Annotated in this window: 829 protein-coding genes, 4 tRNA genes, 17 pseudogenes and 3 riboswitches (2 of these 853 cut by a window edge); of the genes and pseudogenes, 482 read left to right on the top strand and 368 right to left on the bottom strand. The window is 73.2% G+C overall.

Going from position 1 to position 913,361, the window contains the following annotated elements; all coding sequences use genetic code 11:
- On the bottom strand, positions 1-777 hold the 5' portion of the coding sequence (locus ACZ466_RS53330) for an NAD(P)H-dependent amine dehydrogenase family protein (protein ID WP_378289941.1). It extends 261 nt beyond the left edge of the window; only the first 777 of its 1,038 coding nucleotides appear in the window; it begins with the start codon at positions 775-777; its stop codon lies beyond the left edge, outside the window.
- Between the two features lie 468 nt (positions 778-1,245).
- On the opposite strand from ACZ466_RS53330, the gene ACZ466_RS53325 reads away from it, so the two are divergent.
- From ACZ466_RS53325 to ACZ466_RS53285, 9 genes are all read left to right on the top strand, one after another.
- A complete protein-coding gene (locus tag ACZ466_RS53325; RefSeq protein ID WP_378289943.1) occupies positions 1,246-2,622 on the top strand; it encodes an ABC transporter substrate-binding protein in 1,377 nt (458 codons plus the stop codon).
- 26 nt (positions 2,623-2,648) lie between these two features.
- On the top strand, positions 2,649-4,730 hold the full coding sequence (locus ACZ466_RS53320) for a branched-chain amino acid ABC transporter permease (protein WP_464042374.1): 2,082 nt from the start codon (positions 2,649-2,651) through the stop codon (positions 4,728-4,730).
- Positions 4,714-5,442, top strand: a complete 729-nt coding sequence (locus ACZ466_RS53315) for an ABC transporter ATP-binding protein (protein WP_378289947.1) — start codon at positions 4,714-4,716, stop codon at positions 5,440-5,442. The genes ACZ466_RS53320 and ACZ466_RS53315 overlap by 17 nt, the downstream gene beginning before the upstream one ends.
- Positions 5,439-6,152, top strand: a complete 714-nt coding sequence (locus ACZ466_RS53310) for an ABC transporter ATP-binding protein (RefSeq protein ID WP_378289949.1) — start codon at positions 5,439-5,441, stop codon at positions 6,150-6,152. Before ACZ466_RS53315 ends, ACZ466_RS53310 begins: the two co-directional genes overlap by 4 nt.
- Positions 6,149-6,625, top strand: a complete 477-nt coding sequence (locus ACZ466_RS53305; RefSeq protein ID WP_378289951.1) for a hypothetical protein — start codon at positions 6,149-6,151, stop codon at positions 6,623-6,625. The genes ACZ466_RS53310 and ACZ466_RS53305 overlap by 4 nt, the downstream gene beginning before the upstream one ends.
- A gap of 32 nt (positions 6,626-6,657) precedes the next feature.
- The gene (locus tag ACZ466_RS53300; RefSeq protein WP_464042371.1) at positions 6,658-7,953 is read left to right on the top strand and encodes an amidohydrolase family protein; all 1,296 of its coding nucleotides are present in this window, start codon (positions 6,658-6,660) and stop codon (positions 7,951-7,953) included.
- Positions 7,950-8,675, top strand: a complete 726-nt coding sequence (locus ACZ466_RS53295) for an enoyl-CoA hydratase-related protein (protein WP_378284689.1) — start codon at positions 7,950-7,952, stop codon at positions 8,673-8,675. The genes ACZ466_RS53300 and ACZ466_RS53295 overlap by 4 nt, the downstream gene beginning before the upstream one ends.
- Before the next feature lie 137 nt (positions 8,676-8,812).
- Positions 8,813-9,436: a TetR/AcrR family transcriptional regulator gene (locus ACZ466_RS53290; protein ID WP_378284690.1), complete on the top strand. Its 624-nt coding sequence runs from the start codon at positions 8,813-8,815 to the stop codon at positions 9,434-9,436.
- Positions 9,437-9,480: 44 nt separating this feature from the next.
- Positions 9,481-10,152 (top strand): TetR/AcrR family transcriptional regulator, encoded by a 672-nt coding sequence (locus ACZ466_RS53285; protein ID WP_378284692.1) that lies wholly within the window; start codon positions 9,481-9,483, stop codon positions 10,150-10,152.
- A 26-nt stretch (positions 10,153-10,178) separates the two neighbouring features.
- On the opposite strand, the gene ACZ466_RS53280 is transcribed toward ACZ466_RS53285, so the two are convergent.
- Entirely contained in the window at positions 10,179-11,057 is an 879-nt protein-coding gene (locus ACZ466_RS53280) for an SDR family NAD(P)-dependent oxidoreductase (protein WP_378284693.1), read from the bottom strand.
- Positions 11,058-11,077: 20 nt separating this feature from the next.
- Positions 11,078-11,980 (bottom strand): LLM class F420-dependent oxidoreductase, encoded by a 903-nt coding sequence (locus ACZ466_RS53275; protein ID WP_378284694.1) that lies wholly within the window; start codon positions 11,978-11,980, stop codon positions 11,078-11,080.
- 198 nt (positions 11,981-12,178) lie between these two features.
- Between ACZ466_RS53275 and ACZ466_RS53270 the strand changes: the two genes are divergently transcribed.
- Positions 12,179-13,597 (top strand): RtcB family protein, encoded by a 1,419-nt coding sequence (locus tag ACZ466_RS53270; RefSeq protein WP_378284695.1) that lies wholly within the window; start codon positions 12,179-12,181, stop codon positions 13,595-13,597.
- Positions 13,598-13,626: 29 nt separating this feature from the next.
- Here the strand turns inward: ACZ466_RS53270 and ACZ466_RS53265 are convergent, their stop codons facing one another.
- From ACZ466_RS53265 to ACZ466_RS53215, 11 genes are all read right to left on the bottom strand, one after another.
- Positions 13,627-14,094, bottom strand: a complete 468-nt coding sequence (locus ACZ466_RS53265) for an archease (protein WP_378284696.1) — start codon at positions 14,092-14,094, stop codon at positions 13,627-13,629.
- Complete coding sequence (locus tag ACZ466_RS53260) at positions 14,069-14,584, bottom strand: nitroreductase family protein (RefSeq protein ID WP_378284697.1); 516 nt, start codon at positions 14,582-14,584, stop codon at positions 14,069-14,071. Before ACZ466_RS53260 ends, ACZ466_RS53265 begins: the two co-directional genes overlap by 26 nt.
- Before the next feature lie 56 nt (positions 14,585-14,640).
- Positions 14,641-15,660 (bottom strand): ABC transporter substrate-binding protein, encoded by a 1,020-nt coding sequence (locus ACZ466_RS53255; protein ID WP_378284698.1) that lies wholly within the window; start codon positions 15,658-15,660, stop codon positions 14,641-14,643.
- Positions 15,661-15,670: 10 nt separating this feature from the next.
- Positions 15,671-17,035 carry a nucleotide pyrophosphatase/phosphodiesterase family protein gene (locus ACZ466_RS53250; RefSeq protein WP_378284699.1) on the bottom strand — a complete coding sequence of 455 codons (1,365 nt, stop codon included), beginning with the start codon at positions 17,033-17,035 and terminating at the stop codon, positions 15,671-15,673.
- Between the two features lie 13 nt (positions 17,036-17,048).
- Positions 17,049-18,218 (bottom strand): metabolite traffic protein EboE, encoded by a 1,170-nt coding sequence (eboE, locus tag ACZ466_RS53245; protein WP_464042368.1) that lies wholly within the window; start codon positions 18,216-18,218, stop codon positions 17,049-17,051.
- Positions 18,219-18,233: 15 nt separating this feature from the next.
- The gene (locus ACZ466_RS53240; RefSeq protein WP_378284701.1) at positions 18,234-19,097 is read right to left on the bottom strand and encodes a TatD family hydrolase; all 864 of its coding nucleotides are present in this window, start codon (positions 19,095-19,097) and stop codon (positions 18,234-18,236) included.
- On the bottom strand, positions 19,094-19,717 hold the full coding sequence (locus tag ACZ466_RS53235; RefSeq protein WP_378284702.1) for an EboA domain-containing protein: 624 nt from the start codon (positions 19,715-19,717) through the stop codon (positions 19,094-19,096). Before ACZ466_RS53235 ends, ACZ466_RS53240 begins: the two co-directional genes overlap by 4 nt.
- Positions 19,714-20,577 (bottom strand): sugar phosphate isomerase/epimerase family protein, encoded by an 864-nt coding sequence (locus ACZ466_RS53230; protein WP_378284703.1) that lies wholly within the window; start codon positions 20,575-20,577, stop codon positions 19,714-19,716. The genes ACZ466_RS53235 and ACZ466_RS53230 overlap by 4 nt, the downstream gene beginning before the upstream one ends.
- Positions 20,574-21,449, bottom strand: coding sequence for an SCO3242 family prenyltransferase (locus tag ACZ466_RS53225; protein WP_464042365.1), 876 nt, complete (start codon positions 21,447-21,449; stop codon positions 20,574-20,576). The genes ACZ466_RS53230 and ACZ466_RS53225 overlap by 4 nt, the downstream gene beginning before the upstream one ends.
- A gap of 17 nt (positions 21,450-21,466) precedes the next feature.
- A complete protein-coding gene (locus ACZ466_RS53220; protein ID WP_378284705.1) occupies positions 21,467-22,615 on the bottom strand; it encodes an inositol-3-phosphate synthase in 1,149 nt (382 codons plus the stop codon).
- Between the two features lie 180 nt (positions 22,616-22,795).
- Positions 22,796-23,233, bottom strand: a complete 438-nt coding sequence (locus ACZ466_RS53215) for a ChaB family protein (protein WP_378284706.1) — start codon at positions 23,231-23,233, stop codon at positions 22,796-22,798.
- A gap of 19 nt (positions 23,234-23,252) precedes the next feature.
- On the opposite strand from ACZ466_RS53215, the gene ACZ466_RS53210 reads away from it, so the two are divergent.
- The 5 genes from ACZ466_RS53210 to ACZ466_RS53190 all read left to right on the top strand — a co-directional run bounded on the left by ACZ466_RS53210 (position 23,253) and on the right by ACZ466_RS53190 (position 28,194).
- The gene (locus ACZ466_RS53210) at positions 23,253-23,432 is read left to right on the top strand and encodes a hypothetical protein (protein WP_378284707.1); all 180 of its coding nucleotides are present in this window, start codon (positions 23,253-23,255) and stop codon (positions 23,430-23,432) included.
- A gap of 91 nt (positions 23,433-23,523) precedes the next feature.
- The gene (locus ACZ466_RS53205; protein ID WP_378284708.1) at positions 23,524-24,444 is read left to right on the top strand and encodes an NADP-dependent oxidoreductase; all 921 of its coding nucleotides are present in this window, start codon (positions 23,524-23,526) and stop codon (positions 24,442-24,444) included.
- Positions 24,445-24,610: 166 nt separating this feature from the next.
- Positions 24,611-25,621 carry a lysylphosphatidylglycerol synthase domain-containing protein gene (locus ACZ466_RS53200; protein ID WP_378284709.1) on the top strand — a complete coding sequence of 337 codons (1,011 nt, stop codon included), beginning with the start codon at positions 24,611-24,613 and terminating at the stop codon, positions 25,619-25,621.
- A gap of 117 nt (positions 25,622-25,738) precedes the next feature.
- Positions 25,739-26,539 carry an SAM-dependent methyltransferase gene (locus ACZ466_RS53195; protein ID WP_378284710.1) on the top strand — a complete coding sequence of 267 codons (801 nt, stop codon included), beginning with the start codon at positions 25,739-25,741 and terminating at the stop codon, positions 26,537-26,539.
- A 92-nt stretch (positions 26,540-26,631) separates the two neighbouring features.
- Entirely contained in the window at positions 26,632-28,194 is a 1,563-nt protein-coding gene (locus ACZ466_RS53190; RefSeq protein ID WP_378284711.1) for a class I adenylate-forming enzyme family protein, read from the top strand.
- A gap of 44 nt (positions 28,195-28,238) precedes the next feature.
- Here the strand turns inward: ACZ466_RS53190 and ACZ466_RS53185 are convergent, their stop codons facing one another.
- Positions 28,239-29,384 carry an NDMA-dependent alcohol dehydrogenase gene (locus tag ACZ466_RS53185; RefSeq protein WP_378284712.1) on the bottom strand — a complete coding sequence of 382 codons (1,146 nt, stop codon included), beginning with the start codon at positions 29,382-29,384 and terminating at the stop codon, positions 28,239-28,241.
- Between the two features lie 216 nt (positions 29,385-29,600).
- Here ACZ466_RS53185 and ACZ466_RS53180 point away from each other — a divergent pair, with 216 nt between their 5' ends.
- Positions 29,601-30,281 (top strand): TetR/AcrR family transcriptional regulator C-terminal domain-containing protein, encoded by a 681-nt coding sequence (locus ACZ466_RS53180; protein WP_378284713.1) that lies wholly within the window; start codon positions 29,601-29,603, stop codon positions 30,279-30,281.
- On the opposite strand, the gene ACZ466_RS53175 is transcribed toward ACZ466_RS53180, so the two are convergent.
- Positions 30,282-30,956, bottom strand: coding sequence for a TetR/AcrR family transcriptional regulator (locus ACZ466_RS53175; protein WP_378284714.1), 675 nt, complete (start codon positions 30,954-30,956; stop codon positions 30,282-30,284). It abuts the gene before it with no gap.
- Between the two features lie 133 nt (positions 30,957-31,089).
- Here ACZ466_RS53175 and ACZ466_RS53170 point away from each other — a divergent pair, with 133 nt between their 5' ends.
- From ACZ466_RS53170 to ACZ466_RS53160, 3 genes are read left to right on the top strand one after another with little or no spacing between them, the layout of a single operon-like run.
- On the top strand, positions 31,090-31,581 hold the full coding sequence (locus tag ACZ466_RS53170; protein WP_378284715.1) for a TetR/AcrR family transcriptional regulator: 492 nt from the start codon (positions 31,090-31,092) through the stop codon (positions 31,579-31,581).
- Positions 31,578-31,778, top strand: a complete 201-nt coding sequence (locus ACZ466_RS53165) for a ferredoxin (RefSeq protein WP_378284716.1) — start codon at positions 31,578-31,580, stop codon at positions 31,776-31,778. Before ACZ466_RS53170 ends, ACZ466_RS53165 begins: the two co-directional genes overlap by 4 nt.
- Positions 31,775-33,049: a cytochrome P450 gene (locus ACZ466_RS53160; RefSeq protein ID WP_378284717.1), complete on the top strand. Its 1,275-nt coding sequence runs from the start codon at positions 31,775-31,777 to the stop codon at positions 33,047-33,049. The genes ACZ466_RS53165 and ACZ466_RS53160 overlap by 4 nt, the downstream gene beginning before the upstream one ends.
- Before the next feature lie 13 nt (positions 33,050-33,062).
- Here ACZ466_RS53160 and ACZ466_RS53155 read toward each other — a convergent pair whose 3' ends face one another.
- Together ACZ466_RS53155 and ACZ466_RS53150 are read right to left on the bottom strand one after the other, a co-directional pair.
- Positions 33,063-33,749, bottom strand: a complete 687-nt coding sequence (locus ACZ466_RS53155; protein WP_378284718.1) for a response regulator transcription factor — start codon at positions 33,747-33,749, stop codon at positions 33,063-33,065.
- Complete coding sequence (locus ACZ466_RS53150) at positions 33,746-35,341, bottom strand: sensor histidine kinase (RefSeq protein ID WP_378284719.1); 1,596 nt, start codon at positions 35,339-35,341, stop codon at positions 33,746-33,748. The genes ACZ466_RS53155 and ACZ466_RS53150 overlap by 4 nt, the downstream gene beginning before the upstream one ends.
- Before the next feature lie 195 nt (positions 35,342-35,536).
- Between ACZ466_RS53150 and ACZ466_RS53145 the strand changes: the two genes are divergently transcribed.
- The 7 genes from ACZ466_RS53145 (at position 35,537) to ACZ466_RS53115 (ending at position 41,053) form a co-directional block, all read left to right on the top strand.
- Positions 35,537-36,523 (top strand): Bug family tripartite tricarboxylate transporter substrate binding protein, encoded by a 987-nt coding sequence (locus ACZ466_RS53145; RefSeq protein WP_378284720.1) that lies wholly within the window; start codon positions 35,537-35,539, stop codon positions 36,521-36,523.
- Entirely contained in the window at positions 36,520-37,041 is a 522-nt protein-coding gene (locus ACZ466_RS53140; protein WP_378284721.1) for a tripartite tricarboxylate transporter TctB family protein, read from the top strand. The genes ACZ466_RS53145 and ACZ466_RS53140 overlap by 4 nt, the downstream gene beginning before the upstream one ends.
- A gap of 2 nt (positions 37,042-37,043) precedes the next feature.
- On the top strand, positions 37,044-38,525 hold the full coding sequence (locus ACZ466_RS53135; protein WP_378284722.1) for a tripartite tricarboxylate transporter permease: 1,482 nt from the start codon (positions 37,044-37,046) through the stop codon (positions 38,523-38,525).
- An 18-nt stretch (positions 38,526-38,543) separates the two neighbouring features.
- Positions 38,544-39,092, top strand: a complete 549-nt coding sequence (locus ACZ466_RS53130) for a TetR/AcrR family transcriptional regulator (protein WP_378284723.1) — start codon at positions 38,544-38,546, stop codon at positions 39,090-39,092.
- A complete protein-coding gene (locus ACZ466_RS53125) occupies positions 39,089-39,784 on the top strand; it encodes an SGNH/GDSL hydrolase family protein (RefSeq protein ID WP_378284724.1) in 696 nt (231 codons plus the stop codon). Before ACZ466_RS53130 ends, ACZ466_RS53125 begins: the two co-directional genes overlap by 4 nt.
- 26 nt (positions 39,785-39,810) lie before the next feature.
- Positions 39,811-40,038, top strand: coding sequence for a hypothetical protein (locus ACZ466_RS53120; RefSeq protein WP_378284725.1), 228 nt, complete (start codon positions 39,811-39,813; stop codon positions 40,036-40,038).
- A gap of 103 nt (positions 40,039-40,141) precedes the next feature.
- Complete coding sequence (locus ACZ466_RS53115; protein WP_378284726.1) at positions 40,142-41,053, top strand: TauD/TfdA dioxygenase family protein; 912 nt, start codon at positions 40,142-40,144, stop codon at positions 41,051-41,053.
- Between the two features lie 18 nt (positions 41,054-41,071).
- On the opposite strand, the gene ACZ466_RS53110 is transcribed toward ACZ466_RS53115, so the two are convergent.
- The 3 genes from ACZ466_RS53110 to ACZ466_RS53100 all read right to left on the bottom strand — a co-directional run bounded on the left by ACZ466_RS53110 (position 41,072) and on the right by ACZ466_RS53100 (position 42,600).
- The gene (locus ACZ466_RS53110) at positions 41,072-41,614 is read right to left on the bottom strand and encodes a zinc-binding dehydrogenase (protein WP_378284727.1); all 543 of its coding nucleotides are present in this window, start codon (positions 41,612-41,614) and stop codon (positions 41,072-41,074) included.
- Positions 41,599-41,910, bottom strand: coding sequence for an alcohol dehydrogenase catalytic domain-containing protein (locus ACZ466_RS53105; RefSeq protein WP_378284728.1), 312 nt, complete (start codon positions 41,908-41,910; stop codon positions 41,599-41,601). Before ACZ466_RS53105 ends, ACZ466_RS53110 begins: the two co-directional genes overlap by 16 nt.
- Positions 41,911-41,991: 81 nt before the next feature.
- Positions 41,992-42,600, bottom strand: coding sequence for a TetR/AcrR family transcriptional regulator (locus ACZ466_RS53100; RefSeq protein ID WP_378284729.1), 609 nt, complete (start codon positions 42,598-42,600; stop codon positions 41,992-41,994).
- 102 nt (positions 42,601-42,702) lie between these two features.
- Here ACZ466_RS53100 and ACZ466_RS53095 point away from each other — a divergent pair, with 102 nt between their 5' ends.
- The 4 genes from ACZ466_RS53095 to nhaA all read left to right on the top strand — a co-directional run bounded on the left by ACZ466_RS53095 (position 42,703) and on the right by nhaA (position 49,594).
- A complete protein-coding gene (locus tag ACZ466_RS53095) occupies positions 42,703-43,332 on the top strand; it encodes an FMN-dependent NADH-azoreductase (RefSeq protein ID WP_378284730.1) in 630 nt (209 codons plus the stop codon).
- A 184-nt stretch (positions 43,333-43,516) separates the two neighbouring features.
- The gene (locus tag ACZ466_RS53090; protein WP_378284731.1) at positions 43,517-45,601 is read left to right on the top strand and encodes a protein kinase domain-containing protein; all 2,085 of its coding nucleotides are present in this window, start codon (positions 43,517-43,519) and stop codon (positions 45,599-45,601) included.
- Positions 45,602-45,643: 42 nt separating this feature from the next.
- Positions 45,644-47,689: a protein kinase domain-containing protein gene (locus tag ACZ466_RS53085; RefSeq protein WP_378284732.1), complete on the top strand. Its 2,046-nt coding sequence runs from the start codon at positions 45,644-45,646 to the stop codon at positions 47,687-47,689.
- Positions 47,690-47,761: 72 nt separating this feature from the next.
- Positions 47,762-49,594, top strand: coding sequence for a Na+/H+ antiporter NhaA (gene nhaA, locus ACZ466_RS53080; RefSeq protein WP_378284733.1), 1,833 nt, complete (start codon positions 47,762-47,764; stop codon positions 49,592-49,594).
- A gap of 18 nt (positions 49,595-49,612) precedes the next feature.
- Here nhaA and argG read toward each other — a convergent pair whose 3' ends face one another.
- Positions 49,613-51,064, bottom strand: a complete 1,452-nt coding sequence (gene argG, locus ACZ466_RS53075) for an argininosuccinate synthase (protein WP_378284734.1) — start codon at positions 51,062-51,064, stop codon at positions 49,613-49,615.
- A 313-nt stretch (positions 51,065-51,377) separates the two neighbouring features.
- Between argG and ACZ466_RS53070 the strand changes: the two genes are divergently transcribed.
- The 20 genes from ACZ466_RS53070 to ACZ466_RS52975 all read left to right on the top strand — a co-directional run bounded on the left by ACZ466_RS53070 (position 51,378) and on the right by ACZ466_RS52975 (position 73,164).
- Positions 51,378-52,940, top strand: coding sequence for an FAD-binding oxidoreductase (locus ACZ466_RS53070; RefSeq protein ID WP_378284736.1), 1,563 nt, complete (start codon positions 51,378-51,380; stop codon positions 52,938-52,940).
- A gap of 177 nt (positions 52,941-53,117) precedes the next feature.
- Entirely contained in the window at positions 53,118-53,759 is a 642-nt protein-coding gene (locus tag ACZ466_RS53065; RefSeq protein WP_378284737.1) for a TetR/AcrR family transcriptional regulator, read from the top strand.
- Between the two features lie 1,041 nt (positions 53,760-54,800).
- Entirely contained in the window at positions 54,801-55,958 is a 1,158-nt protein-coding gene (locus ACZ466_RS53060) for a PucR family transcriptional regulator (RefSeq protein ID WP_378284738.1), read from the top strand.
- Between the two features lie 81 nt (positions 55,959-56,039).
- On the top strand, positions 56,040-56,861 hold the full coding sequence (locus ACZ466_RS53055) for an acyl-CoA thioesterase domain-containing protein (RefSeq protein WP_378284739.1): 822 nt from the start codon (positions 56,040-56,042) through the stop codon (positions 56,859-56,861).
- A 195-nt stretch (positions 56,862-57,056) separates the two neighbouring features.
- Complete coding sequence (locus ACZ466_RS53050) at positions 57,057-58,868, top strand: fatty acyl-AMP ligase (protein WP_378284741.1); 1,812 nt, start codon at positions 57,057-57,059, stop codon at positions 58,866-58,868.
- The gene (locus ACZ466_RS53045) at positions 58,865-59,785 is read left to right on the top strand and encodes an acyl-CoA desaturase (RefSeq protein ID WP_378284743.1); all 921 of its coding nucleotides are present in this window, start codon (positions 58,865-58,867) and stop codon (positions 59,783-59,785) included. The genes ACZ466_RS53050 and ACZ466_RS53045 overlap by 4 nt, the downstream gene beginning before the upstream one ends.
- Before the next feature lie 4 nt (positions 59,786-59,789).
- Positions 59,790-60,797, top strand: a complete 1,008-nt coding sequence (locus tag ACZ466_RS53040) for an acyl-CoA desaturase (protein WP_378284744.1) — start codon at positions 59,790-59,792, stop codon at positions 60,795-60,797.
- Between the two features lie 69 nt (positions 60,798-60,866).
- Positions 60,867-61,163: an acyl carrier protein gene (locus ACZ466_RS53035; protein WP_378284745.1), complete on the top strand. Its 297-nt coding sequence runs from the start codon at positions 60,867-60,869 to the stop codon at positions 61,161-61,163.
- A gap of 22 nt (positions 61,164-61,185) precedes the next feature.
- Positions 61,186-62,301, top strand: a complete 1,116-nt coding sequence (locus ACZ466_RS53030) for a fatty acid desaturase (RefSeq protein ID WP_378284746.1) — start codon at positions 61,186-61,188, stop codon at positions 62,299-62,301.
- Positions 62,298-63,173, top strand: coding sequence for an alpha/beta fold hydrolase (locus ACZ466_RS53025; protein ID WP_378284747.1), 876 nt, complete (start codon positions 62,298-62,300; stop codon positions 63,171-63,173). Before ACZ466_RS53030 ends, ACZ466_RS53025 begins: the two co-directional genes overlap by 4 nt.
- The gene (locus ACZ466_RS53020) at positions 63,170-63,370 is read left to right on the top strand and encodes a rubredoxin (protein WP_378284748.1); all 201 of its coding nucleotides are present in this window, start codon (positions 63,170-63,172) and stop codon (positions 63,368-63,370) included. The genes ACZ466_RS53025 and ACZ466_RS53020 overlap by 4 nt, the downstream gene beginning before the upstream one ends.
- Before the next feature lie 56 nt (positions 63,371-63,426).
- A complete protein-coding gene (locus tag ACZ466_RS53015) occupies positions 63,427-64,659 on the top strand; it encodes a cytochrome P450 (RefSeq protein ID WP_378284749.1) in 1,233 nt (410 codons plus the stop codon).
- 88 nt (positions 64,660-64,747) lie between these two features.
- Positions 64,748-65,683 carry an alpha/beta hydrolase gene (locus ACZ466_RS53010; RefSeq protein WP_378284750.1) on the top strand — a complete coding sequence of 312 codons (936 nt, stop codon included), beginning with the start codon at positions 64,748-64,750 and terminating at the stop codon, positions 65,681-65,683.
- Between the two features lie 161 nt (positions 65,684-65,844).
- Positions 65,845-67,248 (top strand): MFS transporter, encoded by a 1,404-nt coding sequence (locus ACZ466_RS53005; protein ID WP_378284751.1) that lies wholly within the window; start codon positions 65,845-65,847, stop codon positions 67,246-67,248.
- Positions 67,249-67,321: 73 nt separating this feature from the next.
- On the top strand, positions 67,322-68,485 hold the full coding sequence (locus ACZ466_RS53000) for a thiolase family protein (RefSeq protein WP_378284752.1): 1,164 nt from the start codon (positions 67,322-67,324) through the stop codon (positions 68,483-68,485).
- Positions 68,486-68,581: 96 nt separating this feature from the next.
- Positions 68,582-69,025, top strand: a complete 444-nt coding sequence (locus ACZ466_RS52995) for a winged helix-turn-helix transcriptional regulator (protein ID WP_378284753.1) — start codon at positions 68,582-68,584, stop codon at positions 69,023-69,025.
- 114 nt (positions 69,026-69,139) lie between these two features.
- On the top strand, positions 69,140-69,271 hold the full coding sequence (locus ACZ466_RS52990; protein WP_378284754.1) for a hypothetical protein: 132 nt from the start codon (positions 69,140-69,142) through the stop codon (positions 69,269-69,271).
- A gap of 100 nt (positions 69,272-69,371) precedes the next feature.
- Positions 69,372-70,778 (top strand): NtaA/DmoA family FMN-dependent monooxygenase, encoded by a 1,407-nt coding sequence (locus ACZ466_RS52985; RefSeq protein WP_378284755.1) that lies wholly within the window; start codon positions 69,372-69,374, stop codon positions 70,776-70,778.
- The gene (locus ACZ466_RS52980) at positions 70,775-72,019 is read left to right on the top strand and encodes an LLM class flavin-dependent oxidoreductase (RefSeq protein ID WP_378284756.1); all 1,245 of its coding nucleotides are present in this window, start codon (positions 70,775-70,777) and stop codon (positions 72,017-72,019) included. Before ACZ466_RS52985 ends, ACZ466_RS52980 begins: the two co-directional genes overlap by 4 nt.
- 2 nt (positions 72,020-72,021) lie before the next feature.
- Positions 72,022-73,164 (top strand): LLM class flavin-dependent oxidoreductase, encoded by a 1,143-nt coding sequence (locus ACZ466_RS52975; RefSeq protein WP_378284757.1) that lies wholly within the window; start codon positions 72,022-72,024, stop codon positions 73,162-73,164.
- A 1-nt stretch (position 73,165) separates the two neighbouring features.
- On the opposite strand, the gene ACZ466_RS52970 is transcribed toward ACZ466_RS52975, so the two are convergent.
- On the bottom strand, positions 73,166-74,860 hold the full coding sequence (locus tag ACZ466_RS52970) for an ATP-binding SpoIIE family protein phosphatase (RefSeq protein ID WP_378284758.1): 1,695 nt from the start codon (positions 74,858-74,860) through the stop codon (positions 73,166-73,168).
- Positions 74,861-75,035: 175 nt separating this feature from the next.
- On the opposite strand from ACZ466_RS52970, the gene ACZ466_RS52965 reads away from it, so the two are divergent.
- Positions 75,036-75,431: a hypothetical protein gene (locus ACZ466_RS52965; protein ID WP_378284759.1), complete on the top strand. Its 396-nt coding sequence runs from the start codon at positions 75,036-75,038 to the stop codon at positions 75,429-75,431.
- Positions 75,432-75,573: 142 nt separating this feature from the next.
- On the opposite strand, the gene ACZ466_RS52960 is transcribed toward ACZ466_RS52965, so the two are convergent.
- The 4 genes from ACZ466_RS52960 to ACZ466_RS52945 all read right to left on the bottom strand — a co-directional run bounded on the left by ACZ466_RS52960 (position 75,574) and on the right by ACZ466_RS52945 (position 80,444).
- On the bottom strand, positions 75,574-76,563 hold the full coding sequence (locus ACZ466_RS52960) for an AraC-like ligand-binding domain-containing protein (protein ID WP_378284760.1): 990 nt from the start codon (positions 76,561-76,563) through the stop codon (positions 75,574-75,576).
- Positions 76,564-76,685: 122 nt separating this feature from the next.
- Positions 76,686-78,920: a xanthine dehydrogenase family protein molybdopterin-binding subunit gene (locus ACZ466_RS52955; protein ID WP_378284762.1), complete on the bottom strand. Its 2,235-nt coding sequence runs from the start codon at positions 78,918-78,920 to the stop codon at positions 76,686-76,688.
- The gene (locus ACZ466_RS52950; protein WP_378284763.1) at positions 78,917-79,936 is read right to left on the bottom strand and encodes an FAD binding domain-containing protein; all 1,020 of its coding nucleotides are present in this window, start codon (positions 79,934-79,936) and stop codon (positions 78,917-78,919) included. Before ACZ466_RS52950 ends, ACZ466_RS52955 begins: the two co-directional genes overlap by 4 nt.
- Positions 79,923-80,444, bottom strand: coding sequence for a (2Fe-2S)-binding protein (locus tag ACZ466_RS52945; RefSeq protein ID WP_378284764.1), 522 nt, complete (start codon positions 80,442-80,444; stop codon positions 79,923-79,925). Before ACZ466_RS52945 ends, ACZ466_RS52950 begins: the two co-directional genes overlap by 14 nt.
- Positions 80,445-80,649: 205 nt before the next feature.
- On the opposite strand from ACZ466_RS52945, the gene ACZ466_RS52940 reads away from it, so the two are divergent.
- From ACZ466_RS52940 to ACZ466_RS52930, 3 genes are all read left to right on the top strand, one after another.
- Positions 80,650-81,369, top strand: coding sequence for an alpha/beta hydrolase (locus tag ACZ466_RS52940; RefSeq protein WP_378284766.1), 720 nt, complete (start codon positions 80,650-80,652; stop codon positions 81,367-81,369).
- Between the two features lie 388 nt (positions 81,370-81,757).
- Positions 81,758-82,474 (top strand): alpha/beta hydrolase, encoded by a 717-nt coding sequence (locus ACZ466_RS52935; RefSeq protein WP_378284767.1) that lies wholly within the window; start codon positions 81,758-81,760, stop codon positions 82,472-82,474.
- Positions 82,475-82,527: 53 nt separating this feature from the next.
- On the top strand, positions 82,528-82,998 hold the full coding sequence (locus tag ACZ466_RS52930) for a hypothetical protein (RefSeq protein ID WP_378284769.1): 471 nt from the start codon (positions 82,528-82,530) through the stop codon (positions 82,996-82,998).
- Here the strand turns inward: ACZ466_RS52930 and ACZ466_RS52925 are convergent.
- The gene (locus ACZ466_RS52925) at positions 82,974-83,798 is read right to left on the bottom strand and encodes a helix-turn-helix transcriptional regulator (RefSeq protein ID WP_378284770.1); all 825 of its coding nucleotides are present in this window, start codon (positions 83,796-83,798) and stop codon (positions 82,974-82,976) included. The genes ACZ466_RS52930 and ACZ466_RS52925 overlap by 25 nt on opposite strands.
- A gap of 60 nt (positions 83,799-83,858) precedes the next feature.
- On the opposite strand from ACZ466_RS52925, the gene ACZ466_RS52920 reads away from it, so the two are divergent.
- Entirely contained in the window at positions 83,859-84,269 is a 411-nt protein-coding gene (locus ACZ466_RS52920; RefSeq protein ID WP_378284792.1) for a DUF2000 family protein, read from the top strand.
- Between the two features lie 36 nt (positions 84,270-84,305).
- On the opposite strand, the gene ACZ466_RS52915 is transcribed toward ACZ466_RS52920, so the two are convergent.
- On the bottom strand, positions 84,306-84,905 hold the full coding sequence (locus ACZ466_RS52915) for a hypothetical protein (RefSeq protein WP_378284772.1): 600 nt from the start codon (positions 84,903-84,905) through the stop codon (positions 84,306-84,308).
- 312 nt (positions 84,906-85,217) lie between these two features.
- Between ACZ466_RS52915 and ACZ466_RS52910 the strand changes: the two genes are divergently transcribed.
- The gene (locus ACZ466_RS52910) at positions 85,218-86,207 is read left to right on the top strand and encodes a sulfotransferase family protein (protein ID WP_378284773.1); all 990 of its coding nucleotides are present in this window, start codon (positions 85,218-85,220) and stop codon (positions 86,205-86,207) included.
- A gap of 7 nt (positions 86,208-86,214) precedes the next feature.
- Here the strand turns inward: ACZ466_RS52910 and ACZ466_RS52905 are convergent, their stop codons facing one another.
- Positions 86,215-87,126 (bottom strand): hypothetical protein, encoded by a 912-nt coding sequence (locus tag ACZ466_RS52905; protein ID WP_378284775.1) that lies wholly within the window; start codon positions 87,124-87,126, stop codon positions 86,215-86,217.
- A 39-nt stretch (positions 87,127-87,165) separates the two neighbouring features.
- Positions 87,166-87,969 (bottom strand): polyphosphate kinase 2, encoded by an 804-nt coding sequence (ppk2, locus tag ACZ466_RS52900; RefSeq protein ID WP_378284776.1) that lies wholly within the window; start codon positions 87,967-87,969, stop codon positions 87,166-87,168.
- Between the two features lie 108 nt (positions 87,970-88,077).
- Between ppk2 and ACZ466_RS52895 the strand changes: the two genes are divergently transcribed.
- A complete protein-coding gene (locus tag ACZ466_RS52895) occupies positions 88,078-88,518 on the top strand; it encodes a DUF7144 family membrane protein (protein WP_378284778.1) in 441 nt (146 codons plus the stop codon).
- A 281-nt stretch (positions 88,519-88,799) separates the two neighbouring features.
- Here ACZ466_RS52895 and ACZ466_RS52890 read toward each other — a convergent pair whose 3' ends face one another.
- Entirely contained in the window at positions 88,800-89,384 is a 585-nt protein-coding gene (locus tag ACZ466_RS52890; protein ID WP_378284780.1) for a hypothetical protein, read from the bottom strand.
- A gap of 266 nt (positions 89,385-89,650) precedes the next feature.
- Positions 89,651-89,902, bottom strand: a complete 252-nt coding sequence (locus tag ACZ466_RS52885) for a DUF1876 domain-containing protein (protein ID WP_378284782.1) — start codon at positions 89,900-89,902, stop codon at positions 89,651-89,653.
- 185 nt (positions 89,903-90,087) lie between these two features.
- On the opposite strand from ACZ466_RS52885, the gene ACZ466_RS52880 reads away from it, so the two are divergent.
- Entirely contained in the window at positions 90,088-91,002 is a 915-nt protein-coding gene (locus tag ACZ466_RS52880) for a universal stress protein (protein WP_378284783.1), read from the top strand.
- 15 nt (positions 91,003-91,017) lie between these two features.
- On the opposite strand, the gene ACZ466_RS52875 is transcribed toward ACZ466_RS52880, so the two are convergent.
- Positions 91,018-93,678 (bottom strand): cation-translocating P-type ATPase, encoded by a 2,661-nt coding sequence (locus ACZ466_RS52875; RefSeq protein WP_378284784.1) that lies wholly within the window; start codon positions 93,676-93,678, stop codon positions 91,018-91,020.
- A 34-nt stretch (positions 93,679-93,712) separates the two neighbouring features.
- Positions 93,713-94,348, bottom strand: a complete 636-nt coding sequence (locus ACZ466_RS52870; RefSeq protein WP_378284785.1) for a CBS domain-containing protein — start codon at positions 94,346-94,348, stop codon at positions 93,713-93,715.
- Positions 94,349-94,516: 168 nt separating this feature from the next.
- Between ACZ466_RS52870 and ACZ466_RS52865 the strand changes: the two genes are divergently transcribed.
- On the top strand, positions 94,517-95,086 hold the full coding sequence (locus ACZ466_RS52865; protein ID WP_378284786.1) for a hypothetical protein: 570 nt from the start codon (positions 94,517-94,519) through the stop codon (positions 95,084-95,086).
- A 79-nt stretch (positions 95,087-95,165) separates the two neighbouring features.
- Here ACZ466_RS52865 and ACZ466_RS52860 read toward each other — a convergent pair whose 3' ends face one another.
- Positions 95,166-96,347 (bottom strand): amidohydrolase family protein, encoded by a 1,182-nt coding sequence (locus ACZ466_RS52860; RefSeq protein WP_378284787.1) that lies wholly within the window; start codon positions 96,345-96,347, stop codon positions 95,166-95,168.
- 150 nt (positions 96,348-96,497) lie between these two features.
- Between ACZ466_RS52860 and ACZ466_RS52855 the strand changes: the two genes are divergently transcribed.
- Positions 96,498-97,724, top strand: coding sequence for a cytochrome P450 (locus ACZ466_RS52855; RefSeq protein ID WP_378284788.1), 1,227 nt, complete (start codon positions 96,498-96,500; stop codon positions 97,722-97,724).
- An 8-nt stretch (positions 97,725-97,732) separates the two neighbouring features.
- Here ACZ466_RS52855 and ACZ466_RS52850 read toward each other — a convergent pair whose 3' ends face one another.
- Complete coding sequence (locus tag ACZ466_RS52850; RefSeq protein WP_378284789.1) at positions 97,733-98,503, bottom strand: TetR/AcrR family transcriptional regulator; 771 nt, start codon at positions 98,501-98,503, stop codon at positions 97,733-97,735.
- 494 nt (positions 98,504-98,997) lie between these two features.
- Here ACZ466_RS52850 and ACZ466_RS52845 point away from each other — a divergent pair, with 494 nt between their 5' ends.
- The 4 genes and pseudogenes from ACZ466_RS52845 to ACZ466_RS52830 all read left to right on the top strand — a co-directional run bounded on the left by ACZ466_RS52845 (position 98,998) and on the right by ACZ466_RS52830 (position 100,997).
- Positions 98,998-99,399, top strand: coding sequence for a nuclear transport factor 2 family protein (locus tag ACZ466_RS52845; RefSeq protein WP_378284790.1), 402 nt, complete (start codon positions 98,998-99,000; stop codon positions 99,397-99,399).
- A pseudogene (locus ACZ466_RS52840) lies at positions 99,299-99,541 on the top strand (zinc ribbon domain-containing protein); the annotation flags it as partial. The gene ACZ466_RS52845 and the pseudogene ACZ466_RS52840, both read left to right, overlap by 101 nt.
- A 9-nt stretch (positions 99,542-99,550) precedes the next feature.
- Positions 99,551-99,850: a Zn-ribbon domain-containing OB-fold protein gene (locus tag ACZ466_RS52835; RefSeq protein ID WP_464044068.1), complete on the top strand. Its 300-nt coding sequence runs from the start codon at positions 99,551-99,553 to the stop codon at positions 99,848-99,850.
- A 1-nt stretch (position 99,851) separates the two neighbouring features.
- Positions 99,852-100,997: a thiolase family protein gene (locus ACZ466_RS52830; protein WP_464041861.1), complete on the top strand. Its 1,146-nt coding sequence runs from the start codon at positions 99,852-99,854 to the stop codon at positions 100,995-100,997.
- Positions 100,998-101,061: 64 nt separating this feature from the next.
- On the opposite strand, the gene ACZ466_RS52825 is transcribed toward ACZ466_RS52830, so the two are convergent.
- Together ACZ466_RS52825 and ACZ466_RS52820 are read right to left on the bottom strand one after the other, a co-directional pair.
- Positions 101,062-102,675 (bottom strand): AMP-binding protein, encoded by a 1,614-nt coding sequence (locus ACZ466_RS52825; protein ID WP_378283988.1) that lies wholly within the window; start codon positions 102,673-102,675, stop codon positions 101,062-101,064.
- Between the two features lie 130 nt (positions 102,676-102,805).
- Positions 102,806-103,870, bottom strand: coding sequence for an aminoglycoside phosphotransferase family protein (locus ACZ466_RS52820; protein WP_378283987.1), 1,065 nt, complete (start codon positions 103,868-103,870; stop codon positions 102,806-102,808).
- Between the two features lie 313 nt (positions 103,871-104,183).
- On the opposite strand from ACZ466_RS52820, the gene ACZ466_RS52815 reads away from it, so the two are divergent.
- Positions 104,184-105,131 carry an amidohydrolase family protein gene (locus ACZ466_RS52815; RefSeq protein ID WP_378283986.1) on the top strand — a complete coding sequence of 316 codons (948 nt, stop codon included), beginning with the start codon at positions 104,184-104,186 and terminating at the stop codon, positions 105,129-105,131.
- Positions 105,128-106,255, top strand: coding sequence for an acyl-CoA dehydrogenase family protein (locus ACZ466_RS52810; RefSeq protein WP_378283985.1), 1,128 nt, complete (start codon positions 105,128-105,130; stop codon positions 106,253-106,255). The genes ACZ466_RS52815 and ACZ466_RS52810 overlap by 4 nt, the downstream gene beginning before the upstream one ends.
- Positions 106,256-106,354: 99 nt before the next feature.
- Here the strand turns inward: ACZ466_RS52810 and ACZ466_RS52805 are convergent, their stop codons facing one another.
- Positions 106,355-107,224: an LLM class F420-dependent oxidoreductase gene (locus ACZ466_RS52805; RefSeq protein ID WP_378283984.1), complete on the bottom strand. Its 870-nt coding sequence runs from the start codon at positions 107,222-107,224 to the stop codon at positions 106,355-106,357.
- Positions 107,225-107,367: 143 nt separating this feature from the next.
- Between ACZ466_RS52805 and ACZ466_RS52800 the strand changes: the two genes are divergently transcribed.
- A complete protein-coding gene (locus tag ACZ466_RS52800) occupies positions 107,368-108,564 on the top strand; it encodes an acyl-CoA dehydrogenase family protein (RefSeq protein WP_378283983.1) in 1,197 nt (398 codons plus the stop codon).
- Between the two features lie 20 nt (positions 108,565-108,584).
- Here ACZ466_RS52800 and ACZ466_RS52795 read toward each other — a convergent pair whose 3' ends face one another.
- Positions 108,585-109,163 (bottom strand): hypothetical protein, encoded by a 579-nt coding sequence (locus ACZ466_RS52795; RefSeq protein WP_378283982.1) that lies wholly within the window; start codon positions 109,161-109,163, stop codon positions 108,585-108,587.
- Positions 109,164-109,497: 334 nt separating this feature from the next.
- The gene (locus tag ACZ466_RS52790; protein WP_378283981.1) at positions 109,498-110,298 is read right to left on the bottom strand and encodes an enoyl-CoA hydratase/isomerase family protein; all 801 of its coding nucleotides are present in this window, start codon (positions 110,296-110,298) and stop codon (positions 109,498-109,500) included.
- 180 nt (positions 110,299-110,478) lie between these two features.
- Between ACZ466_RS52790 and ACZ466_RS52785 the strand changes: the two genes are divergently transcribed.
- The 3 genes from ACZ466_RS52785 (at position 110,479) to ACZ466_RS52775 (ending at position 114,343) form a co-directional block, all read left to right on the top strand.
- Positions 110,479-112,083 (top strand): acyl-CoA synthetase, encoded by a 1,605-nt coding sequence (locus tag ACZ466_RS52785; protein ID WP_378283980.1) that lies wholly within the window; start codon positions 110,479-110,481, stop codon positions 112,081-112,083.
- Positions 112,084-112,157: 74 nt separating this feature from the next.
- Positions 112,158-113,264 (top strand): TIGR03857 family LLM class F420-dependent oxidoreductase, encoded by a 1,107-nt coding sequence (locus ACZ466_RS52780; protein ID WP_378283979.1) that lies wholly within the window; start codon positions 112,158-112,160, stop codon positions 113,262-113,264.
- Positions 113,261-114,343 carry a phosphotransferase gene (locus ACZ466_RS52775; RefSeq protein WP_378283978.1) on the top strand — a complete coding sequence of 361 codons (1,083 nt, stop codon included), beginning with the start codon at positions 113,261-113,263 and terminating at the stop codon, positions 114,341-114,343. Before ACZ466_RS52780 ends, ACZ466_RS52775 begins: the two co-directional genes overlap by 4 nt.
- A gap of 8 nt (positions 114,344-114,351) precedes the next feature.
- Here the strand turns inward: ACZ466_RS52775 and ACZ466_RS52770 are convergent, their stop codons facing one another.
- The 4 genes from ACZ466_RS52770 to ACZ466_RS52755 form a co-directional block, all read right to left on the bottom strand.
- Entirely contained in the window at positions 114,352-115,245 is an 894-nt protein-coding gene (locus ACZ466_RS52770) for a helix-turn-helix domain-containing protein (RefSeq protein ID WP_378283977.1), read from the bottom strand.
- 82 nt (positions 115,246-115,327) lie between these two features.
- Positions 115,328-116,170: an SMP-30/gluconolactonase/LRE family protein gene (locus ACZ466_RS52765; RefSeq protein ID WP_378283976.1), complete on the bottom strand. Its 843-nt coding sequence runs from the start codon at positions 116,168-116,170 to the stop codon at positions 115,328-115,330.
- A gap of 25 nt (positions 116,171-116,195) precedes the next feature.
- A complete protein-coding gene (locus ACZ466_RS52760; RefSeq protein WP_378283975.1) occupies positions 116,196-117,206 on the bottom strand; it encodes an LLM class F420-dependent oxidoreductase in 1,011 nt (336 codons plus the stop codon).
- Positions 117,207-117,238: 32 nt separating this feature from the next.
- The gene (locus tag ACZ466_RS52755) at positions 117,239-117,934 is read right to left on the bottom strand and encodes a TetR/AcrR family transcriptional regulator (protein ID WP_378283974.1); all 696 of its coding nucleotides are present in this window, start codon (positions 117,932-117,934) and stop codon (positions 117,239-117,241) included.
- A gap of 186 nt (positions 117,935-118,120) precedes the next feature.
- Between ACZ466_RS52755 and ACZ466_RS52750 the strand changes: the two genes are divergently transcribed.
- From ACZ466_RS52750 to ACZ466_RS52740, 3 genes are all read left to right on the top strand, one after another.
- Positions 118,121-118,191: transfer RNA gene (locus ACZ466_RS52750), tRNA-Gln, on the top strand.
- A gap of 1 nt (position 118,192) precedes the next feature.
- Positions 118,193-118,263 (top strand) — tRNA-Phe (locus ACZ466_RS52745).
- 1 nt (position 118,264) lies between these two features.
- Positions 118,265-118,341, top strand: a tRNA-Thr gene (locus tag ACZ466_RS52740).
- A gap of 446 nt (positions 118,342-118,787) precedes the next feature.
- Here the strand turns inward: ACZ466_RS52740 and ACZ466_RS52735 are convergent.
- Positions 118,788-119,453, bottom strand: coding sequence for a TetR/AcrR family transcriptional regulator (locus ACZ466_RS52735; RefSeq protein WP_378283973.1), 666 nt, complete (start codon positions 119,451-119,453; stop codon positions 118,788-118,790).
- A gap of 175 nt (positions 119,454-119,628) precedes the next feature.
- On the opposite strand from ACZ466_RS52735, the gene ACZ466_RS52730 reads away from it, so the two are divergent.
- Positions 119,629-120,165 carry a dihydrofolate reductase family protein gene (locus ACZ466_RS52730; RefSeq protein WP_378283972.1) on the top strand — a complete coding sequence of 179 codons (537 nt, stop codon included), beginning with the start codon at positions 119,629-119,631 and terminating at the stop codon, positions 120,163-120,165.
- 297 nt (positions 120,166-120,462) lie between these two features.
- On the opposite strand, the gene ACZ466_RS52725 is transcribed toward ACZ466_RS52730, so the two are convergent.
- Positions 120,463-121,143: a response regulator gene (locus ACZ466_RS52725; RefSeq protein WP_378283971.1), complete on the bottom strand. Its 681-nt coding sequence runs from the start codon at positions 121,141-121,143 to the stop codon at positions 120,463-120,465.
- Positions 121,140-122,306 carry a sensor histidine kinase gene (locus tag ACZ466_RS52720; RefSeq protein WP_378283970.1) on the bottom strand — a complete coding sequence of 389 codons (1,167 nt, stop codon included), beginning with the start codon at positions 122,304-122,306 and terminating at the stop codon, positions 121,140-121,142. Before ACZ466_RS52720 ends, ACZ466_RS52725 begins: the two co-directional genes overlap by 4 nt.
- A 681-nt stretch (positions 122,307-122,987) precedes the next feature.
- On the opposite strand from ACZ466_RS52720, the gene ACZ466_RS52715 reads away from it, so the two are divergent.
- On the top strand, positions 122,988-123,752 hold the full coding sequence (locus tag ACZ466_RS52715) for an SDR family NAD(P)-dependent oxidoreductase (RefSeq protein WP_378283968.1): 765 nt from the start codon (positions 122,988-122,990) through the stop codon (positions 123,750-123,752).
- 150 nt (positions 123,753-123,902) lie between these two features.
- Here the strand turns inward: ACZ466_RS52715 and ACZ466_RS52710 are convergent, their stop codons facing one another.
- A complete protein-coding gene (locus ACZ466_RS52710; RefSeq protein WP_378283967.1) occupies positions 123,903-124,277 on the bottom strand; it encodes a hypothetical protein in 375 nt (124 codons plus the stop codon).
- Between the two features lie 305 nt (positions 124,278-124,582).
- On the opposite strand from ACZ466_RS52710, the gene ACZ466_RS52705 reads away from it, so the two are divergent.
- From ACZ466_RS52705 to ACZ466_RS52695, 3 genes are all read left to right on the top strand, one after another.
- A complete protein-coding gene (locus tag ACZ466_RS52705; protein ID WP_378283966.1) occupies positions 124,583-125,221 on the top strand; it encodes an SDR family oxidoreductase in 639 nt (212 codons plus the stop codon).
- 2 nt (positions 125,222-125,223) lie between these two features.
- Complete coding sequence (locus ACZ466_RS52700) at positions 125,224-125,841, top strand: anthrone oxygenase family protein (protein ID WP_378283964.1); 618 nt, start codon at positions 125,224-125,226, stop codon at positions 125,839-125,841.
- Between the two features lie 402 nt (positions 125,842-126,243).
- A complete protein-coding gene (locus ACZ466_RS52695; RefSeq protein ID WP_378283963.1) occupies positions 126,244-126,732 on the top strand; it encodes a GNAT family N-acetyltransferase in 489 nt (162 codons plus the stop codon).
- A gap of 161 nt (positions 126,733-126,893) precedes the next feature.
- On the opposite strand, the gene ACZ466_RS52690 is transcribed toward ACZ466_RS52695, so the two are convergent.
- Positions 126,894-127,052: a Rossmann-fold NAD(P)-binding domain-containing protein gene (locus ACZ466_RS52690; RefSeq protein WP_378283962.1), complete on the bottom strand. Its 159-nt coding sequence runs from the start codon at positions 127,050-127,052 to the stop codon at positions 126,894-126,896.
- Positions 127,053-127,235: 183 nt separating this feature from the next.
- Here ACZ466_RS52690 and ACZ466_RS52685 point away from each other — a divergent pair.
- Positions 127,236-127,626: pseudogene (locus ACZ466_RS52685) on the top strand (transposase family protein); the annotation flags it as partial.
- Positions 127,627-128,026: 400 nt separating this feature from the next.
- Entirely contained in the window at positions 128,027-128,980 is a 954-nt protein-coding gene (locus ACZ466_RS52680; RefSeq protein ID WP_378283961.1) for a ferritin family protein, read from the top strand.
- Between the two features lie 137 nt (positions 128,981-129,117).
- Here ACZ466_RS52680 and ACZ466_RS52675 read toward each other — a convergent pair whose 3' ends face one another.
- Entirely contained in the window at positions 129,118-129,558 is a 441-nt protein-coding gene (locus tag ACZ466_RS52675) for a PASTA domain-containing protein (RefSeq protein ID WP_378283960.1), read from the bottom strand.
- A gap of 322 nt (positions 129,559-129,880) precedes the next feature.
- Entirely contained in the window at positions 129,881-131,242 is a 1,362-nt protein-coding gene (locus ACZ466_RS52670) for a nicotinate phosphoribosyltransferase (protein ID WP_378283959.1), read from the bottom strand.
- A gap of 224 nt (positions 131,243-131,466) precedes the next feature.
- Between ACZ466_RS52670 and ACZ466_RS52665 the strand changes: the two genes are divergently transcribed.
- From ACZ466_RS52665 to ACZ466_RS52630, 8 genes are all read left to right on the top strand, one after another.
- Positions 131,467-132,318 (top strand): universal stress protein, encoded by an 852-nt coding sequence (locus ACZ466_RS52665; protein WP_378283958.1) that lies wholly within the window; start codon positions 131,467-131,469, stop codon positions 132,316-132,318.
- A gap of 198 nt (positions 132,319-132,516) precedes the next feature.
- Positions 132,517-133,638, top strand: coding sequence for a 4Fe-4S dicluster domain-containing protein (locus ACZ466_RS52660; RefSeq protein ID WP_378283990.1), 1,122 nt, complete (start codon positions 132,517-132,519; stop codon positions 133,636-133,638).
- A 94-nt stretch (positions 133,639-133,732) separates the two neighbouring features.
- Complete coding sequence (locus tag ACZ466_RS52655) at positions 133,733-134,647, top strand: universal stress protein (RefSeq protein WP_378283957.1); 915 nt, start codon at positions 133,733-133,735, stop codon at positions 134,645-134,647.
- An 8-nt stretch (positions 134,648-134,655) separates the two neighbouring features.
- The gene (locus tag ACZ466_RS52650) at positions 134,656-135,456 is read left to right on the top strand and encodes an FAD/NAD(P)-binding protein (protein ID WP_378283956.1); all 801 of its coding nucleotides are present in this window, start codon (positions 134,656-134,658) and stop codon (positions 135,454-135,456) included.
- A gap of 27 nt (positions 135,457-135,483) precedes the next feature.
- Entirely contained in the window at positions 135,484-136,281 is a 798-nt protein-coding gene (locus tag ACZ466_RS52645) for an NADH-quinone oxidoreductase subunit B family protein (protein ID WP_378283955.1), read from the top strand.
- A complete protein-coding gene (locus tag ACZ466_RS52640) occupies positions 136,265-137,563 on the top strand; it encodes a Ni/Fe hydrogenase subunit alpha (protein ID WP_378283954.1) in 1,299 nt (432 codons plus the stop codon). The genes ACZ466_RS52645 and ACZ466_RS52640 overlap by 17 nt, the downstream gene beginning before the upstream one ends.
- Positions 137,560-138,045, top strand: coding sequence for a hydrogenase maturation protease (locus ACZ466_RS52635; protein ID WP_378283953.1), 486 nt, complete (start codon positions 137,560-137,562; stop codon positions 138,043-138,045). Before ACZ466_RS52640 ends, ACZ466_RS52635 begins: the two co-directional genes overlap by 4 nt.
- A gap of 7 nt (positions 138,046-138,052) precedes the next feature.
- Positions 138,053-138,934 carry a universal stress protein gene (locus ACZ466_RS52630; RefSeq protein WP_378283952.1) on the top strand — a complete coding sequence of 294 codons (882 nt, stop codon included), beginning with the start codon at positions 138,053-138,055 and terminating at the stop codon, positions 138,932-138,934.
- Positions 138,935-139,258: 324 nt separating this feature from the next.
- On the opposite strand, the pseudogene ACZ466_RS52625 reads toward ACZ466_RS52630, so the two are convergent.
- The 3 genes and pseudogenes from ACZ466_RS52625 to ACZ466_RS52615 form a co-directional block, all read right to left on the bottom strand.
- Positions 139,259-139,603: pseudogene (locus ACZ466_RS52625) on the bottom strand (CBS domain-containing protein); the annotation flags it as partial.
- A 104-nt stretch (positions 139,604-139,707) separates the two neighbouring features.
- Positions 139,708-141,207, bottom strand: coding sequence for a bifunctional aminoglycoside phosphotransferase/ATP-binding protein (locus tag ACZ466_RS52620; protein ID WP_378283951.1), 1,500 nt, complete (start codon positions 141,205-141,207; stop codon positions 139,708-139,710).
- A gap of 5 nt (positions 141,208-141,212) precedes the next feature.
- The gene (locus ACZ466_RS52615) at positions 141,213-141,896 is read right to left on the bottom strand and encodes a CBS domain-containing protein (protein ID WP_378283950.1); all 684 of its coding nucleotides are present in this window, start codon (positions 141,894-141,896) and stop codon (positions 141,213-141,215) included.
- A 415-nt stretch (positions 141,897-142,311) separates the two neighbouring features.
- Here ACZ466_RS52615 and ACZ466_RS52610 point away from each other — a divergent pair, with 415 nt between their 5' ends.
- The 7 genes from ACZ466_RS52610 (at position 142,312) to ACZ466_RS52580 (ending at position 147,459) form a co-directional block, all read left to right on the top strand.
- Positions 142,312-142,965 carry a universal stress protein gene (locus ACZ466_RS52610; protein WP_378283949.1) on the top strand — a complete coding sequence of 218 codons (654 nt, stop codon included), beginning with the start codon at positions 142,312-142,314 and terminating at the stop codon, positions 142,963-142,965.
- Positions 142,955-143,422, top strand: coding sequence for a Crp/Fnr family transcriptional regulator (locus ACZ466_RS52605; RefSeq protein WP_378283947.1), 468 nt, complete (start codon positions 142,955-142,957; stop codon positions 143,420-143,422). The genes ACZ466_RS52610 and ACZ466_RS52605 overlap by 11 nt, the downstream gene beginning before the upstream one ends.
- 155 nt (positions 143,423-143,577) lie before the next feature.
- Positions 143,578-143,991: an OsmC family protein gene (locus ACZ466_RS52600; protein ID WP_378283945.1), complete on the top strand. Its 414-nt coding sequence runs from the start codon at positions 143,578-143,580 to the stop codon at positions 143,989-143,991.
- A 22-nt stretch (positions 143,992-144,013) separates the two neighbouring features.
- On the top strand, positions 144,014-144,859 hold the full coding sequence (locus ACZ466_RS52595; protein WP_378283944.1) for a universal stress protein: 846 nt from the start codon (positions 144,014-144,016) through the stop codon (positions 144,857-144,859).
- Positions 144,860-144,903: 44 nt separating this feature from the next.
- Positions 144,904-146,589, top strand: coding sequence for a SulP family inorganic anion transporter (locus tag ACZ466_RS52590; protein WP_378283943.1), 1,686 nt, complete (start codon positions 144,904-144,906; stop codon positions 146,587-146,589).
- Between the two features lie 45 nt (positions 146,590-146,634).
- Positions 146,635-146,721, top strand: coding sequence for a P-type ATPase actuator domain-containing protein (locus ACZ466_RS52585; protein ID WP_378283989.1), 87 nt, complete (start codon positions 146,635-146,637; stop codon positions 146,719-146,721).
- Between the two features lie 534 nt (positions 146,722-147,255).
- A complete protein-coding gene (locus tag ACZ466_RS52580) occupies positions 147,256-147,459 on the top strand; it encodes a DUF1918 domain-containing protein (RefSeq protein ID WP_378283942.1) in 204 nt (67 codons plus the stop codon).
- Positions 147,460-147,467: 8 nt separating this feature from the next.
- Here ACZ466_RS52580 and ACZ466_RS52575 read toward each other — a convergent pair whose 3' ends face one another.
- Complete coding sequence (locus tag ACZ466_RS52575; protein WP_378283941.1) at positions 147,468-148,172, bottom strand: CBS domain-containing protein; 705 nt, start codon at positions 148,170-148,172, stop codon at positions 147,468-147,470.
- Positions 148,173-148,540: 368 nt separating this feature from the next.
- On the opposite strand from ACZ466_RS52575, the gene ACZ466_RS52570 reads away from it, so the two are divergent.
- The 5 genes from ACZ466_RS52570 (at position 148,541) to ACZ466_RS52550 (ending at position 151,644) form a co-directional block, all read left to right on the top strand.
- The gene (locus ACZ466_RS52570) at positions 148,541-148,795 is read left to right on the top strand and encodes a hypothetical protein (protein WP_378283940.1); all 255 of its coding nucleotides are present in this window, start codon (positions 148,541-148,543) and stop codon (positions 148,793-148,795) included.
- 719 nt (positions 148,796-149,514) lie between these two features.
- The gene (locus ACZ466_RS52565; protein ID WP_378283939.1) at positions 149,515-149,643 is read left to right on the top strand and encodes a universal stress protein; all 129 of its coding nucleotides are present in this window, start codon (positions 149,515-149,517) and stop codon (positions 149,641-149,643) included.
- A 301-nt stretch (positions 149,644-149,944) separates the two neighbouring features.
- On the top strand, positions 149,945-150,874 hold the full coding sequence (locus tag ACZ466_RS52560) for a universal stress protein (protein WP_378283938.1): 930 nt from the start codon (positions 149,945-149,947) through the stop codon (positions 150,872-150,874).
- A gap of 95 nt (positions 150,875-150,969) precedes the next feature.
- Positions 150,970-151,173 carry a DUF1918 domain-containing protein gene (locus ACZ466_RS52555; protein WP_378283936.1) on the top strand — a complete coding sequence of 68 codons (204 nt, stop codon included), beginning with the start codon at positions 150,970-150,972 and terminating at the stop codon, positions 151,171-151,173.
- 48 nt (positions 151,174-151,221) lie between these two features.
- Positions 151,222-151,644 (top strand): CBS domain-containing protein, encoded by a 423-nt coding sequence (locus ACZ466_RS52550; RefSeq protein ID WP_378283935.1) that lies wholly within the window; start codon positions 151,222-151,224, stop codon positions 151,642-151,644.
- Here ACZ466_RS52550 and ACZ466_RS52545 read toward each other — a convergent pair.
- The 11 genes from ACZ466_RS52545 to ACZ466_RS52495 all read right to left on the bottom strand — a co-directional run bounded on the left by ACZ466_RS52545 (position 151,641) and on the right by ACZ466_RS52495 (position 164,376).
- Complete coding sequence (locus tag ACZ466_RS52545) at positions 151,641-152,009, bottom strand: PHP domain-containing protein (RefSeq protein WP_378283934.1); 369 nt, start codon at positions 152,007-152,009, stop codon at positions 151,641-151,643. The genes ACZ466_RS52550 and ACZ466_RS52545 overlap by 4 nt on opposite strands.
- Positions 151,976-153,238 (bottom strand): site-2 protease family protein, encoded by a 1,263-nt coding sequence (locus ACZ466_RS52540; protein WP_378283933.1) that lies wholly within the window; start codon positions 153,236-153,238, stop codon positions 151,976-151,978. The genes ACZ466_RS52545 and ACZ466_RS52540 overlap by 34 nt, the downstream gene beginning before the upstream one ends.
- A 415-nt stretch (positions 153,239-153,653) precedes the next feature.
- Positions 153,654-153,854 (bottom strand): hypothetical protein, encoded by a 201-nt coding sequence (locus ACZ466_RS52535; RefSeq protein WP_378283932.1) that lies wholly within the window; start codon positions 153,852-153,854, stop codon positions 153,654-153,656.
- A gap of 254 nt (positions 153,855-154,108) precedes the next feature.
- Entirely contained in the window at positions 154,109-156,574 is a 2,466-nt protein-coding gene (locus tag ACZ466_RS52530; protein WP_378283931.1) for a heavy metal translocating P-type ATPase, read from the bottom strand.
- Positions 156,575-156,947: 373 nt separating this feature from the next.
- A complete protein-coding gene (locus tag ACZ466_RS52525) occupies positions 156,948-158,384 on the bottom strand; it encodes an aldehyde dehydrogenase family protein (protein WP_378283930.1) in 1,437 nt (478 codons plus the stop codon).
- Positions 158,381-159,457, bottom strand: a complete 1,077-nt coding sequence (locus tag ACZ466_RS52520) for a zinc-binding dehydrogenase (RefSeq protein ID WP_378283929.1) — start codon at positions 159,455-159,457, stop codon at positions 158,381-158,383. Before ACZ466_RS52520 ends, ACZ466_RS52525 begins: the two co-directional genes overlap by 4 nt.
- A gap of 57 nt (positions 159,458-159,514) precedes the next feature.
- A complete protein-coding gene (locus ACZ466_RS52515) occupies positions 159,515-161,044 on the bottom strand; it encodes an AMP-binding protein (protein ID WP_378283928.1) in 1,530 nt (509 codons plus the stop codon).
- Positions 161,045-161,065: 21 nt separating this feature from the next.
- Entirely contained in the window at positions 161,066-162,193 is a 1,128-nt protein-coding gene (locus ACZ466_RS52510) for a thiolase C-terminal domain-containing protein (RefSeq protein WP_378283927.1), read from the bottom strand.
- Positions 162,193-162,612, bottom strand: a complete 420-nt coding sequence (locus ACZ466_RS52505) for a Zn-ribbon domain-containing OB-fold protein (RefSeq protein WP_378283926.1) — start codon at positions 162,610-162,612, stop codon at positions 162,193-162,195. The genes ACZ466_RS52510 and ACZ466_RS52505 overlap by 1 nt, the downstream gene beginning before the upstream one ends.
- Positions 162,609-163,469, bottom strand: a complete 861-nt coding sequence (locus ACZ466_RS52500; RefSeq protein WP_378283925.1) for a MaoC/PaaZ C-terminal domain-containing protein — start codon at positions 163,467-163,469, stop codon at positions 162,609-162,611. The genes ACZ466_RS52505 and ACZ466_RS52500 overlap by 4 nt, the downstream gene beginning before the upstream one ends.
- Before the next feature lie 4 nt (positions 163,470-163,473).
- Positions 163,474-164,376, bottom strand: a complete 903-nt coding sequence (locus ACZ466_RS52495; RefSeq protein ID WP_378283924.1) for an SDR family NAD(P)-dependent oxidoreductase — start codon at positions 164,374-164,376, stop codon at positions 163,474-163,476.
- A gap of 287 nt (positions 164,377-164,663) precedes the next feature.
- Here ACZ466_RS52495 and ACZ466_RS52490 point away from each other — a divergent pair, with 287 nt between their 5' ends.
- Complete coding sequence (locus ACZ466_RS52490) at positions 164,664-165,596, top strand: LysR family transcriptional regulator (RefSeq protein WP_378283923.1); 933 nt, start codon at positions 164,664-164,666, stop codon at positions 165,594-165,596.
- A gap of 646 nt (positions 165,597-166,242) precedes the next feature.
- On the opposite strand, the pseudogene ACZ466_RS52485 reads toward ACZ466_RS52490, so the two are convergent.
- From ACZ466_RS52485 to ACZ466_RS52470, 4 genes and pseudogenes are all read right to left on the bottom strand, one after another.
- A pseudogene (locus tag ACZ466_RS52485) lies at positions 166,243-166,410 on the bottom strand (LysR family transcriptional regulator); the annotation flags it as partial.
- A gap of 26 nt (positions 166,411-166,436) precedes the next feature.
- Complete coding sequence (locus tag ACZ466_RS52480; protein ID WP_378283922.1) at positions 166,437-167,582, bottom strand: acyl-CoA dehydrogenase family protein; 1,146 nt, start codon at positions 167,580-167,582, stop codon at positions 166,437-166,439.
- A 31-nt stretch (positions 167,583-167,613) separates the two neighbouring features.
- The gene (locus tag ACZ466_RS52475) at positions 167,614-168,408 is read right to left on the bottom strand and encodes an enoyl-CoA hydratase/isomerase family protein (protein ID WP_378283920.1); all 795 of its coding nucleotides are present in this window, start codon (positions 168,406-168,408) and stop codon (positions 167,614-167,616) included.
- Positions 168,409-168,477: 69 nt separating this feature from the next.
- Positions 168,478-169,425 carry an LLM class flavin-dependent oxidoreductase gene (locus ACZ466_RS52470; protein WP_378283919.1) on the bottom strand — a complete coding sequence of 316 codons (948 nt, stop codon included), beginning with the start codon at positions 169,423-169,425 and terminating at the stop codon, positions 168,478-168,480.
- Positions 169,426-169,555: 130 nt separating this feature from the next.
- On the opposite strand from ACZ466_RS52470, the gene ACZ466_RS52465 reads away from it, so the two are divergent.
- The 7 genes from ACZ466_RS52465 to ACZ466_RS52435 all read left to right on the top strand — a co-directional run bounded on the left by ACZ466_RS52465 (position 169,556) and on the right by ACZ466_RS52435 (position 177,067).
- Entirely contained in the window at positions 169,556-170,389 is an 834-nt protein-coding gene (locus ACZ466_RS52465) for an ABC transporter ATP-binding protein (RefSeq protein WP_378283918.1), read from the top strand.
- Positions 170,386-171,258, top strand: coding sequence for an ABC transporter permease (locus ACZ466_RS52460; RefSeq protein WP_378283917.1), 873 nt, complete (start codon positions 170,386-170,388; stop codon positions 171,256-171,258). The genes ACZ466_RS52465 and ACZ466_RS52460 overlap by 4 nt, the downstream gene beginning before the upstream one ends.
- Positions 171,259-171,319: 61 nt before the next feature.
- Entirely contained in the window at positions 171,320-172,534 is a 1,215-nt protein-coding gene (locus ACZ466_RS52455) for an acyl-CoA dehydrogenase family protein (RefSeq protein WP_378283916.1), read from the top strand.
- A gap of 3 nt (positions 172,535-172,537) precedes the next feature.
- On the top strand, positions 172,538-173,725 hold the full coding sequence (locus ACZ466_RS52450) for a thiolase family protein (protein WP_378283915.1): 1,188 nt from the start codon (positions 172,538-172,540) through the stop codon (positions 173,723-173,725).
- A gap of 36 nt (positions 173,726-173,761) precedes the next feature.
- The gene (locus ACZ466_RS52445; protein WP_378283914.1) at positions 173,762-174,541 is read left to right on the top strand and encodes an SDR family NAD(P)-dependent oxidoreductase; all 780 of its coding nucleotides are present in this window, start codon (positions 173,762-173,764) and stop codon (positions 174,539-174,541) included.
- Between the two features lie 44 nt (positions 174,542-174,585).
- Positions 174,586-175,896, top strand: coding sequence for an acyl-CoA dehydrogenase family protein (locus ACZ466_RS52440; RefSeq protein WP_378283913.1), 1,311 nt, complete (start codon positions 174,586-174,588; stop codon positions 175,894-175,896).
- A gap of 1 nt (position 175,897) precedes the next feature.
- A complete protein-coding gene (locus tag ACZ466_RS52435; protein ID WP_378283912.1) occupies positions 175,898-177,067 on the top strand; it encodes an acyl-CoA dehydrogenase family protein in 1,170 nt (389 codons plus the stop codon).
- A 77-nt stretch (positions 177,068-177,144) separates the two neighbouring features.
- On the opposite strand, the gene ACZ466_RS52430 is transcribed toward ACZ466_RS52435, so the two are convergent.
- From ACZ466_RS52430 to ACZ466_RS52410, 5 genes are all read right to left on the bottom strand, one after another.
- Positions 177,145-177,894, bottom strand: a complete 750-nt coding sequence (locus ACZ466_RS52430) for an IclR family transcriptional regulator (RefSeq protein WP_378283911.1) — start codon at positions 177,892-177,894, stop codon at positions 177,145-177,147.
- Between the two features lie 77 nt (positions 177,895-177,971).
- Entirely contained in the window at positions 177,972-179,006 is a 1,035-nt protein-coding gene (locus ACZ466_RS52425) for an acyl-CoA dehydrogenase family protein (RefSeq protein ID WP_378283910.1), read from the bottom strand.
- Positions 179,003-180,232 (bottom strand): acyl-CoA dehydrogenase family protein, encoded by a 1,230-nt coding sequence (locus ACZ466_RS52420; RefSeq protein ID WP_378283909.1) that lies wholly within the window; start codon positions 180,230-180,232, stop codon positions 179,003-179,005. Before ACZ466_RS52420 ends, ACZ466_RS52425 begins: the two co-directional genes overlap by 4 nt.
- On the bottom strand, positions 180,229-182,181 hold the full coding sequence (locus tag ACZ466_RS52415; RefSeq protein WP_378283908.1) for an acetate--CoA ligase family protein: 1,953 nt from the start codon (positions 182,179-182,181) through the stop codon (positions 180,229-180,231). The genes ACZ466_RS52420 and ACZ466_RS52415 overlap by 4 nt, the downstream gene beginning before the upstream one ends.
- A gap of 8 nt (positions 182,182-182,189) precedes the next feature.
- On the bottom strand, positions 182,190-182,996 hold the full coding sequence (locus tag ACZ466_RS52410; protein WP_378283907.1) for an enoyl-CoA hydratase/isomerase family protein: 807 nt from the start codon (positions 182,994-182,996) through the stop codon (positions 182,190-182,192).
- A gap of 142 nt (positions 182,997-183,138) precedes the next feature.
- On the opposite strand from ACZ466_RS52410, the gene ACZ466_RS52405 reads away from it, so the two are divergent.
- Complete coding sequence (locus tag ACZ466_RS52405) at positions 183,139-184,023, top strand: LysR family transcriptional regulator (RefSeq protein ID WP_378283906.1); 885 nt, start codon at positions 183,139-183,141, stop codon at positions 184,021-184,023.
- On the opposite strand, the gene ACZ466_RS52400 is transcribed toward ACZ466_RS52405, so the two are convergent.
- Positions 183,958-184,842: a LysR family transcriptional regulator gene (locus ACZ466_RS52400; RefSeq protein WP_464042322.1), complete on the bottom strand. Its 885-nt coding sequence runs from the start codon at positions 184,840-184,842 to the stop codon at positions 183,958-183,960. The two genes, ACZ466_RS52405 and ACZ466_RS52400, sit on opposite strands and share 66 nt — an antisense overlap.
- Before the next feature lie 180 nt (positions 184,843-185,022).
- Between ACZ466_RS52400 and ACZ466_RS52395 the strand changes: the two genes are divergently transcribed.
- From ACZ466_RS52395 to ACZ466_RS52385, 3 genes are read left to right on the top strand one after another with little or no spacing between them, the layout of a single operon-like run.
- The gene (locus ACZ466_RS52395; protein ID WP_378283904.1) at positions 185,023-186,129 is read left to right on the top strand and encodes an ABC transporter substrate-binding protein; all 1,107 of its coding nucleotides are present in this window, start codon (positions 185,023-185,025) and stop codon (positions 186,127-186,129) included.
- Positions 186,126-187,250 carry a CaiB/BaiF CoA transferase family protein gene (locus tag ACZ466_RS52390; RefSeq protein WP_378283903.1) on the top strand — a complete coding sequence of 375 codons (1,125 nt, stop codon included), beginning with the start codon at positions 186,126-186,128 and terminating at the stop codon, positions 187,248-187,250. The genes ACZ466_RS52395 and ACZ466_RS52390 overlap by 4 nt, the downstream gene beginning before the upstream one ends.
- On the top strand, positions 187,247-188,281 hold the full coding sequence (locus tag ACZ466_RS52385; protein ID WP_378283902.1) for an LLM class F420-dependent oxidoreductase: 1,035 nt from the start codon (positions 187,247-187,249) through the stop codon (positions 188,279-188,281). The genes ACZ466_RS52390 and ACZ466_RS52385 overlap by 4 nt, the downstream gene beginning before the upstream one ends.
- Here the strand turns inward: ACZ466_RS52385 and ACZ466_RS52380 are convergent.
- Positions 188,262-190,610: an NACHT domain-containing protein gene (locus ACZ466_RS52380; protein WP_378283900.1), complete on the bottom strand. Its 2,349-nt coding sequence runs from the start codon at positions 190,608-190,610 to the stop codon at positions 188,262-188,264. The genes ACZ466_RS52385 and ACZ466_RS52380 overlap by 20 nt on opposite strands.
- Before the next feature lie 180 nt (positions 190,611-190,790).
- Between ACZ466_RS52380 and ACZ466_RS52375 the strand changes: the two genes are divergently transcribed.
- On the top strand, positions 190,791-194,123 hold the full coding sequence (locus tag ACZ466_RS52375) for a DUF4132 domain-containing protein (protein ID WP_378283899.1): 3,333 nt from the start codon (positions 190,791-190,793) through the stop codon (positions 194,121-194,123).
- A 49-nt stretch (positions 194,124-194,172) separates the two neighbouring features.
- Here ACZ466_RS52375 and ACZ466_RS52370 read toward each other — a convergent pair whose 3' ends face one another.
- The 6 genes from ACZ466_RS52370 to ACZ466_RS52345 all read right to left on the bottom strand — a co-directional run bounded on the left by ACZ466_RS52370 (position 194,173) and on the right by ACZ466_RS52345 (position 201,701).
- On the bottom strand, positions 194,173-194,610 hold the full coding sequence (locus ACZ466_RS52370) for a nuclear transport factor 2 family protein (RefSeq protein WP_378283898.1): 438 nt from the start codon (positions 194,608-194,610) through the stop codon (positions 194,173-194,175).
- Between the two features lie 31 nt (positions 194,611-194,641).
- Positions 194,642-195,520, bottom strand: coding sequence for a TIGR03619 family F420-dependent LLM class oxidoreductase (locus ACZ466_RS52365; RefSeq protein ID WP_378283896.1), 879 nt, complete (start codon positions 195,518-195,520; stop codon positions 194,642-194,644).
- Positions 195,521-195,560: 40 nt separating this feature from the next.
- Positions 195,561-197,009, bottom strand: coding sequence for a rifampin monooxygenase (gene rox / locus ACZ466_RS52360; protein WP_378283895.1), 1,449 nt, complete (start codon positions 197,007-197,009; stop codon positions 195,561-195,563).
- A gap of 378 nt (positions 197,010-197,387) precedes the next feature.
- The gene (locus ACZ466_RS52355; protein ID WP_378283894.1) at positions 197,388-198,623 is read right to left on the bottom strand and encodes a DUF418 domain-containing protein; all 1,236 of its coding nucleotides are present in this window, start codon (positions 198,621-198,623) and stop codon (positions 197,388-197,390) included.
- A gap of 137 nt (positions 198,624-198,760) precedes the next feature.
- Positions 198,761-200,752 carry an APC family permease gene (locus ACZ466_RS52350; protein WP_378283893.1) on the bottom strand — a complete coding sequence of 664 codons (1,992 nt, stop codon included), beginning with the start codon at positions 200,750-200,752 and terminating at the stop codon, positions 198,761-198,763.
- Positions 200,753-200,876: 124 nt separating this feature from the next.
- On the bottom strand, positions 200,877-201,701 hold the full coding sequence (locus ACZ466_RS52345) for a universal stress protein (RefSeq protein ID WP_378283892.1): 825 nt from the start codon (positions 201,699-201,701) through the stop codon (positions 200,877-200,879).
- Between the two features lie 365 nt (positions 201,702-202,066).
- Between ACZ466_RS52345 and ACZ466_RS52340 the strand changes: the two genes are divergently transcribed.
- From ACZ466_RS52340 to ACZ466_RS52325, 4 genes are all read left to right on the top strand, one after another.
- Complete coding sequence (locus tag ACZ466_RS52340; RefSeq protein ID WP_378283891.1) at positions 202,067-203,737, top strand: phosphatidylglycerol lysyltransferase domain-containing protein; 1,671 nt, start codon at positions 202,067-202,069, stop codon at positions 203,735-203,737.
- Between the two features lie 160 nt (positions 203,738-203,897).
- On the top strand, positions 203,898-204,269 hold the full coding sequence (locus ACZ466_RS52335; RefSeq protein WP_378283890.1) for a group I truncated hemoglobin: 372 nt from the start codon (positions 203,898-203,900) through the stop codon (positions 204,267-204,269).
- A 334-nt stretch (positions 204,270-204,603) separates the two neighbouring features.
- A complete protein-coding gene (locus ACZ466_RS52330; protein WP_464042317.1) occupies positions 204,604-205,293 on the top strand; it encodes a HEAT repeat domain-containing protein in 690 nt (229 codons plus the stop codon).
- Positions 205,294-205,299: 6 nt separating this feature from the next.
- On the top strand, positions 205,300-206,304 hold the full coding sequence (locus ACZ466_RS52325) for a MerR family transcriptional regulator (protein WP_378283888.1): 1,005 nt from the start codon (positions 205,300-205,302) through the stop codon (positions 206,302-206,304).
- Between the two features lie 80 nt (positions 206,305-206,384).
- Here ACZ466_RS52325 and ACZ466_RS52320 read toward each other — a convergent pair whose 3' ends face one another.
- Both ACZ466_RS52320 and ACZ466_RS52315 read right to left on the bottom strand, forming a co-directional pair.
- On the bottom strand, positions 206,385-207,077 hold the full coding sequence (locus tag ACZ466_RS52320; RefSeq protein WP_378283887.1) for a haloacid dehalogenase type II: 693 nt from the start codon (positions 207,075-207,077) through the stop codon (positions 206,385-206,387).
- A gap of 314 nt (positions 207,078-207,391) precedes the next feature.
- Positions 207,392-208,405 carry an ABC transporter ATP-binding protein gene (locus ACZ466_RS52315; RefSeq protein WP_464042315.1) on the bottom strand — a complete coding sequence of 338 codons (1,014 nt, stop codon included), beginning with the start codon at positions 208,403-208,405 and terminating at the stop codon, positions 207,392-207,394.
- Positions 208,406-209,602: 1,197 nt separating this feature from the next.
- Here ACZ466_RS52315 and ACZ466_RS52310 point away from each other — a divergent pair.
- The 9 genes from ACZ466_RS52310 (at position 209,603) to ACZ466_RS52270 (ending at position 214,933) form a co-directional block, all read left to right on the top strand.
- Entirely contained in the window at positions 209,603-210,175 is a 573-nt protein-coding gene (locus ACZ466_RS52310) for a hypothetical protein (RefSeq protein WP_378289726.1), read from the top strand.
- Between the two features lie 48 nt (positions 210,176-210,223).
- Positions 210,224-211,480, top strand: a complete 1,257-nt coding sequence (locus ACZ466_RS52305) for an SRPBCC family protein (protein ID WP_378289724.1) — start codon at positions 210,224-210,226, stop codon at positions 211,478-211,480.
- Positions 211,477-211,905, top strand: coding sequence for a gas vesicle protein GvpJ (gvpJ, locus tag ACZ466_RS52300; protein WP_378289722.1), 429 nt, complete (start codon positions 211,477-211,479; stop codon positions 211,903-211,905). The genes ACZ466_RS52305 and gvpJ overlap by 4 nt, the downstream gene beginning before the upstream one ends.
- Positions 211,902-212,708, top strand: a complete 807-nt coding sequence (locus tag ACZ466_RS52295) for a GvpL/GvpF family gas vesicle protein (protein ID WP_378289720.1) — start codon at positions 211,902-211,904, stop codon at positions 212,706-212,708. Before gvpJ ends, ACZ466_RS52295 begins: the two co-directional genes overlap by 4 nt.
- A complete protein-coding gene (locus ACZ466_RS52290) occupies positions 212,696-212,941 on the top strand; it encodes a gas vesicle protein GvpG (RefSeq protein WP_378289718.1) in 246 nt (81 codons plus the stop codon). The genes ACZ466_RS52295 and ACZ466_RS52290 overlap by 13 nt, the downstream gene beginning before the upstream one ends.
- 88 nt (positions 212,942-213,029) lie before the next feature.
- Positions 213,030-213,521, top strand: coding sequence for a gas vesicle protein (locus ACZ466_RS52285; RefSeq protein WP_378289716.1), 492 nt, complete (start codon positions 213,030-213,032; stop codon positions 213,519-213,521).
- The gene (locus ACZ466_RS52280; RefSeq protein WP_378289714.1) at positions 213,511-214,296 is read left to right on the top strand and encodes a GvpL/GvpF family gas vesicle protein; all 786 of its coding nucleotides are present in this window, start codon (positions 213,511-213,513) and stop codon (positions 214,294-214,296) included. The genes ACZ466_RS52285 and ACZ466_RS52280 overlap by 11 nt, the downstream gene beginning before the upstream one ends.
- Positions 214,281-214,580: a gas vesicle protein gene (locus ACZ466_RS52275; RefSeq protein WP_464042311.1), complete on the top strand. Its 300-nt coding sequence runs from the start codon at positions 214,281-214,283 to the stop codon at positions 214,578-214,580. The genes ACZ466_RS52280 and ACZ466_RS52275 overlap by 16 nt, the downstream gene beginning before the upstream one ends.
- A gap of 77 nt (positions 214,581-214,657) precedes the next feature.
- Complete coding sequence (locus ACZ466_RS52270) at positions 214,658-214,933, top strand: gas vesicle protein K (protein WP_464044067.1); 276 nt, start codon at positions 214,658-214,660, stop codon at positions 214,931-214,933.
- A 51-nt stretch (positions 214,934-214,984) separates the two neighbouring features.
- On the opposite strand, the gene ACZ466_RS52265 is transcribed toward ACZ466_RS52270, so the two are convergent.
- From ACZ466_RS52265 to ACZ466_RS52245, 5 genes are all read right to left on the bottom strand, one after another.
- The gene (locus ACZ466_RS52265; RefSeq protein ID WP_378289708.1) at positions 214,985-216,307 is read right to left on the bottom strand and encodes an FUSC family protein; all 1,323 of its coding nucleotides are present in this window, start codon (positions 216,305-216,307) and stop codon (positions 214,985-214,987) included.
- Positions 216,308-216,437: 130 nt separating this feature from the next.
- Positions 216,438-217,409, bottom strand: a complete 972-nt coding sequence (locus tag ACZ466_RS52260; protein ID WP_378289730.1) for an alpha/beta hydrolase — start codon at positions 217,407-217,409, stop codon at positions 216,438-216,440.
- Positions 217,410-217,535: 126 nt separating this feature from the next.
- Positions 217,536-218,486, bottom strand: a complete 951-nt coding sequence (locus ACZ466_RS52255) for an anti-sigma factor RsbA family regulatory protein (protein WP_378289706.1) — start codon at positions 218,484-218,486, stop codon at positions 217,536-217,538.
- A 252-nt stretch (positions 218,487-218,738) separates the two neighbouring features.
- Entirely contained in the window at positions 218,739-219,842 is a 1,104-nt protein-coding gene (locus ACZ466_RS52250; protein ID WP_378289704.1) for a carboxylate-amine ligase, read from the bottom strand.
- Between the two features lie 258 nt (positions 219,843-220,100).
- Complete coding sequence (locus ACZ466_RS52245) at positions 220,101-220,310, bottom strand: HGxxPAAW family protein (protein ID WP_378289702.1); 210 nt, start codon at positions 220,308-220,310, stop codon at positions 220,101-220,103.
- A 281-nt stretch (positions 220,311-220,591) separates the two neighbouring features.
- Between ACZ466_RS52245 and ACZ466_RS52240 the strand changes: the two genes are divergently transcribed.
- From ACZ466_RS52240 to ACZ466_RS52210, 7 genes are all read left to right on the top strand, one after another.
- Positions 220,592-222,445 carry a methylmalonyl-CoA mutase family protein gene (locus ACZ466_RS52240; protein WP_464042308.1) on the top strand — a complete coding sequence of 618 codons (1,854 nt, stop codon included), beginning with the start codon at positions 220,592-220,594 and terminating at the stop codon, positions 222,443-222,445.
- Positions 222,442-224,664, top strand: coding sequence for a methylmalonyl-CoA mutase (gene scpA / locus ACZ466_RS52235; RefSeq protein WP_378289698.1), 2,223 nt, complete (start codon positions 222,442-222,444; stop codon positions 224,662-224,664). Before ACZ466_RS52240 ends, scpA begins: the two co-directional genes overlap by 4 nt.
- Positions 224,661-225,638, top strand: coding sequence for a methylmalonyl Co-A mutase-associated GTPase MeaB (gene meaB / locus ACZ466_RS52230; protein ID WP_378289695.1), 978 nt, complete (start codon positions 224,661-224,663; stop codon positions 225,636-225,638). The genes scpA and meaB overlap by 4 nt, the downstream gene beginning before the upstream one ends.
- 44 nt (positions 225,639-225,682) lie before the next feature.
- Entirely contained in the window at positions 225,683-226,669 is a 987-nt protein-coding gene (locus ACZ466_RS52225) for a GNAT family N-acetyltransferase (protein WP_378289693.1), read from the top strand.
- Positions 226,670-227,071: 402 nt separating this feature from the next.
- Positions 227,072-227,464: an HNH endonuclease gene (locus ACZ466_RS52220; protein WP_464042305.1), complete on the top strand. Its 393-nt coding sequence runs from the start codon at positions 227,072-227,074 to the stop codon at positions 227,462-227,464.
- 493 nt (positions 227,465-227,957) lie between these two features.
- Positions 227,958-228,932, top strand: a complete 975-nt coding sequence (locus ACZ466_RS52215; protein WP_378289689.1) for a coiled-coil domain-containing protein — start codon at positions 227,958-227,960, stop codon at positions 228,930-228,932.
- A 37-nt stretch (positions 228,933-228,969) separates the two neighbouring features.
- Positions 228,970-229,794 (top strand): endonuclease/exonuclease/phosphatase family protein, encoded by an 825-nt coding sequence (locus tag ACZ466_RS52210; RefSeq protein ID WP_378289688.1) that lies wholly within the window; start codon positions 228,970-228,972, stop codon positions 229,792-229,794.
- On the opposite strand, the gene ACZ466_RS52205 is transcribed toward ACZ466_RS52210, so the two are convergent.
- The 10 genes from ACZ466_RS52205 to ACZ466_RS52160 form a co-directional block, all read right to left on the bottom strand.
- Positions 229,788-230,843, bottom strand: coding sequence for a Gfo/Idh/MocA family oxidoreductase (locus tag ACZ466_RS52205; protein WP_378289687.1), 1,056 nt, complete (start codon positions 230,841-230,843; stop codon positions 229,788-229,790). The genes ACZ466_RS52210 and ACZ466_RS52205 overlap by 7 nt on opposite strands.
- 71 nt (positions 230,844-230,914) lie before the next feature.
- Positions 230,915-232,057 (bottom strand): acyl-CoA dehydrogenase family protein, encoded by a 1,143-nt coding sequence (locus tag ACZ466_RS52200; RefSeq protein WP_378289686.1) that lies wholly within the window; start codon positions 232,055-232,057, stop codon positions 230,915-230,917.
- A complete protein-coding gene (locus ACZ466_RS52195) occupies positions 232,054-234,351 on the bottom strand; it encodes a molybdopterin-dependent oxidoreductase (RefSeq protein ID WP_378289684.1) in 2,298 nt (765 codons plus the stop codon). Before ACZ466_RS52195 ends, ACZ466_RS52200 begins: the two co-directional genes overlap by 4 nt.
- Positions 234,348-234,764, bottom strand: a complete 417-nt coding sequence (locus ACZ466_RS52190) for a 4Fe-4S binding protein (protein ID WP_378289682.1) — start codon at positions 234,762-234,764, stop codon at positions 234,348-234,350. Before ACZ466_RS52190 ends, ACZ466_RS52195 begins: the two co-directional genes overlap by 4 nt.
- On the bottom strand, positions 234,761-236,353 hold the full coding sequence (locus ACZ466_RS52185) for an FAD-binding protein (protein WP_378289680.1): 1,593 nt from the start codon (positions 236,351-236,353) through the stop codon (positions 234,761-234,763). Before ACZ466_RS52185 ends, ACZ466_RS52190 begins: the two co-directional genes overlap by 4 nt.
- Complete coding sequence (locus ACZ466_RS52180; protein ID WP_378289678.1) at positions 236,350-237,138, bottom strand: ABC transporter ATP-binding protein; 789 nt, start codon at positions 237,136-237,138, stop codon at positions 236,350-236,352. The genes ACZ466_RS52185 and ACZ466_RS52180 overlap by 4 nt, the downstream gene beginning before the upstream one ends.
- Positions 237,138-238,121 (bottom strand): NrtA/SsuA/CpmA family ABC transporter substrate-binding protein, encoded by a 984-nt coding sequence (locus ACZ466_RS52175; protein ID WP_378289675.1) that lies wholly within the window; start codon positions 238,119-238,121, stop codon positions 237,138-237,140. The genes ACZ466_RS52180 and ACZ466_RS52175 overlap by 1 nt, the downstream gene beginning before the upstream one ends.
- A 78-nt stretch (positions 238,122-238,199) precedes the next feature.
- Positions 238,200-238,994 carry an ABC transporter permease gene (locus ACZ466_RS52170; protein WP_378289673.1) on the bottom strand — a complete coding sequence of 265 codons (795 nt, stop codon included), beginning with the start codon at positions 238,992-238,994 and terminating at the stop codon, positions 238,200-238,202.
- Positions 238,991-239,977, bottom strand: coding sequence for an ABC transporter substrate-binding protein (locus ACZ466_RS52165; RefSeq protein ID WP_378289671.1), 987 nt, complete (start codon positions 239,975-239,977; stop codon positions 238,991-238,993). Before ACZ466_RS52165 ends, ACZ466_RS52170 begins: the two co-directional genes overlap by 4 nt.
- 35 nt (positions 239,978-240,012) lie before the next feature.
- Positions 240,013-241,182, bottom strand: a complete 1,170-nt coding sequence (locus ACZ466_RS52160; RefSeq protein ID WP_378289668.1) for an LLM class flavin-dependent oxidoreductase — start codon at positions 241,180-241,182, stop codon at positions 240,013-240,015.
- A 92-nt stretch (positions 241,183-241,274) separates the two neighbouring features.
- On the opposite strand from ACZ466_RS52160, the gene ACZ466_RS52155 reads away from it, so the two are divergent.
- On the top strand, positions 241,275-241,778 hold the full coding sequence (locus ACZ466_RS52155) for a cupin domain-containing protein (RefSeq protein ID WP_378289666.1): 504 nt from the start codon (positions 241,275-241,277) through the stop codon (positions 241,776-241,778).
- Entirely contained in the window at positions 241,775-242,584 is an 810-nt protein-coding gene (locus ACZ466_RS52150) for an IclR family transcriptional regulator (RefSeq protein ID WP_378289664.1), read from the top strand. Before ACZ466_RS52155 ends, ACZ466_RS52150 begins: the two co-directional genes overlap by 4 nt.
- Before the next feature lie 57 nt (positions 242,585-242,641).
- Here the strand turns inward: ACZ466_RS52150 and ACZ466_RS52145 are convergent, their stop codons facing one another.
- Entirely contained in the window at positions 242,642-243,436 is a 795-nt protein-coding gene (locus tag ACZ466_RS52145) for a class II aldolase/adducin family protein (RefSeq protein WP_378289661.1), read from the bottom strand.
- Positions 243,437-243,635: 199 nt separating this feature from the next.
- Here ACZ466_RS52145 and ACZ466_RS52140 point away from each other — a divergent pair, with 199 nt between their 5' ends.
- Positions 243,636-244,814 carry a helix-turn-helix domain-containing protein gene (locus ACZ466_RS52140; protein ID WP_378289659.1) on the top strand — a complete coding sequence of 393 codons (1,179 nt, stop codon included), beginning with the start codon at positions 243,636-243,638 and terminating at the stop codon, positions 244,812-244,814.
- Positions 244,811-245,662 carry an LLM class flavin-dependent oxidoreductase gene (locus ACZ466_RS52135; RefSeq protein WP_378289657.1) on the top strand — a complete coding sequence of 284 codons (852 nt, stop codon included), beginning with the start codon at positions 244,811-244,813 and terminating at the stop codon, positions 245,660-245,662. Before ACZ466_RS52140 ends, ACZ466_RS52135 begins: the two co-directional genes overlap by 4 nt.
- 25 nt (positions 245,663-245,687) lie before the next feature.
- Here the strand turns inward: ACZ466_RS52135 and ACZ466_RS52130 are convergent, their stop codons facing one another.
- From ACZ466_RS52130 to ACZ466_RS52090, 9 genes are all read right to left on the bottom strand, one after another.
- Complete coding sequence (locus ACZ466_RS52130; RefSeq protein WP_378289655.1) at positions 245,688-246,083, bottom strand: YkvA family protein; 396 nt, start codon at positions 246,081-246,083, stop codon at positions 245,688-245,690.
- A gap of 37 nt (positions 246,084-246,120) precedes the next feature.
- On the bottom strand, positions 246,121-246,660 hold the full coding sequence (locus ACZ466_RS52125; protein ID WP_378289653.1) for a hypothetical protein: 540 nt from the start codon (positions 246,658-246,660) through the stop codon (positions 246,121-246,123).
- A gap of 104 nt (positions 246,661-246,764) precedes the next feature.
- Positions 246,765-247,619: a helix-turn-helix domain-containing protein gene (locus ACZ466_RS52120; protein WP_378289651.1), complete on the bottom strand. Its 855-nt coding sequence runs from the start codon at positions 247,617-247,619 to the stop codon at positions 246,765-246,767.
- Between the two features lie 58 nt (positions 247,620-247,677).
- Positions 247,678-248,427 (bottom strand): hypothetical protein, encoded by a 750-nt coding sequence (locus ACZ466_RS52115; protein WP_464042299.1) that lies wholly within the window; start codon positions 248,425-248,427, stop codon positions 247,678-247,680.
- 215 nt (positions 248,428-248,642) lie between these two features.
- Positions 248,643-250,049, bottom strand: a complete 1,407-nt coding sequence (locus tag ACZ466_RS52110) for an aldehyde dehydrogenase family protein (protein ID WP_378289647.1) — start codon at positions 250,047-250,049, stop codon at positions 248,643-248,645.
- A 114-nt stretch (positions 250,050-250,163) separates the two neighbouring features.
- Entirely contained in the window at positions 250,164-250,667 is a 504-nt protein-coding gene (locus ACZ466_RS52105) for a hypothetical protein (protein WP_378289645.1), read from the bottom strand.
- A 104-nt stretch (positions 250,668-250,771) separates the two neighbouring features.
- A complete protein-coding gene (locus ACZ466_RS52100; RefSeq protein ID WP_378289643.1) occupies positions 250,772-251,386 on the bottom strand; it encodes a hypothetical protein in 615 nt (204 codons plus the stop codon).
- 12 nt (positions 251,387-251,398) lie between these two features.
- Entirely contained in the window at positions 251,399-251,998 is a 600-nt protein-coding gene (locus ACZ466_RS52095) for a hypothetical protein (protein ID WP_378289641.1), read from the bottom strand.
- Between the two features lie 125 nt (positions 251,999-252,123).
- Positions 252,124-254,289 (bottom strand): DUF6077 domain-containing protein, encoded by a 2,166-nt coding sequence (locus ACZ466_RS52090; RefSeq protein ID WP_464042296.1) that lies wholly within the window; start codon positions 254,287-254,289, stop codon positions 252,124-252,126.
- Between the two features lie 249 nt (positions 254,290-254,538).
- On the opposite strand from ACZ466_RS52090, the gene ACZ466_RS52085 reads away from it, so the two are divergent.
- On the top strand, positions 254,539-255,012 hold the full coding sequence (locus tag ACZ466_RS52085; RefSeq protein ID WP_378290529.1) for a hypothetical protein: 474 nt from the start codon (positions 254,539-254,541) through the stop codon (positions 255,010-255,012).
- 16 nt (positions 255,013-255,028) lie between these two features.
- Here ACZ466_RS52085 and ACZ466_RS52080 read toward each other — a convergent pair whose 3' ends face one another.
- The 4 genes from ACZ466_RS52080 to aceA all read right to left on the bottom strand — a co-directional run bounded on the left by ACZ466_RS52080 (position 255,029) and on the right by aceA (position 259,201).
- On the bottom strand, positions 255,029-256,012 hold the full coding sequence (locus tag ACZ466_RS52080) for an ABC transporter ATP-binding protein (protein ID WP_378290527.1): 984 nt from the start codon (positions 256,010-256,012) through the stop codon (positions 255,029-255,031).
- Between the two features lie 45 nt (positions 256,013-256,057).
- Positions 256,058-256,843 (bottom strand): ABC transporter permease, encoded by a 786-nt coding sequence (locus tag ACZ466_RS52075; protein ID WP_378290531.1) that lies wholly within the window; start codon positions 256,841-256,843, stop codon positions 256,058-256,060.
- Between the two features lie 55 nt (positions 256,844-256,898).
- Complete coding sequence (locus ACZ466_RS52070; protein WP_378290525.1) at positions 256,899-257,687, bottom strand: ABC transporter permease; 789 nt, start codon at positions 257,685-257,687, stop codon at positions 256,899-256,901.
- A 230-nt stretch (positions 257,688-257,917) separates the two neighbouring features.
- Entirely contained in the window at positions 257,918-259,201 is a 1,284-nt protein-coding gene (aceA, locus tag ACZ466_RS52065) for an isocitrate lyase (RefSeq protein WP_378290523.1), read from the bottom strand.
- A 148-nt stretch (positions 259,202-259,349) separates the two neighbouring features.
- Between aceA and ACZ466_RS52060 the strand changes: the two genes are divergently transcribed.
- The 6 genes from ACZ466_RS52060 (at position 259,350) to ACZ466_RS52035 (ending at position 265,641) form a co-directional block, all read left to right on the top strand.
- On the top strand, positions 259,350-260,786 hold the full coding sequence (locus ACZ466_RS52060) for a helix-turn-helix domain-containing protein (protein WP_378290521.1): 1,437 nt from the start codon (positions 259,350-259,352) through the stop codon (positions 260,784-260,786).
- Between the two features lie 141 nt (positions 260,787-260,927).
- Complete coding sequence (locus tag ACZ466_RS52055) at positions 260,928-261,905, top strand: glucosyl-3-phosphoglycerate synthase (RefSeq protein WP_378290519.1); 978 nt, start codon at positions 260,928-260,930, stop codon at positions 261,903-261,905.
- Positions 261,906-262,176: 271 nt separating this feature from the next.
- On the top strand, positions 262,177-263,406 hold the full coding sequence (locus ACZ466_RS52050) for an acyl-CoA dehydrogenase family protein (RefSeq protein WP_378290517.1): 1,230 nt from the start codon (positions 262,177-262,179) through the stop codon (positions 263,404-263,406).
- A 169-nt stretch (positions 263,407-263,575) separates the two neighbouring features.
- On the top strand, positions 263,576-264,214 hold the full coding sequence (locus tag ACZ466_RS52045; protein ID WP_378290515.1) for a TetR family transcriptional regulator: 639 nt from the start codon (positions 263,576-263,578) through the stop codon (positions 264,212-264,214).
- 8 nt (positions 264,215-264,222) lie between these two features.
- Complete coding sequence (locus ACZ466_RS52040) at positions 264,223-264,594, top strand: phosphomannose isomerase type II C-terminal cupin domain (RefSeq protein ID WP_378290513.1); 372 nt, start codon at positions 264,223-264,225, stop codon at positions 264,592-264,594.
- Between the two features lie 78 nt (positions 264,595-264,672).
- On the top strand, positions 264,673-265,641 hold the full coding sequence (locus ACZ466_RS52035; RefSeq protein WP_378290511.1) for a phosphotransferase family protein: 969 nt from the start codon (positions 264,673-264,675) through the stop codon (positions 265,639-265,641).
- A gap of 16 nt (positions 265,642-265,657) precedes the next feature.
- Here ACZ466_RS52035 and ACZ466_RS52030 read toward each other — a convergent pair whose 3' ends face one another.
- From ACZ466_RS52030 to ACZ466_RS51980, 11 genes are all read right to left on the bottom strand, one after another.
- The gene (locus ACZ466_RS52030; protein WP_378290509.1) at positions 265,658-266,281 is read right to left on the bottom strand and encodes a class F sortase; all 624 of its coding nucleotides are present in this window, start codon (positions 266,279-266,281) and stop codon (positions 265,658-265,660) included.
- Entirely contained in the window at positions 266,268-266,789 is a 522-nt protein-coding gene (locus ACZ466_RS52025; RefSeq protein ID WP_378290507.1) for a hypothetical protein, read from the bottom strand. The genes ACZ466_RS52030 and ACZ466_RS52025 overlap by 14 nt, the downstream gene beginning before the upstream one ends.
- A 239-nt stretch (positions 266,790-267,028) precedes the next feature.
- On the bottom strand, positions 267,029-268,084 hold the full coding sequence (locus ACZ466_RS52020; RefSeq protein WP_378290505.1) for an ABC transporter ATP-binding protein: 1,056 nt from the start codon (positions 268,082-268,084) through the stop codon (positions 267,029-267,031).
- Positions 268,081-269,145: an ABC transporter ATP-binding protein gene (locus ACZ466_RS52015; RefSeq protein ID WP_464042291.1), complete on the bottom strand. Its 1,065-nt coding sequence runs from the start codon at positions 269,143-269,145 to the stop codon at positions 268,081-268,083. Before ACZ466_RS52015 ends, ACZ466_RS52020 begins: the two co-directional genes overlap by 4 nt.
- A gap of 32 nt (positions 269,146-269,177) precedes the next feature.
- Positions 269,178-270,065, bottom strand: a complete 888-nt coding sequence (locus ACZ466_RS52010; RefSeq protein WP_378290501.1) for an ABC transporter permease — start codon at positions 270,063-270,065, stop codon at positions 269,178-269,180.
- 13 nt (positions 270,066-270,078) lie between these two features.
- A complete protein-coding gene (locus ACZ466_RS52005; RefSeq protein WP_378290499.1) occupies positions 270,079-271,005 on the bottom strand; it encodes an ABC transporter permease in 927 nt (308 codons plus the stop codon).
- Entirely contained in the window at positions 271,005-272,087 is a 1,083-nt protein-coding gene (locus ACZ466_RS52000) for a LacI family DNA-binding transcriptional regulator (RefSeq protein ID WP_378290497.1), read from the bottom strand. Before ACZ466_RS52000 ends, ACZ466_RS52005 begins: the two co-directional genes overlap by 1 nt.
- 36 nt (positions 272,088-272,123) lie before the next feature.
- Complete coding sequence (locus tag ACZ466_RS51995) at positions 272,124-273,635, bottom strand: ABC transporter substrate-binding protein (protein WP_378290495.1); 1,512 nt, start codon at positions 273,633-273,635, stop codon at positions 272,124-272,126.
- Between the two features lie 9 nt (positions 273,636-273,644).
- Positions 273,645-273,998, bottom strand: coding sequence for a hypothetical protein (locus ACZ466_RS51990; protein WP_378290493.1), 354 nt, complete (start codon positions 273,996-273,998; stop codon positions 273,645-273,647).
- A 29-nt stretch (positions 273,999-274,027) separates the two neighbouring features.
- A complete protein-coding gene (locus ACZ466_RS51985; RefSeq protein ID WP_378290491.1) occupies positions 274,028-274,972 on the bottom strand; it encodes a DUF6772 family protein in 945 nt (314 codons plus the stop codon).
- Entirely contained in the window at positions 274,969-276,072 is a 1,104-nt protein-coding gene (locus tag ACZ466_RS51980; protein WP_378290489.1) for an exonuclease/endonuclease/phosphatase family protein, read from the bottom strand. Before ACZ466_RS51980 ends, ACZ466_RS51985 begins: the two co-directional genes overlap by 4 nt.
- A gap of 169 nt (positions 276,073-276,241) precedes the next feature.
- Here ACZ466_RS51980 and ACZ466_RS51975 point away from each other — a divergent pair, with 169 nt between their 5' ends.
- Complete coding sequence (locus tag ACZ466_RS51975; protein WP_378290487.1) at positions 276,242-276,586, top strand: DUF6285 domain-containing protein; 345 nt, start codon at positions 276,242-276,244, stop codon at positions 276,584-276,586.
- 101 nt (positions 276,587-276,687) lie between these two features.
- Here the strand turns inward: ACZ466_RS51975 and mctP are convergent, their stop codons facing one another.
- The 3 genes from mctP to ACZ466_RS51960 all read right to left on the bottom strand — a co-directional run bounded on the left by mctP (position 276,688) and on the right by ACZ466_RS51960 (position 279,324).
- The gene (gene mctP / locus ACZ466_RS51970) at positions 276,688-278,295 is read right to left on the bottom strand and encodes a monocarboxylate uptake permease MctP (protein WP_378290485.1); all 1,608 of its coding nucleotides are present in this window, start codon (positions 278,293-278,295) and stop codon (positions 276,688-276,690) included.
- A 1-nt stretch (position 278,296) separates the two neighbouring features.
- Entirely contained in the window at positions 278,297-278,524 is a 228-nt protein-coding gene (locus tag ACZ466_RS51965; RefSeq protein WP_378290483.1) for a DUF3311 domain-containing protein, read from the bottom strand.
- A gap of 233 nt (positions 278,525-278,757) precedes the next feature.
- On the bottom strand, positions 278,758-279,324 hold the full coding sequence (locus ACZ466_RS51960) for a VOC family protein (protein ID WP_378290481.1): 567 nt from the start codon (positions 279,322-279,324) through the stop codon (positions 278,758-278,760).
- A gap of 349 nt (positions 279,325-279,673) precedes the next feature.
- On the opposite strand from ACZ466_RS51960, the gene ACZ466_RS51955 reads away from it, so the two are divergent.
- The 3 genes from ACZ466_RS51955 (at position 279,674) to ACZ466_RS51945 (ending at position 283,088) form a co-directional block, all read left to right on the top strand.
- The gene (locus ACZ466_RS51955; protein WP_378290479.1) at positions 279,674-281,821 is read left to right on the top strand and encodes an anthranilate synthase component I; all 2,148 of its coding nucleotides are present in this window, start codon (positions 279,674-279,676) and stop codon (positions 281,819-281,821) included.
- 79 nt (positions 281,822-281,900) lie between these two features.
- Positions 281,901-282,050 carry a GPGG-motif small membrane protein gene (locus ACZ466_RS51950; RefSeq protein ID WP_378290477.1) on the top strand — a complete coding sequence of 50 codons (150 nt, stop codon included), beginning with the start codon at positions 281,901-281,903 and terminating at the stop codon, positions 282,048-282,050.
- Positions 282,051-282,128: 78 nt separating this feature from the next.
- Positions 282,129-283,088: an SDR family oxidoreductase gene (locus ACZ466_RS51945; protein ID WP_378290475.1), complete on the top strand. Its 960-nt coding sequence runs from the start codon at positions 282,129-282,131 to the stop codon at positions 283,086-283,088.
- Between the two features lie 7 nt (positions 283,089-283,095).
- Here the strand turns inward: ACZ466_RS51945 and ACZ466_RS51940 are convergent, their stop codons facing one another.
- On the bottom strand, positions 283,096-284,130 hold the full coding sequence (locus tag ACZ466_RS51940) for a helix-turn-helix transcriptional regulator (RefSeq protein ID WP_378290473.1): 1,035 nt from the start codon (positions 284,128-284,130) through the stop codon (positions 283,096-283,098).
- Positions 284,131-284,209: 79 nt separating this feature from the next.
- On the opposite strand from ACZ466_RS51940, the gene add reads away from it, so the two are divergent.
- Positions 284,210-285,241, top strand: coding sequence for an adenosine deaminase (gene add, locus ACZ466_RS51935; RefSeq protein ID WP_378290471.1), 1,032 nt, complete (start codon positions 284,210-284,212; stop codon positions 285,239-285,241).
- Positions 285,238-286,062 (top strand): hypothetical protein, encoded by an 825-nt coding sequence (locus ACZ466_RS51930; protein ID WP_378290469.1) that lies wholly within the window; start codon positions 285,238-285,240, stop codon positions 286,060-286,062. Before add ends, ACZ466_RS51930 begins: the two co-directional genes overlap by 4 nt.
- A 20-nt stretch (positions 286,063-286,082) precedes the next feature.
- Here ACZ466_RS51930 and ACZ466_RS51925 read toward each other — a convergent pair whose 3' ends face one another.
- Complete coding sequence (locus tag ACZ466_RS51925) at positions 286,083-287,336, bottom strand: DUF1266 domain-containing protein (RefSeq protein ID WP_464042284.1); 1,254 nt, start codon at positions 287,334-287,336, stop codon at positions 286,083-286,085.
- A gap of 54 nt (positions 287,337-287,390) precedes the next feature.
- Positions 287,391-289,457 carry a molybdopterin-containing oxidoreductase family protein gene (locus ACZ466_RS51920; protein WP_378287896.1) on the bottom strand — a complete coding sequence of 689 codons (2,067 nt, stop codon included), beginning with the start codon at positions 289,455-289,457 and terminating at the stop codon, positions 287,391-287,393.
- A gap of 263 nt (positions 289,458-289,720) precedes the next feature.
- On the opposite strand from ACZ466_RS51920, the gene thyX reads away from it, so the two are divergent.
- A complete protein-coding gene (gene thyX / locus ACZ466_RS51915) occupies positions 289,721-290,518 on the top strand; it encodes an FAD-dependent thymidylate synthase (RefSeq protein ID WP_378287898.1) in 798 nt (265 codons plus the stop codon).
- Between the two features lie 94 nt (positions 290,519-290,612).
- Positions 290,613-291,344 (top strand): dienelactone hydrolase family protein, encoded by a 732-nt coding sequence (locus tag ACZ466_RS51910; RefSeq protein WP_378287895.1) that lies wholly within the window; start codon positions 290,613-290,615, stop codon positions 291,342-291,344.
- Between the two features lie 8 nt (positions 291,345-291,352).
- Here ACZ466_RS51910 and ACZ466_RS51905 read toward each other — a convergent pair whose 3' ends face one another.
- The 8 genes from ACZ466_RS51905 to ACZ466_RS51870 all read right to left on the bottom strand — a co-directional run bounded on the left by ACZ466_RS51905 (position 291,353) and on the right by ACZ466_RS51870 (position 299,043).
- The gene (locus ACZ466_RS51905; protein WP_378287894.1) at positions 291,353-292,495 is read right to left on the bottom strand and encodes an SMI1/KNR4 family protein; all 1,143 of its coding nucleotides are present in this window, start codon (positions 292,493-292,495) and stop codon (positions 291,353-291,355) included.
- A gap of 82 nt (positions 292,496-292,577) precedes the next feature.
- Positions 292,578-292,862, bottom strand: coding sequence for a ubiquitin-like small modifier protein 1 (locus ACZ466_RS51900; RefSeq protein WP_378287893.1), 285 nt, complete (start codon positions 292,860-292,862; stop codon positions 292,578-292,580).
- Positions 292,859-293,941, bottom strand: a complete 1,083-nt coding sequence (locus ACZ466_RS51895; RefSeq protein WP_378287892.1) for a WD40/YVTN/BNR-like repeat-containing protein — start codon at positions 293,939-293,941, stop codon at positions 292,859-292,861. The genes ACZ466_RS51900 and ACZ466_RS51895 overlap by 4 nt, the downstream gene beginning before the upstream one ends.
- 56 nt (positions 293,942-293,997) lie before the next feature.
- On the bottom strand, positions 293,998-294,387 hold the full coding sequence (locus ACZ466_RS51890) for a PaaI family thioesterase (RefSeq protein ID WP_378287891.1): 390 nt from the start codon (positions 294,385-294,387) through the stop codon (positions 293,998-294,000).
- Positions 294,388-294,640: 253 nt separating this feature from the next.
- The gene (locus ACZ466_RS51885) at positions 294,641-296,014 is read right to left on the bottom strand and encodes an MFS transporter (protein ID WP_378287890.1); all 1,374 of its coding nucleotides are present in this window, start codon (positions 296,012-296,014) and stop codon (positions 294,641-294,643) included.
- A 472-nt stretch (positions 296,015-296,486) separates the two neighbouring features.
- On the bottom strand, positions 296,487-297,260 hold the full coding sequence (locus ACZ466_RS51880; protein WP_378287889.1) for an enoyl-CoA hydratase/isomerase family protein: 774 nt from the start codon (positions 297,258-297,260) through the stop codon (positions 296,487-296,489).
- A 14-nt stretch (positions 297,261-297,274) separates the two neighbouring features.
- Positions 297,275-297,865 (bottom strand): TetR/AcrR family transcriptional regulator, encoded by a 591-nt coding sequence (locus tag ACZ466_RS51875; RefSeq protein ID WP_378287888.1) that lies wholly within the window; start codon positions 297,863-297,865, stop codon positions 297,275-297,277.
- Positions 297,865-299,043, bottom strand: a complete 1,179-nt coding sequence (locus ACZ466_RS51870) for a CaiB/BaiF CoA transferase family protein (protein WP_378287887.1) — start codon at positions 299,041-299,043, stop codon at positions 297,865-297,867. The genes ACZ466_RS51875 and ACZ466_RS51870 overlap by 1 nt, the downstream gene beginning before the upstream one ends.
- A gap of 60 nt (positions 299,044-299,103) precedes the next feature.
- Between ACZ466_RS51870 and ACZ466_RS51865 the strand changes: the two genes are divergently transcribed.
- The 8 genes from ACZ466_RS51865 to ACZ466_RS51830 all read left to right on the top strand — a co-directional run bounded on the left by ACZ466_RS51865 (position 299,104) and on the right by ACZ466_RS51830 (position 310,177).
- The gene (locus ACZ466_RS51865; RefSeq protein WP_378287886.1) at positions 299,104-300,249 is read left to right on the top strand and encodes a thiolase family protein; all 1,146 of its coding nucleotides are present in this window, start codon (positions 299,104-299,106) and stop codon (positions 300,247-300,249) included.
- 123 nt (positions 300,250-300,372) lie between these two features.
- On the top strand, positions 300,373-301,518 hold the full coding sequence (locus ACZ466_RS51860; RefSeq protein ID WP_378287885.1) for an acyl-CoA dehydrogenase family protein: 1,146 nt from the start codon (positions 300,373-300,375) through the stop codon (positions 301,516-301,518).
- 53 nt (positions 301,519-301,571) lie between these two features.
- Positions 301,572-302,330 carry an SDR family NAD(P)-dependent oxidoreductase gene (locus ACZ466_RS51855; RefSeq protein WP_378287884.1) on the top strand — a complete coding sequence of 253 codons (759 nt, stop codon included), beginning with the start codon at positions 301,572-301,574 and terminating at the stop codon, positions 302,328-302,330.
- A 73-nt stretch (positions 302,331-302,403) separates the two neighbouring features.
- On the top strand, positions 302,404-303,984 hold the full coding sequence (locus ACZ466_RS51850; RefSeq protein ID WP_378287883.1) for a class I adenylate-forming enzyme family protein: 1,581 nt from the start codon (positions 302,404-302,406) through the stop codon (positions 303,982-303,984).
- Positions 303,985-304,018: 34 nt separating this feature from the next.
- Positions 304,019-306,016, top strand: a complete 1,998-nt coding sequence (locus ACZ466_RS51845) for a flavin-containing monooxygenase (RefSeq protein ID WP_378287882.1) — start codon at positions 304,019-304,021, stop codon at positions 306,014-306,016.
- Between the two features lie 73 nt (positions 306,017-306,089).
- Complete coding sequence (locus ACZ466_RS51840) at positions 306,090-307,781, top strand: thiamine pyrophosphate-binding protein (protein WP_378287881.1); 1,692 nt, start codon at positions 306,090-306,092, stop codon at positions 307,779-307,781.
- Positions 307,778-309,025: an alpha-hydroxy acid oxidase gene (locus tag ACZ466_RS51835; protein WP_378287880.1), complete on the top strand. Its 1,248-nt coding sequence runs from the start codon at positions 307,778-307,780 to the stop codon at positions 309,023-309,025. Before ACZ466_RS51840 ends, ACZ466_RS51835 begins: the two co-directional genes overlap by 4 nt.
- A 45-nt stretch (positions 309,026-309,070) precedes the next feature.
- Positions 309,071-310,177, top strand: coding sequence for a zinc-dependent alcohol dehydrogenase (locus ACZ466_RS51830; protein ID WP_378287879.1), 1,107 nt, complete (start codon positions 309,071-309,073; stop codon positions 310,175-310,177).
- A 4-nt stretch (positions 310,178-310,181) separates the two neighbouring features.
- On the opposite strand, the gene ACZ466_RS51825 is transcribed toward ACZ466_RS51830, so the two are convergent.
- Positions 310,182-311,012, bottom strand: coding sequence for an SAM-dependent methyltransferase (locus ACZ466_RS51825; RefSeq protein WP_378287878.1), 831 nt, complete (start codon positions 311,010-311,012; stop codon positions 310,182-310,184).
- Positions 311,013-311,232: 220 nt separating this feature from the next.
- Here ACZ466_RS51825 and ACZ466_RS51820 point away from each other — a divergent pair, with 220 nt between their 5' ends.
- From ACZ466_RS51820 to ACZ466_RS51810, 3 genes are all read left to right on the top strand, one after another.
- Complete coding sequence (locus tag ACZ466_RS51820) at positions 311,233-311,871, top strand: TetR/AcrR family transcriptional regulator (protein ID WP_378287877.1); 639 nt, start codon at positions 311,233-311,235, stop codon at positions 311,869-311,871.
- Positions 311,872-311,964: 93 nt separating this feature from the next.
- A complete protein-coding gene (locus tag ACZ466_RS51815; protein ID WP_378287876.1) occupies positions 311,965-313,188 on the top strand; it encodes a PucR family transcriptional regulator in 1,224 nt (407 codons plus the stop codon).
- A 318-nt stretch (positions 313,189-313,506) separates the two neighbouring features.
- Positions 313,507-315,114 (top strand): tannase/feruloyl esterase family alpha/beta hydrolase, encoded by a 1,608-nt coding sequence (locus ACZ466_RS51810; RefSeq protein ID WP_378287875.1) that lies wholly within the window; start codon positions 313,507-313,509, stop codon positions 315,112-315,114.
- Positions 315,115-315,195: 81 nt separating this feature from the next.
- On the opposite strand, the gene ACZ466_RS51805 is transcribed toward ACZ466_RS51810, so the two are convergent.
- The 6 genes from ACZ466_RS51805 to ACZ466_RS51780 are packed head-to-tail and all read right to left on the bottom strand — an operon-like array spanning position 315,196 to position 320,424.
- Positions 315,196-315,969: an enoyl-CoA hydratase/isomerase family protein gene (locus ACZ466_RS51805; RefSeq protein WP_378287874.1), complete on the bottom strand. Its 774-nt coding sequence runs from the start codon at positions 315,967-315,969 to the stop codon at positions 315,196-315,198.
- The gene (locus tag ACZ466_RS51800) at positions 315,966-317,177 is read right to left on the bottom strand and encodes a CaiB/BaiF CoA transferase family protein (protein ID WP_378287873.1); all 1,212 of its coding nucleotides are present in this window, start codon (positions 317,175-317,177) and stop codon (positions 315,966-315,968) included. The genes ACZ466_RS51805 and ACZ466_RS51800 overlap by 4 nt, the downstream gene beginning before the upstream one ends.
- A 32-nt stretch (positions 317,178-317,209) precedes the next feature.
- Positions 317,210-318,496, bottom strand: coding sequence for a TRAP transporter large permease (locus ACZ466_RS51795; RefSeq protein ID WP_378287872.1), 1,287 nt, complete (start codon positions 318,494-318,496; stop codon positions 317,210-317,212).
- Between the two features lie 2 nt (positions 318,497-318,498).
- A complete protein-coding gene (locus tag ACZ466_RS51790; protein ID WP_378287871.1) occupies positions 318,499-318,990 on the bottom strand; it encodes a TRAP transporter small permease in 492 nt (163 codons plus the stop codon).
- Positions 318,991-319,016: 26 nt separating this feature from the next.
- Positions 319,017-320,054, bottom strand: a complete 1,038-nt coding sequence (locus ACZ466_RS51785) for a TRAP transporter substrate-binding protein (protein ID WP_378287870.1) — start codon at positions 320,052-320,054, stop codon at positions 319,017-319,019.
- A gap of 58 nt (positions 320,055-320,112) precedes the next feature.
- On the bottom strand, positions 320,113-320,424 hold the full coding sequence (locus tag ACZ466_RS51780) for a hypothetical protein (RefSeq protein ID WP_378287869.1): 312 nt from the start codon (positions 320,422-320,424) through the stop codon (positions 320,113-320,115).
- A gap of 275 nt (positions 320,425-320,699) precedes the next feature.
- Here ACZ466_RS51780 and ACZ466_RS51775 point away from each other — a divergent pair, with 275 nt between their 5' ends.
- On the top strand, positions 320,700-321,443 hold the full coding sequence (locus ACZ466_RS51775; protein WP_378287868.1) for a GntR family transcriptional regulator: 744 nt from the start codon (positions 320,700-320,702) through the stop codon (positions 321,441-321,443).
- A 35-nt stretch (positions 321,444-321,478) separates the two neighbouring features.
- Here ACZ466_RS51775 and ACZ466_RS51770 read toward each other — a convergent pair whose 3' ends face one another.
- A complete protein-coding gene (locus ACZ466_RS51770) occupies positions 321,479-322,123 on the bottom strand; it encodes a TetR/AcrR family transcriptional regulator (RefSeq protein WP_378287867.1) in 645 nt (214 codons plus the stop codon).
- 59 nt (positions 322,124-322,182) lie between these two features.
- On the opposite strand from ACZ466_RS51770, the gene ACZ466_RS51765 reads away from it, so the two are divergent.
- Positions 322,183-323,715 carry a serine hydrolase domain-containing protein gene (locus ACZ466_RS51765; protein ID WP_378287866.1) on the top strand — a complete coding sequence of 511 codons (1,533 nt, stop codon included), beginning with the start codon at positions 322,183-322,185 and terminating at the stop codon, positions 323,713-323,715.
- Between the two features lie 82 nt (positions 323,716-323,797).
- Here ACZ466_RS51765 and ACZ466_RS51760 read toward each other — a convergent pair whose 3' ends face one another.
- Positions 323,798-324,991, bottom strand: coding sequence for a cytochrome P450 (locus tag ACZ466_RS51760; protein WP_378287865.1), 1,194 nt, complete (start codon positions 324,989-324,991; stop codon positions 323,798-323,800).
- A gap of 391 nt (positions 324,992-325,382) precedes the next feature.
- Here ACZ466_RS51760 and panC point away from each other — a divergent pair, with 391 nt between their 5' ends.
- From panC to ACZ466_RS51660, 20 genes are all read left to right on the top strand, one after another.
- Positions 325,383-326,309 carry a pantoate--beta-alanine ligase gene (gene panC, locus ACZ466_RS51755; protein ID WP_378287864.1) on the top strand — a complete coding sequence of 309 codons (927 nt, stop codon included), beginning with the start codon at positions 325,383-325,385 and terminating at the stop codon, positions 326,307-326,309.
- A gap of 1 nt (position 326,310) precedes the next feature.
- Complete coding sequence (locus ACZ466_RS51750; RefSeq protein WP_378287863.1) at positions 326,311-327,357, top strand: methyltransferase; 1,047 nt, start codon at positions 326,311-326,313, stop codon at positions 327,355-327,357.
- 365 nt (positions 327,358-327,722) lie between these two features.
- Positions 327,723-329,087, top strand: coding sequence for a nucleotide sugar dehydrogenase (locus tag ACZ466_RS51745; protein WP_378287862.1), 1,365 nt, complete (start codon positions 327,723-327,725; stop codon positions 329,085-329,087).
- Positions 329,072-330,052 carry an NAD-dependent epimerase/dehydratase family protein gene (locus ACZ466_RS51740; protein ID WP_378287861.1) on the top strand — a complete coding sequence of 327 codons (981 nt, stop codon included), beginning with the start codon at positions 329,072-329,074 and terminating at the stop codon, positions 330,050-330,052. Before ACZ466_RS51745 ends, ACZ466_RS51740 begins: the two co-directional genes overlap by 16 nt.
- 73 nt (positions 330,053-330,125) lie before the next feature.
- Positions 330,126-331,604, top strand: a complete 1,479-nt coding sequence (locus ACZ466_RS51735) for a DHA2 family efflux MFS transporter permease subunit (protein WP_378287860.1) — start codon at positions 330,126-330,128, stop codon at positions 331,602-331,604.
- A gap of 65 nt (positions 331,605-331,669) precedes the next feature.
- Positions 331,670-334,609: an AfsR/SARP family transcriptional regulator gene (locus ACZ466_RS51730; RefSeq protein WP_378287859.1), complete on the top strand. Its 2,940-nt coding sequence runs from the start codon at positions 331,670-331,672 to the stop codon at positions 334,607-334,609.
- An 11-nt stretch (positions 334,610-334,620) separates the two neighbouring features.
- Positions 334,621-335,226, top strand: a complete 606-nt coding sequence (locus ACZ466_RS51725) for an LmbU family transcriptional regulator (protein WP_378287858.1) — start codon at positions 334,621-334,623, stop codon at positions 335,224-335,226.
- 143 nt (positions 335,227-335,369) lie between these two features.
- Complete coding sequence (locus tag ACZ466_RS51720; protein ID WP_378287857.1) at positions 335,370-337,352, top strand: anthranilate synthase family protein; 1,983 nt, start codon at positions 335,370-335,372, stop codon at positions 337,350-337,352.
- Positions 337,322-338,596 carry a 3-deoxy-7-phosphoheptulonate synthase gene (locus tag ACZ466_RS51715; RefSeq protein ID WP_378287856.1) on the top strand — a complete coding sequence of 425 codons (1,275 nt, stop codon included), beginning with the start codon at positions 337,322-337,324 and terminating at the stop codon, positions 338,594-338,596. The genes ACZ466_RS51720 and ACZ466_RS51715 overlap by 31 nt, the downstream gene beginning before the upstream one ends.
- A gap of 23 nt (positions 338,597-338,619) precedes the next feature.
- A complete protein-coding gene (locus ACZ466_RS51710; RefSeq protein WP_378287855.1) occupies positions 338,620-339,405 on the top strand; it encodes a 2,3-dihydro-2,3-dihydroxybenzoate dehydrogenase in 786 nt (261 codons plus the stop codon).
- 35 nt (positions 339,406-339,440) lie between these two features.
- On the top strand, positions 339,441-340,100 hold the full coding sequence (locus ACZ466_RS51705; RefSeq protein ID WP_378287854.1) for an isochorismatase family protein: 660 nt from the start codon (positions 339,441-339,443) through the stop codon (positions 340,098-340,100).
- Positions 340,101-340,119: 19 nt separating this feature from the next.
- Positions 340,120-340,371 (top strand): acyl carrier protein, encoded by a 252-nt coding sequence (locus tag ACZ466_RS51700; RefSeq protein ID WP_378287853.1) that lies wholly within the window; start codon positions 340,120-340,122, stop codon positions 340,369-340,371.
- 3 nt (positions 340,372-340,374) lie between these two features.
- Positions 340,375-341,886 carry a class I adenylate-forming enzyme family protein gene (locus tag ACZ466_RS51695; RefSeq protein WP_378287852.1) on the top strand — a complete coding sequence of 504 codons (1,512 nt, stop codon included), beginning with the start codon at positions 340,375-340,377 and terminating at the stop codon, positions 341,884-341,886.
- Positions 341,883-343,025: a beta-ketoacyl synthase N-terminal-like domain-containing protein gene (locus ACZ466_RS51690; RefSeq protein ID WP_378287851.1), complete on the top strand. Its 1,143-nt coding sequence runs from the start codon at positions 341,883-341,885 to the stop codon at positions 343,023-343,025. The genes ACZ466_RS51695 and ACZ466_RS51690 overlap by 4 nt, the downstream gene beginning before the upstream one ends.
- Positions 343,022-343,981, top strand: coding sequence for a beta-ketoacyl synthase N-terminal-like domain-containing protein (locus tag ACZ466_RS51685; protein ID WP_464042270.1), 960 nt, complete (start codon positions 343,022-343,024; stop codon positions 343,979-343,981). Before ACZ466_RS51690 ends, ACZ466_RS51685 begins: the two co-directional genes overlap by 4 nt.
- Positions 343,981-345,186: a beta-ketoacyl-[acyl-carrier-protein] synthase family protein gene (locus tag ACZ466_RS51680; RefSeq protein ID WP_378282768.1), complete on the top strand. Its 1,206-nt coding sequence runs from the start codon at positions 343,981-343,983 to the stop codon at positions 345,184-345,186. Before ACZ466_RS51685 ends, ACZ466_RS51680 begins: the two co-directional genes overlap by 1 nt.
- Positions 345,183-346,076 (top strand): beta-ketoacyl synthase N-terminal-like domain-containing protein, encoded by an 894-nt coding sequence (locus ACZ466_RS51675; RefSeq protein WP_378282769.1) that lies wholly within the window; start codon positions 345,183-345,185, stop codon positions 346,074-346,076. The genes ACZ466_RS51680 and ACZ466_RS51675 overlap by 4 nt, the downstream gene beginning before the upstream one ends.
- Positions 346,073-346,873, top strand: coding sequence for an SDR family oxidoreductase (locus ACZ466_RS51670; RefSeq protein ID WP_378282770.1), 801 nt, complete (start codon positions 346,073-346,075; stop codon positions 346,871-346,873). The genes ACZ466_RS51675 and ACZ466_RS51670 overlap by 4 nt, the downstream gene beginning before the upstream one ends.
- A 28-nt stretch (positions 346,874-346,901) precedes the next feature.
- Positions 346,902-347,606 carry an SDR family NAD(P)-dependent oxidoreductase gene (locus tag ACZ466_RS51665; protein ID WP_464042269.1) on the top strand — a complete coding sequence of 235 codons (705 nt, stop codon included), beginning with the start codon at positions 346,902-346,904 and terminating at the stop codon, positions 347,604-347,606.
- Entirely contained in the window at positions 347,603-348,658 is a 1,056-nt protein-coding gene (locus tag ACZ466_RS51660) for an LLM class F420-dependent oxidoreductase (protein ID WP_464042267.1), read from the top strand. Before ACZ466_RS51665 ends, ACZ466_RS51660 begins: the two co-directional genes overlap by 4 nt.
- A 12-nt stretch (positions 348,659-348,670) precedes the next feature.
- On the opposite strand, the gene ACZ466_RS51655 is transcribed toward ACZ466_RS51660, so the two are convergent.
- From ACZ466_RS51655 to ACZ466_RS51625, 7 genes are read right to left on the bottom strand one after another with little or no spacing between them, the layout of a single operon-like run.
- Positions 348,671-349,846 (bottom strand): nucleotide disphospho-sugar-binding domain-containing protein, encoded by a 1,176-nt coding sequence (locus ACZ466_RS51655; protein WP_378282773.1) that lies wholly within the window; start codon positions 349,844-349,846, stop codon positions 348,671-348,673.
- Positions 349,831-350,835 carry an NAD(P)-dependent oxidoreductase gene (locus tag ACZ466_RS51650; RefSeq protein WP_378282774.1) on the bottom strand — a complete coding sequence of 335 codons (1,005 nt, stop codon included), beginning with the start codon at positions 350,833-350,835 and terminating at the stop codon, positions 349,831-349,833. The genes ACZ466_RS51655 and ACZ466_RS51650 overlap by 16 nt, the downstream gene beginning before the upstream one ends.
- The gene (locus tag ACZ466_RS51645; RefSeq protein ID WP_378282775.1) at positions 350,822-352,387 is read right to left on the bottom strand and encodes a carbamoyltransferase C-terminal domain-containing protein; all 1,566 of its coding nucleotides are present in this window, start codon (positions 352,385-352,387) and stop codon (positions 350,822-350,824) included. The genes ACZ466_RS51650 and ACZ466_RS51645 overlap by 14 nt, the downstream gene beginning before the upstream one ends.
- A 4-nt stretch (positions 352,388-352,391) precedes the next feature.
- Complete coding sequence (locus ACZ466_RS51640; RefSeq protein ID WP_378282776.1) at positions 352,392-353,522, bottom strand: aminotransferase class I/II-fold pyridoxal phosphate-dependent enzyme; 1,131 nt, start codon at positions 353,520-353,522, stop codon at positions 352,392-352,394.
- Positions 353,519-354,526, bottom strand: coding sequence for an agmatinase (gene speB / locus ACZ466_RS51635; RefSeq protein ID WP_378282777.1), 1,008 nt, complete (start codon positions 354,524-354,526; stop codon positions 353,519-353,521). Before speB ends, ACZ466_RS51640 begins: the two co-directional genes overlap by 4 nt.
- Complete coding sequence (locus tag ACZ466_RS51630) at positions 354,523-355,548, bottom strand: methyltransferase (protein WP_378282778.1); 1,026 nt, start codon at positions 355,546-355,548, stop codon at positions 354,523-354,525. The genes speB and ACZ466_RS51630 overlap by 4 nt, the downstream gene beginning before the upstream one ends.
- 47 nt (positions 355,549-355,595) lie before the next feature.
- Positions 355,596-357,200 carry a 4-hydroxyphenylacetate 3-hydroxylase N-terminal domain-containing protein gene (locus ACZ466_RS51625; protein WP_464042265.1) on the bottom strand — a complete coding sequence of 535 codons (1,605 nt, stop codon included), beginning with the start codon at positions 357,198-357,200 and terminating at the stop codon, positions 355,596-355,598.
- Positions 357,201-357,236: 36 nt separating this feature from the next.
- On the opposite strand from ACZ466_RS51625, the gene ACZ466_RS51620 reads away from it, so the two are divergent.
- Genes ACZ466_RS51620 through fabG form a run of 4 tightly spaced genes read left to right on the top strand, consistent with a single transcriptional unit; the run spans position 357,237 to position 360,422 of the window.
- Positions 357,237-358,376, top strand: coding sequence for a beta-ketoacyl-[acyl-carrier-protein] synthase family protein (locus ACZ466_RS51620; RefSeq protein ID WP_378282780.1), 1,140 nt, complete (start codon positions 357,237-357,239; stop codon positions 358,374-358,376).
- Entirely contained in the window at positions 358,376-359,413 is a 1,038-nt protein-coding gene (locus ACZ466_RS51615; protein WP_464042263.1) for a beta-ketoacyl synthase N-terminal-like domain-containing protein, read from the top strand. The genes ACZ466_RS51620 and ACZ466_RS51615 overlap by 1 nt, the downstream gene beginning before the upstream one ends.
- Entirely contained in the window at positions 359,410-359,679 is a 270-nt protein-coding gene (locus ACZ466_RS51610) for an acyl carrier protein (RefSeq protein ID WP_378282782.1), read from the top strand. Before ACZ466_RS51615 ends, ACZ466_RS51610 begins: the two co-directional genes overlap by 4 nt.
- Positions 359,676-360,422, top strand: coding sequence for a 3-oxoacyl-ACP reductase FabG (fabG, locus tag ACZ466_RS51605; RefSeq protein WP_378282783.1), 747 nt, complete (start codon positions 359,676-359,678; stop codon positions 360,420-360,422). The genes ACZ466_RS51610 and fabG overlap by 4 nt, the downstream gene beginning before the upstream one ends.
- A gap of 79 nt (positions 360,423-360,501) precedes the next feature.
- Here fabG and ACZ466_RS51600 read toward each other — a convergent pair whose 3' ends face one another.
- Entirely contained in the window at positions 360,502-361,311 is an 810-nt protein-coding gene (locus ACZ466_RS51600) for an LmbU family transcriptional regulator (protein ID WP_464042261.1), read from the bottom strand.
- Between the two features lie 308 nt (positions 361,312-361,619).
- Here ACZ466_RS51600 and ACZ466_RS51595 point away from each other — a divergent pair, with 308 nt between their 5' ends.
- The 10 genes from ACZ466_RS51595 (at position 361,620) to ACZ466_RS51550 (ending at position 373,007) form a co-directional block, all read left to right on the top strand.
- Complete coding sequence (locus tag ACZ466_RS51595) at positions 361,620-362,468, top strand: acyl-CoA thioesterase (protein WP_378282784.1); 849 nt, start codon at positions 361,620-361,622, stop codon at positions 362,466-362,468.
- Positions 362,469-362,604: 136 nt separating this feature from the next.
- Positions 362,605-364,113 carry an ABC transporter substrate-binding protein gene (locus ACZ466_RS51590; protein WP_378282785.1) on the top strand — a complete coding sequence of 503 codons (1,509 nt, stop codon included), beginning with the start codon at positions 362,605-362,607 and terminating at the stop codon, positions 364,111-364,113.
- Positions 364,113-365,048 carry an ABC transporter permease gene (locus tag ACZ466_RS51585; RefSeq protein ID WP_378282786.1) on the top strand — a complete coding sequence of 312 codons (936 nt, stop codon included), beginning with the start codon at positions 364,113-364,115 and terminating at the stop codon, positions 365,046-365,048. Before ACZ466_RS51590 ends, ACZ466_RS51585 begins: the two co-directional genes overlap by 1 nt.
- Positions 365,045-365,848, top strand: coding sequence for an ABC transporter permease (locus ACZ466_RS51580; RefSeq protein ID WP_378282787.1), 804 nt, complete (start codon positions 365,045-365,047; stop codon positions 365,846-365,848). The genes ACZ466_RS51585 and ACZ466_RS51580 overlap by 4 nt, the downstream gene beginning before the upstream one ends.
- The gene (locus ACZ466_RS51575; protein WP_378282788.1) at positions 365,845-366,681 is read left to right on the top strand and encodes an ABC transporter ATP-binding protein; all 837 of its coding nucleotides are present in this window, start codon (positions 365,845-365,847) and stop codon (positions 366,679-366,681) included. Before ACZ466_RS51580 ends, ACZ466_RS51575 begins: the two co-directional genes overlap by 4 nt.
- A complete protein-coding gene (locus ACZ466_RS51570; RefSeq protein ID WP_378282789.1) occupies positions 366,672-367,463 on the top strand; it encodes an ABC transporter ATP-binding protein in 792 nt (263 codons plus the stop codon). Before ACZ466_RS51575 ends, ACZ466_RS51570 begins: the two co-directional genes overlap by 10 nt.
- Positions 367,460-368,662 carry an aminotransferase class I/II-fold pyridoxal phosphate-dependent enzyme gene (locus ACZ466_RS51565; RefSeq protein WP_378282790.1) on the top strand — a complete coding sequence of 401 codons (1,203 nt, stop codon included), beginning with the start codon at positions 367,460-367,462 and terminating at the stop codon, positions 368,660-368,662. Before ACZ466_RS51570 ends, ACZ466_RS51565 begins: the two co-directional genes overlap by 4 nt.
- 70 nt (positions 368,663-368,732) lie before the next feature.
- Positions 368,733-370,709 carry an asparagine synthase (glutamine-hydrolyzing) gene (asnB, locus tag ACZ466_RS51560; RefSeq protein WP_378282791.1) on the top strand — a complete coding sequence of 659 codons (1,977 nt, stop codon included), beginning with the start codon at positions 368,733-368,735 and terminating at the stop codon, positions 370,707-370,709.
- A 1-nt stretch (position 370,710) separates the two neighbouring features.
- The gene (locus tag ACZ466_RS51555) at positions 370,711-372,126 is read left to right on the top strand and encodes a pyridoxal phosphate-dependent decarboxylase family protein (RefSeq protein WP_378282792.1); all 1,416 of its coding nucleotides are present in this window, start codon (positions 370,711-370,713) and stop codon (positions 372,124-372,126) included.
- 65 nt (positions 372,127-372,191) lie between these two features.
- The gene (locus tag ACZ466_RS51550; RefSeq protein WP_464042256.1) at positions 372,192-373,007 is read left to right on the top strand and encodes an SAM-dependent methyltransferase; all 816 of its coding nucleotides are present in this window, start codon (positions 372,192-372,194) and stop codon (positions 373,005-373,007) included.
- A gap of 70 nt (positions 373,008-373,077) precedes the next feature.
- On the opposite strand, the gene ACZ466_RS51545 is transcribed toward ACZ466_RS51550, so the two are convergent.
- The 6 genes from ACZ466_RS51545 to ACZ466_RS51520 form a co-directional block, all read right to left on the bottom strand.
- Positions 373,078-374,397: a glutamine synthetase family protein gene (locus ACZ466_RS51545; protein WP_378282793.1), complete on the bottom strand. Its 1,320-nt coding sequence runs from the start codon at positions 374,395-374,397 to the stop codon at positions 373,078-373,080.
- Positions 374,394-375,272, bottom strand: a complete 879-nt coding sequence (locus ACZ466_RS51540) for a type I pantothenate kinase (RefSeq protein WP_378282794.1) — start codon at positions 375,270-375,272, stop codon at positions 374,394-374,396. The genes ACZ466_RS51545 and ACZ466_RS51540 overlap by 4 nt, the downstream gene beginning before the upstream one ends.
- Complete coding sequence (locus ACZ466_RS51535; protein WP_464044066.1) at positions 375,262-375,921, bottom strand: HAD family hydrolase; 660 nt, start codon at positions 375,919-375,921, stop codon at positions 375,262-375,264. The genes ACZ466_RS51540 and ACZ466_RS51535 overlap by 11 nt, the downstream gene beginning before the upstream one ends.
- Positions 375,922-375,994: 73 nt before the next feature.
- On the bottom strand, positions 375,995-376,816 hold the full coding sequence (locus ACZ466_RS51530) for a transglutaminase-like domain-containing protein (protein WP_378282795.1): 822 nt from the start codon (positions 376,814-376,816) through the stop codon (positions 375,995-375,997).
- Complete coding sequence (locus tag ACZ466_RS51525; protein WP_378282796.1) at positions 376,813-378,069, bottom strand: ATP-grasp domain-containing protein; 1,257 nt, start codon at positions 378,067-378,069, stop codon at positions 376,813-376,815. The genes ACZ466_RS51530 and ACZ466_RS51525 overlap by 4 nt, the downstream gene beginning before the upstream one ends.
- The gene (locus ACZ466_RS51520) at positions 378,066-378,917 is read right to left on the bottom strand and encodes a ketoacyl-ACP synthase III family protein (protein ID WP_464042253.1); all 852 of its coding nucleotides are present in this window, start codon (positions 378,915-378,917) and stop codon (positions 378,066-378,068) included. The genes ACZ466_RS51525 and ACZ466_RS51520 overlap by 4 nt, the downstream gene beginning before the upstream one ends.
- A 412-nt stretch (positions 378,918-379,329) precedes the next feature.
- Here ACZ466_RS51520 and ACZ466_RS51515 point away from each other — a divergent pair, with 412 nt between their 5' ends.
- From ACZ466_RS51515 to ACZ466_RS51505, 3 genes are all read left to right on the top strand, one after another.
- On the top strand, positions 379,330-380,679 hold the full coding sequence (locus ACZ466_RS51515) for a tetratricopeptide repeat protein (protein ID WP_378282798.1): 1,350 nt from the start codon (positions 379,330-379,332) through the stop codon (positions 380,677-380,679).
- A gap of 82 nt (positions 380,680-380,761) precedes the next feature.
- Complete coding sequence (panB, locus tag ACZ466_RS51510; RefSeq protein ID WP_378282891.1) at positions 380,762-381,631, top strand: 3-methyl-2-oxobutanoate hydroxymethyltransferase; 870 nt, start codon at positions 380,762-380,764, stop codon at positions 381,629-381,631.
- Positions 381,628-382,176 carry a flavin reductase family protein gene (locus tag ACZ466_RS51505; protein ID WP_378282799.1) on the top strand — a complete coding sequence of 183 codons (549 nt, stop codon included), beginning with the start codon at positions 381,628-381,630 and terminating at the stop codon, positions 382,174-382,176. The genes panB and ACZ466_RS51505 overlap by 4 nt, the downstream gene beginning before the upstream one ends.
- A gap of 164 nt (positions 382,177-382,340) precedes the next feature.
- On the opposite strand, the gene ACZ466_RS51500 is transcribed toward ACZ466_RS51505, so the two are convergent.
- Positions 382,341-383,390 carry a P1 family peptidase gene (locus ACZ466_RS51500; protein WP_378282800.1) on the bottom strand — a complete coding sequence of 350 codons (1,050 nt, stop codon included), beginning with the start codon at positions 383,388-383,390 and terminating at the stop codon, positions 382,341-382,343.
- A gap of 136 nt (positions 383,391-383,526) precedes the next feature.
- On the opposite strand from ACZ466_RS51500, the gene ACZ466_RS51495 reads away from it, so the two are divergent.
- The 4 genes from ACZ466_RS51495 (at position 383,527) to ACZ466_RS51480 (ending at position 387,141) form a co-directional block, all read left to right on the top strand.
- Entirely contained in the window at positions 383,527-383,901 is a 375-nt protein-coding gene (locus ACZ466_RS51495; RefSeq protein ID WP_378282801.1) for a DUF4440 domain-containing protein, read from the top strand.
- Positions 383,902-384,016: 115 nt separating this feature from the next.
- Positions 384,017-385,459, top strand: coding sequence for a cytochrome P450 (locus ACZ466_RS51490; RefSeq protein ID WP_378282802.1), 1,443 nt, complete (start codon positions 384,017-384,019; stop codon positions 385,457-385,459).
- Positions 385,460-385,493: 34 nt separating this feature from the next.
- Complete coding sequence (locus tag ACZ466_RS51485; RefSeq protein ID WP_378282803.1) at positions 385,494-386,486, top strand: TauD/TfdA family dioxygenase; 993 nt, start codon at positions 385,494-385,496, stop codon at positions 386,484-386,486.
- 55 nt (positions 386,487-386,541) lie between these two features.
- Positions 386,542-387,141 (top strand): dTDP-4-dehydrorhamnose 3,5-epimerase family protein, encoded by a 600-nt coding sequence (locus ACZ466_RS51480; RefSeq protein ID WP_378282804.1) that lies wholly within the window; start codon positions 386,542-386,544, stop codon positions 387,139-387,141.
- Between the two features lie 67 nt (positions 387,142-387,208).
- Here ACZ466_RS51480 and rfbD read toward each other — a convergent pair whose 3' ends face one another.
- From rfbD to ACZ466_RS51435, 9 genes and pseudogenes are all read right to left on the bottom strand, one after another.
- Complete coding sequence (gene rfbD / locus ACZ466_RS51475) at positions 387,209-388,054, bottom strand: dTDP-4-dehydrorhamnose reductase (RefSeq protein WP_378282805.1); 846 nt, start codon at positions 388,052-388,054, stop codon at positions 387,209-387,211.
- Between the two features lie 55 nt (positions 388,055-388,109).
- A pseudogene (locus ACZ466_RS51470) lies at positions 388,110-389,178 on the bottom strand (glucose-1-phosphate thymidylyltransferase).
- A 44-nt stretch (positions 389,179-389,222) separates the two neighbouring features.
- Entirely contained in the window at positions 389,223-390,806 is a 1,584-nt protein-coding gene (locus ACZ466_RS51465) for a cation:proton antiporter (protein WP_378282806.1), read from the bottom strand.
- Positions 390,807-390,879: 73 nt separating this feature from the next.
- On the bottom strand, positions 390,880-391,797 hold the full coding sequence (locus ACZ466_RS51460; protein ID WP_464042251.1) for an EamA family transporter: 918 nt from the start codon (positions 391,795-391,797) through the stop codon (positions 390,880-390,882).
- Between the two features lies 1 nt (position 391,798).
- Entirely contained in the window at positions 391,799-394,576 is a 2,778-nt protein-coding gene (locus ACZ466_RS51455) for a glutamate synthase-related protein (RefSeq protein ID WP_378282808.1), read from the bottom strand.
- A complete protein-coding gene (locus ACZ466_RS51450) occupies positions 394,573-395,562 on the bottom strand; it encodes an asparagine synthetase A (protein ID WP_378282809.1) in 990 nt (329 codons plus the stop codon). The genes ACZ466_RS51455 and ACZ466_RS51450 overlap by 4 nt, the downstream gene beginning before the upstream one ends.
- Positions 395,559-396,884 carry a methylaspartate mutase gene (locus ACZ466_RS51445; RefSeq protein WP_378282810.1) on the bottom strand — a complete coding sequence of 442 codons (1,326 nt, stop codon included), beginning with the start codon at positions 396,882-396,884 and terminating at the stop codon, positions 395,559-395,561. Before ACZ466_RS51445 ends, ACZ466_RS51450 begins: the two co-directional genes overlap by 4 nt.
- Entirely contained in the window at positions 396,859-397,374 is a 516-nt protein-coding gene (locus ACZ466_RS51440) for a cobalamin B12-binding domain-containing protein (protein WP_464044065.1), read from the bottom strand. The genes ACZ466_RS51445 and ACZ466_RS51440 overlap by 26 nt, the downstream gene beginning before the upstream one ends.
- 628 nt (positions 397,375-398,002) lie before the next feature.
- A complete protein-coding gene (locus tag ACZ466_RS51435; protein ID WP_378282812.1) occupies positions 398,003-399,118 on the bottom strand; it encodes an aromatic ring-hydroxylating oxygenase subunit alpha in 1,116 nt (371 codons plus the stop codon).
- Positions 399,119-399,296: 178 nt separating this feature from the next.
- Here ACZ466_RS51435 and ACZ466_RS51430 point away from each other — a divergent pair, with 178 nt between their 5' ends.
- The 7 genes from ACZ466_RS51430 (at position 399,297) to ACZ466_RS51400 (ending at position 409,952) form a co-directional block, all read left to right on the top strand.
- Positions 399,297-400,916, top strand: a complete 1,620-nt coding sequence (locus ACZ466_RS51430) for a 4Fe-4S binding protein (protein ID WP_378282813.1) — start codon at positions 399,297-399,299, stop codon at positions 400,914-400,916.
- Entirely contained in the window at positions 400,913-403,087 is a 2,175-nt protein-coding gene (locus ACZ466_RS51425) for a molybdopterin-containing oxidoreductase family protein (protein WP_378282814.1), read from the top strand. The genes ACZ466_RS51430 and ACZ466_RS51425 overlap by 4 nt, the downstream gene beginning before the upstream one ends.
- Before the next feature lie 277 nt (positions 403,088-403,364).
- Positions 403,365-404,810 (top strand): aldehyde dehydrogenase, encoded by a 1,446-nt coding sequence (locus ACZ466_RS51420; protein WP_378282815.1) that lies wholly within the window; start codon positions 403,365-403,367, stop codon positions 404,808-404,810.
- A 96-nt stretch (positions 404,811-404,906) separates the two neighbouring features.
- Positions 404,907-406,433, top strand: coding sequence for a class I adenylate-forming enzyme family protein (locus tag ACZ466_RS51415; protein ID WP_378282816.1), 1,527 nt, complete (start codon positions 404,907-404,909; stop codon positions 406,431-406,433).
- Entirely contained in the window at positions 406,433-407,170 is a 738-nt protein-coding gene (locus tag ACZ466_RS51410) for an SDR family oxidoreductase (RefSeq protein ID WP_378282817.1), read from the top strand. Before ACZ466_RS51415 ends, ACZ466_RS51410 begins: the two co-directional genes overlap by 1 nt.
- Before the next feature lie 41 nt (positions 407,171-407,211).
- Positions 407,212-408,423: a CaiB/BaiF CoA transferase family protein gene (locus ACZ466_RS51405; RefSeq protein WP_378282818.1), complete on the top strand. Its 1,212-nt coding sequence runs from the start codon at positions 407,212-407,214 to the stop codon at positions 408,421-408,423.
- The gene (locus tag ACZ466_RS51400) at positions 408,420-409,952 is read left to right on the top strand and encodes a class I adenylate-forming enzyme family protein (RefSeq protein WP_378282819.1); all 1,533 of its coding nucleotides are present in this window, start codon (positions 408,420-408,422) and stop codon (positions 409,950-409,952) included. Before ACZ466_RS51405 ends, ACZ466_RS51400 begins: the two co-directional genes overlap by 4 nt.
- Before the next feature lie 40 nt (positions 409,953-409,992).
- Here the strand turns inward: ACZ466_RS51400 and ACZ466_RS51395 are convergent, their stop codons facing one another.
- Complete coding sequence (locus ACZ466_RS51395; RefSeq protein WP_378282820.1) at positions 409,993-410,646, bottom strand: TetR family transcriptional regulator; 654 nt, start codon at positions 410,644-410,646, stop codon at positions 409,993-409,995.
- Positions 410,647-410,856: 210 nt separating this feature from the next.
- Here ACZ466_RS51395 and ACZ466_RS51390 point away from each other — a divergent pair, with 210 nt between their 5' ends.
- The 11 genes from ACZ466_RS51390 to ACZ466_RS51340 all read left to right on the top strand — a co-directional run bounded on the left by ACZ466_RS51390 (position 410,857) and on the right by ACZ466_RS51340 (position 423,374).
- Positions 410,857-412,455 carry an AMP-binding protein gene (locus ACZ466_RS51390; RefSeq protein WP_378282821.1) on the top strand — a complete coding sequence of 533 codons (1,599 nt, stop codon included), beginning with the start codon at positions 410,857-410,859 and terminating at the stop codon, positions 412,453-412,455.
- Entirely contained in the window at positions 412,452-413,291 is an 840-nt protein-coding gene (locus tag ACZ466_RS51385; protein ID WP_378282822.1) for an enoyl-CoA hydratase/isomerase family protein, read from the top strand. The genes ACZ466_RS51390 and ACZ466_RS51385 overlap by 4 nt, the downstream gene beginning before the upstream one ends.
- A 30-nt stretch (positions 413,292-413,321) precedes the next feature.
- Positions 413,322-414,368, top strand: coding sequence for an LLM class F420-dependent oxidoreductase (locus tag ACZ466_RS51380; RefSeq protein WP_378282823.1), 1,047 nt, complete (start codon positions 413,322-413,324; stop codon positions 414,366-414,368).
- A 114-nt stretch (positions 414,369-414,482) separates the two neighbouring features.
- Entirely contained in the window at positions 414,483-415,469 is a 987-nt protein-coding gene (locus ACZ466_RS51375) for a PDR/VanB family oxidoreductase (protein WP_378282824.1), read from the top strand.
- A gap of 72 nt (positions 415,470-415,541) precedes the next feature.
- Positions 415,542-416,735: a thiolase family protein gene (locus tag ACZ466_RS51370; RefSeq protein ID WP_378282825.1), complete on the top strand. Its 1,194-nt coding sequence runs from the start codon at positions 415,542-415,544 to the stop codon at positions 416,733-416,735.
- A 98-nt stretch (positions 416,736-416,833) separates the two neighbouring features.
- Positions 416,834-417,718, top strand: a complete 885-nt coding sequence (locus tag ACZ466_RS51365) for a DUF2889 domain-containing protein (RefSeq protein ID WP_464042244.1) — start codon at positions 416,834-416,836, stop codon at positions 417,716-417,718.
- Between the two features lie 15 nt (positions 417,719-417,733).
- A complete protein-coding gene (locus tag ACZ466_RS51360) occupies positions 417,734-418,582 on the top strand; it encodes a glucose 1-dehydrogenase (protein WP_378282827.1) in 849 nt (282 codons plus the stop codon).
- 262 nt (positions 418,583-418,844) lie between these two features.
- Complete coding sequence (locus ACZ466_RS51355) at positions 418,845-419,927, top strand: ABC transporter substrate-binding protein (RefSeq protein WP_378282828.1); 1,083 nt, start codon at positions 418,845-418,847, stop codon at positions 419,925-419,927.
- 33 nt (positions 419,928-419,960) lie between these two features.
- Positions 419,961-421,946: an ABC transporter permease gene (locus ACZ466_RS51350; RefSeq protein WP_378282829.1), complete on the top strand. Its 1,986-nt coding sequence runs from the start codon at positions 419,961-419,963 to the stop codon at positions 421,944-421,946.
- Between the two features lies 1 nt (position 421,947).
- A complete protein-coding gene (locus ACZ466_RS51345) occupies positions 421,948-422,649 on the top strand; it encodes an ABC transporter ATP-binding protein (RefSeq protein WP_378282830.1) in 702 nt (233 codons plus the stop codon).
- Positions 422,646-423,374 (top strand): ABC transporter ATP-binding protein, encoded by a 729-nt coding sequence (locus ACZ466_RS51340; protein WP_378282831.1) that lies wholly within the window; start codon positions 422,646-422,648, stop codon positions 423,372-423,374. Before ACZ466_RS51345 ends, ACZ466_RS51340 begins: the two co-directional genes overlap by 4 nt.
- Before the next feature lie 56 nt (positions 423,375-423,430).
- Here ACZ466_RS51340 and ACZ466_RS51335 read toward each other — a convergent pair whose 3' ends face one another.
- The gene (locus tag ACZ466_RS51335) at positions 423,431-424,837 is read right to left on the bottom strand and encodes an MFS transporter (RefSeq protein ID WP_378282832.1); all 1,407 of its coding nucleotides are present in this window, start codon (positions 424,835-424,837) and stop codon (positions 423,431-423,433) included.
- Between the two features lie 211 nt (positions 424,838-425,048).
- Here ACZ466_RS51335 and ACZ466_RS51330 point away from each other — a divergent pair, with 211 nt between their 5' ends.
- The 7 genes from ACZ466_RS51330 (at position 425,049) to ACZ466_RS51300 (ending at position 430,870) form a co-directional block, all read left to right on the top strand.
- A complete protein-coding gene (locus ACZ466_RS51330; protein ID WP_378282833.1) occupies positions 425,049-426,503 on the top strand; it encodes an aldehyde dehydrogenase in 1,455 nt (484 codons plus the stop codon).
- A 16-nt stretch (positions 426,504-426,519) separates the two neighbouring features.
- Positions 426,520-427,695 carry a thiolase family protein gene (locus ACZ466_RS51325; protein WP_378282834.1) on the top strand — a complete coding sequence of 392 codons (1,176 nt, stop codon included), beginning with the start codon at positions 426,520-426,522 and terminating at the stop codon, positions 427,693-427,695.
- Positions 427,692-428,108, top strand: coding sequence for a Zn-ribbon domain-containing OB-fold protein (locus ACZ466_RS51320; RefSeq protein ID WP_378282835.1), 417 nt, complete (start codon positions 427,692-427,694; stop codon positions 428,106-428,108). Before ACZ466_RS51325 ends, ACZ466_RS51320 begins: the two co-directional genes overlap by 4 nt.
- A 107-nt stretch (positions 428,109-428,215) precedes the next feature.
- The gene (locus ACZ466_RS51315) at positions 428,216-428,857 is read left to right on the top strand and encodes a TetR family transcriptional regulator (protein WP_378282836.1); all 642 of its coding nucleotides are present in this window, start codon (positions 428,216-428,218) and stop codon (positions 428,855-428,857) included.
- 100 nt (positions 428,858-428,957) lie between these two features.
- On the top strand, positions 428,958-429,263 hold the full coding sequence (locus ACZ466_RS51310) for a hypothetical protein (RefSeq protein ID WP_378282837.1): 306 nt from the start codon (positions 428,958-428,960) through the stop codon (positions 429,261-429,263).
- The gene (locus ACZ466_RS51305) at positions 429,260-429,688 is read left to right on the top strand and encodes a Zn-ribbon domain-containing OB-fold protein (protein ID WP_378282838.1); all 429 of its coding nucleotides are present in this window, start codon (positions 429,260-429,262) and stop codon (positions 429,686-429,688) included. Before ACZ466_RS51310 ends, ACZ466_RS51305 begins: the two co-directional genes overlap by 4 nt.
- A 192-nt stretch (positions 429,689-429,880) precedes the next feature.
- On the top strand, positions 429,881-430,870 hold the full coding sequence (locus tag ACZ466_RS51300; RefSeq protein ID WP_464042239.1) for a thiolase C-terminal domain-containing protein: 990 nt from the start codon (positions 429,881-429,883) through the stop codon (positions 430,868-430,870).
- 102 nt (positions 430,871-430,972) lie between these two features.
- On the opposite strand, the gene ACZ466_RS51295 is transcribed toward ACZ466_RS51300, so the two are convergent.
- Complete coding sequence (locus tag ACZ466_RS51295; RefSeq protein ID WP_378282840.1) at positions 430,973-432,127, bottom strand: acyl-CoA dehydrogenase family protein; 1,155 nt, start codon at positions 432,125-432,127, stop codon at positions 430,973-430,975.
- A 161-nt stretch (positions 432,128-432,288) separates the two neighbouring features.
- Here ACZ466_RS51295 and ACZ466_RS51290 point away from each other — a divergent pair, with 161 nt between their 5' ends.
- The 11 genes from ACZ466_RS51290 to ACZ466_RS51240 all read left to right on the top strand — a co-directional run bounded on the left by ACZ466_RS51290 (position 432,289) and on the right by ACZ466_RS51240 (position 445,711).
- Positions 432,289-433,458, top strand: a complete 1,170-nt coding sequence (locus ACZ466_RS51290) for an aromatic ring-hydroxylating oxygenase subunit alpha (protein ID WP_378282841.1) — start codon at positions 432,289-432,291, stop codon at positions 433,456-433,458.
- The gene (locus tag ACZ466_RS51285) at positions 433,455-434,300 is read left to right on the top strand and encodes a hypothetical protein (protein ID WP_378282842.1); all 846 of its coding nucleotides are present in this window, start codon (positions 433,455-433,457) and stop codon (positions 434,298-434,300) included. The genes ACZ466_RS51290 and ACZ466_RS51285 overlap by 4 nt, the downstream gene beginning before the upstream one ends.
- Positions 434,301-434,432: 132 nt before the next feature.
- Positions 434,433-435,953, top strand: coding sequence for a class I adenylate-forming enzyme family protein (locus ACZ466_RS51280; RefSeq protein WP_378282843.1), 1,521 nt, complete (start codon positions 434,433-434,435; stop codon positions 435,951-435,953).
- A gap of 580 nt (positions 435,954-436,533) precedes the next feature.
- Complete coding sequence (locus ACZ466_RS51275; protein ID WP_378282844.1) at positions 436,534-437,427, top strand: SDR family NAD(P)-dependent oxidoreductase; 894 nt, start codon at positions 436,534-436,536, stop codon at positions 437,425-437,427.
- 56 nt (positions 437,428-437,483) lie between these two features.
- Positions 437,484-438,722 (top strand): cytochrome P450, encoded by a 1,239-nt coding sequence (locus ACZ466_RS51270; protein WP_378282845.1) that lies wholly within the window; start codon positions 437,484-437,486, stop codon positions 438,720-438,722.
- Positions 438,723-438,793: 71 nt separating this feature from the next.
- Positions 438,794-438,988 carry a ferredoxin gene (locus tag ACZ466_RS51265; RefSeq protein ID WP_378282846.1) on the top strand — a complete coding sequence of 65 codons (195 nt, stop codon included), beginning with the start codon at positions 438,794-438,796 and terminating at the stop codon, positions 438,986-438,988.
- Between the two features lie 659 nt (positions 438,989-439,647).
- Complete coding sequence (locus ACZ466_RS51260; RefSeq protein ID WP_378282847.1) at positions 439,648-442,083, top strand: sensor histidine kinase; 2,436 nt, start codon at positions 439,648-439,650, stop codon at positions 442,081-442,083.
- 35 nt (positions 442,084-442,118) lie between these two features.
- Positions 442,119-442,517, top strand: coding sequence for a roadblock/LC7 domain-containing protein (locus ACZ466_RS51255; RefSeq protein WP_378282848.1), 399 nt, complete (start codon positions 442,119-442,121; stop codon positions 442,515-442,517).
- A gap of 10 nt (positions 442,518-442,527) precedes the next feature.
- The gene (locus tag ACZ466_RS51250) at positions 442,528-442,902 is read left to right on the top strand and encodes a DUF742 domain-containing protein (RefSeq protein ID WP_378282849.1); all 375 of its coding nucleotides are present in this window, start codon (positions 442,528-442,530) and stop codon (positions 442,900-442,902) included.
- An 82-nt stretch (positions 442,903-442,984) separates the two neighbouring features.
- Positions 442,985-443,518, top strand: a complete 534-nt coding sequence (locus tag ACZ466_RS51245) for a GTP-binding protein (RefSeq protein WP_378282893.1) — start codon at positions 442,985-442,987, stop codon at positions 443,516-443,518.
- Positions 443,519-443,605: 87 nt separating this feature from the next.
- Positions 443,606-445,711, top strand: a complete 2,106-nt coding sequence (locus tag ACZ466_RS51240) for a molybdopterin-containing oxidoreductase family protein (RefSeq protein WP_378282850.1) — start codon at positions 443,606-443,608, stop codon at positions 445,709-445,711.
- A 705-nt stretch (positions 445,712-446,416) separates the two neighbouring features.
- Here ACZ466_RS51240 and ACZ466_RS51235 read toward each other — a convergent pair.
- The gene (locus ACZ466_RS51235) at positions 446,417-447,310 is read right to left on the bottom strand and encodes an HpcH/HpaI aldolase/citrate lyase family protein (RefSeq protein WP_378282851.1); all 894 of its coding nucleotides are present in this window, start codon (positions 447,308-447,310) and stop codon (positions 446,417-446,419) included.
- Between the two features lie 62 nt (positions 447,311-447,372).
- Positions 447,373-448,239, bottom strand: a complete 867-nt coding sequence (locus tag ACZ466_RS51230) for an IclR family transcriptional regulator domain-containing protein (RefSeq protein WP_378282852.1) — start codon at positions 448,237-448,239, stop codon at positions 447,373-447,375.
- Positions 448,240-448,579: 340 nt separating this feature from the next.
- Here ACZ466_RS51230 and ACZ466_RS51225 point away from each other — a divergent pair, with 340 nt between their 5' ends.
- From ACZ466_RS51225 to ACZ466_RS51190, 8 genes are read left to right on the top strand one after another with little or no spacing between them, the layout of a single operon-like run.
- Positions 448,580-450,016 carry an MmgE/PrpD family protein gene (locus ACZ466_RS51225; RefSeq protein ID WP_378282853.1) on the top strand — a complete coding sequence of 479 codons (1,437 nt, stop codon included), beginning with the start codon at positions 448,580-448,582 and terminating at the stop codon, positions 450,014-450,016.
- Positions 450,013-450,546: a MaoC family dehydratase gene (locus ACZ466_RS51220; RefSeq protein ID WP_378282854.1), complete on the top strand. Its 534-nt coding sequence runs from the start codon at positions 450,013-450,015 to the stop codon at positions 450,544-450,546. Before ACZ466_RS51225 ends, ACZ466_RS51220 begins: the two co-directional genes overlap by 4 nt.
- Positions 450,543-451,799 (top strand): CaiB/BaiF CoA transferase family protein, encoded by a 1,257-nt coding sequence (locus ACZ466_RS51215; RefSeq protein ID WP_378282855.1) that lies wholly within the window; start codon positions 450,543-450,545, stop codon positions 451,797-451,799. Before ACZ466_RS51220 ends, ACZ466_RS51215 begins: the two co-directional genes overlap by 4 nt.
- Before the next feature lie 12 nt (positions 451,800-451,811).
- Positions 451,812-452,975 (top strand): acyl-CoA dehydrogenase family protein, encoded by a 1,164-nt coding sequence (locus ACZ466_RS51210; protein WP_378282856.1) that lies wholly within the window; start codon positions 451,812-451,814, stop codon positions 452,973-452,975.
- A gap of 59 nt (positions 452,976-453,034) precedes the next feature.
- The gene (locus ACZ466_RS51205) at positions 453,035-454,231 is read left to right on the top strand and encodes an alpha-hydroxy acid oxidase (protein ID WP_378282857.1); all 1,197 of its coding nucleotides are present in this window, start codon (positions 453,035-453,037) and stop codon (positions 454,229-454,231) included.
- Between the two features lie 29 nt (positions 454,232-454,260).
- Positions 454,261-455,097, top strand: coding sequence for an amidohydrolase family protein (locus ACZ466_RS51200; protein WP_378282858.1), 837 nt, complete (start codon positions 454,261-454,263; stop codon positions 455,095-455,097).
- A 15-nt stretch (positions 455,098-455,112) separates the two neighbouring features.
- Positions 455,113-456,744: a thiamine pyrophosphate-binding protein gene (locus ACZ466_RS51195; RefSeq protein ID WP_378282859.1), complete on the top strand. Its 1,632-nt coding sequence runs from the start codon at positions 455,113-455,115 to the stop codon at positions 456,742-456,744.
- 44 nt (positions 456,745-456,788) lie between these two features.
- Positions 456,789-458,096 (top strand): MFS transporter, encoded by a 1,308-nt coding sequence (locus ACZ466_RS51190; RefSeq protein ID WP_378282860.1) that lies wholly within the window; start codon positions 456,789-456,791, stop codon positions 458,094-458,096.
- A gap of 466 nt (positions 458,097-458,562) precedes the next feature.
- Here ACZ466_RS51190 and ACZ466_RS51185 read toward each other — a convergent pair.
- From ACZ466_RS51185 to ACZ466_RS51150, 8 genes and pseudogenes are all read right to left on the bottom strand, one after another.
- Positions 458,563-458,950: pseudogene (locus ACZ466_RS51185) on the bottom strand (transposase); the annotation flags it as partial.
- Between the two features lie 215 nt (positions 458,951-459,165).
- On the bottom strand, positions 459,166-459,399 hold the full coding sequence (locus ACZ466_RS51180) for a hypothetical protein (RefSeq protein WP_378282861.1): 234 nt from the start codon (positions 459,397-459,399) through the stop codon (positions 459,166-459,168).
- A 391-nt stretch (positions 459,400-459,790) separates the two neighbouring features.
- Positions 459,791-460,123 carry a 2Fe-2S iron-sulfur cluster-binding protein gene (locus ACZ466_RS51175; RefSeq protein WP_378282862.1) on the bottom strand — a complete coding sequence of 111 codons (333 nt, stop codon included), beginning with the start codon at positions 460,121-460,123 and terminating at the stop codon, positions 459,791-459,793.
- On the bottom strand, positions 460,120-461,793 hold the full coding sequence (locus tag ACZ466_RS51170) for an FAD-dependent oxidoreductase (protein ID WP_378282863.1): 1,674 nt from the start codon (positions 461,791-461,793) through the stop codon (positions 460,120-460,122). The genes ACZ466_RS51175 and ACZ466_RS51170 overlap by 4 nt, the downstream gene beginning before the upstream one ends.
- A gap of 28 nt (positions 461,794-461,821) precedes the next feature.
- Positions 461,822-463,150: an aromatic ring-hydroxylating oxygenase subunit alpha gene (locus ACZ466_RS51165; RefSeq protein ID WP_464042230.1), complete on the bottom strand. Its 1,329-nt coding sequence runs from the start codon at positions 463,148-463,150 to the stop codon at positions 461,822-461,824.
- Between the two features lie 27 nt (positions 463,151-463,177).
- Positions 463,178-463,420, bottom strand: coding sequence for a lipoyl domain-containing protein (locus ACZ466_RS51160; RefSeq protein ID WP_378282865.1), 243 nt, complete (start codon positions 463,418-463,420; stop codon positions 463,178-463,180).
- On the bottom strand, positions 463,413-464,420 hold the full coding sequence (locus tag ACZ466_RS51155) for an alpha-ketoacid dehydrogenase subunit beta (protein ID WP_378282866.1): 1,008 nt from the start codon (positions 464,418-464,420) through the stop codon (positions 463,413-463,415). Before ACZ466_RS51155 ends, ACZ466_RS51160 begins: the two co-directional genes overlap by 8 nt.
- An 8-nt stretch (positions 464,421-464,428) precedes the next feature.
- Complete coding sequence (locus ACZ466_RS51150) at positions 464,429-465,409, bottom strand: thiamine pyrophosphate-dependent dehydrogenase E1 component subunit alpha (protein WP_378282867.1); 981 nt, start codon at positions 465,407-465,409, stop codon at positions 464,429-464,431.
- A gap of 333 nt (positions 465,410-465,742) precedes the next feature.
- Between ACZ466_RS51150 and ACZ466_RS51145 the strand changes: the two genes are divergently transcribed.
- Both ACZ466_RS51145 and ACZ466_RS51140 read left to right on the top strand, forming a co-directional pair.
- A complete protein-coding gene (locus tag ACZ466_RS51145) occupies positions 465,743-466,204 on the top strand; it encodes a Zn-ribbon domain-containing OB-fold protein (protein ID WP_378282868.1) in 462 nt (153 codons plus the stop codon).
- Entirely contained in the window at positions 466,186-467,382 is a 1,197-nt protein-coding gene (locus ACZ466_RS51140) for a thiolase family protein (RefSeq protein ID WP_378282869.1), read from the top strand. Before ACZ466_RS51145 ends, ACZ466_RS51140 begins: the two co-directional genes overlap by 19 nt.
- Positions 467,383-467,411: 29 nt before the next feature.
- Here the strand turns inward: ACZ466_RS51140 and ACZ466_RS51135 are convergent, their stop codons facing one another.
- The gene (locus tag ACZ466_RS51135) at positions 467,412-468,308 is read right to left on the bottom strand and encodes a helix-turn-helix transcriptional regulator (protein ID WP_378282870.1); all 897 of its coding nucleotides are present in this window, start codon (positions 468,306-468,308) and stop codon (positions 467,412-467,414) included.
- Between the two features lie 200 nt (positions 468,309-468,508).
- On the opposite strand from ACZ466_RS51135, the gene ACZ466_RS51130 reads away from it, so the two are divergent.
- The 6 genes from ACZ466_RS51130 to ACZ466_RS51105 all read left to right on the top strand — a co-directional run bounded on the left by ACZ466_RS51130 (position 468,509) and on the right by ACZ466_RS51105 (position 474,214).
- Positions 468,509-469,714, top strand: coding sequence for an amidohydrolase family protein (locus tag ACZ466_RS51130; RefSeq protein ID WP_378282871.1), 1,206 nt, complete (start codon positions 468,509-468,511; stop codon positions 469,712-469,714).
- Positions 469,711-470,985: an amidohydrolase family protein gene (locus ACZ466_RS51125; RefSeq protein ID WP_378282872.1), complete on the top strand. Its 1,275-nt coding sequence runs from the start codon at positions 469,711-469,713 to the stop codon at positions 470,983-470,985. The genes ACZ466_RS51130 and ACZ466_RS51125 overlap by 4 nt, the downstream gene beginning before the upstream one ends.
- Before the next feature lie 7 nt (positions 470,986-470,992).
- Positions 470,993-472,213, top strand: a complete 1,221-nt coding sequence (locus tag ACZ466_RS51120) for a CaiB/BaiF CoA transferase family protein (RefSeq protein WP_378282873.1) — start codon at positions 470,993-470,995, stop codon at positions 472,211-472,213.
- Between the two features lie 11 nt (positions 472,214-472,224).
- Positions 472,225-472,995, top strand: coding sequence for a fumarylacetoacetate hydrolase family protein (locus ACZ466_RS51115; RefSeq protein WP_378282874.1), 771 nt, complete (start codon positions 472,225-472,227; stop codon positions 472,993-472,995).
- Between the two features lie 86 nt (positions 472,996-473,081).
- Positions 473,082-473,330 carry a hypothetical protein gene (locus ACZ466_RS51110; protein ID WP_378282875.1) on the top strand — a complete coding sequence of 83 codons (249 nt, stop codon included), beginning with the start codon at positions 473,082-473,084 and terminating at the stop codon, positions 473,328-473,330.
- A gap of 74 nt (positions 473,331-473,404) precedes the next feature.
- On the top strand, positions 473,405-474,214 hold the full coding sequence (locus tag ACZ466_RS51105) for a helix-turn-helix domain-containing protein (protein ID WP_378282894.1): 810 nt from the start codon (positions 473,405-473,407) through the stop codon (positions 474,212-474,214).
- On the opposite strand, the gene ACZ466_RS51100 is transcribed toward ACZ466_RS51105, so the two are convergent.
- Complete coding sequence (locus ACZ466_RS51100; protein WP_378282876.1) at positions 474,129-475,298, bottom strand: globin domain-containing protein; 1,170 nt, start codon at positions 475,296-475,298, stop codon at positions 474,129-474,131. The two genes, ACZ466_RS51105 and ACZ466_RS51100, sit on opposite strands and share 86 nt — an antisense overlap.
- A 600-nt stretch (positions 475,299-475,898) precedes the next feature.
- On the opposite strand from ACZ466_RS51100, the gene ACZ466_RS51095 reads away from it, so the two are divergent.
- The 3 genes from ACZ466_RS51095 to ACZ466_RS51085 are packed head-to-tail and all read left to right on the top strand — an operon-like array spanning position 475,899 to position 478,500.
- On the top strand, positions 475,899-476,651 hold the full coding sequence (locus tag ACZ466_RS51095) for a gamma-glutamyl-gamma-aminobutyrate hydrolase family protein (protein WP_378282877.1): 753 nt from the start codon (positions 475,899-475,901) through the stop codon (positions 476,649-476,651).
- 4 nt (positions 476,652-476,655) lie between these two features.
- Positions 476,656-477,645, top strand: a complete 990-nt coding sequence (locus tag ACZ466_RS51090; protein ID WP_378282878.1) for an alpha/beta hydrolase — start codon at positions 476,656-476,658, stop codon at positions 477,643-477,645.
- A 48-nt stretch (positions 477,646-477,693) separates the two neighbouring features.
- Positions 477,694-478,500, top strand: a complete 807-nt coding sequence (locus ACZ466_RS51085) for an enoyl-CoA hydratase/isomerase family protein (protein WP_378282879.1) — start codon at positions 477,694-477,696, stop codon at positions 478,498-478,500.
- Positions 478,501-478,526: 26 nt separating this feature from the next.
- Here the strand turns inward: ACZ466_RS51085 and ACZ466_RS51080 are convergent, their stop codons facing one another.
- Positions 478,527-478,973, bottom strand: coding sequence for an SRPBCC family protein (locus tag ACZ466_RS51080; RefSeq protein WP_378282880.1), 447 nt, complete (start codon positions 478,971-478,973; stop codon positions 478,527-478,529).
- A 241-nt stretch (positions 478,974-479,214) separates the two neighbouring features.
- On the opposite strand from ACZ466_RS51080, the gene ACZ466_RS51075 reads away from it, so the two are divergent.
- Positions 479,215-480,168 carry a TAXI family TRAP transporter solute-binding subunit gene (locus ACZ466_RS51075; RefSeq protein ID WP_378282881.1) on the top strand — a complete coding sequence of 318 codons (954 nt, stop codon included), beginning with the start codon at positions 479,215-479,217 and terminating at the stop codon, positions 480,166-480,168.
- Here the strand turns inward: ACZ466_RS51075 and ACZ466_RS51070 are convergent.
- The 6 genes from ACZ466_RS51070 to ACZ466_RS51045 form a co-directional block, all read right to left on the bottom strand.
- A complete protein-coding gene (locus ACZ466_RS51070; RefSeq protein WP_378282882.1) occupies positions 480,159-481,538 on the bottom strand; it encodes a sensor histidine kinase in 1,380 nt (459 codons plus the stop codon). The two genes, ACZ466_RS51075 and ACZ466_RS51070, sit on opposite strands and share 10 nt — an antisense overlap.
- The gene (locus tag ACZ466_RS51065) at positions 481,535-482,203 is read right to left on the bottom strand and encodes a response regulator transcription factor (protein ID WP_378282883.1); all 669 of its coding nucleotides are present in this window, start codon (positions 482,201-482,203) and stop codon (positions 481,535-481,537) included. Before ACZ466_RS51065 ends, ACZ466_RS51070 begins: the two co-directional genes overlap by 4 nt.
- A gap of 20 nt (positions 482,204-482,223) precedes the next feature.
- A complete protein-coding gene (locus tag ACZ466_RS51060) occupies positions 482,224-483,570 on the bottom strand; it encodes an MFS transporter (protein WP_378282884.1) in 1,347 nt (448 codons plus the stop codon).
- Between the two features lie 164 nt (positions 483,571-483,734).
- Complete coding sequence (locus ACZ466_RS51055) at positions 483,735-484,919, bottom strand: acyl-CoA dehydrogenase family protein (RefSeq protein ID WP_378282885.1); 1,185 nt, start codon at positions 484,917-484,919, stop codon at positions 483,735-483,737.
- Between the two features lie 153 nt (positions 484,920-485,072).
- The gene (locus tag ACZ466_RS51050) at positions 485,073-486,653 is read right to left on the bottom strand and encodes an RtcB family protein (protein WP_378282886.1); all 1,581 of its coding nucleotides are present in this window, start codon (positions 486,651-486,653) and stop codon (positions 485,073-485,075) included.
- Between the two features lie 188 nt (positions 486,654-486,841).
- A complete protein-coding gene (locus ACZ466_RS51045; protein ID WP_378282887.1) occupies positions 486,842-487,432 on the bottom strand; it encodes a TetR/AcrR family transcriptional regulator in 591 nt (196 codons plus the stop codon).
- A 248-nt stretch (positions 487,433-487,680) separates the two neighbouring features.
- Here ACZ466_RS51045 and ACZ466_RS51040 point away from each other — a divergent pair, with 248 nt between their 5' ends.
- The 3 genes from ACZ466_RS51040 to ACZ466_RS51030 all read left to right on the top strand — a co-directional run bounded on the left by ACZ466_RS51040 (position 487,681) and on the right by ACZ466_RS51030 (position 492,920).
- Complete coding sequence (locus tag ACZ466_RS51040) at positions 487,681-490,920, top strand: acetyl-CoA carboxylase family protein (RefSeq protein WP_378282888.1); 3,240 nt, start codon at positions 487,681-487,683, stop codon at positions 490,918-490,920.
- 75 nt (positions 490,921-490,995) lie between these two features.
- Positions 490,996-491,067, top strand: a tRNA-OTHER gene (locus ACZ466_RS51035).
- Positions 491,068-491,126: 59 nt separating this feature from the next.
- Positions 491,127-492,920 carry an ankyrin repeat domain-containing protein gene (locus tag ACZ466_RS51030; protein WP_378282889.1) on the top strand — a complete coding sequence of 598 codons (1,794 nt, stop codon included), beginning with the start codon at positions 491,127-491,129 and terminating at the stop codon, positions 492,918-492,920.
- On the opposite strand, the gene ACZ466_RS51025 is transcribed toward ACZ466_RS51030, so the two are convergent.
- Positions 492,917-493,714, bottom strand: a complete 798-nt coding sequence (locus ACZ466_RS51025; RefSeq protein WP_464042221.1) for an ATP-binding cassette domain-containing protein — start codon at positions 493,712-493,714, stop codon at positions 492,917-492,919. The genes ACZ466_RS51030 and ACZ466_RS51025 overlap by 4 nt on opposite strands.
- 286 nt (positions 493,715-494,000) lie before the next feature.
- Here ACZ466_RS51025 and ACZ466_RS51020 point away from each other — a divergent pair, with 286 nt between their 5' ends.
- The 5 genes from ACZ466_RS51020 to ACZ466_RS51000 all read left to right on the top strand — a co-directional run bounded on the left by ACZ466_RS51020 (position 494,001) and on the right by ACZ466_RS51000 (position 503,348).
- Positions 494,001-495,362 carry a M28 family peptidase gene (locus tag ACZ466_RS51020; protein ID WP_378291911.1) on the top strand — a complete coding sequence of 454 codons (1,362 nt, stop codon included), beginning with the start codon at positions 494,001-494,003 and terminating at the stop codon, positions 495,360-495,362.
- Between the two features lie 304 nt (positions 495,363-495,666).
- A complete protein-coding gene (locus tag ACZ466_RS51015) occupies positions 495,667-499,491 on the top strand; it encodes a Pls/PosA family non-ribosomal peptide synthetase (protein ID WP_378291913.1) in 3,825 nt (1,274 codons plus the stop codon).
- Positions 499,492-499,514: 23 nt separating this feature from the next.
- On the top strand, positions 499,515-500,840 hold the full coding sequence (locus ACZ466_RS51010) for a M1 family metallopeptidase (RefSeq protein ID WP_378291915.1): 1,326 nt from the start codon (positions 499,515-499,517) through the stop codon (positions 500,838-500,840).
- Positions 500,841-501,075: 235 nt separating this feature from the next.
- Positions 501,076-502,269 (top strand): acyl-CoA dehydrogenase family protein, encoded by a 1,194-nt coding sequence (locus ACZ466_RS51005; protein WP_378291918.1) that lies wholly within the window; start codon positions 501,076-501,078, stop codon positions 502,267-502,269.
- The gene (locus ACZ466_RS51000) at positions 502,266-503,348 is read left to right on the top strand and encodes an acyl-CoA dehydrogenase family protein (RefSeq protein ID WP_378291920.1); all 1,083 of its coding nucleotides are present in this window, start codon (positions 502,266-502,268) and stop codon (positions 503,346-503,348) included. Before ACZ466_RS51005 ends, ACZ466_RS51000 begins: the two co-directional genes overlap by 4 nt.
- A gap of 4 nt (positions 503,349-503,352) precedes the next feature.
- Here ACZ466_RS51000 and ACZ466_RS50995 read toward each other — a convergent pair whose 3' ends face one another.
- Entirely contained in the window at positions 503,353-503,523 is a 171-nt protein-coding gene (locus tag ACZ466_RS50995; RefSeq protein WP_378291922.1) for a hypothetical protein, read from the bottom strand.
- 74 nt (positions 503,524-503,597) lie between these two features.
- On the opposite strand from ACZ466_RS50995, the gene ACZ466_RS50990 reads away from it, so the two are divergent.
- Positions 503,598-504,560, top strand: coding sequence for a LysR family transcriptional regulator (locus tag ACZ466_RS50990; RefSeq protein ID WP_378291924.1), 963 nt, complete (start codon positions 503,598-503,600; stop codon positions 504,558-504,560).
- Here the strand turns inward: ACZ466_RS50990 and ACZ466_RS50985 are convergent.
- The 4 genes from ACZ466_RS50985 to ACZ466_RS50970 all read right to left on the bottom strand — a co-directional run bounded on the left by ACZ466_RS50985 (position 504,557) and on the right by ACZ466_RS50970 (position 507,972).
- The gene (locus tag ACZ466_RS50985; protein WP_378291926.1) at positions 504,557-505,417 is read right to left on the bottom strand and encodes a glutamate ABC transporter substrate-binding protein; all 861 of its coding nucleotides are present in this window, start codon (positions 505,415-505,417) and stop codon (positions 504,557-504,559) included. The two genes, ACZ466_RS50990 and ACZ466_RS50985, sit on opposite strands and share 4 nt — an antisense overlap.
- A gap of 89 nt (positions 505,418-505,506) precedes the next feature.
- Positions 505,507-505,989, bottom strand: coding sequence for a hypothetical protein (locus ACZ466_RS50980; protein ID WP_378291928.1), 483 nt, complete (start codon positions 505,987-505,989; stop codon positions 505,507-505,509).
- Between the two features lie 45 nt (positions 505,990-506,034).
- The gene (locus tag ACZ466_RS50975; protein WP_378291930.1) at positions 506,035-507,237 is read right to left on the bottom strand and encodes a DUF6745 domain-containing protein; all 1,203 of its coding nucleotides are present in this window, start codon (positions 507,235-507,237) and stop codon (positions 506,035-506,037) included.
- A gap of 84 nt (positions 507,238-507,321) precedes the next feature.
- Positions 507,322-507,972, bottom strand: coding sequence for an adenylate kinase family protein (locus ACZ466_RS50970; RefSeq protein ID WP_378291932.1), 651 nt, complete (start codon positions 507,970-507,972; stop codon positions 507,322-507,324).
- A gap of 156 nt (positions 507,973-508,128) precedes the next feature.
- Here ACZ466_RS50970 and ACZ466_RS50965 point away from each other — a divergent pair, with 156 nt between their 5' ends.
- Together ACZ466_RS50965 and ACZ466_RS50960 are read left to right on the top strand one after the other, a co-directional pair.
- Positions 508,129-508,602: an SRPBCC family protein gene (locus tag ACZ466_RS50965; protein ID WP_378291934.1), complete on the top strand. Its 474-nt coding sequence runs from the start codon at positions 508,129-508,131 to the stop codon at positions 508,600-508,602.
- Positions 508,599-509,018, top strand: a complete 420-nt coding sequence (locus tag ACZ466_RS50960) for an ArsR/SmtB family transcription factor (protein WP_378291936.1) — start codon at positions 508,599-508,601, stop codon at positions 509,016-509,018. The genes ACZ466_RS50965 and ACZ466_RS50960 overlap by 4 nt, the downstream gene beginning before the upstream one ends.
- A gap of 44 nt (positions 509,019-509,062) precedes the next feature.
- Here ACZ466_RS50960 and ACZ466_RS50955 read toward each other — a convergent pair whose 3' ends face one another.
- Positions 509,063-509,617 carry a universal stress protein gene (locus ACZ466_RS50955; RefSeq protein ID WP_378291938.1) on the bottom strand — a complete coding sequence of 185 codons (555 nt, stop codon included), beginning with the start codon at positions 509,615-509,617 and terminating at the stop codon, positions 509,063-509,065.
- Between the two features lie 203 nt (positions 509,618-509,820).
- Here ACZ466_RS50955 and ACZ466_RS50950 point away from each other — a divergent pair, with 203 nt between their 5' ends.
- Positions 509,821-510,348 (top strand): XdhC family protein, encoded by a 528-nt coding sequence (locus ACZ466_RS50950; protein WP_378291940.1) that lies wholly within the window; start codon positions 509,821-509,823, stop codon positions 510,346-510,348.
- A 43-nt stretch (positions 510,349-510,391) separates the two neighbouring features.
- Complete coding sequence (locus ACZ466_RS50945; RefSeq protein WP_464042215.1) at positions 510,392-511,432, top strand: zinc-binding dehydrogenase; 1,041 nt, start codon at positions 510,392-510,394, stop codon at positions 511,430-511,432.
- 58 nt (positions 511,433-511,490) lie between these two features.
- On the opposite strand, the gene ACZ466_RS50940 is transcribed toward ACZ466_RS50945, so the two are convergent.
- Positions 511,491-511,841, bottom strand: a complete 351-nt coding sequence (locus tag ACZ466_RS50940; protein ID WP_378291945.1) for an MFS transporter — start codon at positions 511,839-511,841, stop codon at positions 511,491-511,493.
- Positions 511,841-512,164, bottom strand: a pseudogene (locus ACZ466_RS50935) (MFS transporter); the annotation flags it as partial. The pseudogene ACZ466_RS50935 and the gene ACZ466_RS50940, both read right to left, overlap by 1 nt.
- A 203-nt stretch (positions 512,165-512,367) precedes the next feature.
- Between ACZ466_RS50935 and ACZ466_RS50930 the strand changes: the two are divergent.
- The 11 genes from ACZ466_RS50930 to ACZ466_RS50880 all read left to right on the top strand — a co-directional run bounded on the left by ACZ466_RS50930 (position 512,368) and on the right by ACZ466_RS50880 (position 522,164).
- The gene (locus ACZ466_RS50930) at positions 512,368-513,354 is read left to right on the top strand and encodes a sigma-70 family RNA polymerase sigma factor (protein WP_464042213.1); all 987 of its coding nucleotides are present in this window, start codon (positions 512,368-512,370) and stop codon (positions 513,352-513,354) included.
- Positions 513,355-513,582: 228 nt separating this feature from the next.
- The gene (locus ACZ466_RS50925; RefSeq protein ID WP_378291949.1) at positions 513,583-514,365 is read left to right on the top strand and encodes a CoA transferase subunit A; all 783 of its coding nucleotides are present in this window, start codon (positions 513,583-513,585) and stop codon (positions 514,363-514,365) included.
- Positions 514,365-515,045 carry a CoA transferase subunit B gene (locus tag ACZ466_RS50920; RefSeq protein WP_378291951.1) on the top strand — a complete coding sequence of 227 codons (681 nt, stop codon included), beginning with the start codon at positions 514,365-514,367 and terminating at the stop codon, positions 515,043-515,045. Before ACZ466_RS50925 ends, ACZ466_RS50920 begins: the two co-directional genes overlap by 1 nt.
- Complete coding sequence (gene pcaH / locus ACZ466_RS50915; RefSeq protein ID WP_378291954.1) at positions 515,042-515,707, top strand: protocatechuate 3,4-dioxygenase subunit beta; 666 nt, start codon at positions 515,042-515,044, stop codon at positions 515,705-515,707. Before ACZ466_RS50920 ends, pcaH begins: the two co-directional genes overlap by 4 nt.
- On the top strand, positions 515,707-516,255 hold the full coding sequence (gene pcaG / locus ACZ466_RS50910) for a protocatechuate 3,4-dioxygenase subunit alpha (RefSeq protein WP_378291956.1): 549 nt from the start codon (positions 515,707-515,709) through the stop codon (positions 516,253-516,255). The genes pcaH and pcaG overlap by 1 nt, the downstream gene beginning before the upstream one ends.
- A 19-nt stretch (positions 516,256-516,274) precedes the next feature.
- On the top strand, positions 516,275-517,525 hold the full coding sequence (pcaB, locus tag ACZ466_RS50905; protein WP_464042210.1) for a 3-carboxy-cis,cis-muconate cycloisomerase: 1,251 nt from the start codon (positions 516,275-516,277) through the stop codon (positions 517,523-517,525).
- A complete protein-coding gene (gene pcaD / locus ACZ466_RS50900; protein WP_378281195.1) occupies positions 517,522-518,289 on the top strand; it encodes a 3-oxoadipate enol-lactonase in 768 nt (255 codons plus the stop codon). Before pcaB ends, pcaD begins: the two co-directional genes overlap by 4 nt.
- Complete coding sequence (gene pcaC, locus ACZ466_RS50895; protein WP_378281194.1) at positions 518,286-518,723, top strand: 4-carboxymuconolactone decarboxylase; 438 nt, start codon at positions 518,286-518,288, stop codon at positions 518,721-518,723. Before pcaD ends, pcaC begins: the two co-directional genes overlap by 4 nt.
- Positions 518,724-518,761: 38 nt before the next feature.
- Entirely contained in the window at positions 518,762-519,610 is an 849-nt protein-coding gene (locus ACZ466_RS50890) for an IclR family transcriptional regulator (RefSeq protein ID WP_378281193.1), read from the top strand.
- Between the two features lie 100 nt (positions 519,611-519,710).
- Positions 519,711-520,871: a 4-hydroxybenzoate 3-monooxygenase gene (locus ACZ466_RS50885; protein WP_378281192.1), complete on the top strand. Its 1,161-nt coding sequence runs from the start codon at positions 519,711-519,713 to the stop codon at positions 520,869-520,871.
- 120 nt (positions 520,872-520,991) lie between these two features.
- Positions 520,992-522,164, top strand: coding sequence for a serine/threonine-protein kinase (locus ACZ466_RS50880; RefSeq protein ID WP_378281191.1), 1,173 nt, complete (start codon positions 520,992-520,994; stop codon positions 522,162-522,164).
- A 52-nt stretch (positions 522,165-522,216) separates the two neighbouring features.
- On the opposite strand, the gene ACZ466_RS50875 is transcribed toward ACZ466_RS50880, so the two are convergent.
- On the bottom strand, positions 522,217-523,440 hold the full coding sequence (locus ACZ466_RS50875; protein WP_378281190.1) for a PP2C family protein-serine/threonine phosphatase: 1,224 nt from the start codon (positions 523,438-523,440) through the stop codon (positions 522,217-522,219).
- Between the two features lie 203 nt (positions 523,441-523,643).
- Here ACZ466_RS50875 and ACZ466_RS50870 point away from each other — a divergent pair, with 203 nt between their 5' ends.
- Both ACZ466_RS50870 and ACZ466_RS50865 read left to right on the top strand, forming a co-directional pair.
- On the top strand, positions 523,644-524,675 hold the full coding sequence (locus tag ACZ466_RS50870; protein WP_378281189.1) for an LCP family protein: 1,032 nt from the start codon (positions 523,644-523,646) through the stop codon (positions 524,673-524,675).
- A 144-nt stretch (positions 524,676-524,819) separates the two neighbouring features.
- Positions 524,820-525,509 (top strand): QsdR family transcriptional regulator, encoded by a 690-nt coding sequence (locus tag ACZ466_RS50865; protein ID WP_464042206.1) that lies wholly within the window; start codon positions 524,820-524,822, stop codon positions 525,507-525,509.
- Here ACZ466_RS50865 and ACZ466_RS50860 read toward each other — a convergent pair.
- Positions 525,500-526,027: a PadR family transcriptional regulator gene (locus tag ACZ466_RS50860; RefSeq protein ID WP_378281187.1), complete on the bottom strand. Its 528-nt coding sequence runs from the start codon at positions 526,025-526,027 to the stop codon at positions 525,500-525,502. The two genes, ACZ466_RS50865 and ACZ466_RS50860, sit on opposite strands and share 10 nt — an antisense overlap.
- A gap of 119 nt (positions 526,028-526,146) precedes the next feature.
- Between ACZ466_RS50860 and ACZ466_RS50855 the strand changes: the two genes are divergently transcribed.
- Complete coding sequence (locus ACZ466_RS50855) at positions 526,147-527,556, top strand: ABC1 kinase family protein (protein ID WP_378281186.1); 1,410 nt, start codon at positions 526,147-526,149, stop codon at positions 527,554-527,556.
- A gap of 46 nt (positions 527,557-527,602) precedes the next feature.
- Here the strand turns inward: ACZ466_RS50855 and ACZ466_RS50850 are convergent, their stop codons facing one another.
- From ACZ466_RS50850 to ACZ466_RS50815, 8 genes are all read right to left on the bottom strand, one after another.
- Entirely contained in the window at positions 527,603-528,451 is an 849-nt protein-coding gene (locus ACZ466_RS50850; RefSeq protein ID WP_378281185.1) for a siderophore-interacting protein, read from the bottom strand.
- Positions 528,452-528,567: 116 nt separating this feature from the next.
- Positions 528,568-529,692 carry a 5-methyltetrahydropteroyltriglutamate--homocysteine S-methyltransferase gene (locus ACZ466_RS50845; protein ID WP_378281184.1) on the bottom strand — a complete coding sequence of 375 codons (1,125 nt, stop codon included), beginning with the start codon at positions 529,690-529,692 and terminating at the stop codon, positions 528,568-528,570.
- Positions 529,693-529,709: 17 nt separating this feature from the next.
- A complete protein-coding gene (locus ACZ466_RS50840) occupies positions 529,710-530,720 on the bottom strand; it encodes a branched-chain amino acid ABC transporter permease (protein WP_378281183.1) in 1,011 nt (336 codons plus the stop codon).
- Between the two features lie 73 nt (positions 530,721-530,793).
- Positions 530,794-531,654, bottom strand: coding sequence for a branched-chain amino acid ABC transporter permease (locus ACZ466_RS50835; protein ID WP_378281182.1), 861 nt, complete (start codon positions 531,652-531,654; stop codon positions 530,794-530,796).
- Complete coding sequence (locus tag ACZ466_RS50830; RefSeq protein ID WP_378281181.1) at positions 531,651-532,319, bottom strand: ABC transporter ATP-binding protein; 669 nt, start codon at positions 532,317-532,319, stop codon at positions 531,651-531,653. The genes ACZ466_RS50835 and ACZ466_RS50830 overlap by 4 nt, the downstream gene beginning before the upstream one ends.
- The gene (locus ACZ466_RS50825) at positions 532,316-533,077 is read right to left on the bottom strand and encodes an ABC transporter ATP-binding protein (RefSeq protein ID WP_378281180.1); all 762 of its coding nucleotides are present in this window, start codon (positions 533,075-533,077) and stop codon (positions 532,316-532,318) included. Before ACZ466_RS50825 ends, ACZ466_RS50830 begins: the two co-directional genes overlap by 4 nt.
- A 4-nt stretch (positions 533,078-533,081) precedes the next feature.
- Positions 533,082-534,293 carry an ABC transporter substrate-binding protein gene (locus tag ACZ466_RS50820; protein WP_378281179.1) on the bottom strand — a complete coding sequence of 404 codons (1,212 nt, stop codon included), beginning with the start codon at positions 534,291-534,293 and terminating at the stop codon, positions 533,082-533,084.
- A 225-nt stretch (positions 534,294-534,518) separates the two neighbouring features.
- A complete protein-coding gene (locus ACZ466_RS50815) occupies positions 534,519-536,054 on the bottom strand; it encodes an acyl-CoA synthetase (protein ID WP_378281178.1) in 1,536 nt (511 codons plus the stop codon).
- A 122-nt stretch (positions 536,055-536,176) separates the two neighbouring features.
- Here ACZ466_RS50815 and ACZ466_RS50810 point away from each other — a divergent pair, with 122 nt between their 5' ends.
- Positions 536,177-537,046, top strand: coding sequence for a PaaX family transcriptional regulator (locus ACZ466_RS50810; RefSeq protein ID WP_378281177.1), 870 nt, complete (start codon positions 536,177-536,179; stop codon positions 537,044-537,046).
- Positions 537,047-537,058: 12 nt separating this feature from the next.
- Here the strand turns inward: ACZ466_RS50810 and ACZ466_RS50805 are convergent, their stop codons facing one another.
- A complete protein-coding gene (locus ACZ466_RS50805; protein ID WP_378281176.1) occupies positions 537,059-538,576 on the bottom strand; it encodes a carboxylesterase/lipase family protein in 1,518 nt (505 codons plus the stop codon).
- A gap of 46 nt (positions 538,577-538,622) precedes the next feature.
- Positions 538,623-539,744, bottom strand: coding sequence for a serine hydrolase domain-containing protein (locus ACZ466_RS50800; RefSeq protein WP_378281175.1), 1,122 nt, complete (start codon positions 539,742-539,744; stop codon positions 538,623-538,625).
- Positions 539,745-539,973: 229 nt separating this feature from the next.
- On the opposite strand from ACZ466_RS50800, the gene ACZ466_RS50795 reads away from it, so the two are divergent.
- Together ACZ466_RS50795 and ACZ466_RS50790 are read left to right on the top strand one after the other, a co-directional pair.
- The gene (locus ACZ466_RS50795) at positions 539,974-540,747 is read left to right on the top strand and encodes a cyclase family protein (protein WP_378281174.1); all 774 of its coding nucleotides are present in this window, start codon (positions 539,974-539,976) and stop codon (positions 540,745-540,747) included.
- Positions 540,744-542,492 (top strand): thiamine pyrophosphate-binding protein, encoded by a 1,749-nt coding sequence (locus ACZ466_RS50790; RefSeq protein ID WP_464042199.1) that lies wholly within the window; start codon positions 540,744-540,746, stop codon positions 542,490-542,492. Before ACZ466_RS50795 ends, ACZ466_RS50790 begins: the two co-directional genes overlap by 4 nt.
- Positions 542,493-542,514: 22 nt before the next feature.
- Here ACZ466_RS50790 and ACZ466_RS50785 read toward each other — a convergent pair whose 3' ends face one another.
- Positions 542,515-543,720 (bottom strand): MFS transporter, encoded by a 1,206-nt coding sequence (locus ACZ466_RS50785; RefSeq protein ID WP_378281172.1) that lies wholly within the window; start codon positions 543,718-543,720, stop codon positions 542,515-542,517.
- Positions 543,721-543,977: 257 nt separating this feature from the next.
- Here ACZ466_RS50785 and ACZ466_RS50780 point away from each other — a divergent pair, with 257 nt between their 5' ends.
- Positions 543,978-544,808, top strand: a complete 831-nt coding sequence (locus ACZ466_RS50780) for an MIP/aquaporin family protein (RefSeq protein WP_378281171.1) — start codon at positions 543,978-543,980, stop codon at positions 544,806-544,808.
- A 58-nt stretch (positions 544,809-544,866) separates the two neighbouring features.
- Positions 544,867-546,384, top strand: coding sequence for a glycerol kinase GlpK (glpK, locus tag ACZ466_RS50775; RefSeq protein WP_464042196.1), 1,518 nt, complete (start codon positions 544,867-544,869; stop codon positions 546,382-546,384).
- Here glpK and ACZ466_RS50770 read toward each other — a convergent pair.
- Entirely contained in the window at positions 546,381-547,385 is a 1,005-nt protein-coding gene (locus ACZ466_RS50770; protein WP_378281170.1) for a Gfo/Idh/MocA family protein, read from the bottom strand. The genes glpK and ACZ466_RS50770 overlap by 4 nt on opposite strands.
- A gap of 161 nt (positions 547,386-547,546) precedes the next feature.
- Between ACZ466_RS50770 and ACZ466_RS50765 the strand changes: the two genes are divergently transcribed.
- Positions 547,547-548,389: a trypsin-like serine peptidase gene (locus ACZ466_RS50765; RefSeq protein WP_378281169.1), complete on the top strand. Its 843-nt coding sequence runs from the start codon at positions 547,547-547,549 to the stop codon at positions 548,387-548,389.
- Between the two features lie 66 nt (positions 548,390-548,455).
- Here the strand turns inward: ACZ466_RS50765 and ACZ466_RS50760 are convergent, their stop codons facing one another.
- Entirely contained in the window at positions 548,456-549,874 is a 1,419-nt protein-coding gene (locus tag ACZ466_RS50760; RefSeq protein WP_378281168.1) for an MFS transporter, read from the bottom strand.
- A 182-nt stretch (positions 549,875-550,056) separates the two neighbouring features.
- Here ACZ466_RS50760 and ACZ466_RS50755 point away from each other — a divergent pair, with 182 nt between their 5' ends.
- Entirely contained in the window at positions 550,057-551,913 is a 1,857-nt protein-coding gene (locus ACZ466_RS50755; protein WP_378281167.1) for a transketolase, read from the top strand.
- Between the two features lie 13 nt (positions 551,914-551,926).
- Here ACZ466_RS50755 and ACZ466_RS50750 read toward each other — a convergent pair whose 3' ends face one another.
- Positions 551,927-552,184 carry a DUF6343 family protein gene (locus tag ACZ466_RS50750; protein WP_378281166.1) on the bottom strand — a complete coding sequence of 86 codons (258 nt, stop codon included), beginning with the start codon at positions 552,182-552,184 and terminating at the stop codon, positions 551,927-551,929.
- Between the two features lie 2 nt (positions 552,185-552,186).
- Positions 552,187-552,630 carry a YbhB/YbcL family Raf kinase inhibitor-like protein gene (locus ACZ466_RS50745; RefSeq protein ID WP_378281165.1) on the bottom strand — a complete coding sequence of 148 codons (444 nt, stop codon included), beginning with the start codon at positions 552,628-552,630 and terminating at the stop codon, positions 552,187-552,189.
- A gap of 299 nt (positions 552,631-552,929) precedes the next feature.
- On the opposite strand from ACZ466_RS50745, the gene ACZ466_RS50740 reads away from it, so the two are divergent.
- Together ACZ466_RS50740 and paaZ are read left to right on the top strand one after the other, a co-directional pair.
- Positions 552,930-556,283 carry a hypothetical protein gene (locus ACZ466_RS50740; RefSeq protein ID WP_378281164.1) on the top strand — a complete coding sequence of 1,118 codons (3,354 nt, stop codon included), beginning with the start codon at positions 552,930-552,932 and terminating at the stop codon, positions 556,281-556,283.
- 160 nt (positions 556,284-556,443) lie between these two features.
- Positions 556,444-558,480, top strand: a complete 2,037-nt coding sequence (gene paaZ, locus ACZ466_RS50735) for a phenylacetic acid degradation bifunctional protein PaaZ (protein ID WP_378281163.1) — start codon at positions 556,444-556,446, stop codon at positions 558,478-558,480.
- Between the two features lie 65 nt (positions 558,481-558,545).
- On the opposite strand, the gene ACZ466_RS50730 is transcribed toward paaZ, so the two are convergent.
- From ACZ466_RS50730 to ACZ466_RS50700, 7 genes are read right to left on the bottom strand one after another with little or no spacing between them, the layout of a single operon-like run.
- Positions 558,546-559,469, bottom strand: coding sequence for an ABC transporter substrate-binding protein (locus ACZ466_RS50730; protein ID WP_378281162.1), 924 nt, complete (start codon positions 559,467-559,469; stop codon positions 558,546-558,548).
- A complete protein-coding gene (locus ACZ466_RS50725; RefSeq protein WP_378281161.1) occupies positions 559,469-560,644 on the bottom strand; it encodes an LLM class flavin-dependent oxidoreductase in 1,176 nt (391 codons plus the stop codon). Before ACZ466_RS50725 ends, ACZ466_RS50730 begins: the two co-directional genes overlap by 1 nt.
- Positions 560,634-561,611 carry an LLM class flavin-dependent oxidoreductase gene (locus ACZ466_RS50720; RefSeq protein WP_378281160.1) on the bottom strand — a complete coding sequence of 326 codons (978 nt, stop codon included), beginning with the start codon at positions 561,609-561,611 and terminating at the stop codon, positions 560,634-560,636. Before ACZ466_RS50720 ends, ACZ466_RS50725 begins: the two co-directional genes overlap by 11 nt.
- Positions 561,608-562,648, bottom strand: coding sequence for an ABC transporter substrate-binding protein (locus tag ACZ466_RS50715; RefSeq protein ID WP_378281159.1), 1,041 nt, complete (start codon positions 562,646-562,648; stop codon positions 561,608-561,610). Before ACZ466_RS50715 ends, ACZ466_RS50720 begins: the two co-directional genes overlap by 4 nt.
- A gap of 46 nt (positions 562,649-562,694) precedes the next feature.
- Positions 562,695-563,432, bottom strand: coding sequence for an ABC transporter ATP-binding protein (locus ACZ466_RS50710; RefSeq protein WP_378281158.1), 738 nt, complete (start codon positions 563,430-563,432; stop codon positions 562,695-562,697).
- Positions 563,429-564,307 carry an ABC transporter permease gene (locus tag ACZ466_RS50705; RefSeq protein WP_378281157.1) on the bottom strand — a complete coding sequence of 293 codons (879 nt, stop codon included), beginning with the start codon at positions 564,305-564,307 and terminating at the stop codon, positions 563,429-563,431. The genes ACZ466_RS50710 and ACZ466_RS50705 overlap by 4 nt, the downstream gene beginning before the upstream one ends.
- Positions 564,304-565,425, bottom strand: coding sequence for an NrtA/SsuA/CpmA family ABC transporter substrate-binding protein (locus ACZ466_RS50700; RefSeq protein ID WP_378281156.1), 1,122 nt, complete (start codon positions 565,423-565,425; stop codon positions 564,304-564,306). Before ACZ466_RS50700 ends, ACZ466_RS50705 begins: the two co-directional genes overlap by 4 nt.
- A 230-nt stretch (positions 565,426-565,655) precedes the next feature.
- Between ACZ466_RS50700 and ACZ466_RS50695 the strand changes: the two genes are divergently transcribed.
- The 7 genes from ACZ466_RS50695 (at position 565,656) to ACZ466_RS50665 (ending at position 572,848) form a co-directional block, all read left to right on the top strand.
- Entirely contained in the window at positions 565,656-566,324 is a 669-nt protein-coding gene (locus ACZ466_RS50695) for a helix-turn-helix domain-containing protein (RefSeq protein ID WP_378281155.1), read from the top strand.
- A 102-nt stretch (positions 566,325-566,426) separates the two neighbouring features.
- On the top strand, positions 566,427-567,644 hold the full coding sequence (locus ACZ466_RS50690; RefSeq protein WP_378281154.1) for an NAD(P)/FAD-dependent oxidoreductase: 1,218 nt from the start codon (positions 566,427-566,429) through the stop codon (positions 567,642-567,644).
- Positions 567,641-567,958 (top strand): (2Fe-2S)-binding protein, encoded by a 318-nt coding sequence (locus ACZ466_RS50685; RefSeq protein ID WP_378281153.1) that lies wholly within the window; start codon positions 567,641-567,643, stop codon positions 567,956-567,958. The genes ACZ466_RS50690 and ACZ466_RS50685 overlap by 4 nt, the downstream gene beginning before the upstream one ends.
- Entirely contained in the window at positions 567,955-569,436 is a 1,482-nt protein-coding gene (locus tag ACZ466_RS50680; RefSeq protein ID WP_464042188.1) for an FAD/NAD(P)-dependent oxidoreductase, read from the top strand. The genes ACZ466_RS50685 and ACZ466_RS50680 overlap by 4 nt, the downstream gene beginning before the upstream one ends.
- Entirely contained in the window at positions 569,433-570,362 is a 930-nt protein-coding gene (locus ACZ466_RS50675) for a dihydrodipicolinate synthase family protein (RefSeq protein ID WP_378281151.1), read from the top strand. The genes ACZ466_RS50680 and ACZ466_RS50675 overlap by 4 nt, the downstream gene beginning before the upstream one ends.
- Positions 570,362-571,363: a proline racemase family protein gene (locus ACZ466_RS50670; protein ID WP_378281150.1), complete on the top strand. Its 1,002-nt coding sequence runs from the start codon at positions 570,362-570,364 to the stop codon at positions 571,361-571,363. The genes ACZ466_RS50675 and ACZ466_RS50670 overlap by 1 nt, the downstream gene beginning before the upstream one ends.
- Positions 571,364-571,426: 63 nt before the next feature.
- Positions 571,427-572,848, top strand: coding sequence for an aldehyde dehydrogenase (NADP(+)) (locus tag ACZ466_RS50665; RefSeq protein ID WP_464042185.1), 1,422 nt, complete (start codon positions 571,427-571,429; stop codon positions 572,846-572,848).
- A 42-nt stretch (positions 572,849-572,890) separates the two neighbouring features.
- Here ACZ466_RS50665 and ACZ466_RS50660 read toward each other — a convergent pair whose 3' ends face one another.
- Positions 572,891-573,721 (bottom strand): helix-turn-helix transcriptional regulator, encoded by an 831-nt coding sequence (locus ACZ466_RS50660; protein WP_378281148.1) that lies wholly within the window; start codon positions 573,719-573,721, stop codon positions 572,891-572,893.
- A gap of 132 nt (positions 573,722-573,853) precedes the next feature.
- On the opposite strand from ACZ466_RS50660, the gene ACZ466_RS50655 reads away from it, so the two are divergent.
- From ACZ466_RS50655 to ACZ466_RS50635, 5 genes are all read left to right on the top strand, one after another.
- On the top strand, positions 573,854-574,840 hold the full coding sequence (locus ACZ466_RS50655) for an aldo/keto reductase (RefSeq protein ID WP_378281147.1): 987 nt from the start codon (positions 573,854-573,856) through the stop codon (positions 574,838-574,840).
- Positions 574,841-574,910: 70 nt separating this feature from the next.
- Complete coding sequence (locus ACZ466_RS50650) at positions 574,911-575,198, top strand: hypothetical protein (protein ID WP_378281146.1); 288 nt, start codon at positions 574,911-574,913, stop codon at positions 575,196-575,198.
- Positions 575,195-575,797, top strand: a complete 603-nt coding sequence (locus ACZ466_RS50645; RefSeq protein ID WP_378281145.1) for a hypothetical protein — start codon at positions 575,195-575,197, stop codon at positions 575,795-575,797. The genes ACZ466_RS50650 and ACZ466_RS50645 overlap by 4 nt, the downstream gene beginning before the upstream one ends.
- A gap of 99 nt (positions 575,798-575,896) precedes the next feature.
- A complete protein-coding gene (locus ACZ466_RS50640) occupies positions 575,897-577,018 on the top strand; it encodes a DUF6777 domain-containing protein (protein WP_378281144.1) in 1,122 nt (373 codons plus the stop codon).
- Positions 577,019-577,126: 108 nt separating this feature from the next.
- Positions 577,127-577,801, top strand: a complete 675-nt coding sequence (locus ACZ466_RS50635; protein WP_378281143.1) for a formylglycine-generating enzyme family protein — start codon at positions 577,127-577,129, stop codon at positions 577,799-577,801.
- Between the two features lie 24 nt (positions 577,802-577,825).
- On the opposite strand, the gene ACZ466_RS50630 is transcribed toward ACZ466_RS50635, so the two are convergent.
- Positions 577,826-579,202 carry an NADP-dependent succinic semialdehyde dehydrogenase gene (locus ACZ466_RS50630; RefSeq protein ID WP_378281142.1) on the bottom strand — a complete coding sequence of 459 codons (1,377 nt, stop codon included), beginning with the start codon at positions 579,200-579,202 and terminating at the stop codon, positions 577,826-577,828.
- Between the two features lie 260 nt (positions 579,203-579,462).
- On the opposite strand from ACZ466_RS50630, the gene pgi reads away from it, so the two are divergent.
- Positions 579,463-581,106, top strand: coding sequence for a glucose-6-phosphate isomerase (pgi, locus tag ACZ466_RS50625; protein WP_378281141.1), 1,644 nt, complete (start codon positions 579,463-579,465; stop codon positions 581,104-581,106).
- 178 nt (positions 581,107-581,284) lie between these two features.
- Here the strand turns inward: pgi and ACZ466_RS50620 are convergent, their stop codons facing one another.
- Complete coding sequence (locus tag ACZ466_RS50620) at positions 581,285-581,542, bottom strand: EF-hand domain-containing protein (protein WP_378281140.1); 258 nt, start codon at positions 581,540-581,542, stop codon at positions 581,285-581,287.
- Between the two features lie 414 nt (positions 581,543-581,956).
- On the opposite strand from ACZ466_RS50620, the gene ACZ466_RS50615 reads away from it, so the two are divergent.
- A complete protein-coding gene (locus ACZ466_RS50615; RefSeq protein ID WP_378281139.1) occupies positions 581,957-583,351 on the top strand; it encodes a hypothetical protein in 1,395 nt (464 codons plus the stop codon).
- Between the two features lie 16 nt (positions 583,352-583,367).
- Here ACZ466_RS50615 and ACZ466_RS50610 read toward each other — a convergent pair whose 3' ends face one another.
- Entirely contained in the window at positions 583,368-584,303 is a 936-nt protein-coding gene (locus ACZ466_RS50610) for an AraC family transcriptional regulator (protein WP_378281138.1), read from the bottom strand.
- 103 nt (positions 584,304-584,406) lie between these two features.
- Here ACZ466_RS50610 and ACZ466_RS50605 point away from each other — a divergent pair, with 103 nt between their 5' ends.
- Both ACZ466_RS50605 and ACZ466_RS50600 read left to right on the top strand, forming a co-directional pair.
- Positions 584,407-585,249 (top strand): Rossmann-fold NAD(P)-binding domain-containing protein, encoded by an 843-nt coding sequence (locus tag ACZ466_RS50605; protein WP_378281137.1) that lies wholly within the window; start codon positions 584,407-584,409, stop codon positions 585,247-585,249.
- 48 nt (positions 585,250-585,297) lie between these two features.
- Positions 585,298-585,801, top strand: a complete 504-nt coding sequence (locus ACZ466_RS50600; protein ID WP_378281136.1) for an anthrone oxygenase family protein — start codon at positions 585,298-585,300, stop codon at positions 585,799-585,801.
- A gap of 17 nt (positions 585,802-585,818) precedes the next feature.
- Here the strand turns inward: ACZ466_RS50600 and ACZ466_RS50595 are convergent, their stop codons facing one another.
- The 6 genes from ACZ466_RS50595 to thiC form a co-directional block, all read right to left on the bottom strand.
- Entirely contained in the window at positions 585,819-587,213 is a 1,395-nt protein-coding gene (locus tag ACZ466_RS50595; RefSeq protein ID WP_378281135.1) for an urease accessory protein UreH domain-containing protein, read from the bottom strand.
- Positions 587,210-588,559, bottom strand: coding sequence for a tetratricopeptide repeat protein (locus ACZ466_RS50590; protein ID WP_378281134.1), 1,350 nt, complete (start codon positions 588,557-588,559; stop codon positions 587,210-587,212). The genes ACZ466_RS50595 and ACZ466_RS50590 overlap by 4 nt, the downstream gene beginning before the upstream one ends.
- Before the next feature lie 85 nt (positions 588,560-588,644).
- Entirely contained in the window at positions 588,645-590,156 is a 1,512-nt protein-coding gene (locus tag ACZ466_RS50585; RefSeq protein ID WP_378281133.1) for a DUF4331 family protein, read from the bottom strand.
- A gap of 137 nt (positions 590,157-590,293) precedes the next feature.
- On the bottom strand, positions 590,294-591,298 hold the full coding sequence (locus ACZ466_RS50580; protein ID WP_378281132.1) for a maleylpyruvate isomerase family mycothiol-dependent enzyme: 1,005 nt from the start codon (positions 591,296-591,298) through the stop codon (positions 590,294-590,296).
- Positions 591,299-591,389: 91 nt separating this feature from the next.
- Positions 591,390-591,959 carry an RNA polymerase sigma factor gene (locus tag ACZ466_RS50575; protein ID WP_378281131.1) on the bottom strand — a complete coding sequence of 190 codons (570 nt, stop codon included), beginning with the start codon at positions 591,957-591,959 and terminating at the stop codon, positions 591,390-591,392.
- Positions 591,960-592,107: 148 nt separating this feature from the next.
- Positions 592,108-593,835 carry a phosphomethylpyrimidine synthase ThiC gene (thiC, locus tag ACZ466_RS50570; RefSeq protein WP_378281130.1) on the bottom strand — a complete coding sequence of 576 codons (1,728 nt, stop codon included), beginning with the start codon at positions 593,833-593,835 and terminating at the stop codon, positions 592,108-592,110.
- A riboswitch (TPP riboswitch) is annotated at positions 593,830-593,941 on the bottom strand. (Overlaps the previous gene by 6 nt.)
- An 82-nt stretch (positions 593,942-594,023) precedes the next feature.
- Here thiC and ACZ466_RS50565 point away from each other — a divergent pair.
- From ACZ466_RS50565 to ACZ466_RS50555, 3 genes are all read left to right on the top strand, one after another.
- Positions 594,024-595,274 (top strand): sensor histidine kinase, encoded by a 1,251-nt coding sequence (locus ACZ466_RS50565; RefSeq protein ID WP_378281129.1) that lies wholly within the window; start codon positions 594,024-594,026, stop codon positions 595,272-595,274.
- 181 nt (positions 595,275-595,455) lie between these two features.
- Entirely contained in the window at positions 595,456-596,133 is a 678-nt protein-coding gene (locus tag ACZ466_RS50560) for a CDP-alcohol phosphatidyltransferase family protein (RefSeq protein ID WP_378281199.1), read from the top strand.
- The gene (locus ACZ466_RS50555) at positions 596,130-598,628 is read left to right on the top strand and encodes a sugar phosphate nucleotidyltransferase (protein WP_378281128.1); all 2,499 of its coding nucleotides are present in this window, start codon (positions 596,130-596,132) and stop codon (positions 598,626-598,628) included. Before ACZ466_RS50560 ends, ACZ466_RS50555 begins: the two co-directional genes overlap by 4 nt.
- 2 nt (positions 598,629-598,630) lie before the next feature.
- Here ACZ466_RS50555 and ACZ466_RS50550 read toward each other — a convergent pair whose 3' ends face one another.
- Positions 598,631-599,968, bottom strand: a complete 1,338-nt coding sequence (locus tag ACZ466_RS50550) for an aminotransferase-like domain-containing protein (protein WP_378281127.1) — start codon at positions 599,966-599,968, stop codon at positions 598,631-598,633.
- A 108-nt stretch (positions 599,969-600,076) separates the two neighbouring features.
- Between ACZ466_RS50550 and ACZ466_RS50545 the strand changes: the two genes are divergently transcribed.
- On the top strand, positions 600,077-600,730 hold the full coding sequence (locus ACZ466_RS50545; protein ID WP_378281126.1) for a LysE family translocator: 654 nt from the start codon (positions 600,077-600,079) through the stop codon (positions 600,728-600,730).
- 370 nt (positions 600,731-601,100) lie between these two features.
- On the opposite strand, the gene ACZ466_RS50540 is transcribed toward ACZ466_RS50545, so the two are convergent.
- Entirely contained in the window at positions 601,101-602,630 is a 1,530-nt protein-coding gene (locus ACZ466_RS50540; protein ID WP_378281125.1) for an MMPL family transporter, read from the bottom strand.
- 155 nt (positions 602,631-602,785) lie between these two features.
- Between ACZ466_RS50540 and ACZ466_RS50535 the strand changes: the two genes are divergently transcribed.
- The 9 genes from ACZ466_RS50535 to ACZ466_RS50495 all read left to right on the top strand — a co-directional run bounded on the left by ACZ466_RS50535 (position 602,786) and on the right by ACZ466_RS50495 (position 609,949).
- Entirely contained in the window at positions 602,786-602,983 is a 198-nt protein-coding gene (locus tag ACZ466_RS50535) for a hypothetical protein (RefSeq protein WP_464042178.1), read from the top strand.
- 14 nt (positions 602,984-602,997) lie between these two features.
- A complete protein-coding gene (locus ACZ466_RS50530) occupies positions 602,998-604,353 on the top strand; it encodes an ATP-binding response regulator (RefSeq protein ID WP_378281198.1) in 1,356 nt (451 codons plus the stop codon).
- Positions 604,354-604,392: 39 nt separating this feature from the next.
- Entirely contained in the window at positions 604,393-605,346 is a 954-nt protein-coding gene (locus tag ACZ466_RS50525; RefSeq protein ID WP_378281123.1) for a DUF881 domain-containing protein, read from the top strand.
- 38 nt (positions 605,347-605,384) lie between these two features.
- Positions 605,385-605,717: a small basic family protein gene (locus tag ACZ466_RS50520; protein WP_378281122.1), complete on the top strand. Its 333-nt coding sequence runs from the start codon at positions 605,385-605,387 to the stop codon at positions 605,715-605,717.
- Positions 605,714-606,436 (top strand): DUF881 domain-containing protein, encoded by a 723-nt coding sequence (locus ACZ466_RS50515; protein ID WP_378281121.1) that lies wholly within the window; start codon positions 605,714-605,716, stop codon positions 606,434-606,436. The genes ACZ466_RS50520 and ACZ466_RS50515 overlap by 4 nt, the downstream gene beginning before the upstream one ends.
- Positions 606,437-606,803: 367 nt before the next feature.
- Positions 606,804-607,343 (top strand): FHA domain-containing protein, encoded by a 540-nt coding sequence (locus tag ACZ466_RS50510; RefSeq protein ID WP_378281120.1) that lies wholly within the window; start codon positions 606,804-606,806, stop codon positions 607,341-607,343.
- Positions 607,344-607,393: 50 nt separating this feature from the next.
- Positions 607,394-608,173, top strand: coding sequence for a transcriptional regulator FtsR (gene ftsR / locus ACZ466_RS50505; protein ID WP_378281119.1), 780 nt, complete (start codon positions 607,394-607,396; stop codon positions 608,171-608,173).
- Positions 608,174-608,311: 138 nt separating this feature from the next.
- On the top strand, positions 608,312-608,782 hold the full coding sequence (locus ACZ466_RS50500; protein ID WP_378281118.1) for a bifunctional nuclease family protein: 471 nt from the start codon (positions 608,312-608,314) through the stop codon (positions 608,780-608,782).
- Between the two features lie 567 nt (positions 608,783-609,349).
- The gene (locus tag ACZ466_RS50495) at positions 609,350-609,949 is read left to right on the top strand and encodes a MerR family transcriptional regulator (protein WP_378281117.1); all 600 of its coding nucleotides are present in this window, start codon (positions 609,350-609,352) and stop codon (positions 609,947-609,949) included.
- Here ACZ466_RS50495 and ACZ466_RS50490 read toward each other — a convergent pair whose 3' ends face one another.
- Positions 609,950-612,442 carry a lysylphosphatidylglycerol synthase domain-containing protein gene (locus tag ACZ466_RS50490; RefSeq protein ID WP_378281116.1) on the bottom strand — a complete coding sequence of 831 codons (2,493 nt, stop codon included), beginning with the start codon at positions 612,440-612,442 and terminating at the stop codon, positions 609,950-609,952.
- A 385-nt stretch (positions 612,443-612,827) separates the two neighbouring features.
- Positions 612,828-612,923: riboswitch (glycine riboswitch) on the top strand.
- Positions 612,924-613,035, top strand: a riboswitch (glycine riboswitch).
- 67 nt (positions 613,036-613,102) lie between these two features.
- Between ACZ466_RS50490 and gcvP the strand changes: the two genes are divergently transcribed.
- Complete coding sequence (gene gcvP, locus ACZ466_RS50485; RefSeq protein ID WP_378281115.1) at positions 613,103-615,985, top strand: aminomethyl-transferring glycine dehydrogenase; 2,883 nt, start codon at positions 613,103-613,105, stop codon at positions 615,983-615,985.
- 308 nt (positions 615,986-616,293) lie between these two features.
- Positions 616,294-617,487, top strand: a complete 1,194-nt coding sequence (locus tag ACZ466_RS50480; RefSeq protein WP_378281114.1) for a tetratricopeptide repeat protein — start codon at positions 616,294-616,296, stop codon at positions 617,485-617,487.
- A 21-nt stretch (positions 617,488-617,508) separates the two neighbouring features.
- Here the strand turns inward: ACZ466_RS50480 and ACZ466_RS50475 are convergent, their stop codons facing one another.
- On the bottom strand, positions 617,509-617,934 hold the full coding sequence (locus ACZ466_RS50475; RefSeq protein WP_378281113.1) for a PPOX class F420-dependent oxidoreductase: 426 nt from the start codon (positions 617,932-617,934) through the stop codon (positions 617,509-617,511).
- 81 nt (positions 617,935-618,015) lie between these two features.
- Here ACZ466_RS50475 and ACZ466_RS50470 point away from each other — a divergent pair, with 81 nt between their 5' ends.
- Complete coding sequence (locus ACZ466_RS50470) at positions 618,016-618,636, top strand: alpha/beta hydrolase family protein (protein ID WP_378281112.1); 621 nt, start codon at positions 618,016-618,018, stop codon at positions 618,634-618,636.
- A gap of 172 nt (positions 618,637-618,808) precedes the next feature.
- Here the strand turns inward: ACZ466_RS50470 and ACZ466_RS50465 are convergent, their stop codons facing one another.
- On the bottom strand, positions 618,809-619,012 hold the full coding sequence (locus ACZ466_RS50465; RefSeq protein ID WP_378281111.1) for a DUF5999 family protein: 204 nt from the start codon (positions 619,010-619,012) through the stop codon (positions 618,809-618,811).
- A 306-nt stretch (positions 619,013-619,318) separates the two neighbouring features.
- On the opposite strand from ACZ466_RS50465, the gene ACZ466_RS50460 reads away from it, so the two are divergent.
- The 3 genes from ACZ466_RS50460 to ACZ466_RS50450 are packed head-to-tail and all read left to right on the top strand — an operon-like array spanning position 619,319 to position 622,268.
- Entirely contained in the window at positions 619,319-620,047 is a 729-nt protein-coding gene (locus ACZ466_RS50460; protein ID WP_378281110.1) for a (Fe-S)-binding protein, read from the top strand.
- Positions 620,048-620,097: 50 nt separating this feature from the next.
- Complete coding sequence (locus ACZ466_RS50455) at positions 620,098-621,630, top strand: lactate utilization protein B (protein WP_464042172.1); 1,533 nt, start codon at positions 620,098-620,100, stop codon at positions 621,628-621,630.
- On the top strand, positions 621,627-622,268 hold the full coding sequence (locus ACZ466_RS50450; RefSeq protein WP_378281108.1) for a LutC/YkgG family protein: 642 nt from the start codon (positions 621,627-621,629) through the stop codon (positions 622,266-622,268). The genes ACZ466_RS50455 and ACZ466_RS50450 overlap by 4 nt, the downstream gene beginning before the upstream one ends.
- A 14-nt stretch (positions 622,269-622,282) precedes the next feature.
- Here ACZ466_RS50450 and ACZ466_RS50445 read toward each other — a convergent pair whose 3' ends face one another.
- Positions 622,283-622,900: a TetR/AcrR family transcriptional regulator gene (locus tag ACZ466_RS50445; RefSeq protein ID WP_378281107.1), complete on the bottom strand. Its 618-nt coding sequence runs from the start codon at positions 622,898-622,900 to the stop codon at positions 622,283-622,285.
- Positions 622,901-623,065: 165 nt separating this feature from the next.
- On the opposite strand from ACZ466_RS50445, the gene ACZ466_RS50440 reads away from it, so the two are divergent.
- Positions 623,066-623,482 carry a plectin gene (locus ACZ466_RS50440; RefSeq protein WP_378281106.1) on the top strand — a complete coding sequence of 139 codons (417 nt, stop codon included), beginning with the start codon at positions 623,066-623,068 and terminating at the stop codon, positions 623,480-623,482.
- Positions 623,483-623,692: 210 nt separating this feature from the next.
- Positions 623,693-624,310, top strand: a complete 618-nt coding sequence (locus ACZ466_RS50435; protein ID WP_378281105.1) for a maleylpyruvate isomerase N-terminal domain-containing protein — start codon at positions 623,693-623,695, stop codon at positions 624,308-624,310.
- A 96-nt stretch (positions 624,311-624,406) separates the two neighbouring features.
- Here the strand turns inward: ACZ466_RS50435 and ACZ466_RS50430 are convergent, their stop codons facing one another.
- The 3 genes from ACZ466_RS50430 to ACZ466_RS50420 all read right to left on the bottom strand — a co-directional run bounded on the left by ACZ466_RS50430 (position 624,407) and on the right by ACZ466_RS50420 (position 626,765).
- On the bottom strand, positions 624,407-625,789 hold the full coding sequence (locus ACZ466_RS50430) for a nitrate/nitrite transporter (protein ID WP_378281104.1): 1,383 nt from the start codon (positions 625,787-625,789) through the stop codon (positions 624,407-624,409).
- 178 nt (positions 625,790-625,967) lie between these two features.
- Positions 625,968-626,210 carry a hypothetical protein gene (locus tag ACZ466_RS50425; RefSeq protein WP_378281103.1) on the bottom strand — a complete coding sequence of 81 codons (243 nt, stop codon included), beginning with the start codon at positions 626,208-626,210 and terminating at the stop codon, positions 625,968-625,970.
- A gap of 51 nt (positions 626,211-626,261) precedes the next feature.
- Positions 626,262-626,765, bottom strand: a complete 504-nt coding sequence (locus ACZ466_RS50420; protein WP_378281102.1) for an NUDIX domain-containing protein — start codon at positions 626,763-626,765, stop codon at positions 626,262-626,264.
- 314 nt (positions 626,766-627,079) lie between these two features.
- Here ACZ466_RS50420 and ACZ466_RS50415 point away from each other — a divergent pair, with 314 nt between their 5' ends.
- The 9 genes from ACZ466_RS50415 to ACZ466_RS50375 all read left to right on the top strand — a co-directional run bounded on the left by ACZ466_RS50415 (position 627,080) and on the right by ACZ466_RS50375 (position 638,834).
- Complete coding sequence (locus tag ACZ466_RS50415) at positions 627,080-629,314, top strand: molybdopterin oxidoreductase family protein (protein ID WP_378281101.1); 2,235 nt, start codon at positions 627,080-627,082, stop codon at positions 629,312-629,314.
- On the top strand, positions 629,311-630,822 hold the full coding sequence (locus tag ACZ466_RS50410) for an FAD-dependent oxidoreductase (protein WP_378281100.1): 1,512 nt from the start codon (positions 629,311-629,313) through the stop codon (positions 630,820-630,822). Before ACZ466_RS50415 ends, ACZ466_RS50410 begins: the two co-directional genes overlap by 4 nt.
- A 222-nt stretch (positions 630,823-631,044) precedes the next feature.
- Positions 631,045-633,597 carry a nitrite reductase large subunit NirB gene (gene nirB, locus ACZ466_RS50405; protein ID WP_378281099.1) on the top strand — a complete coding sequence of 851 codons (2,553 nt, stop codon included), beginning with the start codon at positions 631,045-631,047 and terminating at the stop codon, positions 633,595-633,597.
- Positions 633,594-634,049 (top strand): nitrite reductase small subunit NirD, encoded by a 456-nt coding sequence (nirD, locus tag ACZ466_RS50400; protein ID WP_378281098.1) that lies wholly within the window; start codon positions 633,594-633,596, stop codon positions 634,047-634,049. The genes nirB and nirD overlap by 4 nt, the downstream gene beginning before the upstream one ends.
- Positions 634,033-635,223, top strand: coding sequence for a uroporphyrinogen-III synthase (locus tag ACZ466_RS50395; protein ID WP_378281097.1), 1,191 nt, complete (start codon positions 634,033-634,035; stop codon positions 635,221-635,223). The genes nirD and ACZ466_RS50395 overlap by 17 nt, the downstream gene beginning before the upstream one ends.
- 47 nt (positions 635,224-635,270) lie before the next feature.
- Positions 635,271-635,954, top strand: a complete 684-nt coding sequence (locus ACZ466_RS50390; RefSeq protein WP_464042166.1) for a sirohydrochlorin chelatase — start codon at positions 635,271-635,273, stop codon at positions 635,952-635,954.
- Positions 635,955-636,077: 123 nt separating this feature from the next.
- The gene (locus ACZ466_RS50385) at positions 636,078-636,860 is read left to right on the top strand and encodes a VOC family protein (protein WP_378281095.1); all 783 of its coding nucleotides are present in this window, start codon (positions 636,078-636,080) and stop codon (positions 636,858-636,860) included.
- A gap of 67 nt (positions 636,861-636,927) precedes the next feature.
- Positions 636,928-637,908, top strand: coding sequence for an ATP-binding cassette domain-containing protein (locus tag ACZ466_RS50380; RefSeq protein WP_378281094.1), 981 nt, complete (start codon positions 636,928-636,930; stop codon positions 637,906-637,908).
- An 11-nt stretch (positions 637,909-637,919) separates the two neighbouring features.
- Positions 637,920-638,834 carry an ABC transporter permease gene (locus ACZ466_RS50375; RefSeq protein ID WP_378281093.1) on the top strand — a complete coding sequence of 305 codons (915 nt, stop codon included), beginning with the start codon at positions 637,920-637,922 and terminating at the stop codon, positions 638,832-638,834.
- Positions 638,835-638,879: 45 nt separating this feature from the next.
- Here ACZ466_RS50375 and ACZ466_RS50370 read toward each other — a convergent pair whose 3' ends face one another.
- The 3 genes from ACZ466_RS50370 to ACZ466_RS50360 form a co-directional block, all read right to left on the bottom strand.
- A complete protein-coding gene (locus ACZ466_RS50370) occupies positions 638,880-640,241 on the bottom strand; it encodes an RNA polymerase sigma factor (RefSeq protein ID WP_378281092.1) in 1,362 nt (453 codons plus the stop codon).
- A gap of 179 nt (positions 640,242-640,420) precedes the next feature.
- Complete coding sequence (locus tag ACZ466_RS50365) at positions 640,421-641,419, bottom strand: cation diffusion facilitator family transporter (RefSeq protein ID WP_378281091.1); 999 nt, start codon at positions 641,417-641,419, stop codon at positions 640,421-640,423.
- Between the two features lie 76 nt (positions 641,420-641,495).
- Positions 641,496-642,656: an AMP-binding protein gene (locus tag ACZ466_RS50360; RefSeq protein ID WP_378281090.1), complete on the bottom strand. Its 1,161-nt coding sequence runs from the start codon at positions 642,654-642,656 to the stop codon at positions 641,496-641,498.
- Between the two features lie 107 nt (positions 642,657-642,763).
- Between ACZ466_RS50360 and ACZ466_RS50355 the strand changes: the two genes are divergently transcribed.
- The 3 genes from ACZ466_RS50355 to menD all read left to right on the top strand — a co-directional run bounded on the left by ACZ466_RS50355 (position 642,764) and on the right by menD (position 646,336).
- Positions 642,764-643,663 carry a 1,4-dihydroxy-2-naphthoyl-CoA synthase gene (locus ACZ466_RS50355; RefSeq protein WP_378281089.1) on the top strand — a complete coding sequence of 300 codons (900 nt, stop codon included), beginning with the start codon at positions 642,764-642,766 and terminating at the stop codon, positions 643,661-643,663.
- 67 nt (positions 643,664-643,730) lie between these two features.
- On the top strand, positions 643,731-644,669 hold the full coding sequence (locus ACZ466_RS50350; protein WP_464042163.1) for an o-succinylbenzoate synthase: 939 nt from the start codon (positions 643,731-643,733) through the stop codon (positions 644,667-644,669).
- Entirely contained in the window at positions 644,666-646,336 is a 1,671-nt protein-coding gene (gene menD, locus ACZ466_RS50345; RefSeq protein ID WP_378281088.1) for a 2-succinyl-5-enolpyruvyl-6-hydroxy-3-cyclohexene-1-carboxylic-acid synthase, read from the top strand. Before ACZ466_RS50350 ends, menD begins: the two co-directional genes overlap by 4 nt.
- 14 nt (positions 646,337-646,350) lie before the next feature.
- On the opposite strand, the gene ACZ466_RS50340 is transcribed toward menD, so the two are convergent.
- Entirely contained in the window at positions 646,351-647,271 is a 921-nt protein-coding gene (locus ACZ466_RS50340; RefSeq protein ID WP_378281087.1) for an LLM class flavin-dependent oxidoreductase, read from the bottom strand.
- Positions 647,272-647,391: 120 nt separating this feature from the next.
- Between ACZ466_RS50340 and ACZ466_RS50335 the strand changes: the two genes are divergently transcribed.
- Positions 647,392-647,925 (top strand): MarR family winged helix-turn-helix transcriptional regulator, encoded by a 534-nt coding sequence (locus ACZ466_RS50335; RefSeq protein ID WP_378281086.1) that lies wholly within the window; start codon positions 647,392-647,394, stop codon positions 647,923-647,925.
- On the opposite strand, the gene ACZ466_RS50330 is transcribed toward ACZ466_RS50335, so the two are convergent.
- A complete protein-coding gene (locus tag ACZ466_RS50330) occupies positions 647,900-648,994 on the bottom strand; it encodes an NAD(P)/FAD-dependent oxidoreductase (RefSeq protein WP_378281085.1) in 1,095 nt (364 codons plus the stop codon). The two genes, ACZ466_RS50335 and ACZ466_RS50330, sit on opposite strands and share 26 nt — an antisense overlap.
- Positions 648,995-649,547: 553 nt before the next feature.
- Between ACZ466_RS50330 and ACZ466_RS50325 the strand changes: the two genes are divergently transcribed.
- Complete coding sequence (locus tag ACZ466_RS50325) at positions 649,548-650,456, top strand: nitroreductase/quinone reductase family protein (RefSeq protein WP_378281084.1); 909 nt, start codon at positions 649,548-649,550, stop codon at positions 650,454-650,456.
- 61 nt (positions 650,457-650,517) lie between these two features.
- Here the strand turns inward: ACZ466_RS50325 and ACZ466_RS50320 are convergent, their stop codons facing one another.
- From ACZ466_RS50320 to ACZ466_RS50300, 5 genes and pseudogenes are all read right to left on the bottom strand, one after another.
- Positions 650,518-651,591, bottom strand: coding sequence for a DUF917 domain-containing protein (locus ACZ466_RS50320; RefSeq protein WP_378281083.1), 1,074 nt, complete (start codon positions 651,589-651,591; stop codon positions 650,518-650,520).
- Positions 651,584-653,182: a hydantoinase/oxoprolinase N-terminal domain-containing protein gene (locus ACZ466_RS50315; RefSeq protein ID WP_464044064.1), complete on the bottom strand. Its 1,599-nt coding sequence runs from the start codon at positions 653,180-653,182 to the stop codon at positions 651,584-651,586. The genes ACZ466_RS50320 and ACZ466_RS50315 overlap by 8 nt, the downstream gene beginning before the upstream one ends.
- Before the next feature lie 29 nt (positions 653,183-653,211).
- Positions 653,212-653,835 (bottom strand): cytosine permease, encoded by a 624-nt coding sequence (locus tag ACZ466_RS50310; RefSeq protein WP_464044063.1) that lies wholly within the window; start codon positions 653,833-653,835, stop codon positions 653,212-653,214.
- Positions 653,836-653,920: 85 nt separating this feature from the next.
- Positions 653,921-654,580 (bottom strand): annotated as a pseudogene (locus ACZ466_RS50305) (purine-cytosine permease family protein); the annotation flags it as partial.
- Between the two features lie 479 nt (positions 654,581-655,059).
- Positions 655,060-655,893, bottom strand: a complete 834-nt coding sequence (locus ACZ466_RS50300) for a tyrosine-protein phosphatase (RefSeq protein WP_378281080.1) — start codon at positions 655,891-655,893, stop codon at positions 655,060-655,062.
- Between the two features lie 263 nt (positions 655,894-656,156).
- Here ACZ466_RS50300 and ACZ466_RS50295 point away from each other — a divergent pair, with 263 nt between their 5' ends.
- Positions 656,157-657,188: a fatty acid desaturase family protein gene (locus ACZ466_RS50295; RefSeq protein ID WP_378281079.1), complete on the top strand. Its 1,032-nt coding sequence runs from the start codon at positions 656,157-656,159 to the stop codon at positions 657,186-657,188.
- Positions 657,189-657,208: 20 nt separating this feature from the next.
- Positions 657,209-658,018: an Fpg/Nei family DNA glycosylase gene (locus tag ACZ466_RS50290; protein WP_378281078.1), complete on the top strand. Its 810-nt coding sequence runs from the start codon at positions 657,209-657,211 to the stop codon at positions 658,016-658,018.
- A gap of 145 nt (positions 658,019-658,163) precedes the next feature.
- Here ACZ466_RS50290 and ACZ466_RS50285 read toward each other — a convergent pair whose 3' ends face one another.
- From ACZ466_RS50285 to ACZ466_RS50255, 7 genes are all read right to left on the bottom strand, one after another.
- Positions 658,164-659,450 (bottom strand): cation:proton antiporter, encoded by a 1,287-nt coding sequence (locus ACZ466_RS50285; protein WP_378281077.1) that lies wholly within the window; start codon positions 659,448-659,450, stop codon positions 658,164-658,166.
- 88 nt (positions 659,451-659,538) lie between these two features.
- A complete protein-coding gene (locus tag ACZ466_RS50280) occupies positions 659,539-660,021 on the bottom strand; it encodes a cation:proton antiporter regulatory subunit (protein ID WP_378281076.1) in 483 nt (160 codons plus the stop codon).
- A gap of 226 nt (positions 660,022-660,247) precedes the next feature.
- Entirely contained in the window at positions 660,248-661,483 is a 1,236-nt protein-coding gene (locus tag ACZ466_RS50275; RefSeq protein ID WP_378281075.1) for an isochorismate synthase, read from the bottom strand.
- Positions 661,484-661,637: 154 nt separating this feature from the next.
- Positions 661,638-662,237 carry a biotin transporter BioY gene (locus tag ACZ466_RS50270; RefSeq protein ID WP_378281074.1) on the bottom strand — a complete coding sequence of 200 codons (600 nt, stop codon included), beginning with the start codon at positions 662,235-662,237 and terminating at the stop codon, positions 661,638-661,640.
- Positions 662,238-662,364: 127 nt separating this feature from the next.
- On the bottom strand, positions 662,365-663,078 hold the full coding sequence (locus ACZ466_RS50265) for a spermidine synthase family protein (RefSeq protein ID WP_378281073.1): 714 nt from the start codon (positions 663,076-663,078) through the stop codon (positions 662,365-662,367).
- Between the two features lie 63 nt (positions 663,079-663,141).
- A complete protein-coding gene (locus tag ACZ466_RS50260; protein WP_378281072.1) occupies positions 663,142-663,444 on the bottom strand; it encodes a hypothetical protein in 303 nt (100 codons plus the stop codon).
- A gap of 35 nt (positions 663,445-663,479) precedes the next feature.
- Positions 663,480-664,154 carry a TetR/AcrR family transcriptional regulator gene (locus ACZ466_RS50255; protein ID WP_378281071.1) on the bottom strand — a complete coding sequence of 225 codons (675 nt, stop codon included), beginning with the start codon at positions 664,152-664,154 and terminating at the stop codon, positions 663,480-663,482.
- 143 nt (positions 664,155-664,297) lie between these two features.
- Here ACZ466_RS50255 and ACZ466_RS50250 point away from each other — a divergent pair, with 143 nt between their 5' ends.
- The 4 genes from ACZ466_RS50250 to ACZ466_RS50235 all read left to right on the top strand — a co-directional run bounded on the left by ACZ466_RS50250 (position 664,298) and on the right by ACZ466_RS50235 (position 668,934).
- Complete coding sequence (locus ACZ466_RS50250; RefSeq protein WP_378281070.1) at positions 664,298-665,353, top strand: S1C family serine protease; 1,056 nt, start codon at positions 664,298-664,300, stop codon at positions 665,351-665,353.
- Positions 665,354-665,563: 210 nt separating this feature from the next.
- Positions 665,564-666,028, top strand: a complete 465-nt coding sequence (locus ACZ466_RS50245) for a hypothetical protein (RefSeq protein WP_378281069.1) — start codon at positions 665,564-665,566, stop codon at positions 666,026-666,028.
- 621 nt (positions 666,029-666,649) lie between these two features.
- A complete protein-coding gene (locus ACZ466_RS50240) occupies positions 666,650-667,429 on the top strand; it encodes a carbonic anhydrase (RefSeq protein ID WP_464042159.1) in 780 nt (259 codons plus the stop codon).
- Positions 667,430-667,464: 35 nt separating this feature from the next.
- Positions 667,465-668,934: a SulP family inorganic anion transporter gene (locus ACZ466_RS50235; RefSeq protein ID WP_378281067.1), complete on the top strand. Its 1,470-nt coding sequence runs from the start codon at positions 667,465-667,467 to the stop codon at positions 668,932-668,934.
- A gap of 298 nt (positions 668,935-669,232) precedes the next feature.
- On the opposite strand, the gene ACZ466_RS50230 is transcribed toward ACZ466_RS50235, so the two are convergent.
- Positions 669,233-669,853 carry a TetR/AcrR family transcriptional regulator gene (locus ACZ466_RS50230; protein WP_378281066.1) on the bottom strand — a complete coding sequence of 207 codons (621 nt, stop codon included), beginning with the start codon at positions 669,851-669,853 and terminating at the stop codon, positions 669,233-669,235.
- A gap of 165 nt (positions 669,854-670,018) precedes the next feature.
- Here ACZ466_RS50230 and ACZ466_RS50225 point away from each other — a divergent pair, with 165 nt between their 5' ends.
- Positions 670,019-672,313, top strand: a complete 2,295-nt coding sequence (locus ACZ466_RS50225) for an MMPL family transporter (protein ID WP_378281065.1) — start codon at positions 670,019-670,021, stop codon at positions 672,311-672,313.
- An 861-nt stretch (positions 672,314-673,174) separates the two neighbouring features.
- On the opposite strand, the gene ACZ466_RS50220 is transcribed toward ACZ466_RS50225, so the two are convergent.
- A complete protein-coding gene (locus ACZ466_RS50220; protein ID WP_378281064.1) occupies positions 673,175-673,783 on the bottom strand; it encodes a TetR/AcrR family transcriptional regulator in 609 nt (202 codons plus the stop codon).
- Positions 673,784-673,855: 72 nt separating this feature from the next.
- Here ACZ466_RS50220 and ACZ466_RS50215 point away from each other — a divergent pair, with 72 nt between their 5' ends.
- Both ACZ466_RS50215 and ACZ466_RS50210 read left to right on the top strand, forming a co-directional pair.
- The gene (locus ACZ466_RS50215; RefSeq protein WP_378281063.1) at positions 673,856-674,812 is read left to right on the top strand and encodes an SDR family NAD(P)-dependent oxidoreductase; all 957 of its coding nucleotides are present in this window, start codon (positions 673,856-673,858) and stop codon (positions 674,810-674,812) included.
- 310 nt (positions 674,813-675,122) lie between these two features.
- Complete coding sequence (locus tag ACZ466_RS50210; RefSeq protein ID WP_378281062.1) at positions 675,123-675,413, top strand: tyrosine-type recombinase/integrase; 291 nt, start codon at positions 675,123-675,125, stop codon at positions 675,411-675,413.
- A gap of 110 nt (positions 675,414-675,523) precedes the next feature.
- Here the strand turns inward: ACZ466_RS50210 and ACZ466_RS50205 are convergent, their stop codons facing one another.
- A complete protein-coding gene (locus ACZ466_RS50205) occupies positions 675,524-676,408 on the bottom strand; it encodes a helix-turn-helix transcriptional regulator (protein WP_378281061.1) in 885 nt (294 codons plus the stop codon).
- A 161-nt stretch (positions 676,409-676,569) separates the two neighbouring features.
- Between ACZ466_RS50205 and ACZ466_RS50200 the strand changes: the two genes are divergently transcribed.
- From ACZ466_RS50200 to ACZ466_RS50175, 6 genes are all read left to right on the top strand, one after another.
- Positions 676,570-677,979: an MFS transporter gene (locus ACZ466_RS50200; RefSeq protein WP_378281060.1), complete on the top strand. Its 1,410-nt coding sequence runs from the start codon at positions 676,570-676,572 to the stop codon at positions 677,977-677,979.
- Positions 677,980-678,021: 42 nt separating this feature from the next.
- Complete coding sequence (locus tag ACZ466_RS50195) at positions 678,022-678,345, top strand: carboxymuconolactone decarboxylase family protein (protein ID WP_378281059.1); 324 nt, start codon at positions 678,022-678,024, stop codon at positions 678,343-678,345.
- A 73-nt stretch (positions 678,346-678,418) separates the two neighbouring features.
- A complete protein-coding gene (locus tag ACZ466_RS50190) occupies positions 678,419-678,649 on the top strand; it encodes a cupin domain-containing protein (RefSeq protein ID WP_378281058.1) in 231 nt (76 codons plus the stop codon).
- Positions 678,650-678,761: 112 nt separating this feature from the next.
- Positions 678,762-679,142: a zinc-binding dehydrogenase gene (locus ACZ466_RS50185; RefSeq protein ID WP_378281057.1), complete on the top strand. Its 381-nt coding sequence runs from the start codon at positions 678,762-678,764 to the stop codon at positions 679,140-679,142.
- 103 nt (positions 679,143-679,245) lie between these two features.
- Positions 679,246-680,013, top strand: coding sequence for a glucose 1-dehydrogenase (locus ACZ466_RS50180; RefSeq protein WP_378281056.1), 768 nt, complete (start codon positions 679,246-679,248; stop codon positions 680,011-680,013).
- A gap of 387 nt (positions 680,014-680,400) precedes the next feature.
- The gene (locus tag ACZ466_RS50175; protein ID WP_464042154.1) at positions 680,401-680,910 is read left to right on the top strand and encodes a hypothetical protein; all 510 of its coding nucleotides are present in this window, start codon (positions 680,401-680,403) and stop codon (positions 680,908-680,910) included.
- A 1,024-nt stretch (positions 680,911-681,934) separates the two neighbouring features.
- Here ACZ466_RS50175 and ACZ466_RS50170 read toward each other — a convergent pair.
- Positions 681,935-683,872 carry an intein-containing Rv2578c family radical SAM protein gene (locus ACZ466_RS50170; protein WP_378281054.1) on the bottom strand — a complete coding sequence of 646 codons (1,938 nt, stop codon included), beginning with the start codon at positions 683,870-683,872 and terminating at the stop codon, positions 681,935-681,937.
- 201 nt (positions 683,873-684,073) lie between these two features.
- On the opposite strand from ACZ466_RS50170, the gene ACZ466_RS50165 reads away from it, so the two are divergent.
- From ACZ466_RS50165 to ACZ466_RS50155, 3 genes are all read left to right on the top strand, one after another.
- Entirely contained in the window at positions 684,074-685,669 is a 1,596-nt protein-coding gene (locus ACZ466_RS50165) for a glycoside hydrolase family 10-like protein (RefSeq protein WP_378281053.1), read from the top strand.
- Between the two features lie 56 nt (positions 685,670-685,725).
- Positions 685,726-685,935 (top strand): DUF3040 domain-containing protein, encoded by a 210-nt coding sequence (locus ACZ466_RS50160; RefSeq protein ID WP_378281052.1) that lies wholly within the window; start codon positions 685,726-685,728, stop codon positions 685,933-685,935.
- Positions 685,936-686,518: 583 nt separating this feature from the next.
- Complete coding sequence (locus ACZ466_RS50155; RefSeq protein ID WP_378281051.1) at positions 686,519-687,031, top strand: ATP-binding protein; 513 nt, start codon at positions 686,519-686,521, stop codon at positions 687,029-687,031.
- A 230-nt stretch (positions 687,032-687,261) separates the two neighbouring features.
- Here the strand turns inward: ACZ466_RS50155 and ACZ466_RS50150 are convergent, their stop codons facing one another.
- Together ACZ466_RS50150 and ACZ466_RS50145 are read right to left on the bottom strand one after the other, a co-directional pair.
- Positions 687,262-688,386, bottom strand: a complete 1,125-nt coding sequence (locus ACZ466_RS50150) for a helix-turn-helix transcriptional regulator (RefSeq protein ID WP_378281050.1) — start codon at positions 688,384-688,386, stop codon at positions 687,262-687,264.
- 235 nt (positions 688,387-688,621) lie between these two features.
- Complete coding sequence (locus ACZ466_RS50145; RefSeq protein WP_464042150.1) at positions 688,622-691,537, bottom strand: hypothetical protein; 2,916 nt, start codon at positions 691,535-691,537, stop codon at positions 688,622-688,624.
- 268 nt (positions 691,538-691,805) lie between these two features.
- Here ACZ466_RS50145 and ACZ466_RS50140 point away from each other — a divergent pair, with 268 nt between their 5' ends.
- Entirely contained in the window at positions 691,806-692,786 is a 981-nt protein-coding gene (locus ACZ466_RS50140) for an EamA family transporter (RefSeq protein WP_378281048.1), read from the top strand.
- A gap of 110 nt (positions 692,787-692,896) precedes the next feature.
- Here ACZ466_RS50140 and ACZ466_RS50135 read toward each other — a convergent pair whose 3' ends face one another.
- Both ACZ466_RS50135 and ACZ466_RS50130 read right to left on the bottom strand, forming a co-directional pair.
- Positions 692,897-693,655: an ABC transporter permease gene (locus tag ACZ466_RS50135; protein WP_378281047.1), complete on the bottom strand. Its 759-nt coding sequence runs from the start codon at positions 693,653-693,655 to the stop codon at positions 692,897-692,899.
- 56 nt (positions 693,656-693,711) lie between these two features.
- A complete protein-coding gene (locus ACZ466_RS50130; protein WP_378281046.1) occupies positions 693,712-694,677 on the bottom strand; it encodes an ATP-binding cassette domain-containing protein in 966 nt (321 codons plus the stop codon).
- 91 nt (positions 694,678-694,768) lie between these two features.
- On the opposite strand from ACZ466_RS50130, the gene ACZ466_RS50125 reads away from it, so the two are divergent.
- From ACZ466_RS50125 to ACZ466_RS50095, 7 genes are all read left to right on the top strand, one after another.
- Positions 694,769-695,467 carry a TetR/AcrR family transcriptional regulator gene (locus ACZ466_RS50125; protein ID WP_378281045.1) on the top strand — a complete coding sequence of 233 codons (699 nt, stop codon included), beginning with the start codon at positions 694,769-694,771 and terminating at the stop codon, positions 695,465-695,467.
- A 56-nt stretch (positions 695,468-695,523) separates the two neighbouring features.
- Complete coding sequence (locus tag ACZ466_RS50120) at positions 695,524-697,014, top strand: vWA domain-containing protein (protein ID WP_464042147.1); 1,491 nt, start codon at positions 695,524-695,526, stop codon at positions 697,012-697,014.
- Between the two features lie 80 nt (positions 697,015-697,094).
- A complete protein-coding gene (locus tag ACZ466_RS50115; RefSeq protein ID WP_378281043.1) occupies positions 697,095-698,090 on the top strand; it encodes an ARPP-1 family domain-containing protein in 996 nt (331 codons plus the stop codon).
- A 382-nt stretch (positions 698,091-698,472) separates the two neighbouring features.
- Positions 698,473-699,423 carry an acyl-CoA desaturase gene (locus tag ACZ466_RS50110; RefSeq protein ID WP_378281042.1) on the top strand — a complete coding sequence of 317 codons (951 nt, stop codon included), beginning with the start codon at positions 698,473-698,475 and terminating at the stop codon, positions 699,421-699,423.
- A 25-nt stretch (positions 699,424-699,448) separates the two neighbouring features.
- Complete coding sequence (locus ACZ466_RS50105) at positions 699,449-701,005, top strand: AMP-binding protein (protein ID WP_378281041.1); 1,557 nt, start codon at positions 699,449-699,451, stop codon at positions 701,003-701,005.
- Between the two features lie 116 nt (positions 701,006-701,121).
- Entirely contained in the window at positions 701,122-702,342 is a 1,221-nt protein-coding gene (locus ACZ466_RS50100; protein WP_378281040.1) for an LLM class flavin-dependent oxidoreductase, read from the top strand.
- A 116-nt stretch (positions 702,343-702,458) separates the two neighbouring features.
- Positions 702,459-703,748 carry a cytochrome P450 gene (locus ACZ466_RS50095; RefSeq protein ID WP_378281039.1) on the top strand — a complete coding sequence of 430 codons (1,290 nt, stop codon included), beginning with the start codon at positions 702,459-702,461 and terminating at the stop codon, positions 703,746-703,748.
- Between the two features lie 146 nt (positions 703,749-703,894).
- Here ACZ466_RS50095 and ACZ466_RS50090 read toward each other — a convergent pair whose 3' ends face one another.
- A complete protein-coding gene (locus ACZ466_RS50090; protein ID WP_378281038.1) occupies positions 703,895-704,632 on the bottom strand; it encodes an alpha/beta fold hydrolase in 738 nt (245 codons plus the stop codon).
- A gap of 82 nt (positions 704,633-704,714) precedes the next feature.
- Between ACZ466_RS50090 and ACZ466_RS50085 the strand changes: the two genes are divergently transcribed.
- The 3 genes from ACZ466_RS50085 to ACZ466_RS50075 are packed head-to-tail and all read left to right on the top strand — an operon-like array spanning position 704,715 to position 706,933.
- On the top strand, positions 704,715-705,662 hold the full coding sequence (locus tag ACZ466_RS50085; protein WP_378281037.1) for a helix-turn-helix transcriptional regulator: 948 nt from the start codon (positions 704,715-704,717) through the stop codon (positions 705,660-705,662).
- 31 nt (positions 705,663-705,693) lie between these two features.
- A complete protein-coding gene (locus tag ACZ466_RS50080) occupies positions 705,694-706,197 on the top strand; it encodes an AAA family ATPase (RefSeq protein WP_378281036.1) in 504 nt (167 codons plus the stop codon).
- Positions 706,178-706,933 carry a tRNA(His) guanylyltransferase Thg1 family protein gene (locus ACZ466_RS50075; protein WP_378281035.1) on the top strand — a complete coding sequence of 252 codons (756 nt, stop codon included), beginning with the start codon at positions 706,178-706,180 and terminating at the stop codon, positions 706,931-706,933. The genes ACZ466_RS50080 and ACZ466_RS50075 overlap by 20 nt, the downstream gene beginning before the upstream one ends.
- Positions 706,934-707,171: 238 nt before the next feature.
- On the opposite strand, the gene ACZ466_RS50070 is transcribed toward ACZ466_RS50075, so the two are convergent.
- From ACZ466_RS50070 to ACZ466_RS50060, 3 genes are all read right to left on the bottom strand, one after another.
- Positions 707,172-708,296: an amidase gene (locus ACZ466_RS50070; protein WP_378281034.1), complete on the bottom strand. Its 1,125-nt coding sequence runs from the start codon at positions 708,294-708,296 to the stop codon at positions 707,172-707,174.
- A gap of 209 nt (positions 708,297-708,505) precedes the next feature.
- Positions 708,506-709,630: an AAA family ATPase gene (locus tag ACZ466_RS50065; protein WP_378281033.1), complete on the bottom strand. Its 1,125-nt coding sequence runs from the start codon at positions 709,628-709,630 to the stop codon at positions 708,506-708,508.
- On the bottom strand, positions 709,617-710,402 hold the full coding sequence (locus tag ACZ466_RS50060; protein WP_378281032.1) for an RNA ligase family protein: 786 nt from the start codon (positions 710,400-710,402) through the stop codon (positions 709,617-709,619). Before ACZ466_RS50060 ends, ACZ466_RS50065 begins: the two co-directional genes overlap by 14 nt.
- Before the next feature lie 54 nt (positions 710,403-710,456).
- Here ACZ466_RS50060 and ACZ466_RS50055 point away from each other — a divergent pair, with 54 nt between their 5' ends.
- Genes ACZ466_RS50055 through ACZ466_RS50040 form a run of 4 tightly spaced genes read left to right on the top strand, consistent with a single transcriptional unit; the run spans position 710,457 to position 712,804 of the window.
- On the top strand, positions 710,457-710,651 hold the full coding sequence (locus tag ACZ466_RS50055; protein ID WP_378281031.1) for a hypothetical protein: 195 nt from the start codon (positions 710,457-710,459) through the stop codon (positions 710,649-710,651).
- Entirely contained in the window at positions 710,648-711,385 is a 738-nt protein-coding gene (locus ACZ466_RS50050) for a MerR family transcriptional regulator (protein WP_378281030.1), read from the top strand. The genes ACZ466_RS50055 and ACZ466_RS50050 overlap by 4 nt, the downstream gene beginning before the upstream one ends.
- 32 nt (positions 711,386-711,417) lie before the next feature.
- Positions 711,418-712,056, top strand: a complete 639-nt coding sequence (locus ACZ466_RS50045) for an ArsR/SmtB family transcription factor (protein WP_378281029.1) — start codon at positions 711,418-711,420, stop codon at positions 712,054-712,056.
- A 1-nt stretch (position 712,057) separates the two neighbouring features.
- Positions 712,058-712,804 carry an SRPBCC family protein gene (locus tag ACZ466_RS50040; RefSeq protein ID WP_378281028.1) on the top strand — a complete coding sequence of 249 codons (747 nt, stop codon included), beginning with the start codon at positions 712,058-712,060 and terminating at the stop codon, positions 712,802-712,804.
- Between the two features lie 379 nt (positions 712,805-713,183).
- Here ACZ466_RS50040 and ACZ466_RS50035 read toward each other — a convergent pair whose 3' ends face one another.
- The 3 genes from ACZ466_RS50035 to ACZ466_RS50025 form a co-directional block, all read right to left on the bottom strand.
- The gene (locus ACZ466_RS50035; RefSeq protein WP_378283775.1) at positions 713,184-714,455 is read right to left on the bottom strand and encodes an RNA polymerase sigma factor; all 1,272 of its coding nucleotides are present in this window, start codon (positions 714,453-714,455) and stop codon (positions 713,184-713,186) included.
- Positions 714,456-714,457: 2 nt separating this feature from the next.
- Complete coding sequence (locus ACZ466_RS50030) at positions 714,458-714,820, bottom strand: YciI family protein (protein WP_378283774.1); 363 nt, start codon at positions 714,818-714,820, stop codon at positions 714,458-714,460.
- A gap of 119 nt (positions 714,821-714,939) precedes the next feature.
- A complete protein-coding gene (locus tag ACZ466_RS50025) occupies positions 714,940-717,078 on the bottom strand; it encodes an ATP-binding protein (protein WP_378283773.1) in 2,139 nt (712 codons plus the stop codon).
- A 130-nt stretch (positions 717,079-717,208) separates the two neighbouring features.
- Between ACZ466_RS50025 and ACZ466_RS50020 the strand changes: the two genes are divergently transcribed.
- A complete protein-coding gene (locus tag ACZ466_RS50020) occupies positions 717,209-718,765 on the top strand; it encodes an MFS transporter (RefSeq protein WP_378283772.1) in 1,557 nt (518 codons plus the stop codon).
- Between the two features lie 208 nt (positions 718,766-718,973).
- A complete protein-coding gene (locus ACZ466_RS50015) occupies positions 718,974-721,766 on the top strand; it encodes a leucine--tRNA ligase (RefSeq protein ID WP_378283771.1) in 2,793 nt (930 codons plus the stop codon).
- A 197-nt stretch (positions 721,767-721,963) separates the two neighbouring features.
- Here ACZ466_RS50015 and ACZ466_RS50010 read toward each other — a convergent pair whose 3' ends face one another.
- Positions 721,964-722,788, bottom strand: a complete 825-nt coding sequence (locus ACZ466_RS50010) for a methyltransferase domain-containing protein (protein WP_378283770.1) — start codon at positions 722,786-722,788, stop codon at positions 721,964-721,966.
- Between the two features lie 179 nt (positions 722,789-722,967).
- Between ACZ466_RS50010 and ACZ466_RS50005 the strand changes: the two are divergent.
- Positions 722,968-723,063, top strand: a pseudogene (locus tag ACZ466_RS50005) (GntR family transcriptional regulator); the annotation flags it as partial.
- A gap of 130 nt (positions 723,064-723,193) precedes the next feature.
- Positions 723,194-724,345: an aminotransferase-like domain-containing protein gene (locus tag ACZ466_RS50000; protein ID WP_378283784.1), complete on the top strand. Its 1,152-nt coding sequence runs from the start codon at positions 723,194-723,196 to the stop codon at positions 724,343-724,345.
- A gap of 39 nt (positions 724,346-724,384) precedes the next feature.
- On the opposite strand, the gene ACZ466_RS49995 is transcribed toward ACZ466_RS50000, so the two are convergent.
- From ACZ466_RS49995 to ACZ466_RS49985, 3 genes are all read right to left on the bottom strand, one after another.
- Positions 724,385-725,410, bottom strand: a complete 1,026-nt coding sequence (locus tag ACZ466_RS49995; RefSeq protein WP_378283769.1) for an NAD(P)/FAD-dependent oxidoreductase — start codon at positions 725,408-725,410, stop codon at positions 724,385-724,387.
- A gap of 97 nt (positions 725,411-725,507) precedes the next feature.
- A complete protein-coding gene (locus tag ACZ466_RS49990) occupies positions 725,508-726,356 on the bottom strand; it encodes a DUF4132 domain-containing protein (protein WP_464044062.1) in 849 nt (282 codons plus the stop codon).
- Positions 726,357-727,005: 649 nt separating this feature from the next.
- Positions 727,006-728,751: a hypothetical protein gene (locus ACZ466_RS49985; protein ID WP_464042138.1), complete on the bottom strand. Its 1,746-nt coding sequence runs from the start codon at positions 728,749-728,751 to the stop codon at positions 727,006-727,008.
- Between the two features lie 168 nt (positions 728,752-728,919).
- Between ACZ466_RS49985 and ACZ466_RS49980 the strand changes: the two genes are divergently transcribed.
- Complete coding sequence (locus ACZ466_RS49980) at positions 728,920-729,234, top strand: PGPGW domain-containing protein (RefSeq protein WP_378283767.1); 315 nt, start codon at positions 728,920-728,922, stop codon at positions 729,232-729,234.
- A gap of 73 nt (positions 729,235-729,307) precedes the next feature.
- Here ACZ466_RS49980 and ACZ466_RS49975 read toward each other — a convergent pair whose 3' ends face one another.
- Both ACZ466_RS49975 and ACZ466_RS49970 read right to left on the bottom strand, forming a co-directional pair.
- Positions 729,308-729,871, bottom strand: coding sequence for a dihydrofolate reductase family protein (locus tag ACZ466_RS49975; protein ID WP_378283766.1), 564 nt, complete (start codon positions 729,869-729,871; stop codon positions 729,308-729,310).
- Between the two features lie 182 nt (positions 729,872-730,053).
- Entirely contained in the window at positions 730,054-731,013 is a 960-nt protein-coding gene (locus ACZ466_RS49970; protein WP_378283765.1) for a helix-turn-helix transcriptional regulator, read from the bottom strand.
- A 61-nt stretch (positions 731,014-731,074) separates the two neighbouring features.
- Between ACZ466_RS49970 and ACZ466_RS49965 the strand changes: the two genes are divergently transcribed.
- The gene (locus ACZ466_RS49965; RefSeq protein WP_464042135.1) at positions 731,075-731,512 is read left to right on the top strand and encodes a VOC family protein; all 438 of its coding nucleotides are present in this window, start codon (positions 731,075-731,077) and stop codon (positions 731,510-731,512) included.
- Positions 731,513-731,524: 12 nt separating this feature from the next.
- The gene (locus tag ACZ466_RS49960; RefSeq protein ID WP_378283764.1) at positions 731,525-732,079 is read left to right on the top strand and encodes a YdeI/OmpD-associated family protein; all 555 of its coding nucleotides are present in this window, start codon (positions 731,525-731,527) and stop codon (positions 732,077-732,079) included.
- A 17-nt stretch (positions 732,080-732,096) separates the two neighbouring features.
- Here the strand turns inward: ACZ466_RS49960 and ACZ466_RS49955 are convergent, their stop codons facing one another.
- Positions 732,097-732,330, bottom strand: a complete 234-nt coding sequence (locus ACZ466_RS49955) for a hypothetical protein (protein WP_378283763.1) — start codon at positions 732,328-732,330, stop codon at positions 732,097-732,099.
- A 150-nt stretch (positions 732,331-732,480) separates the two neighbouring features.
- Positions 732,481-734,061 carry a beta-N-acetylhexosaminidase gene (locus tag ACZ466_RS49950; protein ID WP_378283762.1) on the bottom strand — a complete coding sequence of 527 codons (1,581 nt, stop codon included), beginning with the start codon at positions 734,059-734,061 and terminating at the stop codon, positions 732,481-732,483.
- Positions 734,062-734,244: 183 nt separating this feature from the next.
- Here ACZ466_RS49950 and ACZ466_RS49945 point away from each other — a divergent pair, with 183 nt between their 5' ends.
- Complete coding sequence (locus ACZ466_RS49945; protein ID WP_378283761.1) at positions 734,245-734,817, top strand: TetR/AcrR family transcriptional regulator; 573 nt, start codon at positions 734,245-734,247, stop codon at positions 734,815-734,817.
- A 59-nt stretch (positions 734,818-734,876) separates the two neighbouring features.
- Here ACZ466_RS49945 and ACZ466_RS49940 read toward each other — a convergent pair whose 3' ends face one another.
- The 3 genes from ACZ466_RS49940 to ACZ466_RS49930 are packed head-to-tail and all read right to left on the bottom strand — an operon-like array spanning position 734,877 to position 736,806.
- Complete coding sequence (locus ACZ466_RS49940) at positions 734,877-735,977, bottom strand: winged helix DNA-binding domain-containing protein (protein ID WP_378283760.1); 1,101 nt, start codon at positions 735,975-735,977, stop codon at positions 734,877-734,879.
- Between the two features lie 5 nt (positions 735,978-735,982).
- Positions 735,983-736,141, bottom strand: coding sequence for a hypothetical protein (locus ACZ466_RS49935; protein WP_378283759.1), 159 nt, complete (start codon positions 736,139-736,141; stop codon positions 735,983-735,985).
- Between the two features lie 38 nt (positions 736,142-736,179).
- Positions 736,180-736,806 (bottom strand): DinB family protein, encoded by a 627-nt coding sequence (locus ACZ466_RS49930; RefSeq protein ID WP_378283758.1) that lies wholly within the window; start codon positions 736,804-736,806, stop codon positions 736,180-736,182.
- 54 nt (positions 736,807-736,860) lie between these two features.
- Here ACZ466_RS49930 and ACZ466_RS49925 point away from each other — a divergent pair, with 54 nt between their 5' ends.
- Positions 736,861-737,886 (top strand): helix-turn-helix transcriptional regulator, encoded by a 1,026-nt coding sequence (locus tag ACZ466_RS49925; RefSeq protein ID WP_378283756.1) that lies wholly within the window; start codon positions 736,861-736,863, stop codon positions 737,884-737,886.
- Positions 737,887-738,047: 161 nt separating this feature from the next.
- On the opposite strand, the gene ACZ466_RS49920 is transcribed toward ACZ466_RS49925, so the two are convergent.
- Positions 738,048-738,860 (bottom strand): sigma-70 family RNA polymerase sigma factor, encoded by an 813-nt coding sequence (locus ACZ466_RS49920; RefSeq protein ID WP_378283782.1) that lies wholly within the window; start codon positions 738,858-738,860, stop codon positions 738,048-738,050.
- A 198-nt stretch (positions 738,861-739,058) separates the two neighbouring features.
- Between ACZ466_RS49920 and ACZ466_RS49915 the strand changes: the two genes are divergently transcribed.
- Together ACZ466_RS49915 and ACZ466_RS49910 are read left to right on the top strand one after the other, a co-directional pair.
- Positions 739,059-739,544 carry an EamA family transporter gene (locus ACZ466_RS49915; RefSeq protein WP_464042131.1) on the top strand — a complete coding sequence of 162 codons (486 nt, stop codon included), beginning with the start codon at positions 739,059-739,061 and terminating at the stop codon, positions 739,542-739,544.
- Positions 739,511-739,900 carry an EamA family transporter gene (locus ACZ466_RS49910; RefSeq protein ID WP_378283754.1) on the top strand — a complete coding sequence of 130 codons (390 nt, stop codon included), beginning with the start codon at positions 739,511-739,513 and terminating at the stop codon, positions 739,898-739,900. The genes ACZ466_RS49915 and ACZ466_RS49910 overlap by 34 nt, the downstream gene beginning before the upstream one ends.
- Before the next feature lie 164 nt (positions 739,901-740,064).
- Here ACZ466_RS49910 and ACZ466_RS49905 read toward each other — a convergent pair whose 3' ends face one another.
- Complete coding sequence (locus ACZ466_RS49905) at positions 740,065-741,294, bottom strand: TetR/AcrR family transcriptional regulator (RefSeq protein WP_378283753.1); 1,230 nt, start codon at positions 741,292-741,294, stop codon at positions 740,065-740,067.
- A gap of 272 nt (positions 741,295-741,566) precedes the next feature.
- Between ACZ466_RS49905 and ACZ466_RS49900 the strand changes: the two genes are divergently transcribed.
- The 9 genes from ACZ466_RS49900 (at position 741,567) to ACZ466_RS49860 (ending at position 751,525) form a co-directional block, all read left to right on the top strand.
- A complete protein-coding gene (locus tag ACZ466_RS49900; RefSeq protein WP_378283752.1) occupies positions 741,567-742,679 on the top strand; it encodes an ABC transporter substrate-binding protein in 1,113 nt (370 codons plus the stop codon).
- Between the two features lie 411 nt (positions 742,680-743,090).
- Entirely contained in the window at positions 743,091-744,299 is a 1,209-nt protein-coding gene (locus ACZ466_RS49895) for a cytochrome P450 (RefSeq protein ID WP_378283751.1), read from the top strand.
- Positions 744,296-745,207, top strand: a complete 912-nt coding sequence (locus tag ACZ466_RS49890; RefSeq protein WP_378283750.1) for an SDR family NAD(P)-dependent oxidoreductase — start codon at positions 744,296-744,298, stop codon at positions 745,205-745,207. Before ACZ466_RS49895 ends, ACZ466_RS49890 begins: the two co-directional genes overlap by 4 nt.
- A 196-nt stretch (positions 745,208-745,403) precedes the next feature.
- Complete coding sequence (locus tag ACZ466_RS49885) at positions 745,404-746,306, top strand: SDR family NAD(P)-dependent oxidoreductase (RefSeq protein WP_378283749.1); 903 nt, start codon at positions 745,404-745,406, stop codon at positions 746,304-746,306.
- A 5-nt stretch (positions 746,307-746,311) separates the two neighbouring features.
- A complete protein-coding gene (locus tag ACZ466_RS49880) occupies positions 746,312-747,511 on the top strand; it encodes a cytochrome P450 (RefSeq protein WP_378283748.1) in 1,200 nt (399 codons plus the stop codon).
- A 27-nt stretch (positions 747,512-747,538) separates the two neighbouring features.
- On the top strand, positions 747,539-748,369 hold the full coding sequence (locus tag ACZ466_RS49875; protein ID WP_378283747.1) for an SDR family oxidoreductase: 831 nt from the start codon (positions 747,539-747,541) through the stop codon (positions 748,367-748,369).
- 65 nt (positions 748,370-748,434) lie between these two features.
- Complete coding sequence (locus tag ACZ466_RS49870; RefSeq protein ID WP_378283746.1) at positions 748,435-749,922, top strand: aldehyde dehydrogenase family protein; 1,488 nt, start codon at positions 748,435-748,437, stop codon at positions 749,920-749,922.
- Positions 749,923-750,069: 147 nt separating this feature from the next.
- A complete protein-coding gene (locus ACZ466_RS49865; protein WP_378283745.1) occupies positions 750,070-750,300 on the top strand; it encodes an LLM class flavin-dependent oxidoreductase in 231 nt (76 codons plus the stop codon).
- Between the two features lie 151 nt (positions 750,301-750,451).
- Positions 750,452-751,525, top strand: a complete 1,074-nt coding sequence (locus tag ACZ466_RS49860; RefSeq protein ID WP_378283744.1) for an NAD(P)H-dependent amine dehydrogenase family protein — start codon at positions 750,452-750,454, stop codon at positions 751,523-751,525.
- Between the two features lie 43 nt (positions 751,526-751,568).
- Here the strand turns inward: ACZ466_RS49860 and ACZ466_RS49855 are convergent, their stop codons facing one another.
- Positions 751,569-752,069, bottom strand: coding sequence for a MarR family winged helix-turn-helix transcriptional regulator (locus ACZ466_RS49855; protein WP_378283743.1), 501 nt, complete (start codon positions 752,067-752,069; stop codon positions 751,569-751,571).
- Between the two features lie 233 nt (positions 752,070-752,302).
- Here ACZ466_RS49855 and ACZ466_RS49850 point away from each other — a divergent pair, with 233 nt between their 5' ends.
- The 6 genes and pseudogenes from ACZ466_RS49850 to ACZ466_RS49825 all read left to right on the top strand — a co-directional run.
- Positions 752,303-753,016 (top strand): ABC transporter ATP-binding protein, encoded by a 714-nt coding sequence (locus ACZ466_RS49850; RefSeq protein WP_378283781.1) that lies wholly within the window; start codon positions 752,303-752,305, stop codon positions 753,014-753,016.
- 4 nt (positions 753,017-753,020) lie between these two features.
- Positions 753,021-755,621, top strand: a complete 2,601-nt coding sequence (locus ACZ466_RS49845; RefSeq protein ID WP_378283742.1) for an FtsX-like permease family protein — start codon at positions 753,021-753,023, stop codon at positions 755,619-755,621.
- A gap of 319 nt (positions 755,622-755,940) precedes the next feature.
- Positions 755,941-756,297, top strand: coding sequence for a YciI family protein (locus tag ACZ466_RS49840; RefSeq protein WP_378283741.1), 357 nt, complete (start codon positions 755,941-755,943; stop codon positions 756,295-756,297).
- A gap of 6 nt (positions 756,298-756,303) precedes the next feature.
- Positions 756,304-757,998 (top strand): sigma-70 family RNA polymerase sigma factor, encoded by a 1,695-nt coding sequence (locus ACZ466_RS49835; RefSeq protein ID WP_378283740.1) that lies wholly within the window; start codon positions 756,304-756,306, stop codon positions 757,996-757,998.
- A 98-nt stretch (positions 757,999-758,096) separates the two neighbouring features.
- A complete protein-coding gene (locus tag ACZ466_RS49830; protein WP_378283739.1) occupies positions 758,097-759,665 on the top strand; it encodes an MFS transporter in 1,569 nt (522 codons plus the stop codon).
- Positions 759,666-760,634: 969 nt separating this feature from the next.
- A pseudogene (locus tag ACZ466_RS49825) lies at positions 760,635-760,997 on the top strand (transposase); the annotation flags it as partial.
- 652 nt (positions 760,998-761,649) lie between these two features.
- Here the strand turns inward: ACZ466_RS49825 and ACZ466_RS49820 are convergent.
- Entirely contained in the window at positions 761,650-762,471 is an 822-nt protein-coding gene (locus ACZ466_RS49820; RefSeq protein ID WP_378283738.1) for an alpha/beta fold hydrolase, read from the bottom strand.
- 660 nt (positions 762,472-763,131) lie between these two features.
- Between ACZ466_RS49820 and ACZ466_RS49815 the strand changes: the two are divergent.
- The 3 genes and pseudogenes from ACZ466_RS49815 to ACZ466_RS49805 all read left to right on the top strand — a co-directional run.
- Positions 763,132-763,278 (top strand): annotated as a pseudogene (locus ACZ466_RS49815) (histone-like nucleoid-structuring protein Lsr2); the annotation flags it as partial.
- 122 nt (positions 763,279-763,400) lie between these two features.
- Positions 763,401-763,748: a helix-turn-helix domain-containing protein gene (locus tag ACZ466_RS49810; protein WP_464042125.1), complete on the top strand. Its 348-nt coding sequence runs from the start codon at positions 763,401-763,403 to the stop codon at positions 763,746-763,748.
- A 96-nt stretch (positions 763,749-763,844) separates the two neighbouring features.
- Complete coding sequence (locus ACZ466_RS49805; protein WP_378283736.1) at positions 763,845-764,852, top strand: RNA polymerase subunit sigma-70; 1,008 nt, start codon at positions 763,845-763,847, stop codon at positions 764,850-764,852.
- A gap of 768 nt (positions 764,853-765,620) precedes the next feature.
- On the opposite strand, the pseudogene ACZ466_RS49800 reads toward ACZ466_RS49805, so the two are convergent.
- The 3 genes and pseudogenes from ACZ466_RS49800 to ACZ466_RS49790 all read right to left on the bottom strand — a co-directional run bounded on the left by ACZ466_RS49800 (position 765,621) and on the right by ACZ466_RS49790 (position 768,750).
- Positions 765,621-766,189, bottom strand: a pseudogene (locus tag ACZ466_RS49800) (dihydrofolate reductase family protein).
- Between the two features lie 354 nt (positions 766,190-766,543).
- Complete coding sequence (locus ACZ466_RS49795; protein WP_378283735.1) at positions 766,544-767,218, bottom strand: tyrosine-type recombinase/integrase; 675 nt, start codon at positions 767,216-767,218, stop codon at positions 766,544-766,546.
- A 443-nt stretch (positions 767,219-767,661) separates the two neighbouring features.
- Complete coding sequence (locus ACZ466_RS49790) at positions 767,662-768,750, bottom strand: tyrosine-type recombinase/integrase (protein WP_378283734.1); 1,089 nt, start codon at positions 768,748-768,750, stop codon at positions 767,662-767,664.
- A gap of 424 nt (positions 768,751-769,174) precedes the next feature.
- On the opposite strand from ACZ466_RS49790, the gene ACZ466_RS49785 reads away from it, so the two are divergent.
- Positions 769,175-770,479 (top strand): coiled-coil domain-containing protein, encoded by a 1,305-nt coding sequence (locus ACZ466_RS49785; RefSeq protein WP_378283733.1) that lies wholly within the window; start codon positions 769,175-769,177, stop codon positions 770,477-770,479.
- 168 nt (positions 770,480-770,647) lie between these two features.
- A pseudogene (locus tag ACZ466_RS49780) lies at positions 770,648-773,714 on the top strand (Tn3 family transposase).
- 57 nt (positions 773,715-773,771) lie between these two features.
- Here ACZ466_RS49780 and ACZ466_RS49775 read toward each other — a convergent pair.
- Positions 773,772-774,374: a TetR/AcrR family transcriptional regulator gene (locus ACZ466_RS49775; protein WP_378283732.1), complete on the bottom strand. Its 603-nt coding sequence runs from the start codon at positions 774,372-774,374 to the stop codon at positions 773,772-773,774.
- Between the two features lie 147 nt (positions 774,375-774,521).
- Between ACZ466_RS49775 and ACZ466_RS49770 the strand changes: the two genes are divergently transcribed.
- From ACZ466_RS49770 to ACZ466_RS49745, 6 genes are all read left to right on the top strand, one after another.
- On the top strand, positions 774,522-775,271 hold the full coding sequence (locus tag ACZ466_RS49770) for an NAD(P)H-binding protein (RefSeq protein ID WP_378283730.1): 750 nt from the start codon (positions 774,522-774,524) through the stop codon (positions 775,269-775,271).
- Between the two features lie 305 nt (positions 775,272-775,576).
- Positions 775,577-776,305 (top strand): SDR family oxidoreductase, encoded by a 729-nt coding sequence (locus tag ACZ466_RS49765; RefSeq protein ID WP_378283729.1) that lies wholly within the window; start codon positions 775,577-775,579, stop codon positions 776,303-776,305.
- 187 nt (positions 776,306-776,492) lie between these two features.
- On the top strand, positions 776,493-777,884 hold the full coding sequence (locus ACZ466_RS49760) for a Fic family protein (RefSeq protein ID WP_378283728.1): 1,392 nt from the start codon (positions 776,493-776,495) through the stop codon (positions 777,882-777,884).
- A 148-nt stretch (positions 777,885-778,032) separates the two neighbouring features.
- The gene (locus ACZ466_RS49755; protein WP_378283727.1) at positions 778,033-778,725 is read left to right on the top strand and encodes a recombinase family protein; all 693 of its coding nucleotides are present in this window, start codon (positions 778,033-778,035) and stop codon (positions 778,723-778,725) included.
- Positions 778,722-778,862 carry a hypothetical protein gene (locus ACZ466_RS49750; protein ID WP_378283726.1) on the top strand — a complete coding sequence of 47 codons (141 nt, stop codon included), beginning with the start codon at positions 778,722-778,724 and terminating at the stop codon, positions 778,860-778,862. Before ACZ466_RS49755 ends, ACZ466_RS49750 begins: the two co-directional genes overlap by 4 nt.
- Positions 778,863-779,298: 436 nt before the next feature.
- Positions 779,299-779,484, top strand: a complete 186-nt coding sequence (locus ACZ466_RS49745; protein WP_378283725.1) for a class I SAM-dependent methyltransferase — start codon at positions 779,299-779,301, stop codon at positions 779,482-779,484.
- Between the two features lie 1,687 nt (positions 779,485-781,171).
- On the opposite strand, the gene ACZ466_RS49740 is transcribed toward ACZ466_RS49745, so the two are convergent.
- From ACZ466_RS49740 to ACZ466_RS49715, 6 genes are all read right to left on the bottom strand, one after another.
- Positions 781,172-781,603 carry a hypothetical protein gene (locus ACZ466_RS49740; protein ID WP_378283724.1) on the bottom strand — a complete coding sequence of 144 codons (432 nt, stop codon included), beginning with the start codon at positions 781,601-781,603 and terminating at the stop codon, positions 781,172-781,174.
- A 14-nt stretch (positions 781,604-781,617) separates the two neighbouring features.
- Positions 781,618-782,343 (bottom strand): hypothetical protein, encoded by a 726-nt coding sequence (locus ACZ466_RS49735; RefSeq protein WP_378283723.1) that lies wholly within the window; start codon positions 782,341-782,343, stop codon positions 781,618-781,620.
- Positions 782,344-782,503: 160 nt separating this feature from the next.
- A complete protein-coding gene (locus ACZ466_RS49730) occupies positions 782,504-783,295 on the bottom strand; it encodes an AAA family ATPase (protein ID WP_378283722.1) in 792 nt (263 codons plus the stop codon).
- A 23-nt stretch (positions 783,296-783,318) separates the two neighbouring features.
- Positions 783,319-784,848: a nitric oxide reductase activation protein NorD gene (locus tag ACZ466_RS49725; RefSeq protein ID WP_378283720.1), complete on the bottom strand. Its 1,530-nt coding sequence runs from the start codon at positions 784,846-784,848 to the stop codon at positions 783,319-783,321.
- 34 nt (positions 784,849-784,882) lie between these two features.
- Positions 784,883-785,011, bottom strand: coding sequence for a hypothetical protein (locus ACZ466_RS49720; RefSeq protein ID WP_378283718.1), 129 nt, complete (start codon positions 785,009-785,011; stop codon positions 784,883-784,885).
- 66 nt (positions 785,012-785,077) lie between these two features.
- On the bottom strand, positions 785,078-785,686 hold the full coding sequence (locus ACZ466_RS49715) for a TetR/AcrR family transcriptional regulator (protein ID WP_378283716.1): 609 nt from the start codon (positions 785,684-785,686) through the stop codon (positions 785,078-785,080).
- Positions 785,687-786,283: 597 nt separating this feature from the next.
- Here ACZ466_RS49715 and ACZ466_RS49710 point away from each other — a divergent pair.
- The 3 genes from ACZ466_RS49710 to ACZ466_RS49700 all read left to right on the top strand — a co-directional run bounded on the left by ACZ466_RS49710 (position 786,284) and on the right by ACZ466_RS49700 (position 787,851).
- Positions 786,284-786,628: a PadR family transcriptional regulator gene (locus tag ACZ466_RS49710; RefSeq protein WP_378283715.1), complete on the top strand. Its 345-nt coding sequence runs from the start codon at positions 786,284-786,286 to the stop codon at positions 786,626-786,628.
- Entirely contained in the window at positions 786,625-787,500 is an 876-nt protein-coding gene (locus ACZ466_RS49705) for a hypothetical protein (RefSeq protein WP_378283714.1), read from the top strand. Before ACZ466_RS49710 ends, ACZ466_RS49705 begins: the two co-directional genes overlap by 4 nt.
- A 168-nt stretch (positions 787,501-787,668) precedes the next feature.
- A complete protein-coding gene (locus tag ACZ466_RS49700) occupies positions 787,669-787,851 on the top strand; it encodes a hypothetical protein (RefSeq protein WP_378283713.1) in 183 nt (60 codons plus the stop codon).
- A 265-nt stretch (positions 787,852-788,116) separates the two neighbouring features.
- Here the strand turns inward: ACZ466_RS49700 and ACZ466_RS49695 are convergent.
- From ACZ466_RS49695 to ACZ466_RS49665, 7 genes and pseudogenes are all read right to left on the bottom strand, one after another.
- A pseudogene (locus ACZ466_RS49695) lies at positions 788,117-788,981 on the bottom strand (AraC family transcriptional regulator).
- Positions 788,982-789,221: 240 nt separating this feature from the next.
- Positions 789,222-790,256, bottom strand: a complete 1,035-nt coding sequence (locus ACZ466_RS49690; protein WP_378283711.1) for a hypothetical protein — start codon at positions 790,254-790,256, stop codon at positions 789,222-789,224.
- Between the two features lie 64 nt (positions 790,257-790,320).
- The gene (locus tag ACZ466_RS49685; protein WP_378283710.1) at positions 790,321-790,698 is read right to left on the bottom strand and encodes a transposase family protein; all 378 of its coding nucleotides are present in this window, start codon (positions 790,696-790,698) and stop codon (positions 790,321-790,323) included.
- A gap of 147 nt (positions 790,699-790,845) precedes the next feature.
- On the bottom strand, positions 790,846-791,862 hold the full coding sequence (locus tag ACZ466_RS49680; RefSeq protein WP_378283709.1) for a hypothetical protein: 1,017 nt from the start codon (positions 791,860-791,862) through the stop codon (positions 790,846-790,848).
- 1,359 nt (positions 791,863-793,221) lie between these two features.
- Entirely contained in the window at positions 793,222-793,359 is a 138-nt protein-coding gene (locus ACZ466_RS49675; protein ID WP_378283708.1) for a hypothetical protein, read from the bottom strand.
- Between the two features lie 6 nt (positions 793,360-793,365).
- Positions 793,366-793,698 carry a hypothetical protein gene (locus tag ACZ466_RS49670; protein ID WP_378283707.1) on the bottom strand — a complete coding sequence of 111 codons (333 nt, stop codon included), beginning with the start codon at positions 793,696-793,698 and terminating at the stop codon, positions 793,366-793,368.
- 51 nt (positions 793,699-793,749) lie between these two features.
- Positions 793,750-794,268, bottom strand: a complete 519-nt coding sequence (locus ACZ466_RS49665; protein ID WP_378283780.1) for a DUF4158 domain-containing protein — start codon at positions 794,266-794,268, stop codon at positions 793,750-793,752.
- Between the two features lie 283 nt (positions 794,269-794,551).
- On the opposite strand from ACZ466_RS49665, the gene ACZ466_RS49660 reads away from it, so the two are divergent.
- Together ACZ466_RS49660 and ACZ466_RS49655 are read left to right on the top strand one after the other, a co-directional pair.
- Positions 794,552-794,701 carry a hypothetical protein gene (locus tag ACZ466_RS49660; protein WP_378283706.1) on the top strand — a complete coding sequence of 50 codons (150 nt, stop codon included), beginning with the start codon at positions 794,552-794,554 and terminating at the stop codon, positions 794,699-794,701.
- Positions 794,702-795,123: 422 nt separating this feature from the next.
- Positions 795,124-795,777, top strand: coding sequence for a class I SAM-dependent DNA methyltransferase (locus ACZ466_RS49655; RefSeq protein ID WP_378283705.1), 654 nt, complete (start codon positions 795,124-795,126; stop codon positions 795,775-795,777).
- A 708-nt stretch (positions 795,778-796,485) separates the two neighbouring features.
- On the opposite strand, the gene ACZ466_RS49650 is transcribed toward ACZ466_RS49655, so the two are convergent.
- The 5 genes and pseudogenes from ACZ466_RS49650 to ACZ466_RS49630 all read right to left on the bottom strand — a co-directional run bounded on the left by ACZ466_RS49650 (position 796,486) and on the right by ACZ466_RS49630 (position 798,989).
- Positions 796,486-796,716 (bottom strand): Tn3 family transposase, encoded by a 231-nt coding sequence (locus ACZ466_RS49650; protein ID WP_378283704.1) that lies wholly within the window; start codon positions 796,714-796,716, stop codon positions 796,486-796,488.
- Between the two features lie 239 nt (positions 796,717-796,955).
- Positions 796,956-797,546, bottom strand: a complete 591-nt coding sequence (locus tag ACZ466_RS49645; protein WP_378283702.1) for a DUF308 domain-containing protein — start codon at positions 797,544-797,546, stop codon at positions 796,956-796,958.
- Between the two features lie 143 nt (positions 797,547-797,689).
- Positions 797,690-797,860: an aldo/keto reductase gene (locus ACZ466_RS49640; protein ID WP_378283779.1), complete on the bottom strand. Its 171-nt coding sequence runs from the start codon at positions 797,858-797,860 to the stop codon at positions 797,690-797,692.
- Between the two features lie 161 nt (positions 797,861-798,021).
- Positions 798,022-798,405 (bottom strand): annotated as a pseudogene (locus ACZ466_RS49635) (aldo/keto reductase); the annotation flags it as partial.
- Positions 798,406-798,551: 146 nt separating this feature from the next.
- A complete protein-coding gene (locus ACZ466_RS49630; protein WP_378283701.1) occupies positions 798,552-798,989 on the bottom strand; it encodes an OsmC family protein in 438 nt (145 codons plus the stop codon).
- A gap of 101 nt (positions 798,990-799,090) precedes the next feature.
- Between ACZ466_RS49630 and ACZ466_RS49625 the strand changes: the two genes are divergently transcribed.
- The 3 genes from ACZ466_RS49625 (at position 799,091) to rox (ACZ466_RS49615) (ending at position 802,887) form a co-directional block, all read left to right on the top strand.
- Complete coding sequence (locus ACZ466_RS49625; RefSeq protein WP_378283700.1) at positions 799,091-799,720, top strand: TetR/AcrR family transcriptional regulator; 630 nt, start codon at positions 799,091-799,093, stop codon at positions 799,718-799,720.
- 337 nt (positions 799,721-800,057) lie between these two features.
- A protein-coding gene (locus ACZ466_RS49620; RefSeq protein WP_378283778.1) for an IS5 family transposase occupies positions 800,058-800,854 on the top strand; the annotation gives its coding sequence in 2 pieces (ribosomal slippage) (positions 800,058-800,394 and positions 800,394-800,854; 798 coding nt in all).
- A 608-nt stretch (positions 800,855-801,462) separates the two neighbouring features.
- On the top strand, positions 801,463-802,887 hold the full coding sequence (gene rox / locus ACZ466_RS49615) for a rifampin monooxygenase (RefSeq protein WP_378283777.1): 1,425 nt from the start codon (positions 801,463-801,465) through the stop codon (positions 802,885-802,887).
- A 911-nt stretch (positions 802,888-803,798) separates the two neighbouring features.
- Here the strand turns inward: rox (ACZ466_RS49615) and ACZ466_RS49610 are convergent.
- The gene (locus ACZ466_RS49610; protein WP_378283699.1) at positions 803,799-804,194 is read right to left on the bottom strand and encodes a RidA family protein; all 396 of its coding nucleotides are present in this window, start codon (positions 804,192-804,194) and stop codon (positions 803,799-803,801) included.
- 135 nt (positions 804,195-804,329) lie between these two features.
- Here ACZ466_RS49610 and ACZ466_RS49605 point away from each other — a divergent pair, with 135 nt between their 5' ends.
- The 3 genes from ACZ466_RS49605 to ACZ466_RS49595 all read left to right on the top strand — a co-directional run bounded on the left by ACZ466_RS49605 (position 804,330) and on the right by ACZ466_RS49595 (position 807,141).
- Positions 804,330-805,304, top strand: coding sequence for a helix-turn-helix transcriptional regulator (locus tag ACZ466_RS49605; RefSeq protein ID WP_378283698.1), 975 nt, complete (start codon positions 804,330-804,332; stop codon positions 805,302-805,304).
- A 196-nt stretch (positions 805,305-805,500) separates the two neighbouring features.
- Positions 805,501-806,238: a VOC family protein gene (locus ACZ466_RS49600; protein WP_378283697.1), complete on the top strand. Its 738-nt coding sequence runs from the start codon at positions 805,501-805,503 to the stop codon at positions 806,236-806,238.
- A 363-nt stretch (positions 806,239-806,601) separates the two neighbouring features.
- Positions 806,602-807,141 carry a DUF1062 domain-containing protein gene (locus tag ACZ466_RS49595; protein WP_378283696.1) on the top strand — a complete coding sequence of 180 codons (540 nt, stop codon included), beginning with the start codon at positions 806,602-806,604 and terminating at the stop codon, positions 807,139-807,141.
- 419 nt (positions 807,142-807,560) lie between these two features.
- Here the strand turns inward: ACZ466_RS49595 and ACZ466_RS49590 are convergent, their stop codons facing one another.
- Both ACZ466_RS49590 and ACZ466_RS49585 read right to left on the bottom strand, forming a co-directional pair.
- Complete coding sequence (locus tag ACZ466_RS49590; protein WP_378283695.1) at positions 807,561-807,986, bottom strand: SRPBCC family protein; 426 nt, start codon at positions 807,984-807,986, stop codon at positions 807,561-807,563.
- Entirely contained in the window at positions 807,983-808,321 is a 339-nt protein-coding gene (locus ACZ466_RS49585) for an ArsR/SmtB family transcription factor (RefSeq protein WP_378283694.1), read from the bottom strand. Before ACZ466_RS49585 ends, ACZ466_RS49590 begins: the two co-directional genes overlap by 4 nt.
- Positions 808,322-808,389: 68 nt before the next feature.
- Between ACZ466_RS49585 and ACZ466_RS49580 the strand changes: the two genes are divergently transcribed.
- From ACZ466_RS49580 to ACZ466_RS49560, 5 genes and pseudogenes are all read left to right on the top strand, one after another.
- The gene (locus ACZ466_RS49580) at positions 808,390-808,836 is read left to right on the top strand and encodes a DUF1579 family protein (RefSeq protein ID WP_378283693.1); all 447 of its coding nucleotides are present in this window, start codon (positions 808,390-808,392) and stop codon (positions 808,834-808,836) included.
- A gap of 520 nt (positions 808,837-809,356) precedes the next feature.
- On the top strand, positions 809,357-809,590 hold the full coding sequence (locus ACZ466_RS49575) for an SDR family NAD(P)-dependent oxidoreductase (protein WP_378283692.1): 234 nt from the start codon (positions 809,357-809,359) through the stop codon (positions 809,588-809,590).
- A gap of 110 nt (positions 809,591-809,700) precedes the next feature.
- Positions 809,701-812,976: a hypothetical protein gene (locus ACZ466_RS49570; RefSeq protein WP_378283691.1), complete on the top strand. Its 3,276-nt coding sequence runs from the start codon at positions 809,701-809,703 to the stop codon at positions 812,974-812,976.
- 556 nt (positions 812,977-813,532) lie between these two features.
- Positions 813,533-813,679: pseudogene (locus ACZ466_RS49565) on the top strand (zinc finger domain-containing protein); the annotation flags it as partial.
- Positions 813,680-813,922: 243 nt separating this feature from the next.
- Complete coding sequence (locus ACZ466_RS49560) at positions 813,923-814,339, top strand: hypothetical protein (RefSeq protein WP_378283690.1); 417 nt, start codon at positions 813,923-813,925, stop codon at positions 814,337-814,339.
- 78 nt (positions 814,340-814,417) lie between these two features.
- Here ACZ466_RS49560 and ACZ466_RS49555 read toward each other — a convergent pair whose 3' ends face one another.
- The 3 genes from ACZ466_RS49555 to ACZ466_RS49545 all read right to left on the bottom strand — a co-directional run bounded on the left by ACZ466_RS49555 (position 814,418) and on the right by ACZ466_RS49545 (position 815,711).
- Positions 814,418-814,810 carry a DUF6069 family protein gene (locus tag ACZ466_RS49555; protein ID WP_378283689.1) on the bottom strand — a complete coding sequence of 131 codons (393 nt, stop codon included), beginning with the start codon at positions 814,808-814,810 and terminating at the stop codon, positions 814,418-814,420.
- Positions 814,811-814,881: 71 nt separating this feature from the next.
- The gene (locus tag ACZ466_RS49550; RefSeq protein ID WP_378283688.1) at positions 814,882-815,355 is read right to left on the bottom strand and encodes an SRPBCC family protein; all 474 of its coding nucleotides are present in this window, start codon (positions 815,353-815,355) and stop codon (positions 814,882-814,884) included.
- A complete protein-coding gene (locus ACZ466_RS49545; RefSeq protein WP_378283776.1) occupies positions 815,352-815,711 on the bottom strand; it encodes an ArsR/SmtB family transcription factor in 360 nt (119 codons plus the stop codon). The genes ACZ466_RS49550 and ACZ466_RS49545 overlap by 4 nt, the downstream gene beginning before the upstream one ends.
- 478 nt (positions 815,712-816,189) lie before the next feature.
- Here ACZ466_RS49545 and ACZ466_RS49540 point away from each other — a divergent pair, with 478 nt between their 5' ends.
- The 3 genes from ACZ466_RS49540 to ACZ466_RS49530 all read left to right on the top strand — a co-directional run bounded on the left by ACZ466_RS49540 (position 816,190) and on the right by ACZ466_RS49530 (position 817,895).
- On the top strand, positions 816,190-816,321 hold the full coding sequence (locus ACZ466_RS49540) for a hypothetical protein (RefSeq protein ID WP_378283687.1): 132 nt from the start codon (positions 816,190-816,192) through the stop codon (positions 816,319-816,321).
- 640 nt (positions 816,322-816,961) lie between these two features.
- Positions 816,962-817,357: a hypothetical protein gene (locus ACZ466_RS49535; RefSeq protein ID WP_378283686.1), complete on the top strand. Its 396-nt coding sequence runs from the start codon at positions 816,962-816,964 to the stop codon at positions 817,355-817,357.
- Positions 817,358-817,589: 232 nt separating this feature from the next.
- Positions 817,590-817,895, top strand: coding sequence for a hypothetical protein (locus tag ACZ466_RS49530; protein ID WP_378283685.1), 306 nt, complete (start codon positions 817,590-817,592; stop codon positions 817,893-817,895).
- Between the two features lie 94 nt (positions 817,896-817,989).
- Here ACZ466_RS49530 and ACZ466_RS49525 read toward each other — a convergent pair whose 3' ends face one another.
- The 3 genes from ACZ466_RS49525 to ACZ466_RS49515 form a co-directional block, all read right to left on the bottom strand.
- Positions 817,990-818,403 (bottom strand): YkvA family protein, encoded by a 414-nt coding sequence (locus tag ACZ466_RS49525; RefSeq protein WP_378283684.1) that lies wholly within the window; start codon positions 818,401-818,403, stop codon positions 817,990-817,992.
- A 680-nt stretch (positions 818,404-819,083) separates the two neighbouring features.
- On the bottom strand, positions 819,084-819,635 hold the full coding sequence (locus tag ACZ466_RS49520; protein ID WP_378283683.1) for an NUDIX hydrolase: 552 nt from the start codon (positions 819,633-819,635) through the stop codon (positions 819,084-819,086).
- Between the two features lie 379 nt (positions 819,636-820,014).
- Positions 820,015-820,605, bottom strand: coding sequence for a TetR/AcrR family transcriptional regulator (locus tag ACZ466_RS49515; protein WP_378283682.1), 591 nt, complete (start codon positions 820,603-820,605; stop codon positions 820,015-820,017).
- Positions 820,606-820,739: 134 nt separating this feature from the next.
- On the opposite strand from ACZ466_RS49515, the gene ACZ466_RS49510 reads away from it, so the two are divergent.
- Genes ACZ466_RS49510 through ACZ466_RS49500 form a run of 3 tightly spaced genes read left to right on the top strand, consistent with a single transcriptional unit; the run spans position 820,740 to position 823,117 of the window.
- Complete coding sequence (locus ACZ466_RS49510) at positions 820,740-821,756, top strand: zinc-binding dehydrogenase (protein ID WP_378283681.1); 1,017 nt, start codon at positions 820,740-820,742, stop codon at positions 821,754-821,756.
- A gap of 48 nt (positions 821,757-821,804) precedes the next feature.
- A complete protein-coding gene (locus ACZ466_RS49505; RefSeq protein ID WP_378283680.1) occupies positions 821,805-822,308 on the top strand; it encodes a nuclear transport factor 2 family protein in 504 nt (167 codons plus the stop codon).
- Positions 822,309-822,316: 8 nt separating this feature from the next.
- On the top strand, positions 822,317-823,117 hold the full coding sequence (locus ACZ466_RS49500; RefSeq protein ID WP_378283679.1) for an SDR family NAD(P)-dependent oxidoreductase: 801 nt from the start codon (positions 822,317-822,319) through the stop codon (positions 823,115-823,117).
- 85 nt (positions 823,118-823,202) lie between these two features.
- Here ACZ466_RS49500 and ACZ466_RS49495 read toward each other — a convergent pair whose 3' ends face one another.
- Together ACZ466_RS49495 and rpoB are read right to left on the bottom strand one after the other, a co-directional pair.
- Positions 823,203-823,730 carry a dihydrofolate reductase family protein gene (locus tag ACZ466_RS49495; protein WP_378283678.1) on the bottom strand — a complete coding sequence of 176 codons (528 nt, stop codon included), beginning with the start codon at positions 823,728-823,730 and terminating at the stop codon, positions 823,203-823,205.
- 652 nt (positions 823,731-824,382) lie between these two features.
- Positions 824,383-827,859: a DNA-directed RNA polymerase subunit beta gene (gene rpoB / locus ACZ466_RS49490; protein ID WP_464042109.1), complete on the bottom strand. Its 3,477-nt coding sequence runs from the start codon at positions 827,857-827,859 to the stop codon at positions 824,383-824,385.
- 478 nt (positions 827,860-828,337) lie between these two features.
- Here rpoB and ACZ466_RS49485 point away from each other — a divergent pair, with 478 nt between their 5' ends.
- Together ACZ466_RS49485 and ACZ466_RS49480 are read left to right on the top strand one after the other, a co-directional pair.
- Complete coding sequence (locus ACZ466_RS49485; protein WP_378287317.1) at positions 828,338-829,894, top strand: MutS-related protein; 1,557 nt, start codon at positions 828,338-828,340, stop codon at positions 829,892-829,894.
- Complete coding sequence (locus ACZ466_RS49480; protein ID WP_378287316.1) at positions 829,891-831,393, top strand: MutS-related protein; 1,503 nt, start codon at positions 829,891-829,893, stop codon at positions 831,391-831,393. The genes ACZ466_RS49485 and ACZ466_RS49480 overlap by 4 nt, the downstream gene beginning before the upstream one ends.
- Positions 831,394-831,416: 23 nt before the next feature.
- On the opposite strand, the gene ACZ466_RS49475 is transcribed toward ACZ466_RS49480, so the two are convergent.
- The 3 genes from ACZ466_RS49475 to ACZ466_RS49465 form a co-directional block, all read right to left on the bottom strand.
- Positions 831,417-831,842, bottom strand: a complete 426-nt coding sequence (locus tag ACZ466_RS49475) for a pyridoxamine 5'-phosphate oxidase family protein (RefSeq protein ID WP_378287315.1) — start codon at positions 831,840-831,842, stop codon at positions 831,417-831,419.
- 98 nt (positions 831,843-831,940) lie between these two features.
- On the bottom strand, positions 831,941-832,621 hold the full coding sequence (locus tag ACZ466_RS49470; RefSeq protein WP_378287314.1) for a CBS domain-containing protein: 681 nt from the start codon (positions 832,619-832,621) through the stop codon (positions 831,941-831,943).
- A 30-nt stretch (positions 832,622-832,651) separates the two neighbouring features.
- The gene (locus ACZ466_RS49465) at positions 832,652-833,008 is read right to left on the bottom strand and encodes an STAS domain-containing protein (RefSeq protein WP_464042105.1); all 357 of its coding nucleotides are present in this window, start codon (positions 833,006-833,008) and stop codon (positions 832,652-832,654) included.
- A 241-nt stretch (positions 833,009-833,249) separates the two neighbouring features.
- On the opposite strand from ACZ466_RS49465, the gene ACZ466_RS49460 reads away from it, so the two are divergent.
- Positions 833,250-834,296, top strand: coding sequence for an Acg family FMN-binding oxidoreductase (locus tag ACZ466_RS49460; protein WP_378287312.1), 1,047 nt, complete (start codon positions 833,250-833,252; stop codon positions 834,294-834,296).
- A 38-nt stretch (positions 834,297-834,334) separates the two neighbouring features.
- On the opposite strand, the gene ACZ466_RS49455 is transcribed toward ACZ466_RS49460, so the two are convergent.
- Complete coding sequence (locus ACZ466_RS49455; RefSeq protein WP_378287311.1) at positions 834,335-835,030, bottom strand: response regulator transcription factor; 696 nt, start codon at positions 835,028-835,030, stop codon at positions 834,335-834,337.
- A gap of 145 nt (positions 835,031-835,175) precedes the next feature.
- Between ACZ466_RS49455 and ACZ466_RS49450 the strand changes: the two genes are divergently transcribed.
- On the top strand, positions 835,176-836,906 hold the full coding sequence (locus ACZ466_RS49450; protein WP_378287309.1) for a sensor histidine kinase: 1,731 nt from the start codon (positions 835,176-835,178) through the stop codon (positions 836,904-836,906).
- On the opposite strand, the gene ACZ466_RS49445 is transcribed toward ACZ466_RS49450, so the two are convergent.
- The gene (locus ACZ466_RS49445; protein WP_464044061.1) at positions 836,903-837,871 is read right to left on the bottom strand and encodes a helix-turn-helix transcriptional regulator; all 969 of its coding nucleotides are present in this window, start codon (positions 837,869-837,871) and stop codon (positions 836,903-836,905) included. The genes ACZ466_RS49450 and ACZ466_RS49445 overlap by 4 nt on opposite strands.
- A gap of 97 nt (positions 837,872-837,968) precedes the next feature.
- On the opposite strand from ACZ466_RS49445, the gene ACZ466_RS49440 reads away from it, so the two are divergent.
- The gene (locus ACZ466_RS49440) at positions 837,969-839,333 is read left to right on the top strand and encodes an FAD-binding oxidoreductase (RefSeq protein WP_378287307.1); all 1,365 of its coding nucleotides are present in this window, start codon (positions 837,969-837,971) and stop codon (positions 839,331-839,333) included.
- A gap of 26 nt (positions 839,334-839,359) precedes the next feature.
- On the opposite strand, the gene ACZ466_RS49435 is transcribed toward ACZ466_RS49440, so the two are convergent.
- Positions 839,360-840,052, bottom strand: a complete 693-nt coding sequence (locus tag ACZ466_RS49435) for a response regulator (RefSeq protein ID WP_378287306.1) — start codon at positions 840,050-840,052, stop codon at positions 839,360-839,362.
- Positions 840,049-841,302: a sensor histidine kinase gene (locus tag ACZ466_RS49430; RefSeq protein ID WP_378287305.1), complete on the bottom strand. Its 1,254-nt coding sequence runs from the start codon at positions 841,300-841,302 to the stop codon at positions 840,049-840,051. The genes ACZ466_RS49435 and ACZ466_RS49430 overlap by 4 nt, the downstream gene beginning before the upstream one ends.
- 142 nt (positions 841,303-841,444) lie before the next feature.
- On the opposite strand from ACZ466_RS49430, the gene ACZ466_RS49425 reads away from it, so the two are divergent.
- Positions 841,445-842,371 (top strand): ABC transporter ATP-binding protein, encoded by a 927-nt coding sequence (locus tag ACZ466_RS49425; protein ID WP_378287304.1) that lies wholly within the window; start codon positions 841,445-841,447, stop codon positions 842,369-842,371.
- Positions 842,368-843,237, top strand: a complete 870-nt coding sequence (locus ACZ466_RS49420; protein ID WP_378287303.1) for a hypothetical protein — start codon at positions 842,368-842,370, stop codon at positions 843,235-843,237. The genes ACZ466_RS49425 and ACZ466_RS49420 overlap by 4 nt, the downstream gene beginning before the upstream one ends.
- A 92-nt stretch (positions 843,238-843,329) precedes the next feature.
- Here ACZ466_RS49420 and ACZ466_RS49415 read toward each other — a convergent pair whose 3' ends face one another.
- From ACZ466_RS49415 to ACZ466_RS49405, 3 genes are read right to left on the bottom strand one after another with little or no spacing between them, the layout of a single operon-like run.
- A complete protein-coding gene (locus ACZ466_RS49415; protein ID WP_378287302.1) occupies positions 843,330-845,633 on the bottom strand; it encodes an ATP-binding cassette domain-containing protein in 2,304 nt (767 codons plus the stop codon).
- A 40-nt stretch (positions 845,634-845,673) separates the two neighbouring features.
- Positions 845,674-846,525: an ABC transporter permease gene (locus ACZ466_RS49410; protein WP_378287301.1), complete on the bottom strand. Its 852-nt coding sequence runs from the start codon at positions 846,523-846,525 to the stop codon at positions 845,674-845,676.
- Positions 846,522-847,418, bottom strand: a complete 897-nt coding sequence (locus tag ACZ466_RS49405) for an ABC transporter ATP-binding protein (RefSeq protein WP_378287300.1) — start codon at positions 847,416-847,418, stop codon at positions 846,522-846,524. Before ACZ466_RS49405 ends, ACZ466_RS49410 begins: the two co-directional genes overlap by 4 nt.
- A 238-nt stretch (positions 847,419-847,656) precedes the next feature.
- Between ACZ466_RS49405 and ACZ466_RS49400 the strand changes: the two genes are divergently transcribed.
- The 3 genes from ACZ466_RS49400 to ACZ466_RS49390 all read left to right on the top strand — a co-directional run bounded on the left by ACZ466_RS49400 (position 847,657) and on the right by ACZ466_RS49390 (position 849,870).
- Positions 847,657-848,460 carry a maleylpyruvate isomerase family mycothiol-dependent enzyme gene (locus ACZ466_RS49400; RefSeq protein ID WP_378287299.1) on the top strand — a complete coding sequence of 268 codons (804 nt, stop codon included), beginning with the start codon at positions 847,657-847,659 and terminating at the stop codon, positions 848,458-848,460.
- Positions 848,461-848,589: 129 nt separating this feature from the next.
- Complete coding sequence (locus tag ACZ466_RS49395; RefSeq protein WP_378287298.1) at positions 848,590-849,246, top strand: class I SAM-dependent methyltransferase; 657 nt, start codon at positions 848,590-848,592, stop codon at positions 849,244-849,246.
- A 132-nt stretch (positions 849,247-849,378) separates the two neighbouring features.
- Positions 849,379-849,870 (top strand): SRPBCC domain-containing protein, encoded by a 492-nt coding sequence (locus ACZ466_RS49390; RefSeq protein WP_378287297.1) that lies wholly within the window; start codon positions 849,379-849,381, stop codon positions 849,868-849,870.
- 24 nt (positions 849,871-849,894) lie between these two features.
- Here the strand turns inward: ACZ466_RS49390 and ACZ466_RS49385 are convergent, their stop codons facing one another.
- From ACZ466_RS49385 to ACZ466_RS49375, 3 genes are all read right to left on the bottom strand, one after another.
- The gene (locus ACZ466_RS49385; RefSeq protein WP_378287296.1) at positions 849,895-850,257 is read right to left on the bottom strand and encodes an antibiotic biosynthesis monooxygenase family protein; all 363 of its coding nucleotides are present in this window, start codon (positions 850,255-850,257) and stop codon (positions 849,895-849,897) included.
- 78 nt (positions 850,258-850,335) lie between these two features.
- A complete protein-coding gene (locus tag ACZ466_RS49380) occupies positions 850,336-851,481 on the bottom strand; it encodes a winged helix DNA-binding domain-containing protein (RefSeq protein WP_378287295.1) in 1,146 nt (381 codons plus the stop codon).
- 1 nt (position 851,482) lies between these two features.
- The gene (locus tag ACZ466_RS49375; RefSeq protein WP_378287294.1) at positions 851,483-852,658 is read right to left on the bottom strand and encodes an epoxide hydrolase family protein; all 1,176 of its coding nucleotides are present in this window, start codon (positions 852,656-852,658) and stop codon (positions 851,483-851,485) included.
- Between the two features lie 63 nt (positions 852,659-852,721).
- Between ACZ466_RS49375 and ACZ466_RS49370 the strand changes: the two genes are divergently transcribed.
- Positions 852,722-853,732, top strand: a complete 1,011-nt coding sequence (locus tag ACZ466_RS49370; RefSeq protein ID WP_378287293.1) for a helix-turn-helix transcriptional regulator — start codon at positions 852,722-852,724, stop codon at positions 853,730-853,732.
- Here the strand turns inward: ACZ466_RS49370 and ACZ466_RS49365 are convergent.
- From ACZ466_RS49365 to ACZ466_RS49355, 3 genes are all read right to left on the bottom strand, one after another.
- Positions 853,719-854,636, bottom strand: a complete 918-nt coding sequence (locus ACZ466_RS49365; RefSeq protein ID WP_378287292.1) for an NADP-dependent oxidoreductase — start codon at positions 854,634-854,636, stop codon at positions 853,719-853,721. The genes ACZ466_RS49370 and ACZ466_RS49365 overlap by 14 nt on opposite strands.
- 76 nt (positions 854,637-854,712) lie before the next feature.
- Positions 854,713-857,457: an ATP-binding protein gene (locus tag ACZ466_RS49360; RefSeq protein WP_464042099.1), complete on the bottom strand. Its 2,745-nt coding sequence runs from the start codon at positions 857,455-857,457 to the stop codon at positions 854,713-854,715.
- Between the two features lie 6 nt (positions 857,458-857,463).
- Positions 857,464-858,066 carry a TetR/AcrR family transcriptional regulator gene (locus tag ACZ466_RS49355; protein WP_378287290.1) on the bottom strand — a complete coding sequence of 201 codons (603 nt, stop codon included), beginning with the start codon at positions 858,064-858,066 and terminating at the stop codon, positions 857,464-857,466.
- A gap of 84 nt (positions 858,067-858,150) precedes the next feature.
- Here ACZ466_RS49355 and ACZ466_RS49350 point away from each other — a divergent pair, with 84 nt between their 5' ends.
- Together ACZ466_RS49350 and ACZ466_RS49345 are read left to right on the top strand one after the other, a co-directional pair.
- A complete protein-coding gene (locus tag ACZ466_RS49350; RefSeq protein ID WP_378287289.1) occupies positions 858,151-859,191 on the top strand; it encodes an ATP-binding cassette domain-containing protein in 1,041 nt (346 codons plus the stop codon).
- Entirely contained in the window at positions 859,188-860,051 is an 864-nt protein-coding gene (locus ACZ466_RS49345) for an ABC transporter permease (protein WP_378287288.1), read from the top strand. The genes ACZ466_RS49350 and ACZ466_RS49345 overlap by 4 nt, the downstream gene beginning before the upstream one ends.
- 13 nt (positions 860,052-860,064) lie before the next feature.
- Here ACZ466_RS49345 and ACZ466_RS49340 read toward each other — a convergent pair whose 3' ends face one another.
- Positions 860,065-860,871, bottom strand: a complete 807-nt coding sequence (locus tag ACZ466_RS49340) for a TetR/AcrR family transcriptional regulator (RefSeq protein WP_378287287.1) — start codon at positions 860,869-860,871, stop codon at positions 860,065-860,067.
- A 114-nt stretch (positions 860,872-860,985) separates the two neighbouring features.
- Between ACZ466_RS49340 and ACZ466_RS49335 the strand changes: the two genes are divergently transcribed.
- Both ACZ466_RS49335 and ACZ466_RS49330 read left to right on the top strand, forming a co-directional pair.
- Positions 860,986-861,933 (top strand): ATP-binding cassette domain-containing protein, encoded by a 948-nt coding sequence (locus tag ACZ466_RS49335; RefSeq protein ID WP_378287286.1) that lies wholly within the window; start codon positions 860,986-860,988, stop codon positions 861,931-861,933.
- The gene (locus ACZ466_RS49330; protein ID WP_378287285.1) at positions 861,930-862,772 is read left to right on the top strand and encodes an ABC transporter permease; all 843 of its coding nucleotides are present in this window, start codon (positions 861,930-861,932) and stop codon (positions 862,770-862,772) included. The genes ACZ466_RS49335 and ACZ466_RS49330 overlap by 4 nt, the downstream gene beginning before the upstream one ends.
- Positions 862,773-862,861: 89 nt before the next feature.
- Here ACZ466_RS49330 and rsgA read toward each other — a convergent pair whose 3' ends face one another.
- The 3 genes and pseudogenes from rsgA to ACZ466_RS49315 all read right to left on the bottom strand — a co-directional run.
- Complete coding sequence (gene rsgA, locus ACZ466_RS49325) at positions 862,862-863,941, bottom strand: ribosome small subunit-dependent GTPase A (protein WP_378287284.1); 1,080 nt, start codon at positions 863,939-863,941, stop codon at positions 862,862-862,864.
- 223 nt (positions 863,942-864,164) lie between these two features.
- Complete coding sequence (locus ACZ466_RS49320) at positions 864,165-864,470, bottom strand: hypothetical protein (RefSeq protein WP_378287319.1); 306 nt, start codon at positions 864,468-864,470, stop codon at positions 864,165-864,167.
- 34 nt (positions 864,471-864,504) lie between these two features.
- Positions 864,505-864,960, bottom strand: a pseudogene (locus ACZ466_RS49315) (LLM class flavin-dependent oxidoreductase); the annotation flags it as partial.
- Positions 864,961-865,236: 276 nt separating this feature from the next.
- Here ACZ466_RS49315 and ACZ466_RS49310 point away from each other — a divergent pair.
- The 9 genes from ACZ466_RS49310 to ACZ466_RS49270 all read left to right on the top strand — a co-directional run bounded on the left by ACZ466_RS49310 (position 865,237) and on the right by ACZ466_RS49270 (position 876,596).
- Entirely contained in the window at positions 865,237-866,235 is a 999-nt protein-coding gene (locus ACZ466_RS49310; protein ID WP_378287283.1) for a hypothetical protein, read from the top strand.
- An 89-nt stretch (positions 866,236-866,324) separates the two neighbouring features.
- Positions 866,325-867,680 (top strand): hypothetical protein, encoded by a 1,356-nt coding sequence (locus tag ACZ466_RS49305; RefSeq protein WP_378287281.1) that lies wholly within the window; start codon positions 866,325-866,327, stop codon positions 867,678-867,680.
- 74 nt (positions 867,681-867,754) lie between these two features.
- Positions 867,755-868,477: a response regulator transcription factor gene (locus ACZ466_RS49300; RefSeq protein WP_378287280.1), complete on the top strand. Its 723-nt coding sequence runs from the start codon at positions 867,755-867,757 to the stop codon at positions 868,475-868,477.
- Entirely contained in the window at positions 868,477-869,952 is a 1,476-nt protein-coding gene (locus ACZ466_RS49295; protein ID WP_378287279.1) for a sensor histidine kinase, read from the top strand. The genes ACZ466_RS49300 and ACZ466_RS49295 overlap by 1 nt, the downstream gene beginning before the upstream one ends.
- 65 nt (positions 869,953-870,017) lie before the next feature.
- Positions 870,018-871,337: a bifunctional glycosyltransferase family 2/GtrA family protein gene (locus ACZ466_RS49290; RefSeq protein WP_378287278.1), complete on the top strand. Its 1,320-nt coding sequence runs from the start codon at positions 870,018-870,020 to the stop codon at positions 871,335-871,337.
- Positions 871,334-873,550, top strand: a complete 2,217-nt coding sequence (locus ACZ466_RS49285) for a glycosyltransferase family 39 protein (protein WP_378287277.1) — start codon at positions 871,334-871,336, stop codon at positions 873,548-873,550. Before ACZ466_RS49290 ends, ACZ466_RS49285 begins: the two co-directional genes overlap by 4 nt.
- 78 nt (positions 873,551-873,628) lie before the next feature.
- A complete protein-coding gene (locus ACZ466_RS49280) occupies positions 873,629-875,704 on the top strand; it encodes an ArnT family glycosyltransferase (protein ID WP_378287276.1) in 2,076 nt (691 codons plus the stop codon).
- 100 nt (positions 875,705-875,804) lie between these two features.
- On the top strand, positions 875,805-876,104 hold the full coding sequence (locus ACZ466_RS49275; RefSeq protein WP_378287275.1) for a 4a-hydroxytetrahydrobiopterin dehydratase: 300 nt from the start codon (positions 875,805-875,807) through the stop codon (positions 876,102-876,104).
- Positions 876,105-876,122: 18 nt separating this feature from the next.
- Positions 876,123-876,596: a TIGR00725 family protein gene (locus ACZ466_RS49270; protein ID WP_378287274.1), complete on the top strand. Its 474-nt coding sequence runs from the start codon at positions 876,123-876,125 to the stop codon at positions 876,594-876,596.
- A 64-nt stretch (positions 876,597-876,660) separates the two neighbouring features.
- Here ACZ466_RS49270 and ACZ466_RS49265 read toward each other — a convergent pair whose 3' ends face one another.
- Both ACZ466_RS49265 and ACZ466_RS49260 read right to left on the bottom strand, forming a co-directional pair.
- The gene (locus ACZ466_RS49265) at positions 876,661-877,416 is read right to left on the bottom strand and encodes an ABC transporter permease (protein ID WP_378287272.1); all 756 of its coding nucleotides are present in this window, start codon (positions 877,414-877,416) and stop codon (positions 876,661-876,663) included.
- Complete coding sequence (locus ACZ466_RS49260; RefSeq protein ID WP_378287271.1) at positions 877,409-878,452, bottom strand: ATP-binding cassette domain-containing protein; 1,044 nt, start codon at positions 878,450-878,452, stop codon at positions 877,409-877,411. Before ACZ466_RS49260 ends, ACZ466_RS49265 begins: the two co-directional genes overlap by 8 nt.
- A gap of 75 nt (positions 878,453-878,527) precedes the next feature.
- Between ACZ466_RS49260 and ACZ466_RS49255 the strand changes: the two genes are divergently transcribed.
- A complete protein-coding gene (locus ACZ466_RS49255; protein WP_378287270.1) occupies positions 878,528-879,322 on the top strand; it encodes a TetR/AcrR family transcriptional regulator in 795 nt (264 codons plus the stop codon).
- On the opposite strand, the gene ACZ466_RS49250 is transcribed toward ACZ466_RS49255, so the two are convergent.
- From ACZ466_RS49250 to ACZ466_RS49240, 3 genes are read right to left on the bottom strand one after another with little or no spacing between them, the layout of a single operon-like run.
- Positions 879,319-880,137 (bottom strand): SDR family NAD(P)-dependent oxidoreductase, encoded by an 819-nt coding sequence (locus ACZ466_RS49250; protein WP_378287269.1) that lies wholly within the window; start codon positions 880,135-880,137, stop codon positions 879,319-879,321. The genes ACZ466_RS49255 and ACZ466_RS49250 overlap by 4 nt on opposite strands.
- A 10-nt stretch (positions 880,138-880,147) precedes the next feature.
- A complete protein-coding gene (locus tag ACZ466_RS49245; protein WP_378287267.1) occupies positions 880,148-880,372 on the bottom strand; it encodes a hypothetical protein in 225 nt (74 codons plus the stop codon).
- A gap of 8 nt (positions 880,373-880,380) precedes the next feature.
- Positions 880,381-882,270 (bottom strand): hypothetical protein, encoded by a 1,890-nt coding sequence (locus ACZ466_RS49240; protein ID WP_378287266.1) that lies wholly within the window; start codon positions 882,268-882,270, stop codon positions 880,381-880,383.
- 138 nt (positions 882,271-882,408) lie between these two features.
- Here ACZ466_RS49240 and ACZ466_RS49235 point away from each other — a divergent pair, with 138 nt between their 5' ends.
- Both ACZ466_RS49235 and ACZ466_RS49230 read left to right on the top strand, forming a co-directional pair.
- The gene (locus ACZ466_RS49235; RefSeq protein WP_378287265.1) at positions 882,409-882,825 is read left to right on the top strand and encodes a cupredoxin domain-containing protein; all 417 of its coding nucleotides are present in this window, start codon (positions 882,409-882,411) and stop codon (positions 882,823-882,825) included.
- 4 nt (positions 882,826-882,829) lie between these two features.
- Positions 882,830-884,197: a hypothetical protein gene (locus ACZ466_RS49230; RefSeq protein ID WP_378287264.1), complete on the top strand. Its 1,368-nt coding sequence runs from the start codon at positions 882,830-882,832 to the stop codon at positions 884,195-884,197.
- Here the strand turns inward: ACZ466_RS49230 and ACZ466_RS49225 are convergent.
- On the bottom strand, positions 884,187-885,020 hold the full coding sequence (locus ACZ466_RS49225) for a hypothetical protein (RefSeq protein ID WP_378287263.1): 834 nt from the start codon (positions 885,018-885,020) through the stop codon (positions 884,187-884,189). The genes ACZ466_RS49230 and ACZ466_RS49225 overlap by 11 nt on opposite strands.
- A 148-nt stretch (positions 885,021-885,168) precedes the next feature.
- Positions 885,169-887,469, bottom strand: a complete 2,301-nt coding sequence (locus ACZ466_RS49220) for an ATP-binding cassette domain-containing protein (RefSeq protein WP_378287262.1) — start codon at positions 887,467-887,469, stop codon at positions 885,169-885,171.
- Between the two features lie 63 nt (positions 887,470-887,532).
- Between ACZ466_RS49220 and ACZ466_RS49215 the strand changes: the two genes are divergently transcribed.
- The gene (locus ACZ466_RS49215; RefSeq protein WP_378287261.1) at positions 887,533-888,555 is read left to right on the top strand and encodes a helix-turn-helix transcriptional regulator; all 1,023 of its coding nucleotides are present in this window, start codon (positions 887,533-887,535) and stop codon (positions 888,553-888,555) included.
- Here ACZ466_RS49215 and ACZ466_RS49210 read toward each other — a convergent pair whose 3' ends face one another.
- On the bottom strand, positions 888,556-889,152 hold the full coding sequence (locus tag ACZ466_RS49210; RefSeq protein WP_378287260.1) for a TetR/AcrR family transcriptional regulator: 597 nt from the start codon (positions 889,150-889,152) through the stop codon (positions 888,556-888,558).
- 195 nt (positions 889,153-889,347) lie between these two features.
- Here ACZ466_RS49210 and ACZ466_RS49205 point away from each other — a divergent pair, with 195 nt between their 5' ends.
- Positions 889,348-890,742 (top strand): alkaline phosphatase PhoX, encoded by a 1,395-nt coding sequence (locus ACZ466_RS49205; RefSeq protein WP_378287259.1) that lies wholly within the window; start codon positions 889,348-889,350, stop codon positions 890,740-890,742.
- Here ACZ466_RS49205 and ACZ466_RS49200 read toward each other — a convergent pair.
- Entirely contained in the window at positions 890,720-891,340 is a 621-nt protein-coding gene (locus ACZ466_RS49200) for a LysR substrate-binding domain-containing protein (RefSeq protein WP_464042088.1), read from the bottom strand. The two genes, ACZ466_RS49205 and ACZ466_RS49200, sit on opposite strands and share 23 nt — an antisense overlap.
- Before the next feature lie 255 nt (positions 891,341-891,595).
- Positions 891,596-891,778, bottom strand: coding sequence for a hypothetical protein (locus tag ACZ466_RS49195; protein ID WP_378287257.1), 183 nt, complete (start codon positions 891,776-891,778; stop codon positions 891,596-891,598).
- A gap of 84 nt (positions 891,779-891,862) precedes the next feature.
- Here ACZ466_RS49195 and ACZ466_RS49190 point away from each other — a divergent pair, with 84 nt between their 5' ends.
- Complete coding sequence (locus ACZ466_RS49190) at positions 891,863-892,987, top strand: aminotransferase class V-fold PLP-dependent enzyme (protein WP_378287256.1); 1,125 nt, start codon at positions 891,863-891,865, stop codon at positions 892,985-892,987.
- A 52-nt stretch (positions 892,988-893,039) separates the two neighbouring features.
- Positions 893,040-893,714 carry a LysE family translocator gene (locus ACZ466_RS49185; RefSeq protein ID WP_378287255.1) on the top strand — a complete coding sequence of 225 codons (675 nt, stop codon included), beginning with the start codon at positions 893,040-893,042 and terminating at the stop codon, positions 893,712-893,714.
- 61 nt (positions 893,715-893,775) lie between these two features.
- Here ACZ466_RS49185 and ACZ466_RS49180 read toward each other — a convergent pair whose 3' ends face one another.
- The 3 genes from ACZ466_RS49180 to ACZ466_RS49170 all read right to left on the bottom strand — a co-directional run bounded on the left by ACZ466_RS49180 (position 893,776) and on the right by ACZ466_RS49170 (position 897,811).
- Positions 893,776-896,298 carry an ABC transporter permease gene (locus ACZ466_RS49180; protein WP_464042085.1) on the bottom strand — a complete coding sequence of 841 codons (2,523 nt, stop codon included), beginning with the start codon at positions 896,296-896,298 and terminating at the stop codon, positions 893,776-893,778.
- Positions 896,295-897,065 (bottom strand): ABC transporter ATP-binding protein, encoded by a 771-nt coding sequence (locus ACZ466_RS49175; protein WP_378287253.1) that lies wholly within the window; start codon positions 897,063-897,065, stop codon positions 896,295-896,297. The genes ACZ466_RS49180 and ACZ466_RS49175 overlap by 4 nt, the downstream gene beginning before the upstream one ends.
- A 167-nt stretch (positions 897,066-897,232) precedes the next feature.
- The gene (locus ACZ466_RS49170; RefSeq protein ID WP_378287252.1) at positions 897,233-897,811 is read right to left on the bottom strand and encodes a helix-turn-helix domain-containing protein; all 579 of its coding nucleotides are present in this window, start codon (positions 897,809-897,811) and stop codon (positions 897,233-897,235) included.
- A 75-nt stretch (positions 897,812-897,886) separates the two neighbouring features.
- Here ACZ466_RS49170 and ACZ466_RS49165 point away from each other — a divergent pair, with 75 nt between their 5' ends.
- From ACZ466_RS49165 to ACZ466_RS49150, 4 genes are all read left to right on the top strand, one after another.
- Entirely contained in the window at positions 897,887-898,129 is a 243-nt protein-coding gene (locus tag ACZ466_RS49165; RefSeq protein ID WP_464042083.1) for a hypothetical protein, read from the top strand.
- A 265-nt stretch (positions 898,130-898,394) separates the two neighbouring features.
- Entirely contained in the window at positions 898,395-898,946 is a 552-nt protein-coding gene (locus ACZ466_RS49160; protein ID WP_464044060.1) for a TetR/AcrR family transcriptional regulator, read from the top strand.
- Positions 898,947-899,130: 184 nt separating this feature from the next.
- Entirely contained in the window at positions 899,131-900,498 is a 1,368-nt protein-coding gene (locus ACZ466_RS49155; protein WP_378287249.1) for an aromatic ring-hydroxylating oxygenase subunit alpha, read from the top strand.
- 11 nt (positions 900,499-900,509) lie between these two features.
- Positions 900,510-900,980 (top strand): hypothetical protein, encoded by a 471-nt coding sequence (locus ACZ466_RS49150; RefSeq protein ID WP_378287248.1) that lies wholly within the window; start codon positions 900,510-900,512, stop codon positions 900,978-900,980.
- Positions 900,981-901,012: 32 nt separating this feature from the next.
- Here ACZ466_RS49150 and ACZ466_RS49145 read toward each other — a convergent pair whose 3' ends face one another.
- Positions 901,013-901,510 carry an FBP domain-containing protein gene (locus ACZ466_RS49145; protein WP_378287247.1) on the bottom strand — a complete coding sequence of 166 codons (498 nt, stop codon included), beginning with the start codon at positions 901,508-901,510 and terminating at the stop codon, positions 901,013-901,015.
- A gap of 70 nt (positions 901,511-901,580) precedes the next feature.
- Here ACZ466_RS49145 and ACZ466_RS49140 point away from each other — a divergent pair, with 70 nt between their 5' ends.
- Positions 901,581-902,156, top strand: coding sequence for a TetR/AcrR family transcriptional regulator (locus ACZ466_RS49140; RefSeq protein WP_378287246.1), 576 nt, complete (start codon positions 901,581-901,583; stop codon positions 902,154-902,156).
- A gap of 24 nt (positions 902,157-902,180) precedes the next feature.
- On the opposite strand, the gene ACZ466_RS49135 is transcribed toward ACZ466_RS49140, so the two are convergent.
- The 4 genes from ACZ466_RS49135 to ACZ466_RS49120 form a co-directional block, all read right to left on the bottom strand.
- A complete protein-coding gene (locus ACZ466_RS49135) occupies positions 902,181-903,197 on the bottom strand; it encodes an SgcJ/EcaC family oxidoreductase (protein WP_378287245.1) in 1,017 nt (338 codons plus the stop codon).
- Between the two features lie 149 nt (positions 903,198-903,346).
- Entirely contained in the window at positions 903,347-903,757 is a 411-nt protein-coding gene (locus ACZ466_RS49130; RefSeq protein ID WP_378287244.1) for a VOC family protein, read from the bottom strand.
- 10 nt (positions 903,758-903,767) lie between these two features.
- Complete coding sequence (locus tag ACZ466_RS49125; protein ID WP_378287243.1) at positions 903,768-904,208, bottom strand: helix-turn-helix transcriptional regulator; 441 nt, start codon at positions 904,206-904,208, stop codon at positions 903,768-903,770.
- Positions 904,209-904,300: 92 nt separating this feature from the next.
- Positions 904,301-905,335 (bottom strand): 3-oxoacyl-ACP synthase III family protein, encoded by a 1,035-nt coding sequence (locus ACZ466_RS49120; protein ID WP_378287242.1) that lies wholly within the window; start codon positions 905,333-905,335, stop codon positions 904,301-904,303.
- Between the two features lie 207 nt (positions 905,336-905,542).
- Between ACZ466_RS49120 and ACZ466_RS49115 the strand changes: the two genes are divergently transcribed.
- The 3 genes from ACZ466_RS49115 to ACZ466_RS49105 all read left to right on the top strand — a co-directional run bounded on the left by ACZ466_RS49115 (position 905,543) and on the right by ACZ466_RS49105 (position 909,319).
- Complete coding sequence (locus ACZ466_RS49115) at positions 905,543-906,619, top strand: ACP S-malonyltransferase (RefSeq protein WP_378287241.1); 1,077 nt, start codon at positions 905,543-905,545, stop codon at positions 906,617-906,619.
- A 50-nt stretch (positions 906,620-906,669) separates the two neighbouring features.
- Positions 906,670-908,505, top strand: coding sequence for an acyl-CoA dehydrogenase (locus tag ACZ466_RS49110; RefSeq protein WP_378287240.1), 1,836 nt, complete (start codon positions 906,670-906,672; stop codon positions 908,503-908,505).
- Between the two features lie 238 nt (positions 908,506-908,743).
- Complete coding sequence (locus ACZ466_RS49105) at positions 908,744-909,319, top strand: TerD family protein (protein WP_378287239.1); 576 nt, start codon at positions 908,744-908,746, stop codon at positions 909,317-909,319.
- Positions 909,320-909,472: 153 nt separating this feature from the next.
- Here ACZ466_RS49105 and ACZ466_RS49100 read toward each other — a convergent pair whose 3' ends face one another.
- Positions 909,473-909,904, bottom strand: coding sequence for a RidA family protein (locus ACZ466_RS49100; protein WP_378287238.1), 432 nt, complete (start codon positions 909,902-909,904; stop codon positions 909,473-909,475).
- Between the two features lie 71 nt (positions 909,905-909,975).
- Positions 909,976-911,673 (bottom strand): class I adenylate-forming enzyme family protein, encoded by a 1,698-nt coding sequence (locus ACZ466_RS49095; RefSeq protein ID WP_378287237.1) that lies wholly within the window; start codon positions 911,671-911,673, stop codon positions 909,976-909,978.
- Between the two features lie 134 nt (positions 911,674-911,807).
- On the opposite strand from ACZ466_RS49095, the gene ACZ466_RS49090 reads away from it, so the two are divergent.
- Both ACZ466_RS49090 and ACZ466_RS49085 read left to right on the top strand, forming a co-directional pair.
- Positions 911,808-912,605 (top strand): HAD-IIA family hydrolase, encoded by a 798-nt coding sequence (locus ACZ466_RS49090; protein WP_378287236.1) that lies wholly within the window; start codon positions 911,808-911,810, stop codon positions 912,603-912,605.
- A 279-nt stretch (positions 912,606-912,884) separates the two neighbouring features.
- Positions 912,885-913,361, top strand: the 5' portion of a protein-coding gene (locus ACZ466_RS49085; RefSeq protein WP_464042076.1) for a DUF3152 domain-containing protein. The gene runs 360 nt beyond the window's last position; the window shows 477 of its 837 coding nt (coding positions 1-477); its start codon is at positions 912,885-912,887; its stop codon lies beyond the right edge, outside the window.

Here is a 913,361-nt window from a genome sequence, read left to right as displayed (position 1 = left end):
CAGCACCGCGCGGCCGTCGCGCAGGCCCGACACCGTCAGCCGCTGCGCCGCCACGGTGCCGGCCTTCAGGGTGCCGGCGGCGATGGTGACCTCGCGCGGCGTCACCGCGACCTCGCCGCTCGCCTCGATCGCGTCCAGCGGCGTCCCCAGGGCGTCGGCGACCAGCTCCAGCGAGGGGCCGAAGCTGACCCGCCCGTGGGACAGCCGGCGCTCGTCGAAGTCGGCGGGCGGCCTGCCGAAGCCCATCACCTCGAAGAGCAGGCCGGGGGAGTCGCGCCGGGAGAGGTCGGCGAACTCGCTGATCGTCAGGGAGTCGAGCCGCCGCTGGATGGAGGACAGCACGAGCGGGACGGCCTCGCTGATGAACCCGGGGCTGCTCCCGGTGCTGTGGATGGAGGTGCCGCCCTTCTCGCAGGCGGCCTCGACCCGTTCCCGGAAGGCGGGCTTCATGCTGGCGGGCCGGTGGAACTCGCCCCTGGTCGTGACGATGTTCGTCCCCGCCTCCAGCAGCCGACAGACCTCGTCGTAGTCGCACGCCCGGGGCATGTAGAGGACGCAGTCGGCGCCCAGGTCGAGGACGTCCTCGATGCTCCGGGTCGCCGTGACCCCGGTCTTGCCGAGCCCGCACAGGGTCCCGGCGTCGGCGCCGTCCTTGTCCTCCGAGTGGACGTACAGCCCCGCCAGATTGAGGGCGGGATGCTCGATGACGCCGCGGAGCGCGCGGGTCCCGATGTTCCCGGTGGCCCACTGGACGACGTTCAGGCGTGCCTGGGTCATGGATCCTCCCGATCTACCTCGCGAGAACGCTATTCTTCGCAACCGAGATGGTCAATACCGCCAGGCGGGTGCGGACGGCCCGGGCGGCGATGAGCGACTCCCCGGCGGGCGGCGGGGGGATTCGGGGGCGGTCGGGGGCCGGTGACCGGTTCCGGCACAGGTCGATCATCGTTCTTCTAAATGCACTGTTGATTCTCGTCATTTGAAAAGCTAGTTTCCTCATACCGAGAGGAGCCTGCCTGATGGGACACGAAGGCGAGGTCACGGCCGTCACAGGGCCAAGGCCGTTCGGTCCAGCAGGCCGCCGTCACCGCTCCGCCCCCCGAACCCCGTCGACGGGCACCGGTCCACCACCCCTGGACCCGCCCGCCGGTCACCGGTCGCCCGGGAGGGGTTCACGGGACGACGGAGCACACGTGGTGATCGTCTGACCCACCACCGGCCGGGGGCAGTACCGAGGAGGAAATCGTGAAACCGCAGAGAAGCCTCGCCGCCCTCATAGCGGTCGCGCTGCTGGCCGCAGGCTGCGGCCGCAGCGGGTCCAGTACGGAAGAGTCGCCCGGCGGCGCCGAGCCCGCCAAGGCCGTGTCCTTCGACTTCGGCGACCTCAAGCGCATCTGCAACAAGGGCGACGCGAAGAGCTCCCCGGCCCAGGGCGTCACCGTCGACACCATCACGGTCGGGACCCTGACCGACATGGGCTTCACCAAGAAGTCGGAGTACGTCGACACCGCCAAGGTGTTCACGTCCTGGTGCAACGAGGCCGGAGGCATCAACGGCCGCAAGATCGTCTCCAAGACCCGCGACGCCAAGCTGTTCGAGGTCCGCCAGCGGGTGCTGGAGGCCTGCCGCGAGGACTTCGCGCTGGTCGGCGGCGGTTCCGCGTTCGACGGCACGGGCGTCAAGGAGCGCCTGTCGTGCCTGCTGCCCGACTTCCCCGGCCAGACCGTCCAGCACGAGGCCAACGGCTCGGACCTGCAGGTTTACCCGCTGGGCGCGGGCCACTCCTACAACCGGTACGAGGGCTTCTGGCGGTGGCTGCTGAAGGAGGCGTACCCGTCCTCGGCGAGCGCCATCGGCACCATCACCGGTGACAGCCCCGGCCCCAAGATCCTCACCGAGCAGGGCAAGGAGAGCATCACCGCGGCCGGCGGCAAGGTCGTCTACAGCGACCTCCACCCGGCCGGGGGCGTCGCGGACTGGACCCCCTACGCGCAGTCCATCAAGAACAAGGGCGTCAAGGGCCTGGTGTTCTACGGCGACTTCAACAGCCTCGCCAAGCTCATGCAGGCGCTGACCAACATCAACTACAAGCTCGAGTGGATCGACGCCAACGCCAACGCCTACAGCTCCACGTTCGTCAAGGTCGCCGGCAAGACGCTCGACTACCAGAACGTGCTGCTCGACCTCAGCGGCATGTACCCGCTGGAGAACGCCGCGGGCAACCCGGCCACCCAGCAGTTCGTCGACCTGTTCAAGAAGTACGCCCCCGGCAAGGAGCCGACGCAGCCGGCCCTGCGCGCGTTCTCGACCTGGCTGCTGTTCGCCAAGGCGGCCGCGAGCTGCGGTGACGCCCTCACCCGCAAGTGCGTCGTCGAGGCGGCCCAGAAGGAGACGCGGTGGACCGCGGGCGGCCTCATCGCCCCCGTGGACCTGTCCAAGAAGGACACCCCGCTCAAGTGCTGGAACGCAGTCAAGGCGACGTCGAAGGGCTTCGAGGCCGCCGACTTCAAGCCCGACAGCGGCACCTACCGCTGTGACGCGCCCGCCTACAAGTACACCGGCACGTACCCCAAGCCGGTGACCCTCGCCGCCGTCGGCAAGAGCCCGGGCGACGTCAAGTAATGGAGCAGTTCCTCGCTTTCGGTGTGGTGGGGTTGAGCACCGCCGCGATCTATGCCGTCATCGGCAGCGGTCTGGTGCTCACCTACACCACCACCGGCGTGTTCAACTTCGCCCACGGGGCGACCGGCATGCTGGCGGCCTTCGCCTACTGGCAGCTCGCCGTCGGGTGGGGCCTGCCGGTCTGGCTGGCCCTGGCGCTGGTGCTGCTCGTGATCGCCCCCGTCTTCGGGCTCCTGCTGGAACGTTTCGTCCTGCGGGAGGCCCAGGCCCTGGGCGACGCGCAGCGCCTGGTGATCACGATCGCGCTGCTGAGCGGGTTCATCGCGCTGGCGCGCTGGGTCTGGGACCCCAACGAGGCCCGGCCGCTGTCGCCGTTCTTCGTCGACCGGCCGCCGATCCGCATCGGCCCGGCCGTGGTCACCTGGCACCAGGCCATCACCATGATCGTCGCGGTGGCGGTGGCGGTCGCGCTGTGGGCGCTGCTGAACCGGACGCGCACCGGCGCGGAGATGCGGGCGACCGTCGACGACCGGGCGCTGGTCGGGCTCACCGGCGCCGACCCGGTCCGGGCGAACCGCGTCGCGTGGATGCTCGGCACCCAGCTCGCGGCGATCGGCGGCATCCTCATCGCGCCGACCGTCGCGCTGGACGCCCAGCAGCTCTCGCTGCTGATCGTCAGCGCCTACGCCGCCGCCATCTTCGGCCGGCTGCGCAGCCTGCCGCTCACCTTCCTCGGCGCGGTCGTCGTCGGCTGCACCGAGAGCTACCTCACCGGCTACCTGCCGCAGAACGACTTCCTGCCGGGGCTGCGGCTGGCCGCGCCCGCGCTGCTGCTGTTCGCGGTGCTGCTGCTGTTCCCGCACCGGCGGTTGCGCGGCCGGGACCGCAAGCTGATCCAGGTGCCGGTGCCGCCGGCGCGCGGCACGGCGGTGTTCGCCGGATGCATCGTCGCCGGCGGCCTGTTCCTGGCCACGACGCTGGGCGACGAGCAGGCCATCACCTACGGGTCGATGTTCGCGCTCGGCATCGTCGCGCTCTCGTTCGTGCCGCTGACCGGGTACGCGGGCCAGGTCTCGCTGTGCCAGTTCAGCATCGCGGGGATCGGCGCGATCGTGTGGGCGCAGCTCGGCGCCAACGGCGAGGTGTGGGCGCTGGGCGCCGCGGTCCTGGTGTCGGCGGTCGTCGGCGCGCTGATCGCGCTGCCGGCGCTGCGCCTGTCGGGCGTGTACCTGGCGCTGGGCACCACCGCCTTCACCATCATCCTCGACCGGTGGATCTTCACGCTGCCCTCGTTCGAGCTGTTCGGGGTGCGGATCGCGCTGTTCCAGCAGGGCTCGGTGGAGATGGCCGGGCCGCGGCTGTTCGGGTTCCGGGCGGACGAGACGCGGGAGATCATGATGGTCTCCGCGGTGGTCCTGGCGCTGGCCGTGCTCGGGGTGGCGGCGCTGCGCCGCGGCCCGTTCGGGCGCCGGCTGATCGCGCTGCGCGACAGCGAGGCCGCCTACGCCACCCTCGGCGGCAACCTGCTGCTGGCCAAGCTGATGGTGTTCTCGCTGTCGGCGGGCCTGGCCGGGCTCGGCGGCGCCCTGTACGGGATGCACCTGCGGTCGGTCACCGCCGAGAACTTCAACCTGGTGGCCGGTCTGCCGATCTTCCTGGTCGCGGTGATCGGCGGTCTGGGCCGGGTCGGGAACGGCATGTTCTCCGGGGCGTCCACCGTCGGCCCGCAGGTACTGGTCGGCGTGGCCCCGTGGACCATCAACCCGATCGGGCTGCTGCCCGCCACGATCGGGATCGCGGTCAGCCGCCACCCCGACGGCGTGCTGCCCATGATGCGGGCCGGATGGGAGCCGCTCGGCAGGAGCCGGGCCGCGGTCACCGCGCTGCTCGGCCTGGTCGCGGCCGGCTGGCTGCTGCACCTCGGCGGCCTGGTCAACGGCTGGACGCTGTTCATCGCCCTGCTGGTCGGGGCGCACATCGTGCAGGTCTACGCCAGGCGGCGGGAGGCGACCCCGGCCGAGCCGGAGGTCCCCGTCGAGTGGTGGGGCGTGCGGCGCCCCTGGCGCCGGGAGGACGGGGAGGTGCTGGCCCGTGCCGTCGCCGGATAGCGTGGCGCTGGAAGCGCGCGGGGTCGTGGTCTCCTTCGGGGGCAACCGGGCCCTGGACGGGGTCGCCATGACCGCCGAGAAGGGCCGGATCACCGGGCTGATCGGGCCCAACGGGGCCGGCAAGAGCACCCTGTTCGACGTCGTGTGCGGGCTGCGCAAGCCGTCCGCCGGGCGGGTGCTCATGGACGGCCGCGACGTGACCCGGCTGGGCCCCATGCGCCGGGCCCGGTTCGGGCTGGCCCGGACGTTCCAGCGGCTGGAGCTGTTCGGCCGGCTGAGCGTCCGCGACAACCTGCTGGTCGCCGCGGAGCTGGGGCCCGAGCGGCGGCGCGCCGAGCGCGCCGTCACCGAGATCCTCGACCGGCTCGACCTGGCCGGATCCGCCGACAGCCCCGCCGACACGCTGCCGACCGGGGTCGCCCGGCTGGTCGAGGTGGGCCGGGCGATGGCGGTCCGGCCCCGGCTGCTGCTCCTCGACGAGCCGGCCGCCGGGCAGGACGGCGAGGAGACCGAGCGGTTCGCCGCCCTGCTGCGCTCGCTGGCCGGCGACGGCACCGCCGTCGTGCTGGTCGAGCACGACATGGGCCTGGTCATGAGCGTGTGCGACGAGGTGCACGTGCTCGACCTCGGCAAGGTCATCGCGGTCGGCCCGCCCGCGGAGATCCGCCGCGACGAGAAGGTCCTGGCGGCCTACCTGGGGGAGGACGCGTGAACGACCGTCCCCTGCTCGAACTGCGCGCCGTGCGCGCCGCCTACGAGCAGATCACCGTCCTGCACGGGGTGGACCTGGCCGTCTCCGCCGGACAGGTGGTGGCCCTGCTCGGCCCCAACGGCGCCGGCAAGACCACCACGCTGCGGGTCGCGGCGGGGATCCATCCGCCCTCGTCCGGCACCCTCCTGATGGGGGGCCGGGACATGACCGGCGCCGCCCCGCACGACCTGGCCCGCAAGGGGGTCTGCCTGATCCCCGAGGGGCGGGGCGTGTTCCCCAACCTGTCGGTCCGCGACAACCTCCTCATGATGACCTTCACCGGCCGCAGCCGGGACGAGGTGGAGGAGGTCGCGTTCGCCCGGTTCCCCGTCCTGGCCAAGCGCGCCGGGCAGACCGCGGGGACCCTCTCCGGCGGCGAGCAGCAGATGCTCGCGCTGGCCCGCGGCCTGGCGACCGACCCGGCCGTGCTGCTCCTGGACGAACTGTCCATGGGCCTGGCCCCGCTGGTCGTCGGCCGGCTGTACGAGCAGGTCACCGAGATCGCCCGGCAGGGGGTGGCCGTGCTGGTCGTGGAGCAGTTCGCGGCCGCCGTCCTGGACATCGCCGATCACGCCGCCGTCCTGGTGCGCGGCCGGATCGAACGGCAGGGCGATCCCGACGAGGAGTTGCGCACCGAACTTTCGGCCCTCTACCTGGGGAGTTCCCAATGACCTCGACGGAGACGACCTCGTCCGAGAACGCCTCGACCGGCACCGCTCCGACCGCCCCGGCGGGGGCCGCGGGCGCGGCCGGCGCGGCCGGCGCGTCCGACGCCCGTGCGGACCGCTTCGTCCGCGAGCTGGCCGAGCTGAAGATCCCCGACCCGGCGAGCGCACGGGCCGGACTCTGGCTGCGCCTCGGCGCGGTGCTGATGGCGCTCGGTCCGGTGCTCGGCATCGTGGCCTTCTTCATGTCGCACAGCACGCGCGACCCGCTCGTGCAGCGCGACGCCCTCGCCCTCGCCATCGGCGGCGTCGCCGGCAGCGTGGCGGGCGCCGCGCTCTTCGTGCGGTACTCCCTGACCGGCTTCCTGCGGTTCTGGATGGCCCGCCAGTCCTACGACCTCACCCTGCTCGGCGACCGCCTGCTCGAGAAGGACGCCCCGCACGACCCCGGGACCGGCACCGGCGCCGAGTCCCGGTGAACCCTGTCCGCCTTCGATGAAGGGAAGCGTCGTTGAACCGCGACGACATGATCCTGATCAGTGTCGATGACCACATCATCGAACCGCCCGACATGTTCGTGAACCACCTGCCCGAGCGCTACAAGGCCGACGCGCCGCGCCTGGTGCACCGCGACGACGGTACCGACGTGTGGCAGTTCCGCGACACCGTCATCCCCAACGCCGCCCTCAACGCCGTCGCCGGGCGTCCCAAAGAGGAATACGGCATGGAGCCGCAGGGCCTGGACGAGATCCGGCCCGGTTGCTACGACGTGAACGAGCGCGTCAAGGACATGGACGCCGGGGGCATCCTGGCCTCGATGAACTTCCCCTCCTTCCCCGGCTTCGCCGCCCGCCTGTTCGCCACCGAGGACCACGACTTCTCGCTCTCCCTGGTCCGCGCCTACAACGACTGGCACATCGACGAATGGTGCGCCGCCCACCCGGGCCGCTTCATCCCGATGGCACTGCCGGTCATCTGGGACCCCCAGGCGTGCGCCGAGGAGATCCACCGGGTCGCGGCCAAGGGCTGCCACTCCCTCACCTTCAGCGAGAACCCCGCCGCGATGGGCTACCCCAGCTTCCACAGCGAGCACTGGGACCCGGTCTGGCGCGCGCTGGTCGACACCGGAACCGTCCTCAACGTCCACATCGGCTCCTCGGGCCGCCTGGCGGTGCCCGCAGTGGACTCCCCGCCCGACGTGTTGATCACGTTGCAGCCGATGAACATCGTGTCGGCGGCGGCGGATCTGCTGTGGTCGCGGGTGATCAAGGAGTTCCCGGGCATCCGCATCGCGCTGTCGGAGGGCGGCACCGGCTGGATCCCCTACTTCCTGGAGCGCGTCGACCGCACCTTCGAGATGCACGCCACCTGGACCCTGCAGGACTTCGGCGGCAAACTCCCCAGCGAGGTGTTCCGCGAGCACTTCCTCACCTGCTTCATCTCCGACCCCCTGGGCGTCCGCCTGCGCCACGACATCGGCATCGACAACATCTGCTGGGAAGCCGACTACCCCCACAGCGACTCCATGTGGCCCGGCGCCCCCGAAGAACTCCATCAGGTCCTGGCCGACTGCCAGGTCCCCGACACCGACATCGACAAGATGACCCACCAGAACGCCATGCGCTGGTACTCCTTCGACCCCTTCACCCACATCCCCCGCGACAAGGCCACCGTCGGCGCCCTGCGGCAGGCCGCCGAGGGACACGACGTGTCCGTCCAGTCCCGGAGCAAGCGCGTCATCTCCCCCTCGGAGAAGCTCGAGGGTTACCGGGAGCGGGCCCGCCGGGCGGTGGCGGCCGGCCGATGAGCGACGTCGTTCTGACCGAGCGGGTCGGCAACGTGCTGGTGGCGACGATGAACCGGCCCGAGGCCCGCAACGCCCTCGATCCCGCGCTGATGGACGAGCTGAGCGAGGTGCTCCGGGGCGCCGACGCCGACCCGGAGGTCAGGGCGGTCGTCCTGACCGGGGCGGGCACCGTCTTCTGCGCCGGGCTCGACCTGAAGGCGTTCGCCCGCGGCGCCGACTTCAAGAAGCTGCTGTGGTTCTACCACCGGGGCATCGAGACCCCGGTGGTGGCCGCGCTCAACGGCTCCGCGCTCGCGGGCGGCTTCGAGCTGATGCTCGCCTGCGATCTGGTGGTCGCGGCCGAGGGCGCCAAGCTCGGGGTGACCGAGGTGAAGCGGGGGCTGTTCGCGGCCGGCGGCGGGACGCTGCTGTCCCAGCGGGTCCCCGCGGCCGTCGCGCTGGAGATGGGGCTGACCGGCGACCCCGTCACCGCCGCGCGCGCCTACGAGTTCGGCCTGGTCAACCGGGTCGTGCCGGCCGACCGGGTGGTGCCGGAGGCGCTGGCGCTGGCCGGGCGGATCGCCGAGAACGGCCCGCTGGGCGTCGCCATGACCAAGAAGCTGATGCGTGAGCGCCGCTGGTGCACTCCCGCCGAGGTCGAGTCGGTCTTCGGCAGCGCCGACGCGAAGGAGGGGGCGCGGGCGTTCGCCGAACGGCGGCCGCCGGCCTGGAAGGGCGAGTGACCGGACGGGAGCCCGCCCCGCCGGCCGTCGCCCGGCGGGGCGGGCTCCTCGGCTAATGTCTAGGTGCGGTGCGCGGATGACGTCCGCGCGCCGCCTGCGCGGGGAGCGGCTCCGGCGGACGGGTCGGAGGGTGAGCGATGGCGGAGCGGCCGAGCCCGCGCGAGCTGCGCCGCCGGCTGCGGATCGAGCTGAGCAGGGAGCAGCTGCTCGACACCGCCGAGGAGCTGTTCACCCGGCGCGGCTACCACGAGACCAGCCTCAAGGACGTGGCCGAGCGCAGCGAGTACTCGGTCGCCTCCATCTACTCCTTCTTCGAGAGCAAGGAGGACCTGTACCTCGCGGTCCTCATGCGGCGCGGCGCCGAGCAGCGGGCGGAGATGGGACGGCTCGCGGCGGAGGAGGCGGCCGCGGGCGACCGGCTGGTCGCGATGGTGCGGGCGCAGGTCGAGTGCCGCCGCCGGTACCCGGCGTGGGGCCGGCTGCACGCCCAGGCGACCAAGGCCGGCGGGGCGGGCGCGGGTGACGTCCCGCAGGCCTACCGCGACTACTACCAGGAGATCGTGGGGCTCCTGGCGGCGGTCGTCGCGGAGGGGCAGGACGAGGGCGCGATCCGCTCCGGCGACCCGCACGCGCTGTCGCGGCTGTGCTGCGCCCTCGTCGACGGCTTCACGCTCATGGACCCGATGGTCAGCGACGAGCCCGCGGGGCTCGACGCCGAGGAGTTCCTGAGGTTCGTCCGCGAGACGTTCACCACCGCCTGACCGTCCCGCCGGTCCGGGGAGGGGGTTCTGGCACACTGCTGCCCATGTCGTCCTCCGCCCGACCGCGAACGCGGCACGGCGCCACGCCCGCGCCCCGCCGCGGCGGCCGGCCCACGCTCGCGGAGGCGGCCGAGCTGGACCGTGCGGTGCGCGACGGCGCCCTGAGGCTGTTCCTGGAGCACGGGTACGAGGGCACGTCGATGGACGCCGTCGCCCGCGCCGCCGGCACCACCAAGGCCTCGCTCTACAAGCGCTTCGCGAGCAAGGAGGAGGTCTTCGCCTCCGTGATCAGGTGGGCCGTCATGCGGCCCGACTGGCCCGTGCCCGAGCCCGACCCGCCCGCCCTGGACGACCTGGAGGGGGCCCTCACCGCCATCGCGGACGCGGCCGTGCTCCGGGCCCTGCATCCCTCGATGGTCCAGTTGTGCCGGATCGCCGTCGCCGAGGCCGCGCGCTTTCCCGACCTGGCCGGCCGGACCTTCACCACCGGGTTCGTCCCGGGCCGCCCGCTGGTGGTCGAGCTGCTGAACCGGCACGCGGCCACGGGCGCGATCGTCGCCGACGACCCCGAGGTCCTCGCCGAGCACTTCCTCGGCATGGTCTCGGGCACTCCCGCGCGACTGGCCTGGTTCGGCATCGTGCGGGAGCCCGAGGTCCAGGAGCGCCACACGCGGGTCGCGGTGCGCCTGTTCCTGCGCGGCCTGCGCCCGGACTGACCGTTCGCCGGCCCGTGGCCGTCCTGTCAGCCTTCCTCGCCGTTGGCGGAGAAGCGCTCCAGCAGGGGCGCCGGGGCGTGGTTGCCCCATCCCGAGTCCGGCCAGTTGAACCAGCCCGACGACGCGAACGTGCCGCCGTCCGGGTGGATGGTGGTCCCGGTGACGTAGGAGGACAGGCCGGACGCCAGGAACACCACGCAGCCCGACACGTCGGTGACCACGCCGGCCCGTCCCATCGGGATGGCGATGCGGACCCCGGCCGGGGTCGACATCGCGTTGTCGCCGCCTCCGCCCGAGAGCCTCGCCATGTTGGGCGTGGGCGTGTAGTCGGGGGCGACGTTGTTGACCCGGATGCCGTCGGGGGCGAGTTCGACGGCGAGCGTCCGCGCGAAGTGCTCGACGGCGGCCTTGGCGGCGGCGTAGACGGCGAAGCCGGGCGCCGCCCGGTGGGCCTCGACGGTGGTGAGGTTGACGATGCTGCCGCCGCGCCCGCCCGCCCGCATCCGCGGCGCCGCGAGGGAGCAGGCGTGCAGGACGTGCAGCAGGTTCGTGCGCAGGAGCGTGTCCCAGCCCTTGGGGCGGGTGTCGAGGAAGGGCGCCCGGAAGGTGCCGCCGACCACGTTGACCAGGGTGTCGACGCGGCCCCAGCGCTCGTCGACGGCCTCGAACAGGGCCGCCAGCGCGTCGCCGTCGCGGGCGTCGCCGTGGTGGACGATCGCCTCGGCGCCCTGCCCGTCCAGCGAGCGGCGCAGCCCGTCGACCGCCTCGGCGTCGATGTCGATCACCGCGAGGCGGACGCCGTTCGCGGCGAGGTCGGACGCGACGGCCTCGCCGAGCCCGCCCGCGCCGCCGGTGATCACCGCGACGGTCCCGGCCAGGCCGGCGCGTTCCTCGAACCATCCCATGGGGGCCGCTCCTCCGGTCGTCACGAAAGGTAGGTCGAGCCGAAGGCGTCGATGAACTCCAGCGTGGCCGCGGGGTCCTGGGTGCGGCTCGACACCACGACCCAGGTGGCGCCGGCCTTCTCGATCTCGGCGAACGCCTCCCGGTGGCGGTCCGGCTCGGCGGCGGGCGTCTGGATGCCCTCGCCCTGGTAGGAGTGCAGCACGTCGATCCGGTCGGTGCGCCCGGCGGCGGCCGCGGCCTCCCGCAGCTCGGTGACGGCGACGGCCAGGTCGGCGACCGAGCCGAGCGCGGGCGTGCGCGCGGTCGTGCTGAGCTGCGCCCCGCCGGTCATCGGCATCCACCCCTGCGCCCGCTCGGCGACGCGGCGGCGGCTCAGCTTGGAGTTGCCGCCGATCCAGATCGGGATGGGGTCCTGGACGGGGCGCGGCAGGGAGATGACCTCGCGCGCGCTGAAGTGCCGGCCCTGGTAGCTGAACGGCTTGCCGCTCCAGTGCAGCGGGAGCACGTCGAGGGCCTCGTCGAACAGGGCGTTGCGCTCGTCCATGTCGACGCCCAGGGCGTAGAACTCGCTCTTCTGGTAGCCGGTGCCGAGGCCGAGGATGAAGCGCCCGCCCGAGAGCTTGTCCAGGGTCGAGGCCGCCTTGGCGAGGAGGAAGGGGTTCCGGTAGGGCGCGACCGCCAGGTAGGTGAGCAGCCGCAGCCGTTCGGTCGCGGCGGCCACGTAGCCGAGGGTGACGAAGGGGTCGAGCGTCTGGTGCCCGCCCGAGGCCATCCACCGGGCGCCGGGAACGGGGTGCTCGCTGAGCGAGAATCCGTCGAAGCCCGCCCGCTCCGCGGCGATCGCGACCTCGCGGATCGGTCCCGCGTCGAGCACGTCGCCGTCGGGCCCGCTCGTCTCCGGGTAATGGAAGATGAAGCGCATCGTCACCTCGTCATTCGTCCCTGGAAGCCGCTCAACGGGCAGCGACGGCCCGGAGAATGACCCTTGTCTGCATTGTACACAGGCTTATCAATAAATAAAGAGGATGGCTCTCCGATTTGGGAAACCATGCTCTAGTTCCGCCGGTGGGACGCCTGCCGGGGACGCATGGCCGCCGGAGCGGCGGGTAGCTTCTGGACCATGATGGCGCACCCGGTTCAGGAGGGTCCGTACCGGTACCGGATCGAGCCGACCGGCGCGATGCGGGTGCCCGGCGTGGTGTTCGCCTCCGCCGGGCTGCTGCGCGAGGCGGGCCGGGCCCTCGAACAGGTCGCCAACGTCGCCACGCTGCCGGGCGTGGTGGACGCGTCGTACGCCATGCCCGACGTGCACTGGGGATACGGCTTCGCCATCGGCGGCGTCGCGGCCACCGACCCCCGGGACGGGGGCGTGGTCTCACCCGGCGGCGTGGGCTTCGACATCTCGTGCGGGGTGCGGCTGCTGGCCGCCGACATCGACGCGCCGGGGCTGCGGCCCGTGCTGGAGCGGCTGATGGACGGCCTCGACCCCGCCGTCCCGCGCGGCATGGGGAAGGGCGCCGTCTGGCGGCAGCCGGGCCGCGCCGATCTGGCCGGCATCCTCACCGGCGGCTCGCGGTACGCGGTCGAGCACGGCCACGGCGAGGAGCGCGACCTGCTGCGCTGCGAGGACGGCGGCGCGGTCGCCGGCGCCGACCCCGGCCAGGTCAGCGGGCGGGCACTGGAACGGGGCGCCCGGCAGGTCGGCAGCCTGGGGTCGGGCAACCACTTCCTCGAGGTGCAGCGGGTGGCCGAGGTGTACGATCCGGCCGCCGCCGAGGCGTTCGGGCTGGCGCGGGACCAGGTCTGCGTCATGATCCACTGCGGCTCGCGCGGCCTGGGGCACCAGATCTGCGGCGACCACGTCCGGGCGATGGACCGGGGCATGGCCCGGTACGGCATCGAGGTGCCCGACCGGCAGCTGGCGTGCGCGCCCGTCGACTCCGCCGAGGGCCGCGCCTACCTGGGCGCCATGGCCGCCGCGGCCAACTACGGCCGCGCCAACCGGCAGCTGCTGGCCCAGGCGGCCCGCCGGGTCTTCCGGCGCGTGGCCGGCGCCCGGCTCGAGCTGGTGTACGACGTCTCGCACAACCTCGCCAAGCTGGAGGACCACCTGGTGGCGGGGGAGCGGCGGCGGCTGTGCGTCCACCGCAAGGGCGCCACCCTGGCCCTGCCGCCCGGCCACCCCGGCCTCCCGCCCGACCTTCGCGAGGCCGGTCAGCCGGTGCTGATCCCCGGGACGATGGGCACCGCGTCCTACGTCCTGGCGGGCGTCCCCGGCGGGCGGGCGTTCTTCTCCACCTGCCACGGCGCCGGCCGCGTGCAGAGCCGCCACCAGGCCGCGCGCGGGGTCGACGGCAGGCGGCTGCGCTCGTCGCTGGAGGCCGAGGGGATCGCGGTGCGCGCCTCGTCGTGGCGGGGCCTGGCCGAGGAGGCCCCGGCGGCCTACAAGGACGTCTCCGCGGTCGTCGAGGCGGGCGAGGGCGCGGGCCTGTGCCGCAAGGTGGCCCGCCTGGTGCCGCTCGGCGTCGTCAAGGGCTGAGCGCGTTGAAGCGGATCGTCGACGACCCGTCACACGTCGACCGTGACCGCGCAGGTCCGGCCGCCGGTCTTCCGGTCGCGGCCGAAGCGCAGGTCGTGCAGCGACACCGCCTTGGGCACCGCGCCGACCGCGGCCGCCCGCGCCGCGTCGCCGACCGTCAGCCGGGCAGCCAGCCCGCCGCCCGGCGCACCGGTGATCTCGGCGCCGAGCACCACCTCGCCGTGCACCTCCAGCCGGTAGATCACCTCGTCGAGCACGGTCACGAGCATGTCCGCGTCCGGCCCCGGCGCCACCTCCACCGGGACGGTGCGCAGCGGCTCGACGCCGGCGGTGTCGGCGAAGCACTCCACCAGCCCGGCCACCGCCTCGGCGACGCAGCGCTCGCGCGTCGGCCCCCACGCCTCGATCCGCAGGTCGGCGGTGTGCGGGACGCCGCGATGCCCGGCGCCCCCGCCCTGGGGGCCGGGCCCGCTACCACCGGTCGATGTGGACGACATCGTCGAAGGGGCGGCGGTCGGGCCGCTCGACGGGCCGCAGCGGCCGGCCGGCCGGAAGGCCGAAGGCGATCAGGAAGGCGCAGAACCGGTCGGCGGGGAACCCCAGCAGGTCGCGCGCCAGGTCCTGTTCGCTGACGGCGGCGTGGCCGCTGCCGATCCCGAGGTCGGCCGCGGCCAGCATCATCGCCATCGTGGCCTGGCCGAGATCGAACTGCAGCTGGTCGCGCCGGCGTCCCTCGGCGTCGGCCGGGGCGACGAGGGCGACGGTGGCCGCCGAGCGGGCGACATGGCCCGCGCCCTGCCAGACCTTGGCCAGCTCCTGGAGCCGCGGCCGCTCGGTGACCAGCACGAAGTCCCAGGGCTGCCAGTTCTGGGACGAGGGGCTCCGGCGGCCCGCCTCCAGGATCCGGTCGAGGTCCTCGCGCGGCAGTGCCTCGTCCTCGTAGGCCCGCACGTTACGGCGTGATCTGATCGCGTCCCATGTCTCCACGCGGCCCGTCTACCCGTGCCCGCTCCGGCGAAACGCGCCGCGGCGGGCCGGGCGATTCAGCGATCCCGTACCAGCTCGGGGGGCCAGACCACGCGGCGGCGGCCGCCCTGCCACCGCACGGTGAGCACCGGATGGCCCACCTGGGCGCCCGACCGGTCGAGCCGGAACGGGCCGAACATCGTCGTGCACGCCAGCGCGGCCGCGGCGGCGCGCAGGGCGCGATCGTCGAAGCCGCCGGCCTCCCGCGCGCAGCGGGCGGCGATGAGCCCGGCCGCGAACGCCTGCGCCGCCGGATAGGGCGGAACCGTTCCCGTCAGCTCGCCGTAGCGCCGCACGAACCAGTCCCCGTCGGGGCCCTCGTCGGGCTCCCAGGGACGGTCCGCCAGCCACTGCGCCGGACCCAGCCAGCCGTCCCGGGCCTCGCCCAGACCGGCGAGCACGTCCTCCTCGCCGGCGCCGACCAGGGCGCAGGCCCGCCACGGGCGCTCCGCCAGCACGCGTCCGGCCGCACGCTCGTCCTCGAACCCCGCGGCCACCATCATCACGTCCGCCGGAGGGGCCCGGCGCGCCGCCGCTGCCGCTGTGCCCGGCGCGAACCCGGTCCTCCGCACGGCCAGCCCGAGCGCCTCCGCCTTCCGTTGCGCGCCCACCGCGACCTCGCGTCCGAACACGGTCTCCGCGTGGAGGACGGTCACCGTCCGGACCTCGCCGCGCAGCATCTCCAGCGCCCCCTCGAAATAGGAGGAGGCGGGGGAGAGCACGCTGACGACATGGTCATGGCGGCTCAGCCGGCCAGAAGCCCCGCCGTGGTTCCAGACCAGCCGCCCGGTGCCCCGCGCCATCGCCAGCGCGTCCCGGGTCCCGTACGGGCCGAACAGCAGATCGGGCCCGCCGTCCAGGGCCGCCCGCAGCGCCGGTGCCACGCCCGGCCCCGAGTCGTGGACGCTCAACTCCACCCGGCCGCGCGCCCCGGGCAGGTCGGCGGCCGACCCGGCCCACAGGCGCAGGGCCTCCGCTCCGGCGCGCCCGAACCCTTCGAGCGGCCCCGACAACGGTGTCACCAGCGCGGCCCGCACAGCCCTGGACCTACCCGCTGAGCCGGATCAGCAGATCCTTGACCTCGGTGGCCTCGTAGCGGTCGCGCGCCGCCGAGGGGTCGGAGCAGAGCAGCACGGGGCCGTCCGCGGGGTCCGCGGGCAGGCGCCCGTGGCTGCCCCGCACCATGCGGCCGTTCAGCGGGACGACGTTCATCATGTAGCGCAGGCCGGTCTTCTTCCGGGCCAGGGCCAGGCCCGCCCGGAGCTTGACCAGCGGGTCGGCGGGGTCCATGAACAGCTCCGCCGGGTCGTACCCCGGCTTGCGGTGGATCTCGACGAGCCGCGCGAAGTCGGGCGCGCGCGCGTCGTCCAGCCAGTAGTAGTACGCGAACCAGGCGTCCGGCGCCGCGACCGCCACCAGCTCCCCGGACCGCTCGTGGTCGAGGCCCGCCTCCGCCTTGCCGGCGTCGTCGAGGACCCGGTCCACGCCGTCCAGCTCGGCGAGCAGCGACCGCACCCGTTCGAGGTCGCCGGGGTCGCGGACGTAGACGTGCGCGATCTGGTGGTCGGCCACGGCGAACGCGCGGGAGGTCCACGGATCGAGGTACTCCATCCCGTCCTGCGTGTGCACCTCCAGCAGCCCGGCGCGGCGCAGCGCGCGGTTGATCTCGACCGGGCGGGAGACGGGCGTGATGCCGTACTCCGACAGCGCCACCGTGGTCGCGCCGCGGTCGCGGGCCGCCGCCAGCAGCGGGCCGAGGAGGTCGTCCAGGGCCGCGGCGGCATGGCGGGCGCGGCGGTCGTCCGGTCCGTACCGCTGCAGGTCGTAGTCAAGGTGGGGGAGGTAGACCAGGGTCAGGTCCGGGCGCTCCTCGGCCAGCAGCAGCCGTGCCGCGTCGCAGATCCACCGGGAGGAGGGCAGCCCCGCGCGCGGACCCCAGTAGGTGAACAGCGGAAAGTCGCCGAGCCGCGAGGTGAGCCGGTCGTGCAGCGAGGGCGGCCAGGTGTAGCAGTCGGGCTCCTTGCGCCCGTCGGCGTAGTAGATGGGACGCGGCGTGATCGTCCAGTCGACGTCCGCTCCCATCGCGTACCACCAGCACACGTTGGCGACGGTGTACCCGGGACGGTCCCGCTTCAGCGCCTGCCACACCTTCTCGCCGCCCACCAGCGCGTTGTGCTGCCGCCACAGCAGCACCTCGCCGAGCTCGCGGAAGTACCACCCGTTGCCGACGACGCCGTGCCCGCTCGGCGGCTCACCGGTGAGGAACGTCGACTGCACCGAGCAGGTGACCGCGGGCAGGACGGTGCCCAGCTCGGCCTGGAACCCGTCGGCGGCGAGCTTGGACAGGTTGGGCATGGACGGCAGGAGCCGCGGGGTGAGCCCCACGACGTCGAGCACCACGAGCGGGGTCATGAACTCTCCTTCGTCACGCCGTCTCGTCGGTGAGGCCGAGCCGGAGCAGCTCGGCGCGGGTCCAGTCGAGCTCGGCGGCGATGCCCGCGACCAGCCGGTCGCCGGCGGTGCCGCCGCCGGGCAGCACCGTCCAGGTGTAGGTCTCGACCTCGATGTGATCGGTGCGGGCGGCGGGGCCGCCCACCAGCGCCCGCAGGGTGGCGGCGAGCTCGGCGCGGGTGCTGGTGAGCGGGGCGGGCGGGTCGGCGTGCAGCGGCATGTGGAAGTGCACCCGCCAGGGCGCGTCCACCGGCAGCCCGCCGCCGGACGCGCCCCCGAGGGCGTCCGGCAGGTCGTCGGCGCGGTGGACGCCGCGCGCGTCCAGCGCGCGGGTCTGGTGGAGGTAGCGCGGCTCGGCGAACGCCGCCAGCGCGGAACGCGCGGCGCGCGGGTCGGCGGCGTGCAGCGCGGCCGACGCCTGGGTCTTCACCACCGGGAGCCCGGCCGCGTCCAGCCGGGCCAGTGCCTCCTCCGGCTCCTCGAAGGCGACCGCCAGGTGGCAGGCGTCCAGGCACACGCCCAGCCGCCGGGGATCCAGGCCGGACAGGTGGCGGGCCGCGTCCGCGGTGGTCTCCACGACGCAGCCCGGTTCCGGCTCCAGCCCGACCCGCACCGCCCGGCCGGTGCGCTCCTCCAGGTCGTCCAGCTCGGCGGCGAGCGCGTCGAGGTGGCGGCGGGCCCTGTCGCGCCGCTCGCCGTCCCACCAGGGCGCCCAGCCCAGCGGCAGGGTGGAGACGCTGCCGCGGACGGCGTCGCCGGGCAGGAGCGCGGCCAGGATCCGCGCCAGGTCGACCGTGTAGGCGAGCCGTTCGGGGTCGCCCCAGTCGGGCAGGTAGACGTCGGTCTTCACCACCTCGCGGCCGAAGCCCGCGTACGGGAAGCCGTTGAGCGTCACCACCTCCAGGCCGCCGCCGTCCAGCGCGGCGCGCAGCTTCTCCAGCGCCGCGGGCTCGGCGGCCAGCAGGGCGGCGACGGGACGGGGCAGCCAGAGCCCGATCGACAACCGGGGGACGCCCAGGAGCCGCCGGACCGGCTCGGCGTACCGTCCCAGCCGGTCGAGGACTCCGGGCAGGTCGTCGGCCGGATGGACGTTGGCGCAGTAGGCCAGGTGCACGAGCGTGCCGTCGGCGTGGCGCAGCCGCATGCGTTCCTCCCGGGGTCAGGCGGTCGTGCGCGGCGTGCCGCGCAGCACCGAGTTGCCGGCGAACAGGGCGTCGCCGCCGACGGGGGCGTCCAGCACCAGCCGGCCGCTCTGGCCGTAGAACTCCACGGGGTTGCGCCAGAGCACGCGGTCCACGTCGTCCTCGGTGAACCCGGCGGCCAGCATCGCCTCCCCGGTCCGCGCGGTCGTGAGCGGGTCGCTGCGGCCCCAGTCGGCGGCCGAGTTGACCAGCATCCGCTCGGTGCCGTGCTCGCGCAGGACGGCGACCATCCGGTCCTCGTCCATCTTGGTGTCGGGGTAGATGGAGAACCCCATCCAGCAGCCCGTCCCGGCCACCAGGCCCACCGTGACCTCGTTGAGGTGGTCGATCACCACCCGTCCGGGCGGCAGTCCCGACTCGCGCACCACGTCGAGCGAGCGGCGGGTGCCGGCAGCCTTGTCCCGGTGCGGGGTGTGCACCAGCACCGGCAGGCCGTGCTCGGCGGCCAGGGCCAGCTGGCGGGCGAAGACCTCGTCCTCCTCGGGGGTCATCGAGTCGTAGCCGACCTCGCCGACCGCGACCACCCCGTCCTTCTCCAGGTAGCGGGGCAGCAGGTCCAGCACGGGCCGGCAGCGCGGGTCCCCGGCCTCCTTGGGGTTGAGCGCGATCGTGCAGTGGTGGCGGATCCCGAACTGGGCGGCCCGGAACGGCTCCCAGCCCACGAGCCCGTCGAAGTAGTCCGCGAAGGTGCCCACCGAGGTGCGGGGCTGGCCGAGCCAGAACGCGGGCTCCACCAGCGCCCGCACGCCCGCGGCGCGCATCCGCTCGTAGTCGTCGGTGGTACGCGAGGTCATGTGGATGTGCGGGTCGAAGATTCTCACCGGGCCTCCAGGAAACGGGCCACGTCGGGCGGTACGTCTCGTCCTGCGGCGGTGCGCTCGCGCGCGTAGTCGGACATCATCCGGGTCAGCTCGGCGTCGGCGCGCTCGCCCAGCCCGGCCACGACGGCCAGCGGCACGCCGGTGAACGCGCATTTCAGGACGGCCTGCCGCCAGGCCGGACCGGGCAGCCGGGCGGCGGCGTAGGGGCCGAGGGCGGCGGCCACCAGGCGGGAGTCGTTGCTGCGCAGCGCGTCGTGCAGCAGCGGCAGCGCGGCGTCGCCGGCCTCGGCGCCCAGCGCGTCCAGGGAGCGCAGCACCCCGCGCCGCTCCTGCGCGTCGCCGTGGCGGTAGAGGTCGGCGAGGCGTGCCGCGAGGACGTCACCGGTGCACGGCAGTTCGAGCAGCATCGCCACCCGGGCCGCGTCGTCCGCGGTCCAGCCGGGCGGGTCCGGCAGCGGTCCGCGTCCGCAGCGGCGGCCCGCCGCGGGCAGCAGCACGGCCGCCGCGCCCGGATCGCCCGCGATCTTCTCCCGGGCCCGGCCGAGCCACGCGGCCGCCTCGGGGCTCAGGGCAGGCCGCAGGGCACGCTCGAGCCTCGCGCGCAGCACCTCCCTCGTCATGTGACCTCCTCAAGCCCTCGGGACGGGACGCCGGCGGCGGCCCTGAGGAACTCCAGCGAGCGGCGCGCCGCACCGGGGGCGTCATGGCCGTGCCTGGGCAGCTCGACCGAGACCAGCCCGCGGTACCCGGTCTCCTCCAGCGCCCTCATGACCGGCGGGAAGTCGATCTCACCGGCGCCGAACTCCAGGTGCTCGTGCACGCCCCGCCGCATGTCCTCGATCTGCACGCCCGCCAGCCGGGGCCCGGCGCGGCGCACGCAGGCGGGCACCGGCTCCTCCTCCAGGCACCGGCAGTGGCCGATGTCCAGCATGATCCCGAAGCGTTCCGGGTCGCCCAGCCGGGCGGCCAGCCGCTCGTACCCGGCGATCGTGTCGACGAACATGCCGGGCTCCGGCTCGAACGCCAGCGTGACGCCGCGCTCGTCCGCGAGCCGCAGGACCTCGGCGCAGCCCCGCGCCAGCCGGTCCCACCGCACCTCCGGAGGCTCGGCTCCGATGGCGGTGCCGCTCCAGAACGACACCGCCTGCGCGCCGAGGTCTTCCGCGATCCGGACCGCCCGCAGCAGCAGGTCGACCCGGCGGCCGGCACCGTCCTCCGACAGCAGTGTCGGCTGGTGCTTGCGCCACGGGTCCAGCAGGTACCGGGCCCCGGTCTCGACCACCACCGACAGCCCCAGCTCCGCCAGCCGCGCCGCGACCCGGCCGACCGCGCGCGGCAGATCGGGCGCGAACGGGTCGAGGTGACGCACGTCCAGGGTCAGCGCGACGCCGTCGTACCCGAGGCCCGCCAGCACCGCCAGCGCGTCCTCCAGCCGGTGGTCGGCGAACCCGTTGGTCCCGTAACCGAGCCGCGGCCTCATGTCGGCGAGACCTTCCGCGCCAGCCGCCGCGCCAGCGGATGGGCCGGGACGAGCGCCAGCGCCGCCGCCGGATGCCCGCGCGCGGCCGTCAGCGCCGCCTGCAACGGGATCAGGCCGAGGATCCCCGCCCCGACCGCCCCGCGGATCCGCTCGGCGCTCGGGTCCCGTACCGCCGCCGCCTGCGGGGGCCCGACCGCGGCGGCGTACGCGCACAGCAGCCCGGCGGCGACCGCCCGGGACGGGCCCGGCGCGCCCGTCCGGGACGCGAGGATCTGCGCCGCCGCCGAGGGCAGCACGGGCGCGCCCGCCGCGGCCGCCCAGCCGACCCGCCGCGCGGTGGCCCCGGCGACCTCGCCCCGGCTCAGCAGCGTGACCGCGAACGTGTGGGCGCCGACGGTGAACGCGGCGGGCAGCGCGGCCCGCCGCCGTCCCCCGGCAGGCGCCGCGCCGAGCATGACGTCCAGCCCGCGGCACAGCGCCATCCCGGCGGGGGCCGCGGGCGTTCCCTTCAACAGCAGGTCGTAGGCCCACACGGCCCCGGCGAGAGGGAGCGCCGCGCCCAGCGCCCGCCTGCCGCCCGCCGCGGCGGCCAGCGCCACCCCGGCGCCGGTCAGCCCGGCCGCCACCGCGAACGCCGTCCCCGGCCGGACCCGCCCGGAGGGGATCGGCCGCTCGGGACGCTCGACCGCGTCCAGCCGCCGGTCGGCGTAGTCGTTGAGGGCCATCCCGCCCCAGTACAGGCACACCGAGGAGGCGGCGAGCGCCGGGGTGCGCAGCCCGTGCAGGCCGCCGGCCGCGGCGGCCCCCGCCAGCACGTCGCCGGGCACCGACAGCGCGGCCGGCGCCCGGACGAGCTCGGCCAGGGCGCCCATCGGCGGCACCCGCCGGCTCACCGGCAGCCGCCGGCGGCGAAGGACCGGAGCCGCTCGTACTGGGCGGCGAGGTCGTGCGTGCCGGTGCCGATCGGGTCCTTGAAGAAGTAGGCCAGCTCGGGCAGCGGGCCCGCGCGGCCCGCCGCGTGCGCGGCGGCGACGAACCGGGCCAGGTCGAGCACCAGCGGCGCCGCCAGCGCCGAGTCGTACCCCTGCCAGGTGAACTGCAGGGACATCCGCGCCCCCAGGAAGCCCTGGAACGTCACGTGGTCCCAGGCGGTCTTCTGCTCGCCCAGGTCGGCCACATAGTCGATGTGCAGCGGCCCCTCGACCGGGTACCCGAGCGTCTCGCCCACCAGCCGGCCCTTCGCCTGCAGCTTGCTCTCCGCCGCCCGCGCGTCGGCGAGGTTGGCGCCGTCCCCGCCGCCCAGCAGGTTGGTGCCGGACCAGGAGTTCACCCGCAGGTTCCGCCCGGCGAACATCGGCGCCAGCACGGCCTTCAGCAGGGTCTCGCCCGTCTTGCCGTCGTTCCCGGCGTACGGCACGGCGCGCTCGCGGGCGAGCTCGTCCAGGGCGGGCAGCCGGGCGCCCACCGAGGGGGTGAAGTCGACGTGCCCGCAGCCCGCCTCGAACGCGGCGTACGCGTAGCAGGCGCTGGCGGGCAGCTCCGGCGCGCCGTCCGCGATCGCCCGGCGGAGCGCGGCGAGGGTGGCGTGCTCGGGACGGGGCGGCGTGGGCGGTTCGGTGGGCGTCACGTTCACCACGACGACGCGGTCGAGCGCGTGCCGGTCGCGGAAGCCCGCGATGTCGGCGGACAGCCGCGCCAGCGTCCCGGCCGGGTCCCGGGTGCGGTCGCCGGCGCCGCCGGTGACGATGTCGTTCTCCACCGCGGCCAGGTCGTCGTGCAGCCGGGCGGGCAGATCCGCGGGGAACAGCCCCGCGTGCGCGAGCTGCTCGGCGCGCTTGGCCAGCGGGACGTCGGCGGGATCGTGGCCGCCGAAGACCAGCCCGGTCAGCTCAGGCAGGCCGCCGCCGGGGAAGCCGGGCCGCTCGGAGACCAGCCCGGTGCTCTCGGCGAGGCCGGCGCGGACCGCCAGCGCGCCGATGATCGCCGTGGTGGCCACCGACCCGCGGACGCCCGCCAGCCATACGCCAGTACCGCTCATGTCTGGTCCTCGCAAGAAGTCTCGTTCCGGCCGGGGCCGCCTTCACCATCGGACACGAGACGGACTTTGTCCAGAGAGTGAGAGAAGTTCGGAGAGAGTTGACGAAAGCCCCCGCTCTCGCTGCAAAAGGCGCGGGCCTGCAGCGCGGAACGCGGGGGCTCTCACCGGCGGACACGGGTTTCAGGACTTCTGTCCGGACCTGGCCCGTGCGGTCTCGCGGCGGTTGGCCTTCTCGATCGCCTGCACGAGCTCGTCCTTGGACATGCCGGAACGGCCCGAGATGCCCAGCCGCTTGGCGACGTCGTACAGGTGCTGCTTGGAGGCGTGCGCGTCCACACCGCCGGCGGTGGCGCGCGAGGTGCCGCGGCCGCCCTCGGCCTGCTTGTCGGACGGTCCCTTGGCGCCCCCGGCCTTGGGCTCCCAGTGGTCGCCGACCTTCTCGTGGGTGTGCTTGAGGGCGGCGTAGGCCACGCGGTGGGCCCGCTGCCCCTCCCCGTACTCCTCCACGGCGGAGTCGTGCGCCTTGGCGAAGGTGCGCTGGGCCTTGGCGTCCGAGCGCTTGAGGGTGTCGGGGAGCTCGTCCTTATTCACCCGGCCCCGGCTGGTGGTCATCGGCATCTTCCCTGCTCCCTTCGGTGTGTCGGGTGCCTTCGCGGGTTGCGGTACCCCGGTTCGGCGGTCGCTCACCGGCTTTCGCGACGTCCGCAGGCTCAAGGAGCTGGGCCTGACCGAGAGCCTGCCGACCGGCTACCGGCTCTCCCCGCGGGGCCGGGCCGTGCTGGCCCACCTCGAAACCCCCGGACCGGACGAGGTCTGACCCGGTCCTTGGCGCGGGCACGGGTTTAGGCCTTCCGGCCAGAGGCAGGCAAGCAAGGGCTGCCACCCGTCCGCTGGAAGGAGACCGGCTCGTGCGCGCCGTCATCTACGATGCCTATGCCGCCGACAACTCGCGCCTGAAGCTCGGCGAGGTGCCCGATCCCAAGGTCGGGCCCGGCCAGGTGCTCGTCGAGGTGCGGGCGGCCGGGGTCAACCCGGTGGACTGGAAGCTCATGGCCGGTGGCCTGGACGCGATGATGGACGTGTGGTTCCCGGTCGTGCCGGGCTGGGACGTCGCCGGGGTGGTCCGGGCGGTCGGCCCCGACACTCCGGAGTTCTCTCCCGGGGACGAGGTCATGTCCTACGCCCGCAAGGACGTCGTCCGCGCCGGGACCTTCGCCCAGTACGTCGCGGTGCCGGCCAGTGCGGCCGCGCATAAGCCGCCCGCGCTCGACTGGCACCAGGCGGGCGGCCTGCCGCTCGCCGGGATGACGGCGCTGCGCAGCCTGGACCGGCTCGAGGTCGCCGCGGGCGACACCCTGCTGCTGCACGGGGCGTCCGGGGGCGTGGGGTCCGCCGCGCTGCAGATCGGACGCGACCGGGGAGCCCGCGTCATCGGCACCGCCTCGGAACCCAACCACGACTACCTGCGCGCACTGGGAGCCGAACCGGTCACCTACGGGGAGGGGCTCGTCGAACGTGTGCGCAAGCTGGTGCCCGAAGGGGTGACCGCGGTGGCCGATTTCGTCGGCGGCCAGGTCGAGACCACCCTGGCGGTGCTCGCCGAGGGCGGGCGCCACGTGTCCGTGGCCGACAACTCCGTGGAGCGGCGCGGCGGCCACTGGATCTGGGTGCGCCCCGACGGGGCCAAGCTCGCCGAGCTGGCCGGCCTCGCCGAACGGGGCGTGCTCACCGTGGAGGTCGCCGGCTCGTTCCCGCTGGAGGAGGTCGGCGCGGCCTTCGACCTGAGCCGCTCCGGCCACGCGCGCGGCAAGCTCGTGATCACCCCCTGAACGTCCACCGCGTGGCGCCGTGCGCCGGGTGGACGGGTTGCCCCGTGGGCGGATAGGGGGGCTGGCCCCACCCCCGTTGGGATGCACGCACCACTGATCTTCGCGGCCCGAAGGGGTTGGCTTGGGTTGGGCGGATGACCGTCGGCCAGGCGCAGCGGAGGAAACGATGAAGTTCTACGGCGACCACAGGATCCGGGCCCTCCTCTGGGTGGCGGCCGGGGCGGCGGTCGTGGTGGGCGTCGGCGTGATGCTGGCGGGCGGCGAGGCCGCGGCCACGGTCTCGGGCGCGGTCCGGGCCGCCTCCGGCGCGCACTGGGCCGTGGTGCCGGTGGTCGCGGCGCTGGTGGTGGTGCACTTCTGGTTCTCGGCGGTGGCGCTGCGCGGCGCGGCGGGCAGGACCATGCCGCTGCTGCACGCGACCTTGGCCCAGTTCACCGGCGCGACCGCGAACCGGATCACCGGCGGCGGGCTCGGCACGGTGGCGGTCAACGCCCGGTACCTGACCGGCCGGGGGATGCCGGCCGGGCGCTCGGTGGCCGTGGCGGGCGTCCTGCAGGTCGGCGGCGCGATCGCCGACCTGCTGCTGTTCGCCGTCGTGGTCGCGGTCGCCGTGGCCGCCGGCGACGGCGCCCTGCTGTCGCACGTGCACGTCGTCAGCCGCGAGGTGCTGGTCATCGGCGCGGTCGCGGTCGTGGCGGCGGGCGTGGCGGCGTGGCTGCTGCGCGCCCGGCTCCGCGGCCCGATCGAGGTGTGCGCGGAGATGGCGCGGCGCCCCCGCGACCTGCTGGTGATGATGGCCGCCTCCGCCGCGACGACCCTGGTCATGGGCGTGGCGTTCGCGGTGAGCATGCTGGCGGTCCCCGGTGCGGTGTCGCCGGGGCAGATCGGCACGCTGATCGTCGTCTACATGATCGGGGCGGCGGCGGGCGGGGTCGTCCCGGGCCCCGGCGGGCTCGGCTCCACCGAAGCCGCGCTGGTCGCGCTGCTGGCCGTCGCCGGCGTCGAGACCGCGGCGGCGCTGTCGGGCGTGCTGATCTTCCGGGCCATCACCCACTGGGCGCCCGTCCCCGTCGGCGTCCTGGCCGCAGGCACCGTCCGCGGGCGCAAGGCGGCCACGGTCGTCGCGCTCCCGGCCCGGGAGAAGCAGGACGCGCCCGTGATGGCACAGGCCGCCTGAGCCGGGAGCGCCCCGGTCCGGGGCCGCGGATCCGCCGGGACGCGCCGGGGCGCGAAACCCCTCGGAAGGCGTAACGTCGTACTAACTTGTGATCAGTACGGTCGCCGGTGAGGAGTGATGGTGGACGAGAGGTTGCTTCCGGGAGGGTTCGACCCGAACCTCTCCAACATCGCGCGGATGTACGACTACTACCTCGGTGGCAAGGACCACTACGAGGCCGATCGTGTCCGCGCCGAGGAGGCGATGGCCGCCGACCCCACGCTGCTGACCACCATCAGGGGGAACCGGGCCTTTCTCGGGCGCGCGGTGCGGTACCTGGCGGAGCGGGGCGTCGACCAGTTCCTCGACATCGGCACGGGCCTGCCCACCCAGCAGAACGTGCACCAGATCGCGCAGTCGGTGAACCCGCGCGCCCGGGTCGTCTACGTCGACTACGACAGGCAGGTGGTCGCGCACGGGCGGGCGCTGCTCGCCGGTTCGGACGTCACCCGGATGATCCAGGCCGATCTGCGCCGGCCGCGGGAGATCCTGGAGCACCCCGAGATCAAGCTGCTGGACTTCGACCGGCCGGTGGCGCTGCTGCTGGTGGCGACCCTGCACTTCATCCCCGACGAGAGCGATCCGGCCGGCATCATGGCCGAGCTGCGCGACGCGCTGGCCCCGGGCAGCCATCTGGCGCTCACGCACGCCTCGGCCGACGGCATCCCCGACGTGGTCGCCAGGGTCGTCGAGGTCTACAAGCGGACCTCCGCGCCGGGCACGCCCCGCACCCGCGACCAGGTGACCGGCCTGTTCGGCGACTTCGAGCTGCTCGACCCCGGGCTGGTGTGGGCGCCGCTGTGGCGTCCCGAGCGCCCGGTGGGCCTGGAGGAGGCCAAGCGGACGTGGTTCTACGCGGGCGTCGGCCGCAAGCTTTGACAAGCTTCGGCAACTCCGGACATTTCCCGATATTTAGCACCCGTACGCCCGATGATTGATCTTTGAAGGATCATCGGCCGAGGGAGGACGACATGCGGGCGCGGACGGTCGGGGCGGCGCTGGAGGACGCGGCGGCCCGTGGCGGGGCATTCCTGCACGACGGCGACGGCACCATCACCTACGCCGCCTTCGACGAGCTGACCGACCGCGTCGCCGCCGGGCTGCTGGCCCGCGGGATCCGGCGCGGCGACCGCGTCGGGCTGCTCGGCCTCAACACGCCGGGGTGGCTGGCCGCCTTCTTCGGGGCCGCGCGGATCGGCGCGGTCGTCGTCCCCCTCAACGTGCGCTACCGCGAGGAGGAGCTGTCGTACATGCTCGGCCAGAGCGGCGCCCGCGCGGTCATCAGCGCCGGCACCGCGGCCGGCTTCGACTTCGCCGCGTTCTTCGAGGAGTTCCGGCCGCGCCTCCCCGGCGTGGACGACTACGTGTTCTTCGGCGAGGGCTTCGCGGGCAGCGGCTCGTTCGACGAGCTGGCCGCGACGCCGCCCGCCCCGACCGCCCTGGCCGAGGCGCGCGCGGCGGTCGACCCCGACGACCCGCTGATGATCCTCTACACCTCCGGGACGACCGGGCGGCCCAAGGGCGCGGTCATCACGCACCGCGGGATCCTGGCCTCGGCGTCGGCGCAGGCCGCGCACTTCGGGACGGGCGAGGACGACGTCCTGCTCGGGCACCTGCCGCTCAACCACGTCGGCGGCATCACCTGCACCGTCATGGCCGCGCTGGTCGGCCGCTCCGCGGTGGCGCTGCTGCCCGCGTTCGGCCCGGAGGCGGCGCTGGACGCCGTCGAGCGGCACCGCGTCACCTTCCTGGGCGCGGTGCCGACGATGTTCGTGCTGATGCTCGGCCACGAGGGCTTCGCGCGCCGCGACCTGTCGTCGGTGCGGATCTGCACGGCGGGCGGCTCCAACGTCGAGCCGGCGCTGGGCGAGGCGATCCGGCGCGGCTTCCCGCAGGCGTCGCTGTACGGGCTGTACGGCCTGTCGGAGTCCTCGGGCGCGTGCGTGCTGTCGCGGACCGACGACCCGCCGGAGACGGTGGCCCGCACGCTGGGCGTGGTGATCGGCGACTTCGGGGCGCGGGTGACCGGGCCGGACGGGGCCGTCCTGCCGCCGGGCGAGACCGGCGAGCTGCAGATCCGCGGCGACTGCGTGGCCGTGGGCTACTGGGACATGCCGGAGGAGACCGCCGAGGTGTTCGCGCCCGACGGCTGGCTGGCCACCGGCGACATGGCCGAGATGGAGCCGGACGGCCATCTGGTCCTGCGCGGCCGCAAGAAGGAGATGTACATCCAGGGCGGCTTCAACGTCTACCCGGTGGAGATCGAGAACCTGCTGGCCGCCCATCCGAAGGTCGCGATGGCGGCGGGGATCGGGGTGCCGGACGAGGTGCTCGGCGAGGTCGGCCGGTTCTACGTGGTGCCGGACCGGGGGGCCGGGCCGCCCACGGCGGAGGAGCTCACCGACTACTGCCGGGAGCGGCTGGCCGACTACAAGGTGCCCCGCCAGTTCGTCATCACCGCCGAGGTGCCGCTGACCCCGGTCGGCAAGATCCACAAGGCGCTGCTGAAGGAGCGCCACCTGGCCGGACGCTAGCCGCGGCCCCGGCCGGCCGCCGTCGCCGGCCGGGGCCGCGCCCGTCAGTACTTGATCATTCCGCGGATGTTCTTGCCGTCGCGCATGTCCTGGTAGCCCTGGTTGACGTCGTCGAGCCCGTAGGTGGTGGTGACCAGCTCGTCGAGCTTGAGCCGGCCCTCCTCGTACAGGCGCAGCAGGCGCGGGATGTCGCGGCGCGGGTTGGCGTTGCCGAAGATGCAGCCGACCAGTTCCTTGCGCTGCATGGCCAGGTCGAACAGGTTGAGCTTCACGTCCTCCTGGGCGACCGGCGCGACCGCGACGACGACGCCGCGGCCGCCCTTGGCGACCAGCGCCATCATCGGGGCGACCAGGTCGCCGGTGGCCACGCCGGTGGTGAGGATCGCCTTGTCGGCGTTGGCGCCCCAGGTCAGCTCGCCGACCTTGGCGGCGGCCTCCTCGATCGACGCCGCGGTGTGGGTGGCGCCGAAGGTCGCGGCCTTCTCCCGCTTCCACTCCACCGGGTCGACGGCGACGACGTGGCGGGCGCCGGCCAGGGCCGCGCCCTGCACGGCGTTCATGCCGATGCCGCCCAGCCCGATCACCACGACGCTCTCGCCCGGCTGCACGCCGGCCGCGTTGACGGCCGCGCCCCAGCCGGTGGTGACGCCGCAGCCGACCAGCGCGGCCTTGTCGAGCGGGAGCCAGTCGTCGATCCTGACGCAGGAGGCCTCGTTGACCACGGTGTACGGCGCGAACGTGCCGGTGCAGCACATGATGCCGAGGTCCTTGCCGCCCTTGGAGTGGTGCCGCGCGGTCATGTCGCCGATCTGGCGGCCGGCCAGCAGGACGGCGCCCATGTCGCAGATGTGCTGGCGGCCCCGGGCGCACGAGGGGCAGCGGCCGCAGGCGGGCACGAACGACAGGACGACGTGGTCGCCCTCCTTGAGCGTGGTGACGCCGGGGCCGACCTCGACGACCTCGCCGGCGCCCTCGTGCCCGCCGACGACCGGGAACTGCTCCAGCGCCAGCAGCGCCGCGATCTCGGGTTCGAGGACCATGTCGCCGGTGAGGAGGTGCTCGTCGGAATGGCACAGGCCCGACGCCGCGAGCTTGACCTTGACCTCTCCCGCCTTGGGATCGTCGAGTTCGATGTCCTCGACGCTCCAGTCGGTACGGGGTTCCCACAGGATCGCCGCTCGGGTTCGCACTGGCGCCTCCTCGTTTCAGGTCCGGGAACGGACGGGACGGGCTCTTCGGGGGGTGGGGGCGGTGTCCGCGTCAGGCTGAGGCAACGATGCCATGCCGCGTACGATGTAAACAAGGTTTATGACGTACTCTCCGCCGGTCGCGGGGGGCGTGCGTACACTTGCGGGACGAGCGGGGCGCCGGTGCGGGGGAACCCCCGGCGGCGGGAGATCGGGGTCATGCCGAAGCACACGCCACAACCGGTCATGCGGATCGTCCTCAACCGCGAACTGATCGTGCACACGGCCGTCGGTCTCGTCGAGCGCCAGGGCCCCAAGGCGCTGTCGATGCGCGCGGTCGCGGGCGAGCTGGGCGTGACCGCGATGGCGATGTACAAGCACGTGCCCAACAGGGAGGCGCTCGTCCGGGGCATCGCCGAGTACGTGATGGCGACCCTCGACCTGCCCGCGGCGACGGCTCCGGGTGACTGGCGCGCCGGCGCGCGGGACCTCACCCTGGCCTTCCGCCGCACCGCCGCCGAGTACCCGCGCAGCCTGGCGCTGGTGCTGGCGAGCAAGGCCGAGATCCCGGTCGGGCTGCGGGCGGTCGAGCGGGCCCTCGCCCTGTGCGCCGACGCCGGCCTCGACGGCAGGACCGCGGTGCACGCCGTGCGCGTGCTGATGGCCTACACGCTCGGCACCCAGCTGCGGGAGGCCGGGATGAGCAGGCTCCTGGGGGAGCGGCCCGGCGCCCCGGACGCGGACCTGGACGCGGCTCCGGACGACCCGGAGACCGTGGCCTTCGCGCACATGGTCACCCTTCCGGCCGACCTGGCCGATCCCCGGTCGGACGCGGACTTCGAGTTCGGCCTGGAGTTGTTCCTGTCCGCGATCGAGGGCATGGGACGGCGCGCGCGCTGATCAGCCGTCCCCGCGGGGGAGCCGGTCGAGCGCGGCGAGCAGCATCTCGAGCCCGAGCTCGAACTCCGCCTCCGGGTCGGGCCGGGTCAGCTCCTCGAACAGGGCGGCGACGTGCGGGGTCTCCGCGGGGTCCAGGTCGACGCGGGGGTCCGCCGGGTCGCCGGGGAGGCCGTGCGACATCGTGACGGCGCCGTCCTGCAGTATCTGGGCGCCCATCATGTAGGCCATGAGCGCGCGCAGCGCGCGGACCGAGGTCTCGTCGTCGAAGCCCGCGGTCGCCAGCAGCGCGAGGATGCGCCGCGTCGCGCGCCGGGCGGACTTCGCGGAGACCCTGCTGGTCAGCACCAGGTACATGGTCCGCGGGTAGCGCCGCGCGGTGGCCCGGAAGGCCGCCACCAGGGTGCGGGCGTTGAGCTTCCAGTCCCGGTCGGGGCCGGTGGCGGACGCGGGCACGTCCAGATCGGCGAGGACCGTCTCGGCCACGGCCTCCAGCAGCGCGCCCTTGTTGGGGACGTGGTTGTAGAGCGTCATCACGCCCACGTCGAGCTCGGCGGCGATCTTCCGCATGGACAGCGCCCGGGAGCCGTCCCGCTCGATGATCGTGATGGCCGCGCCGACGATGAGGTCGCGCGTCAGAGGCCGCCGCGCGACCTGCTCAGCCGGGTTCTTCGCCATCACCGCAAGGTCTATCACGCCGCCCGCGCGGCGGGTCCCGCCGGGCCGGGCCCGCCCTTGACGTATCAAATGAACGTTCTTTTAATTACCCCATGGGGCGCATAGCGGGCGTAACGCCCGCGGAGACCCGGGCGTGAGCAACGGCGCCCTGTACGCCCATTTCGGCTCCAAGGCGGAGCTGCTGGTGGCGGCGCTGCGCGCGCACGGGCGGCGGCTGCTGGCCGACCTGCTCGCCGCCGACCCGGACCGCTCGATCGCCGAGACGCTGCTGGCCGCCGGCCGGTCGCTGCCCGGCCGCCGCGACGCGCGCGGCCGGCTGATCGTCGAGGCGCTGGTCGCGGCCCGCCGGGACGAGGACGTCGCGGGGCCGATGCGCGACTACCTGGGGGAGCGCTCGGACCTGCTCGCCGGGCTGGTGCGCCTCGCCCAGGACGGGGGCGAGCTCGACCCCGGCCTGTCGCCCGGCGCGCTCACCCACTTCTGCTTCCTGTCCTCGCTGGGCGGCGCGCTCGTCCCGCCCGGCCTGCACGTGGTCGACGGCGAGGAGCGGTCGGCACTGATCGTCCGGGTCGCGACGGTCCTCGCCCCGCCCTCCGGCACACGACAGACGGGAGAACTGCAGTGAAGGTGCGGATCGACTCCGAGCGCTGCCAGGGGCACGGCCGCTGTTACGACCTGGCCCCCGAGCTGTTCGGCGACGACAAGGAAGGCTACGGGACGGTCCTCGCCGACGGCGTGGTCCCGCCGGACGCGGCGCACGCGGCTGGCGGCGTCCAACTGCCCCGAACGCGCGATCGACCTCGTCGAGGAGGCGTGAGATGACCACCGGCGACGAGCGCTTCACCGAGGACTCCCGGGGGATGCGGGAGGACCGTCCCCTCGGCATCCGCAACGAGATCGTCACCGGCCCGGTCGGGGACTGGGCGGCCGACTTCTCCCACCTGGAGCCGGAGTGGGCCGCCGACCCCTACCCGATCCAGGACGACCTGCGGCGGCGCTGCCCGATCGCGCGCACCGAGCGGTTCGGCGGCGGGTGGCTGCCGACCCGGTACGAGGACGTCGCGGCGATCGCCCACGACACCGACCGCTTCTCGTCCCGGTCGATCGTCATGAGCAACTTCCGCCCGCCGCGGGAGACGGCACCGGTGGGCGGCGTCCCGCCGATCTCCTCCGACCCGCCGTTCCACCGCGACGCGCGCAGGCTGCTGCTCCCGGCGTTCACCAGGACCGCGATCGGGAGGCTGGAGCCCGCGACCAGGGCGTTCTGCCACGCGCTGATCGACGGCTTCGAGGGGCGGGACGTCGTCGACGCCGCGCACGAGTACGCGCAGCACATCCCGATGCGGGTCATCGCCGACATGCTCGGCTTCCCGCCGGAGGACGGGCCGCGCTTCCGCGAGTTCGTCGAGAACACGCTGGAGGGCGTCAACCTGCCGCCCGACGAGCGGCTCGCCCGCATGGACGCGCTGTTCGACTACCTCCTCGCGCAGATCCGCGACCATGTCGAGAACCCGCGCGAGGACCTCACCACCTACCTCATCGAGGCCGAGCTGTACGGCGGCAAGCTGGCCCCGTCCCATGTCGCCGGGACGATGGCGCTGCTGCTGATCGCCGGCGTCGACACGACGTGGAGCGCGATCGGCGCGTCGCTGTGGCACCTGGCGCGGACGCCCGCCGACCGCGAGCGGCTCGTCGCCGAGCCCGCGCTGCTGCCGACCGCGATGGAGGAGTTCCTGCGCGCCTTCGCGCCGGTCACGATGGCGCGGCTGGTGAAGGAGGACATGCGCTGGAACGGCGCCGACATGAAGGCCGACGACTGGATCCTGCTGTCGTTCCCGGCCGCCAACCGCGACCCGGCCCAGTTCGACCGGGCGGACGAGGTCGTCATCGACCGCGAGGTGAACCGGCACGCCGCCTTCGGCCTGGGCGTCCACCGGTGCGTGGGCTCGCACCTGGCGCGCATGGAGCTGCGGGTGGCGCTGGAGGTCTGGCTCGAACGCGTCCCGGCGTTCTCCCTGGAGGACCCGGCGGCGGTGACCTGGTCGGCGGGGCAGGTCCGCGGGCCGCGCCGGCTTCCCGTCCGCATCGGCTGACCCGGCCGGCCGCTCAGGGGCGCGCCGGGCGGTAGCGGCGTTCGGGACGGCCCGTGCCGCCGTAGCGCAGGTGGACCACGGCCGCGCCCGTCGCCGCGAACTGCTCCAGGTAGCGGCGGGCGCTGGGCCGGGACAGCCCGGTGACCCGGGCGCACTCGCTGGCCGACAGGCCCTCGGGATGCTCCCGCAGCGCCCGGCCGACCAGCTCGGCCGTCTGCTCGCTCAGCCCCTTGGGCAGCCCGCGCGCGATCCGGGGCCGGGAGGCGAACATGTCGTCGACCTCCCGCTGGAGGGCGGGGCCGCCGCGCGACAGCCGCCGCAGCCGCTCCCGCAGCGTCCCGACGTGCTCCAGCTGGGCGCGCAGCGCGGGGTAGGAGAACGGCTTGATCAGGTAGTGCAGGGCGCCGCCGCGCAGCGCGCCCCGGATGGTGTCGGCGTCGCGGGCGGCGGTGATGACCACGACGTCGGTGTCCGCGCCGGAGGGGTCGGCGCGCAGCTCCCGCAGCACGGTCAGCCCGTCGATGTCGGGCAGGTAGATGTCCAGCAGCACCAGGTCGGGGCGCCGGTCGCGGACGGCCCGCAGCGCCTGCGCCCCGGTGTGGGCCACCTCCACCACGGTGAACCCCTCGGTCCGCTCGACGTAGCCGCTGTGGACCTTGGCGACCATGAAGTCGTCGTCCACCACCAGGACGCGGATCACGGCGCGGCCCCCGCCCCGGCCGGCAGCCGCGCGGTGAACTCGGCGCCGCCCGCGTTGCGGACCTCCACCGAGCCGCCGCGGCGGGTGCAGGCCTGCCGGGTCAGCGCCAGCCCGAGGCCGCGCGGCCCGTACCCGGCGGCCTTGGTGGTGAAGCCGTGCGCGAACACCTCCGCCGCGATGTCGGGCGCGACCCCCGGCCCGGAGTCGCGCACCACGACCGCGACCGCGTCGCCGTCGTGCCGGATCGCCACCTCGATCCAGTCATCGCCGCCGCCGGCCGGGGAGGCCAGGGCGTCCAGCGCGTTCTCCACCAGGTTGCCGACCACCGTGACCAGATCGGCCGACAGCGGCTCGTCGACCGCCTCCAGCCGGCTGTCCTCGGCCAGCCGCAGGCCGATGCCGCGCTCGGCGGCCAGGCTCGCCTTGGCGATGAGCAGCGCCGCCACCGCCGGGTCCCCGATCCGGGCCGTGACCTGGTCCTGCCACCGGCGGCGGGTCCGGCTGACCAGGTCGACATAGTTGCGGACCTCGTCGTACTCGCCCAGCTCGATCAGCCCCGCGATGGTGTGCAGCCGGTTCGTGAACTCGTGCGCCTGGGCGCGCAGCGTGTCGGTGGCGCGGGCGGCCGTCTCCAACTCCTCACGGAGCGCCGCCAGTTCGGTACGATCACGCAGCGTGACCACCGCGCCGATCCGCTGCCCGCCGCGCGCGATCGGCATCCGGTTGAGCACCAGCACCCGGCCCGCGCGCAGCACGATCTGGTCGGCGCCGCGGGCCCGGCCGGTGAGCACGTCCCGGAGCCGGTCGTTGACCTCCAGGTCGTCGACGGCGGCGCCCAGGCAGCCGGGCGGCAGCGCCAGCAGCCCGCGGGCCTGGTCGTTGACCAGCGTGATCCGGTGCTGCTGGTCCATGGCCAGCACGCCCTCCTTGATGCCGTGCAGCAGCGCCTCCCGGTGCTCGACCAGCCCGGTGATCTCCCGCGGCTCCAGCCCGAGCGTCTGCCGCTTCACCCACCAGGTGACCAGCAGCGACCCGGCGACGCCGAGGAGGGTGGCGATGCCGAGCAGGGCGAGGGCGCCGGCGGGGGAGTCGGTGAGCCGCGCGAGGAGGCCCGGCATCGCCCTGTCGGCGGCGACGATGCCGATGATGTGCGGGCCCCGGCCGTCGCCGGGGGTGCCCATGACCGGTACGTGGGCGGTCAGCCGGCCGTCGAGGACGCCGACCCAGGCGCGGCCCCGCGCCACCGTGCTCTCGCCGAGGGGGAGCGGGGCGTGCAGCCGGTCCGGGTCGGGGCCGGCCAGGACGCGGCGGTCGACGCCGGTGATGATCACCGAGTCGGCGCCCGACAGGGTGCGGGCGCTCTCGGCGAAGGTCGCGAGGGGGTCCCGCCGCACCGGGTCGGCGAGGCTGCCGCGCACGCCGGGGGTGGCCGCGACGTTCTCGGCGACCGACAGCAGCTTGCCGCCCTCGGCGTCGACGAAGCCGCGGCCCGCCTGGACGGCGGAGAAGCCCGCGACGCAGCCGAGCACGGCGAGCACGATCACCATCTGCCAGGCGAGCAGCTGTCCGGCGAGGGATCTGGCGGGACTCACACGCGTGCCTCCTCTGTGTGACCTGACTCACTATGGCATGCCGTCCGGGGGACGCAGGACCGGGCGATGGGCGACCAGAAAGAGCAAAAGTACCGATACGCGCACAAGCGCGACCGTGCGGGCGGCCCCGGGCAGGATGGCGCCTTCCGGGGTCCGCGCCCCGGGGAGTCCGCACCGAGGAGGAGCGCCGTCCGGATGAAGAACGCGAGAGCCTGGCTCGCGGCCGCCGCCGCGGTGCTGCTGGCCCTGCTGGTCCCGCCCGTGCTGTCGGCGGGCGGAGAGGACACCGGCACCCGGATCCGCGGGCTGCGGATGCTGGTGCCCAACGCGCCCGGCGGCGGGTACGACATCACCGCCCGCACCGCGGCCAAGGCCATCGAGGACGCCGGCCTCAACGGCGACATCGAGGTGTTCAACCTGCCCGGCGCGGGCGGCACCGTCGGCCTCGGCCGCATCGTCGGCGAGCGCGGCAACGGCAGGCTGGTGATGTCGATGGGCCTGGGCGTGGTGGGCTCGGTCTACACCAACAAGACCCCCTCGACGCTGCGGGACACCACCCCGATCGCCCGGCTCACCGAGGAGTCCGACGTCATCGCGGTCGGGAAGAACTCGCCGTACCGCACCATCGGCCAGCTGATCGAGGCGTGGAAGGCCGACCCCGGGAAGGTGCCGGTCGGCGGCGGGTCCTCGCCCGGCGGGCCCGACCACCTCGCCCCGATGCTGATGGCCAGGGCGGCCGGCATCGCCCCGCGCCGCGTCAACTACGTCCCCTACGACGGGGGCGGCGAGCTCACCGCCGCCATGCTCGGCGGCAAGGTCGGGTTCGGGGTCTCCGGCGTCGGCGAGACCCGCGACCAGATCGCGGCGGGCGAGCTGCGGCCCCTCGCCGTCACCGGCGGCGAGCGGGCGCCCGGCATCGACGCCCCGACGCTGAAGGAGTCCGGGGTGGACGTCGACTTCACCAACTGGCGCGGCATCGTCGCCCCGCCGGGACTGACCGGGAACGGCGAGAAGAAGCTGATCGCGCTCTTCACGCGGCTCCAGCAGACCCCGCAGTGGCAGGAGGCCCTGCGCCGCAACGGGTGGACCCCGGCGTTCCAGCCGGGCCCGGAGTTCGCCGGGTTCCTGGAGTCGGAGAACGCCCGGGTCGCCTCCGTGCTGAAGGAGCTGGGACTGGCATGAGAACCGACATGAGAACCGGCACGAAGAACGGCGGGGACGTCCGGCGCTCCGAGTTCGGGGTCTGCGCCTTCCTGCTCGCCCTGGGGATCCTGGTCGTCACCGACGCGCTGCGCATCCCCACCGACTTCGCCCAGCGCGGCCCGGTCGGGCCCAAGGCCGTCCCGGTCGTGGTCGGCTCGCTGCTCGTGCTCGTCTCGGTGCTGCTCGCCGTCGACGTGCTGCGCGGCGGCCGCGGCCAGGCCGAGGCCGGGGAGGACATCGACCCCGGCAGCCCCGTCGACTGGCGGGCCGTGCTGCTGCTGTCGGGTGCGTTCCTGGCCAACGCGGCGCTGATCGACACGATCGGGTTCCCGCTCTCGTCGGCCGCCATGTTCTGGGGCGCCGCGTACGCGCTGGGCAGCCGCAACCTCGCGCGCGACCCGCTGATCGCCGTGGGCCTGTCGCTGACCACCTGGTTCGTCTTCAACGAGCTGCTCGGCGTGCCGCTGCCGGGCGGGCCGCTGATGGGAGTGCTCTGACCGTGGACCAGATCTCCGACCTCATCGGCGGCTTCGGCACCGCGCTGACCCCCGTCAACCTCTTCTTCGCCGCCCTCGGCGTCCTGCTGGGCACCGCGATCGGCGTCCTGCCGGGCATCGGCCCGGCGATGGCGGTCGCGCTGCTGCTGCCGGTCACCTACGGGCTCGACTCCACCGCCGCCTTCATCATGTTCGCCGGGGTCTACTACGGCGGGATGTTCGGCGGCTCCACCACCTCGATCCTGCTGAACACGCCCGGGGAGAGCGCCGCGGTCGTGACGGCGATCGAGGGGCATCCGATGGCGCGGGCGGGCAGGGGCCCGCAGGCCCTGGCCGCCGCGGCCGCCGGCCACTTCGTCGGCGGGATGATCGGCACCACCCTGCTGGTGCTGCTGGCCCCCACCGTCGCCTCGCTCGCCGTGGACATCGGCGCGGCCGACTACTTCGCGATCATGGTGCTGGCGTTCGCCGCCGTGACGTCGGTGCTCGGCTCGTCCCGGATCCGCGGCTTGGCCGCCCTGCTGATCGGCCTGACCATCGGCCTGGTCGGCATGGACGAGATGACCGGCCAGTCCAGGCTGACCTTCGGCTCCCTGCACCTGGCCGACGGCATCGACGTCGTCGTGGTGGCGGTGGGCCTGTTCGCCCTCGGCGAGTCGCTCTGGGTGGCCGCGCACCTGCGGCGCACGCCCGCCGAGCCGATCCCCGTCGGCCGTCCCTGGCTGTCCCGGGCGGACCTGCGGCGCACCTGGCGCCCCTGGCTGCGCGGCCCGCTCATCGGCTTCCCGTTCGGCGCGATCCCGGCCGGGGGCGCGGAGATCCCGACGTTCCTGTCGTACGTGACCGAGAAGCGGCTCTCCAAGCGGCCCGGGGAGTTCGGCACCGGCGCCATCGAAGGGGTGGCCGGGCCGGAGTCGACCGCCAGCGCCTCGGCCGCGGGCACGCTGGTGACGATGCTGACGCTGGGACTGCCCACGACGGCCGTCGCCTCGGTGATGCTGGCGGCGTTCCAGCAGTACGGCATCCAGCCCGGCCCGCTGCTGTTCGAGCGCGAGCCCGCGCTGGTCTGGGGCCTGATCGCCAGCCTGTTCATCGGCACCGTGCTGCTGCTGGTCATCAACCTGCCGATGGCGCCGGTCTGGGCGAAGCTGCTGCGCATCCCGCGCCCCTACCTGTACGCCGGGATCCTGTTCTTTGCGGCCGTCGGGGCCTACGCGGTCGGGGGAGAGGTGCTCGACCTGCTGCTGCTCCTGATCATCGGCCTGGTCGGCTTCGGCATGCGCCGCTACGGCCTGCCGGTCCTCCCCGCCATCATCGGCGCCATCCTCGGCCCGGCCGCCGAGCAGCAGATGCGCCGGGCGCTGCAGATCAGCGACGGGGACCTGACCGGCCTGGTGAACACCCCGATGTCGGTGGCCGTCTACACCGTCATCGCGCTGCTGCTGGCCTGGCCGCTGCTGCGGCGCCTTGTTAGTAAGTGGTAACTAAACTATTCTCGGCCCATGGGAGGCAGACGTTCCAGCGCGGCGGAGCGGCGCGCGCAGGCGACGGCGGCCGGCATGCGGATGTTCGCCGACCACGGGCTGACGATGACGGCGATCCAGCGGGTCGCGGACGAGATCGGGGTGTCGCAGCCCTACGTGTTCCGGCTGTTCGGCAGCAAGCAGGCGTTCTTCCTGGCCTGCCTGGACGAGCTGGAGGACCGGGTGCGCGAGGTCTTCCGCCGGGCCGCGGCGACGTCCCCGGACGCCCCGCTCAAGGCGATGGGCGCCGGATTCCGGGAGCTGGTCGCCGACGGGGTCGTCACCGGCCTGTGGCTGCAGGCGTCCGCCGCCGCGCGCGCCGACGAGGAGGTCGCGGCGCGCTGCCGCGCCCTCATCTCCGGCGTGCTGCGGGAGGCCGGAGCACTGACCGGGGCGGCGCCCGACGACATGGCGCGGTTCGTGGCCAACGGCGCCCTCGTGGTGATGCTGCAGGCGCTGGGCGTGGACGTGACCGGGGGGAGCCGCGCGGCCGTCGACGCGCTGCGCGCCGAGGAGGCGAGATCGTGAACGCGCTGCTGATGCCCGTCGTCGCCGTTCAGGGCCTGTGGGTGCGGTCCAGGACCGAGCGCCTCCCCGAGGCGTCCGGCCCGGCCGGAGGCGCGGCGGGGGAGGGGGCCGGCCCGCCCGTGCGGCTGGCGGTCCTGGGGGAGTCGACCGCCGCCGGGTGCGGGGTGGGCACCCACGACGAGGGCTTCCCGGGGTGCCTGGCCCGCGAGCTCGCCGCCCGCGACCGCCGTCCCGTCACCTGGGAGGTGGTCGGGCAGAACACCGCCACCGCCCACCGCATCCGCCACCGGCTCCTGCCGCGGCTCGGCGGCGGCCTGGACGTCGCCGTGCTGCTCGCGGGCGTCAACGACGTGCTCACCCGGCGCGACCCGCGCCAGTGGGGCGAGGATCTCGCCGCCATCGTCGACGGCCTCGGGGAGCGCGCCGCGCACGTCGCGGTCACCGGGATCCCGCCGTTCGAGGCGTTCCCGTCGCTCCCGGGCGCGCTGGGCCGCTACCTCGCCCGGCGCGCGGACGCCCTCGACGAGGTGTCCCGGCGGGTGTGCGAGCGGGCGGGCGCGACGTGGGTCGGCTCGGGCGGCATCGTGCCCGAGCCCGTGGACCCGGACTTCTTCGCCCGCGACCGCTTCCATCCCTCCGCCTCCGGCTACCGCCGCTGGGCCGGAGCGGTCGCCGGCCACCTCGCCTTCTGACGGAACCGCCGAGAGGGAGCTCGTCCATGCCGTCCGCGCATCCCGGCCGCGCCCGCCTGCTGGCGTTCGGCGCGAGCGCAGCGCTCTCGCTCCTGCTCTCGCCCATCACCGCGATCTTCGCCGTCCTGATCGGCGCCGCGGGCCTGTGCGCGGCGGCACCGGCCCGCCGCGCACAGACCATGCCCGTCGCGGTCTTCGCCGGCGTCACCGCCGGCGCCCTGCCCTACCTCGTCGCGGGCCTGCTCATCCGGTAGTGCGGGGCGGCGGGGTATTTCCTATCTATCCTGTCGGTATAGTTGACTTGCTTGACGGCGGCGTGATTCGCTACGGCCAGCCTTCGAGAGCCCGGAAAGAGGTATGCGAGTGTCCGAGTTCGATGTCCGCAAGGTCGGCGGCCGTATCGGGGCCGAGGTCGTCGGCGTCGACGTGCGCGAGCCGTCCGACCGGGTGTTCGCCGAGATCCGCGCCGCGCTGCTCGAGCACAAGGTGCTGGGCTTCCGCGGCCAGGAGCTGACCGACGCGGACCAGCTCGCGTTCGCGTCCCGGTTCGGGCCCCTCACCGGCGCGCACCCCACCGTGCCGTCGGTGGACGGGGCGCCGCAGGTCCTCCCGGTCGACAGCGCGTCGGGACGGTCCAACCACTGGCACACCGACGTCACCTTCGTGCAGTCGCCGCCCAAGGTCAGCACGCTGCGCAGCGTGGTCGTCCCGCCCTACGGGGGCAACACGCTGATCGCCAACACGGCCGCCGCGTACCAGGACCTCCCGGACGTCCTGCGCGACTTCGCCGACCGGCTGTGGGCCGTGCACACCAACGACTACGACTACATCCGGCCGGGCAGCGAGGGAAGCGACCCCGAGAAGGCGGCCGCGCACCGGAAGGCGTTCGTCTCGCGCGTCTGGAAGACCGCCCACCCCGTGGTGCGGGTGCACCCCGAGTCGGGAGAGCGCAACCTGTTCATCGGCGGCTTCGCGCAGAAGATCGTCGGCCTGTCCGATCGGGAGGGCCGCGCGATCCTCGACATCCTCGAGTCGTACGTGACCCGCCCGGAGAACATCTTCCGCTGGGCCTGGGCGCCGGGCGACCTGGTGCTGTTCGACAACCGGATCACCCAGCACTACGCGCCCGACGACTACGGCGACCTGCCCCGGCGCCTGCACCGGGTCACCGTCGCCGGCGACGTGCCCGTCGGCGTGGAAGGGCGGCGCAGCTACCGGGTCGAGGGCGACGACGCCTCCCACTACACCCCGGTCGCGACGGCGGCCTGATCCCGCACGCGGCGCCGGTCAGGGGACGAGGACCGCCCGGCCGCGGATCCGGCCCGCCGCCAGGTCGTCGACGGCCGACCGGAAGTCGTCGAGCGCGTACTTCGCGGTGTGCAGGGTGACCGCCCCGCGCGCGGCCAGCGCCATCAGGTCGCACAGATCGTTGTAGGACCCGACGAGGTCGCCGATGAAGCCGATCTCGCTGGAGATGACGTCGATCGTGGGCACCACGAGGTCCTCGCCGTACCCGACCACGTGGTAGTCGCCCGCGCGGCGCAGCATCCGCACGCCCTCGGCGGTCGAGCCGCCCTCGCCGACGAAGTCGATCACCACCTCGGCGCCGTGCCCGCCGGTGAGGTCCAGCACCGCCTCGACCTGCCCGCCGTCGGCGACCACGCCGTGGTCGGCGCCGAGCGACCGGGCCAGCTCGACGGCGTCCGGATTCCGGTCGACCACGATCAGCTCGGCGGGGGCGATCGCCCTGAGCACCTGGACGCCGATGTGGCCGAGGCCCCCGGCGCCGATGACCACGCACCGGTCGCGCGGGGTCAGCCGGCGCGGCACAGCCCGCAGGTGACCAGCGGGTGCACGATCACCTTGTCGCCCTCGGCCACGCCGGTGACCGCCGGGCCGACGGCGTGCACCCACCCGGCGTTCTCGTGCCCGATCGTGTACGGCAGCGCCACCCCGCTCTTCTCCGCCCACTGGCCCTCCAGGATGTGCAGGTCGGTCCGGCACACCCCCGCGCCGCCGATCTTCACGACGACGTCGAACGGTTCCGCGGGCTCGGGGACGGGCACCTCGGCCATCCGCAGGTCCCGGTGGTAGCCCACGACCTGGACGGCTCGCATCGTGCTCATGGACGTGCTCCTCCCCTCGGCGGGCCGGATGTAACGTGCGGCACATCCACCGGCCCCGCGCCGATCCCGGGCGACGCCGTCTCAGGCCCGGCAGACGCGTTCCACGAGGAACTGCCAGCTGCCGGCGAGCCGCTCGATGTCGCGTGCGGCCTCGGCCTGCTCCGGCAGCGACAGGTACAGCAGGACGGGGCCCTCCAGGGCGCCGGTGAGCTGGAGCGCCAGGCCGTCGACGTCGTCCAGGCCGAGATCGGCCTGCCGCAGCAGGACGCGGATGTGGAGCTGGGACAGCGTGGCCGCCCCGGCGGGGACGGGCTGGGCGCGGTCGAGGGCGGCGCGGGCGAGCGCGTGGCGCTCCAGCAGCCATTCGATCCTGCTCCGGCCGTAGGCGACCAGCCGTTCGACCGGGCCGGCTCCGGGCCCGAGCGGCGGCGGGCCGGAGAGCACGCGCTCCTGGAAGAGGCGCTCGTCCTCGTCCAGGAGGGCGTGGAAGATCCCCGCGCGGGTGCCGAACCGGCGGAAGACGGTGCCCTTGCCCAGGCCCGCCCGCTCGGCCAGGCCGTCCATGGTGACCTTCTCCGCGCCGACCTCGGCGAGCATCTCGCGGGCCGCGTCCAGCAGGAGCAGGCGGTTGCGCGCGGCGTCGGCGCGCTCGCCGCGGGGTCGTCCCAGGGGGACGTCGAGTCGCTCCACGGGACCCGATCCTATGCCCGGAATAATAAGCGGGGTAAAGTCCGCTTATCGTTGTGACCGTGCCGCGCACCGCGGCCCGCCTATCTCCAGGAGAGACCGACCATGAGCCTGTTCCGGCTGGACGCCAGCATCCTTCCCGGCGCATCCGCCAGCGCCGAGATCGCCGACACCGTGGAGGCGGAGTGGGCCTCGGCCCGTCCCGGGGCGCCGGTGGTGCGCCGCCACCTGGGCACCGACCCGCTGCCCGCCGACGCCTGGACGCTGGCCACGACGGGCGGCTTCACGCCCGAGCCCGACCGCGACCCCGGCCAGCGCGAGGCCCTGGCCCTCGCGTCGGCGCTGGCCTCGGAACTGGAGGGCGCCGACGCGGTGATCCTGGCCGTGCCGCTCTACAACTACGGCGTCTCCCAGCACTTCAAGGCGTGGGCCGACCTGGTGATCACGGGAGCGGGCGCCACCACGCCGGTGCTGAAGGGCAAGCCCACCGTGCTGGTCACCGTGCGCGGCGGCGGCTACGGCCCCGGGACCCCGCGCGAGGGATGGGACCACTCCACCCCGTACCTCAGGCGGGTCCTGGCCGACATCTGGGAGGCGGACCTGACGGTCATCGAGCGCGAGCTCACTCTGGCCGCCACCACGCCCGGCATGGAAGGGCTCAAGGACCTGGCGGCCCGGCTGCACAACGACGCCCTGACCGCGGCCCGCGACGCCGGCCGGGCGCTGGCCGCCTGACGGCCCTGCCCGCCCCGCCGGTGCGCACCGGCGGGGCGGATCGGCGGGGGCACTGCCCGTTCCGGCAGGGAGCCCAGGCCGGAAGCGGACAGGGGCGACGGTATCGGGCGGCGCTCGCCGGGCGGAAAGAGCGAGATCATCTTCTCTGACGGAAACGCGGGACGCCCGCGCCGAAGGGGAAGGGATGCCGATGCGGCCGCTGACGACCGACGATCCCGTGCGGATGGGGTCGTACCGGTTGCTGGCCCGGCTCGGATCCGGCGGGATGGGACGCGTCTATCTGGCGCGCTCGCCCGGCGGCCGCTGGGCGGCGGTGAAGGTCGTCCGGCCCGAGTTCGCCGGCGACGCGCGCTTCCGCGCCCGGTTCCGCCGCGAGGTCGCGGCCGCGCGGAGGGTGGACGGCGCCTTCACCGCCCCCGTGCTGGACGCCGACGCCGACGGGGAGGAGCCCTGGCTGGCCACGGCCTACGTCGCCGGGCCCTCCCTGCAGGAGGCGGTCGGCGGACACGGGCCGCTGGACGAGGCCGGTACCCGGTCGCTGGGCGCCGGCCTGGCCGAGGCCCTGCTCGCCGTGCACCGCGCGGGGCTGGTCCACCGGGACCTGAAACCCTCCAACGTGCTGCTCACCGCCGACGGCCCGCGCGTCATCGACTTCGGCATCAGCCGCGTCCCGGACGCGACGGCGATGACCGCCGCCGGCTCGCTCGTCGGCACCCCGTCCTTCATGTCCCCCGAGCAGGCCGAGGGGAACGGCGAGATCACCGCGGCGAGCGACGTGTTCTCGCTCGGCGGGGTCCTGGTCTTCGCGGCGACCGGGACGGGGCCGTTCGGGTCGGGCCCGGCCGACGCGGTGCTCTACCGGGTCGCCCGGCAAGAGCCCCTCCTCGACGCGGTGCCCGGCCCGCTGCGCCCGGTCCTGGCCGCGTGCCTGTCCAAGGCGCCGGCCGACCGGCCGAGCCCCGAGGACCTGCTCGACCTGCTCACCGGAGGCGCCGCGCCCGACCCGGCCGCGTGGCTGTCCCCGGCGATCCGCGCCGACCTGGCGGACCGGGAGGGCCGCCTGGCGGAGTTCGCGACCCTGCCGCCGGAACCGGCCGGCGCGCCGGTCCGGGCCGGTGTGCGCCGGCGCCGCGTCATCGCCGTCGCCGCCGGAGTCGCCGGGACCGCCCTGGCGGGCGGCGCGGCGGCCGCCTGGAGGATCGGCGCGTCCGGCGGAACCGGCCGCGGCCCGGGGCGCCCCGCCGGGGCCGAGGACGGCACGGGTTCGCTGGTGGGGGCCAGGACGGGCCCCCGGCCCCTGTGGACCTTCGCCCCCGCCCAGCCGTCGGACTTGGCCGGGCTGACCACGACCGGCGGGCTCGTCCACCTGGCGGGCCACCGGCTCGACGCGATCGACGCGTCGAGCGGCCGCCGCAGGTGGTCGTACGACACCGGCGGCCTGCGCGCCGACGTGGCCGGATCGGAGTTCCACGTCCGCGGCACGGGCGGCGCCGTGCATGTCCTCGACGCGGCCACCGGCCGCCGGCGGCGTACCGTCGAGGACGACGCCCTCCTCCCCGCGTTCCAGATCATCGGCTGGACCGGCGACCTGCTCTGCTTCCTGGCGAGCGGCGACGGCCCTGGCGACCCGTACACCGCGAACCTCTTCGACACCCGGCGGCGCCGTGCCCTCTGGAGGAAGGGCCTGGCCGGAGACGTCCACGCCCTGATCCTCGGCCCGGACGCCTGCTACGTCCGCGACGAGGCCGCCCTGTACGCGCTCGCCCTGGACGACGGCCGCGAGCGGTGGCGGGCGCCGTACCCTGCGAACCGCAGACCCCGGGTGATCCGGTCCGGCGGCTTGCTGTTCACCGCCACGCCCGAGGGCGTGGCGGCCCACGAGGTCACCGGACGACGGCGATGGACCGCCCGGATCACGGGCGGTCCGACCGGTGCCGTCGCGCTCGCGGGCGGCGTGCTGTGCTGCGCCATGGCCGACGGCGTCGTCGCGCTCGACCCGGCCACCGGCGCCCGGCGCTGGCACACGCCGGGGCCCGCGGCGCTCGCCACCGACTCCGGCCACGCCCCGGCCCTGTCGGCGGCGCTGGTGGCCGTGAACTTCGACCGGTACCGCACGTCCGCCGGCTTCGCCGTCCTGGACGCCGAGGACGGCGCGGTCCGGTGGACCCTCCAGACGTCCGGCGACCGCGGCACGAACTGGAGACTCGCCGCCACGACCACGACCGTCTTCGCCTACGACGGCGTCCGCCTGCACGCCTTCCGCGGCTGAAGGCCCGCCCCGACCAGCCCGCCCCGACCAGGAGTGCCGACGTTGCAGCCCCTCGAACCGGCCGACCCCCGGGAGATCGGCCCGTACCGCCCGCTCGCCCGGCTGGGCGCGGGCGGCATGGGCATCGTGTACCTCGCCCGATCCCGCGGAGGCCGGGCGGTCGCGGTGAAGGTGATCCGCCCCGCGCTGGCCGACGATCCCGGCTTCCGCGCCCGCTTCGCGCGGGAGGTCGCCGCGGCGCGCAGGGTCGGCGGCGCCTTCACCTGCCCGGTGCTGGACGCCGGCACCGCCGCGGACCCGCCGTGGCTGGCGACCGCGTACGTCGCCGGGCCGTCGCTGCAGGAGGCCGTGGACGTCCACGGCCCGCTGCCGTCCGGGACGCTGCGCGGCCTGGCGGCGGGGCTGGCCGAGGCGCTGGCGTCCGTCCACGCCGCCGGGCTGGTGCACCGCGACCTCAAGCCCTCCAACGTCCTGCTCGCCGGCGACGGCCCCAGGATCATCGACTTCGGCATCGCCCGCGCCGCGGACGCCACGACGCTGACGGCCACCGGGGTCCTCGTCGGCTCGGCCGGATACATGTCCCCCGAGCAGGCGACCGGCGGCGAGACCGGACCGCCCGGCGACGTCTTCGCCCTCGGCGCCGTGCTGGTCTTCGCCGCGACCGGCCGGGGGCCGTTCGGGACGGGGCCGGCGCCGGCGCTGCTGCACCGGGTCGTGCACCGGTCCCCGGACCTCGCCGGCGTGCCCGGCGAGCTGCGGGAGGTCATCGCGGCCTGCCTCGACAAGGATCCGCGCCGCCGCCCCCTCCCGGCGGAGCTGATCGACGCCCCCGTCCCCGCGGCGGCGTGGACCGGCCCCGGCCCGCTGAACGGCGAGATCGAGGCCCGCGAGACGCAGCTGGTGACGCTGCTCGACCGCGGACGGACCCGCGTTGCCGGTCGCCCGGGCCGCCCCGGCCGGCGGGCGTTCGTCGCCGCCGCTCTGGCGGGCGCGGGCGTGGCGGCGGCCGGCGGCGGGGCGGCACTGTGGGCGGCCCGGGGCCGGCGCGGCGACCGGGTGCGGCAACGGTGGAGCCTGCGCTCGGCGGACGCCTTCACCCGGGCGGGGACCGCGGTGGGCGGCCGGTTCCTCTACCGGGACGGAGAGGCCCTGCACGCCGTCGACGCCGGGACCGGCAGGCGCCTCTGGAGTTTCGCCGCCGGAGGCGACCAGGAGACGCCCATCGTGGCGAGACCCTCGTCCGTGCTGGTGATGGTCTCGGGGGCCGTCCTGGCGGTCGATCCCGCGCGAGGAGCCGCGCGCCGCCTGTACGAGGCCCCGGAGGGCAGGGTCCTGCACGGTCTCCTCGGGGCGGGGGACGGCTCCTTCCTCATGACGCTGGGGCCGACGTTCGAGGCGGACCCGTCCTCCGACATCAGGGACCAGTTCCTCGTCGCCGCCAACCTCGCCGACGGCACCGTACGGCGCACCATTCCCGTCAGGGGCGTCCACAACGCCGTCCAGGCCGGGAACGTGCTGTTCCTGCACGACAGGCGCGGCCGGCTGGTGGCCCTCGACCTGACCGCCGGCACCGTCAGGTGGGAGTACCAGGCCACCGACGCAGCGGGACCCCCGGTCGCGGCCGGGAACGCCGTCTACCTCACCGACGCGCGGGGCGTGCACGCGCTCGATGCCGCGACCGGCCGCGAACGCTGGACCTACAGCACCGCGAAGCGGGCCTATGAGATCGCCGTGTCCGGAGGAGCGCTCTACGGCTTCGCCGGGGGCACGCCGTTCTCCCTCGACGCGGCGACCGGCCGGTCACGCTGGATGAGCCCCGCCGATGCCGCCGGGGTGGTGAGCAAGCCGGTGATCGCCTCTGGCCTGGTGTTCGCGGGGGTGACGCGGAGCCGTTCGCCGCGGCCGGACGGGGTGCACGGCGGCGTCTTCGCATGGGACGCCGCCACCGGAGAGCCGGCCTGGCGCCACCCGCACACCGTCGGCGCCACCCCGGAGACGGACGGCGGGCGCGCCTGGATCCTCACCGCCGCGCCCGGCATGGTCTTCGCGGCGCACCACACCGACCTGCTCGCCTTCACGATCACCTGAGGAACGAGGCGGGCGCGCGCACCGGGCGCGGCCTGCGGGTGACCACGCGGTGTATCTGACACCATCCGGTGTGTGACCGAGAGATCCGTTGCCGCGCGAGGGCTGCCGGAAGGACTGCGCTCGTTCCTCAGGACCGAGACCGGCAGCACCAGTGTGCTGCTGGCGGCCACGGTGACCGGGCTGGTGTGGGCGAACCTGCCGTTCGGGAACTCCTACGAGACCTTCTGGCACACCCAGCTGGCGGTGTGGCTCGGCGACCACGGCTTCTCGCTGGACCTGCGGGAGTGGGTCAACGACGGGCTGATGGCGCTGTTCTTCTTCGTCATCGGCCTGGAGATCAGCCGGGAGCTGAAGGTCGGCCGGCTGCGCGACCGGCGGCTGGTCGCGGTGCCGATCGTGGCGGCGCTCGGCGGCATGCTCGTGCCCGCGCTGGTCTACACGGCGGTGAACGCGGGCGGCCCCGGCGCGGGCGGCTGGGGCATCCCGATGGCCAGCGACACCGCGTTCGTGCTGGGGCTGCTGGCGGTGCTCGGCACCCGCTGCCCCGAACAGCTCCGGGTGTTCCTGCTGACGCTCTCGGTCGTCGACGACGTCGTCGCGATCCTGGTGGTCGCGGTCTTCTACACCGCCGGCCTGTCGGTGCCCGCGCTGCTGGCCGCCCTGGCGCTGATCGCGCTGATCATGCTGCTGCGGCGGCTGCGGATCTGGCGCGCGTCCGTGTACGCGGTGCTCGGCGCCGGGGTCTGGGCGGCGATGCTGGAGAGCGGCGTGCACCCGACGCTGGCCGGGGTGCTGCTGGGCATCCTGGTGGCGGTGTACGGGCCGAGCGAGACCAGGCTGCTGGAGGCTGGGGAGATCGTTCAGGCGCTGTCGCGCGCGCCCAGCGCCGAGCTGGAGCGCCAGGCCACCCGCACGGTCCAGCGGACGGTGTCGATCAACGAGCGGCTCCAGCTGCGGCTGCACCCCTGGACCAGCCACGTGATCGTCCCGATCTTCGCGCTGGCCAACGCCGGGGTGGTGCTGAACGCCGAGAACCTGCGGGCCGCGGCCGGCTCACCGGTGACCCACGGCATCATCGCCGGCCTGGTGCTGGGCAAGTTCGCCGGGATCGCGCTGGGCACCTGGATCCCGCTGCGGCTGAACCTGGGGGACCTGCCCGGCGGCCTGGTGTGGGGGCAGGTGCTCGGCGGCGCCGCGGTGTCGGGCATCGGCTTCACCGTCTCGCTGTTCATCACCGACCTGGCGTTCTCCGGCGACGCCGCGCTGCAGACCCAGGCCAAGATCGGCATTATCGCGGGGTCGCTGCTGGCCGCGGTGTGCGGCTGGGCGATCTTCCGGGCGGCCTGGGACCGCGGCGCCGTCTGCGCCCCGCCGGGCGCGGTCGCGGTCCCCGAGGCCGAGCTCGTCCCGCCGCCGCCGGTCACCGCGCGCGACCACGTGCTGGGGCCCGCCGACGCCCCGGTCACGCTGATCGAGTACGGCGACTTCGAGTGCCCGTACTGCGGGCGCGCCGAGGAGGCGATCAGGCGGGTCCGGGAGCGGTACGGCGACGGCCTGCGGTTCGTGTTCCGCCACTTCCCGCTGCGCGAGGTCCACCCGCACGCGGTCTCGGCGGCGATCGTCGCGGAGGCCGCCGCCGACCAGGGGCTCTTCTGGGAGATGCACGACGTGCTCTTCGCCAACCAGCTGGCCCTCACCGACGTGGACCTGACGGCCTACGCCGAGCGCCTCGGCGTGAACGCCTGGGCCGACCTCGACCGCCACCGCGCCCGCGTCAACGCCGACCGGGACGGGGGCGAACGCGGCGGGGTCGGCGGCACCCCCACGTTCTTCGTCAACGGGAAGCGCCACGAGGGCCCCCACGACGTCGCCGGCCTGAGCGCCGCGATCGACGCCGCCCTGTAGGCGGCGCCGGCCGGGCCGTCAGTCGGTGCCGGACTCGATCGCCGCGTGGTCGAGCAGCTCGTCGTCGCCCCCGGGGGCCTCCCCGCGGGACGCGATCGCCTCGGCGCCGCCCTTCGGCATCGCGCCGATCAGCCCGGTCGAGGCCGCCTGCGCGGCACCGACCAGAGGCGGCTGCGCGCTGCCGACCAGGCCGAGCCCGGCGTACTGCTCCAGCTTGGCGCGCGAGTCGGCGATGTCGAGGTTGCGCATGGTCAGCTGGCCGATGCGGTCGACCGGCCCGAACGCCGAGTCCTCGGTCCGCTCCATGGACAGCTTGTCCGGGTGGTAGCTGAACGCGGGCCCGGTCGTGTCCAGGACGGAGTAGTCCTCGCCGCGCCGCAGCCGCAGGGTGACCTCGCCGGTGACGGCCGCGGCGACCCAGCGCTGGAGCGACTCGCGCAGCATCAGGGCCTGCGGGTCCAGCCAGCGGCCCTCGTAGAGCAGCCTGCCCAGCCGCCGCCCCTCGTTGTGGTACGCCGCGAGGGTGTCCTCGTTGTGGATCGCGTTGACCAGCCGCTCGTAGGCCGCGTGCAGCAGCGCCATGCCCGGCGCCTCGTAGATGCCCCGGCTCTTGGCCTCGATGATGCGGTTCTCGATCTGGTCGGACATGCCCAGGCCGTGCCGCCCGCCGACGGCGTTGGCCTCCAGGACCAGGTCGACGGCGGAGGCGAACTCCTTGCCGTTGATCGTCACCGGCCGGCCCTGCTCGAAGCCGATCGTCACGTCCTCGGCGTGGATCTCGACGGCGGGGTCCCAGAACCGGGCGCCCATGATCGGGTCGACGATCTCGATGCCCGCGTCGAGGTGCTCCAGCGCCTTGGCCTCGTGGGTGGCGCCCCAGATGTTCGCGTCGGTGGAGTAGGCCTTCTCGGTGCTGTCCCGGTAGGGCAGATCGCGGGCGAGCAGCCACTCGGACATCTCGGTGCGGCCGCCGAGCTCGCTGACGAAGTCGGCGTCCAGCCACGGCTTGTAGATCCGCAGGGACGGGTTGGCGAGCAGGCCGTACCGGTAGAACCGCTCGATGTCGTTGCCCTTGAAGGTGGAGCCGTCGCCCCAGATCTGCACGTCGTCCTCGAGCATCGCGCGGACCAGCAGGGTGCCGGTGACCGCGCGCCCGAGCGGCGTGGTGTTGAAGTAGGCGCGGCCGCCCGACCGGATGTGGAACGCTCCGCAGGCCAGGGCCGCGAGCCCCTCCTCCACGAGGGCGGCCCGGCAGTCGACCAGCCGGGCGATCTCCGCGCCGTACGCCGTGGCGCGGCCGGGCACGGAGGCGATGTCGGGCTCGTCGTACTGGCCGATGTCGGCGGTATAGGTGCACGGCACGGCACCCTTCTCGCGCATCCACGCGACCGCGACCGAGGTGTCGAGACCACCGGAGAAGGCGATCCCGACACGTTCACCGACAGGCAGGGAGGTGAGCACCTTGGACATGAGTAGAAGTATATGCACACCTATGCATGATCATGCAAAACGACGGTCGGGGTGTGGCTCCCGCCACACCTCGCCAGGGGGCGGGAACCCCCGTGGCCAGACGGCTGCCCCCCTTGTTTGAAGGGGGTTGGCCCGATGGCCCCGGATCCTGCGCGTTCCTAGATTGAGGGCCCCGGCGAACGGACGTGGGCCGGGCTGGAGAGGACGGCCTCCGGCCCGACCATGCCAGGCCGCCCCCACCCGACTATCCGTGGAGACCGTCGTGGTCGAACGCTCCCGTAGAACTGTCCTGCGCGGCGGTGCCGTGGCCGCCGTGACCGTACCCGTGGCGGGCGCGGCGGCGTCCTGGCCCACACCGTCCCAGGCGGCGGAAGCGGTGCGGGGCGCCGGCTTCGGCAGCGTCACCGTCGGCCCCGATGATCCCCGCTACCGGTCGCTGGTGCTGCGGGGCTACAACAAGCGGTTCGCCTCCAAGCCCGAGCAGATCCGGGTGGTCGCCTCCACCGAGGCCGTGGTGCGCGCGGTCCAGGACGCGGTCCGGGACGGGCGGCGCGTCACCGTCCGCAGCGGCGGCCACTGCTTCGAGGGCTTCGTGGACCACCCCTCGGCACGCATGATCGTCGACATGTCCGCGATGGCGGCGGTCGGCTACGACCGCCACCGCAGGGCGTTCATGGTCGAGGCGGGCGCCACCCTCGGCGAGGTGTACCGGCGGCTGTACCTGGGATGGGGCGTGACCGTGCCGGGCGGCACCTGCCCCTCCGTGGGGGCGGGCGGCCACGTCTGCGGTGGCGGCTACGGCGCGCTGTGCCGCCTGCACGGCCTCACCGTCGACCACCTGTACGCGGTCGAGGTCGTCGTGGTCGGACGGTCGGGCAAGGTCGCGAGCGTGGTCGCCACGCGTGAGCCCGCCGACCCGAACCGGGACCTGTGGTGGGCGCACACCGGGGGCGGAGGCGGCACCTTCGGCATCGTCACCCGGTACTGGTTCCGGTCCCCGGACGCGCGCGGCTCCGACCCCGCCCGGCTGCTGCCCCGCCCGCCCTCGACCGTGCTGAAGTACTCCGTGGACTGGCCGTGGGAGCAGCTCGACCGGGACACCTTCGTCCGGCTGATGCGCAACTGGGGGGAATGGGGCGAGCGCAACTCGGCGCCCGGCACCGCCGCGGCCCCGCTCTACGGGGAGTTCGCGCTGCAGACCAAGCCCGCCGGGAGCATCGGCCTCGCAGGCCAGGTGGCCGCCGGCGGCGGAGCCGAACGCCTGCTGGACGGCCTCGTGGACGCGCTCTCCCGAGGGCACGGCGCACGGCCCGAGCGCCGGTCGTCCACCCTGCCGTGGCTGGCGGCCGCCACGCAGGAGGCCGCCGGGAACCAGGGCCCGTTCGAGCGCCGCCTCAAGATGAAGTCGGCCTTCAGGCGCCGCCGGTTCACCGACGCGCAGATGGCGATCGTCCACCGCCACCTGTCCGCCGAGGGCGCTCCCGCCTTCGCGCACATGTTCCTCAACACCTACGGCGGGCGCGTCAACGCGGTCGCCCAGGACGCGACCGCCATGGCGCACCGGGACTCGATCTTCCTCGTCGGCTTCCTCGTCGGCTGGGTCGACCCGGCCGAGGACGCGCGCAGCCTGGCCTGGATGCGCGGGTTCTACGGCGAGCTCTACTCCGCCGCCGGCGGCGTACCGGCGGGCGAGGCCGACGACGGCGCGTTCATCAACTATCCCGACGCCGACCTGGCCGACCCGCGCCTGAACACCTCGGGCACGCCCTGGCACGCGCTGTACCACAAGACCGGATACGCCCGCCTCCAGCAGGCCAAGCGCCGATGGGACCCGCTCGACGTCTTCCATCACGCCCTGTCGGTCCGGCCCGGCTGACCCGCGGCGCCGGAAGCCGGACCGGCCTTCGGCGGCGATCGACAGGTTCGCGCGCCCGTGCGAGGCTCTCTTGGGCGCGGGATGCGGACGCCGGCCGAGCGGTGATCCTCCGGACGCCCGGCCTTTACCGACGCATATGTCGGTTAGGGTGACCCGACGGAGGAGGGAGACGGGACGGTGGCGGAAACCGCGCCGAAGCCGAGGATGCGCGGGCCGGCCCGCAGGGCGCTCATCACCGCGGCCGCGCTCGAGATCTTCGCGAGCAAGGGCTACCACGCGACCTCGCTGGGCGAGATCGCCGCGGAGGCCGGCGTGGCGCGGACGGTGCTGTACGACCACTTCCCGTCCAAGCGCGTCCTGCTGCTGGCGGTCATGCAGGAGCAGAACGCCGCGCTGGTGGAGTACATCGGGGCCCGCATCACCGGCTCCGGGGCCGCCCGGGAGCGGATGCGGTCCACGATCGACGCCTATTTCAGCTTCGCGCGCAGCCGGCCCTCCGCGCGCAGGCTGCTGTTCGACCGGACCGACGAGGACGATCCCGAGATCCGCACCGTCCGGCAGGGCATCCGCGAGTCGCGCACCCGGGCGGTGGTGGCGCTGCTGGCCGGCGACATCCGCACGGTCGGCGTCGAGGCGCGGGAGCCGATCGCCGAGGCGATGGTGGAACTCATCATCACCGGTCTGGACGGGGTGGCGCAGTGGTGGGAGCGTCATCCCGAGATGCCCCAGGAGATGCTGGTCGAGGGTGCGATGCGGCTGCTGTGGACGGGGCTGGGCGCTGCGGAGGGCGACGCCGCAGACGCCCCAGACGCCGAGTAGGAGCGCGCCGCGCGGCCGCCGCGCCGCTGCCACCGGTGGCGGCCCTTCGTCTTCGATCAACCGACGTGTGTGTCGGTGGCGTGCCCGCTGATCGTGCGCCGCGGGCGGCGGGTCCTCCCGGTGCGGGGGCCCGCCCCGCCTTCCTGATCTGCGCCCGGCGGAGTCCGGCACCGACTGCCAGTGATCGCCGGCGATTTTTGTCGAGGACTTCCCGTGACCGGCGCGGATTCTCGGCGGCGGGGACGCGCTCCCGGGCCTGGGTCGTCGAAAGGCCGATGATTTGCTGTCCCGAACAACGGGCGAAGGCCTCGTGAATGGGGTTCCGGGATGCGAAGGCGTCGCGCCTTAACTTTTGACGGTCTCAGCCGCGACGGTGGATGTCAAGAGGCCGGAGGTGGCCGGTCATGGGTGGCCGCCGATGTTCTTGCGTTGTTCCGGAGTGATCAATTGGAACGGTCCCGATGTGATCTGCAACAACAGTGGACAGGGCCCGGATGGGCGTGAGAATTTGCAGGTCAGAGAGCTGTGTTGAAGGCCCGTGGCGGGCTGTCGAATGGGCTGGACCGGGGCGCGAAAATGCCTGTTTGGGGTGGCGGGGCGCGTGGTACCTTGAGTTCGTTCAATCAAGTTGCGTGGGGGGCTCGGATGGTGATTCTCGGGTCACGGTACGTGATCAGGAACGCCCATTGTTCCGAACGCGATATTGAGCGGCGGCGACCGATGACGCTCGCGCCGTCCTTTGGTGGGCGCCCTTCCGCATGGCATGGACGTGATCTGTTTCCATGCTGTTTCAACGGTGTTGCGCCTGTTTACGGTGGTCCCCCGTAGGCCGATTCGGCCTTTTCTCGGTTCGACCGGTGTGATCTGCGCACAAGCCGATTTCCCGCGAATTCGGCAGTGTGAATTCAGGCCTTGGAACGCTCTCCGAATGAGAGGAAGGCGATGACCGACCGTGCACGCCCTGGGCCGCCGGCCGATCGAGGCGCATCCGATCCGGGCGATCCGGAGATCCGTCGATTCCTGTACCGATGTCAGCGCGCGATGCGGCGCCACGTGCCGGATCTGGCCGAGCAGGTCCTGGTGTCGCTGCGCAGGAGCGAGAACGCCTACCGCAGCGGCGCGATACCGCCCCAGGAGCCGCCGCAGTGGATCGCGCAGTCGATCCACCGGGCCCTGGACGCCCTGCCGATGCCTCCCGCCGAGATCTCCGAGACCTTCGACATGCCCCGGCGGACCGGGTCGAGGAGGGCCCGCCAGGGGGTGCCGCAGCGCGCCCTGCTCCGGGCCTACCACGACGGCGGGAGGGTGCTGTCGACCGCCTGCATGCAGTGGGCGTTCGAGGAGGGGCTGCATCCCCAGAAGTCGGTCTCTCTGGTCGAGAGCGTGTGGCGGATCGCCGACGAGCACTCGGTCATCGCGGTCGACGCGCTGCGCAGCGCGCAGCAGGACGTCACCGACCGGCGCTGGGCGGGCTTCCTGCTGGACACGCTGCTGAACGGCGATGTCGACGAGTCCAGCGCGGCCACGGTCGCCCGCGCGTTCGCCCTCCCGGAGCGGGGGCGCTACGCGGTGATCGTCCGGCAGCCCGCGCCGGGCGGCCCGCCGGCGCGGATGGAGGACCTGGTCCCCTTCGCCGACGGGATGAGGGTGATCTGGCGGATGCACGGGGAGCGGGCGGTCGGCGTGGCGGTGCTGGGCGAGGGGGAACCCACCGGCCTGGGCGGCGCGCTGTCCGGCGGGGACTTCCGCACCGGGATCAGCGCGGCGGCGACCGGGCTGGCCTCGCTGGGACGCGCCCGCACGCAGGCGGAGGTGGCGGCGCGCACCCTCCACGGCGCGGGGCTGGCGTTCCTGGAGGAGCGGCTGCCGGTGGCGATGCTGAGCGCCGATCCCGCCCTCGCCCGCGAGTTGCAGGTCCAGGTGCTCGCCCCGGTGCTCGCCCTGGAGGCGGGCCGCCGGGACCTGCTGCTGGAGACCCTGGAGGCGTGGCTGGTCGCCGACGGGCTGGTGGCCAAGGTCGCCGCCGATCTCCACTGCCACCGCAACACCGTCCTGAACCGGCTCCGCCGGATCGAGGAGCTCACCGGGCGGTCGCTGTCCTCGCCCCGGGCCGTGATCGACCTCGGCCTGGCGCTGGAGGCGTTCCGGCATTTCGGGGGCCCGGACGACCTGGGCCGCGTCGTGCGCCGCGTCGGGTAGCCGGGGCCGCCTCTGGAACGCGGGCGCGCCTGCCCGTACAGTGAGTTGGATGATCCAACCTACTCTGCGGGCGGTGCGTCCATGACGACCGCCGCGCCCATGCCGCCCGGAGTGCTGCTCCGGGCACCGGACGACGGTCCGATCGTCCCCGACGAGACGCTGCGCGGCTTCGGCGGCCTGCACGGCGGCCTGGCCCTGGCGCTGCTGACCTCGGCGATGCAGCGGCACGCCCCCGGGCTCGTGCTGCGCAGCGCCTCCGCGCGGCTGCACCGCGCGCTCACCGGCGAGTTCTCGATCGTCACCCGGGTGCTGCGCCCGGGGCGCGTCACGACGCTCGCGGCCGAGGCGATCGCCGGCGACCGCGGCGCGGGCGGTGCGGCCGCGGGGGAGGGGCCGCAGGTCGACGCGTCGGCGATCTTCGCCGAGCCCCGTCCGGTGGACGGTCCGGTCCTGGCCCCGCCGCCGCCCGCCGCGCCGCCCCCGCCGGAGTGCGAGATCTTCCAGATCCCGCCGGAGTTCGTGCCCATCTCGCAGTTCTGGCAGATCCGCCCGGTCGGGCCGAACCGCCCCTACGCGGGCGGCGCCGAGCCCGAGCTGACCGCCTGGGTCCGGCTCCTGGAGGACGACGACCCGCCGGACGTCCACCGCCTCATCCTTCTCATGGACGCCCTCGCCCCCGCCTACGCCGCTATGCTGACCGGCCTGCGCCTCATCCCGACCGTCGAGCTGACCGTGCGTCCCGGCGACGGCCTGGCGGCGGCGAGCTCGCCCTGGGTGCTGCTGCGCGCCCGTACGCGCAGCGCCGGCGCGAGCGGCTGGAACGAGGAGACCGTCGACGCCTGGGACCCCTCGGGCGCCCATCTGGGCTCCGCGCACCAGCTCCGGCTCCTGCGCGGCACCTGACACCGGCTCCCGGCAACGCGGCGGCACGCCCCTCCGGGCCCGGCCCGGGGGTGTGCCGCCGCACAATCGGCGGGCCCCATCTGTTCACGCGCACATGATTCGCCCGGGGCGCACCGCTTTTCATTGACCGTGCCCGATACCCGTGGAATTGTCCGGAGCTGTTGACGGCGGCTGAACTGCTCGCAGGGACGGCTGATGGACTATTCCGAGATTCCGTTGCCCGACGTTCTCCGGATCAGGTCACAGGAACAGGGCGATGCGCTCGCGTTCCGTTTCCTGGCCGACGGAACACGTGACCAGAGCATTGACTGGACCTACCACGACCTGGCCGCGCACGCCGGGATCGTGGCCGCCGGGCTGGAGGGGACCGGCGGGCGGCGGGTGGTGCTGGCGGTGGACCCCGGACTGCACTACGTGGCCGCGCTGTTCGGCATCCTGGGGGCCGGCGCCACCGCGGTGCCGTCGTTCCCGCCGGTCGGGAAGCGTGCGACCGAACGGTTCCTCTCGATCATCGCGGACTGCTCGCCCGACGTCGTGATCGTCTCCGGATGGCTGGAGACGGAGGCGGACGAGCTCGTGCGGCGGCTGCCCCCCGCGGCCCGCGCCGTGCGGTGGCTGTTCGTCGACGACGGCTTCTTCCGCGGGAAGAGCGGGCCCGGCGCATTTCCGGTGCGCCATTCCGAGCCCGCGCTGCTGCAGTACACCTCGGGTTCCACGGGGGATCCGAAAGGGATCGTGCTGACCCACGACAATCTGGTCAGCAACTGCGAGGCGCTGCATCACAGCATGGGCGCCGATTCCGCCCGGACGGGCCTTTCCTGGCTCCCGCCCTACCACGACATGGGCCTGATGGGCACGATCATGCTGGCCCTGCACGGGGGCTGGCCGCTGGTGATGATGTCGCCGGTGCATTTCGTGCAGCAGCCGGTGCGCTGGCTGCGGGCGGTGACCGAGCACGAGGTCACCATCTCGGTGGCCCCGAACTTCGCGTTCGACATGTGCGTCGACTCCATCGCCGACGACGAGCTCGCGGACCTGGACCTGAGCACCCTGCGGCAGCTCTACTGCGGCGCCGAGCCGGTGCTCAGGAGCACGCTGGACCGGTTCCGGGAGCGGTTCGCCGCCTTCGGCTACCGGGAGTCGGCGCTCATCCCCTGCTACGGGATGGCCGAGGCGACCCTCTTCGTGTCCGGGAAGCCCGACGGGACGACGGTGCGGACCGCCTGGGTCGGCAAGCCGGCCCTGGAGCGGGGGACCGTGGAGGTCACCGCGCCGGGCGCCGGCGGGGCGACCGAGGTCGTGAGCTGCGGCGCCGTCGCCCACGGCCACGAGGTCCTCGTCACCGACCCCGAGACCATGAGCCCCCTCCCGGAGGGCAGGGTCGGGGAGATCTGGGTCCGCGGGCCCAACGTCGCGGAGGGCTACTTCGGCAAGCCCGAGGCGACCGCCGCGACCTTCGGGGCGCGCCCCTCCGGCGACGACGGCGAGACGGACGAAGACGCGGACGGCGGAGCCTACCTGCGCACCGGCGACGCCGGCTTCCTGCTCGACGGGGAGTTGTACGTCACCGGCCGCCTCAAGGACGTCGTCATCATCGCCGGACGCAACCTCTACCCCCAGGACATCGAGGTCTCCGCGCTCGCCGCGCACGACGGGCTGCGCAAGGCGGCCGCGTTCTCCGTCCGGCCCGAGGGCCGCGGGGAGGAGTTGGTGGTCGTCGGCGAGTTCCGCCGCGCGGGCCGGCGCAGCGCCGAGGACCTGGCCGCGGTGCGCGAGGCGGTCGTCGCCGCGGTGACGGCCGACCACGCCGTGCGCCCGGCCCGCGTCCACCTCGGACCGCCCGGGACGGTGCCCACCACCACCAGCGGGAAGGTGCGCCGCAACGCGACCCGGGAGGCGTACGAGCGGGGCTCGCTGAAGGAACTGGCCCCGGTCCGGGACGGCTCGCGGACCGGCACGACCGGTGCGGCCGGCGCGCTGGCCGCGGCGGGGGAGGCGAAGGGATGACCGTCGAACTGACCGGCTCGCCCGCGGCGCCGGCCGCCGACGGCGACGCCTCGGCCCGCCGCCTGGCCTACGTCACCGTCTGCGTCCCCGCGGCGGGGTTCGCCGCCGCGCTGCTGTACTCCTTCGTGTACGGCTTCACGCTGGTCGACGGCGTCCTGCTCGGCGGCATGTACCTGCTGACCGCGATCGGCGTCGAGGGCGGCCTGCACCGCTTCTTCTCCCACCGCGCGTTCGCGGCGCGGCCCGTCGTCACCGCCCTGTGGGGGGTGGCGGGGAGCATGGCCGCCCAGGGGCCGATCGTGTTCTGGGTCGCCACGCACCGCATCCACCACGCGTTCACCGACACCGACCGCGACCCGCACTCGCCGCGGCCGATCGGGACCGGCCGGCTGGCCAGGGTCCGCGGCCTCTGGCACGGGCACGTCGGATGGCTGTTCACGGTGCGGCGCGCGAACTGGAGCCGGCACGTCCCCGACCTGCTGGCCGACCGCACCGTCATGAAGATCAACGAGCTGTACTTCGTGTGGGTGCTGCTCGGGCTCGCCGTGCCCGCGGCGCTCGGCGGCCTGCTCACCTGGAGCCTCGGCGGGGCCGTCGGCGGGCTGCTGTGGGGCGGACTGGCCCGGATCTTCCTGCTCGACCAGGTCACCTGGGGGGTCAACTCGATCGGCCACACCCTGGGGAACCGTCCCTACCGGACGCGGGACAACAGCCGCAACGTCGCGCCCATGGCACCGCTCTCGGTCGGCGGGGCCTGGCACAACAACCACCACGCCAGGCCGTCGCTCGCCCACAACCGCCACACGTTCTGGCAGCTCGACATCACCGGGACGTTCATCGGCCTGCTCGACCGGGCGGGCCTGGTGTCCGACGTTCGCTACCCCAAGCACGCCGGCCGACGCGGCCGGGGGAGGTAATTCCATGTCCACGGCAGCGACCGCGCCCCCCGCGGCGGCGATCGTCAAGCTCGACCCGGCCAGCGCCCGGACCAAATGGATCACGGCGTTCGCGATGATGACCCTGCCCGGCCTGGGCACGGCCGCGGCCGCCTGGTTCCTCTGGCAGGGCCTCTACACCACCACCGACCTGGTGCTGTTCGCGGTGATGTACTTCGTCCACATGGCCGGCATCACCGTCGGCTTCCACCGCTACCTGGCGCACAAGGCGTTCAAGACCTCCCGGTTCTTCGAGGGCGCCCTCATGATCGCCGGGTCGATGGGCGGCCAGGGGCCGATCATGTACTGGGTCACCACGCACCGCCGGCACCACCGGTTCAGCGACCGGGAGGGCGACCCGCACTCGCCCAACCTGGCCGGGGACGGGCCGGTCGCCAGGCTGCGCGGCCTCTGGTACGCGCACATGCCGTGGATGCTCAGCGACGAGAGCTCGAGCTGGAGCTTCTGGGCGCCGGACGTGCTGCGCGACCGTCGGCTGTTCTTCTACCACCGGACCTACCAGCTCTGGATGGCCGCCGGGCTGGTCCTGCCCGCGCTGATCGCCTTCGCGGTGGAGCGGACCCCGATGGCCCTGCTCACCGGCTTCGTGTTCGGCGGCCTGGCCCGGATGTTCCTGGCCAACCAGGCGGCCTGGTGCGTCGGATCGCTCAGCCACATGATCGGCGGCCGGCCGTTCGACAACGGCGACCGCAGCGCCAACAACTGGCCGGTGGCCGTCTTCACCTTCGGCGAGGGCCTGCAGAACAACCACCACGCGTTCCCCGGCTCGTACCGGCACGCCGTGCGCCGGTGGGAGCCGGACCTGAGCGGCTGGCTGCTGACCGCCCTCGGCCGGACCCGCGTGGTCTGGGACCTGCGGCAGCCCGACGCGAAGACGATCGCCGAGCGCCGGACGAGGGGGCCGCGCGCCGCGGCGGCGCAACCGGACCGCGGCGCCGCGGCCGGGTCCGAGGGGTCGCGCACGGCCGCGTGACCGGCCGCGTGACCGGCACCGTTCGACCGCCCGCCCCAGACCACCAGGCCCAACGACGGGAGTGACCCCATGTTCAAGCGCAAGAAGAACGTCCAGGAACTCGACGGCCCGCTGAGCGCCGACACCCTCCGCCGGTGGCTGATCGAGCACCTGGCCGCCAGGATCGGCGCGTCGCCCGCCGACATCGACACCGGGAAGAGGTTCGAGGCGTACGGGCTGGACTCGCGGGTCGCGGTCCAGGTCTCCGGCGCGCTGGAGAAGATCGTCGAGCGTCGGCTGTCGCCCGGGCTGCTGTACGAGCACCAGAGCATCGACGCGCTGAGCGACCACCTGGTCAAGGAACTGCACCTCGCCGAGCGAGCCTGAACGCGGAAGGACCCAGGCGATCATGTCTGCCTACAGTTTTCCGTCGTCCCCCGGCAAGCGGTTCGACGACTTCCTGCGCAAGTCCGAGCAGATCAAGGACGAGCGGCTGGCCGCGGCCATCCCCCGGGAGTTCTTCGTCCCCCGCGTCGCCCGCGGGCTGCTGGGCTTCGCCGTGAGCTGGGCGCTGTACATCGGCGCGATCGTCGCGATGGCGTTCGCCCCGCACTGGCTGCTCTACAGCCCGCTGCTGGTGGTGGCGGGCCTGGGCGGCTGGGGGCTGCACTGCATCGCGCACGACTGCGGGCACGGGTCGTTCTCCCGGTCCCGGAGGTTCAACTTCGCCGTCGGCCACGTGTCGCTGCTGCCGCTCATCTATCCGTTCCACGCCTGGCGGCACGTGCACAACCTGCACCACCAGCACACCAACAACCTGGAACTGGACACCGACTGGAAGCCGATGCCGGCGGCCATGTACCGGCGGATGCCGTTCCGGGAGAAGGTGATCTACCAGGGGACCCGCACCTGGGCGTTCTGGGGCGGGACGATCAACTACTGGCGGGTGTCGGGGTTCCGGCCGTCCTTCTTCCCGAGGAAGGAGATGCGCCGCGACGTGCGGCGCTCGATCTGGTTCGTGCTCGCGGCCGGCGCCGTCTACTTCCCGCCGCTGGTCTACTTCACCGGGGTCCGCGGGCTGCTGCTGTACTTCGTGGCGCCGTGGGTGGCCACGCACGCCTGGTTCAGCGCGACCACGCTGATGCACCACAGCTCCAGCGACGTGCCGTACCTGACCTCGGACCACTGGACCAAGAACGCCGGCCGGCTGCTGCTGACCACCGACTACATGTACCCGCGGTGGCTGCTGTTCCTGACGCACAACATCTCGGTGCACACCGCCCACCACGTGGCCCCGCCGGTCCCGTTCTACAACCTGCCCAAGGCGCAGGAGGCGCTGAAGAAGGCGTACCCCGGCATGATCCGCGAGCGGGAGCTCAAGGCCGGGCAGCTGTGGCACATCGTCCGCCGGCTGCACTTCTACGACACCGAGTCCGGCTTCTACACCGACTTCGGCGGAACGCCGGTCGCACCGGCGACCGAGCAGCGGGAAGGGCGCCCGGAGAACGTCAGGGAAGCGGCATGATCCGGGTGCCTCCGGCGGTTCGGCGGCTCGGGTACGCGGCGCTCGGCGCGGTGGCGCCCGGGATCGCCGGGCGGCGCGCGACCGACGCGTTCAGCACGACCCGCGCCCTCGGGCTGCACCCCGACGACGTCGTCCCGCTGGGGGCCCGCCGGTTCGCGGTCGACGGCGACGAGCACGTCCGGGGCGGCTACCTGTGGGGCGAGGACGAGGACGGGCCGGTGGCCCTGCTCGTCCACGGCTGGGGCATGGACAGCAGCAGCATGCACGCCCTGGTCGGCCCGCTGCGCGACCTGGGCTACCGCGTCGCGGCGTTCGACGCCCCCGGGCACGGGGTGTCGGAGGGGTCGCAGGCCACGATGACGCAGTTCACCCGCGCCACCGGAGCCGTGCTGGACACGCTCGGCGACGTGCGGGTGGTGGTGGCGCACTCGCTCGGCTCCATCGCCGCGACGGGAGCCGTGGCCGAGCGTCCCGGGCTGCCCGTCGACTGCATGGTGCTGATCGCGCCGACCTGCACCCTGACCGGCGTGCTGGAGCGGTGGTCGCGTTCGGAGCTGCGGCTGCGCCGGCCGGTCGTGGAGGGGATCTACCGGGAGCTGCGGCGGCGCAACGGCGTGCCCGTCTCGCACTGGGACGTGACCGGGCTCGGCGGCGGGCTCGACCTGCCGGTCCTGGCGGTGCACGACCCGGGCGACGACGTGGTCCCGTTCAGCGAGGCCGAGGCCGTCGCCGCCGGGCTGCGCGAGGTGCGGCTGGAGGCGGCGCCGGGCGGCCCGGGCCACTTCGGGATCTTGATGGCCCCCGCGGTGCGGGAGACGGTCGGCGCCTTCATCGTCGAGCACGCCGGCACGGAGACGGAGGCGGCCCGATGACGGCGCCGGGCATGGCCCAGAGCGCGGTGAAGGGCAAGGCGTGGATGTGCCTGGTGTGCGGCTTCGTCTACTACGAGGACGAGGGCCTGCCCGACGAGGGGATCCCGCCGGGCACGTCCTGGGACGACATCCCCGATGACTGGGCCTGCCCCGACTGCGGCGTGAGCAAGGAGGACTTCGTGATGGCCCCGTTCTAGGGAGCGGGCCCGCCAGTCATGGAAAACGCCGAGACCATCAACGACCGGGAGTGAGCGTGAGTCAGACAGGGACCTTGGCCGACCCCGCCGACGTGATGCTGCGCCTGCTGGCCCCCGAGGGCAAACAGGACCCCTACCCGCTCTACGAGGAGATGCGCGCGCACGGGGCGCTGGTGGACCTGGGCGGCGCCCACGTCTTCGCCACCGGTTACGCCGAATGCGCCCGGGCGCTGCGCGAACCGGACCTGCTGTCCACCGACGGCGCCGTCCAGGACGTGAAGATGCCGGGCTGGCGCGACCACTCGTCCTGGCGCTGGCTCACCACGAACATGCTGTTCTCCAACGACCCCGACCACGAGCGGTACCGCCGCTTCTTCAGCAGCGCGTTCTCGGCGCGCAGCGTCGAGGCGTGGCGCCCCACGGTGGAGAGCATCGCCGGCGAGGTGGTGGAGCACGTCGCCGTGCTCGGCGCGGGCCGCGCGACCGTGGACCTGGTCGGCGAGTTCTCGTTCAGGTTCGCGATGGGCGTCATCGGCGAGCTGCTCGGCATCCCGGCGGAGGACCGGCAGGGGATGCGGGGGATGATCGGGGACATCACCACCGCGCTCGACCCCATCGGCGACCTGAGCGAGCTGGAGCGCGGGGACGCGGGCATGGACCGGCTCGCCGAATACTGCCACGCCCTGGTCGCCAGCCGCCGCCGGGCGCTGGGCACCGACCTGACCAGCGCGTTCATCCGCGCCCGTGACAAGACCGGGGAGCTGACCGAGCGGGAGCTGGTCGCCAACATCATGCTGCTGATCGTCGCCGCGGCCGAGGCGCCGCAGGACCTGCTCAGCAACATGGTGCGGCTGGCCCTCGAGCACCCCGGGCACGCGGACCGGCTCCGCGAGGACCCCGCGGCGGCGCCCGGCTTCGTCGACGAGACCCTCCGCTTCGACCCGGCCGTGCAGGCGCTGAACCGGGTGGCCGCCCGCGATATGGACTACTTCGGCGTGCGCCTCGCCAAGGGCACCCCGCTGACGCTGCTGATCGCCGCGGGCAACCGCGACCCCCGCCGGTTCCCCGACCCCGGCGTCTTCGACCCCGCCCGGCCCGACAACCAGCCGCTGACGCTCAGCGGCGGGGCGCACTTCTGCCTCGGCGCCGCGCTGGCGCGGATGGCGGCCGAGACGGCGGTGCCGCTGCTGCTGCGCCGGTTCCCCGGGCTGGCGCTCGCGGGACGGCCGACGTTCCGCGACCAGCTGGTGCAGCGGGGGCACGCCACCCTGCCCGTCACGACGGGATGAGGACAGGCGGACGCCGCGCCCGTCCCCGTCCGGAGCCCGCCCCCACCCCCGAGCCCCATCCCCGCCCCGAGTGAAAGAGGAACGTGAAGTGACGGTGAACGAGGACGTGCGAACGGCCGGTGAGCAGGCCGCCCACTCAGACGAGGACCTGAGCGACGCCGCGCTCGCGGCGTCCCTGGAGGGCGGCTTCAGCAGCCGCCACGCCGAGGTCAACGGGGTGCGGCTGCACTACGTGACCGGCGGGGAGGGCCCGCCGCTGGTGCTGCTGCCCGGCTGGCCGGAGACCTGGTGGGCCTACCGCAAGGTCATGCCGGCGCTGGCCGCGCGCTACCAGGTGATCGCGGTCGACATCCGCGGCATGGGCGGCTCGGGCCGGCCGGAGGCGGGGTACGAGAAGAAGGCGATGGCGCACGACATCGCGGAGCTGGCACGCCACCTCGGCCACGAGAAGATCAACATCGCGGGGCACGGCATCGGGGCCATGGTCGCCCACAGCTACGCGGCCAACCATCCGGAGGCCACCGAGAAGCTGGCCATCCTCAACACCACCCACATCGACGAGAGCTACTACGAATTCCGCATCATGCCGCGCCCCGGCGACCCGGGCCCGTACCGGTGGTGGCTCGGCTTCAACCTGGTGCCCGAGTTCCCCGAGCAGGTCCTGGCGGGCGACTACCGGCCCATGATCGAGTTCATGTTCCGGCTGAGCCTGGTCCACCCGGAGGCGATCACCGAGCGCGACCGGGAGATCTACGCGCGGGCCTACTCCTCCCGGGAGGCGATCGTCGCCAGCAAGAGCTGGTTCCAGCAGTACCAGCAGGACATCGCGGACTTCAACGGCTACGGGAAGATCACCGTGCCGATGCTCGGGCTGGCCTACGGGCCGTTCTTCGAGTACATGCAGAAGGTCCTGCCCGGCCAGGGCACCGACGTGCGGGTGCTCGAGGTGAAGGACAGCCGCAACTATCTCATCGAGGAGCAGCCGCAGGCCGTCATCGACGCGTTCTTCGAGTTCTTCGGCTGAGCGTCCGGCCGCGCGGCGGCCGCCCGGCCCGCACCGGACGGCCGCCGCCGGCCGGCGGGCCGGGACGTACGCCACACTCCCCAAGGGTTGTGTTTTCCAACTCGCCGGCAATAAGGTCCGAGAGTCGATTGGATTTCACAACTCACTCTCGGAGGAGGGGCGTGAACCCTTCAAGTACCCCGACCGCCCGGCCCGCGGCCCCGCCGGAAGGCACGGCGGGACCGTCCCGGCTGGGCCCCGTCTTCGCCGTCGTGGCGATCGGGGTGTCGATGTCCAACCTCGACCTCTTCATCGTCAACGTGGCCCTGCCCCAGGTGGGGGAGGGCTTCTCCGGCGCCTCGCTGGCCTCGCTGTCGTGGGTCCTCAACGCCTATGCCGTGATCTTCGCCGCGCTGCTGGTCCCCGCGGGCAACTTCGCCGACCGGACCAGCGCCAAGCGCGCCTACCTGCTGGGGATCGGCGTGTTCACCCTGGCGTCCCTGCTGTGCGCGCTCGCGCCCGGCGTCTGGTGGCTGGTGGCGGCGCGGGTGGTGCAGGCGGCCGGTGCCGCCATCCTCATCCCCTCCTCGCTCGGCCTGCTGCTGGCGGCGGCGCCGCCGGAGAAGCGGCTGTCGGCCATCCGCGGCTGGACCGCCATCAGCGGGCTGGCGGCGGCGCTCGGCCCCGTCGCGGGCGGGCTGCTCACCCAGTTCGACTGGCGCTGGGTGTTCCTGGTCAACGTGCCCCTGGGCCTGGCGGCGCTGGTCTTCGGTCCCAGGATCCTGCCGGGCACGACCGCGAAGAAGGACGCCGCGCGGCCCGACCTGCTGGGAGCGGCGCTGCTCACCGCCGGGATCGCCGCCCTGGCGCTCGGTGTCGTCCAGAGCGAGGACTGGGGCTGGGCCTCGGCGGGGGTCATCGGGTCGCTGGCGGCGGCCGTGGTGCTGCTCGGCGGGTTCGTCGTGCGGTCCGCGCGGCACCCGTCTCCGGTTCTCCCGCTGGACCTGCTGCGCGTCCCGTCCTTCAGCCCGGCGTCGCTGGCCAACGTGCTGTTCGCGGTGGCCTTCGCGGCGATGCTGCTGTCGGCCGTGCTGTGGTGCCAGCAGGTGTGGCACTGGTCGGCGCTGCGCACCGGCCTGGCGATCGCGCCGGGGCCGCTCATGGTGCCCGCGCTCGCCGTCGGCGCGGCCCCGGTCGCCCGCCGCCTGGGCGCCGGCCCGCTCGCCATCGCCGGGTGCGCGTTCTTCGCGGCCGGGATCGGCTGGTGGATGTGGCGGGTGGAGGACGGCTACGCCGCCGGGATGCTGCCCGGGATGCTGCTCACCGGCGTCGGCGTCGGGCTGACCCTGCCCACGCTGATCGGCGCCGCGGTCGCCGCGCTGCCCCCGCAGAGGTTCTCCACCGGGTCGGCGGTGGTCACGATGGCGCGCCAGGTCGGCACGGTGCTCGGCATCGCGGTGCTGGTGGCCGCGCTCGGCGCCGGGCAGGACGGCGGCGACTTCGACACCGGCTGGCTGCTGACGCTGCTGGCGACCGCGGCCGCCGCGGCCGTGTGCCTGTTCCTGCCCCGTCCGCGCAAGGCGTGAGGGGAGCCCGACAGTTGACCACCACGAACGACATGAACGACATGAACGACATGAACGATCTGAGGAGGAACCCATGGGCGACGCGGTGATCGTGGAGGCGGTCCGCACGCCGATCGGCAAGGGCAAGCCCGGCGGAGGGCTGCACGAGGAGCACCCCGTGGACCTGCTGGCCAGGACGCTCAAGAGCCTGGTCGAACGGGCGGGCATCGACCCCGCGCTGGTCGACGACGTGGTCGGCGGCGTCGTCACCCAGGTGGGGGAGCAGGCGGTGAACCTCACCCGCTCGGCCGTGCTGGCCGCGGGCTTCCCCGAGACGGTCCCCGCCACGACCGTCGACCGGCAGTGCGGGTCGTCCCAGCAGGCCATCCACTTCGCCGCGCAGGGCGTGATCAGCGGCGCCTACGACGTGGCGATCGCCTGCGGGGTGGAGTCGATGTCGCGCGTGCCGATGGGCTCCAGCGTCCTGCCCGGCAGCAACCCGTACGGGCCCAGCGTGTCCGCCCGCTACCCGGACGGCCTGGTCGGCCAGGGCATCAGCGCCGAGCTGATCGCCACCCGCTGGAAGCTCGACCGCGAGCAGCTGGACGCCTTCGCCTACGAGTCGCACCGGCGCGCGGCCAAGGCCTGGGAGGGCGGCGAGTTCGACCGCGAGGTCGCCTGGACGGGCCAGCGGGACGAGACCGTCCGCCCGAACACCACCCCGGAGGTGCTGGCCGGCCTCAAGCCCGCCTACTACACCCCGGCCTACGAGGAGCGCTTCCCCGACATCGGATGGCGGATCACGGCCGGCAACGCCTCGCCGATCAACGACGGCGCCGCCGCGGTGCTCATCATGAGCGCCGAGGCCGCCGCCCGGCTGGGCCTGCGCCCCCGCGCCCGCTTCCACAGCTTCGCCCTGGCCGGCGACGACCCGCTGCTCATGCTCACCGCGGTCATCCCCGCCACCGAGAAGGTGCTCGGCCGGGCCGGCCTGTCGATCTCCGACATCGATCTCTTCGAGGTCAACGAGGCGTTCGCCCCGGTCGTCCTGTCCTGGGCGCACGACACCGGCGCCGACCTGGAGAAGGTCAACGTGCGGGGCGGCGCCATCGCCATCGGCCACCCGCTGGGCGCCAGCGGCGCCCGGCTGATGACCACCCTGCTGCACGCCCTGGAGGACCGGGACGCCCGCTTCGGCCTCCAGACCATGTGCGAGGCCGGCGGTCTCGCCAACGCCACCATCATCGAACGAGTCTGAACCGGGGGAAAGCCAAGGACAGTGGCCCGGGCCCGCCGCGAACCGGCAGGCCCGGGCCGCCGCCCGGCCGGAAACCCCCGACCGAGGGGTGACTTCATGGCAAGGGACATCACGGCTCGCGAGTGCTCCATCGCCGACGCCCTCCAGATCGTCGGCGAGCGATGGACGCTGCTGGTGATCCGGGAACTGATCTACGGGGTGCGCCGGTTCGACGGCATCGTCCGCAACACCGGCGCGGCCCGCGACATCCTCACCGCGCGGCTGCGCAAGCTGGAGGCCGCCGGGATCGTCCGGCGCGAGCTCTACCGCGAGCACCCGGCGCGGTACGAGTACCATCTGACGCCCGCGGGCCGGGAGCTCAGCGACGTCCTGGCCGTCCTCATGAGATGGGGCGACCGCCACATCAACGCCGGCGACCCGCCCGTCCGCTGGGTGCACACCTGCGGGGCGCCCGCCGACCCCAAGGTCGTGTGCAGTGCCTGCGGCAGGCCCATCGGCGAGGGCGGCCATCCCGAGGGGCGGGGCGCCCGCACCGCCTGACGGCACGGAACCCGGAGAGTGTTCAGGTGTTCGCCATGTGATGTTCACGCAGGTCAGCGATGCCATAAGGGATAAAGGACGCAAAGCGTAACTCCCCGGTACAGAGAGGCATCAATGTCTGAGATCATCACCGCCGTCCTCGCCAAGTCGCTGATCATGCTGCTGGAGGCCCTCGCCGCCCGGCTGGCCCTCCATCTCGTGCGCACCGCGCGCGACCGCTGGGCCGGGACGGTGGCCGCCGCCTGACCCGAGACCGCGGGGCGCGCACGGGGCGCCCCGCGCGATTCCGCCAATAATCGACTAACCTAGTAGGAAAAGAGGGATTAAGGACTTAGGAGGTGTCCCCGTGCCCGCCGAACCCCGTCCGCCTCGCAAGCAGATCCATCTCGCGGCCCATTTCCCCGGGGTCAACAACACCACCGTCTGGTCGGACCCCGCGTCCGGCAGCCAGATCGACTTCGACTCCTTCGCGCACCTGGCGCGCACGGCCGAACGCGGCCGGTTCGACTTCTTCTTCCTGGCCGAGGGGCTGCGGCTGCGCGAGCTGAAGGGCCGCGTCCACGACCTCGACGTGGCCGGGCGCCCCGAGTCGCTCACCGTGCTGTCGGCACTGGCCGCCGTCACCACCCGCCTCGGGCTCGCGGCGACGGTCAACTCCACCTTCAACGAGCCCTACGAGGTCGCCCGGCGGCTGGCCACCCTCGACCACCTCAGCGGTGGCCGGGCCGCATGGAACGTGGTGACCAGCTACGACGCGTTCACCGGCCAGAACTTCCGGCGCGGCGGCTTCCTCGACGAGGCCGACCGCTACACCCGCGCCGCCGAGTTCCTCCAGACCGCCCGCGAGCTGTGGGACTCCTGGGCGGACGGCGACGTGCCCGCCGACCCCGCGGCGGGCGTGTACTCCCGGCCGGGCGCGGGCTCCTTCGCGCACGCGGGGCGGCACTTCGACATCGCCGGCCGCTTCACCACCCCGCGCGGACCGCAGGGCCACCCCCTGATCATCCAGGCCGGGGACTCCCCGCAGGGCCGCGAGTTCGCCGCCGCCGACGCCGACGTGATCTTCAGCAGGCACGGCACCCTGGAGGACGGCCGCGCCTTCTACAAGGACGTCAAGAGCCGCCTCGCCCGCCACGGCAGGCGCCCCGAGGACCTGAAGATCATGCCCGCCGTGACCTACGTCCTGGGCGACACCGAGGAGGACGCCGCCGAGCGCGCCGCCGCGATCCGCCGCGCGCAGGTGAGCCCGCAGGGCGCGATCGCCTACCTCGAGGGCGTCTGGGGACGCGACCTGTCGTCCTACGACCCCGACGGCCCGCTGCCCGACGTCGAACCCGACCTGGGCGAGGGCGTCTCCAAGGGCCGCGCGCAGTTCCGCCGGGACCGCGACGAGACCGTCCGGAAATGGCGGGAGCTGGCCGCCGAGCGCGGGCTCAGCATTCGCGAGGTGGTCATCGAGGCCACCGGCCGGCAGACCTTCGTCGGCACCGCCCGCTCGGTGGCCGACCAGATCGACACGTTCGTGCAGACGGACGCCGCCGACGGGTTCGTCTTCGTGCCGCACCTGACCCCGGCCGGGCTGGACGACCTGGTCGACCAGGTCGTACCGCTGCTCCAGGAGAAGGGCGTGGTCCGCGCCGACTACACCGGCACCACGCTGCGCGACCACCTCGGCCTCGGCGCGCCGCGCCCGGCCGACCGGCCGCGTCCCAAGGACGACGCCGCCCGCACCCCCGAGGAGGCCTCGTCATGACCTCGCCCCTGCACCTCGCCGCCGCGCTGGACGGGGCGGGCTGGCATCCGGCCGCCTGGCGCGACCCGGCGGCGCGGCCCGGCGCGCTGCTCACCGCCGCCTACTGGGCCGAACTGGCCGCCGAGGCCGAACGCGGCCTGCTGGACTTCGTGACCATCGAGGACGCTCTCGGCCCGCGCTCGCCCGAGGGCCGCGCCGACCGGGTGGAGGGCACGATCGACGCCGTCCTGCTGGCCGCGCGGCTCGCGCCGGTCACCTCGCACCTGGGCCTGGTCCCGACCACCAGCACCACCCACACCGAGCCGTTCCACGTGTCGATCGGCATCGCCTCGCTCGACTTCGCGAGCAAGGGGCGGGCCGGCTGGCGGCCGCAGATCTCCTGGCGGGCCGCCGAAGCCGCCCACTTCGGCCGCCGCACCATCCCCGAGTTCAACCCCGACCGGTTCGGCACCCCGGAGGGACGGGAGTTCGCCGAGGACCTGTTCGAGGAGGCCGCCGACGCGGCCGAGGTCGTCCGGAGGCTCTGGGACAGCTGGGACGACGACGCCGAGATCCGCGACGTGGCGACCGGCCGCTTCCTGGACCGCGACAAGCTGCACTACATCGACTTCGAGGGATCCCGATTCAGCGTCCGGGGCCCCTCGATCACGCCCCGCCCGCCGCAGGGCCAGCCCCTGGTCACGGCGCTGGCGCACGACGTCGTGCCCTACGAGTTCGCCGCCCGCGGCGCCGACCTCGTCTACATCACCCCGCACGGCCGGGCCGAGGCCGAGACCATCGTCGGGCAGGTCCTGAACGCGGAGAGCACCGTGGGCCGCACCGGAGCCCCGCTGAAGATCCTCGCCGACCTGGTCGTCTTCCTGGACGACGAGCCGGGCGCGGCGGCGTCCCGCAAGGCCCGCCTGGACGACCTGGACGGCGCCCCGCTGACCTCCGACGCCCAGATCTTCACCGGCACGCCCGGCGAACTGGCCGACCTCCTCCTCGACCTGCACGGGGCGGGACTGGACGGCTTCCGGCTCCGCCCCGGGGTGCTCCCGCACGACCTGGCCGGCATCGCCCGCGGCCTCGTGCCCGAGCTCCAGCGCCGGGGCGCGTTCCGCACCGCCTACGCGTCCACGACCCTGCGCGGGCACTTCGGGCTTCCGCGCCCCGAGGGCCGCTACGCGCGGCCCGCCGACCAGCCGGCCGACCGGCCGGCCGACCACGGGCCCGCCGACCGCGCGCCCGCCCGGAGGTGAGCATGACCGCGATCCCGCTGTCCATCCTGGACCTGGCGCCCATCCCCGCAGGCTCGACCGTGACGGACGCCCTCCGCAACACCGTCGACCTGGCCGCGCGCGCCGAGGAGTTCGGCTACCGCCGGTACTGGCTGGCCGAGCACCATCTGGCGCCCGGGGTGGCGTCCGCGGCCCCGCAGATCCTGATCGGCGCGGTCGCCGCCGCCACCGAGCGCATCCGCGTCGGCTCCGGCGCCGTCCAGACCGGCCACTGGACGCCGCTGTCCATCGTGGAGCAGTTCGGCACGCTCGACGCCCTGCACCCCGGCCGCATCGACCTGGGCGTGGGGCGTTCGGGGCAGCGCCACGCCGAGACGCTCGCCCGCGAGGGACGGCCCGGTCCCGAGCGCGAGGCGAGCGTGGTGGACGGCCTCCTCATCCCCAAGCCGTTCGACCAGCGGCGGCTGGCCGGCTCGCCCGTGCTGTCCCTCTTCCGCGCGCTGCTGCAGCAGCCCGGCGCCGAGACGCCCGACTTCGCCGAGCAGGTGGAGCAGATCACCGGGCTCCTGGACGGCTCGTACCGCTCGGCCGAGGGCCACCCGGCCCGCGCCACGCCCGGCGAGAACGCCGACGTCCAGCTGTGGATCCTCGGCAGCAGCGGGGGCCAGAGCGCCCAGGTCGCCGGTGAGCGGGGCCTGCCGTTCGCGGCCAACTACCACGTCAGCCCGTCCAACGTGCTGGAGGCGGTGCAGGCCTACCGGAAGGCGTTCAAGCCCTCCGCCGTCCTGGACGAGCCGTACGTCGTCGTCTCCGCCGACGTCGTGGTGGCCCCGACCGACGAGGAGGCCCGCGAGCTGGCCTCCCCCTACGCGCTGTGGGTGCACAGCATCAGGTCGAAGCTGGCCGCCGTCCCGTTCCCCACGCCCGCCGAGGCCGCCGCCCGCGAGTGGACGGAGGAGGAGTGGGACCTGGTCGCCGACCGGATCGACACCCAGTTCGTCGGCGCGCCCGGCACGGTCGTGGCCGGACTGGAGGTGCTGCGCCGCGTCACCGGCGCCGACGAGCTGCTCGTCACCACGATCACCCACGACCACGCCGACCGCGTCCGCTCCTTCCGGCTGCTGGCCGAGGCGTGGGGCCTCACCGGCTCCGGCGGCTCCCCCTGACTCAGGCGGAGAGGCGCTGCTCGGTCCAGATGCTCTTGCCGTGGGAGGTGTAGCGGGCGCCCCAGCGCTGGGCGAGGGCCGAGACCAGCTGCAGGCCGCGCCCGTCCTCGTCGGTGGGGCCGGTCCGCCGGATGTGCGGCGTGGTGAGGCTGCCGTCGGAGACCTCGCAGGTCAGCGAGCGGCTCCGCAGCAGCCGCAGCCGGACCGGCCCCCGGGCGTGCCGGACGACGTTGCTCACCAGCTCGCTGACCAGGAGCTCGGTGGTCATGACGACGTCCTCGCCGAGGTGCCAGGCGGCGAGCTGGTCGCGGACGTGCTCGCGCGCCTCACCGGCGGCCTTCGGGTCGTCGGGCAGGGGCCATGACGCCACGTCGGAGGGCGCGAGCCGGTTGGTCCGGGCGATGAGCAGGGCGGCGTCGTCGCGGGTGTCGGAGTGCGCGGGCAGCAGCCTGGCGGCGATGACGTCCCGCAGTTCCGCGACGGGGGGCGTCTCCGCGTTCCCCACCGCGGTGGCGAGCGCCAGCGCGAGGCGGGCCATGCCGCTCTCGAGATCACCGTCCCCGGCCTGCACGAACCCGTCGGTGTAGAGGACGAGGAAGCCGCCGTCGGGCAGGGTGGCCGTCTCGGTCTCGAAGGGCGGGTCGGCGATGCCGAGCGGCGGGGCGGTGTACGACGCGAGGTAGGTCACGGTGCCGTCCGGGAAGACGGCGACCGGCGGCGGATGTCCCGCGCTGGAGAAGGTGAAGTCGCCCGTCACGGAGTCGTAGACGCCGTAGAGGCAGGTGGCGAACCCGTCCTCGCCGAGGTCGCCGACGATGTCGTTCACCCGGTCGAGGATGTCGTCGGGAGGGAGGTCGAGGTCGGAGAGGGTGCGGACGGCGGTGCGCAGCCGTCCCATCGTGGCGGCCTCCGGTATCCCGTGGCCCATGACGTCCCCGATGACCAGCGCGACCCGCTCGGCGGAGAGCGGGATGAGGTCGTACCAGTCGCCCCCGACCTCCGCGCCGCGCCCCGCGGGCAGGTAGTGCGCGGCGGCGGTGACGGCGGGCACCGACGGCAGCAGGTGGGGGAGGAGCGCCCGCTGGAGCTCGCGGGCGCGGGCGGCGGTGGCGTCGTGGAGCCGCGCCCGCTCCAGCGCCTGGGCGATCAGGCTGCTGAGCGCGGTGAGCAGCGTGCGCTCCTCGCCGCCGAGGCGGTAGGTGCCGACGAAGGAGAGGATGGTGACGCCGATGGCGCGGCCGGAGGCGACCAGGGGGAGGAAAATGCGGGAGTCCATGTGCCCGGCCTTCGGCTGATCGGCCACCATCGGATAGCGGGCGACCATTTCCTCGGTCGATCCGAAGAACTGCGGGACCCCGGTGCGCAGCGCCTCGCCCACCGGGGTCTCTTCGGTGTAGGGCGTCCCGGAGATCTGGTCGAGGAAGCCGCGGCTGTAGCCGCTGGAACCGACGAGGTAGAGGCGCCCCTCCTCCACCGCGAAGATGACGAGCCCGTCGGCGCGGAAGGCGGGCACCAGGCTGCCGGCGACGGCGGAGACCACGTTGTCGGTGGTCAGGGCTTCGGCGAGTGTGCGGGTCAGCCGTTCGATGAGGGCGCCCTGGGTGGTGACGGCCCGGAGCGCGGCCAGGCCCGCGGCCCTGCGCGGATGGAGGGGATCCGGCTGCTCCAGCGCCCCTTTTCCGCCTTTACCGCTCACTGAACCCTCGTCCCATCGAACCCACGGCGATCCGGTCGTTTACGCCACCACGGTAACGCCCGAGCAGACACCGACAAAGAAAGCAATATGCACTTGAATCCAGATTTATCATTCTTTGGTGTAAGCCGGAGGCCCGGGCAGTGCCGGGAGGCCCTCCGAGACGAGGAGCGAGGACATGCCCGAACAGATTCCCGACGACCTGGGCGGGGTCGGCCGAGGCTGGCATCCGCTGCTGCTGGAGCTGCACGAGGACCTGCGCGCCCTCATCCCGGACTACCGCGTCACCCAGGTCAAGGAGAAGTACGGCACGCTGCGCGTCTACCTCGTCAGCGGGCTGCTGCGCGGGCCGTATCTCGAGACGGGGACGCTGCCCAGCGAGGAGGAGTCGAAGCGGATGGCGTGGCAGGACCGGCAGGCGAGCCGGCTCGTCCACGCCGCCGAGGAGCGGTCGGGCACGATCTGCGAGGCGTGCGGCGCGCCCGGAGAACCCCGGAAGGGCGCCTGGATCAAGACCCTGTGCGACACCTGCCACGGCCAGAGGCCGCGCCGGCCCGCCCGGCCGGCCCGGTGACGCGGGAGGGGCGGTGCGGCACCGGCCGTGCGCCCCACGGGGTCCGGGCGCACGGCCGGAGATCCCGGCCGGCATCCGACATGATGCCCGCGGCGGCTGGGGAAGTCTTTGGCGGCCGGTACACGCTTCCTTGACGGCGGATCTACGCGGGCGCCCGCAGGGTCCGGTCGCGGTAGTCGCTGGGCGCGAGGCCGAAGGCGGCCCGGAAGGCGCGGGTGAACGCCGAGTGGTGCGTGAAGCCCCAGCGGGCGGCGATGTGGTGGACCGGGACCGTGCGCAGCGCGGGGTCGGCCAGTGCCTGGCGGGCACGCTCCAGACGCTGCCGGCGGATCCACGCCGAGACCGTGACCCCGTCCTCCTGGAAGAGGCGGTGCAGGTAGCTGACGGAGATGTGGTGCGCGGCGGCGATGGCGCCCGGGCTCAGTTCCGGGTCGTGCAGGTGGCGGCCGATGAAGTCGCGGATGCGCAGGATCAGGGTGCGCCGGTGGGTCTCGGGGGCGAGATCCTCGCCGGCTTCGAGCGTGTGGGCGAACAGCGCCGAGACCAGATCGGCCAGGACCGTCGCGACCCGGGGGCCGTCGGACTCCCGGTAGGCGCCGGCGTCCTTGGCGAGTTGCGTCAGGGCGCCCGCCAGCAGCGCGCCGATCCCCTCGCGCGCCGACATCGGCAGGCCGATCACCTGGTCGGCCCTGTCCCGGGGGATCGACAGCAGGTCCTTGGGCATCTCGATGCCGACCGACCTGAAGACGTCGTTTCCGTGGCCCATCGGGGCCCTGGTCCGGAACGTGCCGGGCCGCGAGGAGTCGTTGGTCGCCCAGTCCCGGGGGCGGTACACGGCCTCCCGGTGGCCCCACTCGGCCTCGGCGTGCCCCTGGAGGACGAGCGAGAGGTGGAACACTTCGGGGTCGGACCGCCTGATGAGCCCGGGCGTCCGCCGGATCGTCATCGGGTGGAAGGCGGTGGGCCACACCGTCACCGCGCCGAACCGCAGAGTGCGCTGGTGCGCCCGGAAGTCGGCGGAGTGCTCGCTGGCCAGGTCCAGGGGAGCGTGCGTCCGGCTCATCAGCTCCCGCCAGTAGTCGAACCGGTCCGGCCTGGGCACGTCCTCGGTCCGGAACACCGTCTCGATCAAACCGGATCCCTCCGCATCTCCGCCCGTGCCATCGGCGCTCGGTGCGGCGCCGATGGAGAACCGCCCACACGAGAGAACGTCCGGAAAGGCGAGAAAACGTCAGGAGGTGGTGCCCGGGAACGTCAGAGCAGGTCCTCGATGGTGATGGGGAGCTTGTGGACGCGGCGGCCGGTGGCGTGGAAGACCGCGTTGGCGATGGCGGCCGCGGCGCCGACCATGCCGATCTCGCCCACCCCCTTGACGCCCAGGGGGTTGACCACGTCGTCCTGGACCTCGATGGTGTCCACCTGGACGTCGGGCGCGTCGGCGTTCACGGGAACGAGGTAGTCGCCCAGGCTGGGGTTGGCCCAGCGGCCCTGCGCCGGGTCCATGTGGGTGGCCTCCAGCAGGGCCTGGCCCAGTCCCCAGAGCATCCCGCCCATGAGCTGGCTGTGCGCCATCGTGCGGTTGAGCACGCGGCCGGGGGCGAAGACGCCGGTCATCCGCCGGACGCGGACGGTCCCCAGGTCGGGGTCGACGGCCACCTCGGCGAACTGGGCCCCGAAGGTGGCGGCGGCGTACCGGTCGCTGGGCGGCGGGGTCCAGGTGCCGGTGGCCTCGACGTCGGTCAGGTGGTTGCGCCCGAGGAACTCGGCGTAGGTCTCGCCCGTGGCGGGCGCGTCGCGCAGGGCCATGCACCCGTCCAGGACGACGATGCCGGCCGGGTCGGCCCCGTGCAGCGGCGACCCGGTGTCGGAGACCGCCCGGGCGATCACCTGCTCGCGCAGCTGGACGGCCGCGGTGTGCACCCCCGCGCTGACCACCCCGGCCCCGGCCGAGCCGACCGCGGCGACGGTGCTGGGCAGGGCGGTGTCGCCGTACTCGAACCGGACCGCCTCGACGGCGATGCCGAGGGCGTCCGCCGCGACCTGCGTCATCGCGGTGGCGGCGCCGGTGCCGAAGTCGGCGAACGACGACTGGACGACCGCCCTGCCGTCGTCGTAGAGGCGCGCGCGGGCCCGCTGCGGCGTCATCACCGGCGCCACCGGGTAGATCGCGGAGGCCATGCCCGTGCCGATGAGCAGCCGGCCCTCCCGCCGGGTGCCGGGGCGCGGGTCCCGGCCGTCCCAGCCGAACAGCTCGGCCCCGCGGGCGTAGCACTCCTTGAGCCCCTTGCTCGACCACGGGTTGCCGCTCTCGGGGTCGACGTCGGCGTGGTTGCGCAGCCGCAGCTCGATCGGGTCCAGGCCGAGGGCGTCCGCCAGCTCGTCCATGGCGGTCTCCAGGACGAACATCCCCGCGGACTCGCCGGGCGCGCGCGTGAACGTGGGCGTGATGGTGTTGCCGCGGACGAGCCGGTAGGCGTTCTCGTAGTTGGGGCAGGCGTACGCCCCCGACGAGCAGGCCAGCGCCGGATCGGCCCAGTCGTCGAACGGCGAGGTCACCGACGTCTTGTGGTGGCGGACCGCGGTCAGCCGCCCGTCGTCGCCCGCGCCGAGCACGATGTGGTGCTCCTGCTCCTCGCGGTGGCCCGTGGAGGAGAACATCTGCTCGCGGGTGAGCGCCAGCCGCACGGGCGCCCCGACGTGGCGGGCCGCGAGCGCGGCGAGCGCCGCGTGGTCCCAGATCATGGCCTTGGAGCCGAAGCTGCCGCCGACGAAGGAGGAGACGACCCTGACCCGCGACAGGGACAGGCCGAGCTGGGCGGCGACGGTGAGCTGCGTGGCGTTGGGGCCCTGCGTGGAGTCCCAGAGCGTCAGCAGGTCACCGTCCCAGCGGGCGGTGGTCGCCGAGGTCTCGATCGGGTTGTGGTGGTTGGCGGCGCACCGGTAGGTCGAGTCGACCCGTACGGACGCCTGGGCGAGGCCCGCCTCGACGTCCCCGCGCGAGGCCCGGCCCGGCATCCAGCCGCCGAAGATGCGCTCCGGCACGTACGCCTGCGCCCTGCCCTGCTCGACGGTGGTGACCGAGGGGGTCTCCTCGTAGGCGACGCTCACCAGCTCGGCGGCGTGCTCGGCGCGGTCCAGGGTGTCGGCCACGACGATGGCGATGTGCTGTCCCGCGTAGTGCACGGTTTCGTCGAGCATCGGGAAGAAGGTCTGCCCCGGGCAGGGGCCGCCGCCCAGGGACGGGATCAGCACGGGCTGCCGGTCGGCCACCGGGCCCAGGTTGCGGTGGGTCAGCACCGCCAGCACCCCGCCGGCCGCCTCGGCCCGGCGGGTGTCGATGGCGGTGATCCGTCCGCTCGGCACGGTGGCGCCCACCAGCACGGCGTGGACGAGGCCGGGCAGCGCGATCTCCGCCGAGTAGCGCGCCGCGCCGGTGACCTTCGCCGGCCCGTCGACGCGTGCGACGGGCCGCCCGATCGTGGCGCTCATGACCGTCCTCCCGTTCCCGCTCCCGCTCCCGCTTGGGCTTCCGCGGCCGTCTCCAGCGCGCGGACGATGGTCCGCCGGGCCGGTTCCACCTTGAAGCCGTTCATCGAGCGGGGGACGGCGGGCAGCATCTCCTCGCGGGCGGCGCGCGCGAAGGCCGCCCGGTCGGCGGGCCCGCCGGCCAGGACCCGCTCGGCGCGGTGGGCCCGCCACGGCCTGGTCGCCACGCCGCCGAGCGCGAGCCGCACCTCCGCGACCCGGCCGTCCTCGACCCGCAGCGCGGCCGCGGCCGACGCGAGCGCGAACTCGTACGACTCCCGGTCGCGGACCTTGAGGTACAGCGACCGGCGCGCCACCTCGGCGGGGGGCACCTCGATCGCGACGATGAGCTCGCCGTGGTCGAGCGGATGCTCCAGATGCGGCGTGTCGCCCGGCGGGAGGAAGAAGTCGCCGACCGGGATCGCACGGTCGCCGTCCGGGCCCCGGACGTGCACGGCCGCGTCGAGCGCGACCAGCGCGACGGCGAGGTCGGAGGGGTGGGTGGCGATGCAGTGCTCGCTGGTGCCCAGGACGGCGTGGCCGCGGTTCACGCCGTCGAGCGCGGCGCAGCCGGTGCCCGGCTCCCGCTTGTTGCAGGCCGAGTGCCGGTCGCGGAAGTAGCCGCACCGGACCCGCTGCAGCAGATTCCCGCCCATCGACGCCATGTTGCGCAGCTGCGCGGAGGCGCCCAGCAGCAGCGCCTGGGAGATGACCGGGAACCGGTCGACCACGCCGGGCGCCTCGGCGACGTCGCTCATCCGCGCCATGGCGCCGATGCGCAGCCCGCCTCCCGGCAGGTCCTCGATGCCGCCCAGGGGGAGGTCGTTGATGTCGACCAGCAGGTCGGAGCGCTCCGCGCCGATGCGCAGCATGTCGACCTTGGTCGTGCCGCCGGCCAGGTAGGCGCCGCGGGGGTCCGCGGTGACCGCGGCGATCGCGCCGGTCACGTCCGAGGCCCGCGCGTACTCAAGCGGTCGCATCGCGCGCCTCCCTGATCGCCGCGCGGATGTGCGGGTAGGCGGCGCACCGGCAGAGGTTGCCGCTCATCCACTCGCGGATCTGCGCGTCGTCGTCGGCGTGGCCCTCCTTCAGCAGCGCCACGGCCGACATGATCTGGCCCGGTGTGCAGTACCCGCACTGGAAGGCGTCGTGGCGGAGGAAGGCCCGCTGCACGGGATGCAGTTCCCCGTCCTCGGCGAGCCCTTCGACGGTGGTGACCTCGCGGCCGGCACAGGTGATCGCGAGCGTCAGGCAGGCCAGGACGCGCCGCCCGTCCACATGGACCGTGCACGCCCCGCAGGCGCCCTGGTCGCAGCCCTTCTTCGTGCCGGTGAGGTCCAGGCGCTCGCGCAGGGCGTCGAGCAGGCTGACGCGCGGCTCGATCTCCACGGCGCGCGGCGCGCCGTTCACCGACAGCGTCACCTCGACGACCCCCGGACCGGCGCCCGCGGCCGCGTCGCCGGCGGCCGGACGGCCAGGCTGGGACATTCCCGGTCCCCCGATCCCCACGGTTCCCCGCGCGCCGGACGGCGCGCGGCCAGGCGTGAATGCCCGGCGAAGACCGGACACAAAACCGGAAACTGGTAAAGCGCCCGTCCCTGAACTGGTGCGGTCGACCTCGGCGATCTGGAGAGGGTTGTTCACCTTTATCGGTAACAGCGTTATCGTTACTCGTGCGAGAAAGGGGAGGGTCATGGCGACCTATGTGCTCGTCCACGGCGGAGGGCACGGCGGCTGGTGCTACGGCCCCGTCGCCCGGATCCTGCGCGCCGCCGGACACGAGGTGCACACCCCCACGCTGACCGGGCTGGGCGAGCGCTCCCACCTCCTGGGCCCGCACGTCGACCTGGACCTGCACATCCAGGACGTCAGCGCGGTGCTGCACCACGAGGACCTGCGCGAGGTGATCCTGGTCGGTCACAGCTACGGCGGGATGGTCGTCACCGGCGTCGCCGACCGCATGGCCGGCCGGGTGGGACGCTTGGTCTACCTGGACGCGGCCACCCCCGCCAACGGCCAGTCGCTCCATGACGTCGCGGGACCGGTCATCGACGCGGCGCGCCCGTTCGGCGAGGTCGTCGACGGCGTCGAGCTCGTCCTGCTGCCCGCCCCCGGCGCGGGCGCGTTCTACGGGGTGACCGACCCCGGCGACCTCGCCTGGATGGACGAGCGCCTCACCCCGCATCCCTGGAAGTGCTTCGAGCAGCCGCTCAAGCTCACCGACGAGGAGGCGCTGCGGGCGATCCCGCAGTACCACATCGTGTGCACCTCCACCCTGGCCACCCGCGACCCAGCCCTGATCGAGCGGGCGCGGGCGGAGGGCCGGTTGTGGGACATCGACACCGGGCACGACCTCATGATCACGGAGCCGCGCGCGGTCGCCGGCGCCCTCCAGGAGGTCGCGACACGCTGAACGGGCGGCGCGCCTGCCGCGGCCCCCGGGCCACTGACTCGACTTTTCCTATCGAGTTAGTTGTCTACTGTGGCCGGACCGCCTACCGTGGAGCCATGGGGAAAGGCGCTCGGCTCACCTCGCGCGGACACGTCGACCTGTGCCGCATCGCCAGCGCCCTGTGTCAGGGCTGAGGGTCGCCACCCGCCCGGGTCGCGCCGTCGGCGGCCATGCCGCCCGGTGACCGCAGGTCAATGCCGGTGCCAGCCCGCGCCCCGATCCCGATCCGGTCGTGCAGGCCGATGTCCCAGGGGACAGGGATCGACGCGTGGACGCGCTCGTCTGGAGTCCCCACATGCTCGACGTCCAATCCCCGCCTCTTCGTTCCGTGGCCTTCCACAGGTGGCCGGTGCGGAACCCCCTGGCCGAGCTGCTGTTCGTCCACGGCGGCGGCGCCGAATCCGGCCGCCTGGACCGGCTCGTCGGCGCGCTGCGCGAACGGAGCATCAGCGTCTGGGCCGTCAACGCCGCCAGCGGTCGCCGCCGTCCGGCACCGGACGGGCCCGCCGCGATGCAGGACCTGGCCGGCGCCCTCGGCGCCCTCGCCGACCGGGCCCGCCGCGGGCCACCGCTGATCCTGGGCGGCCATTCCCTGGGCGGGACCGTCGCGGCCCTGGCGGCCTGCGCCGACACCCTGCCGGGCGCCGAGCGCTGCGCCGGTATGGTCCTGACCTCGACGCCGGTCAGCCCGCTGCCGCGGGTCGAGGGCCTCGCGGACGGCGCACCCGTGGGCCTGGACCTGTCCCGGCTGTACACACCGGGCAGCGCCGCCCGTGAGGACGACCGGGCCGGTTCCGTCCGGCCGTCGACGCTGCGCCCCGCGTGGGACCGGCTCGCCGAGCGCCTGCCCGTCCTGGACCTCCCCGTGATGTTCGTGCACGGCATGAGCGACACCATCGTGCCCGCCCGCCACAACCACGCCTGGGCGGGACGGCTGAAGCACGCCGAGTTCGCCGGGTTCCACGGCTCCCGGCACGACGTGCTCAACGCCACCGGTCACCGGCGGGTCGCCACCACCATCGCCGATTTCGTCCTGGCGGCGGCCCTGGACCACGCGGCGGGCTGATCCGGCCCGTCCTGCCGGTCCGCCGACGTGCGGGCCCTACGAGAGGAGAGGATGTGCCACCCCTATCGCCGACGCGGAGCCGGCGGCCGGTGCGCGCCGCCGTCCAGGTGGACGCGGGTCCGCGCCCGCACGCGGTGACGGGCGGGCCCGACCTGCGCGAGTACGCGCTGCGCTGCCGTCCGGCCCTCGCCCGCCTGCACCTGCTGTCCTGCCTGCAGAGCAGCGCGCCGCTGCCCTCGGGGCCCGTGGCCGACGGGCGGGCGGCGGTGGAGCTGATCAAGACCGAGCTGGACGCGGCGCTGTCGGCCCTCAAGACCGCCGGGGCCGCCGGGACCGGTGCGGGCGGGCGGCGGCTGCTGGTCGCGCGCGTCACCAGGCTGCGCCTCGCCGCCGACGCGATGGAGCGCGTGCTGGGCCGCGCGGAGGAGGCGGGCGATCTGCCCGGCCTCCGCGACCTGCTCGTCCGCTTCGACATCCTGCTCTCCGCGCTGGGGACGGTTCAGCACGCCGTGTCCGACCCCTGACGGCCGGGGCGCCCGCCCGCGTAGCGGGCCGGGCTGACCCCCACCGTCCGCCGGAAGACGCGGGTCAGATGCGGCTGGTCGTAGAAACCCGCGGCGACGGCGACCTCGGCGGGCCGCCGCCCGGCCAGCAGCAGCCGCCGGGCCAGGTCCACCCGGCGCCCGGTCAGGTACAGGTGCGGCGGCATGCCGTACGCCCGGCTGAAGGAGCGGACCAGATGCGTCGGATGGACCTGCAGGATGCGGGCGGCCTCGTCCAGCGACAGGCCCTGCGGCGCCCGCTCGTCCAGCAGCCGGCGCAGCCGCCGGGCCACGGCGGGGTCGCGGCTCGCGGGCGGCGCGGTGACGTCGTGCCGCAGATGCCCGTTCAGCCGCTCCCGGACCAGTGCCAGCCGGCTCTGCGCCTCCAGTTCGTCGCCCGGCAGCCGCAGCACCTCGTGCAGTTGCCCGATCCGCGTGCGCAGCAGCGGGTCCGCCAGCGCCGGACGGTCGACGGCGGCGCCGATCAGCCGTTCCTCCAGCAGCTCCGGCTCCAGGTACAGCACCCGCTTGCCGAAGCCGCGCGGTGTCGCGGCGCGCCCGTCGTGCGGGACGTGCGGCGGCAGCAGGGTCACCAGCGAGCGGGTCACGCCGTGCTCGTGGTGGTCCAGGTCGAACCGCACCGCGCCGTCGTCGACGATCAGCAGCGTCCACGCGTCGTGCGTGTGCATCGGGTAGCGGTGATCGGTGAAGTGGGCGTGGAAGACCTCGGTGACGCCCGGCACCCCGGGACGCCACGCGGCGACCTGGGCGTCGGCGGGCATGCTAAGAACGTACAAGACGCGGGCTCGCGGGCCGGACCAGCATGGCGTGCCATGGAGACGATCCGCTTCGATACCAAGATCGCCGTCTTGCTCCGCGACGACCTGGAGCCCTGGCAGCGCCTCAACGTGACCGCGTTCCTGGTCAGCGGCATCGCCGCGGCCGGCCCGGAGCTGCTCGGCGAGCCCTACGCCGACGCCGACGGCACCGGCTACCTGCCGATGTTCCGCCAGCCCGTGCTGGTCTTCGCCGGGTCCAAGGAGACGCTGACCGCCGCGCGGCTGCGGGCGCTGGGCCGCGGCATCCCGATGTCGGTGTTCACCTCCGACCTGTTCGCCACCGGGAACGACCGGGACAACCGCGCCGCGGTGCGCGCGGTGCCCGGCGACCAGCTCGATCTGGTCGGGCTGGCCCTGCACGGCCCGCGCAACGCGGTCGACAAGGTCCTCAAGGGCGCCCGCCTGCACGAGTGAACGCCCGCCCCGGGCGGTGGCGGCGGGCCCAGGGGGTCACGACTGCCAGTAGTCCCAGCCGTGGCGCATGCGGATCGCGAGGGGCAGTGCCAGGACGAGGGCGTGCACGTCCGGCGGCGGGTCGGTGAGGAACTCCACATCGAGCCGGCGCGTGGCCGGCGGCGCGTCCCGCTCGCCCAGGGCCCGGACCGACTCCTCGGGCTCGATCACGGTGGCGAGGTCCGCGCCGCCGCGGGCGTCCCGGACGACGAACGACTCCCGGAACTCCTTCGAGGCCCGCTCGGCCACCGCGAGCACCTCGCCGCGCGGATCGCGCAGCTGGAAGTCGCAGTAGAAGAGCCCCCGGGGGCGGATGACGCCGATCCGCGGACCCGCCGGCCAGAACACCGGCGCCCACGCGCGCGGGCGGAATCCCGCCGGGATGCGGCCCACCGACAGCAGCACCGCCCCGTCCGGAGCGCGGAAGTCGATGATCTCCGCGGCGGAGCGGAGGGACTGCCAGGCCGTCTGGGGGCGCCCGGCCGCCCTGGCGAGCATCGCGCCGTCCACGGGATCGAGGTAGGAGCGGTCGCCGGCGAAGGTCAGCGCCGTCGCCCGGAACAGCGCGGGCCGTTCGGAGCCGTTCACCCTCAGCATTCGGATGGCTCCGCCCGCTGTGGCCGGGGGACGGCAGGCCGCGCCGTACGGCGCCGGGGGTGCATCGCTTCCGTACTTCCGTCCCGTTTTGATTTGGGTGGTTTTCTTCCTGGATACAGCAGGGGCCGCCCGAGGCGTCAAGATCTCTTAACGGGATCCATACGCCCCTTTTCCGGTGCACGGGGGAGTGCAGGCGGCCCGCCCGGAGCCCGGTTCCCGCCGCGGTCGCCGCCCGGCGTATAGATTCCTACTATTCCAGTGGATATAGTCTGATACGTCGATTCGATGCACGGCACCCGGCGGGGAGAAGCGATGGCGTTGCCGGACTTCCTGGTGGCAGGCGCTCCGAAGGCGGGGACCACCGCGCTGCACGCGGCCCTGACGCGCCATCCCGGGCTCTTCATGTCACCGGTCAAGGAGCCCAAGTTCTTCCTGACCGACGGCCCGCCGCCGACCCGGGGCGGCCCCGGGGACGCGCAGACCTACCGCGAGCACGTCTGGCGCCGGCCCGACTACGAGGCGCTGTTCGACGGCGCCCCGCCGGGCACCCTGCGCGGCGAGTCGACCCCCTTCTACCTGTACGACCGCGACGCGCAGCGGCGCATCCACGCGCTGATCCCGAAGGTGAAGCTGATCGCGATCCTGCGCGATCCGGTGGAGCGCGCCCATTCCAACTGGACGCACCTGTGGTCGGCCGGGCTCGAGCCGGTCGACGACGTGGTCCGCGCCTGCCAGGACGAGGAACGCCGGATCGACGCCGGATGGGCGGCGTTCTGGCACTACGTCCGGCTGGGCCGCTACGGCGAGCAGCTCGAGCACCTGTACGGGCTGTTCCCCCGCGAGCAGATCCTGGTGTTCCGGTACCGGGAGCTGCTGGAACGTCCCGCCGAGACCCTGGACCGGATCTGCTCGTTCCTGGGCGTCGAGACGGGAGTCCTCTCCGAGGTGCCGAGGGAGAACGTCACCGCGCATCCCGACCGGACGCCGCGTCACCGGCTCCTGGCCCGCACCCTGCGGGTCGGCGCGGCCGCGGGCGCGCTGCTGCCGGGCGACCTGGCCGCGAAGGCCACCGCTCCGCTGGAGCGCGCCCTGCAGCGGGACGGCAGCCCCCGGCGGCCGCTGACCTGGGAGCAGCGCCAGGCCCTGATCCCCTACTTCGCGTCCGACATCGGCCTGCTGGAGCAGGTGACCGGGGAGGGCTTCGGCGCGTGGCTGGAGCCGCGCCCCGAGTCCGGCGGCCTGGTGGGCGCCAGGCCCGCCGGGCAGCGCCAGGCGCGCAACGGCCGCCGCCGCCCCTGGTGAGGGCGGCTCAGCGCAGCTCGGCCCGCAGTTCGTGCGCCCCGTCGGCGCGCGTGACCTCGTAGAACAGGCGGTCGCGGCCGTCGGAGGTGCGCAGGATCTCCAGGTAGCGGAGCCCGCCGCCGTGGAAGGGGGACGCGGCCCACGGGAGCGTGCCCTGCGCCGTCAGAGTCTGGGGGACGCGGCCGGTGGCGATGCCGGTCCGCTCCTCGTAGTTCTCCGCCGCGCTGGCGCGGCCGTCGTAGGCCGCCACGATCCCGTCCGGGGTGAAGCGCACCGCGCTGACCCGCACGCCGCGGGCGTCCCAGGCGCCGGCCCGCCGCCCGAGGGCCGTGCCGTGCCAGCTCCACTCCAGGCCGTCGGCGCTGGTGGCGTACCTGGTGACCATGCGGTCCTCCTCGTCGGCCTCCGCCAGCGGATGGCACGAGGCCCACAGGTGCCACACGCCGCCGTGACGCACGATCACGGGGTCCTTCACCCCGGTCCGGGCGTCGCCCGGCAGGACGACCCGCCTGTTCCGGGCGTCGAACCCCGCGGGGTCGGCGGCCTCCAGCACCTCGACGCGCCAGTGCTTGGTCCCGGTCGTGGCGCAGCTCAGGTAGAGCCGCCAGGTCCCCTCGGGGGTGCGCGTCAGGGCGGGCCGCTCCAGCGACTCGGCGTCCATCTCGTCCTTGCCGATGGCCGCGACCTGCTCGAAGCGCTCGCCGTCGGCGGAACGGGCGATCGCGACCGCGTAGCCGCGCCCCTCGCCGATCGGGCGCCGCAGCCGGTACGCCAGGTAGATCCACCCGTCGCCCTCGACCGCGCTGGGCGCCCCGGCCCAGTACCCCTCGCCCTCGCCCGGGGGTTCGATCGCGACCACCGAGCGGTCCAGGCGCGGGAGCAGGGCCGAGAAGCCTCGATCCGATTGTCTGTTATTCACATCGGGATAATAGGTCAACCCCCTGGCCCGGACGCAGGGTCATCGGGGGAGGGTGGCGGCGTGGTCGGGGACGTAGGTCTGCATCTCGCGCGGCGACCGCTCGTAGCCCTTCGGGGGCGGACGCCGCGGCAGCCGCAGCTCGGGGCGTTCCACCTCCCGGTAGGGGATCGTGGACAGCAGGTGGGCGATCATGTTGATCCGCGCCCGCCGCTTGTCCTCGCTCTCGACGACGTACCACGGCGCCTCGGGAATGTCGGTGTGCAGGAACATCTCGTCCTTGGCGCGCGAGTAGTCCTCCCAGCGGGTGATCGACTCCAGGTCCATCGGGGACAGCTTCCAGCGCCGCATCGGGTCGTCGAGCCGGTTGCGGAAGCGGCGCTCCTGCTCGGCGTCGCTGACCGAGAACCAGTACTTGCGCAGCAGGAGGCCGTCCTCGACCAGCAGCCGCTCGAAGATCGGGCACTGGTGGAGGAAGCGCATGTACTCCTGCTTGGTGCAGAAGCCCATGACCCTCTCGACGCCCGCGCGGTTGTACCAGGAGCGGTCGAAGAGGACGATCTCGCCCGCGGCGGGGAGATGCTCGACGTAGCGCTGGAAGTACCACTGCGTGCGCTCCCGGTCCGAGGGCGCGGGCAGCGCGGCGATCCGGGCCACGCGGGGGTTGAGGTACTCGGTCACCCGCTTGATCGTGCTGCCCTTGCCGGCCGCGTCCCTGCCCTCGAACACCACGGCGAGGCGGACGCCCTCCGACCGGACCCACTCCTGGAGCTTCACCAGCTCCTCCTGCAGGCGGGCGAGTTCTTCCTCGTACACCCCGCGCGGCATCCGCTTGATCTTGCCCATGGGAAAACCCTACCCATCGGTCCCCTTTCATCCGCTCCGGGTGATCTGGAGTCGGTGTCCGCGGCCGGACGATGGTGCGAGCCGAGGGGACGAGCAGGAGGAGGCGAGATGTCCGGACGAGCGGACCAAGAACGGGAGATGGTGGAGCGGCCGGTGAGCGGCTGGGCCGTGGGCTTCGCCTACTTCGCCGCGTGCGTCATGGTCCTGGCCGGGATCTTCGGGGCGATCGTGGGCGTCGCCGCGATCCTCAAGAACGACCTGTACGTGGTCCGGGGCGACTACGTGTTCAGCTGGGACCTCACCACCTGGGGCTGGATCCATCTGGTCGTCGGGATCTTCGTGGCCGTCGCGGGCTTCGCGGTGATCGCGGGGCAGGCGTGGGCCCGCACGGTCGGCATCATCCTGGCCGGCCTGAGCGCGGTGGCCAACTTCATGTTCCTGCCCTACTACCCCGTCTGGTCCGTGCTGATCATCGTGCTGGACGTCGTGGTGATCTGGGCGCTGGTGATGTACACGCGGCAGTACGCGGTGGCGTCCCGGCGCCGATGACTCAGGGGGCCGAGTCCGGTGGCGGCGCCCGCGGTGGAGGAGACGGTTCCGGCTCCGAGCCGCAGTTCGGCGCGGAGTCCGGCCACCTCGGCCCGCAGGAGGCGCGGTTCCGTCTCCTCCGCGCTCGCGCGCCCGGGCCCGCTCGCGCCCTCCGGATCCGGTCCGCCGGCACTCATGTCGAGACCCCGCTCCCGATGCGCCTCCCTCGGCATCCTTCGGGGAGCGCGTGGCCTCCGCCTCACCCGCCGGGGGTGAGGGCCGGCGCCTTCGAGCAGGCCGTGTCAGGACTCCTTGGCGCGGTCCTTGCCCATGCCGCGGCTGCGTCCCGCGATCGCGGTGCCGACTCCGACGACCGCCGCGACCGGCCATGAGATGACCTCGAGCGCGGCCATCGCGCCCAGCGCCCCGTAGAACGCCAGCCGCCGGCGCGGAGGCAGGTACGAGGCCGCCGAACGGCCCGCCTCCGCCATCTTGTGCATTCCCGCCCCCGTTCCCGGAACGGGAACGTTGTAGATCTTGACGTGCGGGGTGACCACCGGAATCGGCAGGCTGGTGCTCTGCCGCTCCTCGGCGGTCCGCCGCCGCTGGGCGGTCTGCCGGGTGGTCTGCCGCCGCTGGGTGGTCTGCCGCGTCCGGGCGGTGGCGGTCTGTCGCGTCCGGGAGGTGGCCTGCCCCGTCCGGGAGGCGGCCTGCCCCGTCCGGGCGGTCGTCTGCCGCGTCCGGGCGGTCGTCTGCCGCGCCGCGGCGGTCTGTCGCGTCCGGGCGGTCTGCCGCCGCTGGGCGGGCTCCCGCTTCTGGGCGGTGGCCTTGGTCGTGGCCCTGGTCGTTCTCTTCCTGGTGGTCCCGGTGGGTTGAACGGTGGTCATCTCACCACTCCTCTGCTCGGATGCCCCGGGCGGTCGAGGCCCGGTCTCCTGTGTTGTGGCCGGCTGCTCGTACGCCGATGCTCGGCCGGGGCCTTACCCCCCAGACGAGGGCCTGCCCCTGACAGTGGGCGAGCTTGATACAGGTGAGGCCGACCTTTGAGGATCCTCGGCACCGCCGTGCGGCATGGCTCACCGCCCCACCACGGATCGTGACCGCGGCGGGGCGGATCACCCCGTGCGATGCGCGGTGGCCTCGCGCGGCGGTGTCAGCCGAGTCTCTGGGCCTGCTCGATGTCGGCTCCGGCCAGTGTCACCAGCCGGTGGCCGAGATCCAGGAAGGCCCGCCCGGCGGCCAGCTCGTCGCCGATCTCCGGAACGGCCCGGTCGGCGGGATTGCGCCGCGCGTGGCCCGTGCCCTCGATGGTGGTGCCGTCCTGCGTGGTCAGCACGGCGCGCACGTAGGTGTCGTTGCCGCGCTCGTTGATGAAGACCTGTGTGTTCCACTTCTTGGCTTCCATGGTTGTCACCCCCTTCCAGCATCGGTCCTGGCAGGCGCCCTTGCCAAAGGTCGTTGGCCGTTCCGGCGTGGCTCAAACGGACCCGGGGCCGGGAAGCCGCACCGGATGGACCGAGGTCCGTCGGCGCGCCGGCCCGGGACCTTCGTCCCGGGCCCCGGGCCGGGACGGTGGCTAGCGTCGTGGGCATGAACGAGATCGTCGTCGGGGCCGACGGGTCCGAGCACGGCCTGGTCGCGGTCGAGTGGGCGGCGGCGGAGGCCGCGCGCCGGGGAGCGCCGCTGCGGGTCGTGCACGCGGTCGCCGCCTGGCTGTTCGACGCCCAGGCCGACCCGCGGATCAGGCTGGTCCGGGAGTGGATGCGCGACAACGGCGAGGAGGTCGTCCGGCAGGCGCTGGGACGGGCGCGGGCACGGGCGCCCGAGGTGGAGGTGTCCGGCGGGCAGGTCGGCGGGCAACCGGCCGAGGTGCTGATCAGGGAGTCGAGGGGCGCGCTCATGGTCGTGGTGGGCAGCCACGGTTCCGGCGGCCTGACCGGTCTGCTGCTGGGATCGGTGGCGTTGCAGGTGACCTCGCACGCGTCCTGCCCCGCCGTGGCGGTGCGCCCGGACAGGCCGGGGACCGCGGAGCCCGAGCCGGCCGAGGGCACGCCGGACGCGGGGGAGGTGGTCGTCGGGGTGGACGGCTCCCCGGGCAGCGCGGCGGCTCTGGACTTCGCCTTCGAGGAGGCCGCCGTCCGAGGGGCCCCCGCACGGGCGGTGATGGCCTGGAGCCATCCCGCCTCCGAGCGTCCGGGGGACATGCAGCCGCTGGTGTTCGACCCGGTGGTGGTGACAGAGGAGCAGGAGCGGGCCCTGGCGGAGTTCGTGGCGCCCTGGGAGGCCGAGTACCCCGGCGTGCCGTTCATCCGGCAGGTCGTGCACGCCCGTCCCACGCGGGTTCTGGCCGAGGCATCCGCGCGTGCCCGGCTGCTGGTCGTGGGGTCGCGGGGCCGGGGAGGCTTCAGCGGCCTGGTGCTCGGTTCGGTCGGCCACGCCATGCTCCACCACGCGCGATGCCCGGTAGCGGTCGTCCACGCGTCCCGTGGAACCCCTGCGGAGTGACCGGCCGGAGACGGCTCAGGCTCGTTCCGTGCGCCGGGTCGCCCATTTGGCGAGTTCGACCAGGGCGTAGGCGATCGCGGCCACCGCGGCGACGCGTGCCCAGGCGCCGGGACTGAGCGGGGCGGAACGGAACAGGTCGTGCATCACGGGGACGTAGGTGTAGAAGACCTGGATGGCGATGAGGGCGAGGGCGCCCGCGCCGACCCACGGGTTGCGCCGGACGCCGTGCCACAGCATCGGGTGTTCCAGCGACAGGCAGTTGAACAGGTAGGCCAGCAGCGTCATCGCGAAGACGTTGACCACGACGGTGCGGGCCTCGGCCAGTGAGGCGCCGTGGGCCTGCTCCCAGTGGAAGAGGCCGAACGCGCCCGCGAGCAGGATCGCGGCGACCAGCAGGATGCGGGCGGTCAGCCGCCTGGTGATGAGCGGGAGGGCGGGGTCGCGGGGCGGGCGCCGCATGATGTCCTCGTCGCGCGGCTCGACCGCGAACGGCAGCCCGAGCACCAGCACGGCGGTCATGTTCAGCCACAGCACCTGGACCGGCAGGATGGGCAGCTCGCCGCCGCCCAGGATCGCCGCCACCAGGACCAGGCCGAGGCCGATGTTGGCGGGCAGCGCCCACACGATGAACTTGACCAGGTTGTCGAAGACGCCGCGGCCCTCCTCGACGGCGGCCTCGATGGAGGCGAAGTCGTCGTCGGTGAGGACCATGTCGGCCGACTCCTTGGCGACCTCCGTGCCGTCGCGTCCCATCGCCACGCCGATGTCGGCCTGTTTGAGGGCGGGCGCGTCGTTCACGCCGTCCCCGGTCATGGCGATGACGTGGGAGCGGGCCTGCAGCGCCCGGACCAGGCGCAGCTTCTGCTCGGGGGAGACGCGGGCGAACACGGCGGTGCGCTCGACGGCGCCGGGGAGGTCGCCGTCCGCGGTGGCGGCCAGGTCGGCGCCGGTCATGACCTCGCCGTCCAGCCCGATCCGCGCGCCGACGGCGCGGGCCGTGGCGGCATGGTCCCCGGTGATCATCTTGACCTGGATCCCGGCGGTCCGGCAGGCGTGGACGGCCCGGGCCGCCTCCTCGCGGGGCGGGTCGTGCATGGCCTGCAGGCCCAGGAAGACCAGCCGGGGCGGCGGCTCGGTGAGGTGGTCGGCGGCGGGATCGGCGTCGGCGCGGGCGAGGGCGAGCACGCGCAGGGCCTGCCCGCCGTAGGCGTGGGCGACGGCGGTGATGCCCTCGACGTCGAGGGGCTCGGTGCCGCCGTCCGCGGCGAGCTGGCGGTCCGACATCGCCAGGATGCGCTCCAGCGAGCCCTTGGCGTAGATCACGCCGCCCGCGTGGAGGGTGGCCATGTACTGCCGCTCCGAGCTGAAGGTGATCGTGTCGAGGCGTTCGGGGGCCTCGCCGAGCCCCGCCTTGGCGGCGCTGACGACCAGGGCGCCCTCGGTGGGGTCACCGACCAGGCTCCAGCCGCCCCCGTCCCCGCCCTGGGTGATCCGGGCGTCGTTGCAGGCCAGCCCGGCCATCAGGCATTCGCGCAGGGCCGGGTGCGCGGCCGCCTCGACGCGCCCGCCGCCAGCGAGGATCTCGCCGCGGGGCGCGTAGCCGGTGCCGGTCACCTCGAAGAGGCGGCCCCCGGCGGCGATGCCGGTGACGGTCATCTGGTTCCGCGTCAGCGTCCCGGTCTTGTCCGTGCAGATGACGGTGGTGCTCCCGAGCGTCTCCACCGCGGGCAGCCGCCGGACGATGGCGTTGCGCCGCACCATCCGGGCCACCCCGAACGCCAGGGTGATCGTCACCACCGCGGGCAGGCCCTCGGGAATGGCGCCCACGGCCAGCGCCACCGCGGCGGTCAGCATCTCCGGGACGGGCCGGCCGCGCAGCACCCCGACGGCGAACGTGAGGGCGGCCAGGGCCAGGATGGCCACGGTCACCACCCGGCTGAAGCGCGCGATCTTGCGGGTGAGCGGGGTCTGCACGGCGGTCGCCGAGCCGACGAGCCGGTGCACGAGCCCGATCTCGGTGCCGGCGCCGGTCGCCGTGACGAGGCCGGCCCCTCGCCCGTAGGTGACGAACGTGCCAGAGTGGGCCATGTTGCGGCGGTCGGCCAGGGCCGCCTCGCCGAGCGCGTCCGGCGTCTTGGCGACGGGCGCCGACTCGCCGGTCAGCGCGGACTCGTCCACCGAGAGGTCGGCGGCGCGCACCAGCCGCAGATCGGCGGGGATCCTGTCACCGGCCTCCAGCAGCACCAGGTCGCCGCGCACCAGCTCCTCCGACGGCAGGCGCGCGGGCCGCCCGTCGCGGACGGCGGTGGTGACCGTGCGGGTCATCGCGGCCAGCGCGGCCAGCGCCCGCTCGGCCCGCGCCTCCTGGACGAACCCGACGATCGCGTTCGCGACCACCACGCCCAGGATCACGGCCGCGTCCACGTGGTCGCCCAGCGCGGTGGTGATGACCGCCGACACCAGCAGCACGTAGATCAGCGGGTTGTGGAACTGCAGCAGGAACCGCGCCACCGGCCCGCGCCGCCGGGCCTCCGGCAGCACGTTGGGGCCGTGCCGCGCCAATCGCGCGGCCGCTTCGTCCGAGGTGAGGCCGAGATCGGGGTCGGTGCCGAGATCCTCGGCGACCTCCCGGGGGGTGCACTGGTACGGCGGGCCGGTGACGGTCGTCGTGTTCACACGCCCAAGGCTCGCGCCTGCCCGCCGGGCGGGGTCAGGGGCGAAGGTCCCGGATGACGGGCCGTGTGACCTCTTTTTCCCCGGCGTTTGCCGGACGGCGCCGTGCGAGGGGTTCGTCGGGCCGCGCCCGGTGGAAGCCGCCCGCCCCGGCGGAGTGCCGCCCGTCCCGGCGCGCGGCCGCCGGTGCCTCGCCGGGCAGTACGGGCTCTATCCGGTAAAGGGAGGGCATGCCCGACCGCTGGGCGGTCCTGTCCCGCGCGGCCCCGGCCAGCTCGGTGATGAGGTCGCGGGCGGTGATCAGGCCCACCAGGGCGCCCTGGGCATCGGTGACCGCGACGTGGTCGTTGCCCGATTCCAGCATCGACCGGGCCGCTTCGGGAACGGTCGCGGCCGGGCGCACCGAGTCCTTCGCGTGCTCGCCGAGCAGGGTGGTGACGGGCCTGCGGGCGCGCCGCGGCCCGGCGGCGTCCCAGGCGGCCGTGAGCGTCGCGGCGTCCACGATGCCCAGGAAGCCGCCCTCGTCGTCCACCACGGGCAGGTGGTGGACCTCGGCGCGGCACATCAGCTCCCACGCCATGAGCACGGACTCGCGGGCGGAGATGGTGAGCAGGTCCATCGTCATCACCTCGGCCGCGGTCCGTTCCTCCAGCGGTACGTGCGCGGATCTCATGCCCCTACGCTGCGCCCGGCCGAGGCCGCGGTACCAGGGTCCAACGCGCGCTCCGGCCGGGACCAAGGGCCCTGAGAAGGAGGGTCCTTGGCTCCTGCACCCGCCATGGCCGGGGGTGTTGAGATCAGGACGTCAACAAGTTCGCCTCTCGAAGAAAGGCAGGCGACCATGGCCGTCTCGACTCCCAAGGCCGGTGAGGGGCGCCGGGCGCACCGGTTGCCGCACCTGCCGGCGCCGCAGCCCCTGACCGAGTCCCCGGCCGCGCGGTACGTGTGGGCCCTCACCCGGCTGGCGCTGGGCTGGGTGTTCGTGTGGGCGTTCCTCGACAAGACCTTCGGCCTGGGGCACGAGACCCCCGCGGCCCGGGCGTGGATCGAGGGCGGCAGCCCGACCGCCGGATTCCTGAAGAACACCCCGGAGGGCCCGTTCGCCGGGTTCTACCACGGTCTCGCGGGCCAGGCGTGGGCGGACTGGCTGTTCATGATCGGGCTGGCCGGGGTCGGTGCCGCGCTGGTGCTGGGCGTCGCCCTGCGGGCGGCCGCGGCGGGCGGCGCGCTGCTGCTGGTGATGATGTGGTCCGCGGTCCTGCCGCCGGAGAACAACCCCTTCATGGACGACCACCTCATCTACGCCATCGTCCTGGTCGGCCTCGCCCTCGTCAGCGCCGGCCACACCCTGGGCCTCGGCCGCCGGTGGGCGGATACCGCGCTCGTCCGCCGCTTCCCCATCCTCAAGTGACGACCGCCACCGGCGGCGGAGGGGCGCTCCCGAACCCGGGAGCGCCCCTCCGTCCACGTCGCCTGAGGGCCCGGGACGATCAGGTGCGCGGCAGGCCCAGCACCTCGAGCGCGTTGTCGTGGGAGATGCGCCGGACGTCGTGCTCGTCGAGGGAGCCGAGCGACTCGGTGATGAAGTCCACCGGCTGGGCGACGCCCTCGGCGTGCGGCCAGTCCGAGCCGAGCAGCAGGCGGTCGGTGCGCACGTCGGCGAGGAGGTCGTCGATCCGGTCCTCCCAGAACGGGGTGACCCAGACGTGCTCGGCGAACACCTCGCGCGGGTGGTTCTTGAAGTAGCCGGGGTTGCGGTTGGCCACGTCGTCGAGCCGGTGGAGCAGGTCGGGGATCCACCCGGCGCCGTTCTCGACGCTGGCCATGCGCAGCCGGGGGAAGCGCTCGAAGACCAGGTGGCACAGTGCGGCGCCGTAGAAGTCGGTGACGGCGCGCCCCTTGGTGAGCACGCCCCGCAGGGGCGAGCGCAGCACCGACTGCTCGGCCGAGCCGGGCTCCCACATCTGCACGATGGCGTCGTAGCCGTCGTTGCCGGCATGGGTGGCCACCACGACGTTCGCCTCCTCGGCCAGACCCCAGAAGGCGTCGTAGGCGGGGTCGAACGGCGAACGGAAGCCGCCGGGCACCGGCACCGGGGCGTTGCGGACGTTGACGACGGTGGCCCCGCGGCCGATCAGCTCGCGCAGCTCGGCGACGGCCGCGGCCGGGTCGAGGAGAGGAACGTAGGGGACGGCGTAGAGGCGGTCCCGGTAGTTGTAGCCCCAGTCCTCGTCCAGCCACTTGTTGAAGCCGTGGAAGACCTTGGAGCACGCGCCGGGGTCGTCCTTGAGCGCCTCCTCCAGCCCCACGCCCAGGGTCGGGAACAGCAGCGTCGCCTTCACGCGCTGCTCGTCCAGCACCCGCACGCGGGCCTCACGGTCGCGGTACTCCGCCCGCAGCGGCTCGAGCTCGCCGAACGCCTCCCGGATGCCCTTGCGCTCCGGGTTGCCGCGGTACCAGTGGTACAGCGCGCCGGGGCGGGCCACCGGATCGAACGTGGGGTTGGCGATGTAGCCGTTGACCTTCCCCCCGACGATCAGGCGGCGGCGGCCGTCGATGTCGGCCCAGCGCACGCCCCGGTTGCCCAGCGAGCGGTCCTGGTGCCGCGTGAAGGCGTCCTCCGCCTCGTAGTAGTGCGTGTCGAAGTCGAAGATCCAGTTGTCCTGTCCCACCCGCCCATCACACCGCCCGCACCCGTCCGTTGTCAACATCGACGTCGATATAGCACGACCGGATCCCGCCGGACCGGAACCGCGACGATCTTGATGATGACGTCGATATTGAGATATCGTGCGGCGAGCCGGCCCCCGGAGGCACTGCACATGGACATCGAGGAAGCGGGCACCGTCTTCACCGACCCGCGCGCCTACGCGGACGACGCGCGGTTCCACGCCGCCACCGCGCTGCTGCGCCGCGAGTCGCCGGTGCACCTCGTCGAACACCCGAGGTTCAACCCGTTCTGGGCGATCACCAGGCACGAGGACGTCATGGCGATCGCGCGCGACGCCGAGACCTGGATCAACGCGCCGCGTCCCGCCCTCGGCCCCAAGCCCAAGGACGACGTGCGCTCCGACATCCCCATCCGCGCGCTGGTGCAGATGGACGCACCCGACCACCCGGTCTACCGCCATGTGAGCGCGGACTGGTTCAAGCCGAGCGGGGTCCGGCGGCTCAGCGGCCGGATCGAGGAACTCGCCAGACGCTACGTGGACCACATGGCCGGCCTGGGAGGGGAGTGCGACTTCTTCGCCGACGTCGCCTCCCACTACCCGCTGTACGTCATCCTGTCCCTCCTCGGACTGCCCGAGGAGGACTTCCCCAGGATGCTCAAGCTGACCCAGGAGCTGTTCGGCGCCGACGACGAGGACCTGGCGAGGCGCGCCGGCGACACGGGCTTCATGGACACCCTGCTGGACTTCTTCACCTACTTCAAGACGCTGACCGACGACCGCCGCGCGAACCCGGGCGACGACCTCGCCTCGGGGATCGCCAACGCCACGATCAACGGTGAGCCGATCGGGGACCTCGAGGCGGTGGGGTACTACGTGCTGATCGCCACGGCGGGGCACGACACGACGAGTGCGGCCATCGCCGGCGGGCTGCACGCCCTGCTGGAGCACCCGGACCAGTGGCGGCGCCTGGCCGCCGACCCCTCCCTCGTCCCCACCGCGGTCGAGGAGATGATCCGCTGGGTCTCACCGGTCAAGCAGTTCATGCGGACGGCCACCGAGGACACGACCGTGCGCGGCGTGCCCATCGCGCGCGGGGAGTCGGTGCTGCTCTCCTACCCCTCGGCCAACCGGGACGAGGACGTCTTCGAGAACCCCGGGACCTTCGACGTCGGACGCACCCCGAACCGCCACATGGCCTTCGGGTTCGGCGCCCATTACTGCCTCGGCACGCACCTGGCCCGGCTGGAGGGCCGGGCGCTCTTCGCCGAACTGGTGCCCCGCGTGGCATCGATCGAGCTCGCGGGAACCCCCGCCTACATGGAGACCCTGTTCGTCGGCGGGCCCAAGCGCCTGCCGATCCGGTACACCATGGCCTGACCCGGCGTTCAGCCGTCCGAGGAGGCCTTGTCCTTGCCCTTGGCGGCCTTGCCCTTGCCCGCGCCCGCCTTGCCCGTGGCGCCGGCCTTGCCCGTGCCGGGGTCCTTCATGCCGAGCGCGTTCGTCCAGATGCGGGTGAGCTGGTCGGTCGCGGTGGCCAGGTCGAAGCCGAACGCGTTGTCGGTGTTGAAGAGGTACTCGGCGAAGTAGGCGACCATGCCGCCGAGCGCCTGGGCGGCGTAGCCGGCGTCCACGGCGGGATCGGCGTGACCCGCCTCCTGGAGCTGGCGGACGCGGCGCTCGATCGCGTGGGCGAAGGCGTCCTGGCGCTGCAGGCGGGTCTCGCGGACCGCGGCGTCGATGGTGGACACCTGGTGGATGACCCGCATGATCTTGGCGTTGGCGCCGTAGGCCACCAGGTAGTGCTCGTTGGCCGCGCGGATCCGCTCGACCGGGTCGGCGTCGGCGGGGGCCGGCTCCAGGGTGAGCAGGTTGACCTCGACCGAGTCGACGATCTCGGTGAAGATCTCTTCCTTCGAGACGAAGTAGGTGTAGAAGGACCCGTGGGAGATGCCCGCGATGTCGGCGATGTCGGCGATCCGGGCGTGCAGGAACCCGTCGCGCTCGAACACCTCCTTGGCGGCCTCGAGGAGACGGCGGCGGGTCTCACGGCCCCGAACGGTGCGTCCGGTGCCGCGGCGCTTGTCCTTCTCCTCGTCGCCGCGCCGGCCACGACTGGCGTTGGGCAGCACAGCCCTGCGTTCGGTCTTCTCGGGCACGGTGATCCTTTCTGGCGAAGCGTGCGGCGGCGACCGCTCCGCGGGCCTCCGCCGCCCCCGGCCGCCTCCGGGGTAGGGTACGGCGGAATCCGCCGAGCCCCCGGCGCCGTCCGCCATTCTTCCAGCCGGAGGGCGACGGTGAGGCGCGGCCGCGAACGCGCGGAACGCGGCCCCGTCCGCCGGAACCTCCGCGTTCCGCGGGCCCCGCACCCGCCCGGCGGAAGCCGCCGGCCGGTACTCGCGGCGGCCATGACCCGCAGGCGCCGAACTCCCCACAGCGTCGGTCAAGTATAGCGAATATGACATCGAAGTTGAACTTTTGCCCGCGGCCCGCCCCGCCGCGGCGGTGTGAGCGATATCAAATTACTGACTTCGATGTCAAAATTGATCCAAAGTCGGAGAGTTGCTAGCTTGACGCGTAGTCGACCATCCCGCATCGCGGCCGGTGCTGAATGAGTCGTTGATCGCCTTGACGGCTTGAGTTGGAGAGCGGGATGCCTGCCTCGCCCGAGGACCACGCGGCCATCAGCACGCTGCTGGCCCGGTACTGCCTGACGCTCGACCTCGAGGACGTCGAGGGCTGGGTCTCGCTGTTCACGCCCGACGCCCGCTACGAGGTGTACGGGCGCACGTTCGACGGGCACGACGGTCTGCGCGAAGTGTTCACGGCGTCGCCGCGAGGGATGCACCTCGGGGGCGTGCCGGCCATCGAGATGACCGGCGCCGACCGCGCCCGCACCACGCGGAACCTGCTGTTCGCCGACCGGAGCGACGGCGCCTCCAGCAACGTGTTCTATGTCGACGACCTTGTCCGGACCCCGGAGGGCTGGCGCATCGCCGCCTGCCGAAGCCGGCTCCACACGGCCGATGGTCTCGCCGACCGGCCCGCATCCTAAGGAGCGGTTCCTTTTGTCACAGATACCCTTCGCGCCCGACGTCTTCACCTGGCCCAGTGAGCGACCTCAGTTGATCGGGGGGCGGTGTGGCCGGTGTGAGGCCACGACGTTCCCGATGCAGTCGTCGTGTCCGCGGTGTGGTGACACCGGTATGGGGCGGGTGCTGCTGCCGCGTACCGGGACGCTGTGGACGTGGACGACGCAGGAGTTCCTGCCCAAGGAGCCCTATGCCAGTGGTGAGACGCCCGAGACCTTCCGCCCCTTCGCCGTCGGCCTGGTCCAGCTCGGTGACGAGGTGCGCGTCGAGGGGCGCCTGACGGTGAGTGATCCCGAGCAGATCGGCTTCGGGATGGAGCTGGAGCTGGAGATCTTCACCTTCCGTACCGAGGGCGATGGCACCGAGGTGATGTCGTACGCGTTCAGGCCGCGCGGTGAGCAGGAGGCGAGCTGAGATGGGCGATGTCGCGATCATCGGGGTGGGGATCCACCCGTTCGGGCGGTTCGGTGCCAAGTCGGCGATCGAGATGGGCGCCGAGGCGGTCCGCGGCGCGCTGGCCGACGCCGGAGTCGAGTGGAGGCAGGTGCAGTTCGCCTTCGGCGGCAGCCGCGAGGTCGACAACCCCGACGCCGTCGTGGGCCTGCTGGGGCTGACCGGGATCCCGTTCATGGACGTCTACAACGGGTGCGCGACCGCGGCGACCGCGCTGCAGCTGACCGCCGATGGGATCCGGTCGGGCAAGTACGACATCGGGGTCGCGGTCGGGATGGACAAGCACGACTCGGGGGCCTTCACCGCCGACCCGATCCACTACAGCGCGCCGTCGTGGTACGGGGACATCGGTCATTTCCTGACGACCAAGTTCTTCGGGATGAAGATCAACCGGTACATGCACGACCACGGGATCTCGCACCGGACGCTGGCGCGGGTGGCGGCCAAGAACTACCGCAACGGCGCCATCAACCCCAACGCCTTCCGCCGCAAACCGCTGTCGGAGGAGGACGTCCTGGGGTCGCGGATGCTGAACTACCCGCTGACCAGCTACATGTTCTGCAGCCCCGACGAGGGCGCGGCGGCGGTGGTGATGTGCCGCGCCGACATCGCCCACCGCTACACCTCCTCCCCGGTGTTCCTGCGCGCCACCACGCTGCGCACGCGCTCCTATGGGGCGCATGAGGTGCACGCCTCCTGGGCCGCGGTGGAGCAGGCGGACGCGCCGACGGTGTTCGCCTCGCGGGCGGCCTATGAGGAGGCGGGCATCGGTCCCGAGGACGTGGACGTGGTCCAGTTGCAGGACACCGACGCGGGCGCGGAGATCATCCACATGGCCGAGAACGGCCTGTGCGCCGATGGCGAGCAGGAGCGGCTGCTGGCCGAGGGCGCCACCGAGATCGGCGGGCGGCTGCCGGTCAACACCGACGGCGGCCTCATCGCCAACGGCGAACCCATCGGCGCCTCCGGCCTGCGCCAGGTCCACGAACTGGTACTCCAACTCCGAGGCCAGGCCGGAGAACGCCAAGTCCCGGGCCAGCCCCGGGTCGGCTACGCACAGCTCTACGGAGCACCCGGCACCGCCGGAGTCTCCATCCTCTCCGTCTGACACGCGCAAGCCGAACGGGCAGGAAGCCGGACCATGACGGCTTCCTGCCCGTTGGCGTCTCCGCTCAGGGGAGGAGGGGGGCGAGCCTGTCCCGGTCGGCGTCGGACAGCGGCCGCAGGGGCTGCCCCTTCGCCGGGCGCCAGACGACTCCGTCCGAGCGCCAGGCCTCGCGCCGCAACCGCATCTTGTCGATCTTCATGCTGGCGAGCTTGGGGAGCTCGGCGGTGACGCGGACGAAGGCCGGCAGCCACTTGGTGCCGAGGTCGGGCTGCCCGGCGAGGAACGCGTCGAACGCCTCCGGCTCGAACCCGGCGTCGCCGCGCAGTTCCAGGGCCACCATGACCCGGTCGCCGACCGGGTCGTCGGGGACGGCGTAGACGGCGACGGAGCGGACGTCGGGATGGCGGGCGATGATGGCCTCGACGGGCGCGGCCGCGAAGTTCTCGCCGTCGACGCGCAGCCATTCGTTCGACCGTCCGGCGAAGTAGAGCCAGCCGTCGGCGTCGCGGTAGGCGAGGTCCCCGGACCAGTAGGCGCCGTCGCGGAACCGGCTCCGCGTCGCCTCCTCGTTCTTGTAGTAGCCCTCGAAGCCGGCGCCGGGCGCGGTCTCCACGATCTCGCCGACGGCCTCGTCGAGGTTGCGGGGGCGCCCGTCGGGGCCGAACCGCGCCGGCGGGCACTCCTTTCCGGTCCCCGGGTCGAGCACCTTGACCGTCGGGTCGGCGGTGCCGAGGGCGCCCTCGGGCATCGTGGGGTCGCGCCGGACGATGATGATGCCCTCGGTGGAGCCGTAGCTGTCGCGGACGTTGCAGCCGAACCGGCGGGCGAACTCGCGGATGTCGCGGGCCGAGGCCTCGTTCCCGACGGCCAGCCGCAGCCGGCTGTCGGCGTCGTCGGGCCGCTCGGGGGTGGCGAGGATGTAGTTCAGGACCTTGCCGGTGTAGGTGAGCATGGTCGCGCCGTGGCGGCGCAGGTCCGGCAGGGTGTTGGACGCGGAGAACCTGGGCCGGGTCGCGAACGGGATCCCCGCGTTCAGCGTGGACGACCAGCCGGTGAACAGCGAGCTGGAGTGGAAGAGCGGCAGCGGGGAGTAGACGGTGTCCTCCGCGCCGAGCTCGGCGATCTTGGCGACGTGGGCGCCGGTGCGGGCGAGCCGGCCCTGGGTGCAGCGCACCGCCTTGGGCAGCCCGGTCGAGCCGGAGGTGAAGATCAGCAGGAGCAGGTCGTCGTCCCGGACCCGCCGGTCGGGCGGCTCGGGGGAGTGGCCGGCGATCCGCGCGGCGTACTCGGGGTCGTCGACGAGGAGGACGCAGTCGGCGCCCAGTCCGGTGTCGGCGCCGTCGAGCAGCGGCCGGTGGCCGGAGGAGGTGACGATCAGCCCGCAGTCGGTGTGCCGCACCAGCTGCGCGAGCTGGTCGCCCCGGTAGGTCGCGTTGACGCCGACGACCACGCCGCCCGAGAGCGCCGCCGCGCCCAGCCAGAACACGTAGTCGGGCACGTTGTCCAGGAGGACGCCGATGTGCGGCGGCCGCCCCTGCTCGCGCATCTCCTCGAACAGCGCCGCCCGCCGGGCCGACTCCTCCAGCAGCTGCCGGTAGGTCCACCGGTCGTCGCCGATCAGCAGCGCGTCGCCGTCGCCCTCCGCCCGCTCCCGCAGCAGTTCACCGACCGTCGTCATGGCCCTCTTTCTTCGTGAAGATTATCAAGTTCGATGTCGAGTTCGATGCTCTGGCAGAGCCCGGCGGGGTGTCAAGACCCGCCGCGGGCCGGCCGCGCCGCCGCCGGCCGTACGCCAGAGGCGGGGGATCTCACGCCCCCACCGCGGCGAAGGCGTCGTGGTCGGCGGCGGCGGTTCCGAGCCGGTGCTGGAGCACGCTCGTCACCTCCGGGGCGACCTTCAGGGTGATGCCCCACAGGTAGAAGCCGTGGACGATGCCGCGGCGGATGCCCAGCCACGCCTCGTCCCAGGACGGGGCCTCGACGCCGCCCGCGGTGAGCCGGTCGAGGTAGTGGCGCACCAGGTCCTTCTCGTTCGCGCGGCGGTCCTCCACGGTGAGCGCGGAGGCGAGGTGGTAGCCGACGTCGATGTACCACGGCCCGCGCTGCACCAGCTGCCAGTCCAGGAAGGACGGCCGCCCGTCGCCGTCGAGGTAGAGGTTGCCGACATGGGCGTCGCCGTGGATCACCGACCAGGGCGACGCGCCGCGGGTCTGCTCGGCCAGCGCCTTGTAGGCCGCGACGAGCCGCTCGGCGTCGCGGACCTCCTCCGGGACGCCCGCGCCGATCTCGCTCTCGAAGTTGCCGCGGATCTCCTTGAGGCCCCGCTGCCCCATGTAGGAGTCCAGCCGCGACTCCAGCCACCCGGCCTCGGCGACGGCCGGGTCGCCCCACGTCGCGGAGTGCAGCCGGGCGAGTTCGGCGAGGCTCTCCGCCGCCAGTTCCGGCGTGTACTCGCTGGTGGCGTCGAGGAACGTGGCGCCCTGGGCCACGACGTCCTCGGTGATGACCACGCCGTGCTGGGTCTCCGCGTCGATGTCGGCGTACACGCTGCGCAGGGTGCGGACGCCGCTGGCCTCCGCCAGGTGCCGGTAGAAGGACACCTCGAAGACCCCCGCCTGGCGGGCCGACCAGCCGGCGTCGGAGAAGTAGCCCTTGCCGCACAGGTTCGGCGACAGGCCCGGAGGGAGGCCGTTCGCGCTCTCGATGTGGAAGCGGGCGTTGGTCGACACCCGGCTCACCACGGGGCCGGGCGTGACCCGGGTGATGTCGATGCCGGGGAACCGGCCGGCGAGCGCCCGGTTGAGCCACGCCGGCGACAGGAGGTCGTCCATGGTGCGGGGGACCGGGAGGAGTTGCTCGTTCGGTGAAGACATGACACCTCTTCGGGGGGTGGGATTCGAGTGTCATAGAACGCGGAGGAGATGCCTGGAAGGCCGCCTCGCCTTTCGCGCGCCCAGGAGCACCCGCTCAGCATCCTGGTCCGGATGAGGGGCGAGCCCCAGCCGGCGGGCTCCAGTGTCCGTGGAATCCGGCGCATCGTCAATATCGATGTCGACATCGATCGCCTCCCGGGGCTATCGTCGTAGCCGTCCGGCCGGCGACCACCCCCGGCGGCGGCGCGGACGTCACCCTCCGTTCCGGCCGGAGGTGCGGTGTCAGTGCAGCGGTACCACGAAAGGCGTTGAGGTGGCCTCACAGTTCCCGACGGACCCGCCCGCCGCGTCCGACCGGCCCCGGCCGTTCGGGGTCGGGGTGGTCGACACGATGATCGGCTTCCCCCAGGACCCCGCGGCGCTGTACCGGCAGATCCGGACGGTGCTCCGCGACCGGCAGTCCCGCGACGAGTTCGAGATGCCGGCGCAGTACATGTTCCACGACATCCCCGCCGGTCACGCCGACGGCGACGTGGACCCGGTCGCGCTGGTCCTCGGCGAGATGGACCGGCACGGCGTCGACGTCGGCCTGGTCAGCGTGAGCGCGAACGAGGAGCTGGCCGGGCGCGCGCTCGCCGAGCACCCGGACCGGTTCGTCGGCTCCTGGAGCTGCGACCCCAACCGGGGCATGGACGGCATCCGCGACCTGGTGCGCGCCCACGAGAAGTGGGGTGTGCGGGCGGCGTCGCTCTACCCGCACGGTCTGCTGCCGCAGCTCGCCATCGACGCGCCGCAGATGTACCCCGTCTATGCCAAGTGCGTCGAGCTGGGCATCCCCGTCTTCGTGACGGTCGGCATCGCGGGTCCGCGGGTGCCCTCCATGGTCCAGCGCGTCGAGCTCATCGACCAGGTCATGTACGACTTCCCGGAACTGGTGTTCGTCATGCGCCACGGCGCGGAGCCCTGGACCGACCTGGCCGTCAAGCTCATGCTCAAGTGGCCGAACCTGTACTACTCCACCAGCGCCTTCGCGCCGCGCTACTACCCCGCGGAGATCATCGACTACGCCAACACCCGCGGCGCGGACAAGATCATCTACGGCGGCTACTTCCCGATGGGCCTGACCCTGGACCGCATCATGACGGAACTCGCCCAGGTGCCCCTGAAGGACCACGTGTGGCCGAACTTCCTGCGGAACAACGCCCTCCGGGTGCTCGGCCTGGACGGGGCCGGGGCCGCGGGCGGGCGGGAGACCCCGTGAATCTCGCGTTCACGCAGGAGCAGGACGAGCTCCGCCGGACGGTGCGCGACTTTTTCGACAAGACCTCGCCCGAGGCCGAGGTCAGGCGGCTCATGGACACCGAGGAGGGCTTCGACCCCGACGTCTGGCGGCGGCTCGCCGGCGAGCTCGGACTCGCCGGGCTGGCCGTGCCGGAGGAGTACGGCGGCGCCGGCTGCGGGTTTGTCGAAGTGGGGATCCTCCTGGAGGAGGCGGGGCGCGCGCTGCTGTGCGCGCCCGTCCTGTCGACCGTCGTCCTGGCGGCGTCGACCCTGCTCGGCCTGGACGACGAGGAGGCGTGCCGCGAGTACCTGCCGGGCATCGCCGCCGGCTCGACCGTCGCCACGCTCGCGCTGACCGAGCCGTCCGGCCGCTGGGACGCCGGCGGCGTCACCGCGACCGCCGTCCGGGGCACGCGGGGATGGACGCTGGACGGCACGAAGAGCTTCGTGCTCGACGGCGGCACGGCCTCGCTCCTCCTCGTCGCCGCCCGGACGGACGCGGGGATCAGCGTGTTCGCGGTCGACGGCGAAGCGCCCGGCGTGCGCCGCGAGCCGCAGGCCACCCTCGACCAGACGCGCAAGCAGGCCGCCATTACCTTCGACTCGACCCCGGCCCGCCTGGTCGGCGAGGAGGGAAGGGCCTGGCCGGTACTGGAGCGCGTCCTCGACCTCGCCGCCGTGGCCGTGGCCGCCGAACAGGCCGGCGGGGCGGCGCGGGTGCTCGAGATGGCCGTCGAGTACGCCAAGACCCGCGTGCAGTTCGGCCGGCCCATCGGCTCCTTCCAGGCCGTCAAGCACAAGCTCGCCGACATGCACATCGGCGTCGAGTCCGCGCGCTCGGCCGCCTACCACGGCATGTGGGCCGCGGCCGGGAGCCCGCCCGACCTCCCGGAGGCGGCGGACCTGGCCAAGTCCTGCTGCGGTGACGCCTTCGTCGGCGCTGCGGCCGAGAACGTCCACATCCACGGCGGGATCGGGGTCACCTGGGAGCACCCGGCGCATCTCTACCTCAAGCGCGCGCACAGCTCGCAGGTGCTCTTCGGGCACGCGGCCGACCACCGGCGGCGACTCGTCCAGCGGCTGCTCGCCCGCCCGGACGCGTGACGCCGAGTGACACCGGGCACCCGCCGCGCCCCGGCGGCCGCTCTGGCGGCCACCGGGGCTCCGGCGTCGCGAGGAGCCCGCTCCGGTTCCGGTCCCGCCTCAGCCGGAGACCTGGGCGGGCTCGAGGAACTCGCCGGCGAAGCGGCGCAGCCCGTCCAGCGCTTCGCGGGAACGGGTCCAGGGCGCGACGATGAGGCGCGTGACGCCGGCCTTGGTATAGGGCTCGAGGTCTTCCTGGTGGTTGAGCGTCGCGCCGGGCAGGCCGGGCAGCGTGACCTCGATCGGGGTGGTGCGTCCTTCGCGCTGCGCGAGTTCCTTCAGCCGGTCCAGGGAACGGGGGAGTTCCTCCAGGGAGTGGTTCATCGGCATCCAGCCGGCGCCGACGGTGGCCGCCCTGCGCAGGGCGGCTGCTCCGTCGCCGCCGATGTGCAGCGCGGGGCCGGGCCGCTGGACGGGCTTGGGCTCGAACGCGGTGGGGCCGAAGTCGAAGAACTCGCCGTGGTGCTCGATGACCTTCTCGTCGCTCCACAGGCGGCGGCAGACGTCGATGGCCTCGTCCACCCGAGGGCCGCGGCGGTCGAAGTCCAGTCCCGCCGCCTCCCACTCGGCGCGCAGCCAGCTGGCGCCGATGCCGAAGGCCAGCCGCCCGCCGGAGAACACGTCCACCGTGGCCGCCGCGCGGGCCGTCACGAACGGGTGCCGCAGGCCGATGTTGTACACGCAGGTGCCCAGGCGGATCCGCGTGGTGCGCGCCGCCAGGTGGCACAGCACCGCCATCGCGTCGAAGACCGGGATGTCCGACGGGATGGGCGGGTGGTCCGCGCCCTCGTGCGGGCTCCCCGCCGACGCGATCGGCACGACCAGGTGCTCGGGGACCCACAGCGATTCGAACCCCAGGCGATCCGCCTCCTCGGCCACCTCCACCCACAGCCGCGGGTTCACCGCGCCCAGATGCACACCGAACTCCATCAAGCCCTCCCATCCGCCGCGCGGGTCCGCGCCGCGTCGGATCGCAATATCGAAGTTGACATCGAAGTTAGCATGTTGCCCGCGCACGGGCGGCCCGGAGGCCGTCGATGGCGGGCGCCGAGAACTATGGAGGCGAAGACCCGATGTCGGACTCACAGGTTCCGGATCCCGAGAGCGCTCTCGACCGGGAGGGGTTCCAGGCCCACGTGCGCGCCTGGTTCGAGGCCAACGCGCCGCGGAAGGGGTCGCCGGAGGACTTCTCCGCCGTGCACGTCGTCAACGCGCGCACCCTGGAGGAGTACCACGAGCAGGAGCGGCACGCCCTGACCGTGACGCGCCGATGGCAGCGCCGGCTGTTCGACGCCGGCCTGGCCGGCCGGTCGTGGCCGGCCGGGTGCGGCGGCCGCGGAGCGCCCGCGTGGCAGGACGAGGTCGTCGCCGAAGAGCAGGCCAGGTGGGGCGTGTCGACCAAGATGTTCGCCGTCGCGCTGGAGATGGTCCCGGCCGTCCTGTTCGCGCACGGCACGCACGAGCAGCGGGTCACCCATCTCCCGCCCATCCTCCGGGGCGAGCACGGCTGGTGCCAGCTGCTCTCCGAGCCGGGGGCGGGCTCGGACCTGGGCGGCGCGCAGACCAGGGCGAGCGCGGTGGACGGCGGCTGGTCGGTCACGGGGCAGAAGGTGTGGACCTCCCACGCGGGCAGCGCGCAGTTCGCGCTCCTCATCGCCCGGACCGGGACCAGGGAGGAGCGCAGCGCCGGGCTGTCGTGCTTCGTGCTCGACATGGCGCAGCCCGGGGTCGACGTCCGCCCGCTGCGCCAGATGTCCGGCGGCTACCACTTCAACGAGGTCTTCCTCGACGACGCCTTCGTGCCCGAGAGCGGGCTGATCGGCGGCCTGGGGGAGGGGTGGGCCGTGCTGAAGACGATGCTCGCCAGCGAGCGGGCGGCCATCGGCGGCGGGACGAGCGCGCGGTCGGCCACCCAGCTCGTCGGGCTGGCCAGGCGGCTCGGGCGGTCGGACGACACCGCCGTCCAGGACCTGCTGGCCGCCGCCGTGATCCGCGAGCGGGTGCTGGACCTGCTGCGGTCGAGGATCGCGGCGGGCCACCAGGTCGCCGCGGCCGGGCCGGTGACCAAGCTGCTCTACTCCGAGCACGCCCGGCTCACCGCCGGTGCGGCCACCGAGATCCTGGGCACGGCGGCGACGGTGGCCGACGACCCCGACGCGGCGCCGTGGATCGAGCGGCTGCTGTTCGCCCCGGGGCTGCGGCTCGGCGGGGGCACCGACGAGATCCAGCGGAACGTGATCGCCGAGCGGGGACTCGGCCTGCCCCGCTGACCCGGCGGCCCGCCGGCCCCTCAGATGGGGTTGAAGCGCAGCGGCTCGATGTGGACGAACCGTTCGACCGGGTCCTCCGCGCCCACGGCGACGGCCGCGGCCGCCAGCGCCTGCGCCTTGAACGCGCGGGCCGCCGCGCTCAGCCGGTAGCGCACCGAGCAGGGCGGCTCGGCGCCGCCCGCCGTGCGCAGGTCTCCCCAGAGGCTCACGGCGGCGGACCGCTGGTCCAGGGCGTCGAGCACCATGCGCCGGATGCGCGGGTCGTGATGGTAGAGCTCGGTGTGGACCGCGATGGCCTGTCGCCGCGCGCCGCGGGGCGGCGCGGCCATCGCCTGCTCCAGGGCGCCCCCGCGGGCCCCGATGATCTGCAGGGGGCGTTCGTCGTCCTCGTCCGCACGGAAGACGGTGGCGTCCCACCCCTCCATCACCTGGTCGAACAGCCAGCCGCCGACGAACCGCACCGCCTCTGCGGTGTTCGGCGCGACCACCGCCAGCCGCTGCTTCAACGTGTCGCGGAGCGGTTCGTCGGCCGGGGCACCGGAGGGGCGGTGCGCTCCGTGCGCGCACCGGTCTACGAAGCGGAGGGGGCGGGCAACCATGGCGTCGTTTCCTGAGTGAGAGGCGATGGTCGGGCAGGCGCGAGGTGTCGTCCAGCAGAGGCCGCCGCACGCTCCTTCCGGCCGCCGGGCCGAGCCCGTCCGGGGATCAATTTTGACGTCGACATCAAATAATGCTGGAGTGCTGAAGCCGAGTCAAGACGGCGAAGGGGCTCTGGGCGCCCGCTCGTCTCCGGGGGGACGGCCCGCGGGCGCGCAGCGTGCGCGAACGCCGGAACGCCGTACGGCTCCGGCTGGGAAACCGCACGATTTCGGCTGGAACGCCGCGTGGCTTCAGGTGGAGCGCCGTGTGCCTTCAGGCGGGGCGCCGCGTGGGTCAGGTGGAGCGCCGCCGCGCCATCGCGGCGACGGCGTCGCGGTGATACCGCGATCCGAGCAGCCGGACATGCGCGCGCACCTCGTCGTCGGCGCACTCGGCGAGGCCGTTCCGCAGGGCGTTCGCGACGTTCGCCTTCACGGCCGCCAGCGCTTCTCCGGGACCCTCCGCCAGCCGCCGGGCGATCGCCATGCCCCGCTCGGTGAGCCGCTCGTCCGCGACGACCTCGTTGACCAGGCCCAACTCGCGCGCGCTCTCCGCCGGAACGGTCTCGGAGAGGTACAGCAGCTCCTTGGCCTTGGCCGCGCCGACCGCCTGGGTCAGCAGCCAGGAGCAGCCGAAGTCCCCGGCGAGGCCGACGCGGACGAAGCCGGTGCGCAGCACCGCGGACGCGGCCGCGATACGGAGGTCGCACGCGAGGGCGAGACCCAGGCCCGCGCCGACGACGGGCCCGTTGAGGAGCGCGATGGTGGGCTTGGGGGACTCCCACAGCCGCACCACGGTCGCGCGCTGGCTCTCGGTCTGCCGCTTCAGCCGCTGTCCGGGCTCGTCCATCGGGCCGAAGATGCTCTCGCCCCGGGCGAACGTCGCCACGTCGCCGCCCGCGCAGAAGGCGCTGCCGGCGCCGGTCAGGACGATCACCCGGACGTCCTCGCGCTCCAGCCCGTCGTCGAGCGCCGCCGCCAGGGCGTCGAGCATGCGGAGCGACAGGGCGTTGCGCGACGCGGGCCTGTCGAGCACCAGGGTCAGCACCCCGGCGTCGAGCGTGACCAGGAGCTCATCCGACTCGGTCGGCCCCATTCGCGCACCCTCCACGGTAAGAAAAGCAATATCGACGTCGAAATTATTGGAACCGCTCGTCCCGGTCAATCCCGGAACGCCTGAATCCCTACCCTTGATATCGACATCGACATCAACATACGCTTCGTGCGTCCACCGCGGTCCGCACGCCGAAGAGCGACCGCCGAGGCTGGAGGGCATGTGCATCCCGGCACCCACGCGCTGACCGTCCCCGACAAGCCGGCCGTGGTCATGGGCCGCGGCCGGCGGCGGGTGACCTACCGGGAACTGGACGACCGGTCGTCCCGGCTGGCGAGCCTGCTCCACGCGCGCGGGCTGCGCACCGGCGACGTCGTCGCGGTGCTGGCCGAGAACCACCCGCGCTACTGCGAGGTGCTGTGGGCGGCCATGCGCTCGGGCCTGTACCTGACGGCGATCAACCGCTACGCGACCGTGGACGAGGTCGCCTACATGCTGCGCGACTCGCGCGCTTCGGCGCTGGTGACGACGGCCGAACTCGCCGAGACCGCGGCGGCGGCCGTCCGCGGCGACGGCGGCGCGGCCTGCGGGACGCGGCTGGTGATCGGCGGCGAGGCCGCGGGATTCGAGTCGTACGAGAGCGCGCTGGAGACCGTGCCAGCGGGGAGCCCGCCCCACCGGACGCGCGGCGACATCATGCTCTACTCCTCGGGGACCACCGGCCGGCCCAAGGGCATCAAACGCCCGCTGCCCGGGGTCGACGTGGACGACCCCGCGGGAGCGCGCAGCGCCGCCATGTGCCGCCAGGTCGCGGGCATGGACGAGACGTCGGTGTACCTCTGCCCCGCGCCCCTCTACCACGCCGCCCCGCTCGGCTGGGCGAGGGGCGTCCACGAACTGGGCGCCACGCTCGTCGTCATGGAGAAGTTCGACGCCCGCGAGATGCTCGAACTGATCGAACGGGAGCGGGTCACGCACCTGCAGGCCGTCCCGACCATGCTCGTGCGGCTGCTCAAGCTTCCCGAGCACGTCCGGCGGTCCTGCGACCTGTCCAGCCTGCGGCGCGTCGTGCACGCGGGCGCCCCGTGCCCGGTCGAGGTGAAGCGGCAGGTCATCGAATGGCTCGGGCCCATCGTCACCGAATACTATTCGGGCACCGAGGGCGCCGGCATGACCGTGATCGACTCCGCGCAGTGGCTGGAGCGCCCCGGATCGGTCGGCCGGGCGGTCTCCGGCAGGATCCGCGTCTGCGCGGCCGACGGCGCCGAACTGCCCGCCGGATCGACCGGCCTGGTCTACTTCGAGCAGGACAGGCCGGTCTTCGACTACCACAACGACCCCGAGAAGACGCGGTCCGCGCGCCACCCCGCGCACGAGAACTGGTCGTCGCTGGGAGACCTGGGCTACGTCGACGACGACGGCTTCCTCTTCCTCACCGACCGGCGGGCGTTCACGATCATCACCGGCGGGGTGAACGTCTACCCCGCCGAGGTCGAGTCGTGCCTGGTCGGGCATCCGGACGTGGTCGACGTCGCGGTCTTCGGCCTTCCGGACGCCGAGATGGGCGAGTACGTGCACGCGGTGGTGCAGCCGGCCGACGGGGTGGAGCCGACACCCGGGCTGGCCGAGGAGTTGCGGGCCTATGCCAGGCAACGCCTGGCCGGGCCGAAGGTGCCCCGGGTCATCGACTTCCGGGCGGAGCTCCCGCGGCTGCCCACCGGCAAGCTCTACAAGCTTCCCCTGCGCCAGGACTACCTGGACCGGATGGCCGCGCCGTCGCCGGGCGCCCCCCGGCCCTCGCCCGAGCCGCCCGGCGGCGCGCGATGAGCCGCGGACGCGGCGCCCTCGAACACCGGGCCGTCACCCGCCGCCCGTAGCCACCGAACCGGGAGATGCAGCCAATGCCCGACGACCAGGCCCCGCCGCCGGCCGAGCAGTACGCCGAACTGGGCTTCTACACGCTGGCCGGCCACAGCGACACCCCGCGCGACCTCATCGGCGAAGTGCGCCGCGCCGAGCGCCTGGGCATCGGCGCCACCTTCATCTCCGAGCGCTTCGCCACCAAAGAGGCCGCCACCCTGTCCGGCGCCGCCGGCGCGGTCAGCGAGTCGATCGGCATCGCCACGGGCGCGACCAACCACAACACCCGGCACCCGATCGTCACCGCGACGTTCGCCACCACCATGCACCGCCTCACCGGCGGCCGGTTCGCCCTCGGCCTCGGCCGCGGCTTCGACCGCTTCTTCCGCGCGGTCGGCCTCGACCCCATCACGAGCGACCAGATCGAGGACTTCGTCGGGGTGATGCGCAGGCTCTGGCGCGGCGACGCGGTGCTTCGGCACGACGGCCCGGCGGGCACGTACCCCTACCTTCACCAGGACCCCGACTTCGACGAGGACGTGCCGGTGATGCTCGCCGCGCTCGGCCCGCGCTCGCTCGAACTCGCCGGACGGTGCATGGACGGGGTCGTCCTGCACACGTTCTACTCCGACGCCGCCGTGACCAAGGCGCTGGCCGCCGTCGCCCGCGGCGCCGCCTCCGTGGGACGCGACCCCGCCGAGGTCCGGGTCTGGTCGGTCCTGGCGACCGTGTCCGACGAGATCCCGGAGGAGCGCCGGCTGAAGAAGACGGTCGGCCGGCTCGCCTCCTACCTGCAGGGCTACGGCGACCTCATGGTCCGCGTCAACGACTGGGATCCCGCGGCACTGGCACGGTTCCGGGCGGACCCGCTGATCAGCGGGTTCCGGGGCGCCATCGACGCCAAGGCCACCACCGCGGAACTCGAGCACATCGCGTCGCTGATCCCGCCGGAGTGGTTCGAGACCAGCGCGACCGGCACCGCCCGCCGGTGCGCCGAGGAGGTGGTGCGGCAGTTCGACCTCGGAGTGACCGGCGTGATCATGCACGGGGCCACCCCGGACGAACTGGGCGGCGTGGTCGCCGAGTACGGGAAGATCCGCCCGGCCGCGCTGAAGAGGCTGCCGGCCAACCCGGGCAGGATGCGATGACGGCGTTCGTCGACGACCCGGCGGAGGTGACCCCCGCCTGGCTCACCGAGGTCCTGCGGGCGGGTGGCGCCGACGTCGAGGTCGCCCGGCTGCGGTTCGAGCCGATCGGCACCGGCCAGACCGGCGCCAGCTACCGCTTCCACCTGGACGTCCGGCCCGAGCGCGGAGGAGCGGACGCGCGCGTCCCCCGGACCGTCGTGCTCAAGATGGCCGCCGGGCCCGAGAAGGTCAGGAAGCGGCTGGCGCCCGGCTACCGGAGCGAGGTCGGCTTCTACAGGACGTTCGCCTCCAGCGCCGCGATCCGGGTTCCCCGCTGCTGGAGCGCCGAGATGAGCCCCGACGCCCGCAGCTTCACCCTCGTGCTTGAGGACGCCCACCCGGCGCTGCCGGGCCGCCAGACGGAGGGGTGCACCCTGGCGCAGGCCACCGCGGCCGTCCGGAACCTCGCCGGGCTGCACGCCTCGTTCTGGAACGACGAGCGCCTCGACCACGGCTCGTCCTGGCTCCGGAGCCTCGACGCGTCCGGCATGGCGATCATGGCGAAGATGCTGGCCAAGGCCACCGCCGCCTTCGTCGACCGGTACCGGGCCGAGCTCTCGCCGGAGGACGTCGACACGCTGCACCGCACGGCCGGCGCGGTCGCCGACTGGGGACGGCACACCTTCACCCGGCGCACCCTGATCCACGGCGACTACCGGCTCGACAACCTCATGTTCGGCCCGGAGGACGACGTGCTGGCGGTCGACTGGCAGACCCTGGAGGCCGGATTCCCCGCCCGGGACCTCGCCTACTTCCTCTCCACGGCGCTCCCCCCGGAGATCCGGCGGCCGCACGAGGAGGTGCTCGTCGGCGCGTACCACGAGCGGCTCGTCCACCACGGTGTCGCGGACTACCCCGCCGAGCTCTGCTTCGACGACTACCGGCGCGGGATGCTGCAGGGGCCGCTCATCACCGTGATCGGCTGCATCAGCGCGAGCGGCCCCCGCACCGCCGACTCCGACCGCATGTTCCTGTCCATGGCCGCCCACACGTGCGCCGCGATCCGCGAGCTCGGAACGCTGGACCTGCTGTCGGCCTAGGCGCGGGGTCAGGCGCCGCTGCCGCCGCCGGCGGCCTTGGTGGCACGCCGGGAGGCTTCGAGGACCTGCCGGCCGAGGGCCTCCAGCTCCCCGCCGGTGATCTCGTGCTGGGGGCCCAGCAGCATCAGCGACGCGGCAGCGCGCCCGGTGGCGTCGAAGACCGGCGCCGAGATCTGCGTCAGGCGGACGGTCGCCGCGTCGTCGATCGCCGTGGCGAAGTACTCGGTGTGCTGCATCAGCCCGACGAGCTCGTCCCGGCGGCGCCGGGCGTCCCCGGCGTCCGTCATGGTGAGCAGCGTGTCGAAGTCCGGCGCGGGGCCGGAGGCCCGGTCACGGGTCAGCGAGACGCTGTAGCCCCGGCGGCGGATGGCCTCCAGCGCCTTCCGCCACCGTTCCGGATGCTCGTCGGGCCGGTTCTCGCCGGCGTGGGCCAGCCAGGCGGCGGCGTCGGCGTCGTCCCACGCGACGAACACGGCGCCGAACGGCGGGACGAGCGGCATGGACTGGCCGGGACGCGGGCGGAGCCCCAGCGGCGGGCCCCAGTCCGACACCGCCATCACGCGGGTCTCGTTGGCCACCGGCGCCGACACCGCCACGCACGCGTTCAGCCTGCGCGCCAGCTCTTCCGCCTCCTCACTCGCGGCGTTGAGGATCGGATTGGCCTGCCGGGCGGCGTCGCCCAGCGCGATGCAGAAGCCGCCCAGCCCGTACCGGAGTTCGGGCTCCCGGCGCACGACGAGGCCGCTCTCGGCGAGGGCCTGCAGGATGGAGTCGCACGTCGCGCGCGGAATGTCGGAGATCCTGGCGAGCTCGGAGACCGAGTACGACTCCGCCGGCCGCCGGGCCAGGTGCCACAGCAACTGGCTCGCGCGGAGAACGGCTGGCGACGGGTTGATGGGCACGCTTCAGCCCCCTGGGGCGCCCCTGACCTGGCCGAGGGCACATTGCTATGGTTTCATGCAACAGTGCTTGAATACTAGCATGTCAGGGCACTCCGGCGCCGGCCACGCTCACGCGCACCGTCTCGATGACGGAGGTCCGCGCTCCCGCCAGGTTCCCGGCGTTCCAGTCGGACGCGGACAGCAGGAACAGCGTCCGCCGGTCATCGCCCCCCAGAACGCAGGCGATGGCCATCCTGTCGCCGACGTGGACGCGGTCGGTGACGTCGCCGCCGGGCAGGATCCGCCGGAACTCGTGGGCGAGCGGGAACGCGGCCCAGATGGCGCCCTCCGCGTCGAGCGCCATGCCGTCCGGCGCCGCGTCCGGAGTGGTCGCCACGACGCGGCGCCGGACGAGGCCGTCGCGGCCGTCGACGTCATAGGCGGTGAAGCGCCTGCCCTTGGACTCGGCCACGATCAGGGTCCGCCCGTCCGGGGAGAGCGCCGAACCGTTCGGGAAGTCCAGGCGCTCGGCCGCGATGGACGCGGAACCGTCCGGGGCGACCCGGACGAGGACCCCCGCGTCGGGCTCGGTCGGATAGCTGCCGACGTACGCGGTTCCGTCGGCGGCCACCACCATGTCGTTCAGTTCGTCCGCGACCAGCTCGCCCAGACGTGCGTGGACCGAGCGCGACCCGTCCGGGGCGAGCCGGAGCAGCGCCCTTTCCGCCATGGACACGATCAGCGCCGAACCGTCCGGGAGAAAACCGAGGCCCGACGGCTTCTCGCCCGGCATCTCCAGCCTGAGCGTGGTCTCGCCGCGCGACGTCGTCGAGTAGACCGCCTCGCCGTGCATGTCCGAGAACCAGAGCTCCCCGGCGCGCCACCGAGGGCCCTCCGCGAACACGAACCCGCCGGCGAGGAGCTCGGGGGCGCCGAGCGTCGTCATGAGTCAGGTCTCCGTTCCCGCGGCCTCACCACACGCTCGCGACGGACTCCAGCATCCCGGGCTCGGCGGGCTCGACGATCAGCGTGGTGACCGGACCCTCCCGCCACACGGCGAGCTGGTCCCTGATCCGGGCGGGCGGGCCCACCAGCGCCAGATCGTCCACCAGCTCGTCGGGAACGGCGGCACTGGCCTTGGCGCGCTCGCCGCCCAGGAAGAGGTCCTGGATGCGCCGCACCTCCTCGGTGTAGCCGTAGCGCGAGACCAGCGAGGCGTAGAAGTTCTTCGACCGCGAGCCCATCCCGCCGATGTGCAGCGCGATCCGGGGACGCACCCGGTCCCGGCAGGCCGCGATGTCGTCCCCGACGCAGGCGAGCACGGTGGGGGCCACCTGGAATCCCTCGGGCGCCTTCTTGAGCGCCTCTCCCCAGGTGTCCTGCCACCGGGTGGGGCTCCACAGGTAGGGGAGCAGGCCGTCGGCCTCCTCGACCGCCATGGCCACGTTCTTGGGCCCCATGGCGGCCACCAGGATGGGCGTGTCCGCCTCGGGCCGGACGGTCGTCCGCAACGGGCGCCCCTGCCCCGTCGAGCCGGGCCCGCTGTAGGGGATCTCGAAGAACGAGCCGGAGAACTCGAGCCGCTCGGACCCGGCCAGCGCCTTGCGCAGCACGGTCAGGTACTCGCGCGTCATCCGCACGGGCGGGTGGTACGGCACCCCGTGCCATCCTTCGATGACCTGCGGCCCCGACACCCCCAGCCCGAGGGTGAAGCGCCCTTCCGACAGCTCCTGAAGTGTCAGCGCGGTCATCGCCGTCGCGGCCGGCGTCCGCGCCGCCATCTGGGCGATGCCGGTTCCGAGCCGCAGCCGGCTGGTGACGGCGGCGACATGGGCCAGCGGCGTGAACGCGTCGTGTCCCCATGCCTCGGCGGACCAGACCGAGTCGTACCCCAGCTGCTCGGCCCGCTGGGCCGTGGCCGTGAGCGAACGCCCCGTCTTCTGGAACCCCGTGAGGCTCAGCCCGAGCTTCGGTGATGGCATGCCGACACGATAAGTGCCGCGCAATATTGACGTCAATTTCGAGTTACGTCGTCCCGGATGCCGACCGCGTTGGTCCAGATGCGCGTGAGCTGGTCGGTCGCGGTGGCGAGGTCGAACCCGGCGGTGTTGCCGGTGTTGAAGAGATGATCGGCGAAGTGCGCGACCATGCCGCCGAGCGCGTGGGCGGCGTACCCGGCGTCCACCTCCGGATCGGCGAGCTCGGCGTCCTGCAGCTGGCGGATGCGGCGCTCGATGGCCCGCGCGAAGGCGTCCTGGCGCTGCAGGCGCGTCTCGCGCACCTCGGCGTCGATCGTCGCCACCTGGTGGATCACCTTCATGATCTTGGCGTTGGCACGGTACACCCGCAGGTAGTGCTCGTTCGCCGCGCGGATGCGCTGGAGGGGGTCCGCGTCGGCGGGAGCCGGCTCGAGCGTGAGGAGATCGAGCTCGACCGCGTCGGCGACCTCCTTGAAGATCTCCTCCTTGGACACGAAGTAGGTGTAGAAGGAGCCGTGGGAGACCCCCGCCGCGTCGCAGATGTCGGCGATCCGCGCATGCAGGAAGCCGTCCCGCTCGAACACCGCCTTGGCCGCCTCGACGAGCTGGGCCCTGGTCTGGCGGCCGCGGCTGGTGCGGCCGGTGCCGCGGCGCTTCTCCTTCCCCTCCCCGCCGCGCCGCCCTCGACTGGCGTTCGACAGCGCGGTCCTGCGGTTGCTCGTTTCAGACATGGATGGCCCTCTCCCAAGAAGAATTACCGCCGCGCTGCGCGTCCCGACCCCTCGGCCCCCCGGTGCTCACGGGCCCAGTCTACCGAATTCGACATCGAAGTTGAGCTTCGCCCTCGCCGGACCGGTACCCGGAAAATAATGCGTTGCCCAGATTAAAGCCCACACGGCACAGTGGTGAGTGATCGGTGGGGAATGGTGCAACGGCAGCACACCGCGCTCTGGACGCGGCGATCCAGGTTCGAATCCTGGTTCCTCAGCGGCCCTTTAGCTCAGTGAAAGAGCGCCTGGTCGAAACCCAGGAGGCCGAGGTTCGATTCCTCGAGGAGCCACGCCTTCGTAGCTCAGCAGGCCAGAGCACCCGCCTCGTAAGCGGAAGGTCGCCGGTTCGACCCCGGCCGAAGGCTCCACCTCCTCTGACCAGCGAGAACACGGACAACGACGTGATGGCCGCAGGTTCACACCGCTCGAACAGAGGAAAACTTTCAGCCAATGTGAACACCACCGTCGAGGAACCCGGATCCGGCCCGTTCAGTGCACACGGACTGGGACGAAGTGACCGCCGACGACATCCGTGCGCGAACGGTGTGGTTGTTGGAGAACTTCTCCGACGGTTAGCCGGCAATCAGTACCGAGCGCTGCAGCAGTTCTTCACGTGGTGGTCCCACGAGGAGGAGCTTGCCAGGTTGCTCAAGGCCACCGGGCTCGGGCTTTTCGAACTGGCCTGACCCGCTCCGCCGCGAGGTCCTCGTACGAGGGAAGGGAAACAAGGAGCGCACCGTGCGGTTCGGACACCCGGCCGTCCGTGCCGTCGACCGGTACCTCCGGCTCCTTGGTTCTCTTCCTTGCTCGGTGGCTATTCGGGTGCGCGGTAGGCGGCGAGGAAGACCCGGACGGCCTCGTCGGCGTAGTGATCGAGTTCCTCCGGGCGGAAGCGGATGTCGTCGCCGCAGAACATCACCTTGTTGACCGGGACGGAGATGACGAGCCAGGTGAAGTGGTTGGCCGCGAGGACGGGTTCAGCGGTCCGCAGCAGCCCGCGGCCGGTCAGTACCTCAAAGCACGACGAGAGCGCGGCGTGCACGCGTTCGGGGCCCGCCTCGAAGTAGGCGCGGCCGAGCTTGGGGAAGCGGCTGGCTTCGGCGATGACGAGGCGGCGCACCCGCAGGGACGACGGCTGCGTGAGGGTGTGCACGAACTCCCGCGCGACCGCCCGCAGAGTGGCCTCGACGTCGCTGGTGGCCGCCAGTTCGCTCATCGCGGTCTGGAAGATCTCCCCGATGTCGCTGAGGCGGTCGAGCACGATCTGCTCGAACAGATTCTCCTTGCGGCCGAAGTGCTTGTAGATCGTCTGCTTCGACGCCCCCGCGGTCGAGGCGATCTCGTCGGTCTTGGCGCCCACGTAGCCGTCGCGCAGGAACACCTCCAACGCCGCGTCCATGATCCGGCGCCGGGTCTGCGCGGCGGCACCGTCCTCGCCGCCCGCGCGGGCTCCCGTGTGGGAGGTGTCGGCTGTCGGCATTCTCGGCCCTCCTGGTTCGCGCCCGGGGCGACTGATTGACACCCCCATGGTCGTACAGTACCGTACGGTTCACCCTCTAGTACCGTACGGTACGGTTCACCCCCCAGACGCGAGCTGGGCGACCGGCTCGTTCCACCGATCCCCGCGCGGGATCAACCAGTCCGAGGAGCATCCGATGCGCAAGATCGCCGCAAGTCTGTTCGTCTCGCTGGACGGCGTCGCCGAAGACCCCGACACCTGGCATTTCCCCTACTTCAACGACGAGATGGGCGAAGCCGTCGGCGCCGCGATGGCCGCCTCCGACGCGATGCTGCTGGGCCGCGTCCAGTACCAGCAGTCCGCCGCCTACTGGCCGTCGAGCGACGACGAGTTCGCCGACTTCATGAACGGCCAGAAGAAGTACGTCGTCACCACCACCCTGACCGAAGCCACCTGGAACAACACCGAGATCATCAGCGGTGACATACCCGCCGGGATCCGGGCGCTCAAGGCGTCCGAGGGCAAGGACATCGCGGTGACCGGCAGCCTCACCCTCGTACGGTCACTGCTCAAGGCGCAGTTGCTCGACCGGTTGCAGCTCTTCGTCCATCCCATCATCGTCGGCAAAGGAGCCCGCTGGTTCGACGGCCTCGACACCATCAAACTGCGCCTTGACACATCCGAGACCTTCACCACCGGCGTGAACAACCAGATCTACGCCCCGACCGGGTGACATGACTCCGCTCTCCGGCGGAGCAGCACCCATCCGTGCCCGCAATTCCCTCACAGCACTACCGCGCACGATTCGCCTTGACCGGACCTCCACCCGAGCCTGTCCGCCGGCGCGGCCGTTCTCCCCTGATTGTTCACGGCAGCCAACATGGACGCCCGCCGTCGGCCGGCCCCGCACTGCCCATCCCGCTGACGGCGCCTGGCTGGTGGCCCCCAAGATGGCCGTTGCCGGCGCTGGGCGACGACCACGGCGATGCTTTCCGGGTGACGGTGCCTCCGTCCACGGGGGCGGGGCACCTCACATACCTGGAGGGTCTACCGGAGGGGTGAGACCAGACAGCATCGCGAAGACGACCAGTTGGGCGCGATCGCGGGCGCCGAGTTTGAGCAGGGCCCGGCCGACGTGCGTGCGCACGGTCTCGGTGCTGATGGTCAGCTGGACCGCGATCTCGTCGTTGGACATTCCGGTGGTCACCCAGGAGACCACCTCGCGTTCCCGCTCGGTCAGCTGCTTGATGCCGGAGTGAGGCGCCATGCCGGGCCTCTGCCGGGCGAACTGGGCGATGACGCTGCGGGTGATCGAGGGCGACAGCAGCGAACCGCCCTCGGTGACGACCCGTATCGCGCGCAGCAACTCGTCGGGCTCGGCGTCCTTGAGGACGAACCCGCTTGCGCCGTGCCGCAGTGCCTCGAACACGTACTCCTCAAGGCCGAAGGTCGTGAGCATGACGACCCTGACCGCGGCCAGCGCGGGATCGGCGGTGATCTCACGCAGCGCGGCCAGGCCGTCCAGGCCGGGCATCCGGATGTCCATCAGCACCACGTCCGGTCTGTGGGCGCGGACGACCTGCAGACCGGTGCGCCCGTCGGCGGCCTCGCCGACGAGTTCGGCGCCGGGCTCGCCACGCAGCAGCGTCCGTACGCCGACCCGGATCAGCGCCTGGTCGTCGATGACGATGACGCGGATCGTGGCGCTCACCTCCCGTCCCCTTCCAGCGGCAGGCGGGCCCGGACACCGAACCCGCCGTCCGGGTCCGGCCCGGCGGTGAGCGTGCCGCCGAGCACCTCGGCCTGGCTGCGCAGGCCGAGAATGCCCAGGCCGTTTCCGGGTGGGGCGGGCCCGGCGGCACCGCCGGTGTTGGTGACCTCCAGCAGCAGCGCGTCGCCCTCCCGCCGGATCCGGATCCGTACCGGCACTGCGCCGGCGTGCCGCAGGACGTTGGTCAGGGACTCCTGCACGATGCGGTAGGCGACCGCGTCGACGGCGGTGGGCAGGCTGGTCAGGTCCGGTGCGATGTCGGCGTGCACGGTCACCCCTCCGGCCCTGACGCGTTCGGTCAGCCGGCCGAGGTCGCTCAGGCCGGGAGCGGGAGCCCTGGCGGCCGCCCCCATGTCCCGAAGCCCGTCGAGCTGGGCCCGCAGGTTCTCCAGCGCCTCGCGGCTGGTGGCCCGCACCGCCTTCATGGACTGCCTGGCCTCCTCGGGATCGCGGTCGAGAACGTGCAGTGCCACACCCGCCTGCATCGCGATGGCCGCGAGCCCGTGGCCGATCGAGTCGTGCAGGTCCTGCGCCATGCGCAGCCGCTCCTCCGAGACCACGCGGCGGGCCTGCTCGGCGTGCACCCCGGTGGCGGCCTGGCGGAGGGCCCGCGACAGCGCGCCCGCCGCAAGCGCGGCCGTGATGATCGATCCCCACACGATCGCGTCCCTGGGCATCGGGTAATAACCCGAACCCGCGGGCACGCCCGCCGCGTCACGCACCCGCTTGGCGAACAGGCTGACGATCAGTACCCCGAGATCGGCGGCGGCCGCCAGCGCGGCGCGCGGCAGCGGCCAACGGGAGGCCACCCCGTACACGGCCACGGGCACCGTGAGCATCACCGGACCGAACGGATAACCGGCCGCCAGATAGGTCGCGACGAACGCCGTGTTGGCCGCCAGCGCGATGCCCGGCCAGCGCCGCAGCGCCAGCGCCAGCGCCGCCGCCGTCACGATCACGTAGCCCGCGGCGTCAGGTGAGCGAGCCGAGCCATGCTGGAATTCCGCGGCCGGCCCGGTCGCGATCAGCACGGTCGCCAGGAACGGAAGGCATATCCAGCCCTCTGCCGCCCATCTCCGCCAGCGGCGCTTCCCACCGGTCACCGGCTCGACGATACCGGCGGCCCCGGTCTCAGGCGTCCCCATCTCGACGTAGGCGGCGGACGCGATTCGCCGTACACGCGATGCCGCCGCCACGCGGACGCCCGCACTACGCCCTGGCGGACATCCTCGAACCCATCACGGCACCGGCCTGACCACCCCGCGAGCAAGCCCACGGGAACGCACCAGGCAGGCGACGGCGATGCCGATCGACGGGAGGACGGGTTGGACCCGGGAACACGACACCAGCGGCTCACCGGCATCGACAGGAGAAGGTGTTCACCCTCGACCGCCCTGTCGCCGACATGCCGTGGCTGCCCGTCGCGGACACACAGGCGCCGCCGTGCCAGCCGCTGACCGCGATGCGCCTCGGCATCGTCACCGACGCCCCGCTGCTCAACGGCGGCACCAGGGCGGGCCGCGGTCGCCGCCAAGTACGACGGCACCGGACAGCCGGTCACCGCCGGCTCCTATCCGCGGATCCTGCGGGACATGTTCGGCCCCGCCAAGGCCGTCCTCGACCGGTAGCCGCACACCCGTCACCCGACCACCAGCCTGGCCATGGCGACGATTGCTCACCGACTACGGCACGAGGCGGCGCGTGCCGATTCTGGCGAACCGTCCCCGGATAGGGGTGCACGGAGCGGCCGTGAGTACCCGTGAACGAACACCGAAGGAGAACGGATGGAGCTGGGACTGACGGACAAGACCGTGCTCGTGACCGACGCCGGTTCGGGCATCGGCAGAGCCACCGCCTTGGCCTTCGTCGAGGAGAAGGCATGCGTCGCCGTCGGTTACCACACCGACCGTGAGGCGGCCGAGGAGACCGCCGCCCTCGCAGTGAAGCGAGGGGGCCACGCGATCTCCTTTCGACTCGACCCCGCCCGGCCCGAGGAGCTGGAGGCGGCGGTCGAGGACGCCCGCTGGGAACTCGGGCCGATCAGCGTCCTCGTCAACAACGCGGTGCGCAGGCCCGGGCGGGCAATACCCGGTGAACTCTTCGAAACCGCACCGGCCGAACGGTTCACGGCTTCGGTGAACGCCAACCTGATCGGTCCTTACCTGCTGGCTCGCGCCGTTGTGGCCGACATGCGCGAGGAACGGTGGGGCCGGATCGTCAATGTCTCCACCGGCCCGGTGGAGGACGGCTTTTCCGACAGCACCCCCTACATCGCCGCCGAGTCCGGACTGCACGGCCTCACCCGCGCCATGTCCCGCGAACTGGCCTGCGCGGGCATCCTGTCCAACCTGGTCATGCCCGGCTTCACTCCCGGCGACGAACACGTGCCACCCGAGCTCATCGAGAAGCCCGGTCGTGCCGCCGCGACCCGGGCGATCAACCGCTCCGATGACGTCGCCCGCCTGATCGTATTCCTCTGTTCCGCCGCCAATACCAACACGACCGGCGAAGTCATCAGGACCGACGGCCACTTCCTCAGCCCCACGTGACACCTGATGCCCGGACGCCGAACAGCGACCTTTTCGACCCGCAATCCGCGGCACGCCGAAAGCGGGGCCGCGAGAGCATCATCTCGACCGCATGGCAACCGTGCTCTGCCCGTCCCAGGAGGGGCCGGGACGGGCAAGCGGAGAGCAGGGTCATCGAGCCGCCGACTTCGGGGACCGATGCGGGGAGCGGTATGCCATGACCGCGGCCGCGATACCCGCGATGAGGGCGGTGGTGACGCCGACGCCGCGGACCAGCGCCCCGCCGAGTTCGCCGGCCGTGTCGGCGTCGATCGCGCTGCCCACGAAACCGGGTATCTCGGCCAGGGCTGCGAGGACGGCCAGGACGAGGGTCCAGGGCCGGCGGGTCACGGCGACCAGGGCGGCCACCAGCGTCAGGATGATCAGGCCGGGTGGCACGGGCGGCATCTCCACCCCGGCCGCCTTCTGGATCACCAGGCCGACGGCGCCGGCGGCCAGTCCGGTCACCGTGACCAGCGTTGCCCGGTTGAGAGGGGGCGTGTGCATGACTGCGCTCCTTGGCTCACGAAGGGGCTTGCGATACCGGCGATGGTGCGGCCCCCGCCCGGCCCGCGTCGTCACCCGTCGGGCGGCACGTCCGCTACGCCACGGGGAGTAGCGGGCGGCAGTGCGGCGCCCGGGCGCGCTCGTGGTGAACGCGTCCCCGAGAAGCACCGGTCTGCCCACGGGCTGGGCCGGATCCGCCCGAGGGGCGCCAACGAGACCAGGTCCACCGACTCCTGCAACCCCGCACGTTCATCCCCCTGCCGGGCCTGAGCAGGTCCGCAACCGCTCATTGGAGTGATCCGTCCATGAACACCACTCTCGTGCTCGGCGGCACCGGCAAGACCGGCCGTCGGGTGGCCTGGCGGCTTCAGGACCGCGGGATGGCCGTCCGTATCGGCTCGCGGTCCGGCGAGCCGCCGTTCGACCGGGAGAACCCCGCCCCTCGGGTCCAGGAGACCGAAGCGTTCTACCCGGATCTGGCGACGCCGGGGGCGGCGGACGCGGGCGGCGCGTTCGCCGACATGGCGGTCGCCTCCGGCGCCCGGCGGCTGGTGCTGCTGTCGGGCCGCGGTGGGCAGGAGTCACAGGCCGCCGAAGAACGCGTACGAGCGTCCGGGGCCGACCTGACGGTGGTGCGGTCGAGCTGGTTCGCGCAGAACTTCAGCGAGGACCACCTGCTGGACATGGTGCGGGGCGGTGAGGTCGCGCTGCCGGCGGGCGACGTGCCCGAGCCTGTCGAGGACATCGCCGACGTCGCGGTCGCGGCCCGCCAGGAACTGCCGGGCGACGTGGTCGAGTTCCTGGCCTACCTGTTCACCACCGTGCTGGACGGCCGCAACGCCCATCCGACCGACGGCGTCCAGCGGGCCATCGGCCGCCCGCCCACCGACTTCGCCGACCACGCGCGGCGCACTGCCGCCACCGGAGTCTGGAACGGAGCATGATCATGAAGTACCTGTCCACGGTCTCGCTGATCGCCGCGACGCTCACGACCGGCATGGTCGCCGGGCTGATGGCCGACTGGGCCTACACAATCCTGCCCGGGCTGGGCCGCAGCAGTGACCGCACCTTCGTCGAGGCCGTCCAGCAACTCAACCGTGCCATCCAGAACGGCTGGTTCTTCCTCAGCTTCCTTGGCGCGATCCTGTTCGGCGGGCTGGCGGCGTATCTCGCTTGGCGCGGGCACGGCCGGGACGCCCTACCGTGGATCATCGCCGGATTGGCGCTCTACCTGGTGACGTTCGTCATCACCTTCGCCGCCAACATCCCGCTCAACGAGCGGATCGACAAGGCCGGCGACCCGGCGCGCATCAAGGATCTCGCCGCCGTGCGCGCCGACTTCGAGAGCACGTGGATGGCCTGGCACATCGTCCGCACCCTGGCCAACATCGCCGCCTTCGCCTGCCTTGCCTGGGCCCTGGTGATCCACGGCGGGCAACGCGTCAAGGCCGATGGCGCCGCGGACGCGGGCCGCGCGTCCCGCCAACCGGTGGCCGCGGTCGACCAGCACCCGACTCGACCACAGCCCCACGGGCCGGCGCCCGCACCGCCCGTCCAGCCCTGATGAGGTAAGCGATCCCCAGCCCGTCGGCTCACGGGCGTGCTGCCGTGTGGGCACCCTGCTGTCGACCGGTGATGTGGCCGCCAGAGAGCGGCCGAAGGTATCCGCGCACCAGCACCGGTGGCGTCATGACCTCGTTCGGCACATTCCGCCCCGCATGTGGCGTGATGGTTCGGCCACGAGTCCACGCGCCGCAGGGTGCCGCGTTCCATGCTGACGCCGCCCGCGAGCCAACCGGCGAATCATGGCACGCCCGCAAGCCCAGGCCGTTGAGAAAGGAGCGAACATGCGCAAGGCACAGCCGGGCGGCGATATCGGGATCCACGGAGGCGTCCGCCCGGCTCGATCGCCGGTGCACGCCCGCTCGGCCATGCGTCCTTCTCCTCGTTGCGGAGATCGCAGAGCATGCTGATCAGAAAAGCCACGGCCGAGGACTGGCCCGCCATCTGGCCGTTCTTTCACCAGATCGTTGCGGCGGGGGCCACATTCCCCTACCCACTCGACGTTGACGAGGAAGAGGCCCGCGGCATGTGGCTCGTCCCGGACCCAGGGCGTGTGGTCGTCGCCGTCGACACCACCGGAGCGGTGGTCGGCACTGCGAACATGTACGCCAACCGTGCGGGCAACGGCTCACACATCGCCAGTGCCAGCTACATGGTCGATCCGGCGCACCAGGGCCGTGGAGCCGGCCGGGCCCTGTGCGAGGACTCGCTGACGTGGGCACAGGCCGCGGGCTTCAGCGCGATGGTGTTCAACGCCGTCGTCGAGACGAATGTGCAGGCCGTGAAGCTGTACGAGTCCCTCGGCTTCACGGTGCTGGGCACCGTGCCAAAGGGCTTCCGGCACCCCGACAAGGGCTATGTCGGGCTCCACATGATGCACCGTTCTCTGTGAGCGGCTCGAAGCCGCCCGCGCGGGGCCCGGCCCGTGCGCGACATCCCCAAGCGGCGGTGAGGGCGGCCACGACCGCCACGAGCTGGGCGGCGAGCGCGAAGGCCCAGAATTCAGCGCCCGCTGGATGATGGAGAACGCGCCTTGAGGTTGACCGCCACCAGTTAGTCGAACCGCTCAGGCGTGGTCTCCTCCGGGGGGACACCGAGGTGCTTGTCGAGCCTGGCCTCAAGGCCCGCGAAAAGCGTGTCGACGTCACCGGGAACGCCCAGGGCGGCGCCGACGGCGAACGCGCGCCCGCCTGCCCCCTCGATCTCGGTCACGACCCGCTCGGCGGACCGCGCGTCGCTGCCGTAGCGCGGTGAGGTGGTGGAACAGCCAGTACCCGGACGCCGCGGTCAAGTAGCTGCCGCTATGCCTTCGACCGCGCCGATCCGCCCGTCGGCTGCGGCCATTCCAGGCCCTGGACGCGGGTGCCGTCGGCGTGACGGGCAGGGCTGGATGCGCCGGGTCCTGCGAGGTCGACGGGCCGGTCCGGTGGTCACGGCCGTGGCGGTGCCGGAGGGTGCGGTGGGTGCTGATCGTGTTCGTGGCCACCACCGGCTGCACCTGGCAGCAGGGCCCGCCGGTGGTTGGCGCCATCTGGCAGACCATCTACCGCTGCTCGAGTGGAGCGATGCGCGGGTGTGGGCCAAGCTGCACCGGGTGATGCTGGACGAACTGGGCGCAGCGGGGGCGCTGAACTGGTCGCGGTGCGCGATCGACTCGGTCAACGTTCGGGCCACGAAAGGGGGGCTGACGGGCTCGAAACCTGTCGACCGGGGTGCCTGGGTCGAAGATCCACTTGCTCACCGAACGGACCGGTCTGCCCTGTCTGTCGGGATCTCCGCGGCGTCCGGGGCGGTGGACGAGGGGGCGGGCCCGGTCGACCACCGGGCCGTGCCAGGCGGGGACTTCTCGTTCGTCGTCACGCGGAGGGCGGGCGGCGAGTCATATCGCCCCTGCCGGGGCATTCGCACCCTACGACGGGCTGGATGGTTCAACGGTAGGCAGCACTGACCAGCCAACACATTTCCCATCAACGATGTGGGTGGTTTTGGAGACTTGGCGGCAATCCACGCAGTTGAACCGTCTTTCAGTTCGGACGGGTGACTGATTGCTGACGAACGGGATGGGCAATGGGCGCCGGGGTCTGCCGTCAAGCCTCGATCAGGTTTCGGCAGATCGCCACTACCCGTGGTCGCGGAGGGTAGTCAGGAAACCCCTCAGAGTGGTTTCGCGTGGACTTGGGGGTCTCATGGCGCATCTGCCCACACGAAGTATCGCCACGGCTGCAATCGTGCTGATGCTGTGCGCCCCCGTGGGGGCTGCTTTCGCGACGCCCGGATCGTTCAGTGCGCCGCCGGGCCGGACACCAAAGCCCCAGACCCTGGCAGACCTGCGGCAGTCCATGGGAGGGGAGGCGTTCGCCTACGCGTCCTACCGCTTGTACGGTGTGCAGGCCCGGCGGGAGGGGCGGAAGACGGTCGCTCGCCTTTTCGACCGGACGGCCACCGTGGAGTTGCGCGAGCACTTCGCCGAAGAGGCCAAGCTGAGTGGCCTGCCGCGCGGCGACGTGGCCGCCCTGCGCGACGCCATCGCAGGCGAGAGTTATGAACACGGCACGATGTATCCGCGGTTCGCTCGTGAGGCCAAGATCGACGGCGACCGCGAAGCCGCCGCACGATTCGCTGAGATCGCCCGTGACGAGGGCACGCATCTGCGCGCCTTCAGGGCCGCGCTGCGTGTGGTGGAGACCGGCCATGGAAAGGTTCCGGCGCCGCCGAAGGTCGAAGCGGTGCAGGTGCCCGCCGGCCCTCGAAAGGTCCGGGCGAAGCGGACACTGCGCAACCTGGACACGGCCATGCGCGGGGAGGCGATGGCCCACGCCAAGTACCTCTGGTTCGCGCGGCACGTCCGCAACCGGGCGGTGGCGCGTCTGTTCCGCGGTGCCGCCGCCGTGGAGCTGCGCGAGCACTTTGCCGCGGAGGCAAGACTTCGCGGGTTCGTCGGCAAGACACGCGCCAACCTCACCAAGGCCGTCGCCGGTGAGTGGTACGAGTCCCGCATGATATATCCGACGTTTGCCAGACGTGCGAAGAAGGTCGGAGATGTCAAGGTGGCGGCGCTGTTTCGTCACAATGCGCGCGACGAGGCGGGGCACGCACGGGCGTTCGAGCGCGCCCTCAAAGCGCTTGGGCAGGGCAAGTGATAGCTCGGTGAACACCTGGCGAAATAGGTCGGCCTGATGGAGGCGTGGGAGTGGGGCAGCGCACCGTCCCACGCCGACAGGTGAGATGCTGAGGCTCGGATTTTTGCTCGGCCGATGCCGTTCTACCGAAATACGTCCTAGGGCGTGCAGGATCCTCTGCTGTAGGCGACCCGTAGGGCGAGTGTTGATCCGTAGTGCTCACGCATGCTCTGCCCGGCGGGTGGGGTCTGGCCGCAGACGGTGCGTTCGAGGTGTTCGCGGTCGTCACAGCCCTCGCGGACGATGGGCTCGCTGCTGACGTTGGGAAAGCCGATCCGTGTGGCAGTGCTTTTCGCCTCTGTGCCGCTCTTGCCGACGAAATTCGGCACCGCGGGCCAGTTGCCGACCTGCCCGCCGGCCGGGCAGGGGACCTGCGGGGGAAGGAAGCCGAGTTCCACTTTCTCGGCCCGGGCGTCCTCGGTCTGGACACAAACCAGCCAGGTGCCGGAGTATGACTCGCCGTCGAACACGTGGCCGTCGGTCAGAGCCCGGTAGACGGCGGTGTAGGCGGGCCAGGAGCGCTCAAGTTCGCTGCTCACCGCGTCGAGGGGGGAGCCTAGGCGATGGACGCTGTGCCCCCGCATTGGCCCCTTGCCCGGCCCCTGAGGGGGTGCCTTCGGCTCCGACCGAGCATGCCCCCAAACAGAGGACCGCCACCGCCATCAGACCGAAAGAAGATATTCGTTCCCTTTGTCCTGCTCACGATCGGGCATGATGTCACGAACTTGCTTCGAGAATTTCTTGACTACGCCGGAGGTCCAAGCCCTCGCTTCGCGAGGCGGGGCGCGAACAATCTCGGCCGAAGTGGGGTAGGCGACCGGTTGCCTTGTTGGTCGGCGTTTGCTGACAGCGCTGAGCGCGTCATGCGCCGTCGTCGATCATTTCGCGTGTGCGGGCCTGCCGAACTCTGGAGAGCAGGTCCGCGCGGAGGTCGTCGCGGGTTTGCTCCAGCCGTGGGCTGAGCCGCACAGTGGCGGTTTCGGGACGGCGCAGCCGTGTGATCGGAGCGGGCAGGGCATTGATGTCTGCCTCGCATCGTTCCCGGGCCCTGGTGAGGGGCTCGGCTGGGGAGATCCGGCGGCCGCCGCGCATCACCGGAAGGAGCAGGGGGTGCGTGCCGTGCGGTGCGGGCTCGTCCCGCAGCGTGATGACGTCGCGTTCCGCCCTGCGATACACCTGCTTGGCGCCGGGGGCGGTGGCCTTGCCCGTGGAGAGTTTCATGACCGGCCGGCCCTCGAAGGCCACCAGTTTGTAGGCGCTGTCCAGGGAGGGCGCGTCGGCTGATACGCCCATCCTGGTGCCGACCCCGTAGACGTCGATGGGCGCCGCGGCGGCGGTGAGGTCGGCGATGCTGAACTCGTCGAGCCCGCCGCTGGCCACGATGCGGGTACCGGACATGCCGGCTTGGTCCAGCAGATGGCGGGCCTGAACGGCGAGGGCGCCCAGATCTCCGGAGTCGAGCCTGATCCCGCTGAGGAGGCCGGGCCCGCCGGCGCGGAGCGCGGTGCGGATCGCGGCGCGGACGCCGTCGAGAGTGTCATAGGTGTCGACCAGCAGGGTCGTCCGGTCGGGGAAATCCGCGGTGAACGCCTCGAAGGCCGCCTGTTCGTCGGGGAAGGCCTCGACGAAGGAGTGGGCCATGGTGCCCACGGCGGGCAGGCCGTGGCGGCGGGCCGCCTCCACGTTGCTGGTGCCGGCGAAACCGGCGATGTAGGAGGCTCTGGCGACGGCCAGCCCCGAGTCGATGCCCTGGGTGCGGCGGAAGGAGAAGTCGATGACCCGTGCCGCACCGGCCGCTCGCGCGCACCGGGCGGCCTTGGTGGCGATCGAGGTCTGGAAGGTGAGGTGGTTGAGCACGACCGTCTCGACCAGTTGTGCTTCGGCGATCGGGGCGGTCACCTCCAGCAGCGGTTCTCCGGGGAACACCACCCGGCCTTCCGGAACGGCCCAGACGTCGCCGGTGAACCGCAGCTTCTCCAGTGCCCGCAGCGTCGCCGTGTCGAAGTGCTGTTCCTCGCGGAGGTAGTCCAGGTCCTCCTCGGTGAAGCCGTAGTCCTCCACGAACGCCAGGCAGTCCTCCAGCCCGCAGGCGACGAGGTACCCGCGATCGGGCGGCAGGTCACGGACGAACAGGCTGAAGGTGGCCGGGCCGTTCATCCCGCGGCGCAGGTAGTTCGCCGCCATGGTGAGCTCGTACAGGTCGGTGATCAGTCCACCCGTCATCGTGCTCGTTCCTTGCCGTTCTCGCTGAGGTGCGGCTGCCGGTCTCCTGGCCGGCTCCCCTTCGACCCTCGTCCAGGGCACGTTCGCGGGCCAAGAGGCTTTGGTCCCTTCGCGAAGCGATGGCCTGGGACTTTCGCCTCTACCTGCCGCGCAGCGATGGCCCGAGCCTGAACTCAGGGGTTCGAACGACGGCGACGCCCGTCGCCATCGCGTGAGGAGGGGCCATGTATCCGAGCGTGCTGGTCGGTTATGAGGGGACGAAGGAAGGCGAGCGGGCGCTGCGCTGGGCGGTGGAGGAGGCCCGGCTTCGGCGCAGCCAGCTGGTGGTGTGCCATTGCTGGCGCTGGCCCTATCCGATCGGCCATGTCGACTTGGACCTTGAGGAGACCGTGAAGCGGATGGGCCTGCACGTGTTGGAGCGCGGAGTGCACCAGGCGCGGGAGTTGGCACCATCGCTGCGCATCCAGAAGCGGCTGGCGGACGGACCGGCCTATGCGGCGTTGATGCACGAGTCGTACGAGGCGGAACTGGTCGTGATCGGCTCGCATGAACAGGGATCGCCGTTGATCGGGTCGACCGTCCTGCAACTGCCCGGGCGCGCGCACGTGCCCGTGGTGACCGTGCGCCCGGCCGAGCCCGTGCACGGCCGGGTCATGGTGGGCGTCGACGGTTCGGCGGGCAGCGACGCGGCGCTGGCGTTCGCCTTCGAGGAGGCGGCGCTGAGGGGGTGGCGGTTGGAGGCGGTCCACGGATGCTGGGAGCCGGGCGCGGTCGCCGGGTCCGACCTGGCGTTGTTCGCCGATCACGAGGAGCTGGAACGGTCGTGCGGTGCGCTGCTGCAACGTGCCGTCGCGGCGTGGCGGCACAAGTACCCGCGGGTCGAGGTCGACACCTCCCTGATCATGGAGGGCCCGCGGACCGCCCTGCTGCGGGCCGCCGAGAGGGCCGATCTGGCCGTCGTGGGCGACCGGGGCACCGGCACCGTGAGGTCCCTGGTGCTGGGGGCGACCAGCACGGCGCTGTTGCAGCACTCACCCTGCACGGTGGCGGTCACCCCTTCGGTCGGCCGGGCCTGAACCGCCGCCCTTGGATGTGCCCTGGAAGGGGCCAAGGTCCCGGGGCCGGTCGTGGGTCTGCTTCGTCGCGGTCGGGGAACGGGCTCCGGTCGTGACCGGGCGGAGCGCGGGGCTCGGGCCCAAAGACCCTGGTCAAAGCAGTGTCGGTGGTCGTTGGCTGGGAACCAGAGTGCCTGAGCGGAAGGTGGGGTGACGATCATGTCTCCGGTGCTGCTGGCGGACGTGCGCGGGCTGTTCGGCGCGCTGCGGGCGGCCGGGTACACCGTCGTCGGGCCGACCGTCCGGGACGAGGCGATCGTGCTGGACGAGCTGTCGTCGGCCGACGATCTCCCGTACGGGTGGGGCGTCACGCTCGCCCCGGGCGGTTACCGGGTGCGGCGGCGGGATGATCGTGCGGCCTTCGGGCACTCGGCGGGCCCGCAGTCGTGGAAGCCCTATCTGCTCGAGCCCCGGGTCCGACTGTGGCAGGCCGATCGGACCGAGGGCGGTTTCGCGATCGATGACCGGCCCGAGGAGGCGCCCCGGTACGCGTTCCTGGGCGTACGCCCGTGCGATCTCCGGGCGATCCTGGTCCAGGACCGGGTGCTCATGGGGGGCGAGCACGCCGATACCGCCTACCGGAGGCGCCGCGAGCAGGTCTTCGTCGTGTCGGTCAACTGCACCGAGCCGGGGGAGACCTGCTTCTGCGCGTCCATGGGCACGGGTCCGCGGGCCGGCCCCGGATATGACCTGGTGCTCACCGAATTGGTGGACGGGGACGGCTCCGCCCGGTTCCTGGCCGAAACCGGGTCGGAGGCGGGGGAGCGGCTGCTGGAGAGCATCCCGTGCGAGGCCGCGGGCGATGACGTCCGTGCGCGGGCGGACGCGGAGGTCGCGGAGGCCGCCGACCACATGGGGCGGGAGATGCCCGCGGCCGATCTGCACGACCTGATGAAGGACGCCCTCGGCTCCCCGCACTGGGAGGAGGTGGCGGGGCGCTGCCTGTCGTGCGGCAACTGCACGATGGTGTGCCCGACGTGCTTCTGCACCACGACCGAGGACGTCACCGACCTGACCGGTGATCATGCCGAGCGGTGGCAGCGGTGGGAGTCGTGCTTCGACCTCGACTTCTCCCATCTGCCCGGTGGGAGCGTGCGGGCCTCGCCGGGCAGCCGGTACCGGCAGTGGATGACCCACAAGCTCGGCACCTGGTACGACCAGTTCGGTTCCTCGGGCTGCGTGGGCTGCGGCCGCTGCATCGTGTGGTGCCCGGTCGGCATCGACATCACCGCCGAGGCGGCCGTCTTCCACGCGGAACGAGAGCGGACGGGCGGCGCGTGACCGGCCTCTCCCGGCCCGGAGCGGGGCCATCGGAGTGCCGGACCAGGACCAAGGTCCCCGGCTCTGAGCTGCCACGGAGGCTAGCGTCGTGGGTATGGACGAGATCGTCGCGGGGGTCGACGACTCCGAGTACGGCTTGGTCGCGGTCGAGTGGGCGGCGACGGAGGCCGCGCGCAGGGGCGCTCCCCTCCGCGTCGTGTACGCGATCGCTCCCCGGCTGTTCGACCTTCCGGCGGGCCCGCGGAGCGAGGCGATCCGGAAGTGGACGCACGCCAACGGCGAGGCGGTCGTGGAGCAGGCGCTGGGGCGAGCCGTGGCCGCGGCTCCCCGGGTGAAGGTGTCCGGCCGGCAGGTCGGCGGCCGGCCCGCCGACGTCCTGATCAAGGAGTCGGGCGGGGCGGCCATGGTCGTGGTGGGCGGCCACGGTGCGGGCGGACCGGCCGGGCTCCTGCCGGGCTCGGTGGCGCTGCGGGTGATCTCACACGCGTCGTGCCCGGCCGTGGCGGTGCACCTCGGCCGGCCTGTGGGGCAGGCCGGGGAACCGGCGGCTCAGGAGCCGGCCGCCGAGGCCCCGGCCGCCGGGGTCGTCGTCGGGGTGGACTGCTCACCCGGCAGCGCGGCGGCCCTGGAGTTCGCGTTCGGGGAGGCGGCGCTGCGCGGGACGTCGCTGCGGGCGGTGCTGGCCTGGACCCAGCCCCTGGCCGAGGATCCGAGGGCCGGGCAAACCCTGTTCTTCGAACCGGAGGTGGTGACGGAGGAATGTGATGCGGCCCTGGCGGATTTCGCGGCGGGCTGCGAGGCCGAGCACCCTGACGTGCCGTTCAGACGGCAGGTCGTGCACGCGCGCCCCGCCCCCGCCCTGGCCGAGGCTTCGGCCAGCGCCGAGTTGCTGGTCGTGGGGACGCGGGGACGGGGAGGCTTCACCGGCCTGCTGCTCGGCTCGGTCGGCCACGCGATGCTCCATCGCGCCCGCTGCCCGGTGGCGGTGGTACCCGATCGGCGTCGGTGATGGATGCGATGACCCCTGTGCCGTACCGGGTGGCGGCCCGGCGGGCGGACACCGATGACACCGTCACCGTGGGGCTGGAGCCCGTCGCGGCAGCGATCGCGCGGCCCCGGCCCGGGCAGTTCACGATGATGTACGCCTTCGGGGTCGGGGAGGTGCCCATCTCCGTGAGCGGCGTTCTGCCCCGGATCGAGCAGACGGTCCGGGGGGTCGGGGCGGTCACCCGGGCCCTGTGCGCCACGGAGACGGGCGGGGTGATCGGTCTGCGCGGTCCGTTCGGCACGGCGTGGGGCATCGAGGAGGCGCGCGGGCGCGACGTGGTGTTCGCGGCGGGCGGCATCGGCCTGGCGCCGCTGCGGGCCGCCGTGCTGCACGCGCTCGCGGACCGGGACTCCTACGGGCGGATCACGGTGATGATCGGCGCCCGCACCCCCGAGGACCTGCTCTACACGGCCGAACTCGACCGGTGGCGCTCGCTCGGCGCCCGGGGCGAGGTCACCGTGGACCGCGCCGACTTCCGCTGGTCCGGGCATGTCGGCCTGATCACCGCGCTGGCCGACCGGGTCGAGATCGGCCCGGCGGGCGCCGCCGCGTTCGTCTGCGGCCCGGAGGTCATGATGCGTTTCACGGCCGAGGCGCTGGTCGCACGGGGGGTGTCGGCCGCCGACGTGCGGGTCTCGCTGGAGCGCAACATGCAGTGCGGCGTCGCATGGTGCGGTCACTGCCAGCTCGGCCCGCTGCTGCTGTGCCGTGACGGGCCGGTCGTCCCGTACGAGAGCGCCGTCCCGCTGATGGCGGTACGAGAGCTCTAGGTGTTCGGAGGCCCTGGGGGAGGAGCCATGAGGAAGGCGGAGAAACCGACGCTGGCCGTGTGGAAGTTCGCGTCCTGCGACGGTTGCCAGCTGACCCTGCTGAACTGCGAGGACGAGCTGCTGGAGCTGGCCGGTGAGGTGGAGATCGCGCATTTCCTGGAGGCTTCCAGCGGCGTGGCGGGCGGTCCCTACGACGTGTCGCTGGTGGAGGGATCGATCACCACGCCGGAGGATCGCGAACGGATCCTGAAGGTCAGGGAGATCTCCCGGACGCTGGTGACCATCGGGGCCTGCGCGACCGCCGGCGGCGTCCAGGCGCTGCGCAACTTCGCCGACGTGCGCGAGTTCGCCTCGGTCGTGTACGCCCGGCCCGAGTACGTCGCGACGCTGGACCGGTCGACGCCGATCGCCGCGCACGTGAAGGTCGACTTCGAGTTGCAGGGGTGCCCGATCGACCGGCGGCAGCTGCTGGAGGTCCTGACCGCGTTCCTGGTCGGCCGCAAACCCGATATTCCAGGGCACAGTGTCTGCTTCGAGTGCAAACGCCGCGGCACCGTGTGCGTCATGGTCGCCAGGGGAACGCCCTGCCTGGGGCCTGTGACCCATGCCGGCTGCGGAGCGATCTGCCCGGCCTACGGGCGCGGCTGCTACGGCTGCTTCGGGCCCTCGCCGAACTGGAGCGGGGAGCGCCCCAACACGCGCGGCCTGCTGCCCTGGCTCGACATGACCGAGGACGAGACCCACCGGGTGCTGTCCACCTTCAACGTCGCCGCGTTCAACGACGGCGCCGAGCACGAGGACGACGAGGATGACCCACCGGCATGACCGCAGCCTCACCGTCGGGGCACTGGCCCGGGTCGAGGGCGAGGGGGCGATGTACGTCCGGGTCCGGGACGCCCGCGTCGAAGAGGTGCGGCTGAACATCTACGAGCCGCCCCGCTTCTTCGAGGCGTTCCTGCGGGGCCGGGCCCACACCGAGCCTCCCGACATCACCGCCCGGATCTGCGGGATCTGCCCGGTCGCCTACCAGACGAGCGCCTGCCAGGCCGTCGAGGCCGCCTGCGGCGTCACCCTGGACGGGCGCCTGGACGAGCTGCGGCGGCTGCTGTACTGCGGCGAGTGGATCGAAAGCCACGCGCTGCACGTCTACCTGCTGCACGCGCCCGACTTCCTCGGCTATCCGGGCGCGGTCGAGATGGCCCGCGACCACCGGGACGTCGTCCAGCGGGGGCTGCGGCTGAAGAAGGCCGGAAACGCCCTGATGGAAACGATCGGGGGGCGCTCCATCCACCCGGTGAACGTCCGGGTCGGCGGCTTCTACCGGGCTCCCGCCCCCGGCGACCTGGCGCCGCTCGCAGAGCCGCTGCGCCGGGCCCTCGACGACGCCCTGGACACCGTCGAATGGGCGGCCGGGTTCGACTTCCCCGACTTCACCCATGATCACGAGCATCTGGCGCTGTCGGCCGACCGGTACCCCATCGAACGAGGGGTCCTGCACAGCAGCGCCGGGCGGTCCTTCACGGCCGACGCCTTCGAACAGCGCGTCACCGAGGAGCAGGTGCCCCACTCGACGGCCCTGCACGCCCGCTTCACCGACGACGGCGGGCGGTACCTGACCGGGCCGACGGCACGCTACTCCCTCAACCGCGACCGGTTGTCACCGCTGGCGCTGGAGGCCGCCGAGCGGGCGGGGCTGGGCGCCGAATGCCGGAACCCGTTCCAGAGCATCCTGGTGCGCGCCGTCGAGATCGTCTACGCGATCGACGAGGCGCTCCGGCTGATCGGCTCCTACGAACCGCCCGAGCGGCCGTCGGTGCCGGTGCCGCCGCGCGAGGGCACCGGGCACGGCGTGAGCGAGGCGCCGCGCGGCGTCCTGTTCCACCGCTACGCGCTCGACGGGGACGGCCTGATCACCTCGGCCCGCATCGTCCCGCCCACGTCGCAGAACCAGGGCGCGATCGAGGACGACCTGGCGCGCTTCGTCGCAGGACGCCTCCACCTGGACGACGACAGCCTGGCCCGCCAGTGCGAACAGGCCATCCGCAACTACGACCCGTGCATCTCCTGCTCCACCCACTTCCTCGACCTGACCGTGGAGCGGACATGATCGCGGAGGGCGTCGTCGTCATCGGCGTGGGCAACACCTTCCGCCGCGACGACGGCGCCGGCCCGGCGGTGGTCGAGGCGTTGCGCGGCAAGGTCCCGGCGACCCTGGCGGTGACCGACGGCGAACCCGCCCGCCTCATCGAACTATGGAGCGGGGCGCTCCTCGCCATCGTCGTCGACGCCGTGCGCGCCGACCCGCCCCGTCCTGGCCGCGTCCACGAGATGGACATGGAAGCGACGGGCGGAGAAAAGCTCGGTCAGGAGGGCGGCGGCCCGGCGGCCAGCAGCCACGCGCTCGGACTGGAGCACGCGGTCGAACTGGGGCGGGCGGTCGACCGCATGCCCCGCCGGCTGCGCGTCCACGCGATCGAGGGCCTCGACTTCGGTCTCGGGCCCGGGCTGACGCCCCAGGTCGAGGAGGCCGCCGCGGGTGTCGCCAGGCGCATCGAGGAAGCGCTGCTCGGGCCAGAGGCCGGGAAGTGAGGGGAGCATGAACACGATCAACGGCGTGGTCGTCGGATACGACGGTTCCGACGCCGGTGTCCGGGCGCTGGACTGGGCCGCCGCCGAGGCCGGTGCCCGCGGGGTCCCGCTCACCGTGGTCCACGTGTGGGAGCTCAACGTCGGCTCATCGATGGGCATGCCCGTGGTGGACCTGCGCACGGTGGCCCAGGAGACCCTGGAGAACGGCGTCGGGCACCTCCGCGAAACGGCACCTGATCTCGAGGTGAAGCCCGTGCTCGAACGGGGAACACCGGCGGCCAGGCTCATCGAGGCAGGCTCTCACGCCGACCTCATCGTGGTCGGCTCGCGCGGCTGGGGCGGATTCACCGGGCTCATGCTCGGATCGGTCGGCGCCCACCTGGCCGCGCACGCCCCGTGCCCCGTGGTGGTCGTGCGCGGCGAGCCCGAGCCCGAGCCCGCGCCCGAGCAGGGGCCGGCGCGCGTGGTGGTCGGCGTGGACGGTTCTCCCGGTTCCCGCGCCGCCCTGGCACTGGCGTTCACCGAGGCCGACGCGCACGGTGCTCCGTTGACCGTTCTGGTCGCCTGGGAGGACGCGCGGCCGGACGACCTGCCGCCGCTGGTGGACGCCGAGGGGCTGCGCGAAGCCGCCGAGACGCGCTTGGAGCAGCTTCTGATCCCCGGGCGCGAGCGCCACCCTGCCGTGGACGTCCGAACGCAGGTCGTGGAGGGCGCGCCCCGGGAGGTCCTGATGCGCGCGTCCTCCGGGGCACGCCTGCTCGTGGTGGGCTCGCGCGGCCTGGGCGGCGTCCGCGGGCTGCTGCTCGGATCGGTCGGTCACGCCTTGGTCCACCACGCGCTCTGCCCGGTGGCGATCTTCCACGCCCACGAACGGGCCGCCGGGACGTGACGCGGACGGCAGCGGTGTGGAACCGGGGTCCCGCTGGGACCGGGGGCGTTCACCCGTCGGGCCGGTTCGCGCGGGAGCCTCGGTCGTCCGCCGCCTCGCCCCCTTCGTGATCGCCGGCCGCGAGGTCTCCAGAACGCCTCGCGCGCGCGTCCGGCCGGCCCTGGTGGGAGGTGCCGGTGCGCGGCGCCGCAGTTGGGTCCGGGACGCGTCGCCGTGCCCGGGACGGGGACGCCGGCGTGTCGGCCGGCAGCACGGGTTCGACCCTAGCGACGGCATGCCCGATCGCTGGGCGTTCCTGGGAAGTTCCGCGCCCGCCAGTTCGCCGATGAGATCATGCGCGGTGACCAGGCCGACCAGGGCGCCGTGGGAGTCGGTGACGGCGACGTGGTCGCGGCCCGATTCCATCATCGCCCGGGCCGCCTCCGGGACGGGCGCGGCCGGGCGCACGGACGCCTTCGAGCGATCATCGAGCAACGCGGTGACGGGCTTGCGCGCCCTGCGCGGCCCTATGGCGTCCCAGGAGGCGGTGAGCGTCTCGGCGTCCACGACACCCAGGAAACCGCCCTCGACGTCCACCACGGGCAGGTGGTGGACCTCCGCCCGGCACATCAGCTCCCATGCCATCAGCACCGACTCCTGGGCGGCGACGGTGAGCAGGTCCATCGTCATCACCTCGGCCACGGTTCGCTCCTCCAACGGCACAAGCGCGGTCATCGTCGCTCTCCTCACTGTCTCTACTCCGAGTTCCGTCGCGGCCCCGGCTCCCCTCGAGCTCAGTCGGGGGCCATCGTGGGGCAGCGGTGCCAGACGTCTTCGGCACCGTGCGGGCGGACGACAGCCAGGGCCTGGTCGAGCGATGTGTCCACAGGGCCGCTGGTGTCGATGGTGGCGGCCTCAGGCCATGGGGCGGCGGACTCCGCCATGGCTTCGGCGACGTGCCTGTCGGCGTCGGACACGAGGTGCCGTCGCGTACGGAGGCGTTCGACGGTGACCGCCGAAGGCGCCTCACAACGCAGGGCGTGCAGTTCGGCGCCCTCCTGGTGGGCGAGCGCGATGATGGCATCGCGGTGGTCCTCGAAGGTCCAGGAGGCGTCCAGGACGACGGTCTCGCCCATGCCCAGCAGGCTGCAGGCTCGGCGGGTCAGCTCGGCGTAGGCGCGGCGGCTCCATTCGGGGGTGTAGATGCCCGCGCCGTACGCGGCGGCGGCCGGCGCGTCGGGGGCGAGCCCGGCCAGTTCCTTGCGGATCCGGTCGCTGCTGAGCAGCGTGCAGCCAAGCCGGTCGGCGATCGCGCCGGCGAGGGTGGTCTTGCCCGTGCCGGGAAGGCCGCCGACGAGGACGAGCCCGACGGCGCCGGCGCGCAGGTGGCGCAGGGCGACCTCGGAGAGGGCTCCGGCCTCGGCCGCGGCCCGCGGGTCGCCTTGGGCATGGCGGAGGCAGGCCACCTTGGCGCGGACGAACGCGCGGTAGGCAACGTAGTGGTGGCGGAGGGAGGGCGGGGCCGGGTCGGCGGCGAACTCGCAGTACCAGTCCGTGAAGCGCTCGGCCAGGTCGGGGGCGGCGAGGCGTTCCAGGTCCATGGCCAGGAAGGCGGCGTCGTCGAGGCCGTCCAGGCTGCGGAGCCGGTCGTCGAACTCCAGGCAGTCCAGGATCCGCGGGCCGTCGTCCAGACAGAACACGTCGTCGGCCAGCAGGTCCCCATGGCCGTCGACGACACGGCCGTCGGCGATGCGGGCGTCGAACAGCGGGGCCCGTCCGGTGAGGAAATCGCGTGTGCGCGCCTCGATCTCGGTGGCCTCGGCGGCGTCGATGGCCCGGCCGTGGAAGGGGCGGACCTGGTCGAAGCCGTCGGTCCAGCGGCCCAGCAGCGCGTCCTGTGTCCCGGCCGCGGAGATCCCCGGTCCGCGCGGGGCCCGGGCGTGCCAGGAGGCCAGCGTGCGGGCCGTGGCGCGCAACGCCCCGTCGACCGGGGCACGCGCGGCCACCAGGGTGGAGAGCCGGCGGTCGGCAGGCATCCGCCGCATGACGACCAGGTGGTCGCAGGCGGTGCCGTCGGGGCCGTGGACGTCGGCGACGCCGAGGTAGACGTCCGGAGAGAAGCGGCGGTTGAGCTCGACCTCACGACGGCAGGCGCGTTCGCGGGCCCGCCGCTCCCGGAAGTCCAGGAAGCCCAGGTCGACCGGCTTCTTCAGCTTGTAGGCGCGGTCACCGGTGAAGAACACCACACCGCAGTGGCTTTCGGTGACGGCGGCGCTCGGGGGCGCGGGTCCCATCGGCGTCACACCTCCGGGGAGGCCGGGATGGCGGTGTCATCGTGGACGAAGGTGAGTTCGTCCACCACGTCGACGACGCCTTCGGTGGCGGCGGTGAGCCGTACGCAGACGGCGACCAGGCTTCTGGTCTCCAAACGGCCGGACAGGCCGACGACGCCCTCGTGCACGCGGACGCGGATGCGCGCGGGATCCTGCCACAGGCCGCGGATGAGGACCTCACGGATGATCTCGTCGCGGATGTCCTCGTCCGAGCGCAGGAAGAGGCGGAGCAGGTCGGAGCGGGTCACGATGCCGGTCAGCCGTCCGGCGCGGTCGATGACCGGGGCCTGCTTGTAACCGTGCTCGGCCAGGGTCCTGGCGGCCTTGGCCACGGGCATGTCGTCGGTCAGGGTGACCACCGGTGTGCTCATCAGCCCGGCGGCGTCGCCGGCGGCCGCCTTGGCGCGGGCCGAGCGGCGCCGCCGGCCCTCGAACAGCCGCCGCTGCACGCCGCCCGGCTCCTTGAACTCCTCTTTGTGGAGCAGGTCGGCGTCGCTGACGATGCCGACGACGCGGCGGTCCCGGTCGATCACCGGTACGGCCTTGATGGAGTGCTCGGCCAGGGCCTCGGCGATCTCCCTGAAGGGGGTCTCCTCGACCACCGCGATGACCGGCGTGGTCATGACCTGCTCGACCGTTCGGCGTTGCATGGAATTCCTCCCTTGTCCCGGTTTCGACGCTAGGCAGTGGGGAGGCGGGGAAGGAGGGGCGAAGGTCCTAGGACCAGGAGGCGTTCGTCAGGCGGCTGGTCGGCCGTCGATCAGGGGCGTTTCCAGGCGTCGCTCGGCTTGAGTGAGCGGCAGCCAGGGATTCATGCGTCGTTGAACAGGTGCCAACCGCATGGAGACCTCCTTCGTCGACCTCTGCCCCTCCACCGGAGCGTCACCCGCTGCAGAGGCGAGGGGCCCGGGGCATAGAAATCTTTGGGCCCAGGCTTGCGGTGGGCGCAGGTCCCGCCGGTTCGGGACGTTCGCCTCTGGGGGGCTGACCTGGACCGTTGTCCCATGGTGGCAGGCCGGTGCGGTTCGACGGGCACCGGTCGGGGACCGGGGAGGAGGGCCGGTCATGGGGAGATATGTCCTCGTCGGTTATGACGGGTCCAAGGAGAGCGAGGAGGCCCTGCGCTGGGCGGCGGAGCTGACGCGCGAGGCTCGGGGAGCCGAGCTGGCGGTCGTGGGTTCGCACGAGCAGGGGGAACTGTCGCTGGGATCCACCGCGCTGCGCCTTCCCGCCCGTTCCGCTCGCCCGGTTGTGGTCGTGCGTTCGACGGGTACCGATCATGGACGGGTCGTCGCCGGCGTCGACGGTTCGCCGGGGGGCGAGGCGGCCCTGGCCTTCGCGTTCCAGTTGGCGGCGCTGCGCGGATGGTCGCTGCGCGCCGTCCACGGCTGCTGGGAGCCCAGCGCCGCGCCCGAGCATGATCTCGCGCTGTTCTCGGAGGAGGAGAAGTTGCGGCAGGTGACCGAGACGCGGCTGGAGCAGGCCGTGGAGCCCTGGCGGGTCAGGTGTCCGGGAGTCGGGGCCGCCGCGTCCGTGATCTTGACCCCGCCGCGCGAAGCGCTGTTCGAAGCGGCCCGCGACGCCGATCTCGTGGTGGTCGGGACCCGGGGGACCGGTGGGTTCGACCCGCTGCTGCCGGGCGCGACCAGCGGCGCCATGCTGCAGCACGCTCCCTGCGCGGTCGCGATCGTCCCGTCGGGGGATGGCCATGATCGATGAGGCACCCCTCGCGCGGGAGGCGTTCTTCGCCGGCATGCCCAGAGCGGCGCTGGACCGGCTCGCGAGCACGGCCCGGCAGGTCGAGTTCCCGGACGGGCAGCGCATCTTCGACGAGGGCGGCCCCGCGGACCGGTTCTGGATCCTGCAGGCGGGCATGGTGGCACTCGATCTGCACGTGCCCGGCCGGGGCTCGGTCATCATCGAGACCTTCGGGCCGGGCGCGGTGCTGGGCTGGTCCTGGCTGCACGCCCCGTACCGGTGGCGGTTCGGAGCGGTCGCGCGGGCGCCGGTGCGCGCGCTGGAGTTCGACGGCCCCCTGGTCCGCGCGCTGTGCGCGATCGACCCCGCGATGGCCTACGAGCTGTCCAGCCGGTTCAGCGAGATCATCGTCGACCGGCTGCAGGCCACCCGGATGCGCCTGCTCGACCTGTACACCCACCCGGCCGAGCGCGGTTAGGGCTTGGCGTCGGCCGGGCATCGTCCCGGCGCAGTGGACGCTCGGCCCCGTCGATCGGGACCTTCGCCCCTGAGTCGGAGACGGCTGCGGCGGTGACGCTGTAGTCGACAGGCATCGCCGATATCGGGCACTCCGTGATGTGGAAGGGGACGGCCATGGACGACATCAGTGTGATCCACCGTGAGGATGACGCGTTCGCCATCTTGATCCGCGACCACGTGATCCACATCGATCAGCCGTTCTCGGCGGGCGGCATGGACGCCGGGCCGACGCCCGTCGAAGTGTTCGTGGCGGGACTGGCCGCCTGCGCGGCACACTACGGTCGCCGCTACCTCGCCTCGCACGGCCTGCCCGCGCAGGGGCTGGCGGTCAGTGCCCGCTTCACCATGAACGCGGCCTCCCCGGCCCGCATCGCGCGCATCGACCTGTCGCTTCGGCCACCGGTCCGCCTGCCGGAGGCGCACGAAGGACGCTTCCGGGCCGCCGTCGAACGGTGCACCCTCCACAACACCCTGCTCAGTCCGCCCCAAGTCGAGATCGACATCGGAGCGGCGGAGCAAGTGGCCTGAAGCCCCGGAGGAGCTGAGGAAGATGTCCGATCCCATCGTCGTGGGCACCGACGCCTCCGCCGGGGCCGACCGCGCCGTCGAGTGGGCCGCCGACGAGGCGGCGTCGCGCGGGCGCCCACTGCACATCGTGCACTCGATCGACAAGGGGCTGTACGAGTTGCCGCTGTTCGCGCCCAGTCGCGTGGCCGACAGCGTTACCGCGGCCGGGAGGAGGATCCTCGAGGCGGCCGAGCACCTGGCACGCGAGGGGCGTCCCGGAATCGAGGTGACCACGGAACTGGTCACCGACAACACCGCCACGGCACTGCGGGACCAGTCCCGGCGGGCCTTCGAGGTGGTGGTGGGGAACCGCGGCCTGGGCGGATTCGCCGGCCTCATGCTCGGGTCCACCGGCCTGCGGCTGGCGACGCACGCCGCCGGCCCGGTCGTGATCGTACGCGGCGACGCCGGACCCGGCCACGGCGAGATCCTCGTCGGCATCGACCTTGCCACCGACCCGGCCCCTGCGCTGGGATACGCCTTCGAGGCCGCCGCGACGCGCGGGGCCCGAGTCCGTGTGCTGCATGCCTGGCGCCTGGGAGAGATCGAGGCCGACCTGATCGATGAACGGGAAGTGAAAGAGAGGCTGCGCTGGGAGATCGTTGAAGCGCACGCTCCCTGGCGCAAGGCCCACCCCGGCATCGAGGTGCTGGAGGAGGTCGTGCGCGAGCATCCCGTCGCCGCGCTGTCGGACGCCTCGCGCCAGGCCGATCTGCTGGTCGTCGGCGCCCATGGCCACGGCCGGCTCGACCTCCCCCGGCTCGGATCGGTCAGCCACGGCGTGATCCACCACGCCCGCTGCCCGGTCGTCGTGGCCCGAACCAGGTGACGCGGGAGTCCGAAGGCCGGCGCGCCGGGACGATGATCGGACTCTTGCGGAAGGTCCGGCACGCGGGACGCCCGCGGTGGCCCGACTATCCGCGATCGTGGTGGCGCGGCGACGTGCTCGCCGGGATCACGGTCGCGGCCTATCTGGTACCGCAGGTCATGGCGTACGCGGGGCTGGCGGGACTGCCCCCGGTGGCCGGCCTGTGGGCGATGGTCCCCGCGCTGGTGGCCTACGCGGCGCTGGGCTCCTCGCGCCGGCTCTCGGTCGGGCCGGAGTCCACGACCGCTCTCATGACGGCCACCGTCGTCGCTCCGCTGGCCGGGGGAGACACCGCCGTGTACGCGGGTTTGGCCGCGGGGCTCGCGGTGATGGTGGGGCTGCTGGCGCTGGGGGCGTGGTGCCTGCGCCTGGGATTCGCGTCGGACATGCTCTCCCGCCCGATCCTCGTCGGCTACATGGCCGGGGTCGCCGTGGTCATGGTGGCCGGACAGCTGGAGAAGATCAGCGGCGTCCCCACGCAGGGGAACACCTTCCTCGACGAGGTGATGTCCTTCGCACGGGGCCTCGGCGACGTCCAGATGGGGACGCTGGCCCTCTCGCTGGCGAGCCTGCTGTTCCTCTTCGGCGTCCAATGGCGCTTCCCGCGGGCTCCAGGGCCGCTGCTGGCCGTCCTGCTGGCGACCGTCACGGTGGCCGTCTTCGGCCTGGACCAGGCCGGGATCAAGGTCGTGGGCGAGGTTCCCGCCGGGCTGCCGCGACCGGTCGTACCTCCCCTGGACGCGCTGCCCGACCTGCTCCTGCCCGCCGTCGGCGTCCTGCTGGTGGGGTTCACCGACAACGTGCTGACCGCACGCGCCTTCGCCGCCCCGGGGGAGGAGGTCGACGGCAACCGGGAGCTCCTGGCGCTGGGCCCGGCCAACATCGGGGCGGGGCTCGTGCACGGCCTCCCCGTGAGCAGCAGCGGGAGCCGCACGGCCATCGCGGTCGCCTCTGGGGCCCGTACCCAGGTGTATTCGCTGGTCACGCTGGTGGCCGTGCTGTGCGTCCTGCTGTTCCTCGGTCCGCTGCTGGCGCTCTTCCCGATGGCCACGCTGGGGGCGATCGTCATCTACGCGGCGACCCGCCTCGTCGACGTGGCGGGGTTCCGCAGGCTCGCGGCGTTCCGCCGCAGCGAACTGCTGCTGGCCCTGGCATCGCTGGTCGGCGTCCTCGCCTTCGGCATCCTTTACGGCGTGCTCGTCGCGATCGGCTTGTCGGTGCTGGACCTGCTGGCGCGGGTGGCCCGGCCGCACGACGCGATCCTGGGACGGGTGCCCGGCCTGGCGGGGATGCACGATATCGACGACTATCCAGAAGCGACCGTGATCCCCGGCCTGGTGATCTACCGCTACGACTCGCCGCTGTTCTTCGCCAACGCCGTCGACTTCAAGCGCCGGGCCCTTGCATCGCTCGACGCCGCCGACGGGGAGGCGCGCTGGTTCGTCCTGAACGTCGAGGCGAACGTCGAGGTGGACATCACCGGCCTGGACGCCATGGAAGCGCTCCGCGAGGAACTGGAGCGGCGCGGCATCGTGTTCGCGTTGGCCCGCGTCAAACAGGACCTCATGGACGACCTGCGCGCCTTCGGGATCGCCGACCGGATCGGCGCGGACCGGCTCTTCCCCACGCTGCCCACCGCCGTCCAGGCGTACGAACGATGGACTCGAGAGCACCCGCCAAGTACCGGATAGGGCCGTCCCCGAGTCCCCACATGCCGCCGCCGGCCACCTGCCGGAATCCCGGTCGAGGACGTGACCGTAGGAGACCGGATCGTGATCAGGCCCGGGGAAAGGATCCCGGTCGACGCGACCGTGATCCTTTAAGGAGGTCAGCATGAGGCAGGCGATCCCGGGCATGGCGGAGCGGATTTCGCGGCGCACGGTGACGTGGGAGCGGGCGCCCGGCATGCGGGCCCAGGGTCTGCTGGGCGGTGTCGGCCTCGCCGACGATCTGGATGTCGTCCTCGGAGGAGGGCGCCGCCCACGCCCGACCGGACGAAGTCGTGAGGAACATCGGAGGCCGCCCCCCGGGGCGCTGCGCGTGATCAGCGAGGAGGGGCAGCGGCAGGGATCCTGGGCCTGCCGATCAAGGATCCGCGTCGGCCCGGTGCAAGAGGCTGATGGACGGCCCGGCGCACGCGGCGCTGATGGCCGAGGCAGGGGACGCCGAGATGATCGTGCGCGGTTCGCCCGAACGCGATGAGCTGCCGCACCACGACCACCGGGCCGCGCGGCGAGCGGCGAGCTGGAGCGCCATCGCCCCCACCGGCACACGGTTCGGCGAGGTCGTGGGCGGGGTCGACGGTTCGCCGGGCGCCGCCGTCCGCGATGAGCGCGAGTGGCGCATGAAGCGGCGTCATGAGGGCGAGCGCCGGCGATCGCATCATCATCGTCCGGGCCGGGCCGCACGAACCGATCCGGGTGACGAGTCCGGATGGGAAACCTCCCTACCTGGTCAGATGGTTCGACACCGGCTGGGAAAGCCTGATCTTCCCCGGCCCGGACGCCCGGATCGTCCACTATGGGCATGAGGCCGGTCCGATCCATCGCGGACCTGTCTGACGGCACTTTCAGGAGTGCGACGTCCGCCGGCCCGCGTGGCGCCGGCGCGTGTGTGCGCTGTCGTCCTCGTCGTAGTCGAGCATGTTGATCACCCTGATGACGCCGTCGACGGAGGCCGTCAGGCGTTCGGCGATCGGAACGAGGCTGGCCAGCGGCACCCGCCCGCGCAGGGTGACCACGCCGTCGCGCACGTCGGCCTCCACCTCGGCGGGGTCGAGCCAGAGACTCCCGATGACGATCTCGTGGATCACCTCGTCGTGGATCTGCGCGTCCGGTTTCAGGAAGACGCGCAGCAGGTCGGTCCTGCTGACGACGCCGACCGGCCGGCCGGCGGAGTCCACGACCGGCAGCCGCTTGAAGCCGTGGCGGCACAGCGACCGCGCCGCTTCGGCAACGGTGGCGTCGGCGGTGGTCGTGACCGCGGGCGAGCTCATGGCGTCCCCGGCCGTCGCGGCCTCGGACCTGGCCCGATCCAGCCGTTCACGCTTGGTGCGCGGCTTTCGGCTCGGCTCCGCGGCCGTGGCGGCGGCCGCCTCCTTGCGGAGCAGGTCCGCCTCGGTTACCACGCCGAGGACACGCCCCGTGCCGTCCACGACGGGCACGCCGCTGATCTCACGCTCTGCGAGGGTCGTGATCACGTCCTTGAACGAGGCCTCGGGCGATACCGTCACGACATCCGATGTCATGACCGTCCTGACCGTCGGTCGCTTCATCCGGACACTCCCTTCCAGGCGTCGGCCCGCCGTTCGTAACCGAGGTTCGTCGAACCGCGGCGGTAGGACCAGAGGGCGGAGGTCCTGGAGTGCCGGATGAAGGTCTCGTCAGGGGAGCGGTCATCCCGGGGGCGGTCCCGGCCCGGGCGATACGCCACCCCTTTTGCGAAGTTTTAGGAAAAGGTCGCATTGTTCCTTATGCAAGATATGTACTTGCGAGTAACAATGCAGGAGGGATGCGTGTCTTTGTTTCGCCTGCCCGGAGGTTGTCGGTACTGGTTCGCCGCCAGTGAGGCCGGATGAGGTGAGAAGCGCTGAGTGCGGCACCGTGGTCCGATGAGTCGGCAGCGCCCGCCGACGGTGGGCGCGTGGTTGCGCAGAGCGAGGTACCGCAGGCCATCGGAGATGTCCTGGACTCCGTGGTGCGTCACCTATTCGAGGTGAGTCTGGAATTGCACGCGGTGCTCCGGACCGGCCAGTGTGACTGGACCAACGAGCGGATCATCGGCATGACCTGCCGTCTCGATGAGGTGATAGGCGACATTCGGCGGATCGCACTGGCCGACCGCCTGGAAGCCGCCGGACCCCGGCCGGGGGACGCCCCGGCACCCCGGAGGTCCTGACGGTTCCCGCTGGGCTCATTGCTTCCCGCCCTCTCACACGGGAACCACGACGACCGGGCACGGGGCTTGCTGCAGCGCGGTCGGGCGCGGCCCAGGTGGAGGCCGTCCGTCCTTGGCCAGCGGGACCTTCGGCCCTCCCGGCCGAGGCGATCCTGGACCCGGCCGTCGTCGATGCTGACGTTCGCAGAGTGCTGCTCACCGTGGTCCATGTATGCGTATGGGATCCGTATTTCGGGGGATCGGTTGCCGTGTCCGCTGTGGACCTGCGCGCGGCGGTCCCGGGGTTCGTGGACGCGCGCGTCCACGAGACCGCTTTTGACGTGAGGATGAGCCCTCTGCTCGAACGGGGGCCGGTGGCAGCCAGGCTCATCGGAGCGGCGGTCGCCGTCGGCCTCCTCGTCGTAGCCTCGCGAGGTTGGGGCGGATTCACCGGGCGGGGTCGGCCACGCCCCGTTTCCGTGTTGATCGTACGGGGCGGCAGCGAACCCGCGCCCGAACGGGAGCCGGGCCGCGTGGTTGGCGGCGTGGACGGCTCCCTGGCCTCTCGAGCCGCCCTCGAGACCGCCTTCACCGAGGCGGACGCCCACGGCGCCCCGTGAGTGGCGGCCGTCTCCTGGGAATCGGCACGCCACGGTGATCTGCCGCCGCCGGTTCGCTCCGGACGGCGTCGGCGAGGCGGCGCAGGCACGGCTGGAGCGGCTCTTGGCCCGCTGGCGTGAGTGCTACCCGCACCGCGGGGAGCGGCGTCGTCCGGTGTCCGCCTGCTGGTGGCGGGCTTGCACGGGCTCGGCGGCGTCCGCGGGCTGCTGCTCGGATCGGTGAGCTACGCGCTGCTCCACCATGCGTAATGCCCGGCCGCGGTGGTCCATGCGCCCAAGGAACTCGCTCAGCGTGACATGGTCAGGACAGTTCGACGGTTTGGCATGGTGGCCTTGCAAGTATGCCGTCGGATCTCCTCCGGCGCGGAGCACGGCCTGTGATGCGGCATGACGACGGACAAGGTGGCGGCGAGAGCTCGGACGCCACCGCGACTCCAGCGACCCCGCGTTCGCCTGCTTCCTCCGAGTCCGAGCCGGGCAGCGGTCACGGCCCCGGCACGTGGAGCGACCAAAGGCCACGTCCAAGGACCTTGGCCCCTAGAGCGCCACCGTGCGGACGGAGACGCTGGAAGGGCAGGGCACGAGCCCGGGGATCCGGCACTCGTCCGCTGAGGAGCTGAGCCAGATGTCCGACCCGATCATCGTGGGCACCGACGCCTCCGCAGATGCCGATCGTGCCGTCGACTGGGCGGCCGACGAGGCGGCCCTGCGTCACCGCCCGCTGCGCATCGTGCATTCGCTCGACGCGGCCCGGCGGGAACTGCCGCTGGTCTCCTCCAGCCAGGCCGCGAGGGCCGTCAGCGCCGCCGGCAAGGGGATTCTCGACGAGGCCGGACACAGGGCCCGGGAGCGCCATCCCGGCATCGACGTCACCACCGAGCTGATCGCCGAGAGCACGGCCGCGGTGCTGCACGACCGGTCTGAGGACGCCTTCGAGCTGGTGGTGGGGCACCGGGGGCTGGGCGGGTTCACCAGCATGATGCTCGGCTCCACCGGGCTGCGTGTGGCCGCGCACGCCGCCTGTCCGGTCGTGATCGTGCGCGGGGACGCCCTTACCCGGCACGACGAGATCGTCGTGGGCATCGACCTGATCGGCGACCCGGCCGTGGCACTGGGGTACGCCTTCGAGGCCGCGGCCGTGCGCGACGCGCTGGTCCGTGTGGTGCACGCCTGGCAGATGGGAGCAGCCCTGGTCGACCTGAAACAGGCGATCGACGTCAGCGAAGCGGAGGAGAGGACGCGCTCAGAAGTCCTCCAGAGGGTCGAGCCCTGGCGCAAGGAGCACCCGGGCATCGAGGTGACCGAGGAGGTCGTGCGCGAACACCCCGTCACCGCGCTGACGGACGCCTCTCGCAACGCCGACCTGGTCGTCGTGGGCGCGCTCGATCACCATTGGTACAAGAATCCCTGGCTCGGATCCGTCAGCCATGGGGTGATCCATCATGCCCACTGCCCGGTCGCCGTCGCGCGCGCCAAGTGATCGCCACGGACCTGCGTCGAATGGACCTTCGTCCCTGGCTGTCCCATGACGGGAGAACGATGATGGATATGGAGTAAACGATCAGGGGGGACGCAATGCGAGCGAGCGAAGGTGACCGGCTGGTCGTCCACGGGCATCACCTGGGCGAGCCGGACCGCGAAGCCGAGATCCTGGGGGTGCACGGCAGGGACGGTGAACCGCCGTACCTCGTCCGGTGGGACGACGGCCACGAGAGCACGTTCTTCCCGGCCTCCGACGCCACCATCGAGCACAATCCGTCCAGGCCACCGAAGGAGTAGGCGGCGCTGATCGTGGATCGAGGACGGCGCGCAAGGGCCGGTGGGCCGGTGACCCAGACGACGTCGCGGGAGGCGATCGACTCGACAGGGGGGAACATGCTGATCAGTAACGTCTATCGTCCGATGGTCTTCGGCTGCCAGGCAGGCGAGCGCCTGCCCGAGGTGGCACGACGGATGGTGGAGAAGAAGGTCGGAGCGTTGGCGGTGCTCGACGGCGAGCGGGTCGGCGGGCTCATTACCGAACGGGACCTGGTCGAGGCGTTGGCCGCCTCGGCCGACCCGGCCTCCGTAGAGGCTTCGGCGTACGCCTCGACGCAGATCAGGACGGCGGCCCTGGACGAGGACTCGCGTGAAGTCGCCCGCCGGATGCTGGAGGTGGGCGTCCGCCACCTGCCGGTGGACGACCACGGACGACTGGTCGGCATGGTGTCGATGCGCGATCTGCTCGCCCTGGAAACATGGGCGGTTTAGACGTGCTGTTCCGGCACGTCCCGTCGGGTATCGGGCATGTGGGCGTGCGCCGTGCCTGCGGCGCGCTCCTCATCGCGGGCACCAACCGCGGAGAGGTCGAGCCGGTCCGGAGACGAATCGATCTCCAAGGCGGTGCCGCTCCGCGCGCAGGCGGCGAAAACCGCGTCCCAGTCGGCCTCGACCGGCGGCCGCCGGCCGATCCGCCGTCCGGTGGGATGCCCCAGGATGTTGACGAAGGGATTCTCGCAGGCGCGTACCAGCCGCCGGGTCATCGCCGTGCCCGGCAGGTCGAGATGCGAGTGGATCGAGGCGACGCACACGTCGAACCCGGTCAGGAAGTCGGCGGTCCAGCACGGCGGTGCCACGCGCGGTTCCTTCTGTTCTCCTCTTCGGGTGACGTACGGGCCGAGTCCGCCCCGTACGGTCCGTCGGAGAACTGCGTGCCGTCGGCCGTCCCGTGGGCGGGCGGAGCGGAGGGCAGGGCGGCGCGCCGGACCATCAGATCGATGTCGTTCACGGTCACGATGCCGATCGGGTGGTCGTCCTCGACGACCACGGCCAGGAGCCCGCCCGGCAGCGGACGCCGGTCGAGGAGCTCGGTGGCGGGTGCGCCGGGGGGCATGAGATGTTCCGGGCGCGGCCGGATCGCGATCGTGTCCAGGCGGACGGCGGCGGGCCGGGCGCCGGGTCGCCGTGCGAGCAGGTCCAGCGGGACGACGCCGGTGACGGATCCGGCCAGGTCCACGACGGGGAACACCGCCTGTTTCGTGCTCGGCGGCAACCGCTCCGCGAACTCGGTGACAGTGGTCCAGCCCGGCGCCACCAGGGGATCCGGCGTCATCACGTCCCGTACCCGCAGCCCACGCAGGGCGGCGCGGGACCTGCGCGCGGCGGCCCCGATCCGGGCGGTGCTGTGGAGGAACCAGCCGATCAGGATCAACCACAGTCCGCCCCCGCTGCGCAGCACGAGCAGCTCGTAGATCCCCGCGATCGCCAGCGCCTGGCCGAGGAACGCTCCGGCGCGGTCCGCGACGCGGTCCGCGCGGGCGCGGTCGCCGAACGCGCGCCACAGCACGGCCGCCAGCACCCTGCCGCCGTCCAGCGGGGCACCGGGCAGCATGTTGAAGGCGGCCAGGACCACGTTCATGAACGCCAGCCATGCCAACCCGAAGGAGATCAACGCCGGGGCCTCCAGTGTCCGGGCGGCCAGCGCCCCGGCCCCGGCCAGCAGCCCGAGGGCCAGGCTGGCCGCCGGCCCCGCCAGGGCGATGGCCAGCGCGGTCCGCGGAGTGGAGGCCTCGTCCTCCAGCTCGGAGACCCCACCGAGCATCCAGAGCGTGATCGCCTTCACCCTGACGCCCGAGCGGCGCGCGACGAGCGAGTGCGCGAGTTCGTGCAGCCCGAGGCAGGTGAAGAACAGCACCGCCACCGGAACCGCCGTGCCCACGTAGGCGGCGGTGGGCAGGCCAGGGCGGGCCGTCGGCAGGACGCTGTCGGCCAGCGTCAATGCCACCAGCGCGAGTATGGCCAGGACCGACCAGTGGAGACCGAACGGGATTCCGGCGATCCGGCCCAGCCGCAGGCTCTGCTTCATCGCGGCATCACCCCCATCAGGCCCAGCCTCGCGCGGGCCGACGCGGTCCTGCAGGGCCGAAGTCCCGCGTTCCCCAGGGACCAATGGCACCCCGGATCAGGTGGATCGCGCCGCCGACCGCCCATCCCGGCGACGACGCCGCGACTCACCGAAAGTGAGTGATGATCGCTGTTTGTGCACTCCCCTGGAGGGGACTTTCGTCCTGCGAAGAGGACCGGGCGGGCCAGGCACCTGCACCAGCACCCGGTTCCGCGCGGTGTCGAGCACGAGTCCGTGGCGGCGGCCGTTTCCGGCCCGGTCGCCCGCGACGGCCGCCCGACACGACCACGAGCGGTCCGCGAACCCGTGATATCCGGGTGTAGGAAGCTCGGGGCCAGTCGTCGCCCCTCGGTTCCCGTCGCGCCGGCCCGCCCGGTCATGGCAGGCCTTCCAGCCTGCGCAGAAGCGTGTCCCGGCGGTCGTGGACGTCCGCCGCGGTCCGGGCGTCCTCGCGAGCCCGCACGAGGGGCGAATAGTCCAGGTTCTCGATGGCCGAAGCGGCGACCCCCGTGCGGATGAGCTCCTGGCACCGGTCCACCACGGCGATGACGGCGCGGCGGTGCGCTCGGGGGCGCACGACCGTCGTTGGGCTGAGGGCGCTCTGCTGCAGAACGCCTTCCCGCAGACGGCGTCACTGCGATCGGTGGGCGTCCTGTCCAACCGCTACCTCCTGGCGGCCATCGCAGGCGAGATCGTTCTCGCCGGGATCCTCGTCTGTACGCCGCCGTTCCAGGTCCTGCTGGGCACCGCGCCGCCGCCCGTCTGTGGGCGGACGAACTGCGCCGCTCCACCGCCGCTCGCGATATGCCCGTGAGACCGACAGGGCGTTGATCATGGGGGGCGAGGGTCCGGCGACCCCGGACGGGGCGCGCCGGGCCGCCGCGAGGGCCTGCTGTCGGGAGTGTCGGCCAGAACGAAGTAGTTCTCCTCTTCCTGGGCGAAGTGGAGGCGCAGGACGGCGTGCAGCTCGTCGACGGCCCGGCGGAGATCGCGCGTGATGTCTGCGGGGACCGTGTCCCCGCCGGGTGCCGCGGCATCGGTTCCGGTGGCGGTGAGTTCGGTGGTGTACAACGTGATGCGCCGTGCCAGGTTCGCGATCTCGGCGTGCCCGCGGCTCATCGCACCGGTCGGGTCGGCGCCGCCGAGGGCCCGGGCCACCGCGGGGTAGAGCAGCCGCTCGTCCTTGCGCTCGTGCGCGGCCAGATCGGTGAGGAAGCCGGTGAGCTCCTCGACCGCCGCGTGGCGGCGTTCACGCTCGGCAGGGGCGCGTCCAGGCGCGCATACGGCGTCCGCGAGGGCGGGCAGCCGTTCGATGCGCGGCCACAGTGCCCGGTGCTCCTGGTCGAGTTCCCGTACGAGGTCCGCCTCGTCGCCGTACAGCCGCGGCCACCGGTCCCGGCCGGGGCCGAGAGCCCGGAGCGCACCGAGGATCGCGGCGACGTCGATCCCCTCCTGCAGGAGCGCGCCGAGAGCCGGGGTGAGGCCCCCCGAGGCGGCGACCGCCATCGCGGCCAGCGAGAGGCCCATGCCCGCCAGCACGCTCTGGAGGGCGATGGTCCGGGTGCGCCGGGCGATCGCGAGGGTCTCGGCCAGCCGCTCCAGCCGGTCGACGGTGATGACCACGTCGGCGGCCTCGGAGGACGCGGTCGCACCGCGGGCGCCGAGCGCCACCCCGACACCGGCGGCGGCCAGCGCGGGGGCGTCGTTGACCCCGTCACCCACCATGACCGTGGACGCGCGGCCGGTTTCCGCGCGGACGACATCGACCTTGCCGGCGGGGGACAGGCCGGCGTGGACGGTGTCCGCGCCGACCAGATCGCCGATCGGCTCGGCGACGGCCGCGCGGTCGCCGGTGACCATGACCGTGCGGGTGATCCCGGCCCGGCGCAGCAGCCGGAACGTCCGGGCGGCGTCGGCCCGGAGGGGGTCCTGCAGCAGCAGGACGCCGGCCAGGTGATCGTCGACCCCGACGAACACCGTGATGGCGCCGCGGGCCGCCGCCCGGTTCCGCACGCGTCCGACCCAGCCCGAATCGCCGGGCCCCACCCAGTCGGCCTTGCCCACGCTCACCCGGTGGCCGTCCACGGTGCCGCGGATACCGCTACCCGCGCGTTCGGTCGCCGCCACCGGGACCGACGACTCCTCGCCGCGTTCGCGGGCCCCGCGCACGATCGCCGAGGCGAGGACGTGCGGCGATACCTGGTCGAGCGAGGCGGCCAGCCGGAGCAGTTCGTGCGGGGGGACCTCGCCCACCGTGTCGATGCCGACCAGCGAGGGGCGTCCCGCGGTCACGGTGCCGGTCTTGTCGAACAGCAGGACGCGCGCGCGGGCGAGGCGTTCCAGCGCGCCGCCGCCCTTCACCACCACGCCCCGGCGCGCGCAGCGCGACAGTCCGGAGACGAAGGCGATGGGAGCGGCCAGGATCAGCGGGCACGGCGTCGCGACCACCAGGACGGCCACCGCTCGGACCGGATCGGCTGCCAGCACCCAGGCGAGCCCGGCGACCGTCAGGGTGACCGGGAGGAAGAGCGCGGCGTAGCGGTCGGCGAGCCGGACGAACGGAGCGCTCTCCGCGGCGGCCTCCGAGGCCAGCCGGACCATGCCGGAGTAGGTGCTGGAGGCGGCGTCCGCGGTGGCCCGCATGCTGAACGGCCCCGCGCAGTTCACCGCGCCGCTGCGCACGTCGTCGTCGGCGGGGTGCTCGACCGGCAGCGGCTCGCCGGTCAGCGTCGACTCGTCCACGATCGCCGGACCGCCCCGCACCCGGCCGTCCACCGGAACGACCTCGCCGGAGCGCACCACCAGCGTGTCGCCGGGCCGGACCCGGTCGGCGTCGATCGTGTCGAGACCCTGCGGGGTCTCCCGGTGGGCCAGCCGCGGCGCCAGGGACAGCAGCGCGCTCAGGTCATGACGCGCCCTGCGACCCGCCCTCCGCTCCAGCAGACGTCCGCCGGTCAGCATCACGGCGATGACGGCACCCGCCAGGTACTCGCCGACCGCCAGGGTGCCCCCGAGAGCCAGCAGGGCGATCACGTCGCTGCCGAAGCGGCGGTGCAACAGGCCGTCCACCACCCACCAGGCGGCGGGCACGCACGCCACGGCGGTCACCAGAAGCCAGAGCAGGTCGGAGACCTGGTCGTTGCCGCGCCAGAGTGCGATGCCGCCCGCGGCCAGCCCTCCGGTGACCAGGGCGAACAGGGCCTCGTCGCGGCGTGGGACAAGGCCGCTCGCGAAGGCTGCGAGAGACTTCGCGGAGCGTTGCCCAAGGGCCCGCGGACCCTTCCAGGGACGGGTCACCCGAGTCTCTGGGCCTGCTCGACGCCGAGATCCAGGAAGGCCCGCCCGGCGGCCGGTTCGTCGCCGATCTCGTTGATGAAGACCTCTGCGTTCCGCTGCTCGGCTTCCATGAAGTGTCACCTCCACTCTCAGGATCTGCCCGGACGGGCGCACCGGCCAAAGGCCATTGGGCTCTCTGCCAGGGACCAAGGGCCCGGGTGCGAAGGCGCCCGGAGGGCCCGAGGATCCGAGGGACCTTGGTCCCCGCCCTTCAGCGGCCGACGTGTGGCACCGCACGAGCACCGGCTGGACACGAACGGCACGCGCGCGGCGACGGAGGCGCTGCGCTGCCGCTCAGGGTGATCTTGGCCGCCCGCTCTGAGAGGCGACGCCATCAGCCGGTCGGATGCACCGTCGCGCGGAGTTCGGTGTACGAGTCGAGTGCGTAGGTGCCGCCGCTGCGCCCGAGGCCACTGGCCTTGGTGCCGCCGAAGGGGAGGTCTCCCCGTCGGGCGCAGGTGTTGATGCCGACCTGTGCGGCGGCCAGCCGGGCGGCGACGCGGCGCGCCGCGTCGAGGTCGCGCGAGTAGACCTGATCGGTGAGCCCGTAGCGTGTCGAGTTGGCGATGGTGATCGCTTCGTCGTCCGAGGAGGTCTGGGTGACGCAGACGACCGGGCCGAACGCCTCCTCCTGCATGACCGTCGTCTCCGGGCCGACGCCTGTCACGAGGGTGGCGGGGTGGAAGTAGCCGTGGTCCGGGACGTCCGCCGCGGCGTGCACCGTCCCGCCTTCGGCGCGGGCACCGGCCACCAGCGCGGCGACGCGGTCGCGCTGGACCTCGCTGATCAGCGGGACGGTGGTCGTCGCGGGGTCCCGCGGGTCGCCGTGCACGAGGTCGCCCAGCGCGGTGCGCAGCCGTCCGACGAGCTCGTCGTGCACCGAGGCGTCGATGATGACGCGGGAGGGCGTCACGCAGATCTGCCCGGAGTGGACCGTCCACGCCCGCGTCGCGCCGGCGACGACGGCGTCGAGGTCCGCGTCGGCCCGTACGACGAGCGCGCCCTTGCCGCCGAGTTCGAGGAGGAGCCGCTTCATGCCGGGCGCCGCCGACCGGTAGATCTCGGTGCCGACCACCGTGCTGCCGGTGAAGCTGATCGCCCCGACCTCGGGGTGGTCGACCAGCGCGGCACCGGGCTCGGCGCCCGCGCCCGTCACCAGGTTGACCGCGCCCGCCGGCGCGCCTTCCGCCCGCAGGGCCTCGTTGAGCGCCTCGGTGAGCGCGATGACGAGCAGCGGGTCCTGCGGGGCCGGCTTCATCACCACGGTGTTGCCGGCGAACAGGGCGGGCGCGACCTTCGCGACCATCGCGAGCAGCGGAAAGTTGTAGGGGCTGATGCAGCCGACCACGCCGACCGGCGTGCGCGTGACCGTTCCCGCGAGGCCGGCCCTCACGGGCTCCGCCGGGACGGTGAGCAGGTCCGCGGACTGGGCGGACCAGTACCGGAGCCGGGTCAGCGCCGCGTCGACCTGGGTCTGCTCGGCGACGGCCCGGCGGGCGCCCGTGTCGGCGATGGCCAGGTCGACGAGCTCGTCGCGCCGGTCCTGGAGCAGTTCGCCGGCGCGGCCGATCACACGGCGGCGGGTCTCGGTCGGGGTCGCCGCCCAGGCGTCGCGCGCCTCGGCGGCGGCGGCCACGGCGGCATCGGCCGCGGTGCGGTCGCCGTCGGCGACCACGGCGATGACCTGCTCGGTGTAGGGGTCGGTGATCTCGTACGTCCGGGAGGTGCTCAGCGTGTCGCCGGCGATCAGGTGGTGGGCGGTCGTGGTCACGAGGTGCTCCCGAAGCGGAGGAAGCCGCGGTCGATGCGGCCGTTGCGGAGGTCGTCGACGAGCTGTGCCGCGCCCTCCATGGGCACGACCGCCGACACGAGCGGGGTCAGGTCGAGTTCGCCGCGAAGGACGCGCTCGGCGAGGTCGGGAAGCTTCCGGTGCGGGTCGACCGAGCCCATCCGGCAGCCGAGCAGGGACTTGTCGTGGAACAGCTCGCGCACCTCGAGGTCGAGGGTCGCACCGGCCGGCGGCAGCCCGAGCACGACGACCTGCCCGCCCCAGGCGAGGGACCTGATCGCGGCGTCGAGGAGTCCGGTGTGGCCGGCGCACTCGAACGCGGCGTCCACGCCACCGGGCACCAGGTCCCGCACGGCCGGGGTGATCTGCGACGGGTCGCTCGCGATGATGAAGTCGGTCGCCCCGCATGTGCGGGCGATCCGCTCCTTCGCCGGGTTGCGGTCGACGACCACGATGCGCTCCGCGCCGGCCGCCCTGGCGGCGAGGACCGCGTTCAGGCCGATCCCGCCGGCGCCGGTCACGAGCACGGACTCGCCGGCCCGGAGCCGGGCGCGGTCCTCCACGGCGCCGAACGCGGTGACCGTGGCGCATCCGAGCATGGCGGCGACCGGGTCGGGGATTTCCGCGGGCATCGCGACGACCTGCTCCTGGGCCACCACGATCCGCTCGGCGAAGGCGCCGAGCCTGACGAACTGGTGCACGACCTCGCCGTCGCGGGAGAACGGGCTGGCGACGGGCCGGCCGGAGGCGGGGCAGAGGGTCGGCCGGCCTTCGCGGCAGTGGCGGCACTCGCCGCATCGGCGCAGAACGGTGAGCACGACCCGCTGCCCCACGGGTACGCCGGCGCCGGGGCCCGCCGCGGCGACCACGCCGACGGCCTCGTGGCCGAGGACGGCCGGCGCGGGCTGGGGGATGCGGCCCTCCATCGGGCTGACGTCGCTGTGGCACAGGCCGGCCATGGTGATGTCGACGGCGACCTCGCCCGGGCCCGGCGGGCGGACCTCGATGGTCGAGTCGACGTGGAGACCTGTTCCGTCCCAGACCAGTGCGCGCACGGGCGATCCTCCTCCTCAGTGTTCTAGTGATTCTAAACTGCTTTTGCTGAGTGGAATTTACCGTGTCGCGACGCTCTCCCGTACCTCGCGGCGCAGCAGCTTTCCCGCCGCCGACCGCGGAAGCGCCTCCACGAACGCCCAGCTGCGCGGGATCTTGTAGCCGGCGATGCGGGCGCGGAGCTCGGCGTCCAGCGACGCCGCGACCTCGTCGCGGGTGCCCGAGCGGTCGACGACCACGACCGCGTGCACGCTCTCGCCCCACTTCTCGTCCGGTCGGCCGACGACGCACGCGTCGGCCACCCCCGGGAGCTCCAGCAGCGCGTGCTCGATCTCCGCGGGATAGATGTTCACGCCCCCGCTGATGATCAGGTCGACCGCCCGGTCCGAGAGGTACAGGTAGCCGTCCTCGTCGAGCCGGCCGAGGTCGCCGAGCGTGACGTGCCCGTCCAGGCGCGACGCGGCCGTCTTCTCGGGATCACCGAGGTAGACGAACGCGAGCTCCTCGTTCTTGAAGTACACGGTGCCGACCTGGCCGACCGGCACCTCGTCGCGGTCCTCGTCCAGGATCCGCAGGCTCACGTGGGGCAGCGGGCGTCCGACGCTGCCGACGTGGGCGAGCCACTCCTCCGACGTGATCATCGTGGCCGCCCCCTCGGTGCCGCCGTAGAGCTCGACCAGCACCGGACCGAGCCAGTCGATCATGGCCTGCTTGACGTGCGGAGGGCACGGCGCGGCGGTGTGCACGATGGACCGGATGCTCCCCACCCGGAGCGCGGCGCGTTCGTCCTCCGGCAGGGCGACGAGCTCCCGCATCATCAGCGGGACGAGGTAGAGCCACGTGACGCCGTGCTCGGCGATCGCCTCGAGCACCCGCTCGCGGTTCCACCGCTCGAGCAGCACCACCCGGTGACCGACGTCGAGGGCCTGGTCGGCGTAGGCGAGCGGCGAGGCGTGGTACATCGGGGCCATGCCGAGGAACACGCCGTCCTCATGGTCCGCGCCGTAGCGACGGGCCCGGGCCAGGGCCGCGCCGGCGGCCTCGGCCGGGCTGATCCCGCGCAGCGGGCGTCGTACGCCCTTGGGACGCCCGGTCGTGCCGGAGGTGTAGAGCATGCGGTTGCCGGCCCCCCGGCCGCGCGGGGGCGCCGCGGACGCCGCGGCGACCGGGCCGGTCAGGCGCGCCGCGCCGCCCTCCGGCGCGACCGCGAGGACGACGACCTTCTCGGCCGGCAGCCCGGCCTCGGCGGCGGCCTTCCCTGCGAGGTCGACGAACGGATCGGCGGTGAAAAGGATCTTCGCCCCGGAGTCGCGCAGGATGTAGGCGATCTCCGACGCCGTCAGGTGCCAGTTGACGGGGGTGAGGTGGAGCGGGAGCTGCGCCGCGCCACGGACCATCGCCATCAGCTGGTAGGAGTTCGGCAGGAGGCAGGCGACGGTGTCCCCGGGGGCGAGTCCGCGCTCCCAGAGGAAGTTGCCGATCCGGTTGGCGTCGTCCCGCATCTCGCCGTAGGTGACCTGCCGGCCGTCGGTGTGGACGACGGCGACCCGGGCCGGGTCGTTGTCGGCGTACTCGAAGAAGTTGCGCACCTTGGGCCTCCCGTGGTGGTCTCAGTCTCGCGCGAGGATGAGGACGGAGGAAGCCGTGAACATCCCGCCGTACCCGAGGACGGCGCTCGTGCTCACGCCGGGCACCTGCGCCGCGGCCTCATGGCGCAGCTGGCGGACGGCTTCCTGGATGGCGAACATGCCGTACATCCCGGTGTGGGTGTAGGCCAGGCCGCCTCCGTTGGTGTTGAGCGGGAGGGAGCCGCCCGGAGAGGTCTCGCCGGCGGCGACCAGCTCGGCCGCCTTGCCCACCGGTGCCAGCCCGAGGCACTCCAGCCCGATCAACGGCAGGTGCGCGAAGGCGTCGTACACCATGACGTGGCCGATCTCGGATCGCCCGATCCGCGCCTCGGCGAAGGCGTCGTCGGCGGCGCGCCGGGCCGCGGAGCCGCCGGCCGGGTCGGGCGCCTGGGCCACCAGGAGGGGGTCGGAGCCCTCGCCGGTGCCGAGCACCTTCACCGAGCGCCGGAGCTGCTCGGCCGTGGCGTGCCCGGACGCGGTGACGACCAGTCCGCCGCCGCCGTCGGTCAGCATGCAGATCATCGGGATGGTGAACGGCCACGCGAGGGCCGGTGCCGCCAGCACTTCGCCGACGGTCATCAGGTCCCGCCGCCCGGCCCGCGGCACCCGGGAGGACCAGCGACGCTGGGCGACGACGACCTGCGCCAGGGCGGTCTCGTCGAGACCGTGGTCGTGGAGGTAGCGCAGGGCGGGGAGGGTGAAGCGGGTGTACGGCGGCCTGGCGCCGTAGGGCTCCTCGAACTGGCCGGTCCACGACCGCGGGTCCCGGGGCCGCGGCACGGTGCCGGCTCGCGACCGGCCGGACTCGCCGTGGGTGACCAGCACCCGGGTGGCGTGCCCCGCGGCGGTCGCCGCCGCGGCGTGGCGCACGTGCATCAGGAAGGAGCAGCCGCCGACATTGGTGGAGTCGACCCAGCGAGGCGTGATCCCGAGCGCGTGGGCGACGCCGTGGGGTGAGTAGGCGCCGGCGACGCCGTCGATCTGGCCCGGCTCCAGGCCGGCGTCGGCCAGCGCTCGCAGGCCGCCCTCGACGTTCAGCCCCAGCACGGACTGGTCGGGGTTGCGGCCGAGCACGTCGGTCTCCGCCGCGCCGATGATGACCGCGTCCATCACGCTCCCCCCGGTCCGGCCGGTGCGAACACCGGAAGGTTCACGTCCCCGCGCTCGAGCCAGCGGAGCTCGACGTCCATGTCGAGGGGGAGGGCGGCCGGGTCGGCGGGCACGTCCACGATGCGGGTCGTCATCCGGACGCCTTCCTCGAGCTCCACGGTGGCCAGCACGAAGGGGGCCTCGTCGGCGAAGACCGGCTCGGGCCGGTGCACCACGACGTAGGAGAACAGCCGGCCGCGCCCGGTGCAGGGAGTCCAGGTCAGGTCCGTCGAACCGCAGGCGCAGATCGCCCGCGGATGCTGCGAACCGGCACCGCAGCCGTCGCAGCGGTGGTGGACCAGCTCACGGCGCCGGGTCGCCTCCCAGTAGGGCCGCGTCTCGGGCGTCGGCCGTGGGACGGGCTTGGGCTCGCCGCTCATCCGGCCACCTGCGGGTGCAGTACCAGCTCGCCGCGGTCGATGACGGTGCGCTCGCCCACCGAGGTCGTGTGCGCCCAGGTGCCCTCCCCGGTCTGCCAGGCGCGGACCGTGAGCCCGTCGCCCGGGGTGACCGGTGCGCGGAACCGCCCGGAGTACGACGCCACCCGGCCCAGCGGGTCGGCCTGACCGGCCGCGTCCAGCTCCTGGAGCAGGACCCGGGCGGTGACGCCCCAGGTGCACAACCCATGCAGGATCGGCTGCTCGAATCCGGCGCGTTTGGCGAACGCGGGGTCGCTGTGCAGGGGGTTGCGGTCGCCGCAGAGGCGGTAGAGGAGTGCCTGGCCCGGACCCGTCGACGCCTCGACGACGAGGTCGGGTGCGCGGTCCGGCACCGGGTCGCTCTGCGTGCCGCGCTCCGGCTCGCCCCATCCCTGGCCCCGCAGGAAGAGCGACGTCACGGCGGAGAACACCTCGGTGCCCGTGGCCCTATCCGTGCCGGTGGCCTCGATCTCCAGCAGCGCCCCGGAGCCCTTGTCGGTGATGCGCGCCACGGTCGAGACGGCCTCGACCTCGCCGCCGACGGGCAGCGGGCCGGGCAGGGTGACCCGCTGCGCGCCGTGGACGGCGGCGTGGGCGGGCCAGCCGCCGAGCCGATCGCGCAGTGGTCTGGTGCCGCCGGCGAGCAGGGCGGCGTACGTCGGCAGCATCCGCTGGGCCACGCCCTCGGAGTTCTCGGTGACGAGATCGAGCCGGTCGGGGCCGGCGCCCAGTGCCAGCGAGTAGAGGAGGGCGTCGTCCGACGTCCACGCCCGGGTGAACGGCGCCGAGCGGGCGCCCACCGAAGTGCGGTCGAGCATCGGCTCAGCCCCGCATGCCGGCGTTGGGCCGGGCCGCGGCCAGGAGGCCGCGCAGCGTCGCGTCGAGCTCGGTGAGGTCCTCGCTCGGCGTGGCGGGGGTGCCGTGCTCCCAGCCCGCGGCCACCGACAGGCGCCTGCCGGAGGTCAGGAACACCCGACCGGTCACGCCGTCGGAGCGGCGGGACGCGAGCCACTCGACCACCGCGGCCGGGAAGCCGGGGGAGCGGGTCGGGTCGTCGGGTTCGCGGTCGCCGCCGAGCGCGGCGGTCATCCGGGTCGCGGCACCCGGCGAGACGCAGTTCGCGGTCACGCCGTAGCGGCCCAGTTCGAGGGAGGCGACGATCGTCATGGCGGCGATGCCGGCCTTGGCGGCCGAGTAGTTGGCCTGGCCGGCGTTGCCGAAGAGGCCGGAGACGGAGGTCGTGTTGATCAGGCGGCCCACGCGCCCGGGGCGTTCGCCGTGGCGCTCGCGCCAGTGGTTCGCGGCGTGGCGGGTGGTGGCGAAGGTGCCCTTGAGGTGCACCCGGATCACCGAGTCCCACTCGGCCTCCGTCATGCGGGCGATCGTCCGGTCGCGCAGCACCCCGGCGTTGTTGACGAGGACGTCGAGGTCGCCGAAGGTGTCGACGGCCAGCCCGACGAGCTGCTCGGCCTCTTTCCAGGAGGAGATGTCGTGGCCGCTGGCGACGGCCTGCCCGCCGGCTGCGCGGATCTCGGCGGCCACCGCGTCGGCGGGCGCCGTACCGTCGTTCTCGCCGTCGAGGCCGACCCCCAGGTCGTTCACGACGACGGCGGCGCCCGCGCGGGCGAGGCGCCGGGCGTACTCGGCGCCGAGGCCGCGACCGGCGCCGGTCACGATGGCGACCCGGCCGGAGCAGGATCCTTCGGTGGAGAGCGGAGTGGTCATCAGGGCGCGGTCCTCTCGCCGCCGTGCCAGGACGTGGCGACGGCGGAGTCGTGGGCGGTCACCCGGCCTGCGAGGAGCAGGCGGGTCAGGTGGGCGGTGGTCTCCCGGGCGGCCATGGCCCGGTCCCGACGCGCCGGCGCGTCGTGGCGGTGCTGGACGCGACGCTCATGGCCGCACTCTGTCGGCCGGTGGCGATCGGCGACAAAGACCTGATATCGGTGGCCGCGGTTGTCGAAACCTATGGATCGTCCGCGGTGCGGCCGGGGGAACGGCACTACCGTGTGAGCGTGGACCTGCGGCTGCTCCGGTTCTTCGTGGCGATCATCGACCACGGGGGTGTCACCCGCGCCGCGGAGGCGCTGTACGTCGCGCAGCCGTCGGTCTCGCAGGCGCTGCGCACGCTCGAGCAGCGTCTCGGGGTCAGCCTGTTCGAGCGCGTCGGGCGGGGCCTCCGGCTCACCGACGCCGGCCGTGAACTCGAGGTCCGGGCGCGGTCCGTCCTCGCCGAGGTCGAGGAGGCGCGGGCCCGGGTCGACCGGGTGGCGCATCTCGGCGCCGGACGTCTCACTGTCGCGGCGGCCTCGACCCTGGCGATCCATCCGCTCGGCCCCTGGGTCAAGCACCTGCTGGACGCCCACCCGGGCCTGCAGGTGCATGTCTCCGAGCCCGAGTCGGTCGCGGCCGTGCTGGCCGAGATCACCGACGGCGCGGCCGAGATCGGGCTGGTCGAGCTCCCCGTCCACAAAGCCTCCCTCGCGACCGTCGAGCTGGCGCGGGAGGAACTGGTCATCGCGGCCGGCCCCGGCCTGGCCGCGGGACTCCCGGACCCGTTGCCGCGCGCGCTGGTCCGGGACCTGCCGTCGGGCGCGCTCGCGCGGGCGCCCGGCCCCCGGACGGCCAGTGAGCGGACCATGGCCGAGGTGCTCGGAGAGTCGCGGATTCGCAGTGCGCAGCGTCGGCTGCTGTGGGATCTCGTGGCCCAGGACGTCCTGGTGACCTTCGTGTCGCGCGCCGTCGCCGAGCGGCTCCTCCCGGCCGCGGAGCTCAGGTCCCTGGATCCGCCGGTGTTCCGCCGGATCGGGTTGGCCCATCGCCCGGAGCGGTTGACGCCGGCGGCCCAGGCGCTGCTGGAGATCGCGCTGCCGCCGCGTACGCGGAGGCCACGAAGAGGCGCGCCACCGGCGACATCGACCGGGGATCCCACGCCAGACCGACCGTGAGATCGGTGACCCCGCGCAACGGGGCCAGGCGTGCTCCGCACCGTGCCGCCTCCGCCGCCCGCCGTGAACCGAGCAGCGTCGCCGCGATGCCCTCCAGCATCCAGGCGGTGCGGGTCTCCTGCTGCCCGACGACCGCCCGCCGGACCAGGTGCGGGCCACTCTCCTCGATCATCGCCTCCATACCGGCGGACAGGATCGGACGCGGCGGCATCAGGACGAGCGGTACGTCGTGCAGCTCGGCGAGGCCGATCGGCGGCTCAGGGCCGGCGGTGGACGGTTCCTCCCCGGGGCCCGGGGGATGGGTGACGTAGACGTCGTACGTACCGAGCGGCAACGTCGCGAGCCGGTCGCCGGCGCGTCCGACGTCGAGCGGGAGGCGGGTCGCGACGACCTCCGCCGTGCCGGAGGCGAGCACCTCGGCGGCTTCCTGCTCCGAGCCGAGCTCGTGGACGTGCACGACCGTCTCGGAATCGGATCGGAGGAACGCCGCGAGGACCTCGGCCAGCGGACCGTTGAGCGCCGGCGGCAGGACCGCGATGTCGAGCCTCGGCGCGCCGCGGCGCGGATCGGCCGAGACCGCGGCCTCGGCCTGCCGGGTCTCGCGCAGGATCCTGCGCGCCGGGCCGAGCAGACCGTGGCCGGCCGAGGTCAGTGTCATGCCACGGCCGGTCCGGTGGAACAGGGCGGCGCCGAGCTCCTTCTCGAGCGCGTTGACCGACTGCGAGATGGTCGACTGGGTCACGTCGAGCGCAGTCCCCGCGCCGCTGATGCTCCGCGCCTCGGCGACCGCGACGAAGTAGCGGAGCTGTTGCAGCTCGATGGCCGGCCTCCCGCTCGCCCCTACAGTCCCAGTGCCCTGGCGATGATGACGCGCTGGACCTCGTTGGTGCCACCGTAGATCCGGGAGACGCGCGCGTCGGTGTACATCCGGGCGATCTCGTACTCCCGCATGAACCCGTACCCGCCGTGCAGCTGCAGGCACCGGTCGATCACCCGGTTCTGCGTCTCGGTGCAGTAGACCTTGACCGTGGACGCCTCGGCGGCGGTGAGCTCGCCGGCCTCGTGCGCGCGCATGGCCCGGTCGAGCAGGGCGCGCCCGGCGGTCACCTCCACGTGGCAGGAGGCGAGCTTGAACTTCGTGTTCTGGAAGGACGACACGGGCCGGCCGAACGCCGTGCGGTCCTTGACGTAGGAGACCGTGATCCGCAGTGCCTTCTCGGCCGAGACCTGGGCGCCGAGGGCGATGCCGAGCCGCTCCTGCACCAGGTTGTGCGCGAGGTAGCGGAAGGCCTGGCCCTCCTCGCCGAGGAGGTGGTCCGCGGGGACGGCGACCTCGTCGAAGAAGAGCTCGGCCGTGTCGGTGGCCCTGAGCCCGATCTTCTCCAGGTTGCGGCCCCGGCTGAAGCCCTCGCTGTCGGCGTCGACGACCAGGAGCGAGAGGCCCGCCCGCCGGTCGGCGTTCTCGCTGGTGCGCGCCACGACGATCACCAGGTCGGCGTTGATGCCGCCGGAGATGAAGGTCTTGCCGCCCGACAGCACCCAGTGGCCGTCCTCGAGCCGCGCCGTCGTACGGATGCCGGCCAGGTCCGAGCCGGTGCCGGGCTCGGTCATCGCGATGGCGCCCATCCGCCGGCCCGCGACCATGTCGGGCAGCCAGCGCCTCTTCTGCTCCTCGGTGCCCTGGCGCAGGATGTAGGGGATGACGAGGTTCATGTGCGTCGCCGCGCCACCGAGCGAGACGCCCGCCCTGCTGCACTCCTCCGACCACACCGACGAGTAGAGGAAGCCGTCGTCGCCGCCACCGCCGTACTCCGCCGGTACGCGGAGGCCGAGCATTCCGAGGTCTCCCAGCTTCTGGTAGACCTCGTGCGGAACGCACCCGGCCGCCTCCCAGTCGGAGAAGTAAGGGACGACCTCCTTCGCGAGGAAGGTCCGCACCGACCGCCGGAAGGCCTCGTGCTCCTCGTGGTAGATCGACGTCTGCATCGCATGTCTCCTTGGTTGCTCGGGGACGGGGTCAACCGCGCCAGCGGCCGGTGAAGGCGGGACGTTCGCCCCGGGCGAGCGCCTCCCGGGCGGTCGGGGAGTCGGTCCCCATGTTGACCACCTGGGCGACGTTCTCGGCCGCGACGGCCTCCCGGAACGACCGCTCGTGGGAGTGGTTGAGCAGGTCCTTGTCGAGCCGGACGGCGACGGGCGGGGCCGCGGCGAGGCGCAGCGCCAGGTCGCCGGTGAACGGGTCGGCCTCGTCGGGTGGGACGAGCCAGGTCACCAGGCCGAGCCGGTGGGCCTCCTCTGCGTCGAGCGTCTCGGCCAGGTAGGCGAGCCGCTTGGCCATCTGCAGCCCGACGACCCGGGGCAGCAGCCACGACGACCCGGTGTCGAGCGAAAGCCCGCGGCGCGAGAACGCGGTCCCGAACCGGGACCGGGTCGTGGCCACGACGAGGTCGGCCGCCAGCGCCAGGCTCAGGCCGGCGCCCACCGCGGGACCGTCGACCTTCGCCACGACCGGGAGCGGCAGCTCCTGCAGGGCGACCAGCGGTGCGGTGACGTGGCCGAGGCGGTCCAGGGGGTGGAGATCGGTGCGCCGCCGCGCCGAGGTGTCGGCTCCCGCGCAGAAGTGACCGCCCGTACCGGTGATCACCAGTACGCGCGCCTCCGACCGGGTGACCGTTCCCAGGTGGTCGGCCAGGACGGCCCAGGTGTCCCGGTTCATCGCGTTGCGGACGGCCGGGCGGTCGATCGTGATGGTGGCCACGGGGCCCTCGAAGGTGAGTCGGACCTCGTCGCCGGGACTGCTCTCCTGCTTCACACCGTCATCCAAGGGTGCCGAGGCCCCCGCCGACCAAGACGTGCCGCCGAACCCGGGGGAGTCCCTTGCCTATGCGAGCATCCCGCCGATGCGGTCGATCTGGGTCAGGGCGTCCTCGAAGAGCAGTGACAGGTAGACGCCGTCGACGTGCGCCGAGAGCTCCTCCAGCCGGGCCCGGCAGTCGTCCGCGCGTCCCACGACGGCGAAGCGGTCGAGCAGGTAGTCCTCGATGTCGGGCCGGTCCGCGAACATCGTCGCGTTGGAGGTCGCTCCGGAGCGGCCGTGCGAGCCGTAGTCGTAGGTCGCGTAGCGCTCGGCCAGCACGCCGGCGTACTCCTCGGGCACGTTCTTGCCCTCGAAGGTCGAGGCGAAGGCGAAGTGCGACGCGCTCACCGCGCGCGGGACGAGGCGCCGCCGCAGGTCGCGCACCTCGGCATCGTCCCGTCCGATGGCGATCCGCACCGATGCCCAGACCTCGGGAGGTGCGGCGTCGCCGTCGCGGGCGGCCTGCGCGCGCTCGCGGATCATGCGGAGCGCGACGGGGTCCCCGCCGACGCCGGCGATCACACCGTCGGCCACGCGCCCGGCGATGCGCGCGGTCGCGGGACCGCTGGCCGCGACGAGCAGGAAGGGGGCGACGTCGGCCGCCCGCGCGGCATCGGCCACCGAGCGCCCGAAGTGCTCGAGGTCGGCCAGGGACGCGGGCCGGAGGCCGAAGGTGTGCACGGCCGAGTCGCCTCGGCCGAACCCCAGGCGGAACCGGCCGGGGTGGGCGGAGGCCAGGGCGCGCACGGCGCCGGCGTGCACGGACCAGTGCCGGGTCACGGGGTTGGTCACGCTGGTGCTCACGACCAGCGAGGACGTCGCGCCGAGCGCGTCGGTGCAGGCGGAGTAGAGCTCTCCGTAGTTGGGGGAGTCGCCGATCCCGATGCCCCACAGGCCGGCCGCCTCGCACCGGGCGGCGACCTCCCGGGTCAGGTCGGGGGAAAGCGGGAGCCAGTTGGCGCATAGCCGCACGGTCGTACCTCTCCGTCGGGTTCGTGACCCTTGACAGGGCCCGGGGATCACACAGATGATTCATACCAGGTGAATTAGATTCCGCTCAATCGAATCAAATGATGGTCGTGACGATGCTGGGAGGCCCCCCATGACCGAGGCCGTGCGCTCCGAGTCGCCCCCGACGGGCGACGTCGCGCCGAGCGCCGACAAGATCCGCATCGAGGGGCTGTCCTACCGGTACCGCCGTCGCGGCCGGGAGGACGTCGTCGCCCTCGACGACGTCGACCTGACCGTCGGGCGCGGCGAGTTCCTCTCGGTCGCCGGGCCGTCGGGGTGCGGGAAGTCGACGCTGCTGCGGGTGCTCGCGGGGTTGCAGAAGCCCACGGACGGAGTCGTCCGGATCAACCACGAGCACCGCGACCGGCCGCTCGTCGCCCCGGTGTTCCAGGAGTACTCGATCTTTCCCTGGCGCTCGGTCGAGGCGAACGTGCGCCTGGGGCTCGACGCCGCCGGGGTGGACCGCGCCGAGGCGCGCCGTCGCTCGCAGGAGTGGATCGAGCGGGTCGGCCTCGCCGGGTTCGAGAAGGCGCTTCCGGGCAACCTGTCCGGTGGCATGAAGCAGCGCGTCGCCCTGGCCCGCGCGTTCGTCGTCGAGCCCGAGATCCTGCTGATGGACGAGCCCTTCGCGGCGCTCGACGCGCAGCTGCGCAAGGTGCTCCAGGAGGAGCTCCTCGCCATCGTCCGCGAGCACACCTACACGGTCTTCTTCGTCACCCACAACCTCGACGAGGCGATCCTCCTCTCCGACCGGATCGCCCTGATGTCGGCCCGTCCGGGACGCGTGCGCCGTGTCGTCGACGTCCCGTTCGCGCGCCCGCGGTCGGCGGAGCTGAGGAAGGACCCGGAGTTCGCCCGGCTCGAGGAGGACCTCTGGGCCGACCTCAAAGGCGACGTCGAGACGATCGAGGAGGCCGTCCGATGACCGTGCAGATGGACCGGAGCGTCTCCCGGAACGAGGGGACCTGGGTCGAGCGCCGGCCCGAGCCCAAGCAGCGGTCGGCCGCGTACCAGGCGAGGCGCGACGGTGTCCTGCGGCTCGTGCTCGGCCTCGTGCTCCCGGTCGGCGTGCTCGTCGCCTGGGAGATCTCGGCCCGGTCGGGCTGGATCGACGCCCGCTTCTTCAGCCAGCCGAGTGCGGTGGCGGCGAAGGCGCAGGAGGACCTGCGGAGCGGAATGCTCTGGTCCGAGCTCAAGATCACTATCCTCCGGCTGCTGACCGGCTACGTCATCGGATCGCTGGCCGGAATCCTCATCGGTCTCCTGATGAGCCAGGTGAAGGTCCTGCGCTGGATGCTCGAGCCCCTGATCCGCGCGCTCTACGTCATCCCGAAGCTCGCGCTGCTGCCGCTGTTCCTGCTCCTCTTCGGGCTCGGCGAGGTGCCGAAGCTGGTCTTCATCTCCCTCGGCACCTTCTACATCGTCGCCTTCACGACGCTGTCCGCCGCGATGATGATCCCCACCGCGTTCCATGAGGTCGCGCGGTCCTACGGCCTGTCGTCCGGGCAGCGGTTCCGCTGGATGATCGTCCCGGCGATCACGCCGCAGATCGTCTCCAGCCTCAAGCTCGCCTCGGGCATCTCGATGCTGCTGGTCATCGCCGTCGAGTTCGTCAACGCCCACGAGGGACTCGGCTACTACACCTGGCACGCCTGGCAGATCTTCGTCCCCGACCGGATGTACGTCGGCGTCGTGACCATCTCGATCGTCGGCGTCCTGTTCGGCGGACTGGTCGGGTTGCTCGGCTCCCGCCTGGTGCGCTGGGCGGACAGCGAGTACGCCCAGAGCCGGTGACCCGGGCCGCCACCACCACGCCCATCCCTTCCATCGTGCAGACGGGAACGCAGCACAGCGCATGACCACACCACACGAGCCGCAGCCGACCGAACCATCCGACCTGGCCGAACTGCGCGAGATCGCCCGCCAGGTCGCGGAGAAGCGTTACGCGCCCTACGCCGAGCAGTGGGACCGCGACCGGACCGTCATCACGCATGACGAGCGGCGCTACCTGGGGTCCCTCGGATGGCTGGGCATCGCCCTTCCCGAGAAGTACGGAGGCGCCGGAGGAACGTTCGCCGAAGCCCTGACCGTGGTCGAGGAGCTGGCGAAGGTATGGCCACCGGCGGCCTTCCAGGTCTTCGAGGCCAACGTCGGACCGGCGCAGCACCTGGTGCGGCTCGGCACCGAAGACCAGAAGCGGCGGTTCCTGCCGGGGGTGATCAGCGGTGACAACGCGATGGCCATCGGCATCTCCGAGCCGGACGCCGGATCGGCCGCCACCGACATGGTCACCCGCGCGGAGATCAGGGGCGGCACCGTCGTGGTGCGCGGACTGAAGCGCTGGATCTCCAACGGCGGAGACGCGGACCGCTACCTCGTCTACTGCCGGATGGACGACATCCCGGGTGCCAAGGGCATCGGAGCCGTGATCGTCGAGGCCGACCGCAAGGGCGTCTCGTTCGGGGCCCGCGAGCGGCTGATGGGCTTCCGGGGCCTGCCGTCCGCGGACGTGATCCTCGATGACGTGGAGGTCCCGGTCGAGAACATCGTCGTCCGGCCTCCCGACGGCTTCCGCGACCTCTTCTCGATGTTCTCCATCGAACGACTGGGGAACACCACGATGAGCCTCGCCCTCGGGCAGGCCGCTCTGGACAAGACCATCGCCTACGTCCAGGAGCGCGAGCAGTTCGGCCGCCCCATCGCGGAGTTCCAGGCGGTTCAGGTCAGCCTCGCGGACATGCTCCTGGAGGTCGAGTCGGTGCGCATGCTCCGCGACCGCGCGGTGGCCGGGCTCGACGCCGGCACCCCCAGCACCCTGCACGTCTCGCTCGCCAAGTGCGCCGCCAACGAGATGGCCAAGCGGGTCACCGACATGGCGATGATGCTGCACGGCGCGAACGGTTACACCGAGGAGTACGGCCTGGAGCGGATGCACAGGGACGCGCACGGCTGGGCGCTCGCCGGCGGCACCCCCAACATCCAGCGCACCCGCATCGCCTCCGAGCTGCTCGGGCGCTCCTTCGACCAGCGTCCGGCGCGCAAGGCCGCCGCCGGCCGGCAGGAGGCGTGAGGCATGGCCGAGCTTCGTGAGGTCGTCATCGTCGACGGGTGCCGCACCCCGATGGGCAGGGGCAAGCCGGGGGGCGCGCTGAGCGGCCTCCACCCCGTCGAGCTCCTCGCCCAGACCCTCGCCCACCTCGTCTCGCGGACGTCCATCGACCCGGGCATCGTGGGTGACGTCATCGTGGGCTGCGTCAGCCAGGCCGGTGAGCAGTCCGCGACACCCGGCCGGATGGCCTGGCTCTCGGCGGGCTTTCCCGTCCACGTCCCGTCCACCACCGTCGAGCGCAAGTGCGGCTCGGGGCAGCAGGCGATCGAGTTCGCCGCCCAGGGCATCGCGACGGGCCTGCACGACGTCGTCATCGCCGCAGGGGTCGAGTCGATGAGCCGCGTCCCGATGGGGATCGCCCGCATCGAGCAGGATCCCTGGGGGCCCGGCGTCGCCGCGCGCTTCCGCCTGGTCCCGCAGGGCGTCGCCGCCGAGCGGGTCGCCGAGACCTGGGGCATCACCCGCGAGGAGCAGGACCGGCTCGCCGCGGCCTCCCACCGGCGGGCACAGGCCACCGCCGGGTCCGGCGGCTTCGACGACGAGATCGTCCCGATCACCCTTCCCGACGGCGCCAAGGTGACCGCGGACGAGACCATCCGCCCGACCACCACGGTCGAAGGACTCGCCGGGCTCAAGGCCGTCTTCGAGTCCGAGGCTTACGCCGACCTCCTGCCGGGCCGCACCTGGTCGGTCACCGCCGGGAACAGCTCCCAGCTCACCGACGGGTCGGCGGCCGTGCTGCTGATGAGCGCGGAGAAGGCCGAGCGGCTCGGCCTCACCCCGCGCGCCCGGATCACCGGCTCGTCCGTCGTCGGCGACGACCCCGAGATGATGCTGACCGGCCCCATCCCGGCGACCCGGCGGATCCTGGAGCGCACCGGCCTCGGGCTCGACGACTTCGACGCCTTCGAGGTCAACGAGGCCTTCGCCTCCGTCCCGCTCGCCTGGGCCAAGGAGCTCGGAGCCGATCCCGCCCGCCTGAACCCGCGCGGCGGCGCGATCGCGCTCGGCCACCCGCTCGGTGCGAGCGGATGCCGCATCTTCGTCACCCTCCTCAACCACCTGGAGCAGACCGGCGGCACCCGCGGTCTCCAGACCATGTGCGAGGCCGGCGGTCTCGCGAACGCGACCGTCCTCGAGCGGATCGCCTGACGGCGCACGCCACCGACGACACGAAGGGCACAACGAATGGACATCCGGGGCAAGGCCGCACTCGTCACCGGAGCGGCGTCCGGCCTGGGCCGGGCGACCGCGCGGCAGCTGGCCACCGCCGGAGCGCACGTCGTCCTCCTCGACCTGGAGAGCAGCGACGGCGAGCTCGTCGCCAAGGATCTCGGCGCGGCCGCCGAGGGGCGGGTGCGGTTCGCCGCGGCCGACGTGACCGACTCCGACCAGGTCGCCGCGGCCGTGCGGGCCGCGACCGAGCTCGGTGAGCTCCGCGCGCTCGTGCACTGCGCCGGCCGGGGCGGGCCCGTCCGGGTGGTCGAGAAGGACGGCACGCCGGGCTCCATGGAGCGGTTCCAGGACGTGATCCAGACCAACCTGATCGGGACCTTCAACGTGCTGCGCCACGCGGCCGCGGCGATGGTCCCCCTCGACGACCTGCCCGACGGCGAGCGCGGCGTGTGCGTGCTCACCGCTTCGGTCGCGGCCTGGGAGGGGCAGATCGGGCAGCTCCCGTACGCCGCCGCCAAGGCCGGCGTCGTCGGCATGACCCTCGTCGCCGCCCGTGACCTGGCCCGGAACCACGTCCGCGTCAACACGATCGCGCCGGGCCTGTTCGACACCCCGATCCTCTCCCGCGTGCCGGAGGAGGTCCGGGACCGCCTGGCCGCCTCGATCCCGCACCCGGCGCGCCTGGGCGACCCCGCGGACTTCGCCTCCCTGGCCGCCTTCATCATCGCCAACCCCATGCTCAACGGCGAAACGATCCGGCTCGACGGCGCGATCCGGATGGCCCCCCGATGACGCCGACCGAGTCTTCGCCCGCTCCCTCCGAAAGGCAACCCTCCATGAGCGTCGACACCACGACCCCCGCGGCCGGCCCCCCGGCGGGGGACGGCCTGTCCGAGCAGGAGCCGATGTTCGACGTCGCCCGCGACGTCTGGGACCCGGCCGCGCTCGACCCCGAGCCGACGTACGACGGCATGTGGGCAGAGCTCACGCCGCGTCAGCGCGAGATCCGGGAACTGGCCCGCGAGGTGGCCGTCCGCGAACTCCGTCCGATGGCCGGCCGCTGGGACGAGACCGAGGAGTTCCCGCGCAAGACCTTCGAGGCCGTCCTGGAGACCGGGCTCGTCGGGCTCACGATTCCGAAGCGGTACGGCGGCCAGGGCGAGACCCTGCTCGAGGGATGCATCGTGGTCGAGGAGCTGGCGCGCGCCTGCCTGAGCACCGCGATGTCGGTCCAGCCGTTCCTGAACGGCCCGTGGCGCGCGATCAACGTGCTCGGCACCGAGGAGATGAAGGACCGGCTGCTGCCCGGGGTGGCCGACGGCACGAACCACTTCGCGATCGCCATGAGCGAGCCGGCCGCCGGCAGCGCCGGCACCGACCTGCGGGCCACCCTGACCCCGGACGGCGACGGGTTCCGGCTGACCGGCACCAAGTGCTGGATCACCGGTGGTCACGTCGCCGACACCATCATCGTGTTCGCTCGCCTGGCCGGCACCGCCGGCCCCTACGGCATCGGTGCCGTGGTGCTCTCCGGGCGGCCCGACGGGATGGGCGATTTCCACATCGACCCGAAGATGGGGATCCGGGGCGTCGCCGAGTGCATGGTGCACTTCGACAACGTGCGCGTCGGCCCGGAGGACGTCCTGGTCATGCCCGAGGAGCACTCCAAGAAGGGCACCGGCATCCTCGTCAACCAGTTCAACCCCGAGCGGTGCGGCAACGCCGCCATGTGCACGGGTCTCGGCCAGGCCGCCCTCGACGCGAGCGTCGGCCACCTCAACGCCCGACGCCAGTTCGGCCGCCCGCTCGCGGAGTTCCAGGGACTGCAGTGGAAGATCGCCGACATGGCGCTGGACGTGCACGTCTCGCGCATGCTGGTGTGGCGGGCCGCCCGCAGCGGGGAGGGAGGCTTCCCGGACCAGACGGAGACCCTCATGGCCAAGCTCCACAGCAGCGAGATGGTGCAGCGGGTCACCAACACGGCCATCGGTATCCACGGCGCTCGCGGGTACTCGCGTCGCTGGCCGGTGGAGCGCTACTTCCGCGACGGCCGCGGCCTCGTGATGGGCGGCGGGACGCCCGAGGTGATGCGCAACGTGCTCGGTGCCCAGGTGCTCGGCGTCAGCGGCAGCCAGCGGAGGAAGTGACGTGTCCCTGCGACCCCAGCTGGACCGCACGGTCTACGGCGACGAGCACCGGGACTTCGGCGCCATGGTCGGCGCCTTCCTGCGCGGCGACGTGGCGCCGCGCGTGGCAGGGTTCGAGGCCGCGGGGATGGTGGACCGGGACGTCTACCGGTCCGCCGGGAAGCTCGGCCTGGTCGGCCTGCAGATCCCGGAGGAGTACGGCGGCGGCGGGCAGGACGGCTTCCTCTTCAACTGCGTCGTGACCGAGCAGGTCGCCTACGAACGGGTGACCCTGGGCTCCCTGCGCGTGCACACCGACGTGGTCACGCCGTACGTGCTGTCCCTGGCGACCGACGAGCAGAAACGCCGCTGGCTCCCCGGGATGGCCAGCGGCGAGCTGATGACGTCGATCGCCATGACCGAGCCGGCCACGGGCTCCGACCTGGCCGGCATGCGGACGACGCTGCGTCGCGACGGGTCCGACTGGATCCTCAACGGCGCGAAGACCTTCATCACCGGTGGTGCGCAGTCGGACCTGGTCCTCGTGGTCGCCCGCTCCTCGTCGTCCGACGGCGACCGCCGTGCCGGGCTGACCATCGTCGTGGTCGAGGCGGGCATGCCGGGCTTCACCCGCGGCGCCAAGCTCGACAAGCTCGGACTCAAGGCGCAGGATACGACCGAGCTCTTCTTCGACGACGTCCGCATACCCGCGGCCAACGTGCTCGGTGAGGAGGGGCAGGCGTTCGGCTACCTGTCCTCCCACCTGGCCCAGGAGCGGCTGTCCATCGCGGTCAACTCGCAGGCCCAGGCCGTCGCGGCGCTGGACCTGACCTGCGGCTACGTGCGCGACCGGAAGGTGTTCGGCCGGCAGCTCGGCGGTTTCCAGAACACCAGGTTCGTCCTCGCCGAGCAGGCGACGCAGATCGCGGCGGGCCAGGCACTGGTCGACCAGGCCATGGCCCGGCACGAGCGCGGCGAGCTCGCCCCGGCGGCGGCGGCCCAGGTCAAGCTGTTCTGCACCGAGCTCCACGGCCGTGTCGCCGATGCCTGCCTCCAGTTGCACGGCGGCTACGGCTACGTCTGGGAGCAGGACATCTGCCGGTTGTACGCCGACGCGCGGGTCGCCCGCATCTACGGCGGGACCAGCGAGGTGATGAAGGGCATCATCGCCCGGACGCTCCAGCTGACCTGATCCGGCGAGGGCGCTGCGTCAAAGCCCCTGCCGCGCCGTCCTCGGACGGTGCGGCAGGGGCTTCGCGCGTCGCCCGGTCAGACCTCCCGGACGATGGCCGGCCGGCCGAGGCGAACGCTCATGGCCTCCGCCTCCTTCAGCACGCCGGCGACGACCTGATCGCTGATCTCCTCGGCACGCGCGGTCGGGATGGACACGCCGAGGGCGCCCACGACGCCGCCGGTGGCGTCGAAGACGGGCGCGGCGCACCCCCACAGCTCGGGCCAGCGCACGCCGGGGCCGGCCGCGTAGCCGCGCCGCCGGATCTCGGCCAGCATGGTCTCGACCTGCGCGGGGTCGCGGGGGTCGCCGCTCGCGGTCTGCTCGGCGAGGGCCCGCTCGACGTACGGCTCGTCGAGCTGTGCCAGCACGGCCTGGCCGGTGGTGACCGCGAGGAGCCGGTAGCGCTGACCGAGGCGCACGTGCGCCCGGACCGGCTTGATCGGCTCCGAGTGGGCCGCGTAGGTCACCGCGCCCTGCTCGTAGACGGCGTAGACCGAGGTCTCGTCCAGCTCGGCGGTCAGCCGGTCGGTGTGCTCGCGGGAGATGGCCAGGAGGCCGACCGAGGTGTTGACCGCGCAGCCGAGCCGCCAGACCAGCATCGTCCCGCGCCAGGTCCGGTCGGCCTGCTGCACGACGTAGCCCTCGTCCGCCATCAGGCGCAGGATCCGCAGCAGCGTCGGCGGCGCCAGTTCGGTGCGCTCGCTGAGGGCTTTGAGGGTCTGCGGACCGTGGTCGCAGACCGCCTCGAGTACCCGCAGTGTCCGTGCGATCGACCCTTCGGCCACCGCTCGACCCCCTGAAATCTTCCGGACAGTTCCACTGGAGCCTATCAGAATTCTGCTCAGTCGAATTGGATTGCAGGTCAGGCGGTCAGCGCGGCCGCGACCTGTGCGCGGTGGTGGCCGGACGTGCCCAGCAGCAGGGCGCCGACGGTGCAGCGCTTGAAGTAGTGGTGCAGGTCGTGCTCCCAGGTGAACCCGATGCCGCCGTGCAGCTGGAGGGCACCGCCGGCGACCTCCTCGGCCGCCTCCGTCGTCCAGGCCATCGCGGTCGCGGCGACGAGGGCGCGGTCGTCGGCGCCGGTCTCGAGGGCGTCGGCCAGCTCCAGCACCATCGAACGGATGGACTCGACCTGGATCAGCATGCTCGCGCACCGGTGCTTGACGGCCTGCCGGGCGGCGATCGGCAGGCCGAACTGGACCCGCCGGCCTGCGTACTCGACGGTGGTGTCCAGCAGCCAGGTCGCCAGTCCCAGCAGCGTCGCGCCGTGCAGGGCCAGCGCGAGCAGGCGCGCCTCCTCGATCGCCGCGGCCAGGGCGTCGCCGGCGGCCGGCAGCAGGGTGGCGGGGGAGGCCCTGCAGACCACCCGGGAGAGCGGTTGGGTGGCGTCGAGGTTCTCCAGCGGCTCGACGGTGGTGTCGCTCGTCCGTACCAGCGCGAGCCGGCGGCCCTCCGGTGCCTGCACGGCCGCCACGACGATGTCGGCGGCGTCCGCGTCCGGCACGAACGGAAGGGTGCCGTGGACCAGGCCGTCGCCTCTTGGTGACAGCTCGAGCGCGGGGGCGGACCAGGTGCCGTCCTCGGCCAGCAGTCCGTAGGTCGCCAGACCGGTGACCTCGCCACCGGCCGGCACGACGAGGGCGTCCGCGACCGAAGCGCTCAGGAACGGCAGGGGAGCGGCGGCGCGGCCCAGGGCCTCGGCGACCAGGCATGCGGTGACCACGTCACCGGCCTGGGCCGGTTCGAGGAGTCCGATGGCCACCAGGTCGGACCAGAGCTCCGCGTCGAACTTCCGGGGCCCCGGTGCGCGGCGTACCTGCTCCAGCGGGTCGCGCTTGTGCAGCAGGGCGCCGACGGCCTCGGCGAAGTCCGCCTGTTCGGTGGACGCCAGCTTCATGCGTTCCCTCCCTGGGAGCCGGTGAACTCGCGCCAGGAGACGGTCTTGCTGGGGTCCGCCCCGCGCGGCATGCCGAGGGCACGCTCGGCGATCTGGTCGCGGAGCACCTCCGAGGTGCCGCCGGCGATGGTCTTCGGTTGCACGCGCAGGAAGGCCCAGGCGTCGTAGGAGCGGGCGCGGTCGCCGGGGGCGTGGGCGACCGCGCCGAGGCCGGCGCCGCCGAGGATGCCGCGCTGGAGGCGTTTGGTGTGCTCGGCCTGCAGGACCTTGTTGTACGGCGTGCCGTTCGCCACCGGAGGCAGTCCTTCGGAACGGTGGAGGGCGTTGCGCCGGTTGTTCAGCGCGATCGCCTGGGACTCGACGTACAGGCGCACGATCGCGTCGGCCTGGACGGGGTCGGCCCCCGGCAGGCGTTCGGCGACGAGCTCGTCGACGGTGCGGCCGACGACGGAGCCGGGGGTGGCGGCGCCCGCCCCCGAGCCGGCCACGCGCTCGAGCTGGAGCACCGCGCGCACCACCTCCCAGCCCTGGCCGGGTTCACCGAGGCGGTACCGGTCGGGCACCACGACGTCGTCGAGGGTGACCTCGAAGAACTCCGCGTCGCCGGTCATCTGGAGGATCGGCCGGACCTGGACGCCGGGCGTCGAGAGGTCCACGAGGAAGCAGGTCAGGCCGGCGTGCTTGGGCACGTCGATGTCGGTACGGGCGACCGCGAGGCCCCAACCGGCCCGGTCGGCGCGGCTGGTCCAGGTCTTGCGGCCCGTGAGGTGCCACCGGTCGCCGTCGCGGCGGGCGCGGGTCCGGACCGAGGCCAGGTCCGAACCGGCCTCCGGCTCGCTGAAGAGCTGGCACCACAGCACCTCGTTGCGGGCGATCGGGGGGAGCAGCTCGGCGGCGACGTCGTCGCCGGCGAACCTGAGGATCGCGGGCCCGACCCAGCCGGTGCCGATGGCGCTCTCCACCGTGCCCACCCGCCAGCGGGCGAGGGTCCGGCGGACGTCGACGGTCTCGTCGGCGGACAGCGCGCGCCCGCCCAGGCGGGCCGGCCACTCCGGGACGAGCCAGCCGTCGGCCGCGACGGTACGGACCAGACCGGCGGTCAGAGCGGCATCGAGACCGGCGAGGTGGTCGGCCAGGCCCTCGCGGTCGCCGCCGTCGACCAGCTCGATCCAGCGCGCGGGCAGCACCCGCCGCAGCAGCTCCTCGAGCTCCAGCGCGGCGCTCATCGCACGACCCTGGCGTCGAGGGCGACGATCCGGCCGTCGACGACTCCGAGCGGGTTGCACTCGACGAGCGCGGCACCGGTGCGGTCGGCGAGGTCGGCGAGGGCGAACGCCGCCGCGGCGAGCCCCGCCGCCAGCCCGTCGTACCGTCCCGGCACGCGGTCGAACAGCTCGGCCGCCAGTCGCCGGGCGAAGTGCTCGGCTCCGAGGGCCGCCGGCATGGCGACCGTACGATCCAGCAGCTCGACGTGGGCGCCGCCGAGGCCCGCCGAGACGACCGGCCCCCACTGGGGGTCGCGCCGGACTCCGGCGAACAGCTCCATCGACGCGCGGAGCTGGCGCGCCACGATGAGCGGGACACCGCTCGCGAGAAGCTCGGCGGCGACCTCCCGGGCGGTGGCCGCGGTGACGTCGAGCCGGACTCCGCCGGCGCGCGCCTTGTGGACGCCGGCCGCGACGTCGGACTTGAGGACCACCGGCCAGCCGAGATCCTCGCCGCGGGCCAGCACCTCGGCGACCGTGGCCGCGGCGCCCCAGCCGGCCACCTCCACGCCGGCGCCCGCGACGAGCCGGAGGCTCTCGGACGCGGTCGGGTCGGAGGCGAGGGAGCCGGAGCCGGCCGCGACCGGCCTGAGGGCGGCGTCGACGCCCGGCCCCGGCGGCGCGCAGGCCGCGAGGACCCGGCACGCCGAGTCGAGGTCGGGGAGGACGACCTCGCCGGCCTCGATGCGCGGTCTGACGGCGGCCGGCTCCCGGTCGAGCGTGGCGACGACCGTGGGCGGCGCGGCGGCGGCGTGCGCGCCCGCGGCGGCGGCCTGGTCCTCGCGGCCGATCACGACGACGAGATCGACCTCGCCGCTCTCGCGCAGCGTCGTGCAGACCTTCTCCAGCGTCGCGTCGTCGCCGATCGTCTGCGCGGTCACGTCGACCGGGTTGCGCGGGGAGGCGATGCCCGGCAGGTGCGCCATCAAGCGCTCCTGGAGGCCGGCGCTGAGGACCGGGACCTCCAGGCCGACGCCGCTGAGCAGGTCGGCGGCGACGACGCCGGCCCCGCCGGAGCCCGTCACGATTCCGGTGCGGCGCCCGGCCGCGCGGCCCATCAGGGAGAGGCCCAGTCCGGCGAGCACGAGCTCGCGGTCGGAGCCGACGAGCGTGGCGCCGTACGCCTCGAACAGCTCGCGGGTCACCGCGGTGTCCGTGCTCACCGCCGCGGTGTGGGAGGCGGCCGCGGTGGAGCCGGCCTCGGAGAGGCCGCCGAGCAGGCACACGACCGGCACGCCGCGGCGCTTCGCGTCGGCCAGCAGGGCCTGCAGCGCGCCAGCGTCGCGGATCCCCTCCAGGTAGAGCAGCAGGACCCGGGGCTCGGCCGCGGCGAGGACACCCCGGGCCAGGGTGCAGGCGTCCAGGTGGACCTCGTTGCCGCTGCCGATGAAGCCGTCGAGGTGGAAGCCGTATCGGGCGGCCGCCGTGACGACGCGGGCACCGAAGGCGCCGCTCTGGGAGACGAGGAAGGCGCCGCTCCCGTGCCGGCAGTCGACGAGGCTGTCGAAGGCCTGGGCGAAGGTCAGCAGCGCGCGGTCGGGCGCGTGGTAGAGCCCGACGGTGTTCGGGCCCAGGACGATGGTGCCCCGGGCGGTGGTCAGCGGGCCGCCGCCGGTCTCCTCGAAGCCGGAGGCGAACACGACCGCGAACCTGGCACGGCCGTCGATCCGGTCGAGCACCTCCTGGGCGGCCGCGGCCGGCACGCCGAGCAGCGCGACGTCCACGTCCCGGTCGAGACCGTCCCGCGGGCCGGGCGTCAGGACCTCGCCGCCGAACCGCGCCTCGCGCAGGTGCCGCAGGGTGCGGGCGCCGAGGCCGGTCTCGCGCGACGTCCCGCCGATGACGGCGACGCTGGCAGGGGAGAGCAGGGGGCGCAGGTCGGGAACCCGCAGGCCGGACCGGTCCGTCATGTCCGCCCTCATCGGAGCTCGGCCGGGACGCGGGTGTGCTTGGTGGTGCCCCACTCGGGCGCGCGCTTCTCCTTGAAGGCCGCGATGCCCCGCAGGGTCTCGCCGCAGGTGCGGATCCAGGTCAGGACGCGGCGCTCGCGGTTGTAGGCCGCGACCCGGTCGGTCGACTCCAGGAACTCGTACATGAGCCGCTTGGTGGCGGTCATCGACACCGGCGCGCAGTGCGCGGCCATGTCGGACGCGAGTTCGACGGCGACCTTGAGCACGTCCGCCGGCGCGGCGATGTGGGTCGCCAGGCCGCGGCGCTCGAACTCGGCGCCGTCGATCGTGCGGCCGGTCAGCAGCAGGTCCATCGCGACGCCGAAGCCCGCCAGCCGGGGGAGGAGCCAGGTCGAGCCGCGGTCGGGCATGATGCCGACCCGGTTGAACGAGAAGGCCAGGCGGGCCGAGTCGGCCACGACGCGGATGTCGGCCTGCATCGCCCAGGTGAGGCTCACGCCGATGGCGTCACCGTTGATGGCCGCGATGATCGGCGTGCTCAGGTTCCACGGCGCCTTCTCCGGCTCGGTCAGGGTCTCGACGCCGTGGGTCTTCTCGTCGCGCCAGTTCATGTCGAGGTCCGCGCCCACCCCGAAGTGCTCGCCGCGCCCGCTCACCACGATCACCGACACCTCCGGGTCGGCGTCGAAGGCGACCAGCGCCTCCTGGAGCTGGAGCGCCATCAGCGGGGTGTAGGAGTTGCGACGGTCCGGGCGGTCCAGGAAGACCAGGCCGACGCGGTCCTGCCGCTCGACGGTGACGTGGCGTTCGGTCATGGGTGCTCCGGTGTTCTGCGAGCGCATGGCGCGGTTACGGGTGTTTCGGCTACCACTGTCGCGCCACCGGAGGCATATGTGCAAAGACCGCTTTTTCGCAGGTCCCATCGGCGGTTCCTATGTCTGGCTAGGGTGGGCTGTCATGGACCTCCGGACGCTGCGCTACTTCGTCGCGGTCGTCGACGAGGGCGGCATGACCCAGGCCGCCCGCGTGCTGTTCGTGAGCCAGCCGTCGCTCTCCCTGGCGATGCGCCGTCTCGAGGACGAGCTCGGGGTCCGGCTCTTCGACCGGTCCGGCCGGGGTGCCGTTCCCACGGCCGACGGTGCGCGGCTGGCCGGCCTGGCGCGCCAGGTGATCGCCGAGGCCGACGGTGCCAGGGAACGGGTCCGGCAGGTGTCCGGCCTCGAGGTCGGCCGGCTGGTCGTCGCGACGTCGGCCACCCTCGCGGTGCATCCGCTGACCCCGCTCATCGCCGCGCTTCGCGGGAGGCATCCGGGACTCGAGGTCCACGTCCGGGACGCGAGCACCGCGGCCGGGGCCTTCGGCGCGGTGCGCTCGGGCGAGGCCGAGCTGGGCGTGGTCGACGACATGCCCCCGGACGCGGGATGGGACCGGTGCGACCTCGGTGCCGAGGAGATCGTGCTGGTGGCGAGTCCGGAGTTCGCCGCCGGGCTGGCGGAGCCGGTCGCGCGGGCCCGGGTCGCGGACCTCGACCTCGGGGTGATCCCCTCGGACCTCGACTCCGCGAGCACCGCCGCGACGGCCGTGGCGTCGATGCTGGGCCGGGTCCGGGCCCAGTGCGCCCACCGGGCGATGCTGTGGGAACTGGTCAGGGACGGCACGGTCGCGACGTTCGCCGGCCGGGACACGGCGAAGGCCGTCATGCCCTGGGCGTCGCTCCGCTCGCTCGACCCGCCGCTGTGGCGGGAGGCCCACCTGGTCTGGCGCGAGCAGGCGCTGTCACCCGCCGGCGCCGCCCTCGTCGAACTCGCCCGCGGCCGCGACGAACCCCCGGGCGACCGGTGAGAGGCGGACCGGGTCGAAGACCAGCCCGACCGACTGGGTGAACGGCGGGTCCAGCGGTCGCACGTGTGCGCCGGCGGCCGCCGCGTCCACGGCGAGTCGAGGGCCGACGATCGTGGCGCCCACCCCGGCCAGCATCAGCGAGGTGCGGGCCTCGCGCTGGTCCGCGACCACGGCGGCCGACAGGGGGGTCCGGGCCGTGGCGCGCTCGAGAGCCGAGTTGCGGCCCGGCGCGACGAGCACGGTCGGCACGGCGGACAGCTCCCGCATCGTCACCGCGCCTTCCGGGACGGCTCCGGAGCGCGGGGGGAAGGCGACCCGCCACTCCCACGAGCCGATCGGCAGCACCGTCAGCGCGCCGTCCACCGGCGGGGACAGGGGCAGCCGGGTGCAGACGATCTCCGCGGTGCCTCCGGTCAGGACCTCGGCCACCGCGTCCTCGCGGGCGAGGTCGTGCACCCGGACCGCCCGCCCCGGCGCGGCGCCGAGCCACGCTGAGACGAGCGACGAGAACGGGCCGCTGACCACGGTCGACAGGGCCGCGAGCTCCAGCCGGCCGCCCCGGCCGGCCGCGGCCAGGGTCTCCCCGGCCTGCTCGCAGTCGCGGAGGATCCGGCGCGCCGGGCCGACCAGGGCGTGGCCCGCCGGCGTCGGTGACATCCCGCGGCCGACGCGGTGGAACAGCTGTGCCGCGAGCTCCTGCTCCAGGGCGCGGATCGCGGCCGACACCGTCGACTGCTGAACGCCGAGCCGTGCGGCTGCGGCCGTCGCGCTGCCGGTGTCGCGGACGCTCAGGAAGGCCCGCAGCTGGTGGAGCTCCATGGCAGCAGCCTAGGACCCGGCCGCCGGTCCGGCCGGACGGCCGGGGTGACCTCCCCTTCGGCGGATGCGGCCGAATCTCGGCACAGCCCTTGACAGACCAGTGACCGCGATCACAGGATTGCACCCACTGAAATGAAATTCCATTGTAGGAAATGAGCAATGGACGAGGAGAGGACCACGATGCGTCGACTTCCTGGTCGTTCGGCGACCGCTGCCGCCGCCGCACTGCTGGTGCTGTCGGGTGCCCTGGCCGCTTGCGCCGGCCCGCAGGGCGGCGCCGGCGGCGCCGGCGGGGCGGACAAGAAGTCGGGAGCGGCGATCTGCCCGGCCGCCGGCACCAAGGGCACGATCAAGATCGGCATGAGCTCCCCGCTCGCCGTGTTCGCGCCGCTCCTGCTCGGCATCCAGACCGGGGCGTTCGACAAGGCCGGCATCGACGTCGAGATCCAGAAGATCCCGAGCGCCGAATCGCTGCCGCTGGTCGCCCGCGGTCAGCTCGACGCGCAGATGACCTCGCTGAGCTCGGCCCACTTCAACACGCTGAAGGACAAGGTCGACGTTCGCTGGATCGTGCCAATGGACGACCAGCAGAAGATCCCGGCCGGCACCCCGGTGCCCGGCTACTGGTCCCGCAAGGACGTCGTCGGCAGTGCCACCTCCCCCGACCTCTCCAAGCTCAAGGGCGCCAAGGTCAGCACTCCCACCGGTGGCACCGGCGTGAGCGGACTGATCCTCGACACCGCGCTGAGCAAGGTGGGTCTGGGCATCAAGGACGTCAAGCTCTCCCCGCCGCTGGTCGGCCCCGACGCGCTGAACGCACTCGCGAACGGTGCGGTCACGGCCGCCTGGATCTCCGCTCCCCTCGAGGTCGAGGCCGCCAAGAACCCCGACCTCGTTCCGATCGCGGGCTACGCGCCGGGCGTGACCGGCACCGCCATCATGGCCGGCCGGGGGCTCCTCGATCGGCCCGAGGTCGCCGTCAAGTTCGTCCAGGTGCTCAGCAAGGTCACCACGCAGTACCTCAAGGGGGACTACCGCAAGAACCCCGAGACGGTGCGCCTGCTCGCGGCCGCCGAGGAGGTCGACAAGTCCACGATCGAGAAGTCGGCCCTCCTCGCCTTCGACCCGTCGTTCTCGATGGAGGGAACGGAGAAGTTCGCGGACGACCTGCAGGCGTTCGCCCTCAAGCGCGGCGAGCTGGAGTACGACAAGCCGCTCGACTCCGCGGGCCTCATCGACGCCCGGTTCACCGAAGCCGCGGCGAGCTGCGCCTCCGTCGTCAAATGAGCACAGGCGCCCCCCTGGACGGCGTCCGTGTCGTCGAGCTCGGCGGCATCGGTCCCGTCCCGCACGCCGGCATGCTGCTCGCGTCCCTCGGCGCGGACGTCGTACGGGTCGAGCGATCCGGTGAGGAGCCGGACGCGCGGGCCTGGGACGCCACGCGCCGGGGGAGGACGGTCATCACCGCCGACCTCAAGTCACCGGAGGACGTTCGACGGGTCCGCGATCTGGGCGCGGCCGCGGACGTGCTGGTCGAGGGCTTCCGGCCGGGGGTGGCCGAGCGGATGGGGCTCGGCCCCGACGAACTCCGCACGCGCAACCCGGGACTGGTCTACGCCCGGATGACCGGCTGGGGCCAGAACGGCCCCTGGGCCGGCCGGGCGGGTCACGACATCAACTACATCGGGCTCACCGGCGCGCTCCACGCCATCGGCGGCGACCGGCCGCTGCCCCCGCTCAACCTCGTCGGCGACTTCGGCGGCGGGTCCGCCTACCTGGTCCTCGGTGTCGTGTCCGCGCTGGTCCGGCGCGGCCGCACCGGGGAGGGCTGCGAGATCGACGCGGCGATCGTCGACGGGACCAGCAGCCTGATGCAGCTGATCTGGTCGCTCCAGGCCGACGGCCGCTGGCAGGACCGGCGCGCCGCGAACCTGCTCGACGGAGGCACGCCGTACTACCGGACCTACCGCTGCGCCGACGGCGGCTGGATGGCCGTCGGCGCCCTCGAGCCGGCCTTCTACCGGGCCGTGCTCGAGGGCCTCGGGCTGACCGGCCCGGACCTCCCGGATCGCGACTGCCCGGCCCAGTGGCCGGCGCTGGAGTCGCTCCTCGCGAGCACCTTCGCGAGCCGTCCGCGCCACCACTGGGAATCGGTGTTCGAGGGAACCGACGCCTGTGTCACGCCGGTCCTGACGATGGCCGAGGCCTCGACCCACCCCCACATGGCCGCACGTTCGGTGCTCCGGAACGACCCCGACGGCGTCCTGGCCGCGGCCGCCCCGCGCGAGGCCGGCGCTGAGGCGTCGTACCTGCCCCCCTCGACCCGCCTCTCGGCCGACGACGCACTGCGCCGCTGGCGCGAAGCCGCACCACGGGACCTCCGCTCTCCAGGAGCCGATACCCGATGAAGTTCGGAATGCCGATCCCGCACGCGGACGGCTTCAAGCAGTCGGTCGAAGGGCTCCAGGCACTGGAGGACGGGGGCCTCGACGTCGTCACCGTCCCCGAGGCGTACACCTTCGACGCCGTCAGCCACCTCGGCTACATCGCCGCCCGGACCAGCAGGGTCGAGCTCGCGACCTCGATCCTCAACATCTACTCGCGCACGCCCGCGCTCCTCGCGATGACGGCCGCGGGCCTCGACCACGTCTCCGGCGGCCGGTTCTCCTTCGGTGTCGGGTCGAGCGGCCCCCAGGTCATCGAGGGCTTCCACGGCGTCCCGTTCGACGCGCCGCTCGGGCGCACCCGGGAGGTCGTGGCGATCTGCCGGCAGGCGTGGGGCCGGGAGAGGGCCGAGCCGCACGGCCGCCACCACGACGTGCCGCCCACGTCGCCCAAGCCCGTCAGCCCGCCGGTGCGACCGAGCATCCCGATGACCCTCGCGGCCCTGGGGCCGAAGAACATCGCCCTGGCCGCGGAGCTGTTCGAGGCGTGGCAGCCGATCTTCTACCACCCCGAGCTCGCGGACGAGGTCTTCGGCGAGTCCCTCGCGGAGGGACGCGCCAAGCGCGACCCGCTCCTGCCCGACCTCCGGGTCATCGCGGACGCCAAGTTCTTCCTCAGCGACGACGAGCACGAACTCGAGGCGGCCCGCGCCGGCGTTCGCGCCGCCCTCGCCCTCTACATCGGCGGAATGGGCGCCCGCGGCAAGAACTTCTACCACCGGCTGGTGACCCGCCTCGGCTTCGGCGCCGCCGCGAACGAGATCCAGGATCTCTACCTCGGCGGCTCCAAGGACGCGGCGGCCGCGGCCGTCCCCGACACGCTCGTCGACAGCATCTCGCTCGTCGGGGGACCGGACCACATCGAGGCGAGAGTGGCGGCCTACGCCGCAGCGGGTGTGGACCAGATGAACCTGTCGCCCGTGTCGACCGACAACGACGAGCGGGCTCGCCAGTTCGCGCACCTGCGGAAGATCGCTATCCGTCTCGGCCTTTGATTCGTTGCCAGAAGGCGTAGAACGGGTCGCGGGACACTCCTGGTGATTGCCACTTGACCGTCAGTGGGCAGGGCCGGGTGTCGACCCGGGTGAGCGTGAGGGTGAAGCGTGTCGTGTTCCGGTCCGTCTGCGGCCAGGACCAGTCCGAGCTCGATCGCCCGGCCGTCAGGCGTTTCCGGCTGGTCGCTCCTCCGGCGGTGATCGCCGCGTCGACGGCGGAGCCCCGGCATCCCTCGGCCGACCAGCCCCCTCGCCACGAGCTCACCGGGGCGCGGCTGCCGCCGAGGATCTCGAAGGTGGTGGTGTGCGGCTGCCCGGCGCGCAGCCGCTCCCACGCGAGGGTCGTGTCGCGGACGCAGGGCTGGACGGGGTCGCCGACGATGCAGACGGGCGTATCGATCACCCTCGGCTGGGATCCCGCGACGACCGACACCGCGTCCGCCTTGGCGAGCAACGCGAATCCCCAGAACGCGGCGCACGCGGTGACCACCAAGGCGCCAAGGCGCAGCATCGGAGTCCTGAGCCAGTTGCCCGACACGATCCGCATCCAACCGGGCAGGCGGCGCGGCTCGCGGCCCTCATCGCGGGTCTGGGCGATGAGGGCGTCCTGGAGGCGGGCGTGGCGGAACTGGTACACCGCGCCGACCCGGCGCAGCACGGCGGTGTTCCGGTGGGCGTCCTGCACGAACCGCATGAGGAAGAACGGCAGCCGGCCGCGCAGCGCCAGCCACAGCCGGGAGATGTGGTACGCGCCCCAGGAGGTGCTGAGCGCCGCGCTGAGCGCGAACACGGCCGCCAGCACCCAGCCGGTGCCGGCCAGGTCGTGGTGGTCGGCCAGCAGGGTCGCCACCAGGCTGCCGGTCAGGCCGCCGACCAGTGCGGTCCAGCCGACCGCGACGATGCCGTTCCAGCGCAGCAGGGTGCCCGCTTCGGCCGCGTGCCGGGCGTTCACCGGGACCTCCGAACCGGGGATGAGGGCGGTGACCGCTCCGGCCGTGCCCAGTGCCGCCGCGAGCCACAGCCCGCCGGTCCAGTCGAACACCAGCTCGCCCAGCCTCCACCCGCCGTAGGCCAGGATCAGGCCGACCAGAACCGGGACCGCCGGCGAGCGCAGGCGCCACAGCTCGATGTCGCGTGTTCCCCAGGCGGCCATGTGCCTGCTCAGGGTGGTCAGCCAGCGGCGGGCGCGGTCGGGCCGGTAGCGGCGGTCGGGGTCGCGGTCGGAGTAGACGGCGGGAATGAGGCTGTTGAGCAGGTGGTGCTCGATCGACTCGCGGTCGGGGAAACGCCCGGTGTCCAGCAGTTCGGCGGGCGGTTCGGCGCGGGTGCGGTAGACGGCGCGCAGCAGGTCGACCATCAGGGGGGTTTCCAGCGCCCTGGCGAGCGGGCTCCGGGGATGCTCGCGCAGGTGCCGGACGATCGGGTCCCAGCGATTCTCGCCCTCCATTTCGGCGTCGCTGAAGAACGCGATGGCGTCCTCCGGGTCGATGGGTTCCACCTCGACCACGCGGGCACGGGACAGGAACGCGCGGGAGTCCCTCACCGCCGTCTCGTACTCGTCTCTGCGGCAGGTGAGCAGGAACGGGCGGTCGCTCAGCTCCCGGTCGATGCCGCGCAGCGCCTTGGGCCGCAGGGGCGAGGGGATCTCGTCCAGGCCGTCCAGGACGGGCAGAATCCGGCTCATGAGGCCGAGCGCGGTCTCCGGGGCCAGGCCGTGGTCCTCGGCGAGGCGTCCGGCCATCCACGTGTTCAGGCCGATCTTGGGATCCCACGCCGACAGCGGGAACAGCACCGGGATTCGGTCCAGCTCGGAACGGGTGAACAACTCCAGCAGCGTCCGCACCATCAGGGCCGTCTTGCCCGCCCCCGGTTCCCCGATCACCACCAGCTGCCGGTGCCGCAACTCCAGCAGCGCGTCGGCCAGCTCGGCGCCCTCGCCGTCCCGGCCGTGACCGCCGGTGCCCTCGCCGAAGACCGCCGACCGCGCGGCCTGCACCCGCCGCCGCGTCTGCGACCAGCCGATCACCAGGGGTCTGTTGCCCGGCAGCCGCAGCCGTTCCTCGTCTCGCCACTGGGCCCGGACGGCTTCGGCCAGGGCTCGGAACGCCTCGTCGTCATCTTCGCGGTGGTCGCGGCGCAGAGCCTGGACGGCCACGACCAGCGCGGACACCGCCAACCCAGCCGTCACGATCCCCACCGGCAGCGCCAGCGCCCCGCCGAACTGGTCGGCCTTCTCCAGCCCGAGGGTCCACTGGTAGAGCGCGCTTGCCAGCATCAGCGGGACCGCCACCACCAGTGGTACCGCCCACTTGGGCGACCGCCGTCTCACGGCGGCCTTCGGTACGACGAAGAAAACGGCATGATCATCACAATAGAGCGGAGAGGGGATCGGCGTCGCTCAGCGGTTCTTCGCGTGGCGGTCCCACGAGGAGGACGGGGGCGAGCAGCGCCGCGACCACGTCATCCGACCCGGCGGCTCTGTCGGTGATCTCGTCTACGGTACGTCGACATGACCGAACTCGCAGGATCGGACGAGAACGCCCTGGTCGTGCCGGACGCCTGGCGCCGCGTCCACCACCCTCGCCGCGACCGCCCGGGTGTGCCGGCGCCGCCCGCCCCCGCGCCGGCCGCCGCCGGAAAGGTGCGGCAACTGGTGGACCGCGTCCGAGACGAGATCGAGGACATCCTCGCGCTGCCCGGTACTCCGCCGGCGACCGCCGAGGCGGCCCGCGCCCACCTGCGCGGCGAGCCGGACCCGCGCGGCGCGGCGGCGGTCGCGCTCGCCGCCGCCGTTCTGAACGGGCTGTCGCGCAGTGACGATCGCCTGTTCACGACCGTGTGGACGGCCGACCACGGCGTCCCCTTCGCCGCCGCGGCCTTCGCGGAGCTGGGCGGCATGCATGCCGACTTCGACGTCGTCGACAGGGGACGCCGGTGGAACGGCATCGCGGAGGGGCCGGTGTCGGAGACGTGGAGCCCCTTCGCGCTGAGCCGCGAGAGCGCGCGGTGGCTGCGGATGCACCTCGCGGCCTCTTCCGACGAGGTGTACGCCGAGGCCGTCGAGGGCCTCGCTCGGCGGCGCGACCACCTGCTGCAGCGGCTGGTCGGGGCCTACCTCGCGCCGACCCGCCGCGACTGGGTGGAGGAGCTGTGCGCCAACCCGGGCGGGCTCGCGAACAGGGGCAGCGGGGAGCGGTGGATGCTGCTGTGCGCGCTCGGCGAACCGCACCAGCTCGCCGCGTTCCCCGATCCGCTCGACTTCGCCTACCGCAGCCTGGACGTCATCGCCACGCTGGTCGACGGGGTCGGCTTCGAGCCCCTCGTGCCGCTGCTGGCCGGCGCCGCCGACGAACCGTACTGCGGTGCCGACGTCCTGCGCACCATGGTGGACGTCCTCGCCGCGCTGCCGTCGGACGCCGCGTTCCAGGCCCTCGCCGACAGGGTGGCCCGCCCCGACGTCCCGTCCGCCGTGGTGGCCGCCGCCCGCCGCTTCCCGGCCCGCGCGATGCGCCTGCTGCCCGGGGCGGCCGCCCCGCAGGCCGCCGACCTGCTGTCCGCGCACGTCCGGGCACATCCCGGCCTCGCCGAGGAGATGCTCCCCGGCCTTCCCGCGGCCGCGCAGACGGCGATCCGGGCGGTCCTGGACGCGAACGCGCGCCTTCCCGAGGCCGCGGACCTGCCGCCGCTGCTGTCCGACCCGCCGTGGACCCGTCCCCGCGCCAAGACCGGGCCGGTCGTCATCCAGCACCTGCCCTCGCCCGGCCACCGCGCCGTCGCCTGGGAGCCGGGCGAGCGCGAGGCGTGGCTGGCCGAGACGCCCTTCCTGTGGGCCGACACGCTCGACCACGAGGAGCGGGCCGCGCAGTTCGCCGCCGGAACGCTGGCGCCGCACCAGCAGCCCGTGCTGTTCGTCAGGGGCCCGGAGGACCTGGCCCGACCCCTGCTCGCGGGCTGGGAGCCCCCGGACGTCTGGGAACCGTCCGCCTGGATGCGGGTCGTCGTCGCCCGCTTCGAGGCCGACGCCGCCGGCGCCGCCCTGCTCGCCGCCCGCCACAACCCCGCCGGCGCCGCCGGGATCCTGCTGCCGCTGCTCAGCGACGAGATCGTGCGGACGATGGCCGACTGGCTCGCCCGCCTCAAGGACGCCGGGCGGACGGCCCGCGCCTGGTTCACCCGGCACGGCCTGGCCGCCGTCCCGGCGCTCCTCCCAGACGCGCTCGGCAAGGCCGGCGCCGCCCGCCGCGCCGCCGAGGCGGCCCTGCGCATGCTCGCCGCGCGGCACGGCGCGGAGCCGATCTTCGAGGCGGCCCGAGTCCACGGCGGCGAGGCCGCCGCCGCGATCGAGGCCATGCTCGCCGCCGACCCCCTCGACAACCTGCCCGGCAAGATCCCGGCCGCCGACTGGGCCGACCCGCGGGTGCTCCCGCAGATCCTTCTGCGCGACCGCGCGCACGCCCTCCCCGACGGAGCCACCGGGCACGTCCTGACGATGCTGGCGATGTCCAAGCCCGGCGACGCCTACGCGGGCGTTCACGCCGTCCGCGAGCTGTGCGACCCCGACTCGCTCGCCGAGTTCGGCTGGGCGCTGTTCCGCTGGTGGGAGACGTGCGGCGCCCGGTCCAAGGACGGCTGGGCGCTCACCCAGCTGGCCCTGACCGGTGATGACGAGACCGTCCGCCGCCTCACCCCGGTGATCCGGGCGTGGCCGGGGGAGGGCGGGCACTCCAAGGCGGTGACCGGCCTGGACGTCCTGGCCGCGATCGGCACCGACACGGCGCTCATGCACCTGCACGCGATCGCGCAACGGGTGAAGTTCAAGGCGCTCAAGCGCCGCGCCCAGGAGAAGATCGGGGAGGTCGCGGCCGGGCTCGAACTGACCCCCGACCAGCTCGCCGACCGGCTCGTCCCGGACTTCGGCCTGGACGCCTCCGGCACCCTCACCCTCGACTACGGCCCGCGCCGCTTCACGGTCGGTTTCGACGAGCAGCTCAGGCCGACGATCACCGATGAAGACGGCAAGGCCCGCCGCGCGCTTCCCAAGCCGGGTGCCAAGGACGACCCCGAACTCGCGCCCGCCGCCCACAAACGGTTCTCGGCCCTGAAGAAGGACGTCCGCACGGTCGCCGCCGACCTGGTCACCCGCCTCGAAACGGCCATGGTCACCCGCCGCCGCTGGCCCCTAGGCGAGTTCCGCGACCTCCTCGCCGGGCATCCCCTGGTCCGCCATCTCGTGGGGCGCCTGGTCTGGCTCGCGGAACACGACGGCCGCGTGATCGCCTTCCGCGTCGCCGAGGACGGCACCTACGCCGACGCCGCCGACGACACCCTCGCCCTCCCCGACCGGGCCTTGATCGGCATCGCCCACCCGCTCGACCTCGGCGGCACCGTCCCCGCCTGGAGCGAGCTGCTGGCAGACTACGAGATCCTCCAGCCGTTCCGGCAGCTCGCCCGTACCGTCCACACCCTCACCGGCGCCGAGCGCGAGGCCGGGCACCTGGAGCGCTTCGCGGGCCTGAAGGTCCCGGCCCGCGTCCTCCTCGGCCTGACCGGGCGCGGCTGGGACCGGGGCGCGCCGCAGGACGCGGGCGTCGAATGCTGGATCTCCCGCCGCGTCGGCCCCGGCCGCCACGTCGTCATCGACCTCGATCCCGGCCTGCCCGTGGGCGACCCCGACGGCATGGGCGACCAGACCATCGACGGCGTCGGGCTCCGGGCGCGGCCCGAGAGCGCCTACTTCCGCATACGGGACGGCGACGCGCCGCTGCGCTTCGGCGACCTCCACCCCGTCACGGCCTCCGAGATCCTTGCCGACCTGCACACCCTCCTCGAGCAGGCGAGCTGAGGATCGCCGGGGCGACCCTTCATCGGAGGCGGGTCCGCCGGACCGCCGCCTACGGCGAGGTCAGGGTGGCCATCGCGCGGTCCGGTTCCCAGTGGGCGCGGAACGAGGTGATCAGGCCGCGGTCATCGACCGTGTAGACGGTCAGGCAGTCGATCGTCATGGTGGTCCCGCCGTCCAGCGTCGTGGTGATGGTGACGACGTTGGCGCAGGCGGGGCCGTTGGCGAACGAGTCGCTCACCCGGAAGTGGAACCTGCGCACCCGGGCGATGTTCTCGTCCCAGAACCGCTCGATCCCGTCCGGGCCCCGGTGCCCCTTGCCCTCGGGGTCGAGCATCGAGGGGCCGACGGGATCCTCGATGACGGCGTCCGGGCCGAACAGCGCGAGCCACTCCCGCTTGCGCCCGCCGGCGGCCGCGGCCATCGACGCGCGCGCCGCCCGGCGCGCGGGGTGGTCGCCGTCCGGCGCTTCCCAGGTGACCGCGTCCATAGCGCAAACTGTAACGTGTTCTCGTTTTGGGTCAAGACCCGGACTTCGCGATCACCGTCTCGGCGAACCGCTCCAGGTGCTCGATCTTCTGCTCCAGCGGCTCGGTGTCGCGGCCCTTCACGTACGGCAGCCGGAAACCGACGATCACATCGGTGACGCCCTTGTCCTCCAGGCGCTTCACCCCGTCCGGCGTGTACGCGTCCAGCGAGATCGCGTGCACCTCGAACGGGCGGTCCGCGGTGCCCTCCTCCGCGCGCAGCTCGGCCAGCCGGCCCAGCAGCCGGTCCAGCTCCGCCGCCTCGCCGCCGCCGTGCATCCAGCCGTCCCCGAGCCGGGCCGCCCGGCGCAGCGCCGGCTCGCTGTGCCCGCCGACCAGGATCGGGATCGGCTCGGTGGGCACCGGCGACATCTTCACCGCGGGCAGGTCGAAGAACTCGCCGTGATATTCGAAGTACCCCCCGCCCGTCAGCCCGCGGACGACCTCGATCGCCTCGTCCATCCGCTTGCCGCGCCGCTCCCAGGGCACCCCCATCACCGTGAAGTCCTCGGGCCACGGGCTCACCCCGACCCCGAGCCCCAGCCGGCCGCCGGTCAGGTAGGCGATCGAGCTCGCCTGCTTGGCCACCAGCGCCGGCGGCCGCACCGCCAGCTTGAGCACGAACGGCGTGAACCGGATCCGGGACGTGACCGCCCCCATCGCCGCGATCAGGGTGAACGTCTCGATGAAGTCCTTGTCCTCCAGGAACCCCCGATCACCGTCCGCCGTGTACGGATAGACCGCGTCCGACTCCCGCGGATAGACCAGCGAGTCGGCGACGGCGAAGCTCGTGTACCCCGCCTCCTCGGCCGCCCGGGCCAGCGGCAGGTAGTACGACGCGTCGGTCATGGACTCCACGTAGGTGAACCGCATGGCCCCGAGGATATAGAACACGTTTCAGTTCGGGAATGACTCAGCCTCCACCGACGCGCGGACGGGCGTCGGGCGCGCCGAACCACGTGGCGAGCCGGACGAGCAGCTCCTGCTGATCTTCACCGGCCCAGGCCACGTGGCCGTCCGGTCGCAGCAGCACGCCGGGCACGTCCAGCTCCTCGCTGACGTCGGCGACGTGGTCGACCCGATCCGCCCACCCCGCGACCGAGAGCCGGCCGGTCTGGTCCAGCAGCAGCCCGCGGCCGCCGTGCATCCGCTCGTAGAGGCGCCCTCGCTTGAGCCCCACGTCCCGCAGCCGCCGGCCGACCAGCGGGTGCTCCTCGCCGAAGTCGTAGCGGATCCCGATCGCCGTGATCTTCTCGATCAGGTACCGGTTCACCTCCTCGAAGTCCATCAGCTCCGACAGCAGCCGGCGCACGGCCCGGGGCCCCGGCTCGGGGGACACGAGCTCGGCCTGCGCGCGGGTGCTGTCCAGCACGTCGGCCGCCACCGGGCGCCGTTCGGTCTGGTAGCTGTCCAGCAGCCCCTCCGGCGCCCAGCCGCCGATCTCGGCGGCCAGTTTCCAGCCGAGGTTGAACGCGTCCTGGACGCCGAGGTTGAGGCCCTGCCCGCCCATCGGCGGGTGGATGTGCGCCGCGTCGCCGGCCAGCAGCACGCGGCCGCTCCGGTAGCGCTCGGCCAGCCGGGTTCCGTCGCCGAAGCGGGTGAGGGAGCGCGGTGAGTGCACGCCGAAGTCGGTGTCGGCGAACGCCCGCAGCCGTTGCCTGAACTCCTCGAGGGTCGGCGGGACCGTGCGGTCCTCGGCCACCTCCTCGGTGCGCACGACGAAGCGGTACACGCCGTCCTCGTCGGGCGCGGGGCCGAACCGAAGATGGGGCGCGCCGATCTCGGCCGCCGCGGCGTCCAGCGTCTCCCGAGGGTCGGCCACCTCCACCTCGCCCAGCAGCCATTCCTTCGTGGCGGGCTCGCCGGGGAAGCCGATGCCGAGCAGCTTGCGCACCGTGCTGCGGCCGCCGTCGCAGCCGACGAGGTAGCGCGAGCGCAGCCGGGTGCCGTCGGCCAGCTCGGCGGTCACCCCGTGCTCGTCCTGGCTCAGCCCGACCAGCTCGCGGCCGCGCCGGATCTCGGCGCCGAGCTCGGTGGCGTGCTCGGTCAGCAGGCGCTCGGTGGTGGTCTGCGGGATGCCGAGAAGGTACGGATGCGCGGTGTCCAGCCGGTCCGGCAGCGGCTTGGCGATACCGGCGAAGCGACCGGCGAGCGGGTACTGCCGGCCGTGCTCGAGGAACCGCTCCAGCAGGCCGCGCTGGTCCATCACCTCGATGCTGCGCGCGTGCAGGCCGAGCCCGCGGACCTGCCTGCCGGGCTCGGTGTCCTTCTCCAGTACGACCGCGCGCACGCCGTGCAGCCGCAGCTCGGCGGCCAGCATCATGCCGGCCGGCCCGCCGCCGGCGACGATCACGTCGATCATGAAAATCCCCCATTCCGCGAGATGGAACCCCGGCCGTCCGCTCCCCGCGGCCCGGCGGCGTGCCCACCGGTACCTCCGCGCCGCGTCCCGCGACCGCGGCACGGCGAGTCCACCGCCGGCCCGGCATTCGGCGAGACCGCTATGTCGATGAGCACATGCTCGGTGAATCGCTGATTTCCGCAGGTTGCGGCTTCGGCCGACGATTCTGCAGCATGCCCCGGGTCTTGCCGCAAGCCCCCAGGTGCGCTATATATTGAAAGTGGCAAGGAGCGCGCGAGCTCCTTGCCTTTGTCGTTCTCTGGGGACGGACCGCCCGCCGTCGTGACATTCATTGTCGGAATGCGGGCGACGATTTCGCGCGCTGCGCTTCAGGTCGACCTATCTGACGTGTCGTGCCGCCCGGGTGGCGGTGTTGACCAGGTATTCCAGCGGGCCCCGGCGGAAGTGGCGGGTCCACAGCACCGCGGAGACGAGGGCGGTGACGACGAAGACGGACAGGACGTGCAGCGAGCCGTAGGAGTCGTCGGAGTCCAGGGCCGCGAGCACGATGATCTGGACGGTGTAGAGCGTCAGCGACATGGTTCCCGCGGCGATCAGCGGATGCAGCAGCCGGTGCGCGCGCGACCACTGGAGGACGGTGAACGCGCCCGCGATGACGGCGATCGCCACGCCGGTGTTCCCGATGACCTCGAAGCTCGTCCCGCTGTGGGGCGCGGCCACCAGCAGCAGGGCGGGCGTGCTGGTGTCCACGGTGCCGCTCTCGGGCCCCTGCCACCAGGTCGGCGGCCCTGACTCGTACCAGCCGGAGGTCGCGAGGGCTTCACGGACCGCGGGGAAGGCGTGGTAGACGAGGTAGGAGGTGCCGTAGCCGACGAGGGCGAGCGCGGCGCCGAGTGCGGCCAGCCGGTGGCGCACGCGAGCGGCCTGCAGGTCCAGGCGGCCCAGGGCCATGCCGGAGACGATGTAGGGCATCCAGGTCATCGCCGGATAGGTCCCGGTGAGCAGGAGGTCGAGCACGCCGGTGTCGCACAGCCGCTTGATCGGATCGTGGGCGTCGATGGCCTGCTGCCAGGACTGCGCCCACGTCTGGTCGTTCAGGACGGTGAGCAGTCCGTAGGACAGCAGCGGGCCGACCACGGCGAGGACGGCCGCGATGATCGCGAGCGTCCGGGCGCGCAGCCGCACCAGGGGCAGCGCGAGCAGGAAGAGGAGCCCGTAGTAGGCGAGGATCGCGTCCACCGGGGTGGGGAGCATCGCCAGCGCGGTGCCCAAGGCGATCAGGATCACGGCGCGGATCGCGATCTTCACCGCCGCCTGCCGTCCCTCCCGTCCGGTCTTGGGACGCCTCCGGCCGCTGATGATCATCATGGTCACCCCGGCCAGGAGGGCGAAGAGCGCGGCGGAACGGCCGTGCGTGACCTGGAGCACCGCACCGGCGGGCCCGTCCTCGAAGTCCGGGCCGACGTGCGCGGCGAACATCCCCAGCACGGCCAGGCCGCGGGCCAGGTCCAGGCCGACCAGCCTCCGCTCCGGCGGCAGGGGCGGGCTGGAGCGCGTCGGGGGCCGGTGGAGCGGGTGGAGTCCTCGGCGGACGGGTTCCGCACCGGCCTTCACGGGACCGCGTCCGAGTCTGTCGTGATGGGCCCGGCGCCGGATGCGGCGGCTTTCATGCACTCCATGGTAGGAACGCCTACCTGTGCTATGACCAGCGCAGATCTTGATTCTTCACAAAGGCCGGTCGCAGAGCGCCGTCACTGGTTCGAGGTGTGGCCGGGGGGCTGCTTCAGGTTCCGGGCCGAGGCCAGCCGCCAGGGGACGCTGGCGATCATGATGCCCGGCCGGTGCCGCAGGCGGATCTTGAGCCGCAGGGCGCTCTGGTTGTGCAGGACCTGTTCCCACCAGTGCCCGACGACGTACTCGGGGATGAACACGCACACCACATCGCGCGGGCCGCGCCTGCGGATGTGGGTGACGTAGTCCAGCACGGGCCCGGTGATGTCCCGGTAGGGCGAGTCCAGGATCGTGAGCGGAACCGGCAGCCGCTGGTCGTCCCACTGCCGCCGGAGCGTCACGATGTCGGTGCCGGTGGTCTGGACGGCGACCGCGGCGAGGGTGTCCGGGTGGGTGGCGCGGGCGAACGCCAGCGCCTCGAGGGTCGGGATGTCGCAGCGCGTGACCAGGACGACGGCGTGGACCCGGGCCGGCAGGGTCACCGCGCCCGCGGGCGGCTGGAGCTCCTCTTCGACGTGCGTGTAGTGGCGACGGACGGCCTTCATGAGGACGAAGGCCGCGGGGATGGCGATGACGACGATCCAGGCGCCGTGGGTGAACTTGGTGGTCAGGACCACCACCAGCACCAGCGCGGTGAGGGCCGCCCCGCAGGCGTTGACGGCGCGGGCTCTGCGAAGGGCGCGGGCACGCGGGACGGCGCCGGCTCCGTGGACGGCGCCGGTTCCGGCGCCGTCCGCGGCGCCCTGCCGAAGCCGCCTGGTCCAGTGCCGGACCATGCCGGCCTGGCTGAGGGTGAAGGACACGAAGACGCCGATGATGTAGAGCTGGATGAGCCGCGTGGTGGCGGCGTCGAACGCCCAGATCAGCAGGCACGCCCCGCCCGCCAGGATGATCAGCCCGTTGCTGAAGACCAGGCGGTCGCCGCGGTGGGCGAACTGCCTGGGCAGATACCCGTCGGCGCCCAGGATGCCGGCCAGCACCGGGAAGCCGTTGAAGGCGGTGTTGGCGGCCAGCACCAGGATCGCCGCGGTGAACCCGGCCACCAGGAACGGCAGCCAGGCGGCGTGCCCCGCCACCGCGTCCGCCACCTGCACGATCACCGTCTTCTGCGCGTAGCCGGGCGGCGCGCCCGTCAGCATCCCGGGGCTGGGGGCGACGCGGACCCGGCTGGCCAGCGCCAGCACGGTGATGCCCGCGAACAGCACGATCGTCAGGACGCCCATGACCGCCAGGGTGTCGGCGGCGTTCCTGCCCTTGGGCGGCCGGAAGCTGGGCACGCCGTTGCTGACCGCCTCGACCCCCGTCAGCGCGGTGCACCCCTGGGAGAAGGCGCGCAGCAGCAGCGCGACCGCCAGCAACCCGCCGGCCTGGACGGGACCGCGGATGCCCAGCCCGGCCGACTCCGCGGGCGGGACGCCTCCGTGCACGGCCCGCAGCGCTCCCCACACGATCATCACCAGCACGACCGCGATGAAGCCGTAGGTCGGGATCGCGAAGACGAATCCCGACTGGCGGGCTCCTCGAAGGTTCACCACGGCCAGCACCACGATCGCGGCCAGGCACAGCGGCACGGCGTGGGGCGCCAGAGACGGTACCGCGGACACCAGGTTGGCCACCCCCGCCGACACCGACACCGCCACGGTCAGCACGTAGTCGACCAGCAGCGCGGCGGCGGCCACCAGCGAGGCGTTCGTGCCGAGGTTCTCCCGGCTGACGGTGTAGGCGCCGCCCCCCTGCGGATACTCATGGCAGGTCTGCCTGTACGACAGCACCACCACGGCCAGCAGCACCGCCACCGCCAGCGCCACCCAGGGCGCCAGATGCAGCAGCGCCAGGCCGCCCAGGCTCAGGGCCAGCAGGATCTCCTCGGTCGCGTACGCGTTCGACGACAACGGGTCACTGCAGAACACCGGCAGGGCGAGCCTCTTCGGCAGCAGCGTCCGGCCCACCTGCGCGCTGCGCAGAGGCCGGCCCACCAGCAGCCGTTTAGGGAGCCTCAGCACATCCCGCACGAGTCACTTCACTTCCACTACGCCCGTGATGCCCTGCCGGAGGTCCCTCCATGCCCAAGGTCCCTGCCTCGACCAGGCGCTCCCGGGTCGCGACCTGTCCGGCGCGGCCTGCCGCCCAGCCGTGTCAGCGGACGGCGACGAGGGGGCAGGGCGCGTGATGGAGCAGCGGATGGCTGACCGAACCGAGCGCGAGGCCGCGGAATCCGCCGTGCCCCCGGGAACCGACGACCAGCAACGCGGCCCCGGTCGCCGAGTCGGCCAGAACAGCGGCCGGGGATCCCTGCCGGGTCTCCTCGATGATCTCGACGTTCGCGCGCGCGTCCCGCGGTGATGGGAGCACGTCCGCCAGGGTGCGGCCGATCATCTGGGGCAGGCTGTCGCCCGCGGAACGCGTGTCGTCCCCGTCCCCGAGCACGTGGACGAGCCGGAGCCGGCCGCCCCGCACCGCCGCCTCGGTGTACCCGAACGCCGCGGCGCGGGCCGAGTGCGCGGAGGCGTCGACGCCGACGACGACCTCACCCGGCTCGCGCGGGTTCCCCTGCCCCTCGGGCACCACGGCGATCGGGCACGGCGCGTCCCCCGCCACCTGGTAGGCGGTCGAGCCGAGCAGCAGTTCGGAGAACCCTCCGCGCCCGCGCTTGCCGATCACCAGCAGCGCGGCTCCGGCCGCCGCCTCTCCCAGCGCCGCCGAGGCGTCACCGAACACCAGCCGGGACGACACCGCGACCTCCGGGGCCTCCTTGCCGACCAGCGCCGCGGTCTCCTCCAGCATGCGCAGGGCCTCTTCGTCGGGCGGCCGGCCCCGCCCCGCCGCGTCCCTGAGCGGCTTCACGGCGGCGTGCACCAGCTGCAGGCCCAGACCGCGCCGCCGCGCGTCGTCGGCCGCCCACAGCGCGGCGTCCGTTCCGCAGGCCGAACCGTCGACGCCCACCACGATCATCCTCGTCATGTATCCCCCGATATCGGTTCCACGCCGGAAGGCGTCGGCGCCCTCGTCCGCGGCGTGGACCGGTGCGACGTGGACGGCCTCCCGGGGCCTCCGCGGCCGGGCGTACCCCCGGCACCTCCTCGGCGACAAGTCCCCGTGGACCGAGGCGGCGGTGATCGACATACCCGCGATGCGGGCACCTCACCCGAAACAACCGTCCCTCGCCGGGCAGGGGCCGGCTGACGTTCGCGGCAGCCGCACCGCGCCGGGCCCCCGGGCCGGTGCCGGTGGCGGCCTTCGGTGGCCAAGATGGAGATGAGGGAGCCGCACCGGCGGGCGGCGCGGCTCGCGACGGGGGCGTGTTCATGCCGAAGATGTTCCCTGAGGTGACACAGGCCAGGATGCTGGGGACGGCCGTCGCCGGGGCAGGGGTCGTGGCGATCCTCTCCGGGCTCTCCCCCCAGTGGCGGGGGCACCTGCGCGTGGTCGAGGGGCTGCTGGCGCCGGAAGTGATGGACTGGGCGGCGGGATCGATCGCGCTGATCGGCTTGGGACTGATCCTGCTGGGCCGCGGCGTGTCCGGCAGGCGGCGGCTGGCCTGGCGGACCACGCTGATCCTGCTCGCCGTGGCCACGCTCGTCCACGTGCTCGACGGCCTGGACGTGCCGGGCGCCTCGATCACCCTGGCGCTGGCCGCCGTGCTGGTCTGGCGGCGGCGGCTGTTCGTGGTGGGCCTGGGCCCGGCCCGATGGGGCTCGGTGGCGCGGCTGGGCATCGTGGTGGTGACCCTGGACTTCCTGTACGGGATCGCGGGCCTGGCCCTGCGCTCGGCCGAGGTCCGGCCGGGCTTGACGGTGGGCGGGGCGGTGCAGGAGGTCGCCGCACGTCTGGTCGGGATGGCGGGGCCGCTGACCATCACCGGCCGTTTCGGGCAGTGGTTCCCCGCATCGGTCACCGTCGTGGGCGGGCTCACCCTCGCCGTCCTGCTGGCCGCCGCCTTCGCCCCGATCGCTCTGCGCGGCGTCGGCCCGGCCACCGAACGCGCGGAGCTCGCCGGGCTCCTCGGCCGGACCGACGGCGGCTCGCTCGATCCCTTCATCCTGCGCACCGACAAGAGCTGGGTGTTCTCCGGCGACCGGCGGGCCGCCCTCGGGATGAGATACGTGCACGGCGTGGCCCTGGCCACCGGCGACCCCGTGGGCGCGCCCGCGGCCTTCCCCGCCGCCGTCCGGGAGTTCCTCGGCCTGTGCGGGCGGACGGGGTGGCGGCCCGCGGTGATCGGGCTGCGGCAGGACCTGCTGCCGATCTACCTGGACGCGGGGCTGCGGTCGATCTACATCGGGGACGAGGCGATGATCGACGTGAGCCGTTTCGATCTGACCGGCAGAGCGATGCGCAATGTCCGCCAAGCGGTCAGCCGCACCCGCAACTTCGGGATCACCACCCAGATCCTGCGCGAGGGCGAGGTCCCCGCCGATCTGCGCCGCCGGGTGCTGGACATCGCCGCCGCGCAGCGCGGCGCCTACCGCGAGTTCGGGTTCTCCATGGCCCTGGGCGACCTGCTGACCGGCGCGTTCCCCGGCTGCGTGCTGATCGTCTGCCGCGACGCCACGTCCCGGCCGGTCGCCTTCCAGCGCTACGTGCCCTGCCGGCGCGGCACGATGCTGTCCCTGGACGCGATGCGGCGCCTGCCCGCGGCCCCCAACGGCGTCAACGAACGCATGATCATCGACATGGTCGGCTGGGCCGGGGCCCACGGTGTCACCCAGATCTCGCTCAACTTCGCCGCGTTCCGCACCCTGCTGGACGAGGCCACCCAAAGGGGACCCGGACAGGCGATGGCGGCCTGGGCACTTCGCCGGGGCGAGGGCCGCTTCGGCATGCAGGTGGACTCCCTGCGCCGTTTCAACGCCAAGTTCCACCCGCAATGGAACTCCCGTTACCTGGTCTACCGTTCGCGCGCCGATCTCCCGGCCATCGGCCTGGCCGCACTGAGCGCCGAAGGCTTCCTCCCCTTCGACCCCGGCAGAAGGCCCCCGGACGGCTCCAGAAGTTGATCGCCTTCGTGATCCGCGCCGGCCGGCTCGGCCTCACACACGCGCTCACGGAAAGTGAACGGGATGTTGCGCGGGTGTTCGATCGCGAACAAATGATGGAAACTCAGGCTTCCTAACCTCCCCGGTATCGCTCTCCCGACCCTGAAAGGACCGATGCGCCATGAGCATCTACGACGCCATCGGCGGAGCGCCCGCCGTCCAGGCGGCGGTCGATGACTTCTACACGCGGGTGACGGCCGACCCCCGGCTGAGCGGCTTCTTCTCGGACGTGGACATGCGGCGCCTCAAGTCCCATCAGCGCGCCTTCATAGCGGCGGCGATCGGCGGGCCGCAGATCTACGAGGGACGGGACATGGCCGCCGCGCACGCCGGACTCGACATCGCCGACGCCCACTTCGACGCCGTGGTGGGACATCTGGTCGACACCCTCACCGCCCTGGGAGTGCCCGAGGACACCATCGCCACGATCGGATCGACCTTGGCCCCGCTCCGGGCCGACATCGTCACGGCGTCCGCACACTCCATCAACTGACCGGGACCGGCCCAGATCATCCGCGGCCCACCGGAAGCCTTTGAGGAGCCGTCGAGTATCGCCGGCCGCCCCCGCGCACCGGCGTTCTCGACGAGGATCCCGGTGGGAAGCCCGTTTGATCCGCGAGCCCAGAGCGGTCGAACCGGTCACGGCCGTGGGGCTCGATCTCGTCCACCCGCCGGAGACCAGGGAAGTTGATCCCAGCCCTGCCGTCGCGTTCACGACGTTCGCGCTGGTATCGGTCAAGGCGGGGCCTTGAGTGCACGGCCTTGGCGTTGGACGCCTCCGCGAGGTCGCTGGTGCTTGACCTTGACACAGTGACAGGGTCTTCACTGTGGCCGAGGAGGTGGTTCCGATGACCATGCCGGACGAGGACACGCACACGATGAGAGCCCTCCAGGGGCTGGAGAACAGCGGTCCGTCGGTGCGGCTGCGGGCGGCGATGGCGGTCGGCACGTCCCCTGACCCGCGGTTCGTCGACAAGCTCATCGAACGATGCGCGATCGAGCCCGAGTTCTTCGTGCGGGACATGCTCACGTGGGCACTCACCCGCCACCCATCGTCGATGACGGTCCCCAAGCTCATCGATGAACTGCGCTCGGAGCGTGCGCAGGCACGAAGCCAGGCGCTGCACACCCTGTCCAAGATCGGGGATCGGCGAGCGTGGCCGGCGATCACCCGGGCGCTGCTGGTCGACGCCGACGACGAGGTGGCGCGGAGCGCCTGGCGAGCGGCTGTCGTGCTCGTGCCCGGCGGTGCAGAATCCGAGTTGGCCGCGGTGCTGGCGACACAGTTCGGGCGCGGCGGGCGTGAGACGCGGTTGAGCCTCAGCCGGGCGCTGATCGCGCTCGGTGAGGTGGTCATGCCGACCCTGCGCGCTGCGATGACGGGTCTCGACCCTCGCGTACGTGAGCACGCGATCGCCACCGAACGGCTGCTGCGCGACCCGGATGCCGGATTCGAGTTCGCGATCGAGGAGGCACGGCGCCTCGTGGCCCTGGGACCGGCCGGCCAGGAGGAGTGACAGGCGGTGTTGATCGGTGACGTGGCACGACGGTCCGGGGTCAGCACCCGCATGCTCAGGCATTACGAGTCGCTCGGCCTGGTGCGGCCGGCGCGGCGTACCGAGGCCGGCTACCGGGAGTACTCCAGCGAGGACATCCGGCGGATCTTCCATATCGAGAGCCTGCGGTCACTGGGCCTGTCGCTGCGTGAAGTCGGGTTCGCGCTGGACGATCCCGGCTTCGCGCCCTCTGCGCTCGTCGACGACCTCATCCGCCGGACGCGAGAACGCATCGCGGATGAGACAGAGCTGCTCACGCGACTCCGTCGGATCGGTGCCGCGGAACCCGCCGGCTGGGAGGACGTCCTCCAGATCGTCGCACTCCTCCAGGCCTTGGGGTCGGAGAGCGCTGGGAAGCGCCAGCGCGCGGCCCTGTCCTCGGTCGAAGAGGTTCCGGTGCCGGTGGAAGCTCTGGTCGAGGCAGCGTTGAGCGAGGCGGATCCGAACGTCGCCGGAGCCCTCCGGTGGGCGTTGGCGCAATCGGGCGATGTTGGATTGCCGCTGCTGGCGGAGGGCCTTGGCTCACCGGTGGCCGAAGTGCGGAAACGCGCCGCCCAGGCCATCGCCGAGATTCCGAACGGTGAGGCGACCGCACTGCTGCAGGACGCCCTCACGCACTCCGACCTCGTGGTCCGCAGGTGTGCGGGTCTGGCGCTCGGGGCACGTGGGGTGGCCGACGCGGTCCCGACGCTCGTCGACATGATCGTCGAGGAGGCGAACGACGCCGATGCGGCCGACGCACTGAGCACGCTGGCGAGTGATCCCGTGCTGGCGGATCAGATCGCCACCAGGCTGGTCGACTGCCTCGCCCACGGCACGCATGAATCGTCCGCACGTCGACGGCTGACACAGGCGCTCGCCGATATCCCGGGAATCACAGCGTCACGCGCCCTCGAAGATCTGTCACATGACGAAGACCGTGCCGTTGCGCTCACTGCGACCTACATTCTCAAGCTGCGCAACGCCCGCTAACGCCGCGGGCTTGAACAGGTGCTCGGTCGTGGACGGCGTGGCCGGACCCAGCTGCGGCTCCAGGTCGGGAAGCCGGGGCGTCAGGCCGCGTTGAGACTCGTGGCCAGGTCATCGAGGCTCTTCGCCTCCAGGTCGAAGGAGTCCGTCGCACTGGGAGGGTCCCCGACGGGACGTTCGACATAGGCGGTCCTCATCCCGACAGCCTGCGCACCTCGAAGGTCCCAGGCATGGGCGGCGACCATGAGCAGGCGGTCCGGCGAGCAGCCCGCGTTCCTGATCGCGAGCCGGTAGACGTCGGGATGGGGCTTGTAGCCGCGCGCGTCCTCGGCCGAGAGAACCTGGTGCCAGCGAAGCCCGGCGTGCGCGCTGATGCGGGTGAGCGCCGCCTGGCTGGCGTTCGACAAGCCGACCACCGGGAAACGCGCCGCGAGCCGGTCCAACGCCGGGACCGAGTCCGGCCACGGCTCCAGCCGCTGCCCGGAGGCCGCCAGCGAGCGAACCGCGTCCGCGTCGTTGATACCGGCCTCGGCGGCGACGCGTGTCGCCGCCTCGAGGTCGATCACCGTGCTGGCGGCGTAAGGGCGACGGCCCGCGAGAATCTCTTGCTGTTGCTCGGCGACATGCGCGTGCCACACCTCGACGAGCTCGCTCGTCCTCGCGTCGTCGATGTCCGGGAGCAGTGTCCGGAGGCCGCGTCCGATCCCGCCGGGTTCATCGACCATGGTCCCGAGAATGTCGAAGACGATCACATCGATGTCGGCGTGTGAAGTCACAAGAAGCGCTCCTGGGCATCTCTGTCTGAACCGCCCGGGACCTGCGGAGACCCAGCCGTTGGAGAGCTCAGCGATCTACCGGGCTCGCCGATGAGCATAGTGCGCGTACTTTCATCGCTGCCGCGCCGACTCTGGGACGACGCCTGGGAGGCCTCTACGAAAGCGCTGACACACGATGGCCGGAGACGATCAGCAGAGCGTGTGTGGAACATGGCCTGGGGTCTCTGCACGGATGGGGCGGGCCCGTCGCCGTTTCGGTGACGGGCCCGACCGGTTTCGCCAGGTCTTACCGGACGCCCGAGGTTCCGTCCCGGCTAAGCCAGAGGCCGCCCGGAGCCGGACAGCATCGCGGAGACGTACCGGGGCCACTCCTCGACCCAGTTGCGGCCCAGGTCGTCGATGAACGAGCCGGGCGGCGGGACGACGCCGTGCGCCGCGCACCAGGCGCCGGGCGCGTGCTGCGTCGGCCTGACGCGGCCGTCGGTCGGCATCAGCTGCGGCGGGATCGGCGGCAGCTTGCCCGGGTCGTGGCCCATCTTGGCCTCGGCCTCCAGCTCGGAGACGTCCTTCTCCTCCGACATGCCGATCGGGCCGACCTTGCGGGCGTTGAGGAACTGCCGCACCACCGGCTCCTCGCTGGACAGCAGCATTTCCCGCGGGCCGAACATGACCAGCTCGCGGCGGAACAGCAGCCCGATGTTGTCCGGAACGGTGCGCGCGGTGTTGATGTCGTGCGTGACGATCAGGAAGGTGGCGCCGACCTGTGCGTTGAGGTCGACGAAAAGCTGGTTCAGGTAGGCCGTGCGGACCGGGTCGAGACCGGAGTCCGGCTCGTCCACCAGCAGGACCTCCGGCTCCAGCACCAGCGCGCGGGCCAGCCCGGCCCGCTTCTTCATACCGCCGGAGATCTCGCCGGGAAGCTTCTTCTCGGCGCCGAGGAGACCGACCATCTCCATCTTCTCCATGACGATGCGCTTGATCTCACCCTCGGACTTCTTGGTCTGCTCGCGCAGCGGGAAGGCGATGTTGTCGTAGAGGTTCATCGAGCCGAACAGCGCGCCGTCCTGGAACAGCACCCCGAACAGCTTGCGCATCTCGTACAGCTGGGCCTCCGGCAGGTAGGGCAGGTCCCGCTCGCCGACCCAGATGTGACCGCGGTCGGGCTTGAGCAGGCCCATCAGGCACTTCAGGAAGACCGACTTGCCGGTGCCGGAGGGGCCCAGGAGCACGGAGATCTCTCCCGCGGGCACCGTCAGCGACACGTCCTGCCAGATGGTCTGGCGGCCGAACGACTTGGTCAGCCCTTCGACCCTGATCTCGATGCCCACTCGTCACCTTTCGTCCGCGCCGGAAAGCGGCAGGCCAGAATGCGACGCTGCGTGACAATTGCCGCTACGTGCCTCATGAGGCTAAGGCTCCGAGAATGCGCTTATCAAGCCTCGCGGGGATGTTTGGACTCCATGGCCGCCCTCGCTGACGTGAACTGGCCGTTCCGCTGCGACGTCGACCGGGGGCGGTGTCGGCGGGGTGCAGGCGTGGCGGTTCAGGTGGTCATAGCAGATTGCGGTCGGTCGCTCACATTGGCGGCGGTGACGAAAATGCCATGGCGCGCAGATCTTCGATGGGGGATGCAGCGCCGGTTGGCGCAGGTGGGCATGGTCGGCCTTGGACTTGTCACCTGGCGGAGACGAGTTCGGCCAGGTGGTGCAGCGAGACTGCGGCACCGCCGACCAGTCGTAGGTGAGCGTGACCGTGGTCTTGGACGGGCCGAGCGGGGCACCTGGACCTTGTCGGCCACCCGGTAGTCACCGTTGGGATGGCCCGGGTGGTACATGTCCATCCGGAAGATCCGCCCCACTTCGGTCAGCGGGGCTCGGTCGGCGGGTTGCCGAACCCCGCCGGTGCCGTCGATCGCGGAATGGGCCGCCGGGTCCGCCGGCACCGCGAACACCCTCGCGGCCGGCGCCTCGACGGTCAGGGTCGCACTCACGTGCTCCTGGTCCACGGTGTGCACTCTCCTTATCTCGGCCGTGTGGACGGAACCCGCACCCAGGGCCACCCAGGGGTGTTCGTGGGCGATCGCGTGTCGTCGTGCTCTCACCAGCGGAAGCGCCCTGGGACGCGTGGACGGCTCGGGCGCATTGGTCGGCCGTCATAAAAGATCGAGGTTGGTGCGGTCGGCTTGCTCAAATGTGCTGGAGCATAGGTAAAGAAAGTGGCGATCGTGCATTGGGCGCCATGTCCGTGTAAAGAACGTACAAGGCCAGAAGCGCCCGGTTTCGGGCTTTTGGCCCAGGGTAGGGCGCGCTGCGTAACATGCCGCGACCCGCTGTTGTGGCCGCTGCCGAAGCGGTTTCGCCGAAGCAGTCGATGCGGGGCCAGATCCGGTGGGCGCGTTGGGGCTGGAGACGTTTCGTCATTGACAGCCGTAATGCCGTGACGCCGATGGAATCTCGCCTCTGCTCGCCCATCACCTGCCGTCGCTCCATATCGCCGCCCTGGGTCGTGCAGGGGAGGAGAAGGGCATGAAGTGCGGAAGCCGGATGGCGGTCGCCATCGTCGGCGGCTACCTGCTCGGACGGAGCCAGAAGACGCGGCTGGCCGCGGTGATGGCGCTACTGGCGGCGGGCGGGAAGCTCCCCGTGGATCCCGGTGATCTCCTACGCCGCACGCCCCTGGGAGCCGAGGGCGGTCCGCTGGACAAGGTCACCGGCGACCTGGGGACTCAGTTGGTCGACGCGGGCAAGTCGGTGGTCATGGCGGCCGCCAGCAACCGTATCGATTCGCTGAGCGACAGGCTGCAGGAGCGTGCGGACCGCCTGCGCACCCCGGACGTCAAGGTGGGCAAGGAGCGGCCGAAGGACGAGGAGCCCCGGCGCGAGCGGCCGCGGCCGGACGAGGACGAGTACGACGACTACGACGAGTACGAGGACGAGTACGAAGAGGAGCCCGAACCCGAGGAGCCGGTGGCTCGGAAGGCGCCTCGCCGCTCGGCCCCGCCGCCGCGGCGGGAGGAGCCCCGCCGGCGGGCGTCCGAAGGCGAAGAGGCGCCCCGGAGGGCCCGCGCCGGTTCTGCGAGGGCACGCGCCGGACGATGAGGGGACAGCGCGATGACCGATCGGCAAGCGCCTGCGAGGAGCACTGATGTGACCGAGCGGCTGCCCACGGAGAGGCTCGCACAGGAAGCCCAGAACTTCCTGAACGCTCTCGCGGAGAAGGCGCTGCTCTCGATCAGTGAGAGGCTCAACGAGACCACGGACCAGTTGGTCGACCACCTGGAGCACGGCGGCCCGGGCATCAAGTCGGCGCTCAGCGGCGTCTCCGCGCTGGCGGCGGGCAAGTCGCCCTTCCGCGCGGTGGCGAACGCGGGGGCGACCGGGCTGAAGGAGAAGGTCAAGCAGGTCTTCGGCGGCGGCAAGGGCAAGACCGGCAAGGGCGGCAGGTCGGCGCTCAAGCTCACCAACATCGTCGAGCAGATGGACGTCGGGGTCCCGCTCCGCCTCGCCTATGACCAGTGGACGCAGTTCGAGGACTTCCCGGGCTTCATGAAGAAGGTCGAGGGCGCCGACCAGGAATCCGACGAGAAGATCAACTGGAAGGCGCAGATCTGGTGGTCGCACCGTAACTGGGAATCGTCCATCATCGAGCAGGTCCCCGACGATCACATCGTGTGGCGGTCCAAGGGTCCGAAGGGGTTCGTCGACGGGGTGGTGAGCTTCTCCGAACTGGCCCCGAACCTCACGCGGATCCTGCTCGTCATGGAATACCACCCCCAGGGGTTCTTCGAGCACACGGGCAACCTGTGGCGCGCCCAGGGACGGCGCGCCCGCCTGGAGTTCAAGCACTTCCGGCGCCATCTCATGGCGCACGCGATCCTCCAGTCCGACGAGATCGAGGGCTGGCGAGGTGAGATCCGCGACGGTGAGGTCGTCAAGACGCACGAGGACGCCCTCAAGGAGGAACGCGGTCGCGAAGAGGGCGGGGCCGAAGAAGGGGCGAAGCGAGAAGAGGCCCCGCAGGACGAGGACAGAGCCGCGCGGGCGGAGGAAGAAGCCGCCGGCGAGGAGGAAGAGTACGCCGAAGGCGAGCCTCCCGAGGAGAGGGAGGAAGCCGGCGCTGAGCCCGAGGAAGAGCCCGAGGAAGAGCCCGAGGAAGAGCCCGAGGAAGAGCCCGAGGAAGAGCCCGAGGAAGAGCCCGAGGAAGAGCCCGAGGAGACCCGGGCCGGGGCTTCCCGCAAGACCAAGGCGCCCCGCGAAGAAGAGGAACCTGAGGAGGAGACCCGCCGGAGGCGTCCTCCCGAGCAACGGCGCCGCAAGGCCCAGGAGGAGACCGAGGCCGAGCCCGAGCAGGCGGAAGAGGAGCGCGAACGACGGCCGGCGAGGCGAAGGAGTGGTGTGCGATGACCGTCTCTCAGGTTCCGGGCCCGCAGGTGGAGCGGTCGTCCGGCGGCACCCTCGCGGACGTCGTCGAGCTGATCCTGGACAAGGGCCTGGTCATCGACGCGTTCGTCCGCGTGTCGCTGGTCGGCATCGAGGTCATCACGATCGACGCGCGCATCGTCGTGGCGAGCGTGGACACCTACCTGCGCTTCGCGGAGGCCACCAACCGGCTCGATCTCTATGAGAAGGGCGGCGGCGGCCTGCCCGAGCTCGCCGAGAACATCACGGAGGGCGGCACCCGGGCAGGAGCGAAGGGCAAGGCCAAGGGGGTGCTCGACGCGGCCGGGGAGACGATCCAGGACGCACTCTCCGGCGGTGAGGACGACCGCGAGGAAGAGGAGGCCCGCGAACCGCGGCGCACCCGGTCACGGAGGGAGCGCGAGCGGTGACGGCGCATCCGGAGGCCGAGGCCCGCGAAGGCCGGGCCGGGGGAGAGGCCGTGTACGTGTACGCGATCGTGCCGGGCGACACCGAGGTGCCGGAGGGATTGAGCGGCACCGACGGGGCCGGGCTCTCGCTGGTCCGGCATGGCGACCTGGCCGCGGTCGTGAGCGAGGTCGTCACGGGCAGGCCGTTCGGTGCCCGGGAGGACCTGCTGGCGCACGAACGCGTCGTGGAGACCCTGGCGGGGGAGACGACCGTGCTGCCGCTGCGGTTCGGCGCGGTGGTCCGCTCCGCCGACGCGGTGACCGACGAGCTGGTGGCTCCGCATCACGACTGGTTCGCGAACGTCCTCGCGGACTTCGCCGGCCGGGCCGAGTTCATCGTCGTCGGCACCTATGTGCAGGACGCCGTGCTCCGCGAGGTGCTCATGGAGGACCCCGAGGCGATGCGGTTGCGGGAGAGCGTGCGGCGGAAGCCGGAGGACGCCGGGTACTACGAGCGCGTCCGGCTGGGCGAACTGATCGTCCAGGGCCTGGAGGCCAAGCGGCAGGCGGACGGCGCGGCCCTCGTGGAGGCGATCGCGCCGCACGCCGTGGCGGTGACTCCGCGCCGGCCCGCCGGCGACGAGGCCGCCGCCGACGTGGCCTTCCTCGTCGCCGAGGCGGAACGGGAGCGGTTCGAGCAGGCCGTGGACGACCTCGGCCGCCGCTGGGCCGGTCGCGTCCGGCTCCGGGTGATCGGCCCGCTCGCGCCGTACGACTTCGTCCCGCCGATCACGGAGCGGGAGGCCGCGTCATGGGGCTCCTGACCGGGCTGCTCACGTTGCCGCTGGCGCCGGTGCGCGGTGTCGTCTGGCTGGCGGAGCGGATCCGCGACCAGGCCGAACAGGAGCTGTACGACCCGGTGGCGATCCGCGGCCAGCTGGCGGAGGTCGACGCGGCGCTCGCCGCGGGCGAGCTCTCCGAGGAGGAGGCCGCGGAACTCCAGGACCTGCTGCTGGACAGGCTGAGGACCGGCTCGTCCGCCCGGACGGGCATGTGATCATGGGCGCCGACCCCCCACCGGCGCAGCCGAGGCGATGCGCGCGGCCGAGCGCCGGAAGAGGACGGTCGAGCAAGGGGAGAGTGACGTGACGGATCCGATGGAGGTCAGGGCACCGGGCGGAGTCCGGTCGCCCACTCCGGCACGGCGCCACGAGCCGGCGAACCTCGCCGACATCCTGGAGCGGGTGCTGGACAAGGGGATCATCATCGCCGGCGACATCCAGGTGAACCTGCTGGACATCGAACTCCTGACCATCAAGCTGCGGCTGATCGTCGCCTCGGTCGACCGGGCCAAGGAGATGGGCATCGACTGGTGGGAGCACGACCCCACGCTCTCCTCGCACAGCAGCGAGCTGGCGGAGGAGAACCGGGAGCTGCGCCGGCGGGTCTCGGCCCTGGAGGCCGGTGACGAGCGCGAGCCGACGTCCCGGGCCGGCCTGGAGGAAGGCGAGCCGACGTCCCGGGCCGGCCTGGAGGAAGGCGAGCCGACGTCCCGGGCCGACCCGGAGGAAGGCGAGCCGACGACGCGGGCCGGCCGGGAGGAGCGCGAGGCGTCCGGGAGGCGGCGTGGCGACTGAGACGGGCGTGTACGTCTACGCGATCACCCGCGACCCGCCCGCGAAGCTCGTCGAGCGGACCCGCGGCGTCGGCGGGGCCTCGGTGCGCGCCATCAGCCACGAGGGGGTGACGGCCCTGGTCAGCACCGTCGACCTCGCGGAGTTCGGCGAAGAGGCGCTCCGGCGCAACCTGGAGGATCTCGGATGGCTGGAGGGCACCGCCCGCGGCCACAACGCGGTGGTCGCGGACGCCGCCGCGCTCGCCGTGACCCTCCCGATGCGGCTGCTCACGGTCTACCGGAACGACGCGCGCGTACGCGAGGCGCTGCGGGACCGGAAGGAGGAGTTCGCCGAGGCGTTCGACCGGATCGGCGGGCGCGGGGAGTGGGGCGTGAAGGCCTTCGCGGAACTGCGCGACCTCATGACGGACGCCGCGGCCGGCGAGGACTCCGATGCGGGCCGCCCGGGGACCAGCTACCTGCTGCGCCGCCGCGCCGAGCGGCACACCGAGGAGGAGGCGCGGCAGGAGGCGATGCGGCGGGCGACCGAGATCGACACCCGGCTGAGCGAGATCGCCGTCGCCCGGCACCTCCACCCGCCGCAGAACCCGGAGTTGTCCGGACACCAGGGGCTGATGGTGCTGAACGCCTCCTACCTGGTCGACGACGAGCGCGTGGAGGAGTTCCGCAAGGCGGTGGCCTCGCTGGGAGGGCTGCGGGGCATCTCGGCGCAGCTGAGCGGACCGTGGGCGCCCTATTCCTTCGCGACGGAGGAAGGGCCGTGGACCGCGCGCTGACCGGCGTGCCGGTGCCGCCGGAGGAGGCCGAGCTCGCGCCGGCCGAGCGCATCGCGCTGGTGGACCTGCTGGACCGGCTGCTCGCGGGCGGGGTCGTCATCGCGGGGGACATCACGATCTCGATCGCGAACGTCGATCTCGTGCACATCTCGCTGCGCGCGATCATCGCCTCGATCCGCCCGGAGGTGGAGCGGTGCCTGCCCGACGCGGACGGACCCGCGCGCCCGGCCCCGTCCGGGCGGGACGGGGCCGGGCCGCCGCCGCCCGGGGACGCGGCGTGGTAGACGGGCCCGGGCCACGGCGCGACGGCAGGGTCGCGCGGCGGCCGGCGTCGTCCCCGAACCGGGGGAGGACCAGCCGGCTGCAACAGCGTCTGGAGACCGACGCGGAGCAGGTGCAGCGCGACCTGGTCCGGCTGGTCCTCACCATCGTCGAACTCGTGCGGCAGCTCATGGAACGCCAGGCCCTGCGCCGGGTCGAAGGCGGTGATCTCTCCGACGACCAGGTGGAGGAGCTCGGGCTCGCCCTCATGAGGCTGGAGGAGGCGATGACGGAGCTGCGGGGGCGCTTCGACCTCGACGCCCGCGACCTCAACCTCGACCTCGGCCCGCTGGGTCCGCTGCTGCCCCCCGACTGAGCTTCGGTCCGGACGGCCAGGCGGCGGGCTCGAGTGCGACACCGGCCGTGATCACGGCCCGTCGGGCGGGTCGTCAGGATCCCGGGCGATCCGTTCGGCCTCGGCGTTGGCCTCGGCGGCCTTGCGGAGCTGGTGCCGTGCCTGCTGGACGGCGCGGGCCGGAAGCTCGGGCAGGTGCCGTGCCGCGCCCCGCTGCCGCCTCCAGCGCTGGCGTGCGCGGGCCCGGTGCTCGACGCGCAGGTGCCCGATGAGGCGGTCGACGTTCATGGAGACCTCGCCGTACAGCGGCCAGATGTCCCCGGCCGCGGCCCGTTCGTGCAGCCTCCGGGCGAGCCGGGCGCGCCGCTCGCGGGCCACGTCCACGCGCACCTCCAGCGCCTGCTCGGCGAGGAAGGGGCGGGCGTCGCGGGCCAGGTCGGAGCGGGTGAGCCGCCCGTAGGCGCTGATGCCGCCGGCGATGGCCTCGAGCGCGTCGCCGAGCTCCTCGCGCAGGTCTGGATCCGTCAGCAGCCGGCCCCGCGCGCCGAGCCGCTCATCGTCGGCGAGGGAGCGGGTCAGGCCGCGCAGCGACAGCGTGAAGTGCTCCATCGTCTCCATGGCGTCGCGCAGCGCCACACCGGCGTCGATGAGCTGCCGTGCCCGCGTCCGGGGGTTGAGGCGGACGCTCTCCTCGGCGGCGCCGAGATCCCGGTCGGTGCGGCCGATCTCGCGGGCGAGCTGCTCGGCCTTGTCCTGCCACCCGGCCGCCTCGTGCTCGGCGGGCGGGCCCCGCAGCCCGCCGGCGATCTGCTGGATCAGCTCCCGCAGCCGCTCGGCGATGTCCTCGACCGCCTCCTCGGCCGGCCGCACCCGCACCGACGGCACCAGCAGCGTCGCCGCCAGCCCCGTGGCGGCGCCGATCAGCGTCTCCAGCAACCGTTCGACGGCGCCGCTCTCACTGGCCGTGCCCAGCGCGAAGATCAGCATCGCGGAGATCGGCACCTCCAGCACGTGCTCGCCCAGCCGCATCACATGCCCGATGACCAGCGCGGCGAGGATGGTCAGCCCGAGCGCCCACCAGGAGAACCCGATGGTGCCCGCGGCCAGCACCGCGACCAGCACCCCCGAGGTGACCGCGGCCACCCGCAGGATGCCCGCCTTGATCGTCTGGTAGATGGAGTACTGCACGACGAGCAGCGCCGTCAGCGGCGCCAGCAGGGGCTGCGGCCCGTTCGGCGGCAGCAGGGAGAGGGCCAGCACGAACGCCAGCACGGCGGTGACGGTCAGCCGGGTGATGCGGTACACCGTGGACGGGACCTCCGTCGCCAGGCCGAGCGGCGATCGGCCGGCGCGGGCTTCCCTGTCGGAACGGCGGTGGAAGAACGCAGGTGTCATCTGCAGGCGCGAGTCGGTCGTGAGCGCCGGGTCCGTCGCGGACGTGAGGCGCTCGGACGTTCACGTGTACAGGTACCGTGTGCCCGCTCCGCCCCGGGGGCAGCCCGGCGCCGGCACAGATCTAACGGCCCTATTGAACGGCTTTGCGGTCCGTTGGCGGGGCGCCGCGGTTCAGACGGTCGTCCCGGGCGTGATCGTGCCGCACCAGTCCAGGAGCCTGTCCCACAGGAGGTGGCGGGTGGTGGCCATGTTGTGGCAGTGGGCGCTTCCCGGCAGCAGGTAGAGGGTGACGTCCGCGGCTGTCGCGGTAGAACGCCGGTTCCTGGTGGGGGTCGGGGGAGACGTCGACATCGCCGTAGCTCAGGAAGACGGGGACATCGACGGCCGCCGCCGCGTCCGTGGCGAAGCCCGGGACGGAGGCCTGCGCCGCGGGCCGCCGTGGGACGACGGTGAGCGTGGCGGCACGGTCGGCCTCCACCACGGTTCCGGGCACGTCGTCGAGGTAGAACCACGAGCGCATCGGGGTCCGGTCGGGCGCGGCGAAGCGTTCGGGGAGGGCCGCCTCGATCCGCTCGGCGAGAGCGGCGCGCCCTTCCGGGGTCCGCGCCGCCGCGGCCATCTCCGGCGTGGGCGGACGCTGGGCGACGTACTGGTTGGTGGTGCCGAGGATGGCCAGCCCGGCGTAGTCGTGGTGGCCGGCCTGCTGGAACATGGCGACGTATCCGCCCATGGAGTGGGCCACGGCCAGGAACGGACCGGGCTCCCCGAGCACCTCCGGCATCCGGGCCACTGCCGCCGCGACCGCCGCGGCCTGGTCGGCCAGGCCGAACTCCTGCGCCGGCCGGCTGCTGGCGCCGGTGCCCAGCAGGTCCAGCGTGACGACGCCGTAGCCCCTGGACGCCGCGTACCGCGCGAAGCTGTAGCCGGTCCGCCCGGGAACCCGCAGGTCGAAGTAACCGCGGTCGTAGGTGCCGCCGGGCAGGCAGACCAGGACCGCCCTGGCCGGCCCGGAGTTCTCGGGCGGGACGTACGTGCCGGCGAGCCGCGCGGCCTCCCCTTCGCGCCCGCCGACATCGAACTCCACCGTTCGCGGTTGCCGCACCGTCAAGGCGTGCCCCTCCCCGGCCCCGGCCGGTGCCGGGGCCCGCGTGCCGGAAAATGCCGATCTGGCATCCGAGAATTGTATTCTCGGCGGGCCGGTGATCTCCAGGCCGCCGGGCGGGCGGGGTCAGAGGCGCATGTAGACCCGGAACGTGGTGCCCTCCGGGGCGGTGTGCACGCGGACCAGGTCGGCCAGGTGGTTGACCATGAGGACGCCCCGCCCGCCGTCGGTCCGCATCCCCGCGGGGCGGCGGCCCATCAGGGGATCGGTGATCCGCCCGGAGTCGCGGATCTCGCACACCACATGGCCGTCCTCCGCCCAGACCCGCAGCACGCCGGCGCCTCCGCCGTGCAGCGCCGAGTTGGCGGCCAGCTCGTTGACGGCCAGCTCCAGATCGCCCGTGCGGGACGGGCCGAGGCCGAGGGCGGCGGCGCGGGCGGCGGCCAGGGCGCGGATCAGGGGGATGGCGTCCAGGTCGAACGGGGTCGCCTCGACGTCGGCGCGTTCGGGCAGCGGGCGGTTCCAGGCTCGCAGGACGCGGTCGGGGGCGTACTCGGAGCTGGAACGCTCCCCGGCGCCGTCGATGATCACGGGGTGGGTGGCGCGGGCGTCGGCGACGACGGCGCCGTCCAGGCCGGCGACGTCGTACGGGCACAGGATGGTCGCCGCGCGCCCCGCGAAGGCGACGTTGATCAGCGCCTCGTGCTGGACGCAGGCGGGGTACTCGGCGGACGACCGGCCGGCCCAGATCGGCTCGCCGATGATCCGCACCCGGGCGGGGGAGTGCCGGTCGCTGAAGGCGCGCAGCACCCCGGGGATGATCCGGCCGGGGTTGCGGCCCGCCTCCGACATGTCGATCCACTCCACCAGCGCCGCCGCCTTGGCGGAGGACCGGCGGACGGTGTCGCGCAGGATTCTCAGCCGCGGCCCGGGGACGGCGACCGCCACCGGCTCGCCGGCCTCGCACCCGTCCAGGACGAACGGCACGGTGCCGTCCAGGTATTCGGCGCGGTCGCGGTAGAAGAGGGCCGGATGGACGAACGCGTCCTCCGGCGGCGCGCCTGGCCCGGTGGTCATCGGCCGGTCACCTCGTTCGGCGCACCATCGGTGTCGGATGGTGCAGCGTCATGCTGGGGTCCCCTCTGTCGGGTCGGCCGGGCGGGCGGGCATCGTCATCATGACCGCTACCCGCCCGACATTGCGGAAAAACGACCCATTTAGGGCAGGTAGAAAGCCAGGTTCGGTAGGCCCGGGTCATCTCCATGATGCCGGTTCCGGGCGGATGCTCACGACCGTGGTCCGCCGATCACGTCCGCGACGACCCGACGATCATCCCCGGGACGGCGGGCCCCCGTCCAGCACCGCGACGTCCACCACGTCGGCGAGCCGCTCGCGGCGCCGGTAGGCGGCCCGCTGCCGCTGCGCGCCGTTCCCCTCCTCCAGCACGGCCGCCAGACCGGCGGCGGCGCGGTCCAGGTCGCCGGCCTCCGCCAGCGCGGGCCGGACGTGCGCGAGCAGGTCTCCGGCCAGCCGGCGGAACGGGACCCGCCGCCCCGTGCACACGTCGATGCCGTCACCCGGCAGGCCGTTGCGGGCGGCCAGCCAGTAGGCCGCCCGCAGCAGTTCCGGCGCGGGGTCGGGCGCCGGCTCGCGCGCCTCCACGGCCGTCAGCGAGACCCGCACCAGCGCCCGGGCCAGCGCGGCGAACAGCACCGCCTCGGCCACGGTCATCGCCACGTCGCCGAGCCGGATCTCCAGGGTGGGCAGCCGCGCCGAGGGCCGCACGTCCCAGAAGATCGTCCCGGTGTCCATCAGCGCGCCGCAGCCCAGCAGCGTCTCCACGAGCTCCTCGTAGTGCGCCAGGGAGCGGAAGAACGGCGGCGGGCCCGCCACCGGCCAGCGCGCCCACGTCATCACCCGCCAGCAGGCGTACCCGGTGTCGCGGCCCGCCCAGTACGGGGAGTTGGCGGCCAGCGCCACCAGCGTGGGCAGCCAGGGCCGCAGATGGTTGCTCACCAGCACGGCCCGTTCCGGATCGGGCATCTCGACGTGCACGTGGCAGGCGCAGATGCACTGCTCGTCGTCCAGCGCCCGGTAGGTGGCCAGGCTCTCGGCGTACCGGGCGCCCGCGACGATCGGCGGCGGCAGCAGGTCGCCCAGCACCGGGGTGCCGGTGGCGGCCAGCAGCACCCCCTCGCGGGCGGCGGCCGCGGCCATCGCCGCCCGCATCTCCCGGATCTGCTCCTCCAGCTTGCCCAGATCGTCGCAGGGGGAGGTCTTGGCCTCGGCGAGGAAGGCGATCAGCTCGGTGGAGGCGCGCTCGCCCAGCGCCTCGGACGCCCGTTCCACCACCGCGGGCGCGCGGGGGACCACCATCCGGGAGCCCGGGTCGGCCACGAAGTACTCTTCCTCGACTCCGAATCTGAGGGCCATTCCACCACCTCGTGCTCGGGAGCAGAGCAGGCGGCCGCGCCGTGGCGAAGCCCTTCCGACGTTACGTCGTGACGGGCACATTCGCACGCCCGGCCGGTCAGGGGCCGGGGCCGAGGGAAGAGAGGAGGGCCGTGCTCGGAGTGGCGGCCCCCTTCAACAAGCCCCCGCCCGCGCCGCCTCGCGGCGTCGCATTCCTGGAACGGGGGCCGGTTGAAGGGCGTCAGGCGTCAGGCGAGCGCCCTGACCGTGGTCACCGGCTCACTGGCGAGGGTCGTCGACGACGACGTCGCTCATGATGTCGACGATCAGGGAGAGCACGCCGCCGAGTGCGATGACCACCGCGCCGGCCCAGAACATCGGCCAGTTCGGGCCCACGCACAGCGCCACGCCGCCCACGGTGAAACCGACGAAGATCACGGCAACGGCGACCCAGGACTTCGGCCGTCCCGCGTGGCTGCCAGTCGACATGCGCTATTCCTTCTTGTCCGAGCTGATCCAACCCGAGCGTTGTGCCGGGGGTTTTCCGCCCCGAACACTAGCAACGCCCGTGCCCGGACCGGATCCGGGGTGGCTTCCGGCGCGTCCCCCGGGCCCGCGGGGACGGCAGGATCCCGTTCCCGGCGTCCCGCCCCCTAACCGGCCCGTCCGGCCAGGCCCTTCGCACCCGGCCTCCGCACCCGGCTACCCGGGCCGCCAGAAGGGCCACCCCGGTCGCCCGCCGCCCATACGCGCTCGCTTAGCATCCAGGCATGACGGTGCCGCCTGAAGAACTCGAACTGGCCGCCGCGTTCCCCCCGGCGGAACGTGACCGGTGGCGCGAGCTGGTGAAAGGGGTGCTGCGCAAGTCGGGCGCGGCGAGCGAGGACACCCCTCTCGACGAGATCGAGGGCCTGCTGACCCGCGAGTCCTACGACGGCGTCTCTGCCGCGCCCCTCTACACGCGCGACGACACCGTGCCGGGGCGGCCCGGCCTCGCCCCCTACCTGCGGACGGTGCGCCCCGAGGGCGAGGGCCTGGCGGGCTGGGACGTGCGGCAGCGGCAGGTTCACCCCGACCCGGCGGCCGCCCGCGAGGCGATCCTGGCCGATCTGGAGAACGGCGCGACCTCCGTCTGGCTGGGCCTCGGCGAGCCCGGCCCGCCCGTGGAGTCGCTGCCCGAGGTGCTGCGCGGCGTCCACCTCGACCTGGCGCCCCTCGTGCTGGACGCCGGCGCCCGGACCGCCGAGGCCGCCGAGGCCCTGCTCCGCCTGATCACCGAGCGCGGCCAGGCCGCCGAGGCCACCGGCGGCCTGGGCGCCGACCCGCTGGGGCTGCGCGCCCGCACCGGCGAGCCCGCCCCGATCGAGGGGCCCGGCGGCGCGGCCGAGCTGGCCGTGCGGTGCGCCCGCGAGTTCCCCGGCCTGCGCGCGATCACGATCGACGCGACCGCCTACCACGACGCGGGCGGCGGCGACGCCGAGGAGCTCGGCGCGGCCGTCGCGGCCGGGGTCGCCTACCTGCGGGCCCTCACCGCCGCCGGGCTCGGCCTGGACGAGGCGTTCGGGCAGCTGGAGTTCCGGCTGGCCGTGAACGCCGACCAGTTCTCCTCGATCGCCAAGCTGCGCGCGGCCCGCCGCCTGTGGGCCAGGGTCGCCGAGGTCTGCGGCGCCGGCGGGGACGACGCCGCCGGACGGCGCGCCGCCCGCCTGCACGCGGTGACCTCCTCGGCGATGATGACCCGCCGCGACCCGTGGGTGAACATGCTCCGCACCACCGTCGCCGCCTTCGCCGCCGGGGTCGGCGGCGCGGACGCCGTCACCGTGCAGCCCTTCGACGTCCGGCTCGGCCTGCCCGACGACTTCGCCCGCCGCATCGCCCGCAACACCCAGACCCTGCTGCTGGAGGAGTCCAGCCTGGCCCGCGTCGTCGACCCGGCGGGCGGCTCCTGGTACGTCGAGCGGCTCACCGAGGAGACGGCGCAGGCCGCCTGGGCCTGGTTCACCGAGATCGAGAAGGCCGGAGGGCTGGCCGCTGCCCTTGACTCCGGGCTGGTCGCCGGACGGCTCGCCGCCACCTGGGAGCGCCGCCGCAAGGACCTGGCCCGTCGCAAGGCCCCCCTCACCGGCGTCAGCGAGTTCCCCGACCTCGCCGAGAAGCTGCCCGAGCGCGCCCCCGCGCCCGAGCCGGCCCCGGCGGGCGGCGGGCTGCCCGTCGTCCGGTACGCGCAGGACTTCGAGGCCCTCCGCGACCGCTCCGACGCCCACGCCGAGGCCACCGGGGCCCGCCCGAAGGTCTACCTGGCCACCCTCGGCCCGATCGCCGTCCACACCGCCCGCGCCTCCTTCGCCGCCAACCTCTTCCAGGCCGGCGGGATCGAGACCGTCAGCGGCGACCCGGAGGGGTTCGCCGCCTCCGGCGCCACCGTCGCGTGCCTGTGCTCCAGCGACAAGCTCTACGGCGAGCAGGCCGAGGACGCCGCCCGTACTCTCAAGGAGTCGGGAGCGGTGAAGGTGTGGCTCGCGGGTAAGGGGACCTTTGAGGGAGTGGACGCGCACGTGTTCGCGGGCTGCGACGCGGTCGCCGTGCTGGAGACCACCCTCGACGATCTAGGAGTGAACCGATGATCCCCGACTTCTCCGAGATCGAGCTCGGGACGGCGGCCCCCGCCGACGAGGCCGCCAAGCGCTGGCGCGCCGCGGTCACCGAGGCCACCGGCCGCGACCCGGACGCCGAGACCTGGGAGACCCCCGAGGGCATCGGCGTCAGGCCGCTCTACACCGGCGACGACCTCACCGGGCTGGACTTCCTGGACACGCTGCCGGGCGTCGCCCCCTACCTGCGCGGCCCGTACCCCGCGATGTACGCCACCCAGCCCTGGACGATCCGGCAGTACGCCGGCTTCTCCACCGCCGAGGAGTCCAACGCCTTCTATAGGCGCAACCTGGCCGCCGGGCAGAAGGGCCTGTCGGTGGCCTTCGACCTGGCCACCCACCGCGGCTACGACTCCGACCATCCGCGGGTGGCCGGCGACGTCGGCATGGCCGGGGTCGCGATCGACTCGATCTACGACATGCGGCAGCTCTTCGACGGCATCCCGCTGGACCGGATGAGCGTGTCGATGACCATGAACGGCGCGGTGCTGCCCATCCTGGCGCTCTACATCGCCGCCGCCGGGGAGCAGGGGGTGGAGCCCGAACGGCTGGCCGGGACCATCCAGAACGACATCCTCAAGGAGTTCATGGTCCGCAACACCTACATCTACCCGCCCGGGCCGTCGATGCGGATCATCTCCGACATCTTCGCGTTCACGTCCCAGCGGATGCCCAAGTACAACTCGATCTCCATCTCCGGCTACCACATCCAGGAGGCGGGGGCCACCGCCGACCTGGAGCTGGCCTACACCCTGGCCGACGGGGTCGAGTACATCCGGGCCGGGCGCGACGCCGGCCTGGACATCGACGCGTTCGCGCCGCGGCTGTCGTTCTTCTGGGCGATCGGCATGAACTTCTTCATGGAGGTCGCCAAGCTGCGCGCCGCCCGGCTCCTGTGGGCCAGGCTCGTCAAGGGCTTCGACCCCAAGAACCCCAAGTCGCTGTCGCTGCGCACCCACTCCCAGACCTCCGGGTGGTCGCTCACCGCGCAGGACGTGTTCAACAACGTGGCCCGTACGTGCATCGAGGCGATGGCCGCGACCCAGGGGCACACCCAGTCGCTCCACACCAACGCGCTCGACGAGGCCCTCGCCCTGCCGACCGACTTCTCCGCCCGCATCGCCCGCAACACCCAGCTGCTCCTCCAGCAGGAGTCCGGCACCACCCGGACGATCGACCCCTGGGGTGGCAGCGCCTACGTCGAACGCCTCACCTACGACCTGGCCCGCCGCGCCTGGGCGCACATCGCCGAGGTCGAGGAGGCCGGGGGGATGGCCAAGGCCATCGACGAGGGCCTGCCCAAGCTGCGCATCGAGGAGGCCGCCGCCCGCACCCAGGCGCGGATCGACTCCGGACGGCAGCCGGTCATCGGCGTCAACAAGTACCGCCCCGACGCCGACGAGAGCATCGAGGTCCTCAAGGTCGACAACGCCTCCGTCCGCGCCCAGCAGATCGACAAGCTGCGCCGTCTCCGCGAGGAGCGCGACGAGGACGCCGCGCAGGCCGCCCTCACGGCCCTGACCGGCGCCGCCGAGGCCGCCGACCGCGGCACCCGCGGTTCCGGGCTGGAGCAGAACCTCCTCGCCCTGGCCGTCGACGCCGCCCGCGCCAAGGCCACCGTCGGCGAGATCTCCGACGCCCTGGAGCGGACCTACGGCCGGCACGCCGCCCAGATCCGTACCATCTCCGGTGTGTACCGGGAGGAGGCGGGACAGGTGACCGCGATCGAGAAGGCCCGCGCCGCGACCGCCGCGTTCGAGGCGGCCGAGGGCCGGCGGCCCCGCATCCTGGTCGCCAAGATGGGCCAGGACGGCCACGACCGCGGCCAGAAGGTGATCGCCACCGGCTTCGCCGACCTCGGCTTCGACGTCGACGTGGGCCCGCTGTTCCAGACCCCGGGCGAGGTCGCCCGGCAGGCGGTGGAGGCCGACGTGCACGTCGTCGGCGTCAACTCCCTCGCCGCCGGCCACCTCACGCTGGTGCCCGCGCTGCGCGAGGAACTGGCCGCGCTCGGCCGCGACGACGTCATGATCGTCGTGGGCGGGGTCATCCCGCCGCAGGACTTCGACGAGCTGCGCGCCGCCGGCGCCGCCGCGATCTTCCCGCCCGGCACCGTCCTGGCCGAGGCCGCGCTCGGCCTGCTCGACGACCTCGCCGCCAGGCTGGGCCACCAGGCGGGGACCACGGCTTGAGCCCCGGCCTCGACGACTACGTCAAGGGGGTGCGGGAGGGCTCGCGGGCGTGGATCGCGCGCGCGATCACGCTCGTGGAGTCCACCCGCCCCGACCACCGGGACCTCGCCCAGCGGCTCCTGGTGGAGCTGACCCCCTACACCGGGCACGCCCGCCGGATCGGCATCACGGGCGTGCCCGGCGTGGGGAAGTCCACCTTCATCGACGCCCTCGGCACCGACCTCACCGCCGCGGGGCACAAGGTGGCCGTGCTGGCGGTCGACCCGTCCTCCACCCGCACCGGCGGCAGCATCCTGGGCGACAAGACCCGCATGCACCGCCTCGCCACCGACCCCGCCGCGTTCATCCGCCCGTCGCCGACCGCCGGGACGCTCGGCGGGGTGGCCAAGGCGACCCGCGAGGCGATGGTCGTCATGGAGGCCGCCGGGTACGACATCGTGCTGGTGGAGACCGTCGGCGTCGGCCAGTCCGAGACCACCGTCGCCGAGATGGTCGACTCGTTCCTCTTCCTCACCCTCGCCCGCACCGGCGACCAGCTGCAGGGCATCAAGAAGGGCGTGCTGGAACTGGCCGACGTCATCGCCGTCAACAAGGCCGACGGCCCCCACGAGATGGAGGCCAGGAAGGCCGCCCGCGAGCTCGCCGGCGCCCTGCGCCTGCTGCGCAGCGACGAACGCGTCCGCGACACCCCCGTCCTGACGTGCAGCGCCCGTGAGAACATCGGCCTGGACGCCCTCTGGCAGCACCTGGTCGACCACCAGGACGCCCTGGCCGCCACCGGCGAACTGGAGGAGCGCAGGCGGCGCCAGCAGGTCGGGTGGACCTGGTCCATGGTCCGCGACCGCCTCCTGGCCGAACTGCACGCCGATCCCGCCGTCCGCGACCTGGCCCCCGAGCTGGAGGCGGCCGTCGCCGACGGGACGCTGACCCCCGCCCTCGCCGCCGAGCGGATACTCAACGCCTTCACCCGGTGACGGTTTGAGGGTCGCGGACGCCCCGGATCCTGTACAACAGGCTGATGGACGTCATCTCGCTCGATGATCCGACCGACGCCCAGATCGGGCAGTGGCACGCCGTGCTCGAGGCCGTCCACGCCGGCGACCCCGCGGGCGAGCCGGCCCCGGCCAGGGAGCAGACGGCCGAGCACCTGCTGGGCGCGCCGCACCAGCGCCTGTGGGCCGCCGTCGAGGGCGGCGAGGCGGTCGCCGTGGTGGTCCTGCGACTACCCGGCGGGCCGGGGGCCGACCGCCCCGGCGAGATCGACATCCGGGTGCACCCCGCCCACCGGCGGCGCGGGCTGGGCACCCGGCTCATGGCCGTGGCCGCCGAGGGCCTGCGCGCCGACGGCCGCACCAGCGTCATCGCCCAGGTCCTGGCCGGCACCCCCGCCGTCCCGTTCCTGGAGTCGCACGGCTTCGTGTGCGTGCTCACGCTCAGCGGCCTGCTGCTGCGCCTGGACGACCTGCCGCCCGACCGCGTCCCCGCGCTGGTCGCCGCCGGCCCGCCCGGATACCGGCTGGTGCGCTGGCGCGGCTCGGTGCCCGACCGGTACGCCGACGCCCTCGCCCGCGCCAAGCACGCCATGGCCGACCTCGCCGAGTACGAGGGCCTGCCGTGGAACGCCCGGCGCGTCCGGGAGATGGCCGACATGGTCGCCAAGCGCGGCGACGACCTCTACACGGTCGCCGCCGTGCAGGGCTCGACGGTCGCCGGTTTCACCGAGATCGTGGTGCCCGCCGAGGCCCCCGAGCGCGCCGCCCAGTACGACACCGCGGTCGTCCCCGAGCACCGCGGCCGCCGCCTCGGCATCTGGGTGAAGGCCGCGATGCTGCGGTGGCTGGCCACCGAGCGCCCCGAGGTCCGCGAGATCGAGACCGACAACGTCGGCGACAACGCGCATATGCTGGCCGTCAACGAGGAACTGGGATTCCGCCGCCAGCGCGAGTCCCGCGAATACCAGGCGGCCGCCCGCGACCTCCCGAGCATCCACAGATCGCCCCTCTAGTTGTGTTCCCGAGTCCCGGCCTACGGTGCTCGCCTGGCGGCTCGCGCCTGACCGGGCCTTGGCGAGCGCGGCATCGCTTCGCGATCTGGCCGGTGATGCTCGCCTCCGGCGTCGCACCACCGCCCGGGTAACGCGCTCGCGTGGTCCCTCAGCCCGGCCGAAAATGCGTTGCCGCCCGCAACGAGGATCGGCACTCTGAAGGAGGTCTTCGGAAAGTCCGCGGGGCCGGGAAATTAGCGGATCATTCCTTTCGTGTTCAATGGTGGTCGTCGTGCCGTTAAGGCCGGCGGACCATTGCTGGGACGGACGGGCGCCGGGCCCGCGGGCGGAGTGGACGCGACGGGGAGGAGGTGGCCGATGAACGTGCTCGTACTGAACGCTTCGTATGAGCCCTTACAAAACGTGGACCTGCGGCACGCCATCCGCATGCTGGTGCGCGAGGTGGCCGTCGTCGAGGAGGCGGAGGAGGGCCGGACGATCGGCCGGTTCCCCGTGCCGCGGGTGCTGAGGCTGGTCAGGTACGTCGCCATGCGGTGGCGGCACGGCAGGCGCCCGCCGTGGAGCAAGCGCGGAGTCTACCTGCGCGACCGCGGGGAGTGCGGGTACTGCGGCAAGCGCGGTCACACCATCGACCACGTCCTGCCGCAGTCGAGGGGCGGCGGCGACACCTGGGAGAACACCGTCCTGGCCTGCGGCAGGTGCAACAACCGCAAGGGCAGCCGCACGCCGCGGGAGGCGGGCATGAAGCTGCGCGTCAAGCTCCGCGTCCCCCACTGGAACGAACTGGTCCGCTGAGCGGGGGCGGTCTGCCGGCCGCCCCCGCCCGGTCCCCGCACCCTTCACGAGGTGCCTCCGGCCCCCGGCTTCCGGTCGCTTCATCTCTCGGCCCTCCGTGTCGTCTTCTCCGAGGTCTGTGGAGCCCTCAGGCCCCGCCGCGGGTTGCGGGACGTTCTTCCCCACCCGCCGATGCGTGTGCTCGGGCGGTGGTGCGCCGGGGGCGGAGCGTGACGTGCGTCGCCGGATCGAGGGCGGGCGCCGGTGCCGCCGGGGTGTGATGTGGTCGTGATCTGAGATCGAAAAGGTCCTTGTTTTCAGGGGGTGTGGCGCGATCCCCGGTGGGCATTTTAAGGATTGGTCATGCGGGGAGTAGTTTCTGTGTAACGCTATGTGTTGTCGAGAGCGTCAAGGGCGAAATGGGTGATTGTGGTAGCGTGCCGCCAATCTTCTCGTTGGTGCTAAGGAGAAATCAGTGGCGGCCCTCGATCCTCACGGCAGCGCACGGAGCTCGTTGCGTGCGCGCGCGGCGCGGAGCTGTGCCGTCATCGCCCTCCTCGCGGCGGCCTCCGCCGCGCTGCCGGCCGGCCCTGGCAGCGCCGCCGGGCTGGCCCTCGCGCCCGACGACCCCAAGGAGCTCGCCAAGCTCGAGAAGCGGGCCGCGCAGCTATCCAAGGACTACCGCGGCGAGCTGGTCTCCCTGGACGAGGCCAAGACGGCCGCGCAGCGCGCCCGCAAGGACGCCGAACGGCTCGCGCGGGAGTTCGAGGTCGCGCGGTCCGACGTCCGCCGGATCGCCGCGTCCACGTACATGACCGGCAGGCTGGACACGACCACGATGGTGTCCGCCGACGACCCGCGGGCCGCCGTGCGCGACGCCGCGGTCATCGAGCACATGTCGCGCAACAACGGGATGCGGCTGCAGAGCCTGGAGACGCTGTCCGTGCAGGCGGCCCAGTCGCAGCGGACGGCCAAGACCAAGGTCGACCAGGTGCGCAAGGAGGTCGAGGACCTGGAGGGCCAGCGCGCACGGGTCAAGAAGCTCCTGGCCAAGTACAAGCCGGAGGCCCCCGTCGCGCCCAGCAGCCCGGCGGGCAGGCCCGACGGCGCCGGCGGCACCAAGTCGAGCATCATCGGCAACTCGATGACCGCCCGCATGCGCACGGCGATGGTGGCCATCGACTCCAAGTTCGGCCCGTTCCCGGCCATCGGGTGCGCCCGGCCCGGCGACGCGCAGGACCACGGCAAGGGCCAGGCCTGCGACTTCATGGAGAGCACGGGCGGGCAGATGCCCAGCGCCTCCGCCCGCGCCCACGGGGACGCCGTCGCCCAGTACGTGATCGACAACGCCTCCCGGCTCGGCATCAAGTACGTGATCTGGCGCCAGCGCATCTACGACATGCGCGGCAGCGGCGGCTGGCGCCAGATGGAGGACCGCGGCAGCATCACCCAGAACCACTACGACCACGTCCACGTGTCCGTCCTCTGACCTGATCCCCGCGCCGCCGTCATGGCAGGCTCGGCGCATGGACTACGACATCGAGCGGCCGTACGGCCCGCTGATCGAGACGACGGCGCGGGTGGCGTCGTGGAACGTGTGGGCGCGCCACGGCCCCTGGCCGGAGCGGGAACGCGCGATCATCGCCGTGCTCGCCGCCGCGGCCCCCGACATCGCGGTGCTGGTGGAGGCATGGGAGGACGGCGCGGAGACGCAGGCCGTCCGGCTGAAGGAGGCACTGGGGCTGCCGCACCACCGGTTCGGCGGCGCCGACCCGGCGTCCGGGGTGGCGATCCTGTCGCGCTGGCCGCTGACCAGGTGGGACATGCGGCGGCTCGGCGGCGCGGAGCTGACCGTCGCGGACGCGGGGCTGGCGGTGTTCGCCCGGGCGGAGGGGCCGCGCGGCCCGGTGCAGGTGTTCGGGGTCGCGCTCGGCTGGAAGCTCGGCCACAGCCGGCAGCGGCAGGAGCAGGTGCGCGACCTCGGCGCGTTCGTGCGGTCGGCGGCGGGCCACGAGGCTCCGGTGGTCGTCTGCGGTGATTTCAACGCGCCCCCCGACAGCGACGAGATCCGCATGCTGACCGGCCGTGCCGCGGTGGCGGCGCCGGGCGTGGTGTTCTACGACGCCTGGGAGGCGGCCGGCGACGGCACGCCCGGACACACCTGGTCGGGCGCCAACCACTGGACGAAACCGGTGCTGTGGCCCGATCGCAGGATCGACTACGTCTTCTCAGCCTGGCCCCGGGCGGGCGGTGCGGGGCATCCCGTCCACTGCGAACTGCTGGGCACCGAGCCGGTGGACGGCGTCATCGCCTCCGACCACTACGGCGTGCTCGCCGACCTCCGCTACTGACCCGCCCCCGGCCCCCCGGCGTGCTCGGCGGCCTGCTCGATGGCGGTCTCGATGATCTCAAGGCCGATGATCGCGTCGTCGAGGGCGACCGGGGGAGGGGCGTCGCCGCGCAGGGCCCGGGCCACCTCGGCGTAGAAGTCCTGGTACGCGCCCGGGAGGGTGGGCTCCGGGCGGTCGGCCGTGGGCGTGCCCAGGCGGCCGTACGCCTCGGGCGGCGCCTGCCCCCAGCCCGCGTCCTTCGGGGTGCGGCCGGCGCGCAGCGCCTTCTCCTGGCCGTCCATGCCGGAGACGGTGTACGCGGCGTCCGACCCCAGCACCCTGAAACGCGGCCCGAGCTGGGCGGCGGTCGCGCTCATCCACAGGTGCGAGCGGACCCCGCCGTCGTGGGTGAGGGCGAGGAAGACGTCGTCGGCGGTGGCCGCGCCCGGACGGCGGACGTCGATCTCGGCGTAGACCCCGCGCGGGCGCCCGAACAGGGTGATCGCCTGGTCGATGAGGTGGGAGCCCAGGTCGAAGAGGATGCCTCCCGCGTCGAGCGGGTCCGTGCTCTCCTTCCACCCGGCCGAGACCTCGGGACGCCAGCGCTCGAAACGGGACTCGAAACGGCGCACGCCCCCGAGGGCGCCGTCGGCGACGAGCCGCCGCAGGGTGCGGAAGTCGCCGTCCCAGCGCCGGTTGTGGAACGGGATGACCGGCAGCCCGCGCACGGCCGAGAGCGCCGCCAGGGAACGGGCCTCGTCGGCGGACGCGGCGACCGGCTTGTCCACCACCACCGGGAACCCGGAGGTCAGCGCGGTACGGGCGAGCGGGGCGTGCTGCCGGTTGGGCGCGGTGACCACGACCAGGTCGTAGTCCTCGGGCGTCTCCCACAGCCGGTCGGCGCTGTCCAGGACCTTCGTCCCGGGGTAGCGGCGCCGCGCGGCCTCCTGCCGCCCGGGGTTCCTCGTGACGACGGCGGAGAGCCGCAGGTCGGACACCGCGTCGATGAGCGGCGCGTGGAACACCGCGCCGCCGGTGCCGTAGCCGATGAGTGCCACCCGCAATGCCATGCGCCGATCATTTCGCACGTCCCGGGGCCGGGTGCGCGCCGGGTCCGTCTCAGTGCCGTCTCAGGGCTTCTTCAGGGGGTCAGGGCGGTGCTCCCGGCGTCGAGGAGGATGGTGTCGTCCTGCGGCGTGTGGATCCGGCTGCACAGCACGTTGCGGTAGTGCCGTTCCAGCGGGTTGCGGCGGGACAGCCCGGGGTTGCCGGTCAGGGAGAGCGCCAGCTCGACGGCCTGCATGGCGTTCCCGGTGACGGTGTGCTTGATCAGCCCGGCCCGCGCGGTGTCGGGCGCGGTCAGCAGGGCGTCGTTGGCCAGCAGCAGCCCCTCGACGCGGCCGACCGCGGTCTGGAAGCGCGGCAGCGTCGCCAGCGGCCTTCCGAGGTTGGACGGGGCGCGCTCGTTGAGGTAGCCGACCAGCCAGTCGCGGGCGGCGCGGGCGACGCCGTCGTAGATCGCCGTGATCAGCAGCGCGTTCCAGAAGGCGACCCAGGGCGCCGGGCGGGACGGGCGGCCGGTCGCGGGCGCCAGCTCGACGGCGTGGCCGGCGGGCACGGTGACGCCCTCCAGGATCACGTCGTCGCTGCGGGTGGCGCGCATGCCCAGGTGGTCCCAGGTCGGCTCGACGCGGTAGCCGGGCGTGCCCGCCGGGACCAGGAACGATCCGGCGGACGGCTCGTCGCCCGCGGTGCGGGCCCAGACCAGCAGCCAGCGCAGCCCGGGGATCCCGGTGGAGTAGATCTTGTGGCCGCGCAGCGTCCAGCCGTCGCCGGTCCGCTCGGCGACGGTGCCGGGCAGGCCGCCGCGGGCGGGGGTGCCCAGGTCGGGCTCCACCCGCAGCCCGTTGATCAGCGCGACCCCCTCCAGGGAGCTGCGCTGCACCTCGGCGCGGACGCCGGGCGGCCAGGCGTTGTCCGGGTGCCGCAGCGCCGCGTGGTTGATCAGGTGCATGGCCAGGACGAGCGCGACCGACGGGTCGGCCGCCCCGACGGCGCGGACGACCCGGATCGCCTCGGGCAGGTCGGCGCCGCCGCCGCCCAGTTCGGCGGGCACGGTCAGGTTCAGCGTCCCGGCCCGGTGCAGCGCCTCGAACGCCTCGAACGGGAACGAGGCGTCGCGGTCGTGCTCCGCGGCCCGGTCGGCGATCCCGGCGAGCGCGTCCTCGAACGCGGCGGAGGCGCCCGGGGCGGCGGGGGCGGTCGTCTCGGCGGGCAGGGTCATCGCGGTCTCCTGACGATGGGCGGCGGTGCGGTGTGGCGGAGCGGCGGGAGCGGGCCGATGTGGCGTTCGACCTGGACGAACGCGTGCTGCCCGCTGCACCCCTGCGACAGCACGGAGGTCGGGGCGTCGGCGGTGAGGACGTTCGGGTTGCCGTGCACGCACAGGCCGCCGAGGTCGTCGGCGGGGTCGTACCAGGCGCCGGTGGCGAGCTGGACGACGCCGGGCCGCAGCGCGTCGCTGAGCCGCGCGCCCGCCAGGCAGGCCCCGAGGTCGTTGAACACCCGGACCACGTCGCCGTCGGCGATGCCGCGGGCGCGGGCGTCGGCGGGATGGATCCGGATCGGCTCCCGTCCGGAGACCTTGGAGTCCCGGCTGGTGGCGCCGGGGTCGAGCTGGCCGTGCAGCCGGGTGGCGGGCTGGTTGGCGATCAGGTGCAGGGGGTGGCGGCCGGTGGGGCGGCGGCGCGGCGGCAGCCACGCCGGGTGGCCCGGGCAGTCGGCGTACCCGAAGGCCGCGATGACCTCGGAGATGAGCTGGATGCGGCCGCTGGAGGTGTCGAGCGGACGGCCCTCGGGGTCGGCGCGGAAGTCCGCGAACAGCGTGCGGTGCTCCGGGCCGGACGGCAGGACGTACTCGCCGGCCTCCCAGAACGCGGCGAACCCGGGGACGTCGTGCCCCCGCGCGACCAGGTCCTCCCGCCAGGTCTCGTACAGGTGCTCCAGCCACTGCCGGACGGTGCGGCCCTCGGTGAACGCCTCGGCCGCGCCCCCGCCCAGCCGCCGCGCCAGCCCCGCGAGGATCGCGTGGTCGTCGCGGGCCAGGCCGAAGGGCGCGGCGGCGCGCCGCATCGCGATCAGGTGGGTGTCGCGCCGCCCGCCGCCGATGTCGTCGCGCTCCAGCGTGGTCGTCACGGGAAGGACGATGTCGGCGTGCCGGGCCGCGGCCGTCCAGTACGGCTCGTGCACCACCACCGTGGCGGGCCGGCCGAACGCGCGGCGCAGGCGCCCGAGGTCCTGGTGGTGGTGGAACGGGTTGCCGCCCGCCCAGTACACCAGCCGGACGTCCGGGTAGGTCAGGCGCAGCCCGTCGTAGTCGTAGGTTTCGCCCGGACGCAGCAGCATGTCCGCCACCCGCGCGACCGGGATGAAGGTCGCGACCGGGTTCTCGCCCTGGGGGAGATGGGGGAGCCGCAGGTCGGGGCCGTGGTCGCCGACGTCGCCGATGGAGCCGTAGCCGTGCCCGAACCCGCCGCCGGGCAGGCCGATCTGGCCGAGCATCGCCGCCAGCGCCAGCCCGGCCCACACTGGCTGCTCGCCGTGCTCGATCCGCTGCAGCGACCAGGTCACGGTGACGAGCGTGCGCGTCGCGGCCATCCTCCTGGCCAGCCCGACGATCGCGTGCGCGGGGACGTCGCAGATCGCGGCCGCCCAGCGGGCGTCCTTGGGCGTGCCGTCGGAGGCCCCGCGCAGGTACTTCTCGAAGTCCTCGAAGCCGGAGCAGTACCGGTCGAGGAACGCCCGGTCGTGCAGGCCCTCCGCCAGCAGCGTGTGCGCGAGCCCGAGCATCAGCGCGGCGTCGGTCCCCGGCCGGATCGGGTACCAGCGTGCCGCCGCGCTCGTGGGCGCGTCGTCGCGCAGCGGGCTGACCAGTGCCACCTCGACTCCGGCGGCGCCGAGCGACTCCAGCGCGGCCGAGGAGGCGTGCCGGGTGACGCCGCCGGGGGTGACCGCGACGTTCTTGGCGGGCAGCCCGCCGAAGGCGACCAGCAGCCGGGTGTTCGCCAGGATCGACGGCCAGCTCGAGCCGCGCCGCAGCACCGCTCCGGCGTCGCCGACCAGGTGCGGCAGCAGCACCAGCGAGGTGCCCAGGCTGTAGGAGTTCCGGGAGGAGGTGTAACCGCCGATGATGTTGAGGAAGCGGTGCAGCTGGCTCTGCGCGTGGTGGAACCGCCCGGCGCTGGACCAGCCGTAGGAGCCGCCGTAGACCGCCTCGTTGCCGTGCTCGCGCCGCACCCGGTCCAGCTCGCCCGCCACCAGGTCCAGCGCCTGATCCCAGCCGACCTCGACGAACTCCTCGCGGCCGCGCCGGTCGGAGGGGCCCGGGCCGTTCTCCAGCCAGCCGCGCCGGACGGCGGGCGCCGCCACGCGGGTGCGGTGCCGGGCCGCCGCCGCCACGTTCCCCAGCAGCGGCGAGGGAGCCGGGTCCTCCGGATGCGGCCGCACCAGCAGCGCTCCATCGGTTCCGGTGGCGACCTGGTACGCACCCCAGTGCGAGGTCGTCGTGGACCACTTCATGAGGTCTCCTCCTCCGCGACGTCCCCGCCATGATCGCCCGGACGCGGCGGGCCGGGATGCGGCGGGGCCTCGCCGAGCAGCCGGTACGCGGTCGCGAAGATCTCGCCCATCCGCCAGCTCTCGTTGGGATGGGCGCGGCGGTGGCGGCCCCACCCGGAGTCGCGCCGGTACTGCCCCGGCCAGTCGGTGCCGGCGATCTCCTCCTCACGCGCCGCGACGGGACGACGGCAGTCGGGGTCCACGTACAGCGTGTCCGCCGGGCAGTAGAGCTTGCACATGAAGCAGGTCTGGCAGTCGGCCTGCCGCGCGATCACCGGGACGCCGCCGGGCCCGGTGTCGAACACGTCGGTCGGGCACACCCGCACGCACAGATCGCACCCGACGCAGCGGTCGGCGAGCACCAGCTCGATCATGACGGCCCCACCGGAAGCGGGCGGGTCCTGACTTCCGCCAGGCCGCCGACGGCGACGCGGTGGGCGCGGGCCGGGTCGGCGCCCGGCGCGTCCACCCGCCAGTGCATGCCGCGCGACTCCCGCCGGTGCAGGGCCGCGGCCTTCACCCACCGGCCCATCGCGACCAGCGCCGCCGTCTCGCGCGCCCGCACGGCGGCGCGCTCGGCCCCGGGCCCCGGCGCGGCCGCCAGGTGGTCGCCGATCTCGCGCCACGCCGAGTCGAGGAGGCCGGCGGACGCGCGCAGGCCCGCCTCGCTGCGGAACATGTTCTTGCCGTAGGCGTTGAGCTCCTCCCGCACCAGGTCCGTGATCGCGTCCGCGTCCACGGCTGCGGTGGCCCTGGCCGGGCGCAGACCGGCGCGGCCCGCCGGGCGGGCCGGGCCGCCGTGCGGTCCTGAGCGGGCGTGCCGCACGGCCGCCGCGCCCGCCCATGTCCCGGACGACACCGCCCACGCCGAGTTGGGGGAGCCGCCGCCCGACACCGCCCCCACGATGTGCTCCCGGGATGCCACGTCCCCGGCGGCGAACAGGCCCGGGACGCCCGCCGAGCAGCCGGCGCCCGTCACCGCGATGCCGCCCGTCCCGCGGACGGTCCCCTCGCCGAGCAGGGTCACCTCGAACAGGTCGGTGAACGGGTCGATGCCGCGCGGCGCGAACGGCAGCAGGAAGTTCGGCTGGACCAGGTGGATGACGCGGCGGACCTCGTCGGGGGCGCGGTCGAGCCGGGCCCGGACCGGGCCGCGCTGCATGGCCCGGCCCAGCGCCCGCATCCGCCCGTGCTGTCCGGCGGGCAGCTCGATCTCCGCGCCGTCGGCGTCGACGTAGGTGCCGAACATGTACGACATCGAACGGGCCATCGTGGAGTAGGCCGGCGCGAGCGTGTAGTAGTTGGAGAATTCCATCCCGCTGAGGGCAGCCCCGGCCTCGGCCGCCATCAGGTGGCCGTCCCCGGTGTTCCCGCGCGAGCCCAGCAGGTGGGACCGGAACGTGGTGCCTCCGGTGGCGAGGACCACCGCGCCCGCGCGGATCCGCCAGCGCCCGCCCTCCCGGCGCCGCACGCCCGCGGCGCCCGCCACCGAGCCGTCGTCGCGGACCAGCAGCTCCAGGGCGGGGTGGTGGTCGAGGATCCGCACGCCCGAGCGTCGCGCCAGGCCGCGCATGGCGCGCAGGTACTCGGGGCCCCGGACGTTCTGGGCGCGGTCGGGGGCGCCGTCGGGTCCCTTGGGGAAGGGGTAGCGGCCGTCCAGGTCCGGGAGGCGCTGCCAGGTGGTGCGCAGGACGCGCAGCGCCCATTCGGGATCGGACAGGCCCGCGGCGCCCTCCTGGCGCTCGGCGACGGCGCGCCGCCAACGGCCCGGAGGGACGAACCAGTGTGTGACCCCGGCCGTCGCGGTGACCCCGCTCGTGCCGCAGTAGCCCTTGTCGACAAGGATGACCGAGCCGCCCTCCCGAGCCGCCGACAGCGCCGTCCACGTCGCCGCCAGGCCGCCGCCGACGACCAGCACGTCGGCCCGCGCCTCGAGCGCGGCCCGCCCGCCGGGGCGGGTCACGCGCCGCCCTCCCCGGCACCGGCCGCCTCGCCGCCCTCGGAGCCCGTGTCCTCGGTCACGCCCAGCTCGGCCAGGAGGGTGGCGCGCAGCCGCTGGAACTCCGGGTCCTGGCGGCCGCCGCCGCGCGGCGCGGTGATCGCGTGCTCGGCGGCCAGCCGGCCGTCCCGCATGGTCACCACCCGCTCGGCCAGCAGGATCGCCTCGTCCACGTCATGGGTGACCAGCAGCACGGCGGGCCGGTGCCGGTCGACCAGGCGGCGGACCAGGGTGTGCATCTTGATCCGGGTCAGCGCGTCGAGGGCGGCGAACGGCTCGTCCAGCAGCAGCAGCTCCGGGTCGCGGACCAGCGCCCGGGCGAGCGCGACGCGCTGGGCCTCGCCGCCCGACAGCGTGCGCGGCCAGGCGTTCACGTGCGAGGCCAGGCCGACCTCCTCCAGCGCCTCCTCGGCCGCCCCGCGCGCGTCGCGGTCGCGCAGGCCGATCGCGACGTTGCGCCAGACGCGCCGCCAGGGCAGCAGCCGGTGCTCCTGGAACACCACCATCCGCCGCTCCGGGACGCGCAGCGCGCCGCCGTCGGGACGGTCGATCCCGGCCAGCAGCCGCAGCAGGGTGGTCTTGCCGCAGCCGCTCTTGCCGATGAGCGCCACGAACTCGCCGCGGCCGATGGACAGGTCGAGGCCGTCCAGCACGGTCCGCGCCCCGAACGCCCGCACCAGCCCGTCGACCTGGACGGGCGGCTGGACGGGCCGCCGGGCGGGCGGGGCGGTGAGCGTGTCGCCGGCCATCACAGCTTCACCGTGTGCTCGGCGATGTCGATCTTCCCGGAGAGGATCCTGCGCTCGGTGAGCCAGTCGGCGCCCCACTGGAGCTGCCGGATCCCCTCGTCGTTCATCAGCGTGAGGTTCTGCCGGGTGCGGTGCCGGACGATCTGCGCGACCACCTCCGGCGGATACTTGGACACGTCGTTGCCCAGCTCGATGCCCTCCTTGAAGTGGTCGTTCTGCCACTGCTGCTCGACCTGGAACGCCTTGATGACGGCCCGGACCGTGTCGGGGTGCTTCTCGGCGTACTCGCGCCGCACCAGGAACGACCGGAAGTCGATCTGCCGCTCCAGCTCGTCGCCCTCCACGAAGATCGCCCTGGCGCCGTGCCTGATCTCCGCGATCTCCCGGAAGCCCTCCCAGATCGACCAGGCGTCGATCTTCCCGGAGGCGAACGCGGCCGCGGCCTCCGGCGGGTTCATGTACAGCACCTTCACCCGGTCCCGCGGCACCTTGTACTTCTCCAGCGCCGCGACCAGCAGGAACTCGCCCAGTCCGGCCTTGTTGACGGCGACCGTGCGGCCCGCGAGGTCGGCGACCTTCGCGATGCCCGAGCCGGTCCGGGCCAGGACGGCGGTGGTGCGCGGCTCGGTGGTCGCCCACGCCACGTACACCAGGTCGGCGCCGGAGAGGATGGCCTGGTCGGCGGGGGTGCTGCTGCCGCCGAAGCTGAAGTCGGCGGTGCCGGTGGCCACCGCCTGCAGGGTGGGGGCGTGGTTGGGGAAGGGGCCGATCCACTTCACCGTGATGCCCTGGGACCTGAGCGTGCGGTCCAGCACGCCGCGGATCTTGGGGACGGAGATGTTGCCGTGCGTGAGCCGTACCGTGCTCGCCGAGCCGCCGCCCGTCCCGCCGTCCGCGGAACCGCAGCCGGTCAGCGCGGCCAGCGCGCCGAGCCCGGTGGCCGTCAGCACGGTCCGGCGGGTGACGCGGGGATGTTCGATCAATGTGGGTCAACTCCAGGGGACGGGGCACGGAACGGGGCGGCGGAGGGCGACGGGGTGCTGGGGCGGCGGCGGGCGGGGTCAGGCGCTGAGGCCGGCGTAGGTGGCGTGCCAGCTCAGCAGCCGCCGTTCCAGGAGCCGGGCGAGCAGGTCGCAGGCGATGCCGATGACCGCGTACAGCACCACCACCAGCACGATCACGTCGACCTGCAGGAACTCGCGGGCGTTGGTCGCCATGAAGCCGATCCCGGCGGTGGCGCCGATGGTCTCCGCGATGACCAGGGCCAGCCAGGCGTGGGTGAGCGAGAGCCGCAGCCCGCCCAGGATGGAGGGCAGCGCGCCGGGCAGGATCACCCAGCGGACCCGTTCCAGCCGGCCCTGCCCCACGACCCGGCTCATCTCCAGCAGCCTGGGGTCGATCTGCCGGATGCCCAGCACGGTGTTGAGGTAGAGCGGGAACGCGGTGCCCAGCGCGATCAGGAAGATCTTGCCGGACTCGCCCACCCCGAACCACACGATGACCAGCGGCAGCACGGCCAGGAAGGGGATGGCGCGGACCATCTGGACGCTGCGGTCCACCAGCGCCTCGGCCACCCGCGACAGCCCGACCGCCACGCCCAGCGCGAGCCCGGCCGAGGTGCCGATGGCGAAGCCGGACGCCGCGCGGCGCAGGCTGGCCAGCAGGTGCCGGGGCAGTTCCCCGTTGGCGGTGAGCTCGGTGGCGGTGGCCGCGACGGTGCTGGGTGCCGGCAGCACCTGCGTGGGCAGGACTCCGCCGCGGGCCAGGGCCTCCCAGAGCGCCAGCACGCACACCGGCGCGAGCCAGGAGACCGTCCTGTACGGGAACGTGCGGGGCAACGCGATCGACGTGCTCACGGTGCCGCCGCCAGGTTCCGGTAGACGTAGGGCCCGAGGTCGCGGCGGCCGCTGACCACGCCCGCCGTCACCCAGGTGTCGTGGGTCCGCTGCAGCTGCCCGGCGAACGCGTCGTCCATCGCCAGCCGCCGGTACTTGGCCTCCTCCGGCTGCACCTGGGCCGCCACCGACTCCGGCTGCCCGGCGAACTCGGCGAACCACCTGGTGAACGGCCCGGGGTTCTGCCTGCCCCAGGCGTAGCCCTTGTCGACGCGTTCGGCGAAGTCGGCCATCGCCTTCACCTTGCGGCCGTCGCCGAGGGCGGTGTCGGTCGCGCTGAGCACGTACAGGCCCGCGTTGATGCCCCGGCCGTCGAGCAGCACCCGCGCGCCGAGCTGCCCGCGCGTGCGCGCCGCGAAGACGCCCCAGGTCACCCAGGCGTCCAGGCGCCCGGTGGAGAACGCGGCGCTGGCGTCGGCGGGGGCGAGGTAGTTGAGCTGCACCTCGTGCGCGCCCACACCGGCCTGCTTGAGCGCCCCGAGCAGCAGGTAGTGGGCGACGCTGCCCTTGGTGCTGGGGGAGACCCGCTTGCCCCTCAGGTCGGCCACGCTCCGGACGGGGCTGTCCTTGGGCACCAGGATGTAGGTGCCGGTGCCGCCGTTGCTCCAGGCCGCCACCGCCTTGATCTTCGAGCCGCCGGCGATGGCGGCGACGGTCGGCGAGTCGGCGGCGCCGCCGATGTCGACGGCCCCGGCGCGCAGCGCCTCGTGCAGGTGCAGCGCGGCGGGGAAGCGGGACCACTGGATCTTGTACGGCAGGTCGTCCAGGAGCCCGGCCGCCTCCAGCCGCGACTGCGTGATGCCGGTCTGGTCGCCCACCCGGAGGGTGACACCGCCGGACGCCCCGTCCGTCGCGCCGGCCGGGCCCGTCCCGCACGCGGCGGCGGCGAGCGCGAGCACGGACGCGCCGAGCGCGGCGGTGAGGGCCTGTCGCCGGTTGCGCATCTGCTTCCTCTCCCTGGTCGGTGCGGCCGGCGCGCTCACCGGGCGGCGGTCTCGGACCCGGCCCCTGCCCCGGTGCTCTGCAGGGGGTCGTTGCGGGAGTCGCCGGGACGGGACGCCTCGCGCGCGGCGAGCTCGGAGCGCACCAGGGGCAGCAGCCGGCGGCCGTAGTCCACCGCGTCCTCCAGCGGCTCGTAGCCGCGGATCAGGATCGTGGTCACGCCGATGTCGATGTAGTCCAGCAGCGCCTGGGCCACGGTCTCCGGGCTGCCGACCAGGGCCGTGGAGTTGCCCGCCGCGCCGGTCGCCCGCGCCGTGGCCGTCCACAGCGCGCGGTCGTGCCGCTCGCTCTTGTCCGCCGCGGCCAGCAGCCGGTGCGACCCGACGCCGCGCTCGTCGGCGGGGTAGCCCGACAGCATCGCCCCGTCGCGGCCGGTCGGCGAGGTCCGGCCCTCGATGGTGGCGAGGATGCCGTGCGCCCGCTCCCAGGCCTCCTCGTCGGTACGGCCCAGGATCGGCCGGAACGACACCGAGATGCCCAGCTCGCCGGGGTCGCGCCCGTGGGCCGCCGCCGAGGCGCGCACCGAGGCGATCTGCTCGGCGGTCTCGGCCAGCGGCTCGCCCCACAGCGCGTACACGTCGGCGTGCCGGCCGCCGACCCGGTAGGCGTCCGCGGAGGAGCCGCCGAAGTAGATCGGCAGCCGCCCGCGCACCGGCTTGACCTTGGAGTGCGCGCCCTCGAAGCGGTAGAACTCGCCCCCGTGGTCGATCGGCCCCTCCGCGGCCCACACCCGCCGGACGATCTCCAGGTACTCGTCGGTGCGGCGGTACCGCTCCGGCTTGCCCGCGTAGTCGCCGTCGCGGCGCTGCTCGGTGTCGCTGGCGCCGCTGATCACGTGCAGCGCCAGCCGCCCGCCGGTGAACCGGTCGAGGGTGGCCAGCTTGCGCGCGGCCAGGGTGGGCGAGACGAAGCCGGGGCGGTGGGCCAGCAGCAGGCCGAGCCGATCGGTGTGCGCGGCGGCGTACGAGGCGACCGAGAAGCCGTCGGCGTCCCAGGAGTGGTAGCCGATCAGCACGCGGTCGAATCCGGCCTCCTCGTGCGCCCGGGCGAACTCGCGGGTGTAGCCGGGATCGATCTCCGGTCCCCGGGGCGGCCGGATTTCGGACGCGTCCGCCGTCCGGATCATCCCGATGAACTCGACCGTCATAACCGGCCCTCCCATATCGCGGTGTCGATGTGCCGCATTGTAGTAATCTCTACTAATAAGGTCAAGATACTAGAGAATGCGAGAATCGGACCGTGACCGACGACACCTGGACCTCGGAGCCGGCGCGCGGGGCGCGCACGGCGGGCACGGCGGCCTGGCACGGGCGGATCGAGCACGTCCGCGGCGGCGAGCTGGGCTCCTACACCGCGCAGACCTCGGGGATGCGGCGCTTCGAGGCGATCTCCGGCACGACCGTCGGCTCCGCGCGGCTCTGGATGGGCCGCACCCATGTCGGCCCCGCCACCAACTCCGGCGACCACCACCACGGCGAGGCCGAGACCGCGATCTACATCGTCTCCGGGCACCCGGTGTTCGTGTTCGCCGAGGGCGACCGCGAGGTGCGGGTGAAGACCGAGCCGGGCGACTACATCTTCGTGCCGCCCTACGTCCCGCACCGGGAGGAGAACCCCTCCGCCGACGAGGAGGCGGTCGTGGTCATCGCGCGCAGCACGCAGGAGGGCATCGTGGTCAACCTGCCCAGCCTGTGGGCCGAGGTGGAGCGCCCCGGCGACCACGACGCCGGCGCGGGCACATGACGGAGGTCCCCGGCGGGAACGGGGGAACCGGGGGCGAGGCGGCGGGCGCGGCGTCCGCCCGGCCGGGCACGCAGGCGGTGGACCGGGCGATCGCCGTGCTCCGCTCGTTCGAGAGCGCGCCGCAGCAGACGCCCACGCAGATCGCGCACCGGCTGGGCCTGACCGTCAGCACCGCGCACCGCATCGTCCGCGCCCTGCACGCCGCCGGCATGCTGGGCCGCGACCCGCGCACCGACCGCTACTTTCTCGGCCCCGCCACCGCCATCCTCGGACGGCTCGCGCTGGAGCGCATGGGCACCACGCTCATGCAGCCCGAGCTGACCGCGCTGCGCGACGAGACCGGCGAGGCGGTCAGCCTGGGCGTGCGCGTCGGCGACGAGGTGGCCGTGCTGGTGCAGATCCCCTCGGTGCACCCGCTGCGGTACGACCAGGAGCCCGGCGCGCGCAACCCGATCCACGTGTGCGCGATGGGCAAGGCGCTGCTGGCCTACGACGACGCGCGGGTGTCCATGGCCGAGCCGTACCGCCGCTTCACCCCCGCGACGATCACCACGCGGGCCGGGCTGGACGCCGAGCTCGGCCGCATCCGGCGCCGCGGGTACGCCACCAACGACGAGGAGCGCATCGTCGGCGTGCGGGCGCTGGCCGCGCCGATCCGCGGCCCGGCCGGGCAGGCGGTCGCCGCCGTGACGCTGCAGGGGCCCGCGGTGCGCTTCACCGACGAGCGCCTGCCCGACCTTGCCAAGGCCGTGACGGCGACCGCCGAACGGCTGACCGGGCTGTACGCGGGCGCGGGCCTGACCTGAGACCGCCCGCGGCCGCGTACGGCCCGGCCCTGCCCGGTGCCGCGGCCGATCGGCCGGTCAGTCGAACAGGTCGGGCTGCTCGCGGGTGATCTGGTCGAACAGCGGCTGGTAGTTGATCCACCCGACCAGGTCGTTGCCGATCTGCTGGTGGGTCAGCGCCGCGTTCTCGTGCTCGATCGGCACCACCTGGCCGGCCGCCTTGGCCAGCAGCTGCACCTGGCACGAGCGCTCCATGGTGATGAACCACCAGGCGGCCGCGTCCACCGAGTCGCCGACGGTGAGCAGGCCGTGGTTGCGCAGGATGACGGCCTTGTGGTCGCCGAGGGCCGCCGCGATGCGCTTGCCCTCCTCCAGGTCGGTCACCACGCCGGTGTAGTCGTCGAACAGCCCGTGGTCCTGGTAGAACGCGCACACGTCCTGGGTGATCGGCTCGAGCCTCTGCCCGAGCGCCGAGATCGCCCGGCCGTGGGTGGAGTGGCTGTGCGCGGCGGCCACCACGTCGGGACGGGCCTGGTGCACCTGCGAGTGGATGGCGAAGGCCGCCTCGTTCACCGGATAGCGGCCCTCGACGACCTGCCCCTGGTGGTTGACCAGGATCAGGTCGCTGACCTTGATGTGCTTGAACGACATCCCGAACGGGTTCACCCAGAAGTGGTCGGTGTGCTCGGGGTCGCGGGCGGTGATGTGGCCGGCCACGCCCTCCTCGAAGCCGAACTTGCCGAAGACGCGCAGCGCCGCGGCCAGCCGCTCCTTGCGGTGCCGCCGCTCCTCCTCCACGGTCTCGAACGTCGGCGGCAGCCGGAAGATCAGGTCGGTCGCGAGCTTGTCGAGGAACTTCTCGTCGTCGGACATGGGGCGGCTCCTTCGGGACGAGCCCCGGGCGGGCTCGGGCGCGGGTCCACGGTGGCTGGCTCGGGGAGCGGGCCGGCTAGTCGTGCCACCGGCTCGCCTGACCACACCGAACCCCACCCGGGGCGGGCTCGTCTAGGCTGGTCGGGGTCAAGGGGCGTGGCGGTGGTTGTCCGCGCGGGACAACCGTGGCGGAGGGGCGATGGCGGACGTCGAGGGCTTCCTCCGGCTGCTGGCCGCCCGCACCGACGACCCCGAGCTGCTGGAGTCCACGGTGCGCGCCGCCCGCGGCAGGTCCGAGCTGGTCGCGGCGCTGCCCGAGGAGGAGACCCGGCGCCACACCCGCGCCCTGGTCCAGGGCGTGCGGGCCGCGCTGGAGGGGGGCGGCGAGCCCGGCGAGGAGGTGCTGGCCGCCGCCGAGCGGCTCGGCTCCGACCGGGCCCGGCAGGGCGTGCCGGTCGCCGCGTTCCTGGACGGCTTCCAGGCCGGCCGCGCCCACCTGGTCGGCGCGCTGATCGAGGAGGGCCGGCGGCTGCGGGTCCCCGCCGAGGCGCTGCTGGACGGCGTCACCCGCATCGACGCGATCACCACCGCGCTGGTCCACCGGATGGTCCACGCGCACCGGATCACCGAGCTGGAGATGGCCCGCACCGCCCGCGAGGGCCGCCTCCAGGCGCTGCGGCAGCTGCTGCACGGGGAGCCCGCGGCCGTCCCGGCGCCGCTCGAACCGGGCGGGACGTACCACTGCGTGGTGTCCGACATCAGCGATCCCGCCGTCGCGGGGCGGCTGGAGGGGGTGCTGACCTCGGCGGGACCGGCCCTGTGCGGGCTGGTGGACGGCCGGCTGGCCGGCCTGGTCGCCCGGCTGCCCGATCCGGCGCTGCTGCGCGGCCTCGCCCGCCCCCAGGGGACGGGCCATCCGCTCCTGGTGGCCTCGCCCGCCGTCCGCCCCGCCGCGGTCGCGCCGCTCTACCGGCTGGGCCGCCGCGCGCTGCGCGCCGGGGCCGCGTCCGGGCTGACCGGGCTGCGGCCCCTCGCCGACCTCGCGCTGGTCACCGCCGCCGAGGGCGAGGCGGAGCTGGGACGGCTGCTGGCCGCCCGCCTGCTGGACGGGCTGGACCCCGTCGACCCGTTCCACCGCGAGCTGGCCGAGACCGCGCTGGCCTTCCTCGACCACGGCGGCCGCATCGAGCCCACGGCCGCCGCGCTGCACGTCCACGGCAACACCGTCAAGTACCGGCTGCGGCGCTTCCACGAGCTGACCGGCGGCACCCTCGCGCCCGCCGCGCCCCCGGCCGGCGCGGTCGCGCACACGGTGCACTGGTGGTGGGCGCTGCGCGAGTGGATCAGGCGCCCGCCGGGTGATGGGATGGGCGCATGAAGATCAGCACCGTGATGTGGCCGGAGCGGTCGTGGCCCGAGGCGGGCGACGAGTGGCGCCGCGCCGAGGACCTCGGCTTCACGACCGCGTGGGTGTACGACCACACCGCCTGGCGGGGCGCCACGCCCTGGTACGACGCGTACACCACCCTGGCCGCCGCGGCCGCGGTGACCTCCCGGGTCCGGCTGGGCACGCTGGTCACCTCGCCCAACTTCCGGCATCCCGTGCCGACCGCGCACGCGGCCAAGACCATCGACCACGTCAGCGGCGGGCGGCTCACGCTCGGCATCGGCTCCGGTGGCGTCAACCGGACCTCCGACGGCGGCATCCTCGGCGGCCAGGAGTGGACGCCGCGCGAGCGCGCCGCCCGCTTCGCCGAGTGGGTGGGGCTCCTCGACCGGCTCCTGACCGGGCCGGAGACCACGGCGGAGGGCGAGTACTACTCCGCCCGCGAGGTCGTCACCGGGCCCGGCTGCGTGCAGCGGCCGCGGGTGCCGTTCGTGATCGCCGCCAACGGCCCCAGGGGGCTGCGGCTGGCCGCCCGGTACGGCTCCGGCTGGGTCACCAACGGCCGCCGCGACGGCGCCGCCCCGCTGGACGTCGTCCGGGAGCAGCTCGCCGGGCTGCGCGCGGCGTGCGAGGCCGAGGGCCGGGACTTCGGCGAGATCCGCCCGCTGTTCCTGACCGGGTTCACCGACGAGCCGTGGCTGGAGTCGCCCGGGGCGTTCGCCGACCTGGCCGGCCGCTACGGGGAACTGGGTTTCGACGAGATCGCGCTGCACTGGCCGCGGCCCGGCACCCCCTGGGACGCCGACATGAAGGTCTTCGAGGCCATCGCCGCGGGGTGACGCCGTCCCGGGCGCCCCGGGGCGGTCAGCCGTCCTCGAGCGGCCGGGCCCGCCGCCGCGCCATCTCCTGCCCGGCGGCGAGCACCAGCCACAGCAGCGCGCCGGCGTCGTCCACCACCCCGACCGGCAGGAACACGTCGGGGACCAGGTCGATCGGCGACACGATGTAGACGACCACCGCGATCATGGCGAAGATCTTGCCCTTGCCGGTGCGGTAGGGCGCCGGCGCGGCCCCCGGCCCCCGCGCGACGGCCCGCCGCGACGCCCGGCGCAGCCGCAGCAGGCCCGCGACGAGCAGCACGGCGCCGGCGACCATGACGGCGGCGCCCGCGGCGGTGAGGTCGACCCCGCCGAGCGAGCCGTCGGCGGTGAGCGCGAGCACGCCGCCCGCGACGAGGGCGGCGAGTCCGGCGACGATCATGGGGCACCTCCGGGGGGACGCCGGACCCGTGCCCGGCTCACATCCGGTATTGCCCGCCTTCCTCGCCCCATTCACCGAACGGCGGATCCTCTCCGGCGTCCAGGGCCGCGAACACCGGTTCGTCCAGGAGCACGAACACCAGCCGCCGCACCTCCAGCCGCCGGGCGGCCGCCGCGGTCGCGCCGAGGTCGGGCCCGGTCCCGGCGAACGCCAGGTCGGCTCGCTCCGCCCAGCCGGGGAACGCGGCGAACTCCGGCGCCCAGACGGCGGTGCGGTGGCCGGCGACGATCCGGTAGCCGTAGACCCCGCCGCCCGCCGGGAGCGGATCGACGTGCAGCGGACCGTGCCGGAAGGGCGCCACGGCGGGCGGGCGCATGCCCGTCTCCTCGGCGATCCGGTGCAGGCCGGGGTGCGCGCCGCCGTCGCGGACGAGCCAGGCGTGTACGTTCTCGGGCGGTTCGGAGCCCGCGCCGCCGTCGATCCCCACCCGGGTGTGGCCGTACTCGACGAGCAGGCCCGCCGGGGCGAACCGGGGCGACCGCGCCGCTCCGACACCGAGCAGGATCAGACGCGGCATACCTGGATCGATACCCCGGGACCGGCCCCGTCCACCCCCGGCCGGAGACGGACCGCCGCGGCGGTCGGCCAGGGCGGCCATGCCAGGGCGTTCACGCGGAGGCGTCAGGCCGGGGCCGGGACGAGGTCGGCGCCGACGTCGAGGGGCTGGGGCCGCAGCTGGGTCAGCAGCTCGGTCGGGGTGCAGCCCGCCAGCGCGCGGAACTCGCGGTTGAGATGGGCCTGGTCGTAGAAGCCGCAGCGGGCGGCGACGCCGGCCCAGCCGGGGTCGCCGCCGGCCAGCAGGTCCAGCGCCCGCTGGAAGCGCAGCACCCGGGCCATCACCTTGGGCGGCAGGCCGACCTGCTCCTTGAAGCGGTGGGTGAGATGCCTGCGGCTCCACCCGACCTCGCCCGCCAGCTCGGCCACCGGCGCCATTCCGCCGGTGGCCTCCAGCACCTGCCAGGCCCGGACGACCTCGGCGGCGGGGGAGGGGCCGATCTCCAGCCGGTGCAGCAGGAACCGGTCGAGAAGGTCGAAGCGTTCGGGCCAGCCCGGCTCCCCGGCGAGCCGCTCCACCAGCTCGCCGGCGGCGGGGCCGATCAGGTCGGCCAGCTCGACCGCGATGTTGGTGAGCAGCGCCATCGGAACCCCGAGCAGGGTGTAGGCGCCCAGCGGGGTGAGGTCGAGCTGGACGCCGCGCTGGCCGCCGGGATGCTCGTAGGAGCCGTGCGCGTCGTACAGGCCCGAGACGAACGTGCCGTAGTGCCCGGACCCGGCGCCCGGCACGGTGAGGCGGAGCGGCGTGCCCAGACTGATGATCACGACGGCGTGCCGGCCGGGCAGGGTGCGCATGCGGCTGGGGACGACGGTGTCCTCCCAGTAGCCGTCGTAGGAGGCCAGGAACGGGCGCAGCGCCGGATGCGGGCGCGCCTGCGCCAGCCGCCAGCCGCCGCGGTCCTCCATCCTGACTTCTCTCACCGGGCCAGTCTCGCACCCGCCACCGACAGAACACCCGGTCCGCGCGCGGGAGGCGGGGTCACTCGTACATCTGGCCGCACACCGCGATCCGGGCGAGGTCGCCCCAGGTCATGGTGGTGATCTCGCGCACGTACGAGCGGGCGGGCGGCGCGCCGTCGGCGGCGGGCAGCGGCACCCGGGCGCCGTCACCGGCGTCCCAGCCGCCCAGGCTCCCCGCCACGGCGCACTCCAGGTACGTGGCCGGGTCGAAGTTGTACCAGCGCCGCGGGGTCGCGCGGCGGCCCGTGCCGGGCGGGCGCGGCGCGTCCACGCCGAAGCGGGCCTGCGGCCCCGGCGGGTGGGCCAGGAAGTCCTCCAGGTCGGCGAGCTGGGAGAGGATCACCCGTTCCCAGTCGGCGTACCCGGCCGGCTCGTCACCCGGCAGCGACAGGTCCCGGGTGCTCCAGGCCGGGCGGTAGTCGGCGGGCGGCACCGCGGCCGCCGCCGAGAACATCGCCGCCACGTCGTCGGACTGGAGCCGCTCGCGACGGCTCAGCGGGCCGCTCACCTTCCACAGCGCGCGCAGGAACGCCGACAGCGACCACGACGCCGCCCGCGCCTCCTGGCCGAGCTGCAGGAAGTGCAGGTACAGCTCCCGGTTGGTGCGGACGGTCGGCGAGGACGGACCCGCCACCCAGTAGGTCTGCTTGTGCGGGACACCGCTCTCCATCGCCAGGACCTGGGCCAGGGCCGAGATCCGGGAGTCGTGCGAGGCCATGTGGACCTGGTTGCCATTGTCGTCCTGGCGCATGACGTCCCAGGTGTGCATCCGGCGCCCTCCGCGGTCGGGGATGTGGCGATTGCGGCCCCCGAGCAGAGAGTGTCCCATTTTCATGGTCGTCCACCAGTCGTGGCGCTATCACTTTCCGGACTCGAAGTCGTGACCTTCCGCACCATGAATACGGGCGGCCGCCCCCGCACGGATCATCGGGGGATCCGTGCGGGGGCGGCCGCCCGGGAGCGCCGCGGAGCGCGGCCCGGCGCTCAGTGCTTGGAGCGGTGGATCACCTGGATCTCGGTGAAGCCGTACAGGCCCCACGGGCCGTTCTCCACGCCGACGCCGCTCCACTTGAAGCCGCCGAACGGCTGGTGCGGGGCCAGCGCCAGGTGGGTGTTGACCCAGGCGGTGCCGCACTCCAGTTGCGCGGCGACCTCGGCGGCGCGGTCGGCGTCGGCGCTCCAGACCGAGCCGGACAGCCCGAAGTGGGTGCCGTTGGCGCGGGCCAGCGCCTCGTCCAGGTCGGTGTACTTGATGACCGGCAGGGCCGGGCCGAACTGCTCCTCGTCGACGATCCGGGCGCCGTCGGCGACGTCGGCGAGGATGGTCGGCTCGAAGAAGTAGCCGGGCCCGTCGACGGCCTTGCCGCCGGCCGCGGCCCGGGCGCCGCCCGCGATCGCGTCGGCGACCAGCTCGCTCACCCGCTCGAACTGCGGCCGGTTGTTGATCGGCCCGTACTCCACGCCCTCGGTCAGGCCGTCGCCGACCTTGGCCGCCGACGCCTTGGCGGCCAGCGCGTCGACCACGTCGCCGTACAGGGCCTCGGGGACGTACACCCGCTTGATCGCCGAGCAGACCTGCCCGTTGTTCATGAACGCGGCGCCGAACACCTTGTCGGCCACCGCCGCCGGGTCGGCGTCGTCGAGGAGGATCGCCGGGTCGTTGCCGCCCAGTTCCAGCGTCACCCGCTTGAGGTCGGGCGCGGCGGCCGCGGCCACCCGCTTGCCGGTGGCCACGCTGCCGGTGAAGCTGATCTTGCGCGGGATCTCGTGCCCGGTCATCCAGGCGCCCAGGTCGTCGCCGCCGGTGACCACGTTGAGCACCCCGGGCGGCAGCACGTCCCGCAGTGCCTCGCCCAGCTTCAGGCTGGACAGCGGGGTGAAGGGGGACGGCTTGAGCACCAGCGTGTTGCCGGCCAGCAGCGCCGGGGCGATCTTCCAGACCGCCAGCAGCAGCGGGTAGTTCCACGGGGTGATCGCGGCGACCACGCCCATCGGGCGGCGGACCACCTCGACCAGCGCGTTGTCGTCGTCCTGGATCACCTCGCGGGGCACCTCGAGGTCGGCGTAGTACTTGAGCCAGACCCCGGCGCCGACGACCTCCATGGTGGCGTCCTGCAGCGGCTTGCCCTGCTCCAGCGTGAGGACGCGGCCGATCTCCTCGGACTTGGCGAACAGGAGGTCGGCCGCGGCCTGGAGGGCCTTGCGGCGCGCGGTCTCGTCCCGCCGCCACTCGGGCAGCGCGTCGCGGGCCGCGGTCATCGCCTCGTCGAGCTGCTCGCGCGAGGCGTCGGGCGCCTGCTCGGCCACCTCTCCGGTGGCCGGGTTGACCACGCCGAACGTGCGCGGCGCGGTCACGGCCCGCCCGCCGATGGTCATCGTGAAGTCGGACACGTGGATCCTCCGGTTCGTGCGCCTACCGAATGACGTTCAGTATTCACCCCGGCGGCGCCTCGGGCCACCCCGAAGGCTCATCGGCACGGAACTCCCAGGTCGGCGGGCGGGCCTTCAGCGGGCGGGGCCGCCGGAGGCGGACGGCCCGCCGAACGCCGCGTCCAGCCAGGCGGACGCGGCGGCGGCGCTCTCCGGATGCCCCGCGTCCATGGCCAGCCGGGCGGCCGCGGCCGCGCCGGCGGTGTCGTCCCGGCGCAGCCGCAGGGTGCGGAGGTGGTCCCAGGCCACCCCGGTGAGCTCCGGATCGCCGCTGGCGGTGGCGGCCAGCGCGAGCCGCTCGGCCTCGGGCAGGTCGCCCTCGTCGGCCGCCAGCGAGGCCAGCCCGATCCGGGCCCACCCGGCCCGCACCGCCCCGCCGAACTCGACGGTCAGCTCGAACAGCGCCCTGGCCTCCCCGGGGCGCCCGGCCCGGCAGCGGTCCTGCGCGGCCCGGTGCACCAGGTCGACGGCGTCGCCCGCGCGTTCGGGCTCGCGCTCGGCGACGCGGCGCAACAGCGGCCGCACGGCCTCCGGCTCCTCCGCGCCCAGCGCCGCGACGAGTTCGGCCCACGACGACATTCCGGTTCCTCCGCCTCTAGATGATCACCGCGACCGCACAAGGTACACAGCGGCCGGGCCTTCCGGAGCGGGAACGCTGGAATCGCCCGGACGGGTGGACGGGATCAGAGGCCGAGCAGGCGGTTGACGAAGTCGCGGTAGTCGTGCAGCGCCAGGCGCAGCCGCTCGGTGTCGGGCGCCGTGCCGGGCGCGGTCTCCGGCGCGCCGTCGGGGGAGCCCTCGCCCCGCCCGCGACCGGACTCCTCCAGGGCGCGCTTGCGGTCGGCGAGGGCCTGGCCGACCGCGTTGACGATCTCGGCGGCCAGGTCGTCGGCCTCGCGCACGGCCGTGGCGGGATCGTCGACGAAGTCGCCCTGGATCCCGCGCAGGCGCAGGCGGAACGCGTCGGCCGCGGCGGCGGTCAGCAGCCGGTCGGCGCCCTGGTCGGTGGTGCGGTCGGCGGCGGGCTCGGGCGGGGGCGGGGGCGCCGCCGGGCGCGCGGCCTGGTTCCGTGCGGCCTGGTCTTCCGCGGCGGTCAGGTCCGGTTCCGCCGCGGCGCGGTCCGCTCCGGCGGCCGGCCGGTCCGGCGCCGTCACGGGCTCGCCCGGTGCCCCGGTCGGCCGGTCCGGTGCGGTGTCCTCCAGTTCGGAGGGGGGCGCGGGCCGCGCGGGAGCGGCCCCGGCGACCCGTACGTCGTCGCCCGTCGCCCTGCCTGCGGGGCCGGGGGGTGTGTTGGGCATGGTCATCTCTCGTCAGCTCCCCTGGGCCTTCTCGCCGTTGTGCCGCCCGGGAACGGCCGATCCTCCGGAACGTTCCCCTGCGGGGACGGCCAGCAGGTCCTCGAAGAGCACCCGGTAGTGCACCATGGCCTGCCGCAGGTCCTCGGTGCTGGCTCCCTGCTCGGAGGCGCGGGCGCTGATGTCGTGGCCCTGCCGGTAGTGGTCGAGGGTCCGGCCGTGCTCCACCGACAGGTGCTCGACCCGGTCGTCGAAGTCGCGGGTCGGGTATCCGCGCTCGCCCATGACGGTCGTCACCAGGCGGTCGGCCTGCTCGACGGCCGGGGCGGGGGCGTCCACGAAGCGCTCCTGGACGAGGACCCACTGATGGCGGTACTGCTCGCGCCGCTGCGGCTCCAGATCGTGCAGCTCCAGCTCCTCGTGCCGCCGCCGGCGGGACATCAGCTCGTGCTCGGCGGCGCCCCGGTTCCCGTGGCGCTCCACGGCACGGTCGTACTCGGGGCCGAACCGCCGGCGGAGCCCCCGGGTGCGGGCCCCGGCCCGCAGCGCGTACCCGGCCCCGGCCAGCAGAGCGATGATCACTACGGCGAGGACGACCATGAGGACGGTCGACATTGCTCCTCCCAGTGCTTACGGTCCAGCGCGGATGGTGCGACTGGACGATGCACCGCCGATGCCCCGACAAAAGCCTTCAAAACAGGCTCAGCGTCGGCAGCGGCCGGTTCGGCCGCGGCCGCGGATCAGGACCGTCCGGGAAAGACGCAGGTCAGACTGCCCGCGCGGGAGCGGTCGCCGTACCCCGCGGCCTCCAGCAGACGCAGCCCGTCCCGGTCCGACCGCCGCACGCAGGCGACCGTGACACCGGTCCGCCCCAGCGCGCCGCGCACCTGTCCCGCCGCCGGATCGGCGGCCCGCGGGGAGGTCACCAGCGTCGAGAGCATCAGCCGGTCGTCGATGAAGGAGCGGGGCGCGGGCACCAGCCTCAGGTAGTGGCTGTTGGGGTCGATGGCGTGGTCGGTGGTCGACAGGAGCGGCATCACGCGCATGTACTGCTTCGGCATCAGCGCCACCGCCGGCCCGTCCGCGCCGCGGGCCGCCTCCGCCCGCAGGACGGCCCGCGCGGTCGCCAGGTCCCGCGCCGAGATCTTCCAGGACGGGCGCTTCGCCACGGTCGTCCCGTTCTCCTTGGACCACAGCGGCACGCCCCCGGCCACCATCACCGCGCACAGCGCGACCGGGACGGCGGCGGCGAGCGGGCCGCGCGCCCTGGGCGAGGACAAGCGGGCGGGCAGCAGCCGCGCGGGCGGGCGGACCGCGGCCAGCAGCCCGACCAGCGCCGGCGCCGGGACCGTCCACAGCGTCCGCCACATCACCTGCGCCGCGCCGGTGGCGTCGGCGAGGAGGGCCAGCACGCCGGGCAGGAACAGCACGGTGGCCACCCCGGCGATCCCGGCCGCGATCAGGGCCGGGACCCCCGGCCGCGCCGTCAGCGAGCCGAGCCACAGGGCGCACCCGGTCACCACGCCCAGCGTCGCGCTCAGCAGGACCCACGAGTAGCTTACGGGCGCGTCGGTGAACGGGCCGATCACGTTGATGTCGTCGTGCAGCAGCACCACCGCGAGCCCCGCGCCCAGCGGGTACAGCATGGCCGCGCACGCCGCGGCGCCGGTGCGGACGCGCCCGCTCAGCACCAGCGGCCCGGCCACCGCGGCGGTGACCAGCGGCACCACCATGGTCGCCGAGGACGACAGCCCCACCGCGGCGATCCCGGCCGCCGCCGCCAGCGCCAGCGCGCCCGCCGTGCGCCGCTCCGCCCACCGGGTCAGGTAGACGTACAGCAGCGGCACCATGATCGAGACCATCATCGCCTTGCCCTGCCACATCCGCAGCAGGTGGAACGACCCCAGCGAGGCCTGCCCGACCCCCGACCACAGCAGGTACACCACGGCGACGCCGAAGCAGGCCGCCGCGCGGCGCGGCGCCCATCCGCGGACCAGCCGCCACAGCGCCCAGACGGCGACGAAGGTCACCGAGGGCAGCACCACGTACCAGAGGAAGGAGGTGGGGTGCATGCCCACCAGGCGTGCCAGCGATCCGGCGAGCACCTCGACCGAGGACACCGGCGGCTCGCCCGCGATCGGCCCGGTGGTGTGGGTGCTGAAGATGACGTCGTGCACGGGGATCCGGCCCTCGGTGGCGGTGGCCACGGAGCGGGACACGAAGTAGGCGTCGTCGCCGTCGGGGTTGACCGTGAACCAGGAGGCCACCGCGAACCCGGCGGCGGTGACGAGCGCGATCAGCGAGCCCCAGCGCTCCCCGAAGCCGCCTCCGGAGCGTTCCGCCGACGGGACGGCGCCGTCCCGGCCCGGGCCGTGCTCCGCGGGCGGCGGCCCGTCGGCGCCGGACGCGGGCGCCGCGGCGCGGGCGCGCAGCACGCCGACGGCGGTCGCGGCCACGCTGACCGCGCCGAGCGTCCACGTGCACCACCACGGCACGCCGAACTCGTGCAGCCCGGCCGACACGCCCGCGCCGATCCCGGCGACCACGGCGACGGGGGCGGCCAGGCGCGGCGCCCCGCTCCAGGTCCGCACCGCCGCGTCCCGCCACAGTTCGCGCCCCGCGACGCCGGCGGCGGTCTCCGTGCGACTCCCGGTGCGGCTCCTCGTGCGGCGCCACCGGGCGTAGGCGAGGCCCGCCGCCGCCGTCGCGGCGGCCCACACGGCGAGCATCGCCCAGGTGGGCGGGTCGAGCGGCAGGCTGAGGTGGTAGACCAGCGTCCACAGCGCGAAGGCGATCACCAGCCCGTCGGTGCCGCGGTCGAGTACCCGCGTGAGGGGCGCGTCCCGCGCGGCAGGACCCGCCGCCTCCCCCCGCCGCTGCGCCGCCTGCTCGTCAACGCGGACCATGCCGCTCCCCGATCGTGATCGCCAACCCGGATGAACCTGAACTATGGGACGTCTCAGGCGTTCCCCGAGTTTACTTGTCAAAACTGGCCAGAAATGGGTGCTGACCTGCGGCGATATCGACCTCAACATCCCGATGTGGTGTGATACAGACGGAACTACTGCGCTATACGGGACGCACATGCTGTGATGGGGGCCATACGGACGCCCGCGCGGCAGGGCGCGGGCTCGTGGAATGGGAAGTGATGCCCGGTGCGCCATGCGTTCGGATTCCTGCTCGGCGTCCTGCTGACCCCCGCGCTGGCCTACGGCGCGGCCTGGGGCTACGTCCAGGCCGGGCAGTCCTTCGACGGGGCCGGACAGGAGATCACCGACAGCACCCGGATGTACGGCGCGTTCGCCCTCCTCGCGGCGGTGGGCCTGGTCACCGGAGTGATCATCGTGGCCCGCTGGGCGTCGCCGCTGGTGTCGCTGGTGCCCGCGCTGGCGCTGCTGGGCCTGTCGGTCTACTTCCTCGTCGACCCCGGCGGGATGCTCGACCTGCCCGGGAAGGTGCCCCCGGCCGGAGACCTCGACTTCGGGCTGCGGATGCTGATGGGCTCGGGGATCTACGCGATGATGGGCTTCGCGCTGCTGATGCCGACCTGGGCGCCGCGCCGCTGGGGGGCCGACCGCGAGGACGAGGAGGAGGCCGCGGAGGCGTACTACTCCGCCGTCGGGCGCTGACCGGCCCCGCCGGGCGTCACGGCGCCACCGGGCGGCCGGGACGCTCGTACGCATGATCTCCACGGTAGAGGCGGGCGACCACTTCTTCGATATCGGCGTCCCGCAGCGCGATGTCCCGCACCTCGTACCGGTCCGCCAGCGCCGCCACGACGGCCGCCGCGTTGGCCGTGCGGGGCAGCCGCAGCCACTGCCGCGGCCCCTCGGCCGCCACCACCTCCACCTCCGGGAGCGCCACCGGCGGGCCCGGCCTGGCCAGCTCCACCACCAGCACCCGGTCGGCGTCCACGGTCTCGCGCAGCCGGTCCAGATCCCCGTCGTAGGCGAGCCGGCCGTGATCGATGATCAGGACGCGCCGGCACAGCCGCTCGATGTCGCCCAGGTCGTGCGTGGTGAGCAGGATCGTGGTGCCCCGCTCGGCGTTGAGCCGCTCCAGGAACTCGCGGACCGTCGCCTTGCTGACCACGTCCAGGCCGATCGTCGGCTCGTCCAGCACCAGCAGCTCGGGATCGTGCAGCAGCGCCGCCGCCAGGTCGCCGCGCATCCGCTGGCCCAGGCTCAGCTGGCGCACCGGGGTGTCCAGGAACGGCTCCAGCTCCAGCAGCGCGGTCAGCTCGGCCAGCCGGGTCCGGTGCGCGACCGGCTCCACCCGGTACAGGCGGCGGATCAGGGCCAGGCTGTCGCGCAGCGGCAGGTCCCACCACAGCGTGGTGCGCTGCCCGAAGACCACGCCGATCCGCCGGGCCAGCGCGGTGCGCTGCCGGGACGGGTCCAGCCCGCACACCCGCACCCGGCCCGAGGACGGGGTGAGGATCCCGGTCAGCATCTTGATCGTGGTCGACTTCCCCGCGCCGTTGGGCCCCAGGTAGCCGACGAACTCCCCGCGCCCGACGGTGAACGACACCTCGCGCACGGCCCGCACCGCCGTCCGGGAGCGGCGGATCCGGCGCCCCTCGCGCCTGCGCACGGTGAATGCCTTGGAGACGCCCTCGACCTCGATCATCCCGCCCTCTACCTCTCCGTCGCCCCATCGGCTCCGCCGGCTCCGTCAGCTCCCCGTCGAGCGGTAGCGGCGCAGCCCGGCCCGCCAGGCCAGCGCCGCCGCCGCGCACACCGCCACGGCCACCGCCGGCGAGGCGAACCGCAGCCACCCCGGCAGCCCCGCGGGGTCGGGCCGGTCCAGCACGTACAGCGCCGGCTGCCAGTTCACGAACGCCAGCGGCACGACGAACGTCAGCCCGCGCACCAGGTCGCGGGCGAACACGCTCATCGGGTACTGGGTGAGGAACGAGCCGCCGTTGGTGATCGACTTGGTGGCCGCGTGCCCGTCGATCATCACGAACTGCACCGAGGCCGTCAGCACCCACAGCCCGCCGAAGATGGCGGCGCCCGCCAGCACCATCACCGGGACCATCGCGATCCGCCCGGCGTCCCAGGGCGCCTCCAGCCGCGGCAGCACCAGCGCCAGCACGGCCACCGCGGGGATCAGCTTGCCCAGCCGCCGCGGCGAGAAGTCCTCGGTGGCGATCTGGATCAGCGGGCTCACCGGCCGCACCAGCATCGGGTCCAGCGAACCCGTGCGGATGTGCCGGCCCAGCCGGTCGGTGGTGCCGAGCAGCACGTCGCCCAGCGCGAAGGCCAGCGCCGAGGTGCCGTACAGGAAGATCACCTCGACCGCCGAGAAGCCGGCGATCGTCGGGGTCCGGGAGAACATCAGCACGATCGCGGCCAGGTCCAGGGCGCCGACCGCGGCCGTGGCCAGGCTGAGCAGCAGCATCGACACCGGGTACCGCGCGGCGGCCCGGACCCAGGTCCAGGCGAGCAGGCCGTACATGCGGACCGTCCGGTCGTAGACCTCGGCCGGCAGGCCCGGGCGGCGCGCCGTCCCCTCAGCCACCGTGGATCACCAGCCTCCGCCGTACCGCCAGCGTCAGCGCGCGGCCGGCCGCCAGCAGCGCGACCGCCCACGCCGCCTGGAACGCCAGCGCCTCCACCAGGCCCGTCCCGGTGTGCTTGCCGAGGAAGACGTCGGCGGGGACCTGGATCAGCGCGGCCCACGGCGTCGCCTGCGCGAACCCGCCCAGCCATCCGGGAAAGGCCACCAGCGGCAGGATCAGGCCGGAGAAGAACATCGCCAGGATCAGCGAGACCGACTGCAGCCCCCGGTCGTCGTGCAGCCAGAACATGGCCAGCGCGACCAGGTAGCGGAGGCCGAAGCCCACCAGCACCGCCAGCAGGAGCGCCAGCGAGAACGCCGCCAGCCCCCACGGCCCCGGAAAGCGCAGCTCGAAGACGACCGCCCCGGCCGCCAGCGGAGGTCCGCCCCGCAGCAGCAGGGCCGCGACCGCGCGCGCCAGGTCGTCGGCCAGCCACCAGCCCTGCAGGTCGACGGGACGGTGCAGGTCGATCGCCACGTCCCCGCTGCGGATCCGCTCGGTCAGCTCGAGCCCGCCGAACAGCTGCACGGGGCCGATGAGGGCCTGGGTGAGGAAGCAGAAGGTGACCGCGTCCGCCACCTCGTAGCCGCCCAGGGACGGGCGCTCGTTCCACAGGGCGATGAGGATGTAGGCGCGGATGAACCCGAACACGGTGTTGGTGACCGCCTCCGCGACGGCGCCCAGCGGGTAGGCGGTGTGCCGCCTGAACGCGTACCACGCGACCCACGGAAAGACGCCCACTCGCCGTGAGCATACGGCCCGGAGGTCCGCCACGCGACTCGCGCCGGGGCCGGTCCGTGGTGACCGGGACGTCAGAAGGCCCCTCCTCCGGGTGTAGGGACGGAGGAGGGGCCTTCCTCGTGCCGACCGGGGCTGGGTCGGCTTTCCTCAGTGAGCTTCAGGACCGGCCCTCAGGACCGGGCCGTCAGGACTGAGGAAGCGGTGAGGGGACCGCGGCCGATGACGGCGGCCTAGTGGAACTGGGCCTCCTCGGTGGAGCCCTTGAGGGCGGTGGTCGAGGAGTCCGGCGCGATCGCCGTGCTGACCTGGTCGAAGTAGCCGGTGCCGGCCTCGCGCTGGTGCTTGACCGCCGAGAAGCCGCGGTCGACCGCCGCGAACTCGCGCTCCTGCAGGTCGACGTAGGCCGTCATGCCCTCGCGGGCGTAGCCGTGCGCCAGGTCGAACATGCCGTAGTTGAGCGCGTGGAAGCCGGCCAGCGTGATGAACTGGAACTTGAAGCCCATGTGGCCGAGCTCGCGCTGGAACTTGGCGATGGTCGAGTCGTCCAGGTGCTTCTTCCAGTTGAACGACGGCGAGCAGTTGTAGGCCAGCATCTGGTCGGGGTACTCGGCCTTGACCGCCTCGGCGAACTTGCGCGCGACCTCCAGGTCGGGCGTGCCGGTCTCCATCCAGATGAGGTCGGAGTGCGGCGCGTAGGCCTTGGCGCGGGCGATGCAGGGCTCGATGCCGTTGCGGACCCGGTAGAAGCCCTCGCCGGTGCGCTCGCCGGTGAGGAACTCGCGGTCGCGCTCGTCCACGTCCGTGGTGATCAGGGTCGCGGCCTCGGCGTCGGTCCGCGCGATGATCAGGGACGGGACGCCGGCGATGTCGGCGGCCAGCCGGGCGGTGTTGAGGGTCTTGACGTGCTGCGAGGTCGGGATGAGGACCTTCCCGCCCAGGTGCCCGCACTTCTTCTCGGAGGCCAGCTGGTCCTCCCAGTGCACCCCCGCCGCACCGGCGGCGATCATGCCCTTCATCAGCTCGAAGGCGTTGAGCACGCCGCCGAACCCGGCCTCGGCGTCGGCGACGATGGGCGCCAGGAAGTGGGTGTCGCCCGAGCCCTCCGACCACTGGACCTGGTCGGCGCGCAGCAGCGCGTTGTTGATCCGGCGGACCACGGCCGGGACCGAGTTGGCCGGGTAGATGCTCTGGTCGGGGTAGGTCTGGCCGGCCAGGTTGGCGTCGGCGGCGACCTGCCAGCCCGACAGGTAGATGGCCTTGAGGCCGGCCTTGACCTGCTGGACGGCCTGCATGCCGGTCAGCGCGCCGAGGGAGTGGACGTAGTCCTCCTCGTGCAGCAGCTTCCACAGGCGCTCGGCGCCGAGCCGCGCCAGGGTGTGCTCCTCCTGGACCGAGCCGCGCAGGCGGATGACGTCCTCGGCGGTGTAGGTCCGCTCGATGCCCTTCCAGCGCTCGTCGGTCTCCCACTGCTTCTGCAGCTCGTCGGCTGCGCCCTTGAGGCGACTGTCGCTCATGATGTGCCCTTCTGTGTCGTCCCCTGGGTGCTTGCCTCGACTATGCCCCGGCCGCAACCCCCGGATGAACTCGCAAGTAACAGAAGAACTGCGAAATTTCCGGTAATCTGAAGCTGTGACGACCTTGCGGCCAGAAGAACCCCTCAACTTGACGAGCGACGTAGACCTCGTCACCTTCGGGCAGCGGCTGCGGCATCTGCGGCGCGCCCGCGGCATGACGCTGTCGGATCTCGGCGAGCGCGTCGGCCGGGCCCCCTCCCAGCTCTCCCTGCTGGAGAACGGCCGGCGCGAGCCCAAGCTGTCGCTGCTGCAGGCCCTGGCCACCGCGCTGGAGGTCCCGGTCGAGGAGCTGCTGCGCCGGCAGCCGCCCAGCCGCCGCGCGCAACTGGAGATCGCGCTGGAGGAGGCGCAGCGCGACCCGCTGTACCGCTCCCTCGGGGTGTCCCACCTCAAGGTCAGCAAGCGGCTGCCCAACGAGGTGATCGAGCACATCCTCGCCCTGTACGGCGAGCTGCGGCGCAGCCGCACCAAGCCCACCGCCAGCCCCGAGGAGGCGCGCAAGGCCAACGCCGAGCTGCGCCGCCAGATGCACGAGCGCGGCAACTACTTCCCCGAGATCGAGCGGGTCGCCACCCAGACCCTGGACGCGATCGGCTACCGGGGCGGGGCGGTGTCGCAGGGCATGCTGATGACCCTGGTCAACCACTTCGGGTTCGGGCTGCAGTACGTCCAGGACCTGCCGCGCTCGGTCCGCTCGATCACCGACCTGCGCAACCGCCGCATCTACCTGGAGCGCGAGCAGCTGGGCATGCACACGCCCCGCACCATCCTGCTCCAGACGCTCGGGCACATCGCCCTGGACCACGACGTGCCCAAGGATTTCGCCGACTTCCTGCGCCAGCGGGTGGAGGCCAACTACTTCGGCGCGGCGATGATGATGCCGGAGCGGGCCGTCGTCCCCTACCTGCAGGAGGCCAAGGAGGCGCGCGAGCTGTCGGTGGAGGACCTGGCCGACGTGTTCTCGGTGTCGTACGAGATGGCCGCCCACCGCTTCACCAACGTGGCGACCCACCACCTGGACCTGCAGCTGCACTTCACCAAGAACGACGAGAACGGCACCATCTACAAGGCCTACGCCAACGACGGCCTGATCTTCCCGCAGGACGAGGACGGCGCCATCGAGGGCCAGCGGATGTGCCGCCAGTGGGCCGGCCGGCACGTCTTCCAGACCGCCGACCGCTTCTCGGTCTACTACCAGTACACCGACACCCCGACCGGGACGTACTGGTGCCTGTCGCACATCGACCCCAGCCACGAGCGCGACTTCGCGATCACCCTGGGGGTGCGGTTCGAGGACTCCCGCTGGTTCCGCGGCCGGGAGACCACCAACCGGGTGCGGTCGGCCTGCCCGGACGGCGACTGCTGCCAGCGGCCGCCGGTGGAGCTGGCCGAACGCTGGGAGGGCATGGCCTGGCCGTCGGCGCGCGCCCACTCCCACGTGCTCTCGGTGCTGCCCCCCGGGGCCTTCCCGGGGGTGGACGAGGCGGATGTTTACACCTTCTTGGACCGGCATGCCGCCGAATGACCGATGTGTTGTCCCGACGTTAAGTTCTCGGGTCGGCTCGAACGGGCCCGTTCCAACGGTGAATCATCTGCGGTGACATGGCGTTTCCTGTTCTAAGGACGTCTTTGTCCCCCCGGACGATCCCGACGGAAGGGAGATCGCGTGCTGCCTGAGGTCGCGTCGTGGTGGCGCCGCCGTACCAGCGATACGGCGGACTGGCCCCTCGACACCCTGCTCGCGGCGAAGGGCGCCACCAGGATCAGCGTGGTGCTGCCCGCCCGCGACGAGGAGGAGACGGTGGGCGCCATCGTCGCCGCCATCCGAGCCGAACTGATCGATCAGGCCCCCCTGGTCGACGAGATCGTGGTGATCGACTCCCGGTCCACCGACCGCACGGCGGAGGTGGCCGCGGCCGCCGGCGCCGAGGTGGTCGCGCAGGACTCCGTGCTGCCGGAGACGGGCCGGATGTCGGGGAAGGGGGAGGCGCTGTGGAAGTCCCTCGCGGCCACCCGGGGCGATCTGATCGTTTTCGTGGACGCCGATCTGCGCGGCTTCTCCACCGCCTACGTCACCGGCCTGCTCGGCCCGCTGCTCACCGATCCGTCGGTGGGCTACGTCAAGGGCTGCTACGACCGCCCGCTGGTCAACGGCGAGCTCAAGGTCGAGGGCGGCGGCGGGCGCGTCACCGAGCTGGTCGCCCGGCCGCTGATCAACCTGCACTGGCCGCTGCTGGCGGGCGTCATGCAGCCCCTGGGCGGGGAGTACGCCGGCCGCCGCGCCCTGCTGGAACGGCTGCCCTTCGTCACCGGGTACGGCGTGGAGCTGGGCCTGCTCCTCGACGTGTTCCAGGACGCGGGGCTGGACGCCATCGCCCAGGTCGACCTCGGCCGCCGGGTCCACTCCCACCAGTCCAACGAGGCTCTCGGCGCGATGTCGTCGCAGATCCTGCTGACCGCCTGGTCGCGCCTGCAGCGGCACGGCCGGATGCTCCCGCTGGAGGCACCCTCCACGGCGCTGACCCAGTTCCGCCGCGGCCCGGGCGGCCATGACGCGCACGTCCGCGACGTGAGCGTGGGCGAGCGCCCGCCCATGGCCGAGGTCCCCGGTTACGTCTCGGCGCGCCGCCCGCTGCTCTCCTGACCCGCCCCGGCCGACGGCGTCCGGGGCGCCCTCGCTTGATGCCGGCAGCAGCGTCGCTGCCGCATCGGGTGCGGTCCGCCGCCGGCGCCCGCGGGGCCACCGGCGGCCCGCCGTCCGCGATCACTCCTCGGGTGAGTGTTCTCCGGCGATCTTTGTGCGGATCCGCGTATATCCGCTCGCTCTCTGTGACTCTTCCCATGCTGTCCCCCTTGTCGGCGGGCCTCGGTGCTACCGTTGGTAACAGCAAATATTGGAGAGAGGGTCAATAACGATGACGAGCACCGAGCCGAAGCCGTTCTCGATCGACCTCGGCGAGGACGTGCGCGAGGTCCGGCAGTGGGTCCACGAGTTCGCGCGCGATGTGATCCGTCCCGCCGCCGAGGAGTGGGACGAGCGCGAGGAGACCCCCTGGCCGCTGATCCAGGAGGCCTCCAAGGTCGGCCTCTACTCGCTGGACTTCTTCGCCACCCAGTGGCTGGAGCCCACCGGCCTCGGCATCCCGGTCGCCTTCGAGGAGCTGTTCTGGGGCGACGCCGGGATCGCGCTGTCGATCGTGGGCACCGGCCTGGCCGCCGCCTCCGTCGCCGCCGTCGGCACCCCCGAGCAGACCGCCGAGTGGGTCCCGCAGATGTTCGGCACCCCCGACGACGTCAGGCTGGGCGCGTTCTGCGCCTCCGAGCCGGACGCGGGCAGCGACGTGGGCGCCATCCGCACCCGCGCCGTCTACGACGAGGCGAAGGACGAGTGGGTGATCGACGGCACCAAGACCTGGGCCACCAACGGCGGCATCGCCGACGTGCACGTGGTGGTCGCCTCGGTGCACCCCGAGCTGGGCAGCCGCGGCCAGGCCAGCTTCATCGTGCCGCCCGGCACCCCCGGGCTGAGGCAGGGGCAGAAGTTCAAGAAGCACGGCATCCGCGCCTCGCACACCGCCGAGGTGATCCTGGACGGCGTCCGCGTCCCCGCCGGGCTGATCGTCGGCGGCAAGGAGAAGTTCGACGAGCGGATCGCCCGGGTGCGCGAGGGCAAGAGCGCCAAGGGCCAGGCCGCCATGAAGACCTTCGAGACCACCCGGCCCTCGGTGGGCGCCATGGCGCTGGGCGTGGCCCGCGCCGCCTACGACTACGCGCTGCAGTACGCCCGGGAGCGCGAGCAGTTCGGCCGCAAGATCGGCGACTTCCAGGCCGTCGCGTTCAAGCTGGCCGACATGAAGTGCCAGGTCGACGCCGCCCGGCTGATGGTGTGGCGGGCCGCGTGGATGGCCCGCACCGGCAAGGAGTTCGAGAACGCCGAGGGCTCCATGGCCAAGCTCATGGCCAGCGAGGCGGCCGTCCGGGTCACCGAGGAGGCCATCCAGATCCTCGGCGGCAACGGCTACACCCGCGAGTACCCGGTCGAGCGGATGCACCGGGACTCCAAGATCTTCACCATCTTCGAGGGGACCAGCGAAATTCAGCGGCTGGTCATCGGCCGTACCATCACCGGACTTCCGGTCCGATGACCGTTCGGTCATGTCCGAGCCCATACCCGGCGACCGCCTTGTCTGGGGACGCGGTTGGCCACATCTTTACCCGGCCCTCCTCGCCCGGCCGTCCGCCGCGGCGGAGAGCGATCATGAACGTTGCCCGGCCGCCGGTCCCCGGCCCCGGTAGTAGCGTACGGTTCTGACCATGGCGACCACGGGCACGGCGAGGGCGGGATCGCGGCGCGATCCCGACCGGCGGCGTGCCCTGCTCGAGGCGGCCGACCGGGTCATCCAGCGGGAGGGCCCGGAGGCGTCGATGGCGGCCATCGCGGCGGAGGCGGGGATCAGCAAGCCGATCCTCTACCGCCACTTCGGCGACAAGAGCGGGCTCTACCAGGCGCTGGCCGGGCGGCACACGCGGCGGCTGGTGGAGGGCATCCGGGCGGAGTTCTCCCGCTCCGGCTCGGTGCGCGCCCGCACCCGCTCCACCATCGACACCTACCTGGCCACCGTCTCGGCGAACCTGAACCTCTACCGCTTCCTGATGCACCGTGCCAGCGCGGAGGACGCCGCCACGCACAGCGTGATGAGCACCATGATCCGCGAGGTGAGCCGGGAGTTGGCCGAGGTGATGATCGCCGAGGGGGACGGGATCGACCCGACCCGCGCCTATGTGTGGGGGCACGCCGTCGTCGGTATGGTGCAGACCGCCGGCGACTGGTGGCTCGACCACGCCGGGGAGGTGCCCCGCGCGATGGTCGTCGACAGCCTCGCCGACCTGATCCTGGCGGGACTGCCCGGGGGGCTGCCCCGGCGTCCCGCCGAGACGTGCCACGAACGATGATCTCCGAGGTGACTGTGCAGACCGACCTGAGGCCCGAACCCTCCGTCGTGACCGAGCGGCGGCCGTGGGGGAGCTTCGAGCGCTTCACCCTGAACGAGCCGTCCACGGTGAAGCTGATCCACGTGGAGCCGGGCCAGCGGCTGAGCCTGCAGCGCCACCGCGACCGCGACGAGCTGTGGGTGGCGCTCGACCCGGGCGCGGTGTTCGAGGTGGCCGGGCGCCGGATCGAGCCGGAGGTCGGCGAGCGGGTGCTGATCCGGGCCGGCGACACCCACCGGCTGAGCTCCTCGGGCCCCGCCGTGCGCGTCATGGAGATCGCCTTCGGCCACTTCGACGAGGACGACATCGAGCGGCTCGAGGACTCCTACGGGCGCGCCTGACCCGCCCGCCGCCCCGCGTGCCAGGATGGGGAAAGCGATCACTTATCCGGGTGGTCGCCCCGACGGCTGGGAGTGCGGATGGATCTGGAGGGGCTGGCCGGCCCGCTGGCCGGTGTGCTCGCCGAACGGTACGGCCCGGGAGTCGGCGTCCACGGCCTGAGCAGGGCCGAGGGCGGCGCCTCCCGGATCACCTGCGCGTTCGAGGCGGTCACCGCGGCCGGGGAGACCCGTCCGCTGATCCTGCGGCTGGGCACCGAGGGCGCCCTGGCCGGGGCGCCGCTGACGCGCGAGGCCGAGCTGATGCGGGCGGCGGCCGCCGCGGGCGTGCCCAGCCCCGAGGTGATCGCGGCGGGTGGTGACGACGGCCCGCTCGGCGCCGAGTTCGTGGTGATGGAGCGGATCGAGGGCGAGAGCATCCCGCGCCGCATCCTGCGCGATCCGGGGCTGGCCGCCGTCCGCGGCCGGCTGGCCGCCCAGTGCGGCGAGATCCTCGCGGCCGTGCACCGCATCCCGGTGGACGCCGTCGACGGCCTCGACCGCGCCGACCAGCTCCGCACCTGGCTGGACGTCCTGGACGAGATCGGCGAGCCGCACCCGGCGCTGGAGCTCGCCCTGCGCTGGCTGGACCGCAACCGCCCGCCCGCCAGGCCGCCAGCCGTCGTGCACGGCGACTTCCGCAACGGCAACTTCATCGTCGGCCCCGACGGCATCCGCGCGGTGCTGGACTGGGAGCTGGTCCACGTGGGCGACCCGATCGAGGACCTCGGCTGGCTGTGCGCGAAGGCCTGGCGGTTCGGATCCGCGCAGCCCGTCGGCGGGTTCGGCCCCTACGAGCAGCTCATCGAGGCCTACGAGAAGGCCGGCGGCGGCGCGGTGGACCGCGACGAGCTGCACTGGTGGGAGATGTTCGGCGTGGCGCGCTGGGGCATCATCTGCGCCATGCAGGCGCGGCGCCACCTGTCGGGCGGGGAGCGGTCGGTGGAGCTCGCCGTCCTGGGACGGCGCGTCGCCGAGAACGAGTGGGACGTGCTGCAGATGCTGCCCTAGCGGACCCCGGTCGGCGCTAGCGTCCGTCAGCCCCGGTGAGGTGCGCGTACACGATGAGGTTGTCGCTGTAGGAGCGGTCGGCCCTGTCGTACTTCCCGCCGCACGTGATGAGGCGCAGCCCGGCGTAGCGCACCTTCCCGTACACACGCGCGCGCGGGAACTCCCATTTGGGCACGCGTTCCATCGCGTCCACGCGGAACACCGCGACACTGCGGTCGTGCCGGGTCACCTTGATGCGCGCTCCCGGGCGGATCTCGTGCAGTTTGTGGAAGACGGCGGGGCCGCCCAGGTCGTCGTAGTGGCCGAGGACGACGGACGGCCCGCGGCTGCCGGGGGGAGGGCCGTGCTCGTACCAGCCCGTGCGCTCGGGCCGGTTCAGCGGCGGGACGCCGACCGTGCCGTCCCGGTTGAGCCCGACCCGCATCACCGGCGCGTCCACGCCGATGCCGGGGATCTCGATCCGGGACGGGGGAGAGGCGGGGAGCGCGTCGCCGTCGGGGATGTGCCAGAGCGCGCGCGGCCCGCCGAAGTCGCGGTAGTGCACGCCCGGCTCGCGGTCGCGCGCGCCGTGGCCCACCGCGAGGGCGCCCGCGACGGCCAGCAGCGCCGCGACGGCGTACCCGCCGTTACGGCCTCCCATGGGCAGCCCGGGAGCGCATCAGCGCCATCGCGCCGACTCCGCCGGCGCACGCCAGCAGCGCCAGGCCCGTCAGCGTCCACCCCAGGCGGTCCGGCTGCGCTCCGCCGCCGCCCGTCTTGGCCCAGCCGCGCGGCTCGCGCGGCTCGAAGGGTTTCCGGCGGACCGGCGCGGTCACGCTGACCAGGCCCTCCTGGGTGAAGCCGGAGCCGAAGCAGGTGGTCTTGATCCGATAGCCGCCCGCGCGGTCGCGGACGATGCGGGCCCGCACGCTGAACCAGCCGTCGCTCACCTTGCCCGTGCCTCGGGCGGCGCCGCTGACGGTCACCCTGCGGTCGTCGATCTGGCAGGCGCCGGACACGGTGACCGAACGTCCCGCGCGGACGGTCGCGGGCGCGATGTCGAGGTCGTCGGAGCGCGCGGCCGGGGCGAGAGCGACCCCCGGGGCGAACGCGGCCACGGTCAGCGTGGCGGCGGTGACGGTCCGTGCGCGTACGGTGGCGACCCTCATCGGTGCTCTCACCCTCCGTGTCCCCTGTCTCCTGCGGTGGCGCGGGCCCGCCGGGGGCTCGCGGGCGCGGGACGGCCCAAAGCGGTGAACGGCGCCGCCCGGCACCGTTCACCGCCGTGGGTGATTCCCGAGCCTGCCCTCGCTCAAGGCGTCGCCGCGGCTATCTTTGCCGACTCTTGGCGAGTCTCGCGGGCCCGGCGCGGCGGAGGGGCGGGACACGTCCTGTTCTGAGCGGATTGTCAGGCGGGCGTCGGCGCGGGAGGGGCGGTGCCGCCCGCCGCGTCCGCGAAGTGGCAGGCGACCGGGCGGCCCAGGCCGCCGTGCACCGCCAGCTCGGGCGCCTTCTCGGCGCACACGTCCGCGGCCATGTAGCAGCGGGTGCGGAAACGGCACCCGCTCGGCGGCGAGGCGGGCGAGGGCACGTCGCCGGCGAGCACGATCTCGCCGTCCGCCGCGCCGTCCCCGCCGGTGCCCGGCCGGTCGTGCACCGACGGCGCCGCCGACAGCAGCGCCCGCGTGTACGGGTGCTGCGGATCCGCGAAGACCTCGGCGGCATCGCCCTGCTCGACGATCGTGCCCAGGTACATGACCGCGACCTCGTGCGCGACGTGCCGCACCACGTCCAGGTCGTGCGAGATGAACAGGTAGGCGACGCCCAGATCGGCCTGGAGCTCGGCGAGCAGGTTGAGGATCTGGGCCCGCACCGACACGTCCAGCGCCGACACCGCCTCGTCGCACACGATCAGCTTCGGCCGCGGCGCCAGCGCGCGGGCGATGGCGACCCGCTGGCACTGGCCGCCGGACAGCTCGTGCAGGTGCCGCGCGCCGTGCTCGGCGCGCAGCCCGACCAGGTCGAGCAGCCGGGCGACCTCGGCGCCGTACCGGTCGCGCGGGACGATCCCGGGGTGGACGCGCCACCCCTCGGAGATGACCGCCGCGACCGTCATCCGCGGATTGAGGGAGGTGTAGGGGTCCTGGAAGACCATCTGGAGGTCGCGGCTCAGCCGCCGGCGGCGCCGCGGCGGGGTGGCGGCCAGGTCGTGCCCGGCGAACTCGATCGACCCGGCGAACGCGGGGCGCAGCCCGACGATCGCCCGGGCCAGCGTCGACTTGCCGCACCCCGACTCGCCCACGATCCCCAGGGTCCGCCCGGCCCGCACGGTGAGGTCGATCCCGGCGACCGCGCGGACGCGCTCGCGCCCGAACCCGCGGCCGCCGCGCCGCTCGTACCCGGCCTCCAGGCCGCGGACCCGCAGGACGACCCCGGGGCCGGCGGTCTCGGTCGTGGTGCTCATCGTGCCTCCGGAGCCTCGGCCAGGACGGCGGTGGAGTTGTGGCAGGCCACGGCCCGGCCCGCGGCGGCGTCCCCGCCGTCGAGGGGGAGCAGCGGCGGGTCGTCGGTCAGGCACGCGGCGGTGGCGAACGGGCAGCGCGGATGGAACGCGCACCCGCCCGGCAGCCGCCGCGGGTCCGGGGGCTGCCCGGGGATCGGCCGCAGCCGTCCCGCCGCCGTGCCGGGATCGGGGACGGCGCGCAGCAGCCCGAGCGTGTACGGGTGCGCGGGCCGCGTGTAGACCGGGTCGAGGGGGCCCTGCTCGACGATGCGGCCGGCGTACATCACCGCGACCTCCTGGGCGACCCGCGCGACGACGCCGAGATCGTGCGAGACCAGCAGCGTCGCCAGTTCGGCCTCGCGCTGCCGGCGGGCGAGCAGCCGCAGGATCTGCGCCTGGACGGTGACGTCCAGCGCCGTGGTCGGCTCGTCGGCCAGCAGCACCTCCGGTCCGAGCGCCAGCGCCATCGCGATCACCGCGCGCTGCCGCATGCCGCCGGAGAACTCGTGCGGGTGGGCGTCGAAGCGGGACGCGGCGTCGGCGATGCCGACCTCGGTCATCAGCGCGACGGCCTTGGCGCGGGCGGTGCGCCGGTCGTCCCCGAGCCGGCGCCGGAACGGCTCGGCGACCTGCCGCCCGACGCTGAAGCCGGGGTTGAGGGCGGCCATCGGGTCCTGGAAGACCATCGCGACCCGGCGGCCCCGGACCTCCCGCCACCGCCGGGCGGAGAAGCAGGCGGTGTCCTCGCCGCCGAGGACGACGCCGCCCGCGGTGGCGGCGGCGCCGGGCGGGAGCAGGCCGATCAGGGCGAGCGAGGTCAGGCTCTTGCCGCTGCCGGACTCGCCGACCAGCGCCAGCACCCGGCCCCGGCGCAGGGTCAGGCTGACGCCGCGGACGACGGGCACGGCGCGCCCGCCGGCGCCGAACCCGATGTGCAGGTCGCGCAGCTCGGCGGCGATCTCCCCGCCGGAGCCGGCGGGGACGGGGGCGGGGCGGGCGGTCGGGGTGGGAGGGGTGGTCATGGATGCCTCTCTCAGATCGCGGATCTCAGAGCTCAGATCTGCGTGCGCGGGTCGGCGATGTCGCGGAACGCGTCCCCGACGACGCCGACGCCGGTGACCACGGCGGCCAGCGCCAGCGCGGGCACCGTGGAGATCCACCAGGCGGAGCCGAGGTGGTCGCGGCCGGCCGAGACGGTCGCGCCCCACGAGGCGGCGTCGGCGGGGATGCCCAGGCCGAGGAAGCTCAGCGACGCCTCGGCGACCATGGTCAGGCCGATCTGCACGGTCGCGGCGACCAGCAGCGGCTGCCAGCAGGACGGCAGCACGTGCCGGAACAGGATGCGCGCGTGGCCCGCGCCGAGCACGCGGGCCGAGTCGACGAACTCCAGGTCCCGGGTGGCCAGCGCGGACGCCCGCACCACCCGGGCGAAGATGACCCAGCGGGTCACCGCCAGGGTGATGACGATGTTGGTGATGCTCGGGCCCAGCACCCCGGCGATCAGGATGGCCAGCAGGATCGAGGGGAAGGCCAGCTGGACGTCCCCGACCCGCGACAGCAGGGTGTCGAGCGGTCCGCCGAAGTAGCCCGAGACGAGCCCGGCCAGCAGCCCCACGGCGCCGCCGATCAGCACGGTCGCCAGCGCCACCGCGAGCGAGACCCGGCTCCCGGCGAGCAGGTTGGCGAGCATGTCCCGGCCCACCTGGTCGGTGCCGAGCCACGCGGTGCCGCCGGCGGTGGCCGAGCCGGGCGGCAGCAGCCGGTGCGCCAGGTCGGTGGCCACCGGGTCGTAGGGCCGCAGCCACGGCCCGGCGACGGCCGCCGCGACGAACAGCGCCAGCACCGCCAGCCCGGCCCAGGCCCGCGCGGGCAGCCGGTGGCGGAGCGCGGCGAGGGACCGCGTCCGGGACGGGCCGGGGGCGGTGGTCGCGACGGTGCTCATGCTGTGTCCTCGCTCATGCGGCGTCGGGGGTCAGGCGCGGGTCGAGCGCCACGTACAGGACGTCGACCAGCAGGTTCAACACGATGTAGGACAGTGTGACCGTCACGATCGCCGCCTCCACGACCGCGTAGTCCCGGTTGGTGATGGCGTCCACCATCAGCGAGCCGAGACCGGGCCAGGAGAAGACCACCTCGACGATCACCGCGTTGGCGATGAAGTTGCCCATCAGCAGGCCGAGCACGGTGACGACGGGGACGGCGATGTTGCGGGCCACGTGCACGTACATCACGGCGCCCTCGCCGGTGCCCTTGGCGCGGGCGGTACGGACGTAGTCCTTGGCCACCTCCTCCAGGGCGCCGTTGCGCACCAGCCGGGCCAGCCAGCCGACGAACGGCAGCGCCAGCGTCACCGCGGGCAGCACCACCGCCTCCGGCCCGCCGCCGGCGGTGCCCGGCAGCCAGTGCAGCTCCCGCGCGAACACCAGGATCAACACGATCCCGAGCCAGAACGACGGCAGCGCCTGCCCGACCAGCGAGCCGGTGGAGACCAGCAGGTCCAGCACCTTCCCGGGACGCCGGGCGCACGCCATGCCGAGCGGGAACCCGGCGCCGAGCGTGATGAGCAGGGCCAGCGCGGCCAGCGCCAGCGTGGCCGGGAACCGGTCCAGCACGGCGGACATGGCGCCGCCGCCCAGCCTCCAGGAGTCGCCGAAGTCCCCGCGCAGCACCTCGCCCATGTGGGTCAGGTACTGCTGCCACAGCGGCCGGTCCAGCCCGAAGTCCGCCCGCACCGAGGCGAGCTGGTCGGCGCTGGCGTCCGGCCCGAGGATGAGCGTCGCGGGATCGCCGGGCACGACCCGCACGACCACGAACACCAGGCTGATCGCGCCCAGGGCCACCACGGCGGCCTGGCCCGCGCGCCTGAGCAGGAACCGTCCCATCAGGGAACCTCCGTCCCGGTGGACCCCGTGGAACCAGTGGACGCCCGGACGACCACTTCGGCGGGCAGCAGCGTCGTCCGCGGCGCCCCCGTCGCGGCCTCGCCCCCCTCGCCGCCCATGCGCTCCAGCAGCCGGTCGACGGCGGTGGCGCCGACCTCGGCGGCGGGCAGCCGGACGGTGGTCAGCGGCGGGTTCAGGTACGCGGCGAACGGGTGGTCGCCGTGCCCGGCCACCGCCACGTCCCCGGGGACGGCCAGCCCGTGCTCGGTGAACGCGCGGTACACGCCCAGCGCGAAGTAGTCGTTGCCGGCGAGCACGGCGCTCCCGGGCCCGACCCGGGCGGCCAGTTCGCGCCCGATCGCGTAGGAGTCGACCGGGTCCCACGGCTGCGAGCTGGACTCGCGGCGCCGCGTGGGCACCCGGATGATGTGGTCGTCGCCGACGGTGACGCCGCGCTCGTCCAGCACGGTGCGGAACCCGCGGACGCGCTCGGCGACGGGGGAGATGTCCAGGTCCTCCTCGACCAGGTACAGGTCGCGGGCGCCGCCGTCCAGCAGCAGCCCGGTGGCGCGGCGGGCGCTGTCGTAGTAGTCGACGCCGACCAGGTCGGCGTCCAGTCCGGGCAGGTCGCGGTTGAGCAGCACGACGGGCGTGCCGGACCTGCGCAGCCGGTCCCAGTGGTCGGCGCCGTGCTGGACGGGCACGGCCAGGACCCCGTCCACGCCCCACCGCATCAGCTCCTCGGCGACGCGGCGCTCGTTGTCGACGCTGTCCTCGGTGACCATGAGCATCAGCGAGTAGCCGTGCACCCGGCCGCGCTCCTCGATCGCGCTGATCAGGCGGGCGTAGAACGGGTTGGACGGGTTGGTGATCACCAGCCCGATCGCCATCGCGTTCCGCAGCACCAGCGACCGGGCCATCGTGTTGGGCACGTAGCCGAGCCGCTCGGCCTCCCGCCGGACCCGCTCGCGGGTCTCCTCGCTGACCGCGTCCTTGCCCGCCAGCGCGCGCGAGACGGTGTTGACCGACAGGTCGAGCGCGGCGGCGATGTCGCGCAGGGTGGCCCTGCGTCGCGGGGTCATGGGGTCCTCCCGGGGGTGTCGTCTCGGTGCACGGGGTCACCCTCTCCTGACCGCGGACAGGTCCGGCTGGTTGTTCGCCGCGGGAGTGAAACCGGTGAGGTCCGAGCGCAGCCCGTAGGCGGTGGTGAGCGCGGCGGGGAAGATCCCCACCGCGTCGGACCAGATGATCCGGCAGGCGCGCCCGTACAGCTCCGCGCGCCGCCCGCCGTCGGCCTCCCTCCCGGCCGCGGCGAGGATTCCGTCGAGCTCGGGGTTCCTGTAGCCCATCCGGTTCGCCTTGGAGGTGTAGAGGCGGCCGAGGGTGAACGCGGCGTCCCCGGTGGTGACGGTGTTGGTCTGCAGCTCCATGTCCCAGTCCAGGACGTTGAGGCGCTGCAGCCACTGGGCCTTCTCGATGCTCTGCGGCCGTACGGTCACCCCGATCTCCGCCCAGGAGGAGATCATCGTCTGGGCGAGCTCGCGGGCCAGCGGCCCGGTCGCGTCGAACCACATCATCGAGGTGGTGAACCCCTCGCCGAGCCCGGCGTCGCGGAGCGCCCGCCGCGCCGCGCCGGGGTCGTGGGCGTACGGCGGCTGCTCGGCGTACCCGAACACGGTCGGGGGGATCGGCGCCCGCATCCGCTCCGCGCCCGCGCCGAACAGCCGGCCGACGATCTCCTCCAGGTCCAGGGCCTGGCACATCGCCCGCCGCACCCGCGGGTCGGTGAACGGCCGCCGCCCGCAGTGGAACCACGTCAGGTAGTACGTCCAGCTCGGCACGGTGCGGACCGACACCCCGCCCGCCCGCACCTCGGGGAGCTGGTCGGACGGCACCGGCCACAGCAGGTCGACCTCGCCGTTGCGCAGCGCCGTGATGGCGCTGGAGGTCTCGGCGATGTAGGGCATCGACACCCCCGGCAGCGCCGCCGGCCCGTTCCAGTACCCGTCGAACCGCGCCAGCTCGACGCTGGTCGAGGGGGTGAAGCCGGTGACGCGGAACGGGCCGGAGCCGATCGGGCGGCGCTTCTGCGCGGGGTCGGCCACCAGCCGCTCCGGGACGATGAACAGCAGCGTCAGGTTGACCGGCAGCGTCGCCATCGGCCCGTCGGTCTCGAACACCACCGTGTGGTCGCCGTCCGCCCGCGCCGACGTCACCGCGGCCCACAGCGAGCTCTGCGCCGACTTCACCGACTGCGTCCGCTTCAGGCACGCCACCACGTCCCGGGCGGTCAGCGGCGTGCCGTCGTGGAAGCGCACCCCGCCGCGCAGCTCGAACACCCAGGTGGTGTCGCCCTCGCGCCGCCACCGCGCGGCCAGCCCCGGGACGAGGCGCTCCCCGTCCCGGCGGACCAGCGTGTCGAACACCAGCCGCTTGACGATCAGCGACGCCTCGTCCACGGCGGTGCCGGCGTTGTAGGGGTCCAGGTCGGTGACCGGCTGCCCGAACGCGGCGCGCAGCGACCCGTCCGGCGCGGACCCGCCGCCGCCCGCCGCGCCGCAGCCGCCGGCCAGCACGCTGGAGGCGGCCAGCCCGGCGAGGGCGAGGAACTCGCGCCTGCGCATCACCATGGCCGCACCTCAGCTCTTCAGCGCGAGATAGATCATCACCTTGGCGGCCGCGGGCTCGTCGTTCTCGCCGGGCTTCCCGCCGGCCTGCACGGTGCCCTTGAGGCGCAGCCACCCGCCGAACTCCGCGGAGGTCCAGGTGGCCAGGTCCCCCTCCAGCTCCCGCGCCGCGTCCAGGTCGCACCAGTGCAGGCCGTCGGGGGAGACCTGGGTGGTCACCCGCAGCCGGACGCCGGGCTCGGACCGTTCCAGCGTCCGGACGAACCAGCGCGCCTCGGCGGCCCACGCCACCTCGTACGGCTCGGTCGCGAACTCGCCCGACAGGGTCCGGTTGCGCTCCAGGACGGCGGTGAACGACTGTCGCATGCTCGAAGAACTCCTGCTCATCGCCGCGCTCACCAGTCCACCGAGATCAGGACCGAGTCCAGGTACAGGAAGTTGCGCACGTCGGTGTGGGTGCGGACGGAGACGTAGAAGTTGAGCAGGTTCTGCAGCGACCCGTACTCCTCGTCGTAGGGCGGCACCGGCACGTCCCGCATGTCGTAGACGGTGTCGTTGAGCTGCAGCTCGATGTTGGAGCGGGTGTCCGTGTCGATCAGCCAGCGCAGGTAGTGCCAGTTGACCTTGGTCGGGACCTCGTTGTAGCAGAGCTCCTGAGGCCCGCCGAACGGCTTCCAGTCGTCCCGGCCGGGCGCGGTGAAGTCGGCCGTGGGCGGCAGCTTGAGCTTGCCCTCGAAGTGCTCGCGCGGGGTCGGCTCCGGCACGGTCGGGTAGATCCACTCGCGGCGCGGCCGGTTGTCCAGGTCGGTGTTGAGGTAGCGGGCCACGCAGTGGTAGCGGACGCCGTCGCAGATGTCGGTGGCGACGGTGAACGCGCCGAACTGGTTCTCCGACGGGTGGAAGTTGGCGTCCCATTCGCCGCCGCCCGCCTTGCTCGCCGCCTGGTTCTCCGCCGAGGCCGCCTCGGTCTTGAACGTCAGGTACGTCTCGAACTGCACCCGCCCGCGCCCGGCCATCGTGAGCCGCCGGATGGCGACGCCGGTGTGCCCGGCCAGCGGGCGGGTGGCGACCTTCAGCGCGTACGTGCCGGACATGGCGCCGTGCGTGCCCACGTCGAAGAAGTTGCACGAGCTGAGCTGCGGGGGCCGGAAGTCGCGCATGTGGTCGTCGACGGTGTCGAGGTTCCCGTGCCCGTCGTAGTTGCCCAGCAGTTCGATCCAGCCGTGCGTGCCGGTGTTGAAGTCGTCGTGCACGAGGATGCGCCTGAGCGGGTTGAACCGGGACAGGGCCGGGTCGGCGTGCCGCAGGTCCGCGGTGAGGGAAGAGGGGCCGCCGGTCATCGGGTCACCGCCAGCCGGACGGTGGTGTGCGTCAGGTTGTGGTCGGAGCGGAGCAGGTCCCAGGCGGCTCCGGACTGCGCCGTGGTCTGCGGGACGAGCGTCCACTGCCGCACCGGGGTCCCGGCCTTGACGTAGACGTGATCGATCTTGTCGCCCTTGGGCAAGGGGATCTTCCCTCCGTTGAACGAGGCGTACTCGGTGCCGTGGCGCCGCTGAGGCGGGGCCAGGTCCAGCGCGTCGGCGTACCCGGCGTCGGCGAACGCGTCGTGCGCGCTCGCCCCGTCCTCGCGGGTCGCCGAGTTCATGTCCCCGGCGAACACGATGGGCAGCCGCCGGGTGGCCGGGTTGTCGCGGGTGAGGTGCTCGGCGGTGCGCCGGGCGTCGGCGTGGCGGACCTGGTCCCAGTTCTTGGTCCAGCCGTTGGGGTCGGTGGCGCCGTTCCTGCGGAACTCCAGGTGCATGTTGACCACCACGAACCGCGCGCCGGTGCGGCGGTCGCGGAGGGTGTTCCAGGTCATCGTCTTGCCGTAGATCTCGGTGGAGTCGGGCAGCCAGAGCAGGTCGTGCGGGAGCGGGCGGCCGGAGTCGTCCAGGTGGGAGAAGCGGCGGGCGTCGTAGTAGGTGAACCGTCCCGCACCGGACTTCAGCGGGTAGCCGTCCACCGGATGCCGCGTCCCGGCGTAGTCGGCGGGGGCTTCGGCGTAGCCGCGCAGCCGCATTGCCTCGGTCAGCGGCGCGCGGAAGGACTCGACGTCCACGCCGGGCTGGCTGGGCGTGGCGTTGTTGCCGATCTCCTGGGTGACCACGACGCCGGCCCGGGCGCGGGCGATGTCGTCCGCGACCTGGGCGGCGCGGCCGCCGGCCCAGGGCCGCAGCTTGGTCGCGCAGTCCCGGCCGATGGTGTCCACGCACTCCCGGGTGCTCGGCAGGCAACCGTGCCCGCAGGTGTTGTAGCTGGCGATCCGCACGTCGATGCCGCGTCCCGGGCCGGCGGCGTGGGCGGTCGCGGGCTGCAGGAGCGCGGCGGCGGCCGCGGCGGGGAGCGCGCAGGCCAGGAGCACGGACGCGGTGCTCGCGGGTGACCGGGGGGCGGTCGTCATCCGGGGACGCCTTTCTGTTGCCTGGCTCACATTAACGTTCACGTTAGCGTTGAGAATGATCCCCGGAGCGGAGCGCTGTCAAGTCTGGAATCGGATTCGGTGCTTCTGTAGGATCCCGTTCCGTCCTCGACCGGGGACGCGACCGGGCACCCGACCGAGGAGCCGCGCGATGGCCCAGCCCCATGACGCCCCCTCCGCCCGCGAGCTGGTGGAGGCGGTACGGGAGTTCCTTGAACGCGACGTGCTCGGCGCACTGGAGGGCCGCACCCGCTTCCACGCCCTCGTCGCGGTGAACGCCCTGTCGATCGTCGAGCGGGAGATGGCGGAGGGCCCCGCCCAGGCCGAGCGGCACCGCGCTCGTCTGGAGGCCCTTGGCTACGCCGACGACGCGGCGCTGGCGGCGGCGATCCGGGCGGGCGAGACCGACGGGCGCCACGCCGAGGTCAAGGCGGCGCTGACCGAGGCCGTCCGCGACAAGCTCCTGGTCGCCAACCCCCGCCATCTCGCCACCTGACCCGGCCCGGACCCGCCGCGCACGCGCGAGGGCCCGGCCACCGCCTCGCGGTGACCGGGCCCTGCCCCCGGCTCGTGCCGCGCCGGGGGATCGTGCCGGGATCAGGTGCTGCTGGTCAGCTCCAGGTCCTTGACCTTGGGGTCGCCCTCGTCGGCCGTGTAGTCGGTCGCCCGGGTCGCGTCCTCGCCGTCGGCGAGCTTGGCCGCGCGGCAGACGAACGTCCCGGCGACCGCCACGACCAGGTTGACGGCCAGGGCCAGCATGCCCACGTACACCGTCATCTTGGTGTCCAGGCCGAGCTCGCTCAGCTTGTACGCCGAGCCGCCGAAGTGCTCCTTGCCCTTGGCCGGGTTGGGGATCTGGTACAGCATCCACAGACCGGCCAGCAGGCCCGCCGCCCAGCCGGCGACCAGGGCGCCGCGGTGGAACCAGCGGGTGACCAGGCCCAGCGCGACCGCCGGCAGCGTCTGCAGGATGATCACGCCGCCGATCAGCTGGAGGTCGATGGAGAACTCGGGGTCCAGCAGCAGGATGCAGGCCACCGCGCCGACCTTGACCAGCAGCGAGACGATCTTGCTGACCGTGGCCTCCTGCTTGTCGGTGGCGTCCTTGCGGATGTACTCCTTGTAGATGTTGCGGGTGAACAGGTTCGCCGCCGCGATCGACATGATCGCCGCCGGGACCAGCGCGCCGATCCCGACCGCCGCGTAGGCCACGCCGGTGAACCAGTCGGGGAACATCTTGTCGAACAGCAGCGGCACGACGGTGTTGGTGTCGGCCTTGCCGTCGGTGGTCACCGGCGTCACCCCGGCGGCGATCGCCATGAAGCCCAGCAGCGCGATCAGGCCGAGCACGAAGCTGTAGGCGGGCAGCGCCGACATGTTCCGCTTGATCACGTTACGGTTCCTGCTGGCCAGCACGCCGGTGATGCTGTGCGGGTAGAGGAACAGCGCCAGTGCCGAGCCCAGTGCCAGCATCGCGTAGTTGAGCTGGTTGGTGCCGTCCAGCAGGATGCCGTCGGACGGCGCGGGCGTCTTCTCGAACTTGGCCTGCGCCGCGCCGAAGATGTTGTCCCAGCCGCCCAGCCGGGACGGGATGTAGAGCACCGCCACGATGATCACCAGGTAGATCAGGATGTCCTTGACGAAGGCGATCAGCGCCGGCGCCCGCAGCCCCGACTGGTAGGTGTAGGCGGCCAGGATGGCGAACGCGATGACGATCGGCAGGTGGCCGTGCACGCCCATCGCCTTCAGCACCGCCTCGATCCCGACCAGCTGCAGCGCGATGTACGGCATCGTCGCCACGATCCCGGTGATCGCGACGGCCAGCGCCAGGGTGGGCGAGCCGAACCGGGCGCGGACGAAGTCGGCCGGGGTGACGAAGCCGTGCACGTGCGACACCGACCAGAGCCGGATGAGCACCAGGAACACCAGCGGGTAGACCACGATGGTGTACGGCACCGCGTAGAAGCCGGCGGCGCCCGCGCCGAAGACGAGGGCGGGGACGGCGACGAAGGTGTAGGCGGTGTAGAGGTCGCCGCCGATCAGGAACCAGGTGATCCAGCTGCCGAAGCTGCGGCCGCCCAGCCCCCACTCGTCGAGGCTGTCCATCGTGTCCGGCCGGCGCCACCGGGCCGCGACGAAGCCCATCCCGCTGACCAGCAGGAAGAGCACGGTGAAGATGATCAGTTCGGGGATGTGGTCGGACACGTCAGCCCCGCTTCCTGGTCGCGCGGTAGACGATCACCGTGCAGGTCACGCCCAGCGGGATGAACAGGAACTGGATCCAGTAGAAGGCGGGGAAGCCGGCGATCCGCGGCTCGTCACGGTTGAACAGGAAGGTCAGCAGGGGGATCAGCACCGGAACGATCAACAGCCAGTTCCAGGGGCTGCGGTCGGAACGCCGCGGCTGCGGCGGTTCCTGGGAGCTCGAGGCCAACAGGTCCTCCTCGTCGCGCGGGCCGCCCGGATCGCGGTCCGGCCCGGTCACAGGGGTGAAAACTGCGTGAGCCTACCCCGACCGGGATCACAAGGGGATATCGGTGACGGCACGACTTGGGTGGATCGTTCCATCCACACCGGGTCGAAAAAGGGACGACTGACCTGGGGTTTCGTCGCCAGGACCGGAAGGCGTGCCGCGTGGTGCGCGCCGTGCCGTTACCTGGCCGGGGATCAGACCGTGCGGTCGGCGGAGGTCTTCGGCTCGTGCCGGACGTCGCCGGGGGAGTTCAGCTCCCGCGTCCAGGCGGCGAACTCCACCAGGATCCCGTCGGGGTCCTTGAAGTAGATCGACCGCACGAAGACCCCGTCGTGCGGCTCGGGCGCCACGCCGAACTCGCTGTCGTCGTGGTTGAGCAGGGTGCCGACGTCGACGCCCTTGGCGATCAGCCGGTCCCGGTACTCCTCGATCCGCTCCGGCGGCACGTCGAAGGCGATGTGGTTCATGGATCCGACCGCCGAGAGCAGTTCGCCGCGGTCGGGCAGGTTCCGCGGGGCCGACACCCCCGGCACCGGCTCGGGCGCGTCCGGGAACCAGAAGAAGGCCAGCGCGTTCCCGCCGCCGCAGTCGAAGAAGAAGTGCTGCCCCCAGCCCATCGGCAGCTCGATGGTCTTGATCAGCGGCATGCCGAGCACGCCCTGGTAGAAGTCCACCGTCCGCTTCATGTCGCTGCACACCAGCGCCAGGTGGTTGACCCCGCGCAGCTCGAACTCGGTGTTCTCCCTGCCCGCGCTCGTCATGGGAGCCGGCCCCCGTTCCGTAAGCGAACCCTTGCGCTCTCATGATGGCAAGGTCCGCCGCTGATGCAAACCCTGGGGCGACACGGCGGGCGGCGGCTTGGCCCATGGCCCCGCCTGCGGGTACGCTCTCCGCATGCGAACCGTGACCCGCCCGCGCCGGTGGTGGTGGCGCCGCTGAGGCGGCGCCGGTTCGAGCTGTTCCGACATCCAGGCGACCGCCCTCACCCGGCGGTCGTCCCGTGTTCGCGGCGGCCCCGGGCAGAGGGCCCGATCTTGAGGGGCCACCGCGGTGGAGACCGTCCCAGAACGATCGCAGTGCAGCGAGTTCACGACGGCCGGGGGAGTACGGGTGACCCGTACGGCGACACCGGTCGATTCCGAACGCAGGTCCGACGTGCTCAACGACCTCGTCGCCGCCCTGGGCGAGCGGCGGGGCGGCGTGCTGAGCTCCGGCATGGAGTATCCCGGCCGCTACAGCCGCTGGCACATGGCCTACCTGGACCCGTGCCTGGAGATCGTCGCGCGCGGGCGCACGGTCACCGCCCGGGCGCTCAACGGCCGGGGCCGGGTGGTGCTGCCCGCGATCGCGGCCGTCCTGCGCGCGGTGGGGGAGGCGCGGGCCGACGAGCCGGGCTCGGTGCGGGTGCACGTGCCGCCCGCCGAGGGGTTCTTCCCCGAGGAGGAGCGCAGCCGCCAGCCCACCGTCTTCAGCGCGCTGCGCGCCGTGATCGACCTGTTCCGCTGCGACGATCCGCACCTGGGCCTGTACGGGGCGTTCGGCTACGACCTGTCGCTGCAGTTCGAGCCGCTGCGCACCCGGCTGGAGCGTTCCGCCGACCAGCGCGACCTCGTGCTGCACCTGGCCGACGAGATGATCGTGGTCGACCGCAAGCGGGAGACCTCGCACCGGATGTCCTACGACTTCGAGGTGGACGGGGCGAGCACCGCGGGACTGTCCCGCGAGACCGAGCCGACGCCCGCCCTCGAGCCCTCCGCCGCCGCCGAGCTGCCCCCGCAGCCGGTCCCCGGCGTGTACGCGCAGATGGTCCGGGACGCCAAGGAGAAGTTCGTCCGCGGCGACCTCTTCGAGGTGACCCCCGGGCACGCGATGTCCGCCCGCTGCGACTCGCCCCCGGCGTTCTTCGAGCGGCTCCGCGAGACCAACCCGGCGCCGTACGAGTTCCTGTTCAACCTCGGCGAGGGCGAGCACCTGGTCGGGGCCTCCCCGGAGATGTTCGTGCGGGTCGGCGGGGACCGGGTGGAGACCTGCCCGATCGCCGGGACGATCCGGCGCGGCGCCGACGCGCTGGAGGACGCCGAGCAGATCCGCACGATCCTGTCCTCGGCCAAGGACGAGTCGGAGCTGACCATGTGCACCGACGTGGACCGCAACGACAAGTCGCGGATCTGCGTGCCGGGCAGCGTCCGGGTCCTGGGGCGGCGGCAGATCGAGCTGTACTCGCGGCTGATCCACACCGTCGACCACATCGAGGGGCGGCTGCGCCCCGGCTTCGACGCGCTCGACGCCTTCCTCACCCACATGTGGGCGGTCACGGTCACCGGCGCCCCCAAGACCTGGGCGATGCAGTTCATCGAGGACCACGAGGACACCCCGCGCCGCTGGTACGGCGGGGCGGTCGGGTTCGTCGGCTTCGACGGGTCGATGAACACCGGGCTCACGCTGCGCACCGCGCAGATCAAGGACGGGATCGCGACCGTCCGCGCCGGAGCCACCCTGCTGTACGACTCCGACCCCGACGAGGAGGAGCGGGAGACCCACCTCAAGGCGAGCGCGCTGCTGGGCGCGCTGGCCGAGTCGCAGGCGTCCGGCGTGCAGGACGACGGCGCGCGGGACGGCGCCGCCGCCGCGCCCGGCGGCCCGGAGGGGGAGCGCGCGGGGGAGGGCCTGAAAGTCCTGGTCGTCGACCACGAGGACTCCTTCGTCAACACCCTCGCGGACTACTTCCGCCAGGAGGGCTGCGACGTGGTCACGCTCCGGCACGGCTTCCCGGTCCCGATGCTGGACGAGCACGCGCCCGACCTGGTCGTGCTGTCGCCGGGGCCGGGCCGTCCGGAGGACTTCGCCACCGGCGCGCTGCTGGACGCCCTCGACGAGCGCGCGCTGCCCGTCTTCGGGGTGTGCCTGGGGCTGCAGGCGATGGTCGAGCACGCGGGCGGCGAACTGGCGCTGCTGCCCGAGCCGTCGCACGGCAAGCCGGGACGGGTCAAGGTGGCGGGCGGGGCGCTGTTCGAGGGCCTGCCCGACGAGTTCACCGCGGCCCGCTACCACTCCCTGCACGCCACGCCCGATCAGGTGAAGGGCTTCCAGGTCACCGCGCTCACCGGGGACGTGGTGATGGCCATCGAGGACCCGGCGCGGCGGCGGTGGGCGGTGCAGTTCCACCCCGAGTCGATCCTGACGGCGACCGGGCGGGCCGGGCACCGGATCGTGGCCAACGCGCTGCGGCTGTGCGGGGAGCCCGCCGCCACCCCCTAGCGTTATAACAAAACGGTAATTTCGGACATCCGTTTCGGCAAGGCCGTTTCATGGTCGCGGGGCCGGGGACCCCGCGACCATGCTTACCTTGCTGTGGCTCATCGCGGTGGCCCTGATCATCGCGGGTATCTATGTCATCATCGCGCGACGCGAGCTGATCTTCGGCATCGTCCTGATCGTCCTCGGCTTCCTGGTGGGGCCGGGCGGCGTCAGCATCTTCAATCCCTGACCTCCGCCCCCTGACCTGTCCCGCGTCCGCCGGAAAGGCTGACGCGGGCTGTCAGGTTTCGCTGCCAGCATCGTCCCCATGAGCCAGAACACGACCGAGAACACCCTTGACGGCGACCGGCGGGAACGCCCGCTGGCGGGAAAGATCGCGCTGGTCGCCGGCGCCACGCGCGCCGCCGGGCGCGGCATCGCCGTGGAGCTGGGCGCCGCCGGCGCCACCGTCTACGCCACCGGCCGCACCACCCGCGAGCGGCGCTCGGAGATGGACCGTCCCGAGACCATCGAGGAGACCGCCGAACTGGTCACCGCGGCCGGCGGCGAGGGCGTCGCCGTCCCGGTGGACCACCTCGACCCCGACCAGGTGACGCGCCTGGTGGACCGGATCGACGCCGACCACGGCCGCCTCGACGTCCTGGTCAACGACATCTGGGGCGCCGACCACCTCACCAAGTTCGACACCAGGCTGTGGGACCTGCCGCTGGAGGACGGGCTCCGGCTGTTCCGGCTGGCGCTGGACACCCACGCCATCACCAGCCACCGCGCCCTCCCGCTGCTGATCAGGAACCCCGGCGGGCTGGTCGTCGAGATGACCGACGGCACCGCCGAGACCAACGCCGCCTACCGCTGGCAGAACGGCTTCTTCTACGACATCGCCAAATGGGCGGTGATCCGCATGGGCCTGGCCCTGTCGGAGGAGATCAAGGGGCACGGCGGCACCGCGGTGTCGCTGACCCCCGGCTGGCTGCGGTCGGAGGCGATGCTGGAGCACTTCGGCGTCACCGAGGACACCTGGCTGGAGGGCACCCGCGTCAACGAGCACTTCGCCATCTCCGAGTCGCCCGCGTTCGTCGGGCGGGCGGTCGCGGCCCTGGCCGCCGACCCCGACCGGGCGCGGTGGAACGGGCAGTCGCTGTCCAGCGGCGGGCTGGCCCAGGTGTACGGCTTCACCGACGCCGACGGGAGCCGTCCCGACGCCTGGCGCTACATCGCCGAGGTGGAGTCGGCCGGCAAGCCCGCCGACGTCACCGGCTATCGCTGACCGGGCGTCACGGCCCCTCGCCTCTCGCTTCGCCTCCCTCCGCGCGGGGGCCGTGCCGCGGCTCCCCGTAGAGGGCGGCGATGCGGGCGGCCGTCCCGGCGATCTCGGCGCGCAGTCCGGGCGGGTCGAGGATCTCGATGTCGGCGCCGAGCCGCAGCAGCTCGGAGCGGGCCACCTCGGCGGACTCGATCGGCAGCGTGGTGACCACCCAGCCGTCGCCGTCGGGCTCCCCGGCCGCCTCCGCGGCCCGCCGCGCCGCGTACGGCTCGACCGCGTACCGCAGCGCCCGCAGCCCGGCCGGGCTGAGCCGCACCGTGATCTCCTCGCGCAGCATCGCCCGCAGGAACGCCTCGGCCTGCACGGACCAGTATCCGGGCAGGTCGAAGTCCGCGTCGCGGTCGAAGAGCTCCCCGGTCGGGACCAGGTCGGACATCCGGTCCACCCGGTAGGTGCGGTGGCCCTCGCGGTGCCGGTCGCCCACCCGCGCGACCAGGTACCAGGTGCCGCTCTTCAGCACCAGGCCGTACGGCTCGGCGGTCCGCTCGGCCGCCCGGTCCCGGTCGCGGCGGTAGCGGAACCGGACGATCTCGTCCCGCCACACGGCCCGGGCCAGCTCGCGCAGCACCGGCGGCGGGCCGGAGCGGCCGAACCAGCCGGGGGCGTCCAGGTGGAAGCGCAGGCCGGCCCGCACGGGGGCGTCCCGGAGCGCGGCCGGCAGCGCGGCCAGCACCTTCAGCTCCGCCGCGGCCACGGCGTCGGCGAGCCCGAGGTCCTCGGCCGGCCCGGGCAGCCCGGACAGGAACAGCGCCTCGGCCTCCTCCCGGCTGAGCCCGGTCAGCCGGGTCCGATACCCGCCGACGAGGCGGTAGCCGCCGCGGCGGCCCTGCTCGGCGTACACCGGGACGCCCGCCGCCGACAGCGCCTCCACGTCCCGGTACACGGTCCGCTCGGAGACCTCCAGCTCGCGGGCCAGCTCGGCGGCCGTCATCCGCTCCCGCGACTGCAGCAGGAGCACCAGTGAGATCAGCCGGGACGCGCGCATACGGCCATTCTGACATTGTTGTGTTAGATAACGCCGGATGTCCTATCGCGCGCCCGGACACCGCTGTTAGCGTCCCCGCGTGTCCACAACGATCAACGATCTGCACGCGTTCATCGACGCGCTCCCGAAGGTCGAGCTGCACGTCCACCTGGTCGGCTCGGCGTCGGTCCCCACCGTCCTGGAACTGGCCCGCCGCCACCCCGGGGGTCCGGTGCCCACCGGCGAGGAGGAACTGCGGCGCTTCTACGAGTTCCGCGACTTCCCGCACTTCGCCGAGGTCTACCAGGCGGTCAACGCGCTGGTCCGGGAACCGGAGGACGTCGCCACCCTGGTGCTCGGCAGCGCCCGCGACCTGGCCGCGCAGAACGTGCGTTACGTGGAGCTGACCGTCACCCCGCACGCCCACCGGCTGGTCGGGATGCCGCCCGCCGCGGTCACCGAGGCGCTGGACATCGCGGCCCGGCGGGCGCGCGAACTGCACGGCGTCCAGATGGCCTACATCTTCGACGTCCCCGCCGACCTGCCCGGGGACTTCGTCGGCGGCACCCTCGACCAGGCCCTCGAGCATCCCCCCGAGGCGCTGGTCGGGTTCGGGCTGGCCGGGATCGAGCAGGCCCGCGCCGGGCACACCGACGCGATCCGCGACGCGTTCCGCGCCGCCCGCGCCGCCGGCCTGCGCAGCCTCCCGCACGCCGGGGAGATGACGGGCCCGGAGACGATCTGGGAGGTCGTGGAGGGGCTGGGCGCCGAGCGGATCGGGCACGGCCTCAGCTGCGTCCGGGACCCGAGGCTGGTGGCGCACCTGCGCGAGACCCAGATCCCCCTGGAGGTGTGCCCGACCTCCAACGTGTGCACCGGGCAGATCCCCGACGTGGCGTCCCATCCGCTGCCCCGCATGCTGGAGGAGGGGCTGTTCGTCACCCTCAACAGCGACGACCCGCCCATGTTCGACACCACGCTGACCGGGGAGTACCGGGTGGCGGCCGACACCTTCGGGCTCGGCCGCGCAGACCTGGCCGCCCTCGCCCGCAACGCCGTGACCGCCTCCTCGCTGGACGAGGCGGGCAAGCGGGCGATCAACGCCGACATCGACGCGCTCCTCGCCGCGTGACCGGCCCCGCCCCCGCGTCCGCCTCCGGGCCCGCCTCCGGGCCCTCCTCCGGGTACGTCTACGTGGCCGACGCCGACCCCGGCCGCATGGCCGGGGCGGAGGCGGGACGCCGGGTGGCGAACCCCGACCCCGAGCCGCCGTACATCGTCGCCACGCGCTCCCTCGGCGGCCTCACGGTCTGGAACTGGCCGGGCCGGCTCTTCCGGGTCGAGGTCGTCCCGCCCGAGGACGAGCGCTGGCGGGAGCGGATCGACCGGGCCAACGCCGAGCTGGTCCCGGAGGCCGGCTACACGCGCGCCATGTCGGTGGACGTCGTCGCGGAACTGCCCGTGTCGGCGCTGTTCGGCCCGCACGGCGAGCGGGTCGCCGAGGTGATCGAGGCGACCCGCGGGCTGACCCAGGAAAGGGCCGAGCGGCTCGCGTCCGCGCGCCACCCCGGCGCGGGCGAGGCCTACAGCGCCGCCTGGGACCGCTGGCTCGCCGCGCAGCCCAACCCCGGGCCCTACCTGGGCACCCCGCACGAAGGGGTCACGGCGATCCCCGGCGCCCGCGCCATCGGGACCGCGGCGTCCCCCGTCGGGTCGGGGTTCACGGCGGTGTACCGGATGGCGTGGCTGGCCGCCCGGTCCCGAGGGCGCCCGGGAATCGCCGTGGTCGTCGAGGACGGCGAGACCGAGGAGTACTTCGAACCGCCCTGGCGCCGCGCCTTCCTCGCGGCGGTCGAGGCGGCGATGGCCTTCGGGGCGCCGCACCTGGTGGAGGGCGGCGAGGCGGGCGTGCTGACGGCCGCGTGGGACGCCGCCGTCACCGGGGATCGCTGACCCCGGCCGGCCCGGGCCGATCAGCCCCAGGCGAGCTTGCGCCAGGGGCTGCCGGGATCGTCCAGGAGCATGCGGTGGACGGCGACCGACCGCTCGTACCACTCGCCGAACTCGTCGTCGTCGAACCGCAGCATCCGGCCCAGCGTGTACCCGGCGGAGAACTCCGCCCACGACCCGTACGTCCGGCGGGCCCGGTCCCCGGCGATCAGCACGCACTTCTCGGCCTCGTCGGCGGCGCAGTACCCGGCGTTGCGCCCCCAGCGCGCCATGTTGACCGCGCGGCCGAAGTCGTAGCCGTACACGCTGCCGATCCGGCCGTCGGGGGCCAGCGCCCCGTCGGCCCGGAACCGCGCCTCGTACCGCAGGACGCGCGTGGACAGCTTGATCAGCGCGGTCGTCGTGTCCGTCGAGATGTCCTTCTCGCCGCACCACACGGCGATGGCGTCCTGCCAGGCGTACTCGTCGTCGCCCCGGCGGCGGCGGTCGAGCACGGCCTGGATCGCCGGATCGCTGTTCTCGGCGGCCAGCAGCGCGTCGATCTGCTCGCGCCAGCCGTCGTGGTCGGTGACGCCCCAGCTCTGGGCCAGCCGCTCCTTGGTGCCGGCGGGGTCCTCGTCGCCGCCGTCGGCCAGGTTCCACGCCACGCCGTTACCGGTCGCCAGGTGCGCGCCGACCGCCAGCGCCCCCGCCAGCCGCCCCCACGACGGCACGTCCGGATCGGTGACGATCACGTCGTGGTCCCGGTCGGGGCGCCGCTCGGCCTCGGCCAGGATCACCGCCACCTGACGGTGGACGTCCCCGGCCGGGTCGACCGAGGCCAGCAGTTCGCGGATCGCCGGGACCGCGGCCCGGTGCCCCATCTCCCTGATCGCCAGCCGGGCGGCGTGCAGCGCCGCGCGGTCGGCCCGCCGGTGGTCCTGGACGGCCCGGAACCCGCCCATCGCCGCCAGCGCCCTGCCGCGCGCCTCCGCCGGCAGGCCCGCGCCCGCCAGCACGTGCGCCGCCTGGCCGTCCAGCACGGCCCGCGCCTCGGCGGCGTGCGCGGGCAGGCCCGCGGCGGCGTGGTCGGCGGACGCCAGCGCCCGCATCGCCTCCCCAAGGCGGCCCGCGTCCTGGAGCGCGCGGGCCTGCCGGCCCCGGACCGCCACCGCCGACGCCCAGTCGCCCCGCGCCTCCAGCGCCGCGGCGACCTCCGCGTAGAGGCGGACCGCCTCCCCGGGCTTGCCCTGCCGCTCGTACTTCCTCGCCCGATCCAGCTCGGCCCGCATCGTCATCCGCCCCTCCGTGCGCCCACACCGTACCGTTCCGGAAGATCTTGACGCGGCGGATCAGGGCAGCGGTTCCACCTCGACGCGGGTGTCGTGGAACGTCGGCCCGCCGCCCAGGTCGGTGGCGCGCTCGGCCACCACGGCGTTGGCGTTGGCGCCGCCGGAGAACTTCGCCCAGTGGCCCTTGGTCGTCGCCGCGACGCCCGGCCGCACCGCGTCGGTCGTCTCCAGCACCGCCTCGAACGCGCCCCGGTCGTTGAAGACCCTGACCCGCTGCCCGTCCACCAGGCCCCGCGCCGCGGCGTCGCCGGGATGCAGCCGCACCGACGGCCCGTTCCCGGCGCGGCGCCGCAGCTCCACGTCGCTCCCGAACACGGTGTTGAGGAAGTGGTGCGAGGCCGCCGAGATCAGCGCGAGCGGGTAGGCCGCGGCCCGCACGGGGTCGGCGACCTCGGCCGGCGGCGTGTACCCGGCGACCGGGTCCAGCCCGGCGCCCCGGGCCCGCGCGGACACGAACTCCAGCCTCCCCGACGGCGTGGGGAACCCGTCGGCGTACGGGATGAACGGGTCGGGCACCGCCAGCCGCACGAACCCCTCCTTGCGGAGCCGGTCGAGCGTGATCCCCTCCAGGTAGGGGTGCCCGGACGCCAGCGCCTGCTCGGCCAGCGCCTCGTCGGACTCCTGCAGCGCCGGGTCGTCCAGGCCCATCCGCCGGGCCAGCCGCCGGAACGTCTCCGTCGTCGGCAGGCACTCTCCGGGCGGGGCGACGGCGGGCTCGTTCCAGGCCAGGTAGAGGTGCCCGTAGCCCTCGTGCAGGTCGGCGTGCTCGTGCTGCATCGTCGCGGGCAGCACGATGTCGGCGTAGTCGGTGGTGTCGGTCGGGAACTGCTCCAGCACCACCGTGAACAGGTCCTCGCGGGACAGCCCCGCGCGGACCCTGTTCTGGTGGGGCGCGCTGCCGGCCGGATTGGCGGCGATCACGAACAGCGCCTTGACGGGCGGGCCGTCCACCTCCAGCAGGCCCTCGCCGATCCGGCTCATCGACAGCACCCGGCGGAAGCCCGGGCCGCCGGGCCGCAGGTCGTCGCGGTACAGCGCCCGGCGGTTCAGCCTGATGTGCCCGGAGGTGGAGAAGACCAGGCCGCCGCCCAGGCGCGCCCAGTCGCCGGTCACGCCCGGGAGGCACGCCAGCGTCCGCAGCGCCGAGCCGCCGCCCGCGTGCCGCTGCAGGCCCTGCGTCGCGCGGATCGCGGTCGGGCGGGTCCGGGCGATCCGCTCGCCGAGCGCGACGATCCGCTCCTCGGGCACGCCGGTGATCTCCGCGGCCCGGGCGGGCGGGAACTCCCCGATCCGGGCCCGGAACTCCGGCCAGCCCAGCGTGCGCCGCTCCAGGAAGTCCTCGTCCTGCGCGCCGAGGCCGACGACGACGTTCAGCAGCCCCAGCGCCAGCGCCGCGTCGGTGCCCGGCAGCGGCGCCAGGTGCTCGTCGGCCTGCGCGGCCGTGCGGGTCCGCACCGGGTCGATCGCGACCACGTGCGCGCCCTCCCGCCGCGCGGCCTGCACGAACTTCCACACGTGGTGGCCGCTGGTCAGCGGGTTGGTGCCCCACAGGATGATCAGCCGGGAGTGCGCGAGGTCCTCGGGATCCATGCCGCCGGCCGAGCCGATCGTGCACTTCAGCCCCGCGATGCCCGCCGCCGAGCAGATGTCGGCCTCGTGCCCGGAGGCGCCGAGCAGGTTGAACAGCCGCCGCCCCGCCTGCCCCTCCAGGCCCTGGACGTAGCCGAGCGTGCCGGTGCCCCAGTACGGCCAGACCGCCTCCCCGCCGTGCTCCTCGACCACCCGCCCCACCCGGGCGGCGATCTCGTCGAGCGCCTCGTCCCAGGTGATCCGCTCGAAGCGCCCCTCGCCCTTGCGGCCGGCCCGGCGCAGCGGGTACAGGATCCGGTCCGGCTGGGACGCGCGCTCCAGCCACCGGTTGACCTTGGTGCACAGCGCGCCCCGCGTGTACGGGTGGCCGGGGTTGCCGCGCAGGGCGACCGCCTCCCCGTCCCGGACGGTGACCACCCACGAGCAGCCGTCGGGGCAGTCCAGCGGGCAGGCGCCGAGGACCTTCAGCTCCGTCACGGCCCGTCCTCGAAACGATCACCGAGGCCGACCGGCCTCGCCCGGTGCGCCGCCCGCACCGGCACCACCCATGTCGCACCCACCACATGGCCCTTCCGTCTGGAAACATCCAGTCTGCGGGATAGATTCATGAGTGTCATCCCGGACGCACCTGACGAACGGCGGGGTGGGGAGCGGGGACGGGACGGGATGGCGTAGCGTGCTCTCGGCGCAGCCCCGGGCTGCGCTCGATGTGAAGCGGCGGACAAGGCGTGGGGGACAGAGTGAAGAGCGTCGAGCCGGAGGTGTACCTGGTCGCGCGGCCGGAGCTGGACTACGACGAGGTGGCCCGGTACCTGCGGGACGTCGGCGGGGAGTCGTGGCTGGAACGGCTCGACCGCGGCGACCTGGACGCCGAGCTGAACGATCCGCAGAACCTCGCCGAGTTCGCCGGGCGGCTGTGCTACCGCTCCTGGGAGCCCGGCCTCAACCCCAACGTCACCAAGATCCGCACCGACCAGGACCAGTACCTGGAGAACATCCTGCGCAGCATGCACGGATCGGTGCTGGAGCACGTCAGCTTCAGCTTCGTGCTGCACAACGTCAGCCGGGTGCTGACCCACGAGCTGGTCCGGCACCGCCCCGGCGTCGCGATCTCCCAGGAGTCGCTGCGGTTCGTGCGGCTGCAGGACATCCCGTTCTGGTTCCCCGAGTGGGCCCGCGAGGACCCCGAGCTGATGAAGCGGGCCACCGCGCTGCTGGAGCAGATGGAGGAGTTCCAGGGCTGGATGGCCGGGCGCTTCGGGCTCGACGACGAGGGCGTGCCGTTCAAGGAGAAGAAGCACAAGACCTCGTTCATGCGCCGCTTCGCGCCCGAGGGCGTGGCCACCGGCCTGGTGTGGACCGCCAACGTCCGCACCCTGCGGCACATCGTCGAGAACCGCACCGCGCCGGGCGCCGAGGAGGAGATCCGGCTGCTGTTCGGCCGCGTCGGCGAGGTCATGCGCCGCGAGGCCCCCGCGCTGTTCGGCGACTACGAGATCGAGGACGGCGCCTGGATCCCCAAGTGGCGCAAGGTCTGACCGCCCCGCGCCGGCCGGGCTCCCCGCGCTGAGACGCGTGTCACACCCGCCGGGATCTGGGCACGCGGCCGCGGGAGGGCCAAGGTTGGGTCGCATGCCGGACATCACCATTCCCGCGGGGGCGGGGCGGCTGCCCGCCTACCTCGCCGTGCCCGAGGGCGAGGGGCCCTGGCCCGCCGTGGTCGTCGTGTTCGAGGCGCTGGGCGCGAACGAGGACATGCGCGCCCAGGCCGACCGCTTCGCCGCGCAGGGCTACCTGGCCCTGCTGCCCGACTTCTACCGGGGCGCGCCGTGGCTGCGCTGCGTCCGCGCCGCCATGCGGCAGCTGTTCGCCAGGCGCGGCCCGATGTTCGACCACATCGAGGGCGCCCGCGCCTGGCTCGCCGGGCGGGACGACAGCACCGGCCGGGTCGGCGTCATCGGCTTCTGCATGGGCGGCGGGTTCGCCCTGGTGGCCGCGGCCAGGTACGACTTCCAGGCGGCGGCGGTGAACTACGGCATCCTGCCGCGCGACCCGGTGCGGGCCCTGGACGGGGCCTGCCCGGTCGTGGCCAGCTACGGCGGCCGCGACCGCATGCTCTCGGGCGCGGCCGGGAAGCTGGAGCGGGCCCTGACCGTGCTGGACGTCCCGCACGACGTGAAGGAGTACCCCGGCGCGGGGCACAGCTTCCTCACCGAGGCGGAGCTCCCCGCGCCGATGAGCGCGATCTCCAAGGTGATCCTGGGGCACGGCAAGGGCCGGGAGGACGCGGCCCACGGCTGGGATCGGATCTTCGCCTTCTTCGACTCCCACCTGGTCGCGCCCGGGGCCGAGGCGAAGGGCTGAAACAAGGGTCACCCAGGCCCGCCCCAGCGCCGCACCGCCAGGATCTCCCGCCCGCGCTCCGGCGTGATCAGCGTGGCCAGCAGGGGATCGCTGAACAGGACCACCGGCGCGATGTGGTGCTCGCTCACCGGGCGCCAGAAGGCCATCGCGTCCCGCAGCGCGGGCCAGGCCGCGTCCATCCCCGACAGGGACAGCCCGGCCTGGACGGCGCGCACCCGCTCGTCGAACTCCGGCGGCCCGAACCGCGGCCGGTGACCGGGCTCGCGGGCCCGCGCCTCGTACCGGGCCACCAGCGGCCTGAGCCGCTCGGGGCCGTGCTCCTTCAGCAACTCCAGCACCGAACCGCCCCACTGGTGCCGGCGCCGGTGCTCGGAGTACAGCAGCGGCAGCAGCTCCGCCTCGAGGATCGGGTCGCCGGCGAGCCACGCGTCCTCGTCCAGGAGGAGGTGCTGCACCTGCATCTCATGGTTCCCGAGCAGCGTGAGCATCTGGAAGCGCAGCAGCCGGGCGCGTTCGATCCCGAACCGGCACGCCTCCTCCAGGACCTCCAGCGGCCCGTCGACCTCCCCGGCGAGCGCGGCGAGGCGTGCCCGCTCGGTCGCCTCGGTCCAGAAGTCGCGGGTCGGGCCCGGCGGGCGGCGCAGCGCGTGGAAGCCCGCGTACAGGTGGCGCATGAGGGCGTGGAAGGAGGGATGGCGCCGGGGGCCGTCGCCCGTCCAGGAGGCCTGGAAGTAGGCCGCCCATTCACCGTCGGGGTCGACGTCACCTGGATCGAGGAACAGGACGGCCGCGTCGCCCTCCAGGGAGATCTGCAGCGCCCGCGCCGGGATGTTCGGTGCGTAGGCCTCGATCCAGTGCGCGTCCAGGTCGCGCATCCAGCCGATCTCGCCGGCGCCGCCCAGCCTCCAGATGAAGCTGCCCGCGTACCGCCATCCGTCGGTGACCAGCAGGAACTCGCGGAACGAGGGGGGCAGTGCCCGCCCCAGCCGGGCCTCGGCCGCGGCGATCCGCTCCGGGGCGGCGGGGGCGAAGCCCAGCCAGCGGTGCCGCAGGACGTCGTCGTCGTGGGGACGGTCGCGTTCGGGGTCGTGGGCGTCGATCCACTCCTCGCTCCACCGTTCCAGCCAGGGCCGCCACGCATCGCGGTCCATCGTCACCACCCTCTCGTCGGGTGACACCGACGATGGCACGCGGGTGTGACAGTCAGTGTTCGTGATCTACAACGTAAAGGCGTCAGCCGCCCGACACGGCGGGCAGGATGTGGACCTCGACATCGGGGCTCACCGGCGTGGCGAGGAAGTCCAGGTCCCGGATGTTGGTCGCCCCGAGGAAGACGTTGACGTGAGGGCGGAGCGCACCCCGCTCGTCGCGGACGCGGCGCGCCACGGCGGGCAGCTCACGGCCCAGGGCGTCCAGCGCGTCACCGACCGTGGCGCCCGCCGGCACCTCCACGGGGATCGCCGCCCGTGCGCCCGCGATGTCGCGCAGCGCGCCCGGCAGGCGGACCGTCACGTTCACGGCGTGGCCGCCCGCACGCACAGCACGTCGGGCAGGTGGCGCACGACCTCCGTCCAGGACTCGCCGTCGTCCCCGCTGGCGTAGACGCAGCCGTCCCGGGTGCCGAAGTACAGGCCGGTGCTCTGGTCGGTGCAGAACGCGTCGCGCAGCACGGTCGCGTAGCACGGCTCGTCCGGCAGGCCCTTGGTATGGGCCGTCCAGGTCCTCCCCGCGTCGTCGGAACGGCAGACCTGGTAGCGGTGGCCGGCAGGGGTACGGTCCACGTCGGCCGTCAGCGGGATGACGTAGACGGTGCCGGGCCTGGTCGGGGACACGGCGATGGGGAAGCCGAAGTCGCCGGGCAGGCCGTCGTCGATGCGCGTCCAGGAGGCGGTGTCGTCGTCGCTTCGGTACACGCCGCCGTGGTGCTGGAGGAAGAACCGGTCCGGCCTGGAGGGGTGCGCGTCGACCTTGTGCACGCACTGCCCGTACTCGGGATAGGGGTCCTCGGGGACGAAGTCGGCCCGGATGCCCTTGTTCCGCGGCTCCCAGGTGGCGCCGCCGTCGGTGGAGCGGTAGACGCCACCGGTCGAGATCGCGACCGTCAGGGTGCTCGGGTCGGTGGGGTGCGGCAGGACGGTGTGCAGGCACAGGCCCCCGCCTCCCGGCTGCCACGTCGCCCGGTGCGGGTGGTCCCAGAGCCCCCGGACGAGGGCGAAGCTGTGCCCGCCGTCCTCGGAACGGAACAGGGCGGCGGGCTCCACCCCGGCGTAGACGACGCCGGGCTCGGTGGGGGAGTGGCGCAGCTGCCAGATGTCCCTGAGCGAGGCGTCGGTGGACGCGGGGAACGCGATCGGCGCGTCCTCGGCCTTCGCGGCGGGCTCGGTCCAGGTGCGCCCGCGGTCGTCGGAGACCACCAGCGACACGCCCCAGAAAGGACTGTTGACCGCGGCCAGGATCCGCCCGCCGGCGGGGTCGACCGCGGCGGCCGTGACAGGGGCCGAGGTGAAGCGGACCGGATCGACCTCCCAGCCGCCCCCGCCGCCGCGGGCGATGAACAGCCCCTTGCGGGTGCCGATGACCAGAACGACGTCGTCCATGGGTGCCTCCCTGTACGAGTGCCCTCATGGTCGCACGTTCCCCCTGGTCACAGCCGTCACCCGGCGAGGACCGCCTGCGTCTGCGTCACCTGGGCGACGCGTCGGCCGTCCCCGCCGTACAGGTCCGTCTGCACGACGATGAACCGCCGCCCGGTGTGCAAAGGCCGGGACACGCGGCGCACCTCGCCCTCCCGCACGCCCCGGAAGAAATTGGTCTTCGACTCCAGCGTCGTCGTGGACGCCCCCTCCGGCAGGTTCAGGAACGCGCACACCGCGCCCAGGCTGTCGGCCAGCGCCATCAGCGCCCCACCGTGCATGGCCCCGCCCGCGGTGCAGCGTTCAGGGGCCCACGCCAACCGCCCGGTCACCTCCTCCGCCCCCGCCGTGTCGATCTCGACGCCCAGCTCCCGGGCGAACGGCATGGTCTCGACGAGCCCATCGCTCACGCAGCACTTCCTTCCAAGGCACCCACCTGCGGACCCGCCATCCTGACCGCCCCCCACACCACGTCCATAACGCCCGAGGTAATCCCCGCCCGTCCAGCCAACGCAATGGTCTGAGGCACCCCAGAAGATCGTGAAGGCTTCAGGGTGTCGTTGTGGTTGGCCGCGCGTATGCCTGGGCCCGGCCGCCTGGCTGGGTGGGCCGGGCGGCCGGGCCGTGATGGTCGGCTGGTATCCCTGTCGTGAGTGATGGGGATTAGGGGGTCGCCTTCTTGGGCTCCAGTTCCGGGGTGAGGTCGGGGGTGGCGTGGTCGGAGTCTTCGGTTCGGAGCAGTGAGGTGCGGTGGGTCTCGGGCAGCCGGCACGCGACCAGGAACACCACTGTGGCGAGTACGGCCAGGTAGACCGAGGGGGCCAGGAGGCTGTCGGTCACGCCGACCAGCCAGGTGCCGAACATCGGCGCGGTGCCGCCGAAGATGACGTACGCCGCGTTCAGCCCGATGGCGGCGCCGCTGTAGCGGGTTCGGGTGGGGAACAGTTCGAGCCAGACGATGCCGACGCCGCCGAAGAAGATGCCGAGGGTGAAGGCGAGCAGGCTCTGCCCGGCGATCGCGGTGCCGATCGATCCCGAGCTGGCCAGGACGTAGGCCGGAACGGCCGCCAGGGCGCTGGTGCCGGCGCCGATGACCAGGACGGGACGGCGGCCGATCCGGTCCGACAGCAGTCCGGCCAGGGGCATGGAGATGAACGCGGCGGTGAGGGCGATGCTGTTGGACACCAGTGCGTCGGTGGCGCTGAGCTTGACCGATTCGGTGAGGTAGGAGGGGAAGTATCCGGTGAGGGAGTAGAAGCCCAGACCGGACAGCGAGGCCATCACGAACGCGAAGCCCAGGGCGCGGCGGTGTTCCTGGAAGACGCTCACGAGCGGTGCCTTCGCCACCCGCTCGGTGCTGCGGACGGCCTCGAAGGCCGGTGATTCGCTGACCCGGCGCCTGATGTAGAGGCCGACCAGGGAGATCACCCCGCCGAGCAGGAACGGGATCCGCCATCCCCAGGACTCGAAGGCGGCGTCGCCCAGGATGTTGTTCAGCGCGAGCACGAACAGGGCCGCGAACACCGCGGGGATCACGCCGAAGGCGTACGCGAGCGCCACGTTCGCGCCGCGGCGGTGGTCGGGCGCGTGTTCGGCGACCAGGGCGTTGGACCCGATGGCCTCGCCGCCGACCGACAGGCCCTGGACCAGGCGGGCGGCGATCAGCAGCAGCGGCGCCACGAAGCCGATCTGGGAGTAGGTGGGCAGCACGCCGATCACCGCGGTGGATCCGCCCATGAGCAGGATGATGGCCGCCAGGACGCCGCGGCGTCCGATGCGGTCGCCCAGATGGCCGAACAGCAGCCCGCCCAGCGGGCGCATCCCGAACCCGACCGCGTAGACGGCGAAGGTCGCCAGCATCGAGGCGAACCGGTCGTGGGAGGGGAAGAACAGCGTGGCCAGGGTGGAAGCCACGTAGGCGTAGACGACGAAGTCGTAGAACTCGACGAACTGCCCGATCGCCGCCGACACCAGAACGCGCCGCTGGCCGCGTCCCGCTCTTCGCCCGTCCGCCGATTGCATGGTGATGTCGCTCATTGAAGCCTCCTCGACTGCGACATATCACCGGCCGGTCGCCGCAGGCGTTTCCCGGTCGGATCGCACCAAGGTTACGTGTACAGACCGATCGGTACAAGACTTTTGGAGTGCCGTTCAGTCGTAAATGGAAGTCGAGGTTCCCAGCGGGGAGCGCATCGGTCTTCGAGGCCGTGGGATCTGACGATCTTCGCGTCGGGGCGGTCCGTCTGCCGGTCGATCGGCCGGAGTGCTCGGACGCGTCGGCAGGGCGCTGGAGCCGGTCGCCAAGGTCAGGTGGGGGCGCGTCGCAGGTGGTCTGCGCGCAAGCGCCCCTGGGTGAGGACGCCGACCAGTCGGGGCGTGATTCGGCGACCGGTCTCGCAGGGTAATGATCGAGATCGGCTTGAGGTAGTGCGTCGTAGAAGTGGTGGCGCCGAGAATTAGCGTTTTCCAGGAAAGGGGGGTGCTCTGCTGAGGCGTGCCATTGTTCAGGTCATGTTTGCCAGGGGTCGTTCAGGGGCCGCTGCCGGGCGGGGCGGTTCTCGCGCCAGGCGGTGATCGCCTCCCGGGTGTCGGGGAGGTTCCAGAGCTGGGCGTAAGCGGCCACCGAGATGCCGAAGTCCGGGTCGAAGGCCCGCCCCAGGGCCACCGTGCGTTGCTTGATGAGGCGGATGGCGTGGGGCGTGCCGCGGCAGATCTGGTCGGCCATCCCGAGGGCCGCCTGGAGCGGATCGTCGGCGACGGTGACGGGCAGGCCGAGAGTCGCGGCGCCGTCGGCGGTCAGGGACTCGCCGGTCATCAGCAGGCGGCGCGCGTGGTGGGCGCCGACGATGTGCGTCAGGCGGGCCGCGGCGTACCCGGCCACCAGGCCGAAGCGGGCCTCGGGCAGCGAGAACCTGGCCTCGGGCAGGGCGAAGATCCAGTCGCAGGCCAGGGCGAGTTCGAAGCCGCCGGCGGTGGCGCTGCCGCGGACGACGGCCAGGACGGGCTTGCGGAGCCGTTCGGGCAGGCTGTTGGCCTGGAGGAACTCGGTGACGAACGTGGTGGGGTCACAGGGCGCGGCGGGGAAGGAGTCGATGTCGGCGCCGGCGGAGAAGCTCCGGTCGGTGCCCTGCAGGATGATGACCCTGACGCGGTCGTCGCCGTCGGCCTCGGTGAGGCGGGCGCCGAGTTCCTCGTGCACGTCGAGGGTGAAGACGTTCAGGCCCCCGGGCCCCGACATCGTGATGACCCGTACGGGACCCTGGTCATCGTGGGAGATCTCCACGGTGCTCTCCTTCGTCACTGGTCGGCGGGCTTGCCCTTGAGGCCGTCGAGCAGCAGATCGACGAAGCGGTCGGCGATCTGCTCGGGGCTCAGCGGCCCGTCGGACCGCATCCAGCGCGCCGTGTAGTTGAACATGCCCAGGACCGCGCGGACGTCGATGCCGTCGACCGGCCCCCACTGCCCGGCTGTGGCCCCGTCCCGCAGGACCCGGTACCAGATCTGCTCGAACTCGCGCCGGGCACCGACCACCTTGCGCTGGTGCTCCTCCGACAGGAACCGCGCCTCGCGGATCGCGACCTGCCACCCGCCGCCGTGCGTGGCGTGGTGCCGCAGCAACGCGCGGGCGATGTTGCGGAGCTTGACCTCCGGCGGGTCGTCGGTCTGCACGTGCGGCACCGTCGCGTCGTGCGCCATCTGCAGCAGGGACATGCTGATCTCGAAGAGGATCTGCTCTTTGCTGCCGATGTGGTAATACAGGGCTCCCCGTCCGAGGTTGACCGCCTTGCAGATCTCCTGGACGCCCGTCCCGTGATAGCCCTTGTCCACGAACAGTTCGGTGACCGTGTCGAGGATCTTCTCTCGGGTGGCGCCGTTGTTCTTGCCCATCAGATCTCACCCGCCATCCGAGGGCGCCGGGTGGTCTCCGCGGGGACGCCGCATTCCTTCAGGAGCCGCTCCGAATCACCGCCGAGCGCCGGCGCGGGAAGCCGCGCGGGGTCCGGCGGGGTGCGGGAGAAGGAGACCGGCAGGCCCAGCGCCCGGTAGCCGTCGGGCGTTCCGGGATGGGGGAGATGGTGCACCATGCCCCGGTCGCGGACGGTCTGTGAGTCCAGTGCCTCGTCCAGGCCCGAGACCACGGTGAGGCAGGAATCGTGCGCGGCGGAGAACCGGCGCCACTCCTCACGGGTACGGCTCGCCATTATCTGTGTCACTTCCTGATGGGTGTGCGAGTGCGGTGGGTCATATCTTCGGCCCAGCAGATCGGGGCGCTCGACTCCGTGGCACCAGTTCGCCCAGAATTTCTCTTCCAGGGCGCCGAACGCCAGCCAGCCGTCCTTGCAGCGGTAGAGCTGGTAGCACACCGCTCCGCCGCTCCAGACGCCCTCGGCGGTCGGGCGCGCCTCGCCCGTGGCCAGGACGCCGGCGGCGGTCATGGACGCCAGCATCAGCGCGGAGTGGGCGATGGACACGTCGATGAGCTGCCCCCGCCCCGAGCGCCGGCGTTCGTGCAGGGCCGCCAGGATGGAGGTGGCCGCGAACAGGCCGGCGGACGAGTCGGCGACCTGCGTCGCGGGCAGCGCGGGCGGATCGTCGGGGCGCCCGGTGTGCGACAGCAGTCCCATCGCCGCCAGGTAGTTCACGTCGTGCCCCGCCGTCTGGGAGAGCGGGCCGGTCTGCCCCCAGCCGGAGATCTGGCAGACGACGATTCCCGGATTCACCGCGCGGAGGTCGTCGTAGCCGATTCCCAGCCGGTCGAGAACTCCGGGGCGGAATGACTCCACCACCACGTCGGCCGTCCGGGCCAGGGCCAGTAGCGCGTCCGGTCCGCCTTCGGCTTTCAGGTCGATGACCACCGACCGCTTGTTGCGGTTCAGACCGCGGAAACTCGCCGATGACGTCGTCGCCTCCCCGCCCGGAAGGTGGGGCGCCCGCGCGCGGGCGTAGTCGCCGCCACCTGGGGCTTCGACTTTGATCACGTCCGCGCCCAGGTCCGCGAGGACGAGGGTGCACAGCCCTCCGGGCAGGAGCCGGGTGAGGTCGAGAATGCGGACATCAGAGAGCACTTGATCCTCCATGTTCATTCAGCCTATCGTGTACAGACCGATCGGTACAAGGAGGCGGGTATGGCGGAGGCAGTGGTCGTGGACGCGGTCCGCACCGCGCATGGAAAACGTGATGGAGCGCTGGCCTCATTTCATCCCGTCGACCTGGCGGCGGAGGTTCTCAACGCATTGGCCGGCCGCACCGGAATCGATCCCGGTGAGGTGGACGACGTCATCCTGGGCTGCGTGACCCAGCTCGGCGACCAGTCGAGCAACCTCGCGCGGTTCGCGGTGCTGGCCGCCGGCTGGCCCGAGCACGTTCCGGGCGTGACGGTCAACCGCGCCTGCGGAAGCAGCCAGCAGGCGCTCGACCAGGCGGCCCAGGCCGTCATGTCCGGCCAGGCGGAGATGGTCGTCGCCGGCGGGGTGGAGTGCATGAGCCGGGTGCCGCTGGGCGCCGCCCGGCAGGTCGGGCAGCCCTACGGGCCCGCGGTCCTGGGCCGCTACGACGGGTTCGACTTCAACCAGGGGATCTCCGCGGAGATGATCGCCGAGAAGTGGGGGATGAGCCGGCGGCGGCTGGACGCCTTCTCGGTGGAGTCGCACGCCAAGGCCGCGGCCGCCATCGACGCGGGCGCGTTCGACGGGCAGCTGGTCCCCGTCCTGGCCGGCGGGCGCCGGTTCGCCGAGGACGAAGGCGTCCGGCGCACGACCAGCGTCGAGGCGCTCGCGCGGCTGCGGCCGTCCTTCAAGAGCGACGGCAGGATCCACGCCGGGAACTCCTCGCAGATCTCCGACGGCGCGTCGGCGGTGCTGGTCACCACCCCGGAGCGCGCCCGCGCGCTGGGGGTGCCCCCGCTGGTGCGCTACCGGGCCGGTGCGGTGTGCGGCGGCGATCCGGTGCTGATGCTGACCGCTCCCATCGAGGCGACCAGGAAGTTGCTGGCGCGGGCGGGGCTGGGCATCGGCGACATCGACGTGTTCGAGGTCAACGAGGCGTTCGCGCCGGTCCCGCTGGCGTGGCTGGACGAGCTGGGAGCCCGCCCCGAGCGGCTCAACGTGCACGGCGGGGCCATCGCGCTGGGGCATCCGCTGGGGGCTTCCGGGACCTCCCTGATGACGCGCATGGTGCATCACATGCGCGACAAGGGCCTGCGCTACGGGCTGCAGACGATGTGCGAAGGGGGAGGCACCGCCAACGCCACCCTGGTCGAGCTCGTCGCGTAGCGGCCGTGGGGACCGGAGGCGAGCGGGCCGGCCCGGCGAACGACCAGGGATGAAGAACCAGGATGCGGCGCCCCCGGGCGACCGCGAGGACCGGCCGCGCAGAAGGGCTGGAGAGGGCAGCGGATGAGACGCAGGTTGTTCCGGGACGAGCACGAGGCCTTCCGCCAGATGGTGCGCGACTTCATCGGCAAGGAGGTCTCGCCCCGGTACACCGACTGGCAGGCGGCCGGTTCGGTGCCCCGCGAGGTGTTCCGCCGCCTGGGCGATCTGGGTGTGATGGGGATGAACATGGACGCCGAGTGGGGCGGGGGCGGCCAGGACTACCTCTTCAACGTCGTCCTGCAGGAGGAGACGGCCCGGGCGGCGGTCACGATTGGACCGCTCCGAACGCATCTGGACGTCGTGCTGCCCTATTTCCTCCGCTACGCCGACGCCCTGCAGCGGCGGCGCTGGTTCGCCGGACTGAACTCGGGCGCGCTGATGACGGCGATCGCGCTGACCGAGCCCGACACCGGATCCGATCTCGCGGCCGTCGCGACGCGCGCGGTCCTGGACGGCGACCACTACGTCCTGCGCGGAGCCAAGACCTACATCACCGGCGGAAGCCTGGCCGACCTGGTCATCGTGCTGGCCCGGACCGCCACCGACCCCGGGAACCGGCGGAACGGGCTGACCCTGCTGGTGGTCGAGGACGGGATGCCGGGCTTCACCAAGGGCCGCGCGCTGGACAAGCTGGGCCTCAAGGCGCAGGACACCATCGAGCTGACCTTCGACGACGTCCGCGTCCCGGTCGCCAACCGGCTGGGGGAGGCGGGCGCGGCCTTCGGGTACCTGACCTCCAACCTTCCCCAGGAACGCGTGGCGATCGCGGTGGGGGCGGTGGCGCAGGCGCGGACGGCCATCGAGATGACCGTGGAGTACGCGCGGCTGCGGACGGTGTTCGGCAAGCCGCTGGGCTCCTTCCAGAACACCAAGTTCGAGCTCGCGGCGATGAGCGCCGAGCTGGAGGCGGCCCAGTCGATGCTGGACGCCGCGGTCGCCGAGCTGGTCGAGGACGCGCTGTCGCCGGCCGACGCGGCCAGGGCCAAGCTGTTCTGCACCGAGACGCAGGGGCGGGTGCTGGACCGCTGCCTGCAGCTGTTCGGCGGCTTCGGCTACATCACCGAGTCCCCGATCTCGCAGCTGTACGCCGACGCGCGCGTGACGCGCATCTACGGCGGCACCAGCGAGGTCATGAAGTCGATCATCAGCAAGTCGCTCGGACTGTGACGGAACGGCCGGCGCCGGCAGGCGCCCGGCCGCGAGGAAAGGGAGTGGCGAGGATGGAGTTGCAGGGGGTCTCGGCCGTCGTGACCGGCGGTGCGTCGGGACTGGGCCTGGCCACGGTGCGGCGGCTGCTCGAGCGCGGCGCCAAGGTCACCGTCGTGGACCGCGAGCCGGACCGGCCCGGCCTCGGCCTGGACGGCCGCGCCCGCCTGGTGACGGCGGACGTGACCGCGGCCGGCGACGTCGAGCGCGCGATCGAGGCGGCCCGGGCCGACGGGCCGGTGCGGGTGCTGGTGCACTGCGCGGGCCGGGGAAGCGACCGCCTGCGGATCGTGGACCGCTCCCATGCCGCCGGCGACCTGGACGTGTTCGCCGAGGTGGTGCACACGAACCTGGTCGGCACCTACAACGTGCTGCGACTGGTCGCCGCGGAGATGAGCCGCAACGAGCCGGTCGGGGGCTGCCGGGGCGCCTGCGTGCTGACCTCGTCGATCGCCGCGTTCGAGGGGCAGATCGGGCAGACCTCCTACAGCGCCTCCAAGGCGGGGGTGCACGCGATGACGCTGGTGGCCGCGCGGGACCTGGCCAGGTACGGCATCCGGGTGAACACGATCGCCCCCGGCACCTTCGACACCGCGATGCTGGGGCGCCTGCGGCCCGAACTGCGCGCCGATCTGGTGTCGGCCATTCCCTACCCGGCCAGGCTCGGCGATCCCGCCGAGTTCGGCCGGATGGCCGTGGGCGTGCTGGAGAACGACTACCTCAACGGCGAGACGATCCGGCTGGACGGGGCGATGCGGATGGCCGCCCGATGAGCACCGTCCCCGCGCCGGCGGTCGTGAACCGGCGGGCCGGGGCAACCCGATGAGGTCCAGGGAGGGTGAGGACATGCAGCAGTCACAGGACGCCGAGGCGGCACGGGCCGTCGGCATCGCGCAGGTCTTCCGGCAGAGCGCCCGTCAGCACGCGGACCGCGTCGCGGTGGAGTCGCAGGACGGCGTGCGCCTGACCTACCGCGACCTCGACCGGCTCGCGGCGGGCGTGGCCGCCTTCCTGCTCCGGCAGGGGGTCGGCCGCGGCGACCGGGTCGCCGTGATGTCGGACCCCTGCCCCGAGTACATCGCGGTGAACCTGGCCGTCGCCAAGCTCGGCGTGACCGTCGTGGGGATCAACACCCGCTACGGCGTCCGCGACGCCGAGTACTGCGTCCGGGACTCCGGCGCCAAGATCGTGTTCTTCGACCGGCGGCACCGCGAGGTCGCCGAGGAGGCCGCGGGGGCGGCCGACCGCGTGGAGCTCGACCTGCACGGCAGCGGCGGCGGGCGGACCCGGAGCCTGGGCGCGGTGCTGGAGAGCACCGATCCCGCCTCGGTTCCCGAGCTCGGGCGGCCGTCGGACATCCACACCGTCATCTACACCAGCGGCACCACCGGGCAGCCCAAGGGGGCCATGATCAGCCAGGCGGCGGCGGCCGTCCGGGCCCTGCGGCTGGTGTCGTGGTTCGGCCTGACCGGCCGGGACGCCTTCCTGGGCTGGCTGCCCCTGTTCCACACCAGCGGCGAGGAGCCCCTCAACGCCACGTTCCTGTCGGGGGGCCGCTACCTGACCTTCCGCCGCGCCGATCCCGAGCGGCTGGTCGAGGCCGTCGACGACCGCGGCGGCACCTGGTCGTGGTTCCTGCCGGGGATGTTCGCCGAGTTCCTGGACGCCGCGCGCGCCCGCCGGTCTCCGCTGCGCGGCCTGCGCTTCGGCGGCGGCTACGGCAACCTGCTGCCGGCGCGGCTGCTCGACGATCTGCTGGAGCGGGGCGTGGACTTCGTCGATCTGTTCGGGCAGACCGAGTCGAGCCTGCTGGTGGCCGCCAACCGGATCAGCGGCACCGGCGAGCGGGACTGGCGGAAGTACCCCACGCCGATGCTGGACATCCGGATCGTCCGCCCCGACGGATCGGAGACCGAGGTCGGCGAACCCGGCGAGTGCGTGGTGCGGGGCCCGTCGGTGATGAGCGGCTACCTCAACCGTCCCGAGGCCACGGCCGAGACCTTCCAGGGCGGCCGGCTGCACACCGGAGACCTGCTGGTCCGCACCCACGACGGCGCGCTGCGCTTCGTCGACCGCAAGAAGTACCTGATCAAGACCGGTGGCGAGAACGTCTACCCGCTGGAGGTGGAGGCCGCGCTGGCCTCGCACCCCGACGTGGCCGAGGCCTGCGTCATCGGCGTCCCCGACGACCGGTGGGGCGAGACGGTCAAGGCGTTCGTGGTGCCGCATCCCGGCCGCGCCCCCGACCGGGCCGCGCTGGACGCGCACTGCCAGAGCCGGCTGGCCCGGTTCAAGCGCCCGCGCCTGATCGAGTTCATCGACGGCCGGGACGTCCCCCGCAGCACCACCGGCAAGGTCATCCGATCCGAACTGGGCGCGCGTCCCGTGCGCGACGACCAGCGCGTGCCGTCGCCGCCGTCGCCGTGACCGCCGCCGCCCACCCCCACGGAAGGAGACAGCGTTGAGGGCCACCGCCGACGACCTCGACGGGCTGAACGAGGACGAACTGGTGCGGGCGCTGCGCGACGCCAACGTGCCCACCCTGCTGCCCGTCCTCTACCAGCTCACCGGCGACCGAGCCTGGCTCGGCGAGCGCTACCGGACCACCCGGCCCAAGGGCCTGGACGACAACCCCACCGGCGGGCTCCCACCCGAGGTGCAGGAGGAGCTGCGGGTGGCCGCCGCGCAGGCGACGCTGCGGTGGTCCAAGGGCGAGCCGGTCGCCCGGCCCGCGCCGAAGGGCCGGGAGCTGCTGGAGCTGATGAGCGCCAGCATGGGCGAGGACGTCCCGCCCGAGTACGAGCCGATGGTCGCCGAGGAACTGGGGTTCGCCCCCCGGATCCCGCCGTCCTGCGAGCGCGACGCCGCGTCGTCGGGCCTGTCGGTGATCATCATCGGGGCCGGGATCTCCGGGCTGACGCTCTCCCGGGACCTGACGACGGCCGGCGTCCCGCACGTCATCTTCGAGAAGAACGACCGGGTGGGAGGCACCTGGGTCAACAACCCCTATCCGGGCTGCGGCGTCGACACCCCCAGCTACCTGTACTCCTTCTCCTTCTACCAGCGGGAGTGGAGTCAGCACTTCGCCAAGCGGGAGGAGCTGGAGACCTATGTCGGCGACATGGCCCGCGATCTGAACCTGGTCGACAACGTCAGGTTCGGCGCGCAGGTCCTGGACGCGGTCTGGGACGACCAGGACGGCCTGTGGTCGGTGACCGTGCGCACCGCCGGCGGGGTCGAGCGGCACCGGGCGCCGGTACTGGTCTCGGCGGTGGGCCAGCTCAGCAAACCCAAACTGCCCGACATCGCGGGCTTGGACGACTTCGGCGGGCAGGTCTTCCACGCCTCGCACTGGCCCGCCGGGCTGGACCTGCGGGGCAAGCGCGTCGCGATCGTCGGCACCGGGGCCAGCGCCATGCAGATCGTGCCGGCCATCGTCGACCAGGTCGGCGAGCTCACCGTCTTCCAGCGCTCGCCGCAGTGGGTCGCGCCGAGCGACTACTACTTCGAGTCGATCCCGGCCGGCATGCACTACCTGATCCGCCACGTGCCGTTCTACTACGAGTGGTACCGGGTCCGGCTCGGCTGGATCTTCAACGACAAGGTCCACCCCTCCCTGCAACTGGACCCGGACTGGCCGCTGCGCCCCCGCTCCATCAACGAGATCAACGAGGGCCACCGCCGGTTCTTCGAGCGCTACCTGCGCACCGAGCTGGACGGCCGCCCCGACCTGGTCGACAAGACGCTGCCCGACTACCCGCCCTTCGGCAAGCGGATGCTGCTGGACAACGGATGGTTCCGGGCCCTCAAACGGGACCACGTCACGCTCGTCACCGAGGGCGTGGCCGAGCTCACCCGCGACCATGTGGTGACCTCGACGGGCGAGCGCCGGCCCGCCGACATCGTGGTGCTGGCGACCGGCTTCGAGGCCCAGCGCCCCACCCACCCCCTGACCATCAAGGGACGCGACGGGGTGACGCTGCGCGAGGCGTGGAACGACGACGACGGCCGCGCGTACCTGGGCGTGGCGACCCCCGGGTTCCCCAACCTGTTCATCCTCTACGGGCCCAACAGCTCGCTGGGCCACGGCGGCAGCTTCATCTTCCTGGCCGAGTGCGTGGCCCACTACCTCACCGACCTGATGTGCAGGATGGTCGACGCCGGGGTCCGCTCCGTCGAGATCCGCGAAGAGGAGTGGGAGGACTACACCCGCGCCGTCGACGAAGCGCACGCCAAGATGATCTGGACCCAGCCCGGGTTCACCACCTGGTACGCCAACTCCCGCGGCCGGGTGATCGCCAACATGCCGTGGCGGGTGATCGACTTCTGGCGCTACACGCGCCGGGCGTCCCTGTCCGCCTACCGGCGGCGCGCACAGCCGCAGGACGCCGCACGGCCGCACGGCCACGACGACGACCGGCCGCACGACCGCGACCGGCCATGGCGGCCCGGCGCGTGATGACCCGGCACACCGTGATGAACCGGCACACCCACACCCACCCGGGTGGGACAGGGGATGGAGGAAAGCGCCCATGCTCGCCTGCGAGATGATCGCCAGGTACCTGCGCGACGCGGGGGTGACCGTTCAGTTCGGTCTCCTCGGCGAAGGCAACATCGCCGTCGCCACGGCCCTCGACCAGCTCGGTGTCCGCTTCGTCGGCGCCCGCCGGGAGGACGCCGCCGTGAGCATGGCCGACGGCTGGGCCCGGCGTACCGGATCGGTCGGGTTCGCGTCGGTCACCCAGGGCCCCGGATTCACCAACACGGTCACCGCGCTGACCGAGGCCGCCCGGCACGGGACCCCGCTGGTGCTGCTCACCGGAGTGACGCCGCGCGCCGACCTGCACAACTCCCAGCGGTTCCCCACCCGGGAACTGGTGGCCCTGACCGGCGCGGGCTGGCGCGAGACCCGCGGCCTGGCGTTCCTCGCCGACGACGTCCGCGCGGTGTTCGCGGGCGCGCTCACCGAGCGCCGCCCCTACGTCCTGGGGGTCGACACCAGCCTGCTGTACGAGGTCGCCGACTCCCTCCTGCTCACCGGCGAACTCCCCGAAACGCTCCCCGAGCACGCGCTGAGCTGGCGGGCGCGGCCCGTGACGCCGAGCCCGGAGGCGATCGCCGCCGGTGCCGAACTGCTCGCCGCCGCGAAGAACCCGGTCATCCTCGCGGGCCGGGGCGCCGCCGCCCCGGAGGCCATTGACGCCGTCCACCGCCTGGCCGAACACCTGGACGCCCCCCTGGCCACGACCTTGCTGGGCAAGGGCCTGCTCGGCGGGGACCGCCACATCGGCATCTGCGGGGGCTTCGCCACCGGACGCGGCGCGGACGTGATCGGCGCCGCGGACCTGGTCCTGGCCGTCGGCTGCTCGCTCAACCTGTGGACGGCCACCGAACTGCTCGACGGGTCCACGATCGTCCACATCGACGCCGACCCCGCCGCCATCGGCCGCTGGAGGGTCCCCGACCTGGGCATCGTCGGGGACGCGCACCTCACCTGCGAGGCGCTCCTGGACGACCTCCGCAAGAACCAGGGCGCCGCCCGCCGCGCTCCCGCGCCCCTGCCGCCCTTCAACCGCGTCGCCGAGATGCGCCGGCCGCCCGGCCGCCCCGCCGAGGACGACGTCCGCGCGCCGTTCCTGGTGGGGGAGGTGGCGCTGGCCATGCGCGAATGCTTCCCGCCGGGGGCGGTGCTGGCCTCCGACACCGGCCAGGCCACCGCCGACATCGTGGCCTACGTCGAACCCGCGGGCCCCGACCACTTCATCTACCCGATCCACGCCGGGTCGATCGGGCTCGGGCTGGGCACGGCGATGGGGGCCTCCCTCGCCGGCACCGGCCAGTGGACCGTCCACTTCACCGGGGACGGATCCCTCATGATGGCCCTGCAGGAACTGGCCACCGTCGCCGAACAGCGGCTGCGGCTCATCATCGTCGTCCTGGACGACGGCGGCTACGGCGCCGAGGTGCAGTACACCCGGGGCCGCGGGATCCCCAGCCACCTGGCCGCGGTGCCCCACCCCGACCTGGCCGCCCTCGCACCCGCGTTCGGCCTGGACTACCACCGGATCGACACCCTGGCCGACCTGCGCGGGGTCCGCACCATCGCCGCCGGCGACGGCGGGCCCGCGCTGGTGCACGTGCCGATCGACCCGGACTCGGCCAGCCGCTTCTTCCGCGACTACTCCTCGGTGCCCAAGGTCGCCGGCTGGGACGGCGGCCGATGAGACCGGCACCCGCGTCCATGAACCGGCGCCTGCCCCGGTGGTCGGAACTGCGACCGCTCATCGCGCCCGCCTCCGGCGCCCGTACACGGCCGCGCCACCTGGCGCGGGCCGCGTCGATCAGGGACCTGAGGGCGATCGCGCGCCGCCGCGTTCCCCGGGCCGTCTTCGACTACGTCGACGGCGCCGCCGAGACCGAGACCAGCCTGGCCCGTGCCCGCTCCGCCTTCGCCAGGGTCGAGTTCCAGCCCCGCGTGCTGCGCGACGTCTCCCGGGTGGACACCTCCACGACCCTGCTGGGCAGACCGGCCGCACTGCCCCTCGTCCTGGCCCCGACCGGGTTCACCCGCCTGATGCACGCCGAAGGCGAACCGGCCGTGGCCCGCGCGGCGGCCGCGCTGGGCATCCCCTACGCGCTGTCGACGATGGGCACGACCACGCCCGAAGACCTCGCGGCGGCGGCGCCCAAGGGCGACAACTGGTTCCAGCTCTACATGGGCCGCGACCGTGCCGCGGCCATGGAACTGGTGCGCCGCGCCGAGGCGTCGGCGTACTCGGCGCTGATCCTGACCGTCGACACGGCCGTCGCGGGAGCACGGCTCCGCGACGTCCGCAACGGCCTGACCATACCGCCGTCGCTGGCCATGTCGACCATGCTCGACATGGCCAGATACCCGTCCTGGTGGCTCAACCTGCTGACCACGCGGCCGCTGTCGTTCGCCTGCGTCGACTCCTCCACCGCGACCTTCGCCGATGTCGTCGACGAACTCCTCGACCCCGCCCTCACCTTCGACGACCTGGCGGCGCTGCGCCAGGCCTGGTCCGGGCCCCTGGTGGTGAAAGGCATCCAGAGCGTCCGGGACGCGCGCAGAGTCGTCGACCTGGGCGCGGACGCGGTGGTGGTGTCCAACCACGGCGGCCGCCAACTGGACAGGGCGCCGGTCCCTCTGGAACTCCTGCCCGGCGTCGTCGAAGCCGTCGGCGACCAGGCCGAGGTCTACCTCGACGGGGGTGTGCTGACCGGCGGTGACGTCGTGGCCGCCGTCGCGCTGGGCGCCAAAGCCGTCCTGGTCGGGCGCGCCTACCTCTACGGCCTCATGGCCGGGGGGCGGCAAGGCGTCGAACACGCCGGCGAGATCCTGCGCGCCGACATCCTGCGCACCATGCGGCTGCTCGGCGTCGCCACGCTGGACGAACTCGGCCCGCACCACCTCCGCCTGCGCCCGGCAGGCCCAAGCACCGTCTGACCCGCGCGACGCGGTCGTGCAGAGCAGTTTCTGGAAGGGAGCGATATGCAGTCGCAGGCGGCAGTCACAGTAGGGGACCGGGAGATCCGGCTCCAGTCCCTTCCCGTACCCGACAGCCCGCCTCCCGGTGGCGCGATCCTCCGCGTGACGGCCAACGGCCTGTGCGGAAGCGACTACGACCTCTACACCGGACACCTGCGAAAGAGTTCGCCCACCCTGGCACCGCTGCCGCTGGTGTCAGGCCACGAAATGGTCGGCGTACTGGAACTGGTCGACGAACAGGCCGCCGAGCAGTGGAACGTCCGCCCCGGGGACCGGGTCGCCGTCGACCCGGGAATCAGATGCGGCCGGTGCGCCGAATGCGCGGGCCGGACCGGCGACCGGTGCCGCGACGAGCGCCGCTACTCGACCATCCCGCTCTCGACCGGCACCGGGCTGTGGGGAGGCAACGCGCAGTACATGGTCCTGCTGCCGGGCACCTTCATGGTGGAGATCCCCCCGCACCTCGACGACGAGGACGCCACGCTCTTCAACCCGCTCAGCAACGCCATCCACTGGACGACCGGCGCGGCACGCGTCCGGCGCGGCGACCGCGTCCTGATCCTCGGCGCCGGCCAGCGCGCCTTCACCTGCGCGGCCGTCGCCCACCGCGCCGGCGCCCGCCAGATCATCGTGACCGGGCTCGCCCGCGACCGGCACAAGGCCGCCCTGCTCTCCCGGTTCGGGGCCGACGAGCTCATCGACACCACGGCGCACGACACCGTCTCCCGCGTTCGCGAACTCACCGACGGGCAGGGCGTCGACGTCGTCATCGACACCGTCCCGGGCGCCACCGCGCCCACCAAGGACGGACTCGCGACCCTGCGGCAGGGCGGCCGGCTCGTGGCGGCCGGCATCAAGACCGCGGCGCTGGACGGTCTCGACCTGACCACCCTGATCACGCAGGAGCACCAGATCCGGGGAGTGTTCGGATCCTCGGCGGCCAGCACGCGGCAAGCCGTGCAGATGCTCGCCGACGGCGACTACCCCTTCTCCCAGCTCCACTCGCACAGGTTCGGCCTCGACGACCTCGACCAGGCCCTGCGCATCCTCGGCGGCGAAGTGGCCGGCGAGAACCCCCTCCACCTGACCATGCTCCCCTGGGGAGCCTGACCCGTCAGGGTTTGCGGCCGACGGCGCCCGCCACCCAGAAGGTCTCGGGGTCGACGCTGGGTTCCCCGAAGCGGGGGCGCCAGGCGGGCAGGGGCGTCAGGCCGGGCGGGACCACGTCGAGTCCGTCGAGGAACCGGGCGACGTGCGCGAGGCTCCGGACGTGCCTGCGATCTCCCTCCATGAGGGGGCCCTGGTTGAAGTGCCTGGACATCTCGTCGGCCTTCTCCTCGAACGGATCGCGGAAGGCATGGCCGAGCAGCAGGTAGCCGCCGGGGGAGAGGCGGGCGACCAGGCGCTCGGCGACCCTGGCGGCGGTGTCGTCGTCGAAGACGGCGAGCAGGGCGCGCAGGAGGATCGCGGTCGGGCGCCGGAGATCGATCACGCTGGTCAGCTCCGGATGGTCCAGCATCGCGTCGGGATCGTGCGGATCGGCCTGGACGACCCTGGTCACCGGGCAGTCGTCCGTGACCGCCTCCCCCCGCGTCGCCACGATCGCCTTGCCGTGGGCCACCACGACAGGGTCTTCGTCCACGTAGACGACGCGGGCGTTCACCCCGAGGTCGTGCAGGATCTCGTGGACGCTCCCATGGGTGGGCAGACCGCACCCGACGTCCACGAACTGCCGGACACCCGCCTCCGCCAGGAACGTGACGGCCCTGGACACGAACTTGCGCGACTCCGCGACGACCGTCGGGACCTCGGGTGCGATCCTGAGAAGCTCGTCCCCCATGACCCGGTCGACGGCGAAGTTGTCCTTCCCGCCGTCGAGGTAGTTCATCACGCGGGCGAAGTTGGGCACGCGCGCGTTGAGAAAGCCCGGGTCACGCTTGTCCATCCACGACATGCTAGACCGCAACACAACGGAAATTCATCGCCTGCGGCCGTGAATCTGGCGCGGTCCAAAACGGATCCGGAAGCCGGTGCGCATCCCCTCGCCCGAACCGTGTCCGCCTTCGTCCGCCGACGCGTGGGAGTAGGAGGGCCGATGACGCCGTCCCTGATCGACGGGACATGGACACTTGCTATTTTATTGACACCTGTCCATCATCGTGGCTGTGACGTACCAGCTGCCGGGGAGCGCACCCGTCAAGGACCGGCGGGTCCGCCGTTCGCGGGCCGCCCTCATGCGGGCCACGATCGACCTGGTGACCGAGCGGGGCACGGCGGCCGTCCCGATCTCCGACCTCGCCGAGGCCGCGGACGTGAGCCGGCAGGTGGTCTACCAGCAGTTCGGGGATCGTGACACGCTGCTGCTGGAGACCGCGCTCGATCTCGGGCGGCGCGAGCTGGTACCGAGCGTCACCGGCATAGCGGACACGACGGGACGCGGTCAGGTGCTGGCCCTGGCGCGCCACTTCGCCGGCCACCGGGCGTTCTACCGGGTGATCTTCACCGGGGCGTGCGGCTACGGAATCAACAAGGCGCTGGGCGCCCTGCTCATCCCGTACAACCGGGAGGCACTCGGGCAGCTCTACGGCGAGCGGCTCGATCCGCGCACGATCGAGGACCTCGCCGTGTTCCTGGTCGGCGGCGCGTCCGTGCTCGTCAACGCCTGGGTCGTCGAGGGCGAGGATCCGCTCGACCCCGAGGAGTTCACCGACCGGCTCATCCGGATGGTGGCCCTTGTCGTCGACATGCAGTACGCGCCCGTCACGAGCGCCGGCGACGGGGAGAGGGCGGTCGGTGACCCTTGAGGACCACGTCAGCCGGGGGATGGAACAACACCAGATCCGCCCACAGGAGCCGCCCTTCCCAGCGGCCCCCGCGCCCTGTGAGGGAGTCCGTCCATGCCACAGGTCACCACCGTCCGACGCGCCCCCGCCGGCCGCGATCGCACACCGCTCCCCGGCCTGACGTCCGAGGTCGCCAGGCTCCGCCCGGAACTGCCGTCACTGGCGGAGGAGATCGGCGCGGAGATCCGGCATTCGGTCGCCGAGTTCGACCATCCGTGCCGAGGACGTGACCAGGGCGACCTTCGGTCGGTCGTCGAACAGGCGCTGGAGCGGTTCGTGGACCGCGCCGCCGACCCGCCGGCGCCGCGCGACCACGAGATCAAGGTCTTCAGGGATCTCGGCCGCGGCGAGTACCGGGCCGGCAGGGACCTGGCGGCGCTCCAGGCGGCCTACCGGGTCGCGGCACGGGTCGGCTGGCGCCGGATCGCCGAGGTGGGACGCCGGGCGGGCTGGCCGGCCGAGAGGATGTCGCTGCTCGCCGAGATGGTCTTCGCCTACGTCGAGGAGATCGCGGAATACTCCGTCCAGGGATACGCCCAGGCGCGCCAGAGCACCACCGACAGGTTGAAGAGCCTGCGCCGCCGTCTGTTCGAGCTGGTGCTGAGCGAGGACCAGGCCACGTCCGGCGAAGCACTCGCCGACCTGGCGCGGGAGGCGGACTGGAGGCTTCCGGCGACCGTGGCCGGCGTGGCCATCGCCGACTGGGACGCCGGGGCGGGCCGGCTGGCACCCGCCATCGGTCCGGACGTGCTGATGGACCTGGAACGGCCCGACCCCCGCCTGCTCGTACCGGACCCCGACGCCCCCGGCCGGCAGGACATGCTGGCCCGCGCACTGCGCGACACACCGTTCGCCATCGGCCCGAGCGTGTCGCTCGCCGAGGCCGCCCTGTCGGTGCGCCTGGCCGGGCAGGCGCTGTCACTGGTCCGGCGGGGCGTCATCCGATGCGACCACTACGTCCGCTGCAGCGACGAGCTGTCCACACTGCTGCTGTCGCACAACGAGGACGTGATCCGGCTGATGACCGCCCGCAGGTACGGGCCGCTCGCCGCGCTGAAACCCCAGCAGCGGGACCGCCTGGACGAGACCCTGCTGGCCTGGCTGGCGTCCGGGGGCAGGGCGCCCGAGATCGCCGCCCGCCTCCACGTCCACGCCCAGACCGTGCGGTACCGCATGCGCCGGCTGCAGGAACTGTTCGGCGACGAGATGAACGATCCCGACTGGAAATTCGAAATGGAGATCGTCCTCCGCACGAAACTGCTGCTGAAGGACGAATGAGCAACCCGGCCATGGGCGACAAGACCTGATCTGAACCACGTCGCCGCCCGGGCTCGCGTCCCCTCGTCCGGGAACGATTTTCGCCTCCTTCCGTAGGCTCATCGCACCGCGCCGTATCGACCGCGCCGCATTGTCGCGCGCCCACCGAACTTCCCTTTGTCAAGAACGTGAGCCCCCGCCGCCAGCGGGCTCCCGCTTCTTAGCGGAACGTGCGCAGCGCCGTTTCTTGGAACGCCGTACCGTCCGATGAACTCAAGGCGCTCCCGTTCTACCGCGGCGTGCCCCATAGCCGCGGAAACGCGCAGAACAAGGAGGACGATGAAGCCCCGATCGAGGAAATCCCCCTTCACCCTTATCGTTCTGACGGTCGCGATCGCCTCGCCCGCCGGCATGACCGGTTCGGTGCACGCCGATACCGGTGACGCCTGCCGGATCGCCACCCGTCCGGCCGTCCCCGGCGCGGCCGTCACGTCGATGGAGACGACTCGGAAGGCGGCTGACGCGATCTCCAAGGTGCCGGCGCACTGCGAGGTGACGCTCACCCTGACGCACCCGGGAGCCGGTGACGACGTCAAGGTCGTGGTGTGGCTGCCTTCCAGCGGATGGAACGGGCGGTTCCAGGGAACCGGCGGCGGCGGTTACTCCGCCGGGTTCCTGCTGGGACCCGTCACCCCCTACCTCACACTCGGCGCCGTCCCGACCCTGCCCGCGGCCGTGCGGCAGGGGTACGCGGCGGCGGCGACCGACGCGGGCGTCGGCTTCAACCCCATCACCCCGGCACCCTGGGCGCTGAAATCCGACGGAACCGTCAACACCGAGCTGCTGACCAACTTCGCCCACCGCTCCGTGCATGACATGACGGTGGCCGCGAAACAGATCGTCGCGGGCTTCTACGGCAAGCCCCCGTCCTACTCCTACTGGAACGGCTGCTCCAACGGCGGCCGCCAGGGCCTGATGGAGGCGCAGCGCCATCCCACGGACTACGACGGCGTCGTGGCATCGGCCCCGGCGACCAACTTCGATCGCTTCGTCCCGTCCGAGATGTGGCCGCAGGTGGTGATGAACGACGAGAGGCACTTCCCGAGCTCGTGCGTCTTCAAAACGTTCACCGACGCCGCCGTGGCCGCCTGCGACAAGGACGACGGGGTCGCCGACGGCATCATCGACCGGCCGGAGACGTGCGGTTTCGACCCGCGCAGCATGATCGGCAAGAAGGTCGGATGCGATTTCCGCGAGAAGACCCTCACCGCGAAGGACGCCGAGGTCGTGCGCCGCATCTGGCAGGGACCGATCTCCGCCGACGGCGGGAGGCCGCTGTGGTACGGCCTTCCCAAGGGAGCCTCGTTCGACGTTCTCGCCGGCACGAGTTTCGGCAGGAGCGGCTCGCCCATCAGCATGATCGCCGACTGGGTCACGTACTTCCTCGAGAAGAACCCCTCGTTCGACACCTCCACCATCACGCCCGCGCGACTCGAAAGTCTGATCCGGCAGTCCCGGGCCGAGTACAACCAGATCATCGGTGCTGACGACCCGGACCTGACCGCCTTCAAGAACGCCGGCGGCAAAATCATCACCTGGCACGGCCAGGCGGACCCACTGATCTTCCCGCAGGGCACGGTGGACTATTACCGCCGAGTGCAGACGGCCATGGGCGGCGCTCAGGAGACCGATTCCTTCTACCGGCTGTTCCTCGCACCCGGCGTCGGGCACTGCGGCCTGCTGGGCGCCGGCGGACCGGTACCCGACGACGCGTTGACGGCCCTCGTGAACTGGGTGGAGAAGGGCCAGGCCCCCGCCACGCTCCCGGCGTCGGTCACCGACAACGGCACACGCGTCACCCGCGACCTCTGCGCCTACCCCAAGGCCGCCCGGTACAACGGCCAGGGCGACCCGAAATCCGCCGAGAACTATCACTGCGCCACGTAGCGACTCGTCCGCCAGGCCACCCGGTGGTTGCCAGGCCGGTCGGCGAGGGCCGGGCGGCGGTCGTCCAGGACCAGCGCCCGATCAAGGGGCCTGCCCCTGGTCCGGCGGCGTCAGCCAGGGCGGTGTCCTTCCTTCCCGGATCGCTTCGACGCCTTCTCGGGCGTGGGGTGCGGTGAAGCCGGCGTCGGAGGCGTCGGCCGCCGCCAGGAGGTTCTCCAGCGGGGGCAGGGCCGTGGCGAGTCTTCGCTTGGTGGCGGCCACGGCGTCCGGAGAGCAGCGGTTCAGGTCGTCGAGGATGCCCGCGATGTCTTGGTCGAACGTTCCGGCCGGGCTGACCTGCGAGATCAGTCCCATCTGGAGCGCCGCGGCGGCGTCGAAGACCGTGCCGGTGAGCACGTGGCGGCGCAGCGGCGCCGACGGTGCCCGGGACGCCAGCACCGCCAGCGTCATCTCCGGGACGAGGCCGAGGAGGGGCTCGGGCATCGCGAACGTCGCGCGGGCGTCGGCGACGGTGATGTCGCACGCGGCGGCGAGGACGAGGCCGCCCGCCCGCGCGGCGCCCCGCACCCCGGCCACCACCGGTACGGGCACCTGGCCGATCGCGTGGACGAGTTCCATCAGGGGACGTCCCGAGGCCGCCTTCCCGCCGCTGCGTTCCCGGAGGTCCATTCCGGAACAGAACGCCGGGCCGGCACCGGTCAGGAGCACCGCCCGCGTGCCCCTGCCCGGTGCCCCCCGGATGGCCTCCGACAGTTCGCCCATCATCCGGGTCGACAGGGCGTTGCGCGTCTCGGGGACGTTCAGGGTGATGCGGAGGACGCGGCGGTCCTGCTCCGTCGCGATCGTGGTGCTCATCCGGTCGCCCGCGGCTCGGCGCCGACGACGCCCCGTTCGGCCCAGGCGGCCACCTGCTCGGGGGAGTAGCCGAACTCGGCGAGCACCTCCCGGGTGTGCTCCCCGAGCCGGGGAGCGTGCCGGAGGCTTCCCGGCGCACGCGAGTGCAGGGAGAAGCGGGCCGGCATCCCGAGGTTGCGCACCCGGCCCTCGCTGGGGTGGTCCTGCTCCACGATGACCCCGGCCTCGTTGAGGTACGGGTCGGCGATCAGGTCGTCCACGGTGCGGACCTCGATCGCCGGGCAGTCCAGCTCGCGGAAGCGGCGCATCCAGTGCCCGGTCGTCCCGGCGGCCAGCTCCGTCTCGACGAGGGAGTACAGCTCGTCGATGTTGCGGGTGCGGGCGCCGATGTCGCGGTAGCGCGGGTCGCCGGCCAGCTCGGGCCGGCCGATGGACTCGAAGAAGGAGCGCCAGTGGCCGTCGGTGTAGAGGATCACGCCGATGTGGCCGTCCTTCGTCCGGTACGGCCTGCGGAACCTCGAGGTCGTCCGCGGGTAGGTGGCCGGGCCGAGCGCGGGGACGAACGCCTCGCCCGCGAGCTGCTCGTGGAGGAGGAAGCTCACCATGCTCTCGTACATCGGGACGACGACGTTCTGCCCCTCGCCGGTCCGCTCGCGCTCGAACAGGGCGGCCATCGCCGCGTACATGGCGACGAGCGCGCAGACCTTGTCCGCGAGGATCGTGGTGACGTACTGGGGACGCCCCTGCCGCCGGCTTTCCAGATCGGCCAGGCCGCAGGCGGCCTGGATCACGTCGTCGTAGGCGGGCCGTCCCGCGTCGGGGCCGTCCGGGGCGAACCCGAACGCCTCCACCACGATGATCCGCGGGTTGACCTCGCGGAGGCGCCGGTGGGAGATGCCGAGCGACACCGCGGTCTCCTGCCGCATGTTGTGGATCACCAGGTCGGCGCCGGCGGCCATGCGGTCCAGGATCCGCCGGCCCTCCGGCGACTTCAGGTCCAGGACGATCCCGCGCTTGCCCGCGTTGACGGTCATGTACGTCGCGGACATGCCGGGGTTGCGGGCGGCGCCGACACCGCGCACGACGTCGCCGTGCCGCGGCTCCACCTTGATGACGTCCGCGCCGAGCTGCGCCATCATCATCGTGCAGTAGGGGCCGAGGAACGTGCTGGTGAAGTCGAGGACTCGGATGCCGTCAAGGGGGCCCAAGGGGTTCTCCTCCGTCTCGCGGGAGAGGGCGCTCATCGTCCGGGCAGCCAGGTGGCGAGCGCCGGGACGAGGAACAGCAGCACGATCAGCAGCAGTTCCATGACCATGAAGGGGACGACGCCGCGGAACGCCTCGCCCAGTTTCACCCTGGGGACCGAGCCCGCGGCGACGTAGACGTTCAGCCCGAGGGGCGGCGACATCAGCCCGATCTCACCGAGCTTGATCACCAGGATGCCGAACCAGATCTCGCTGTAACCGAGGCTGGTGACCAGCGGGAACGTGATGGGCAGGGTGACCAGCAGGATCGCGATCTGGTCCATGAACGTGCCCAGCACCAGGTACAGCAGCACGATCAGCACCATGACGCCCAGCTTGGGCAGGCCGGCGGACTCGATGGCGTCCACGATGGCCGGCGCGACCCGGGTCGAGGTGAGGAAGTAGCCGAAGATGGTCGCGAACACCACGATCGAGATGATCATCGTGGTGGTCTCCGCGGCCCGCATGAGGCACCTGCGCAGGTCGGCCATGCGCAGGCCGCCGGTGGACACGCTGAGCAGCAGCGCGCCGACCGCGCCCACCGCGCCCGCCTCGGTGGCGGTCACGACGCCCGAGTAGATGCCGCCGAGCACGATCACGACCAGCAGGATCGTGGGCCACACGTTGACGAGCAGCCGGAGCTTCCTCGCCAGCGGCATCGGCTCGGGGCGGTCGGGCGCGATGCCGGGCCGCCACCGCACCCACAGGTAGATGACCAGCGCGTACGCGGCGACGGTGATGACGCCGGGGACGACCCCGGCGGCGAACAGATCACCGATCGGGGTCTCGGTGGCGATGCCGTACACGATGAGCGCGACGCTGGGCGGGATGATGGACGCCAGCGTCCCCGCCGCGGCGATCGACCCGACGCTCAGCCGGTCCTGGTACCCGTACTCGCGCATGTGCGGGACGCCGACCGCGGAGAAGGTCGCGGCGGTGGCGGTGCTGGAACCGGTCATCGCGCCCATGCCGCCGGACGCGACGGTCGTCGCGATGGCCAGCCCGCCGCGGATCCGGCCGAACCAGGCGAACATCGCCTCGTACAGGTTCGTGGCGATGCGCCCGCCCGCCAGGAACTCCGCCATCAGCAGGAAGGCCGGCACCGTGGTCAGCAGGAAGTCGCTGCCGCCCCGGTAGGTCGCGGTGCCCAGCACCGTCAGCGTCGCCTGGGGCCCGACCGACATCAGCAGGCCGGCCAGGCCGGACAGGCCGAGGGAGAACGCCACCGGAACGCCGATCGCCAGGAGGGCGAACAGGAGCAGGAAAGGAAGAAGGATCTCCACCGTCACTCCTCGTCGCCGGCGGCCTCGCCGCCCCGCACGACCTGCACGGCCAGCCGGAGCACCATGAACGCCGCGCCGACGACCACGATCGCGCGGGACGGTCCGGCGGGCAGGGACGGGGACTCCACGCTCCACCGGCCCCAGTAGTCGACCGCGAACCCCGCGGTCGTCCACAGCACCAGCCCGAACAGCACCAGCCCGAGCGCGTCGGCGAGCCGCTTGAGCACCGCGACCGCCCGGACGGGCAGCCGCTGCCGCAGCAGGTCCACCGCCACGTGCTTGCGGTGGCGCTGCGCGGCGCCCCAGCTGAGGAACACCACGGCGGGCATCAGGAACCACTCGGTGATCCGGATCGTGCCGGGCAGCGAGGAGCCGAACAGGTAGCGGCCCGCGGCGTCCAGGGTTATGGCGGTCACCATCAGCAGGAGGGCCGCGCCCACCACGAGGCGGAGCGCGTCCTCCGCCTTCTCCAGCGGTCCTCTCTTCGGCCGCACCGTCTCAGCTCCGTTCTCCGGGGTAGTCATCCGCCGTCCCTCACGAGTCGGCGCAGTTCCGCGAGGATGTCGTCGCCCGGCAGCCCGCGCCCGTTCATGTCCCTGGCCCACGACCGCTGGATCTCACCGGAGACCCGGTCGAACTTCGCCTTCTCCTCCGCCGCAACCGTGGTGAGGGTGATGCCTTTCTTCTCGAAATCCCGGAGGACCTGCTTTTTGTCCTCGGTCAAGACCCGGCCCGAGTCGATGGAGACCTTCCTGCCTTCCTCGACCATGATTCTCCGCAGATCCGGCGGCAGTTTTCTCCAGGTGTCGTCGTTGATGGCGTAGAAGCCGCCGAATCCTCCGAGGGAGAGGTTCGTGGTGATGTACCGGAGAATGTCGTCGAGCCCGTAGGGCCGGATGCTCTCGGCGCTGATCATGGCCGAGTCGATCGTGCCGCGCTCCATCGCCTGGTACATCTCAGGCGCGGCCATCGACACCGGGACCGCCCGGAACTCCTTCGCGGTCATCTCCATGTAGCCGCTGGTCGTCCGGACGCGCAGGCCGTGCATCCCGGCCGGCGTCGTCACCCGTTTCCCGGCGGTCACCACCTGGTACTCGCCGGTCACGAAGCTGAACAGCGGGAAGACCTCGTCCTTCCTGATCTCCTCCTGGTAGAGCCTGCCGGTCACCAGCGCGTAGTAGGCGGGGGCGCCGGACGCGGCGTCCGGATAGATTCCCGGCAGCCCGATGACCCCGCCCAGCGGCATGCTCTCGCTGGCGTACTGCGGCGCCATGTAGCCGATATCGGCCACGCCGCCCTTGACCACGTCGATCAGATCGGCCGCCTTGCCGAGCTGCTCGCCGGGAAAGTAGTCGAACTCGATGCGGCCGCCGGACGCCTTTTCCACGTTCTGCATGAACCGCTGGGACAGCGTCCTGGCGATCACGTGTTTCTGCGGGAACGACTCCGCCACCCGGAGCGTGATCGTGCCGTCGCCCCGGCCGCCGCCGTTTCCGCCGCAGCCGGTGGCCGCCAGCGCGAGGCAGAGGAGGGACGCGGTGATCGAACGTAGGGACATCTGCTGAGGCTCCCTTCCGAGAACCGGGGGTGTCGGCACCGAGAGCCGGGGCCCGCTGTCAGTGACCGCCCCGATTCGGCTGCCGCTTCCGCTCGCGCCGGAAGGCCACCGGCCCGCCCAGTGCGCGCTCGGTGATCCACACCTTGCAGCCGTCGCCGTCCCGGCGGGCGCGGGTGGAGATCCGGGTCGTGTCGGTCGGCAGGATCTCCCGGCGCGGTTCCGCCGAGCCGTGCTTCACGATCGTGGGAAGGGCGATGCCCAGCCGGCCCGCCCCGGCCATGGCGTCGTAGAGCCCCCGGGGGAAGGCATGGCTCTCGTCGTTCTTCCGCCAGTACTCGTCAGCGGGTCCCGGACGGCGCCTCGACGGCACCGTCGGCGCTGAGATTGTCGGACCAAAGTCGGGAGCGAGACGCATCACGTGGTGGGCAGTCAAGGAGCCTCCTGCCTCGCGAGAATCGCGTTCCCGCAGACACTAGGTTCTCGCTCTCGGGTCCGTCAATATTTTTGTCCGACAATCCTATGACGGCTTCGGGCACGTTGTGGCGGCAGTGTCCGCCGCTATCATGGGACCTGGACGGGCGGGTGCCGCCCAGCGGCCCGCGAGTGCTCGAGTGTCGGACAATATGGTGAGCAGGGGGCTGCCGCATGGCCGGGGACGACACGGAGCGGACGACCGCGCGGACGGACGGCCGGCGCGGGTCCGACTTCCTCGATCTCTCGTTGTCCGGCGGGAACGCCCGGCCGGTGCGCGAGCAGGTGACCGACGTCCTGCGCAGAGCGATCCTGGAACTGCAGATCAAGCCCGGCCGGCGGCTCGTGGAGCGCGAGCTGATGGAGCGGCTCAACGTCTCCCGCGCCACCGTGCGGGAGGCGCTGCGCGAGTTGACGTCCGAGGGGCTGGTCGAGGTCGTGCCGAACCGGGGCGCGGTGGTGGCGGCGCCGACCGTGGAAGAGGCGTCCGATCTCTACGAGGCCAGGGCCGCCGTCGAGGGACTGCTGGTCAGGTTGTTCACCGAGCGGGCCGCCCGGTCGCAGATGATCAAGCTCGAGGCGGCCATGGAGGCGTTCGCGGAGGCGACCGTGGAGTACTCCGACGACCCCGTCACGATGCTGCAGATCAAGGACGAGTTCATCCAGGTCATCTTCACCGGCGCGGGCAGCCCCGTGATCCAGCGGCTGGCGGAGGGCCTGCGCGGACGCGTCCGGCTGCTGCGCGTCAAGGCCATCTCGGCCGGCTACCCCACCAGCGCGTCGGAGTTGCGCGAGATCGTGGCGGCGGTCCGCTCCGGTGACGGCGACGAGGCGGCCCGGCTCTACTCCCGGCACATCCTCGGCTCGAAGTCACGCGCGTTCACGGCCCTGAGGGACACAGAAGAGGAGTCCGGGTGAGAACCCGCCCTTCCCCGGTCAGCGGCGTTGGGGCGTCACGCTGAGCGGTACTGGTGGCACTCGCCGGTGAAGACGGCGGCGAGTTCGGCGTCGATGACGTCCGCGACCAGCCGCGCGGCGGGTGTTCCGTTCACACCGGCGGGGTCGCGGTAGACCTGCATCGCCAGGCCCTCCGTCACCGCGGCGAGGCGGACGGCGGCGGGCCACGGGTCGAGGTCTTCCTCGACCTCACCGCATTCCTTGCCGTTGTGGACGGCCTGGGCGAGGTCCGCGCGCAGCCCGTCGGCGGTCCGGACGTCGACCTCGGCCAGCCGCGGCGCGTCCAGGGCACGGCCGGCGAAGGCCCTGGCCACCCGGAACTCGGTGCGGCGCTCGCCGTCGAGGGGAATGAGCTCGGCCATCGCCTCGGCCAGCACCCGTGAGATGGGCCGCCGGTGCTCGGTCCCGGCTCGGATCCGCTCCTCGATCCTGCCCCGGATCTGCGCGCTGACGTGGGAGAAGGCGTGCAGGAGCATGTCGTCCTTGGTGCGGAAGTAGTGCTGCACGAGACCGACCGAGATCCCCGCGGCGGCGGCCGTCCGGGCGACGGTGACGGCGTCGAGGCCGTGCTCGGAGATCAGGCCGCAGACGGCCACCGCGATCTGCCGCCGCCGCTGTTGGTGGTCGGCTGTCCTCGGCACTTGATAACCATACCAGCATACGATAAAAACCGTATCGCCATATTGTTATGGGGGGAGCCATGAAGACTTCGATGCGCGTCCGCCTCCGGACCGCCGCCGCGGGCATGTCGGCCCTGCTGTCCGTCCTGCTCGTCTGCGCCCCGCCCGCGTCCGCGCAGCCCGACCGGTTCGGCGCGATCGACGCGTACATCCGGGAGCGGATGGAGGCGACGCACACCCCCGGGCTCTCCTACGCCGTGGTCGGCCCGGACGGCCCCATCCACCGGCGTTCCTGGGGGACCGACGGCCGGGGCGACCGCGTGACGCCCCGCACCGCGTTCCTGTGGGGCTCGATCGCCAAACCGGTCACCGCGACCGCCGTGATGACCCTCGTCCAGTCCGGCCGGCTGCGCCCGGACGACCGGGTCACCGACCACCTGCCGGAGTTCCGTTTCGGAGGGGCCGCGCACGCCGCCAAGGTCACGATCCGCCACCTGCTGAACCAGACGGCCGGACTGCCCGCCGCGGCCACGGCCAAGGTCACCGACTGCCTGGACGCCGGCTGCCCCCGCCCGGCCGAACGCGTCCGAGCACTGGACGGCGTGCGCCCCCTGGGACCGCCCGGCACCGAGTACGCCTACACCAGCGCCAACTACCTGGTCCTGACGGCCGTGGTCGAGGCGGTCACCAAGCGCCGCTACGCCGACTACCTGCGTGAAGCGGTGCTCGCCCCGGCGGGTATGAAGGGTGCCATCGCCGACGCCGCATCGGCTCGCGCGCGCCGCCTCGCCCCCGGACACCAGCTTCTCTGGGGCGTCCCCGCCGCGATCGCCGACGGGGTGGACGACTCCGGCGCGGGCTACGGGTACCTCGGCGGCGACCTCGACGATCTGGCCGCCCTCGCCTCCTTCCAACTCCGGAACGCAAGAAACGTCCTCTCCGCCGAATCGGTACGGCTCATGCGCCAGGAAGCCAAGCTCCACAACGGTGCCGGGACGGGGGCCGGGCTGGGCTGGCGAATCGGAGGTCTGGGGGCGCCGCTGGACGGCGCCGTCTGGCACACGGGCGCGACCCCCGGCTATTCGGCGATGCTGTTCCTGCTGCCTGAGCAGAACCTGGCCATCGTCGTCCAGCAGAATCTCCACGGACTCGTCCACGACGGTGCGATCATGCACGTCGGCTTCGGCGCCGCCCGCCTGCTGGCGGGCGGTCGTCCCGACGGCGCCCCGTCCGCGTCCACCTACTACCTGACCGTTGGCGCGACCACGGCTCTGGCTGTGGCGATGCTTCTGGCGGCAGGGCGCTCGGCACTGCTCCTGCGCCGCCCCGCGCCCCCTGCCTCACGGCTTCGCCGCACCGTGCTGACCGGAGCATGGGTCCTGGCGGGTGCGCTCCCGTGGATCATCGCGGCGCCGATCGTCGTGCCGATCGGGCCGCGTCAGAGCTGGACCTGGATCCCCGACGCGTTCGCCGCCATCTGCGTCGCCGCCACCGCCGGCGCCATGACCGTGATCCTGCGCCTCACCCTCGCCTTCCGATCCGTCACCACGATCCGGCCCGAAGCGAAGCGGGTCTCTGACCACCGCCCCGAGCCAGATCGTCTGCCCCGGTAGCCGGAACCGGTGGCCGGACGGCGCTGTCACCCCACGGGTCGGCACGGTGACGTCGGGCAGGCGTACCCCGCCGCCCGCCGGGTCAGCCGATGGTGATCGGGAGGGTCTCCCAGCCGCGGACGGTCGTGGTCTGGGCCAGTTTGACGTTGTCCCAGTCCACGTCCCACCGGGGGAAGCGCTTGAGGATCTCCTCCAGGGCGATGCGGCCTTCGAGACGGGCCAGCGCCGCGCCCAGGCAGTAGTGCGGGCCGAGGCCGAAGGTCAGTTGCTGGCTCATCCTGCGGTGGATGTCGAAGCGGTCGGGGTCGGGGTACTGGTTCTCGTCGCGGTTGGCGGCGGCGACGATGAAGAGGATGGCGCTGCCTTCGGGCACGGTCCGGCCGTGGAACTCGACATCGCGGGTGACGTAGCGGGCGATGGAGGGGCCCGGCGGTTCGTAGCGCAGGACCTCCTCGATCGCGCCGGGGATCAGTGACGGGTCGTCCGCCAGTTCCCTGCGCTGGTCGGGGTGCCGGGCCAGCAGTGATCCCGTCCACCCGATGAGCCGTCCGGTGGTCTCGTTGCCCGCGCCGGCGACGACCGTCGTGTAGGTGAGGGCCTCGTCATGGGTGAGGGTGCGGGTCGTGCCGTCCTCGTCCTCGAACTCGGCCGTCAGCAGCTCGGTCATCAGGTCGTCGGTCGGGTTGTTCGCGCGCCATTCGATGTAGTCGCGGAACATCTCGTTGCTGAAGTGCGTGCCGTCCTGGTGGTCCATCGGCCGGCCGGGCTCGGTGCGCAGGGCCTCGTTCCCGGTGTCGCGGATGGCCTCCTGGTCGGCCTCGGGGATGCCCAGCAGCATGCCGATCACCCGCATCGGCATGTCGATCCCGACCGCCTTGACGAGGTCGAACTCCTTCTCGCCCACCAGCGGGTCCAGCGTCCTGGCGCAGAAGTCGCGGACCTTGGGTTCCAGCTGGGCGATCCGGCGCGGGGTGAAGACCCGGGCGAGGAGGCGGCGGTGGACGTCGTGGATGGTCGGGTCCTCGAAGATGAGCGTGCCCGGCGGGATCTCGATGCCGGATTTGATGAGTTCGAGGATGCCGCCGCGGGCGGAGGAGAAGGTCTGCCAGTCCGGCAGGCCGCGTTCGACGTCGGCGAAGCGGGTGACGGCGTAGAAGTCGTGCTCGTCGTTGTAGTAGAGCGGTGCCTCCTCGCGGAGGCGGCGGTAGGTCGGATAAGGGTCGTTCCAGAACCGCGGGTCGTAGGGGTCCCAGTACACGGGCTCTTGGGCGCTCACGATCTCTCCCTCACTTCAGCATGGCTCCGGCCTCGACGGGGGTGGACATCGGGATGGGAACGGCCGGTGCACCGCACGCCGCCGTGTAGAACGCAACTCTCGTATTTGGGGTTGCGCAAGACCCAGATTTGAGCGCCCGCCGACTGTGCAAGCCGGACCCGTCCTCGGGAGGTTGAGGAACGCGCACACCGCGCTGCAGCGTTCGGGGACCAGATCTGTCCGCGGGGACCCGCCCGCCGGCGTCCGGGGCCGCCCCGACGTGGGAAGTAATGGCAGGTGAACCGTCCCGCCGGCGAGACGTCGCATGCTCCCTTCCCCTGTCCGAGGCGGCGTGGTTGCCTGAGGTCCACTCCGGCCGTGTACGCGACCACCGGATTCGCCGGGGAGGAGAATGAATGTGAGTGCGCCACCGGTCCACGCCCTGCCCGTCCTGGTCGAATCAAGACGGCGGCTCAGGGAAGTGCGGGAAGGATTGCGCGCAGAGGGCCGTGTGGTCGCGTTCGTGCCGACGATGGGCGCGCTGCACGAAGGGCATCGTGTCCTTATCCGGCACGCCAGGGAACGGGCCGACGCCGTCATCGTGAGCATTTTCCTCAACCCCCGGCAGTTCCGTCCCGGCGAGGACTTCGACCGGTATCCCCGGACCCTCGACACCGACCTGGAGATCTGCCGCGCCGAGGGCGTCGACGTCGTCTTCGCCCCGGACCGCGACGAGATGTACCCGCACGAGCCGTGGGTGACGGTGGAACCGGGCCCCATGGCGGATGTCCTGGAGGGCGAGCGGCGCCCCGGCCACTTCAACGGGGTGCTGCTGGTCGTGCTCAAGCTGTTCAACAGCGTGCTTCCCGACATCGCGATGTTCGGTGAGAAGGACGCCCAGCAACTCGCCGTCATCCGGCGGATGGTGACCGACCTCGACGTGCCCGTCGCCATCGAGGCGGTCCCGACGGTGCGGGACGGCGACGGGCTCGCGCTGTCGAGCCGCAACGCCCATCTCTCGCCCGCCGAGCGCGACTCGGCGCTGTCGCTCGTCCGCGCGCTGCGCGCCGGTCAGGCCGAGTCGGAGCGCGGGCCGCGGGCGGTACTGGAGGCGGGCCGCCGCGTCCTGGAGGACGCCGCGGCCCTGGACCCGCCGGTGAAGACCGACTATCTGGAACTGGTCGAGCCGCACACCTTCGAGTCCGTGACCGCGGAGGCGACCGGCCCGGCCGTCCTCGCGGTGGCCGCGACGGTGGGCATCACCAGGCTCATCGACAACGTTCACGTGGTGCTGGGCGGGGCGCCGCCGGCTGGGGGACCCGCTGGAGACGGCGCCTGAGATGACGACACCGCGAACCTCGGCCCTCGACCTGCTGTTCGGCCACCTGCCCGCCCAGATCGTCCACACCGCGGGCGAACTGGGTGTCTTCGACCATCTGGCGGAGCGTCCCCGCACCGGAGCGGAACTGGCCGGCGCGACCGGCGCCGACCCGGTGGCGACCGTCCGGCTCCTGCGGGCCCTGAGCTGCCTGGGGCTGGTGCGCGAACGCGACGACGGTTCGTTCGCGGCGACGCCGGAGGCGGCCCCGCTGCGCGCCGGGACGGACGGCTCGGTCCTGCCGCTGGGCAGGCTGTTCTGCGGCGACGAGGCGTGGAGGACCTGGGGCAATCTCGCGCACAGCGTCCGGACGGGCCGCCCGGCGCTGAGTCTCAGCACGGGCAAGGGCGCGTTCGAGTGGGACGCGGGGGAGTTCGCGACCTTCTACGCGGGGATGGCCGCGCACACCCGGCTCCTGGCCCCCCGGCTCCTGGCGCGGGTCGACTTCGCGCGCTTCGGCACGATCGTCGATGTGGGCGGCGCCGACGGCACGCTGCTCTCGGCCGTCCTCACCGCCCATCCCGGGCTCGACGCCGTCCTGTTCGACCTCCCGGTGGCGATCGGGGGAGCGGAGGCGGTGCTGACCGCGGCCGGGGTCCGCGACCGGGTCCGGCTGGTCACGGGCGACTTCTACCGGTCGGTTCCGGAGGGCGGCGACGCCTACCTGCTGAAGAACGTCCTCTACGACTGGGACGACGAGCAGGCGGGGCGGATCCTGAGGGCTTGCCGTGCGGCGATGGGGCCGGAGGCCGTCCTGCTGATCGTGGAGCCCGTCCTGCCGGAGCGCGCCGAGCCGATGCGCGACTTCGGCGCGGTGATGAACGACGTGAGCATGCTGCTGAACACCGGCGGCCAGGCCCGTACGGAGACCGGGTTCAGGGCGCTGACGGCCGCGGCGGGGCTGCGGTTGGACGTCGTCGGCCCGTGCCTCGGATCGCCTGACAGCAGGATGTTGCAGGGCTATCGGGTTCTGGAGTGCAGCCCCATGAACGACGGGGGACAGCGGTAGAGACCGACGGCTCGTCCTCCGGCTGAATCAGCCGCGCGGCCATGCCGCGCGGCGGTCCGGGCTTTGACGAGGCTTTGACGAATTCGCTGTCAGAGCGAGGGCGGCGGGCCTGCCCCCGGTGGCCCTGTCTCCCGCCTCCGGGGTGCTCACGGGCCTGTCGCGCCGCGCGCCGGCGGGCGCCGGGCCCTTGACCCGGCCGGTCGCGTCTCGCCGGCGAGACGACCGCCGCGCCGAAAATCTCCGCCGCGTTTTTTACGCCTTTATATCGAGTGCCGGTATTTCTTAGGATTCAGCTGAATTGAGGTTGGCGCCGGATAAATTTCCGCTCCCGGCGCATGCTTCTCTCTTGCTCTCAAGGAGGTGGAATGAGCGTTACCGAGGATTCCGCCGAGACGACCGTGGCGATCATCGGCCTGGGATATGTGGGCGCGTGCGTCGCGGCCACCCTGGCGGACCGCGGAATGCGGGTGGTCGGTGTCGACATCGACGCGGAACTGGTCGAGGAATTGAACTCCGGCCGCTGCCGGTTCCAGGAGGACCGGCTGGCCGAGACCCTGCGCGGCGGGTTCGCGTCCGGGCGGTTGCGGGCCACGACCGATCCGGCCGCCGCCGCGGACGCGGACGTCGTGCTGATCACCGTGGGCACGCCCGTCGCCGACGACGGCTCGCTGGCCGACGGGCAGCTCCGGCGGGCCTGCGAGGCCCTGGCCGGTCATCTGCGGCGCGGTCAGCTCGTCGTGGTGAAGAGCACCGTGCCGCCGGGCACCACCCGCGGGCTGGTCGCCCCGCTGCTGGAGGCGGGCGGGCTGCGGGCGGGGCGGGACTTCCGGCTGGTGTTCACCCCGGAGCGGCTCGCCGAGGGCGTCGCGATGCGCGAGCTGCGAACCCTGCCGATCGTGGTGGGCGGGCTCGACCCCGAGGGCACCGCGGAGGCGGCCGCCTTCTGGCGGCGCGCCCTGGAGGTCGAGACGATCACCGTCGCGTCGGCGGAGGTCGCCGAGATCGTCAAGCTCGCCGACAACTGGTGGATCGACCTCAACATCGCGATGGCCAACGAGCTGGCGAAGTACTGCTCGCTGTACGAGGTGGACTCGCTGGAGGTCATCGCGGCGGCCAACACCATCCCCAAGGGCGGCGGCATGGTCAACATCCTGCTGCCCAGCGTCGGGGTCGGCGGTTCCTGCCTCACCAAGGACCCGCTGCTGGTGCGCGAGTCGGCGGCGCGGCGCGGGCTGGAGATCCGCACGGCGGCCGCGGGGCGCGAGGTCAACGCGGGCATGCCCGACTACACCGCGCGGCTGGTCGTGGACGGGCTCGCCGAGCTCGGCCGCGATATCGCCTCCGCGAAGGTGGCCGTGCTGGGGCTGGCGTTCAAGAACGACACCGGCGACCTGCGGGCCACGCCGACGCGCGGCGTCATCGAGACCCTCGCCAAGGCGGGGGCCGAGGTGCGGCTGCACGACCCCCTCGTGGACCCCGGCGAGGCCGAGGAGGTGTTCGGCGCGAGGCCGGAGCCCGAGCTGGCCGACGCCGTCCGGGACGCCGACTGCGTGGCGGTCCTGGCCTACCATCGGTGCTTCCACGACGTGGACCTGGGAGCGCTGCCGGTCGCGTCGCCGTGCCTGCTGGTGGACGGCCGCGCCTACCTGTCGGCGGAGAAGATCTCCGAACTCGGCGCCCGGGGCTACGCGTACCGGGGGATCGGACGGCCGGCATGGCCCGCGCGGTAGTCACCGGAGGGTGCGGCTTCGTCGGCGCGCACCTGGCGGAGGCCCTCGTCGAACGCGGCGACGACGTGACGATCGTCGACAACGTCCCGCCGCCCGGCCATCTCGGGCGGCTGAGGGAGGACGCCGCGTTCGTCCAAGCGGACATGCGGGACCCGGAGGCGCTCGCCCACGCGATCCGGCCGGGCGTCGACGTCGTCTACCACATGGCCTCGGTGGTGGGCGTGGACCGCTACCTGTCCCGGCCGCTGGACGTCATCGACATCAACTGCGGCGGCACCCGCAACGTGCTGGATCTGGTCGCGCGGACCGGCGCGGCCGTCCTGGTGGCGAGCACGAGCGAGGTGTTCGGCAAGAACCCGGCCGTGCCGTGGCCCGAGGACGGCGACCGCGTCCTGGGCCCGACCTCCGCTGACCGGTGGACCTACTCCACCAGCAAGGCGATGGCCGAGCACATGACGTACGCGTTCGCCGGGCAGCACGGGGTGGCCGCCACGATCGTGCGCTACTTCAACGTGTACGGGCCGCGGCAGCGGCCGGCGTACGTGCTGAGCCGGTCCATCCACCGGGCCCTGAACGGCGTCGCACCCGTGGTGTACGACGGCGGGTCCCAGACGCGGTGCTTCACCTATGTCGAGGACGCCGTCCAGGGGACGCTGGCGGCGGTGGCCTCGCCGGAGGGCGGGGCGTTCAACATCGGCAGCATGGACGAGATGACCGTCGCGGAGGCGGTGCGGGCGGTGGCCGAGCTGACCGGGCACGCGGCGCCGCCCTCGCCCGTCGACACGCGGGTCGCGCTGGGCGACGCGTACGAGGACCTGATGCGGCGGATGCCCGACACCACCAGGGCGGCCAGGGTGCTCGGTTGGAAATGTCACACTTCATTCCGCGATGGACTGGCCAAAACAATCGAATGGGCCCGGAGAAATCCGTGGTGGCTGGATCTTTCCGACAGCGGGGCGTCCTAAACCCCGCGACCGTGTGGCACGCGATGTCGTTACCGGGTTGACGAGCTGATCAACTGCACAAGATTCTGGTGGCATGGCGGACGCTGTTGGCGCGACCGAGCGGGACGGGGCCCGAGTCCCGTTTTCGCCGGAACTGCGCTGGTCGATCGTTATATCCGCGCTGGGGGCGATCATGTCGCTCCTGGACTCGACCATTGTGAATGTCGCCCTGCACGCTCTGTCGGCGCGTTTCGACGCTCCGTTGATCACCATTCAGTGGGTGGTGACGTCCTACCTGCTGGCACTGGCCGCCGTGACGCCGATGACGGGCTGGGCGGCCCGGCGGGTGGGGGTCAAGCGGCTCTACCTGGCGTCGGTGGCGGTGTTCGCCGCGGTGTCGCTGCTCTGCGGGCTGGCGCAGACCATCGAGCAGCTGATCGTGCTGCGCGTCCTGCAGGGCGCCGCGGGCGGGGTGATCGCCTCCGTCGGGCAGATGCTCCTGGTGATGCGGGCCGACCGGGCGAACATGGCGCGGGTGATGAGCGCGGTCGGGGTGCCGATGATCATCGCCCCGATCATCGGGCCGGCGATCGGCGGGCTGCTGGTGGACGGGCCGGGCTGGGGCTGGATCTTCTTCATCAACGTGCCGGTGGGGATCGTCACCGTCCTGCTCGGGCACCGGTACCTGTCGCCCGACCAGGGGCGGCCCGGCGACCGGCTGGACGTCGCCGGGCTGCTGCTGGCCGCCTCCGGGATGGTCGGGATCACCTACGGGCTCGCGGAGATCGGCACGCGCGGCGAGCTGGGATCGCCCCGGGCCCTGCTGCCGATCCTGGCCGGGGCCGTGCTGACCGCGGGCTTCGTCGTGCACGCGCTGCGTTCCGCGCATCCGCTGCTGGATCTGCGGCTCTACCGGTCCCGGGCGTTCGGCTCCGCGAGCCTGACCACCTTCTGCTCGGGCGGGGCGGTGTTCGGCGGCATGATCCTGCTTCCGCTCTACCTTCAGTCCGCGCGGGCCGAGAGCGCGGTGGCCACGGGCCTGCTGCTGGTCCCGCAGGGGGTCGGCGCCGCCGTCGGCATGTACCTGGCGGGCCGCGCCACCGACCGGTTCGGCGCGGGCGCGACCGCGCTGGCCGGCGGCGTGGCGATGAGCCTGGCCAGCGCCCCCCTGGCCTTCCTCGACGGAGCCACCTCGTACTGGCTGATCGGCGCGGTGACGCTGGTCCGCGGGGTCGGCATCGGGCTCATCACGATGCCCGCCATGACCGCCGCGTTCCGGGCGCTGAGCCCGGCCGCGGTGAACGACGCGGCGCCGCAGCTGAACATGCTGCAGCGGATCGGCGGCTCGGTCGGCACCGCCATCTTCGCGGTCGTCCTGCAGTGGCGGCTCGACGAGGCCGCCACGCAGGCGGAGCGGGCGGCGGCGTACGGGACCGCCTTCTGGTGGGTGGTGGGGGTGACGCTGGCGGCGACCGTGCCGACGCTGCTGCTGATGAGGCATGAGCGCCGCGCCGCCGCCGACGGGCCCGAGGCGGGGACGACCGGTCGCACCTATGCGAGAAATCAGGAATGACCCGCATCCCGGCGGTGGAGAGGGGCAGGGATCGACCAGTCGTGGCACAGTCCAGTGGAGGGTCCATGAAGTTCCGGGTTCTCGGGCCGTTGGAGATCCGGCAGGACGATGGTGAACCGATCCCGCTCCCGCAACGGCGCAGGCGCGAACTCCTGGCCACCTTCCTGCTGCACGCCAACGAGCCGCTTCCCGGCGAGGCGCTCATCGACGCCCTCTGGGGGGCGGACCGGCCCCGCTCGGTCGGCGGCTCGCTGCGCACGCACGTGTGGTCGCTGCGGAGGGTGCCCGCCCTCAACGACCGGCTGAGGACCCGCAGCGGCGGCTACCAGTTCGACGTCCGCCCCGGCGAACTCGACACCGAGGAGTTCGAGAGGCTCCTCCGAGAGGCCCGTGCGGGCCTCGGCCGCCGCAGGACGCTGGAGGCGGTGGGGCTACTGGAAGAGGCGTTGCGGCTGTGGCGCGAACCACCGCTGGAGGACGTTCCGGCCACCCCCGCCCTGGCCGGACGGGTCGAGCGGTGCCACGCCCAGCGCCGCGCCGCGCAGGACCTGCTCATCGAGGCCGAGCTCAATCTCGGCCGGTACCGCCAGATCATCCCGCGGATCCGGGAACTGGTCGCCGGCGATCCCACGCACGAGCACTACTGGGCGCAGCTCATGCTCGCGCTCTGCCGCAGCGGCCGCCGCGCCGAGGCCCTGGCCGCCTACCGTCAGGCGCATTCGATCCTCACCGAGGATTACGGGCTGGAGCCGGGGGGCGAGCTGCGCCGCCTGCACCGGATGGTGCTGGCCGAGGCCCCCGAACTGGACAGCCTGCCCCTGCTGGCCTCCGAGGCGCTCACCATCGAGACCGCGCGGATCGTGCCCGACCAGATCCCGCCCGAGCCCACCGACTTCGTCGGCCGGGAGGCCGAGACCTCCGCCGTGGCCGACGCGCTCACCTCGGCGCGGTCGGGCGCCGGGGTGCCGATCGCGGTGATCCGCGGCCGCCCCGGCATCGGCAAGACGTCGCTGGCCGCGCACGTGGCGCACCGGCTGCGCCCCCTGTTCCCCGACGGCCTGCTGTACGTCGAGCTCGGCGGGTCGAGCGCCCCGCCGGACGTGGGCGCCGCCCTCGAGGACCTGCTGCGCGGCCTGGGCGTGCCGGTCTCCACCATCCCCGTCGCCACCACCGGCCGCGCCGGGCTGCTGCGGTCCCGGCTCTCGGGGCGCCGGGTGCTGGTGGTGATCGACGACGCGGCGGCGAGCGACCAGGTGCTGCCCTTCCTGCCCGGCACGGCGGGCTGCGCGGTGCTGGTGACGAGCCGGTCGCGGCTGGCCTGGCTGCCGGGCGCCCGCACCGTCCACCTGGACGTGCTGAGCCGGGGCGAGGCCGTCACGCTGCTGCGCCACATGGTCGGTCCGGAACGGGTCGACCGCGAGCCGGAGGTGGCCGGGCGCATCGTCGAGTCCTGCGGCCGGCTGCCGCTGGCGATCAGGATCGCTGGCGCCCGGCTGCACACCCACGAGCGCTGGCCGCTGAGCACGTTCGCCGACCTGCTCGCGATGGGCCGGCAGCTGGACCAGCTGTCGGCCGAGCGGATGTCGGTCCGCGAGGGCCTCGCCTCCACCTACACCGGGCTGGCCGAGGAGGAGCGGCGGCTGTTCGAGCTGATCAGCCTGATCGGGACGCCGGACCTGCCCGAATGGGTCGCGGGCCTGCTCCATGACGGGCCGCTGGTGCGGGCGGCGCTGGACGGGCTCGTCGACCAGCACGTGCTGCGGTCGGAGGGCGTCGACTTCACCGGGCAGCCGCGCTACCGCCTGGACGGCCTGATGGCCGAGTACGCGCGCGAGCGAGTCGGGGAAATCCCCTCGCTCACCCGGGAGACGGCCCTGGAGCGGGTCCTGGACGGCTGGCGGCACCTGGCCGTGCTCGCCGACCAGAGGATGATCCGCGACCCGTACTACGCGGCGCCGGAGCCCGGCGGGGCCGCGGCGGTCGCCGTGCGGACCGTTCCCGCGGGCGTGATCGACCGGGTCGTCGCCGACCCGTCGCGGTGGTTCTCCGTGGAGCAGGCCAACCTGCAGGCGATCGGCGAGCACGCCTGCGCCGCGGGCCGCTACCGCGCGGCGGCCCAGCTCGGCGCGCACCGCTTCGCCTTCCAGTACCTCCAGGGCGACACCGGCGGCATCACGAGCACCTGGCATCAGATCAGCGAGGCGGCGACGGCCGCGGGCGACCTCTCCCTGGCCGCCGAGGCCGACGTGCGCATCGGGATCCTGCGCGCCGAGCACGGCGAGGACCTGGCCGGGCTGCAGCTGTTCGAGCGCGGTCTGGCGATCTTCGAGCGGGAGAACGACCATGCGAACCTGGCGCGGTCGCTGAGCTGCGTCGCCTACGGGCGGCACCGGCGCAAGCAGTACGTCTCCGCGCTGCGCATGGCGATGCGCGGGCTGGAGGAGGCGCGCAGGGTCGGTGACCGCAACTCCGAGTACCTGAGCATGTCGGTGCTGAGCGCGGTGATGGTGCGCACGGGCGCCGGGCCCACCGGCATGGCGCTGTGCGAGCAGGCGCTCGACCTGGCCCGCGAGATCCGGCGCCCCGCCACCGAGGTGTTCGCCCTGCAGAACCTGGTCCAGACCAACATCATCCTCGGCCGGCACCGGGGCGCCGTCGACGCGGGTCGGCACGGGCTGGACCTGGTGACCGGCATCGGGTCCCAGCTCGGCGAGGCCCACTTCCTCTTCATGCTGGCCGCGGCGCACTGGGGCCTGGAGGACTACCGGCGGGCCATCGAGAAGTTCGTCCGGGCGCGCGCCATCTTCGACCGGCACCGGGCCCCCCACATGGAGATCAAGAGCCTGCTGTGGCTGGCCGTCTGCCACCAGGAGCGCGGCGATCGCGTCCAGGCGCGCGCCGCACTGGAAGAAGCACTGTCCATTCTCCGCCCCCTGGGGCTGGAGCACGATGCCGCGCTGGTCGAACGGGCCATCATGGACGGCGGCGTGGTGAAGATGAGGTAGGGACGTCACCCATGGCCGACGAGATCGACCGGACGCGCACCCCCATGCGGCGCAAGATCACCCTTGATGAGCAGGCCCTCACCTCCAGGACGGGGCTGGACCTGCCCACCGGCCTGCCGCTGGAGGACTGGCAGCGGATCGGCCGGCAGATCTTCGTGATCTCCGACGCGTCGGCGTGGTGGCTGGGCGACTGGCTCGTCTACGGCCAGAACCGGTACCCCGAGCGCTACCAGAAGGCGCTGGACGAGACCGGGCTCAACTACCAGACCCTGCGCAACTACGCCTGGGTGGCGCGCAAGTTCGAGCCGCCCGCCCGCCACGAGGGGCTCAGCATCCAGCACCACGCCGAGGTGGCCGCGCTGCCGCCCGACATGCGCGAGCGCTGGCTCGACCGCGCCGAGCGCTTCGGCTGGTCCCGCAACAAGCTGCGCCAGCATCTCAAGGCCAGCCGGGCGGGCGAGCCCGAGCCCGAGCCGGGGCCCGACACCCTGCTGCAGTTCACCGTGGAGCCTGGCAAGGTGAGCCGGTGGCGGCAGGCCGCCGACGTGACCGGCAGCAACCTCGGGGACTGGATCTCCCAGCAGCTCGACCGGGCGGCGGCCGACGAGGAGGCCTGAGGGCTCTCCGCCCCCGCCGTCCCCGCCGCGCGGGACGACTGTCCCGCCGGCGAGACGGGCGGCGGAACGGGCCGCGGAACGGGCTGTCCCGCCGGGTCCGCAATGCGTCGCCACCGACCATGGCCGAACGCATAATCGGCTCCATGGCATATCCGGGCGAGAGGAAGAATTCCCGTTCCGCCGCCGAGAAACTGCTCAGCCGAATACTCCAGAATCCCGACCGCCCCTTCGCCCTGCTCTATCGGCGCGATGTGGGCGGCGGACTGGAAATCCTGCTGGGTGAATTTCAGGAGACCGATCGGCTGGAACGGCTCGACGCACTTGTGAACATCGGCGGACGGGACGTGCTGGCGCTCGTCCCGTACCGCCAGATCACCGAGCGGGGCTTCGCCTGCGTGGACGACGGCGAACCGGTGCTGGCGATGCCGGTGCGGGAACGCGCGGTCCTGCCCCTGGAGCGGGCGCTGGAACTGCTGCCGGACGAGCACATCGAGCTCGCCGGAGCGGGCTTCGACATCGACGACGACGCCTACGGGGCGATCGTGGACCGCGTGATCCGCGAGGAGATCGGCCGCGGCGCCGGGTCCAACTTCGTCATCAAGCGCACCTACACCGCCACGATCAGGGACTACACGGTCCGGCACGCCCTCGGGCTGTTCGCGCGGCTGATCGTCGGCGAGCCCTCCGCCTACTGGACGTTCATCGTGCACACCGGCGCGCGCACCTTCGTCGGCGCCACCCCGGAGCGGCACGTCAGCCTGGAGGGCGGCGTCGCGACGATGAACCCGATCAGCGGCACCTACCGCTATCCGGAGGCCGGCCCGTCCCTGGAGGGGCTGCTGGAGTTCCTGGGCGACCCCAAGGAGACCGAGGAGCTCTACATGGTGGTCGACGAGGAACTGAAGATGATGGCGCGGGTGTGCGACCGCGGCGGCCAGGTGGAGGGCCCCCGCGTGAAGGAGATGGCGAGGCTGGCCCATACCGAGTACTTCGTGCGGGGCCGCACCCGCATGGGCGGGCCGCGCATCCTGCGCGAGACGATGTTCGCGCCCACGGTCACCGGCAGCCCCCTGGAGAACGCCTGCCGGGTGGTGGCCAGGTACGAGCCGACCGGCAGGCGCTACTACAGCGGGGTGGTGGCGCTGTTCGGCCGCGGGGCCGACGGCGGCCCGTCGATGGACTCGGGGATCGTGATCCGCACCGCCGACATCGACCGCGGCGGCGTCCTGCGGCTGGACGTGGGCGCGACGCTCGTCCGGACGTCGGTCGCCGCGAGCGAGGCGAAGGAGACCTGGACGAAGGCGGCCGGCCTGCTGGACGCGCTGGGCATGGGCGCGCAGACCCCCTGGGACGCGCGCACCCCCTCCCGCGCGGCCGCCGGCCCCGCGAAGCCCCCGCGCCCGATGCCGTCCCGCCCGGCCCCGCCGGGATCGCTCGGCGGAGACCCGCGGGTCCAGGCGGCCCTGGCCGCGCGCAACGCCACGCTCTCGCGCTTCTGGCTCGGTCCCGAGCGCGGGGAGCCCGTCCTGCCCGGGCTGCGGGCGCTGGTGGTGGACGCCGAGGACGCCTTCACCGCCATGCTCGGCCGCCAACTGGAGGCGCTCGGGCCGCAGGTCGCGATCCTGCCGTGGGACGCCCCGGTGGACGTCGCCGACTACGACCTGGTGGTGATCGGGCCCGGCCCCGGCGACCCCCGGGACGTGCGCGACCCGCGCATCTCCCGGCTGCGGGAACTGTCGGCGCGGCTGCTGGAACCGGACGGCCCGCCGTTCCTCGCCGAGTGCCTGGGCCACCAGGTCGTGATGTCGCTGCTCGGCCTGGAGGTGCGCGAGCAGGCCACGCCCAGCCAGGGCCTGCAGGAGCGGATCGACTTCTTCGGTGAACCCCATCGCGTCGGCTTCTACAACACCTACAGCGCGGTCAGCGACGTGGACCTGATCCCCGCCCCGGACGGCCGCGGGCCGTTCTCGATCTGCCGGGACCCGGCCAGCGGGAAGGTGCACGCCGTCCGCGGCCGCGGCCTGGCCTCGGTGCAGTTCCACATCGAGTCCCTGCTGACCGAGCACGGCGAGGAGATCCTCAAGGACCTGCTGGCATGGACCCTGAACCCCCAGCCGGTCCGATGAGCGGCCCGCGCGAGCAGACGACGGGCGGGCCCGGCCTCGACGGCAGCGAGCCGGACGGCGCCGGCGCCGCGCCCTGGGACGGCCTCCCCGCCGAGCAGCAGCCGTCGTGGCACGACCACCCCGGCCTCGGACCCGCGCGGGCGCGCCTGGCCGCCCTGCCTCCCCTGGTCACCGCGGCCGAACTGGGGACCCTGCGGGAGTCCCTCGCCCGCGTCGCCGCCGGTGGGGCCCTGCTGCTCCAGGCAGGCGACTGCGCCGAGAGCCTCGACGAGACCACCCGCGACCACACCCTCGCCAAGGCGTCCGTGCTCGCCCGGCTCGCCGACGGGCTGGACGGCGCGGCGGGGCTTCCGGTCGTGCGGATGGGCCGTATGGGCGGCCAGTTCGCCAAGCCGCGCAGCAACGCCTCCGAACGCGTCGGCGACAGGGAGCTTCCCGTGTTCCGCGGCCACATGGTCAACGGACCCGAGGAGGACGCGGCCGCCCGGCGCCACGACCCCGCCCGGATGCTGCGCGCCTACGACGCGAGCGCGCGGGTCCTCACCGCTTTGGCCGGGCTGCGCGGGGACGGCGGCGCCGGCCCGTGGACGGCGCACGAGGCGCTCGTCCTCGACTACGAGGGCCCGCTCGTCCGGACCGAAGCGGTGTCGGGCCTGCGCCTCCTCGGCTCCACCCACATGCCGTGGATCGGGGAGCGGACCCGGCAGCCCGGCGGCGCCCACGTGCGGCTGCTGTCGGCCGTCGCCAACCCGGTCGCCTGCAAGATCGGGCCGCGGGCGCGGCCCGACGAGGTCCTGCGGGTGTGCGCGGCGCTGGACCCCGACCGCCGTCCCGGTCGTCTCACGCTCATCGCCCGGATGGGCGCGGGGCGGATCGCCGGCGCCCTGCCGCCGCTGCTGGACGCGGTCCGCCGGGCGGGCCATCCGGTCGTCTGGCTGAGCGACCCCATGCACGGCAACACCAGGCTCACCGCGTCCGGGCACAAGACCCGGCACCTGGAGGAGATCGTGGAGGAGGCGCTGCTGTTCCGCACGATCCTGGAACGGAGGGGACTGCATCCCGGCGGCCTGCATCTGGAGGTCTCCGCGGTCCCGGTGACCGAATGCGTGGGCGGTTCCGTGGCGGGCGAAAAGGACGTCCCCGAGCGCTACCTGACTTTCTGCGATCCCCGGCTGAATACCGAACAGGCCCTTCATCTGATTGATGCCTGGTGCCGTGCCCCTTCGATGTCTGGAAGCCGATGAACGCCCTACCTAGGATGCCGGTTGTGACAGAAAACGGATTCGGCGGAAAAGTCGCCGTGGTCACCGGGGCGGCCGGCGGAATCGGCGCCGCGGTCGCCCGGCGCCTGGCCGCCGGCGGCGCCGTCGTGGCGGCGCTGGACGTCGACGCCGAACGGCTCTCCACGCTCACCGGGAAGCTGTCGGCCGACGGGGCCGCGGGCCGTCCGTACGCCGTGGACGTGGGCGACAGCACGGCGGTCGACGAGGCGCTCGAGCAGATCGAGCGCGACCTCGGCCCGGTCGGCGTGCTGGCCAACGTGGCGGGGGTGCTGCGCAGCGGCCCGGTCACCGAGCTCGACGACGCGACCTGGGCCGAGGTCATGCGCGTCAACCTGGACGGCGTGCTGCACTGCTCGCGCGCCGCGGCCCGGAGCATGGTGCCGCGCCGGGAGGGCGCCATCGTCACCGTCGCCTCCAACGCCGGCTCGGTGGCGCGCTCGGCGCTCGCCGCCTACAGCGCCTCCAAGGCCGCGGCCGCGGCCTTCACCAAGTGCCTCGGGCTCGAACTGGCGCCGCACGGGATCCGCTGCAACGTGGTCTCCCCGGGCTCCACCAACACCACGATGCTGGGGGCGCTGCTGAGCGAGGGCGACGCGGTCTCGAACGCCGTCGCCGGGTCCCTGGAGAACTACCGGAACCGGATCCCCCTGAACCGGGTGGCCGAACCTGAGGACATCGCGGACGTCGTGGCGTTCATGGCGTCCGAGCACGCGCGCCACCTGACCATGCAGGAGCTGATCGTCGACGGCGGAGCCACCCTCCGGCTCTGACCGGCGGCGTCGACAGGGACGGAGCACACATCCCGATGGGAATCGCCGCGATACCGCCCTATCCCATGCCGCCGGAGTCGGCGCTGCCGGAGCCCCTGGTGGACTGGCGGCCGGCCCCGGCGCGGGCGGCGCTGCTGATCCACGACATGCAGCGCTACTTCCTGGCGCCGTACCAGGAGGTCAGGTCCCCGGCGGCCGAGCTCGTGGGCAACATCCGGCTGCTGGCCGGCCGCGCCCGCGCCCTCGGCATGCCCGTCCTGTACACCGCGCAGCCGGGCGGGATGACGACGCGCGAGCGGGGCCTGCTGCACGACTTCTGGGGACCGGGCATGCGCAAGGACCCCGTCGACAACGGCATCGTCGACGAGCTGGCGCCCGAGCCCGGCGACACGGTGCTGACCAAGTGGCGCTACAGCGCCTTCGTCGGCTCCGATCTGGAGGAGCGGCTGCGGGCCGGGGGCCGCGACCAGCTGATCGTGTGCGGCGTCTACGCGCACGTCGGCGTCCTGATGACCGCGTGCGACGCGTTCTCCCGCGACATCGAGACCTTCTTCGTCTCCGACGCGGTGGCCGACTTCACCGAGGAATACCACCGGCTCGCCGTCCGGTACGCGGCCGAACGGTGCGCGGTCGCCACGAGCACCGGGCGGCTGCTGGCCGCGCTCGCTCCGGCCGGCGCGGAGCCGGTGTCCTGACCGTACGACAGGGATGGCGATGCAGGAGCACACACGGCAGCGGCCGACGTCCGAGGCCCTTCGCGCGATGGTCGCGGAGATCATGGAGATCGACGTCGGCGAGGTGACGCCGGAGGCGTCCTTCCCCACCGACCTCGGCATGGACTCCCTCCAGAAGACCGCCGTCGTGGTGGCGATGGAGCAGCGGTTCGGGGTGACGCTGGCGCCCGAGCAGGCGGCGGAGGCGCGCAGCGTCGACGACCTGCTCCGGCTGGTCGGCGGGGAGGTGTGAGGCATGGGACTGGTGGCCAGGCTGGTCGGCGACCGCGTCGCCGCGGGGCAGGGTGACCAAGCCGCCTTCACCGACGAGACCCTGGGCGTGGTGAGCTACCGGGCGCTGCACGACGCCGTGCGGCGGTACGCGACGCGGCTGCGCAAGGGCGGGTGCGTCATGGGCACGCGCGGCCTGGTCGTCTCCGACGACTCGGCGGGCGCGGTGCTGGCGTGCCTGGCGCTCTGGGCGAACGGCTGCGTCGCGGTGCCGGTCAGCCCGCTGCTCACCGACGAGGAGATCGCGTTCATCGCCCGGGACTCCGCGGCCACCCTGGTCCACTTCGGGGTTCCCGAGGCCCGCCGGCGGGCCCTGCGGCCGCTGCTCGCCGACGGGCTGGCCGTCTTCACGGCCGAGGAGGCGAACGAGGCGTTCGACGAACGCGCCGTCCGGGGCCACGAGGTCTCCGCCGCCTTCGGCGAGGAGGAGGGCGCGGAGGCGGAGGTGCTGCTGCAGTACACCTCCGGCAGCACCGGCCGTCCCAAGGGCGTCCGGCAGAGCCTGCGCGGCCTGCTCGCCGTCATCGACGGCTTCGGGCGCCGCGTCCCGCTCAAGCCCGGCGACGTGGTGCTCTCGACGGCGAAGCTGTCGTTCGGGTACGGGTTCGGCAGCTCCCTGCTGTGCCCGCTGGCGGCGGGCGCGCACGCCGTGCTGCTGGCGGGGCCGGTCGACGTGTACACGCTCCTGGCCGCGCTCCGCCGGCACAGGCCGACGGTGTTGTGCACCGTCCCGCGGATGTACGCCCTGCTCCTCGAGCACGTCCGGGACCGGTCCGACCTCGCCTCGCTGCGGCTCGGCCTGTCGGCGGGGGAGCATCTCCCCGACGAGCTGAGCGGGCGCTTCACCGCCCGGTTCGGGACCCCGCTGGTGGACGCGCTCGGCGCGACCGAGGCCGGCCACATCGTGCTGATCGCCGACGAGGGCCCGCGCCGGGGCGCCGTGCCGGTGCCGGGCGTCACCGCGACGGTGCGCGACGAGCGGGGGCGGGTGGTCTCCGGGGAGGAGCCCGGGCGGCTGCACGTCAGGGGGGCCAGCGTCGCGCTGGGCTACCTCGACCGCCCGGAGCAGGACCGCGAGGTCTTCGCCGACGGCGGCGTCTACACCGGCGACATCGTCAGCCGCACGGCCGAGGGCCGCCTGGCGTACCTGTGCCGGGCCGACGACGTGCTGAACCTCGGCGGCCACAAGGTGGCCCCCTCCGAGATCGAGGCGGTGGTGGGCGGGGTGCCGGGCGTCGCGCGCTGCGCCGTCGTGGCGGGCACCGACGAGGCCGGCCTCGCCCAGGCGATCGCCTATGTCGTCCCGGAGAAGGCGGGCGCGGAGGAGGACCTGGGCCGCGCCGTCCGCGCCGCGATCCGCAAGGGGCTCGCCGCCTACAAGCGGCCCGCGCAGGTGCGGTTCGTGGACGAGCTGCCGACGACCTCGACCGGCAAGCTGGCCCGCTACCGGCTCCGGGACCAGGTGAACCGCGGATGAGCTGGGACGTCATCGGAACCGGAGCGGTCGCGAGCGTGGGCGGCTCGGCCCCGGAGATCTTCGCCGCGCTGTGCTCGGGGACCCGCGGCCTGGCCGAACTCCGCGCCTTCCCACCCGGCCGGTACCGCGCCCGGGCCGCCTACGAGATCGACGACCGGGAGACCCCCGGGCGGGACGAGCCGGGCCGGGCGACCCGGTGGCTGAAGGCCGCGATCGCGCAGGCGCTGGGCGAGGCCGGCCTCGACGGCGCGCCCGGCGGCCTCCCCGTGCTCATCGGCACGACGCTGCGCGAGCAGCGGACGGCGGAGCTCTGGTGGACCGGTGAGGCGCCGCTGCGGCCCGAGGACCTGCACTTCGGCACCGCCCTCGCTGGCCGGCCGGGCGTCGGCCTGTCGCACACCTTCGCCAACGCGTGCGCGGCCTCGCTGTGCGCCCTGGCCCTCGGCACCGACCTGATCGACCTGGGAGAGGCCGAGACCGTCGTCGTCGCCGGGACCGACTCCATCGCCGAGAGCGTCTTCGGCACGCTGGACCGCGTCCAGAACGCGGTCCCCACCGCGCTGCTGCCCTTCGACCGCAGCCGCCGCGGGATGCTGCCCGGCGAGGGCGCCGCCGCGGTCGTGCTGTCCAGGACGGGTCTGCACCCGGAGCGGGCCCGGGCCCGGCTGCTGGGCGTCGGCACCAACTGCGACGCCCGGCACCCGACCGCCCCCACGCCCGAGAGCATCACCGCGGCGATCCACGACGCGCACCGCCGCGCGGGGGTGGGACCCGCCGACATCGACCTGGTCATGCTGCACGGCACCGGCACCCCGCTCAACGACGTGTCGGAGGCCAGGGCGCTGACCGAGGTGTTCGGCGCCCCGGACGCCCGGCCGCTGATGACGGCCGTCAAGGCCGTCACCGGGCACACGCTCGGCGGTTCGGGCCTGCTCAGCCTCGTCATGGCGATGCTGGCGCTGGAGCGGGGCACGGTGCCGCCGATCGCCGGGCTGGAAGACCCGATCGAGGAGGTGGCCGGGCTCGGCCTGGTCGCCGGGGAGCCGCGCCGCGCCGCGCTGGCGACCGCGCAGATCGACGCCTTCGGGTTCGGCGGCATCAACGCGGTCGCCGTCCTCGGGGCGGGGGCCGCCGCATGAGGCCCCGCGCGGTGATCACCGGGACCGGGCTGGCCGTGCCGGGCCTGAACGAGGCCGCCGACCTGCTCGGCGACGGGACGTCCGGCGACGGAACGTCCGGCGGCAAGGGCTTCGACCCCGCCCGGGACCTGGAACGGCGCGGGTGGAAGTACCGGGACCGCGCGTCGCGGCTGGCGTCCTGCGCGGCCGAGCCCGCGCTCCGCCGGGCGCGGCTCCTCGACGGCGGCGGCTACCGCGGCCCCGGGAACCGGACCGCGGTGGTGGTCAGCTCCAACTTCGGGGTCCTGGAGAACGTCTGCGGCGCGATGGACGTGATCGTCGAGCGGGGTTCCGCCGCGCTGAGCCCGATGAGCCTGCCGCACACCGGCGCGAACATGACCGCCGGGTGGCTCGCCATCGACCACGGCCTCAGCGGCCCCAACCTCACGGTGTGCAACGGCGCCACCGGCGGGATCGACGCCCTGTACTGGGCCCGCAACCTCATCGCCGCCGACCGCGCCGACATCGTCCTGGTCGTGGGCGTCGAGCCCGACGAGAGGGCGGTCGCGCGGCTGCTCGGGGACGGCGGCGGGGCCGGGCGGCTGGACGGCGCCGCCGCGGTGGTCGTGGAGTCCGCCGGCTCGGCCGCCGCCCGGGGCGTCCCGCCGCGTGCCGCGCCGGCCGCCTTCGGGCGGGCTCCGGACCTGCCGGCGGCGGTGCGGGCGGCCGCCCGCGGGCCCGTCGGGATGCTGCTCGCCGCCGAGGGCGCGCGCGGAACCGCGGTCCTGGAAGGCGTCCCGGTGCTGGACATCCCCGCCCGGCTCGGCCGCTGCTCGGGCGCCCTCGGCGTGCTGCAGTGCCTGGCCGCGGTGGCGCTCTTCGACCGCGGCGAGGCAGGGACCCTGCTCGCCACCTGCGGCGGTGCCGAACGCGACGACGCGGCCGCGGCACTGGCGCTGACCCCTGCGGAGGTGTGATGGACGGCCGTGACGTGGTGATCACCGGGCTGGGGGCGATCTGCTGCCTGGGCCGCGGCGTCCCCCGGTTCTGGGACGGGCTGCTGGCCGGCGGCGGTGACCCGGCGCGGGTCCCCGACCCGCTGGCGCACATGAAGTCGCCGCACAAGTACCTCGTGCCGGAGGAGGCCGTGCCGCGGGAGCCGGTGGCCGTCGCGCACGCGCCCCTGGGCGCCGGGCCCCGCATGGGGGCGGCGGCGGCACGGGAGGCGGTGGCGGACGCGGGACTGGACGCCGCCGCCCTGGAGCGGGCCGCCGTGGTGGTCGGGGTCGAGATGGGCAACGCCGAGATGCACGAGGGCGACCGTCCCGGCCAGGGCCCCGACGGGACGCGGTGGCGGTCGATGACCGTCACCACCGCGGCCGTCAGCGCCGCGGTGGGCTCGGCCGGGGAGAGCCTCAGCGTGGGCAACGCCTGCGCCGCCAGCGGCTACGCGCTCTCGGTGGCGGCCGACATGATCCGCGCCGGGGAGGTGGAGGTCGCGGTGGCGGGCGGCGCCGACGGCGGGTCGCGGGCGGCGCTGGGCGCCTTCAACCGGATGCGGGCGATGGACCCGGTGCGCTGCCGCCCCTTCGACCGGGACCGGGCGGGCACCGTCTTCGGCGACGGCGCGGCGATGGTCGTGCTGGAGTCCGCCGAGCACGCCGCACGGCGGGCCGCGCCCGTCCGCGCCGTGCTCGCCGCCGCCGAGTGGAGCTGCGACGCCCACCACATCACCGCGCCCGAGCCGGGCGGCCGGGAGATCGTCGACACGATGCGGCGCGCGCTCGGCTCGGCGGGCCTGGCGCCCGGTGAGATCGCGGCGCTGATCCCGCACGGCACCGGCACCCCGCTGAACGACGTCATCGAGAGCCGCGCGCTGCGCGCGGTGTTCGGCGACCACTGCGACCGGCTGCCGCTGCTCAACCTCAAGGGGATGATCGGGCACACCGGGGGCGCGGCCGGCGCGTTCGCCGTGATGGCGGGGGTGCTGGCGCTGCGGGACGGTCTCGTCCCGGCCGCGGACCCGCCCGTGGACCAGGACCCCGAGTGCGAGGTGCTCCTGCCCAAGGGCGCGCCCGCGGCCGTCGAAGGGCGCGCCGTGATGGTCAACGCCTACGCGTTCGGGGGCACCAACGCCTCCCTCGTCCTCACCAGGGGCTCCGGAGCGGGAGGTGCCCGATGACCCGGCTCGCGGTGACCGGTGTGGGGCGCGTGCTGCCGCCCGGTGACGAGAGCGGCTGGTTCGACGTCACCGCCGAACTGCCCGGACGGGGGTACGGGCGGCTGCCCCGGGCGGTCCAGTACCTGCTGGCGGCGGCGAACCGGGCCGTCGAGGACCGGGGCGGCCTGCCGGACGCCGGCCGCGCCGCCGCGATCGGCACCAACAACGCCTGCACCGCCATGCTGCACGCGATGAACCGGACGATCATCGAGACCGACGCCGCGCGCATCAGCCCGCTGGCCGCGCCGTTCTTCGTGGTCAGCCTGCCCGCCGGGCGGCTGGCGATCGAGCTGGGGGTGCGCGCCTTCAGCATGACGCTGACCTCGCCGCGGACCGCGGGCCTGGACGCCCTGCGCACCGGGGCGCGGGCGCTGGCTGCCGGGCGCGCCGGGATCCTGCTCGCGGGCGCGACCGAGGACCTGCTCCCGCCCGAGGAGCCCGGCCACGAGCACTCCGACGAGGGCGCGGTGACGCTGGTGTGCGAGGACGCCGCCCGCGTCCCGGACGGCGCCGTGGTGCGCGGCTACTGCGAGACCGCCGCCGGGTTCGTGGGGCCGGACCGTCCGGCCGCCCCCGTGCTGGAGCGCATGTGGGCCTCGGTCGGCGGGGATGGGAGCCGGCTGCCCGTGGAGGCGGTGCTGGACGACTCGCCCGTCGGCGAGCGCGTCGCGGACTGGTTGAAGGAGCGGGTGCCGGGGGTGGCGATCGTCAGCGCGCCCGCCGGCTGCCTGACGCCCGTCGAGCGGGTGGCGCGGACGCTCGGCGACGCGGGGGTGGTCCTGACGGCCGCCGCCGAGGGAAACGTCACCCTCTGCCGGGTGAGTCCGCCGACGGAAAGGAACGGGCAGTGACACTGGTCTCCCTGCGGGGTTCATGGTCGCTGGTGCTGGGCGTCTCGGGCGGGATGGGCGCGGCGATCGCGCGCGCCCTCGCCGCCGAGGGCGGCAACGTCATCGGCGTGCACTTCGACCGGGCCGCCGGCCGCGAGCAGGCCGCCAAGCTGGCGGACGAGCTGCGGGAGTCGGGCGTCGAGGCGCACTTCCTCAACCTCAACATCGCCGCGCCGTCCACCCGGGAGGCCGTGGTGGCCGAGATCGCCGAGCGCACCGGCGGCGCGGGCGTCCGGGTGCTGGTGCACTCGGTCGCCTTCGGGTCGCTCGTACCGTTCCTGCCGGCCGAGGGCGCGGCCAAGGCGATCACCGACCGGCAGATGGCGATGACCGTGGACGTGATGGCGCACAGCCTCGTCTACTGGGTCCAGGACCTGCACGCGGCGGGCCTGCTGCCGAGAGGGGCGAAGGTCTACGGGCTCACCAGCGCGGGCAGCGTCAACGTGGTGCCCAGCTACGGGGCGGTGTCGGCCGCCAAGTCCGCCCTGGAGTCGCACGTGCGGCAGCTCGCGGTGGAGCTGGCGCCCGCCGGGGTCGCGGTGAACGCGCTGCGGGCCGGCACCACGCTCACCGCCGCGCTCGACAAGATCCCCGGCAGTGCCGAGTACGCCGAGCGGTGCCGGGAGCGGAACCCGCACGGCCGCCTGACCGAGACCTCCGACGTGGGGGAGGCGGTCGTGCTGCTGTCGTCGTCCGACTCGTCGTGGATCACCGGCAACGTCATCGGCGTCGACGGCGGCGAACTGGTCGTCGCCTGAGCGGCGCCGCCCTGGAGGGAGAAGGGACATGCCCCTTGTACTGGTCACCGGCGACCCCGCCGGCGTCGGCGGCGCGGTCGTGCCGCGCCTGGTCGCGGCGGGCCACGAGGTGGTCTTCGCCCACCGCGGCGGTGCCGCGGAGGCCGTGGCCGAGATGGCGGCGAAGGCGGCCGCCGGCGGCGGCCGGGTGCTCGCCCGCGAGCTTGCCGCCGACGACGAGGCTGCACTGCGCGCGCTGGTCCGCGAGGCGGAGGAGGAGATCGGGCCGCTGGCCGCGGTGGTCGCCTGCGCCGTCGACCGCGTGACCGAGGGCCCCGCGACGGCCGGCCCGGCGGAGGCGGCCGACGCCGTGTCCGGGCCGGGCACGGAGGTCTGGGCGGCCGCGACGGGAGGCATGGACGGCGCCTACCACGCCGTCCGCACGGTGATCTTCTCGTTCGTGCGGCGCCGCGGCGGGCGCGTGATCGCGGTGACGTCCGCCGCGGGCCTGGACGGCGACCCCGACCGGCCGCTGGAGTCGGCCGCGGCGGCGGGCGTCGTGGGCTTCGTCCGCTCGGTCGCCAAGGAGTACGCCGGGTACGGCGTCACCGCCAACGCGGTCGCCGCCGCCCCCGCCGCGGCCGGCGCCCCCGAGACGGCACAGGTCGCCGACGTGGTGGCCTTCCTCGTCTCGGACCAGGCCGCCTCGCTCACCGGCCAGGTCCTGCGCGCGGGCGCGGAGCCGGCCGCGTGAGGCTGGGGGTCAACCTCGGGTACCTGCGGCCCGGACGGCGCCCCGAGGACGTCCTCCTCGTCGCGGAGGAGGCCGAACGGCTCGGCTACTCGGTCGGCTGGGCCGGGGAGGCGACCGGATCGGACGCGGTGTCGCTGCTGGCCTGGCTCGCCGCGCGCACGACCCGGATGGACCTCGGCGCGGGCGTGATGCAGATCCCCGCCCGCAGCCCCGCGATGACCGCGATGACCGCCGCGACCCTCGACACGCTGTCGGCCGGCCGGTTCCGGCTCGGGCTGGGCGTGTCCGGCGGCCAGGTGTCCGAGGGCTGGCACGGGAGCCGCTTCACCGACCCCCTCGGACGCACCCGCGAGTACGTCGAGATCGTCCGGATGGCGCTGGCGCGCGGTCCCGTCGAGTACGCCGGGCGGCACCACACCCTTCCGCTGCCCGACGGGCCCGGCCGCCCGCTGCGGCTCGGGATCCGCCCGCCGCGCGCGAGGGTCCCCGTCTACCTGGCGGCGCTGGGCCCGCGGAACCTGGAACTCACCGGGGAGATCGGCGACGGCTGGCTGGCCCTGTTCCTCGACCCCGCGACCGCCGGGAAGCAGCTCGCGCCGATCCGCGCGGGACGGCGCAGGGCCGGGCTCGGCATGGACGGGTTCGACGTGGCGGCCACCGTGCCGCTCGCGGTCGGCGACGACGCCGAGGCGTGCGGGCGCCACGTCCGCGCCTTCACCGCGCTCTACCTCGGCGGCATGGGGACCCGGGGGCAGAACTTCTACACCGGCCTCGCCGCCCGCATGGGCTACGGGGAAGAGGCCCGCCGCGTCCAGGACCTCTACCTGGCGGGGCGGACCAGGGCGGCGGCGGACGCCGTCCCGCAGGGCTTCCTCGACCGCACGTCGCTGCTCGGGCCCGCCGACCGCCTCGCGGCCCGGCTGCGGGAGTACGCCGCCTGCGGCGTCACCACGCTGTGCGCCATGCCCCTGACGGGGACCGCGGAGGGCGACGCCGCGGCGCTGCGCGTCCTGGCGGACGCGCACGCGCACGCGGCCGTAGTAACACTCTGAGGGGGCGACCCCTCAGACTCCCCGGCGAGGGCGGGCCAGCTTCTCCAGCTCGGGCACGATCTGCGCCGGCGTAGGCAGCGCCGCGACCTCCTCCGCGAGCCGCCGCGCCGCCGTCCGGTGGGCGGGGTCGTCGAGGAGGGCGCGGATCGCCTCCCCGATCGCCCTGATGTTGCCCTGGCCGACGACCCGGCCGATGCTGCGTCCCGCGCCCACGGCCGTGAGCCGCTCACCGAGCGCGAAGGTGTCGCCCCACCCGGGGAGGACCAGTTGCGGGACCCCGATCTCGGCGGCCGTCATGCACGTGGTGGAGCCGCCGTGGTGCACGATGGCGTCGCAGGTGCCCAGGAACAGCTCCAGCGGGACGGGCGCGACCACCCGGACCTGGGACGGCACCGGCCCCAGCGCCTCCTGGAACTCGGGCTCCAGCGTCAGGATCGCCTCCACGTCGGGGAGGCCCGCCACCGCGTCGACGACCCGGCGGACCAGCGGGAGGCCGTTCAGGCTCGTGGTGAGCCTGCCGAAGCTCAGGCACACGCGGCGCCGCTCCGGCGGACGCAGCGCCCAGGCGGGCAGGGGCCCCGAGCCGTTGGCGTGCACATGCCTGATCGCCCGCGCCGGCGGGGCGCCCTCGATCTGGAGCGACGGCGGGGTCGGGTCCAGGGTCAGCACCGGGCCGGGCAGGTCGTCCGCCCCCAGGTCGGCCATCGTCATCGGCAGCGCGCGCCGGGCCAGCCCGTCGGCCTGCTCGGTGAACACGTCCACGCCCCAGCGGTGGTGGACGACGGGCACCTCCAGCAGCGCCCCGATCATCCGCCCGCTGAACTCCAGCGGATCGGTGATGATCAGGTCGGGGTCCCAGGCCCGCGCCAGCTCCAGGTACTGCCGCACCATGGCGCGCGCGTCGTCCACCCAGATCTTGTTGAGCGCGTCCCAGTTGCCGTTGACGTCGCGGTAGACGCCGAGCTCGATGGGTCGGCGCCCGTCCACCAGGTGCCCGGCCATCTGCTCCCGGATGTAGAAGGGCGCGCCCACCGGCCAGGTCGGCAGCCCGGCCCGCTCCGCCACCACGACCACGTCCGGATGCCCGGCCGCCAGCACCCGGTGCCCGGCGCTCTTCAACGCCCAGGCGGTCGGGAAGATCGGGGTCAGGTGGGTCGTGACCGGGGTCGTGATCAGCAGTACGCGCATGCCTCTCCTCGCTGTCCGAAGGCGCGGACCGCCGCACGGGCCCGCTCGTCCGTTCCCGCCGCGACCGCCTCCGCGGGCGGCGTCCCGCGTTCCCGCAGCCCCCGCCAGAGCGCGCCGAAGTCCTCGGTGAACGCGGCGTCGCTGCGCCGGCTGCGCCAGGCCACGTGCGGCGACAGGCGCACCCCGGGGAGGGAGCGCAGCGCGTGGCCGGGTGGGAGCGGCTCGGGATCGGTGACGTCGAGCGTCGCGTGCATCCGGCCCTCCGCGCACAGCCGCGCCAGCGTCCGCTGGCACACGATCTGCGCGCGGCTGATGTTGACCAGGTGCAGCCCGTGCCGCGCCCGCGCCAGGACCTCCGGGCCGAACAGGCCGCGGGTCCCGGTGTTCAGCGGCAGCGCCACGACCGCGTGGTCGGCGTCCAGGACCGCGGTGGGCGACGTCGTGTGCTCGATCCTCCCGGACGGCGGACGCGGGGTCCGGCTGAGCACCAGGACGGAGGCGCCCAGCGCCGCCGCCACCTCGGCCACCCGGCGGCCCGTCTCGCCGTAGCCGGCGACCCCCACGCGGGCGTCCCACAGCCCGGCGTCCGCGGCCACCTCCCGGCCGTCCCAGGGCGACCCGTCCCGCCACTGGTGCAGGAGCATCGCCCCGAGCGCGTACTCGGCCAGCGGTGCCGCGTAACACCGCCAGCTGCGGGTGAGCAGCCGGTCGGCGGGCCAGCGCGGCAGGTCCGCGAAGTCCGCGCCCGCCGAGGTGAGATGCACCCAGGACCAGTCCGCGGCCCCGAGCACGGCCGCCAGGTCGCCCGGCAGCCCGCCGTTGCCCATCTCGTGCGCCGCCACCAGCAGGACGTCGCCCCGCCGCGGCCCGTCCCGCCAGTCCCGCGGCACCGGGCCGCCGGGGCCCAGCTCCGCGGCGAGCCGCGCCCGCGCCTCCCCGGCCAGATGCCGGGGCAGCGCGGTGCGCAGCGCGACCTCAGGTGGCGGCATACCAGTCCCGCCCGACGACCATGTGCGTGATGCCCCGCGACTCGCAGTACTCCACCAGGTGGGACATCCGGTTGATGAACCCGTGGCCGTTGAAGTTGAGGCTGGTGTTGCACAGCACGCCCGTCCCGGTGCGCCGCGCGAACGCCGACAGCAGCGCGTGCTGGGCCGGGTTGCCCTGGGCGGAGACCGTCTGCACCCGCGCCGAGCCGTCCACGTGCGTGACCGCCTTGAGTCGCCGGTCCCTGACCCGCCGGAAGTAGAGCATGTGCGGGTCCTCGAAGTCCTCCTGGAAGGCGTCCCCCAGGTCCTCCACCCGGGCGCACGGCGCGATCGGCCGGTACGGCTCGCGCTGCTTGATGTCGTTCAGCAGGTCGTGCGTCTCCCGGCGGAACGGCTCGGCCAGCAGCGACCGGTTGCCGAGCGCCCGGGGCCCGATCTCCCACCGGCCCTGCACCCAGGCCACCACCGTGCCCCGGGCGATCTCGGCGGCGAGGGCGTCCTCGTCCAGGGGGCGGTGCCGCCACCGGGCGGGGTCGGGCGCGGTGTCCCGCACGAACTCCAGGCCCCCGTACACGTCCCAGTCGATGTACGGGTCGCCGGTGGCGGCGGCATAGGCGTCGATGGCCGTGCCGAGCGCGGAACCGGAGTCGTTGGTGCACGGCGGCACGAACACCTCGGAGAAATGGCCGAGGGCGCGCCACGCCGCGTTCCAGTCGCAGTTGAGCCCGCACCCGCCGGAGATCCGCAGCGGGATCCCCTCCGGCAGGTGCTTGACGGCGGCGTCGGCGAACACGCGGAACAGCCGGTCGGTCAGCACCGCCGCGGCCGTCTTCGCCAGTTCGGACTCCACGCCGCAGTCGTACAGCGGGGAGTCTCGGAACTCGGCCTTCGGGACGGGGAAGAGATTGTCGAGCTTGAGGAGCCGCTCGACGACCTGCGCCACCTCCGGGTCGTCGCTGCCGGGATCGCCGAACGCCGCCAGCGCCATCAGCTTCCCGCTGTCGTTCAGCCGGACGAACCCGCCCGTGAACGTGGGGTCGCAGATCCCGAACAGGGCGGCGAACCGGGCGCCCGGCTGGGCCAGCACGGGGACGGTCCGCACGACGCGGTGGCGGTCGTCCACCAGGTAGAAGGACCCCGTGATGCCCTCCCAGACCAGCACCGCCTGGAGCGGGTGCTCGCCGCGCGGGGCCATCCCGATCGCGCCGTAGATGTGCGACCGCTCGTGCGAGGAGGAGAAGTAGCGGACCGGCTTGCCGAAGAACGAGCTGTCCCTGGCGACGACCGCGTCGGTCCCGAAGTAGCCGGCGCCGAAGCTCCCCCGCACGTGCAGGGCCGAGCGGCCCGCGTCGACCTTGGAGTTCCAGCCGCCGATCGCGACGACGTCGGGCAGCTCGCCGAGATGGTCGGCCAGTTCCAGCAGCGTGACCGGGGTCAGGGTGGAGAAGCGGGCGAAGGAGTCCTTCTCCGACTCCAGCGACATCACCAGGCGGCCGTCGCCGACCGCGGCGACCGCCCCGTCGTGCCCGGGCTTGAAGGCTATGACGAGCATGTCCTCACCTCCGCTCGTCCGCGCGCGTGCGGGCGCTCACCTCGGCCAGCGCGGTCGCGGCGGCCCGGACCTCCTCGGGCGCCCGCGCGAGGGCGACCCGTACGTCGCGGCCGCCGTCGCTGTTGCGGGCCCAGTGGAACGCCTCGCACGGCAGGACGTGCACGTTGTGTTCCAGTAGCCGGATGTAGAACTCGGTCGCGGTGCCGCAGGACTCGGGCAGCTCCAGCTGCGCCACGCTGATCCGGGAGTCGGGCTCCTTCATCACCAGGCCGGCCGGGCCGGTGATCTCGCCGAGCGCCCGGCGGTTGCCCTCCAGCAGCCGGGCCAGCTCGGCGTAGCCGCCGTCGGACGCGTCCCGCGCCAGCCGCGTGATGAGCAGCAGCACCAGCGGGGAGACCGAGAGCAGCACGTCGTCGAATGCCTCGGCGATCTCCAGCTCGGTCCGCTCGCCCCAGGCCAGGAACCCGGCCTTGAGCTCCAGCATCGGCCACAGCTTGCCGGTGTCCTCGATCACGACCCATTCGGCGCCGCTGTCGTCCAGGATCCGGTAGGTGTCGTACTGGGCCCGGACGTCCTGGCCGCGGAAGCAGGTGTCCATCGCCAGGATCCGCCCCGTCTCGGCGCACCAGGAGGCGAGCCGCTCCAGGGGCCCGGAGCCGAGCACCCACCCGGTGGGGTTGTTCGGCGTGGTGACGAACACCGCGCCGACCTCGGGCGGCAGGTCGGCCAGCCCCTCCTCGAAGCGCCGCTCGGCCACCGGGACCAGGTCCAGCCCGCGGGCCAGCAGCAGGTCGGGGATGTTGTCGAAGGTGGGGTGGATCAGCGCCACCGAGCCGGTCCGCTCCGCCAGCGTCCGCGCCACGATGTCCATCGCCACCGAGGAGGAGTAGCAGCTCAGCAGCCGCTCCCCGCCCACGGGCGCGCCGTGCTGGCCGAGGCCGTGCAGGAACGCGCGCTGGGCCTCCTGCTCGATCTCGTGGAACGGGCGCTTGGCCGCCTCGTCGAACAGGTCGCCGAGCTCGGCGACGATCGCCCGCTGGCCGCGGGTCAGCGGCATCCGCGGATGCCCGTCGGAGACGTTGAGGCCGTGCGCGATGGCCCGGTTCTCCAGGGTGGTCAGCTTGCCCGCCGTCATGAGAGCGACCCCGGCCGCGCCGGCACGGCCGCCTCGGGGCGGCGGACCGCCGCGACCTGGCCGAGCAGCTCGAAGGCGACCACGCTCGCCAGGTGGCTGGTGATGTCCGCGTGGTCGTAGGGCGGCGCGACCTCGACGATGTCGATGCCCCGGTAGTCCAGCGGGCCGAGCGCGCGCAGCAGCTCCAGAGTGCGGTCACTGCTGGGGCCGCCCACCTCGGGCGTGCCGGTGCCGGGCGCGTACGCGGGGTCGACGAAGTCGATGTCGAACGACACCATCACGGGACGGTCGCCCACCCGGGCCCGCACCCGCCGGCCGAACTCCTCGGGGTCCAGGCGGGCGAGCTCGCGCCACCGGATCACCTCGTAGCCGAGGGCCTCGGCCGATCCGACGTCCTCGGGATGCACCGAGCCGCGCATCCCCGCCTGGATGCTGCGCGAGGCGTCCACGACGCCCTCCTCCACGGCCCGGCGGAACATGGTGCCGTGGAAGTGCTTGACCCCGTAGTAGTCGTCGAGGACGTCGCCGTGCGCGTCGAAGTGCACCACCGAGACGGGCCCGTGCACCCTGGCCATGGCGCGCATCTCGGCCATGACCAGGCTGTGGTCGCCGCCGAGGAGCAGCGGGAGGACGCCGCGCTCGTAGAACGGCAGCAGGTGCGCCTCCAGCCGCTCGAGGGTGAGGTCGTGGTAGCCGGGGACCACCGGCGCGTCCCCCGCGTCGACCATCGACAGCCGGGTGACGTCGACGCCCGTCTCCGGATTGTGGTCGCGCAGCAGGATGCTGGCCGACCGGATCGCCTCGGGGCCGAAACGCGCCCCGGAGCGGTAGCCGACCGCCGAGTCGGTGGGGACGCCCACCACGGCGACGTCTATGCGGCCGGTGGCCGTCAGCGGGTCCTGGACGTGGGGGAGCCGCATGAACGTCCGGGGCCCGGAGGCGAACCGCGGGCGCCGCATGCTGTCGACGGGCCGGTAGTGCCCGTCCGGGGCACCGGTGCTCATGACGCGCGCCGCCGCAGCAGCCAGCCGACTTCCATGCCGGTGGAGTCCATCGCCGGATCGGTGAGCGAGGACGCGGCGATCTCCAGCCCGCAGTCGGCGAACAGCGCCTCCCACCACGCGCGCGTCTCCAGCCGCTGCCGGGTGAAGGGGTGCATCAGGTAGTAGGCGTTGTAGTAGTTCTGTGCCAGCGGGTGCTTCATCGCCGCCTCGTCGGACGACTGGAGATCGATGTCGACGATCACCAGGTCCAGATCGGGCGCGGCCTCGAACAGCTCGGTGAGCAGCCGCCGCACGCCCTCCTCGCCCTCCTGGCCCAGGACCTCGTGGATCACGAAGGCGAGGACCGCCAGGTCCGGCCGTTCCGCACCGGAGGCCAGCCACTCCAGCGCCCCGGCCTGCTCGACCCGCACCCGGTCGGCGGTGGGCTGCGTGGCGACCCACTCGCGCGCGGCCTCCACCGCCGCCGCGTCCGGCTCGATCCCGACGGCGCGCATCCGCGGGTGGTCGCGGCACAGCTCGGTGAGGTAGACGCCGCTGCCGCAGCCCAGGTCCACCAGCATCCGGTAGTCCCGGCCGGTGGTGGCGAGCAGCTTGCGGACCAGCGGGATCGAGTCGTGCATGCTGATGCCGCAGCTCCCGCTCCCCACGAAGCGGCCGACCCGGGGAGCCGGCGGGGAGCCCTGGCCCAGATGCTCGCCCAGCTCCAGGAACGTGATCCCGTAGCCGCCGATCATCATCTCGTACCAGGGCCGCGCCTCCCCGAAGCGGCGCCCGAGCGGGGTGAGCGTCAGCCGCCCGCCGGGATCGCGCGCGATCACCTGCGCGGCGGCGAGGTAGTCGACGAGGGCCGCGGTGCGCGCGCGGTCCAGACCGCCCCGCGAGGCCACCAGTTCCTCCAGCGTGGTGCCGCGCTCGAAGTCCTCGTCCAGCCCGTGCCGGTGCATGGCGAAGATCATGGAGCTGAGCACGAAGCCCTTGAAGGGCTCCAGGCAGTCGGTCAGGACCCTCTCCTGGATCGGCATGGGCCGTCTCCTTTGCGGTGGGGATGGTCGTGCGGTGGGGATGGTCGCTACGGCTCGCCGCCTCCCGCCGCGAGCGGTCCGCTCGCGGCGGAGTCCGGGCCTCGCGCGGCGCCGTAGATGTCGAGGAACTTCCCGGCGAACACGTCCGGCGGCCCGACGAACACCCGTTCGTACAATGCCTGCCGGGCGCCGAACCGGTCGAGTGCGAGGTCGGCGGCGATGCGCAGCAGCCGGCCGTGCTCGGCCGCGCCGACCGTTTCCCGGGAGAAATACTCGGCGTAGAATTCGCGCGCCTCCGAGGAGGGCGCGTCGTCGCCCGGCGAGGGATGCATCACCAGCCCGCTGGAACCGATGGTCTGCACGATCTCCACCGCGCGCGGATAAAGCCGCGAATTGAGCATCGCCGCGCAGGCGAGCGGCGTCAGATCGCAGATCCGGTGGCCGTTCGCGCCCTTCCGCGACCCCGCCTCCGCGGCGGTCACCAGGGAGCGCAGCGTCTCGGCGATCCCGGCCAGCTCGCCCAGCGCGGACCGGGCGGGCGGTGTCCCGTGCCGGCCGGACGCCCGCGCGCACCGATCGGCGACGGCCCACAGGAACTCGGCCTTGACGAACGCGCGCACCGACGACTGGTGCCAGGCGTAGGCCGTCATCTCGGTGCCCGCGCGCAGCCCGTTGGCGGTCTCCAGGTCACCGGCGATGAAGACGCGCGGCCACGGCACCCGCACGTCGTCGAACACGCACAGCGCGTCCATCTCGTCGTAGCGGCGCGCCAGCGGACCGCCGCCGCCCGCCAGCGAGGGCCGGCAGTACAGGGTCAGCCCCGGCGCGGCCACCGGCACCGCGAAGCAGACGGCGCGGGCCTGCTCGTCCTCGCCGAGCGGGCGGTAGGGGTAGATCAGCAGCTCGTCGGCGAACGGGGCCAGCGTGGCCAGCATCTTGGTACCGCGCACCACGATGCCGTCCGCGTCCTCCCGCACGATCCGCAGGATCCCGGCCAGGCCGTCGTCACGCCCCGCCGGCGGGTCGCTGATCGCGTGGGTGAGCACCCGGCGGGCGTCCCGGCTCTCCGCCCAGTAGGCCCGCACGTTGCCGGCGTACGGCCCGAAGTGGTCCGCGGCGCCGGCCCAGGCGGTCACGATGGTCGCCAGGAAGTCGGGGCTGCGCCCGAGCAGGCCGCCGCTGCGCCGGGCCACGGCCTCGAACGCCCGGCCGCGCGCGGCGACCTCCTCCGCGGTCGCGGCCAGCGAGTAGGCCCGCGACAGCCAGTCGCCCGCCCCGCCCGCCCCGCCCGCGTCGTCCAGGAGGCCGGCGAGCTCGCGCGCCATCCCGGCGGTGGCCTCGTCGGTGGCCACGTCCCGGACGGAACGGCCCTCGACCACGACCCTGCGCCCGTCGTCGAGACCGCTCAGATATTGACGTCCCGTACGCGGGAAAGGGAACGCCCCGGCTGTGCTCGACACGATCGGGAACACTCCATTTCTCGTTGATTCGCCCGCGGCTGAAATGCCGCCGTGGCAGGCTAACAAGCGGCCCCGGTGAAAGGCTCGCGGCAGGACCCGGCACCGGTGTTCCCTCGAGTACCGAAGGGTGACCGTCCCGCCGGCGAGACAGCGGGACGACCCGATCCCTTTTGCGCGCCCGGCGGCGCGCATATTGTTCGATGCGCGTTCTGCCGCGCTGGAGAAGCGATGATTTGGGATATCACAGGAATCGGGGCGGTCAGCAGTATCGGAGGCGATCCGGAGGAGATATTCGCCGCGCTGTGCGCGGGCCGGAGCGGGCTGGCCGAGCTGCGCGCCTTCGACCGCGGCCGCTTCCGGGCGACCCGCGCCTACGAGATCGACGACCGCCCGGCCTCCGGCCTGGACGAGCCCGGCCGGGCGACCCGGTGGCTGTGCGCGGCGATCCGGCAGGCGCTCGACGGCGCCGGCCTGGACCACGACCTCACCGGGATCCCGGTGCTGGTGGGCACCACGTTCCGGGAGCAGCGCTCGGCGGAACTGTGGTGGCGGGGGCGGGCGCCGCTCGAGCCGGCCGGGCTCTACTTCGGACCGGCGCTGCGCTCGGAGTTCGGCGCCTCGGTGACGTACACGCCCGCCAGCGCGTGCGCCGCCTCGCTGTACGGGCTGGCGATGGCGACCGACCTCATCGCCCTCGGCCTCGCCGAGACCGCGGTCGTGGCGGGGACCGACGCCATCCCCGAGAGTGCGTTCGGGGCGATCGACCGGGTGCAGAACCGCACCCCCCAGGCGCTGCGGCCGCTGGACCGGGACCGGAGCGGGATGCTGATGGGGGAGGGCGCGGTCGCCGTCGTCGTACGAGCCGCGGACGGTCACGGCGGCCCCGTCGCCGGGCGCGTCCGGGGCGTGGGCGTGAACTGCGACGGCCACCACGCGACGCGTCCGTCCGGGGCGAGCATCGGCCGGGTGATCCGCGACGCCCACGGCCGGGCGGGCGTGAAGGCGGACGACATCGACCTGGTCATGCTGCACGGCACCGGCACCCCGCTGAACGACGTGACCGAGATGGCCGCGCTCGCCGAGGTCTTCGCGGGCCGCGAGGCCCTGCCGTACGTCACCGCCATCAAGTCGATGACCGGCCACACCTGCGGCGGGTCGGGGCTGCTCAGCCTGGTCACCGCGCTGCTGGCGATCAGACGGGGCCGGATACCGCCGATCGCCGGGCTGGTGTCCCCGATCGACGAGGCGGCGGGCTTCGGGATCCCCGTCGGGTGCGTCACCGGTGCCGAGCTGCGCACCGTCCAGGTGGACGCCTTCGGGTTCGGCGGGCTGAACGCCGTCGCGGTGGTGGAGGGGGCGACGCCCTGATGGACCGTCCCACAGTGTCGGTCACCGGCATCGGCGTCTGCGCGCCGTGGGGGGAGGGCCCGGCCGCCGACGGCCTCACCGGGCTCCTGGCCGGCGACATCCCCGCCGCCGCCGAACTGCGGGCCGGCCCCGGCGGGCCCGGAGCCGAGGACGAACGCGGCACCCGCTACCGCGACCGGGCGTCCGAGCTCGCGCTCCGCGCGGTCGGGCCGGCGCTCCGCGACGCCGGGCTGGCGGACGCCCTCGCGGACGGACACGGCGGCGACTCCGTGGCGACCGTCGTGAGCACCGGCTACGGTGCGCTGGAGAACGTCTGCGCCGCGGTCGACACGATCGACGAGCGCTCCTCCACCGCGCTCAGCCCGATGACCGCGCACGCGATGTCCAGCCACGTGGTGGGGTCGTGGGTCACCATCCGGTACGGCCTGCGCGGGCCCTGCCTGACGCTCTGCGACGGCCCGCCCGGCGGGCTCGACGCCCTCTACTGGGCGCGCAACCTGATCCTGATGCGCCGGGCCGAGGCCGCGGTGGTGATCGGCGTGGAGCCGGACACCGCCCCGGTGAGGCGGCTGCTCGGCGACTCCGCCCCCCGCTTCGACGGGGCGGTGGCGGTGGTCGTCGAGTCCCGGGACGCCGCACTGGAGCGGGGCGCCCGCCCCTACGCCGACCTGGGCGGCTACGCGCGCGGAGCCGGGCCGGCGGAGGCCGCCTCCGCGGTGTGGCAGGGCCCGGTCGACCTGTGGCTGCCGCCGGACGCGCCGCCGGACGGTGTGCCGGACGACGGCACGGCGCCGGTCGCGGCCGCGCGCACCATCGATCTCGCGGCCCGGCTCGGCCGGTCCGCGGGCGCGCTCGGCGTGCTGCAGTGCGCGGTCGCCGCGCTGCTCGTCGACGGCGGCGCGGCACGCAGCGCGCTGGCCGGCTGCGGCGGCGCCGAGGGCGCCGACGCGGCGGCCCTCGCCCTACTCGCCCCGCCCGCTCCGGAGCCGGGGCGTGCCCATGCCCGGGCAACCACCGAAGAAAGGGACCCATCATGACGCAGCCCACCGGAAGCACCGCCCAGCTCGACGACGAGGAACTGCGCGGGCTGGTCGCCGAGGCGCTCGAACTGCCCGTCGCCGACGTGACCGACAAGGCCGAGTTCGTCGAGGAGCTCGGCGTGGACTCCCTGATGATCATGGAGATCATGGTCCGCGTCGAGCAGCGGTACGACGTGCAGGTCGAGGACGAGGAGTTCGCCGACGTGCGGACCTTCAGCCACGTGCGCACCCTGCTGGCGGACAAGCTCGCGGCGGCGCGATGACCGACGGCGGCGCGCGGGTCGCCCTGGTGACGGGCGGGTCGCGCGGCATCGGCGGCGCGGTGGTGACCCGGCTGGCCGAGGACGGCTACGACGTCGCGTTCTGCTACCGCGCCGACGCCGGCGCCGCCGAGCGGGCCGCCGAGGCCGCCACCGCCGCCGGCGCCCGCGTGCTCGCCGTCCGGGCCGACGTCTCCGACGGCGCGCAGGCCCGCGCGTTCGTGGAGCGGGCGGCCGAGCGGCTGGGCCCGCCCTCGGCCGTGGTCACCTCCGCGGGCGTCACCCGCGACGCCCTGCTCGCGCGGATGCGGCCGGAGCAGTGGCGGGAGGCCGTCGACATCAATCTCGGCGGGACGGTCAACGTGTGCCAGGCCGCCGTCGGCGGGATGCTCCGGGAGGGTTCCGGGAGCATCGTGACGCTGTCGTCGGTCGCCGGGCGGTACGGCAGCGCGGGCCAGGCCAACTACGCGGCGGCCAAGGCCGGGATCATCGGGTACACCCGTTCCCTGGCCCGGCGGTGCGCCGGGCAGGGCGTGCGGGCCAACGTCGTCTGCCCCGGGCTCGTCGAGACCGACATGACCCGCGATCTGGACGCGCGGGCCCGCGAGGGCATCCTGGGGCGGGTCGGGCTCGGCCGGATCGGTTCCCCCCGCGAGGTCGCCGATCTGGTCGCCTTCCTGCTGTCGGGTGCCGCGGGCTACATCACCGGCCAGGTCGTCGGCGTCGACGGCGGGCTCTCGGGCTAGAGGGCCCCGGGTACGGAAGACCGCGAATGTCCGGGGCGGGTCCCGCGGGACCCGCCCCGGACATTCGCGCGTGGCCGGGTCAGGCGGCGCCGGTGCGCGCCGGTGACGCGTCCTTGGCCGCGGACGCCGCGCCGGCGGGGTGGTGCCTGGGGATCCGGGCACGGTGGTCGGACGGTCGGTGGTCCGGCGGACGGTGGTCGCCGGGGTGCCGGGCCGGACCGTCGGCGGCGGCCGGGTGGTGCAGGGCGCGCGGACCGGGCACGGGACGCGACGCCTCCAGCGTCCGCTCGGCCGCCTGGTCGAGCACCTGCGCGATCCAGCTGGTCAGCCCGCTGCCGCGCCGCTCGGCGGCCCGGAGCCAGCGTTCGTGGCGTCCGGAGGGCACCTTGAGGGCCAGCGTGCCGTCGGGCCCGGAGCCCAGCCGGCGCCCGCCCGCCTCATGGTCCTGCAGGTGGCGCCGCAGCCGGTTGCGCGACCACCCCTCCCGCTCGGCGCGGTCCAGCCACTCGTCCTGGTCCTCCTCCGACAGCGAGGCGACCTCGGCGTGGTGCTGCAGGCTCAGCCGCGCGCGGCGCCGTCCCGGCGGGAACCTGCGGGCCACCCAGGCGTAGTTGCGCAGTGTCTGGTAGTCGAGTCCGGAGTCCTCCAGGGCGTACTGGTAGCGGTCGGGGTAGCGGTCCTGGCCGTAGACCAGCCAGTCCCCCTGCCACCAGGTCGCGGAGTCCCACAGGACCGAGAGCTCCGCGCCGATCTCCTTCCAGGCGTCAAGGGGCAGCCGCGGCGGCAGGACCAGGCCCGTCCGCGTGGTCAGTATCTTGCCCGGGGCCGACGGGGGGCGGCCCGGGGGGACGGGGCCGGCGGTCGTCGGACGTGTCGTCGGGAGCGACATGCTGCGATGCCTCCATCGAATTTCTGGCCCGGCACGTTCGGTGCCGGGCCGGAGTTCTCGGTGTCTCGGAGCACATGACGGGGATTTCCCACGCCGAAGATAGGGAGTCCCTGTCATGGGCCTGTCAACTGGACGTCAACGCGCGCGTCGGCGCAGTTGAGGCGGTCGGCGGGACCGGCGGGCAGGACCGCGCGGCCCTCCTTGCACCCCGCTCGGCGGGCGGGGGAGGGTTGCCCAGGAGGGCGGCCGGCAGGCGGAGCACCGGGGCGCTCGCATGGCGCCCGAGCCGGTGGACAGGGAGTGCGAGGATGGCGGATCTGGCGGGAGACACCCAGGTGACCGGTGGGTCCGGCAACTGGAACGCCAAGGTGAGCGACGAGTGGGACCTCTGGGGCCCCAACGGCGGTTATCTGGCGACCATCGCCCTGAGAGCCGCCGGCGAGCACGTTCCAGGGATGCGCCCCGCGAGCCTGGAGTGCCACTTCCTGCGCAGTCCCGCCCCCGGGGGCGTCGAGCTGACGACCGTGACCCTCCGCGCCTCCGGCCGGGCCCATTCGGTCCGCGTGTCGATGACCCAGGCGAACGCGTTGATCCTGGAGGCACTGGTCTGGGTCGTCGAGCCCGGGCTGGACGGCCTTCCGCCGCGCAGCGTCAGCCCGCCCGGGGGACCGCGCCCCGAGGGGCTCGAGTCCTACGAGCGCCTGCTGCCGCCCGCCCACCAGTACCGCGAGCCGTTCTGGCGCCACGTCGAGGAGCGGCCGCTGGACCAGACCCGCCACCTCATGTGGCCGGAAGACCCGAGAGAGGAGTCCATCCGCACCTCCTGGCTGCGGTTCCGCCCCGAGCCGTGCTTCCCCGACCCCTACCTGGACGCCGGGCGGTCGGTGATCGCCGCGGACGTGTTCCCCTTCCTGGCGGCCGTCATCGCCCTGGAGCCCGGCCCCCTGACCCACATCGCCCCCACGATCTCGCTGTCGGTCTCCTTCCACGCCCTCCGGCCGGAGTCGGAGTGGCTGCTGGTCCACACCGAGAGCCCCGCCGCCGGCGACGGCCTGCTCGGCGGTCGCACGTCCATCTGGGCCGAGAACGGGGATCTGGCGGCCTCCAGCCGCGTCCAGATGCTCTGCCGCTCGCTGCGCGGCGCGCGGCGAGGCTGATCCCCGCCCGAGGCCGATCCCCCACGCCCGCCCACCGACCCGCCTTCCGTCCCGCCGGCGAGACACCGCCGGCGCAACCCCGCTACCGAGCCGCGGGCCATCGGCCGCGGCCGCTCCCCGTGGAAGGACCGACATCGTGAAGCGGAGCGCCCGCCTGCGCCTGGCCGCCCTGACGGCCGTCGGCGGCTGCCTCTTGACGGCCTGCTCCCCGGCGGCCGACGGGACGGGCCCGGAAGATCCCGGAACCCTGGTCCTGGGCGGCGTGACCGAGCCGCAGACGCTCGACCTGACCGTGACGCCCAACGCGTCCATCCCCTCGATCCTGCTGGGCAACGTCTACGAGACCCTGGTCGAACGGGACCAGAACGGGGCCGTCAGACCGGGCCTCGCCTCCTCGTGGGACGTCGAGCGGGACCGCCGCCGCTACGTCTTCCACCTGCGCCAGGGGGTGAAGTTCGGGAACGGCGAGCCGTTCACGGCACGCGATGTCGTGTACAGCTTCCGGCGGGTGACCGCCGCCGGGTCCCGCCACCCGTTCCGGCAGCAGTTCGCCGCGGTCTCCGGCGTCGAGGCCAGGGACGACCGCACCGTCGAGGTGAACCTGAAGCGCCCGAGCAACCTGTGGCTGCTCAACCTGGCCGGCCCGGTGGGCGTCATCCTGAACGAGAAGGCCGTCGGCTCGCTGGCGGACCGGCCCGTCGGCACCGGCCCGTTCCGGTTCGACCGCTGGGACCGGGGCAACCGGATCGTCCTGGCCCGCAACGACGCCTACTGGGGCCCCAAGACCCAGTTCAGGAGCGCCTCCTTCCGGTTCTTCAACGACCCCAACGCCCTGAGCAACGCGATGCTCGCCGGCGAGCTCGACATCATCAGCAGCGTCCCGGCGCCCCAGTCGCTGCCGCAGTTCCGGAGCGGGAACGCCTTCCGGGTCACGACCGGCCACACCAACGGCGAGGTCGTCCTCGGCTTCAACGAGTCCCACCCGGCGCTGCGCGACCGGCGGGTCCGCCAGGCCATCACCCAGGCGATCGACCGCGCGGCGCTGCTGAAGACGGTGTGGGCCGGCTACGGGACGCTGATCGGCAGCATGGTCCCGCCCACCGACCCCTGGTACGAGGACCTCTCCAAGCGCCTCCCGTACGACCCCGCCGCCGCCAAGCGCCTGCTGCAGTCGGCGGGGCACGGGGACGGCCTGCGGCTGCGGTTCCGCGTGCCGACCCGCCCGTACGCGACGCAGGCGGCGCAGTTCGTGGCCGACCAGCTCGGGCGGGTCGGCGTGCAGGCGAGCATGGAGCAGGTGGAGTTCCCCGGGCGGTGGCTCGACGAGGTCTTCACCAAGGGCGAGTACGACATGACGCTCATCCTGCACAGCGAGCCGATGGACATCGTGCAGTACGGCGACCCGTCCTACTACTGGCACTACGACAACGCCCAGGTCCGCCGGGCCCTGGCGGACGCCGACGCGGGGACGCCGCAGGAGCAGGTGGCCGGGATGCGGGAGGCGGCCCGCACGATCGCCGACGACGCGGCCAGCTGCTGGCTCTGGCTGATGCCCAACCTGCAGGTCACCACGAAGAGCGTGACGGGCGTCCCGCTCAACGTGGTCTCCGGCGGGTACGAACTCGGCTCCATCCGGAAGTCCTGATGCCGTGGGTGGTGCTGCGCCGCACGCTGATCATGGCGGCGACGGTGCTCGCGGCGTCGGCCGTGGTGTTCGCCGCCTGCTCGGTGCTGCCGGGCGACACGGCGACCGTCATGCTGGGCGAGCGCGGCGACCCGGCGTCGGTGGCGGCGCTGCGGCAGGAGACCGGGACGGACCGGCCGCTGGCCGTCCAGTACGCCGACTGGGCCGCGGGCATGCTCGGCGGCGACTTCGGCACCTCGGTCGTGACCCGCACCGCGGTGTGGCCGCAGATCGCGGACAGGCTCCAGGTCACCGCCTCCCTGGTGGTGACCGGCATGGGGCTGGCCGTGCTGCTGGCGGTGCCGCTCGGCGTGCTGGCGGCGCGGCGGAGGACCGGGCCGCTGATATCGGTGTTCAGCCAGGCGGGGATGGCGATTCCGGTGTTCGTGGCCGGGGTCCTGCTCGCCTACGTGTTCGCGGTGCGGCTGAGGGTGCTGCCCGCCGGGGGCTACGCGTCCCTGGCCGACCCCTACCGGTGGGCCCGGCACATGGCGCTGCCCGCGCTGTCCCTCGGGCTCGTCCAGGGGGCGGTCCTCGTCCGGTACGTGCGCGGCGAGGTGCTGGAGGTCATGGAGCAGGAGTACATCCGGACGGCGCTGGCGACGGGCCGCACGTGGTGGGGCGCGCTGTGGCGCCACGGGCTGCGCAACGCCGCGGTCCCGGTCCTGACCGTCATCGGCGTCCAGTTCGCCGTGCTGCTGTCCGGGGCGGTGATCGTGGAGGCGGTGTTCACGCTGCCCGGCGTCGGCCAGATGCTGCTGCGGGCCGTGGAGGGCAGGGACCTGCTGCTCGTGCAGGGGGTCGTCATGATCCTCGTCGCGCTGGTCCTGGTCATCAACTACGCCGTCGACCTGCTCTGCCTCGCCGTCGACCCGAGGCTCCGGAGGGAACGATGAGACTCGCGGGCTTCCTGCTGGTCGGCCTGGTGGTGGCGGCCGGCCTGGCGTCCCTGGTGTGGGCGCCGCACGACCCGGCGCGGGTCGATCCCGCGCACGCGCTGCTGCCGCCGCTGCGGGACGGCCACCTGCTGGGCACCGACGGGCTGGGCCGCGACGTCTTCAGCCAGGTCCTCGTCGGGGCCCGCGCCACCCTCGCGGTGGGCGTGGTGGCGGTGCTGATCGCGTTCGCCGTCGGGGTGCCGTTCGGGATCGCCGCCGGGATGGCCGGCGGCTGGCCGTCCGAGGTGGTCATGCGCGGCGCCGACCTGATGCTGGCCTTCCCGGCGCTGCTGCTGGCGCTGATCCTGGGCGCGGCGTTCGGCGCGTCGGCGGTCACCGGGATGGTCGCGGTCGGCATCTCCTCGGTGCCGATCTTCGCTCGGGTGGCGCGCGCCGCGACGCTGCGGGTGATGGCCCAGGACTACGTGACGGCGGCGCGGGCCTGCGGGCGCCGCGCCCCGGGCGTCGCGGTGCGCCACGTGCTGCCGAACGTGGCGCCGGTGCTGCTGGTCCAGGCCACGGTGGCGTTCGCGATGGCGGTGCTGGCGGAGGCGGCGCTCTCCTACCTCGGCCTGGGCGTGCAGCCTCCGACGCCCTCGTGGGGGCGGATGCTGCACGAGGACCAGGCGTACCTGTTCACCCACCCCGAGCTGGTCTTCTGGCCCGCGCTCGCCATCGCGCTGACGGTGCTGGGCTTCAACCTGGCCGGGGACGCCCTGGGCGACCGCCTCGATCCCGCGCGGCGGAGGCGGCCATGAGCGGCGCGGAGGGAGTGCCCGATCTGGAGGTCTCCGACCTCGGGGTCCGTTTCGGCGGGACGGCCGCCGTGTCCGGGGTGTCGTTCACGCTGGCGCCGGGGGAGCGGGCCGGCCTGATCGGCGAGTCCGGGTGCGGGAAGTCGGTCACCGCGCTGGCGATCATGGGGTTGCTGCCGTCCGGTGCGCGCGCGGAGGGACGGGTCCGGGCGGCGGGCGAGCCCGTCCTGAACCGGCCCGACCGGGAGGTCGCGCGGCTGCGCGGGGCGTGGATGGCCATGATGTTCCAGGAGCCGCGGACCGCGCTGGACCCGCTGAAGCGGGTGGGCCGCCAGATCGCGCTGTCGGCCAGGGCGGGCCGCGCCGAGTCCCGCGCCCGGGTGCGGGAGCTGCTGGAGCTGGTCGAGACCGATCCGGACGTGGCGCGGGCCTACCCGCACCAGCTCTCCGGCGGGCAGCTCCAGCGGGTGCTGCTCGCGGTCACGCTGGCGCGCGACCCGCGGCTGCTGATCTGCGACGAGCCCACCACGGCGCTGGACGCGCTGGTGCAGCAGCGCGTCCTCGCCCTGATCCGGCGCGTGTGCGCCGCGCGGGGCACGACGCTGCTGTTCATCTCGCACGACCTCGCGGTGGTGTCCGACCTGTGCGACCGCGTGATGGTGATGGACGGCGGCCGGATCGTCGAGAGCGGCCGCACCGCGCAGGTGTTCGACGACCCCGCCCACCCCCGCACCCGGGCGCTGCTCGCGGCGGGCGATCTGGCGGCCTTCGGGCACCGCGAACGGGTGCCCGCGGGCACCGCCGAGGCGGAGGAGGAGCGGGAACGATGGCCCTGACGCCCGTCATCCGGGTGAACGAGGTCGTGCGCGAGTTCCGGCGGCCGCGCGAGTCGCCGTTCGGGCCCCGTCCGGTGGTGCGGGCCCTGGACGGGGTCAGCTTCGCGGTGGAGCCCGGCGAGGCGTACGGGATCGTCGGCGAGTCCGGCTCGGGCAAGTCCACGCTGTCGCGGCTGATCCTCGGGCTGGACCGTCCCACCGGCGGCGGCGTGGAGTTCGAGGGGCGGCCCGTGCTGGAGGTGCCGGCCCGCGATTTGCGCTCGGCCCTCCAGCCCGTCTTCCAGGATCCCCGCTCGTCGCTGGACCCGCGGATGAAGGTCGGCGCGATCATCCGTGAACCGCTGGAGGCGCTGCGGCTGGACGTCGACCGGGCGGAGCGCGTCGCCGAGGTGCTGGAGATGGTGCGGCTGCCCGCGGCGGCGGCCGGCCGGTACCCGCACGAGTTCAGCGGCGGCCAGCGGCAGCGGATCGCGATCGCCCGCGCGCTGGCGCCGCGGCCGCGGGTACTGGTGGCCGACGAGCCGACCTCGGCGCTGGACGTCGGCGTGCGGGCGCAGATCGTCAACCTCCTGCTCGATCTGCTCGACCGGCTGGAGCTGACGCTGGTCCTGGTCTCCCACGACCTCGCCCTGGTGCGGCACGTCACCGAGCGGGTGGCGGTGCTGCGCGGCGGCCGGCTGGTGGAGGAGGGGCCGACCCGGGCGGTCCTGGTGGACCCGGAGGAGGAGTACACGGCACAGCTGATCGCCGCGACCCCGGCGGTCACCTGGAGGAGGCGATGAGCGCGGTGGAGCGCTTCGGGAACACGATATTCGCGGAGATGACCGAGCTCGCCCGGCGCACCGGCGCGCTCGACCTGGGGCAGGGGACCCCGGACGATCCGGGGCCGCCGGGCGTCCTGGAGCGCGCCCGCGGCGCCATCACCGAGGGGATGAACCAGTACCCGCCCACGCGCGGGCTGCCGTCGCTGCGCGAGGCCGTGGCCCGGAGGCGGGCCGCCGACCGCGGCACCGAGTACGACCCCGAGCGCGAGGTGCTGATCTCCTTCGGCGCCACGGAGGCCATCGCGTCGGCGCTGCTCGCGCTGTGCGGGCCGGGCGACGAGGTGGTGATGTTCGAGCCCTTCTACGACTCCTACGGCGCGGGCGTCGCGCTGGCGGGGGCGCGGCGGCGGGTGGTGACGCTGCGCCCCGGGCCGGGGCGGTTCGTCTTCGCCGAGGACGAGCTGCGCGCCGCGTTCGGCCCGCGCACCCGGGCGCTGGTGCTCAACAGCCCGCACAACCCGACCGGGAAGATGTTCGACCGCCGGGAGCTGGAGCTCATCGCCGCGCTGTGCGTCGAGCACGACGTGGTCGCCATCACCGACGAGGTCTACGAGTACCTGGCGTTCGGCGACGTGCCGCACCTGTCGCTGGCGGCGCTGCCGGGCATGCGCTCCCGCACCCTCGCGGTGTCCTCGGCGGGCAAGACGTTCTGCCTCACCGGATGGAAGATCGGCTGGCTGTGCGGCCCCGCGCCGCTGGTCGACGCCGTCCACGCCGTCAAGCAGTACCTCACCTTCTCCGGCTCCGGCCCCTTCCAGGCCGCCGTCGCGGAGGGCCTGGCGGATCCGGGGCCGTGGCTCGGCCCGTACCGGGAGGGGCTGCGCCGCCGCCGCGACCTGCTGGCCGGGACGCTGGCGGAGGCCGGTGTGCGCTGCTTACCGTCTCAGGGCACCTACTACCTCCAGTTCGACACCCGCTCGTTCGGATACGACGACGCGGGCGAGTTCTGCCGCGACCTTCCGCGGCGCGCGGGCGTCGTGGCGATCCCGAGCGGGGTCTTCTACGACTCCGCGGACACCGGCCGGCACCTGGCACGCCTGTCCTTCTGCAAGAGCGAGGCGACCGTCTCGGCCGCCGCGGGCCGCCTGGCCGACTTCGCCCGCGCCCTCAGGGACGGCCGGCCCGACCCGGGGGCACCGGCGCCCGCCTACCTCTGACCCCTCCACGACCGCGGCAGGCGCCGCACCGGCCGGCGCGCCGCTCCAGCCTCACGAAAGGGGCGATCCGATGTGCGGGATCGTTGGCTTCGTTGGACTCGACCTCCCGGCAGACCGGCGGCTGGAGATCATCCGCCGCGGCATGCGGGCCATCGCGCATCGCGGACCCGACGAGACCGGCGTCTACCACAGCCGCGACTACACCCTCGGCACGGTGCGCCTCTCGGTCATCGACCCGCTGCTGGGCCACCAGCCGATGGTGACCGACGACGGCCGGTACGTGGTCGGCTTCAACGGTGAGGTGTTCAACTACATCGAGCTGCGGCGGGAGTTGCGGGACGCGGGGATCCGGTTCCACACCAACTCCGACACCGAGGTGCTGCTGCAGAGTCTCGCCCACTGGGGGCGCGGCGCGCTCGACAGGCTGAACGGCCAGTACGGGCTGGCCTTCTACGACCGGTTGACACGCGAGCTGGTGCTGGCCCGCGACCCGTTCGGCGAGCGTCCCCTCGTCTACACCGAGACCGGCGGCGGCCTCGCCTTCGCCTCCGAGATCAAGGGGCTCTTCGCGCTGCCGGGGGTCGCGCGCGAGATCGATCCCGGCGCACTCCGCCGGGCCGCCCGCTACTGGAGCCCCTTGGCGGGGGAGACGTGCTTCCGGGGCGTGGCGTCGATCCCTCCCGGGCACCTGCTGTCCATCCGGGACGGCCAGGCCGAACTCGTCCGCTGGTACCGCGGGCTGGACGAGCGGGGCGCGCCGCCGGAGACGTTCGAGGAGGGCGTGGCGGGCCTGCGCGAGCGGATGGCCGACTCCGTCCGGCTGCGGCTGCGCGGCGACTACCCCCTCGGCGCGTACATCAGCGGAGGCGTCGACAGCGCGGTCACCGCCTCGCTCGTGGGCCGGCTGCACGACGAGCCGCTGCGGACCTTCTCGCTGGAGATCCCCGATTCGCCGGTCGACGAGGAGCCCTACCAGCGCGCCCTGGTCGACCGGCTCGGCTCGCGGCACAGCACGGTGAAGGTCACCGGCGCCGACGTCAGGGAGCGGTTGCCCGGCGTCGTCCACCAGTGCGAGCAGCCGTTCCACCTCACCGCGCCCGTGGCGTACGCGATCCTGGCCGGGCACGTCGGGGCCTCGGGGACGCGGATCATGCTGGGCGGCGAGGGCGCCGACGAGATCCTCCTCGGTTACGACATCGCCAAGGAGGCCATGATCCTGGATCGGCTCCGCGACACGGCGCCCGCCGAGCTCGCCCCGCTGCTGGAGGGCGTGCTGAGCGACGTCCGGCACAGCGACAGCACCCCGGCCGCGGAGATCCTCTCCTTCTACGCCGGCCGGCTGGGCGGCGAGGACGCGGCCCTGGGCGCGCATCTGCGCCGCTTCGAGGCCGAACCGGTCGACGAGCTGTTCACCGCGGGGGAGGACGCGGGCGGGCACGCGGCGCTGCTGGCGTCGCTGCGCGAGGCCGTGCCGGGCTTCGACCGGGCCGCCCCGGCGGAGCGGTCGGCCCTGGTGGACCTCTACACCTTCCTCATCGGCTACGGCATGACCTGCCTCGGAGACCGGGCCGGGACGGGGTGCGGCGTCGAGGGCCGCTACCCCTTCCTGGACCGGCGGCTGGTCGAGTACGCCTACGCCCTGCCCCGCGAGTGGAAGCTGAACGACGCCTACCGGGAGAAGCACATCCTGCGGGCGGCGTTCGCCGACGAGATCCCGGCGCCGATCGCCGCCCGCGGCAAGTTCGGCATGCGGGTGCCGGGCGTGGAGGCGCTGCTCCCGAGCGGGGAGGACGACTGGGTGTCCGACGTGCTGGCCCCGGAGTCGGTCCGCGCGACGGGCTTCCTGGACGCGGCGGCGGTCGACCGGCTGGCGCGGCGGGTGGCGGAGGGCGTGCCGGACGGCCGCTCCGCGGCGGCCGGCCTCTACGTGCGCGTGCTGACCATCCTGCTGATGGAGCGGTCGCTGGTCCGCGACTACCGGGTCCCGGACGCCGACATCGACTCGATCATGAAGCGGTGCGTGGACGGCGACGAGGAGGTGCGGTGACATGGGCGATCCCGGCATGGACCCCGGCCTGGACGATCTGCGCGACACCGCCGGCGCCGTTCTCGACGAACTGGTGCGCTTCCTCGCCGACTCGCGGTCGGGCGAGCGCCCGGTGGTCTCGACGGCCCCGATCGACGAGGTGGAGAAGCTGCTGGAACTCGGCCGGTGGACCCGTGAGGGGGGCATGGACGCCGAGGACCTCGTGCGGTTCGTGCGGACGTACTGCGGCCTCGGGGCGGCCTACCACCATCCGGGCTACCTCGCCCACCAGATCGCCCCGTCCGACACGCCGGGGATCGTGGCCGACCTGGTCCAGTCCGTCCTGAACAACGCGCCGCTGATCTACGAGCTGACCCCGCCGGGCGCCGCCGTCGACCGCGCGGCCTGGCGCTGGATGCTGGCCAGGGCGGGCTGGGGCGAGAGCGGCACCGGCACCCTCACCCACGGCGGGAGCCTGGGCAACCTGATCGCCCTGGTGGCGGCGCGCGGCCGGGCCGACGAGGACTCCTGGCGGCGCGGCAACCGGGGCCGCCTCGTCGTGCTGGCCGCGCCGAGCGGGCACTACTCGCTGCGCAAGGCCGCGGCCGTGATGGGGCTCGGCGCCGACGGGGTGCGGCCGCTCCCCGTCGACGCCCTCGGCCGCATCCTGGTCGACCGCGTTCCCGAGGAGATCGCGGCGGCGCGGCGGCGGGGCGAGCGGCCGATCGCGCTGGTCGCCAACGCCTGCGCCACCGGCACCGGCCTGTACGACGACCTGGCCGGTCTGGCGGGCGTCTGCCGCGAGCACGCCCTCTGGCTGCACGTGGACGGCGCGCACGGCGCGTCGGCGCTGGTCTCGGACCGGTACCGCCACCTCATGGCGGGCCTGGAGGGAGCCGACTCGCTCACCTGGGACGCGCACAAGATGCTGCGCGCGCCGGTGCTGACCACCGGGGTGCTGTTCCGCGAGCGGGAGTCCTTCGACGGGCTGTTCGAGCAGGACGCCAGCTACCTCTTCGAGCCGCGGATGCGGGACGTCGACCCCGGGCAGCGCACGTTCGAGACCACCAAACCGCCGATCGGCCTCCGGATCGTGCTGGCGCTGGCGATGCGCGGCGAGCGGGGGCTCGCCGAGTACGTCGACCGGCAGTACGACCTCGCGCACCGGGCGTGGGAGAGCCTGCGGGAGACGCCCGGGTTCGAGCTGCCGTACGAGCCGGAGAGCAACGTGCTGTGCTTCCGCTACGGGCCGGCGGGGGACCGGCAGCTCGACCTTCGCCGCCTGATCAACGAGGACGGCGGCTTCTACCTGTCCTCGGTCCGGATCGGCGAGGCGGCGCACCTGCGGGCCGCGTTCATGTCGCCCACCACCGGCGCCGAGGACGTCGACGCCCTGGGAGCCGCCACCGCCAGACTGGCCGCCGCCCTGCGGCCCTGACCGCGCCCGATCGAACCAGCCCGCGACCGCCCTGACCAGCACCGTCCGTACTGGAGGACCGGCCCGTGTCCAGTTTCCCCGAAGGCCCCCCGAGCCACCTCGCGCCCGGGATCGACCCGCACGTGGCGAGCATCGCCCGCATCTACGACGCCTACCTCGACGGCAAGGACCACCTGCCGGTCGACCGGGAGACCGCCGAACGCGTCGCGCGGCGGACGCCGTGGGCCAAGCCCGCGGCCCGGTACAACCGCATGTTCATGGTCCGCGCCGTCGAGGACGCCGTCCGCGGCGGGATCCGGCAGGTCGTCGACATCGGGAGCGGGATGCCGACCGAGCCCAGTTCGTTCAGCGTCGCCCGCGCCGTCGACCCGGCCACCGTCGTCGTCGGTTTCGACAACGACCCGGCCGTGCTGGCGCGGGCACGGGGACTGGAGGATCAGGGCGTGCGGATCCTGGAGGGCGACATCAGGGATCCGCGGCGGATCGCGGCGGGGCTGGAGCCCCTGATCGACTGGACGCGCCCGGTCGCGCTGGTGGCCACCGCGGTGCTGCAGTTCGTGCCCGACCGGCTGGACCCGGTCGGCCTGCTGCGCGTGCTGAGCGACCGGCTGTCGCCCGGGAGCCGGCTGGTGTTCTCCCACTCCTCCACCGACGGCACCGCCCCGGAGGTCGTCGCCGGCGTGGAGGAGGTCTACGGGCGGAGCGCGACCGCCCCCATCACCTACCGCAGCGACGAGCGGATCATGGAGTTCCTCGCGGGCATGAGGCTCCTGGAACCCGGGCTCGTCGCCGTCCAGGACTGGCTGGGGCCCGACCGTCCCGCGCCCCCGGCCGGCCCGGCCGTGCGCGTCGCGGCGGCCGTCGGCGTCCTGGACGGTTGACGGCCGCCCGGCCCCGCACGCGAGGCCGCCCCGGGGGAGCACCCCCGGGGCGGCTCGCCGGCACCCGCGGTCAGACGGCGCTCAGGTAGCGGCCGCGCTCCCAGTCCGACACCTGGGACCGGTACGCCTCGTCCTCCCGCCGCGCGATCGCGCACAGCAGCTCGACGTACTCCTTGCCGAGCACCTCCTGCGCGAACCGGCTGTCGCGCAGCCGCCCGGCCGCGTCGGCCAGATGGATGGGGAGCGGCTCCGCCCCCGGCGCCGTGTAGGCGTCCGTCGACGCCTGGGGGTCCGGCTCGGTCCGCTCGGCGATGCCCGCCAGCCCGGCGGACAACTGGTACGCCTGGACCAGATAGGGATTGGCGTCGGCCGCCGCGACCCGGCTCTCCCACCGGGTGCCGTGGGCGTGCCGGGCCAGGCCCCGGATCGCCACCGAACGGTTGTCGATGCCCCACGTCAGGTTGACCGGGGCGAACGAGTGCTCGGCCAGGCGCTTGTAGGCGTTGGGAGTCGGCGCCGCGATGAGATGCGCTTCGCCCGAGTAGCGCAGCAGGCCCGCCGCGTAGTGCCGCGCCGTCTCGCTGAGCCCCTCGCCCTCGGCGTCGTAGAAGACGTTCTCGGTCCGGCCCGGGCGCCACAGGCTCTGGTGGACGTGCAGACCGCTCCCCGACAGGTCCCCGAACGGCTTGCCCATGAAGGTGGCCAGGCGGCCGTGCCGTTCGGCGAGCTGCTTGACGGCGTAGCGGAAGAACAGCAGGTCGTCCGCCGCCGAGAGCGGGTCCGACGGGGTCAGGTTGATCTCGACCTGGCCGGGCGCGTACTCGCCCCCGCACGCCTCCACCGGCACGCCCGCCTCCTCCAGCGCCGCGCAGATCTCCGCCAGCAGCGGCTCCAGCCGCACGTTGTCGTGCAGGCTGTAGACGGGATTGCGGTCGGAGTCGGGCCGCAGAGTCTCGCGGTCGAGGACGTAGAACTCGGTCTCCAGCGCGAAGAACGGGTCGTAGCCCGCCTCCACGCAGCGCCGCTGCGCGTCGCGCAGGACGGTGCGGGGCGAGAGCCGGACCGGCCCGCCGCGGCCGTCCACCAGGTCGCAGAACACCAGCGCGGTACGGGGCTTCCACGGGACCGTCCGGAGCGTTCCCAGGTCGGGCCGCAGGAAGACGTCGGAGTACCCGTTCTTCCAGTCGTAGTCGCTGATCTCCAGGACTTCCATCGCGTAGTCCCAGGCCAGCACGGCCGAGGAGAGGCCGACATCGCCGGCCAGCCCGTTCTCCCGGAACGAGGCGAGAGGGAGCCGCTTGCCGCGCAGCGCACCGGTCACGTCCGGCGTCGCCAGCTCCACGGTGTCGATCCCGTGGGCGGCGAGGAACTCGTCATGGTCCTGAGTCATCCCGTCCCGCCCTTCCGAAGGGGACCGTGGTCCCGGAGCCGTACGGAGGAGACCGAGTGGTCGTCCCTCTTGGTCACCAGCAGATCGGCGAAGCCCCTGCTGGGGACGATGTTCTCGCGGGCGTTGACGATGTTGACCTCTTCCCAGACGCGCTCGACCATCGCTCTCGACTCCTCCCGGGTCATGGTCCACGCGGGCTGGGTCACTTCCCGCATGCGCTCGGTAATCAGTTGCATGGCGCGGTCAAGGTACCAGGCGCGCACGGCGTCGGGGGCGGCGTCGAGGTAGAGCGTCACGTCGAAGGCACCCTCGGCGACCGCCTCCGCCGTGTCCGGCCGCATCAGCGTGGCCACGTAGACGCCCTCCACCAGGACGACGTCGGGGTCGCGGAGGTGCTGCGCGGCGTCCGGGACGATGTCGTACGAGTGGTGCGAGTACACCGGGACCCTCACCTCGGGCGCGCCGCGCCGCAGCTCGTCCAGGAACTCGCCCGCCCGGCCCAGGTCGTAGGACTCGGGGAACCCCTTGCGGTGCATGATGCCCCGCTCCCGCAACTCGCGGGCCGGCAGGAGGAACCCGTCGGTGGCCACGATCTCGATCCGGCACGGCGCGGCGCCGCTGTCCATCAGCCGGGCCAGGATCCGGGCGGTGACGCTCTTGCCCACGCCGACCCCGCCCGTCAGGCCGATGACGAACGGGCGCCGCGCGCCCGCGCCGCCGGCCCGGGCGGCGCGCGCCGCCTCGGCCAGCCGGGTCAGGTGCCGGGCGACCGGGGCGTAGGTCACGGCGACCGCGGGGGCCACCCCGTCCACGGCCGCCGCGGCGTCCAGCTCGGCGGGGGTCGGCGCGGCGCCGGTCGCGAACTCAGTGGGCACGGTCCCTCCCCTCGGAGCCGGCGCCGGCCTCCTCGGGGACCGGGAAGTGCCCGTCGAGGGCGCGCTCGGTGGCGGCGCGGCTCTCGTGCAGCACGCCGATCATCCCCGCCCGGGCCGCCCCGGCGACGTTGTCGGCGAGGTCGTCGACGAAGACCGCCTCGTGCGGGGCCACCCCCAGCCGCCGGGCGGCGTGCCAGAAGATCTCCGGCTGCGGTTTGCGCAGGCCGATCTCGCCGGAGATCAGCACCTGGTCGAAGGCGCCGTCGATCAGCGTCCGGGGGTAGTCGTTGCCCCAGCTGTTGGACAGCAGCGCGGTGCGGTGGCCCCGGTCGCGCAGCCGCCGCACCGCGGCCAGCAGCCGCAGGTCCACCTCGAAGTGGCCGAACAGCCGCCCCATCAGCCCGGACGGCTCCACGGCCACCCCCGAGACGCGGCGCAGCCGCAGGGCCAGCGCCCGCTCGAAGGTCTCCGGGCCGACCTCACCGCGCTCCAGCGCCGTGATCATTCCGCTGCCGGCCTGCTCGCCGACCCCCGCCCCGCGCAACTCGGCGAGGACGTCCATGACCGCCGCCACGTCCAGTCCCTCGCTGCGCGACCATGCCGCCACCGACGACTCGAAGCCGGTGGTGAGCACGCCCACCCAGTCGATGACCAGCGCGCGCGGCCGTACCGCCGTCGCTGTGATGATGCCCTCCGCTCCCGTCCTTTCGGACGCTCTGCGATCACGGGTAATGCGTCACCAGGTCCGGATACAGCCGCACCATCTCGGTCGCCAGGAACCGCGCGGGCACGTCGTGGAACGTCCCGTGCGTCTGGACGTAGCTGAGGAAGCGCTGCCCCGAGTTGTCGAACTGCTGCAGCATCGCGTCGGACTCGCCGTCGAACTCCAGCGGCGGCACGCCCGCGCGCCGGCACATGGCGCTGTCGAAGATCGGGGTGACCTTGACCCACCGCCCGTGCAGGAGCACCTCCGCGTAGCCGTGCCAGGCGAACACGTCGGTCCGCATCGCCTTGCGGAGCCGCCGGTTGCTGAGGTGGTTGCGGACGTCGGCGAACGCGGGCCTGGCCGCCAGTCCGGACGCCCGGCACAGCGCCGTGTAGACCGCCGACTTCCCGACGCAGTAGCCGAAGCCCGCGGCGAGCACGCTGCTGGCCCGGTAGGTGGACAGGTCGCGGAAGTAGTCGGCGGTGGTCTGGGCTCCGGGCCCGCGCTCGCCGGGCGGGAACCCGTAGCGGATGTCGTCGCGGACGGCGTAGTAGAAGGCGCGCGCCTTCTCCGCGGGCCCGGTGGCCGGGCCGGCGATCGCCTCGGCGGCGGCGCGGATGCTGGGATGGTCGCTGTCGACGTATTCCGCCGGCCTCCGGTACACCAGGACGCGGTCGGTCTGCAGGGCGTCCTCGTTCCGCGTGCCGCCGCCCTCACGCGTGCCGCCGTCGGTTCGCGTGCCCCCTTCGTCCCGCGTGCCGGTCTCGGCCCGCCTTCCCCCAGTGCCGGCAGCGCCGCCGGGTGCGCCGCTGTCGGGTGTGCCGCTTTCGGTCCTCACGAGGTCCTCCTCGCCTCGGCTTGCCGGTGCCGCGGGAGGGCGCCCGCCGCCTGGAACCAGGCGGCCCCCCGCGCGCCCTCGACGTCGTCGAGCAGTCCGGCCAGGTCGGTGTTCCACAGGAGCAGGGATACCCCGAGCACGGCCTGGCGGTTCTGATGGCCGTCGCGGCCCGCCCGGGTGAGGTGCAGCCGGTGCCCGGCCGGCAGGGTGGGCACCTCGGCGGGACGCTCACCGGCCCTGACCGGCACCCACAGCCAGGCGGCCAGCGTGCCGCCCGGACGGGGCGGCGGGACCTCCAGGCCCGCCTGCATCCGCAGGTTCGCCACTTCGAGGTTGGTCCCGGCGTGCACCCGGGCCATCTCCGAGAGCAGGGCCCCCGGGGCCCGCGCGGCGGTCTCCAGGACGACCGGCTCGCCGGAGCCGGTGAGCACGAACTCGGTGTGCGCGACGAAGGAGCCGTCCGCGCCCAGCGCGTCGATGACGCGCGCGTTCAGCTCCCGGGCCTGCGCGGTCAGAGGGTGGTCCGCGGGCACCGTGTACCCGCCGTAGCGCACCCCGTCCTCCAGCCCGAGCAGCGGACCGAGGTAGCCGCCCGCCTGGACGTGCTCGATCCGCCCGTCCCGCACCAGCGCGTTCACATGGTGCAGGCTCCCGTCCAGGTGTTCCTCGACCTGCCAGCCGGGCTCGCCGTCGTGCGCGGCCAGCCAGTCCGCGAGCGCGGACTCCGAGGCGATGATCTCCACGCCGCGCGAGTTCGCCTCGCGGCACGGCTTGACCACCGCGGGCAGGCCGACCGCGCGCGTCACCTCCGCGCGAGCGTCCGGCGAGTTCCGGACCGCGGGGGCGAACGGGAGGAACCTGGGGACCCGCACGCCCGCCGCGCGGAGCCGCTCCTTCATCAGGACCTTGTCGAGGTAGTGCGCCGGGACCGCGGGGTGCCGCGCCGGCAGGCCGAGGGCGGCCCGGAGCCGCGCGCACGCCTCGACGCAGTACTCGTCGTTGGCGACGACCTGCAGTGGCCCTTCCGACGCCATCCGGCGGAGGAGGCCCTCCCAGCCGTCCCGGTCCGCCGCGACGACCTCGGGCACGGGGCCGGGGGCGTCCTCGCGCACGACCGGCCCGGACGTCCCGTCCCGCAGCACGAGGACGCTGAACCGGTCGGCGGGGAAGGCTTCGCGCAGGTCCGCGGTCAGCGGCTGCCGGGACTGGAGCACGACGATCCGCTCCCCGGCCCCCCGCGCCCCGGGAGTCATGGGCCTTCGATCCTCAGGACGGCGCAGGACCAGCTGAACCCCGCTCCGACACCCAGCAGCGCGACCGTCTGGCCCGGTGCCAGAAGCCCCTGCGTGTGCAGCCGGTGCAGCCCGGCGATCTGGTCTCCGGCGCCCAGGTGGCCGACGGTGCGGCCCCAGCTCCACAGGGTGGACTCCAGCGGGATCTCCAGCGGATCCAGGTAGTAGGTGCGCAGCTCGTGGAGCCCGATGAAGGGCAGGACCCAGTGGTCGATCTCCTTCTTGTGGACCTTCGCCTCCTCCAGGGCGGGGGCGACGGTGGCGGCGGCTCCGGCGGTGAACCTGCCGGCCACCTCCTTGAGGTCGTTCCTGGACAGGTACTCGCGCTTGCGCTGCCGGAACGACGGCGTGAAGTCGGAGTTCGGCCGCTCGACGTACCCCGCGTCGCCGCGGTGCAGCCCTTCCAGCGAGGAGTCGCAGCGGATGGTCAGGGAGAGGATCCGGGCGAAGCCGCGTTCGCGCGAGAGCAGCAGCGCGGTGGCGCCGTCGCCGGGGATCAGCCCGTCGTCGTAGTTCCAGCGGCCGCCGGGCAGGTCCCCGAACCGGTCCCCGGTGGTGACCAGCGCGGCGGAGCCGCCCCGGGCCTGCAGGTACGCGACGGCCAGGTCCAGGGAGGTGAGGCCGCCGTTGGACCGCTGGCCCACCTCGAGCACGGGGGAGTGGCCGCCCACGGCGGACCGGTGCACGTACGCGCCGGCGTGCCATCCGCTCAGCCCCTGATTGGAGATGAAGGCATAAAGCGTCAGCGCCACGTCCTCGGGCGCGTGCGATGAGGCGGCGATCGCGTCCCTGGCGGCCTGCGCCGCCATTTCCGCGGGAAATCCCTCGTTGCTGACGGCAATGGATTCCAGCTGCGTTTCTTCGAGGTCCTCGGCGGAGTAGAGCCCGTCGGCGACGACCTGGCTGAGCGGTATAGACGGTGGTATGCGCACTCCCGTGCCACCGATATGGAAGTCGCTCAGAACCATCATCGCCCTTTCGAAGTACGGGAATGGTGGCGCAAGGCTAACCAGGGGCGGTTCCGCCAGTCGAGATCTTCGGCGGGCGGAACGCGGCGGCCGTCCGAGCCGCCGCGCAATTGTGTCAACCGCCGGGCGGTGCGGGTCCCGCCGGCGGGACGGCCCCGGCGGCGCCGTGTGGGTCCGGGGCGCCGGGGTTAGTGTCCTCCGGGAGAGGGGCCGCCCCCGCGGACTCCCGGAAAAGGAACGGAGGGGGCCGCACATGCAGACCGATGAGTACGATCTCCCGCTCAACGCTCCCGACGCCGCCGCCGTCACCGCGCTCCGGCGGTCGGTCGGCCGACTGCTCCGCTTCCGGCACGGAATGCTCGATCCCGTGGAGCCGTGGACGGCCGCGGGCGAGCCGTTCCCTCTGGCCTCGGTCCTGGACGCCTACGTCGGCGCGCTGAGCACCGAAGCGGGCATCGCGGCCGAGTCGGGCGCGAGGTTCGCGGCCGCCCGCCGCGGCTTCGCCGGGCTGGCGCTGACCGACCGCGAACGGGACCACGTCGAGGCGGCCGGGCTGCTGCTGGCGGGCGACCTCGGCGCCGCGGGCGCCGTCCTGGCGCGGATCTCGATGCGGCACCCGCGCGACCTCATCGCCCTGGCGGTCGGCCACCAGGTCGACTTCCTGCGCGGCGACGCGGTCGCGCTGCGCGACCGGATCGGGGCGGTGCTCCCGTTCTCCGGGGAGGATGATCCGCACTACGGGTGCCTGCTCGGCATGTACGCCTTCGGCGCCGAGGAGAACGGGCACTGGGAGTACGCCGAGGAACTGGGCAGGCGGGCCGTCTCCCTGGACGCCGAGAACGTCTGGGCGATCCACGCGGTCGCGCACACCTACGAGATGCGGGCCCGGGGCGACGACGGTCTGCGCTGGATCGAGGAGCGGCGCGGTCAGTGGGACGGCGACAACTACATGCGCCTGCACATCGCCTGGCATCATGCCCTGTTCCTGCTGGAGGCGGGGGACGCCGACGCCGTGCTGCGGATCTACGACCGGACGCTGGCGCCGGAGAAGACCTCCGGGACCGCGCTGGAGATCCTCAACGGATCCTCCCTGCTGTGGCGGCTCCACCTGGCCGGAGCCGACGTCCACGACCGGTTCACGGAGCTGGCGAAGGCGTGGCGCCCGCGGGCGGGCGAACCGTGGTGCGCCTTCAACGACTGGCACGCCGCGATGTGCTTCGCGGGCGCGGGCGACGCGGACGCCGCCGCCGAGCTGCTGCGCTCCCGCGAGAGGTACGCCGCGGAGGCCGGGAGCGCGGAGGCCGAGAACGCCGCCGTCACCGCCGCCGTCGGGCTCCCGGTGTGCCGGGCGATCGTCGCCTTCGCGCGCGGCCGCCATCGGGAGGTCCTCGACCTGCTGATGCCGGTCCGGCGGGAGCTGTACCGGTGCGGCGGCAGCCACGCGCAGCGCGACGTCGTCCACCAGACGCTGCTGGAGGCGGCGCTGCGCGCGGGACGCCGCGACGAGGCCCGGACGCTCGTCGGGGAGCGGCTGGCCGTCCGGCCCGCGAGTCCCTTCAACCGGCGCAAGAAGCTCGAGCTGACCGCGACGGCGGACGCCTGAACGGCGGATGCCCGCCCCGGAATTCCTGAACTCTGAACGGCCGATACGCGTGAACAGCCGACAGGAGGATCGTTCGATGACCATGTCCACGACTGGGACGGGCGGGGCCGAGACGCAGGCTCCGTACGGTTCGGGCGCGGCGCAGGCGACCAGCCGCAAGCGCGTCCGCGTCCACCATTTGCGGCAGATGAAGGAGCGGGGCGAGGTCTGGCCCATGCTCACCGCCTACGACATGTACGTCGCGAAGATCTTCGACGATGCGGGCATCCCGGTGATGCTCGTCGGCGACTCGGCCTCGAACAACGTCTTCGGGTACGAGACCTCCCTCCCGGTCACCGTCGAGGAGCTGCTGCCCCTGGTCCGGGCCGTGACCCGCGCGACCTCCCGGGCCCTGATCATCGCCGACCTGCCGTTCGGGTCCTACCAGGCGTCCCCCGAGCAGGCGCTGGCCGCGTCGGTCCGCTTCATGAAGGAGGGCCGGGCGCACGCGGTCAAGCTGGAGGGCGGCCGCCACTACGCCGAGCACGTCGAGGCGCTGGTCGCCGCCGGCATCCCGGTCGTCGGGCACCTGGGGTTCACCCCGCAGAGCGAGCACATGCTCGGCGGCTACCGGGTGCAGGGCAGGGGTGACTCGGGGGAGGAGATCCTCGCCGACGCGCTCGCCCTCGAACGGGCCGGCGCGTGCGCCGTGGTGCTGGAGATGGTGCCGGCCTCGGTCGCCAAGCGGGTGACGGCGGAGGTGCGCATGCCCACGATCGGGATCGGCGCGGGCCCCGACTGCGACGCGCAGGTGCTGGTGTGGCAGGACATGGCGGGCCTGCGCACCGGCAGCCTCCCCCGGTTCGTCAAGCAGTACGCCGGGCTCGCCGAGACGCTGTCCGACGCGACGCGGCGGTTCGCCGAGGACGTCCGGGCCGGGACGTTCCCCGGCCCAGAGCACTGCTTCGAATGACGTCCGTCGACAACGCGGCGGGGCCGACCCAGTCGGCGTTCCGGCGGGTGATGGGCGCCTTCCCGACGGGGGTGACGGTCCTGGCCGCGATGGCCGGCCGCAGCCCGCGGGGCATGACCGCCAACGCCGTGCTGTCCCTGTCGCTGGACCCGATGCTCGTGCTGGCCGCGGTGAAGCGCGGCGGGCGCTTCGCGAGCACCATGGCGGGCGTCCGGGAGTTCTCCGTGAACGTGCTGGCCGAGCAGCAGCGGGAGATCGCCGACTGGTTCGCCTCGCCCGTGCGGTACGAGGCGCCCGACGAGTTCGCCGCGGTGGCGTGGCGGCGGTCGCGGCGCACCGACGCCCCGCTGCTGGAGGGCGCCGCCGCCCACCTGGACTGCCGCGTGGTGGAGCTGACGCCGGGCGGCGACCATGTCGTGCTGGTGGGCGAGGTTCTGGACTGCGCGGCCGACCATGACCGCAGCCCGCTGGTGTGGTTCGGCGGCGGGTACTGCGGCCTCGACCGTGCGGCGGGAGTCCGCGGGGACGGCGGCCCGCGGGCCTGACCGCGGCGGGCCGAACGGCGAGCCCGTCCCGCCCGGGTGGGCGGGACGGGCTCGTTGCCGCGTCCGGGGCTCCGCCCGCCGTCCCGCTGGCGGGACGGTGCCGGAGATTCTCACGGCCGCGCAGCCGTACGCAGCCGTGCGCGGCCGTACGTGAAAACCGCCGCTCATTCCGGAAAGGCGCTCGGGTAGGCGTCCCTGTAGCTGGGCACCCCCGGCCATCCCTCGGCCCGCAGGAGTCCGCCCAGCGCCGCGCGGACGAAGACGTCCCCCGCCACCGCGAGCAGATCCTGGAAGGCGGCGAAGTCCGGCTCCCTCTCGCCGAGCGACGCGGCGAACGCCGCGTCGCCGTCGGTCAGGGTGTGGACCGGCCGGAGGGTGCGGGCCATGCCGTCGTGGGCGGCCGTGGCCAGCCTGCCGCACCGGCCCCGATCGAGGCGCGCGTCGGTGGCGAGCACCGCCAGCGTCGTGCTGCGCGGCACCCTCCGGTACCCGGTCGTCACCGCCGCCGGTTCCGCGGACCGGGGACGGCGCAGTCCGGCGAACGCGCCCGGCAGCCCGTAGCGCGCCCCGTACAGCTCCCCGGTGCCCGGGTCGACCGGGGAACCGCTGGCGTTCACCACCGCGAGCGCGGCGACGGTGAAGCCCGCCGGCGTGATGGCGCTGGCGGTGCCGACGCCGCCCGCCAGACCGCCGGCGACGGCGCCCGTGCCGGCCCCGACCGAGCCCTGCGCGACCGGCCCGTCCGTCGCCTCCTCGCAGGCGCGGGCGCCCATGGCGGCGTCGGGCGCGGCGCGGAACCGCCCGCCGCGGCCCAGATCGAAGATGCTGGCCCCCGGCACCAGCGGGATCCGCTCGGTGCGGTCGGGGCCGGCGACCAGGCCGTGCCCGTGGTCGGCCAGCCAGCCGGTGACCCCGGCCGTCGCGGCCAGGCCGAAGACCGAGCCGCCCGACAGGCTGATCGCGTGGACGCGCTCCACCAGGTTGCGCGGATCGAGCAGGTCGGTCTCGTGGGTGCACGGCGCTCCGCCGGACACCTCGACCCCCGCCACCGCCCCGTCCGGCGGGAAGAGGACGACCGTCACCCCCGTCCGCCACCCGTCGCCCCGGCGCTGGACCTGGCCGACCCGCACACCCGCCACGTCCACCAGCGAGTCGGCGGGACCGGTCCGCGGCATGGCGACCTCCCCGCCCTCGGTGCCCTTCGTCGTCGGCATCGCCGGCCTCCCGCCCGCTCCGTCGTTTTCTCGTCCCGCCAATGGTGCAAGGATGCGATACGGGACGAGAAGGCATTTCCCGTCGAACCGGTGATTCCGCCGCCCGCCATTGCGGACATCGAGCGAAGAGGGCCTGATGGATTTCGCGGAGACGCTGATTTCCCTGGAATACGAACTGTGGACCGCGATGACCGCGCCGACCCGCCGCGAGGCGTTCTTCGAGGAGCGCCTGATCGACGAGGGCGGCCTCACCGTCATGGCACCGCTGTGCATGATCGACCGGGAGACCGTCCTCAAGGAGGCGGCGGCGGCACCGCCGGTGCTCGAGTTCGAGCTCGACGACCCCCGCGTCATCCGCCAGACCGACGACAGCGCCCTGGTCGTCTACATGATGACCCACCGCCGCGAGGGCCATCCGAAGCTGGTCGGGGGCGTGACGAGCGCCTACCTCCGCCGCGACGGCAAGTGGTGGCTCGCCTACCACCAGGTCACCCCGTACGGCGAGGCGTGAGGCCCCGTCCGCCCGGCCCGGCCGGCCGAGCGGCCGGAACGATCGCGCCCGGTCCGGCGGTGTCTCGCCGGCGAGACACCGCTCCGCGGGCCGGGGCGGATACGGAGGTGGAGCCGTGACCGAGCAGACCGTCCGCCCGCGCAGGGCGCCCGGACCGCGGGGCCTGGAGACGCTGCGGGCCGCGGGGCTGATCCGCACCGATCCCCGCGCGGCCTTCGAGGGGCTCGCCGGCCGCTACGGGGACGTGGTACGGCTCGATCCGCCCGGAATGCCGCCGTACTTCCTGGTCAACGGCCCCGAGGCCGCCGCCCGCGTGCTGGTCTCCGAGCAGGGCCGGTACCGCAAGACGCCCAACGCGCGGCTGCTCGCGCGCGGCCTCGGGCAGGGACTGCTCGCCAACGACGACGCGTCCTGGGCGGGGCAGCGGCGCGCGGTCCAGCCCCTGTTCGCGCGGCGCCACATGGGTCGCTTCGCCGCCCACATGGCCGCGGCGCTGGCGAGCGCGACCGCGGAGTGGGACGGCCGGCCGGACGGCGAGCGGATCGACATGACCGAGGAGATGAACGTCCTGTCGCTGGGCGTGGCCGGCCGCGCGCTGTTCGGCACCGACCTGACCGGCGACGCCGAGGCGGTCCACGAGGCCATCGACGACGTGCTCCGGGCGATCGGCGACGCGATGCGGTCGGTGCTCGCGTGGTGGCTGCCCGCGCGGTTGCCGGGCGTGTCGCTCGACCGGGCCCTGCGGCTCCAGACGGTGCGCTGGCGCCGTCTCGACCGGGCGTCGGCGGCGCTGGACGCGATCGTCGGGGGCATGGTGGAGGAGCGGTCCACCGCCGCCGAACCCGATCCGGGCGACCTGCTCGGGCTCCTGCTGCACGGCCGGGACGCCGCCGGCGCACCGCTGATGAGCCGGGCCAGGGTCCGGGACGAGCTGAAGACGTTCCTGCTGGTCGGGCACGACACCACCGCCACCGCGCTGGCCTGGACCTGGTACCTGCTCGCGCTGCACCCGGAGGCGCGGTCGCGGCTGGAGGCCGAGGTCGACGGGTTCTTCCGCGCGCGGGAACGGTCCGGCCGGGAGCGGCCGGTCGAGGACGCGGCGGAACTGCCGTGGACGGCCGCGGTGGTCCAGGAGTCGATGCGCCTGTTCCCGCCGTCCTGGCTGATCGAGCGGCAGTGCGCGCGAGCCGATGTGATCGGCGGGTTCGCGGTGCCGGCCGGGGCCACGGTGGCGGTCTGCCCGCATCTCCTGCACCGCGACGCCCGCGTCTGGCCGGATCCAGGGACCTTCGACCCGGCGCGCTTCCTGCCCGGCCAGGACGCGGACAGGGACCGCACCGCCTACATCCCCTTCGGCGCCGGGCGGCGCCAGTGCATCGGGCTGGGTTTCGCACTCCTCCAGGCGACGCTGACGGTCGGGACGCTGTCCCGGCGGTTCGCCTTCGACCTGGTGCCCGGGACCGAGGTCGAGGCCGAGGCGACGCTCACGCTCCGCCCGCGAGGCGGCCTGCCGATGGTGCTGCGGCGGCGTCCGGACGGGGCCGCCGCCGGCCGATGAGGCTTTCGGATCGAGTGAAGGGGGACTCGCCCATATGCGGATCTGCACGCGGCGCATCACCGGCCCCAGCGCGTGGGTGGGGGCGGATTTCCAGCCGTCGGACTGGGTGGTCACGCTCGAGCCCGCCGAGCGCGACGAGCTCCTCCAGGCCCTCCGCGGCCTGCCCGCGGACCGGCCGCCGGCGCAGGTGACGGCCGCCGACTTCCCGCTGCCCCGCCTCGCGCCGAAACTGGCCGAGCTGGTGCGGGAGCTGGAGTTCGGCCGCGGTTTCGCCGTGCTGCGGGGCGTCCCGATCGACCTGCCGCCGGCCGAGCAGTACCTCCTGTACTGGGGGATCGTGGCGCACATGGGCACCGCCGTCACGCAGAACGCCCGCGGCGAGCTGATCTCCCACGTGACCGACTACGGCAAGGGCGACCTGAGCGACAACGCCGTCCGGATCTACGAGACCAGCGCGGTCGTGCCCTTCCACACCGACAGCTCCGACATCACCGGCCTGCTGTGCCTGCGCGACGCCAGGGAGGGCGGCGCCAGCGTGCTCGCCTCGTCCACGACGATCCACAACCGGCTGCTGGAGGAGCATCGCGAGCTGCTGGGCGTCTACTACGTCGGGTTCGTCTACGACCGCCGCACCGAGGAGGAGAGCGGCGAGGCCCCCTATTACCGCAATCCCGTCTACGGGTATTTCGGCGACGTGCTGAGCTGCCGCTACTACATCCGCCACTACATCGAATCCGCGGTGCGGAAGTCGCGCATCCCGCTGACCGATATGGAGCGGCTGGCGTTGGACCTTTTCGAGGAGATCGCGCACACCGAGCGCAACCAGGTGAGCATGGAACTGCGTCCTGGCGACCTCCAGTTCGTCAACAACAACGTCGTCGTGCACTCGCGGACGGCCTTTCGTGACTCGCCCGGCCACCGCCGCGACCTGCTGCGGATCTGGTTCAATACCCCGCACGCCCGGAAGATGCCGGAGGGTTTCGCCAGATTCCGTTTCGGCATGCCGCTCATCGCGGAGAACGAGTGAGCGCCGCCTGGTCGCCGATCTTCGCCCGCGGTCGGGAACATGACATTCTGTCGCTGTGGATCCACTCAGCATCGAAGGCGCGTTTCTGTTCACTCCGCGCGTGCATTCCGACCATCGCGGTTCGTTCCATGAGGTGTTCCGGGCGGGAGAATTCAGCGAGGCCACCGGTCACTCGCTGACGACGGCGCAGACGAACTTCTCCGTCTCCGCCCGCGGCGTCCTGCGCGGCGTGCACGTCGCCGAGGTTCCGCCCGGTCAGGCCAAGTACATCACCTGCGTCCACGGCGCGATCCTGGAGGTGGTGGTCGACCTGCGCACCGGTTCCCCCGGGTTCGGGCGCTGGGAGGCGGTCCGGCTGGACGACGAGAACCGCCGCTGCCTCTACCTCGCCGAGGGGCTGGGCCGCGCCTTCATGGCCCTCACCGACGACGCGAAGATGCTGTACATGTGCTCGGAGCCGTACGCGCCCGGGCGCGAGCACGCGGTCGATCCGCTGGATCCCGAACTCGGCATCCGGTGGCCCGAGGACATCGAGCCGATCCTGTCGGCCAAGGACGCGGCCGCGCCCTCGCTCGCCGCCGTGCAGGAGTCGGGAGTGCTGCCCGGTTACAAGGACTGCCTGGAGTACTACGCCAGGACCGGCAGCCCGGCCTGACGGGCCGGGCCGACCGACCGGCCCGGCCGGCCGCCCGGCCTGAACACGCCCCCGGCCCGCGTTCCGCTCAGCGCAGCGCGGGCCACGCCTTGTGGAGCATGTCGCGCCAGTGCGGCATCGGCTCCAGCCCGGCCTCCGCCCAGCGGTCGTGTCCCAGCACGCTGTAGGCGGGACGGGGCGCCGGACGCTGGAAGTTCGCGCTCGTCGTCGGGCGCACCCGGTCCGGGTCGAGCCCCAGCAGGGCGAAGACCTCGCGCGCCAGCCCGTACCAGGTCGTGCGCCCCGCGGCGGTGCCGTGGTAGACGCCCGCAGGGGCGTCCGACAGCGCCAGCGCGATGATCTGGTCGGCGAGAGCGCCCGTCCACGTCGGCTGGCCGTGCTGGTCGTCGACCACCTCCACGGTGTCGCGCTCGGCGGCCAGGCGGATCATCGTGCGGACGAAGCTGGGGCCGTGCGCCCCGTACAGCCACGCGGTGCGCACCACGTGCCCCTGCCCGGTGCCCAGCACGGCCATCTCGCCGGCGAGCTTGGTACGGCCGTAGGCGTTCACCGGCGCGGTGGCCGCGTCCTCGGGGTAGGGGGAGTCGCAGCGGCCGTCGAGGACGTAGTCGGTGGAGATCTGCACCAGCCTGGCGCCGCTGTCCGCGCATGCCGCCGCCAGGACGCCCACGGCGGTGCCGTTGACGGCCAGCGCGGCGTCCTCGTGGGCCTCGGCGTCGTCCACGGCCGTCCACGCCGCGCAGTTGACCACCACCGCGGGCCGGACCCGCCGCAGCGCCTCGTGCACGCCGTCCGGCTCGCACAGGTCGAGGTCGGCGCGGGCCATGGGGGCGACCTCGTGGCCGCGCGCCCGCAGCCGGTCCACCAGGTCCGTGCCGAGCATCCCGGCCGCTCCCGTCACCATCCACGTCATGTGCACCCTCCAGGTCGTTCGGGCCGTCGCCGCGCCGGCCGGTTCCGCCGCGCGGTCATCTGCTGATCTGCACCCTGCTGTGGTCGCCCAGGACGAGCCGGTGCGCGTTGGGCACCCGCGGCGCCGGGACCACCCGGGCCTCCCTGCCGATGAGCGACGACTCGATGCGGCCGACGCCGTCGATGCGGGCGCCGCGCAGCACGATCGAGTACTCGATCTCGCTCCCGATGACGGCGCAGTCGCGGTCGATGGAGGTGAACGGCCCCACGTAGGAGTCGCGGACCAGCGAGCCCGGACCGAGCACGACCGGGCCGACGACGCGCGAGCCGAGGACGCGGGCGCCCGGCCCCACCTCGACCCGGCCGATCAGCTCGCTGGCCTCGTCCACCTCGCCGTCCACCGACGGCTCCAGGCCCTCCAGGACGAGCCGGTTGACCTCGAGCATGTCGGCGACGTTGCCGGTGTCCTTCCAGTACCCGGAGACCAGCGTGGACTCCACCCGGTGGCCGCGGTCGATCAGCCACTGGACGGCGTCGGTGATCTCCAGCTCGTTCCGCCGGGACGGGCGGAGCGCGGCCACCGCCTCGTGCACCGCGGGGCCGAAGAGGTACACCCCCACCAGGGCCAGGTCGCTCCTCGGCCGCTCGGGCTTCTCCTCCAGCCTCACCACGCGGCCGTCGGCGTCCAGCTCCGCCACGCCGAACGGGCGCGGATCGGCAACCTTGGTCAGCAGGATCTGCGCGTGGGGGCCGCTCCCGCCGGAACCGGTCCACGAGGTCGTCGATGCCGCCCACGATGAAGTTGTCGCCCAGGTACATGACGAAGTCGTCGTCGCCGAGGTACTCGCGGGCGATGAGGACGGCGTGCGCGAGCCCGCGCGGCGCGTCCTGGCGCAGGTAGGTCACCTCCAGGCCGAACCTGGACCCGTCGCCGACCGCGTCCCTGATCTCTGGTTCCGTGGCGCCGACGACGATGCCGACCTCGCGGATGCCGGCGTTCCGGATGGCCTCCAGCCCGTAGAACAGCACGGGCTTGTTGGCCACCGGCACCAGCTGCTTGGCGAAGCTGTGGGTGATCGGCCTCATCCGGGAGCCGGAGCCGCCGGCCAGGACGAGGGCCTTGATCCGGCGTCCCGCCGCGGGGCGCGCGGGTCCGTCGACCGTGGACATCACCGGCCTCCTTCACTGGGTTCTCGTGCGGTCGCGGTCGTCGTCAGGGTCTTCGGGACGGTCGTGTCCGGGGGAGCGGGCCCGGCCCGGCCGGCGACGCCGGCCCGCGTCAGCCGTCCGGCCTGCGGCGCGGTCATCGCCGTGGTCACCAGCGTCATGATCACGAGGATGCCGAAGAGGCCGGGGGAGATGATCCCGGCGTCCACCCCGATCTTGAGCAGGATCAGCTCCGTCACTCCGCGGCAGTTGAGCAGCAGCCCCAGGGCCAGCGCCGTGGTCCAGGGCCAGCGGTCCGCGCGGGCGGCGAGGGCCGCGCCGCCCAGCTTGGTGGTGATCGCGACGGTGACGAAGGCCAGGCACCACAGCCAGTGCCCGGTGCCGCCGCCCGCGCCGGTCAGGTCGGTGCGCATGCCGATCTCCAGGAAGAACAGCGGCAGCAGGGCCGTCGCGGAGAACCGGCCGAGCCGCTCGGCGGCCCGCACGGCGCCGGGGGAGCGGCGGGGCAGGACCGCCCCGAAGACGAACGCGCCGAACGCGGCGTGCACCCCGATGGCCTCGGTGGTGGCGGCGGCGATCACTCCGCCCGCCATGACCACCGTCAGCGCCACCGCCGACCCGTCCTCGCCGACCGGCCCCGGCCGTTCCAGGACGCCGCGCAGCGCCGCCCGCACGGCCGTCACCATGACGGCGACGAACAGCGCCGCGAGCAGGACGACCGTGGCGCCCGACCCCCCGCCGGTGGCCGCCAGCCCCAGGCAGATCGCCGCCAGCGACCACACGACCAGGTCGGTCGCGGCGGCGGTCCCGAGCGCGAACGAGCCGATGGGCGTGCCGCTCAGTCCGGTGTCGGCGAGGATGCGGGCCAGGACCGGCAGGGCGGTGACGCTCAGCACCGCGCCGAGGAAGATCGCGTAGACGGGGAAGGCGATGCCCCGCCCCGCGTAGACGGCGTAGGTCGGCACGGCGATCAGCAGTCCCGCGGCGAGCGGGAACCCCAGCGCCGCGTAGCCGACGGTCATCAGCGACCGGCGCGCCGTCCGCAGCAGCCCGAGATCGAGTTCGGCCCCGGCCGCCACCATGAACAGCACCAGGCCCAGCTGGGCGAGCCCTCCCATCTTCTGCAGGGATTCCGCGGGGAAGATCCACTCCATGGCGTCCGGCGCCACGGCCCCGAGCAGCGAGGGGCCGAGCAGGAGGCAGACCGCGATCTCGCCGAGCACGGCGGGAGCGCGGAACCGCTGCGCGACCATTCCGCCCAGCCGCGCCGCCCCGAGCACCACCGCGATCGCCAGGAGCAGGTGGAAGCCCTCGCCACCGGGCACGCCGGCCCCCGTGAGGGCGTCCGGGCCGTCCCGTCCGGCCGGTGCCAGCCACCACGCCACGCCCGCGGCCACGACGACCAGCACGGACGTCCCGGCGAAGACGAGGGCGGGGGAACGCCTGCCCTTCGAGGCGGCGCGCGGCGATTCCAGCGTCATGGCGACGTTCTCCTGGATGAGGCGGGTCCGGATGCGGCTCGGCCCGCGGAAGGGGGCACGATCGTGCGGTGTCCGGGTGAGGGACGGCGCCGTGCCGTCCCTCACCAGAGATACGGGATGGCAGAGGCGCGGCGCCACAGCGGCGACGCCGGCGGCGGGCCCCGGCCGGTCGTCCGGCTCATGGCGCTCGCGCCTCCTCCTGGTGCCGGACGGGCGGCGGGACCGCCCGGGCCCGCCGGGGCGGCCGGACGACCAGGGCGAGCCCGAGCAGGATCACCGCGGCCCCGCCCAGCTCGGCGGCGCCGGGCCGCTCGCCGAGCCAGACCCACGCCGCGCTCATGCCCACGACCGGCACCGCCAGCGAGAAGGGCGCGATGAGGCCCGCCGGATAGTGCCGGAGCAGCGTGTTCCACGTGCCGAACCCCACCAGGGTGGCCAGGGCGACCAGGTACGCCAGCGCCAGCGTCGCGCCCGGCTCGAACGAGGTCAGCGCACCGGCGACCGCGTCATGCCCCTCCACCAGGTACGACAGGGCGGCCAGCGGCAGCGGCGGGATGACGCTGGACCACACCAGGAGCCCGAGCCCGGCGGGGGCCCCGGAGGCGCGCGTGCACACGTTGGCGGCCGCCCAGCACACGGCCGAGGCCACCACCAGCAGGAACGGGCCGAGGGGCACCGAGTCGCCGCCGCCGGCCGCGATCAGCACGAGGCCGGCGGTGGCGACGGCCGTACCGGCGACGTGCCGGCGGCCGAGGCGCTCGCCCACCAGCACGGCGGCCATCAGCAGGGTGAACATCGCCTGGGACTGCAGCACCAGCGAGGAGAGCCCCGCGGGCATGCCCAGATTGATCCCCAGGAACAGCAGCCCGAAGTTGCCGACCCCGAGGAGGAAGCCCACGGCGACGATCCACCGCCACGCGACCGGCGGGCGCCGGACGAACAGGATCGCGGGCACCGCCGTCAGGGCGAACCGCAGCGCGGCCAGCAGCAGCGGCGGGAACTCGCGCAGCGCGACGTCGATGATGACGAAGTTGACGCCCCAGATGACCACCACGACGGCGGCCAGGCCCGCGTGGCGCGGCTGTACGCCGTCCACCTCATCTCCCGGACACGCGCTCGGCCACCTCCGGTCCGTCCGGCCGGTGCCGCGTCGTGATGACCGCCTGGTGCGGGTCGCCGTCGAGGATCACCGCCGGCAGTCCGCCGCCACCGCCATCGCCGGCACCGGCACCGGCACCGGGCCGGGTCAGCTCCCGGTCGTGCAACGTGCGCAACTGTTCCAGCGACAGGCCGCTGACGCGCTCCAGATCCCGGACGAGATCCTCCGTGTCCGGGCCCGGCCGCCGTTTCCCGCCGAGCAGCTCGCGGACGAGGCCCGCCCCGGCCGCCAGCTGCGGCTGCTCCTGGGCGAGGTACCGGTCGAGCCCGGCGGCACGTTCGGCGAAGGGCGAGTACACCATGCAGACGAGCTGCTCCTCGGTGAGGCCGAAGACCGCGCGCGCGTACTCCCCGGCCTGGGCCCGCTGCTTCTCCGCGGCCCCGGGGCCGCGGTACCGCTCCTCCACCATCTTGAGCAGGACCTCGGGGATGTCCTTGCTCCGCATCAGCCCGAGCGCGAACTCGACGTACTCCTCGAGCCCGGACGCGTAGTCCCGCTGGTAGAGCCGCTCGGCCTTCAGCGCGCGCAGGTGCGCCATCAGCGCCGGGTTGCGGCAGTCGGACTCGGTGAAGTTGAACGCCGACTCCTCGAACTCGAACCCCAGGAAGCTCGTGAGCAGGTCCCAGTGGTCGCCCGCGGCGTAGGCCGTCTCGTCGTAGATGGAGAAGAAGGTCAGGTGCTCGGGCACTCCCTCGCCGACCGGCTCCTCGATGTGCCGGGGGCCGTGGACGTCCTCGAAGTAGTGCTGGGCGAGCGCGTCGATGGTGGTGAGGACGCCGGGGAAACCGCGTCCGCGCCGGTGCCGCACGTCCGGGACCAGCCGGCGCCCGAGCCTGTTGATCCACACCGCGTAGGAGCGCTGCTCCTGGGGCGAGTCACCGGTGATGATGACGTCGACGCCGTCCCCGTACGAGGCCGACAGCCCCATGGCCTTGGCCACGCTGATGTTGCAGGCGTTGCAGAAGGTGGGGCGGCCGTCGCCGAAGGTCCGGTGCCCGCTCATGAGGATGTCCTCGCGGTTGCGTTGCACGAGATCGGGCGGCAGCGGCCGGTCCACCGAGTACGGGGCCACCTCCGTGCCGTCGACGAGCAGCGGCTCGCAGTCGGGATCGTCCAGCAGGCCGAGCGCCCGGTAGGAGCGCTCGATGTTGTGCATGACGGCCGGTGAGACCCCCGCGTGCCGCATCGTGACGATCCGCAGCGGGAACGTCTCGCCGTACAGGGCGTGCAGCGCCAGCTGCATCGTCCGGACGTAGGCGAGCGTGTAGGCGCTGTCCTTGCCGCCCCCGTACGCGACCAGCACCCGGCTGCGGCCCAGGGGCCTGCGCTCGACCAGGTGGGCCCGCAGGCGCAGCGCGCTGCGCATGGCGCCCTCCAACTCGCCCTCCGGCATGGCCTGCCGGAGCCGCTTCCAGACGGCATCGCGGCGGTCCGCCCCGGAGAGGGCGGTCTCCTGCGCAGCGTTGACGGGCGTGCGCGTGGGCGGATGCGTGGCGGCGTGGGGCGTCCACAGGTCTTCCCGGCCCAGTCGGCCGGGCGCGTACTTGCCGACGGCACTGGTGAGCAGGCGCAGCTCGTAGCCGATGCTCTCGGCCAGCCGCCGCAGCCCGTCCTCGCCGTCCTCGTCGGCCGCGATCAGCGCGGCCCTGCCCAGCCCCACGGCGTCGGCGCCCTCGGCCAAGCGCGTGGCCGCCCCGACGCCGTTCCAGATCCGTCCCGACACCAGAAGGCATCCACCCGAGGGATCGATGCGGCTCAGGCATTCCGTGAGAGGCAGCCCGACCGCGTCGAGGAAGGCGACGGGGGCCCAGCCCGTGCCGCCTTCCGCCCCGTCGACGGTCACGGCGTCGGCACCGGCCTCCCAGGCCGTGGCGGCGGCCTCCGCGATGTCCCGGGTGGGCGGCAGCTTCACCCAGACGCGGCACCGCGGGTAGTTGTTGCGCATCAGCCGGATCTGGTGCCGGAGGATCTCCGAGGTGAAGGTCCCGGGGCTGCTGCCGCGCAGCACCGGCCCCCGCTCCCAGAGCCCGTCGATGGAGTAGCGCTCCATGAGGGCGCCCGCGGCGGCCTCGTCCAGCAGCGTCATCCCCCCGAGCCCCGGCTTGGCGCCCTGCCCCACCTTGAGCTCGAACCCGAGCCTGCCGCTCTCGAGCAGCTCCCGCGTCGCGGGGTGGCTGTAGAGCAGGTTCCAGACCTCGGCGTCGGCGTCCTCCGTGCTCTGCTGGACGACGACGCCGCCCAGCTCGGGCGGCAGGCCTTCGGCGTAGGCGGCGATACGTCTCACCACCGGCTCCACGGGGCCCGCCCCCTCGTGGCCGCGTGCCCGCACGGGGATGACGTTCTCGCCGATGACCATGGGAACGCCGAGACGGCCCGCCTGCCGGGCCACGGCCAGGCCGTGGTCGCTCTCGGCGACGTCCGTGGACCCGAACGCCGAGACGTAGAGCGGCAGAGCCGCCGCGAAGCCCCCGACCGACGCGGTCAGGTCGACGTCCGCGGGCAGGGGCTCCCGGCCCAGGTCGTACAGCTTCTCCAGGCGTTCCGGCACGAAGACCGGCGGGACGATCCTGACGGAGGTCTCCGGGTCGCCGGAGGATCCGGCGCCGAAGACGGTCCGTCCGTAGTCGCCGGGCCCGGGGAAGACCGCCGCGGCCCCCTCGCGGGCCCGGCGCCGGACCAGGCCCTCCGGGAATCCGGGCGCGCTGAGCCGCTTCACGGCGCCATCACCCCGGGGACCTTCGGGTACGCGCTGGCCTGCCAGACGGCGTCCAGCCCGCACGCGTACCGGGTGAACCGCTGCACGCCGAGCCCGAACCCCGCGCTGGGAGGTATCCCCTGCCGGAGGACGTCCAGGTACCAGCCGTACTTGGCCGGGTTCTCGCCCGTCTCGCGGATCCTCGTGAGCACCCTGCGGTACTCGTGCTCGCGCTCCCCTCCGCTGCACAGCTCCCCGAAGCCGCCGGGCGCGAGCAGGTCGAAGTTGCGCAGCATCCCCGGCCTGTCGGGATCCTCGCGGTCGTAGAAGCCGCGGGACCCCTTGGGGTAGTCGGTGACGAACGCCGGCCCGGCCAGGTCGCGCGACAGGAGCTCCTCGCCCTGCCAGTCGATTTCGGTGTGCGGATCCTGCGGGTGGCCGAGATCCTGGAGGCGCTTGACCGCCTCGTCGTGGGTCATGCGCTCGAACGGCCTCCCCGGAGCGGGCCGGCCGTCGGCGGCGGACCCCGTCTCGTTCTCCCACCACGGGCCGAACCGCTCGAACATGGCGCAGACCAGACCTTGCGCGACCCGCATGGCCTCGTCCCGGCCGGCCTCGCCGACCTCGACGTCGATCTGGTGGAACTCGGCGAGATGCCGGTGCGTCGCGGCCGTTTCCAGCGGCTCCATCCGGACGTTCGGGGCCACGGTGAAGACGCGGTCGAAGGTGAGGAGCGCGGCCTGCTTGTAGAGGATGCCGCTCGTCATCAGCTTGTAGCGGTGTCCGTAGTAGTCGATGTCCACCTGCTTGGCGCCGCGTCCCCCCGGATCGGTCACCGGCCCGATCAGCGGGGGCAGGATCTCGACGAAACCCTCCCCGTGCAGGTAGTCGCGGGCGGCCTGGAGCAGCCGGTCCTGCGCCTGGAGCGCCCGGCGGGTCCGGGGGGAGAGCAGATGGTCGCGAGGCGTGTCGGTGAGCGGCTCGGGCGGTGCCTGGGGAGAGGTCATGAAGAACCACCAAGGGTAGGAGAGCCTGATGTCGGGCCGCCCGCCGCCGGGGAGGCGGCCGGGGCGTCGTACTTCCGCTCCATCTGCGACAGAGCGTCGAGCAACTCGTCGGAACCGGGGGCGCCCGCGCCGGACCGTTCCGCCGGCGGGACACGGATCGGCATGGCGCCGGTGTCGGCCCACCTCAGCCGGCCGCCGCTGATCCTGCTGGTCGTGCCCCCGCGGTTGTCCGGATGCAGGCAGTAGGGCACGTCCAGGTACCCGTTGGCGAAGGCGCGCCGCAGCGCCGTGCCCATGTCGGCGTGCAGCTCCAGCACCGCCTCGACCAGTGCGAGGGCCTCGCGGTAGGTCTCGGTGTCGCCGGTCACCGGCGGGAACGCCGGCGACCGGGCGGCGGCATCGTGCGCCACCACCAGCGCCTCCACGTTCTCCTCGATCGTGGGGATGCGGTGCGCCTCCGCGACCGTCTTGACGATCAGCCGGTCCGCGGCGCTGCCGGCGGCCAGTTCCGCCGCGTCGCGCAGAAGCCGCAGCGCACCGGTGCGAGTCCGCGGATAGACCCCCATGTAGGCGTAGACGACGATATGCCAGCGGGCGGTCGGAAGCAGGCGGGCGGCCAGCCTGTCCAGCGCGGCGACGGCCTCCCGGTCCTGTTCGGGATCGATCTGCTGGGCGTAGCTGAGCGACACGTCACGCAGCCCGCGCTGCACGAAGAACAGCGCCTCCAGGACGGACAGGGCGACCAGCAGACCCGGCGGGCACAGCTGCCCGAGCATGCACCCGCCGAAGGTCTCCACGTGCGGGTGGCGGCCGGAGTCCTGGAGGCCCGCCAGCGTCTCGCAGGCCCGCGCCCACCGATCGACCGAGTCGCGCAGCGGGGTGCGGCCGTAGGGCAGGCAGTACGACACCGGCCCGCCCTCGGTCGCGTCCAGCCCGGCCGCCAGCATCGCCGCGATGATGGGCTCGGGGTCGGAGCTCCCGTGGCGCACCTGTACCGGGAAGTCCTGGTCCGCCAGGCCGTGGACCAGTTCCCGCGTCACGTCCCGCGCATGGGCCGTGATCGGGTAGCCGTTGAGCCTGCTGCCGTTCCGCAGGGCCCGCCGGGCCGCCTCGTGGTCTCCGATCCGCGTGTAGCTGTCGACCGTGATCGTCCCCACCGTGGTCGCGGGGGCGTCCCGCACGGCCGTCAGGCCGCGCCGCATCGTCGCGGGATCCTCGAAGCCCATGCGCGGCTGCACCACTAGCCGTCCCGCCGCGCGGGCCGCCTCGACGCGGGAGCCGAACCCGCTCCGGCGCTCAGGCTCCGACGAGCCGCGGGCCATCTGCGTCCGCCTTGGTCTGGAGCTCGCCGAGGTAGCCGAGGAACCCGTGGACCGAGCCGTCCGGGAACACCCGGTCGAACCCGGCGGCGAGCAGCCGGGGCGCCAGCGTCCCGTTCTCCGCGCCGAGCGTGCCGAGCTTCCCCCCGATCACGGCCGGCGTGCGCGCCAGCTCCGGGACGCGCCGGATCCTCCGGATGACGCGCATGCCGTCGATGGCGCCGTGGCCGTTCACGCTGCTGAGCACGATCAGGTCGGGATGCGTGGACGCGCATTCGTCGACGAGGAGGCCGTCCGGAGGGCAGGGCCCCACATTCGTCACCGAACAGCCCGCCTCCTGCAGCAGCTTATCCAGATACACGAGATTCCAGGTGTGGGAGTCCGAGGCGACTCCGCTGAGCAGGACGTGAAATGACGTGCGTGCCAGTGCCCGTCCGTGCGAATCGTCCGCGTGGACGGCGAGGTCATTCTCAATCCCGGTGCTTGGGGCCACCGTGGACACTCCTTATGTTGAGACCAGTCAAGGCGCATGGCCGGACACAAGTTACTTGAGTCGTGACAGGTCCCCAAGGGAGCAGCCCTGGCCGGAGGCCGCGCGTGCGACGCACGTCGCGCGGGCGTTACGGCGGCGGATGCGGCGCGACCTCGCCCTATTTTCGGTCCCCCGCGTAACCGATGTTTGGGATTGCTTGCAGGGGAGGGGGCGTCCGATGAAAGAGAACATGGCGCACCGGCGACGCGCAAACAGACTGCAGGCGATGAAATCCCCGCGTAACATGAATCCGGGCGGAACGGGCACGGCCCGGATCTGGAACGTTCCCGTCCGGTGCTGGCCGAGCCCGCCCCACGGTGGAGCGCCGCCGGGAGCACGGCGGCCTGGAAGGTCCTGCGCGAGCCACGCTGCCGCCCTTTCGCGCCGGCTGGATCGCCACAACCATCCACACTTTTCAATTCCGCGAAACCGCGGCATGCCGAAAAGGTTCACTGCGTTAATGAATTAATCGCCCGTGGGCTGAAGGGCGCATCGAATCACACGCGCAAGTCTGCCGTTCTCTTGCGAAACAACGGCTTTCTCGGCATCGGCAGAATCACGCGTTCGGCCTAGCCCGCAAGCCCGGGACTCAGTCGCGGACTTCGGCCATCTCGAGCGCGAGCCGGCGGTGGAGGTGCTGGCAGGACTGCTCGTTACGACCGTAGAGGTAGGTGCCCTGCGGCCAGGCTTCGGAATTCTTCTGGATCGTCACCTCCATCGGCCAGTCCTCCTCGGAGGCGGCCTGCTCCAGGATCTGCCAGCTCTTGTTGAGCCGGGCCTCCATGCGCTCATCGAGGATCTCGGGCCGCACCAGGAAGCGGATCTCGGTGGTCGAACGGCCAGGGTCGACCGGGTCGGGCCAGACGCTCCAGAACTCGACGTGGTCCGGGGCGGCGATCACGGACGCGTTGGGGTAGAGGAAGAGGTTGCTGCCGATCAGCTTCCACGCGGCCTCGGGCTCCTCGCCGGCTCGGGCGAGGTCACCGAGCTTGGTGCGCGGGCTGAACGACTGACCGTGGGGGCCGTAGCCGCGCCAGACGCTGGTGTTGGTCTCGATCAACTTGCCGACGCCGCCGGGGTGGAGGAACTTGGGGTGGAGGACGTCGATCGCGCCGTCCAGGACGAGCTTCCAGTTGATGTCGAGCGTGAAGGACTTGTGCAGGAAGATCTCGGAGTCGGCGACCCCCAGGTCCTCGAGCTGGGCGGTGACGTCCGGCCCCATCCAGTCGTCGATCGGCTGTCCGGGGTCGCCGGCGAGGTTCACGAAGAGGAAGCCCTGCCACTCCCTGGTCCAGACCACGTTGAGGCCGTGCGTCTCGCGGTCGACCCGCGTGTAGAACTCGTCGTACGGCACGCCACGGAGCTCTCCGCTCTCACAGGCATAGCTCCAGCCGTGGTAGCCGCAGGTGAAGAAGCGCTTCGTCCCCGACTCGGCGTTCTCGACGCGACCGCCGCGGTGCCTGCAGATGTTGACATATGACGCCACGCCGCCGTCGGCCTTCCGCACCACGATGAGCGGGACGCCCAGCACCTCGCGGGTGATGAAGTCGCCCTTCTTCGGGATCTCGGAGCCGCGCCCGACGATCAGCGGCCTCCGCGTCAGGACCTGACGTTCCCGTGCGGCGTGCTCAGGGCTCACGAAGTGGGAGACGGGGACGCGGAGCTCGTCGCCCATGTCCGTCGTGCCCTCACGCAGGTGCTGCATGAGGTGTCTCACCACTGATTCGTTGATGGCTGTCATGGTGGAGCTCCCGGTCGGTCCTCGGTGGGCATCGGCTTGAAGGGTACCGCGTCAAATCTAACGAGCGTAGATTAAAGCTTCAATGCGACTTGCTCGATTAACCGAATAACGTTAGGTTTGGGGCGGATCGTGAGGAGTGCCCTTGACCCACGTCATCACCCAGGCCTGCTGCAACGACGCCGCCTGCGTGCCGGTCTGCCCGGCCGACTGCATCCATCCGGCTGAGAGCGAGCCGGGCTTCGCCTCCGCGGAGATGCTCTGGATCGATCCTGAGGAGTGCATCGACTGCGGTGCCTGCGCCGACGTGTGCCCGGTGGACGCGATCTACCCGGAGAACCGGCTTCCCGACGATCTGCAGCCGTTCGTGGAGATCAACAGCATGCTGGCCCATCTCCGGCGCGGGTCCCTGACACGGGGTGGTGCCCAGAACGCGCCCACAGGACGGCGCGCCGGGCCGAGCGGCCGGGTCGAGGTGACGAGTGGGCCGTTGCGGGTCGCGATCGTCGGCACCGGGCCGTCGGCCGTCTTCGCGGCCGAGGAGCTTCTGGCGACCGCGGGCCCCGGCGTCCGGGTGTCGATCTTCGACCGCCTGCCGGTGGCCGGTGGGCTGATCCGGTTCGGAGTCTCACCCGACCATGTCCACACCAAGCGCGCCCTGCGCCGGTTCCCGCAGGTCGCCCAGGATCCCAGGGTCTCGCTCTTCCTCAACGTCGAGATCGGCGGTCACATCCAGGTGGCCGAGCTCCTCGAGCACCACCACGCCGTGATCGTCGCGGTCGGCGCGGCGGGCGACCGGAAGCTCGGCGTCGCCGGCGAAGACCTGCCCGGAAGCCACGCGGCCCGGGAGTTCGTGGCCTGGTACAACGGCCATCCCGACCATGCCGACGCCGTCTGGGACCTGTCCGGCGAACGCGTCGTGGTCATCGGCAACGGCAATGTCGCCCTCGACGTCGCCCGCGTCCTCACCGCCCACCCTGATGAGCTGGCCGCGACCGACATCGCCGAGCACGCGCTCCGGGCCCTTCGCGAGAGCAACGTCCGCGAGGTGGTGGTCGTGGGGCGCCGCGGCCCCGAGTCCGCGGCGTTCACCTTCCCAGAGCTGGTCGGCCTGAGCCGGCTCACGAGCACGGCGGTGCGCGCCTCCGGCGTCGAGCCGGCCGACGCGGTCGCCACACCGCGGGATCCCGCTGGGTTCCCCTCAGCGCTCAAGACCGGCCTGGTCGCCGACCTGGCCCGGCGCCGGCCTGACGATCGCCGCACGATCGAACTGCGCTTCCTCCGCAGCCCCGACGCGATCCTCGGCAGTGGATCGGTGACGGGCGTCCGGCTCGGCCTCAACCGGACGACCGCGGACGGCATCGAGCCCACCGGCGAGACGGAGGTCCTGAGCTGCGGCCTCGTACTCCGATCCATCGGGTATGAGGTGGTTCCGATGCCCGGCCTGCCCTTCGACGAGCACCGTCGGACGATCCCGCATGCGGCCGGGCGGGTGACCGATCCCGGGACCGGTGAGCCCCTCGCCGGTCTTTACGCCACCGGTTGGGTGAAGCGCGGCCCGAGCGGCGTGATCGGCACCAACCGCCCCGACGCCCGCGAGACGGTGGCCGGCCTGCTCGATGATTTCAGGTCCGGTCACCTGGCACGGCCCGCGAAGGAGGAAGGCGAACTCGCCGCGCTGGTCAGCGAGCGCCGGCCGCGTGCGGTCGACCTGAAAGGCTGGCTGGAGATGGAGCGGATCGCCTGCGGCGGTGGACGGCCGTGACCCTCGTGAAGTCCTACTGCCGCTTCTGTGCCGCCTCCTGCGGAACGCTGGTCGAGGTCGTGGACGGCCGGATCGGAGCGGTCTTCGGCAACAAGGACCACCCGCTCTCCAAGGGCTTCACCTGCCCCAAGGGCCGCCGGGCCGGCGCGCTCCTGCAGGGCCCCCACCGGCTCACCAGCTCGCTGCGGCGGAGCGGGAACGGCGAGTTCGAGCCGGTCGACGGCCTGGCGGCGTCCCGGGAGATCGGTGAGCGGCTGCGGCGGATCCGCGCCGAGCACGGGCCCGACTCGATCGCGCTCTTCATGGGCACCCAGCAGGCGTTCACCGCGCTGACGCCCTTCGTGGTGAAGTCCTGGCTGCGTGCGACCGGGTCGCACAAGCTCTTCTCCACGATGACGATCGATCAGTCGGCCAAGTGGCTGGTGCCGCTGCGCATGGGCGAGTACCTCGGCGGCCCCCAGCCGATGACCGACGCCGATGTCTGGATGCTCTCGGGCAACAACGTGGTCCTCACCGCGTCGGGAGGCGACGGCGACGGCCCGCTCGTCACCGACCCCGCGACCCAGATCAAGCGTGCGCGCCGGCGCGGCATGCGGCTGATCGTCATCGACCCTCGCCGCACCGAGACCGCCGAGCTGGCCGACCTGTTCCTGCAGCCGCGTCCGGGCACGGACGCGCTGCTCCACGCGGGCCTGCTCCGAATCCTTCTCACCGAGGGCCTGTACGACGCCGCGTTCTGCGACGAGTACGTCGACGGGCTGGAGGAGCTGCGGAGGGCGGTCGATCCGGCCACCCCTGAACGCGTCGCACGCGAGTGCGACGTACCGGTCGAGGACCTGTTCCTCGCGGCCCGCATGTTCGGCGGCGACAAGCGCGGGCGGTTCACCACCGGCACCGGTGCGAACTTCGGTCCGCACTCCAACGTCGCCGAGCATCTCGCCGACACCGTCAACATCATCTGCGGCAGGGTGCTCCGGGAGGGAGAGCCCGCCTGGGGCGGATCGGTGCTGATGCCCGAGCGTCCGGCGGTGGCGGCGGTGGCGCCGCCGCGAAGGACCTGGGAGTCGGGCTTCACCAGCCGGGTCGGTGGATGCGGCCGGCTGAACGGTGAGTTGCCGTCGGCGATCCTGCCGGACGAGATCCTGATGCCGGGGCCCGACCGGGTCCGCGCGTTGGTCGTCTCCGCCGGCAACCCGATGGTCGCCTTCCCCGACGAGGCCAAGATACGCCGCGCGCTGGAGCACCTCGAGCTGCTGGTGGTGATCGATCCCTTCCTCACCGAGACGGCCAGGCTCGCCGACTACGTGATCGCACCGGCGATGTCCTACGAGCGCGCGGACCACACCGTCCTCATGGAGTTCTTCTTCCCGCGGCCCTTCGCGGGCCACACCCCCGCCATCGTGGCTCCCCCCGCGGGCGTCATCGAGGACTGGGAGTTCTTCTACGAGACCGCTGTGGTGATGGGGCTCGAGATGAAGGTCGCCGGTCGGCCGCTCGACCTGCGGCACAAGCCGACGTCGGAGCAGATGCTGGAACTGGTGGCGTCGAGAGGGCGCGTCGATGTGGCTTCCCTGCGTGGACGACCCGACGGCGTGCTCGTCCCCGGAACCGGTGCCGTGGTCGGGCCTCGGGGCGACGACACCACCCGGCTCCAGCTCGTGCCGCCTGACGTCCTCGCGGAGATCAGGGCCGCGCTGGACGACGTCGTGGAGATCCCGGCCGGCGGCTTCCAGCTGATCTCACGCCGGCTCAAGGAGGTCATGAACTCTCTGGGCCGGGGGATCCCGGGCCTGGCTCTCCACGACTACAATCCGGCGTTCCTCAGGCCGGAGGATCTGGCACGGCTCGGTGTGCGGCCCGGTGGCGGCGTGGTCATCACCTCTGCCTTCGGGTCGGTCCGGGCGGTCGCCCAGCCCGACGAGACCCTGCGGCCCGGAACCGTGGCGTTGCCCCACGGGTGGAGCGGCGAGGTGTTCCCCGGCGCGCGGGGTGAGGGCGCCAACGTCAACGCCCTCACCTCCGGTGACGAGGACCTGCAGACGATCAACCGGATGCCGCGGTACACGGCGATCCCGGTGACCGTCGTCGCGCTGGGGACTCGCGCGGGGCCCGCCGCCGGAAGCGCCCGGCGATCCGCAGATCCGCGGCGAGCGGTCGACGACCCCGAGTGACCGAGGTGATTCGCACCCCGGTACGGACCGGAGCACCCTGGCGCCGTTCCGGGCGGGCTCTTGCTCATTTTATCTACTGTCATTAGGATATGGGGGTCGGTGATTCGCCGCCAGACCTGCTCGGACATGGGCAAGGAAGGGGTCGCTGGATCGGCGACACCGTCCACGAAACACCTGACGACCTGATCGGGCCGCGTTCCTTCTGGGTTCCGCGCGAGGCCGGGCCCTGAGCTCGCGGCGCCATGGCTTCGATCTGTCAGCAACCGAGGACTGGGACATGGATCGCAAGGAATTCTTCATCGATGGCGCCTGGACCGCCTCGCTCGACGGCGGCGCGCACCAGGTGGTGGAGGCCGCCACGGGACGGCCCCTGGCCGAGGCCGCGATGGCGGGCGCGGCCGACATCGACGCGGCGGTCGGCGCCGCCCGTCGTGCGCTGGCCGGACCCTGGGGTGAGCTCGGCAACCCCGGGCGCGCCGACCTGCTCGACAGGTTCGCCGATGAGCTCCAGGCGAGAGGCCGGGAGACGGCTGAGACGGTGACCCGTGAGAACGGTATGCCGATCAAGATGTCGAAGTCGGTCAACGGCTACGGCCCGGCGTTCATGGTGCGCTACTACGCCAAGCTGATCCGCGGCCTCGGCCTCGAGGAGAGCCGGCCCAGCGCCGCGGGCGGACGGACCATCGTGCGGCGCGAGCCCGTGGGTGTGGTCGCCGCCATCACGCCGTGGAACTACCCGCAGCCGCTTGCCGCGATGAAGCTGGCGCCTGCCCTGGCGGCCGGGTGCACGGTCGTGCTCAAGCCGTCCCCGGAGACGGCGCTCGATGCCTACGCGTTCGCCGATGCGGCCGTGGCGGCGGGTCTGCCCGCCGGTGTCGTCAACGTGGTGCCGGGCGGGCGTGAGGCGGGCGCCCACCTGGTCCGGCACCCGGGTGTGGACAAGGTGGCGTTCACCGGCTCGACGGGTGCCGGACGCGCCATCGGCGAGATCAGCGGGCGCCTGCTCCGCCCGGTCACGCTGGAACTCGGCGGCAAGTCCGTCTCGCTGGTGGCCGACGACGCCGACCTCGACCTCTTCACCGCACGGCTGCTCGACGTCTCCCTCCCGAACAACGGTCAGACGTGCCACGCCGGCACCCGGATCCTGGCGCCCCGCACGCGGTACGGCGAGGTGGTGGACGCGATCACCGAGACGGTGCGCGGCTACCGGGTCGGGAATCCGCTCGACCGGGGCACCCAGATCGGGCCGATGGTCAGCCGGGCGCAGCGGCGGCGGGTGCTCGACTACATCGGGATCGGCAAGGCGAGCGACGCGCGCCTCACGGTCGGTGGCGGTGTCCCCGCCGGCCTCGCGGAGGGCTGGTTCGTGGAGCCGACCGTGTTCGCGGACGTGGACAACGGCGATGTGATCGCCCGGGAGGAGATCTTCGGTCCGGTGCTCGCGGTCGTTCCGTACGGCACGATCGACGAGGCGATCGCGATCGCCAACGACTCGGACTACGGCCTGGGCGGCAGCGTCTGGACCGCCGATGAGGAGCGGGGCATCGAGATCGGTCGAAGGATCCAGACCGGATCCTTCGGGGTGAACCACTACGAGTTGGACCTCGACGCGCCCTTCGGCGGCGTGAAGGGCAGCGGCCTGGGGCGCGAGCTCGGACCCGAGGGCCTCGGGCCGTACCTGGTGCACAAGTCCATCTACCTCGCCGCTTCCGCGGCCTCCTGAACCTCTCCGGCCCGCCGGCCTCGCAGAGGAAACCCGGGTCTTGTCCGAATAACCTAGAGGTATTAGTTTAACGGGACGCGAAGTGGAGGAGGAAACATGAGCGGCACCGTCGTCGACGCCCTGTCCTGGTGGGCGCGCAGCACCCCCGACTTCGTCGCCATCGACTTCGACGGTGATCGGGTGACCTATGCCCAGCTCGACACGTGGGCCGATGGTGTCGCCGCCGGCCTGGCGGCCGACGGCGTCCAGGCCGGGGACCGCGTCTCGATCGCCGGGGTCAATTCCCTTGAGTGGTGCGTCGCCGCGCTCGCCGGCTTCAAGGTCGGTGCGATCGTGGCCCCGTTCAACAACCGGATGGTGGCGCGTGAGCTCGCCGACTTGATCGAGGACTGCGAGCCGGCGGTCGTCTTCGCCGACGAGGGCGCGATCGAGGAGCGCGTTCGGGAGGTCCAGGACGCCGGCGCGAAGTTCCGGCTCAAGACCCTTCAGGGCGATGTCCGGCCGCTGCGCGGCGGCGCGCACGCGGCGATCCCGAACCGCGCCGTGGACCCGCGGGATCCGACCGCCATCGTCTACACCAGCGGGACCACCGGCAAGCCCAAGGGCGTCATCTTCACCCACGCCACCATCGCCGGTGAGATGCACGAGTGGCACCTGATCGAGCCGATCCGGCCGCAGGGGCTGCGGACCCTCCTGGTCCTTCCCCTGTTCACGGCCGCCGGCATCATCTGGGGCATCTCCCGGGTCACGTTGCACGGAGGAACCCTCTTCCTCCAGCCGCGCTTCGTGCCCGACCGTGCGCTCGAGGTGATGGCCGCCCACAAGGTCACCACCCTCACCGGCCCGCCGATCCTCTTCGAGCAGATCTCCCGCGTCGACGGCTTCGACGAGGCCGACCTCTCGTCGCTCACCACGGCGCACTGCGGCGGCGCCCGAGTGCCGGCCGACCTGCTCAAGGCCTGGTTGAAGAAGGGCGTCGCGCTGCGGCAGATCTACGGCCAGACCGAGATCGGCGGCTCGGCGACGGTCACGCCGCGTGCCGAGGCTCACCTGCATCCGGAGAAGTGCGGCTTCGGCGGCATCTTCACCAAGATCCGCGTGGTCGATTCCGCGGGCAACGACCTCCCGCCGAACGAGCAGGGGGAGATCCTCCTGCGGGGGCCGGGCATGATGCCGGGCTACTGGCGCAACGAGGAGGCGACCCGCTCCGCCATCGTCGCCGGCTGGCTGCACACCGGAGACATCGGAAAGCTGGACGAGCGGGGCTACCTCACCTACGTCGACCGCGCCAAGGACATGATCATCTCCGGCGGCCTCAACATCGCCCCCCTGGAGATCGAGCAGGTCATCCAGGCCCTTCCGGGCGTCAGGGAGGTCGCGGTCATCAGCGTCCCCGACGCCAAGTTCGGCGAGACGCCGGCCGCCCTGATCGGCGCGGAGGCGCCGCTCGACGCCGCCGACGTCATCGCGTGGTGCGACGAGCGGCTCGCGGACTACAAGGTCCCGCGCTACGTCGTCTTCGTCGACGGCGACCTGCCCCGGATGGCCAGCGGCAAGATCGCCAAGCGCGCCCTGCGCCAGGAGTACGCCGCCATCCCCCAGACGACCGCGAAGGTGCGCTGATGCCGATCGACAAGGTCGCCCTGGTCACCGGGGGCGGGCGGGGCATCGGTGGGGCGGTCTCCCGGCGCCTGGCCGAGGAGGGGTTCGCCGTCGCGGTGAACTACTCGCGCAGCGCCGACGGCGCACAGGCCGTGGTCAAGGAGATCGAGGCCCGCGGAGGGCGCGCGGTCGCCGTGCGCGCCGACATCAGTGTCGCCGAGGAGGCGGCCGGCCTGGTCGCCGCCACGACCGAGCTGCTGGGCGCGCCGACCGTGCTGGTCAACAACGCCGGAATCAATGAGAACGCCTCGGCGCGCTCCCTCGGGCCCAGGGCGTGGGACCGCGTGCTGGGCGTGAACCTGCACGGCGCCTACTACTGCACCCACGCGGCCCTCCCCGGCATGTACGCCGCCGGCTGGGGACGGGTGATCTTCTTCGGCAGCCCCAGCGGCGGCCGATCCATCGCCCCGACCATGACGGCGTACGCCGCGGCCAAGGCCGGGATCGTGGCGATGACCAAGGTGCTCGCCAAGGAGGTCGCCCGCCGGGGCATCACCGCGAACACGATCGTCCCGGGTTTCGTCGACACCGACATGGTCCGGGACGCCGGCGGCGGAAGCAGCGACATCATGCACGAGACCTGGCCGGAGATCCCCGCGGCCGCCATCGCCGACGCCGTGGCCTTCCTGGTGAGCGATCAGGCGGCCTACGTGTCCGGCGAAGAGCTCGGCGTCTGGCTCGGCGGCCCGGTCCGCTGAGGTCCGCCCCCGACTTCTCACTCCGAACTGGAAGGGCACCCATGCCGGGCTACTCGTTGCTCAACGGGATTCGCGTCCTGGAGGTCGCACAACTCGCGCCGTCTTCCGTCGGCGGGCATCTGGCCGATCTGGGCGCCGACGTGATCAAGGTCGAGTCGGGTCCCGGAGACGGAGTGCGCACAGGCGGCGCGGCCGCGGTGGGCACTCCCGGCGGGCCGGCCTTCATGCACCTGCGCTGGAACCGCGGCAAGCGAAGCGTCGCCCTGGACCTGCGCGGCGAGGAGGGCAAGCGGTCCTTCCTCGCCCTCGCCGAGCAGTCCGACGTGGTCATCGAGGGCACCCGCTCGGGATACCTGGCCCGGCTCGGCCTGGGACCCGACGTGCTCGCCGAGCTGAAGCCCTCGCTGGTCTTCTGCGGCATCTCCGGCCTCGGCTCCGACGGGCCCTACAGCCGGCTGGGCTCGGGCGGCCCCGTGTTCGACGGGTACGCCGGACTCCGCAAGGTGGACCTGCCCGAAGAGCCGCCCAAGGAGGGCGTGGCCGGGTCGACCCACCCGAGCATCGCCATGTACGCGCTCGGCGCGTACGGCGCCATGGGCGTGCTCGCGGCCATCCTCGACGCGCGGCGCACCGGCGCCGGCAAGCGGATCGAGGTGTCCGGGGTCGATGTCGCGGCCGGCTGGATCCCCGACGAGATCGACGCCGCCCTGAACCGGGACCGGACCGTGCTGCGCGACGGATGGCTGCCCGACGGGCGCCTGCCCGACTGGCCCCGCCTGGAGGCCTACCGGACGAGCGACGGAGGAGCCATGATCTTCGGCGCGCACGTCGAGAAGTTCTGGCGGAGCTTCTGCGCCGGCGTGGGACGCGAGGACCTGCTCGGCCACGACCTCGCCACCGTGGACGGGGGATCGGCCGATCGCGCCGAGCACGTCTGGCGGGAACTGAAGAAGATCTTCGCCGGGCGGACCCGCGCCGAGTGGATCCGCTTCTTCCTCGACCACGACATCGCCGGTGGACCCGTCAACACGGTCGACGAACTCGTCCGTGATCCGCACTTCACCTCCCGTGCGAACACCTACCGGCTCGTCACCGACCACGGGGAGCTGGAACTGGCCGCCTCCGCGGTGCGGGTGGCGGGGGAGACCTTCTCGCCGGAGCAGGCCCCCGCGCTCGGTGCCGATACCGAGGCGGTCCTGGCGGAACTCGCCCCCTCGATCCTTCCCGACCCTTCGCCCCAGGACGGCTCATGAACATCAACCAACTCGTCCGGTACTGGGGCCGCACCCGCCCTGACCGCGACGCGATCATCTTCAACGACACCGCCATGACCTGGGGTGAGCTCGACGCGGTCTCGGACGCGTTGGCGCGCGGCCTGGCCGGCAGGGACGTACGGCGGGGCGACCGCGTCGGCATCCTGATGACCAACAAGCCCGAGGTCGCCGCCCTGATGCTGGCGACCGTGAAGCTGGGCGCGATCTGCGTCCCGCTCAACTTCCGGCTCCGGGGCAACGAGCTCGCGCCGCTGCTCGAGGACGCCGCCCCGAAGGTCGTCATCGCCGACGGCGACCTGGCCGGCCTCCTCGAAGAGGCCCGGCGGACCGTCGAGTTCGAGATCTTCGCGCTGGGCGGCAGTGACGTGCCGCCGTACTCGGACCTGCTGGTCGAGGACGGTCCCGTGCCGCTCGCCGACATCGGGGACACCGATCCGGCGTTCATCTGCTACACCTCCGGCACCACCGGTGTCCAGAAGGGCGCCCTGCTCACGCACGCCGGCATCCTCTCGGTCGGTCAGGCCGCGGCGGTCGCGCACGGCCTGACCGGCAGGGACCGGGTCCTCGCCATCGCGCCGCTGGTCTACACCGGGTCGGGGATCTCGGTCTTCATGCAGTTCGTGGTCTACCCGGGCTCGACCATGGTGCTGCTCCAGGACTTCGACGCCGAACGCGCTCTCGACATCCTCGAGGACCACCGGATCACGGCCACCACGATGGTGCCGGTCATCTGGGAGCGGATGGCGATGCTGCCGAAGTTCGGCAAGGCCAGGCTGGCGGACTTCACCTTCGCGGGCGCCGGCGGCGCACCGGTCCGGTTGGATCTGCTCGAGGCGTTCCGCTCGCGTGGGATCCCGCTGACGCAGGTCTACGGCCTGACCGAGGCGTCCGGTCTGGCGTCCTCGATGCGCTACGAGGACGCGGTCAGCCGCCCGGGCTTCTCCGGTCTGCCGCTGGTCGGGACCGACATCCGCATCGCCGCGGCCGAGGGCGGCTTCGCGGCCCCCGGCGAGGTGGGCGAGATCCTGATCAAGGGCCCGCACGTGATGAAGGGCTACTGGCGGCGGCCCGGGGCCACCGCGGAGACCGTCGTCGACGGCTGGCTGCGCACCGGCGATGTCGGACTCCAGGACGAGGACGGCTTCCTCAAGCTGGTCGACCGGAGCAAGGACATGCTGATCTCGGGGGGACTCAACGTCTACCCGGCCGAGATCGAGCGGGCGCTCGCCGGCGTGGACGGGGTGCTCGAACTCGCCGTGATCGGCGTGCCCGACGAGTCATGGGGCGAGGTTCCGCTGGTCGTGTTCGGTTGCGACGGCGACCCGACGGAGGTGGCGTCCCGGCTGGCGACGGTGTCCCAGACGCGGCTGGCGGGCTTCAAACAGCCCCGCTACGCGGTCGTGAACGATGGGCCGTTGCCGCGCACGTTCTCGGGCAAGCTGGCGAAAGTGGTGCTGCGAGAGCGGTTCGCCGCCGTCCCCGAGCACGCCATCACGCTCAAGCGATGACGGACGAGCGGTACGCGAACGACGCCCGGCGCGTCCGACCTCAGGCGCTGGTGAGGGTTGCGCTGCCCTTGGCCGGATCGGCGTCCAGCTGGACGACGCCGTGGAGGAAGCTGCGGATCATGTTCTCGAAGACCCGCTTCTGGGTGAACGTGTTGGCGGCGACGGCGGCGGCCAGTCGCGGCTGGCGCTCGGGATCGAGGTGAGGGAACGACGGCTTGCGCGACGTCGTCGCCTTCATCGCCTCGGTGAGGGAGGCGCCCAAGGTGATCGTCTCCATGCCGTCGAGGATCTGGACGTGCAGGTGCGCCGGCACACCGCTCTCGGTCAGGAACTCGGCGGCGTCGTCGTAGCCGGTCAGCTGCAGCCGGGGGCGGTACTGCAGCAGCAAGGGGGCCGCGTTGCGGTGCCGGAGCACGACGGTGCGGAAGTTGAGGCTCATCTGGACGAACCACTCCGGCCAGTTCTCCGGCGCCGGCTTCCGGGGGACCTTGACCTCGGAGACGATCGAGCGGGAGACGGCCGCGAGGATCGCCGACTTGTCCTCGAAGTGGTGGTACAGCGAGGGCGCGCTCACTTTCATGTCGCGCGCCAGGCGCGGCAGCGAGAGCGCGTCGAGCCCCTCGGTGTCGATGATGCGCAGTGCCGCCGCGACAGCGGCGCTGCGACTGATCAGTGGCTGCCGGGGCCGGGCCATTGCGATCTCCTGATGACGAACTCGTTGGGTGCGATGTTACCGCTTGTTTTATCTAACGCTTATATTTTCGGCGGGCGGCGCGCGTCGCAGGTGGGGCGGCTCCATCGTAGCGGAGCGCCCGGGGCCCTTGCTTCTTTAATCTATCGTCATTAGGATAATTTCCCCTGGTGCCGTCCAGGGCGCGACTGCGTCACTCCTGAAAGGGGCTCCATGGCCGACTGGGACTTCGCCGGCGTCTTCGAGGCGGTCTCACGCGTTCTCCCCGACCGGGTCGCCCTGGTGCACGGCGACCGGCGCACCACGTGGTCCGAGCTCGACGCCAACGCCTCCGCGCTCGCCGGCGCCCTCGACGCCGCCGGCCTTCGCGCCGGCGACGTCGTCGCGGAGTATCTGCGCAACGGTCCCGAGTACATCGAAGCCTTCTACGCCGCGAGCAAGGCCGCGCTCGCGCCGATGAACACCAATTTCCGGTACGTCGACGACGAGTTGGTCCAGATCTGGACCGACGCGGAGGTGAAGGCGGTCGTCTTCGCGGCGGAGTTCCGCGACCGCGTCGTCAGGGTCCGCGAGCGGGTGCCGAGCGTGCGCGCCTGGATCGAGGTCGGCGGGAAGGGCGCACCCGACTGGATCACGCCCTACTCCGCCGCCCTGGCCGCCTCGCCCCGCCCGCACGGCGGGGGGAGCGCCGACTCCCTGATCCTCATCTACACGGGGGGGACGACGGGACACCCCAAGGGCGTGATGTGGCGCCAAGCGGACATCCTTTCCCTGCTCAACTCGCAGAACGCCTCCCCCCTGCCCGACCACGGCGACACCGCGGCGATCGAGTCCCATCTGCGGGAGAAGAGCCGCGAAGTGCGCGCACTCACCGCGAGTCCGCTCATGCACGGGGCCGGGCTGTTCTACGCGATCGCCGCATTGAGCGCGGGCGCGACGGTGGTCACCCTGCCCGGTGAGAGCCTCTCGGCGGAGGAGTTGCTCGACACCGTCGAACGCGAGCGGGTCAGATCGCTGGCGATCGTCGGCGACGCGTTCGCCCGGCCGCTCCTGGCCGCGCTCGACGCCGAGCCCGGACGCTGGGACCTCTCCAGCCTGACGTTCGTCTTCTCGTCGGGCGTCATGTGGAGCAGCGAGGTCAAGGCCGGACTGCTGGTCCACCTCCCGCGAGCGCGCCTCCTCGACGGGCTCGGCTCGTCGGAGGCGTCCGCGGTCGCCTCGACCGTGTCGACGGCGGGGGCCGTCGCGGACACCGCGTCGTTCCGCCCGTCCGACCGGGCCGCGATCCTGCTCGATGACGGCACGCTGGCCCGGCCGGGCGACGGCCGGACCGGACGGCTCGCGGTGACCGGCTGGATCCCGGTCGGCTACCTCAACGACCCCGAGAAGTCCGCCCGGACCTTCATCGAGGCGGCGGGCCGCCGCTGGTCCGTCCCCGGTGACCTGGCCCGGCTCGAAGCGGACGGCAGCATCCGCCTGCTCGGCCGCGGTTCGAGCGTGATCAACACCGGCGGCGAGAAGGTGTTCGCCGAGGAGGTCGAGGAAGTGCTCAAGAAGCACCCCGCCATCGCCGACGCCGCCGTGGTCGGCGTACCCGACGACCGCCTCGGAAAGAAGGTCGTCGCCCTGGTCGAGGCCAGCGGTGAGGAGCCCCCGCTCGAAGATCTCCTGACCCACGCCCGGTCCCTGCTGGCCGGTTACAAGGTCCCGCGCGAGATCGGTTTCGTCGACACCGTCGGGCGCGGCGCCAACGGGAAGCTCGACCACCGCTCGCTCACCGCGCTCGCCGAGAAGAAATGGAGCAACGCATGACCGTCACCGCCGGTGCGCCGATCGAGGTGCGGGACGTCGTGACCACCGAGGAGGTGCGCCCCGGCGTACTTCTGATCAGGCTGAACCGGCCCGATCAGCTGAACGCGATGACCGCGGACCTCATCCAGCGACTGCGTGACATTCTCCACGAGGTGCGCGACGACGCCGGGGTCCGCGCGATCATCCTGACCGGCAACGGCTCGGCGTTCTGCGCCGGGCTCGACCTGCGCGGCTACGGCCAGGCCCCCGGCAACCGCGGCGTCGAGGGACGCCCGCAGGCGGGGCTGCGCGTGCAGAAGCACATCGCGGACCTGCACGAGGCGTTCCGCGGGGCTCGCGCGCCGGTCATCGCGGCCATCAACGGCGCGGCCGCCGGCGGGGGGATGTCCCTCTCGCTCTTCGCCGACATCCGGATGATGGCGAAAGACGCCAAGCTGCACGCGGCCTTCATCAAGCGGGGCCTCTCGGCGTGCGACATCGGCGCGAGCTGGCTGCTGCCCAGGATCGTGGGCTTCTCCCGCGCTTCGGAGATCCTGCTGACAGGACGCGACATCGATGCCCGGGAGGCCCTCGAGATCGGCCTCGCCTCCAGCGTCCACGAGCCGCAGGACCTGCTCGCCGCCGCCATCGAGAAGGCCGAGCTGATCGTCTCCAACAGCCCCATGGGGGTGTGGATGACGAAGGAGGTGCTGTGGTCGAACCTCGAGATCCCGAGCCTGCGCGCCGGGATCGACCTCGAGAACCGCACGCAGATCCTCTGCTCGCTCACCAAGGACCACCGTGAGGCGGTCAGCTCCTTCCTCGAGAAGCGCCCGGCCGAGTACCTCAACAGGTGACCGATTCCCTCGGGGATCGAAAGGAGCACAGTGAAGATCGGTCTTTCCGTCGGGTACTGGAGTGCGGGACCGCCGAAGAACGTCGAGCGCCGCCTGGCCGAGGCCGAGGAGGTCGGCGTCGACAGCGTGTGGACCGCCGAGGCCTACGGATCCGACGCGATCTCCCCGCTCGCCTGGTGGGGCTCGCGGACCGAGCGCCTCAAGCTCGGCACCGCCGTCGCCCAGATCTCCGCACGCACCCCCACGGCCATGGCCATGGCCGCGCAGACCGTCGACCACCTCAGCGGCGGCCGGATGATCGTCGGGCTGGGCGCGTCGGGGCCGCAGGTCGTCGAGGGCTGGTACGGCGCGCCGTTCCCGCGTCCACTCGAGCGCACGCGCGAGTACGTCGACATCATGCGCCGGGTGTGGGCCCGCGACGGGCCGGTCGAGTTCTCCGGGCGGCAGTACCGGCTGCCGTATTCGGGCGATGCGGGCACCGGTCTCGGCAAGGCGCTGCAGTCCACCGTGCACCCGCTCCGTACCGACATCCCGGTCTATCTGGGCGCCGAGGGGCCGAAGAACGTCGCCCTCGCCGCCGAGATCGCCGACGGGTGGCTGCCGCTGTGGTTCTCACCCAGGTCCGACGCGTTCTACCGGGCCGCCCTGGCCGAGGGCTTCGCCGTCCAGGGGGCTCGGCGGACCGAGGAGACCTTCGACGTGGCCGGCGTGGTCTGGACTGTGGAGCACGACGACGTGGAGGTCGCCGCCTCGCGGATCAAACCGATCATCGCCCTGTACGCCGGCGGCATGGGCGCCAAGGGCGCCAACTTCCACAACGACGTCTTCGTGCGCATGGGCTGGGGGGACGTCTGCGGCAGGCTGCAGGAGCTCTACCTGGCCGGGCGCAGGCAGGAGGCGGTCGACGCCATCCCTCTGGAGATGGTCGAGGATGTCGCACTCGTCGGCCCGGCGGACAAGCTGGTCGACGACTTCGCGAAGCGGTGGGCGGACACGTGCCTGACCACCTTGATCGTGGGTGGCAATCCCCGGCAGGCCACCCTCGCCAGGCTGGTCGACGTGGGCGCGGCCAGCTGATCCCTCTCTTTCCTGTGGTCGTCATCACGTGTCCTGACGGGCTCTGGAAGCGTCGGTCCGGGTTACATTAATCTAATGGGATAAGGTTTATGGAGTGGGGAAGGGGGACCCGCGGTGAGGGCCGGAGATGTCATCGCCCAGGCGGCGGTCGCGGGGGACGCCCGCCGTGAAGCGCGCATGATCGTTGCCGCGAAGGAACTCCTGGCGAGTGACGTGGTCCAGTTGACGCTGGTCGCCGACCGGGAGTTGCCCGAATGGCGTCCGGGTGCGCACATCGACCTCGTCCTCGGCGACGGCCTGGTGCGGCAGTACTCGCTGTGCGGCGACCCCGCGGACCGCACCCGGCTCCAGGTCGCGGTCCTGCGCGAGCCGGCGGGGCGTGGGGGATCCCGGTACGTCCACGACCGGCTCGCGGTCGGTGACGAGATCGGCGTCCGCGGGCCGCGCAACAACTTCCCCCAGGTGCCGGCTTCCGGGTACCTGTTCGTGGCCGGCGGCATCGGCATCACCCCGCTCATCCCGATGATCGAAGCGGCAAGGGCCCAGGGCGTCTCGTGGCACCTGCTGTACGGCGGGCGCACCCGCTCCTCGATGGCCTTCGTCGACCGGCTTCAGGGACTCGACGCCGCCGCCGTCGAGATCCGCCCGCAGGACGAGTTCGGGATGCTCGATCTCGATTCCGCCCTCGACGCCGCTCCCGCTGACACCGCGGTCTACTGCTGTGGTCCCGAGCCGCTGCTGCGGGCGATCGAGGGGGCGGTGGCCGAGCGCCCCCGGTTGCGGCTGCACCTCGAGCGCTTCAGCGCCCCTGAACGGGATCCGGACGCCGCCGACACCGCTTTCGAGGTCGAACTGCGGCGGTCTGGTCAGGTGCTCCAGGTGGACGCCGGCACCCCGCTGCTGGACACGTTGACCGCTGCCGGGGCCGACATCGACTTCTCGTGTCGGGAAGGCACCTGCGGCACGTGCGAGACCCGCGTCATCGCGGGTGTCCCGGACCATCGGGACTCCCTGCTGACCGGCGAGGAGAAGGCCGCGAACGACGTGATGTTCCCCTGCGTCTCGCGCTGCCTGTCTCGACGCCTGGTCCTCGACCTGTGAACCCGCCCGCCGAAGAGCAAGCCGGTCATCGCGGCCGTGAACGGCGGTCGACCCCCGACCTCAAGGAATCCCATGCGTGACGCTGTGATCATCGACGTCGTCCGGACCGCCTCCGGCAGGGGCAAACCCGGTGGAGCCCTCTCGGGCACCCACCCGGTGGACCTGCTGGCCGAGGTGCTCGCCCGGCTGGTCGAGCGAACGGGCGTCGACCCCGAGAACATCGACGACGTCATCGCCGGCTGTGTGGTCCAGGCTTCGGAGCAGGCTCTCAACATCGGTCGCAGCGCGGTGCTCGCGGCGGGCTGGCCGGAGAGCGTCCCGGCCACCACCATCGACCGCCAGTGCGGCTCCAGCCAGCAGGCCGCGCACTTCGCCGCCCAGGCCGTCATCGCCGGTGCGCAGGACGTCGTCGTGGCGTGCGGAGTCGAGGTGATGAGCCGCGTTCCCATGGGCACCAGCCCGATGGGCCGGGACACCGCCGGTCTCAGGGTCGCGGCCCGCTACCCGGAGGGCCTGGTCGGCCAGGGCATCTCGGCGGAGCTGATCACCAGGAAGTGGGGTTTCAGCCGGGCCCGGCTCGACGAGTTCTCCGCCGAGTCCCACGCCAAGGCCGTCGCCGCCACCGAGGGCGGGCTGTTCGCCAACGAGATCGTGCCCGTCCCGGTCACCGCCGCGGACGGTACGAGCACCGCGCACACGGTCGACGAGACGATGCGTGCATCGACGACCGCCGAAGGACTGGCCGGTCTCCAGCCGTCCTTCCGTACGGAGGAGATGGACGCCCGCTTCCCGGGCCTCGCCTGGTCGATCACTCCCGGGAACTCCTCGCCGCTCACCGACGGTGCGTCGGCCGTGCTGATCACAAGCGGCGAGAAGGCGAGGGAACTGGGGCTGAAGCCGCGGGCTCGCTTCCACGCGTTCAGCGTCGTGGGCTCTGACCCGATCTCCATGCTCACCGGGCCGATCCCGGCGACCGAGACGGTGCTCAAGCGTGCCGGGCTCTCCATCGCCGACATCGACGCTTTCGAGGTGAACGAGGCCTTCGCCCCCGTGCCCCTCGCATGGGCCGCCGAGACCGGCGCCGACCTCGCGAAACTCAACCCGCGCGGTGGCGCGATCTCCCTGGGCCACCCTCTCGGCGCCTCCGGGACCAGGCTCCTCGCCACGCTGGTCAACCATCTTGAGCAGACCGGCGGGAAGTACGGCCTCCAGACGATGTGCGAGGGCGCCGGCATGGCCAACGCCACCGTCATCCAGACGCTGTGAGCCCCATGCCGTCGCCCAATGCGGGGCCGGACGCCGTGCCCGACGGTGCCGCCCCGCCTCGGCTCGCCGGAAGCGTCCGGCGGACGACGAGCCTGCACATGCAGTGGCCCGGCGAACTCGGGACGGCCCTGACGATCGACGGATTCGCCCGCGACCTGGTGACATCGCCCGACGGTTCCGCCCGGGTCCGTGATCAGGATCAGATCTCACTCCGCGTCGACCCCGACACCCGGGTCGTCCAGAGGATCGAAGGGCCTGAGCGGGTGCCGCGGCTGGGCCGGCTGGTGGGGGCGCGCTGCGGGGGAGGTCTGCGGGCCGTCCTGGCAGACGTCGTGCCGGAGGAGAGAGAGGCCGGTACGGCGCTCCACCTGCTGCTGGACGACCTCGCCGGTGCGTCGTTGATCGCCCCCTTCGCGCTGACCCGCTTCCTCTCCGACGACCGGTGGCGGGCGCGTTTCGGCCCGAGGAAGCTGCCCCCCGGTGTCTGCCTGGGATGGGGCGAGGGCACGACCGCGCACCGGCCGGACGAGCCCGCCGACCGGACCCGGGACGCCGGCCGCGTGCCCGACCCGGCCGACCCGCTCGGCTGGCACGAGTTCCCCGACCACGACGTGCCGACGACGCGGCGGTTGCGCCGCATCGACATCCGGCTCGAGCAGGAGATCCAGGTGGACGCCTGGTTCCAGGACAGCGCGTCCGAGCCGGCCGGTGGCCGGGTGGCGGTGCACGAGTACCGCGTGCGGGCGACCGCTGACCGGGACACCGGCGCCCTGTTGACCCTCGACGCGGTTCCCAGGGTTCTTCCATACCCGGAGTGCCCCCTGGCTGTGGGCAACCTCGGGCGACTCCTGGGCACGCCGTTGACGGAGCTGCGCGGCCTCGTCCCGCGGACGCTGCGTGGTGTCGAAGGGTGCACCCACCTGAACGATGCCGTACGCGCGCTGGCGGACGTGCCCGCGCTGGCCGCGGCACTTGGATCCTGAACGAGAGGGACCGGCATGCAACTGGACGGTAAGGCGGCCGTGGTCACCGGCGGTGCGAGCGGCATCGGGGCGGGGGTCTGCGAGCGGCTCGTCGCGGAGGGCGCGCGGGTCGTCATCGCCGACGTCGACCGGGAGCGCGGGCAGGTGCTCGCGGGCAGGCTGGGCGAGGCGGCGGTGTTCCGCACCGTCGATGTCACGGTCGAGGACGACATCGTCGCGGCCATCGATCTCGCGGTCGAGACCTTCGGGCGCCTCGACGTGATGGTCAACAACGCCGGCCGGGTCGGTGTGTGGAGCTTCCTCGAGGACACCGCCACCCAGGCTTGGGACGACGCGTTCGCCCTGCTCGCCCGCAGCGCGTTCATCGGCACCAAGCACGCCTCCCGCGCGATGCGGCGCACCGGCGGCGGATCCATCATCAACACCGGTAGCGTCGCCGGCATCCGGGCAGGCTACGGGCCCCACCAGTACGGTGCCGCCAAGGCCGCGCTGCTCGGCCTGACCAGGAGCGCCGCGGTCGAGCTCGCTCCGTACGGCATCACCGTCAACACGGTCATCCCAGGCGGCGTCGCCACGCGGATCGTCGGCCACGGCGCGCGGCTCGAAGGTGAGGCCCTCGACGCGAGCGTCGCCGCCGTGCGCGAGAGCCTCGCCGGTTTCCAGCCCATCCCGCGCGCGGGGGAGCCCGAGGACCTGGCGTCCGCGGTGGTGTTCCTGGCCGGCGACGGGGCCCGCTTCCTCACCGGCCAGGAGATCGTCGTCGACGGCGGGCTCTCGGCGGGCCGCCCGTGGCCCGAGGAGATCCAGGTTCACGCCCGCAAGGCCGCCGTCCGCCAAGGCCTGGAGCCCAGCTCTTCCACCTAAAGGTCGTAGATAAAATCCTTGACGTGATCCGGGTCACCTATTAGCTTTAGGTTTCCGCCCGAGTCCGGGCGGATGTGCTGGAGGCCTGCGAGGCACGCGCCCCGGCCCCCGACCACGAAGGATCGATATGCGAACTCCACAGCGACCCCGGGCGGCACTCGGCCTCGTCCTGGGACTGGCGGCCCTGGCCCTCTCCGCCTGCGGTCAGTCCGCGGCCACCGGAGACAAGGTCGAGGGCAGGAACCCTGCGAGCGGTGCACCGGTGAAGGTCGGATACATCAACCAGGAGCAGGCGGCCACAGGTTCGTTCCCCGAGCTTCGGGTGTCGACGGAGTCGGCCTTCCAGTACGTCTCCAAGGACCTCGGGGGCGCGGGCGGCCATCCGATCGAGCTGATCAAGTGCACCGTCGACGGATCCCCCGAGTCGGCGCAGAAGTGCGCCAACGAGATGGTCCAGAAGAAGGTCGTCGCGGTGGTCAGCGGCATCAACTTCAGCGGCCCGTCCTCCTACGAGGTGGTCACGGCCGCCGGGATCCCCTACATCACCGCCGCCCCGATCCAGGGCACCGACTTCAACGGGAAGAACACGTTCGCGCTGCTCGGCTCGTCGCCCGCGCAGTTCACGGGTGAGGCGAAGTTCCTGGTCGGCAAGGGGGTCAAGAAGGTCTCCCTGATCCTGAACGACACCCCGTCGGGCCAGGCCGGCGCGGACATCCTGATCAAGCAGCTGCGGGCCGGCGGGGTCACCGACGTGACCCAGGTCAAGGAGTCCCCGACCGCGACGGACTTCACCGGAGCCGTGTCCCAGGCCGCCAGGAACTCCCCGGACGCGATCGCCGTCCTCTTCGTCGCGCCCGCCTGCGGCCAGATCGTCCAGACCGCCAAGTCGCTCGGCGTCAAGGCGAACATGGTGCTCACCACCGGCTGCTCGTCCCCGGCCGTGCTCGACGCGATGGGGGCGGCCGCCGAGGGCGTCCACTTCGTCCAGGAACTGCTGCCCGCCGCGGCGCACAAGAACCACCCGCAGGTGAAGGAGTACATCGAGGCGATGCACCGGTTCGGCGGCATCGCCGAGAAGGATCTCACCGCACTGCACGCCAACGGCTTCGCCGTCGCGATGGAGGTCGCGGCCGTCATCGGTCGTTCAGGAGCCACCCCCACCGCCGCCGGCGTGACCAGGACCCTGAGGGATCCGGCCGGCGGCAAGGGCTTCATGGACAGCGACTGGGTCTGCGACGGGTCGGCGCTCAAGGACTACCCGAGCATCTGCAACGCGAGCACTCGCGTGACCACCATCAAGAACGGACGCCAGGTCGAGGTCACCTCTGACTGGCTCGGGTCCTGACCGCGTACTCCGCGCCACCTCGAGGAATCTGTCATGGATCTGCTGTTGTTCGCCCTGCTGGGCATCGGCACCGGTGCCGTCTACGCCGCCTTCGGGCTCGGCCTGGTGCTGATGTACCGGTCCTCCGGAGTCATCAATTTCGGCTACGGTGCCACCGTTCTCTTCGGCGTCTACCAGTTCGCAGATCTCACGAAGACGGGCAAGCTGGTCTTCCCGATCGGTTCGCTGCAGCTCGGCGGGCCGATCGGGGCCTGGCCCGCGATGGCGATCGTGCTGGCGCATGCCGCGGTGCTGACGCTGGTCGTCTACGTGCTGGCCTTCCGGCCACTGCACCAGGCGCCACCGCTGGCCAAGGCCGTGGTCTCGGTGGGAGTCATGCTCGCCGTGCAGGCGCTGATCCTGGTGCGTTTCGGGTCCGACCCGCGCTCCATCGCCCCCATCCTCCCCAATGACGCGATCGACGTGGCGGGCGCGACCATGCCGCGCGACCGCCTCTATCTCGCCGGCATCGTCGTCCTGCTGGCCGTCGTCCTCCACGCGTTCCTGACCTACACCCGCACCGGCATCGCCTCAAGGGGGGCGTCGCAGAACGAGAAGGGCGCCGTCCTCCTGGGGCTGCGTCCCACGCGGCTGGCCGCCATCAACTGGATCATCGCCGGCGTCGGCGGTACGGCGCTCGGCGTCCTCATCGCGCCCATCATGTCGCTCGAGGTCGGCACCTACACGCTGCTCATCGTGCCGGCGCTCGGGGCGGCGCTGATCGGGCGCCTGTCCTCGATCTCCGCGGTCGTCGCCGGCGGCATCGCCCTCGGCGTCGTGCAGTCGGGCTTGATGCAGGCCACCACGCAGTACACATGGCTCCCGCAGAACGGACTCAAGCAGGGCCTGCCCTTCCTGGTGATCATCGCCGTGCTCGCGCTCTACGGAAAGAGCCTGCCGGGACGCGGCGCCCTCGAGGAGAAGCTGCCGCCGGCCGCGTCGGGACCGATCCGCCCCTGGCTGATCGTGCTGCTCGTCGCCGTCGCCGCGGTGGCCATGCAGGTCTTCTCGCCCACCTGGCGGCTCGGCCTGATCACCAGCCTCACGGCCGTCGTGGTCTGCCTCTCTCTCGTCGTGCTCACGGGCTTCGTGGGCCAGATCTCGCTGGCCCAGATGTCGTTGGCGGGTGTAGCCGGTTTCACGCTGTCCAAGTTCGGGGACGCGTGGGGCATTCCCTTCCCGATCGCCCCGCTGCTGGCGGCTCTGGTCGCCACGGCGGTCGGCGTCCTGGTCTCGATCCCGGCGATCCGGGTCCGGGGTCTGCACCTCGCCGTGGTCACGATCGCGGCCGCGGTCGCGATCGAGGAGTTCATCTTCAAGAATCCGAGATTCACCGGCGGCCTCGCCGGGTCACCCGTCCCGCAGCCGGAACTCTTCGGCGTCTCGCTGGGCATCCGCGGAGGGCCGACCGACTTTCCGCGGCCCGCGTTCGGGTACCTCGTGCTGGCGGTCGCGGTCGCCGCGGCCCTCGGCGTCGCCCTGCTGCGCCGCAGTGACCTGGGGCGCCAGATGCTGGCCGTCCGGAGTTCGGAGCGCGCCGCCGCCGCGGCCGGGCTCAACACGGCGCGGATCAAGCTGATCGGTGCCGCCCTCTCCTCCTTCCTGGCCGGGGTGGGCGGCACGCTGATGGGTTACCAGCAGGGCCAGCTCTCGTTCGAGACGTTCAGCGTGTTCACGTCGCTGGGCCTGCTCGCCGTGGTGTACATCGGTGGCGTCTCCAGCGTCTCGGGCGGGCTGGTCGCCGGCGTGATGTTCTCCGGTGGCCTGATGTCCACGGCCATCGACCAGTGGTTCGGGCTCGGTGACTACGAGACGCTGATCCTCGCCCTCGGCCTGGTGCTCGGTGCGGTCGCGAACCCCGAGGGCGTCGCCGGGATGGTGTTCCGGACGAGAGCCCGCTTCCGCCAGGCGTCGCCCTCCCGGTCGGAGACGGCCGAACCGGATCTCGAAGAGCGCGTGTTCGTCACGGACGGAGCCTGACATGCTGTTGCAGACCAGGGACCTCGCGGTCCACTTCGGAGGCGTCAAGGCCCTTGACGGCGTCGATCTGGCCGTCGACCGGGGCGAGGTGGTCGGCCTGATCGGCCCCAACGGCGCCGGCAAGACCACCTTCATCGACGCGGTCACCGGATTCGTTCCCCACCGGGGCGAAGTGCTCCTCGACGGCGTGGACATCGCGCCCCAGCCGGCGTACAGGCGGGCGGGGCGCGGCGTGATCCGCACCTTCCAGCAGCTCGAGCTCTACAACGACCTCTCGGTGATGGAGAACCTCCTGGTGTCGAGGCGCGGCGCGCGCTCCGAGCACCACGAGCGGGTCCACAGGCTTCTCGACCGCTACGGCCTGCACGAGGTGAAGGACAGTTTCCCCGAGGACCTGTCGCACGGACGTCAACGCCTGGTGAGCCTGGCGCGTGCGCTGGCGTCCGATCCGCGGCTGGTCCTGCTGGACGAGCCCGCCGCTGGGCTGGACAGCAAGGAGTCGCTCGGTCTGGCGGATCCGGTCCGGGGCCTGGCCCGAGACGGTGCCGGCGTGCTCCTGATCGACCACGACGTCGATCTGGTCCTCTCGGTCTGCGACCGCGTCTACGTCCTGGACTTCGGCAAGGTCATCTTCGCCGGACCGGCCGCCGACATCAGCGGGTCCGACGCCGTGCGGACCGCCTACCTGGGAGTGCCCGCATGAAGGCCACGCTGAGAGTGGACGACATCTCCGCAGGCTACGGGCGCGTCCTCGCGGTGAAGAACCTTTCCCTCAGCGCAGCCGCGGGGGAGGTGGTCAGCATCCTCGGGCGGAACGGAGCGGGCAAGACCACGACGCTGCTGTCCGTCTCCGGTCTGGTGAAGCCGCGCTCGGGTCGGGTGTCGGTCGACGGCACGTCGCTTCGCCTGGGAAGGCCGCACGCCGCCTCGAAGGCGGGACTGATCCAGGTGCCGGAGGACCGGGCCCTTTTCACCGGTCTCACGGTGAGGGAGAACCTCGCGGCGGCCGGCGCGCGTCGCAAGGCCGACCTCACGATGGTCACGGATCTGTTCCCCGAGCTCGAGCCGCTGATCGGACGCCGCGCCGGACTGCTCTCCGGAGGGGAGCAGCAGATGCTCGCGCTGGCACGGGCGATCACGTTGCGGCCCAAGGTCCTGCTCGTGGACGAGATGAGCCTGGGCCTGGCCCCGGTCGTCTGCCAACGGCTCTCCTCGGTGATCCGCGGCCTGGCCGACGAGTCCGGCGTCGCCGTGCTCCTGGTCGAGCAGCATCTGTCGCTCGCCCTGGAGGTCGCCGATCGCGGGATCGTCCTGCACAAGGGTTCGGTGGCGATGGAGGGTACGCGCGCCGAGCTCACCGCCAAGCGCCACGAGATCGAGTCGTCGTACATGGGCGGTGCGGGCACCGTGGAGGATCCCGCGGCCTGAACCGCGGCCTCTGGCACACCCTTTGCCGGACGAAGCAGCGTCCGGCAAAGGGTGTTTCAGGCCGTCGGCTCGGAGGGAGCGTGCCGGCGTGACCACGCCAGCACGGCCACCGAGACGAGACTCGCTCCAGCGGCCAGCCAGAACATCAGCACCTGCGCGTCGTACGACGGCAGCGTGACCCCGGGCGCGGTCTCCATCACCATCCCGCTGATGGCCGAGGCCGTGGCCGCGCTGCTCACGACGCTGCCGACGGTGCGCAGGAGATGGTTGAGGCCGTTGGCGGCCGCGCTCTGGGACGCGGGAACGTCGCTCATGACCACGATGGGAAGCGCCGCGTAGGTCAGGACGGTGCCGAGGGACACGGCCACGGAACCGGCGACGACCTGGGCGAGGCCATCGCTGAGATAGACCCGTCCGACGTAGGAGACGGCCATCACCATGGCCCCGAGGCCGACCGTCGTCTCGGCGCCCCAACGGCGGACGACCACCGGTGCCGCCGGCGCGAAGATGCCGAACGACAGCGCCATGGGAACCAGCCAGAGGCCGGCCGTGGCCGCATCCAGCCCGAGCCCGTAGCCGGTGTCGGCCGGTTGCTGGAGCAGTTGGGGGGTGACCATCATGTTGGCGTAGGCGGCGAAGCCCAGCAGCAGCGACACCGCGTGTGCGGCGACGAGCCGGGGCCGGGCGGCGAGGCGAAGGTCGACCAGCGGGGCGGGCGACCTGAGTTCGACTACGCCGAAGAACGCGAGCACCGCAAGCCCGCCGACGCCCAGCAGCACGGTGTCCATCGAGATCCAGCCCCAGGCCGAACCGTGGGAGAGGGCGAGAATCACCGCGCAGAGGCCGGAGGACAGGAGCAGGGCGCCCCAGGGGTCGACGCCGCCGCCACCCCTGACGGGGGACTCGGGAAGGGCGAGGACGACCGCGCACAACAGGACGGTGCCCGCGATGGCCGGGATCCAGAAGATCCACCGCCAGCCTGGCCCGTCGACCAGCGCCCCGGACAGCGGAAGTCCCGCGCCCGCTCCGATGGCGAGCGTGCTGGACAGTGCCGCGGTGCCGAGGGGGAGCCGGGCGGGTGGCAGTTCGTCCCGCATGACGGCCAGCCCAAGGGGCAGTAGCGCGATCGCCGCCCCCTGGACGGCTCGGGCGGCGATCACGACCGCGAAGGAGTGGGTCAGCCCGCCGACCAACGACCCGACGACGAGGGCTCCGATCGTGATCAGGATGAGTCGCCGCTTCCCGTACACGTCCCCGAGCCTGGTGAGCACCGGCGTGGACACCGTGCCGCTCAGCAGGCCGGCGCCGATCAGCCAGGTGGTGTTCCCGGGGGCGGTGTGCAGCTCGTCCGGCAGGTCGGCCATGAGCGGGATCGCGAGCGTCTGCTGGAGCGAGACCAGGAATCCGCCGGCGCAGAGCAGGACCAGGGTCAGGGGGGCACGCCGATCGGCCGTGGCTTCCACTGTGTCGGAGACTCCGATCTAAACCTAATGGCGATAGGTAGCCTACCGCGTCCCCGTCCGGCCGGGGCTATGGACCCGAGTAATCTAATGCCTATAGGCTGACACGGTGTCGGTCCGGATCGGGCGGCGCCCTCCGGGCCGGGTGCGGGAGCGCGGCCCCGGTCGCGTCGGCACCGCTTTCCCTGACGGCTGAGTGCGAAAGGAACCGGGCATGATCACTCGAGCGGGACTCCTGATCGACGGTGAGTGGCGCCAACCGGTCTCGGCCGCCAGGACCCACGTGGTGTCCCCGTCGACCGAGGAGGTCATCGGGGTGGTGCCGGACGCCGGCGGGGACGATGTCGACGCGGCCGTCGGCGCCGCGCGGCGCGCCTTCGAGGCCGGGGCATGGCGCGGCCTGACCGTCGCCGAACGGGCCGAGATCATCGAGCGCGCCCTGCGGATCCTGGAGTCGCGGATCGGGGAGATCGGGCGGCTGGTGACCCTGGAGATGGGGCTGCCGGTCAGCGCGGCCGCGGTCCAGATCCCGGGGGCCCTGGACACCGGGCGCTACTTCCTCGACGTCGCGCGGAGCGACGCGACCAGCGAGGTCCGGCGGACCCGGGCGGGAGCGGCCGCCGTGGTCAAGGAGCCGGTGGGCGTCGTGGCGTCGATCGCCCCCTGGAACGGCCCCTTCAACATGGCGATCGCGAAGATCGTCCCGGCCCTGGTGACGGGCTGCAGCGTGGTCTACAAGCCCGCACCGGAGACACCGCTCGACGCCTTCCACATCGCCGAGGCGTTCGTCGAGGCGGGGATGCCCGCCGGCGCGTTCAACCTGATCACCGGCGACCGGGACGCCGGGCGGGCGCTGGTGGCCCATCCCGAGGTCGACAAGGTCAGCTTCACCGGGTCCACCGCGGCGGGCCGGGAGATCGGCCGGGAATGCGGCGGGAGCTTCAAGCGGCTCCAGCTCGAGCTGGGCGGCAAGTCGGCGGCGATCGTCCTCGACGACGCCGACATCGCCACCACCATGCGGGGGCTGGCGGTCGGGTCGTTCTTCAACACCGGCCAGGTGTGCGCGGCCTACAGCCGCGTGGTCGTGCCGAAGAGCCGCTACGACGAGGTCGTCGGAGCCCTGGTGGCGACCGCGGAGTCGTTCGTGGTGGGCGATCCGCTCGACCCGGCCACGACGATGGGCCCGCTGGTCTCCGCGCGGCAGCGGGAGCGGGTGCTCGGATACATCGAGGCCGGGAAGGCCGAGGGCGCCGTGATCGCCACCGGGGGAGGCGTGCCCGAGGGGCTGGACAGGGGCTACTACGTGCAGCCGACCGTGTTCGCCGGCACCGTCAACTCGATGCGCGTCTGCCGCGAGGAGATCTTCGGCCCGGTGGCCTCGGTGCTCGCCTACGACACCGTCGAGGAGGCGATCGCGATCGCCAACGACTCCGAGTACGGCCTGCACGGCGCGGTGTTCACCGGCGACCCCGAACGCGCCGCCGATGTGGCCCGCAAGGTCCGTACCGGGACGTTCAGCGTCAACTCGTTCACCTACAACACCGAGGCGCCCTTCGGCGGAGTGAAGAACTCGGGCATCGGTCGCGACACCGGCCCGGAGGCCGTCCAGGCCTACTACGAGCTGAAGACGGTCAACCTGGGCGAGGGCATGGAGTCTCTGTTCGCGTGAGCGCCAAGGAGGGACGATGACCGACGCGGCGATCGCCGGGCTCGGGATGACCGAGCTCGGCAAGGTCTATGGACGCTCGTCGACGGATCTGGCCGCGGAGGCGGTGCGGCTCGCCGTCGCCGATGCCGGTCTGGCACTCGGCGACGTGGACGGGCTGCTCGTCAGCGCAGGCGTCAAGCAGGACGTCGGAGTCGCCCTGGCCGCCGTGCTCGGCCTTGGCGACCTGGGCATCCTGAGCCAGGTCAACGCGTTCGGCGCCACCGCGGGAGTGATGGTGGCCCAGGCGGTCCAGGCCATCGCCGCCGGCTCCGCCACCGCGGTGGCCTGCGTCTTCGCCGACACCCCGTTGAAGCCGGAGCGCTCGGCGGGGGCGTCGTGGCGGGCACCGTCCGCCGCGCGGGCATTGCGCGGCCTGGCGGGCTGGTCCCTCGCCTCGGGAGCCGCCAATCCGAACATCCTGTACGCGATGTGCGCGCGACGGCATATGGAGCGCTACGGGACGACCTCCGAGCAGCTCGCCGAGATCGCCGTCGCGCAGCGGGCGTGGGCCGCGGGCAACCCGCTGGCGCAGTTGCGCCGGCCCCTCACCGTCGCCGGCCACCAGGCGTCGCGGTGGATCGCCGAACCGCTGCACCTGCTGGACTGCTGCCTGGTCAGCAACGGCGCCATCGCCGTCGTGGTCACGGCCGCCGACCGGGCGGCGGACCTGCGCCGACCGCCCGTGCACGTGTGGGGCCATGGGCAGGCGCACGCGCCGCGGCGGATGAGCGCCGGGTCGGACTGGGGCGTGGTCACCCCGGCGGCGCGCTCGGGGCCGCAGGCCATGCGGATGGCCGGCATCGGGGTCGCCGACGTGGACGTGGCCGAGTTGTACGACTGCTACACCTACACCGTGCTCGTCACGCTGGAGGACTACGGCTTCTGCGGCAAGGGGGAGGGCGGCCGTTTCGTGGGCGGCGGCAGGCTGGCGCCCGGCGGCGATCTCGCGTGCAACACGGGCGGCGGGCAACTGTCCGGGTACTACATGTGGGGCATGACGCCGCTGTCCGAGGCGATCATCCAGGCCCGTGGGGACGGCGGCGCGCGGCAGGCGCCCCGCAACGACATCGTGCTGGTCAGCGGCAACGGCGGCATTCTGGAGCACCACTCCACGTTGGTGCTCAGCCCGCACCGGCGTGAAGGAGCGGCATGAGCGAGACGTTCCCGGTGGTCGAACGCGATCGGGGCAGCGCGGCGTTCTTCGACGCCGCCGCGCGCGGCGAACTGCTGGTGCGGCGGGCCCCGGCCTCGGGGACCGTGCTGGGGCCCGAGGCCCGGACGGACCCGGCGAGCGGATCGGCCGACCTCGAACCGTACACGGCCTCGGGCAGGGGCACGCTCGTCACCTGGGCCGTCGTGCACCGGGCGCCGCTGCCCGTACTCGTCGAGGCGGTTCCCTACGTCAGCGCCGTCGTGGAGCTGGAGGAGGGGCCGTGGCTCATGGTCCGGCTCCTGGCCGCCGACCTCTCGGCGCTGCGGGCGGGGGTGCCTGTTCGCGTGCGTTTCGTCCGGTCGGGCGCCGAGGGGGAGGGCGGCGAGACCCTGCCCGTGTTCGAGGTGGCCTGAGGGCGGTCGCACCGTCTTGGAACATCGGGAGCAGATGCAGCGGTGTGCCGCCGTTCAGACCTCAACGCGGCCGGGCGTGCAAGGAGGGTGAACTAGGATCGGGTGCCATGGCCCGTCCGCGTCAGCCGCTGATCCGCCGTGCCGGTGCGGTGGCCGCGGCCATCGAGATCATCGACACCGAGGGCCTGGACGCGCTGAGCCTGCCGCGCCTGGCCCGCCACCTCAACGTCCGGGCCCCCTCGCTTTACCACCACTTCGAGGACAAGTCGGAGATCCTCGGCGCGGTGGTCACGACCATCGTGTCGGAGACCGTGGTGCCCAGGAAGCCGCCGCCCGAACGCTGGATCGACTGGTTCGTCCAGCTCAGCCTGAATCTGCGCCGGGTGATCCTGCGCCATCGCAACGCCGCTCCGCTGCTGCTGCAGTTCCCGCCGAGGGACATGCTCGCCGACCTCTACGAGGACGCGGCCCGCTTCCTGCACGACAGCGGTGTGCCGGCCGACGTGCATGTGCAGATCCTCGACAGCATGGACACCGTGGTCCTGGGGGCGGTGATCTCCGAGGCGGCCCGGACTCCGGCGGCCCGCCGGGCGATCTTCCCGAACGTCGACGACGAGCGGCAGCCCACCCTCGCGCGCGCTCTCGCCTCCAACGAGTTCACCGCGAACCAGCTGTTCGAAGAGATGATCCGCAGCTTCCTTCGCGGGGTCGTGCTGCTGGCCGAGGAGCGCCGGGCCGCGGTCTCCTGACCCCCGGCCCGGTCACCCGGAATCATCCTGAGGTGGGATCTTGTCGCAATTAATCTAATGGCGTTAGCCTAAGGGGACTTCCCGGCGACTTGGAGGGCCCATGTCCGACTTCCGTGCCCGCTACGAGCGGCACGTCCAGCACGTCCTCAACGGGGACGTCAGGTCAGCGCTCGCGGAGATGGTCCAGGAGAACCTGCCGCAGGTGTTCGAGGGGGTCACCGTGCCCGGCCGCGTCGTGCACTCGCTGCGGATCGTCGACGTCCGGCAGGAGGGCGACACCTGGGTGGGGGAGACCGTCTACACCACGCCCGAGGGAAAGATCGGGCTGCGCTCGATCTGGGAGGAGCACGGCGGCGAGTGGCTGGCGGCCCGGCTGGAGAACTTCCCCGTCCAGGACGCCTCGTGATCCCCTGCGGTCCGGCCGCCGACGGTCTGGACGCGCCGTACTGGGACGGCCTGCGCTCGGGTGAGCTGCGGATCCAGCGCTGTGCCGGCTGCCGCACGTGGCTGTGGGGCCCGCGCCGGATGTGCCCGGAATGCCATGGTTTCGAGCTGGTGTGGGAGGGCGTTCCCGCGACCGGGACCGTCTATTCGTGGTGCCGCACGCACCACCCGTACATGGCGGAGTTCGCGGAGCTGACCCCGTACGTGACCGTGGTGGTGGAACTGCCGCACGCGGGCGGCGTGCGCCTGCTCGGCCTGCTGACCGGTGAGGGGCGGGACGTGCGCATCGGCGACCGGCTGGCCGGGCACGTCGAACGGCCCGCCGATGCCGCGTGGCCGCTGCTGCGCTGGCGGCTCGCCTCCCGCACGGAAGGGGCGCTCGCGTGACCCCCTCGCCGATGCGCGGCGCGGCGGCCGTCGTGGGCGTCGCGGACCTGCACTACAAGCGGGGGCAGGCTCCGGCGGGCGAGCACCGCCTGGTGCTGGAGGCGATCGTGGAGGCGTGCCGCGACGCCGGGATCTCGCCCCGCGAGATCGACGGTTTCGTCTCCTACGCCGGGGGGGGACCTCAGCGGCCCGGTGCTCGGCGCCGATCTCGGCATCCGCGAACTGCGCTGGTCGACCATGGTGTGGGGCGGCGGAGGGGGCGGGGCCGCGGCCGCCGTGACCACCGCCGCCACCGCGATCGCGACCGGCCAGGCCGAGTGCGTCGTCGCCTACCGGCCCATGGCCCAGAGCGACACCGGGCGGCTGGGCTACGCCAAGTACTTCTATGACCACCACTACCTGGCCCACGGTGTCGGCGCGCCCGCACAGGTCTGCGCGCTTCGCACGCAGCGGATGCTGGAGCATGAGGGGGTGCCCGCGAGCGCCCAGCGCGCCCTGGTGCTCGCCGCCTACCACCACGCCCAGAACAACCCGTCCGCGGCGGGCTACGGGCGGCCGCTCGACGAGGAGGGGTACGCCGCCGCCAGGATGATCGTGGAACCGTTCCGGCTGTACGACTGCTCGCGGGAGAGCGACGGGGCGGTCGCGCTGATCCTCGTCTCCGCCGAGCGTGCCCGCGCTCTGCGTCCCGACCCCGCCTATGTCATCGGCGGAGCCCAGGGAGCCCCGGGCGGCTACTCGTCGCAGACCGAGAACGACACCGACTACGCGACCGCGGGATACGGCGAGCGTACCGATTGCAGGGGAGTCGCCGGGCGGCTGTGGGACGCGACCGGGCTGGGCCCGGGCGACGTCGACGTCGTCCAGGCGTACGAGAACTTCAGCGGTGCGGCCGTCGCGTCGCTGATCGACCACGGGCTCTGCCCGCCGGGGCCCGCCGCGGGCGAGGTGCTCACGTTCGAGAACCTCATCGCCCAGGGCGGGCGGCTGCCGGTCAACACCGGCGGCGGCAACATCGCCGACTCCTTCGTCAACGGCATGGGCCTGGCGGTGGAGGCGGTCCGCCAGGTGCGGGGGACCTCGGTGAACCAGGTGGCGGGCGCGAGGACCTCGCTGTTCATCGGCGGGCCGATGGCGCCGCTGGTCAGCTCAGTGCTCTTCGGTCACGAGGAGGTGCTCTGAAGGCGGAGAACGGGCCCGAGGGCCGGGAGCCGCACCACTCGGGCAAGTCGATCCACCTGGCCGGGCGGTGGCCGGCTCCCGGCCCCCGCTGATCGGACGGTGCTACGGCCGTCCGATCAGCTCGCGCTGGATGATCTCCTTCATGATCTCGTTCGTGCCGCCGTAGATGCGCTGGATGCGCGCGTCGACGAAGGCCCTGGCCACCGGGTACTCCAGCATGTAGCCGTACCCGCCGTGCAGTTGCACGCCGGTGTCGATGACGTCGTGCTGGAGGTCGGTCGCCCACAGCTTGGCCTTGGCGGCGTCGGTGGCGGTGAGCGTCCCCGCGTTGTGGGCGCGGACGCAGCGGTCGAGGTAGGCGCGGGAGACCTCCACCGCCGTGCTCAGCTCGGCCAGCCTGAAGGCGGGCGCCTGGAAGTCGCCGATCCGGCGGCCGAAGGCCCGCCGCTGCCGGACGTACTCGACCGTCCACTCCAGCACGGCCTCGGCGGAGAACTGGGCGGCCAGCGCGATGCCGAGCCTCTCCAGCGGCAGGCTGCGCATCAGGGCCGGCAGCCCCTCGCCGACCTGGCCGAGCAGGTTGGCCCCGGGCACCCTGGCACCGGTGAAGAACAGCTCGGCGGTGTCCTGGGCGTGCAGGCCGACCTTGTCGAGCTTGCGGCCCCTGCTGAAGCCGGGCGTGCCGTCCTCCACCACGAACAGGCTGAACTCGCGCGATCCGTGCTCCCGTCCGGTGCGGGCGAACACGATGACCAGGTCGGCGAGGATGCCGCTGGTGATGAAGGTCTTGGAACCGTCGAGGATCCAGTCGTCGCCGTCGCGGACCGCCGTGGTCCCGATGCCGCGCAGGTCGCTGCCGGCGCCGGGCTCGCTCATGGCGATCGCGCCGATCGTCTCGCCGGTGGCGAAGCCGGGCAGCCAGCGCCCGCGCTGCTCCCGGTCCGCGTGGCGCAGCAGGTAGCTCAGCGCGATGTCGTCGTTGGTGGTGAACCCCGACTGCAGCGCCGCCGCGCCGACCCGGGCGATCTCCTGCATCACCACGCACCGGTAGCGGTAGTCGCGCTCGCCGGCCCCGCCGTGCTCCTCGGGGACGGGCAGGCCCAGAACGCCCTGCCTCCCGGCGGCCCGCCAGGTCTCCAGGTCGATGAGCCGATCGGCGTCCCACTGCTCCATCCGCGGCACGACCTGCCGCTTGACGAACTCGCGGACGGTCCGCCGGTAGTCCTCGTGGTCGGTCTCGAAGAGGTCGCTCTCCACAGCACGCTCCCTGGGGCGTATACGGGGTCGGGTCAATCTAACGTTAGTAGGTTTTCGGTTGTCATAAAAGCTGGAAGACGGGCCTTCCGTTCGCGCCATCTTGCCCTATAAATCTCAAGGTATTAGGTTTGTGGGGTAGGCATCCACAGAAGGAGGCGCCCATGGCCCCCGGCGACAGGCAGGACCGCATCGGGCGGCTGCTCAATCTGCTGCGCGCGGACGACACCGACAAGCTCGAGGCGACACGGCCGTTCGGGCCGCGCGAGTTCACCGACCCCGAGGCGGCGGCCAGGGAACGGGACCTGATCTTCGGGCGGGTGCCGTCGATCGTCGCGCACTCCTCGGAACTGGCCCGCCCCGGTGACTTCCTGACCCTCACGATGCCCCGCAACCGGGTCATCGTGGTCCGGCAGCGCGACGGCGGCGTCAAGTCGTTCGTCAACGCCTGCCGGCACCGCGGGGCGCTCCTGGAGGAGCGGCCGTCCGGCCGGTGCCGCCTCTTCTCCTGCCCGTACCACCGCTGGTCCTACGACACCGACGGCAGCCTGCGCTCCGTCACCTACGACCACACCTTCGGCGAGCTGGACCACGCGGCCTCGGGCCTGGTCGAACTGCCCACCGAGGAGCGGCACGGTTTCGTCTGGCTGGTCGACTCGGCCTCGGCCGCGATCGACGTCGCCGCCTGGCTCGGCCCCGAGATGGACGCGGCGCTCGCCGGCTACCGGATGGAGGCGCTGGTCAACTACCGGGCCGAGGGCTTCGACGAGCCGGTCAACTGGAAGATCATGCAGGACGCGTTCCTGGACGGCTACCACATCAAGTTCGCCCATCCGAACACCGCCGGGAAGATCATCCACACCAACGTCCTGGCCGTCGAGGACTACGGCCGGCACGCCCGGTTCCTGTCGCCGCGCAAGAGCATCGACCGCTTCCTGGAGGAGGACCCCGGCGACGCCGACCTCGGCCGCCACGTCACCGAGTCGCACTTCGTCGGCCCCAACAGCACCCTGCTGCGCCAGCCCGACCACTTCCAGCTGCTCACCTTCCGCCCCCATCCCGCCGATCCCGGGCGGAGCCGGATGGAGATGCGGGTCCTGGTCCCGACCGTGGAGGCCTCCGGGTTCAGCGAGGCCGAGTGGGAGAAGCGCTGGAACAAGAACTGGCAGATCCTGCTCGACGTCCTGCACGCCGAGGACTTCCCGCTCCTGCGCGCCAGCCAGACGGCGGTGTCCAGTGCGGACGCGGGCGGCATGGTGCTGGGCCGCAACGAGGTGGTCAACCAGATCTTCCACCGGGAGGTGAGACGGCTCACCGAGTCCGGCACGCGGTGATCGGCACGTTCTGGCGCCGCCACCTGACGGGCGGCGAACTGGAGGAGGCCGAGGACCTGGCCCGCGCCTGCTCCGAGTACGACCAGGAGGCGGGGTTCTCCCGGATCGTGCCGCCGGCCCTCCGCACCGGTGCCCGCCACCTGCTCGTCCGCCTTGACGCACCCGCCGCGCCGCTCGTCGCCTACCTGCACCTGGACGGCGCGGAATGCGGCACCCTGATCGTCCATCCCGACGCCCGTTCCAACGGCGTGGCCACCGCCGTCCTGGAAAGCGCGGGGCTGCCGGGCGCCCATGGCTGGGCGGAGGGGCACCATCCCGCGGCGGAGCGGCTCGCGAGGCGGTTCGGGTGCACGGAGAGGGCGCGGATCTGGCGAAGCGTGCGGCCGCTGTCCGGGCCGCACGCCGCGCCGCTGCCGCCGCCCGCCGTGCCCCTCACCGAGAGCGCCGATCCCGGGCCCGCCCGCCGGTTGTGGCGGGCGGCCGGACTGCCGGAACGCTACCGGCCGCCCGGCGACGGCTCCGCCCGGCTGCTCTATGCCGGCGGTCCCGGCGGCGCACCGGCCGGGTACGCCTGGCTGGAGCGCGGGACCCGGACCGTCGAACGCCTGCGGACGGGCGTCCTGCGCGCCGTCGTCCCCGCCGTCCAGGGCGCCGGTACGGGGTCGGCGCTGGCCGCCGGCGCCCTGGCACTGCTGCGCGACGAGGGGGTCCAGGCCGTGGAGGCGGGCCTGGACCCGGCGCTGCCCCGGGCGGTGCGGTCGGCCCGCCTCCTCGGCTTCCAGCGGACCCAGGACGATGTCCTCTACGCCGTGAGCAAGCCCCGTGAGCTGGGTAAATCCTAAGAATCCCGGCTTGGGTATTGCCAACCTCGGCTAATGCTTTTAGATTCACTGCCGTGTGAGGCAGAGCACATTCCGGGCCGCCCGCCGACGGCGCCCCTCGGATCGAGCCTGCCTGAAGGCAGGGGAGGAGCCATGAGCGGAACGGTCAACGACGCGCTGGTCTGGTGGGCCCGCATCGTCCCCGACGCCGTCGCGGTCGACTTCGACGGCGACGCCGTCACCTACCGCGCGCTGTCGCACTGGGCCGACGGCGTCGCCGCCGAACTGCGGGCCAAGGGCGTCGGCCCCGGCGACCGGGTGGCCATCCTGGGAGGCAACAGCCTGGAATGGTGCGCGGTGGCCCTGGGCGCGTGGCGGCTCGGCGCGATCGTCGCTCCGTTCAACCACCGCATGCTGTCCCGCGAGCTGACCGCGCTGGTCGAGGACTGCGAGCCGGCCGCCGTCTACTGCGACGCCGCCCTCCGGGACCGGCTCGAGGAGGTGCACCGGGCGCGGCCGACGTTCGAGATCGGCGTCCTCGAGGACGTGGCGAGGCTGCGCGACGGCGGCCACGGGCCGGTCGCCGCCCCGGTCGGCGAGCTCTCCGAGCCGACCGCGATCATCTTCACCAGCGGCACGACCGGGCGGCCCAAGGGCGTGATCTTCACCCACCGCAGCATCGCGGGCGAGATGCACGAGTGGGCGCTGATCGAGCCGATCGAGCCGAACGGGCTGCGCGTCCTGCTGGTGCTGCCGCTGTTCACCGCCGCCGGAGTCATCTGGGGCCTGGCCCGCTGCCTGCTGCACGGCGGCACGCTGCTGCTCCAGCCCTCGCTCGCACCGGCCCGGGCGGTCGAGGTGATCGCGGAGAAGAAGGTCACCACCATCACGGGCCCGCCCATCGTCTTCGAGCAGATCGCCGCGGCGCCCGGCTTCGCCGAGGCCGACCTGACCAGCGTCACCACGGCCCACGTCGGCGGCGCGCGGGTGCCGCCGGGACTGCTGCGCACCTGGCAGGAGAAGGGCGTCTCGCTCCGGCAGATCTACGGGCAGACCGAGATCGGCGGCTCGGCGACCGCGATGCCCCGCGACGAGACCGCCGCGCATCCGGAGAAGTGCGGCTGGGGCGGCATCTTCACCAAGATCCGGGTGGTCGACCTCCAGGGGGCGGACTGCGCGCCGAACGTGCCGGGCGAGATCCTGCTGCGCGGCCCCGGGATGATGCCCGGCTACTGGGGGAACGAGCAGGCCACCAGGGAGGCCCTCGTGGACGGCTGGCTCCGCACCGGCGACCTGGGCGTCCTGGACGAGAACGGCTACCTGACCTTCGTCGACCGCATCAAGGACATGATCATCTCCGGCGGGCTCAACATCGCGCCGCTGGAGATCGAGAACGTGCTCCAGGAACTGCCGCAGGTGCGCGAGGTCTCGGTCATCGGCGTGGCCGACCCCAAGTTCGGGGAGACGCCGGCGGCTCTGATCCGCGCCGAGGGCCCGCTCACCGTGGCCGAGGTCGTCGAGCACTGCAATGCCCGGCTGGCCGACTACAAGGTGCCCCGGTACGTGGTCCTCGTCGACTCCGATCTGCCCCGCATGCCCAGCGGGAAGATCGCCAAAAGGCGGTTGCGCGAGACCTACGCCGATCTTCCGCGGACCCACCCCAAGGTCCGCTGAGACGGCGAGCACGCGCGGCACCGCGGATCTCCCGCGAGGGCCTGGCCGCCGTCACTCGCTGCGAGGAAGCCAGGAATCGGCCCGGCGATGCCGGGCTGCCCCTGGCCGGAACGCGGATCCGCATCGGCGCCCCGACCGACGCGACCGCAGTCGCGCCTCCGGCGGTGCCGACGGCCGCTGTGGCCATGCCTGGCTCCGGTGAACTCCTTCGCCTCTCGGACCGGTCGCGAAATCGGTCTCTCGCCCGCACGTGCCGCAGTACCGGAACCGGTCGAATTCCCGAGACGCCTTGACGCTCTAAAACTATAGGCTTAAGTTAAATTCGCAACGCGACGGCGCGCGGGCGAACGGGCGCCGTTCGGCCGGGAGCCCGTAGCGCCGCCGCCCGACAGCGAACCTGGTGCGAGAAGGGGACGCGAGTGTCCAATTCCGACGACGAGGCCGGAAATCGCATCGAGAGGGAATAGGCCGGCTTCGCCGCGGGACCCGGTGCGCAGACGAAGATCCTTATGCCGCCGTTCGGTGTCCATTCTGTCGTGCAGTGTCCAGTTCGCCGTGTGTCGTACCGAGAAGAGGTGCCATGAAACTCGAAGGCAAGGTCGCCGTCATCACCGGTGGCGGATCGGGGCTGGGGCGGCGGACCGCGCAGCTGTTCGCGGCCGAGGGCGCGAAGGTCGTGGTGTTCGACATCCTGGCCGGGCGCGCCGAGGAGACGGTGAAGCTGGTCGAGCAGGCCGGCGGCACGGCCGTCGCCGTGACCGGTGACGTGGCGGTCGAGGCCGACGTCGCGCGGGCCGTCGCCACCGCCGAGAGCGAGTTCGGGAAGCTGGACGTCATGTTCGCCAACGCGGGCGTGGTGTCGCGCGGCGGCGTCCCCTCGGTCGCGGGCGGCGAGCACGTGGAGTTCGAAGACCTCACCGACGCCGACTGGCAGAAGGTCCTCGGGGTCAACCTCACCGGGGTCTTCTACTCGTGCAAGCACGCCGTCCCGGCGATGCGCCGCAACGGGGGCGGCGCCATCGTCGCGACCTCGTCCGCGGCCTCGCTGGTCGCCTACCACAACATCGCGCTCTACAGCGCCACCAAGGCCGGCGTGAACGGCCTCGTCCGCGGCCTGTCGCTGGACCTGGGCAAGTACGGCATCCGCGTCAACGCCCTCCTCCCCACGCACGGGATGTCGCCGAACTTCCTGATGGAACCGGGCGCCCCCGTCGTCGGCCAGTCCTACGAGGAGACGGCCGGCGAGTGGAACCCCGCCTACTCGCCGATCCCGCTGAAGCTGGGCCGTCCGCCGTCGCTGCTGGACAACGCCAAGGTCGTGCTGTTCCTGGCCTCCGACGACTCGGCCTACATGTCGGGCGTCTGCCTGCCCGCGACCGACGGGGGCACCCTGTCACGCGTCGCGATGGTCTTCGAGGAGGACGGCCCGCACGCGGCGGCCGCCGCGGCCGCGGCCGTCGACGGCGGCCAGTAGGAGCGCCCGGCGAACGTCGAACAGGCAACCTGCAGGCAGACGAAGGAGCGGAAAGAATGACCACCGGCATCACCGACGCGCCCGAGCACCTGAGGGTGGACTTCGACATCTACGACCCCTCGCTCGCGGCCCCCGTGGACGTCATGCAGGAGAGGATCGCCGAGCTCGCCGCGCGCGGCCCGGTCGTCTACTCGACGGCGCACGGAGGCCACTGGCTGGTGACGGGCTACGGCGAGGTGCACGAGGTGCTCCGCGACCCGGCGACCTTCTCCAGCCACCCCAACAACCTCGTGGACGCCGGGGCGGGGAAGTTCATCCCCCTCGAACTCGACCCGCCCGAGCACACCGCCTACCGGCAGGCGCTCCAGCCGCTGTTCAACCCGGTCCGCATGAAGGCCCTGGAACCGCGGATCCGCGGGATCGTCAACCGGCTCATCGACGGCTTCGCCGCGCGGGGCGAGGCGGAGTTCGTCTCCGAGTTCGCCCACGAGCTGCCGACGTCGGTGTTCCTGACGCTGATGGGCTGGCCGCTGGAGGACGCCCCGATGTTCAGCGAGATGACCGACATCGCCCTGATGGGCAAGCCGGGAGCGAGCGAGGAGGAGAGCAACGCCGCGCGGCAGGACGCCGCGCAGCGGATGTTCGGCTACTTCGCCCAGGTCATCGCCGAGCGCCGCGGCATGGACGATCCCGGTGACGACATCACGGCGGCGATCATCAACACGCCCCTCAAGGCGGACGGCGGGGAGCGCGTCCCCACCGACGAGGAACTGTCCAGGATGTTCTTCCTGCTGCTCATCGCGGGTCTGCACACCGTGCAGGGATCGCTCGCCTGGGGCGTGATGCACCTGTCGGCCAACCCTGAGCAGCGCCGTGGCCTCATCGACGACCCCGCCCGCGTTCCGGACGCGGTGGAGGAGATCCTCCGCCTGGAGGCGGCGGTCGCCGCCGGGCGCCGCGTCACCCGCGACACGGAGCTGGGCGGCGTCCGGCTCAAGGCCGGAGACCAGCTGCTGGTCCTGCTGGCCGGGGCCAACCGCGACGCCGGGGAGTTCGCGGAGCCGGAGGCGATGCGGATCGGCAGGTCCCCCAACCGGCATCTGGCGTTCGGGTCCGGTCCGCACCGCTGCCTGGGGTCGCACCTGGCCCGGGTGGAACTGCGCATCGCCCTGGAGGAGATCCACCGCCGCATCCCCGATTACCGCCTGGATCCGCAGCGGCCTTCGGTCTCGCACTCCAGCCAGGTCCGCGGAGTCGTCCAGCTGCCGATCGTCTTCACGCCCGAGCAGACCTGACGCTGACCCCGCCCCAGCAAGGCGTGAGAGGGAGGAACGGGCCGATGCCCCAGCAACATCATGCTCCGCGTGTGACGGTTGATCGCGACGCGTGCGCCGGGCACGGACGGTGCTACGAGGCGGCTCCGAGCATCTTCGAGCCCGACGAGGAGGGCTACCCGGTGGTCGTCGCCGAGGCCGCCGACGCCGCGTCGCTGGACGACCTGAGCAGGGCGCGGCGGAACTGCCCCGAGCGCGCCGTCCTGGTCGTCGCGACCGAATCCTGAAGTCGGCGCCGGCAACGTGGTAGGGCAGCCCTCTCTGGACGACCCGGCGCCGTTCTGGCGCCGCTCAACAGCAGGTTCCGGCCCGCCGGACTGCACACCGGCCTGGACGACTCGGGCGCCGGGTTCCTGCTCGACGCCGACGAGCCCGCCGAGGTCGCGGGAAGGGCATCCGCGCTCGGCGCGGCTCCACCTCGCTCCTGGCCCCGCCGCCGTGAGAGGACGGCTCGGATGCGGAGACTCCCGCGGCCGTCCTGGGCGGCTGGGCCAGGTGCCGAGAAGCGCTGCCCGCGCGGCCGGCGAGCAAACGTGGGCGATGAGATTAAAAAGGGCGCGATCATCGAGATCAGGCCGCGTCGGCTCCGATGCCTTCGCCGGTTTCGAGTCGGAGCTCAATGTAGCGACCGGGTAGGCGCAGCGCCCGCGGTCGAGCGACTGGCCAGGAACGGTCACATGCGGGACGGCGAATGCGCTGCCCGCGCACATTGCCGCTCCTGGCGCAGCGTTGCGCGGCTCGGTTGCAGATTGTCGCCCGAAGCGTTCATTGGTGGAGCTCCCGCTCTTCTCGCCGCCACGTGAAGTCACCGCTTGCATTCTATTGGCTTTAGGTGAAACATGTGGCGTCCAGAGCTGTGGGCCTGTCGGATCCATGGAGTTTTCACGTGCCGAAGAACGAGGAAGAAGGCGGTTCCGCCGAACGGGTCCGGTTGCGTCCCGTCGGGCGCCGGATCGGTCTGCTGCTGGTCGTTCCGCTGCTCTCGCTGGTGGGGTTGTGGGCCTTCGCGGCGGCCGTCTCCCTGGGGGCGGCGCTCGACCGGATCGAGTTCACCAGAACCGTGGACGACGTGGCCCGCCCGATCGGGCTGGTGGGCAACGCGCTGCAGGTGGAGCGGACCGCCGCAGCCACCGTTCTCGGGACGCGGGGAGCGCAGGGCGCCGATCAGCTTCGGGTAGGGCAGCGGGGCACGGACGGCGCGTTGGCGGCCTTCCGCGCGAAGTCCCTTCCGGCGGCCGGGGACGTCGCGGACGGCAGGACGCTCCGCTTCCTGCGCGACCTCGACCGCGAGTACGGCAGGCTCGGTCCGCTCCGGGCCCAGATCGCCTCGGGCGGTATCGCGCCCCTGGCGGCCATCGGCCAGTACAACGCCCTGTTCGACAGTACCAACAGGGCGCTGAGCAATCTGGCCACGGCCGATGACGTTGAGGTGCACCAGACCACCCAGACGCTGGTGGACGTCAACTGGGCGCAGGATTTCATGATGCGCGAGGACGCGCTGCTCCAGGGGGCCCAGATCCGTGGAGGGCGCATCCCGGCCGCCGCGCACACCGCCTTCGTCGAGGCGGCCGCCAACCGCCGCCATCTGACGGGCGTCTCGTTCGCGGGCCCGAGCGCCGCCGTGCGCCAGGCCTTCGATCGGCTTTCCCGGTCGCCGCAGTTCGCCCGCTACCAGCGGCTCGAGCAGGCGATCGCGGCCTCGCGCGACCGCAGGGTCTCCGAGGCGACGCTGGCCGAATGGCGCGCCACGCAGCCCGCGGTGATCAAGGAGTGGTGGCAGGGCACCCTCGCCGCCACCGCCGAGCTGACCGAGCAGACCGAGTCGGCCGGCCGGGGCGTGGTGTACCGGCTGGTGCTGGTCGGCGGGCTGGGGCTGCTGGTGGTCCTCGCCTCCGTCGTGCTGTCGCTGAAGTTCGCCCGGGGCCTGTCCCGCGAGCTGCGCGGTCTGCAGAAGGCGGCCCAGGAGCTGGCCCGCGAACGCCTGCCCAGGGTCGTCGCGCGGCTGCGCCGCGGCGAGGAGGTCGCGGTGGCCGACGAGGCACCGCCGATCAGGACGGGGCGCACCAAGGAGATCGCCCTGGTCGCCGACGCCTTCACCACGGTGCAGCGCACGGCGATCGAGACCGCGGTGGGCGAGGCGCAGGTGCGGGCGGGCATCAGCCGGGTGTTCATCAACCTGGCCTGGCGGAGCCAGTCGCTGCTGCAACGGCAGCTGCGGATGCTGGACGCGATGGAGCGCCGCGCCACCGATCCCGACGAGCTGGAGAACCTGTTCCGCCTGGACCACCTGACCACCCGCATGCGGCGGCACGCCGAGGGCCTGGTCATCCTGTCCGGCCAGGAGAACGTCCGGGGCTGGAAGGAGCCGGTCCCGGTGGAGCACCTGCTGCGCGCTGCGCTGGCCGAGGTCGAGGACTACGCCCGGGTGGACGTGATGGCGCTGACGCAGGCGCGGGTGCAGGGGGCGGTGGCCGCCGACGTCGTGCATCTGCTGGCCGAGCTGATCGAGAACGCGACCGCCTACTCGCCGCCGACGACCGAGGTGCTGGTACGCGCGGAGCTCGTGGGCAACGGGCTGGCCGTCGAGGTGGTGGACCGCGGCGTCGGCATGGACCCGGACGATCTGGCGGAGACCAACCGGCGGCTGGCCGACCCGCCGGAGTTCGACCTGGCCGACAGTGACCGGCTGGGGCTGTTCGTGGTGGCCCGGCTGGCCGTCCGGCACGGCATCAAGGTCGTCCTGCAGCGGTCGGCGTACGGGGGAGTGACCGCCGTCGCGCTGCTGCCCACCGACCTGCTGGCCCCTGGTGAGGCGCCCGCCGTGCACGGAGCGGCCACAGGGCGGGAGCCGAGGCAGATCGAGCACAAGGGGGCCGCCATCGGCGGTGGCGCGGTCGCGGCCCTGGCGCCCTCCGGCCCCGCGGAAGGGCGGTTCGAGGTCGACGGGCGGCACCACGCCCCCAGGCCGTCCTCGCCCCCGGTCGCCGTCGCGACACCCGAGTCCGAGGACGCGGGCCACGATGAACGGCCCTCAAAGAACGGCCGCCGGGGCGGGGGCTTCGACGCCGAGACCGGTGGGCTGCCGCGGCGCAGCCGCCAGCGGCACCTGGCCCCGCAACTGCGCGCCCCCGGACCGCGTCACCGCAGGTCGGCGTCGCGTCCCGGGTGGGAACCGGCCCTGGACGAGACACCAGGGGAGAGGCCGGCGGAGCACAACCGCGATCTGCTGTCCTCGCTCCAGGCCGGGTGGTCGGCCGGCCGTGAGGACGACGAGGACGCAACGACGGTGTTCGAGGAACGACTGGACCGGGGTGACCTGTGACGCAGCAACGTACGACCCGACCCACGACGGCGGACATGAGCTGGCTGCTGGACGACCTGGTGGATCGTGTCGATGAGGTGAGGCAGGCCGTCCTGCTGTCCCGCGACGGTCTGGTGATGGGGGTCTCGCGCGGGGTGGGCCGGGAGGACGCCGAGCATCTGGCCGCGATCTCCTCCGGGGTCAACAGCCTGGCCAACGGCGCGCGCGAGCACTTCGGGAAGGAACTGGTGCGGCAGACCATCGTGGAGATGGAGGACGCGCTGTTCTTCGTCTCGTCGGCGGGCAGCGGAAGCTGCCTGGCCGTGTTGAGCGACGCGGGCGGCAATACGGGCATGGTCGCCTACGAGATGACGATGCTCATCAAGCGCATGCGCAAGCAGCTGTCCACCGCGCCCAGGGCGGGCCTGGCCGGCTCGTCGCGCGACGCGACATGAGCGCCCGGACATGGACACGCCGAGAGAACGAAGGCCCGATGCCGACACCGGGCCGTTCGTGCGCCCCTACGCGTTCACCCGAGGCCGCGCCAGGGCCCAGGGCATCCGCCTCGACCTGATCACGATGCTGGTCGCGACCGGCAGGTCGCCCGGGGAACGGGCCCGGCCCTCCTACGAGCAGCGGCTGATCCTCGAACGGTGCCGTGCCCCGGTGGCGCTCGCCGACCTGACCTCCGAGCTGGACCTTCCGCTGGGCGTGGTGCACGTGCTGCTGTCCGACCTCCTCCAGCAGGGACTGCTGGAGGAGCAGCGTTCGGCCCCCCTCGCCGAACGACCGTCCCCCGAAATCCTCCAGAGAGTTCTCGATGACCTCCGCGCCCTCTGACACCCCTTCGTCCCTGTCCGCCTCCGATCCGCTCGGCACCGGTGACTGGCGGGAGTCCCTGCCCGCCGCGGGCGGCCACCATATGGCCTTGAAGATCCTGGTGGCGGGCGGGTTCGGCGTCGGCAAGACCACGCTGGTGGGGGCGGTGAGCGAGATCCGCCCCCTGCGCACCGAGGAGGCGCTCACGAACGCGAGCGTCGGCGTGGACGACCTGCGAGGGGTGGAGGGCAAGACCACCACCACCGTCGCCATGGACTTCGGCCGCCTGGCCTTCAACGACGGGATCGCGCTCTACCTGTTCGGGACACCCGGCCAGGAGCGGTTCTGGTTCATGTGGGACGAGATGGTCTACGGGGCGATCGGCGCCGTGGTGCTGGCCGACACCCGGAGACTGGCCGACAGCTTCGACTCCATCGACTTCTTCGAGCAGCGCGACATCCCGTTCGTCGTGGCGGTCAACTGCTTCGAGGGCGCCCGCAGCCACACGCTGGGGCAGATCCGCACGGCGCTGGACGTGGATCCGCGGATCCCGATCGTGCTGTGCGACGTGCGGCAGCGGGCATCGGCCAAGAGCGTGCTCATCAGCCTCGTCGAGCATGCCCTGGATCTGGCCTAGAAGGGGCGCCTTCCTTGCCTCCGCCCCGTCCGGGGATTACAGTGACAATAATCTATAAGCTTTAGTTTTTGGCGCCCGGAGGCCCTCATGGACGAAGTGCGCGTGCACACCTACTGCCGAGTGTGCGAACCGTCCTGCGGGCTGATCGCGACCGTGGAGGACGGGGCGCTGCGCGCCCTGGAACCGGACCGCGACCACCCCATGTCGCGCGGCTTCGCCTGCCGCAAGGGACTGGCGGGCGTCGACATCCACCACGACCCGGACCGCCTCGACCATCCCGCGCAGCGCACAGGCGGACGGCTCGTCCGCCGGACCTGGGACGAGGCGATCGGCGCCGTCGCCGCCGGGCTGTCGGAGGTCCACCGCCACCACGGCCCCGAGGCCATCGGCCTCTACCTCGGCAACCCGGCGAGCTTCAACAGCATGATCGGGATCGCCCCGCCCGAACTGTTCCAGCGGCTGGGCGTCGAGCGGGTCTTCAGCTCGGCGACCCAGGACTGCAGCAACAAGTTCGCCGCGAGCACCGCGATGTTCGGAACGTCGGCACTGCACCCGCTCCCCGACGTCCGGCACACCGACGTGCTGCTGCTCCTCGGCTCCAACTGGCGGGTCAGCAAGGGCAGCTTCATCTCCATGCCCAACGCCTACCGGGAACTGACCGACGCCGCCGCGCGCGGTGCCCGGATATGGTTCGTCAATCCGCGCGACACCGAGAGCGCGGGCCGCCGGACCGGCACCACGATCCCGATCAGACCCGACACCGACGTCTACTTCCTGGCCGCGCTGCTGTGCGAGATCGAGCGCACCCGGGGCTTCCCCGGCGAACTCGCGGAACACGGCGCCCATCTGGACGGCCTGCGCGCCTTCGTGCGCCGCTACCCGCCCGAACGGGTCGCACCGGTCTGCGGGCTGGACGCGGACCTGATCGCGCGGGTCGCCCGGGAGTTCGCCGAGGCCCCGCGCGCCGCCGCGCATATGTCCACCGGGGTCAACATGGGCCGCCAGGGCATGCTGGCCTACTGGCTGATGACCATGCTGGTGTTCGTCACCGGCAACCTGGACGCCCGCGGCGGCAACATCGCCGGCCGCGAGGTCTACCCCGCCGCCCGAAAGGCCCGCGGCGACCTCGCCGACGACATCGTGAACGGCGAGTTCGGCACCATGCGCCGCGGTCACCTGCCCGGCACCCTGCTGGCCGACTACGTCCTGCACGCGACCGAGCCCATCCGGGCGCTGGTGGTGCTGGCGGGCAACCCGCTGCTGAGCCTGCCCGGAGAGGCCGCCCTCCGCCGCGCCCTCTCCAGGCTCGACCTGCTGGTCTCCATCGACCTCTACCCGAACGCCACCGGCGAGTACGCCCACTGGCTGCTCCCGGCCGCGGACCAGTTCGAGCGCGAGGACGTCAACCTCTCGACGCTCGGCATGCAGCAGCCGGGCACCTTCGTCCACTGGACACCGCGCGTCTCCGAACCGCGCTTCGAGCGCCGCGAGGAATGGTGGATGTTCGCTCGCATCGCCCAGGAGATGGGACTGCCCTCGCCACTGGACGCCCCCGATCCCGAGCAGGTGCGTTGGGGCCGGGTCGAGCACATGCTGCGCGCGGGCGGGCTGACCCGCGAGCGGGTGACGGCCGGCCCCCGCGGCGTCGAGGTCGGCCCGCCCGAACCGGGGACGCTCTTCGAACGCCACGTCCAGACCGCCGACGGGCGCGTCGACTGCCGCCCGCCCTCCTTCGACGCCGCGATCGACCGCTGCGCGAAGATCTTCGACGAACTCGCCGCCGAGGAGCCCGCCACCATCAAACTGATCAGCCGGCGCGACGCCCGCATGCACAACTCCTGGTACGCCAACCTTCCGCACACCAAACGAGGCGACCGCAACCGCCTGGCCGTCAACCCCGCCGACGCCGCCCGGCACGGCATCACCGACGGCGCGCTGGTGGAGATCCGGTCGGAATGGGGGCACACCCAAGCAGAGGCCGAGATCGACCCCGCCCTGCGCCCGGGCGTGGTCTCCATGGAACACGGCTGGGGCCTCCAGCCCGGCCTCCGCCTGTCGCGAGAGCACCCCGGAGTCAACGTGAACGCCCTCATGCCCCACGGCCCGGGAAGCTACGAACCCGAGTCGAACATGGCAAGGCTCACCGGCATCCCAGTGAAACTAACCGTCCGCGACCGAAACCCCGCGTCATAACGGTCACCCACACGCGTTGCCAGGCAGCAAGCCCGCCTGAGTTGGCCTCCGGCCCAGAACACGCGCCTGACCAGGACCTGGTGATTACCGGAGAAGTCATTTCCGTGCATCCGGCCACATCGAACGGAGCCCAACGCTCTGAGGCAGTCCTATCTTTCGGAACTTGATAGCGGATCATGCGGACGCCTTCGGCGTTCCGCCGGGCCACCGCAGTTTCTGCCTGCATACTGAGCTTGAACACTTGATATCGTCATGTTGATCCCCTCAGAGGTGGCACGTTCGGTCGCTGGTCGTCCAATTCCTTCTCTCGGTGCTGGTCAGCCGACCCGACTCGCCGCCCTTGTCGTCGTCGGCGTCGGCCTGATTTACCCGGTAAGCGGGAACGACTGGTACCCAGGTCCTTGGCGAGCTGGATGAGCGGCTTGCCGCCCTGGTGCGCCGGCTCGACGGAACGGCCGCCGGGTGTGGCGAGGGGATGACGGACATCCCTCTTGATGATCAAGGGTGACCTCAGGTCAGGTGTCCGTGCCGTGGGGGGAGCTCACCGTGGCACCGCTCGCCGGCGGCGGCGTTTCCACCAACTTCGCCTTCAACGCCTTGGGCCGCCTCACGACCGTGTTCGGGGAGGTGTCCGGACCCCGGAGCGGCGCGGGCGCCATGAGCAGGAACGGGCTGAATCCAGGGCAGCGGCACCGGAAACGACCGTCATGCGCGTCCCCTCGATGCCAGCAGCGCCCGCGCGCGGGCGAGGTGGGGACGGTCGAGCATGGCGCCGTTGAGACCGATGGTTCCGGCGCCGGGGTTGGCGGCGAACAGATCGACGATCTCTTGGGCCGCCGTCAGTTCCTCCTCGGTGGGCGCGAAGGCCGCGTTGATCACCTCGACCTGCGAGGGGTGGATGGCCAGCATGCCGCGATAGCCGTCACGGCGTACCTTCTCGGCCCGGTCGCGCAGGCCTTCCAGATCACGGAAGTCGCCTTCGATGGTTTCGACGGGTGTCACTCCGGCGGCGGCCGCACCCAGCAGGCACAGGCTTCTGGCCAGCTCATAGGTGAAGCCGTAGCCGCCGTCGGGGTTGCGGTTGCCACCGGCCCCGACGGCATCGGCGAGATCTTCCGCACCCCAGGTCATGGCGACCAGGCGCGGCGCGCCCTTGTAGGTGCCGGCGGTGAACATGGCCTCCGCCGTCTCGGTCAGCAGGGCGATGACTTTTGTCGAACCTTGCTCGATACCGGCGGAGACTTCCAGAGCCGAAAGGTAGTGGTCGAGCAGCTCCACGTCCTCGCGGCCGCGTGACTTGGGAAGCATGATGCCGCCGGGCCGGGCCGGCATCACCGCTGCCAGGTCGGCCAGCGCGTGGGGGCCGTCGAGAGGATTGATCCGCACCCAAAGCCGGCTCCTGTCCTTCACCGGCCGGGTTTCGAGAAAGGCCGGGACCATCGCCCGGGCCGTGCCCTTCTCCGTTTCCGCGACCGCGTCCTCCAGATCGAGCAGGACGATGTCCGCAGGGCAGGCGGCGGCCTTTTCCATCTTCCTTTCGCTGTCGCCCGGGGCGAACAGCCAGGAGCATGCGCTGAAGTTCTCTGCGGTGCGGGTCATTCGCGCCGTGACTCCTCGTGTCGATGCCGTGCCGGTTTCCCCGGGACCTCCGGAGAACCCGATCAGTCGTCGTTCAGACGGAATACCGGTGACAGGGCCTCCGCGGTCTCGAGCAGGGCCGGAACATGCTTGCGCAGGTCCGAGATCATGGTGCGGGCGGAGATCGTGGAGACGCTCACCGCCGCGACCACCCGGCCGTCCGCGCCGGCGATGGGGGCGGCGATGGCGCGCAGACCCGTCTCGAGCTCCCCGTCGACGAGCGCCCAGCCCTGCCGTCTGGTCTCCATCAGCTCGCGGCGCAGGTGCGCGGGGTCGGTGAGAGTCCGCTCGGTGTACTCCTGGAGCGGCTCCTCGGCGAGCCAGGCGTCGAGTTCGCCGTCGTCGAGGTGGGCGAGCAGGGCGTGGCCCATCGCGGTCGCGTGCGCGGGCAGCCGGGAACCGATCCGTCCCCTGATCGTGGTGATGCGGCGGGTGAAGGCGCGGGCGATGTAGACGATGTCCCGCCCGTCGAGCAGCCCGACCGAGCACGACTCGTCGATCGCCGTCCGCAGGTCGTTCAGGACGGGCTGTACCGCCTCCTCCAGGTTGAGTGAGGCGAAGAAGCTCCAGCCGAAGTTCAGCACCTTCGGGGTCAGGGAGAACTGGCGGCCGTCCGCACGGACGTAACCCAGCGACTTCAACGTCAGCAAGATCCGCCGTGCGGTGGGGCGCGTGGTGTTGGTGAGGGCGGCGACCTCGCTCAGCGTCAGCGACGGGTGGGCGGCGTCGAAGACGGCCAGGACGGCCAGTTGCCGTTCGAGCGACTCCAGCGCCTCGGGGGCCTTGGCCGGTCGGGCGGCCGTGGTCGCCTTGGCGGCCTTGGGGGCCCGCCGTGACGCGGCCGCCGGCCGGACGGCCGCCTTGTCGCCGGCCGTTGCCTCGTCGTCCACTGTGGCTCCAGTTCGTCCTCATCGTCGTGGGGATCCGCGACGTCTCCCGCTCGCCGTTCGTGCTGCCGTTCCCGCTGGGCTGCCGTCGCGGCCGGTGTCCGTGTTGCAGTGTACGACCAACTGTTCGCTGGGTGGCACCCGGCCCGGTGGGACTGTCATTACCGCAGGTAGCCTACGTGAACACCGATTTCGGCCACACCGTTGACATCGCGGTCGCAACCGATTTAATGTCGGCCAGCGTACAAACGACCGTTGAGCGAACAAGGGGAGTCGCGAAGACCTCCCACCGGATCAGAGGCGTGGTCGCGGGTGACCCGTCAGGCAGGAAGGACCGTGGTAGATGAGTCACTCGGCGGAGTCGGTGTCACAGCGGCTCGCTCGGTTCGTCGTCGCCCTGGACGTTGAGGGGCTGCCGGCGGACGTCCGGGCCGCGGGCGCGCTGCACGCCCTCGACGCGATCGGATGCGGGGTCGCGGCCTTCGCCCTCGGGGAGGCGCCGTACGTGTCGGCCGCCGCCGACGAGGCGGGGGTCGGCGGGCCCAGCACCGCGATCGGCGGCCGCGGGCTGCCCTCGACCGAGGCCGCGATGATCAACGGGACGCTGTGCCACGCCCTGGACTTCGACGACACCCACCCGGACTCGGTCGTGCACGTCAGCGCGGCCGTGACCCCGGCCGCGCTCGCCGCGGCCGAGGCCCACGGCGCGTCCGGCGCCGACACGCTGGCCGCGATCGTGGCGGGCAACGAGGTGTCGACGCGCGTCGGCGCCGCCGCGGGAGGGGTGTTCCACAAGCGCGGCTTCCACCCGACGGGGATGGCCGGGGTGTTCGGGGCGACGGCCGCAGCCTGCCGGGTCCGCCGCCTCGACGCGGATCGCACCGCCCACGCTCTCGGGATCGCCGGCAGCATGGCCGGCGGCCTGCTGGAGTTCCTCGCCGACGGCGCCGAGACCAAGAAGCTGCACCCCGGCTGGGCCGCCCAGGCGGGACTGACCGCGGCCCGCCTCGCGGCCCACGGAGGCACCGGCCCCGCATCGGTCTTCGAGGGCGCCCGCGGGTACTACGCCACCTACGCGCACGGGTTCGGTGAGGCGCTCGGACGGCTGGAGGCGCTGGTCGGCGAACTGGGCACGGTGTGGGAGACCCCGCGGATCGCGATCAAGCCCTACCCCGCCTGCCACTACGCCCACGCACCCGTCGACGCGCTCCGCGAGATCCTCGCCGAGCACCCGATCACGCCGGAAGAGGTCGACAGCATCACCGCCTTCTCCGACGAGACGGGCGTGGCGCTCGTGCTGGAGCCGGCGGCGGACAAGGTGCGCCCGCGCACGCCCTACGACGCCAAGTTCAGCCTCCCGTACTGCCTGGGCGCCCTGCTGGTGCACGGCAAGGTCGACGTGACGAGCTTCCTGCCCTCGGCGGTACGGGACGAGCGGGTGCTCGCGCTCACCCCGAAGGTGGGCTACGAGCTCAAGCAGTACTCGCCGCGTCCGGACTCCTTCGGCGGCGGTGTCACGTTGCGCACCACCGACGGGCGCACCCACACAGCGGAGTTGCGCTACCAGCGGGGAGGCGAGGAGAACCCCATGTCCGTGGACGAGATCGTCGCGAAGTTCCGGGCGAACGCCGCGCTGGGCCTGGACGCCGACGGCGTCGCAGTGCTCGAAGGCGGCGTGCTCGGCCTGGGCGGCGCGGGCGACCTCGGCTTCCTCTCCGTCCTGGGCGCGGTGTCGCAGGCACCGTCGTCCCCCGGCGCCATGGCGGGGGTGCGGGCATGACGACGCCGCGTCCAGGGCGGTTCCTGGAGGACTTCGAAGTGGGGGCGGTCTACCGGCATCCGCTGGGCCGCACCATCTCCGAAGCGGACAACACCTGGTTCACGCTCCTGACGATGAACACCCACCAGTCGCACTTCAACGCCCACTACTCCGAGGGAACGCCGTACGGACGGCCGCTGGTGAACTCCGGTTTCACGATCGCGCTCGTGCTGGGCCAGACCGTGTCCGACATCAGCCAGAACGCCGTCGCCAACCTGGAGATGACCGACATCCGGCTGACGCACCCGGTGTTCGTCGGGGACACCCTCTACGCGGAGTCCATCTGCACAGGGGTGAGGGAGTCGAAGTCGCGTCCCGACGTCGGCATCGTCTCCACCTACACGCGGGGGCTCAACCAGGACGGCGAGAAGTGCCTGTCGTTCCGGCGCTCGGTGATGGTGAACCGCCGCTCCTCCGCGACGGCCGGGACGCCCTTCCCCGAGCCGCGTGCGGGCGCGCTCACCCTGGACGGCCTGGAGGAACGGCCATGAGCGGGGGGCGGCTGCCGCTGCAGGGGCTGCGGGTGATCGCCGTCGAGCAGTACGGCGCGGGCCCGTTCGGCTCGCTGCACCTGGCCGATCTCGGCGCCGACGTGATCAAGATCGAGGACCCGGCCGTGGGCGGTGACGTCGGCCGGTTCACCCCGCCCTACACCACCGGAACCCAGCCCGGAACCCAGGCCGGTGCCGAGGACCGCGGGCCGGACTCGCTGTTCTTCCAGAGCATCAACCGCAACAAGCGGTCCGTCGTGCTCGACGTCCGCAACCCCTCCGGAAGGGAGGTGTTCGAACGCCTCGTCGCCAACGCGGACGCGGTCTACTCCAACCTGCGCGGCGACGTCCCGGAGAAGCTGGGCATCACCTACCGGCAACTCGCCCACGTCAACCCGCGGATCGTGTGCTGTTCGCTGAGCGGGTTCGGGATGAGCGGGCCGAGGCGGAGCCAGCCGGGCTACGACTACCTGCTGCAGGGGCTGGCCGGCTGGATGAGCCTCACCGGGGCCCCCGACGGGCCGCCGACGAAGTCGGGCGCCTCGCTGGTGGACTTCGCGGGCGGTGTCACCGCGGCACTGGCACTGCTGGCCGGGGTGCACGGGGCGCGGGAGACGGGGATCGGCACCGACTGCGACGTCAGCCTCTACGACACCGCGATCTCCATGCTGAACTACCTGGCCGCCTGGCATCTGACCGCCGGGCACGAGCCCGCGCGCACCGCGAACTCCGCCCACCCGAGCCTGGTCCCGTTCCAGAACTTCCGCACCGCCGACTCCTGGATCGTCGTCGCGTGCCCGAAGGAGAAGTTCTGGCGGCGCCTGGTCACGGCGCTGGGCGAGCCCGAGTGGGGCGCCGACCCGCGGTTCGGAGACTTCGCCGGGCGCGCCGACCACCGCGAGGAGGTGCTGGGGCTGGTGCAGAAGGCACTGATCGCCCGCACCACCGCCGAATGGCTTCCGCTGCTCGAAGAGCACGGGGTGCCGTGCGCGCGGGTGAACACCGTCCCCGAGGCCCTGGCCGAGGAGCACTCCGCCGCCCGCGGCCTGGTGCTGGAGGTCGACCACCCCGTATGGGGCCGGGTCCGCCAGGTCGCCACGGCCGCCCGGGTCGGCGAACCCCGCGACCGGCACCGCCGCGCGCCCGCGCTCGGGGAGGACAACGGTGCCGTCCTCACCGACCTGTGCGGCTACACCCCCCGGGAACAGGACGCCCTGCGCGCCGCCGGGGCTTTCGGGACCACCGAGAACTGACAGGACGAGAGCATGGACTTCGCACTCACCGACGAGCAGCGCCAGTTCCGCGACAGCGTGCGGGCGTTCGTGGACAAGGAGATCATCCCGGTCGCCCGGGACGCCGAGCACTCCGGCCGATACCCGACCGAGATCGTCGAGACGATGAAGGGACTCGGCTTCTTCGGCGCGCTCATCCCGGACGAGTACGGCGGGATGGACGTCGACTTCGTCTCCTACTCCCTGCTGTTCGAGGAGATCGCGCGGGGCTGGATGGGCATCGCCGGCATCCTGGGCAGCCACACCCTGGCCACCTGGATGATCAACCGGCACGGCACCGAGGACCAGCGGCGCCGCTACCTGCCCGAGCTGGCCACCGGCGCCCGCCGCACCGGCATCGCCCTGACCGAACCCGACGCGGGCAGCGACCTCCAGGGCATCACCACCCGCGCCCGCCGCGACGGCGACCACTACATCGTCACCGGCACCAAGACCTGGATCACCAACGCCCGCTTCGCCGACCCGCTGCCCGTCCTGGTCAAGACCGACCCGAAGGCCGACCCGGCGCACCGGGGCATGAGCATCCTGCTCGTCGACGCCGCCAGCCCCGGTTACGAGGTCGCCCGCGACCTGCCCAAACTCGGCTACAAGGGCCCGGAGAGCTGCGAGGTCACGCTGGACGAGGTCCGCGTGCCCGCCGCGAACCTCCTCGGCGGCACCGAGGGCAGGGGCCTGCAGCAGGCGCTCTCCGCGCTGGAGGTCGGCCGCATCAACGTCGCCGCCCGCAGCCTCGGCATCGCCCAGCGCAGCTACGACGAGTCCCTGGCCTACTCCCGCGAGCGCCGCACGTTCGGCAAGCCGATCGCCGAGCACCAGGCCATCCAGCTCAAGCTCGCCGACATGGCCACCACCCTGCAGGCGGCGCGGCTGCTCGTCCGCTGGGCCGCGGTCGCCAAGGACGACACCGACCGCGCCGACCTCGAGACCGGCATGGCCAAGCTGTTCGCGTCCGAGGTGGCCGTGACCGCCGCGCAGGACGCGATGCGCATCCACGGCGGCTACGGCTACTCGCAGGAGTACGAGGTCGAGCGGCTGTTCCGCGACTCCATGCTGATGAGCATCGGGGAAGGCACCAGCGACATCCTGCGCACCGTCATCGCCAAGGCCGTCGTCTCCGGACGCGGCAAGGTCACCTGACCCCGCGGCACGCGACCGCGACCCCCGCCCCACATTCGCCGCTCATACAGGAGCCCCCTTTGGAACTCTTCGGCTTCGACGTCCGGTGGACACTGCCGGAACGGCTGCTGAGCATCGAGGACTACCGGCGCGCCGCGCGGAGGCGGCTGCCGGCGATGGTGTGGAACTACATCGACGGCGGCGCCGACGACCTCGTCACACTGCGGGACAACCGCTCGGCCTTCGACCGGTGGTCACTGGTCCCCGGCGTCCTCAAAGGGATCGAGGACCACGACACCGCCGCGACCGTCGCCGGCATCCCGCTGGCACTGCCCGTGCTGCTGGCACCGACCGGCGCCTCCGGCATGGCGCACTGGAGGACGGACCTGCTCGCCGCCGCCGTCGCCGAACGGATGGGCACCCGGTACGTGGTCAGCACGGCCTCGTCCTGGTCGCTGGAGGAGATCGCCGAGGCGGCCCGCGAAGCCCACCTGTTCCAGCTGTACCCGCGCGCCGGCACGGTGACCTCGTCGCTGATGCGCCGGGCCTGGAGCGCCGGCTACCGGACGATGATGGTCACGGTCGACGTCCCGGTGAAGGGCAGCCGCGAAGGCGAACGCCGTACCGGGATGCGCGGCAACGGCCTCCCGCCCATCCTCACCCCGCGCACCGCGCTGAACTTCGCCCGCCACCCCCGCTGGACCTACGACGTGGTACGCCACCAGCGGTTCGGCGGCTACAACTTCGTCGAGCAGACCGGGATCGCCGCGGCCGTCGAGTCCCTGCACATCCAGGAACGCGAGCTCATGCAGTCGACGCTGAACTGGGACGACGTCGCCTGGATGCGGGACCAGTGGAAGGGCGCCCTCTACCTCAAGGGAATCCTGAACCCCGAGGACGCCGAGCAGGCCGTCCGCCTCGGATTCGACGGCGTCGTGGTGTCCAACCACGGCGGCCGGCAGCTCGACTTCGCCCCCGCCAGTCTCGACGCCCTGCCCGACGTCGCGGCGGCGGTCGGCGGTAAGGCCGAGGTGCTGCTGGACGGCGGCGTCAGACGGGGCAGCGACGTCGTCAAGGCGCTCGCGCTCGGCGCGTCCGCCGTCATGATCGGCCGCCCGTACCTGTACGGCGTCGCGGTGTCCGGTGCCGCGGGCGTCCGGCACGTCCTGGAGATCCTTCGCGAGGAGATCGTCCGGACGCTCACCCTCATGGGCGTCGCGTCCGTCGGTGACCTCGACCGCTCGTCGGTGACCCCGCGCCACCACGAGTTCAAGTAGCGCCTGATCCCATGAAGGGAGCCACCCCCATGTCCCTGGTCATCGACGCGCAGGTCCATATCTGGGGACCTTCGACCCCGGAGCGGCCGTGGCCGCCCGGTCACGGCGAGCCCCAGCGCGCCGAGCCCCTGTCCGGCGACGAACTGCTGTCGGACATGGACCGGTGCGGCGTGCACCGGGCGGTGCTGGTGCCGCCGTCGTGGCAGGGCGACGGCAATGACTTCGCGCTGGAGGCGGCGCGCGCGCACCCGGACCGGTTCGCCGTCATGGGCCGGTTCGACGCGCTGAGCGCGCCCCGTCCCGAAGCACTGGAGACCTGGTGCGACGACCCCGCGATGCTGGGCGTCCGCCTGACGCTCCACACCGAGGACGGCATCCGCGCCCTGGCCCGCCGGGAACTCGACTGGTTCTGGAGGGCGGCCCAGGAGCACGCGGTCCCCGTCATGATCTACGCCCCCGGGAACCTCGCCGCCGTCGACGACCTGGCACGCCGGTTCCCGCGCCTGGTGCTGACGGTCTGCCACGCGGGCCTGCCGCTGGAGGACCTGGGCGACCGCGTCTGGGCCGAACTCGAACATCTCTGGCCCCTGGCCGAACACGACAACGTCGCCGTCAAAGCCGCGTCGCTGCCGTACTACGTCCGCGAACCCTGGCCGTTCGCCGAGCTGCAGGGGGTCGTGCGCCGCATGGTCGACGTCTTCGGGCCGCGGCGGGTGTTCTGGGGATCGGACCTCTCCCGCCTGCCCTGCGCCTACGACGACCTCGTGAGGTTCTTCCGCGACCTGGACTTCCTCTCCGCGGACGAGCGCGACCAGGTACTGGGTCGCGGCATCGCGGAATGGCTGCGCTGGACGACCGACGACTGAGGAGAGGCTCCACCCATGACGATCAAAGGCCACCACTGCGTCGCGCGAGCGCTGCGCGACCACGGAGTCGACACCGTCTTCGGGCTGCTCGGCGACGCCAACATGCTGCACGTCCACGACTACACCGAGCACGAGGGCGGCACCTTCGTGTCCGCCGTCGACGAGCGCGGAGCGGTCAGCATGGCCGACGGCTACGCCCGCATCCGCGGCACGGCCGGCGTCGTGACCGTCACCCACGGCCCCGCCACGACCAACACGATCACGGCGCTGGTCGAGGCGGTCCGCGCCGACAGCCCGATCCTGCTGATCACCGGCGATCCGGTCAGCAAGCGCTACTTCCCCCAGGAGATCGACCTGGAGGGACTCGCCCGGCTCTCCGGCGCCGACTACTGGCGCGTGCGCACCCCCGAGCACCTCGTCGACGACCTCGCCATGGTGCTGGCCAAGGTGGAGCTCACCCGGCGGCCCCTGGTGCTGAACATCCCGTTCGACTTCCAGTTCGCCGACCTGGAGTACGCGCGATCACCGTTCCGTCCGGTGGAACCCCAGGTCACAGGACCTGACGAGGCGGCACTGGACAGGGCCCTCGGCGTGCTGGCCAGCGCCCGGCGCCCGGTCGTGGTCGCCGGACGGGGAGCGGTGCTGGCCGACGCGGGCAAGGAGCTGGTCGGGCTGGCCGACGCTCTCGGCGCGCCGCTGGCGAGCACCGCCGGAGCCAAGGACCTCTTCTCCGGGCACCCGTATGACATCGGCATCATCGGCACCGTCGCCCGGCCGAAGGCTCTCGACGTGATCAACTCCAGCGACTGCCTGATCGTCTTCGGGGCGGGGCTCAACGACCACACCACCGTCGGCGGCGCGCTGCTGCGGGACAAGGCGATCGTCCGCTGCGACCTGCGCCCGGAGAAGCTGCTGCGCGCCACGCCCGCCGATGCGGTGGTCCTCGGCGACGCCAAGGCCATCGCCACCGAGATGCTGGACCGCCTCAGGGAGGCGGAGCTGGAACCCGGCACCTGGCGGATCAGCGCCCTCGGGCCGGCCGGCATGCCCGGCGTGCCCGTGAGCGAGGACTTCACCGACCGGAGCGGCCCCGGCGGCATCGACCCGCGCACGGCGATGATCAGGCTGGACGAGATCCTGCCCCGGCCGCGCCAGGTGGTCACCGACGTCGGCCGCTTCGTCACCGCACCCTGGCGCTACCTGCACGCCGACGCGGGGACCCGGTTCTTCCAGACCGGAGGGAACTGGTCGTCCATCGGCCTGGGAGTCGCGGCGGCCATCGGAGCCGCGTCCGCCGCCCCGGACCATCTCACGGTCGCGGTGGTCGGCGACGGCGGCGGAATGATGGGGATCGTCGAGTTCTCCACGGCCGTGCGCAACCGCATCCCCTTCCTCCTCGTCGTGGTCAACGACCGGTGCTACGGCGCGGAGTACCCGAAACTCATCAACCACGGCGTGGACCCCGACTACGCCAGCCTCGGCTGGCCCAGCCTGGCGGGCGTCGCCCGCTCGCTCGGCGGGGCGGGGCACACCGTGCGAACGCCGGCGGAGCTCGACGCGGCCGTCGCGGCGATCCGGCACCCCCTCGACACCCCCACGCTGATCGAGCTCGAAGTCGATCGGCGCATCGAACCCTCGGAAAGCTGACCCCCTACTCGCGTATCGCCCCACCCTGAACGAAGGCGACAGCAATGGCACTCACCGCAGAGACGGACGCCGCAGGCGCGCGTTCGCACGAGAACTCACGAAGATCACTCATCGCCTCGTCCATCGGCAACCTGCTCGAATGGTACGACTTCGCCGCCTACGGCTACATGGCCGTCGTCATGGGCTCGCTCTTCTTCCCCAGCGGGAGCGAGGCCACCTCCCTGCTGCTGTCGTTCGCCACCTTCGGTGTCGCGTTCGCCATCCGCCCGCTGGGCGGTGCGATCATCGGCCCGCTCGGTGACAAGATCGGCCGCCGTACCGTCCTGTGCATCGTGGTGCTGGGGATCTCGGCGGCCACCTTCGCCATGGGGCTGCTGCCGACCTACGCCTCGATAGGGATCGTGGCGCCGATCCTGCTCGTGCTGCTGCGCATGGTCCAGGGCTTCTGCGCGGGCGGCGAGGTCGGCGGGGCGATCACCTTCGTCGCGGAGGCCGCCCCGACCGCGCGGCGCGGCTACTACGCGAGCTGGATCCAGTCCTCGGCCGTGCTCGGGTTCTTCCTGGGCCTGTCGACGCCGACGGTGCTCAGCGCGGTCCTGCCGGGGGACGCCCTGGAGTCGTGGGCCTGGCGGGTCCCCTTCCTCGTCGCCGGACCGCTGGGCCTGATCGGCCTCTACATCCGGCTGAAGCTCGAGGAGACCCCGAACTTCAAGGAGCTCGAGGAGTCCGGCAAGGTCGCCGACAGCGTGACGCGCGAGGTCTTCGGCCGCAGCTGGGGCAACATCTTCCTGGCCGCCGGGATCGGTATCCCCCTCCAGATGGGGTACTTCATGATCCTCACCTACGTGCCCTCATACCTGAAGACCGCCCTGGACTACAGCTCGACCACGGCCTACTTCGCGACGGGCACGGCCATCGTGGCCGACCTCCTCGTCATCCCGTTCGCCGCGGTCCTGTCGGACCGGGTGGGCCGCAAGCCCGGCATGCTGGTCGCGGCGATCGCGTTCGTCGTCGGCGCGGTCCCCCTGTTCATGATGATCCAGGGCGGTGGGATCCCCGCGTTCGTCGCGCTCGGTATCCTGGGCGCGCTGCACGGCGTCTACCTGGGCTTCTGCGGTGCCGCCCTGGCCGAGATCTTCGCGACCCGCAACCGCTACGGCGGCCTGTCGGTCGGGCACAACATCGGCGCCGCGGTCTTCGGCGGGGCGACGCCGTTCATGGCGACCTTCCTCGTCGACCGGACCGGCAACAATCTGATGCCGGCGTTCCTCATCCTCGGCTGCTGCCTGCTCTCGCTCGTCGCGATCTTCGCGATGAAGGACAGAGCCGGCCAGCCGCTCGTCCAGGAGTGACCACCAGTACCAGGACGGCAATGACTCGGGCTCGGAATCCGCCGGATTCCGAGCCCGAGTTTCGTGGCGGCGCCCCAGCCTGCAGAGAACGGGGACGGAGTTTCCTCCGTCCGCGAGACCGCGTGTCCGATCTCGCCGAGGCGACAGCCCTGTCCCGCCGGGCGATCGTCACCTCGACGAAGTCGGCCGCCGGGTCGGTCACCTGGGCGGCATCGCCGGCGCGCCTGGTTCATTACGAGCGTGACCACGGCAGCGCGCGGACCATGGTGTCCTGGACCACGCCGTCGGCGTGCCCGACCACCTTGCGGACAAGGGGCAGGAACTCGTGCACGGGCCGCCGTGTGCCCCGGCCCGCGCGGCCATGACCAGCCGACGCCGGTCCGTCCGGAGATCCTCTGCTCGCGCACGGATGACAGAAAACCGCCACACTGCCCCAAATCCACGACGGTCGCGGCCCCGTCCCGTGGAAGGCGTGCTTGTCGCCTTGCTCGCATTTGGCGGCGCGTTCGTCCTCGATGTTGACGATGGCCAGCCACAGCGGCTTGACCACGGCGTCGTGGTGGGGAAGTGTCCGCGGGCCTTGGTGAGTTCAGCGACTCGATCCCGTTGGTGGTGCAGAGCAGCCTGCGGACCGGGCCGGTGAAGGCGAAGAACGGCGTGAAACGGTCCCAGGCGTCCTCGAACACCTTCACCGCCTGCGGATACCTGCGATCCAGATCTGTGCCCGCGAACTCGGCCAGGGCCTCCAGCGCGGCGTCGATCGCGGTGTAGACCTTCTTCAGCTCCTTGGCCACCGCGCCGGCATCGCGACGGGCGACCGGCCGCAGCGCATTCCTGATGAGATGGACCACACAGACTCCCGTTGTCAACCTGCGGGGCTGAAAAAGGCTGGTGGGATGGGGGCGGAGGCTGGACAGGCAAAGAGCCCGCGGAGCGGTGCGCCGCGCGGGTGGTCTTTGGGGCGGGGGTTAGGCCGCACTGTCGTCCTGCTTGGCGGTCAGGTACTTGTCGGGGTCATAGGGGACGTGGTCGGTCCAGCAGCGCCAGAGGACGCGGGCCCAGCGGGAGCTCAGGCCGCGCAGGGCGCTTCGCCGTGGCCGCGGGCGCGTGCGTCCTCGTAGGCATGTCTGGCCCAGTCGGCTTCACGGGTGGAGGTGAAGGCCCACCAGTCGATGGCATGGCGCATGCGCTTGTTCGCGGCGTAACGGAAGCGGACTTGGTGCATCCGGCCGGGGGCGCGGGCCGGGGCCAAGCCGGTCTCCGCCAGCAGCGCCGCCGGTCCGGCCGAAAGCCAGATCGTCACCTACCGACGGGTGAAAACGACCGGGTCGTCTCCGCGTTCTCCGCACTGATCGCCTCACCTGGAGCGCGCACCCACCACGTCCACCACCGCGCCAAGGGCGGACGGCACGCCGCCGCCCTCCGCCACCCACCACTGCCGCTTGACTCTTACGGCCATCGGATGTCTTGAGCCACTCTCGTCGGCGGCTGTGGCCGGCACGCGTGCCGTTGAATGAGCCAGCCCGGCGGGCGGCAGGTGTAACTCGGGCGACCCCTGGCCACAGGCTTGTTGATCTTGGCCGCAGACCGCGATCAACGCCACTGATCCAACAAGCTGGAGTCCTCTCTGCTCATTGCGGCTGACACAGAGAGGTGCCGAAACCGTCCAGTCACACATGAGCCGCTCGCCTGGTTCACCGGGGCTCGCGTCGTACGCCGGTCTTGCGCACGGTGACGTTGCCGGTCGCCTGTGCCCGGCAGGCGAGCCTGAATCGGGTGGGGTCCTGGCGGCGGGGGAGGCGGTCTTCGATGGTGGCGCGCTCCTCCTCATCGGGGGGAGTCAGGTGCTCGGTGCCGCTGATCACCTCGATGTGGCAGGCCGCGCAGGTCGCCTGGCCGTGGCACGCCGTGGGCCAGCGGTAGCCGAGGCGCCAGGCGGCCTCGATGATCGTCTCTCCGGGCAGGGGTTCGAGGTCGGCTCCGATGGGGTCGACGTGCACCACCGGCCTCCGGTGCTCTCCGGTCACGTCTCCGCTCCGGCGAGGCGCGCGGCGTGCTTCATGGCGATGTGGGAGAAGACGAAACTGGCGCCGATGCTCGCGCCCGCCCCTGGGTAGGCGCGGCCCATGAGGGACGCGGTGCAGTTCCCGGCGGCGTAGAGGCCGGGGATCGGGTCGCCGTCGTTGTCGAGGACGCGGGCGAACTCGTCGCACAGGAGGCCGCCGCTGGTGCCCACGTCGCTGGGATAGAGCTCGACCGCGTAGAACGGCGGCTTGTCGACGGGGGCGAGCGAGGCGTTCGGCTTGTTGCCGTAGTCGCCCTGGTACCGTTCGTGGGCGCCTTCGCCGCGACGGAACTCCGGGTCCCGGCCCTGTTCGGCCGCCGCGTTGAAGCCCTGCACCGTGGCGGCCAGCCCTGCCGGGTCGATGCCGCAGGTCTGGGCGAGTTCCTCCAGAGTGTCGGCCTTCCTCACGTAGCCGTTGGTGAGCCACTCCCCGGGAATGCGGGGCCGGAAGCCGAACAGGTAGCGAGCGCGGTGGCGGGCGTCCATGACGAGCCAGCTCGGGATGGCGTCGCCGTCGGTGTTGTGCGCGTACATCCGCCGGCCGGCCTCCATGTACGAGACCGCCTCGTTGAAGTAGCGCCGGCCGGCCCGGTCGACGATGATCGAACCGGGCTTGCAGCGCTCGGCGTTGACCGGGCTGGGGCGGCCGCCGGGCTGGACGGAGGCAGGGATCCACCAGGCCTCGTCCATGAGGTCGACCGCGGCGCCGATGCGCATGGCGGCCTGAATGGCCTCGCCGGTGTCACCGGGATTGGCGACGGTCCAGGTTCCGTCGTTGGGCTGCCTGGAGTACCGCTTGCGCATCTCCGGGTTGCGGGCGAACCCGCCCGAGCTCAGAAGCACGGCGTGGCGGGCGCGTATCCGCACGGTCTCGCCGTTCCGCTCGGCGACGACGCCCGCGACACGGCCGTCCTCCACGATCAGGTCGACCAGCCCGGTGCCCGTCCAGACCGAGGCGCCGCTCGCGAGGGCGGCCTTGAGGGTCTGGGCGACCAGTGCCGCGCCGTTGGCGAGCCGTCCCTCGCGCCTGAGCCGGCCGGCGGCGGTCCGGACGGCGACGCGGGCGGCGACGCCGGCGGCCCTCGGCCGCCGCTTGATGAGCTGCAGCGTGGCCGCCTCGCCCGTCATCACGACGATCCCGAGCGCGGCGGTCATGCCCGGCATCAGCGTGTCGAACCACGGCCCGAGTTCCCTGCCGGCGGTCACCGCGGGTTCGATGGAGCGACCGCGGACGCTGCCGCCGCGGATGCCCGCCACCCCCGCGTAGTAGTCGCTGTACCCCTCGCACCGGACGAACCGCAGGCCCCGCTCCTGGAGGAAGCGGACCATCTCGGCCCCTTCGGTCACATAGGCGGCGCGCCGCTCGCGCGACGAGGCGGGGCCGGCGTCGCCGACCACGGAGTCGAAGTAGGCCAGGGCGTCGTCCAGGGAGTCGGGGACGCCCTCGGCGCGCATGAGCGGGTTGTCGGGCAGCCACAGGACGCCGCCCGACATGGCCGTCGAGCCGCCCAGCAGCGGCTGCTTCTCGATCAGCAGCGTTTCCAGCCCGTTCGCCGCCGCGGTCAGGGCGCCGCACAGGCCGCCTCCCGATCCCACGACGACGACGTCGGTGACGTGCTCCGCATCGGACACGGTGAACCTCCGGGGGGGACGAATCGCCTCAGCGGGCGAGGTGCCGGTCGAGTTCGACGTGCATGTTGCTGATCGCCCGCTCCCATTCGGTGGCGAGGCGGTGCTCGCGGTGGCCGCGGGAATGGACGCCCCGCTGCTGGCGGGCGATGTTGCCGAAGTCCTGGCGCGGGATCAGGCCCCAGTTGTCGGTGTCATCGGGCGCGAACCGGCCCTTGAGCGCGGCCCTGCCGGGTTCCTCGCCCTCGGGGTACATGGTCAGGGACCACACTTCGAACCGGCACTGCTCGGGGTCGTCGCCGTGGGGCCGGACCCGGTACGAGAGCGCGTTGCCGAACTGCGGAAGGATCATGAAGTTCGGGAACAGGAACACCTGGCCGCCCCACAGCCGCACGCCCTCCGGCGTCGGGCGGAGCGGGATGCCGGCGCCTTCGGCGTAGTCGAACAACGCCTTGATCGCGGCCGTGGCGAAGTCCTCGCCGGGCGGGACCCGGTTCTTCACCCCCCGGAAGACGTGCAGGTCGCGTTCGAGCGTCATCGCGTCCTGGCCCTCCCACAGCGTCCGAGACCGTTCCAGGAACGCCTCCGCGCCCCGCCCCTGGGAGACGCCGCCGGCCGTGGGGTCGAACCGGCCCTGGAACCGGGCGTGGCCGTTGCCGAAGGCGGTGTACTCGACGTTGCCGGTCGGGTAGTCCTCGCCCAGGCCGAAGGTGAGCTGCGGGTGCGTGGCCGCCACGTGGTAGCCCTCGTGGAACGCTTCCTGGGCCATCTTCCAGTTCGCGTTGAGGATGGTCTCCTTCCACCACCACACTCGCATGTGCTCGGCGCCGACCGCGTCCAGCAGTTCCGCCGCCGGTGACAGCGCCTCCCGCAGCGGGCGGGCGTCCGGGTCCATGTTGATCCAGACGCAGGCGCCCCAGGTGTCGACCTGGCACTCGCGCAGCCGGATGTCCTCCGGGCGCAGGCACTCCGGGGCGAATCCGTCCGCGCCGTACACGAAGGAGTTGCTGCCGTCGAGGTTCCAGCGCCAGCCGTGGAACGGGCACACGATCTGCTTGCCGGTGAGCCGCCCGGAGCCCTCGCACAGCTGCGTCGCCCGATGGCGGCACGCGTTGTGGAACGCCTTGACCGACCGGTCGTCCTGGCGCACCACCAGGATCGACTGGTCGCAGATCTCGTACTCGACGAAGTCCCCCGGACGCGGGATCTCCTCCAGCCGGCACGCCATCTGCCAGACGCGCGGCCACAGGTGCTCCTTCTCGAGCTCGAAGAACTCCCGGTCGTAGTAGCGCTCGCGCGGAACGCGCAGCGGGTCGCGCATCGCGAACGGGACGGGCCGGGGCTCGTGGGTGGCGGCCATCGGCATCAACCTCCTCTGCTGTGCGGATCAGCCCGGGGAACGGATCGTGCCGATCTCGGCGCCGATCTCGTAGACGGTCCCGACGGCGCCGCTCCAGTGCACCGTGCCGGACGCGCCGGCCTCGATCTCGGAGTCGACCTTGTCGGTCGCGATGACGAACAGCAGCTCGCCCTCCCGGGCCTCCCCTCCGTCCGGGACGAGGAGCTCGACCAGCTCCGCCTCGGAGATCGCGACCGAGACGCGCGGGATCCGGACCGTGAAGTCAGCCACGGGCACCCGCCCGAGCCGCCGGCGCCAGCGTCCGCTCGGCGGCCGCGACGACGCGGTCGGCGCTCGGATAGATCTGCGACTCCAGCGCGGGCGGCGCCGGGTTCGGTACGAACCGGGCCCCCACCCGCTCCACCGGAGCCTCCAGCACGTCGAACAGCTCGCGGTGCAGGATCGCGGCGATCTCCGCTCCCGGCCCGGCGAACCGCACGGCGTCGTGCACGACGACGGCCCGTCGCGTGCGGCCCACGGACTCGACCATCGCCGGCACGTCGAGCGGGACGAGGGTGCGCAGGTCGAGGACCTCCGCGCTGACGTCCCCGGCCTCGAGCGCGGCGGCCGCGTCCAGCATCTCCACCACGCCGCGGCCGTAGCCGATCAGCGTCACGTCGGTGCCCGGCCGCTTCACCTCGGCCTCGCCGAGCGGGATCGCGAACTCCGGGTCGACCGGCACCATTCCGCGCCGGCCCTGGAGCCGGATCGTCTCGACGAAGACGCACGGGTCGTCGTCGAAGATCGCCGAGGTGAGCAGGCCCTTGCCGTCGCGCGGGGTCGAGGGCACGATCACCTTGAGGCCGGGGATGTGCATGAACCACGCCTCCAGCGACTGGGAGTGCGTCGCCCCGGTGCCCAGGCCGCCGTAGACCTGCGTCCGCACCGTGATGGGCGCCGCGGTCCGCCCGCCGGTCATGAACCGCAGCTTCGCGCCGTTGTTGACGAGCTGGTCGGCGGCGATCCCGATGAAGTCCATGATCATGATCTCGGCGACCGGGCGGAACCCCTCCATGGCGGCGCCGACGGCCGCGCCGACGATCGCCGACTCGGAGATCGGCGTGTCGAGCACCCGGTCGGCGCCGTACCTGGTCGACAGCCCCGCGGTCGGGCCCGTGGCGCCCGGATCGGCGATGTCCTCACCCAGCAGGAAGACGCGCTCGTCGCGCGCCAGCGCCTGGTCCAGCGCGAGGTTCAGCGCCTCGCGCATCGTCATCCGTCGTTCTTCCACGTCCACCTCTATTCGGGGCAGTTCCGGGCGTCGGCGTAGACGTCCCGGTCGAGTTCGCCGGCCGGCGTGGCCGGCGCCGCCAGCACGGTGGCCAGCGCCTCCTCGACCGTCCTGACCGCGGCACCGTCGATCTCGTCGAGGTCGCGCCGGCCGCAGATTCCGGCCTTGATCAGGCGCTCCCCGAACAGGGGCACGGGGTCGGCGTCCATCGCGGCGGCCAGCCGCCCGTCCGGCATGTAGGCCATGGGGTCGCCGAAGTAGTGGCCCCGGAACCGGAAGGTGACGCAGTCGAGGAAGGTCGGGCCGCCGGTGCGCGCATGCTCCACGGCTTCGCCCAGCGCGGCGGTGACGGCGAGGGGGTCGTTGCCGTCGACGCGGACGCCCGGCATCCCGTAGCCGCCCGCCCGGTCGGCCAGCCGCTCGATCCTCATCGTGTGCTCGGTCGGCGTCGACTCGGCGTAGCGGTTGTTCTGGCAGAGCAGCACGATCGGCAGGTCCCACAGCGCCGCCATGTTCGCGGCCTCGTGGAAGGAGCCGGTGTTGGTGGCCCCGTCACCGAAGCTCGCGACGACGACCCGGTCCAGGCCCTTGCGCCGCGCGGCCATCGCCAGCCCCACCGCGACGGGCGGTCCGGCCCCCACGATTCCCGTCGACAGCATGACACCGGATTCCGGGCGGGCGATGTGCATCGTCCCGCCCTTGCCCCGGCTCGATCCCACCTGGCGGCCCAGCATCTCGCCGTAGATCTCCACCAGCGGCACGCCCTTGCCGATGAGGTCGTGCAGCCCCCGGTAGGTCGTGACCAGCTGGTCGTTCGGGCGGAGGCACACGCCCATCGCGGCGGCGATGGCCTCCTGCCCCCGTGGAGGCCAGTAGACGCAGACGAGCTCGCCCGAGGCGATCCCCTTGCTCAGGCGATCGTCGGCCGCCTTCATGAGCGTCATCAGCTCGTACAACCGGCGCTGCGGTCCGGAGCCGGCGGTCACCATCGATCATCAGCTGCCCTGTGAGGCATTCCCGTCCTCCTGGTTCACCCCGACGCGGTCTCGGATCATCATCAACACGGCCGGACCTCGGTTGTCTTTGCGCGCTCGGCCAACTGCTTGCCCCTTTCGGCCGCCGCGGTCGCGTGGCCGCCGCGGGCAATGATTTGGCCGGGCGCGAGAAGACGGGCGCGGGCAGACGCTCGATCCTGGAGAGCACAGCGACCGCGGACGGGCGGGAAAGAAGGACGGTGCGAACAGGCGTGCGAGCGAACGACTCGGTACGGCACCGCCCGTTCGCGGGCATGCCTCGCGCGGCGAGGCGCGACCGTGGATGAGGTGACCGACGCGGACGTCTTCGCCGCGTTCCCCACGGTGCCCATCGACCGGGACAACATCGAGCACTACCGCGGGCTGCTGGCACGGAGGCTGCTGATCAACCGCTGCTCGGAGTGCGGCCGCTGGGTGTACCCGCACCGGCCGCTGTGCCCGCGGTGCTGGTCCTGGGACGTGGTGCCGACCGAGGTGAGCGGTGACGGTTCCGTCTTCATGCTCACGCTGATCCATCAGGCGCGCGATCCTCGCGCGGACCCGGGGACGCCGGTGGCGGCGGCCGTCGAGCTCAGCGAGCAGCGGGGCCTGCGCTACCTGGCGCCGCTCGTGAACTGCCCGCTCGACGACATCGGGCTCGACATGCCGGTCCGGCTCACCTGGATCGAGCGCGACGGGCTCGCCCGCCCGGCGTTCGAGCCCGCTGAACGCGACCGAGAACGGGAGCAGGGATGGCCCGCAACCCGCTGAGGGACGGCATCGCCGTGGTCGGCGTCGGGTCGACGCCCTACGGGCGCGATCTCGCGCGCACGGAGTTGTCCCTCGGCCTCGAAGCGGCGATCAACGCCGTCCGGGACGCGGGCATCGGCCTCCAGGAGATCGACGGCATCTGCGGCAGCGCCATGGACCCCATGGCGGGCGGCGCCGGTTTCCTCGCGCTGCAGGGCGCGCTGGGGGTCGAGAGGGCGACGTGGGTCATGAACGGCTGGCTCGGCTCCTGTTTCGTCCACGCCGCCGAGGCCGTGTTCTCCGGGCTCTGCGACGTGGCGCTGGTGGTTCAGGTCTACACGCGCGGGCCGGGGATGTCGCGGTCCGCCGCCCAGGACCCGTTCCGGCGGCGGGCGGCCGAACTGAAGCGCGGCCCGGTCGGAAGGGGCGACTTCGCCCGCCGCTGGTTGCACAGCGCCGAGGTGTACGCCGCCTGGGCGGCGCGCTACATGCACGACTTCGGCGCGTCCAAGGACGTCTTCGGACGGCTCGCGGTGAACAACCGCACCCACGCCTCGACGAACCCGAACGCGCTGCAGCGCACCCCCATCACCATGGACGACTACCACGCGTCCCGGATGGTCTGGGAACCGCTGCGACTGCTCGACATGGACTATCCGGCCGACTGCGCCGAGGCGCTGATCATCACGACCGCCGAGCGGGCGCGGGATCTGCGGGCCAGGCCGGTGTACGTCGAGGCGATGTCGCTCGGCGGCACCCGTGTCGGCGAGTTCTACGAGAACAGCCTGGGCTGGACGGAGAACGCGGCGTGGGTGGCGATGGACGGCGCCTGGCGTCGCAGCTCACTCACGGTGGACGATCTCGATCTGTTCTTCCCGTACGACGGTTTCACCCTCAACGCCGTCGCGCTCACCGAGGCGGCCGGCTTCTGCGGGCCCGGCGAGGCGAGCGAGCTGTTCGAGTCGTCCTGGGACGCGGAGCGGAACATCCTCCGCCTGCGCGGGCGCACGCTGGTCAGTACCAACGGAGGCGGTCTCTCCCAGGGGCGCGCCGGCGGCTTCAACTTCTACGCCGAAGCGGTACGCCAGTTGCGCGGGACCGAAGGCGATCGCCAGGTCCCGGGGGCCAGGACGGCGCTGGTGTGCCCGGGCGGCAGCTTTTTCCATGAGCCCGCCGTCGTCATTCTCCGGGCCGACTGACACGGTTCCGCGTCCGCCGGCCGTCGCCGTCACACCGCCCTGGGGATGTCGCACTGGTGGGACCACCGCCGGACCGAACGCGCGGCCAGCTCGGCCGTCCAGGACTCCGCCGTCGCGGTGGCGGCGTGCCCGGTGCGGATCCGCCGGCGGTACGCGGTGGGCGTCTCGCCCGCGTAGCGCCCGAAGGCGCGGGTGAAGGCGCTCACGCTCTGGAACCCCACGGCCACTGCGATCGTGAGGACGTTCTCGTCGTCCTCGGCGAGCAGCGCCATCGACTTGAGCAGCCGGCTTTCGAGAAGGTACTGGCGCCAGGACATGCCGGTCGCGGCGGGGAAGGCCCGCCGCAGCGTTCGCTCGGAGGTCCCGACCGCGGCGCAGACCCGCTGCAGGGTCACCTCGGCCAGGTTCTCGTTGGTGTAGTCCATGGCCGCGGCGATCAGCGGGTCCCGGGTGGTCGGCAGGCACAACGGGGTCTCGTGGTCCAGCCATTCGACGACGAGGTAGGCCAGCGCCTCGAAGAAGGCGCCGGCCATCGGGTCGGTCGTCTCGCGGCCGATCGGCCACCGCTTGGCGTAGAGGATCATCTCCCGGATCACCGGTGCGGCGGCGAGGATCCTGACCCGGTCGCCCGCCGCGAGCCCCATCTCGGGGGCGAAGAACACCGAGACCGCCTTGACGTGGGTGAGGGTGGTGCTGTGCTCCACGCCGGCGGGGATCCACACGGCCTGCTGCGGTGGCAGGAGGTAGCGCGCCGTCGCCGTCTCCACCTCGGCGATGCCCTCGAAGGCGTACTGGAGCTGGTGGAGGTCGTGGGAGTGCCAGCCGGTCACCGCCTCCGCACCCACTTCGAGGGAGTAGGCGCCGGCCTGGATCGTCGGGTTGGCCGGAAGAGACAAAGGAGCGTCCCACTGTGCAGGGGTGGCCATGAACGGACCGTACCCCAGCTCCTGTCCGGAAGCGACCGCCCGGTTTCGCGCGTCCGGCCAGCCGCGCCGGGCGGGGGACCGGGTTGGCCGTGCAGGGCAAGGATTTGGCCGAGCAAGCCGAGACACCCGCCGCGGCACCGCCGGATCCTGGGAGAACGACGGCGAAGGCACGCCGTGGAAGCGATGAGCAGGAGGTCGATGTGCCGGCCACGGTCGATCTGATCATTGATGCGGACGCTCACATCACCGAGCCGCCGGACGTGTGGACGGCCCGGGTGCCCGCGCGGTACCGCGACGAGGTTCCGCAGGTGGTGCGCCAGGGCACGGCCGACACCTGGGTGCTCCACGGGGAGCGGCTCGCGCCGGTCGGCGCGACCGCCGTGGCCGGTTGGCCGACGTTCCCGCCGGACTACCCGCAGACCTACGAGGACTGCCATCCGGGGGCGTACCAGGCGGACGCGCGGTTGCGGTACATGGACGAGGCGGGCATCTGGGCCCAGGTGCTCTACCCGAACGTCGGCGGCTTCGGCAGCGAGAACTTCCTGAAGCTGAACGGCGAGGAGCTGAAGCTGCTGTGCGTCTCGGCGTACAACGACTTCCTCGTGGAGTGGTCGTCGGCGGACGCGCGCCGGCTCCTGCCGGTGATCGCCACGCCGTTCTGGGACATCGACGCGACCGTGCGGGAGATCGAGCGCTGCGCGCCCCTCGGCGCCCGCGGCATCCTGTTCACCGGCGAGCCCCAGCGCTACGGGCTTCCGGTGCTGGGGGCGCCGCACTGGAACCCGCTGTGGGAGGCCGCGCGGGCGACCGGGCTGCCGATCCACTTCCACATCGGCAGCGCGGGCGACACGCTGGAGCTGTCGACCCCGGAACGCTACGCCGAGCACGGCATCGAGGGCGCGCAGGCCTACACGGCGGTGAGCCTGTTCATGAAGAACGGCGTGCAGTGCTCCGACCTGATCACCTCGGGCGTGCTGACGCGCTACCCGGAGCTGAAGTTCGTCTCGGTCGAGAGCGGGATCGGATGGCTCCCGTTCATGCTGGAGGCCACCGACTACAGCTGGCTGGGCGCGTTCCGGCCGGGTCGTGAGCGGCAGCCGGGGGACGTGCTGCCCTCGGAGCTGTTCCGGCAGAGCGTCTACGTGACGTACTGGTTCGAGTCGGTGGCGCCGACGCGCTACCTCGACCTGATGCCGCTGGACAACATCCTGTTCGAGACCGACTTCCCGCACGTCACATGCCTCTACGACAACATCCAGGAAACGATCGACTCCGGCCTCGGCCACGTCGAGGCCGGGACGCGCCGGAAGATCCTCTGGGAGAACGCCGCACACCTGTACCGGATCGAGGAGCCGCCGGAGTCGTGGCGGCGCGACCTGGACTCGCCGAAGGAGGAGGTCCGATGAACAAGGACGACATGATCCTGGTGAGCGTGGACGACCACGTGATCGAGCCGCCCGACATGTTCGACGGCTTCATCCCGGCCAGGTACGCCGACCGGGCCCCGCGGCTGGTGTCCGACGACGTCAGCGACAAGTGGGTCTTCGTTGAGGGCGAGGCGCGCAGCTCGGCGCTGAACGCGGTCGCCGGCCGCCCGCCCGAGGAGTACGGCCTCGAACCGATGAGCCTCAAGGAGGTCCGGCGAGGCTGCTACGACGTCCACGAGCGCGTCAAGGACATGAACGCCAACGGGGTGCTGGGCTCGCTCAACTTCCCCTCGATGGCCCGGTTCTGCGGGCAGTTCTTCGCGAGCCGCGCCAAGCAGGATCCCGACCTCGCGCTCGCCGTGGTGCGCGCGTACAACGACTGGCACATCGAGGCCTGGTGCGGCGCCGAGCCGGGCCGGTTCATCCCGTGCACGATCCCGCCGATCTGGGACCCCCACCTGATGGCGGACGAGATCCGCCGCACCGCCGCCAAGGGCTCGCACTGCGTCAGCTTCTCCATGAACCCGCACGCCCTGGGCCTGCCGTCGCTGCACAGCGACCACTGGGACCCGTTCTGGGCGGCGTGCCAGGAGACCGGGACGGTCGTGACCATGCACATCGGCTCCGCGTCGGTCGACGTGCAGACCTCGCCGGACGCGCCGATGAACGTCCGCATCACCTGTTCCGGCATCAACATCTACTCCACCGCCGCCGACCTGGTGTGGTCCCCGATCTTCCAGAAGTTCAGGGGAGTCAAGGTCGCGCTCGCCGAGGGCGGCATCGGGTGGATCCCCTACTTCCTGGAGCGGGCGGACTACACCTACGAGCACCACAAGGCCTGGACGCGTCCCGACCTCGGCGGGCGCCTGCCCAGCGAGGTGTTCCGCGACCACATCATCACGTGCTTCATCGTGGACTCCTTCGGCGCCCGCAACCTCGACGCCCTGAACGAGGACATGGTCACGTGGGAGTGCGACTACCCGCACTCCGACAGCACGTGGCCGAAGTCCCCCGAAGTGGCCCACGCCATGCTGGACGGCCTCACCGACGAGCAGATCGACAAGGTCACCCATCTGAACGCGATGCGGCTGTTCTCCTACGACCCGTTCTCGGTCCGCCCCCGCGAGCGGTGCACGGTCGGTGCGCTGCGGAAGGAGGCCGAGGGCCACGACGTCTCGATCGTCGCCCGCGGCACCGCGGAGCAGAAGAGGACGACGGTCGGCGACTTCGTCGGCAGCGCGGGACGGTGACGGCGCTATGACGGCACGACCGCTGGACGGCGTGCGGATCGTGGAGGTCGCCTCCCACGTGTTCGTCCCCATGTCCGGGGCCGTGCTCACCGAGTGGGGCGCGGAGGTCGTCAAGGTCGAGCACCCGGAGACGGGTGATCCGTACCGGGGGCTCGTCACGGCCGGCATGCGCAAGCTCCACCACGGCGCCGACGTCCAGTTCCAGACCACCAACCGCGGGAAGCGCTCGGTCGGGATCGACCTGAAGAACCCGGACGGCAGGCGCCTGCTGTCCAAGCTGCTCGCCTCGGCGGACGTGTTCGTGACGAATCTGCGCCCCGGCGGGCGCCGGAACCTGCGCATCGACGTCGAGGACGTGCGCGCCGACAATCCGTCGATCATCTACGTGAGCGGCACGGCGTTCGGCCCCCGCGGGCCCGAGGCCGGCCGGGGCGGGTACGACTCGGGCGCGTACTGGGCCCGCAGCGGAATGCAGCAGCTGTTCACCAGGCCCGGCGACGAGTGGCCGGCCTCGCCCAGGCCCGCGTTCGGCGACGTGGTCGGCGGGCTGACCATCGCCGGGGCCATCGGGACCGCGCTGTACCGGCGCGCGACCACCGGCGAGCCGTCCACCGTCGACACCTCCCTGCTCGCCGCGGGCCTGTGGCAGGTCCAGATGGACGTGATCAACGCCTGCGTCAGCGGGCCGGGGGCCGTGCGGACGCCGCCGGACCGCTACGAGGTCCCCAACCCGCTGATGCAGGCGTACCGCACGGCCGACGGCCGGATCATCGCGCTGCAGATGCTCGCCCCCGAGCGCCGCTGGCCGGATCTGTGCGAGGCGATCGGCCGGCCGGAGATGGCGGCCGACCCGCGTTTCGCCACCATGGAGGCCCGGAAGGAGAACGCCCGGGCGTGCGTCGGGTGGCTCGAAGGCGTCTTCGCCGAACGCGACCTCGACGAATGGTGCCGGGTGCTCGCCGGCTTCGAGGGCGAGTGGGTTCCGTCGGTGCGTCCGGACGAGCTTGCGGACGACCCGCAGGTGCGGGCCAACGGCTACCTCGCCGACGTCGACCTCGGTAACGGCCACTCGGTGCCCATGGTGGCGGCGCCCGTGCAGTTCGACGGGCACCCCGGCTCTCCCGCACGCGCCCCCGAACACTGCGAGCACACCGAATCGGTGCTCCTCGAGCTGGGTCTCTCGTGGGAGGAGATCGGCGCGCTCAAGGACGGCAAGGCGATCAGCTAGAACGGAGGCCGATGAAGCTTCTCGCACGCGCCGTCCTCGGTGACGGCTGCCGCTTCGGCGAGGTGGCCGGAGACCGGTTCCTCGTACTGGAGGGCGACGTCTTCGGCGAACCCCGCCGGAACGGGCGGTCACTGCCCAGGAAGGACCTGGCGCTGGGCCCGCCACTGGCCGGTGTGCGGCTCGTGAACGTGATGGGCGGGTTCCTGGAGCCGGGCACGACCCGGCCTCCGGAACGGCAGCCGCTGTGGCTGCCCAAGGCCGTGAACTCGGCCGGCGGTGACGGGGCGGAGATCGTGTGCCCGTCGATCCTGACCGGCCCGATGCAGATCGAGTCCGAACTCGCCGTCGTCGTGGGCCGGCCGTTGAGCAAGGCGTCACCGGCCGAGGCACGGCAGGCGATCTTCGGGTGGACCGTGTTCAACGACCTGACCGCCCCCGAGTACGGGGCACTCGGGTTCTGGGCGGTGGGCAAGTCGATCGATGGATTCGCGTCATGGGGGCCGTGGATCCGCCGCGACCTGACCGAAGAGCGGGTCATGGAGGGGCTCGCCATCACCGCCACGGTCAACGGCGTGCGGGTCCAGTCGGGGAACACCAGGTACTTCTGCTTTTCCCCGAGCGAGATGCTCAGCCACATCAGCCACCGGATCAGCCTGTTCCCGGGCGACACGGTCGCCCTGGGCACCCCGCCGCCCGCGGCCGACGTCGCCGTCGGCGACCACGTCGCCTGCGAGGTCGAGGAGATCGGAGTGCTCCACAACCACATCGTCGCGGAGCCCTGAGGAAGCGCCCCTTCACCGTCGCGGACCACCGCGCCGACCACGACGACCGCTCACCTGCCCGACCGCGCCTCTTGAGCATCCTGCTCGTGATCGAGCTCTTCGAGACCACGATGGCGATCGCGGCCATCCCCACCTTCATGAGGGTCTTCGACGCCGACGCCGCGGCGGTCGGCTGGACCACCGCCGGCGTCGCCTCGGCGACATCTTCGGCCGCAAGAACGTTTACCGACCGCAAGCTGCTGCTGACGACGCTGATCCTGCGCGAGACGCCAGGCGGCAAGTCGGCCTGGGTTGGCTCCCCGGTTGGCTCCCTTCGGCCCAGAACACGCGCCTGACCAGGACCTGGCGATTACCGGGGAGGTAATCGTCGGCATGACCAGGGGCGGATAGCGTCGGGTTCGTGACGACGATGACGACCTCACTCAGTGATGTGCGGCCGGTGGGCGAGCAGTTGCGGGCCTGGCGGCAGCGGCGCCGGCTCAGCCAGCTGGAGCTGGCCTCGGACGCCGATGTCTCCACCCGGCACCTGAGCTTCGTGGAGACCGGGCGGTCGGCGCCCAGCCGCGAGATGGTGCTGCGGCTGGCCGAGCACCTGGACGTGCCGCTGCGCGACCGCAATCTGCTGCTGGTGGCGGCCGGGTACGCGCCCGTGTACGCCGAGACCTCGATGGCCGAGCCGCGGATGGACTCGGTCCGCGCGGCGCTGCGGCAGGTCCTGCGGGGGCACGAGCCGTACCCGGCGGTGGTCGTCGACCGGTTCTGGAACCTGATCGACGCCAACGCGGCGTCCGCGTTCTTCATGGAGGGCGCGCCGCCCGAGTTGCTGGAGCCGCCGCTGAACGTGCTGCGGCTGAGCATGCATCCCGCCGGGATGGCCCGCAACATCGTCAACCTGGGGGAGTGGCGGGCGCACATGATCGAGCGGGTGCGCCGCCATGTGGCGCTCACGGCCGACCCGTCGCTGGCGCAGCTGTACCGGGAGTTGCGGGACTACCCGGGGGCGGAGGAGCCGGCGGCCGGCCCCGTCCCGGTGACGGCCGGGGACGGGGTCGTGGTGCCGCTGCGGATCCGGTCCGGTGACAGCGAGCTGTCGTTCTTCAGCACGGTCGCCACCTTCGGCACGCCCATCGACATCACCGTGGCGGAACTGGCGATCGAGTCGTTCTATCCGGCGGACGAGGCGACGTCGGTGTTCCTGCGGGAGCGCGCGGGCTGGTGAACTCGGCCTCCAGCGGGTCGTGGTGGATGCGGGCGGGCGGCACGTCCAGCCGGTGGAGGGCGTCGACCGTGCTCCTGACCATCTCGACCGGGCCGGCGACGTAGACCTCCCGCTCGTCCAGGCCGGGGACCTCGTCGAGGACCGGCGGCCCGTCGGAGATCATCGGGGTGATCTGGAGGCGGGGGTAGGCGGAGGCCAGTGCCAGCAGGTCGGGCAGGTCGTAGAGGTCGCCTTCGGTGCGGGCGGCGGCCACCAGGTGGACGCCGCGGTCGCGGGAGGAGACGGCGACCCGCTCGGCCATCGCCTTGAGCGGGGCCAGCCCGGTGCCGCCGGCGACGAGGAGGAGGTCGCGGCGCGAGCCGGGGTCGAGGGTCATGCCGCCGAGCGCGGGCCCCAGCAGCACCGAGTCGCCGGGACGGGTGTGCCGGACCAGCGCCCCGCTGACCCATCCTCCGGGCACCGCGCGCACGTGCAGGCGCAGCGTCCCGTCGGGGCGGGGCGCCCCGGCGAGCGAGTAGGGCCGCCAGATCCGCGGCCACCGCGACACCTGCACGGGGACGTACTGCCCGGGCTCGAACGGCAGCGGGCGGGCCGGGCGCAGGGCGAGCACGGCCAGGTCGCCGGAGCGGCGGTCGTGCCCGGTGACCTCGGCGACCCACCAGGCGGGGGACCGCTCGGCGTCCCGTTCCGCCGCCGCGATCATGATCTCGGCGGCGGAACGGTAGGCGGCGGTCCAGGCTGCCTCGGCCTCGGGCGTCCAGACCGTCCCGCCGAACTTGCGCAGCGTGGCGATCAGGGCCGTGCCGACGGCGGGGTAGTGCTCGGGCAGCACCCCGTACCTGCGGTGGCCGCGGCCGAGCCGGCCCAGCGTCTCGGCCAGCGCGCCGGGGCTGTCCGCACTCCAGACCATGGCGGCCAGGGCGTGGAAGAGCCGCCGGCGCTGGACGTCCATGGCGGGCGGGAACAGTGTTCGGAGACGGGGTTCGGCGGCGAACAAACGGCCGTAGAAATAACCGGCGGCGTCATCCGCGACGGGTTCCAGCCAGGTAAAGCTTTCTTTGATGATGTGCGGTTCCCAGGACATTCGCCAAGCTCGCCTCCCGGCCCTTTTCGGTCATCGGCTCGCGGGTTCCGCTGATTCCGGCGCGCGCGGGGTGCCCGGCTCGCTGAGATTCTCGCACCGGAAGAGCCTGGTCCTCAACACGTTCGGCGGAAGGATCACCGCGTCGTGACGCTGGGTGAAGTGATCTGGATTCTCCGTGACGGGGCCGTATTGCGGCGGGCGAAGAATACTCGTCGGTATCGGTGGGATGCCGGCGACTCGGTGATCAAACGCGGATAAATGCCATGAAAGGAAGGGGGAATGGGTGTGTTGAGCGTTACCTGCCCGCTGATGTCCGGGGCCTGTTGTCATGGGGGAGAGTTCTCTACCCTTGGAGGAGATTTCTGATTCGCCGGTCGAGGCGCGCGGCCGCCGGCGTGCGGGAGCGGGTCCGCCCGCGGCGGCGGCGACCTAGGCCCATCGGCCTGCGCGTGTCAAGGACGTGCGGCAGGCTGGCCCGTACGAGGCCGGGGGAGGGCCGGTCCGAAAACCGGGGTCATGCGACATGATGACCCGCGAGGCGGTGCGACCACCGCACCCGTGAAACGAGCCGTGGCCGGCGCACAACGGGAGGGACCAGGCATGCGAGAGGCGACCCGCGGTGCTCCGGGCGGTTCCGGCGACGCCGCCCACGCTCCACCGCTGATCGGCATCACGAGCTATCTCGAACCGGCCCGCTGGGGAGTGTGGGTGCGGGAGGCGGCGCTGCTGCCCGCGCCGTACCCGCGCGCCGTCGAGCGCTCGGGCGGCTTCCCGGTCATGCTGCCGCCGACCGCCGGCCTGCGCGGGCTGGACGCGCTCGTGGCCCGGCTGGACGGGATCGTGTTCGCCGGCGGCGGCGACGTCGACCCCGAGCTCTACGGCGCGGAGCGGCACCACGAGACCGGCCCGCCGCAGCCGCAGCGCGACCGCTTCGAGCTGGCGCTGATCCGCGCCGCGATCGACGCCGACCTGCCGTTCCTGGCGATCTGCCGGGGCATGCAGGTGCTGAACGTGGCGCGCGGCGGCTCGATCATCCAGCACCTCCCCGACGCCGTCGGCCACCAGGGCCACGCCCCCAGCCTCGGGATGGTCGGGCACCACCGCGTGCAGATCGACCCGACCAGCACCCTGGGCAAGATCCTCGGCGACTCCTCCGACGTGCCCACCTACCACCACCAGGCCGTGCACCGCCTGGGCAAGGGGCTGACCCCGGTCGCCCGCGCCGACGACCACGTCGTGGAGGGCCTGGAGCTCCAGGGCCACCGGTTCGGGCTGGGCGTGCAGTGGCATCCGGAGGAGGGCGACGACCGCCGCCTGTTCGAGGCGCTGGTGGCCGAGGCCTCCGGACGCTGACCCGGTGGCGCCGTTGCATCCGCAGACGCGCAGGTACCTGGAGTTCCTGCGGGCCTGGACGGAGCCGGAGGAGGCCGCGAGCGCGGACGCCCGCGACGGTACGGACGGGGACTGGTGGGAGCGGTCCATCGAGAAGATGCGCCGCCAGGTCGGCGCCGTGCTCCCCCTGGAGCGCCGAGAGCTGCCCGAGGTGCGGGATGTGACCGTGCCCGGCGAGGACGGCCCCGTGCCGCTGCGGCTCTACCGTCCCGAGGGCCGCTCGCCGCTGCCCGCGCTGGTCTACCTGCACGGCGGGGGATGGGTGGTCGGCGGGCCCGAGAACGTGGACGCCGCCTGCCGCGAACTGGCGGCAGAGGCCGGCTGCGCGGTCCTGAACGTCGACTACCGGCTGGCGCCCGAGCATCCGTTCCCGGCCGCCGTCGAGGACGCCTGGGCGGTGACCTCCGCCGCCATCGCCGAGCCCGGGCGGTTCGGCGTGGATCCGCGGGCGGTGGCCGTCGCCGGTGACAGCGCGGGCGGCAACCTGGCCGCCGCCGTCGCGCTCATGGCCCGCGACCGGGGCGTCCGCCTGGCCCACCAGTTGCTGGTTTACCCGGTGACCGACACCGCCATGGACACCCCGAGCTACGCCGCGTACGGCCGGGGCTACGGCCTGGACGCCGAGGGGATGGCCCGCAACCTGGAGCTCTACCGCGGCGGCGCCGACCCCGCCGATCCCCGCCTGGCGCCGCTGCGCGCGCCCGATCTGGCCGGGGCCGCGCCCGCCACCGTGATCACCGCCGAGTACGACGTCCTGCGGGACGAGGGCGAGGCGTACGCGCGCCGCCTGACGGAGGCCGGGGTCCCGGTGGAGCTGCGCCGCTACGAGGGCGTGGTGCATTCCTTCTTCCTGCTGCCCGATCTGTTCGACGCCGGGGCTGAGGCCATGGAGTTCGCTGTGCGACGATTGCGCGCGGCGTTCGCCGCCTCGCCCCGGCGTGACAGCGCCGTGTGAGCGGCGGGCGGCGGACGCGGGAGACGCCGAGCGAGCGGGAGGAACGGCATGGGCGACGCCCGGGACGGCAGGTACGGCGCCTACGAGCGGCTGAAGATCGACTGGGCGGGGCCCGGGATCCTGCGGATCACGCTGAGCACGCCGGGCAGGCTCAACGCCGTGGACGCCGCCGGCCACCGCGAGCTGGCCGGGATCTGGCGGGACGTGGACGCCGACGACGAGGTGCGCGCGGTGCTGGTCCGCGGCGAGGGCACCGCCTTCTCGGCGGGCGGCGACCTGGCCATGATCGAGGACATGATGGACGACCACGCGGCCCGGGCCCGGATCATGCGCGAGGCCCGCGACATCGTGATGAACGTGATCAACTGCTCCAAGCCGGTGGTGAGCGCGATCCAGGGCCCGGCCGTGGGGGCGGGCCTGGCGGTGGCGCTGCTGGCCGACATCTCGGTGGCGGGCCGCTCCGCGAAGATCATCGACGGGCACACCCGGCTGGGCGTGGCGGCCGGAGACCACGCCGCGATCGTGTGGCCGCTGCTGTGCGGGATGGCCAAGGCCAAGTACTACCTGCTGCTGTGCGACGCCGTGACCGGCGAGGAGGCCGAGCGGATCGGCCTGGTGAGCCTGTGCGTGGACGACGACCGGGTCCATGAGCGGGCGCTGGAGGTGGCGGGCCGCCTCGCCGGGGGCGCCGCCGAGGCGATCCGCCACACCAAGCACGCGCTCAACAACTGGCTGCGGCTGGCGGGCCCGTCCTTCGACGCGTCGCTGGCGCTGGAGTTCCTGGGCTTCACCGGCCCGGACGCGCGCGAGGGCGTCGCCGCCGTCCGCGAGAAGCGCCCGCCGAGGTTCACCTGACCGCGTCGGCCTGAGCGTCGGCGCGGTCAGCCGAAGCGCTTGCGGAGGGCGCCGATGCCGGTGGCGTAGATGCCCGTGGCGAAGGTCTTCTCCATCGCCTCCCGGTCGGCCGGGTCGGTGCTGAACTCGCCGGACCACTCCACGAACGACTGTCCGGTGTCGGTCACCGGCGCCACCCGGATCCGGCTGCGGCCCTCCCGCACCGGCAGCGGGCATTCGAGGACGTCGTAGGTGTAGGTGCGGCCGTCGTCGTCCAGGCTGCTGAGGCGTTCGCGGAACACCGAGTCGCCGGGGCCGATCAGGCGGCGCACGCAGCCGACCCGGTCGGCGGGGCCGCCGTCCTCGATGACGCCGGTCTCCACGCCCGGCATCCATTCCGCGAGGTTGGCGAAGTCGCGCAGGTAGGACCACACCTCGTCGGCGGGGGCGTTGAGCACGGCGCTGGCGTAGGAGCTGGCGTGGGACTCGGTCATGGGACGTTCTCCTCGGCTGCGAGAGAGCGCGGGGCGGGGTGGAAGATCGCTGCGTCCCATGCTGGGCCTTGGGTGTGATCCAGGCAACACCTCCGGGGGGCGTTCACCCGACCGAATGTGATTCGGAAAGATGGGGGCCCGGTCCCGCCCTCGGGAGGATCGCACGTGCTGCCCGGTGATCTGGCCCATCGCGCCGCCGCGCTCTGGCCGGGCGGGTGACCGGGGTGGGTAGCGTACGGGCATGGCCCCGTCCCGCAGGACCCTGTTGCGCGCCGCCGTGCTCTCGGCGGCCGGCGCGGCGTCCCCCGCGGCCGCCGGGTGCTCCTCCGGCGACGGCGGCGGGACCGTGCTCAGGCTGGCCACCGGTGGCCGGGGCGGCCCGTACGAGGCGCTCGGCGCCCGGCTGGCGGCCGAGCTGCGCCGCCACGGCTTCACGGTGCGGGTCCTCCCGACCGCCGCCAGCGTGGCCAATCTCGGCCTGCTCGCCGAGGGCCGCGCCGACGTCGGCTTCGCGCTGGCCGACAGCGCCGAGGACGCCGTGCGGGTGCGGCGCCTGCCCGTCGCCGCCCTCGCCCGCCTCTACATGAACTACGTGCACCTCATCGTCCGGGCGGACTCGCGGATCAGGACCCCGGCGGACCTGGCGGGCCGTACGGTGTCGATCAACGCCGGCGGGTCCGGGACGGCCGTGACCGCCGAGCGGATCCTGGCCGCCGCCGGCGCCGCCCGCGCCCCGGGCCGCCGCACCCGCGTCCTCCGGCTGGGCCTGTACGAGTCGATCGAGGCCCTGCGCAGCGGCCGGATCGAGGCGTTCTTCTGGTCGGGCGGGGTGCCCACGCCCGCGCTGGAGGAGTTCCGGCGCGGGACGCCCATCCGGCTCATCGCCCTCGACGGCCTGGTGACGCCGCTGCGCCGGGCCCACGGCCCGCTGTACGAGGAGGCGTCGGTGCCGGCCCGCTCGTACGGCCTGAGCGGCCCGGTCGCCACGGTCGGGACGGCCAGCCACCTGGTCTGCCGCATGGGGATGGCCGCACGGCACGCCCGCGCGGTGACCAGGATCCTGTTCTCCAGCCGGGACCGGCTCCGGGTCCCCGACGCGCCCGGCGGCAGGCTGGACGAGCGCTACGCCATCGGCACCGGCTCGGTGCCCCTGCATCCGGGCGCCGCGGCCTACTACCGCTCCGTCTACGGCTGAGCGTCCCGCCCGTGCCCGTGGTCGCCGTTGGGGCCGCCGGGCAGGGTGAGGCGGACGACCAGCCCGCGCGGCCGGTTGGGGAGCAGCTCCAGCGTCCCGCCCGACCTGCCGGCCAGTTCGGCGGCGATGGCCAGGCCCAGGCCGCTGCCCGGGACGTTGGCGTGCTCGCCCGAACGCCAGAACCGGCCCAGCGCCTCCCGCCGTTCCGCCTCCGGCAGACCGGGGCCGTCGTCGGAGATCCGCAGCACCCGGCCGTCCAGCCGGACGGTCACCGTGCCGCCCTTGGGCACGAACTTGTGCGCGTTGTCCAGGGCGATGTCGGCGATCCGGGCGGCCGCGTCGGGCACGGCCGTCACGTGCGCCGTCTCCGGCAGGCTGGTCTCCAGCGCCAGGCCCCGGGCCGCGAAGACCTCCCGCCAGCCCTCCAGCCTCGGCCGCAACTCGCCGACGACCTCCACGTCCCGCACGACCGCGCCCGCCTCGACCCTGGCCAGCGCGAGGAGGTCCTCGACGAGGGCGGCCAGCCGGTCCACCTCGGCCAGGGCCTCCTCGTACTCGGCCGCGCCCGCCGCCTCCAGGTGCGGCTGGAGGTTCTCCAGGCGCAGCGACAGCACGGTCAGCGGGGTGCGCAGTTCGTGCGAGGCGTCGGCGACGAACGCGCGCTGCCGTTCCAGGGCGGCCGAGACCGCGTCGGCCATCGCGTTGAACCGCTCCTTGAGCCGCCGCAGCTCCGAGGGGCCCACGTCCGGGCTGGCGCGGGCCTCCATGTGACCCTCGGCGATCGCGCCGGTGGTGCGGTCGAGCTCGGTCACCGGCCGCAGGATCCAGCGCGCCAGCCCCCGGGCCGCCAGCGTCGAGCAGGCCAGCGCCGCCAGCGCGCCCAGCGCCAGGGCGCCCCACACCAGGCCCACGTCGCGGCGGGCGTGGCCGGTCGGGACGCGCAGCAGCACCGCGCCCGACAGCTGGGCGTCCCGGCCCGCCGGCTCGGCGATCATCACGGTGCCGGGTCCGAACGGGGTCACCGCCGGCAGGTCCTCGGTCGTGCGGCCCGACAGCGCGAGCCGGGTCGCGGTCCGGTCGTCGCCCGGCATCGCGCCCGCCTCGGCCAGCACCGCCCCGTCCCGGCCGCGGACCCGCACCGCCGCCCCGTACAGCTCGGCGTAGCGGGTGATCTCGGCGGTCAGCCCGGACAGGTCGCCCTCCCGGACCGCCTGGTCGGCCAGCTCGGCGAACCGGGTCGCGTCGGCGCGGCGGTCCAGCAGCAGCCGCCCGGTGCGGTGCGAGGAGTAGGCCAGGCCCAGCGGTATGGCCAGCCCCGCGATCACCAGCGCGATCAGGGCGGCGAACGTCGTGACGAGCCGCCGCCTCATGGCGCCCCGGTGCCCAGCCGGTAGCCGGTGCCGCGCAGCGTCTCCACCAGGCCCGGCCGGGCCGTCTTCGAGCGCAGCCCCGCGACGTGCACGTCCAGCGACCGGGACGCCGACAGCAGCGGATCGCCCCACACCGCGTCCAGGATCTCCTCCCGGCTGCGGACCACCCCCGGTTCCCGCGCCAGCAGCGCCAGCACGTCGAACTCCCGGCGGGTCAGGGTCACCGGCTCCCCGGCCACCGTGACCCGCCGGGTCTCCAGGTCGATCCGGACGTCCCCGGCCACGACCACCTGGTCGCGCACCGGCAGCGGCCGGGTCCCGCGCCGCGCCACCGCCTCCATCCGCGCCATCAGCTCCGCCGTGCGGAACGGCTTGACGAGATAGTCGTCGGCGCCCGAGCGCAGCCCGCGCAGCACGTCCCGCTCCTCGGTACGGGCGGTCACCACGATGATCGGCACCACCGACACCCGCCGCACCCGGCGCAGCGCCTCCAGCCCGTCCATGTCCGGCAGGCCCAGGTCCAGCAGCACGAAGTCGACGCCCCCCGCCAGGCGGAGGGCGTCGACGGCCAGGTGGGCGCGCACGATCTCATGACCGTGCCGGGCCAGCGCGGTGGTGAGCGCCCCGGCCAGCCGGTCGTCGTCTTCGACCAGGAGAACGCGCATGCGCCCAGGTTAGACGCGGCTCACACGCGCGCCGCCACCGGATCGGAGGCCCGGCCCGCGTCCTCGCCGCGCTCCCGGCGGGACAGCGCCGCGTCCCGGGTCTCCCGCATGAACAGGTACACCACCAGCGACACCGCGGCGCAGCCGGCGACGTACCAGTAGTAGCCCGACTCGATCTCGGCGTTCTTGAACCACAGCGCCACGTACTCGGCGGTCCCGCCGAACATCGCGTTGGCGATCGCGTACGGCAGCGCCACCCCCAGCGCCCGCACGTGGGTGGGGAACATCTCCGCCTTCACCACCGCGTTGATCGAGGTGTAGCCGGTCACGATGAACAGCCCGAGCAGCGACAGGGCCAGCGCCCCGGCGAACCCGTTCACCCCCGACAGCGCGGTCATCAGCGGCACCGTGCCCAGCGTCGCGCCGACGCCGAAGGTGATCAGCAGCGGGCGGCGGCCGATCCGGTCCGACAGCGCCCCGGCGGCGGGCTGGACGCACATGAAGACGAACAGCGCGCAGAAGCTCACCAGCGTCGCGGTCGACTTCTCCAGCCCGGCGGTGTTGGACAGGTACTTGGTCAGGTAGGTGGTGTAGGTGTAGTACGCCACCGTGCCGCCCATGGTGAGGGCGATGACCAGCGCGGCCTCCCTCTTGTACCGCAGCAGCTGGCGGATGGTGCCGCGCTCGGCGCCGGAGTGGCCCTCGCCGCCGTGCGCCTCCTCGTCGTAGGCCTCGGTCTCCAGCAGGTTGCGGCGCAGGTAGAACACCACGGCGGCGCCGAGCGCCCCGATGATGAACGGGATCCGCCAGCCGTAGGAGCCGAGCGCCTCCTCCGACATCGTGCGCTGCAGGACGATCTGCAGCCCGAGCCCGATGAGCTGGCCCGCGGTCATCGACACGTACTGGAAGCTGGAGGCGAACCCGCGCCGGCCGGGCGGGGTGGCCTCGGTGAGGTAGGTGGCGCTGGCGGCGTACTCGCCGCCGACCGACAGGCCCTGCAGGAGCCGGGCGACCAGCAGCACCGCCGCGCCGAAGTAGCCGACCGAGTCGTAGGTGGGGGCGATCGCGATCAGCAGCGCGCTGCCCGACATCAGCGTCACCGTCAGCGTGAGCGCCGCCTTGCGGCCCCGCCGGTCGGCGTACCGGCCGAGCAGCCAGCCGCCGATCGGCCGCATGAAGAACCCGACGGCGAAGATGCCGGCGGTGTTGAGCAGTTGCGCGGTCGGATCGCCCTTGGGGAAGAACGAGGCGGCGAAGTAGGTGGCGAAGCTGGCGTAGACGAACCAGTCGTACCACTCCACCATGTTGCCGACCGAGCCGCCGAGCACCGCCCTCCAGGGTGTGCGCGCGGGTGCCTGAGTCGTCACGGGGGGACCTCCTGCGGGAATCGTTGCAGGTGGGAGCCTCTCCGCCGGGGTGGCCTCCGTAAAGGGGGAGGGGGTGTTATCTAACCTGCGCTTAACACGGCGGAAACGGCGGCCTTCCGTTCCCGCCGTGCTCGGCGGCCCCGTGCGACCCGGTCCGGCCCGGCTCAGTACGATCGGGGCAGGCCCAGCTCGTGCTGGGCGATGTGGGCCAGCACCATCTCCTCGGCGACCGGGATGTTCTTGGCGATGCGCGCGTCCCGGAACATCCGCGCCACCGGGTACTCCAGGGAGTACGCCATGCCGCCGTGGGTCTGGAACGCGCGGTCGGCGGCCTGCCAGGAGGCGTCGGCGGCGGTGAGCTTGGCGACGTTGGCCTCCGAGCCGCACGGCCGTCCCCGGTCCCACAGCCAGGCCGCCTTGTAGGTCATCAGCCGGGCCAGGTCCAGCTGCGCCTTGATCTTGGCCAGCGGGAAGGCCACCCCCTGGTTGGCGCCGATCGGCTTGCCGAACGGCGCCCGCTCCCGCGCGTACGCGCAGGCGATCTCCAGGACCAGCTCGCCCGAGCCCACGCCCGCGGCGGCGGCCAGGATGCGCTCGGGGTTGAGGATGTCCCACAGGACGGCGAACCCCTGGTCGACCTGCCCGAGGACGCGGCCGGCGGGCACGCGGACCTCGTCCAGGAACACCGTGCTGGAGGCCACCGTGTTGGTGCCCAGCTTGGGGATCGGCTGGTAGGTGAGCGTGCCCTTGGCCACGGCCTCCTTGACGTCGACCAGCAGCACCGTGAACCCGGCGGTGCGGGGCTTGGCCTCGGCGGCCGGGATCGTCCGGGTGACCAGGACCATGTAGTCGGCCCGCTCGACCCCGGAGATCCAGATCTTCTGGCCGCTGACCAGGTAGTCGCCGCCGGGCTCGCGGCGGGCCTGGGTGGTGATGTTGATGGCGTTGCTGCCCGCGTCCGGCTCGGTGATGGCGAAGCAGGTCTCCAGCTCGCCGGCGGCGATCGCGGGCAGGAACTCCCGCCGCTGCTCCTCGGTGCCGTGCCGGGTGATGGTCAGGCCGCCGAACGCCGGGGTGAGCAGGTACATGAACGAGGCGGCGCCGCCCGCCCCGCCCGCCGCCAGGCTCTCCAGCGCCACCGCCAGCTCCAGCAGGCCCTGGCCCGCGCCGCCGTGCTCCTCGGGGATCGCCAGGCTGTGCCAGCCGCCCCGCACCAGCTCCCGCCAGACCTCCTCGGGCCAGCGCTTGGCGCCGTCGCACTCGTCCCAGTAGTCTTGGCCGTACCTCCCGGCGATCTTCGCCACGCCCTCGCGCACCGCGATCGCGCTCTCCGGCAGGTCGAAGTCCATGCGCGTTCCTCCGCAGCCTTGTCTCGCAGCCTGTCTCGCAGCCTGTCTCGCAGCCTTGTCTCGGCGGCCCGTCCAGCGGTCCGTGCGCACTACCGTAACCCACCGAGTAAGTGGGCACTGACGCAGGTGGTCCGGGACGTCGTCGGCGCACCGTCATCCCTTCACCGTCAGCAGCGGGCGCAGCTCGGCGACCGGGACGGCCACCCCGCCGCCGGCCAGCCCCGCCACCACCGGCCCGATGTCCTTGTACGCCCAGGGCGCCTCCTGCTTCAGGTCGCGCCGCCAGGCCGCCATCACGTCCGCGCGGCGGGCCACCACCGGGTCCCGGTGGTCCAGCGGCGTCACCACCCGGAACTCCCGCAGGAACGCCTCCAGCTCCGCGTCGTTCGCCCGCGCCGACGCGCCGCGCGGCACCCGGCGGCCGGCCCCGTGGCAGGCGCTGCCCAGCGTCCGGGGCTCGCCCAGCCCGCGCAGCACGAAGCTCGCCGCCCCCATCGACCCCGGGACGATCACCGGTTCGCCCCACATCGCGAACGGGCCGCCGACCGTGTCGGCGTGCCCGCCCGCGGGGGTGGCGCCCTTGCGGTGGACGACGCGGCCGTGCGCGAGGTCGCCGTCCGTGCCGCCGCCCTGTCCGCCGTCCTGTCCGCCGCCGTGCTGCCAGAACAGGTTGTGCGGCGCGTCGTACAGCGGGCGGGCGTCCGGCTCGCCGCACTCGGCCGCCAGCCCCGCGCGCATCGTCAGCGACAGGAAGAAGCGGTTCCCGAGCGCGAAGTTGGCGGCGTTGCCGAACGCGTCCAGGTAGCGCCGCCGGGCCGCGTCCGCCTCCGGGCGCCGGTCCGGCAGGAACGGCATGATCCCGTTGCGGGGACGGGGCAGCCCCGCCGGCCAGCCGGCGCGGAGCAGATCCAGCGCGGTGCCGCCGGCCTGGTGGCCCGGCGACAGCGACCCGCTGTGCGCCATCGTCACCACCGTGCCCGGCGCCAGGCCCCACGCGTGCGCCGCCGAGGCGTCGTGCACCCGCGCCACGTACTGCAGCTCCACGAAGTGGTTGCCGCCGCCGATCCCGCCGATGATCCCGTCGTTGCTGGGCTCCCCGGAGGCCCCGCCCGCGCTGCCGATCCAGTCGGCGAACGCGGCGGCGGTGCGGGCCGGGAACGCGCAGGCGTGCGCGCGGTCCACGCTGTCGTCGGCGTCGCCGGGGCGCAGCCCGGGCCAGCGGGCCGGGCCGGGCGCCAGCAGCAGCCCTGGCAGCCCGTCGCGCAGCAGCGCCTCGCGCTGGACGGGGGTGAGCGCGATCCGGCGGCCGCCCTCGAAGTACAGGTGGCGGAACCTGCGTTCGAGGGCGTCCAGGCGCGGCCGGACGGCGTCCACGTCCAGGGAGGTGACCTCCAGCCGCATGCCGCAGTTGACGTCGTTGCCGACCGCCTGCGGGATCAGCGCGTGTTCGGTCTCCACGACCGTGCCGATCGGGATGCCCGCGCCCTTGTGGAAGTCGGGCGTCAGCGCGAGCCGGGCTATGCGGGGCGCGGGGCCGTCGTAGCCGGGTGTGGCCTCGGCGAGCCGTTCGAGTGTCTCGGCGGTCTCCAGGACGGAGAGGACCTCGTCCACGGCCGCCGGTTCCAGGGGGACGTCCGGGCCCGCGCAGATCTCCACGGGGATGTCCCAGCGGTTGGGCAGGCGGAGCCAGTGGTCGTCGACGCGTTCCAGACGATGGTCTTGGCGTGCGTGCATGAGAGAGGGAGTTCCTTCGCTGCTGCTGGCGAACGGCCTGGAGGCAGGGGCCGATGGCATGGCAAGAGGGCGGGGCGGACCCGCCGTGGGCCTCCGGTTCAGCAGCCGCGAGGTGAGGACGAATCTAGCGCCGCCGGCCCAGGACGGGCCAGCGCTTTTCCGCACCCCGGCTCAGCACCGCATCCGGCTCACGTGTCGCCGGAGGGGGTTCCGCTGGAGGTGCCGAGGTAGCGCGTCACCATCCGGGCGATGAACTGCGCGACCCGTTCGGGCGGCTCGGACGGCAGCACCAGATGGCTCATCGTCAGCCGCACCGCCGCGTCGGCGATCTCCGCCATCTCCTCCCGCCGCATCTCCGGCCACTGCTGCAGCGCGTGGTCGACGATCCGCGCGCTGGCGGTGAACAGCACCGGCTCGGCCCGGGTCGTCAGCAGCGGCAGCAGCTCGTCGCCGCCCGCCCCGGTGAGCACCGCCTTCTTGATCGGGTCGTCGGCCGAGGTCTCCAGCGTGAACAGCACCGCCGCCTCGACCGCCGAGTACAAATCCTCGTGCTCGGACAGCAGCCGGTTGATGCCCTCCAGGTAGCGCTCGTTGTCGCGGACGACCACCGCCTGGGCCAGGCCCCACTTGTCGCCGAACTCGTTGTAGACGGTCTGCCGGCTCACCCCGACGGCCGCGGCCACGTCCCGCATCCGGACGCCCCGGTAGCCGCGCTGGACGAGCTGCTCGGCGGCGGCGTCCAGCAGGGCGTCCCGATGCGAAGGGCGAGCGGTGCTCATCGATGTTCCTCCAGGTGCCGGGGCTGAAGGCCGGTCCTCGCGCGTTCCGGGGCGGCCGCGGGGCCGCCCTCCGTCATTATCCTCCGGGTGCGGGCGGTGACGACGACCGGACACTGGACAGGCCGGTGCGGGACGAGCGCCCGCCGCGGACCACCCGGGACTGAACGGCGTTCGGCCGGGATGGTATGCAGGGGCGTGACGGCCGCGCGGGTGTCCGGCCGGACGACGGCGGCGGAGGAGGAAGGCCGGTGACCGCGAGCGCGATCCTGGTGGCCAACCGCGGCGAGATCGCGCTGCGGGTCCTGCGGGCGGCGGACGAGCTGGGCCTGCCCACGGTGGCGGTCCGCACCCGCGACGACGCCCCCTTCGCGCGGCTGCGCAGGGCGGGCGAGGTGCGGGAGCTGCCGGGCGAGGGCGCGGCGGGCTACCTGGACGCCGACGCGATCCTGGCCGTCGCCAAGGACGCCGGCGCCGGGGCGATCCACCCCGGATACGGGTTTCTCAGCGAGAACGCCGCCTTCGCCGCCCGCTGCGCCGCCGCCGGGATCACCTTCGTCGGGCCGCGCCCGGATCTGCTGGAGCTGTTCGGCGACAAGGCGCGGGCCCGCGCGCTGGCCGCCGAGGCCGGCGTGCCCGTCGCCCCGGGGACCGGCGGCCCCGTCACCCTCGAGGAGGCGCGGGCGTTCGCCGAGGCGCAGGGCGGCGCCCCGGTGATGCTCAAGGCCCTCGCCGGAGGCGGCGGGCGCGGGATGCGCGTGGTCGCGTCGCCGGACGAGCTGGCCGCCGCCTACGAGCGGTGCAGCTCCGAGGCGCTCGCCGCGTTCGGCGACGGCGGCCTCTACGCAGAACGGTACGTCCCGCGCGCCCGCCACATCGAGGTGCAGATCGCCGGGGACGGTACCGGTGCCGTCACCCACCTGTGGGAACGCGACTGCAGCCTCCAGCGCCGCCACCAGAAGCTGGTGGAGATCGCGCCCGCGCCCGCGCTGCCGTCCGCGGTGCGGGAGGCGGTGATCGGTGCGGCGGCGGGGATGGCCGGGCGCGTCCGCTACGACGGCCTGGGCACCTTCGAGTTCCTGGTGGCGGGGGAGGAGTTCTGGTTCCTGGAGGCCAACCCGCGCCTGCAGGTCGAGCACACCGTCACCGAGGAGGTCACCGGCGTCGACCTCGTCCAGGCGCAGATCAGGCTGGCGCTCGGGGAGGACCTGGCGGCGGTCGGCCTGGACGTCCCGCCGCCCCGGCCGCGCGCCACCGCGATCCAGGTGCGGGTCAACGCCGAGACGCTGGACGGCGACGGTATGCCCCGCCCCGGCTCGGGGACGCTGACGGCGTTCGCTCCGCCGTCCGGCCCCGGCGTCCGCGTGGACACCCACGGCCACCCCGGCTACGAGGTGGGCGCCCGCTACGATCCGCTGCTGGCCAAGGTCGTCGCGCGCGCCGCCGACCTGCCGGGCGCCGTGGCCCGGGTGTCCGGGGCGCTGGAGGAGTTCGAGATCGGCGGCGTGGAGACCAACGTCCCGCTGCTCCGGGCCGTGCTGCGGCACCCCGGCTTCGCGCCCGGCGGGTTCGACACCGGCTTCCTCGCCGACCACCTGGACGAGCTCCTGGCGGACCTCCCCACCGCGCGGCCGGCCGAGCCGGACACCGCCGCCGCGCCTGCCGGGACGGTGGCAGTCCCGGCGCCGATGCAGGGCACCGTGGTGAGCGCCGAGGTCGCCGAGGGCGACCTGGTGCGGGCCGGAGCCCCGGTGCTGATCCTCGAGGCGATGAAGATGGAGCACGTCATCCGGGCCGGGCGGGCCGGGATCGTGCGCCGGATCGCCGCCGCGCCCGGCGCGACCGTCGCCGAGGGCGCGCCGCTGCTTTTCCTGGAACCGGCCGACGCCGGCGGCGACCACGCCGAGGAGGAGGAGCGGATCGACCTGGACGAGATCCGCGCCGACCTCGCCGAGGTCCGCGCGCGCCACCGGATCGGCCAGGACGCCGCCCGTCCCGAGGCCGTGGCCAGACGCCGCGCCCGCGGGCACCGCACCGCCCGGGAGAACATCGACGACCTGTGCGACCCGGGCACGTTCACCGAGTACGGCGCGCTGGCCATCGCCGCGCAGCGCCGCCGCCGCTCCCTGGACGACCTCATCGCCCGCACCCCCGCCGACGGCCTGGTCTGCGGCGTCGGCGAGATCAACGGCGGCCCGGCCGTGGTGATGTCCTACGACTACACGGTCCTGGCCGGCACCCAGGGCCACCAGAACCACCGCAAGACCGACCGGATGCTGGAGCTGGCCGGGCGCCGCGGCCTCCCGCTGGTGCTGTTCGCCGAGGGCGGCGGCGGGCGGCCCGGTGACACCGACACCAGCACGGTCTCCGGCCTGGACGTGATGAGCTTCCACTCCATGGCGCGGCTCAGCGGCCGGGTCCCGCTCGTCGGGATCGCCGCGGGCCGCTGCTTCGCAGGGAACGCGGCGCTGCTGGGCTGCTGCGACGTCATCATCGCCACCCGCGACGCCAACATCGGCATGGGCGGGCCCGCGATGATCGAGGGCGGCGGGCTCGGGGTGTTCGAGCCCGAGGAGATCGGGCCGGTCGGCGACCAGGTGCCCAACGGGGTCGTCGACGTGGCGGTCGAGGACGAGGCGGAGGCGGTGGCCTCCGCCAAGCGGTACCTGTCCTACTTCCAGGGGCCCTTCCAGGGCTCCGCCGGCGCCTGGGAGTGCGACGACCAGCGGCTGCTGCGCCACGTCGTCCCGGAGAACCGGCTGCGCGCCTACGACGTGCGCCGTGCCGTCGGGCTCCTGGCCGACACCGGCTCGGTCCTGGAACTGCGGCGCGGGTTCGGCGCCGGGATGGTCACCGCGCTGGTGCGGATCGAGGGCCGCCCGACGGGCCTGATCGCCAACGACCCCGCCCATCTCGGCGGCGCCGTCGACCGCGACGCCGCCGACAAGGCCGCCCGCTTCCTGCAGCTGTGCGACGCCCACGGCCTGCCCGTCGTCTCGCTGTGCGACACCCCCGGGTTCATGGTCGGGCCGGAGGCCGAGCGGACCGCGACCGTGCGGCACTTCAGCCGGATGTTCGTCGCCGGCGCCAACCTGCGCGTCCCGGTCGTCACCGTGGTGCTGCGCAAGGGGTACGGGCTGGGCGCCCAGGCCATGGCGGGCGGCAGCTTCAAGGCGCCGGTGGCGACCGTGGCGTGGCCGACCGGGGAGATCGGCGGCATGGGCCTGGAGGGCGCGGTCCGCCTCGGCTACCGCAAGGAGCTGGAGGCGGCCGAGGACCCCGACGCGCTGTTCAGGGAGATGGTCGCCACCGCCTACGAGCACGGCAAGGCGCTCAACGCCGCCTCCGTGTTCGAGCTGGACGACGTCATCGACCCCGCCGACACCCGCCGCTGGATCACCGCCGCGTTCGCCGCCGCCCCGCCCGTCACAGGTCCGGCCGCCCCGGGCGCGGACTCCGCCGGGACGCGGCGCTGGATCGACACCTGGTGATCAATCGGTCTTCTGCCGACATTGCGGGGTTCGCCCACGCATGACCACCGATGATCGTTATACTTCCGGCCAGGCAAGGCTGTAGCGCAGCGGTCGTCGCGCCTTGCAGCGGGCTGGAGGACGTCGGTTCGAATCCGACCGGCCTTGCCGCCTACTTTTCGCCGGGACGGGTTCGGCCGCGGGCCGACTGGGACAGGGGAGCGCCGTTGCCGCAGGGGAGCACCGCCGTGCAGGCGTTCTCCGACCGGCGCCCCGAGCTGACGGCCCGGACGCGCAGGATCCGCCGGTTCGCCGTGCCGCGCTGGATGGTCGAGCGGGCCGCCGAGCGCCGCCTGGCCGGCGACTGGCGCGGCGCGTGCGCCGCCGCGAACATGGACGTCACCGTCGACCTGGCCGCGATCCGGGCCGAGCACGGCGCCGACGTCGCGGCCCGGGTCGAGGACGACCTGCGCCACCTCGTTCCCGACCTGGTCCGCTGGCACGCCCCCCGCGTGGGGCCGACGCGCACCACGCTCACGCCCGGCCAGGCGCTGGTCCTGAACGACTACGGCCTGCACGGCGAGAACGCGCCCCGCCTCCACATCACCCCCCACCGCTGGCTGTTCCAGGCGTCGCAGCGGATGACGCTGCACTTCGGCCCGGTCGTCATGCGCGACTCCACCCACATCTGCACCGACTACGTCCACACCGGTTTCTGGCGCGGCATCGTCCAGTCGTGGGCCGGGGCCCGGCACCTGTGGGACGCGCGCCACACCGGCGAGCTGCGCGAACGCTGCGGCGGTGACGCCGGACGCGCCCCGTTCCTCAACCCTGACGGCACGCCCCGCGCCGAAGCGGAACTGCCCACCGCCGACCCGGGCCCGGACGACCCCGCGGGGCACGCCGAGTGGGTCACGATGCTGCACGAGCGCGGCGAGGTGGAGGCCGCCTTCGCCGCCGCCGGCATCGAGCTCATCCTCGGGCCGCGGCCCGAGGGGTACAGCAAGTGGTACACCGTCGGGCCGCTCGACCAGCTCGCGCGGATGCCGCTGGCCCTGACCCGCCTCGAACCGGAGCTGCGGCGCCTGGGCGGCGGCCGCTTCCAGATCCCGTGGACCCAGCACTCGGCCGTCCTGCTCGACCACGACGGCGACCGGCGCCTGCGCGCGGGCGTCGTCGAGTTCGACGGCTACGACGAGAACGAGCATCAGGACCAGCAGGAACTGCACGAGGGCGAGGTCCTGGCGGAGGCGGTGTGGCGCCGCCTGCCCGACCTCGGCGCGCTGCGGGACGGGCGCCTGCCGCCGGAGTGGCTGCACCCGCTCGTCCACGACGCGCTGCTCCCGGGCCGCGAGGCGCGGGCGGGCCGGGACGATCTGCCGTGGGGCCCGCCCGAACCGCAGGCGCCCGCCCCCGTGCGGGTCCGCTGCCGCGGCGAGTGGCACGAGATCGGGTTCCGGGACGGCGTCCTGACGGTTCCGCACAGCGCGCAGGAGCAGGAGCGCGAGAAGGCCCTTGAGGCGCTCGGCGGCGACGTCGGCGGCTGCTTCGCCGTGCGGAAGGCGTGGCGCACCGGCAAGGGCAGGCTGCCCAAGACGCTGCGCGAGCAGCGGCAGGAGATCTTCGACCGGGCGCATCACGGCGACACGCCGGGCCTCGTGAAGCTCCTGGACCTGGGCATCGACCCGCACGTGCGCGACGGCTACGGGCGCACCCTGCTGCACCTGCTCCACCTGGTCGACTTCGAGACCCTGCTGCCCCGGCTCCTGGAGGCGGGCCTCGACATCGAGGCCGTGGAGCAGGGGGAACAGCAGCAGCCGCGCACCGCCCTGCACCGGGCCGTCGAACTCGACGGGTCGGTGGAGCTCATCAAGGCGCTGCTGGACGCCGGGGCGCGCATCGACCTCCTCGACGAGGAGGAGACCACCATCATCCGGCTCATCTGGCGGGCCGGGCGCCGCGACCTGGAGTGGCTCGAAGAGCGGATCGGGGAAGAGCACCCCGACCTGATGGAGTACTAGGGCCGCAGCGCCGGGACGCGCGGGCCGGCACGCAGGTCGGCGCGCACCTGGAACGGCGGGCCCGAGGCGACCGTCCGGCCCGACTCCAGGACGTACAGCTCGTCGCACACGCCCATCACCCGTTCCAGCTCCCGCTCGGCGACGACGACGGCCAGGCCCTCGGCGGCCAGGTCGCGCAGCAGCACCTCCAGCGCGCGGGCCTGGCGCTCGGACAGGTCGGCGGACGGGTCGTCGAGCAGCAGCACCTTCGGCCGCGTCGCCAGCGCGCGGGCGAGCTCCATGAGCCGCACCACGCCGGGCGGCAGCCGTCCGGGGGAGTCGGCGGCGTGCCGGGCGATGCCGACCCGGGCGAGCAGCGCGTCGGCGGCGCGGCCCGCCTCCCGCCGCGCCGCCCGGCGCCGCCGGTGCCGGTCGCGCACGTCCCGGCCCGCGATCGCGCACGTCATCGCATGGGTCTCGGCGGCCAGCCGGACGTTCTGGTGGACGCTCAGCGCCCCGAACGCGCGCGGCCGCTGGAAGGTGCGGGCGACGCCGAGCCGGACGCGCGCGTGCGCCGGTCGTCCGGCGAGGTCCTCCCCGTCGAGCCGGACGGTGCCGCCGTCGGGTCGGCGCAGCCCGCAGACGACGTCGAGGAGCGTGGTCTTGCCCGCGCCGGCGGGGCCGACGATCCCGGTGACGGTGCCGGGCGGGGCCGCCAGCGTGACGCCGTCCAGGAGCGGGCCGGAGGGCCGGGCGCCCGCGGCGCGCCGCCCGGCCGTGAGGCCGGTCGCGAGGAGCCCGTCGGTGCCGCCCATGCCGCGTCGACCTCCTCCGCCGGAGCGGCGATCGCTGTGATCTGGATCACCGGGGCGCTCACGATACCGATCCGCAGGTCGGCGATCAACGGCTGTTCACCGTCCGTTCTGATGATCACGGTTCGGTTGCGTTGCGGTACGGGAATCTTGCCCGGATATGAGGCTATTTCGTAGGTTCGCGGCGAACGGGGGCCCAGCACACCGCGGTGGCCGACGTCCGCCGCCGGGCTCGCGATCCGGGCCGGGCGGTCGCGGACACCCGCCCAACCTCCTCGAGGAGACGTCCATGTCCGAGGTCAAACGCCGCGACCTGCTGGCCGGAGCAGCGGCCTTCGCCGGGTTCGCGACCGTCGGCCTGCTGCCCGGCACCGCCGCCGCCGCGACCCGGCAGCGGCCCGGCGCGCTGCGTCCCCCGTCGCTGTCCACCGGCGACAAGGCCGTGGTGGCCCGGGTCGACGCCCGGCGCGCGCTGCGGCACCTGAAGGTCCTCAGCGACGAGATCGGCTGGCGCATCGCCGGCACCGAGTCCGAGCACCGCGCCGCCCGCTACATCGCCGGTGAGCTGCGCGACCTCGGCTACAAGGTCGAACTGCAGCCGTTCCCGGTCGCCGACAAGTACCTCGCCGAGATCCGCGCCAAGGGCGAGCCGCGCTGGCAGTGCAGCGCCTCCCCGCAGGCGCCCGTCAAGGGCGCCGACGGCGAGGTCGTCGACCTGGGCGCCGTCACCGAGGTCACCGCCGACCTCAAGGGCCGGCTGGCGCTGTTCGACCGCGTCACCGGAATGGAGACCGAGCAGGTCAAGGCCGCCGCCGCCCGCGGCGCCACGGCGGTGCTCATCGCCAACGTGCGCACGGCGAGCTTCCCCGAGCGCAAGGCCGCCTCCTTCACGCCCTCGCTGAAGGAGCCCGTCTCCATCCCGGTGCTGGGCCTGGCCGAGTACCACGGCGAGCGGATCCGCGCGGGCGCCCGCAAGCTGTCGTTCAAGGTCGCCCACCACGCCGGGCTGACCTCGTACAACGTGCTCGCCACGCGGAAGGCGACGCTGCCCAACCCGAGCGGCAAGGCCGTCATCATCAGCGCGCACTACGACAGCGTGCCCGGCTCGCCCGGCGCCAACGACGACGGCAGCGGCACCGTGCTGTGCCTGGAGCTGGCCCGCGTGCTCAAGAGGCTGCCGACCCAGCAGGACATCCGCATCTGCCTGTGGGGCTCGGAGGAGTACGGCCTGATCGGCGCCCGGCACTACGTCAAGCAGCTCGACGACGCCGGCGTCGCGCAGATCTCCGGCTGCTTCCAGAACGACATGGTCGCCACCAGCCACCCGCCGGCGGGCACGTACTGGCTGCTGTCGGTGGACGGCGCCCAGAACACCACCACCGCGGCCGTCGGCGCCGCCGCCGAACGGCTCGGCTACGTCGGCCAGACCAAGGGCCCGACCGCCCGCGGCTCCAGCGACCACGAGGCGTTCTACGAGCGCGGCATCGCGGCCGGCAACTTCAGCTGGCGCGGCGGTGAGGCGCCCAGCCAGCTCGAGCCGATCTACCACACGCCCGAGGACACCATCGCCAAGAACGTCAGCCTGCAGCGGCTGCAGGTGTCCCTGGAGCTGATCGGCTGCGCCGCCTACGAGGTGGCGCGGCACAGGTAGCCCCCGAACAGTCCCGGAACAGCGTTCCGGCGGCGGCCCGGAACGGAGCCGCCCGGCGACCGTCGCGGTCGCCGGGCGGCTCCCGCGTTCTCCCGCATCAAGTAGAGTGTCGCGCTTGTGGCGCGCAGCGCGCGCCTTCGAGCGGCACGCGGGCACCGGCCCCGAGGGTTTCCCGTGGTGAGGGGACCGGGGCGGACGGTGCGGCGACGGCAGGGGGCCGCCCGATCGCCCGGACCCGGGGGAGAGCTTGCGCCAGGGCTTGCGTGACGAGGTGTGTCCGAATCCGGCCGCTACGGAGCGGGCGGTGTTCCGATCGGGCGGACCGCCACCGCCGCGGACCCTGCTGGACGTCCTGGACGCCACCGCGCTACGCCACCCCTGCGCGCCCGCCCTCGACGACGGCACCGTGTGCCTGGACTACACCGCCCTGCGCGCGGAGGCCGAAAGCCTGGCCAAGGAGCTGGAGCAGGCCGGGATCGGACGCGGCGACCGGGTCGGGGTCCGCGTGCCCTCGGGCACCGTGGACCTGTACGTGGCGATCCTGGGCGTGCTCACCGCGGGCGCCGCGTACGTGCCCGTGGACGCCGACGACCCCGAGGAGCGCGCCGCGCTGGTGTTCGGCGAGGCGGGGGTGTGCGCGGTCATCGGGGAGGGCCGCGAGATCGAGCTGCGGGGCGAGCCCGGCGGCGCCGCCGGATGGCCCGGCCCCGACGACGACGCGTGGATCATCTTCACCTCGGGCTCGACGGGACGTCCCAAGGGCGTGGCGGTGACGCACCGCAGCGCGGCGGCGTTCGCGGACGCCGAGGCGCGGCTGTTCCCCGCGCGCCCCTCCGACCGGGTGCTGGCGGGGCTGTCGGTGGCGTTCGACGCCTCGTGCGAGGAGATGTGGCTGGCCTGGCGCGGCGGCGCCTGCCTGGTCCCCGCGCCGCGGTCGCTGGTGCGCACCGGCATGGACCTGGGCCCGTGGCTGGCCGCGCGCGGCATCACGGTGGTCTCCACCGTCCCGACGCTGGCGGCGCTGTGGCCCGTGGAGACCCTGTCCGGGGTCCGGCTGCTGATCTTCGGCGGGGAGGCGTGCCCGCCCGAGCTGGCCGCCCGCCTCGCCGTCCCCGGCCGGGCCGTGTGGAACACCTACGGGCCCACCGAGGCCACCGTCGTCGCCTGCGCCGCGCCGCTGGGCGGGGACGGGCCCGTCCGCATCGGCCTGCCGCTGGACGGCTGGGACCTGGCCGTCGTCGACGCCGCCGGGGAGCCCGTCGCCCCCGGGGAGACCGGCGAACTGGTCATCGGCGGCGTCGGCCTGGCCCGCTACCTCGACCCGGCCAAGGACGCCGAGAAGTACGCGCCGCTGCCCGCGCTCGGCTGGGGCCGCGCGTACCGCAGCGGCGACCTGGTCCGCGCCGACCCCGCGGGCCTGGTCTTCGTCGGCCGGGCCGACGAGCAGGTCAAGCTCGGCGGGCGCCGGATCGAGCTGGGCGAGGTCGACGCGGCCCTGCAGGCGCTGCCCGGGGTGACCGGTGCGGCCGCCGCGGTGAAGTCCACCCCGGCGGGGCACCGGCTGCTCGTCGGGTACGTCGTCGCCGGCGAGGGATTCGACCGGGACGCGGCGCGCGAGCGCCTCGGCCGGACGCTGCCCGCCGCGCTGGTCCCCAGGCTCGCCGTCGTGGACACGCTGCCGACCCGGATCTCCGGCAAGGTCGACCGCGACGCGCTCCCCTGGCCGCTGCCCGCCGGCGACCACGAGGGCGACGGGACGCCGGCCCAGCCGCTGACCGAGGCGGAGGAGTGGCTGGCCGGGCGCTGGGCCGAGATCCTCGGCGAGGAACCGGACGGCCCCGGCGCCGACTTCTTCGCTCTCGGCGGCAGCAGCCTCGGGGCCGCCCGGCTGGTCTCGGCGCTGCGCCCGCGCTTCCCGTCCGTCGCGGTCGGCGACGTCTACGAGCATCCGACGCTGCGCGACCTCGCCGCGCACCTGGGCGCGCCCGCGAACGACCAGGCCGCCGAGGACGAGGGCACGGGCCGCGAGGTCGCGCCGCTGCCGCGCCGGGCCGCCCTCGCGCAGACCGTCCTCATGGCGCCGCTGCTCACGCTGGGCGCGATGCGCTGGGTCGTGGGCGTCGCCGCGTTCAACAACGTCGCCGGCCTGCCGTGGGCGCCCACCGTCTCCTGGTGGTGGGTGCTGGCGGGCGCGCTGCTGTTCGTCACCCCCGCCGGGCGGATGAGCCTGTCGGCCGTCGCCGCGCGCCTGCTGCTGCGCGGCGTGCGCCCCGGGTCCTATCCGCGCGGCGGCGCCGTGCACCTGCGGCTGTGGACGGCCGAGCAGATCGCGCTGCGGCTCGGTGCCGCCGAGCTGTCGGGCGCGCCGTGGTTCGCGCTGTACGCCCGCGCGCTGGGCGCCCGCGTCGACAGGGACGTGGACCTGCACTCCCCGCCACCGGTCACCGGCATGCTCCGGCTCGGCCGCGCCGCCGCCGTCGAACCCGAGGTGGACCTGTCCGGGCACTGGCTGGACGGCGACGTGCTGCGCATCGGCGGCATCCGGGTCGGCGCCGGGGCCACCGTCGGCGCCCGCGCCGTCCTGTTCCCCGGCGCCCGCGTCGGCAAGAACGCGCAGGTCGCCCCGGGCGCCGCCGTCACCGGCCGGGTGCCCGCCGGGCAGCGCTGGGCCGGGGCGCCCGCGGTGCGCTGCGGCCGGACCCGCGTCCACCCCGCGGGACGGCCGCCGCGCAGGCGCCGCTGGTCCGTGGCCTACGCGGCCTCGGCCCTGCTGCTCAGCGCCCTCCCGCTGGTCGCCGCCCTGCCCGGCCTCGCCGTCCTGGCCTTCTTCCTGGACGGCACCGCCACCCTGCCGCAGGCCCTCGGCGCCGCGCTGCTCGCCGTGCCCCCGGCCACCCTCGCCGCGATGCTGTCGTTCGCCGCGGTGACGTGGGCGTGCGTGCGGCTGCTGTCGGCCGGCCTGGTGGAGGGCGACCACCCCGTGCACGGCCGGCAGGCCTGGCAGGCGTGGGCCACCAGCCGCCTGATGTCGATGGCCCGCGTGTGGCTGTTCCCGCTGTACGCGAGCATCCTCACGCCCGCCTGGCTGCGCGCGCTGGGCATGCGGATCGGCCGGGACGTGGAGGCGTCCACCGTCCTGGCCCTGCCCGCCATGACCTCGGTCGCCGACGGGGCCTTCCTCGCCGACGACACGATGGTCGCCCCCTACGAGCTCGGCGGCGGCCGGATGCGGATCGCCCGCGCCCGCATCGGCAAGCGCGCCTTCCTCGGCAACTCCGGCATGGCCGGGCCGGGACGCAAGGTGCCCAAGGGCGGCCTGATCGGGGTGCTGTCGGCCGCGCCGAAGAAGGCCAAGGCCGGGGCGTCCTACCTGGGCATGCCCCCGGTCCGCCTGCACCGGGCCGCCGAGGCCGGCGACCAATCTCGCACGTACCGGCCGCCGCGCAGGCTGAAGGCCGCTCGCGCCGCCGTCGAGGCATGCCGGGCCGTTCCCGCCATGGCCACGGTCGCGGTCGGCGTCCTGGCCGTCGCCGCCGTGGAGTGGCTGGCCGCCGCCCGCGGCTTCGCCGCGGCGGCGCTGCTGGGCGGCGCCGTCCTGGCGGGCGCGGGCGTGGTCGCCGCCGCGGTCACGACCGCGGCCAAGTGGGCGCTGGTCGGCCGGATCCGCGCCGGAGAGCGGCCGCTGTGGAGCGCGTTCATCTGGCGCAACGAGCTGGCCGACAACTTCGTCGAGGTCCTCGCCGCGCCCTGGTTCGCCGACGCGTGGCTGGGCACCGCGCCGTTCAACCTGTGGCTGCGCTCGCTGGGCGCCCGCGTCGGGCGCGGGGTGTGGTGCGCGACGTACTGGCTGCCCGAGGCCGACCTGGTGCGGCTCGGCGACGGAGCGACCGTCAACGCGGGCTGCGTGCTGCAGACCCACCTCTTCCACGACCGGATCATGAGCGTCGACACGGTCGTGCTGGAGCGCGGCGCGACGCTAGGGTCTAACGGGGTCGTCCTGCCCGCCGCCGCGATCGGGGCGGACGCCACCGTCGGCCCCGCCTCGCTGGTGATGCGCGGCGAGCAGCTGCCCGCCCGCACCGCCTGGCTCGGCAACCCGGTCGCCGCCTGGACGAGAAAGAGGACCTGACCCCGCGTGACCAAGGCACCCGCATGACCGGAGCCCGCGCCCGGAGCACCGGCGCGAGCGGCGCCCGGCCCCCCTACTTCCCCGAACGCGGCAGCGCCGAGTACCGCGTCGCCTCCTACGACCTGGAACTGGACTACCGCGTCGGGCCCAACCGGCTGACCGGCGTGGCGCGGCTGGAGGTCATCCCGCGCGTCCCGCTCGACCGCCTCGCGCTGGACCTGGGACCGTTCCGGATCGGGAAGGCGCTGGTGGACGGGCGGGCCGCCCGCTTCAGGCAGCGCCGCGACAAGCTGCACCTCACCCTGCCGCGGCGCCTGCCGGAAGGGGAGCCCTGCACCGTCGAGGTCCGCTACTCGGGCAACCCGCGCCCGCTGTCCAGCCCGTGGGGCGGGCTCGGCTGGGAGCAGCTCACCGACGGGTCGCTGGTCGCCGCGCAGCCGACCGGGGCGCCGTCGTGGTTCCCGTGCAACGACCGCGTCCAGGACAAGGCGCGGCACCGGATCTCGGTGACGACCGCGTCCGCGTACCACGTCGTCGCCAACGGGCGGCTGGCCGGCCGGCGCTCGTCGGGGGCCACCACCACCTGGGTGTACGAGCAGCCCGAGCCGATGGCGCCCTACCTGGCCAGCGTCCAGATCGGCCGGTACCGCAGCGTGGAGGTGACGGGCGCGCCGGTGCCGCAGCGGCTGGTGTACCCGGCCGAGGCCGAGGGCCGCGTCCGGCACGACTTCGGCCGCCAGGGCGAGATGATCGAGCGGTTCGCGGAGCTGTTCGGGCCGTACCCGTTCGGCGCCTACACCGTCGTGGTCGCCGACGACGAGCTGGAGATCCCGGTCGAGGCGCAGGGCATGTCGGTCTTCGGCACCAACCACGCCGACGGCGCGCGCGGCGAGGAGCGGCTGGTCGCGCACGAGCTGGCGCACCAGTGGTTCGGCAACAGTCTGACGCTGGCGGACTGGCGCGACATCTGGCTGCACGAGGGGTTCGCCACCTACGCCGAGTGGCTGTGGTCGGAGTTCTCCGGGGGTGAGCCCGCCGACGAGCACGCGGTGCGCTGGCACGGCCGGGTCTCCCGGCGGCCCCAGGACCTGGTGCTGTCCGATCCCGGCGCGGAACGCATCTTCGACGACCGGGTCTACAAGCGCGGGGCGCTCGCGCTGCACGCGCTGCGGCGCACGATGGGCGACGCCCGCTTCTTCGCGATGCTGCGCGCCTGGACGGACCAGAACCGGCACGGCTCGGTCACCACCGGACGCTTCGTCCTGTTCGCCCAGGCGCACGCCCACGTGCCCGTGCGGGAGCTGCTGGACGCGTGGCTCAACCGGGCCCCGCTGCCCCGGCTGCCCTGACCGCGCCCGTCCCGCCGCGCCCGTCCCGCCGCGCCCGGATGCGTGGCGCCGCGTGACGGTGTGCGCGGTCGAGGGCGGCGGGCCCTCAGATTGTGACCGTTCCAAACCCGGGGCCCGGCACGTTGACGGCCACCCTTCCGAATTTCTAGGGTGAGGCCATACCGACCGGTTGGTATGTCCCGGCGGCGGCGCCACCCCGCCGCCGTCCCGCCCCGTCCAGCGGAGGTTTCGCCCTGTGAGCACAGCACCGCCCGGCGCCGACGAGCTGGACCGGCGGGTCCGGGAGTTCCTGGCCGGTCACGATCCGGCCGCCCTGGAGCCCCTGGAGTTCCTGCGCGCCAGGTTCGACGCCGGGCTCGCGTGGGTGCACTACCCCGAGGGCCTCGGCGGCCTCGGCGCGCCGCGGGAACTGCAGCCGGGCGTGGACGCCGCGTTCGCCGCGGCGGGCGCGCCGCGCAACAACCCCGAGCGCAACGGCATCGGCCTGGGCATGGCCGCGCCCACCATCCTCGCCGCGGGCACCCGGGAGCAGCGCGAGCGGTTCCTGCGCCCGCTGTGGACGGGCGAGGAGATCTGGTGCCAGCTGTTCAGCGAGCCCGGCGCCGGCTCCGACCTCGCCGCGCTCGGCACCCGCGCCGTCCGCGACGGCGACGCCTGGATCGTCAACGGCCAGAAGGTCTGGACGTCGATGGCGCACGAGGCGCGCTGGGCGCTGCTGGTCACCCGGACCGACCCCGACGTGCCCAAGCACCGCGGCATGACCTACTTCGTCTGCGACATGCGCGCGCCCGGCGTCGAGGTGCGGCCGCTGCGGCAGATCACCGGGGAGGCCGAGTTCAACGAGGTCTTCCTCACCGACGTGCGGATCCCCGACGAGCACCGGCTCGGCGCGGTCGGCGACGGCTGGAAGGTCTCCACCACCACCCTGATGAACGAGCGGGTCGCCATCGGCGGCGCCGCCGCCCCGCGCGAGGGCGGCATGATCGGCGTGGTCGCGGGGCTGTGGCGGGACCGTCCCGAGCTGCGCACCCCCGGCCTGCACGACGCGCTGCTGCGGCTGTGGGTGGAGGCCGAGGCCGCCCGGCTCACCGGCGCCCGGCTGCGGCAGGCGCTGGCCGCCGGCGACCCCGGCCCGGAGGGCTCGGCCGCCAAGCTCGCCTTCGCCCGCCTCAACCAGGAGATCTCCGGGCTGGAGCTGGAGATCCTCGGCGATGAGGGGCTGCGCTACGACGACTGGACCATGCGCCGCCCCAACGAGGTCGACTTCACCCGCCGCTCGCCCGGCTACCGCTACCTGCGCGCCAAGGGCAACTCCATCGAGGGCGGCACCTCGGAGATCCTGCGCAACATCATCGCCGAGCGGGTGCTGGGCCTGCCCGGCGAGATCCGGGTGGACAAGGACGTGGCGTGGAAGGACCTGCCCAAGTGAACGACCTCCTCTACAGCGAGATCGAGAACGACCTGCGCGCCGGCGTCCGGGAGCTCCTCGACGACAAGGCCGGGTGGGCCGACGTGCTCGCCGGGACGGAGAAGGACGACCCCTACGACGCCGCGCTCTGGCAGGCGCTGGCCCGGATGGGCGTCACCGGGCTGCCCGTCGCCGAGGACCTCGGCGGCGCGGGCGCGACCTGGCGCGAGACCGCCGTGGTCATGGAGGAGCTGGGCCGGGCCGTCGCGCCGGTGCCGTTCCTCGGCGCCGCGGTGTTCGCCATCGCCGCGCTCGGCGCGGCGGGCGACCGCGAACTGCTGCCGGGCGTGGCCGCGGGCGAGCGGATCGCGGTCCTGGCCGTGCCGCTCGGCACCGCGCCGGACGCGCCCCTGGGCGGGACGGTACGGGCCGCCGGCGGCCGGCTCACCGGCGAGATAGCGCGCGTGGCCGGAGGGGAGGCAGCCGAGGTCCTGCTGGTCCCCGCCTCCGACGGCCTGTACGCGGTGGACGCCGGCGACGCCGTGCGCACCCCGGTCACGTCCCTGGACATGACCCGGCGGCTGTGCGACGTGGCCCTCGCCGACGCCCCGGCGCGCCTGGTCGCGGGCGGCGCCGACGGGGAGGCCGCGGTACGGGCCGCGCTGACGACCGGAGCCGCGATGCTGGCCTCCGAGCAGCTCGGCCTGGCCGAACGCTGCCTGGACACCACGGTGGAGTACCTGAAGACCCGCTACCAGTTCGGCCGCCCGGTCGGTTCGTACCAGGGGCTCAAGCACCGCCTCGCCGACCTGTGGACCTCGATCACCCAGGCCCGCGCCGTCGCCCGCAACGCCGCCGTGTGCGCCGCGACCGGCGACGCCGGCACCCCGGTCGCGGTGGCGGTCGCGCAGGCGCACTGCTCGGCCGTCGCCGTGAAGGCCGCCGAGGAGTGCGTCCAGATGCACGGCGGCATCGGGTTCACCTGGGAGCACCCCGCGCACCTCTACCTCAAGCGGGCCAAGAGCGCCGCGCTGGCGCTGGGCACGCCCGACCGCCACCGCGCGGCCCTGGCCGCCCTGGTGGACCTGCCGCCCGCCTGACCGTTCAGCCGCACTCGGGGCAGCGGCCCCCGGCCGTGAGCCGCCGCTCCTGCCCGCAGGGGGACGGGTCGTAGGGGATCAGCGTCATGCGGAGCCGGCCGCAGGCGCAGCGGCTCCAGACGACGATGCCGTCACTGGTCGCGTGCCGGGAGACGATCTTCTCGGTGGAACTCATGGACAGCAGTCTGCGCCCCGCCGAGCGTTGCGGTCCATTTCACATTTCCGCGGTGATATGTGAAAAGATATTGCATGATCGATTTGCGCCGCCTCCAGGTGCTGCGCGCCGTCCACCGGCACGGGACGGTCACCGCCGCCGCGGGGGTCCTGCACCTGACCCCCTCGGCGGTCTCCCACCACCTGCGCGAGCTCTCCCGGGAACTGCGCGTCCCGCTGGTGGAGCCGCGCGGGCGCGGCATCCGGCTGACCTCGGCCGCGCACCTGGTCGTCGAGCACGCCGACGCCCTCCTGGCCCGCTGGGAGGAGGCCGAGACGGCACTGGAGTCCTACCGCGCGGGAGAGGCGGGGCTGCTGCGCATGTGCGGCTTCGCCACCGCCGTCGTCGGGCTGCTGGCCCCGGCCGCCGCCCTGCTGCGCGAGCGGCACCCCGGCCTGACCGTCCAGGTGAGCGAGTGCGGCACCGCCGGCGGCTTCGACCTGCTGCTGGCCACCGACGCCGACATCGCCCTGATCGACCCCAACGAGGACGCCCCGCCGCCCGGCGACGGCCGCTTCGACCAGCACCTGCTGGTGGAGGAGCCGCACGACCTGCTCGTCCCGGCCGGGCACCCGCTGGCCGGGCGGCCCGCCGTCCGGCTCGCCGAGGCCGCCGCCGAGCCGTGGATCATCCCCGCCCGCGGCACCTGCCACCACCACGAGCGCATCCTGACCTACTGCGCCGCGGCCGGCTACAACCCGCGGGTGGCGCACTACGCGACCGAGTGGCCGACGATCTCCGCGCTGGTCGGGCACGGCCTCGGCGTCTCCCTGATGCCCAGGCTGGCCGAGGTGTCGTCCGGGCGGCCCGTGGTGCGCGTCCCCCTGGACGGCGACCCGCTGCCGGTGCGGCGGGTGCAGGTCTGCGTCCGGCGCGGCGGCCGCGACCACCCCCTCGTCCGGCACGGGCTGCGGGCGCTGCGCGAGGTCGTCGACGCCTCCCCGGCCCTGCCGCCCGCCGCGCCCGCGGACACCGAGGCTGCTCTGAGGCGGCCTTAGGAACAGCCCTCGAACTCGGGGACGGACTCGGTGAGCTTCAGCCCGGTCGAGCCGAACCACACGCGCAGCAGGCGCGCCGCCTCGCCCGACTGGTACATCTGGGTGATCGCCGTGTTGACCGCCTCGCACCCGTCGAGGTCGCCCTTGCGCAGCCCGACGCCGTACCGCTCCTCGGTGAACGGCGCGTTCACGATCCGCAGCGAGGCCCGCGCCCGCGCGGCGAACCCGGCCAGCACCAGGTCCCCGGTCGACACCGCGTCGAGGTCCCCGCTCAGGAGCCTGTCCACGCACGCGGCGTAGGACGGCGCCGGGACGAGCCGGGGGCGCACCCCCAGCCCCTCGACCACGCGCTCGGTGGACACCGAGCCGGCGGCCTGGCACATCCGCCGCCCGGTCAGGTCCCGGATCGTGCGGATCGCGGTGTCGCTCCGGCGCACCATGATGTCCTGGTGGGCCACGTAGTACGGGCCGCCGAAGGTCACCTGCCGGGACCGGTCGGCGGTGATCGAGTACGAGGCCAGCACCAGGTCGACCTGGCCCTCCTCCAGCATCCGCTCCCGGTTCTCCGAGGTGACCGCCCGGAAGCCGACGCGGGCGGCGCCCACGCGCCGCGCGATGTACCGGCCGACCTCGACCTCGAAGCCGCTGAACGTCCCGTCGGGGCCCCTCAGGCCCAGTCCGGGCTGGTCGGCCTTGACCCCGACCACCAGGGCGTCCCGCCCGGCGATCGAGTCCGAGCCGGTCGCCGTGCCGCAGCCGGGGAGGACCAGCACCAGGACGAGGAGCGGTACGAGGAGCGGGCAGGCGGCGGCGATCCGGGCGGCCGGCCGGTGGGGACGGGGGAGGGCGCATCTCACGGCGCCAGAGGTAACAGCCCGAGACGGCCGTGAGATGAACGCCCGTGGTCCCCCAGGGGGCCTGCGCGCCCCTACTCGGCGGACGCGGATCAGTCGGCCACGTAGCGGTTGCCGGCGGGGAGCCGGCCGGTGCCCTGCCGCGGCGGGGCACCGGCCTCGCGCTGGCGGCGGACCACGTAGGTCCCCGGCGCGACCCCGCTGCCGCCGTGCTCGGGATGCAGCAGGTAGACGACCTCGGTGGCGCGGAACGCGCCCAGCGCCAGCGCCTCCCGGTCGTACAGGTCGGTCGTCCACGTGCAGGCGCCAGGGTCGGCGACCAGGGTGTGCGCGTTGCCGCCGGCCGCGCCGCGCAGCAGTTCCACGCCGGCGGCGGGCACGCGGCGCCAGCGCTTCGGGTCGGGGAGCCGCACCGCGTCCTCGACCATGGCGAACGGGATGACGATCAGGTCGCCCTGCGCCTGGAGGCCGTCGACGACCGGGACGGCCGCCTCCCGCTCCAGATGGTCGAGGACGTCGAGGCCGGTGCGGCGGGTGAGGTCGGAGAGCGTGGTGCCGGTCATGTTCATGCTCATGAAGATCACCTTGTGCGGTATCGGAAGGAGGGGGAGGGCGCCGGGTCAGGTGCGCCGGACGAGCCGCGCGTACTGGTCGCCGGTCAGCCCGTAGGACCAGCCCGCGGCGGCGACGGGATCGTCGAGGGCGGCCGGGACGCTCAGCCCGTACCGGCGGCGGTGCCCGTCGCGTTCCACCGAGCCGTTGACGGCCAGCAGCACCCGCGCCGGCCCGCCCCAGGCCGCGAGCGGCATCTCGTACAGGTGCAGCGCGCAGCCGGGATTGCCCGGATCGGGGGAGGAGGCGACCAGGGCGAGCCCGGCCTGCTCGATGTAGGTGTCCCAGCCCAGGTGCTCGATGGCGCAGCGCCGCACCTCGACGTTGAGCTCCAGGTCGATGCGCCGGACGTTGGGATCTTCGACGACCCAAGCGGGTACGCGGGTGCCGTGCCAGGCGTACAGGGACCAGCCGTCGGCGTACCGCAGCGCCGGCCCTGAGGCGTTGTGGAGCCGTACCTCGCCGGTGGTGGAGCCGGGCACCGGCTCGGTGTGGACGGCCGTGGTGCGCTCCGCCATGACGCACACGCCGTCGTCCGGCCACCACCAGCCGCAGGAGCGGGCCAGGGCGGCCCACAGATCGAGCTGGTGGTCGTCGGCCGGGCCGTAGGACGCCATGCCGAGACGCCTGGGCACGTCGTGGTGCGCGATCCAGTACGCGTCGTGCTGCCCGTACCAGGGCAGGCCGGTGGCGTTACCGGCGGTCTCTCTCAGGGCCGTCCGGACATGGCCGGTCAGGCCGTCCCGGACAGAGCCGGTGAGGGAGTCCCGGACGGTGAGGTCGAGCAGGGGCTGGAGGTCGGCCCCTTCGCGCAGGGCCTCCTCGGGATCCTCGCCGGCGCTCGTGAGGCCCGTGGGGCGCTGCCGCCAGAGGTGACCGCGCGGGGTGTTGAGCAGCGCGTCCAGGCGGCCGCGCAGGGCCGACATCAGGGAGGCGAGGCGGGAGACGGTCGGCCAGTCGGCCTCCCGCGCGGGGAGCTCGTCCGATCTCAGGCGCGGGGGTTCTCCCGGGGGGAATCCGGAGAGGGCGGCGGCGGGCGACTCGACCCAGCAGAAGCGGGGCGCGTCCTTGCCGATCAGCCGGTACAGCTCGGTGACGGCGGCCTCGGCCGCCACCCGGTCGGAGGGGAGGGTGGACAGTGCGTGGTCGAGCCATTCGTCCCGGATCGGAAGCGCCCGCCGGAACCGCTCGACGGCTGTGGCCCGGCTCACCGAGCGACTTCGCCGTGGTCCTTTCGTACGATCATGCGGCGATGGTGGCAGGCGCCGTCCGCGGTCCGCAACCCCTTTTCCGCGTCAGGAGGCCCTGGGGAGGGGGAGGCCCAGCTTCAGCCGCAGGTTCCTCTGGACCTCGTCGATGCCCGCGCGGGCGTCGACCGTCACCACGTACTCCTTGCGCCGGAACAGCTCCAGGACCGGGTCGGTCTTCTCGTGGTAGATGCGGAGCCGTTCGGCCAGGGCCTCCTCGGTGTCGTCCTCGCGGCTGAACAGCTCGCCGCCGCACACGTCGCAGCGGCCCTCGACCTCGGGCCGGTCGGCGATGAGGTTGTAGTCCATCCCGCAGCCGGCGCACAGCCGCCGCGCCAGCACCCGGCGGCGCACCTCCACGTCGGGCAGGTCGAGGTGGATGACCCCGTCCAGGTCGTAGCTCTCCAGGAAGAACTCGGCCTGCCTGCGGTTGCGCGGGAAGCCCTCGACGACGAACCCGAAGTTCCAGTCGTGCAGCTCCAGGCGGTCCCGGACGACCTTCTCCACCAGGTCGTCCCCGACCAGCTCACCCGCCGCCATGATCCGGCGGACCTGGGCGCCCAGCTTGGTGTGGTGCTGGACGTGCCAGCGGAAGATGTCGCCCACGCTGATGTGGACCAGGTCCAGGTCGCGGGCGAGCAGCAGCGACTGCGTGCCCTTGCCGCTTCCCTGCACGCCGACGATGACGTACTTGCGCATGACCGAAACCTTCGCACGCCCGGCGGCCGGCCGGGGAACCGGGCATGCTCGTGCAACCCGAGGGTTGCGCTTCCGTTCGCGAGGTGCAACCCTGGAGTTGCACAAGGATGGCCGGCGGGGCGAACCCCACCGGGAACTTCGAGAGGGGAGCACGTCATGGGCCAGGACAGGATCGAGCGGGAGATCGCCATCGCGGCGCCGGTGGAGCGGGTCTGGGCGGTGATCACCGAGCCCGGGCAGGTCGGCGCCTGGTTCGCCGTCGCCGGCAAGCCCGCCGAGATCGACCGGCTGGAGCCCGGCGGGCGGATGGTGGTCGACCACGGCGAGCAGGGGGTCTTCCCGATGAAGATCGTGACGGTGGAGCCGCCGCGCGTCTTCTCCTACCGCTGGGCGAGCCTGCTGCCCGGCAAGGAGGCGACCGACGACAACTCCACGCTGGTCGAGTTCACCCTGAGGCCCGACGGCGACGGGACCCTGCTGCGCATCGTGGAGAGCGGCTTCGACGCCCTGCCCATCTCCGAGGAGGAGCGCGCACGCTCGTTCCAGGACCACAGCGGGGGCTGGACCGACATGGCCGAGCGGGTGCGCGACCACACCGAGGGGAAGAAGATCGAGACACTGACGGCATGACCGTCGACCGCGACACCGCCGGCGAGGTGCTGACCGCGCTGGCCGATCCGACCCGCCGGGCGATCCTGGAGGTCCTGGCCGCGCGCGGCGAGGCGAGCGCCACCACGCTCGCGGCCGGCCTCCCGGTCTCCCGGCAGGCGGTGGTCAAGCACCTGGCCGTCCTGGACGCGGCGGGCCTGGTGACGGCGCACCGGCGGGGCCGCGAGGTCCGGTACACGGTCCGTCCCGAACGGCTGACCGCCATGGCCCGCTGGATGGCCGGGGTGGCCGCCGAGTGGGACGCCCGCCTCGCGGCGATCAAACGGATCGCCGAGGCGCCCGCCGGCGACGGGAACGCCGCCACCGCGGGGCCCGGTCCCGGTACGGGGTCCGGCCCGGGCCATGACTCCGATCAAGGGGTGGGCCAGGGCGCGTAGCCTCGCGAGCCCTGACGGCGGCCCGGCCGTCCCGGGCGCGCGCGTCAGATGTGACGGGGGCGGCGCACGAGGCGGCGCAGCCTGGAGCGGTCGGAGGCGTGGGCGGGCGGCTCCTCCCGCGCCGCCAGCGACTCCAGGAGCGTGTCGAGCGCGGGCGGGCGCACGCACACGAACGTCGCCTTGGCGCGCCGCGCGCAGTGCAGCCGCACCGAGGGCCTCATCAGCCGCGACAGCGGGCCCCGCGACCCGCGTCCCACCACCAGGATGTCGTCCTCGCGGGACAGCCGCACCAGCGTGGCCCCCGGCTCCCCGACCAGTGCCAGGGCGGTCATCTCCAGGCCGTGCGGCGCGCCGCCCGCGACCTCGTCCAGCAGCCGGGCGATCAGCTCGGCCCCCGCGCAGCGCAGCGCCTCGGTCACGCCGCAGCCGAGCTGGCCCGCCGCGGACACGTGCGGCGGGAGCGGCGCGGCGTGCACGACCATGAGCGGCAGCCCGCGCAGTCGCGCCTCGCCGATGGCCCAGGAGAGTGCGCACCGCGCCCCGGGGGAGTCGTCGACTCCCACCACCACGCGCGGGCCGCCCTCCGGTCTCGCGTTCACTGTCCCTCCCGAGCCGGACGCACGGATGTGTGCACTCCAGGGTGCAGGTATACCCGCTCTGGCGGAAGAGTTTCACCGCTGTTCGGGCCAGGTTGGGGCCGTCTTCTCACGGGAAGCCGTCCGCGCGGGGAGACAGGCGGGACAAAAGGGGCGGCAGAGGGGGCAGGGTGGACCCCGTCCCCGCGGCGCGGGAGACTGCCGTCATGAGCGCAACCGACCCGTCGTGCGACGTCGCGCACGGCGCCGTCCAGCCCGATCACTCCGACCGCGCCCTCGTCGCGGTGTTCGCCTCGCCGGTCGCGGCGTTCCTGCTGCGGTACGGCGCCGACCTCGGCTTCCGCGGAGTCCTCCTGGAACCCGACAAGGAGCGCGCGGACGGCCCGGACGCCCCGGCGGGCCCGGCGATCGACGTGGTGGCCGAACCGCCCGCCTGGCTGGACGGCACGGCGGACGTGGTGGTCACCGACCACCACCGCCCCGAACTGGGCCCGGTGCTGCGCGACGTGCTGGCCCGCCGGGTCCGCTGGGTGGGCGTCATGGGCAACCCGCGCCACCCGGCCCCGCACGTGCCCGCGCTGGAGGAGCTGGGCGTCCCGGCCGGGGACATCGCGCGGGTGCACCGCCCCATCGGGCTCAACATCGGCTCCCGCACCCCCGCCGAGATCGCCCTCGCCACCCTCGCCGGGCTGCTGGCCGACCGCAACGGGCGCCCGGGCGGCTTCGCCTTCTGACCCGCGGCTGCGCCGGCGTCGTCGTGCCGGAAGGAGCGTGATCATGCGGGCCGTGGTGTACGAGGCGTTCGGCGGGCCGATGGAGGTCCGGGAGGTGCCCGATCCGCCCGTGCCGCCGGGCGGCGCGGTCGTCCGGGTCCTGGCGACGGGCGTGTGCCGCAGCGACTGGCACGGCTGGCAGGGCCACGACCCCGACATCCGGGCGTTCCCGCACGTGCCCGGGCACGAGCTCGCCGGGGTCGTCGAGGCCGTGGGCGGCGGGGTCGCGCGGTGGCGGCCGGGCGACCGGGTGACCGTCCCCTTCGTGTGCGCGTGCGGGCGGTGCGCGTCCTGCGCCGCGGGCGACCAGCAGGTCTGCGAGAACCAGACCCAGCCCGGTTTCAGCCACTGGGGGTCGTTCGCCGAACTGGTGGCGCTCGGCGCCGCCGACGTCAACCTGGTCGGCCTCCCGGAGGAGATGCCGTACACGACCGCCGCGGCGCTGGGCTGCCGGTTCGCCACCGCCTACCGCGCCGTCCTGGCCCGGGGCCGGACCGCGCCGGGGGAGTGGGTCGCCGTCCACGGATGCGGCGGCGTCGGGCTGTCGGCCGTGATGATCGCGGCCGCCGCCGGGGCCAGGGTGGTCGCCGTCGACGTGTCCGCGGACGCGCTCGCCCTGGCCCGCGAGCTGGGCGCCGCCGAGGCCGTCGACGGGTCCGCCGGGGACCCGGCCGCCGCCGTACGGGAGATCACCGGCGGCGGCGCGCACGTCTCCCTGGACGCCCTCGGCAGCCCGGCCACCGCCCGCGCCTCGGTCGAGGGCCTGCGCCGCCGCGGACGGCACGTGCAGGTCGGCCTGCTGCCGCCCGCCGCCGGACCCGCCCCGCTGCCGATGGACCAGGTGATCGCGCTGGAGCTGGAGATCCTCGGCAGCCACGGGATGGCCGCCCACGCCTACGCCCCCATGCTGGAACTGGTGAGCGCCGGGACGCTGCGCCCGGACGCGCTGGTGGCGCGGGTCATCGGGCTGGAGGACGCGCCGGCGGCGCTGGCGGCCATGGGGACCGCCGGCGCCGCCGGGATGACGATGATCGCTCCGGGCTGAGCGTCAGTCCGCGCGGCCAGCACCGCCAGCGCCACGAACAGCAGCGTGCTGAGCCCCATCAGGGTGGCGAGCCCCGAGCCGAACGCCTCGCGCGCCGCCTCGGCCGCTCCGCCGCTCCGCCGGGCAGCCCGTCCGGCAGCGCGCCCGTCAGCCCGCCGCGGTAGAGCGCGGTGGCCACGCCCAGCGCGATGCCCAGCTCGGCGCCGGTCTCCGAGAGCGCCGACGCCGCCCCGGCCCGCTCCGGCGGGACCGAGCCCACGATCAGGTCGGTGCCCGGCGCCGCCGCGAGCCCGCTCCCGACGTTGATGGTCACGATGCCGGTCACCAGCGGCGTCAGCGCGCCCCCGCCGTCGATCGTGGTGAGGATCGCGTAGCCGGTCGCCGCGGTGCCCAGCCCCGCCGCGATCACAGCACCGCGCGCGTGGCGATCAGCATCTCCGCGCTGGTGGAGCAGGCCGCCGGCACCGAGACCACGCCGAACGCGGCGGCGCCGTACATCAGGAGCCGGCGGCGGCCGATCCGGTCGCCCAGCGTGCCCATCGTCACAGGGAAACCGGCGATCATGAAGCCGTGCACGTCCATGATCCACAGCTGCTCCGCGGCGTCCGCGCCCAGATCCGCGCTCAGCAGCGGGAGCGCCAGGTACAGCACGCTCATGTCCAGTGAGATCAGCAGCGTGGGCAGCGCCAGCACGGCCAGCCCGGCCGTGCTCGCGTCCGTGTCCGTCTTCACGGGGGGTTCTCCGTTCGATCAGCGTTCTCACGTGAGTCGCCGATACCGACCGTGCGCCCGTCCGCAACTCCTCGGCCCTCCGGAGGCTTCCGTTCCTTCGCAGGTCAGTGCCTATGATGTGGTTGCGCGGACGTTCTGTCGGTGGCATCGCCTACGGTCTCTCCGACGGCCCCGGCCCGCCGCCCGAGCGAAGGTGACGACCCATGACCAACAGCACCATCGAGCAGGATCAGGACTTCCAGCGCCTCGCCGACCCCTACCGTCGCGAGCTGCTGGCGCACTGCTACCGCATGCTCGGCTCCATCCACGACGCCGAGGACCTGGTGCAGGAGACCTACCTGCGCGCCTGGCGCTCCTACGGCAACTTCGAGGGACGGTCGTCGCTGCGCACCTGGCTCTACCGGATCGCGACCAACTGCTGCCTGACCGCGATCGACCAGCGCGGCAACCGGCCGATGCCCTCCGGTCTGGGCGCGCCCAGCGACGACCCCGAGCGCCCCGTCGTGGCCTCGCCCGAGGTGCCCTGGCTGGAGCCCGTGCCCGACAGCGTGCTCGGCGCCGACGCGGTCGACCCGGCGACCATCGTGGCCTCCCGCGAGACCACCCGGCTGGCCTTCGTGGCCGCGCTCCAGCACCTGCCGCCCAACCAGCGCGTCGTGCTGATCCTGCGGGACGTCCTGAAGTGGAAGGCGGCCGAGGCCGCCGAGCTGCTGGGGATCTCCACGGCCTCGGCCAACAGCGCGCTGCAGCGCGCCCGCGCCCAGCTCCAGCAGGTCGCCCCCAGAGAGGACGAGCTGGTCGAGCCGACCGACCCCGGCCAGCGCGAGCTGCTCGACCGCTACGCCTCGCTGTTCGAGAACGCCGACATCAAGGGCCTGGTCGAGCTGTTCAAGGAGGACGCGGTCTGGGAGATGCCGCCGTTCCCCCAGTGGTTCGTCGGCCGCGACGTGATCGCCCGCCTCATCCTCGCCCAGTGCGATCCCGAGCCCGGCGAGCTGCGGCTGGTCCCGACCGCGGCCAACGGCCAGCCCGCCTTCGCCATGTACAGGCGCGACGAGGACGGCGTGCACCGGCCGTACCAGATCCAGGTCCTCAGCATCACCGGCGAGGGCATCACCCAGGCGTCGGTCTTCTTCGACACCACCCTGTTCGCCACGTTCGGCCTTCCCGAGGTCCTCCCCGCTTCCTGACCGCCCTCCCCATCGCCTGACCCGTCCGCCCTGCTCAGGGGCTGTGCTCCGGTGCGGTGCGGCCCCCCGTCGGGTGGTGCGCGGCCGTGGAAGTTTCCGCTGGGCGGAAAGTCGGGGACTTCAGCACCGGTGACGGATGCGAGTGTGGGGGAGATCCCGCGGCCCGGCGGCACCGCCGAGGCGCGGGGCTGACGCACGCGGACTGGGAGGGCGCACCGGGGTATGGGCATGGACAAGGTCGTGGCCTCCGCGGCGGAGGCGGTCGCCGACATCGGCGAGGGAGCGTCGCTGGCCGTCGGCGGATTCGGGCTCTGCGGCGTTCCCGCGGTGCTCATCAACGCGCTGTACGACCGCGGATCGGGCGGGCTGACCGTCGTCTCCAACAACTGCGGCCTGGACGGCCGCGGGCTGGGGCGGCTGCTGGGCGCCGGGCGGATCGCGCGCGCGAGGGGCTCCTACATCGGGGACAACAAGGAGTTCGCCCGCCAGTACATGGCGGGTGAGATCGAGGTCGAGCTGATGCCGCAGGGCACGCTGGCCGAGCGGATGCGGGCCGGCGGCGCCGGGATCCCCGCCTTCTACACCCCGGCCGGCGTCGGCACCCTGGTCGCGGAGGGCGGGCTGCCCTGGCGGTACGCGCCGGGCGGCGGCGTCGCGGTGGCCTCGCCCGCCAAGGAGGTGCGGGAGTTCGGCGGCCGCGAGTACGTCCTGGAGGAGAGCATCACCACCGACTTCGCGCTGGTGCGCGCGGCCAGGGGCGACCGGCACGGCAACCTGGTGTTCGACAAGGCCGCCCGCAACTTCAACCCGCTGTGCGCCATGGCCGGCCGGATCACCCTGGCCGAGGTCGAGGAGCTGGTGGAGCCCGGCGAGCTCGACCCGGACGCGGTGCACCTGCCCGGGGTCTTCGTGCAGCGGGTGGTGCGGCTGACACCGGAGCAGGCCGCCGACAAGCCGATCGAGCGGCGCACGGTGTCCGCGCCCCGCGACGCCGGAACGGGGGAGGGCTGATGGCCTGGTCCAGGGACGAGATCGCGGCGCGGGCGGCGGCGGAGCTGCCCGACGGCGCCTACGTCAACCTCGGGATCGGCCTGCCGACCCTGATCCCGGGCCATGTCCCCGCGGGGCGCGAGGTCGTCCTGCACGCCGAGAACGGCGTGCTCGGCGTGGGACCGTACCCGGCGGAGGACGAGGTCGACCCCGATCTGATCAACGCGGGCAAGGAGACGGTGACCGTCCTGCCCGGGGCCGCCTACTTCGACTCCTCGCTGTCGTTCGGGATGATCCGCGGCGGCCACATCGACATCGCCGTGCTGGGCGCCATGCAGGTCTCGGCCCGCGGCGACCTGGCCAACTGGTCGGTGCCCGGCAAGATGATCAAGGGCATGGGCGGGGCGATGGACCTGGTGCACGGCGCCGGCCGGGTGATCGTGGTGATGAACCACACCAGCCGGGACGGCGCGCCCAAGATCGTCGACGAGTGCGATCTCCCGCTGACCGGGGCCGGCTGCGTCGACCTGATCATCACCGAGCTGGGCGTGCTCGAGGTGACCCCGGACGGCCTGGTGCTGGTGGAGACCGCGCCCGGCGTCGGCGTCGAGGAGATCCGCGCCCGCACCGAACCCGACGTGAGGACCGCGCCCGGTCTCGGGGCCGGGCCGAAGAGCGAGGAAGAAGGGGCCCGGGCATGACACACCCTCCGTACCTGTACCCCGGCTACAAGAGCACCCTGCTGCGGGCGCCCTCCCGGGAGCCGGTGATGCCCAAGCTGGGGCCGGACGGCATCGAGCTGACCTCGCCCGTCTTCGGGCACGAGGAACTGCACCCCATGGACGCCGACCTCACCAGGCGGCACGCGGGCGAGCCGCTCGGCGAGCGCATCATCGTGGCCGGCCGGGTGCTGGACCGCGCGGGCCGTCCCGTCCGCGGCGCGCTGGTGGAGGTCTGGCAGGCCAACGCGGCGGGCCGGTACGCGCACGCCGTCGACCGGCATCCGGCGCCGCTGGACCCCAACTTCACCGGTGCCGGCCGCTGCCTGACCGACGACGAGGGCCGCTACCGGTTCGTCTCGATCAGGCCGGGCGCCTACCCGTGGCGCAACCACCCCAACGCCTGGCGCCCCGCGCACATCCACTTCTCGGTGTTCGGCACGGCCTTCACCCAGCGGCTGGTCACGCAGATGTACTTCCCGGGCGACCCGCTGTTCGCCCACGACCCGATCATGCAGTCCGTCCCGGACCAGAAGGACCGCGACCTCCTGGTCTGCCGGTTCGACCTGGACACCACCGAGCCGGAGTGGGCGCTGGGCTACCAGTGGGACATCGTCCTGGGCGACACCCCGATGGAGGCGTGATGACCGAGCTTTCCCCGACGCCCTCCCAGACCGTGGGCCCCTTCTTCGGCTACGCGCTGCCCTACGAGGGAGGCCCCGAGGTGGCCCCCGCCGGGCGGGAGGGCGCGATCACGGTGCGCGGCCGGATCCTGGACGGCGCCGGCGACCCGGTGCCCGACGCGCTGGTCGAGATCTGGCAGGCCGACGGCTCGGGCGAGGTCCCGCGCCGCACGGGCGGGCTCAGGCGGGCCGGGCACGGCTTCTCCGGCTTCGGCCGCTGCGGCACCGACGCGGCGGGCGGCTACTGGTTCAGCACGCTCCGGCCCGGCGCGGCCGGCGGCGACGCCCCCTGCATCTCGGTGCTGGTCTTCGCCCGCGGCCTGCTCAAGCCGGTGTTCACCCGCCTGTACTTCCCCGAGGACGCCGCCGCGCACGCCACCGACCCGCTGCTGTCCCAGGTCCCGGAGGACCGCCGCGCTACCCTGATCGCGGAGCGTGAGGCGGACGGGTCGTACCGTTTCGACGTCCGCCTCCAGGGCGAGCGGGAGACGGTCTTCCTTGGGATCTGAGGCCGCGCCGGACGGCGCAGTGCCCGATGACGCAGCGCCCGGTGACGGGGCGCCCGGCGAGGGCGTGTCGCCCGACGCGGGCCTGCTGTCGCCGGTCCGCGCCGGGACCGAGGCCGAGGCGGCCACCGGCGACCGCGCCTGGCTGGCGGCGCTGCTGGACGCCGAGGCGGCGCTCGCCCGGGCGCAGGCCCGGCTGGGCGTCGTGCCCGCCGAGGCGGCCGCGGCCATCACCGCGGCGGCGGTCGCCGACCGGTTCGACCTGGCCGGGCTGGCCCGCCGCGCGCGGGGCGCGGGCAATCCGGTGGTGCCGCTGGTCGCCGACCTGCGGCGGCTGGCGGGCGCCGCGGGCGAGCACGTCCACCGCGGGGCGACCAGCCAGGACATCGTCGACACCGCCGCCATGATCGTCGCGACCCGTACCAGGCGCGCCGTCCTGGCCCCGCTCGGGCGGGCACTGGGCGCGCTGGCCGGGATCGCGCACCGGTACCGCGACACCCCGATCGCGGGCCGCACGCTCGGCCGCCAGGCCCTCCCCACGACCTTCGGGGCGAAGGCGGGGGGCTGGCTGCTGGGCGTGCTGGAGGCCCGGGACCGGCTGGCCGCGCTGCCGCTGCCGGCGCAGCTGGGCGGCGCCGCCGGCACTCTCGGCGCGTACGGGGAGCGGGCCCTCGACCTGCCGGCGGTGTTCGCCGACGAGGCCGGGCTGGACCGTCCGGCCGCGCCCTGGCACACCCGGCGCACGCCGGTCGCCGAGCTGGGTTCGGCGCTGGCGCTGACCGCCGGGGCGCTCGGCAAGTTCGCCACCGACGTCGTGCTGCTCGCGCAGAGCGAGGTCGACGAGGTGGCCGAGCCCGCCGCGCCCGGACGGGGCGGCTCGTCGGCGATGCCGCACAAACGCAACCCGGCGATGGCCGCGCTGATCCGGTCGGCGGCGCTGCAGGTCCCCGCCTACGCGCAGGTCCTGATGGCGTCCCTGGCCGCCCCGCACGAGCGGCCCGCCGGGGAGTGGCACGCCGAGTGGCAGCCGCTGCGCGAGTGCCTGCGGCTGACCGGCGGCGCGGCGGAGACGGCGGCGGAGCTGGCCGAGGGCCTGGAGGTGCGGCCGGAGCGGATGGCCGCCAACCTGCGCGGTCTGCTGGAGATCCTGGAAGAGCAGGGTTCCGACGCCGGTACGGGCGCGGCCCCGAGGCTGGTGGACGTCGCGCTGGCCGCCTACCGGGCGAGCGCCGCGGGCCGTCCGGGAGGGCGCCCCCCGAACGGAGGAGCATGATCCTGCACCATCGTCTCGACGGCCCCGGCGACGCGCCCGTCGTGATCCTGGGCCCGTCCCTGGGCACCTCCATGGAGCTGTGGGCCCCGGTGCTGCCCGCGCTGACCGGGCGGTGGCGGGTGCTGCGGTTCGACCTGCCCGGCCACGGCGGATCGCCGGCCCCCGGCGGCGGGTTCAGCGTCGAGAACCTCGCCGCAGCGCTCGTGGACGTGCTCGACGACCTCGGGGTCCGGCAGGCCGCCTACGCCGGGGTGTCGCTGGGCGGCGCGGTCGGCACGGCCCTGGCGCTGACCGCCCCCGAACGCGTCGGCAGCCTCGTTCTGGTCTGCACCTCGCCGCGCTTCGGCCCGGCGGAGGCGTGGCGGGAGCGGGCCGCCCTGGTCCGCCGCGAAGGTGTGGGGCCGGTCGCCGACACGGCGGCGGCGCGCTGGTTCGCGCCCGGATTCAGCGGGCCAGAGCCGTACGTGGCGATGCTGCGCGCCACCGACCCCGGGGGCTACGCGGCCTGCTGCGACGCGCTGGCGCTGTTCGACGCCACCGCGCGGCTGCCCGAGATCTCCGCGCCGACCTTGGTGATCGCGGGCGCGGAGGACGTCCCCACCCCGCCCGCGGGGCACGCCGACCGGCTGGCCTCCGGCATCCCCGGGGCCGATCTGACCGTCGTCGACGGCGCCGGGCACCTGGCCGTGGTCGAACGGCCCGGCCCGGTCGCCGAGGCGATCACCACGCACCTGGACCGCACCTGGAAGGGAATCCCGCGATGAGCCCCGCGACCGATCCGGCGACCGACCCCGCGACGAACTCCGCGACGCCGGACGAGCGGCGGCGCGCCGCCGGCCTCCAGGTGCGCCGGGAGGTGCTCGGCGACGCCCACGTCGACCGCGCGCAGGCCCGCACCACCGAGTTCACCGCCGACTTCCAGGACATGATCACCCGGTACGCGTGGGGCGAGATCTGGACCCGCCCCGGGCTGGACCGCAGGACCCGCAGCTGCGTCACCCTCACCGCCCTGGTCGCCCGCGGCCACCTCGACGAGCTGGCGATGCACGTGCGCGCCGCGCTCCGCAACGGCCTCACCCGCGACGAGATCAAGGAGGTCCTGCTGCAGACGGCCGTCTATTGTGGAGTTCCCGCGGCCAATTCGGCCTTCGCCGTCGCGCAGCGGGTACTGGACGAGGAAGAGGACGCGGGGGAGTAGCCGGGGCCGACGGAGGCCGGGAGAGGATGTCGGATCGCGTGCCAGACCGTGCGCGGGAGCGCGCAGCGGAGCCGGCGCGCCCGCCCAGCGTGGCGCGCAAGGTGATGGCGATCCTGGACGCGTTCGCCCTCGGCGGCGTCCGCCTCAACCTCAGCGAGATCTGCCGGCGGGCCGGGCTGCCGCTGGCGACCGGCCACCGGCTGGTCGGCGAGCTGGTCGCCGGGGGCTTCCTGGAGCGGGTGCCCGACGGCACGTACCGCATCGGCACCCGGCTGTGGCGGATCGGCAGCCAGGCGCCCGCCGTCACCGGGCTGCGCGAGCTGGCCCTGCCGCACATGGAGGACCTGTACGAGGCCACGCACGACAACGTCCAGCTGGCCGTGCTGCGCGACGGCCGCGCGCTGTTCGTGGAGCGGCTGCGCGGCACCCGCTCGGTGCCGGTGGTCACGCAGGTCGGGGCCACGCTGCCGCTGCACACCACCGGCGTGGGCAAGGTGCTGCTGGCGTACGCGCCGGAGGAGGTCCGGGAGGAGATCCTGGCCGCCGGGCTGCCCCGCCACTCCGCCCGCACCATCACCGATCCCGACGAGCTGCGCCGCTGCCTGGAGCACGTGCGCCGCAACGGGTTCGCGCTGACCCGGGACGAGATGACGCTGGGCGCCGCGTCGGCGGCCGCGCCGGTCCGCGACGCGCGGGGGGCGGTGGTGGCGGCGCTGTCGCTGGTCGCCCGGACCCGCAGCGCCGACATGCGGCGGCTGCTGCCGCCGCTGACCACCGCGGCCCGCGCGCTGTCCCGCGACGTCGCCGTGCACTGGCGCGGGGGCGCGGCCGACGAGCCCGGGTTCTGGCCCGAAGAGTCTTCCGCTGAGCGGAAAATCAGCCGCTGATCCTGCGGCGACGCCCGCGAGGATCGCACTGGACGCCGCGCGCGGGACTGCACCCGAGGGCACGGCACGGCACGGCGCAGGACGAGGGCGAGGAGGCACCATGCGCACCCAGGTCGCGATCGTGGGCGGGGGACCCGCGGGACTGCTGCTCTCGCACCTCCTGCACCGGCAGGGCATCGCCTCGGTCGTCCTGGAGAGCCGCGACCGGGAGTACGTGGAGCAGCGCCAGCGCGCCGGGATGCTGGAGCAGGGCACCACCGACGTGCTGCGCGACAGCGGCGTGGGGGAGCGGCTCGACCGGGAGGGCCTGGTCCACCACGGGCTGGAGCTGCGGTTCGGCGGCGCCGCCCACCGGATCCCGCTCACCGAGCTGACCGGCCGCACGGTGACCGTCTACGCCCAGACAGAGATCGTCAAGGACCTGGTCGCGCGGCGGCTGGCCGACGGCGGCGACATCCGGTTCGAGGCGCGGGCCGTCGAGATCGACCCGGCCGCCGCGAGCGTCACCTACCGGCAGGGCGGCCGCACCTTCACCCTCGACTGCGACTACGTCGCCGGCTGCGACGGCTTCCACGGGGTGAGCCGCCCGGCCGTGCCCGGGCTGCGGACCTTCACCCGCGAGTACCCGTTCGCCTGGCTGGGCGTGCTGGCCGACGTGCCGCCGTCCACCGACGAGCTGATCTACGCCAACCACGACCGGGGCTTCGCCCTGCACAGCCTGCGCTCGCCCAAGGTCAGCCGGCTCTACCTCCAGGTCGCGCCGGACGAGGACCTGGCCGCCTGGCCGGACGAGCGGATCTGGAGCGAGCTGGCCGCCCGGTTCGCCACCGACGACGGCTGGGAGCTGCGCCGGGGCCCGATCACCGACCGGGCCGTCACCCCGATGCGCAGCTTCGTGGCCGAGCCGATGCGGCACGGCGGGCTGTTCCTGGCCGGGGACGCGGCGCACATCGTCCCGCCGACCGGCGCCAAGGGGCTCAATCTCGCGGTGTCGGACGTGACGATGCTGGCCCGGGCGTTCGCCGAGCGCTACGCCTCCGGATCCGAGACGCTGCTGGACGGCTACTCCGCGGCCTGCCTGCGCCGGGTGTGGCGGGCCGAGCACTTCTCGTACTGGATGACCACGCTGCTGCACACCGACCCGGCCGCCGACGACTTCGCCCGCCGGCTGCAGCGCTCGCACCTGGACTACGTGGCCTCCTCCGCGGCCGCCGCGACGTCGCTGGCGGAGAATTACGTGGGCCTTCCACTGGCTCCGTGACCTCGGGTTGACCCGATTCCCCTAATGTCGTGATCACAGGCCGTGCGCCCCCGCCGGGCACGCGCGGCCCTGCGCGCCGTGCCGCATGGGGGCACGCGATCACCATGGAGCGGGAGCGGGATGAGCGAGGACGGGGCGCCGCTCGGCAGCCGGTACCGCCTGGACGAGCCGATCGGCGAGGGCGGCATGGGCGTGGTGTGGCGCGGCCACGACCACGCGAGCGGGGCGGTGTACGCGATCAAGCTGCTGCGGCCGGAACTGGCCGGGGACCCGGCGGCGCTGACCCGGTTCGTCCGCGAGCGCAACGCGCTGATCCGGCTGCGCCATCCGGGGATCGTCGCGGTGCACGACATGATCGTCGAGGGCGACCGGCTGGCGCTGGTGATGGACCTGGTGCGCGGCGAGGATCTGCGCGCCTACCGGCTGCGCCGCGGCGGCACGCTGCCCCCGGCCGAGTCCGCCTGGCTGATGGCTCAGATCTGCGCGGCCCTGGCGGCGGTGCACGCCGGCGACATGGTGCACCGCGACCTCAAGCCCGCCAACGTGCTGCTGGACCACGCCCGGCCGTCCTGGCCGGTGCGGCTGGCCGACTTCGGCATCGCCCGGGTCTTCGACGACGCCACCGTGACCTCGGCGGGGCGGATCACCGGGACGCCCGCCTACCTGGCGCCCGAGCTGCTGGAGGGCAGCACGCCGGGCCCGCCCGCCGACGTGTACGCGGCCGGGATCACGCTGTACGAGCTGGTCGCGGGCCGGGTCCCGTTCCGCGGCGAGCACTTCGGCGCGGTGATGCACGCCCATCTGACGGCCAGTCCCGAGCCGGTCGCGGGCGTCCCGTCGGCCCTGTGGTCGGTGATCGAGAGCTGCCTGGCCAAGGATCCCGGCGGGCGCCCGGACGCCGAGACCCTCGGCCACCGGCTGCTCGACTTCACCGAGATCGCCCGTACCGGGCGGCTCCGGCTCTCCTTGCCCGACGGGGCGGGGAGCGGGGCGGGCGGGTCCTCGGTGTCGCCCTCGTCCCACCCCTCGCTGTCCCATCCCTCGCTGTCCCCGCCGTCCCGGGCCGCGGGCACGGGTCCGGGCACCGGTACGGGCACGGGCGGGGGCACGGGCGAGGGCACGGGTGAGGGGGCCGCGGGGACCGCCGGGCAGGGTACCGAGGACGGGCTCGGCGGGGCGAAGGACACCGTGGGGGCGTCCCGGCCGTCCCGGCGGAGGTGGATCGTGGTGACGGCCTCGGTCGCCGTCGCGCTGGCGGTGCTGGGCGCCGTCGCCGTCCTGGCGTTCGCCTAGCCGAGTGAGCCGGGCGGCCGGCGCCGGCCGGTGATGCGCTGAGACGGCGCGCTCACCCTTCGCCGCACGTGTCCCGGCGGAGCAGCAGCAGGGCGACGTCGTCCTGGGCCGGCCGGCGGCCGATGAGCGCCGCCATCACCGCCGCGCTGACCGCTTCGGGCGGACCGGCGAACACCGCCTCGCACAGGCGGTCGATGCCGTCGTTGATCGCACTGCCGCGCCGCTCCACCAGGCCGTCGGTGTAGAGGCACAGCAGGGAACCCGGTGGAAGCTCGACGGTCGTGGGCGGGAGCCGGTCCTCGACCCCCAGCCCGATCAGTACATCGGGTTTGATGTCGACACAGCGCGCCGGGAGACCAGGGGACGCCAGAACCGGAGGCAGGTGCCCGGCCGAGGCGACCTTGGCCCGCCGCAGGCTGGGATCGCACACCACGTACAGCACGGTCGCGGTGGCGTCGGGCTCGAAGTGCTGCATCTTGCGATCGAGCTTGCCCAGCACCTCGGAGGGATCGCCGCTCTCCAGCGCGTAGGCGCGCAGTGCGCTGCGCATCCGGCCCATCACCACCGCGGCGGGGAAGCCGTGCCCGGCCACATCGCCCATGACGATGCCGATCTCGCCGGAGGGCAGGGTGAACACGTCGTACCAGTCCCCGCCGACGCTGGCGTCGCCGGGACGGTAGCGCGCGGCCAGTTCGACGCCGGGGATGGCCGGGAGCGTGGCCGGCACCAGGCTGCGCTGCAGTTCCAGCGCCCCGGCGCGCTCGGCCTGGCTCATCAGGGACCGCACCGCCAGCGCCGCGCGTGCCGCGGCCGCCTGGAGGAACTCGACCTCCTCGGCGGTGAACCGGCGTGCGTCGAGCGTTCCCACGTGCATGACGCCCATCAGCGTGCCGCCGGCGACGAGCGGTACGCCGAGCAGCGAGCGCAGGCCGCGCCGGACCAGGAGGGGGTTGAACACGTTGGCGGTGGCGACGTCCTCGATGTAGACCGGGCGCCTTTCGGCCGCCACGCGTCCCGCGAAGCCTTGGCCGACGGGGACGTGTACGGCCTGCGGGACCTCTTCCTCGATGCCCCGTGCCGCGGTCGCCACCAGTTCGCGGGCCTGCCGGTCGAGGAGCAGGACGACGGCCGTGTCCACCTGCAGGATCCGGCGCACGCGCTCGAGCAGCGTGTCCAGGAGCTCATCGACGTTCATGTGGGCGAACGCCTCGTCGGTGATCGCCCGAAGGTTCTCCAGCGTGCGGGCGGCATCCGCCAAGCCACTCGCATGATCCACTTGACCACACTATGTGTTGTTTCGGGCGGCCCGCAACTGGGTGTCAGGGAAGAGTAAAGTCGACGGCCGTCATCGAGCGGGCCCGCAAGCGCCGGCCGTCGCCGCGGCGAGAGATCGGAACCGTCGCGAATCAAAGGTCGTTGTCAGGGAAAGAGGCACCAAAACTAGGCAAACCGCACAGGCAGTGCCGGAGGTGACGGGTCATGGGCCGGCCCGCGTTCCGCGGCGGGGGGTGGCGCCGCGGGGGCAGGGGCCTCCGGCTGCTGGCCGGGTTCGTGATCGCGGGCATGCTGCTGGGCGCGGCCGCGGTGGCCCTGACCGGCTGGCGGACCGGCACCTACGACCGCGACATCCAGCGGCTGCGCAACGCGCTGCCGCCCGACTCGCGGCAGCGCCCGCCCCCCGACCCCGGGCAGAACTGGCTGCTCATCGGCTCGGACCTGCGCGGCGTCCCGGCCGAGCGTAAGTGGCGGCCGGGCGGTGGCGCCCGGGCCGACACCATCATGCTGCTGCACATGCCCGAGACCGGCGGCCGGGCCTATGTGATCTCCATTCCCCGGGACCTGTGGACGGGGGTCCCCGGCCGCGACCGGTCCAAGATCAATGAAGCGTTCGCGCACGGCGGCTCCCGGCTGCTGGCCGAGACCGTGGAGTCCCTCGCCGGGGTGCGGATCGACCACGTCGCCGCCGTCGACTTCACCGGCTTCAAGACCATGACCGACGCGCTCGGCGGGGTGGAGATCCACCTCGACGCGCCGATCCACGACCCCAGCAACGGGTGGTCCTGGCCCGCGGGCCGCAACGAGCTGGACGGGGACGAGGCGCTGCGCTTCGTGCGCGAGCGCAAGGGCCTGTCCGGCAGCGACCTGGACCGGGTCCGGCGCCAGCACGCCTTCCTCATGGCGCTGGCCGAGAAGGCGGCCGGCTCCGGCACCCTCACCAGCCCGTTCAAGCTGGACGCGTTCCTGAGCGCGGCCAGCCGGTCGCTGGCGCTGGACTCGGGGACCGAGTTCGGCACGCTGCGGTCCCTGGCGGTGCGGCTGGCGCGGATCGGCCCCGAGCGGGTCTCCTTCGTGACCCTGCCCACCGGCGGCAGCGGCTGGATCGGCGACCAGAACGTCCTGCTGCCCGACGAGGAGGCGGCCGACGGCCTCTTCGACGCCCTCCGCGAGGGGCGGCTGGACGGTCACATCGACCGGCACGACCTGGAGACCGACATCGACCGGGTCAACTGAGCCCGGATCGACCGGGCCCGGATCCCTGACCGGGGCGCTGACCGCGTACTCCTCGGTCAACGCGGCGCGCACGCGGGGCGACCTTCGTGTTTCCCCTCCGCCGCTCCGCACCTTCCGGTGGCCGGACTGTGCCATGCTGTGCGGGTGAACCGGGTTCGACGCACCCCGATCGGGGGCGTCCGGAGTGCCGAGGACGGCCGGGCGGCGGGGCCGGAGGCGGCGGTCGCCGCGGCGACCGCGCACTACCTCAACGGCGACCCGATCGACATGTCGGCGCTGGCCGCCGAGCTCGGCGTCGGCCGTGCCACCCTCTACCGGTGGGTCGGCAGCCGCGAGCGGCTGCTCGGCACGATCCTGGCGGAGATGACCGAGCGCACCTACCAGGTCGCGCTGCGCGGGGTGGGCGGCAGCGGACCCGAGCGGCTGCTGACCATGCTCGACCGGTTCATGCGGGCGGTGGTGGACGCCGCGCCGCTCAAGGCGTTCACCGAGCGCGAGCCGCGGCTGTTCGTGCGGCTGGCCACCACGCCCGGGCCGATCGAGGAGCGCGCCATCGCGCTGCTCAGCCGCGAGCTGCAGCGCGAGATCGACCGGGGCGCCCTGCACGTGGCGCTGCCCACCCGCACGCTGGCCCAGGCGATCGTCCGGATCTCCGACTCCTTCATGTACGCGCACCACCTGGGCGGCAGCCGCCCGGAGATCGACACGGCGCTGGAGGTCATCGAGCTGCTGCTGCGCCCCTCCGGCGGCGCCCCCGCGGTCGCCCACGCGGTCGCCCACGCGGTCGCCCCCGAGGCCGACGGGACCGTGCCGGGCCGCGGCGTTCACCGCTGACGTTGCTCGATCTCCCGGATCGCCCACTCCAGCCATTCGCGGCGCATCTCGGTGCTGCGCTGGCCGTACTCGAGGGCGAGGCGGCCGTAGATCGACAGGTTGTCGTCGTCCCATGGCACGGTCCGCGCGAGCCCGGCCAGCTCGTCCTGCCATCCGGCCACCTGCTCGGCCTGGCCGCGCAGGTACGCCACGGCCTCCTCCGGCTTCACCTGGCCGAGGAAGAAGACGCGCAGCAGGGGCTCGTCGCGGCGGGCGTTGCGCGGCTCGGTCTCCAGCAGCCAATGGCGCAGCGCGGCGCGGCCGGCCTCGGTGATCCCGTACGCCTTGCGCCCCCGCGGCCCCTCCTCCAGCACCTCGATGAGGCCGTCGGCGGTCAGCTTGCCCAGCTCGCCGTAGATCTGGCTCTGGGTGCCCACCCAGACGTTGGCGAGGGAGATCTCGAACGTCTTCAGGAGGTCGTAGCCGCTGGCGCCGTCCAGTTCGGCCAGCAGTCCCAGTACGGCGTAGCGGAGGCTCATGTTCCGAAGTATATCCATCGACGTTGACATGTCGCGTTAGGAATGTCGGCCGCCGTATGCCGGGACGCCGCGCCAGGACGCACTTACCGTCGGCGTTGAAGACTGGTACTACTGAATGAGTGAGCGACATCCCCCGCCGCGCGGTGACGCGCAGCGCCAAGCTGGCCTCGCTGCCCCTGGGCTTCGCCGGCCGGACGGCGCTCGGACTGGGCAAACGCACCCTTGGCCGACCCGCCGAGACGGTCGCCTTGGAGGTCCAGCGGCGCACCGCCGACCAGCTCTTCCGGGTGCTCGGCGAGCTCAAGGGCGGCGCCATGAAGGTCGGCCAGCTGCTGTCGATCTTCGAGGCCGGGCTGCCCGAGGAGGTGGCCGGGCCGTTCCGCTCGAGTCTGACCAAATTGCAGGAGGCCGCGCCGCCGATGCCGGCGGCCACCGTGCACCGGGTCATGGCCGAGGGGCTGGGCGAGGACTGGCGCGACCGGTTCGCCGAGTTCGACGACCGGCCCGCCGCGGCCGCCTCGATCGGCCAGGTGCACCGGGCCGTCTGGCGCGACGGCCGCGCCGTCGCCGTCAAGGTCCAGTACCCGGGCGCCGGCAAGGCCCTGATGAGCGACTTCAACCAGATCTCCCGGCTCAGCCGGCTCATCACCCCGCTGTTCCCCGGCGTCGAGGTCAAGCCGGTCGTGGCCGACCTCAAGCGGCGGCTGGAGAAGGAGCTCGACTACGACGACGAGGCCCGCGCCCAGTCGGCCTTCCACGACGCCTACGACGGCGACCCCGACATCCTCGTCCCCGCCGTGGTGGCGCAGTCCGGGCACGTGCTGGTCACCGAGTGGCTGGACGGCACCCCGCTGGCCAAGGTCATCGCCGACGGGCCCCAGGAGCTGCGCGACCGGGCGGGGCTGCTGCTGTTCCGCTTCCTGCTGTCGGGCCCGGCCCGCTGCGAGATGATCCACATCGACCCGCACCCGGGCAACTTCCGGATGCTGGACGACGGGCGCCTCGGCGTCATGGACTTCGGCGGCGCCGCCCGCGTCCCGGCCGAGCTGCAGTGGTCGATCGGGCGGCTGCTGCGGATCGGCACGCTCGGCACGCCCGAGGAGATGGTCGAGGCCATGCGCGAGGAGGGCTTCCTCGCCCGCGAGGGCGACATCGACCCCGAGCAGCTGGCCGCGCTGGTGTCGGCGCACGCCTTCCCGTTCGCCACCGAGCGGTTCCGCTACACCCGCGAGTGGATGCGCCAGGAGACCGCACGCGGCTTCGGCATCGCCACCGACATGCGGCCCGGCGGCCTGGCGCGGCACCTGCGCCTCCCGCCGCAGTACATGGCCGTCACCCGCGCGCTGACCAGCTGCGGCGGCGTGCTGTGCCAGCTGGAGGCGGAGGGAGACTTCCGCGCCGAGGCCGAGCGCTGGCTGCCCGGCTTCGCCGCGGGCGACGCCCCCGACGGCGCCGAGGACGCCGAAGGCGGCGGCCTCACCGGCCCTCCCGGGGTGCCCGGGCTGGCCGAGGGCGAGGCCACCGCCTAGCGCGTCCTGCCAGCGTACGGGCGCCGACCGCGGGGCCGGCGCCGCGTCAGGAGGCGAGGGCCTTGGCCTCTTCCTCCTCGACCCGGCGGTTCCAGTCGCGCTTGGACGACTGCCAGCCGTCCTCGTCCCGGCCGGACCGCCAGTAACCGGAGATCGACAGCCGGTCCATCGGCAGGCCCCGCTCGACCCGCAGGTGGCGGCGGAGCCGCTTCACGAAGCCGGCCTCGCCGTGTACGAAGGCGTGCACGTCTCCCGCGGGGAACTGCAGGGCCTCCACCGCCGCCACGAGGGCGTCGCCGACCGGGCCCCCGTCGCGGTGCAGCCAGACGATCTGGGCGTCCCCGGGAGTGGTCAGCTCCTGCTGCTCCTCCGGGCCCGTGACCTCGAGGAACACCCGGGTGGGAGCGCCCTCGGGAACGCGTTCGAGCGAGGCGCTGATCGCCGGCAGCGCGCTCTCGTCGCCCACCAGCAGGTGCCAGCCGGCCTCGGTGCTGGGCGCGTACGCCCCTCCCGGCCCCTGGAACCGCAGCACGTCGCCGGGCTTCGCGGCCGCCGCCCAGGGTCCGGCGAGACCCTCGTCGCCGTGGTACACGAAGTCGATGGTCAGCTCCACTGCCTCCGGGTCCCAGGCGCGCACGGTGTAGGTGCGGGTGCCGGGCCACTGCTCGCGGGGCAGTTCCGCGCGGATCGTCTCCATGTCGAACGGCTCGGGATAGGTCACCCCCGGCTGCGGGAAGAGCAGCTTGACGTAGTGGTCGGTGTATTCGCCCGCGCCGAAGCCCGCCAGGCTCTCACCGCCGAGCACCACCCGGATCATGTGCGGGGTCAGCCGTTCGGTGCGCAGCACCGTGCCGGTGTTCAGTGGACGACGCTTGCGTGCCGGCTCGTTCGCCATAGGTCCCTCCGATCGCGCTTATTAGGTAAGCCTAACCTCTCTGTTCGGGTGAAGGGAGAGACCGGCGCGCGCTTCCGGGCGGAGGGACCCTTTTCAGGACGCCCGGCTCGGGCCGGTCAGCCCCAGACCTCCTCGGCGGTCTCCACGATCAGCGCCAGCTTGGCCATCTGCTGGTCGCGGGTGAGCTCGTTGCCCTCGACGGTGGAGGAGAAGCCGCACTGCGGCGACAGGCACAGCCGCTCGATCGGCACGTACCGGCTCGCCTCCTCGATGCGCCGCTTGAGGTCGTCCTTGCTCTCCAGCACGCTGCTCTTGGTCGTGACCAGCCCGAGCACGACCGTCTTCCCCTCCGGCACGTACCGCAGCGGCTCGAACCCGCCGGAGCGCTCGTCGTCGTACTCCAGGAAGAACCCGTCCACCTGCAGCTCGCCGAACAGCGCCTCGGCGACGAAGTCGTAGCCGCCCTCGGCCGTCCACGCCGACCGGAAGTTGCCCCGGCACATGTGGGTGGTGACCCGCATCCCCTCCGGCCGCCCGGCCAGCGCGCCGTTGAGCTGCTTGATGTAGCGCAGGTGCAGGTGGTCGGCGTCGTCCCCGCGCGCCTTGATCATCGCGCGCTGCTCGGGGTCGTTGAGGTAGGCCAGGCTGGTGTCGTCGAACTGCAGGTAGCGGCAGCCCAGCTCGCCGAGCCGGCGGACCTGCTCGGCGTACGCGGCGGCCAGGTCCGCCCAGAACTCGTCCACGTCGGGGTACACGGCGGGGTCGATCGAGGCCGGCCCGCCCCGGTAGTGGACCATGTTCGGGGACGGGATCGTCAGCTTCGGCGTGACGCCCGTGCCCTCGGTCAGGTCCCGCAGGTGGGCGAAGTCCGCGGCGAAGATCGTCTCGTTGAGCGCGATCCGGTCGTGCACCCGCAGCGCCGCGGTGGTGAACTCGATGTCGCCGTTGCGCCGGTGGAACTTCACCTTGATCTGCTCGTCGGCGGGGCTGATCCCGCCCAGCCGGTAGATGAAGTCCATGTGCCAGGAGGTCCGCCGGAACTCGCCGTCGGTCGCCGAGCGCAGCCCCGCCGCGCGCTGGGCGGCCACCACCGAGCGGATCGCCTCGTCCTCGGCGCGGCGCAGCTCCTCGTCCTTGATCCTTCCGGCCGCGTGGTCGGCGCGGGCTCCCAGCAGCTCCGCCGGCCGCAGCAGGCTGCCCACGTGGTCCGCCCGGAACGGCGGCTCGTCTCGAAGGGCCATGGCTCTCCCTCTCGTGCTCATGCGGCTCCCGATGCCCGGGAGGACAGACGGGCCCGCACGGCCGGCACCAGGCCGCCGGGCATGAACAGCACGGCGGCGATGAGCAGCACCGAGTACACCGCGTACGACAGCACGCTCGGCGCGTAGCCGGGCATGCCCTCCATCGTGCCGACGTTGTTGAGCAGCTGGATCAGCAGCGTGATCGCGGCGGCGCCGGCCAGCGCGCCCCAGACCGTGCCCAGGCCGCCGACCACCGCCATCACCACGTACTCGACGGACAGCAGGACCGGGAACGAGCCGGGCGCGATGTAGCCGACGTAGTAGGCGTAGATGCCCCCGGCCAGCCCGGCGAACGCGGCCGACAGCGCGAACACCGCCAGCTTCGCGCGGCCCACCGCCACGCCCGCCGACTCGGCCGCCACCTCGCTGGTCGCCAGCGCCCGCAGGCCCCGTCCCTGCCGGGACTCGATGACGTTGCGGGCCACCAGCACGACCACGGCCACCGCCGCCCAGGTGATGAACGCGTAACCGCGGTCGTCCTCCAGCTCCAACGGGCCCGCGCCCAGCCGCGGGATGCCCTGCAGCCCGATGCTGCCGCCGAGGAAGTCCAGCTCGCCCGCCAGCGACAGCAGGATCAGCTGCGTGGCCAGCGTCGCGAACGCCAGATGGTGGCCGCGCAGCCGCAGCAGCGGGATCCCGATGACCACCGCGAACGCGGCCGCCACCAGCGGCGCCGCCGCCAGCCCGAGCAGCCGCGGCAGGCCGTGCACGCTCATCAGCCCGGCGGTGTACCCGCCGATCGCGTAGAAGGCGGCCTGGCCGAGCGACACCTGCCCGGCGTACCCCATGAGGAGGGAGACCCCGACGGTGACCATCGCGGCCAGGCCGAGCAGGATGAACACCGACAGCTGCCCCTCGCCCAGCGTGGCCGACAGCACCATGGTCAGCGCGAACAGCGCCGCCAGATGCGGCAGCCGGACCCCGGCCGCCTCGCCCCGCCCGCGCAGCCGGGCCAGCAGCCCGATCATGCGTTTTCCTCGTGGGGGGACGACCCCCCACACCCCCCGGCAAGAGCTGCGCTCATGCCCTCGCTTCGCTCGGTCATGCCGCCTCCTCCTGCAGAGCGGGGGTGCGGACGGCCTGCCAGATCATCAGGGCGAGCATCAGGCCCAGCGCCACCTCGATCTGGTACGACGCCTTCCCGTACCCGGCCACCATCGCCTCCGCCACGCCCAGCACCAGCCCGCCGGCCAGCGCCGCGCCGGGGCGCAGCAGCCCGCCGAAGATGGCCGCGGCGAAGCCGTTGACGATCAGCGTCACGTCCGAGTCGAACGAGATCGGCTGCAGCGGCGTCACCAGCACCCCGGCGATCCCGCCCAGCGCGCCGCCGAGCCCGAAGGCCAGCAGCCCCATCCGCCGCACGTCGATCCCGACCACCCGGGCCGCGTACGGGTTGGACGCGCAGGCGGTCAGGCCCTTGCCCGCGTACGTGCGGCCGAAGAACAGCGCCAGCGCCGTGAACGTCACCGCCGTGACCGCGATGACCAGCAGGTACTGCTTCTGCACGGTCGCGCCCGCGAGGGTGAACGACCCGCCCAGCCCGGGGAACGAGCGCGGCTGGTCGCCCCAGATCATCACCTCCACCGCGTAGGCGAGGATGCCGATGCCGAGCGTGATGATCAGCGAGGACAGCGGGGAGGTGCCGGGCCGGCCGATCGCCAGCAGCCCGACCAGCAGCCCGGCGCCGACCGCGACGCCGACCGCCGCGACCTCGGCGACCCCGTGCGGCAGCCCCGCCGCCAGGAACGAGGCCGCGCTCAGCCCCGCGACGACGGCGAACATCGCCTGGGCGAAGTTGACCACCCGGGTCACCCGGTGGACGGCCACCAGGCCGCTGCCGATCAGCGCGAACCCGCAGCCGACCGCCAGCCCGTTGATCAGGTAGCTGAGGAAGTCGCTCACTTGGTCTCCTGGATGGGGCCGCCCAGGTAGGCGCCCTCGACCTCGGGGCTCCCGGCCAGCTCGTCCGACGGGCCCTCGGCGACGATCCGGCCGGCCTCCAGGACGTAGGCGCGCGAGCACAGGTCGAAGGCCAGCCGGGCGTTCTGCTCGATCAGCAGCACGGCGGTGCCGCGCTCGGCGTTCAGCTCGGCCAGGTGGCGGGCCAGGTCGGCGATGACCAGCGGCGCCAGGCCCAGCGACAGCTCGTCCACCGCGATCACCTCGGGACGGGCCATCAGCGCCCGGCCGACCGCGACCATCTGCTGCTCGCCGCCCGAGAGGGTGCCGCCGCGGCGGTCCCGCAGTCGCCGGAGGCCGGGCAGCAGCTCGTACACCGGCGCGGTGTCGCGGTCCCTGACCCGCCAGGCGCCCAGCCGCAGGTTGTCCTCCACGGTCAGGTCCGGGAACAGCTGCCGCCCCTCGGGCACGTGCGCGAACCGTCCGGTCACCCGGACCGTTCCCGAGGCGGGCGCCACGATCCCCGACAGCGTGTCGACCAGCGTGGACTTCCCGGCGCCGTTCGGGCCGACCAGGGCGACCATCTCGCCGTCGCCGACGGTGAGCGACACCCGGTCCAGCGCGGTCGCCGACCCGTACCGGACGGTCAGCTCCTCGACCTCGATCACGTGCCGACCTCTTCGCCCAGGTACGCCGCGATGACCCGCGGATCGGACCGGATCTCCTCGGGGGTGCCGTCGGCGATGACCCGGCCCAGGTCCAGCACCGTGATCCGGTCGGCCAGCCGGGTCACCATCCCCACGTCGTGCTCCACCAGCATGATCGTCAGCCCGTCGCGGCGCAGCTCGGCGATGAGGCCGGCCAGCGCCTCCCGCTCGGCGGCGCGCAGCCCGGAGGCGGGCTCGTCCAGGAGCAGCAGCGCGAGGCCGGCGCACAGCGCGCGGGCCAGCTGCATCGAGCGCTGCTGGCCCAGCGGCAGCGACTCGGCCGGGCGGCCCGCCCAGTCGGACAGGCCGACCCGCGCGAGCGCCGCGTCCGCCCTGGCGCGGATCAGCCGCTCCTCGCGGTGGTGCCGGGGCAGCCGGAGCGCGGCCGTCCAGAACCCGGCGCGGGTGCCGGCGTGCGCGCCGACCATCACGTTCTCCCGCACCGACATGCCGCGGAACACGCGGGCGGCCTGGAAGACGATCGCGACGCCCAGCGCCGCCCGGGAGTGCGCGGGCAGCCGTCCCAGCGGCCGGCCGCGCAGCGCGATCGTCCCCTCGTCGGGCCGCAGATGCCCGGCGATCAGGTTGAACAGGGTGGACTTGCCGGCGCCGTTGGGGCCGATGATGCCGCGCAGCTCGCCCTCGCCGACGGCCAGGTCGACGTCCCGCACCGCGTAGACCCCGCCGAAGTGCCGGGACACCCCTTCGATCCGGAGCACCCCCTCACCCGCCGGCGACGGTCTTGGCCAGCTGCTCCCTGGCCCAGTCGGTGGGGATGAACTGGCCGTTCTTGACGGTGTTGACCGAGATGTACTCCGGGCCCAGGCCCGAGTGGTCGGTCGCGGAGTAGCGGAACCGGCCGTTGGGCGTGATCAGGTCCATGGTCTCCAGCGCCTTCTGGACCTTCTCGCCGTCGGTGCCGCCCGCCTTCCTGAGCGCCTCGAACAGCAGCAGCGCGGCGCTGTAGCCGTCCTGCGCGAACTGCGGCGGCGCGTAGCCGTGCTTCTGCCTGAACGGCCCGGCGAGCTGGTCGATGATCTGCTTCTGCGGGCCCGCCGGGAGGTGGTCGCCGACCACGCCGATGGCGCTCTGCACGGTGATGCCCTCGGCCGCCGCGCCCACCGGCTTCAGCCAGAGCGTGCTGGCCTGGGACGCGGTCAGCATGAGCGGGATCCTGACGCCGGAGGCGACGTACTGCTTGGTGACCGTGACGCCGGGCGCGCCGGTGCCCCAGAACAGGAACGCCTGGGCGCCGGAGTCCTTGATCCGGGTGAAGATCGGGCTGAAGTCGCCGGTGGTGGTCTCGTACGACTCGTCCTTGACCACCTGGACGCCGTACTTGGCGGCCAGCCGCAGGGTGGACCTGTGCCCGGCGACCGCGTAGCCGCTCTTGCTGTCGTGCGCCACCGCGATCTTGGTGATCTTCTCGTGCTGGAAGTACTGCAGGTAGCGCTCGGCGTACATGGCCGACAGCGCCGGGGTCACGAACACGTAGGACTTGATCGGCTCGACCTGCTCGGTGGCCGGGGCCAGCGACAGGTAGGGGATCTTGTCGCGCTGCGCGATCGGCTCGGCGGCCAGCGCGGAGTTGGAGAACACCGGGCCGATCACCGCGTCCACGTCCCGCTTGATCGCGTTGAGCGCCAGGACGGCCTGGTCGGGCTGGGTCTTGTCGTCCCGGAACACGATCTCGATCTTCCGGCCGTGGATGCCGCCCTTGGCGTTGACCTGCTCGACGGCCAGCTCGACCGCCTTCTTGTCCTCGCTGCCCAGCGGGGCGTAGTTGCCGGTGAGCGAGGTGATCAGCCCGATCTTGATCGGGCCGGAGCCGCCGCCGGAGGAGTCCCCGCAGGCGGCGGTGAGCGGGAGGAGGAGGGCCAGCGCGGTCAGCGCGGCCAGGCGGCGGGAGGAGCGGCGGGGGGAGGGACGTCGCACGGCTACCTCCAGGGAGGTGGGGCGGCTCACCGGGCGCCTCTCGAATCTAGGCACCCTCCCTACCCCGGTCAAGAATCTGCCCACGGTGCTCTGCACCTTCTCTCGGTCGGTTCGGACGTGGTGTCGGGGGTGGTTCCGAACTGCGCGGGGGCTTGCTGGTGGGGCTCGCTCTCGAGATGTCTCGCTCTTCAGATGTGCCGTGCTCGGGGCCGGGGCCGGGGCCGGCTAGGGGCTGCCGAAGTCGGCGCGCAGCGGCTGCTTGAGCAGCTTGCCCGCGCCGTTGCGCGGCAGGGCGCCGGTGAACACCACCGACTTGGGGATCTTGTACGGGGCCAGCCGGCCGGCGAGCGCGGCCAGCACGTCCTCGGCGGTCAGCCCGGAGCCGTCCCGGGCCACCACGACGGCGCGGCCGACCTCGCCCCACTTGTCGTCGGGCACCCCGATGACCGCGCACTCCAGCACGTCGGGATGGGCGAGGACGGCGTGCTCCACCTCGGCCGGGTAGATGTTCTCCCCGCCCGAGATGATCATGTCCTTGATCCGGTCGACGATGTAGGCGTAGCCGTCCTCGTCGACCCGGGCGGCGTCGCCGCTGCGGAACCAGCCGTCGGTGAACGCCGCGGCGCTCTCCTCCGGCAGCCCCCAGTAGCCGCGGAAGACGTGCGGCCCGCGCACCACGACCTCGCCGGTCTCGCCGGGCGCGGCGGGGCGCAGCCCCGGCTCGCCGGCCGCCACCACGCGCACGTCGCTGAAGAAGTGCTGCACGCCCGCCGACCCGGCCTTGCTCTCGGCGTGCTCGGCGTCCAGGAACAGCACGCCGGGCGCGGCCTCGGTCATGCCGTATCCCTGCAGGAACGTCAGCCCGCGCTCGCCGTAGGCGGCGATGAGCGTGGGCGGCACCGGGGCGCCGCCGCAGGTGAGGATGCGCAGCGAGGACAGGTCGGCGCCGTCCCAGCGCGGCGAGCGGGCGACCGCCTGGAACATCGCGGGCACCCCGAACATGAATGTGACCCGGTGCTCCTCGATCAGGTCGAAGGTGGCGCCGGGGTCGAACCGGGGCACCAGCACGCACCGGCCGCCCTTGAGCAGCACCGGCAGGGTGAGCATGTTCAGGCCCGCGGTGTGGAACAGCGGCGCCGACACCAGGGCCACCTCGTCGGCGGTGAGGTCGTGGTCGATCAGCACGTTGACCGCGTTCCAGGTGAGGTTGCCGTGCGTGAGCATGGCGCCCTTGGCCCGCCCGGTGGTGCCGGAGGTGTACATGATCATGCACAGGTCGTCCGGGCCGACCGCCTCGTCGACGCGGTCGGCGGCGGCCCCGGCCAGCAGCGCCTCGTAGTCGTGCGCGCCGCCGCCCGCCTCGGCGCCCTCGAGCGCGATGTGGGCGCGGACGTGCGCCGCGCCGCGGACCTCCTCGACCAGCGAAGCGTGCGACGGCCCGTACACGAGCACGGAGGTGCCCGAGTCGGCGAGCTGGTAGGCGATCTCCGGTGCGGCCAGGCGGGTGTTGAGCGGGACGAACACCGCGCCCAGCGTCCCGGCGGCGAACAGCGTCTCCAGGAAGGAGGGGTGGTTGGCGCCGAGGTAGGCGACCCGGTCGCCGCGCCGGACCCCCAGGGAGCGCAGGCCGTGCGCCAGCCGGGTCGAGCGCTCGTCGAGCTCGGCGTAGGTCAGGGTCCGGCCGTCGTGGACGAGGGCGGCGCGGCGGGGGGTCTTCCGGGCCCGGCGGGCGGGCCAGGAACCGAGTCCCTCGTTGTGCATCGATGCTCCCTGGATCATCGGATCAGGAGTCGGGGCGGGCTGGAGTAGTGCGAAGATAGGCGGATCCATTGCGGCAGTCAACAATCTGCCGAACATCGTTGCCGGGCCCTTACCCTGACCGCATGGGAGCCGAATCCTTGGACCGTACCGACCCGACCCCGCGGCCCCAGTCGCTGATGCTGACCTTCCTGGGAAACTACGTCGTGCGGCGCGACATCGCGGTGTTCTCCGGCAGTTTCATCGAGGTGTTCGGCCGGCTCGGGGTCGGGGAGCACGCCATCCGCTCCACCCTCACGCGGATGGCCGGCCGCGGGCTGCTGGCGCGGCACCGGCGGGGCCGGCGGATGCACTTCGGGCTCACCGGGCGCTCGGAGCGGATCCTGCTGGACGGCGAGGCCCGGGTGTGGCGGCGCGGCGCCGTCAACGCAGACTGGGACGGCCGCTGGACCGTGCTGTCGTTCACCATGCCGGAGTCGTGGCAGCGGCAGCGGCACGACCTGCGCTCCCGGCTGGTGTGGGCGGGGTTCGGGCCGCTGGGCAACGGCATCTGGATCGCCCCCTCGCGGGTCGACGTAAGCGAGGTGGTCGCGCCCGGCGGGCGCGACAGCGGCTTCGCCGAGCGGGTCAAGGTCTTCCACGGCACGGCCGAGGAGCCGACCGACGTGGGCCGGATGATCCGGGACGCGTTCGACCTCGACGGGCTGGCCGCCGGGTACCGGGCTTTCCTGGAGCGCTGGGACCGTCCCGAGCCGCTGCCGGCCGCCCCCGACGACCTGGCCCGCTTCCTCTGGATGATGACCGAGTGGCTGGGCCTGGTGCGGGTGGACCCGCGGCTGCCCGTCCAGCACCTGCCGCCCGAGTGGCCCGCGGTGCGCGCCCAGGAGGTGCTGCACGAGCTGCGCGCGCGGTACGAGAGCGGGGCCCGCGCCATCGCCGACGAGCTCATCGAGTTCGTCCCGGTGCCCTGCCCCGGGCTCGCGTCCCCGGCGTGACGGGGGCCACGCTCAGTCGAGCGGGTCGAAGCGGTGGGCGGCCCAGAGGCGGCGGGAGAACGACTCCGCGCCGGTGACGTCGTGCGGCGCCACGTCGAGCACGTGCGTGGTCGCGGTCTCCGGGTCGGGGCCGTGCGTCGGCCAGCCGGGGTCCCCGGTGGCGGCGAACGCGGTCCACGCCCGGCGGATCCGCTCCGACAGCGCCGCGGCCTCCTCCGGCGGGGGCGATCCGATGGCCAGCGCGGCGATCCCGGCGTCGAGGTTGCCGAAGGTGAGCGGGACGTCCAGCCCGTGGCAGGCGCCCAGGGCACCGTCCATGGCGGGGGAGGGCCAGGTCAGCTCGTAGGCGAACGCGGTGCCTCCGGCCTCGGCCTGCGCGGTCGCCAGGTGGGCGCTGGGCATGCGGAACAGCCAGTCCGAGCAGATCAGCGCGTACAGGTCGTCGGCGCCCGCGCCGGGGTGGGCGGAGCGGTAGGCCGCGGCGGCGCCGGCGGGCGCGATCGCCTCCGCCGTCACCGCCAGGCGCTCGCCGGTGATCTTCCCGAACAGCCCGCCCATGACCATGAACAGCCGGTACTCGTCGCGGTTGAAGCCGGCGATCAGGTCGATGTCGCGCGCGGCGCCCGCGGCGACGGCCCGCCACGGCGTCTCCGGCAGCGTCTCGCCGTCGACCACGGGGGAGAACGCGACGGCGGTGGACGCGACCGGCCCCCAGGTGTCGAAGTCGTCGCGCATGGTGGCCGAGAACGCGTCGGCCGCGCCCAGCAGGTCCTCGGGCGGCGTCCCCTCGAGGTCGTCCAGCGTCGCGGCCCTGCCCAACTCGCCGGCGATCCCGGCGCCGAGCCGCGCGGCGAGGCCGGCGGAGAAGAACGTGCCCGGCACGCTCTGCGCGACGGCCCGCCGGAACAGCCCGCGGGCGGACGGCATCGCCAGCAGCGAGGCGATCGAGCCCGCGCCCGCCGACTCGCCGAACACCGTCACCGCGTCCGGGTCGCCGCCGAACGCGGCGATGTTGTCGCGCACCCAGCGCAGGGCGGCGACCTGGTCGAGCAGCCCCCGGTTGGCGGGCGCCCCGGCCAGTGTCCCGAACCCCTCGAAGCCGACGCGGTAGTTGAAGGTCACCACGACGACGCCCGCGCCGGCCAGCAGGGCGCCGTCGTAGTCGGCCTGGCCCGAGAACCCGGCCATGTACGCGCCGCCGTGCAGCCACACCATCACCGGCAGGCCCGAGCCGCCCGGGTCCGGGGTCCACACGTTGACGGTGAGGCAGTCCAGGCCCTCGTCCGCCGTCCAGGACGGCATGCCGAAGACGGCGCCGGACTGCGGGGGACGGGGGCCGAACGCGACGGCGTCGCGGACGCCGTCCCAGGGCTCGGGCGGCAGGGGCGCGCGCAACCGGCCCGCGCCGAACGGGGGCGCGGCGAACGGGACGCCCTTGAACACCGCCGCCGTCCCGTCGATCCCTCCGCGCACGGTGCCGGACGCGGTCTTCACGACGGGGGCGGGGGTGCCGTCCAGGGTTCGGGTCACGGTCTCGGCCTCCTCGCGGGAGCCCCGGGCGGGGCGGAACTCCGTCTCAGGACGTGCGGGTCCTGGCCACTTCCGCGGCCACCGCGCGGAACGCGGTCTCGGTCTCATCCTGGCCGAGGATCGTCGCCAGCGTCGACTTCACGATGACCACCTTGTGTTCGGGCGAGACGTAGATGTGCTGCCCGGCCAGGCCGGTGGCCATGAAGTCGCCGTCCTCGCCGAGCCACCAGTGCAGGCCGTAGCCCTCGTTGAACGGCGCCGAGGGCCTGGTCGACTCCTTCACCCACGCCTCGGGCACGACCTGGCGCCCGTTGGCCCGGCCGCCGCGCAGGTACAGCAGGCCGAAGCGGGCGAAGTCGCGGTCGGTGGCGTAGTAGCAGCAGTAGCCCATGCTGTTGCCGTTGGAGTCGTTGCCGAGGTGGACGCTCGACGCCATGCCGCCGGGCCGCCACAGCTTCCGCTCGACGTAGCGGTGGTAGGGGACGCCGGTGGCGCGGCCGACCAGCCAGGCCAGCACGAAGGAGTTCATGGACGTGTACTCGAACCGGCTGCCCGGCTCCCACCCCCGTTTGCGCTGCCTGGCCATGGCCGGGAGCGGGGAGCCGAGGCTGGCGGCGACGTGCACGGGCGGCACGTCGAGGGCCTCCTCCCAGGCGATGCCCGACGACATGCGCAGCAGATCGCGGATCGACACGCCGTCGTAGCCGGAACCGGCCAGGTCCGGGAGGTACTCGGTGACCGCGTCGTCGATGGAGCCGATGGCGCCCTCGTCCAGCGCGATGCCGACCGCGGCGGAGGTGAAGGACTTGGCCATCGACCAGGACTGGAAGCGGGTGTCGCGGGTGGCGAACGAGTAGCGCTCGAAGACCACGTCCTGGCCGTCGGCGGCGTCCAGGACGACGAACCCCTGGGTGCCGGTCGTGGCCAGATACTGGTCGAGGGTGCGCCGCCGCCCGTCGTGGGTGTAGGTGACGTCGAGCCTGCGGGGCGCGTCGCGCAGCACGACCGGGTCACCGGAGGGCCGGAGCACGTCGAAGCCGCGGGTCGCCTCCCTGGCGGCGGCGGGCGGCGGGGCCGGGCGCGGATCGGCCTGGACGGCGGGTGCGGTGCCGATGACCAGGACCGCCGCCGCGGCGGCGGCACCGGCGGCAAGGGTTCTGCTGCGCAACGCGGACCTCCCTGGGTGGGATCATCGAGCCGATGATCATCATGATGATGATCAAGGGATGCCCAGATCGTCCACGTCCGACGCCGGAGAGTAAATGTGCGTGTGCAACGAACCGCGGGGCCGGCCCTGTGGCCGGGCACACCGTTCGCCGGTACGTTCGGGACACCGCAGCCCCGCACCTCAGCCCGCACCTCAGCCCGCACCGCCGCGCACCCGTGGAGGAACACCGATGCCCGTGCTCGCCGAACTGATCGCCGCCCTCGCCGACGGATCGGTGGAGGTGGTCGACCTCACCGCGCCGCTGTCGGAGTCGACGCCGATCCTGCGGCTCCCCGAGCCGTTCGCCAACACCGTCCCGTTCGCGCTCGAGGAGATCAGCCGGTACGACGACCGCGGCCCCGCCTGGTACTGGAACGACATCCGCACCGGCGAGCACGTCGGCACCCACTTCGACGCGCCCGTCCACTGGGTCACCGGCCGCGACGGCGAGGACGTCTCCCAGGTCCGTCCGGGACGCCTGGTCGCCCCCGCCGTGGTGCTGGACGCCTCGGCGCACGCGGCCGCCGACGACGACTTCCTGCTCCAGATCGACCACGTGCGGGAGTGGGAGAAGCGGCACGGCCCGCTGCCCGAGGGCGGCTGGCTGCTCTACCGCACCGGATGGGACGCCCGCGCCGGGGACCAGGACACCTTCCTCAACGCCGACGAGAACGGCCCGCACACGCCGGGGATCTCCGCCGAGTGCGCCCGCTGGCTGGCGGAGGAGACGCCGATCCTCGGGCTGGGGGTGGAGACCGTCGGCACCGACGCGGGCGCCGCGCACGGCTTCGAGCCGCCCTTCCCCTGCCACTCCTACTTCCTGGGCGCGGGCAAGTACGGCCTCACCCAGCTGCGCAACGTGGACGCGCTGCCGGTGCGCGGCGCGGTCCTGGTCGCCACCCCGCTGCCGATCGTCGGCGGCTCCGGCAGTCCCGCCCGCGTGCTGGCCCTGGTCGAACGGTGAGCGCGGGACCGCCGGACGTCGCCGCGGCGGTGGGCGACGCGCTCGTACGGCTCGGCGCCGGAACCGTCTTCGGCGTGGTCGGCAGCGGCAACTTCCACGTCACCAACGCCCTGGTCGCGGGCGGCGCGCGGTTCGTCGCGGCCCGGCACGAGGGCGGCGCGGCCACGATGGCCGACGCGTTCGCGCGGGTCTCCGGCGGGCTGGGCGTGCTGTCGGTGCACCAGGGCCCGGGGCTGACCAACGCGCTCACCGGGATCACCGAGGCCGCCAAGAGCCGCACCCCGCTGCTGGTGCTGACCGGCGAGGCGGCGGCGGGCGCGGTGCGCTCCAACTTCCGGATCGACCAGGCGGCGCTGGCCGCGGCGGTCGGCGCGGTGCCCGAGCGGGTGCACTCGCCGCGCACCGCGCTGGCCGACGTCGCCCGCGCCTGCCGCACCGCCGTGGCCGAGCGCCGCACCGTCGTCCTGGGGCTGCCGCTGGACGTGCAGGCCGCCGAGTACAGCGGCGCGGAGGGGCTGGGCCGTCCCGTGGCCCGTCCCGCGCTCCGGCCGCCGGCACGCTCCACGCCCGGCGCCGGGACGCCGTTGCGCGATGTCTTCGCGCGGCCCGCGCCGGTGCCGTTCCTGCCGGTGCCGCCGCCCGCCGCGGTCGCGCGGCTGGCCGACGCGCTGGCGGCCGCCCGGCGGCCGGTGTTCATCGCCGGGCGCGGCGCCCGGCTGTCGGGCGCCCGCGAGCCGCTGCGCGCCCTGGCCGCCCGCTGCGGCGCGCTGCTGGCCACCTCGGCGGTCGCCCGCGGGCTGTTCCTGGGCGACCCGTACGACCTGGACGTCAGCGGCGGGTTCGCCACCCCGGCCGCCGCCGAGCTGATCGCCGGGGCGGATCTGCTGGTCGGCTGGGGCGCGTCGCTGAACATGTGGACGCTGCGCCACGGCGGCCTGGTCGGGAAGGGCGCCGCGGTCGTCCAGGTCGACCTGGACCCGCAGGCCCTCGGCGCGCATCATCCGGTCGACCTCAGCCTGATCGGGGACGCGGCGGAGACCGCCCGCGCCGCCGAGGCCGAGCTCGCCGCCCGCGACCACTCCTCGCCCGGGTACCGCTCGGCCGGGCTGGAGGAACGGCTGTCGCGCGAGCGGCGCTGGCGGGACCACCCGTACGACGACGACTCCGACGGCTCCCGGATCGACCCGCGCACGCTGTCGATCGCCCTGGACGACCTGCTGCCCGCCGAGCGCACCGTAGCCGTCGACTCCGGCAACTTCATGGGCTACCCGGCGATGTTCCTGGACGTCCCGGACGCCGACGGGCTGGTGTTCACCCAGGCGTTCCAGTCGGTCGGGCTGGGCCTGGCCACCGCGATCGGCGCCGCCGTGGCCCGTCCCGACCGCCTCACCGTGGCCGCGCTCGGCGACGGCGGCGCGCTGATGTCGGTCGCCGAGCTGGAGACCGCGGTGCGGCTGGGCCTGGGCCTGCTGGTGGTGGTGTACGACGACGAGGCCTACGGCGCGGAGGTGCACCACTTCGGCCCGGACGGCCATCCGCTGGACACCGTCACCTTCCCGCCCGCCGATCTGGCCGCGATCGGGCAGGGCTTCGGCTGCCGGGCCGTCACGGTGCGCAAGCGCGAGGACCTGGGCGCGGTGGCCGACTGGCTGGCGGGGCCGCGGGACCGGCCGATGGTGGTGGACGCCAAGGTGACCGCGAACGCCCCGTCCTGGTGGCTCGAGGAGGCGTTCCGGGGCCACTAGGGGCGTTCGGGGCGGGCGGCGGTCACCGGCGCAGGGCGATGGCCGCGTGGAGCACCCCGGCCAGCGCGGCGCAGGCGAGGAGCAGCAGGCCGATCACGTACGACCCGGTGATCGCGTGCGCGGCGCCCAGCAGCAGCGCCGGGACGAACGCGGCCGGCACGCCCACCGCCCAGGCCAGGCCCGTCACCGCGCCCGTCCGGGACGGCTCCGTGCACCGGGCGACCAGCGCGAACACACCCCCGGCCGCCACCCCCAGCGCGAACGCCAGCAGTGTGAACGACACCGCCTCGGCGATCCCGGCCGCCGGCCCCGCCGTGATCACCAGCGTCAGCGCGGCGGCGAGCCCGAGCGCGTCGACCAGCAGCCGGCGGGGCCCGATCCGGTCCGCCAGGAACCCGCCCGCCGGCCACGCCACGACCGCCCCGAGGGCGAACGCGGCCGCCTGCGCGGCGGCGGCGCCGGGATCGGTGCCGTACACCTCGCGCAGGTAGGTCGGCAGGTAGAGCGGCATGGCCAGGAAGCCGCCGAAGGCCAGCGCGTACGGCGGCCACGCCCGCCGGACGACCGGCAGCCGCCGGGCGGCCCGCACCCGCGGCCCCACCAGGTCCTCGGAGGTCTGCCAGCCGGGCGCGTCCCGGGTGAACAGCAGCATCGCGGCGGCGGTCAGCCCCACCACCGCGGCGGTCGCCAGGTAGGTGGCGGTGCGGCCCGCGGCGTCCGCCAGCCACGGGACGAGCAGCGCCGACAGTGCTATGCCGGCCGAGGCCGCCGCCCCGACCACCCCGGCCACCAGGCCCCGCCGGGCGGGTTCGTACCAGGCGTTGCAGAACGGGACGCCGACCGCGAAGGCGGTCCCGGCCACGCCCAGCGCGAGCGCGCCCGCGACCATGAACGTGAACGAGGTGTCCATGAACGCCAGGTACAGCACCGGGAAGAAGGCCAGGAAGCCGACCACGGCGAGCATCACCTGGCCGCCGTACCGGTCGGTGAGCGCGCCGACCGGGACGCCGCCGAGCGCGCCGGCGACCAGCGGCACCGCCGACAGCAGCGAGACCTCGGCGGTCGACAGCCCGAGATCGGCGGCGTAGCCGGGCGCCAGCGGGCCGATCATCGTCCACGCCCAGCAGTCGACCAGCACCGCCCAGGCCGCCAGCGCGAGGTAGGCGTGCCGGCCGCGCGGCGAGGTGTCCGCCGCGGTGGCCCCGGCTATGGCGTCCATGGCCGCCATCCGGCCCCCTAAAAGATCGTCACGGTCCGCTATGAACGCTTGCCCGCTGGGCATGGTCTCGGTCGTGAGCGCGCCGCCGCGGGGGCCGGGGCCGCCACGCTGCACCCGTACCCGCATCGGCGGGCTCCGACGCCTCCCGGCCGGTCCAGGGGCATCGGCCGGGTCCCGCCGGCGATCGCCGACCGGCCGGCACTGACCGGCTCCTCGCGGTCGCGCTCAGACATAGGTCTCACGTCACACCGCCCCGAGGAGGAGACATGGCGGAACGACTGGGATTCCCTCCGCTGGCCCGCGAGATGGCCGCGGAGTTCGCCGGCACGATGATCCTCATCCTGTTCGGCGTCGGAGTGGTGGCGCAGGTGGTGGCGGGCGGCCTCGGCAACCACGACAGCATCGCCTGGGCCTGGGGCATCGGCGTCACGATGGGCGTGTACGTCGCCGCCCGGCTCAGCGGCGGCCACATCAACCCGGCGGTGACCCTCGCGCTGGCGGTGTTCAGGCGGCTGCCGTGGATCAAGGTGGCCCCCTACATCCTGGCGCAGTTCGCGGGGGCGTTCGTCGCCGCGCTGATCGTCCGGTGGAACTACACCGAGGTGCTGGCCGCGTTCGACCCGGGCCACACGGTCAAGACCCAGTTCGTGTTCAGCACCCTGCCCGGCAACGGCACCCTGCCGGTGGACCTGTGGGGCGGCTTCCGCGACCAGGTGATCGGCACCGCGATCCTGCTGTTCGTCGTGATGGCCCTCACCGACCTGCGCAACAACCCGCCGCTGGCCAACCTCACCCCGGTCGTGATCGGCCTGCTGGTGGTGGGGATCGGGATGGCGTGGGGGACCAACGCCGGATACGCGATCAACCCGGCCCGCGACCTCGGCCCGCGGCTGGCGCAGTACCTCACCGGATACAGCGGCGCGTGGCGCGACCAGCACGGTGATCTCTACTTCTGGGTGCCGATCGTCGGTCCCCTGATCGGCGGCGTGATCGGCGCGGGCCTGTACCTGCTCCTCGTCGGCCGCAACCTGCCGCCCGAGGATGAGGCGGTCCCCGAGGACGAGCTCAAGCCGGAGTACGACCCGGAGAACTCCTGACCCGTCCATGCAACCGCGCCGATCCCGGCGCCCGACCCGGCAGAAAGGGAGTGGCCCGATGGCCGACTTCGTCGGAGCGCTCGACCAGGGCACGACCAGCACCCGGTTCATGATCTTCGATCACGGCGGCAACGAGATCGCCCGCCACCAGCTCGAGCACGAGCAGATCCTGCCCCGGGCCGGCTGGGTGGAGCACAACCCCACCGAGATCTGGGAACGCACCCGCGCCGTCATCGAGACCACCCGCAACACCGCGAACCTGCGCCACACCGACCTGGCGGCGCTGGGCGTCACCAACCAGCGCGAGACCACGGTCGTGTGGAACCGGCGCACCGGGCGCCCGTACTACAACGCCATCGTCTGGCAGGACACCCGCACCGACCGGATCGCGGCCGCACTGGAACGCGACGGGCGCGGCGACACCATCCGGCACCGGGCCGGGCTGCCGCCCGCCACCTACTTCTCCGGCGGCAAGATCCAGTGGATCCTGGAGAACGTCGAGGGCGTGCGCGAGGACGCCGAGCGCGGTGAGGCGGTCTTCGGCAACATCGACACCTGGGTGCTGTGGAACCTCACCGGCGGCATCGACGGCGGGGTGCACGTCACCGACGTCACCAACGCCAGCCGCACCATGCTGATGGACCTGGAGACCCTCGACTGGGACGACCAGCTGCTGTCGTTCTTCGGCGTGCCGCGCGCCATGCTCCCGGAGATCAGGCCGTCGTCGGCGCCCGACCCGTACGGGGCGACCCGGGCGTCCGGGCCGCTGCGCGGCGAGGTGCCGCTGTCCGGCGACCTCGGCGACCAGCAGGCCGCCACCGTGGGCCAGGTCTGCTTCGCGCCAGGCGAGGCCAAGAACACCTACGGGACGGGCAACTTCCTGCTCCTCAACACCGGCGGCGAGCTGGTGCGCTCCAAGGCCGGGATGCTCACCACGGTCTGCTACCAGCTGGGCCACGAGGCCCCGGTGTACGCGCTGGAGGGCTCGATCGCGGTGACCGGGTCGGCGGTGCAGTGGCTGCGCGACCAGCTCGGGATCATCTCCGGCGCCGCGCAGAGCGAGTCGCTGGCCCGGCAGGTCGACGACAACGGCGGCGTGTACTTCGTGCCCGCGTTCTCGGGGCTGTTCGCCCCGTACTGGCGCAGCGACGCGCGCGGCGCCATCGTCGGCCTGTCCCGCTTCAACAACAACGCCCATCTCGCGCGGGCCACCCTCGAGGCCATCTGCTACCAGTCCCGCGACGTGGTCGAGGCGATGCGGGCGGACTCGGGCGTCTCCCTGGACGTGCTGAAGGTCGACGGCGGGGTCACCGCCAACGAGCTGTGCATGCAGCTGCAGGCCGACGTCCTGGGCGTGCCGGTGTCGCGTCCGGTCGTCGCCGAGACCACCGCGCTGGGCGCCGCGTACGCCGCGGGCCTGGCCGTCGGGTTCTGGCGCACGACCGACGAGCTGCGGCAGAACTGGAACGAGGACCGCCGCTGGGAGCCCGAGTGGGACGAGGAGCAGCGGGAGAAGGGGTACGCGGGCTGGCGCAAGGCCGTCGAGCGCACCTTCGGCTGGGTCGAGGTCGACTAGCCGCGCGCCGATCCGTCGCGGCCGGGGGCCTGGCGGCGGAAGGAGGCGGCGATCTCGTCGACGACGCGGAGCACGGCCACCGACTCGTCCAGGGGCAGCAGCGGCGACTCGGTCAGGCCGAGCCGCAGGCACCGCGCGACCTCCTCGGCCTGGTAGGTGTAGCCGTTGCCCGCCAGGTCCACCGTGAAGACCTCGGTCTCCCCGCCCGCGCGGGTCAGCGTCAGGGACTCGGGCCGGTAGAACGGTGAGGCCAGCTCGATGCGGCCCCTGGTCCCGACGACGGTGGCGGTGTGCGGCGACTCGCCCATGAGCCCGCAGTGCAGCAGCGCCACCGCGCCCGAGCCGTACCCGAGCAGGATCCCGGTGTTGGCGTCCACGCCCGTCGGTGCCGGTGACGCGGTGGCCTGCACGCTGTCGGGCGGGCCCAGCAGCGGCCAGGTCACCGACAGGACGTAGCAGCCCAGGTCCAGCAGCGCGCCCCCGGCCAGGTCCGCCGACCACAGCCGGTGCTCGGGATCGAACGGCGGCGCCGTGGCGAAGTCGGCGTACACGGCCGAGACGTCCCCGATCGCGCCCTCGCCGACCAGCGCGTGCAGCCGCCGGGTCAGCGGGCTGAAGCGCGTCCACATCGCCTCCATGGCGAACACGCCGCGGTCGCGGGCGATCGCGGCGAGCCGCTCTGCGTCGGCCGCCGATGTGGTGAGCGGCTTCTCCACCAGCACCGCCCGGCCCGCCTCCAGGCACAGCCGGGCGGGCTCGAAGTGCACGGGGTGGGGCGTGGCGACGTAGACGACGTCCACCTCGCCGTCGGCCGCCAGGTCGGCGTACGAGCCGTGGGCCCGGCCGATGCCGTGGCGGGCGGCGAAGGTCGCGGCGGTCGCGGCGGAGCGGGACCCGACGGCGGCGACCTCGTGCCCGTCGAGGCGGAGCAGGTCGGCGGTGAAGACCTCCGCGATCCCGCCCGTGCCCAGGATTCCCCAGCGAATCGGTTCGTCGGCCATGCGGTACATCGTACGGGTTTGGATGATCTTCGGATTCCCGCCGCGGCAAGGGATTCGCGGCTTCACGGCCATTGGCCTTGCCCGCCGCCGGACCGCCGGACATCATCGATCGGCATGCCCGGCGGCCGTGACCGTGCGCCGCCCTCGCAGAGAGGACACCCATGATCAGACCCTTGGCCGGAGCGGCCCTCGCCCTGGCGGCGGGCGGCGCCGCGCTGACCGCCGTGGGCGGCCCCGCACAGGCGGCCGCGCCCGCCGGGAAGGTCGACTTCGCCGGGACCGTGGCGCTCGACAACTGCTCCGGCTCCCTGGTGCGCGGGCCGCGCACCGCCGACCGCGACAAGGCGCTGGTCCTGACCAACGGGCACTGCCTGGAGACCGGCATGCCGGGCGCCGGCGAGGTGATCGTCGACCGGCCGTCCACCAGGACGTTCACGCTGCTCGACCCGTCCGGGCGCAGGCAGCTGGGCACGCTCCGCGCCACCCGGATCGAGTACGCGACCATGACCGACACCGACGTGACGGTGTACCGGCTGAGCAGCACCTACGCCGACATCCGCCGCAAGTACGGGATCTCCGCCCTCCGCCTCTCCCCGGCCCGCCCCAAGGCCGGGACCCAGATCCGGGTGGTCTCCGGCTACTGGAAGAAGATCTACTCCTGCAAGATCGACGGTTTCGTGCACCGGATGCGCGAGGCGGACTGGACCTGGAAGGACTCCATCCGCTACACGCCCGAGTGCGAGACGATCGGCGGCACCTCCGGGTCGCCGATCGTGGACGCCCGCTCCCGCCAGGTCGTCGGCGTCAACAACACCGGCAACGAGAGCGGCGAGCGCTGCACCCTGAACAACCCGTGCGAGGTCGGCAGGGACGGCAGGGTCACCGTCCGCAAGGGCACCAACTACGGGCAGCAGACCTACCTGCTGGCCCGCTGCCTGGGCGCGCGCAGCGACGTCGTCCTGGACGCCAGGTGCGCCCTGCCCCGCCCCGCCGCCACGCGATAGCCGGCGTTTCACAGCCCTGCCCGGCCCCGCGCCATGGGGCCGGGCGGGCGGCCGGCCCGGCGGCCCCTAACGTGTACGGCGCGCCAGTGCCAGGGCCGGCACGGCGGCGATCAGGGCGCTCGCGGCCAGCGCCCACCCGGTGGCGTACTCGGCGTGCCGGGTGGAGCCTCCGTCGCGGGCCAGCGTGAGGAACAGCGTCCCGATGGTGGCGATCCCGACGACCTGGCCCAGCTGCATCATCGTCAGCAGCAGCCCGCTGGCGTCGGCCGCCGCGTCCGCCGGCACGTGCCGCAGCGCCGCGGTCATCACGATCGGCAGGACGCCCAGGCCGAGCCCGATCACGCCGGTGAGGACCTCGTAGGGCACGCCGCCGCCCGCCAGCGGCCCGAGGACGGCGTAGCCCGCGGCGGCCAGCAGGAACCCGGCGGCGATCGTCCAGCCGTGCCACCGTTCCGGGAGCCGCGACCAGGTCAGCCCCACCAGGGCGAAGGTGGCGACGCACGGCACGAAGGCCAGCCCCGACTGCAGCGGCGTCAGCTCCAGGTCGCCCTGCAGGTGCAGGGTCGTGGTGAACAGGAACGACCCCCACGAGCCCGGCCCGAACACCAGGACGGCCAGGGCGAGGGGCAGGCCGGGGGCGCGCAGCACCCGGCCGGAGATGAGGGGGCGGCCGCCGCGGGCCGCGACGCCGCGTTCGACGGCGACGAAGGCGGGCAGGAGCACCGCGGCGGCGGCCAGCGAGACCCAGCCCCACGCAGGCCAGCCCAGGTCGTGGCCGAGGATCAGCGGGACGGCGAACAGCAGCACCGCCGGGGTGAGCACCAGCAGGCCGGGCAGGTCGAGGCCGCCGTCGCGGCTGCCCTCGTCCCGGGGCAGCACGCGCGGCCCGGCGGCCAGCAGCAGCGCGCCGATCGGCACGTTCACCAGGAAGACGGTGCGCCATCCGGCGCCGAACAGGTCGGCGCTCACCAGCAGGCCCCCGGCGATCTGCCCGGCGACGACGCCTCCGGAGGTCACCGCGGCGTACAGGCCCAGCGCCCGCCCCCGCGCGGCGCCGGTGAAGGTGCGCTGCAGCAGGCTCATCACCTGCGGCGACATCAGGGCGGCGCCCGCGCCCTGCAGGAACCGGAAGGCGACCAGCCACCAGGTCCCGGGGGCCAGCCCGCAGGCCAGTGAGGCGAGCGTGAAGACGGCCAGGCCGGCGTGGAAGGCGCGGCGGTGGCCGTGCAGGCGGCCCAGCCGCGCGCCGGTGATCAGCAGCACCGCGAACGCGATGACGTAGCCCGCGACCACCAGCTGCAGCCCGGAGCCGGAGGCGCCCAGGTCGGCGCGCAGCGTCGGCAGGGCGACGTTGACGATGTTGACGTCCAGGATCGCCATGAAGTGCCCCAGCAGGAGCAGCGCGAGCACCCGGCCGCCGTGCGGCCCGCTCGACCGCTCCGCCGGGGGCGCGCTCCCTGGGGGGACGGTGGTTGCCTCTGTCATGACCATCAGCGTGCCTGGAATCGGGTACCGGTAGAAGAGCGCGCCGATACCGGTACTGACGCCACTGGCTGCACGCCCATCCGGAGGCGGCCGTCCCCGCCACGCGCACTGACCCCGCACCGGACCACGGCCGGGGGCCCGCGGCCCGCATTGCCGTGCCCATGCCGGGTAAGGGGCCCGGCATGGACCAACACGAGCTGCGCGAACTCGGGCAGAGGCTGCGCGTGGACGCGGTCCGCGCGTCCGGCGCCGCCGGGTCGGGCCACCCGACCTCCTCCATGTCGGCGGCGGACCTGATGGCGGTGCTGCTGGCCCACCATCTGCGCTGCGACTTCGAGGCGCCCTCCAATCCCTGCAACGACCACCTGATCTTCTCCAAGGGGCACGCGTCCCCGCTGCTGTACGCCCTGTACGCCGCGGCCGGGGCGATCTCCGACGAGGAGCTGCTGACGTTCCGCTCCCTCGGCAGCCGGCTGGAGGGGCATCCCACCCCCCGCCTGCCGTGGGTGGACGTGGCCACCGGCTCGCTGGGCCAGGGGCTGCCCGTCGGGGTCGGGATGGCCCTGGCGGGCAAGCGCCTGGACCGGCTGCCGTACCGCGTGTACGTGCTGTGCGGCGACAGCGAGATGGCCGAGGGGTCGATCTGGGAGGCCGCGGAGCACGCCGGGTACGAGGGCCTGGACAACCTCACGGCCATCCTCGACGTCAACCGCCTGGGGCAGCGCGGGCCCACCCGGCACGGCTGGGACACCGGCGCCTACGCCCGCAGGCTGGGCGCGTTCGGCTGGCACACGATCGAGATCGACGGCCATGACGTGGCCGCGATCGACGCCGCCTACCGCGAGGCCCGCGCCACCACCGGCCGCCCGACGGCGATCATCGCCCGTACCGAGAAGGGGCACGGCGTCGCCGCGGTCGCCGACAAGGAGGGCGCGCACGGCAAGCCGCTGCCCGACACCGAGGAGGCGGTCGCCGAGCTGGGCGGCCGCCGCGACCTGACGGTGGCGACCCGGCATCCGGAGGCCGAGCACTGCGCCCGGCCGCTGGACCACGGCCCGGTCACCCTGCCCCGGTACGAGGTCGGCGACGAGGTCGCCACCCGCGACGCCTTCGGGGCGGCGCTGGCCGCGGTCGGCTCCGGGTACGGCGAGGTCGTCGCGCTGGACGGCGAGGTCGGTGACTCCACCCGGTCGGGGATCTTCGCCAAGGAGCATCCGGAGCGGTTCTTCGAGGTCTACATCGCCGAGCAGCAGCTGGTCGCGGCGGCGGTGGGGATGCAGGCCCGCGGCTGGGTGCCGTTCGCCGCGACGTTCGCGGCGTTCCTGACCCGCGCGTACGACTTCGTGCGGATGGCCGCCGTCAGCCGCGCCGACGTCAACCTGGTCGGCTCCCACGCCGGGGTGGCGATCGGCAAGGACGGGCCGTCCCAGATGGGCCTGGAGGACCTGGCGGCGTTCCGCGCCGTGCACGGCAGCGCCGTCCTGTACCCGTGCGACGCCAACCAGACCGCCCGGCTGGTGGACGCGATGGCCGCCGCGAGCCGGTCCGACCGGCGGATCAGGTACCTGCGGACGAGCCGCGGCGAGACCCCGGTGATCTACGGGCCGGACGAGGAGTTCGCCATCGGCGGCAGCCGGGTGCTGCGCGCGAGCGACCGCGACGAGGTGACGCTGGTCGGCGCCGGGATCACGGTGCACGAGGCGCTGGAGGCCGCCGACCGGCTGGCCGCCGCCGGGATCGCGGCCCGCGTCGTCGACCTGTACTCGGTGAAGCCGGTGGACGCGGTGACGCTGCGCGAGGCGGCGGACGCGACCGGGCGGCTGGTGACCGTGGAGGACCACTGGCCGGAGGGCGGCCTGGCCGACGCCGTGGCCGAGGCCTTCGGCGACGGCCGCCCGGTGCCGCGGATGGCCCGGCTCGCCGTGCGGAACATGCCCGCCTCGGCGACCCCGGAGGAGCAGCTGGAGGCGGCGGGGATCGACGCGGACGCGATCGTGGCCGCCGCGCGCGACCTGATCGACCTGGCCGCGCACGCCTGAGGGCCGGTGCGGCTCAGTCGCGGGCGCGGCGGGCGATCACCACTATGTCGATCAGGGCGACCAGCGCGATGACCGCGCAGATCGCCGCGGCCGTCCAGGCGCCGGGGCCGCCGCCGTGCGAGCCGGCCACCGCGAAGAGGACCGCGGCGACCGCGCCCGCGAGGAGCGCGACCGTCGACAGGACCGCGCGCAGCCGCAGCGGGCTGCGGGCCGTCAGCGGCTCGTCCCCGGCCGGCTGCCGGTGGTGCCCGGGCGCGCCGGGCCCGTCCATGGTCACCTCCCGAACGTGCCGACGAGGGTGCCCGAGGCCACGACCTTCTCCTGCTCGGCGACCCGGAGGTCCTCGGCGGAGAACCCCTCGGGCAGCCCGGACGGCTCGGACAGCCCGTACAGGTGGAAGATGTAGTGGTGCGCCTGGTCGCCCCGGGGCGGGTGCGGGCCGCCGTATCCGCGCGTCCCGTAGTCGTTGCGCCCGGAGACGGCCCCGGCGGGCGGCTCGCCCGGCTCCAGCTCGGTGGTGTCGGGCGGTATCCCCGCCAGCAGCCAGTGGACGAACGTGCCGCTCGGCGCGTCGGGATCCTCGCAGACCAGCGCGATCTCCACGACGTCCTCGGGCGCCTGCGACCACTGCAACGGGGGCGAGACGTCGCCTCCGGCGTGCGAGTAGTCGGCCGGGATCCGCGCGTTGTCGTCGAACGCGGGGCTGTGCAGTGTCATCTCGTTCATATCCTTCCCGTGCCCGGTCGGGCGGGCGGCGATGCAGGTCACCGGGCGGGAACGCGGGCCGGGCGCCCGGGTGGGGCCCGGCACGCTCCTCCTCGTCGACCGCCTGTCCGCCAATGCGGTTGCCGGAACCGGGGCCGATGCGCCATCATCGTCACCATGATCAAGAGGAAGGGCGGTCTCCGCCCGGGCCGTTGAGCCCCAGCCGGCCGGTCGGTGAACCGGCTGAACACCCCGCCGGAGCCGCCGATGAGCTGCTGACCGGCGTCGAACCCCTCCCGTACCCGGGGCGCATGCGCGCGCTGGCCCTGCACGCCCGGCGCCTGGCCGGGACACCCGAACTGCCCGCACTTCTGGCCGAGCTGTCCGCGCGCGGCCCGTACGAACGCCGCACCGCGCTGCACATGGCCATGGCCGCGCGCGACCTCGGCCACATCGCCGCCGTCCTGGCCGGGCCCGACCTGGACCTGCGCCGCGCCGCGCTGCGCGCCGTCCGGACCCTCCCCGTACCGGACGAGGCAGCCGAGGCCGTGCTGCGCGACGCCCCGACCGAGCTGCGCCGGGCGTTCTACCGGACGCTCCTGCACGCGCGGCGCGGCGCGCTGGCCGACCGGCTGCTCCCGCAGGTCCGGGAACGCTGGGGCGACCGCGAGGCCGCCGCCCTGCTGCCCGCGTGCAGCGGGCCCGTGGTGGCCGAAGCCCTCTCCGGGCTCGAGCACGCCGTGGTCGCCTGGCGGGCCCTGGGCAGGCGGCATCCGGGCCCGGTCCTGGACACCGCCGAGGCCGAGACCCGCGGGATCACCTACGCGTGGTACTGGTGGCGTACCCGCGGAGCGGGCATCGAGGCCGCGGCCGAACATGCGCCCGAGCGCGTGCTGTCCCTGCTGGAGCACATGGAGCGGCGCACCCGGACCTCCCTGCTCCCGGCCCTGTCGCCGGCGGCGGCCACGGCGCTGTCCAAGGCCGACCCCGCCCGCACGGCGCGACTGCTGCTGCGCGGGTCGTGGCGGCGCTACCCGGGCGTGCGGCCCGGCCTGCTCACCCACCTGCGCGCCGTCCCCGCCGAGGAGATCGTCAGGCGGGCCCCGGCCACGTCGTACCGGCTCGGGACCTTCCTGGAGGCGCTCCCGCCCGGAGTGCGCGAGCCCGCCTTCGACGCCGCCGTCGAGCGCGGCGACGACGTCCTGACCGGGCTGCGGGCGCTGCCGTTCCTGCCGCTGCTGCCCCCGGCGCGCGCGGCGGCCGAGGCCCGCCGGATGCTCGACTGGCACGGCTCGGCGTGGCACTCCTCCCGCTCGCATTCCGACGACCCGGACCTGCCGCTGAAGCTCCAGGCGTTCCTGCCGTACGAGGAGGCCGCCGGGCCGCTGGGCGAGGCCGCGTTCTCCGGGGACGCGCACCGGCGGAGCCTGGCCAGGACGCTCCTGCTGGAGTGCGCCGCCCGCACCGGGGACGGGGATGTACTCGTGGAGGTCGTCGCCAAACTCGCGCTGCGCAGCGTGAACGAGCAGGACCCGGTGCGGGGATCGCTGCTGGAGGCGCTGGCCGCGCTGCGCCCCCGCCACCTCGACGACGCCCTCGCCGAACCCCTCGGCCGGCTCGCCACCGCCGCCATTGAGTCCCGCGACTCCTCGCCCCGCACCCGGCGGGCCCTGCGCGCGCTGGCCGCCCGCGTCCTCCGGCACGCCGGGGGACCCGCGCTGAACGAGTGGGCCATGGACGTCTATGTGAGGCTCGTCGCCCACCATGCCGCGGACGGCCTCGCCGGCCCGCCCGAGACCGCCCCCGAGCCCCGCAGCCGGCGCCGCGTGCCGCGGCGCCGGCCCGTCGCCGACGATCACCGGCTGGACCGCGTGCTGCGCCGCGGCCGAGAGCACGACCTGCTGGACCGGCTGCGCCCGCACCTGCGGGCCGCGCGCGAGCGGGGCGACTTCTCCCTGGCCGTGGCGCTGGCCGCCGCCCTCCACCGCCGTGCCCACGGCCTGGAGGAGCTCCAGGACGAGCTGCGCGCGGCCGTCCGGCGGGCCCCTGACGCGCTCGCCCGCACCGCCGCGCACCTCTGGCTCGACGACCCCGCGACCCGCGAGGAACGCGCCGCCGAACTGCTGGGCGCGGGCGGGGACGCGATCGTGCACCCCCGGGCGTGGCAGGTGGCGGCGCGCCGCCGCACCGATCTGCTCGTCCCGTCCCTGGACGGCGGCCCGCCCGCCGACTGGGCACCAGAGGTCGCCGCGAGCGACGCGGGACGCTGGACCCCCGCCCAGCGCGACCGTGTCCGCGCCCTGCTCCTCGGCCGCGCCGCCGAGGAGTCGCTGCCGGTCGCCGCCCGGCTGGCGGCGGTCGGCTCCCTCGGCCGCCTGCCCGGGACGTTCGAGGACCTGGCGGCCTGGGCCGGGGAGAAGGAGAACGTCCTGGCCGAGGCCGCGCTGGAGGCCCTCGCGCACGGCGGAGAACCGGTCCGCGCCCTGGAGGCGCTGCTCACCGGGGGCCGCGGCCTGGCCTCCCCGGTGGCCGTCGCGGCGATGGGACGCTGCTGCGCGCGGGTCCCGCCCGGCCCGCTCGGCGACCTCCTGAACGCGGCGCTGACCGGCCCCGGCAGCAAGATCACCGTTCGGAAGCAGGCCGCGCGCCAGCTCGAGCGCCACCGGCCCCCGGGCGCCGCCGGCCTCCTGCTCGCCGCCTGGCGGGATCCCGGCCTGCACAGGGACGTGCGCGTCGCGGTCGCCGTCGCGCTCCGCCACATGCCCGAGGCGCCCGGGGCCCTGGACGCGCTCGACGACGCGGCCGGGCCGTACGCGGGCGAGATCATGCACCGGACCCTCTTCCAGGCCCAGCCGTGGGAGTACGCCCTCGAGCACCGGCCCCGCTACGCCGCCCTCGTCCGGCGCCTGCTGCAGGCCGCCGACGGACCGGGCGTGCGGTTCCGCGCCGCCCGCGCGTTCGGCGCCTGGGTGCACTGGTACGAGGGCGGACCCGGCGAGATCATCGCCGCGGTCGGCGACCCGGGCGACCCGGCCGGGCGGCGCGACCTCCCGGTGTTCCTGTCGCTCTTGGACACGGGCACGATCCGGGACGAGGTCGTGGACGTCCTCGACCGCCTCCTCGCCGCCGGCACGGACACCGAGGCGCGGTCCCGAGTGACGCGCATCGCCCAGGCCCTGTCCGGTGATCGGGTGCCGGAGCCCCTGGCCCGCCGCGCCGCCGACCGGATGGCGCGGCATCCGCTGTACCTGGCGGCGTCGGCTCGGCTGACCGTGTCCCGCCTGCCGGTGGCCGGGGGACGCGGCGGCACGGTCCCCGAACGGCTGGGCGAGGAGCTGGAGGCCGGGCTGCTGACGCTGGCCGGGCGGCTCCGCGACCGGCCCCTGGTCGCAGCGCGGCTGTGCGACCAGCAGCTGCGGCACCGCCTGCGCGGCTACAGCACGTCCAGGGTGCCGCCGCCGCTGCTGCTGCCGATCGTGCGGCGGCTGCTGGAGGAGGACCACGCCGCCGCCGGGCTGATGGCCATCGCGCTGGCCGCCATCGGCGGACCCGACGCCGGTTGGACGGACGACTGGCGCGCGGTGCTGGAGCGTCTGCGCGGGTCCGGGAACGTCGACATCGCCGCCGGGGCCTGGGAGATCGAGGCCGGCGTCCCGACCGGTTGATCCGCACGAAGAACCGGGCCGGGCGCTGTCACCTCTGCGAGGCGTGAAACGCCCGGATCGGTGAAAGGTTAAGAGGCGGGGAGGTCCTGCGGCCGCGCGCCGCACGGCCCGCGACGGAACGGGACGGAACGAACGAGCCGGTGTGGACGAGGAGGTCCCAGTGGTCGTGTTGCGAAGCTATGTGGCGGGTTCCTGGCGGGATCCGGACGGGGAGGGGACGCCGCTGCCGGACGCGGTGACCGGTGAGGAGGTGGCGCGGTTCTCCGCCGCGGGCATCGACCGCGCGGCCGCGCTGGAGCACGGCCGCCGGACCGGCGGACCCGCGCTGCGCGAGCTGACCTTCCACCAGCGGGCCTCGCTGCTGAAGGCGCTGGGCTCGTATCTGCGCGAGCACCGCGACGAGCTGTACGCGCTGTCGGCCCGCGCGGGCGCCACGCGCGCCGACGCGCGGTTCGACGTCGACGGCGGCATCGGCGTCCTGCTCGCCTACGCGAGCAAGGCCAAGCGGGAGCTGCCCAACGAGACCGTCCTGGTCGAGGGCGAGGTGGAGCCGCTGGCCAAGGGCGGCGGTTTCGTGGGCCAGCACCTGTGCACGCCGCTGCGCGGGGTCGCGATCCAGATCAACGCGTTCAACTTCCCGGTCTGGGGGCCGCTGGAGAAGCTGGCGCCCGCGTTCGTGGCGGGGATGCCGAGCCTGATCAAGCCCGCGGGCCAGACCGCCTACCTCACCGCCCGGCTGGTGGAGCTGATCGTGGAGTCCGGGCTGCTGCCGGAGGGGACCGTCCAGCTGCTGTGCGGGGAGGCGGGCGACCTGCTCGACCATGTGACCGAGCAGGACCTGGTCGCCTTCACCGGGTCGGCGGGCACCGCGCAGCGGCTGCGCACCCATCCCGCGCTGGTCGGGCGGTCGGTGCGCTTCAACGCCGAGGCCGACTCGCTGAACTGCTCGATCCTGGGCCCGGACGCCGTGCCCGGCACCGGGGAGTTCGGCCTGTACGTCGACCAGCTGGTCACCGAGATGACGATGAAGACGGGGCAGAAGTGCACCGCCATCCGCCGCGCCCTCGTCCCCGGCGAGCTGATGGACGAGGTGGCCGGGGCCGTGCGGGAGCGCCTGGCGGGGATCACGGTCGGCGACCCGGCCGACCCCGCCGTGACCATGGGCCCGCTGGTCGGGCTCGACCAGCGCGAGGAGGTGCGGCGCTCGCTCAAGGCGCTGCTGGACGCGGGACGCCTCGTCTTCGGCGATCCGGAGACCGTTCCGGTCGTGGGCGCCGACGCCGAACGGGGTGCGTTCCTGTCGCCGATCCTGCTGCGCGCCGACGACCCCTGGCGGGCCGAGCCGCACGAGGTGGAGGCCTTCGGCCCGGTCAGCACGCTGCTGCCCTACCGGGACGCCGCCGAGGTGGTGGAGCTGGCCGCGCGGGGCCGCGGCAGCCTGGCGGGCTCGGTCGTCACGGCCGACCCGGACTTCGCCCGCGAGGTCGTGCTGGGCACCGCGCCCTGGCACGGGCGGCTGCTCGTGCTCAACGGCGAGGACGCCGGAGAGTCCACGGGCCACGGTTCGGCGCTGCCCGCCCTCGTGCACGGCGGGCCGGGGCGCGCGGGCGGCGGCGAGGAGCTGGGCGGCATCCGCGGCGTCGTGCACCACATGCAGCGCACCGCCGTGCAGTCCGGGCCGGCCATGATGACCGCGCTGACGGGCCGCTGGGTGCCGGGCACCGACCGCACGGTCACCGACGCGCACCCGTTCCGCAAGCACCTGGAGGACCTGCGCGTCGGCGACACCGCCGTCGGCGGCCCCCGCACGGTCACCCTCGACGACGTGGAGCACTTCGCCGAGTTCACCGGGGACACCTTCTACGCCCACATGGACGACGAGTCGGCCAGGGCCAACCCGTTCTTCGGCGGGCGCGTCGCGCACGGCTACCTGGTGGTGTCGTTCGCGGCCGGCCTGTTCGTCGATCCGGAGCCGGGCCCCGTCCTGGCCAACTACGGCCTGGAGAACCTGCGCTTCCTCACGCCCGTCTACCCGGGGGACGAGCTGACGGTCACGCTCACCGCCAAGCAGATCTCCCCGCGGGAGGGCGCCGGGCACGGCGAGGTGCGGTGGGACACCGACGTGACCAACCAGGACGGCGCCTCGGTCGCCAAGTACGACGTCCTCACCCTGGTGGCCAAGCGCCCCTCCGCATAGGGGCGCCCGGCCCGCCGGGGAACCCCGCCGGCGCGCCCCGCGCGGCGCGCCGGCGGGGCGGCGCGTCAGCTCGCGGCGCGCTCGGCCGGTTCGAGCAGGTCGGACAGGCCGGTCAGCACCGCGTCGGCGACGGTGATCTTCCGGTCGACCAGCCCGGCGGCGTGGAAGAGGTCGGCGGCGCGCTGCTGCTCGGCCACGAACTCCGGCTCGAGCGGCCGCAGCCCGAACGGGCGGCGGCGCAGCGCGTTCTCCCAGGTCGCCACGTCGCCGCCGTCGTCGGCCGCGAACAGCTCGGCCGCCTCACGCGGGTTCTCCCGGATCCAGGCGTCCGACTCCTGGAGCGCGGCGACGATGGCGGCGAGCTCCTCCCGGTGCCCCTCGGCGAAGTCGCGCCGGGTGAACCACAGCGAGCGGTGGCTGAACAGCCCGTCGGTGTCCACCAGCGTGCGGATCGAGGCCTGCTCCTCGACCCGGGTCAGGGCCGGGTACGAGCCGACCCAGGCGTCCACCCCGCGGTCCAGGAACAGCTGCGCCGCGTCGGAGTAGGCGTCGACGGGCTCGATGTCGTTCCAGGTCAGCCCCGCGTCGTCGAGCGCGAACAGCAGCAGCGTGGTCTGCCACGAGCCGTGCCCGAGGGCGACCCGCTTCCCCTTCAGGTCGGCGGGGGAGGCGATGCCGGAGTCCTCGTGGGCGACCAGCCGGCCGTTCTCGTGCCGCGGGCCCGAGACGGCGACGTACACGATGTCGTGCCCCTTGGCCTGGGCGGTGACCGGCGGCGTGGAGCCGGTGCCGATGAAGTCGTACCCGCCGTCGAACAGGTGGTCGCCGTGCAGCGTGGGCAGGCCCTCGGTGGGCGCCGGGCGCCCACCCGCCGGGAGGGAGCGCAGGTCCACCCACTCCACCTCGGGCAGGGCGCGCTCCAGGATGCCGCGGTGGCGCAGCACCCACAGGGAGTTGTTGTTCGGGAAATAGCCGACCTTGGGGCTCATCAGAGGGTTCCTCTCGTTGCGGAAATCGGTGCGGGCGGGGTGGCGGCGGCGGTGGCGCCGCGCAGGAGGGGCAGGACGTTCTCGCCGACGCGGTAGGACTCCTCCAGGTGCGGGACACCGGCGAGGATGAACGCGTCCACGCCGAGGGCGACCAGCTCGTCCAGGCGGGCCGCGACCTGCTCGTAGGAGCCGACCAGGCCGAAGGCGGGGCCGCCGCGCAGCAGGTGGAAACCGCCCCACACGTTCGGGGACGCCTCCAGCTCGCGGAAGTCCCGCACCGGCCAGTCGATGAACGACGCGCTGCGCAGCCAGCCCACCGAGTCGCCCGAGGCCTCGGGGCCGCGCAGCGCGGCCGGGTCGACGTGCCGCCAGCCGCGGCGGATCTCGTCCCAGGCCTCCGCCTCGGTCTCGCGCGCCAGCACGTCGATCCGCACCGCGAACCGCGGCGCCCGCCCGATGGCGGCGCTCTCCGCGCGGACCTGGTCGAATTTGGCGGCCAGCGCGGGGAACGGCTCCAGCCACGACAGGTAGTAGTCGGCGTGCCGCCCGGCCGCCTGGATCGCGGCGGGCGAGGACCCCGAGAAGTAGATCTCCGGGAAGGGCTGCCCAGCCAGCGGCTCGGGCAGGCCGGCGCCCTCGACGCGGTAGAAGCGCCCCTCGTAGTCGAACGGGCCGCCGCCCCAGACGCCCTTCAGCACGTCCAGGAACTCCGAGGTGCGGGCGTAGCGGTCGTCGTGGTCGACCTTGTCGCCCCACCACAGCTGGGCCGGCCCGCCCCCGCCGGAGATGACGTTGTAGACGACCCGGCCGCCGGTGGCGCGCTGCAGGCTCGCCGACATCCGCGCCGCCTGCACCGGGTGCAGGAACCCGGGCTGGTAGGCGATCATGAACCGGTAGGTGGTGGTCTCCCGGGCCAGGCTCGCGGCGGCCGCCCACGGGTCGTCGGTGAACGGGAACGAGGGCAGCAGCCCGCCCACGAACCCGGCCAGTTCCGAGGAGCGCGCCACGTCCGCCATGTGGTCCAGATGGGTGTAGCCGTCGGGCCGCCCGTCCCGTACGCCCGGCGCGACCCGGCCGGGCGCGTCCGGCGCCCAGCCGCCGCGGCTGGCGATGCGGCGGCGCAGCGACGGCTGGTCGCCGTGGGTGCCGATGCGCCAGTAGATGTCAATCGGCATGCTCGATCTCCTTGCTCTCCGCGACCCCGGTGAGCAGGGGCAGCAGCTGCTCGCCGAGCCGGTAGGTCTCCTCGATCGAGGGCCTGGCCTCCAGGAAGAAGGCGGTGACGCCGCGGTCGGCGTAGGCCCGGATGGCCTCGGCCGTGCCGCCGAACGACCCGACCAGCCCGGCCGGCGGCGATCCGGCGGCGGTGCGGCGGCCGGCCTCGGCCCGCGCCTCCTCCTCGTCCTCGCGGGCCAGCACCGGCAGCCGCAGCCCGTACGCGACGGTGCGGCCGCGTGCGGCGGCCCGCCCGCCGAGGTCGGCGACCAGCGCGTCGAGGTCGTCGCCGAGGTCGAAGACGTGCAGGTCGGCGTGCCGGGCCGACAGGTCCAGGGCCTCCTCGGAGGTGCCCGACAGGTGCACGCGGGGGAAGGCGCTGCCCGCCAGCGGTCCGGCGAATCCGCCCGCGAGCACCTGGAAGAACCGGCCCTCGTAGGTGTAGTCCTCCTCGTGCCACACCCCCTTGGCCACGGTCAGGAACTCGTCGGCGCGCGCGTAGCGGTCCGGGCCGCGCAGGAAGTCGCCCTGCGCGCGCGCCGTGGCCGGGTCGAGGTCCACCTCGATCCGCCAGTCGAGCCTGTCCCCGGAGAAGCGCTGCACGGACGCCGACAGCTTCGCCGCGTACACCGGGGTGGCGATGCCCGGATGGAACCCGGCGACCGCGCGCAGCCACCGGTTCTGCCGCAGCACGCCCGCCGTCACGACCAGCGACTCCTCGCCCGCCGGGTCGAAGGGGGCCAGCACGCCGTGGAAGGTCGCGATCTCGGCGGCGCGGGCGATCTGCGCGAGATGGTCGAACGGGCCGTACCGTCCCGGCCGCAGGTCGGTGGCGACCGCGGACGCGGGCACCGGGGCCGGTCCCCGCCCGCCGCGCGCACCGTCCCCGCGGGTGGGGAGGGTGATGTAGAACCTCGGCTCGGTCATGCCGCCTCCCCCTCCCCCTTCTCCTTCTTCTCGTTCGCCTCGCGGGCGAGGCGGAGCGGCTCGGGCGCGACCCAGGCGTCCAGGTCGACGTCGGCGTCCAGGAAGCCGTGCACCAGCAGGAAGTCCTTCTGGATCCGCAGCAGGCCGAGCCGCTCCTCCGTCAGCGCGGGGTGCAGGGAGCGGTGGAAGCCGCCCCGGTACGCGGTCGCGACGCCCTCGGCGCCGGACCGGGTCTCCCGCGCGAGGATCTCCCGGACGCCGCCGAGGTCCTCCGCGGCCCAGTCGGCGGCCCGCAGCGACTCCCGCAGGAACGTCACGACCAGGTCGGGACGCTCCTCCAGCAGCCGCTCGTGGACGGTGATCGGCCGCGGCGTGCCGTTGTTCACGCGGGTGCGCGGATCGGGGTGGGCGTCCAGGTCGACGGCGACGGCCAGACCCAGCTCGCGGGCCTGGTCGGCGGCCCGCGCGCCCTTGACGTAGACCGCGTCCACCTCGCCGCGCGCCAGCTCCCGCAGGCCGGGCCAGGAGATCGTCCGGTCGCCCGCGTCGCGCCCGACCGAGGGCGACAGGTCGGCCTCGACCTCGACGAACGTCACGTCGTCCAGGACCAGGCCGCCCTGCGCGAGGGCGCCCTTGACGCCGTGCAGGGCCATCGCCCGGGGGAAGCTCTTGGCGCGGCTCTCCGCCCAGGCGGGCAGGGCGACCCGGGCGCCGCGCAGGTCCGCGGCCCGTTCGATGCCCGAGCCCGGCCTGACCAGGATCGACTGCCACTCCTCGATCCAGGTCAGGCCGATCAGCCGGGTCGGCGCCCCCGCCGACCGGGCGGCCAGCGCGGGCACGTTGCCGCCCTCGCGGAACAGCCCGGTCAGGCCGTGGTCGAAGTGGTGGCGGGCCAGTTCGGGCCCCGCGTCCTGCAGGACGCCGACCTCCACGCCGAGCCCGGCGAACGCCTCCGTCAGCCGGCCCCGGCCGTGCGCCAGGCCGCTGGCCGTGGGGACAGGGCAGCGGGTGAACCAGATCTTGTCTACCGCGGGCACATGACCTCCTCAGATCGTGGGACGGAAAGGAAGGGAAGGAAGGGGTTCAGGGCGCGGCCGGGGCGGCGACGCCGAGGTGGGACAGGAACGAGCGGCGATGCTCGACCTGGGCGGGGTCGTCGCGGTCGCGCGGCTGCGGCAGGTCGATGACGCGGTCGGCGGCGAACGCGCCGTCGCGCAGCACCGCGACCCGGTCGGCCAGCCGCAGCGCCTCGTCGACGTCGTGGGTGACCAGCACCACCGCGGGGCGGTGCCGCGCGCACAGCTCGGCCACCAGGTCCTGCATGCGCAGCCGGGTCAGGGCGTCCAGGGCGGCGAACGGCTCGTCCAGCAGCAGCACCTGCGGGTCGCGGACCAGCGCCCGCGCCAGCGCGACCCGCTGGGCCTCGCCGCCCGACAGCGTCGCCGGCCAGGCCCGCTCGTACCCCGCCAGCCCCACCTCGCGCAGCGCCCGCCGGCCCGCCTGGCGCGACGAGCGCGGCAGGCCCAGCGTCACGTTGGCCAGCACCCGCCGGGCCTGCACGAGCCGCGGCTCCTGGTACACGGTGGTGCGGCGCGGGGCGGTCAGCACCGTGCCTGAGTCGGAACGTTCCAGCCCGGCCAGCACGCGCAGCAGCGTCGTCTTGCCGGTGCCGCTGGGGCCCAGCAGCGCGAAGAACTCGCCGCGGCGGATGTCCAGGTCGACGCCGTCCAGGACGGTCCTGTCGCCGAACGCCTTGCGCAGCCCGCGCACCCGCACGGCCAGGTCCCCGTCCCGGACGGGCCCGGCGGTCGTGCCGCTCATCGGGCCGCCACCTGCCCGCGCCAGGGCATCGCCAGCCGTTCCAGGCCGCGGATCGCCAGGTCGATGACCAGCCCGAGCAGCGCGTAGATCAGGATGCACAGGACCATGTAGTCGTTGCGGTAGTACTGCTGCGCCAGCGTCACCAGGTAGCCGATCCCCTCGGTGGCGCCGATCTGCTCGGCGGCGATCAGCCCGGTGAGCGAGACCGACAGCCCGATCCGCAGCGCCATCAGGATGCTGGGCAGCGCGGACGGGACGACCACCGCCGCGGCCAGCCGGAGCCCGCGCAGCCCGAACCCGCGGGCCGCCTCGACCACCTTGCGGTCCACGCTCCGCACGCCGAGGTAGGTGTAGGCGTACACGGGGGCGAGCGTCGCCACCGCGATCAGCACGATCTTGAACGTCTCGCCGACCCCGAACCAGGAGATGAACAGCGGGACCAGGGCCAGGAACGGCACCGCCCGCTTCATCTGCAGGGTCGGGTCGATCAGCTCCTCGCCGAGCGCGGACAGCCCCGCCGCCACCCCCAGCACCAGGCCCAGCCCGGCCCCGGCCAGCACGCCGAGCGCCGCGCGGCGCGCCGAGGCCACGAGGAAGTCGGCCAGCTGCCCGGTGGACACCAGTTCCCCGAACGCCCCGGCCACCGCGCCGGGCCCGGCGAGCACGTCGGCGGGGATGCGCCCGGACGACGACCCGTACCACCACGCGGCCAGGAGCAGCAGCGGCACGCTCGCGCGCACGGCCAGCGACAGCGCCGGGTGGCGCCGCCGAGTGCCGAGCCGCGGCGGGGTCTCCAGCCCCGCCTCCGGCCGGGCGTCCGCCCTGGCCGCGCGCTTCCCGGCGGCGGAGACCGCCTCGATCCGGTCGACGGTCATGACGCCGTTCCCGGGGAGCCCGAGGCGGGGGAGCGGGCGGGGACGGCCCGCAGATCGAAGATCACCTGGTCGGGGCGGACCTCGGTGGAGATCACCCCGTACTTGCGGAACAGGTCGCCGACCGCCTTCACGTAGGGGCCGTCGGCGCTGCCGGCGTAGCGCGGGACGTTGCCGTGCCGCGCCTTCTCGATGTCCTCGGCCAGCCGTGCCCCGGTGACCGCGGTCGGGCCCTTCTTGAGGAAGACGTTCTGGAACTTCTCCGGCTCGCGCTTCTCCTGCTCGCCCAGCTCGCGCAGCACGTCGAGGAAGGTCTGCACGACCTTGGGGTGCTGCTCGAGCAGTTCGGTGCGGGCCGCCCAGATGTTGAGGTCCTTGTCGGGCAGGCTTCGGCCGTTCACCAGGACGCGGGCGCCCTTGGCGACGACCTCGGGGTAGGCGCGGACGATCGCCCACCAGGCGTCGACCTTGCCGGTGGCGAACGCCGAGGCGCCCTGGTCGGGGTTCAGGTAGACCCGCTGGACCTTGTCGACGGGGATCCCTGCCTGTTCGAGGGCGAGCAGCAGCAGGTACTCCCCGCGCCCGCCCTTGTTGACCGCGACCTTCTTGCCGACCAGGTCGCGGATGTTCTTCAGCGGGCTGTCGGGCGGCACGACCAGGCCGTCCTCGCGGGGCGCGGACGCGTGGGTGACCGGGTCGGTGAAGGCGAAGATCTTGATGTCGCGGCTGTTGGACAGGTAGCCGAGCGCGGGGGAGACGGCCCCTTCCAGGACGTTCACCGAACGGGACCGCACGGCGTCGATCGTCGCGGTGAACGAGGCGTAGGTGCCGCCCCACTGCACCTTGGCGCCCACGGCCTCGAGCCGCTTCTCCAAGATGCCCTCGCGCTTGGCGTAGGCGAGCACGCCCTCGTTGCCGGGGTCCTTGAGCTTGAGCACGGGCCCGCCGCCGGAGCCCGAACCGCCGGCCGTCGCGGATCCGCCGCAGGCGGAGGCGAGCGGGCCCAGCAGGAGGACGGCCGCGGCGGCGCAGGCGGCGAGGCGCGACCGGCGGGCGCGCGGCCCGCGGGAACGTGCCGGGAGAAGGCGTGCGGGCACGCCGGTGGACAGGGTGGTGGGCATGGTGGGCCTCTCGTCGGTATTTCCTATATTTCAGGTAGGTTTAGCATAAGTCAAGGTGGGACGGGGTACGGGGTCGCCGGTCTCCGGTCCGGACCGTGTGGACGGGGACGTGACGGGGGAGCGCGGCGGCGCGCGGACAGGGCTTGTATCCTCGTTCGGTAAAGCGAACAACAGCGAACATTCTCGAGCGAGCCGTAGGGTGAACCCGTCGGTGAGAGCGCGGAGGGCGCATGACTGAGGTCGGCGGCGGAGAGGGCGGCGGCACAGAGGCGGGCGCGGAGATCGCGACCGGCGCACCGGTCCCGTCCGTGCGCGACATGCTGGCCGCCAACCTGCGGCGCGCGCGGACCGAGCTGGGCCTGTCGCTGTCCGAGCTGTCCCGCCGCTCCAAGATCGGCAAGGCGACGCTGTCCCAGCTGGAGGCGGGTGCGGGCAACCCCACCATCGAGACGGTGTTCAGCCTGTCGCGCGCGCTGGAGGTGCCCATCTCCGACCTGCTGGACCACCGCCGCCCCGCCGGGCTGACCGTGGTGCGGGCGGCCGAGGTGGAGGTGCTGCGCGGTGAGGGCGTCGACCTGCGCCCGCTGCGCGGCATCGAGGCCGGCGACGGGATCGTCGACGTGTACGACCAGCGGGTCAGGGCCGGCTCCCGGCAGGACTCGCTGGGCCATGTCGGGATCGAGCACACGATCGTGCAGGCCGGGCGGCTGGGCGTTCGGGTGGACGACCGGGAGGTCGAGCTCGGCCCCGGCGACTACGTCGGCTTCGACGCCCGGCTGCCGCACGGCTACACCGCTCTGGAGGGGGCGGTCCGCTCGGTCCTGCTCCTGCAGTACCGTGCTGACCAGCGGCTTCACTCCTCGACCAGGCATCCTGCCTGCCTGACCGCCACGTCCTGAACGCCCGCCGCGGGGTGCCGGACCGGTCGCGTTGACAGGGCGCGGGACGTGCGCCTACCCTCGGCATCGTTCGCTTTAACGAACGATTTCGGGAGGCTTTCCGTGCGCGCGACGCGGGTCGTGGTGCTGGGCGCCGGGATCGTCGGCGCGGCCTGCGCCCGCGAGCTGGCGCTGGCCGGATGCGCCGTCACCGTCCTCGAGCGGGGCGGCCCGGCGGCGGCGACCACCGCGCACGGCGAGGGCAACGTCCTGGTCTCCGACAAGGGGCCGGGCCCGGAGCTGGAGCTGGCCCGGCTGTCGCGCCGCCTGTGGCCCGAGGTGCTCGCCGAGACGTCCGACCTGTCCGGCGCATCCGGCGCGCCCGAGGCGGCGCGGGCGGCCGAGTGGGACCCCAAGGGCGGCATCGTCGTCGCCACCACCGAGGACGGCGCCCGCGAGCTGGAGCGCTTCGCCGCCTCCCAGCGCGAGGCGGGCGTGCGGGCCGAGCCCCTGGACGCCGCCGCGCTGGCCGAGGCCGAGCCGCACCTGACCCGCGACGTCACCGCCGCCGTCGCCTACCCCGAGGACGCCCAGGTCCAGCCCACCGGCGCGGCGACCGTGCTGCTGGCGGACGCGCTGCGCGCCGGGGCCGTCCTCCGCACCGGCTGCGAGGTCCTGTCCGCCGTCGCGCGCGGCGGCCGGATCACCGGCGTGCGCACCTCGCTGGGCCTGGTCGAGGGCGAGGCGTTCGTCGACGCGGCGGGCCCGTGGGCCGGGGAGCTGTCGGCCCGCCTCGGCGCCCCCGTCGCGGTGCGGCCCCGGCGCGGCGAGGTGCTGGTCACCGCGCCGATGCCGCCGACGGTGTTCCACAAGGTCTACGACGCCGACTACGTGGGCGCGGTCGGCAGCGGCGCCGGCGACCTGCAGGCCTCGGCGGTGGTGGAGTCCGCCCGCGCCGGGACGATCCTGCTCGGCTCTTCCCGCCGCCGCGTCGGCTTCGACGACCGGCTGCGCCCCGAGGTCCTGTCGGTGGTCGCGCGCAAGGCGCTGCGGCTGTTCCCCGGGCTGTCGGGCGTGCCGGTCATGCGCGCCTACGGCGGCTTCCGCCCGTACGTCGACGACCACCTGCCCGTGATCGGCGCCGATCCGCGGCTGCCCGGCCTGTGGCACGCCACCGGTCACGAGGGCGCCGGGATCGGCCTGTCGGTGGGCACCGGGCGGCTGCTGGCCGACCTGTTTCTCGGCCGCGCCCCGGCGATGGATCCCGGGCCGTTCCGCGTCGACCGTCCCGCCGTCCTGGCCGCGAGCGGGCCCCGCGTGCCCGAAGGAGAGATCGGATGAGCCCCCGGCTGGTACGCGCCGAAGACGACGCCGTGGGACGCGGCGACACCCCCCTTCGCGTCACGGTCGACGGCCGTCCCGTGGACGGCGTGGAGGGCCAGACCATCGCCGGGGTCCTCCTGGCGGCGGGCCGCCGCTCCTGGCGGGAGGGGCCGTCGGGCACGCCGCGCGGGGTGTTCTGCGGCATCGGCGTGTGCTTCGACTGCCTGGTCACCGTGAACGGGCGGCGCGACGTGCGCGCCTGCCGCCGCCGCGCCCGCGACGGCGACGAGATCACCACCCAGACCCGCGCCGAACCGGGGGAGGGTCGATGACCAGGCACGTCGCCGTGATCGGGGCGGGGCCCGCCGGTCTGGCCGCAGCCGCCGCGGCCCTGCGCGCGGGTGCGCGGGTCACGCTGGTCGACGCGGCCGAGCAGCCCGGCGGCCAGTACCACCGGATGCTGCCGGACGCGTTCGGGGCCCGCCGCCCCGAACGGCTCCACCACGGCTGGCGCGAGTTCGACCGGCTGCGCCGCCACGTGCTCGGCCATCCGCGCTGCGCGTGGTGGGCGGAGACCGCGGTATGGGCGCTGGAACGGTCCGAGCCCGGCGCCGCCGAGGCGCCGCGCGTGCACGCCCTGCGCGGCCCGGCCGACGGCGACGGGCGCGAACGGCTCGTCCTGGCCCCCGACGCCCTGGTCCTGGGCCCCGGCGCGCACGACAGGGTGCTGCCGTTCCCCGGCTGGGAGCTGCCCGGCGTGTTCACCGCCGGAGCCGCCCAGGCCCTGGCCAAGGGCGAGCGGATCGCCGTCGGCGACCGGGTCGTGATCTCCGGTTCCGGGCCCTTCCTGCTGCCCGTGGCCGCCTCGCTGCTGGAGACCGGATCGCGCGTCCTGCAGGTGCTGGAGGCCAGCCCGGCGCCGACCGTCCTGCGCGGCTGGGCGCGGCGCCCCTGGGAGCTGGCCTCCCAGGGCGGGAAGGCGGCCGAGCTCGCCGAGTACACCGGCCTGCTCGCCCGGCACCGCGTCCCGTACCGGACGGGCCGCGCCGTCGTCGAGGCCAGGGGCGACGGCCGCGTCGAGGAGGTGGTCACCGCACGGCTGCGCGCCGACTGGTCGGTGGTCCCCGGCACCGAGCGGACCGTCCCGGCCGACGCCCTCTGCGTCTCCCACGGCTTCTCGCCCCAGCTCGAGCTGCCCGTCGCCGCGGGCTGCGCGCTGACCGAGGGCCCGGCCGCCGGCCGGTTCGTCCGGGTCGACGACGACCAGCTCACCAGCGTCCCCCGGGTGTACGCGGCGGGCGAGATCACCGGCATCGCCGGGGCACCGGCCGCCCGCGCCGAGGGCCTGCTGGCCGGATGGCTCGCCGCCGGCGGCACGCCCGCCGCTCCCGAGAGCCACCGCGCCCGCCGCCGCCGCGACCAGGGCCGCGCCTTCGCCGCACGCCTCGCCGCCGCCCACCCGATCGGCGACGCCTGGCCCGGTTGGCTGCGCGCCGACACGGTCGTGTGCCGGTGCGAGGAGACCTCCTACGGCGCCCTCCGCGACGCGGCGGGACAGCCCGCCGGAAGCGCGGCCCGCACGGTCAAGCTCGGCACCCGGGCCGGTCTCGGCCCCTGCCAGGCGCGGGTGTGCGGGCCCACCGTCGCCGAGCTTCTGGCCCGCCTGGGCGCCGGCGCCACCGGCGGCCCCGCCGCCGGGCTGGCCCCCGCGAACCCCCACCACCGGCCCGTCGCCCAGCCGATCCGGCTCGGCGAGCTTGCGGCCCCCGCCACCGTCCCCGACGAGCAACAGGAAGAGAGCGCAGAATGAGCGGCGACAAGAAGGCCGGCGGCCTCGGCGGCGTCATCGTGGCCACCGCCCTGCCCTACCGCGAGGACGCCTCCGCCCCCGCCGGGCTCGCGGTCGACTACGACCGGTACGCCGAGCACTGCCGCTGGCTCGTCGACAACGGCTGCCGCGGCGTCGGCCCCAACGGCTCCCTCGGCGAGTACTCCTCCCTCACCGACGAGGAGCGCCGCCGGGTCGCCCGCACCGCGGTCGAGACCGTCGGAGCCGACGGCGTCGTGGTCGTCGGCGTGCACGGCCCCGGCTCCCACCAGGCCAAGCACTGGGCGGAGCTGGCCGCCGAGGACGGCGCGGACGGCGTGCTGTGCCTGCCGCCCACCATGTACCGGGCCAACCCCGGCGAGGTCATCGCCCACTACGAGGCGGTCGCCTCGGCCGGGCTGCCGGTCATGGTCTACAACAACCCGATCGACACCAAGGTCGACCTCACCCCCGGCCTGCTCGCCGAGATCGCGCAGATCGACGGCATCGTCGCGGTGAAGGAGTTCTCCGGCGACGTGCGGCGCGTCCTGGAGATCCGCGAGAAGGCCCCCGGCCTGGAGGTGGTGGCCGGCGCCGACGACGTGACCCTGGAGGCGCTGCTGATGGGCGCCACCGGCTGGTTCGCCGGATTCCCCAACGTCTTCCCGGCCGAGTCCGCCGAACTGTACGACCTGGCCGTCAAGGGCAGGCTGGAGGAGGCCAGGGCGCTGTACGAGCCGCTGGTGGCCGCGTTCCGCTGGGACTCGCGCACCGAGTTCGTCCAGGCCATCAAGCTCGGCATGGACCAGGTCGGCCGGTACGGCGGCCCCTGCCGCCCGCCCCGCGGCCCGCTCACCGCCGCCCACCGCGAGGGCGTCACCGCCGACATGGCCCGCGCGATCGAGGCCCTCCAGCGGCGGGCCGCCTGATGCGCTCGGCCCGTGCGATCAGCGCGGTCGACTCCCACACCGAGGGGATGCCGACCCGCGTGGTCACCGGCGGGGTGGCGGCGATCCCCGGCGCCACCGCGGCCGAGCGGCGGCGGTACGCGATGGAGCACCTGGACGGCCTGCGCCGCTTCCTGGTGGACGAGCCGCGCGGCCACGGCGCGATGAGCGGCGCGATCCTGCAGCCCCCGCTGCGCCCCGACGCCGACTGGGGCGTGCTCTACATCGAGGTCAGCGGGTTCCTGCCGATGTGCGGCCACGGCACGATCGGGGTCGCGACCGTCCTGGTGGAGACCGGGCTGGTCGAGGTCACCGAGCCGGAGACGCTCGTCCGGCTGGACACCCCCGCCGGCCTGGTGGAGGCCCGCGTGGCGGTGCGCGACGGGGTGGCCGAGAACGTCACCCTGCGCAACGTCCCCTCGTTCGCCGTCGAGCAGGACGCGGTGGTCGCCGTGCCCGGCCTCGGCGAGGTGCGCTACGACATGGCCTACGGCGGCAACTTCTACGCCGTCACCGAGCTGGAGCGGCTCGGGCTGCCGTTCGACCGGGCCCGCAAGGACGACATCCTGCGGGCGGGCCTGGACATCATGGCCGCGATCAACGAGCGGAACCGGCCGCGCCACCCCGAGGACCCGGGGATCGGCGGCTGCAAGCACGTGCAGTTCCTGGCGCCCGGATCGGACGCCCGGCACTCCCGCAACGCCATGGCGATCCACCCGGGCTGGTTCGACCGCTCGCCCTGCGGCACCGGCACGTCCGCGCGGATGGCGCAGCTGCACGCCCGCGGCGAGCTGCCGCTGCACACCGAGTTCGTGAACGAGTCGTTCATCGGCACCCGCTTCACCGGGCGGCTGGTCGGCACCACGACGGTCGGCGGGCTGCCCGCGGTGGTGCCCGAGTTCACCGGGCGCGCCTGGATCACGGGCACGGCGAACTACCTGCTCGACCCCGCCGACCCCTTCCCCGAGGGCTTCGTCCTGTGAGCTGGGTATCGTGGCACTGGTGATCATCAAGGCGGCGACCACGTTCGACGAAGGGAGCAATCCATGAGCGAGGCGGACGCGGCGGTGTCCGCCGCCGTCACGGCGGCGGAGGACTGGGCGGCGGCCCCGCCGCGGGACAGGGCCCGGGCGCTGAACGCGGTCGCGGACGCCCTGGAGGCGGCCCGCGCCGAACTGGTGGCGCTCGCCGACTCCGAGTCCCGCCTCGGGGAGACCCGGCTGAACGGCGAGCTGACCCGCACCACCTTCCAGCTGCGGCTGTTCGCCCGGCAGGTCGAGGAGGCCGGCTTCTACGACGCCCGCATCGACCGCCCCGACCCCGGCTGGCCCACCGGGCCGCGGCCCGACCTGCGGCGCTACCGCGCCGCGGTGGGGCCGGTGCTGGTGTTCGCGGCCAGCAACTTCCCGTTCGCCTTCAGTGTCGCGGGCGGTGACACGGCCTCGGCGCTGGCGGCCGGCTGCCCGGTCGTGCTGAAGGCCCACCCGGGCCACCCGCGGCTGTCGCGCCGCACCGGCGAGATCGTCGCCGGCGCGCTCAAGGACGCCGGCGCCCCGGACGGCACGTTCGGCCTCATCGAGGGCGAGCAGCAGGGCGTGGACGCGCTGCGCCACCCGGGGATCGCCGCCGCGGCCTTCACCGGTTCCGAGCGCGGCGGGCTGGCCCTGGCCAGGATCGCGGCGGAGCGCCCGACGCCGATCCCCTTCTACGGCGAGCTGGGCAGCACCAACCCGGTCGTGGTCACGGCCGGGGCCGCCAAGAGCCGCGGCGAGGAGATCGCCCAGGGCTACGTCGGATCGGTGACGCAGGGCGCGGGCCAGTTCTGCACGAACCCGGGGCTGCTGTTCGCGCCCGCCGGCGGCGGCATCGTCGACCGCGTCGCCGGGCTGCTGAAGGACGTCGCGGCGGCGCCGATGCTGAACGACCGGATCGAGTCGGGGTTCCTGGACGCCGCCGGGCGCCTGGCGGAGCGTCCCGGGGTCGACCGCGTGGTCTGGCCGGACGACACCGCCTCCGCCGCGCCCCGGCTGCTGACCATGGACCTGGCCGCGTTCGCCGCCGACGCCGAGGCCGCCGGGCAGGAGTGCTTCGGCCCGCTCGGCCTGGTGGTGACCTACGAGAGCCTGCGCGACGTGGCCGAGGTGATCGCCAAGCTCCCCGGCCAGCTCACCGCGTCCCTGCACGCCGAGCCGGAGGAGTCCGCCGAACTGGGCGCCCTGGCCGGGGTGCTGGCCGACCGCAGCGGCCGGGTCCTGTGGAACCAGTGGCCCACCGGGGTGTCGGTCACGCACGCGATGCAGCACGGCGGCCCGTTCCCGGCGACCACCACGCCGTCCACCACCTCGGTCGGCACGGCCGCGATCGAGCGGTTCCTGCGCCCCGTCACCTACCAGAACTGGCCGCAGGACCTGCTGCCCCCGCCGCTGCGCGACGACAACCCCTGGGACGTCCCGCAGCGGATCCACTGAACCGGCGCGGCGGGCGTCCCCGAGGAGGAGGGCGCCCTCCGCTCACCGGGCAGCCGGCACCTCGGCGAGCTTCTCCAGGGCGGTCTGGGACGCGCTGCCCTCCAGCGCCGTCAGCGTCACGAACTGGTGCTCCAGCGTGTTGGGGAGGACCATCCCGACGTAGTCCAGGGACAGCCGCCCCACGCGCGGGTGCCGGTACTCCTTGCGGCCCAGGCCCGGCCCCTTGACGTCCTGCCGCCGCCACCAGTCGCGGAACTGCGCGCTGCCCTCCGCCAGCTCACCGATCAGCGCCTCGTTCGCCGGGTCGCCGGGATCGATGCCGGTCGCGGTGCGCAGTTGCGCGATGCCGTGCCGGGCCACCTTCTCCCACTCCACGTAGAAGTCGCGGGCCCGCGGATCGCCGAAGACGTACCGGAGCATGTTGCGGCGCGGCGCGGGCAGCTCGGCCAGCTCGCACATCAGCGCCGCCGCCGTCGGGTTCCAGGCCAGCACGTCCAGCCTGCAGTTGAGCACGTACGCCGGGACGGGATCGATCGCCTCCAGCAGCCGCCGAACCCCGGCCTCAACCGGCCCGTCGGCCGGGAGACGCGCCGGCGACGGCGCCGAGCGCGCCAGCCGGTAGAGGTGGTCGCGCTCGTCGGCGTCCAGGCCCAGGGCGCGCGCGAGCCCCTCCAGCACCGAGGGGGAGGGGCGGATGCCGCGGCCCTGTTCGAGCCGCATGTAGTAGTCCGGGCTGATCCCGGCCAGCAAAGCCACCTCCGCGCGCCGCAGCCCCGGCGCCCGCCTGCGCCCGCCGCCGGGCAGGCCCACCGCCGTCGGCTTGATCCGGTCGCGCCGGGAGCGCAGGAAGTCGGCCAGTTCACGCGTCGCCATGATCCCAGTCTGCCGTGCCCTGCCTAGCCCTGCGGATCCTAGCCATCGGCGGCCCCTGTCCGGCCCGCGCGCTCCCGGGCAGGGTGGAGGCACACCGAGCAAGAGAACCCACAAGGGAGAGGTGACCTTTTCGTGCGCTATCGCAGTCTTGGAACGGACGGGCCGCGGGCGTCGGTCCTGGGTTTCGGCGCGATGACCCTGGCGCCCGGCATCTACGGGAGCGTGACCGGGGACGAGGCCGCCGCCACCCTCCTCGCGGCGGTGGACGCGGGCGTCACGTTCGTCGACACCGCCGACATCTACGGGGACGGCACCAGCGAGAGCCTGATCGGACGGGTGCTGGGCGGGCGCCGGGACGAGATCGTCCTGGCCACCAAGTTCGGCGGGGACGAGGACGGGAACGGGATGCTGGTCCCGGGGCTGGGCCGTCCCGAGTACGTCCGCCGCGCCCTGGAGGCCAGCCTGACCCGGCTCCGGACCGACCACGTCGACCTGTACTACCTGCACCGGCTCGACCCCACCACCCCGATCGAGGAGACCGCCGGGGCGCTCGCCGAGCTGGTGCGGGAGGGCAAGATCGGCGGGTACGGCCTGTCGGAGGTCTCGGCGGCCAGCCTCCGCCGGGCCCACGCCGTCCACCCCGTGCGAGCCCTGCAGACCGAGTACTCGCCGTTCCAGCGCGCCCCCGAGAAGGAGCTGCTGCCGGTCTGCGAGGAACTGGGCGTCGCGTTCGTCGCCTACAGCCCGCTCGGCCGGGGCATCCTCGGCGGCCGGGTCCGCGGGGCGGGCGACCTCGAAGGGACCGACTGGCGGCGCGGCAACCCGCGCTTCCAGGGCGGCAACCTGGCCCGCAACGTCGCGCTCGCCGACGCCGTCGCCGGGCTGGCCGCCGAGCACGGGGCCACGACCGCCCAGCTCGCCCTGGCATGGCTGATCGACCGCGGCACGTTCCCGATCCCCGGCACCCGCAGGGCCGCCAACGCCCGCTCCAACGCCGGGGCCGCCGACCTGACCCTGGACGCGTCGGTCTTCAGGCGCCTGGAGCAGCTCGTCCCGCCCGGCGCCGCCGCGGGTGCCCAGGCGAACGAGGCGTACCTGGCCAACATCGACGCCCCCTGACGCCCCGGCGGCGCGAGCGGGTGTCAAGGAAGTGTTGACATGGTGCTGGTGTCAAGGAATCCTTGACGTCATGATCCGTGACACCTCCCGCGCCCCCGTCCCCGGGCTGCTGGCCCTGACCCTCCTGACGCCGCTGGTGGGATTCCTGCTCGTGGCGCAGGCCATGTCCGGCAGTACCGTGCTGTGGGTCCTGTTCGTCGTCGTCGCGTTCGCGGTCTTCGTCGTGGGGGTGGCGACGGCGGCCGCCGCGGCGCGCCGTGCCGGGGGCGTGTCCGCCGCCGACTCCGCCCGCCTGGACGAGTTGGAGCCGCTCCCGCCCACCGCCGACGGCGGCGATGGCGACGTGGAGCGCCGGTGAGCGAGTCCCGTGGCCGCCTTCCCGAGGAGCGGGCGAGCGCCATCCGCGAGGCCGTCGCCGAGGCCGTGCTGACCGCGTCCGACCAGGGACGCGAGGGCCTCGACAGCGACCCGGACGCCCATCTGCTCATGGTCGCCGCGTCGAGCGTCGCCGCGGAGGAGACCAGCAGGCTGCTGCGCCAGTCGATCACCGGCGCCCGCACCGCCGGGCACAGCTGGGAGACCCTCGGACGGCTGCTCGGCATCAGCCGCCAGGCCGCCCAGCAGCGCTTCGGCACCCCGGCCGCCGGCCGCGACGGCTCCGCACCGGACGACGCCCCCGCCCGGAGGGTGCTCAAGCCGCTGAACGCCTTCAACGAGATGGACGCGCTGGCGAGGGAGGGCGCCCGCGGATGGCACGCCGTCGACTACGGCTACCTCTTCCACCTCGTCGAGGCGTCGGCCCACCGGTGGGAGCACCGGCGGCTGTGGTGGCCCTCGCGCCGCCGCAGGCGCCTCTTGGAGGAACAGGGCTGGGTTCTTGTCGTCCCCTCCGACTTCGACTCGCCCTGGGCCTACTACAAGCGCCGCCTGGACGAACCCGCCGAACTGCCGGACTGACCTGGAATTTGCCGGTATATGGGCTGCTGAATACGCACAAATCGGGCTGAGGCGACATCGAAACGGGTGTCCAGCAAGCCAGGCCCGAAGGGAATCACAGTGCCCACGGCCCGTCCTCGGAATGTCGCCCAGAAATTCGGTATCGGCTCGGCCGCCGCACTCGTCGCGGTCGGTGCGGTCGGCGTCGCCTGGAACGTCATGAGCGGGGACGCCAGCGCGGAGACCATCACCCGCATGACGGTGGGCACTCCCGGCTCCGACCCGTACACCCACGTTGCCGGCACCGACAAGAAGGCCGCCCCCGCACCCGGAAAACCCGCAGCCCCGCAGCCCCAGCCTCAAAGCCAGGGCCAGCCTCAGGGCCAGAGCCAGCCTCAGGGCCAGAGCCAGGGGCAGGGTGCCACCGGTTCCGACGGCGGATCCGGGCAGGCGGCCACATGCGATCCCGGCAAGCTGGCGAGATTCCTGAGCGCGAACCCCGACAAGGCACGGGCCTGGGCCGGCGCGCAGCACATCAAGCCGGGGGAGGTCCGCGGATTCCTTTCGGGCCTGACCCCGACCCACCTGCAGAGCGACACGCTGATCACCAACCACTCCTACAAGGACGGAAAGGACTCCGGCGGCCCGGCGGTCCTGCAGGCGGGAATGGGCGTGCTGGTCGACGGAAACGGAGCCCCGGTGGTGAAGTGCAACTGCGGCAATCCGCTGACGCCGCCGGACAAGGACGTCTCCACCAAGAACGCGATCTACACCGGCCCGACGTGGACCTGGTTCAGGAAGCAGAACGTGGCCAAGGCCGTGGTTCCCCGCGACCCGCACGACACGATGCAGGCGGACCCGCGCAAGCCCATATCGCCCGGGTACCCCGCGCCGCAGAACTCGGCGAAGCCCGGCCCGTCCGATCCGAACGGGGCCGTGCCCCGCACGTCCGTGGACCCGCACGGGCAGGTCGATCCCAACGCGCCGGCGGGGCCTATGCCCAATGGCGCCCAGCCGGGCGGAGAAACGCAGCCCGGCCCTGCCCAGCCGGGCAACGGCACCCAACCCGATGGCGGCGTCCAGCCGGGGGGCGGTGCTCAGCCGGTGGAGCCCGAGGCTCCGCGGCCCGCCCAGCCGGACACGTCCGCGCCGGCGCAACCGGCTCAGCCGGCTCCACCGGTGAATCCGGGCCCACCAGGGCAATCAGGTCAGGAGGGGAACGGGGGTGGTGCCGGAGGGTGACCCCGAATCGGTGATGGTTCGAAGGAGCGCGGAAGTCCCGGAGACGAGGTCTCCGGGACTTCCCGCGCGCACGGGGACAGGGAGGGACGCAGGTAGGATCGTCCGCCGATGGACGCGGACACGGGAATCGAGATGGTCGCCGTTCCGCCGGGGCGCGTGACGTTGTCGGACCGGCGGACGCGGACCAGCTGGCAGGTCGAGCTCGCGCCCTACCGGCTGGCCGCCGTCCCGGTCACCCAGGCCGGGTACGCGCGGGTCACCGGCCGGCGGCCGAGCGCCGCGCGGGGGGATCTGCTGCCGGTCGAGAGCGTCTCCTGGCTGGACGCCGTCCGGTTCTGCAACGACCTGTCCCGGCGCGAGGGGCTGGCGCCCGCGTACCGCCTGGGCGGCGGCGCCGAGGACGTCGAGTGGGACGCCTCCTCCGGCGGCTACCGGCTTCCGACCGAGGCCGAGTGGGAGCACGCCTGCCGTGCCGGTACGACCGGCGCCCGGTACGGGCCGCTGGACGAGATCGCCTGGCACCGCGGCAACTCCGGCGAGGCGATCCGGGACGTGGGAGGCAGGCGGCCCAACGCGTGGGGCCTGCACGACATGCTGGGCGACGTCTGGGAGTGGTGCTGGGACCTCTACGACGCCGAGGTCTACGGCTCCTACCGGGTGCTGCGCGGCGGCGGGTGGTTCGACGAGCACTGGAGCTGCCGGGCCTCGGTGCGCCGCCGCAGCCATCCCACGTTCCAGACCGACGACGTGGGCTTCCGCGTCGCACGCTCCGTCACCGGTTGACCAACGCCCGCCGCGGGCCGTCCGCTAGGCGCCCGCCCAGATGGTCTTGACGTTGCAGAACGCGTGCATGCCGTGCGCGGACAGCTCGCGGCCGTAGCCGGAGTGCTTCACGCCGCCGAACGGCAGTTCGGGATAGGACGTCACCATGCCGTTGATGAACACCTGGCCGGCGTCCAGTTCGTTCGCGAAGCGCTCGCGCTCGGCGGGGTCGCGCGTCCAGGCGTTGGAGCCGAGGCCGTAGTCGGTGGCGTTGGCCAGCTCGATCGCCTCGTCGATGCCGGAGACCCGGAAGAGGGAGGCGACAGGCCCGAAGACCTCCTCGTCGAACATCCGCATCCCGCGGGTCACGCCGGTGATCACCGTCGGCGGGTAGTACCAGCCGGGGCCGCCGGGGCGCTCCCCGCCGCACAGGGCGGTGGCGCCCGCGCCGAGCGCGTCGGCGACCTGCGACTCGACGTCGGCGCGGCCCCGCTCGGTGGCCAGCGGGCCGATGTCGGTGGACTCGTCCATCGGGTCGCCGACCCGCTGCGCCCGCATCCGCTCCACGAACCGGCGCTCGAAGTCGTCGTGGACGTCGGCGTGCACGATGAACCGCTTGGCGGAGATGCAGCTCTGCCCGTTGTTGAGGCACCGGGAGGTGGCGGCGACCTCGGCGGCCTGGGCGATGTCGGCCGACGGCATGACCACGAACGGGTCGCTGCCGCCCAGCTCCAGCACGCTCGGCTTGATCTCGGCGCCGGCCGCCGCGCCCACCGCGCGCCCGGCCGGTTCGCTGCCGGTGAGGGTGGCGCCCTTCACCCGCGGGTCCCGGATCACCCGTTCGACCTGGTCCGAGCCGATGAGCAGGGCCTGGAACGCGTCGTCGGCGAACCCGGCGCGGTGGAAGAGTTCCTCCAGGAACAGCGCGGTCTGTGGCACGTTCGAGGCGTGCTTGAGCAGCCCGACGTTGCCCGCCATCAGCGCCGGTGCGGCGAACCTGATCACCTGCCAGAGCGGGAAGTTCCACGGCATCACCGCCAGCACCGGGCCGAGCGGCAGGTAGCGGGTCCAGGCGCGCTGGGCGTCCACGGCCGCGGCGTCGGCGGGCCGGTCGGCCAGGAAGTCCTCGGCGTGCCGGGCGTAGAAGCGGCACGCCTTGGCGCACTTGCGCGCCTCCGCCCGGGCCGCCGTGATCGTCTTGCCCATCTCGGTGGTCATCAGGGCCGCGATCCGGTCGGTCTCCGCCTCCAGGATGCCGGCGGCGGCCTCCATCCGGGTCGCGCGCTCGGCGACCGGGAGGGCCCGGTGCCGGTCGAAGGCCTCCAGCGCCCGCTCCAGGCGCTCCTCGATCTCCTTCTCGGCCAGCGCGTCGAAGGTCCGCTCCACCTCGCCGGTCGCCGGATTGGTCGTGGCGATGCTCATTGCCCGATGTCCCCCCGTGCCGGACGGCCGTCCGCGGGCCGCCCGCCGATCCGTATCGGCTCATCTCGCCGGGGTGGTGCCCGGTGCGACCGGAGGGAAACCCGTGCCCCGCCAGCGGCGCGACGCGGCCCGACCCTCTGTTCCGCGGGTACCTGCCGCGGTGCCGCGGGCGCCGCACCTATGATCGCCTCTGGTGCGGGACCGGCGGCGCCGGCAAGGAACAGGGGAGCCGCGCCGGGGCGGCGAAGAGATGAGGGGCGATGGCCGACATAACCGAGACCTCAGAGTGGACGGCGCTGGCCGATCACCACGCGGCCCTGGCCGGGCGGCACCTGCGCGAGCTGTTCGCCGAGGACCCGGGACGGGCCGAGCGGATGACCGCGACCGCCGGCGACCTCCTCCTGGACTACTCCAAGCACCGGGCGACCGGTGACACGCTGCGGCTGCTGGTCGCGCTGGCCGAGCGGGCCGGGCTGCGCGAGCGGATCGACGCGATGTTCTCCGGCGAGCGCATCAACGTCAGCGAGGACCGCGCCGTCCTGCACACGGCGCTGCGCCTGCCGCGCGACGCGGAACTGCGCGTCGGCGGCCGGGACGCGGTCGCCGACGTGCACGCCGTCCTGGACAGGATGGCCGGTTTCAGCGACCGGGTCCGGTCGGGGGAGTGGACCGGCTTCACGGGCAAGCCCATCCGCACGGTGGTCAACATCGGGATCGGCGGCTCCGACCTCGGCCCCGCCATGGCCTACGAGGCGCTGCGCGACCACGCCCGCGCCGGCATCACCTGCCGGTTCGTCTCCAACATCGACCCGGCCGACATCACCGGCACCCTGGCCGACCTCGACCCCGAGCAGACGCTGTTCATCGTCGCCTCCAAGACGTTCGGCACGCTGGAGACGCTGACCAACGCCCGCGCCGCCCGCGCCTGGCTGGTCGGCCGCCTGGGCGACGAGAAGGCGGTGGCCCGCCACTTCGTCGCGGTCTCCACCAACGCCGAGCGGGTCGCCGCGTTCGGCATCGACACCGACAACATGTTCGGGTTCTGGGACTGGGTCGGCGGCCGCTACTCCATGGACAGCGCCATCGGGCTGTCCCTGATGATCGCGATCGGGGATGGGGCGTTCCGGGAGATGCTCGCCGGGTTCCACACCGTCGACGAGCACTTCCGCACCGCCCCGTTCGAGGCCAACCTGCCCGTGCTGATGGCGCTGCTGGGCGTCTGGTACACTGACTTCTTCGGCGCCCAGACCCGCGCCGTGCTGCCCTACAGCCAGCGGCTCTCCCGCTTCCCCGCCTACCTGCAGCAGCTCACCATGGAGTCCAACGGCAAGTCGGTGCGGGCCGACGGCGCGCCCGTCGTCGCCCAGACCGGCGAGATCTTCTGGGGCGAGCCCGGCACCAACGGCCAGCACGCCTTCTACCAGCTGCTGCACCAGGGCACCCGGCTGGTCCCGGCCGACTTCATCGGGTTCGCCGAGCCGTTCGAGGACGTCCAGGCCGACGGCGGCGGCATGCACGACCTGCTGGTCGCCAACCTGCTCGCCCAGACCTCGGCGCTCGCGTTCGGCAAGACCGCGGAGGAGATCGCCGCCGAGGGCACGCCCGCCGAGCTCGTCCCGCACAAGGTGATGCCGGGCAACCGGCCCACCAGCACGATCCTGGTCCCCAAGCTGACCCCCTCCACCCTCGGCCAGCTCGTCGCGCTGTACGAGCACGTCGTGTTCGTCGAGGGCACGATCTGGGGGATCGACTCCTTCGACCAGTGGGGCGTCGAGCTCGGCAAGGTCATGGCGCAGGACCTCGCGCCCGCGCTGACGTCCGCGGAGCCGCCCACCGGGCTGCCGGACCCGTCCACGGCCGCGCTCGTCCGCACGTACCGGCGGCTGCGCGGCCGCGCGGTCTGACCGCACCGTCTGTCTGACCGCACCGTCCGACCGCGGGAACGGACGGACCCCGGACGGAACGGGCCCCGCCCGAGATGCGCGCCTTGCGCGGATCGGGCGGGGCCCTCTTCGTCGTGCTTCGTCGTGCCGTTACCGTCGGCCGCTCGCTGTGTCGGAGAACGCGGTCCCGGCCGCGCGGTCAGCCGCGGGCGGAGCGGACGCCGCCCTCCGACCAGCCCTGCGCCTCGAGCAGGATCCGGAGCTCGGGGAGGGAGATGAAACCGTCGCGGTTGGTGTCGGCGCGCTCGAACCGGTCCTGGACCTCGGCGCGGGTCCACGACAGCCCGATGCTGTCGAGCACCATGCCGAACTCCATCAGATCGAGCCGGTCATCACCGCCGAGGTCCGACCGCGCGAACACGGCAAGGAGATCGTCCCCGGTCGGTTTGGTGGTCATATCACTCCTCGTATCGGTCCGATGTGCCCCGCATCATGTCATATCGATGGGGTCCGTCTAGCTGAGAAACGCCGCCGTGCGGGCGCCGGTTCCCGGCCTTCCCGAACGTGCGCCTCACCGGTCCCGCGGCGCGCCCTCCTCGTGCCGCCGCTCCCCGTCCCGCTCGTTCTCGGTCATGCGGGACGGCGGCCCGCGCGCTCGTCGTGCGATCAACTGGTAAATACCTATCTGAGGGGACCAGTGCTCGTCAGGGCGCATTGACCAGGATTCCGGGCCTGAATTGGGCGCTCGGTCAAAGTGGTCAATACCAGTCTTGTTGAGGTTTGCCGTGGCGTACCGAGGTGGATCGGTCTAATCTCTCGCTGCTATCGACAGCGGCGCGCGCGGCGAGGCGCGCGGGACGGAGACGGCGACATGAGCAGATGGTCGAGGGGAACGCGATGGGCCAGGGGAGCGGCGGCGCTGGCCGTACCGGTGACACTGGCCCTTCCGGCGGCCCTCGTGGTGGCACCGGCCCTCCCGGCCACGGCACGGGCGGACGCCCCGTCCGGCCCCGCCGACCAGGCGCAGGGCCGCGCGGGTGACTGGCGGCTGATCGGCGCGGAGACCTTCAACCGCTCCCTGGACGACGCCAGGGCGCCGTGGGTCCGTGACGACGACGGCCCTGGCAGCCCCTACAACGTGGACGTGTACGACAACGACGGGGCCTTCTTCGAGACCGTGGGCGGCCCCGCGTTCCGGCAGCAGCTCTCGACCTTCGACACCTACCGCAAGTCGTTCCGCTTCGGCGCCAGGGGCTGGCTGACCGCCGAGCTCGCCGCCCGCGACACCGACAAGGACGGCACCCCCGACGCGCCGCCGACCCTGACCACGCGCAAGGGCGTCGCGCACCTGGACGAGCCGAGCCACCACGGCGGGGTGGTCATCCGCTCCACCAACGCGCTGCCCGCCGAGTACCGGGTGGAGATGACGCTGCGCGGCCTGGACTTCGGCGGCCAGCGCGACGGGTCGTGGGACTATCCGGACGGGCGGATCAACGGCTACTCGCCGGAGGGCTGCAAGACGAACTTCCCCTGGGCCGCCGGCGGCGACTTCTCCCGTCCCGAGTGCTCGTGGGCGGACGTCCGCACCGACTCCAACGGGTTCTACTACCTGGGCATCATGGACTACGGCCGGGTCGCCCCGCACAACAACGTCTTCATCCACACCCACCGCAAGGTGGCGATGGACTCCTACAACCGCTACAAGTACACCAGCGCGGGCCTGCGCTACTGCAACCCCGCCACCAAGCAGTACGAGCCCTACCCCTCGGGCACGGGCAACGGCGTCAACGCCATCTTCATGACCGACGACCGGCGGTACGCGAACCAGCCGGGCACCGAGTACCTGATGCACAGCGAGTGCGGCCTCGCCAAGGGCGGCGCCATCGTCTCCCAGGTCGACCTGCGGCCCGAGCTGCTGCCCGAGAAGAGCTACCGGTTCGCCATCGAACGCCGCGGCGGCGCGTACACGATGGAGATGTCGGGGGTGTTCGCGCACGTCGGGCAGGCGACCTACCGCTACACGCGCGCGTTCGTCCAGGACGGCGAGCCGATCTGGCACTACAACCAGAAGCCCGAGGAGTACGACGGGCGCTTCAACGCCGACTGGACCTGGAACGGCCCCGGCGGGACCCTCGTCGACCGCGACACCTGGCCGGCCGGGTCCGCCTACCCCGACCACTTCATGATCGGTGACCCGCACATGAACTTCTACGAGGGCGGCGCCCGGGTGGACGACGTGCGGCTCTACGTTCCGGAGTCCCGCTAGAACCCGGACGGGAGGGTCAGCCGGAGCGGGCCCGGTAGTCCTGCGGGCTGACGCCGCGTTCGCGCTTGAACGCCGTGCTGAGCGCGAACGCGGTGCCGTAGCCGACCTGCCGGGCCACCGCCTCCAGCGTCGCGTCGGTCTCCCGGAGCAGGTCGGCCGCCTGCGCCAGCCGGAGCCCGGTCAGGTAGGCCATCGGGGTCTCGCCGACCAGCCGGCCGAACCGCTGCGCCAGCGCCGCGCGCGAGGCGCCGACCTTGGCGGCCAGCTCGGCGACCGTCCACGGGTGGGCGAGGTTCTCGTGAAGCAGCCGCAGCGCCGGGCCGACGACCGGATCGCCGTGCGCCCGGTACCAGCCGGGCGCCTCCGCCTCCGGGCGGGAGAACCAGGTGCGCAGCGCGGCGATCAGCAGCAGGTCCAGCAGCCGGTCAAGGACGATCTCCTGCCCCGGCTCGTCCTTGACGATCTCCTGGCGGAGCAGCCCGACCAGCGGCGAGTCCCAGGAGCCGGCGGTGAGCACCAGCAGCCCCGGCAGCGCCGCCAGCAGCCGCCGCGTGACCGCGCCGCGCATCTGGTACGTGCCGATCAGCATCTCCATGGGGCCGTCGGGGTCGTTGCCCCAGCTCCGCATGCCGAGGTCCATCTCCTCGCTCAGGCTGCGCCCGTCCGGGGCGGTGCACAGCTGACCGGGCTTGATGATCACCTGGACGGGGGTGTCCGGGGCGCCGGCGACGGTGTAGACGTCGGGGCCGAGGGCGATCGCGATGTCGCCCGGTTCGATCCGCACCGGGTCGCCGCCCTCGGCCCATACGTAGGCGTGGTCGCGCACCATGGCCACCAGGCTGAGCGGCGCGCGGTCCTCGCACCGGATCGACCACGGGGGGCTCATCGTCGCGCGCAGCATGAACGCTCCGCGGGCGCGCGGCCCGTCGAGGAGGTCGGTCAGCGCGTCCATGCGACCAGGGTAGACCGCGCGCCCGCCGGCGGTGGACGCTCGCGTATGCGACCCGGCCTCTCAACGATGGGCGCCCGGGGCTTCCACCGGTTGACTTGGGGACATGGCAGAGAACACGCGGAACGCGAACGGGACGACGCTGGTGCTGGGCGGCCGGGGCAAGACGGGCCGCCGGGTGGTGGAGAGGCTGGAGGCGCTCGGGCTGCCGGTCCGGGTGGGGTCCCGCGCGGGCACCCCGCCCTTCGAGTGGAAGGACCGTTCGACGTGGGGGCCGGTGCTGGAGGGCGTCGGCGCGGTGTACCTGGCGTACTACCCCGACCTGACCGTCCCCGGTGCCGTCGAGGACGTCGGGGCGCTCTCCGCGGCCGCCCTCGAGGCGGGGGCTGGACGGATCGTGCTGTTGTCCGGGCGGGGCGAGGAGGAGGCCGCCGTCGCCGAGCGGGCGCTGATCGAGTCGGGCGCCGAGTGGACGGTGCTGCGGGCCAGCTGGTTCGCGCAGAACTTCAGCGAGGACTACCTCCTGGACGCGGTCCGGGAGGGCGTGATCGCGGTCCCGGCGGGGGACGTGCCCGAGCCGTTCGCCGACGCCGACGACATCGCCGACGTCGCGGTCGCCGCCCTGACCGGGGACGGGCACGCCGGCCGGATCTACGAGATCACCGGGCGGCGGGCGCTGACCTTCGCCGAGGCCGCCGCGGAGATCGGCACGGCGGCCGGGCGCGAGGTGGCGTTCGTGCCGGTGCCCGTGGACCGGTACGCCGCCGAGCTCAAGGAGCACGGCGTGCCGGACGAGGTCGCGGACCTGCTGACCTACCTGTTCGGCACCGTGCTGGACGGCCGGAACTCCCTCCCGGCCGACGGGGTGCGGCAGGCCCTGGGGCGCGAGCCCCGCGACTTCGCCGACTTCGCCCGCGACACCGCCGCCACCGGCGTGTGGGACGCCTGAGCCGGCCGGCGGCCGGCACCACCGGGACGACCGAGAGGAACGACGACAGTGAAGACCACCCTCGCCGCCGCGGCGGCGACGATCGCGGTACTGCTGACCGGCGGGATGGCGGGGCTCTTCTTCGCCTTCTCGGTCTCGGTGATGCCGGGCCTGAACGCGGCCAGGGCGTCCTCGGCGATCGCGGTGATGCAGCAGATCAACCAGAAGATCATCAATCCCGTCTTCCTCGTCCACTTCATGGGCGCCCCGGTGGCCGGGGCGGCCGCGGGCGTCCTGCTGCTGGTGGCCGGGCAGCGCCAGGCGGCGCTGCTGTTCCTGGCGGCGGCGGCCCTCTACCTGCTCGGCTCGATCCTGCCGACCGCGGTGGTCAACGTGCCGATGAACAACGCGCTGGACGCCGTGGAGATCCCGGCCGACACCGCGGAGGCGGCGCGGATCTGGAACGACCACTCCTCCCGCTGGACCGCCTGGAACACGCTGCGCGCGGTGGCCTGCACGGTCAGCCTCCTGGTGATGGCGCTCGGGCTGTACGTGTGGGGAAAGAACGCGTGACCGGCGCGGGCGGGCCGTCACGCGGTGAGGGAGGCCAGGCTGCGGGCGGTCAGGCCGACCCCGAGCAGGATGACCATCGCGGCCGTGCCGGTGGGCAGGAGGGCGGGCGCGGCGCGGATCCGGTCCCCGAGCGCGGGCAGGCGGCGGGCCAGCAGGCGGCCGGTGCCGGTGACGAGCATGCCGATCGTCACCAGGGTGAGCGCCAGGCCCGCCCCGTACGCCAGGACCAGCAGGACACCGAACCAGGCGTGCCCAAGGGCGCTCGCCCCCAGCAGCACGACGACGGCCGACGGGCTCGGCATCAGGCCGCCCGCGAAGCCCATCAGGAGCACGTTCCGCCGCCGCCGCTCCTTCGAGGCGTGGTGATGGTGATGCCCGTGCCCGTGCCCGTGGTGGTGATGGGGAGGGTGGTCGCGGCGGTTGCGGAGGGCGCGGCGGAGCAGGGTGAGACCGGCCACGGCGACGATCGCCCCGCAGGCCGCGCCCAGCCAGGGGAACAGCGCGGGGGAGGCCACCGCGGAACCGCTCGCGACCAGCAGCCCGAGCGCCAGCACCCCGGCGGTGTGCGTCGCGGTGACCGTCACGCCGAGCGCGAGGGCCTCCCGCCTGGACCGGCGGGCCTGCCCGGCCGCCTGGGCGGCCATGATCGTCTTTCCGTGGCCGGGAGCGAGGGCGTGCAGGGCGCCCAGCCCCAGCGCCACGAGCAGGGCCAGGACGGCGAATCCGGGCGTGAGCGCGTGCCGGCTGACCAGGTCCGTGAAGTACGCGTCGCGCGGGAGGATCCGGTCCTCGCGCCCGCCGCCGGACGCGGCCAGGGGAGGCCCGCCCTCCCGTACCGCCAGGACGGCGCCGCGCTGGTCGGGCGGCGAGTCGAGCAGGTCCTCGGGGTAGGTGGTGAGACGGGCGCTGCGCGAGGCGCGGGGGACGTCGGAGGAGACGAGCGTCATCCGGTCGCCCGCCGCCGTGACCTCGTGCCAGCCGATCCTGCCCGCGGCCCCCGTGTCCTGGAAGGTGAGGCGGTGCGAGCCGTCCCCGTACGGGACGGCCATCCCGCATTCCAGCCGGAGCGTCGGCAGGCCCGCCTGCCCCGCCTGCCGGCGTGCCGACGCGGTCCGGACGGTCGCGGCGACCGGCCGGCCGTCCACCGTCACCCGGAACGACGCGACCGCCCCGGCGCACTCGCGCGCTGCCCAGCGCGGCAGGTCGGAGGTGCTCCGCAGCACCTGCGCCGCCGGGATCTCGGCGTGGTCCTGGACGTGGTCGATCCGCAGCTCGTGCGGCGCGGCCACCAGGCCGTCGTACCGGCTGACGGTGAAGGTGCCGAGCGGGTGCGCGACCGGCTGCCCCAGGGGCGGGCCGAGCGCGAGCGCGCCCGCCGCCCCGGCCGCCGCCATTGCCGTCGCGCCGATCACCGGCCGCCCCCGTTCCCGCGTCCGAGCTCGTCGAGCGCCCTGCGTGCCGCCGGGGCGTGGTGCACGGAGAAGCGCGGGTTGAGGCGGAGCGCCGCCGCCAGGTCCCGGCGGGCCTCCGCGCGCATCCCCAGCGACTTCTCGATCATGCCGAGGTGGTAGCGGAAGGCGGCGTCGCGGTAGCCGTGCCGGAGCGCCTGCCGGGCGTGGGGGAGGGCCTCCTCGTCCCTGCCGTTGACGTGCAGCGCCCAGGCGAGGGCGTCGGCGACGTGCACGCTGCGGCGCCGCGCCCACTCGGCCCGCGCCGCGCGCAGCGCGACCGCCTTGTCCCCGTGGTCGGCCGCGTACAGCGCCGTCTCCAGATCGGCCGCCACCCCGTTGGCCTGGGCGAGGGTCGCCCATGTCCCCGCCACTGCGTACTGCTGCCGGGCCTTGTTCTCTTGGCCCTGCGCCTCGTACAGCTCTCCGAGCGCGGTCACGTACCCGGGCAGCGGGGCTCGGGACACGACGGTCTCCTGATCGCGCACCCCGCCCGGCAGGTCCCCGGACGCGGCCCGCACGCGGGCGCGCCCGGCCAGCGCGGCCAGGTCGGCGGGGTCGGCCTTCAACGCCGCCGCGAACTCCCGGCCCGCCGTCCGGAGATCGCCCTCCGCCCAGGCCAGCTCGCCCAGCCGGGTCCGCGCGTAGGCGATGTCGCCGCGGTCGGTCGCGGACGCGGCGGCCAGCGTCAGGATCCGCCTGGCCTCCCCGTTACGGCCGTGCAGTTCATGCACGTACGCCAGCCGCGTGAAGACCGGGATGCCGGGCGCGACGGAGTCGGCCTTGCGCGCCGCCGCCATCGCCTCCTCGTAACGGCCCAGCTCGACCAGCGCGTCGATCCGCGACGCGTGGGCGCGCGCGCCGTAGGCGTTGATGCGCAGCGCCGTGTCGGCATGCCCCAGAGCCTTGGTGAAGTCGTGCCGTGCCGCGGCGAGCGCGGCCAGGCCCGCGTGGGCGGCGTCATTGCCGTCCGGGGTCGTCCGCAGCGACCGCTGGAGGGCGCCCTCGGCCTTGGGGTAGTACGAGGAGTCGCCCGTGAGCCGGGCCCGCTCCACGTAGGCGAGCCCCAGCGCCGCCCAGCCGCGCCCGTCACGGGGCTGGGCGCGCAGGTGCCGTTGCAGCCGGTCGATGCCCGCGCTCAGCGTCGAAGCCGAGACCTGCTCGACGGCCACCGCGGTCGCGGGCGGTGCCGGTGCGGCGCCGTCGCCGCCCGGCTTGATGGCGGCCGCCAGCGTCAGGCCGACCACCATCGCCAGGATGAAGCCGCCCGCCAGCACACGCGCCAGGACGACCAGGACAGGACGAATCATGAGGAGTCCCTCCGTGCGGACCGGGCCGGGCCGCGCCGTACGGCCCGGCCGGCCCGCGTCCACGGGTTCGGTCGTGGGGGTGGCCTCAGCCGACGGCCCCGCGGCGGCGCAGCCACAGCAGACCGCCCCCGGTGAGGAAGGCCGCGCCCGCGCCGATCGCCAGCAGCGGGATCGCCGGTGAGCCGCCGGTGGACTCGTTGCTGGAGACCGGGCCGCCGTTGATCCGGCCGGACCCGTCGCCGCCGCGCGGCGCGCCCGCGCCCGTGACCCGCCCCTTCACGGTGGAGCCGGACGCCGGCAGCGCGACGTAGGGGAAGCTCTTCTCCAGCGGCACGTCGTTGCCGTCGACCGCGTCGCCCAGGTCGTTCTTCTTGCCGAGCAGCTCGCCCTCGACGACCTGCAGCGAGATGTCCACGGTGTCGTCGGTCAGCCGCCGCCCGTTGGGGTAGCCGGCGTTGTCCCCGTCCAGCACGCCCAGCCGCTTGGGCGCGCGGGACGGCGGGATCGAGGTGTTGAGCCGCATCAGCTCCGCCGGGCGCACCCCGGGCGGCTGGTTGAGGTTCGGCACGCCGGTCAGGAAGACCTGCACCAGGTCGTTCCGCGGCGCCGCCGGCGCGGGGATCTTGTAGATCTGCTGGATCAGCCGCGGCAGCTCCGGGTCGGTGACATACCGGGCGAACTGGCCGTCGTTCCACGGCACCGAGGCGTTGAACCTGTCCTTGTCCTTGACCGGGACGACCACCTCGTTCACCAGCGGCATGCCGAGCCGCGAGACCTGCGCGTACTCACCGGAGGCGGTGCGGCGCTGCACCGCCGAGTACACGCCGATCGTCGGCTGCCCCTGCTTGACCAGCCCCTGCGTGGGGACCTGCACGGCGATGGTCTGCACGTTGTAGCCGCGCAGCGTGTCGTTGCCGACCTCCTTGAGGTTCCCGCCGTACAGCAGGTCGAAGACCCGCAGGTCCAGGAAGAACGGGTCGTCGGCCTGCCCGGCGAACACCTTCGCCCCGCTGGGCAGCGTCCTGATCGCCTGCTGCCGCAGCGTCCGGTAGTCGGGCATCGAGGCGCGGCCCACGTTGGACGGCGCCACCGGCACGCCGGACGCCAGCGTCCGCGTGCTGTGCACCGCGCCGCCCTGCCGCTGGATCAGCGTCAGGTCGTAGGTCTGGCGGAAATTGAGGTTGGGGTCGTCCAGGCTCCGCACCGGCCCGGTGTTGTACAGGAAGGTGTCACCGTTGCGGAAGGCGTCCTTGAAGGTGAACCGGTAGGTCCACTCCGGCAGGGAGTCGCCGTCGTTGTCGACGTTGATCTCGTACCGCGCGTCGTGGGCGAACTTATTGAAGTTCGGCCCGCCCGCGGGCTCCTGGAACGGGAGGAAGTTGGCGACCAGCGTGGTGGTGTCGGGCCGGTCCGGGCTGACGAAGGCGTACACGTCGGTGTTGTCGTACTGCGGCTGCCCGGAGATCAGCGGCGCCTCGCGGTGGCTGGAGGCGGTGGCCGCGCCGGGCTGCAGGCCCGCGAGTCCGCTCGCCGCGAGGGCCGCGCCCGCGGCCAGCAGGGCGGCGGTCCGGAACCGGGCCGTGTGGGGTCGTGACATCGCTGCGTCCTTTGCGCGTGTCCGGCGGCGCCCTGCGCGGCACCGCATCCGACCCGCCTTTCGGAACGCGGGGCCGTCCCGGATGGCCCGATGGCCGCATGGGGCCAGATCCCAACCCGGCCCGCCGGACGGGCGTCTCAGTCGCAGCCGAGCGTGGCGGCGGCGTGCAGCAGGTCGGCCGCCAGCGCGGTGTCACCGTCCGCGACGTGCGGGAACGTCTCCGGTCGGCGGCGGTTGGCCACCAGCCGGCAGAAATCCTCCGCGCCGGCCGTGACGGTCACGTCCACGGCGGCCGCCGTGCCGGGCCCGCCCGGCGGGGGAAGGGCCCCGGGGGCCAGCGGGGCGACCCATGCGCCGCCGCCCGGCCCGGTCAGCCTCAGCCGCGCCGTACGGCCCGGACGCGCCCGCCCCGACGCGCGCATCGCCTGCGGCAGCATCGGCACCGCCATCTCGACGATGAGCCGCAGATGCCCGCCCGGCGGCGGCTCGGCGGGGCGGCCCACGACGGCGCGGATGTCGTCGGCGTGCGTCCAGGTCTCGAACGTCCGCTGCACCAGCCCGGTGCGCGCCGGAGCGCGGACCGGCCGGGCCCCGGCCAGCGACGCCTCGCGCTCCAGTAGGCGCACGTCGGCGCCGAAGCCCCGCACGACGGCGTCGGCCTGCGCCCGCCACACCCCGCGCGGGCCGGGGGCCGCGCGCGCCGGGACGAGCCCGAGATCGCCCGCGAACGCCGCGTCGTTCCCGATCAGATGGTCGACCAGGCGCCGGACTGAGCCGTACCCGGGCAACTCGGGCAGCGGCGCCCGCCAGTCGGCGGCCGTCAGCGAGGCCAGCAGCGCGTCCATGCGCGCCACCTGCCGCGCGTACGCGCCCGCCAGTTCCTCGGACACGCCTACCGCGACGCCCGCGCGGCGTCTGCTCAGCGCGGCCGACAGCACCGTCGCGCGCAGTTCCGCCGGCGGCGCGGCCGATGTGACCGCCGCCAGCAGCCCAGCGGTGTCGCGGAGCCGGACGGCCTCCTCGGAGCAGCCCGCGCAGGAGGCGACGTGCTCGGCGATCCGGGCGGCCTCTTCGGGCGGGCAGGAGTCCAGTGCCCAGGCGGCGAGAGCCCCGTCCACGTCAGGATGTCCTTCCTCGCTCAAGCCCGGCCTCCTTCCGAAAGTACGCCGCCCCCGCCCGTTCCACCAGTCGCCGGTACGTGCGCGGGCACCGCGCCCGCGGCCGCGCGGGCGCTCACGAGGTGAGCCCTTCGCTTTCCAGTTCGCGCGCCAGCCGCGCGAGCGCGCTGCGGATCCGCGACTTGGCCGTCCCCTCCGGGATCCCCAGCCGTGCCGCAACCTCGCGGTAGGTCAGGCCGTGGTAGTAGGCCAGTTCCAGGACCTCGCGCAGATTCGGCGGAAGGCCCTGTAACCCGCGCCGCACCCCGGCCGCCAGCTCCCCTTCGAGGACTTCCTCCTCCACGCCGGGCCGCCCGTTGCCGTCCGGGGCCGTGACCGGAGGCGGCCGCCGGTGGCGGCTCTCACGGCGCACCCAGTCGACCGCGCGGCGGTGCGCCAGCGTCGCCAGCCACGTGCGCAGCGACCCCTTGGCCGGGTCGAACGCCAGCGGACGCTCCCACAGCCCGACGAACACCTCCTGGGTCACGTCCCCGGCCGCGTCCGCGTCCGCCGTCACCCGCCGGGCCAGCCCGAACACCAGCGGAGAGAACAGGTCGTACACCTCGGCCAGCGCCGTCTCGTCCCCGGCGGCGAGGCGCGCGCGCAGTTCCTCGTCGCGGGCCACCGCGGGTCCAGGCGCGTCCACCGGCTCCACCACCCGTCCTGACCGACCACAGGTCCGCGCACGCCGCGGCGGGCGGCGCCGCCCCATCCTCTCCCGATCCCGCCCGTTCGCGCAGCGGTGATCCGCCGGACGCGCGCGGACCCGCGCGGACCCGTGGCCGTCCGGCCGCTCAGTCGGCGATCGGGAGATAGATCCGGTTGCCGGCGGAGGTGAACTCCGCCGCCTTGTCGCGCAGCCCGGCCTCCAGCGCCTCGTCCTCCGGCAGCCCGTGCTCCCCGGCGTACCGGCGCACATCCTGAGTGATCTTCATCGCGCAGAAGTGCGGGCCGCACATCGAGCAGAAGTGCGCCGTCTTGGCCGGGGCCGCCGGCAGCGTCTCGTCATGGAACGCGCGCGCCGTGTCCGGGTCGAGGGCCAGGTTGAACTGGTCCTCCCAGCGGAACTCGAACCGGGCGTCCGACAGCGCGTCGTCCCAGGCCTGCGCGCCCGGATGGCCCTTGGCCAGGTCGGCGGCGTGCGCGGCGATCTTGTAGGCGATCATGCCCGCCTTCACGTCGTCGCGGTCGGGCAGCCCCAGATGCTCCTTGGGCGTCACGTAGCACAGCATCGCGGTGCCGTGCCAGCCGATCATCGCGGCGCCGATCGCCGAGGTGATGTGGTCGTACCCGGGCGCGATGTCGGTCGTCAGCGGGCCCAGCGTGTAGAACGGCGCGTCGTCGCACCACTCCCGCTGCCGGTCCACGTTCTCCTTGATCTTGTGCATCGGGACGTGGCCGGGGCCCTCGTTCATCACCTGGTTGCCGAACTCCGCCGCGATCCGGGTGAGCTCGCCCTGCGTGCGCAGCTCGGCGAACTGCGCCTCGTCGTTGGCGTCGGCGACGCAGCCCGGCCGCAGCCCGTCGCCCAGCGACCAGGTGATGTCGTAGGCCGCGAAGATCTCGCACAGCTCCCGGAAGCGGGTGTAGAGGAAGTTCTCCTCGTGGTGCGCCAGGCACCAGGCCGCCATGATCGACCCGCCCCGGGACACGATGCCCGTCCTGCGCCGCGCGGTCAGCGGCACGTACCGCAGCAGCACGCCCGCGTGCACGGTCATGTAGTCCACGCCCTGCTCGGCCTGCTCGATCACGGTGTCGCGGAAGACCTCGTAGGTGAGCGCGGCCGGATCGCCGCCGACCTTCTCCAGCGCCTGGTACAGCGGCACCGTGCCGACCGGCACCGGCGAGTTGCGCAGGATCCACTCCCGGGTGGTGTGGATGTCCCGGCCGGTCGACAGGTCCATGATCGTGTCGGCGCCCCAGCGGGTCGCCCAGGTCATCTTCTCGACCTCCTCCTCGACGGAGGACGCCACCGCGCTGTTGCCGATGTTGGCGTTGACCTTCACCAGGAAGTTCCGCCCGATGATCATCGGTTCGATCTCGGGGTGGTTGACGTTGGCGGGCAGCACGGCCCGTCCCGCCGCCAGCTCCGCCCGCACGAACTCCGGCTCGACGCCCTCGCGCAGCGCGACGAACTCCATCTCCGGGGTGATCTCGCCGCGCCGCGCGTAGGCCCGCTGCGTCACCGCCTCCCCGGTCGCCCGCCGCGGCCGTCGCGGCGGGAAGGCCGCGGCGTCGCGCAGCGGATCGCCGGAGCGCCGCCCGTCGTCCTCCGGGCGGGCCGCCCGCCCCTCGTAGGCGGCGGTGTCGCCGCGTCCGGCGATCCACGCCTCGCGCAGCGGCGGGAGCCCGCGCCGCACGTCGGCCTCGTAGGCGGGATCGGTGTACGGGCCGGAGGTGTCGTACAGCACCACCGAGGCCCCGTTGGTCAGCGGCACCTCCCGCATCGGCACGCGCAGACCCTCGCGCGAGCCGGTCAGGTACGTCTTGCGGGCAGGCCGAACCGAGCCGTCCTTGGTCATGACTGGATCTCTCCCTACGCCGGCATTACCCGGTCAGGTTCCAGCGGTCAGCGGCCGTGCCAGCCGCAATCTCAGCCCGGTTCGCCGGGCCCCCGCGATCTGTCGGGCACGACGTTAACCTTTCGCCCGCGCCGGCGTCCACCGGGGGCGGTTTGGGGGAGCGGGCCGGGTCGGGCAGGATTGCTGGTGTGTTGATCAAAGCCCGGGTGCGGGATGTGACGCTGGACACCCTGCTCGCCGGGGTCCTGGCGGCGGGGGCGCTGGCCGCCGCGGTGGCCTGGCCGGGCGTGCGGTCCCTGGACCCGCTCGGCGCGCTGCTGCTGGCCGGGGCGCACGTGCCGCTGGCCTGGCGGCGCCGCCGGCCCGGGCTCGCGCTGGCCCTGGTCGTCGCGGTGGCGCTGCCGTACCACCTGCTGCAGTACCAGCACCACGCCGCCGCCCCCGCCGAGGTGTTCGCGCTGTTCACCTTCGCGGTGATGGGACGCCGCGTGCGCACGGTGCTGTTCGGCACGGCCGCGCTGCTGCTGGTCTGCGCGGTGCTGTTCTCCATGGGCGCCAGCGGGCGCAGCGGGCTCGAGCAGATCGGCGTGATCGAGGCCATCGTCGGAGTGGTCGTCGGCGTGCAGACCTGGCGGGTTCACCGGGCCCGGCTGGCCGCGGCCACCGAGCGGGCCGAGCGCGCCGAGCGGACCCGCGAGGAGGAGGCCCGGCGGCGGGTCGCCGAGGAGCGCCTGCGCATCGCCCGGGACCTGCACGACCTGCTCGCCCACAGCATCACCGTGATCGGCGTCCGGGCCGGGGCCGCGGCGCACCTGGTGGCCTCCGGCCGTCCCCTGGACCGCGCCGAGATCGCCGGATGCCTCAACGAGATCGCCGCGACCTGCCGCGACACCCGCACCGAGCTGAGGGCCACCCTCCAGGTGCTGCGCGAGGCCGGGGACGGCGCGCCGGGGGCGGTGCCGCCCGGCGCGGCCGGCATCGCCGAACTGGTGGACGCCGCGCGGGAATCCGGGCTCGCCGCCGTCCTGGAGGAGCGCGGCGCCGAACGGGAGGCGCCCGAGGTCGGGATCGTGGCCTACCGGATCGTCCAGGAGGCGCTGACCAACGTGGTCAAGCACGCCCGGGCCGGCTCGGTCGAGGTCCTGCTGGAACGCGCCGCCGGGAACCTGCGGATCACCGTCGCCGACGACGGCCGCGGACCCGCCGCGCCGGGCGGTGCAGGTGCCGGGGCCGACGCGGGCGCCGGGACGGGCGCGGGCTTCGGGATCGTCGGGATGACCGAGCGCGCCCGCAGCGTCGGCGGAACGGTCGAGGCCGGACCCGGCCCCGCGGGCGGGTTCGTCGTGGCGGCCGTGCTCCCGCTCGGCGCCGGCGACGGCACGGGCGGTGACCGGCACGCCCGTGACCAGGGCGCCGGCCGCCCCGCCGACGCCCGGTAGGCCGGGGCCGCCGGCCCCGGAGGGGGGCCGGGGCGCCGAGGGCCTCGCCCACCCTGACGATAAGGTCGGGGCATTGGGGGATAGGGGAGGCGACGCGTCAGTGAGCCCTGATGTCGACAGGCCACCGGAGCCGGGCGGGGGCCCGGTCCCCGAGACCGGGTCGGCCGCTGCGGCGGAGGCGGTGTCGGGACGGATCTGGACGGTGCCGAACGCGCTGAGTTTCGCCCGGCTGCTGGGCGTGCCGCTGTTCCTGTGGCTGGTCCTGATCGAGGCCGACTGGTGGGCCCTGGGCGTGCTGGTGTTCGCCGGCCTGTCGGACTGGCTGGACGGCAAGCTGGCCCGCGCGCTGGAGCAGACCAGCAAGCTGGGCACCGTGCTCGACCCGGCCGCCGACCGGCTCTACATCCTGGCGACCCTGGCCGGGCTGACGGTCCGCGACATCATCCCGCTGTGGCTGGTGGCCGTGCTGGTCGCCCGGGAGGCGGCGATCGTCCCGATCGCGCCGATCACCCGCAGACTGGGGTACTCGGGCACGCTGCCGGTGCACTTCGCGGGCAAGGCCGCGACGCTGTGCCTGCTGTACGCCTTCCCGCTGCTGCTGCTCGGCGACCACGAGGGCTGGGCGGCCACCGCCGCGAAGGTCATCGGCTGGTCGTTCGCGATCTGGGGGACGTTCCTGTACTGGTGGGCGGCCCTTCTCTACTGGGAGCAGACGCGGCGACTGGTGCTGGCCGGCCGCGCCGGCCCCCCGGGGCCCCCGCCGCGCCCGCCCGGAGAGAGCGACCCGGGCCGCCCGCCCGGCGAGACCGATCCGGGACCTCCGGCCGGCGACCCGAAGGGAGCGCGGACACCGCGATGAAGGCCGTTGTGATGGCGGGCGGCGAGGGGACCCGGCTGCGCCCGATGACCGCCAACCAGCCCAAGCCCCTGCTCCCTCTCGTCAACCGGCCGATCATGGAACATGTGCTGCGCCTGCTCAGGCGGCACGGGTTCGGCGAGACCGTGGTGACCGTCCAGTTCCTGGCCGCGCTGATCCGCAACTACTTCGGCGACGGCGAGGAGCTCGGCATGGCGCTGAGCTACGCCACCGAGGAGATCCCGCTCGGCACCGCCGGCAGCGTCCGGAACGCCGCCGAGGCGCTGCGCGACGACCGCTTCCTGGTCATCTCCGGGGACGCCCTGACCGACATCGACCTGACCGACATGATGCGCTTCCACCGCGACAACGGCGCGCTGGTCACCATCGGGCTCAAGCGCGTCCCCGACCCGCTGGAGTTCGGCATCATCATCGTCGACGACGCGGGCCGCGTCCAGCGCTTCCTGGAGAAGCCGACCTGGGGCCAGGTGTTCTCCGACACCGTCAACACCGGCATCTACGTCATGGAACCCGAGGTGCTCGACCACGTCGCCGACGGCACGGCCGTCGACTGGTCCGGCGACGTGTTCCCCGCGCTGCTGGCCGCGGGCGCCCCGCTCTACGGCTACGTCGCCGACGGCTACTGGGAGGACGTCGGCACCCACGCCAGCTACATGAAGGCCCAGGCCGACATGCTCTCCGGCCTGGTCGACGTCGACATCGACGGCTTCGAGCTGTCCCCCGGCGTGTGGGTCGGCGAGGGCGCCGAGGTCGACGCCGAGGCCGTGCTCAAGGGCCCGCTGTACATCGGCGACTACGCCAAGGTCGAGGCGGGCGTGGAACTGCGCGAGTTCACCGTCCTCGGCAGCAACGTCGTCGTCAAGGAGGGCGCCTTCCTGCACCGCGCCGTCGTCCACGACAACGTCTTCATCGCCCCCTCCACCAACCTGCGCGGCTGCGTGATCGGCAAGAACACCGACATCATGTCCGGCGCCCGCGTGGAGGAGGGCGCGATCGTCGGCGACGAGTGCGTCATCGAGGCCGAGGCCTACGTCTCCAGCCAGGTCAAGGTGTACCCGTTCAAGACGATCGAGGCCGGCGCGGTCGTCAACACCAGCGTCATCTGGGAGTCCCGGGGGCAGCGCAGCCTGTTCGGCCCGCGCGGGGTGTCCGGCCTGATCAACGTGGAGATCACCCCGGAGCTGGCGGTCCGGCTGGCCGGCGCGTACGCCACCACCCTGAGGAAGGGCACCGCGGTCATCACCGGCCGGGACGCCTCGCGCGCCGCCCGCACCCTCAAGCGCGCGATGATCAGCGCGCTGACCTCCACCGCGATCGACGTCCAGGACCTGGAGGCGTGCGCGCTGCCGGTGGCGCGGTTCGCGACCGCCCGGGAGGACTGCGCCGGCGGCCTCTACATCCGCACCACGCCCGGCGACCCCCAGGGCGTCGACATCATGTTCCTGGACCCCGACGGAGCCGACCTGTCCCAGGCCGCGCAGCGCAAGCTGGAGCGGGTCTTCGGGCGGCAGGAGTACCGCCGGGCGTTCCCCGGCGAGATCGCCGAGCTCACCTACCCGGCGCGCACCATCGAGACCTACACCCGCGACCTGCTGCGCCGCGTCGACATGACCGGCGTCCGCGAGGCCGGGCTGAAGATCGTCCTGGACTGCGCGGGCGGCACCGCGTCCCTCGTGCTGCCCACCCTGCTCGGCCGCGTCGGCGTGGAGGTGCTCACCCGCAACAACCGGCTGGACGAGGCGAACCCCACCGAGACCCTCGCCGAGCGGATGCGCGACCTGCAGCGCCTGGGCGAACTGGTGTCGTCCTCGCGGGCCGCGTTCGGCGTGCGGTTCGACCCGGTGGGGGAGCGGATCTCCCTGGTCGACGAGAGCGGCGAACTGATCGGCGACGACCGCGCCCTGCTCGTCATGCTGGACCTGGTCGCCGCCGAACGCCGCGGCGGCCGCGTCGCCCTCCCGGTGACCACGACCCGCGTCGCCGAACAGGTCTGCCGCTTCCACGGCGTCCAGGTGGAATGGACCTCCACCTCCCAGGACGTGCTCACCAAGGCCGCCACCCGCCCCGACGTCGTGTTCGCCGGCGACGGCCGGGGCGGGTTCCTGATGCCGGAGTTCTCCACGACCGTGGACGGCATCGCCGCGTTCGTCCGGCTCGTCGGTCTCGTCGCCCGCACCCGGCTGACCCTGTCGCAGATCGACCGGCGCATCCCCGAGGCCCACCTGCTGCGCCGCTCCATCCCCACCCCGTGGGCGGCCAAGGGCGGCGTGATGCGGCACGTCGTCGAGGCCGCCGGCGACCGCGGCATCGACACCACCGACGGCGTCCGCGTCGTGGAGGAGGACGGCCGGTGGGCCCTGGTCCTCCCCGACCCCTCCGAGGCCGTCACCCACCTCTGGGCCGAGGGCCCCGACGCCGACGCCGCCCAGGAGACCCTGGAGGAATGGGCGGCGGTGGTGGAGGAGGCGGGGGCTTGAGATCACGAGGTTCCAGGCGGGGAGTGGGCGATCTTCGTGAGGGTGGTCAGGGCTTCTTCCAGGACTTCGGGGGGCGGGGAGGCCAGGCCGAGGCGGACGGCGTTGGGAACGGGGGAGCGGCCCGCCCCGACCATGAACGCGGCGCCCGGGGTGACGGCGATGCCCTCGCGGGCGGCCGCGGCCACGAACGTCTCGGCGCGCCACGGCGCGGGCAGATCCCACCAGCGGAAGTAGGAGCAGGGGGCGCCGCGTACCCCGGCTCCGGGCAGGTTCGACGCGGCGATGCGCCCGCGGGCCAGGGCGTCGGCGCGCTTGGCGGCGCCGATCGCGGCGACCGTGCCGTCGGAGATCCAGCCGGTCACGGCTTCCAGCGCGTAGCCGCTGGGGGTCCACGCGCCTGAGCGCAGGGCGGTGGTCAGGGGCTCCGGCAGCGCGGGGGGCGTGACGGCGATGCCGACGGTCAGGCCCGGGGCGAGGCGCTTGGAGAGGCTGTCGATGAGGATCGTGCGGTCGGGGGCGTGGGCGGCCAGGGGCGGGGGAGCGTGCTCGTCCAGGAAGGCCCAGACCGCGTCCTCGATCGCGTGCACGCCGAGGTCGTCGAGGGCGGCGGCCAGGTCGGCGCGGCGTTGGGCGGGCATCGTGGTGCCGTACGGGTTGTGCAGCGTCGGCTGCACGTAGAGGGCCTGGAACGGGGCGCGGCGGTGCGCCGCGGCCAGTGCCTCCGGGCACAGCCCGTGCCGGTCGGTGGGGATGGGCGTGAGGGTGACGCCCAGGCGGGCCGCGATCGCCTTGATGACCGGATAGGTGAGGTCCTCTACGGCGAGCCGGCCTCCGGTGGGCACGAGCGCGGAGACGGCTCCGGCGATGGCCTGGCGGCCGTTTCCTGTGAAGAGGATCTGCTCAGGGGCGGGGCGCCAGCCGGAGTGTGCGAGCAGGTCGGCCGTTACGGCGCGCGCGGCGGGAGTGCCGGTCGGGCCCACGGGACGCAGCGCCGCCTCCAGGACGTCAGGGCGCTGCAGCCGTTCCAGGCTCGAGGCGAGCCGCCCGGCCTGGCCCGGTACTGAGGGGTGGTTGAGCTCGAGGTCGACCCGTGCGGCGGACGGCTCGGTCAGGGGAGGGGAGGGGGCGGGCTCGGCGGCCCGGACGAACGTGCCGCGCCCCACCTCGCCGACGACGAGGCCGCGCCTGCCCAGCTCGGCGTAGACGCGGGCGGCGGTGGAGGCCGCGATGCCGTTGCGGCGGGCGAACGTCCGCTGCGGCGGGAGGCGGTCGCCGGGGCGGAGCCGCCCCGTCGCGATCGCGGCCGCGATCCGGTCGGCCACGTGCCGGTAGTCGTCCATGGGTCCGTTCTTCTTCGCTCCGAAAGTCTCTTTGCTCCGAGTGCAATTCCCATTATTGCTCCGAGATCGTCCGGGGTCCTAGGGTCGTCCCGGAACGAAGGGGGTGCCATGGTCACGTCGACCGCGCTGGCCGGGATCGTCGTCGTGGGGCTCGGGCTGGTCCTCACACCCGGGCCGAACATGATCTATCTGGTGTCGCGGTCGGTGACCCAGGGGCGGCGGGCCGGGCTGATCTCCCTGGGCGGGGTCGCGACCGGGTTCGTGGCCTACGTGCTGGCCGCCACCGCCGGGCTGACCGCGATCTTCACGCTGGTCCCGGCGATCTACACTGGCATCAAGGTCGCGGGGGCCGCGTACCTGCTGTGGCTGGCCTGGCAGGCGGTCCGGCCGGGCGGCGCCTCCGCGTTCGCGCCCAAGGAGCTGCCCCCCGACCCGCCGCGCCGGCTGTTCACGATGGGCCTGGTCACCAACCTGCTCAACCCCAAGATCGCCATCCTGTACGTGTCGCTGCTGCCCCAGTTCGTCGACCCCGAGCGCGGCGGCGTCGCGCTGCAGAGCCTGCTGCTCGGCCTCGCCCACATCACGGTGGCGATCGGCGTGAACGGCCTCATCGTCCTCGGCGCCGGGTCGATCGCGGCCTTCCTGGCGCGGCGGCCGTTGTGGCAGCGCGCCCAGCGGTACCTGATGGGGTCGGTCCTGGCCGGGATGGCCCTGCACCTCGGCCTCGACCGCTCCCGCGCCGCCGCCTCGGTCGCTCCGTGACGGCGGAGCGGGGGAGCCTCACGGGATGAGTGCGGAGGCGCGTCGACGGTCGCCGGCGACGGCGGGACGCGCAGCAGCCGCGCCGCCCACCCCGGCAGCCACCAGTTCCACCCGCCGAACAGCGACACCAGGGCCGGCACCAGCAGCGCCCGCACCACCGTGGCGTCCAGCAGGATGCCCAGCCCCAGCCCGGTCGCGAAGATCTTCACCTCCACGATCGGCGCGGCGGCCAGCGAGGCGAAGGCCAGGAGAGGATCAGCCCGGCGCCGGTGACCAGCCGCCCGGTCCGGCACCGCCTTCAGCGGCAGCAGCAGCGAGCGGAACGTCCGGGCCAGCAGCACGAACGTCAGCAGCCCGACCACCGCCAGGATCAGCGGGAACATGCCGTACACCGTGTCGGTGAAGTCCAGGTCGGCGGCACGGCCGCGCGGATCGCGCCCACGGTGTCCTTGCCCGCGCCGGTGCCGCCCTCCGCGACCGGGACCACGGTGATCAGGGCGGTGCCGTCCCGCCGCCACTCCGGCCCGGCGGAGGCGGCGACGGCGTGCACGCCCGGCAGCGCGCGCAGGCGGCCGGCCACGGCGGCGGGGCCTGCCGAGTCCGGGACGACCACGTCCACGGGCGTGAGGACGCCCGTGCGGATCCGCGCGGCGCGGAGGGAGGTCAGCCCCTCATAGGCGGGCCCGGACTTCGCCAGCGCCCCGCTGTGCGCCTCGCCGAGGTTCATGCCGAGCGCGGCGAAGGCCGGCCCGCCCAGCAGCGCGGCCGAGGCGAGCACGGCCGGGACGCGGAACCTGATCACCGTGCGGGTCCACGCCGTCCACGCCCGCCCGGCGCCGTCCCGGTCCCCGCGCGCGCCGCGGCGGCCGAGGCGGCGGCGGTCCAGCCGGGGACCGGCGGCGGCCAGCACGACCGGCAGCAGCGTCAGCGCGGCCAGCGCGCTCACCGCCGGAATGATCATCCCGCCGTAGCCCACGCCGCGCAGGAACTCCAGCGGCACGACCAGCATCACGATCAGCCCGATCGCGACCGCGACGGCGCTGGACACGATCGCGTGCCCGGCGGTCGCCATCGCCCGGCGCACCGCCTCCTCGCCCTCGTGCCCGGCGGCCCGCTCCTCCCGCCACCGCGTGACCAGCAGCAGCGAGTAGTCGACGGCCACCCCGAGCCCGATCAGCGCCACCACGGACTGCACCATGAAGTTGACGTCGGTCACGCCGGTGATCCCGTACACGACCAGGAACGACGCCAGGATCGACACGATCGCGACGACCAGCGGCACGAGCGCAAGCAGCGAGCCGAACACGAAGGCCAGCACCACCAGCGCGCCCAGGCCGCCCACGACCGTCTCCACCAGCACGCTGGGCCCCTCGCCGCCCGCGCCCTCCTCCAGCGCCTCGATGCCCGTGACGCGGATCGAGGCGCCCGGCGGCAGGTGCGGCCGCATCACCTCGGAGAGGACACCGGTCAGGTCGGGCCCCTCGGCCATGCGGTCCCCGCCGCCCGGACCGCCCGCCTCCTGGCGGAGGAAGACCAGGCCGGCGGTCGTCCGGCCGTCCGCGCCCACCAGGCGCCGGTCGCCGCCGTCGGCGTAGGAGACCGTCCGCGCCCCGAGGCGCTCCTCGGCCGCCGCGAACGGCCGCCGGACCCCGGGTGCGTCCACGTCCCCGCCCGCCGGGAGCGTGATCACCGGGACGAGCGGCTTCTCGGCGCCGCCCGTCCCGTACGTCCGCGCGATCGCCGCGTTGGCGTCGCGGGCCGCCGACCCCGGCGGCGTGAACTCCTCCTTGAGCCGGTCGGTGACCTGCACGGCGGCCAGGGCGCCCGCGCAGGCGACCACCAGCCACAGCAGGCCGATCAAGAGCTTGTGCCGCAGCACGAAACCGAACAATCCGTTCATGCCGACCAGTGCAGCGGCCCGCTCTTCGAGAGCCGTGCGAGCGTTCCTAAGGACCGCTGTGAATCCCGCCCGGGGCGCCCCTTCACAGCGATCTCACAGGGATCTCACAGAAAGCCGGCACCGCGCGCACGGACGAGCCGGGCGAGACTGGCGGCGTGACGACCACTCCTCCCACGGCGGCAGCGCCCGCGCCGCCCCCCTCCCGCCCGACCCGCGTCCTCGTCGTCGACGACGAGGCATACCTGGCCGACCTGGTCTCGACCGCGCTGCGCTACGAGGGGTTCGAGACGGCCGTGGCCAGCACCGGGGGCCGAGGCCGTACGCCGAGGTCGCCTCGTTCGGGCCCGACCTGATCGTGCTGGACGTGATGCTCCCCGACGGGTCGGGCGTGGACGCCTGCGCCCGGCTGCGCCGCGACGGCCACCGGGTCCCCGTGGTGTTCCTCACCGCCCGCGACGCCACCGAGGACAAGATCAGGGGGCTGACCGCCGGCGGCGACGACTACGTCACCAAGCCGTTCAGCCTGGAGGAGCTGATCGCGCGGATCCGCGCCGTGCTCCGCCGCGTCCGCCCGCCGGAACGGGAGGCGCGGCCGGCGTTCGCCGACACCCCCCGCCTGCCCGCCGACCTGCGGCCCGCCCGGATCACCCCGGACAACCCCGACGGCGAGCGGTTCACCCGGATCGAGGCCCGGGTGCGGCCCGGCGGCGGCGACGAGGAAGAAGGGCCGTTCGGCCGCGGCGTGCCCGACTGGCGGATCCGCACCGCCTGGCTCCCCGAGGGCCGCGGCACCCTCGTCATGGCGATGCGCACCACCGAGCAGGACGAGCTCCTCGGCCGCACCCTCGGCATCCAGGTGACGGTCACCGCGGCCGTCCTGGCCGGGGTCGGCCTGCTCGCCTGGCGCGCGGTCCGCCGCGCCACCCGCCCGCTGGAGGAGATCGCCGAGACGGCCGGGGCGATCGGGGACGGCGACCTGTCCCGCCGCGTCCCCGCCTCCGGGCCCCGGACCGAGGTGGGACGCCTCGGCACGGCCCTCAACGCCATGCTCGCCCAGATCGAGTCGGCCTTCCGCAAACGGGAGTCCTCGGAGGAGCGCCTGCGCCGGTTCGTCGCCGACGCCTCCCACGAGCTGCGCACGCCGGTGGCGACCGTCCGCGGGTACGCCGAACTGTTCCGGCGCGGCGCCGCCGACCGCCCGGGAGACCTGGCCAAGGCGCGCCTCGACCAGGGCCGCCCCCTGGAGAACGCGCCCGTCGACCTGGCCGCGCTCGCCGCCGACGCGGTCGCCGACGCCTCCGCCGTCGAGCCGGACCGCCCCCTCGCCCTCGAGGCCGCGGGGCCGGTCATCGTGCGCGGCGACGCCGAACGGCTCCGCCAGGTCCTCGGCAACCTCCTCGCCAACGTCCGGCGGCACACGCTTCCCGGCACGCCCGCGACCGTCCGGGCCGAGGCCGGCGAGGACGGCGCCGTCCTCGAAGTGACCGACGAAGGCCCCGGCCTGGACCCCGCCGACCGCGCCCGGGTCTTCGAACGCTTCTACCGCGCCGCCGGACGCACCGGACGCACCCCCGACCACGGCGGCGCCGGCCTCGGCCTCTCGATCGTCGCGGCGGTCGCCGAGGCCCACGGCGGCCGGGCCCAGGCCGCCTCCGCGCCCGGCGGCGGCGCCGCCTTCCGCGTCGTCCTCCCGCCCCTCTCACCGCCCGACGCGCCGCCCTGACCTGCGCGCGGATTTGGCGGCGCTTGCCATGATGGGGCGGTGCAACGGCGACGGGAGGACCCCGGGGAGCGGCAGGGATGGCGGCGTCCCGACGCCTCCATGTCCCTGCTCGCGGACCTGTTCGCGGGCAGGGCGCTCGATCCCGGCTACGCCGAGGCGGCCGCACGGCGCCAGGCCGCCGAGGGCGAGGACGGCGCACCGGACCCTGGACACGGGCCCGGAAAGGACCGCTCCAGACGGCGCGGCCGCCTCTTCCGGGCGGGCGTCCCCGCCGTGCTGGCCGCCATCGGCCTGCTGGCGGCCGTCGCCGCCGCCGAGGTGCGCCGCAGCGAGCCCGTGGCGGCCTCACAGCGCTCCCGGCTGGTCGCCGAGATCCGTGACCGCACCGCCCGCACCGACGACCTCCAGCGCCGCGTGGACGCGCTCCGGGAGCAGACCCAGCGGCAGCGGGCCTCCGCGCTGGCGCGCAGCGCCGCCGGGCGGCAGGCCCGCGAGGACGTGGCCGCCGCGGGGAACGCCGCGGCCGCCACCGCCGTGACCGGCCCCGCCCTGGTCCTCGTCGTGGACGACGCGCCGCGCGAGGACGCCGCGGAGCGCCGGGACCGTCCCGACGAGGGGCGCGTCTATGATCAGGACCTCCAGATCCTGGTGAACGGGCTCTGGGCGGCCGGGGCCGCGGCCGTCGGCGTCAACGGGCAGCGGCTCACCCCCACCACGGCGATCCGCACCGCGGGGGAGGCCGTCCTGGTCGACTACCGGCCGCTGAGCGCCCCGTACGAGGTGACCGCGATCAGCGGCGCCGCGGGCGGCCCGGAGGCCCTGGAGCGGGCGTTCCGGGACTCGGCCGCCGGCCGCCGCGCCCGGCTCCTGGAGGAGCGCTACGGGATCCGGGTCGAGATCGGCGTCCGCGACCGCGTGCGCCTGCCGGGCGCCGGCGCGCTGCGGCTGCGGTACGCGCGGCCGCCCGCGACCGGGCCGGGGGAGGACCCGTGAGCGGCGCCGCCGCGCGACGGGGGAGAGGGGAACCGACGGTGATCGCCCTGATCGGGCTGGTGATCGGGATCGTGCTGGGCCTGGTGCTGGACCCGGCCGTGCCGCTGTGGCTGCAGCCGTACCTGCCGATCGCGATCGTGGCCGCGCTGGACGCGATGTTCGGCGGCGTCCGCGCGCGGCTGGAGGGGATCTTCGACGAGAAGGTCTTCGTCGTCTCCTTCGTCGCCAACACCGTGATCGCCGCGCTGATCGTCTTCCTGGGCGACCAGCTCGGCGTGGGCTCGCAGCTGTCCACCGGCGTCGTGGTGGTCCTCGGCATCCGGATCTTCTCCAACGTGGCCGCGATCCGCCGGAAGCTGTTCGGCGCATGAGCGATGAACCCGAGGACACCGAGAAGACCGAGGAACGAGGCGCGGGCGCGCGGCTGCTCGGGCTGCTGCGTCCCCGCCGGACCTGGGGCCAGCTCGTCGCCGGACTCCTGTGCCTGCTGGTCGGCTTCGCCGCGGTCGCGCAGGTGAGGTCCAACCAGCGGGACACCACGTTCGCCAACGCCCGCCAGGACGAGCTGGTCGGCGTCCTGTCAGATCTGTCACAGCGCTCCGAACGGCTCCGCGGCGACCTGCGCGAGCTGGAGGAGACCAAGGCGGGCCTGGAACGCGACGCCGAGGGCGAGACCGCGCTGCGCGAGGCGCGGGAGCGCGCCACGACCTACGGGCTGCTGGCCGGCACCCTGCCCGCCGAGGGCCCCGGCATCGAGCTGGTGATCGCCGACCCGGCCCGCCGGGTGCGCGCCGTCAACCTGCTGGACGCCCTGCAGGAACTGCGCGACGCGGGCGCCGAGGTGATCCAGGTCAACCAGGTCCGGGCCGGCACCGCCACGTACTTCCTCGACACGCCCGGCGGCGGGATCCAGGCCGACGGCGCGCAGCTCACGGCCCCGTACCGCTTCCTGGTGATCGGGGACGCCCACACCATGACCACCGCCCTCAACATCCCGGGCGGCGTCGTGCGGACCCTCCAGGGGGTCGGCGCCACGACCGCCGTCACCCCCCGTACCGAGATCGAGATCCGTGTCACCCGGCCGGGCTGACGCGCGCTCCCGGGGCGTGATGTTGATCATGCCGCCGCAGGTCGGCGGCCCCGCGGACCCGCCGTCGGCCCTCCGGGCCGCACCGCGCGACGCCCGGGAGATCGGCACGCGTCCGCGCGGCGCCGTAGACCTGCGATCATTGACGGCGGTAGCTTGGGGGGCAGCCGGCTCACCGTTCCAGTTGACCCCTCGGGCCTCACCCGCGTAAGTTGCGGCAACCGTCGTGTTGGTGGGCGGCGGGAAGGACCGTGGTCGGGGGCGGGTCCCCGGCGTGGGTTGGTACAGGATGCGCGTGGCGCAGGACGGGGCATCGCGAGAGCGGGCCGGCGGCCGGCGGCACGCCGATGGTAGGAGGCCGAGCCGATCGATGCCGAGCGTCTACTGCACGCAGTGCGGTCACGCCAACCCGGATGATGCCCGCTTCTGCTCGAACTGCGGCTCTCCGCTGACGCGGAGCGCCCCCTCGCCCACGCCGTACCGGGAGTCGCCGGGGGAGTCCACCTCCACCATCTCCATCGGCGGGCTCGAGGCACTGGAGGCCGATCAGGGAGCCGCCGAGGAGACCGCGGGGCCCGACCAGATCGCCGTGGAGGCGCTGCCGCCCGGCACCGCCCTGCTGGTCGTCAGGCGCGGCCCCAACGCCGGCAGCCGGTTCCTGCTCGACAAGGACCGCACGTCGGCCGGCCGGCACCCGGAGAGCGAGATCTTCCTCGACGATGTCACCGTGTCGCGGCGGCACGCGGAGTTCGCCCGGGAGGGCGGCGCGTTCTACGTCCGCGACGTGGGGAGCCTCAACGGGACCTATGTCAACCGGCAGCGGATCGACCAGGCCGGGCTGTCCGGCGGCGACGAGGTCCAGATCGGCAAGTTCCGGATGGTCTTCCTGACCAACCCGCAGCACGGCTGACCGCCCGGCCCAGCCGCAGGGACGATGGGGACGCGACGAGGGGAGGGGCCATGAGCGCGCAGCCGGCGCGGGCCCTCATGACGATCGGGGACGTACTGGGACGGCTGCGGCCCGAGTTCCCCGACATCACCATCTCCAAGATCCGTTTCCTGGAGGCGGAGGGGCTGATCGAGCCGCAGCGCAGCCCCTCCGGCTACCGCAAGTTCGCGGACGCCGACGTGGAGCGGCTGCGGTTCATCCTGACCTCCCAGCGCGACCACTACCTGCCGCTGCGGGTCATCCGCCAGCACCTGGAGGCCCGGGACCGCGGCGAGCCGGTGCCGCCGCCCGCCCCCAGGGCCGGGCCCGAGCCCGGCCGTCCCGTCGTCCCGCCCCCCGCACGGCCGCTCGACGGCGCCCCCCGGCGGCCCCGCACCCTCGTCGCGGCCGACGCCACCGCCGAGGAGCGCGCGCCCGTCCGGCTCACCCGCCGCCAGCTGCTCGACGGCGCCGGGATCGACGCCGTCCTGCTCGCCCGGCTCGAGGAGTACGGCCTGGTCCGCCGCACCGCCGGCACCAACGGCCACTACGAGGGCGAGGCCCTCACCGTCGCGCGCACCGCCGCCGCCCTGGGCGAGTTCGGCTTCGAGGTCCGGCACCTGCGCGCCCTCAAGGCCGCCGCCGACCGCCAGGTCGGGCTCATCGACCAGGTCGTCGCGCCGCAGCTGCGCCGCCGCGACCCGGGCGCCCACGAACGGGCCACCGAGACCGCCCGGGAGATCGCCGCGCTGGCCGTCCGACTGCACGCCGCCCTGGTCTCCACCGGCCTCAGGGAAAGTCTCGACCCTTGATTCTCGCATTTCGCAGGATTTTCCCCGGCGGTCGGCGCGACGCGTGGTCCGACCCTGGGTGTACGTTGGCTAGAGGGTTCGGTCAAGGATCGGTCCGGGCACGGTGATCGAGACAGCGAGGACCAGCAGGGAGCCGCAGTGAAGCAGATGGAGGTCGTCGGCGTCCGGGTCGAGATGCCCTCCAATCAGCCCATCGTCCTGTTGAAGGAGACGGAGGGCGACCGCTACCTCCCGATCTGGATCGGGGCGGTCGAGGCGACCGCGATCGCCTTCGCCCAGCAGGGGGTGCTACCGGCCCGTCCGCTCACCCACGACCTGTTCCGCGACGTGCTGGAGTCCCTCAGCGTGCAGTTGCGCACGGTCAACATCACCGCGCTGCGCGAAGGGATCTTCTTCGCCGACCTGGTGTTCTCCAACGGCGTCGAGGTCAGCGCGCGGCCGTCCGACTCGATCGCGCTCGCGCTCCGCACCGGCGCCACCATCTTCGCCAGCGACGACGTCCTGGAGGAGGCCGGGGTGGCGATCCCCGACGAGCAGGAGGACGAGGTCGAGAAGTTCCGCGAGTTCCTCGACACGATCTCCCCGGAGGACTTCGGCCGCGCCGGCTGAGGCGGGTCATCGTGGGGGACGACCCCCCACACCCCCCCCGGTACGGCGCGAAGCGCCTCCTCCGCTCGCCTGGGGGCTCGCGGCGGACCCGCTCCTCGCTGCCTGCCCGTCCCTCCGCTCCGCTGGCGCTCCGCTCCGGGCCGGACAGTTTTCGCGGTCGCCGTTGCGGTTGCTGCGGGGTGAGCGAGTCATTGTGGAGGGGCGGTCCTCCATCATGAATAGAAGCGGGAATCCGGGGAACGGTCGAGGCTGCGATCGCGTCTTAGGGCTTGTGGTTCGGGCGGCCGGTTGCGGCCGAGCGGGACTCAGCTGCAAGTTCATGCGGTGCTGTGCGTGATCTTGCGTGGGGCCGGTTCCAGCGCGGGCTGAACGGGGTAGGAGTCCCGTTGGGACCGCAGGTGCGCAGTTTGCCCACGTGAAGCCGGTTCATCCGGGCATGCGACGCGCCGACGGCGAACGTTGACCACACCCTGACCGGCACCTACCGTGCTGGTGGAACACCCGTGGCGTCAATTCGTCAAACCCCCTTGACGAAGCCCCATGGGCTGATAGAAGCCGGAGGTCCGCGTGGCGGTGAGCAGCGGCGAGGGCAAGGCGACCCCCGACAGGCAGATGGCGTCTCGGCGCGCCGGAGAGCAGGGCCTGCTCTTCGACACCGAGGTGTCCGCGCCGCCCGAGGACGTGGGCTACCGCGGGCCCACGGCGTGCGCCGCCGCCGGGATCACCTACCGGCAGCTGGACTACTGGGCGCGGACCGCGCTGGTCGAGCCGAGCGTGCGGGCCGCGCACGGGTCGGGCAGCCAGCGGCTCTACAGCTTCCGCGACATCCTGGTCCTGAAGGTCGTCAAGCGGCTGCTGGACACCGGGGTCTCGTTGCAGCAGATCCGGACGGCGGTGACGCATCTGCGCGACCGCGGCGTCCGGGATCTGGCGCAGATCACGCTGATGAGCGACGGCGTGAGCGTGTACGAGTGCACCTCGGCCGACGAGGTGGTGGATCTCCTCCAGGGCGGCCAGGGGGTCTTCGGGATCGCGCTCGGGCGTGTCTGGCAGGAGGTGGAGGGGAGCCTGGCCGAGCTCCCCGCCGAACGCGCCGCCACCGACGACCCCGACGAGCACCCGCACGACGAACTGGCCCACCGGCGGCGCGCCCGCAAGACGGGCTGACTAGATCGCCTCTTTGCGCTGGAGGTAGGTGAAGGCCGCCCACCCCGGCAGCACCGGCAGCCACAGCGTCAGCAGCCGGAAGAGCAGCACCGCCGAGGTCGCCGTCTCCGCCGTGAGCCCGGAGATCGTCAGCGCCACCGTGAGGGCCGTCTCCACCGCACCCAGGCCGCCGGGGGTGGGCGCGGCCGACCCGACCGCGTTGGCGGTCAGGAAGACGACCACCACCGCCGTCCAGGGCAGCGACCCGCCGAACGCGCGGATCGAGGCGTCCAGGCACACCACGAACGCGACGGTCAGCAGCAGGCTCCCGCCCAGCCCGGTGATGATCTTCTTCGGCGACTGCAGCACGTCGACCAGCCGGGGGACGACGCCGGAGAACATGCTCTTCAGCCGTCCCGCCGCGAACCGCCGCACCCGCGGGATGGTCAGCGCGACCCCGGCCAGCACGGCCAGCGCCAGCAGCACGATCACGATCGTCCGGGACGGCGCGAGGTCGCGGGTGGCGGTGTTGACCGAGCCGGTGACGAACCCGAACACGATCAGCAGCAGGATGTGCATGACCATGCCCATGAGCTGGGACGCGCCGACGCTGGCGACCGCCGGCCCCGGCCGCACCCCCGAACGCTGCAGGTAGCGGGTGTTGAGCGCGACGCCGCTGACCGCGGCCGGGGCCACCAGCTTCACGAACGACGCCGCGACCTGCGCCAGCACGGTCTGGCCGAGCGGCAGCTTCTCGGGGACGAAGCCCATCAGCATGAACGCGGCGGCCAGGTAGGTGAGCGCGGCGGCGGCCAGGGCCACCCCCATCCACCACCACTCGGCGCCCGCCACCAGCCGGACCGGGTCGACGCTGCTGAGCTGCGGGACGACGATGTAGGCCGCGACCGTCAGCGCCACGATGCTGAAGATGGTGCGGGGCCGGAAGCGCTCGAGCCGGATCGGCGGCGCCTCGCTCTCCGGCTTCAGCCGCACGATCTGCTCGCGGATCCGGGTGAGCAGCTCGCGGTCGTGCCGCAGCGCCGCGCGGGTGTCGCGGGACAGCGCCACCCGCTGCAGCAGCGGCACCGCGGCGGCCAGCGCCTGCTCGCCCAGCACCTCGACGGCGGTGCGGACCGCCCGCTCGGGCCCTGCCCGCAGCGCCAGGGTGGTCAGCAGCTGCGCCAGGTCCAGGCGCAGCGCCAGGTCGCCGGCGGCGATCTCGCCCGAGCGCAGGTCGGTGAGGTACGCGTGGCCCCGGTCGGAGATCAGGATGGCGCCGCCCTCCAGCCGGCGGTGCGCCAGCCGGGCCGACTGCAGCCGTTTGAACTGCCCCCAGACGTCGGTGAGGACCGCGTCGGTGAGGTCGTCGTCGGGGACGGCGTCGAGCGGCGCGCCGGGCACGTACTCGTAGGCCATCAGGGCCGCCTCGGTGCCGACCTCGCAGGTGCCCACCAGCCGGGGCGTGCGGGCCCCGGCGGCGTCGACCGCGTAGGCCATCAGCGACTCCTGCTCCAGCGAGCGGCGCAGCGAGCGCACCGGGCGGCGGGGGGCCGCCTCGCGCAGCCGGACCAGCCGCCACACCCGGTACAGCACGCCGGCGGTCTGCTGGTCGCGGTCCAGGACGCGGACCTCCAGCTGCCAGTCGCCGCGCGGCAGCGCGACCCCGGAGGTGTCGGTGGGGACGGCGCCGGGGGCGTGCGCGACGCTGACCCCGTAGCGGCGGACCTCGGGCAGGTCGTCCGGCTGGAACCTCTGGGCCCGGACGGTGCGCAGCCCGAGGCGTTCGAGGGCGGCGACGACCGCGAGGCCGGGCGGGCGCGGGTTGGGGGTGCCGACGGCGTAGAGCGTGCCGTGGCCGATGGCGTTGCCCAGGAAGTAGGTGGCGGCCAGCGCGGCCACCGAGGCGTAGGCGGCGGTCAGGCCGGTGAGCGCGGCCAGCCCGATCATCGACCAGGTGGCGGCCTGCCAGCGGGTGCGGCCGGCCATCCCCACCGCGCTGACGAACGCGATCACCGGGGCGATGTCGGTGTGCACCGGGGCGGTGTCGGTGCCGCCCCAGATGAGGGAGTCCAGGACCCCGCCGGGCGCGGAGGTGATCACCAGGTCGTCCAGCAGGATGGTGACGGCGAACGCGATCACCGCGGCCAGCAGCGCGATCGCGACCCGCGTCCCGTCCTTGTGGAACAGCCGCTCCACCGCGAAGGCCACCGGCACCGCCAGCACCCCGAAGCTGGAGGCGATGGTGGCCAGCGTGAGCAGGAAGAGCGGGGCGTGCGCGGTGGTCTCGGAGATGTCGGTCTGCAGGCCGTGCGTGGCCTGCGGGGCGAACGACACCAGCAGCATGACCGCGCCCAGCCCCGCGAGCGAGGCGGCGAAGCGGATGGCGTCCGAGGGCCTGCGGATCCGGTCGGGCCGCGGCGGCTCGTCGACGGGCACGGCCGTGGCGGCCTGGCCGGGCCGCGCCGCCGCGTCCTCGCGCTCGTCCTCGTGCTCTTGCCGGTGGGTCTGTGTCACGCCCACACCGCCGTCCGGACCCTTCACTGTGATCAGCGTCCCGGGAGGGGCGTCGCGCCGTCGGGCGCGGCGCCCGCTCCGACCGCTCGCACGTTCAAGGTGATTCGTACCCTCCTGGCCCCCGCGGCCCCCCATTTTTCGGGGCCGTCGCCGGACCCCGCGGAGAAAGGGCGCCGCCCGCGCCCCGACCCGCCGTTCGACCAAGCGCTCGTACGGCAGGTCCCTTCCCCGTGAGCTGTGGGCAATCGTACTGGTCCGTAGCCACCCGAGATCAACGGTTCGGGGCCGGTGGCGGACGTCCGCGGCACCTCCGCCGCCCGTGACCGGGGCCCGTCACGATCGTTCCGCCCGGAGGTTGGATAGGCTTTCGGGGGAAAGATGCCGTCGACCCTGTGCGGGAGAGACTCCACGCAGCCAGCGTGGGGCGCCGAAGGGGCAACCCTCCCCGGAACCTCTCAGGCAAAAGGACCGCTCGGGCGAGGCACCTCTGGAAAGCAGGCGTGGCCCCCATCGCAGGGGGAACGGGCCTCACCGAAGGGGCAAATCCCGTACCGCGGGCGAATCTCTCAGGTGCCGATGACAGAGGGGGAGACCGCCGCCGGCCCGGCAGGGCGCGGTGGCGGCCCTGAGCGACCGCAGAAGCCCAGGAGGCTCCCCACGATGACCGACCAGTACTTCGCCCCCGTGGCCTCGCCGCAGCAGCACCGCTCGGCGTTCGCCGACCGGCACATCGGGCCCGCGCCGGCCGACCAGGACCGGATGCTGGCGGCCATCGGCTACTCCGGAGCCGAGGCCCTGATCGACGGCGCGGTGCCCGCCGCGATCCGCACCGGCCGGCCCCTCGACCTGCCGCCCGCGCTGAGCGAGACCGCCGCGCTGGACCGGCTGCGCGAGCTGGCGTCCCGCAACACCGTGCTGACCTCGATGATCGGGCTGGGGTACCACGGCACGATCACCCCCGGCGTCATCCTCCGCAACGTCCTGGAGAACCCCGGCTGGTACACCGCCTACACCCCGTACCAGCCGGAGATCTCCCAGGGCCGGCTCGAGGCGCTGCTGAACTTCCAGACCGTGGTGAGCGACCTCACCGGGCTGCCGGTGTCCAACGCGTCCATGCTGGACGAGGGCACCGCCGCCGCCGAGGCGATGGCGCTGGCGCACCGCGTCTCCAAGCGCAAGGAGCCGGGCACGTTCCTGGTGGACGCCGACGCGCTCCCGCAGACGATCGAGGTCGTGCGCACCCGCGCCGTCCCGCTGGGCATCGAGGTCGTCACCGCCGACCTGGCCGGGGGCCTGCCCGAGGGCGACTTCTTCGGCGTGCTGCTGCAGTACCCGGGGGCCTCCGGCGCGGTCCGCGACCTGGCCCCGGTGAGCGCGCAGGCGCACGAGCGCGGCGCCCAGGTCGTCGTGGCCGCCGACCTGCTGGCCCTCACCCTGCTGCGGCCGCCCGGCGAGTCGGGCGCCGACATCGCCGTGGGCTCGGCGCAGCGGTTCGGCGTCCCGTACGGGTTCGGCGGCCCGCACGCCGGCTACATGGCGGTGCGCGAGGGCATCCAGCGGCAGCTCCCCGGACGCCTGGTCGGGGTGTCGGTCGACGCCGACGGCGCCGCCGCCTACCGGCTGGCGCTGCAGACCCGCGAGCAGCACATCCGCCGCGAGAAGGCCACCAGCAACATCTGCACCGCCCAGGTCCTGCTGGCGGTCATGGCGAGCATGTACGCCGTCTACCACGGGCCCGAGGGGCTGGCGGCGATCGCCCAGCGCGTCCACCGGCACGCGCGGACGCTGGCCGCCGGGCTGCGCGGGCCGCTGGGCGTCGAGGTCGTGCACGACCGCTTCTTCGACACCGTCCTGGCCCGGGTCCCGGGCCGCGCCGCCGAGGTCGTGGAGCGCGCCCGCGAGGGCGGGGTCAACCTGCGCCCGGTGGACGCCGACCACGTCGCGATCGCCTGCGACGAGACCACCACCGGCGAGCACCTCGGCGTCGTCTGGCGCGCGTTCGGGCTGGAGGGCGCGATGTCGGGCGGGGCGGAGGGCGACGGCCTGGGCGGGCTGCGGCGCGAGAGCCCGTACCTCACCCACCCGGTCTTCCACCAGCACCGCTCCGAGACGGCCATGCTGCGCTACCTGCGCAGGCTGCAGGACAAGGACATCGCGCTGGACCGGTCGATGATCCCGCTCGGATCCTGCACGATGAAGCTCAACGCCACGGCCGAGATGGAGCCGATCACCTGGCCGGAGTTCGCGAACATCCACCCGTTCGCCCCGGTCGACCAGGCCCGCGGCTACCTGGAGCTGATCGGCGAGCTGGAGGACCGGCTGGCGGAGATCACCGGCTACGCCAGGGTGTCGGTGCAGCCCAACGCGGGCTCGCAGGGGGAGCTGGCCGGGCTGCTGGCCATCCGCGGCTACCACGCCTCGCGCGGCGAGGAGCACCGGAACATCTGCCTGATCCCGTCGTCGGCGCACGGCACCAACGCCGCCAGCGCGGTGATGGCCGGGATGAAGGTCGTGGTCGTCACGTGCGACGACGGCGGGAACATCGACCTGGACGACCTGCACGCCAAGATCGGCAAGCACGGCGAGCGGCTGTCGGCGATCATGGTGACCTACCCGTCCACGCACGGCGTGTTCGAGGAGACCATCACCGACGTGTGCGCGGCCGTGCACGCGGCCGGCGGCCAGGTCTACGTCGACGGAGCCAACCTCAACGCGCTGGTCGGGCTGGCCCGTCCCGGCGAGTTCGGCTCCGACGTCTCCCACCTCAACCTGCACAAGACCTTCTGCATCCCGCACGGCGGCGGCGGCCCCGGCGTCGGCCCGATCGGCGTCCGCGAGCACCTGGCGCCGTTCCTGCCGAGCCACCCGCTGCGCGACGAGGCCGGGCCGCGCGACACGGGCGTGGGGCCGATCTCGGCGGCGCCGTGGGGCTCGGCGGGCATCCTCCCGATCTCCTGGGCCTACATCGCGATGATGGGCCCGGACGGGCTGCGCGCCGCCACCGAGAGCGCGATCATCGCCGCCAACTACCTGGCCGCCCGGCTGGGCCCGCACTACCCGATCCTCTACACCGGTCGCGACGGGCTGGTCGCGCACGAGTGCATCGCCGACCTCCGCAGGATCACCAAGGAGACCGGGATCACCGCCGAGGACGTGGCCAAGCGGCTGATCGACTACGGCTTCCACGCCCCCACCCTGTCGTTCCCGGTGGCCGGCACGCTGATGATCGAGCCCACCGAGAGCGAGGACCTGGCCGAGCTCGACCGGTTCTGCGACGCCATGATCGAGATCCGGCGGGAGATCCAGCGGGTCGCCGACGGCGCCCTCGACCGCGACGACAATCCCCTCAAGAACGCCCCGCACACCGCCGCGAGCCTGGTCACCGAGGACTGGAAGCACCCCTACACCCGCGAGGAGGCGGCCTACCCGCTGCCCGCTCTCCGGGACGGGAAGTACTGGCCCCCGGTGCGCCGCATCGACCAGGCCTACGGCGACCGCAACCTGGTCTGCTCCTGCCCGCCGCCGGAGGCGTTCGAGGACTGACAGTGTTCATTGCATGCGCGAGCTGCGCTCCTCGCCTGGGGGCTCGTCGCTTGTCGCGCCTGCGGCGATCGCTGCATCGCTCCGAACTCGCCTGGCGGCTCACTCCGCGATCAGGTTCTCGCTCCGCTCGCACCTGCCTTCGGACGCGATCGCAGCGCCTGAGCGACCGTTCGGGGCTGGACTGAGGGGCTGAGCTCGTCACTCGGGCGATTTCGTCGATCATGCCCGCGGATCCGGGTGTCGTCCCGGCGCGGGCGGCCCCGCCGTCGGTAGGCTCGGGACACCGACCCGACCCCCAGAGGCGGAGCATGAGCGACACCCCGGACCCGGCCGACCCGGCGCGGCTGTGCGAGGAGGCCAGGCGGCTGGCCGAGACGGGCGAGCCCGGCCGGGCCGCCGCCCTGTTCGAGAGGGTGCTCGCCCTGGGCGACACCCCGTTCCGGGCCCAGGCGGCCCTCGGCCTGGCCGTCGTCCTGGACGACGGCGGCGACGTCGAGGGCGCCCGGGAGGCCGACCGGGAGGCCATCGCGACCGGCGACCCGGAGTACGGGCCGCGCGCCGCGTACCACCTGGCGCTCACCCACGAGCGCGCGGGCGAGCACGAGCAGGCCGGGCCGGCCTGGCGGGCCGTGGTCGACTTCGGCAACCCGGCCTACCTGCCGCCGGCGCTGCTGGCCCTGGCCCGGCTCGCCGACGACCAGGGCGACTTCGAGACCGCCCGCGGCCGCTGGGAGGACGCGGTCGGCACCGGCGACGCCGAGTACGGCCCGGTCGCCGCGCACGACCTGGCGCAGCGGCTGCTGGAGCGCGGCGAGCCGTCCCGCGCCCTGCGGATCCTCACCGCCGGGCTCAGGCTGATCGACCGGGAGACCGCCCCCTACGCCTACACGCGGCTGGCCGTCGCGACGGGCATCGCCCACCTCGACCAGGCGATCGGCGCGTTCTCGGCGGCGCTCGGCGAGCCCGGCGCGGCCGCCGACGGCGAGGTCGGGCCGCTGGCGGTCGAACTGCTGGCGCGGACGCTGCCGCTGCGCGGCCGCGGCGCCGAGGCCCGCGAGGTGTGGCGGCGCGGGCTGGCCGATCCCGGCGTCGCCGGCCAGGTCCGGGCCCGGCTGCGCCGCGACTTCGCCCCCGACGACGAGGACGCGGCGGACGCCGATCCCGCCGACCTGTGGTGGGAGCCGGTGGTCGAGCAGTCCGTGTCCGAGGGGACGCTGCCCGCGCTGGCGGGCGAGGCGTTCGGCGCGCTCGACCACATGTACGCGCTGCTGGCGGTCCGGTACGCCCGGCGTCCCGAGCCGCGCGCGGGCGAGGCCGGCGAGGCGCAGGAGGTGCGCGAGGCGCAGGAGGTCATGGGCCAGGCGGTCCGGGTGCCCAGCGACTACGCCTGGGGTCCGCTCCTGCACGAGAGCTTCGCCGAGCGGCTGCGGCTGGCGATGGGCGACCCCGAGCCGGCGCTGCCGCCGGGCTGGCCCGACGTCGAGCCCGTCCCCGAGACCTGAGTCGAGGCGTCGCCGCCGGGGCTATCCGGCGACGGCGGCCTGCGCGATCACCTTGGTGATCCGCACCCGGACCAGGTACTCGCCCGGGACGGCGTTGCGCGTCCCGAACTCCTCGGCCCGGTCGGCGCCCATGTACCGGGCGCCGAGGGCCGTGGACCAGCGGCGCAGCTCGTCCGGGTCCTCCGAGACGCTCGCCTCGCCCAGGATCGTCACGAACGAGTAGGGCGGGGTCTGGTCGTCCACGGCGACCGACATGCGCGGGTCGCGGCGGACCGCCTTGCCCTTGACCCCCGTTCCGTGCGTGGTGAACACCAGGTCGTCGCCGTCGAGCACGAACCAGACCGGGGTCACGTGCGGGCTTCCGTCGGCCCGCGTCACCGCGAGCTTCCCCGTGCGGGTGCCCTCGGACACGAAGGCGCGCCATTCGCTGTCGGTCATCTTCCCCATGCGGCCAGTCTGCCGTACGCGATCACGCGCGGGCGGGGCCCGGCGCCGGCGTGTCGCCCCGCACCGGCTACCGTGAGTGACATGGAGATCGTGACGGGGCGGGGGCCCGCCGAGCTGACGCTGGACGAGCCGGACGGCCCGGAGGGCGCGGCGTTCCTGCTGGTCCTGACGCACGGTTCGAACGGCGGCGTCGACGCCCCCGACCTGCTGGCCGTGCGGGAGGAGGCGCTCGGCCTCGGCGGGGCGGTGGCGCGGGTGCTGCAGCCGTTCCGCGCGGCCGGGCGGCGGGCGCCCGGCTCGGCGGTCCGCCAGGACGAGGACTGGCTCCAGGTGATCAAGGTCCTCCGGGACCGGTACGGCGAGGTGCCGCTGGTGCAGGGCGGCCGCAGCAACGGGGCGCGGGTGGCCTGCCGGACGGCCGGGGCGGCCGGGGCGAGCGGCGTGGTGGCGCTGGCGTTCCCGCTGCACCCGCCGGGGAAGCCGGACCGGTCGCGGGCCGGCGAGCTGCGCGAGGCGCGCGACGCGGGCGTGGAGGCGCTGGTGGTGAACGGGGACCGGGACCCCTTCGGGATCCCGGATCCGGCGGACGCCGCCGAGGTCGTCGTGCTGCCCGGCGAGCGTCACGAGCTGGCGAAGGACCCCGCGGCGGTGGGCGCCGCGGTCGCGCCGTGGCTGCGCCGCTGGTGCGCCGCGGCCGGATGACCGCGCGGCGGTGCTCGATGGGGAGGCGGGTCGGAGGAGTGAGGGTCGAGACGAAGGACCCGTGCTCCCTCCGGGCCCTGGACGGGCCCAGAGGTTCCGGGCGGGCGGGCTGGCCCCCGAGGAAGATCACCCAGTTGGACTAGTCCCGGCCCGTCAGGGCCGGTCCCCCTGGTCAGGCGGCGGACGGCTCCGGGAGGTCCGTCGGCCGGTGCGGTGCGATGATTCCCCCGTCGGGCAGCAGCTCACCGGTGTCCTCGAAGAGCACGACGCCGTTGCACAGCAGGCTCCACCCCTGCTCGGGGTGGGTGGCCAGGGTGCGGGCGGCCTCGCGGTTCGGGCCGTCGGCCGTGGGACAGGGCGGCTGGTGCGGGCACATCGGCGTGCCTCCGGTCTGGTACTCGGTTGCGGTCGTCTGTTCTGACGCACCTCAGTGTGGAACGGTTCGCCGCCCCCGGCCATAGCCCGTTGGGACGGTTGTCCCGTGGTACCGAAGTACCGCGCGGCTGTGACCCGTCTCACCCTGCGGTGCCAGGCCCAGCGTCCCCCGCTTCGGAGAACGGCCGGAGACCGACACGCCGACCGGACGAGAAACGTTTCCCCAGAATCCGTGTGAGGGCCGGGCGGCGTCCCCCGCCGCTCTACGATGACCCACGGGGGTCGGCCTTGGGGGAGGTGAACCGTGATGCGCGTCGCGCTGTTCGTCGCGTGCTTCAACGACGCGATGTTCCCCGGCACCGGCCGCGCCGTCACCGTCCTGCTCGAACGGCTCGGGCACGAGGTGACGTTCCCGCCGGGCCAGACCTGCTGCGGTCAGGCCCACTGGAGCACCGGCTACCACCGGGAGGCCGCCGACCTGGCGCGCGGGTTCGCCGCGGCGTTCGGCGACGGCGATGTGATCGTGACCCCGTCGGCGTCGTGCGCGGCGACCGTGCGGCACGCCTATCCGCGCATGGCCAGGGCGGCCGGTGACACGGGGCTGGCCCGCGCCGCCGAGGACCTGGCCGTGTACGAGCTGTCGGAGTTCCTGGTCGACGTGCTGGGGGTGACCGACGTCGGGGCGGCCTTCCCGCACCGGGTCGCCTACCACCCGACCTGCCACTCGCTGCGGACGCTGCGGGTGGGCGACCGGCCGCTGCGGCTGCTGCGCGAGGTCAAGGGGCTGGAGCTGGTCGACCTGCCGGCGGCCGAGGAGTGCTGCGGGTTCGGCGGGGCGTTCGCGATGAAGAACGCGGACGTGTCGGTGGCGATGGTGGCCGACAAGGTGCGGCGCATCCAGGAGACCTCCGCCGACGTGCTCTGCGCCGTCGACAACTCGTGCCTGGCCCACATCGGCGGGGCGCTGTCGCGCCTGCGCGGCGGCGTGCGCGTCCTGCATCTGGCGGAGATACTCGCCGGAACGGAGGTCACATGACGGTGCCCTCCGACGACTCATCCGGCAGAACGATGACCTCCTCCTCAAGCATGGGTCCGGGCTCCGGCGCGGGTTCCGGCGGGGGCGCGGGCGGCGGTTCCGCGCGGCCCGCGGCGCCCAGGTTCGCCGACGCCGCCCGTACCGCGCTGGCCGATCCCGGGCTGCGCCGCAACCTGGCGGCCGCCGCCGCCGCGATGCGGGCGCGCCGCGCCGCAGCCACCGCGGCCACCGCCGACTGGGACGAGCTGCGCGAGGCCGGGCGCGCGATCAAGGACCAGACCCTGCTCAACCTCGACTCCTACCTGGAGGAGCTGGAGCGCTCGGTCACCGAGGCGGGCGGCGTGGTGCACTGGGCCGCCGACGCCGCCGAGGCCAGGCGGATCGTCACCCGGCTGGTCCGCGGCACCGGGGAGGGCGAGGTGCTCAAGGTCCGCTCGTCGGTGCTGGGGGAGATCCGGCTGGACGACGCGCTGGACCGCGCCGGGATCACCGTCCACGAGACCGGCCTGGGCGAGCTGATCGTGGGCCTGGACGAGGACGACGCCCCGTCCCATCCGCTGTTCCCGGCCCTGCACAGGAACCGGGCCCAGATCGGCGAGCTGTTCGCCCGCGGGCTGCCCGGCGCGCCCGCCGACCTGGGGGCCGATCCGGCGGCGCTGGCCGAGGCCGCGCGCGCCCGGCTGCGCGGGCGCATGCTGCCGGCGCGGGTCGCGGTCTCCGGCGCCAACTTCCTGGTCGCCGAGACCGGCACGGCGGTGCTGGTGGAGTCGGAGGGCAACGGCCGGATGTGCCTGACGCTGCCCGACACGCTGATCACGGTCGCGGGCATCGAGAAGGTCGTGCCGGCCTGGGCCGACCTGGAGGTCTTCCTGCAGCTGCTGCCGCGTTCGGCGACGGGGGAGCGGATGAACGCCGCGACCTCCACCTGGACGGGCGTCACCCCGGGCGACGGGCCGGGCGCCTTCCACCTGGTGCTGCTGGACAACGGCCGCACCTCCGTGCTGGCCGACGAGGCGGGCCGGGCCGCGCTGCGCTGCATCCGGTGCTCGGCGTGCCTGGACGTGTGCCCGGTGTACGAGCGGACCGGCGGGCACCCCTACGACGCGGTCGCGGGCGGCTCACCGGGGAGGGGGCAGGGTGCCGTCTACCCGGGGCCGATCGGGGCGGTGCTGACGCCGCACATGCGGGGCGTGGAGAGCGCGGCCAACGCCTCGCTGACCTACGCGTCCACGCTCTGCGGGGCCTGCTCCGACGTCTGCCCGGTCAAGATCGACATCCCGGATCTGCTGGTCCGGCTGCGCGGGCAGGTGATCGAGTCGCGCCGGCGGCGGCCGGTGCCGACCCCCGAGCTGGCCCTGATGCGCACGCTGGCCTGGACGATGGGCGACCGCCGCCGGTACGAGGCGGCGCTGCGCCGCGGCACCCGCTGGGCGCGGCTGCTGTCGCGCGGCGGCCGGATCCGCCGGCTGCCGGGGCTGCTCGGCAAGTGGACCGACGCGCGGGACGTGCCCGCGCCGCCCCGGCAGAGCTTCCGCGCCTGGTGGGCGTCCCGTCCCGGCGGCGCGGCGGGGGAGCGGCGATGAGCTCCCGCGACACGGTGCTGGGCCGGGTCCGCGACGCGCTGGGCGCGGCGCGCGGCACGCGGGTGCCGATCCCGCGCGGCTACCGGCGCCGGCTGACCGGCGCGGAGGCGCCCACCCGCGCCGACGTGCTCGCGCTGTTCACCGAGCGGGTCGCCGAGCAGCGCGCCTCGGTGCGGCACGTGAGCGCCGACGAGCTGCCCACCGCGATCGCCGCGGCGCTGTGGGGCCGGGAGGCCAAGCGCATCATCGCGCCCGCCGACCTGCCGTTCGGCTGGCTGGCCGGGCTGGAGGGCGTGCAGGCGCAGGCCGACTCGCCGGTGGTGGACCCGGGCACCCTGGACGGCCTGGACGGCGTGGTCACCGGCTGCGCGGTGGCGATCGCGCAGACCGGCACGATCGTGCTGGACGGCGGGCGGGCGCAGGGCCGCCGGGCGCTGACGCTCGTCCCGCCGTACCACCTGTGCGTGGTGCACGCCGACCAGATCGTCGGCACGGTGCCCGAGGCGGTCGCCCGGCTCGACCCGGCGCGGCCCCTGACCTGGATCAGCGGCCCCGCCACGACCGGCGAGATCGAGCTGGAGCGCACCGAGGGGCTGCACGGCCCGCGCGTCCTGGACGTCTTCGTCGTCGAGGACTGACCGCCGCCGGGCTTTCAGGGGTTGAGCCCGGCCAGGACGAGGTCGAGGCCGGCCAGGAACCGCGCGTCCCAGTCGACGGGGCCCTCGGGCACGGCGGCCGTGCCGGCGGGCTCGGGACCCTCCGGGCCGCCCGGTGTCGTGCCGCGCACCTCCATCGCGGCGTGCCCGATGACGTAGGACAGCAGCGTGTGGGCGGCGACGGCGGCCGTCCGCTCGGGGATGCCGCCCTGCCGGAGGATCTCCCTGAGCGAGGCGGTGGTGCCGGCGAGCGCGGCCGGGTTGCGGCGGGTGACCAGCAGCGGCAGTACCCCGGCGTGGGTGAGGAGGCGCTCGCGGTAGGCGCGGGCCCAGCCGCGCAGCGCCTCCCTCCAGCGGGTGGCGCCGCGCCCGGTGGCCGGCGCGTCGGCGGGGACGGCGGCCACGTGCGTGACCAGGGCGTCCAGGAGCTGTTCCTTGCCTCGGGGGAGGTGGTGGTAGATCGCCATCGCCTCGACCTCGAGCGCGTCGCCGAGCCGGCGCATGGTGAGACGGCCGAGCCCCTGGCCGTCGATGATCTGGAGCGCGGCCTCGATGATGCGCTCGGTGGACAGCGGGGCGCGGTGCTTGGCGTTGAGCGCCGGTTGCCGGACCATGCCGCAACCTTACTGCGTAAAGGACGCGAGTTGGGTGTCCCCCCGCGCAACACGCCGGGCCCGAGCGTACGCTGTCACCGACCGGATGGGAAGACACGCCGGGTGCGCCCGGCCGTCGCGAGCGGCCGGGGGAGCGCCGGCCGCAGGATCGTGAGGAGCACCGCTATGCCGCTGGGCCGCCGGATGAGCAAGGACGTCGCGGAACTTTTGGAGGCCGACCGGGTGCTCGCCGAGACCTACCGCGAGCGGCTGGCCGGGGCCACCGAGGCCGAGGCCGCGCTGCGCGCCGCCCAGGGCGCCGACTCCACCGACACCGGCGCGCGCGCCGAGGCGGTCGCGTTCGACCAGGCGCTGACGGCCGTGCTGCAGGCGGCCGAGGCCGCCGAGCGGGTGGCGGCGGGGCCGAAGGTGTACGCCGCCGAGGGGGCCGACGCCAAGACGCGCCGCGCCGCCGAGATCGCGCTCCGGCGCTCCAAGGCGAAGACGGCCGTCCGGCCCTGGACCGACGAGGTCGACCGCCTGCGCACCGCCCGCGAGGCGCACCGGCTGAGCTACCGTGACGTCCCCGCCGCGGCCGTCTGAGCGCGGCCCGGCGGCCCGGTGACGCGGTGACACGGCGTCACCGGGTGGCACCGGCCGCCGAACTCTGAGAATCTACCCACCCGGGGGGATCGGGGAGGCCCCGGGGAGGGTCACACGTACGGGATGGGCCGGGGGCCGGCCGCCATCGTCCGGACGTCGTCGCGATCGCGGGGGGAAACTGTGGAGCGCACGCCGCCTGACCGGCATCGCGTGCTCGAGTCCTACGAGGACGGGGTGCGGGCCGTCCGCGCGCTGGCGGCCCGGGTTCAGGACTGGGAGGCGCCCACCCCCTGCGCCGACTGGCTGGCGATCGACCTGGCCGGCCATCTGCGCTGCGTGGCGGAGAACTTCCTGGAGTACCTGCAGGACGCGCCCGACAGCAGGCTGGCCAAGCTGTTCGCCCGGGACGCCGTCGCGGCCGTGCTGATCCGCCAGCAGGCCCGGCAGAACGCCGCCGAGCTGGCGGTGCTGCCGCCGGAGCCGGGGCCCGAGCGGATCATGGCGTTCACCGTGTCGGCGGGCGCGTACGCCGACCTGATGCCCGACATGTGGGACCGCACCCACCTGATCTACCGGGGCACCAAGTACACGGTCGGCGACCACGCGGGGGCGGCGTGCGTGGAGTGGCACCTGCACGCCTGGGACCTGGCCCGCGCCATCGGGGCCGACTACCGCCCGGCCGACCCGGGCCTGCTGGTGTCGGCGTGGCACTGGGGCGTCCCGCACCTGCCGCTGGCCTCGGGCGACGCGTGGGAGTCGGTGCTGCGGGCCTCGGGCCGCTCGCCGAACTGGCCCGACGGGGCGTCCGAGCAGGAGGGGTCGTCCTAGCCGGCGGACCGGCCGGACTCTGAAAAGGCCGAGGGCGCCTTCCCTGGAGGCTGGGAAGACGCCCTCGGCGCGGGCCGGGCCGATACGGGTGGGGGATCAGACTCCGGCCAGCTTCCGCGGGTGCGTGCGCAGGTAGACCAGCCAGGTCAGCGCGAAGCACAGCGCGTAGAAGGCGATGAAGGCGATGTAGGCGCCGTCCCCGGTCTTGTAGGTCAGGAACGACTGCCGGAAGGCGATGTTGACCAGTACGCCGCCGAACGCGCCGATCGCGCCCGCGATGCCGATCAGCGCGCCGGCCAGCCGCCGCGCCTCGTGCTCGGCCGCCTCCGGGTCGCCGCCGTTGGCCACGCCGAGCTGCGCCTTGGCGCGGAAGATCGCGGGGATCATCTTGTAGGTCGACCCGTTGCCGACCCCGCTGAACACGAACAGCAGGATGAACCCGGTCAGGAACAGCGGGAGCGACGCCTGCGCGGAGGCCAGCAGCACCACCCCGGCCGCGGCGGCCATGGCCACGAAGTTCCAGAACGTCACCTTCGCCCCGCCGATCCTGTCGGCCAGCAGGCCGCCGACCGGGCGGATCAGGGAGCCGAGCAGCGGGCCGAGGAAGGTCAGGTAGGCGGCCTCGATCGGAGTGTCGAAGTCGGCCTTGAACTGCACCTGGAGCACCTGGCCGAAGGCGAAGCCGAACCCGATGAACGAGCCGAACGTGCCGATGTACAGCACCGACATGATCCAGGTGTGGGGGTCCCTGCACACGTCCCGCATCGCCCGCTTGTCGTTGCGGGCCTGGGACAGGTTGTCCATGTAGAGCGCGGAGCCGAGCGCGGCCAGCACGATGAACGGGATGTAGATCCCCGCGACCAGGCCGGGGCTGCCGTTGCCCACGGTGGCCAGCACCAGCAGGCCGACCAGCTGGACGACGGCGACGCCGAGGTTGCCGCCGCCGGCGTTGATGCCCAGCGCCCAGCCCTTGAGCCGCTGCGGGTAGAAGGCGTTGATGTTGGCCATCGAGGAGGCGAAGTTGCCGCCGCCGACGCCGGCGACGGCCGCCAGGAGCACCAGCGTGGTGTAGGAGACGCCGGGCTCGATGAGGAAGGCGGCCAGCGCCGAGGGCACCAGCAGCAGCGCCGCGCTGAAGATCGTCCAGTTGCGCCCGCCGAACCGGGCGACGGCGAAGGTGTAGGGGATCCGCAGTGTCGCGCCGACGAGCGCCGGGACGGCGGTCAGCGTGAACTTGCCCGCGGGGTCGATGCCGTAGGCGGGGCCCAGGAACAGGACCAGCACGGACCACAGCGTCCATACCGAGAACCCGATGTGCTCGGAGAAGATCGAGAAGATCAGGTTGCGCCGGGCCGTCCTCGCCCCGCCGCCCTGCCAGAAGTCGGGCTCCTCGGGCCGCCAGTCATCGATCCAGCGGCCCTTGAGGCGGGTCAGCGGATAGCCGCGGCCTCTGGGTTTGACGTCGGTGGTGACGGTCATCGGGGACTCCTCGTGGTCGATGTGCCGCCACCGAAGTTAGGAGCCCCGGATTTCGCAGGTGTGTGTCATGTAATGCGGCAGTGATAATTCCACTGCACCGCGTGCCCGCCCGCGCTGTGAGGTCGTGCGCGGCGGCCGGCCCTGGTTCTCGCCTGGTCAGGGCCTGGTCAGGGCACGCTCAGGCGCGGTCTGCCACCAGGTCGGCGGCCCGCGGCTGGGAGGCGCGGGCGCAGTGGGCGCAGCAGTACCAGTGCCCGTCGACGTCGACGCCGTGGCCCAGGATCCGGCACTGGCAGTGCTCGCAGATCGGCGCCATCCGGGTGATCGCGCATTCGAACGAGTCGAAGGTGTGCACGGCGCCCTGGGCGTGCACCTCGAAGCTCATCGCGTAGTCGTTGCCGCAGACCTCGCAGGCAGCCATGTGGACGGTCCTCCCCCTGGAACGTGGTCCTCTGCTGCCGCACCTACCCGTTCAGGGCGAGGCTACCCCGGCGGCGGCGCCGAACGAGGGCGTGCGGCCGTCCTCGAGGTAGACGGCGCGGCCCTCGGCCATCCCGCGCAGGCTGGGCGGCATCCGCCGGGCGATGTGCGGCGGCGCCAGCTCGGCCACCTTCTCGGGGGAGACCAGGACGTGGTCGGACAACTCGTCGGGCGGCAGCCGGATCGCGCCGATCTGCGCGGCGGTGATGGCCCCGGCGAAGACGAAGACGTTGACCGCGTCCACGCCGTCGCGGGGCGGCCCCCAGTCCACGCAGACCAGTCCGTCCAGGCGGGGGACCAGGCCGAGCTCCTCCTCGCATTCGCGCACGCAGGCGGCCAGCGGGGACTCGCCCGCCTCGATGACCCCGCCGGGCAGGAACCAGCCCTCCTTGTAGGTGGGCTTGACCAGCAGCACCCGCCCGAGATCGTCGAGGAGCAGGGCCGCGGCGGCGCCGCGGGTGCGCGGCAGCGAGGCGTAATAAGCAGCGTCGGGCATGAGTCGAGATTAGGCCGCGCGGGCCCGCCCGTCCGTGCGTTCGGCGGTGGTCGGGGCCGGTTCGCGCGCCGGTCCGGCGGGCCGCCGCCGATCCGTTCGGTTACCGGGCGGGGAGCGCCGAATGGGCATTGACAATGGTCGACAACGCTTGACACGTGATCGTCAACGTGCCGCGGCACGTGCTCCGGCCTGGCCGGGGACCGTTCCCGCGCACCGGTCTTGACCTTGGTGAACGGCGTCGCGTGAGCGGCTTTTAACACCCGGGTCACATAGGGGACCCAGACGCGAAACGGGGCCCGCACACTCTCGGGGCCATGACCGATACTCCGACGCACTGTCCCTACTGCGCGTTGCAGTGCGGCATGTCGCTGGTCGACGACGGAGCGGAGGCGCCCGCCGCCGGCGGTGCGGGCGGTGCCAACGGCGTCGGCGGTGCCAACGGCGTCCACGGCGGCGCGCGGTCGCTGCCGCCGCGCACGGTGCCGTTGCGCGTGGTGCCGCGCGAGGACGTGCCGGCCAACCGCGGCGGGCTGTGCCAGAAGGGCTGGACGTCCACCGAGATGCTGGCCGTCCCGGACCGGCTGACCTCCCCGCTGATGCGCGCCTCGCGGGACGCCCCGCTCGAGCCGGTCACGTGGGACCGGGCGCTGGACCGGATCGTGTCGGAGATCACACGGGTGCAGGGCGCGCACGGCCCGGACGCCGTCGCGGTGTTCGGCGGCGGCGGCCTGACCAACGAGAAGGCCTACCAGCTGGGGAAGTTCGCCCGGATCGCGCTGCGCACCTCGCAGATCGACTACAACGGCAGGTTCTGCATGTCGTCGGCCGCGGCGGCCTCGGGCCGCGCGTTCGGGATGGACCGCGGGCTGCCGGGGCCGATCACCGACCTGGGCCGGGCCGGGGCGATCCTGCTGGCCGGCGGGAACGTGGCCGAGACGATGCCGCCGTTCATGCGGCACCTCACCGACGCGCAGAAGGCGGGCGGGGCGCTGATCGTGGTCGATCCGCGCCGTACGGCCACGGCGCGGCAGGCCAACCTGCACCTGCAGCCGACGCCGGGCACCGACCTGGCGCTGGCCAACGGCCTGCTGCACCTGGCGATCGTGGAGGGGCTCCTGGACGAGGCGTACCTGGCGGCGCGCACCTCGGGATTCGAGGCCGTCCGCAGGGTGGTCAACGCCTACATGCCGGAGCGGGTCGAGCGGATCACCGGGGTGCCGGTGCCGTACATGCGCGAGGCCGTGCGGCTGCTGGCGCGGGGCGAGCGCTCCTACGTCCTGACCGCGCGCGGCACCGAGCAGCACGCGCGGGGCACCGACATGGTGACCGCGTTCATCAACCTGGCGCTGGCGCTGGGCCTGCCGGGCCGGGAGGGCTCGGGGTACGGCTGCCTGACCGGGCAGGGCAACGGCCAGGGCGGCCGGGAGCACGGGCAGAAGGCCGACCAGCTCCCCGGCTACCGCAAGATCGACGATCCGGAGGCCCGCGCGCACGTGGCGGCGGTGTGGGGGGTGGACCCCGCGGACCTGCCCGGTCCGGGGCGTTCGGCCTACGAGCTGCTGTCGGCGCTGGGCACCGACGGCGGGCCCAAGGCGATGCTGCTGTTCGGCTCCAATCCCGTGGTGTCGGCGCCGCGGGCGTCGCAGGTGGAGGAGCGGCTGGACGCGCTGGACTTCCTGGCCGTCGCCGACTTCGTGCCCTCCGAGACCGCGCGCCGCGCCGACGTGGTGCTGCCCACCGCCCAGTGGGCGGAGGAGGGCGGCACGATGACGAACCTGGAGGGCCGCGTCCTGCGGCGCAAGCGGGCGCAGCGGCCGCCGGAGGGGGTGCGGACCGATCTGGAGATCCTGGCCGTGCTCGCCGACCGGCTGCACGCCCCCGGCACCTGGAGCGAGGAGCCCGCGGAGGTGTTCGAGGAGCTGCGCGAGGCCAGCGCGGGCGGTCTCGCCGACTACTCGGGGATCACCTACGAGCGGATCGAGAAGGAGGGCGGCGTTTTCTGGCCGTGCCCTTCCGAGGAGCATCCGGGCACGCCGCGGCCGTTCCTCGACCGGTTCGCCACGCCCGACGGCCGCGCCCGGATGACCCCGGTCGAGCACGGCGGCGCCGCCGAGGACGTCGACGCCGACTACCCGGTGTACCTGACCACGGGCCGGGTGCTCGCCCAGTACCAGAGCGGCGCCCAGACCCGCCGGGTGCGGCCGCTGGCGGAGGCGGCGCCCGAGGCGTTCGTGGAGCTGCACCCCGATCTGGCCGGGCGGCTGGGCATCGCCGAGGGCGCGGACGTGCGGGTGGCCAGCCGCCGCGGCGCCGCCACCGTGCGGGCGCGGCTGAGCGACGCGATCCGTCACGACACCGTCTTCATCCCCTTCCACTGGGCGGGCGAGGGCAGGGCCAACCTGCTCACCAATCCGGCGCTGGACCCGATGTCGCGGATGCCGGAGTTCAAGGTCTGCGCCGTCCGCCTCGAGCCGCTGGGGTCCCCGGACGCCGGAGCGGCGGAGCCCCGGGCCGTCCCCACCCCGATCGACGAAGGAGCCGGTACGTGATCAGCGAAGCCGACGGGCCGGCGGCCCGGTCCCGCGGGATCGTGGTCGTGGGCAACGGGATGGCCGGGTCCAGGCTGGTGTCGGAGATCCGCGCGCGGGACCCGCGGGTGCCGCTGACGGTGTTCGGCGCCGAGCCGCGGCAGCCCTACAACCGGGTGCTGCTGTCCAACGTGCTGGCCGGCGTGACCGGTCCGGACCAGATCGGCCTGGTCGATCCGGCCTGGTACGAGGCGAGCGGCGTGGACGCGCGGCTGGGCGTGGAGGTGGTCGGCATCGACCGCCGGGCCAGGGTCGTGCACGGCTCGGACGGCAGCGCGGTGCCGTACGGGACGCTGGTGATGGCGACCGGGAGCAGCTCGCTGGTGCCGCCGATCCCGGGCACCGAGGACGGGCTGCCCGGCGGCGCGGTGACGTTCCGGACCCTGGACGACTGCAGCGCGATCATCGACGCGGCGGCGGGAGCGCGGCGGGCCGTGGTGATCGGCGGCGGGCTGCTGGGCATCGAGGCCGCGCGCGGGCTGGTGGGCCGCGGCCTGGAGGTGACGGTGGTGCACCTGGCCGGGCACCTGATGGAGCGCCAGCTCGATCCCGGGGCCGGGAAGGTGCTGGCCCGCACGCTGAGCAGGCTGGGGATCCGGGCCCGCGTCGAGGTCAACGTGACCGCGCTGCGCGTGGTGCGGGAGGCGTCCGGGCCGCGCGTGACGGGGGTGGAGCTGGCCGCGCCGGGCGGCGGCGGGGACGGGCCCGAGGCCCTGGACGCCGATCTGGTCGTGCTGGCGTGCGGAGTGCGGCCCGAGGTTGGGATGGCGCGTGCGGCCGGGCTGGAGGTCGACCGGGGGATCGTGGTGGACGAGATGCTGCGGTCGGTGTCGGATCCGTCGGTGCGCGCGATCGGCGAGTGCTCGCAGTACGGCGGCACGGTCTACGGGCTGGTGGCGCCGGCGTGGGAGCAGGCGACGGTGCTGGCCGACCTGCTGACCGGCGCTGACGCGCGGGCCCGTTTCACCGGGGCCCGGCAGATCACCCGGCTGAAGGCGGCCAGCGTGGACCTGGTGGCGATGGGGGAGACCCACCACGGCGACGACGATCCCGGCGTGGAGGTGATCCAGTTCGCCGACGCCAGCCGCGGGACGTACAAGAAGGTGACGATCCGCGAGGACCGGGTGATCGGGGCGATCCTGCTGGGGGAGACGAGCACGGCGGGGACTCTGACCCAGCTGTACGACCGGGCGGCGCCGCTGCCGGCCGATCGGCTCAGCCTGTTCTTCCCGGGGATCGGCGGTGCGCAGCCCGCCGATTCGCCGGTGCGGATGCCGGACGCGGCGACGGTCTGCCAGTGCAACAACGTCACCAAGGGACAGATCCGGGCGTGCTGGGAGAAAGGCGCACGAACGGCGGACGAGGTGGCGGCGCGGACCCGGGCGAGCACCGGCTGCGGCGGCTGCCGGGACGCCCTGGAGGGCATCGTGGCCTGGCTGGGGGAGCAGGACTCCGTTCCCGCCGGGTGAGCCCGCGGGGCGCGGGGAATCGGGACGAGGGCCCGTCGCGGGCCCGGTCGAGAAGTTCGGCCGGGCATCGCGGCGGGTTTTCGCCTATTCGGAAAGATGCGCGGAAATTTTGCCGTGTTGATTGCGGGATGACCACGATTCGATTTCGAGGTGAGCGTCTTTTAACACGCCGGTGACAAAGGGGACGCAACCGCGAAACGGCTCCTGCTGAGGATCGGGCCCATGAACGACGGAGGGGACGAACCCATGGAGCTGGTCGTGGTCGGCCACGGGCCGACCGGGCACCGGCTCGTCGAGGCGCTGCGCGAGCGCGACACGGCCCGTTCCTGGCGCGTCACGGTGATCGGGGAGGAGACCCGCCCGGCCTACGACCGGGTGGCGCTGACCTCCTACCTGACCGAGGACGCGGATCTGGCCTGCGCGCCGCACGACGCCGGCGTGGAGCTGCTGACCGGCGACCCGGTGGTGGCGATCGACCGCGCGGCCCGCACGGTCCGGACCGCGTCGGGGCGCGAGGCGCCCTACGACGCGCTGGTGCTGGCGACGGGTTCGGCGCCGTTCGTGCCGCCGGTCCCGGGCCACGACCTCCCCGGCGTGTTCGTCTACCGCACCATCGACGACCTGGACGCGCTCCGCGACCACTGCGCGAACCTTACAACGTCAAGCCCCGGGACCGGCGGCGTCGTGGTCGGCGGCGGGCTCCTCGGGCTCGAGGCCGCCAGGGCGATGCAGGGCCTGGGCGTGGACACCCACGTCGTCGAGGTCGCGCCGTGGCTGATGCCGCGCCAGCTCGACGAGGGCGGCGGCGCCATGCTGCGCCGCCACATCGAGGCCCTGGACATGAAGGTGCACGCCGGGACCCCGATGGAGGGCCTGGAGGCCGGCGACGACGGCTCCGTGGCGCGGGTCGCGCTGTCCGGCGGCACCGCGATCGAGGCCGGCGTGGTGGTCTTCTCGGCCGGGATCCGCCCCCGCGACGCGCTGGCCCGCGAGTGCGGCCTGCCGGTGGGCGAGCGGGGCGGCATCGTGGTGGACGGCTCGTGCCGCACCGAGGACCCGGCGATCTACGCGATCGGGGAGTGCGCCCTGGTCGACGGCCAGGTGTACGGCCTGGTCGCGCCCTGCTTCAGCATGGCCGAGGTGGTCGCCGACCGGCTGCTGGCGCTGGCGTCCGGGGGCGAGAGCCCGGCCCGCTTCGACGGCGCCGACCTGTCCACCAAGCTCAAGCTGATGGGCGTCGACGTGGCCAGCTTCGGCGACCCGTTCGCCGGGCCCGACCAGGGCGCCCTGGACGTCACCTACACCGACCCGGTCGCCGGCGTCTACAAGAAGCTGATCGTCAGCGACGACGCGCGGACGCTGCTGGGCGGGGTGCTGGTCGGCGACGCCGAGTCGTACCCGACGCTGCGCGCCTACATCGGCGCCGAGCTGCCGGGCTCGCCCGAGCAGGCGCTGTTCGGCGGCACCGAGGCGGCCGGCGGCGACCTGCCCGGCGCCACCGTGATCTGCAGCTGCAACAACGTCAGCGCCGAGACGATCCGCTGCGCGATCCGCGACGAGGGCCTGACCGACGTCCCCGGCATCAAGGCGTGCACCAGGGCGGGCAGCACCTGCGGCAGCTGCGTGCCGCTGGCCAAGAAGATCCTGGACGCGGAGCTGACCGCCGCCGGGATCGAGGTCAGCCGGGCGCTGTGCGAGCACTTCGAGTACAGCCGCGCCGAGCTGTTCGACATCGTGCGGGTGCGCGGCATCGGCACCTTCACCGACCTGATCGAGCAGCACGGCCGGGGCCGCGGCTGTGACATCTGCAAGCCGGTGGTGGCCTCGATCCTGGCCAGCCTGGGCAACGGGCACATCCTGGAGGGCGAGCAGGCGGCGCTGCAGGACACCAACGACCACTTCCTGGCCAACATGCAGAAGAACGGCACCTACTCGGTGGTGCCGCGGGTGCCGGGCGGCGAGATCACCCCCGAGAAGCTGATCGTGATCGGCGAGGTGGCCAGGGAGTTCGACCTCTACCTCAAGATCACCGGGGCGCAGCGGCTGGACCTGTTCGGCGCCCGCGTCGAGCAGCTCCCGCTGATCTGGAAGCGGCTGGTGGACGCCGGGTTCGAGTCCGGGCACGCCTACGGCAAGGCGCTGCGCACGGTGAAGTCGTGCGTGGGGTCGACCTGGTGCCGCTACGGCGTCCAGGACTCGGTCGGCATGGCCATCAAGCTGGAGCTGCGCTACCGGGGGCTGCGCGCCCCGCACAAGCTGAAGTCGGCGGTGTCGGGGTGCGCCCGCGAGTGCGCCGAGGCGCAGGGCAAGGACTTCGGGATCATCGCGACGGAGAAGGGCTGGAACCTCTACGTCGCCGGGAACGGCGGGATGCGCCCGCGGCACGCCGACCTGTTCGCCACCGACCTGGACGACGAGACCCTGGTCCGCTACATCGACCGGTTCCTGATGTTCTACATCCGCACGGCCGACCGGCTGCAGCGCACCGCCACCTGGCTGGAGGGCCTGGAGGGCGGCCTGGACTACCTCCGCGAGGTCGTCGTCGAGGACCGGCTGGGCATCTGCGCGGAGCTGGACGCCGCGATGGACCGGCACGTGGGCTCCTACTCCGACGAGTGGCGCGACACCCTCAACGACCCCGCGAAGCTCAGCCGCTTCGTCTCCTTCGTCAACGCACCCGACACACCCGATCCGAGCATCGTCTTCGAACCCGAGCGCGACCAGATCAAGCCGGTCCTGGTGACCGGTCCACGGCTGGAGGTGGCCGCACCATGACCACGACGCCCGAACTCGCTCCCGTCCTCGCCCTCGCCGGGCTCCCACCCGCCGAGCGGGCCGGCTGGCACGACATCTGCTCCTACTCCGACCTGACCGCCGAACGCGGCGCCTGCGCGATGGTCGAGGGCGTCCAGGTGGCGGTGTTCCGGACCTTCGACGGCGACCTGTACGCCCTGTCCAACCTCGATCCGTTCAGCGGCGCCTACGTGATCTCGCGCGGGATCCTGGGCACCCGCGGCGGCGCTCCCACCGTCGCCTCGCCCATGTTCAAGCAGGTCTTCGACCTGCGCACCGGATCCTGCCTGGACGATCCGCAGGTGGCGCTCCCCACCTTCGCGATCCGCCGCGTGCCCGCCGGGGACCGCGTGGAGGTGGCGCTGCAGGCGCCGCGGCAGGCGGTTTCGGAGGTGCCCGTGGAGGTGACCGGCCCCGATGAACACCGAGAGTGAGCCCCTCGCCGGATTCGCCGTCGGGGTGACCGCAGCCCGGCGGCACGAGGAACTGGCCACGCTGCTGGAGCGGCGCGGCGCCCGGGTCGTCCACGCTCCCGCGATCCGTCTCATCCCGCTGTCCGACGACGCCGAGCTGCTGCACGCCACGCACGAGTGCATCGAACGTCCCCTGGACCACGTGGTGGTCACCACCGGCATCGGCTTCCGGGCCTGGCTGGAGACCGCCGACGGGTGGGGCCTGCGCGACGGCCTGATCGAGCGGCTGGGGCAGGTGGACATCCTGGCGCGCGGCCCCAAGGCGCGCGGCGCGATCCGGCAGGCCGGGCTTCAGGAGCGCTGGTCGCCGGACTCGGAGAGCTGCGCGGAGGTGCTCAACCACCTGCTGGAGAAGGATGTCAGGGGCGCCCGGATCGCGGTGCAGCTGTACGGCGAGCAGCTCCCGGAGTTCACCGACGCGCTGCGCGAGGCGGGCGCCGAGGTGATCGAGATCCCGGTGTACCGGTGGTCGCGGACCGACGACTCGACGCCGCTGCGCCGGCTGGTCGGGCAGGCGGTGGCGGGGACGGTCGACGCGATCGCGTTCACCTCCTCGCCGGCGGTGGCCGCGACGCTGGCGGTGGCGGCGGAGGACGGGCTGGAGGAGCCGCTGCTGGAGGCGCTGCGCACCCACGTGGTGGCCGCGTGCGTGGGCCCGGTGACCGCGCAGCCGCTGGCCGAGCGGGGCGTGCCGACCGTGCAGCCGGAACGGGCGCGGATCGGGGCGCTGGTGCGGGCGCTGGTGTCGGACCTGCCGCGCCGCCGGTCGCGGCTGCTGCAGGTGCGCGGGGTGTCGCTGGAGCTGCGCGGGCACGCGGTCGTCCTGGACGGCCAGCTGCGGCCGATCGCGCCGGCGCCGATGGCGATCTTGCGGGCGCTGGCGCGGCGTCCCGGGCACGTGGTGTCGCGCGCCGAGCTGTGCGGGGTGCTGCCGAGCCGGCTGATCGTGGGCGGGACGCCCTGGTCGCGGGAGGGCCGTCCGCAGGCCGACGAGCACGCGGTGGAGATGGCCGTGGCGCGGCTGCGCCGCGGGCTGGGGCGGTCGGGGATCGTGGAGACCGTGGTCAAGCGCGGCTACCGGCTGGCGTGCGACCCGAGGCTGGTGGAGCCGATCAGAGCGGAGACCAGTGGCTGAGCGTTCGAGGTGGGGGGGCGGGGGAGGGCGTTCCGACGCTGCTGGCGGTGGCGCACGGCACCCGTGATCCGGGCGGGCCCGCGGTGGTGCGGGCGCTGCTGGAGCGGGTGCGGGCGGCGCGGCCGTGGCTGCCGGTCGCCGAGGCGTACGCCGAGCTGGCCGAGCCGTCGCTGGAGGCGGCGGCGCGGCGGATCGAGGGGCCGGTGGTGGCGGTCCCGCTGATGCTGGCGCGCGGCTACCACGCGCTGATCGACATTCCGGGGCGGGTGGAGCGGCTGTGCCCCGAGGTGGTGATGGCCGGTCCGCTGGGGCCGCACCCGCTCCTGGCGGCCGCGACGGCCGACCGGCTGCTGCGGGGCGTGCGCCCGCGCCCGTCGGACGCGGTGGTGCTGGGCGCGGCGGGGTCGTCGGACCCGGGGGGCGTCGAGGACGTGCGCGCGGCGGCGCGGCTGCTGTCGCGGCGGCTGCGGCGGCCGGTGCCCTACGGGTTCGTGGCCGCCGGCGGCCCGGCGCTGGCCGACGTCGTCGCCGAGCAGCGGGCGCGCGGAGCCGACCGGGTGCTGGTGGCCGCGCATCTGCTGGCGCCGGGGTTCTTCCACGGCCGGATGGCGGCGGCCGGCGCCGACCACCTCAGCGCCCCGATGGGCGCCCACGACGCGCTGGCCCGGCTGGTGCTGCGCCGCTTCGACGAGGCCCGCCTCCACGCGGCGGCGGCCGTCCCGGTGGCCTGAGCGCCGCCGCGCCGTCCTTGGGGCTGCGCTGCCTGGCCGCGGCCGGAGTCTTTACCGGGGCCGCCCTAGGCTGCAAATGAGCCGCCGCGGGCGGGGGAGCCGAGGTGAGGACGGAGTCGGCCCATGCCGGACAGAACCTCCTACGAGCCGGGGACGCCCTGCTGGGTGGACCTGGGCACGCCCGGCATCGAGTCCTCCAAGGCGTTCTACGGCGGGCTGTTCGGCTGGCACGCCCGGCCGTCCGACGACCCGGCGGCCGGCGGCTACACGATCATGACGCTGGGCGGGGAGGACCCGCGCCCGGTGGCCGCGCTGATGCCGCAGACGGTCGAGGGCCAGCCGGTCGCGTGGTGCACCTACGTGAGCGTCACCGACCTGGACGCGACCGTGGACGCGGTGCGCGGGGCGGGCGGCCAGGTGCTGATGGAGCCGATGGACGTCCTGGACCAGGGCCGGATGGCGATCTTCGCCGACGCCGTGGGCGCCGTGGTGGGCGCCTGGCAGCCGCTGGAGTTCCAGGGCGCGGGCGTGGTGAACGAGCCGGGCGCCTACTGCTGGAGCGAGCTGGCGTGCCGCGACACCGAGACGGCCGAGGAGTTCTACCGGGCGGTGTTCGGCTGGGAGGCCGAGACCAGCCCGTTCGGCACCACGATCTACACCGAGTGGAGCAACCCCGGCGGCGCGGAGACCGCCGGGATGCTCCTCATGGACGACCAGTGGCCGCGGGAGATCCCGCCGCACTGGATGGTGTACTTCGCCGTCGCCGACTGCGACGCGGCGGCGGCGCTGGCCGGCGAGCTGGGCGGGGCGGTCCCGGTGCCGCCCGCCGACCTGCCGATCGGCCGGTTCGCGGTGCTCAGCGACCCGCAGGGCGGCCACTTCTCGGTCATCCGCCTCAACGCCTGACGGCGATTCCGCGCGGGGCTCGGGCGCCGGGCTACGTTGGTGGTAGGTGGTTCAGCGAGGGAGGCCCATGCCCAGCGGGGAACCGGCCGTGGCCGTCGAGGGGTTGGTGAAGAGCTTCGGGGACGTCGAGGCGGTCCGGGGCATCGAGTTCGAGGTCGAGCCCGGGGAGGTGTTCGGGTTCCTCGGCCCCAACGGCGCGGGCAAGTCCACCACGATCAACATGCTCTGCACGCTGCTGCGGCCCACCGCCGGGGCGGCCCGGGTCGCCGGGCACGACGTGGTGGCCGAGCGCGACGACGTGCGCCGCAACATCGGCCTGGTCTTCCAGGACCCCACCCTGGACGGCTACCTCAGCGGCGAGCAGAACCTGCGCTTCCACGCCGAGCTGTACGGCGTGCCGCGGTCGCTGACCGGGCCGCGCATCCGCCAGGTGCTGGAGATGGTGGGGCTGTGGGAGCGGCGCCGCGACCTGGTGCGGCTCTACTCCGGCGGCATGAAGCGGCGGCTGGAGATCGCCCGGGGGCTGCTGCACTCGCCGCGGGTGCTGTTCCTGGACGAGCCCACCGTCGGCCTGGACCCGCAGACCCGCACCTCGATCTGGGAGTACATCCGGGAGCTGCGCCGCGCCGAGCAGATCACGATCTTCCTCACCACCCACTACATGGACGAGGCGGAGAACTGCGACCGCATCGCGATCATGGATCGCGGGCAGATCGTGGCGCTGGACACGCCCGAGGCGCTCAAGGCGGGGGTGGGCAAGGACCGCGTGCAGATCCGCACGGCCGACGACTCCGCCGCGATCGCCGCGCTGGCCGGGCGGTTCGGGCTGGAGGCGCGGCTCGCCGAGGGCCTGGTGACCTTCGCGGTCGCCTCGGGCGAGGCGTTCGTGCCCCGGCTGTTCGCGGAGCTGGGGGTGCCGATCCGCTCGGTGAACGTGTCCCGGCCGTCGCTGGACGATGTGTTCATGTCGTTCACCGGCACCACGATCCGGGACGCCGAGGGATCGTCCAAGGACTGGATGCGCCTGGCGATGCGCCAGCGCGGATGACGGGGGCGGCGATGGCCGAGATGGACACGCGGGAGCCCGCCCGCTCCGGCGGAGACCTGACCGCGGACGGCGCCGTGGCGCGGGTGGCCGTTCCGCCGCGCAGCGTCCGGCACGACCTGCGCGCGGTGAAGGTGGTCCTGCACCGGGAGCTGATCCGGTTCTGGCGGGACCGGATGCGGATGATCTCCAACCTGGTCCAGCCGGTGCTGTGGCTGCTGGTCATGGGCACCGGCCTGAGCACCCTGATGGCCCGCGGCTCCGGCCCGGCCGGTCACGTCGACCTGAAGACCTTCATCTTTCCGGGCGTGTGCGCGATGTCGGTGATGTTCACCGCGATGTTCTCGGCCGGGTCGATCGTGTGGGACCGGGAGTTCGGCTTCCTGCGCGAGATGCTGGTCGCGCCGGTCAGCCGTTCCGCGCTGGTGGTCGGCAAGTGCTTCGGCGGGGCCCTGGTGGCGACGCTGCAGGGCACGGTGATCCTGGCGCTGGCCGGCCTCGCGGGCATCCCCTACGACCCGCTGCTGCTCGCCCAGCTGCTGGGAATGATGTTCCTGAGCGCCTTCGCGCTCACCGGGTTCGGGGTGATGCTGGCGGCGCGGATCCAGAGCATGCAGGCGTTCTTCGGCGTCATGCAGATGGCCATGATGCCGATGATGTTCCTGTCGGGCGCCCTGTATCCGCTGAGCGGCCTGCCGGTGTGGCTGAGCGTCCTGACCCGCCTCAACCCGCTGACCTACGCCGTCGACCCCCTCCGCCAGGCCGTCTTCGCCCACCTGCAGGTCTCCCCGGCCCTGGAACGCACCTTCAATCCCGGCGTCACCTGGAACGGCTGGCAGGTCCCGGTGGCCCTGGAACTCCTCCTGGTCCTCACCATGGGCCTGGCCCTCATGGCCGTGGCCGTATGGGAGTTCCGCCGAACCGAATGACCCGGAGGGACGGGCAGGGGGTGTGGGGGGTCGCCCCCCCACAGGTCACACCGCGAAGTCCAGGAGGGGGCGGGCGTTGCTGGGGTGGCGGAGCTTGGAGAGGGACTCCTTCTCCAGCTGGCGGATGCGTTCGCGGGTCAGGCCCAGCGCCTTGCCGATCTCGTCGAGGGTGCGGGGCGTGCCGTCGTACAGGCCGAACCGCATCGCCATGATCTTGGCCTCGCGCGGGGACAGGATGTCGAGGGTGCGGCGCAGCTGGTCGGCCATCAGCTGGCGGTCGACCAGCTCGGAGGCCTCGGGGCTGTCGGTGTCCTCGATCAGGTCGCCGATCCGGGTCTCGCCGTCCTCGCCGATGGTGGAGTCGAGGCTGATCGGCTGCCGGCTGGTGCGCAGCAGCTCGCGGACCTGCTCAGGGCTCTTGTCCAGCTCGGTGGCCAGCTCCTCGGGGGTGGGCTCGCGGCCCAGCCGCTGGTGCATGTCCCGTTCCACGCGGCTGAGCTTGCTCAGCATCTCCAGCACGTGGACGGGGAGCCGGATGGTGCGGGCCGAGTCGGCGAAGCCGCGCTGGATGGCCTGGCGGATCCACCACATGGCGTAGGTGGAGAACTTGTAGCCCTTGGAGTAGTCGAACTTCTCGACCGCGCGGATCAGGCCGAGGTTGCCCTCCTGGACGACGTCCAGCAGCGACAGGCCGCGGTCGGAGTACTTCTTGGCGACCGAGACCACCAGGCGGAGGTTGGCCTCCAGCATGTGGGCCTTGGCGCGGCGGCCGTCGGCGGCGACCCACTCCAGGTCGGCGCGCAGCTCGGGGGCCGGCTGCTCGTTCTCCAGCTTGTACTCGGCGTAGAGCCCGACCTCGATGCGCTTGGCCAGGTCGACCTCCTGCTCGGCGGTGAGCAGCTGGCGGCGGCCGATGGCCTTGAGGTAGGTGTGGACGGAGTCGCCCATGGTGGTGGACTGGTCGTCCAGGTCGGCGGCGGGCTCTTCGGCCTCGACCTCGGTGACCTCGAACGAGCCGTCCTCGGCGGTGGTCCCGGCCGTGGCCGCGTCACCGGACGTGGGCGCGGCGGGCTTGGCGGCTACCTTCGCGGCGGCCTTGGCGGCGCGCCGGGGCCTGCGGGCCGGTGCTGGGGCGTCCTTGCCCTGGTCCGCCGTCGCCGCGGGCTGGGCGGCCGCCTTGCGGGCCGGCTCGTCCTCGCTGGCCAGCCGGATGCCCGCCTCGGAGAGCTCGCGCAGGATGGAACGGCCCTGCGACGGGCTGATCCCGGCGGCCTCGAAGGCCAGGCGCACCTCGGCGAGCGAGAGGCGCCCTTGGGCGCGGCCACGGTCGAGGAGGGCGTCGAGCGCGGGGCTCGTACCCTCGGTCGGCGGGGTCTCGGCGCTGGTCGGCATGGCGGTTCGCGGCATGGGGACACCCCCTCCCTTCGGTGGTGTGGTGCGGCGCGGAGATTGTGTGCGGTGGTTTCGCGCGCATTATTCGGAACGCCGGGCGGCGGGGTCCTTGTTCCCAACGGGCGGTATCAAGCGTCCCACAGCTCTCCTTCAAGTCGGTCATAGGCCCTCAGGGCACGGTATTTCCGGATAGTTCACGAAGATTCCGTCGGAGGCGGGGCGATTCGGCCGTACCGCTCGATCACCCGGGCGCGCAGCTCGGGATCGTCGCGGGGGACCGGTTCCAGGAAGACCTCGTCGATCTCCGCGTGCGCCGCCCGCAGCTCCCGCGCCATCCGCACGCACGCGCGCTCGACCTCCCCGGCGGTCAGCGTGTCGCGGAAGTCCAGCCGGGCGCACACCAGCACCGTGTCGGCGCCGAAGGTCACCGTCACGATGTCGGCCACCCACTCGATCTCCTCCGCCTCGCCCAGCCGCCGCCGGATGTCGCGGACCATCCGCGGATCGGCCTGCCGGCCCACCAGCAGGTTGAGGTTGATCCGCCCCAGCACCAGGGCCACCGCCGTCAGCAGCACGCCGATCAGGATGGAGCCGACCCCGTCCCACACCGCCGCCCCGGTCAGCTGGTGCAGCCCCAGCCCGGCGAAGGCCAGCAGCAGCCCGACGAGGGCGGCCGAGTCCTCCAGGAGCACGCTGATCGAGGTGGGCTCGTCGGTGCGGCGGATGAAGTCGGGCACGGACAGGTCCTCCGCCCGGGCGTCGGCCCGGACCTGCCGCAGCGCCCGCCGCCAGGAGATCCCCTCCAGCACGAAGGAGACCGCCAGCACGAGGTAGCCGGCCAGCGGGTCGGCCTCGCCGGCGTGGTGGCCCAGCAGCGTCTCCACGCCCTGGTAGAACGCGAACAGCGCGCCCATGCCGAAGATCGCGACGGCGACCAGGAGCGTCCAGATGTAGCGCTCCTTGCCGTGCCCCAGCGGGTGCCGCCGGTCGGCCGGGCGGCCGCTGCGGCGCAGCCCCACCCACAGCAGCACCTCGTTGAAGGTGTCGGCGACCGAGTGCGCGGCCTCGGCGGCCAGCGACGCCGAGCCGGTCAGCACGGCCGCGATGATCTTGGCGATGGCGATCCCGAAATTGGCGGCCAGCGCCACCAGGACCGTCAGCGCGCTCTCCTGCTCCTGCTGCCGTCGAGCCATGGATGCCCCCGGAGAACCAGACTGCCACGTGCGGGAGGTCCGCCGGTGCGGGCCCCGCCGTGACCGGGCACGAAGATCAGCCGCGGGCGCGGCGCAGGCGTTCCCGGTCCGGCTTGCCGGAGGGCAGCAGCGGGATCGCCGCCACCACCTCCAACTCGTGCGGCGCCGCGTGGGCGGGCAGCGTCTCGCGGACCCAGGCGCGCAGCTCGGCCAGGCCGGGCGCGGCCGGGGAGCCGGGCACCAGGACGGCGGTGACCCGCTCGCCCCACTCGGCGTCGGGCCGGCCGACCACCACCACGTCCCGCACGCCCGGATGGCGCGAGATCACGGCCGCGACCTCGCCCGCCACGACCTTCTCGCCACCGGTGTTGATCACATCGTCGACCCGCCCGCGGACCCGCAGCCGCCCCTCGCCGTCGAAGGCGCCCAGGTCCTGTGTGACGAACCACTCGTCCTCGCGCGCCGCCGCGGTCAGGTCGGGGCGCAGCCGGTAGCCGGAGAACAGCACCGGCCCGGCCAGGCGGATCCGGCCGTCCTCGCCGACGGCCGCGCGCACGCCGTCCAGCGGCACGCCGTCGTAGGCGCACCCCCCGCAGGTCTCGCTCATGCCGTAGGTGGTGAACACCCGGGCGCCGCGCCGCCGCGCCTCCTCCAGCAGATCCGGCGGGGCGGCCGCGCCGCCCAGCAGGATCGAGCGGAACTTGCCCAGATCCGCCCCCGCGTCCAGGAGCCGCCGCAGCTGGGTCGGGACGCACGACAGGTGCGCGGCGTCGGCGGTGGCCACCGCCGTGGGGTCGAAGCGGGGCTGGATCACCGGCTCGGTGCCGCCCACCAGCGCCCGCACCAGCACCTGGATCCCGGAGATGTGGCTGGTGGGCAGGCAGCACAGCCACCGCTCGCCGGGCTCGGCGCCCACCCGGGCCAGCGTCGCGGCGGCGGAGTGGCGCAGCGCCGCCGCCGGCAGCTCTACGATCTTGGGTGTGCCGGTCGAGCCGGAGGTGGCGACCAGCACGGCCGTGCCCTCGGTCACCGGGACGCCCCCGGCACGGGGGCGCACACCCCCGGTGGTCTCCACGGCCCCGGGCGCCAGCGCCTCCAGCAGGCGCTCCAGCGCGGGGCCCGGCAGGCCGGGCGCGATCGGGCACAGGGCGGGGCCGGTTCCCTCCAGGGCCGCGGCCAGCGCCTCGAACTGGCGCGGGCCCGGTGGCAGAACGCTCGCATGCGGGGACTGTGACATGACAGGGGCCAGCGTAGACGACCCCACTGAACGCGTTCGAAACCGGGAGGCGGTTGAATGTCCCCGGCGGCCCCAACGGATCCCCGACGGAGAGGAACCCCCACGACATGGTCTCGGAGCTGTTCGACCCCGGAGCCTGGAAGGAAGTCGAGGGCTTCGACTTCACCGACGTCACCTACCACAGGGCCGTCGACCAGGGCACGGTGCGCATCGCCTTCGACCGTCCCGAAATCCGCAACGCCTTCCGCCCCCACACCGTCGACGAGCTCTACCGCGCCCTGGACCACGCGCGGATGTCGAGCGACATCGGCTGCGTCCTGCTGACCGGCAACGGGCCCTCGCCCAGGGACGGCGGCTGGGCCTTCTGCTCGGGCGGCGACCAGCGGATCCGCGGCAAGGACGGCTACAAGTACGCCGAGGGGGAGACCTCCGAGACCATCGACCCGGCCAGGGCGGGGCGGCTGCACATCCTGGAGGTGCAGCGCCTCATCCGGTTCATGGGCAAGGTCGTGATCTGCGTGGTGCCCGGCTGGGCCGCCGGCGGCGGGCACAGCCTGCACGTCACCTGCGACCTGACGCTGGCCAGCCGCGAGCACGCCCGGTTCAAGCAGACCGACGCCGACGTGGCCAGCTTCGACGGCGGGTTCGGCTCGGCCTACCTGGCCCGCCAGGTCGGCCAGAAGTTCGCCCGCGAGATCTTCTTCCTCGGCGACACCTACGACGCCGAGGCCGCGCACCGCATGGGGATGGTCAACGCCGTCGTCCCGCACGCCGAGCTGGAGCGCACCGCGCTGGAGTGGGCCCGCAAGGTCAACGGCAAGAGCCCCACCGCGCAGCGGATGCTCAAGTACGCCTTCAACGCGATCGACGACGGCCTGGTCGGGCAGCAGATCTTCGCGGGGGAGACGACCCGTCTGGCCTACGGCACCGACGAGGCCGCCGAGGGGCGGGATTCGTTCCTTGAGAAGCGTGACCCTGATTGGTCGCGTTTCCCCTGGTATTACTAACCGGGTACCACTCATCGTTCAGGTGCGACGGCAGGGGGTTCAGCGGGTGCGGGTCTACTCCATCCCGATGCGGACGCGGTTCCGGGGCATCACGCAGCGGGAGGGGGTGCTCATCCAGGGCCCGGCGGGCTGGGGGGAGTTCTCCCCGTTCGCCGAGTACGGCCCGGCGGAGTGCGCCCGCTGGCTCGCCGCCGCGCGGGAGGCCGCCTTCGACGGCTGGCCGGAGCCGCGGCGCGACCGGATCCCGGTGAACGTGACGATCCCGGCGGTCGGCCCGGAGAAGGCGCACGCCATGACGGCCGCGTCCGGGTGCCGCACGGCCAAGGTCAAGGTCGCCGAGCGCGGCCAGGACGAGGCCGACGACCTGGCCCGCGTGGAGGCCGTCCGCGACGCGCTGGGGCCCGCGGGCCGCGTCCGGATCGACGTCAACGGCGGCTGGGACGTCGACACCGCCGCCCGGATGATCCGCTCCCTGGACCGCTTCGACCTCGAGTACGCCGAGCAGCCGTGCGCGACGCTGGAGGAGCTGGCCCGGGTCCGGCTGCGGGTGGACGTCCCGGTGGCCGCCGACGAGTCGATCCGCCGCGCCGAGGACCCGCTGAAGGTCCGCGCCGCCGAGGCCGCCGACATCGCGGTGGTCAAGGTGCAGCCGCTGGGCGGGGTGCGGGCGGCGCTGGAGGTGGCCGAGGCGTGCGGCCTGCCGGTCGTGGTCTCCAGCGCCGTGGAGACCTCGGTGGGCCTGGCCGCCGGGCTGGCGCTGGCCGCCGCGCTGCCCGAGCTGCCCTTCGCGTGCGGGCTGGCCACCCTCTCGCTGCTGGAGGACGACGTCGCCGCCGATCCGCTGCGGCCCGTGGACGGCGCGATCCCGGTGCGCCGTCCCGACGTGGACGAGGACGCGCTGCTCCGCGTGGAGGCCGGTGAGGAGACCGCCGGGCGGTGGCGGCGGCGCCTCGCCGGCGCCGCCGAGGTCCTCGAGGCCGCGGCGATCGGCGCGGTGGGCCGATGAACCCCGCCACCGCGCTGGCCACCGTGCTGGTCGACGAGCTGCTGCGCTGCGGCATGACCGAGGTCGTGCTGGCCCCCGGCTCCCGCTCGGCGCCCCTCGCGCTGGCCCTGCACGCCGCCGAGACCGCCGGGCGGGTCCGCATGCACGTGCGGATCGACGAGCGGTCGGCCTCGTTCCTGGCGCTGGGCATGGCCAAGCGCTCGGGCCGCCCGGTCGCGCTGGTGTGCACCTCCGGCACCGCCGCCGCCAACTTCCACCCGGCCGTGATCGAGGCGCACGAGTCGGGCGTCCCGCTGATCCTGCTCACCGCCGACCGGCCGCCCGAACTGCGCGACACCGGCGCCAACCAGACCATCGACCAGGTTAAGCTGTACGGGACGGCGGTCCGCTGGAGCTGCGAGATCGGCGTCCCGGAGAACCGCCCCGGCATGGTCGCCTACTGGCGGTCGCTGACCAGCCGGGCGTGGGGGCTGGCGCAGGCGCCCGAGCCGGGCCCGGTGCACCTGAACGCCGCGTTCCGCGAGCCCCTGGTCCCCGACGGCGACGAGAGCTGGTGCGAGCCGCTGGACGGCGACGCCACCGGCGCCTGGACCAAGATCCGCGCCGCCACGCCCGGCTCGGTGCTGCACGTCCCGCCGACCCGCCGCGGGGTCCTGGTGGTGGGCGACGGGGCCAGCAACGTCAAGCGGTACGTGGCGGCGGCGTCGATGGCGGGCTGGCCCGTGCTGGCCGAGCCCAACGGCAACGCCCGCTACGGCGACCACGCCCTGTCCTCCCACCACTTCCTGCTGGGCGTCCCTGAGTTCGTCGAACACCACCGTCCCGAGGTGGTGGTGACCCTCGGCAAGCCCGGCCTGTCCCGGCCGCTGCTGTCGCTGCTCAGGCGCGCCGAGGAGCACATCGTGCTGTCGCCGGCCCTGGCCCGCTGGCCCGACCCCGTCCGCTCGGCGACCCAGGTCGCCCAGGACGTGGAGATCCCGGTGGTGTCGGGCGACGACGGCTGGCTGAAGTCGTGGCGGGCCGCCGACCGGGCCGCCGCCGCGGCCGTCGACGCGGTGCTGGACGCCGTCCCCGAGGTGACCGAGCCGCGCCTGGCCCGCGACCTGGTCGCCGGGCTGCCCGGCGGATCGCTGCTGTTCAGCGCCGCCAGCATGCCGATCCGCGACCTGGACCAGGTGATGCGGCCGCGCCGCGGCATCCGGATCATGGCCAACCGCGGCGCCAGCGGCATCGACGGCCTGGTCTCCACCGCGATCGGCGCCGCCCTGGCCCACAGCGGCCGCTCCTACGCGCTGCTGGGCGACCTGGCGTTCCTGCACGACCAGAACGGCCTGGTCATCGGCCCCGGCGACCACCGTCCCGACCTGGCCCTGGTCGTGGTCAACAACCAGGGCGGCGGGATCTTCTCGCTGCTGCCGCAGGCGGCGCTGCGCGACCCGTTCGAGCGCGTCTTCGGCACCCCGCACCAGGTCGACCTGGCCGCGGTGGCGGCGGCGCACGGCGTCCCGTACCGGTCCCTGGAGGCGGCCGCCGACCTGCCCAAGGCGATCGCGGGGGAGGGGCTGCGGATCATCGAGGCCCGCACCGACCGCGACGCCAACGCCGTCCTGCACGCCGACCTGCGCAACGCCGCCCACCAGGCCGTCCGCGAGTTCCTCTCCGCCTGACCCGGCCCCGCGGGTCAGGCGTCGGCGGCGACGGCCTCCCGCACCGCCGGGACGACCTCCTGCGCCCACCGGCCGAGGACCGTGTCGGCGGGCTCGGCGCCGACCGGGAAGTGGACGAACCCCGACGCGCCGTACTCCAGGACCGCTCCGGCGAGTTCCTCGGCCCACTGCGCCGGCGAGCCGCCCGTCCAGCGCCCCTCGCGGTCCCGGGTGGCCGCGCGCGGCGCGGAGGTGATCGTCCCGGGCAGGTTGAACACGGTGGCGACCTCGGCGGGATCGCGTCCCGCGGCCACCGCGGCCTCGTCCACGAGCGGCCGCGACTCCCGGTAGCGCGCGCTCAGCCAGTCCGCCGCGCGCCCCGGGATCCACCCGTCGGCCCGCCTGCCCGTGACGGCCAGCGACCGGGGGCCCACCGACCCCGTCCACACCGGCGGGGCCGGGACCGCCGCGGGCTCCAGCGCCGTGACCCGGTAGAACTCGCCCTCGAAGGTCACCGGGGAGCCGCCGCCCGACAGCGCCCGGACCAGCGTGATCGCCTCCTCGAACGCGCGGACGGCCGCCCCCGGGTCCAGCCGCGGCACGCCCAGCCTGGCGATGTCGTCCCAGGAGCCGCCCGCGCCCATGCCCAGCACCACCCGCCCGCCCGACAGGGCCGACAGCGAGGTGACCGTGCGGGCCAGCACGGGGGCGGGGCGGGCGGGCAGGTTGGTCACGTTCACCAGCCCCGCGACGCGCTCGGTCGCGCCCAGCGCCACGCCCACGATCGCGTAGGCGTCCAGCCGGCCGCCGGAGTAGGGGTGGTCGGAGACGCTGAACAGGTCCAGTCCCTGGCGGTCGGCCTGGATCGCCTGCCGCAGCGCCGGCGGTCCCGCGGCGGCCGCGGAGTCGATGCCGGCGCCGAACCAGAGCCTGCGTCCCCTCGATGTCCCGGTCATTGTGCGCAATCCTTTCCAGTGGCGTCCGGTGCCATGCAGTGGCACGGGCCTTGAAAATCAGTTCGCGGTGCGAACGGCAGCGGCGGGGCGGCTGGGGCGCGCCTGCCGTATTCTGTCCGCATGGCGAAGGTCGTGGGTGAGCGGATGGGGGTCGTCACCGCGCTGGTGCGCTCGGCGTTCCTGGTGAACGCGGTGTACGCGGGCTCCAGCCGCGAGTACGGGCTGACCCCCCAGCAGGGCGAGCTGCTGTGCGTGCTGATGGCGCGCCCGTACGGCATGAGCGAGCTGGGCAGGACGCTGGGCCTGGCCAAGTCGAGCCTCACCGGCCTGGTCGACCGGACCGTCCAGCGCGGCCTGGTGCGCCGCGAGCCGGTGCCCGGCGACGGCCGCGCCGTGCGGGTCGCGCTGACCGACGAGGGCGCCGCGCTCGCCGACTGCTTCTACGCCGAGACCTGCCGCCGGGTCGAGGTGCTGCCCGAGGGGCTGGACGACGACGAGCGCGCCCAGCTGGCCGCCCTGCTCAGCCGCGTGGTGCTCGACAACGAGGTGCCGGTGGTCTTCATGGAGCTCGACGAGGAGGCCGGCGCCCCCAGGGCCGCTGACGCCGCGGGCGCCGGCGGCTCCGCCGTCAGGTCAGGCCGAACAGTTCGCTGAACCGTCCGACGAACAGGTCGGCGCCCTTGTACTCGGCGACCGTCTCCGCGGGCAGGACGGCCGCGCCCTCGCCGTCCGGCGCGGGCGTCTGGCCGACGCCCCCGCCCGGGCCCAGCGGGAGGAGCACCGACGGGACGGGGGAGGGCCGGTAGGTCGCGGTGGGGCGCTCGCCCCGCGTCGCGGCGATGATGTTCTCCGCCACGACCTCGGCGTGCCGCATCGCGTACCCGGCCATCTTCGCCTCCGCGAGATCGGTGATGTCGCCGAGCGCGTAGACGTTGTCGTGGCCCTGGACACTGAGCGTCTCGGTCACCCTCACCAGGCCCTGGGGCGTGCGGGACGCGGCCAGTTCCTCGCCCAGGTAGTCGCTGTGCACGCGCACGCCGTGGCAGCGGAACCAGATGCCGGCCGAGACGTTCCCGCCGGTGGTGGCCACGGTGAAGTCCTTGGCGGTCCCGGGCGCGACCGGCGGCTCGCCGGCCAGTGCCGTGCCCAGCCGCAGCTCCACGCCCAGCCCGTCCAGCTGGCGGTGCAGGTCGGCGCGCATCTCCGGCTGGAAGCCGGGCACCAGCCGCTCGGCCGGGTCGATGATGACCACCTGCTTGTCCGGCCAGACCGCCTTGATCTCGCCCGCGAGCTCCAGCCCGACCGGCCCGGCCCCGGCGATCAGCACCCGCCCGGCGCCGGAGAGCTCCTCATGGGCGGCCCGGAGCCGCTCCAGCGCCTCACTCGTGGAGTCGGTGTCGGTCTTGGCCGGGAAGGGGTACCCGGAACCTGAGGCCAGGACGACGTAGTCGGCCCGGATCCGGTCGCCCGAGCCCAGGGTGACGCCGCCCGGATCCGCCGAGACGGCGCGTTCGCGCACGACCCTGCCGCGCTTCAGCAGCCGGTCGTACGGGAAGAACATGTTGCCCGCCCAGTCCGGCCGCACCAGCGCGCGCAGCGCCCCGGCGGAGTGCACGAACGCGTCCTTGGGCTCGACGAGCACGACGTCGGTCTCCGGATCCAGCGCCTTGGCCACCGCCGAACCGCCATAACCGCCACCGACGACCGCGACGACTCGTCCCATGCTTCCTCATTTCCATGCAAGGCGATAAATTCGCTTCGCGAACCATACTCGTTCGTGAAACGAACTACAACCGAAGAAGATGGAATCTGGTGGTCGCCCGCAGGTAGGCCGCGAGCGCGCAGGACGGATTGCTTCAATGCTCAACTTACTATGTAAAGGCGCCGGGCTCGTCACCGCCGTCGCGTTGACAACCGGGAAGCGGCCAGGCTCTAATGAGCGGCGGTGTACGCGTGGCGCTACCAGAGACAGGGGCGCTCAGGCCTGCACCCTGACCGCAAGGGGATGATGTCGTGAGCATTTACATCACGGACCGCGCCTGATCGCAGCGATCGCGCGTCGTCGTCCCCACGCGTGGCGGTGCCGGACACCGCTGTTCTCCCGAGTCCTCCGCCGGGCCGTCGTGCCCGTGTGACTCTCCGCGTTCCCCCCCCCCGCCGCCGCGGGGCGGGCCGGCGTGCGTCAGCTCACATCGTTCGCAGCGCCTGACTTCACCGCGCCTGACTTCACCGCGCCCCCGGCGCGTTCCACATCCACGCAAGGAGAGCACTTCGGCATGCCCCATGACTTCAACAAGCAGATCATCCAGGAGTTCCGCGCCAACGGCGGGAGGGTCGGCGGCCCCTTCGAGGGAGCCGTGCTGGCCCTGCTGACCACCACGGGCGCCCGCACCGGCGCGCGGCGGACGTCCCCCGTCGGGTTCGTCACCGAGGGCGGCCGGTACCTGGTGGTGGCCTCGGCCGCGGGCGCGCCCCGGCATCCCGCCTGGTACCACAACCTGCTGGCGGAGCCCCGCGTCACGCTGGAGATCGGCGACGGCGAGCGGATCCGCACGATCACCGCGATCGCCGCGCCCGCCGAAGGGCGGGAGCGCGAGCGGCTGTTCGCGCGGATCCTGCGGGAGGCGCCCGGTTTCGCCGACTACCAGAAGCGGACCTCGCGGGTGCTGCCCGTGGTCGTCCTGGACCCGGTCGGTTCCCCGGACGGCGGCGCGCGGGCGCGTGCGGCCGGTGACGAGCTGGTCGAGCTGCACAACGCCTTCCGCCACGAGCTGGCCGCGCTCCGGTCCGGGATCGGGGCGACGCTGGACGGCGGGGGTGCGGTGCCCGCCGCCGGTCCGCCGGCGTTCACGGCCGAGCTGCGCGAGCACTGCCTGTGGTTCTGCACGTCGCTGGAGCGGCACCACACCGGCGAGGACATGGTGGTGTTCGAGGTGCTGCTGAGGCGGTTCCCGGAGCTGGGCCCCGTCCTGGAGTCGCTGCGCGACGAGCACGCCCGGGTCGCGGAGATCAGGAAGGAGCTGGCGGGGCTGGCCGGTGAGGCCGGCGCGGGCGATCCGGCGCGGATCCGCGCCGAGCTGGAACGGCTCGGCGGCGTGCTGGAGGCCCACCTGGACCGGGAGGAGACGCAGCTGGTGCCGCTGCTGAACCGGCTGGACGAGGTGCCCTGGCCGCGGATCACCTGAGCCCTGGCTCCCCTGCCTGCCTGTCTGCCTGCCGGCTGCCCGGTCGGTGGGCAGGCAGGGGTCAGGCCGTCGGCAGCGGGACGTGGTCGCAGTCGTAGCCGAAGTAGCGCGGCCCCGCCAGCTCGAGCCCGCCCGGGGTGAGCCAGCGCGGGTCGCAGGGCGCGCCGAGGACGGTGACGCGCAGCCCGTAGCGCAGGCCCTCGGTGGTGACCGGTTCGCCGGTGTCGGTGTCCAGCACGCAGATCAGGTCGGGCGTGGTGGCGATGACCGCGCCGTCGCGGCGGGCGAGCAGGTGCTCGTTCTGGAACGACAGCTCCAGCGCGCGGCCGCGGTCCCCGCCGGTGCCCTCCAGGACGGCGCGGCCGCGGGCGAAGCCGCCGGAGGTCCGGCGCCGCACGTCGACGACCTTGCCGGTCAGCAGCCGCACTCCGCCCAGCAGGCGGGCGGCGGACGCGACGGGGTCGGCGTGGGCGGCGCGGGCCTCGCGGACGGTGCGGCCGAGGTCTTCGGCGAGGGTGAGGGTGGCGGGGACGAGCCCGGCGGCGAGCTGGTCGCCGCGCATGACGGTGTCGGCGCAGGAGACCGAGCAGCCCATCTCGACGCAGGCGGTGCGGGCGAGGCGTTCGGACCACAGGTCGGAGACGCCGTCGATGACCAGGGTGTTGCCCTTGTCGTCGGCGACGGCCATGGGCGCGACGGTGACGCCGATGAGGCCGGGCAGGATCATCTGGGCCTCGGGGAAGGCGCGTCCCATGCCGTCGCCGTCGACGACGGGCAGGCCGGTGCGGGCGGCGGCGACGAAGGGGGCCATGGAGTTGAGGCCGCCGACCTCGATGGGGACCAGGTGGGTCGCGGCGCGGCCGAGGTGGCGCTCCAGGGCGCGCAGCGCGGTGACCTCCTCGGTGCAGGCCGGGAGCTTCTCCACGGAGACGGTGGGGGCGCCCATGCCGGAGATGGCCACGACGGTGGCGTCGGCGGGGACCTCGTCGATGCCGACGACGGTGACGGGGCCGTGCTCGCGGATGGCGCGCTGGGCGAGCAGCTTGCCGGTGTAGGGGTCTCCGCCGCCGCCGGTGCCGAGGATGCCGGCGCCGCGGGCGAGGTCGTCGAGGTCGCCGGGGTGGATCTCACGCATGGCGGGCGGCCTCCAGGCGGGCGGGGTCGAGGTCGCCGACGGCCTTGACCCGGAGGCGGGTGGTGCCGCCGGGGAGGTAGGCCAGGGGGATTTCGTCGATGTCGACGACGGTGACGGTGCCGGGGCGGGCCCCGGCGTTCTCGGCGTTGCGGACGGCCTCGTCCCTGGCCTCGTCCAAGACGGCGTCGCGGCGTCCCGGAGGGATTCGGTAGACGCGGTCGATCTCCCCGCCGACCTGGGCGATGGCGGCGCCGATGGCGTTGGCGACGGCGAAGTGGGCGGGGCGGCGGACGTCGGGGAGGCCGGGCAGGCCGCCGGGGGCCAGCAGGACGCTGCCGCCGCCGACGGCGACGACGGGCAGGGGCGCGGGGGAGGTGCGCATGCGGTCGACGGTGTCGGCGATGCGGGCGGCGATGTGGTCGAGCGCGGCCCGGACGGCGGCGCGGTCGAGGTGGGCGACGAGGGCGGGGTCGCCGATGGCGGCGTGGCCGGCGGCGACGGCCAGGTCGGTGGCGGTGAGGACGGTGCCGCCGAAGACCAGGGCGTCGTCGGTGAGGCGGTAGCCGACGCTGCGGGGGCCGGCGGTGGGGGCGCCGGGGCCGGTGAGGCCGACCAGGGAGCCGCCGCCGAGGCCCAGGGAGAGCACGTCGGGGATGCGGAAGTTGGTGCGGACGCCCGCGGTCTCGGACTCGCCGGTGGCCTCGCGAGGGAAGCCGCCGGTGAGGATGCCGACGTCGGTGGTGGTGCCGCCGATGTCGACGACGGCGCAGTCGGTGAGTCCGGACAGGCGGGCGGCGCCGCGCATGGAGTTGGTGGGGCCGGAGGCGAAGGTGGCGACGGGGTGGCGGCGGGCGTACTCGGCGTCCATGAGGGTGCCGTCGTTCTGGGACAGGAACAGCGGGGCGGTGATGCCGGCCCGGGCGAGGGCCTGGCCGAGGGCGGCGACGATCGTGTCGGCCAGGTCGCGCAGGGCGGCGTTGACGATGGTGGCGTTCTCGCGGGGGAGCAGGCCGACGCGGCCGATCTCGTGGGAGAGGGAGAGATGGACGCCGGCGCCGAGTTCGGCGGCGAGGATCTCGGCGGCGCGGGTCTCGTCCTCGGCGGTGACGGGGGAGAAGACGGCGGAGACGGCGACCGAGCCGATGCCGCGGGCGGCGATGTCGGCGGCGACGGCGCGCAGTTCGGCGGGGTCGAGAGGGGAGATGGGGCGGCCGTCGTATTCGTGGCCGCCGTGGCAGAGGTAGACGGCGGGCCCGTCCCGGTCGCCGCCGGTGAGGGCGGCGCGCAGGCGCGGGGGCCAGTCGGCCATGGGCGGCAGGGCGGCGGTGGCGGGCAGGCCGAGGCGGACGGCGGCGGTGGGGGCGAGCCGGGCGCCCTCCACCAGGGCGTTGACGAAGTGGGTGGTGCCGATCATGACGGCGGTGACGGTGCCGGGTGCGGCGCCCGGGGCGTCCAGCACCGCGGTGACGGCCCGGACGACACCGGTGGTGACGTCCGTGGTGGTGGGCGACTTGACCGTCGCCAGGACGGTGTCCCCGTCCAGCAGGACCGCGTCGGTGTTGGTGCCTCCGACGTCGATGCCGATGCGCACGGGTCCTCCTTGCCGTGGTTGGGGGCGGGTCAGCGCGGGGTGGCGGCGTTCTCGATCTCCAGGGCCGCGGCGGGGTGCTCGGGCTGCTCGACGGGCAACTCGCCGGTGCCGCGGACCAGGCCGAGGCGGGCGGCCAGGAGGTAGCCGGCGCCGGCCAGCAGCAGCGAGTTGACCGCGGGTATGCCCGGCCACTGGTAGTGCTCGCCGGCCCAGCCGGCGGAGGCGGCGATCGCCCAGGCGACGAGGGCGGCGGGGACCCAGCCGGGTTCGGTCTCCGGGAGCCGGCCGGTGGCGCGGGAGGCGTCGAGGACGGGGCGCCAGCGGCGGGCCAGGAAGTACTCGGCGACCATGATCCCGGCGATGGGCGGGGTGAGGACGCCCAGCAGGGTGAGGAAGTCGGCGAAGCGGTCGAGGATGCCCGCGGCGGCCAGCCCGCTGCCCAGCAGCCCGATCCCGACGGTGACCGCGACGCGGGGCAGCCGCACGCCGGTGAGCGTCTCCACGGAGTTGATCAGGCCGAGGGTGGCGGAGTACAGGTTCCAGTTGTTGATCTTCACGGTGGCGGAGATCAGGATGATGACGCCGGCGACGCCGGAGGAGGCGGTGATGATGGCGACCACGTCGGAGGTCTTGACCGCGTAGGCGAGCAGCACCCCGGCCAGGCCCCAGCACGTACTCGCCGAGCGAGATGCCCAGCACGGTCTGCTTGACCACGTCCGCGGTGCCGCGGTTGAAGCGGGTCATGTCGGGGGTGGTGACCGCGCCGACGATGTAGGAGCCGGCGACGAGGGTGGCGCCGGTCGCGATCGACATCGCCTCGCCGAAGGGCGGGGAGGCGATCAGGTCGCCGATGCCGTACTTGGAGAGCTGGACGCTCATCGCCCATCCGGCCAGGCCGAGGAAGGCCGGGACGGTGACGAACGCCGTCCAGCCCATGGCCCTGAAGCCCTTGAGGACCAGCAGCGTCACGCCCAGCCCGGTGATCAGCGCCCAGACCCACAGCGGCGGCCCGCCCACCAGGGACCGCAGGCCCTCGGCGAACACGGCGGTCTGGACGCCGAACCACCCGAAGAGGCTGACGGTGATGACCAGGCCGATCAGGGTGGAGCCGTACCGGCCGAACCCGGTCCAGCGGGCCAGCACGGAGGTGGACAGGCCCTCGCGCATCCCGGCGATCCCGACGAAGACGCACACCACTTCCAGGATCACCGAGCCGAGGGTGAGGGCCCAGAACGCGCCCCAGAACGACAGCCCGGCGCCCAAGGTCGCGCCCAGCAGGAACTGGGTGAGGTCGGACAGCTGACCGAAGCGCTGCACGGCCACGTTGAACCAGGGGTAGCGGGCTGAACGCGGCACCCGCTCCAGGGGGAAGTCCTCGTCCGTGCGACCGGTGGTCATGGCGGGCCTTTGAGGCGTGGCTCGGTGGTTGCCGGTCCGGGCCGCCACCGGGCACGGCCCAGCCCCGCCCGAGGCCGGGAAGGGCGGTCCTGTCGAGTGGCCGCACGGTCACAGCCCAGAACCACCCGCACGGACCGCACGGGTGGTCGCCGACGGTGGTGGCCTGGTCGGCCCTGCTGCGCGCCCACACCCTCGGCGTCCCCCCTCCGGGGGAGGGCGTACCGTCCCTGCGCGCTATCCAGAGGGGGAGACCCGCATGTCGGGGGAGCGGGGCCGCTCTGGCGCCGCTCGGGCCTAGGCGCTGGAGACGCGCCGCTGCCGGGGGCCTTTCAGGGTGCGCCTGGGCTGCAAGGGGTTCGTGGCCGGCCTGTCGGACGCTGCCCGGCCCGCCGGCCTCTTTAATCCAATATTCAACTTACAACGTAAAGGCCGGGGGTTGGTGGAGCGCTCCACCAACCCCCGGCCCAAAAACAAAAACCTCAATCGAGGAGACGGCCCCGGAGGATGTCGGTGTCCTCGTCGGTCCAGCCGTGGGAGGCCAGCCACGGCTGGACTCCGCCGTGCTCCTCGTCCACCCTGGCCAGGAACTTCTCCATGGTCGCCGCCTGCGGCACGTGCGTGTCGGCCGGGCGGGAGTCGAGGTCGGCGGCGTAGGTGTCGCTGGCGCGCAGCCGGGCCAGGATGGACTCGATGCGCTCGGCGGTCTGGGCGTAGTCGGCCACGATGGCCTCCCGGGTGACGCCGGCGATGTCCAGCGCCATCGCGCACACCACGCCCGTGCGGTCCTTGCCCGCCGCGCAGTGCACCAGCGACGCGCCGTCGGTGCGGGTCATCACCCGCAGCGACGCCACGATGGAGTCGGCGCGGTCGCGCAGGTAGCCCTGGTAGTGGCCGATCGAGCGGTCGCTCTCGGGGCCGTCCTCGGTCCGCTGCTGCCAGGGGAGGACCTTGTCGAGGTCCACCTCGCCGGAGCCCCGGCCGCCGTTGCGCGCTCCGCCGGTGTCGGCGGCGACGTCGGTGTGCCGGCCGCCTTCGGAGAACAGGGAGAGGTGGTGCACGGTGACCGAGGGCGTGCGGGTCAGCGGGCCGGGGCCCTCCAGGCGCACCTCGGCGTCGCTGCGCAGGTCGATGACGTTCTTGAGTTCGTAGTCGTCGAGCAGGATCCGGATGTCGGAGACGGACAGGTCCTGCAGGTTGTCGGAGCGCAGCACCCGGCCGCGCCGTGTCGTCCGGCCGTCGGCCGTGGGGAGGCCGCCGAGGTCGCGGACGTTGACCGCCCCGTCCAGATCGATCCACCGTGAGCGCGCGTTCATGGCTTCTGAGCCTATATGCCGGGAGCGACGGGATGTTCACCCGGCCCGGGGACCACGGGGCGGGGCGGAATCCCCCCTTGGGGGGTGATGCGCCGGGGCCGGACATGAGACCTGTGAGCCAGGGGGGAGATGGCTCTGCGGCGGGGTGACCGCGCGATCTTGGGCTCCGTAGCGTTCGGGTCACGCCGTTGCGCGTGCGTTCATCCGGGTGTCTCGCCGGGGTGGGCGGCCCCACCGTACCCCCTCGGAGAGAGAGGCCCCGCATGACCGTCACCCTGGAATCCCGGCCGGATCGCGGTTCGGTCGCGAGCGACTTCGGCCCGTTGGCGCGGCGGGTGCGTGAGGCGGGGTTGCTGGAGCGGCGGCGGGGCTACTACGCGTGGGCGATCGGGGCGAACCTGGCCGCGACCGCGGGGGCGTGGGCGGCCGTCGGCTGGCTGGGCGGGTCGTGGTGGGTGCTGGTGATGACGTTGCCGCTGGCGGTGCTGTCGGCGCGGACGGGGTTCCTGGGGCATGACGCGGGGCACCGGCAGATCGCCGCGTCGCATCGGGTGAACCGGTGGCTGGGGTATCTGCTGGGGAACCTGATGCTGGGCATGGGGTACGGGTGGTGGAACGACAAGCACAACCGGCATCACGCCAATCCCAATCATGTGGAGAAGGACCCGGATGTCGGGGAGGGGGTGCTGGTGTGGACGCGGGAGCAGGCCGCGAAGCGGCACAGCGGGCTTGCGGGGTGGATGGCGCGGCGGCAGGCGTGGTTGTTCTTCCCGTTGCTGCTGCTGGAGGGGTTGAACCTGCAGGTGAACAGCGCGCTTGATCTGCGGCGGCTGCCGGTGCGGGATCGTGTGCTGGAGGGGGCGTTGCTGGCGGCGCACGCGGTCGGGTATGTGGCGCTGGCGTTCACGTTGCTGTCGCCCGGGAAGGCGGTGGCGTTGATGTTGCTGCACCAGGCGCTGTTCGGGGTGCATCTGGGGAGCGCGTTCGCGCCCAACCACAAGGGCATGGCGATGCCGGGGCCGGGTGAGCGGTGGGATCATCTGCGGCGGCAGGTGCTGACGTCGCGGAACGTGCGCGGCGGTGCGGTGAACGACTACCTGCTGGGCGGGTTGAACTACCAGGTCGAGCACCATCTGTTCCCGAGCGTGGCGCGGCCGAATCTGCGGCGTCTGCAGCTGCTGGTGCGCGAGCACTGCGAGCGGGTGGGGCTGCCGTATGTGGAGACGGGTCTGCTGGACTCCTACGGTCAGGCGCTGCGGCATATGCATGATGTCGGGGAGCCGCTTCGGTCGTGACGGTCCTATGCTGATCGGTCATGCCTGAAGGTCATACGATCCACCGTCTGGCCGCCGAGCATCAGCGGATGTTCGGCGGCCGGCGCGTGCGCGCGACGAGTCCGCAGGGGCGGTTCGGTGAGGGGGCTCGTCTGCTGGACGGGCTGGTCCTGCGGGAGGCCGACGCTCATGGCAAGCATCTGCTGCTGGGGTTCGGTGAGGACGGGGAGCGGGTGCTGCATGTGCATCTGGGGATCTACGGCAAGTACTTCTTCGGTGAGGCTCCGGCGCCGGTGGGTGCGGTGCGGTTGCGGTTGTCGGGTGGGGCGGGGTACGCCGATCTGCGCGGGCCGAACGCGTGCGAGGTGCTGGATCGGGGTGAGGTGAAGGTGCTGCGGGATCGGCTGGGGGCCGATCCGTTGCGGGCCGATGCGGATCCGGAGGTGGCGTGGCGGCGGATCTCGCGGACGCGGACGAGTGTGGCGGTGTTGTTGATGGATCAGTCGGTGGTGGCGGGGCCGGGGAACATCTATCGGGCGGAGGTGCTGTTCCGGCAGGGGGTGCATCCGCTGGTGGCGGGTCGTGCGCTGGGGCGGGAGCGGTGGATGGGGCTCTGGGAGGACCTGCGGGTGCTGATGGCGGAGGGTGTGCGGGTGGGGCGGATCGACACGGTGCGTCCTGAGCACACGCCGGAGGCGATGGGGCGTCCGCCTCGGGTGGATGAGCATGGTGGCGAGGTGTATGTGTACCGGCGGGCGGGGTTGCCGTGTCTGGTGTGCGGTACGGCGGTGTGCGCCGATGTGCTGGCGGGGCGGAATCTGTTCTGGTGCCCGGCGTGCCAGCCGTCCTGAGGCGTCCCTGAGGCGTCCCTGAGGGGTCGAGGGCGGTTCTGAAGGCGCGCTGAGGGCGGCTTTGCGGTGATGATCGTGCGGTGGACCGGCGTGGCGGGGCCGGTCCACCGGGGTGCCGGTGGGGGTGCCCGGGAGGGGCGGGCGGTCAGCGGTTGGCTTCGGCGGTGTCTTCCAGGCCGGTGATGTCGGTGTCGCCGGCGGGCTGGGCGGTGGCCGCCGCCGGGGCGGGGTCGGGGATCTCGTCGGGGTCCTCGTCGACGCGGCGGAGGTTGTGGGTGTGTTTGCCGCGGAGGGCGTGGGCGAGGGGTTCGGCGGTGCGGGCGAGCAGGGGGCCGGCGACGGCGAGGATGAGGACGTAGGCGGCGGCCAGGGGGCCGAGCTGGGCGTTGGTGCCGGCGGAGACGGCCAGGCCGGCGATGACGATGTTGAACTCGCCGCGGGGGGTGAGGGCTGCGCCGGCGCGCAGTCGTCCGGTGAGGGCGACGCCGGCGCGGCGGGCGGCCATCCAGCCGGTGCCGAGTTTGGTGGCGATGCCGGCCAGGGCGAGGAGCGCGGCGATGCCCAGGACGGGGGGCAGGTCGCCGGGGTCGGTGTGGAGGCCGAAGAAGACGAAGAAGACGGCGGCGAACAGGTCGCGGAGGGGGGAGAGGATCTTCTGGGCGGTGTGGGCGAGGGGGCCGGACAGGGCGATGCCGACGAGGAAGGCGCCGACGGCGGCGGAGACCTGGAGCTGCTGGGCGATGCCGGCGACCAGGAGGGTGAGGCCGAGGACTTTGAGGAGGAGGACTTCTTCGCTGGGGCTGGCGACGAAGCGTTCGACGAGTTTTCCGTGGCGGAGGGCGACGTAGAGGATGACGGTGATGGTGAGGGCGGCGATGCCGAGGGCGGTGGCGCCGCCGATGAGGCCGGCTCCGGCGAGGAGGGCGGTGAGGATGGGCAGGTAGGCGGCCATGGCGAGGTCTTCGAAGACCAGGACCGACAGGACGGCGGGGGTTTCGCGGTTGCCGAGCCAGCCGAGGTCGCCGATGACTTTGGCGGTGATGCCGGAGGAGGTGACGTAGGTGATGCCGCCCATGGCGACGGCGGCGACGGGGCCCCAGCCGAGCAGGAGTGCGGCGATGACGCCGGGTGCGGCGTTGAGGACGAGGTCGATGAGGCCGACGGGTGCGGAGGTGCGCAGGGTGCCGACGAGTTCGTCGGCGGTGTATTCCAGGCCGAGGGTGAACAGCAGGAGGATGACGCCGACCTCGGCGCCGATGGCGACGAAGTCCTCGCTGGCTCCGAGGGGGAGGATGCCGCCTGAGCCGAAGGCGAGTCCGGCCAGGAGGTAGAGGGGGATGGGGGAGATCGAGAAGCGGGTCGAGACCGCGCCCAGGAGTCCGAGGGCGAGGATGATGGCGCCGAGTTCGATCAGTTGTACGGCGGTGTGCATGGTTCTCTATCCGTCGGCGGGGTCGGCGGCGGCCGGCCGTGCGGGGGCGCGGCCGGTGGGCTGGTCGGCGGGCTGTGCCCGGTGGGGGTCACCCCTGGGTGAAGATGGCGGTGACCGCGGAGACGCCTTCGTCGGTGCCGACGACCACGACGATGTCGCTCGCCTCGATGGTGAAGTCGGGGCGGGGGCTGGCGATGACCTGGCCGTCGCGGACGATGGCGACGATGGAGGCGCCGGTGCGGGTGCGGACGCGGGCGTCGGCGAGGGGGCGTCCGGCGTAGGGGGAGCCGGGGGCGATGGGGATCTGTTCGGTGATGAGGCCTTCGACCTGGCGGTGCAGGTCGGCGAGGCGTTCCACGACGCGGCCGGTGCCGAGGAGTTCGGCGATGGCGTTGGCCTCTTCGGTGGTGAGTTTGACGGTGACGACGCAGCTGTCGGGGTCGTCCTTGTCGTAGATCACCAGGTCTTTGCGTCCGGTGCGGTGGGAGACGACCCCGATCTGGCGGCCGCGCCCGGTGGTGAGGACATGCTGCAGGCCGATGCCGGGCAGTGCGGTCCGTTCGACGTCCACGTTCTTTCTCTTTCCTTCGCGTGGGTGGTGCGTCTTGGGGTGGCCGGGGGGCGTCGCCCGCGGTGCGCCGGTCGCGGCCTTCCCCTGGTCACGGTCGGCCATGATCGCAGATGGGGTGGCGTGCTGCCGAATTCGGGGCGTCCCGGACGCAGGGGTGTCCGTTCGGGTGGTGCCGCCGTGGCCCGGGGGGTGTCCACGGGGTGTGCGGGGTGCCGTTGGTGCGGGGTCAGCCCTCAAGGGCGTCCTGCATGACGCGGAACTTGTTCTGGGCTTCGGCGAGTTCGGCGGCGGGGTCGGAGTCGGCGACGATGCCGCAGCCGGCGAACAGGCGGGCGTGGGTGCCTTGGATCTGGGCGCAGCGCAGTGCGATGCCCCATTCGCCGTCGCCGCGGGAGTCGACCCAGCCGACGGGGCCGGCGTAGCGGCCGCGGTCCATGCCCTCGAGTTCGCGGATGAGGTGCAGGGCGGTGTCGGTGGGGGTGCCGCAGACGGCGGGGGTGGGGTGGAGGGCGGCCAGGACGTCCAGGACGGAGCGGTCGCTGTCGAGGCGGCCGTGGACGGCGGAGGCCAGGTGCATGACGTTGGCGAGGGTGAGCAGTTCGGGCCGGTCGGGGACGGTGAGTTCGGCGCACAGCGGGGCGAGTGCGTCGCGGACCATCTCGGCGGCGTAGGCGTGTTCCTGGCGGTCCTTGGCGGAGGCAAAGAGGCGGGCGGCGCGGGCGGCGTCGTCGTGGGGGGTGGTGCCGCGGGCGGTGGTGCCGGCCAGGACGAGGGAGTCCAGGGTGCCGCCGGTGCGGCGGATGAGGAGTTCGGGGGTGGCGCCGACCATGCCGGCGCAGGAGAAGGTGTAGCAGCCGGGGTAGCGGTCGGCGAGGCGGCGCAGCAGGACGCGGGCGTCGATGGGTTCGGCGGCGTGCGCGTGCAGGTCGCGGGCCAGGACGACCTTGCCGAGGCGTCCGGCGCGGATGCGGTCGACGGCGGTGCCGACGGCGCGTTGCCAGGCGGGGGCGGTGAGGGCGCCGTCGCTCCAGGTGAGCCGGGTGGTGGGGCGGGGCCGGTGGAGGAGGGCGAGGGGGTCGGCGTCGGCGCCGATGGTGGTGAGCCAGGCGTGGCCGTCGCGGCGGCCCAGGATCCAGCGGGGGACGATGAGGACCGAGTCGGCCGATTTGGGGTCGAAGCCGAAGCCGCCGAAGGCGACGGGCCCGGTGCCGGGGATCTGGAGGGGGTCGTCGATGGAGGCGGTGGTGAACAGTTCGCGCAGCCATCGGTCGGCGTCGGCGAAGCGGTCGGGGCCTCCGGGGAGGTCGAGGCGTGCGGCCTGGCCCCAGCCGACGATGCCTTCGCCGTGCCTGATCCAGGCCAGTGCGGCCGGGTGGGGGAGGCGGGCGATGAGGTCGCCTGGGTCGGGGATGTGGACGGTGCGGACGACCAGGCGGTCGGGTGCGCTCACGGCCAGGTTCACGGGTGCCACTCTACGACAGAGTTGAACCCGTTCAAACCTGCGTGCCGGGCGGTCTGGTTGAGGTGTGCGCCACATCCGGCCGGGCTCTGGGCGGAGGGCGGTGCGGACCCGCCGCGGGGTGCGCACCGCCCTCGTCTCTGCCCTGTGCGGGTGGTTACCGCTCGGCGGTGCCGGCGCGGCGGCCGACCAGTTTCCAGGCGGCCGGGAGCAGGCCCGCCGCCAGCAGCACCTTCAGCGCGTCGCCGGCCAGGAACGGTGTGAGGCCCAGGTCCAGCGCCTTGCCCAGGTCGACGCCCAGGGAGGCCATCAGGTACGGCACTCCGGCGGCGTACATGATCGTGGTGCCCAGCGCCATGGTGCCGACGGTGCGCAGCGGGGTGCGGTCGCCGCCGCGCTCGGCCAGGCGGCCCACGACCGCGGCGGCCACCACGAACCCGATCACGTAGCCGAGGGTGGGGAGGCCGGTGCCCGACTGCCCGTCGACGAACCAGGGCACGCCGGCCATCCCGGCGGCCAGGTAGAGCGCCATGCCCAGTGCGGCGCGGCCCCAGCCGAGCGCGGCGCCGGCCAGCAGCACGGCGAAGGTCTGCCCGGTGACCGGGACGGGGGTGCCCGGCAGCGGTACGGCGATCTGGGCGGCCAGGCCGACGAAGAGGGCCGAGCCGGCGACCAGCGCGATGTCGCGGGCCAGGGATCCGGGCAGCAGGTCGCCCAGGACGGCGTCGCGCCGCCGGGCTGCGTGAACGGTAGCCACAAGTCCCTCCAAATAGGTTGTGTCTGGCCGAAACCTAGCGAACCGGGTGTTGGCCGGACATGCGCGGGTCGCCACATCCGGTCCCGGCGGTGCGCCGCGCGCGGTGATCAGGCGGGGTCGGGCGGGGTCAGACGGGGGGAGCGGGCTCGTCGCGGGCCAGGTAGACCACGTCGGGCTCGCCGCGCGGCACCGGCACCGGGAGGGCCTGCACGTGCGCGAACCGTTCCCGCAGCAGGCCCTCGAAGGCGGGCGCGGCGCCCGCGCTCCACACCGCCAGCACGCCGCGCGCGGTCAGCCTGCCGCGCAGCGACTCCAGCCCCTGCGGCCCGTACAGGCGGGCGTTGCCGGGCGTGACCGTCCACTCGGGGCCGTTGTCGATGTCCAGGCACGCCACGTCGAACCGCTCGGGCGCGCCGCGTCCCGCCCCGGGGGGCGGTGCCAGCCAGCCGACCAGGTCGCCGAGCTCGACCCGCACGCGCGGATCGTCCAGGGCGCCGCCGGAGCAGGGCGCCAGCGGCCCGCCGCGATGCCAGGCGACCACGGCGGGCTCGCGTTCCACCACCCGCACGTGCGACACCTGCGGCAGCCGCAGCGCCTCCCGCAGGGAGAACCCCACGCCCAGCCCGCCGATCAGGACCCGCGCCGGCGCCGCCAGCCCCCGGACGGCCTCGCGCACCAGCAGCCGCTCGGACTCGCCGTTGCGGGTGTCCATCAGGAACACCCCGTTGCTGATGATCTCGTGGTGGCCGTCGGCGGCGCGGCGCAGCACCAGCTCGCCGCCGTGCCCCTCGGCGCGCTCGACGACCACCGGCTCCTGCGACGACGTTCCGGGAATCCCCATGCCCCGAGCCTAATGATCTCCGGCTCCCGGCGGGGCCGGACGGGCCGCGCCGGGAGCCGCCCGTCACGCGGGGCGTTCCCCGCGAGCGGGTCTCCCGAACGCCCCCGGCCCCGCGTGGAACAGCCCGATCAGCAGCACCCCCGCCGCCGCCGCGCCCAGGGCCCAGCCGTCATGGCCCGCGGTGTCCGCCCAGTGCCACAGCAGCCCGGTCGCCACCAGGCCCACCCAGCCGCTCACCAGATTGGGCACCGGCCCGTTGCCCATCAGGTTCGGGTACGAGCGGCGCGTGATGCCCGCCACGAAGTGGGGGACGGCGTTGCCGCCCAGCACCCCCGCCACCAGACCCAGCACGATCGCCTGCCACATGACCGTCCTCACTTCCTGGTCACCGGTATCGGTGTTCACCCCGGGGCGTCCGCTCCGCCACCGGTCGTCTCGTCGGCCTCGTCGGTCTCACCGGCCGCTGTCGCCGCGGGGGGCCGGCGCAGGAGAAGGGGGAGCAGCACCTGGTCGACCAGCCGGCACAGGAACGCCTCGTCCAGCGGCTCTGCGGTGACCATCACCCGCGACAGCAGCATCGCCGAGGCCACCTCCGCCGACATCGCCACCGCCGGCGGCGCCGCGGCGGCCGGCAGCTCGCCGCGCTCCACCGCCCGCCCGGCCACGACGCCGAACAGCTCCCGCTTGTCGCCGACCACCTGCGCCCGCACGGTGCGCGCCAGCTCCTCGTCCCGCCGCATCGCGATCATCAGCCCGAGCAGCAGCGCCGCGTCCTGTCCGGTCAGGCCCTCGCGCATGATCCCCAGCACCGCCAGCAGGTCCGCGCGCAGCTCCCCGGTGTCGGGCACCGCCGCGGCCGGCCCGCCCGCGTGCCGCCGCACCGCCGCCACCACCAGCTCGGCCTTGCCCGGCCACCGCCGGTAGATGGTGGCCTTGCTGGCACGGGCCCGCACCGCGACCGCGTCCATCGTCATCTGGTCGTAGCCGACCTCGGCCAGCAGCTCCAGCGTCGCCAGCAGGATCGCCTCCTCCCGCGCCCGGCCGCGCCCCACCGCCATGACCCCGCCCCCGTACATCGAAACGAAACCGTTCCGTACACTAGCCGCACGCCGATGTGTACGCAACCGTTTCGATGCGCCCCCGCGACGCCGAAGGGGGGCGGGAAGCCTTCTTCACCTTTCGGTGTTGCCGTGTAACCATGTAATCATCGGGAGGTGCGATGAGCCCCCAACCACAGGACCCGGGCCGCGACCCGCGCCGCGACGGCCCCGGACACGACGAGTTCTCCCACGACGAGCCGCCGCACGGCCCGCCGCCCCGGGACGAGCCGGGGCGGGACGGCGGCGAGGCCCCGCTGGACGCCTACTCCCGCGTCGTCTCCGACGTGGCCCGCCTGATCACCCCGCGCGTGGCCGCCCTGCGCGTGCGGCACGGCGGCCGCGAGGGGGCCGGCTCGGCGGTCACCTTCACCGGCGACGGATTCCTGCTCACCAACGCCCACGTCGTCGGACGCGCCCGCGAAGGCCAGGCCGCCTTCTCCGACGGCACCACCGCCTCCTTCGCCGTTGTGGGCACCGACCCCCTGTCCGACCTGGCCGTGATCCGCGCCGACGGCCCCACCCCCGGCCCCGTCACCCTCGGCGACAGCGACCGGCTGGTCACCGGGCAGCTGGTCGTCGCCGTCGGCAACCCCCTCGGCCTGGCCGGCTCGGTCACCGCCGGCGTCGTCAGCGGCCTGGGCCGCTCCCTGCCCGCCCGCAGCGGCACCGCCGCCCGCGTCATCGAGGACGTCATCCAGACCGACGCCGCCCTCAACCCCGGCAACTCCGGCGGCGCGCTGGCCGACTCCTCCGGCCGCGTCGTCGGCGTCAACACCGCCGTCGCCGGGATCGGCCTGGGCCTGGCCGTCCCCATCAACGCCACCACCCGCCGCATCATCGGATCCCTGATGCGCGACGGGCGCGTCCGCCGCGCCTTCCTCGGCCTGGTCGCCGCGCCCGTCCCCGTCCCGGCCTCCCTGCGCCCCCGGCTCGGCCAGGACCAGGCGCTGCGGGTCGCCGAGGTCGTCGCCGGCAGCCCCGCCGCCCGCGCCGGGCTACGCCCCGGCGACCTGGTCCTCACCGCCGGCGGCGCGCCCGTCAGCCAGGCCCAGAGCCTGCAGCGCCTGATGTTCGCCGAGGCGATCGGACGGCCCCTGCAGATCACCGTCCTGCGCAACGGCGCCATGGTCGACGTCATCGCCGAACCCGTCGAACTCGACCCCGAACACGCCTGACCCGCGCCCGGCGACGGCCCCCGCCCGCCCGCCGCACCGGGCGGCCGCCGGCGGCCGCGATCATGCCGGACGGTGAAGGTTAATTCGCGTGTCGTTGTACGCAAAGCGATACCGTGGTGACACGCTGCCGTCTATCCTCGTGCAGAGAAGATCAACAGGGGCGTCGCCGTCGTGCGCCCTCCGGCGTGACCGCAGTGGGGGGAGGTGCGCGTGACCCGGTGCGCGGGGCTCCGGCCCACCGCCGCGATCACCCGGAGGGCGCTGGTCCTGCTGCTGGGCGCCTGCATGCTGCTGACGCTCGGCGCGGCCGTGCCCGGCGGCGCCGACACCGGACCCGCCCTCCCCGCGCCCGCCACCGCCACCCCGCTGACGGCCGGCACCGCCGGGCCTCCGCCCGGCAGCCCCGCCGGCGCCGCCACCGCCTTCGCCGAGACCTGCGAGGAACGCGAACGGCCCAGCGAACGCGAAGGCGTCGGGCACTCCCACGTCCGCCTGCGCTGCACCGTCTCCGACACCCGGATCCTCAAGACCCCCGACGACCTCTCCAAGCCCTACCTCGACGACCACCGCGCCGGCGCCGCCTTCCACCCCCGCGACCACGACGGACGCCCCCGCGGCCTGCGCACCCGCACGGCCAGGGACACGCGCGCCCTCCTCCAGGTGTTCCGCTGCTGATCCGCGCCCGCTCGAGGCGACCCGCCCGCCCGGCACCACGCCGCGCGCCGAGCCCGGCGCCGCACCGGACGCCCGCTCGCACGTTCCGGCCGAACCCCCGCCGCACCCGCCACTGATCGCCCACAGCCGATCAGGCGGCCGCGCCTGACACCGACCCCGCGCTCGGACACCGTCCGTGGGGCACGCGTCACCACACGTGACCAAGGCGCGGCCGGGCACCCGGCGGCGACACGGCCCAGGCACCGCGAGCACGCCGCACCCGTCCCGCCGGCCACGGCCACCAGGCCGCCAGGCCAACGGCGACGACGGAACGCGGCAGGCGACCACCGGCGGCGACCGGCGACGCGTCCATGCCGCCATCCCGGCACCTCCCACCCGGCCCAGCCACGAGCACGCCGGGCACACCGGGCACGCCGTGCCACACCGCGGCACGACAGGGCGCCCACGGCCACCGCGCCCCGCCTCACACCCGCCTTCTCCGCGCCGGCCACCGCACGGACGCGCGCCGCCCCACCACACCGCGGCCGCCACCACGCCACGGCGCGATCACCGCAGCACGACCGATGTCCGCTCCATCGACGTGCCCGCCACGACGGCGGCGCACCCCTGGGGGAATTCCGCATGCGCTCCTTCGTCGACAACGCCCGCTCCTTCCGCGACCGCATGGCCGCCGACGGCCGCTCCCTGGCCCCGCTGGCCGACGGCCAGCAGCCGCTGGCCCTGTTCATCACCTGCTCCGACTCCCGCGTCATCCCCTCGCTGATCACCGGCGCCGCACCCGGGGAACTGTTCGAACTGCGCACCGCCGGCGGCATCGTGCCGCGCTACGACCTGGCCCGCCCCAGCGGCGAGACCGCCACCATCGAATTCGCCGTCCAGGTCCTGGGCGTCGCCGACATCGTGGTCTGCGGCCACTCCCAGTGCGCCGCCGTCGCCGCCCGCGTCCGCGGCGACGACCTCTCCCACGTCCCCGCCATGAACGGCTGGCTCACCCACCACGCCACCCCGCCCACCGCCGCCACCCCGCCCGGCGGCGCGCGCAGCGGCACGCACGGCGGCGCGGGCGGGCCCGCCGCCCGGCCGGCCGAGGCCCAGCTCGCCGACGCCGTCCGCCACCACGTCCTGGCCCAGCTCGACCGGCTGCGCGGCTACCCCTGCGTCGCCGAACGCCTGCGCGAAGGCCGCATCGGCCTGCACGGCTGGTACTACGAAGTCCACACCGGCACCGTCCTGGCCCACCAGCCCGCACCCGCCCCCCGCCCCACCGCGGGCCACACCACCGACGACACCACCGGCGACGCCGCCGACGGCCGGGAGCACACCCGCGAGCACGCCGCCGACCACACCCGCGACCCCGAACCCCGACCCGGCCACGGCCCCGGCGCCTTCCGGCCGCTCTGACCGACCGCTCCGCTCCCAGCCGATTCGGGGAACCCATGACCGCCATCACCTGGCGGCGCGACATCGCCGCCTCCCTCGTCGTCTTCCTGGTCGCCCTCCCGCTGTGCGCGGGCGTGGCCGTCGCCTCCGGAGTGCCCGCCGAACTCGGCCTGATCACCGGCATCGTCGGCGGCCTGGTCGCCGGGCTGCTGCCCGGCAGCAGCCTGCAGGTCTCCGGGCCCGCCGCCGGCATGACCGTGCTGGTGTTCGAGGCCGTCCACCGCTACGGCGTCGCCGCCCTGGGCACCCTGGTCCTGGCCGCCGGGCTCATCCAGCTGCTGCTGGGCGCCCTGCGCATGGGCCGCTGGTTCCGCGCCATCTCCGTCGCCGTCGTCGAGGGCATGCTCGCGGGGATCGGGCTGACCATCATCGCCGGGCAGCTGTACGCCATGGCCGGCGTCACCGCCCCCGGCTCCGGCCCCGCCAAACTCGCCGGACTGCCCGCCCTGCTCACCGACGCCCTGGCCACCCCCGCCGCCGCGGCATCCCTGGGCCTGGGCGCCGCCACCATCGCCGTGCTGGTCCTGTGGCCCCGCCTGCCCGCACGCGTGCGCGCCGTCCCCGGCCCCCTGGCCGCCGTCGCCCTGGCCACCGCCGCCGTCCCCGTCCTGGACCTGCCCGTCGACCGGCTCCAGGTCCAGGGCCTGCTCAATGCCGTCCAGCCGCCCGGCCTGGACGACCTGGCCCCGCTCACCGAACTGGCCGGGCTGGGCACCATCGCCGCCTTCGCCCTCATCGCCTCCGCCGAAAGCCTGTTCAGCGCCGCCGCCGTCGACCGCATGCACGACGGCCCCCGCACCGACTACGACAAGGAGCTCATGGCCCAGGGCGCCGGCAACACCGTCTGCGGCGCCCTGGGCGCCCTGCCCATGACCGCCGTCATCGTCCGCAGCGCCACCAACGTCCAGGCCGGCGCCCGCACCAAGGCCGCACGCGTCCTGCACGGCGTGTGGCTGCTGCTGTTCGCCGCGCTGCTGCCCGCCGCGCTCGGCCTCATCCCGCTGGCCGCCCTGGCCGGCGTCCTGGTCCACGCCGGCTGGAAACTGCTGCCCACCGCCCAGCTGCGCCCGCTGTGGCGGCGCCACCGCGGCGAGGCGATCATCCTGATCTGCACCGCCGTCGCCGTCGTCGCCCTCAACCTGTTCGAGGGCGTCCTGCTGGGCCTGCTGCTGGCCGTCCTCAAAACCGCCTGGGAGACCTCCCACATCCACCTGGAGGTCACCGACGACGGCGACGGCCCCGTCCACGTCGCCCTCACCGGCAACGCCACCTTCCTGCGCCTGCCCAAGATGCTCGACACCCTGGAGGCCCTGCCCCGCGACCGGCCCATCGAACTGGACCTGGCGGGACTGCGCCACCTCGACCACGCCTGCCGCACCGCCCTGACCGCCTGGGCCGACCGCCACAACGACGCCGGAACCCCCGCCGTCTCCCTCCCACCCGACCCCGTCGGCGCCGGCACCTGACCCCCGCAAGCACGGGTTCCGCCGGGCCCGGGACGAGCCCGGCCCGGCGGAACCGCCGCCCTCCCCACCCGCTGCTGCACGGCACCCTGTGCTACACGGGCATGTCCCTGCTGCGGCCCCTGACCGTCCCCGGCGCCGACCGGATGACCTGCGACGGGTTCACCCGCGCGGCCTGCCCGTCCGGGCGCCCATCGCCTACCGCCGCGAACTCGGCGGCGACCACGACGAGAACCTGCTCCTGCGCTCCACCTGGCCCCCGGCCGCACCGCGTGACCCGCGGGCCCCGGCGGGGCCGGGGTCAGCGGCCGTCCAGCGGCTCCAGGTAGCCGCGCAGCACCTTCTTCACCTCGGCGATCATCGCCTCGCGCTCGTCCTCGCGCGCCGAGGTCACCAGCGGCACCATCGCCTGGAAGATCTGGATCAGCACCCTGGCCCGGCGGCTCCGCTCGGCCTCCGGCTCGCCCGGCGCCCGCGCCGCCAGCACCGCCTCCACCCGTCCCGCCAGCGCCGCCTGGATCGGACGCGCCGCCGCGGCCAGACCGGCCGGCATGTCCGGACGCGCGAACAGCGCCTTGAACCCGGGATTGGCGATGTTGAACGCCAGGATCGGATCCAGCATCCGGTCGATCATCTCCGGCAGCGGCAGCGCGCCCAGATCATCGCCCGACTCGAACGCCTCCCGGTGCGCCCGGCCCATCTGCTCCACGAACCGGTCGGCCAGCGCCTGCGCGACGGCCTCCTTGTTGGAGAAGAACTGGTAGAGCGAACCGGGGGAGATCCCGGCCGCCGCCGCGATCCGGTTGGTCGTGGCGGCCTCGTACCCGACCTCGGCGAACACCCCCGCCGCCGCGTCCAGGATCTCCTGGATCCTCCGCTCGCCGCGCGCCTGCCGCCGCGGCGTCCGCGCCTGCTGGGCCATCAGTCCCGATCCCCCTCCACGGCTCCTGCGCCACTCCTGCTCGGCCCCGCGCGGCGCGCTCGCGCACCACCGGCCGGCCCGAGGAGTATTGCAAATACGAGTGTTTGCTCGTATTCTCCCCCTTCGAATACGAGTCGATACTCGCATACTTGTTCAGGGGGAAGCATGCCCGCAAGCCACGGCCCGCCCGCACCGCCGCCCGGCGCCTCACGCCCGGCCCGGCTGCTCATCGGCCGCGCCCGCTGGATCGTCACCGCCGGACTGGCCCTGATGATCCTGGCCGGAGCCGTCGGCGCCGGCACCATCGACGCACTCTCCCTCAACCGCTTCGAAGCCCCCGGGTCGGAATCCATGGCCGCCCGCCACGCCCTGGCCCGCACCCACTCCACCGGCGCCCCCAACCTCGCGCTGCTGGTCACCGCCCGCACCGGCACCGTCGACCGGCCCCGCGTCGCCGACGCCGGCAAGGCCCTCACCCGCGAACTGGCCGCCCGCCCCGGAGTCGGCGACGCCTGGTCCTACTGGACCCGCGGCAACCCCGCCACCCTGCGCAGCGACGACGCCCGCCACGCTCTGGTCCTGGCCTGGATCCCCGGCGACGCCGACCGCGTCCGCCGCGACATCCTCCCCGCGCTCGCCCCCCACTTCACCCGGACCGACGCCGAGGTCACCGTCCGCGTCGGCGGCGGCGACGAGGTCTTCCGCCAGGTCATGCAACAGGCCCGCCAGGACTTCCTGCGCGCCGAGGCGATCGTGCTGCCGATGGTGCTGCTCCTGCTCTGGGCGGTCTACCGCCGGCTCGCCGCCGCCCTGGTCACCGTCGGCGTCGGCCTGTTCGCCGTGCTGGGCTCACTGGCCCTGCTGCGCGGCGTCATCGCCTTCACCGAGATCTCCACCTTCGCCTCCAACATCGCCCTGGTCATGGGCATCGGCCTCGGCGTCGACTACGGCCTGTTCGTCATCTTCCGCTTCCGCGAGGAACTGCGCCGCGGCGCACCCGTCCCCGACGCCCTCGCCCGCACCGTCCGCGGCGCCGGCCGCACCGTGATCTTCAGCGGCATCACCGTCGCCGCCTCCCTGCTGGTGCTGCTGGCCTTCCCCTTCCCCTTCCTGGCCTCCTTCGCCTACGCCGGCGTCGCCGTCGTCCTGGCCGCCGTCCTGGGCGCCACCGTCCTGCTGCCCGCCGCCCTGGCGCTCCTCGGCCACCGCGTCGAACGCCGCAACCCCCCGCCACCGCCCGCCCGCGCCGGAACCGCGGGCCTGTGGCACCGCACCGCCGCCCGCGTCATGCGCCGCCCCCTCCTGCTGGGCGGAACCGCCCTGGGCATCGTCCTCATCCTGGGCGCCCCCTTCCTGGGCGTACGGTTCGGGCTGCCCGACGACCGTGTCCTGAACTCCTCGGCCCCCGTCCGCCAGGTGTACGACCAGATCCGCACCTCCTTCACCGTCGAGGAGGCCGACGCCCTCCAGATCGTCGCCCCCGAGGCCACCGCCGGCACCGCCGCCGACCCCGCCACCACCGGCGCCTACGCCGCACGCCTCTCCCGCGTCGAGGGCATCGTCCGCGTCGACTCGGCCGCCGGCTCCTACACCCGCGGACGACCCGTGACCGCCCCCATCGGCGCCCGCCACACGGCCCCCTCGGGCACCGGGACCTGGCTGTCGGTCGTCCCCGCCTCCCAGCGCCTCGACGCCGACGCCGTCGGGCTCGTGCGCCAGATCCGCTCCGTCCCCGCCCCCTACACCGTCCAGGTCGGCGGCTACCCCGCCGAACTCGCCGACTACCGCGACGGCGTCACCGCCCGCCTCCCACTGGTCGCCGCCCTCATCGTCGCGGTCACCTTCGTGGTGCTGTTCCTGATGACCGGCAGCCTGATCGCCCCGCTCAAGGCCACCGTCCTCAACATGCTCAGCCTCTCGGTCATGTTCGGCGCCCTGGTCTGGGTCTTCCAGGACGGCAACCTGTCCGGCCTGCTCGGCTTCACCCCCACCGGAACGATCGAACCCAGCATCCCCATCCTGATGTTCTGCATCGCCTACGGCCTGTCCATGGACTACGAGGTGTTCCTGCTGTCCAGGATCAAGGAGGAGTACGACCGCACCGGCGACCCCGCCGGATCGGTACCCCTCGGCATCGCCCGCAGCGCCCCGCTGGTCACCGCCGCCGCCCTCATCCTGGCCGCCTCCTTCGCCGCCTACGCCACCGGCCGCGTGGTCTTCCTCCAGCAGCTCGGCATCGGCATGGCCCTGGCCGTCATCGTCGACGCCACCCTCATCCGCGGCGTCCTGGTCCCCGCCTTCATGAGCCTGGCCGGCCACGCCAACTGGTGGGCACCCGCACCCCTGCGCCGCCTCCACCGGCGCATCGGCCTCACCGAATCCCCGCCCCCCGTCGACCACACAGGCAGCGTCCCAACCGCGGACACGGCCACCAGCCCGCCCCAGAACGCCCGCACCTGACCCCGCCGACGGGCCGCACGACACCCGGCAGAACCTCCACGCGCTCACCGCTGACCGCCATGGAAACCCACGGCGGTCAGCGGCCCCACCACCGTCCAAACGGCAGCCGCGGCCGCCCGGCCGACGGCGCGGGCACCACCCCCGACGATGGTGAAGGACATGTGGGCATGCCTTCGGCGGCTGCACATCCCCTTGCGGAGGAAGGCCCCACACGCAATCCCGCACATGAACCGCGAAGCCAGAGGGCTGCCGCCCGGCCTTCCGACAGGGCTGCGCCATCGCACCCCATTCGGCTCTCCGACGGCAACGGCAGGGCCTTCATCCACGCCTCGCCCGCCGGTCGCCAGCAGCATGGCCGCGGCGTCATCCACAGCCGCAGCGGCAACGAGGCCGAGCGGCGGCGCCGGGCCATCGCCTGCCAGCACGGCCACGCCCGCCGACCGGCAGGTCTCCGCCCCCCACCCGACCGGGCAGGCCTTCCTTGCCGGGCCACACCGGGGCCGTCGACGCGGTTCGAATCGAGGGGTGGCCGCCGCCACCCCACGGCCCTCAACCCGGCGGACAAATGCCACCGCAGCCGAGCAGCACGGCCGGCACGCCAGCCCATTCGCCGACGCCGCCGTGCAGGCCCGTAGCCGGGGCGCCGACCACGGTGATCACGGCAGCGAGCACGCTGGCCCCAGTACCGTCAGTACGTCCACGCCGCTCGGTCCTCCGGTCCCGGCCCGGCGACCGGACGGTGCGCCGTAGGTGGCCGGCCCTTCGCTCGCAAGAGGGCCACAACCGAGATCAACGGGAAGCGAACGTCCGTGGATGGGAAGGACGGATCCGGGTCCCGGGCGGGCCGGCGGTGCTCAGGGCTCAGAGCGCGGCAGCTGGGGGCGGAGCCGGGGCCAGCATCGCGAAGGCCCGCTCCACCAGCGCGGCCCTGTCGGCAGTCCCGTCCGACCGCAACCACTCGCGGGAAGCGGCGTCCAACGCCGCACCCGCGGCCGCCACCAGCAGGTCCGCGGTGAAGGCGTCCAGGCCCGAGCCGGGCCGATCCCGCAACGCGTCCGCGACCCGATCCCGCAGCTCATCGCGCTTGTAGTGCAGCCTCGCCCGCAGCACCGGGGTCGCCTCCACCAGCCGCAGCCCCGCCAACTCCCGCTGCGAGGCATGGATCCGCCCCTCCCACGCGCCCAGCACCACCCGCAGGCTCTCCCACGGCTCCTCCCGCTCGGGCCGCGCCGTGATCTCGGCGGCGATCTGTTCGGCGATCTCCTCCACATCACCGAACAGCACATCCTCCTTCACCGCGAAGTAGCGGAAGAAGCTGCGCTTGGACATCCCCACCGCCGCCGCGATGTCCTCCACCGTCGTGGCCTCGTACCCGCGCTCGACGAACAGCTCCATCGCCTGCTCCGCCAGCTCCGCGCGCACCGCTCGCCGCGTCCGCTCACGCAGCCCGGCCCTCTCCCCACCGACCATGCACCGAGGATAGCTTGCGACATCACATGATAAACATGTCATCAAGTGCCATACTCGTCCACAGGAGACAGAATGAACGCTCCGCTGCGCTCCAAGACCGTCCTGATCACCGGCGGCACCGCCGGGATCGGCCGTGAGACCGCGCGCGGCCTCGCCCGCCTCGGCGCCCACGTCATCGTGGTCGGGCGCGACCCCGACCGCGCCCGCGCCACCGCCGCCGAACTCACCCGCGACGCACACCGCACCGACGGCGCGCGGACGGGCCACCCGCCCACCGGCCGCCGTCCCCACAACGCCGCCGCCCGGGCGACCGCCCTCACCGCCGACGTCTCCAGCTCCGCCGACCTGCGCCGCCTCGCCGAAGAGGTCGCCCGCCGCCACGACCGCATCGACGTACTGATCAACAACGCCGGCGGCATGAACAGTCACCGGCGCCTGACCGCCGACGGCGTCGAGGCCACCTTCGCCGTCAACGTCCTGGCCCCCTACACCCTCACCGGCCTCCTGCTGCCCCTCCTGACCGCCGCCGCCGAACATGGAGGCGCCCGCGTGGTCAACCTCACCGGCGGCATGCCCGACGGCCCCATCGACCCGGACAACCTGCAAGGCGAGAAGACCTACCTCGGCTGGACCTTCTCCCAGTACAACCACGCCAAGACCGCCCTGATGGCCATGAGCCTGCAGGCCGCCCGGCGCCTCCAGGGCACCGCGATCACCGTCAACGTCGCCTACCCCGGCCACGCCCACACCCCCGGCAACCGGGCCCTGGCGATGCGCGCCTTCCCCTACGCCTACCGGCCCGCCGTGCCCCTCCTGCGCCTGCTGGGACCGCTCCTGCTCGCCGACCTCGCCAAAGCGGCCCGCTCCAGCGTCCACCTGGCCTCCAGCCCCGACCTCGAGAACGTCACCGGCACCTACGTCAACGCCAAGGCCCAATACGCCCACTGGCCCGCCAGCGTCCTGGACCAGCACAACCGCGACGCCGTCTGGACCCTCTGCGAACGCCTCAGCCGCCTCACCATCCCCTGACCCAGCACCCCGGCGACCGCCGCCCGGTTCCAACCCGTCCGGCGCCCGCACCCTCGCGTCCGCCGTCGACCGCTACTTGGACTCCATTCCGGCCGCCACCACCCGCACCAGGTCTGGCGCCTGAAGACTTCGCCGCGGTGACGGAGCGGTCGAACACCGCGGCGGCCGCGACCTGGAACCGGCACCTGTCCGCGCTCGCCTCGTTCACCACCTGGGCGCAACGTCAGGAACTCCTGGCCACCAACCCTGCCCGGCGGCTGACCCGCCACAAGCCCGCCGCCGCGGCGATCACCCCATCCCCGCACCCGCCTTGGCCGACGACGCCCACGGGCTGCGTGAGCGGCTGCTGTGGCGGATGCTGTACGAAACCGCCGCCCGCGCCGAAGAGATCCTCACCCTCGACATCGAAGACCTCGACCTCGAGTTCCGCCGGGCCCGCGTGACTTCCAAGTGCGGCGCGGTCGAGTACGTGCACTGGGCCACCGGCCGCGGCCGACTGTCCTACCCGCGCGCGGAGTACCTGTTCCAGAGCGCCACTGCCGAGCTTGACCCGCACGGCTGCGCCATTGGCCGGCCTCGGCGCCCATGTTCGTCTCGGTGAACGGACTTCAGCGAAGGTCACCGCTGACGCCGGCCCCGCCGCCCGACGCCGCCCCGTTGACCGGCGGCCTCGCCCTTCCTGACCTCATTGGCCGTTGCGAGCGCGGGCTTTTACGGCGGTGGGAGGTGTTGGTGGAGCCGTGTGAAGGCGGCGGTGTGGGGTGAGGTGGCGGCGAGGGTGTAGGTGACGATGGTCAGCCCGGGGTCGGCGGGGATTTCGAGGGCGTCGTAGTCGAGGTCGAGGTCGCCGACATGTGGGTGGTGGAAGGGTTGCCGGCCGCTGCGGTAGTACTCGACGTCGTGGGCGTCCCAGCGGCGGCGGAAGTCGCTGCTGCCGGCGGCGAGTTCGTCGATGAGGTCGGCCAGTTCGGTGTCGGCAGGGGTGCGGGCTGCTTCGGTGCGCAGACTGCCGACGGCGTCGTGGGCGATGCCGTCCCAGTCGCGGTAGAAGCGCCGGGCGCGGGGGTCGGTGAAGACGAAGCGGGCCAGGTTCGGCGGCTGTTCGGGGGTGTCGAGCGCTTCCTGGTAGAGGGCCCGGGCGAGCTCGTTGGTGGCCAGGACGTCCAGGTGGGCGTTGCGGACGAACGCGGCGGCACCGGTCATGGCGTCGAGGATCTGCTGCACGCTGGCGCGCACGTGTGAGGCTCCGCCATCGCGGTCCGGGCCGCGGTGCGGGTTGCTGGCGGCGCGGACCAGGGTGTCGAGGTGGGCGCGTTCGACGTCGTCCAGGTGCAGTGCGGCGGCGAGGCTGTCGAGGACCTCGTCGGACACACCGCGGACGTTCCCGCGTTCCAGGCGGGTGTAGTACTCGACGCTGATGTTGGCCAGCTGCGCGACCTCTGCGCGGCGCAGGCCCGCCACCCGCCGCTGCCCGCCGATGTCGGGCAGGCCCGCCTGCCGCGGGGTCAGACGGGCGCGGCGGCCGGTGAGGAACCGGCGAATGTCCTCACGCAGCTGATCACGGCGCTGATCTCGGTGTTGATCGCGGTCGGGCACTGCCCAAGATTACCGGTGCGACACCGGCCCAGGGGGTCCCTGACGGTACCCCTCACAACGGAGACTCCCAGGTCAGGTGGGGTAGGTGCTTGCCTGGGATGCGTGGCCGGGCCGCGTGGGCCGGCGGGCACACCCATCTTTTGAAGGATCACTCCACCGCCATGACTTTCACCGACTTGTTGCGCCCTGCGGCGGCCGGGGCTCCCTGCGCTGGTGACCAGCACGCCGGTGACCGGCATGCGGGGGCGACGCTGGCGGCCGCGGTGCTGGGATTCTTCGTCATCACCCTGGACGCGACGATCGTGAACGTCGCGCTGCCCTCGATTCGTTCCGCGCTGGGCGGGGGGATCACCGGTCTGCAGTGGGTGGTGGACGGCTACACGCTGATGTTCGCCGCGCTGCTGCTGTCGGCGGGGGCGCTGTCGGACAGGATCGGTGCGCGCCGTGCGTTCGGTGCCGGTCTGGTGGTGTTCGTGGTCGCCTCGCCGGCGTGCGGGCTGGCGCCCTCGCCGGGGGTGCTGGTGGCGGCGCGGTTCGTGCAGGGCGTCGGTGCGGCGGTGATGATGCCGGCGTCGATGGCGCTGGTGCGGCACGCCTACCCTGACGCGGGGCGCCGTGCCCGCGCGGTGGGGGTGTGGGCGATGGGCGGGGCGGTGGCCGCCGCAGCGGGCCCGGTGCTGGGCGGGCTGCTGAGTCTGGCGTCCTGGCGGATGATCTTCTGGATCAACCTGCCGGTCGGGGCGGTCACGCTGCTGCTGCTCGCCCGGGCCCCGCATCCGCCGACCCGGGCGGCACCGTTCGACTGGATCGGGCAGGTCACCGGCATAGCGGCGATGGGCGGGCTGACCTACGGTGCGATCGAGGCCGGGCAGGCCGGGTTCACCGCCCCGCAGGTGGTGATCGCGCTGGCGGTGGCAGTGGTGTCGTTCGCCGCGTTCGTGCTGGCGCAGGCGCGGGTGGCGCACCCGATGGTCCCGCTGGAGCTGTTCCGCTCGGCGACCGTGACGATCGCGGTGGCGATCGGGTTCGCGTTCATGGTCGGGTTCTACGGCCTGCCGTTCCTGTTCTCCCTGTACTTCCAGCAGCAGCACGGCCTGTCGCCGCTGGGCGCCGGAGTGGCGTTCCTGCCGATGATGGCGCTCAGCGCGTGCCTCACCCCGTTCTCGGCGCGGATCACCCAGCGCACCGGCCCCCGCGTCCCGGTCGTGGCCGGCCTGTGCTTGATCGCGGCCGGATCGATCGCCCTGGCGGTGGCGCCCGCCTCGATACCGGTGTGGGTGAGCGCACTGCTGCTGATCCCAGTCGGGCTGGCCGGGCCGCTGGTCATGCCGCCCACCACCGCCGTGCTGCTGGACCACGTCCCCGCCCACCGGACCGGGACCGCCGGCGGTGTGTTCAACACCAGCCGCCAGATCGGCGGCGCGCTGGCCGTCGCCGTCTTCGGCGCGCTGCTGTCGGGCTCGGGCGGGTTCGAGCACGGCCTGCGCCTGAGCCTCGCACTGGCCGCCGTCATCGCACTGGCCGCCGCAGCGGCCGGTGCCCGCCTCGCCGTCACCCGCCCTCAGCCATAACCCCAGAGCACCGTCGATCACCGACAAGAAGGGACACAGCCGATGACTCACAACGATCAGCCCTCGGGGGCGCAGAAGATGTTCGGTGACTTCGCGCCGCAGCTGGTGCACTTCACCGACGACGTGCTGTTCGGCGAGGTCTGGGAACGCCCCCAACTGCCGCTCCGGGACCGCTCGCTGATCACCGTGGCGAGCCTGGTCACCAGCGGCAGCACCGAGCAGCTGCGCCACCACCTGGGCCGGGCCAAGGACAACGGGGTCAGCGAGGCCGAGCTGATCGAGGCCATCACCCACCTGGCCTTCTACACCGGCTGGCCCCGGGCCATGTCGGCGATGTCGGTCGCCAAGGACCTCTTCGGCAGCTGACCCGCCCGGCCGGCCCCTGCCGGTCAACCGGTCGCGCACACCCGTGCGGCCTCGACTTCAGGGAGAGATCATCATGGAACCGCTCCAACGGCCCGCGACCACCGAGCTGCCGGAGAAGATGCTCAGCGGGGACGCCTGGGCCGATGTGGTGTACCGCGGCGAGGATCCCTCCCGGGCCCGGGCGAACGTGGTGCGTTTCGCGCCGGGTGCCCGTACCACGTGGCACTCCCACGGCCTGGGACAAAGGGCGGCGCGGACACCGCGTCCCGCTGGCAGCGCCGACAGGGCCGTTCTTCGCCAGTGACGGCACTTGCACCAACTGCCGCAACGGGTATCCCAGCAACTGCCTCAACCGCGAGTACGTCGGCGGCTGCCAAGCCGACCTCGCAGGCCAGCAGGTGCGGAACATCATCGCGATGAGCCGCCACTACACCCGCCAGGACCTGGCCCGCACGTTCGGCGCCACCGACGTCGTCACCGAACGCGGCGACGAAGGCGCCGCGGCCGTCAAGGACCTCACCGGCGGCATCGGCGCCGACCGCGTCGTGAAATGCGTCGGCACCGACCAGGCGCTGCAGCAGGCGCTGCACTCGGCCCGCCCCGGCGGCGGCATCGCCGACGTCCCGCACGGCGTCACCATCGACGGCCGAGCCATGTTCTACTCCCACGCCGCCGTCCAAGGCGGCCGCGTCCACCCCGGCAAGGTCTTCGACCTCACCCTGCCGCTGGACCAAGCCGCCGAAGGCTACAAGGCCATGGACGAGCGCCGCGCCATCAAGACCCTGCTGCGCCCCTGACCAGCCCGCCAAGGCGCCGAAGAGACCACCGCGGTGCTGCTGCCGACCGCGGTGCCCGCAAGCCGCAAGCCCATATCCGCCAGCAGATGAGGAGCCTGCACTCGTGAATCCCGCCTACGACTTCACCGGCCAGGTCGCCCTGGTCACCGGCGCCTCGTCCGGCATGGGCCTGGCCACCGCCCGCGCGTTCGCGCAGGCTGGCGCCGCCGTGGTGCTGGCCGACATCAACGAGCCCGCGCTGCGCGAGGCCGCCGGCGAACTGGAGTCAGCCGGGCACCGGGCACTCGCGGTCGCCTGCGACGTCACCGACGAGGACCAGGTCGCCGCGCTCGTCGACCAGGCCGTCGCCGCCTTCGGACGGCTGGACATGGCCTTCAACAACGCCGGTATTCAGATCCCGTCCAGCGACGCCGCCGACGAGGACGCCGGGGTGTTCGACAAGGTCAACGCCATCAACCTGCGCGGCGTGTGGGCGTGCATGAAGCACGAGCTGCGGCAGATGCGCACCCAGGGCAGTGGCGCGATCGTCAACTGCTCCTCGCTGGGCGGCCTGGTCGGCATCCCCGGACGCGCGTCCTACCACGCGTCCAAACACGGCGTCATCGGCCTGACCGGCAGCGCCGCGCTGGAGTACGCGCCGCGCGGCGTTCGCATCAACGCGGTGTGCCCCGGCACCATCGACACCCCGATGGTCGCCGACATGATCGCCAAGGGGGAGCTGGACCGCGCCGAGGCCGCGGCCGGCCAGCCCATCGGCCGGCTCGGGCACGCCGACGAGATCGCGCAGGCCGTGCTGTGGCTGTGCAGCGACGGCGCGAGCTTCGTCGTCGGCGTCGCGCTGCCCGTCGATGGCGGCTACACCGCGCAATGACCCGTACCGCTCAGCGAACGGGCACCGCTCAGCGAACGAGCATGGGGGGACGGATGGACCAGCCGACCGGCTGGCGCGTCACGGGCAAGGCCGCGCTGGCGACGGGCGCGGGCAGGGGCATCGGCCGCGCGAGGGCACCGCCGTGCAGTCGCCGACACCGACGCCAACGCGGTGCGGGCCGATGCCTGCTGAAGGCCGAGGCTGCTGACGAAGGAGAGGCGGTGGCGGTCTTGAACCGGTGGTGGTCTTCGGGCCGGTGATGCTGGTGTGCGGCATCGCCAGCAGGAGGCTGGGTGTCGCGCCGCCGGTGCTGCTGGCCGCCGGGACGACGCTGGGCTTCATAACTGCCCTGCGCCGCGTTCATCTGCCGCCCGAGGTGGCGCGCTGTTGTACTGGGAGAGTCTGACCACCTCGCTGCGCGAGGTCCGCCGCAACCTGCGCGGCATCGTGATGCTCAGCACCGTCCTGGTCATCGCCACCGCCACGGCCGTGGCCGCCGTCGCGCACGCCTTTCACCTGGGCTGGGGCCTGACGTGGGTGCTCGGCGCGGCGCTGGCCCCCACCGACGCCACCGCGGTCGGCGTGCTCGCCGCCGCGCTCCCGCGCCGCGACGTCACCGCACTGGTGGACCACAGGCTGGCCGTCGGCGCCACCACCAGCTCGCAGCACCTGACCAGGCCGCGCATCACCTGGCTGTTCCTGCTCGCCTACGCCGGCGGTGCCGCCATCGGAGCCGCCGTCGCCGCCGCCGGGACTGCGCCGACGCCTGACCGACCCGTCCCAGCGTGGCCAGGAACCGGCGCCGCTCCGCCGGTAGCGCCGACAGATCCAGGCTGCCCCGGCTCCCGGACGCGCTGTCCGCCGCCCTTGGGAGTCAGGTACAGCGCGGCTCGGTGACGGCGGGTCCCGTGACCACCGACGCGGCGGCCGTCATCGGCCCCGGGGGGAATGTCCCCAACGCCGCGGCCCCCCTTCTCCTCGCCGACGGCCCGGCCTCGTCTCCGCTCACCGCCACCACTGACTCACAGGTCGCCGGGACCGCCGACAGAGGGCCGCGCGGGACGCGACGCGCGGCAACACCTCGGCCCCGGCCGTCCGGGCTCCGCGTCCCGGCGAGCATCGAGGCGCGCAGCAGGCGGTCGCGAGCCCTGGCCGGGTCAGCGGCGGGAGCAGGCCCGCGGCCTCCGGCGCCATTCGCGCAAACCCGATGCCTCGCCGTGCCTGATCCAGGCCAGTATCGGCGGGTGGGGCAGGGCGGGCGAGGAGGTCGCCTGAGGGCGGGGATGGCCGTCCGCCACGAAGGCTTCCGCAGGAGGCGCTGGCGGTGAGGGGAGAGCGGGCTTACCAGCCGGGTCCTGCCGCGCCCGGGCTGGTAGGCCGCCCGGACGTGCGCGGCGGCAGGAGTAGATCCGAGATTCCTCGGCGGCATTCGCCGAAGCCGTCGCCATGGATGGCTTCCGCGAGAGACGGCGGTAGGCGCCTAACCACAGCACCGCGGGTCGCGCCGATCCGCGCTGCACAGATCAGCGCGCCGCCATGGCCCGCCAGCTTCTCGGCGCCCCGGCGCCCATCCCGCTACAGGACGGCAGCCAGCGCGAGGTGGCGGCGGGGCGTGCTGGGGCCCGGGGCTGGCAAGCAGGGCAGAGCGAGCCCGCCCGCCGGGTCGTGTCGCACCTGGCCCGATGGGCAGTTCGTCCAGTGCGGCGGCAGGCCGCAGGGTGAAGTTCTGCTCGTCCTTGAGCGAGGCGAAGACCGGAACACCCGCCGACGCGAGTACGGCCACCGCCTCCTCGGAACGACTCCCGCAAGGACGACTCCCGCAAGGACGACGTGCAGGAGCTGCTCACAGGAACTGCTCACAACGATGACGCACAAGGACGACACGCAGGGAGGACGCACAAGGACGACACGAAAGTGCGGGTTAGGGGGTGGGGAGGGTTAGTTGCTCGGGTTCGGGGGGTGGGGGCGGGTGGGTGCCGCGGGGTGGGGACGGTGTCGGCGGTGATGGCCGCCTGCCTATGCCGTGGCGCTCGGCCAGGTCCCGGACGCGCGCGGAGATCCGCTCCTGGAACTCCCGCGGCGCGTAGGCGCGGTTGCCGTACAGCCGCGCGTACGGGACCACCAGTTCGGGATGGTGCTCGCGCAGCCAGGCCAGGAACCACTCCCGCGCCCCCGGCCGCAGATGCAGCGTGATCGCCGACACCGACGTCGCTCCCGCCTCGGCGATCTGCCGCACCGCCGCCTCCAGCTGCCGCGGCGAATCGGTCAGATACGGCAGCACCGGACCCATCAGCACGCCGCACCCGATCCCCGCCTCGTTGAGGGCCGCGCACACCTCCAGCCGCCTGGCCGGCGCCGGCGCGCCCGGCTCCACCAGGCGCCCCAGCGCACGGTCGACGAACCCCACCGACACCGCCGTGCCCACCTCGGTGCGCTCCCGCGCCTCCAGCAGCAGCGGCAGATCCCGCAGGATCAGCGCCCCCTTGGTCAGGATCGAGAACGGATTGGCCGCGTCCCGCAACGCCTCCAAGATCCCCGGCATCAGCCGGTAACGGCCCTCGGCCCGCTGATAGCAGTCCACATTGGTGCCCATCGCGATGTGCTCGCCCCGCCACCGCGGCGCAGCGAGCTCGCGCCGCACCCGCTCGGCGGCGTTGACCTTCACCACGATCTTGGAGTCGAAATCGGCACCCGAGTCCAGATCCAGATACTCGTGCGTCTTGCGCGCGAAACAGTTGTGCGACACCACCCCCGAGGCGACGAAGTCACCCGTCCCGGTGGTGATGTCGTACAGAGGTGTCTCCACGCCCAGCGCCTCCACCGACACCACCCGCGTCGCCTCGGCCGGCCCCAGCCGCATGCCCTCCGGTGTACGCGCGCACGCGGGATCGACGGCCACCGCCAGCCGCAGGCGCATGCTCACGTGCGCCGTCAGGCCCAGGTGCTCCAGGCCCAGCCGGATGTGGGCCCTCACCGCGGGGGACAGGTCGCCGGCCGCCCCGCCCGGCTCGGGCGAGCCGCCCAGAGCGCCGGTGTCCAGAGCGCCGGTGTCCAGAGCGCCGGCCACAAAGCCCTTGAGCCAGGAGCCCGACGGCGACCGCGGCCAGCGGGCGGCCTCGCCGGCCGGGGCCCCGCCCAGGTCGGTGAGGTAGGCCAGGGTCCGCTCCCGCACCGGCTCCTGGCAGGCCGCCACCCTGTGCAGGACATGACCGCGGCCCGCGCCGCAGCGCACCATCGCGCACAGGTAACCGCGCCGGTAGTCGGCGTCGTCCTTGGGCGGCTCGGCGAAACCGCCGCCCACGCCCATCAGCCGGTCGCCGGCCTCCAGCGCCCGGCCCGGGGCGGGGCGGCCGCCGGCGTGCGCGGCGACATGCCGCCAGCCCCGCTCGGTCAGGAAACGGTGGTCGCCGCTGGCGACCAGTTCGGTGCCGTCGCCCAGCACCACACGGTAGGCGGGCTTGAACGTCCGCCAGTGATCCAGGACCTCGGTCACCACCAGCCGCCGCCCCGCCCCGGCCGCCGAGGCATCGGCGCGGCCGGTGCCGCAGACGCGGTCGCCGGGCCGCAGATCCTGCAGCGGCCTGGTGCGGCCGTCGGCCATCAGGATCGGCGTCTCGCCCGCCAGGCAGTAAGAGCACGCGTGCGAGCACCCGCGATAGGGATTGACCGTCCACCGGAACGGCACCCGCGAGGCCGCGGGCACCCGGTTGATGACCGTCCTGGCATGGACCTCGTAGAACGTCATGCCGCGGAACTCGGGGGTGTCGAACGTGCGCGCCACCGCGCCCCGCTCGATCAGCGGCGCCGGACCCGCCCCGCCCTCGCCCTCCGCGACCAGCCGCAGATGATCCCAGCGCACGACCACACCCCCTCACTTTCACTCGAACACCTGAACGATAGAACTGGTGTTCGATGATCGCAAATCGGGGGAGTGGGCCGCCGACCTGCCCGGACGCGGCCCGGACCGGACCGCGGGCGGGCCGGCCGAACGTGCGATCACCGGTGCGCCCGGCGCGTTCCGGCCCGAGCACCGCAACGGATGCGTGACAATGGCTCGTCTATGACAAGGCGACCCGGGATCCTCACCAAGACCGCCGCCGCGGCGTTCACCGCGGGCACGATGACGGCCTGCCTGTCCGCCAGCGGCGAAGGCGAACGGGCGCCGGTGCCGCCCGGCGCCAAGGCCGAATGCGCGGCGGTCAAACCGCCCGGCGACTCCCGCTCCCGCCAGCTGCGCGGCATGTGGATCGCCACCGTCGCCGGCATCGACTGGCCCAAGGACGCCGCCCGCGCGAGCACCGAGCGCCAGCAGGCCGACTTCCGCAAACTGCTCGACACCGCCCAGGCGATGAACCTCAACGCCGTGTTCGTGCAGATCCGCCCCAACTCCGACGCCTTCTACCCCTCCCCGCACGAGCCCTGGTCGCAGTGGATCACCGGGACCCCCGGCAAGGACCCCGGCTACGACGTGCTGGACTTCATGCTCAAAGAGGCCCACAAGCGCAACCTGGAGTTCCACGCCTGGTTCAACCCCTACCGCATCAGCCGCCAGGACGACCTGAACAAGCTCGCCGCCGGCAGCCCCGCCCGCCAGCACCCCGACTGGGTCCGCAAGTACGGCAAGGGCCTGTGGTACGACCCGGGCCTGCCGCAGGTCCGCGACCTGGCCACCAAGGCCGTCATGGACGTCGTCCGCAAGTACGACATCGACGCCGTCCACTTCGACGACTACTTCTACCCCTATCCCGAGGGCGGCGCCGACTACCCCGACCAGGCCGCCTACAAGGCCTACGGCAACGGCATGAACAAGGCCGACTGGCGCCGCCAGAACGTCGACACCCTCGTGCGGAGCCTCTCGGAGAAGATCCACGAGGCCAAGCCGTGGGTGCGGTTCGGCATCAGCCCCTTCGGCGTGTGGCGCAACAAGACCACCGACCCCGCCGGATCGCCCACCAAGGCGCTGCAGAGCTACGACGCCCAGTACGCCGACACCCGCAAATGGATCAGGCAGGGGTGGGTCGACTACATCACCCCCCAGCTGTACTGGGCCGTGGGCGACGCGCGCGCCGACTACGCCGGCCTGGTCGACTGGTGGGCCAGGCAGGTCGAGGGCACCGACGTGGAGCTGACCATCGGGCAGGCCGCCTACCGGGTCGGCGAGCCCGGCCCCTGGCGCAAGCCCGGCGAACTGTCCCGCCACCTCACCCTCAACCGCAGCCACCCGGCCGTGCGCGGCGACGTCTACTTCAGCGCCTCCAGCCTGGCCGGCGACAAGCTCGGCTTCGCCCAGCGGCTGCGCGCCGACCACTACGCGCGGCCCGCCGTCCCGCCCCAGGTCAAGGTCCGGGGAGGACGCGCCCCCGCACCCGTCCAGGAGGTCCGCGCCACCACCGAGAGCGGCGGCAAGGGCGTGCGCGTGCAGTGGCGCCCCTCGCGCGACGCCCGCGCCTACGCGGTCTACCGGATGGAGGGCGGCAAGCCCGGATGCGCGCCCGTCGACCCGGCCGCGCTCGTGGCCGCCGTGCGCGGCGGCGGCATCATCGACCCCGGCGCCAAGGCCGGCAAAACCTACACCTACTACGTCACCGCGCTGGACCGGCTCCACCACGAGAGCGCCCCGGCACGGGGCGCGACGGTTACCGCCGCCGGGGGATAATGATCTTGAAGCCGGGGGAGGAACCAGTCACGTTAAACGCCCCCGGAGGTATGAGCATGGCGCTGTCGATGGAGGAGCGGCGAATCCTCGCGCAGATCGAGGTCCGACTCAGCGAGGACGACCCGCGGCTGGCCCATCGTTTCGCGGAACTCGGCACATCCCCGCCCCGCCGGCGGCGCCGCCGCATCCGGATCATCGCCGCCGTCGGCATCGCCCTGGCCGTCCTGGCCGCGACCGTCGCCGCGATCGCCACCGCCATCACCTGACCCGCCGCGCCGGGAGCCCGGAGCGGCCCCCGGCGAACGCCGAGGCCCCGGCGAGATCGAGATCTCGCCGGGGCCTCGAACGTTCAGGCCGGTGTGGTGGTCGCCTCACGGCGAAAGGCACAACGAAGCTCCGGCCCGGACCTCGCGGTCCGGCGGTATTCCTCGAAGGCACAGGGTAGAGCCCGGGGGACACATGCCACACCGACACCAACCACCATAACGGGTGCCAGGGGGTGCGCATTCCCGATCTAGCCGTGTGTCTCTGATCACCTGTCCCCGGAGTGAGTCCCGCCTGGGCCCGTGCACCACCTTCCCGGGGGATGCGTCCAGATTGGTGATGGACGCGGGGAAAAGGCAAGGCCCCGCTCCAGATCCGGTCCGGGCACGCCCGCCCCGCGCGGGCGCGCCCACCGGCCGCGGAGAGCCGTTGCGGCGGGGTGCGAGCACCCTCACCCGCACCGGCACGGGGAACTCCCGGTCCGGCCAGATCTGCGAGCGCGGCCCTATCGCGCGACGCTGGCCGGGAACATCCCAGGTAGCCGCGCTGACCTGCGGGAACGGGAACAGGTAAGGAGACGGGGCATTGAGCGCGAACGGACTCGGAGTCGAAGGACGGGGGCGCCAGGACCAGCGGGTCGCCCGCTGGAACCTGGCCGCCGAAGCGGGCAGCGCCGCCGCGGCGCGCGCCCTCACCGGGCAGGCCCTGCGCGAATGGCAGGTCAACGACCAGGACGACCGCGACGACATCGTCCTCATGGTCGACGAACTGGTCACCAACGCGGTCGTGCACGGGGAGGGCACCGTCCGGCTGCGGCTGCGCCTCAACGGCGCCCACCTGATCGCCGAGGTCGGCGACGACAACCCCGCCGCCCCCGCCCCGCCCGGCCCCGGCGGCGAACCCGACGTGCTGCGGTGGGCCGAGGACGGCCGCGGCCTGCTCCTGGTGGGCGCCCTGGCCACCGCCTACGGCACCCGCCCCGAGAACCGCGGCAAGACCGTCTGGTTCTCCCGCGCCCTGCGCGCCGTCAACGGCCGCGGCCACGCCGCCGCCGCCGACATCCCGCCCGCCGGCACCGCGCCCCTCGCCTCCCCCTGAACCCCCGACCCCTGAAACCCCCACCCCTGACCGACCCTGGCCAGCCGCCGCCCTGCCCACCTCGCCCCCCGGCCCCGCCGGCACCCCACCCCGCACGACGGGCCCGCCCGCACTTCACGGCCCAGCAGGCGCCTCGCCAGACCGCACAGGCTCCGCGAGACGCCGCGCGGGACGCCCCGCGCTGTGCGGGCGGGAACACGCCCTCCGGGACGACCGCAGGAACATGCCGCTCACACCTGCAGCGGGCACCGGTCGGTCAGCCAGACCTCCTCGTCATCGCCCTGCACCACCGGCAGCGACGGCGGCTCATCGGTCAGCCGGTCCAGATGCCACTCGACATGGGCCAGCGGCCCCCGCCACCCCGCCAGCAGATCCGCCAGCGGACGCGCCGGGCCCGCCGCCCCCGACGGACGCGGCTCGGGGAACTCCCCCTCCCACAGCGCGTCGTCGGACTCCGCGCACCAGTGCCCCGCCGCCTCCAGCACCTCCCGCAGATCGCGCGCCAGCTCGCCCAGCGACCGCAACGCCATCGCGTCCTGGATCATCCGCTCCCGCGCGTCATAGGGCAGATCGCCCTCGAACTCCGGCGGGAACCGCGGACGGCGCCCCTCGTACACCCGCGCCCCGCCGGTCGCCGACGCCCGCACCGCCGCCACCTGCCACCGCGTCCACTCGGCCAGATGACCCAGCACCCCGCGCAGCGCCGCCGCGCCCTCCTGCCCGTCCCGCACCTCCGCGGTCGCCTCGCGCAACCGGCCCCGCACATGGTCGAGCCGATCCAGCGTCCACGCCCGCGCCCGCGCCGCCCCCGCCGGACCCCGCGGCGCCGCGTCGGCCGGCGGCCGCGGCACCGGCACCCGCAGCGCCGCCAGCAGATCGTCCAGATCCCGCATGCCCGCCGCACGCCCCGACAGGTAGGCCGCGCCGATCCGGTCCAGCCGGAACATCCGCGGCCCGTCCCGCATCCGGCACCACCCCACCAGGTACTCCGCGTACGGCGCCACCACCAGCCCGTGCGCCTCCACGTCACGGAAACTGCGGCTGCCCGACTGGTCGGTGTAGGCCAGCCGCACGATCCGGCGCGTGCGGACCGCCTCGGCGAGGGTGTCGTGCACCGGCCCCATCAGCGAGGCCACCTCCGACAGCGGCGGCGCCGCCGCACCGGCCTCCAGGACATGGCCGCGGCCCCGCTCCAGCCGCACCGGAAGCCCGCCGTGGATCAGCAGCTCCAGATCACGGCGGACGGTGCGCCCGCTGACCTCCAGCCGGTCGGCAAGCGCGTCGGCCGTCAGCGGTTCGGGGGAGGCGGCGCGCAGTTCGGCGACGAGGGCGAGCAACCGGTCCACGCGATTCACGCCCCCATGGTGACCCGCGCCGCCGACATTCTTCAGGCCCCGGCAACCCTGACCTCACCGCCCCGCAACCGCCCCGCGACCATCGCGCGGGCGCGCCGCGCCGCGCCCTCCGCCGCCTTCGCGCAGGTCAGCACGGAGACGGCGGACGCCCGGCAGCCCGGCGCGCCGGAACCAGGCGACACCGGAAAACGCGGTGCCGGAAGAACCGGCACCGCGAAGAACCGGCGGCGCGGCGTCAGGACAGTTCGGCGGCGACGCCCTCGAAGTCCTCGGCGGTGAGCGAGAGCATCGCGGCGTTCCCGATCGCCTGGGTCGCCTCCGCACGTCCCAGATGACGGGTCGCGGCGCGGTCCAGGTAGGCCTCCACCAGGCGCGCGCCGGTCAGCCGCCCCAGCGGCCGCAGCACCGCCAGATCACGGTCGACCACGCGCCACGCGCCCGCGTCCAGCCGCAGCCGCCGCTCCTCGGCCAGCAGGTCCAGCAGCGCGCGCCGCACCCGCGGCTCGCTCAGATCGGGCAGCCGCACCGCCCGCAGGTCGGTCACCAGCTCCGGCGAGGCCGCCGACAGCTCCCCGACCCGCTCGGGCTCGCACGTACCCAGCAGCGCGGTGTCGCTGACCCCCTCCAGCCGCGCCCGGTACAGCGCCGAGGCGAACCCCGCGCCCTGCGGATGGTCCAGGATCAGCGTCTCCAGCCCCTCCAGCAGCAGCACGTGCCCGGCGTGCTCGTCCAGCGCCGCGCGCAGCCCGTCGGGCCCCCGCTCGCGCAGCTCGTCGGCGTGCATGCCGCGCACCTCGCCGCTGGAGACCTCCACCTCCGCCAGCGCCCGCGCCACCATGCGGGCCAGTCGGCGCTGCCCCGAGGACGGGCCGCCGATCAGCAGCAGCGCCGGCACCGAGGCGCTGGACACCTCCTGACCGCGCAGCCGCTGCGCCCACTTGCCGCGGCGCCGCACCTCGGTGACCACCCGCTCGATGTCGTCGCCGCCGCACAGGAACCGGATCCCGTACGCCTCGGCCACCTGCGGGCTCGGCCCCGGATCGGGCGCGGCCGGGACGGGCGGCGGCGGCTCGGGCACCGGCGCCGGCGGTGGCGGCAGCGATGGCTCGGCCACCGCGCCCGCGCCCGGCACCGCACCCGCGGCCCCGGGAGCGTCGGCGCTCGGCCACACGGGCCGTCCCGAAGCGCCCGCCGGGTCCAGCTGCGTCGCCAGCGGATCAGGGTCCATGTGCGTGACGGACGGATCGGACGGCCAGACCGGCTCGCCCGCCGGGTGGGGAACCCCGCCGGCCGCGGACGCCCTCGGATCGTCGGCCGACGGCCACACCGGCGCCGTGGGCGGGGCCGGAGGCACCACCGGCGGCGACGGCGGCACCGGCAGGCCGGGCGAACCGGGAGGCGCGGGCTGGTGGGGATCGGCGCCACCGGGCAGAGGCGGCGGCGGTGGCGGCGGGATCCGCGGCGGCGCCGCGTCCGACCCCAGCGGCCCCAGCCCGCCACCGGGCACGGGCGCGCCACCCGGCACGCCACCGGGCACACCGCCCGGTGCGGGCGCCTGCTCCTGCCCCGGCACCCCGCCGTCCAGCATGCCCTGCGGCGGCGGCGCCGGCGCGGCCGCCGGCGGGGGAGAGGGCACCCCGGCCCCAGGCGGGGGCGGGGGCGGAGGCTCGGGGACCGGGGCCACCGGCGCGTCCGGCTGGGCCGGCGGGGGTGACTGCGTCTCCCGCTCGGAGGCCAGGTGCGCCCGCGCCGCCTTGATGATGTCCCAGGCGCTCAGCTCGTCGGTGGAGGGCGGCGTGTGCATCGCCGGGCTGGTCAGCTCCGCCGCCAGCGCCTGCGGCAGCGCGAACCCCGTCGCCGGAGGCGGCACCTGCGCCAGCCGGCACCAGGTCAGCCCCAGCGTGTAGGTGGTGGCCAGCAGCGCCGCCAGCGCGTCGGCGTCGCTGGTGCGCAGCGCCTCCGGCAGCCGCCCCTCGCGCGGCCACAGATCGCGCAGCGGATGGGACGCGTCGGTCAGCACCGCCTGCAGCGTGCGCGCGCTGTCGGGATCCAGCCAGCGCTGCAGCGCCGGCATCGCGTTCGGCGCGGACTGCAGGTCGGCGGCCAGCACCGCCACCCCCGCCCGGCGCACCTCGTCGTGCGGACGGCCCCCGGTCACCTGCCGCGGCCCGGTCAGCCCCGCCACCATTTGCTGCAGGTCGTACAGCGCCAGGCGCAGGTACTCGCCGGGCGCGGCGTCGCGCACCATCGGCGTGGCGTACTCGGCCGGGCAGCGGCGCCGCCACTCCTGCAGCACCGCCGCAGGGCCGTAGCGCGCGGTGGCGATGTCCTGCTGCACCAACCGCAGCGACGAGGCCGTCACCGCCGCCAGCGCGTCGGCGCCCGGCCGGAACCGCGCGTCGCCCTGCAGCCCCGCCGCGACCTCGTACATCACCCGCGCGATGTGCGCCGCGCCGCCGCCGTCGCCGGCCAGCAGCCGGTTGATGTAGTACCCCGCCAGCGTGCTGAAGTCGGGCGGCATCATCCAGTGCAGCCGCTCGGCCGGCGTGGTCAGGAACGGGATGAACGACTCGATCAGCGGATGCTCGATCAGCACCACCGGCGACCCCGCGCACCACAGCAGCGCGCCCCACGCCGCCGCCACCGTGCTGGGCGTGCCGGGCTGGAACATCGGGTCCTGCTGGGCGAACTGCGCCGGGTTCACCGCCCACGCCGTCGTCAGCGCCTGCTGGATGCGCGCCACCACCGCCGTCTCGGGCACCGGGCCCAGGAACCCCAGCGAGGCCACCCGCCCCGCCGCCAGGTCAGGACCGGTGGGGAACATCTGCGGCGGCACCGGCGGCGTGCCCGCCCCACGCGGCGCCGGCACCACGGCGGCGCGGTCGGCCGGATCGGCAGGGGGAGGGCAGGGATGCCAGTTGCCGTCCAGGCCGCAGCGGTACCAGCGGCCCCACGCCCCGTACAGCCACCACTCGCTGGAGCCCCACAGCATCCGCGCGACCACCTGCTCGGCGCGCTGCTGCGGCGGGGCGGTGCGCCACCACGCCGAGGCCACCAGCTCCCGGACGTTGCCCTCCACCGCGGTGAAGAGGTCACCGGCCGTCCCGCCCCCGCTTCCGCCGGGTGCCGCCCCGGCCGCCTGCCAGTTCACCTGGCGAATGGTAGTCCTTCACGGGCCCGGGTCCCGCATCGATCCGGCAACACGCGAACGCCTTCCGCGCCGGGTCGGCGGGACCTCCGCGCCCTCTGCCCCAGGGGTTTGCGGACGTTCCCCAGGGCCGCTGAAGGACGCCCGCATTCCACCCGCACCCGCCCGTGCCTTGGCCGGAGGCGTGCGCGAGCCGGGAGGAACCGCCCGCCCATCGACCTGTAATGAGCGTTATGCCAAGATGCTCCTTAACTTCATGGAAGGGGCCGGCATGGACCAGGCGGCGCGCACCAGGACCACCGGGCTGGCGTTCGCGGTGCTCTCCTCGATCTGCTTCGGCGCCTCCGGACCGTTCGGCAAGGCCCTCATCAACGCCGGCATGAGCCCCCTGCAGGCCACCTGGCTGCGCGTCGCCGGCGCCGCGCTGGTGCTGGTGCCGCTGGTGCTGCTCCTGCGCGGCCCCGCCGCCCTGCGCGCCCTGCGCGCCCTGCGCCCGCACCTGCCCCGGCTGGCGCTCTACGGCGTCACCGGCCTGGCCGGCTGCCAGGCCCTCTACTTCGTCGCCGCCTCCCGGCTGCCGGTCGGCATCGCGATCCTGCTGGAGTTCACCGGCCCGGTGATGGTGCTGGCCTGGCTGCGGCTGGTGCGGCGCGTCCCGGTGCACCGCACCGCCGCGCTGGGCGTCGCCGTCGCCGTCACCGGGCTGGCCCTGGTCGTGCAGGTCTGGGACGGGCTGCGGCTGGACGCCGTCGGACTGGCCGCCGGGCTGGGCGCCGCCGCCTGCCAGGCCGCCTACTTCCTCATCATCGACCGGCTCACCGGCGACGTCGACCCGCTGGCCATGACCGCCGTCGGCAGCGTCGTCGGCGCCGCCGTCCTCACCCTCCTGGCCGTCCCCTGGACGCTGCCCTGGGAGGTGCTGCCGGCCGCCGTCCCCGTCGGCGGCCACACCGCGCCCGGCTGGGTCCTGGCCGCCTGGATCATCCTGGTCAGCACCGTCGTCGCCTACCTCACCGGCGTCGCGGGCGTGCAGCGGCTCTCGGCCCAGGTCGCCGGCGCCATCTGCTACACCGAGGCGGTCGCGGCCACCCTCATCGCCTGGGCCGCGCTCGGCGAACGGCTCACGCCCGTGCAGACCGTGGGCGGGGTGGTGGTGCTGGCCGGGGCGTTCATCGCCCAGCGCGCCGTCATCGACCGCACCCCGGCCGTCGCCTCACCCGAGACCCCCGCGCCCGCCCTCAACGCCCGCTGACCCCGGCGCCGCACCGCCGCGAGCCCAAGAGCCCGGGCGGTCCGGGCGGTCAGGGCCGGGGGGCCTGGACGGACGCCTCCGGCCTGGGGACGCGAGCCGACCCGGGGCCCTCAGGCGTTCTCGCGGCGGAAGCGGCGCGCGCCCAGCGCGACCGACACCGCCAGCAGCGCCACCGTCACCGCCGCCCCCCGCAGCACCGCCGCACCCGCGTAGTCGCCGCCGAACGCCGCCCGCACCGCGTCCACCACGTACCGGAACGGCGTCAGCCGCGACACCGCCTCCAGCCACCCCGGCGCCATCGTCATCGGCAGCAGCACCCCCGACAGCAGCATCAGCGGGAGCGTCACCGTCGACAGCAGCGGCGCGAAGGCGTCCTCGCTGCGCGTCGCCATCGCCAGCACGTACGACAGCGAGGCGACGCTCAGCGCCAGCCCCACCACGAACGCCAGCCCGATCAGCAGCCCGGCCGCCGGCGCCCGCAGCCCCAGCGCGAGCCCGGCCGCCAGCAGCATCACCGCCTGCACCGCCAGCACGACCGTGTCGCGCATGACCCGGCCCAGCAGCAGCGCCGTCCGGCTGACCGGGGTCACCCGCAGCCGCTCCACCACCCCCGAACGCAGGTCGGCGATGAGCCCGAACCCGGCGAAGCCCGCGCCGAACAGCGCCAGCTGGACCAGGATGCCCGGCACCAGCACCCGCCACGGATCGCCGCCGAAACCGCGCACCCCCGTCAACGGAGTCAGCAACGGCCCGAACAGCACCAGGTACAGCAGCGGCTGCAGCACCCCGAAGACGACCACGACCTTGCTGCGCAGCGTCTGCCGCAGATACCGGCCGAAGATCAGGTACGAGTCGCGCACGGTGCGCACGGAGGACCTCCCAGAGGACGAAGGGGACGAGGGGATGAGGGCAGGGCCGGGGACGGTCAGGCGGCGGGCTCATCGCGCAGCGAGCGGCCCGTGACGGTGAGGAAGACATCGTCGAGCGAGGGACGCGCCAGGCGCACCGAGGCCAGCTCGATCCCCGCCGCGTCCAGCGCCCGCACCAGCTCCACCAGCGCCCTGTCGCCGTCCTCCACCCTCAGCCGGACCACCGGGCCCGCCGCCCGCGCCTCCCGCACGCCGGGCCGCCCGGACAGCACCTCGCGGGCCCGGCCGGCCGCGGCCTCGCCGCCCGCCGGCTCGAGGGTGACCACGTCACCCGACACGCGCCGCTTCAGCTCCGACGGCGTCCCCTCGGCCACGATCCGCCCCCGGTCGATGATGAGGACGCGGTCGCACAGCGCGTCCGCCTCCTCCAGATAGTGCGTGGTCAGGAAGACGGTGGTGCCGTCCTGGTCGCGCAGCCGCGCGATGTGCTCCCACAGGTTGCCGCGGCTGTGCGGGTCCAGGCCCGTGGCGGGCTCGTCCAGGAACACCAGCGGCGGACGGTGCACCAGTCCCAGCGCGATGTCCAGCCGGCGGCGCTGCCCGCCCGACAGCGACCCCGACGGGCGCTCCTGCAGCCCCTCCAGGTCCAGGCGGGCGCACAGCTCGGCGATCCGCCCGCCCGCCCCGCGCGCCCCCGCCACCCCGTACAGGTCGGCCTGCAGCCGCAGCTCCTCACCGGCCGGGACGCCCGGATCGGTGCCCCCGGCCTGCCCGACGTAGCCGATGCGGCGCCGCACGCCGGCCGGATCGGAGCGCAGGTCGCGCCCCGCCACCCGCGCCGTGCCCGCCGTCGGCGCCAGCAGCGTGGTGAGCATGCGCAGCGTGGTGCTCTTGCCCGCGCCGTTGGGGCCCAGGAACCCCACGATCTCGCCCGGCGCGACGGCCAGGTCGACGCACCGCACCGCCTCGACCGGCCCGCCGCGGGTGCCGAAGGTGCGGGCCAGCCCGTGTGCCTCGATCACAGTCGCCTCCTCGAATCGGAAGTTAGAGTAACCCAAATTTTTAAGTGACACCAAAATTTAAGCGACACCAGGGGACGTTAGGATCGTTCCCATGACCGAACGGATGGGCCTGCGCGAGCGCAAGAAGCTGGAGACGCGGCGGCGGCTGTCCGACATCGCCACCGGGCTGTTCCTCGCGCGCGGCTTCGACAACGTCACCATCGCCGACGTCGCCCGCGCCGCCGACGTGTCGGTCAACACCGTCTTCAACTACTTCAAGACCAAGGAGGACCTGTTCTTCGACCGCCAGGACGAGATCGTCGGCCAGGCCGCCCGCGCCTTCCGCGACCGCCGCCCGGGCGAATCGGCCGTGGCGGCCTTCCACCGCGAGTTCCTGCGGGGCCTGGACGAGCACGCCCCGCAGACCTCCTTCCACGAGGGCGCCGAGACCTGGACCAAGACCGTCATGGACAGCCCCGCGCTCACCGCGCGCCAGCGCGAGATCGGCCAGCGCGCCCAGGACGAGCTGGCCGCCGCGCTCGCCGAGGACACCGGCGCCGGACCCGACGACCTCGGCCCCCGCATCGCCGCCGCCATGATCTTCTCCGCCCAGCAGGTGCTCAGCGGCGAGATCGTCCAGCGCAAGCTGGCGGGGGAGTCCCTGGAGGAGATGCGCGCCGACGTCTACGCCGCCGTCGAGCGCGTCTACGGCCTGCTGGAGGACGGCATCGGCCGCTACGCCGTCAAACCCCCCGCGCCCGCCGCGCCCGCCGCGCCCGGCGGCGATGGGAGCGCGCCCGCCGGAAAATGAGTGTCGGGGCACTCGCGGAGATTCCTAGACTCCATGATTGCGGAGGCGAAACAATCATGGACACCCCCACGCTCCTCACCCATCTGGAAACGCGCACCCCGCCCCTCGCGCTGCCCCGGGGCGGCACCCTGTGCTGGGACGACGCCGACTTCCACCGCGCCGCCTACACCGACGACCCCGAGGGCTACGCGCTGCTGGGCCTGGCCCCCGGAGTCGGCTCCTGGCAGCGCGCCCGGGTGCTGCTGCAGATCCTGGCCGCCTCCCAGGCCGGACTGGACGACGCCACCCGCGCCACCCTGGCCAAGACCGCCCGCGTGCTGACCCTCGCGCTGCCTCCCGCGCACGTCATCACCGTCCTGCTCGCGCTGCGGCGGCTGCGCGCCAACCACAAGCACACCACCCGCGCCGCGCTGCGGTTCGTCCTGGAACACCCCCACGCCGACGCCCTCATCGCCGCCCGCCGCCCCGCCCTGCTCGACTGCTTCGAGCACGCCCTCGGCAAGGCCACCGCCCGCGGCTGCGCCCGCCGCATCGCCGAGGGCGACACCGGCTCGGACTACCTCCAGCGCCGCCTGCTGCGCTTCCTCACCGCACCCCGCGCCGCCCTTCCCCGCGTCGGCGCCCTCTACCAGGCCGCGGCGGCCGGGCTCGCGGCCACCCGCGGCATCCACGGCCCGCACGAACCACACGGCCCGCACGGCGCGCACGACCGGTACGACCCGCACCAGCCGCCGCTGGCGATCGACGCCGTCCGCGAACGCCCCCAGACCGTCACCCCCACCAACCGCGGCGACATCGCCGCCACCCTCGTCCACCTCTACCGCGGCGGCCCCGCCGAGGACCTGTACATCGACGCCGTCCGCGAACGCCCCCAGACCGTCACCCCCACCAACCGCGGCGACATCGCCGCCACCCTCGTCCACCTCTACCGCGGCGGCCCCGCCGAGGACCTGTACGTGGCGCTGGGCGGCCAGATCGGCGCGGTCGCCGCCACCTTCCCCCGCTTCGAGGGCACCCTCGCCCTGGTCCTGGACGCCTCGGCCTCCATGCGCGGCCACGGCGACCGCGAATGGGCGATCCTGTCCCAGGCCGCCGCGCTGCGCATGGTGCTGTCGCAGGTGTGCGCCCGCCTGGAGGTCGTCGAGGTCGGCGGCGACGAACGCACCCCGCGCGGCGCCACCGACCTGGCCATGGGCGTCCTGGACGCCCTGTCCACCGGCCCCGACCTGGTCGCCGTCGTCTCCGACGGCTACGAGAACCTCTTCCCCGGCGACCTGGCCCGCGTCGTGGCCACCCTGCCGCGCGCCGGCATCACCACCCCCGTGGTGTTCTGCCACGCCCTGTTCACCGGCAGCGACGACCTGACGCTGCGCCGCCCGGCCCCGGCACTGCCCCAGCGCGGATTCTGGCACCAGGACGACTTCGCCGAACTCCTGCCCTGGATGTTCGGGCACTGCGAGGCAGGCGAACCCTGGCTGCGCGACACCCTGCACGCCCGCCTGGACCTGCTCGACCGCCGGGCCACCGACCTGGCCCGCGCCGCCTGAACGCCCCGCACCCGACACGCGCACCCGAGACCGCGCCCCCGCCCGGACCGTGCCCGACCACACGAGGAGGACCCTCGCCGATGAGCGACCTCACCACGCTCGACACCCTCGTGCCGGGCCCGCTCAGCCTGGCCGGGCACCGCCTGGGCACACCCCAGCGCGCCGGCGCGCTCACCATGGTCCCCATCAGCGGCCCCGCCTACCCCGGCATCGTCCCGCCCCGCACCGGCCTCAAACTCACCCGCGTCGCCGGGTACGGGAGCGTCGAACTGCGCAACGGCGCACCGCAGGGCGTGGCGATCGTGCCACTGCACATGGGCCACGTCCAGGACGCCGCACAGAACCACGCGCTGTGCCGCTCGGCGTTCCTGGCCGCCGGGCAGACGCTGATGTTCGAGGACGCCTGCTGCGTCCAGGAGAGCCAGGGCGGCTACCTCGCCGAACGCGACCAGTGGTTCTTCATCCTGCCCCTGGAACTGCGCGCCCGCGCCCTGGAACTGCGCGGCGCCCGCGACCACGCCAAGCTCTGGAACGACATCGCCGCCCTCAACCGCCGCTACGGCCTGCCCCGCCGCGGCCACCTCGAGCAGATCCTCTCCCGCCGCCGCGCCGTCCTCACCCAGTACCAGAGCCGCCTGGAACTGCAGCCCGGCCAGCTGGGCGCGCTGTTCTTCCTCGACGGCCGCTTCGCCGGCCTCGAACTGGCCCCCGACCCCCGCTACTTCGCCGAGATCTGGACGCCCCTGGTCTCCTTCGCCTACGGCGTCGCCGCCTGGTACGCCACCCCCGGCGCACACCACCCCGCAAGCGCCGACGCCTCCGGACACGGACCCGAGCCCGAGCCGTTCGACGCCCGCGACCTGGGCGAGCTGCGCGCCGCCCTCGACCACGACCGCGCCACCCGCATCGCCGAGATCGCCGACTGGCTCGCCGCCACCCCCACCGGCCCGGTCACCACCCTCGAAGAGGAGCGGTACCTGGACCTGAGGCTGTCGACCGTCACCGGCGCGCACCTGGCTGGGCAGATCGTCACCGACGGCGCCCGCGCCGTGTACGCCTCCCTGTTCGCCACCTGAAGCCTCCCACCTGGAACGCGCCACCCGAAGGCCCCCCGTCACCTGAACAACTGGGAAAAGGGGTTGCCCCGGCGGCCGCCGGACCACTTCAATCGGACTGCGCGGGAACTGTGCCGGGCGCGTCAGGATCACACCTGATACCAGATCAGTCGCATCGTGCTCGAACACGAACCGAACCTGACGAAGCGCCGGCCGCCCGTCCCGCCCGCCCTCTCCCCTCGCGCCGCCCTGACCACGGGCTCCCGCACGGCCCCTCGGCGTTCTTGTCAATCACCCGCACAACGGGCCGCGCAACAGTTGAGGTCACAGAGAAGCCCCGCCCGCCGACGCGGTCGTACGGTCGTCCCCATCCAACCGTGCCCGACCTGCGAAGGAGCCTTCCGTGACGGCGGGCGTCGCCGATGCGGGCACCCGAGCCCCGCAACCCGACATCTCACCCAAACCCGTCCCGCTCATCGAGCGGATCAGCGTCGTGGTCTTCGTGGTCGCCCCGATCTTGGGGGTGCTCGCGGCCGTCCCGTTCTTCTGGGGCTGGGGACTGGGCTGGACGGACGTGGCCATCTTCGCCCTCCTCTACCCCTTCAACGCCCTGGGCGTCACCATCGGCTACCACCGCCACTTCACCCACGGCGGCTTCAAGGCCAAGCGGTGGCTGCGCATCGCGCTGGCCGTCCTGGGAGGGCAGGCCTGGCAGGGCTCGGTCATCTTCTGGGTCGCCGACCACCGCCGCCACCACAAGTACGCCGACCAGGAGGGCGACCCCCACTCGCCCTGGGCCCACGGCCCCGGCGTCCGGGGCCTCACCCAAGGCCTCTACCACGCCCACATGGGCTGGCTGTTCCGCAAGCACCGCACCTCACGCAGCAAGTACGCCCCCGACCTGCTGGCCGACAGGGACCTGCGGTTCATGGGCCGCAACGACGTCTACGTCCTCATCGCCGCCTCCACCGTGCTGATCCCCATGGGGCTGGGCGCGCTGCTCACCTGGTCCTGGCACGGCGCCGTCACCGCCCTGTTCTGGGCCGGGCTGCTGCGCGTGTTCGCCGGCGACCACATCACCTTCTCCATCAACTCCATCTGCCACGTCTTCGGCAAGCGGCACTTCAGGACCCGCGACCGGTCCCGCAACGTGTGGTGGCTGGCCCTCCCCTCCTTCGGGGAGTCCTGGCACAACCTGCACCACGCCGACCCCACCTGCGCACGGCACGGCGTCCTCAAGGGGCAGATCGACATCAGCGCCCGCGTCATCTGGCTGCTGGAGAAGCTCGGCTGGGTGTGGGACGTGCGCTGGCCCGACGACCAACGGCTCGCCGCCCGCCGCCTCGCCCCCTGACCACCCCACCAGGAGCGACCACCCCATGACCAGCCCGGCCCCAGCCCAAGCCCCCGGACCGCTGCCCGACCTGGACCGCACCCCGCTCGTCCAGCGGTTGGCACGCTGGGCCCGGCAGTACCCCGACGACCGCGCCTACACCTACGTCGACTACAGCGGCGACGTCGAAGGCGTCCACGTCGACATCACCTGGGCCGAACTTGACGCCCGCTCCCGCGCCGTCGCCGCCGCCCTCCGCCGCACCACCCACGCCGGGCGGCGCGCCGCCATCCTCGCCCCGCAGAACCTCGACTACGTCATCGCCTTCCTCGGCGCCATGTACGCCCGCGTCATCGCCGTGCCGCTGTTCTCCCCGGACCTGCCCGGCCACGCCGACCGCCTCACCGCCGTCTACGGCGACGCCGAACCCGAGTGCGTCCTCACCACCACCGAGGCCCTCCCGCACGTGGAGGCCTTCTTCGACGGCACCACCCTGCCCCGCCCCAAAGCCGTCCTCAACGTCGACGAGGTCGACCGCTCCCTCAGCTTCGAACCCGAGCCCATCGCCCCCGACGACCTGGCCTACCTGCAGTACGTGGCTGGAACTGCTCAGCGAGCAGAGCCACGCCTTCACCTGCGCCCCCAACTTCGCCTACGAGTACCTGGCCACCAAGGTCGAGGACGAGGAGAAGGCCGCCCTCGACCTCAGCGGCGTCCAGGTCTTCATGAACGGCGCCGAGACCATCCGCGAAGGCACCCTCACCCGCTTCCTGGACGCCTACCGCGACCACGGACTGCGCCCCGAGGTCCAGGTGCCCGCCTACGGGCTGGCCGAGGCGACGGTGTACGTGTCCTCTTCCTCCCGCTACCGCCCGCCCACCGTCAGGGCCTTCGACCGCGACGCCCTCAACCGCGGCGTCCTGCGGCCCTGCGACCGCGACGGCGAACGCGCCTCGGTCATGGCCGGCTGCGGCACCCCTACGGCCAGTACGTCGCCATCGCCGACCCCGCCACCGGCGAACGCCGGCCCGACGGGCGGGTCGGCGAGATCTGGGTGCACGGGCCCAACATCACCGCCGGCTACTGGGGCCGCCCCGAGGCCACCGCCGAGACCTTCCAGGCCGTCCTGGCCGGCGACCGCGGCGGCCTGCCCGAACGCCCCTGGCTGCGCACCGGCGACCTGGGCGTCTGGTACGAGGGCGAGCTGTACGTCACCGGGCGCATCAAGGACCTGGTCATCATCGACGGCCGCAACCACTACCCGCACGACATCGAGCACACCGCCTACAACGCCCACGAGGGCGTGCGCCGCGAATACGCCGCCGCGTTCGCCGTCGCCGGCCGCGACACCGAGAACCTGGTCGTGGTCGCCGAACGCAACCGCCGCGTCCCCGTCCGCCGCCTCGACCCCCGCGAGGTCACCGACGCCGTCCGCGCCGCCGTCAAGCACCACCACGACGTGCGCGTCCACGAACTGGTCCTCATCGAGCCGGGCGGGCTGCCCCGCACCAGCAGCGGCAAGGTCTCCCGCACCGCCTGCCGCAGGGCCTACCTGGACGGGACGCTCCCGCTCACCCGCACCGGCCCGCACCCCGCCGCCTGACCCGCCCCCGAACATCCACCGCCCGCCGCCGTCGGCGGGCCGCCGACGGGATCCTGTGATAGGGACGGACTAGAACGTGTTCTAGTCCGATGTTCCCTCCAGGACAAGGGGTCCCGATGAGCACCTCCACCCCCGGCGGCCCGCGGCGCTTCGGCGTCTTCCTCGCCCCCTTCCACCCCTGCGGCCAGAACCCCACCCTCGCCCTCGAACGCGACCTGGACCTGCTGGTCCACCTGGACCGGCTCGGCTTCGACGAGGCCTGGATCGGCGAGCACCACTCCGCCGGCCACGAGATCATCGCCTCGCCCGAGGTGTTCATCGCCGTCGCCGCCGAACGCACCCGCCACCTGCGGCTGGGCACCGGCGTCTCCTCCCTGCCCTACCACCAGCCGCTCATGCTGGCCGACCGCATGGTGCTGCTGTCCCACCTCACCCGCGGACGGGTGATGCTCGGCGTCGGCCCCGGCGCGCTGCCCTCCGACGCGTACATGATGGGCATCGAGGTCGCCCGCCAGCGCGACATGATGGAGGAGGCCCTGGAGGCGATCCTGGCGCTGCTGCGCGGCACCGAACCCGTCACCCGCAAGACCGACTGGTTCGAGCTGCGCGACGCCCGCCTCCAGCTGCGCCCCTACGGCGGCGACCTGGAGGTCGCGGTCGCCGCGATGGTCTCACCCTCGGGCCCGCGCGCCGCCGGCCGCCACGGCTGCGGCCTGCTGTCGCTGGGCGCCACCCAGACCGCCGGGTTCGACGCCCTCGGCTACCACTGGGGCGTGATGCGGGAACGCGCCGCCAAGTACGGCAACACCGCCGAACGCCGCGACTGGCGCCTGGTCGGCCCCATGCACCTGGCCGAGACCCGCGAGCAGGCCGCCCGCGACGTGGCCTTCGGCCTGGCCGACTGGGTCGCCTACTTCCAGAAGGTCGCCGCGCTGCCCATCGCCCCCGACGCCGACGACCCCGCCGCGCTGGTGGAGGCCGTCAACGCCACCGGGATGGGCGTGATCGGCACCCCCGACGACGCGATCGCGCAGATCCGCCGCCTGGCCGAGCAGTCCGGCGGGTTCGGCACCTACCTGCTCATGGCCCACGACTGGGCCGACACCGAACGCACCCGCCACTCCTACGAGCTGTTCGCCCGCTACGTCGCCCCGCTCTTCCAGGGCTCGGCCGACCCCCTGGCCGCCAGCCGCGACTGGGCCGCCGCCAACCGCGAGACCTTCATCGGCGCCACCACCCAGGCGATCATGTCCAAGGTCCAGGAGCAGGAGGAGGAGCGCCGCCGCGACGCCCGGACCGCCCCCGGGGAGGGCGCCGGACAGGCCACCGACGCCTGACACCGCGCCGGCCGGGCGAGGTGTGTGCTGGCTCACAGGATCCGCCGCGCCATTGACCGTAACCGGGCACTTATCCAAGCTATGGGTGCGTAGGGACGACGGAAGGTGACGCGGCGGTGACCAGCCAGCGGACGAACACGACCACGGACGACCTCGACCTGAGCGACCTGCGGTTCTGGAGCCGCCCCCTGGACGAGCGCGCCGACGCCTTCGCCCGGCTGCGCGCCGAGGGCGCCCCCCGCTTCTACCCCGACCCGCCGGTGCCGTTCGCCAAGCGCGGCCCCGGCTACTGGGCCCTGGTCCGGCACGCCGACGTGCTGGAGGCCAGCCGCAGCCCGCAGATCTTCAGCAGCGAGCCCAACGCCACCAGCGTCATCGACGCCCCCGGCTGGCTGCAGCGCTACGTCGACTCGATGATCAACATGGACGACCCGCGGCACGCCAAGATCCGCCGCATCGTCTCGCGCGCGTTCAGCCCCAAGATGCTGGCCCGGACCGAGGACGACGTGCAGGCCCGCGCCACCCGGATCGTGGACGAGCTGATCGCCTCCGGCCCCGGCGACTTCGTGGCCGAGGTCGCCGTCCGGCTGCCCGTCGAGATCATCTGCGACATGCTCGGCATCCCCGACGAGCTCTACCCGCGGGTGCTGCGGCTGACCAACATCGTGCTGGGCAACTCCGACCCCGAGTACACCGGCATCACCCCCGACATGGGCCGCCTGCGCACCGGGCTGGGCCTGGCCAAGGTCGCCCTGGCCAGCCGCGAGCTGCACCGCCTGGCCGCACGACTGGGCCGCGAACGCGTCGGCGCCCCCACCGGCGACCTCACCTCCGCCCTGGTCAACGCGAACGTCGACGGCGAGAAGCTCAGCGCGCAGGAGTTCGGCACCTTCTTCCTGCTGCTGGTGGTGGCCGGGAACGAGACCACCCGCACCGCCATCGCGCACGGCCTCAAGCTGTTCACCGACAACCCCCGCCAGCGCGAACTGCTCCTGGAGGACTTCGACGGCCGCGTCGGCGGCGCCGTCGAGGAGATCGTCCGGCTCTCCACCCCCGTCATCTGCTTCCGCCGCAACCTCACCCGCGACCACGAGATGAACGGCCACACCTTCCGCCAGGGCGACAAGGTGATGCTGTTCTACAACTCCGCCAACCGCGACGAGAGCGTGTTCAAGGACCCCGACGCCTTCGACATCACCCGCTCGCCCAACCCCCACGTCGGGTTCGGCGGGCCCGGCCCCCACTTCTGCCTGGGCGCCAACCTCGCCCGCCGCGAGATCACCGTGATGTTCCGGGAACTGTTCACCCGGCTGCCCGACCTGCGCGCCGACGGCGAGCCCGACCGGCTGCTGTCCAGCTTCATCAACGGCTACAAGCGGCTGCCCTGCACCTTCACCGCCCCCTGACGTCCCGCCCGGACACCCGGCGGCGCCCCCTCAACGCCCCCCGGACCGCCGCCCGCCCGCCGCCCCGGGCGGACGGCGCGCCGGGACCAGCGGCCCGGGACGGCAAGGCCCGCAACGCCGCGGCGCGGAACGGCACCGCGCCCCGCTCACAGGCCGCCCAGCAGCGCCGCCAGCTCGGCGGGCCGCGACAGCATCGGCCAGTGCCCGGTGGGCAGCTCGTGGAAGGTCCACTCCGGGCCCGCCAGCATCGCGAACACCGGAGCGCCGCCGTCGACCATCTGCCGCACCGCCGCCAGCGGGACGGTGCAGGCAATCATCGTCTTGGGCGTGGCCGGAACCCTCTCCGGCCGCACCAGCGGCCACGTCGCCGCGCCCAGCGGCTCGGGCGTCGCCCGCTCGCGCAACCGCGCCAACATCGCCTCGTCCAGCCCCGCCAGCGCCTCCGGCTCGGCGGCCGGGTCGAACGGCGGCGGCGGGATCCGCCACCCCTCGCCCTCCTCGGCCACCCGCTTCTCCACCTCCGTGCGCTCGCCCGGATCGTTGAAGTCGATCTGCGCCATGCCCGAGGGCAGCGGCCCCGAGTCCACGTACACCACCCGGGCCAGCCGCCCGGGGATCCGGTCGGCCGCGCCCGTCACCGGCATGTTCGCGCCGCTGTGCCCGACCAGGACCACCTCCCGCAGGTCCTCGCCCTCGATCAGCCCGACGATGTCGTCGACGTGGGTCCGCACGTCCACCTCCGGCGAGGCCTCACCCGCCCGCTCGGCCAGGCCCGTCAGCGTCACCGCGTACACCCGGTGGCCCGCCTCCCGCAGCGCCGCGGCCACCTCGTCCCACGCCCAGCCGCCGAGCCAGAAACCGGGGACCAGCACGAACGTCGTCATCACGCACTCCCTCTCTCACCTGCGATGACAACACCGTAGAATCAATACCGGACAGAAACCGCCCGGATTAAGAGCGTGACCCGTGTCACATCCCACCACCCGCATCCTGACCATGCTCGAACTGCTCCAGGCCAACCAGCGGATGGGCGGCGCCGAACTGGCCCGCCGCCTGGAGGTCGACGAGCGCACCGTCCGCCGCTACGCCGCCCGCCTGGAGGACCTCGGCGTCCCCGTCGTCGCCGAACGCGGCCGCCACGGCGGCTACCGCCTCATGCCCGGCTACAAGCTGCCGCCGCTCATGCTCACCGACGACGAGGCCACCGCCGTCGTCCTGGGCCTGCTGGCCGGACGGCGCCTGGGCCTGCCCGCCCGCGCCACCGAAAGCGCCCTGGCCAAGGTCCGGCGCGTGCTGCCCGCCGCCCTGGCCGGACGCGTCCAGGCCCTGGAGGAGACCCTCGGCTTCACCCTCGCCGCACGCGACGGCACCGCCCCCGCCACCGCCGCCCTCCTCACCCTCGCCGAGGCCGCCCGCGCCCGGCGGCGCGTGCGGATCGGCTACCGCTCCTGGCGCGAGTCCACCAGCGAACGCGACCTGGACCCCTACGGCCTGGTCTTCCACTCCGGCCGCTGGTACGTCACCGGCCACGACCACGCCAGCGGCCAGGTCCGCACCTTCCGCGTCGACCGCGTACGGTCCGCCGAACTCGGCCGCGACACCTACCGGATGCCCGAGGACATCGACCCCGTCCAGCACGTGACCCGCTCGCTGGCCGCCGTCCCCTACACCCACGAGGTCGAGGTGTGGGTGGAGGCCACCCTCGCCCAGGCCCGGCGCGCCCTGCCCGCCTCGGCCGCCACGCTGCGCGAGAGCGAGGGCGGCGTGCTGGTGACCGCGCGCGCCGACAGCCTGCGCGGCATGGCGCAGATGCTCGCCGGGCTCGGCCGCCCCTTCACCGTCCACCGCCCCGACGAACTGCGCGAGGCCGTCCGCGACCTGGCCGACTCCCTGCGCGCCAGCGCCGACCGCTGAGACCGGGCAGGGAAGGGAACGGGGGAGAGGGATGGAACTGGCGATCCTGATCGGCCTGCAGGCCTCGGGGAAGACCACCTTCTACCGGCGGCACCTGTCGGACACGCACGTCCACGTCAGCAAGGACCTGTTCGGCCGCTCCTCGCGCCGCAAGCAGGCCCGCCAGCTGCGCCAGATCGCCGAGGCGCTGGAGGCGGGCCGGAACGTGGCCGTCGACAACACCAACCCCTCGCCCGAGGAGTGGCGCCCCCTCATCGAGACCGGCCGCCGCCACGGCGCCCGGATCACCGGCTACTGGTTCCCGCCGGACGTGCCCGCCGCCGTCGCGCGCAACGCCGCCCGCCCGCGCGAAAACCGCGTGCCCGACGTCGGCATCTATGCCACCCTCAAGCGACTGCGCGAGCCGCGGCACGCCGACGGGTTCGACGCGCTGCGCTCCGTGCGGCTCGACGGAACGGGGGGCTTCGACGTCACGGCCGTCGACCGCGCCCCCGCCAGAGAGGAAGGGACCGGACGTGCGGCTGAGGGACCTTGAGTCGCGGATGCGCGAGCGGGAGTGGTTCCACTCCCAGACGCTCCTGCCGGGCGCGTGGGCGATCGTGCGCGTGGACGGCCGCGGCTTCTCCCGCTACACCGAGCGGCGCTTCGACAAGCCCTTCGACCGGCGCTTCTCGGAACTGATGGCCACCGCCGCGCAGGCCCTGCTCACCGAGCTGTCCGGCCGCTACGCCTACACCGAGAGCGACGAGATCTCCGTCGTCCTGGACCCCTCCTTCGACCTGTTCGGCCGCGAGGTGGAGAAGCTGGTCTCGCTGTCGGCCGGGATCGCCTCGGCCGCCTTCACCCACGCCGCCGGCGAGCCCGCCGTCTTCGACGCCCGCGTCTGGATGGGCGCCGGCACGGCCGACGTCGTCGACTACCTGTCCTGGCGCCAGGCCGACGCCGCCCGCTGCGCGCTCAACGGCTGGTGCTACTGGACGCTGCGGCACGAGGGCAGCACCGCCCGGCAGGCCACGCGCCGCCTCGAACGCACCGGCGTCGCCGCCAAGAACGAACTGCTCTACGCGCGCGGCGTCAACTTCAACGAACTGCCCGCCTGGCAGCGCCGCGGCGTCGGCCTGTGGTGGGAGACCTACGAGAAGACCGGCCACGACCCCAAGCGCGGAGTCGACGTCACCACCACTCGCCGCCGCGTCCGCGTCGAACGCGAACTGCCCATGAAGGACGAGTACCGCTCCCTCGTCCACGACCTCGTCACCGACCCCACCTGACCGCCCGCACCGAGGTCTCAGACGCCGTCCGCGCTGCACCTGATCGGCGACATGCCCAGCCCGCCGATGGAGGTCGCGGCTGTGACTTGCGGTGCCCGGCCCGTCATCAACGGGGTCGCGCTCCCGGTGGCCTGGAGCCAGCCGGCGCGGGCCGTCCACCAAGGCAAGGCGCTCACCCCCATGAGGGAGGCGGGCGGTCGAGGAACGGCTCGGACGCCTGCGGGCGTCCGGGCCGCGGTCACAGCGGCGGGCGCGGCGCGGGCGCCACCGCCTCCAGGGCGGCGGCCACCCGCAGCAGCAGCGCCTCGCCGCCGTGCGCGGCCACGGCCTGCAGCCCCACCGGCAGCCCGGCGGCGCTCAGGCCCGCCGGGACGCTGACGGCCGGATGCCCGCTGACGTTGAACGCCCACGTCAGGTCCACCGTCATCGCCTCGCCCGGGCCCTGGTGACCGTGCGGAGGCGTCGGCGTGGCCGGCGTCAGCAGCACCTCCGCCTCCCCGAACAGTGCCGCCAGCCCCTCGTCGTTGGCTTCCCGGACGCTCCGCGCGTCGGGATCCGCCTCGCCCGCCCGCAGCGACCGCCACACCGGCTCGGGGTTCAGCAGCCGCACATCCCGCGGCCGCAGTGTGATCGCCCCTGCCTCCTCCAGCCGCCCCACCGCGGCACGGGCGATCGCCGCCTGCTCCGCGTCCACCCCGGCGAATCCCAGCGACGCCGACCAGACGGCGCGCACCGGACGCCCGCCGCCGGGAACCCCGAAATCCTCGTCGAGCATCACCGACAGGTGCAGCGCCGCGTCCCGCACGGTGCCGGTCACCGCGCCCAGGGCCGCCAGGCCCGCGCGGTCCGCGGCGGGCAGCCGCCGGTTGGTGGGCTTGAGCCCGACCACCCCGCACCACGCCGCCGGGATCCGCAGCGAGCCGGCACCGTCGCTGCCCGTGGCCAGCGGCACGATTCCCGCCGCCACCGCGGCGGCCGAGCCCGCCGACGACCCGCCGGGCGTGCGGTCGGACCGCCAGGGGTTGACCGTCGGGCCGCGGTCGGTATGACCCCAGGTCTGCCAGTCGGTGTGCCCGAGCGGCACGGACGTCGACCCCAGCACGACGCAGCCCGCCCGCTCGAGCCGCCCCGTCTGCGCGGCCTGCGAACGCGCCCAGGCCTTCACACCGATCGGCACCCCGGCCAGCGGCGGCCGCGCGCCGCGCGCCACCGAACGGTCGACCGCCCGCGCCGACTCCAGGGCCCGCTCCGGCCACGTCCGGGTGAAGGCGCGCAGCCGCGCGTCGACCGCCTCCAGCCGTGCCAGAGCGGCGGTCACCAGCTCCACGGCCGACACCTCGCGCCGCAGCACGAGCGCCGCCATGGCGGTTGCGTCCAGGCGCGCGGGCCCGGGAGCCACGGCCGACGCGCGCGGCTCAGGCCGCGTCGCCATGGCGATCAGCCCGCCAGGACGGCTGCGCGGGGCAGGACCGCCAAGGGGGTACTCATCCACATCAGCCTAGCCTCGGGGCCGCCTGCGCCGGCACGATGTCGCGGCCGAGGCCATCGTCCCCGACCCGGTCAGCGCGCCGGTCAGGCGGTGGACAGCCACCGCACCTGGTGCCCCTCGGTCGGGTCCGGGGTCTCCCAGCGCCGCACCAGACGGTCGATCACCGCGTCCGGGACGGGGGAGGGACGCGCCCGGTTGCGCCGCGCGATCACCTCCGGCGGGGCCTCCAGCGCCACCAGCTCCACCCGGCCCCGGTAGTCGGCGACCAGCCCGGTGCACTGCTCGCGCAGCATCCTGGAGACGTTGGTGGCGTTCCACACGAACGAGCGTCCCGCCCGCAGATGTTCGCGCGCCCGCTCGTGCGCGGCCGCCGCCACCGGACGCTGGTCGCCCGACGGCGCCACCCCCAGCTCCTCGCGGATCCCGTCCAGGCTCACCACCGGCAGATCCGGCCGGTGCTCGGCGATCCAGTGGTCCTTGCCCACCCCCGGCAGGCCCGACAGCACCGTGACCGTCAGCCGCGTGTCGTCATGGGCGGCATAGTCCGGATCACGTCCCGGCCTGCGGAAATACCAGAACCTTGCGTGGTCGGAGGGGAACCGGCGCGGCGCGTCCAGGCAGTCCATCTCGGCGCAGTACTCCCCGTACAGCGCCACGTTCTCCAGCAGCTCCGCGGCGTCGCCGCAGACCCGCCCCAAGATGTCGGCGCCCGCCAGCATCACCAGGTCGTCGTTGCGCGCCAGCAGGCTCACCCGGAACGCGATCCGCTCCAGGTCGGGACGCTCCAGCGCCCAGAACGGCACCTGGTGGTGGCGCACCAGCGCGGCCACGTGCTCGCGCCAGGCGACCGGCGCGCCCAGCTCCCACAGGATCCGCCGCACCATCAGATCGCCGCGGCGGGAATGGCCGTGCGCGGTGATCCGGCCGTCGTCCTCCACCTTCGTGCAGTACGGCTTGGCGATGTCGTGCATCAGCACGGTCGTGAACAGCCGCACCCGCTCATCGGCCGGACGCTCCCGCCAGCGCCGCATCCCGGCCAGCGCCTCGCACGCCATCCGCGTGTGCACCTCGGCGTCGCCCTCGGCATGGTGCACCGCGTCCTGCGGCACGCCCGCCAGCGCCCGCACCCACGCGAACGCCTCGCGGATCTCCGGCCACGGCACCCGCCAGTGCGGCGGCGCCGGGCACAGCTCCTCAAACACCCGCATACAGCACCTCCGGGTCGGCCAGGCCGTTGGCGACGATCGGCCGGTCCAGCCAATGCGTGCCCGAGTCGAGGATCGCGTTCAGGAAACTCGGCCGCACCCACTTGAGCCGGTCCACCGTCAGCCCGCCCTCCTCGACCTTGATGTAGAGGCCCTCCATCTCCTCGGCACGGTCGGTCTCGGCGGCCACCCGATCGGGATCGGCGCCGCCCCCGGCCGCCGCCTCGCGCAGCGCCTCACGCCAGCGCGCGGTACGGCACGTGGACGGCCCCGCCAGTGCGGTGAGCGCCCCCAGGCCGTCCAATTCCCCCTCGTACAGGACCGGGACCGGTACCACCGGCGCCCCCTCCAGCAGGTCGCGGCGCCGCCGGGTGGACAGGAACGTCCCCTCCCGCCGGTCGAGCACGTCGAACTCGCAGAAGTAGTGGGGGAGGGCGTCGTAGAACATCGTGTGCTTGGCGTACAGCCACTCGCCGTACATCACGTAGCGGTCGCCCAACCGCGGCCACAGCACGTGCTGGACGGCCGCCGCCCACGCCTTGAGCGGCGCGAAATGCCGCTCGCGGGGCCCGCCGGTGAGGAAGTGGCCGCGGCTCTGCAGCCGCAGTTCCCCGGCCGAGGTGAAGCTGATGCCGCAGTTGGCGCCGTCCAGCTTCTCCTCCACCACCAGGTACCGCCCGGCGATCTCCCGGAAGGGAACCGCGGACAGGTCGTGGTCGCCGGCCTGCAGCCGGGAACCCTCGACATGCCGGGTCCGGGGGTACTTGCGCAACATGCCGACCGTTGTAACGGTCCGCGTCCGGAGGCGGCAACCGAATATCGTCTGGGCGTGACCACTTCGGAAACCGACGCACCCAAAGCCAGAGCCGCGATCCTGGACGAGCCGGCCGAGCACGGTTTCCGCGTCGCCGCCCGCTCGGGCGCACACAAGACGACCGTCCACCGGCGCCGGGGCGGCCCCGACGGGCTCGACACCGACGCCCTGGAACTGGCCGCCGCTGCGGGCGTCTTCGTCCTGCGATGACCGGCCGCAAGGACAGGGGCCGCAGGGCGCTCCGCCCCGTCGACCTGGCCCGCACGGCCGGCGTCTCCACCCAGCAGATCCGCAACTACCTCGACGAGGGGATCCTGCCCCCGGCCCCGCGCACCCCCTCCGGATACCGCACGTTCGACGAGCGGCACCGGCACGCCCTGATCACCTTCCGCGCCCTGGAGCGGGGCTACGGCCGGACGGCCTCGGCAGAGATCATGCGGGCCGCGCACGCCGGCGACGCGCCGCAGGCCCTGGCCCTGGTGGACGCGGCCCACGCCGCCCTGCACGAGCAGCGGCTCGCCCTCCGGTCGATGGGCGAGGCGCTGGAGGCGGTCGCCCGGCAGGACCCCGGCCCGCCCGGTCCCGCGCGCTCGGACCTGCGCATCGGCGAGGTCGCGGCCCGGCTGGGCGTGCGCACCTCGGCGCTGCGGGTGTGGGAGTCGGCCGGGCTGCTGACCCCCAGGCGGGAGCCGGTCACCGGCTACCGGGTCTTCGGCCCGGCCGAGATCCGCGACGCGCAGATGATCCACCTGCTGCGCCAGGGCCGCTACCCGCTGGAGCGGATCGGCGCCGTGCTGGACGGCCTGCGCCGCACCGGCGGCAGCGAGGCCCTGCGCGCCGCCATCGCCGAGCGCCGGGAGGCGATCACCCACCGCGCCACCCAGATGCTCGACGGCTCCGGCCACCTGTACCGCTACCTCGCCGGCGCCCCCGACCGCCCTTGACTAGAAAAGTTGTCGGCGAGGAGGATGGCGTCATGATCGAGGTAGCGGTGATCGAGGACCCGGCCGCCGCCGAGGCGACGCTGGACCCGGTCCGGGCCCGGCTGCTGGCCGAGCTGTCGGCCGGGCCCGCCTCGGCCGCCATGCTCGCCGGCCGGGTCGGCCTGGCCCGCCAGAAGGTGAACTACCACCTCAAGACGCTGGAACGGCACGGACTGGTCGAACTGGTCGAGGAGCGCCGCAAGGGCAACGTCAACGAGCGGATGATGCGCGCCACCGCCGCATCCTTCGTGATCTCGCCCACCGCGCTGGGCGCCGTGCAGCCCGACCCCGGCCGCTCGCCCGACCGGCTGTCGGCCCGCTGGCTGCTCGCCCTGGCCGCCCGGCTCGTCCGCGACGTCGGCGCGCTCATCACCGGCGCCGACCGCGCCGGCAAGCCCCTGGCCACCTTCGCCATCGAGGGCGAGGTGCGGTTCGCCTCCGCCGCCGACCGCGCCGCCTTCGCCGAGGAACTGGCCTCCTCCGTCACCGCCCTGGTCGCCAAGTACCACGACGAGACCGCCGAACGCGGCCGCCCCCACCGCGTGGTCGTCGCCGTCCACCCCAGCCTCCGCCCCCCGCCCGAACCGGAACCGCGACCGGCGCCCGAGCCCGCCGCCGGCGAGGAGCGCTGACTTGACGCACGAGTTCGAGGTGCGCGAGTCGATCGAGATCGACGCCACCCCCGAGCAGGTGTGGGAGGCCATCTCCACCGGCCCCGGCATCGACTCCTGGTTCATGGGCCGCAACGAGATCGAGGGCCGCGAGGGCGGACGGACCCGCATGACCATGGGCGGCCTCGCCCACCTCGGCACCGTCACCGCCTACGAGCCGGGACGGCGCTTCGGCTATGCCTCCGACCAGAACCCCGACGGCACGTTCATGGCCTTCGAGTACCTCATCGAGGGGCGCGAGGGCGGCAGCACCGTGCTGCGCCTGGTCCACAACGGCTTCCTGGGCGACGACTGGGAGGCCGAGTACGACGCCCTCAGCGTCGGCGACCGCATGTACCTGCGCAAACTCGCCGCCTACCTCGAGCACTTCCCGGGCCGCACCTCCACCTACAACCTGTTCGCCCCCGGGTCCCGGGTCACCGGCCCCGCACGGGCGTGGGCGGCGTTCAAGGACGCGTTCGGCCTGCGGGGCGAGATCAGCCCGGGCGACCCCGTCCGCGTCTCGATCGAGGGGCTGCCGCCGTCCGAGGGCGTCCTGGAATGGGCCGACCACGGCTTCATGGGCGCACGCACCGGCGCCGGCCTCTACATGCTCCTCCTCGGCCACCTCGGCCACGTCGTCGTCGAGTACCACGACTACACCGACGACGTGGACGGCGAACGGCTCGAGACCGCCTGGCAGGCGTGGCTGGAGGCCACGTTCGCCTGAACCCGCCCCAGACCTCGTCCGCCTTGGCCTCAGCGGACGTGGTCGGCCTTCGCCTCAGCGAACATGGTCGGCCTTCGCCTCAGCGAACATGGTCGGCCTTCGCCTCAGCGAACATGGTCGGCCTTCGCCTCAGCGAACATGGTCGGCCTTCGCCTCAGCGAACATGGTCGGCCTTCGCCTCAGCGAACATGGTCGGCCTTCGCCTCAGCGAACATGGTCGGCCTTCGCCTCAGCGAACATGGTCGGCCTTCGCCTCAGCGAACATGGTCGGCCTTCGCCTCAGCGAACATGGTCGGCCTTCGCCTCAGCGAACATGGTCGGCCTTCGCCTCAGCGAACATGGTCGGCCTTCGCCTCAGCGAACATGGTCGGCCTTCGCCTCAGCGAACATGGTCGGCCTTCGCCTCCAGGTAGCGGCGCTCGGGAAGGCTGGCGGTACGGCGCGCGGCCGTCCGGTAGGACTCGCGGGCGGCCTCGGCCTCGCCCGCCATCTCCAGCAGATGCCCCCGGACGGCGTCCAGCCGGTGATGCCGCGCCAGCCGCTCGTCCGACCGCAACCCCTCCAGCAGGCCGAGCCCGGCCCGCGGCCCCTTCACCATCGCCACCGCCACCGCGTGGTTGAGGGAGACCATCGGATTGGGCGCGACCTTGGCCAGCAGCCCGTACAGGCCGAGGATCTGCGTCCAGTCGGTGTCCTCGGCCCGCTCCGCCTCGGCGTGCACGGCCGCGATCGCCGCCTGCAGCTGGTACGGCCCCACCGGCCCCTGCGGGAGGGCCTCCGACACCAGCGCCACGCCCTCGGCGATCGCGGCCCGGTCCCAGCGCCCGCGGTCCTGCTCGGCGAGCGGGACCAGCTCCCCGCCCGGCCCCGTGCGGGCGGGACGGCGCGCGTCGGTCAGCAGCATCAGCGCCAGCAGCCCGGCGACCTCCCCGTCGTCCGGCAGCATCGCCCGCACCGCCCGGGCCAGCCGGATCGCCTCCCCGCTCAGCTCCCCGCGCGCCAGATCGGGACCGGCCGTGGCCGTGTAGCCCTCGTTGAAGATCAGATACAGCACGTGCAGGACCGCGGCCAGCCGCTCGCCCCGCTCGGCCCGCGGCGGCGGCGCGAACACCGCCCCGGCCGCCTTGATCTTCTGCTTGGCCCGGCTGATCCGCTGCGCCATGGTCGCCTCCGGCACCAGGAACGCGTGCGCGATCTGCGCCGTCGTCAGGCCGCCCACAGCGCGCAGCGTCAGCGCCACCTGCGAGGCCCCCGACAGCGCCGGATGGCAGCACAGGAACAGCAGGGTCAGCGTGTCGTCCCGCTCGGCCGCGGCCGGAGCGGCGTCGGCGGCCGGTGCCAGCAGGTCGTCGGCGGGGCGGGCGACGGCGTCGGCCACCTCGCGCCGCCGCCGCGCCTGCTCGCTGCGCACCTGGTCGGCCATCCGGCGGGCGGCGACGGTGACCAGCCAGCCGCGCGGGTTGTCCGGCACGCCCTCCCGGGGCCACTGCACGGCGGCGGCCAGCAGCGCCTCCTGCACCGCGTCCTCGGCGGCGCCGAAGTCGCCGTGGCGCCGGGCCAGGACGCCCAGGACCCCCGGGGCCAGCGCCCGCAGCAGCTCCTCGACACCGGCGTCCGGCCCGGCGTCCGTCCGGGAGGGCGTGCCGTCCACGCTCACATCTCCATCCCCGCGCTGTACATGATCGGCCGCACCTCCACGCCCAGGAACCGGGACTCGGGCATGTGCGCCGCGATCTCCAGCGCCCGCTCCCGGCTCTCGCAGTCGACCACGTAGTAGCCCGCCAGGTACTCCTTGGCCTCGGCGAACGGCCCGTCGGTCACCGCCGGCACGCCGTCCTTGACCCGGACGATCGCGCTGGTGGACGGATTGGCCAGCGCGTGGGTGACGACCATCTCGCCGGACTCGCGGAGCATCTTCTGGAACCCCTCGTGCGCATTCATGATCTCGTTGCGCTCGGCCTCCGACAGGCGCTCCCAGGCCTCGTCGTTCATGTGGATCATCAGCAGGTACTTCATCGGGTGCTCCTCACCTCACGGCCCCCCTCGCGGGGGCCTCTCACCTGCAGGTCGAAGCGCCCCGCCCGTTCTCGACATCCTTTCGCGAAAAGATCTCGGCCCGCTCGCCCGGCCCCGTTTCAACCGGGGTCGGGGGCCAGTTCCCTGAGGGCGGCGGCCAGGCCGTCGAGACGGTGCGCGTCGGCCGACTCGGTCAGGGCGGCCCACAGGGACCGGCCCGCCTCGCCCGGCCGGCCGCGCTCGATCCAGTACCAGGCCAGCGCCCGCGTCAGCCGCAGCGCCAGGTCGCCTTGGCCGCGCCGGGTCGCGCTCTCCAGCGCGGCGCGCAGGTTGGCGGTGTCGGCGTCCAGCCGCGCCAGCCAGCGCCGCCGGGCGTGCCCCTCCCGGAACGCCTCGGCGCACTCGGCGACCAGGGTGTAGTACACGTCGTGGCGGTGCTGGACGCGCTCGCGCTCGCCCGCCTCGCCGAGCCGCTCCAGGGCGTAGGCCGCCACCGACTCCAGGAGCCGGTACCGGGGCCCGCCGGGGCCGTCGGCCATGACGACCAGCGAGCGGTCCACCAGCCGGGCGATCGCGTCCACCACCTCGGCCTGCTCGACGCCGTCGCCCGAGCAGGTCTCCTCGGCGGCCTCCAGTGTGCAGCCGGCCGCGTGCACCGACAGCCGGCGCAGCACGGCGCGCTCGACGCCGTCCAGCGGCTCCCAGCTCCAGTCGATCGCGGCGCGCAGCGTCCGCTGCCGCTCCGGGACGCCGCGCCGGCCCGTGCCCAGCAACCGGAACCGGTCGTCCAGGCGGGCGGCCAGCTGCACGGCGCCCAGGGCCCGCACCCGCGCGGCCGCCAGCTCCAGGGCCAGCGGGATCCCGTCCAGGCGGCGGCAGATGGCGGCGACGGCCGCCGCGTTCCCGAGGTCAAGGGCGAAACCGGGCGCGGCCGCCGAGGCGCGCGCCTCGAACAGGCGCACCGAGGCGGCACGGCGCAGCGCCTCCGGATCGCGGTCGCCGCCCGCGGGCGCCTCCAGCGGCGGGACGACCCGCAGCAACTCGCCCGACAACCCCAGCGGCTCGCGCGCCGTGGCCAGGATCCGCACGCCCGGCGCCGACCGCAGCAGCCCGTCGGCCAGCTTGGCCACCGGCTCGATCACATGCTCGCAATTGTCCAGGACCAGCAGCGCCCGCCGCCCGGCCAGCTCCTCCAGGGCGCGGCCGGCGTCGTCGTCGCGGACGCCCATCGCGGCGGCCACCGCCTCGGCGACGCCCTCGGGGGAGGCGGTGTCGCGGGGCAGGCCGGACAGCTCCACCCAGAAGGTCCCGTCGGGGAAGGAGTCGCGCGCACGGGCCGCGGCCTCCAGCGCGAGCCGCGTCTTGCCCACCCCGCCCGGACCGGTGAGCGTCACCAGCCGGAACGCGCCCGCCAGCGCCTCGACGACCTCGCCCGCCTCCGCGTCCCGCCCGATCAGGTCGTCGGGAGGAACGGGCAGGTTCGCGGGCGGCCGGACGGGCGGGACGGCGGGCGCCCGCAGCGCCGGGTCCTGCCGCAGGATCGCCTGATGGAGGGCGTCCAGCTCGGGGCTGGGATCCAAGCCGAGCTCGTCCCGCAGCCGGACGCGCAGGCGGCGGTACCCCTCCAGGGCGTCGTGCTGCCGCCCGGCCCGGTACAGCGCCCGCATCAGGCCCGCCTGGGTGCGTTCGCGCAGCGGATGGCGTTCGGCCAGCGCGCTGAGCTCGGCGATGAGCGCGTGGTGCTCGCCCAGCGCCAGGCGCGCCTCGGCCAGCTCCTCCAGCGCGGTCAGGCGCTCCTCTTCCAGGCGGGTGACGGCGGCGCGGGCGAAAGCGTCCTCGCCGAAGTCGGCGAACGCGGGGCCGCGCCACAGGGCGAGGGCGTCGTTCAGGAGGGCCGCCCTGGCGGCAGGGTCACCGGCGCGGCGCGCCCTGGCCGTGAGGTCCTGGAAGCTTCGCGCGTCGACGTCCCCGGCCTTGAGCAGGTAGCCCGCAGGACCCGACTCCACCAGCCCGCGCCCGCCCGGCTCGGCCTCCTCCATCGCCCGCCGCAGCTGCGAGACCTTCACCCGCAGCGCACCGGCCGGCTTGCCCGGAGGCTCCGCGGCCCACAGGTCCTCGATCAGCCGGCCGGGGGAGACCGGCCGGCCCTCGGCCGCCAGCAGCGCCGCCAGCAGCATCCGGACCTTCAGCTCGGGGACGCGGACCGCGCGCCCGCAACCGGTCCACACCTCCAGCGGGCCGAGCACCCCGAAACGCATGCCCCAACACTAGCCCGGCCATAACCGCGTCCGAATCCCGTCATAACACCCCCGCCCCAGGGTGGTCATGCGGCGGACGGGACGTCCCGGCCGCCGCATGACCGACCCTTTGGAGAGAGGCGAACCCACGATGTCCGCAACCGTCGCGCCCCAACCGGGCCACGGCCCCGGCTCCGGGCCGGCCTCGGGGAAGGCCGCGCGGGCCGGGGCCCGGGAATGGGCGGGCCTGGCCGTGCTGGCCCTGCCCACCCTGCTGCTGTCCCTGGACAACACCGTGCTCTTCCTGGCCCTGCCGCACCTGGGCGAGGACCTGAGACCGGGCCCCACCCAACTGCTGTGGATCATGGACGTGTACGGGTTCATGATGGCCGGGTTCCTGGTGACCATGGGCACCCTCGGCGACCGGATCGGCCGCCGCCGGCTGCTGGTGACCGGCGCCGCCGCCTTCGGCGCGGCCTCCGCGCTGGCCGCCTACGCCCCCACCGCCGAGGCCCTGATCGCCGCGCGGGTGCTGCTGGGCGTCACCGGCGCCACCCTGATGCCCTCCGCCCTCGCCCTGATCAGCACCATGTTCCGCGACGAGCGCCAGCGCACCCTGGCCATCGGCGTGTTCACCGGCTGCTTCATGGGCGGCGCGGCGCTGGGCCCGATCGTCGGCGGCGCGCTGCTGGAGAGCTTCTGGTGGGGCTCGGTCTTCCTCATCGGCGTGCCCGTCATGCTGCTCCTGCTGATCACCGCGCCGCTGCTGCTGCCCGAGAGCCGCGACCCCGGCGCCGGCCGCGTCGACCCGCCCGGCGTCGCGCTGTCCCTGCTGGCCATCCTCCCGTTCATCTACGGGCTCAAGGAGATCGCCAAGGACCCCGCCCAGCCCCTCGCCTACGCCGCGCTCGCCGCCGGGGCCCTGTTCGGGACGCTGTTCGTCCGGCGCCAGCGGACCGTGCCCCACCCGCTGCTGGACCTGCGCCTGTTCCGGCGGCGCTCGTTCAGCGCCGCGCTCGTGATCGTCCTGTTCGGAATGGTCGTCCAAGGCGGCGTCTACCTGTTCGCCAGCCAGTACCTGCAGTCGGTCGAGGGCCTGTCACCGCTGCGCTCCGGGCTGTGGCTGGCCCTGCCCACGCTGGCGCTGGTCGCCGGATCCCTGCTGAGCCCGCTGGCGGCGCGGCGGATCCGTCCCGGCACGCTGATCGCCGCCGGACTGGTGACCGCCGCCGCCGGGTTCCTGCTGATGGCCGCGGCCGACGGGCCCGCCGCGCTCATCAGCGGGATGACCGTCGGCTTCCTCGGCACCGCCCCCGTCGGCGCGCTGGGCATCGGCCTGATCGTCGGATCGGCGCCCCAGGAGAAGGCCGGAGCGGCGTCGGCCGTCGCCGAGACCTCCGGCGAGTTCGGCATCGCGCTGGGCGTCGCCGTGCTGGGCAGCGCCGGGACAGCCGCCTACCGGGCCCTGCTCGACGTCCCGGCGGAGGCACCGCCCGAGGCGGAGACGGCCGCGCGCGAATCGGTCGGCGGCGCCGTGACCGCCGCCGAAGGGCTCCCCTCCCCGCTGGCCGGGCAACTGCTGGACAACGCCAAGGAGGCGTTCATGAGCGGGCTGGGCGTCACGGCCCTGATCAGCACCGTCCTGGTCCTGGCCCTGGCGGCGCTCGCCGCGGCCCTGCTGCGCCACCAGCCCCCCATCGGCCGCTGACCACCGTCCGGGGCGGCCGCCCTCTGTCCGCGGCGGCCGCCCCGCGACCAATAGGGCCTTGGTGATGTACTCTCGCGCCATGGCCTTCCCACAGAGCCTTCTTCTTCTCGAGCCGCGTTGACACGCTGAACAGCTGTCAGCGCGGCCGCCCCTCATGCACTGAGGGGCTTTTTCATTTCCCGGCCCAGGCGAACCCGCGGTGACGAGGATGATGAACGAGAAGACCGACACTGGAAACGACCGGCCGCCCTTCCGCTACGACGCGCGGACGGCGAACGAGATCGAACTGAACTGGCAGGAACACTGGGAACGCGAGGGCACCTTCGGCTCGCCCAACCCCGCCGGGCCGCTCGCCCGCGGATTCGACCGGATGGCGGGCCGGCGCCCGTTCTACGTCCTCGACATGTTCCCCTATCCCAGCGGCGCCGGGCTGCACGTCGGCCATCCGCTCGGCTACATCGGCACCGACGTGTACGCCCGCTACCGGCGCATGGCCGGCGACCACGTCCTGCACACCTTCGGGTACGACGCGTTCGGGCTGCCCGCCGAGCAGTACGCCATCGACACCGGCCGCCACCCGCGCGAGACGACCGCGGCCAACATCGCCGCCATGCGCCGCCAGCTGCGGCGGCTGGGCCTGGGCCACGACCGGCGCCGCGGGATCGCCACCAGCGACGTCCCGTTCTACCGCTGGACCCAGTGGATCTTCCTGCGGCTCTTCGGCGCCTGGGTGGACGAGCGCACCGGCCGCGCCCGCCCGATCGAGGACCTGGTCGCCGAGTTCGAGAGCGGCGCCCGGCCCGTCCCCGGCGGCCGGAGCTGGGGGGAGCTGACCGCGGTGGAGCGCCGCCGCGCCGTGGACGCCCGCCGGCTGGCCTACGTCGCCGAGGAGCCGGTCAACTGGTGCCCCGGCCTGGGCACCGTCCTGGCCAACGAGGAGGTCACCGCCGAGGGCCGCAGCGACGTCGGCAACCACCCCGTCTACCGCAGGCCGCTGCGCCAGTGGATGCTGCGGATCACCGCGCTCGCCCAGCGGCTGATCGACGACCTGGACGACCTCGACTGGCCCGCCTCGCTCAAGCGGATGCAGCGCAACTGGATCGGCGCCAGCGACGGGGCGCACATCACCCTGGCGGTCGCCGGCGACGCGTCCGGACCGGGCATCGAGGTCTTCACCACCCGCCCCGACACCCTGCCCGCCGCCACCTACGTGGTCCTGGCCCCCGAGCACCCCATGGTGGAACGGCTCGTCGCCGGGCCCTGGCCCGAGGGCACCCCGGAGGCGTGGCGCCACCCACGGGGCCGCGCCGGAAAAAGGGAATGGACGCCGCGTGATGCCGTCGCCGCGTACCGGGAAACGGTGGAGCGTCTCAGCGACCGGCAGCGCACGTCCGACAGCACGGACAAGACCGGAGTGTTCACCGGCGCCCACGCCGTCAACCCCGTCACCGGAACCCCGATGCCGGTCTTCCTGGCCGACTACGTGCTCCCGGGATACGGAACGGGCGCGATCATGGCCGTCCCCGACCATGACCAGCGCGACCGGGAGTTCGCCGACGAGTTCGGCCTGCCCGTCCGCCTCGAATCAGGGCCCACGGCCGAATGGCAAGGCGTCACCGACGCCATCGCATGGCTGGAACGGCACGGCATAGGCGAAGGAGTCCGCTCCTACCGTCTGCGCGACTGGCTGTTCTCGCGCCAGCGGTACTGGGGCGAGCCGTTCCCGATCGTGTACGACGAGCACGGAATGCCCATCGCCCTGCCCGAGAGCATGCTGCCCCTGCAACTCCCCGAGATGACCGACTTCCGCCCTGAACCGCAGCAGGACGACTCCAGTCCGCCCGTACCACCCCTGGCCCGTGCCAAGGAATGGGCGACCGTCGAACTCGACCTGGGCGAAGGCCCCAAGCGGTACCGCCGCGAGCTGAACACCATGCCGCAGTGGGCGGGATCCTGCTGGTACTACCTGCGCTACCTCGACCCCACCAACGACACGGCGTTCGTGGACCCCGAGGTGGAGGGCTACTGGATGTCCCCGCTCGACCCCGCAGGCCCCGGGGGAGTGGACCTGTACGTGGGGGGCGCGGAGCACGCGGTCCTGCACCTGCTCTACGCGCGGTTCTGGCACAAGGTCCTGTTCGACCTCGGCCACGTCTCCACCAAGGAACCGTTCGCGCGCATTTTCAACCAGGGGTACGTCCTGGCCGACGCCTTCACCGACGATCGCGGCATGTACATCCCCGCCGCCGAGGTCGTCCAGGCGGACGACGGCTCGTGCACCCACCAGGGACGCCCGGTGACCCGCCGCGCGGGCCGGATGGGCAAGAGCCGCAAGAACGGCGTCAGCCCAGACGAGCTGTACGAGCGCTACGGCGCAGACACCCTCCGCCTGCACGAGATGGCGATGGGCCCGCTGGACACCGACCGGCCGTGGCGCACCGACGACATCATGGGCGTCCACCGCTTCCTGCAGCGGCTGTGGCGCAACGTCGTCGACGAGCACACCGGCCTGCCGCGCGTCGCCGACACGCCGCCCGACGCCGACACGCTCCGCAGGCTGCACCAGACCATCGCCGCCGTCCGCGAGCACTTCGACGAGCTGCGCTACAACACCGCCATCACGCGGCTGATGGAGCTGAACACCCACGCCGCCAGGCTGGAGAGAGTGCCGCGCGAGCTCGCCGAGGCCCTCGTGCTGATGGCGGCGCCGCTGGTCCCGCACATTGCCGAGGAGCTGTGGAGCCGTCTCGGCCACCGGGAGTCGCTCGCCTGGGCGCCGTTCCCGGAGGCCGAGGCGTCCCTGGCCGCCGAGCGGGTCGTCACGATCCCGGTCCAGATCAACGGCCGGACCCGCTTCACCCTGGAGGTCCCCGCCGACGCGGAACGCGAGCAGATCGAACGCCTCCTGACCGGGCACGCCGACTTCGCCGCGCACACCGACGGCCGCGCCGTCCGCCGCCTGGTCATCGTCCCCGGCCGGATCGCCAACATCGTCCTCTGAGCCCGCGGGCGGCCACCCGCTGAGATCGGCGGGTGACATCTCGGGTCGCCCCGGCGCTGTAACGGATGTCGGTCACAGTGCTCTTGGCCGCCGTCTGGTACACCCGCCTCCGGGCCGGTCCCCAACCCGGCCCGGCGGCGGGGCCCGGGGTTCTCGCGCCTCAGCGCATACGGCTCCACCGGCCACGGCCTCACCGGTCATGGCCTCACTGCGACGGCCTTGAAGAAGGTGTAGTGGAAGGTGCCGTCGCCTTCGGCCGTCCGGTGCAGGTCGGCGATGCCCTGGTCCCAGTCGGCGCGGGTGGTGAGACCGGCCGCGACGGCCTTCTCGCCCACGGCCTCGACCATGGCGGTGAAGGTGGCGCGGGTGAAGCCCTCGGCCAGCGCGGGCCGGGTGCGGTCGGCGTAGACGGTCCTGGGGCGCACGGTGACGTGGCCGTAGCCGGCGGCGTCCAGGAGCGGATGCAGCCGCCGGCCGATCAGCGCGTCCCCGCCCGCGCCCGCCTGCAGCCGCACCAGATGCCCGATCGCGGCGCGGGCGCGGGCGCTGTCGGGGTGGAAGAACGCCGAACCGTGGTCGCCCTCGATCACCGTGATCGTCCCGCCCGGTCTCAGGACCCGCCGCAGTGCGGTGAGCGCCTTCAGCGGGTCCCGCAGGTGCTCCAGCACGAAGCACACGAAGAGGTGGTTGAACGAGGCGTCCGCGAACGGCAGGTCGAACAGGTCGGCGCGGTGCCACTGCACGTCGGCACCGGGGGACTGGGCCCGCACCCGTTCGCGGGCCTGCGCGAGCGACGCGCCGGAGACGTCCACCGACACCAGGCGGGCGCCCGGACTCGACGCCACCAGGTGCACCGTCTGGGCGCCCACCCCGCATCCGGCCTCCAGCACGCGGCTCCCGGCCGGGTAGCCGGTGCCCGCGTGCAGCAGTTCCGCCAGCGTGTCGGCCTGGTCGCCGAGGCGCCGCGCCTCGTGCTCGGAGTAGCCGTGGACGTAGGGAGCCGGGGACGTCGTCGCGTTCATGCGTTTCACGGTGCCGCCACAATGGACCGCGTGAACAGGTCCAATCAGGCCATGCCCGACCAGTCCATAACGCCGCCGGCCGGTTTTCCTCGGCGGGTTCGGACTTCCTCCAGCTCGACATCGGCGAGGCTCCGCCGGGCGGGCTGTCGGACTGGCTGGCCGAGCGGTTGCGCGCGGCCGTGTCCGACGGCCGCCTGCCGGTCGGCAGCAGGCTCCCGGCGACCCGCGTCCTGGCCGCGGAGCTGCGGGTCTCGCGCGGCGTGGTCACCGAGGCGTACCAGCGCCTCATCGAGGACGGACACGCCGCCGGGCAGGGCCGCCGCGGAACCATCATCGTGGCCGCCCCAGTCACCGCCTCCCCGCCGCCGTCCGCGCCGGGCCGTCTCCTCGCGCGCACCCGGAGCTCTGTTCGACGCCGAGCCCGGGGCCGACGTCTACGACGCGCTCCGCGAGGCACCCGCCCGGATCGACCTGTCGCCCGGACTGCCCGACCTGGGCGCCTTCCCCCGCGCGGCCTGGCTGCGCGCCGAACGCGCCGTCATCGGCGACCTGGCCGCCTCCGGCTTCGGCTACGGCGACCCGCGCGGCACCCTGGAACTGCGCCGGGCCGTCTCCGGCTGGCTGGCCCGCAACCGCGGCATCACCGCCGACCCGGGCGAGATCCTGGTCGTCTCCGGCACCGCCCAGGCGCTCGGCCTGTTCGCGCAGGTCTTCCGCGACGCGGGCATCCACGAGGTGGCCATGGAGGACCCGGGCTCGCTCGGCGCCCGCCAGCACCTCGAGCACTGGGGCCTGCGCACCCCGCCCGTGCCCGTCGACGGCGACGGCGTACGCGTCGACGAGCTGCGCGCCCAGGGCGCCCCCGCCGTGCTCGTCACCCCCGCCCACCAGTTCCCGACCGGCGTCGTGCTCGGCGGTGAGCGGCGCCGCGAGCTGATGCGATGGGCCGCGGACGGCGGACTGGTCGTCGAGGACGACTACGACGCCGAGCACCGCTACGACCGCCCTCCCGTGCCCGCCCTGCGCGCGATGCTCCCCGAGCGCGTCTGCTACGCGGGCAGCGTCTCCAAGCTCCTGGCCCCCGCGCTGCGCGTGGGCTGGATCGTCGGGCCCCCGGCCCACCGGGACGCGCTCGTGGACGCCAAGCGCTTCGCCGACCTCGGCAACGCCGCGCTGCCCCAGCTGGTGCTGGCCCGCCTCATGGAGTCCGGCGAGCTGGAGCGCCAGCTGCGGTTCCTGCGCCGCCGCCACCGACGCCGCCGCGACGCCATGATCCGCGCGATCGGGACCCGCCTTCCCGGCGCGGTCGTGCACGGCGCCGCCGCCGGCCTGCACCTGATGATCACCTTCGACGGCGGCGGCGGCCCGGGCGGCGATCTCCGCGACACCGACCTGGCCGCGGCGGCGCTGGCCCGCGGCGTCAAGGTGCACCCGCTGTCCTGGCACAGCCGGCGGCGCGACCGGCAGGGCCTGGTCATGGGCTACGCGGCGACCCCGCCGGGCGCCATCGACGAGGCCGTCGCCACCCTGGCCGCCCTTGTCCGGGAGCGCTCCTGACACCGCTCCCGGACGCCGCACGTCCCGTGCCGGGCGGCGCTAGAGGCCGTGGCGGGCGTCGCTGAGCACGGACTCGGCCGCCTCACGCTCCGCCTGGGCGGAGAACGGCTCGCGCCGGGCCGCGACCGCCCACCGCGTCTCCTCCGCGACCAGGTCGGCGTTGATCACCGCCCCGGCCCGCACGCCCGCGGCCGCCGCCCCGATGAGCTGCTCGGTCGGCGCCACCACGTTCCCCGCCGCCCACACCCCGGGGACCTCGGTCGCCCCGGACGGATCGACCGGAACGCGGGTGCCGATCACCTGCCCGCCCATCTCCAGGTCCACCGTCGCCAGCCCCAGGCCCGCCAGGAAATCGGCGCGGACGTCGAGCCCGGTCGCCACGGCCAGGGCGCGGCGGCGGATCACCCGGCCGCTCTCCAGCCTCACCCCCTCGAGCCGGTCGTCCCTCACCTCCAGGCCGGTGACCAGCCCGTCCACCACGGCGATCCCGCGCGCCGCGAGCTGCTCGTACTCCTCGTCGCCCGGCTCGGGGCCGCTGTGCAGGAAGAGCGCGACGTCCTCGCTCCACTGCCGCCACAGCAGGGCCTGGTGCACCGCCAGCGGGCCGGTGGCCAGGACGCCGATCGGCTGGTCCCGCACCTCCCAGCCGTGGCAGTACGGGCAGTGCAGCACGTCGCGCCCCCACCGTTCGGCCAGGCCGGGGACGTCGGGCAACTCGTCCACCAGCCCGGTCGTCACCAGCAGCCGGGACGCCTCCACCGCCGCCCCGTCCCGCAGCACGACGCGGAAACCGCCGCCGTCCAGGCGCTCGGCCGACGCGACCTCACCGGAGACGACCTCCCCGCCGTAGGAGGCCACCTCCGCGCGCCCGTCGGCCAGCAGCCGTTCCGGCGGAGTGCCCTCGCGCCCCAGGTAGGCGTGCGCGTGGGCGGCGGGCGCGTTGCGGGGCCGGCCCGCGTCGACGACCAGCACCGAACGGCGCGCCCGCGCCAGCGCCAGCGCCCCGCCCAACCCGGCGGCGCCACCGCCGATGACCGCGACGTCATAGCGCTTCGACTCGTTCATGGGTCCATACCTCCGTTCACGGGAGAGAGTGCGTCCCGCGAACCTGGTATGGCAACATTCATTGCCGTTCCGGCAAAATCCGGGCGTGGGCGGGCGGTCAGGCCTCCGGGATCCCGGTGACGGCGGTCAGCTCGGCGAGGAGCTCGCAGGCGGCGATCGAGTCCAGCGCGGCGGCGCCCCCGGAGATCCACGCGCCGATGGTGACCTCCTCGGCGGGGTCGCGGTACCCGATCGCTACCGCGGGCTCGAACCCGATCACGGCGCTGGCACCTCCGGGCAGGGGACGGGACAGCCCGGCAACGATCCCCGCGTCGCCCGGCGATTCGTGCTCCCAGCCCTGCCGCTCCAGCGCCAGCAGCCGCCCGAGCGGCACCCGGACCCCCTGGAAGCGGGCGAGGTCGCCCGTCTCGCGCTCTTGGGGCGTGAGCTCGTGGACCGGACGGCCCAGCTGGGCGAACGGCTGCGCGATCTCGTAGTCGGCGAAGACCGCGGCCCATGCCTCCACCGAGCCGGTCAGGTCGAGGCGGTGGGGGATGCGGACCCACGCGCCGCCGGGCAGGACGAGGGCGTCGTCGGCGGAGTCGGCGAACGTGCCGTCCTCGGCCACCCGGAAGGCGGTGCCGTCGCCCGTCTGCCACACCAGCCTCCGGACCAGGTGCCCCAGCAGCGGATGGCCCGCCAGCAGGCGCCGGAAGTCGGCCGGCGGCCAGCGGCGGCGCTCGATCATCGCGGTCTCCAGCCGCCGGATCTGCACGGCGGCCACCGTGCGGACGTCCTTCTTCAGCGCCGCGAACCGCTTGTACGCGGCGGGCGCCAGGCCGGGGTCGTCGTTCGCGCCGGCCTTGGGCAGCGTCCGGCGCGGCCTGCCCCGCTTGTCCAGCACGTACGGCTTGAGCTGCTCGTCGAAGCCCACGGTGAAGCGGCGCGGGCCGTAGTCCAGGACCATGCTGCCGGCGGCGTCCAGCCCGAAATCGGGCACGAGACGGTCGGCCAGTTCGTCGCCCGACAGCCCCAGCTCGGCCGCGACCCGGGCGACCGTCTCCTCCGCCTGGCGCTGGAGCCCCTTGTAGCGCGGCTTCTGCGCGATCCCGTGCAGGTGCGTCAGCGCGACGTCGGTGCCGATCTCGGCGAGCACCTCCAGCCCGGCCGCGGCCCTCTTGTGCAGGCTCCGCCCCGGCCAGGCCTTGATCAGCGGGGTCAGCCGCCGGGCGGCGTCGTCGCCGCCGAACCGGCCGAGCTGGGTGAGCGCCCAGCCGTCCCCGGAGGGCGCTCCGGCACCCTGCCAGCGCTCGAAGACCGCCCAGGAGAACTCGGCCAGCGACGCCTCGTCGCAGGCTTCGCGCACCTCGTCCACGCCGGCGTACCCGACCCCGGGCCGCACCAGCGACATCAGCGTCAGCAGGTGGCGCGTCGCCGCGGCGGGCAGCGCCCGGTCACCGCCTTCCAGCAGCACCCGGGGAAGGTGGGCGGGCTCGGCCCACTCGCCGATCTTCGAGGGACGGGCCGGCGCGAGGTCGAGCGGATCGGTGCGCATGAGATCGGCGATCGCGTCCGCCGCCACCCTTCCGTGGATGCGGGCGGCCTCCACGATCGGCTCAGCGCCCTCCCGGGCGGCGATGAGCAGGAGGGCGGCCTCCGCCGCGTGCCGGTCCCGTCCCACCGGGCCCAGCGCCACCGGGATCAGGGGCAGCGCGGCGGCGAGGCGGTGGCGCTCGAACCAGGCGACCGCCGTCGGCCGCGCCGACTTCACCCGCAGCGCCCAGCGGGCCATCAGGGACGCCACCTCCGGCGTCACGAACGGCAGCAGGGCCTCCTGGCGGTCGCCGGAATGCTCGGCGGCGGCGCGGACGAGCAGCGGGACGGCATCGAGCTCGTACCGGGCCGCCAGGCGCCGCGCGCGCCACCTGATGACGTGGATCTCGCGGGGGGGACCAGCGGCGGAACAGCGGACGAACCCTTTCCTCGGGGCCGTCGGCGAACAGGTCCGCCGCCCTCCGGTCCGTCAGGGTGCCCGTCTCGAAGTCGGCGATCTCCTGATCCCAGTGGCTCTCCGTCTCCCAGAGGGAGGAGACCGCCCAGGACTCGCGCTCGCCGGGCCTCCAGGTGACGGCGGTGTAGTCCAGCGCGACCGGATCGTCGATGACGACGGCGCCGGGGCGGGCGCGGTCGCGCTCCCACGGCGGATCGGCGAGCGTGCCGGGCAGATCGGAGCTCCGGGCGTCCGGGACGGCCGCCCCGCCGGGCGCGCCCGTCCCCTCGCCGCCGGGGAACAGGTCGGGGTGGGTCAGTCGGTGCTCGGCCAGCAACTCGGCGGCGATCGCGGCGGCCTTGCCGGTCCCGGCCGCGGCGGGCGGCAGCAGCCGCGCGGCCCTGGCCGGGAAACGCTTCATCGCGGCGGCCAGCGCGGGGCGCACCCGGTCTCGATCGGCCCGGTCGGCCAACGCCTGGAACGCCTCGTCGGTCGGGATGACCGCCAGCAGCTCGGACGTGTGGCGCCGGCCCGGCACGTTGCGCGCCGTGTCATAGGCGTCGGCCAGCAACGGCGCCATGGCCGCGCCCACGCCCTCCACGGCGGTGTTGGCGACATCGGCCTGCGTGCCGTACCAGCCGAGCGGGCCGAGCCCCGGCAACTGCGCCGCCGACCCGATCGAGCACCACAGCATCCAGTCGTGCATGTAGTGCAACGCGGCGCGCCGCGCGCCGCCCCTTTCGGCCAGGCACTCGTCCACCCAGTCCCGCCGGGTGGGCACCAGGTAGGCGGTGACGAGCCGCAGCAGGAAGTTGTCACGGAAGCCCGCCAGGCGGGCGACGGCCTCCTCGTACTCGGCGTCACCGGCGGCGGCCAGAACGGCGCGCATCCGGCGGAGCGCGCCGCGGGTGCCGTACCAGTGACCGTGCTCCTGCCAGGGGTCCCGCAGGGTCACCCACGCCTCCGACACCGTCCCCCGCTCGATCCACCTCCACGTGGGCTCGGCCACGCTGATCGCGGCGACCGCGGCCGCCGCGTAGGCGATCCCGTGGTCGGCGCACCAGGCGTCCACGAGCCCGGCGTGCGGATCGTCCCGCCAGTCCTCCCGGCGGATCGCGATCTGGCCGGCCACGGCGGCGCCGAGCGGGTCGTCCCCGCCGTCGAGGTGGCGGCGGGCCGCCGCGACGAGCCCGGGGTCGCTGCGCGGGTTGCCGAGCAGCTCGCCGACCTCCGCGGCCCCGGCCGCGATCTTGTCGCGGAGCGCCGCGCCCGCGCCGGGATCGAGCTTGACCGCGGGCCCCGGTGCCCCGCCGCGGCGCGGATGGAGCCGGCGCCGCCAGGGCACCGGCACGACCAAGGAGTCCTCGTCCATGCCGCCACACCGTAGGCGCCACGTCCGACAACGAACCGCGCCCCGCGCAGCCGCCGGAACAGCCGCGGACAGGGTTGTGGCGATGATCACAATGCGGCGGATTGGACAGTCGCCGGCGCCGTTCCGGACGTCTGTAGGAACAAGAGCCACGTCCAGTGAGGAGCTTCCGTGCCCAGCACCGCGCCCGACCAGACCACCGCCGGGACCGCAGTCGACGTCGTTCCGGCGGGGGACGTCAGGCCCCGGACCCGCCTGCGGCTGGCCCGCAAGATCGCCGTAGCGGTCGGCGGCGTCCTGCTGATCCTCGCGGGCATCGTGATGATGGTGCTGCCCGGTCCCGGGGTGGTGGCGATCCTCGCGGGACTCGGGCTGCTGGGCACCGAGTTCCCCGCCGCCCGCCGCGTCAGCGAACGGCTCCAGGGCTATATCCGCGCCGCCTGGCACAAGGTCCGTCCCCCCAAGAAGGCCAAGACGACCGCCTGATCGGCGCCCTCGCCGCAGGCACCGGGCGAACCGGCGTCGTCGTGCTCGTCGTCGAGCCGCAGCGGACGTCGCGTCAGGGGCGCCGCGGCTCGTAGTGCAGCGCGGTGATCCCGCACTCGAACGGCCGCGCCGACACCAGGCGAAGCGGCTGGCGGGCGTCCAGGGCGGGGAACACGGGCATCCCGGTGCCGATCGCGGCCGGGTTGACGAACAGGTGCAGCTCGTCGAGCAGCCCCGCGGCGATCAGGTTCCGCACGAAGGCGCCGCCGCCGTAGGCGATCATGTCGCCGCCCGGGCGGGCCTTGAGCCCGTTCACGGTCTCGGCGAGGTCGCCGCCCGCGACCACCGCGTTCTTCCACGGCGACTCGGTGAGCGTGTCGCTGATCACGACCTTGGGCGTGTTGTTCATCCAGTCGATGGACGCCTGGTCCTCGCCCTCCGGGCCGGACTCCCAGGCCGGGATGAAGCCCTCGGCGAGCTTGCGGCCCAGCACGATGGTGTCGACCGTCTCGGTGAGCGCGTTGATGTAGGTGCTGACGTCGTCGCTCCACGAGAGCGTCAGCCAGTCCATCTCGCCGTTCGGTCCGGCCATGTAGCCGTCGACCGTGGTCTGGACCTGAAGCTTGAACGTGCGCATGATGCTTGCCCCTCGCCGTATCCGCGGAGCAGCGGGCCTGCCCGGCCCACTGTTTCCTTGTGTTCGTAGCCTGGCGGAACCGGTTTACGGATTGTTTACGGCTTCCGCCCGGTACGACCGCTTCCGCGCCTGCGCGGCCTTGACGGTGTCCAGGACGCGATCGGCACGCCTTGGCCGCGGGGTCACCGGGCCGCGGCCTTGTAGCGGTCGGCGAGGGTGTCGAGCAGGGTGCGCAGCTCGGGCGGGTCCAGGACGGTGAAGTCGACGTTGAGCGAGCCCAGGAAGGTGGCGAGCTCGTACAGGCTGTCGCCCCCGGTTTCGAGGATCGTGGTGCCGTCGTCGACGCGGTGAAGGAGCCCTGCGGCCGGAGTGAGACGCTCGGCGAGGGCCGACTCGGGGGCGTGGAAGCGGATTCGGGCCTGGTGGCGCCAGGCCGTGGAGCCCGCGCCGCGTACGACATGGGCGGCCGCGTCACCGCCCGGGGGCTCACGCGGAGTGAAACGGGGCCCGTTGGGCGTGCGGGGGCGGAGGCGGTCGACGCGGAAGGTCCGCCAGTCGTCGCGGTCGCAGTCCCAGGCCAGCAGGTACCAGCGCCGCCCGGTGAAGACCAGGCGGTGCGGCTCGGCGGCCCGGACCACGGACTTCGCGTCCCGGCCGCCGCCCCGGTAGTCGAACCGCAACTGCTCGCTGTCGCGGATGGCCGCGGCGATGGCCGTCAGCGTGCCCGACTCCACGGCGGGCGCGCCGCTGCTCACGAACACGGTGGCAGCGCGCACGGCCTCGATGCGGTGGCCGAGCCGCGACGGGAGCATCTGCTGGAGCTTGGCGAGCGCCCGCAGCGACGCCTCCTCGATGCCGGTCACGGTGCCCCCGGCGGCGGCGTGCAGGCTGACGGCCACCGCGACGGCCTCCTCGTCGTCCAGCAGCAGCGGCGGCAGGGCGGCACCCGAACCGAGCCGGTAGCCCCCGGCGGTGCCGGTGGTCGAGTCGACCTGGTAGCCCAGCAGGCGCAGCCGTCCGATGTCGTTGCGGACGGTCCTGGAGGTCACCTGGAGCCGGTCGGCCAGCTCGGCGCCCGACCAGTCGCGCCGTCCCTGCAGCAGCGACAGCAACCGCAGGAGCCGTACCGATGTCTCCAGCATTCTTCCAGTCTCCCACCGTTGAGGAACCAGAGGTTCCACAAGGCCCCGTAACGTGCGCGGCATGAACAAGGGGATGCTCAGAGGAATGGCCACCGTCAACTACTGGGCGGACGACCTGGAGGCGGCCAGGCAGTGGTACACCGAACTGCTGGGCGTCGAGCCGTACTTCGACCGGCCCGGCCCGGACGGGCGGCCCGCGTACGTCGAGTTCCGCATCGGCGACTACCAGCACGAACTGGGCCTGATCGACAGCCGCTACGCGCCGGGCGGCGCGGCGCGCGGCCCCGCCGGCGCCGTCCTGCACTGGCATGTGGACGACGTGAAGGCCGCCCTGGACCGCCTCCTGGCGATGGGCGCCAGGCCGCACCAGCCCATCACGGAGTGGGGGACCGCGGGGTTCGTCACCGCTTCGGTGGTCGACCCGTTCGGCAACGTCCTCGGCATCATGTACAACCCCCACTACCTGGACGTTCTCGCCGGCGAACCGGCCGGATCGTAGGCGGGAGACCCCATGGAGGCACTCGACTTCGCCGCCGCCGCCCAGTGGGAGTCCTGGCTGGACGGGCACCACGAACTGGAGGCCGGAGCCTGGCTGAAGATCGCCAAGAAGGGCTCGGGCAGGACCTCGATCACGCCGGCCGAGGCCCTGGACGTCGCCCTGTGCTACGGCTGGATCGACAGCCAGCGCAAGGCCCACGACAAGGACCACTACCTGCAGCGTTACTCGCCGCGCCGATCGGGGAGCGCATGGTCCAGGGTCAACGTCGAGAAGGTCGAGGCGCTCATCGCCGACGGGCGGATGCGCGAGCCAGGCCTTGCGGCGATCCTGGCCGCCAAGGCCGACGGCCGCTGGGACGCGGCCTACGAGTCTCAGCGCAACGCCACCGTCCCACCCGACCTGGCGGCAGCCCTCGCGGACGACGAACGGGCCCGGGCCCGGTTCGGGCAACTCGGCAGGACCGAGCGGTACGCCCTGTTCCTGCGCCTCATGAAGGCCAGAACACCCGAGAACCGAGCCGTCCAACTCGACCGGATCATCGCGTCCTTGTCGAACCCCCGCCGGTGACTCGGCCGACCCGCCGCTCACCCGCACCCGGTCTGATTCTCCTCACAGGCCGCGAGGGCCCCCGCCCCGGTGATGTAGCCGAGGTATTCCTCGTGGCCGGGGGACAGCTGGGCGACTCTGATGGCCAGCGAGATCGCGATGGGCGTGATGAACGCCATGTAGACGCCGAAGGTGGCCACGACGATGAGCCAGATATAGGCGGCGCCCACCCGCGGCGGGTCGACGGTTCGGTGGCCGGGATCAAGGGGCACGCCGGCGGGTGGCTGATCAGCCGGAGTGAATGCCATGAGGACCTCGCAGGGGGATGAGCGCGGCATTCGGGAACGGACTCATCAAGACCGCCGTGACCGCGGAAGCGGCGTGGTCACGAGACAGGACCTTCGGGACGGACCTGCCGGCCGTCATGGTGCGGGCGGCCATTCCACCGAAGCGGCGTGATACCAGCCCCAGTCCGCGCGCCTCCACATTCCGGCGTGCCGGGCCAGTCCTGTGCGGTGCCGTTCCCAGCTGAAACCGCCCGGCGGTGCCCACCCCGCCTCGGCCACTCCGGGCAGCCGGGGGAGGAGCAGTTGCTCAAGGTCGTCGGCATCTTGGACGGTTTCGCACCACAGCGCCGCCTCCACCCCGACGATCACCGACGGGTCGATCCCCGGCGCGACGTCGAGCGGCTCCCAATCGGCGAAGGCCTCCAGGGATGTGGCCGGATACGACCGCAATCCGAGCCGGCCGCGCCCGGCCTCCTGGGAAGGGTCGGTGGACGGGTCGCCATGGGGCCGGTCCAGATAGGCGTGGGCGTTGGGCGACAGGAGCACGCCCGTCCTCTTCCGGGCTGCCTCGGGCAGGTCACCGGTGGCCTTGGCGAACATCGTCGCCAGGAACGCCAGGTCGGCCGGGAACTGCGACACATCACGGGCGGCGGCTTCTGCGGCGAAATCGATCCAGTACTGGACGATCTCGTCCGGGCCCAGATCGCCTCTTACGGCCTCCTGCCACCCGATGGCCTTCTTCCCCAGTTCTCGCACCAGCCGCACGGCGCCGGAGACGAACCGGGCGTGGTCGTCATCGGTCATGCCGAACGCCTCATCGCCGCCGATGTGGATGTAGGCGCCCTCGGTGAGCACCTCGCGCACGAAACGCCAGACCAGGTCGGAGCCGGGGGCCAGGCTGCCGAACGATGTCGGCGGGCCGGCCACGGGCCGGTGCGCCAGGTCCGGGTGGGCGGCCAGCGCCGCGCCGACGTGGCCGGGCACGTCGATCTCGGGCACGATGGTGACGAACCGCTCACGCGCATACGCCACCAGGTCGCGGAACTCCTCCCGGCTGTAGTAACCGCCCGGCCGGCCGTTGCGGGCACCGCGTGCGCCGATCTCGGTCAGACGAGGCCAGGAGCTGATCTCCAGCCGCCACCCCTCGTCATCGGTCAGATGCAGGTGGAGCACGTTCATCTTGTAGAGCGAGAGCATGTCGATGACGCGTTTGACCTCGTCGATCGGCAGGAACGTGCGGACCACGTCCAACGACAGCCCGCGCCAGGCGAATCGGGGCGCGTCCAGCACCCTGCCGCACGGCACGCGGCCGCCCCCGGACCCGGCCAGCTGCACCACCGACGTCAGCCCGCGGTGCACACCTTCGGCCTCCCCGGCCCGGACCCGCACCCCTTCGCGGTCGACCTCCAGCGCATAGGACTCGCATCCGGCATCGCCGTCGTCGGCACGCCGCCCGCCCGGCACCGCAAGCTCCCGGACACCGTCCGCGCCGGACTCGATCCGTACTGCGGGACGAGCGGAGACGGCCTCCTCCACACGGGGTACCGGCAATTCGATGCCGGTCAGACACCGCAGCGTGTCACGAAACCTCGTGACCAGCGGGAGCAGCGCGGCATCACCCAGCGACAGCGTGCGCGCCTCCGCCAGGACGAGCTCGCCCTCGCCCCGTCGGGCCGTCACCGGCGAAGGGATGAGACCCAGGAGCGTCTCCGCCATCACCGCACCGCCGTGGCGGCCGCCCGGCATCGAACACTCTGAGCACTCAACCTGCGGGAAGGCATGGTCACGCGCCCAACTCCCCATTCGAACACTATTTAACAGATGTTAGATAGCGGGGATACTAAGCTGGCGGACGCGTTGCTGACAAGAGCCCGCCACCCCGGCGAACCCTGGAGCTCGATGACCGACCGACTCGCCCCGGCGCTCCGGCGGCGGCACATCCTCACGACCGCGATGAAGGTCATCGCTCAGGAGGGCTACTGCGGCCTGACCCTGCGGGCCTTCGCCGGCCACTGCGGCATGACCGCGCCCGGCCTGCTCCACTACTTCAGCGGGATGCCAGAGATCCTGGTCGCGGCCTTGCGGCTGCGGGACGAGTCCGACCGGGCCGAGCTGGCGGCCATGCTGGCGTCCACGCGCACGCTGCGGGAGGCGTTGGACACCGTGGTCGGCTACAACGCCGCTCGCCCGGAGCGCGCCCGTTTCTACGCCGTCGTCCAGGCGGAAGCGATCGATCCCGAACATCCCGCCCACGACTTCTTCCGGGAACGCCCCACCGAACTCGCACGGCTACTCGCGCGAAGTGACACCACCGCCGGCGATGAAGCCCTCGTCCGCCACGTCCTCGCCGTGCTCGACGGTCTTCAGACGCACTGGCTGCTCGACCCCGACACCTTCAGCCTCACCGACGCCTGGACAACCGTGGCAGACGCGCTGCTCGGCCCGACCGCCCAAACGCCCATCCGTTCATAGGCGCAGCACCAGCCACCGCGCGACGGCATCCGGACCGGCGACCCGCAACCGCGATTCCATCAACCAGGAGCCGCGGCGATCTGCACGCGCCGGCTGTCGTTGTCGGAAAGGAACGACGCCAGCGCCTGCCCCTCCTCGGCGACGGCGGTGCGGTCGGCTCGGGAGAAGCGGCGCAGCGGGGTGACGGTCACGGTGCCGTCCGCGACGGTCCAGGTCGCCGCGACCCGGCCGTCGACCAGGACGACGCGGGCGCCGGCGACCGACAGGCCGCGGTGGGCGTCGTCGATGATCCGGCTGCGGTCGTCGTAGCCGAGGATCGCGTTGTCGAAGGCCGGCAGGAACCGCACCGGGGCGGGCGTGTCGGGGTCGGGGCGCGGTGCGTTGGGAAGGTCCAGCAGTTCCCGGCCCCGCTCGTCCCGGAAGGTGATCAGTTCCTCGCGCAGCGCCGCGACCGCCGCCGGCAGTCCGGCCAGGCCGCACCAGGCGCGCAGGTCGGCCGTGGCGGCGGGGCCGAACGCGGCCAGATACCGCCGTACCAGCACCTGGCCGACCGGATCGGAGCCGTCCGGGTCCGGCGGGTCGATCTCACGCCCGAGCCACGAGGAGAGCGGGACGTTGCGAACGCCGGCCCTCGTGCGCCACAACCCGCGCGGCGGCAGCTGCACCATCGGTACGAGGGCGGCGATCAGCATCTCGCCCAGCGCCCGCGGTCCCGGCGCCGGCCAGCGGTCGGCCAGCGCCCGCGCGAGTTCGGTCATCGAGCGGGGCTCGCCGTCGGCCATCACCGCCCGCCCGGCTGCCGCGAGCTCGTCGAGGTCCACGCCGGCGAGCTCGCGCCGGTAGGTCCCGAGTACGCGCTGGCGCAGCATGGCGTTGTGGCGGGCCCGCCAGGCCAGAACGTCGTCCGCTGAGACGAGGTGGACGGTGCGGCGCATGAGGTGGGTCCGCACCACGCTCCGCCCGATCAGCAGGTCCGAGAGCACCGCCGGGTCGAACGCGTGCAGCCGCGACCAGAGCCCGACGAACGGTTCCTGCGGCTCCTGTGCCTGCAGCCCGCACAGGTGCGCGACGGCGTCGAGAGCCGGCGTGTCGGCTCGATCGAGCAGCAACTGGCGGGCGAGTGTCGCGCGGTTGAGCGCCCGGGCATCGAGGACGGTCATCGCGCTCATGCCGCGCGGTTGACGGCCGGTGAGGAGAAGAACCCCGCGCGCGGACCGCCGTCAAGTACGCGCTCGGTGCCGCTGGCCTGGCCGGACGTGCTGGTGCCCGGACGGCGGTGGGGGCTGACCCGGACACCGGTCCGCCCCGCCTCGTGCGTCTTCACGGTGACGTTCCCTTCGATTCCGTTATGTCGTTCACCGGTCAGGTCGACGTCCGGCCGTCGAGCGCCTCGCGCAGGATGTCGGCATGCCCGGCGTGCTGGGCGGTCTCGGCGATGACGTGCATCAGCACCCGGCGCACGCTGCGTACCGCTCCCGGCTCGTGCCAGGGCGCCTCCGGCAGCGGGTGCGCCGCCGACAGGTCGGGGACGGAGGCGATGATCTCCTCGCTGCGGGCGGCGACCCGCTCGTAGCGTTCGAGGATGCCGGCCAGCGTCTCACCGGGCAGTATCCGGAACTCGTTCTGGTGATCAATCGCCCACTGCGGGATCTCGCGGGCGGTACCGGCCGCGAAGTCGGCCCAGGTGACGCCGTCCGGCAGGTCGTAGCGGATCGCCGACGGGCCCTCGACCACGAAGCGCATCCACGATTCCTCGGTGGACGCGACGTGCTTGATCAGCCCGCCCAGGCACAGCGCGCTGACCGTCGGGCGCTCCCCGGCCTGCTCGTCGCCGAGGTCGCGCGTCGCGCCGGTCAGGGTCGAGCGCGCGGCCGCGAGCACGGCGAGCAGGTCGGCCCGCTCGCCGTCGAGGGTGGAGGGAGGCGTCGCGGTGACGGTCACAGTGGTCGAACCCTTCGGGTCGTTCTCGGTGTTCGGTACGAGATCCACGGTCGCAGGAGTAGCGGTCAGGGAGTGTCCGCTTCTCAGGGCAGTATCGAAGTCATGCCGAAGACATCAGCGCGACTGCTGGCACTGCTGTCCCTGCTCCAGGCGCGCCGGGACTGGCCGGGGGCGCTCCTGGCCGAACGGCTGGAGGTCAGCCCGCGCACCGTGCGCCGCGATGTCGACCGCCTGCGCGAGCTCGGCTACCCGATCGTGACCACCAAGGGTCCCGACGGCGGGTACCGGCTCGACGCCGGCGCGGACCTGCCCCCGCTGCTGTTCGACGACGAGCAGGCCGTCGCCCTCGCCGTCGCACTCCAGATGGCCACCACCACCGGCGCCGGCATCGAGGAAGCCGCGGCACGCGCGCTGACCACCGTCCGGCAGGTCATGCCCGCACGGCTCCGCCACCGGATCGACACCCTCCAGGTCACCGCCGTCGAGCGCCCCGCGACGCGGCCCGCCCCGCAGGTCGACAGCAGCGTGCTCACGGCCCTCAGCGCCGCCATCCACGCCCGCGGGGAACTGCGGTTCGACTACGCTCCCGCATCCCCGCCAGGGGCGGACGGCGACGCCGCGCAGCCCCCGCCGCGCCGGGTGCAGCCCCATCACCTCGTCACCTGGGGCGGGCGCTGGTACCTCGTCGCCTGGGACCTCGACCGCGAGGACTGGCGCACCTTCCGCGCCGACCGGATCAGCCCGCGCATCCCCACAGGACCCCGCTTCACCCCGCGCGAACTGCCCGGAGGCGAGGTGGCCGCCTTCGTCGCCGACAAATTCCGCGGCTCCAGCGGCTCCGGCGGCTGGCCCTGCCGCGGCGAGGTCATCCTCGACCTTCCCGCCGCCGAGGTGTCCCGCTACATCCGCGACGGGGTCGTCGAGGGACTCGGCCCGAACCGCTGCCGGCTCGTCCTGGGGTCGTGGTCATGGCCCAGCCTCGCCGCCGGCATCGGCAGGTTCGACGCCGACATCGAGGTAGTAGGCCCGTCCGAGCTGAAGGACGCCTTCGCGCTCCTGGCCCGCCGCTACGCCAACGCCGCGACCGGCCCACCCGGGCAAGATCACGCCCCCGATCGTCGAACCTAGGCCCCGCAAGGGCTGAACCCCCAGGCGGGGGAGCGGGGGGCCGTCCAGAGCGGATCGGGCAGATGCCTCCGCAGGTGTCCCACGAGGAGAACCTTCAGGGACCGCCCGGTACGGCGGCCGCTGTTCGACGCTCGACTCGGCGAGCCACCGACCACGCACGGTCACGCGACCCACGACGGGACGACCTGGCCCAGCCGGGCCGGGTCGGTCAGCCCGCGGATCACGGTGACGGCACCGTCGGTGACCGTGAAGGCCATGACCGTGACCGACCGTCCGCCGACGGTGATGAGAACGCTCGGGACGCCGTCGACGAGCGCCGGATGCGCGTGGGCGTCCGGGCGCGCGAACCTTGTCGCCTGGGCCACGACCTCGTGCGCGCCGTGGACGACGGCGGTGCCCTCGGGCCCCCGTGCCCGCAGTTCGACCTCGGGGGCGAGCACGGTCAGCAGTCCGGCGACGTCGCCCCTGCCGGCCGCCGCGAGGAACGCCTCGACGACCTCCCTGGCCGCGGCATGGGCCCCCTCCGTGGACGCGCCCAGCCGCAGCCGCTCCCGGGCCCGGCTGGCGAGCATCTTGGTGGCCGCGGTACTCCGGCCGAGGATGGCCGCGATCGCGTCGAACGGGACCTCGAAGACGTCATGGAGTACGAACGACACACGTTCGGCCGGGGTGAGGGCGTCCATGACGACGTACAGCGCCAAGCCGACGGAGTCGGCGAGCACGGCCTCCTCCTCGGGATCGATCCGGGAGTCCCCGACCGCCTCCCGCGGAAGGGCGCCGACGACGAGTTCGAGCGGCTGCTCGCTCCGCACCTCGCGCCTGCGAAGCGCGTCCAGGCAGATCCGGCCGGTCACCGTGGTGAGCCAGCCGCGCAGATCCTCGATGCCGCTCCGGCCCGTCCGCGCGAGCCGCAGCCATGCCTCCTGGACGGCGTCGTCCGCGTCGGCGTGCGAGCCGAGCATGCGGAACGCGATCGAGTGAAGGTAGGAGCGCTGGATCTCCGGGAGCGGCCGGCCGCTCCCGCCGTCACAGCGACGACCACCCCATGTACAAAAGGAGTACGTTCGGGACGTAAAGGAGAACCAGGTGCCCTCCTACCTCCCAGCCGAGGCATCCAACTGAGCGCCTCGCAGGCCGCGGACGGTGCGCGCACCGCCGCCGCACTGGGGGCGGTGGCGTTGTGGGCGACCAACGCCTACGCGGCGGACCAGGCCCTCGAGCACCTCAGCGTCTACCAGTTGCTGACGCTGCAGTTCGCGGTGGCGGCCGCCGTCCTGTTCGCGGGAAACGCCATCACGAGGAGACGGACAGGGGACGCGGCCGCCGTCGCGGCCATGGGGGCTCAGCCGTTGCTGGTCGGGGTGATCGGCCTCACCGGGACGATCTTCCTCCAGTACCTGGCTTTCGCGACCGCACCGATCGTGGCGGCCAACGTCATCGCCTACGGGTGGCCGCTCATGGCGGCCTTGCTGCTGGCGCTGACACACCCCTCGGCCCAGGCGCGCCGAGGCGTACCACTGGCGCTCCTGGGCTTCTGCGGCGTCGTGCTGATCTTCGCCTCGGACGGCGTGCGGCTGGACGGAGCGGGCCTGGGTACCTGGCCGCGCTCGGCTCGGCAGGGTGCATGGCCTTCTACACCGTCGCGAGCGGGCGGCTGAAGGTCTCGTCGGTCCAACTGCTGGTACCGGCAACCGTGACCGGGGCCCTGCTGGCCGCAGGCATCACACTTCTGCAGGACGCGCCCTGGCCGCCGCCCGACGCCTGGCCGGCGGCGCTCTATGCCGGGGTCGGACCCATGGCCGCCGGGTACTCGTTGTGGACCTACGCGATGTCGCGGGGCGGCGCCGAGCGGCTCAGCCCGATCGGCTACGCCACCCCCTTGCTGTCCACCGCGCTCCTGGTCCTGATGGGACGACCATTCGGCGCCCTCACCGCCGCCGGCGCCGCGCTGATCCTGGTGAGCAGCACCGGCGTGCTCGTCAATGACCGCCTGTCCCATCGTCGCGGCCAGTGAGGTCACCCGCGTACAGAAAGAAGCCCCATCACCGCCTCGGCCAAAGGCGTCCTTGAGGTCCTGGGGCGCGGCGGGTGTCCTGGCAGGACGGCTCCAGCCGGCACATCATGGTGGGCTCGTCGACCGCGTGGATCTGGACATCGTTTCCGCTTTGCGCGGCCGGGTCAGGTGCGGCCGATGCCGCGGAGGACGGTGTCGCGCGCCAGTTCGTGCGCGCCTTCCGGGCCGAGGCGGCGCACGAGGTTCTCCGGGGTCCACACGAGCGAGAAGGCGCTGCGCGCCCGTGTGTCCGCGGGCATGTCGGTGAAGCGGAAGACGCCCGCCCGGTCGCCCGCGGCCAGGATCTCCCCGAGCTGGCGCAGTTGCGTGCCGAACGTCAGTGGAAGGTTCTCGCTCGTGGGCGGGATCTGTTTCAGCGACAGCGTCTGGATCCGGTGCTCCTCGTGGAAGCGGTCGAGCACGTTGACGTTCAGCCAGAGCAGCGCGTCGAGCTTCTCCATGGGGGACGCCGTCGCCTCGACCACCTGGGTCCATCCGTCGCTGACCGCGGTCGCGTAGTCGCCCAGGACCGAGATGAGGAGCTCCTCCTTCGAGGAGACCACTCGATAGACGGCGCGGAGGTCGACCCCGGCCGCGGCCGCCACGTCCCGGATCGTGGTGAGCTCGACGCCGCGCTTGGCGAGCTCCGTCCGCGCCGCGGCCCGGATCAGGGCGGCCCGGTCGCCACTCGCCGGCTCCGTGTGCTTCCACCCCTCGATGACCTGGTCCGCGACCCGGTGGGCGTCGCTGCCGTCGAGGGGCTCCCCGTCCTCGCGGGCCGCGAGGCCGTCCAGGATGATCCTGCACTTCAGCTCGGGAACGAGTCGTCCGCCGCGGCTGCGGTGGTAGACGCCTATGCCGACGTGGAACATGCTCTGGCAGACGCGGTCGGCGACCGCGTCCAGGTTGAGGCCGCCGCGTAGCTCGCCCTGCTCCTCCGCCACGCGGAGAAGGCCGTGCATCGCCTCGTGGACCATCGGCAGCGTCCGGCCGGCCACGTCGCGCGACTCCGGCACCGCCACCGCCGGCGCGTCGAAAAGGCTCAGGAGCAGCGCGGCGCGATGCCGCACCGCGCAGTCGGCGATCTCCTGCCCGAAGGCGACCACCGCGTCGCTCGGCGCGCTCTCGCTCCAACGTCCGGCCGAGGCGGAGGTGGCGAGCTGTTCGAGCGCCGTGTGGAACCGCTCGACGAGCTCGGCGATCAGCGCTTCCTTGGACTCGAAGTGGTAGTACAGGCTTCCGGGGCGGATGCCGCACGCGTCGGCGATGTCGTTGAGCGAGGTCCGCAGGCCCGTGCTCGCGAAAAGGGACGCCGCGACGTCGAGGATCTCGGAACGGCGAGTTGCGTTCCCCAACGAGTTTCCTCCGTAACCCGCTCCGCCGGCCGCCAGGCCGCACCCACGCGAACACGGTATCGGGTCGCTCCCCGAATCCCCCTGCTCCGGCCCCGGTGATGAGCCTCGAACCGGCTGACCTCAAAGATTTGATGACACTCCCGGGCGCGTCACGCTACCCGACGGGACGTGGCGCTGTCGAGCGACCGGCCAGGCCCGAAAGAGGACCCTTGCGGCCTCACCCAAGCGCACCTAATGTTTGTTGACATCCGACTCCGCGAGAGGGGCGTCCGGTGTCCTACGAGAGCGATGCGCAGCCCATCAAGCTCGGGGTGCTGTTCGACTTCCTGCTGCCGGGCGGCTTCTCGGACGAGATGTGGGCCGACTTCCGCGTCCCGTTCGACATGGTCTTCGAGGAGGGGCGGGAGCAGGGCCTGGTCGACCGCCCCGTCGAGCTGGTCTTCAAGCATGTCGAGGGCCTGCCCAAGGGCACCGTGAAGGCGGTGGTCGACGGCTACGGCGAGCTGGTCGACCAGGGGTGCCTGGCGGTGTTCGGGCCGAACATCGGGGACAACGCCGTCGCCGCCAAGGAGGTCATCGAGCGGCGGTTCCACGTTCCGTCGATCAGCGTGACCGGGTCGGACGACTGGCTCGGCGAGTGGACCTTCGCCATGCCCCAGGGCTCCCACACCGACGAACCGATCTTCTGGGCCGAGCTCGCGGCCAAGGGCGGCCACACCGAGGTCGCGGCACTGGTCGAGGAGTCGCTCGTCGGGGACGCCTACGTCCGCAACCTCCGCAAGGCGTGCGCGGCGCTGGGCATCCGCGTCGTCGCCGAGGAGTGGATCCCGCAGACCGCCCGCGACGTCACCGCCCAGGTCCGGCGGGTCCACGAGTCGGGGGCGACCGCGCTGATGCACTGCGGGTTCGGGTTCGGCCTGGTCTTCGTCAACCCGGCGCTCGAGGCGCTCGGCTGGGATCCGCCCCGCTACATGGGCACGGCCTGGCAGAACGGCGTGCTCACCGACGTGATGTGGAAGGCCTGCCTGGGGTGGGTCGGCCTCGACCAGTTCGACGAGGGCAACCAGGTCGGCCGGCGCTTCCTCGACCGTTTCGAGAAGCGTACGGGACGGCGGCCCGAGTACTTCCTTCCGCTGGTCAACCACGACATCGCCACCCTGTTCCTGCGCGCGTTCGCCGACGCCCACCCGCTGAGCCCGCAGGGGGTCAAGGAGGCGCTGGAGCGCGTGAAGATGCTCCCGGCCGCCAGCGGCTCTCCGGGCACCCGGCTCTCGTTCGGGAAGTGGACCCGCCGGGGCTGGATGGGGGCGGGCTACCTGGTGGCGAGGGCGGCCGAGGAGGAGTTCGGCCGCTCCCACCGCGTCGCACGGTTCGGCGAGGACTAGAGCCGGCCAGGACCGTGCCGGCAGGACGCAGGCACGCCCGCGCACAAGGAGGCACCGCCTTGCAGATGGACGACATGATCCTGGTCAGCACCGACGACCACTTCATCGAAACGAGGACGGCTTCGGCGGCAGAACGCCGTCGGAGGTCTTCAAGGAGCACATCCTCGCCTGTTACGTCACCGATCCGTCGGGCCTGGAGCTGCGGCACCGGATCGGCGTCGACAACATCGCCTGGGAGAACGCCTGCCGCTTCTTCGGCTGGGACCCCTTCGAGCACACCCCCAGGGAGCGGGCGACCGTCGGGGCGCTGCGGGCACTGGCCACCGACGTGGACACCACCCGCATGCCCAAGGAGGAATGGAAGCAGCGCAACGAGGCCGCCGGCATCGGCCTCTTCGAGGGGATGATGCTATGACCGTCGACAGCGCCACCGAGCTCTACTACGACCCGTACCGGCCGGACATCAACGCCGATCCCTACCCGGTCTTCCGCCGGCTCCGGGACGAGGCGCCGCTCTACTACAACGCACCGCACGACTTCTACGCCGTGAGCCGCTTCGAGGACGTGGAGCGCTGCTTCAAGGACCGGGAAACGTTCAGCTCTGCCAAGGGCGCGGTGCTCGAGATCATCCGCTCGGGCCTCGCGATGCCGCCGGGCGTCTTCATCTTCGAGGACCCGCCGCTGCACACCGTCCACCGCGGCCTGGTCTCGCGGGTCTTCACGCGCCGGAGGATCGCCGGGATCGAGCGCCAGGTGCGCGCCTACACCGAGCGGACGCTCGACCCGCTCGTGGGCCGGGGACGCTTCGACTTCGTCCGCGACCTGGGCGCCGAAATGCCGATGCGCGTGATCGGCATGCTCCTCGGCATCCCGGAGGAGGCCCAGGAGAGGGTCCGCGACTTCGTCGACGCTGGGCTCCAGACCGAGGAGGGCCGGCCGATGGAGACCGGTGACGGGTTCCTCAGCGGCGACTTCTTCGCCGAGTACGTCGACTGGCGCGCCGCGCACCCCTCCGACGACCTCATGACCGAGCTGCTCACCCTCGAGTTCGAGGACGAGACCGGGACGATCCGCAGGCTGGCCCGGGAGGAGATCCTCACCTTCGTCAACATCATCGCCGGGGCCGGGAACGAGACGACCACGCGGTTGATCGGGTGGGCCGGCAAGGTGCTGGCCGACCACCCCGAGCAGCGGCGCCGGCTTGCCGAGGACCCCGCCCTCATCCCCGGCGCCGTCGAGGAGCTCCTCCGGTTCGAGCCGCCCGCGCCGCACGGAGCCCGCCACGTGACCCGCGACGTGGAGATCCACGGCCGGGTCGTCCCGGCCGGGAGCGCGATGCTGCTGCTGATGGGGGCCGCCAACCGGGACGAGCGCCGCTACCCCGACCCTGACACCTTCGACGTCCACCGCCCCCCTGGCCCGCACCTCACCTTCGGGGTCGGCGCCCACTTCTGCCTGGGCGCGGCCCTGGCCCGCCTCGAAGGCCGGGTCGCGCTCGAGGAGGTGCTGAAGCGGTTCCCCGAGTGGGAGGTCGACTGGAGCGGCGCCCGCCTCGCAAGCACGTCGACGGTGCGCGGCTGGGACTCGCTGCCCGTCGTCGTCGGGGGTGCGGCCGCGTGAACGGGCTCCGTTTCGACGGCCGGGCGGTCGTCGTCACCGGCGCCGGCCGGGGCATCGGCCGTAGCCACGCACTCCTGCTGGCGGCGCGGGGAGCGGGCGTCGTCGTCGCCGATCTCGGCGGCGATCTGGCCGGCGGCGGCGCCTCGCCCGAGCCCGCCGACGAGGTCGTGGCCGAGATCCGCGCGGCCGGCGGCACCGCGGTCGCCTGCCACGCCTCGGTGGCCGACGAGGCCGGCGCGGCGTCGATCGTCGGCGCGGCGGTGGAGGAGTTCGGCCGCGTCGACGCCGTCGTCAACAACGCCGGGATCCACGATCCGGCGCCGTTCGAGCGGGTCTCCACCCGGCGGTTCCAGACGATGCTGGACGTTCACCTGTTCGGGACCGTCCTCGTCACCCGGGCCGCGTGGCCGCACTTCGTCGCCGCCGGGTACGGGCGGGTGGTCAACACCGTGAGCGAGGCGATGCTCGGCGGCATCCCCGAGCTCACGAGCTACGCCGCCGCCAAGGGCGCCGTCTTCGGTCTCACCCGGGCCCTCGCCACCGAAGGCGCCGCCCACGGGATCCGCGTGAACGCCATCGCGCCGAGGGCCGCCACCCGGATGGCGGCCTCGCACGCCGAGGAGCTGTCGTCGCTGCTGTCGATCTCCGCCGCGGAGATGGCGGCGATCAACGCGAGCATGCCGCCGGAGCTGTGCGCGCCGGCCGCCGCGTTCCTGGCCCACGAGTCGTGCCCGCTCAGCGGCGAGGTCCTCCAGGCCGGCATGGGCGGCCTGGCCAGGCTCGCCGTAGTCCACACCCCGGGCCTGGTCAAGGCCGCGCCGTCGGTCGAGGACATCGCCGCGAACCTCGACACCGTCATGGACGTCACCGGCGCCCAGGTCACCGAGAGCACCCCCATCACGCAGTAGGCCGAACCGAGCGAGGAGGTCGGTGGTCGATGTCCGGATGGAACGACGAACAAGGCGGGAACCGCGGCGCGCGGCGCCCGTGCACAGCGGTGGCTGCGCGACCGGACGAGGCCGCCGTGCGGGAGGCGCGCTTCGCAGGGCCGTGCGCGGAAGACGCTACCCGGCGGCGGGCGGCCTCTGAGCGGGGGTTCCTCCGTTGAGCGGATCCGCGAGCGTTGTCGTCACCGGTGCGTCGCGGGGCCTGGGCCTGGTCACGGCCGCGCACCTGTACCGCCGGGGCTGGCGGGTCGTCGCGGCGGTGCGCTCGCCCGACGCGGGCCTCAAGCGCCTCCGGGACCTGACGGGCGCGGTCTCGGACGATCCCCGGCTCACGGCCGTCCGGCTCGACCTCGACGAGCCCGCGCTGGTCGTCGAGGCGGCCGCGGAGATCGTCGCGGCGGTCGGGGCGCCCGACGCGATCGTCCACAACGCCGGCGTCGCCGCCGCCGGGACCGTGGAGGAACTGCCCGCCGAGGCGTGGGAGCGGCTTTTCCGGACCAACCTCTTCGGGCCGGTCCTCCTGACCAAGGAGCTGCTGCCCCCGATGCGCGCCGCCGGCCGCGGCCGCATCGTGATCCTCTCCAGCCAGGGCGGCATCCGGGGCATGGCGACGGTCAGCGCCTACGCCGGGGCCAAGGCCGCGGTGGAGCGCTGGGCCGAGGCCCTCGCCGCGGAGATCGCCCCCTTCGGACTGGGCGTCACACTGCTGGTGCCCGGTGCGTTCACGACCGAGATCCTCGAGCAGACCGTGTCCTACGCCGATCCCGAAGGCCCGTACGGTGCGCTCACCACACCGCTCGAGAAGCGCGGCCGGAGGGCGATACGGCTCGCGGCGCCGCCCGAACGGTTCGCGCCCGCCGTCGAGCGGGCGCTGCGCGAGCGTGCCCCGTTCGCGCGGCGCGCCGTCGGGCTCGACGCCCGCGTGCTCCTGCACGCCAACCGGTTGCTGCCCGCTCGGGTGATGCACCGGTTGATGGCGACGGCCATGGGCCTGCCGAGGCCGGGGTCGCTCCGCGGCACCGTCCACCCCCCGTCCGGCCGACCGAGCATCAGCGGGTGATGAGCGTGTCCGACACGACCGGCGCCGCGGTCTACTACGACCCCTGCGACGTCGAGATCGACGACGACCCCTACCCGGTGTGGAAGCGCCTGCGGGACGAGGCGCCGCTGTACCGCAACGACGAGCACGGCTTCTACGCGCTCAGCCGCTGGGACGACGTCGAACCCGCGCTCCTCGACTGGCGGACCTACCGGTCCGGGCGCGGCACGATCTTCGAGATCATCAAGGCGGACGTCGAGATCCCGCCCGGCATCATCCTCTTCGAGGATCCGCCGATCCACGACCTGCACCGTGGCGTCCTGTCCCGGGTCTTCACGCCCAGGCGCATGGCGGCCGTCGAACCGCTGGTCCGCGACTTCTGCGCGAAGGCGCTGGACCCGCTGGCGGGCGCGGGCGAACTCGACGTCATCGCCGACCTGGGCGTGCTCGTGCCGATGCGGACCATCGGCTACCTGCTCGGCATCCCCGAGGAGGCGCAGCGGACCATCCGCGACTTCTCCGACGACAACCTGGAGCTGCGGGACGGGGCGCCCGCCGAGTTCGACGCCCGCTCCTTCGACGACGCCAACGCCCTGGTGGCCGAGTACATCGACTGGCGGGCCGCACACCCCTCCGACGACCTGATGACCGAGCTGCTCAACGCCGAGGTCGAGGAGGACGGCGTGCGGCGCCGGCTCACCCGCACCGAGGTGCTCACGTACACGAACATGGTGGCCGGGGCGGGGAACGAGACCGGCACCCGCCTGATCGGCTTCGCGATGCAGTTGCTGGCCGACCATCCCGCCCAGCGCGAGGCGATCGTCGGCGACCCCGGGCTGATCCCCGCGGCGATCGAGGAGGTGCTGCGGTTCGAGGCGCCCTCCCCGGTCCAGGCGCGGCACGTGGCCCGCGACGTCGAGGTCCACGGCCGGACGGTGCCGGAGGGTTCGATCATGCTCCTGCTGAACGGGGCGGCCAACCGCGACGAGCGGCGCTTCGAGGACGCCGGCCGGTTCGACGTCCACCGGACCGCCCGCTCCCACCTCGCCTTCGGCTACGGCCCGCACTTCTGCCTCGGCGCCTCGCTCGCCCGGCTGGAGGGCCGCGTGGCGCTGGAGGAGTTCCTGAAGCGCTGGCCCGCGTGGGAGGTCGACCACGACCGCGCCGCCAAGGCGCACACCGCCAGCGTGCGCGGCTGGGAACGCCTGCCCGTGCGTGTCCGATGACCGACACATCGCCCAGGAGGCGTGTCCATGACTGATCCGTACCGCTACGACGGCAAGCGCGCCCTCGTCGTCGGAGGCGCCACCGGCATGGGCGCGGCCGCCGCGCGCCGGGTCGCCGACCTCGGCGGCGAGGTGATCGTGATGGACCTGGCACCGGTCGACCACCCGGTGGCCAGAGCCGTCAAGGTCGACCTGAGGGACCCGGCGGCGATCGACGGCGCCCTGGGGGAGCTCGACGGGCCGATCGACGCGCTGTTCGCCGCCGCGGGCGTCGCCGACGGACCCGAGCTCATGCGGGTCAACTTCATCGGCCACCGGCACATCATCGACGCGCTGCTGCGTGACGGCCTCCTCACCCGAGGCTCGGCGGTCTGCCTCATCTCCTCGGTGGCCGGCATCGGCTGGGAGTCGAACCTGCCGGCCATCCTGGACCTCCTCGCCACCGAGGACTCCGGCTCGGCCGCCGACTGGGTCGACGCGCACGAGGGGACCGACAACTACGGCTTCAGCAAGCAGGTCATCAACACCTACGTGGCCCGCCAGTCCTATCCCCTCATGGCCAAGGGAATCCGCATCAACGCCATCTGCCCGGGGCCGACCGACACCCCGCTCGCGCGGGCGAACGCCGACCTCTGGCTCGCCTTCGCGCAGGACTACCGGGACGCCGCCGGGCTCGAAGTCCACGCCCCCGAGCAGATGGGCAACGCCATGGCGTTCCTCAACAGCGGCGCCGCCGACGGGATCAGCGGAGTGACCCTGCTCGTCGACTCGGGCCACATGATGTCCTCGGCGTCCGGCTCGTGGGAGGCCGGCAAGGGACTGTACGACCTGTTCATGGGCCGCCTGTCGACGGGCTGACCCGCCGGCCCGGCACCGCCGCGTCACCTGACCACCTGTTCACCACCACGGCCCGGGAGGAGCGCGTGTTCGAGACGAGGATGCTGGTCGACGGCAAGCTGGTCGAGGGGGAGGCGGGGACCTTCGACAACATCGACCCGGCGACGGAGGAGGTGCTCGGACAGGTCGCCGACGCGTCGAAGGCCGACATGCACCGTGCGATCGACGCGGCACGGCGGGCCTTCGACGAGACGGACTGGCCGACCGACCGGGCACTGCGCAGGCGATGCCTGGAGCAGCTCCAGGCGGCACTGGAGGAGGAGCGCGAGGAACTCCGCGAGGAACTGATCCTCGAAGCCGGCTGCCCGCGGATGACCACCCACGGCCCGCAGCTCGACGTCCCGCTGGCGAGCGCCCTGACCCACCCGGCGCGGCTCATCGACGAGTACCCCTGGGAGACCGACCTCGGCGACACCGTGGTCGAGGTGACCAGAACCCTGACGTCCCGGCGGGTCTGGAAGGAGCCGGTCGGCGTCGTCGGCGCCATCGTGCCGTGGAACTACCCGGTCGACGTGACGCTCAACAAACTGGGGCAGGCGCTCGCCACCGGGAACACCGTGGTCCTCAAACCGGCTCCGAACACGCCCTGCAACGCCACCCGTCTCGCCCGGCTCATCGTCGAGCGGACCGATTTCCCGCCTGGCGTGGTGAACATCGTGACGTCCTCGGACCACTTCGTCGGGGAGGAGCTGACGCTCTCCCCGAAGGTCGACCTCATCTCGTTCACCGGCTCGACCGCCGTCGGTAAGCGGATCATGGAGAAGGGCGCGGCCACGGTGAAGCGACTCTTCCTGGAGCTGGGCGGGAAGTCGGCCACGATCGTCCTGGAGGACGCCGATCTGGAGGTGGCCACCCTGCTGGGGATGGCGGCGTGCATGCACGCCGGCCAGGGGTGCGCGGTACCGACCCGCATGCTGCTGCCGCGGTCGCGCTATGAGGAGGGCGTCGCACTCCTGGAGGCCCTGTACCGCGGGGCTCCCGTCGGCGACCCGCAGGACCCCGGCACGCTCACCGGCCCCGTGATCTCCGCCAGACAGCGCGAGCGGATCCTCGGCTACATTCGCACCGGCGTCAACGAGGGCGCCCGGCTCCTCGTCGGAGGGCTCGAGCCGCCCGCCGGGCTCGATCGGGGCTTCTTCGTCGCGCCGACGCTGTTCGCCGACGTCGACAACCGGATGACCATCGCCCAAGAGGAGATCTTCGGGCCGGTGCTGTCGGTGATCCCGTTCGAGGACGAGGACGACGCCGTCCGCATCGCCAACGAGAGCGCCTACGGCCTCGCCGGCAATGTGATGTCGGGCTCGCTCGAACGGGGCCTCGCGGTCGCCCGGCGGATCCGGGCCGGCGTGATCGGCGTCAACGGCGGCGCCGCCGTCGGCGGCGACGTTCCCTTCGGCGGCTACAAGGAGAGCGGGGTGGGCCGCCAGAACGGCCACGCCGGCTTCGACCAGTACCTCGAGACCAAGTCGGTCGCCTGGCCCGTGAGCCCGGAACCCCCGTCCCGGCGGCCATGAGGTGCCACGTGTTCACCCTCCGGTTCGGCATGCGGGCGCCGTCCTTCGGCGCACCCACCACCGACCTCTACGCCGCCGCGCTCGAGATGTGCGCGTGGGGCGAGGACCGGGGCACGGCCATGGCCGTGCTCTCCGCCGGCGGCCGTCGTGCTGCCCTTCCACGACCCGGTGCGCCTCGCGGAGGAGATGGCCGTCCTCGACAGCATCAGCGCAGGCCGCGTCGGCTACGTCTTCGGCATCGGGCACCGCCGCGAGGAGAACGAGCACTTCGGCCTCGACACCGCGGGCCGGGGCCGGCTCGCCGACGAGAAGCTGACCCTCCTGCTGGAACTCCTCCGGGGCGGCCGGTCGTCGCAGACGGTCGCCGCATCCATGTGACGCCCCCGCCGGTCAGCCCCGGCGGTCCGAGAATCATGATCGCAGGAGGCGGCGTGCCGGCGTGCGGGCTCCGCCCGAGCCGCCCGGCCCTACCTCGAAGGCACGGCGGACGCCGTCCGCCGCGCACGAACCTGACCCCCAGGAGCCCCAGATGAACGAAGCACCGATCCGCGTCGGCGTCTGGTCCACCGGCGGTATCGGCTCCCATGCCATCCGGGCGATCTCCCGCCGCCCGGACCTGGAACTGGTGGGAGTGTGGGTGCACTCTCCGGACAAGGTCGGGCGGGACGCCGGTGAGCTCAGCGGCGGCGACCCGATCGGCCTCCCGGCGACCGGCGACGCCGGCGCGCTGATCGCCCTGCGACCCGACTGCGTCGTGTACGCCGCCAGCGGCCCCGAACGCGACGCCGCCGCCGTCCCGGACTACGAACGGCTCCTGGCCGCCGGGATCGACGTCGTCTCGACCACGTCCACCCGCCTGGTCTTCCCGCCGGTCTACGACCCTGAGGCCCGCGACCGCCTCGCCGAGGCCGCCGCCAAGGGCCGTGCGTCCCTGTACGCATCCGGGATCTTCCCCGGATTCGCCTCCGACCAGCTCGCGCTCGTCGCGGCGACGCAGTCCGGCACCGTCCACACGATCCGGGCGACGGAGGTGTCGCTCAACGACCACTACCCGGTGGCCTCGGCGATGGTCGACGGGCTCGGGTTCGGACGGCCCCTCGAGTTCGAACCCGGGATCACCCGCCCGGGCTTCATCCCGGCGGCGTGGCGGGCGCCGATCGCGCTGATCGCCGCGGGCATGGGCGTCGAGCTCGACGAGGTACGGGGACGCCTCGACCGCGCCCTCACCGACCGCGAGATCGAGGTCGCGTTCGGCACGATCGCGGCGGGCACGGTGGGCGCGGTCCGCACGGTCGCCGGCGGGATCGTCGGCGGCCGCGAGGCGATCGTGATCGAGCACGTGATCCGCATGGCGCGCCATGTCGCCCCCGACTGGCCCACCTCGGACCATGACGCCACCTACCTCGTCAGCATCGAAGGAGAGCCGAACATCGACGTGCGGCTCTCGCTCGGGGAGGCCGAAGGCCACGACGCGGGCAACAGCGCCATGAAGGCGACGGCCATGCGGGTCGTCAACGCCGTGCCCTACGTCGTCGAGGCGCCGCCAGGGCTCCTCAGCTCACTCGACCTGCCGATCACACTTCCCCGCCACGCCTTCGCCTGAAAGCGCCGGGACCAGCGACTGACCCCGAAATGGAGCAACCGGCTCATGTCCGTGGGCGGGGGGCGTCGGGCCGGGGCGGGGCGGCCTGTTCGGCCAGGCGGCGCAGCAGGTCGACGAGGTGCTCGCGGTCGGGCTCGGTGAGCCCGCCGAAGATGTTCCCGCCGACCTGTTCGGCGGTCTGCCGCGCCTTCGCCAGGGTCTGCTCGCCGCGGCGTGTCAGCACGATCGAGTAGGCGCGCCGGTCCTGCGGCACCCGCTCGCGGGAGACCAGCCCCCCGTCCTCGAGTTCGTCGATGAGCCGGACCATGGTGGACTTGTCGATGCCGATGTGGCCGATGAGGTCCCGCTGGCTGACCGGGCCGTACATCGGCAGTGCGAGGAGCACGGCGAATCCGCGGACGTTGATGCCCAGCGGCCGCAACGCCTGGTTCAGCCGCTCCCGGCTCCGGTTGTGGGCCTCCGCGAGGAGCATGCCGAGCCCCACGTGATCGGCGGCCGGGCCGCCCTCCCCGGACAGGAGGCGTTCGAGCAGGTCGTCGAGCATCCGCTCATTGTAGTACTGGCTGATATAGTCTCAGATGAGATTATCTCAGTCAGTCTTGCCGTCGATCAGGAGACGTTCATGTCCGCCCTCACCCGCCGACGCACGCTCAGGCGACCGGGATGCCGCGAGCACCGGACCATCGCCCGGGACGACGTGCTGCGCACGTTCCCTCACCTCGCGGGAGGGCATCGGTGACCGCCACCACGCGCGGCGAGCGTGTCCGCGACCAGGTCATGTCCGCCGCCGGCCTGGTGAAGACCTACGGGTCCGGCGACGGTGCGGTGACGGCGCTGCGCGGCGTCTCGGCGACCTTCGTCCGGGGGCAGTTCACCGCGATCATGGGGCCGTCGGGGTCGGGCAAGTCGACCTTTCTGCACTGCCTCGCCGGTCTGGACGCGGTGACCTCCGGCAGCGTCGTCGTCGGTGAGGTCGACATCACCGGCCTGTCGCGCACCCGGCTCGCCGAGTTGCGCCGCGAGCGGCTGGGCTTCGTCTTCCAGTCGTTCAACCTGCTGCCGATGCTGACCGCCGAGGAGAACATCCTGCTCACCGGACGGCTGGCGGGCTGCCCCGCGGACCGGCGGTGGTTCGACACGATCGTGGACGCGCTCGGGCTGCGCGAACGGCTGGCGCACCGGCCCGCGGAGATGTCCGGCGGGCAGCAGCAGCGGGTGGCGGTGGCGCGGGCGCTGCTGACCCGTCCCGAGGTGCTGTTCGCCGACGAGCCCACCGGCAACCTCGACTCCCGCTCCGGCGCGGAGGTGCTGGGCTTCCTGCGCACCGCCGTGGACTCCTACGGGCAGACGGTGATCATGGTGACGCACGATCCGGTGGCCGCCGCGCACACCGACCGGGTGCTGTTCCTGGCCGACGGGACGATCGTCGACGAGCTGGCCGCGCCCACCATCGACGCCGTGCACGCCCGGATGCGCAGGATGGAGGGCTGAGGCCGTGGGCAACGCCATGTGGCTGATCGCGCGCCGATCCTTCACCGAGGGCTGGCTGCGGCTGGCCGCCACCCTGCTGGCGGCGCTCGGGTCGATCGCGCTCATCGCGGGCTCGCTGCAGTTCGCGCTGCGCGCCCAGGAGGCGGTGGCCGGCAGTGACGCCAGCGAGTACTTCCGCGCGGACGTGCTGGTCCAGGGCGGGACGGTGGATCCGGACGACCCGTACGCGCCGCCCGACGGCCGGATCAGCCTGGACCGGATCGCGTCCCGACCCGGGGTGGCGGCGGCCGCCGGGGACGCCGCGGTGGCGGTGACGGCCGCCCGCCCCGGCGGACGTGCGATCACCGCGTCGGCCGAGGGCCGCACGCTGCTGCGTCCCTGGGTACCGGACCCGCGGCTGAACCCCTACCGGCTGGAGGCGGGGCGCGCCCCCGCCACCGACGGCGAGGTGGCGGTCGTCGAGCACATCTCGCGCGCCGGCAAGGTGCGCGTCGGCGACATGATGACGCTGACACTGCCCCGCCAGACACGCCGGGTGAGGATCACCGGAGTCGTCAGCGTCCAGGGCCGCGGCGCGGTGGCCGCCGGCGACCTGGTGCTGGCCCCGCCCGAAACCGTCCGGCGCGCCGCCATGCTGCCCGCGGACAGCTGGCAGGGCGTCTGGGTGAAGGCCGCGCCGGGCGTGCCCGCCGATCGGCTGCGCGGCGAGCTGGCCCGGGAACTGGACGGCGCGGCCACGGTGCGCACCGCGGAGTCCGTACGGCGTGCGCAGACCGCCGCCGCGGCGAGCGAGGGGGCCTCGATCGCCGGTGTCGTCGGCATGCTCGCCTCCGTGGCGATCTTCGTCGGCCTGTTCGTGGTGGCCAACACCTTCGGCACGCTGGTGCGGCAGCGGACCCGGCGGCTGGCGCTGCTCGGGGCGATCGGCGCCACGCCGCGGCAGATCAAACGGCTGATCCGGCTGGAGGCGCTGGTGATGGGCGCGATCGCCGCGGCGGGCGGCGTGACCGCGGGCTATCCGCTGTCCGCGCTGATCACCCGGCTGTTCGCGCGGGACGGTTTCGACGTCTCGGCCGCCGGCGCCCAGTTCGGCTGGGTCGCGCTGGGCGTCCCGGTCGCGGCCGGGATCCTGGTCACCCAGCTGGCCGCCTGGCGGGCGGCGCGCCGCGCCGCGGGGGTCTCGCCCGTCCAGGCACTGCGCAGCACCGCCACCGAAACCCGGGAACGCCGGTGGCCGCGGCTGCTGGCCGCCTCGGCGATCTTCGCCGGCGCGGGCTTCTGGTGCGCGGTGGCGGTCGCGGTCCGCGTCGGTGATCCGCCCGGCCAGGACCGCACGTTCGCCGTCTCACTGATGATCCTTTTCGGTGCGATGATGGCCATGACCGGGCTGGCCGTCCTCACCCCGTTCTTCGTGGGGCCGCTGGGCGGGCTGGTGGGCCGTCTCGGGACGCTGGCCGGCGGGGAGACCGGGCGGCTGGCGCACGCCACCATCACCCGCAGCCCGCGCCGGGTCTCCTCGGCTGCCTCGTCGCTGATGCTCGGCGTCGCGCTGGTCGCCTCCGTGGCACTGGTGACGATGTCGGTGCACGACCGTTTCCGGGAGGCGGGACGGCAGGTCATGGCGGCCGAGCACGCGATCACGGCGACCGCCAGGACCGCCGAGGGCGCGCCCGCGCCGGTGGCCCGGGACGTCGCCGCACGGGTGACGGGCACGCCGGGAGTGTCGCGTGCGGCGGCCCTCACCCAGACCGAGGTCAAGCTGGTGTCGCCCCTGCCGGACCGGCTCGAACCGGGGGAGGAGCCTGAGCCGTTCCACTTCCTCGTCAGCGGCGCCGAGCAGAGCGGGCTGCGCGACGTCCTGCGGCTGGGCGGCCGGCCGCCCGCGCTGAGTCCCGGTGAGATCGCGCTGTCGTCGACCGTCATGAAGGAGCGGGGCCTGCGGCGCGGTCAGCAGATCGTCGTGCGGGGCGCTCAAGGCCGGGTCGAGCTCAGGGTGGCGGGCGCCTACCACGACCCCTCCCACCTGTTCGCCGAGCAGGCGCTCGTGGCGCCCACGACGATGGACCGGCTCGACGCCAACGCCGCGACCCGGGCGGTCCTCGTGCGGGGCGGCTCCCCGGAAGCCCTGGCACGCGCCGTGGCCGGAGTGCCCGGCGTGCGCGTCCTCGACCGTGACACGTACGTGAAGGCGGCCTCGGACTCGCTCACCCGCCCCCTGCGGGCAACCTACGGCTTCGTCGGCATGGCGCTGCTGCTCGCGCTGTTCGGCATGGCGACCACGGTGTCCATGAGCGTCGCCGAACGCACCCGGGAGTTCGGGCTGCTGGGCGCCGTGGGCGCGACCATGAGGCAGATCCGCTCGATCGTCCGCTGGGAGGCGGCCACCGTGGTCGCCCTCGGCACGATCCTCGGCGTGGTGATCGCGATGGGCACGCTGACACTGCTGCACGTGACGACCGGCAGCTCGTTCCTGCGCCCGGACCCGCCGTGGTGGCTGTTCCCTCTGGTCGCGGCGGGCGCCGCGGTGGCGACCCTGGCGACCTCGGCGCTACCCGCGCGCCGGGCCGCGGCCGTGCCCATCCTGGAAGCCGCCAAGGCAGAGTAGGCCAATGGAGGCACGCCACCCGGGGCCCGCCCTTGGTGGCGGCAGCTCACAACAGGGCAGGTACACCGCACCCCAAGAACCGGGGGTCCGGCCCGGACGCGGTCGCGAGTACGTCTTCTGATTTATTTTCCGCGGTGATGTCGAATGGCGTCGAGGCCGTTCGTAGCCAAGGTGAGAGACCGGCAACGGCCGGTCGCCACACCGGAGGCCCACGATGACCGCCACCGCTCCCGCGAAACCGCTATTGATGCTGACGCAGCGATCGTGATCCCGCCCATCACCCGCCGCCTGTCTGCCTGATCCCTTGGAGGAGTTCGCCATGAAGCAGTACCTGCTCGCCGTCCTGCTCGACGAGAGCGCGCCGGAGCCGTCGGAGAGGGAGTTCCAGGAGCAGATGGCCCGGACCGGCAAGGTGACCGACGAGATGCGGGCCGCCGGTTCGTGGGTGTTCGTCGGCGGCCTGGCGCCCTCGCACGCCACCACGGTCGTCCGCCCGGGCAGCGGCACGACCACGATGACCGACGGCCCGTTCGCCGAGACCAAGGAGCAGCTCGGCGGGTTCTGGGTGATCCGGTGCGACGACCTGGACCAGGCGCTGGCCTGGGCCGAGAAGTGCGCGCTGGCCTGCGGGGCACCGATCGAGGTGCGGCCGTTCAACGACGAGCCGGGGGAATGAGCGCGGATGGATCTGGACAGCGTCTACCGGGCGGAGTACGGCCGGTGCGTGGCCACGCTGACCCGCCTGCTGGGTGACATCGGGCTCGCCGAGGAGGCCGTCCAGGACGCGTTCGCGGTGGCCGTCCAGAAGTGGGACCAGGCGCCGCCCAATCCCGGCGCGTGGATCGTGACCACCGCCCGCAACCGGGCGATCGACCGCCTGCGCCGCGAATCCACCCGCCAGGCCCGCCACGCCCAGGCGCTGCTGCTGCACCGACCCGACCAGCCCCAGGAGGTGGGGCCGGTGCGCGACGACCAGCTCCGCATGATCTTCACCTGCTGCCATCCGGCGCTGTCGCCGCTCGCGCAGACCGCGCTCACCCTGCGCCTGCTCGGCGGGCTGGAGGTGGCCGAGATCGCGCGTGCCTACCTGGTGCCCGAGACGACCGTCTCCCAGCGGATCGTCCGCGCCAAGAAGAAGATCCGCGACGCCCGCATCCCCTACCGGGTCCCCGAGGCCGCCGAGCTCCCCGACCGGCTGCCGCCGGTGCTCACCGTGCTCTACCTGGTCTTCAACGAGGGATACACCTCCACTTCCGGACAGCTGCTGCGCACCGACCTGTGCCTGGAGGCCGTCCGCCTGGCCAGGGCGCTCGCCGAGCTGATGCCCGACGAGCCGGAGGTGCTCGGGCTGCTGGCACTGCTCCTGCTCGCCGAAGCCCGCCGGCCCGCGCGGGTGGGGCCCGCGGGCGAGCTGGTGGTGCTCGCCGAGCAGGACCGGTCGCTGTGGGACCGGGAACTGATCGCCGAAGGGCACGAGCTGGTGCGCCGGTGCCTGCGCCGCGACCGGCCGGGGCCCTACCAGCTGCAGGCCGCGATCAACGCCGTCCACACCGACGGCCCCGCGACCGACTGGACGCAGGTGCTGGCGCTCTACGACCAGCTGCTGCGGCATTCCCCGACCCCGATCGTGGCCCTCAACCGCGCGGTCGCCCTGGCCGAGGTGCACGGACCGGCGCCGGCACTGGCCGCCATCGACGAACTGGACCTGCCGGGCTACCACCTGCTGCCCGCCACCCGCGCCGACCTGCTCACCCGCCTCGGCCGCACCGCCGAAGCCCGCACCGCCTACGACGAGGCGATCACCCTGGCCACCAACGACACCGAACGAACCTTCCTGCGAACACGACGGGCGCGCCTACAGCGGGAGGCCCGAGATGAGACGACAAGGAAGGCGCACACCGTGGACCCGGAGCACGTGAGCGCGACCCTGACCGTCGAGGCGCCCGCCGCGAGGGTGTTCGCGGTGCTGGCGGACCCGGCGGCCCATGCCGCGATCGACGGCACGGGCTGGGTTAAGGAACCCGCCGACCGGGCGCCGCTGACCGAGGTGGGGCAGATCTTCCGGATGGACATGTACCACCCGGGCCATCCCAACGGTGACTACCGGGTGGCCAACAAGGTCCAGGTGCTCGACCCGCCGCGCGCCATCGGCTGGCTGACGGGGTATGAGAAGGACGACGGCCGCCTGGAGTTCGGCGGCTGGACCTGGCGCTACGACCTCGCCCCGAGCGGCCCGTCCCAGACCGAGGTCACGCTCACCTACGACTGGTCGGCGGTGCCGCAGTCCATCCGGGAGTACCTCCAGTTCCCGCCGTTCGGCCCCGAGCACCTCACCAACTCACTGCACCACCTGGCCGAACTCGTCTCCGCCAGGTGAGGTCGCCGACCAGCACGGGCAGGCCCCTCGAAAACGGACGGGCGACCCCGCCCCAGCGCGTCGCCACCGGTGCGCGCCCACGACGACAGGAACAGATCGTGACCACTGCTAACACGAGGCCCAGAGCCGGGCGGCGGGAATGGGCCGGGCTGGCCTTGCTCGGCCTTCCCACGTTTCTCGTCTCGATGGATTTCTCCGTGTTGTACGTGGCCGTTCCGCACCTGACCGCCGCCCTCACGCCGAGCGGCGTCCAGCAGTTGTGGATCGTGGACATCTACGGCTTCCTGATCGCGGGCTTCCTGGTCACCATGGGCACCATCGGTGACCGGATCGGCCGCAAGAAGCTGTTGCTCATCGGCGGCGCCGTGTTCGGCACCGCGTCGGTGGCGGCGGCGTTCTCCACGAGCCCGGAGATGCTCATCGCCGGCCGTGCGCTGCTCGGCGTGGCAGGTGCCGCGGTGATGCCGTCGGTGCTGGCCCTGGTCACCGGCATGTTCACCGACCAGAAGCAACGCGGCCGCGCCCTGGCCATCTATCTGACCTGCTTCATGGGCGGCACGACGCTCGGCCCGCTCGTCGGTGGCGTGCTGCTCGAGTACTTCTGGTGGGGTTCGGTGTTCCTGGTGGCCGTGCCGGGGATCGTGCTGCTGCTGGTGTTCGGCCCTTCCCTGCTTCCCGACCAGCGTGCGCCGCAGCCCGGCGAACTCGACCCGGTCAGCGTCCTGCTGTCCCTCGCGGCGATCCTGCCGTTCGTCTACGGGCTCAAGGAACTGGCTCGCAACGGCTGGGAGTGGCTGCCCGCCGCGGCGCTGGCGTCCGGCATCGCGGTGGGGGCGGCGTTCGTCCAGCGGCAGCGGCGCCTGCCCCACCCGCTGCTCGACCTGCGCATGTTCGGCGACCGCACGTTCAGCTCCGCGCTCACCTTGTTCTTCGTGACCGCCCTGGTGGGCACCGGCACCCTCCTGCTCGTCACGCTCCACCTGCAGAACGTCACCGGCCTCACCCCGCTGGAGGCCGGCCTGCTCCTACTGGTGCCCAATGTGCTGATGATTATCGGCAACCTGACCACCCCACCGCTGGCCAACCGCATCCGTCCGGCCTACCTGATCGCGGGCGGACTGCTCGTCGCGGGCGCCGGCTACATGATCTTCACGCTGGCCGACCCGACGTCCGGCCCCGAGACGATCTTCATCGCGATGTGCGTCGTCATGCTCGGCACCGCACCGCTGGCCGCGCTCTGCAACCACCTCGCCATGGGGACCGTGCCGCCCGAGAAGGCCGGCTCCGGGGCGTCGATCGTCCAGACGACCACCGAATTCGGGCTCGGGCTCGGCATCGCCACGCTCGGGACGGCGGTGTACCGGGGCAACGTGGAGGGCGCGCTCGGCACGTTGCCACCCGGCGCGGCCGACGCCGCCCGGGAGAGCATCGACCGCGCGATCGACGCGGCCGGTCGACTGCCCGCAGCGCAAAGCGCCGACCTGCTGGCCGCCGCCCGCGACGCGTTCACCTCCGGTGTGCAGGTGGTGGGCATCGTCAGCGCCGTCTTCTACGTCGGCCTGGCCGTACTCGCCCTGCAGGCGTTCCGGCACGTGCGCAACTCCCACGGCGATGACGACACCACGAACAAGAAGGCCGACCCGGTACCCGAGGCCACCGAGGCATGAAACCGGCATACAAGGCAAAGTCCGCGCCCCCTAGGCGCGGGCTTTCTTCACGACGCGATAGTTACATCCGAAAGGTGCCAGGCCCCCCGCGACTTATGCGTGACTCGGGCACCTTATCCGGTACATCGCTCCCACGTGGGAGGGGCGATCGGTGAACGCAGCCGCCCGGAAAACACTCGTGCAAGATCCGCACCCTATTCGGCTGCCCGCCGGGGTCACCACGCTCACCCGGCTGATCCGCGACGGGCCGAGAACGCGCGGCTGGCCCGGCGGAGGTCAGCCCGGCGCTACGGGAGCCATTGCGGATCCTGGCGGAAATGCGGGCGTCGGAGCATGCGGAGCGGTTGATCAGCGATGGGTCGCGACGAGACGCCGCAGTGCGGCGTGAGCGGGTGGGCTCCCCACGCGGCCGCCGTATTAGCTCCGCATTCGCAGCCTAGAACCACCCAGAACCGGACACCCGCCCCTTCACAAAATCCGAGATTGCCGAATGCGGCCGAACACTCCCGCCCCGCACCCTCGAGACCATGACCACCACGATCTTGACCGCACTCGGCGCCACCCTCCTGATCCTGCAGACCGCTGCACACCTCCCCGCCGCCCTCGTACGCGCCCTGATCCCGCTACGCCAGGCACTCCACGACCTCCGCCGCCGGCCGGCCACCCCCGCGCACTGCCATGGCTGCCGGGCACACTGCTCCTGCACGACCCGGCCCATAAGCCCGCACACCGCTGCGTACAGCTGGGCATGGGTTCTGCACGATGGAGCCTGGTCATAGAACCCCCGGCCACCAGGAGGACGGAGGCGATTGGGAAGGGCTTCCCATTGAGGAGACCAGTCTCGCCACCCGGCCTGATGCCGGGACCGTGAAACTGACGGCGGATCTAACGATCAAGGAAGAGATACCTGATGACCGAGACCGCCGAGGTGGGGGGCCGAACGCGGTGACCGACGAGCAGTTGATCGCGATGCTGGTGGAGCGGACCCGTGGCGAGGGGCTCCAACGCACCGGCGAGGGCGAGCTGTTGCAGCAGCTCACCAAGCGGGTGCTGGAGTCCGCCCGGAGGGCGAGATCACCGATCACCTCGGCTACGACAAGCACGACCCGGCGGCAACAGCCGCAACGGATCGCGCACCAAGACGGTGCTCACCGACGTCGGCCCCGTCGAGGTCACGGGTGCCACACGACACCGTCGGCACGCTCGAGCCGCAGATGGTCCGCAAGCGACAGCGCCGGCTGTCGGGGAGATGGTGTTGTACTGAGCGCGAAGGGGCTCACGCTGGAGGAGATCTGCGCACACCTGGCCGAGGTCTGCAGCGGTGCCACCTCGTGACGGAAGGTTCGATGCGCTCAGATGAACCGCTCTACAAACGCGACCCCGATGCCTGGCGGGCGCACCTCGCCGAGGGCAATGCCACCCAGCCCCGCAAGCGCGTCAGTGTCGGCCTGCTCATGCGTGACGAGGGCGGCTGGTCGACCCGAAGCGCAAGCCGGACTGGGACCTTCCCGGTGGCATGAGCGAAGCTACCAAGCCCCGGCCGACACGGTACAGCGCGAGCTGGAAGAAGAGTTTGGCATCGAGGTCCAGCTGGAGCGGTTGCTCTGCGTCGACTGGGTGCCGCCCCACACCCCGTGGGACGACTCCCTGATGTTCATCTTCGACGGTGGCGTGCTCACGTCCGAACAGGAGGCTGTCGTCGCACTCAGCGAACTCTCGCTCAGCAGCTCCCGGACCGGCACATCGGGACGATAGTGGAGGGGGACGCCGCCCCCGCAGCGACTCCAGCCAACGATGATGACTCAGCATCGGTCTCCGAGCGACCTGGGGGAGTGCAGGGTCACTGCACGGTCGGCGGCGTAAGAGAGCGTTCTGAGATGTCTCGTCCGCAGTTACGGCCGCTTGACGCTGAATGGTGGCGTTCGTCGGTGGCTGGGCTTCTCCGCTCGGTGTCGCGGGGAGGCGGGTGGACTGGGTTCCTCGGCTAGCTTTGCAGGAAGGTCAGCAGGTCGGCGTTGACCTGGTCCTGATGTGTGGCGGTGATTCCATGCGGGGCGCCGGGGTAATAGATGTCCCTGGCACCTCTGATGAGCCGGGCCGACTTTCGCGCTGAGTCCCGGACGGGAACGATCTGGTCGTCCTCGCCGTGCAGCACCAGCGTCGGGATGTCGAACTTGGCGAGGTCTTCGGTGAAATCGGTCTCCGAGAACGCCTTGATGCTCTGGTAGGCATTGAGGAGGCCTGATTGCATGCTCCAGAGCCAGAACTGGTCGAGGATGCCCTGTGAGACCTCGGCGCCGGGCCGGTTGGCGCCGTAGAACTGGGCGGCCAGATCCCGGTAGAACTGCGATCGGTCCTTGAACAGGGCCTCGCGCATGTCATCGAAGACCTCGATCGGCAGGCCCTCGGGATTGGTCCCGGTCTTCAGCATGAGTGGGGGCACCGCGGCTATGAGGATCGCGCTGGCGACCCGCCTGGTTCCGTAGCGCCCGATGTAGCGCGCGACCTCTCCGCCGCCGGTGGAGTGGCCCACCAGGTTGACGCCGTTGAGATCGAGCGCCTCGATCACGGCCGCGAGATCGTTGGCGTAGCCGTTCATGTCGTTTCCGGAGGAGGTCTGGCTGGATCGGCCATGACCGCGCCGGTCGTGCGCGACGACGCGAAAGCCGTGCTGCACCAGGAACAGCATCTGCCCGTCCCAGGCATCGGAGTTCAGTGGCCAGCCGTGGGAGAACGTCACGACCGGGCCTTCACCCCAGTCCTTGTAGTAGATCTCGGTGCCGTCCTTGGTCGTGATGGTGCTCATGGCAGCTCCTCCTTGCCGACGATGAGTTGCACGGCCGACCAGCGCACCCATGGGCACCGATCGAATCCGTGGAGTACCTCACTGCTGTCCCCTGGGTCACGGGACCTAACCTGGGGCGATCAGTGACGCACCAGGACGGCACCGCCGGGTTGGCAGCAACGTCACCATTGCCGACCGGCCCCGCCTATGGGCTTGTCCGCGCCGAGGCCCGCAAGGCGGGACCCGGCCATCTCCGCGCGCGGTTGACGGCGAACTTTGTGAACACTTTGCTGCTGTGGCGCTCGAGGGTTCGGGGCTGAGGAGAGCCAGCCTGCTCTCGAGGCTGGTGGCGGCGCGGCACCAACGAGGTCACCGGGCTCCGCCGCAGCTGCCCGGCTTGTGCCGTCACCCCTCGGAGACCTGGCGCCGGACGCGGACGTGGACATTACCGTGCTGGCATCCTGCGCGCCGCAGCACACTCTGCACGCCTTGGGCGAAGTGGCCGCCAATCCTTTTCCGGCCAAAGGCCTTGCCCAGTGGTCCCTGCTTTCCTGAAGTGCCGCATCCGAGAACCCGGGCCGCTGGGCGGCCTGTGAGGAATCGTTTCAATCGTGTCCTTTCTATTGCCTGGGAGATGATTGCTGTGCTGCAGGCGTCGCAACTACTGGAAGGCGCATAGCCGTGGTCCAGAAAATCCAGGTTCTCCTGGTCGATGACCTTGATGGTGGTGAGGAGGACGAGACGGTAGCGTTCTCGCTCGACGGCACCTCCTACGTGATCGATCTCAGTGCCGCGAATGCCGAGAAGCTGAGAGGAACTCTGCAACCGTGAGGAGATTCCAACCTGAGTCTGCAGGTCACGGGCCGGTTGCGTCCCGCGCGGCATGAGCAGCGACAAGAGAGCTCCAGCTAGATCGAGATTTGCGACGATCTTGACCACCAGGAGCTCCGATGCTTTTCTGTCGCGCAGCCCTCGATCTGTCTCGTTCGGCCCGCACGTTCGTGGCCGATCTGATCCGCAAGCATCGGTGCCGGGTCGGGTCATGGTGGCGGCGGTTGCCGCCAGGCCGCCAGGCGCTGCTGGTCCTGGTGCACCTGCGCCGCAACAAGACCTTCGCCGGTTTGGCGGCGGCGTTCGACGTCGGTGCCGCGACCGCACACCGCTACGTCATCGAGGTGATCGAACTACTCGCCGAACTGGCTCCCGACCTGCAGCAAGCTAGCGACCCTCACCTCGACATCGAGGGTGTGCCCGATCCGAACACGTCCCCTGGATCGACCCCGACCCATCCGGCCTGACGAACGGCCCGGTGTCAGCGGCTTCACCGATCAGAAATCCTCCGCCACGTCGTCAGTTCTAGTAGCCCCTCGCCACCCGCGGAAGGATTGACGACCATGACCGACGCCAGACTGCTAGGCGCAGACAAGGCCGCGTTCATCGCGGCGGCCCGCTCAAACGACACAGCACAGTTCGCGCTCATCACGGAGCGCTACCGGCGTGAGCTGCAGGTGCACTGCTACCGGATGCTCGCGAACTACGAGGACGCCCAGGATATGACGCAGGAGACGTTCCTGCGGGCGTGGAACAAGCGGGAGTCGTTCAAGGGCCACGCTGCGCTGCGGACCTGGCTGTACCGGATCGCGACGAACGCCTGCCTCGACTTCCTGGAGAAGCGCAACGACCGCACACCCGTGCCTGCCGAGCTGCCGGACGCGGGCTCGGAAGTGCGCTACCTGCAGCCCTACCCGGAGCGGATGCTCCCGGAGGACCCGCAGGAATCGGTGGTGGCGCGGGAGACGATCGAGCTGGCGTTCATCGTCGCCGTCCAGCACCTGCCGCCGCGGCAGCGGGCGGTGTTCATCCTGCGCGACGTCCTCGGCTGGCCGGCGTCGAAGGCCGCCGACGCCCTCGAGCTGACCGTCGCATCGGTGACCAGCGCACTGCAGCGGGCGCGCGTGACGATGCGCGAGCAGCTGCCCGACCGCCGCCTCGACTGGCGGAGCCCCGCCACGCACGAGCTGACGAATGACGAGCGCGGCGTGGTGAAGTCGTATATCGACGCCCATGAGCGCAACGACCTCGACGGGCTGATGGACCTGCTGCGCGACGACCTGCGCTTCGCGATGCTGCCCGAGCCGGGCACCTTGATCGTCACGGCCAAGGACGCGGTGGACGGCTGGGTCTCCGGTGGGCTCTTCCAGCGCGGCCACGACGACTGGCGCTGCATCGCCACGACGGTCAACCGCATGCCTGCCGCCGTGCTGTACCTCCGCACCCACGACGACCCGGAGTACCGTTTGTTGAACATCGCGGTCCTGCACATCGTCGACGGGCAGGTCGCCGAGCTCACCGGATTCGACGTCACCGACAAACCATGGCTGGGCCTGCCCGCGACGCTGTGATCAGACAAGTCCCCAGCGTCGACGAGTCCAGCGCACGGGCCAGCGTCACCGAAGTGACCGCGGAATGAGCACCCCGACCAGCTGAACACCAACGGGCAACGCGAACACCACCGTCCCGCTGGCGTTGCTGGCGGGGCATCTTCATGCCCCGAAGAGGGGGTGCCGGTAGCAATCGTCGAAGATCCAACGAAGCTACCCATCACCTGGGGTGATGGGTAGCGACTGAACCGTCGCCAGTTCACATCCGATGCAGGAATCCCGCATCGGATGCGAACTCAAGGCTCGGCAGGCTGAAGGGTTTTCGGGGAGGGTGACCCCCAAGGGCTGGCGCCAACACCCGTCAGAACACAGGCTCTGTACCGTTCGCCGCCGCGAATCACCGCAGTTCAGGTAGCTCATCGCCACTCCGAGGGCAATCCGGTCCCGGCTGACGGACGGCCACCTAGCGCCGAAACCCCGCCGACGGCAAGCAAGACGCTTCACCGCGCGGCTGCCCTCCGCAGGGAGTGCCGTCGCGCTCACCAGGACGCCCATCGCCGCAGGCCAGACCCGTATCCGTTGGATTTTCGGCGATTGCTACCGGCCCCCGAACAACATCGTCACGATCAACGACGCCGTCATCCTCATCTTCAGGGAGTCGGTCAACAGCTCACTCGGAACGCAAGGAAGGGCCCGGGGAGGGGTTCCCTTATAGCGGAGGGTCACGGTGAGCACGCCAGGAAGGATTTCGACCTGGCCTTACAGGCCGAGCGAGCATTTGGCCCGTGCTCATCGCCTCGTCTCGTATCGGTTCAGCACCACGCCGCCGGGAAATGTCCGCGTCTCGACCAGTTTCAGGTTCACCCAGCTGTCCAGCGCGGTGAAGAACGGCGTGCCGCCGCCCACCAGGACCGGCACGGTGACCAGCGCGTACTCGTCGATCAGCCCGGCCCGCATGGCCGCCCCGGCGAGCGTCGCGCCGCCGATGTCCATCGGGCCGCCGTCCTCGACCCTGAGCCGGGCGATCTCGGTGACCAGACGGGTGTTCCAGTCGACCTTGTCGATCGTCGATGGAACACCACCTTCGGCATGTCCCGCCAGAGGCGCGCGAACTCGATCTCCGCCGGGGTGGCGTTGGGCTGCTGGTCGCCGGTCGGCCAGTGGGAGCTCATCGTCTCCCACCGCTTGCGCCCGTACAGCGACAGATCGCTCGCCCGCATCTGGTCGTACCACCACTGGAACAGCTCGTCGCTCGGCGACGAGTCCGGTTCCTCCCCACCGCTCCAGCCGATGTCGTCGCCAATCGCGGCGATGTAGCCGTCCAGGGCCACGTTCATGCCGAAGATCAGTTTCCGTATCGTGCCAACCTCCCTTGAGTCGATCTCACACGTACAGACGGGCGCGGCGCGGAAACCTCATCGGTGCGCGATCTGCCTGCGCAGGTAGTCCTCGCGTTCCGGACTCAGCACGGCGTACTCGGCGGGCTCGAGCACCACCGACCGGATCTCTATTTCACCCTCGCAAACGCCTCGTCACACAGCTACAGCGCCGGGGCCCTCTCACCGCGCTGGAGATCGCCAAGCGGTCCCGACGCTGGGCATCTCGCTCACCGGCCAGCGGCCCGCACGTGCACCGCAAGATCCGCGAGTACCTACCTCTACCAGCGCCGACGCAGCTAAACGTTGACTGGACCACTGCGTAGTCCGGCTCGGTCATCGCCGACCTCCAGCTCTGCGCCCGGCGGGGTCGCGTTCGGCCTGCCACCGGCCGAGCGCCTCGGCCGACACCCGGGCGTACTTGGCCAGTGATCGCACCGAGGTGTGCCCGGACAGCGCCATCAGCATCGGCGTGGAGGCGCCGTCCTCGGCGGCGTGCGTCAGGCCGGAGTGGCGCAGCTGGTACGGCGTGTACGGCCCGCCCGGTAGGTCGGTGGTGTGCTGTCCGAACACCTCCGTTGCCCGCCGGTACGACAGCCGGGCGCGGCTGGTGCGGGGGGCGACGTCGACCAGCGCCACCGAGGGGCGCGCCTTGCGGTCGGTGAGAAACACCGGGCCGGTCTTGCGCCCGGCCAGCAGCCGGGGCAGCAGCCGAGCGGTGCCGGTCTGCCACACGATCACATCGTGGGCGCCGCCCTTTCGGGTCACCCGCCGGTTCGCGGTGTCCAGGTCCGGCACGTTCAGCAGCAGTACCTCATCGGCGCGGGCGGCGGACTCGTACAGCAGCGTCCACAGCACCCGCTCCCGCAGCGGCACGTCCAGCGCGAGCACCGTGGCCACCTGCGGGCGGGTCAGCGCCTTGCTGTTGTCCAACGGCACCGGCCAGGACCGCAGCCGCACCGACGGCTCCCCGGCCAACCACTCCTGCTGGCGCCAGTCAGCGATCTTCAACAGCCTCACCAAGCCGCTGGCTTACCACAGAAGACAGCGCCGACGCAGGCACCGGCTCGCCTTCTCCGGCCACGCCTCCGTCGCCAGCCTGGCCGCCACCACCGCGTCCCACCCGACGCCCTCACCCGCTGGCAAGCTCACCGCGAACTGGACCACGATCGCGTGAACCTCATGACAGCTTCCTTACCGACAAGCCGTGCCGTAGGCGGGGCGGATCAATGCCAGCACGACGCTGGAACGCCTGGCGTTGGAGGCGCCCCGCGTAGCCGGACACCTCGCCGTGGCGAAACGGATGCTCCCCGCTGTGGACGATGGACCTGCTACGCGCCTGACCTGGCGCGCAGCCAGGCCAGATGATGCAAAGGAGCCCGCCGACCTGGGCCGGGATCGCTGATGGAGATTGGTGAAAGGGCCACCAGGCAAGGGCGCGGGCCCTCTGGTGCTCAACGGTCCGCATCTGGCATAGCGCCTGCGGGCGGAGCGCCGGATGGGGTCGGGACACTCTCGAAGAGGGCGGTGGCCCGTTGGACGTGGGCGAGGGCGCGGAGGTCGCGCTGGCGGCGTGACCAGTAGGCGATGGTGGTGGCGGGGTTGAGGTGGTCGGCGAACTCCTGGACCTCGGCGAGAGGGACGCCGGCGTCGAGCATGTGGGTGATCCGGGAGGCACGCCACACATGCGGGGTCAGGTGCCGCTCGGGCAGCACACCGGCGGCTTGTCCCAGCCGGGCGCAGATACGACCGACATCATGGCGGTCCAGTCGCCGACCTTGGCCGTCCAGCAGCAGCGGCCCGCTGGTCCGGCCGCCGATGTGACCGTTGAGCAACTGCACGCAGCGCTGGGGGAGCGGCAGGGCGCGCGGCTTGCCGCCCTTGCGGGTCAGTTGCAGCAGGGTGTGCTCGCCGTCGTGGACCAGGTCGGTGACGTCGGCGGCGCACAGTTCCGTGACACGGCCGGCCAGGGTGTACAGCAGCATCACCACCAGCAGGTCCAGCTCGTCGCGGGCGCAGGACGCCACCGCGCGGACCTGTTCGACCTCCAGCACCGGCGTGGAGGTGGCGGTGTTGCCAGGGGCGATGTGGGGCCGGTCGTCTTCGGTGACGGGGTTACGGGGCGGCGGGTCCAGGTGCCCGGCGGCGTAGGTATGCAGGGAGGACAGGCAGGCGACGTAGCGGGCGATGCTGCGGGCGGCCACTCCCGCGTTCTCCTGGCGCAAACGCCACATCCGCACGTGCTCGCGGGTCAGGCTGCCGACGAAGAAGGCCGGATGACCCACCTCACGGGCCAGCGGGGCCCAAACCCGGCGCAGGTCGTCGACGTAGTTGCGCTTGGTGGCCGTGGAGGCGCGGCGGGTGCTGCTGAGCCAGTCCAGCACGAGTGCGAAGGTCGCGGGCGTGCACGCCTCGGCCAGTAGGTCCAGACGCCGACGGTAGATACGGCGGGGGCCGACGCGGCCGACCTGTACCTGCCCGAGATCGGCGTCGAGTTTGGCCAGCGCGTCCCCGGCCAGGGGCACCCCCGGAGTGGCCGGCACCCCTCCCCGCTCCCAAGCCGTCACGGGGACGGCGGCCGCAGGCGGGGGAGCGGAGGCACTCGCAGCCGGGCGCGGAGCCGGACCTGTGCTGCCTGGGGAGGCACCCTCGGTCGGCGCCGGGCGCAGCGTGATGCCCTCCAGCGGCCGCTCGGGAGCGAGTTCCTCGTGCGGGAGCGCTGATCGCTCGCCGCCCGCGCGTGGGAAGAGTGCGGCCCCGTCTTCCGTCGGCACGTCAGGCGTCACGGCTGGCGGTCCGGTACATGCCGGGCTGACGGGCCGGGACGGCGGGCTCTGCTCCCGCGCTGACCTGGAGGTTGATCACCAGAGGAGCCTAGCGCATAACCGCGATTATGTGCTGCCTCGATTTACTCGAGAGAAAATGAGATCCCAGCTTTTCATTTCTTCTTCCAAGGAATATGCGACCATGATCGACATGATGCGACCTGACGACCCGGCGAGTCAGACCCCGGCAACCCCCGACGAGGACGCCCGGCCGACGGAGACGACGGCACCGGAGGAGCGGCGCGAGGGCCGGAGACTGCCGCCCGGGGCCGACCCGGCGGCGCCGTGGGGGCGCTGCAAGCACTGCGACACCCCGTTGCCGCGGCCGCCCAAGGCCCGTGGCCGGCGCCCGGAGTACTGCCCCGCCGAACGTGCCCCCGACGGCCAGGTGGTCAAGGACTGCCAGGCGGAAGCTCACGCCACAGGCCGCAACCCGGCCGCCGCCGCGGTCAAGGAGCCGCTGGCCGCGCTACGGGCGGTGCTGGCCGGAATCGCCGCCGACGCACGCGCCCGCGCCGCCCGCGAAGCCGAGGCCGCCGAACGCGTCGAGGAGATCATCGCTACCGTCGTGGACCGCAACACCGCTCTGGAACAGCAGGCGGCACAGGCTGACGAACGCGCCCGCGATGCCGAGGCGGCCCGCCGTCGCGCCGAACAGGGGCATGACAGCGCCCGCGCCGCCGCTACGGCAGCCGAGGGCGCGCAGCAGCGCGCCGAGGAGCGTGCGTTCGCTGCCGAACAGGTCGCCGGTGCCGCCCGCGCCACCGCCCGCGCCGAGGCCGACGCCCGCGCCGGCGCCGAGGCCGTAACCCGCACCACCCAGGAGCAACTGGACGCAGCACAGCAGCGCCTGGAGTCCAGGGAACACGAGCTCCACCAAGCCCGCACCGACCTGGAACAGACTCGCCACAACCTGGAACAAACCCGTGTACTTCTGGACCAAACCCGCACCGACCTGCAGCACGCTCTCGACCAGGCGCGCCAGGAGCATCAGGCCACCCGCACCGAACTCGACCGGCAGACCGGCCGACTCACCGAGACCCAGACCCGGCTCACCGCCACCACCCAGGACCTGACCGCCGCGCAAACCGAACTTGCCCGCCTAGGCGCCGCGCTCACCACCGCCGAACAGGCCGGCCGCGCCGCCGCCGACCGCGCCCGCCAAGCCGAGGAACGCGCCGCGCGCGACCATGACGCGGCCCGCGACAGCCTCACCCGGACCGTCCGGCTCGAGGCCCAGATCGACACGCTCACCCAGGACCGCGACGCCGCCCGCGATGCCGCGTCCAGGCACCTGGAACGCGCCGCCCGCGCCGAGCACGCCCTGACTCTCGCCGCTCAGAGGCCACCGACGACACCGATCCCACCTGTGTCGGCGCAGGATGAACACAACGACCCGCCAGCAGATCGCGCTGGCTCGGGGCAAGGCGAGGGTGGGCGCGAGTGATTCAGCCCTGCTTGATCGAGCAACAGGTAGGACACCGGCCTCGGGGAACATCGGTACAGCGGTTATCGGTGAGAACGATCATGGCCGTCTAGCACAGTGATCCACTTCGTCGCTGGGGTTCGGTGAAACGCCTCCGGGCCCGGTCCGGGGCTGGCTACGGTCCGGCTCGTGCCGGTGGAATTTCTGAGCGATGAGCAGGCTGAGGCGTACGGGACGTTCGCCGAGGAGCCGACGAGGCCCGAGCTGGAGCGGTTCTTCTTCCTAGACGACGTGGACCGGGACCTGATCGCCCTGCGGCGGACGGAGCATCACCGGCTTGGCTTCGCGCTCCAGATGTGCACGGTTCGGTACCTCGGCCTGTTCCCGGAGGACCCGCTCGCGGTGCCGTGGCCGGTGATCGAGCACCTGGCCGTGCAGCTCGGCATCGAGGACCCGTCGGTGGTCAAGCGGTACACGGAGCGGCGTCAGACGCTGTACGACCACGCGTGGGAGATCCGGGACGCCTACGGCTACCACCCCTACGAGGACGGCGAGTGGGGCCGGCGGTTCCGTACGTTCCTGCACGGGCGGGCGTGGACGCACGCCGAGGGGCCGAAGGCGCTGTTCGACCACGCGGTGGGCTGGCTGCGCCGTCACCGGGTGCTGCTGCCCGGGGTGTCCGTGCTGGCTCGGCAGGTGGCGGAGGCGCGGACGGTCGCGGAGAAGCGGCTGCACGCCACGGTCGCGGGCGCCGCCCGCCGCGCGGACCCGGCGCTGCCCGGGATCTGGTGGCGACGCTGAAGACTCCGGAGGGTTCCCGGTTCTCGGAGCTGGAGCGGCTGCGCCGGCCGCCGACGCGGACAACGGGCACGGCGTTCGCCCGCGCGCTGGAGCGGGTGGACGAGATCGGCGCGTACCGGCTCGGGCGGCGGAACCGAAGCGCACGGCGATACTCACCGCGGTGATGCGGCACCTGGAGGCGAAGGCGATCGACGAGGCCCTGGACCTGTTCCAGGTCCTGATGGCCACCCGGTTGCTGAACACGGCGAAGCGCAAGACGGAGAAGGAGCGGCTGTCGACGCTGCCGCAGTTGGAGAAGGCGTCACGGCTGGTCGCGCGGGTGGCGAAGGTGCTGTTTGAGGAGCTGGAGCTGGTCGAGGAGCAGGAGGCGGACTTGGACGTGGCCGCGCTGTGGGCGGCGGTGGAGGAGGTCGCCCCGTGCGCCGCCGTGATGACCGCGGCGGCCACGGTGGTCTCGTTGGTGCCCGAGGACGAGAACTCGGCCGAGGTCGCCATGCGGGCCGCGCTGGCGAACCGGTACGCCACGGTGCGCCCGTTCCTCGCGTTGCTGGGCGAGTCGAAGGCGCTGGACGCGGCGAGCGCCGGGAAGCGGGTCCTGGCCGGGTGCGCGGCCTGCCTGCGCTGGCCCGGCGGAAGGTGGGGGTCAAGCCGCTGCTGCCGCGCGAGGTGGACGACAAGCTCGTGCCGCCCGCGTGGCGCAAGGCGGTGTACGCCAACCCGGACCTGCCGCAGGGCGCGGTGGACCGGGACGCGTACGTGGTGTGTGTGCTGGAGCAGCTGCACCGGGCGCTGAACAACCGCGATGTCTTCGCCTCGCCCTCGCACCGCTGGTCCAACCCGCGGGCCCGGCTGCTGGACGGGCCCGACTGGGACGCGGTCGAGGAGGACGTCCTGGCGGCCCTGAGCCTGGACATGCCCGTGACCGAGCACCTGGCGGAGCTGGCGCGTGGCCTGGACGCCGGATGGAAGCAGCTCGCCGAACGCCTGGAGGAGGCGGGGCTGGCGGCGAAGGTCTCCATCGAGGTGCAGGACGACGGGCGGGTGAAGCTGAACGTCGACAAGCTCGGCGCGCTCGGCGAGCCGAAGTCCCTGACCTGGCTGCGTCAACGGGTCGAGAAGATGCTCCCGAAGATCGACCTGCCGGACCTGTTGTTCATCGGCCGGGTGCCTCGGTTCGAGGTGAACGCCTGGACCGGGTTCCTCGACACGTTCGTGCACCTCGCCGACGGCACCACCCGGATGAAGGACCTGCCTACCTCGGTGGTCGCGCTACTGGTGTCCGAGGCGTGCAACATCGGCCTGGCGCCGGTGGTGAACCCCGGCTACGAGGCACTGACCCGGGCCCGGCTCGTGCACGTCGACCAGTACTACCTGCGCGCCGACACCATCGCCGCGGCGAACGCGCGGCTCATCGCTGCCCAGGCCGACATCCCGATCGTGCGTTACTGGGGTGACGGACTGCTCGCCTCCGTGGACGGGCTGCGCTTCCAGGTGCCGGTGCGCACCATCAACGCCGCCCCGTCGCCGAAGTACTTCGGGTTCAAGCGCGGCGTCACCTGGCTCAACGCCGTCAACGACCAGGTCGCGGGGATCGGGGCGGATGGTCGTCCCCGGCACCCCGCGCGACTCCCTGCACATCCTGGACGCCTTGCTGAACCTCGACGGCGGCGTGAAGCCGGAGATGGTGGCGACCGACAACGCCTCCTACTCCGACATGGTGTTCGGCCTGTTCAAGATCCTCGGCTACAACTTCAGCCCGCGGTTCCGCGACCTGGACGACCAGCGGTTCTGGCGGGCCACCATGCCCGGCGTCCAGACCGGCACCTACGGCGCGGTGGAGGACCTGGCCCGCAACCGCGTGAACCTGAACAAGGTGATCACGCACTGGCCGGACATGCTGAAGGTCGCCGGTTCCCTGGTCACGAACCAGGTCCGCGCCTACGACCTGCTGCGCATGTTCGGCCGCGACGGACGCCCGACCCCGCTCGGGGCGGCGGGCGCGGAGTACGGGCGGATCGCCAAGACCGAGCACCTGCTGCGGGTCGTCGACCCGGTGGACGACACCTACCGGCGGCAGATGAACAGGCAGCTCACCGTGCAGGAGTCCCGCCACAAACTGGCCCGGGACGTGTGCCACGGCAAGCGCGGCACCATCCACCAGGCGTACCGCGACGGCATGGAGGACCAGCTCGGCGCGCTCGGCCTGGTCCTCAGCGCCATCGTGCTCTGGACCACGAAGTACATCGACGCCGCCGTCGCCCAGCTCCGCGCCGAGGGCCACGAGATCCGTGACGAGGATGTCGCCCGGCTGTCCCCACTCAAACACCGCAACCTGAACCTGCTCGGTCGCTACAGCTTCACCGCCTCCGCCCCGGCCGCCGGTGCCCTGCGCCCGCTGCGCGACCCGGACACGCCGGAGCTGGACGAGGACGAGGACGGAAGCGGCCAGGAATAGGCCCCGTCCGGCCAAGCGGTCAGCGACCAGGAAGGCGCGAGTCGGTGGGGCCTTCCCTTACTTTCGGGAGCGGCCGGCGGGCGGGGTGGCCAGTCCGTCCAGGAGCAGTCTCACCACCCGGTCGGTCTGGGCGTGGGACTCGGGGGTGTCGGGCAGGTCCCACACCCCGCACAGCGCCAGCAGAACGTCCCCGCCCTTGACGTCGGAACGGGCGTGCCCGGCGGCCGCCGCCCCGGCGATCAGCCGGTCCAGGGCCTGGACGGTGACCTCGTAGGTCTGTTCCAGCAGTTCCTCGCCGGTGAGGGCGGCGGCGCGGAAGGCGTCTCCCAGGCCCGGGCGGGTGCTGCCGTAGCGGGCCAGGCGGTGCAGCCAGCGTTGCAGGGCCTGTTCGGCCGGGAGGGTGGCCGCCAGTTCCCCGGCCTCGTCTGCGAGCGCGGTCATCTCCTGGTGGTGGACGGCCAGGATCAGGGCCTCGCGAGTGGGAAAGTGCCGGTAGAGGGTGGCGATGCTCACCCCGGCCTGACGGGCGACCGCTTCCAGGGACAGCTGCGATCCCTTCTGCGGCAGCAGTGCGACGGCGGCTTCCAGGAGCTGGTCGCGGTTGCGTCGGGCGTCGGCTCGCAGCGGCCTGGCCTTGGCCGCGGTGGTGGTGGGTTCCATGTGTTCTCCCTCGGACCGGATGGCCGTGCCCGGATGCACACCAAAGCCTTAAACGTAGGGCCCTTCGTTTAGTGTACCGTCGAATGAACCGAAGGGTCCTACGTTTAAGGCCTGTGTGCTCAACCGTGCTCAATGAAGGGATCTGACATGACCACCATCGCTGTGACCGGCGCCACCGGACGCCTGGGCGGACGCATCATCGAGCGGCTGCTCGAAGCCGGGGTGGCCGCCGCCGACATCGCGCCGCTGGTGCGCACCCACGACAAGGGCGCCCCCTGGCGCGAACGCGGCATGGACGTGCGGGTGGGCAGCTACGACGACCCCATCGCCCTGACGGCGGCGCTGGCCGGGGTCGACAAGGCCGTGCTGGTGCCCCCGCCGTCGCTGGACAACGCGGTGCGCGTCCACCAGCAGCACCAGGCGGTGCAAGCCCTGCACGCCCTGGACATCTCCCACCTGGTGCTCGTGAGCCTGGCCGACCCCGAGCGGCGGCCCTTCGGTCTGGAGGACGTGGACCTGGCCACCGAGCACATCATCCGGGCGACGGGGCTGCCCTTCACGTTCATGCGCAACAGCGTCTACATGGACGAGCTGGGGCCCGAGCTGGGGGTGGCCGCCAAGACCGGTGAGCTGGTCTCAGCGACCAGGGACGACCTGGCCGTCCTGCTTGGCGAGGTGACCGACCGGACCATCACCCACCGCCTCGCCTCGGCCCAGGAAACGGTGCAGGCCCTGACCGACGGCGGTATGGACGCCCAGCACGCGGACATGATGGTCGGCTCCTTCCACGCCGCCATCGCCAAGGACATCTTCGACACCACCTCGGTCGACGTGCAGGAGTTGACCGGCCGCTCCCCGGCCGTGTCGGCCGAGCTTGTGCGCCGCCTCCTGGGCTGAGCACGACCCGACCCGAGGCAGCCCGGCCCTGTTTCCCCGGTGCCCGAGAGGGACCAGCCCTTTCCAGGCACCGGGGCCCTCAGCGGGAAGGCGCCCCGCCCCTGCACTGCGGCCGGTACTTCCGACGGCACCGGGCGGTGTGCGACGTAGGCCAGCACCCGACGGACATCCGCCTCGGGCGTGGACCCCCACCTGGACGCGACCGACACGGGCAACGGCCTGCACCGTCGATGACTGAAGCATCCCTCACCGTCGCGCCGGCCCCGGCTGGATTCATGACGAGATCTACAGAAAGCCAGCGAACCATGCACATCACCGATCAGGTCGCCCTCGTTACCGGCGCCAACCGCGGTATAGGCCGCCAGTTCGTCCTCGAACTGCTCGAACGCGGCGTAAGCAAGGTATACGCGGCGGTCCGCCGCCCCGAGACCGTCGACTTCGGCGACAGTCGGGTGGTGCCTCTACGACTGGACCTCCTCGACCACGAGTCGGTCGCGGCGGCAGCCAGGACCGCCAATGACGTGACCCTGCTCGTCAACAACGCCGGCATCTCGACCGGCGCCTCCCTCATTACGAGCGACCTCGCCGAGGTGCACCGCGAGATGGACACGCACTTCTGGGGCACGCTCAACGTGATCCGCCAGTTCGCGCCGGTCCTGTCGGCGAACGGCGGAGGCGCGATCGTGAACGTCCTGTCCGCGCTGTCGTGGTTCGCCACCGCCGGCACCGGCGCGTACGCCGCCGCCAAAGCCGCCACATGGAACATGACCAACGCAGTACGCCTTGAGCTCGCACCCCAGGGCACCCACGTCCAGAGCGTGCTCTTCGGCGTCGCCGGCACCGACCTCGCGACGGACGGCTACGACGGACCCATGACCGATCCGCGCGAAGTACCCCGCAGCTCCTTCGACGGACTGGCCTCGGGAGCGATCGAGGTGATCGTGGACGACACGACCGCGATGGTGAAGGAAGCGCTCGCCGGTGACCCCGCCGTCTTTTACACGCAGATCACCGACAAGCTCGGCATCAGCTGAGCACAGCGACAGGCGCCCTACGGTCGCCAAGAGGAAACGGCGTCCTACTCCCGAACGTGTCCCCAGCCGCCAAGTGTCAATCGCGGGTCCAACTCGACGTGCTTCAGCTGGCGGACAGCCCGCCTCGTACTGTTGATCTGGGAAATCCATTTGCCCAGGTGCCGGGTGGGCGTGGCAGGCTCATGTGGTGATCGTTGATCTGGCTCCTCGCTTTCTGAGCTGGGACGAGGTGGACCCCTCTCGTCATCCGTTCGACCGCTCGTCGGTAGCGCAGGCGGTGGACGCGCTCGGGCCGGCTCGGCGTGTACCTCGCCGTCCCGAGGTCCCCTTCGCCGACCCGGCGATGAGTGCCTGGAACCACGGCGAGGGCAAGCTCTGGGCGGACGCCATGTCGCACGCCCTCGCTGAGCGTTTCGGTCGTTGGACCGTGGGCTGGCGCTGGGCCCACGACGAGGGGGACTTTGACGGCGGCCCGGTCGGTAGCTGGTGCTGCCCGCAGCACTCGATCACCACACCGGAGGAGACGCTCGCCCGTGTCGTCGCGGCGCTGTGCGAGTGGCGCGCGTGGCTGGAGAGTCTCGCCGGCTGGTTCGAGGCCTACCCGCTGGAGTCGACCGCTGTCGCCGACCAGCGGATCCTGTGGGAGCAGGCCGCCCGGAACCTGATCTGGCAGGTCGTTGACCGCACGGGCCACGGCAGCGGCTGGCACGGGCACTGCGGGCAGGTACTCACCTGGTTCCTCCAACGCTGGCACGTGGCAGCCGACGTCGCACAGGCTCTGGTCGCCGAAGCGATCGGTGGGCGATTCCACAGCTGGACCAGCCCGGAAACGGTGCTGGTCGACGACGTTGCCGAACGGCTCGCCCTGTCCCTACCACCGGACGACACCCCACATCCCTTCGAGCCCGACTCCTGCGGGCCCGCCTCGGACCACCTGGAGCGCTGGCTTGCGGCACGTGATTCCGTGCCTTGGCGAGACGCCTCGGACGGCGGTGGGGACGACCCGGTGACCCCGTCCCGTGACGGCGCGGTAGAAGACATCCGCGCCTTCGACGGCGCCATAGACCCCGCCCGCGCCGAAGGCCTACTCGCCGCCCTGGAGTTGGTCCGGACGGACGCGACGCGCGGTGCCTCCCTCACCTTCGAGCGGCTCCAGGGCTGGCAGCAGCACGTCCTCAGCACACCTCAGCCACCCCCGTTTCGCAGCTCGCCCGCCCTCGCCAAAGGGGGCCGCGAACACTACGGCATCGGTTCGGACACACGCACCCGCCTCGATGCCTGCCTCGCGGAGAGCGCGCACGACAGCGAGCGTCCACTCTCCTTGACCGCCCGCGCGGCACGGGCCTATCTCGACATCTGCTTCTTTCACCCCTTCGACGACGGCAACGCCCGCGCCGCGTTCCTCGCCCTCATCTTTATCCTCGCCCGCGAAGGCGTCGCGCTTGATGACGTCAGCCTGCTTCGACGCGTAAGCTTCCACGCCGACGACCCCCAAGACCCGCTGATCCTCACCCGGTACATCAACACCCACCTCTCGCAGACCCGACGCACACTTTCCTCTCAGGGGTGGCGGAAATAAACCGTTTGCCGACAGGTGGCCGGCGAGTCCAATGAACCCCTGCAATCCGGGGGTTCGCGGCGGCCCGAAACCAATCAGATCCGATGGTGATTGATGACAGGATTTGACGACAGATAGGCTCCGATCCTCCGCACGGAAGGGGCCCTCGGTGGCGAACCTGGTCTACAAGCGGGTCTCGACCGACCAGCAGTCCACCGCCCGGCAGGACCTCGTCCTTCAGGAGGCCGGGATCGAGGACCCGGTCTTCTTCAAGGAGGACCCGGGCACCTCCAGCCGCCTCCACCCCCTCCAACGCCCGAAGTTCCGCGAACTGCTCACCTACGCGCGGCCGGGCGACACCGTGCACATCTCCGAGATGTTCCGCCTCGTGCGCGGCAACCAGCACATCCTCGACGTGCTCGACGTCCTCCACCGCGACCGTTTCGCCCTGCGCATCCACGACGGCGCGTTCTCCGCCATGGACCTCACCGCCCGCCACCCCCGCACCGGCGAGCTGCTGTCCACCGTGAAGTTCATGGTGCAGACCCTCGCCGCAGCCGGCGAACTCCAATGCGACCTCCAGCGCGAGCTGACCTACGACGGTCTGCGCGCCGCCGAGGCCAAGGGCGCGAAGGGCGGGCGCCGCCCCGCCGTGGCGGCCACGACGACCGACGACGTACGCACCGCGTACCTGGAAGGCCGCTCCAACGCCGCCCTCGCCTGCGACCACGGCGTCAGCCGCGGTGCGATCCGTACCGCCGTCGCCGACCTCCTGCCCGACCACACCGCCATCGAAGAGGACGCGCCCGCCCCGGAGCTGCCGGTCACCCTCGACGCGGCCAGGGCTACACCCTGCGCGTGACCGCCGTCCCTGCGGTGCACCGCCAGCTCCTCGCCCGCTGCCAGCCGCTCGACGGCGGCCAGGGCCTCCCCGCAGTCCCGGCCCAGCGCAAGGCCCGCAGAGAGTACGAGAACCGCGTCAGCGCACTCACGCCCTGATCAAGATCGTTCTCACCGATAACCGCTGTACCGATGTTCCCCGAGGCCGGACACCGTCCGGGATGCCTGCTCTCCTGTGCGGCAGGTCAAAGCCACTGTCACGCAACAGGCGGGCGCCCACCCTGCGAAAGTGCTGGGTCGTCCCTGGCCGGGCAACGGCGGGGGCGGCGGGCTGGTCGTCTCCGGAAAGGAGTGCGGTTCGGAAAGCCGGTCCCGTCTACGCGCCCCGCCCCAGCCCTTCGGCCGTCAGGGGGTGCGACCCCACTCAACATGATCAACGGCCGCGGGCCCGGGGCGTCGTGGCCGGCCCCTGCGCTGGACGTGCTGTCGCGTAGTACGCGATGTTGGCCCCGCCGAAGACGTGGCCAGCCGCCGGGTCCTGGGCGCCTGTTGCGGCCTGGGTTCCCTGTCCGCGGCACTACGTGAACGCAGTGCAGTGGTCACCGGCATCGACGCCAGCGCCGGGATGCTGGCGTTGGCAAGGCGGCGGCTCGGTGACGACGTAGCCCTGCACGCGGTCGACCTGAGCGACCGCCTGCCGTTCACCGACGGTGCGTTTCGACGACCTGGTCGCGTCGCTGGTGCTGCACTACTGGCGGACTGCGGCCAGCTGATCGCGTAGGTGGACCAGCCTTTTGTGGCCTCCAGGACCCTCAGCCCGACTACTTTGCGACCACCAGCTTCGACTGGACGTTCAACGGGCAGTCCGCTGCACGCGATGGCCGATGCCTTTACCACTGCCGGTTTACGCCTGCCGTCATCAGGGCGCCGCAGCCCGCCCCCGCCGCCCGTGAGCTGTTCCCCGACGACCTCCATGACCCTTTGACCAAAACCACCTTCCTGTTCTTCGTCGCCGGAGTGCCGCCGTGGGCTACCGGCTCGAACGACTAGCCAGTCGCGGATCACGACGTTCCAGGACGCACCGCGGTGGCGTGGTGGAGGGCGGCCGTCATGGTGCACTACATGGCCGGAGAGGTGGCGCCGGTACGGGGAGCGGGCGCCGACTTCGTGCAGGACCACTTCCAGGGCGCCGCATCCGACAGCGCCGCCCATCATCCACGGCCGCACCAGCCCCGCGCTGGTCCGAGTGCCAACCTGCCGCGCCCCGTTCACCGGTCACCTGCAGCACGGAGCCAGAGTTTGATCAAGGCACCGATGACGGTGCCGTGGAAGATGTAGGCGCGTTCATCGAACCTCGTGGCCACAGCCCGGAAGTTCTTCAGGGCGTTGAGAGGGCCCGGACTGGTGAGCTCGCGTAATCAACTGTCGCGTGTTCTCGGGCCTGGCTGGGGGGTTGGTGGTCGCCGTGAGGTCCCCTCGTAGCACGGACTGCGAGGTCCGGTACTGTGCCTCGAAAGCGACCGGACTCGGCATTCCCTCTCAACGGCTTCGCTGCCCGCCCCCACTAAACGCGCGAGGACAAGTGCGACTGACAGCCAGCGACCTCACGCTTACAACTTGCGGGGACAACCGGCTGAGAGAACCTCCTTGAGAAGGTGTCGGATCGGTGGGGTCGCGTGACCAACCGTCGGGAGTTCCTTGGAATGGTGGCTGTGGCCGTTTTGGCCTCAGCGACTCAGGGCGGTCTCCCGCATTACATGCGACAGCTTCTCGGGATTGCACACGTGGTAGGCGCCGGTGACGTAGCCGCTCTCGACCCGCACCGCCGCCACACCGTCGATCTTTCCATTGACTCGGACGAGCAGCCCCGGGCCACCTTGTCTGCGCCCACGATGGGCTGCGGCAGGGCATGTTTGACTCCGCCGCCTTCACTCTGGGCGTCAACATCGAGGACTTGGACTTTGCTGGCCAGCGGTGCCGGGGTGAAGGCCAAGGGCGCCCGTGCCAAGACTCGTCGTCGCAGGCAGGCACTCGTAGATGTGGTGCTGGAGACGGTGTATTGGGACGCCGGGACTGCGCGGCTGGTGCCATGCCTTTTGCGGGGCCGCACTCGTCGGCCGATGTTTCTCACCCACTGCTGTTCCGGGGCCGGGCAAGGTGCTCGGGCCACGCGATGGTTGCCCAGACAGCGGCTGCACGCGGCTGTCCTGCGGGCAACTGGACGCCTACATCGCGTTCGGCTGTCCGGGCAGCACGGGTTTCGGTATTCGGCAATGACTCATCTGGATGAGGGCGGCGTGAGTCTGCTGATGCTGATGGCCAGGTCCCGGCACAAGAAGAGCGAGAACGTACGCCGCCACTTTCAGCCTTCGGCGGGCGAGCACCCGACTCCTCGGCCTGGTGGGCGGCTCAGGTAAACGGGTTCGCGGCGCCGGTCGGTGCGCCGCGACCCGGTGGGAGGGGCGGGGCTATCCGCCTGGGGTGGCGGCGGCCGCCTTCTTTTCGTTCTCGCGGTAGATGGTGATGAGTTCCCGGAAGCCGATACTGGGATATTCGGGCTTGGGCTGGATGCCCCATCTGTCCTTGGCGGTGGTCTGGCCTTGGTGGGCCGCGGGGCCGCCGAAGGGCGGGCCGCTGAGCGGGTAGGGGGACTTGCAGTGGAAGGTGGGGTCGTTGTACATGACCTGGTGCATGCCGCTGCAGATCTGCTGCACCGACAGCGTCGGCCAGCCGTACCAGACCAGGCTGAAGGGGAGCGTGAACGCGCCTTCGAGGACCAGCGCGAACAGCAGCACGTAGCAGATGCGCCGGATGGTGGTGTGCAGCCGCGCGGTCGTGGCCGTCGTGCCGAGGGGGAAGTCCTTGTTCTCGGGCTGCGCGGATTTCTCGGACGTGGACATTGTGCTGCCTCGTATCAGTCGGAGAAGGCTTCGCGGTTGACGGTGTGGAGGTAGGGGATGGCCAGGAACGGCGTGATGTAGACGATGTCGTAGAGCCACCACCCGATCACCGGGAGCAGGACGCCGTCGAAGCGCACGTCGGCGAAGATGGTCATGTTGGCCACGTAACCGACCCAGATCACGGCTCCGAACCAGCAGGTGACGATCATCCACTGGTGGCCCCAGCGCTTCATCTGCAGCAGGCCGATGCAGGCGGCCATGCGCATGGGGAACACGGTCAGCACGCAGGCGATCTCCCAGGCCTTCTCGCCCGGGGCTCCCGCGCCGCCGATGCCGAGCTCGTTGTAGTGCCAGTAGTAGCCGGCGTCGAAGATGTTCCCCCAGGCGTTGATCATGACCTGCCAGAGGACGCCGTGGCTGGCCAGCAGGTCGAGCATCCAGCCGAAGGTGTTGAGCGCCGCGTCCAGCATGACCATGTAGCCGATCAACGTGATGATCAGCGGGCGGACGGTCAGCCCCTTCTTGCTCGCCCTGCGCAGCAGGACAAGGCCGCGCAGGAAGATCGGCAGGCCGATGATTCCGGGGAGCGCCATGCCCATCAGGACGGTGCCGCTGATGAGCCATGTGTCGGCGTGGCGCTGGGCCTTGCGGGATTCGTGGAGGTGGTCGTCGTAGGAGACCGAGTCGGGCAGGGGCCGGTCACCGGTGCGCTTTCCGCGTTTGCCGAGCGGGAGGTTCATCGTGTCCTACCAGTCCCGCTGGGAGTACATGTGCAGCTGGATCAGGAACATCAGCAGCAGGTAGCCGTAGATGGCGATCTGGAAGACCATGAGTGCTCGTCGTCGTTGCCGGTCCTGTTCGTTCATTGGCCCGCTCTCTTCCCCGGAGGGTGGACGGATTTCAGGTGGTGGACGTCCGGTCGGTGCTGAGGGCTGCGGCGGCGATCTCCCGTAGCCCGTCGGTGATGGCGCCGTCGGTGCTGAGTGGTGCCAGGACGCATGCCTGGGTGGCGTGGAGTTCGTCCGCTCCGGCGGCGATGAGTTGCGCGGCCGCCACCAGCGCGCGGGTGGAGGGCGGTTCGAGGTGGAAGATCTGGTCGGCGGTGCGGATGCCGGTCGCGCATCGGACGAGGCGTTCGGCGGCGGGCCGGTCGATGCCCGATTCGGCCACCAGCACCTCGGCTTCGCGGTCGGGCGGCAGGTAGTCCATGGCGAGCGTGACGAACCGCTGCCGGAACGAGGGTTTGAGGTCCTTGAGCGAGCTGCGGTAGGCCGGGTTGTAGGAGCAGATGAGCATGAACTCCCGCGGGGCGTGCAGCACCTGGCCGGCGCGGTCGAGGTAGAGGGTGCGCCGGTGGTCGGTGAGCGAGTGCAGGACGGCCAGGGAGTCGTGCCGGGCCTCCACCACCTCGTCCAGGTAACACAGGGCGCCGTCCTTGACCGCCCTGGTGAGCGGGCCGTCGTTCCAGATGACGTCGCCGCCCGCCACGACGAATCGGCCCACCAGGTCGCCGCTGGTCAGGTCGTCATGGCAACTGATGGTGACGACGGGCCGTCCCAGCCGCTCGCCCATGTGCTCGACCAGCCGGGTCTTGCCGCAGCCGGTCGGCCCGGTGATCATCATGGGGAGCTGCCGGCGGTGGGCGCGCTCGAACAGGGTGACTTCGTCGCCCTGGGAGAAGTACGTGGACATCGAGCCTCCCAGAGGTCGCGTACTCATGCGGCGACCAGCTCGCGGTGGACATGGGCGAGCACCCGGGGGAGCTCTTCGACCCGCCGGATGCGCCTGGATCTGCCGGGCCCGAACATCTCCGGCAGGGGATCGACCCGGGTGGGGCCGATGCCGATGTAGTAGGGGCAGACGCCGGCCTCTTGCGCCTCCTGTACCGCGTGGGCGACGTCGGCCCAGGCGTACCGGCCCTCGTAGCCCTCGTCGGAGGCCAGGCCGTCTCCGATGACGATGAGCAGCCGCCGCTGGGACGGCTGCTCCAGCAACCGGCTGGTCAGATGCCGCACGGGCGATCCCAGCCGCGTGTAGCCGCCGGCCACCAGGCCCATGTCGCCGGGCACCGCCAGGCGCGGGTCGGAGAAGTCCTTCAGGCAGCGGACCTCGACCCGGTGCCGGGTGTTCCCGCTGAAGATGAAGATCCCGTGCCGTTCCCCGGCCGACGTCATGGCCTCGGAAAGCGCGTCGGCGCACTCCAGTTCCAGCCGGAAGACCCGGCCGTGCTGGGCGCCCAGCGAGGAACTGCCGTCCAGGAGCAGGGCGGTGGTCACGTCCCGGGCGGCGGGCAGCAGGTCGCGGAAGAGGCGGGCCTCCGAGGGCTCGCCCGTGATCGTGGCGACGTGGTGGGCGATGTAGCGGTCGATGTCGAGTTCGCTGCCGTCCTCCAGATGGTCGACCATCACGCGACGGGTGGGCGCATGGAACCATCGGCGCAGTTGCGGGGAGGCGATGGGGCGGGGCGGGGAAGCGGGCGTGTACCTGCGTTCCAGGACGGCGACGTGGTCGGGCAGGAACCGCTCGGTCCAGGCGTTCCACTCCGGGTAGGGGATTCCGGCCCGCCGGTCGGGGCGGATCTCGATCTCCTCCTCCTCGGGACGGCTCGGCGGCGGGACGTTGGGATTCCTGGCCCCGCCGTCGCCTCCGACCGGCACCGAGTACTCCTTGTAGGAGTCTGTGCGCTGGGAGGTCCACGGCATCCGCCCATAGACCCTGCGCATGGCCGCGGCCAGTCCGCGCCCCGCCGGGACCGGCATCGGCAGCCGCCCGAGCAGCGGGTGCGGGGCCAATGTGCCGCCTGATCGCGCGAGGCGCACCGCGCGCTCGACGATCTGAGGGCCCTCCAGCCCGCCGTCGCCGATGTCGAGTCCAGGAAGCATCCGACGCAGTTCCGGCATCAGGCCGGGCCAGCGCGTGTTCGTCCAGCCGAGCGCGACCTCGCCTTCGGCGATCGATAGTGCCCGCAGTTCCCGGCCCGAGAGCAAGGACACCCGGCACTGGGCCACGCGGTCCTTGGACGGCGCGCACTGCAAGGCGACCCCGCATGTCAGAGTGCGGTGCGTCCAGCCGGGCTCGGGAGCAGGGTGGGGCACCTCAACGATGCTGCGAGCCGCGTTCAGGCCGAAGCCGCGACGCTCGCCCGAGCTGAGCCGGGCGCCCTGGCGGCCTCCCTCCGAGAGGGCGACCGCGAGCAGGGCACAGCCGCGCTCGATCCGCATCGCGGAGGTCGCGGGCCCAGCCATCACCGCTTCCCCCGCGGGCCGGAGGGCGAGGGCCTCAGAACGTCCCGATGCGGCTCATCACCCAGTACCAGAAGACGACGAGCGCGGTGCACACGAGCCAGGCCAGACCGTAGCGCACGAGATCCGGCCAGGTCAGGGCGAGGTTCCAGATGTTCTCCAGCATGAGGGGACCTCCGTGTCGACGGGTTGCCGCACGGCCGGCGGCAAGGGTTGGACCGCGGCGCCCGATTCATCGGGGTTCCAGGCCGTAGAGGGTGGTGGCGACGAACTGCGCGGACGCGTCGCACTCGTGGCTGGTGATCAGTACCGCGTACAGGCCGAGGATGAAGAACTGCGTGGCCAGGACGGGGGCGCTCTCCGGCTGAACCTCACCCTGGTCGCGCGCCCGCTCGATCTCCCTCACCATGAGGGCCAAGAGGGGGAAGTCCGCCCATGCGTGGGCATCGGGACGGATGGCCGGCCGGGTCGGCGAGAAGTGCAGCCCGAGCATCTCCCGGAACACCACCCTCCCCACCCGCTGCTCGACCGCCACGATCAGCCGGACCACCTCGGCCAGCGCAGAACGCAGATCATGCGGTGCGCCGAGAAACCCTTCCAGCTCCTTGGCCGTCCGCTCCTCCTCCTGCTGCGTCAGCTCGGCGAGCACGTGCTCCTTGGTCGGGAAGTGGAAGTAGAACGTCCCGCGCGCCACGCCCGCCGCCTTGACGATCGCGCCGATGTCCGCGTCGGCCATGCCCGACCGCCTGAACTCCGCGATCGCGGCCTCGAACACCTGCCGCCGTGTCTCCAGCCGCTGTACGTCACGCCGAGTCCGCTTCTCTTCAGCCGGAAGTGCCATTCTCACGTTGTACGCCGTTGGCTGACGTTCGGCACTGACTGAATTCAGTCAGTGACATCAATCAGCGGGTGCTCCGGACCACCCGCGGGCAGGCAGCGCCGCAACGCCCTGGTCAACCGCAACAGCTCCAAGCGCGGCCACATCGATCCGGCGTGGGAGTCCTGAAGCAACGGCGAGCCGCAAGGTAGCCGGTCAGCTGCGCTGTCGGGTGTTCACTGTGGTCTGTGTGCGCTCATCGGCCACGGCCCGGTACAACGAGGCGGACGAGGGAGGCTTGCCGGTCGGGATGGTGAGTTCGCGTCACCGCCCTGCTGGCCAACCTCACACCGAGAACTGACCACCCTGGACGCCCTGGCGCGCAAACTCCTGCGCCACCTGAACGCCCCCCGCCCGATGACGTCCAGCAACGGCGCTCCGGCCGCTGGTATGTCGGCCCACACCGACACCTGCCCCGCCGTGATCGCGTGGCCGCTACGAACACCAGCGCCAATCCGGTCAGCACGGTCAGATGGGGGCTACCGCCAATTTCTGCACTCAGCCACCCCGAAGGCCAGGCCTCGCCCTCGATACTTCGGTGGCTGATACATCGTCCCCCGTATGGTCAAACGAACCACGGTGATGAGCGAGCCCACGTACTTCGTGCTGGCCGCGCTGCTGGACGGTCCGGTGCACGGATACGGGATCATCAAGAAGGCGCAGGAGCAGTCGGGTGGGCGGGTCCGACTGGCCGTTGGCACCCTCTACGGAGCCCTGGACCGGCTGGCGGGCGACGGACTGATCGTCGTGGACCGCGAGGAGACCGTCCAGGGCCGTCCGCGTCGTTACTACCGACTGACCGAGGACGGGCGCCTGGCGGTGACCCGCGAGGCTCTGCGGTTGGAACAGGCCGCCCGAGTCGTCACGGGCCGCCCCTCTCTGGTGACGGGGGACGCCGGAGCATGAGCGGAGCATTCACCGAAGGCTGGTACCGGCTGTTCCTGCGGGCGTTTCCGCCCGGTCACCGCGTCGAGTACGGCGCTGAGATCATCGGCACCTTGCTGGGCGGCACCTCGCGCCGCGCTCCCTCGCCGCGGGAGACGGCCGGGCTCCTCACTGCGGGCTTCGCCGCCCGGGCCCGTGCGGCCACCGCCGCGCCGTGGTGGGCCGACGGGCTGCAACTCGGCTTGCTAATGCTGGCGCTGGCGAATCTGGCCTACGGCATCGCCGACCATGCGTCCCCCTGGTGGCTGGCCGCTTCGGCACTGCTGGTGGGGGCGTTGCTGCGCGGCTGGGCACTGGTGGCCCTACCACTCGCCCTGGCCGTAGCGTCCTCGACCGGCCGGGCCATGCTGCTGGGGGCTCAGGCGACGTCCTGGTTGCCGCAGATCCTCGGACCGGCCAACCACAACTGGGTCTCAATGGCCCCCTACGGCGTGCTGGCGATCGGGGCCCTAGCACTCGCGGCCAGCCGGTCAGGCCGACCGCAGCGTCTGCGTGCGCGGCCGTTGTGGTGGCTTGTGATCCCAGCGGCCTGTTTCGCGCTCACCTACATGCCCGGCAGCCGAGAGTACGGCGAGACCTGGCAACTGGTCAGGGCGGGCACGGAGAGCGTCCTCCTGCTCGCCGGGGTGCTGGCCACCGCGATCGCGCGCAGCCCACGCTGGGCACTGGCGGCGGCCATCTACGTCCTGCCTGGCGTGGCCTCCCCGCTGATCAACCCGCCGTCGAACGCGCAAGACATCGGCTACTGGCTGACCCTCATCGGGCTCCTGCTAGCCATGCTCGCGACAGCATGGCGACCCCAGCCCATCCCCGAACGTCGCCATCCGCAATAGCCGAACCGCGGAACGCAGAGCCGCACCGTTGACGGAACTCATCGACATCCTGACGCACGACGCAAACGCCAACGTTGCTACAACCGATGGACAAACGTTCCTGCTTCTGAGGATCTGGCTCAAATTCCGTGAAGCGGTCACGGTCCGTGAAGAATCACTCTGTGGGGTGTGGGCGGTGAGGACGCGGACCATGCTGGTGTCGCCTTCGGCGATGGCCGCAGCGTTGTCGTAGGCGCGGGCCTCGGCTTCGTAGATCTCGTGCTCTTGGGGGTGTTGGTGGGCGAGGTCTCGGCATGCTCGGGCGACGCGGCGCAGATCATTGGAGATCTGCTGGCGGATCGGATCCGGTGAATGGGGCATGGCTTCAGTGCGACAGGTAATCCAGATTCTCTGTCGCAGCGCGCCGGGGTGTCGCCGAGGTTTTCGCCGCCTGCTGCGCTCGTCTCGGTAGAGCCAATGCCCGGTGCATGACGGCCCTAGCTGCGGGGCGCGGCGGAAGCGGGGGCGAAAGACCGGGCCGCGGTGTGTCGGCGTCGGATGCGGACGCCGACACACCGCGGGGGCTGCAAGGTGCCTCGTCAGCGGCGATCCCTGCTCGTTCCCCGGTACCGAGGCCCTACTTTTCCACGGGCACCCACAAATGGCCCGAGCCCATGTCGGGCTCCTCCTCGTCTTCGACGGCCACCAGTGCCGGGCCCGGGGCGGTGCGGTAGGTGGGGTGGGCCGGGAACCACTCGGTGTAGACCGCGCGCCACAGTGCTTGCAGCCCACGGGGGAACTCCACCCGTTCGAAGCGAAACACCGCCCAGGTGCCCGCGGGAACCTCCAGGCGCTCCATCCCCTCAGGGGTGGGGACGGTGGTGGCCGCGGCGACGTAGTAGTCGATCTCCTCGCCGAAGTCCCCACCCTCGTCCAGGGCCACCGTGACCGACAGCGCGCCGCGGGGCTCCTGGTCGCTGAGCGCGTCGAGACGTTCCCAGGTGGCGCCATCGACCGCTTCGGTGAAGGCGACCATATCCGGATTGGGGCCCTCGGCGACGTTGGGAATCCGCTTCCTCAACCCGACCAGGGCGAAGGCGTCTTTGTCGAGGATGCGATAGCGCATTTCCGTGCTCCCTTCGATGGTGAGGTGGAAGGCCAGGCGGGACTGGGAGACCAGCGGGGGCGCCGGTGCGCCGGGCCTGGCCGGGAGTGATGCCGTGGACGGCGCGAAAGGCCCGGGTAAACGCCTCGGCCGAGGAGTATCCGTAGCTGACGGCGATATCGAGCAGCGTCCTGCGGCCCTCCATCACCTCGGCGCCGGCCAGGGTGAGTCGGCGCCGTCGCACGTACTCCGACAGCGGCATCCCGGCCAGTGCGGCGAACATCCGGCGCAGGTGGTGCTCGGAGGTCAGCGCGGTGCGCGCCATCGCCGCCACGTCCACCGGGCGACCGGGGTCCTCCTCGACGTGCTCCAGGGCCTTGTTCAACCAGTCCAGCATCGCTTCCCCCTTCGTTCACCAGCGACGTTAACGAGCGCGGAGGGGGCGGTTCCCGACAGTTGCCGTGCGCCGTCGATCAAGCCAGGGCTCACTTGCCTCTGGAACCTTCGAAATCCTTCCTGTCTGAGGTGGCCAGTGGGAGTGCAGACGCTGACCCGGTGTTCAGTGGGCTGGGGTATGCCGCTGCTCCCTTGAGGAGACGGGTGATCAAGGGAGGCAGACGGCTATCACGGACGGCACTTAGTCGGTGTGGGCGGTGAGGACGCGGATCATGCTGGTGTCGCCCTCGGCAATGGCCGCAGCGTTGGAGTAGGCGCGGGCCTCCGCTTCGTAGACGTCGTGGTCCTGCGGGTGCTGGAGGGCGAGGTCGCGACGTGCTTGGGCGACACGGCGTAGGTCGGCGGAGATTCGTCGGCGGGTCGGATCGAGTGAAAGGGCCATGCCGTTCCTCTTCAATGGGCGTTGAGGACTCGCTTGCGCAGCAGCGGGAACCCGGCTCGGCCGAACATCTGGCGTTTGAGCATCTTGATGCGATTGACGTGACCCTCGACCGGGCCGGAGTTCCAAGGCGAGCGTGAGCCCTGTGATGACCGCGTCCAGGTCGCGTTCGAGTCCGCCCGCGAAGCCGTGGAGGCTGGGCAGGGCGTCGGCTCGGACCGCGGCGATCCAGGTCGGAAGATCCTGGCCCTGGCGTTGGGTGAGGATGACGGCGAAGTCACGGACGTGCCGGGCGAGCGCATCCAGTTCCGGGCACCGCTCCTGAATCGCTTTGAGCTGGAGTTCGTGTTCTTCGTCGAGCCGGTCGGGGCGGGTGGTGATCCAGCCCGTCACTTTGCGGGCCGAAGGTGCGGCGGCCGTGACCGGCTGCGGAACCCGCAGGGGGCGCAGGTAGGCGCTGAGGGCACCGTAGCTGCCGCGGTATCCCATCGCGGTGATCTCTTCCAGCAATCTGGCGGCATTGCGTTCGCCTTCCTCCCACCGCTGGTGAAGATAGGGCTTGTAGTCGTCGACCTTGCTGGGCTTGGTGGTCCACTGCCCCCACAACAGCTCATCGGCGGTCTCGGCCCGGACGTAGCGGATCACGGTCCCGGATCCCATGCGGAGTTGGCGGGCGATCGAGCGGATGCCGTGCCCGGCGTCCTTCAGTTCGTGGATGCGGGCGTGCTTGGCGCGGGTGCGTTCGGCGAACTTGGTCCAGCCCTTCCGCTCCGGTACCGGTGGTTCAGTTTCGGGTTGGGAGTGGTGGTCACGCAGGCACGAGCGGTGCCGGAACACGGTCCGTTCGACGGCCTGGACCAGGTTGTGCCACAGGTGCCACCTGTCGGCGCACTGGATCGCATCAGGTGCGCCGTTCGCACGAGGGGTTGTCGCAGAAGAACCGACTCACTTCAAGGAGGATCAAGACCGGTCTGCCGCCTGCGGCGAGGTCGTGCAGTCGCCGCCGATAGCGGCTGTGACGGCGGCCGGTCGGTGTCCCACACTGGTAACAGACCGCGCTTGTGGTCTGGGTCCGCGCGGTGACCACGACACCATCCTCGGCTTCGGCAACGCCGGCGGCCTGCTCGCTGTCGGCCTGCTGGCCGCCCCAGCCGCTCAGGCCCCCGCGCCACCGGCGACCGCACACGCAAATTCCGAGGTCACGGTGGGGTCGCGCCCTGCTCGCCCAGCAGCCGGACGCGACGATCGCCCGGCTGCTGGGCGTGAGCCGAGTGACCATCTACAGGTATGTCCCCGAGCTCAAGACCGGCCAGCGCCCCCAACTCGAGCCTGGCACCCCGACCGCTCACGTCGAGCTGCCCACCGGCTGACCGCGACGATCCCTACCTTGCCCATCGTCGGTGCTTTTGCCCCTACTGCCAATGGGTCACTTCTCGGAGTTAATCAAGCCGGCCGTCACATACCCCATCACGTCAGCCATCTTCTCGTTCCCGTACACATAAATCCCGCCCTCGCTGGGCATGACCCACCCGTCGCTTGCGCGTAGCCCCTTGAACCCAAAGGCTTTCACTCTCTCGGCTACCACATTCCCTCGCTCATGCGTCCCCGCCTCGTACACATTGAGTCCATCCTTGGGGAAGCTGATCCACCCGTCGTCGGCGTTGCTTCCCTGCACCCAGGGTGTGCGTATGCCGGTCGTGGCGGTGACGGTCTCGAAGGTGGGATTGCGCAGCTGAACGGTCGTGGTGAGAAAGTGTTGCTGCCGGGTGCTGGGGTCGGTGGCGATGAGAGTGTAGGTGGTGGCCTGCTTCGGAGCGTCGGACCAGGTGCCCCCGGTGACGGGGACGGGGTTCGGGGCGCCTGGGAACTTGATCTCGTAGGTGAAGTCGGCGGGCCCGTCCCAGCTCAGCGTGATCTGTGTTCCGGCGTCCACCATGGCGTTGTCCGGGCGGAAGTTGCGGGGCGCCGGGATCTGGATCTGCTTTGGAGCGGTCTTCACCAGCGGCACCGCCGCGACGCCGGGGCGCGGCTTCACCTTTGGCGCTTTGCTTCTGCTGGTGTCCTCGGTCACCTTCAGTATGGCCAGCCCGGCGGTGGCGGCGACGGTGACGTTCTCCAGCGTCAGCACCATGTAGTCGCCGAGGTCGAAAGAGGTTCTGGCACCGGCCGGGGCGATGGCCCGGAAGGTGTTGCCCTGCGGCTGGAGGTTCACCGGCTGGGTGCCGTTGTACTCGCCCTTGGCCTTGATCGTGGTGATGTTCGGGGTGAGGTGGCCGGCGCCGTTGCCCACGGGGAGCTCCACCTCGATCGTGGACCAGTACGCCGCAGCCTGTCCGGTGTTGGTGACAACCAGGTACACCGTCCCCGTGGACGGGGACCGCCCGGCCGCTGACGCCTCAAGGGACGCCGGGTCGGTGATCAGGGTGTAAGTCAGCATGGTCATGGTCACGACTCCTTCTCTGGGAAAACAGCGCAGGCCGATGACGCGCCCACTACGACAGGGCCAGGCAGGACAGAACGCGGGTGACGCATCCGACACCCCGCGACTGTGACGCACCACAGAACGTCACCCTCTAGATCGAAACGCCAGAATGAGAGCGCGACAAGAGCGCCCAAGGGGGCCACAACAGGGCGATCTGGGAATAGTTTCGGCGCCTTGACAGGAGGACGGGGCATGCGTCACCCATCGCTTACCGCCAGCAGGGCGGTGAACAACTAATTAGTACCCATCGAGATCACTGACGAGATGCGCCAGGCCATGGCCACCGCCCAGCGCCAAGGACCGCAAAGGACCTGCCCACCCTCGCTACCAACATCCACGCCGACGCCGAAGGACTGGTAGGCCGCTCTCCGCTCTGCCCGCGCGGTCTAGCGGGGGAGTTTCGCCGTGCGCTCAGGATGCGCGGCGGCGACGTAGCGCATGGCGGTCTGCTCGGTGATTTCAACAAGCGCATCGGGTGCAGCGGGTCCGCGGTCTCGGCCGCCTCGTTGAGGATGCGGTCTTGGCGAAGGCCGCTCAGGGTGAGGCTCGCTGGGAGGGCAAGGCGTAGGAGGCCGCAACTGACAGGCGGGTGGTCGGGATCGTGCGCAGTCTTCCGGCTGACCAGTAGGTGAGGGTTGGTCGAGGTGGGCCATCGGCGGTGGCGGTAGGTCATCCAGTCGGCGGCAAGCTGGTGGGGGAGTTCCTCCAGGTAGAGGGTGTGGCGCAGGGCGCCGCGGCGCACTTGGAGGATGCCGCGTGACAGGTCGAGATGGGCGGTGTGCAGGCGCCCGATCTCGTGGCCGGGCAGAGCGTGAATGGCGACCAGCGCGATGACCAGGCGCCCGAGTGGTGTCTTCGCCTCTTGGAGCAGCCCGGCGAGCAGGTCCGAGGGGACGGATCTGGGGATGTTCTTGAGGTCACCGACCGGTAGGTTCCGGGTGGGGTTCTCGGAGGAGCACCCGCTCTTGCCTGAGCGCCCGGAAGAAGCTCCGCAGCGCGATGGCGAGTCCTCTTCGGGCCGAGCCGGCCAGACCCTGCAGAGCTTGTTGCGCGTCGGCCGGGGTGATCTGTTCCAGGGTGGTCACGCCTGCGGTGGTCCACGCGGTGAGGGTGGGTTTTGTGAGTTGCTGCGAGAATCTCGCAGGTCGTCAGGCGGGCAGGAACACGATCATCTACGTGCTGAAATCGGAGACTGCGACCGCACGCGTCGGCCGGGAACCTGCACGTACTCCACGATCCGGCAGCTCGACGTAGACGCGCACAGGCCCTCGAACGCGACCGGGCGCCCCGGTCGCGCGGCCGCCGCCGGGCACCGCCCTGTCAGTGCTGGGGCGGGGTCCAGATCCAGGCGCGGCTGCGGGTCTCCTTGCTGGTGATGCGCTGGGGGATGTAGGCGGCGGGGTTGATCAGGCCGCCGCTTTGGGCGGCGCCGGTGTAGAGCCGGTCGGAGACGATCATGGTGAGTTATCCGACGGCGTCGTCAGCGAAGCGTTTGAAGGCGGGGGCGTCCAGGAGCCGGAACAGGTGGACCAGGGCGGGGCCGACGACGCCGTGGTCGTCGCGGTGGATGCGTTCGGTGTGGACGGCCAGGCGCAGCCGCATCCGGGTAGTGGGGTCGGCGAGCTGGTTGTGGCGGCGCAGCACCAGGTTGAGGTGGCTGGCGTAGGGGGCGAGCAAGTGGTCGGCGGCGACCTCGGGCGGGACGATGAACAGCGCGCCGTCGCCGCGGTCTTCGCGGTGGCAGGCCCAGCAGGGGATCCGGGTCATGCGCCATGCCTCGGCGATCAGGTCGTTCATCTCCTTGCGGAGCACCAACTGGGTCCGCGCGTCCGTGCGGGTGCCGAACCTTCAGATGTCGACGGCGGCCAAAGTGGTGGTGGCCGGCAGCGTCCAGGGCGGGGTGTTCTGGTTGCCGGTGGGCGGCCGGATGGTGTGGTGGCTGTGGGACGGCTCCTGGGGTGCGACCTGGCCGGAGCGGGGCTCGCTCCGGCCGGGCGGGGTGAGGTCGTCGAAGGGATCGCTCCAGCAGTTCTCTGCCAGCCCCAGCAGGTCGCGGATTTCCCACGCATGCTCATAGGCGGTCTTGGGCCTGTTCGGGTACTCCGGCGCGCACGCAGCATCCATCCCGACCTGCTCGGCGGCGAACGCCACCACCTCGTCGGGCACCTTCAGCGGCGCATCGGCCAGAACCGTCCCCAGCATCCGCACCGTGCCCCACTCCACCGCCCAGCCCAGGTTCGTCGCCGGACGCCGCTTGTCAGCCACCACCATCCGCGCCCGAGGGGCCAGCCAAAAGAACTGTTCCAACTCGGCGACGGTCACCTCATCACGGAACCGGCGATACCGCGCGACCTGCTCGTCTGACAGGAAATCAACCGGCCCGTCACCGAACCGTCGTCAAACCCGACGCTCTACCGCCAAAATCCGGTCCGATCCTCCTCGCGGGCCAGCCGTCAAGCGCCTCGTCCGCCTGACCGTCGAGGATGTCCTCGACCACTACGGCCAGGTGTCGCTGCGCCTTGGCGACCCGCCGACTCCGGCGCGCCCGACTCGTTCGCCACGATGCTCACCGAACTCGCCGCCAACCCCGACTGCGGCTGGCTCTTCCCAGGCGGCCGCGTCGGACAACCCCTCTCCCCAGGCACTCTCGTTGCAGCAACTGCGTGTGCACGGTGTCCCGGTCACCCAGACCCGCACCGCGGCCTTCAGGCAGCTCGTGCTCCAAGCGCCCGCGCCCGTCGTCGCCCAGGCCCTCGGCTACCACCCCGGCACCGCCGCCAGCGGAACCTGGAATCGCTAGCCAGCTCAGCGCTGAAGGCCCTGCGCGCCCTACAGGTCGTCCAACAGTCCGTCCAGACGCGCACCGAGGGCGTCCGGGCGTCGCGTCCCCCCGCGAACGAACGGGCTCCTCCCGCTGCGCGTCCGCGACCTCCACCAGTCGGCCTCCATACGCCTGCAGCAGCCGACGGATCGCTCGCAGCTCGTCCAGGACCTGCGCGTCGTCGGACACATTCCCTCTCCGGGCGGTCACCAGCGCGGACTTCTCGGTGAAGCGCACGGCCACCCGAGACTTCGGCCCGCCCTACACACACCGACGACGCCTGGACACCGGAGCTCCTTCCCGCCGATCACAGGTGCTCGCGGAGCCATGTTTCCGCCGGACCCCCGCCCCGAACACGACACGGTCGAACACGGCAGAGCGGCGGACTAGGGTCGTCAACCGTGATCGAGTCTTCCTCCCTGGACACCACCCGCGCGGCCTACGACGCCGTCGCCACCCTTTACGCCGAGATGTTCCGCGACTCGGTCGAAGGCCATCCCCTGGACAGTGCCCTGGTCGCAGCGTTCGCCGAGTTCGTACGGGCCGCGGGCGGCGGGCCGGTGGCCGACCTCGGATGCGGACCCGGCGGTGTCACGGCGCGCCTGGCCTCCCTCGGTGTGACCGCCTTCGGTGTCGACGCGTCGTCCGCGATGATCGAGCTGGCCCGCCAGGAGTACCCGGACCTGCGGTTCGACGAGGGCTCGATGCTCGCGCTGGACATTGCGGACGGCGCGCTGGGCGGCGTTCTCGCCTGGTACTCCATCATCCACACGTCTCCGGAGGACCTGCCGGTGATCTTCGCGGAGTTCGCGCGGGTGCTGGCGCCGGGCGGTCACCTGCTCGTCGGGGTCTTCGCGACCGACGCCGACTCGCCGCACTTGGCCGAGCCGTTCGACCACAAGGTGTCCCTCGCCTACCGGCTCTCCATCGACCACGTCGCGGACCTGGCGTCCAAGGCCGGGCTCACGGAGGTCGGCCGGCTGCGCCGCGCGCCGGGTGAGAACGAGAGGTTCCAGCACGGCCGTCTCCTCGCCCGCAAGCCGACCGAGCCGTAGGCCCGGTCAGCAGCAGGTCGACGAACACGGCCCAGGGAGACGTTGAAGCTGGTCCACGGGAGTCGCCGTGATCGGGGGATTTCGCAAGAGCCCGCCGCGCTCCTGCTGGGGCGTCCGCGCGCCGTCGCCGGTGCCGCTCCGCCACCCGGCTATCAGCCCGTTTGGACCCGGCCCCGCTTCCGGTCGAATACAGCAGTGCACCGGTCGGACGTCTGCAGACGGGGTGGGTCCTCGGCGGCTGTCCTGTCCAAGCGAACGTGTCGGCGTTCACCGTGGATCAAGCGGCCCGGGGGTTGTTGAGCGCGAAGTCGATGTCAGCGGCGTGGACGGTGGGCGGCCGAGCCGGTCAGGGTTCGTTGGAGGAAGGCTCGTTTTGTTCGGGCAGGTCGGTCCGTACCGTGCTCCGGCCAGGGGCGGGCAGGGGATCGTCACTCCAGCAGAATCCATGCGGGAAGCGTGGCCGCGGCGGATAGGTGTCGGTGGCTTGTGGCGTTTGTCGGCGATGGCCCCGTCGTCGGAGAGCCGGAAGCTGAACCCGACATCGTCGGCGGCGTCGGCGAGGATGGTCGCTACTTCGATAAGGAGCTCCTCGCGGAAGCCGTCTGCGATGCTGCCCCTGCTGTGGAGCTTCAGCCACAGTGGCAGGGGCTCGGCGCCCGCCCGTAGTTGCCCTCCACGGTCTTGGTGGTGCTGTGCCGGATGGCCCCCTCACATCGCGGCGACCTCCAAGGCCGAGGCCCGCAGCGTCTGGGAGTGCACGACGACCGAGCCTCGTTCGACATGCCAGTACACCAGGACCCCGCGGTCGCCATAGCGGGAGTGCCACTCGGTGAACAGGTTCTGGTCAGTGGTGGAGAAGTGGATGGACTCGGGCGCCACCACCGTTGATCCGGCGCCCCTCAGGCCGTTGTCACGTGCGGCGAAGATAGCGTTGGCCATCCACTCGGCATCCGGGTGAGGGGACGGGGAACCCGTTGGATCCGATCTCGTCCCAGCCTCTCTCGCAAGCGGCACGCCTATCGAATCAAGCCGAAGAGTCATCTGGAAATCCATCCCGCAGCGACGCCCGCCAGGCCCGTTCTACCGGCTACTCGCAGGCCAGTCCGGCCTCATCCGCTGGCAGCGCCAGCCCAGCGGCTGCAGGACTGGCTGCGCACCCCGTGGTGTGGTCGGTGATGTCAGTTCCTCCCCCCGGTGCTTTGGCTGACGTTCCGTCCGAGGCGCACCGCGGAGACGAGGAAGAAGACGCCGCCGAGCAAGGCGTAGCCGGCCACATTGGCCAAGGAAGCTTCTGCGTTCGATGCCATGAGGAAGAACGACATGCCGGCCAGCACGGAGATGGCCCCACTGGCGATCATCGCCCACTGTCCTCCCATGCGGCGCCGTCGAATGGCCACGACGAGCTGCACAATGCCGGCCACGACGGCCCAAGCCCCCCAGACTCGCAGGACGGCTGGGATTCCGGAGGTGAGGGCAACGGCGAGTCCGACGGCGGCGAGGGTGCTGATCGCGATGTTGACGTAGAGACCTGGGACGGACCCGTTCGCGGATCCACCGGCCACATTGACCCGCGCGGAGCGGGCATCGACGACTGCGGCGGCCACGTCGAACACCGGGTACAGCACGATCAGCACCGCGGTCAGCAGGTTGATGCCCGACGCGGTCAGGAACAGCAGGACCGCCCAAACGAGGGCGAATCCGAAACGCACGAAGTAGAGCCGCCGAAGTGTCGCTGCGACACCGGTCACAGCCGGGGCGGTGGTGGTCATGACAGTTTCCCTTCATTCGAGGTCGAATGGCAGAGGTCAGGTAGGTGGCTCGGACGCCCATGGGGAAGGAGATTCCGTCGAGCCGAATATGGGAGCGGTCTTCTCAAGCGCCCAGACGGCCGTGGAAGCGAGTGCGTGTCCCTCTACGCCTGGTTGTCGACCGCGACGGTTGTGTGGGCTGTTGCGGTGAGTTTCGCGACCTGGTCGTCGGTCAACTGCAGCGTGGCGGCCGCGACGTTCTCCTCGAGGTGGGCGAGCGAGAAGGTGCCGGGGATCCGACACACCACGCGCGCTCGGGCCGGCGACCAGGCCAGTGCGACCTGCGTCGGGGGCGATCCGGTCTCGGTGGCGACACTGCCTGTCGTTCATGACCGGGTATCACGGACGAGCGGGATGTGCTCGTGTGTGCAGTGGTCACGGCCGCGATGACGACCAGGCTTCGGGCGGCCGTGATCTGGTCAAGCCCGACCTCGGACAGCCCGATGTGGGCGATCTTCCCCTCGTCCTGCAGTTCCTTCAGCGCGCCCAGCCGGTCGATTCGATGCGGGTAGAGCAGCTCGATGCACTCCACGCCGAGTCGGCGCAGGCTCATCTCGCACCGGTGGCGCAGGAATGCCGGGTGCCCGACCTGTCCCCACTCGTCGGGCCGGAGTCGGAGCTGGCCGATCTTGGTCGCGATGAGCAGCAGCTCAGGGTAGGGGTGCAGGGCTTCGCGCAGGATGTCCTCGGCGACACCGAGGCCGTAGGAGTCGGCGGTGTCGATGTGCTGTGCGCCGCACTCGACCGCCCTCCGGGTCGGCCGGACCGAGCGAGCCTGGTTCGTGGGCGGTCCCCAGATGCGGGGACCGGTCAACCGCATGGCCCCGAACCCCAGACGCGCCATCGTCCTGCCGGTCACCTCAAGGGTGTCTCGAACACCGGTCATGTTCGAGGCGGGTTGTCCGTGTTGTTCCTCGACACGCGAGTCTCCCAGGATCCTCGGCGCGTGGTGCGGGTGGTCGGCGCTCACGAGGTCAGGGCGGCGTCGAGGGTGATCGTGGTACCGGCCAGGGCCTTGGAGATCGGGCAGGACTGCGCGGCAACGATCGCCGGTTCTCGGAACCTGGCCGCGTCGACTCCGTCGAGCTCAGCGCGCAGCATGGTCGCGGCTCCGCTGATCTCGAAGCCCTCGTCCAGGGCAGGCCCAGGGTGACCTCGACCGAGACGTCCATGCTCGTCGCGGTCAGGTTCTCCGCGCCCAGAACGCCCGACAAGTTCATCGCCAGGCAACGACGAGTGCGCTGCGGCCGGCAGTTCCTCCGGACCGGTCTGGCCATCGGGCCTCGCGGCTCGGGTCGGGAACGACACGTCGAAGTCCCCGGCGTTCGACGAGTCCAAGCTGACGGCGGCCTTGCCGTGCAGCAGGTCGCCCTGCCAGCGGCTGGTCGCGTCTCGGCTCGGCATGATGCCTCCACGTAGAAAGACCGTTCTCTCTTGCAGCGCTGAGCTTGGCAGACATCGCCGGCGATTGCAAGACCGATCGTTCTTTCTGCTAGGATCGGGCCATGGCGACACCGATCCGCCCCGCGCCCGACGGCCAGAACAGCAGCTCGGGGAGGCAGGGACGGTCCGAGGCCCGAGAACGGCTGCTGTCCACGGCCAGCGTGCTGTTCTACCGTGAGGGGATCCGTGCGGTCGGGGTCGAGCGAATCCTCGCCGAGGCCCCGGCCACGCGAGCGACGTTCTACCGGCACTTCCCCTCGAAGGAAGACCTCGTACTCGCCTACCTGCGCGGCGTCGACGCCCACATCCGCGCCGACACGCAGGCCGCCATCGAAGCCGCGCCGTCGCCGGCCGACGCACTGCGCGCGATCGGTACCGCCGTCGCCGACGACCTGGGCAGACCAGAGTTCCGCGGGTGCGCCTTCCTCAATGCCGCAAACGAGTACCCCGACCCCAACGACCCGGTGCGCCAGGTGGTCCTCGATCATCGAGCCTGGTACGTGACCACGCTCACGGAGCTGTTCGCGCAGGTCTTCGGGGACTCACCGCGGCGTGGCAAACCAGATCACGCCGCACGGCACTTCGTCATGATGCGTGACGGCGCCATGACCGGCGCCCACCTCGACGGCGTCGAGAGCGTCGGCGCCGCGTTCCAACGCGGCGTCGAGGGCCTGCTCACCGTCCTTCACTGAGTCTCGTCCCGAGGAAGTGACCACGATGCGCCACAGAATTGGAATGACCTGCCACACCCGGCTCGCGTCCGCCCAGCTCGCCGCCCGCCGCGGCGGAGGCGACCTGGACCTGGGTCGTGTCTAAGGGCGGCGCGATCGAGTACGTGCACTGAGCCACCAGCACCGCGACCGGGCCGGTGTTCCTAGCCGTCCGCCATGCCCCCACCTCTGGTCGGCGCGCCCCCGCAGCGGCCGACATCTCCCGGGCCACCGGGCGCGGGCGGCGGTCCTACCTTCGGGCCGAATATTGCTAAGACCGCGTTTCGTTTGGTGTGATCGATAGTGTTTCGCCGTGATGATGGTGGAGCACCTGGTTCCGGGCGAATTGTGGGAGTTGTTCCAGCGTGTGGTGCCACCTGCGCCAACGCGGCCGCAGGGTGGTGGACGACGTCGGGCCGGCGATCGGGAGGTGCTGGCGGCGATCGTGTTCGTGGCGACCACCGGCTGCACCTGGCGGCAGATCCCGCCGGTGTTCGGGGCCTCCTGGCAGACCATCTACCGCCGCTTCGCCGAGTGGAGCGACGCGCGGGTGTGGGCCAAGCTGCACCGGGTCGTGCTGGACGAGCTCGGCAGCCGCGGGGAGCTGGACTGGTCGCGGTGCGCGATCGACTCGGTCAGTGTCCGGGCCGCGAAAGGGGGGACCTGACAGGTCCCAATCCTGTCGACCGCGGCAAGCCTGGGTCGAAGATCCATTTGCTCACCGAGCAGACCGGCCTGCCACTGTCTGTCGGGATCTCCGCGGCCAACACCCACGACAGCCAGGGCCTGGAGCCGCTGGTGCGCGGCATTCCGCCGATCCGCTCGCGGCGTGGGCCACGTCGCCGCCGCCCCGGAAAGCTGCACGGCGACAAGGCGTACGACTACCCGCGGCTGCGACGCTGGTTGCGCTCGCGCGGCATCGTGGTGCGCATCGCCCGCCGGGGCATCGAGTCCTCCCAGCGGCTGGGCCGCCACCGCTGGGTGGTCGAGCGAACGGTCTCATGGCTGGCCGGCTGCCGTCGTCTGCACCGGCGCTACGAACGCAAGGCCGAGCACTTCCTGGCCTTCGTCGGCATCGCCGCAACCATGATCTGCTACCGCCGACTCGCGAAATGAAACGATGTCTAAAGACCGCCATCGCCGCCCTCGACCCACAAAGCCGGGGCTTGGACCTTCCACCAGCTCCGCCACTCTGCCCTGCAGCATCTGGCAACCGCCGGCCGCGGCGCCGTCGAGCTCCAGGCCCAAGCCCGCCGCGCCCACCTGGCCAACCTCGGCGAAGCCACCTCTGCGGCCGTCACCGCCGACACCGACCCGCACTCCCGCCGCCGCGCCCGCTGACCAGCCTGTTAGCCGGGCCGCCACGCCGGACTCGTCCTGCAACCACAGGGGCCCGTTTGGAGTCGTGATCACGTGGCTGGAAAAGGATTGGACGGGGTGATGGTCAGGCTTGTAGCTTGCAGTTGACCGTGACACCGCCCGAGGAGGTGAGACCCATGAACGTTGTATCGACGTGGGTGCTCCCCTTCCCGTCACGGTCGGGCGATTGACGTAGGTGTCGCCGGGAGCGCCTCGCCAAAAGGCACTCCCGAAAGGCAACACCTATGCACTCTCCGCAGGTCACCGCTGAGCCGTCGTCGGACGGTTCGGTCGCGCGCGACTTCACTGTGGGCGACGTCCCCGAACTCTGGTCGCCGGCCTCCGGCGCCGATCGCGGGCCAAGCATGTTCGACGTGATCATTGCCGGGTGCGGGCCGACCGGTGCGATGCTGGCCGCCGAACTGCGGCTGCACGATGTGCGGGTCCTCGTTCTGGAAAAGGAAACCGAGCCCGTGTCGTTCGTCCGCATCGTCGGTCTGCATATTCGCAGTCTCGAGCTGATGGCGATGCGCGGACTACTGGAACGCATTCTCCAGCATGGAAGACAGCGTCCGGCCGGCGGTTTCTACGCCGCCATCCCCAAACCCGCGCCCAAGGGCCTGGATTCCGCGCACGCATATCTGCTGGGCATCCCGCAGCCGGTCATCGTTCACTTGCTCGAAGAACATGCGATCGAACTGGGTGCACAGGTCCGGCACGGTTGCGCGGTGGCCGGGGTCGAGCAGGACGACGAGGGTGTGACCGTCGAGTTGGCCGACGGAGAAAAGCTGCGGTCGCGTTACCTCGTCGGCTGTGACGGCGGGCGCAGTACGGTGCGCAAACTGCTCGGCGTCGGCTTCCCCGGCGAGCCCTCGCGGACCCAGACGCTGATGGGCGAGATGGAAGTGGGTGTGCCGCAGGAGGAGATCGCCGCCAAGGTGACCGAGATCAGCGAGATCAACAAGCGATTCTGGCTCAGGCCCTTCGGTGAACGGGTCTATAGCGTCGTGGTTCCGGCCGCGGGGGTCAGCGATCGCGCGGAACCGCCCACCCTCGAGGATTTCAAGCATCAGTTGCGCGCCATCGCCGGAACCGATTTCGGCGTGCACTCCCCGCGCTGGCTGTCCCGCTTCGGGGATGCCACCCGGCTGGCCGAACGTTATCGGGTCGGTCAGGTGCTGCTGGCCGGCGATGCGGCGCACATCCACCCGCCCATCGGCGGTCAGGGCCTCAACCTGGGCGTTCAGGACGCATTCAACCTCGGCTGGAAACTGGCCGCACAGATCCGCGGCTGGGCGCCGGAAACATTGCTGGACACCTACCAGGCCGAACGTCGTCCGGTCGCCGAGGACGTGCTGGACAACACCCGCGCCCAGACGGAACTGCTGTCCACCGGACCTGGCCCGCAGGCCGTGCGCAGGCTGCTCACCGAGTTGATGGACTTCGACGAGGTGAACCGCTATCTGATCGAGAAGATCACCGCGATCGGCATCCGCTACGACTTCGGCGAGGGCCCCGACCTACTCGGCCGCCGTCTGCGCGACATTGACGTGAAAGAGGGCCACCTCTACGGTCTGCTGCATCGCGGCCGCGGCCTGCTGCTGGACCGCACCGAACGCCTGACCGTCGGCGGCTGGTCAGACCGGGTCGATTACCTCGCGGATCCCACTGCGGTACTGGATGTTCCGTGCCTCCTGCTACGTCCCGACGGCCATGTCGCCTGGATCGGCGACGATCAGCAGGACCTGGACGACCACCTCTCCCGCTGGTTCGGCAAGCCCGCCGACTGATTTCGCCTGAGCAACCGAAAAGGCTTGTGAGGAGGATCGAGCGGTCAGCGAGACATCGGTGATGCGGGACAGGATGTTCTCCTTGCCCGTCACCCGCTCGAACGCGTTGACCAGCTCCTTGGTGATCTTCTGGTCGGCGCGGACCGCCCGATCCGGTGCGCCGAGGGGATCGGTAGATCCACCGGCGAGTCGGTGACCTCTTGCCCCCGCTCCACCGGCAGCGTCACCGCCGCGGACGGAGAACTGCGTGCACGCCGCCGGAGGTGCGAGCGCGACTCCACCACCGCCCGGGACCTCCAACACGCCAGCACTTCGGTGCCATATCAGTCAATCCGGCGGCCGGATCGCCCGGATCACGGTCAGCTTGTCGATCTTGTGCAGCATTCAAGCTGTTCTTGCCTGGCATCGCCTTGATCAGCGCCGGCTCCGACGCGCTGTCCACGCCATCCCCGGCGTCGCTGGCGTCGTCGGGGATGGCGGTGAGGGCCTCGGTGGGCACGGTCAGCCTCGATACAGTCCCCCACTGCTCAACAGCGCCGACACGATCGGCGTGAGGCCGGCGCTGTCGAGGATCTCCGGTGGTGTAGCGGCGGGCGTACTCGGCAGCGAGTTCGCGGCGCGAACGCCTGCCGACCGCGTGGCGGTGTACTGGAGTTGGCGGTTGGGGCGAGCTCACCGTGGTGCCGTAGGCGATCCGGGCATGGGGGATTCCTGCCTGCAGTCGGCGTGAGTTCGCCCAGGCGTGCTCGGCCGGCGGACACCGCGGCGCTGGCGTACGTCGGGTAGCAGACGAACGTCCGCGTCCCGCCGAAGCCATGGACGCCGATTGCACCATCCTGAGCGCCGGAATCACCCACCGGCCTACTGCTCGTGCCGCCTCCGGCAGCCCTGCCGGAGGCGGCGAGGTCGCATCACGCGACGGCGGTCCCCTCGAGCTCGACCATCAGGTCGGGGATCGCCAGCCGTGTCACCCCGAGCATCGTGGTGGACGGTGCCACCCCGCCGGCGCCCAACCGCGACGCCAGCACGCCGTAGTGCTCGAAGAGCCGATCGACGTCGGTGGTGTAGACGTTGAGCCGGACGAGGTTCGCGAGGGACATGTCGGCCTCGCCGAGCACGGCCTCCAGGTTGTCGAGGCTCAGCGCCAACTGAGCCGCCATGTCATCGACATTCTGGGGCTTGCCGTCGCCGCTCATCGAGGTCTGTCCGGCGCAGTACAGGGTTCGGGTGTGCCCGGAGACGATCTCACCCTGGTTGTACCCCATCTCCACCGACCACGCCCACGGGTTGACCGCCGTTCGTTCCATTGCCGCATCAGCTCCATTCGATTCGTTGACATTGCGTACGTCGATCGGCTCGGTAGCCGTCGTCCTTTGGTCGCGGTGATGAGCCTCCCAACAAATCACGACATCCTGTGTCGTGTATTTCGGTAACGTTCTTGTATGCGCGCCGATCGGTTGGTCTCACTGGTGCTGTTGCTGCGGCAGCACGGTCGGCTGTCCGCAGCCGCGTTGGCCCGCGAGCTGGAGGTATCCACCCGCACCGTGCTGCGCGACATCGAGGCGCTGTCCGCGGCCGGGGTCCCGGTCTACGCCGAACGCGGTCGGCACGGCGGGTTCGCGTTGCTGCCCGGATTCCGGACCGAGCTCACCGGACTGAACCACGATGAGGCCCTTGCCCTGCTGGTCGCCGGATCACGGCGCGGCGCACAGGCATTCGGCCTCGACTCGGCGCTCGCCTCGGCCATGCTCAAGGTGGTCGACGCGCTACCCGAGAGCTATCGGGAGACCGCGGCCGGCGCGGCCCAGCGACTGCTCATCGACCCCGAGATCGACCTTCTCTCGCGCCGGCTGGTCGCTGAGGAGGTGCCTGATGCCACAGTGGCCGAGGTTCGGCGCGCGGTGTTCACCGGCCACAAGCTGCGAATCCACTACGCGGCTGTGGGCCAGACCCCGAAGTGGCGCACGGTGGACCCGATCGGCCTGGTCACCGTACGCGGCCAGGGCTACCTGCTGGCCACGAGGTCCGGCGCCGACCGCACCTACCGACTGTCCCGGGTCTTGGCCGCCGAGGAACTCGCCGAACCCGCACAGCGACCAGACCGGGTCGATCTGGACCGGGCCTGGCAGGAACGCAGCACGCGGTTTCGCACCGGCGGCGACCAGGTCACCGTGCTGGTCCGGGTGGACCCGGCGCGGAGGGAGGACCTGGTGGGCACCGCACTGACCGTCCGCGCCGAAGAAGCCGACGCAGACGGCTGGCTGCGGCTGGAGGTGACCTTCCAAGACCCGAGACACGCCGAATGGGCCCTGTGGCAGCTCACCACGAACGCCGAAGCCCTGGCCCCGCAGTGGTTGCGCGACTCCCTGCGCAACCGCGCCGTCGCGATCGCCACCCGCTACGGAGTGTCATCCTGAGAATGGTCGCCTTCTGCGGGCCGCAGCCGACGGCACAGCAAGTCCTGGGCTCTTCGACCCCTTGCCCCACAGCCGGGCGGTGCTTGTCGGTGGATGCAGGGATGCCTGGAACGGGTTCCGGCTGTCGCGGACGAAGCCGCCTACAGCAGGTGAATACGGGCGGAGCCATGATCCGCGCGAGCATAGGATCGGCGGCATGGCAACGAGGCTTGTGCAGATTCACATGAAAGCCGGGGATGACGCCGCGGTCGGCCGGTTCTGGGCGCAGGCGCTCGGCTGGGGTGTCTCCAGCGAGGGGCCCGGCGTGACCAACCTCGAACCCGAAGGCTTCGTCTATCCCGACCCCGCCGCCGTCTGCATCGACGTCGTCCGCGACCCGAAACCCAAAACGGTGAAGAACCGCGTGCACGTCGACCTCGCCACCACCTCCACGGCCCACCAGGCCGACCTCGTCGCACGCCTCCAGGGGCTCGGCGCGACGCCCGCCGACCTGGGCCAGGGCGACGTGCCGTGGACGGTCCTCGCCGACCCCGAGGGCAACGAGTTCTGCGTGCTGGAGCCTCGGGAGATCTACCGGGACACTGGTCCGATCGCCGCTGTGGTGGTCGACTGCGCCGATCCGCGGGCCATGGCCCGGTTCTGGGGCGAGGCGATGGACTGGACCCTGCACAAGGTGACCGACGACCAGGCGGTGCTGCGCTCGGCCAAGGGCGTCGGGCCGTATCTGGAGTTCTTCCGTACGCCCGACGTGAAGACCGTGTGGAACCGCGTCCATCTCGACCTGCGACCGTACCCGGGTGACGACCAGCCAGCGGAGGTAGCCCGGCTGCGGGCGCTCGGCGCCACCGACATCGACATCGGCCAGGGCGATGTGCCGTGGACGGTCCTCGCCGACCCGGAGGGCAACGAGTTCTGCGTCCTCACCCCGCTCTGACGCGGGCCCTGCCGATCCTCCCCCCGGACACCGGCGACGGCTACCGGCCGGGCCTCGACGACACCGTCGCCTTCGCCACTTGAGGTCGCGGTTGCACTGACGAAGTTTCGGTCGGAAAACCGATTGAACCCTTTTCCGTGTTCCCGTACGTTGCCTGCGGCCCAGTCGCAGTAAAGACAGAGGACAAAACCGCGTGACCCCGCCTGCTCTTTAGACCTGACACCTTCTTCCGCTCACCTGTAGCCGACGCTCTCGTCGGTTCTGCCGGGCTGCCCTTGTGCACCCGGTCATACAGCGTTTGAGGCCGCGCGCAATCGGCCTCGTGTCAGGTCTAGAGAGCTCATGTCTTCACAACCTCATACCGTGCTGCCCTGGGTCGTCCGTCGGACCAGGCTGCCTCTGCTGTCGTTGCGGTGCGTGGACTGCCGGTCGAATTCGGCCACCACCGGCGAGGGCAGATTCCGCGTCAACGCCAACGGCAAGCTGCTGGACGTGTGGCTGCTGGTCCGCTGCGTATCCTGCGATCGGACGAGCAAGCTCACCGTGCACGAGCGGGCGCCGGTCAGATCCTTCGATCCGGCCGAACTCCACGGCTACCGCGTCAACGATCCGGAACTGGTGGCGTCCCGGCTGTTGGATCCGCTGCTCGCCCGGCGCAACCGCTTCACCCTGGACTGGACGGGGGCCTGGCGGCTGGACACCCCGTCGGCATGGCTCGATGACGCATGGCCGGTCCAGGTGGAGGTCGTCTTCGACGATCCGGTACCGGTGCGCCCGGAAGGGCTCATCGCGCAAGGGCTCGGCCTCAGCAGGAACCAAGTACTGCGCCGGATCAAGTGCGACATTCCGCTGCGCCGTCCGACGAGCGCCGGATTCACCTTTACCGTGATGGCCGGGGGCTAGCGGGGGAGTAGCCGCGGCGTGCGATCTCCTCCAACCTCCGCGCGAAATATGCCTCATCCAGGGGCGGCTCCGTTGGCACGGAGTCGCCCCCGGACGGCCACGGTGTGTGGTCCGTCATCGGGGCCGATGTGCGGCTCGGGCACGTTATCCGGTAGATCGTCGTCCCTGCGGGCGCAGCCGGTGACTGCGGCCGCCGGACGGAAAAGCACAGCGCCGCCCGGCTACCGCCGAGGAGGCCGATGCCGGGTCGCCAACCCCAACACCCACCGCGCCTACGCCTCGGCCATCGACCGGACCATTCCCGGAAACGGCGGCGGAGTTCACCGTCATTCGGGCTCGTGTAGCTGTGTGTGACCTTTCTCGATCGGCACGCAATGGTCGCGAGCGGCCAGCCGGACGACCTGCCGCGAAGATCCTGCTCAACGGTGGTCATGGCGCTCTGCCGCCTCGCCGAGGCGCCGAAGCACAGAGGCCCAGCCAAGGGTGGTCTCGTCGCCGAGCAGGAACGGCAGGCCACTATGCCGCAGGGTGAGGGTCGTGCCCTTACCGTCAGAGGTGAGCGTGACCTCGACCCGCGAGGCGCCGGGCGCTATGCCGGGTGCTCCGGGAGCGGGCTCCCAGCCGAAGGTGAAGACGATCCGTTCATACGGAACGAGTTCGACGAACGTCCCGTGCATCACCGGGCGCGGACCGTCCTGCATCTCCACGCGCAGGTCACCGCCAGGGCGCGCATCCAGTTCGGCCTCACCCCACCACTGCGCCAGAAAGGCCGGATCGGTGAAGAACCGCCACACCGTCTCTGGCCGCGCCTCGATACGCATCGTCTGCTCGACCGTCGTGCTCACGATGATCCCTCCGTCTCCTCGTCATCGGCGAGAGCCCGTTCCGCTCGCTCGGCCGCGTGCTTCAGGCGGTGCAGCGGGCCGGGCCACATCGTCTGGAAGAACATCGCCGCCTCGGCGAGACCGTCGGGACGCATCCGGTACAGACGGCGGTTGCCGGCACGGCGGACGTCCACAAGCCCGGCCGTGACCAGGATCCGCAGGTGCTGGGAGACCGCCGGGCGGCTGATGCCGGGAAACCGGGCGGCGATATCGCCCGCCGAGACCTCGTCGTCGCGGACCATGACCAGGATCGCGCGGCGGGTCGGATCGGCGACCGCCCGCAACGCCTCGTCCACCGGGGTTTCCTCCTTGACGGGATGATGTGTAAGTATTTAAGCAACATCTTACATAGATTCCAGGAGACATGATGGCGCCCAGGTCTGCGAACAAGCCGTTGGACGTACTCGTCGGCCGTTGGCGGTCGCAGGGGCAGACGGTCACCACCACCGGCGAGCCGTCGGTGCGGATCGTCGGCTCGGACACCTACGAGTGGCTGGCGGGCGGGTTCTTCCTCATCCATCGCGTGGACGTGCGCATGAACGACGAGGTGGTCGAGGTCATCGAGATGATCGGTCCCTATGATCCGGCGACCGGGACCTATCCGATGCGCTCGTTCGACAACCAGGGCAACTTCATCACCATGCACGCGACCGTGGACGACCACGGGGTCTGGACTTTCACCGGCGATTCCGAGCGGGCGACGCTGATGATCGCTGAGAACGGCACCACCATGAGCGCGAAGTGGGAGCGCACTGACGACGGCTCGACCTGGCAGCACTGGATGGACATGGCCTTCACCAGAGAGCCTTGATGAGGGTAGCCAAGGCAAGTCGGCGGGGTCGTGTTCGGCGTTGATCCGGGCTGAGGTTCGCTCGCCGAGGCGGACGTACTGCCCGAGGCTGACCAGGTGCCTGAGGGGGAGTGGTGGAGGGAGTTGGTGCAACGTCCTGCCCTGGCCGCGGGGGGCGATCCGTGTGGAGGCAGTCTTGAACAGGTACTCGGCGCGGGGTAGGACAGCCGGCCACCGCTTGGTGGGGGCAGATGTCGGCGGCCGCAAGCGCGCGGTGGCCCAAGGTGGCGCGCGCCGGTCGGTAAGGAACACCGGTCCGGACGTACGGCCTCGCAGCAGGCGGGCGGTGCTGGGGCCGCTACGTGACCTGCTGCGTCGCAGGATGGCCAAGGAGTCGCCGAACGCCCGCTCAGGGCCGCCGATCTCGTGCGGGACCTGGAGTCGGCGGTGCCCTGGTTGGGAGCGACGCGGTGGCCGCGGGCGCTGTGGTGCTGGCGACCTCGTTTCCGCTGATCGCGGCTGGTCTCGTCCCGTCCGCGAGATGAAGACGCCCCAACAGGGGGCCAGCACCAGCGTGTTCGCCGCGACCAGCCCGCTGCTCGCCGAGATCGGCGGTGTCTATCTGAAGGACGACGACATCTCACCGCTGGACATCCCGAGGCCCATCAAATTCGGTGCTCAGGACGACATCCCGTCCGATGTCGTACCGCACGCCGTCGACCCGGAGTCGGCACAGCGGCTGTGCGAGCTGAGCGACCGGCTGCTCCGGCGCTGACAACAGCCGCCGGAAAGGCGCGTGCGCCGTAGGGCGTGGCGGATCGGTACGGCTTCAGTACTCGAAATCTGTGGCCCGGCCTTGTCAGGGGTGTCTGCGAGGATTCCGTCATGCCTCCCGCCACCTCGCGGACATCGCCGACCTGGGCCCCCACCGGAACCGGCCACGAGCTCGCCTTGATCGACGGCACGCTTGTGTGCCGCGACGATCAAGGCGACCCCGTCGACCCGATCCCGGCCGATGCCCTGGGGACCCGCGTCTACCCGGCGTGGGCGCTCGTCCACCACCCCGCCGACGCCGACGTGGCCCTCGGCACCCTCGGTTTCCTGGCGCGGGCGGCGTACGAAAAGCCCTACGACGCCGCGGGCACCTACGAGATGGTGGCGCGCGGTCTCCCCGCGCTCCATCGCCCCGTCTTCCTCGAGCACGCTGCGCACGCGCTCGTCGCGGCCGGCGACCCCAAACGCGCGGCCACGCTCTTCGCCCGGGCCCGCGAGGCGGAGACCGAGCACGACCTGCCGGTGGACGACGCGGTCTGGCTGGGTTCCCACCTGGAGTTCGCCGCTCTGGGCGCCCTCAGCGCCAAGAGCGTGACGGCGTTCGTGAAGCGGGCGCGCGAGCGATTCCCTGCGGATCAGGCCGTCGACGCGGTGGCCGACATCGCCGTCCTGCGGGCGCGTGGCGACCTGACGCCGTGGCCGCAGTTCGCGAAGGAGTTCTCGGCGCTCGTCGCGAAGGCGGGCCGTGACGAGATCTCCGAACACCGCCGGGTGCTCGAGGCGATCGTGCCGACGGCGGCCGCTCGCCAGGCGCCGTTCGCCCTCTGGAAGGCGTGGCGGCCGATGGTGGTACGGGTTGCGCGGGACTCACCGCGGCTGCGCGGCCTGCTGCTCGACCTGTTCCCTTACCCCGAGGGCATCGATGGCTGGTGGATCGACCTTCTCGACGACTGCGGAGCGCTGGAGGCGCTGACCGGCGACGGCGAGCCCGAGTCCGAGCCGAGGGACGGCCGCGCGGGCTGGCTGTCACGCGCGGTCCTGCACCCGATGCTGAAGGAGACCGCCAGGCACCGGCGGCGTCGGTACGTCGAGCAGCCGCGCCAGCTCATCGAACTCATCGCCCGGATGAGCGCCAGACTCGCGGTGGACGGGGTCCCGGTCCATCTCGACGGGCCCGGCTGCTGGTCGCGGGAGGTCGACATGCGGGTCCTGGAGGCATGCCTGGCGCACGGTGTCCCGGTCGCCCCTCCCGGGGCCGGGGCAGGGCTCGGGATGCTGCGCTGGATGCGGCACCGCACCGGGGACGAGGATATCGCCGCGACGGTCACCGACCCCGTCTACGGCCCCCTCGTGCGCCGCTGGGTGGACGAGCAGCGCGACCCGGACGAGGTGTGGGCGATCCCCGCGCTGCGATCCTTCGTCAGGCCTCCGGCCGGGGCCGGTGCGCCGCCGCCCCATCCCCTCGACGACTCCAAGGTGATGGGTTCGCTGTACGGGTTCGCCGTTCAGGCGGCCACGGACAAGGGCGGGGCTCTGCGGGGCATCCAGTTGGCCAGCGCCGCGCTGCGCGGCCAGATCACTCTGGAGCACGACGCCAAGCTCCCCGAACTCACTCAGACGGTCAGGTTCACGGGCCGCGTCGGCGCCGTCGCGCTGCGCGCGGTGGCCACCTCTACGACCGACGAACGGCGAGAACGGCTGCTGGCGCTGCTAGAGGTCTGGGCAGACTCGGTGTTCGCCGATCCCACCGTGCGGCTGCGCCGGGGCACCGTCGTGACCGGGCGCCGGTCGGTCAGCGACGCGAACGGCGCCGCGCTCCTGGTCGGCCGGCCCGGCGACACCGCGCGGCTGTTTCTCGACCTGCGCGCGGGGGAGGCCGATCCGCCCGCGCTCGGCACCGTCCAGGAGGTCACCGAGCTGCCCCGAGGCTGGGGCGACTCCGGCCAGCTGCAGAAGCTGCTGGCCATGGTCAGGGAACGCGGCCCGCTGCGCCCCGATCCCGAGGCGGTGGCGGTGCTCGTCGGGCTGACGGGCATGAGCCGGGTGGCGGCCACGGTCGTGCTGGCGGGCATCACCGGATGGGGAAACCCTTACCGGACACCGCTCCTGGAGCCGTCGGAACGCGAGGTCCTCCAGCTGACGGCCGCCGAGGCGGAGGTGGCCCGGAAGGAACTGTTCAAACTCGACGGCGACCAGCGGCTCGACCTGCTGGCGGACGCTCTGCCGACCGACCCGGCGGAGCTGTGGGAAGCGGGCGGGCTCGTCGCGGTCGCGGAACGGATCGCGCGGGCGTGGGGCGTGATGTTCGGCATCGCGGCCCCGGTCGACGAGGCGACCGCCGCCTCCGTGACGGAACTCGATCTCGGGATGCCGGCCGTCGAGCTGTGCTCGGCCCTGGCCCAACCCCGCGCCACGTCGCTGCTCACCGAGAACGTCGACTCCTGGCTCAGGCCGCACCCCGCCGTCGGGACGGGGATCGGCAGCCACGAGGACAGGGCGTACAAGCTCGACAAGCTCGCCCGATGCCTCACCACGCTCATTCCCTGGGCCTACACCGAACTGCCCGCCGGTGATCCGGTCCGCTCGGGCATCCCCGAGGCGGTGGAGCTCCTCCGGGAACGGCTCGCCCATCCCGGTCTGGTGCTGTCCGCGGGCAGCGCGAGCGGAGGTCGGCGGCCGTTCGAGGACTTGGAGGCCGCGTTCGGGAATTCGCCGTACCAGGGCCCCGAGCCCCTCGGCAAGGCGACGTTCGACGATGGCCTGACGATCGCCGTCCAGGGCGACCGCTACGGCCACCGGCTCTTCTTCCGGCCGGCGCACTACCGCGAGGACGAGCGCTCCCAGACCCTGCGCGATGCCCTTGGCCACTCGATCACCCTCCCGGTCATCGACTGGATCCGCGGCGAGGACTGCACCCGGATCGCGGAACGGATCCGCTCGGGCGCCATCCCTGAGGGCGCTTACGAGACCGATCCGCGCGCGAGCGTTCCCGACCTGGTGGCGCAAGTCCGTGAACGGCACAGCCTTGAGGAGGATCCGGCAACCCTGTATCTCCAGTTGCTGGCGCTGCAGAATCCGACCGACCGGAACATCCGGACGTGGAACGTCTGGAAGCCCGCACGGCACAAGAAGGCCGTGGCGGCTCTCCTCGAACGCGGCCTGGTCGTCGAGGAAAGACGGATGCGAGCCGGGCGGAGCGTGTTCCTCCCGGGAGGCTGGGTGACGGCCAAAAAGCCCGTGCCCCCCATGGAGAGGTGGAAGGCTGAACTGCTCGGTCTGCAACTGATCGGCGACGCGATCCGCAGTTCCCCATGGCCACACGGCCCGCTGCCCGAGATCTTCACAGCCGCGTGGCAGCAGACCCTGAACGGCGGCGGCCCCCGCTGACCATCCAGGCTCGTCATGGGACGGCCTGGACCCCTAAAGCTGGGGTGAGCCCGAATAGGCGGGCCCAGCTAGAGCATGCGCATCCGAGGAAATTCGGTGACACTGCTGCGCCGAACGGCAGAACAACCGCCTCAATCGAGGCTGCCGACCACTGTCTCGCCCGACAGCCCCACACCGTCCGCCGGTCCGGTAACTGGACTCGCAACCTCACTCCGGTCGACTTTGAACGCGCCCACGAGCTGAACCCGCGCATGGGGATGACATGACCGGTGCCGTGCCGTCTTCGACCTGAACGTAATCCGTCAGGCCGTTGGATGGCAGGTGGTCGTGGAGATCGGCGTGGCGAAAGCGGTAGATCGGGCCGACCGCGCGCAGCAGCCCGAGGCGATGGCAGTCGTCCAGGAGGCATCAGACGGCGTGGCACAAGCCCTGCTCAAGCCAGCCGCCGGGTGGCATGAAACACGCTGTCCAGCGGCGGCCGTCCAGCACGAACATCGTTTCTTGGGGCGTTGCATACGAATAGTCAGGTGAAACACCCACTTGAAACGGCCACGGGGTGAACGACGACGACTTCGCCCGCGTGGAAGCCCACGACTGCCCGATGTCGCCCTGCGCCGTGCCCGCCGGATCGCCGTGTAGGACCGGCAAGGGCAGGGTGGCTCTCCAGTACCACACCGTCCTGTTCCGGCTCGTGCCCTCTTTGGCCAAGGCGCTGAACGTCCCCCGCCGGTGCGCAAGCCCGGATCGGCGTGGGTCGAGCAGCCTCGCCCGCAGCCGCTGGCGCCGAGCCGTCCGGGTACGCGCGGCTCCATCCTCAGCTAGTCCCTGGACACCCAGCTCGACTCGCTCAGGGCCGCAGGCGTCACGCGGGTCTTCGCCGAGAAGATCTCCACCCGCGTCAGGACACGGCCCCGAGCTCGACAAGGCTGTCGACCTCGCCCAGGAGATGCGGGCCTCCGGCGTCGCGGTCACCCTCGTGGTCCACGAGCACAAACGACTCGGCCGCGGCATCGCGCTGGAGTTCCTCACCGGCGAACTGCAGGGCTCGCACGATCCGGCCGGGATCGTTCACCGTGCTGGCAGCCCCGTCAGGCATGGAACGCGAGTATCCGCGACCGGCGTTTTCGAAGGTCACGAATCGGCCCGCGGCCGCGGCAAGACCAGCGGCGGCGCCGGCGGCGCCGACGAGGCCATGCTCTCCCACGTCATCCATCTGCACGAGCAGCACCTCAGCCTGCGCGACATCGCCGCGCGCCTCGTCATCACCACCGGCCAGAAGAGGGGCCGGCGCACCTCACCGGTAACCGTTATGCGCATGCTCCGCGATCATGACGAACAAACCATCCACCCAGACCGCAGCTGACCCCGGCCCCGCTTTGTGGCTTGCCGTACCAGGCTGACCAGGGGGGTGACCACCTCTACCTTGCCCCTCGCCGGGCCTTCAGGAGTTCTGGGGCGTCTGTGCGAGTGTCGGCTCCTGGCGGAGGGCGCGTAGTACCAGGAGGCCGGTGAGCGTCACCGGGACCAGGGCGATGTGGCACAGCGCGAGCGTGATGGTGCTGGCCTCGTCGAGGTCGGCGGGGATGGTCATGATCGGGACGGTCACGAGGGCGAGTGCCGGGGCCACGACCATCGCCACGGCGATCACCCAGCGCCAGATGCGCGACAGCAGCGCCACCAGGGTCATCCCGACGAGCAGCGGCACGGAGGTGAAGCCGACGAGGGTGATCCCGTCCACCTCGGCGGGCCGGCCCTCGGCCGTGAAGCGGAAGTCGCCCCCAAGGGCGCGCCCCACCGCGTAGATGGCGAGGTTGAGGACCAGCGCGACAGCCACGGTGGTGGCGACGATGAGGCCAGCCCGGCCAGGAGCGCGTAACGCGGGCGCGCCCGGGTTGGCGTTTTGCGTCATGACTGCTGTCCCGTGCGGCGCAGGTACGCCTCGATCCGGTCGAGCGCTCCCGACCAGACCTCCTGGACGAAGAAGTCGCGGATGTCGGGCGCCGGGAAGCCGCTCTGCACGACCGTGAGCAGGGTGCCGCCCTCGTGCTCCTCGAAGGTGACCTCGATGGTGGTGGTCATGGTCATGCCGTCGGGAGTGCTGCCGGTGGACTCGGTGAGCAGGCGGTGCGGACGGTCGATCTCCAGGAAGGTCTGCGTCTCACGGAACAGGTTGTCGGCGTCCGGTCCCCAGACCGCGATCTGCTGGCCTCCGACGCGCAGATCGACCTCGATCTCGACGATGCCGGGCTCCTCGTCGAGGATGCTGAACCAGATTTTCTGCTTCTCGGCGTCGGTGTAGGCGTCGAAGACCTCCTCGGGGCTCGCGGGCAGCACGCGGGTCTTGCGCAACTGGATGGTCTCGGTGTCGTTCCGCGTCATCGCTCGGTGTCCTTCCCGGTGCTCGTCTCAGGGGCGTTCTTGAGGGTGAAGTAGGCGTCGAGGCCGTCGAGTCGGCGCTCCCACAGGCGCTGGTAGAAGCTGATCCACGACATGGCGTCCTCCAGGCGCTCGGCTCCCAGTCGGCAATGCCTCGATCGGCCGACTTTCTCTGTCGTGACCAGGCCGGCGTTCTCCAGCACGTGCACGTGCTTTTTCATGCCGGTGAGCGACATGCCGAAGGGTTCGGCCAGCTCGCCGATCGTGGCGGGACCCTGGCCAAGCCGGATGAGTATCTGCCGCCGGGTCCCGTCCGCGAGGGCGGCGAACGTACGATCGAGGACCTCTTGCTGAACCATGCGGTTCACCTTAGGACACTGAACCGATTGGTGCAATAACCGAGCGCAAGTACGTGGCACTAAAGGGTTGGGTGGGCTGCCGGTCCGGGCGGTGCCCCGTCGGTCGTCTTGACCAGCGAATTTGTCGACGACCTTTGTCGAGTGCGGGCTGCTGCCTGCTGGCCAGAAAACGATCGATGTTAGCTTTTCGGGCGCGCGGCCGCGCCGGGTGGCCGTCACGCAGCGGACACGCGCCGGTTTACGCTCCGAGGTTCCTCAACCACCATGTCGGACTGCTCCGGCCTGGCTTCTTGAGCCGCCTCGGCGGGGTCCTCGGACTTGCGCGCCACATCACTTCTGGTCAGCGCGGCGGAGCCGGCTTCGAACGCCGCCGCCGCAGTGCCGCCTGCCGCGCACCGCGCCAGGACCTGCCCCGGCGACCTGGCCGCCGCCCTGGACCGCCTCGCCGCGGCACTGCCCACCCGAGAGGACCCACGCGATGAGCACCCAGGACACCGACCGCACCGTCCGCAGCACCCGCCAGGTCGGCCACAAGTCGATCCCCTGCGACGACTACGCCACCCACCTACAGGACTGGATGGACGTCAACTGCGGCGGCCCGCCGCGCTGATCGACGCGGGCGAGGCCCACGTCATCGCCGCCCTGCTGGACGAGCCGGCCGCCCTCTACGCCCGCGACCCCCTCGGCGAGTTCGTGCGCGAGATGGCCGTCCACCTCAACGACCGCCAGGGCATCTGACCCCCGCCCGCCCCAGTAATGTTCGCTGCCGGCGACGGCGGCCGCGATGACGAAACTCCCCGCGCCCTCCACCCTTGTGGGCGCGGGGAGTTTCTGTCGCGCCCCAGAAGTTCCGGTAGATCTGACGCATTGCGTGATCTGCGTCAGATCTACCGGGGTTTCAGCGACTCTGAAGGACTCCCGCGTAGGCGAGGGCTTCACAGACTGCTTGAACTCCGGTTGGCTTGCCCGCTGGTACCGGTGAGATCTTGTCCGCTGTGGCGGAGGAGTCGGAGAACGCACGCAGGCAGGATTCCTGGTCGGCTGAGCTTAAGCGGTACAGGGAAGGCTTCCGGAAGCGGATGCTGGCCCATCCAGTAGAAGGACCGTGGGAGGAACTGGCGTACTGGGATCCGCTGCCGACCGCTCGGGCGATAGCGGGGTCCGTTGCCTACGGATGCTCGGACACCATGGGCGAGGGCCGCTGGGAGGACCGCAGTCGACTCAACGTCCCGGGTCCATTCTATGCGGGTGTGACCGACGGTGGCCTGAACGGTCCTTACTATCTGCCGGAACACGTGTTGCTCAGCGACCTGAACCAAGAGTGCGTGTTCCGTCAGCCCGCCAATGTCCGCGAGGTCACGGCGCTGATCGAGATCGCGTGGGGCGAGCCGATGGGCGGCTACGCCTGGGACGGCGACCAGCGCTGGACGCCCGAGTCGGTCCGGGACTGGTGGGCTGACCGCGGGTTCGTCCGCACCTGGATCGCCGCCGAGTTGGCCGACGAACACAGCGCCAACGAGCGAGAGGCCCTGCACACCTACGCCGCCTACCTGGACAATGGAATGGAGCGATATCTGCGTGGCTACCTGTTCTGGTTGATCGAGCGCACTGAACCGAGGCTCGGAGAGTTGTTGCCGGATCTGTGAGGATCAATCCCGCTGGACGACTTGGGCAAACCAGCAGACCATAGGCGGGGACCTGCGGTTTCGTGCAGCTCGTTTTGCGAGCCTGTGTCAGGTCTGCCGGGACGGCACCGAGGCAAACCGCCCCACTGACTTGTCGCACCGCAGGTCAGAGGCGTGTACCTGCGTCGGCTCGGATGGGACGCAACAGTTTCCCTGTGCACGGGGCAGCCCCGCGACCAGGTGCCAGGGCGCTATGAACAGTCACACGGCAAAACGTGCGCGTGCGCGTAACCGGCTCGCGAAACTTGGTTTCGTCCGTGTGGAGCGACAACGCTTGTTGATGAGTTTCAGCGACGCCCAAGGGCTTGCGGTGGGAGATCCGCTTTGTCACCCACGCCTTCCTTTCCCGTGCACTCCGCTTGCCGAACCGAACCTGAGTCTGCGCGATAGCCCTACCGGGCTCGTCATCACCGTCGGCAAGAAGATGGGCCGGCGCCCCTCGGCCGGCAGCGTCATGCGCGTATTCTGCGGCCACGATGCCCTCACCGAACAGGGCTGACCGATTTCCTTCCGTCGCGTCGGGGCCTCAGGAGTTCGGGGCCTTGGTGGAGGTGTTCTTCCGAACGCGGCCCCTGGCGGGCGCCAGACAGGGTTCAGCGGGCGGTGCGCAGGCCGGCGAGGCGGCGGACGGCGGTCAGGCCGTCGTCGGTGCCGGGCCAGTGCCGGGTCAGGGCGTCGGGGCCTGCGTGCCGGACGACCGAGCGCAGGACGGCGGCGACAACGATGGCGTCGTCGGCGTAGCCGAGGACGGGGATGAAGTCGGGCACCAGGTCGATGGGCAGTGCCAGGTAGGCCAGCAGCAGCCACAGCCGCACGCGCACGCCGCGGGGCAGGGCCGGGTCGCGTGCCAGGCGGGGGATGAGCCGGAGCAGGTCGGGCAGCAGCCGGACGGCCTCGGTGAGGAGGTTCCCGCGCGGGCGGATGAGGGCCAGGGCCGCCAGGGCGGCCAGCCAGAGCAGCAGGATCCCGCCGGCCACGGCCAGGACCGTCGACCACCAGATGTTCACGAGCGCCCCCTGATCGGTCGAGGCGCGGCCGGATCGGGCCGCGCCCGTCAGCGCCAGCGGCCGTTCCCGCGTCGCATGCCGTCATCTGGCCCGGCCCGCCACACCATGCGGACAACGTCCGCAACCGGGCCAGAGCTCCCAGAGTATGACGGAGAGGCGCTATGGGCCGAACTGCCGCGTTGGTGGCTCGGTGATGAGATCTGCGGCCTCAATCAATCTGGACACGTAGACGGCATCCTCCCCAGTGAGGGAGTCGAGGAGGGTCCTGAGGTCGGTAGCGCAGGTGGCAAGGATGCCTAGGCGCTGGGAGTCGAGCGTCCCTTGGCCTGCGAGGTAGGCGCTGATGCAGCCGGCGAGGTAGGCATCCAGTGCGGGGACTGATTCACCACTTGGCGCTTCGAGCCGACGCAGTCCATCAGGAAAGGACGCCGCTTGGTGGACTGTCCACAGCGCGGCCACCTTGGCCACGGCAGCCGCTCGACGCTTGTCGATCTGAGAAGGGGGCACGCCTCAGCCTGCCTGTGGTGGTCTGTCATCGGCAGTTGACTTTGCTACAGGCCTGCTCATGGGCGCAGGGCCAATGCTTTCCACGTCCCGCTGTTTCTGCGAGACCACCCGCATCATCGCCGCGGGCCCGCCTCCTGCCCCGTGCGGAACCGAGCCACTTCGGTGCGCGATGGTCACACCCATGTGTAGTTGTCGTCGGTGACGGCGGGCAGGGTGGCATCGGTGAGGGCCGCGGACGGGCTGGGGAGTGCGGCGAGTGCCGTACCGATCGGTGGGAAGATCGGCAGGTCCGCCGTCGTGCGGTAGTCGATCCACTGGATCAGGCCGATCTCGTGACCGCCGGGAACCTCGTCGTACTCCTCGGTGGCCAGTGCGGCGCGGACCTCGGGGGTGACGTGAAGCCGGTAGATCAGGTGCAGCTTGCGCGGCGGTGGGGTCGTCCCGGGGCGCGAGACCATCTGATCGATCACCCACAGCAGTTCCGGCCGGGTGGCTTGTGAGGGGGCGAGGTCGAGTTCCTCGGTGAGTTCGCGCCTCAGCGCCACCAGCAGGCCCTCGCCGTGCTCGACGTTGCCGCCGGGCGGGGTGAAGTGGGTCGACTCGGGCCGGTCACGGCGGATGAGGGCGACCTCGTCGCCGCAGAACACCAGCGCGCCGACGCGGACCTTGATGCGGGTGAACGGCAACGCCGCCGAGTCGCGTGCCCCGGTTGAGGATGATGCCATGGCCTCAGTATCAGGCGGCCGTTGACCAGCCCCGCGGAGCGGGAGGCGGCGTTCTGGAAGGCAGCGATATGCCAGCCCTGGTCGCCCTTGGTGGCGACGAAGGTCCGGATCGACTCCGCGCCGGTGGGAACGATCTTTCCCTTTGTGTGGGTGCCGCGAAAGGCGACGATTTGCTTCAAGCGTGACGACGGTCACCGGAATGCCAAGCGGGTGTGCGATCGTGACCTGGAAGCGGATCGAACCACCGCATCTCCTTGCGATGGCGATGCCGGGCCGCGGTCGGTGCGCTGGGCCCAGGGCGAGGTCGAACAACGGGGTGCCGACGGTGTGACCGCCGAGGGTGGCCAGGACGCCGGGCGGCGGCGCGTTCGACGGGGGCTCAGAGGGGGCCGGGCCAGGACGGGCGGAGGATGCGCAGGGTCATCTCGACGATGCATTCCGGCGTGAGGTGTTGCGTGGCGGTGTTGGCCAGCAGCGTGTGGGCCAGGACGGCGCTCAGGAGCATGGTGAAGGCGTCGTTGGCGTCCAGGTCGGGATCGACGCTGCCGGGCGGGGCGGCGCTCAGGATGTCCTGGAACTGAGGGCGGGCCGATATGCGCAGGTACAGCTCGGGCGGGTGGGTGCGGCGCGAGGTCTGGTGGTGGGCCAGAAGGCCGACGGCGGAGGCGCGGGCGGCGGGCTGGCTGAAGGCCTCGGTGTAGGCGCGGACGAACCGGAGCAGGTCGTCGCGGAGATTCCCGGTCGGGTGGACGGCCTGAGGGCTCAGCCCGGGGAAGGTGGCTTCCTCGATCAGTTCGATCCGCGACGGCCAGCGGCGGTAGAGGGCCGAGGCGTGCACGCCGGCGCGCTCGGCGACGGCCTGGATCGTGGTGGCGTCGAAACCGCGCTGGACGAGCAGCTCGCGGGCCGCCGCCAGGGCCCGTTCACTGATGCCGCTGTCACGCGGACGCCCCCGGCCCCGTCCTGCCATGCCGCTGATCGTAGCGGCCGGCCCGAGCGCCCGCCGGAATATTTATAGGAGAGGACTTCTATAAATCGCCCGGCACCGTTACAGTCCTCACCACGCGGACGTCCCCTGCGCCTCCGCGGTGGAAGGAGCGTGCCATGCGTGCTGCCGTGCTGCGGGGCGGGACGGTGCGGGCGCGGGTCGTCGACGATCCGGTGCCGGGGCCCGGCCAGCTTCTCGTCCGATCGCTGGCATGCGGGATCTGCGCGTCGGATCTGCACTTCATGGACCACCCGGAGGCCGGTGCCGAGGACGACAGCGGGATGTCGACCTATGACCAGGACGTCGACATCATCATGGGCCACGAGTACTGTGCCGAGGTCGTCGACCAGGGACCCGGCACCGAGCGCCGCATTCCCGTGGGCGCCCGCGTGAGCTCCCTGCCGGTTCTGACCACCGCCGCCGGCCGCAGGATCATCGGACAAAATCCCGAGTCGCCCGGCGGGTTCGGCGAGTACTTCCTGCTCACCGAGGCCATGACCCGGGTCGTGGAATCCGATCTGCCCAGCCGGATCGTGTGCGTGGCCGACGCGATCTCGGTCGGCTGGTCGGCCGCCCGGCGCGCCCGGATCACGGCGCGGGAGGTCCCGCTGGTCGTCGGCTGCGGAGCGATCGGGCTGTCGGTGATCGCGACGCTCCGGCGCCTGGGCGTGGGGCCGATCGTGGCGGCCGACCGCGTGGCGTCGCGGCGGGAGACGGCTCTGGCCATGGGCGCCGATGCGGTCGTCGACCCCGCTGAGACCTCGCCCTACCGGACGTGGCGCGAGGTCGCGGGCGGGCCGCCGGGCTGCGTGGTGTTCGAGTGCGTCGGCCTGCCGGGCGTCCTCGACTCGATCATCAAGGGATGCGAGCGCGGCACCCGGATCTTCTCCATGGGCGGACCGCCGGAAGGTGAGCGCCTGACCACCCTGACCGCCAAGCGTAAGGGCATCAACGTCCAGTTCGGCGGCGGCCCGCTGCCGGACCACTGGGACGAGGCGTTCGAGGCGGTCTGCACGGGCGGCCTCGACGTCACACCGATGCTGGGCCGGACCGTCGGGCTCGACCAGGTGCCCGAGGCGCTCGAGGCGGCACGCGACGCCCACGGGCCGACCCGCATCGTCGTCGTGCCCTGACCATGCGGGGCCGTCGATTCAGCCATCACCGGAAAGGGACCACGACGAATGAGCGAGATCGACGAACTACGCGCCACGGTCGAGACGCTGATGGCCAGGGTCCGCGCACTTGAGGACCAGGTCGAGATCATGCAGCTCGTCGCCCAGTACGGGCCGGCCGTCGACAGCGGCTCGGGCGACGCCGCGGCGGCGCTGTGGACCGAGGACGGCGCCTTCGACGCGGTGCCCCACCTGCGGATGCGGGGCCGGGACGACATCGCCGCCATGGTCCACGGCGACGGCCATCAGAGCCTCATCCGCAACGGCTGCGGCCACGTCCTGACCGTGCCGCACATCGTCGTCGACGGCGATCGGGCCACCGGACGCAGCCACGCGCTCAACATCCGCTGGGACGCCGACGCCGACCGGTTCTGGGTGGCCCGGGTCTCCGCGAACACCTGGCGCTGGGTCCGCACCCCGCAGGGGTGGCGCATCGCCGAGCGGATCAACGCCAATCTCGACGGCGCCCCCGAACACCGCCGGCAGTTGGCACCCCCCACAAGCGAAAGGTGATGAGAGCAGTGGCGAACGAATACGGCCCGTGGGGCATCGTTGCGGGCGGGTCCGATGGAGTGGGTGTCGCGTTCGCCCGCGCGATGGCCTCGCGAGGCATCAACGTCGTGCTGGTGGCGCGGCGCGTCCCCGTGCTGGAGGCCGCGGCGGAGGAGATCCGGGCACGGCACGGCGTCAAGGTCCGCACGGTCGCGCTTGATCTCAGCGTCCCGGGAGCGGTGTCACGCCTCGCGGACGCCACCTCCGATGTGGAGGTGGGGCTGTTCGTCTACAACGCCGGCAGCGACGACCGCAGCGAGTCCTTCCTCGCCAAGGACCTCGAGACCCATCTGGCGCTGGTCCACCGCAACTGCACCAGCGTGCTGGAGGCGGCCCATGTCTTCGGCGGCGCGATGGTGGCGCGCGGACGAGGGGGGATGGTCCTGGTGACCTCGGGCGCGGCCTGGGTCGGCGGCCCCACGCTCGCCACCTACGGGGCCACCAAGGCGTTCGAGCTCATCCTGGCGGAAAGCCTGTGGGCGGAGTGGCGGGGCAGCGGCGTGGACGTCCTGGCGCTCGTCCTCGGCAGGACCGACACCCCCTCCCTGCGCCGGGTGCTCGACGCCGCCGGCGGATCGTACGGCGAGCTCGCCGACCCCGACGACGTCGCGAGGGAGGCGCTGGACCACCTCGCCGACGGACCCACCTGGATCTGCGGCAGCGACCAGCCGACCGGCGGTTCGCCGTTCGGGGCGCTGGGCCGCCGCGACGCCGTCCTCGCGCTGAGCCAGGCCTTGTCCACGGGCACCGAGGGGAACATCCAGCACTGAAGATCCCCCGGGGCGCTGGCCACACCCCGGAGGAAGATCAAATCCGGCGGCCCTGGAACGCCCGCGGACAGGCCATGCCGCGACGTCAGTGTGCGACGCGGTACCAGTGCGCGGACTCGCCGGGAAGAGGCTCCAGCCGGACGCGCTCGCCGCCGGGATTGTTGAACAGCTGCACACCGTCCCCGAGGAGAACCGGGGCGATGAAGACGAGCACCTCGTCTAGGAGGCCCGCCTCGATGCACTGCTTGGCGACGTTGGCGCCCAGGATGTTGACGTAGCGGTCCCCGGCGGCCTCCTTGGCCTTGGCGACCGCGGTCTTGAGGTCGCCGACGAACGTGAGACCCTCGACGGGCTCGTCCGGCGGCCGATGCGTCAGGATGAACACCGGCCCGTGGTACTGGCCGCCGAACGCGCCCTCCTTGTCGGTGCCCTGGTTCGGATCGCTGCCCCCGAAGGTGCCGTTGCCGGCCAGGATGGCACCGACCTGCGAGAGCAGGCGGTCGGCCGTCGGGTTCGGGGGGCCCAGGTGGTCGGTCAGCCAGGACATGTCCCCACCCGGTCCGGCGATGTAGCCGTCGAGCGACATCGTCGCCGAATACAGCAGTTTTGCCACAGAGACTCCTTTCATCGTGCTCGACAGGGCAGACCATGCTCGCAGCCAAAAATCATCGCGCTCTTCGGATGCGCTTGGGCGCAACGTCAGCGGGTGAGGGAGAGCAAAGCCGGGCCGGCGCCAACAGGTCGAACACGGCCTGGGACGAGGAGTCGCACGCCCGCCGCATTTCCGGCAGGCCGGGATGCGGCTCGTCCGGCGATGACGCGTCCGGCATCGGACGGCGCCGGGCGGCAGCGCGCGTGCCGTAACGCGGGAGAACATGTGGCAGGTCGGCGGGATCGGCTCGCGCGCCGACCGTCGGCATCTCGGGCGGCGGCCCTGGCCAGCAAGCCCGCGACGGCCTCGATGATCTCCTCGATGCCCACCGCGCCTGCGGCCGAGCGCGTCCGGGAGCAGCGGCGTCCGTGGCCCGTATCGGGCGACGCTGCGTTCCGGCGGTGAGGCGGCAGGTCGCCCTGCGTGTTTGCCAGTGCCACGTCGGTGGGCAGGTACGACACTTTCCCTCGTGGTGGCGGAGCTCGTGGGGGAGCGCCGCCAGCCCGTGCCGGTCGTCGGAAGGCGCAAGATTATCTTGCCCGGCCCCGACATCTGACGCCGGCCCGAGGACCCGCCGCTTGCATCGGCGGACGGGTTCTCGGGCCGGACGTCCTCAGATGTCGTCGACGTTCATCGCGCCTTCATTGGGGCGCCGGGACAGGTCGATGCCGAGCTCCTCCGCGGCGCGGAAGACGTCCTCGTCGGTGTCGCGCATCTCGATGGACATGCCGTCGCTGGAGAGCACCTCGACGTTGAGGCACAGCGACTGCATCTCCTTGATGAGCACCTTGAAGGACTCGGGAATGCCGGGCTCGGGGATGTTCTCGCCCTTGACGATGGCCTCGTAGACCTTCACGCGGCCGAGCACGTCGTCGGACTTGATGGTCAGCAGCTCCTGGAGCGCGTAGGCGGCGCCGTAGGCCTCCAGCGCCCAGACCTCCATCTCACCGAACCGCTGCCCGCCGAACTGGGCCTTACCGCCCAGCGGCTGCTGGGTGATCATGGAGTACGGGCCGGTCGAGCGGGCGTGGATCTTGTCGTCGACCAGGTGGTGCAGCTTGAGGATGTAGATGTAGCCGACCGAGATCGGGTACGGGAAGGGCTCCCCGGACCGGCCGTCGAACAGCTGCGCCTTGCCGCTGGGCAGCACCATCCGGCCGCCGTCGCGGTTGACGAGCGTGTTGTCCAGCAGGCCGATGATCTCCTCTTCGCTGGCACCGTCGAAGACCGGGGTGGCGACGTTGGTGTGCGGTTCGACGCGGTCGAAGCCCTTTTCGCGCAGCTGCTCGGCCCACTGCTCCTCGACGCCGCTGATGTCCCAGCCCTGGGCGGCGATCCATCCCAGGTGGGTCTCCAGGACCTGGCCGACGTTCATCCGGCCGGGCACGCCCAGCGGGTTCAGGACGATGTCGACCGGGGTGCCGTCCTCCAGGAACGGCATGTCCTCGACCGGCAGCACCTTGGAGATGACGCCCTTGTTGCCGTGCCGGCCCGCCAGCTTGTCCCCGTCGGTGATCTTGCGCTTCTGCGCCACGTACACCCGGACCAGCTCGTTGACGCCCGGCGGCAGCTCGTCGCCCTCGTCCCGGGAGAACACCCGGACACCGATGACCTTGCCCTGCTCACCGTGCGGCACCTTCAGCGAGGTGTCGCGCACCTCGCGCGCCTTCTCACCGAAGATCGCCCGCAGCAGCCGCTCCTCGGGCGTCAGCTCGGTCTCGCCCTTCGGCGTGACCTTGCCCACCAGGATGTCCCCGGGCACCACGTCGGCGCCGATCCGGATGATCCCGCGCTCGTCGAGATCGGCCAGCACCTCCTCCGACACGTTCGGGATGTCCCGGGTGATCTCCTCGGGCCCCAGCTTGGTGTCACGGGCGTCGACCTCGTGCTCCTCGATGTGGATCGAGGACAGGACATCGTCCTGCACCAGCCGCTGGGAGAGGATGATGGCGTCCTCGTAGTTGTGACCCTCCCACGGCATGAACGCCACGAGCAGGTTCTTGCCCAGCGCCATCTCGCCGTCGTCGGTGCACGGCCCGTCGGCGATGACCTGGCGGGCCTCGACCCGGGCGCCCTCGTCGACGATGGGCTTCTGGTTGTACGAGGTGCCCTGGTTGGACCGCTTGAACTTCGTCACGCGGTACGTCGTCCGGGTGCCGTCGTCGTTCATGACCGTGATGTAGTCGGCGGAGACCTCCTCGACCACGCCGGCCTTCTCGGCCACGATGACGTCACCGGCGTCGACCGCGGCGCGGTACTCCATACCGGTGCCCACCAGCGGCGACTCGCTGCGCAGCAACGGCACCGACTGGCGCTGCATGTTGGAGCCCATCAGCGCCCGGTTGGCGTCGTCGTGCTCCAGGAACGGGATCATCGCGGTGGCGACCGAGGTCATCTGCCGCGCCGAGACGTCCATGTACTGGACCTCGCGCGGGCCCACCAGCTCGACCTCGCCGCCCTTCTTGCGGATCAGGACCTTGGACTCGGCGAACGAGCCGTCCTCGTTCATGAGGGAGTTCGCCTGCGCGATGACGAAGCGGTCCTCCTCGTCGGCCGTGAGGTAGTCGATCTGCTCGGTGACGACGCCGTCGACGACCTTGCGGTAGGGGGTCTCGACGAAGCCGAAGGGGTTCACCCGCCCGAACGCCGCCAGCGACCCGATCAGGCCGATGTTGGGGCCTTCCGGCGTCTCGATCGGGCACATCCGCCCGTAGTGCGAGGGGTGGACGTCACGGACCTCCATGCCCGCCCGCTCACGCGACAGACCGCCCGGACCCAGCGCCGACAGCCGCCGCTTGTGCGTGAGGCCGTCCAGCGGGTTGCTCTGCTGCATGAACTGGGACAGCTGGCTGGTGCCGAAGAACTCCTTGATGGAGGCCACGACCGGCCGGATGTTGATCAGGGTCTGCGGCGTGATCGCCTCGACGTCCTGGGTGGTCATCCGCTCCCGGACCACGCGCTCCATCCGGGCCAGGCCCAGCCGGACCTGGTTCTGGATCAGCTCGCCGACCGTGCGCAGCCGCCGGTTGCCGAAGTGGTCGATGTCATCGGTCTCGATCGGGACGGGGACCGATCCGACGGTCGCCTCCTCCTCGCCGGCGTGCAGCCGCACGAGGTACTCGATGGTGGCGACGATGTCGTCCTCGGTCATCGTGCCCTGGTTCATGTCCAGGTCCAGACCGAGCTTCTTGTTCACCTTGTAACGCCCGACCTTGGCGACGTCGTAGCGCTTGGGGTTGAAGTACAGGTTCTCCAGCAGGGTCTGCGCCGACTCCTTGGTCGGCGGCTCGCCCGGACGCAGCTTGCGGTAGATGTCCAGCAGCGCGTCGTCCTGCCCGGAGGTGTGGTCCTTCTCCAGGGTCACATTGATCGACTCATAGCCGCCGAACCGCTCGCGGATCCGCTCCTCGGTCCAGCCCAGCGCCTTCAGCAGCACCGTCACCGGCTGCTTGCGCTTGCGGTCGACGCGCACGCCGACGTTGTCACGCTTGTCGACCTCGAACTCGAGCCAGGCGCCGCGGCTCGGGATGACCCGGCAGCCGTAGATGTCCTTGTCCGACGCCTTGTCGAGGGCGCGGTCGAAGTACACGCCCGGGGAACGGACCAGCTGGGAGACCACGACCCGCTCGGTGCCGTTGATGATGAAGGTGCCCTTGGGCGTCATGAGCGGGAAGTCGCCCATGAACACCGTCTGGCTCTTAATCTCACCGGTGGTGTTGTTGATGAACTCCGCCGTGACGAACATCGGGGCGGAGAAGGTCATGTCCTTGTCCTTGCACTCCTCCACGGAGTACTTGGGCGGCTCGAACCGGTGGTCCCGGAACGACAGGGACATGGTCCCGGAGAAGTCCTCGATGGGACTGATCTCCTCGAAGATCTCCTCGAGACCCGACTGCGTCGGGACGCTCCTGCTTCCGGCCTGCTGGGCCGCCTCGACCCGGGACTTCCACCTCTCGTTGCCCAGCAGCCAGTCGAACGACTCTGTCTGCAGGGCGAGAAGGTCAGGGACTTCGAGCGGCTCCTTGATGCGCGCGAAAGAGACGCGACGGGGGCTGGCGGGTACTGCGGAGGCGTTGCGCGAGGCTGCCAACAAAAAGGTCCTTCCGAGGGATCGCGGCGGACTGACTGCGCGCGCCGGACGACGTCACTTCTACCTCGGAAGAGCGGGACGGCGAGGGTGCGCGCGGAAGGGCAGCTTAGTGCAAACAGATACAGATGTCCACGCGTACGACAGCGTCAAACCTCGATCCCGCAAGTAGGATCGCATGCCGGTGCGGAAAACGTCAAGCCGGATGCGCAAGGAACGTCCCTGCTGGACACCTTCTCCGGGCACATCGCGCCATGGAACCGGCCAAGCGCGAACACCTCTACGACGAGATACGGCGGCGTCTCGCAGCCCGCCCCGACGGGCGGCTCACGCGCCACTGGTCCGTCGTCCTCACCATCGGCCGCCGCCGATGACGCCTTGCCCCGGACGGCGACGGGCGCCCGTCTCTGTATCTTGATAACCGCCGAGGTGCGGCCGGGCGGGCTTTCCAGGTGAGCGCAGCGCGTCGAGGAGTGGGCGGATGGCCATTCGCAGCATCCTGTTCGGGACGTCCGACGGCGACGCCGGATCGGACGCCCGCGGAGAGCCGGAGCATTTCCAGGATCTGAACCTCGACCAGATCGTGCGGGCGGCGGCGAAGGCGGGCGGAGTGCCGGGGCTGCCCCGGTACTTCCACCGCCCGCTGCGCGATGCCGGCCTCGTCGGCTTCCGCCAGCAGATCTTCCGTGAGCTGGAGGACCCGGCGGTGCGCGAGGTCGCCGAGCGGTTCACCGCGTCGATGGCCGGGACGCGGCGGCGGCTGGAGGCGCTGGAGCGCAGGAAGCATCCGCCGCAGGCGCACCGCTGGTTCCTGGAGATCGTGCTGGACCACGCCGCGGCGGTGACCGGGCTCGTCGAGGGGCTGGAAGCGGCCGGGGCGACCGCAGCCGGTCTGCGGGCCCTGCGCGACGACGTGGCCGAGCACACCCGTACCGCCGCGTTCACCGGAGTCCGCGAGCAGGCGTTGCGGCTGCGCGAGCGGCTCGGCGAGGTCCGCTACGACCTGCTGGTTCGCGGCGACCGGATCACCGTCGCCGAACACGACCCGGACGGCCGCTTCGACTACGCCCAACGGGTGCTGGCGACGTTCGACCGCTTCCGGCAGCGGTCGCGGCAGGACCGGCGAGGCGAGCCGCGACCCGAGCCGGGGCTGGGGCTGGACTTCGTCGAGGCCGGCGTCCTGGACCTCGTCGTGGAGCTGTGCCCCGGAGTGTTCCGGGACCTCGCGGCGTTCTTCGAGGCCAACCGCGGCTTCGTGGCGGACGAGATCACCCGCGTCGATCACGAGCTGCGGTTCTACCTGGGCTACCTCTCCTACCTGGCGCCGCTGCGGGTGGCGGGGCTGCCGATCTGCTACCCGGTGGTGTCCGGGACCGACAAGACCCTGGTCGCGCGGGACGTCTACGACCTCGCGCTGGCCGCCAAGCTGACCGGGGAGGACGGGCAGGGCGGGCGGGTGGTGGGCAACGACCTGAGCCTCGACGCCGCCGAACGCGTTCTGGTCGTCTCCGGGCCCAACCAGGGCGGCAAGACGACCCTGTCGCGGGCGTTCGGCCAGCTCTACCACCTGGCCGCCCTCGGCTGCCCCGTCCCGGGACGCGATGTGCGGATCTTCCTCCCGGACCGGATCCTCACCCACTACGAGCGGGCCGAGCGGCACGACGCTCTGGCCAGCAAGCTGGAGGAGGAGCTGCTGCGCATGCGCGCGCTCCTCGACCGCGCGACCCCGGACAGCGTCATCGTGCTGAACGAGATCTTCACCTCGACGACCCCGGACGACGCCCGGGCGCTGAGCGAGCGGGTGCTCGCGGCGATCACCCGGCTCGACGTGCCGTGCCTGTGGGTGAGCTTCGTCGACGAGCTGTCGCTCCTGAGTCCCAAGGCGGTGAGCATGGTCGGCACCGTGGCCGACGACGGCCGGGCGACGAGGACGTACAAGGTGGTGCGCCGGGCCGCCGACGGGCGCGCCCACGCGCTCGCGCTCGCGGAGCGGCACGGCCTGACCTACGCGCAGCTGACGGAGCGGGTACGCCGATGAGACCTCACCTGATGTCCCCCGGCGACGACGCCCGCCCCGGGGAACCGCGGCAGGGGCTTCCCGGCGAGGTGATCGACGACCTGCGGCTCGAGCACCTGTGGACGGCCATGGCCCGTGGAGACGAACGCCTGCTGGCCGTGGCCCGGTCGGTGATCTCGGCGCCGCTCACCGACCCGGCCGCCATCGTCTACCGGCAGGAGGTGCTGGACGACTGCCTGCGCAACGCCTCGCCCGTCCGGGCGCTCTACGACCTGGCCGACGAGGCGGTCGCGGCGGAGGAGAAGATCTTCCGGAGCGGGGCGGCCGGGCGCCCGCAGGGCATGCTGAACCGGGCACTGCGCGTCCTGGAGGAGCTCTGCGACCATCTGCGCCGCCTGCGCGCCTTCGCGTCCGGGGAAGGACGGCGGTTCCGGTCGACCGGCTTCACCCGCCTGTTCGCGTCGATCCGTGCCGAGACGGACGAGGACTACCTACGCGAGGCGGAGGCGGTCGTCGAACAGTTGCGGTTCGAGCACGGCATCATCGTCAGCGTCCGCCTGGGGCCCGGGAACAAGAGCGTCGGCTTCCGGCTGCACGAACCTCCGGGGAAGGGCCGCTCGCCGTCCACCCGGAGGTTCCGCAGATCCGGACTGACCTACACTGTCCCGGCCGAGCACGAGGACAGCTGGCGTGCGATCGCCGCGTTCCGGGACCTCATCCTGGAGGACGTCGCCGGGGCCGCCGCCGAGTCCGCGGAGCACGTCCGCGACTTCTTCCTCGCCCTGCGGGACGAGCTGGGCTTCTACGTCGGCTGCCTCAACCTCGCCGAGGCCCTCTCCGGGGCCGGACTGCCCGTCTGCCTGCCCGAACCGCGGGCGCCCGCCGACCGCGCCCTCTCCGCGCGGGGCCTGTACGAGCCGTGCCTGGCGCTGTCGCTCGGCGGCGCGGTGGTGGACAACGACGTCGACGCCGACGGCGCCGGTCTGATCATGGTCACCGGCGCCAACCGGGGCGGCAAGACGACCTTCCTGCGCAGCGTCGGCCTGGCCCAGCTCATGATGCAGGGCGGGATGTTCGTCGCGGCGCGGAGCTTCGCCGCGTCGCCCGCCGACGGCGTCTTCACCCACTTCCGGCGGGAGGAGGACCGCTCGATGGCGCACGGCAAGCTGGACGAGGAACTGGCCAGGATGAGCTCGGTCGTCGACCGTCTGCGGCCCGGCGCGCTGGTGCTGTGCAACGAGTCGTTCGTCTCCACCAACGAGCGGGAGGGCTCCGACATCGCCGCCGAGATCCTGCGGGGGCTGGCCGAGGTCGGCGTCCGGGCGGTGTTCGTGACGCACCTGTACGCACTCGCGCACCGCGTGCACGCCGATCCGCCCGTCCGCTGCCTGTTCCTCACCACGGGGCGCGACGCCGGGGGCGAGCCCACCTTCCGGCTCGCCCCCGGCGCGCCGTCCCGCAGCGCGCACGCCATGGATCTGTACGCCCGCGTCTTCGGCGAGCCCGCCCGCGAAAACTGACGCTCTTCCGCGGAATGCGAGGCTCACACGGCTGGTGCGGAGTAGTCCGGGATGCGGCGGCCGGAGATCAGCTGGGGGTGGATGCGGATGAAGTGGTCGTGATCGCCGGGCGCCCAGGACCGCAGCGGCAGCGCGCGCAGCGCGGCCAGTTCGGCGCTGCCGGTGGCGGCGCGGGCGCGTCCGATCACGACCACGGACCAGCCGGTCCTGGACGCGGTGTCGAAGTCGTCGATCTCGAAGGCGACGACGGCGTCGCCCGCGGCGGTCGCGAGCCGGGAGGCGGGGGAGGTGCGGATGACCACGTCCCCGTCGGCGAGGACGTAGTTGACGGGCTGGACGGCGGGCAGCGCGCGGTCGGTGAAGACGATGCGCCCCAAGGGGGTGGTGGCGAGCAGGGACCGGCATTCCTCGGTGTCGAGGATCTCCAGCCCGCCATGGTCGAGTGGCATGGCCCCAGCCTGCCCGTCCTGGGATCCGCCCATCAGGGCCGAAAGTCCTCAATCCCTACCGGCCTGTTCTGCACGGCGCCGGGCCGCCGGGCCTTCCCTCACATGTACGGGTAGTGCCGGGTGATCAGGTCGTCGGTTCCCCATTCCAGGTGGGACTGCGCGGAGACGACCCCCTCGACGCGGCGGATGTCGTGCATCAGGGTCGGGATGCGCGAGCGGAGGTCGACGCTGCCGCGCACCTGAGCGCAGCCCTGCTCCACGGTGATCTCGAGCCGGGCCGGGTCGGGCCCGATGCTGCGGTCGGAGATCTCGGCGAGGATGTCGCGCCTGATCTCCTCGTCCGGGCGGTCGTACACGCGCAGCAGGTCCGACCGGGTCACGATGCCGGTCAGGGCGCCGGTGCGCGGATCGATCACGGGGAGCCGGCCGACCCGGCGGTGGCGCATCTCCCGGGCGGCGTCGCGGACGGTGACGTGCGGGCCGATGGTGTGCACGGGCGCGGTCATCAGCTCCGCCGCGGTCGCGGCCGCGCACTTGCGCCACTCGCGGTGCCGGCGCCTGGTGGCCAGCAGGTGCTCGCCCTCCGCGGCGGTGGGGTCGGCCTCTTTCAGGATCAGGTCTTCGGCGGAGACGATCCCGGAGACGCCGCCTTCGGCGTCGAGCACCGGAACCGCGTGCATGCGATGGTGGCGCAGTACCTCGACGATCTCCTTGAAGGAGGCCGTCTCCGGAACGGTCACCACATCGGTGGTCATCACTTTCTCAACGGTGGTCTCCATGGGCCCTCCTCCGGGCGGGTCCGGACCGGCTCAGCGCGGCGCGGAGCCGACGAAGCGCTCCTCCAGGCCGGTGATCTTCAGGATCTTCGTCACCAGCGGCCGTACGCGGGTCAGCCTGACCGTTCCGCCGCACGTCCCGGCGAGCGCGTCGGCCATCTCCAGGACGGCCAGCCCGTGGGAGTCGCAGAAGCGCAGCCGGGAGGCGTCGATGACGACGCTCGGCCGGTCGGGTGTGATCATGTCGGCCAGCAGGGCGCCGAACGCCCCGGCGGTCGCGAGGTCGAGCTCACCGTTCGCGCCCAGCCGCGTCACCGGGCCGCTCGAGCCCTTGATGGAGGCCGTCAGCTGCGGGAGCCCTCCCTGGGCGGCCGGTCGGGGCATGCTCATTGTCCTGCCTTCTAGGTGGAAATCCGTAAATCTCTCCATAACCTTCGTCGTCGTCACTCGCTGTGAGTAGGGACCAAGGTCCCGGTTGAGGCGTCCCAAGGTCGGTGGGCCGCCAGGACCGAGGTCGGGTCCCCGGCCATCGGCCGAGGCCCGCGTCCCGCGACAGAGGACCTTCGCCCCTGACCGTGCCCCGCGGCCGGGTGGTGGGCTGGTGGCAGGCCATCGAGGGGGAGGGATCGCCATGGGAACGGCCGACGTGGGGCGGGAGGCCGCGGAGGAGACGGCGCGGATCGTCCGGAAGGCGGTGGAGGCGGCGGTGTGGGCGCCGTCGGTGCACAACACCCAGCCGTGGACGTTCGGCGTGCGGGGTTCGCGGGTCAGCGTGCGCGCCGACGACGACCGCCGGTTGGGCGCCGCCGACCCCCGCGGCAGGGAGATGCTGATCAGTTGCGGTGCGGCGCTGTGCACGCTGCGGATCGCGATCCGGGCCCTCGGACGCGAGGCCGAGACCGACGTGCTGCCCGATCCGGACCGGCCCCATCTGCTGGCCGACGTCCGTCTGGGGACCAGAACCCCCGGCGACGAGCAGGACCTGAGGCTTTACGCGGCGGTCCACCGGCGCCGCGCCCATCGCGGGGCGTTCCGGGGCGCCGGGGCGCCGCCCTCGCTGCTGCCGGCTCTGAAGCGGGAGGTCGAGCAGGAGGGGGCGCAACTGATCCAGGCGGTCGAGACGCACACCCAGGAGGCGCTGGCCGGCCTCACCCGCGTCGCCGAGCACGTGCAGCGGCTCGATCCCGCCCATGCGGGCGAGGCGGCGCGCTGGGCCCCGGTGCCGGGCAGTGGACGCCGCGACGGAGTCCACGAGAGCGCCTATCCGGCAGGGTCCCCGCGGACCGAGCCGGACTTCCCCGGCCGCGACTTCGCCCGGGGGCACGGCTGGGGCGCCCAGGACATCGCCGATGAGGTTCAGGAGGTTCATGAGACCGGTGGGACACGGCCCGGGACCGGGGTCATCCTCCTGATCACCACGCCGGGCGACACGCCGCGCGACTGGATCCGGGCCGGCCAGGCTCTCCAGCGGATGCTGCTGCGGGCCGCCTCCGACGAGGGCCTGGCGGCCGCGTTCCACACTCAGGCGCTGGAGATCCCCGAACTGCGCGACTTCATCCGCGCCCGGTTCTGCAACGGGCGGTATCCGCAGATGCTGCTGCGGCTCGGCGTGCCGCTGGGCCCCGAGCTCGACTCGGTCCGGCGCCCGGCGGACGCGGTGATCAGCGAGGAGTTCTGAGCCTTCTGGCTTGATCTCCAGCCGGTCGCCCGGCCCGGCTAGCGTTCGTGATCGTCGCGTTTGGCCCGCTGGGCCTTGAGCTGGGCGGCGTAGGCGGCGGCCTGGGTGCGGCGGCTCATGCCGAGCTTGGCGAAGAGGTGGGAGATGTAGTTCTTGACGGTCTTCTCCGCCAGGAACATGCGTTCGCCGATCTGCCGGTTGGTGAGCCCTTCGCCGATGAGCTCGAGGATCTGGCGCTCCTGGCCGGTGAGGGCCTCGAGGGGGTCCTTGCGCTCGTCGCGGTCGCGGATGCGCTGGAGCATCCGGGCGGTGGAGCGGGGGTCGAGCAGGGACTGGCCCGAGGCGACGGTGCGGACGGCGCCGACCAGGTCCGAGCCGTGGATCTGCTTGAGGACGTAGCCCGCGGCGCCCGCCATGACGGCGTCGAAGAGGGCGTTCTCGTCGTCGAAGGAGGTCAGCATGAGGCAGGCGACCTCCGGCATGGCGGAGCGGACCTCGCGGCAGACGGTCACGCCGTCGCCGTCGGGCAGCCGCACGTCCAGGACGGCGACGTGGGGCCGGGCGGCGGGGATCCGGGCCAGGGCCTGCTCGGCGGTGCCGGCCTCGCCGACGATCTCGATGTCGTCCTCGGCGGAGAGCAGCGCGGCCACGCCGCGCCGGACGACCTCGTGATCGTCCAGCAGGAACACCCGGATCACGTCGCCGCCCTCCGTCCGCCGCCCTTCGGTGCCCACCGTTCCCCCCGATCTTGATCGGTGATGGAATTGACGTTAGCGGGCGGGGCGGCGCGCAGGAAGGACCGTGGGCCCCGCCGGCGGCGGGACCAAGGTCCCGGATCCGGTGAGGGGACGGCCGAGGGCATGTGAAGGGGTTGGGCCGGTGGCGCAGGAGCGGCGTTCGGGCGACGAGCGCGCCAGGGTGATCCTGCCGCAGATGCGGCTGGACGATCTGCTGGCCGAGCTTCAGTCGCGGCTGGAGGCGGCGCGGGGGACCCGTGACCGGGTGCACGCGCTGCTGGAGGCGGTGGTGTCGATCGGCGGCGAGCTGGATCTGGAGACGGTGCTGCGCCGGATCACCGAGGCCGCCACCACCCTGGTCGACGCCCGCTACGGGGCGCTGGGCGTGATCAGCGAGGAGGGGGAGCGGCTGGTCCAGTTCATCACGGTGGGGGTGGGCGAGGAGGAGATCGAGGCGATCGGGCACTGGCCGCACGGACTCGGGATCCTGGGCCTGCTGATCAAGGATCCGCGTCCGCTGCGGCTGCCGGAGATCGCCGATCACACCGAGTCGTACGGCTTTCCCGAGGGGCATCCGCCGATGCACACGTTCCTGGGCGTGCCGATCCGGGTGCGCGAGGAGGTGTTCGGCAACCTGTACCTGACCGAGAAGGCCGGTGGCGGGCGGTTCGAGGAGGAGGACGAGGTCATCGTCACGGCCCTGGCCACCGCGGCGGGCGTGGCGATCGAGAACGCCCGGCTGTACGAGGAGACGCGGCGGCGGGAGCGGTGGCTGGAGGCCTCCGCGGAGGTGTCGACCGCGCTGCTGTCGGGCACCGACCCGCACGAGGTGACCGCGCTGGTCGCGCAGCGGGCCCGGCAGATCGCCGAGGCCGACCTGGCGATGGTCGCCCTGGCGGAGGGGCCCGGGGGCGAGTTCGTCGTGGCGGGCGCCGACGGCGATCGCGCCGCCGAACTGGCGGGACTGCGCATTCCGATCGACCACGCCATCGCCGGGCACGTCTATTCGGGGGGATCGGCGGTGCGGCTGGAGGACGGCCGGGGCGTGGCGGAGGGGGTGCCCGCGCTCTCCGACCCGGAGCTCGGGCCGCTGCTGGTGGTGCCGCTCGGGCTGGGGGCCTCGGCGCGCGGGGTGCTGTCGGTGGTCAACCGGCCGGGCGGGGCGGTGTTCAGCGGTTCGGCGCAGCGGCTGCTGGAGGCGTTCGCCGCGCAGGCCGCGGTCGCGCTGGAGCTGGCCGACCGGCGCCGGGACGCCGAGCGGCTGGCCCTGCTGGAGGACCGCGACCGGATCGCCAAGGACCTGCACGACACCGTGATCCAGCGGCTGTTCGCCACCGCCATGACCCTGATGTCGGCGATCAAGATCACCGAGAAGCGGGACGTGGCGGGGCGCATCCAGCGCTCCGTCGACGATCTCGACGAGACCATCCGGCAGATCCGCTCCACCATCTTCGCCCTGCAGACCACCGCCGACGACCGGCAGAGCGTGCGCAGCCGCCTGCACGGCATCGTCGACGACGCCGCCGAACGCCTGGGCTTCGCCCCCTCCCAGCGCTTCGACGGGCTCCTGGACACCGACGTCCCCGAGGACATCGCCGAGCATCTGCTCGCCGTGGTCCAGGAGGCGCTGTCCAACGTCGCCCGGCACGCCCGTGCCACGCGGGCGGCGGTGACCGTCCACGTCGGCGGCGACGAGCTCGTCCTGCGGGTCGAGGACGACGGCGTGGGCGTCCCCGAGGACGTGCGGCGCAGCGGCCTGCGGAACATGGAGGAACGCGCCCATGGCCTGGGTGGGGCGTTCAGCATCGAATCCCGCTCCGGGGGCGGCACGGTGCTGCGCTGGAGCGTCCCGCTGAACCGGGACGCCCTCTAACCGGAGGATTCCTCTTCCGGCAGCCGGCTCCGGAGGCCGCGGAGCCGGGCGATGACCTCTTCGGAGGCGTCCTCCAGCGTGACATCGGCGTCGAGCGCGGTGAGCGCGGCGACGTACTGGGCCACGAGTTCGGCGGACTCGGCGCTGAGCCGGACGGTGCACGCCTCCCGCCCGCGCGGTTCGATCTCGCCGGGGACGTGGGCGAACAGCCGGACCCGCAGTTCCTCGGCGCCGAGCCCGACGGCGAGCCGGGCCGAGTACCGGTACGCGGCCGCCGCCAGCGACCGGGTGAGGTAGGCCGCCGCGTCGGGCGCGGGCAGGTCGCGTGGCGCGAAGCGGCCGTGCGCGGGCACGGGGCTCCCGATCCGGTCGACGCGGAAGGTGCGCCAGTCCGCGCGGCCGGGATCGTAGGCGATCAGGTACCAGCGTCCCTGCAGGGTCACCAGGTGGTGCGGCTCGACGCGGCGTGCGCTCGGCTCCCCGGCCCGGCTCAGGTAGTCGAAGATCAGCGGCTGCCGGTCCCGGCAGCACGAGGCCAGGACGGCCAGCACCCCGGGATCGACGCGGGGCGCGCCGCGCGCGGGGATCGCCTCCGCGGCGCCGCCGAGGGCCGCCAGCCGGGGGCGCAGGCGCGCGGGCAGGACGCGTTCCAGCTTGGCCAGCGCCCGCATCGAGCTGTCCTCGATCCCGGCAACGCTGCCGCCCGCCGCCGTGACCAGGCCGAGGGCGACGGCGATCGCCTCCTCGTCGTCCAGGAGCAGCGGCGGCAGGTTCCGGCCGGACGCCAGCCGGTAGCCGCCCGCGGTGCCGGTCGTGCTCTCCACCGGGTAGTCGAGCGCGCGCAGCCGGTCGATGTCGCGGCGCACCGTGCGGCCCGTGACGCCGAGCCGCTCGGCCAGCTCGGCGCCCGACCACTCGCGCCGGCTCTGCAGCAGCGACAGCAGGCGCAGCAGCCTCCCGGGCATGTCCTTGCGGGCCGAGTCCCTTTCCGCGTCCATGCCGTCCAAGAATGCCAGCCCTTGAGGACAAGATGTGTCCTCAAGGGCTCCTAGCGTGGGGCGCATGAACGACACGACACAGCGACTCGCCGCGCGCACCCGGGGCCCCGTCCACGCGCCGGGCGCCGACGGATACGACGAGGAGAGGATCGGCTTCCAGCTCCTCGACCCGCACCGACCCTCGGCGGTCGTGGCCGCGGCCGGCGAGGACGACGTCCGCGCCGCGGTCGCGTTCGCCGCCGAGCACCGCGAGCCCCTGGCGGTGCAGGCCACCGGCCACGGCCTCGCCCGCCCCACCGGCGGCGTGCTGGTCAGCACCCGCCGCATGACCGCCGTCCGCGTCGACCCCGAGGCCCGCACAGCGTGGTTCGAGGCCGGGGCGACCTGGCGGGACGTCATCGAGGCGGCCGCGCCGCACGGCCTGGCGCCGCTGTCGGGCAGCTTCCCCGGAGTCGGCGCCGTCTCCTACACGCTGGGCGGCGGCGCGGGTCTCATGGCCCGGCGGTACGGCTTCGCCGCCGACCACGTCCGCCGCGTCGACCTGGTCACCCTGGACGCCCGGCCCCACCGGGTCACGTCGGACTCCGACCCCGACCTCTTCTGGGCGCTGCGCGGGGGCGGCGGCAACCTCGGCGTGGTCACCGGCATGGAGATCGACCTCATGCCGGTCGACCGGATCTACGGCGGCGGCCTGTTCTTCGACACCGGGCAGGTCCCCGAGGTTCTGGACGCCTGGCGGCGCTGGACCGCCGGGGTCCCCGAGGAGATGAGCTCGGCGGTGTCGATGCTGCCCTACCCGGACCTGCCGATGCTGCCGGAGCCCCTGCGCGGACGGCACGTCGCCCAGATCCAGATCTCCTACCTGGGCACCGAGGACGAGGCGCGCCGCCTGGTGGAACCACTGCGCTCCCTCGGCCCGGTCCTGCGCGACACGCTGCGCGTGCTGCCGTACACCGAGTCCGGCGCGGTGTTCGACGAGCCCGACCAGCCGCACGCCTACCGTTCGCGGAACCTGCTGGTGCGCGATCTCGACGCCGGGGCGCTGGCCGGGCTGACGAAGGCGGCGGGCCTGGCGGCGCCTGTCATGTCCGTGGTGGGGCTGCGGCATCTGGGCGGCGCGCTCTCCCGCGCGCCGCGTACCGCCAACGCGGTCGGCCACCGGGACGCGGCGTACTCGGTGATGATCCTGTCGCCGGTGGAGCCGGGCGAGGAGCAGACTGTGCGCGGCCACCACGACGACGCGCTCGCGCCGTTCGCCCCGCACGCGCTCGGACGGTCCCTGAACTTCAGCTACGGCCCGCTCGATGAGGACGAGGTCCGGTCGGCGTTCGCGCCCGCCGACCACGCGCGGCTCGCCGGGCTCAGGGCGCGGTACGACCCGCACGGCCTGCTGCGGGCCAACCACGTGATCCCGCCCGCCCGCCGGTAACGCCGCACCGGCCGGATCGGCGCGGGTCAGCGGTTCGAGGGGGAGACCAGGCCCATCTCGTAGGCGATGATGACCAGGTGCACCCGGTCGCGGGCGTCGAGCTTGGCCAGCAGCCGCGTCACGTACGTCTTCACGGTCGCCGCGCTGAGCACGAGCCGCGCCGCGATCTCCGCGTTGGACAGGCCGCCGCCGATCAGCGTCAGCACCTCGCGCTCCCGCCCGGTGATGCCGGCTCCGCCGTCCGGCCGGTACGGCGGGACGATCCGGGCCGGGGAGGGGGCGGGGGAGGGCTCGGGCCGGGCGGCGAACTCCTCGATCAGCCGGCGGGTCACGCTCGGCGCGATCAGCGCGTCCCCGGCCGCCACCACGCGGATCGCCGCGAGGATCTCCGGCAGCGCCATGTCCTTGACCAGGAAGCCGGAGGCGCCCGCGCGCAGCGCGCCGTAGACGTAGTCGTCGTCGTCGAAGGTGGTCAGCACGACGACGCGGGCCGTCCCGGGACCGGCCGTGATGATCCGGGTGGCCTCGATGCCGTCCATGCCGGGCATCCGGATGTCCATCACGACCACGTCGGGCCGCAGCTCCCGCACCAGCCGCACGGCCTCGGCGCCGTCCCCGGCCTCCCCGGCCAGCTCCAGGTCGGGGGCGTCGGCCAGCACCATGGCCAGGCCCGCGCGCACCAGCGGCTGGTCGTCGGCCAGCACCACCCGGACGCTCATCCGACCCTCGCGGGCAGCGGCAGCCGGACCGCGACCCGGAATCCGCCCTCGGGACGCGGTCCGGCGGCGAAGTCGCCGCGCAGCAGCCCGACCCGCTCGCGCATCCCGACGATGCCGTACCCGGCTCCCGGCGTGCCGTGGCCGTGGCCGCGCCCGCCGCACCCGGGATCGACCACCTCGATGGACAGCTCCTCGTCCCTCCGGTCGATCGTCACCCGGCAGCGGCGGGCGCCGGCGTGCCGCACCACGTTGGTCACCGCCTCCTGCACGATCCGGTACGCCGACAGGTCGATCTCGGGCGGGAGCGGATCGCGGTCGCCACGCCAGCGCACCTCCACGTGGACGCCGGCGGCCGAGGTCGCGGCGACCAGCCGCTCCACGTCCGCCAGCCCGGGCGCGGACCCGGCGGGCGGCACCGCCGCGGTGGGGGAGGCCGGTTCTCCGGGGGCTCCCGGAGTGGCCGCGCCCGGTGCCGGCGCCTCCGCGCGGCGCAGCGCGCCGAGCATGCGGCGCAACCCCGCCAGCGTCTCCCGGCTGGCGCTCTCGATCGCGCCCAGCGCCTCGCCCGCCGCCGCGGGCCGGGTGTCGAGGACCATCTTGGCCGCGCCCGCCTGGATGGCGATGATGCCGATGCTGTGCGCCACCATGTCGTGCAGCTCGCGGGCGATCCGGAGCCGTTCGGCCGTGACCGCCTGGGCGTTGAGGGTGCGCGCGTGCTCCCGGCTCTGCCTCAGCGAGTGGCCCACCAGCCAGGCGATGACGGCCGTCAGCCCCACGGCCAGCTCGATCGCCGTCCCGATGGGGTAGCCGAGGAGCAGCCGCACCGAGGCGTACCCCGCCAGCGTGCCGAGCGCGAGGGCCGCGGCGGCGGCCGAGACACGGCGGGGACGCGTCAGGGCGATGTGGCAGAGGGCGACCTCGGCGGCCAGGAACTGCTCGAAGGTGATCTCCGTCGAGTTCAGCGCCATCGCCATGAAGACCGAGCCGGCGAGCAGCAGCGCCAGCGCGGGCAGCGGGCGGCGGCCCAGCAGCGCGCTGCCCGCCAGCGTCGTCACGGCGGCCGCCGCCAGGCTGTAGAGGTGCCCGGCCCACAGCTCGGAGAAGACCGGCGAGGGGCGCAGATCCTCCACCTCGCCCGGCAGCCGGACGCTCGTGACGTAGGAGTAGGCCAGCGCGGCGATCCAGGCCAGCGCCGTCCAGGTTCCCGGCGGCAGCCGCCTGATCAGCGGTGGAGGCGGCGTCACGTCCATGCCGTGATCGTAAGGGCCGGTCGGTGGCGGCGCATCGGACCGGTGGCCTACATCCGCGGTCGACGGCCGCCGCGCGGCCGTCGCCGGTTTGCCGACCGTGGTCCGATGCCCCGCCCCGGCGGCCTCCGGCACCGTGGGCCGGGTGATCGAAGCCCTTGAACTGACCAAGCGCTACGGCCGGGTGACGGCCGTGGACGCGCTGAGTTTCACCGTGCGCCCGGGGGTCGTCACCGGCTTCCTCGGCCCCAACGGCGCCGGGAAGACCACGACGCTGCGGATGATCCTCGGCCTGAACGAGCCCACCGCCGGGATTGTGACCGTCGGCGGCCGCCGGTTCCGGGACCGGCCGCGCGGGCTGCGGCACGTCGGCGCCCTGCTGGACGCGGCCGACGTGCACGGCGGGCGCAGCGCGCTGGCGCACCTGTCCGCGCTGGCCCGCGGCAACGCCGTCCCGCGCCGCCGGGTCGCGGAGGTCCTGGAGGAGGTCGGCCTGGCGGGCGCGGCGCGCCGCCGCGTGGGCGGGTTCTCGCTGGGCATGCGGCAGCGGCTGGGGATCGCCGCGGCGCTGCTGGGCGACCCGCCCGTGCTGATGTTCGACGAGCCGCTGAACGGCCTGGACCCCGAGGGCGTCCGCTGGCTGCGCGGCCTGCTGCGCCGGCTGGCGGCCGAGGGCCGGGTGGTGTTCGTCTCCAGCCACATGATGAGCGAGATGGAGCACACCGCCGACCATCTCATCGTGATCGGCCGGGGGCGGCTGGTCGCGTCCGAGCCGCTGGAGGAGTTCGCGGCCCGCGGCGCCCGAGCGGGCGTGGCCGTGCGCACGCCGGACCCGGCGGCGCTGGCCGCGCTGGTGACCGCGGAGGGCGCCGAACTGCGGCGCGAGGACGACGGGACGTGCGTGGTGAGCGGGATCGGCGCGGCGCGGATCGCCGAGCTGGCGTTCGAGCACCGGGTGATGCTGCACGAGGTCACGCCGCGCGGTTCCGGCCTGGAGCAGGCGTTCATGGAGCTCACCGCCGGCGAGGCCGAGTTCCGCGGCGCGGGCGGGGAAGAGGGGCGGAGCCGATGAGCACCGCGAGCATGCCGGAGGGCGGCGCGACGTCCACGGCCCGCCGCGAGGGCGCCGCCGAGCCCCGGGCCCGGTTCGGTCACCTCCTCTCCGCCGAGTGGACCAAGCTGTGGTCGCTGCGCTCGACCTACGGCGTGCTGGCGGCGGGCGCGCTGGCCGTCGTCGGGATCTGCGCCAACTCCGCGCGCTCCAACGTCCATCTCATCCAGGCCAACGGGACCGAGGAGCAGCGGCTGGCGATCGACCCGGCGCACGCCGCGTTCGTCCCGGACGCCTACCTGATCCTCATGATCATCGCCGGGGCGGTGGGCGCGATGGCGGTGTCGGGCGAGTACGCCGGCGGGCTGATCCGCACCACGTTCGCCGCGGTGCCGGCCCGCCGCCAGGTGATCGCGGCCAAGGCGGCCGTGGTGACGGCGGCCCTGCTGGTGTTCGGCGCGGTCGTGGCCGCCTCCTCGTTCGGGCTGACCCAGGCGTTCTACGCCGAGGTGCGCATCGGGCTGCCGTTCGGCGCCCCCGGAGCGCTGCGCGCCGTCGCGGCGTCCGCGCTGCTCGCGCCGTTGTGCGGGCTGGTCGGCATGGCCCTCGGCGCGCTGGTCCGGCACGTCGCGGGCACGGTGGTGGCCGTGGTCGTGGTGCTGGCGGTGCTGCCGAGGCTGTTCATGGGGGAGACCTACCGGTGGGTCAAGGAGATCGGCAACGCGATGCCGGTCTCGGCGTGGTCGGCGCTGGTGGAGAATCCGGCGGCACGGCACGTGCCCGCCCGCTATCCGGTGGGGATCGCCGAGGCCTGGACCGTGTACGGGGCGTGGGCGCTCGTCGCGGTGATCATCGCGGTGGCCGTCGTCCACCGCCGCGACGTCTGAGCCCCTCCCGCCGGCGCCGTGGTGCTCGGCTCTGACCTGGTGTGACGCGGTGGGCCTGCGGGGCGGTCGCCGCCGCCCCGCAGGCCCACCGTTCACGGCCGGTGCACGTACTCGCGGAGGTGCACGGCGGTCAGCGAGGTCCCCTCGTCGACCAGTTCGGCGGGGGTGCCGGTGAAGACGACCTGGCCGCCCTCGTGCCCGGCTCCCGGTCCCAGGTCGATGATCCAGTCGGCGTGCGCCATCACGGCCTGGTGGTGCTCGATGACGATGACGGTGTTGCCGTCGTCCACCAGCCGGTCCAGCAGGGCGAGAAGGTGGTCCACATCGGCCAGGTGCAGGCCGGTGGTGGGTTCGTCCAGGATGTAGGTGGACCCGTTGCGGGCCATGTGGATGGCCAGCTTGAGGCGCTGCCGCTCACCGCCCGACAGGGTCGTGAGCGGCTGCCCGAGGCCGATGTAGCCGAGCCCGACCGCGGCCAGGCGGTCGAGGATCACCCGGGGCTGCCCGGTGGTGAAGAACTCGCGGGCCTCGGCCACCGGCATGCCGAGGACCTCGCTGATGTTCTTGCCGTTCAGCCGGTACGACAGCACCTCCGGGGTGAACCTGCGGCCCTCGCACTCCTCGCACACCGAGGCGACCTCGGCCATCATCGCCAGATCGGTGTAGATCAGGCCGATGCCCTTGCAGGCCGGGCAGGCGCCCTCGGAGTTGGCGCTGAACAGGCCCGGCTTGACGCCGTTGGCCTTGGCGAACGCGGCGCGGACCGGGTCGAGCAGCCCGGTGTAGGTGGCCGGGTTGGACCGCCGCGACCCGCGGATCGGCGACTGGTCGGCGACGACCACGCCGTCCCGCCGCGGCAGCGAGCCGTGGACGAGGGAGCTCTTGCCGGACCCGGCCACGCCCGTGACCACGGTGAGGACGCCCAGCGGGACGTCGACGCTGACATCGCGCAGGTTGTGCAAGGAGGCGTTCTCGATCCGCAGGTGCCCGCTCGGGGTCCGCGGCTTGTCCCGCAGCTCCACCCGGTGGTCGAGGTAGTCGCCGGTGAGCGTGCCGGATGCGCGCAGCCCGTCCAGGTCGCCCTCGTAGCAGAGCCGGCCGCCCTGCGCGCCGGCGCCCGGCCCGAGGTCGACCACGTGGTCGGCGATCGCGATCATCTCCGGCTTGTGCTCGACGACCAGCACCGTGTTGCCCTTGTCGCGCAGCCGCAGCAGCAGGTCGTTCATCCGCTGGATGTCGTGCGGGTGGAGTCCGGCGGTGGGCTCGTCGAACACGTAGGTGACGTCGGTCAGGCTGGAGCCCAGGTGCCGCACCATCCGCACCCGCTGCGCCTCGCCGCCCGACAGCGTCCCGGACTCGCGGTCCAGGCTCAGGTAGCCCAGGCCGATCTCCACCATCGAGTCGAGGGTGTCGCGGAGGGCCTCCAGCATCGGTCCGACGGCCGGATCGCGGACCGTGCGGACGAACTCGGCCAGGTCGCTGATCTGCATGGCCGAGCACTCGGTGATGGTGCGGCCGTCGATCGTGCAGGACCGGGCGGCCTCGTTCAGCCGTGCGCCGCCGCAGTCCGGGCACGGGGTGAGCTTGACGGCCCGGTCGGCGAACTCGCGCGCCTGCGGCCGCATGGACTCGCGGTCCTTGGCCAGGTAGAGCCGCCGGACCTTGACGACCAGGCCCTCGTAGGTGAGGTTGTACTTCTCGATCTTGATCTTGGTGGCGGGCTTGTGGAGGAAGTCCTCCCACTCGGCGGCGGTGAAGTCCTTCAGCCTGCGGTCGGGGTCGAACAGGCCGGAGTTCGCCATCAGCTGCCAGTAGTAGGTGTCGACGCCGAAGCCGGGGACCTTGATCGCCCCCTCGTTCAGCGACAGCTCCCGGTCGACCAGCTCGTCGACGTCGATGTCGGAGACCCGGCCGAGCCCCTCGCACGCGGGGCACATGCCCTCGGCGGCGTTGAAGCTGAAGGCCAGCGGCGGTCCGACGTGCGGCGTGCCGATCCGGCTGAACATGATCCGCAGCATGGTGTGCGCGTCGGTGGCGGTGCCCACGGTGGAGCGCGAGTTGGCGCCCATCCGCTCCTGGTCCACGATGATCGCCGCGCTCAGGTTGCGCAGCGCGTCGACCTCGGGGCGGGCCAGGCTCGGCATGAAGTTCTGGATGAACGCGGTGTAGGTCTCGTTGATCAGCCGCCGTGACTCGGCCGCGATCGTGTCGAAGACCAGGGAGGACTTGCCGGAGCCGGAGACCCCGGTGAAGACGGTGAGGTGCCGCTTGGGGATGTCGAGGGAGACGCCGGTGAGGTTGTTCTCCCGCGCGCCGCGGACCTGGATGAGGTCGTGCGCGTCGGCGGCGCGGTGACCGGAGCGGCGGACGCCGCCCGGCTGCTGGCTGGAGACCACGAAGACCCTTCTGTCAAAGGTGGGGGAAACTCGGAGAACCCTACACTGTACGCTGTACGGCTTTTTCTATCCGGGCGGCGACGCTGGATCCGGACTCGCGCCGCGCCATCCGCCGCAGCACCGCCGGCGCCACGACCAGTCCCGCGACCGCCCACGCGCCGAGCACGCCGGCCGTCTCCAGGTGCCGCCAGGAATCACCGATCTCGGCCGCGGCCACCGCGTCCGGCAGCATCGCCGAACGCAGCCCGAGCCCCAGCCAGTAGAGCGGGAACGCCTGCGCGATCCACTGGAGCCACTCGGGCAGCGCCGTGACCGGGTAGAACACCCCGGAGATCACGGTCAGCCCCATCATCGGCAGCATGACCACGCCCATCCCCTGGGGGCTGCTGAACAGGGAGCCCAGGATCGCCCCGATCGGCAGCGCGGCGAGCAGCCCCAGCGCGAGCACCCACGCCAGCGTCGCCCACGACGACACCGCGCCCAACTCCAGCCCGTCGAACAGGAACGCCGCCGCGACCAGCGGCACCAGCAGCCCGGCGACCGTGATCCCGGCCCGTCCGAGCACCTTGCCGACGAGATAGCCGGTCATGCCGTTCGGCGTCGCCTTCGCGCGCAGCAGCGTGCCGTCCTCGCGTTCGGTGGTGAGCGTCATGGCCACCGAGACCATCCCGTTGAGGACGATGTTCATCGCCAGGATGCCGGGGACCGCCTGCGACCCGAGGGAGAAGTCGGCGCCCGGCACGGTGCCGCCGCTCAGCATGTACATCACGGCCAGCGCGACGACCGGGAAGAACAGCGCCCCCCACACCTCCTGCACGCTGGTGGCGCTCTGCCGGAACTCGATCCGCCCGCGCTCCAGCCCGGCCCTGAAAGCGACCGCCTGCCCGCTCACGCCGCCTCCCCGGCGGCTTCGGCGGTGAGCTCGGCGGGAGCCTGCGCGGCCTTGCCGGACTCGAACTCCCTGACCATCTCCATGTAGACGTCCTCCAGGCTCGCCCGGCGCACCTCCAGGTCGCCGACGGCGTCGCCGTGGCGCTCGAACAGCCCGCGCACGTAACCGGTGGCGTCCTCGACCGACCGGGCCCGCGGTTCGCCGTCGAGGCTGTAGCGGACCTCGGCCTCGCGGGAGACCTGCGCGGCCAGCCGCGCCGGGGTGCCGTCCGCCACGATCCGGCCGCCCGCCAGGATCAGGATGCGGTCGGCGAGCCGCTCCGCCTCGTCCAGGTCGTGGGTGGTGAGCAGTATCGCGGTGTCCTCCAGGTCCGACAGCCGCCGCACCAGGCCGTGGAACTCCCGCCTGGCCCGCGGGTCGAAGCCGACGGTCGGCTCGTCCAGGAACAGCAGGTCGGGACGGCCGACGATGCCGACGGCCACGTCCAGCCTGCGCCGCTGCCCGCCGGACAGGTCGGCGACCCTGGCGCCGGCCCGCTCGGCCAGCCCGACCAGGGAGAGCAGTTCGGCGACGTCGTGGGGGCGGGGGCGTCCCGGCGCGCCGTAGGGGGCGTAGTAGCGGCCCAGATGGGCGAGCAGCTCGCCGACCCGCCACCTGCCGTGGTCGCGCCACGACTGCAGCACGATCCCCAGCCGCGCCCGCCACGCCTCGTCGCCGCGTTCCGGATCGGTGCCGAGCACCCGCACCTCGCCCGCGGAGCGCCTGCGGAAGCCCTCCAGGATCTCGATCGTCGTGGTCTTGCCGGCGCCGTTCGGGCCGAGCAGGGCCACGACCTCGCCGCGCTCCACCCGCAGATCCACCGCGCCCAGCACGTCGGTGGTGCCGTACCGCATGCGAAGGCCCCGGACCTCGACGGCGGGCTCGGTGGCGGATTCTTGACGAACGGTCTTTTCCGGGCTGTCGTCAATATGCGCCCTTGTTCTCATACCTTCAAGCGTCTCATTGAAGTTTCCGTCTAGCCTTTTCGCTAGGTCTCCCTGGGGCTTTGCCGGTAGCTGCGGGCAAAAGTCTCAAGACGGGGAGGAAGCACGGTGAGATCGGGGCGGCGCCGCATCGCTAGCGTGGTGTGCCATGCCGCCACTGAGCTTCGACCGCCACCGCGCCGAGATCGTCCGCCAGACCGAACTGCTGAGGGAGACCGTCAAGGAACCCGACAGCGCGGATCTGACGGCACCGGTGCCCACCCGCCCGGACTGGACCCTCGGCCGGTTGCTCCGGCACCTCGGCGGCGCCCACCGCCGGGCCGAGGAAGTGGTCCGCACCCGAGCCGCCGGGACGCCGCCGGAGGGCCGGGACGACGACGAGTCCGCCCCTGCCGACGAGGATGCGGCCGCCCTGGACGGCCGGCTGGCCGAGGGCGCCGAACGGCTGGCGGAGACGCTGGCCGCGGCGGGCCCCGAAGCCGAGGTGTGGACACCGGTGCCGGGCGTGGCCTCAGCCGCGTTCTGGGCCCGCCGCATGGCGTTCGAGACCGCCGTGACCAGGGCCGACGCGGCACTGGTCACCGGCGCCGCGTACACACTCGACGAGGACGTCGCCCTCGGCATGCTGGACGAGTGGATGGAGTACGGCACGTCCCCGGAGGCCTACCGGGAGGCTCCGGGCCGTCCCGCGCTGCTCGGCCCCGGCCGCACGCTGCACTTCCACGCGACCGGCACCTCCCCGGGCGCGGCAGGCGAGTGGCTGGTCGACCTTACGGGGGACCGCCCGGTCTGGCGGCACGCCCACCAGAAGGCCGCCGTGGCCGCGCGCGGTCCACTGACCGACCTGGTGATGCTGCTGTACGGGCGTCCCGCCGGCGGTGTCGAGATCTTCGGAGACCGGACGCTGCTGGACCTGTGGCTCGATCGTTCGGCGTCCTGGCTGAACGAGTGAGGCCCGCCGGAGGCGGCCCCTTTTGCTGAAACGGCAAAGAAGTTTGTCGTTAGCGCGGATCTCGCGCAGGCTGTCACCCGGTGGGGCGCCGTGCCGGCGCCCCGGGTGTTCGAGCGGAGAGGGCGCACGATGACAGAGGGATCCCCGGCCCACGAGACGGCCGAGCAGACGGCCGAGCAGTTCTGGGAGGAGTTCTACGGCAAGAGCGACCGGATCTGGAGCGGCAGGCCCAACCCGCTGCTGGTCCGCGAGGTGGCGGACCTGCCGCCCGGCACGGCGCTGGACCTGGGCTGCGGCGAGGGCGGCGACGCGATCTGGCTGGCGGCGCGCGGCTGGCGGGTCACCGCGGCCGACATCTCCGCCGTGGCCCTGGAGCGGGCGGCCGGCCACGCCGCCGAGGCCGGGGTGGCCGACGCGATCGACTGGCAGCGGCACGACCTGGGCGATTCCTTTCCCGCCGGCTCGTTCGACCTGGTCTGCGCGCACTTCCTGCACTCCCCGGTGGAACTGCCGCAAGAGCGGATCATGCGGTCGGCCGCGGCGGCCGTCGCGCCCGGCGGCGTGCTGCTGGTGGCCGGGCACGCCGGATTCGCCTCGACGGAACGCCACCGCGACCACGAGGCGCACTTCCCGACGCTCACGGAGATGATCGACTCTTTCGACCTGGAGGAGGGCCGCTGGGAGGTCGAGGTGAGCGAATCGGTGACGCGCGAATGGACCGCCCCGGACGGAGAGCAGGGCACCCGCACCGACAACGTTGTCCGGATCAGGCGCTCGAAGGACTGAACCCGACCGTCACCGCCCCGGCCTCCGAAAGGGTCACGGTGACGCTCGGGACGATGACGCAAAGTTTTCCGTCCCGGCGCGTAACCGGGAGAGCCGCCGAGCAGGTCAGAGGGTGGACGGAAGGAGGGCACGATGGCGAGACATGAGCTGGGCGACGAGCGGACCGGTGTCGTCGCCGAGGGAGACGAGCTGATCGTCGAGCGGGTGTTCCCCGCGCCGCCCGCCCTGGTGTGGGCGGCGATGACCTCGGCCGAGCACATTCCGCACTGGTGGGGGCCGCACGGTACGACGGCCGAGGTCACCGAGATGGACGTGCGGCCCGGCGGCCGGTGGCGGATCGGCGACGGGGCCACCGTGGTCTTCACGGGCGAGTTCCTGGAGGTCGACCCGCCGGCCCGGTTCGTGCGGACCTCGGCCCCCGAGGCGGCGGCCGGGGCGGAGCCCGAGAAGCCGCCCGCGGTCGAGACCGTCACCTTCGAGGAGGTCGAGGGCGGCACGAGCATGCGCTACCAGGCCAGGTTCCCCTCGGAGGAGGTGCTCGACTACGCGGTGTCGGTCGGGATGACCAAGGGTGTCCTCGAGCAGTTCGACCGGCTCCAGGAACTGCTCACCCCCATGCCCTGACCGCCCGGGGCCGGCGGGTGCCCGTCAGGAGCCGGTCTTGCGCGGGCCCGGTCCCACCTCCCGCGCCACGGTGTAGCGCGGGGACTCGGTCATGCGCGGCTCGGCCTTCCCCTTGAGCCCGTTCAGGGCCTGCTGGATCGCGGCGATCCGGCCCTCGGTGTCGGAGACCTCCTCGAAGTGCCGGAAGTCGGCCTCGCTGGCCCAGTGGACCACGTTGTAGACGCGCGTGCCCTCCACGCCCACCAGGAAGCGGGCGGAACGGTAGCCCGGGTAGAACCGCACCCAGCGTTCCTGGATCTCGGCGAACGCCTCGACCAGGTCGCGCTGGGTGTCGGGGCCGTCGACGGTGTAGTCGATGATCGAGTAGAAGCCGGGGTCGGCGGTCACGGGCGCACCTCGTTCGGGACGGTGATCGGTGTCGACGGCCATCCTGCGACCTCAAGCGCCCTTGAGGTCAACCGGCGATCAGGCGTGGCCGCCCACGGTGACCGTGCCGATGGTCAGCTCGGGCCTGGCCTCGAGGATCTCTCCCACGCGCTCGACCTGGGCGTCCAGTTCCTCGCGCCGCGCGGGGGAGAGGGCGACCAGCGGCTCGACGGTGACGGCGAGCCTGCGCCCGGAACGGCGCTGGTGCCACAGCCCCGCCACCTCGCCGTCCAGCAGGAGCATCTGGAAGTTGCCGCCCAGGACCCGTTCGGCGGCCTTGCCGGGGTAGAGGAACTCGGGCGGCTGGTTGCCGACCCGGTAGGCGTAGGTGTCGAAGTAGGGCAGCAGCCGCACGCCGCTCGGGGAGGTGGCGGGCGCGGCGGTGTCCCCTGCGCTCACCCAGGCGGCGGCGCCCTCGACCTCGACTCGTTCGAGCCGCCCGCCCAGCGCGTCGAACAGCTCGTTCGCCCAGGTCACCGGCGTGCTCAGCCAGTGCGCGAAGCGTTGCGGCGTGGACGGCCCGTAGGCGTGGAGGTAGGCGTGCACGAGCTCGCCCAGTGCCGCCTTGGCGTCCATGGGCCGCAGGCCGGGCAGCCAGCGGTGCGGATTGGTGTAGGTGACCTTCCGGCCCCGGTTGGGGCCGAAGCACATGACGCCCCTGATGCCCGCCTCGTGGTGGGCCTGCCGCCAGCGCGGCCACATGCCCTGGAAGGCCGGCATCGTCAGTTCCCCCGCCCACGGGCCGGTGCGTTCGACGATCGCGTCGGTGAGCTCGTCCACGGTCAGCTCGGCGTCGGCGAGGGCGTCGCCGATCGCCGCGACGATCTCGTCGGTCTGCGCCCGCGTCAGCCGCTGATCGGGGGGAGGGGTGTTCGCCTGCGGCAGTGCCGTCAGCGCCCCCACCCACATGCCCAGGTCGCGGGCGGGCAGGAGGTGGACGGTGCCGCGCGGCCCGTAGGTCTTGACGAGGCTGCGGTCGCCCCACAGCGCCTCCCGCACGTCGAGCCGGGTAGCGCCTTCGATCCGGAGCGCGATCCCCAGCTCGGCCGCCGACAGCACCTGGGCGTGCACGCCCGCCATCGCGGTCACGATCCCGGCGGGCCGCGCCCCGGTGGAGGGGGCCGACAGCGCGTGCCGCTCCAGCCGCCGGGCGCGGACCTCGTCCCAGGTCATTCGCACGGTCACCTCAGCGGACCTTTCCGAAGAAGGCGCGGATCTCGCGGGCCAGGAGCGCGGGGGCGTCCATGGCGGCGAAGTGCGCGGCGGCGTTGCCCTCGGGCCAGTGGATGATGGTGTTGTCGCGTTCGGCGAGGCGCCGGATCGCGGGCGGTCCCTCGAACACTCCGGTCGGCACGGCGGTCTGCCCTTCGGGCCAGGCGAATTCGGTGGTGTCGTACATGAACCAGGATGACGTGCCCGAGGTGCCGGTGAGCCAGTAGACGGTGGCGTTGGTGAGGAACAGGTCCCGGTCGAGCGCCGTCTCCCAGGACAGGGCCTCTGCGCCGGCCTGCCCGGCCTCAGCCCCCTTGGCGGGCGACACGGACATGCCGAACTCCTTGAACTTGTGCAGCAGCCAGGCCAGCTGCGCGACCGGGGAGTCGTTCCAGCCGTAGGAGAAGGTCTGCGGTGCGGCGCGCAGCAGCGAGTGGTGGTCGACGCCGCCCATCCACTTCTGCATCTCCTGGTACTGGGCGAGTTCGTCGGGCGTCAGTTCCGGCACGTCCTTCTCGGTGGGCATGCCGAAGCCCGCGTTGATGTGCACGCCGACGACGTGGGCGGGGTCGGCCCTGGCGACCGCGGGGGCGAGGTAGGCGCCGAGGTCGCCGCCCTGGGTGCCGTACCGGTCATAGCCGAGCCGGGCCATCAGTTCCGCCCAGAGCCGGGCGGTGCGGTCAACGCTCCAGCCGGTCTCGCGCGGCGGCGCGGAGAAGCCGAAGCCGGGCACCGACGGCACCACCACGTGGAAGGCCTGCGCCGGGTCGGCGCCGTGGGCACGCGGGTCGGTGAGCGGGCCGATCAGGTCGGTGAACTCCACGAACGAGTTGGGCCAGCCGTGCGTGAGGACCAGCGGCAGCGCGCCGGGCTCGGGCGAGCGGACGTGCAGGAAGTGCACGTCCTGCCCGTCGATCTCGGTCGTGAACTGGGGAAACCCGTTCAGCCGCGCCTCCTGCGCCCGCCAGTCGAACCCGTCGCGCCAGTACTCGGCCAGTTCCCTGAGGACCCCGACCGGCACGCCCCGGCTCCAGTCCTCGCCGGGCAGGGCGCGCGCCCAGCGGGTCCGGGTGATGCGGTCGTGCAGGTCGTCGAGGTCGGCTTGCGGGATGTCGATGCGGAACGGGCTGACCCCGGTGTTCGTCGTCATGCCCGGCACGCTAGACGGCATCTAGGTCAGTTCCTGTCCGCGACTTCGGGCATCCTCGACGGCATGGGAAACACCTCGGCACGGCTGCTGAGCCTGCTGTCGCTGTTGCAGACACCGCGCGAGTGGGCCGGCGGCGAACTGGCCGAACGTCTCGGGGTCAGCCCCCGCACCGTCCGGCGCGACATCGACCGGCTGCGGGACCTGGGCTATCCGGTGCAGGCCACGATGGGCCCGGTCGGCGGCTACCGCCTGGTCGCGGGCACGGCGATGCCGCCGCTGCTGCTGGACGACGAGGAGGCGGTGGCGATCGCGGTCGGGCTGCGCACCGCGGCTGGGAACGCGGTCGAGGGCATCGGCGAGGCGTCGCTGCGGGCCATGGCCAAGCTGGAGCAGGTGCTGCCGTCGCGGCTGCGGCGGCGGGTCGCCGCGCTGAACGCGGTCACCGTCCCGCTGCCCGAGTGGGGGGACGGCCCCAGGGTCGACCCGCAGACGCTGGCGGTGCTGGCGGCGACCGCCGCCGGCCGGGAGCGGCTCCGCTTCGCCTACGAGTCGGTGGACGGGGCCGCGTCGCGGCGGCTGGTGGAGCCGCACCGGCTGGTGCCGGCGGGGCGGCGCTGGTACCTGGTCGCCTTCGACAACGACCGGGACGACTGGCGGATCTTCCGGGTCGACCGGGTCGCGGAGCCGCGTCCCGTCGGGCAGCGGTTCGAGCCGCGCGAACCGCCCGGGCGGGACGCGGCCGCCTTCGTCCTCGACCGGATCTACTCGCTGGCGCCCACCTACCGGGCGGTCGCGACCCTCCACCTGCCCGCCGAGCGGGTGCGCGGGCGGCTGGGCGACAGCCCCGAGGAGATCGAGCCGATCGACGCGCACCGCTGCCGCCTCAACGGGCACGCCGACACGCTGGAGTGGCTGGCCAGCCGCCTGATCATGCTGGGCTGCGAGTTCGAGGTGCACGAGCCGCCGGAGCTGATCGAGTACCTGCGCGAGCTGGGCGCCCGCGCGGCCCGCGCCGCGGGGGCGCCCGGCCCGGCCGGGCCGCCGGTGCCGCCGGGCGGTGTCAGTCCATCGTGAGGACGATCTTCCCGTGGATGTTCCCGGCCTTGTACGCGCGGTGCGCGTCGGCGGCCCGCTCCAGCGGGAAGGTCTCGCGGACGTGCACCGTCAGGTCGCCCCGCGCGTACAGGTCGGCCAGCCCGGCCAGCCGCGCGGCCGAGCGGGCGGGCGGGGTGACCCGGATGCCCAGTTCGCCCGCCTTGCCGTGCTCGACCAGGGTGAGGATCCGGGCGCGGTCCTTGACCAGGTCCAGGGACGCCTCCAGCGCGTGGCCGCCCACGCCGTCGAGCGCGGCGTCCACCCCGCCCTCGGGCGCCGAGCGCAGCACCCGTCCGGTGAAGCCGGGCCCGTAGCCGACGGGGAGCGCGCCCAGCGACCGCAGGTAGTCATGGTGCGCCTCGCGGGCCGCGCCGATGACGGTGGCGCCCGCCAGCCGCGCCAGCTGGACGGCGACGGTGCCGACCGCCCCGGCCGCGCCGTGCACCAGCAGCGTGTCGCCGGAGGCGACCGCCAGCTCTCCCAGCGCGATGTGCGCGGTCTGCGCCGCGGCGCTGAAACCGCCCGCCACCTCCCAGGGCATCGACGGGGGCTTGGCGGTGATCTGGTCGGCGGGGATGACGAGCCGTTCCTGGTAGGCCTGCAGCAGCCCGAAACCCAGCACCTCGTCGTCGGGCGCGAATCCGGCGACGCCTTCGCCCGTCCGTTCCACCACGCCCGCGAACTCGTTGCCGGGGATCCGCGGGTAGGCGGCCTCGGCCCCGGCGGGCAGCCAGCCCTCCACCACCGCGACGTCGAACGGCTGCACCCCCGCGGCCTTCACCCGGATCAGCACCTCGCCCGGCCCGGCCTGCGGGTCGGGCACCTCGATCAGCCGCAGTACCTCGGGTCCGCCCGGCTCGTGGAAAGCGATCGCCCTGCTCATTTCCGGCTCCTTCGTTCAGCGTTGAACCACTGGTGAGGAGGCTAGGAGGCGGGTCGGCACGGGCGAATCCGTGGAATCACGGTAGTGGCGGCACCGGGGCGGTGAAGCGGGACAGTTCGGCGCGGGAGGTGATCCCGAGCTTGGGATAGGCCTTGTAGAGGTGGTACTCGACGGTCCGGCGGCTGAGGAACAGCCGCGCGGCGATGTCGCGGTTGCTCGCCCCGCCCGCCGCGAGCCGCACGATCTGGAGCTCCTGCGGGGTGAGCGCGGCCAGCCGCTCCTCCGCGGCCGTGCTCTCGGGTGCGGTCTCGCCACTGGCGCGCAGTTCCGCGCGGGCGCGTTCGGTCCACGGTGCGGCACCGAGCCGCTCGAAGGCGGCCAGCGCGAAGCGCAGAGGCGTGCGGGCGTCGGTGCGGCGCCTGGCCCGGCGCAGCCATTCGCCGTGGAGCAGTTCGGTACGGGCGCGTTCAAAGGGCCTCCCGCCGTCTTCGCGGTGTGCCGCGGCCGCCTGCTCGAACAGCCCGCCCGCCTCGCGCGGCGGGGCGAGCAGGGCGCGGCAGCGCAGCGTGACGCCCCGGGCCCACGGCGGCCCGGCCGCCTCCGACCAGGCCGCGAACCGCCGGAACGGCCCGTCGGCCCGTCCGGGAGCCCCGGCCCGCACGGCGGCCTCCACCAGGTCCCCGGTCGCGAACCGGACGGCCGCGGTGTGCCGGGCGGGCCCCTGGACGATCTCCGCGAGCCGGTCCAGCGCCTCCTGGTACCGGCCCTGCGCGAGGTCGAGCAGGGCCAGCGCGCAGCCCGCGGCGGCCGCGGCCTCGTCATGGCCGTCGCCCCGGGCGAGGGCGCGTCCGGCCAGTTCACGGCAGCCCTCGGCATCGCCCTCGATGGCCGCGAGGCGGGCGGTGACCGCGGCGATCCGGCCTTCGCGGTGGCTCTGCCCGGTGTCGCGGGCGAACCCGAGGGCCTCGGCCGCGACCGCTCTGGCGTCGCGGTGCAGGCCGGCGGCGGCCTGGGCCTGGGCGAGCATCTGGAGGGTGAGCGGCAGCGCCCCGGCCAGCCCCAGGCCGCGGCTGCGGGCGGCGTCGCCGGAGGCCAGTTCCGCCGCGGCCGCGTCGTCGCCCAGCAGCAGGGCGAGGTTGATGACGAACAGGCGGACGATCAGGCTCTCGTGCGGCTCGGCCCGGGATCGTCCGACCAGGTCGCGCAGCGGCGCCAGCGCCGCGGCGTGGTCGCCGGCCGCCAGCCGCTCCAGCGCCACCAGGGCGGCGGCGACCGGAGCGGCGCCCGGAACCCGGGGCATCAGGTCCGCGGCCAGGCCGGCCACCCGGCGCAGCGCCGCCTCCTCCGCGGACGACCAGGCGTTGCCGGCCGCGATGACCAGCAGCGTCAGCGCCAGCCCGGGATCGTCGCCGGCGATCGGCTCGGCGCTGCCGGCCAGCAGCCGGGCGCTGCCGCCGGGGGTGCCGCGCTCGTGCTCGACGGTCGCGCGGACCATGGCGAGCCCGGCGTGCAGCAGCGGGTCGCCGGTCATCGCCAGCGCCCGCTCCGCCAGCGCGCCGGCCTGCTCGGTGCGGCCGACGGTGATCGCGGCCTGAGCGGCGCGGGTCATGCGCCGGGCGCGGTCGCCGCCGCCGGGGCTCAGCCGCGCGGCCTCCTCGTACAGGGCGGGGGAGGAGGCCAGGGCGCCGCGGTCGCGGGCGCGCTGGGCGGTCCGCTCCAGCTCGGCGGCGACGGACTCGTCCGGGACGGGTGAGGCCGCGGCGCGGTGCAGGGCGCGGCGGTCGCCGTCGAGGACCGCGGCGAGGGCGCGGTGCGCGGCGAGGCGGGTGGCGAGCGGGGCGCCCTGGTAGGCGGCGGCGCGGACGAGCGGGTGCCGGAACGCGACCGACACGGCGGTGACCTGCACCAGCCCGGCCCGTTCGGCGAGGGCGAGGTCCGCGGCGCCGGCGCCCAGTTGCCCGGCGGCGCGCAGCACGGTGCCCAGCTCGCCGCCGCCCTCGGCCGCGGCGACCAGCAGGACCAGCCGGGACGGTTCGGGCAACCGGTCGATCTGAACGCCGAAGGAGGCCAGCACCCGGCCGGTCACCGGCAGCGCCGCCGGGGCGGACGCCCGCCCGGACCGCTCCTCCTCGCTCAGCCCGGCGGGCAGCTCGATGAGCGCGAGCGGGTTGCCGGCGGCCTCCTTCAGGATGCGGTCGCGCAGCGGCGCGGCCAGGCCCGGCGAGCGATCGGCGAGCAGCCCGGCGGCGGCCTCGCGGCCGAGGCCGTCCAGTTCCAGCTCGGGCAGGCCGGGCGCGTCGAAGCCGTCCCGGGCGGCGAAGACCAGCGCGACGCCCTCGGCGCCGAGGCGGCGGGCGGCGAACACCAGGGCGTCGGCGGAGGCGGGGTCGAGCCAGTGCGCGTCGTCGACCAGGCACAGCACGGGCCGTTCCGCCGCCAGCTCCGACAGCAGTGTCAGGACGGCCAGCCCGACGAGGAAGCGGTCTCCGCCCCCGGTCGCGGCCAGGCCCAGCGCTCCGCGCAGCGCGTCGGCCTGCGCGCCGGGCAGGGCGTCCAGGCGCGGCAGTACGGGCCGCAGCAGCATCTGCAGGCCCGCGAACGGCAGCGCCGCCTCGGCTTCGACCCCTGTGGCGCGCAGCACGCGCGGCACGTCCGATCCGCCGGAGTCCCGTCGCGCGGCCTGGCGCGCGGCCTCGTCGAGCAGGGCGGTCTTGCCGATGCCCGCCTCGCCGCGCACCACCAGCACGCCGCTGCGCCCGGCGCGGGCCGCCTCGGCGAGCCGTGCGAGCTCGGCGCGCTGCGCGTCGCGTCCCCTGAGCACGGCCGGTCAGGTCCGGACCCGGACGCCGTTCTCGAACGTGCGGATGATGGTCGAGGTGACGCCGTGGCGCGGCAGCACGCCGGATTCGGCGTCCTCGAACGCGGTGAAGACCAGGGACCAGATCACGTGCTGGATCCAGTGGGCGGGGACCTCGGGGTCGAACACGCCCTCGCGCTGGCCGCGCTCGATCAGCCGCAGCACCGGGTCGTCGACGGAGGGGACCTCGCCCTCGCACTCCGCGTCGGCGCTGGTGGGCGGGCCGTACTGCTCCAGCACCCGGGGGTCTCCCCAGAGGAACACGATCCGTTCGCCGACCCCGACCATGGCCGCGATGAGCCGGCGCATCGCCTCCACCGGAGGCCCGTCGTCGATCTGCGCCTCCTCGGTGGCGCGTTCGAGGGCCTCCAGGGAGTCGTCGACGACGGCCCTGATCAGCTCCCGGCGGTCGGCGAAATAGCGGTGCAGGGTGCTGCGCCCGACGTCCGCGGCGTCGGCGATGTCGGCCAGCGTCGCGCCGTGGTCGCGGGCCAGCACGGACGCGCCGGCCGCCAGGATCGCGCGGCGGGTGCGTCCGCGGGCGCCGGACTCGGGGATCTCGGTCGTGCTCATCGGCCAAAACGTATCACTTGACAACCATCATGGGATTCGTGCCACCCTAAATGGGACATCAATGTCCCAAAGAAGGAGCTCGCTGTGGAGCCAACGGCATCCGCGGTCGTCGCCGAGGGGGTCCGCAAGCGCTTCGGCGCGACCACCGCCCTCGACGGCTTCGACCTGGCGGTACGCGAGGGCACGGTGTGCGGCCTGCTCGGACCCAACGGCGCGGGGAAGACCACCGCCGTCCGGATCCTGAGCACGCTGCTGCGGGCGGACGGCGGCCGGGCGCGCGTCGCCGGGTACGACGTGGCCCGCCGGTCCGCCGAGGTCCGCCACCGCATCGGGCTGGCCGGCCAGCACCCGGCCGTGGACGAGATCCTCACCGGCCGGGAGAACCTGCAGATGTGGGGGCGGCTCTACCATCTGGACGCCCGTACCGCCCGCCGCCGGGCCGACGAGCTGCTGGAGCAGTTCGGCCTGGCCGAGGCCGCGCGCAAGCGCGTAAAGCACTACTCCGGCGGCATGCGCCGCCGGCTCGACCTGGCCGCCAGCTTCATCCTGGCCCCGCGCGTGCTTTTCCTGGACGAGCCCACCACCGGCCTGGACCCGCGCAACCGCAACGACGTCTGGCGCGCCATCCGCGCCCTGGTCGACGGCGGCACGACCGTGCTGCTGACCACCCAGTACCTGGAGGAGGCCGACCGGCTGGCGCACCAGATCGCGGTGCTCGACTCCGGCCGGGTGATCGCCGACGACACCCCCGGCCGGCTGAAGTCGCGGATCGGCGGCGACCGGATCGACCTGGTACTGCGCGAGCCGGAGGGTCTCGCGCGGACCGCCGAGGTCGTCGCCCGGGTCACCGGGGCCGAGCCGCGCGTCGACCCCGACGCCCGGCGCGTCGACGCCCCGGTCCGCGACCGCATCGGGGCGCTCACCGAGATCATGAGGACGCTCGCCGAGGACGGCGTCGCGGTGGAGGACGTGACGCTGCGCCGCCCCACCCTCGACGACGTGTTCCTGCGCCTGACCGGCCACGGCGCCGCCACGGCCCCGGCCGACGCGCCGCCGGACGGGCCGGACGGCGGCCCGGCGCCGGCCGGAGGCCCGGGCGGGACCGGACGGGAGGTGGCGGCATGACCGCGCTGACCGCGTCCAGCCCGCCCGTCCCGCCCGCGCCGCCCGTTCCGCCGTCCCCGCCCCGGACCGCACCGGACCGGCTGCGCTGGGCGGTCGCCGACGGCTGGACGGTGGCCCGCCGCGACCTGATCCACTGGCTGCGCAACCCCAGCGTGATCGCCTACCAGCTGCTGTGGCCGATCATGATGGTGCTGATGTTCGGCTACGTGTTCGGCAGCGCGATGGTGGTGGCGGGCGGCGGGGACTACCGCGAGTTCCTGATGCCGGGCATGTTCGGCCAGGCCATGATGTTCGGCGTCGCCACCACGCTCACCGCGGTCTCCACCGATGCCTCCTACGGGGTGACCGACCGGTTCCGCTCGATGCCGATGTCGTCGTCGGGGGTCGTGCTGGGACGCAGCCTGGCCGACCTGATCAACTCGGTGCTCGAGCTGGCCATCCTGGTCGGCTGCGGGCTGGTCGTCGGCTGGCGCTGGAACCAGGGCCCGGTCAGGGCGCTGGCCGCGGTCGGGCTGCTCCTGCTGCTGCGGTTCGCGCTGATCTGGGTCGGCATCCTGGTCGGGCTGATGATCAGGCCCGAGGCCGCCGCCGCGGCGTGGGCGCCGCTGTTCCCCCTGACCATGGTCGCCAACACCTTCGTCTCCCCCGAGCAGATGCCCGGCTGGATGGGGGCGATCGCCGCGTGGAACCCGCTGTCGGCCACCGTCGCCGCGTGCCGCGAGCTGTTCGGCAACCCCGGGATGGGCGGTGACTCCTGGGCGGCGCAGCATCCGATCCTGCTGGCCGTGCTCTGGCCGCTGGCGCTCGTCGCGGTCTTCCTGCCGCTGTCGGTGCGCCGGTTCCGCCGCCTGGACCGCTGACAGGTCTCCGCGGTCACGCGCCGCCGCCGGGTTCCGGTACGTCCGGCACCTCCGGTAGCTCCGGTACGGAGGGGAGTGCGGCCTGGACGCAGTCCAGGACCCGGTCCAGGCCGTACCGGAACCCGGCTTCGCGGTCCATGTGGGGCTGCCGCGCGTCCTTGACGACCCGGGTGAGCATGGGGTGCCTGCCGCTGTTGATCAGCTGGTGGACGTAGGCGGCGCTGCGCCCCATCCAGTGCTCCTTGCTGAGGCCGCTGCGGCGCCGTTCCGACTCCCAGGCCAGCTCGTCCTGGACGGCGTTGTCCACGTACCCCGTCACCAGGCCCATCAGGACCATGATGTCGTCGATCGGGACGCCGACGTCCAGCGCGCCCATCCCGAACTCCAGCATCCGCAGCTGGTTGGGCCCGAAGGAGGACCGCGCGCGCCGCATTCCGGACATCCACGGGTGGCGCAGCCGCATCGCCCGGGTGCGCTCGGCCAGCAGGGTCAGGTCGGCGCGCCAGTCGCCGGAGGGCCGGTCGGGCAGGTCGAGCTCGCCGAGGACGTGGTCGATCATCAGCTCCAGGAGGTCGTCGCGGCCGGGCACGTACCGGTAGAGCGACATCGCGCCGGTGCCGATCTCGGCGGCGATCCGGCGCATGGAGGCGGCCTCCAGGCCCTCGGCGTCGGCGATCCGCACCGCCGCCTCGGTGATCTGCGCGCGGCTGTAGGCGGGCCGCGGCCCGCGGGCCGGGCGCTCGGGGCGCATCCAGATGTTCACGTACTCGCTGCTGTCGCCGTGCGCGGTGTCGTCGCCCCGCTCGGTGCCGTCGGCCACCCGGCCCCACCTCCTCCTCCCCGAATCTTCCACCAATCCCAGTTGCGTACGTCGTACCCAGTTGTTTAGCCTACCGGCACTGAAACCGCGTACGACGTACCCAGTGGAGGGTCCATGACGGAACCGATCGTGGTGGCCGAGGGGCTGCGCAAGAGCTTCGGCGGCACCCACGCGCTGCGCGGGCTCGACCTGGCCGTGCCCGCCGGGCGGGTCTGCGGGGTCCTCGGCCCCAACGGCGCGGGCAAGACGACCCTGATCCGCATCCTGGCGACGCTGGCGGACCCCGACGGCGGCGCCGCCCGCATCGCCGGGCACGACGTCGTCCGGGACGCCGACCGGGTGCGGGCGCTGATCGGCCTGGCCGGGCAGTACGCCGCCGTCGACGAGAAGCTCACCGGGCGCGGCAACCTGCGCATGTTCGGGCGGCTCTACCACCTGTCCCGCGCCGACGCCCGCCGCCGGGCCGACGAGCTGCTGGAACGCTTCGGGCTGATGGAGGCCGCCGACCGCCAGGTGGCCGGATACTCCGGCGGGATGCGGCGCCGGCTCGACCTGATCACCAGCCTGATCCTGCGCCCCCGGGTGCTGTTCCTGGACGAGCCCACCACCGGCCTGGACCCGCGCAGCCGCAACGAGATCTGGGACAGCGTCCGCGACCTGGTCGCCGACGGCACCACCGTGCTGCTGACCACCCAGTACCTGGAGGAGGCCGACCGGCTCGCCGACTCGATCGCCGTGGTCGACCACGGCCGCGTGATCGCCGCCGGCACGCCCGACGAGCTCAAGGGCGGCATCGGCGACCGGCTCGACGTGGTGCTGGAGGACCGGGCCCTGGTGGGGCGGGCGGGCACCGTCCTGGGCGCGCTCACCGGCGGCGAGCCGGAGACCGAACCGGACACCGGCCGCCTCAGCCTCCCCCTCGCGGGGACGGTGCGGCTGGCCGACGTCGTGCGGGAACTGGACCGCGCCGGGATCGACGCCGCCGATGTGAGCGTGCGCCGGCCCACGCTGGACGAGGTCTTCCTGCGCCTGACCGGAAAGACCAAGGAGAGCGTGCGATGACCACCGTCCCTGCCTTCACCGCCCCGGCCGCCCCCACCGTCCTGGAACGGGTGCGGTGGACCTTCGCCGACGGGCTCACCCTCGTCGGCCGCGAGCTGAGCCGGATGCGCCAGGAGCCCGGCACGCTGGTCGGCGCGCTCGTCTTCCCGGCCATCATGGTCGTGCTGTTCGGGTACGTGTTCGGCAGCGCCATCCAGGTGCCCGGCGGCGGGAACTACCGCGAGTACCTGATGCCGGGCCTGTTCTCCATGGTCACCTTCACCTCCGTCATGGCCCTCACGATGCAGGTGGCCACCGACGCCTCCAAGGGCGTGATGGACCGGTTCCGCGCGATGCCGATGGCCAGGTCGGCGGTGCCGTTCGGGCAGACCGGCGCCGACGTCCTCACCGGCTTCCTGAGCCTGGGCATCATGGCGGCGGCGGGACTGCTGGTGGGCTGGCGGGCGCACCGCGGCGTGCTGCCGGCGGTGGAGGCGTTCGCGCTGCTGTGCCTGATGCGCTACGCGCTGAGCTGGGTGGGCTGCTACCTGGGGCTCGTGGTGAAGAACGAGCAGACCGCCGACCATCTGGTGCCGCTGTCGCTGCCGTTCACCATGCTGTCGAACTCCTTCGTGCCGACCGAGGGCATGCCGGCCTGGCTGAGGTTCCTGTCCGACTGGAACCCGGTCAGCGCGCTCACCGCCGCGTCCCGGGGGCTGTTCGGCAACCCGGGCGCGGCGACGGGCGACGCGGCGTGGCCGGTCGCGCATCCCACGGCGGCCGTGCTGCTGTGGTCGGCCGTGCTGCTGGCGGTGTTCGTCCCGCTGTCGGTCCGCACCTACCGGCGCAAGGGCCGCTGAGGGGCCCGTCCCGCCGACCGGACGGCCGGCGGGACGGGACGGGAACGGGACGGCGGATCAGACGCGGCCCTGCCGCTGGCTGCCGGGGGTCACCGCTTCTTCCCCTCGATCTTGTAGCGCTGCCGCAGCGACCTGCTGATCTCCTTGTACCGGCCCTCGCGTTCGGCGCGCAGCCGGGCGTCGCCGCGCGAGGCGATCCAGTCGTTCTCGCGCAGCAGCTTGCGGTAGCTGTCCAGCCGCCGCGAGGGCAGCTCACCCGCCTCGACCGCGGCGAGCACCGCGCAGCCGGGTTCGCTGTCGTGGGCGCAGTCGTTGAAACGGCAGTCCGACGCCAGATCCTCCACGTCCGCGAAGGTCTGCTGGAGGCCGTCGGCGGCGTCGATGAGCCCGACGCCGCGCAGCCCCGGCGTGTCGATCAGCACGCCGCCGCCCGGCAGCGGCAGCAGCTCGCGGCGCACGGTGGTGTGCCGGCCCTTGCCGTCCTGGACACGGACCGCGCCGGTGGCGAGCACGTCGGCGCCCAGCAGCGCGTTGCCCAGGGTGGACTTGCCCGCGCCGGACACCCCCAGCAGCACGACCGTGCCGGTGAGGACGGCGGTGACGACGTCGATGCCGGTGCCGTCGGCCGCGCTGCAGGAGACGACGTCGGCGCCGGGCGCGACCGCGGCGACCTCCTCCAGCCGCGCGTGCTCGGCCGCCGGATCGGCGAGCCGGTCGGCCTTGGTCAGCACGACCACGGGCCGGGCGCCGCTCTCCCAGGCCAGGGCGAGCAGCCGTTCGATCCGTCCCAGGTCGATGGGCTCGGCCAGGGAGACGGTGACGGCCACGGTGTCGACGTTGGCGGCCAGGACCTGCCCGCGTGACTCGCCCGAGGCCGCGGCCCGGACGATGGCGGTGCGGCGGGGGAGCAGCGCGGCGACGGCCGGGTGGTCCCCGGTCCGCAGCGCCGCCCAGTCCCCGGTGCACGGGGACTCCAGCGGGTCGGGCGAGGCCACCGGCGCGGTGTCGGCCCGCATCGGTCCGGCTTCGGTGATCACATCGCAGCGGCCGCGGTCGACGGCGGCGATGCGGGCGGGCACGAGCCCCGTCTCACGGTACGGGGCGAAGGCTTGCTCCAGGTCCCCGTCCCAGCCATAGGCGGACAGGGCCTGCGAAGATGCAGAGAACAACGGAGTGGAACCCTTGCGTGAAGGGGCCCGGCGACGGCCGTGAAGGCGTCAGCTCCGGGCCCGGGAAATGGGAATGGCCGGAGTGCTGCGCGCAGCAGTCACCGCCGCGACGGCCATACACCCCACCTCCCCTTCCCTCGGAGACCCGCAGTCCTTCCGCAGTTCCGTCCGCGACGCTACAGGCTCCTCCCTCGGCCCGCCACCGGTTTTCGGCCCCTGAGGTTCAGGCGAGCAGGGCGCGCACTTCCGCGAGGAGGTCGACCTGGGCGTGCCAGCCGGGGCCGGCGACGCCGATGACCGCGTGCCGGGCGCCCGCCGCCCGGTAGGCCGCGAGCCGTTCGGCCGCCTCCTCCGGCTTCCCGGTGAGCGGGACGTCCAGGACCTCCTCCAGCGGCCTGCCGTACGCGCCGCTGATTCCCGACGCCAGCTCCTCTCGGGAGGGCAGGCCGGGGCCGGTGCCCAGCGCGCAGGTCCCGCCGATCGCGACGACGGGCACCCGGCGGCCGTGCGCGTTCGCCTGCTCGGCCAACTGCGCGGCGCCCCCCGGCCAGCTCGTCCGGGGAGATCAGCGAGGGGAACCAGCCGTCGCCGAGCCGCGCGGCACGCCGGATCGCCGCGGCCGAGGCGTTCCCGACCCAGACCGGCGGCATGTCGACCGCGGGTTCGAGCCTCACCGGCGGCGCGCCGGACGCGTCGGGCAGCCGGACCTCCTCGCCCGCCAGCAGCCGCGGGAGCAGTTCCAGCGCGGTGTCGGTGCGCCGGCCGCGCTCGCCGTACGGGACGCCCGCGGCGGCCCACTGCCCGGGCCCGCCGCCCGACCCGACCCCCAGGACCAGCCGGCCGCGCGACAGGTGGGCCAGGGTCGCGATCTGCTTGGCCGCCCATGCCAGCGGGCGGATCGCGGGAACGAACACGCTGGTCCCGACCTTGATCCGGGTGGTGGCGGCCGCGGCGGCCGCCAGTGCGAGCGGGGCGTCCAGGACGGGGCGTCCCACGGCCAGGTGGTCGCCGTGCCACACACCGTCCAGCCCCGCGTCCTCGGCGTGCCGCGCCGCCGCGGCCAGGTCGACGCCCTCGTCGCGCTGGACGGCGATGCCGGGAAGGATCACGCCGATCTCGAAGGTGCTCACGTTCGTCCTCTCACGTCGCCGCTGCTGCGGGCGTCCCTGCCAGGGGCCCGGTGCAACGGTGCAACCTCAAGCGGAGTCGAGGTCAAGCGCGTTCCCCCGCGCGGGGGAACGAGATCGGCCGGTGCGGGGAGGAGCACGGGGCGCCGCCGCCGGAGGATCGAGCGCATGGCGTCGACGACGATGATCCCGCTGCGGCGGCCCCGGCCCCGAGACCTCGCGGCGATCGGCATTCCCTGGCTGATCGCCTACGGGACGCTGCAGACCTACTGGCGGCTCGGTCACCGTCCGGCGGAGCTGTCGCCGGTCGGCGACGACCTGGTGTTCCTCAACGGCTGGGGCGTGGTGGGACTGTGCGGGGCGGCCGTGCCGCTGCTGGCGGCACTGGCGGTGTCACGGCCGTCGAGGGCGGTACGGCGGCTGCTGCTGCTCGCGTCCTGGGCGACCGCGATCACGCTGGTCTCCGCCGCGGCGATGGTGCTGCTGGACGTGGTCGGCGGGATCCTGCCCGGGCTGGGCATCGAGTTCTTCCCGCTGGGGGCGCTGAGCCGGGCCGGATGCCTGGGAGGCGGCGTGATCGTCGGGATGGCCGCGCTGTCGTACCAGCGGGCCACCCGGGCCGGATGCGCCGCCTGCGGGCGCGCAGGGCCGTCGGAGGCACCGGAGCGGCCCGGACGCACGCCGGTCTGGGCGTTCGCGGCGGCCTACGGGGCGGTGGCCGGCTGCGCGGTGCGGATCGGTGCCCAGGCGGTGGTCGGCTTCGACGAGTCCCCGCTTGCCTCGGGTGTGTCCGTGCTGCTGTTCGAACTGGGGTTCCTGCTCGGCGGGACCCTGCTGCCGCTGTCGCTGGTCCACTCCTGGGGGCGGGTGTGGCCGCGCTGGGTGCCGGGCCTGGCCGGACGCCGGGTGCCGCGGCGGCTGGTGCTGTGGCCCGCGGCCGGGATCTCCGCGGGCCTGGTCGTGTACTTCGGGTTGATGCTGCTCCAGATGATCGCCGAGCGGCTGCAGGGCCGGAACCCGTTCCCGCCGTCGGGCGGGCTGGACCTGCCGGAGGCGTTCTTCTGGTTCGCGGTGCCCTCCTACCTGGCGTGGGGGGCGGGTATGGCGGTGGCGGCGTTCGGCTACCACCGGCTGACCCGTCGAGCCTGCGGGGAGTGCGGCCGGTGAGCCGGGGGCCTCTGCGGGTAAAGAGCGAAAGGGATGAATCACGTCAGGGCCGGTTAAGGTGATGTCAAAGACCCGACCATCGTGGGGGCGTGGCCGTGGAGGAACAGTCGGAGAAGCCCGGCGCGGTGGCGCCGCGCGACGTCGACCGCGCTGTCGAACGCGATGCCGACAGGACCACCGGCCGCGCCGCCGACCGCGACGTCGTCGACCCGGTGCCGCTGGCGGCCAGGCTCGACCGGGCGGCGGCCGAGCGCATGGAGGAGCTGTGGAACGGCGTCGGCCCGGCCGCCGTCGAGGCCGCCCGGCTGGCCACCACCGTCAGCGACCCCGTCCGGCAGGCCGCGCGCGAGGCCGCCGGCCGCGCCGCCGTCACCGTCCTGGACCAGCTCTCCGGCACCCCGGTGATGCGGGCGGTGGAGCAGGCCGCCCGCGAGGCCGCCGTGAAGATCGCCACGACGGCGGCGGAGAAGGCGGTCGCCGAGGCGCGGGCCGCGGCCGAGTCCAACGCCGTCACCGGCGCCGCCCTGGACGTCACCACCGCCGCCATGACCATCGCCGGGCAGGCCGCCTCGCATCCGATGGCCGTGGCCGCGGCGCGGCTGGCCGCCCGCAACCCCCTCGCCCGCGCCGCCACCGCGACCGCGCTCGACGTGGCGGGCCGCACGGTCGCCGCCCCGGTGCTGCAGACGGCCACCAAGGCGGTGGTCGACTCCACCATCGACACGGTCGCCGGCGTCGCCACCGACGTGGCGATGGACGCGGGCCGCGAGGTCGTGCTGAGGGTGGTGCGGGATACCGCCCGCGACACCGCCCGGGACCTGGCCGTCACCGTCGGCGGGCGGGCCCGCGAGGCCGCCGCGATGACGCCGGTGACCGCCGCCGCCGCCGAGGTGGCCGGCGAGGTGGCCGGCGAGGTGGCCACCGAGGTCGCCGCCCGGGCCGCCGGGAGCGACACGGTGCGCGACACGGTCCGGTCGGCCGGCGGGCTGCTGGCCGCGGTGGCCGGCAGCGCGGTCGCCCGTACCGCCCGCGACCTGGCCGGACGCGCCGCGACCGCCGCGGTCGAGGCGGTGCTGGCCGAGCTGATGCGCGAGGCGCTGAGGCTGGCGATGCGCGAGCGGCTCCGCGAGCTGATGTTCGAGGTGGCCCGGGACGTGGTGGTCGACGTCGCCAAGACCACCTGGACCACCGCGGCCGGGCCGGTGCCGCGCCCGGCGGAGCGGGAGGTCGAGGAGGCCGGGGAGGTGCTGGTGTCGTTCACCGGCATGCTCGGCCGGGCGGCCAAGGCCACCGCCGGCTTCATGACGACCGCCGGCCCGCCCCCGACCGCGCCCGCCTCCCGCGACGACGAACGCGAAGACGACGGCGACGGCGACGGCGAGCGCGACGGTGACGAAGGCGACCCCTGGGCGGCCGCCACCGCCCCGCCCGGCCCGGTGGCCTGAGAACTTCCTGAAATAACCATGAGAAACGGGCTCGCGCGGCATGACCGCACGTCAGCGCTGGTTACGTTGTGTTCATGGAGCCTGGGAGCACCGGTGCGGCGCCCGCCCGGATACTCATCGTGGACGACGAGCCCGCGGTGCGTGAGTCGCTGACCAGCAGCCTCGAGTTCGAGGGCTACCAGGTGGGCGAGGCCGCCGACGGGGTGCTCGCGCTGGAGCGGGTCGAGCGCGACATGCCCGACCTGGTGGTGCTGGACGTCCTCATGCCGCGGATGGACGGGCTGACCACCTGCCGCAGGCTGCGCGCCCAGGGCGCCACCATGCCGGTGCTGATGCTGACCGCGCGCGACATGGTCGGCGACCGCGTCACCGGGCTCGACGCCGGCGCCGACGACTACCTGGCCAAGCCGTTCGAGCTGGACGAGCTGCTGGCGCGCATCCGCGCGCTGCTGCGGCGCAGCGCGATGGCCGCCCCGGCGGGCCGCGGGCCGGGCGAGGTCCTGGCCTTCGACGACCTGCGGATGAACACCGCCACCCGCGAGGTCACCCGGGCGGGCAGGCCGCTGGAGCTGACCCGCACCGAGTTCATGCTGCTGGAGATGTTCCTGCTGCACCCCCGGCAGGTCCTCACCCGCGAGCAGATCCTGGAGACGGTCTGGGGGTTCGACTTCGAGCCCGCCTCCAACTCCCTGGACGTGTACGTGATGTACCTGCGCCGCAAGACCGAGGCTAGGGGGCTGGCCCGTCTCGTCCACACGGTGCGCGGGGTGGGGTACGTGCTGCGAACGGCGTCGTGATGAGGCGGCTGTCGCTGCGGGGGCGGTTGTCCCTGCTGGTGGCGGTGGCGGTCGCCGTGGCGGTGGCGGCGTGCGCCATCGCCAGCTGGTTCCTGGTGCGCGACCAGCTCTACAGGGAGCTCGACCGGCGGCTGGCGGCGATGGGCGGTCCGCTCGCCCCCAGCGGGCGGGGCTACCCGCTGCCGGGCGGGCCCGAGCCGGACGGCGCCGCCCCGCGCGACATGCGCCGTTCGTGGGAGCTGACGGGGGCGCTGGAGCAGTGCTCGCCGGCGGCGACGACCACCAGCGCCCAGCTGAGGCCGCCCGGCCCGTACGAGATCATGCAGCTGGTGAACTCCGCGGGCGGTCCCTGCACCGTGCCCAACGCCGGGTCGCTCACCGTCACCGCCGCCGACGCGCGGGTCGCCAGGGGCGGGTCGTTGCCGGCCGTGCACGACGGCACCGGGGTGACCGCCGACGGGGAGCGGGTGGACGTGCGCGTCCACACCCGCTCGTTCGTGGCGGCCGACGGCACGCGGGCGGCGGTGTCGTTCGCGCTGCGGCTCGACCAGGTCGAGGAGCCGCTGAACCGGCTGACGCTGGCGCTGGTGACGGTGGCCGCGCTGGGCGTGCTGGCCTCGGCGGGCACCGGGCTGCTGATCGCGCGGGCCTCGCTGCGGCCGGTGGACGAGCTGACCGCGGTCACCGAGCACATCGCCCGCACCCAGGATCTGGACACCCGCATCCCGGCCGAGGGCGCCGACGAGATCGCCCGGCTGAGCCGCTCGTTCAACACCATGACCGCGGCGCTGGCCGCCTCCCGCGACCACCAGCAGCAGCTGATCGCCGACGCCGGGCACGAGCTGCGCACCCCGCTGACCAGCCTGCGCACCAACATCGACCTGCTGCTGCGGGCCGAGGCGTCCGGGCGGGAGCTGCCGCCCGGGACCCGCCACAACCTGATGGTGAACGTCCGGACGCAGATGCGGGAGCTGTCCAGCCTGGTGGGCGACCTGCTGGAGCTGGCCCGTCCGGAGGAGGCCGAGCCGGCCCGCGAGACGGTGGCGCTGCACGAGGTCGCGGCCCGCGCGGTGGAACGGGCCCGGCCGCGCGGCCCCGGCCTGACCATCGACGCGCGGATCGAGCCGTGGTACGTGACCGGCGATCCGGCGTCGCTGGAGCGCGCCGTGGTGAACCTGCTGGACAACGCGGTGAAGTTCAGCCCGCCGGGCGGGGAGGTGGCGGTGCGGCTGGCGGGCGGCGAGCTGAGCGTCCGCGACCACGGCCCGGGGATCTCGGCCGAGGACCTGCCGCACGTGTTCGAGCGGTTCTGGCGCTCGCCGTCGGCGCGGAGCCTGCCGGGTTCGGGGCTGGGCCTGTCGATCGTCGACCGGGTCGTCACCGAGGGCGGCGGGAAGGTGCGGCTGGACCCGGCCGGGGGCGGCGGCACCGTCGCCCGGATCTGGCTGCCCGGCGGCCCCGAGCGGGACGACTGATCTTTCTCATCGGGGATTAATGATCGCCTTAGGCCGCTCCCACGCCGGCGGCCGAGGTTGGTCGCATGAGCCACTTGGTCACCGATCCGGCCGCCGCGGCCGGGGCGCAGCCGGACCGCCGCGAGGGCGGCGGGCGGCGGCGCCTCGTCGAGGTGGTCGTTCCCGTCTACAACGAGCAGCACGTGCTGGAGGCCAGCGTCGGCCGCCTGCACGACTATCTGGAGTCCACTTTTCCCTACCCGTTCCGGATCACCGTCGCGGACAACGCCAGCACCGATGCCACGTGGCGGGTCGCCGAGGAGCTTGAGGCGCGGCTGCCGCACGTGCGGGCGGTGCGGCTGGAGCAGAAGGGCCGTGGCCGGGCGCTGCGGCACGTGTGGAGCCACAGCGACGCCGACGTGGTCGCCTATATGGACGTGGACCTGTCCACCGACCTGGACGCGTTCCTGCCGCTGGTGGCGCCGCTGATCTCCGGGCACAGCGATCTGGCGATCGGCAGCCGCCTGTCGCGCGGGTCGGCGGTGGTGCGCGGTCCCAAGCGCGAGTTCATCTCCCGCTCCTACAACCTGCTGCTGCGGACGGCGCTGGCGGCGCGGTTCTCCGACGCGCAGTGCGGGTTCAAGGCGGCCCGGACCGAGATCGTGCAGGCGCTGCTGCCGGCGGTCGAGGACGAGGCCTGGTTCTTCGACACCGAGCTGCTGCTGCTGGCCGAGCGCAACGGGCTGCGCATCCACGAGGTCCCGGTGGACTGGGTGGACGATCCCGACAGCCGCGTCGACGTGCTGCGCACGGCGCTGGACGACCTGAGGGGCATGGCCCGGGTGGGGCGGCGGATGCTGACCGGCGCGTTCCGCGCCCCGGTGGGCGGGCGGCCCCGGCCGGGGGCGCGCGCGGAGCTGCCGGCGGGGATGGCGCGGCAGCTGCCCTCCTTCGCGATCATCGGGGTGGTCAGCACGCTGGCGCAGCTGGTGCTGTTCGTGCTGCTGCGCACGGTGACGGGCCCGCTGTGGGCCAACGCGCTGTCGCTGGTGATCACCGCGGTGGGCAACACCGCCGCCAACCGCCGGTTCACCTTCGGGGTCACCGGCCCCGAGCGGGCGTTCCGGCAGCAGCTCGAGGGCGGGCTGGCCTTCCTGCTCGGGTTGGCGCTGAGCAGCGGCGGGCTGGCGCTGCTGCACGCGACCGTGCCGGACGCCTCCCGCGCGGTCGAGGTGCTGGCGCTGGTGACGGCCAACGGCGTCGCCACGCTGGTGCGGTTCCTGCTCATGCGCGCGTGGATCTTCCACCCGCGCCGTCTGGGCCGCCGCGGCCGGGCGGGCGGGGACGCGCACGACGCGGCGAGCGGACGGAGTGGACAGGAAGTGACGGGAGGGCAGGTGCGATGAGTCTCACCGGCACCGACACGATCGGGAGCACGCGTGACGGGGCGGCCCGCGGCGAGTCCGCGGCGCACGCCGGACCCGCCGGACGGCCGGGACCGCTGGGGTCGCTGCGGCGGCTCGCGCTGGGCGGGCCCGAGGATCCGCGGTGGGCCAGGCCCGCGCTGTGGGCCGTGGTGCTGCTGGCCTTCGTGCTGTGCGCGTGGAACCTGTCGGCCAACGGATACGCCAACACCTACTACTCGGCGGCGGTGCGGAGCGGGACCGAGAGCTGGAAGGCGTTCTTCTTCGGCGCCCTGGACTCCGGGTCGTTCATCACCGTGGACAAGCCGCCGATGGCGCTGTGGGTGATGGGGCTGTTCGCCCGGGTGATGGGGTTCGGCCCGTGGAGCCTGCTGCTGCCGCAGGCGCTGGCGGGCGCGGCCGCCGTCGCCGTGCTGCACGCGACGGTGCGGCGGGCGTCCGGGCATCCGGCGGCGCTGATCGCGGCGGGGGTGCTGGCGCTGACGCCGATCACCGTGGCGATCAACCGCGACAACAATCCCGACACGCTGCTGGTCCTGCTGCTGGTTCTGGCGGCGTGGGCGTGCCAGCGGGCGGTGGAGTCCGGGCGGCTGCGCTGGCTGGCGGCCGCGGCGTTCTTCGTCGGCTGCGGCTTCAACACCAAGATGCTCCAGGCGTTCCTGGTCGTCCCCGCGCTGGCGCTGGCCTACCTGGTGGCGGCCAAGGCCCCGGTCCTGCGCCGGGTCTGGCATCTGCTCGCGGCCGGTGCCGCGCTGGCGGTCTCGAGCCTGTGGTGGATGGCCGTGGTCGACCTGATCCCGGCGGATCGGCGGCCGTTCATCGGCGGCAGCTCCGACGGCACGGTGTGGGACCTGGTCATCGGCTACAACGGCCTGGGCCGGATCTTCGGCGAGGGGGGCGGTTCAGGGGGCGTCCGCGGCGGTCCCGGCGGGGGCGGCGGCGGCTTCGGCGGTGCGGCGGGTGCCGGGCGGCTGTTCAACGACACGCTCGGCGGCCAGATCTCCTGGCTGCTGCCGTACGCGGCGATCGCGCTGGTGGCGGGGCTGCTCCTGCTGTGGAAGCGGCCGCGCACCGACCTTGGGCGGGCCGGGCTGCTGCTGTGGGGCGGGTGGCTGGCGGTGCACTTCGTGGTGTTCAGCTTCGCCGAGGGCACCTTCCACCCGTACTACGCCACGGCGATGGCTCCGGCGATCGGCGCGCTGGCGGGTGCGGGCACGGTGCTGCTGTACGGCGCGTACCGGCGCTCGGCCGCCTGGGCGTGGGTGCTGCCGGTGGGGGCGGCGATCACGGGGGCGTGGTCGTTCGCGCTGCTGGGCCGTACACCGGACTGGAATCCGTGGCTGCGCTGGGCGGTGGCCGCGGTGACCGTCCTGGCGGTGCTCGGCGTGGTCGCCGGGCGGGCGCTGCGCGGACGCGGGGGCCGGATGGTCGTCGCGGGGCTGGCGTTGACGCTGGTGGCGGGGCTGGCAGGTCCGGCCGCGTACGCGGTGTCGGCGGCCTCGTCGCGGGTGAACGGCACCAATCCGCTGGCCGGGCCCTCGACGGGGGCCGGCTTCGGCGGTCCGGGCGCTCGTCCGGGCGGCGGCCGCTTCCCCGGCGGTCCGATGCCCGGTGGCGGCCCGGCACCGGGCGGCCTGGCTCCCGGTGGCGCTGCTCCCGGTGGCGCTGCTCCCGGTGGCGCTGCTCCCGGTGGCGCTGCTCCCGGTGGCGCGATGCCGGGCGGGGCGATGCCCGGCGGCTTCCGGCCGCCGGGGTCCGCTCCCGGTGTCGGCGGTCGCACCGGCGGCGGTCCGGGCGGGCAGGTGAGCGACGGGATGCTGAAGTACCTGCGGGAGAACCGCGGCGGCGCGAGCTGGCTGGTGGCGGTGAGCAGCGCCCAGCAGGCGTCGTCGGTCATCGTGGAGACGGGGGAGCCGGTGATCGCCATGGGCGGCTTCACCGGCCGGGACCCGGCGATGACGGTGGCCAAGCTGCAGGAGTACGTCAAGAGCGGCAGGCTCCGCCACATCCTCATCGAGGGCGACGGCCGCCGTGGCCCGGGCGGGCAGGGCGGCGGTGGCGCGGAGGTCACCGCGTGGGTGCAGAAGAACGGCACCCTCGTGGACCCGAGCGCCTACGGCGGCTCCTCCGCCGCCTCGTCCGGAGCATCCGGTGCGTCCGGTGGCAGCGGAGCCCGGCTCTACAAGCTGGGCTGATCTTGAGACCGCGGGCCGGCGCGGCGTTCCACTTCGCCGCCCGGCCCGTCCCCTCCCGTACTCGCGAAGGAACTGACGATGACGACCACTCTGCCGGGCGCGCTGCCGGGCGGCCGGGACGAGGCGTCCGCCTCCGGAGGCCCGCGGGCGAGCCTGCGAAGCACGGCACGCAGGACGGTGCGCAGGACGCTGCGCGGGCCCGAGCACGACCCGCCGTGGGCGCGGCCCGCGCTGCTGGGGTTGCTGGCCTGCACCGCCCTGCTTTACCTGTGGGGGCTGGGCGCCTCGGGCTGGGCCAACTCCTTCTACTCCGCCGCCGTGCAGGCGGGCGCGACGAGCTGGAAGGCGTTCTTCTTCGGCTCCTCCGATGCCGCCAACGCCATCACCGTCGACAAGACGCCGGGCGCGCTGTGGCCGATGGCGCTGGCGGCGCGGGTGTTCGGGGTCGGCCCCTGGAGCATCCTGGTGCCGCAGGCGCTGATGGGCGTGGCGACCGTCGGCACGGTGTACGCGACGGTCAAGCGGCGGTTCCCGGCCGGTGCGGCGCTGCTGGCGGGCGGGGTGCTGGCGCTGACGCCGGTCGCGACGCTGATGTTCCGCTTCAACAACCCCGACGCGCTGCTGGTGCTGCTGCTGACGCTGGGCGCCTACGGTCTGGTGCGCGCGCAGGAGGGGGCGAGCACCCGCTGGCTGGTGTTCGCGGCCTGCTGCGTGGGGTCGGGGTTCCTGGCCAAGATGCTGCAGGCGTTCCTGGTGGTCCCGGTGTTCGCGCTGGTGTACCTGGTCGCGGCGCCGGGGCCGGTGCGGCGCAGGCTGTGGCAGCTCGTGGCGGCCGGGGCGGCGCTGGTGGTCTCGGCGGGCTGGTGGGTCGCGGTGGTGGCGCTGGTGCCGGCCTCGTCCCGCCCGTACATCGGCGGGTCGCAGGGCAACAGCGTGCTGGAGCTGGCGCTGGGCTACAACGGCCTGGGGCGGCTGAACGGCGACGAGGTCGGCGGTCTGGGCAACCTCGACCAGGACGCGGGGCCGCTGCGGATGTTCGGCGCGGTCATCGGCGGCCAGATCTCCTGGCTGCTGCCCGCGGCGCTCGTGCTGCCGGCGGCGGGTCTGTGGCTGACGCGGCGGGCCCCGCGCACCGATCCGGTCCGGGCGGCGCTGGTGCTGTGGGGCGGCTGGCTGCTGCTCACCGCCGTGATCTTCAGTTTCATGCGGGGGATCTTCCACGAGTACTACACGGTGGCGCTGGCCCCGCCGATCGCGGCGCTGGTGGGGATGGGCGCGGCGCTGCTGTGGGAGCGGCGCCGCGGCCTGGCCGCGTCGGCGGCGCTGGCGGGCGTGGTGCTGGTGACGGCGGTCTGGGCGTACGTGCTGCTGGGGCGTACCGGGGACTGGTATCCGGGGCTGGCCCCGATCGTGCTGGCGTCCGGGGTGGTGAGCGCGGGCGCGCTGCTGGGCGCCGGTCGCCTGCCGCGTTCGCCGGCGGCGGGTGCCGCGGTGGCGGCGGTGGTGTGCGGGCTCGCCGGGCCCGCGGCGTACGCGCTGGAGACCGCCGCGACCCCGCATACCGGTGCGATCGTCACGGCGGGTCCGTCGACGGGGTTCGGACCGGGTGGAGGGCGCGGGCCCGTGAACGTGCGGAGGCCCGGCGGCAACGGGGCGGGCGGCCGGTTCGCCGGGCCGCCGCCGGGAGGGATGGGCCAGGGCGGCATGCCGTTCCCGGGCTCCCGTCCGGGGCGCGGAGGGGGAATGCCCGGCGGCCCGGGAGGGGCCGGTGGTACGGGCGGGCTGCTGAACGCGGCCAAGCCCGCGGCCGAGGTGACCGCGATGCTCAACGCCGGCGCGGCGTCCTACACCTGGGTGGCGGCGGCGGTCGGCTCCAACAGCGCCTCGGGCTACCAGCTGGCCACGGGGAGGCCGGTGATGGCGGTCGGCGGATTCAACGGGACCGATCCGGCGCCGACGCTGGAGCGGTTCCAGGCGCTGGTGGCCGCCCGGAAGATCCACTACTTCGTGGGCGGCGGCTCGATGGGGATGATGAGGCGCGCCGAGAGCGGCAGCGACGCCGCCCAGCGGATCGCGGAGTGGGTGCAGCGCAGCTTCACCGCCGTCACGGTCGGCGGGACCACCCTCTACGACCTGACCGCCCCGTCCTCGTGATCGGGCCGGGCGTGAGGTAGAACTCGGAGGGAAGGGACCACGGGAAGGCACCACGAGCGAACAGCGCGAGCAAGCAGCGCGAGCGAAAGGGACGGAAACGATGGCAGAACTGCTCGACGACGCCGCGATCACCGCCCGTCTCAAGGACCTGCCCAACTGGACGCGGGACGGCGAGGAGATCCGCCGCCGGGTGAAGGCGCCGTCGTTCATGGCGGGGATCGAGCTGGTGACGGAGGTCGCCCGGGCCGCCGAGCAGGCCGATCACCATCCCGACATCGACATCCGCTGGCGGACGCTGACCTTCGCCCTGTCCACCCACAGCGCGGGCGGGCTGACCAGCCGGGACTTCGATCTGGCGGCGCGGATCGACGCGATCGCGTCCCGGCACGACGCCGCGTAGGGCCGGGCGGCGCGTCCGGTGGCGGTGCAGGTGGCGGTGTGCGGGCCGGGCGAGTGCACCGGGCGGGAGCGGGCGGAGGCGCGCGAGGTCGGCCGGCTGCTGGCCGGGCGGGGCGCGGTGGTGGTCTGCGGCGGCTACGGCGGGGTGATGGCCGCGGTGGCGGCCGGTGCCCGGTCGGCCGGCGGTGTGGTGGTGGGCGTGCTGTCGGGCGCCGACCGGGCCGGGGCCGCTCCCGATCTGACCGTGGCGCTGCCGACCGGGCTGGGGCAGGCCCGCAACGCGCTGATCGTGAACGCGGCGGACGCGGTGATCGTGGTCGGCGGGTCGTGGGGGACGCTGTCGGAGCTGGCGATGGCGATGCGCCGCGGCCGGGTCCCCGTCGTCCAGCTCGGGGGCTGGCGGGTGGTGGACGGGGACGGCCGGCCGCTCGCGGGCGTCCGGTACGCGGCCGATCCGGCCGAGGCGGTCCGCCTGACCGGCCTGTGGGACTGACCGGCCTGTGGGCTGGGCCGGGCGCCGGGCCCGGGCGGGCCCGGCGGATCGGTGGCGCGGCGGGTCAGCGGGTGCGGCGGCGGAACAGCACCCCCGAGAGCGCGGCGGCGACCAGCAGGATCCCGGCGCACCAGGCCAGTGCGGTCCAGGGCCGGTCGCCAACGGGCTGGCCGAGCAGCAGTCCGCGCACGCTCTCGATGATGGGGGTGGCGGGCTGGTTGCGGGCGAAGCCGTGCATCCAGTCCGGCATCGTCTCGATCGGGACGAACGCGCTGCTGGGGTAGGGCAGGAACAGTACGAAGAAGGTGAAGCCGCTGGCCGCCTCTGGGGTGCGGGCCAGGAGCCCGACGGTCGCGGAGATCGCCGACATGGCCACGATGAAGGCGGTGAGCAGGGCGAAGGTCGCCAGCCAGGCGGCGGGTCCGGCGCCCGGCCGGAAGCCGATGGCGAACGCGACGGAGAAGACCATGACGACCGAGAACAGGTTGCGCAGCGCGCTGGCGGTGACGTGGCCCGACAGCAGCGTCCGGCCGCCGATGTCCATGGAGCGGAACCGGTCGACGATGCCCTCCTGCAGGTCGGAGGCGACCATCACGGCCGTCATGGAGGCGCCGTAGGAGGCGCACATGACCAGCACGCCGGGCACGGCGTAGGTGACGTACTCGGGCGTTCCGGACTGGATGGCGCCGCCGAACAGGTAGACGAACAGCAGCAGCACCATGACGGGCAGCAGGACGGCGGTGAGCAGCGAGTCCAGGTTGCGGATGGTCAGGCGCAGGCTGCGGCCGGCCAGGACGGGCCAGGCGGCGAGTTCAGACAACGGTGGCCTCCTTGCCGGCGCCGGTGCTCGCGGCGTCCTGCTCGTCCGGGTGGTTCGGGTCGGTCGGGCCGCCGTCCGGGCCGGGGGTGCTGGTGGCGGTGCGGCCGGTGAGGGCCAGGAAGACGTCGTCGAGGGTGGTGTCGTGGACGGCGAAGCGTTCCACGTCCGTGCCGGCGGGGTCGAGTTCGTCGAGCAGGGCGCGCACGTGCGCGGCCGTGCCGTCGCTGGCGACTCCGACGGTGAGCCGGGCGGGGTCGCGGTGCGCGACGCGCGGCCCGAGGGCGGCGGCCAGCGCGTCGAACGCGCTCGGCCCGGTGGCGACCAGGTCGAGGCGCTGCTCCGCGACGCGGTTCTTGAGTTCGGCGGCGGTGCCCTCGGCGACGATGCGGCCGGCGTCCATCAGCGCGATGCGGTCGGCGAGCCGGTCGGCCTCCTCCAGGTACTGGGTGGTGAGGAAGACGGTGACGCCGCCGGCGGTGAGGTCGGTGACCACGTCCCACATGGCGCGCCTGCTGCGCGGGTCCAGGCCGGTGGTGGGCTCGTCCAGGAAGAGCACGGCGGGTTCGGTGACCAGGCCGGCGGCCAGGTCGAGGCGGCGGCGCATGCCGCCGGAGTAGGTGCCGACGCGGCGCCCGGCGGCCTCGGTGAGGTCGAAGCGCTCCAGCAGTTCGGCGGCGCGGCGGCGGGCCTGGGCGCGTGAGAGGCGGCGCAGCCGTCCCATCATGCGCAGGTTCTCCTCGCCGGTCTGCAGCTCGTCGACGGCGGCGTACTGGCCGGTGAGGCTGATGGCGCGGCGCACCCGCCTGCGCTGGGCGACGACGTCCAGGCCGGCGACGCGGGCGGTGCCGCCGTCGGGCGGGGTGAGAGTGGACAGGATCCGCACGGTGGTGGTCTTGCCCGCGCCGTTGGGGCCCAGCAGCGCGTACACGCTGCCCCGGGTGACGTGCAGGTCGATGCCGTCCAGGACGGTCATCGAGCCGTAGGACTTGCGCAGCCCGGTCGTCTCGACGGCGGTCTGGGCTGGTGGTTCGCTCATGGGCGGCCTTCCGTGTATGGCGTACGCTTTATTGTGTATGGGCTACGCGGTACTGCGTAGGGTATACACGCACAGGTGGGCGCGGTCAACTCCGATCCGAAGGACGCGATGGGCGAGGACAACGGCGCAGGGCTGCCGGAGGGCATCGAACTGGCCTGGGGGCTGCGGGAGCGTCCCGGCAAGGGGCCCAAGCGCGCGCTCACGCTGAAGGGGATCATCGACGCGGCGGTGCGGATCGGCTCGGCCGAGGGCCTGGAGGCGGTCTCCATGAGCCGGGTCGCGGCGGAGGTCGGCGTGTCGACGATGGCGCTCTACCGGTACGTGCCGTCCAAGAACGACCTGCTCGCGCTGATGACCGACGAGGTCTTGGGCGCCCCGCCGCCGCTGCCGGACCCCGAGGCGGGCTGGCGCGAGGCGCTGTCGGCCTGGGTGCGGGCGCTGCGCGAGGCGCTGGGGCGCTACCCGTGGTTGCTGCGCGCGCCGATCACCGGCCCGCCGATCATGCCCAACAACGTGCGGTGGATGGAGGCCGGGCTGGGCGCCATGCGCGGCATGGGCCTGCCCCCGGGGCCGCGGATCTCGCTGCTGATCCTGCTGAGCAACTTCGTCCGGTCGGAGGTCTCGCTGTTCCACGACCTGCAGTCGTCGTTCCAGGCGGCGAGCACCACCGAGGCGGAGGTCATCGGCGACTACGGCGCGATGCTCACACGGCTCGCCGACCCCGGGCACTTCCCGGAGCTTCGCGCGATCGTCGCGGAGGGGGTGTTCTTCGAGGGGGTGGGAGGGCCCGACGAGGACTTCGTCTTCGGCCTGGAGATCCTGATGGACGGCCTGGAGGCGCTGGTGCGCCGCTGCGGAGGCGGGGGTTAGTGGACCGACAGCCCGCCGTCGACGAACAGCGCCTGCCCGGTGATGTAGCCGGAGGCCGCACCGGCCAGGAACACCGCCGCGCCCGCGAAGTCCTCGGCCAGCCCGTTGCGTCCGACCATGGTGCGGGCGGCCAGCGCGGCGACCGTCTCCGGGTCGTCGGAGAGCCGGGCGTTGAGCGGGGTCATGACGAAGCCTGGCACCAGGGCGTTGCAGGTGACGCCGTGGGGCGACCACGCCTCGGCCTGGGAGCGGGCCAGCGCGGCCAGGCCCGCCTTGGACACCCCGTACGCGCCGCTCTGCACGAACGCCCGGTAGGCCTGCTGTGAGGTGATGTGGATGATCCTGCCGAAGCCGCGCTCGGCCATGCCCGGCCCGAACCGCTGCCCGAGCAGGTAGGGGGCCTGCAGGTTGACCGCCATGGTGGTGTCCCAGACGTCCTGGCCGAGCTCGCCCATCGGGGGCCGCAGGTTGACCGCGGCGGAGTTGACCAGGATGTCGGGCTCGCCGAAGACGCCGGCCGCCTCCTCGGCCGCCCGGGCCACCCCCTCCCGGGTGCCCAGGTCGGCGCTGACCCAGGCGGCACGGCAGCCGTGCGACTCCAGGTCGCGGACGGTCGCGGCCAGCTCGGCCTCCCGCCGCGCGACGATCACGACGCCGGCGCCCGCCCGGGCCAGGGCCTCGGCGATGGCCCGGCCGATCCCCGAGCTTCCCCCGGTGACGAGGGCGACCCTTCCCTCCAGGGAGAACAGCCGCGCCAGGTAGGCGGACGAGGCGGACGACGGGGACGAGGCCGGCGGCGGGGAGGGCGCGGTCATGGCCCCGACCCTAGCCGTCCGCGCCCGCGTGATCGGCGCCGTCGCCGTGCCCGCTCCCGCGCGCGTCCGGCTCCGGCGTCGGGTCGGGATCGCCGTCATCGCCGTCATCGTCGTCGCGGTGGCGGTCGCGCCAGACGATGACGGCGATCACGGCGACGACGACGAACGTCGGGACGAAGAACGGGACGGCGCTGACCAGCGGGTGCGTGGCCAGCACGCCGCTCGCGCCGCTCACGCCGCCGGTCATGCGCCGGCCCGTTCCCGTGTCCCGGGGGAGCGCGGCGCGGGCGGCTCGGGCCGCAGCGACCGGGAGACGCGGGCCACGCCCCAGCCCAGCGAGAGGATGAGCGCGAGGGTGCAGGCGAGCACGACCGAGGAGCAGGCCAGCCAGAGCCAGCCGGGCACGCCGGTCTTCAGCTCGCGCTGCAGGATCGTCCGTTCGCTCTGGGCGGGGCGGTCGAAGGACTGCGGGGCGGGCAGCGCGCGGGCGCCGATGGCGGGGTCGGCGGGCATGTAGAGGGGGACGCCCGCCATCGAGCGGCCGTCGTGCAGCCGGATCAGGGTCTTCCACTGGCCGTGCAGTGGCATGGGGGCGCTGGTGCGGTAGACGCCGCCGCCCTCGCTGACCAGGGGCTCGACGTGCAGGCCCTCGCCCTGCCAGCCGGTGATGACCGCCCACGCGGGTCCGTCGGCGGCGCGGGGCGGGGAGAGGACGATGCGGGCGTGCGCGGTGCGGTCGGCGGCGGTGCCCTGCACGGCGGTGAGTTCGACCTGGGCCCGCACGTTCTGGGGGACGTCGATGACCAGTCCGTTGGCGACGGCCGCCGCGACGCCCACGAGGGAGGCGGCGAACGCGGTCCGCGACACCGCGGGCCGGGGCAGCCGTCCTTCCAGTCCCTCGGCCAGCATCGCCCCGCACAGGCCGCCGGCGACGCCGCCGGCCACGGCCATGATCATGCCCTCGGCGAGGATGTCGCCCGTCCAGGGCAGGCGGAAGGCGGCCTGGCTCCAGGCGTACTCCCCGGCGAACCCGGCGGTGCCGATCAGCACGCCGCTCACCGCGCCGAGCGCGAGCGGGCGGCGGGCCAGGGCGAGTGCGGCCAGCTCGACGCACAGCGCCTCGGCGAAGTAGAGCGGGACCGAGGCGAGCAGTTCCCCGATCACCGCGGGGCCGACCAGCACCGACACCCCGCCGCGGATCAGCATGTAGAACAGCACCGCGAAGATCGCGCCGCCCCGGCCGACCCACAGCCGCGCGGCGACCAGCGCGCACCCGGCGGCCAGCGCGATCAGCAGCGGCTGGTGGACGAGCCGGAACTGCGGGACGCCGAAGTCGTACTCGGCCTGGAACACCGACAGCCCGATCAGCAGGCCGCCCGCGTGCATACCGCGCCGCACGTACCGGGCGGCGCCGGAGGGCTGGTCGGCGGCGGGGCCGCGCCAGGCGCGGCGGCCCTCGCGTTCCAGGATCATCATGGCGACCAGCGACAGTCCGGCGCCGCCGATGAGCATCAGGTGGGTGGGGCCCCACAGGGTGACGTCCTGGCCGAAGACGCGGTGCCACAGGTCGTCGAGGGGGAAGCCGAGCAGGGCGTAGAACCCGGCCCCGGCCAGCAGGACGCCGCCGGCGGGGGCGTACCAGTCACGGGTGATCCGGACGGCGGCGCGGCCGGGGCGCTCGCCGCGGGGCAGCACCATCGCCAGCACTCCGGCGGTGAAGATCCCGAACAGGCCGATGAGGATGGGGTAGTGGGCGATGTTGGCCAGCGGGCCCTCGTCCCGGCCGTGCGAGATGTGCAGGGAGATGTCCCAGTACATCCCGAGCAGGGCGGTGACCAGCGACAGCAGTGACACGGTGGCGGGCAGCGCGGCCCAGCCGGGCAGGCCCCGGCCCACGCCGCGCTCGGACAGGGCGGCCAGCCGGGTGAGGAGCGTGATCCGCCCGGTGCGGTGCCCCCAGCCCAGGACGAGCAGGGCGGCGGTGAGCAGCGCGGCCCCGCCGGAGGCGATGAGGATCTGGTCGAGCGCCGCTCCGCCGGCGGGCTTGGCCTCCTCGCGGAGGGCCTGGACGGGGGCGGCGGCGAGCCACAGCGCGCGGCCGTCCCCGCCGGTGTACGTCGCTCGATCCCACACGGATGCTCCTCCTGCCGTCCTACGGTCCTGCGGTCGGAAGCGGTGTGGACCGCCCCTGGCCGGAGTATGTCATCTTTGAATGTGTCATTGTCTAGTGTCACGTTTTGTGGTGTGAAACACCCGGCCGGGAGGAGAGGCATGAGGGCGGCTGTGCGACGGGTACTGGTGGCCGCGGTGGCCGCGGCGACGTTGCCGGGGGCCGCCGCGGCATGCGGCGAGCCCGCCGGGACCGGCTCGAGCCCCGCGGCGTCGCCGACGGCCGGCCGGTCCACCGCGAGCGCGAGTCCCGCCGAGGTCACGCGGATCGCGGTCACCGTGGCGGACGGGAAGGCCCGCACCGCCTCGGGCCGGGTGAAGGTCCGCCGCGGCGCCACCGTGGAGATCACCGTGACCAGCGACGCCGCCGAGGAGTTCCACGTGCACGGCTACGACCGCACGCTGGCGCTGCGGCCGGGCCGGGCGGGCACGCTGCGGCTGGTCGCCGACACGCCGGGGGTGTTCGAGGCCGAGCTGCACCATTCCGGCGCCCGCGCGTTCGAACTGCAGGTGGGCTGACGCCGTGCCGGTACTGACGGAGGCGGCGACGCCGTCGGGGGCGGCGGGCCCCGCCCTGGTGGAGGGCGTGCTGGCGCACGGGCTGGGCGGGCGGACCGACCTCCCGCTGGACGCGGTGGCCGCGATCATCGGCGGCGGGACGGCGGTCGCCGCCTCCTTCCTGGTGCTGACGGTCGCCTGGAAGCGGCCGCGGCTGCGCTCGGACGGCGGGCGTCCCCTGCCGCCCGGTCCGGCGCGGGTCCTGGACTCGGCCGCCCTCGCCCGCGCCGGACGGGCGGCGGCGCTGGCGGCGGCGGTGTTCGTGGTGGCCGTCGCGCTGGGCGGGCCGCCCGGCGAGAAGGCCAACCTGGCGCCCTGGGCGCTGTACGTCACGTTCTGGGTCGGGCTCGTGCCCGCGAGCGTCCTGCTGGGGCCGGTGTGGAGGCGCGTCAACCCGCTCCGCACGCTGCACGCCGTCCTGTGCCGCCTCACCGGGACCGACCCGGTCGGCGGGCGCCGCACGCCGCCGGCCCGGCTGGGGTACTGGCCGGCGGCCTGCTGGCTGACGGCGTTCGTGTGGCTGGAGCTGGTGGCGCCCGGCCGTTCCGATCCCCGGCTGGTGGGGTGGCTGATCCTGGCGTACGCGGCGGTCAACCTGACCCTGGCGCAGGTGTACGGGCGGGAGTGGTTCACGCGCGGCGACGGGTTCGAGGTCTACTCCAGCCTGCTGGCGCGCATGGCCCCGCTGGGCCGCCGCGGTGACGGCGCGCTGGTGCTGCGCACACCCCTGACCGGGCTGGTGGGCGGCGCCGCCGAGCCGGGGCTGGTGGCGGTGGCGTGCGTGCTGATCGGCTCGACCGGGTTCGACGGCGTCACCCGCACCACCTTCTGGCGCGACAACGTCGACCCGGGCGGCGTGGCGGCCGGGTCGCTGGGGCTGGCGTGCTCCATCGGCGCGGTCGCCGCGCTGTACGTGGCGGCGATGCGCTTGAGCGCCGCGCTGACCGGGGAGCCGGAGGGGGCGGCCGTGCCGGGGCGCTTCGCCGCGACATTGCTGCCGATCGCGCTGGGCTACAGCCTCGCGCACTACTTCTCGTTCTTCGTGCTGGAGGGCCAGATGACGTTCATCCTGGCCAGCGACCCGTTCGGCGCCGGGTGGAACCTGCTGGGCTCGACCGGGCACCGCATCGACCACGACCTGGCCGGGCCGACGCTGACCGCGCAGGTGCAGGTGAACGCGATCGTGCTGGGGCATATCGCGGCGACCATCGCCGCCCACGACCTGGCGCTGCGGATCCGGCCGCGCGAACGCGCGCGGCCGGGTCAGGCGCCGGTGGCGGCGGTGATGGTCGCGCTGACGTGTGCGGGCCTGTTCGCGCTGCTCAGCGGTTGAGGTTCCGGGAAGGCGCGGTCTCCCGTTCCCCTTCCTGTTCCCCTTCCCGGTCCGTCTCGCCTTCGTCGTCCTTGCCCGTGTCGGATTCGCGCTCGCCGGGCTGCCCGCCCGCGGGGTCCTGAGCGGCGGCGGCGCGTTCGGCGGCCTTCTCGCGCTGCTTCTTGCGGCGCTGGTACTCCTGGACGGCGATGAACACGGCCGCCGTGATCGGGCCCCAGTACTTGGCGGTCTCCAGGATCGCCTGGACCCAGCCGGGCAGGGTGAGGTCCGGCCACGGGATCGAGGGCAGGTCGATGTCGGGCCACGGGATGCGGGGCCGCGGCAGGTCCGGCGGGTCGGGCAGGTTCACCTCGGGCAGGTCGATGTCGGGCTTGGGGATCCGGATGAGCGCGGCGATGCCCAGCAGCGGGAGGAGGACCTTGGCGACCGCGGCGGCGACGTGCCGCGAGGCGTACAGGCGGGGGTAGCGGCGGGCCAGGCGCTCGCGGCGGGCGGCGCGGCTGCCCTCGGGCGGGGTGAACCAGGTTTCGCCGGCGCGGGCGACCAGGTCCTTGACGTCCTGGACGTCCTTGACCTCCAGGTCGGTGGAGGCGGGCACGAGCGCGACCATGCCGAGGTGGCCGAGCCAGTCCCAGGTGGCCTTGACGGTGAGGTCGTCGTGGGTGAGTTTGGCGGCCTTCTTGCCGGAGACGTGCTCCTCGGCGACCTGCTCGCCGTCGACGAACATGCGGATCTCCCGCTTGGAGCCGCCCGGCGGGCTCTCCACCTCCAGTCGTCGCCCGTTGTGTTCGAGCACCCAGCGTTCCCGGGCGTTGGCGGCCATCGAAGTCGTCCCCCTGGTGCGGTGGCTGCGTACGGGCCCGTACGCGGGCCCTGTACGCAGCCTGCCCGGCGGCGGGCGGGGCGGGCATCAGCCCATGTGCGACCGTCGATAGACCAAAGTCGACTCTCGACCCGCCGGCCGGCCGGCGTCAGCCCCCGGCGGACGGGACGGCCTTGCGCAGGTGGGCGGCGGTGATGGAGTCGGGTGATTCCAGCAGGCGGGCGGGGGTGCCCTCGAACACGACGCGGCCGCCGTGCTCGCCGCCGCCGGGGCCGAGGTCGATGATCCAGTCGGCGCGGCGGATGACGTCCAGGTCGTGCTCGATGACGATCACGGTGTTGCCGGCGTCCACCAGCCGGTCCAGGAGGGCGACCAGGGTGTCGACGTCGGCCATGTGCAGGCCGGTGGTGGGTTCGTCCAGGACGTAGATCTGGCCGGTGCGGTGCAGCTGGTCGGCGAGCTTGATGCGCTGCCGTTCGCCGCCGGACAGGGAGCTGAGGGGCTGGCCGAGGGTGAGGTAGGTGAGGCCGACCTCGTTGAGCGTGCGGATCCTGGTGTGCAGGGTCTTCTCGGGGAAGAAGTCCAGGGCCTCCTCGGCGGTGAGGGCGAGCACGTCCACGATCGAGCGGCCGCGCAGCCGGTGCCGCAGGACCTCGGGGCGGTAGCGGGTGCCGTGGCATGCCTGGCAGAGGGTGGTGACGGGGTCCATGAAGGCCAGGTCGGTGAAGATGACGCCGTTGCCGTCGCAGTCGGGGCAGGCGCCCTTGGAGTTGTGGCTGAACAGACCGGGGTCGGCGCCGGTGGCCTTGGCGAACAGCCGCCGCAGCGGGTCCATGATCCCGATGTAGGTGGCGGGGCTGGAGCGCCGGGAGGTGCCGATGGCCGACTGGTCGACCACGATCGCCTCGGGGTGGGCGGCGGTGAACACCCGCGAGACCAGGGTGCTCTTGCCCGAGCCGGCCACGCCGGTGACGGCGGTGAGCACGCCGGCGGGGAAGCGCGCGGTGACGTCCTTGAGGTTGTGCAGGGCGGCGCCGGTCACGGTGAGCCAGCCGGACGGCTCGCGGAAGTCCGCCTTGACCGGTGCGGATCGGCGCAGGCAGCGCCCGGTGAGGGTGGCCGAGGCGCGCAGCTGCTCGACCGTTCCCTGGAACACCGCCTCGCCGCCGCGGGTGCCGGCGCCCGGGCCCATGTCGATGACGTGGTCGGCGACCTCGATCACGTCGGGGTCGTGCTCGACGACCAGCACGGTGTTGCCCTTGTCGCGCAGCTGGCGCAGCAGGTCGTTGAGGCGGCCGATGTCGCGGGGGTGCATGCCGGTGCTGGGCTCGTCGAAGATGTAGGTCATGCCGGTGAGGCTGGAGCCCAGGTGCCGGACGACCTTGAGCCGCTGGGCCTCGCCGCCGGAGAGGGTGGAGGTCTGCCGGTCCAGGCTCAGGTAGGACAGGCCGATCGCCTCCAGGCGCCGCAGGCGTTCGACGGCTGCCGCGGCGATGGGCCGTCCGACCGGGTCGCCGATCCCGGCGAGGGCGCCGATCAGGTCGCCGACCTCCAGGGCGCACAGGTCGGCGATGTTGCGGCCGCCGATGCGGCTGGCCAGGGCCTTGGCGTTGAGGCGGGCACCGACGCATTCGGGGCAGGTGCGCTCGGACACCACGCCGGCCGCGGCCTGCCGGCTGCGTTCGGACAGGGCGGACAGGTCGCGTTTGATGTAGAGGCGCTCGAAGCGTTCGACCAGGCCCTCGTAGGCGTTGTGGCCCATCGAGCCGGTGTGGTTGAGGCGCGGCACCCGGAAGCCCTTGCCGTACAGGAACAGGTCCCATTCCTCCCGGGTGTAGTCGCGCAGCGGCTTGCCGGGGTCGAACAGGCCGGATTCGGCGACCAACTGCCAGGGGTAGGTGCCGGTGGCGAAGGGCGGGAAGAGGATGGCGCCGTCGTCGAGCGACTTGGTGGTGTCCAGGAACTTGTCCAGGTCGACGCGGACGACGCGGCCGAGGCCGTCGCATTCGGGGCACATGCCCTGGGGGTCGTTGAAGGAGTAGACCGAGGAGTCGCCCGCGCTGGGCTCTCCGCACCGGGAGAACAGCACCCGGATGACCGAGTAGATGTCGGTCATGGTGCCGACGGTGGAGCGGGAGTTGCCGCCGATGGGCTTCTGGTCGACCACGATGGCGGGGGCGAGGTGGTCGATGACGTCGGCGTCGGGGCGCTCGTACTTGGGCAGCCGGTTGCGGATGAACCAGGTGAAGGTCTCGTTGAGCTGGCGCTGCGACTCCACGGCGACGGTGTCGAACACCACCGAGGACTTGCCCGAGCCCGACACCCCGGTGAAGACGACGATCTTCTCCTTGGGGATGCGCAGTGACAGGTCCCTGAGGTTGTTCTCGCGCGCGCCCTTGATCACGATGTGGTCGCGGTGCACGGCGGGGGCGTCGCTGGTCGGCGTCATGACCGTCACGCTAGGAGGCAAGCAGGTCAGGATCGGTCCTGTTTCGATCGCATACTGGTGGGCGTGACCGACACCTCGGCGCGGCTGCTCCAGCTGCTCTCGCTGTTGCAGGCCCGGCGCGAACAGACCGGCCCCGAACTGGCCGCGCGGCTGGGCGTGACCGTCCGCACCGTGCGCCGCGACGTGGAGCGGCTGCGCGGGCTGGGCTATCCGGTGCGCGCCGAGCTGGGCGCGCTGGGCGGGTACCGGCTGGAGGCGGGGACGGCGCTGCCGCCGCTGCTGCTGGACGACGAGGAGGCGGTGGCGATCGCGCTGGGACTGCGGGGCGCGGCGGCGGGCGGCGGCGTCGACGGGATCGAGGAGACCTCGGTGCGCGCGCTGGCCAAGCTGGAGCAGGTGCTGCCGGACCGGCTGCGGCGCCGGGTGGGGGCGCTGGCGACGGCCACGATGCCGATCGCGGCGCCGCCGGCGGGGCCGAGCGTGGCGCCCGAGACGCTGACGGTGCTGGCGGCGGCGTGCCGCGACCGGGAGCGGCTGCGGTTCGCCTACCGGGACAAGGGCGACGCCGAGAGCCGCCGGCTGGTGGAGCCCTACGGGCTGGTGTCGGCGGGGCGGCGCTGGTACCTGGTGGCGTGGGATCTGGGCCGGGGGGACTGGCGGACGTTCCGGGTCGACCGGCTGGAGGAGCCGCTGCCGACCGGGGTGCGCGGCGGGGAGCGGACGCTGCCGGCGCCGGACGCGGCGGCGTTCGTGAAGCGGTCGCTGGCGGCGGCGCGGCCCGTCCGGGAGGCCGTGCTGACGGTGCACGCCTCGGCGGCGGAGCTGGCCGACCGGTTCCGGGTGGCGGGGACGGAGCTGGAGCCGGTCGACGAGCGCACCTGCACGCTGCGCACCGCGGCCGACTCGCTGGAGTGGACGGCGCTGCGGATCGCGTTCCTGGAGATCGAGTTCACGGTGCGGGAGCCGCCGGAGCTGGCCGGGCGGCTGGGCGATCTGGGCCGCCGCCTGCAGCGCGCCGCCGAGCGTTCCGCGGAGCGCTCCGCCGCGTCCGAGGGGCCCGCCGGGGCTGATCAGGGGCGGGGCTGATCAGGGGCGGTGCGGGGCCAGGAGGCGGTCGAGGTCGGTGCGCAGGGCCTCCCGCAGGGTGCCGCCCTCGCCGGTCATCGCCCAGACGATCAGGACGCCGTTGTAGGCGACGTGGACCGAGCGGGCCAGTGCGGCGGTGCCGGTGCCGGGGGCCAGGCCGCCGGTCGCGGCGGCCTCCCGCAGCAGCGCGGTGATCTCCTCGCGGACGATGCCGAAGTGGACGGCGGCCGGCTCGCGGAACTCGGGGTCGGCGAGGTCGAGCTGGAGGAAGGCCAGGCTGTTGGCCATCTCCTCGGGGGTGCGCACGGTGGCGGCCATCGCGCCCAGCGCCGCGTGCAGGATCTCCAGCGGCGCGTCCCCCGGGGCGGCCTGGCGGCGGGCGTCCTCGAAGTAGCGGCGGACGCCCGGGCCTGCCTGCCGGGCCAGCGCCAGCAGCAGCCCGCGTTTGGAGCCGAAGCGCTGGACGATCGTGGCGGGGGCCAGCCCGGCCTCGGCGGCGACGGCGGCCAGGGTGAGGCGGCCGGGGCCCAGGCGTCCCAGCACGCGGGCCGCCGCGCGCAGGATCGCCTCGTCGCTGGTGGTACGGGGGCGCGCCACGGCCGGGCTCCTCACGGGGTTGGACCGGCAGGTTTGTGAATGCCGGTTCGGTAACTGTAGCGGGCCCGGCCGGGGCCGCCGCGCGTTCGGCCGGGGATCCTTCGGCCAAGATCTACAAAGCGGCTCGAGGGCGGTTCACACGCAGTGAAGCATGTGTTACAAACTCCCTGTTACAGCCTGGCGCAAGGAGGGGCCATGTCCGTCACGCGACGTCAGATCCTGGGCCGCGGCGGCGCGGTAGGGGCGGGCATCGCCTTCACCGGAGCGTTGGAGCAGCTCTTCGCCGGCACCGCGTCGGCCGCCCCGGCGGCGGCCCCGGCCGGGAGGCCGGCGGGCGGCTGGGCGGGGTACGGGCCGCTGCTGCCCGACCCGGCCGGGATCCTGGACCTGCCCCGCGGCTTCCGCTACAGGATCTTGTCGCGTGAGGGCGAGCCGCTGCGCTCGGGCGAGGGCCCGGTGCCCAGCCACGCCGACGGCATGGCCGCCTTCCGCGGCCGTTCGGGCGGTGTGCGGCTGGTGCGCAACCACGAGAACCGCCCCGACGCCGAGCATCGCGTCCCGGCGGTCGAGGGGCTGACCTACGACCCCGAGGGCAAGGGCGGGTGCACGGCCCTGGAGGTCTCCGCCGCCGGCCGGGTCCGCGGCGAGCGGGTGGCGATCGCGGGGACGGCGGTCAACTGCGCGGGCGGCCCCACGCCGTGGGGGACCTGGCTGACGTGCGAGGAGAGCGAGGACAAGGCCGGCACCAACGGCTACACCAAGGATCACGGGTTCGTCTTCGAGGTCGATCCGGCCCGCCCCGAGCGCGGCGGCGCGGTGCCGCTGACGGCGCTGGGCCGCTTCCAGCACGAGGCCGTGGCGATCGACCCGCGCGACGGCGTGGTGTACGAGACCGAGGACGCCTTCGAGAAGCCGTTCGGGCTGTTCTACCGCTTCCTCCCCGACAAGCCCCGGGGCGGCTTGGGCAGCCTGCGCGCCGGAGGACGGCTCGAGGCGCTGCGGGTGCCGGGGGTGACCGACCTGGCGGTGGTGCAGGAACCGGGCACCACGTTCAAGGACGTGCGGTGGGTCCCGGTGCCCGACCCGCTGGCCAAGCAGACCCCGATCCGCTTCCAGGACTTCGGGCCCGGCGGCATCACGCACGGGCAGAAGCTGGAGGGCTGCTACTGGGGCGGTGACCGGCTCTACTTCGTGTGCAGCTTCGCGCGCAGGAGCGAGGGGTCGCAGGCCGACCACTTCGGGCAGGTGTGGTCGTACGAGCCGCGCTCGCGGCGCCTGACGCTGGTGATCGTGTTCGGGCCGGACACCGATGTGAACACGCCGGGCGAGTCGCCCGACAACATCGCGCTGGCCCCGCAGGGCGGGCTGATGGTGTGCGAGGACGGCGGCGGCGCGCAGCACGTGTACGGGGTGACGCGGGGTCGCACGGTGTACCCGGTGGCGCGCAACCGGCAGAACACCGGCACCGAGCAGGAGCCGGAGTGGGGCGAGTTCGCGGGGGTGACCTTCTCCCCGGACGGGCGGACGATGTTCGTCAACGTCTACGACCCGGGCACGACCTTCGCCGTCACCGGCCCCTGGCACCGCTGACCGCGTCCCCCGCGCCGTCCCCGGCGTCCCCGGTGTCCCCGGTGTCCTCGGTGTCGCCCGGGTCCGCCGCGGTCGGCGGGGCGTCGCGGGCCACGGTGACGATCTCGTCCAGCAGCGCGGCCACGGCCGGGGGGACGGGCCCGGCGGCCACCAGCGCGGTGATGCGGCGACGTCCCAGCCCGGTGCAGGGCGGCGGGGCGACCCCGGGCTCGCGGTGCAGGGCGAAGGCCAGCGCGGGCATGGCGGTGACGGCCAGGCCGCGGGCGACCAGGCGCTGCACGGCGATGTGGTCGTCGGTGGCGAAGGCGATGCGGGGGCTGAACCCGGCGCGGGCGCAGGCGCGCAGCAGGTGGCCGCGGCAGCGTTCGCAGCCCGAGGCCCAGGTGTCCTCGGCCAGGTCGGCCAGGTTGGGGCGGGTGGCGCCCGCCAGCGGGTGCGCGGCGGGGACGGCGAGCCGGACGGGGTCCTCGCGCAGCGGGATCTCGCGGAATCCGGCGTCGGTGTTAGAGGGCGTGTGGGGGGTGAACCGTTCATCTGTGAGGTCGGTTGAGTGAAAACGCAGGCGATCAAGTGATCCGACTTGACGGCTTGTGTTCAACCCCGTACTTTCAGTAGCGCGATCTGGGACGCCGGGTTCGATGTCAGCGTGCGGGGCCCCTTTCCACCGGAGTGATGGTCTGGGGCCTCCCCGTCGCCTCTTGTCGAGCCCACATGGCCAGGTCGCATAGGGAACCGGCCTCCCGGGAACGGACCACGCACGCGATGCGTGTCGCCGGCCCGGGGTCGAGTACGCCGGGGACCAGTGCGCCCAGCACCGTTCGGGGCGCGCGGCTGAGCAACTCATGCACAGTCCCTAGGAACGGTAGGCGAACACCAGGGCCAGGTCGCCGGCGCGCCGTGCGGCCAGGGCAGGCGGTTCGGCCTCGGTGAGGGAGACGGTGACCGCGGGCGCGCAGGGCGGCCAGCGCGCCGCGGCGGTCATCGATCCCAGCCGGGCGACCTCGCGCAGGACGCGGGCGCGGTTGAGGTCGAGCATGGCGGCAAGGTATCAATCATTTCTGGGTCGGCCCTAGAAGATAGTCGTTTGTGCTATGGGTCCGGATTCGCCGATGATCGGGCCATGACCGACACGAGCAGCGCTTCGTCCAGCGCTCTGTCCAGCGCTTTGTCCAGTGATCCGGCCGGCGGGAGCCTTTCGGCGCGGGAGGCGCGGCGCGAGTTCGCGCCCCGGGTGGCCTATCTCAACACCGCCTCCTACGGGTTGCCGCCGCGGGCGGCGCACGAGGCGATGCTGGCGGGCGAGCGGGACCGCGCGGCGGGCCTGCTGACCACGGCGACGGGGGACGAGGCGGTGCGGCGGGCGCGGGAGCTGTTCGGGCGGCTGGTGGGGCTGCCGCCGGAGCGGATCGCGTGCGGGTCGCAGGTGTCGTACTTCGTGGGGCTGGTGGCGGCGTCGCTGCCGGCGGGGGCGAGGGTGCTGGTGGCCGACGGCGATTTCACCTCGCTGCTGTTCCCGTTCCTGGCCCGTCCGGATCTGGTGGTGCGGTCGGTGCCGCTGGAGGAGGTCGCCGGGTCGGTGGACGGCGGGGTGGACCTGGTGGCGGTGTCGGCGGTGCAGTCGGCCGACGGCCGGGTCGCGGCGATGGAGGAGCTGATCGGGGCGGCGCGGGCGCACGGCGCGCGGATCCTGCTGGACGCCACGCAGGCGGTGGGCTGGCTGCCGGTGCCCGCCGACCGCGTGGACCTGCTGGTGTGCGGCGGCTACAAGTGGCTGCTGGGCCCGCGCGGCACGTGCTTCCTGGCCGGGACGCCCGAGGCGCTGGCGGCGCTGCCCGCGGTGGGGGCGGGCTGGTACGCGGGCGAGGACGTCTGGGACTCGATCTACGGGGGGCCGCTGCGGCTGGCCGGTGACGCGCGCCGGCTGGACCTGTCGCCGGCGTGGCAGAGCTGGGTGGGCCAGGTTCCGGCGCTGGAGCTGCTGGTGCGGGTCGGGGTGGAGGCCGTCGGCGCCCACGATCTGGCGCTGGCGAACCGGTTCCGGGCGGGGCTGGGGCTGGGGCCGGGGGATTCGGCGATCGTGTCGGTGCCGGTGGCGGAGGGGACGGCGCAGTCGCTGGCCGCTCAGGGGGTGGTCGCCTCGGTGCGGGCGGGGCGGTTGCGCTGCGCGTTCCACCTGTCGACCTGCGAGGCGGACGTGGACCGGGCGCTGGAGCTGCTGGCGGGCCGGGTGCTGCCCGGGGGGTGAGGGATGATCGCCCCCGCTAGCCTGTTTCGGGGCGGACCGGGAGGACCGGGAGGTGCGCGCGTGGCGATGCGGAAGGGACGGCGGGATCGCGATGGCGGATTCGGCGCAGCTGGTGGCGTTCGCGGTGACGATGGGGCTGGGCGCGATGTCGCCGGGCCCGGATTTCGCGATCGTGGTCCGGCACGCGGCGGTGGGCGGGCGGCGCGGCGGGATGGCCGCGGCGCTGGGCGTGGCCCTGGGCGTGCTGGTGTGGGCGGCGACGGCGGCGCTGGGGGTGGCGGCGCTGCTGGCGGCCTCGGCCACGGCGTTCACCGCCGTGAAGATCGTCGGGGCGGTGTATCTGCTGTATCTGGGGGTGCGGTCGCTGCGGGCGGCGGCCCGGGGCGGCGGCGCCGGCCCCGGTGAGGGGCCGGGTGAGCGCGCGGCGGTGCCGTGGTGGGCGGCGTTCCGCCAGGGCCTGCTGTGCAACGTGCTGAACCCGAAGGCGGCGGTGTTCTTCGTCGCGCTGATGCCGCAGTTCCTGGGCGATCACCCGGCGGTGACCGACACGCTGCTGCTGTCGCTGGTGGCGGCGGCGGTGGCGTGCGTGTGGTTCATGGCGGTGGCCAACGTGGTGGGGGCGCTGCGGCGGGTGTTCTCGCGGGAGCGGGTGCGGCGCGCCATCGACGGGCTGACCGGGGCGGCGCTGATCGGCCTGGGCGTGCGCCTGGCCGTCACCCGCGCCTGACCCCGGTCCCTTCTCCCGTCACGCCTTTCCGCTCACCTGTCTGGGTGCGCCCGGCGCCGGGTCATTCGCGGGAGCCGATGACCTCGGCGGGGTGCTCGCGCAGCGCCAGGCGCGCGGCCAGGGCGAGCGCGGTGACGGCGGCCAGGATGCCCAGGCACGCGAGCGGCGGTGCGTGGGGCGGTGCGCCCCGGGTCATGCCGGCGGCGAACGCGGTGAGGGTGGCGGCGGCGATCGCGGTCCCGGCGGCGGCGCCGGTGGCCACCAGGATGAGGGTCTCCCAGCGCAGCATCCGCATGATCTGGCGGCGGGTGGCGCCGGCCAGCCGCAGCAGCGCCAGTTCCCGCGCGCGGTCGCCGGTGGCCATCGCCAGGCTGTTGACCAGCGCGATCGCGGTGAAGGCGATGATCAGTCCCATGGCGGCCAGGTTGACCTGGGCGGCGCCCTGCCGGGCGGCGCGGCCGCGGTCGGCGAGGGCGCCCGCCTCCAGCAGCCGCGGCCCGGGGCCGGCGGCGGCCAGTGCGGCCAGGCCGCGGCGGGCAACGGGCGCCGCGCCGGGCCGCGGGGTGATCAGGACGGTGTCGGCGCGGGGGTCGTCGACATGCCCGGCTACCTGCTCGAAGGGCAGGGTGACGTCGCCGAACCCCAGACCGCGCCGGTAGATCGCCACCAGCCGGGCGGTGGCGCGGGTGCCGTCGCCCAGGATGAGGGGGATCCGGTCGCCGAGGCGGGCGCCGCGGTGGTCGGCGGCGGTGGCGCTGAGGGCCAGCGCGCCGGGGGCCAGGCGGTCCAGGGAGCCTTCGCGCACGTCCAGGTCGAGGGCGGCGGAGGGCCTGCCGGGGGTGACGCCCTGGGCGGGGTACTTGTCGACGCCGACGCGCAGGGTGGTGCGCACGATCTGGGTGACCTCGCCGACCCCCTCCAGGCGGCGCGCGGCGTCGGCGACCCCGGCGGGGACGCCTGCGGGTCCGGCGAGCGCGTAGGGGGCCAGGGTGCCCTGGTCGGCCTGCCTCCCGGCGGCGTGGCCCAGGGTGGTCTGGACGAACAGGATCGTGCCGGTCATGGCGACGGCGAGGGTGAGCGGGGTGGTCACCGAGGCCAGCCGCCGGGCCGCGGCGCGGGTGTTGGCGGCGGCCAGGAACCCGGCGGCGCGGGAGGCCCGCAGCGGCACGCCCAGGATCGTGGCGGCGGCGTGGGTGATCGGCGGCCCGAGCAGGGCGGTCGCGACGGCGGCGAGGACCACGCTCAGGAAGGTGACCGGTGAGGCGGCGGCCTCGGTGTCCAGCCGGGCCAGCACGGCCAGCAGCACGACATGGGCTGCCAGGACGGCCAGGCCCGCCAGGGCGCGGGCGGGTCCGGGACGGGCGGAGGGCACGGCGGCGTCCTGCAGCGCCTCGGTGGGGCGCGGGCGGGCGGTGCGGCGGCCGCTGATGCGGGCGGCGATCCACGCCGCGGCCAGGGTGGCGGCCACCGATCCCAGGACGGGGAAGGGGCTGAAGGAGGGCCGCAGCACCTCGGGCATCGCGCCCAGGTCCACGAACCGTCCGCGCAGCCAGGCGGCCAGCGCGAGCCCGGCGGCGGCGCCGGGCGGCGTGGCCAGCAGGCCCACCGCCAGGGCCTCGCGGCCGATCATCGCGCGGATCTGGCGGGGCGTGGCGGCCACGGCGCGCAGCACGGCCAGTTCCCGGCGGCGCTGCTGGATCGACAGCGCCAGGGTGCCGACGACGACCAGGATCGCCACCGCCAGCGCGGTTCCGCCCAGCGCGCCGCCCATGCTGATGAGCATCGTGCGGGCCTGGGCGGCGTCGCGGAACTCCAGCGGGCCGCGCTCCTCGCCGGTGTGGACCTTGGCGGGGGTGCCGTCCAGGGCGGCCCGTACCGCGCGGGCGAGCGCGGCGGTGTCGGCGCCGGGTTCGGGCAGGACGCCCAGCGCGGTGATCTGGCCGGGGCGCCCGGCCAGCCGGCGGGCCTCGGCGTCGGAGAAGAACACCGCGGCCTGGTGGCGCGGCCCGCCGCCGCGTGGGGCGGCCAGGCCGACGACGCGGTGGAGGGCGGCGGGCGCGGTGGTCTGCACGGTGACCTGGTCGCCGACCTTGGCGCCCGCGCCCGACAACACGTCTAGGACGATCTCGCCGGGCGCGGCGGGCGGGCGGCCGGCGCGCAGCGTGTAGGGGGTGAGGGCGGCGGAGGACCAGCCGTACCCCCGGGAGGGGACGCCGGAGGGGCGTGGGGTGCGGTCCAGGACGTCGGCGGGGAAGGCGACCTCGGGGACGAGGGCGGCCACGCCGGGAAGCGGTTCCAGGCGTGCGGTCAGGCCCTCGGGCAGCCAGGCGCGTTCGGTGAGCGGCTTGCTCTTGACCTTGGTCGTGTCGTCCTTCTTGTTCCGGGTCCAGTGGGCGTTCTGGTCGGCGGCGACGACGATGGGCGTGCCGGCGTAGCGTTCGGCGGGGATCGCGCCGCGCAGGCCGGTCTCCATGAGCACGCCGCAGGCGGTGAGGAGCGCGGCCGCGCACAGCAGCGCCAGGTAGGCGCCGGCGAAGGCGGCCTTGCGGGTGCGCAGCGTGGCCAGTGCCAGGGAGCCGATCACGAGCGGGCTCCCAGGGTGGTCATGCGCGCGGCGACGGTGTCGGCGGCGGGCGAGCCCAGCGTGTCGGCGACGCGGCCGTCGGCCAGGAACACCACGGTGTCGGCGTAGGAGGCGGCGACCGGGTCGTGGGTGACCATGACGACGGTCTGGCCGGTGGTGTCGGCGGTCTCGCGGAGCAGGGCGAGCACCTCGCGGGCGGTCACGGTGTCCAGCGCGCCGGTGGGCTCGTCGCCGAAGACCACGTCGGGGCGGGTGATGAGGGCGCGGGCGATGGCCACGCGCTGCTGCTGCCCGCCCGACAGGCGGGCGGGGCGGTGCGCGGTGCGGCCGGTGAGGCCGACCCGGTCGACGACCTCGGCCAGCAGGGCGCGGTCGGCGGGCCGCCCGGCCAGCCTCAGCGGCAGGGTGATGTTCTGCTCGACGGTGAGCGAGCCGATGAGGTTGAAGGCCTGGAACACGAACCCGGCGCGGGTGCGGCGCAGCCGGGTCAGGGCGGTCTCGCCGAGGCCGGTGAGGTCGGTGCCGCCGAGCCGCACCGTCCCGGAGGTGGCCCGGTCGAGGCCGGCGGCGCAGTGCAGCAGGGTGCTCTTGCCGGACCCGGAGGGGCCCATGACGGCGGTGAAGGACCCGCGCGTGACCTGCAGGGTGACCTCGCGCAGCGCGGTGACGGCACCGTGGCCGCGGCCGTAGGTCTTGGTCACCGCCTCCAGCCGCACGGCGGGCTCGGGCGGGCGGTGGGGGAGTGTCGGGTTGTGCTCGGACGGCATGGGCTGCTGTCCTTTCCGGTGGAGGGACGTCGCGCGTGAGAGCACCCCGGGCAGGGGTGGGTGCGCGTCTTTCCGATCCGGGCCGCCGAGTTGCCGCTCGGCGGCCCGGCCCGGGCCCGCCTCGGGGAGGCCGGGCCGGTCTGCGGTCGTGGCGTGCGCCGGGTGGTTCAGGGGTCCTCGGCGGGCGGGGCGGGGAAGGCCAGGAACCGGGTGAGCATCGTGCGCGCTCCCGGCGGGAGGCTGCCTTCGGGGCGTTTGTAGCGGTTGAGCAGCGCGATGTAGTCCTCGAAGAACTCGCGCAGCTCCTGGGGGGTGACCTGGATGGTCCCGCGCGAGTAGGGCAGCGCGTCGTCCCACTCCTGCCCGCCGGTGGCGTTGTCGGCGTTCAGCTGCGCCTGGGCGAACAGCTCGAGGTCGGCGGCGAAGGCCAGCCGGTTCATCTCGTCGACGACGGCGCGGGTGGCGGGGTCCTGCTCGGAGCGGCGGGGGAAGCGCAGGTCGCGGCGGGCGGCGCGCCACCAGCGCTCGCGGCCGCGGGCGCGCTCGGGGACGTCCTTGACGAACCCGTGCCGGGCCAGTTCGCGCAGGTGGTAGCTGGTGGCGCCGGTGTTGAGGTCCAGGGCGCGGGCCAGGGTGGCCGAGGTGGCGGGCCCGTGCAGCTGCAGGTGCTGCAGCATCGCCTGGCGGCGCGGGTGCGCCAGGGCCTTGAGCGCCTCCAGGTCGCTGATCTCCTCCGGTGCCGGCATGCATGCAAAGGTAATTGTGCACAGGAGATTGTGCAAGCCTGGGCGGCAACCGAAGCGGCCCCACGCGCGTCCTCTTTGCCGGAGGGAACGGGGGCGGGCGCGGTGGTGTGGAGCCTGGTGTATCTACTGGCGGTCTTCGGCGGCATCTGCGCCGTCGGCCTGCTGATCGCGTGGATCGACGGCGTGCTGGTGCGGCGCGCCGCGGTGCGGCGGCGGGCGGCGTCCCGTCCGGGGCCGCGCTCGTCGCTGGTGGGCTGCGGGCGCGGCAGCAACGATCCCGACGCCGACCCCGACCGCCGCCCCGCCGGAACGGCCTGACCGTCCCCGGACCCGAGGCGTCCTCCCAGATGACCCGGCCCGGCCGCGCCGTCTTCGTGCGCGAAGGGGAAGCCGCCGTCGCGGGCGGCACTGAAGGCCCCCTCGATCCAACGGCTGAGGTTCGCGGGCCGCCGGACATGAGAAACTGGTCCGGGAGTTGTCCGCCGAGTTCGGAGGGGGCGCCGTGTCGACCGGTCAGCCGGTTCTGGGACGACCGGCGGGCGCCCGGGGCGAGCAGACTCGGCGGCGCGTCATCGCGGCCACCATGCGGTGCGTGTCCGAGGTCGGCTACTCGCGCGCGACCATCCGCGAGATCGCCCGTATCGCCGGGATGACCAGCGGCAGCCTCTACCACTACTTCCCCAACAAGTCCGAGCTGATCAAGTCGACGTTCCTGGAGATCGCCGCGATCACCGTTCCCCGGCTGTCGGCCGCGGCGGAGGGGGCGGACGGCGTCCTGGACAAGCTGATGGCCGTGTTCGACGAGAGCGATCGGCTGATGCGCGAGTACCCGTACGCCGCGGCGTTCGACCGCGCGATCCGGGCGGAGAGCGCGGGGCACCTGCGCCTCGCCGAGGAGAGCGACACGATCTTCTCCTCGTTCGACGAGGTGATGGCCGGCATCATCGAGCAGGCCGGCCGGGAGGGCATGCTGGGGCCCGGTGTGGACGTCGCGACCGCCGCGGCCGCGATCCTGGCGCTCATGCGCGGCCTGTACGACCACGCGGCCGCCTCGCCCGGCGACTACCACGCCACGATGGGCGCGGTGAAACTCCTCGTCCGGGGCACCCTCTTCGACTACACCAGGCTGACCTGACCGGGCCGTCTCCGCCCCGGCCGTCCTGACCCGCCCCCCGCTCATCGCACGCCCGGACCCCGTCCGGACTGGACCGATCCATGCCCGGAGGGGCCTTGACGGGCCCCGATGTGACCCAGATTATTAATTAATCGATTGATTGATTCTTGGCGGGGCGAGATCGGCACCTCCGAAAGGAGTCGAGATGGTGCAGCAGGCCGCACGACCGGGAGAGTGGTTCGACACGGGGTTGAGCCTCGCGGAGATCGGCGCCGACGATTTCGGCTCGCGCATCCCGACCGACCGCTACACCTCCCGCGAGTTCCAGGAGCGCGAGCGGGACCTGGTCTGGACGAAGACCTGGCAGATCGCCGGGCGCGTCAGCGAACTGCCCGGGACCGGTGACTGGAAGACCTACCGGCTCTTCGACCAGTCCTACATCCTCGTCCGCGGCAAGGACGGCGTGATCCGCGGGTTCGTCAACGCCTGCCGGCACCGCGGGAACCTGATCTGCGAGGGCGGCCGGGGGAACGCCAAGCGGTTCCTGTGCCGGTACCACCTGTGGTCCTACGACCTGGCGGGGAAGCTGCGCGGCGTGCTGCGGGAGAACCTCCAGGGCCCGATCGACAAGGACGGCAACTCGCTGCTGCCGGTATCGGTCGGGACCTTCGCCGGTTTCATCTTCCTCAACCCCGACCCCGGCGCCGAGCCGCTCGCCGACTACCTCGGGGACGAGGTCGCCGAGCTCCTGGCGCCCTACCGTCTCGAGGAGATGACCACGGTGATGGACGTCCGTGAGGCCCTGGAGTGCAACTGGAAGGTCGTCATGGACGCCTTCCAGGAGGGCTACCACGTCTCCGGCGTGCACCCGCAGCTGCTCAACCAGATCGACATCGACCCGGCCAGGAGCCGCTACCGCTTCCTCGGCAGGCACAGCGTGGCCTGCGCCCCCTTCGACGTGGCGAACGCCGGCGGCTCCGGCCCGGAGCAGCACGTCGAGGGAATCCGGGCGCTCGGGGAGACCTTCCCGTCCCTCCCGATGATCCTGCCCCGGTTCGACGAACTCGTCGCCGCCCACCGCGACACGAACGGCGGGCTCGCCTTCGGTGAGGGCGTCACCGCCCGGACGATCCTGCAGCGGGCCGCCCGCGACACCCTCACCGGCATGGGCCTGGACGTGAGCGGGCTGACCGACGCCCAGATGAGCGACAACCAGGGCTGGACCCTCTTCCCGAACTTCTTCATGACGATCCGCGCGGGCGAGTGCCACGTCGTCATGGCCGTGCCGCACCCCGGCGGCGACCCCAACAGGTGCGTCTGGCACGTCAGCAGCCACATGTGGCTCCCCGGCGGGCTGGCCGACCAGTACCGGGCCGAACCGGTCGAGGTCACCGAGCCGGGAAGCCACGAGTACTTCCTCGCCCTCCAGCAGGACTACGAGCAGATGCAGCGCCAGCAGGCGGGCCTGCGCAACGAGCGGCTCGATCACCTGACCCTGGTCAGGGAGGAGGTCGTTCTCGCCCACTTCCATGCCGTCCTGGACCGCCACCTCGCGGCGGCGGCACGATCCTGAAAGGCAGACCGTTGGCCCTCCGCCAGATCAGCGAAGTCATCGACGGCCACACCGGCAACGCGCGCACGGTGCTGGAGTACGGCATGACCACCAAGCGCATCGTCGACGGCGCCAAGCGGCCGGGTTTCACCGCCGGGGACTGGGCGCCGCTCGCCGCGCTGGTGGCGGTCGAGGAGTTCGAGCGCGTCGGCACCTTCAAGGAGGTGATGACCTGGGAGGAGTACGTCGGCTTCCTGACGGGCTGGGCGCCCTCCGCCGAGTGGGCCTGCCTGTTCAGGCGCATCACCGAGACTCCGGACCGGATCTTCCTCGAACTGGAGGAGCGCAGTACCGTCGGCGGCCACGAGAGTGTCGCCAACTCGGTGTCGGTCTATGAGTTCGACGGCACCGGCAAGATCCGGCACATCGACGTCTACCTGCAGATGGCGCCGCCCCCGCCGGAGATGCTCAAGGGCTACGAGGGCATCGACCTCACGCGGTGAGCCGGATCACGCGGTGAGCCGTCCGCGCGCCCTCACCTGGTGATCTTCTCCAGGAAGGCGTCCAGGTTGGCGTGCAGGCGGGCGACCTTCTCCTCCAGGGTGAGGGTCTCCTCCAGGTCCCGCCCGGCCACCGACTCCTTGCGGCCCCGCAGGAACAGCGAGCAGTGCAGGTCGCCGCACACGTACTGGCCGACGGTGTTGCCCTGGCGGCCGGCCTCGCCGGTGCGGCGCGCGGTCATCAGCGCCACCCCGCCGCCGGTGCGCGTGGTCAGGCACAGCGAGCACATGCTGCGCGCGGTGAAGCCGCGCCCGCCGCCGGAGGTCGCCCGCAGCGCGATCCCGATCGGCCGGGCGTCGCGTTCGGCGACCAGGTAGGCGCGTTCGGGGGCGCCGGGGTCGCGCCAGCCGAGGAAGTCCAGGTCGTCCCATGACAGGTCGGCGAGGTCTCGTGGCAGGCCGAGCCGTCTGGCCTCCCCCTTGGAGCAGTTGACGAAGGATGCGCGGATGTCACCCTCGGTGATTGCCTTCATGGGGGCGAGGCTAGCCAGGCTGTGGTTATTATGCAAATTCCTAAACGATTTAGCTTTGAGGGGATGGTCGATGGCACGCGCGGGGGTGACCGTCGAACGCCTGACCCGGGTGGCGGCGGACCTTGCCGACGAGATCGGCTTCGACAACGTCACGGTCACGGCGCTGGCGCGCAGCTTCGGGGTCAAGGAGGGCAGTCTCTACTCCCACATCCGGAACATGCGGGACCTGCGGGCCAAGGTGGCGCTGTTCGCGCTGGACGAGCTGGCCGGCGAGGCGGGCGAGGCCCTGGCCGGGCGTTCGGGCAAGGAGGCCCTGGTGGCCTTCGCCAACGCCTACCGGGACTATGCCCGGAGGCATCCGGGACGCTACGCCGCCACCCGCTTCCGGCTCGACCCGGAGACCGCGGCGGCCAGCGCGGGCGCGCGGCACGTGGAGCTCAGCCGCGCGATCCTGCGCGGCTACCCGATCCCCGAGTCCGACCAGATCGACGCGATCCGCCTGCTGGGCAGCACCTTCCACGGGTTCGTGAGCCTGGAGACGGCGGGGTCCTTCGCGCACTCGGCCGCGGTGCGCGACGAGGACGCCTCGTGGTCGCGGATCCTGGACGTCCTGCATGCGGCCCTGTCCGGCTGGCCCGCGTCCTGACCCGCCCCCTGACCCGCCCCCGGGTCAGTTGCGCGCGGGCTGGTGGGGCCGCCGGGCGCGCAGGGTTTCGCGCAGTTCCTCGGTGAGGGCCTGGGCGAGGTGGGGGCGCCCGTGGAACTGGGCGGGGGTGTTGTGGAACACCGCCACCCGCCACACGCCCATGGTCTGGGCGGCGGTGATGGTCTGGACGGAGTTGAGGTCGGGGCGCAGGTCGTCCCCTCCGGGCGGGACCATGCCCGCGACGGCGCGCAGCACGGCCGCGCCGGGCCCGACCAGCCGCACGTCCTGGATCTTGCCGACGTAGGAGCCGGTGGCGTGGTCGGCGAAGGTCGCGCCGATCTGCTCGGCGATGGCGGCGCGCCCGGCGTGCACGGTGCCGTCGAAGCCGACGGTGAAGCCGTCCTGGCGGAAGGGGGCGGCGAAGGCCTGGGCGTCGCGGGCGTTCCAGCCCTCCAGGACGCGCCGGTACAGGTCCCGCACGGCCTCCAGGGCGCCCAGGCTCTCGGCGTAGCGGTCGTGGTGGACCTGCCAGCGGTCGGTGGTCCAGTTGGGCCAGTCGACGCGGGCGCCCTCCAGGGCCTTCTCCAGGTAGTCCAGGTGGACGTGCCAGCCCGCCAGGGTCTGCGGGATGAACTCCTCGGGCGCCTCCAGGTCGCTGGTGAACACCAGCAGGGTGGCCGGCGGGGGACCGGGCAGCGGGACCAGCTCCCAGCGCAGCGTGCCGTGGATGTCGGAGTCCAGTTCCAGCAGGCGGGGCGGGTCGAAGGCGGTGACGGTGCCGCGGGCGACGGCGGGCTCCTGGTCGCCGGCGTTGAGCCAGCGCAGCTGGAAGCGGCTGCCCACGCGCGGTTCCAGCTGCGCCTCGGCCAGCCAGGCGGAGATCTCGCCGGGGTCGGTCAGGGCCCGCCAGACCCGCTCGGCGGGGTGGCTCAGGCGGCGCTCGAAGCGCAGCAGCGCGCGCCCCTCCCGCACGGTGGCGGTGCCGTCGGGCGCGGGCCCCTGGTCCCCGGATCCGGATGTGCCGTTGGTCGCGTCGTCCATGTCCTGGTCCTGCCCTTCCTCGGCGCGATCACCTCTTCACATAACCTAGCAGGAATATAACTCTGCAGGCATGTTCGCGGGCGGGGACCTCGGACGCGGCTCCGGCGGCCGTCTCCGGGTGCGGTCTCCGGGTGCGGTCTCCGGGCGGGCTAGGCCTTGGGCTCCTGCGTGATGCGCACCATGTTGCCGGAGGGGTCGCGGAAGGCGCAGTCGCGCGGGCCCCAGGGCTGGTCGATGGGCTCCTGCAGTACTTCGGCGCCCGATCCCCGCACCTTCTCGAAGGTGGCGTCGAGGTCGTCGGTGCGGAAGACGGTCATGGGCAGGACGCCCTTGGTCAGCAGTTCCTGCAGGGCGTCGCCGTCGGCCTGGGACCGGCCCGCGTGGGGCTCGGACAGCACGATCTCCAGGCCCGGCTGGGTGGGGCTGCCGAGGGTGACCCAGCGGAAGCCGTCGGAGGCGACGTCGTTGCGTACTTCGAGGTCGAGCGCGTCGCCGTAGAAGGCGAGCGCCTGGTCCACGTCGTTGACGGTGATGTGGCAGTACTGGAGTGCGATGGTCATAGGACCAACGCTAGGCGGCGGGGCGGCGGGCCGCTTCTCCGATCCTGCTCGTAGAGTCCCTGGTCGGCCGGGTGCGCGCCTTGGCCACGCAGGGCGGCATCGCCGTCACGGCGCTGTGCTCGCGGGCGCGGTAGGCGCTGGGAGTCTCCCCCACGATCTCGGTGAACCGCGTGCTGAAGGAGCCGAGCGAGGTGCAGCCGACCGCCATGCACGCGTCGGTCACGCTCATGCCCGCGCGCAGCAGCGCCATGGCCCGCTCGATGCGGCGGGTCATGAGGTAGCTGTAGGGCGTCTCGCCGTAGGCCGCCCGGAACCGCCGCGAGAAGTGCGCCGGGGACATGAGCGCGTGGCGGGCCATCGTGGGCACGTCGAGCGGACGCGCGTACTCCCGGTCGATCAGGTCGCGCGCCCGCCGCAGGTGCGCGAGGTCGGCGAGCTCTTGCGGGGTCATGAGGGCAGCGTATCGGCTCCGCGAAGCACGCTGACCTGCGGGTACGGGTCCGGCGGGGGTGGCCCCGGGGCTCGGGCGGTTCGCGTGCGGTGTCAGGCGGGCGGCCAGGTGATGAGGGTGTGGCCCCAGGTCAGCCCGGCGCCGAACCCGGCGAGCAGGACCAGTTCGCCGGGCGCTATGCCGCGGGTGCGCACGGCGCGGTCGAGGGCGTAGGGGAGGCTGGCGGCGCCGATGTTGCCGACCTCGTGCCCGGCGATGACCATCTGGCCGGGCTCCAGCCCGGCCCGGTCGGCCAGGGAGGTCACCAGGCGGGGGTTGGGCTGGTGGGGGACGACCAGTGCCAGGTCGGCGGGTTTGAGGCCGGCGTCGCGGGTGGCCTCCTCCACCAGGCGGGGGAGGATCTCGGTGATGAAGTCCCGCACGGCGGTGGCGTCCATGTGGATGGTGTGGCCGCGGGAGGCGAGGGTGGCGGGCCCGGCGGGGAGCCGGCTGCCGCCGGCGGGGATGAGCACGTCGCCGGCGCGCGAGCCGTCCGAGCCCAGGGTGACGGGGCCGATGCCGTAGGGGGCGGGGACGGGTCCCACGACGGCGGCCGCGGCGCCGTCCCCGAACAGCGCGCTGGTGGCGCGGTCGTGCTCGTCCAGGAAGCGGGAGTAGACCTCGACGCCGATGACCAGGGCGTAGGGGGACGAGCCGCGCTGCAGCGTCAGCCAGCCCAGGGCGGCCTGCAGCCCGTAGACGAACCCCGAGCAGGCGGCGGCGACGTCGAAGGCGGCGGCGTTCGGCGCGCCCAGCAGGGCCTGGACGCGGCAGGCGGTGGAGGGGCCGAGCTCGTCGGGGGTGGAGGTGCCGACGACGATCAGGCCGATGTCCCGCGGTTCCAGGCCGCCGGCCTCCAGGGCGCGCAGGGCCGCGGCCGCGGCCAGGTCGGAGGCCGCCTGGTCGGCGGAGGCCACGTGCCGGTGGCGGATGCCGGTGCGCCGTTCGATCCAGGCGGGGGCCAGGCCCAGCGCGCGGGAGAGGTCCTCGCTGGAGACGCGCTTTTCGGGCAGGAAGGATCCGGTCCCGCGGATCGCCCAGTGCCGGTGCCGGTGTTCCTGCCGTTCCCCTCGTGACCTGACGGGCATGCCGCGCCCTCCTCGCCTCGATCCCATCCACCGGTCCCTGACCTGGGCCGATGGCGCGGGGAGCGGGCCGACCGCTCGCGCACGGTTGTCAGTCCGATCCCTTGCGTGAATAATCCCATTTCAATAGTTTTTTTCCATGTCGGCATACCAAGCGCACTTTATCCACGAAGCCAGGAGTTTCTTGCCCGTTGGTAAGGAGAACCCCCCATGTCCGCTTCTGACGAGGTTCCTTCCGGGTGGGTGCGAGAGGCGGGGGCGGGTGGCCCGTGCGCCCTGCTGTTCCCGGGAACCGGCTCGGCCGGTCCGCCCGACCTGCGCGCCCTGCCGGCCGCCCATCCCGCCGCGGCAAGCGCCGTCGAGGAGGTCCTGGACGCGGTCGACACGGCCGCCCGACAGGCCCTGGCCGAGGGAGCGGAGGTCCCCGAGGGGGCCCCGGGCGCGTCGGCGCGGTGGCCTTCCATGCGGGAGATCCTGTGGACCGACCCGGACCGGTACGCGGCCGCGTCCACGGTCGCGGGAGTGCCGCAACTGGCCGCCTACACCGCCTCGGTGGCGGTGGACCGGGCGCTGCGGGCGGCGGGCGCGGTGCCCGCGTTCGCCGTGGGGCAGAGCTTCGGGGAGATCGCGGCGCTGGTGAGCGCGGGGGCGTTCGGGGTGGCCGAGGGCGCGCGGATGGCCCTCAGCCTGGTAGGGGTGCTGGGCCGGGCCGGCGCGGGCGGCGGGATGGGGCTGCTGCTGGCCGGCGAGGACCGCGCCCGGGTGCTGATCGAGGGTGCGGGGGCCGGCGCGGAGGTCGTGGTGGCCTGCGTGAACGCGCCGTCGGTGACGGTGGTCAGCGGCCCGGAGGGGCCGCTGGAGAAGGTGCTGGCCTTCGCGCGCGGCGCGGGGGCGCGGCCGGTGCGGCTGGCGGTCCCCTACCTGGCGCACCATCCGGCGATGGCGGGCGCGGACGCGCAGTGGTACGAGATCATCCGGGCGTTCCCGCAGGGGCCGCTGCGGATGCCGGTGCACTCCCCGGTCCGCGGCCGCGCCTACCGCGACTCCGACGACCTGCACCGGGCGCTGGCCGACTGCATCGTCAAACCGGTGCGGCTGCCAGGGGTGCTGCGGGAGGTGCACGCGGCGGGCGCGCGGGTGTTCGTGGAGGCGGGCGCGGGGGACGCGCTGTGCCAGTGCGCGCGGGCGTGCGTGCCGGACGCGCGGACGCTGGTGCCCCTGCCCGACAGCCGCCGCTCCCGTCCGGGCCCCCGGCAGGAGCGGGTCCCCGCGCCGACGGCTCCCTGACCCCTCGCTGACCTCTCTGGCAGTCCCCCCGACCGCGACAGGAGCGCGTGATGGGCACCGATCCCCGGCCCGATCCCGATCTGCTGCGTTTCGTGCGCGGCCCGTCCCTGAGCGAGGAGATGCGCGAGCGGGTCGCCCGGGCGGTCCCGGGAGAGTTCTTCGTCCACCCTGACGGGCTGACGCCGCGCGAGCAGCAGGCGCTGACCTACCGGCGGCTTCGGGCGGCGGGGCTGAGCGCGCCGCCGGCCGCCGAGCTGCTGGCCGATCCGCCCGCGCTGTGCGCGCTGCTAGAACGTGCCGCGATCGCCGATCCGGCACTGTTCCACGTGATGCTGCTGCACTACACGCTGGTGCTGGGCCCGATCCTGCGCTTCGGCACCGACAACGACGGCGACGGCGGTGTGGGCGCCGAGCGGGCGGGGCTGGAGTCGATGTCCTCGTTCGGGGCGCTGCTGATGACCGAGCTGGGCCGCAGCAACAGCCACCTGTCGCCCCGCACGATCGCGCGGCACGACCCGGCGACCGGCGGGTTCGTGCTGGACTCCCCGGACGCGCAGGCGGCCAAGTTCCCCACCAGCACCGCGCATCCGCGCGTCCCCAAGACCGCCGCGGTGTACGCCACGCTCGTGCAGGGCGGGCGCGAGCGCGGGGTGTTCGTGTTCGTGGTGGCGTTGCGCGGGCCGGACGGGGCGCCGGCGGAGGGGGTGGAGATCGTCGAGGCGCCCGACACCACCGGTCTGCAGGTGGACTACGCGGCGGTGCGGCTGCGGGGGCTGCGGGTGCCCCACCGGGCGTGGCTGCGCGATGGCGCGCGGATCGGCGCCGACGGCTCCTTCCACGATCCGGTGGGCGGCGCGGCGCAGCGGCTGACGCGGTCGATGGGGATCGCCCCGGCGGTGTGGCGGGCGGTGATCTCGGTGTCGGCGGCGATCACGCGGGCGTCGGCGGGGATCCTGCTGGCGCATTCGGCGGGCCGGGTCACGCTGGGGCGGCTGGCGCCGCTGCGTCCGCTGACCGACTACCGCAACCAGCGTGACGCGGTGCTGGGGTCGCTGGCCTCGGCGTACACGCTGACCGCGGTGGCCGGGCGGGTGAAGGCGGCCGGCACCTCCAGCGGCGGCGGGGCACCGGCGCCAGGCCCGGATCCGGGTGCGGGCGGTCCGTCGACGGCGTGGGCCCCGTGGTCGGCGGTCGACCGGGACCTGGCGCTGCTGAAGGCGGCGGCGACGGTGGAGGCGCAGGAGACGGTGTCGCTGTGCCGGGTGCACTGCGGGGCGCCGGGGTTCACCGCCACCGACCGCCTCAACGCCTACCGGGGGCTGGCGCACGCGTACCTGAACGCCGGCGGCGACAACCAGCTGATCCTGTTCGACACTGCGCGGGCGATGGCCGCCGGGGACCGCTACGAGCCGCCGCCGGTGGAGGCCGCGCCGGCGGGGGGCGGTGATCTGCTGTCGCCGGGCGAGTGGCTGCGGATGGCGCGCGCGTGCGAGGCGCGGATGGGGGCCCGGCTGGCGGATCGCGTGGGCGCGGCGCGGGCGGCGGGCCTGGACGGTTTCGATGCCTGGAACGGCAACCTGGTGCTGGCGGCGCGTACCGCGACCGCGTGCGCGGACCGGATGGTGCTGGAGACGCTGGCGGGGGTGTGGGAGCAGGCGCCCGAGCCGCTGCGGGCGCTGCTGCGCTTCTACGCGCTGGGGTGGATGGACCGGCGTGCGGGGCAGCTGCTGGACGAGGGGGTGCTGGCGCCGGGGTCGCTGGAGCGGGTGTGGGCGCTGCGGGGCGAGGTGGGGGACGTGCTGGCGCCGCGGGCGGCGGAGCTGGCGGAGGCGTTCGAACTGCCCGCCGAGATCACCGCGCCGACCTCGTTCGTGCCGGGCATGTGACCCGGCCCCCGCCGCGGCAGGCCCCACCGGGCGGGGCCTGCCGGGGCCTGCCGGGGGTTTCGCGCGGCGTGGAGGGCCTGCGGGTGCGGGGGATGTTCCCCTACGGTGTGGTGAGGCGGCATTTGCCGCCGCCGAGTAGCGGAAGCGGCGGTGGGAACCGGTACCGGTTGACTACCGTTCTCGTTACAGACCGTACGGGTGACAGGCGCCCGCGCGGAGTCGATACGGAGGTAGCACAGTGGGAGTCAGTCTGAGCAAGGGCGGCAACGTCTCGTTGACGAAGGAGGCTCCCGGACTGACCGCGGTCGTGGTGGGTCTGGGCTGGGACGTGCGGACCACGACCGGCAGCGACTTCGACCTGGACGCCAGCGCCCTGGTGTGCTCGCAGGAGAACAAGGTCCTGTCGGACAAGCACTTCATCTTCTTCAACAACCTCAAGAGCCCCGACGGCTCGGTGGAGCACACCGGTGACAACCTGACCGGTGAGGGCGAGGGCGACGACGAGCAGCTCAAGGTGAACCTGGCCTCGGTGCCGGCGGAGGTCGCCAAGATCGTGTTCCCGGTGTCGATCTACGACGCCGACAACCGGCAGCAGAGCTTCGGCCAGGTCCGCAACGCCTTCATCCGGATCGTCAACCAGGCCGACAACAACGAGATCGCGCGCTACGACCTGTCGGAGGACGCCTCCACCGAGACCGCGATGGTGTTCGGCGAGCTGTACCGGCACGGCGCGGAGTGGAAGTTCCGCGCGGTCGGTCAGGGCTATGCCTCGGGCCTGTCGGGGATCGCCTCGGACTTCGGCGTCAACGTCTGAGATCGGGGTCCCCGGGACGGGTGCCGTCGTCCCGTGCGGGTGCGCGCGGGCGTGTGACCGCGACCAGGAGGGCGCCGGGCCGGACGGCCCGGCGCCCTCCTTTGTCGTGTGCGCGCCTGCCGCCTGCCGCCCTGCCGTCGGCGGGCGGAGGGGTCAGGTGCTGAAGGGGACGGCGGCCAGGGCCTCGACCTCGATGAGCAGGTCGTCGCGGAAGAGGGCGGAGACCTGCACGAGGGTGCTGGCGGGGGCGGTTCCGGCGGGCAGGAACTCGTCGCGGACGGCGCGGACGGTGGCGACCTGGCCGGCGTCGCGGACGAAGTAGCCGAGTTTGATCACGTGTTCCCAGCCGGCTCCGGCGGCGTGCAGCGCGGTGGCCAGGTTGGTGAAGACCTGGCGGGCCTGGGCGGCCAGGTCGCCGGGCCCGACCAGGGCGCCGGAGGCGTCCAGGGGCACCTGGCCGCTGACGACGACCAGGCGGCCGGGCGCGTCGACGGAGATGACGTGGCTGTATCCGGGGCCGGGGGCCAGCCCGCCTGGGGCGAGCCGGCGGATGTGGGGGCCGGGGCGGGTCTCGCTGTCGCTCACATGATCCACGCTAGCGGCCCGGGCGCGGCCGGCGGCCGGGTGGCCGGTCGGGTGGCCGGTCAGGTGGCCGGTCAGGTGGCGAGGAGCTCGGCGCGCAGCCGGGTCTTCAGCAGCTTGCCGCCGGGGTTGCGGGGCAGTTCCTCCTCGCGGAACCAGACATGCTCGGGGATCTTGAACGGGGCGATCCGCCCGGTCAGGAAGGCGCGCAGCTCGGCGGTGGTGAGGGTGGTGCCGGGGCGCAGCCGCACCACGGCGCCGACCTCCTCGCCCAGGGCGTCGTGGGGGACCCCGATGACGCCGCAGTCGGCGACGGCGGGGTGCTCGTAGAGGGCGGCCTCGACCTCGGCGCAGTAGATGTTCTCGCCGCCGCGGATGAGCATGTCCTTGGCGCGGTCGACGATGTAGACGAAGCCGTCCTCGTCCAGGCGGGCCAGGTCGCCGCTGTGGAACCAGCCGCCGGCGAAGGCGCGGGCGGTCTCCTCCGGGAGGCCCCAGTAGCCCTTGATGACGTTGGGGCCGCGGATGAGCAGTTCGCCGACCTCGCCGCCGGGCAGTTCGGCGCCGTCGGGTCCGGCGATCCTGACGTCGCAGACGGCGACGGGCGGGCCGACGCTGTCGGGGCGTTCCAGGTAGTTGACGCCGCCGTTGTAGGTGGTGACCGAGGAGGTCTCGGTGAGCCCGTAGCCGTTGCCGGGGGTCCGCTCGGGCAGCCGCTGCCTGATCTTGTCGACGAGGGTGGGCGGGGCGGGGGCGCCGCCGAAGCTGACGCCGGTGAGGCTGGAGGTGTCGTAGTCGTCGAAGTCGGGCGAGGTGAGGACCTGCCAGGCCATGGTGGGGACGCCGCCGAAGCCGGTGACGCCCTCGCGCTGGATGAGCCGCAGCGCCTCGCGGACGTCCCACTTGTACATCAGGACGACGGTGCCGCCCTGCAGGGCGCTGCTGACCAGGGCCGAGTGGCAGCCGGTGGCGTGGAAGAAGGGGACGCTGAGCAGGGTGACGCGGCGGGATGGCGCCGGGGGCCGGTCGGGTGCGCCGCCGGCGCGCACCCCGGCCGAGGCCAGGCCGTAGGCGAGGCTGAAGGGGTTGGTGGCGATGTTGCGGTGGGTGCCCAGTGCGCCTTTGGGGCGGCCGGTGGTGCCGGAGGTGTAGAAGATCGTGGCGTCGTCCTCGGGGTCGAGGGGGACCTCGGGCGGCGCGGTGGCGGGGTCGACGGCGCCCAGGGCGTCCTCGAAGGAGTGCGTTCCGGCGGGGAGGGGGCCCTCGGCGCGGGCGACAAGGGTGGGCAGCGCGAGCCGGGGCAGGGCCTGGGCGAGGCGTTCGGCGCGCTGGGCGTCGGCGACCAGGAGCTTGGCGCCGCTGTCGGTGAGGCCGTATTCGAGTTCGGCGGCGCTCCACCAGGCGTTGAGGGGGACGACGACGGCGCCGGCGAGGGCGGCGCCGAAGAAGGCGACCGACCATTCGGGGTAGTTGCGCATGGCGATGGCGACGCGGTCGCCCTTGGCGATGCCGTGGCGGTCGATGAGCAGGTGGGCGAAGGCGGCGGCGCGGGCGTGGTGGTCGGCGAAGGTGAGGCGGTCGTCGCGGTAGACCAGGAAGTCGGCGTCGCCGTGGGCGCGCGAGAGGTCCAGGATCTGGCGCAGGTCGGTGGGGGCGTGCTTCCACACGCGGGTGCGGGCGCCGCGGATGTCGATCTCGTCCATCTCGAAGAGCCGCCCGGGCGCGGTCAGCGCCGCCCGGGCCTCGGCGATGGTCGTCACCGCGCCGTTCATCGCGCCACCTCCGCTCACCGAACAACATTCGGCCGATCTGGGGTGAATGTACGACCGGTTCGGCGGGCCGGTCAACGGTGCCGCCGGCCGCGCGCGTGGTCGTGGAGGGGGTGCGGGGCTGCGAGAATGGGCGCATGACCGAACGCAGGCCGATCGAGTGCTGGCTGTCGGACATGGACGGCGTCCTGGTGCACGAGGGCCACCCGATCCCGGGGGCCGACGAGTTCATCCGGCGGCTGACCGAGTCGGGCAGACGCTTCCTGGTTTTGACCAACAACTCCATCTACACCCGGCGCGACCTGTCGGCGCGGCTGGCCTCGATGGGGCTGATGGTGCCGGCGGAGGCGATCTGGACCTCGGCGCTGGCGACCGCGCAGTTCCTGGCCGACCAGCGGCCGGAGGGGTCGGCGTATGTGATCGGTGAGGCGGGGCTGACCACGGCGCTGCACGAGGCAGGGTACGTGCTGACCGACATCGAGCCCGACTACGTGGTGCTCGGGGAGACCCGCACCTACAGCTTCTCGCAGATCACCCGGGCGATCCGGCTGATCGAGCGGGGCGCGCGGTTCATCGCGACCAACCCCGATCCGATCGGGCCGTCCACCGAGGGGTCGCTGCCGGCGTGCGGCGCGGTCGCGGCGATGATCACCAAGGCGACCGGGGTGGATCCCTACTTCGTCGGCAAGCCCAATCCGCTGATGATGCGGACCGCGCTGAACCGGGTGGAGGGGCACAGCGAGTCCACGGCGATGGTGGGCGACCGGATGGACACCGACGTGGTCGCGGGCGTGGAGGCCGGGCTGGAGACGATCCTGGTGCTGAGCGGGGTGACGCGCAAGGAGGAGGTCGAGCGGTTCCCGTTCCGGCCCTCGCACGTGCTGCCCTCGATCGCCGACGTCCTGCCCATGATCGGGGAACGTTCCGACCCCTGACCCGCCCCTCGTCGTGGCCGTCCCGCCCCGGGCGTCCGGCACGTCCGAACGTGTCCGGCGCGGCACGCCGATGTCGCGGTACGTCACCCGCGCCGCATTTCCCGTTACGCTTCGTGTTGATCATGGGTTTTTCGGGGTGCGTCGCTTCGGGGGGCGGGCATGGACGAAAGCTTGGGCATCGGCACCGGTTCCGGTGCGTGCATCGGTGCGGTCGGGGGTGTGGCGCGCCGCCGCAGGGGGCGGGGCGCGGACGGGCCGGCCGTCTGAGGGCGGCGCGGCATGCATCGACTCCAGGAGCGGGCGAGCGCCCTCGAGGGCCCGCGGGGCCCCGGGCGGCGGGGGCCGCGGCGGCGCGGTGCCGGGCCGCGGTGGTGGTGGACGGCCGGGGTGTGCGCGGCGTGCGTGGCGGTGGGTGCCGGGCTGGCGGTGTGGTCGGCCGGGGGGCCGGACCGCACCGCCTCGGCGACCGGCGCCGAGCGCGACGGGCGTGCGGGCCGGCCGGCGGCCGGGTCCGAGGGCGGGCCGGCGGCGGCGCGGGGGCCGGTGGTGGTCAACGGGCGGGCGCAGCCGCCGCGGGTGCTGGTGCCGCGGGCGGCCACGGGCCGGTACTGGATGGTGCCGGTGGCCGCGGCGCCGCCGGCCGGCACGGGCATGCTGGTGCCGTACGCGGTGGAGGTGGAGCGGGGGCTGCCGTTCCGTTCGGGGCGGTTCGCGGCCGAGGTGCACCGGGTGCTGAACGATCCGCGCGGGTGGGGC

The sequence above is a fragment of the Actinomadura rugatobispora genome, from assembly GCF_055379765.1.
The sequence above is the reverse complement of the archived record's forward strand: the minus strand, read 5'-3'. Positions and strand labels throughout refer to the sequence as shown.

Coding starts and splice junctions, on each gene's coding strand:
- ACZ466_RS53305 (WP_378289951.1), top strand. CDS start 6,149: ATGACCTCGACGGAGACGACCTCGTCCGAGAACGCCTCGACCGGCACC.
- ACZ466_RS53295 (WP_378284689.1), top strand. CDS start 7,950: ATGAGCGACGTCGTTCTGACCGAGCGGGTCGGCAACGTGCTGGTGGCG.
- ACZ466_RS53290 (WP_378284690.1), top strand. CDS start 8,813: ATGGCGGAGCGGCCGAGCCCGCGCGAGCTGCGCCGCCGGCTGCGGATC.
- ACZ466_RS53285 (WP_378284692.1), top strand. CDS start 9,481: ATGTCGTCCTCCGCCCGACCGCGAACGCGGCACGGCGCCACGCCCGCG.
- ACZ466_RS53280 (WP_378284693.1), bottom strand. CDS start 11,057: ATGGGATGGTTCGAGGAACGCGCCGGCCTGGCCGGGACCGTCGCGGTG.
- ACZ466_RS53275 (WP_378284694.1), bottom strand. CDS start 11,980: ATGCGCTTCATCTTCCATTACCCGGAGACGAGCGGGCCCGACGGCGAC.
- ACZ466_RS53270 (WP_378284695.1), top strand. CDS start 12,179: ATGATGGCGCACCCGGTTCAGGAGGGTCCGTACCGGTACCGGATCGAG.
- ACZ466_RS53265 (WP_378284696.1), bottom strand. CDS start 14,094: ATGTCGTCCACATCGACCGGTGGTAGCGGGCCCGGCCCCCAGGGCGGG.
- ACZ466_RS53250 (WP_378284699.1), bottom strand. CDS start 17,035: ATGACCCCGCTCGTGGTGCTCGACGTCGTGGGGCTCACCCCGCGGCTC.
- eboE (WP_464042368.1), bottom strand. CDS start 18,218: ATGCGGCTGCGCCACGCCGACGGCACGCTCGTGCACCTGGCCTACTGC.
- ACZ466_RS53235 (WP_378284702.1), bottom strand. CDS start 19,717: ATGACGAGGGAGGTGCTGCGCGCGAGGCTCGAGCGTGCCCTGCGGCCT.
- ACZ466_RS53230 (WP_378284703.1), bottom strand. CDS start 20,577: ATGAGGCCGCGGCTCGGTTACGGGACCAACGGGTTCGCCGACCACCGG.
- ACZ466_RS53225 (WP_464042365.1), bottom strand. CDS start 21,449: ATGGGCGCCCTGGCCGAGCTCGTCCGGGCGCCGGCCGCGCTGTCGGTG.
- ACZ466_RS53220 (WP_378284705.1), bottom strand. CDS start 22,615: ATGAGCGGTACTGGCGTATGGCTGGCGGGCGTCCGCGGGTCGGTGGCC.
- ACZ466_RS53215 (WP_378284706.1), bottom strand. CDS start 23,233: ATGCCGATGACCACCAGCCGGGGCCGGGTGAATAAGGACGAGCTCCCC.
- ACZ466_RS53200 (WP_378284709.1), top strand. CDS start 24,611: ATGAAGTTCTACGGCGACCACAGGATCCGGGCCCTCCTCTGGGTGGCG.
- ACZ466_RS53195 (WP_378284710.1), top strand. CDS start 25,739: ATGGTGGACGAGAGGTTGCTTCCGGGAGGGTTCGACCCGAACCTCTCC.
- ACZ466_RS53190 (WP_378284711.1), top strand. CDS start 26,632: ATGCGGGCGCGGACGGTCGGGGCGGCGCTGGAGGACGCGGCGGCCCGT.
- ACZ466_RS53180 (WP_378284713.1), top strand. CDS start 29,601: ATGCCGAAGCACACGCCACAACCGGTCATGCGGATCGTCCTCAACCGC.
- ACZ466_RS53175 (WP_378284714.1), bottom strand. CDS start 30,956: ATGGCGAAGAACCCGGCTGAGCAGGTCGCGCGGCGGCCTCTGACGCGC.
- ACZ466_RS53160 (WP_378284717.1), top strand. CDS start 31,775: ATGACCACCGGCGACGAGCGCTTCACCGAGGACTCCCGGGGGATGCGG.
- ACZ466_RS53145 (WP_378284720.1), top strand. CDS start 35,537: ATGAAGAACGCGAGAGCCTGGCTCGCGGCCGCCGCCGCGGTGCTGCTG.
- ACZ466_RS53140 (WP_378284721.1), top strand. CDS start 36,520: ATGAGAACCGACATGAGAACCGGCACGAAGAACGGCGGGGACGTCCGG.
- ACZ466_RS53130 (WP_378284723.1), top strand. CDS start 38,544: ATGGGAGGCAGACGTTCCAGCGCGGCGGAGCGGCGCGCGCAGGCGACG.
- ACZ466_RS53120 (WP_378284725.1), top strand. CDS start 39,811: ATGCCGTCCGCGCATCCCGGCCGCGCCCGCCTGCTGGCGTTCGGCGCG.
- ACZ466_RS53115 (WP_378284726.1), top strand. CDS start 40,142: ATGCGAGTGTCCGAGTTCGATGTCCGCAAGGTCGGCGGCCGTATCGGG.
- ACZ466_RS53105 (WP_378284728.1), bottom strand. CDS start 41,910: ATGAGCACGATGCGAGCCGTCCAGGTCGTGGGCTACCACCGGGACCTG.
- ACZ466_RS53095 (WP_378284730.1), top strand. CDS start 42,703: ATGAGCCTGTTCCGGCTGGACGCCAGCATCCTTCCCGGCGCATCCGCC.
- ACZ466_RS53090 (WP_378284731.1), top strand. CDS start 43,517: ATGCCGATGCGGCCGCTGACGACCGACGATCCCGTGCGGATGGGGTCG.
- argG (WP_378284734.1), bottom strand. CDS start 51,064: ATGTCCAAGGTGCTCACCTCCCTGCCTGTCGGTGAACGTGTCGGGATC.
- ACZ466_RS53060 (WP_378284738.1), top strand. CDS start 54,801: ATGCGGCGCCACGTGCCGGATCTGGCCGAGCAGGTCCTGGTGTCGCTG.
- ACZ466_RS53055 (WP_378284739.1), top strand. CDS start 56,040: ATGACGACCGCCGCGCCCATGCCGCCCGGAGTGCTGCTCCGGGCACCG.
- ACZ466_RS53050 (WP_378284741.1), top strand. CDS start 57,057: ATGGACTATTCCGAGATTCCGTTGCCCGACGTTCTCCGGATCAGGTCA.
- ACZ466_RS53045 (WP_378284743.1), top strand. CDS start 58,865: ATGACCGTCGAACTGACCGGCTCGCCCGCGGCGCCGGCCGCCGACGGC.
- ACZ466_RS53040 (WP_378284744.1), top strand. CDS start 59,790: ATGTCCACGGCAGCGACCGCGCCCCCCGCGGCGGCGATCGTCAAGCTC.
- ACZ466_RS53035 (WP_378284745.1), top strand. CDS start 60,867: ATGTTCAAGCGCAAGAAGAACGTCCAGGAACTCGACGGCCCGCTGAGC.
- ACZ466_RS53030 (WP_378284746.1), top strand. CDS start 61,186: ATGTCTGCCTACAGTTTTCCGTCGTCCCCCGGCAAGCGGTTCGACGAC.
- ACZ466_RS53025 (WP_378284747.1), top strand. CDS start 62,298: ATGATCCGGGTGCCTCCGGCGGTTCGGCGGCTCGGGTACGCGGCGCTC.
- ACZ466_RS53020 (WP_378284748.1), top strand. CDS start 63,170: ATGACGGCGCCGGGCATGGCCCAGAGCGCGGTGAAGGGCAAGGCGTGG.
- ACZ466_RS53000 (WP_378284752.1), top strand. CDS start 67,322: ATGGGCGACGCGGTGATCGTGGAGGCGGTCCGCACGCCGATCGGCAAG.
- ACZ466_RS52995 (WP_378284753.1), top strand. CDS start 68,582: ATGGCAAGGGACATCACGGCTCGCGAGTGCTCCATCGCCGACGCCCTC.
- ACZ466_RS52990 (WP_378284754.1), top strand. CDS start 69,140: ATGTCTGAGATCATCACCGCCGTCCTCGCCAAGTCGCTGATCATGCTG.
- ACZ466_RS52980 (WP_378284756.1), top strand. CDS start 70,775: ATGACCTCGCCCCTGCACCTCGCCGCCGCGCTGGACGGGGCGGGCTGG.
- ACZ466_RS52975 (WP_378284757.1), top strand. CDS start 72,022: ATGACCGCGATCCCGCTGTCCATCCTGGACCTGGCGCCCATCCCCGCA.
- ACZ466_RS52965 (WP_378284759.1), top strand. CDS start 75,036: ATGCCCGAACAGATTCCCGACGACCTGGGCGGGGTCGGCCGAGGCTGG.
- ACZ466_RS52955 (WP_378284762.1), bottom strand. CDS start 78,920: ATGAGCGCCACGATCGGGCGGCCCGTCGCACGCGTCGACGGGCCGGCG.
- ACZ466_RS52950 (WP_378284763.1), bottom strand. CDS start 79,936: ATGCGACCGCTTGAGTACGCGCGGGCCTCGGACGTGACCGGCGCGATC.
- ACZ466_RS52945 (WP_378284764.1), bottom strand. CDS start 80,444: ATGTCCCAGCCTGGCCGTCCGGCCGCCGGCGACGCGGCCGCGGGCGCC.
- ACZ466_RS52940 (WP_378284766.1), top strand. CDS start 80,650: ATGGCGACCTATGTGCTCGTCCACGGCGGAGGGCACGGCGGCTGGTGC.
- ACZ466_RS52925 (WP_378284770.1), bottom strand. CDS start 83,798: ATGCCCGCCGACGCCCAGGTCGCCGCGTGGCGTCCCGGGGTGCCGGGC.
- ACZ466_RS52915 (WP_378284772.1), bottom strand. CDS start 84,905: ATGCTGAGGGTGAACGGCTCCGAACGGCCCGCGCTGTTCCGGGCGACG.
- ACZ466_RS52910 (WP_378284773.1), top strand. CDS start 85,218: ATGGCGTTGCCGGACTTCCTGGTGGCAGGCGCTCCGAAGGCGGGGACC.
- ppk2 (WP_378284776.1), bottom strand. CDS start 87,969: ATGGGCAAGATCAAGCGGATGCCGCGCGGGGTGTACGAGGAAGAACTC.
- ACZ466_RS52895 (WP_378284778.1), top strand. CDS start 88,078: ATGTCCGGACGAGCGGACCAAGAACGGGAGATGGTGGAGCGGCCGGTG.
- ACZ466_RS52890 (WP_378284780.1), bottom strand. CDS start 89,384: ATGACCACCGTTCAACCCACCGGGACCACCAGGAAGAGAACGACCAGG.
- ACZ466_RS52885 (WP_378284782.1), bottom strand. CDS start 89,902: ATGGAAGCCAAGAAGTGGAACACACAGGTCTTCATCAACGAGCGCGGC.
- ACZ466_RS52880 (WP_378284783.1), top strand. CDS start 90,088: ATGAACGAGATCGTCGTCGGGGCCGACGGGTCCGAGCACGGCCTGGTC.
- ACZ466_RS52870 (WP_378284785.1), bottom strand. CDS start 94,348: ATGAGATCCGCGCACGTACCGCTGGAGGAACGGACCGCGGCCGAGGTG.
- ACZ466_RS52865 (WP_378284786.1), top strand. CDS start 94,517: ATGGCCGTCTCGACTCCCAAGGCCGGTGAGGGGCGCCGGGCGCACCGG.
- ACZ466_RS52855 (WP_378284788.1), top strand. CDS start 96,498: ATGGACATCGAGGAAGCGGGCACCGTCTTCACCGACCCGCGCGCCTAC.
- ACZ466_RS52845 (WP_378284790.1), top strand. CDS start 98,998: ATGCCTGCCTCGCCCGAGGACCACGCGGCCATCAGCACGCTGCTGGCC.
- ACZ466_RS52835 (WP_464044068.1), top strand. CDS start 99,551: ATGGGGCGGGTGCTGCTGCCGCGTACCGGGACGCTGTGGACGTGGACG.
- ACZ466_RS52830 (WP_464041861.1), top strand. CDS start 99,852: ATGGGCGATGTCGCGATCATCGGGGTGGGGATCCACCCGTTCGGGCGG.
- ACZ466_RS52825 (WP_378283988.1), bottom strand. CDS start 102,675: ATGACGACGGTCGGTGAACTGCTGCGGGAGCGGGCGGAGGGCGACGGC.
- ACZ466_RS52820 (WP_378283987.1), bottom strand. CDS start 103,870: ATGTCTTCACCGAACGAGCAACTCCTCCCGGTCCCCCGCACCATGGAC.
- ACZ466_RS52805 (WP_378283984.1), bottom strand. CDS start 107,224: ATGGAGTTCGGTGTGCATCTGGGCGCGGTGAACCCGCGGCTGTGGGTG.
- ACZ466_RS52800 (WP_378283983.1), top strand. CDS start 107,368: ATGTCGGACTCACAGGTTCCGGATCCCGAGAGCGCTCTCGACCGGGAG.
- ACZ466_RS52795 (WP_378283982.1), bottom strand. CDS start 109,163: ATGGTTGCCCGCCCCCTCCGCTTCGTAGACCGGTGCGCGCACGGAGCG.
- ACZ466_RS52790 (WP_378283981.1), bottom strand. CDS start 110,298: ATGGGGCCGACCGAGTCGGATGAGCTCCTGGTCACGCTCGACGCCGGG.
- ACZ466_RS52780 (WP_378283979.1), top strand. CDS start 112,158: ATGCCCGACGACCAGGCCCCGCCGCCGGCCGAGCAGTACGCCGAACTG.
- ACZ466_RS52775 (WP_378283978.1), top strand. CDS start 113,261: ATGACGGCGTTCGTCGACGACCCGGCGGAGGTGACCCCCGCCTGGCTC.
- ACZ466_RS52765 (WP_378283976.1), bottom strand. CDS start 116,170: ATGACGACGCTCGGCGCCCCCGAGCTCCTCGCCGGCGGGTTCGTGTTC.
- ACZ466_RS52760 (WP_378283975.1), bottom strand. CDS start 117,206: ATGCCATCACCGAAGCTCGGGCTGAGCCTCACGGGGTTCCAGAAGACG.
- ACZ466_RS52755 (WP_378283974.1), bottom strand. CDS start 117,934: ATGTCTGAAACGAGCAACCGCAGGACCGCGCTGTCGAACGCCAGTCGA.
- ACZ466_RS52735 (WP_378283973.1), bottom strand. CDS start 119,453: ATGCCGACAGCCGACACCTCCCACACGGGAGCCCGCGCGGGCGGCGAG.
- ACZ466_RS52730 (WP_378283972.1), top strand. CDS start 119,629: ATGCGCAAGATCGCCGCAAGTCTGTTCGTCTCGCTGGACGGCGTCGCC.
- ACZ466_RS52715 (WP_378283968.1), top strand. CDS start 122,988: ATGGAGCTGGGACTGACGGACAAGACCGTGCTCGTGACCGACGCCGGT.
- ACZ466_RS52710 (WP_378283967.1), bottom strand. CDS start 124,277: ATGCACACGCCCCCTCTCAACCGGGCAACGCTGGTCACGGTGACCGGA.
- ACZ466_RS52705 (WP_378283966.1), top strand. CDS start 124,583: ATGAACACCACTCTCGTGCTCGGCGGCACCGGCAAGACCGGCCGTCGG.
- ACZ466_RS52700 (WP_378283964.1), top strand. CDS start 125,224: ATGAAGTACCTGTCCACGGTCTCGCTGATCGCCGCGACGCTCACGACC.
- ACZ466_RS52695 (WP_378283963.1), top strand. CDS start 126,244: ATGCTGATCAGAAAAGCCACGGCCGAGGACTGGCCCGCCATCTGGCCG.
- ACZ466_RS52680 (WP_378283961.1), top strand. CDS start 128,027: ATGGCGCATCTGCCCACACGAAGTATCGCCACGGCTGCAATCGTGCTG.
- ACZ466_RS52670 (WP_378283959.1), bottom strand. CDS start 131,242: ATGACGGGTGGACTGATCACCGACCTGTACGAGCTCACCATGGCGGCG.
- ACZ466_RS52665 (WP_378283958.1), top strand. CDS start 131,467: ATGTATCCGAGCGTGCTGGTCGGTTATGAGGGGACGAAGGAAGGCGAG.
- ACZ466_RS52660 (WP_378283990.1), top strand. CDS start 132,517: ATGTCTCCGGTGCTGCTGGCGGACGTGCGCGGGCTGTTCGGCGCGCTG.
- ACZ466_RS52655 (WP_378283957.1), top strand. CDS start 133,733: ATGGACGAGATCGTCGCGGGGGTCGACGACTCCGAGTACGGCTTGGTC.
- ACZ466_RS52650 (WP_378283956.1), top strand. CDS start 134,656: ATGACCCCTGTGCCGTACCGGGTGGCGGCCCGGCGGGCGGACACCGAT.
- ACZ466_RS52645 (WP_378283955.1), top strand. CDS start 135,484: ATGAGGAAGGCGGAGAAACCGACGCTGGCCGTGTGGAAGTTCGCGTCC.
- ACZ466_RS52640 (WP_378283954.1), top strand. CDS start 136,265: ATGACCCACCGGCATGACCGCAGCCTCACCGTCGGGGCACTGGCCCGG.
- ACZ466_RS52635 (WP_378283953.1), top strand. CDS start 137,560: ATGATCGCGGAGGGCGTCGTCGTCATCGGCGTGGGCAACACCTTCCGC.
- ACZ466_RS52630 (WP_378283952.1), top strand. CDS start 138,053: ATGAACACGATCAACGGCGTGGTCGTCGGATACGACGGTTCCGACGCC.
- ACZ466_RS52620 (WP_378283951.1), bottom strand. CDS start 141,207: ATGGGACCCGCGCCCCCGAGCGCCGCCGTCACCGAAAGCCACTGCGGT.
- ACZ466_RS52615 (WP_378283950.1), bottom strand. CDS start 141,896: ATGCAACGCCGAACGGTCGAGCAGGTCATGACCACGCCGGTCATCGCG.
- ACZ466_RS52610 (WP_378283949.1), top strand. CDS start 142,312: ATGGGGAGATATGTCCTCGTCGGTTATGACGGGTCCAAGGAGAGCGAG.
- ACZ466_RS52605 (WP_378283947.1), top strand. CDS start 142,955: ATGATCGATGAGGCACCCCTCGCGCGGGAGGCGTTCTTCGCCGGCATG.
- ACZ466_RS52600 (WP_378283945.1), top strand. CDS start 143,578: ATGGACGACATCAGTGTGATCCACCGTGAGGATGACGCGTTCGCCATC.
- ACZ466_RS52595 (WP_378283944.1), top strand. CDS start 144,014: ATGTCCGATCCCATCGTCGTGGGCACCGACGCCTCCGCCGGGGCCGAC.
- ACZ466_RS52580 (WP_378283942.1), top strand. CDS start 147,256: ATGAGGGCGAGCGCCGGCGATCGCATCATCATCGTCCGGGCCGGGCCG.
- ACZ466_RS52575 (WP_378283941.1), bottom strand. CDS start 148,172: ATGAAGCGACCGACGGTCAGGACGGTCATGACATCGGATGTCGTGACG.
- ACZ466_RS52555 (WP_378283936.1), top strand. CDS start 150,970: ATGCGAGCGAGCGAAGGTGACCGGCTGGTCGTCCACGGGCATCACCTG.
- ACZ466_RS52540 (WP_378283933.1), bottom strand. CDS start 153,238: ATGAAGCAGAGCCTGCGGCTGGGCCGGATCGCCGGAATCCCGTTCGGT.
- ACZ466_RS52510 (WP_378283927.1), bottom strand. CDS start 162,193: ATGGACGCGGTCATCATCGGCGCGGCGGAGACCGACGTGCTCGGCCGC.
- ACZ466_RS52505 (WP_378283926.1), bottom strand. CDS start 162,612: ATGAGCGGCGAGCCCAAGCCCGTCCCACGGCCGACGCCCGAGACGCGG.
- ACZ466_RS52500 (WP_378283925.1), bottom strand. CDS start 163,469: ATGCTCGACCGCACTTCGGTGGGCGCCCGCTCGGCGCCGTTCACCCGG.
- ACZ466_RS52495 (WP_378283924.1), bottom strand. CDS start 164,376: ATGACCACTCCGCTCTCCACCGAAGGATCCTGCTCCGGCCGGGTCGCC.
- ACZ466_RS52480 (WP_378283922.1), bottom strand. CDS start 167,582: ATGCAGACGTCGATCTACCACGAGGAGCACGAGGCCTTCCGGCGGTCG.
- ACZ466_RS52465 (WP_378283918.1), top strand. CDS start 169,556: ATGACCGAGGCCGTGCGCTCCGAGTCGCCCCCGACGGGCGACGTCGCG.
- ACZ466_RS52460 (WP_378283917.1), top strand. CDS start 170,386: ATGACCGTGCAGATGGACCGGAGCGTCTCCCGGAACGAGGGGACCTGG.
- ACZ466_RS52455 (WP_378283916.1), top strand. CDS start 171,320: ATGACCACACCACACGAGCCGCAGCCGACCGAACCATCCGACCTGGCC.
- ACZ466_RS52450 (WP_378283915.1), top strand. CDS start 172,538: ATGGCCGAGCTTCGTGAGGTCGTCATCGTCGACGGGTGCCGCACCCCG.
- ACZ466_RS52445 (WP_378283914.1), top strand. CDS start 173,762: ATGGACATCCGGGGCAAGGCCGCACTCGTCACCGGAGCGGCGTCCGGC.
- ACZ466_RS52440 (WP_378283913.1), top strand. CDS start 174,586: ATGAGCGTCGACACCACGACCCCCGCGGCCGGCCCCCCGGCGGGGGAC.
- ACZ466_RS52425 (WP_378283910.1), bottom strand. CDS start 179,006: ATGAAGCTGGCGTCCACCGAACAGGCGGACTTCGCCGAGGCCGTCGGC.
- ACZ466_RS52420 (WP_378283909.1), bottom strand. CDS start 180,232: ATGAGCGCCGCGCTGGAGCTCGAGGAGCTGCTGCGGCGGGTGCTGCCC.
- ACZ466_RS52415 (WP_378283908.1), bottom strand. CDS start 182,181: ATGACGGACCGGTCCGGCCTGCGGGTTCCCGACCTGCGCCCCCTGCTC.
- ACZ466_RS52410 (WP_378283907.1), bottom strand. CDS start 182,996: ATGACCGAACGCCACGTCACCGTCGAGCGGCAGGACCGCGTCGGCCTG.
- ACZ466_RS52405 (WP_378283906.1), top strand. CDS start 183,139: ATGGACCTCCGGACGCTGCGCTACTTCGTCGCGGTCGTCGACGAGGGC.
- ACZ466_RS52400 (WP_464042322.1), bottom strand. CDS start 184,842: ATGGAGCTCCACCAGCTGCGGGCCTTCCTGAGCGTCCGCGACACCGGC.
- ACZ466_RS52395 (WP_378283904.1), top strand. CDS start 185,023: ATGCGTCGACTTCCTGGTCGTTCGGCGACCGCTGCCGCCGCCGCACTG.
- ACZ466_RS52390 (WP_378283903.1), top strand. CDS start 186,126: ATGAGCACAGGCGCCCCCCTGGACGGCGTCCGTGTCGTCGAGCTCGGC.
- ACZ466_RS52385 (WP_378283902.1), top strand. CDS start 187,247: ATGAAGTTCGGAATGCCGATCCCGCACGCGGACGGCTTCAAGCAGTCG.
- ACZ466_RS52375 (WP_378283899.1), top strand. CDS start 190,791: ATGACCGAACTCGCAGGATCGGACGAGAACGCCCTGGTCGTGCCGGAC.
- ACZ466_RS52370 (WP_378283898.1), bottom strand. CDS start 194,610: ATGGACGCGGTCACCTGGGAAGCGCCGGACGGCGACCACCCCGCGCGC.
- ACZ466_RS52365 (WP_378283896.1), bottom strand. CDS start 195,520: ATGCGGTTCACCTACGTGGAGTCCATGACCGACGCGTCGTACTACCTG.
- rox (WP_378283895.1), bottom strand. CDS start 197,009: ATGATCGACGTGATCGTCGCCGGCGGCGGGCCGGCCGGCATGATGCTG.
- ACZ466_RS52345 (WP_378283892.1), bottom strand. CDS start 201,701: ATGACGAGGATGATCGTGGTGGGCGTCGACGGTTCGGCCTGCGGAACG.
- ACZ466_RS52335 (WP_378283890.1), top strand. CDS start 203,898: ATGAGCATCTACGACGCCATCGGCGGAGCGCCCGCCGTCCAGGCGGCG.
- ACZ466_RS52310 (WP_378289726.1), top strand. CDS start 209,603: ATGAAGTGCGGAAGCCGGATGGCGGTCGCCATCGTCGGCGGCTACCTG.
- gvpJ (WP_378289722.1), top strand. CDS start 211,477: ATGACCGTCTCTCAGGTTCCGGGCCCGCAGGTGGAGCGGTCGTCCGGC.
- ACZ466_RS52290 (WP_378289718.1), top strand. CDS start 212,696: ATGGGGCTCCTGACCGGGCTGCTCACGTTGCCGCTGGCGCCGGTGCGC.
- ACZ466_RS52265 (WP_378289708.1), bottom strand. CDS start 216,307: ATGACACCTGCGTTCTTCCACCGCCGTTCCGACAGGGAAGCCCGCGCC.
- ACZ466_RS52255 (WP_378289706.1), bottom strand. CDS start 218,486: ATGACCACCGGGCCAGGCGCGCCGCCGGAGGACGCGTTCGTCCATCCG.
- ACZ466_RS52250 (WP_378289704.1), bottom strand. CDS start 219,842: ATGGCCCTCAGATTCGGAGTCGAGGAAGAGTACTTCGTGGCCGACCCG.
- ACZ466_RS52245 (WP_378289702.1), bottom strand. CDS start 220,310: ATGTCGACTGGCAGCCACGCGGGACGGCCGAAGTCCTGGGTCGCCGTT.
- ACZ466_RS52240 (WP_464042308.1), top strand. CDS start 220,592: ATGACGGTGCCGCCTGAAGAACTCGAACTGGCCGCCGCGTTCCCCCCG.
- scpA (WP_378289698.1), top strand. CDS start 222,442: ATGATCCCCGACTTCTCCGAGATCGAGCTCGGGACGGCGGCCCCCGCC.
- ACZ466_RS52225 (WP_378289693.1), top strand. CDS start 225,683: ATGGACGTCATCTCGCTCGATGATCCGACCGACGCCCAGATCGGGCAG.
- ACZ466_RS52210 (WP_378289688.1), top strand. CDS start 228,970: ATGGACTACGACATCGAGCGGCCGTACGGCCCGCTGATCGAGACGACG.
- ACZ466_RS52205 (WP_378289687.1), bottom strand. CDS start 230,843: ATGGCATTGCGGGTGGCACTCATCGGCTACGGCACCGGCGGCGCGGTG.
- ACZ466_RS52200 (WP_378289686.1), bottom strand. CDS start 232,057: ATGACCCTGCCCGCCGAGACGACCGCCCCCGCCGCCCCGGGCGCCTCC.
- ACZ466_RS52195 (WP_378289684.1), bottom strand. CDS start 234,351: ATGAAGTGGTCCACGACGACCTCGCACTGGGGTGCGTACCAGGTCGCC.
- ACZ466_RS52190 (WP_378289682.1), bottom strand. CDS start 234,764: ATGATCGAGCTGGTGCTCGCCGACCGCTGCGTCGGGTGCGATCTGTGC.
- ACZ466_RS52180 (WP_378289678.1), bottom strand. CDS start 237,138: ATGGCCGGCGACACGCTCACCGCCCCGCCCGCCCGGCGGCCCGTCCAG.
- ACZ466_RS52165 (WP_378289671.1), bottom strand. CDS start 239,977: ATGCGCAACCGGCGACAGGCCCTCACCGCCGCGCTCGGCGCGTCCGTG.
- ACZ466_RS52160 (WP_378289668.1), bottom strand. CDS start 241,182: ATGACGGTCGAGTTCATCGGGATGATCCGGACGGCGGACGCGTCCGAA.
- ACZ466_RS52150 (WP_378289664.1), top strand. CDS start 241,775: ATGACGGAGGTCCCCGGCGGGAACGGGGGAACCGGGGGCGAGGCGGCG.
- ACZ466_RS52145 (WP_378289661.1), bottom strand. CDS start 243,436: ATGTCCGACGACGAGAAGTTCCTCGACAAGCTCGCGACCGACCTGATC.
- ACZ466_RS52140 (WP_378289659.1), top strand. CDS start 243,636: ATGGCGGACGTCGAGGGCTTCCTCCGGCTGCTGGCCGCCCGCACCGAC.
- ACZ466_RS52135 (WP_378289657.1), top strand. CDS start 244,811: ATGAAGATCAGCACCGTGATGTGGCCGGAGCGGTCGTGGCCCGAGGCG.
- ACZ466_RS52130 (WP_378289655.1), bottom strand. CDS start 246,083: ATGATCGTCGCCGGACTCGCCGCCCTCGTCGCGGGCGGCGTGCTCGCG.
- ACZ466_RS52125 (WP_378289653.1), bottom strand. CDS start 246,660: ATGCCGCGTCTGATCCTGCTCGGTGTCGGAGCGGCGCGGTCGCCCCGG.
- ACZ466_RS52115 (WP_464042299.1), bottom strand. CDS start 248,427: ATGCACACCTGGGACGTCATGCGCCAGGACGACAATGGCAACCAGGTC.
- ACZ466_RS52105 (WP_378289645.1), bottom strand. CDS start 250,667: ATGTCGTCGTGGGCCGAACTCGTCGCGGCGCTGGGCGCGGAGGAGCCG.
- ACZ466_RS52100 (WP_378289643.1), bottom strand. CDS start 251,386: ATGCCCAACACACCCCCCGGCCCCGCAGGCAGGGCGACGGGCGACGAC.
- ACZ466_RS52095 (WP_378289641.1), bottom strand. CDS start 251,998: ATGTCGACCGTCCTCATGGTCGTCCTCGCCGTAGTGATCATCGCTCTG.
- ACZ466_RS52090 (WP_464042296.1), bottom strand. CDS start 254,289: ATGGTCCGCGTTGACGAGCAGGCGGCGCAGCGGCGGGGGGAGGCGGCG.
- ACZ466_RS52080 (WP_378290527.1), bottom strand. CDS start 256,012: ATGATCGAGGTCGAGGGCGTCTCCAAGGCATTCACCGTGCGCAGGCGC.
- ACZ466_RS52075 (WP_378290531.1), bottom strand. CDS start 256,843: ATGTACGGCCTGCTCGCCTGGACCTGGGTCCGGGCCGCCGCGCGGTAC.
- aceA (WP_378290523.1), bottom strand. CDS start 259,201: ATGAGCGACAGTCGCCTCAAGGGCGCAGCCGACGAGCTGCAGAAGCAG.
- ACZ466_RS52050 (WP_378290517.1), top strand. CDS start 262,177: ATGACGAGCACCGAGCCGAAGCCGTTCTCGATCGACCTCGGCGAGGAC.
- ACZ466_RS52045 (WP_378290515.1), top strand. CDS start 263,576: ATGGCGACCACGGGCACGGCGAGGGCGGGATCGCGGCGCGATCCCGAC.
- ACZ466_RS52035 (WP_378290511.1), top strand. CDS start 264,673: ATGGATCTGGAGGGGCTGGCCGGCCCGCTGGCCGGTGTGCTCGCCGAA.
- ACZ466_RS52030 (WP_378290509.1), bottom strand. CDS start 266,281: ATGGGAGGCCGTAACGGCGGGTACGCCGTCGCGGCGCTGCTGGCCGTC.
- ACZ466_RS52025 (WP_378290507.1), bottom strand. CDS start 266,789: ATGAGGGTCGCCACCGTACGCGCACGGACCGTCACCGCCGCCACGCTG.
- ACZ466_RS52020 (WP_378290505.1), bottom strand. CDS start 268,084: ATGAGCACCACGACCGAGACCGCCGGCCCCGGGGTCGTCCTGCGGGTC.
- ACZ466_RS52015 (WP_464042291.1), bottom strand. CDS start 269,145: ATGACCACCCCTCCCACCCCGACCGCCCGCCCCGCCCCCGTCCCCGCC.
- ACZ466_RS52010 (WP_378290501.1), bottom strand. CDS start 270,065: ATGAGCACCGTCGCGACCACCGCCCCCGGCCCGTCCCGGACGCGGTCC.
- ACZ466_RS52005 (WP_378290499.1), bottom strand. CDS start 271,005: ATGGGACGGTTCCTGCTCAGGCGCGCGGGCCAGGCCGCCGTGGTGGCC.
- ACZ466_RS52000 (WP_378290497.1), bottom strand. CDS start 272,087: ATGACCCCGCGACGCAGGGCCACCCTGCGCGACATCGCCGCCGCGCTC.
- ACZ466_RS51995 (WP_378290495.1), bottom strand. CDS start 273,635: ATGGTGATGCGCAGGCGCGAGTTCCTCGCCCTCGCCGGGCTGGCCGCC.
- ACZ466_RS51990 (WP_378290493.1), bottom strand. CDS start 273,998: ATGCGACAGTCGTTCACCGCCGTCCTGGAGCGCAACCGGACCCTGTCG.
- ACZ466_RS51985 (WP_378290491.1), bottom strand. CDS start 274,972: ATGACCGGCGGCCCCTCTTCCCTCACCGCGGACCTGCGGCACGCCGAC.
- ACZ466_RS51980 (WP_378290489.1), bottom strand. CDS start 276,072: ATGACGACCGCCCCCCGGTCACCCGCGAGCACCGCGTCCGTGCTCCTG.
- ACZ466_RS51975 (WP_378290487.1), top strand. CDS start 276,242: ATGGCCCAGCCCCATGACGCCCCCTCCGCCCGCGAGCTGGTGGAGGCG.
- ACZ466_RS51960 (WP_378290481.1), bottom strand. CDS start 279,324: ATGACGAGCGCGGGCAGGGAGAACACCGAGTTCGAGCTGCGCGGGGTC.
- ACZ466_RS51950 (WP_378290477.1), top strand. CDS start 281,901: ATGCTTACCTTGCTGTGGCTCATCGCGGTGGCCCTGATCATCGCGGGT.
- ACZ466_RS51945 (WP_378290475.1), top strand. CDS start 282,129: ATGAGCCAGAACACGACCGAGAACACCCTTGACGGCGACCGGCGGGAA.
- ACZ466_RS51940 (WP_378290473.1), bottom strand. CDS start 284,130: ATGCGCGCGTCCCGGCTGATCTCACTGGTGCTCCTGCTGCAGTCGCGG.
- ACZ466_RS51925 (WP_464042284.1), bottom strand. CDS start 287,336: ATGACGATGCGGGCCGAGCTGGATCGGGCGAGGAAGTACGAGCGGCAG.
- ACZ466_RS51910 (WP_378287895.1), top strand. CDS start 290,613: ATGCCGGACATCACCATTCCCGCGGGGGCGGGGCGGCTGCCCGCCTAC.
- ACZ466_RS51905 (WP_378287894.1), bottom strand. CDS start 292,495: ATGGACCGCGATGCGTGGCGGCCCTGGCTGGAACGGTGGAGCGAGGAG.
- ACZ466_RS51895 (WP_378287892.1), bottom strand. CDS start 293,941: ATGGACGACGTCGTTCTGGTCATCGGCACCCGCAAGGGGCTGTTCATC.
- ACZ466_RS51885 (WP_378287890.1), bottom strand. CDS start 296,014: ATGAGCGACATCACCATGCAATCGGCGGACGGGCGAAGAGCGGGACGC.
- ACZ466_RS51875 (WP_378287888.1), bottom strand. CDS start 297,865: ATGGGCAAGAACAACGGCGCCACCCGAGAGAAGATCCTCGACACGGTC.
- ACZ466_RS51865 (WP_378287886.1), top strand. CDS start 299,104: ATGGCGGAGGCAGTGGTCGTGGACGCGGTCCGCACCGCGCATGGAAAA.
- ACZ466_RS51860 (WP_378287885.1), top strand. CDS start 300,373: ATGAGACGCAGGTTGTTCCGGGACGAGCACGAGGCCTTCCGCCAGATG.
- ACZ466_RS51855 (WP_378287884.1), top strand. CDS start 301,572: ATGGAGTTGCAGGGGGTCTCGGCCGTCGTGACCGGCGGTGCGTCGGGA.
- ACZ466_RS51850 (WP_378287883.1), top strand. CDS start 302,404: ATGCAGCAGTCACAGGACGCCGAGGCGGCACGGGCCGTCGGCATCGCG.
- ACZ466_RS51840 (WP_378287881.1), top strand. CDS start 306,090: ATGCTCGCCTGCGAGATGATCGCCAGGTACCTGCGCGACGCGGGGGTG.
- ACZ466_RS51835 (WP_378287880.1), top strand. CDS start 307,778: ATGAGACCGGCACCCGCGTCCATGAACCGGCGCCTGCCCCGGTGGTCG.
- ACZ466_RS51830 (WP_378287879.1), top strand. CDS start 309,071: ATGCAGTCGCAGGCGGCAGTCACAGTAGGGGACCGGGAGATCCGGCTC.
- ACZ466_RS51825 (WP_378287878.1), bottom strand. CDS start 311,012: ATGGACAAGCGTGACCCGGGCTTTCTCAACGCGCGCGTGCCCAACTTC.
- ACZ466_RS51815 (WP_378287876.1), top strand. CDS start 311,965: ATGCCACAGGTCACCACCGTCCGACGCGCCCCCGCCGGCCGCGATCGC.
- ACZ466_RS51810 (WP_378287875.1), top strand. CDS start 313,507: ATGAAGCCCCGATCGAGGAAATCCCCCTTCACCCTTATCGTTCTGACG.
- ACZ466_RS51805 (WP_378287874.1), bottom strand. CDS start 315,969: ATGAGCACCACGATCGCGACGGAGCAGGACCGCCGCGTCCTCCGCATC.
- ACZ466_RS51785 (WP_378287870.1), bottom strand. CDS start 320,054: ATGTCCCTACGTTCGATCACCGCGTCCCTCCTCTGCCTCGCGCTGGCG.
- ACZ466_RS51775 (WP_378287868.1), top strand. CDS start 320,700: ATGGCCGGGGACGACACGGAGCGGACGACCGCGCGGACGGACGGCCGG.
- ACZ466_RS51765 (WP_378287866.1), top strand. CDS start 322,183: ATGAAGACTTCGATGCGCGTCCGCCTCCGGACCGCCGCCGCGGGCATG.
- panC (WP_378287864.1), top strand. CDS start 325,383: ATGAATGTGAGTGCGCCACCGGTCCACGCCCTGCCCGTCCTGGTCGAA.
- ACZ466_RS51750 (WP_378287863.1), top strand. CDS start 326,311: ATGACGACACCGCGAACCTCGGCCCTCGACCTGCTGTTCGGCCACCTG.
- ACZ466_RS51745 (WP_378287862.1), top strand. CDS start 327,723: ATGAGCGTTACCGAGGATTCCGCCGAGACGACCGTGGCGATCATCGGC.
- ACZ466_RS51740 (WP_378287861.1), top strand. CDS start 329,072: ATGGCCCGCGCGGTAGTCACCGGAGGGTGCGGCTTCGTCGGCGCGCAC.
- ACZ466_RS51735 (WP_378287860.1), top strand. CDS start 330,126: ATGGCGGACGCTGTTGGCGCGACCGAGCGGGACGGGGCCCGAGTCCCG.
- ACZ466_RS51730 (WP_378287859.1), top strand. CDS start 331,670: ATGAAGTTCCGGGTTCTCGGGCCGTTGGAGATCCGGCAGGACGATGGT.
- ACZ466_RS51725 (WP_378287858.1), top strand. CDS start 334,621: ATGGCCGACGAGATCGACCGGACGCGCACCCCCATGCGGCGCAAGATC.
- ACZ466_RS51720 (WP_378287857.1), top strand. CDS start 335,370: ATGGCATATCCGGGCGAGAGGAAGAATTCCCGTTCCGCCGCCGAGAAA.
- ACZ466_RS51715 (WP_378287856.1), top strand. CDS start 337,322: ATGGACCCTGAACCCCCAGCCGGTCCGATGAGCGGCCCGCGCGAGCAG.
- ACZ466_RS51705 (WP_378287854.1), top strand. CDS start 339,441: ATGGGAATCGCCGCGATACCGCCCTATCCCATGCCGCCGGAGTCGGCG.
- ACZ466_RS51700 (WP_378287853.1), top strand. CDS start 340,120: ATGCAGGAGCACACACGGCAGCGGCCGACGTCCGAGGCCCTTCGCGCG.
- ACZ466_RS51695 (WP_378287852.1), top strand. CDS start 340,375: ATGGGACTGGTGGCCAGGCTGGTCGGCGACCGCGTCGCCGCGGGGCAG.
- ACZ466_RS51690 (WP_378287851.1), top strand. CDS start 341,883: ATGAGCTGGGACGTCATCGGAACCGGAGCGGTCGCGAGCGTGGGCGGC.
- ACZ466_RS51685 (WP_464042270.1), top strand. CDS start 343,022: ATGAGGCCCCGCGCGGTGATCACCGGGACCGGGCTGGCCGTGCCGGGC.
- ACZ466_RS51680 (WP_378282768.1), top strand. CDS start 343,981: ATGGACGGCCGTGACGTGGTGATCACCGGGCTGGGGGCGATCTGCTGC.
- ACZ466_RS51675 (WP_378282769.1), top strand. CDS start 345,183: ATGACCCGGCTCGCGGTGACCGGTGTGGGGCGCGTGCTGCCGCCCGGT.
- ACZ466_RS51665 (WP_464042269.1), top strand. CDS start 346,902: ATGCCCCTTGTACTGGTCACCGGCGACCCCGCCGGCGTCGGCGGCGCG.
- ACZ466_RS51655 (WP_378282773.1), bottom strand. CDS start 349,846: ATGCGCGTACTGCTGATCACGACCCCGGTCACGACCCACCTGACCCCG.
- ACZ466_RS51650 (WP_378282774.1), bottom strand. CDS start 350,835: ATGCCGCCACCTGAGGTCGCGCTGCGCACCGCGCTGCCCCGGCATCTG.
- ACZ466_RS51645 (WP_378282775.1), bottom strand. CDS start 352,387: ATGCTCGTCATAGCCTTCAAGCCCGGGCACGACGGGGCGGTCGCCGCG.
- ACZ466_RS51640 (WP_378282776.1), bottom strand. CDS start 353,522: ATGACGGCGGGCAAGCTGACCACCCTGGAGAACCGGGCCATCGCGCAC.
- speB (WP_378282777.1), bottom strand. CDS start 354,526: ATGAGCACCGGTGCCCCGGACGGGCACTACCGGCCCGTCGACAGCATG.
- ACZ466_RS51630 (WP_378282778.1), bottom strand. CDS start 355,548: ATGCCGATCCAGGAGAGGGTCCTGACCGACTGCCTGGAGCCCTTCAAG.
- ACZ466_RS51625 (WP_464042265.1), bottom strand. CDS start 357,200: ATGCGCGCCGCCGGGCGCGCAAAAGGGATCGGGTCGTCCCGCTGTCTC.
- ACZ466_RS51620 (WP_378282780.1), top strand. CDS start 357,237: ATGATTTGGGATATCACAGGAATCGGGGCGGTCAGCAGTATCGGAGGC.
- ACZ466_RS51615 (WP_464042263.1), top strand. CDS start 358,376: ATGGACCGTCCCACAGTGTCGGTCACCGGCATCGGCGTCTGCGCGCCG.
- ACZ466_RS51610 (WP_378282782.1), top strand. CDS start 359,410: ATGACGCAGCCCACCGGAAGCACCGCCCAGCTCGACGACGAGGAACTG.
- fabG (WP_378282783.1), top strand. CDS start 359,676: ATGACCGACGGCGGCGCGCGGGTCGCCCTGGTGACGGGCGGGTCGCGC.
- ACZ466_RS51600 (WP_464042261.1), bottom strand. CDS start 361,311: ATGTCGCTCCCGACGACACGTCCGACGACCGCCGGCCCCGTCCCCCCG.
- ACZ466_RS51595 (WP_378282784.1), top strand. CDS start 361,620: ATGGCGGATCTGGCGGGAGACACCCAGGTGACCGGTGGGTCCGGCAAC.
- ACZ466_RS51585 (WP_378282786.1), top strand. CDS start 364,113: ATGCCGTGGGTGGTGCTGCGCCGCACGCTGATCATGGCGGCGACGGTG.
- ACZ466_RS51580 (WP_378282787.1), top strand. CDS start 365,045: ATGAGACTCGCGGGCTTCCTGCTGGTCGGCCTGGTGGTGGCGGCCGGC.
- ACZ466_RS51575 (WP_378282788.1), top strand. CDS start 365,845: ATGAGCGGCGCGGAGGGAGTGCCCGATCTGGAGGTCTCCGACCTCGGG.
- ACZ466_RS51570 (WP_378282789.1), top strand. CDS start 366,672: ATGGCCCTGACGCCCGTCATCCGGGTGAACGAGGTCGTGCGCGAGTTC.
- ACZ466_RS51565 (WP_378282790.1), top strand. CDS start 367,460: ATGAGCGCGGTGGAGCGCTTCGGGAACACGATATTCGCGGAGATGACC.
- asnB (WP_378282791.1), top strand. CDS start 368,733: ATGTGCGGGATCGTTGGCTTCGTTGGACTCGACCTCCCGGCAGACCGG.
- ACZ466_RS51555 (WP_378282792.1), top strand. CDS start 370,711: ATGGGCGATCCCGGCATGGACCCCGGCCTGGACGATCTGCGCGACACC.
- ACZ466_RS51545 (WP_378282793.1), bottom strand. CDS start 374,397: ATGACTCAGGACCATGACGAGTTCCTCGCCGCCCACGGGATCGACACC.
- ACZ466_RS51525 (WP_378282796.1), bottom strand. CDS start 378,069: ATGACTCCCGGGGCGCGGGGGGCCGGGGAGCGGATCGTCGTGCTCCAG.
- ACZ466_RS51520 (WP_464042253.1), bottom strand. CDS start 378,917: ATGGCGGCGCAGGCCGCCAGGGACGCGATCGCCGCCTCATCGCACGCG.
- ACZ466_RS51515 (WP_378282798.1), top strand. CDS start 379,330: ATGCAGACCGATGAGTACGATCTCCCGCTCAACGCTCCCGACGCCGCC.
- panB (WP_378282891.1), top strand. CDS start 380,762: ATGTCCACGACTGGGACGGGCGGGGCCGAGACGCAGGCTCCGTACGGT.
- ACZ466_RS51505 (WP_378282799.1), top strand. CDS start 381,628: ATGACGTCCGTCGACAACGCGGCGGGGCCGACCCAGTCGGCGTTCCGG.
- ACZ466_RS51500 (WP_378282800.1), bottom strand. CDS start 383,390: ATGCCGACGACGAAGGGCACCGAGGGCGGGGAGGTCGCCATGCCGCGG.
- ACZ466_RS51495 (WP_378282801.1), top strand. CDS start 383,527: ATGGATTTCGCGGAGACGCTGATTTCCCTGGAATACGAACTGTGGACC.
- ACZ466_RS51485 (WP_378282803.1), top strand. CDS start 385,494: ATGCGGATCTGCACGCGGCGCATCACCGGCCCCAGCGCGTGGGTGGGG.
- rfbD (WP_378282805.1), bottom strand. CDS start 388,054: ATGACGTGGATGGTGACGGGAGCGGCCGGGATGCTCGGCACGGACCTG.
- ACZ466_RS51450 (WP_378282809.1), bottom strand. CDS start 395,562: ATGACCTCTCCCCAGGCACCGCCCGAGCCGCTCACCGACACGCCTCGC.
- ACZ466_RS51445 (WP_378282810.1), bottom strand. CDS start 396,884: ATGGCCCGCGGCTCGTCGGAGCCTGAGCGCCGGAGCGGGTTCGGCTCC.
- ACZ466_RS51435 (WP_378282812.1), bottom strand. CDS start 399,118: ATGCAGCACCTGCGTGAGGGCACGACGGACATGGGCGACGAGCTCCGC.
- ACZ466_RS51420 (WP_378282815.1), top strand. CDS start 403,365: ATGGATCGCAAGGAATTCTTCATCGATGGCGCCTGGACCGCCTCGCTC.
- ACZ466_RS51415 (WP_378282816.1), top strand. CDS start 404,907: ATGAGCGGCACCGTCGTCGACGCCCTGTCCTGGTGGGCGCGCAGCACC.
- ACZ466_RS51410 (WP_378282817.1), top strand. CDS start 406,433: ATGCCGATCGACAAGGTCGCCCTGGTCACCGGGGGCGGGCGGGGCATC.
- ACZ466_RS51405 (WP_378282818.1), top strand. CDS start 407,212: ATGCCGGGCTACTCGTTGCTCAACGGGATTCGCGTCCTGGAGGTCGCA.
- ACZ466_RS51400 (WP_378282819.1), top strand. CDS start 408,420: ATGAACATCAACCAACTCGTCCGGTACTGGGGCCGCACCCGCCCTGAC.
- ACZ466_RS51395 (WP_378282820.1), bottom strand. CDS start 410,646: ATGGCCCGGCCCCGGCAGCCACTGATCAGTCGCAGCGCCGCTGTCGCG.
- ACZ466_RS51390 (WP_378282821.1), top strand. CDS start 410,857: ATGGCCGACTGGGACTTCGCCGGCGTCTTCGAGGCGGTCTCACGCGTT.
- ACZ466_RS51385 (WP_378282822.1), top strand. CDS start 412,452: ATGACCGTCACCGCCGGTGCGCCGATCGAGGTGCGGGACGTCGTGACC.
- ACZ466_RS51370 (WP_378282825.1), top strand. CDS start 415,542: ATGCGTGACGCTGTGATCATCGACGTCGTCCGGACCGCCTCCGGCAGG.
- ACZ466_RS51365 (WP_464042244.1), top strand. CDS start 416,834: ATGCAGTGGCCCGGCGAACTCGGGACGGCCCTGACGATCGACGGATTC.
- ACZ466_RS51360 (WP_378282827.1), top strand. CDS start 417,734: ATGCAACTGGACGGTAAGGCGGCCGTGGTCACCGGCGGTGCGAGCGGC.
- ACZ466_RS51350 (WP_378282829.1), top strand. CDS start 419,961: ATGGATCTGCTGTTGTTCGCCCTGCTGGGCATCGGCACCGGTGCCGTC.
- ACZ466_RS51345 (WP_378282830.1), top strand. CDS start 421,948: ATGCTGTTGCAGACCAGGGACCTCGCGGTCCACTTCGGAGGCGTCAAG.
- ACZ466_RS51340 (WP_378282831.1), top strand. CDS start 422,646: ATGAAGGCCACGCTGAGAGTGGACGACATCTCCGCAGGCTACGGGCGC.
- ACZ466_RS51330 (WP_378282833.1), top strand. CDS start 425,049: ATGATCACTCGAGCGGGACTCCTGATCGACGGTGAGTGGCGCCAACCG.
- ACZ466_RS51325 (WP_378282834.1), top strand. CDS start 426,520: ATGACCGACGCGGCGATCGCCGGGCTCGGGATGACCGAGCTCGGCAAG.
- ACZ466_RS51320 (WP_378282835.1), top strand. CDS start 427,692: ATGAGCGAGACGTTCCCGGTGGTCGAACGCGATCGGGGCAGCGCGGCG.
- ACZ466_RS51315 (WP_378282836.1), top strand. CDS start 428,216: ATGGCCCGTCCGCGTCAGCCGCTGATCCGCCGTGCCGGTGCGGTGGCC.
- ACZ466_RS51310 (WP_378282837.1), top strand. CDS start 428,958: ATGTCCGACTTCCGTGCCCGCTACGAGCGGCACGTCCAGCACGTCCTC.
- ACZ466_RS51290 (WP_378282841.1), top strand. CDS start 432,289: ATGGCCCCCGGCGACAGGCAGGACCGCATCGGGCGGCTGCTCAATCTG.
- ACZ466_RS51280 (WP_378282843.1), top strand. CDS start 434,433: ATGAGCGGAACGGTCAACGACGCGCTGGTCTGGTGGGCCCGCATCGTC.
- ACZ466_RS51275 (WP_378282844.1), top strand. CDS start 436,534: ATGAAACTCGAAGGCAAGGTCGCCGTCATCACCGGTGGCGGATCGGGG.
- ACZ466_RS51270 (WP_378282845.1), top strand. CDS start 437,484: ATGACCACCGGCATCACCGACGCGCCCGAGCACCTGAGGGTGGACTTC.
- ACZ466_RS51255 (WP_378282848.1), top strand. CDS start 442,119: ATGAGCTGGCTGCTGGACGACCTGGTGGATCGTGTCGATGAGGTGAGG.
- ACZ466_RS51250 (WP_378282849.1), top strand. CDS start 442,528: ATGGACACGCCGAGAGAACGAAGGCCCGATGCCGACACCGGGCCGTTC.
- ACZ466_RS51245 (WP_378282893.1), top strand. CDS start 442,985: ATGGCCTTGAAGATCCTGGTGGCGGGCGGGTTCGGCGTCGGCAAGACC.
- ACZ466_RS51240 (WP_378282850.1), top strand. CDS start 443,606: ATGGACGAAGTGCGCGTGCACACCTACTGCCGAGTGTGCGAACCGTCC.
- ACZ466_RS51235 (WP_378282851.1), bottom strand. CDS start 447,310: ATGACCCGCACCGCAGAGAACTTCAGCGCATGCTCCTGGCTGTTCGCC.
- ACZ466_RS51225 (WP_378282853.1), top strand. CDS start 448,580: ATGAGTCACTCGGCGGAGTCGGTGTCACAGCGGCTCGCTCGGTTCGTC.
- ACZ466_RS51220 (WP_378282854.1), top strand. CDS start 450,013: ATGACGACGCCGCGTCCAGGGCGGTTCCTGGAGGACTTCGAAGTGGGG.
- ACZ466_RS51215 (WP_378282855.1), top strand. CDS start 450,543: ATGAGCGGGGGGCGGCTGCCGCTGCAGGGGCTGCGGGTGATCGCCGTC.
- ACZ466_RS51210 (WP_378282856.1), top strand. CDS start 451,812: ATGGACTTCGCACTCACCGACGAGCAGCGCCAGTTCCGCGACAGCGTG.
- ACZ466_RS51200 (WP_378282858.1), top strand. CDS start 454,261: ATGTCCCTGGTCATCGACGCGCAGGTCCATATCTGGGGACCTTCGACC.
- ACZ466_RS51195 (WP_378282859.1), top strand. CDS start 455,113: ATGACGATCAAAGGCCACCACTGCGTCGCGCGAGCGCTGCGCGACCAC.
- ACZ466_RS51190 (WP_378282860.1), top strand. CDS start 456,789: ATGGCACTCACCGCAGAGACGGACGCCGCAGGCGCGCGTTCGCACGAG.
- ACZ466_RS51165 (WP_464042230.1), bottom strand. CDS start 463,150: ATGGCCGCCACCCACGAGCCCCGGCCCGTCCCGTTCGCGATGCGCGAC.
- ACZ466_RS51150 (WP_378282867.1), bottom strand. CDS start 465,409: ATGGTGACCGCCGGCTCCGGACCGCAGCGCCGGTTGTACGAGCTGATG.
- ACZ466_RS51140 (WP_378282869.1), top strand. CDS start 466,186: ATGGCCCGCAACCCGCTGAGGGACGGCATCGCCGTGGTCGGCGTCGGG.
- ACZ466_RS51135 (WP_378282870.1), bottom strand. CDS start 468,308: ATGGCCACCCCTGCACAGTGGGACGCTCCTTTGTCTCTTCCGGCCAAC.
- ACZ466_RS51125 (WP_378282872.1), top strand. CDS start 469,711: ATGAACAAGGACGACATGATCCTGGTGAGCGTGGACGACCACGTGATC.
- ACZ466_RS51120 (WP_378282873.1), top strand. CDS start 470,993: ATGACGGCACGACCGCTGGACGGCGTGCGGATCGTGGAGGTCGCCTCC.
- ACZ466_RS51115 (WP_378282874.1), top strand. CDS start 472,225: ATGAAGCTTCTCGCACGCGCCGTCCTCGGTGACGGCTGCCGCTTCGGC.
- ACZ466_RS51105 (WP_378282894.1), top strand. CDS start 473,405: ATGACGACCTCACTCAGTGATGTGCGGCCGGTGGGCGAGCAGTTGCGG.
- ACZ466_RS51100 (WP_378282876.1), bottom strand. CDS start 475,298: ATGTCCTGGGAACCGCACATCATCAAAGAAAGCTTTACCTGGCTGGAA.
- ACZ466_RS51095 (WP_378282877.1), top strand. CDS start 475,899: ATGCGAGAGGCGACCCGCGGTGCTCCGGGCGGTTCCGGCGACGCCGCC.
- ACZ466_RS51085 (WP_378282879.1), top strand. CDS start 477,694: ATGGGCGACGCCCGGGACGGCAGGTACGGCGCCTACGAGCGGCTGAAG.
- ACZ466_RS51080 (WP_378282880.1), bottom strand. CDS start 478,973: ATGACCGAGTCCCACGCCAGCTCCTACGCCAGCGCCGTGCTCAACGCC.
- ACZ466_RS51075 (WP_378282881.1), top strand. CDS start 479,215: ATGGCCCCGTCCCGCAGGACCCTGTTGCGCGCCGCCGTGCTCTCGGCG.
- ACZ466_RS51070 (WP_378282882.1), bottom strand. CDS start 481,538: ATGAGGCGGCGGCTCGTCACGACGTTCGCCGCCCTGATCGCGCTGGTG.
- ACZ466_RS51065 (WP_378282883.1), bottom strand. CDS start 482,203: ATGCGCGTTCTCCTGGTCGAAGACGACGACCGGCTGGCCGGGGCGCTC.
- ACZ466_RS51055 (WP_378282885.1), bottom strand. CDS start 484,919: ATGGACTTCGACCTGCCGGAGAGCGCGATCGCGGTGCGCGAGGGCGTG.
- ACZ466_RS51050 (WP_378282886.1), bottom strand. CDS start 486,653: ATGCACGCACGCCAAGACCATCGTCTGGAACGCGTCGACGACCACTGG.
- ACZ466_RS51045 (WP_378282887.1), bottom strand. CDS start 487,432: ATGAGCACCGCTCGCCCTTCGCATCGGGACGCCCTGCTGGACGCCGCC.
- ACZ466_RS51025 (WP_464042221.1), bottom strand. CDS start 493,714: ATGGGCGGCACCGACGGGCTCCTCGCGACCGGCCTCACGGCCGGGCGG.
- ACZ466_RS51020 (WP_378291911.1), top strand. CDS start 494,001: ATGTCCGAGGTCAAACGCCGCGACCTGCTGGCCGGAGCAGCGGCCTTC.
- ACZ466_RS51010 (WP_378291915.1), top strand. CDS start 499,515: ATGACCGGAGCCCGCGCCCGGAGCACCGGCGCGAGCGGCGCCCGGCCC.
- ACZ466_RS50995 (WP_378291922.1), bottom strand. CDS start 503,523: ATGAGTTCCACCGAGAAGATCGTCTCCCGGCACGCGACCAGTGACGGC.
- ACZ466_RS50990 (WP_378291924.1), top strand. CDS start 503,598: ATGATCGATTTGCGCCGCCTCCAGGTGCTGCGCGCCGTCCACCGGCAC.
- ACZ466_RS50980 (WP_378291928.1), bottom strand. CDS start 505,989: ATGAGCATGAACATGACCGGCACCACGCTCTCCGACCTCACCCGCCGC.
- ACZ466_RS50970 (WP_378291932.1), bottom strand. CDS start 507,972: ATGCGCAAGTACGTCATCGTCGGCGTGCAGGGAAGCGGCAAGGGCACG.
- ACZ466_RS50965 (WP_378291934.1), top strand. CDS start 508,129: ATGGGCCAGGACAGGATCGAGCGGGAGATCGCCATCGCGGCGCCGGTG.
- ACZ466_RS50960 (WP_378291936.1), top strand. CDS start 508,599: ATGACCGTCGACCGCGACACCGCCGGCGAGGTGCTGACCGCGCTGGCC.
- ACZ466_RS50950 (WP_378291940.1), top strand. CDS start 509,821: ATGAGCGCAACCGACCCGTCGTGCGACGTCGCGCACGGCGCCGTCCAG.
- ACZ466_RS50945 (WP_464042215.1), top strand. CDS start 510,392: ATGCGGGCCGTGGTGTACGAGGCGTTCGGCGGGCCGATGGAGGTCCGG.
- ACZ466_RS50930 (WP_464042213.1), top strand. CDS start 512,368: ATGACCAACAGCACCATCGAGCAGGATCAGGACTTCCAGCGCCTCGCC.
- ACZ466_RS50925 (WP_378291949.1), top strand. CDS start 513,583: ATGGACAAGGTCGTGGCCTCCGCGGCGGAGGCGGTCGCCGACATCGGC.
- ACZ466_RS50920 (WP_378291951.1), top strand. CDS start 514,365: ATGGCCTGGTCCAGGGACGAGATCGCGGCGCGGGCGGCGGCGGAGCTG.
- pcaH (WP_378291954.1), top strand. CDS start 515,042: ATGACACACCCTCCGTACCTGTACCCCGGCTACAAGAGCACCCTGCTG.
- pcaG (WP_378291956.1), top strand. CDS start 515,707: ATGACCGAGCTTTCCCCGACGCCCTCCCAGACCGTGGGCCCCTTCTTC.
- pcaD (WP_378281195.1), top strand. CDS start 517,522: ATGATCCTGCACCATCGTCTCGACGGCCCCGGCGACGCGCCCGTCGTG.
- pcaC (WP_378281194.1), top strand. CDS start 518,286: ATGAGCCCCGCGACCGATCCGGCGACCGACCCCGCGACGAACTCCGCG.
- ACZ466_RS50885 (WP_378281192.1), top strand. CDS start 519,711: ATGCGCACCCAGGTCGCGATCGTGGGCGGGGGACCCGCGGGACTGCTG.
- ACZ466_RS50880 (WP_378281191.1), top strand. CDS start 520,992: ATGAGCGAGGACGGGGCGCCGCTCGGCAGCCGGTACCGCCTGGACGAG.
- ACZ466_RS50870 (WP_378281189.1), top strand. CDS start 523,644: ATGGGCCGGCCCGCGTTCCGCGGCGGGGGGTGGCGCCGCGGGGGCAGG.
- ACZ466_RS50860 (WP_378281187.1), bottom strand. CDS start 526,027: ATGAGCCTCCGCTACGCCGTACTGGGACTGCTGGCCGAACTGGACGGC.
- ACZ466_RS50850 (WP_378281185.1), bottom strand. CDS start 528,451: ATGGCGAACGAGCCGGCACGCAAGCGTCGTCCACTGAACACCGGCACG.
- ACZ466_RS50845 (WP_378281184.1), bottom strand. CDS start 529,692: ATGGCCCTTCGAGACGAGCCGCCGTTCCGGGCGGACCACGTGGGCAGC.
- ACZ466_RS50840 (WP_378281183.1), bottom strand. CDS start 530,720: ATGATCGGGCTGCTGGCCCGGCTGCGCGGGCGGGGCGAGGCGGCCGGG.
- ACZ466_RS50815 (WP_378281178.1), bottom strand. CDS start 536,054: ATGCACAACGAGGGACTCGGTTCCTGGCCCGCCCGCCGGGCCCGGAAG.
- ACZ466_RS50810 (WP_378281177.1), top strand. CDS start 536,177: ATGGGAGCCGAATCCTTGGACCGTACCGACCCGACCCCGCGGCCCCAG.
- ACZ466_RS50795 (WP_378281174.1), top strand. CDS start 539,974: ATGCCCGTGCTCGCCGAACTGATCGCCGCCCTCGCCGACGGATCGGTG.
- ACZ466_RS50785 (WP_378281172.1), bottom strand. CDS start 543,720: ATGGCGGCCATGGACGCCATAGCCGGGGCCACCGCGGCGGACACCTCG.
- ACZ466_RS50780 (WP_378281171.1), top strand. CDS start 543,978: ATGGCGGAACGACTGGGATTCCCTCCGCTGGCCCGCGAGATGGCCGCG.
- glpK (WP_464042196.1), top strand. CDS start 544,867: ATGGCCGACTTCGTCGGAGCGCTCGACCAGGGCACGACCAGCACCCGG.
- ACZ466_RS50770 (WP_378281170.1), bottom strand. CDS start 547,385: ATGGCCGACGAACCGATTCGCTGGGGAATCCTGGGCACGGGCGGGATC.
- ACZ466_RS50765 (WP_378281169.1), top strand. CDS start 547,547: ATGATCAGACCCTTGGCCGGAGCGGCCCTCGCCCTGGCGGCGGGCGGC.
- ACZ466_RS50760 (WP_378281168.1), bottom strand. CDS start 549,874: ATGACAGAGGCAACCACCGTCCCCCCAGGGAGCGCGCCCCCGGCGGAG.
- ACZ466_RS50755 (WP_378281167.1), top strand. CDS start 550,057: ATGGACCAACACGAGCTGCGCGAACTCGGGCAGAGGCTGCGCGTGGAC.
- ACZ466_RS50750 (WP_378281166.1), bottom strand. CDS start 552,184: ATGGACGGGCCCGGCGCGCCCGGGCACCACCGGCAGCCGGCCGGGGAC.
- ACZ466_RS50745 (WP_378281165.1), bottom strand. CDS start 552,630: ATGACACTGCACAGCCCCGCGTTCGACGACAACGCGCGGATCCCGGCC.
- ACZ466_RS50740 (WP_378281164.1), top strand. CDS start 552,930: ATGCGCGCGCTGGCCCTGCACGCCCGGCGCCTGGCCGGGACACCCGAA.
- ACZ466_RS50730 (WP_378281162.1), bottom strand. CDS start 559,469: ATGAGCCCCAAGGTCGGCTATTTCCCGAACAACAACTCCCTGTGGGTG.
- ACZ466_RS50725 (WP_378281161.1), bottom strand. CDS start 560,644: ATGCCGATTGACATCTACTGGCGCATCGGCACCCACGGCGACCAGCCG.
- ACZ466_RS50720 (WP_378281160.1), bottom strand. CDS start 561,611: ATGACCGAGCCGAGGTTCTACATCACCCTCCCCACCCGCGGGGACGGT.
- ACZ466_RS50710 (WP_378281158.1), bottom strand. CDS start 563,432: ATGAGCGGCACGACCGCCGGGCCCGTCCGGGACGGGGACCTGGCCGTG.
- ACZ466_RS50705 (WP_378281157.1), bottom strand. CDS start 564,307: ATGACCGTCGACCGGATCGAGGCGGTCTCCGCCGCCGGGAAGCGCGCG.
- ACZ466_RS50700 (WP_378281156.1), bottom strand. CDS start 565,425: ATGCCCACCACCCTGTCCACCGGCGTGCCCGCACGCCTTCTCCCGGCA.
- ACZ466_RS50695 (WP_378281155.1), top strand. CDS start 565,656: ATGACTGAGGTCGGCGGCGGAGAGGGCGGCGGCACAGAGGCGGGCGCG.
- ACZ466_RS50685 (WP_378281153.1), top strand. CDS start 567,641: ATGAGCCCCCGGCTGGTACGCGCCGAAGACGACGCCGTGGGACGCGGC.
- ACZ466_RS50680 (WP_464042188.1), top strand. CDS start 567,955: ATGACCAGGCACGTCGCCGTGATCGGGGCGGGGCCCGCCGGTCTGGCC.
- ACZ466_RS50675 (WP_378281151.1), top strand. CDS start 569,433: ATGAGCGGCGACAAGAAGGCCGGCGGCCTCGGCGGCGTCATCGTGGCC.
- ACZ466_RS50670 (WP_378281150.1), top strand. CDS start 570,362: ATGCGCTCGGCCCGTGCGATCAGCGCGGTCGACTCCCACACCGAGGGG.
- ACZ466_RS50665 (WP_464042185.1), top strand. CDS start 571,427: ATGAGCGAGGCGGACGCGGCGGTGTCCGCCGCCGTCACGGCGGCGGAG.
- ACZ466_RS50660 (WP_378281148.1), bottom strand. CDS start 573,721: ATGGCGACGCGTGAACTGGCCGACTTCCTGCGCTCCCGGCGCGACCGG.
- ACZ466_RS50650 (WP_378281146.1), top strand. CDS start 574,911: ATGATCCGTGACACCTCCCGCGCCCCCGTCCCCGGGCTGCTGGCCCTG.
- ACZ466_RS50635 (WP_378281143.1), top strand. CDS start 577,127: ATGGACGCGGACACGGGAATCGAGATGGTCGCCGTTCCGCCGGGGCGC.
- ACZ466_RS50630 (WP_378281142.1), bottom strand. CDS start 579,202: ATGAGCATCGCCACGACCAATCCGGCGACCGGCGAGGTGGAGCGGACC.
- pgi (WP_378281141.1), top strand. CDS start 579,463: ATGGCCGACATAACCGAGACCTCAGAGTGGACGGCGCTGGCCGATCAC.
- ACZ466_RS50620 (WP_378281140.1), bottom strand. CDS start 581,542: ATGACCACCAAACCGACCGGGGACGATCTCCTTGCCGTGTTCGCGCGG.
- ACZ466_RS50615 (WP_378281139.1), top strand. CDS start 581,957: ATGAGCAGATGGTCGAGGGGAACGCGATGGGCCAGGGGAGCGGCGGCG.
- ACZ466_RS50610 (WP_378281138.1), bottom strand. CDS start 584,303: ATGGACGCGCTGACCGACCTCCTCGACGGGCCGCGCGCCCGCGGAGCG.
- ACZ466_RS50605 (WP_378281137.1), top strand. CDS start 584,407: ATGGCAGAGAACACGCGGAACGCGAACGGGACGACGCTGGTGCTGGGC.
- ACZ466_RS50590 (WP_378281134.1), bottom strand. CDS start 588,559: ATGATTCGTCCTGTCCTGGTCGTCCTGGCGCGTGTGCTGGCGGGCGGC.
- ACZ466_RS50585 (WP_378281133.1), bottom strand. CDS start 590,156: ATGTCACGACCCCACACGGCCCGGTTCCGGACCGCCGCCCTGCTGGCC.
- thiC (WP_378281130.1), bottom strand. CDS start 593,835: ATGACCAAGGACGGCTCGGTTCGGCCTGCCCGCAAGACGTACCTGACC.
- ACZ466_RS50555 (WP_378281128.1), top strand. CDS start 596,130: ATGAAGGCCGTTGTGATGGCGGGCGGCGAGGGGACCCGGCTGCGCCCG.
- ACZ466_RS50550 (WP_378281127.1), bottom strand. CDS start 599,968: ATGGACGACTACCGGCACGTGGCCGACCGGATCGCGGCCGCGATCGCG.
- ACZ466_RS50545 (WP_378281126.1), top strand. CDS start 600,077: ATGGTCACGTCGACCGCGCTGGCCGGGATCGTCGTCGTGGGGCTCGGG.
- ACZ466_RS50540 (WP_378281125.1), bottom strand. CDS start 602,630: ATGAACGGATTGTTCGGTTTCGTGCTGCGGCACAAGCTCTTGATCGGC.
- ACZ466_RS50530 (WP_378281198.1), top strand. CDS start 602,998: ATGCTCCCCGACGGGTCGGGCGTGGACGCCTGCGCCCGGCTGCGCCGC.
- ACZ466_RS50515 (WP_378281121.1), top strand. CDS start 605,714: ATGAGCGATGAACCCGAGGACACCGAGAAGACCGAGGAACGAGGCGCG.
- ACZ466_RS50510 (WP_378281120.1), top strand. CDS start 606,804: ATGCCGAGCGTCTACTGCACGCAGTGCGGTCACGCCAACCCGGATGAT.
- ftsR (WP_378281119.1), top strand. CDS start 607,394: ATGAGCGCGCAGCCGGCGCGGGCCCTCATGACGATCGGGGACGTACTG.
- gcvP (WP_378281115.1), top strand. CDS start 613,103: ATGACCGACCAGTACTTCGCCCCCGTGGCCTCGCCGCAGCAGCACCGC.
- ACZ466_RS50480 (WP_378281114.1), top strand. CDS start 616,294: ATGAGCGACACCCCGGACCCGGCCGACCCGGCGCGGCTGTGCGAGGAG.
- ACZ466_RS50475 (WP_378281113.1), bottom strand. CDS start 617,934: ATGGGGAAGATGACCGACAGCGAATGGCGCGCCTTCGTGTCCGAGGGC.
- ACZ466_RS50470 (WP_378281112.1), top strand. CDS start 618,016: ATGGAGATCGTGACGGGGCGGGGGCCCGCCGAGCTGACGCTGGACGAG.
- ACZ466_RS50465 (WP_378281111.1), bottom strand. CDS start 619,012: ATGTGCCCGCACCAGCCGCCCTGTCCCACGGCCGACGGCCCGAACCGC.
- ACZ466_RS50460 (WP_378281110.1), top strand. CDS start 619,319: ATGCGCGTCGCGCTGTTCGTCGCGTGCTTCAACGACGCGATGTTCCCC.
- ACZ466_RS50455 (WP_464042172.1), top strand. CDS start 620,098: ATGGGTCCGGGCTCCGGCGCGGGTTCCGGCGGGGGCGCGGGCGGCGGT.
- ACZ466_RS50450 (WP_378281108.1), top strand. CDS start 621,627: ATGAGCTCCCGCGACACGGTGCTGGGCCGGGTCCGCGACGCGCTGGGC.
- ACZ466_RS50445 (WP_378281107.1), bottom strand. CDS start 622,900: ATGGTCCGGCAACCGGCGCTCAACGCCAAGCACCGCGCCCCGCTGTCC.
- ACZ466_RS50440 (WP_378281106.1), top strand. CDS start 623,066: ATGCCGCTGGGCCGCCGGATGAGCAAGGACGTCGCGGAACTTTTGGAG.
- ACZ466_RS50430 (WP_378281104.1), bottom strand. CDS start 625,789: ATGACCGTCACCACCGACGTCAAACCCAGAGGCCGCGGCTATCCGCTG.
- ACZ466_RS50425 (WP_378281103.1), bottom strand. CDS start 626,210: ATGGCTGCCTGCGAGGTCTGCGGCAACGACTACGCGATGAGCTTCGAG.
- ACZ466_RS50420 (WP_378281102.1), bottom strand. CDS start 626,765: ATGCCCGACGCTGCTTATTACGCCTCGCTGCCGCGCACCCGCGGCGCC.
- ACZ466_RS50415 (WP_378281101.1), top strand. CDS start 627,080: ATGACCGATACTCCGACGCACTGTCCCTACTGCGCGTTGCAGTGCGGC.
- nirB (WP_378281099.1), top strand. CDS start 631,045: ATGAACGACGGAGGGGACGAACCCATGGAGCTGGTCGTGGTCGGCCAC.
- nirD (WP_378281098.1), top strand. CDS start 633,594: ATGACCACGACGCCCGAACTCGCTCCCGTCCTCGCCCTCGCCGGGCTC.
- ACZ466_RS50395 (WP_378281097.1), top strand. CDS start 634,033: ATGAACACCGAGAGTGAGCCCCTCGCCGGATTCGCCGTCGGGGTGACC.
- ACZ466_RS50385 (WP_378281095.1), top strand. CDS start 636,078: ATGCCGGACAGAACCTCCTACGAGCCGGGGACGCCCTGCTGGGTGGAC.
- ACZ466_RS50380 (WP_378281094.1), top strand. CDS start 636,928: ATGCCCAGCGGGGAACCGGCCGTGGCCGTCGAGGGGTTGGTGAAGAGC.
- ACZ466_RS50375 (WP_378281093.1), top strand. CDS start 637,920: ATGGCCGAGATGGACACGCGGGAGCCCGCCCGCTCCGGCGGAGACCTG.
- ACZ466_RS50370 (WP_378281092.1), bottom strand. CDS start 640,241: ATGCCGCGAACCGCCATGCCGACCAGCGCCGAGACCCCGCCGACCGAG.
- ACZ466_RS50365 (WP_378281091.1), bottom strand. CDS start 641,419: ATGGCTCGACGGCAGCAGGAGCAGGAGAGCGCGCTGACGGTCCTGGTG.
- ACZ466_RS50360 (WP_378281090.1), bottom strand. CDS start 642,656: ATGTCACAGTCCCCGCATGCGAGCGTTCTGCCACCGGGCCCGCGCCAG.
- ACZ466_RS50355 (WP_378281089.1), top strand. CDS start 642,764: ATGGTCTCGGAGCTGTTCGACCCCGGAGCCTGGAAGGAAGTCGAGGGC.
- ACZ466_RS50350 (WP_464042163.1), top strand. CDS start 643,731: ATGCGGACGCGGTTCCGGGGCATCACGCAGCGGGAGGGGGTGCTCATC.
- menD (WP_378281088.1), top strand. CDS start 644,666: ATGAACCCCGCCACCGCGCTGGCCACCGTGCTGGTCGACGAGCTGCTG.
- ACZ466_RS50340 (WP_378281087.1), bottom strand. CDS start 647,271: ATGACCGGGACATCGAGGGGACGCAGGCTCTGGTTCGGCGCCGGCATC.
- ACZ466_RS50335 (WP_378281086.1), top strand. CDS start 647,392: ATGGCGAAGGTCGTGGGTGAGCGGATGGGGGTCGTCACCGCGCTGGTG.
- ACZ466_RS50330 (WP_378281085.1), bottom strand. CDS start 648,994: ATGGGACGAGTCGTCGCGGTCGTCGGTGGCGGTTATGGCGGTTCGGCG.
- ACZ466_RS50325 (WP_378281084.1), top strand. CDS start 649,548: ATGCCCCATGACTTCAACAAGCAGATCATCCAGGAGTTCCGCGCCAAC.
- ACZ466_RS50320 (WP_378281083.1), bottom strand. CDS start 651,591: ATGCGTGAGATCCACCCCGGCGACCTCGACGACCTCGCCCGCGGCGCC.
- ACZ466_RS50300 (WP_378281080.1), bottom strand. CDS start 655,893: ATGAACGCGCGCTCACGGTGGATCGATCTGGACGGGGCGGTCAACGTC.
- ACZ466_RS50295 (WP_378281079.1), top strand. CDS start 656,157: ATGACCGTCACCCTGGAATCCCGGCCGGATCGCGGTTCGGTCGCGAGC.
- ACZ466_RS50290 (WP_378281078.1), top strand. CDS start 657,209: ATGCCTGAAGGTCATACGATCCACCGTCTGGCCGCCGAGCATCAGCGG.
- ACZ466_RS50285 (WP_378281077.1), bottom strand. CDS start 659,450: ATGCACACCGCCGTACAACTGATCGAACTCGGCGCCATCATCCTCGCC.
- ACZ466_RS50265 (WP_378281073.1), bottom strand. CDS start 663,078: ATGGGGATTCCCGGAACGTCGTCGCAGGAGCCGGTGGTCGTCGAGCGC.
- ACZ466_RS50260 (WP_378281072.1), bottom strand. CDS start 663,444: ATGTGGCAGGCGATCGTGCTGGGTCTGGTGGCGGGGGTGCTGGGCGGC.
- ACZ466_RS50255 (WP_378281071.1), bottom strand. CDS start 664,154: ATGTACGGGGGCGGGGTCATGGCGGTGGGGCGCGGCCGGGCGCGGGAG.
- ACZ466_RS50250 (WP_378281070.1), top strand. CDS start 664,298: ATGAGCCCCCAACCACAGGACCCGGGCCGCGACCCGCGCCGCGACGGC.
- ACZ466_RS50240 (WP_464042159.1), top strand. CDS start 666,650: ATGCGCTCCTTCGTCGACAACGCCCGCTCCTTCCGCGACCGCATGGCC.
- ACZ466_RS50235 (WP_378281067.1), top strand. CDS start 667,465: ATGACCGCCATCACCTGGCGGCGCGACATCGCCGCCTCCCTCGTCGTC.
- ACZ466_RS50230 (WP_378281066.1), bottom strand. CDS start 669,853: ATGGCCCAGCAGGCGCGGACGCCGCGGCGGCAGGCGCGCGGCGAGCGG.
- ACZ466_RS50225 (WP_378281065.1), top strand. CDS start 670,019: ATGCCCGCAAGCCACGGCCCGCCCGCACCGCCGCCCGGCGCCTCACGC.
- ACZ466_RS50220 (WP_378281064.1), bottom strand. CDS start 673,783: ATGGTCGGTGGGGAGAGGGCCGGGCTGCGTGAGCGGACGCGGCGAGCG.
- ACZ466_RS50215 (WP_378281063.1), top strand. CDS start 673,856: ATGAACGCTCCGCTGCGCTCCAAGACCGTCCTGATCACCGGCGGCACC.
- ACZ466_RS50200 (WP_378281060.1), top strand. CDS start 676,570: ATGACTTTCACCGACTTGTTGCGCCCTGCGGCGGCCGGGGCTCCCTGC.
- ACZ466_RS50195 (WP_378281059.1), top strand. CDS start 678,022: ATGACTCACAACGATCAGCCCTCGGGGGCGCAGAAGATGTTCGGTGAC.
- ACZ466_RS50190 (WP_378281058.1), top strand. CDS start 678,419: ATGGAACCGCTCCAACGGCCCGCGACCACCGAGCTGCCGGAGAAGATG.
- ACZ466_RS50185 (WP_378281057.1), top strand. CDS start 678,762: ATGAGCCGCCACTACACCCGCCAGGACCTGGCCCGCACGTTCGGCGCC.
- ACZ466_RS50165 (WP_378281053.1), top strand. CDS start 684,074: ATGACAAGGCGACCCGGGATCCTCACCAAGACCGCCGCCGCGGCGTTC.
- ACZ466_RS50160 (WP_378281052.1), top strand. CDS start 685,726: ATGGCGCTGTCGATGGAGGAGCGGCGAATCCTCGCGCAGATCGAGGTC.
- ACZ466_RS50140 (WP_378281048.1), top strand. CDS start 691,806: ATGGACCAGGCGGCGCGCACCAGGACCACCGGGCTGGCGTTCGCGGTG.
- ACZ466_RS50125 (WP_378281045.1), top strand. CDS start 694,769: ATGACCGAACGGATGGGCCTGCGCGAGCGCAAGAAGCTGGAGACGCGG.
- ACZ466_RS50120 (WP_464042147.1), top strand. CDS start 695,524: ATGGACACCCCCACGCTCCTCACCCATCTGGAAACGCGCACCCCGCCC.
- ACZ466_RS50115 (WP_378281043.1), top strand. CDS start 697,095: ATGAGCGACCTCACCACGCTCGACACCCTCGTGCCGGGCCCGCTCAGC.
- ACZ466_RS50105 (WP_378281041.1), top strand. CDS start 699,449: ATGACCAGCCCGGCCCCAGCCCAAGCCCCCGGACCGCTGCCCGACCTG.
- ACZ466_RS50100 (WP_378281040.1), top strand. CDS start 701,122: ATGAGCACCTCCACCCCCGGCGGCCCGCGGCGCTTCGGCGTCTTCCTC.
- ACZ466_RS50090 (WP_378281038.1), bottom strand. CDS start 704,632: ATGACGACGTTCGTGCTGGTCCCCGGTTTCTGGCTCGGCGGCTGGGCG.
- ACZ466_RS50080 (WP_378281036.1), top strand. CDS start 705,694: ATGGAACTGGCGATCCTGATCGGCCTGCAGGCCTCGGGGAAGACCACC.
- ACZ466_RS50070 (WP_378281034.1), bottom strand. CDS start 708,296: ATGGCGGCGCTCGTGCTGCGGCGCGAGGTGTCGGCCGTGGAGCTGGTG.
- ACZ466_RS50065 (WP_378281033.1), bottom strand. CDS start 709,630: ATGCGGGTGTTTGAGGAGCTGTGCCCGGCGCCGCCGCACTGGCGGGTG.
- ACZ466_RS50060 (WP_378281032.1), bottom strand. CDS start 710,402: ATGTTGCGCAAGTACCCCCGGACCCGGCATGTCGAGGGTTCCCGGCTG.
- ACZ466_RS50050 (WP_378281030.1), top strand. CDS start 710,648: ATGACCGGCCGCAAGGACAGGGGCCGCAGGGCGCTCCGCCCCGTCGAC.
- ACZ466_RS50045 (WP_378281029.1), top strand. CDS start 711,418: ATGATCGAGGTAGCGGTGATCGAGGACCCGGCCGCCGCCGAGGCGACG.
- ACZ466_RS50030 (WP_378283774.1), bottom strand. CDS start 714,820: ATGAAGTACCTGCTGATGATCCACATGAACGACGAGGCCTGGGAGCGC.
- ACZ466_RS50025 (WP_378283773.1), bottom strand. CDS start 717,078: ATGCGTTTCGGGGTGCTCGGCCCGCTGGAGGTGTGGACCGGTTGCGGG.
- ACZ466_RS50020 (WP_378283772.1), top strand. CDS start 717,209: ATGTCCGCAACCGTCGCGCCCCAACCGGGCCACGGCCCCGGCTCCGGG.
- ACZ466_RS50015 (WP_378283771.1), top strand. CDS start 718,974: ATGATGAACGAGAAGACCGACACTGGAAACGACCGGCCGCCCTTCCGC.
- ACZ466_RS50010 (WP_378283770.1), bottom strand. CDS start 722,788: ATGAACGCGACGACGTCCCCGGCTCCCTACGTCCACGGCTACTCCGAG.
- ACZ466_RS49995 (WP_378283769.1), bottom strand. CDS start 725,410: ATGAACGAGTCGAAGCGCTATGACGTCGCGGTCATCGGCGGTGGCGCC.
- ACZ466_RS49990 (WP_464044062.1), bottom strand. CDS start 726,356: ATGGTCCTGGACTACGGCCCGCGCCGCTTCACCGTGGGCTTCGACGAG.
- ACZ466_RS49985 (WP_464042138.1), bottom strand. CDS start 728,751: ATGGACGAGGACTCCTTGGTCGTGCCGGTGCCCTGGCGGCGCCGGCTC.
- ACZ466_RS49975 (WP_378283766.1), bottom strand. CDS start 729,871: ATGCGCACGTTCAAGCTTCAGGTCCAGACCACGGTCGACGGCTACATG.
- ACZ466_RS49970 (WP_378283765.1), bottom strand. CDS start 731,013: ATGCTGGAGACATCGGTACGGCTCCTGCGGTTGCTGTCGCTGCTGCAG.
- ACZ466_RS49965 (WP_464042135.1), top strand. CDS start 731,075: ATGAACAAGGGGATGCTCAGAGGAATGGCCACCGTCAACTACTGGGCG.
- ACZ466_RS49960 (WP_378283764.1), top strand. CDS start 731,525: ATGGAGGCACTCGACTTCGCCGCCGCCGCCCAGTGGGAGTCCTGGCTG.
- ACZ466_RS49950 (WP_378283762.1), bottom strand. CDS start 734,061: ATGGCGGAGACGCTCCTGGGTCTCATCCCTTCGCCGGTGACGGCCCGA.
- ACZ466_RS49945 (WP_378283761.1), top strand. CDS start 734,245: ATGACCGACCGACTCGCCCCGGCGCTCCGGCGGCGGCACATCCTCACG.
- ACZ466_RS49940 (WP_378283760.1), bottom strand. CDS start 735,977: ATGACCGTCCTCGATGCCCGGGCGCTCAACCGCGCGACACTCGCCCGC.
- ACZ466_RS49925 (WP_378283756.1), top strand. CDS start 736,861: ATGCCGAAGACATCAGCGCGACTGCTGGCACTGCTGTCCCTGCTCCAG.
- ACZ466_RS49910 (WP_378283754.1), top strand. CDS start 739,511: ATGGCCTTCTACACCGTCGCGAGCGGGCGGCTGAAGGTCTCGTCGGTC.
- ACZ466_RS49895 (WP_378283751.1), top strand. CDS start 743,091: ATGACCGTCGACAGCGCCACCGAGCTCTACTACGACCCGTACCGGCCG.
- ACZ466_RS49875 (WP_378283747.1), top strand. CDS start 747,539: ATGACTGATCCGTACCGCTACGACGGCAAGCGCGCCCTCGTCGTCGGA.
- ACZ466_RS49860 (WP_378283744.1), top strand. CDS start 750,452: ATGAACGAAGCACCGATCCGCGTCGGCGTCTGGTCCACCGGCGGTATC.
- ACZ466_RS49855 (WP_378283743.1), bottom strand. CDS start 752,069: ATGCTCGACGACCTGCTCGAACGCCTCCTGTCCGGGGAGGGCGGCCCG.
- ACZ466_RS49850 (WP_378283781.1), top strand. CDS start 752,303: ATGTCCGCCGCCGGCCTGGTGAAGACCTACGGGTCCGGCGACGGTGCG.
- ACZ466_RS49840 (WP_378283741.1), top strand. CDS start 755,941: ATGAAGCAGTACCTGCTCGCCGTCCTGCTCGACGAGAGCGCGCCGGAG.
- ACZ466_RS49835 (WP_378283740.1), top strand. CDS start 756,304: ATGGATCTGGACAGCGTCTACCGGGCGGAGTACGGCCGGTGCGTGGCC.
- ACZ466_RS49820 (WP_378283738.1), bottom strand. CDS start 762,471: ATGAGCACCATCACGACCAAGGACGGCACCGAGATCTACTACAAGGAC.
- ACZ466_RS49810 (WP_464042125.1), top strand. CDS start 763,401: ATGCTTTTCTGTCGCGCAGCCCTCGATCTGTCTCGTTCGGCCCGCACG.
- ACZ466_RS49805 (WP_378283736.1), top strand. CDS start 763,845: ATGACCGACGCCAGACTGCTAGGCGCAGACAAGGCCGCGTTCATCGCG.
- ACZ466_RS49785 (WP_378283733.1), top strand. CDS start 769,175: ATGATCGACATGATGCGACCTGACGACCCGGCGAGTCAGACCCCGGCA.
- ACZ466_RS49775 (WP_378283732.1), bottom strand. CDS start 774,374: ATGGAACCCACCACCACCGCGGCCAAGGCCAGGCCGCTGCGAGCCGAC.
- ACZ466_RS49770 (WP_378283730.1), top strand. CDS start 774,522: ATGACCACCATCGCTGTGACCGGCGCCACCGGACGCCTGGGCGGACGC.
- ACZ466_RS49765 (WP_378283729.1), top strand. CDS start 775,577: ATGCACATCACCGATCAGGTCGCCCTCGTTACCGGCGCCAACCGCGGT.
- ACZ466_RS49740 (WP_378283724.1), bottom strand. CDS start 781,603: ATGTCCACGTCCGAGAAATCCGCGCAGCCCGAGAACAAGGACTTCCCC.
- ACZ466_RS49735 (WP_378283723.1), bottom strand. CDS start 782,343: ATGAACCTCCCGCTCGGCAAACGCGGAAAGCGCACCGGTGACCGGCCC.
- ACZ466_RS49730 (WP_378283722.1), bottom strand. CDS start 783,295: ATGTCCACGTACTTCTCCCAGGGCGACGAAGTCACCCTGTTCGAGCGC.
- ACZ466_RS49725 (WP_378283720.1), bottom strand. CDS start 784,848: ATGGCTGGGCCCGCGACCTCCGCGATGCGGATCGAGCGCGGCTGTGCC.
- ACZ466_RS49720 (WP_378283718.1), bottom strand. CDS start 785,011: ATGCTGGAGAACATCTGGAACCTCGCCCTGACCTGGCCGGATCTCGTG.
- ACZ466_RS49715 (WP_378283716.1), bottom strand. CDS start 785,686: ATGGCACTTCCGGCTGAAGAGAAGCGGACTCGGCGTGACGTACAGCGG.
- ACZ466_RS49710 (WP_378283715.1), top strand. CDS start 786,284: ATGGTCAAACGAACCACGGTGATGAGCGAGCCCACGTACTTCGTGCTG.
- ACZ466_RS49705 (WP_378283714.1), top strand. CDS start 786,625: ATGAGCGGAGCATTCACCGAAGGCTGGTACCGGCTGTTCCTGCGGGCG.
- ACZ466_RS49685 (WP_378283710.1), bottom strand. CDS start 790,698: ATGGTCACTCGGCTCACGCCCAGCAGCCGGGCGATCGTCGCGTCCGGC.
- ACZ466_RS49680 (WP_378283709.1), bottom strand. CDS start 791,862: ATGACCATGCTGACTTACACCCTGATCACCGACCCGGCGTCCCTTGAG.
- ACZ466_RS49675 (WP_378283708.1), bottom strand. CDS start 793,359: ATGATCGTCTCCGACCGGCTCTACACCGGCGCCGCCCAAAGCGGCGGC.
- ACZ466_RS49670 (WP_378283707.1), bottom strand. CDS start 793,698: ATGAACGACCTGATCGCCGAGGCATGGCGCATGACCCGGATCCCCTGC.
- ACZ466_RS49650 (WP_378283704.1), bottom strand. CDS start 796,716: ATGGCCAACGCTATCTTCGCCGCACGTGACAACGGCCTGAGGGGCGCC.
- ACZ466_RS49645 (WP_378283702.1), bottom strand. CDS start 797,546: ATGACCACCACCGCCCCGGCTGTGACCGGTGTCGCAGCGACACTTCGG.
- ACZ466_RS49630 (WP_378283701.1), bottom strand. CDS start 798,989: ATGCCGAGCCGAGACGCGACCAGCCGCTGGCAGGGCGACCTGCTGCAC.
- ACZ466_RS49625 (WP_378283700.1), top strand. CDS start 799,091: ATGGCGACACCGATCCGCCCCGCGCCCGACGGCCAGAACAGCAGCTCG.
- rox (WP_378283777.1), top strand. CDS start 801,463: ATGTTCGACGTGATCATTGCCGGGTGCGGGCCGACCGGTGCGATGCTG.
- ACZ466_RS49610 (WP_378283699.1), bottom strand. CDS start 804,194: ATGGAACGAACGGCGGTCAACCCGTGGGCGTGGTCGGTGGAGATGGGG.
- ACZ466_RS49605 (WP_378283698.1), top strand. CDS start 804,330: ATGCGCGCCGATCGGTTGGTCTCACTGGTGCTGTTGCTGCGGCAGCAC.
- ACZ466_RS49600 (WP_378283697.1), top strand. CDS start 805,501: ATGGCAACGAGGCTTGTGCAGATTCACATGAAAGCCGGGGATGACGCC.
- ACZ466_RS49580 (WP_378283693.1), top strand. CDS start 808,390: ATGATGGCGCCCAGGTCTGCGAACAAGCCGTTGGACGTACTCGTCGGC.
- ACZ466_RS49575 (WP_378283692.1), top strand. CDS start 809,357: ATGAAGACGCCCCAACAGGGGGCCAGCACCAGCGTGTTCGCCGCGACC.
- ACZ466_RS49570 (WP_378283691.1), top strand. CDS start 809,701: ATGCCTCCCGCCACCTCGCGGACATCGCCGACCTGGGCCCCCACCGGA.
- ACZ466_RS49560 (WP_378283690.1), top strand. CDS start 813,923: ATGCGGGCCTCCGGCGTCGCGGTCACCCTCGTGGTCCACGAGCACAAA.
- ACZ466_RS49550 (WP_378283688.1), bottom strand. CDS start 815,355: ATGACGCGGAACGACACCGAGACCATCCAGTTGCGCAAGACCCGCGTG.
- ACZ466_RS49545 (WP_378283776.1), bottom strand. CDS start 815,711: ATGGTTCAGCAAGAGGTCCTCGATCGTACGTTCGCCGCCCTCGCGGAC.
- ACZ466_RS49540 (WP_378283687.1), top strand. CDS start 816,190: ATGAGCACCCAGGACACCGACCGCACCGTCCGCAGCACCCGCCAGGTC.
- ACZ466_RS49530 (WP_378283685.1), top strand. CDS start 817,590: ATGAACAGTCACACGGCAAAACGTGCGCGTGCGCGTAACCGGCTCGCG.
- ACZ466_RS49520 (WP_378283683.1), bottom strand. CDS start 819,635: ATGGCATCATCCTCAACCGGGGCACGCGACTCGGCGGCGTTGCCGTTC.
- ACZ466_RS49515 (WP_378283682.1), bottom strand. CDS start 820,605: ATGGCAGGACGGGGCCGGGGGCGTCCGCGTGACAGCGGCATCAGTGAA.
- ACZ466_RS49510 (WP_378283681.1), top strand. CDS start 820,740: ATGCGTGCTGCCGTGCTGCGGGGCGGGACGGTGCGGGCGCGGGTCGTC.
- ACZ466_RS49505 (WP_378283680.1), top strand. CDS start 821,805: ATGAGCGAGATCGACGAACTACGCGCCACGGTCGAGACGCTGATGGCC.
- ACZ466_RS49485 (WP_378287317.1), top strand. CDS start 828,338: ATGGCCATTCGCAGCATCCTGTTCGGGACGTCCGACGGCGACGCCGGA.
- ACZ466_RS49480 (WP_378287316.1), top strand. CDS start 829,891: ATGAGACCTCACCTGATGTCCCCCGGCGACGACGCCCGCCCCGGGGAA.
- ACZ466_RS49475 (WP_378287315.1), bottom strand. CDS start 831,842: ATGCCACTCGACCATGGCGGGCTGGAGATCCTCGACACCGAGGAATGC.
- ACZ466_RS49470 (WP_378287314.1), bottom strand. CDS start 832,621: ATGGAGACCACCGTTGAGAAAGTGATGACCACCGATGTGGTGACCGTT.
- ACZ466_RS49465 (WP_464042105.1), bottom strand. CDS start 833,008: ATGAGCATGCCCCGACCGGCCGCCCAGGGAGGGCTCCCGCAGCTGACG.
- ACZ466_RS49460 (WP_378287312.1), top strand. CDS start 833,250: ATGGGAACGGCCGACGTGGGGCGGGAGGCCGCGGAGGAGACGGCGCGG.
- ACZ466_RS49445 (WP_464044061.1), bottom strand. CDS start 837,871: ATGCCCGGGAGGCTGCTGCGCCTGCTGTCGCTGCTGCAGAGCCGGCGC.
- ACZ466_RS49440 (WP_378287307.1), top strand. CDS start 837,969: ATGAACGACACGACACAGCGACTCGCCGCGCGCACCCGGGGCCCCGTC.
- ACZ466_RS49435 (WP_378287306.1), bottom strand. CDS start 840,052: ATGAGCGTCCGGGTGGTGCTGGCCGACGACCAGCCGCTGGTGCGCGCG.
- ACZ466_RS49430 (WP_378287305.1), bottom strand. CDS start 841,302: ATGGACGTGACGCCGCCTCCACCGCTGATCAGGCGGCTGCCGCCGGGA.
- ACZ466_RS49420 (WP_378287303.1), top strand. CDS start 842,368: ATGAGCACCGCGAGCATGCCGGAGGGCGGCGCGACGTCCACGGCCCGC.
- ACZ466_RS49405 (WP_378287300.1), bottom strand. CDS start 847,418: ATGCGGTACGGCACCACCGACGTGCTGGGCGCGGTGGATCTGCGGGTG.
- ACZ466_RS49400 (WP_378287299.1), top strand. CDS start 847,657: ATGCCGCCACTGAGCTTCGACCGCCACCGCGCCGAGATCGTCCGCCAG.
- ACZ466_RS49395 (WP_378287298.1), top strand. CDS start 848,590: ATGACAGAGGGATCCCCGGCCCACGAGACGGCCGAGCAGACGGCCGAG.
- ACZ466_RS49390 (WP_378287297.1), top strand. CDS start 849,379: ATGGCGAGACATGAGCTGGGCGACGAGCGGACCGGTGTCGTCGCCGAG.
- ACZ466_RS49375 (WP_378287294.1), bottom strand. CDS start 852,658: ATGACGACGAACACCGGGGTCAGCCCGTTCCGCATCGACATCCCGCAA.
- ACZ466_RS49370 (WP_378287293.1), top strand. CDS start 852,722: ATGGGAAACACCTCGGCACGGCTGCTGAGCCTGCTGTCGCTGTTGCAG.
- ACZ466_RS49365 (WP_378287292.1), bottom strand. CDS start 854,636: ATGAGCAGGGCGATCGCTTTCCACGAGCCGGGCGGACCCGAGGTACTG.
- ACZ466_RS49355 (WP_378287290.1), bottom strand. CDS start 858,066: ATGAGCACGACCGAGATCCCCGAGTCCGGCGCCCGCGGACGCACCCGC.
- ACZ466_RS49345 (WP_378287288.1), top strand. CDS start 859,188: ATGACCGCGCTGACCGCGTCCAGCCCGCCCGTCCCGCCCGCGCCGCCC.
- ACZ466_RS49335 (WP_378287286.1), top strand. CDS start 860,986: ATGACGGAACCGATCGTGGTGGCCGAGGGGCTGCGCAAGAGCTTCGGC.
- ACZ466_RS49330 (WP_378287285.1), top strand. CDS start 861,930: ATGACCACCGTCCCTGCCTTCACCGCCCCGGCCGCCCCCACCGTCCTG.
- ACZ466_RS49310 (WP_378287283.1), top strand. CDS start 865,237: ATGGCGTCGACGACGATGATCCCGCTGCGGCGGCCCCGGCCCCGAGAC.
- ACZ466_RS49300 (WP_378287280.1), top strand. CDS start 867,755: ATGGAGCCTGGGAGCACCGGTGCGGCGCCCGCCCGGATACTCATCGTG.
- ACZ466_RS49295 (WP_378287279.1), top strand. CDS start 868,477: ATGAGGCGGCTGTCGCTGCGGGGGCGGTTGTCCCTGCTGGTGGCGGTG.
- ACZ466_RS49290 (WP_378287278.1), top strand. CDS start 870,018: ATGAGCCACTTGGTCACCGATCCGGCCGCCGCGGCCGGGGCGCAGCCG.
- ACZ466_RS49285 (WP_378287277.1), top strand. CDS start 871,334: ATGAGTCTCACCGGCACCGACACGATCGGGAGCACGCGTGACGGGGCG.
- ACZ466_RS49280 (WP_378287276.1), top strand. CDS start 873,629: ATGACGACCACTCTGCCGGGCGCGCTGCCGGGCGGCCGGGACGAGGCG.
- ACZ466_RS49275 (WP_378287275.1), top strand. CDS start 875,805: ATGGCAGAACTGCTCGACGACGCCGCGATCACCGCCCGTCTCAAGGAC.
- ACZ466_RS49260 (WP_378287271.1), bottom strand. CDS start 878,452: ATGAGCGAACCACCAGCCCAGACCGCCGTCGAGACGACCGGGCTGCGC.
- ACZ466_RS49250 (WP_378287269.1), bottom strand. CDS start 880,137: ATGACCGCGCCCTCCCCGCCGCCGGCCTCGTCCCCGTCGTCCGCCTCG.
- ACZ466_RS49235 (WP_378287265.1), top strand. CDS start 882,409: ATGAGGGCGGCTGTGCGACGGGTACTGGTGGCCGCGGTGGCCGCGGCG.
- ACZ466_RS49225 (WP_378287263.1), bottom strand. CDS start 885,020: ATGGCCGCCAACGCCCGGGAACGCTGGGTGCTCGAACACAACGGGCGA.
- ACZ466_RS49220 (WP_378287262.1), bottom strand. CDS start 887,469: ATGACGCCGACCAGCGACGCCCCCGCCGTGCACCGCGACCACATCGTG.
- ACZ466_RS49205 (WP_378287259.1), top strand. CDS start 889,348: ATGTCCGTCACGCGACGTCAGATCCTGGGCCGCGGCGGCGCGGTAGGG.
- ACZ466_RS49195 (WP_378287257.1), bottom strand. CDS start 891,778: ATGCTCGACCTCAACCGCGCCCGCGTCCTGCGCGAGGTCGCCCGGCTG.
- ACZ466_RS49190 (WP_378287256.1), top strand. CDS start 891,863: ATGACCGACACGAGCAGCGCTTCGTCCAGCGCTCTGTCCAGCGCTTTG.
- ACZ466_RS49175 (WP_378287253.1), bottom strand. CDS start 897,065: ATGCCGTCCGAGCACAACCCGACACTCCCCCACCGCCCGCCCGAGCCC.
- ACZ466_RS49170 (WP_378287252.1), bottom strand. CDS start 897,811: ATGCCGGCACCGGAGGAGATCAGCGACCTGGAGGCGCTCAAGGCCCTG.
- ACZ466_RS49160 (WP_464044060.1), top strand. CDS start 898,395: ATGCGGTGCGTGTCCGAGGTCGGCTACTCGCGCGCGACCATCCGCGAG.
- ACZ466_RS49155 (WP_378287249.1), top strand. CDS start 899,131: ATGGTGCAGCAGGCCGCACGACCGGGAGAGTGGTTCGACACGGGGTTG.
- ACZ466_RS49145 (WP_378287247.1), bottom strand. CDS start 901,510: ATGAAGGCAATCACCGAGGGTGACATCCGCGCATCCTTCGTCAACTGC.
- ACZ466_RS49140 (WP_378287246.1), top strand. CDS start 901,581: ATGGCACGCGCGGGGGTGACCGTCGAACGCCTGACCCGGGTGGCGGCG.
- ACZ466_RS49135 (WP_378287245.1), bottom strand. CDS start 903,197: ATGGACGACGCGACCAACGGCACATCCGGATCCGGGGACCAGGGGCCC.
- ACZ466_RS49130 (WP_378287244.1), bottom strand. CDS start 903,757: ATGACCATCGCACTCCAGTACTGCCACATCACCGTCAACGACGTGGAC.
- ACZ466_RS49125 (WP_378287243.1), bottom strand. CDS start 904,208: ATGACCCCGCAAGAGCTCGCCGACCTCGCGCACCTGCGGCGGGCGCGC.
- ACZ466_RS49120 (WP_378287242.1), bottom strand. CDS start 905,335: ATGCCCGTCAGGTCACGAGGGGAACGGCAGGAACACCGGCACCGGCAC.
- ACZ466_RS49115 (WP_378287241.1), top strand. CDS start 905,543: ATGTCCGCTTCTGACGAGGTTCCTTCCGGGTGGGTGCGAGAGGCGGGG.
- ACZ466_RS49110 (WP_378287240.1), top strand. CDS start 906,670: ATGGGCACCGATCCCCGGCCCGATCCCGATCTGCTGCGTTTCGTGCGC.
- ACZ466_RS49095 (WP_378287237.1), bottom strand. CDS start 911,673: ATGAACGGCGCGGTGACGACCATCGCCGAGGCCCGGGCGGCGCTGACC.
- ACZ466_RS49090 (WP_378287236.1), top strand. CDS start 911,808: ATGACCGAACGCAGGCCGATCGAGTGCTGGCTGTCGGACATGGACGGC.